This window comes from Paraburkholderia sp. FT54, assembly GCF_031585635.1.
Classification (GTDB): domain Bacteria; phylum Pseudomonadota; class Gammaproteobacteria; order Burkholderiales; family Burkholderiaceae; genus Paraburkholderia.
This window is the reverse complement of record NZ_CP134195.1, coordinates 3,206,576-4,129,321: the sequence shown is the minus strand read 5'-3', so window position 1 is coordinate 4,129,321 and position 922,746 is coordinate 3,206,576. Positions and strand designations below refer to the sequence as shown.

The 922,746-nt window shown below is 62.3% G+C and carries 784 protein-coding genes, 5 tRNA genes, 1 other RNA gene, 10 pseudogenes and 3 riboswitches (2 of these 803 only partly in view); of the genes and pseudogenes, 415 read left to right on the top strand and 385 right to left on the bottom strand.

Going from position 1 to position 922,746, the window contains the following annotated elements:
• Both RI103_RS18900 and RI103_RS18895 read left to right on the top strand, forming a co-directional pair.
• On the top strand, positions 1–752 hold the 3' portion of the coding sequence (locus RI103_RS18900; protein ID WP_310813410.1) for a pyridoxal phosphate-dependent aminotransferase. It extends 403 nt beyond the left edge of the window; the window shows 752 of its 1,155 coding nt (coding positions 404–1,155); the start codon falls outside the window, past its left edge; the stop codon is at positions 750–752.
• Between the two features lie 121 nt (positions 753–873).
• Entirely contained in the window at positions 874–1,668 is a 795-nt protein-coding gene (locus RI103_RS18895; protein ID WP_310813409.1) for an ABC transporter substrate-binding protein, read from the top strand.
• Between the two features lie 718 nt (positions 1,669–2,386).
• On the opposite strand, the gene RI103_RS18890 is transcribed toward RI103_RS18895, so the two are convergent.
• Positions 2,387–3,340, bottom strand: a complete 954-nt coding sequence (locus tag RI103_RS18890) for a hypothetical protein (protein WP_310813408.1) — start codon at positions 3,338–3,340, stop codon at positions 2,387–2,389.
• A gap of 439 nt (positions 3,341–3,779) precedes the next feature.
• Positions 3,780–3,855: transfer RNA gene (locus RI103_RS18885), tRNA-Lys, on the bottom strand.
• A 203-nt stretch (positions 3,856–4,058) separates the two neighbouring features.
• Between RI103_RS18885 and RI103_RS18880 the strand changes: the two genes are divergently transcribed.
• The gene (locus RI103_RS18880; protein ID WP_310813407.1) at positions 4,059–4,463 is read left to right on the top strand and encodes a PaaI family thioesterase; all 405 of its coding nucleotides are present in this window, start codon (positions 4,059–4,061) and stop codon (positions 4,461–4,463) included.
• Between the two features lie 34 nt (positions 4,464–4,497).
• Positions 4,498–5,376, top strand: a complete 879-nt coding sequence (locus RI103_RS18875; RefSeq protein ID WP_310813406.1) for a patatin-like phospholipase family protein — start codon at positions 4,498–4,500, stop codon at positions 5,374–5,376.
• 86 nt (positions 5,377–5,462) lie between these two features.
• Here RI103_RS18875 and RI103_RS18870 read toward each other — a convergent pair whose 3' ends face one another.
• On the bottom strand, positions 5,463–6,476 hold the full coding sequence (locus tag RI103_RS18870) for a D-2-hydroxyacid dehydrogenase family protein (protein ID WP_310813405.1): 1,014 nt from the start codon (positions 6,474–6,476) through the stop codon (positions 5,463–5,465).
• Between the two features lie 380 nt (positions 6,477–6,856).
• Here RI103_RS18870 and RI103_RS18865 point away from each other — a divergent pair, with 380 nt between their 5' ends.
• A complete protein-coding gene (locus RI103_RS18865) occupies positions 6,857–8,713 on the top strand; it encodes a phosphoenolpyruvate carboxykinase (GTP) (protein ID WP_310813404.1) in 1,857 nt (618 codons plus the stop codon).
• On the opposite strand, the gene RI103_RS18860 is transcribed toward RI103_RS18865, so the two are convergent.
• Complete coding sequence (locus tag RI103_RS18860) at positions 8,714–8,995, bottom strand: hypothetical protein (protein ID WP_310813403.1); 282 nt, start codon at positions 8,993–8,995, stop codon at positions 8,714–8,716. It lies immediately after the preceding gene.
• 59 nt (positions 8,996–9,054) lie between these two features.
• Here RI103_RS18860 and RI103_RS18855 point away from each other — a divergent pair, with 59 nt between their 5' ends.
• Entirely contained in the window at positions 9,055–10,161 is a 1,107-nt protein-coding gene (locus tag RI103_RS18855) for a LysR family transcriptional regulator (RefSeq protein WP_310813402.1), read from the top strand.
• Between the two features lie 154 nt (positions 10,162–10,315).
• Here RI103_RS18855 and RI103_RS18850 read toward each other — a convergent pair whose 3' ends face one another.
• The 3 genes from RI103_RS18850 to dprA all read right to left on the bottom strand — a co-directional run bounded on the left by RI103_RS18850 (position 10,316) and on the right by dprA (position 14,964).
• Complete coding sequence (locus tag RI103_RS18850; protein WP_310813401.1) at positions 10,316–12,985, bottom strand: DNA topoisomerase III; 2,670 nt, start codon at positions 12,983–12,985, stop codon at positions 10,316–10,318.
• 238 nt (positions 12,986–13,223) lie between these two features.
• Positions 13,224–13,601, bottom strand: coding sequence for a thioredoxin family protein (locus RI103_RS18845; RefSeq protein ID WP_310813400.1), 378 nt, complete (start codon positions 13,599–13,601; stop codon positions 13,224–13,226).
• An 88-nt stretch (positions 13,602–13,689) separates the two neighbouring features.
• Positions 13,690–14,964 carry a DNA-processing protein DprA gene (dprA, locus tag RI103_RS18840; RefSeq protein WP_310813399.1) on the bottom strand — a complete coding sequence of 425 codons (1,275 nt, stop codon included), beginning with the start codon at positions 14,962–14,964 and terminating at the stop codon, positions 13,690–13,692.
• Between the two features lie 244 nt (positions 14,965–15,208).
• On the opposite strand from dprA, the gene def reads away from it, so the two are divergent.
• From def to RI103_RS18770, 14 genes are all read left to right on the top strand, one after another.
• Positions 15,209–15,712: a peptide deformylase gene (gene def / locus RI103_RS18835; protein WP_095417765.1), complete on the top strand. Its 504-nt coding sequence runs from the start codon at positions 15,209–15,211 to the stop codon at positions 15,710–15,712.
• Between the two features lie 31 nt (positions 15,713–15,743).
• Positions 15,744–16,730, top strand: a complete 987-nt coding sequence (fmt, locus tag RI103_RS18830; RefSeq protein WP_310813398.1) for a methionyl-tRNA formyltransferase — start codon at positions 15,744–15,746, stop codon at positions 16,728–16,730.
• A 114-nt stretch (positions 16,731–16,844) separates the two neighbouring features.
• On the top strand, positions 16,845–17,486 hold the full coding sequence (locus RI103_RS18825) for a LysE family translocator (RefSeq protein ID WP_310813397.1): 642 nt from the start codon (positions 16,845–16,847) through the stop codon (positions 17,484–17,486).
• Positions 17,487–17,589: 103 nt separating this feature from the next.
• Complete coding sequence (htpX, locus tag RI103_RS18820; protein WP_310813396.1) at positions 17,590–18,447, top strand: zinc metalloprotease HtpX; 858 nt, start codon at positions 17,590–17,592, stop codon at positions 18,445–18,447.
• Between the two features lie 403 nt (positions 18,448–18,850).
• Complete coding sequence (rsmB, locus tag RI103_RS18815) at positions 18,851–20,290, top strand: 16S rRNA (cytosine(967)-C(5))-methyltransferase RsmB (RefSeq protein WP_310813395.1); 1,440 nt, start codon at positions 18,851–18,853, stop codon at positions 20,288–20,290.
• Positions 20,287–20,886, top strand: a complete 600-nt coding sequence (locus RI103_RS18810; RefSeq protein WP_011486447.1) for a DUF4390 domain-containing protein — start codon at positions 20,287–20,289, stop codon at positions 20,884–20,886. Before rsmB ends, RI103_RS18810 begins: the two co-directional genes overlap by 4 nt.
• Positions 20,876–23,290 carry a PAS domain-containing sensor histidine kinase gene (locus RI103_RS18805; protein ID WP_310813394.1) on the top strand — a complete coding sequence of 805 codons (2,415 nt, stop codon included), beginning with the start codon at positions 20,876–20,878 and terminating at the stop codon, positions 23,288–23,290. Before RI103_RS18810 ends, RI103_RS18805 begins: the two co-directional genes overlap by 11 nt.
• On the top strand, positions 23,291–23,980 hold the full coding sequence (gene esaR, locus RI103_RS18800) for a response regulator transcription factor EsaR (protein ID WP_310813393.1): 690 nt from the start codon (positions 23,291–23,293) through the stop codon (positions 23,978–23,980).
• 118 nt (positions 23,981–24,098) lie between these two features.
• Positions 24,099–24,174 (top strand) — tRNA-Phe (locus tag RI103_RS18795).
• Between the two features lie 398 nt (positions 24,175–24,572).
• Complete coding sequence (queC, locus tag RI103_RS18790) at positions 24,573–25,304, top strand: 7-cyano-7-deazaguanine synthase QueC (RefSeq protein WP_310813392.1); 732 nt, start codon at positions 24,573–24,575, stop codon at positions 25,302–25,304.
• A 61-nt stretch (positions 25,305–25,365) separates the two neighbouring features.
• Positions 25,366–25,998 (top strand): 7-carboxy-7-deazaguanine synthase, encoded by a 633-nt coding sequence (gene queE / locus RI103_RS18785; protein ID WP_310813391.1) that lies wholly within the window; start codon positions 25,366–25,368, stop codon positions 25,996–25,998.
• Between the two features lie 8 nt (positions 25,999–26,006).
• On the top strand, positions 26,007–26,450 hold the full coding sequence (queD, locus tag RI103_RS18780; RefSeq protein ID WP_310815279.1) for a 6-carboxytetrahydropterin synthase QueD: 444 nt from the start codon (positions 26,007–26,009) through the stop codon (positions 26,448–26,450).
• A 234-nt stretch (positions 26,451–26,684) separates the two neighbouring features.
• The gene (locus tag RI103_RS18775; RefSeq protein ID WP_310813390.1) at positions 26,685–27,467 is read left to right on the top strand and encodes an aldolase/citrate lyase family protein; all 783 of its coding nucleotides are present in this window, start codon (positions 26,685–26,687) and stop codon (positions 27,465–27,467) included.
• Positions 27,464–28,168: a tetratricopeptide repeat protein gene (locus RI103_RS18770; protein ID WP_409076957.1), complete on the top strand. Its 705-nt coding sequence runs from the start codon at positions 27,464–27,466 to the stop codon at positions 28,166–28,168. Before RI103_RS18775 ends, RI103_RS18770 begins: the two co-directional genes overlap by 4 nt.
• Positions 28,169–28,276: 108 nt before the next feature.
• On the opposite strand, the gene rodA is transcribed toward RI103_RS18770, so the two are convergent.
• The 5 genes from rodA to RI103_RS18745 form a co-directional block, all read right to left on the bottom strand.
• On the bottom strand, positions 28,277–29,425 hold the full coding sequence (rodA, locus tag RI103_RS18765) for a rod shape-determining protein RodA (RefSeq protein ID WP_310813389.1): 1,149 nt from the start codon (positions 29,423–29,425) through the stop codon (positions 28,277–28,279).
• A 10-nt stretch (positions 29,426–29,435) separates the two neighbouring features.
• Positions 29,436–31,745 carry a penicillin-binding protein 2 gene (gene mrdA, locus RI103_RS18760; protein ID WP_310813388.1) on the bottom strand — a complete coding sequence of 770 codons (2,310 nt, stop codon included), beginning with the start codon at positions 31,743–31,745 and terminating at the stop codon, positions 29,436–29,438.
• Positions 31,746–31,887: 142 nt separating this feature from the next.
• Positions 31,888–32,400, bottom strand: coding sequence for a rod shape-determining protein MreD (gene mreD / locus RI103_RS18755; protein ID WP_168792227.1), 513 nt, complete (start codon positions 32,398–32,400; stop codon positions 31,888–31,890).
• Entirely contained in the window at positions 32,397–33,506 is a 1,110-nt protein-coding gene (mreC, locus tag RI103_RS18750; protein WP_310813387.1) for a rod shape-determining protein MreC, read from the bottom strand. The genes mreD and mreC overlap by 4 nt, the downstream gene beginning before the upstream one ends.
• Positions 33,507–33,659: 153 nt before the next feature.
• Positions 33,660–34,703 (bottom strand): rod shape-determining protein, encoded by a 1,044-nt coding sequence (locus RI103_RS18745; protein ID WP_004189550.1) that lies wholly within the window; start codon positions 34,701–34,703, stop codon positions 33,660–33,662.
• Positions 34,704–35,081: 378 nt separating this feature from the next.
• On the opposite strand from RI103_RS18745, the gene gatC reads away from it, so the two are divergent.
• The 5 genes from gatC (at position 35,082) to RI103_RS18720 (ending at position 40,350) form a co-directional block, all read left to right on the top strand.
• Entirely contained in the window at positions 35,082–35,381 is a 300-nt protein-coding gene (gene gatC / locus RI103_RS18740; protein WP_310813386.1) for an Asp-tRNA(Asn)/Glu-tRNA(Gln) amidotransferase subunit GatC, read from the top strand.
• Between the two features lie 193 nt (positions 35,382–35,574).
• Positions 35,575–37,062, top strand: coding sequence for an Asp-tRNA(Asn)/Glu-tRNA(Gln) amidotransferase subunit GatA (gene gatA / locus RI103_RS18735; RefSeq protein WP_310813385.1), 1,488 nt, complete (start codon positions 35,575–35,577; stop codon positions 37,060–37,062).
• Between the two features lie 5 nt (positions 37,063–37,067).
• Positions 37,068–38,543 (top strand): Asp-tRNA(Asn)/Glu-tRNA(Gln) amidotransferase subunit GatB, encoded by a 1,476-nt coding sequence (gene gatB, locus RI103_RS18730; RefSeq protein WP_310813384.1) that lies wholly within the window; start codon positions 37,068–37,070, stop codon positions 38,541–38,543.
• 141 nt (positions 38,544–38,684) lie between these two features.
• Complete coding sequence (locus RI103_RS18725) at positions 38,685–39,524, top strand: PPK2 family polyphosphate kinase (RefSeq protein WP_310813383.1); 840 nt, start codon at positions 38,685–38,687, stop codon at positions 39,522–39,524.
• 46 nt (positions 39,525–39,570) lie between these two features.
• Positions 39,571–40,350, top strand: a complete 780-nt coding sequence (locus RI103_RS18720) for an exodeoxyribonuclease III (RefSeq protein WP_310813382.1) — start codon at positions 39,571–39,573, stop codon at positions 40,348–40,350.
• A gap of 91 nt (positions 40,351–40,441) precedes the next feature.
• On the opposite strand, the gene RI103_RS18715 is transcribed toward RI103_RS18720, so the two are convergent.
• The 7 genes from RI103_RS18715 to argB form a co-directional block, all read right to left on the bottom strand.
• Positions 40,442–41,731: a M48 family metallopeptidase gene (locus RI103_RS18715; RefSeq protein ID WP_409076956.1), complete on the bottom strand. Its 1,290-nt coding sequence runs from the start codon at positions 41,729–41,731 to the stop codon at positions 40,442–40,444.
• Positions 41,728–43,119, bottom strand: a complete 1,392-nt coding sequence (locus RI103_RS18710; protein WP_310813381.1) for an AmpG family muropeptide MFS transporter — start codon at positions 43,117–43,119, stop codon at positions 41,728–41,730. Before RI103_RS18710 ends, RI103_RS18715 begins: the two co-directional genes overlap by 4 nt.
• 14 nt (positions 43,120–43,133) lie before the next feature.
• Complete coding sequence (metW, locus tag RI103_RS18705; protein ID WP_310813380.1) at positions 43,134–43,742, bottom strand: methionine biosynthesis protein MetW; 609 nt, start codon at positions 43,740–43,742, stop codon at positions 43,134–43,136.
• On the bottom strand, positions 43,739–44,884 hold the full coding sequence (locus tag RI103_RS18700) for a homoserine O-acetyltransferase (RefSeq protein WP_310813379.1): 1,146 nt from the start codon (positions 44,882–44,884) through the stop codon (positions 43,739–43,741). The genes metW and RI103_RS18700 overlap by 4 nt, the downstream gene beginning before the upstream one ends.
• A 299-nt stretch (positions 44,885–45,183) precedes the next feature.
• Complete coding sequence (gene slmA / locus RI103_RS18695) at positions 45,184–45,867, bottom strand: nucleoid occlusion factor SlmA (RefSeq protein WP_310813378.1); 684 nt, start codon at positions 45,865–45,867, stop codon at positions 45,184–45,186.
• Positions 45,834–46,649, bottom strand: coding sequence for a pyrimidine 5'-nucleotidase (locus tag RI103_RS18690; RefSeq protein ID WP_310813377.1), 816 nt, complete (start codon positions 46,647–46,649; stop codon positions 45,834–45,836). The genes slmA and RI103_RS18690 overlap by 34 nt, the downstream gene beginning before the upstream one ends.
• Positions 46,650–46,873: 224 nt before the next feature.
• Positions 46,874–47,773 carry an acetylglutamate kinase gene (gene argB / locus RI103_RS18685; protein WP_007179687.1) on the bottom strand — a complete coding sequence of 300 codons (900 nt, stop codon included), beginning with the start codon at positions 47,771–47,773 and terminating at the stop codon, positions 46,874–46,876.
• A gap of 266 nt (positions 47,774–48,039) precedes the next feature.
• Here argB and RI103_RS18680 point away from each other — a divergent pair, with 266 nt between their 5' ends.
• The gene (locus RI103_RS18680) at positions 48,040–48,258 is read left to right on the top strand and encodes a cysteine-rich CWC family protein (RefSeq protein WP_310813376.1); all 219 of its coding nucleotides are present in this window, start codon (positions 48,040–48,042) and stop codon (positions 48,256–48,258) included.
• A gap of 125 nt (positions 48,259–48,383) precedes the next feature.
• On the opposite strand, the gene RI103_RS18675 is transcribed toward RI103_RS18680, so the two are convergent.
• A complete protein-coding gene (locus tag RI103_RS18675; protein ID WP_310813375.1) occupies positions 48,384–50,021 on the bottom strand; it encodes a hypothetical protein in 1,638 nt (545 codons plus the stop codon).
• Between the two features lie 125 nt (positions 50,022–50,146).
• On the opposite strand from RI103_RS18675, the gene RI103_RS18670 reads away from it, so the two are divergent.
• Positions 50,147–51,457 carry an ATP-binding protein gene (locus tag RI103_RS18670; RefSeq protein ID WP_310813374.1) on the top strand — a complete coding sequence of 437 codons (1,311 nt, stop codon included), beginning with the start codon at positions 50,147–50,149 and terminating at the stop codon, positions 51,455–51,457.
• A complete protein-coding gene (locus RI103_RS18665) occupies positions 51,454–51,996 on the top strand; it encodes a response regulator transcription factor (RefSeq protein WP_007179684.1) in 543 nt (180 codons plus the stop codon). Before RI103_RS18670 ends, RI103_RS18665 begins: the two co-directional genes overlap by 4 nt.
• A 140-nt stretch (positions 51,997–52,136) precedes the next feature.
• Here RI103_RS18665 and hslU read toward each other — a convergent pair whose 3' ends face one another.
• The 9 genes from hslU to RI103_RS18620 all read right to left on the bottom strand — a co-directional run bounded on the left by hslU (position 52,137) and on the right by RI103_RS18620 (position 61,724).
• On the bottom strand, positions 52,137–53,483 hold the full coding sequence (gene hslU, locus RI103_RS18660; protein ID WP_310813373.1) for an ATP-dependent protease ATPase subunit HslU: 1,347 nt from the start codon (positions 53,481–53,483) through the stop codon (positions 52,137–52,139).
• Positions 53,484–53,492: 9 nt separating this feature from the next.
• Positions 53,493–54,029 (bottom strand): ATP-dependent protease subunit HslV, encoded by a 537-nt coding sequence (gene hslV, locus RI103_RS18655; protein ID WP_310813372.1) that lies wholly within the window; start codon positions 54,027–54,029, stop codon positions 53,493–53,495.
• 421 nt (positions 54,030–54,450) lie between these two features.
• Positions 54,451–54,870 carry an RNA polymerase-binding protein DksA gene (dksA, locus tag RI103_RS18650; protein ID WP_012431412.1) on the bottom strand — a complete coding sequence of 140 codons (420 nt, stop codon included), beginning with the start codon at positions 54,868–54,870 and terminating at the stop codon, positions 54,451–54,453.
• Between the two features lie 668 nt (positions 54,871–55,538).
• On the bottom strand, positions 55,539–56,627 hold the full coding sequence (locus RI103_RS18645; RefSeq protein WP_310813371.1) for a GTP-binding protein: 1,089 nt from the start codon (positions 56,625–56,627) through the stop codon (positions 55,539–55,541).
• Between the two features lie 191 nt (positions 56,628–56,818).
• A complete protein-coding gene (locus tag RI103_RS18640; RefSeq protein WP_310813370.1) occupies positions 56,819–58,021 on the bottom strand; it encodes a class I SAM-dependent rRNA methyltransferase in 1,203 nt (400 codons plus the stop codon).
• A gap of 93 nt (positions 58,022–58,114) precedes the next feature.
• Complete coding sequence (gene xerC / locus RI103_RS18635; RefSeq protein WP_310813369.1) at positions 58,115–59,038, bottom strand: tyrosine recombinase XerC; 924 nt, start codon at positions 59,036–59,038, stop codon at positions 58,115–58,117.
• Positions 59,039–59,078: 40 nt separating this feature from the next.
• Complete coding sequence (locus RI103_RS18630; RefSeq protein ID WP_310813368.1) at positions 59,079–59,801, bottom strand: DUF484 family protein; 723 nt, start codon at positions 59,799–59,801, stop codon at positions 59,079–59,081.
• A 57-nt stretch (positions 59,802–59,858) separates the two neighbouring features.
• A complete protein-coding gene (gene dapF, locus RI103_RS18625) occupies positions 59,859–60,746 on the bottom strand; it encodes a diaminopimelate epimerase (protein ID WP_310813367.1) in 888 nt (295 codons plus the stop codon).
• 93 nt (positions 60,747–60,839) lie between these two features.
• On the bottom strand, positions 60,840–61,724 hold the full coding sequence (locus RI103_RS18620; RefSeq protein WP_310813366.1) for a lipid A biosynthesis lauroyl acyltransferase: 885 nt from the start codon (positions 61,722–61,724) through the stop codon (positions 60,840–60,842).
• 277 nt (positions 61,725–62,001) lie between these two features.
• Here RI103_RS18620 and metK point away from each other — a divergent pair, with 277 nt between their 5' ends.
• On the top strand, positions 62,002–63,192 hold the full coding sequence (metK, locus tag RI103_RS18615; RefSeq protein WP_310813365.1) for a methionine adenosyltransferase: 1,191 nt from the start codon (positions 62,002–62,004) through the stop codon (positions 63,190–63,192).
• Between the two features lie 182 nt (positions 63,193–63,374).
• Here metK and RI103_RS18610 read toward each other — a convergent pair whose 3' ends face one another.
• On the bottom strand, positions 63,375–63,740 hold the full coding sequence (locus tag RI103_RS18610) for a hypothetical protein (RefSeq protein ID WP_310815276.1): 366 nt from the start codon (positions 63,738–63,740) through the stop codon (positions 63,375–63,377).
• 461 nt (positions 63,741–64,201) lie between these two features.
• Between RI103_RS18610 and RI103_RS18605 the strand changes: the two genes are divergently transcribed.
• Positions 64,202–64,963, top strand: coding sequence for a phytanoyl-CoA dioxygenase family protein (locus RI103_RS18605; protein WP_310813364.1), 762 nt, complete (start codon positions 64,202–64,204; stop codon positions 64,961–64,963).
• Positions 64,964–65,038: 75 nt separating this feature from the next.
• Here RI103_RS18605 and RI103_RS18600 read toward each other — a convergent pair whose 3' ends face one another.
• Positions 65,039–65,245 carry a DUF3185 family protein gene (locus RI103_RS18600; protein ID WP_132376382.1) on the bottom strand — a complete coding sequence of 69 codons (207 nt, stop codon included), beginning with the start codon at positions 65,243–65,245 and terminating at the stop codon, positions 65,039–65,041.
• Positions 65,246–65,458: 213 nt separating this feature from the next.
• On the opposite strand from RI103_RS18600, the gene mgrA reads away from it, so the two are divergent.
• Positions 65,459–66,502, top strand: coding sequence for an L-glyceraldehyde 3-phosphate reductase (mgrA, locus tag RI103_RS18595; protein WP_310813363.1), 1,044 nt, complete (start codon positions 65,459–65,461; stop codon positions 66,500–66,502).
• A 65-nt stretch (positions 66,503–66,567) separates the two neighbouring features.
• On the opposite strand, the gene RI103_RS18590 is transcribed toward mgrA, so the two are convergent.
• The 5 genes from RI103_RS18590 to RI103_RS18570 form a co-directional block, all read right to left on the bottom strand.
• Positions 66,568–66,753: a hypothetical protein gene (locus tag RI103_RS18590; protein ID WP_007179669.1), complete on the bottom strand. Its 186-nt coding sequence runs from the start codon at positions 66,751–66,753 to the stop codon at positions 66,568–66,570.
• Between the two features lie 273 nt (positions 66,754–67,026).
• A complete protein-coding gene (locus tag RI103_RS18585) occupies positions 67,027–68,310 on the bottom strand; it encodes an MFS transporter (RefSeq protein ID WP_310813362.1) in 1,284 nt (427 codons plus the stop codon).
• 151 nt (positions 68,311–68,461) lie between these two features.
• Positions 68,462–69,991 (bottom strand): efflux transporter outer membrane subunit, encoded by a 1,530-nt coding sequence (locus RI103_RS18580; protein ID WP_310813361.1) that lies wholly within the window; start codon positions 69,989–69,991, stop codon positions 68,462–68,464.
• Positions 69,988–71,193 (bottom strand): efflux RND transporter periplasmic adaptor subunit, encoded by a 1,206-nt coding sequence (locus RI103_RS18575; protein ID WP_310813360.1) that lies wholly within the window; start codon positions 71,191–71,193, stop codon positions 69,988–69,990. Before RI103_RS18575 ends, RI103_RS18580 begins: the two co-directional genes overlap by 4 nt.
• Before the next feature lie 88 nt (positions 71,194–71,281).
• Positions 71,282–74,464 carry an efflux RND transporter permease subunit gene (locus tag RI103_RS18570; protein ID WP_310813359.1) on the bottom strand — a complete coding sequence of 1,061 codons (3,183 nt, stop codon included), beginning with the start codon at positions 74,462–74,464 and terminating at the stop codon, positions 71,282–71,284.
• Between the two features lie 424 nt (positions 74,465–74,888).
• Here RI103_RS18570 and RI103_RS18565 point away from each other — a divergent pair, with 424 nt between their 5' ends.
• Together RI103_RS18565 and RI103_RS18560 are read left to right on the top strand one after the other, a co-directional pair.
• The gene (locus tag RI103_RS18565; protein ID WP_310813358.1) at positions 74,889–75,101 is read left to right on the top strand and encodes a hypothetical protein; all 213 of its coding nucleotides are present in this window, start codon (positions 74,889–74,891) and stop codon (positions 75,099–75,101) included.
• Positions 75,102–75,204: 103 nt separating this feature from the next.
• Positions 75,205–76,233, top strand: coding sequence for a serine/threonine protein kinase (locus tag RI103_RS18560; RefSeq protein ID WP_310813357.1), 1,029 nt, complete (start codon positions 75,205–75,207; stop codon positions 76,231–76,233).
• 40 nt (positions 76,234–76,273) lie between these two features.
• Here RI103_RS18560 and RI103_RS18555 read toward each other — a convergent pair whose 3' ends face one another.
• The 8 genes from RI103_RS18555 to RI103_RS18520 all read right to left on the bottom strand — a co-directional run bounded on the left by RI103_RS18555 (position 76,274) and on the right by RI103_RS18520 (position 84,454).
• On the bottom strand, positions 76,274–76,633 hold the full coding sequence (locus RI103_RS18555; RefSeq protein WP_310813356.1) for a hypothetical protein: 360 nt from the start codon (positions 76,631–76,633) through the stop codon (positions 76,274–76,276).
• Positions 76,634–76,736: 103 nt separating this feature from the next.
• Positions 76,737–77,759 (bottom strand): XdhC family protein, encoded by a 1,023-nt coding sequence (locus tag RI103_RS18550; RefSeq protein WP_310813355.1) that lies wholly within the window; start codon positions 77,757–77,759, stop codon positions 76,737–76,739.
• Positions 77,732–78,325, bottom strand: coding sequence for a carbon monoxide dehydrogenase subunit G (locus tag RI103_RS18545; RefSeq protein ID WP_310813354.1), 594 nt, complete (start codon positions 78,323–78,325; stop codon positions 77,732–77,734). The genes RI103_RS18550 and RI103_RS18545 overlap by 28 nt, the downstream gene beginning before the upstream one ends.
• On the bottom strand, positions 78,316–79,698 hold the full coding sequence (locus tag RI103_RS18540) for a VWA domain-containing protein (RefSeq protein WP_310813353.1): 1,383 nt from the start codon (positions 79,696–79,698) through the stop codon (positions 78,316–78,318). The genes RI103_RS18545 and RI103_RS18540 overlap by 10 nt, the downstream gene beginning before the upstream one ends.
• 5 nt (positions 79,699–79,703) lie before the next feature.
• Positions 79,704–80,591, bottom strand: a complete 888-nt coding sequence (locus tag RI103_RS18535) for a MoxR family ATPase (RefSeq protein ID WP_310813352.1) — start codon at positions 80,589–80,591, stop codon at positions 79,704–79,706.
• A gap of 132 nt (positions 80,592–80,723) precedes the next feature.
• Positions 80,724–81,521, bottom strand: a complete 798-nt coding sequence (locus RI103_RS18530; protein WP_310813351.1) for a xanthine dehydrogenase family protein subunit M — start codon at positions 81,519–81,521, stop codon at positions 80,724–80,726.
• Between the two features lie 22 nt (positions 81,522–81,543).
• The gene (locus RI103_RS18525) at positions 81,544–83,925 is read right to left on the bottom strand and encodes a xanthine dehydrogenase family protein molybdopterin-binding subunit (protein ID WP_310813350.1); all 2,382 of its coding nucleotides are present in this window, start codon (positions 83,923–83,925) and stop codon (positions 81,544–81,546) included.
• Positions 83,926–83,935: 10 nt separating this feature from the next.
• On the bottom strand, positions 83,936–84,454 hold the full coding sequence (locus tag RI103_RS18520) for a 2Fe-2S iron-sulfur cluster-binding protein (protein ID WP_310813349.1): 519 nt from the start codon (positions 84,452–84,454) through the stop codon (positions 83,936–83,938).
• 525 nt (positions 84,455–84,979) lie between these two features.
• Here RI103_RS18520 and RI103_RS18515 point away from each other — a divergent pair.
• The 3 genes from RI103_RS18515 (at position 84,980) to RI103_RS18505 (ending at position 93,284) form a co-directional block, all read left to right on the top strand.
• The gene (locus RI103_RS18515) at positions 84,980–89,263 is read left to right on the top strand and encodes a heme utilization protein (RefSeq protein ID WP_310813348.1); all 4,284 of its coding nucleotides are present in this window, start codon (positions 84,980–84,982) and stop codon (positions 89,261–89,263) included.
• Between the two features lie 390 nt (positions 89,264–89,653).
• Entirely contained in the window at positions 89,654–91,549 is a 1,896-nt protein-coding gene (locus RI103_RS18510) for a hypothetical protein (protein ID WP_310813347.1), read from the top strand.
• Between the two features lie 103 nt (positions 91,550–91,652).
• On the top strand, positions 91,653–93,284 hold the full coding sequence (locus tag RI103_RS18505) for a glycosyltransferase family 9 protein (protein ID WP_310813346.1): 1,632 nt from the start codon (positions 91,653–91,655) through the stop codon (positions 93,282–93,284).
• On the opposite strand, the gene RI103_RS18500 is transcribed toward RI103_RS18505, so the two are convergent.
• From RI103_RS18500 to RI103_RS18460, 9 genes are all read right to left on the bottom strand, one after another.
• Positions 93,267–94,658, bottom strand: a complete 1,392-nt coding sequence (locus RI103_RS18500) for an amino acid permease (RefSeq protein ID WP_310813345.1) — start codon at positions 94,656–94,658, stop codon at positions 93,267–93,269. The two genes, RI103_RS18505 and RI103_RS18500, sit on opposite strands and share 18 nt — an antisense overlap.
• A 293-nt stretch (positions 94,659–94,951) precedes the next feature.
• Complete coding sequence (rqpR, locus tag RI103_RS18495) at positions 94,952–95,608, bottom strand: response regulator transcription factor RqpR (RefSeq protein WP_310813344.1); 657 nt, start codon at positions 95,606–95,608, stop codon at positions 94,952–94,954.
• A 10-nt stretch (positions 95,609–95,618) separates the two neighbouring features.
• A complete protein-coding gene (locus RI103_RS18490; protein ID WP_310813343.1) occupies positions 95,619–96,488 on the bottom strand; it encodes an ATP-binding protein in 870 nt (289 codons plus the stop codon).
• Between the two features lie 440 nt (positions 96,489–96,928).
• Complete coding sequence (locus RI103_RS18485; protein WP_310813342.1) at positions 96,929–97,699, bottom strand: ferredoxin--NADP reductase; 771 nt, start codon at positions 97,697–97,699, stop codon at positions 96,929–96,931.
• A 673-nt stretch (positions 97,700–98,372) separates the two neighbouring features.
• On the bottom strand, positions 98,373–99,332 hold the full coding sequence (locus RI103_RS18480; protein WP_310813341.1) for an ABC transporter permease: 960 nt from the start codon (positions 99,330–99,332) through the stop codon (positions 98,373–98,375).
• A gap of 46 nt (positions 99,333–99,378) precedes the next feature.
• Positions 99,379–100,416, bottom strand: a complete 1,038-nt coding sequence (locus RI103_RS18475; protein WP_310813340.1) for an ABC transporter permease — start codon at positions 100,414–100,416, stop codon at positions 99,379–99,381.
• Complete coding sequence (locus RI103_RS18470) at positions 100,406–101,980, bottom strand: sugar ABC transporter ATP-binding protein (RefSeq protein ID WP_310815275.1); 1,575 nt, start codon at positions 101,978–101,980, stop codon at positions 100,406–100,408. The genes RI103_RS18475 and RI103_RS18470 overlap by 11 nt, the downstream gene beginning before the upstream one ends.
• 435 nt (positions 101,981–102,415) lie before the next feature.
• A complete protein-coding gene (locus RI103_RS18465; RefSeq protein ID WP_310813339.1) occupies positions 102,416–103,435 on the bottom strand; it encodes an ABC transporter substrate-binding protein in 1,020 nt (339 codons plus the stop codon).
• Positions 103,436–103,548: 113 nt separating this feature from the next.
• Positions 103,549–104,601, bottom strand: coding sequence for a LacI family DNA-binding transcriptional regulator (locus tag RI103_RS18460; RefSeq protein ID WP_310815274.1), 1,053 nt, complete (start codon positions 104,599–104,601; stop codon positions 103,549–103,551).
• Positions 104,602–104,939: 338 nt separating this feature from the next.
• Here RI103_RS18460 and RI103_RS18455 point away from each other — a divergent pair, with 338 nt between their 5' ends.
• The gene (locus tag RI103_RS18455; RefSeq protein ID WP_310813338.1) at positions 104,940–105,920 is read left to right on the top strand and encodes an aldose 1-epimerase; all 981 of its coding nucleotides are present in this window, start codon (positions 104,940–104,942) and stop codon (positions 105,918–105,920) included.
• A gap of 30 nt (positions 105,921–105,950) precedes the next feature.
• Here the strand turns inward: RI103_RS18455 and RI103_RS18450 are convergent, their stop codons facing one another.
• Positions 105,951–106,748, bottom strand: coding sequence for an endonuclease/exonuclease/phosphatase family protein (locus tag RI103_RS18450; RefSeq protein WP_310813337.1), 798 nt, complete (start codon positions 106,746–106,748; stop codon positions 105,951–105,953).
• A gap of 88 nt (positions 106,749–106,836) precedes the next feature.
• The gene (locus tag RI103_RS18445) at positions 106,837–107,364 is read right to left on the bottom strand and encodes a hypothetical protein (protein ID WP_310813336.1); all 528 of its coding nucleotides are present in this window, start codon (positions 107,362–107,364) and stop codon (positions 106,837–106,839) included.
• A 268-nt stretch (positions 107,365–107,632) separates the two neighbouring features.
• Here RI103_RS18445 and RI103_RS18440 point away from each other — a divergent pair, with 268 nt between their 5' ends.
• The 4 genes from RI103_RS18440 to RI103_RS18425 all read left to right on the top strand — a co-directional run bounded on the left by RI103_RS18440 (position 107,633) and on the right by RI103_RS18425 (position 112,440).
• Positions 107,633–108,610 carry an AAA family ATPase gene (locus RI103_RS18440; RefSeq protein WP_310813335.1) on the top strand — a complete coding sequence of 326 codons (978 nt, stop codon included), beginning with the start codon at positions 107,633–107,635 and terminating at the stop codon, positions 108,608–108,610.
• Positions 108,611–109,212: 602 nt separating this feature from the next.
• Entirely contained in the window at positions 109,213–110,319 is a 1,107-nt protein-coding gene (locus tag RI103_RS18435) for an NAD(P)/FAD-dependent oxidoreductase (RefSeq protein ID WP_310813334.1), read from the top strand.
• A 261-nt stretch (positions 110,320–110,580) separates the two neighbouring features.
• On the top strand, positions 110,581–110,892 hold the full coding sequence (locus RI103_RS18430) for a high-potential iron-sulfur protein (protein WP_310813333.1): 312 nt from the start codon (positions 110,581–110,583) through the stop codon (positions 110,890–110,892).
• Positions 110,893–111,147: 255 nt separating this feature from the next.
• The gene (locus RI103_RS18425; protein ID WP_310813332.1) at positions 111,148–112,440 is read left to right on the top strand and encodes an MFS transporter; all 1,293 of its coding nucleotides are present in this window, start codon (positions 111,148–111,150) and stop codon (positions 112,438–112,440) included.
• Positions 112,441–112,527: 87 nt separating this feature from the next.
• Here RI103_RS18425 and RI103_RS18420 read toward each other — a convergent pair whose 3' ends face one another.
• Together RI103_RS18420 and RI103_RS18415 are read right to left on the bottom strand one after the other, a co-directional pair.
• Complete coding sequence (locus RI103_RS18420) at positions 112,528–114,048, bottom strand: amidase (protein ID WP_310813331.1); 1,521 nt, start codon at positions 114,046–114,048, stop codon at positions 112,528–112,530.
• 279 nt (positions 114,049–114,327) lie between these two features.
• Entirely contained in the window at positions 114,328–115,026 is a 699-nt protein-coding gene (locus RI103_RS18415; RefSeq protein WP_310813330.1) for a dienelactone hydrolase family protein, read from the bottom strand.
• Between the two features lie 252 nt (positions 115,027–115,278).
• Between RI103_RS18415 and RI103_RS18410 the strand changes: the two genes are divergently transcribed.
• Both RI103_RS18410 and RI103_RS18405 read left to right on the top strand, forming a co-directional pair.
• Complete coding sequence (locus tag RI103_RS18410; RefSeq protein ID WP_310813329.1) at positions 115,279–116,382, top strand: nitronate monooxygenase; 1,104 nt, start codon at positions 115,279–115,281, stop codon at positions 116,380–116,382.
• Positions 116,383–116,805: 423 nt separating this feature from the next.
• Positions 116,806–117,951 (top strand): branched-chain amino acid ABC transporter substrate-binding protein, encoded by a 1,146-nt coding sequence (locus tag RI103_RS18405; protein WP_310813328.1) that lies wholly within the window; start codon positions 116,806–116,808, stop codon positions 117,949–117,951.
• 395 nt (positions 117,952–118,346) lie between these two features.
• Here RI103_RS18405 and RI103_RS18400 read toward each other — a convergent pair whose 3' ends face one another.
• A complete protein-coding gene (locus RI103_RS18400) occupies positions 118,347–119,558 on the bottom strand; it encodes an MFS transporter (protein ID WP_310813327.1) in 1,212 nt (403 codons plus the stop codon).
• Positions 119,559–119,754: 196 nt separating this feature from the next.
• On the opposite strand from RI103_RS18400, the gene RI103_RS18395 reads away from it, so the two are divergent.
• From RI103_RS18395 to RI103_RS18385, 3 genes are all read left to right on the top strand, one after another.
• Positions 119,755–120,417 (top strand): pyridoxamine 5'-phosphate oxidase family protein, encoded by a 663-nt coding sequence (locus RI103_RS18395; RefSeq protein WP_310813326.1) that lies wholly within the window; start codon positions 119,755–119,757, stop codon positions 120,415–120,417.
• A 396-nt stretch (positions 120,418–120,813) separates the two neighbouring features.
• Positions 120,814–121,116, top strand: coding sequence for an H-NS family nucleoid-associated regulatory protein (locus tag RI103_RS18390; RefSeq protein WP_132376344.1), 303 nt, complete (start codon positions 120,814–120,816; stop codon positions 121,114–121,116).
• A gap of 294 nt (positions 121,117–121,410) precedes the next feature.
• On the top strand, positions 121,411–122,664 hold the full coding sequence (locus RI103_RS18385; RefSeq protein ID WP_310813325.1) for a cation diffusion facilitator family transporter: 1,254 nt from the start codon (positions 121,411–121,413) through the stop codon (positions 122,662–122,664).
• 56 nt (positions 122,665–122,720) lie between these two features.
• Here RI103_RS18385 and RI103_RS18380 read toward each other — a convergent pair whose 3' ends face one another.
• The 3 genes from RI103_RS18380 to RI103_RS18370 form a co-directional block, all read right to left on the bottom strand.
• Positions 122,721–123,179, bottom strand: a complete 459-nt coding sequence (locus tag RI103_RS18380; protein ID WP_012431468.1) for an Lrp/AsnC family transcriptional regulator — start codon at positions 123,177–123,179, stop codon at positions 122,721–122,723.
• A gap of 90 nt (positions 123,180–123,269) precedes the next feature.
• Positions 123,270–123,899, bottom strand: coding sequence for an exonuclease (locus tag RI103_RS18375; RefSeq protein WP_310813324.1), 630 nt, complete (start codon positions 123,897–123,899; stop codon positions 123,270–123,272).
• Entirely contained in the window at positions 123,896–124,540 is a 645-nt protein-coding gene (locus tag RI103_RS18370; RefSeq protein WP_310813323.1) for an MBL fold metallo-hydrolase, read from the bottom strand. The genes RI103_RS18375 and RI103_RS18370 overlap by 4 nt, the downstream gene beginning before the upstream one ends.
• Positions 124,541–124,542: 2 nt before the next feature.
• Between RI103_RS18370 and RI103_RS18365 the strand changes: the two genes are divergently transcribed.
• Positions 124,543–124,935 (top strand): hypothetical protein, encoded by a 393-nt coding sequence (locus RI103_RS18365; RefSeq protein ID WP_310813322.1) that lies wholly within the window; start codon positions 124,543–124,545, stop codon positions 124,933–124,935.
• 241 nt (positions 124,936–125,176) lie between these two features.
• Entirely contained in the window at positions 125,177–125,779 is a 603-nt protein-coding gene (locus tag RI103_RS18360; RefSeq protein WP_409076955.1) for a septal ring lytic transglycosylase RlpA family protein, read from the top strand.
• A 124-nt stretch (positions 125,780–125,903) separates the two neighbouring features.
• On the opposite strand, the gene rsmI is transcribed toward RI103_RS18360, so the two are convergent.
• Positions 125,904–126,785, bottom strand: a complete 882-nt coding sequence (rsmI, locus tag RI103_RS18355) for a 16S rRNA (cytidine(1402)-2'-O)-methyltransferase (protein WP_310813320.1) — start codon at positions 126,783–126,785, stop codon at positions 125,904–125,906.
• 37 nt (positions 126,786–126,822) lie between these two features.
• Between rsmI and RI103_RS18350 the strand changes: the two genes are divergently transcribed.
• From RI103_RS18350 to mcrC, 8 genes are all read left to right on the top strand, one after another.
• Entirely contained in the window at positions 126,823–127,287 is a 465-nt protein-coding gene (locus RI103_RS18350) for a YraN family protein (RefSeq protein ID WP_310813319.1), read from the top strand.
• A gap of 218 nt (positions 127,288–127,505) precedes the next feature.
• The gene (locus RI103_RS18345) at positions 127,506–128,093 is read left to right on the top strand and encodes a phosphoheptose isomerase (protein ID WP_042327388.1); all 588 of its coding nucleotides are present in this window, start codon (positions 127,506–127,508) and stop codon (positions 128,091–128,093) included.
• A gap of 26 nt (positions 128,094–128,119) precedes the next feature.
• Positions 128,120–128,917 carry a BON domain-containing protein gene (locus tag RI103_RS18340; protein ID WP_310813318.1) on the top strand — a complete coding sequence of 266 codons (798 nt, stop codon included), beginning with the start codon at positions 128,120–128,122 and terminating at the stop codon, positions 128,915–128,917.
• Positions 128,914–129,261: a c-type cytochrome gene (locus RI103_RS18335; protein WP_409076954.1), complete on the top strand. Its 348-nt coding sequence runs from the start codon at positions 128,914–128,916 to the stop codon at positions 129,259–129,261. The genes RI103_RS18340 and RI103_RS18335 overlap by 4 nt, the downstream gene beginning before the upstream one ends.
• Positions 129,262–129,337: 76 nt before the next feature.
• Positions 129,338–129,413 (top strand) — tRNA-Ala (locus tag RI103_RS18330).
• Positions 129,414–129,967: 554 nt separating this feature from the next.
• A complete protein-coding gene (gene trfA / locus RI103_RS18325) occupies positions 129,968–130,966 on the top strand; it encodes a plasmid replication initiator TrfA (RefSeq protein WP_310813317.1) in 999 nt (332 codons plus the stop codon).
• Positions 130,967–131,775: 809 nt separating this feature from the next.
• Positions 131,776–133,998 (top strand): AAA family ATPase, encoded by a 2,223-nt coding sequence (locus RI103_RS18320; protein WP_310813316.1) that lies wholly within the window; start codon positions 131,776–131,778, stop codon positions 133,996–133,998.
• 19 nt (positions 133,999–134,017) lie between these two features.
• Positions 134,018–135,088 (top strand): 5-methylcytosine-specific restriction endonuclease system specificity protein McrC, encoded by a 1,071-nt coding sequence (gene mcrC, locus RI103_RS18315; RefSeq protein ID WP_310813315.1) that lies wholly within the window; start codon positions 134,018–134,020, stop codon positions 135,086–135,088.
• A 286-nt stretch (positions 135,089–135,374) separates the two neighbouring features.
• Here the strand turns inward: mcrC and RI103_RS18310 are convergent, their stop codons facing one another.
• Both RI103_RS18310 and RI103_RS18305 read right to left on the bottom strand, forming a co-directional pair.
• Complete coding sequence (locus tag RI103_RS18310) at positions 135,375–136,145, bottom strand: hypothetical protein (protein ID WP_310813314.1); 771 nt, start codon at positions 136,143–136,145, stop codon at positions 135,375–135,377.
• Between the two features lie 1,675 nt (positions 136,146–137,820).
• Entirely contained in the window at positions 137,821–138,840 is a 1,020-nt protein-coding gene (locus RI103_RS18305) for a hypothetical protein (protein WP_310813313.1), read from the bottom strand.
• A 475-nt stretch (positions 138,841–139,315) separates the two neighbouring features.
• On the opposite strand from RI103_RS18305, the gene RI103_RS18300 reads away from it, so the two are divergent.
• The 10 genes from RI103_RS18300 (at position 139,316) to RI103_RS18255 (ending at position 150,175) form a co-directional block, all read left to right on the top strand.
• On the top strand, positions 139,316–139,642 hold the full coding sequence (locus RI103_RS18300) for a plasmid mobilization protein (protein WP_310813312.1): 327 nt from the start codon (positions 139,316–139,318) through the stop codon (positions 139,640–139,642).
• 2 nt (positions 139,643–139,644) lie between these two features.
• Positions 139,645–141,762, top strand: a complete 2,118-nt coding sequence (traI, locus tag RI103_RS18295) for a TraI/MobA(P) family conjugative relaxase (RefSeq protein ID WP_310813311.1) — start codon at positions 139,645–139,647, stop codon at positions 141,760–141,762.
• 372 nt (positions 141,763–142,134) lie between these two features.
• Positions 142,135–142,440 (top strand): HigA family addiction module antitoxin, encoded by a 306-nt coding sequence (locus RI103_RS18290; protein WP_310813310.1) that lies wholly within the window; start codon positions 142,135–142,137, stop codon positions 142,438–142,440.
• A gap of 299 nt (positions 142,441–142,739) precedes the next feature.
• Positions 142,740–143,237: a 3'-5' exoribonuclease gene (locus RI103_RS18285; RefSeq protein ID WP_310813309.1), complete on the top strand. Its 498-nt coding sequence runs from the start codon at positions 142,740–142,742 to the stop codon at positions 143,235–143,237.
• A 1,443-nt stretch (positions 143,238–144,680) separates the two neighbouring features.
• Positions 144,681–145,160, top strand: coding sequence for a hypothetical protein (locus RI103_RS18280; protein WP_310813308.1), 480 nt, complete (start codon positions 144,681–144,683; stop codon positions 145,158–145,160).
• Positions 145,157–148,270 carry an N-6 DNA methylase gene (locus RI103_RS18275; protein WP_310813307.1) on the top strand — a complete coding sequence of 1,038 codons (3,114 nt, stop codon included), beginning with the start codon at positions 145,157–145,159 and terminating at the stop codon, positions 148,268–148,270. The genes RI103_RS18280 and RI103_RS18275 overlap by 4 nt, the downstream gene beginning before the upstream one ends.
• Before the next feature lie 20 nt (positions 148,271–148,290).
• On the top strand, positions 148,291–148,980 hold the full coding sequence (locus RI103_RS18270; RefSeq protein WP_310813306.1) for a hypothetical protein: 690 nt from the start codon (positions 148,291–148,293) through the stop codon (positions 148,978–148,980).
• Positions 148,981–149,072: 92 nt separating this feature from the next.
• A riboswitch (SAM-I-IV-variant riboswitch) is annotated at positions 149,073–149,178 on the top strand.
• A 28-nt stretch (positions 149,179–149,206) separates the two neighbouring features.
• Positions 149,207–149,635, top strand: a complete 429-nt coding sequence (locus RI103_RS18265) for a DUF3293 domain-containing protein (RefSeq protein ID WP_310813305.1) — start codon at positions 149,207–149,209, stop codon at positions 149,633–149,635.
• A gap of 38 nt (positions 149,636–149,673) precedes the next feature.
• Positions 149,674–149,958 carry an S-adenosylmethionine synthetase N-terminal domain-containing protein gene (locus RI103_RS18260; protein ID WP_310813304.1) on the top strand — a complete coding sequence of 95 codons (285 nt, stop codon included), beginning with the start codon at positions 149,674–149,676 and terminating at the stop codon, positions 149,956–149,958.
• The gene (locus RI103_RS18255; protein ID WP_310815289.1) at positions 149,843–150,175 is read left to right on the top strand and encodes a hypothetical protein; all 333 of its coding nucleotides are present in this window, start codon (positions 149,843–149,845) and stop codon (positions 150,173–150,175) included. Before RI103_RS18260 ends, RI103_RS18255 begins: the two co-directional genes overlap by 116 nt.
• A 987-nt stretch (positions 150,176–151,162) precedes the next feature.
• On the opposite strand, the gene RI103_RS18250 is transcribed toward RI103_RS18255, so the two are convergent.
• From RI103_RS18250 to RI103_RS18235, 4 genes are all read right to left on the bottom strand, one after another.
• The gene (locus RI103_RS18250; RefSeq protein ID WP_310812849.1) at positions 151,163–152,317 is read right to left on the bottom strand and encodes an IS110 family transposase; all 1,155 of its coding nucleotides are present in this window, start codon (positions 152,315–152,317) and stop codon (positions 151,163–151,165) included.
• 95 nt (positions 152,318–152,412) lie between these two features.
• The gene (locus RI103_RS18245; RefSeq protein WP_310813303.1) at positions 152,413–155,352 is read right to left on the bottom strand and encodes a DNA methyltransferase; all 2,940 of its coding nucleotides are present in this window, start codon (positions 155,350–155,352) and stop codon (positions 152,413–152,415) included.
• A gap of 465 nt (positions 155,353–155,817) precedes the next feature.
• On the bottom strand, positions 155,818–156,948 hold the full coding sequence (locus RI103_RS18240) for a site-specific integrase (RefSeq protein WP_310815272.1): 1,131 nt from the start codon (positions 156,946–156,948) through the stop codon (positions 155,818–155,820).
• 367 nt (positions 156,949–157,315) lie between these two features.
• Positions 157,316–159,010 (bottom strand): methyl-accepting chemotaxis protein, encoded by a 1,695-nt coding sequence (locus RI103_RS18235; RefSeq protein WP_310815271.1) that lies wholly within the window; start codon positions 159,008–159,010, stop codon positions 157,316–157,318.
• Between the two features lie 463 nt (positions 159,011–159,473).
• Between RI103_RS18235 and RI103_RS18230 the strand changes: the two genes are divergently transcribed.
• From RI103_RS18230 to RI103_RS18200, 7 genes and pseudogenes are all read left to right on the top strand, one after another.
• The gene (locus RI103_RS18230) at positions 159,474–160,046 is read left to right on the top strand and encodes a TetR/AcrR family transcriptional regulator (RefSeq protein WP_310813302.1); all 573 of its coding nucleotides are present in this window, start codon (positions 159,474–159,476) and stop codon (positions 160,044–160,046) included.
• A gap of 57 nt (positions 160,047–160,103) precedes the next feature.
• Positions 160,104–160,979 carry an SDR family NAD(P)-dependent oxidoreductase gene (locus RI103_RS18225; RefSeq protein WP_310813301.1) on the top strand — a complete coding sequence of 292 codons (876 nt, stop codon included), beginning with the start codon at positions 160,104–160,106 and terminating at the stop codon, positions 160,977–160,979.
• A 130-nt stretch (positions 160,980–161,109) separates the two neighbouring features.
• On the top strand, positions 161,110–161,811 hold the full coding sequence (locus RI103_RS18220) for an NAD(P)H-binding protein (protein ID WP_310813300.1): 702 nt from the start codon (positions 161,110–161,112) through the stop codon (positions 161,809–161,811).
• A gap of 168 nt (positions 161,812–161,979) precedes the next feature.
• Positions 161,980–163,512, top strand: a complete 1,533-nt coding sequence (locus tag RI103_RS18215) for a diguanylate cyclase (RefSeq protein WP_310813299.1) — start codon at positions 161,980–161,982, stop codon at positions 163,510–163,512.
• Positions 163,431–163,775 carry a DUF2239 family protein gene (locus tag RI103_RS18210; RefSeq protein WP_310813298.1) on the top strand — a complete coding sequence of 115 codons (345 nt, stop codon included), beginning with the start codon at positions 163,431–163,433 and terminating at the stop codon, positions 163,773–163,775. The genes RI103_RS18215 and RI103_RS18210 overlap by 82 nt, the downstream gene beginning before the upstream one ends.
• A 493-nt stretch (positions 163,776–164,268) precedes the next feature.
• Positions 164,269–165,839, top strand: a pseudogene (locus tag RI103_RS18205) (methyl-accepting chemotaxis protein).
• Positions 165,840–165,949: 110 nt separating this feature from the next.
• Positions 165,950–167,257 carry a solute carrier family 23 protein gene (locus RI103_RS18200; protein WP_310813297.1) on the top strand — a complete coding sequence of 436 codons (1,308 nt, stop codon included), beginning with the start codon at positions 165,950–165,952 and terminating at the stop codon, positions 167,255–167,257.
• Between the two features lie 126 nt (positions 167,258–167,383).
• Here RI103_RS18200 and RI103_RS18195 read toward each other — a convergent pair whose 3' ends face one another.
• Positions 167,384–169,039 (bottom strand): Na+/H+ antiporter, encoded by a 1,656-nt coding sequence (locus RI103_RS18195; protein ID WP_310813296.1) that lies wholly within the window; start codon positions 169,037–169,039, stop codon positions 167,384–167,386.
• A gap of 135 nt (positions 169,040–169,174) precedes the next feature.
• On the bottom strand, positions 169,175–169,309 hold the full coding sequence (locus RI103_RS18190; protein ID WP_310813295.1) for a hypothetical protein: 135 nt from the start codon (positions 169,307–169,309) through the stop codon (positions 169,175–169,177).
• A 102-nt stretch (positions 169,310–169,411) separates the two neighbouring features.
• Between RI103_RS18190 and RI103_RS18185 the strand changes: the two genes are divergently transcribed.
• Positions 169,412–170,689: an EAL domain-containing protein gene (locus tag RI103_RS18185; protein ID WP_310813294.1), complete on the top strand. Its 1,278-nt coding sequence runs from the start codon at positions 169,412–169,414 to the stop codon at positions 170,687–170,689.
• A 133-nt stretch (positions 170,690–170,822) separates the two neighbouring features.
• Positions 170,823–171,515 carry a copper homeostasis protein CutC gene (locus RI103_RS18180; RefSeq protein ID WP_310813293.1) on the top strand — a complete coding sequence of 231 codons (693 nt, stop codon included), beginning with the start codon at positions 170,823–170,825 and terminating at the stop codon, positions 171,513–171,515.
• 95 nt (positions 171,516–171,610) lie between these two features.
• Here the strand turns inward: RI103_RS18180 and RI103_RS18175 are convergent, their stop codons facing one another.
• The 9 genes from RI103_RS18175 to RI103_RS18135 form a co-directional block, all read right to left on the bottom strand.
• Positions 171,611–175,198 (bottom strand): indolepyruvate ferredoxin oxidoreductase family protein, encoded by a 3,588-nt coding sequence (locus RI103_RS18175; protein ID WP_310813292.1) that lies wholly within the window; start codon positions 175,196–175,198, stop codon positions 171,611–171,613.
• 355 nt (positions 175,199–175,553) lie between these two features.
• Complete coding sequence (locus tag RI103_RS18170) at positions 175,554–176,525, bottom strand: ion channel (protein WP_310813291.1); 972 nt, start codon at positions 176,523–176,525, stop codon at positions 175,554–175,556.
• Between the two features lie 233 nt (positions 176,526–176,758).
• Entirely contained in the window at positions 176,759–177,004 is a 246-nt protein-coding gene (locus RI103_RS18165) for a hypothetical protein (RefSeq protein ID WP_310813290.1), read from the bottom strand.
• A gap of 68 nt (positions 177,005–177,072) precedes the next feature.
• The gene (locus tag RI103_RS18160; protein WP_310813289.1) at positions 177,073–177,303 is read right to left on the bottom strand and encodes a hypothetical protein; all 231 of its coding nucleotides are present in this window, start codon (positions 177,301–177,303) and stop codon (positions 177,073–177,075) included.
• A gap of 121 nt (positions 177,304–177,424) precedes the next feature.
• Positions 177,425–178,342 (bottom strand): carbohydrate kinase, encoded by a 918-nt coding sequence (locus RI103_RS18155; RefSeq protein WP_310813288.1) that lies wholly within the window; start codon positions 178,340–178,342, stop codon positions 177,425–177,427.
• On the bottom strand, positions 178,339–179,619 hold the full coding sequence (locus RI103_RS18150; protein ID WP_310813287.1) for an AGE family epimerase/isomerase: 1,281 nt from the start codon (positions 179,617–179,619) through the stop codon (positions 178,339–178,341). The genes RI103_RS18155 and RI103_RS18150 overlap by 4 nt, the downstream gene beginning before the upstream one ends.
• Positions 179,616–180,602 carry a LacI family DNA-binding transcriptional regulator gene (locus tag RI103_RS18145; RefSeq protein WP_310813286.1) on the bottom strand — a complete coding sequence of 329 codons (987 nt, stop codon included), beginning with the start codon at positions 180,600–180,602 and terminating at the stop codon, positions 179,616–179,618. The genes RI103_RS18150 and RI103_RS18145 overlap by 4 nt, the downstream gene beginning before the upstream one ends.
• 196 nt (positions 180,603–180,798) lie before the next feature.
• A complete protein-coding gene (locus RI103_RS18140; RefSeq protein ID WP_310813285.1) occupies positions 180,799–182,649 on the bottom strand; it encodes a phosphodiesterase in 1,851 nt (616 codons plus the stop codon).
• A gap of 282 nt (positions 182,650–182,931) precedes the next feature.
• Positions 182,932–183,960: a bile acid:sodium symporter family protein gene (locus RI103_RS18135; RefSeq protein WP_310813284.1), complete on the bottom strand. Its 1,029-nt coding sequence runs from the start codon at positions 183,958–183,960 to the stop codon at positions 182,932–182,934.
• A 553-nt stretch (positions 183,961–184,513) separates the two neighbouring features.
• On the opposite strand from RI103_RS18135, the gene RI103_RS18130 reads away from it, so the two are divergent.
• Complete coding sequence (locus RI103_RS18130) at positions 184,514–185,059, top strand: hypothetical protein (RefSeq protein ID WP_310815270.1); 546 nt, start codon at positions 184,514–184,516, stop codon at positions 185,057–185,059.
• 370 nt (positions 185,060–185,429) lie between these two features.
• Here RI103_RS18130 and RI103_RS18125 read toward each other — a convergent pair whose 3' ends face one another.
• Positions 185,430–185,642: a hypothetical protein gene (locus RI103_RS18125; protein WP_310813283.1), complete on the bottom strand. Its 213-nt coding sequence runs from the start codon at positions 185,640–185,642 to the stop codon at positions 185,430–185,432.
• 124 nt (positions 185,643–185,766) lie between these two features.
• Here RI103_RS18125 and RI103_RS18120 point away from each other — a divergent pair, with 124 nt between their 5' ends.
• The 3 genes from RI103_RS18120 (at position 185,767) to RI103_RS18110 (ending at position 191,521) form a co-directional block, all read left to right on the top strand.
• Positions 185,767–186,852, top strand: coding sequence for a porin (locus tag RI103_RS18120; protein WP_310813282.1), 1,086 nt, complete (start codon positions 185,767–185,769; stop codon positions 186,850–186,852).
• A gap of 202 nt (positions 186,853–187,054) precedes the next feature.
• Positions 187,055–187,993 carry a LysR family transcriptional regulator gene (locus tag RI103_RS18115; protein ID WP_310813281.1) on the top strand — a complete coding sequence of 313 codons (939 nt, stop codon included), beginning with the start codon at positions 187,055–187,057 and terminating at the stop codon, positions 187,991–187,993.
• 81 nt (positions 187,994–188,074) lie between these two features.
• The gene (locus RI103_RS18110) at positions 188,075–191,521 is read left to right on the top strand and encodes a methylmalonyl-CoA mutase family protein (RefSeq protein WP_310813280.1); all 3,447 of its coding nucleotides are present in this window, start codon (positions 188,075–188,077) and stop codon (positions 191,519–191,521) included.
• Between the two features lie 185 nt (positions 191,522–191,706).
• Here the strand turns inward: RI103_RS18110 and RI103_RS18105 are convergent, their stop codons facing one another.
• Positions 191,707–192,666 carry a nitronate monooxygenase family protein gene (locus tag RI103_RS18105; RefSeq protein ID WP_310813279.1) on the bottom strand — a complete coding sequence of 320 codons (960 nt, stop codon included), beginning with the start codon at positions 192,664–192,666 and terminating at the stop codon, positions 191,707–191,709.
• A 282-nt stretch (positions 192,667–192,948) separates the two neighbouring features.
• Between RI103_RS18105 and RI103_RS18100 the strand changes: the two genes are divergently transcribed.
• A complete protein-coding gene (locus RI103_RS18100; protein WP_310813278.1) occupies positions 192,949–193,839 on the top strand; it encodes an alpha/beta hydrolase in 891 nt (296 codons plus the stop codon).
• A 54-nt stretch (positions 193,840–193,893) separates the two neighbouring features.
• Here the strand turns inward: RI103_RS18100 and RI103_RS18095 are convergent, their stop codons facing one another.
• Positions 193,894–194,364: an Lrp/AsnC family transcriptional regulator gene (locus RI103_RS18095; RefSeq protein ID WP_310813277.1), complete on the bottom strand. Its 471-nt coding sequence runs from the start codon at positions 194,362–194,364 to the stop codon at positions 193,894–193,896.
• A 114-nt stretch (positions 194,365–194,478) separates the two neighbouring features.
• Here RI103_RS18095 and RI103_RS18090 point away from each other — a divergent pair, with 114 nt between their 5' ends.
• Entirely contained in the window at positions 194,479–195,378 is a 900-nt protein-coding gene (locus RI103_RS18090) for a DMT family transporter (protein WP_310813276.1), read from the top strand.
• Between the two features lie 315 nt (positions 195,379–195,693).
• On the opposite strand, the gene RI103_RS18085 is transcribed toward RI103_RS18090, so the two are convergent.
• The 6 genes from RI103_RS18085 to RI103_RS18060 are packed head-to-tail and all read right to left on the bottom strand — an operon-like array spanning position 195,694 to position 199,834.
• Complete coding sequence (locus RI103_RS18085; protein WP_310813275.1) at positions 195,694–196,614, bottom strand: MBL fold metallo-hydrolase; 921 nt, start codon at positions 196,612–196,614, stop codon at positions 195,694–195,696.
• Positions 196,611–197,096, bottom strand: a complete 486-nt coding sequence (locus RI103_RS18080) for a MaoC family dehydratase (RefSeq protein WP_310813274.1) — start codon at positions 197,094–197,096, stop codon at positions 196,611–196,613. Before RI103_RS18080 ends, RI103_RS18085 begins: the two co-directional genes overlap by 4 nt.
• Positions 197,093–197,317, bottom strand: a complete 225-nt coding sequence (locus RI103_RS18075; RefSeq protein WP_310815269.1) for a DUF1289 domain-containing protein — start codon at positions 197,315–197,317, stop codon at positions 197,093–197,095. Before RI103_RS18075 ends, RI103_RS18080 begins: the two co-directional genes overlap by 4 nt.
• A gap of 13 nt (positions 197,318–197,330) precedes the next feature.
• Positions 197,331–197,852 (bottom strand): YbaK/EbsC family protein, encoded by a 522-nt coding sequence (locus RI103_RS18070; protein WP_310813273.1) that lies wholly within the window; start codon positions 197,850–197,852, stop codon positions 197,331–197,333.
• A 53-nt stretch (positions 197,853–197,905) separates the two neighbouring features.
• Positions 197,906–198,832, bottom strand: a complete 927-nt coding sequence (locus tag RI103_RS18065) for a hydroxymethylglutaryl-CoA lyase (RefSeq protein ID WP_310813272.1) — start codon at positions 198,830–198,832, stop codon at positions 197,906–197,908.
• A gap of 60 nt (positions 198,833–198,892) precedes the next feature.
• Complete coding sequence (locus tag RI103_RS18060) at positions 198,893–199,834, bottom strand: glyoxylate/hydroxypyruvate reductase A (RefSeq protein WP_310813271.1); 942 nt, start codon at positions 199,832–199,834, stop codon at positions 198,893–198,895.
• Positions 199,835–200,158: 324 nt separating this feature from the next.
• Here RI103_RS18060 and RI103_RS18055 point away from each other — a divergent pair, with 324 nt between their 5' ends.
• Both RI103_RS18055 and RI103_RS18050 read left to right on the top strand, forming a co-directional pair.
• Entirely contained in the window at positions 200,159–200,761 is a 603-nt protein-coding gene (locus RI103_RS18055) for an alpha/beta hydrolase (protein WP_310813270.1), read from the top strand.
• A 133-nt stretch (positions 200,762–200,894) separates the two neighbouring features.
• Positions 200,895–201,920, top strand: coding sequence for a sulfate ABC transporter substrate-binding protein (locus tag RI103_RS18050; protein ID WP_310813269.1), 1,026 nt, complete (start codon positions 200,895–200,897; stop codon positions 201,918–201,920).
• An 80-nt stretch (positions 201,921–202,000) separates the two neighbouring features.
• Here RI103_RS18050 and RI103_RS18045 read toward each other — a convergent pair.
• The 13 genes from RI103_RS18045 to RI103_RS17985 all read right to left on the bottom strand — a co-directional run bounded on the left by RI103_RS18045 (position 202,001) and on the right by RI103_RS17985 (position 217,512).
• A protein-coding gene (locus RI103_RS18045) for an IS3 family transposase (RefSeq protein ID WP_310812657.1) occupies positions 202,001–203,364 on the bottom strand; the annotation gives its coding sequence in 2 pieces (ribosomal slippage) (positions 202,001–202,902 and positions 202,902–203,364; 1,365 coding nt in all).
• Positions 203,365–203,464: 100 nt separating this feature from the next.
• Positions 203,465–204,550, bottom strand: a complete 1,086-nt coding sequence (gene bioB / locus RI103_RS18040) for a biotin synthase BioB (RefSeq protein WP_310813268.1) — start codon at positions 204,548–204,550, stop codon at positions 203,465–203,467.
• 34 nt (positions 204,551–204,584) lie between these two features.
• Complete coding sequence (gene bioD, locus RI103_RS18035) at positions 204,585–205,340, bottom strand: dethiobiotin synthase (protein WP_310813267.1); 756 nt, start codon at positions 205,338–205,340, stop codon at positions 204,585–204,587.
• On the bottom strand, positions 205,337–206,521 hold the full coding sequence (gene bioF, locus RI103_RS18030) for an 8-amino-7-oxononanoate synthase (RefSeq protein WP_310813266.1): 1,185 nt from the start codon (positions 206,519–206,521) through the stop codon (positions 205,337–205,339). Before bioF ends, bioD begins: the two co-directional genes overlap by 4 nt.
• Positions 206,521–207,882, bottom strand: a complete 1,362-nt coding sequence (gene bioA / locus RI103_RS18025) for an adenosylmethionine--8-amino-7-oxononanoate transaminase (RefSeq protein WP_310813265.1) — start codon at positions 207,880–207,882, stop codon at positions 206,521–206,523. The genes bioF and bioA overlap by 1 nt, the downstream gene beginning before the upstream one ends.
• 1,057 nt (positions 207,883–208,939) lie before the next feature.
• The gene (locus tag RI103_RS18020; protein WP_310813264.1) at positions 208,940–210,217 is read right to left on the bottom strand and encodes a CocE/NonD family hydrolase; all 1,278 of its coding nucleotides are present in this window, start codon (positions 210,215–210,217) and stop codon (positions 208,940–208,942) included.
• 571 nt (positions 210,218–210,788) lie between these two features.
• Positions 210,789–211,238, bottom strand: a complete 450-nt coding sequence (locus tag RI103_RS18015) for a YchJ family protein (protein WP_310813263.1) — start codon at positions 211,236–211,238, stop codon at positions 210,789–210,791.
• 7 nt (positions 211,239–211,245) lie between these two features.
• On the bottom strand, positions 211,246–212,376 hold the full coding sequence (locus tag RI103_RS18010; protein WP_310813262.1) for an acyl-CoA dehydrogenase family protein: 1,131 nt from the start codon (positions 212,374–212,376) through the stop codon (positions 211,246–211,248).
• A gap of 27 nt (positions 212,377–212,403) precedes the next feature.
• Positions 212,404–213,081, bottom strand: coding sequence for an SDR family oxidoreductase (locus RI103_RS18005; protein ID WP_310813261.1), 678 nt, complete (start codon positions 213,079–213,081; stop codon positions 212,404–212,406).
• Positions 213,082–213,126: 45 nt separating this feature from the next.
• Positions 213,127–214,320: an acetyl-CoA C-acetyltransferase gene (locus RI103_RS18000; RefSeq protein WP_310813260.1), complete on the bottom strand. Its 1,194-nt coding sequence runs from the start codon at positions 214,318–214,320 to the stop codon at positions 213,127–213,129.
• On the bottom strand, positions 214,313–215,089 hold the full coding sequence (can, locus tag RI103_RS17995; RefSeq protein WP_310813259.1) for a carbonate dehydratase: 777 nt from the start codon (positions 215,087–215,089) through the stop codon (positions 214,313–214,315). The genes RI103_RS18000 and can overlap by 8 nt, the downstream gene beginning before the upstream one ends.
• 94 nt (positions 215,090–215,183) lie before the next feature.
• A complete protein-coding gene (aceK, locus tag RI103_RS17990) occupies positions 215,184–217,022 on the bottom strand; it encodes a bifunctional isocitrate dehydrogenase kinase/phosphatase (protein WP_310813258.1) in 1,839 nt (612 codons plus the stop codon).
• Positions 217,023–217,107: 85 nt separating this feature from the next.
• Positions 217,108–217,512 carry a MerR family DNA-binding transcriptional regulator gene (locus tag RI103_RS17985; RefSeq protein WP_168792358.1) on the bottom strand — a complete coding sequence of 135 codons (405 nt, stop codon included), beginning with the start codon at positions 217,510–217,512 and terminating at the stop codon, positions 217,108–217,110.
• Positions 217,513–217,688: 176 nt separating this feature from the next.
• Between RI103_RS17985 and RI103_RS17980 the strand changes: the two genes are divergently transcribed.
• A complete protein-coding gene (locus RI103_RS17980; protein WP_310813257.1) occupies positions 217,689–218,762 on the top strand; it encodes an MBL fold metallo-hydrolase in 1,074 nt (357 codons plus the stop codon).
• A gap of 78 nt (positions 218,763–218,840) precedes the next feature.
• On the opposite strand, the gene RI103_RS17975 is transcribed toward RI103_RS17980, so the two are convergent.
• The 6 genes from RI103_RS17975 to argS form a co-directional block, all read right to left on the bottom strand.
• On the bottom strand, positions 218,841–220,427 hold the full coding sequence (locus tag RI103_RS17975) for an ABC transporter substrate-binding protein (RefSeq protein WP_310813256.1): 1,587 nt from the start codon (positions 220,425–220,427) through the stop codon (positions 218,841–218,843).
• Positions 220,428–220,687: 260 nt separating this feature from the next.
• On the bottom strand, positions 220,688–221,506 hold the full coding sequence (locus RI103_RS17970) for a cobalamin-binding protein (RefSeq protein ID WP_310813255.1): 819 nt from the start codon (positions 221,504–221,506) through the stop codon (positions 220,688–220,690).
• Between the two features lie 3 nt (positions 221,507–221,509).
• A complete protein-coding gene (locus tag RI103_RS17965; RefSeq protein ID WP_310813254.1) occupies positions 221,510–222,289 on the bottom strand; it encodes an SDR family oxidoreductase in 780 nt (259 codons plus the stop codon).
• Between the two features lie 15 nt (positions 222,290–222,304).
• The gene (locus RI103_RS17960; RefSeq protein WP_310813253.1) at positions 222,305–222,943 is read right to left on the bottom strand and encodes a thiol:disulfide interchange protein DsbA/DsbL; all 639 of its coding nucleotides are present in this window, start codon (positions 222,941–222,943) and stop codon (positions 222,305–222,307) included.
• Positions 222,944–223,115: 172 nt separating this feature from the next.
• Complete coding sequence (locus RI103_RS17955; RefSeq protein ID WP_310813252.1) at positions 223,116–223,934, bottom strand: SPOR domain-containing protein; 819 nt, start codon at positions 223,932–223,934, stop codon at positions 223,116–223,118.
• 61 nt (positions 223,935–223,995) lie between these two features.
• On the bottom strand, positions 223,996–225,786 hold the full coding sequence (argS, locus tag RI103_RS17950; RefSeq protein WP_310813251.1) for an arginine--tRNA ligase: 1,791 nt from the start codon (positions 225,784–225,786) through the stop codon (positions 223,996–223,998).
• Positions 225,787–226,237: 451 nt separating this feature from the next.
• On the opposite strand from argS, the gene RI103_RS17945 reads away from it, so the two are divergent.
• On the top strand, positions 226,238–226,564 hold the full coding sequence (locus RI103_RS17945; protein ID WP_310813250.1) for a DUF1840 domain-containing protein: 327 nt from the start codon (positions 226,238–226,240) through the stop codon (positions 226,562–226,564).
• Between the two features lie 141 nt (positions 226,565–226,705).
• Here the strand turns inward: RI103_RS17945 and RI103_RS17940 are convergent, their stop codons facing one another.
• The 7 genes from RI103_RS17940 to RI103_RS17910 form a co-directional block, all read right to left on the bottom strand.
• Positions 226,706–226,915, bottom strand: a complete 210-nt coding sequence (locus tag RI103_RS17940; protein ID WP_012431543.1) for a hypothetical protein — start codon at positions 226,913–226,915, stop codon at positions 226,706–226,708.
• A 173-nt stretch (positions 226,916–227,088) separates the two neighbouring features.
• Positions 227,089–229,806, bottom strand: a complete 2,718-nt coding sequence (gene metH, locus RI103_RS17935; RefSeq protein ID WP_310813248.1) for a methionine synthase — start codon at positions 229,804–229,806, stop codon at positions 227,089–227,091.
• A gap of 84 nt (positions 229,807–229,890) precedes the next feature.
• On the bottom strand, positions 229,891–230,961 hold the full coding sequence (locus RI103_RS17930) for a homocysteine S-methyltransferase family protein (RefSeq protein ID WP_310813247.1): 1,071 nt from the start codon (positions 230,959–230,961) through the stop codon (positions 229,891–229,893).
• A gap of 285 nt (positions 230,962–231,246) precedes the next feature.
• A complete protein-coding gene (locus RI103_RS17925) occupies positions 231,247–231,504 on the bottom strand; it encodes a DUF3567 domain-containing protein (protein ID WP_007179533.1) in 258 nt (85 codons plus the stop codon).
• A gap of 116 nt (positions 231,505–231,620) precedes the next feature.
• Positions 231,621–232,409, bottom strand: coding sequence for an alpha/beta fold hydrolase (locus RI103_RS17920; RefSeq protein ID WP_310813244.1), 789 nt, complete (start codon positions 232,407–232,409; stop codon positions 231,621–231,623).
• 185 nt (positions 232,410–232,594) lie between these two features.
• Complete coding sequence (locus RI103_RS17915; protein WP_310813243.1) at positions 232,595–233,887, bottom strand: DUF3108 domain-containing protein; 1,293 nt, start codon at positions 233,885–233,887, stop codon at positions 232,595–232,597.
• A gap of 274 nt (positions 233,888–234,161) precedes the next feature.
• Positions 234,162–235,061 (bottom strand): IclR family transcriptional regulator, encoded by a 900-nt coding sequence (locus tag RI103_RS17910; RefSeq protein WP_310813241.1) that lies wholly within the window; start codon positions 235,059–235,061, stop codon positions 234,162–234,164.
• Between the two features lie 128 nt (positions 235,062–235,189).
• Here RI103_RS17910 and RI103_RS17905 point away from each other — a divergent pair, with 128 nt between their 5' ends.
• The 6 genes from RI103_RS17905 (at position 235,190) to rfaE2 (ending at position 241,565) form a co-directional block, all read left to right on the top strand.
• Positions 235,190–236,173 (top strand): fumarylacetoacetate hydrolase family protein, encoded by a 984-nt coding sequence (locus RI103_RS17905; RefSeq protein ID WP_310813240.1) that lies wholly within the window; start codon positions 235,190–235,192, stop codon positions 236,171–236,173.
• Positions 236,174–236,425: 252 nt separating this feature from the next.
• Positions 236,426–237,661 carry an ABC transporter substrate-binding protein gene (locus tag RI103_RS17900; protein ID WP_310813238.1) on the top strand — a complete coding sequence of 412 codons (1,236 nt, stop codon included), beginning with the start codon at positions 236,426–236,428 and terminating at the stop codon, positions 237,659–237,661.
• A gap of 48 nt (positions 237,662–237,709) precedes the next feature.
• Complete coding sequence (locus RI103_RS17895; RefSeq protein ID WP_310813236.1) at positions 237,710–238,597, top strand: enoyl-CoA hydratase/isomerase family protein; 888 nt, start codon at positions 237,710–237,712, stop codon at positions 238,595–238,597.
• 82 nt (positions 238,598–238,679) lie between these two features.
• Positions 238,680–239,486 (top strand): PhaM family polyhydroxyalkanoate granule multifunctional regulatory protein, encoded by an 807-nt coding sequence (locus RI103_RS17890; RefSeq protein WP_310813235.1) that lies wholly within the window; start codon positions 238,680–238,682, stop codon positions 239,484–239,486.
• 563 nt (positions 239,487–240,049) lie between these two features.
• Positions 240,050–240,922 (top strand): ferritin, encoded by an 873-nt coding sequence (locus RI103_RS17885; protein WP_042328669.1) that lies wholly within the window; start codon positions 240,050–240,052, stop codon positions 240,920–240,922.
• A gap of 160 nt (positions 240,923–241,082) precedes the next feature.
• Positions 241,083–241,565: a D-glycero-beta-D-manno-heptose 1-phosphate adenylyltransferase gene (rfaE2, locus tag RI103_RS17880; protein WP_310813232.1), complete on the top strand. Its 483-nt coding sequence runs from the start codon at positions 241,083–241,085 to the stop codon at positions 241,563–241,565.
• A gap of 88 nt (positions 241,566–241,653) precedes the next feature.
• Here rfaE2 and RI103_RS17875 read toward each other — a convergent pair whose 3' ends face one another.
• Genes RI103_RS17875 through RI103_RS17865 form a run of 3 tightly spaced genes read right to left on the bottom strand, consistent with a single transcriptional unit; the run spans position 241,654 to position 243,649 of the window.
• The gene (locus tag RI103_RS17875) at positions 241,654–241,893 is read right to left on the bottom strand and encodes a hypothetical protein (RefSeq protein ID WP_310813231.1); all 240 of its coding nucleotides are present in this window, start codon (positions 241,891–241,893) and stop codon (positions 241,654–241,656) included.
• Positions 241,894–241,946: 53 nt separating this feature from the next.
• Positions 241,947–242,759 carry a type III pantothenate kinase gene (locus tag RI103_RS17870; RefSeq protein WP_310813229.1) on the bottom strand — a complete coding sequence of 271 codons (813 nt, stop codon included), beginning with the start codon at positions 242,757–242,759 and terminating at the stop codon, positions 241,947–241,949.
• Complete coding sequence (locus RI103_RS17865) at positions 242,756–243,649, bottom strand: biotin--[acetyl-CoA-carboxylase] ligase (protein WP_310813227.1); 894 nt, start codon at positions 243,647–243,649, stop codon at positions 242,756–242,758. Before RI103_RS17865 ends, RI103_RS17870 begins: the two co-directional genes overlap by 4 nt.
• A gap of 105 nt (positions 243,650–243,754) precedes the next feature.
• Between RI103_RS17865 and RI103_RS17860 the strand changes: the two genes are divergently transcribed.
• From RI103_RS17860 to RI103_RS17815, 10 genes are all read left to right on the top strand, one after another.
• On the top strand, positions 243,755–244,888 hold the full coding sequence (locus RI103_RS17860) for an ABC transporter permease (RefSeq protein WP_310813226.1): 1,134 nt from the start codon (positions 243,755–243,757) through the stop codon (positions 244,886–244,888).
• Positions 244,885–245,763, top strand: coding sequence for an ATP-binding cassette domain-containing protein (locus RI103_RS17855; protein WP_310813224.1), 879 nt, complete (start codon positions 244,885–244,887; stop codon positions 245,761–245,763). The genes RI103_RS17860 and RI103_RS17855 overlap by 4 nt, the downstream gene beginning before the upstream one ends.
• A 16-nt stretch (positions 245,764–245,779) precedes the next feature.
• Positions 245,780–246,742 carry an MlaD family protein gene (locus RI103_RS17850; protein WP_310813223.1) on the top strand — a complete coding sequence of 321 codons (963 nt, stop codon included), beginning with the start codon at positions 245,780–245,782 and terminating at the stop codon, positions 246,740–246,742.
• A gap of 30 nt (positions 246,743–246,772) precedes the next feature.
• Entirely contained in the window at positions 246,773–247,399 is a 627-nt protein-coding gene (locus RI103_RS17845) for an ABC-type transport auxiliary lipoprotein family protein (protein ID WP_310813222.1), read from the top strand.
• 31 nt (positions 247,400–247,430) lie between these two features.
• Positions 247,431–248,588, top strand: coding sequence for a VanZ family protein (locus RI103_RS17840; protein ID WP_310813221.1), 1,158 nt, complete (start codon positions 247,431–247,433; stop codon positions 248,586–248,588).
• A 139-nt stretch (positions 248,589–248,727) separates the two neighbouring features.
• Positions 248,728–249,051 (top strand): ferredoxin, encoded by a 324-nt coding sequence (locus tag RI103_RS17835; RefSeq protein WP_132376234.1) that lies wholly within the window; start codon positions 248,728–248,730, stop codon positions 249,049–249,051.
• 8 nt (positions 249,052–249,059) lie between these two features.
• Positions 249,060–249,704: a serine aminopeptidase domain-containing protein gene (locus tag RI103_RS17830; RefSeq protein ID WP_310813220.1), complete on the top strand. Its 645-nt coding sequence runs from the start codon at positions 249,060–249,062 to the stop codon at positions 249,702–249,704.
• A gap of 318 nt (positions 249,705–250,022) precedes the next feature.
• Positions 250,023–251,252, top strand: coding sequence for a D-alanyl-D-alanine carboxypeptidase family protein (locus tag RI103_RS17825; RefSeq protein WP_310813219.1), 1,230 nt, complete (start codon positions 250,023–250,025; stop codon positions 251,250–251,252).
• A gap of 13 nt (positions 251,253–251,265) precedes the next feature.
• Positions 251,266–252,231: a D-amino acid aminotransferase gene (locus RI103_RS17820; RefSeq protein WP_310813218.1), complete on the top strand. Its 966-nt coding sequence runs from the start codon at positions 251,266–251,268 to the stop codon at positions 252,229–252,231.
• A complete protein-coding gene (locus tag RI103_RS17815; RefSeq protein WP_310813217.1) occupies positions 252,203–252,472 on the top strand; it encodes a DUF493 family protein in 270 nt (89 codons plus the stop codon). The genes RI103_RS17820 and RI103_RS17815 overlap by 29 nt, the downstream gene beginning before the upstream one ends.
• Before the next feature lie 16 nt (positions 252,473–252,488).
• Here RI103_RS17815 and RI103_RS17810 read toward each other — a convergent pair whose 3' ends face one another.
• Positions 252,489–253,457, bottom strand: coding sequence for a transcriptional regulator GcvA (locus RI103_RS17810; RefSeq protein ID WP_310813216.1), 969 nt, complete (start codon positions 253,455–253,457; stop codon positions 252,489–252,491).
• Between the two features lie 98 nt (positions 253,458–253,555).
• Here RI103_RS17810 and RI103_RS17805 point away from each other — a divergent pair, with 98 nt between their 5' ends.
• The 3 genes from RI103_RS17805 (at position 253,556) to lipA (ending at position 255,780) form a co-directional block, all read left to right on the top strand.
• A complete protein-coding gene (locus RI103_RS17805; protein WP_310813215.1) occupies positions 253,556–253,882 on the top strand; it encodes a DUF2917 domain-containing protein in 327 nt (108 codons plus the stop codon).
• A gap of 151 nt (positions 253,883–254,033) precedes the next feature.
• Positions 254,034–254,759: a lipoyl(octanoyl) transferase LipB gene (lipB, locus tag RI103_RS17800; protein WP_310813213.1), complete on the top strand. Its 726-nt coding sequence runs from the start codon at positions 254,034–254,036 to the stop codon at positions 254,757–254,759.
• A 13-nt stretch (positions 254,760–254,772) separates the two neighbouring features.
• Positions 254,773–255,780, top strand: coding sequence for a lipoyl synthase (gene lipA / locus RI103_RS17795; protein WP_310813212.1), 1,008 nt, complete (start codon positions 254,773–254,775; stop codon positions 255,778–255,780).
• 231 nt (positions 255,781–256,011) lie between these two features.
• Here lipA and RI103_RS17790 read toward each other — a convergent pair whose 3' ends face one another.
• On the bottom strand, positions 256,012–256,695 hold the full coding sequence (locus RI103_RS17790) for an HAD family hydrolase (RefSeq protein ID WP_310813211.1): 684 nt from the start codon (positions 256,693–256,695) through the stop codon (positions 256,012–256,014).
• Between the two features lie 228 nt (positions 256,696–256,923).
• Between RI103_RS17790 and RI103_RS17785 the strand changes: the two genes are divergently transcribed.
• Positions 256,924–258,591: a Na/Pi cotransporter family protein gene (locus RI103_RS17785; RefSeq protein WP_310813210.1), complete on the top strand. Its 1,668-nt coding sequence runs from the start codon at positions 256,924–256,926 to the stop codon at positions 258,589–258,591.
• A 27-nt stretch (positions 258,592–258,618) separates the two neighbouring features.
• On the opposite strand, the gene RI103_RS17780 is transcribed toward RI103_RS17785, so the two are convergent.
• A complete protein-coding gene (locus tag RI103_RS17780) occupies positions 258,619–259,389 on the bottom strand; it encodes a DeoR/GlpR family DNA-binding transcription regulator (RefSeq protein WP_310813209.1) in 771 nt (256 codons plus the stop codon).
• A 268-nt stretch (positions 259,390–259,657) separates the two neighbouring features.
• Here RI103_RS17780 and ugpQ point away from each other — a divergent pair, with 268 nt between their 5' ends.
• From ugpQ to RI103_RS17740, 8 genes are all read left to right on the top strand, one after another.
• Complete coding sequence (ugpQ, locus tag RI103_RS17775) at positions 259,658–260,443, top strand: glycerophosphodiester phosphodiesterase (protein ID WP_310813208.1); 786 nt, start codon at positions 259,658–259,660, stop codon at positions 260,441–260,443.
• Between the two features lie 105 nt (positions 260,444–260,548).
• A complete protein-coding gene (locus RI103_RS17770; RefSeq protein WP_310813207.1) occupies positions 260,549–261,664 on the top strand; it encodes an ABC transporter substrate-binding protein in 1,116 nt (371 codons plus the stop codon).
• Positions 261,665–261,813: 149 nt separating this feature from the next.
• The gene (locus RI103_RS17765) at positions 261,814–262,752 is read left to right on the top strand and encodes an ABC transporter permease subunit (RefSeq protein ID WP_310813206.1); all 939 of its coding nucleotides are present in this window, start codon (positions 261,814–261,816) and stop codon (positions 262,750–262,752) included.
• On the top strand, positions 262,749–263,540 hold the full coding sequence (locus RI103_RS17760; RefSeq protein ID WP_310813204.1) for an ABC transporter permease: 792 nt from the start codon (positions 262,749–262,751) through the stop codon (positions 263,538–263,540). Before RI103_RS17765 ends, RI103_RS17760 begins: the two co-directional genes overlap by 4 nt.
• Positions 263,541–263,612: 72 nt before the next feature.
• Positions 263,613–264,683, top strand: a complete 1,071-nt coding sequence (locus RI103_RS17755) for an ABC transporter ATP-binding protein (protein WP_310813203.1) — start codon at positions 263,613–263,615, stop codon at positions 264,681–264,683.
• A 403-nt stretch (positions 264,684–265,086) separates the two neighbouring features.
• A complete protein-coding gene (locus RI103_RS17750) occupies positions 265,087–266,367 on the top strand; it encodes a dicarboxylate/amino acid:cation symporter (RefSeq protein ID WP_310813202.1) in 1,281 nt (426 codons plus the stop codon).
• 54 nt (positions 266,368–266,421) lie between these two features.
• Positions 266,422–268,422 carry an ATP-binding protein gene (locus tag RI103_RS17745; RefSeq protein WP_310813201.1) on the top strand — a complete coding sequence of 667 codons (2,001 nt, stop codon included), beginning with the start codon at positions 266,422–266,424 and terminating at the stop codon, positions 268,420–268,422.
• Between the two features lie 17 nt (positions 268,423–268,439).
• Positions 268,440–269,792: a sigma-54 dependent transcriptional regulator gene (locus RI103_RS17740; RefSeq protein WP_310813200.1), complete on the top strand. Its 1,353-nt coding sequence runs from the start codon at positions 268,440–268,442 to the stop codon at positions 269,790–269,792.
• 76 nt (positions 269,793–269,868) lie between these two features.
• Here RI103_RS17740 and RI103_RS17735 read toward each other — a convergent pair whose 3' ends face one another.
• Positions 269,869–270,399, bottom strand: a complete 531-nt coding sequence (locus RI103_RS17735) for a TlpA disulfide reductase family protein (RefSeq protein WP_310813199.1) — start codon at positions 270,397–270,399, stop codon at positions 269,869–269,871.
• Between the two features lie 340 nt (positions 270,400–270,739).
• Between RI103_RS17735 and RI103_RS17730 the strand changes: the two genes are divergently transcribed.
• On the top strand, positions 270,740–271,279 hold the full coding sequence (locus RI103_RS17730) for a hypothetical protein (RefSeq protein WP_409076953.1): 540 nt from the start codon (positions 270,740–270,742) through the stop codon (positions 271,277–271,279).
• A 342-nt stretch (positions 271,280–271,621) separates the two neighbouring features.
• Here RI103_RS17730 and RI103_RS17725 read toward each other — a convergent pair whose 3' ends face one another.
• A complete protein-coding gene (locus tag RI103_RS17725; RefSeq protein ID WP_310813197.1) occupies positions 271,622–273,220 on the bottom strand; it encodes a YifB family Mg chelatase-like AAA ATPase in 1,599 nt (532 codons plus the stop codon).
• Positions 273,221–273,341: 121 nt separating this feature from the next.
• Complete coding sequence (locus RI103_RS17720; RefSeq protein ID WP_310813195.1) at positions 273,342–273,596, bottom strand: accessory factor UbiK family protein; 255 nt, start codon at positions 273,594–273,596, stop codon at positions 273,342–273,344.
• A gap of 425 nt (positions 273,597–274,021) precedes the next feature.
• Between RI103_RS17720 and RI103_RS17715 the strand changes: the two genes are divergently transcribed.
• From RI103_RS17715 to ptsP (RI103_RS17685), 7 genes are all read left to right on the top strand, one after another.
• The gene (locus RI103_RS17715) at positions 274,022–274,360 is read left to right on the top strand and encodes a P-II family nitrogen regulator (RefSeq protein ID WP_013088261.1); all 339 of its coding nucleotides are present in this window, start codon (positions 274,022–274,024) and stop codon (positions 274,358–274,360) included.
• Positions 274,361–274,404: 44 nt separating this feature from the next.
• On the top strand, positions 274,405–275,913 hold the full coding sequence (locus RI103_RS17710) for an ammonium transporter (protein ID WP_310813194.1): 1,509 nt from the start codon (positions 274,405–274,407) through the stop codon (positions 275,911–275,913).
• Positions 275,914–276,149: 236 nt separating this feature from the next.
• Complete coding sequence (gene gshA / locus RI103_RS17705; RefSeq protein ID WP_310813193.1) at positions 276,150–277,439, top strand: glutamate--cysteine ligase; 1,290 nt, start codon at positions 276,150–276,152, stop codon at positions 277,437–277,439.
• A 102-nt stretch (positions 277,440–277,541) separates the two neighbouring features.
• Entirely contained in the window at positions 277,542–278,498 is a 957-nt protein-coding gene (gene gshB, locus RI103_RS17700; protein WP_310813192.1) for a glutathione synthase, read from the top strand.
• A gap of 341 nt (positions 278,499–278,839) precedes the next feature.
• A complete protein-coding gene (locus tag RI103_RS17695) occupies positions 278,840–279,370 on the top strand; it encodes a PTS mannose transporter subunit IIA (protein WP_310813191.1) in 531 nt (176 codons plus the stop codon).
• A 95-nt stretch (positions 279,371–279,465) separates the two neighbouring features.
• Positions 279,466–279,735 (top strand): HPr family phosphocarrier protein, encoded by a 270-nt coding sequence (locus RI103_RS17690; RefSeq protein ID WP_012431596.1) that lies wholly within the window; start codon positions 279,466–279,468, stop codon positions 279,733–279,735.
• A gap of 305 nt (positions 279,736–280,040) precedes the next feature.
• Positions 280,041–281,789: a phosphoenolpyruvate--protein phosphotransferase gene (gene ptsP, locus RI103_RS17685; RefSeq protein ID WP_310813190.1), complete on the top strand. Its 1,749-nt coding sequence runs from the start codon at positions 280,041–280,043 to the stop codon at positions 281,787–281,789.
• An 82-nt stretch (positions 281,790–281,871) separates the two neighbouring features.
• Here ptsP (RI103_RS17685) and RI103_RS17680 read toward each other — a convergent pair whose 3' ends face one another.
• The 3 genes from RI103_RS17680 to gpmA form a co-directional block, all read right to left on the bottom strand.
• Complete coding sequence (locus tag RI103_RS17680) at positions 281,872–282,630, bottom strand: molybdopterin-synthase adenylyltransferase MoeB (RefSeq protein WP_310813189.1); 759 nt, start codon at positions 282,628–282,630, stop codon at positions 281,872–281,874.
• Positions 282,631–282,796: 166 nt separating this feature from the next.
• Positions 282,797–284,377 (bottom strand): S41 family peptidase, encoded by a 1,581-nt coding sequence (locus RI103_RS17675; RefSeq protein WP_310813188.1) that lies wholly within the window; start codon positions 284,375–284,377, stop codon positions 282,797–282,799.
• 302 nt (positions 284,378–284,679) lie between these two features.
• Positions 284,680–285,426, bottom strand: coding sequence for a 2,3-diphosphoglycerate-dependent phosphoglycerate mutase (gene gpmA, locus RI103_RS17670; RefSeq protein WP_310813187.1), 747 nt, complete (start codon positions 285,424–285,426; stop codon positions 284,680–284,682).
• A gap of 137 nt (positions 285,427–285,563) precedes the next feature.
• Here gpmA and RI103_RS17665 point away from each other — a divergent pair, with 137 nt between their 5' ends.
• The 5 genes from RI103_RS17665 to RI103_RS17645 all read left to right on the top strand — a co-directional run bounded on the left by RI103_RS17665 (position 285,564) and on the right by RI103_RS17645 (position 288,534).
• Complete coding sequence (locus tag RI103_RS17665) at positions 285,564–285,989, top strand: rhodanese-like domain-containing protein (RefSeq protein ID WP_012431601.1); 426 nt, start codon at positions 285,564–285,566, stop codon at positions 285,987–285,989.
• Positions 285,986–286,249, top strand: a complete 264-nt coding sequence (grxC, locus tag RI103_RS17660) for a glutaredoxin 3 (RefSeq protein WP_007179466.1) — start codon at positions 285,986–285,988, stop codon at positions 286,247–286,249. The genes RI103_RS17665 and grxC overlap by 4 nt, the downstream gene beginning before the upstream one ends.
• 148 nt (positions 286,250–286,397) lie before the next feature.
• Entirely contained in the window at positions 286,398–286,868 is a 471-nt protein-coding gene (gene secB / locus RI103_RS17655; RefSeq protein ID WP_007179465.1) for a protein-export chaperone SecB, read from the top strand.
• Positions 286,869–286,890: 22 nt separating this feature from the next.
• Positions 286,891–287,889 carry an NAD(P)H-dependent glycerol-3-phosphate dehydrogenase gene (locus tag RI103_RS17650; protein ID WP_310813186.1) on the top strand — a complete coding sequence of 333 codons (999 nt, stop codon included), beginning with the start codon at positions 286,891–286,893 and terminating at the stop codon, positions 287,887–287,889.
• Between the two features lie 96 nt (positions 287,890–287,985).
• A complete protein-coding gene (locus RI103_RS17645; protein ID WP_310813185.1) occupies positions 287,986–288,534 on the top strand; it encodes an O-acetyl-ADP-ribose deacetylase in 549 nt (182 codons plus the stop codon).
• Here RI103_RS17645 and trmL read toward each other — a convergent pair.
• Positions 288,507–288,977 (bottom strand): tRNA (uridine(34)/cytosine(34)/5-carboxymethylaminomethyluridine(34)-2'-O)-methyltransferase TrmL, encoded by a 471-nt coding sequence (trmL, locus tag RI103_RS17640; protein ID WP_310813184.1) that lies wholly within the window; start codon positions 288,975–288,977, stop codon positions 288,507–288,509. The genes RI103_RS17645 and trmL overlap by 28 nt on opposite strands.
• An 18-nt stretch (positions 288,978–288,995) precedes the next feature.
• The gene (locus tag RI103_RS17635; RefSeq protein WP_310815268.1) at positions 288,996–289,697 is read right to left on the bottom strand and encodes a ComF family protein; all 702 of its coding nucleotides are present in this window, start codon (positions 289,695–289,697) and stop codon (positions 288,996–288,998) included.
• 168 nt (positions 289,698–289,865) lie between these two features.
• Between RI103_RS17635 and RI103_RS17630 the strand changes: the two genes are divergently transcribed.
• The 8 genes from RI103_RS17630 to RI103_RS17595 all read left to right on the top strand — a co-directional run bounded on the left by RI103_RS17630 (position 289,866) and on the right by RI103_RS17595 (position 297,131).
• Entirely contained in the window at positions 289,866–290,831 is a 966-nt protein-coding gene (locus RI103_RS17630; protein ID WP_310813183.1) for a methyltransferase domain-containing protein, read from the top strand.
• Positions 290,832–291,145: 314 nt separating this feature from the next.
• On the top strand, positions 291,146–291,619 hold the full coding sequence (locus RI103_RS17625; protein ID WP_310813182.1) for a DUF2244 domain-containing protein: 474 nt from the start codon (positions 291,146–291,148) through the stop codon (positions 291,617–291,619).
• Positions 291,620–291,685: 66 nt separating this feature from the next.
• Positions 291,686–293,320 (top strand): cytochrome c oxidase subunit II, encoded by a 1,635-nt coding sequence (coxB, locus tag RI103_RS17620; protein ID WP_310813181.1) that lies wholly within the window; start codon positions 291,686–291,688, stop codon positions 293,318–293,320.
• Positions 293,321–293,364: 44 nt separating this feature from the next.
• Complete coding sequence (ctaD, locus tag RI103_RS17615) at positions 293,365–294,978, top strand: cytochrome c oxidase subunit I (protein ID WP_310813180.1); 1,614 nt, start codon at positions 293,365–293,367, stop codon at positions 294,976–294,978.
• A gap of 115 nt (positions 294,979–295,093) precedes the next feature.
• Positions 295,094–295,228, top strand: a complete 135-nt coding sequence (locus tag RI103_RS17610; RefSeq protein ID WP_095417582.1) for a cytochrome oxidase small assembly protein — start codon at positions 295,094–295,096, stop codon at positions 295,226–295,228.
• A 42-nt stretch (positions 295,229–295,270) separates the two neighbouring features.
• Positions 295,271–295,897, top strand: coding sequence for a cytochrome c oxidase assembly protein (locus tag RI103_RS17605; RefSeq protein ID WP_310813179.1), 627 nt, complete (start codon positions 295,271–295,273; stop codon positions 295,895–295,897).
• Between the two features lie 35 nt (positions 295,898–295,932).
• Positions 295,933–296,142: a DUF2970 domain-containing protein gene (locus tag RI103_RS17600; RefSeq protein ID WP_310813178.1), complete on the top strand. Its 210-nt coding sequence runs from the start codon at positions 295,933–295,935 to the stop codon at positions 296,140–296,142.
• A 131-nt stretch (positions 296,143–296,273) separates the two neighbouring features.
• Positions 296,274–297,131: a cytochrome c oxidase subunit 3 gene (locus RI103_RS17595; protein ID WP_310813177.1), complete on the top strand. Its 858-nt coding sequence runs from the start codon at positions 296,274–296,276 to the stop codon at positions 297,129–297,131.
• 185 nt (positions 297,132–297,316) lie between these two features.
• Here the strand turns inward: RI103_RS17595 and RI103_RS17590 are convergent, their stop codons facing one another.
• Positions 297,317–297,526 (bottom strand): twin transmembrane helix small protein, encoded by a 210-nt coding sequence (locus RI103_RS17590; protein WP_007179452.1) that lies wholly within the window; start codon positions 297,524–297,526, stop codon positions 297,317–297,319.
• A 111-nt stretch (positions 297,527–297,637) separates the two neighbouring features.
• On the opposite strand from RI103_RS17590, the gene RI103_RS17585 reads away from it, so the two are divergent.
• The 6 genes from RI103_RS17585 to RI103_RS17560 all read left to right on the top strand — a co-directional run bounded on the left by RI103_RS17585 (position 297,638) and on the right by RI103_RS17560 (position 302,996).
• Positions 297,638–298,354 carry an SURF1 family protein gene (locus tag RI103_RS17585; RefSeq protein WP_310813176.1) on the top strand — a complete coding sequence of 239 codons (717 nt, stop codon included), beginning with the start codon at positions 297,638–297,640 and terminating at the stop codon, positions 298,352–298,354.
• 68 nt (positions 298,355–298,422) lie between these two features.
• Positions 298,423–299,085, top strand: a complete 663-nt coding sequence (locus RI103_RS17580) for an SCO family protein (RefSeq protein WP_409076952.1) — start codon at positions 298,423–298,425, stop codon at positions 299,083–299,085.
• Positions 299,086–299,107: 22 nt separating this feature from the next.
• On the top strand, positions 299,108–300,217 hold the full coding sequence (locus RI103_RS17575; RefSeq protein ID WP_310813174.1) for a COX15/CtaA family protein: 1,110 nt from the start codon (positions 299,108–299,110) through the stop codon (positions 300,215–300,217).
• 6 nt (positions 300,218–300,223) lie between these two features.
• Positions 300,224–301,129, top strand: coding sequence for a heme o synthase (gene cyoE, locus RI103_RS17570; RefSeq protein ID WP_310813173.1), 906 nt, complete (start codon positions 300,224–300,226; stop codon positions 301,127–301,129).
• Positions 301,130–301,133: 4 nt separating this feature from the next.
• The gene (locus tag RI103_RS17565) at positions 301,134–301,751 is read left to right on the top strand and encodes an SCO family protein (RefSeq protein WP_310813172.1); all 618 of its coding nucleotides are present in this window, start codon (positions 301,134–301,136) and stop codon (positions 301,749–301,751) included.
• A gap of 432 nt (positions 301,752–302,183) precedes the next feature.
• Entirely contained in the window at positions 302,184–302,996 is an 813-nt protein-coding gene (locus RI103_RS17560) for a MetQ/NlpA family ABC transporter substrate-binding protein (RefSeq protein ID WP_310813171.1), read from the top strand.
• A 12-nt stretch (positions 302,997–303,008) separates the two neighbouring features.
• Here RI103_RS17560 and RI103_RS17555 read toward each other — a convergent pair whose 3' ends face one another.
• Positions 303,009–303,935 carry a bifunctional helix-turn-helix transcriptional regulator/GNAT family N-acetyltransferase gene (locus RI103_RS17555; protein ID WP_310813170.1) on the bottom strand — a complete coding sequence of 309 codons (927 nt, stop codon included), beginning with the start codon at positions 303,933–303,935 and terminating at the stop codon, positions 303,009–303,011.
• Positions 303,936–304,304: 369 nt separating this feature from the next.
• Between RI103_RS17555 and RI103_RS17550 the strand changes: the two genes are divergently transcribed.
• The 6 genes from RI103_RS17550 (at position 304,305) to RI103_RS17525 (ending at position 313,200) form a co-directional block, all read left to right on the top strand.
• A complete protein-coding gene (locus tag RI103_RS17550) occupies positions 304,305–305,039 on the top strand; it encodes a GntR family transcriptional regulator (protein ID WP_132376142.1) in 735 nt (244 codons plus the stop codon).
• A gap of 102 nt (positions 305,040–305,141) precedes the next feature.
• A complete protein-coding gene (gene nagA, locus RI103_RS17545; protein WP_310813169.1) occupies positions 305,142–306,245 on the top strand; it encodes an N-acetylglucosamine-6-phosphate deacetylase in 1,104 nt (367 codons plus the stop codon).
• Positions 306,238–307,245, top strand: coding sequence for an SIS domain-containing protein (locus RI103_RS17540; RefSeq protein ID WP_310815267.1), 1,008 nt, complete (start codon positions 306,238–306,240; stop codon positions 307,243–307,245). The genes nagA and RI103_RS17540 overlap by 8 nt, the downstream gene beginning before the upstream one ends.
• Positions 307,246–307,256: 11 nt before the next feature.
• Positions 307,257–309,848: a phosphoenolpyruvate--protein phosphotransferase gene (gene ptsP, locus RI103_RS17535; protein WP_310813168.1), complete on the top strand. Its 2,592-nt coding sequence runs from the start codon at positions 307,257–307,259 to the stop codon at positions 309,846–309,848.
• Between the two features lie 82 nt (positions 309,849–309,930).
• Positions 309,931–311,703 (top strand): N-acetylglucosamine-specific PTS transporter subunit IIBC, encoded by a 1,773-nt coding sequence (gene nagE / locus RI103_RS17530; RefSeq protein WP_310813167.1) that lies wholly within the window; start codon positions 309,931–309,933, stop codon positions 311,701–311,703.
• A 133-nt stretch (positions 311,704–311,836) separates the two neighbouring features.
• Positions 311,837–313,200 (top strand): IS3 family transposase gene (locus RI103_RS17525; protein ID WP_310812657.1). Its coding sequence is split into 2 segments (ribosomal slippage): positions 311,837–312,299 and positions 312,299–313,200, totalling 1,365 coding nucleotides; the frame shifts between segments, so codons are not numbered across the junction.
• An 81-nt stretch (positions 313,201–313,281) separates the two neighbouring features.
• On the opposite strand, the gene cydX is transcribed toward RI103_RS17525, so the two are convergent.
• The 5 genes from cydX to rpoH form a co-directional block, all read right to left on the bottom strand.
• Entirely contained in the window at positions 313,282–313,398 is a 117-nt protein-coding gene (gene cydX, locus RI103_RS17520) for a cytochrome bd-I oxidase subunit CydX (RefSeq protein ID WP_310813166.1), read from the bottom strand.
• A gap of 28 nt (positions 313,399–313,426) precedes the next feature.
• Positions 313,427–314,563 (bottom strand): cytochrome d ubiquinol oxidase subunit II, encoded by a 1,137-nt coding sequence (cydB, locus tag RI103_RS17515; RefSeq protein ID WP_310813165.1) that lies wholly within the window; start codon positions 314,561–314,563, stop codon positions 313,427–313,429.
• Positions 314,564–314,599: 36 nt separating this feature from the next.
• On the bottom strand, positions 314,600–316,192 hold the full coding sequence (locus RI103_RS17510) for a cytochrome ubiquinol oxidase subunit I (protein ID WP_310813164.1): 1,593 nt from the start codon (positions 316,190–316,192) through the stop codon (positions 314,600–314,602).
• Positions 316,182–316,442, bottom strand: a complete 261-nt coding sequence (gene cydP, locus RI103_RS17505) for a cytochrome oxidase putative small subunit CydP (protein ID WP_310813163.1) — start codon at positions 316,440–316,442, stop codon at positions 316,182–316,184. The genes RI103_RS17510 and cydP overlap by 11 nt, the downstream gene beginning before the upstream one ends.
• A 339-nt stretch (positions 316,443–316,781) precedes the next feature.
• Positions 316,782–317,717: an RNA polymerase sigma factor RpoH gene (gene rpoH / locus RI103_RS17500; RefSeq protein ID WP_310813162.1), complete on the bottom strand. Its 936-nt coding sequence runs from the start codon at positions 317,715–317,717 to the stop codon at positions 316,782–316,784.
• A 362-nt stretch (positions 317,718–318,079) separates the two neighbouring features.
• Between rpoH and RI103_RS17495 the strand changes: the two genes are divergently transcribed.
• Together RI103_RS17495 and RI103_RS17490 are read left to right on the top strand one after the other, a co-directional pair.
• On the top strand, positions 318,080–318,643 hold the full coding sequence (locus RI103_RS17495; protein WP_310813161.1) for an acyloxyacyl hydrolase: 564 nt from the start codon (positions 318,080–318,082) through the stop codon (positions 318,641–318,643).
• 43 nt (positions 318,644–318,686) lie between these two features.
• The gene (locus RI103_RS17490) at positions 318,687–319,070 is read left to right on the top strand and encodes a nuclear transport factor 2 family protein (protein ID WP_132376133.1); all 384 of its coding nucleotides are present in this window, start codon (positions 318,687–318,689) and stop codon (positions 319,068–319,070) included.
• A 192-nt stretch (positions 319,071–319,262) separates the two neighbouring features.
• On the opposite strand, the pseudogene RI103_RS17485 reads toward RI103_RS17490, so the two are convergent.
• Positions 319,263–320,303: pseudogene (locus RI103_RS17485) on the bottom strand (2-isopropylmalate synthase); the annotation flags it as partial.
• 513 nt (positions 320,304–320,816) lie between these two features.
• Entirely contained in the window at positions 320,817–321,788 is a 972-nt protein-coding gene (gene ybiB / locus RI103_RS17480; RefSeq protein WP_310813160.1) for a DNA-binding protein YbiB, read from the bottom strand.
• A 239-nt stretch (positions 321,789–322,027) separates the two neighbouring features.
• On the opposite strand from ybiB, the gene RI103_RS17475 reads away from it, so the two are divergent.
• Positions 322,028–322,726, top strand: a complete 699-nt coding sequence (locus RI103_RS17475) for a fumarylacetoacetate hydrolase family protein (RefSeq protein WP_310813159.1) — start codon at positions 322,028–322,030, stop codon at positions 322,724–322,726.
• 28 nt (positions 322,727–322,754) lie between these two features.
• Positions 322,755–323,399 (top strand): maleylacetoacetate isomerase, encoded by a 645-nt coding sequence (gene maiA / locus RI103_RS17470; RefSeq protein ID WP_310813158.1) that lies wholly within the window; start codon positions 322,755–322,757, stop codon positions 323,397–323,399.
• A 418-nt stretch (positions 323,400–323,817) separates the two neighbouring features.
• Here maiA and gmtX read toward each other — a convergent pair whose 3' ends face one another.
• From gmtX to ftsY, 6 genes are all read right to left on the bottom strand, one after another.
• Entirely contained in the window at positions 323,818–324,483 is a 666-nt protein-coding gene (gmtX, locus tag RI103_RS17465) for a gamma-mobile-trio protein GmtX (protein ID WP_310813157.1), read from the bottom strand.
• Positions 324,470–327,073: an integrase family protein gene (locus tag RI103_RS17460; RefSeq protein ID WP_310813156.1), complete on the bottom strand. Its 2,604-nt coding sequence runs from the start codon at positions 327,071–327,073 to the stop codon at positions 324,470–324,472. Before RI103_RS17460 ends, gmtX begins: the two co-directional genes overlap by 14 nt.
• A complete protein-coding gene (gene gmtY, locus RI103_RS17455) occupies positions 327,070–328,563 on the bottom strand; it encodes a gamma-mobile-trio recombinase GmtY (RefSeq protein WP_310813155.1) in 1,494 nt (497 codons plus the stop codon). The genes RI103_RS17460 and gmtY overlap by 4 nt, the downstream gene beginning before the upstream one ends.
• Positions 328,560–330,833: an AAA family ATPase gene (locus RI103_RS17450; RefSeq protein ID WP_310813154.1), complete on the bottom strand. Its 2,274-nt coding sequence runs from the start codon at positions 330,831–330,833 to the stop codon at positions 328,560–328,562. Before RI103_RS17450 ends, gmtY begins: the two co-directional genes overlap by 4 nt.
• The gene (locus RI103_RS17445) at positions 330,830–331,309 is read right to left on the bottom strand and encodes a VPA1267 family protein (protein WP_310813153.1); all 480 of its coding nucleotides are present in this window, start codon (positions 331,307–331,309) and stop codon (positions 330,830–330,832) included. Before RI103_RS17445 ends, RI103_RS17450 begins: the two co-directional genes overlap by 4 nt.
• A 197-nt stretch (positions 331,310–331,506) precedes the next feature.
• On the bottom strand, positions 331,507–332,682 hold the full coding sequence (gene ftsY, locus RI103_RS17440; RefSeq protein WP_310813152.1) for a signal recognition particle-docking protein FtsY: 1,176 nt from the start codon (positions 332,680–332,682) through the stop codon (positions 331,507–331,509).
• Positions 332,683–332,923: 241 nt separating this feature from the next.
• Between ftsY and rsmD the strand changes: the two genes are divergently transcribed.
• The 3 genes from rsmD to RI103_RS17425 all read left to right on the top strand — a co-directional run bounded on the left by rsmD (position 332,924) and on the right by RI103_RS17425 (position 334,488).
• A complete protein-coding gene (gene rsmD, locus RI103_RS17435) occupies positions 332,924–333,538 on the top strand; it encodes a 16S rRNA (guanine(966)-N(2))-methyltransferase RsmD (protein WP_310813151.1) in 615 nt (204 codons plus the stop codon).
• Positions 333,539–333,649: 111 nt separating this feature from the next.
• Entirely contained in the window at positions 333,650–334,165 is a 516-nt protein-coding gene (gene coaD / locus RI103_RS17430) for a pantetheine-phosphate adenylyltransferase (protein ID WP_310813150.1), read from the top strand.
• 65 nt (positions 334,166–334,230) lie between these two features.
• On the top strand, positions 334,231–334,488 hold the full coding sequence (locus RI103_RS17425; protein WP_310813149.1) for a YfhL family 4Fe-4S dicluster ferredoxin: 258 nt from the start codon (positions 334,231–334,233) through the stop codon (positions 334,486–334,488).
• A 72-nt stretch (positions 334,489–334,560) separates the two neighbouring features.
• Here the strand turns inward: RI103_RS17425 and hisC are convergent, their stop codons facing one another.
• The 8 genes from hisC to RI103_RS17385 all read right to left on the bottom strand — a co-directional run bounded on the left by hisC (position 334,561) and on the right by RI103_RS17385 (position 341,905).
• Positions 334,561–335,640 (bottom strand): histidinol-phosphate transaminase, encoded by a 1,080-nt coding sequence (gene hisC / locus RI103_RS17420; RefSeq protein ID WP_310813148.1) that lies wholly within the window; start codon positions 335,638–335,640, stop codon positions 334,561–334,563.
• Between the two features lie 171 nt (positions 335,641–335,811).
• The gene (pth, locus tag RI103_RS17415; protein ID WP_310813147.1) at positions 335,812–336,414 is read right to left on the bottom strand and encodes an aminoacyl-tRNA hydrolase; all 603 of its coding nucleotides are present in this window, start codon (positions 336,412–336,414) and stop codon (positions 335,812–335,814) included.
• A gap of 151 nt (positions 336,415–336,565) precedes the next feature.
• The gene (locus tag RI103_RS17410; RefSeq protein WP_310813146.1) at positions 336,566–337,189 is read right to left on the bottom strand and encodes a 50S ribosomal protein L25/general stress protein Ctc; all 624 of its coding nucleotides are present in this window, start codon (positions 337,187–337,189) and stop codon (positions 336,566–336,568) included.
• A gap of 163 nt (positions 337,190–337,352) precedes the next feature.
• A complete protein-coding gene (locus RI103_RS17405; RefSeq protein WP_310813145.1) occupies positions 337,353–338,309 on the bottom strand; it encodes a ribose-phosphate pyrophosphokinase in 957 nt (318 codons plus the stop codon).
• A gap of 47 nt (positions 338,310–338,356) precedes the next feature.
• Positions 338,357–338,433 (bottom strand) — tRNA-Gln (locus RI103_RS17400).
• Between the two features lie 52 nt (positions 338,434–338,485).
• Positions 338,486–339,367: a 4-(cytidine 5'-diphospho)-2-C-methyl-D-erythritol kinase gene (ispE, locus tag RI103_RS17395; protein WP_132376124.1), complete on the bottom strand. Its 882-nt coding sequence runs from the start codon at positions 339,365–339,367 to the stop codon at positions 338,486–338,488.
• 64 nt (positions 339,368–339,431) lie between these two features.
• A complete protein-coding gene (gene lolB, locus RI103_RS17390; protein ID WP_310813144.1) occupies positions 339,432–340,064 on the bottom strand; it encodes a lipoprotein insertase outer membrane protein LolB in 633 nt (210 codons plus the stop codon).
• Complete coding sequence (locus RI103_RS17385) at positions 340,064–341,905, bottom strand: tetratricopeptide repeat protein (RefSeq protein ID WP_310813143.1); 1,842 nt, start codon at positions 341,903–341,905, stop codon at positions 340,064–340,066. Before RI103_RS17385 ends, lolB begins: the two co-directional genes overlap by 1 nt.
• 87 nt (positions 341,906–341,992) lie before the next feature.
• On the opposite strand from RI103_RS17385, the gene mutM reads away from it, so the two are divergent.
• Positions 341,993–342,823 (top strand): bifunctional DNA-formamidopyrimidine glycosylase/DNA-(apurinic or apyrimidinic site) lyase, encoded by an 831-nt coding sequence (gene mutM, locus RI103_RS17380; protein WP_310813142.1) that lies wholly within the window; start codon positions 341,993–341,995, stop codon positions 342,821–342,823.
• A gap of 7 nt (positions 342,824–342,830) precedes the next feature.
• Complete coding sequence (gene mutY, locus RI103_RS17375) at positions 342,831–343,958, top strand: A/G-specific adenine glycosylase (protein WP_310813141.1); 1,128 nt, start codon at positions 342,831–342,833, stop codon at positions 343,956–343,958.
• 26 nt (positions 343,959–343,984) lie between these two features.
• Here the strand turns inward: mutY and RI103_RS17370 are convergent, their stop codons facing one another.
• From RI103_RS17370 to kdsD, 11 genes are all read right to left on the bottom strand, one after another.
• The gene (locus RI103_RS17370; protein ID WP_310813140.1) at positions 343,985–344,617 is read right to left on the bottom strand and encodes an LON peptidase substrate-binding domain-containing protein; all 633 of its coding nucleotides are present in this window, start codon (positions 344,615–344,617) and stop codon (positions 343,985–343,987) included.
• 39 nt (positions 344,618–344,656) lie between these two features.
• On the bottom strand, positions 344,657–345,550 hold the full coding sequence (rapZ, locus tag RI103_RS17365; protein ID WP_310813139.1) for an RNase adapter RapZ: 894 nt from the start codon (positions 345,548–345,550) through the stop codon (positions 344,657–344,659).
• 97 nt (positions 345,551–345,647) lie between these two features.
• The gene (hprK, locus tag RI103_RS17360; RefSeq protein ID WP_012431656.1) at positions 345,648–346,616 is read right to left on the bottom strand and encodes an HPr(Ser) kinase/phosphatase; all 969 of its coding nucleotides are present in this window, start codon (positions 346,614–346,616) and stop codon (positions 345,648–345,650) included.
• A 127-nt stretch (positions 346,617–346,743) separates the two neighbouring features.
• Positions 346,744–347,259, bottom strand: a complete 516-nt coding sequence (locus RI103_RS17355; RefSeq protein WP_012431657.1) for a PTS sugar transporter subunit IIA — start codon at positions 347,257–347,259, stop codon at positions 346,744–346,746.
• Between the two features lie 289 nt (positions 347,260–347,548).
• Entirely contained in the window at positions 347,549–347,905 is a 357-nt protein-coding gene (hpf, locus tag RI103_RS17350; RefSeq protein ID WP_106282113.1) for a ribosome hibernation-promoting factor, HPF/YfiA family, read from the bottom strand.
• Between the two features lie 170 nt (positions 347,906–348,075).
• Entirely contained in the window at positions 348,076–349,590 is a 1,515-nt protein-coding gene (locus RI103_RS17345; protein WP_310813138.1) for an RNA polymerase factor sigma-54, read from the bottom strand.
• A 186-nt stretch (positions 349,591–349,776) separates the two neighbouring features.
• On the bottom strand, positions 349,777–350,562 hold the full coding sequence (lptB, locus tag RI103_RS17340; RefSeq protein ID WP_310813137.1) for an LPS export ABC transporter ATP-binding protein: 786 nt from the start codon (positions 350,560–350,562) through the stop codon (positions 349,777–349,779).
• Positions 350,559–351,230, bottom strand: a complete 672-nt coding sequence (gene lptA, locus RI103_RS17335; RefSeq protein ID WP_310813136.1) for a lipopolysaccharide transport periplasmic protein LptA — start codon at positions 351,228–351,230, stop codon at positions 350,559–350,561. Before lptA ends, lptB begins: the two co-directional genes overlap by 4 nt.
• A 20-nt stretch (positions 351,231–351,250) precedes the next feature.
• On the bottom strand, positions 351,251–351,859 hold the full coding sequence (gene lptC, locus RI103_RS17330; protein WP_310813135.1) for an LPS export ABC transporter periplasmic protein LptC: 609 nt from the start codon (positions 351,857–351,859) through the stop codon (positions 351,251–351,253).
• Entirely contained in the window at positions 351,856–352,428 is a 573-nt protein-coding gene (locus RI103_RS17325; protein ID WP_310813134.1) for an HAD family hydrolase, read from the bottom strand. The genes lptC and RI103_RS17325 overlap by 4 nt, the downstream gene beginning before the upstream one ends.
• The gene (kdsD, locus tag RI103_RS17320) at positions 352,428–353,411 is read right to left on the bottom strand and encodes an arabinose 5-phosphate isomerase KdsD (RefSeq protein ID WP_310813133.1); all 984 of its coding nucleotides are present in this window, start codon (positions 353,409–353,411) and stop codon (positions 352,428–352,430) included. Before kdsD ends, RI103_RS17325 begins: the two co-directional genes overlap by 1 nt.
• A 161-nt stretch (positions 353,412–353,572) precedes the next feature.
• Here kdsD and RI103_RS17315 point away from each other — a divergent pair, with 161 nt between their 5' ends.
• From RI103_RS17315 to purU, 5 genes are all read left to right on the top strand, one after another.
• Entirely contained in the window at positions 353,573–355,576 is a 2,004-nt protein-coding gene (locus RI103_RS17315; protein WP_310813132.1) for a cation:proton antiporter, read from the top strand.
• Between the two features lie 86 nt (positions 355,577–355,662).
• Positions 355,663–356,229: an adenine phosphoribosyltransferase gene (locus tag RI103_RS17310; RefSeq protein ID WP_310813131.1), complete on the top strand. Its 567-nt coding sequence runs from the start codon at positions 355,663–355,665 to the stop codon at positions 356,227–356,229.
• A 77-nt stretch (positions 356,230–356,306) separates the two neighbouring features.
• Positions 356,307–356,921 carry a LysE family translocator gene (locus RI103_RS17305; protein WP_310813130.1) on the top strand — a complete coding sequence of 205 codons (615 nt, stop codon included), beginning with the start codon at positions 356,307–356,309 and terminating at the stop codon, positions 356,919–356,921.
• A gap of 67 nt (positions 356,922–356,988) precedes the next feature.
• Positions 356,989–357,852: a DUF4743 domain-containing protein gene (locus tag RI103_RS17300; RefSeq protein WP_310813129.1), complete on the top strand. Its 864-nt coding sequence runs from the start codon at positions 356,989–356,991 to the stop codon at positions 357,850–357,852.
• A 100-nt stretch (positions 357,853–357,952) separates the two neighbouring features.
• On the top strand, positions 357,953–358,822 hold the full coding sequence (purU, locus tag RI103_RS17295; RefSeq protein WP_310813128.1) for a formyltetrahydrofolate deformylase: 870 nt from the start codon (positions 357,953–357,955) through the stop codon (positions 358,820–358,822).
• An 80-nt stretch (positions 358,823–358,902) separates the two neighbouring features.
• On the opposite strand, the gene RI103_RS17290 is transcribed toward purU, so the two are convergent.
• Complete coding sequence (locus RI103_RS17290) at positions 358,903–360,129, bottom strand: PepSY-associated TM helix domain-containing protein (RefSeq protein ID WP_310813127.1); 1,227 nt, start codon at positions 360,127–360,129, stop codon at positions 358,903–358,905.
• A 223-nt stretch (positions 360,130–360,352) separates the two neighbouring features.
• On the opposite strand from RI103_RS17290, the gene RI103_RS17285 reads away from it, so the two are divergent.
• Positions 360,353–360,535, top strand: coding sequence for a hypothetical protein (locus tag RI103_RS17285; protein WP_310815288.1), 183 nt, complete (start codon positions 360,353–360,355; stop codon positions 360,533–360,535).
• A gap of 75 nt (positions 360,536–360,610) precedes the next feature.
• On the opposite strand, the gene RI103_RS17280 is transcribed toward RI103_RS17285, so the two are convergent.
• Both RI103_RS17280 and uvrA read right to left on the bottom strand, forming a co-directional pair.
• Entirely contained in the window at positions 360,611–361,696 is a 1,086-nt protein-coding gene (locus RI103_RS17280) for an AI-2E family transporter (RefSeq protein ID WP_310813126.1), read from the bottom strand.
• 34 nt (positions 361,697–361,730) lie between these two features.
• Positions 361,731–364,604, bottom strand: coding sequence for an excinuclease ABC subunit UvrA (uvrA, locus tag RI103_RS17275; RefSeq protein WP_310813125.1), 2,874 nt, complete (start codon positions 364,602–364,604; stop codon positions 361,731–361,733).
• Positions 364,605–364,949: 345 nt separating this feature from the next.
• Between uvrA and RI103_RS17270 the strand changes: the two genes are divergently transcribed.
• The 9 genes from RI103_RS17270 to RI103_RS17230 all read left to right on the top strand — a co-directional run bounded on the left by RI103_RS17270 (position 364,950) and on the right by RI103_RS17230 (position 374,629).
• A complete protein-coding gene (locus tag RI103_RS17270; protein WP_310813124.1) occupies positions 364,950–366,137 on the top strand; it encodes an MFS transporter in 1,188 nt (395 codons plus the stop codon).
• 134 nt (positions 366,138–366,271) lie between these two features.
• Positions 366,272–366,808, top strand: coding sequence for a single-stranded DNA-binding protein (locus tag RI103_RS17265; protein WP_310813123.1), 537 nt, complete (start codon positions 366,272–366,274; stop codon positions 366,806–366,808).
• Between the two features lie 294 nt (positions 366,809–367,102).
• Positions 367,103–367,603, top strand: coding sequence for a MaoC family dehydratase (locus RI103_RS17260; RefSeq protein WP_168792519.1), 501 nt, complete (start codon positions 367,103–367,105; stop codon positions 367,601–367,603).
• Positions 367,604–367,798: 195 nt separating this feature from the next.
• A complete protein-coding gene (locus tag RI103_RS17255; RefSeq protein WP_310813122.1) occupies positions 367,799–369,205 on the top strand; it encodes an MFS transporter in 1,407 nt (468 codons plus the stop codon).
• 5 nt (positions 369,206–369,210) lie between these two features.
• Positions 369,211–370,623, top strand: a complete 1,413-nt coding sequence (locus RI103_RS17250) for an MmgE/PrpD family protein (protein ID WP_310813121.1) — start codon at positions 369,211–369,213, stop codon at positions 370,621–370,623.
• 10 nt (positions 370,624–370,633) lie between these two features.
• Positions 370,634–371,797, top strand: a complete 1,164-nt coding sequence (locus RI103_RS17245; RefSeq protein ID WP_310813120.1) for an acyl-CoA dehydrogenase family protein — start codon at positions 370,634–370,636, stop codon at positions 371,795–371,797.
• A complete protein-coding gene (locus RI103_RS17240) occupies positions 371,794–372,984 on the top strand; it encodes a CoA transferase (RefSeq protein WP_310813119.1) in 1,191 nt (396 codons plus the stop codon). Before RI103_RS17245 ends, RI103_RS17240 begins: the two co-directional genes overlap by 4 nt.
• A gap of 46 nt (positions 372,985–373,030) precedes the next feature.
• Positions 373,031–373,783, top strand: a complete 753-nt coding sequence (locus tag RI103_RS17235) for a GntR family transcriptional regulator (protein WP_310813118.1) — start codon at positions 373,031–373,033, stop codon at positions 373,781–373,783.
• 33 nt (positions 373,784–373,816) lie between these two features.
• The gene (locus RI103_RS17230) at positions 373,817–374,629 is read left to right on the top strand and encodes a CoA ester lyase (protein ID WP_310813117.1); all 813 of its coding nucleotides are present in this window, start codon (positions 373,817–373,819) and stop codon (positions 374,627–374,629) included.
• Positions 374,630–374,644: 15 nt separating this feature from the next.
• Here RI103_RS17230 and RI103_RS17225 read toward each other — a convergent pair whose 3' ends face one another.
• Positions 374,645–375,445 (bottom strand): hypothetical protein, encoded by an 801-nt coding sequence (locus RI103_RS17225; protein WP_310813116.1) that lies wholly within the window; start codon positions 375,443–375,445, stop codon positions 374,645–374,647.
• Between the two features lie 297 nt (positions 375,446–375,742).
• On the opposite strand from RI103_RS17225, the gene RI103_RS17220 reads away from it, so the two are divergent.
• The gene (locus tag RI103_RS17220; protein WP_310813115.1) at positions 375,743–377,401 is read left to right on the top strand and encodes a methyl-accepting chemotaxis protein; all 1,659 of its coding nucleotides are present in this window, start codon (positions 375,743–375,745) and stop codon (positions 377,399–377,401) included.
• 163 nt (positions 377,402–377,564) lie between these two features.
• Here RI103_RS17220 and RI103_RS17215 read toward each other — a convergent pair whose 3' ends face one another.
• The 7 genes from RI103_RS17215 to RI103_RS17185 form a co-directional block, all read right to left on the bottom strand.
• Positions 377,565–378,374, bottom strand: coding sequence for a c-type cytochrome (locus RI103_RS17215; protein ID WP_310813114.1), 810 nt, complete (start codon positions 378,372–378,374; stop codon positions 377,565–377,567).
• Positions 378,371–379,996 (bottom strand): b(o/a)3-type cytochrome-c oxidase subunit 1, encoded by a 1,626-nt coding sequence (locus RI103_RS17210; RefSeq protein WP_310813113.1) that lies wholly within the window; start codon positions 379,994–379,996, stop codon positions 378,371–378,373. Before RI103_RS17210 ends, RI103_RS17215 begins: the two co-directional genes overlap by 4 nt.
• A complete protein-coding gene (locus RI103_RS17205; protein ID WP_310813112.1) occupies positions 379,983–380,555 on the bottom strand; it encodes a cytochrome C oxidase subunit II in 573 nt (190 codons plus the stop codon). Before RI103_RS17205 ends, RI103_RS17210 begins: the two co-directional genes overlap by 14 nt.
• A gap of 2 nt (positions 380,556–380,557) precedes the next feature.
• The gene (locus tag RI103_RS17200; RefSeq protein WP_310813111.1) at positions 380,558–380,734 is read right to left on the bottom strand and encodes a hypothetical protein; all 177 of its coding nucleotides are present in this window, start codon (positions 380,732–380,734) and stop codon (positions 380,558–380,560) included.
• Between the two features lie 24 nt (positions 380,735–380,758).
• Positions 380,759–382,147 carry a cytochrome c gene (locus tag RI103_RS17195; RefSeq protein WP_310813110.1) on the bottom strand — a complete coding sequence of 463 codons (1,389 nt, stop codon included), beginning with the start codon at positions 382,145–382,147 and terminating at the stop codon, positions 380,759–380,761.
• Positions 382,144–382,860, bottom strand: coding sequence for a c-type cytochrome (locus tag RI103_RS17190; RefSeq protein ID WP_310813109.1), 717 nt, complete (start codon positions 382,858–382,860; stop codon positions 382,144–382,146). Before RI103_RS17190 ends, RI103_RS17195 begins: the two co-directional genes overlap by 4 nt.
• Before the next feature lie 482 nt (positions 382,861–383,342).
• Positions 383,343–384,230, bottom strand: a complete 888-nt coding sequence (locus tag RI103_RS17185) for a LysR family transcriptional regulator (RefSeq protein ID WP_310813108.1) — start codon at positions 384,228–384,230, stop codon at positions 383,343–383,345.
• 95 nt (positions 384,231–384,325) lie between these two features.
• Here RI103_RS17185 and RI103_RS17180 point away from each other — a divergent pair, with 95 nt between their 5' ends.
• From RI103_RS17180 to RI103_RS17145, 8 genes are all read left to right on the top strand, one after another.
• Complete coding sequence (locus RI103_RS17180) at positions 384,326–385,642, top strand: MFS transporter (protein WP_310813107.1); 1,317 nt, start codon at positions 384,326–384,328, stop codon at positions 385,640–385,642.
• 367 nt (positions 385,643–386,009) lie between these two features.
• Entirely contained in the window at positions 386,010–386,675 is a 666-nt protein-coding gene (locus RI103_RS17175) for a response regulator transcription factor (RefSeq protein ID WP_310813106.1), read from the top strand.
• A 140-nt stretch (positions 386,676–386,815) separates the two neighbouring features.
• Positions 386,816–387,505, top strand: coding sequence for a response regulator transcription factor (locus RI103_RS17170; RefSeq protein ID WP_310813105.1), 690 nt, complete (start codon positions 386,816–386,818; stop codon positions 387,503–387,505).
• Positions 387,506–387,612: 107 nt separating this feature from the next.
• Positions 387,613–388,257, top strand: a complete 645-nt coding sequence (locus RI103_RS17165; protein WP_310813104.1) for a response regulator transcription factor — start codon at positions 387,613–387,615, stop codon at positions 388,255–388,257.
• A gap of 251 nt (positions 388,258–388,508) precedes the next feature.
• Positions 388,509–389,255, top strand: a complete 747-nt coding sequence (gene aqpZ, locus RI103_RS17160; protein ID WP_310813103.1) for an aquaporin Z — start codon at positions 388,509–388,511, stop codon at positions 389,253–389,255.
• Between the two features lie 54 nt (positions 389,256–389,309).
• Positions 389,310–393,752, top strand: coding sequence for an ATP-binding protein (locus RI103_RS17155; RefSeq protein ID WP_310813102.1), 4,443 nt, complete (start codon positions 389,310–389,312; stop codon positions 393,750–393,752).
• Positions 393,753–394,231: 479 nt separating this feature from the next.
• A complete protein-coding gene (locus tag RI103_RS17150) occupies positions 394,232–394,666 on the top strand; it encodes a CHRD domain-containing protein (RefSeq protein ID WP_310813101.1) in 435 nt (144 codons plus the stop codon).
• 119 nt (positions 394,667–394,785) lie between these two features.
• Entirely contained in the window at positions 394,786–395,742 is a 957-nt protein-coding gene (locus tag RI103_RS17145; RefSeq protein WP_310813100.1) for an alpha/beta hydrolase, read from the top strand.
• Here RI103_RS17145 and RI103_RS17140 read toward each other — a convergent pair.
• Positions 395,712–396,554 carry an EcsC family protein gene (locus tag RI103_RS17140; protein WP_310813099.1) on the bottom strand — a complete coding sequence of 281 codons (843 nt, stop codon included), beginning with the start codon at positions 396,552–396,554 and terminating at the stop codon, positions 395,712–395,714. The genes RI103_RS17145 and RI103_RS17140 overlap by 31 nt on opposite strands.
• A gap of 138 nt (positions 396,555–396,692) precedes the next feature.
• Here RI103_RS17140 and RI103_RS17135 point away from each other — a divergent pair, with 138 nt between their 5' ends.
• Positions 396,693–398,288 carry an MDR family MFS transporter gene (locus RI103_RS17135; protein ID WP_310813098.1) on the top strand — a complete coding sequence of 532 codons (1,596 nt, stop codon included), beginning with the start codon at positions 396,693–396,695 and terminating at the stop codon, positions 398,286–398,288.
• A gap of 30 nt (positions 398,289–398,318) precedes the next feature.
• Complete coding sequence (locus RI103_RS17130; RefSeq protein ID WP_310813097.1) at positions 398,319–398,828, top strand: MarR family winged helix-turn-helix transcriptional regulator; 510 nt, start codon at positions 398,319–398,321, stop codon at positions 398,826–398,828.
• A gap of 127 nt (positions 398,829–398,955) precedes the next feature.
• Here RI103_RS17130 and RI103_RS17125 read toward each other — a convergent pair whose 3' ends face one another.
• Positions 398,956–400,233 (bottom strand): amino acid deaminase, encoded by a 1,278-nt coding sequence (locus RI103_RS17125; RefSeq protein ID WP_310813096.1) that lies wholly within the window; start codon positions 400,231–400,233, stop codon positions 398,956–398,958.
• Positions 400,234–400,392: 159 nt separating this feature from the next.
• Here RI103_RS17125 and RI103_RS17120 point away from each other — a divergent pair, with 159 nt between their 5' ends.
• From RI103_RS17120 to RI103_RS17110, 3 genes are all read left to right on the top strand, one after another.
• A complete protein-coding gene (locus tag RI103_RS17120) occupies positions 400,393–401,283 on the top strand; it encodes a MurR/RpiR family transcriptional regulator (RefSeq protein ID WP_310813095.1) in 891 nt (296 codons plus the stop codon).
• A gap of 3 nt (positions 401,284–401,286) precedes the next feature.
• The gene (locus RI103_RS17115; RefSeq protein WP_310813094.1) at positions 401,287–402,768 is read left to right on the top strand and encodes a D-aminoacylase; all 1,482 of its coding nucleotides are present in this window, start codon (positions 401,287–401,289) and stop codon (positions 402,766–402,768) included.
• 94 nt (positions 402,769–402,862) lie between these two features.
• On the top strand, positions 402,863–403,249 hold the full coding sequence (locus RI103_RS17110) for a RidA family protein (RefSeq protein ID WP_064265547.1): 387 nt from the start codon (positions 402,863–402,865) through the stop codon (positions 403,247–403,249).
• 69 nt (positions 403,250–403,318) lie between these two features.
• Here the strand turns inward: RI103_RS17110 and queF are convergent, their stop codons facing one another.
• The 3 genes from queF to ilvA are packed head-to-tail and all read right to left on the bottom strand — an operon-like array spanning position 403,319 to position 406,587.
• On the bottom strand, positions 403,319–404,143 hold the full coding sequence (gene queF / locus RI103_RS17105; RefSeq protein ID WP_310813093.1) for an NADPH-dependent 7-cyano-7-deazaguanine reductase QueF: 825 nt from the start codon (positions 404,141–404,143) through the stop codon (positions 403,319–403,321).
• Positions 404,140–405,042, bottom strand: coding sequence for a 5'-nucleotidase (locus RI103_RS17100; protein ID WP_310813092.1), 903 nt, complete (start codon positions 405,040–405,042; stop codon positions 404,140–404,142). Before RI103_RS17100 ends, queF begins: the two co-directional genes overlap by 4 nt.
• A 21-nt stretch (positions 405,043–405,063) precedes the next feature.
• Entirely contained in the window at positions 405,064–406,587 is a 1,524-nt protein-coding gene (gene ilvA / locus RI103_RS17095) for a threonine ammonia-lyase, biosynthetic (protein WP_310813091.1), read from the bottom strand.
• 504 nt (positions 406,588–407,091) lie between these two features.
• Between ilvA and RI103_RS17090 the strand changes: the two genes are divergently transcribed.
• From RI103_RS17090 to RI103_RS17000, 19 genes are all read left to right on the top strand, one after another.
• On the top strand, positions 407,092–411,186 hold the full coding sequence (locus RI103_RS17090) for an FAD/FMN-binding oxidoreductase (protein ID WP_310813090.1): 4,095 nt from the start codon (positions 407,092–407,094) through the stop codon (positions 411,184–411,186).
• Positions 411,187–411,220: 34 nt separating this feature from the next.
• Positions 411,221–411,649: an HIT family protein gene (locus tag RI103_RS17085; RefSeq protein WP_310813089.1), complete on the top strand. Its 429-nt coding sequence runs from the start codon at positions 411,221–411,223 to the stop codon at positions 411,647–411,649.
• Positions 411,650–411,728: 79 nt separating this feature from the next.
• Positions 411,729–412,142 (top strand): DUF971 domain-containing protein, encoded by a 414-nt coding sequence (locus tag RI103_RS17080; RefSeq protein WP_310813088.1) that lies wholly within the window; start codon positions 411,729–411,731, stop codon positions 412,140–412,142.
• Between the two features lie 67 nt (positions 412,143–412,209).
• The gene (gene ubiE, locus RI103_RS17075) at positions 412,210–412,941 is read left to right on the top strand and encodes a bifunctional demethylmenaquinone methyltransferase/2-methoxy-6-polyprenyl-1,4-benzoquinol methylase UbiE (protein ID WP_310813087.1); all 732 of its coding nucleotides are present in this window, start codon (positions 412,210–412,212) and stop codon (positions 412,939–412,941) included.
• A 38-nt stretch (positions 412,942–412,979) separates the two neighbouring features.
• Positions 412,980–413,972: a TIM44-like domain-containing protein gene (locus tag RI103_RS17070; RefSeq protein ID WP_310813086.1), complete on the top strand. Its 993-nt coding sequence runs from the start codon at positions 412,980–412,982 to the stop codon at positions 413,970–413,972.
• 153 nt (positions 413,973–414,125) lie between these two features.
• On the top strand, positions 414,126–414,770 hold the full coding sequence (locus RI103_RS17065) for an SCP2 sterol-binding domain-containing protein (protein WP_310813085.1): 645 nt from the start codon (positions 414,126–414,128) through the stop codon (positions 414,768–414,770).
• Positions 414,771–414,785: 15 nt separating this feature from the next.
• Positions 414,786–416,363 carry a ubiquinone biosynthesis regulatory protein kinase UbiB gene (gene ubiB, locus RI103_RS17060; protein ID WP_310813084.1) on the top strand — a complete coding sequence of 526 codons (1,578 nt, stop codon included), beginning with the start codon at positions 414,786–414,788 and terminating at the stop codon, positions 416,361–416,363.
• A 23-nt stretch (positions 416,364–416,386) separates the two neighbouring features.
• The gene (locus RI103_RS17055; RefSeq protein ID WP_310813083.1) at positions 416,387–417,010 is read left to right on the top strand and encodes a methyltransferase domain-containing protein; all 624 of its coding nucleotides are present in this window, start codon (positions 416,387–416,389) and stop codon (positions 417,008–417,010) included.
• Positions 417,011–417,192: 182 nt separating this feature from the next.
• Complete coding sequence (locus tag RI103_RS17050; RefSeq protein WP_310813082.1) at positions 417,193–417,594, top strand: FmdB family zinc ribbon protein; 402 nt, start codon at positions 417,193–417,195, stop codon at positions 417,592–417,594.
• 75 nt (positions 417,595–417,669) lie between these two features.
• Positions 417,670–418,323, top strand: a complete 654-nt coding sequence (locus RI103_RS17045; RefSeq protein ID WP_012431717.1) for a DUF502 domain-containing protein — start codon at positions 417,670–417,672, stop codon at positions 418,321–418,323.
• 76 nt (positions 418,324–418,399) lie between these two features.
• On the top strand, positions 418,400–420,199 hold the full coding sequence (aspS, locus tag RI103_RS17040) for an aspartate--tRNA ligase (protein ID WP_310813081.1): 1,800 nt from the start codon (positions 418,400–418,402) through the stop codon (positions 420,197–420,199).
• Positions 420,200–420,370: 171 nt separating this feature from the next.
• On the top strand, positions 420,371–420,874 hold the full coding sequence (gene nudB / locus RI103_RS17035) for a dihydroneopterin triphosphate diphosphatase (protein ID WP_310815266.1): 504 nt from the start codon (positions 420,371–420,373) through the stop codon (positions 420,872–420,874).
• Positions 420,871–422,130, top strand: coding sequence for a cardiolipin synthase ClsB (clsB, locus tag RI103_RS17030; protein WP_310813080.1), 1,260 nt, complete (start codon positions 420,871–420,873; stop codon positions 422,128–422,130). Before nudB ends, clsB begins: the two co-directional genes overlap by 4 nt.
• A gap of 288 nt (positions 422,131–422,418) precedes the next feature.
• A complete protein-coding gene (locus tag RI103_RS17025) occupies positions 422,419–423,987 on the top strand; it encodes a tetratricopeptide repeat protein (RefSeq protein WP_310813079.1) in 1,569 nt (522 codons plus the stop codon).
• A gap of 422 nt (positions 423,988–424,409) precedes the next feature.
• Complete coding sequence (locus RI103_RS17020; protein WP_310813078.1) at positions 424,410–425,009, top strand: TetR/AcrR family transcriptional regulator; 600 nt, start codon at positions 424,410–424,412, stop codon at positions 425,007–425,009.
• Positions 425,010–425,107: 98 nt separating this feature from the next.
• Entirely contained in the window at positions 425,108–426,895 is a 1,788-nt protein-coding gene (locus RI103_RS17015; protein WP_310813077.1) for an acyl-CoA dehydrogenase C-terminal domain-containing protein, read from the top strand.
• 124 nt (positions 426,896–427,019) lie between these two features.
• The gene (locus tag RI103_RS17010; protein ID WP_310813076.1) at positions 427,020–429,455 is read left to right on the top strand and encodes a 3-hydroxyacyl-CoA dehydrogenase/enoyl-CoA hydratase family protein; all 2,436 of its coding nucleotides are present in this window, start codon (positions 427,020–427,022) and stop codon (positions 429,453–429,455) included.
• A 122-nt stretch (positions 429,456–429,577) separates the two neighbouring features.
• On the top strand, positions 429,578–430,777 hold the full coding sequence (locus tag RI103_RS17005; protein WP_310813075.1) for an acetyl-CoA C-acyltransferase: 1,200 nt from the start codon (positions 429,578–429,580) through the stop codon (positions 430,775–430,777).
• Between the two features lie 118 nt (positions 430,778–430,895).
• Complete coding sequence (locus tag RI103_RS17000) at positions 430,896–431,666, top strand: enoyl-CoA hydratase (RefSeq protein ID WP_310813074.1); 771 nt, start codon at positions 430,896–430,898, stop codon at positions 431,664–431,666.
• A gap of 124 nt (positions 431,667–431,790) precedes the next feature.
• Here the strand turns inward: RI103_RS17000 and fdhD are convergent, their stop codons facing one another.
• Positions 431,791–432,630: a formate dehydrogenase accessory sulfurtransferase FdhD gene (fdhD, locus tag RI103_RS16995; RefSeq protein ID WP_310813073.1), complete on the bottom strand. Its 840-nt coding sequence runs from the start codon at positions 432,628–432,630 to the stop codon at positions 431,791–431,793.
• Positions 432,631–432,779: 149 nt separating this feature from the next.
• Between fdhD and RI103_RS16990 the strand changes: the two genes are divergently transcribed.
• Together RI103_RS16990 and RI103_RS16985 are read left to right on the top strand one after the other, a co-directional pair.
• Positions 432,780–433,256, top strand: coding sequence for a nitrate reductase associated protein (locus RI103_RS16990; RefSeq protein ID WP_310813072.1), 477 nt, complete (start codon positions 432,780–432,782; stop codon positions 433,254–433,256).
• Positions 433,257–433,414: 158 nt separating this feature from the next.
• The gene (locus RI103_RS16985) at positions 433,415–436,525 is read left to right on the top strand and encodes an EAL domain-containing protein (protein ID WP_310813071.1); all 3,111 of its coding nucleotides are present in this window, start codon (positions 433,415–433,417) and stop codon (positions 436,523–436,525) included.
• Between the two features lie 10 nt (positions 436,526–436,535).
• Here RI103_RS16985 and RI103_RS16980 read toward each other — a convergent pair whose 3' ends face one another.
• Positions 436,536–436,931, bottom strand: a complete 396-nt coding sequence (locus tag RI103_RS16980) for an acyl-CoA thioesterase (RefSeq protein WP_116118972.1) — start codon at positions 436,929–436,931, stop codon at positions 436,536–436,538.
• Between the two features lie 706 nt (positions 436,932–437,637).
• Between RI103_RS16980 and RI103_RS16975 the strand changes: the two genes are divergently transcribed.
• Both RI103_RS16975 and RI103_RS16970 read left to right on the top strand, forming a co-directional pair.
• Positions 437,638–439,161 (top strand): cytotoxic necrotizing factor Rho-activating domain-containing protein, encoded by a 1,524-nt coding sequence (locus RI103_RS16975; RefSeq protein WP_310815265.1) that lies wholly within the window; start codon positions 437,638–437,640, stop codon positions 439,159–439,161.
• 254 nt (positions 439,162–439,415) lie between these two features.
• Positions 439,416–441,305 carry an ABC transporter ATP-binding protein/permease gene (locus tag RI103_RS16970; RefSeq protein WP_310813070.1) on the top strand — a complete coding sequence of 630 codons (1,890 nt, stop codon included), beginning with the start codon at positions 439,416–439,418 and terminating at the stop codon, positions 441,303–441,305.
• Between the two features lie 146 nt (positions 441,306–441,451).
• Here the strand turns inward: RI103_RS16970 and murU are convergent, their stop codons facing one another.
• Both murU and RI103_RS16960 read right to left on the bottom strand, forming a co-directional pair.
• The gene (murU, locus tag RI103_RS16965; protein ID WP_310813069.1) at positions 441,452–442,180 is read right to left on the bottom strand and encodes an N-acetylmuramate alpha-1-phosphate uridylyltransferase MurU; all 729 of its coding nucleotides are present in this window, start codon (positions 442,178–442,180) and stop codon (positions 441,452–441,454) included.
• Positions 442,181–442,183: 3 nt separating this feature from the next.
• Complete coding sequence (locus RI103_RS16960) at positions 442,184–443,263, bottom strand: phosphotransferase (RefSeq protein ID WP_310813068.1); 1,080 nt, start codon at positions 443,261–443,263, stop codon at positions 442,184–442,186.
• A gap of 222 nt (positions 443,264–443,485) precedes the next feature.
• Between RI103_RS16960 and RI103_RS16955 the strand changes: the two genes are divergently transcribed.
• From RI103_RS16955 to rsmA, 4 genes are all read left to right on the top strand, one after another.
• Positions 443,486–445,852 (top strand): LPS-assembly protein LptD, encoded by a 2,367-nt coding sequence (locus RI103_RS16955; RefSeq protein WP_310813067.1) that lies wholly within the window; start codon positions 443,486–443,488, stop codon positions 445,850–445,852.
• A gap of 68 nt (positions 445,853–445,920) precedes the next feature.
• On the top strand, positions 445,921–447,282 hold the full coding sequence (locus RI103_RS16950; protein WP_310813066.1) for a peptidylprolyl isomerase: 1,362 nt from the start codon (positions 445,921–445,923) through the stop codon (positions 447,280–447,282).
• A gap of 5 nt (positions 447,283–447,287) precedes the next feature.
• Entirely contained in the window at positions 447,288–448,298 is a 1,011-nt protein-coding gene (gene pdxA, locus RI103_RS16945; protein WP_310813065.1) for a 4-hydroxythreonine-4-phosphate dehydrogenase PdxA, read from the top strand.
• Positions 448,299–448,440: 142 nt separating this feature from the next.
• Positions 448,441–449,271 carry a 16S rRNA (adenine(1518)-N(6)/adenine(1519)-N(6))-dimethyltransferase RsmA gene (gene rsmA, locus RI103_RS16940; protein WP_310813064.1) on the top strand — a complete coding sequence of 277 codons (831 nt, stop codon included), beginning with the start codon at positions 448,441–448,443 and terminating at the stop codon, positions 449,269–449,271.
• Between the two features lie 40 nt (positions 449,272–449,311).
• Here the strand turns inward: rsmA and RI103_RS16935 are convergent, their stop codons facing one another.
• Positions 449,312–450,247, bottom strand: a complete 936-nt coding sequence (locus RI103_RS16935) for a DMT family transporter (RefSeq protein WP_310813063.1) — start codon at positions 450,245–450,247, stop codon at positions 449,312–449,314.
• Positions 450,248–450,503: 256 nt separating this feature from the next.
• Between RI103_RS16935 and RI103_RS16930 the strand changes: the two genes are divergently transcribed.
• From RI103_RS16930 to RI103_RS16920, 3 genes are all read left to right on the top strand, one after another.
• Positions 450,504–451,625 (top strand): porin, encoded by a 1,122-nt coding sequence (locus RI103_RS16930; protein ID WP_310813062.1) that lies wholly within the window; start codon positions 450,504–450,506, stop codon positions 451,623–451,625.
• Positions 451,626–451,712: 87 nt separating this feature from the next.
• Positions 451,713–452,099 (top strand): lactoylglutathione lyase, encoded by a 387-nt coding sequence (gloA, locus tag RI103_RS16925; RefSeq protein WP_310813061.1) that lies wholly within the window; start codon positions 451,713–451,715, stop codon positions 452,097–452,099.
• Between the two features lie 23 nt (positions 452,100–452,122).
• Positions 452,123–452,524 carry a hypothetical protein gene (locus RI103_RS16920; protein WP_310813060.1) on the top strand — a complete coding sequence of 134 codons (402 nt, stop codon included), beginning with the start codon at positions 452,123–452,125 and terminating at the stop codon, positions 452,522–452,524.
• 70 nt (positions 452,525–452,594) lie between these two features.
• Here RI103_RS16920 and RI103_RS16915 read toward each other — a convergent pair whose 3' ends face one another.
• The 5 genes from RI103_RS16915 to glyQ are packed head-to-tail and all read right to left on the bottom strand — an operon-like array spanning position 452,595 to position 458,028.
• The gene (locus RI103_RS16915; protein WP_310813059.1) at positions 452,595–453,497 is read right to left on the bottom strand and encodes a SprT family zinc-dependent metalloprotease; all 903 of its coding nucleotides are present in this window, start codon (positions 453,495–453,497) and stop codon (positions 452,595–452,597) included.
• Between the two features lie 44 nt (positions 453,498–453,541).
• Complete coding sequence (locus tag RI103_RS16910) at positions 453,542–454,300, bottom strand: 1-acyl-sn-glycerol-3-phosphate acyltransferase (protein WP_134457125.1); 759 nt, start codon at positions 454,298–454,300, stop codon at positions 453,542–453,544.
• 40 nt (positions 454,301–454,340) lie between these two features.
• Complete coding sequence (gene gmhB / locus RI103_RS16905) at positions 454,341–454,895, bottom strand: D-glycero-beta-D-manno-heptose 1,7-bisphosphate 7-phosphatase (RefSeq protein WP_310813058.1); 555 nt, start codon at positions 454,893–454,895, stop codon at positions 454,341–454,343.
• Positions 454,896–454,905: 10 nt separating this feature from the next.
• Positions 454,906–457,005, bottom strand: coding sequence for a glycine--tRNA ligase subunit beta (gene glyS, locus RI103_RS16900; protein WP_310813057.1), 2,100 nt, complete (start codon positions 457,003–457,005; stop codon positions 454,906–454,908).
• 15 nt (positions 457,006–457,020) lie between these two features.
• Positions 457,021–458,028 (bottom strand): glycine--tRNA ligase subunit alpha, encoded by a 1,008-nt coding sequence (glyQ, locus tag RI103_RS16895; protein WP_310815264.1) that lies wholly within the window; start codon positions 458,026–458,028, stop codon positions 457,021–457,023.
• 444 nt (positions 458,029–458,472) lie between these two features.
• Here glyQ and RI103_RS16890 point away from each other — a divergent pair, with 444 nt between their 5' ends.
• Positions 458,473–458,973: a PAAR domain-containing protein gene (locus tag RI103_RS16890; RefSeq protein WP_310813056.1), complete on the top strand. Its 501-nt coding sequence runs from the start codon at positions 458,473–458,475 to the stop codon at positions 458,971–458,973.
• A complete protein-coding gene (locus RI103_RS16885; RefSeq protein WP_310813055.1) occupies positions 458,970–459,479 on the top strand; it encodes a hypothetical protein in 510 nt (169 codons plus the stop codon). The genes RI103_RS16890 and RI103_RS16885 overlap by 4 nt, the downstream gene beginning before the upstream one ends.
• Positions 459,480–460,122: 643 nt before the next feature.
• On the opposite strand, the gene RI103_RS16880 is transcribed toward RI103_RS16885, so the two are convergent.
• From RI103_RS16880 to RI103_RS16870, 3 genes are all read right to left on the bottom strand, one after another.
• Positions 460,123–461,733, bottom strand: a complete 1,611-nt coding sequence (locus RI103_RS16880) for an FMN-binding glutamate synthase family protein (RefSeq protein WP_310813054.1) — start codon at positions 461,731–461,733, stop codon at positions 460,123–460,125.
• Positions 461,734–461,950: 217 nt separating this feature from the next.
• The gene (gene mnmA, locus RI103_RS16875; protein ID WP_310813053.1) at positions 461,951–463,096 is read right to left on the bottom strand and encodes a tRNA 2-thiouridine(34) synthase MnmA; all 1,146 of its coding nucleotides are present in this window, start codon (positions 463,094–463,096) and stop codon (positions 461,951–461,953) included.
• 70 nt (positions 463,097–463,166) lie between these two features.
• Complete coding sequence (locus RI103_RS16870; RefSeq protein ID WP_310813052.1) at positions 463,167–463,646, bottom strand: NUDIX hydrolase; 480 nt, start codon at positions 463,644–463,646, stop codon at positions 463,167–463,169.
• A gap of 267 nt (positions 463,647–463,913) precedes the next feature.
• On the opposite strand from RI103_RS16870, the gene RI103_RS16865 reads away from it, so the two are divergent.
• From RI103_RS16865 to RI103_RS16855, 3 genes are all read left to right on the top strand, one after another.
• Positions 463,914–465,056, top strand: coding sequence for a Re/Si-specific NAD(P)(+) transhydrogenase subunit alpha (locus RI103_RS16865; RefSeq protein ID WP_310813051.1), 1,143 nt, complete (start codon positions 463,914–463,916; stop codon positions 465,054–465,056).
• A gap of 68 nt (positions 465,057–465,124) precedes the next feature.
• Positions 465,125–465,451 (top strand): NAD(P) transhydrogenase subunit alpha, encoded by a 327-nt coding sequence (locus RI103_RS16860; RefSeq protein WP_310813050.1) that lies wholly within the window; start codon positions 465,125–465,127, stop codon positions 465,449–465,451.
• On the top strand, positions 465,451–466,905 hold the full coding sequence (locus tag RI103_RS16855; RefSeq protein ID WP_310813049.1) for an NAD(P)(+) transhydrogenase (Re/Si-specific) subunit beta: 1,455 nt from the start codon (positions 465,451–465,453) through the stop codon (positions 466,903–466,905). The genes RI103_RS16860 and RI103_RS16855 overlap by 1 nt, the downstream gene beginning before the upstream one ends.
• Positions 466,906–466,960: 55 nt before the next feature.
• Here the strand turns inward: RI103_RS16855 and RI103_RS16850 are convergent, their stop codons facing one another.
• Both RI103_RS16850 and RI103_RS16845 read right to left on the bottom strand, forming a co-directional pair.
• A complete protein-coding gene (locus RI103_RS16850) occupies positions 466,961–467,701 on the bottom strand; it encodes a YafY family protein (protein ID WP_310813048.1) in 741 nt (246 codons plus the stop codon).
• Between the two features lie 66 nt (positions 467,702–467,767).
• Positions 467,768–468,151 carry a VOC family protein gene (locus RI103_RS16845; RefSeq protein WP_310813047.1) on the bottom strand — a complete coding sequence of 128 codons (384 nt, stop codon included), beginning with the start codon at positions 468,149–468,151 and terminating at the stop codon, positions 467,768–467,770.
• A gap of 185 nt (positions 468,152–468,336) precedes the next feature.
• Here RI103_RS16845 and RI103_RS16840 point away from each other — a divergent pair, with 185 nt between their 5' ends.
• Positions 468,337–468,462, top strand: a complete 126-nt coding sequence (locus tag RI103_RS16840; protein WP_409076951.1) for a M23 family metallopeptidase — start codon at positions 468,337–468,339, stop codon at positions 468,460–468,462.
• A 78-nt stretch (positions 468,463–468,540) separates the two neighbouring features.
• Here the strand turns inward: RI103_RS16840 and RI103_RS16835 are convergent, their stop codons facing one another.
• Positions 468,541–469,833 (bottom strand): class I SAM-dependent RNA methyltransferase, encoded by a 1,293-nt coding sequence (locus tag RI103_RS16835; RefSeq protein WP_310813046.1) that lies wholly within the window; start codon positions 469,831–469,833, stop codon positions 468,541–468,543.
• Positions 469,834–470,102: 269 nt separating this feature from the next.
• Here RI103_RS16835 and RI103_RS16830 point away from each other — a divergent pair, with 269 nt between their 5' ends.
• On the top strand, positions 470,103–471,239 hold the full coding sequence (locus RI103_RS16830) for an IS481 family transposase (RefSeq protein ID WP_310813045.1): 1,137 nt from the start codon (positions 470,103–470,105) through the stop codon (positions 471,237–471,239).
• A gap of 168 nt (positions 471,240–471,407) precedes the next feature.
• Here RI103_RS16830 and RI103_RS16825 read toward each other — a convergent pair whose 3' ends face one another.
• Genes RI103_RS16825 through RI103_RS16810 form a run of 4 tightly spaced genes read right to left on the bottom strand, consistent with a single transcriptional unit; the run spans position 471,408 to position 475,239 of the window.
• Positions 471,408–472,154, bottom strand: a complete 747-nt coding sequence (locus RI103_RS16825; RefSeq protein ID WP_310813044.1) for a PqiC family protein — start codon at positions 472,152–472,154, stop codon at positions 471,408–471,410.
• Complete coding sequence (locus RI103_RS16820) at positions 472,151–473,809, bottom strand: MlaD family protein (protein ID WP_310813043.1); 1,659 nt, start codon at positions 473,807–473,809, stop codon at positions 472,151–472,153. Before RI103_RS16820 ends, RI103_RS16825 begins: the two co-directional genes overlap by 4 nt.
• Positions 473,802–474,452 (bottom strand): paraquat-inducible protein A, encoded by a 651-nt coding sequence (locus RI103_RS16815; protein ID WP_310813042.1) that lies wholly within the window; start codon positions 474,450–474,452, stop codon positions 473,802–473,804. Before RI103_RS16815 ends, RI103_RS16820 begins: the two co-directional genes overlap by 8 nt.
• Positions 474,453–474,459: 7 nt before the next feature.
• The gene (locus RI103_RS16810; RefSeq protein WP_310813041.1) at positions 474,460–475,239 is read right to left on the bottom strand and encodes a paraquat-inducible protein A; all 780 of its coding nucleotides are present in this window, start codon (positions 475,237–475,239) and stop codon (positions 474,460–474,462) included.
• Positions 475,240–475,641: 402 nt separating this feature from the next.
• Here RI103_RS16810 and RI103_RS16805 point away from each other — a divergent pair, with 402 nt between their 5' ends.
• The 4 genes from RI103_RS16805 (at position 475,642) to RI103_RS16790 (ending at position 478,968) form a co-directional block, all read left to right on the top strand.
• Positions 475,642–476,202 (top strand): cytochrome b, encoded by a 561-nt coding sequence (locus RI103_RS16805; protein WP_310813040.1) that lies wholly within the window; start codon positions 475,642–475,644, stop codon positions 476,200–476,202.
• Positions 476,203–476,210: 8 nt separating this feature from the next.
• On the top strand, positions 476,211–476,774 hold the full coding sequence (locus RI103_RS16800; RefSeq protein WP_310813039.1) for a YceI family protein: 564 nt from the start codon (positions 476,211–476,213) through the stop codon (positions 476,772–476,774).
• A gap of 67 nt (positions 476,775–476,841) precedes the next feature.
• Positions 476,842–477,411 carry a YceI family protein gene (locus RI103_RS16795; protein ID WP_310815263.1) on the top strand — a complete coding sequence of 190 codons (570 nt, stop codon included), beginning with the start codon at positions 476,842–476,844 and terminating at the stop codon, positions 477,409–477,411.
• Positions 477,412–477,690: 279 nt separating this feature from the next.
• Entirely contained in the window at positions 477,691–478,968 is a 1,278-nt protein-coding gene (locus RI103_RS16790) for an MFS transporter (protein WP_310813038.1), read from the top strand.
• Positions 478,969–479,096: 128 nt separating this feature from the next.
• Here the strand turns inward: RI103_RS16790 and secF are convergent, their stop codons facing one another.
• The 5 genes from secF to queA form a co-directional block, all read right to left on the bottom strand.
• The gene (secF, locus tag RI103_RS16785; RefSeq protein WP_310813037.1) at positions 479,097–480,047 is read right to left on the bottom strand and encodes a protein translocase subunit SecF; all 951 of its coding nucleotides are present in this window, start codon (positions 480,045–480,047) and stop codon (positions 479,097–479,099) included.
• Between the two features lie 18 nt (positions 480,048–480,065).
• Positions 480,066–482,129: a protein translocase subunit SecD gene (gene secD / locus RI103_RS16780; RefSeq protein WP_310813036.1), complete on the bottom strand. Its 2,064-nt coding sequence runs from the start codon at positions 482,127–482,129 to the stop codon at positions 480,066–480,068.
• Positions 482,130–482,258: 129 nt separating this feature from the next.
• Positions 482,259–482,588 (bottom strand): preprotein translocase subunit YajC, encoded by a 330-nt coding sequence (gene yajC / locus RI103_RS16775; RefSeq protein ID WP_007179286.1) that lies wholly within the window; start codon positions 482,586–482,588, stop codon positions 482,259–482,261.
• 198 nt (positions 482,589–482,786) lie between these two features.
• On the bottom strand, positions 482,787–484,001 hold the full coding sequence (gene tgt, locus RI103_RS16770; RefSeq protein WP_310813034.1) for a tRNA guanosine(34) transglycosylase Tgt: 1,215 nt from the start codon (positions 483,999–484,001) through the stop codon (positions 482,787–482,789).
• Positions 484,002–484,153: 152 nt separating this feature from the next.
• A complete protein-coding gene (gene queA / locus RI103_RS16765; RefSeq protein ID WP_310813033.1) occupies positions 484,154–485,212 on the bottom strand; it encodes a tRNA preQ1(34) S-adenosylmethionine ribosyltransferase-isomerase QueA in 1,059 nt (352 codons plus the stop codon).
• Positions 485,213–485,360: 148 nt separating this feature from the next.
• Between queA and recG the strand changes: the two genes are divergently transcribed.
• From recG to ubiA, 8 genes are all read left to right on the top strand, one after another.
• On the top strand, positions 485,361–487,799 hold the full coding sequence (gene recG, locus RI103_RS16760; protein WP_310813032.1) for an ATP-dependent DNA helicase RecG: 2,439 nt from the start codon (positions 485,361–485,363) through the stop codon (positions 487,797–487,799).
• A gap of 169 nt (positions 487,800–487,968) precedes the next feature.
• A protein-coding gene (locus RI103_RS16755; RefSeq protein ID WP_310812323.1) for an IS3 family transposase occupies positions 487,969–489,104 on the top strand; the annotation gives its coding sequence in 2 pieces (ribosomal slippage) (positions 487,969–488,227 and positions 488,227–489,104; 1,137 coding nt in all).
• A gap of 489 nt (positions 489,105–489,593) precedes the next feature.
• Positions 489,594–490,553, top strand: a complete 960-nt coding sequence (locus RI103_RS16750) for a LysR substrate-binding domain-containing protein (protein ID WP_310813031.1) — start codon at positions 489,594–489,596, stop codon at positions 490,551–490,553.
• A 178-nt stretch (positions 490,554–490,731) separates the two neighbouring features.
• On the top strand, positions 490,732–490,869 hold the full coding sequence (locus RI103_RS16745) for a hypothetical protein (RefSeq protein ID WP_310813030.1): 138 nt from the start codon (positions 490,732–490,734) through the stop codon (positions 490,867–490,869).
• 75 nt (positions 490,870–490,944) lie between these two features.
• Positions 490,945–492,396: a catalase gene (locus tag RI103_RS16740; RefSeq protein ID WP_310813029.1), complete on the top strand. Its 1,452-nt coding sequence runs from the start codon at positions 490,945–490,947 to the stop codon at positions 492,394–492,396.
• An 86-nt stretch (positions 492,397–492,482) separates the two neighbouring features.
• Complete coding sequence (locus RI103_RS16735) at positions 492,483–492,632, top strand: hypothetical protein (protein WP_310813028.1); 150 nt, start codon at positions 492,483–492,485, stop codon at positions 492,630–492,632.
• A gap of 161 nt (positions 492,633–492,793) precedes the next feature.
• The gene (locus RI103_RS16730) at positions 492,794–493,291 is read left to right on the top strand and encodes a Dps family protein (protein ID WP_310813027.1); all 498 of its coding nucleotides are present in this window, start codon (positions 492,794–492,796) and stop codon (positions 493,289–493,291) included.
• Positions 493,292–493,488: 197 nt separating this feature from the next.
• A complete protein-coding gene (gene ubiA / locus RI103_RS16725) occupies positions 493,489–494,352 on the top strand; it encodes a 4-hydroxybenzoate octaprenyltransferase (protein WP_310813026.1) in 864 nt (287 codons plus the stop codon).
• 210 nt (positions 494,353–494,562) lie between these two features.
• Here ubiA and proC read toward each other — a convergent pair whose 3' ends face one another.
• The 6 genes from proC to RI103_RS16695 all read right to left on the bottom strand — a co-directional run bounded on the left by proC (position 494,563) and on the right by RI103_RS16695 (position 501,624).
• A complete protein-coding gene (proC, locus tag RI103_RS16720) occupies positions 494,563–495,378 on the bottom strand; it encodes a pyrroline-5-carboxylate reductase (protein WP_310813025.1) in 816 nt (271 codons plus the stop codon).
• Positions 495,379–495,435: 57 nt separating this feature from the next.
• Complete coding sequence (locus RI103_RS16715; RefSeq protein ID WP_310813024.1) at positions 495,436–496,134, bottom strand: YggS family pyridoxal phosphate-dependent enzyme; 699 nt, start codon at positions 496,132–496,134, stop codon at positions 495,436–495,438.
• 37 nt (positions 496,135–496,171) lie between these two features.
• Entirely contained in the window at positions 496,172–497,398 is a 1,227-nt protein-coding gene (gene glcF / locus RI103_RS16710; protein WP_310813023.1) for a glycolate oxidase subunit GlcF, read from the bottom strand.
• 8 nt (positions 497,399–497,406) lie between these two features.
• Positions 497,407–498,495, bottom strand: coding sequence for a glycolate oxidase subunit GlcE (gene glcE, locus RI103_RS16705; RefSeq protein WP_310813022.1), 1,089 nt, complete (start codon positions 498,493–498,495; stop codon positions 497,407–497,409).
• 149 nt (positions 498,496–498,644) lie between these two features.
• Entirely contained in the window at positions 498,645–500,138 is a 1,494-nt protein-coding gene (locus RI103_RS16700) for an FAD-linked oxidase C-terminal domain-containing protein (protein ID WP_310813021.1), read from the bottom strand.
• 70 nt (positions 500,139–500,208) lie between these two features.
• Entirely contained in the window at positions 500,209–501,624 is a 1,416-nt protein-coding gene (locus tag RI103_RS16695) for an FAD-linked oxidase C-terminal domain-containing protein (protein ID WP_310813020.1), read from the bottom strand.
• A 230-nt stretch (positions 501,625–501,854) separates the two neighbouring features.
• On the opposite strand from RI103_RS16695, the gene RI103_RS16690 reads away from it, so the two are divergent.
• Positions 501,855–502,409, top strand: a complete 555-nt coding sequence (locus RI103_RS16690; protein ID WP_310813019.1) for a cob(I)yrinic acid a,c-diamide adenosyltransferase — start codon at positions 501,855–501,857, stop codon at positions 502,407–502,409.
• Positions 502,410–502,484: 75 nt separating this feature from the next.
• Here the strand turns inward: RI103_RS16690 and RI103_RS16685 are convergent, their stop codons facing one another.
• The 6 genes from RI103_RS16685 to RI103_RS16660 all read right to left on the bottom strand — a co-directional run bounded on the left by RI103_RS16685 (position 502,485) and on the right by RI103_RS16660 (position 511,559).
• Positions 502,485–502,817 carry a helix-turn-helix domain-containing protein gene (locus tag RI103_RS16685; protein ID WP_091796681.1) on the bottom strand — a complete coding sequence of 111 codons (333 nt, stop codon included), beginning with the start codon at positions 502,815–502,817 and terminating at the stop codon, positions 502,485–502,487.
• Between the two features lie 3 nt (positions 502,818–502,820).
• The gene (locus RI103_RS16680; protein ID WP_310813018.1) at positions 502,821–503,159 is read right to left on the bottom strand and encodes a type II toxin-antitoxin system RelE/ParE family toxin; all 339 of its coding nucleotides are present in this window, start codon (positions 503,157–503,159) and stop codon (positions 502,821–502,823) included.
• Positions 503,160–503,344: 185 nt separating this feature from the next.
• Positions 503,345–504,418, bottom strand: coding sequence for a 3-deoxy-7-phosphoheptulonate synthase AroG (gene aroG, locus RI103_RS16675; protein WP_012431785.1), 1,074 nt, complete (start codon positions 504,416–504,418; stop codon positions 503,345–503,347).
• Positions 504,419–504,799: 381 nt separating this feature from the next.
• Positions 504,800–506,266 carry a metalloprotease TldD gene (tldD, locus tag RI103_RS16670; RefSeq protein ID WP_310813017.1) on the bottom strand — a complete coding sequence of 489 codons (1,467 nt, stop codon included), beginning with the start codon at positions 506,264–506,266 and terminating at the stop codon, positions 504,800–504,802.
• 121 nt (positions 506,267–506,387) lie between these two features.
• Positions 506,388–507,239, bottom strand: coding sequence for a carbon-nitrogen hydrolase family protein (locus RI103_RS16665; protein ID WP_310813016.1), 852 nt, complete (start codon positions 507,237–507,239; stop codon positions 506,388–506,390).
• A 129-nt stretch (positions 507,240–507,368) separates the two neighbouring features.
• Positions 507,369–511,559: a YhdP family protein gene (locus tag RI103_RS16660; protein WP_310813015.1), complete on the bottom strand. Its 4,191-nt coding sequence runs from the start codon at positions 511,557–511,559 to the stop codon at positions 507,369–507,371.
• Positions 511,560–511,754: 195 nt separating this feature from the next.
• Between RI103_RS16660 and glnE the strand changes: the two genes are divergently transcribed.
• A complete protein-coding gene (gene glnE / locus RI103_RS16655; RefSeq protein ID WP_310813014.1) occupies positions 511,755–514,547 on the top strand; it encodes a bifunctional [glutamate--ammonia ligase]-adenylyl-L-tyrosine phosphorylase/[glutamate--ammonia-ligase] adenylyltransferase in 2,793 nt (930 codons plus the stop codon).
• A 175-nt stretch (positions 514,548–514,722) separates the two neighbouring features.
• Here the strand turns inward: glnE and recN are convergent, their stop codons facing one another.
• Both recN and RI103_RS16645 read right to left on the bottom strand, forming a co-directional pair.
• Positions 514,723–516,393 carry a DNA repair protein RecN gene (gene recN, locus RI103_RS16650; RefSeq protein ID WP_310813013.1) on the bottom strand — a complete coding sequence of 557 codons (1,671 nt, stop codon included), beginning with the start codon at positions 516,391–516,393 and terminating at the stop codon, positions 514,723–514,725.
• A gap of 71 nt (positions 516,394–516,464) precedes the next feature.
• Complete coding sequence (locus RI103_RS16645) at positions 516,465–517,367, bottom strand: NAD kinase (RefSeq protein WP_168792627.1); 903 nt, start codon at positions 517,365–517,367, stop codon at positions 516,465–516,467.
• Between the two features lie 318 nt (positions 517,368–517,685).
• Here RI103_RS16645 and hrcA point away from each other — a divergent pair, with 318 nt between their 5' ends.
• The 8 genes and pseudogenes from hrcA (at position 517,686) to pabB (ending at position 527,222) form a co-directional block, all read left to right on the top strand.
• Complete coding sequence (gene hrcA / locus RI103_RS16640) at positions 517,686–518,705, top strand: heat-inducible transcriptional repressor HrcA (protein WP_106284494.1); 1,020 nt, start codon at positions 517,686–517,688, stop codon at positions 518,703–518,705.
• A 180-nt stretch (positions 518,706–518,885) separates the two neighbouring features.
• Positions 518,886–519,956: a ferrochelatase gene (hemH, locus tag RI103_RS16635; protein ID WP_310813012.1), complete on the top strand. Its 1,071-nt coding sequence runs from the start codon at positions 518,886–518,888 to the stop codon at positions 519,954–519,956.
• A gap of 8 nt (positions 519,957–519,964) precedes the next feature.
• Positions 519,965–520,372, top strand: coding sequence for an RNA-binding S4 domain-containing protein (locus RI103_RS16630; RefSeq protein WP_310813011.1), 408 nt, complete (start codon positions 519,965–519,967; stop codon positions 520,370–520,372).
• Positions 520,373–520,883: 511 nt separating this feature from the next.
• Positions 520,884–521,468: a nucleotide exchange factor GrpE gene (grpE, locus tag RI103_RS16625; RefSeq protein WP_310813010.1), complete on the top strand. Its 585-nt coding sequence runs from the start codon at positions 520,884–520,886 to the stop codon at positions 521,466–521,468.
• Between the two features lie 70 nt (positions 521,469–521,538).
• Positions 521,539–521,772, top strand: a pseudogene (locus tag RI103_RS16620) (thioredoxin); the annotation flags it as partial.
• 153 nt (positions 521,773–521,925) lie between these two features.
• Positions 521,926–523,878: a molecular chaperone DnaK gene (gene dnaK / locus RI103_RS16615; protein ID WP_310813009.1), complete on the top strand. Its 1,953-nt coding sequence runs from the start codon at positions 521,926–521,928 to the stop codon at positions 523,876–523,878.
• Between the two features lie 265 nt (positions 523,879–524,143).
• Positions 524,144–525,286: a molecular chaperone DnaJ gene (gene dnaJ, locus RI103_RS16610; protein WP_310813008.1), complete on the top strand. Its 1,143-nt coding sequence runs from the start codon at positions 524,144–524,146 to the stop codon at positions 525,284–525,286.
• Positions 525,287–525,311: 25 nt separating this feature from the next.
• Positions 525,312–527,222 (top strand): aminodeoxychorismate synthase component I, encoded by a 1,911-nt coding sequence (gene pabB / locus RI103_RS16605; RefSeq protein ID WP_310813007.1) that lies wholly within the window; start codon positions 525,312–525,314, stop codon positions 527,220–527,222.
• A 57-nt stretch (positions 527,223–527,279) separates the two neighbouring features.
• Here the strand turns inward: pabB and RI103_RS16600 are convergent, their stop codons facing one another.
• From RI103_RS16600 to RI103_RS16565, 8 genes are all read right to left on the bottom strand, one after another.
• On the bottom strand, positions 527,280–527,414 hold the full coding sequence (locus RI103_RS16600; protein WP_310813006.1) for a hypothetical protein: 135 nt from the start codon (positions 527,412–527,414) through the stop codon (positions 527,280–527,282).
• A gap of 139 nt (positions 527,415–527,553) precedes the next feature.
• On the bottom strand, positions 527,554–528,369 hold the full coding sequence (gene panB / locus RI103_RS16595; RefSeq protein ID WP_310813005.1) for a 3-methyl-2-oxobutanoate hydroxymethyltransferase: 816 nt from the start codon (positions 528,367–528,369) through the stop codon (positions 527,554–527,556).
• 36 nt (positions 528,370–528,405) lie between these two features.
• Positions 528,406–529,086: a deoxynucleoside kinase gene (locus RI103_RS16590; RefSeq protein WP_310813004.1), complete on the bottom strand. Its 681-nt coding sequence runs from the start codon at positions 529,084–529,086 to the stop codon at positions 528,406–528,408.
• On the bottom strand, positions 529,083–529,631 hold the full coding sequence (gene folK / locus RI103_RS16585) for a 2-amino-4-hydroxy-6-hydroxymethyldihydropteridine diphosphokinase (RefSeq protein ID WP_310813003.1): 549 nt from the start codon (positions 529,629–529,631) through the stop codon (positions 529,083–529,085). Before folK ends, RI103_RS16590 begins: the two co-directional genes overlap by 4 nt.
• 48 nt (positions 529,632–529,679) lie before the next feature.
• Complete coding sequence (gene pcnB, locus RI103_RS16580; RefSeq protein ID WP_310813002.1) at positions 529,680–531,269, bottom strand: polynucleotide adenylyltransferase PcnB; 1,590 nt, start codon at positions 531,267–531,269, stop codon at positions 529,680–529,682.
• Positions 531,266–531,952, bottom strand: a complete 687-nt coding sequence (locus RI103_RS16575; protein WP_310813001.1) for an HAD family hydrolase — start codon at positions 531,950–531,952, stop codon at positions 531,266–531,268. Before RI103_RS16575 ends, pcnB begins: the two co-directional genes overlap by 4 nt.
• On the bottom strand, positions 531,945–532,715 hold the full coding sequence (hda, locus tag RI103_RS16570) for a DnaA regulatory inactivator Hda (protein ID WP_310813000.1): 771 nt from the start codon (positions 532,713–532,715) through the stop codon (positions 531,945–531,947). The genes RI103_RS16575 and hda overlap by 8 nt, the downstream gene beginning before the upstream one ends.
• A gap of 83 nt (positions 532,716–532,798) precedes the next feature.
• Positions 532,799–533,875: an AI-2E family transporter gene (locus RI103_RS16565; RefSeq protein ID WP_310815262.1), complete on the bottom strand. Its 1,077-nt coding sequence runs from the start codon at positions 533,873–533,875 to the stop codon at positions 532,799–532,801.
• 94 nt (positions 533,876–533,969) lie between these two features.
• Between RI103_RS16565 and purM the strand changes: the two genes are divergently transcribed.
• On the top strand, positions 533,970–535,037 hold the full coding sequence (gene purM, locus RI103_RS16560; protein WP_310812999.1) for a phosphoribosylformylglycinamidine cyclo-ligase: 1,068 nt from the start codon (positions 533,970–533,972) through the stop codon (positions 535,035–535,037).
• Positions 535,038–535,102: 65 nt separating this feature from the next.
• Here the strand turns inward: purM and miaA are convergent, their stop codons facing one another.
• Positions 535,103–536,050, bottom strand: coding sequence for a tRNA (adenosine(37)-N6)-dimethylallyltransferase MiaA (gene miaA / locus RI103_RS16555; RefSeq protein WP_310812998.1), 948 nt, complete (start codon positions 536,048–536,050; stop codon positions 535,103–535,105).
• 45 nt (positions 536,051–536,095) lie between these two features.
• Complete coding sequence (mutL, locus tag RI103_RS16550; RefSeq protein WP_310812997.1) at positions 536,096–538,171, bottom strand: DNA mismatch repair endonuclease MutL; 2,076 nt, start codon at positions 538,169–538,171, stop codon at positions 536,096–536,098.
• A gap of 204 nt (positions 538,172–538,375) precedes the next feature.
• On the opposite strand from mutL, the gene RI103_RS16545 reads away from it, so the two are divergent.
• Positions 538,376–539,047 (top strand): DedA family protein, encoded by a 672-nt coding sequence (locus RI103_RS16545; protein ID WP_310812996.1) that lies wholly within the window; start codon positions 538,376–538,378, stop codon positions 539,045–539,047.
• Positions 539,048–539,179: 132 nt separating this feature from the next.
• On the opposite strand, the gene RI103_RS16540 is transcribed toward RI103_RS16545, so the two are convergent.
• The 3 genes from RI103_RS16540 to RI103_RS16530 all read right to left on the bottom strand — a co-directional run bounded on the left by RI103_RS16540 (position 539,180) and on the right by RI103_RS16530 (position 542,550).
• Complete coding sequence (locus tag RI103_RS16540; protein ID WP_310812995.1) at positions 539,180–539,992, bottom strand: mechanosensitive ion channel family protein; 813 nt, start codon at positions 539,990–539,992, stop codon at positions 539,180–539,182.
• 235 nt (positions 539,993–540,227) lie between these two features.
• Positions 540,228–540,686, bottom strand: a complete 459-nt coding sequence (locus tag RI103_RS16535; RefSeq protein WP_310812994.1) for a hypothetical protein — start codon at positions 540,684–540,686, stop codon at positions 540,228–540,230.
• Positions 540,687–541,479: 793 nt separating this feature from the next.
• Positions 541,480–542,550, bottom strand: a complete 1,071-nt coding sequence (locus RI103_RS16530) for a hypothetical protein (protein WP_310812993.1) — start codon at positions 542,548–542,550, stop codon at positions 541,480–541,482.
• A gap of 256 nt (positions 542,551–542,806) precedes the next feature.
• On the opposite strand from RI103_RS16530, the gene RI103_RS16525 reads away from it, so the two are divergent.
• The 7 genes from RI103_RS16525 to RI103_RS16495 all read left to right on the top strand — a co-directional run bounded on the left by RI103_RS16525 (position 542,807) and on the right by RI103_RS16495 (position 552,020).
• Positions 542,807–545,029, top strand: coding sequence for a glycosyltransferase (locus RI103_RS16525; RefSeq protein WP_310812992.1), 2,223 nt, complete (start codon positions 542,807–542,809; stop codon positions 545,027–545,029).
• Positions 545,022–545,801, top strand: a complete 780-nt coding sequence (locus RI103_RS16520) for a glycosyltransferase family A protein (RefSeq protein ID WP_310812991.1) — start codon at positions 545,022–545,024, stop codon at positions 545,799–545,801. Before RI103_RS16525 ends, RI103_RS16520 begins: the two co-directional genes overlap by 8 nt.
• Positions 545,802–546,153: 352 nt before the next feature.
• Positions 546,154–546,864, top strand: a complete 711-nt coding sequence (locus tag RI103_RS16515) for a hypothetical protein (RefSeq protein ID WP_310812990.1) — start codon at positions 546,154–546,156, stop codon at positions 546,862–546,864.
• Positions 546,861–548,576 carry a glycosyltransferase family A protein gene (locus RI103_RS16510; RefSeq protein ID WP_310812989.1) on the top strand — a complete coding sequence of 572 codons (1,716 nt, stop codon included), beginning with the start codon at positions 546,861–546,863 and terminating at the stop codon, positions 548,574–548,576. The genes RI103_RS16515 and RI103_RS16510 overlap by 4 nt, the downstream gene beginning before the upstream one ends.
• A 387-nt stretch (positions 548,577–548,963) precedes the next feature.
• Positions 548,964–550,034, top strand: coding sequence for an acyltransferase (locus tag RI103_RS16505; protein ID WP_310812988.1), 1,071 nt, complete (start codon positions 548,964–548,966; stop codon positions 550,032–550,034).
• A gap of 442 nt (positions 550,035–550,476) precedes the next feature.
• On the top strand, positions 550,477–551,256 hold the full coding sequence (locus RI103_RS16500) for an ABC transporter permease (protein ID WP_310812987.1): 780 nt from the start codon (positions 550,477–550,479) through the stop codon (positions 551,254–551,256).
• 2 nt (positions 551,257–551,258) lie between these two features.
• Complete coding sequence (locus RI103_RS16495) at positions 551,259–552,020, top strand: ABC transporter ATP-binding protein (RefSeq protein WP_310812986.1); 762 nt, start codon at positions 551,259–551,261, stop codon at positions 552,018–552,020.
• Positions 552,021–552,254: 234 nt separating this feature from the next.
• On the opposite strand, the gene RI103_RS39660 is transcribed toward RI103_RS16495, so the two are convergent.
• The 10 genes from RI103_RS39660 to ydfG all read right to left on the bottom strand — a co-directional run bounded on the left by RI103_RS39660 (position 552,255) and on the right by ydfG (position 559,452).
• A complete protein-coding gene (locus tag RI103_RS39660) occupies positions 552,255–552,518 on the bottom strand; it encodes a hypothetical protein (RefSeq protein ID WP_409076950.1) in 264 nt (87 codons plus the stop codon).
• Between the two features lie 329 nt (positions 552,519–552,847).
• Positions 552,848–552,923 (bottom strand) — tRNA-Lys (locus tag RI103_RS16485).
• Positions 552,924–553,108: 185 nt separating this feature from the next.
• Positions 553,109–553,858 carry a tol-pal system protein YbgF gene (gene ybgF / locus RI103_RS16480; RefSeq protein ID WP_041758249.1) on the bottom strand — a complete coding sequence of 250 codons (750 nt, stop codon included), beginning with the start codon at positions 553,856–553,858 and terminating at the stop codon, positions 553,109–553,111.
• A 19-nt stretch (positions 553,859–553,877) separates the two neighbouring features.
• Positions 553,878–554,387: a peptidoglycan-associated lipoprotein Pal gene (gene pal / locus RI103_RS16475; RefSeq protein ID WP_012431817.1), complete on the bottom strand. Its 510-nt coding sequence runs from the start codon at positions 554,385–554,387 to the stop codon at positions 553,878–553,880.
• Positions 554,388–554,419: 32 nt separating this feature from the next.
• Positions 554,420–555,712 (bottom strand): Tol-Pal system beta propeller repeat protein TolB, encoded by a 1,293-nt coding sequence (gene tolB, locus RI103_RS16470; protein ID WP_310812985.1) that lies wholly within the window; start codon positions 555,710–555,712, stop codon positions 554,420–554,422.
• A 139-nt stretch (positions 555,713–555,851) separates the two neighbouring features.
• Positions 555,852–556,880, bottom strand: coding sequence for a cell envelope integrity protein TolA (tolA, locus tag RI103_RS16465; RefSeq protein ID WP_310812984.1), 1,029 nt, complete (start codon positions 556,878–556,880; stop codon positions 555,852–555,854).
• Positions 556,877–557,323: a protein TolR gene (gene tolR, locus RI103_RS16460; protein WP_012431820.1), complete on the bottom strand. Its 447-nt coding sequence runs from the start codon at positions 557,321–557,323 to the stop codon at positions 556,877–556,879. The genes tolA and tolR overlap by 4 nt, the downstream gene beginning before the upstream one ends.
• Positions 557,324–557,333: 10 nt before the next feature.
• Complete coding sequence (gene tolQ / locus RI103_RS16455; protein WP_012431821.1) at positions 557,334–558,011, bottom strand: protein TolQ; 678 nt, start codon at positions 558,009–558,011, stop codon at positions 557,334–557,336.
• A 155-nt stretch (positions 558,012–558,166) separates the two neighbouring features.
• Entirely contained in the window at positions 558,167–558,646 is a 480-nt protein-coding gene (gene ybgC, locus RI103_RS16450) for a tol-pal system-associated acyl-CoA thioesterase (protein ID WP_310812983.1), read from the bottom strand.
• Between the two features lie 59 nt (positions 558,647–558,705).
• A complete protein-coding gene (gene ydfG, locus RI103_RS16445) occupies positions 558,706–559,452 on the bottom strand; it encodes a bifunctional NADP-dependent 3-hydroxy acid dehydrogenase/3-hydroxypropionate dehydrogenase YdfG (RefSeq protein WP_310812982.1) in 747 nt (248 codons plus the stop codon).
• A gap of 241 nt (positions 559,453–559,693) precedes the next feature.
• Positions 559,694–559,802, top strand: a riboswitch (ZMP/ZTP riboswitch).
• A gap of 166 nt (positions 559,803–559,968) precedes the next feature.
• Between ydfG and glyA the strand changes: the two genes are divergently transcribed.
• The 7 genes from glyA (at position 559,969) to RI103_RS16410 (ending at position 564,775) form a co-directional block, all read left to right on the top strand.
• Positions 559,969–561,216, top strand: coding sequence for a serine hydroxymethyltransferase (gene glyA, locus RI103_RS16440; RefSeq protein WP_310812981.1), 1,248 nt, complete (start codon positions 559,969–559,971; stop codon positions 561,214–561,216).
• Positions 561,217–561,222: 6 nt separating this feature from the next.
• Complete coding sequence (nrdR, locus tag RI103_RS16435) at positions 561,223–561,705, top strand: transcriptional regulator NrdR (protein WP_027799387.1); 483 nt, start codon at positions 561,223–561,225, stop codon at positions 561,703–561,705.
• 210 nt (positions 561,706–561,915) lie between these two features.
• Positions 561,916–562,476, top strand: coding sequence for a GspH/FimT family pseudopilin (locus RI103_RS16430; RefSeq protein WP_310812980.1), 561 nt, complete (start codon positions 561,916–561,918; stop codon positions 562,474–562,476).
• Complete coding sequence (locus RI103_RS16425; RefSeq protein ID WP_310812979.1) at positions 562,473–562,919, top strand: hypothetical protein; 447 nt, start codon at positions 562,473–562,475, stop codon at positions 562,917–562,919. The genes RI103_RS16430 and RI103_RS16425 overlap by 4 nt, the downstream gene beginning before the upstream one ends.
• Positions 562,916–563,728 (top strand): PilW family protein, encoded by an 813-nt coding sequence (locus RI103_RS16420; RefSeq protein WP_310812978.1) that lies wholly within the window; start codon positions 562,916–562,918, stop codon positions 563,726–563,728. The genes RI103_RS16425 and RI103_RS16420 overlap by 4 nt, the downstream gene beginning before the upstream one ends.
• Before the next feature lie 104 nt (positions 563,729–563,832).
• Positions 563,833–564,336 carry a hypothetical protein gene (locus tag RI103_RS16415; RefSeq protein ID WP_310812977.1) on the top strand — a complete coding sequence of 168 codons (504 nt, stop codon included), beginning with the start codon at positions 563,833–563,835 and terminating at the stop codon, positions 564,334–564,336.
• A gap of 10 nt (positions 564,337–564,346) precedes the next feature.
• Positions 564,347–564,775, top strand: a complete 429-nt coding sequence (locus RI103_RS16410) for a type IV pilin protein (protein ID WP_310812976.1) — start codon at positions 564,347–564,349, stop codon at positions 564,773–564,775.
• Positions 564,776–564,807: 32 nt separating this feature from the next.
• On the opposite strand, the gene RI103_RS16405 is transcribed toward RI103_RS16410, so the two are convergent.
• From RI103_RS16405 to RI103_RS16395, 3 genes are all read right to left on the bottom strand, one after another.
• Entirely contained in the window at positions 564,808–565,287 is a 480-nt protein-coding gene (locus RI103_RS16405) for a DUF3318 domain-containing protein (RefSeq protein WP_310812975.1), read from the bottom strand.
• A gap of 98 nt (positions 565,288–565,385) precedes the next feature.
• Complete coding sequence (locus RI103_RS16400) at positions 565,386–565,772, bottom strand: phage holin family protein (RefSeq protein ID WP_310812974.1); 387 nt, start codon at positions 565,770–565,772, stop codon at positions 565,386–565,388.
• Positions 565,773–565,904: 132 nt separating this feature from the next.
• The gene (locus tag RI103_RS16395) at positions 565,905–566,207 is read right to left on the bottom strand and encodes a YqjD family protein (RefSeq protein WP_007179108.1); all 303 of its coding nucleotides are present in this window, start codon (positions 566,205–566,207) and stop codon (positions 565,905–565,907) included.
• 348 nt (positions 566,208–566,555) lie between these two features.
• Between RI103_RS16395 and RI103_RS16390 the strand changes: the two genes are divergently transcribed.
• Entirely contained in the window at positions 566,556–567,194 is a 639-nt protein-coding gene (locus RI103_RS16390) for a peroxiredoxin (protein WP_310812973.1), read from the top strand.
• 154 nt (positions 567,195–567,348) lie between these two features.
• On the opposite strand, the gene RI103_RS16385 is transcribed toward RI103_RS16390, so the two are convergent.
• A complete protein-coding gene (locus RI103_RS16385; RefSeq protein WP_310812972.1) occupies positions 567,349–568,539 on the bottom strand; it encodes an acyl-CoA dehydrogenase in 1,191 nt (396 codons plus the stop codon).
• A gap of 104 nt (positions 568,540–568,643) precedes the next feature.
• Here RI103_RS16385 and RI103_RS16380 point away from each other — a divergent pair, with 104 nt between their 5' ends.
• Positions 568,644–569,429, top strand: a complete 786-nt coding sequence (locus RI103_RS16380) for an IclR family transcriptional regulator (protein ID WP_310812971.1) — start codon at positions 568,644–568,646, stop codon at positions 569,427–569,429.
• Positions 569,430–569,484: 55 nt separating this feature from the next.
• Here the strand turns inward: RI103_RS16380 and RI103_RS16375 are convergent, their stop codons facing one another.
• Positions 569,485–570,318 carry a diguanylate phosphodiesterase gene (locus tag RI103_RS16375; RefSeq protein ID WP_310815261.1) on the bottom strand — a complete coding sequence of 278 codons (834 nt, stop codon included), beginning with the start codon at positions 570,316–570,318 and terminating at the stop codon, positions 569,485–569,487.
• Between the two features lie 400 nt (positions 570,319–570,718).
• Between RI103_RS16375 and hmgA the strand changes: the two genes are divergently transcribed.
• Together hmgA and fahA are read left to right on the top strand one after the other, a co-directional pair.
• Positions 570,719–572,065: a homogentisate 1,2-dioxygenase gene (hmgA, locus tag RI103_RS16370; RefSeq protein WP_310812970.1), complete on the top strand. Its 1,347-nt coding sequence runs from the start codon at positions 570,719–570,721 to the stop codon at positions 572,063–572,065.
• Positions 572,062–573,372 (top strand): fumarylacetoacetase, encoded by a 1,311-nt coding sequence (gene fahA / locus RI103_RS16365; RefSeq protein ID WP_310812969.1) that lies wholly within the window; start codon positions 572,062–572,064, stop codon positions 573,370–573,372. Before hmgA ends, fahA begins: the two co-directional genes overlap by 4 nt.
• Before the next feature lie 123 nt (positions 573,373–573,495).
• Here the strand turns inward: fahA and RI103_RS16360 are convergent, their stop codons facing one another.
• The 3 genes from RI103_RS16360 to RI103_RS16350 form a co-directional block, all read right to left on the bottom strand.
• Entirely contained in the window at positions 573,496–574,656 is a 1,161-nt protein-coding gene (locus RI103_RS16360; RefSeq protein ID WP_310812968.1) for an MFS transporter, read from the bottom strand.
• Between the two features lie 72 nt (positions 574,657–574,728).
• The gene (locus RI103_RS16355; protein WP_409076949.1) at positions 574,729–575,895 is read right to left on the bottom strand and encodes an MFS transporter; all 1,167 of its coding nucleotides are present in this window, start codon (positions 575,893–575,895) and stop codon (positions 574,729–574,731) included.
• 192 nt (positions 575,896–576,087) lie between these two features.
• Positions 576,088–576,912 (bottom strand): crotonase/enoyl-CoA hydratase family protein, encoded by an 825-nt coding sequence (locus RI103_RS16350; protein ID WP_310812967.1) that lies wholly within the window; start codon positions 576,910–576,912, stop codon positions 576,088–576,090.
• A 92-nt stretch (positions 576,913–577,004) separates the two neighbouring features.
• Between RI103_RS16350 and RI103_RS16345 the strand changes: the two genes are divergently transcribed.
• The gene (locus RI103_RS16345; protein WP_310812966.1) at positions 577,005–577,622 is read left to right on the top strand and encodes a plasmid fertility inhibition factor family protein; all 618 of its coding nucleotides are present in this window, start codon (positions 577,005–577,007) and stop codon (positions 577,620–577,622) included.
• Positions 577,623–577,681: 59 nt separating this feature from the next.
• Here RI103_RS16345 and RI103_RS16340 read toward each other — a convergent pair whose 3' ends face one another.
• On the bottom strand, positions 577,682–578,680 hold the full coding sequence (locus tag RI103_RS16340) for a 2-hydroxyacid dehydrogenase (RefSeq protein ID WP_310812965.1): 999 nt from the start codon (positions 578,678–578,680) through the stop codon (positions 577,682–577,684).
• Positions 578,681–579,211: 531 nt separating this feature from the next.
• Between RI103_RS16340 and aspT (RI103_RS16335) the strand changes: the two genes are divergently transcribed.
• The 4 genes from aspT (RI103_RS16335) (at position 579,212) to RI103_RS16320 (ending at position 585,851) form a co-directional block, all read left to right on the top strand.
• Positions 579,212–580,894 carry an aspartate-alanine antiporter gene (aspT, locus tag RI103_RS16335; protein WP_310812964.1) on the top strand — a complete coding sequence of 561 codons (1,683 nt, stop codon included), beginning with the start codon at positions 579,212–579,214 and terminating at the stop codon, positions 580,892–580,894.
• Between the two features lie 141 nt (positions 580,895–581,035).
• Positions 581,036–582,718, top strand: coding sequence for an aspartate-alanine antiporter (gene aspT / locus RI103_RS16330; protein WP_310812963.1), 1,683 nt, complete (start codon positions 581,036–581,038; stop codon positions 582,716–582,718).
• 92 nt (positions 582,719–582,810) lie between these two features.
• Positions 582,811–584,475 carry a bifunctional aspartate transaminase/aspartate 4-decarboxylase gene (locus tag RI103_RS16325; protein WP_310812962.1) on the top strand — a complete coding sequence of 555 codons (1,665 nt, stop codon included), beginning with the start codon at positions 582,811–582,813 and terminating at the stop codon, positions 584,473–584,475.
• Positions 584,476–584,627: 152 nt separating this feature from the next.
• Entirely contained in the window at positions 584,628–585,851 is a 1,224-nt protein-coding gene (locus tag RI103_RS16320; protein WP_310812961.1) for an aminotransferase class V-fold PLP-dependent enzyme, read from the top strand.
• Positions 585,852–585,914: 63 nt separating this feature from the next.
• Here the strand turns inward: RI103_RS16320 and RI103_RS16315 are convergent, their stop codons facing one another.
• The 3 genes from RI103_RS16315 to RI103_RS16305 form a co-directional block, all read right to left on the bottom strand.
• Entirely contained in the window at positions 585,915–587,000 is a 1,086-nt protein-coding gene (locus tag RI103_RS16315) for an acyltransferase (RefSeq protein WP_310812960.1), read from the bottom strand.
• Between the two features lie 53 nt (positions 587,001–587,053).
• Positions 587,054–588,523, bottom strand: a complete 1,470-nt coding sequence (locus RI103_RS16310) for a hypothetical protein (protein WP_310812959.1) — start codon at positions 588,521–588,523, stop codon at positions 587,054–587,056.
• A 493-nt stretch (positions 588,524–589,016) separates the two neighbouring features.
• The gene (locus RI103_RS16305) at positions 589,017–590,228 is read right to left on the bottom strand and encodes an MFS transporter (RefSeq protein ID WP_310812958.1); all 1,212 of its coding nucleotides are present in this window, start codon (positions 590,226–590,228) and stop codon (positions 589,017–589,019) included.
• Positions 590,229–590,617: 389 nt separating this feature from the next.
• Here RI103_RS16305 and xdhA point away from each other — a divergent pair, with 389 nt between their 5' ends.
• From xdhA to xdhC, 3 genes are read left to right on the top strand one after another with little or no spacing between them, the layout of a single operon-like run.
• Entirely contained in the window at positions 590,618–592,141 is a 1,524-nt protein-coding gene (xdhA, locus tag RI103_RS16300) for a xanthine dehydrogenase small subunit (RefSeq protein WP_310812957.1), read from the top strand.
• 29 nt (positions 592,142–592,170) lie between these two features.
• Positions 592,171–594,543 carry a xanthine dehydrogenase molybdopterin binding subunit gene (xdhB, locus tag RI103_RS16295; RefSeq protein WP_310812956.1) on the top strand — a complete coding sequence of 791 codons (2,373 nt, stop codon included), beginning with the start codon at positions 592,171–592,173 and terminating at the stop codon, positions 594,541–594,543.
• A 52-nt stretch (positions 594,544–594,595) separates the two neighbouring features.
• Positions 594,596–595,162, top strand: coding sequence for a xanthine dehydrogenase accessory protein XdhC (gene xdhC, locus RI103_RS16290; protein WP_310812955.1), 567 nt, complete (start codon positions 594,596–594,598; stop codon positions 595,160–595,162).
• A gap of 62 nt (positions 595,163–595,224) precedes the next feature.
• Here the strand turns inward: xdhC and RI103_RS16285 are convergent, their stop codons facing one another.
• The 3 genes from RI103_RS16285 to RI103_RS16275 all read right to left on the bottom strand — a co-directional run bounded on the left by RI103_RS16285 (position 595,225) and on the right by RI103_RS16275 (position 598,669).
• On the bottom strand, positions 595,225–596,205 hold the full coding sequence (locus RI103_RS16285) for a LysR substrate-binding domain-containing protein (protein WP_310812954.1): 981 nt from the start codon (positions 596,203–596,205) through the stop codon (positions 595,225–595,227).
• Positions 596,206–596,439: 234 nt separating this feature from the next.
• Positions 596,440–597,090 carry a 2-hydroxychromene-2-carboxylate isomerase gene (locus RI103_RS16280; protein WP_310812953.1) on the bottom strand — a complete coding sequence of 217 codons (651 nt, stop codon included), beginning with the start codon at positions 597,088–597,090 and terminating at the stop codon, positions 596,440–596,442.
• 91 nt (positions 597,091–597,181) lie between these two features.
• A complete protein-coding gene (locus RI103_RS16275; RefSeq protein WP_310812952.1) occupies positions 597,182–598,669 on the bottom strand; it encodes a TAXI family TRAP transporter solute-binding subunit in 1,488 nt (495 codons plus the stop codon).
• Positions 598,670–599,265: 596 nt separating this feature from the next.
• Between RI103_RS16275 and RI103_RS16270 the strand changes: the two genes are divergently transcribed.
• Positions 599,266–599,619 (top strand): BON domain-containing protein, encoded by a 354-nt coding sequence (locus tag RI103_RS16270; RefSeq protein ID WP_310812951.1) that lies wholly within the window; start codon positions 599,266–599,268, stop codon positions 599,617–599,619.
• 246 nt (positions 599,620–599,865) lie between these two features.
• The gene (locus RI103_RS16265; RefSeq protein WP_310812950.1) at positions 599,866–600,114 is read left to right on the top strand and encodes a hypothetical protein; all 249 of its coding nucleotides are present in this window, start codon (positions 599,866–599,868) and stop codon (positions 600,112–600,114) included.
• Between the two features lie 45 nt (positions 600,115–600,159).
• Here the strand turns inward: RI103_RS16265 and RI103_RS16260 are convergent, their stop codons facing one another.
• Positions 600,160–600,948: a sulfite exporter TauE/SafE family protein gene (locus RI103_RS16260; protein ID WP_310812949.1), complete on the bottom strand. Its 789-nt coding sequence runs from the start codon at positions 600,946–600,948 to the stop codon at positions 600,160–600,162.
• A gap of 203 nt (positions 600,949–601,151) precedes the next feature.
• On the opposite strand from RI103_RS16260, the pseudogene RI103_RS16255 reads away from it, so the two are divergent.
• Positions 601,152–601,367 (top strand): annotated as a pseudogene (locus tag RI103_RS16255) (EamA family transporter); the annotation flags it as partial.
• 53 nt (positions 601,368–601,420) lie between these two features.
• On the opposite strand, the gene RI103_RS16250 reads toward RI103_RS16255, so the two are convergent.
• The gene (locus RI103_RS16250; RefSeq protein ID WP_310812948.1) at positions 601,421–602,080 is read right to left on the bottom strand and encodes a LysE family transporter; all 660 of its coding nucleotides are present in this window, start codon (positions 602,078–602,080) and stop codon (positions 601,421–601,423) included.
• A 381-nt stretch (positions 602,081–602,461) separates the two neighbouring features.
• On the opposite strand from RI103_RS16250, the gene RI103_RS16245 reads away from it, so the two are divergent.
• The 4 genes from RI103_RS16245 to RI103_RS16230 all read left to right on the top strand — a co-directional run bounded on the left by RI103_RS16245 (position 602,462) and on the right by RI103_RS16230 (position 607,538).
• Complete coding sequence (locus tag RI103_RS16245; protein ID WP_310812947.1) at positions 602,462–603,355, top strand: LysR family transcriptional regulator; 894 nt, start codon at positions 602,462–602,464, stop codon at positions 603,353–603,355.
• Between the two features lie 236 nt (positions 603,356–603,591).
• On the top strand, positions 603,592–604,569 hold the full coding sequence (locus tag RI103_RS16240) for a hydroxymethylglutaryl-CoA lyase (RefSeq protein WP_310812946.1): 978 nt from the start codon (positions 603,592–603,594) through the stop codon (positions 604,567–604,569).
• The gene (locus RI103_RS16235) at positions 604,566–605,804 is read left to right on the top strand and encodes a CaiB/BaiF CoA-transferase family protein (protein WP_310812945.1); all 1,239 of its coding nucleotides are present in this window, start codon (positions 604,566–604,568) and stop codon (positions 605,802–605,804) included. Before RI103_RS16240 ends, RI103_RS16235 begins: the two co-directional genes overlap by 4 nt.
• Positions 605,805–606,053: 249 nt before the next feature.
• Positions 606,054–607,538 (top strand): MFS transporter, encoded by a 1,485-nt coding sequence (locus RI103_RS16230; RefSeq protein ID WP_310812944.1) that lies wholly within the window; start codon positions 606,054–606,056, stop codon positions 607,536–607,538.
• A 160-nt stretch (positions 607,539–607,698) separates the two neighbouring features.
• Here the strand turns inward: RI103_RS16230 and RI103_RS16225 are convergent, their stop codons facing one another.
• Together RI103_RS16225 and RI103_RS16220 are read right to left on the bottom strand one after the other, a co-directional pair.
• The gene (locus tag RI103_RS16225) at positions 607,699–608,004 is read right to left on the bottom strand and encodes a hypothetical protein (RefSeq protein WP_310812943.1); all 306 of its coding nucleotides are present in this window, start codon (positions 608,002–608,004) and stop codon (positions 607,699–607,701) included.
• A 41-nt stretch (positions 608,005–608,045) separates the two neighbouring features.
• Entirely contained in the window at positions 608,046–609,587 is a 1,542-nt protein-coding gene (locus tag RI103_RS16220; RefSeq protein WP_310812942.1) for a hypothetical protein, read from the bottom strand.
• Here RI103_RS16220 and RI103_RS16215 point away from each other — a divergent pair.
• Positions 609,556–610,017 (top strand): hypothetical protein, encoded by a 462-nt coding sequence (locus RI103_RS16215; RefSeq protein ID WP_310812941.1) that lies wholly within the window; start codon positions 609,556–609,558, stop codon positions 610,015–610,017. The genes RI103_RS16220 and RI103_RS16215 overlap by 32 nt on opposite strands.
• 831 nt (positions 610,018–610,848) lie before the next feature.
• A complete protein-coding gene (locus RI103_RS16210; protein WP_310812940.1) occupies positions 610,849–611,934 on the top strand; it encodes a glycosyltransferase family 4 protein in 1,086 nt (361 codons plus the stop codon).
• 122 nt (positions 611,935–612,056) lie between these two features.
• Here the strand turns inward: RI103_RS16210 and RI103_RS16205 are convergent, their stop codons facing one another.
• Together RI103_RS16205 and RI103_RS16200 are read right to left on the bottom strand one after the other, a co-directional pair.
• Complete coding sequence (locus RI103_RS16205) at positions 612,057–613,118, bottom strand: hypothetical protein (protein WP_310812939.1); 1,062 nt, start codon at positions 613,116–613,118, stop codon at positions 612,057–612,059.
• Positions 613,119–613,337 carry a hypothetical protein gene (locus RI103_RS16200; RefSeq protein WP_310812938.1) on the bottom strand — a complete coding sequence of 73 codons (219 nt, stop codon included), beginning with the start codon at positions 613,335–613,337 and terminating at the stop codon, positions 613,119–613,121.
• A 689-nt stretch (positions 613,338–614,026) separates the two neighbouring features.
• On the opposite strand from RI103_RS16200, the pseudogene RI103_RS16195 reads away from it, so the two are divergent.
• A pseudogene (locus tag RI103_RS16195) lies at positions 614,027–614,589 on the top strand (IS5 family transposase); the annotation flags it as partial.
• Positions 614,590–614,794: 205 nt separating this feature from the next.
• Here the strand turns inward: RI103_RS16195 and RI103_RS16190 are convergent.
• The 4 genes from RI103_RS16190 to RI103_RS16175 form a co-directional block, all read right to left on the bottom strand.
• A complete protein-coding gene (locus RI103_RS16190; protein WP_310812937.1) occupies positions 614,795–617,185 on the bottom strand; it encodes a PIG-L family deacetylase in 2,391 nt (796 codons plus the stop codon).
• A gap of 131 nt (positions 617,186–617,316) precedes the next feature.
• Positions 617,317–617,769 carry a GDP-mannose mannosyl hydrolase gene (locus RI103_RS16185; protein ID WP_310812936.1) on the bottom strand — a complete coding sequence of 151 codons (453 nt, stop codon included), beginning with the start codon at positions 617,767–617,769 and terminating at the stop codon, positions 617,317–617,319.
• Between the two features lie 42 nt (positions 617,770–617,811).
• Positions 617,812–617,961: a hypothetical protein gene (locus RI103_RS16180; protein ID WP_310812935.1), complete on the bottom strand. Its 150-nt coding sequence runs from the start codon at positions 617,959–617,961 to the stop codon at positions 617,812–617,814.
• 113 nt (positions 617,962–618,074) lie between these two features.
• Positions 618,075–620,363 carry a hypothetical protein gene (locus tag RI103_RS16175; protein WP_310812934.1) on the bottom strand — a complete coding sequence of 763 codons (2,289 nt, stop codon included), beginning with the start codon at positions 620,361–620,363 and terminating at the stop codon, positions 618,075–618,077.
• Between the two features lie 801 nt (positions 620,364–621,164).
• Here RI103_RS16175 and RI103_RS16170 point away from each other — a divergent pair.
• The 9 genes from RI103_RS16170 (at position 621,165) to RI103_RS16130 (ending at position 633,536) form a co-directional block, all read left to right on the top strand.
• The gene (locus RI103_RS16170) at positions 621,165–622,148 is read left to right on the top strand and encodes a helix-turn-helix domain-containing protein (RefSeq protein WP_310815259.1); all 984 of its coding nucleotides are present in this window, start codon (positions 621,165–621,167) and stop codon (positions 622,146–622,148) included.
• An 88-nt stretch (positions 622,149–622,236) separates the two neighbouring features.
• A complete protein-coding gene (locus RI103_RS16165; protein ID WP_310812933.1) occupies positions 622,237–623,796 on the top strand; it encodes a mannose-1-phosphate guanylyltransferase/mannose-6-phosphate isomerase in 1,560 nt (519 codons plus the stop codon).
• 53 nt (positions 623,797–623,849) lie between these two features.
• Entirely contained in the window at positions 623,850–625,235 is a 1,386-nt protein-coding gene (locus tag RI103_RS16160; RefSeq protein WP_310812932.1) for an undecaprenyl-phosphate glucose phosphotransferase, read from the top strand.
• A 66-nt stretch (positions 625,236–625,301) separates the two neighbouring features.
• Positions 625,302–626,441 carry a polysaccharide biosynthesis/export family protein gene (locus RI103_RS16155; protein ID WP_310812931.1) on the top strand — a complete coding sequence of 380 codons (1,140 nt, stop codon included), beginning with the start codon at positions 625,302–625,304 and terminating at the stop codon, positions 626,439–626,441.
• A gap of 49 nt (positions 626,442–626,490) precedes the next feature.
• The gene (locus tag RI103_RS16150) at positions 626,491–628,725 is read left to right on the top strand and encodes a polysaccharide biosynthesis tyrosine autokinase (RefSeq protein WP_310812930.1); all 2,235 of its coding nucleotides are present in this window, start codon (positions 626,491–626,493) and stop codon (positions 628,723–628,725) included.
• 80 nt (positions 628,726–628,805) lie between these two features.
• On the top strand, positions 628,806–629,924 hold the full coding sequence (gene gmd / locus RI103_RS16145) for a GDP-mannose 4,6-dehydratase (RefSeq protein ID WP_310812929.1): 1,119 nt from the start codon (positions 628,806–628,808) through the stop codon (positions 629,922–629,924).
• Between the two features lie 5 nt (positions 629,925–629,929).
• Positions 629,930–630,889 carry a GDP-L-fucose synthase gene (locus RI103_RS16140; protein ID WP_310812928.1) on the top strand — a complete coding sequence of 320 codons (960 nt, stop codon included), beginning with the start codon at positions 629,930–629,932 and terminating at the stop codon, positions 630,887–630,889.
• Positions 630,890–631,001: 112 nt separating this feature from the next.
• Positions 631,002–632,144 carry a glycosyltransferase family 4 protein gene (locus RI103_RS16135; protein ID WP_310812927.1) on the top strand — a complete coding sequence of 381 codons (1,143 nt, stop codon included), beginning with the start codon at positions 631,002–631,004 and terminating at the stop codon, positions 632,142–632,144.
• 57 nt (positions 632,145–632,201) lie between these two features.
• Positions 632,202–633,536, top strand: coding sequence for a glycosyltransferase WbuB (locus RI103_RS16130; protein WP_310812926.1), 1,335 nt, complete (start codon positions 632,202–632,204; stop codon positions 633,534–633,536).
• A gap of 31 nt (positions 633,537–633,567) precedes the next feature.
• Here the strand turns inward: RI103_RS16130 and RI103_RS16125 are convergent, their stop codons facing one another.
• Positions 633,568–634,071 (bottom strand): hypothetical protein, encoded by a 504-nt coding sequence (locus RI103_RS16125; protein ID WP_310812925.1) that lies wholly within the window; start codon positions 634,069–634,071, stop codon positions 633,568–633,570.
• 184 nt (positions 634,072–634,255) lie between these two features.
• On the opposite strand from RI103_RS16125, the gene RI103_RS16120 reads away from it, so the two are divergent.
• Positions 634,256–634,876, top strand: coding sequence for a DapH/DapD/GlmU-related protein (locus RI103_RS16120; RefSeq protein ID WP_310812924.1), 621 nt, complete (start codon positions 634,256–634,258; stop codon positions 634,874–634,876).
• Between the two features lie 220 nt (positions 634,877–635,096).
• Complete coding sequence (locus RI103_RS16115; protein ID WP_310812923.1) at positions 635,097–636,836, top strand: GMC family oxidoreductase; 1,740 nt, start codon at positions 635,097–635,099, stop codon at positions 636,834–636,836.
• 108 nt (positions 636,837–636,944) lie between these two features.
• Here RI103_RS16115 and RI103_RS16110 read toward each other — a convergent pair whose 3' ends face one another.
• Positions 636,945–638,159, bottom strand: a complete 1,215-nt coding sequence (locus RI103_RS16110; RefSeq protein ID WP_310812922.1) for a glycosyltransferase — start codon at positions 638,157–638,159, stop codon at positions 636,945–636,947.
• Complete coding sequence (locus tag RI103_RS16105; protein ID WP_310812921.1) at positions 638,156–639,649, bottom strand: hypothetical protein; 1,494 nt, start codon at positions 639,647–639,649, stop codon at positions 638,156–638,158. The genes RI103_RS16110 and RI103_RS16105 overlap by 4 nt, the downstream gene beginning before the upstream one ends.
• A gap of 341 nt (positions 639,650–639,990) precedes the next feature.
• On the opposite strand from RI103_RS16105, the gene RI103_RS16100 reads away from it, so the two are divergent.
• Entirely contained in the window at positions 639,991–641,145 is a 1,155-nt protein-coding gene (locus RI103_RS16100; RefSeq protein WP_310812920.1) for an acyltransferase, read from the top strand.
• A 116-nt stretch (positions 641,146–641,261) separates the two neighbouring features.
• On the opposite strand, the gene RI103_RS16095 is transcribed toward RI103_RS16100, so the two are convergent.
• On the bottom strand, positions 641,262–642,452 hold the full coding sequence (locus tag RI103_RS16095) for a glycosyltransferase (protein ID WP_310812919.1): 1,191 nt from the start codon (positions 642,450–642,452) through the stop codon (positions 641,262–641,264).
• A 342-nt stretch (positions 642,453–642,794) separates the two neighbouring features.
• On the opposite strand from RI103_RS16095, the gene RI103_RS16090 reads away from it, so the two are divergent.
• The gene (locus tag RI103_RS16090) at positions 642,795–644,048 is read left to right on the top strand and encodes an oligosaccharide flippase family protein (RefSeq protein WP_310812918.1); all 1,254 of its coding nucleotides are present in this window, start codon (positions 642,795–642,797) and stop codon (positions 644,046–644,048) included.
• A complete protein-coding gene (locus RI103_RS16085; RefSeq protein WP_310815258.1) occupies positions 644,048–645,121 on the top strand; it encodes a glycosyltransferase family 4 protein in 1,074 nt (357 codons plus the stop codon). The genes RI103_RS16090 and RI103_RS16085 overlap by 1 nt, the downstream gene beginning before the upstream one ends.
• A 63-nt stretch (positions 645,122–645,184) precedes the next feature.
• Here RI103_RS16085 and RI103_RS16080 read toward each other — a convergent pair whose 3' ends face one another.
• From RI103_RS16080 to RI103_RS16020, 13 genes are all read right to left on the bottom strand, one after another.
• Entirely contained in the window at positions 645,185–646,312 is a 1,128-nt protein-coding gene (locus RI103_RS16080; protein ID WP_310812917.1) for a hypothetical protein, read from the bottom strand.
• An 81-nt stretch (positions 646,313–646,393) separates the two neighbouring features.
• The gene (locus RI103_RS16075; RefSeq protein ID WP_310812916.1) at positions 646,394–646,990 is read right to left on the bottom strand and encodes a hypothetical protein; all 597 of its coding nucleotides are present in this window, start codon (positions 646,988–646,990) and stop codon (positions 646,394–646,396) included.
• 469 nt (positions 646,991–647,459) lie between these two features.
• A complete protein-coding gene (locus RI103_RS16070; protein WP_310812915.1) occupies positions 647,460–647,843 on the bottom strand; it encodes a hypothetical protein in 384 nt (127 codons plus the stop codon).
• Between the two features lie 40 nt (positions 647,844–647,883).
• On the bottom strand, positions 647,884–648,594 hold the full coding sequence (locus RI103_RS16065) for an RNA polymerase sigma factor (RefSeq protein WP_310812914.1): 711 nt from the start codon (positions 648,592–648,594) through the stop codon (positions 647,884–647,886).
• A gap of 39 nt (positions 648,595–648,633) precedes the next feature.
• The gene (locus tag RI103_RS16060; RefSeq protein ID WP_310812913.1) at positions 648,634–648,966 is read right to left on the bottom strand and encodes a cupredoxin family copper-binding protein; all 333 of its coding nucleotides are present in this window, start codon (positions 648,964–648,966) and stop codon (positions 648,634–648,636) included.
• A gap of 37 nt (positions 648,967–649,003) precedes the next feature.
• A complete protein-coding gene (locus RI103_RS16055; protein WP_310812912.1) occupies positions 649,004–649,537 on the bottom strand; it encodes a DUF4142 domain-containing protein in 534 nt (177 codons plus the stop codon).
• A 272-nt stretch (positions 649,538–649,809) separates the two neighbouring features.
• Positions 649,810–651,600 carry a chloride channel protein gene (locus tag RI103_RS16050; RefSeq protein ID WP_310812911.1) on the bottom strand — a complete coding sequence of 597 codons (1,791 nt, stop codon included), beginning with the start codon at positions 651,598–651,600 and terminating at the stop codon, positions 649,810–649,812.
• 6 nt (positions 651,601–651,606) lie between these two features.
• The gene (locus RI103_RS16045) at positions 651,607–652,020 is read right to left on the bottom strand and encodes a MarR family winged helix-turn-helix transcriptional regulator (protein WP_012431895.1); all 414 of its coding nucleotides are present in this window, start codon (positions 652,018–652,020) and stop codon (positions 651,607–651,609) included.
• An 89-nt stretch (positions 652,021–652,109) separates the two neighbouring features.
• The gene (locus tag RI103_RS16040; protein ID WP_310812910.1) at positions 652,110–653,276 is read right to left on the bottom strand and encodes an HPP family protein; all 1,167 of its coding nucleotides are present in this window, start codon (positions 653,274–653,276) and stop codon (positions 652,110–652,112) included.
• 181 nt (positions 653,277–653,457) lie between these two features.
• The gene (locus RI103_RS16035; RefSeq protein WP_310812909.1) at positions 653,458–654,918 is read right to left on the bottom strand and encodes an efflux transporter outer membrane subunit; all 1,461 of its coding nucleotides are present in this window, start codon (positions 654,916–654,918) and stop codon (positions 653,458–653,460) included.
• A gap of 12 nt (positions 654,919–654,930) precedes the next feature.
• Positions 654,931–656,073, bottom strand: a complete 1,143-nt coding sequence (locus tag RI103_RS16030; protein ID WP_310812908.1) for an ABC transporter permease — start codon at positions 656,071–656,073, stop codon at positions 654,931–654,933.
• The gene (locus tag RI103_RS16025; RefSeq protein ID WP_310812907.1) at positions 656,070–657,014 is read right to left on the bottom strand and encodes an ABC transporter ATP-binding protein; all 945 of its coding nucleotides are present in this window, start codon (positions 657,012–657,014) and stop codon (positions 656,070–656,072) included. The genes RI103_RS16030 and RI103_RS16025 overlap by 4 nt, the downstream gene beginning before the upstream one ends.
• Complete coding sequence (locus RI103_RS16020) at positions 657,011–658,024, bottom strand: HlyD family secretion protein (RefSeq protein ID WP_409076988.1); 1,014 nt, start codon at positions 658,022–658,024, stop codon at positions 657,011–657,013. Before RI103_RS16020 ends, RI103_RS16025 begins: the two co-directional genes overlap by 4 nt.
• Before the next feature lie 229 nt (positions 658,025–658,253).
• On the opposite strand from RI103_RS16020, the gene RI103_RS16015 reads away from it, so the two are divergent.
• The 3 genes and pseudogenes from RI103_RS16015 to RI103_RS16005 all read left to right on the top strand — a co-directional run.
• Positions 658,254–658,940: a CerR family C-terminal domain-containing protein gene (locus RI103_RS16015; protein ID WP_310812906.1), complete on the top strand. Its 687-nt coding sequence runs from the start codon at positions 658,254–658,256 to the stop codon at positions 658,938–658,940.
• A 537-nt stretch (positions 658,941–659,477) separates the two neighbouring features.
• Positions 659,478–661,733, top strand: coding sequence for a polysaccharide biosynthesis tyrosine autokinase (locus tag RI103_RS16010; protein WP_310812905.1), 2,256 nt, complete (start codon positions 659,478–659,480; stop codon positions 661,731–661,733).
• 360 nt (positions 661,734–662,093) lie between these two features.
• Positions 662,094–662,837, top strand: a pseudogene (locus RI103_RS16005) (O-antigen ligase family protein); the annotation flags it as partial.
• A gap of 370 nt (positions 662,838–663,207) precedes the next feature.
• Here the strand turns inward: RI103_RS16005 and RI103_RS16000 are convergent.
• Together RI103_RS16000 and RI103_RS15995 are read right to left on the bottom strand one after the other, a co-directional pair.
• Entirely contained in the window at positions 663,208–664,635 is a 1,428-nt protein-coding gene (locus RI103_RS16000; RefSeq protein ID WP_310812904.1) for a hypothetical protein, read from the bottom strand.
• Between the two features lie 212 nt (positions 664,636–664,847).
• The gene (locus tag RI103_RS15995) at positions 664,848–667,187 is read right to left on the bottom strand and encodes a polysaccharide biosynthesis tyrosine autokinase (protein ID WP_310812903.1); all 2,340 of its coding nucleotides are present in this window, start codon (positions 667,185–667,187) and stop codon (positions 664,848–664,850) included.
• A 271-nt stretch (positions 667,188–667,458) separates the two neighbouring features.
• Here RI103_RS15995 and RI103_RS15990 point away from each other — a divergent pair, with 271 nt between their 5' ends.
• The 3 genes from RI103_RS15990 (at position 667,459) to RI103_RS15980 (ending at position 668,836) form a co-directional block, all read left to right on the top strand.
• The gene (locus RI103_RS15990; protein ID WP_310812902.1) at positions 667,459–667,638 is read left to right on the top strand and encodes a hypothetical protein; all 180 of its coding nucleotides are present in this window, start codon (positions 667,459–667,461) and stop codon (positions 667,636–667,638) included.
• A gap of 310 nt (positions 667,639–667,948) precedes the next feature.
• On the top strand, positions 667,949–668,425 hold the full coding sequence (locus tag RI103_RS15985) for a LuxR C-terminal-related transcriptional regulator (RefSeq protein WP_310812901.1): 477 nt from the start codon (positions 667,949–667,951) through the stop codon (positions 668,423–668,425).
• Positions 668,426–668,470: 45 nt separating this feature from the next.
• Positions 668,471–668,836 (top strand): response regulator, encoded by a 366-nt coding sequence (locus RI103_RS15980; RefSeq protein ID WP_310812900.1) that lies wholly within the window; start codon positions 668,471–668,473, stop codon positions 668,834–668,836.
• A 12-nt stretch (positions 668,837–668,848) separates the two neighbouring features.
• Here the strand turns inward: RI103_RS15980 and RI103_RS15975 are convergent, their stop codons facing one another.
• Entirely contained in the window at positions 668,849–672,184 is a 3,336-nt protein-coding gene (locus tag RI103_RS15975; protein ID WP_310812899.1) for a PAS domain-containing protein, read from the bottom strand.
• Between the two features lie 437 nt (positions 672,185–672,621).
• On the opposite strand from RI103_RS15975, the gene RI103_RS15970 reads away from it, so the two are divergent.
• Complete coding sequence (locus tag RI103_RS15970) at positions 672,622–673,260, top strand: response regulator (RefSeq protein ID WP_310812898.1); 639 nt, start codon at positions 672,622–672,624, stop codon at positions 673,258–673,260.
• Positions 673,261–673,377: 117 nt separating this feature from the next.
• Here the strand turns inward: RI103_RS15970 and RI103_RS15965 are convergent, their stop codons facing one another.
• The 3 genes from RI103_RS15965 to RI103_RS15955 form a co-directional block, all read right to left on the bottom strand.
• Entirely contained in the window at positions 673,378–674,652 is a 1,275-nt protein-coding gene (locus RI103_RS15965; protein WP_310812897.1) for an MFS transporter, read from the bottom strand.
• A gap of 32 nt (positions 674,653–674,684) precedes the next feature.
• A complete protein-coding gene (gene poxB / locus RI103_RS15960) occupies positions 674,685–676,406 on the bottom strand; it encodes a ubiquinone-dependent pyruvate dehydrogenase (protein WP_310812896.1) in 1,722 nt (573 codons plus the stop codon).
• Positions 676,407–676,991: 585 nt separating this feature from the next.
• Entirely contained in the window at positions 676,992–677,384 is a 393-nt protein-coding gene (locus tag RI103_RS15955; RefSeq protein WP_310812895.1) for a DUF3331 domain-containing protein, read from the bottom strand.
• Positions 677,385–677,800: 416 nt separating this feature from the next.
• On the opposite strand from RI103_RS15955, the gene RI103_RS15950 reads away from it, so the two are divergent.
• From RI103_RS15950 to RI103_RS15935, 4 genes are read left to right on the top strand one after another with little or no spacing between them, the layout of a single operon-like run.
• The gene (locus tag RI103_RS15950; RefSeq protein ID WP_310812894.1) at positions 677,801–678,196 is read left to right on the top strand and encodes a YtcA family lipoprotein; all 396 of its coding nucleotides are present in this window, start codon (positions 677,801–677,803) and stop codon (positions 678,194–678,196) included.
• Between the two features lie 19 nt (positions 678,197–678,215).
• A complete protein-coding gene (gene mdtN, locus RI103_RS15945) occupies positions 678,216–679,274 on the top strand; it encodes a multidrug transporter subunit MdtN (protein ID WP_310812893.1) in 1,059 nt (352 codons plus the stop codon).
• 7 nt (positions 679,275–679,281) lie between these two features.
• A complete protein-coding gene (locus RI103_RS15940; RefSeq protein ID WP_310812892.1) occupies positions 679,282–681,393 on the top strand; it encodes an FUSC family protein in 2,112 nt (703 codons plus the stop codon).
• 59 nt (positions 681,394–681,452) lie between these two features.
• Entirely contained in the window at positions 681,453–682,877 is a 1,425-nt protein-coding gene (locus RI103_RS15935; protein ID WP_310812891.1) for an MdtP family multidrug efflux transporter outer membrane subunit, read from the top strand.
• Positions 682,878–682,895: 18 nt separating this feature from the next.
• On the opposite strand, the gene RI103_RS15930 is transcribed toward RI103_RS15935, so the two are convergent.
• From RI103_RS15930 to RI103_RS15920, 3 genes are all read right to left on the bottom strand, one after another.
• Positions 682,896–683,345: a hypothetical protein gene (locus RI103_RS15930; RefSeq protein ID WP_310812890.1), complete on the bottom strand. Its 450-nt coding sequence runs from the start codon at positions 683,343–683,345 to the stop codon at positions 682,896–682,898.
• A 435-nt stretch (positions 683,346–683,780) separates the two neighbouring features.
• Entirely contained in the window at positions 683,781–684,599 is an 819-nt protein-coding gene (locus RI103_RS15925; RefSeq protein ID WP_310812889.1) for a class I SAM-dependent methyltransferase, read from the bottom strand.
• 112 nt (positions 684,600–684,711) lie between these two features.
• A complete protein-coding gene (locus RI103_RS15920; protein ID WP_310815256.1) occupies positions 684,712–686,133 on the bottom strand; it encodes a UbiA family prenyltransferase in 1,422 nt (473 codons plus the stop codon).
• A gap of 682 nt (positions 686,134–686,815) precedes the next feature.
• Here RI103_RS15920 and RI103_RS15915 point away from each other — a divergent pair.
• The gene (locus tag RI103_RS15915) at positions 686,816–688,414 is read left to right on the top strand and encodes a glycosyltransferase family 39 protein (RefSeq protein WP_310812888.1); all 1,599 of its coding nucleotides are present in this window, start codon (positions 686,816–686,818) and stop codon (positions 688,412–688,414) included.
• Positions 688,415–689,177: 763 nt separating this feature from the next.
• On the top strand, positions 689,178–690,593 hold the full coding sequence (locus RI103_RS15910; protein WP_310812887.1) for an IS1182 family transposase: 1,416 nt from the start codon (positions 689,178–689,180) through the stop codon (positions 690,591–690,593).
• A gap of 156 nt (positions 690,594–690,749) precedes the next feature.
• Here the strand turns inward: RI103_RS15910 and RI103_RS15905 are convergent, their stop codons facing one another.
• Together RI103_RS15905 and RI103_RS15900 are read right to left on the bottom strand one after the other, a co-directional pair.
• Positions 690,750–691,052 carry a hypothetical protein gene (locus tag RI103_RS15905; RefSeq protein WP_310812886.1) on the bottom strand — a complete coding sequence of 101 codons (303 nt, stop codon included), beginning with the start codon at positions 691,050–691,052 and terminating at the stop codon, positions 690,750–690,752.
• Positions 691,053–691,220: 168 nt separating this feature from the next.
• Entirely contained in the window at positions 691,221–692,402 is a 1,182-nt protein-coding gene (locus RI103_RS15900; protein ID WP_310812885.1) for a porin, read from the bottom strand.
• A 673-nt stretch (positions 692,403–693,075) separates the two neighbouring features.
• Between RI103_RS15900 and RI103_RS15895 the strand changes: the two genes are divergently transcribed.
• On the top strand, positions 693,076–693,516 hold the full coding sequence (locus tag RI103_RS15895) for a potassium channel family protein (RefSeq protein WP_310812884.1): 441 nt from the start codon (positions 693,076–693,078) through the stop codon (positions 693,514–693,516).
• Between the two features lie 114 nt (positions 693,517–693,630).
• On the top strand, positions 693,631–694,401 hold the full coding sequence (locus RI103_RS15890; RefSeq protein ID WP_310812883.1) for an ion channel: 771 nt from the start codon (positions 693,631–693,633) through the stop codon (positions 694,399–694,401).
• A 500-nt stretch (positions 694,402–694,901) separates the two neighbouring features.
• On the opposite strand, the gene RI103_RS15885 is transcribed toward RI103_RS15890, so the two are convergent.
• The 3 genes from RI103_RS15885 to ltaE all read right to left on the bottom strand — a co-directional run bounded on the left by RI103_RS15885 (position 694,902) and on the right by ltaE (position 697,525).
• Positions 694,902–695,258 carry an STAS/SEC14 domain-containing protein gene (locus RI103_RS15885; protein ID WP_007588956.1) on the bottom strand — a complete coding sequence of 119 codons (357 nt, stop codon included), beginning with the start codon at positions 695,256–695,258 and terminating at the stop codon, positions 694,902–694,904.
• 358 nt (positions 695,259–695,616) lie between these two features.
• A complete protein-coding gene (locus tag RI103_RS15880) occupies positions 695,617–696,390 on the bottom strand; it encodes an arylamine N-acetyltransferase (RefSeq protein ID WP_310812882.1) in 774 nt (257 codons plus the stop codon).
• 61 nt (positions 696,391–696,451) lie between these two features.
• Entirely contained in the window at positions 696,452–697,525 is a 1,074-nt protein-coding gene (ltaE, locus tag RI103_RS15875; RefSeq protein ID WP_310812881.1) for a low-specificity L-threonine aldolase, read from the bottom strand.
• A gap of 108 nt (positions 697,526–697,633) precedes the next feature.
• Here ltaE and RI103_RS15870 point away from each other — a divergent pair, with 108 nt between their 5' ends.
• Positions 697,634–699,088, top strand: coding sequence for a PLP-dependent aminotransferase family protein (locus tag RI103_RS15870; protein ID WP_310812880.1), 1,455 nt, complete (start codon positions 697,634–697,636; stop codon positions 699,086–699,088).
• Between the two features lie 338 nt (positions 699,089–699,426).
• On the opposite strand, the gene RI103_RS15865 is transcribed toward RI103_RS15870, so the two are convergent.
• Positions 699,427–699,885: a hypothetical protein gene (locus RI103_RS15865; RefSeq protein ID WP_310812879.1), complete on the bottom strand. Its 459-nt coding sequence runs from the start codon at positions 699,883–699,885 to the stop codon at positions 699,427–699,429.
• Entirely contained in the window at positions 699,882–700,223 is a 342-nt protein-coding gene (locus RI103_RS15860; RefSeq protein ID WP_310812878.1) for a zinc ribbon domain-containing protein YjdM, read from the bottom strand. The genes RI103_RS15865 and RI103_RS15860 overlap by 4 nt, the downstream gene beginning before the upstream one ends.
• A 546-nt stretch (positions 700,224–700,769) precedes the next feature.
• Here RI103_RS15860 and RI103_RS15855 point away from each other — a divergent pair.
• From RI103_RS15855 to RI103_RS15840, 4 genes are all read left to right on the top strand, one after another.
• Positions 700,770–702,887 carry a D-(-)-3-hydroxybutyrate oligomer hydrolase gene (locus tag RI103_RS15855; protein WP_310812877.1) on the top strand — a complete coding sequence of 706 codons (2,118 nt, stop codon included), beginning with the start codon at positions 700,770–700,772 and terminating at the stop codon, positions 702,885–702,887.
• A 918-nt stretch (positions 702,888–703,805) separates the two neighbouring features.
• On the top strand, positions 703,806–704,300 hold the full coding sequence (locus RI103_RS15850; RefSeq protein WP_310812876.1) for a hypothetical protein: 495 nt from the start codon (positions 703,806–703,808) through the stop codon (positions 704,298–704,300).
• A gap of 219 nt (positions 704,301–704,519) precedes the next feature.
• On the top strand, positions 704,520–704,789 hold the full coding sequence (locus RI103_RS15845) for a hypothetical protein (protein ID WP_310812875.1): 270 nt from the start codon (positions 704,520–704,522) through the stop codon (positions 704,787–704,789).
• A 222-nt stretch (positions 704,790–705,011) separates the two neighbouring features.
• Positions 705,012–705,686, top strand: coding sequence for a CBS domain-containing protein (locus tag RI103_RS15840; RefSeq protein ID WP_310812874.1), 675 nt, complete (start codon positions 705,012–705,014; stop codon positions 705,684–705,686).
• A 269-nt stretch (positions 705,687–705,955) separates the two neighbouring features.
• Here the strand turns inward: RI103_RS15840 and RI103_RS15835 are convergent, their stop codons facing one another.
• Together RI103_RS15835 and RI103_RS39655 are read right to left on the bottom strand one after the other, a co-directional pair.
• Entirely contained in the window at positions 705,956–706,756 is an 801-nt protein-coding gene (locus tag RI103_RS15835; RefSeq protein WP_310812873.1) for a helix-turn-helix transcriptional regulator, read from the bottom strand.
• A 687-nt stretch (positions 706,757–707,443) separates the two neighbouring features.
• Positions 707,444–707,746, bottom strand: coding sequence for a jacalin-like lectin (locus RI103_RS39655; protein WP_409076987.1), 303 nt, complete (start codon positions 707,744–707,746; stop codon positions 707,444–707,446).
• Between the two features lie 634 nt (positions 707,747–708,380).
• On the opposite strand from RI103_RS39655, the pseudogene RI103_RS15830 reads away from it, so the two are divergent.
• Positions 708,381–708,578 (top strand): annotated as a pseudogene (locus RI103_RS15830) (hypothetical protein); the annotation flags it as partial.
• Here RI103_RS15830 and RI103_RS15825 read toward each other — a convergent pair.
• A complete protein-coding gene (locus RI103_RS15825) occupies positions 708,549–709,637 on the bottom strand; it encodes a DJ-1/PfpI family protein (protein WP_310812872.1) in 1,089 nt (362 codons plus the stop codon). The pseudogene RI103_RS15830 and the gene RI103_RS15825 overlap by 30 nt on opposite strands.
• Positions 709,638–709,741: 104 nt before the next feature.
• Here RI103_RS15825 and RI103_RS15820 point away from each other — a divergent pair.
• Positions 709,742–709,953: pseudogene (locus RI103_RS15820) on the top strand (IS5/IS1182 family transposase); the annotation flags it as partial.
• Here RI103_RS15820 and RI103_RS15815 read toward each other — a convergent pair.
• Positions 709,895–710,242: a DUF4148 domain-containing protein gene (locus RI103_RS15815; RefSeq protein ID WP_310812871.1), complete on the bottom strand. Its 348-nt coding sequence runs from the start codon at positions 710,240–710,242 to the stop codon at positions 709,895–709,897. The pseudogene RI103_RS15820 and the gene RI103_RS15815 sit on opposite strands and share 59 nt — an antisense overlap.
• 340 nt (positions 710,243–710,582) lie before the next feature.
• On the opposite strand from RI103_RS15815, the pseudogene RI103_RS15810 reads away from it, so the two are divergent.
• Positions 710,583–710,753: pseudogene (locus RI103_RS15810) on the top strand (LysR family transcriptional regulator); the annotation flags it as partial.
• A gap of 225 nt (positions 710,754–710,978) precedes the next feature.
• On the opposite strand, the gene RI103_RS15805 reads toward RI103_RS15810, so the two are convergent.
• The gene (locus tag RI103_RS15805) at positions 710,979–711,878 is read right to left on the bottom strand and encodes a LysR family transcriptional regulator (RefSeq protein WP_310812870.1); all 900 of its coding nucleotides are present in this window, start codon (positions 711,876–711,878) and stop codon (positions 710,979–710,981) included.
• Positions 711,879–712,218: 340 nt separating this feature from the next.
• On the opposite strand from RI103_RS15805, the gene RI103_RS15800 reads away from it, so the two are divergent.
• The 6 genes from RI103_RS15800 to RI103_RS15775 all read left to right on the top strand — a co-directional run bounded on the left by RI103_RS15800 (position 712,219) and on the right by RI103_RS15775 (position 715,804).
• Positions 712,219–712,560 carry a DUF4148 domain-containing protein gene (locus RI103_RS15800; RefSeq protein ID WP_310812869.1) on the top strand — a complete coding sequence of 114 codons (342 nt, stop codon included), beginning with the start codon at positions 712,219–712,221 and terminating at the stop codon, positions 712,558–712,560.
• A 75-nt stretch (positions 712,561–712,635) separates the two neighbouring features.
• Positions 712,636–712,959, top strand: a complete 324-nt coding sequence (locus RI103_RS15795) for a DUF4148 domain-containing protein (RefSeq protein ID WP_310815255.1) — start codon at positions 712,636–712,638, stop codon at positions 712,957–712,959.
• A 314-nt stretch (positions 712,960–713,273) separates the two neighbouring features.
• Complete coding sequence (locus tag RI103_RS15790; protein WP_310812868.1) at positions 713,274–713,477, top strand: hypothetical protein; 204 nt, start codon at positions 713,274–713,276, stop codon at positions 713,475–713,477.
• A 343-nt stretch (positions 713,478–713,820) separates the two neighbouring features.
• Positions 713,821–715,059, top strand: coding sequence for a molybdopterin-dependent oxidoreductase (locus tag RI103_RS15785; protein ID WP_310812867.1), 1,239 nt, complete (start codon positions 713,821–713,823; stop codon positions 715,057–715,059).
• Between the two features lie 10 nt (positions 715,060–715,069).
• Positions 715,070–715,429, top strand: coding sequence for a cytochrome c (locus RI103_RS15780; protein ID WP_310812866.1), 360 nt, complete (start codon positions 715,070–715,072; stop codon positions 715,427–715,429).
• A gap of 63 nt (positions 715,430–715,492) precedes the next feature.
• Positions 715,493–715,804, top strand: a complete 312-nt coding sequence (locus RI103_RS15775) for a high-potential iron-sulfur protein (RefSeq protein ID WP_310812864.1) — start codon at positions 715,493–715,495, stop codon at positions 715,802–715,804.
• A 188-nt stretch (positions 715,805–715,992) separates the two neighbouring features.
• Here the strand turns inward: RI103_RS15775 and RI103_RS15770 are convergent, their stop codons facing one another.
• The 3 genes from RI103_RS15770 to RI103_RS15760 all read right to left on the bottom strand — a co-directional run bounded on the left by RI103_RS15770 (position 715,993) and on the right by RI103_RS15760 (position 718,392).
• Positions 715,993–716,349 carry a DUF4148 domain-containing protein gene (locus RI103_RS15770; protein ID WP_310815254.1) on the bottom strand — a complete coding sequence of 119 codons (357 nt, stop codon included), beginning with the start codon at positions 716,347–716,349 and terminating at the stop codon, positions 715,993–715,995.
• A 62-nt stretch (positions 716,350–716,411) separates the two neighbouring features.
• On the bottom strand, positions 716,412–716,768 hold the full coding sequence (locus tag RI103_RS15765; RefSeq protein WP_310812863.1) for a DUF4148 domain-containing protein: 357 nt from the start codon (positions 716,766–716,768) through the stop codon (positions 716,412–716,414).
• Between the two features lie 781 nt (positions 716,769–717,549).
• Positions 717,550–718,392, bottom strand: coding sequence for an ATP-binding protein (locus tag RI103_RS15760; protein ID WP_310812862.1), 843 nt, complete (start codon positions 718,390–718,392; stop codon positions 717,550–717,552).
• A gap of 211 nt (positions 718,393–718,603) precedes the next feature.
• On the opposite strand from RI103_RS15760, the gene RI103_RS15755 reads away from it, so the two are divergent.
• From RI103_RS15755 to RI103_RS15730, 6 genes are all read left to right on the top strand, one after another.
• The gene (locus RI103_RS15755) at positions 718,604–719,518 is read left to right on the top strand and encodes a putative sulfate exporter family transporter (protein ID WP_310812861.1); all 915 of its coding nucleotides are present in this window, start codon (positions 718,604–718,606) and stop codon (positions 719,516–719,518) included.
• Positions 719,515–720,423 (top strand): LysR family transcriptional regulator, encoded by a 909-nt coding sequence (locus tag RI103_RS15750; RefSeq protein ID WP_310812860.1) that lies wholly within the window; start codon positions 719,515–719,517, stop codon positions 720,421–720,423. The genes RI103_RS15755 and RI103_RS15750 overlap by 4 nt, the downstream gene beginning before the upstream one ends.
• 350 nt (positions 720,424–720,773) lie before the next feature.
• Positions 720,774–721,967 (top strand): porin, encoded by a 1,194-nt coding sequence (locus tag RI103_RS15745; RefSeq protein WP_310812859.1) that lies wholly within the window; start codon positions 720,774–720,776, stop codon positions 721,965–721,967.
• Between the two features lie 267 nt (positions 721,968–722,234).
• Entirely contained in the window at positions 722,235–722,795 is a 561-nt protein-coding gene (locus RI103_RS15740; RefSeq protein ID WP_310812858.1) for a DsrE family protein, read from the top strand.
• A gap of 102 nt (positions 722,796–722,897) precedes the next feature.
• On the top strand, positions 722,898–723,896 hold the full coding sequence (locus RI103_RS15735) for a substrate-binding domain-containing protein (RefSeq protein ID WP_310812857.1): 999 nt from the start codon (positions 722,898–722,900) through the stop codon (positions 723,894–723,896).
• A 187-nt stretch (positions 723,897–724,083) separates the two neighbouring features.
• Positions 724,084–725,208 carry a TQO small subunit DoxD gene (locus tag RI103_RS15730; protein WP_310812856.1) on the top strand — a complete coding sequence of 375 codons (1,125 nt, stop codon included), beginning with the start codon at positions 724,084–724,086 and terminating at the stop codon, positions 725,206–725,208.
• A gap of 2,004 nt (positions 725,209–727,212) precedes the next feature.
• On the opposite strand, the gene RI103_RS15725 is transcribed toward RI103_RS15730, so the two are convergent.
• Entirely contained in the window at positions 727,213–728,235 is a 1,023-nt protein-coding gene (locus tag RI103_RS15725) for a TniQ family protein (RefSeq protein WP_310812855.1), read from the bottom strand.
• Positions 728,232–729,044 carry an AAA family ATPase gene (locus tag RI103_RS15720; protein WP_310812854.1) on the bottom strand — a complete coding sequence of 271 codons (813 nt, stop codon included), beginning with the start codon at positions 729,042–729,044 and terminating at the stop codon, positions 728,232–728,234. The genes RI103_RS15725 and RI103_RS15720 overlap by 4 nt, the downstream gene beginning before the upstream one ends.
• Between RI103_RS15720 and RI103_RS15715 the strand changes: the two genes are divergently transcribed.
• From RI103_RS15715 to RI103_RS15700, 4 genes are all read left to right on the top strand, one after another.
• Positions 729,033–729,230: a hypothetical protein gene (locus RI103_RS15715; RefSeq protein ID WP_310812853.1), complete on the top strand. Its 198-nt coding sequence runs from the start codon at positions 729,033–729,035 to the stop codon at positions 729,228–729,230. The two genes, RI103_RS15720 and RI103_RS15715, sit on opposite strands and share 12 nt — an antisense overlap.
• 774 nt (positions 729,231–730,004) lie before the next feature.
• The gene (locus tag RI103_RS15710; RefSeq protein WP_409076948.1) at positions 730,005–730,709 is read left to right on the top strand and encodes a GntR family transcriptional regulator; all 705 of its coding nucleotides are present in this window, start codon (positions 730,005–730,007) and stop codon (positions 730,707–730,709) included.
• A gap of 78 nt (positions 730,710–730,787) precedes the next feature.
• Positions 730,788–732,200 carry an MFS transporter gene (locus RI103_RS15705; RefSeq protein WP_310812851.1) on the top strand — a complete coding sequence of 471 codons (1,413 nt, stop codon included), beginning with the start codon at positions 730,788–730,790 and terminating at the stop codon, positions 732,198–732,200.
• Positions 732,201–732,231: 31 nt separating this feature from the next.
• Complete coding sequence (locus tag RI103_RS15700) at positions 732,232–733,110, top strand: isocitrate lyase/PEP mutase family protein (RefSeq protein WP_310812850.1); 879 nt, start codon at positions 732,232–732,234, stop codon at positions 733,108–733,110.
• Between the two features lie 523 nt (positions 733,111–733,633).
• Here the strand turns inward: RI103_RS15700 and RI103_RS15695 are convergent.
• The 6 genes from RI103_RS15695 to RI103_RS15670 form a co-directional block, all read right to left on the bottom strand.
• A complete protein-coding gene (locus RI103_RS15695) occupies positions 733,634–734,788 on the bottom strand; it encodes an IS110 family transposase (RefSeq protein WP_310812849.1) in 1,155 nt (384 codons plus the stop codon).
• Between the two features lie 426 nt (positions 734,789–735,214).
• Entirely contained in the window at positions 735,215–735,943 is a 729-nt protein-coding gene (locus tag RI103_RS15690) for a DUF6602 domain-containing protein (protein WP_310812848.1), read from the bottom strand.
• A complete protein-coding gene (locus RI103_RS15685) occupies positions 735,940–736,704 on the bottom strand; it encodes a nucleotidyltransferase (protein WP_310812847.1) in 765 nt (254 codons plus the stop codon). The genes RI103_RS15690 and RI103_RS15685 overlap by 4 nt, the downstream gene beginning before the upstream one ends.
• Before the next feature lie 176 nt (positions 736,705–736,880).
• Complete coding sequence (locus RI103_RS15680) at positions 736,881–738,071, bottom strand: hypothetical protein (protein WP_310812846.1); 1,191 nt, start codon at positions 738,069–738,071, stop codon at positions 736,881–736,883.
• Positions 738,068–738,885 (bottom strand): IS5 family transposase gene (locus RI103_RS15675; protein WP_310812183.1). Its coding sequence is split into 2 segments (ribosomal slippage): positions 738,068–738,537 and positions 738,537–738,885, totalling 819 coding nucleotides; the frame shifts between segments, so codons are not numbered across the junction. Before RI103_RS15675 ends, RI103_RS15680 begins: the two co-directional genes overlap by 4 nt.
• Before the next feature lie 61 nt (positions 738,886–738,946).
• The gene (locus RI103_RS15670) at positions 738,947–739,219 is read right to left on the bottom strand and encodes a hypothetical protein (protein ID WP_310812845.1); all 273 of its coding nucleotides are present in this window, start codon (positions 739,217–739,219) and stop codon (positions 738,947–738,949) included.
• A 332-nt stretch (positions 739,220–739,551) separates the two neighbouring features.
• On the opposite strand from RI103_RS15670, the gene RI103_RS15665 reads away from it, so the two are divergent.
• The 4 genes from RI103_RS15665 to RI103_RS15650 all read left to right on the top strand — a co-directional run bounded on the left by RI103_RS15665 (position 739,552) and on the right by RI103_RS15650 (position 744,174).
• Positions 739,552–740,286 carry a hypothetical protein gene (locus tag RI103_RS15665; protein ID WP_310812844.1) on the top strand — a complete coding sequence of 245 codons (735 nt, stop codon included), beginning with the start codon at positions 739,552–739,554 and terminating at the stop codon, positions 740,284–740,286.
• 390 nt (positions 740,287–740,676) lie between these two features.
• Positions 740,677–740,967, top strand: coding sequence for a co-chaperone GroES (groES, locus tag RI103_RS15660; protein ID WP_025496518.1), 291 nt, complete (start codon positions 740,677–740,679; stop codon positions 740,965–740,967).
• 55 nt (positions 740,968–741,022) lie between these two features.
• Complete coding sequence (groL, locus tag RI103_RS15655; protein WP_310812843.1) at positions 741,023–742,666, top strand: chaperonin GroEL; 1,644 nt, start codon at positions 741,023–741,025, stop codon at positions 742,664–742,666.
• Between the two features lie 144 nt (positions 742,667–742,810).
• Positions 742,811–744,174 (top strand): IS3 family transposase gene (locus tag RI103_RS15650; protein WP_310812641.1). Its coding sequence is split into 2 segments (ribosomal slippage): positions 742,811–743,273 and positions 743,273–744,174, totalling 1,365 coding nucleotides; the frame shifts between segments, so codons are not numbered across the junction.
• Positions 744,175–744,302: 128 nt separating this feature from the next.
• Here the strand turns inward: RI103_RS15650 and RI103_RS15645 are convergent.
• On the bottom strand, positions 744,303–745,163 hold the full coding sequence (locus RI103_RS15645; protein WP_310812842.1) for a hydroxymethylpyrimidine/phosphomethylpyrimidine kinase: 861 nt from the start codon (positions 745,161–745,163) through the stop codon (positions 744,303–744,305).
• A gap of 288 nt (positions 745,164–745,451) precedes the next feature.
• On the opposite strand from RI103_RS15645, the gene RI103_RS15640 reads away from it, so the two are divergent.
• From RI103_RS15640 to RI103_RS15605, 8 genes are all read left to right on the top strand, one after another.
• Positions 745,452–745,622: a rubredoxin gene (locus RI103_RS15640; protein WP_006047743.1), complete on the top strand. Its 171-nt coding sequence runs from the start codon at positions 745,452–745,454 to the stop codon at positions 745,620–745,622.
• 267 nt (positions 745,623–745,889) lie between these two features.
• Positions 745,890–747,302 carry a hypothetical protein gene (locus tag RI103_RS15635; protein WP_310812841.1) on the top strand — a complete coding sequence of 471 codons (1,413 nt, stop codon included), beginning with the start codon at positions 745,890–745,892 and terminating at the stop codon, positions 747,300–747,302.
• 256 nt (positions 747,303–747,558) lie between these two features.
• Positions 747,559–748,137 carry a YqgE/AlgH family protein gene (locus RI103_RS15630; RefSeq protein ID WP_007178990.1) on the top strand — a complete coding sequence of 193 codons (579 nt, stop codon included), beginning with the start codon at positions 747,559–747,561 and terminating at the stop codon, positions 748,135–748,137.
• Entirely contained in the window at positions 748,134–748,574 is a 441-nt protein-coding gene (gene ruvX, locus RI103_RS15625; protein ID WP_310812840.1) for a Holliday junction resolvase RuvX, read from the top strand. The genes RI103_RS15630 and ruvX overlap by 4 nt, the downstream gene beginning before the upstream one ends.
• On the top strand, positions 748,561–749,115 hold the full coding sequence (gene pyrR, locus RI103_RS15620) for a bifunctional pyr operon transcriptional regulator/uracil phosphoribosyltransferase PyrR (protein WP_310812839.1): 555 nt from the start codon (positions 748,561–748,563) through the stop codon (positions 749,113–749,115). Before ruvX ends, pyrR begins: the two co-directional genes overlap by 14 nt.
• 196 nt (positions 749,116–749,311) lie before the next feature.
• Positions 749,312–750,337 (top strand): aspartate carbamoyltransferase catalytic subunit, encoded by a 1,026-nt coding sequence (locus RI103_RS15615; RefSeq protein WP_012431924.1) that lies wholly within the window; start codon positions 749,312–749,314, stop codon positions 750,335–750,337.
• A 94-nt stretch (positions 750,338–750,431) separates the two neighbouring features.
• The gene (locus RI103_RS15610) at positions 750,432–751,712 is read left to right on the top strand and encodes a dihydroorotase (RefSeq protein ID WP_310812838.1); all 1,281 of its coding nucleotides are present in this window, start codon (positions 750,432–750,434) and stop codon (positions 751,710–751,712) included.
• A gap of 61 nt (positions 751,713–751,773) precedes the next feature.
• Positions 751,774–752,619 (top strand): lysophospholipid acyltransferase family protein, encoded by an 846-nt coding sequence (locus RI103_RS15605; RefSeq protein ID WP_310812837.1) that lies wholly within the window; start codon positions 751,774–751,776, stop codon positions 752,617–752,619.
• 59 nt (positions 752,620–752,678) lie between these two features.
• Here RI103_RS15605 and RI103_RS15600 read toward each other — a convergent pair whose 3' ends face one another.
• Positions 752,679–753,557 (bottom strand): symmetrical bis(5'-nucleosyl)-tetraphosphatase, encoded by an 879-nt coding sequence (locus RI103_RS15600; RefSeq protein ID WP_310812836.1) that lies wholly within the window; start codon positions 753,555–753,557, stop codon positions 752,679–752,681.
• A gap of 192 nt (positions 753,558–753,749) precedes the next feature.
• Here RI103_RS15600 and RI103_RS15595 point away from each other — a divergent pair, with 192 nt between their 5' ends.
• The 13 genes from RI103_RS15595 to RI103_RS15535 all read left to right on the top strand — a co-directional run bounded on the left by RI103_RS15595 (position 753,750) and on the right by RI103_RS15535 (position 773,901).
• Positions 753,750–754,661, top strand: a complete 912-nt coding sequence (locus RI103_RS15595; RefSeq protein WP_310812835.1) for a GDP-mannose 4,6-dehydratase — start codon at positions 753,750–753,752, stop codon at positions 754,659–754,661.
• A gap of 469 nt (positions 754,662–755,130) precedes the next feature.
• The gene (rfbB, locus tag RI103_RS15590) at positions 755,131–756,192 is read left to right on the top strand and encodes a dTDP-glucose 4,6-dehydratase (protein WP_310812834.1); all 1,062 of its coding nucleotides are present in this window, start codon (positions 755,131–755,133) and stop codon (positions 756,190–756,192) included.
• A 10-nt stretch (positions 756,193–756,202) separates the two neighbouring features.
• On the top strand, positions 756,203–757,096 hold the full coding sequence (gene rfbA / locus RI103_RS15585; protein WP_310815253.1) for a glucose-1-phosphate thymidylyltransferase RfbA: 894 nt from the start codon (positions 756,203–756,205) through the stop codon (positions 757,094–757,096).
• On the top strand, positions 757,081–757,632 hold the full coding sequence (rfbC, locus tag RI103_RS15580) for a dTDP-4-dehydrorhamnose 3,5-epimerase (protein ID WP_310812833.1): 552 nt from the start codon (positions 757,081–757,083) through the stop codon (positions 757,630–757,632). The genes rfbA (RI103_RS15585) and rfbC overlap by 16 nt, the downstream gene beginning before the upstream one ends.
• Before the next feature lie 12 nt (positions 757,633–757,644).
• On the top strand, positions 757,645–758,541 hold the full coding sequence (gene rfbD / locus RI103_RS15575; protein WP_310812832.1) for a dTDP-4-dehydrorhamnose reductase: 897 nt from the start codon (positions 757,645–757,647) through the stop codon (positions 758,539–758,541).
• Entirely contained in the window at positions 758,538–759,434 is an 897-nt protein-coding gene (locus RI103_RS15570; protein ID WP_310812831.1) for a glycosyltransferase family 2 protein, read from the top strand. Before rfbD ends, RI103_RS15570 begins: the two co-directional genes overlap by 4 nt.
• Before the next feature lie 82 nt (positions 759,435–759,516).
• Complete coding sequence (locus RI103_RS15565; protein ID WP_310812830.1) at positions 759,517–761,688, top strand: glycosyltransferase family 2 protein; 2,172 nt, start codon at positions 759,517–759,519, stop codon at positions 761,686–761,688.
• 59 nt (positions 761,689–761,747) lie between these two features.
• The gene (locus tag RI103_RS15560; protein ID WP_310812829.1) at positions 761,748–762,704 is read left to right on the top strand and encodes an ABC transporter permease; all 957 of its coding nucleotides are present in this window, start codon (positions 761,748–761,750) and stop codon (positions 762,702–762,704) included.
• A gap of 57 nt (positions 762,705–762,761) precedes the next feature.
• On the top strand, positions 762,762–765,215 hold the full coding sequence (locus tag RI103_RS15555) for a glycosyltransferase (protein WP_310812828.1): 2,454 nt from the start codon (positions 762,762–762,764) through the stop codon (positions 765,213–765,215).
• 88 nt (positions 765,216–765,303) lie between these two features.
• Positions 765,304–766,779, top strand: coding sequence for an ABC transporter ATP-binding protein (locus tag RI103_RS15550; protein WP_409076947.1), 1,476 nt, complete (start codon positions 765,304–765,306; stop codon positions 766,777–766,779).
• Between the two features lie 85 nt (positions 766,780–766,864).
• Positions 766,865–771,043, top strand: coding sequence for a glycosyltransferase (locus RI103_RS15545; RefSeq protein ID WP_310812826.1), 4,179 nt, complete (start codon positions 766,865–766,867; stop codon positions 771,041–771,043).
• A 27-nt stretch (positions 771,044–771,070) separates the two neighbouring features.
• Positions 771,071–772,207, top strand: coding sequence for a non-hydrolyzing UDP-N-acetylglucosamine 2-epimerase (gene wecB / locus RI103_RS15540; protein ID WP_310812825.1), 1,137 nt, complete (start codon positions 771,071–771,073; stop codon positions 772,205–772,207).
• Between the two features lie 335 nt (positions 772,208–772,542).
• A complete protein-coding gene (locus RI103_RS15535; RefSeq protein ID WP_310812824.1) occupies positions 772,543–773,901 on the top strand; it encodes a hypothetical protein in 1,359 nt (452 codons plus the stop codon).
• Here RI103_RS15535 and RI103_RS15530 read toward each other — a convergent pair.
• The 7 genes from RI103_RS15530 to RI103_RS15500 form a co-directional block, all read right to left on the bottom strand.
• Positions 773,865–774,290, bottom strand: coding sequence for a GtrA family protein (locus RI103_RS15530; RefSeq protein WP_310812823.1), 426 nt, complete (start codon positions 774,288–774,290; stop codon positions 773,865–773,867). The genes RI103_RS15535 and RI103_RS15530 overlap by 37 nt on opposite strands.
• Positions 774,287–775,570 (bottom strand): NAD(P)/FAD-dependent oxidoreductase, encoded by a 1,284-nt coding sequence (locus RI103_RS15525; RefSeq protein WP_310812822.1) that lies wholly within the window; start codon positions 775,568–775,570, stop codon positions 774,287–774,289. Before RI103_RS15525 ends, RI103_RS15530 begins: the two co-directional genes overlap by 4 nt.
• Before the next feature lie 13 nt (positions 775,571–775,583).
• Positions 775,584–776,522: an NAD-dependent epimerase/dehydratase family protein gene (locus RI103_RS15520; RefSeq protein ID WP_310812821.1), complete on the bottom strand. Its 939-nt coding sequence runs from the start codon at positions 776,520–776,522 to the stop codon at positions 775,584–775,586.
• 115 nt (positions 776,523–776,637) lie between these two features.
• The gene (locus tag RI103_RS15515) at positions 776,638–778,341 is read right to left on the bottom strand and encodes a hypothetical protein (RefSeq protein WP_310812820.1); all 1,704 of its coding nucleotides are present in this window, start codon (positions 778,339–778,341) and stop codon (positions 776,638–776,640) included.
• A 15-nt stretch (positions 778,342–778,356) separates the two neighbouring features.
• Positions 778,357–779,097, bottom strand: coding sequence for an SDR family oxidoreductase (locus tag RI103_RS15510; protein ID WP_310812819.1), 741 nt, complete (start codon positions 779,095–779,097; stop codon positions 778,357–778,359).
• Positions 779,094–780,410 (bottom strand): FAD-binding oxidoreductase, encoded by a 1,317-nt coding sequence (locus RI103_RS15505; protein ID WP_310812818.1) that lies wholly within the window; start codon positions 780,408–780,410, stop codon positions 779,094–779,096. Before RI103_RS15505 ends, RI103_RS15510 begins: the two co-directional genes overlap by 4 nt.
• 3 nt (positions 780,411–780,413) lie before the next feature.
• Positions 780,414–781,838 (bottom strand): UbiA family prenyltransferase, encoded by a 1,425-nt coding sequence (locus RI103_RS15500; RefSeq protein ID WP_310812817.1) that lies wholly within the window; start codon positions 781,836–781,838, stop codon positions 780,414–780,416.
• A gap of 361 nt (positions 781,839–782,199) precedes the next feature.
• Between RI103_RS15500 and RI103_RS15495 the strand changes: the two genes are divergently transcribed.
• From RI103_RS15495 to RI103_RS15480, 4 genes are read left to right on the top strand one after another with little or no spacing between them, the layout of a single operon-like run.
• A complete protein-coding gene (locus RI103_RS15495) occupies positions 782,200–783,045 on the top strand; it encodes a glycosyltransferase family 2 protein (protein ID WP_310812816.1) in 846 nt (281 codons plus the stop codon).
• The gene (locus RI103_RS15490; protein ID WP_310812815.1) at positions 783,042–783,998 is read left to right on the top strand and encodes an SDR family oxidoreductase; all 957 of its coding nucleotides are present in this window, start codon (positions 783,042–783,044) and stop codon (positions 783,996–783,998) included. Before RI103_RS15495 ends, RI103_RS15490 begins: the two co-directional genes overlap by 4 nt.
• Positions 783,999–784,005: 7 nt before the next feature.
• Positions 784,006–785,037, top strand: a complete 1,032-nt coding sequence (locus tag RI103_RS15485) for a glycosyltransferase family 4 protein (RefSeq protein WP_310812814.1) — start codon at positions 784,006–784,008, stop codon at positions 785,035–785,037.
• Positions 785,038–785,042: 5 nt separating this feature from the next.
• Entirely contained in the window at positions 785,043–786,920 is a 1,878-nt protein-coding gene (locus RI103_RS15480) for a nucleoside-diphosphate sugar epimerase/dehydratase (RefSeq protein ID WP_310812813.1), read from the top strand.
• 91 nt (positions 786,921–787,011) lie between these two features.
• Here RI103_RS15480 and RI103_RS15475 read toward each other — a convergent pair whose 3' ends face one another.
• Positions 787,012–788,112: a glycosyltransferase gene (locus RI103_RS15475; RefSeq protein WP_310812812.1), complete on the bottom strand. Its 1,101-nt coding sequence runs from the start codon at positions 788,110–788,112 to the stop codon at positions 787,012–787,014.
• Between the two features lie 270 nt (positions 788,113–788,382).
• On the opposite strand from RI103_RS15475, the gene RI103_RS15470 reads away from it, so the two are divergent.
• The 10 genes from RI103_RS15470 to RI103_RS15425 all read left to right on the top strand — a co-directional run bounded on the left by RI103_RS15470 (position 788,383) and on the right by RI103_RS15425 (position 802,140).
• Positions 788,383–789,930, top strand: coding sequence for a methyl-accepting chemotaxis protein (locus tag RI103_RS15470; RefSeq protein WP_310812811.1), 1,548 nt, complete (start codon positions 788,383–788,385; stop codon positions 789,928–789,930).
• Between the two features lie 475 nt (positions 789,931–790,405).
• Positions 790,406–791,803, top strand: coding sequence for a hypothetical protein (locus tag RI103_RS15465; RefSeq protein ID WP_310812810.1), 1,398 nt, complete (start codon positions 790,406–790,408; stop codon positions 791,801–791,803).
• A 469-nt stretch (positions 791,804–792,272) separates the two neighbouring features.
• The gene (locus RI103_RS15460) at positions 792,273–793,007 is read left to right on the top strand and encodes a Crp/Fnr family transcriptional regulator (protein ID WP_310815252.1); all 735 of its coding nucleotides are present in this window, start codon (positions 792,273–792,275) and stop codon (positions 793,005–793,007) included.
• 1,390 nt (positions 793,008–794,397) lie between these two features.
• Positions 794,398–795,459, top strand: coding sequence for a dTDP-glucose 4,6-dehydratase (rfbB, locus tag RI103_RS15455; protein ID WP_310815251.1), 1,062 nt, complete (start codon positions 794,398–794,400; stop codon positions 795,457–795,459).
• A 10-nt stretch (positions 795,460–795,469) separates the two neighbouring features.
• Positions 795,470–796,363 carry a glucose-1-phosphate thymidylyltransferase RfbA gene (rfbA, locus tag RI103_RS15450; RefSeq protein WP_310815250.1) on the top strand — a complete coding sequence of 298 codons (894 nt, stop codon included), beginning with the start codon at positions 795,470–795,472 and terminating at the stop codon, positions 796,361–796,363.
• Between the two features lie 491 nt (positions 796,364–796,854).
• The gene (locus RI103_RS15445) at positions 796,855–798,345 is read left to right on the top strand and encodes an oligosaccharide flippase family protein (protein ID WP_310812809.1); all 1,491 of its coding nucleotides are present in this window, start codon (positions 796,855–796,857) and stop codon (positions 798,343–798,345) included.
• Between the two features lie 11 nt (positions 798,346–798,356).
• Positions 798,357–799,358, top strand: a complete 1,002-nt coding sequence (locus RI103_RS15440) for a glycosyltransferase family 2 protein (RefSeq protein WP_310812808.1) — start codon at positions 798,357–798,359, stop codon at positions 799,356–799,358.
• Positions 799,355–800,005, top strand: a complete 651-nt coding sequence (locus tag RI103_RS15435) for an acyltransferase (protein ID WP_310812807.1) — start codon at positions 799,355–799,357, stop codon at positions 800,003–800,005. The genes RI103_RS15440 and RI103_RS15435 overlap by 4 nt, the downstream gene beginning before the upstream one ends.
• Entirely contained in the window at positions 800,002–801,156 is a 1,155-nt protein-coding gene (locus RI103_RS15430; RefSeq protein WP_310812806.1) for an NAD-dependent epimerase/dehydratase family protein, read from the top strand. Before RI103_RS15435 ends, RI103_RS15430 begins: the two co-directional genes overlap by 4 nt.
• A 117-nt stretch (positions 801,157–801,273) precedes the next feature.
• Positions 801,274–802,140, top strand: a complete 867-nt coding sequence (locus RI103_RS15425) for a glycosyltransferase family 2 protein (RefSeq protein WP_310812805.1) — start codon at positions 801,274–801,276, stop codon at positions 802,138–802,140.
• 121 nt (positions 802,141–802,261) lie between these two features.
• On the opposite strand, the gene rffA is transcribed toward RI103_RS15425, so the two are convergent.
• Positions 802,262–803,434 (bottom strand): dTDP-4-amino-4,6-dideoxygalactose transaminase, encoded by a 1,173-nt coding sequence (rffA, locus tag RI103_RS15420; RefSeq protein ID WP_310812804.1) that lies wholly within the window; start codon positions 803,432–803,434, stop codon positions 802,262–802,264.
• Positions 803,435–805,102: 1,668 nt separating this feature from the next.
• Between rffA and RI103_RS15415 the strand changes: the two genes are divergently transcribed.
• Genes RI103_RS15415 through rfaE1 form a run of 3 tightly spaced genes read left to right on the top strand, consistent with a single transcriptional unit; the run spans position 805,103 to position 807,490 of the window.
• Positions 805,103–805,321, top strand: a complete 219-nt coding sequence (locus RI103_RS15415) for a hypothetical protein (RefSeq protein WP_310812803.1) — start codon at positions 805,103–805,105, stop codon at positions 805,319–805,321.
• The gene (locus tag RI103_RS15410) at positions 805,318–806,466 is read left to right on the top strand and encodes a glycosyltransferase family 9 protein (protein ID WP_310812802.1); all 1,149 of its coding nucleotides are present in this window, start codon (positions 805,318–805,320) and stop codon (positions 806,464–806,466) included. The genes RI103_RS15415 and RI103_RS15410 overlap by 4 nt, the downstream gene beginning before the upstream one ends.
• Positions 806,429–807,490, top strand: a complete 1,062-nt coding sequence (rfaE1, locus tag RI103_RS15405; RefSeq protein WP_310812801.1) for a D-glycero-beta-D-manno-heptose-7-phosphate kinase — start codon at positions 806,429–806,431, stop codon at positions 807,488–807,490. The genes RI103_RS15410 and rfaE1 overlap by 38 nt, the downstream gene beginning before the upstream one ends.
• Positions 807,491–807,734: 244 nt before the next feature.
• Here the strand turns inward: rfaE1 and RI103_RS15400 are convergent, their stop codons facing one another.
• From RI103_RS15400 to RI103_RS15350, 11 genes are all read right to left on the bottom strand, one after another.
• Positions 807,735–808,868 carry an AGE family epimerase/isomerase gene (locus RI103_RS15400; RefSeq protein ID WP_310812800.1) on the bottom strand — a complete coding sequence of 378 codons (1,134 nt, stop codon included), beginning with the start codon at positions 808,866–808,868 and terminating at the stop codon, positions 807,735–807,737.
• A gap of 165 nt (positions 808,869–809,033) precedes the next feature.
• On the bottom strand, positions 809,034–810,263 hold the full coding sequence (locus RI103_RS15395; RefSeq protein WP_310812799.1) for a glycosyltransferase family 1 protein: 1,230 nt from the start codon (positions 810,261–810,263) through the stop codon (positions 809,034–809,036).
• 159 nt (positions 810,264–810,422) lie between these two features.
• The gene (locus tag RI103_RS15390) at positions 810,423–811,286 is read right to left on the bottom strand and encodes a sugar transferase (RefSeq protein WP_310815249.1); all 864 of its coding nucleotides are present in this window, start codon (positions 811,284–811,286) and stop codon (positions 810,423–810,425) included.
• A gap of 1,061 nt (positions 811,287–812,347) precedes the next feature.
• Entirely contained in the window at positions 812,348–813,082 is a 735-nt protein-coding gene (locus RI103_RS15385; protein WP_310812798.1) for an ABC transporter ATP-binding protein, read from the bottom strand.
• A 28-nt stretch (positions 813,083–813,110) separates the two neighbouring features.
• Complete coding sequence (locus RI103_RS15380; RefSeq protein WP_310812797.1) at positions 813,111–815,054, bottom strand: branched-chain amino acid ABC transporter ATP-binding protein/permease; 1,944 nt, start codon at positions 815,052–815,054, stop codon at positions 813,111–813,113.
• Between the two features lie 8 nt (positions 815,055–815,062).
• Positions 815,063–815,938, bottom strand: coding sequence for a branched-chain amino acid ABC transporter permease (locus RI103_RS15375; protein ID WP_168792830.1), 876 nt, complete (start codon positions 815,936–815,938; stop codon positions 815,063–815,065).
• A gap of 118 nt (positions 815,939–816,056) precedes the next feature.
• Positions 816,057–817,274, bottom strand: a complete 1,218-nt coding sequence (locus RI103_RS15370; RefSeq protein ID WP_310812796.1) for an ABC transporter substrate-binding protein — start codon at positions 817,272–817,274, stop codon at positions 816,057–816,059.
• 224 nt (positions 817,275–817,498) lie between these two features.
• Positions 817,499–818,521 (bottom strand): UDP-glucose 4-epimerase GalE, encoded by a 1,023-nt coding sequence (gene galE, locus RI103_RS15365; RefSeq protein WP_310812795.1) that lies wholly within the window; start codon positions 818,519–818,521, stop codon positions 817,499–817,501.
• A gap of 12 nt (positions 818,522–818,533) precedes the next feature.
• Complete coding sequence (locus tag RI103_RS15360) at positions 818,534–819,682, bottom strand: glycosyltransferase family 4 protein (protein WP_310812794.1); 1,149 nt, start codon at positions 819,680–819,682, stop codon at positions 818,534–818,536.
• A gap of 39 nt (positions 819,683–819,721) precedes the next feature.
• Positions 819,722–820,552, bottom strand: a complete 831-nt coding sequence (locus RI103_RS15355) for a glycosyltransferase (protein WP_310812793.1) — start codon at positions 820,550–820,552, stop codon at positions 819,722–819,724.
• The gene (locus RI103_RS15350) at positions 820,549–821,811 is read right to left on the bottom strand and encodes an oligosaccharide flippase family protein (protein WP_310815248.1); all 1,263 of its coding nucleotides are present in this window, start codon (positions 821,809–821,811) and stop codon (positions 820,549–820,551) included. The genes RI103_RS15355 and RI103_RS15350 overlap by 4 nt, the downstream gene beginning before the upstream one ends.
• Positions 821,812–822,103: 292 nt before the next feature.
• On the opposite strand from RI103_RS15350, the gene RI103_RS15345 reads away from it, so the two are divergent.
• The 4 genes from RI103_RS15345 (at position 822,104) to waaA (ending at position 827,064) form a co-directional block, all read left to right on the top strand.
• Positions 822,104–823,498: a phosphomannomutase/phosphoglucomutase gene (locus RI103_RS15345; protein ID WP_310812792.1), complete on the top strand. Its 1,395-nt coding sequence runs from the start codon at positions 822,104–822,106 to the stop codon at positions 823,496–823,498.
• A gap of 243 nt (positions 823,499–823,741) precedes the next feature.
• Positions 823,742–824,743 carry a lipopolysaccharide heptosyltransferase I gene (gene waaC / locus RI103_RS15340; RefSeq protein WP_310812791.1) on the top strand — a complete coding sequence of 334 codons (1,002 nt, stop codon included), beginning with the start codon at positions 823,742–823,744 and terminating at the stop codon, positions 824,741–824,743.
• A 49-nt stretch (positions 824,744–824,792) separates the two neighbouring features.
• Positions 824,793–825,677: a Kdo hydroxylase family protein gene (locus RI103_RS15335; protein WP_310812790.1), complete on the top strand. Its 885-nt coding sequence runs from the start codon at positions 824,793–824,795 to the stop codon at positions 825,675–825,677.
• Between the two features lie 67 nt (positions 825,678–825,744).
• Positions 825,745–827,064: a lipid IV(A) 3-deoxy-D-manno-octulosonic acid transferase gene (waaA, locus tag RI103_RS15330; RefSeq protein WP_310812789.1), complete on the top strand. Its 1,320-nt coding sequence runs from the start codon at positions 825,745–825,747 to the stop codon at positions 827,062–827,064.
• A gap of 36 nt (positions 827,065–827,100) precedes the next feature.
• Here the strand turns inward: waaA and ureG are convergent, their stop codons facing one another.
• The 16 genes and pseudogenes from ureG to urtA form a co-directional block, all read right to left on the bottom strand.
• Positions 827,101–827,754, bottom strand: a complete 654-nt coding sequence (ureG, locus tag RI103_RS15325; protein ID WP_310812788.1) for an urease accessory protein UreG — start codon at positions 827,752–827,754, stop codon at positions 827,101–827,103.
• 11 nt (positions 827,755–827,765) lie between these two features.
• Positions 827,766–828,446, bottom strand: coding sequence for an urease accessory UreF family protein (locus RI103_RS15320; protein WP_310815247.1), 681 nt, complete (start codon positions 828,444–828,446; stop codon positions 827,766–827,768).
• Positions 828,433–829,128: an urease accessory protein UreE gene (gene ureE / locus RI103_RS15315; protein WP_310812787.1), complete on the bottom strand. Its 696-nt coding sequence runs from the start codon at positions 829,126–829,128 to the stop codon at positions 828,433–828,435. Before ureE ends, RI103_RS15320 begins: the two co-directional genes overlap by 14 nt.
• A 3-nt stretch (positions 829,129–829,131) precedes the next feature.
• Complete coding sequence (gene ureC, locus RI103_RS15310; protein WP_310812786.1) at positions 829,132–830,838, bottom strand: urease subunit alpha; 1,707 nt, start codon at positions 830,836–830,838, stop codon at positions 829,132–829,134.
• A gap of 55 nt (positions 830,839–830,893) precedes the next feature.
• The gene (locus RI103_RS15305) at positions 830,894–831,199 is read right to left on the bottom strand and encodes an urease subunit beta (protein WP_310812785.1); all 306 of its coding nucleotides are present in this window, start codon (positions 831,197–831,199) and stop codon (positions 830,894–830,896) included.
• Positions 831,200–831,249: 50 nt separating this feature from the next.
• A complete protein-coding gene (gene ureA / locus RI103_RS15300; RefSeq protein WP_011487082.1) occupies positions 831,250–831,552 on the bottom strand; it encodes an urease subunit gamma in 303 nt (100 codons plus the stop codon).
• Positions 831,553–831,727: 175 nt separating this feature from the next.
• Entirely contained in the window at positions 831,728–832,531 is an 804-nt protein-coding gene (locus RI103_RS15295; protein ID WP_310812784.1) for a transporter substrate-binding domain-containing protein, read from the bottom strand.
• Positions 832,532–833,054: 523 nt separating this feature from the next.
• A complete protein-coding gene (locus RI103_RS15290; protein ID WP_310812783.1) occupies positions 833,055–834,809 on the bottom strand; it encodes a ShlB/FhaC/HecB family hemolysin secretion/activation protein in 1,755 nt (584 codons plus the stop codon).
• Positions 834,810–834,832: 23 nt separating this feature from the next.
• Complete coding sequence (locus RI103_RS15285; RefSeq protein WP_310812782.1) at positions 834,833–835,288, bottom strand: hypothetical protein; 456 nt, start codon at positions 835,286–835,288, stop codon at positions 834,833–834,835.
• Between the two features lie 1,153 nt (positions 835,289–836,441).
• Positions 836,442–841,013, bottom strand: a pseudogene (locus RI103_RS15280) (beta strand repeat-containing protein); the annotation flags it as partial.
• Between the two features lie 465 nt (positions 841,014–841,478).
• Positions 841,479–842,360, bottom strand: a complete 882-nt coding sequence (locus RI103_RS15275; protein WP_310812781.1) for an urease accessory protein UreD — start codon at positions 842,358–842,360, stop codon at positions 841,479–841,481.
• 118 nt (positions 842,361–842,478) lie between these two features.
• On the bottom strand, positions 842,479–843,171 hold the full coding sequence (urtE, locus tag RI103_RS15270; RefSeq protein ID WP_310812780.1) for an urea ABC transporter ATP-binding subunit UrtE: 693 nt from the start codon (positions 843,169–843,171) through the stop codon (positions 842,479–842,481).
• A 32-nt stretch (positions 843,172–843,203) separates the two neighbouring features.
• The gene (gene urtD / locus RI103_RS15265; protein WP_310812779.1) at positions 843,204–844,067 is read right to left on the bottom strand and encodes an urea ABC transporter ATP-binding protein UrtD; all 864 of its coding nucleotides are present in this window, start codon (positions 844,065–844,067) and stop codon (positions 843,204–843,206) included.
• Positions 844,064–845,248, bottom strand: a complete 1,185-nt coding sequence (gene urtC, locus RI103_RS15260; protein WP_310812778.1) for an urea ABC transporter permease subunit UrtC — start codon at positions 845,246–845,248, stop codon at positions 844,064–844,066. The genes urtD and urtC overlap by 4 nt, the downstream gene beginning before the upstream one ends.
• Position 845,249: 1 nt before the next feature.
• Entirely contained in the window at positions 845,250–846,899 is a 1,650-nt protein-coding gene (gene urtB, locus RI103_RS15255; protein WP_310812777.1) for an urea ABC transporter permease subunit UrtB, read from the bottom strand.
• 190 nt (positions 846,900–847,089) lie between these two features.
• Complete coding sequence (gene urtA / locus RI103_RS15250; RefSeq protein ID WP_310812776.1) at positions 847,090–848,385, bottom strand: urea ABC transporter substrate-binding protein; 1,296 nt, start codon at positions 848,383–848,385, stop codon at positions 847,090–847,092.
• 349 nt (positions 848,386–848,734) lie between these two features.
• Between urtA and RI103_RS15245 the strand changes: the two genes are divergently transcribed.
• Positions 848,735–850,066 carry an aspartate aminotransferase family protein gene (locus tag RI103_RS15245; RefSeq protein ID WP_310812775.1) on the top strand — a complete coding sequence of 444 codons (1,332 nt, stop codon included), beginning with the start codon at positions 848,735–848,737 and terminating at the stop codon, positions 850,064–850,066.
• A 90-nt stretch (positions 850,067–850,156) separates the two neighbouring features.
• Here the strand turns inward: RI103_RS15245 and RI103_RS15240 are convergent, their stop codons facing one another.
• Positions 850,157–851,209 (bottom strand): DUF3443 family protein, encoded by a 1,053-nt coding sequence (locus RI103_RS15240; protein WP_310812774.1) that lies wholly within the window; start codon positions 851,207–851,209, stop codon positions 850,157–850,159.
• A 77-nt stretch (positions 851,210–851,286) separates the two neighbouring features.
• Here RI103_RS15240 and RI103_RS15235 point away from each other — a divergent pair, with 77 nt between their 5' ends.
• On the top strand, positions 851,287–851,445 hold the full coding sequence (locus RI103_RS15235) for a hypothetical protein (protein ID WP_310812773.1): 159 nt from the start codon (positions 851,287–851,289) through the stop codon (positions 851,443–851,445).
• A 240-nt stretch (positions 851,446–851,685) separates the two neighbouring features.
• Here RI103_RS15235 and RI103_RS15230 read toward each other — a convergent pair whose 3' ends face one another.
• From RI103_RS15230 to RI103_RS15210, 5 genes are all read right to left on the bottom strand, one after another.
• The gene (locus RI103_RS15230) at positions 851,686–852,138 is read right to left on the bottom strand and encodes a DUF2844 domain-containing protein (protein ID WP_310812772.1); all 453 of its coding nucleotides are present in this window, start codon (positions 852,136–852,138) and stop codon (positions 851,686–851,688) included.
• A 145-nt stretch (positions 852,139–852,283) separates the two neighbouring features.
• Complete coding sequence (locus RI103_RS15225) at positions 852,284–853,618, bottom strand: DUF3443 domain-containing protein (protein ID WP_310812771.1); 1,335 nt, start codon at positions 853,616–853,618, stop codon at positions 852,284–852,286.
• Between the two features lie 15 nt (positions 853,619–853,633).
• Positions 853,634–854,104, bottom strand: coding sequence for a DUF2844 domain-containing protein (locus RI103_RS15220; RefSeq protein ID WP_310812770.1), 471 nt, complete (start codon positions 854,102–854,104; stop codon positions 853,634–853,636).
• A 501-nt stretch (positions 854,105–854,605) separates the two neighbouring features.
• Positions 854,606–854,929 (bottom strand): rhodanese-like domain-containing protein, encoded by a 324-nt coding sequence (locus RI103_RS15215; RefSeq protein WP_091796474.1) that lies wholly within the window; start codon positions 854,927–854,929, stop codon positions 854,606–854,608.
• A 78-nt stretch (positions 854,930–855,007) separates the two neighbouring features.
• On the bottom strand, positions 855,008–855,661 hold the full coding sequence (locus RI103_RS15210; protein WP_310812769.1) for a protein-L-isoaspartate O-methyltransferase: 654 nt from the start codon (positions 855,659–855,661) through the stop codon (positions 855,008–855,010).
• 280 nt (positions 855,662–855,941) lie between these two features.
• Between RI103_RS15210 and RI103_RS15205 the strand changes: the two genes are divergently transcribed.
• The 6 genes from RI103_RS15205 to RI103_RS15180 all read left to right on the top strand — a co-directional run bounded on the left by RI103_RS15205 (position 855,942) and on the right by RI103_RS15180 (position 862,871).
• Positions 855,942–857,021 carry a LacI family DNA-binding transcriptional regulator gene (locus RI103_RS15205; protein WP_310812768.1) on the top strand — a complete coding sequence of 360 codons (1,080 nt, stop codon included), beginning with the start codon at positions 855,942–855,944 and terminating at the stop codon, positions 857,019–857,021.
• A 3-nt stretch (positions 857,022–857,024) separates the two neighbouring features.
• Positions 857,025–858,512: a sugar ABC transporter ATP-binding protein gene (locus tag RI103_RS15200; protein ID WP_310812767.1), complete on the top strand. Its 1,488-nt coding sequence runs from the start codon at positions 857,025–857,027 to the stop codon at positions 858,510–858,512.
• A complete protein-coding gene (locus RI103_RS15195; RefSeq protein ID WP_310812766.1) occupies positions 858,493–859,506 on the top strand; it encodes an ABC transporter permease in 1,014 nt (337 codons plus the stop codon). Before RI103_RS15200 ends, RI103_RS15195 begins: the two co-directional genes overlap by 20 nt.
• Positions 859,507–859,595: 89 nt before the next feature.
• Positions 859,596–860,558 carry a substrate-binding domain-containing protein gene (locus tag RI103_RS15190; RefSeq protein WP_310812765.1) on the top strand — a complete coding sequence of 321 codons (963 nt, stop codon included), beginning with the start codon at positions 859,596–859,598 and terminating at the stop codon, positions 860,556–860,558.
• A gap of 78 nt (positions 860,559–860,636) precedes the next feature.
• Complete coding sequence (locus tag RI103_RS15185) at positions 860,637–861,686, top strand: sugar phosphate isomerase/epimerase family protein (RefSeq protein ID WP_310812764.1); 1,050 nt, start codon at positions 860,637–860,639, stop codon at positions 861,684–861,686.
• A 30-nt stretch (positions 861,687–861,716) separates the two neighbouring features.
• Entirely contained in the window at positions 861,717–862,871 is a 1,155-nt protein-coding gene (locus RI103_RS15180) for a Gfo/Idh/MocA family oxidoreductase (protein WP_310812763.1), read from the top strand.
• Positions 862,872–862,915: 44 nt separating this feature from the next.
• Here RI103_RS15180 and RI103_RS15175 read toward each other — a convergent pair whose 3' ends face one another.
• From RI103_RS15175 to RI103_RS15165, 3 genes are all read right to left on the bottom strand, one after another.
• On the bottom strand, positions 862,916–863,176 hold the full coding sequence (locus RI103_RS15175) for a hypothetical protein (protein ID WP_310812762.1): 261 nt from the start codon (positions 863,174–863,176) through the stop codon (positions 862,916–862,918).
• A gap of 168 nt (positions 863,177–863,344) precedes the next feature.
• On the bottom strand, positions 863,345–864,514 hold the full coding sequence (locus tag RI103_RS15170) for an ABC transporter substrate-binding protein (RefSeq protein ID WP_310812761.1): 1,170 nt from the start codon (positions 864,512–864,514) through the stop codon (positions 863,345–863,347).
• 34 nt (positions 864,515–864,548) lie between these two features.
• On the bottom strand, positions 864,549–865,490 hold the full coding sequence (locus RI103_RS15165) for a CysB family HTH-type transcriptional regulator (protein WP_310812760.1): 942 nt from the start codon (positions 865,488–865,490) through the stop codon (positions 864,549–864,551).
• 221 nt (positions 865,491–865,711) lie between these two features.
• On the opposite strand from RI103_RS15165, the gene RI103_RS15160 reads away from it, so the two are divergent.
• The 7 genes from RI103_RS15160 to RI103_RS15130 all read left to right on the top strand — a co-directional run bounded on the left by RI103_RS15160 (position 865,712) and on the right by RI103_RS15130 (position 873,056).
• Positions 865,712–867,391, top strand: coding sequence for a nitrite/sulfite reductase (locus RI103_RS15160; protein WP_310812759.1), 1,680 nt, complete (start codon positions 865,712–865,714; stop codon positions 867,389–867,391).
• Positions 867,392–867,413: 22 nt separating this feature from the next.
• Positions 867,414–867,953: a DUF934 domain-containing protein gene (locus RI103_RS15155; RefSeq protein ID WP_310812758.1), complete on the top strand. Its 540-nt coding sequence runs from the start codon at positions 867,414–867,416 to the stop codon at positions 867,951–867,953.
• Positions 867,950–868,696, top strand: a complete 747-nt coding sequence (locus RI103_RS15150) for a phosphoadenylyl-sulfate reductase (RefSeq protein WP_310812757.1) — start codon at positions 867,950–867,952, stop codon at positions 868,694–868,696. The genes RI103_RS15155 and RI103_RS15150 overlap by 4 nt, the downstream gene beginning before the upstream one ends.
• 110 nt (positions 868,697–868,806) lie before the next feature.
• Complete coding sequence (cysD, locus tag RI103_RS15145) at positions 868,807–869,769, top strand: sulfate adenylyltransferase subunit CysD (RefSeq protein ID WP_310812756.1); 963 nt, start codon at positions 868,807–868,809, stop codon at positions 869,767–869,769.
• 25 nt (positions 869,770–869,794) lie between these two features.
• Complete coding sequence (locus tag RI103_RS15140; protein ID WP_310812755.1) at positions 869,795–871,111, top strand: GTP-binding protein; 1,317 nt, start codon at positions 869,795–869,797, stop codon at positions 871,109–871,111.
• Positions 871,112–871,164: 53 nt separating this feature from the next.
• Complete coding sequence (gene cobA / locus RI103_RS15135) at positions 871,165–871,920, top strand: uroporphyrinogen-III C-methyltransferase (RefSeq protein ID WP_310812754.1); 756 nt, start codon at positions 871,165–871,167, stop codon at positions 871,918–871,920.
• A gap of 683 nt (positions 871,921–872,603) precedes the next feature.
• Positions 872,604–873,056, top strand: a complete 453-nt coding sequence (locus RI103_RS15130) for a hypothetical protein (RefSeq protein WP_310812753.1) — start codon at positions 872,604–872,606, stop codon at positions 873,054–873,056.
• Between the two features lie 538 nt (positions 873,057–873,594).
• On the opposite strand, the gene RI103_RS15125 is transcribed toward RI103_RS15130, so the two are convergent.
• Genes RI103_RS15125 through lptF form a run of 3 tightly spaced genes read right to left on the bottom strand, consistent with a single transcriptional unit; the run spans position 873,595 to position 876,227 of the window.
• The gene (locus tag RI103_RS15125) at positions 873,595–873,966 is read right to left on the bottom strand and encodes a CbiX/SirB N-terminal domain-containing protein (RefSeq protein WP_310812752.1); all 372 of its coding nucleotides are present in this window, start codon (positions 873,964–873,966) and stop codon (positions 873,595–873,597) included.
• An 11-nt stretch (positions 873,967–873,977) separates the two neighbouring features.
• Entirely contained in the window at positions 873,978–875,126 is a 1,149-nt protein-coding gene (gene lptG / locus RI103_RS15120; protein WP_310812751.1) for an LPS export ABC transporter permease LptG, read from the bottom strand.
• A gap of 3 nt (positions 875,127–875,129) precedes the next feature.
• Positions 875,130–876,227, bottom strand: coding sequence for an LPS export ABC transporter permease LptF (lptF, locus tag RI103_RS15115; RefSeq protein WP_310812750.1), 1,098 nt, complete (start codon positions 876,225–876,227; stop codon positions 875,130–875,132).
• Positions 876,228–876,364: 137 nt separating this feature from the next.
• On the opposite strand from lptF, the gene RI103_RS15110 reads away from it, so the two are divergent.
• The 3 genes from RI103_RS15110 (at position 876,365) to RI103_RS15100 (ending at position 879,172) form a co-directional block, all read left to right on the top strand.
• A complete protein-coding gene (locus RI103_RS15110) occupies positions 876,365–877,891 on the top strand; it encodes a leucyl aminopeptidase (RefSeq protein WP_310812749.1) in 1,527 nt (508 codons plus the stop codon).
• Positions 877,892–877,943: 52 nt separating this feature from the next.
• Complete coding sequence (locus tag RI103_RS15105; RefSeq protein ID WP_012432035.1) at positions 877,944–878,360, top strand: DNA polymerase III subunit chi; 417 nt, start codon at positions 877,944–877,946, stop codon at positions 878,358–878,360.
• 92 nt (positions 878,361–878,452) lie between these two features.
• Entirely contained in the window at positions 878,453–879,172 is a 720-nt protein-coding gene (locus RI103_RS15100) for a DUF2486 family protein (RefSeq protein WP_310812748.1), read from the top strand.
• A gap of 128 nt (positions 879,173–879,300) precedes the next feature.
• Here the strand turns inward: RI103_RS15100 and RI103_RS15095 are convergent, their stop codons facing one another.
• Together RI103_RS15095 and ilvD are read right to left on the bottom strand one after the other, a co-directional pair.
• Positions 879,301–879,636 carry a c-type cytochrome gene (locus RI103_RS15095; protein WP_310812747.1) on the bottom strand — a complete coding sequence of 112 codons (336 nt, stop codon included), beginning with the start codon at positions 879,634–879,636 and terminating at the stop codon, positions 879,301–879,303.
• 160 nt (positions 879,637–879,796) lie between these two features.
• Positions 879,797–881,470, bottom strand: a complete 1,674-nt coding sequence (ilvD, locus tag RI103_RS15090) for a dihydroxy-acid dehydratase (protein WP_310812746.1) — start codon at positions 881,468–881,470, stop codon at positions 879,797–879,799.
• A 174-nt stretch (positions 881,471–881,644) separates the two neighbouring features.
• Between ilvD and RI103_RS15085 the strand changes: the two genes are divergently transcribed.
• Complete coding sequence (locus RI103_RS15085) at positions 881,645–882,631, top strand: LysR family transcriptional regulator (protein ID WP_310812745.1); 987 nt, start codon at positions 881,645–881,647, stop codon at positions 882,629–882,631.
• 120 nt (positions 882,632–882,751) lie between these two features.
• Positions 882,752–883,657 carry a prolipoprotein diacylglyceryl transferase gene (gene lgt, locus RI103_RS15080; RefSeq protein ID WP_310812744.1) on the top strand — a complete coding sequence of 302 codons (906 nt, stop codon included), beginning with the start codon at positions 882,752–882,754 and terminating at the stop codon, positions 883,655–883,657.
• Positions 883,658–883,758: 101 nt separating this feature from the next.
• Here the strand turns inward: lgt and RI103_RS15075 are convergent, their stop codons facing one another.
• From RI103_RS15075 to RI103_RS15055, 5 genes are all read right to left on the bottom strand, one after another.
• On the bottom strand, positions 883,759–884,490 hold the full coding sequence (locus tag RI103_RS15075) for an SIMPL domain-containing protein (RefSeq protein WP_310812743.1): 732 nt from the start codon (positions 884,488–884,490) through the stop codon (positions 883,759–883,761).
• A 173-nt stretch (positions 884,491–884,663) separates the two neighbouring features.
• On the bottom strand, positions 884,664–885,122 hold the full coding sequence (locus tag RI103_RS15070) for an EVE domain-containing protein (protein ID WP_310812742.1): 459 nt from the start codon (positions 885,120–885,122) through the stop codon (positions 884,664–884,666).
• Positions 885,123–885,229: 107 nt separating this feature from the next.
• A non-coding RNA gene (gene ssrS / locus RI103_RS15065) (6S RNA) lies at positions 885,230–885,411 on the bottom strand.
• A 137-nt stretch (positions 885,412–885,548) separates the two neighbouring features.
• On the bottom strand, positions 885,549–885,863 hold the full coding sequence (locus RI103_RS15060; protein WP_310812741.1) for a cell division protein ZapA: 315 nt from the start codon (positions 885,861–885,863) through the stop codon (positions 885,549–885,551).
• Positions 885,860–886,216, bottom strand: coding sequence for an ATPase (locus tag RI103_RS15055; protein ID WP_310812740.1), 357 nt, complete (start codon positions 886,214–886,216; stop codon positions 885,860–885,862). The genes RI103_RS15060 and RI103_RS15055 overlap by 4 nt, the downstream gene beginning before the upstream one ends.
• A 207-nt stretch (positions 886,217–886,423) precedes the next feature.
• Positions 886,424–886,681: riboswitch (cobalamin riboswitch) on the top strand.
• A gap of 90 nt (positions 886,682–886,771) precedes the next feature.
• On the opposite strand from RI103_RS15055, the gene RI103_RS15050 reads away from it, so the two are divergent.
• The 6 genes from RI103_RS15050 to cobC are packed head-to-tail and all read left to right on the top strand — an operon-like array spanning position 886,772 to position 893,086.
• A complete protein-coding gene (locus RI103_RS15050; protein WP_310812739.1) occupies positions 886,772–888,664 on the top strand; it encodes a TonB-dependent receptor domain-containing protein in 1,893 nt (630 codons plus the stop codon).
• Between the two features lie 39 nt (positions 888,665–888,703).
• A complete protein-coding gene (locus RI103_RS15045) occupies positions 888,704–889,756 on the top strand; it encodes an iron ABC transporter permease (RefSeq protein ID WP_310812738.1) in 1,053 nt (350 codons plus the stop codon).
• Positions 889,756–890,595 (top strand): ABC transporter ATP-binding protein, encoded by an 840-nt coding sequence (locus RI103_RS15040; RefSeq protein WP_409076986.1) that lies wholly within the window; start codon positions 889,756–889,758, stop codon positions 890,593–890,595. The genes RI103_RS15045 and RI103_RS15040 overlap by 1 nt, the downstream gene beginning before the upstream one ends.
• A gap of 35 nt (positions 890,596–890,630) precedes the next feature.
• A complete protein-coding gene (gene cobT, locus RI103_RS15035) occupies positions 890,631–891,692 on the top strand; it encodes a nicotinate-nucleotide--dimethylbenzimidazole phosphoribosyltransferase (RefSeq protein WP_310812736.1) in 1,062 nt (353 codons plus the stop codon).
• 42 nt (positions 891,693–891,734) lie between these two features.
• Positions 891,735–892,511, top strand: a complete 777-nt coding sequence (locus tag RI103_RS15030; protein ID WP_310812735.1) for an adenosylcobinamide-GDP ribazoletransferase — start codon at positions 891,735–891,737, stop codon at positions 892,509–892,511.
• Positions 892,496–893,086, top strand: a complete 591-nt coding sequence (cobC, locus tag RI103_RS15025) for an alpha-ribazole phosphatase (RefSeq protein WP_310812734.1) — start codon at positions 892,496–892,498, stop codon at positions 893,084–893,086. Before RI103_RS15030 ends, cobC begins: the two co-directional genes overlap by 16 nt.
• Positions 893,087–893,112: 26 nt before the next feature.
• On the opposite strand, the gene RI103_RS15020 is transcribed toward cobC, so the two are convergent.
• The 4 genes from RI103_RS15020 to cobU are packed head-to-tail and all read right to left on the bottom strand — an operon-like array spanning position 893,113 to position 896,625.
• Positions 893,113–894,024 (bottom strand): cobalamin-binding protein, encoded by a 912-nt coding sequence (locus RI103_RS15020; protein WP_310812733.1) that lies wholly within the window; start codon positions 894,022–894,024, stop codon positions 893,113–893,115.
• Between the two features lie 57 nt (positions 894,025–894,081).
• Positions 894,082–895,143: a threonine-phosphate decarboxylase CobD gene (cobD, locus tag RI103_RS15015; RefSeq protein ID WP_310812732.1), complete on the bottom strand. Its 1,062-nt coding sequence runs from the start codon at positions 895,141–895,143 to the stop codon at positions 894,082–894,084.
• On the bottom strand, positions 895,136–896,071 hold the full coding sequence (gene cbiB, locus RI103_RS15010; protein ID WP_310812731.1) for an adenosylcobinamide-phosphate synthase CbiB: 936 nt from the start codon (positions 896,069–896,071) through the stop codon (positions 895,136–895,138). The genes cobD and cbiB overlap by 8 nt, the downstream gene beginning before the upstream one ends.
• Positions 896,071–896,625, bottom strand: a complete 555-nt coding sequence (cobU, locus tag RI103_RS15005) for a bifunctional adenosylcobinamide kinase/adenosylcobinamide-phosphate guanylyltransferase (RefSeq protein WP_310812730.1) — start codon at positions 896,623–896,625, stop codon at positions 896,071–896,073. Before cobU ends, cbiB begins: the two co-directional genes overlap by 1 nt.
• 215 nt (positions 896,626–896,840) lie before the next feature.
• On the opposite strand from cobU, the gene RI103_RS15000 reads away from it, so the two are divergent.
• Positions 896,841–898,301 carry a cobyric acid synthase gene (locus RI103_RS15000; protein WP_310815245.1) on the top strand — a complete coding sequence of 487 codons (1,461 nt, stop codon included), beginning with the start codon at positions 896,841–896,843 and terminating at the stop codon, positions 898,299–898,301.
• A gap of 132 nt (positions 898,302–898,433) precedes the next feature.
• Here the strand turns inward: RI103_RS15000 and RI103_RS14995 are convergent, their stop codons facing one another.
• Complete coding sequence (locus RI103_RS14995) at positions 898,434–898,853, bottom strand: PaaI family thioesterase (protein WP_310812729.1); 420 nt, start codon at positions 898,851–898,853, stop codon at positions 898,434–898,436.
• Positions 898,854–899,072: 219 nt separating this feature from the next.
• Here RI103_RS14995 and RI103_RS14990 point away from each other — a divergent pair, with 219 nt between their 5' ends.
• Complete coding sequence (locus tag RI103_RS14990; RefSeq protein WP_310812728.1) at positions 899,073–899,711, top strand: ParA family protein; 639 nt, start codon at positions 899,073–899,075, stop codon at positions 899,709–899,711.
• Between the two features lie 201 nt (positions 899,712–899,912).
• Here the strand turns inward: RI103_RS14990 and panD are convergent, their stop codons facing one another.
• From panD to RI103_RS14970, 4 genes are all read right to left on the bottom strand, one after another.
• Entirely contained in the window at positions 899,913–900,299 is a 387-nt protein-coding gene (panD, locus tag RI103_RS14985) for an aspartate 1-decarboxylase (RefSeq protein ID WP_012432059.1), read from the bottom strand.
• A gap of 49 nt (positions 900,300–900,348) precedes the next feature.
• The gene (gene panC / locus RI103_RS14980; protein WP_310812727.1) at positions 900,349–901,182 is read right to left on the bottom strand and encodes a pantoate--beta-alanine ligase; all 834 of its coding nucleotides are present in this window, start codon (positions 901,180–901,182) and stop codon (positions 900,349–900,351) included.
• A 186-nt stretch (positions 901,183–901,368) separates the two neighbouring features.
• Positions 901,369–902,244: a ScpA family protein gene (locus tag RI103_RS14975; protein ID WP_310812726.1), complete on the bottom strand. Its 876-nt coding sequence runs from the start codon at positions 902,242–902,244 to the stop codon at positions 901,369–901,371.
• 4 nt (positions 902,245–902,248) lie between these two features.
• Complete coding sequence (locus RI103_RS14970; protein ID WP_007175923.1) at positions 902,249–902,434, bottom strand: DUF3460 family protein; 186 nt, start codon at positions 902,432–902,434, stop codon at positions 902,249–902,251.
• A 332-nt stretch (positions 902,435–902,766) separates the two neighbouring features.
• Here RI103_RS14970 and RI103_RS14965 point away from each other — a divergent pair, with 332 nt between their 5' ends.
• Positions 902,767–904,602 (top strand): autotransporter assembly complex family protein, encoded by a 1,836-nt coding sequence (locus RI103_RS14965; RefSeq protein ID WP_310812725.1) that lies wholly within the window; start codon positions 902,767–902,769, stop codon positions 904,600–904,602.
• 28 nt (positions 904,603–904,630) lie between these two features.
• Entirely contained in the window at positions 904,631–909,085 is a 4,455-nt protein-coding gene (locus tag RI103_RS14960; RefSeq protein WP_310812724.1) for a translocation/assembly module TamB domain-containing protein, read from the top strand.
• Positions 909,086–909,197: 112 nt separating this feature from the next.
• Here the strand turns inward: RI103_RS14960 and metG are convergent, their stop codons facing one another.
• Together metG and RI103_RS14950 are read right to left on the bottom strand one after the other, a co-directional pair.
• Complete coding sequence (metG, locus tag RI103_RS14955; RefSeq protein ID WP_310812723.1) at positions 909,198–911,333, bottom strand: methionine--tRNA ligase; 2,136 nt, start codon at positions 911,331–911,333, stop codon at positions 909,198–909,200.
• Positions 911,334–911,731: 398 nt separating this feature from the next.
• The gene (locus tag RI103_RS14950; protein ID WP_310812722.1) at positions 911,732–912,385 is read right to left on the bottom strand and encodes an OmpA family protein; all 654 of its coding nucleotides are present in this window, start codon (positions 912,383–912,385) and stop codon (positions 911,732–911,734) included.
• A 347-nt stretch (positions 912,386–912,732) separates the two neighbouring features.
• Here RI103_RS14950 and apbC point away from each other — a divergent pair, with 347 nt between their 5' ends.
• From apbC to RI103_RS14925, 5 genes are all read left to right on the top strand, one after another.
• Positions 912,733–913,821 carry an iron-sulfur cluster carrier protein ApbC gene (gene apbC, locus RI103_RS14945; RefSeq protein ID WP_310812721.1) on the top strand — a complete coding sequence of 363 codons (1,089 nt, stop codon included), beginning with the start codon at positions 912,733–912,735 and terminating at the stop codon, positions 913,819–913,821.
• Between the two features lie 225 nt (positions 913,822–914,046).
• Positions 914,047–914,580, top strand: coding sequence for a superoxide dismutase family protein (locus RI103_RS14940; RefSeq protein ID WP_168792905.1), 534 nt, complete (start codon positions 914,047–914,049; stop codon positions 914,578–914,580).
• Positions 914,581–914,920: 340 nt separating this feature from the next.
• Complete coding sequence (gene dcd / locus RI103_RS14935; protein WP_012432068.1) at positions 914,921–915,490, top strand: dCTP deaminase; 570 nt, start codon at positions 914,921–914,923, stop codon at positions 915,488–915,490.
• An 87-nt stretch (positions 915,491–915,577) separates the two neighbouring features.
• A complete protein-coding gene (locus RI103_RS14930) occupies positions 915,578–917,863 on the top strand; it encodes an arginine/lysine/ornithine decarboxylase (protein WP_310812720.1) in 2,286 nt (761 codons plus the stop codon).
• An 11-nt stretch (positions 917,864–917,874) separates the two neighbouring features.
• Positions 917,875–918,594: a lysozyme inhibitor LprI family protein gene (locus RI103_RS14925; RefSeq protein ID WP_310812719.1), complete on the top strand. Its 720-nt coding sequence runs from the start codon at positions 917,875–917,877 to the stop codon at positions 918,592–918,594.
• Between the two features lie 36 nt (positions 918,595–918,630).
• Here the strand turns inward: RI103_RS14925 and RI103_RS14920 are convergent, their stop codons facing one another.
• The 3 genes from RI103_RS14920 to RI103_RS14910 form a co-directional block, all read right to left on the bottom strand.
• A complete protein-coding gene (locus RI103_RS14920; RefSeq protein WP_310812718.1) occupies positions 918,631–919,557 on the bottom strand; it encodes a bestrophin family ion channel in 927 nt (308 codons plus the stop codon).
• Positions 919,558–919,848: 291 nt separating this feature from the next.
• Positions 919,849–921,212 (bottom strand): IS3 family transposase gene (locus RI103_RS14915; RefSeq protein ID WP_310812641.1). Its coding sequence is split into 2 segments (ribosomal slippage): positions 919,849–920,750 and positions 920,750–921,212, totalling 1,365 coding nucleotides; the frame shifts between segments, so codons are not numbered across the junction.
• 663 nt (positions 921,213–921,875) lie between these two features.
• Positions 921,876–922,746: the 3' portion of a bifunctional transcriptional regulator/glucokinase gene (locus RI103_RS14910; protein ID WP_310812717.1), read on the bottom strand. The gene runs 1,046 nt beyond the window's last position; 871 of the gene's 1,917 nt are visible here — the last part of the coding sequence; its start codon lies off the right edge, out of view — the gene reads right to left on this strand; its stop codon occupies positions 921,876–921,878.

Sequence of the window (922,746 nt, the reverse complement as noted above, 5' to 3'; positions counted from 1 at the left end):
GCGCCACGCCCGTTGCGATCAAGCTGTCCTTGAGCGACTTTCGCGTGGACTGGGACGAGGTCGCCGCCGCGATCACGCCGAAGACCCGCATGATCATCATCAACACGCCGCACAATCCGACCGCGACCGTGTTCAGCGAAGCCGATGTGGAGCGCCTGAAGGCCATTACGCGCAACACCGATATCGTGATCCTCGCCGACGAGGTGTATGAACACGTGGTGTTCGACGGCGCCAAACATCAGAGCATGGCTTGCCACTCCGAACTCGCGGAGCGCAGCGTGATCGTCTCGTCGTTCGGCAAGTCGTATCACGTGACCGGCTGGCGCGTGGGCTATTGCCTCGCGCCCGCCGCGTTGATGGATGAGATTCGCAAAGTCCATCAGTTCATGGTGTTTTCCGCCGATACACCGATGCAGTACGCGTTCGTCGATGCATTGGCCAATCGCGAAAGCTACCTCGGGTTGTCGGCGTTCTATCAGAAGAAGCGCGATCTGCTCGCGGATTCACTGCGCGATTCGCGCTTCGAGTTGTTGCCAAGCGAAGGTAGCTTCTTCATGCTCGCGCGTTTCCGTAGTTTCTCAGAGGAAAGCGACAGCGATTTCGTGCTGCGCCTGATTCGCGATGCGCGTGTTGCGACTATTCCGCTGTCGGCGTTCTATACCGATGGTACGGACTCCGGTTTGATCCGCCTGAGCTTCTCGAAGGACGATGCGACCTTGATCGAAGGCGCGCGTCGTCTGTGCGAGATCTGATCGGCTAGGTGACGGCTGCGCGCGACGGCTGCATTTTTGAACGCAGTATGATCGTCGCGCGGTCACGTGTGAGCGCACCGCAGGACGGCGCGACAACAAAATCGAAGGGAAGGGAACTGCTATGAAATTGCTCAAGCCTCTTTTGGCGCTGGCCTGTGCATTCGCGTCGCTCGCGGCGTCGTCTGCCGCGAGCGCTGCCGATACCTCGACGTTGCGTTTCGGCCTCGAAGCGCAATATCCGCCGTTTGAATCGAAAGGCCCGAACGGTGAGTTGCAGGGGCTGGATATCGACGTCGGCAATGCTGTTTGCGTCGCCGCGAAGATGACGTGCAAATGGGTCGAGACTTCGTTCGATGGGCTGATTCCCGCGCTGCAGGGCCGCAAGTTCGACGCGATCAATTCGGCGATGAACGCGACTGAACAACGCCGTCAGGCGGTCGATTTCACCACCGTCGTGTATCGCGTGCCGACACAGTTGATCGCCAGGCGCGACAGCGGACTGCTGCCGACGCCGGCCTCGCTGAAGGGCAAGCGCGTAGGTGTGTTGCAGGCGTCGATTCAGGAAACCTTCGCGAAGACGCATTGGGAATCGGCGGGCGTGACCGTCGTACCGTATCAGGACCAGAACCAGGTTTATACGGATCTCGTGGCGGGGCGATTGGACGCGACGCTCGTGCTGGCGCCCGCCGGACAGACAGGTTTTCTGTCGAAGCCGAGTGGCAGCGGTTACGCCTTCGTCGGTGAGCCCGTGCGCGACGACAAGATCCTCGGCAGCGGCATTGCATACGGGATTCGCAAGGGCGATACCGCGCTGCGTGAGCGCTTGAATGCGGCGATCGCGAAGGTGCAGGCCGACGGCACGGTGAAGACGCTGGCCGCGAAATATCTCGGCAACATCGACGTGACGGCGAAGTAATCTGTCGCGTATCTGCAGGCGCCGCGTTGTTCGGGTTATGCCTTGACTTGACGGTGGGGAGCATGTGCCATCAGCACTACGGCATTGATGAGCAACGCGTTCGTGAGACTGCGGCTCGACTCTTGCTGAAGTATGGCAACGGGATTGCTCCGCCGCTGAATCGAACGCAACTTGGTTGCGAGCTAAAGGCACCGCGCAAGCGGTGCCTTCCTAAACGAGCACGGGTCTTACGACGTAGTAGCGCTTGGGAACGAGAAATCTTCAATCACTGCGGCCGACATCTACCTTCCGCATTTTGGCTCGGTGGCCTGTTGCCGCCAGCCCTGTTGTTGGCTAGAAAATTCAAATCTGCGCCGTCGCTGAACGTGAATCTCCCAGTGTCGGAGTTAATGGACATAGCGCCATCGTAACTTTCGCCATTAAACATATTCTTGGCTACGTAATTGGTACCAACCTGCCTGAAACCCTCGATAGATAGGGTAAATGTTGTGCCGACTTTCATCATGGCCCATCGAAAATTTGATGTGTCGACGGTACACGAAAGTGCTGCGTGAGCTACAGAAGAGGACAGGCATATGCCAATCAACAGCGGAAGGATTTTTTTCATAAAAATGTTTTAAACGTTATGCGTCGGCATTCGTTATAAGGTTTGTGCATGCCTGATGAAGGTAATGCGTGACCCGTGAAATGGGACACGTGTTACGCCTGAGCATCGTCCTCAGAACATGATTGAGTTGATGAAATGCGACTCGGTAATCGGCTGGATTTCATTCGGCTGAATACCGTCGATAGCCGGCAGCAGGTTGTTGTTGGCGTCCGTGGCAGGCTCAATACGCGGGCGCACATCCTCGGCGCCCAGAACGCTGCCGATGGTGGTGTTTACTGTGGAAAGGGTACCAACCAGGCCCTTACCCAAGTTGTTGGTCGTATCGAGATATGTCGGCTTTACACCCATACCCAGAGTGAACGCCAGCTCCACCGCCATGCGCGCGCCGATGTCACGCGCAAGGTCTGCCGAATCAACCGAGCCCTTACCGCCAACCACTGTAGCTTTGCCCAGCGAAATCACCTTGCCTTCCAGCATGAACTCCACGCCGAAGTCATCTGCCCCGTAGGGCACCGCGTGCTGATACCACGGGCGCTGATGGAACCAGCGGACCTGGACAATCATCTCGCCGCGCTGCTGGAAGTGATTGCCCTCACCTTCGAAGCCGTTGATGAACGCAGCCACGGCCTTCTCGTAGTCAGAGCCCTGGCAATCGACCGGACACGGCAGCACCTTGAGCTTCGGCATGTAGCCGATGACGCTGCTGACGTTACGCCCGGCGGCCTTGCCGTTGTCAGCGTAGCCGCGCAGCAGGTCTTCATTGGTGATTTCGGGCATGTTCTGGTTGGGCCGGAAGAACGCGGGCTGAGCCTTCGACTTGGCCATGAACGACACCTTCATTGGGTTCTGCTCGGTCGTCACGCCCGCGGGCAACTGCGTGGTTCCTGGAGCTGCTTCGAAAGTACCGGCAGGTTGCGCTGGCATTTGTGCCAGCTTGTCTTCGTCCGTTGTAGGCGCGGAGGAAGATTCCGATGCAGCGGCGACGGTCGGCGCATTCACGCTCACTTCACTTCCAGCTTCCTCGGCCATTGCGCCCAGCGCTGCCAAGCCCAGCACCAACCCCATTCCATATCGTTTCATTTCGATTTTAAGTTCGCAAAGATGTAAGCGGCTCGACGTCGTGTTTCAACGGCCTATCGTCGTATAACGGAACGTAATCTGAAAAATTTAGAGTCGTCGGTACGGATGGGAGAAAACCGCGTGTGGCGCGTGACCAGGCTAAGTGGCTCTTATGAAGAGTCCCGGAGAATGGGCTACCGTCGCAGCGGGCGGCGCAAGAACGTGTGGTCGTCCAACTTGAGCAGGTTGCCAGTCAAGCTGGGCGGCTTGAGATTCTGGCGCGCGGGGCGTGGCGCTCGTTCCCAGCAGGTTAGGTTATTTGTGATGCTCAGAGCGCCATGGAGGCTCGCCATGTATTGGCGCGATTGGGTTACACGGTGGTTAACATGGAGCCGGAAAACGAAAAAGGGTTACAAGCGATTTGCTTGTAACCCTTTGAATTTCTTGGTGGGGCGTGAGTGACTCGAACACTCGACCTACGGATTAAGAGTCCGCTGCTCTACCAACTGAGCTAACGCCCCCAACAGAAGCGAAATTATGCAGAAATTTTTCGAGCTTGCCAAGTCTCTTTAGCAGATTTCTTAAAAATATTTGCCTCCGCGGCCCAGAGGCATTTCGCTATGGCTGCGCTATCGTGAAAAAGGCGCTGGCTGCATCGTCCCGGTATCATGTCGCGGACAGGTTGCCGCACGAAGCCTCGCGCGGCTTTCGACCGGGGATCGTCATGGATGACAAAGAGATTATCGAGCTGCTCGACCGCATCCTCGCGCCCTGGGTCCGTGCGCTTACGCTGACGCCGGTCAAGGTCGATGAGGAAGGCGCCACGCTACGCCTGCCGTTTTCGGGCGGCCTGCGTCATGCGGGCGGCGTGATCTGCGGCCAGGTGTTCATGGCCGCGGCGGACACGGCGATGATCGTCGCCATTTCGGCCGCGCTCGGCGGTTTCAAGCCGATGACCACCGTCTCGCTCAACATCAACTTCATGCGCGCGGTGCGTAAGGGCGACGTGCTCATCACCGCCCGAGTGCTGCGCATGGGTCGCAATCTTGTGTTCGGCGAAGTCGAATTATTCGACGAATCCGGCAACATGGCGGTCCACGCCACCACCACCTACGCACTGCTCGATTAAAGCGCCAGAGAGCCGCATAAGAGGAAAAACCAGGATGTTCGATCAGGTCGTATTCGCCGGCGGCGGCAATCGCTGCTGGTGGCAGGCGGGTTTCTGGGACGTGACTCAGCCGGAGCTGCGGATCCGGCCGCGTGTCATCACCGGTATTTCGGCCGGCGCCGCCACTGCGTGCATGCTCTACACGCGCGATTCCGACTGGGTCATGCGCTATTACGAAAACGCGCTGCGCCACAACACCCGCAACGCCTATTGGGGCAATCTGCTGCGCGGCGAGTCGGTGTTTCCGCACTACCGCATCTACCGCCAGGCGCTGCTCGATATTTACGGAGAAAAGTTTTCGACGCTCGCCGATGCGCCGGAAATCCGCATCGGCGTGTCGCATCTGCCGCGCTGGCTCGGCGCGCGCAGCGCGGTGGCGGCTGGCTTGATCGCGTACAACATCGAAAAATACGTGCGCAAGACGTTGCACCCGACGCTCGGTCAGACGCTCGGCTTTCATCCGGAATTCGTGCGCGCGCAGGACTGCGCGAGCGTCGAAGATCTCGCGGATCTGATCCTGCAATCATCGAGTACGCCGCCTTTCACGCCGGTTCTGCGACGCAACGGCCGGCCGGTGCTGGACGGCGGGATGGTCGACAACGTGCCGGTCGGCGCGCTCGACGCCGAGGCGCCTGGCAACGTGCTGGTGATGGTCACACGCCTTTATCCGCGGCCGCAGATGTTCGTCGTGCCGCACGGCGTGCAGCAACGGCTCTATGTGCAGCCGTCGCGCAAGGTGCCGATTTCCAGTTGGGATTACACGAGTCCCTCGCAGATGGTGCATGCGTACAACCTCGGCCGCGCCGATGGCGAGACCTTCCTCGAACGCATGCCCGATCTGCTGGAAGCCGGCGCGCACGAAATGGCGCGGTGAGTTGAGCGCCGGCGGCGCGAGCTTAAACGGCGACAACCACGTCGCACGAATCCGCTCGGCGCTCGCCGGAAAAGGCCTGGCGGTTTTTAACGCCGACGGCCGCCCTGCAAAGCTTCAGGATTCGCTACGCTGCTTGTGTCGCCAGCGTCGAAAGCCAGAATGTTTTTGAATGCCGCCGTGAAATACTGCTCGTAGCTTTCGCGTTCCACATAGCCGATGTGCGGCGTGCAGATCACGTTTTCCATGCGCAGCAGGCTGTAGCCCTGCAGAATCGGCTCGCTTTCGTAGACGTCGATGGCGACCATCCCCGGACGGTTGTGCGACAACGCATTCACTAGCGCGTTGTCGTCGAGCAATTCAGCCCGGCTCGTATTGACGAGTAGCGCGGTCGGCTTCATCCGCATCAGATCTTCCTGTTTGACGATGCCGCGCGTGTCGTCGTGCATGCGCAAGTGCAATGACAGCACGTCGCTCTGCTCGAACAGCGCCTCGCGGCTCTCCGCCACGCCGTAACCGTCAGCGCGAGCGGCTTCGCGCGAATGCTCCCGGCCCCAGATCAGCACGTTCATGCCGAACGCCTTGCCGTAACCGGCCACCAGCCGGCCGATCTTGCCGTAACCCCAGATCCCCAGCGTCTGGCCACGCAATACCTGGCCCAAACCGAAGTTCGGCGGCAGCGCCGATGTCTTCAGGCCGGACTGCTGCCAGGCTCCTTGCTTAAGGTTTGCTACGTATTGCGGAATCCGGCGTTGGGCCGCCATGATGAGAGCCCACGTCAATTCGGCAGGCGCGAACGGCGAGCCGGTGCCTTCCAGCACGGCAATGCCGCGCTCGGTACAGGCGTTCAGATCGATGTGGCTGGAGACTTTGCCCGTTTGGCTGATCATGCGCAAATGCGGCAACTTATCGAGCAGTTGTGAGCTGATGCGGGTCCGTTCACGAATCAGGACGAGGGCGTCGACTTCGGAAAGGCGGCTTGCCAACTGGCCGAGACCGCGGACGGTGTTGTTGAAAACCTTGACCTCATGGTCGGCCAGCAATTGAAAGCAGTCGAGCTTGCGAACGGCGTCCTGATAATCGTCGAGGATGGCAATCTTCATGGTATGTGTTTTGCGACGCACCTTGGTGGTGCGGAACGGATTGTTATGCTGACTGTCCCACATGTGACCTAGGTCACACGCCGGTCTGGCTGAATGCCTTACCGTAGTAGCTACCGCACAGAATGGCAGCGCCACGGTAAGGCCGATTGACATCGTTTTTAACAGTTTGTTGCGTGTTGAGGCAAGCCGCTTTACAGACGGTTGCAGAAGCCCCGTCGGCTGGCGACTCCGCTCAACAGGCTGTGTAGCCCGGAACGACCTGCACAATTATGCGTCGGGTGGCAGAAACCGGCATGAAGAATTGAATGCCTCTCGCATGCAGCGTCTCTGGGTTTGTACCGTTTTTCTATTGCTTTTCAATTCAAAACGGAGACAAGTCGATGAACCACCCCTCATTCGAAGGACAGCCCACTATCGAGGCGCCCGCGTGGGTCAAACACCGAAAGCTACTCGACTGGGTCCAGCGCATTGCCGCGAAGACCAAGCCGGATCGGATCGTCTGGTGCGACGGCTCGCAGGAGGAATACGACCGGCTTTGCGCGCAGATGGTCGAAGCAGGCACCCTCAAGAAGCTCAATCCCGCAAAACGTCCCAATTCTTATCTCGCATGGTCCGACCCGTCTGACGTGGCGCGCGTCGAAGATCGCACTTTCATCTGCTCGCAGCGCCGTGAAGACGCGGGTCCGACCAATAACTGGATCGCTCCGGCCGAAATGCGCTCCACGCTCGACGGCCTGTTCGAAGGCGCCATGCGCGGGCGCACCATGTACGTGGTGCCATTTTCAATGGGCCCGCTCGGTTCACCGATCGCGCACATTGGCGTCGAGCTGAGCGACAGCCCGTACGTGGTCACCAACATGCGCATCATGACGCGCATGGGCCGCAAGGTGTACGACGTGCTGGGCGAAGACGGCAAGTTCGTGCCGTGCGTCCATTCGGTCGGCGCGCCACTCGAGGCCGGCGCGAAAGACGTGGCGTGGCCGTGCAACGAAACCAAATACATCGTCCATTTCCCTGAATCGCGCGAGATCTGGAGCTACGGCTCGGGCTACGGCGGCAATGCGCTGCTTGGCAAGAAGTGCTTCGCGCTGCGCATCGCCTCGACCATGGGCCGCGACGAAGGCTGGCTTGCCGAGCACATGCTGATTCTCGGTGTGACCTCGCCGGAAGGACGCAAGCATCATGTCGCGGCGGCGTTTCCGTCGGCGTGCGGCAAGACCAACTTCGCGATGCTGATCCCGCCGGAAGGCCTGAACGGCTGGAAAATCTCCACGATCGGCGACGATATCGCCTGGATCAAACCTGGCAAGGACGGCCGCCTCTACGCAATCAATCCGGAAGCTGGCTACTTCGGCGTGGCGCCGGGCACGAGCGAAAAGACCAACTTCAACGCCATGGCCACGTTGAAGGAAAACGTGATCTTCACGAACGTCGCGCTAACCGACGACGGCGACGTCTGGTGGGAAGGCATGACGGACGAACCGCCCGCGCACCTGATCGACTGGCAAGGCAAGGACTGGACCCCGGCCAGCGCGAAGGAGAGCGGCCGCAAGGCGGCACACCCGAACGCCCGCTTTACGGCACCGGCCTCGCAATGCCCGTCCATTGACCCCGACTGGGAAAATCCGGCGGGCGTCGCGATCGAGGCGTTTATCTTCGGCGGACGCCGCTCCACCACCGTGCCGCTCGTCACCGAAGCGCGCAACTGGGTGGAAGGCGTCTACATGGCGGCGACCATGGGCTCCGAAACGACGGCCGCGGCAGCTGGCCAGCAGGGCGTGGTGCGTCGCGACCCGTTCGCGATGCTGCCGTTCTGCGGCTACAACATGAGCGACTACTTCGGTCACTGGCTGAAGACCGGCGAGCGTCTGGAGCAACTGAACGCGAAGCTGCCGAAAATCTTCTGCGTGAACTGGTTCCGCAAGGGCGCGGACGGCAAATTCGTGTGGCCGGGCTTTGGCGAGAACATGCGGGTGTTGAGCTGGATGGTCGGCCGGATCGAAGGCTCGGCTCAAGGTGAGGAACACGCTTTCGGCGTGTCGCCGCACTATGAGGACATCGACTGGAGCGGGCTGGATTTCAGCCGCGAGCAGTTCGAACAGGTCATTTCCGTCGACGACGCGGCCTGGCGCGCAGAACTCGCGCTGCACGCCGAGCTGTTTGACACATTGCAGCAAGGCCTGCCGCCAGCGCTGACCGAGGCTAAACGCGCACTCGAAGGGAAACTCGCCGCCTGATCACGTGAGTATCCACTTCGGATGAAACCGCCTTCGGGCGGTTTTTTCGTTTGTGATCCCGCCCCACATGGCTATTTTTTCGATTCCGCAACGCCCGGACGACCACTGCGTCTGTTCGAACAAAAAAGACAGTTCAAGCTGCACTGCAGCAGATTGTTTCCCTTTAAGGAACAATCGATGATCACGCCCCGCATTAGGAAGCACAGTGGCACGAATATCGACAATATTTCCGCTTTCGCGGGCAACTTCTGCACGATTTCGCGAGTCGTAGGAGAATTCCAAGTTCGCTTCACTGGTTTTCACTAATTGTCAGGAAGCAGTAACACGGCAGGAGTTGTCTTATGGATCATTTGCAGTCGATGCGAGTTTTCGTCAAAGTGGCGGATCTCGGCAGTTTCGCCCGCGCTGCGAGCGCGATGGATATTTCCAACGCAGTTGCCACCCGTCACGTTGCCGACCTCGAAGGCCGTCTAGGTACGCGGCTGCTCAATCGCACCACCCGCAGCTTGTCTCTGACCGAATCAGGCCAGGTTTATCTCGAGCGCGCGCGCCAGATTCTCGACGAACTGGAAGACGTCGAGCAAATGGTGGTCGCGCGCAATCACGAGCCTGTCGGCACGTTGCGAATCGTCGCGCCGGTCGTGTTCGGGCTGCACAATCTGGCGCCCGTGCTCCAGACGTACGCGGAGCGCTATCCGAAAGTCATTCCCGACGTCACGCTGGTCGACCGCCAGGTCGATCTGGTCGAAGAGGGCTTCGACGTGGGCGTGGTGATCGCGCGGCAAATGCGCAGCGCCAGCATCGTCACGCGGCGTCTTACCACCGGTTGCATGACGGTGTGCGCCACGCCGGCTTATCTGGAAAAGCACGGCATGCCAACGCGTCCGGAGCATTTGCTCGAGCATCCGTGCCTGAGCCTGCCCTCTGAGTACTGGGGAGACGAGCGCGTATTCACCGGTCCGGAAGGCGAAGTGCGTGTACGCCCGTCGAACGTGATCGTCGCGAACAACACGGAAATGCTGCGTCAGTTTGCGTTGCTCGGCATGGGCATCGCGATCCTGCCGAGCTATCTGATCGGCCGCGACATGACGCGCGGCAGGCTCGTGCGTCTGCTCGGCGATTACCGGCTGCCACAGGTCGAGATCAACATTGCGTATCCGAGTCGCCGTCACTTGCCGGCTAAGGTGCGGACGTTCATCGACCATCTGGTTGAGCATTTCAGCCAGACGCCGAACAGCCTGCTGGGTGAACAGTGGATCAAGGAAGACGGCCTCGGCCGCGTCCCTATGACGACGACGCTCGATTCCGCGGATCCCATGCCGCCGGAAGCGTTCGACGGCGCTGAGCCGCTCTCGCGCCTGTTGGACAGCGAGTTGTCGCCGCTGCCGAAGACGCTGGCCAAGACGACGCCTCGCACTCCTCGGCTCACCGCTTTGTCGCCCCTGTAAGTGTTGGATCAATCAAGCCGGCGGAGCCGCCTATAGGCGCTTTCCGGCGGACAAACAAAAAGGCGCGATCACTTGATGTGATCGCGCCTTTTTTCACGACAAGCCCAGATGGCGGGGGACGGAAGCGACTCTTCTTCCGGCCCCCTTGTTCGAATCAAGAGCCGGTCTTGCGCGCCACCGCTTTTTTGGCCGGCGCTTTCTTGGCCGCCGCAGTCTTGGTCGCCGGTGCTTTTTTCGCGGCCGCCTTCTTGGCCGCCGGCGCGGCCTTCACCGCCACCTGTGCTTCCTCGTCCTCGGACTCCGATTCCGCCGCAGCCTTGGCAGCCGACTTGGCCGCCGCGGTCTTCGCGGCAGTCTTCGCCGATGGCTCCTTCTTCTCGAACTCGAAGCCGATCTTGCCGTCGTTCTGCTTGACGAGGAACGCCTTGAAGTTACGGCCGGTACGCGACGACTTGAAGTTCGTCAGCAGATCCGTGCGGCCTTCTTCGAGCAGCTTGGCCATCTGTTCACGGGCGATTTCCTGCTGCAGGATCACCTTGCCGGAGCGGAAGTCGCAAGTCTTCGGGTTCGCGACCGAATTCTCGCAGACGTAACTCATGCCGTGCTCGAACACGCGGCCCTTGCACTTCGGGCACGCGCCGACCGATTGCTGATCGGAGAAGTCAGGCGGTTCGCCGTCTTCGCCGCCCGCATCCTGGCCAAAGTCGAATTCGAGCTTGTAATTCTTGATTTCGTCGTCGAGCGAGAGCTTCAGGATCGCCGAGAACGGCCGGCCCATCTTGCTGCGGAAACCGGACAGCGGCCCGATCGTCTTGTTCTGCAGCAGCTCTTCGACTTCTGGAATTTCGAACTGACGTCCGCCCGGAATTTTCGAAATGGAGAACTCGCATTTCGAACACGCAAAGCGCCGGTAGTTCTCCTTCACCTGACCGCCGCAATTCGGACACGGCGTCTGCAACGTCGCGTAATCGCCCGGGATCGTGTCGGAATCGTACTCTTTCGCGCGCTTGACGATGGTCTGCGTCATGCGGGCGATTTCCTGCATGAACGCGTCGCGCGGCAGGTTGCCGCGTTCCATCTGCGAGAGCTTGTATTCCCACTCGCCGGTCAATTCGGGCGCCGTCAGTTCCTTCACGCCGAGACCGCGCAGCAGCGTCATGAGCTGGAAAGCCTTGGCGGTTGGAATCAGATCGCGGCCTTCGCGAATCAGATACTTTTCACCGAGCAGACCTTCGATGATCGCCGCGCGCGTGGCCGGCGTGCCGAGCCCCTTGGCCGCCATGGCTTCGCGCAACTCGTCGTCTTCGACGAGCTTGCCCGCGCCTTCCATGGCCGACAACAAGGTAGCTTCGTTGTAGCGTGCGGGCGGCTTCGTCACCAGTTGCTGGGCGGCGATCTTGTCCGTCTTGACCTTCTCGTCCTTCTGCACCGGCACGAGGTTCGCGTCTTCGCCGCTAATTTCGCGTCCGTAGATCTGCAACCAGCCCGGTTCGACCAGCACCTTGCCTTCGGTCTTGAAGTGATGGCCGACCACTTGCGTGATCCGCGTCGTTACCTTGTATTCGGCGGCCGGGAAAAACACCGCGAGGAAGCGCTTCACGACGAGGTCGTAGAGTTTCTGTTCCGGTTCGGACAGATTCTTCGGCGCTTGCAGCGTCGGGATGATTGCGAAGTGGTCGCTGATCTTCGAGTTGTCGAAGATGCGCTTGTTCGGCTTCACCCAGCCCTTGTCGAGCACCTGCTTGGCATACGGCAGATAGTTGTTGCTCTCCTTGAGCATGCCGAGCGTCTGCTTGACCGTATCCATATAGTCTTCCGGCAGCGCGCGAGCGTCGGTCCGGGGATAGGTCAGCACCTTGTGCTTTTCGTACAACGCCTGAGCGAGGCCCAAGGTGTTCTTCGCCGAGAAGCCGAAGCGGCCGTTGGCCTCGCGCTGCAAGCTGGTCAGGTCGAACAGGGCCGGCGAGAGTTGCGTGGACGGCTTCGATTCTTCCGTCACCGTGCCGATCTGGCCACGGCAGGCGGCGACGATCGTTTCGGCAGCGGGCAGTGCCCACAGACGCGAATCGCGTTTTTCCGGATCGAACTCGTCGCGCTTGAATTTCGGATCGAACCAGCGGCCTTCGTAGAAACCGGCCGCGCAGACGAACTCCGCCTTCACTTCCCAATAGTCGCGCGGCACGAAGCGGCGAATTTTTTCTTCGCGCTCGACCACGATCGACAGCGTCGGGGTTTGCACTCGCCCGACCGTAGTCAGGAAGAAGCCGCCGCCCTTGCTGTTGAACGCGGTCATGGCCCGCGTGCCGTTGATGCCGACCAGCCAGTCCGCTTCCGAGCGGCAGCGCGCCGCGTCGGCGAGCGGCTGCATCTCTTCGTCGCTGCGCAAACGGGCGAAGCCGTCGCGGATCGCGCCCGCCGTCATGGATTGCAGCCACAGGCGCTGGACCGGCTGCTTGGCTTTCGCGTGCTGCGCGATCAGACGGAAAATCAGCTCGCCTTCGCGCCCCGCGTCACATGCGTTGATCAGACGGTCGACGTCTTTGCGCTTGAGCAACTTGGTCAACACCTTCAGGCGCGACTCGCTCTTGGCGATCGGATTGAGATCGAAGTGTGGCGGAATGACGGGCAGATTGGCGAAACTCCACTTGCCGCGTTTGACTTCATAGTCTTCGGGCGCGGCAATTTCCAGCAGGTGGCCGACTGCCGAGGAAAGGACGTAATCGTCGCTTTCGTAGTATTCGTCATGCTTGGTAAAGCCGCCCAAAGCGCGCGCGATGTCGTTCGCGACGGAAGGCTTTTCGGCGATGATCAGTGCTTTGGACATGACTCGATGTGAGGTTGGTAGATCCGGGTTGATGGCCGTGAGTGCGCTTGATTAGCGCGACCCTCGTTTGCGACCCATTGACGACCGCTTTATAGCACACGGCGCGAAACCGGCGTGTCAAGTGCCATTAAAGCGCGCCATCATAATTGCGTGCTCTGGCATTGAGCAAGCTGCGGCAAACGCCTGTTGCATCGCTCGCAACGCCCTGGCCGCCGGGCTCGCAGGCCGACGGTCCTGGTCAGACGACAGTCAGCGCGGGGCGCAGTTTCGGCGCGCCGCTGACACCGGGCACGGCCGTCAGATCAGACAACATCCGTTCCACAATCGCCGCCTGCGGCAAGACGGTGCCGAAAAACCGCGTCGTAACTGAATCTTCGATCAGTATGGTCGGAAAATTCTCCACATCCAGATCTTCGAACCGGTCCGCATGTGTCTCTATATCGATCCATGCGAAACAGATTTCCGGGTGCCGGTCGGCCAGCTTGTCAAAAGCCTCCCGGTACTCACGGCAGGTTCCGCACCATTCCGCGCACAGGCAGGCAACGAACAGCGTCTCGGGTTCGTTGACGCGCTTGGCGATCCGGTCCGGGTCGGTGTCGAGGTTTAGCGCGGGCATGTTGTTCCTTGCGTACTTTTGTCAGGTGCTTTGGCGCGAATGTAGCATGGCCGATCCCGAATGGTGGTCAACTCTGATCAATGCGGGGTCAGCCGTGGCTCGCCCGCATGAAACGGCCGCCGGGCAGCATGGTCACCTGGCCGGCGAGTTCGAGTTGCAGCAAGACGGTTTGCAGGGCCGCGTCCTGCATCTCGGTGCGGGTGGCGAGAATTTCAAGCGTGGTGGGCGAATGGCCGAGCGCGGCGAGGAGGCGCTGTGCTTCGGGATTGACCGGTGGGCAAGGCGCTACGGCGACCGGCGTCGCTGCAGTTGCCGCTGAATCGGTCGGCGATGCTGCGGCCGTCTGCGCCGCCGCCAACTCCGGCCGATCCTTCGCCGCACCGCTAGCTGCCGTCGTAGTCCTTGACCCGGCACCGCCCCAAAGAACGGCATGCGCCGAACTCGAGGCCGCTCGCGGGGCTGCCCGTCGTGCAAAGCCCAACTCCTCCAGCACCTCGTCCGGCGTTTCCACCAGCTTCGCGCCTTGCTTGATGATCCGATGACACCCGCGCGACAGCGGTGCGTGAATCGAGCCGGGCAATGCGAAGATGTCGCGTCCCATCTCATTGGCGAGCCGCGCCGTGATCAGCGAACCGGAGCGCATCGCAGCTTCGACGATCACCACACCGCTGACGAGCCCGGCGATCAGCCGGTTACGCTGCGGGAAATTGGCGGCACGCGCGGGCGTGCCGAGCGGCCACTCGGAGAGAATCGCACCCTGCACTGCGATCTGCCGCGCCAGCGCATGATGCGCGGCCGGATACACGAGGTCCGCGCCGGTACCGATGACGGCGACGGTCCCGCCGACGCCTTCCAGGCCACCCCGATGCGCGGCGCCGTCGATGCCGAGCGCAAGCCCCGAGACGACAGTGACGCCGGCCACCGACAACTCCCGCGCGAAACGCTCCGCGTCTTCGACACCTTGCGCTGTGGCGCTCCGGCTCCCCACGAGAGCGACCGCTCGCGTATGCAGCAGATTCAACCGGCCCTTTATATATAGCAGCGGCGGTGGATCGGGCATGGTCAACAGCGCTGGCGGGTAAGCGGGGTCGTCGAGCGTCACGACCTGGTTGCCGGGTTGCTCGCGCCACGCTATCACCGCGTCCAGTTGGGCGCCGAATTCGGGGCCCGTGGGCGCCAGCGCCGCGCGTGCCGCGGCCTCGCCGGCAACCTCGGCGAGCGCCTCAGGCGTTTGAGCGAAGATCGCTTCCGGCAGTCCGAAAGCGCCCAGCAGCAAGCGCAGCGCTGCGGGCTTCAGCCCGGGCGCGAGCGCAAGCCGCAGCCATGCGGCGAGTTCAATATCGGTTGCAGGCAAGGTGTGCATTGCGTGTCGATCCTCCTGTAGGGCCAGCGGGCAGGCGGGCGCCATGCTAAAATTTTCATCATCCGAAATAACTGCAGCGCCGCGCCCACCCGCGCGGGCTCGTCGTTTAGCGCACGTGGCGCGTTGAATCGAACCGGTTCGACACCAGCTATCCTGTGCGCAACGCGGCAAGCCCACAACCTGGCCAAACGGCCAACGCGAGGCTTCCACCGGTCAGCGGCGACTGAAAATCACACTCAAGATCATGGCTTTACTGAATATCCTCAATTACCCGGACAAACGGCTGCACAAGATCGCGAAGCCGGTCGAAGCGGTCAACGACCGCATCCGCCGCCTCGTCAAGGACATGGCCGAAACCATGTACGCCGCGCCCGGCGTCGGCCTTGCCGCGACCCAGGTGGACGTGCATGAGCGCGTGATCGTGATCGACGTGTCGGACGACCACAACGAACTGCTTGCCTTCATCAACCCCGAAATCATCTGGTCGAGCGACGAACGGAAGCTGTCGGAAGAGGGCTGTCTCTCGGTGCCGGGCATTTACGACAATGTCGAGCGCGCCGAGAAAGTGCGCGTGCGGGCGCTCAACGAGAAGGGCGAAACCTTCGAGATGGACTGTGAAGGCCTGCTCGCAGTGTGCATCCAGCATGAAATGGATCACCTGATGGGCCGCGTGTTCGTCGAATACCTGTCTTCGCTGAAGCAGACGCGCATCAAGAGCAAGATGAAGAAGCTCGCCCACGCAATGTAATGCGCGTTCACCTCGCCTACCGCCCCCGTTCATGAGTCATTCGTTGCGCGTCATCTTTGCCGGTACGCCGGAGTTCGCCGCGGCCGCGCTGGCCGCGATTCACGGCGCCGGTTTCCCGGTGCCGCTCGTGCTGACCCAGCCGGACCGGCCCGCCGGGCGCGGAATGAAAGTGCAGGCGAGCCCGGTCAAGCGCTACGCGCAGGAGCACGGACTGGCCGTCGCCCAGCCGCCTTCGCTGCGCCGCGCCGGCAAATATCCGGACGAAGCCGCCGCCGCAATCGATCAACTGCGCGCCACGCCGCACGACGTCATGGTGGTGGCCGCCTACGGCCTGATCCTGCCGCAGGAAGTGCTCGATATTGCGCCGCTCGGCTGCATCAACATTCACGCGTCGTTGTTGCCGCGCTGGCGCGGCGCGGCGCCGATTCATCGCGCGATCGAAGCGGGCGACGCCGAAACCGGCATCACGCTAATGCAGATGGACGTCGGCCTCGACACGGGCGCGATGATTTCCGAAGCGCGCACCGCGATTTCCGCCGACGACACGACGGCCACGTTGCACGACCGTCTCGCGCAAGACGGCGCGAAGCTGATCGTCGAAGCGCTGATCGAACTCGAGCGCAGCGGCAAACTGGCGGCAACGCCGCAACCCGCGGACGGCGTGACCTACGCGGAAAAGATCGGCAAGCACGAAGCCGCGCTCGACTGGCGCCGCCCGGCGGCGGTGCTTGCGCGCCAGGTGCGGGCGTTCGACCCGTTTCCTGGCGGCGTGGGCACGCTTGAAGACGGCACGTCGATCAAAATCTGGGCCGCGGTTCCCGCTGACGCGCAGGCCAACGGCGCATCGGGCACGATCACCGACGTCTCAGCCGAAGGCGTGGTCGTCGCCTGTGGCGAAGGCGCGCTGCGTCTCACGCAATTGCAGAAACCCGGCGGCAAACGCCTGCCGGTGCGCGAATTTCTGGCCGGCTCGACGCTGGCTGTGGGACAGCGCTTTCAACTGCCCGAAGCAAAGTAATACCGTTGCGCATGACCTGAACATCGTCCATTCGGCCGATGTTCAAGACCCCTCTGGAAAGGCCCGCCGCGCGTTAGAATCCTCCATGCAACAGCCTGGATTTTGAGGATTCCCATGTTCGGCATCACCCAATTCGAATTTTTCGTCGTCGCGGTCTTTCTTCTGAACGTGACGCCCGGTCCCGACACGGCGTATATCGTCGGGCGCAGCGTCGCTCAAGGCCGTGGCGCGGGTCTCATGTCGGCGCTCGGCATTTCCGCCGGCTGCTGCGTTCACTCGCTGGCCTGCGCATTCGGCTTGACCGCGCTGCTGGCCGCCTCCGCCACCGCGTTCACGATTATCAAGTTCGTCGGCGCGATTTATCTGATGTATCTCGGCGTGCGCCTGCTCCTGGCCAAGCCGGCCGCCGACCAGGCTGCGGGCGAAGCGCGCGCGGCCGGCGCGCCTAAATCGCTGCGCCAGCTTTTCCTGCAAGGCTTCTGGACCAACGTGCTGAATCCCAAGGTGGTGCTGTTTTTCGTGTCGTTCTTCCCGCAATTCGTGACGACCGGCAGCAATCACAAAGCGCTCGCCTTCCTCACGCTCGGCGCGGTGTTCGTCGTGATGAGCATGCTTTGGAACAGTTTTGTCGCGTGGATCGCGGGCAGTGTGACACGGCGCTTCTCCGGCCAGCCGTCGGTGAAGAAGTGGCTGGATCGCGGTGTCGGCAGCGCTTTCGTCGGCTTGGGTCTCAAGCTCGCCACCGCATCAAGATGATTGAATTTTCCCAACGCGTCCATATCTAACATTTCGCTTACAATCAGGCGCCGCGATCACGCGGCGCAGATATGAACCCGCGTTAGGGCAAGGAGTTGCAGACATGTTCAATTGGGTCAAAACCGCGATGTTGATGGCCGCGATCACGGCCCTTTTCATCGTGATCGGCGGGATGATCGGCGGGTCGCGCGGCATGACGATCGCGCTCGTGATCGCCCTTGGGATGAATTTCTTTTCGTACTGGTTCTCGGACAAGATGGTCCTGCGTATGTACAACGCGCAGGAAGTCGACGAAACCAGTGCGCCGCAGTTCTATCGCATGGTGCGTGAGCTCTCCACGCGCGCCGGCCTGCCCATGCCGCGGGTCTACCTGATCAATGAAGACGCGCCGAACGCGTTCGCCACCGGCCGCAATCCGGAGCATGCGGCGGTTGCCGCTACCACTGGCATTCTGCGCGTGCTATCCGAGCGCGAAATGCGCGGGGTCATGGCGCACGAACTCGCGCACGTTAAGCATCGCGACATTCTGATCTCGACCGTTTCGGCCACCATGGCTGGCGCTATCTCCGCGCTGGCGAACTTCGCGATGTTCTTCGGCAGCCGCGACGAAAACGGCCGTCCCACGAACCCGATCGCGGGCATCGCGGTTGCGCTGCTGGCGCCGATTGCCGGTGCCTTGATCCAGATGGCGATTTCGCGTGCGCGTGAATTCGAAGCGGACCGCGGCGGCGCGCAGATTTCCGGCGACCCGCAAGCGCTCGCTTCGGCGCTCGACAAGATCCATCGTTACGCAAGCGGGATTCCTTTTCCCACTGCCGAGCAACATCCGGCTACCGCGCAAATGATGATCATGAACCCGCTGTCGGGCGGCGGCATCGCGAATCTGTTCTCCACGCATCCGGCCACCGAGGAGCGCGTCGCGCGTTTGATGGAAATGGCGCGTACGGGGCGCTTCGAGTAACGTCGCTCGGCGCTTGCGCGGTGTGAGGAAAGGCGAGTCTGCGGGCTCGCCTTTTTTATTCCTGCGCAATGAAGCGTGAGCGAGTGATGGCGCTGCGTGATCACGAGAAAAACAGTCTCTGCACTGGCGTCAAAAGTCCGCGTCGGATCGGTGAACCCGCGCTTCAGATCCCGGCCTTTGTGCCCGCCGTGGCTTTGCAATCGCTACGCCTTCAGACTGCCCGCGGACCCGTGCGCGACGCCACGCCAGGTCCGCAACCGGTTCTTCAGTCCCACACCTTCCCGCTCGTCGCTGATCCGCAATCGGCTCGCTCATAGACTGCCCGCCGGCCCGCGCGTCGCGCCACGCTACAATGTGTGCTGATTGCGTCGCGCGCTCCGCGCGGCCCGCCTTAGCCTTCTTCATGACCACAAAGCCTTCTTCGCGAACTGCTTCCTCATCGGCGCGTCCGCGCGAATCCCGTTTGTCCATGCTGCATCTCGCGCCCGAATCGCTCGGATTCGCGCTCGACTGCGCGGGCCAGGCGGTCGGCGCTGTGCGTCTCGGCGCAGCCTTGCCGGCCGCGCTGCAATCTGTCTTCGTGTCCGCGCCCGAGGGCAGCGCTGCCGCCGCGCGTGGCGCGGTGCAGGACATCGCGTACCGCACCATGCGGCGTCTCGCGACCGCTGAGTGGCTGGTTGCGAAGCTGGTGAAAAAGGCGCCGCCGCCGCACGTCGGGCATGTGCTTGCCTGTGCACTGGCTCTACTCGTCGACGACGAAACCAATGCGGCCTACGCGCCGTTCACAGTCGTCGATCAGGCGGTGAGCGCGATCGGCGCACGTCGTGAATTTGCCTTTGCGAAGGGCCTCGTCAACGCCGTGCTGCGCAATTTCCTGCGCGAGCGCGAAGCGCTGCTGAGCGCCGCGCAAGCCGACGAAGTGGCGCGCTGGAACTACCCGGCATGGTGGATCGAGGCGGTCAAGCACGCATGGCCCGACGCATGGCAGTCGGTGCTCGTCGCCGGCAACACGCAAGGCCCGCTGACGCTGCGTGTGAACGCGCGTCGCTCGACGGTCGACGCCTATCTGCAAGTGCTGCAGAACCATCACATTGCCGCGAGCAAGGCGGGCGACTACGCCGTCAAGCTCGCCACGCCGGTGCCGGTTGACCGCATTCCGGGCTTCAACGACGGCGTCGTCTCGGTGCAGGACGCCGGCGCGCAACTCGCCGCGCCACTACTCGACGTGCGCGACGGCATGCGTGTGCTCGACGCATGCGCGGCGCCAGGCGGAAAGACCGGCCATCTGCTCGAACTTGCCAAACTTCAACTCGTCGCGCTCGAAAGCGACGCGTCGCGGGCGCGCCGTATCGGCGAAAATCTGCAACGCCTCAAGCTCGAAGCGGAAGTGCGGATCGGCGACGCCGGCGCGCCGGCGAAATGGCACGACGACATCGACCAGCCGTTCGACCGCATTCTGGCTGACGTGCCGTGTTCGGCGTCGGGCATCGTGCGGCGCCATCCGGATATCCGCTGGCTGCGCCGCGCGTCCGACATTCCCGCGCTGGTCGCCGAGCAGCGCCGCATTCTCGACGCCCTTTGGCCGCTCGTGAAACCAGGCGGCGAGTTGCTCTACGTTACGTGTTCGATCTTTCCCGAAGAAGGCGAGTTGCAGGCACAGTGGTTTGGAAACAAGTATCAGGATGCGGTACGATTGGACGCGCCGGGGCAACTGTTGCCTTCAGTCGCTCGCGCGCCCGCCGACACATCGGCCGGTTCTCATGCCGGACAACCCGCTGAAGACAGCGCCGGCGCGAACTCAGACCACGACGGATTTTTCTACGCGCGCTTTCAGAAACGGTGACCATCAAACGCTTCTTCCCGCTTCGGCTCGCTGCCGTGCTCTGGATCGCGCTGGCCGTATGGCTGGCTGCGCCGGGCGTGGCGCACGCTGACTCGATCGCGGTCCAGCGTGCGTCGCTGCAAGCCGACAACACCGGCTGGAATCTCGACGCGCGCTTCGACTTTGACCTGAACAGCAACCTCGAAGACGCGGTCAATAAAGGCATTCCGCTGTATTTCACGACCGACTTCGAATTGAGCCGGCCGCGCTGGTACTGGTTCGACGAGCAGCCGGTGAGCGTGTCGCAAAGCATTCGCCTGTCGTTCCAGCCGCTCACGCGCGAATATCGCGTGTCGAGCGTGTCGTCCGGTGGTTTGCAGCTCGGCTTCACTACGCTCAAGGATGCGCTCGCGGTGATCAAGCACATCACGTCGTGGCACGTTATCGATCGCAATGACGTGCATGCCGGGGAGAACTACACCGCATCGGTGCGCATGCAACTCGACATCGCGCTGATGCCCAAGCCGTTCCAGATCGACGCGGTGAACAACCGCGACTGGAACCTCGCATCCGAATGGAAGCGCTTTACCTTCACGGTGACCGAACGTGCTAAATAATGTGCGCGCCGCCACCAGCGTCAGCAGCATCGTCGTGCGCGTGCTGGTGTCGACAGTCGCCGTCACGGCGGTGTTGCTGCTCGTGCTGCTGGCCGCCGCGAGCGCGAACACCGAATTCTTCGACCGCTATTACCAGTGGCTTTACGCCGCCAATCTCGTGGTCGCGATGATCTTTTTGCTGGTGGTGGCGACGCTCGTCATCATCATCATCGCGCGGCTGAGAAAGGGTAAGTTCGGCACGCGGCTATTGGCGAAACTTGCGTTCTTCATGGCGCTGGTCGGTGTAGTGCCGGGCGGGATCATCTACGTCGTGTCGTATCAGTTCGTGTCGCGCAGTATCGAGTCGTGGTTCGACGTGAATGTCGAAACAGCGCTCACGTCCGGTTTGAATCTCGGGCGCGGCATGCTCGACGCGTCGCTGTCCGATCTGCAGACCAAGGGCCGGTTGATGTCCGAGCAACTGGCCAGCGCGGACGCCGCCGGCACCACGCTCACGCTGCTGCGTCTGCGCGATCAGTTCGGCGTGCAGGATGCGACGATCGTCGAACCCACGCGCAGCATGTCAGGTGCGACGCCCGATATGCACGTGGTCGCCCAGGCATCCGGTAATTACGCGACGCTCGTGCCGAACGATTTGCCCACGCCGCTGATGATCGATCAGGCGCGCGGCCGCGGCTACGCGGCGATCGAAGGCGAAGTGGACGGCGATCCTCACGCGCATGGCAGCAAAGGCGCGCTGCGGCTGCGCGTGGTGGAACGCATCCCCGACTCCAATGCGTCGCTGCTGCAGCCCACCGAACGCTTCCTGCAACTCACGCAGCCAGTGTCGCCCTCGCTCGCGCGCAATGCCGACGCGGTGCAGCGCGCCTATCGCGAGTATCAGGAGAAGGCGCTCGGCCGTACGGGCCTGCGCAAGATGTACATCGGCACGCTGACGCTCGCGCTCTTCCTCGCCACGTTCATCGCGATGATGCTGGCGCTCGCGCTCGGCAATCAGCTTGCGCGGCCGTTGTTCCTGCTGGCCCAGGGCACCAAGGAAATTACCGAAGGCGACTACACGCCCAAGCGCGAAATCAAATCACGCGACGAACTGGGCTTTCTCACGCAGTCGTTCAACGCAATGACACGGCAGTTGTCCGAAGCGCGCGCGGCCGTCGAAAACAATCGCATCGCGCTCGAGCATTCAAAGGCGTATCTGGAAAGCATCCTCGCAAACCTGACCGCGGGCGTGTTCGTGTTCGACCGGCAGTTCAGGCTGACCACCGCGAATCGCGGCGCCGAGCGGATTTTCCGTCAACCGTTCCAGGAGGTGATGGGTTCGGCGCTGGATCAGATCGGCGTGCTGAGTGAATTCGGCGGCATGGTCCGCAAGGCGTTTGCCGATCGCGAAGCGGCGAGCGGCGATGGTCACGACGATCGCGGCCACTGGCAGCAGCAGTTTTCCGTGCAGGTGCCGGGCGAAACCGAGCCGCTCACCTTGCTCGTGCGCGGCGCGCGGCTCGTCTCCGCAACGGACCGCGACGCGGAAGACATGCAGACCTCCGGCTACGTCGTGGTGTTCGACGATATTTCGGACGTGATCTCCGCGCAGCGTTCGATCGCGTGGGGCGAAGTCGCGCGGCGGCTCGCGCACGAGATCAAGAATCCGCTCACGCCGATTCAGCTCTCGGCCGAGCGTCTGCAGATGAAGCTCGCCGACAAGCTGTCGCCATCCGATGCGGATGTGCTGAAGCGCGGCGCGACCACGATCGTGAACCAGGTCGCCGCGATGAAGCAGATGGTCGATAATTTCCGCGACTACGCGCGCACGCCGCCGGCGGTGCTTGCGCATCTGCAGTTGAACGACCTGGTCAGCGAAGTGCTCACGCTGTACGGTATCGAAGAAGGCAAGGACGCCATCCAGATCGAACTCGCCGCATTGCCCGCGATCCGCGGCGACGCGACGCAGTTGCGCCAGGTGATTCACAACCTGCTGCAGAATGCGCAGGATGCGGTGGCGGACCTCGAGCATCCCCGTGTGTTGCTCGAGACGAGGACAGTAGAATACGGAGACCCCGACGCGGAAGGCAAAGTCCACGTCGCGGTGCGTCTGACGGTGTCGGATAACGGACCGGGCTTCCCCGCGCGTATCCTCACACGTGCATTCGAGCCTTACGTGACGACCAAAGCCAAAGGTACGGGCCTGGGACTTGCGATGGTCAAAAAGATCGTCGACGAACACGGCGCGCGCATCGATATCCGCAATCGTATGAAAGCGGGCGATGTTATCGAGGGCGCGCAGATTTCGATCCTCTTCCTTCAACTGGCAGACGATGCCGCGACACCCGGAACGGGGCCGCGTCCGGCGCACGGCGGTGCGTCGCAGGGAAAGACAAAAGCAACAGTGCAGACAAGGGCAGCGTAAATGGCAACCATCCTGGTGGTAGATGATGAAATGGGCATCCGGGAATTGCTCTCGGAGATCCTGAGCGACGAAGGACATGTCGTGGAGGCCGCGGAAAACGCGCAGGAAGCGCGCGAGTTCCGTTTGCGCCAGGCGCCTGACCTGGTGCTGCTCGACATCTGGATGCCCGATACCGACGGCGTGACCTTGCTCAAGGAATGGGCCGCGCAAGGGCAACTGACCATGCCGGTGATCATGATGTCCGGCCACGCAACGATCGACACAGCGGTTGAAGCAACCAAGATCGGCGCACTCAATTTTCTCGAGAAGCCGATTGCGCTGCAGAAGCTGCTGAAGGCCGTCGAGCAGGGTCTCGCGCGCGGCACCGCGGCCAGTGCGCCGGGCGGCGCGGCGGCCAAGCCGGTGCAGCCTGTGAGTGCTTCGGCCGTAGCGTCGGCGGCAGCATTGCCGATGCTCTCGACCGACGGCATGGGTAGCGGTGCGCTGGCTGCGCAAACGGCATCGATCTCGTTCGATATTCCGTTGCGCGACGCACGCGATGCGTTCGAGCGCGCGTACTTCGAATATCACCTTGCACGTGAGAACGGCAGCATGACGCGCGTCGCGGAGAAGACCGGGCTGGAGCGCACGCACTTGTACCGCAAGCTCAAGCAGCTCGGCGTCGATCTCGGCAAAAATAAAGGTGAGTGAAGGCGAGTAACAAGCGGAAGTGAAGTCGGCGCGCAATGTGCGCATTTCGCCTCCGCAGATTTTTTCGAGAAGGGGCTTGTCGGACTGGTGACCCTTTGATATCATTTCGTTCTTCGTTGGCCCGGTAGCTCAGTTGGTAGAGCAGCGGATTGAAAATCCGCGTGTCGATGGTTCGATTCCGTCCCAGGCCACCAGGATTCAGCCCCAGGAAATCGCAAGATTCCTGGGGCTTTTCCTTTTTGCGCCCCTATTGTGACGGGCGTGACGGGCGTGACGGGCATCCGTTGTTTCGGTTTGCGCGCACCACGCGGCAAGGCGCGCTCGGCGGTGTTCGGCGTCGCGTGATAAAATCGCGCCAGTTCAAGGACTTGCACGCGAGTGCGTCGCCTGAGTGCCGCGCGGCAACGCCGCCACCAGCACCGAACCCTTCGCCCGACGATTGACGGTATAAGCGCCCAGCGACTCTGCATGCGGAAGGCGCGGCCTATACTGCTTTGGGCCGGCAGCAGTGCCGGCACGCGTCGCGCCGCGTTGCTTGCATGGCGCACCTCGCGCAGCGCGACGTGGCACTCTTCATTCACGGAGTTTCACGGTGATCCGCAAAGACGCTAAACGTAGCGCTCTGGTGCTGTTTTCCGGCGGCCAGGATTCCGCCACGTGCCTCGCCTGGGCCCTCGAACGTTATGAAACGGTCGAGACGCTAGGCTTCGATTACGGTCAGCGGCACCGCGTCGAACTCGAATGCCGCGAGGGATTTCGCAACGCCATCACGCGCGCATTCCCGACATGGGCCGAGCGCCTCGGCGACGACCATACGATCGATCTGTCGGTGCTGGGCGCGATCAGCGATACCGCCATGACGCGCGAGATCGAGATCGAAGCCACGGCCAACGGTTTGCCGAATACGTTCGTGCCGGGCCGCAATCTGATGTTCATGACCATCGCCGCGGCGATCGCCTATCGGCGCGGTTTGCATGTATTGGTCGGCGGCATGTGCGAGACGGATTTCTCGGGCTATCCCGATTGCCGCGACGACACGATGAAGGCGCTGCAGGTCACGTTGAACCTCGGCATGGACACGCGCTTCCTGCTCGAAACGCCGTTGATGTGGCTCGACAAGGCCGACACGTGGCGGCTCGCACACGAGCTCGGCGGCGACGAATTGGTCGAGCTGGTGCGCGTCGAGACGCATACTTGCTATGTCGGCGAACGCGCCGAATTGCATGCATGGGGTTTTGGTTGTGGCGAATGCCCGGCGTGCCGTTTGCGTAAGCGCGGCTACGAAGCGTATCTGTCGGGCGAGAAGGTCACCGAGCCAGTCTGATGACCGGTCGGCGCAGCGCAACTCAGGCAATAATTTTCAGAAACACAGGGCAGAAAGCAGCATGACTTACGCGGTCAAGGAAATTTTCTACACGTTGCAGGGCGAGGGCGCGAATGCCGGGCGTCCGGCTGTGTTCTGCCGGTTCGCCGGCTGCAATCTGTGGTCGGGCCGCGAAGAAGATCGTGCCGAGGCGGTGTGCCGCTTCTGCGATACCGATTTCGTCGGCACCGACGGCGAGAACGGCGGCAAGTACCGCACGGCTGACGATCTGGTGCAGATGATCGCATCGCAATGGCCGCAAGGCGAGGGCGAGCGTTTCGTGGTGTGCACGGGCGGCGAACCGATGCTGCAGATCGACCCGCCGCTGGTCGACGCGCTGCATGCCGCCGGCTTCGAGATCGCCATCGAAACCAATGGCTCGCTGCCGGTGCTCGAGACGATCGACTGGATCTGCGTGAGTCCGAAGGCGGATGCGCCGCTCGTCGTGACCAAGGGCAACGAATTGAAGGTCGTGATTCCGCAGGACAACCAGCGCTTGTCCGAGTATGCGAAGCTCGACTTCGAGTATTTCCTCGTCCAGCCCATGGACGGTCCGTCGCGCGACCTCAACACCAAGCTCGCGATCGACTGGTGCAAACGCCATCCGCAATGGCGCCTGTCGATGCAGACCCACAAGTATCTGAACATTCCCTGAATGCCGTGCTGACGATTACACGAAAACTCGAATTCGACGCGGGTCACCGCATTCCCGATCACCGCAGCCAGTGCCGTAATCTGCACGGGCATCGCTATGTGCTCGAAGTCACGCTGCAAGGCGATCTGGTTGACACCGAAGGCGCGCCCGATCGCGGCATGGTGATGGACTTCGCCGATGTGAAGTCGCTCGCCGTGGAGCATCTGGTCGACAAGTGGGACCATGCGTTCCTCGTCTATGAAGGCGACACGCAGGTGCGTGGTTTCCTGGAAACGATGGCCGGCCACAAGACCGTCGTGCTCGATCGCATTCCCACCGTCGAGAATCTGGCCGCCGTCGCGTTCGACATTCTGGCGAACGTCTACGACGCGCACTACGGCGTGAATCTGCGTCTGCACAAGCTGCGTCTGTACGAGACGCCGAATTGCTGGGCCGACGTGGTCCGCGACTAAACCCGGCACCGGCGCACCTTCCGGAGGAAGTCCCCTTTGGGGAACGCCCACCCTCACGTTATTGTCACGGTATGATCGCTCCGATAACCACACGGAGCGAGACATGCCGGTCACCGCATTGCGTCGCAGCAGACCTGACAGCCGTCACGGCGCGCGCGCTCATCTGGCCCACGCGGCCAGCGCGCTTTCCCGCAGTTCGGACGAAGCGCCGCTTCATCGTCACGGAGCGCGGCGATGAGCACCTTCACCAATCCCCTCAAGTTACGCCTCAAAGAAACCGATCCTCTGTTCGGACTGTGGCTTTCGCTCGGCAGCGATGCCGCCGCCGAAGCGCTCGCGCACGCCGGTTACGACTGGCTGCTGATCGACATGGAGCACTCGCCCAACGATAGCGGCGACGTCGCCTCGCAATTGCGCGCGATTGCCGCCGCGCATCTGCCGAGTGAGCCGGTGGTGCGCGTGCCGTCCAGCGAAGCGTGGCTCGTCAAGCGCGTGCTGGACGCAGGCGCGCGCACGCTGATGTTCCCGAATATCGAGTCCGCGGATGAGGCGGCGCGTGCCGTGCGTCTCACGCAATACCCGACCGCCGGGGCGCTCGATGGTGAGCGCGGTGTCGCGGGCGCGGTGCGGGCCGCGGGCTACGGCATGCGGCGCGACTACGTGCAGACGGCCAACGCGCAGATCGCGACCATTGTGCAGATCGAGTCGGCGCGCGGTTTGCAGGAGGTGGAAAAGATCGCGGCGACGCCGGGCGTCGATTGCCTGTTCGTCGGACCGGCCGACCTCGCAGCGAGCTTGGGTCATCTCGGCGATTCGAAGCACGCCGATGTGCAGGCCGCGATGGCGCGCATCGTGAGTGCCGCGGACAAGGCGGGCATTGCCGCCGGAATTTTTGCCATGGACGTCGCGAGCGCCAAGCAGCATCGCGATGCCGGTTTTCGTTTTATCGCTCTGGCCGCCGACGTCATGTGGATGTTGCGCGCGACTCGCCAGGCGCTGCAGGAGGTGAGGTCATGAAGGGGATGGTGCAGTGCGTCGTGGTGCGTCTGGCAGTCACAGCGGCATTGATGGCGAATGCCGCGGCCTATGCGCAAGACAGCCGCGTTGCGAAGTCGAACGATCCAGAGACGCAAACCGCGGTCGCCGACTACAACGCCGGCAATCTGGCCGCGGCGCTTGTCGAGTTCCGCAAGGCCGCCGAGCGCGGCAGCCGGCTCGCCGAGTTCAACTACGCGATGATGCTGCTCAACGGCGAAGGCACCCCAGCCAATGTCGACGAAGGCAAGAAATGGCTGCGCAAGGCCGCCGACGCCAACATGTCGCACGCGCAATACGTGTACGGCAAGATGTACGACGATGGCGAGTTCGTCGGGCGCGATCCGGTTGAGGCGCACCGCTGGTTCCTGAAGGCGGCGCAGCAGGGACACGTGCAGGCGGAGTTGGCGCTGGCCAATCAGTTCCTCGATGGACGCGGCACGGAGCGCGACAACAAGCAGGCGTTCGTCTGGTACAAGAAAGCGGCTGAGGGCGGCGACATGACCGCGCAATACGTGGCCGGCTCGTTCTACGAGCGAGGCGGCGACGGCGTGGAGAAGAACCTCAACGTGGCGCGTGCTTATTACGCGGCTGCGGCGGCGCAGGGCGATCCGGCGGCGCGGCTCAAGTATCAGCAACTCAGCGCGCAGTTGCGGGATCAGAAGGAAGTCAAGCCGCAGTAAAACGGTCGCGTTGGATAAACTCCGTTGGACACAAAAAAGGGGCGCTCCGTGTGTGCGAAGAGCGCCCCTTTTGCTGCGTGTCTCGTCGATGTCGTGCGCGGCTCCGCACTAACTCTGCATCAACCGCTTCTGCCGCGCGACGCTCATGATGAGGCCGATAGCCACCCCTAGCGTCGTCAACGCGGTCCCACCGTAACTCATGAATGGCAACGGCACGCCGACCACCGGCAAGATGCCGCTCACCATGCCGATATTCACGAACGCGTAGGTGAAGAACGCCATGGTTAGCGAGCCGGCTAACAGGCGTCCAAATAGCGTCGCGCCATTGGCCGCGATATACAGGCCGCGCGCGATCAGCAGCATGTACAGCGTGAGCAGCACGATGCCGCCCGCCAGCCCGAACTCTTCGGAGAACACCGCGAAAATGAAGTCGGTGTGTTTCTCGGGGATGAACTCCAGATGCGCCTGCGTGCCCTTCAGCCAGCCTTTGCCAAGCGGACCACCCGAGCCGATCGCGATGACCGCCTGGATCGTGTGGAAGCCTTTGCCGAGCGGATCGGAGGTCGGATCGAGCAGCGTACAGATGCGGTGCTTCTGGTAGTCGTGCATCAGCGGCCATTGCACTTCGGGCTGACAGATCTTGTCCTGGAACGCCGCGATCGACGCGACCGCGATCACGCCTGCAATCAGCACCGGCACGATCAACTTGAAGCTCAGGCCCGCGAAGTAGATCACGAAGAGACCGGCCGCGAACACCAGCACGGCCGTGCCGAGGTCGGGCTGCTTGGCGATCAGGCCGACCGGCACCGCGAGGATCAACAGGCCGACTAGAAAGTCATACCAGCGCATCACGCCTTCGCGTCGCTGGTAGTACCACGCGAGCATCAGTGGCGTGGCGATCTTCAGGATTTCCGACGGTTGGATCACCACGCCGACATTGATCCAACGCTTCGCGCCCTTACGCGTGAGGCCGAATAGCGCCACCGCGACCAGTAACGCGATTCCGAATGTATAGAGCGGAACCGCGAAGCGCATCAGCGTGGTGGGTGGCACATTGGCGAGCGCCCACATCAGCACGAACGTCAGCATGATGTTGCGCAACTGGTCCTCCACGCGGCCGGGGACATCCAGACTCGCGCTGTATAGCGTAACGATGCCGACGCACAACAGCAGGAACACGATCAGTGCGAGCGGGCGGTCGAAGCCCGCAAACATCCGCTTGATGCGGTCGAGCCAGGCGCGCTTGTCGAATTGCATGCCTTTCTCCTTACTCGTCGATGCCGCCGGAGACCGGCTGGCGTGGCGACGTGGCCTGAATGCCGTTGTCCCGCGATGCAGCGGCGGCAGTCGGCGCCGGCTCGCTGGCCGGACGGGGTTTATGCGGGGCGCCGGATTTACGCGACGCTGTATTCTTCGTGGCGGCAGACGCGGAGGCGCCCACGGGCGTTGACGCAGCAGCAGGCGCAGAGGCAACCGCCGCCGCGGATGCAGCCCTCGCAGCCGCCGCAGCCGAGGCCGCAGCTGCCGCCGAAGCCGCGCCGGGAATCGGTAGGGCCGTGAAGCCCGCCGCGACCTTGACCGGCTGCACTCCGTCCTGCGGCGACGGCGGTGCGCCGCCGACTTCCGGCGCGGACGCATCTTCGGTCGCCGACGCCGCTGCTTCGATGGCGGCCGCCTGAGCGCCCGGCTTGTTCTTGCCGACGAGGTAGTAATCGAGCACCTTGCGCGCGATCGGGCCCGCCGATTCCGCACCCCAGCCGCCGTTTTCGACGATCAGCGCGAGCGCGATCTTCGGCTGCTCGGCCGGTGCGAAGGCGATGAAGAGCGCGTGGTCCCGCAGATGTTCGGCGATCGCGTGGCCCTTGTAGTTCGCGCCCTGCAGCGAGTAGACCTGCGCCGTCCCCGTCTTGCCGGCCGCCTGGTACTGCGCGCCGATGAACAGCTTGGACGCCGTGCCGTTGGTCACGACGCCTTCCATCGCGCGCTTGATGATGTCGATGTCCGATTGCTTCACCGCAATCTTGTCGCTCGGATCGCGCACGACCGGCCGGGTCTCCTTCGTGATCGGATTTTCGATGTCACGCACGAGGTGCGGCTTCATCACGACGCCGTTGTTCGCGAGCGTGGCCGTGGCGTGAGCGAGCTGAAGAATGGTGAACGAGTTATAGCCCTGGCCGATGCCGAGACTGATCGTTTCGCCTTCATACCAGCGTTGCTGTTCGGGCTTGCGGTACGCCTTGCGCTTCCATTCCGTGGACGGCAGGATGCCGCGCGCTTCACCCGAAATGTCGATGCCGGTGATCTGGCCGAAGCCCCACGGCTTCATGAAGTTGGCGATATTGTTGACGCCGAGATCGTGTGCCAGCATGTAGAAATACGTGTCGTTCGACACCACGATCGCGCGGTTCATGTCGACCCAGCCTTGGCCCGAGCGCACGTCGTTGCGGAACGTGTGGCCGCCGAAGGTGTACGAGCCCGGATCCTGGAAACCCCAGCTCGGCGTGCGTTTATGCAGCGTCAGCGCGGCGAGCGCCATGAACGGCTTGTAAGTCGAGCCCGGCGGATAGGTGCCGTGCAGCGGCCGGTTGAGCAGCGGGTGGTCGGGCGAGTTGTTGAGATCGTCCCAGGTCTGCTGGTCGATGCCGTCGACGAACGAATTCGGATCGAAGCTCGGCGCGGACACGAAGGCGAGCACGTCGCCCGTCGACGGCTCGATCGCGACCAGCGCGCCGCGGCGGCCCGCGAAGGCTTGCTCGGCGACCTGCTGCAGCCCGATATCCAAAGACAGCACGAGGTTGTTGCCAGGCGTTGCCTGCGTGCGCGACAACGTGCGCACGGGGCGGCCGCCGGCGGTCACTTCCACTTCCTCGAAACCGGTCTGGCCGTGCAGCTCGGTCTCGTAACTCTGCTCGACACCGATCTTGCCGATGTAGTCGGTGCCCTTGTAGTTGTTCGCGTCCAGACGCGGATCGTAGTGGTCCGGATCGCTGTCGTTCTGGTCGCTGGCGTCGTCGATACGATCCTGGTCGCGCTGCGAAATCCGGCCGATGTAGCCGATCACGTGCGCCGCGGTCGGCCCGAGCGGATATTGGCGGAACAGGCGCGCGCGCACTTCCACGCCGGGAAAACGGAAGCGCTGCGCGGTGAAGCGCGCGACTTCGTCGTCCGTTAGGCGGGTGCGGATCGGCAGGCTCTCGAAGTTCTTCGAGTCTTCCTGCAGTTTCTTGAAACGGCGGCGATCGCGTGCGTCGATCGAGACGACCGTGGCCAGGTTGTCGATCACGTTTTCGATCGAGTCGTTCAGCTTCGAGGGCGTCAGTTCGAGCGTGTAGGCCGAGTAGTTCTTGGCCAGCACGACGCCGTTGCGGTCAGTGATGATGCCGCGGTTCGGCACGATCGGCGCGACGGAAATTCGGTTTTCGTCGGCCTGCAGCGAGTATTTGCTGTAGTGCCAGACCTGCAGGAACAGGAACCGGAAGCCGATCAACCCGAAGCAGACGAACACGAACAGGCCCGCCGCCGCGACGCGCAGGCGGAACTTCGAGAGCTGTTGCTGAGTGTCCTTGAATTCGGTCATGCGATTCTGCAAAAGGCCGGGTGACGGCCATCATGAGTGTGCGCCTTTTCCGGCCGGAACCGGAAGGCATGAACAGTGGTGCGCGTCGAGCGGGCCGGCAAAGTGGGTTCTGGCAAGAACGGCCGGCGGGCTCGATGCGGGTTCAAATTGGCCGAGTATCGTCCGGATCGGCCGGGCGGCGCTGCGGCATCAGCAGCAGCACGCTGGTGACCGGCCACAGCGCGGCTTCGACAAAACCGTCGATCAGATAACCCCAACCCGGAAACGCCGCGCCCGTCAGCAGACGGATCACGAACGGCACCAGTTGCGCGACGACCAGCAGCGGCATGACCGCGAAGGTCTGCACGCCGAGCGACATCCACAGCACGCGGCGGTGAATCGTGATCGCGCCGTACGACAACAATGTGTACGCCAGCGCGTGCTCGCCGAGCAGGCTGGCGTTATGCACGTCCATCAGCAAACCGAGCGAAAAAGCGATGCCCATGCCGACTTTGCGCGGCTGGTGCACGTTCCAGAACAGCAGCACGAGCGCCACGAAGTCCGGTACGCCGGCGAGGCGCCCCCACGGCATCAGGTTCAACAGGAACGCCGCGGCGAGACTGAACGAGATGAAGTAGGGATTGACCGGCTGCAGAATGTATTGCGGACGGTTCATGGCTGGGCCCCTGGCTTGGCTGGCGGCTTCGCGTTTTTCTCAGCGGCCGGTTTCTTTTCGGGAGCGGATTTTTTGTCGGCGACGGCCGGTTTGGCCGGCGCTTTTTCGGCGGGCTTGGCTGCCGCGGGTTTCTCGGCGGCGGGTTTTTCGCCCGCTTTTGCCGGAGATTTGTCCGCTGCAGCTTTGCCGTCGGCCGGCTTGGCGCCCTTCTTCGCTTTGGCGTCTTTCGCGGCCGTGGCTGCATCGGGCTCTTCGGCGGGACGCGGCGGCACATTGTTCACGTAATGCAGCACCAGCAACTGACGTGCGCCGCGCACCGGCGCGATCGGCAGGCAGATCACGCGCGCGAACGCCGTATCGGCCTGTTTGTCGACCCGCACCACCTTGGCAACCGGCAGGCCCGGCGGATACACGCCGTCCAGGCCGCTGGTGACGAGTTCGTCGCCGGTCTGGATGTCGGCGCTGATCGGCACGAAGCGCAGATCGAGCGTGTCGCCCTTCGGCGTGCCATAAATCACACTGCGCAGGCCGGTGCGCACGATCTGCACGGGCACGGCCTGATCCTTGTCCGTGAGCAGCGTTACTTCGGCTTGCAGCGGGAACACGCGCGTCACCTGGCCGATCACGCCGTCTTCATTGACGACCGGCGAACCGTTCTGGATGCCCTGCTGCGCACCGCGGCCGATCACGACCTTCTGCGTGAACGGATCGCGCGTGTCGTACTGGATCTCGGCGGGCAGCGATTCTGTGGTGGAGCGCTGCGACAGTTGCAGAAGCGCGCGCAAATGCGCGTTTTCGGCAGCCAGTTCCGCGGCCTTATTGGCTTGCTGCGAAAGCCGCAGATCTTTGGTGCGCAGCTTGTCGTTTTCGCTGCGCAGCGTGGCGCTGGTCACGGCCAGGTCGGCGGCGCCCACGAACATGTCGCGTGGCACGAGGGCCGCGCGTTGCAACGGATAAAGACCCGCGCCGAGCACGCCACGCACGATTTCGAGCGTTCTGAAGCGCGCGTCGGAGATCAGCAGGGCGAGCGCCAGCACGACAAAAAACACGAGTCGTGCGAGGGCAGACGGTCCTTGCTTGAACAGGGGCGGCGGACTGTATTCCATGGTCGGCGCCGGGGGCGTGAGCGGTTGGGTGAGACGGCGGCGCGCGAGGGACGCGCGTTCAGCGCGCGGAGGCTGGCAGGCCCAGCCAATGGCAAACCGGCCCGCAAGGGGCCGTTTGCCTGATCCGCGCTACTGACATGGAGATGGGCTCGCTTACTCGTACGAGAAGATGCTGCCCAGCTTGTCCATGCGTTCGAGCGCCATGCCCGAGCCGCGCACAACGCAGGTCAGCGGGTCTTCGGCGACGAGCACCGGCAGGCCGGTTTCTTCGGCGAGCAGGCGGTCCAGATCGCGCAGCAGTGCGCCACCGCCGGTGAGCATCATGCCGCGCTCGGCGATGTCCGCACCGAGTTCCGGCGGCGTTTGTTCGAGCGCGATCTTCACCGACGACACGATCTGGTTCAACGGATCGGTGAGGGCTTCGAGAATTTCGTTGCTGGAGATGGTGAAGCTGCGCGGAATGCCTTCCGACAGATTGCGGCCCTTCACTTCCATTTCCTTGACTTCGGAGCCCGGGAAAGCGGAGCCGATTTCCTTCTTGATGGCTTCGGCGGTTTGCTCGCCGATCAGCATGCCGTAGTTGCGGCGGATGTAGTTGACGATGGCTTCGTCGAACTTGTCGCCGCCCACGCGCACCGAGCCTTTGTACACGATGCCGCCGAGCGAGATCACGCCGACTTCGGTCGTGCCGCCGCCGATGTCGACGACCATCGAGCCGGTGGCTTCCGACACCGGCAGGCCGGCACCGATGGCCGCAGCCATGGGTTCTTCAATGAGGTACACCTGCGAAGCGCCCGCACCGTGCGCGGCTTCCTTGATAGCGCGGCGTTCGACCTGAGTCGAACCGCACGGCACGCAAATGATGATGCGCGGCGACGGTGAGAACATGCGCGATTCGTGAGCAGTTTTGATGAACTGCTTGATCATCTGCTCGGTGACGGTGAAGTCGGCGATCACGCCGTCTTTCATGGGGCGGATCGCCTCGATGTTGCCCGGCACCTTGCCGAGCATCTGCTTGGCTTCCTTGCCGACTGCCTGGATGGTTTTCTTGCCGTTGGGACCGCCTTCCTGGCGGATCGAGACCACCGACGGTTCATCAAGGACGATGCCCTTGCCACGCATGTAGATGAGCGTGTTGGCCGTACCGAGGTCAATGGCCAGATCGTTGGAGAAGTAGCTGCGCAAAAAACCGAACATTCAAAATCCTGTCTCGCTGGGGGCCGGGCCTCGCAATGGTTGCGCAGGGCGGCAGCGGAAAAAATAACAGCTTCAACCGGGCGGAAGCGGCGCCACAGGAACTTGAAGCTGCGAGGGAGTCTACCGGAGGCCGGTGCAAAGCCAGGTCAGAAAAATCCGAACTATCTTTGGGAATTGTTCAGAAAGGCCTTGGTAAGACGGTCCGGGTTTGGGTCGAACGCGTAATGATACCTTATAATTTTGGATGTTTTGAAGGAAACGGACGGCACTTTTTGCCCCCGCTGGCCCCTTTTTCGAGGTCTTCCTCCAGCGTCGTAACCCGCTGTCGCAGCGTTGTTTTCCGTGCTGCGGCGGTCCACCACATTTTCCGGTGACTGCATGGCTCTGACCCTGACCGATGTAAAACGCATCGCGCATCTTGCGCGGCTCGAACTGGCCGACGCCGAAGCTGAACACACGCTTGTCCAGCTCAACGATTTTTTTGGCCTCGTCGAGCAGATGCAGGCGGTCGATACCACCGGCATCGCGCCGCTTGCCCATCCGATCGAGCAGATCGAAGACGTCGCGCTGCGTCTGCGTGACGACGCGGTGACCGAAACGGTCGCACGCGAAGCTTTCCAGCGCCCGGCGCCGGCCGTGCAGGAAGGCCTGTATCTCGTGCCGAAGGTGATCGAGTAAAACCCGCGCATCGAGCCTGGCGCGGCGTGCGAGCCAGCCTTGCGGCGATGTGCCGACTCGCGGCATACCGCCTCATGTGCCCGGCGCTTGCATGACCGTCGTCTCCGGCTTCTTCGGCTCGGTTTGCCGGCGGGCAGCCGAACGCCTCCACGGCAGCGTGACTGCGCTGCCGCGCTCTTCAGGATAAAACGCAATGCATGAAAAAAGTTTGACCGAACTGCGCGCCGCACTGACGGCCAAGGAATGCTCCGCAGTCGAACTGGCGCAGCTCTATCTGAAGCGGATCGATGCGGCCAACAGCCTGAACGCATTCATCCAGGTCGATCCCGATCTGACGCTCGCGCAGGCGAAAGCCGCGGACGCCCTGCTGCATACCGGCCACGCCGGCCCGCTGGTCGGCCTGCCGATCGCGCACAAGGACGTGTTCGTCACCAAGGGCTGGCGCTCCACCGCCGGCTCAAAAATGCTGTCGAACTACGAGAGCCCGTTCGACGCGACCGTGGTCGCGCGTCTGCAGAACGCCGGCATGGTGTGCGTGGGCAAGACCAATATGGATGAGTTCGCAATGGGCTCATCCAACGAGAATTCGTACTTTGGTCCCGTGCAGAATCCGTGGGATGTCAAGGCCGTGCCGGGCGGTTCGTCGGGCGGTTCGGCAGCGGCCGTGGCTGCGCGCCTTGCGCCTGCCGCAACCGGGACGGATACCGGTGGCTCGATCCGTCAGCCGGCGTCGTTCTCCGGCATCACCGGCATCAAGCCGACGTACGGCCGCGTGTCGCGTTACGGCATGATCGCGTTCGCCTCGTCGCTGGATCAGGGCGGTCCGATGGCGCAAAACGCCGCGGATTGCGCCACGCTGCTCAACGCCATGGCCGGTTTCGACGAGCGCGATTCGACCAGCCTCGTGCGCGACGACGAAGACTACACGCGCTACCTCGGCAAGCCGTGGAAGGAAGACGGCGCCGGCAAGCCGCTCGCCGGCCTGCGCATCGGCTTGCCGAAAGAGTATTTCGGCGCCGGTCTTGCCGACGACGTGCGCGCGTCGATCGACGCCGCGCTCAAGCAATACGAAGCGCTTGGCGCCACGCTCGTCGAAGTGTCGCTGCCGAAAACGGAGTTGTCGATCCCGGTGTACTACGTGATCGCGCCGGCGGAGGCTTCGTCGAACCTGTCGCGTTTCGACGGTGTGCGCTTCGGTCATCGCGCGGCGGAGTATCGCGATCTGCTCGACATGTACAAGAAGTCACGCGCCGAAGGTTTCGGCCCGGAGGTGAAGCGTCGCATACTGGTGGGCGCCTACGTGCTGTCGCACGGCTATTACGACGCGTACTACCTGCAGGCGCAGAAGATCCGCCGCATCATCGCGCAGGACTTCCAGGAAGCGTTCAAGCAGTGCGACGTGATCATGGGACCGGTTGCGCCGTCGGTGGCGTGGGACCTCGGCGCGAAGGGCGACGATCCGGTGCAGATGTATCTGGCCGACATCTACACGCTGTCGGTGAGCCTCGCCGGTTTGCCGGGCATGAGCGTGCCGTGCGGTTTCGGCGCGGGCGCGAACGCGCAGCGTCCGGTGGGTTTGCAGATCATCGGCAACTATTTCAATGAAGCCCGGATGCTGCAGGTGGCCGACGCGTTCCAGCGCGCGACCGACTGGCACCGCAAAGCACCGGCAGGAGTGTGAGCACCATGGCCAAGCAATGGGAAGTCGTGATCGGTCTGGAGACCCACACGCAACTGTCGACCCAATCGAAGATTTTCTCGGGAGCCGCTACGCAATTCGGCGCTGCGCCGAACACGCAAGCGTGCCCCGTCGATCTGGCGTTGCCGGGCACGTTGCCGGTGATGAACCGCGGCGCTGTGGAGCGCGCGATCCAGTTCGGCCTCGCGATCGGCGCGACGGTGGCGCCGCGCAGCATCTTCGCGCGCAAGAATTATTTCTACCCCGATCTGCCGAAGGGCTATCAGATCAGCCAGTACGAAATCCCCGTGGTGCAGGGCGGTCAGGTGACGATTCAGGTGCCGGCCAACGAAAAGGCGGGCACCCCGGCGTATGAAAAGGTCGTCAATCTCACGCGCGCTCACCTCGAAGAAGACGCGGGCAAGTCGTTGCACGAAGACTTCGCGGGCATGACCGGCATCGATCTGAATCGCGCCGGCACGCCGTTGCTCGAAATCGTCACCGAGCCGGAAATGCGCAGCGCGGCCGAAGCGGTCGCCTACGCGAAGACGCTGCACACGCTCGTGACATGGCTCGGCATCTGCGACGGCAACATGCAAGAAGGCTCGTTCCGTTGCGACGCGAACGTATCGGTGCGCCCGGTCGGCCAGGCGGAGTTCGGCACGCGCGCCGAGATCAAGAACCTGAACTCGTTCCGCTTCCTCGAAGAAGCGATCCAGTACGAAGTGCGCCGTCAGATCGAACTGATCGAAGATGGCGGCACGGTGGTGCAGGAAACGCGTCTGTACGATCCGGACAAACGCGAAACGCGCTCCATGCGCAGCAAGGAAGACGCGCACGATTACCGCTATTTCCCCGATCCCGATCTAATGCCGCTCGTAATCGACGCGGCGTGGGTCGAGCGCGTGAGGAGCGAGATGCCGGAGCTGCCGGTGGCGATTCAACAGCGCTTCGTGTCGCAATATGGTTTGACGCCGTACGACGCCAACGTGCTGACGTCGAGCAAAGCCATGGCTGCGTACTACGAAGCGGTGGTGAGCAAAGTCGGGCCGGCCAACGCCAAGGTCGCGGCTAACTGGCTGATGGGCGAAGTGTCGTCGCAACTGAATCGCGAGGGTCTCGACTTTGCTGAGAGCCCGGTGTCGTCCGCGCAACTCGCGTTGCTGCTGCAGCGTATCGCCGACGGTACGATCTCTAACAAGATCGCCAAGGAAATTTTCCTCGCGATCTGGGAAGAGAAAGCCACCGACGAAGCCGCCGCCGATCGCATCATCGAGGCGAAGGGGCTGAAGCAGATTTCGGATACCGGCGCACTCGAAGCGATCATCGACGAAGTGCTCGCCGCGAACCAGAAGTCGGTCGAGGAATTCCGCGCCGGTAAGGAAAAGGCGTTTAACGCGCTGATCGGCCAGGCCATGAAAGCGACCAAGGGCAAGGCCAATCCGGCGCAGGTGAACGAACTGCTGAAGAAGAAGCTGTCCTGAGTTGAAGTTGAGTTGAGCACGAACGACTGAAGCGTTATAGCTCAGGTCAAGACGGGCTGTTGCCGGAAACGAAAGTGGGGCAACAGCCCGTTTCATTTTTGCAGGTCCATTTAGGCGAACGCAGATCAGGGGAGTGTGTGGATGGCCAAGCAACCCGAACTTGACGATTTCCGCGTGCCGTATTTCGACGACGGCAAGAAAAAAAGCAAATTCTCGCTGAGCGATTTCGATCCGGCCGCCAAGCCGTTTTCGACCGGTTCGAAAGATACCGACAGGACGCGTCTGTCGGAGATCGGCGCGAAGCTCGACACGCTGCAGGAATGTTTGCACGCGCAGCAGACGCGCCGCGTGTTGCTGGTGCTGCAGGGCATGGACACGAGCGGCAAGGACGGCACGATTCGCGCCGTGTTTCACGAAGTCGATCCGCTTGGCTTGCGCATCGTGCCGTTCAAGGCGCCAACGCCGGTCGAACTCGCGCACGATTTTCTCTGGCGCGTGCATTCGCAAGCACCCGCCGCCGGCGAACTGACGATCTTCAACCGCAGTCACTACGAAGATCTGCTGGTGCCTACCGTGCTCGGCAGCCTGGACTCGCAAGCCTTCGTGCAACGCTGTTGCCACATCCGCCAGTTCGAAGAGTTGCTGGCGTATAGCGGCACGGCCATCGTCAAATGCATGCTGCACATTTCGAAAGACGAGCAGCGTGCGCGTCTGCAAGCGCGCATCGACGATCCGAGCAAGCACTGGAAATTCGACGTCGCCGATCTCGAGGCGCGCAAGCAGTGGGACAAATATCAGGCGGCGTATCAGGACGCGATGGCGGCAACATCGACTGAGTACGCGCCGTGGTACGTGATTCCGGCTGACTCGAAGACGCATCGCAATGTGATGGTGGCTGAGTTGCTGTTGCGCGCCTTCGAGGCGCTCAAGCTCGAATATCCGCCTGCCAAAGAATCGCTGAAGGGCATCAAGGTCGAGTGACCGTGCCCTTTTGCTTCAGAAACGAATCGAACATAAAAGGAACGACATGTTGCGTGTGATTACCGCGAACCTGAACGGCATCCGTTCAGCGGCGAAGAAAGGCTTTTTCGACTGGTTCGGAGAACAGAAGGCCGACGTGCTGTGCGTGCAGGAAATCAAATGCTCGCAGGACGATATGACGCCGGAATTCATGGCGCCGCATAACTTCACCGGCTATTTTCAGCACGCCGTGAAGAAGGGTTATAGCGGCGCGGGCGTCTACACGCGTCACGAACCGGACGAAGTGGTGATCGGTTTCGGCAGCGAGGAATTCGACCCGGAAGGGCGCTATGTGGAACTGCGTTTCGGCAAGCTGTCGGTGATTTCGGTGTATGTGCCGTCCGGTTCGAGCGGGGACGAGCGCCAGCAGGCCAAATACCGTTTCATGGACGAGTTCATGCCGCATCTCGCGGAACTGGCCAAGGAGCGCGAAGTGATTGTGTGCGGCGACGTCAACATCGTCCACAAGGAAATCGACATCAAGAACTGGAAGAGCAACCAGAAGAACTCGGGTTGCCTGCCGGAAGAGCGCGCATGGCTCACCAAATTATTCGATGAAGTGGGCTACGTCGATGTATTCCGCACGCTCGACCAGCGGCCCGAACAGTACACGTGGTGGAGCAATCGCGGTCAGGCGTATGCGAAGAACGTCGGGTGGCGGATCGATTATCAGATCGCGACGCCGGGTATCGCGAGCAAGGCGAAACGCACCGACGTGTTCCGCGATATCAAGTTCAGCGACCATGCGCCGCTGACGGTGGATTACGACCACAAGGTCAAGAAGTAAGCACAGCCCGCGGCGTGGTACGCGAGGCTGAAATCAACGCCGGAAGTTGTTTCGTTAGAGAACGATCGCGGGCGCTTGAGGCCCGCGCAAGTCAATCGCGGACCAGTTTGCGGCTCGGTCGGCCCATGCCGGCGTAGTCCGGCAACGCATCTACCGTTTTGCCTATCGCCTTCGCATAGAGCGGCAGCATGTCGGGCAAGCGCTTGATGATGTCCTGACGGCGCGCCGGCGTGTAGGGGTGCACGTAGATGAAGCCCTGATCGCGATTGCCGCGCGTGGCCTGCGCCAGCTTGTCCCACAGCGTGACCGCCGCGCGCGGATCGAAACCGGCGCGCGACGCGATATCGCTGCCGATCACGTCGGCTTCGGTCTCGTCGGTATTCTCGTACTTCATTTCCAACAGACGCGAGCCGATGCCGAGCGGCGCCGCGCCCAGATCGGCGAGCCCGAACAACTGCGGGATCGTACCGGACGAGTCGAGCTGGCTCGCCTGCAGTTGGCCGAGCCGCTCGCGTGCATGTTCCCGCAGCGCGTGGGCGATCTCATGGCCGATCAACATGCCCAGTTCGTTGTCGTTCAGACGCGCGCGGTCGAGCAGGCCGCCGTAGACGACGATCTTGCCGCCCGGCAGACAGTACATGCGGATGTCGGGCGAGCGCACCACCGCCACATCCCACTTCCAGTTCTTGGCCCGTTCGTTCCACTTCAACGAGTACGGGATCATCTGGTCGACGATCGAGCGCACGCGCGTGACGTGCGCGTCGGTGTCGCCGTACAGACGGTTAGCGTGCTCGGCGCCGTACGCGATCTGGCTGAATTCCTCGGCGGCTTGCGCCTCGAGCATCGGCGATGGGATCAGGTTGCGGAACACCAGGTAGCCGCCGTAACGCAACTGCGTATTTGGGCTGTACGGTGCGGACGCGGGAGCGGGCATCGACGGGACGGCGGGCGCTTTGGCCGCTGCGGCGGACGGCGTCGATGTCGCGGCGGGCGTTCTGGCGGTAACCGGAGCCGGTGGCGGCTGCGTCGATTGAGATGACGAGGACGGCGTCGCAGCGGCCGCCGCGCTGCTGGCGCCCGGAGCGCTGGTGGTGCTGTTCGCACTCTGCGCCGCCGATGTCGCGCTTTCCGCACTCGAGGCAGCCGCCGGGGATCTCGCCGTTGGCGCGGCAGGCGTGGCCGGCGCTGGCGCAGGTGTTGCAGCGGGTGCGCTGGTAGCGAGCGCCGGCGCGCCTGCCGCATAGGCGCTCAATGGCGCGGCCAACATCAGGCTCGCACAGCCGAGCGCCCACACCGCGCGCAGCGCTGCGTGGCCGCCCTTGAGTGCAGGACGCTGGGACGTAATCGAGCGCGGCGCGCCCTTCGAGAGAAGCGCCTTCACGGCGCTCTCCACGGCGCGATGCGCAGCAGAAGCAACATGCCGGGCAACGCCAGCGCGGTGCAAACGACGAAGTAATCGAACCAGCCGATCTGCGCGACCACGTAGCCGCTCGCCGCCGAAGCCAATGTGCGCGGCACCGAAGCCAGGCTCGTGAAGAGCGCGAATTGGGTGGCGGTGTAGCGCGGATCCGTAGTGCTGGCGATATAGGCGGTGAACGCTGCCATCGTCAGTCCGGTGGCGAAGGTTTCGAAGCCGTAGACGAGTGCCAGCGCAACTGAACGCGGTTCGAGTTGCACGGCCCAATCGACGCCCACCAGCGCGAGCAGCTTCGTCGTGCCCTCGCTCATCCAGACGGCGATATCGTAGATCGCCACGAGACCGGGCGAAGCCGGTCCGAGATGCGCGAGCCACGCGAAGCCGAGCGTCGATACCATCTGCAGGATGCCGAAGATCCACAACCCCCGGCCGATGCCGATTTTCATCAGCCAGATCCCGCCGACGATCCCACCCGCCAGGCTCGCGCCGAATGCGGTGGTCTTGGCGATCACGCCGATCTGCGTGCGCGAAAAGCCGATGTCGAGAAAGAACGAGGTGGACAGCGTGGTCGCCATCGTGTCGCCGAGCTTGTACAGAAAGATGAAACCGAGCACGAACAGCGCGCCGCGCCAGCCGTCGCGCTGAATGAATTCCTTGAACGGCTGCACGATCGCTTCGCGCAGATTTTTTGGCGGCGTGCCGTGTACTTCGGGTTCACGCACCACCAGTGTCATCACCATGCCGGGCAGCATGAACGCGGCCGTTACGATGAACACCGTGGTCCACGGCAAATGGTCGGACAGAATCAACGCCAGCGAACCGGGCACCAGCGCCGCGATCTTATAGGCGTTCACATGCACCGCGTTGCCGAGCCCCTGCTGTGTATCGCTCAGCAGTTCACGCCGATAGGCGTCGATCACGATGTCCTGACTGGCGCCGAAGAACGCGACCAGCGCAGTCAAAGCCGCCACCGTCCAGATCGAATCTTTAGGCGACACGAATCCCAAGGTGGCGATGGCGCCGGCCACCAGAATCTGCGTGACCAGCATCCAGCCGCGCCGTCTGCCCGGACGCCAGCCCGGAAAGCGCGGGACGTAGCGGTCCATCAGCGGCGCCCAGATGAATTTCCAGGTGTACGGGAACTGGATCAGCGCAAAGAGGCCGATTTCCTTCAGATTGACGCCTTCTGAGCGTAACCACGCCTGCACCAGATAGACGAGCGTGAACAGCGGCAGTCCCGACGTAAAGCCGAGAAAGACGCAGATCAGCATGCGCGTATTCAGGAACGCGCGCCAGCCGGGATGTTCTTCGTGAGCGGTAAGTGCAGGCGCCTCGTGCGGCGGGTTCGACATGTGGATAACTTGCGTTAGCTTTTCTTGACGCGATAGACCGCAAGACTACCACGCCAGTTCACCCCCCACCGCACCACCTGACCGTCGTGCAGCACCACGCGGTCGAGAATTTCGATGCCGACTTCCGGCGCCAGCGCCTCGAAATCCTCGATAGTGAGCACCCGCACGTTCGGTGTGTTGTGCCACTGATAAGGCAGCGACTTCGACACTGGCATACGGCCTTGCAGCACGGAGAGCCGATGCGCCCAGTAGCCGAAATTCGGGAACGACACGATGCATTCCTTGCCGACCCGCACGGTCTCACGCAGGATCGCAGCCGTCTGATGAATGGTTTGCAGCGTCTGCGACAGAATCGCGAAATCGAAGCTGGCGTCTTCGAAGAGGCGCAGGCCGTCTTCCAGATTCTGCTGGATCACGTTGACGCCGTTTTGCGTCGAGGCCAGCACGCCCGCGTCGTTGATTTCGATGCCGTAGCCCTGCACGTCCAGTTCTTCGGTCAGGAGCGAGAGCAGCGAGCCGTCGCCGCAACCCAGATCCAGCACGCTGGCGCGCGGTTCGACCCAGCGGGCGATCGCGCGGAAGTCCGGGCGCAGCGCCAGGTAATCGAGTGCTCGCTGGTTCATGCGTTCACCTCCTTTGCGATACGTTCGTAGTAGGCGCGCATCAGGTTGTGATAGCGCGCGTCGTCGAGCAGGAAGGCGTCGTGGCCGTGCGGCGCATCGATTTCCGCGTAGGTGACCGTGCGTTTGTGGTCGAGCAGCGCTTTCACCAGTTCGCGCGAGCGGGCCGGCGCGAAACGCCAGTCGGTTGTGAAGCTGGCGATCAGATACTTCGCGGTGGTGTGCGCGACCGCGGCGGTCAGATCGCCTTCGAAGGCCTTGGCCGGGTCGAAGTAATCGAGCGCGCGGGTGATCAGCAGGTACGTGTTCGCATCGAAGTAGTCGGCGAACTTGTCGCCCTGGTAACGCAAGTACGACTCCACCTCGAATTCCACGTCGAAGTTGAAGTTGTACGCATCCAGCGCGCCTTCCGCGCGGCGCAGCGAGCGGCCGAATTTCTCGGCCATGTCGTCGTCCGACAGATACGTGATGTGGCCGATCATGCGCGCGACGCGCAGGCCGCGCTTCGGCTTCACGTTGTGTGCGTAGTAGTTGCCGCCGTGGAAGTCAGGGTCCGACAGAATCGCCGAGCGCGCAACCTCGTTGAACGCGATGTTCTGCGCCGACAGCTTGGGCGTGGACGCGACCACGATGCAATGACCGACGCGCTCCGGATACATCATGCTCCACGCGAGCGCCTGCATGCCGCCGAGGCTGCCGCCCATCACCGCGGCGAAGCGCGTGATGCCGAACTGATCGGCGACGCGCGCCTGGGCGTTGACCCAGTCTTCCACCGTCACGACGGGGAATGTCGCGCCGTATGGCTGGCCGGTGGCCGGATCGATGCTCATCGGCCCGGTCGAACCGAAGCACGACCCCAGGTTGTTCACGCCGATCACGAAGAACTTGTCGGTGTCGAGCGGTTTGCCCGGCCCGACCATGTTGTCCCACCAGCCAATGTCCTTGGGGTTATCGGCGTATACGCCTGCCACATGATGCGACGCGTTGAGCGCGTGACACACCAGCACCGCGTTGCTACGCGCGGCGTTGAGCGTGCCGTAAGTCTCGACCATCAGGTCGTAACCGGCCAGCGAGCTGCCGTTCTGCAACTGCAGTGGCTCGGTGAAATGCATTTTTTGGGGAGCGACGATACCGATCGATTCCATTCATTCCGCCATTTAATGAAACAGGGCGGCTAAACGGCGTCGGCAAGAGCACGGAGGAAAGACTGTGTGCGCGGCTGACGACCTCTTTAGCCGCATTTATAGTGAACCGCGGGACACGTTCCCGGCAGTTCTCGCGCCCGCAATCGAGTCAGCAAATCGGCGCGTATATGTTTTTCAAGCAGGTGTTCGGGGTGTTGCGGACAACGGTTCCGAATGAGTCGGGGTGCCGCAGTCAGGCGCAAAGTATAGCGGAAATTTTCATGCGGCAACGTCGCGGGGCGCAGCGCATGCCGCGCGGACTACTGAAGAATCAGCAGCAGTTGCGCGTCGGCGTGTTCGGCGGGCGGCCGCGCAAAGCCGCTGCGCACATAGCGGTGCCAGCGGCCGATGATGTAGCTCAGCAGCAGACTCGCGCGGATCGCGGGGTCGTAGCCGGCGGGCAACGGGACGACGCCTTCACCCGAGTTCGCGCCCGTGTTCGCCTCCGTTTGCGCGAGGCGCAGACATTGTTTCAACGACGCCTCGACCCGCTCCAGCATCTGATTGACGCGCTCGGTCAGCCGCTCATGCTCGCCGACCAGCGCCTCGCACGTCAGCACGCGCGTCATGCCGGGATTCTTCGCGGGGAAGTTGAGCAGCATCAACGCGATCGCGCGCGCCTGCAGTACGCCATTGCTTTCCTTAACGGCGATCTGGTTGATGAGCCCGAAGATGGTCTGCTCGATGAACTCGATCAGCCCTTCGAACATTTGCGCCTTGCTGGCGAAATGACGGTACAGCGCGGCTTCCGATACGCCGAGCCGGGCGGCGAGCGCCGCGGTGGTGATCTTTTCGCTCTTGGGCACCTCCAGCATCGCCGCGAGCGTCTGGAGGATGTGCACGCGGCGCTCGCCCGGTTTCAGGCGCTGTGCGCGCGGCGCGGCGAGCGTGTTGGTCGGTTCGTGTTCGGTTAAGACTTCGTCAGGCTTGTCGATCGGCTGCATGGCTGTCGTCCCGTCTGCTGTCTCTTCAATCGAACCGAGCGGGTGCCCAGTCGTAGCGATTTTAACGAACGAATGCTCCGGTCGACATAGTGCGGCCGGCCAGTGCCCGGCAGGCGAGTCGACACGCCGTCCGCGTGCGGCTTGCGCGGCAGGTGGCCGGTGATCCACACCGTACGGATGCCGAGCCGCCGGTAGTTCTTGAGATGCGAGCGCGTGTCTTCGACGAGGATCACGTCCTTCAGCGATACGTGCGCGTCGCGCATGGCCTTGCGCAGCATTGCGTGGTCGGGTTTGGCGCGCCAGCGGCGGCGATCGCGCATGTGTTCGATGGCGATCACCTGTTCGAACAGACGCTCGATTCGCAGTTCGGCAAGCACCGCGCGTGCATAGGCTTCGGGCGCGTTGGTCAGCACGATCTTGCGGCCCGGCAGCGCCGCGACGAGGCGCGCGACGCCGCGTTCATGACGGATCATCGAGCCGAGGTCGGGGAAGGTGTGCACGACCTTCAGGAAGTCGTTCGGATCGAGCGGATGGTGACGCGCCAGGCCGAGCAGCGCTGCACCGTAGCGTTGTGTATAGCCGGTGCGCAGCCGGTTGGCTTCGTCGATGTCCACCTGCAGCGCGTCGATGATGTACTGCGTCATCCCTCGATTGATCGCCGGAAAGATCGCGTGCGATGCGTGATGCAGCGTGTTGTCGAGATCGAACAGCCAGACCGGATGGCCTCCTGCGATATGCGGACGACGGCGTCTGGAAGCGGGAGCGGGAGTGGCAGTGCGCATGATGGAAGGCGCCGTTCAGGCGCGAAAAATTGCTTCACGCGGCGAACGCGAAAGGTTCACGGTGCGGGTGGCGAGAAAAGCGGGGGAGCGGGTTGGCGCGCGGTGGCGGTGGCTTTGCGGACCGCTGAAGAAGCTGTGCGTGCCGTACGACCGGCCAGCGCAACAGCGCGGCACACGGGCGACGCCATGCTGACGCGCCGCGTGTGCCGGGTTTGATGCAGGACTCAATGCGAGCGGATCATCGTGCCGAACGGCTGTTCGGTGAGAATTTCCAGCAGCACCGAGTGCTCGATACGGCCGTCGATGATGTGCACCGACCGCACGCCGCTCTTGGCCGCGTCCAGCGCCGACGAGATTTTCGGCAGCATGCCGCCGGAGATCGTGCCGTCGGCGAACAGACCGTCGATTTCGCGCGCCGACAGATCGGTCAGCAGATTGCCTTCCTTATCCATGACGCCGGGGATGTTGGTCATCATTACGAGCTTTTCGGCGTTCAGCACGACCGCCAGCTTGCCCGCGACCAGATCCGCGTTGATGTTGTACGAGAGGCCGTCTTCGCCGAAACCGATCGGCGAGATCACCGGAATGAACGCGTCGTCCTGCAGCGCTTTCACGACCGCCGGATTGATCGCCTCGACTTCACCCACCTGCCCGATATCGACGTACTGGCCCGGATTGTCGCGATCCGGCATCAGCATCTTGCGCGCGTGGATCAGGCCGCCGTCCTTGCCCGTCAGGCCGACCGCGTGGCCGCCGAAGTGGTTGATCAGCGTGACGATGTCCTGCTGCACTTCACCGCCGAGCACCCATTCGACGACTTCCATCGTCTCTTCGTCGGTGACGCGCATGCCCTGGATGAACGTGCCCTGTTTGCCGATCTTCTTCAGCGCCTGGTCGATTTGCGGACCGCCGCCGTGCACGATAACCGGATTGATGCCGACCAGCTTGAGCAGGATCACGTCGCGCGCGAAGCCTTGCTTGAGCCGCTCTTCGGTCATGGCGTTGCCGCCGTATTTGATGACCACGGTTTTACCGTGATACTGACGAATGTAGGGCAGCGCCTCGGCCAGGATTTCAGCCTTCAGGGTGGGCGCGATCTGCGAAAGGTCGGGAAGCTCGGACATGGCGGCAGGCTCAGGCACGGAACAGTTAAAACAGGGCGAATTGTACAGGACTGGCGCGCTGCAGCAGGGTTTTCGATAGTTGCGCGGGCGGTGGGCGCCAGCGGGTTTGCGCGCTGCGCAATGACATGCGGCGGACGCCAGCCGGACGACGAAGCGTACCGCGCTTTGGAGGCGCCCGTGAACTAGCCGAACGGACGACTCACGGGGCCTCGCCAGTCGTGGCATCATTTCCTGATCCCGGCTGAAGCGAGGCTATCCGGCCCGTCATGAAACCGTCTGTTTCCCGCTCCGAAAGCAGTGCGCGCTGCCCGCGCTGCGGCAATGCGTTCGATTGCGCCATGCATGGGCAGCCATTCGACTGCTGGTGCCGCGAAATGCCGCCAATGCCGGCGGACCGGCTCGACCCGGCCGGGCGCTGTTTGTGCCCTGAATGTCTTGTCGGGGAGATTGCGCTGGCGGCTCAGGGGCGGTCTGGCGGCGCGTGATTGGCGCTGAAGCCGCTGGGAGTGGAACCGTCTGAGGCAAGAGTCGCCGGATCGGGAAAGCGCCGCAGGCTTCCAAAAGTGCCGCCGGCCTACGAAAGCGCTTGGCTTCCGACAGTACCGCCGAGTTAGGCCGCGCGGCGGTGCTGGGCCGCAAGCGCGCTCAGGTCACGCGCGACGGCTTCCAGCGCCGGCTCCCATTGACCGAATTGCGGCTGCCGATACAACGTGGCGCTCGAATACCACGGGCTGTCGCTACGGTCGAGCAGCCAGACCCAGTGGGGGTTGACGTCGAGCAGCACCCAGGTGCGCTGGCCGAGCGCGCCGCTCAGATGCGCCGCCGAGGTGCAAACCGTGATGACCAGATCGAGCGCGCTCATGAACGCGGCGGTGTCGTCGAAGCTCGCGAATTCGGCGGTGTAGTCGGTCATCGGCAGGCCGGCTGCGCGTGCCGCCGCCACATCCGCGCCGGCGCCCGGCTGCAATGAATAGAACGCCACGTCCTGCATGCCACCGAAGTGAGCCGCATAGCGCTCCCAACCGACACGCCGGAACGGATTGCGTTGATGACCATGGCTGCCGGTCCATGTCAGCCCAACTTTGAGCCTCGCTTCGCCGGCAAACCGCTTTTGCCATGCGGCGGTGGATGCCTGATCTGCCCGCAAATAGGGCGCTGCCGGAATAGTTGCTTCGCGTGTGTCGAAAATCAACGGCAGGCTCAGCAGCGGAATCTCGTAGTCGAACGCCGGTAGCGATTCGACGCCGCCGCCGGCTGAAAACTCGTCCGCATGACCGCCCAGGCTGCGCGCGAGCAGTGCGCCCATCTGCGGGAACGAATTCCAGATGAGACGGCCACCCTCGCGATGCACGCGTTCGGCCAGCATCGGGACATAGCGGCAGAACTGCAACAGGTCGCCCATGCCTTGCTCGCCCCACGCGAGCAGCGTTTTGCCGGCGAGCGGTTCGCCATGCCAAAGCGGTGCCGGCATCGCCGGACGGTTGCCGCCCAGTTCCGAAGAGCCGTCCCAGCGCGCCTCGTGCGATGCCCAGCCATGCGCGTAATCGGCGCGCAGGAGTTGCAGCATGGAGAGATTGGAGCGCATGGTGGCATTGTTGGGGGCCAGCGCGCAAGCGGTTTGGGCGGCTTGCGCCGCGTCGTCCCAGCGTTGCGCCTCACGCAGCGTCAGCGCATAGTTGTTGTGCGCCAGCGGGCTATGCGGCGCGCGTTGCACGGCATTTGCGCCGGCTTCGAGCGCTCGCGGCAGATCCATGTTCGTGCGGTAGGCGTGCGTGAGATTGGTCCAGCCGTTGCCCTCGTCGGGGGCATCCCGGACGGCGCTTTCCAGCAGCGCGATCTGTTCGTTCAGGTCGCCGCCGGTGAGCATCAGTGCAGCGGCGAGATTGCTGCGCAGGCGCGGCAATCGAGGATCGATTGCGAGGGTGTGACGGTACGGGGCGATGGCCTCGTGATGCCGGTTCGCCATCTGCAGCGCGTAGCCCAAACGAAAGTGCGCAAGCGCGTTGCGGGGATCGAGTTGGGCAATAATGGCGGCGAGTTCGATTGCGTCGCCGGAGCGGTGTTGTTCGAGCAGCGTAGCCGTGAGCGAGTCGAGCGACGCGCCGTCGAGTGAATGGATTCGCGCCGCGGCAGCGAGGCAGTCGGCTTCGGCTTGCGCGATGCCGGTTTGCCGCGCTGCGGCGGCTTGTCGCAGAACGGTCAGGAAAGCTGAGGAGGCGTCGGCCTCGCTATCGGAAGTAGGTAGCATGGATGGGTTGCGCGACGGAGGAGCCGAAGAACAGATCGTCCGTGCGGCGCTATCGCAAAATTTCCATGTTACCGGCGCAAGGCCGCGAGGTAAGTCGGACGAGTCCGAACAGGTAAACTCAAGTCATGCATCGTATAACCAACACCGGCCGCGTCAATCTCGGACATCTGTTCTGGCTGCGCAGTCTCGCGATCATCGGCCAGTTGATGACGATTGCGTTCGTGCAGATCTTCGTCGGCGTGCATTTGCCGCTGCCCGCCATGCTGCTCGTGATCGCGCTCGAAGTGATCTTCAACGGAATCACGTGGTGGCGCGTCTCGCAGCAGCGGCCCGAATCCAACATGGAATTGTTCGGCCAGATCTGGGTCGATCTGGGTGCGTTGTCCGCGCTGCTGTTTCTCTCTGGCGGCACGACCAATCCATTTGTTTCGCTCTACCTGCCATCGCTCGCTATTGCCGCGGCCGTGCTGCCGTGGTCTCTGATGGCGTGGCTCGCGGCGTTCGCCGTGGCCTGCTACGCGGTCCTCGGTTTCGACTCCGTGCCGCTGAATCTTGACAATCCCGCCAACCTGTTCGACTACTACCGAGCGGGCATGTGGGTGAACTTCATGGTTAGCGTCGGCCTCATTGCATGGTTCGTCGCGCGCATGTCGCGAGCGCTGCGGCTACGTGACGCAGCGCTCGGCGACGCGCAGCAGCGCTTGCTTCACGACGAACGCGCGGTCGCGCTCGGTGTGCAGGCCGCCACCGTCGCGCACGAAATCGGCACGCCGTTGTCTACAATTGCAATGTTGTCCGAAGAATTACGAGATGCGGCGCGTTCCGATAAGGGACTTGCGCCTTACAGCGCCGATCTCGAGTTGCTCGAACAGCAAATGAGTTTGTGTACGTCGGCGCTTGCGCGCTTACGCAGCCGGGCGTCGACGAACACCCACCGGCAACCGGTCGGCGAGTGGCTTGAATCGTTCGGCGAGCAGTGGCGCCTGCGTCATCCGCATGTGAAGTTCGAGCGGGTCGGCGTGCCTCCCGCGGATGTCGGTCTTGACGATACGGTGGCCGTGAGCCAGATTCTCACGATTTTGCTCGACAACGCGGCGCGTGCAAGCCGCGATCACGTGACGCTGGCCTGCACGCTGGCGGCGCGCGGCGACCAGATCGTATTCGAGGTATGCGATGCAGGCCCGGGCATTCCGGCTACATTGCGCGGTTCGCTCGGAGCGATGCCGGTCGAGAGTACGCAAGGTGGGCATGGCGTGGGCCTCTATCTGGCTTTTTCGGCGGCCGCGCGTCTCAAGGGATCGATCGAACTGACCGATGTCAGCACGATCAAGCCGCGTGGCACGCGTGCGGTCCTGAAACTGCCGCTCGCCGGGCGCAAATTTTCTGGCGCGGGCCGTCAAGGCGCCGCGCCATCCAACACGGAGAAACAGGCATGAGTGAAATGAATTTTCTGGTGATCGACGACGATGAGGTGTTCTCCGGCATCCTCGCCCGCGGCCTCACCCGGCGCGGTTACACGGTGAGCGAAGCGCACAACGCGGATGAGGCGATCAAGCTGGCGAATCAGCAGAAGTTCAGCCAGATTACGGTGGACCTGCATCTCGGCAATGACTCCGGCCTCACGCTCGTTGCGCCTTTGCGCGACTTGCAGCCCGACGCGCGCATGCTGGTGCTCACCGGCTATGCGAGCATCGCCACCGCGGTGCAGGCGGTGAAAGACGGCGCCGATAACTATCTGGCGAAACCTGCCAACGTCGAGACGATTCTGTCGGCGCTGCAAAGTGAGGCGAGCGCGTTACAAGCCGAAGAGGCGATCGAGCATCCCACGCCGTTGTCGGTTGCGCGTCTGGAGTGGGAGCATATTCAGCGCGTGCTCGCCGAGCACGGCGGCAATATCTCGGCTACCGCGCGCGCGTTGAACATGCACCGGCGCACGCTGCAGCGCAAGCTGGCGAAGCGGCCGGTCAAGCAGTAGGCGCGGAGTTTCAACTCCGCTCGCCGTAGGCAAATGAAAACGGGCTGCCTTATCGAAGGGCAGCCCGTTTTTTGTATGCCTCACATCTGATCTACCTCAAGCAAGGAACACAACGGCTTGAGGCAATCTCAGCATCGACATCACAGCACGTAGCGCGACAGATCCTCATCTTCGGCCACTTCGTTCAGCGCGCGATCGACATAGGTCGCGTCGATCTGCACCGTCCGGCCCGAATGATTGCCGGCCGCGAACGAGACTTCCTCGAGCAGCTTTTCGATCACCGTGTAGAGGCGGCGTGCGCCGATGTTCTCGGTTTTCTCGTTCACCGAATACGCGATCTCGGCGAGGCGGCGAATGCCGTCGTCGGCGAATTCGAGGTGCACGTCTTCAGTGGCGAGCAGTGCCTGGTATTGCTTGACGAGGCTCGCGTCCGTGGACACCAGGATCGATTCGAAGTCCTTCACCGACAGCGAATCCAGTTCGACGCGAATCGGAAAGCGGCCTTGCAGTTCCGGAATCAGATCGCTCGGCTTGGCCAGATGGAATGCGCCGCTCGCAATGAAGAGAATGTGATCGGTCTTCACCATGCCGTATTTGGTGTTGATCGTGGTGCCTTCCACCAACGGCAACAGATCGCGCTGCACGCCCTGACGTGAGACTTCGCCGCCGCCTGCTTCGTTGCGCGAGGCGATCTTGTCGATCTCGTCGAGAAAAACAATGCCGTTCTGCTCGACGTTCTGCACGGCCTTGGTTTTCACCTCTTCGTCGTTCAGCATCTTGCCGGCTTCTTCGTCGGTGAGGACCTTGAGCGCTTCCTTCACCTTCATCTTGCGGCGCGTTTTCTTGCCGCCGCCGATGTTCGCGAACATCGACCGGATCTGCTCGGTCATGTCTTCCATGCCTGGCGGCCCCATGATGTCCATGCCGACTTGCGGCTGTTCCACATCGAGCTCGATTTCCTTGTCGTCGAGCAGACCTTCGCGCAGCCGCTTGCGGAATGTCTGACGGGTGGTGCCGCCTTCGTCGACGGTATCCGCGGTGCTCGAACTCGCGCCGAATCCGACCGGACGCGCGCTCGGCAGCAGAATATCGAGGATGCGGTCTTCGGCCTGATCTTCCGCCTTGGTTCGCACTTTGCGCATTTCCGTTTCGCGCGTCTGCTTGACCGAAATTTCGATCAGGTCGCGCACGATGCTGTCAACGTCACGGCCCACATAGCCGACTTCGGTGAACTTGGTCGCTTCGATCTTGATGAACGGCGCGTCGGCCAGTTTCGCCAGACGCCGCGCGATTTCGGTCTTGCCGACGCCGGTCGGTCCGATCATCAGGATGTTCTTCGGCGTGATTTCCTGACGCAACGGATCTTCAACCTGTTGACGGCGCCAGCGATTGCGCAGCGCCACGGCCACCGCTTTCTTTGCGCGGCCTTGGCCGATGATGTGTTTGTCGAGTTCGGAGACGATCTCGGCAGGGGTCATGGTGCTCATCGTGGGTCCTTACTCGATCGTCTCGATAACGCGGTTATGGTTCGTGTAGATGCACATGTCGCCGGCAATCTCCAGCGACTTCTCCACGATTTCACGGGGCGACAGCTCAGTGTTGTCGGCGAGCGCTTTCGCGGCGGCTTGCGCATACGCGCCGCCGGAACCGATCGCGCAGATGCCGCCTTCCGGATCGAGCACGTCGCCGTTGCCGGTGATGACCAGCGTGGTGGTGGCGTCCGCGGCGATCAGCATGGCTTCGAGACGGCGCAGCATGCGGTCGGTGCGCCAGTCTTTGGCGAGTTCGACGGCGGAGCGCGTGAGGTTGCCCTGATGTTTTTCCAGCTTCGCTTCGAAGCGGTCGAGCAGCGAGAAGGCGTCGGCCGTGCCGCCAGCGAAGCCGACCAGCACCTTGCCGTTATAGATGCGCCGGACTTTCTTCGCACCGCCTTTCATGACGATGTTGCCCAGCGTCACCTGGCCGTCGCCGCCGAGCGCGACCTTGTCGCCGCGGCGCACGGAGACGATCGTCGTGCCGTGAAATTGCTCCATATGCGTTCCTCTTTGCAAAACGGGTAGGACGCGGCAGCGCAGTGCGCCACCGCATGAATCCTGAAAGCGGACGGCGCGCGACGCTAACAATTGAACCGGCCGGCGCGCGCTCGTGCAGCGCATGTCCGATTTATTTTAGGGCGTGCGCGGTCATATCAAGAGCCGGCAAATGGCATAAGACAAAAAACACGCGATTTGGTGCGGGAGCGGACGCGGTGCATGGAACGCGCGAGTCGGCTCGCGTACACGGCGGAGAAGCGGAAAAGGAGCCGCAAAGGATGTCTGCCTGCAGCCGCGTAAAAACATCGTCAAAGCAACGCCCAAAAAAGCATCACACAAAAGAAAAAGGCGCACGGCTCACCGTGCGCCTCTCGACGAAGCAGCGTTTCAGGGCGCGGAGCCGAAGCCGCGCCGCAAGCGTTCAGTCGCCGAACAGCTTCTGGCGCAGTTCACGGCGCTCCTGCGCTTCGAGCGACAGGGTGGCCGTGGGCCGTGCGAGCAGACGCGGAATGCCGATCGGCTCACCGGTTTCCTCGCACCAGCCGTAGTCGCCCGAATCGATGCGCGCGATCGATTGCTGAACCTTCTTCAGCAGCTTGCGCTCGCGGTCGCGCGTGCGCAGTTCGAGCGCATGCTCTTCCTCGATCGTTGCACGGTCGGCCGGATCCGGCACGATCACCGTTTCGCGCAGGTTCTCGGTCGTTTGGCCGGCATTGCGGAGAATGTCCGCTTGCAGCTGTTCGAGCTTGTTCTTGAAGAAGGCGAGCTGATCCTCATTCATGTAATCCTTGTCGCTCATCTTCAGGATTTCGGCTTCGGTCAAGAGTCGTTTCGTCGTCATCTGGCTTACTTCTTCAATGTGAGGCAAAACTCTTACATAGTGCCCGCACTTTCGTATTGCCCGCAAAGGCGCCTTGAGGACGCAGAGCGCCAAGGCGGGCACGGACGGTGGACTGTCGTGACGCCGAAGCGCCTGGCGCCCACACGCCGGGCGTCGCGACGCCAATGCGGGGCCGAACTCCTCTGGAAACCGATTCTCAAATGCTCCTGAGGCATTGCTTGCCGGCAGCGCGCCCTTCAGCGGTGCTAGCCGGCATTGTCGGCGTATTGTCCGGATAAGATTTTCCGGCGCCGTTTCAGGCCCGGCGCGGGATACGCGCTGACCGGGCAATTCATTGTCATTCTCCAGTGGGCACGTATTGTAACTGAATCACAATCCAGCACCGCAACTGGTGAAAATCCCCGTGCGACGCCCCGATATCCCGAAAATATAACGCGCGAACGACCAAAAAGCGATGGTCGTGCACGCATTAATACAGCAGGGTTTTCACGCGCTTTTCATACGCGCGACTTTTCAGTGAGCTTTCGGCTACCGCCGCGCATATTCAGCAGATGATTGACTCGGCGCGCGTGGAGCACACGGGCATTGGAGGCGCAGCAGCACGGCGCGTGCCGTACTGCCGGCGCTCCGAATGAATGACAAGCCCGGACAGGCCGGCGCTGGCGGACTTAGGCCAGGCAGGCGTCCAGACCGTCGGTGATCAGGTCTTGCGGCAGTTCGATGCCGATAAACACCATCTTGTTGGTCTTTTTCTCGATCGGTTGCCATTTCGCGGCCAGATCGCTGCCCATCATCTGGTGCACGCCCTGAAATACGACTTTGCGGTCGACGCCCTTCATATACAGCACGCCCTTATAGCGCAGCAGGCGTTCGCCGTAAATCTGCAGAATGCCGCCGAGAAAATCTTCGAGCTTGTTCGGATCGAACGGACGGTCGTTACGGTAGACGAACGACTTGATCTTGTCGTCGTGGTGCGCATGGTGGTGGTGCGCGTGATCGTGGCCTTCGTGATCGCACTGACCGTGGTCGTGATCGCAGTTGGCGTGATCGTCGTGGGTATGGCCGTGCTCGTCATGCGCGTGAGCATGGTTGTGCGCATGGTCGTCTTCGACGAGGAAATCCGGATCGATCTCGAGCTTCGAATTCAGGTTGAAGCCGCGCAGGTCGAAGATTTCCTTGATGTCCGCTTCGCCGAAATTGACGACTTTGATTGCCGCCCGCGGGTTCATGTGCAGCAGACGGTGGCGCAGATCGGCCACGTGCTTTTCATCGACCAGGTCGGACTTGGTGATGAACAGGCGGTCAGCGAACCCGACCTGGCGCTGCACGACTTCGTGCTCGTCCAGTTGCTGGTTCGCGTGCTTGGCGTCGACCAGCGTGATGATCGCGTCCAGCAGGAATTCGTTGGCGATCTGGTCGTCCATGAAGAACGTCTGCGCAACCGGACCCGGGTTGGCGAGGCCGGTCGTTTCGATCACGACGCGGTCGAAATCCAGTTTGCCGGACTGCTTCTGCGCCGCCAGATCGCCCAGCACGCGCGACAGGTCACCGCGAATGGTGCAGCAGATGCAGCCGTTGCTCATCTGGATGATCTGCTCGCCCGTGTCCTGCACGAGGATTTCGTTGTCGATGTTCTCTTCGCCGAACTCGTTTTCGATCACGGCGATTTTCATGCCGTGCTTCTCATTCAGGATGCGCTTGAGCAGGGTGGTTTTGCCGCTGCCGAGAAAGCCGGTCAGGATGGTGACTGGGATCATGTGGGTCGCCTGTATGGTCGTGAAACGGTGCGTAATCGAAAGCTTAGGCGGGGCGCGGCAGCCTGATGGCGCGCAGCCCTGTCTAGCCGGTTATTGAAACATATCTGTCAAGCCGGTGCTGGCGAACGGGGTTTCAAGCCCGCTTTCGCCCCTGCCCGCGGCACCGGAAATATTCCTGAAACTATGGGCGATCAGGCGATTTGCAACAGCAGGCCCTTCAGGTATTCGCCTTCCGGAAACGCGGTGAGCAGCGGATGATCCACCCCTGCGCCGAGCCGCTTGAGAATCCGGGCGTCCACGCGCGCGTCGGCGGCCGCGCCGGACACGATCTTCTGGAACAGTTCGGCGTCGATCGCGCCGGAGCACGAATAGGTGAAAAGCAGGCCGCCCGGGCGCAGCAGCTTCAGGCCGGTCAGATTGATGTCCTTGTAGGCGCGCGACGCGCGGTCCACGTGTTCACGCGACGGCGCGAATTTCGGCGGATCGAGCACGATCAGATCGAAGCGCTCGCCGTCGTCGTAAAGGCGGCGCAGCGTTTTGAACGCGTCGGCGTCGAGCCAGGTGGCGCGTTCGGCGTCGAAGCCGTTGGCCGCCACGTTCTGCTGGGCGATCGCGAGCGCATCACCCGACGAATCGATCGACACCACCCGTTTGGCGCCGCCTTTCAATGCCGCCAGCGAGAACCCGCCGGTGTAGCAGAAGCAGTTCAGCACCTCGCGATCCTGCGCGAGCTGTTGCACCAGCAGGCGGTTGTCGCGCTGGTCGACATAAAAGCCGGTCTTGTGGCCATTGCGCACGTCGACGTGATACCGCACGCCGTTTTCGCTCGCGATCAGCGCTTCCGACGGCGCTTCGCCCGCCAGCACGCCGGTAATCTGCTCGAGTCCTTCCTTCTGACGAATCGACACATCCGAGCGTTCGTAGACATTCCGGCAACCAGTCGCGCCTGTCAGCGCCGCGACGATCGCTTCCTTCCACGCCTCGACGCCCGCGGCCATGAACTGGCAGACCAGCTGGCTGCGCTGGCCTTCGTCCTCGGCGACGTAGTGATCGACGATCAAGCCCGGCAGGCCATCCGCTTCGCCGAAAATCAGCCGCATCGCGCCGGTGTCATGAACCATCGTTTGACGGTGCGCGAGCGCGCGCTGCACGCGGCGCTTGAAGAAAGCATGATCGATCGGTTCGGTTTCGTCGAAGCTCCACACGCGGGCGCGGATCTGCGAATGCGGGCTATAGGCCGCGCGCGCGAGAAAACGGCCGTCGTGCGCGCGCACCAGCACGGTGGCGCCGGGCGCGGGATTGCCGTCGATCCGGTCGATCGCGTTGGCATAGACCCACGGATGGCGGCGCAGCAGCGACTTTTCTTTCGACGGTTTGAGCGTAACGGTATTCATCAGGGTATTAGCAGAGCAATGGGCCGCGCGACTCAGCGCACGCGGCAGGTGAAGCGAAGGCGCAGACCGCACGCCGCGAATCGAGCCGCGGAGTCAGTCGCGTTTTTTGGCGCGCGGATGCGCCTGATCGTAGACGTGCGCGAGATGCTGGAAATCGAGCGCGGTGTACACCTGGGTCGCGGTGATGCTGGCGTGGCCGAGCAGTTCCTGAACGGCGCGCAGATCGCCGCTCGACTGCAGCACGTGCGTGGCGAACGAATGCCGCAATACGTGCGGATGCACGTTGGCCGGAATGCCGGCGCTCAGCGCCACGCGCTTCACGCGCTCGCGCACGGCGTTCGGCGACAGGCGATTGCCGCGCACCGACAGGAAGAGCGGATGCGGATCGTGCTTCACCATCTGGTCGCGCACGGCGAGCCAAGCGCTCAAGGCCTGCAAGGCCTTGCTGCCGACCGGCACGACGCGGCGCCGGTTGCCCTTGCCCAGCACTTCGACCTCGGCGGAATCGAGCCTCAGCCAGCCGGCCGAGCGGTAGCCGTCGGCATCGGCGAAACGGGCGTCGAGGCCGACCAGTTCCGCGAGCCGCAGGCCCGACGAGTAAAACAGTTCGAGCATGGCGTGATCGCGCAAACCTTCGGGCGATGCGGCAGGCGGACTTTCCATCAGACGGGCGGCGTCGTCGACGGAAAGCGCTTTGGGCAGCGTTTTGGGCTGCTTCGGCGCGCGCACGGTCGCGACCGGATTGGCCGGCAGATCGACGCGGCCGGCAAGCCAGCGGTAAAAGGCGCGCCACGCCGACAGCCGGTGGCTGATCGAGCGCGCCGTCAGGCCGCCCGCGTGCGCCCGCGAAACGGCGCCGCGAATGTCCACGGCGGTCAGGCTTTCGAGCGGCCGGCCTTTGGCCAACTGCTTGAGTTCGCCGAGTTCGTGGGTGTAGCCGCGCAGCGTATGGGCCGACAGCCGCCGCTCATGTTCGAGATTCGACAGATAGGCAGCGATCGGATCGGCGGCGGTCACGGTGGGCTTGTTGGGCGGCTGGCGCGGAGCTGAACGTGGCTCAGCGCGGCAGCAGACGGCTCAGGGCGGCGCTAGCCAGCGCGCCGATCTGCGTCAGGAAGTCGGTCGCCATGCCGTCGTGGAAGCGGCGCGCGTCGGCGGAGCCCATCACCAACAGGCCGAAGGTCGGCGCTTCTTCCTTACCCTCGGGGTCGCGCAGCGCGAGCAGGGCGATCGATTCGGTGGCGTGCGCCGACTCGGACGCCGCGTGGCCGGCTGTGCTCTCGTCGCTCACGGCGGCCACCGACGGCGCCAGCCACTGCGCCGCTTCGAAGCCGGTATTCGCGCCGCAGTACGGCGTGGCCAGGCTGTTGGCGAAGATGCGCACTTCCTCGCCGACATGGCGCGCGAAGTCGGCCTGAGCATACGGCTCGGCCACATCCCATACGCGCAGCGCGGCTTGCGGCACGTCGAAAATGTCGCGCAAACCGGTGGCGATCGTGCGAGGCAGCGCATACGGATCGCGCTCGGCCATCACACGAATGGTCCAGCGGTTGAATTTCGACGCGATGCTGTCGTTCTCGTGGCCGTAGCGCAGGAGTTCGGCGAGGCGGCGTTCGAGGTGCTTGTTCTTGTCACGCAGCATTTCCATCTGCCGTTCCTGCAGCGACACCGCGGCTTTGCCATGCGGATTCGCGAGGCGGATCGTCGCGAGCATTTCCGCGTGTTCGGCGAAAAAATCGGGGTTGGCGAGCAGATATTCGGCGACTTCGCGATCGTTCATGGTTTCGGCTAGAGGACTTCGGGACGCCGCCTTGGGGCGGCGCATCGGTCAATGAGTTTAAGCGGCCTGTGAATCGGCTAATAAGTCGGGCAGTTCGATTTCGCCTTCGAAGACGGTCGCGGCGGGCCCGGCCATCAAGAGCGGCTCGCCTTCTTGCGTGCTGTCCCATGTGATCGTCAGTTTGCCGCCGTGAGTATGCACGAGCACCGGTGCGTCCAGCAGTCCGCGCCGGATGCCGGCCGCGACGGCCGCGCAGGCGCCCGTGCCGCACGCCAGCGTTTCGCCCGCGCCGCGTTCGTACACGCGCAGTTTGACCTCACTGCGGCCGACGATCTGCATGAAGCCCGCGTTCACCCGCTGCGGAAAGCGCGCATGACGTTCGATCACCGGGCCTTCGACCAGCACCGGGAATGCTTCGACGTCGTCGACCACTTGCACAGCGTGTGGATTGCCCATCGACACCACCGAAATCCAGCGCGTCGTACCGTTTACATCGAGCGGCCAGAGCGTGTCCGCGCCCTCGCGGCGGCCTTCCAGGCCTTTGGTGGCGAACGGCACGCGTTGCGGATCGAACACGGGCGTGCCCATATCGACCAGCACTTCGCCGTTCTCCTGCATGGTCAGCGTGATGGTGCCCTTTTGCACCTGCACGCGCACGCTGCGTTGGTCGGTGAGGCGGTTGTCGCGCACGAACTTGACGAAGCAGCGTGCGCCGTTACCACAATGCTCGACCTCGCCGCCGTCGCAATTGAAGATGCGGTATCTGAAATCGACGCCCGCCACTGTGGGCTTTTCGACCAGCAGCAACTGGTCGGCGCCGACGCCGAAATGCCGGTCCGCGAGCGCGCGCACCTGCGCCGGCGTCAGGTTGACCGGTTGGGTGTAGCCGTCGAGCACGACGAAGTCGTTGCCCGCGCCGTGCATTTTGGTGAATTTCAGTTTCATCACGCTATTGTAAGTGACGAGCCAGCGGGTGAGCCGAACGCCGCGTTTTTTCCGTGTTCGGGCGCTTTCTTCACACACCGCGAAGGCGGCCGTTCAATACACGCTCGGTTGACCCGGTGGCCGGGTCTTGAAGCGCTTGTGCACCCAGTAGTACTGCTCGGGCATCGACGGAATCTGCTCTTCCAGGAAGGCATTCATGCGACGGGCGTCCGCGTCGTCGTCGCCGGTCGGGTAGTTCTCCCACGGCTTGAACACCTTGAGGCGGTAGCCTTTGTAGTTCGGCAGCACCTCGCCGATGAACGGCACCACCTGCGCGTGGCCGACCTTGGCCAGACGCCCCACCGCGGTCAGCGTGCAGGTCGGCACGCCGAAGAACGGCACGAAGGTGGAGTTGCGCGCGCCGTAGTCCATGTCGGCGCCGAGCATGACCGGCTTGCGGTCGCGCAGCCAGCGCAGCACGATGCGCGCGCTGTCGGCGCGGCTCGCCATGTCCGCGCCGAAACGCGCGCGCGCGGCTTTCGCGACTTCTTCCAGTTCGGGATTCGACATCGGCTGATAGAGCGAACCGCATTGGCGCTTGAGCGAATAGTTCAGGAAGATCGAGCCGGCCTCGATACCGACGAAGTGAAAGCCGAGAAACAGCGTGGGCGGCAAGTTCGGGTCAGTCAGATCGATCGCGCTGTCGAGCTGGATCAGCTTTTCGAGCTTCTTCGCCGAGCCGAACCACTGCACGCTGCGTTCGAGGTAGCTGCGGATCGCGTGGCGGAAATGCTTCTGCGCGACGTCTTCACGGCGCTCGTCGTTCCATTCCGGGAAGCACAGCTTCAGGTTGATATGGACGATGCGTTTGCGCCGGCTCGGGATCTGATACAGCAACCAGCCGAGTCCATCGCCGAGGCGGGCGATGAGACCATAAGGCAACAATGCAAACAGTTTCAGCAGCCCGATCGCGAGTTTCGCGCCATAGCGGCTCAGCATGCCGCCTCCTGAACAGAGTTGCGGCGCATGACGCAAATCAGGAAAGCGGAAAAGTTGACGTAATACCCCACGCTTGGACACTCTGTGACAATCATAAGAAGTCGCTATAATAAGGGCTTCGCCGAGTTAATAGACAACTTGCGGGGCGAAGCCGGTGGCTGCAAACCATGTGATTTGCGCCTCCTGGTAAGGTAATCCGCTAAAGCGTCGCCGCTTCAAGGCTCCCGAAGCTGGCTACGTGAAACTCAACCGTAACCACACAACAGGAGTCTGCAACGTGGCAAACGACTATCTCTTCACTTCCGAATCCGTCTCCGAAGGCCATCCCGACAAAGTCGCGGATCAGATTTCGGACGCCATTCTCGACGCCATTCTGGCTCAGGACAAATACTCGCGCGTCGCCGCGGAAACGCTGTGCAACACGGGTCTTGTCGTGCTGGCCGGTGAAATCACCACTACCGCGAACGTCGATTACATCCAGGTCGCGCGCAACACGATCAAGCGCATCGGCTACGACAACACCGACTACGGCATCGACTACCGCGGCTGCGCGGTGCTCGTCGCGTACGACAAGCAATCGCCGGACATCGCCCAGGGCGTGGACCGCGCGCACGACAACAACCTCGATCAAGGCGCCGGCGACCAGGGCCTGATGTTCGGTTACGCCTGCGAAGAAACGCCGGAACTGATGCCGTTGCCGATCCACCTGTCGCACCGTCTGGTGGAGCGTCAGGCAAATCTGCGCCGTGACCGCCGCCTGCCCTGGCTGCGTCCGGATGCGAAGTCGCAAGTTACCGTGCGTTATGTGGACGGCAAACCGCATGCGATCGACACCGTGGTGCTGTCCACGCAGCATTCGCCGGACATCGATCTGGACACGCTGCGCGAAGCCGTGATCGAAGAAGTCATCAAGCCGACGCTGCCGGCCGAGCTCATCAAGGGCGACATCAAGTTCCTGGTGAATCCTACGGGTCGTTTCGTGATTGGCGGTCCGCAAGGCGACTGCGGTTTGACCGGCCGCAAGATCATCGTCGATACGTACGGCGGTGCCGCACCGCACGGCGGCGGCGCGTTCTCGGGCAAGGATCCGTCCAAGGTCGACCGTTCGGCGGCCTACGCCGGCCGTTATGTGGCGAAGAACATCGTGGCCGCGGGTCTGGCTTCGCGCTGCCTGATTCAGGTGTCGTACGCGATTGGCGTCGCCCAGCCTACGTCGGTGATGGTGAACACTTTCGGCACGGGCCGTGTGTCGGATGCGACCATCACGCGTCTGGTGCAGGAGCATTTCGACCTGCGTCCGAAGGGCATCATCCAGATGCTCGACTTGCTGCGCCCCATCTACGAGAAGAGCGCGGCCTATGGTCACTTCGGCCGTGAAGAGCCGGAATTCACGTGGGAATCCACAGACAAGGCGCTGGCGCTAGCCGAAGCCGCCGGCACGGAACCGGTTGCCGCACTGGCCGAATAAGCACGCGTTGTCCGTATCAGCAAAAAACCCCGCCGGCGCGAGCCAGGCGGGGTTTTTTGTTTGCGTCGGTCGCTTTGCTGCGCGGACGACCGGCGGCTTCAACGGCCGCGATGTGCTTGCGCGTCGTCAGAGCGCGTCGTGCGTGGACTGCGCTGGCCAAGCGGCGTGTTCTGTACGCGCCCTTAACGGCTCGCAAACGCGAACGCGAACCAGCCGGTGCTGCCGTTCGTCGACATGCGACGCGGGCGACGGCTCGTGTTCTGCGGCACGGCGACCGGTGCGCGTGGCGCGGTGAGGCGCAGCGGCGTCGGTTTGCGCAACAGCGTGCGTAGCGAAAAACGGCGCGAGCCGCCTTGCAGACGCAAGGCGGAGAAGAACGTGTTGAACCAGGTGCGAATGCCGTCGACGGCTTTCGCATCGCGCCATTGTTCGCCCAGCGCGCGTGTGCGGGTGGCGTGATGACGCAGCGCGCGCACGACATGGCGGCGCGCCGGACGCGCCGCTTTCAGTGCGGCACGGGTAAGACGGGTGTTCAGGAGAGTGTGCATGGCTTCAGAAATAGGCAACGTGTCGCGCGACGGAGTGTGCGCCATGTGGAGCACCAAATGTGCCAATGGCGGTGCCGCGATGGACGGCGCGAAAGCCTGGAATTCGACGGGAAAATGCACGGAGTACAGCGGAGTCGGCCTTGGCGGCCTGTACGCGGCGCAAAAGTGCGGGAGTGGCAATCAACATGCAGGCAGGTTACACGCGATTCGTGACGTCATAAAGTCCGTTTTTACCCTGCAAATACGGGTTTTTACGGGGTAGATCGCGATTTGCGGCAGCGCGGTCCGGCCCTTTGCGGTTGTTTTTCGTGCGTGCTTGCCCATTCGAAGTGCCGCGAAACCGAGCATGGCGCATGAAAGTAGTGCGTAAGGCGGCGGTTTCGCGCAGGTGAAACAGCACACCCTGCGATCGCGCCCGTTTTACAATCGAGCATCAGCTTGTGGACAGTAACGGAACACCAATGTCACTTCATTCCAAGAAAGAGCAGATTCAGACGTTGCGGGAGCAGGGTTTTGTCGTGGTGCCCGGATTGGTGTCGCCCGAGCGTTGCGATGAGTTGAAGCAGATTGCACAGCATCAGTTGCAGGAAGCGGCGGCGCCGATCGAGTTCGAAGCGGACCTGCAATATCCCGGCGCGCCGACCTCCAAACAGGCGCCGGGCGGCCATACGGTGCGGCGGCTGCTGGATGCGTACGGACGTCATCCGAGTTTCGCGCAATGGGCGACCGCGCCGGAAATTCGCGGCTGGATGGAGTTGTATTTCGGTGAAGAGCCGCGCCTGTCGCGCGCGCACCATAACTGCATGATGACCAAGCATCCTGCGTATGGCAGCCTGACCGGCTGGCATCGCGATGTGCGGTACTGGTCGTTCGAGCGGGACGATCTGGTGTCGGTTTGGCTCGCCGTCGGCGCGGAGACGGTGGATAACGGCGCGCTGTGGCTGGTGCCGAAGTCACACAGCGCCGCGTTCACATCCGAGCGGTTCGATCAGGCCAAATTCTTCCGCTCCGATCTGGAAGAGAATCGGGAATGGATTCGCACTGCGGTGTCGCCTGAATTGAACGCCGGCGACGTGGTGTTCTTTCACTGCAATACCTTGCACTCGGCCGGCAAGAACATCACCGACCAGGTGAAGTTTTCGCTGGTGTACACCTATCACGGCGCGAGCAATGTGCCGTTGCCGGGAACCCGTTCGGCTGGGAAGCCCGAAGTGGCGTTCTAGGTTTTTCGATCTCCCGCGGCGACGCATCGGGTTCATACGCTGAGAACCCCGAGCGCCGCGCGGTCGCGCACGCTGTCACCGCTTGCGTCCCGACAAAGCCATTCCCGTCAGGCCGGCGATCGTGGCGACGACACCGCCCACGATCAGCATGATCGCCTTGTTGGTCGGCGAACCGGTGAAGACGCGCGAGACGTCGCTGCTCACCGAATTGAACGCCTGCCCGCCGAAATACAGCAGCACCACACCGCCGACAATCAACGCGATGGAAATCGCCTTCGTCATTGACCTCTCCCATAAGCTTGAGTCGGGCAAAGTGTAGGGGAGCTGCAAGCGATCGTCCATCCCGCATACTGGGTGTCTGCATGCATCACGTCGATTCGCTACCATAGCGGTCTGGCCGCATCCTCCTACAAAAATAAAGCAGCACGCCTCCCGCAGCATGCAATTGCCCATGCCCGCACATGTCGGGCACCTTCACCATCAAGGACACTAGCAATGGCTTACGAAGCAGCTTCAGAACGCTATTCGGATATGCAGTACCGCGTCTGCGGCAAGTCGGGTCTCAAACTACCGGCGCTGTCGCTCGGTCTATGGCACAACTTCGGCGACACCACGCCGATCTCCACGCAGCGCGACATCTTGCGCACGGCCTTCGATCTGGGTATCACGCACTTCGACCTCGCCAACAACTACGGGCCGCCGTACGGCAGCGCCGAAACCAATTTCGGCCGACTCTTCAAGGATGATTTCAAACCGTATCGCGATGAACTGCTGATTTCGTCGAAGGCCGGTTGGGACATGTGGCCGGGTCCGTACGGTCAAGGCGGCGGCTCGCGCAAATACGTGCTCGCGAGTCTCGATCAGAGCCTGCAACGCATGGGTCTCGACTACGTCGATATTTTCTATTCACATCGTTTCGATGCCGACACACCGCTCGAAGAAACCGCCGGTGCATTGGCGAGCGCTGTGCAGCAGGGCAAGGCGCTGTACATCGGGATCTCGTCGTACTCGGCAACCAAGACGCTCGAAATGGCGAAGCTGCTCGCCGAGTACAAGGTGCCGTTGCTGATCCATCAGCCCGCGTACAACATGCTCAATCGCTGGATCGAAAAGGAGCTGCTGGATACGCTGGAGAAGGTCGGCGCGGGCGCCATCGCGTTCACGCCGCTGGCCCAGGGTCTGCTCACCGGCAAATATCTGAACGGCGTGCCGGAAGACGCGCGCGTCAACAAGCCGGGCGGCGGTTCGTTGAAGCAGGAGCACTTGAGCGCGCAAAACATCGAGCACGTGCGCAAACTCAACGACATCGCGCAACGTCGCGGCCAGAGCCTCGCGCAGATGGCACTCGCGTGGGCGCTGCGCGATCCGCGTGTGACCTCCGTGCTGATCGGTGCAAGCCGCGCGGAGCAGGTGCGTGAAAACGTCGGTGCGCTGAAGAACCTTGCGTTCTCCAAGAACGAACTTGCCGAGATCGACCGCTATGCGACCGAAGGCGGCATCAACCTGTGGGAAAAGCCGTCGACGGATCAGGCGATCTGATCCTCGCGCCTTGGCCTTTCACGCCGTAGCAATAGAAAAGCCGCCCACGGGGCGGCTTTTTTCTTCTAGACGAGCGCCGGCAAACCTTCGACCAGCACGACCGCGAACACCACGCCGATCAGCGCGCCAAGCACGCGCAACGCGTTGTGCCGGAATTCCGTCTTGCAGGGAAGCGCACCGACAAACAAAGCCCCGGCCAGTGCCATCGGGATGACCAGGATGAAATCGCCGATCGTGAAGTAGGTCGTCATTCTCGTCTCCTTATGTATTACTGGCGAAGGCGGCGGCTCCATTGATGGAGTCATGCACCGCCCACGCTAGTTTTGAGTATAGGAGACAAGTCAGGTCGATATAGCGACGCTTTGCGGCGCTGCAGCGGCTTTTCGCAAGCCGCTGAACCCGGCGCGGCAAGGGCCGCCGCGATTGCCGCGACGCAGCAAATACGGCGCAAAAAATGTAGCGTGCGCTTACGTCGGCCTTACGTTTTGGGGCCGTTCAATGCGCGCTGGGTGGTTGGGCGAGCATCAGGTGCGAGGTTGCTCACGTCCGCGCAAGCGCATCGTTGCAACCAGGCCAATGAGCAGCAGCACACCCACCAACCCCGCGACACCGTTCCATCCGAAACCGGCCCACACGTGGCCGCCATATGAGCCGACCACGCTCGAACCGATGTAATACGCGAGCAGATACAGCGCGGCGGCCTGACCTTTTGCATCCTTGGCGAGGCGTCCCACCCAGCTGCTCGCCACCGAATGTCCGGCGAAGAAGCCGAACGTGACGCACGCGATGCCGGCCGCAATCGCCGCCAGCGGATGCAACATGGTGAGCGCGAGACCGAGCAGCATCAACAGCAGGCTGGCGGTGAGCACGCGAGCGCGGCCGAACGTATCGGCCATGCGTCCCGACCACGGCGAGGCGACCACGCCCGTCAGATACACGACGAAGATCGCGCCGATCTCCGTCTGATTCAATTGATAAGGCGCCGCGAGCAACCGGTAGCCGATGTAGTTGTACAGCGTGACGAAGCTGCCCATCAGCACGAAGCCGAGCAGAAACAGCAGAGCCAGTCCGGGTCGCGTGAATTGCTTGAGCAGGGCAGTGCGGTGATGCGTGAAGCCGAGTCCGCGCCGCGGCACGAAGTGGCGTGACGGTGGCAGCAGCGCGCGAAACGCGAGCATCGACAGAAGGCCGAGCACGCCGATCGTGCCGATCGCGACGCGCCACGAAAACAGATCCGCGACCACGCCGGTGATCACGCGTCCCGCCATCCCGCCGATCGCCGTGCCGCCGACATAGAGTCCCATCGCGAGGCCGAGGCCGTCGGGGTGCACTTCTTCCGCGAGATAGGCCATCGCGACGGCGGGCACGCCGCCGAGCGCAAGACCTTCGAGCGTGCGCAGCACGAGCAGTTGATGCCACTGCGGCGCGATCGACGCGCCGATGGTCAGCAGCGCGGAAAGGGTGAGCGACAGCGTCATCAGCGTGTGACGGCTCCAGCCTTCCGAGACGAAGCCGGCGACGAACACGGCGAGCGCGAGCGCTGCCGTGGTCAGCGAGAGCGACAGGCTGCTTTGTGCCGGCGTCACGTTGAACGCCGTCGAAAACGACGGCAGCAAGGGCTGCACGCAATAAAGAAGCGAGAACGTCGCGTAGCCGGCGAACAGCAGCGCGATGCTGGCGCGCCAGTACGCGCGTGTGCCGCGTTCGAGGTAAGGGATGTCGGGCACGGCGGAAGCGTTGGAAGAAGCGAGCGAAGAAGCGGGAGCAGCCGAAGTAGCAGTCCGGTGGGCATCCGGCGGCGGGGTCACGAAAAAATCTCCTCAGGGGTGCAAAGGACGCAAAGCAGTTAAGGATACGCTGTAAAGAACGCCCGGGTCGGCGGGGCGCACAGTCGGCCGCCGTTACAACGCGACCAGACGACGTGCTCGACGCCCTTTTTGCGGCATCGAAAAACGACGCCTACCCGTGCGCCGCCGCATCGCTCGCGGGTGCGGTCGGATGCACGATCTGCTCGTCTGTCGGCAGCGCGGACGCGTCCCAGCCGCCGCCGAGCGCCTTGATCAACGCCACGCTCGCCGCCATTCTTCGACGCGCGATCGACACGGCGTCGCGCTCGTTGGTGAGCGCGGTGGTTTGCGCGACCACCACGTCGAGATACGTGATCGCGCCGTTTTTATAGCGATTCGATACGACCGTGAGCGCACGCTGCGCGGCGTCCACCGCATCAGCCTGCGCGGTCGCTTCCTGTTCGAGCACGCGTAGCGCGGCGAGATTGTCCTCGATCTGGCCGAAGGCGGTCAGCACCGTCTGCCGGTACTGCGCGACGCTTTCGTCGTAGTGCGCAAGGGTCTGTTCCTTCACGGAGGCGCGTCCGCCGAAGTCGAGCAGCGTGCCCGCCAAGGTCGGCCCGAGCGACCACAACCGGCTCGGTGCCAGCAACCATTGACTGTAGTTGGTCGCTTCGAGGCCGCCCGTCACGGACAGAATGAGGTTTGGAAAAAACGCCGCCGTCGCCACGCCGATCTGCGCGTTCATATCGGCGACGTGCCGTTCCGCCGCCGCTATGTCCGGGCGGCGTTCGAGCAGCGCGGACGGCACGCCCGCCGCCGCCACGACCGGCACCGCGCTGAGCGGCGCAACCGGCAACGAAAGCGTGGAAGGCGGCTGGCCGATCAGGATCGCAATCGCGTGTTCGAGTTGCGCGCGCTGCACGCCAAGGTCGAGTGCTTGCGCCTGGGTCGTCTTCAGTTGCGTCTGCGCCTGCGCGACATCGGCGTCCGTGGCGATGCCGCCGGCGTAGCGGTGTTGCGTCAGATCAAGCGCTTGCCTGTAGGCCTCGAGCGTGCCGTCGAGTAGTTGGCGCTCCTGATCGAGTCCGCGCAATTCGAAATAGTCGGTGGCGAGTTCGGCCTGCATCGACAGGAGCGCGGCTTGCGCATCGGCGGCGCTGGCCTGCGCTTCGGCTTTTGCGCCTTCGACGCTGCGCGACACGCGGCCCCACAGGTCCGGTTCCCACGACGCGTCGGCTTGCACGAGGTAGTCGTTCAGCGTGAGGCCGGCGGTCGATTTGTGCAGCACGTTCTCCGACGAACGCGCGCGCGAATAGGCGCCGCTCGCGGTGACGACCGGGAAGAAGCTCGAGCGATATTGCGCCACGGTTGCGCGGGCGGCGCGAAAGCGCGCTTCGGCGGCCTGCACGTTCTGGTTCGCGCTCGCGACCTGCTGTTCGAGAGCGTCGAGCGACGGGTCCGCGTAGACGCTCCACCATGCGCCGCGTGTGAGTGTGTCGGCGGGTTGGGCGGGTTTCCAGCCGGTGCCGTCGAGTTCCTTGTAGGTTGCAGCAGTGGTGATGGTCGGCTTCACGTAGTCTGGGCCGACAGTGCAGGCGGTGAGTGCGCATGCGCCTGCTAATGCCAGGGCGGACGCGCGCAGCGAGACGTGGCGCGGCAGTGGCGCGACGAACCGGCGACGGGATGTCGGCGCGTTCATGACGACGCACCCGTCGGTTCAGCCGCTTTCGCCGGCACGATCCGCACCGGTGCGCCATCGACGATCGAGTCCTGCGGATTCAGGATCACCTGCTCATCGCCTTGCAAGCCGGACACGATCGCCACACGCGTGCCGAAGTCCGTGCCCAACGACACCGGCACGAGCTTTACCTTGTGTTGCGCGTCGACGGTCGCGACTTTCACACCGTCCGGGCGGAACAGCAGCGCGTTGCCGGGCAGCGTGAACGGCGCCGCGCCCGTGCCCAACGCGAAATGCACTTGCGCATATGCGCCCGGCAGCAAATCGCCATTACGGTTGTCGACATCGACTTCGACCAGCATCGTGCGTTGTTGCGGATCGACGGCGCCGGCGGTGCGCGCCACGGTGCCCGGATAATGTTTCGACGGCGTCTCGGTCAGCGTCAGAAACGCGGTCTGCTGCGCGCGAACCTGCTGCGCGTAGGATTGCGGCACATTCACATAGACGCGCAGGCGATCCGCCTGCGCGACATGAAACAGTTCCTTCGCTGGGCCACCGGAACTGCCCGCGTCGATCAGCGCGCCGACATCGACGTTGCGCGCCGTCACGATGCCGTCGAACGGCGCGTAGACCTTCTGGAACGACTGCGTCTTCTCGAGCCGCGCCACGTTGAAACGCGCGGCGTCGAGAGTGGCTTTCTTCGCGAGCATGTCGCCGACCTTCTCGTCGGTTTCCTGCTTCGAGACCGATTTGCTTTTCAGCATGTCGGTCCAGCGGTCGGCGGTGCTTTTGGCGAGCGCATAGTTGGCGTTGGCGTTCGCGAGATCGGCGCGAGCCGCGCGCAGTTGATCGTCCACTTCGGGCGTGTCGATCTCCGCCAGCAACTGGCCGTTCTTCACGTGCGCGCCGATGTCGGCGTACCACTTCTTCAGATAGCCGTTGGTGCGCGCGTAGATCGGTGTATCGAGAAAGGCCTGCACATTGCCGGGCAGCACGAGATCGAGTCCGGCAGACGACTTCTGCGGCCGCACGACCTCGACGCTCGTCTGGCTCGCATGCTCGGCATCGTGTTCGAGCGCCGCGTGCGCGTCGTGGCGCGACCAGATACCTTGTGCCGCCAAGGCGAGGACCGCCACGGCAACCGCGATCCCGATCCAGCGTGCGCGCTTTGCCTTTGCCGGATCGTGCGCGGCGCTGGAACTGTCTGGACGTTTTCCTTCCATCAAACTTCCCCTGTAAAGATGCGTGGGCAGTCGAAGCTGCCTCTTGTGTTACTTGCTCTTGCTGACACGATCGCGGTGGCGCTATACGTCATGGCTTCTGCACCACGTGCTCAGCCGCGCGCAAGCGACGTGCCGCGAGTCGCCGGTAGATCATCGAGAACACCACCGGGACGAAAATCAATGTGGCCAGCGTGCCGATCGTCAGGCCGCCGATCACCGCGCGCCCGAGCGGCGCATTCTGCTCGCCGCCTTCGCCGAGACCGATCGCCATCGGCACCATGCCGATCACCATCGCGAGCGCCGTCATCAGCACCGGACGAAAACGCGTGAAGCCCGCTTCGATCGCCGCGCGCGTGGCGTCGCCGTGTTCGAGCAACTGCTCGCGCGCGAAGCTGATGACGAGAATCGAGTTGGCGGTGGCAATGCCGATACACATGATCGCGCCCGTGAGCGCGGGAATCGACAGCGTGGTGTGCGTGAGAAACAGCATCCACACGATGCCCGCGAGCGCGCCCGGCAACGCGGTGATGATGATGAACGGATCGAGCCACGACTGGAAATTCACCACGATCAGCAGGTACACCAGCAGAATCGCGAACACGAGACCCGCGAATAGGCCCGAGAACGAATCGTTCATGGTCTGCACCTGGCCACGCATTTCGATGGTCGAGGTCTTGGGCAGATCGGCCTTGGCGTCGTCGATGATCTTGCTGATGTCGTCGGACACGCCGCCGAGATCGCGGCCGTCGGCGGTGCCGAATATATCGATGGTGGTCTGCGCGTTGTAGTGCGTGAGCGTCGCGTTGCCCGCTTCGCGCCTCATGCTGGCGAGCGAGCCGAGAATATTGCTGCGGCCGTTGGCGTTCAGCGGAATGTTGGCGAGCGATTGCAGCGAATCGATCGTGTATTGCGGCGCTTCGGTGATCACGTTGTAGCTCACGCCGTTGCGCGGATTGAGCCAGAACGTCGGCGTGGTTTGCTGGCTGCCGGACAGCGTGATCAGCAGATTGCTCGCGATGTCGCGTTGCGAGAAACCGGCTTGCTGCGCACGTGTACGGTCCACGTCGATAAAGATGCGCGGCAAATCCGCGGGTTGCTGGATGCGGGCGTCGACGAGACCCGGCACCGTGCGCAGCCGATTCAGCAGTTTCGCGGCGAACACGCGATTGCCGGCCACATCACGGCCGACGATCTGAATATCGATCGGCGACGGCATGCCGAAGTTGAGCGTTTGACTGACGATATCCGCGGGCAGGAAGGCGAACTGCACGCCGGGGAATTCGTCGGTGAGCGTGCGCCGCAGCGTGCGCACGTAGTCGGCGCTCGGGTGATGATCGGGATTGAGCGTGATCAGCACGTCCGCATCCGAAGTGCCGATCGTGCCGGTGTTGCTGTACGAGAGGTTGATGCCCGAAACCGGCAAGCCGATATTGTCGATGATCGAATGCAACTCGCCCGGCGGGATCGCCTGACGGATCCGCGTATCCACACGATCGGTCACTACCGCGGTTTCCTCCACCCGCATGCCGGTTTTCGCGCGCAGATGCAGCGCGATCGTGCCGGCGTCGACGGCTGGAAAAAAGTCGCGGCCGAGAAACGGCATCAGCAGCATCGACGCGCCACAGCAGGCCAGAAACAGCGTGACGAACAGACCCGGCCGCGCGACGCGCGCTTCGAGAAACACGCGATAGCGGTCGCGCAAACGCGAGAAGCCGCCTTCGAATGCATAGTGCACGCGCATGAACGGATTGCGCGTTTGCGCCGGCGCGTGGTGCGGATCCGCCGGCTTGTGGTGATAACGCAGCAGGTATTTCGCGAGCGTCGGCACGAGCGTTCGCGAGAAGAAGTAGGAGGCCAGCATCGCGAACACCACCGCCTCGGCGAGCGGGATGAACAGATAGTGCGCGACGCCCGTCAACAGAAACATCGGCACGAACACGATGCAGATGGACAAGGTCGACACCAGCGTCGGAATCGCAATCTGATGCGCGCCGTCGAGAATCGCCTGTTCGAGCGTCTTGCCCTGCTCCAGTTGATGGCTGATGTTTTCGATCGCCACGGTCGCATCGTCCACCAGAATGCCGACCGCCAGCGCGAGCCCGCCGAGCGTCATGATGTTGATGGTCTCGCCGAGCAGGGAGAGCGCGATGATCGAGGTGATCATCGACAGCGGAATCGACACGGCGATGATCAACGTGGCGCGCCAGTTGCCGAGAAACAGCAGAATCATCAGACCGGTCAGGCATGCCGCGATCAGCGCCTCGCGCAACACGCCTTGCACGGAAGCACGCACGAACAGCGACTGATCGGCAACGGGATCGATATTCAGCGAAGCGGGCACGAGATTGCGCAGCGTCGGCATCATCGTCTTGATGCGGTCGACGATTTCGAGCGTGGACGTATTGCCGCTCTTGTTGATGGTCAGCAGCGCGGCACGCTGGCCGTTGACGCGCACGATATTGGTTTGCGGCTGGAAACCGTCGCGCACATGAGCGACGTCGCGAATATAAACGGTGCCGTTGGCGGTGGATTTGATCGGAATATTGTTCAGGCCAGCCAGCGAATCCGGGCTGCCGTTCATTTGCACCGAGTATTCGGTCGAGCCGATTTTCGCGGTGCCCGAGGGCAGGATCAGATTTTGTGCGGTGACCGCGTTGACCACGTCCATCGGCGAAAGATTGCGCTCCTGCAGTTTGCGCGAATCGATATCGACCATGATTTGCCGCTGCTTGCCGCCGTACGGCAGCGGCGCGGACGCGCCGGGCACAGTGGCGAGCTGCGTCTTCAGGAAGTTGTTGCCGAAGTCGAATAGCTCCTGCTCGGTGAGCGAGGCGGACGACAGCGCGAGCCGCAGGATCGGCACCGTCGAAGCGTTGTAGCGCAGGATATTCGGCGGCGTGATGCCGGGCGGCAGCGAGCGCAATTGCGTTTGCGAAAGCGCGGTGACTTCGGCCAGCGCTTCATCGATATTCGCGTGCGGCTGGAAAAAGATCTTGACCACCGCGATGCCGTTCAGCGAGGTCGACTCGGTGTGCTCGATATCGTTGACCGCCGTGGACAGCCCACGCTCGTAGTTGAGCACGATGCGCTTTTCCATTTCGTCAGCGGGCAGGCCGTTATACGACCAGATCACCGAGAGCACTGGAATGTCGATATTGGGGAAGATGTCGGTGGGCGTGCGCAGGATCGTCAAAGGTCCGACGATCAGCAATAGCAGGGCCAGGACGACGAACGTATACGGGCGCCGTAGCGCGAGGCGAACGATCCACATGACTAGTTCGGCCGCTCAAAGCCGCACAAGGCGACGCCATAGACGTGGCGAACGTGAGAGGCGGGACGCGCGCCGCAGCAGCGCGCAAAGGCCGGCGTGGCGGTCAGGTCGAGCAAATGGTCTAGTTGGTGCACGTTTTTGATATCTCACCCCAGCAGGGTTTATGATGGTCTCGTTGCGACGCGTTACGCTCCGAATCATCGGTCCAGCCCGCCGTAATGGGAATAGGGCGAAACAAGGGTAAAGAGCCTTGATTCGCGCTTTCCTCGGCCCCGCAAAACGGGAACAATGACTCGAACCTCTCACGCGTCCCGCGCGCGGCAGATTGGGTGCGTACGCAACGTTATCGGCGTAGCGACGCTTTTATCATCACCTTGACCGGCGTGAAATCATAAAGCCGGCTATGGGAGAACGGGGAAACATCATGCAAATCGGTTCCATTGTCCGATCGGTCCATATCGCCGTGCCGCAAGGCGCGCGCGGGATCGTCATGCGCATTCTCGGCGACATGGCCATGGTGGCGTGGTATGCCGGCGAGCCCGGCGCTTCGCCGCACCTGAACACTGAACCCTTTTTCCTTGAAGACCTGATCGATACGGGCGAGATGGTGCGACCGTCGAGCGCGCAGATGCATTGAACGCAGTTTGAATGCAAGGCGTGTGCAAGTTGTAAGCGTCGGTGGTTCCGCGTTGTGAGCCTTCGCCCTCGTCTTTGACGGCCGCGCGGCGCACAATGCGGGCATGAACGACGACATCCTCGATCCACAGGACAGCGCGAACAGCGCTGTGCCTTTCGCCCGGCTCAAGCCGGAAATCGTGCTCGACGCGCTCGACAGCGCGCTCAGCACAATCGGCGTGCGCACTGACGGCCGCATGCTGCCGCTCAACAGCTACGAGAATCGCGTGTACCAGGTGGGCGTGGAAGACGGCCCGCCCGTGGTCGCAAAGTTCTACCGTCCCGAGCGCTGGAGCGACGCCGCCATTCTCGAAGAACACGCTTTCGTTGCCGATCTCGCCGCGCGTGAGATTCCGGCCGTGCCCGCGCGTGTCCTCGAGGGCCGCACGCTGCATACCTTCGACGGCTTCCGCTTCTCCATCTTCGAGCGTCGCGGTGGCCGCGCGCCGGATCTCGACCGGCGCGACACGCTCGAATGGCTTGGGCGTTTCATCGGCTGCATCCATGCGGTCGGACAGACGCAGAACTACACCGAACGTCCCACACTCGATATCCACACCTTCGGCTACGAACCGCGCGACTTTCTGCTCGCCCACCGTTTCGTGCCGGAAGACTTGCGCACCGCGTGGGAAACCGTGGTGAACCTTGCGCTCGAAGGTGTGGAGCGCGCGTTTGAACGGGCCGGCGACATCCGCATGTTGCGCATGCATGGCGACTGCCATCCGAGCAATGTGTTGTGGACCGACGCGGGGCCGCATTTCGTCGATTTCGACGACAGCCGCATGGGACCGGCGGTGCAGGACTTGTGGCTGTTGCTGCCTGGCGAGCGTGTGGAAGCATCGCGCGCGCTGGCGGATCTGCTCGCCGGCTACGAAGACTTCTGCGACTTCGAGCCGCGCGAACTCTATCTGGTCGAAGCGCTGCGCACGCTGCGGCTGATTCACTATCAGGCGTGGCTCGCACGTCGCTGGGACGATCCGGCATTCCCCGCGGCGTTTCCGTGGTTCAACACGCAGCGTTACTGGGAAGACCGCATCCTCGAGTTGCGCGAGCAGCTTGGCGCGATGCAGGAAGGGCCGCTCTGGCCCGTTTGAGTGCGTCCTGATTGAAGGATGCGCTCTCTGAAGCAGGCGCTCATGGCGCCTGCGAAGCAACGCTAGACGGCTCCACCAGCGTCGATCTGACGATCACTTCCGCACGCACGTCGCGCCCGATCGCTTCGATCGCGGGACGCATCTGCGCGAAATCGTCGGGCGTGCAGACGTCGCTGTCGAAATGCGTGGTGCCGTCGCGCGTCATCGCGACAACGTTGCTGAGCGGATCGAACGTGTATTGCGACTGGAAATCGACGAAGCGATCCTGGGTTCGTTTCGCGTCCGGCATGTCGAGCACGCGGAAATTGGCCGGCAGTTTGGCGGGAACGCTCGCGCCCGCGCCGTGGATGCCGGCAAGCCAGCCGAAAGAGGCAAGACAGACCAGGAAAGAGAGGCGCATGGCAGGCTGGTATCCGAACGTAACGTTGACGGGATCGCCAGTTAGAGTCGGTTTGCGCCGCGCGGATGTCAAGCGCATGCCGCGCGTTGCGCTTGAACAAATCTCAAACGCTGCAAGCCGTCCCGCCGGAAGCCGCAACCTCGCGCGCAGCCTTGGCGCCTTCGACCTGAAGCAAGGTCGGCAGCGAAACGCCGTTCTTGGCCGCCGTCACCTCGGCAAGAATCGACACCGCGATTTCCGGCGGCGTGCGGCTGCCGATGTAAATCCCGACCGGTCCATGCAAGCGGGCCAACTCGGTATCGTTCAGATCGAACTCCTTGAGACGTTCGCGCCGTGCCTGATTATTCCTTCGCGAGCCCAGCGCGCCGACATAAAACGCCGGTGTCTTCAGCGCTTCCATCAGCGCGAGATCGTCGAGTTTCGGGTCATGCGTCAGGGCGATTACCGCGCAGCGTTCGTCGAGCTTCATCTCGATCACCGTGTCGTCGGGCATGGTGCGCACGATCTTCGTGCCGGGAATGTTCCACTCCTCGGTGTACTCCTCGCGCGGATCGCACACGGTGACCTGATAATCGAGCCCGACCGCGATATGGCACAGATAGCGCGACAACTGCCCCGCGCCGATCACCAGCATTCGGTAACGCGGACCGTGAATCGTCAGTAGACGCTCGCCGTCGAAATGCACGCCGTCGGTTGCCTGCGCGTCTTCAAGCTGCGTCGCGCCCGTCGACATATTCACTTCGCGCGCCACAAGGCGGCCGTTTTCCACTGCGTTGCACAGTTCGGCAATGCCGCTTTGCAGCGTCAACGGTTCGAGCACGAGCTGGATCGTGCCGCCGCATGGCAAGCCGAAGCGATGCGCTTCCTCCGCCGTGATGCCGTATTTGACCGCTTCCGGCTGCGTCTGCTCGATACCCCGCTGCCGCACACGGTCGATCAGATCGTCTTCGATGCAGCCGCCCGATACCGAGCCCACCACGAGTCCATCGTCGCGTACCGCGAGCATTGCGCCCTCGGGACGCGGCGACGAGCCCCACGTCTTCACCACCGTTACCAGTAGCGCGCGATGTCCTTCTTCCAGCCAGCGTGCGCTGGACTTCAGGACTTCGAGATCCACGCTGTCCATGATTTCTTCCTTTTCGTTGCGTCGCCGCCGGACTCGCCGTCCGCGGCCTCATTCGATGCTGTATTGTGCGGCAACGCGTGATCCGCTGCATTCTCCCCCGCGTCCGGAGCCGCCGCGCCTTCACTGCCGCCTACCTGGGCGCCGAAGCGCTTGAAGAATTCGCCTGCAATTTTACGCGCCGCGCCGTCGACGAGCCGCGAGCCGATCTGCGCGAGCTTGCCGCCGACCTGCGCGCTCGCCGTGTAGCTGAGCTTCGTGGCGGCCTCGCCGTCGGCTTCGAGCGAAACGTGCGCGTTGCCTTTGGCGAAGCCCGCGGCGCCCCCTTGGCCTTCGAACACGATGCTGTACGAGTTCGGCGCCTCGATGTCGGTGAGTTGCATGCGCCCCTTGAAGCGTGCCTTGACCGGGCCGACTGCGGCGCTCAGCGCCACCACATAGGCATTCTCGCCGTCCGGGTCGATGCTTTCGCAGCCCGGAATGCAGGCGCGCAGAATCTCCGTGTCGTTCAGCGCGTCCCATGTGCGTTGCTGCGAAACGGGTAGCGTATGGGTTTCGGTCAATTCCATGATGTCGCTCCTGCGGTGCCCGTAACGCCGGCGCTGCGACGCGGCGCGCGCGTGAGTTGCGCGAGGTCGCGGCCGAACGCCGTCAGGCTGTCTAGATTATGAACCGGACGATGCGCGTCGACGTAGGGCAGGATCGCCTGCACGCCGCGCGCTTTCGGAGAAAAGCCGCTGAAACGCAGCAGCGGATTGAGCCACACGATGCGATATGCGAAGCGGTGCAGCCGGGCCATCTCGGTGTCGAGCACATGGATCGCTTCGTGATCGAGGCCGTCGGTCACGAGGAGCACCGTGGCGCGGCCAGTCAGCACGCGCCGCGCCCAGCGGCGGTTGAATTCGGCGAGCGCCGCGCCGATCCGCGTGCCGCCCGACCAGTCGACCACCTGCTCGGTGAGCGTCGCGATCGCCACGTCGGGATCGCGTTCGCGCAGCGCGCGCGTCGCGTTGGTGAGGCGCGTGCCGAACAGAAACACCTGCAAGCGCTCGCGCGACTGCAGCAACGCATGGCAGAAATACAGCACCGCGCGCGAATAGCTGCTCATCGAACCGGAGATGTCGAGCAGCAGCACGAGCGGCGGCTTGCGCTCGACCACCGCGCGATATTTCCACACCGTCCAGTCGCCGCCCGCGCGCACCGCGTGGCGGGCGCTCGCGCGCAAGTCCGCATGCGTGCCGTGCGAAGCGGCTTTCAGGCGACGCGTCGGTTCGGTGGCGAGCGGCAGACGCTGGCCGCGAATCAGATGACGCAAGGTGCGCCATTCGTCGGCGGAAAGGGTGTCGAAATCGCGATGGCGTAAGCGTTCTTCCGCGCTGAAGGTGACGTGCGCGTGCAGTTCGTGCTGCTCGGTTTCCTGCGGCGCTTTGCCGTTCGGCGAGTTCGGCGCGCGTACGGCCAACGCGTCGGCGAGACGGTTATTGCGTTTGGGAGGCGGCAGGCCGTCGCGGACTTTCGGCAGAAGCAGCGCGCGCAGTTTGCCTTCCCAATCGGGATCGCGCCAGAACAGATCGAACGCGGCGTTGAACAGATCGCGTTCGTCGGGCGCGGACACCAGTGACGCGGCGAGGGCGGCGCGCACGTCGTCGCGGCGTCCCAGATCGATCCAGTGCAAAGCGGCGAGCGCATCGACGGCTTGCGCGGGCGACATCGGCAAACCGGCGCCGCGCAGCACGCGCACGAAATGGACGACGTTGCGGGCGAGCGTGGGTGTGTCGTCGAGTGGCGAGGTGGCAGTCTCGCCAGATGAGGACGGCGCCACACCGTGTTTACCGGGCAGCCCAATGCGCGAGAAATCGCCTGCAGCGCCGCTGTTGCCGGCGTCAAGCCGTGAGCCATGGCCCGAGGCGTCGCTGTTGCCCGCGTCGATTGAGTTCGTCATGCTGGCTATCCAGGCGCGGCGAGACACTGCGCGATTTGCGCGGCGTCGACGCGCGTCAGATCGTCCTGATACTTGAGCAGCACGCCAAGCGTGTTGTGTACCGATTGCGGATCGAGTTCCGTCACCGACAACGCTTCCAGCGCGCGGCACCAGTCGATCGTCTCGGCGATGCCGGGCGCCTTGAACAGATCCATGCCACGCAGCCGATGAACGAAATCGACCGCGCGCCGCTGCAATTCCGCCGACGTTTGCGGCGCGCGAGCAGCGACGATTTCGAGCTCGCGATCGCGCTCGGGATAGCCGATCCATTGATACAGGCAACGGCGCTTCAAGGCGTCGTGCACTTCGCGCGTGCGGTTGGAGGTCATCACGACGAGCGGCGGTTGCGCCGCGCGGACCGTGCCGTATTCGGGAATCGATACCTGAAAGTCCGAAAGCAGTTCCAGCAGAAAGGCTTCGAACGGCTCGTCGGCGCGGTCGATCTCGTCGATCAGCAACACGCGCCGTGCGCCGGGATGATTTTCGTCCGGCATCAGCGCTTGCAGCAACGGACGCTTCAGCAGAAATTCCCCGCGATACAAGGTGTCGTTGTCGGGACGTTCGCCCGCCGCTTCGGCAAGACGCAGCGCCATGATCTGCCGCGGATAGTCCCATTCGTAAAGCGCGCTTGCCGTGTCGAGACCTTCATAACATTGCAGGCGCAACATCGAGGTGCCGAGCATGCCCGCCGCGGCCTTGGCGAGCTCGGTCTTGCCAACGCCCGGCTCGCCTTCGACAAACAACGGCCGCTCCATGCGCAGCGCGAGATACAGCGCGGTCGCCAGCTCGCGGCTGGCGAAATAGCTTTGGCCGGCGAGTTGAGAGAGGGTGTCGTCGATTGAAGCGGGCTGCATGGTGCTCCCGAATCTGCGCGATGAAGCTGAAGCGACGCCAACGAAGTGAAGCGGCCTTGGCGTACGTGGGCGAATGCGGCTGATGTGCCCGTGCTAGCACAGGCGACACCAGCCGCGAACAGCGAGGAAAAGCTAAACGTTCGCCTTCGTCACCGCGCGCGCGGCCAGCACCGGAATCAGATGCGCGCGGTATTCGGCGCTCGCGTGCATGTCGGTGTTCAGGTCGGCAGCCGACACCGTCACACTGCGTGCGGCCTCGGGCGCGAAGTTCGCCGACAGCGCGCTTTCCAGTTCCGGCACACGAAACACCGATGCCGCCGCGCCCGTCACCGCCACGCGCACACCGCTCGCGAACTTCGCGACGAACACGCCGACCAACGCAAAGTGCGAAGCGGGATTGCGGAATTTCTCGTACGCCGCGCGCTCGGGTACTGGAAACTCCACGGCCACGATTAGCTCATCGGGCTCCAACGCCGTCTCATACATGCCGACGAAGAAGTCGCTCGATGCAATGCGCCGCCGGTCCGTGACGATGGTCGCGTCTAACGCCATTGCCGCGGCCGGATAACACGCGGCCGGGTCATTGTTGGCAAGCGAACCGCCTATCGTGCCGAGCGCGCGCACCTGGCGATCGCCGATGTGCGCGGCGAGATCCGCGAGCCCCGGCGATACACGCCGCAGTTCCGCGTGATCCGCGACGTCGGCGTGACATACGGCGGCGCCGATCGTCACCGTTTTGGCGTCGACGGTGATCGCTTTGAGCGCGGGAATTCGCGTCACGTCGATCAGCCGCGACGGCTGGGCGAGGCGCAGCCGCATGGTGGGCAACAGGCTCTGGCCGCCGGCCAGAAACTTCGCGTCGCTGTCGGCGGTGAGGCTGGCGGCGGCCGCTTTGGGATCCGTCGCGCGTTGATACTCGAATGAATACATGTCGAATGCTCCGCTCAGGATCTCAATGGGGTTGCTTGGCTGCGTGAATCGCCGACCACACGCGATGCGGCGTCGCCGGCATTTGCAGGTCGGTCACGCCGAGCGGCGCCAGCGCGTCGAGGATCGCGTTGATCACCGCCGGCGGCGAGCCGATCGCGCCCGCTTCGCCGCAGCCTTTCACGCCGAGCGGATTGTGCGTGCACGGCGTGCCCTTGACAGTTTCGACGGTGAAGTTAGGCAGATCCGACGCATGCGGCATCGCGTAGTCCATGTACGAGCCGGACAGCAACTGGCCGCTCTCGTTGTCGTACACGCAGCGCTCCAGCATGGCCTGGCCGATGCCCTGCGCGAGCCCGCCGTGCACCTGTCCTTCGACGATCATCGGATTGATCACGTTGCCGAAATCGTCGACGGCGGTGAACTGCTGGATCCGGCAGACGCCTGTCTCCGGGTCGACTTCGATTTCGCAGATGTACGCGCCGGATGGATAGGTGAAGTTGGTCGGATCGTAGAACGCGCTTTCTTCGAGACCCGGTTCGAGTACATCGAGCGGATAGTTGTGAGGCACGTAGGCGGCGAGCGAGATGTCCGCGAACGCCTTGGTGCGATCCGTGCCCGCGACGCGGAACACGCCGTCCTTGAACTCGATGTCTTCCGCCGCGGCTTCGAGCAGATGCGCGGCGATCTTCTTGGCCTTGGTTTCGATCTTGTCGAGCGCCTTCATGATCGCCGAGCCGCCGACCGCAATCGAGCGCGAGCCATACGTGCCCATGCCGAACGGAATACGGCCGGTGTCGCCGTGGACGATTTCCACGCTGTCCAGCGCGATGCCGAGCCGGTCGGCCACCACTTGTGCGAAGGTGGTTTCGTGTCCCTGGCCGTGACTATGCGAACCCGTGAACACGGTGACCGACCCGGTGGGATGCACGCGAATCTGACCGACTTCGAACAGGCCGGCCCGCGCGCCCAACGCGCCCGCTATATTCGATGGCGCGAGACCACACGCTTCGATATAGCAGGAGTAGCCGAGGCCACGAAGTTTGCCGTTCTTTTCCGATGCCTGTCGGCGCGCTTCGAAGCCTTTGACATCCGCGAGCTCGAGCGAGCGGGCGAGGACCGTCTCGTAGTCGCCGGTGTCGTAGGTGAGGCCGACCGGCGTCGCGTACGGAAACTCGCGGATGAAATTGCGGCGGCGAATCTCCGCCGGATCGAGCTTCATCTCGCGAGCGGCGGTTTCCACCAGGCGCTCGACGACGTAGGTCGCTTCGGGGCGCCCCGCGCCGCGATAGGCGTCCACCGGAACGGTGTTGGTGAAGACCGCTTTCACTTCCGCGTAGATCGCAGGCGTGGCGTACTGGCCGGCGAGCAGCGTGGCGTACAGAATGGTCGGCACGCTCGACGCGAATGTGGACAGATACGCGCCCATGTTCGCGGTGGTGTGGATGCGCATGCCGAGGAACTTGCCGTCCGCGTCCATGGCCAGTTCGGCCTTGGTCACGTGATCGCGGCCGTGCGCGTCCGAGACGAACGCTTCCGAGCGCTCGGCCGTCCACTTCACCGGACGGCGGATTTTCTTCGACGCCCACGTCAGCGCGACGTCTTCGGCGTACAGGAAAATCTTCGAGCCGAAGCCGCCGCCGACGTCCGGCGCGATCACGCGCAGTTTCGATTCCGGCAGCGACAGCACGAACGCGGCCATCAGCAGGCGCTCCACGTGCGGATTCTGATTCGCGACGTAGACCGTATAGCTGTCGTCCTGCGCCGAATAGCTCGCGTTGACCGCGCGCGGTTCGATCGCGTTCGGGATCAGGCGGTTGTTGACGATATCGAGCGTGGTGACGTGCGCGGCTTTGGCGAAGGCGGCGTCGGTGGCGGCTTTGTCGCCGTGGCCCCAGTTGTAGCAGATGTTGTCGGGCACTTCGTCGTGCACGGCGGGCTGGCCGGCGTCGGCTGCATGGGCGGTGTCGACCACGGCCGGCAGCACGTCGTAATCGACTTCGATCAATTCGGCGGCATCTTTCGCGGCCTTGATCGAATCGGCGATCACGAGCGCGACCTGATCGCCGACGTGACGTACTTTCGTATGCGCGATGATCGGGTGCGGCGGCTCGTTCATCGGTTTGCCGTCGGTGCTGTGAATCAGCCAGCCGCACGGCAGCCCGCCGACGTTGTCAGCCGCCATGTCCGCGCCGGTGAAGATCGCGACCACGCCGGGCGACTGTTTGGCCGCGGCGGTGTCGATGCTGTTGATCTTCGCGTGTGCGTGAGGCGAGCGGAGGAACACCGCGTAGGTTTGTTGGGGCAGGACGATGTCGTCCGTGTATTGGCCGTTGCCAGTGAGGAAACGATAGTCTTCCTTACGTTCGACGGAAGCGCCAATCAGGTGAGTGTCGGGTGCGTTCATCGTCGGCTCCTCAGGCGGTGGCCGGTGCGTTGGCTTGCGCGTTGGCATTCGCCGAGCCGGCGGACTTCATGCCTTCGGCGCCTTCGAGCACTGCTTTGACGATGTTGTGATAACCCGTACAGCGGCACAGATTGCCGTCGAGTTGGGCGCGCACGTCGTCGCCGGTGAGATCCGGTTGACGCTGGACGAGTGAGACCGCGCTCATCACCATGCCGGGCGTGCAGAAGCCGCACTGCAGGCCGTGGCAGTGTTTGAAGGCCGTCTGCATGGGGTGGAGTGCGCCGTCTTTGGCGAGCCCTTCGATGGTGGTGATTTCGGCGCCTTCCGCTTGTACGGCGAGGATGTTGCAGGATTTGATCGCGCGTCCGTTCAGGTGGATCGTGCATGCGCCGCATTGGGCTGTGTCGCAGCCGATGTGAGTGCCTGTGAGACGCAACTGATCTCGAAGGAACTGGACAAGCAGGGTGCCAGGGTCGATTGAGGCGCTGATGGGCGCGCCGTTCACCGTCAGACTGATGCTGATCGCCATGAAGTTGTCTCCTTATGGGGTGAGACCGGACCTTTTGTTTTTTCTTCCGCTGCCTTTTCGTAGGGTCCGATTAGGGTGCTTCGGTTTTTTATAAGGCTGCCGAAAAGTAAAGCACAAATCGGGCTGGCACGCTATGAGGGGTTTTTTGCGCGGGGCGCCGCTCCCTCCTGGCTTCTTCCGCGCATCGAGGCTTTTTAGCGCCTGACAATCATATTGGAAAGTAATTTGAAAGAATTGGCCGAATCGGATCGCGTTCTTTCTGCCAGCGGCCGATTTGCCATCGGATTGACACGATGTTTTTCCAGATAGTTACCCTTGGAGAAGCACCGGATAAATATCTAACCGATTGATTTATAAGAAACAAAACACATAAGACATAAAGGGGTGGAAGTTTCGGCAACTTCTCTAAAGATTTGGTAATGGTTGGCCGATAACAAGTCTGAGCCAGGCGGCGGTCTGGAAAAATCGAGGTTCACAACGACAGTATTAAGCACGCCGCAAAAAACCAAAGCTACGGGATGACTAATGACTTCAATCGTATCGGCATTCTCGCCGGCGCAAATCGCTGCGCTGACGACCACACAGATCGGGGCTCTTTCAACTTCTGACATCGCGGCTCTTTCATCGAGCCAGGCACCCGCATTGACGACGGCGCAGATCGCCGCGATGTCGACCTCCGATATCGTGAGCCTGAGTTCGGCCGCGCTGTCGGTGTTGTCCTCGTCGCAGATCGGCGCACTGTCGACCTCGGATATCGCTGCGCTCAAGACGAGCCAGCTGAGCGCGCTGTCAACCGCGCAAATCCAGGGGTTGTCGACCACTCAGGTCGCTGCATTGACTTACGTGCAGATGGCCGCGCTGACGGCGACGCAACTCGGTGCGCTGTCCAGCGTGCAAGTGGGTGCACTGTCGACCGGACAGATCGCGTCGCTGTCGGTGACCGACGTCGCGTCGCTGAGCGCATCGCAATTGGGCGCATTTTCGACGGGCGACATCGCGGCGCTGAAGACGGCGCAGGTCGCCGCGTTGACGGTCACGCAGATCGGCGCACTGTCGACGGCGCAGGTTGGCGCATTGACGGGTACCCAGGTCGCGGCACTGACGACTACCCAAGTGGCTTCGCTCAGCACTGTGCAGGTCGGCGCGTTGTCGACGGCCGACATCGCCGCATTGAAGACGACCCAGGTGGCGTCGCTCACGTCGGCGCAGATCGGCGCGTTGTCGACGGCGCAGATCGGCGCGCTGACGGTCACCCAGGTGGGTGCGCTGACGACGTCGCAAGTGGTCTCGCTGTCGACGGCGCAGGTCGCCGGTTTGTCGACCGGACAGGTCGCCGCGCTGACGAACGCCAACGTTGCTGCGTTGAGCGTCAGCGAATTGGGCGCGCTGTCGACGGGCGATATCGCGGCATTGAGGACGACCCAGGTCGCCGCGCTGACAACCACCCAGGTCGGCGCCTTGTCGACGGCACAAGTCGGCGCCTTGACCGCAGCCCAGGTCGCATCCCTGACGACTGCGCAGGTTGGCGCGTTGAGCACGGTGCAGGTCGGCGCGCTGTCGACCACCCAGGTCGCCTCGCTGACGACGACCGATGTGGCGGCACTGAGCGCATCGCAACTCGGCGCGTTGTCGACGGGCGACGTCGCCGCGTTGAAGACGACGCAAGTGGCGGCGCTGACGACTACGCAGATCGGCGCACTGTCGACGGTACAGGTTGGCGCGTTGACCTCGACGCAAGTCGCATCCCTGACGACCTCGCAGGTCGGCGCACTGAGCACGGTGCAGGTCGGCGCATTGTCGACGGGTGATATCGCATCGCTGAAGACGACGCAGGTGGCGGCGCTGACGACCGCGCAGGTCGGCGCGCTGTCGACGGTACAGGTGGGTGCATTGACGGCGACTCAGGTCGGCGCTCTGACGGCCACGCAGGTTGGTGCACTGAGCACGACGCAGGTTGGCGCACTGTCGACCGCGCAGGTCGCGTCGCTGACGACGAGCGACGTAGCAGCATTGAGCGCATCGCAACTGGGCGCGTTGTCGACGGGTGACATCGCCGCGCTGAAGACGGCGCAAGTGGCGGCGCTGACGACTACGCAGATCGGCGCACTGTCGACGGTACAGGTCGGCGCGTTGACCTCGGCGCAAGTGGCAACACTGACGACCGCGCAAGTCGGCGCACTGAGCACTGTGCAAGTCGGCGCATTGTCGACGGGCGAAGTGGCGGCACTGAAGACGACGCAAGTGGCGGCACTGACGGCGGCGCAAGTCGGCGCGCTGTCGACGGTACAGGTTGGCGCATTGACCACGATCCAGGTCGCGGCACTGACGACCACGCAAGTGGGCGCGCTGAGCACGACGCAAGTGGGCGCGCTGTCGGGCACGCAGATCGCATCGCTGACGACGAGCGACGTAGCAGCATTGAGCGCGTCGCAACTGGGCGCGTTGTCGACGGGTGACATCGCGGCACTGAAGACGACGCAAGTGGCGGCACTGACCACCACCCAGGTTGGCGCATTGTCGACGGTGCAGGTTGGCGCATTGACGGCCACCCAGGTCGCATCGCTGACGACCTCGCAAGTCGGTGCGCTCAGCACCGCGCAGGTTGGCGCGCTGTCGACCGCTCAGGTCGCGTCGTTGACGGCAACGGATGTGGCGGCACTGAGCGCATCGCAACTGGGCGCGTTGTCGACGGGTGACATCGCGGCACTGAAGACGACGCAAGTGGCGGCGCTGACGTCGACGCAGATCGGCGCGTTGTCGACGGCCCAGGTCGGCGCGTTGACGTCCACCCAGGTCGCGACACTGTCGACCGGCCAGGTCGGCGCGCTGAGCACGGCACAGGTCGGCGCGTTGTCGACGGGCGATATCGCGGCACTGAAGACGACCCAGGTGGCGTCGCTCACGTCGGCGCAGATCGGCGCGCTGTCGACGGTGCAGATTGGTGCTTTGACCTCGTCGCAGGTCGCGGCACTGACGACGGCACAGGTCGGCGCACTGAGCACGGCGCAAGTCGCCGGATTGTCGACCGGTCAGGTCGCGGCGCTGACGAACGCGAACGTCGCGACGTTGAGCACGGCTGAAGTGGGCGCGCTGTCGACGGGCGATATCGCGGCATTGAGGACGACCCAGGTCGCCGCGCTGACAACCACCCAGGTCGGCGCCTTGTCGACGGCACAAGTCGGCGCCTTGACCGCAGCCCAGGTCGCATCCCTGACGACTGCGCAGGTTGGCGCGTTGAGCACGGTGCAGGTCGGCGCGCTGTCGACCACCCAGGTCGCCTCGCTGACGACGACCGATGTGGCGGCACTGAGCGCATCGCAACTCGGCGCGTTGTCGACGGGCGACGTCGCCGCGTTGAAGACGACGCAAGTGGCGGCGCTGACGACTACGCAGATCGGCGCACTGTCGACGGTACAGGTTGGCGCGTTGACCTCGACGCAAGTCGCATCCCTGACGACCTCGCAGGTCGGCGCACTGAGCACGGTGCAGGTCGGCGCATTGTCGACGGGTGATATCGCATCGCTGAAGACGACGCAGGTGGTAGCACTGACATCGGCACAGGTTGGCGCGTTGTCGACAGTGCAGGTTGGCGCATTGACGACGTCCCAGGTCGCATCCCTGACGACTGCGCAGGTTGGCGCATTGAGCACGGTGCAAGTCGGCGCGCTGTCGACCACCCAGGTCGCGTCGCTGACGACGACCGATGTGGCCGCACTGAGCGCGTCGCAACTGGGCGCACTGTCGACAGGCGACATCGCCGCGTTGAAGACGACGCAAGTGGCGGCACTGACCACCACCCAGGTTGGCGCATTGTCGACGGTACAGGTTGGCGCATTGACGGCCACCCAGGTCGCAGCACTGACGACCACGCAGGTTGGGGCGCTGAGCACGACTCAGGTGGGCGCATTGTCGACCACCCAGGTCGCGTCGCTGACGACGGCGGATGTCGCAACGTTGAGCGCATCGCAACTCGGCGCGCTCTCGACGGGTGACATCGCCGCGCTGAAGACGACGCAAGTGGCAGCACTGACCACCACGCAGATCGGCGCATTGTCGACGGCGCAGGTGGCCGGGTTGACCTCGACGCAGATCGCGGCACTGACGACCGGCCAGGTCAGCGCGCTGAGCACAGTGCAAGTCGGCGCGTTGTCGACGGGCGAGGTGGCGGCGCTGAAGACGACGCAAGTGGCGGCGCTGACGGCGGCGCAAGTCGGCGCGCTGTCGACGGTGCAAGTGGGCGCATTGTCGACCACCCAGGTCGCGGCACTGACGACCACGCAAGTGGGCGCGCTGAGCACGACGCAAGTGGGTGCGTTGTCGACCACCCAGGTCGCGTCGTTGACGACGACCGACGTGGCGGCACTGAGTTCGTCGCAAATTGGCGCGCTGTCGACGGGCGACATCGCGGCACTCAAGACGAGCCAGGTCGCCGCGCTGACAACGGTCCAGGTATCCGTTCTGTCGACGACGCAAGTGGCGGCGCTGGCGTATGCCCAAGTGGCATCGCTGACCACCACCCAGGTCTCGGGCGGGTTCTCGACGGCGCAAATCGCCGCGTTGTCGACCGGTCAGATCGCTTCGCTGACGAACAGCGACGTGGCAGCGCTGAGCGTGACACAACTCGGTTCGCTGTCGACGGGCGACATCGCTGCGTTGAAGACGACGCAGGTTGCAGCGTTGACGACCACGCAGGTCGGCGCGCTGTCCACGACCCAGATCGCTGCGTTGACGACCACGCAGGTGACCGCGTTGTCGAATACGCAGGTTGCGGCGCTGTCGACGACTCAGGTGTCGTATCTGAACATCTGAGGTCGGGCGGTCGCTGGCTCGATCGGATAGCGGCTAACGGCGGTCAGGTTCGCCGTGACCGGTCGGGTCAGCAGACGCAGTGCAAGAAGCTCAGCTGGACATCCGGGCGGCATTGTCATGCCGCCCGTCGTTTCACCATTTTTCAATCATGTCGGAGCGCTTCTCGTTGGGGACGCCCCCGTTTGACGACGGGAGCGATTCGATATACTCGCCGAAACCAAGCCTTCGACCGTTGACCGGACGGTTGCGAGTCAGCACGATCAGCAAGACCGGTGGAACGGACGGGCGACAGAGCGGCGCATCGCGGCTGCGGCTGCGCGGATTGACTGCGCGCCTCGGGCTCGCGAGCTAACATTTTCTTCTAGTGACCGGTAGCAGGCCGGGCTGGGCATGGCCACTGAAAGCAACCTGACCGACGTACTGATTCACCAGATTCATAACGGGCAGACTGCGAGCGCTTTGACGCAGCTCAACAGCCTACTCGACCAGCAACCGAATCATCCTGCGCTGCTGACGCTCAAGGCGGAAGCGTTGCGGCTGTCCGGCCAGAACGCCGGCGCGATCGAAACTTACCGCCGGGCCGGCGCGGTGGGCGGCGGCGCGCGTAACTGGCTCGTCGCGGGCTTGATGCTGGGCAGTGAGCGCCGCATCGACGAGGCGCTCTCGTGCCTGACCTTCGCCGTCGCCGAAGAGCCGGGCAACGATGAAATCCTGAATGCGATGGTGACCACGCTGTTCAATGCAAACCGCTATCGCGAGGGCGTGCCGTTTGCGCGTCGTTTGCTCGTGAGTAGCGTGAACACGCATTACCTGTCGAATGCCGCGCTATTGCTGCAAAGCAATGAGTTGTATGAAGAGGCGGCCAACGTATTCAAGAAGATCGTGGGGCCGAGCGGCACGGAGCCGCCCGTTCTCGGCGCGGCACTGGTGCCGGCGCGCTTTACGTGCGAGTGGGACTGGATCGAGTCGCTACAGCTGCGGATCAGCGAACACTATGCGCAAGGGCAGTACGGCGCGACCCAGGAATATCCGCTGACACACCTGACCTGGTGTGCGAATGAGCTATACAACCTGGAGGTTACCCGGGCCTACGCTGCGCGGATGCTGCCCTCGGTCGATCCGCTCGTCACCGCGTCACGCGCGAAAGCCGCAGGGGCACGGATTCGCGTCGGATACCTTTCGTCGGACTTCTGCAATCACGCGACCATGCATCTGATGGCGGGTCTGTTCGAGTGTCACGATCGCTCGCGATTCGAGGTGTTTGCCTACGATTCCAGTCCGCCGGATGCGTCGGTCTACCGGCAGCGTTTTCTGGCTGCGGTCGAGCATCACGTCGACATCACCGCCATGAGCGATGCGGATGCCGCCGCGCGCATGGTCAGCGACGAGTTGGACATTCTGTTCGATCTGAAGGGGCACACGGGCTGGGGACGGCTCGGGATCATGGCGTGCCGGCCCGCGCCGTTGCAGGCGGCTTATCTCGGCTTTCCCGGCAGCTCGGCGGTCCCGTTTATCGACTACATCGTGTCCGACAGGTTCGTGACGCCCGATAGCAGCGCCGCGTTCTATTCGGAGAAGTTTTGCCGGCTGCCGCACTCGTACCAGTGCAACGACCGCAAGCGTCCGGTTGCCGGCGATTCAGGTTCGCGTGCCGCTCACGGGCTGCCCATGGACGCTGTTGTATTTTGCGCGTTCAACCAGTCCTACAAGATCGACCGAACCAGCTTCAGTGTCTGGATGCAGGTGCTCCACGAGGTGCCGGACAGCGTGCTGTGGCTGCTGAATCAGGGAGAAAGCGCGGAGCGTAACCTGCGCCTGCAGGCAGAACTGGCAGGGGTGGACCCGAAGCGTCTGTTTTTCTCGGGGTTCGCGGCGCCTGCCCAGCATATCGCCCGTCTGCAACTCGCGGATGCGGCGCTCGACACGCTCGTCTGTAACGGCCACACGACCACCTCCGATGCACTGTGGGCCGGCGTTCCGGTGATCACCGCACGCGGCTGGCACTTCGCGTCGCGCGTGAGCGAAAGCCTGCTGAATGCGGTAAATCTGCCGGAACTGGTTGGCACCGACACGGATGACATGGTGCGGATCGCGGTGCGCTTCGGGCGCGATGCCGAGTACCGTCGCGCGCTACGCGCCGAATTGGCGGCAAATCGAGTCACTGCTCCGCTCTTTGATACCGAACGCTTTACGCGAAACTTCGAGAATGCGATCAGCATGATGGTCGAGGCAAGCCGTCTGGAAGGGCCGCTTATGCATCTCGACGTTCCGGAGTCGAACGGCTGATGGCTTGAACGCGGCCGGTTCGCCTTGCCGTTGACTGCCTCATCATCCCCGAATGTCACTGTCGGTCTCGCGCATTGCGCGAAACCGGATGGAAGGTATCTTTATGAAAATCAATTTGGGCTGCGGAAGTGATTACAGGCAAGGCTGGTTGAATGTCGATCAGTGGCCGGACGCGCGCCCCGACCTGGTGATGAACCTGGAGGAAATGCCCTGGAAACTCGACGACAACTGCGCCGACGAGATTCTGCTCAAGCACGTTCTTGAACACGTCGGGCAGAGCGGCAGTACCTTTCTCGCGATCATTCAGGAGCTCTATCGTGTCTGCAAACCGGACGCGATCATTCATATCGAAGTACCTCATCCGCGGCACAAAGATTTTCTCTCGGATCCAACGCACGTTCGCCCGATTCTGCCGGAGCTTTTCCAGTGTCTGGATCTCGCCACGGTGGAGCTTTGGCAAGAACATCACTTGCCGGGCACGCCGCTCGCGAAGTACCTGAAGGTGGATTTCGAGTGCACTCGCGCTCAATACCACCTGAGCCCGCACTGGCAACAGGAACGCGCAGCAGGCCGCATCGACGATGCCGCCCTCCTGCACGCAATCGAAAGCTATAACAACGTGGTGGAGTGGATCGAAATCGGACTGCGCGTGCGCAAGCCGTTCCGCCCGGGGCACGCGCTTCGCGCGGTGGACGCGATCTGCATCGAACGTCATAGCGGCATGGGCGATGTGCTAATGGCGCTGGGCGCTGCAAAAGCGTTGAAGGCGATTTCGGATCGTCCTGTTGCAATGGTCACGTCGCCGTCGTTTCGCGCTCTGGCGCAAGCGTGCCCGCACGTCGATCTCGTCGTCGACGATGTCGCCGAAGTGGGCCAGCAGTACGCGAACGTCAAACACGTCAACCTGAATCCCGCTGGTTTTGGTCTTTCGCGTTTGCATCAGGTCGATGCTTATCTGCAGGCTTTCGGCGTTTCGGCGGAGGCTGCGCTCAAGGATGTCGAACTGACACTCGATGCTTCGGCAACGGCCGATGCGCAGAGGCTGATCGACTCCTGGCCCAGCCGCGCGCCACGGCAAGTGCGTACGCTACTTCACGTTGGACAGGGCGATCCTAATCGCACGTGGCCCGTGCAACGCTGGGCCGAGCTGGCACAAACGCTGATCGGCCAGGGCCATCAGGTGGTGCTGATTGGTAGCGGCGACAAGCTGCGCGATCCCAGCGCGATGACGGAGGTGCCGGGCGTGCTCAGCGCGGTAAATGCGTTGAGCGCCGAAGGAACCGTGGCATTGATGCGGCAATCGGACGTGCTGGTTTCCGCGGATAGCGGCCCGGTCCAACTGGCCGCTGCGAGCGACATCGGCATTGTCGTGATGTTTTCCGCTGTCGCCGGTTCATGTCGGCTGCCATTTCGACATGGGGAAGCGCAGTGGCGTGCGGAAGAGGTCAAACCGTCTTGCGGCTTCTATCCCTGCTATCGGCAGATGCAGGACCCGGCTGTCATCGCGCCTTTCCATGTGGCACTACAGAACCAGACGTTGAGCGTCGGGAAGCTGTTTTCGGACTGGTGTCCGGACGGCGGCTCGTTTGCATGCATGACGCAGCAGATCACGGTTCCGATGGTCGTCGAGGCGCTCACGCGCGTTGCGTTGAAGGGTCATTCATCGGATGAGGATGAAAAACCACAACGAAAGCAACGCGTCAGGCAGGCAAAAAAATCACTGGCTCAGCTTTGAATGCCGCCGTGAATAACCAAAATAAATAACCATCCCGATCAGCAGCCAAACGACAAACGCAACCCAGGTCACCGCCTGAAGATTGACCATCAAGAACAGACAGGCGGCGACAGCCAGCACAGGCACAACCGGCACTCCGGGACACCGGAACGCCCGCGGCAAATCCGGATGCGTTTTCCGCAAGACCAGCACCGCAATCGACACCATCGAAAACGCGGCCAACGTACCGATATTGATCAGCTCAGCCAACACATTCAACGGCACCAGCGCCCCAATCAACCCGAAGAAAATCCCCACCAGCCAGGTAGTAAAAAACGGTGTAGCAAACCTCGGATGCACCCGCGACAGCCTTGCCGGCAACAACCCATCCCGCGACATCGCGAAAATCACCCGCGTCTGCCCATAAGCCATCACCAGAATCACCGTCAACATGCCCAGCACGGCGCCGAGGTCGATAAAGCCCGCCACCCACTTCTGCCCCGCCACCTGCAACGCATACGACACCGGATGCGAAATATTCGCGAACTGCGCCGACGGCACGATACCGGTCACCACGGCAGCCACAGCCACATACAACACCGCGCAAACGCCCAGCGACGCAATGATCCCGATCGGCAAATCGCGCTTCGGATCCTTCACCTCTTCCGCCGCAGAAGACACTGAATCGAATCCGATGAACGCAAAGAACATCACCGCCGCCGCACCGAACACGCCGTTCCAGCCGTTCGGCATGAACGGATGCCAGTTGGCCGGCGTCACGTGAAATACGCCCACGCCGATCACCAGCAACACCACGACGACCTTGATCGCCACCATGATGTTGTTGATCCGCGCCGACTCGCGCACGCCGACCGACAACAGCGCGGTGATCGCCATCATCACAAGGAAGGCGGGCAGGTTAAAGAGCGTGTCATGACCGGGCAGTGCGCCCGGCGCCGCCGTCAGCGCAAACGGCAAGGACACGCCGAAGCCCGACAGCAAAGACTGCAGATAACCCGACCAGCCCACCGACACCGCCGAGGTGGCGAGCCCGTACTCGAGCATCAAGTCCCAGCCGATGATCCACGCCGCCAATTCGCCGAGCGTCGCATACGAATAGGTGTAAATCGACCCGGCCACCGGAATCGTCGAGGCGAATTCCGCGTAGGCGAGCGCGGCGAAGCCGCAGGCGATCGCCGCGATCAGGAACGAGATCATCAGCGCCGGGCCGGCCTGCACGGCGCCCGTGCCGGTCAGCACGAAAATGCCGGTGCCGATGATGGCGCCGACACCGAGGAAGGTCAGATCGAGCGCGCCGAGCGCTTTCTTCAGGCCGGCGTTCTGAGCACTCGCGGCGATCATGTGCTCGACGCTCTTTTTGCGAAACAGGGACATTGGCGGGAGTCTCCAGTAGTGCACGCGTGTTGCGCGCCGAATGTCGGGAAACCCGCAATTTTAACGGATGCCTGCCCTTGCACCATTTTGGGATATGCTTTTTAGTGCCAATACGGAGGGCCGAAAATCACCGGCAGAAACGATTTGGGTGGTATTTTCGTCCGCCGGGCAGACAATCGCCGCAAAACTTTTCGCCTGGTATACGGCCAAGAGGCGGGGATCGCTCCGCTGCAAACTCGCAAACGGACGCGTTCTTTCCATGAACACCGTACGGCACCGGCAGCGGCTAGACGTCAGCCCGCCATCGCCGGATTCAGATCGATGAGCCGGTTGCTCATCACATAGAACGTCAGTTCGGCGTTGTTGCGCAGCTTCATTTTCTCGAGCAGCCGCGTGCGGTACACACTGACCGTTTTCACCGACAGCGAGAGCGCCACGGCGATATCCGTCAGCCGCTTGCCCGACGCGAGCATGCACATCGTCTGATATTCGCGGTCGGAGAGCTTTTCGTGCGGCAACTGTTCGCCGTCGAAGGAAACGTAGTCGGCAAGCGCCTCGGCCATCGCCGGGCTCACGTATTTGCGGCCCGCCGCGACCTGCTTGATCGCGCTGATCATCTGGGCGGCGTCGACGGTTTTCGACAGGTAGCCGGCGGCGCCCGCCTTCAGGGCGCGCACGGCGTACTGGTCCTCGCGGTACATCGAGAACATCAGCACGGCCACGCGCGGCGCCTTGCGCTTCAGACGTTTCAGCACTTCGACGCCGTTCATGTCGGGCAGCGAAATGTCGAGCAGCACCACGTCGTAGCTGTGACGGGCAGCGGCGTCGAGCGCTTCGGCGCCGCTTTGCGCTTCGGTGACTTCGCCTGCCACGCCGCGGTCGAGCAGCAACTGGCGGACGCCCTGGCGAACCACCGCGTGGTCGTCGGCGAGCAGAATGCGCAGACTCATGACGGCGTGCTCACGATTGCAGCGCGTGCCGAGCGGCGCGCGGCGGGTGCGCCAGCATCGCGTCCCAGGCAAAACGCGCGCGCACGAGGGTGCCGCACGACGCTTTGCCGCTCTCACCACGCTCCGAGTCGGCCCGCCGGGCGCTCACGCGCAGCGTGCCGTCGAAAGCGGCGCAGCGCGCCTGCATGCCGTTCAGGCCAAAGTGGCCAAGGCGGCTGCGGGCGTTACGCGCGATACCGACACCGTCGTCGCTGATGATCAGCGTGAGATGGCGGCGGCTGGTTTCGATGCGCACGTCGGCGGATTCGGCGCGCGCGTGCTTGGCTATGTTGTTCAGTGCTTCCTGCGCGACGCGGAACACGGCCAGCGCGGCGTCGGCGGGCAGGCGCGTGAGGCGCACGTCGGCGGCGCACACGAAGCTGGTGCGCAGCCGGGTGCGCGCGGCAAAGTCGCCGGTCCAGTGAGCCAGTGTCCCGACAATGCCCGCCTCGAGCGACGGCGCATGAATTTCCGCGACAGCCTGACGGCTGGCCTCGCACACGGCGTCGAGCGAACGGTTCGCCACGGCGAGCGCGGCGGCACACTGCGGCGGCGCGTCGGCGGGCAGCCAGGTTTCGACGCCGGCGAGCGCGAAACGCGTCGCGGTCAGTTCGGCTCCCACGCCGTCGTGCAACTCGCGCGCCACATGGCGGCAAGCGGCTTCCTGCGCCTGAACGAGGTCAGCCGAGAGTTCGCGCACCCGGGCGCGCAGCCGCGCGAGTTCCCGCTCGGCTGGCGAAGCCAGCGCAGCGGGCGCGAACGCGCCGGACGCGTCGAATTCGCCACGTGCCGGTGACGAAGGAAGAGGGGCGGTGAACGGGACGACAGTCGGCGTATCCATGACTTTCCCTCTCAGGAAGCGCTGTGGACAGCGAAGCGGATGCGCATCAGCGGCGCGAAGACGAAAGAACGCATGCGGGTCTCTGGCCTCCAGGTGCAGACCGCCGCGCCTAGGACCTAGGACGCAACGGGCGAATCGCTACAATACGACGTAACGAAATTTACATTCAGTAACATGGCGGACGGGCCATGACAGGCGTGTCAATTCGACTGATGATGCGCCGCGATCATATCTCATTAAAAGAAAAAATGCAGTCCCACCAAGGGTTAGCGCCTGCATTTCACGCAATGGTTGATGATTTGCAACAGAAAGTCTGTAGGAAGAATGCTGACGCTGAGTGTCAGCCCAACGACGCCGATTTGTAACTGAGCAAAAAAAAAGGAGCCCGGAGGCTCCTTTTGCTGATTTCGCGGCGCGGACCGCGAAGATCGCGACCCGACTCAGCCCACGAAAGCTTTTTCGACCACGTAGTGACCGGGCGCATTGTTGCTGCCTTCCTGGAAGCCCGCGTCGTCGAGCAGCTTGCGCGTGTCGCGCAGCATGTGCGGGCTGCCGCAGAGCATGATGCGGTCGTTTTCGAGCGAGAAGCCCGGCACGCCGAGGTCGGCGAACAGCTTTTCCGTTTCGATCAGTTCAGTGATACGGCCGCGGTTCTGGAATGCTTCGCGGGTGACCGTCGGGTAGTACAGCAGCTTCTCCTGAACCAGCTCGCCCAGATGCTCGTGCGCCGGCAGGTGATCCGTGATGTATTCCTTGTACGCCAGCTCGTCGACGAAACGGCAGGTGTGCGTGAGCACGACGCGCTCGTAGCGCTCGTAAATGTCCGGATCTTTAATGATCGACATGAACGGCGCGAGGCCCGTGCCGGTGGACAGCAGCCACAGGGTCTTGCCCGGCAGCAGGTTGTCGGCCATCAGCGTGCCGACCGGCTTCTTGCCGATCAGGACTTCGTCGCCGACCTTCAGATGCTGCAAACGTGACGTGAGCGGGCCGTCCTGCACCTTGATGCTCAGGAACTCGAGGTGTTCTTCGTAGTTCGCGCTCGCGAGGCTGTAGGCGCGGATCAGCGGCTTGCCGTCGACTTCGAGGCCCACCATCGTGAACTGGCCGTTTTCGAAACGGAACGACGGATCGCGCGTGCAGGTGAAGCTGAAAAGCGTATCGGTCCAGTGGTGGACGCTCAGGACGGTTTGTGAATTCAGGTTGCTCATGGCTTCTTGGATAGTGCGAAATCAAAGGCGGCCAGTCGTTTTGAGCCGGCCGGCACGGCAAGGGCGATGCTGCGCTAACCCAGATGGGAATCACGCGCAATCCGCTATTTTACCGCGCCCGCGGCCTGAGGGCTGCGGCGCGGAGGTTGAGCGTGGTCAAGCGGGTTACCGGACCTGGAAGCGTTGGCGCCGGCTGTCTTTGCGATCGGCGCCGCGGAATACGTTGGCGTGGTGCGGCTACGCGCTTCAGCAGGGGGGCGGCGATGGGCGAAACGCCGCGCAGGGCGGCTGCCATCGGTTGTCCGGCATGCGCCGCGTAGGCGCGCCGCTCGGGCAACGTTTCAGGATCATACCGAAACCCGCCGTGCGCTGCAGCATTGACCCTGCTGATAAAACTGGCAAAAGCGCGACGAACGGTGAGGAAATGGATCGTGATGGGAGGTGTAGTGTGTGCGTGACGGCGTTTCTATCAGCCTCGGTCCGGCCGTTATCTTTTTGGTACACAAAGACGCATGAGCACCGGATGATTATGCCTGGAGCGTGGTTGGAGTAAGGCTTGAGCCGCTTTCCGTTCTGATTACTCCGAGATATGCGAACGTGCGGCAAAGCGGCGACAAGCCGAACCGTCGCCCGTCACGCCGTATCGATCAGCCGCGCCGCGTGAATCAGCCAATCACGTCGGCGCCGCGACTCGCTTTTTCCCGCGCTGCTTGAGCACGCGAGCCTGCATCACAATCACCAGCAGCAGGAACACGCCCCGAATCACGGACTGCCAGTACGCCGACAAGCTGATAAATCCGAGCCCGTTCTCGAAGTTCAGCAGGTTGAACACCAGACCAAGCAACAACACGCCGGCAATCGTCATCGCGATCGAGCCTTCGCCGCCCGTGAGCAGCGTGCCGCCGAGCACGACCGCCGAAATCGCGAACAGCTCCCAGCCGACGCCTTCGTTGGGTTGTCCCGCGCCGAACTGCGCGGCGAGGATCACGCCGGCCATGCCCGCGAGCAGGCCGCTCACCGCATAGGCCAGCACCAGCGTGCGGTCGACGTTCAGGCCCATCAGCCGCGCGGCTTCCTCGCTGCCGCCGATCGCCAGCGAATGCCGGCCAAAGCGCGTGCTACGCAGCGCAAGCCAGCCGGCCACCGCCGCCACGACGGCGACGATCCCCGGAATCGGGAGTCCGAACAGATCGCCTTGACCGAAATTGCCGAAGTTCGATTCGGCGGCGATCGACACCGCATCGTTCTTGCCGAGCAGCAGCGCGACGCCGTGCGCGCCGAGGCTCGTCGCGAGCGTGACGATGAACGGCAGGATTTTCAGGCGCGTGATGATCAGCCCGTTCAGCACGCCGACCGCGAGTCCGGCAGCGCAGCCCGCCAGCACGGCGACCCAGCCGCCGTACACGCTGGTCAATGCGGCGACGACGCTCGCCAGCGCGGCCACCGTGCCCACCGACAGGTCGATGCCGCCCGTGATGATCACGAACGCCATGCCGACCGAGATGAGCGCGAACATCGAGTTGTAGCGCCAGAACGACGTGATGTTGTACGCCGAGCCGAAATGCTCGTAGCGCACGAGACCGAATACGACGAGCGCGGCCAGCGCGAGCAAGATAGGAAGATTCTTTTTCATCGCTTCGAGTCCGGGGTTTTCTCTGAGGCGTGTGATTTAGCGAGACTTAGCGCGAGCGCCGCTGCACATAAACCGCCGCGACGATGATGCCGGCCTTCACCACCAGCGCCGCCGCGTCGGGAATGCCGTGCGCGAGCAGCGTGTAGCGCAGCAACTGGATGATCAGCGCGCCGATCAGCGTGCCGCCGATATACGCCTTGCCGCCCGTCAGCGCCGTGCCGCCGACAGCGACCGCCGCGATCGCATCGAGCTCGACGCCGAGCCCGACCACGTTCGCATCCGAGGACGAATTCACCGAGATCGAGATCAGCCCCGCCAGTCCCGCGAGCGCGGCGCACAGCGTATAGGCGATCAGCTTCACGGTGGCCGTCGGCACGCCGCACAGATACGCAGCTTTTTCGTTGCCGCCGGTGATCAGCAGATATTGTCCGAACAGCGTCTTGCGCACGATCCAGACGAACATGGCGACCAGCGCCAGCATCAGCAGCACCTGGAAGGGCACGCCCGCGACCTTGCCGAGCGCGATCCATTGGAAGGCGGGCGTGTTGAACGCCTGCAAGCTGCCGTCCGTGACGACCTGCGCGATGCCGCGTCCGGCAATGAACAGCACCAGCGTCGCGACAATCGGCTGCACGGATAGCTTCGTCACCAGCAAGCCGTTGAAGACGCCGCATAGCGCAGCCGCCAGCACCGGCAGCACGAACGCGAGCGCGATCCCGCCGGGTCCGGCAATGTTCAGGAACAGCATCGGCGCCAGCGCACCGGAGATCGCCATCGACGCGCCCACCGACAGGTCGATGCCGCCCGTCGCCACCACCAGCGTCATGCCGATGCCGACGATCACGATCGTCACCACCTGCGTCATGTTGACGTTGAAAGTTTGCAGCGACCAGAAGTGCGGCGTGAAGATCAGATTGAAGAGCACCATCGCGAGCAGGACGATGACTTCGCGCTGCATGGCGAGATGGCGCCATTTGCGCACCGTCGTTGCCGGGGTGGCGGGCGGCGGCGCCGTCATCTGCTGGGCGGTTTCGCCGAGCCGCGGCTCGGTATGCAGCGATTCGGTGTGCAACTTAAGCGCCATGACGGTCGCCCTCCAACGCGTCTTCGATGTGTGCGGCGTTTGCCGTTTGCGCGGCTTCGGCCAGTTGCGAATGGCCGTCGCTGCCGTAGGCGATGGCGTCCATGATCGCGCTCTCGCTCATGTCGGCGCCGTTCAGTTCGGCGACCGTGCGGCCGTCGCGGATCACCACCGCGCGATCGGCCACCGCGGTCAGCTCTTCCAGTTCGGAGGCGGACAGCAGCACGGCGAGGCCCGCGTCGCGTAACTCGCGCACGATCTTCGCGACATCGGCTTTGGCGCCGACGTCGATGCCGCGTGTCGGTTCGTCGAGCAGCAAGAGCGAGGGTTCGGCCGCCAGCCAGCGCGCTAATAGAACCTTCTGTTGATTGCCGCCCGACAGTTCGCGGATCGGCTGATCGGCGGAACGCAGCTTGATGCCGAGCGACGCAATGAAGCGATCGACGATCGCCTGCTGCTTCTTCACATCGACCACGCCGTTCTTCGCCAGCGTGCGCAGACAGACGAGCGTGAGATTGTCGCGCACCGAGAGTTCGGGGACGATGCCCTCGGCCTTGCGGTCTTCGGTGAGATACGCAAGACCGCGTGCGATGGCGTCCTGCGGCGACTTCAGCGCCACCGCTTCGCCGTTGATCGAGAGCGCGCCTTGTTCCAGCGGATCGGCGCCGAACATCAGCCGCATGGTTTCCGTGCGGCCCGAGCCGAGCAGGCCCGCGAGACCGACTGCTTCGCCGGCGTGGACGTCGAGCGAGACGTCGCTCACCTTCGGGTGCGCGCTCGCATGCGTGACGGCAATCGCCTGCTTGCCGCGCCGCGCCAGGTTCGCTTCGCGTGCCGCGGTGTCTTCCTGTACGACGGCGGCGAGGGTGCGGCCGAGCATCGTCGTGACGAGCTGCAGTTTGTCCATGTCCGCCAGCGTGCTTTGCGCGACCGTCTGGCCGTCGCGCATCACGGTGACGCGGTCACACAGTGCGTAGAGTTCATCGAGCCGATGCGACACGAAGATCACCGCGCGGCCGTCGTCGCGCAGCTTGCGTACCACGGTGAAAAGCAGCTCCACTTCGCGTTCGTCGAGCGACGAGGTGGATTCGTCCATGATGACCATCTTCGCGTCGGACGACACCGCGCGCGCGAGCGCCACCATCTGCTGGATCGCGGTCGAATAGCGGCCGACCGGCTTCTTCACATCGATCTGCAAACCGAACGATTCGAGCAGCGCGGCAGCGCGTTGCTGCACCGCGCGCCAGTCGATCAGCCCGAAGCGGCGCGGCTCGCGGCCGAGGAAAATGTTCTCCGCCACCGAGCGGAACGGCACCAGATTGATCTCCTGATAGATCGTGCTGATGCCGGCTTCGCGCGCCTGCTTGGGCGTGCGGAAATCGACTTCGCGTCCTTCGAAGCGCACGCTGCCCGAGCCGCGCCGATACGCGCCGGTCAGGATCTTGATCATGGTCGATTTGCCCGCACCGTTCTGACCGATCAGCGCGTGCACTTCGCCGGCGGCGACGCTTAGATTGGCGGCGCGCAACGCGGGTACGCCGCCGAAGCTGATGCCGATGTCCTGCATCTCGAGCAGCGGCGAACGGGTAAGGGGAGAGTGTGGCGTCTCTTTGCCGGATTCCGTCACGGGTGTCCTCCTGATGCAGGTGCTGCTTGATTTGCCGCGTGCGCGCCAGGCGTTGCACGTGCGAGCCGGTGCGGCCCTTCGTTCGGGCTCTGCTGCGGGCGCTGTGGTCGAGCCATGTTACGCCGCATAAAAGCGAAGCGACGGTTCGTGCTGCCACGAACGCGTCGCTCCGAACCCTTCCCGTCGGCCGCCCCCCGAGGAGACAGATTCGGGGCGGGGACGTCCTGCGAGGCAATCCTCCGACTCCGATGTCTCAAGCACGACGCGCTTCGGGGCCGGGGACTTCCTTCTTCGGGGCGCCGCCCGAGCGCGTGAACGCTCCACTACGGCAAAGCGCTCGGACTTCAAAACCGCGCATACAGCGGCGCTTCGCCGTCAATAGCCGTACTGCATGTTCTGCTGCACGTTGCTCTTGTCGTAGAACTTGTCGGACACCTTGACCCACGTCGGGATCTTTTCGCCCTTCGCGTAACGCTGTGCGACGTCGCAGGCGAGCGGGCCGAAGAACGGGCTCGACTGCACGCTCGCGCCGAGTTCGCCGGCCGCGATTGCGTCCATGCCGCCCTTGGTGCCGTCGATCGTGACGATCTGGATGTCCTTGCCCGGCTGCTTGCCGGCGGCCTTGATCGCGGCGATCGCGCCGAGCGCCATTTCGTCGTTGTGCGCGTAGACGGCGGTCACGTCCGGATGCGCCTGCAACAGCGTTTCCATGACCTGGCGGCCCTTGTCGCGCGCGAAGTCGCCGCTTTGCGACGCGATGATCGTCATGCCCGGATTCTTCGCGATGATTTCGTCGAAGCCTTTCTTGCGATCGTTCGCGGCGGACGCGCCGGTGGTGCCTTCGAGTTCGATGATCTTCGCCTTGCCGCCCGTCGCCTTGACGAGCCAGTCAGCGGCGCGATGACCCTGGTCGATGAAGTCCGAGCCGATGAAAGTGATGTAGTCGCGGCCCGCCTTGGCGACCGATTGATCGACGTCGCGGTCGACCAGGATCACCGGAATGCCGGCCTTTTTGGCTTGCAGCACGACCGGCGCAAGCGGCTTTTCTTCACGCGGCGGGAATACCAGCAGATCGACGTGCTGCGCGATCATGTTCTGGATGTCCGATACCTGCTTGGAGTTCGAACTGTTGGCGTCGGTCATGACCAGCTGCCAGCCGCACTTCGCGGCGATGTCCTTGAAGCTCTTGGTTTCCGCCAGACGCCACGGATTGTTGCTTTCGGTCTGCGCGAAGCCGACCTTCAGCGGAGTCTTGCTGGCCAGCTTCGGCAGCGCGTCATCGGCGTGCGCGGTGGCGACGCCGAAACCGATTGCCAGAGCCAGCAGCGAACCCGCCAGCGGACGAATCTGCTGCTTGCGCACGTGACTGCGCGACTGCGTGTTGAGCGACGCCATGTCTTCCTCCAGTACCTGGTGAGGTAGGTGTATTTGCTTTTAATTTCTCTTGCCGGCTGGCGTTGATCCGCCCCACCGGACGTGCCGATTATTTCATCCAGAATTATTATCGGTCAATCACTAATAATATTAATTGCTGGCTTTTCTGCCTCGGTAATTACCCTGACCGAACCACGTTCGACGAGCGGACCGTCGAGCTTCACCATGCGATGCCGAACCGGCGCGCCGGCGGCCCGGTTATGTTCTTCCTGCAGCAAGGTTTCGACGGCCCAGCGGCCCAATTCGTAGTTCGGCAGCACGACCGTCGAGAGCGGCGGGTGCGTGTGGCGGGCGATTTCCTGGTCGTCGTAGCCGAGCACCGAGACGTCTTCGGGCACGCGCAGGCCGAGTTGCTTTAACGCTTCGATTGCGCCGATCGCGGTGAGGTCGTTGGCGCAGAAGATCGCGGTCGGCGGATTGGGCTCGCGCATTAGCGAGAGCGTCAGTTCGAAGCCGAGACCCGAACTCCAGTCGCCGTCGCGCACCATTTCCGGCGCGAAGGGCAGGTCGGCGGTCGCGAGCGCGGTGCGGTAGCCTTTGAGGCGGTCCTTGGAAGCATCCTGCCAGGGCTCGCCGTTGATATAACCGATCCGCCGATGGCCGGCCTGCAGCAGGCAGTCGGTCGCCAGGTGCCCGCCAGCGACCTCGGCCGGCACCACCGACGAAAACCCGCTTTCGCCCGTGTAGCAGTTCAGCAGCACGGTCGGCACCTGCGAGAGCGCCGCCGGCGGCGTCACCTTGCGCGTATAGACGGTCGCGTAGATCACGCCGAACACATGCGGATTCGACAGTGTGGTGTCCAGCACCTGCTTCTCGATGTCGGCGTTGCCGTGCGTCGAGTAGACCGCGAGCATCTTGCCGCTGGCGTAGGCCGCATCGCGCGCGCCGTCGATGTTCACGACCGGATGCGGACTGGTGGAAATCTCGTCGGCGAGATAGACGATCAGATTGCGTTCGTCGGCCGAGGCCGACACCGGCTCGCGCAGCGACAGCCGGTAGCCGAGGTCGTGCGCGGCTTTCAACACCTTGTTGCGGGTGCTCTCCGAGAACTTCGCGCCGGTTGCGTTGTTCAGCACCAGCGAGACAGTCGATTGCGACACGCCAGTGAGCTTGGCGATGTCGGTCATGGTCGGACGGCGTTGAGTCGATTTTTTCATTGTGCGGGCCGCGCTGCAGCGGCGCTAAAGCTGGGGCATGCCGTGGGCATCTCGATGGTGACGGTACCACTAATAATATGCGCGCGGCAACGCGCGATAACCCGTCATTTAGGAGGTTTTCATCGCTGTTTACACGACGCTGGCGCGCGAATTTATTACTAATAATATTGACGAATGCGCTTTGGCGTGCGATTCTCGGTCGCGCGGATTCTGACAATCCGCCGGCCGCGCGCTGTGCGCGGCTCGTCATAGGAGACAGCGATGCGCGTTCACGCCGCGATCCGCCCAAGGCACCGCCTTTTCTGACCATGCGCGACGTTTCCTTGAACCCGATCCGGCCGCTCGCGAACGGCCTCATGTGGCTCGACGACCCCGCGGTCGTGGCCACGGTCGTCACGCTCTCGGCCGGCGCGCTGCGTGCCGTGATCGCACCCGAAGTGGGCGGCGCGCTGGCGGCCTTCTACGAAACGACGCCCGACGGCGCGTTGCACTGGTTGCGGCCAGCCGCGGCGGCGGCCTTCGTTCAACGCGACCCGCTGCGCATGGCGAGCTTTCCGCTGTTTCCCTATTGCAACCGAATTCGCGACGCGCGTTTCGAATTCGACGGCCGCACGATTGATCTCGCCGGCAACGACGTGCGCTTCGCCCACGCCCTGCATGGGAATGCGTGGCGGCACCCGTGGCAAGTGGGGGCGCGCACGGAAAGCTCGGTGGAACTGCACTTCGAGCATGAACCGGATTCGCGCATACCAGGCGACTGGCCGTTTCGCTATCGCGCGCGGCAGCGTATCGAGTTGAGCGGCGGCGCGCTGTGCATCACGCTGTCCGCGCAAAACCTGGCCAATCGGCCGATGCCGTTCGGCATGGGACATCACCCGTACTATCCGCGTACCGCGCAGACGCGCGTGTACGCCGAGGTGAAAGCCATGTGGCACGCCGACGCCGATGTGTTGCCGACGCATCTCGGCCCGCATCCCGCTGTGAGTGCATTGCGCGAAGGCATGTCGCCGGACGCGTTCGATCTCGACAACAACTTTGCGAACTGGTCGCGCGAGGCGACCATTGCCTGGCCCGACGAACACCGTCGGCTGACGATGACAGCCGACGCGCCGTTCGATCACATGGTGGTGTTCGCACCGGCCAACGACGCGCAACTCTGCGTGGAACCAGTGACCAACACCACCAATTGCTTCAACGCGGTCGGCCTGCGTGAGCATGTAGGCGGCTGCGTGCTGCAGCCGGGCGAGGAGATTGCCGCGACGCTGAAATGGACGCCGCACAAGGATTGATGGGCGGCGCTCGCGTCTGAAGGACTGCCTCTATTCGACTCGCAGGCGCGCCATATACGGCAAGTGATCCGAGAGCCACGCGGTTTCCTGCGTCGGCTGGATCCACTCGATCGGCTTCATGCCGCGCACGAACATCTTGTCGAGCGCGAGTGCCGGTGAGAAAGCCGGAAAGGTGCGGCCGGCCTCGCCGAGCAGCGTGGCCACTTCCTGCAAGCCGTGCTCGCCGAACAGCGGCACGGAGTCGTTGCGCCAGTCGTTGAAGTCGCCGGCGAGCACCAGCGGACCTTCCGGCGCTTCCTTCGCGATCCAGTGCGCGATCCAGTTCATCTGACGCAAGCGGGCCGAACGTGTAAGCGCAAGGTGCGCACACAGCAGCGTGACAGAGTGACCACCGAAAGTGGCGCGCGCCACCAGCAAACCGCGTTTTTCGAAGCGATGCGCGGAGATGTCCCAGCGTCCGCCGAGATCGAGCGGATGCGGCGACAGGATCGCATTGCCGTGCCGCCACGACGGTTTGAAGACGTTGGGTCCGAGCGCGATTTCGAGTTCGAGCGCGCGCGCGATTTCAGTGGCCTGACAATGCCAGACGTCGCTTAATGGGTCGCTGAGCGGCGCGCCGAAACTGCTCGCCAGCACCGGCGACGGCATGCGCCGCGCCATCGCTTCCTGTAAAAAATAGGCGTCCGCGTGGGTCGATTGCACCCAGCGTTGCATGGCCTGCCAGGCCTGAAAGCCGAGCGGCGTGCGACCTTTATGCAGGTTCCAGCTCACCGCAACGAAATCCTTGGGCGCTACGCTCTCGCGGATCAATTCTTCAGGGTTTCGCATGCCGCGTTGTCCACGTGTTCTGGTTGGGGGCGTCGGTTAGTCGCGCGCTGTTTGCGTGTTCTCTTGCGTGGTCTTTGCATCAGTTCGATCAGTTTGCCGTGTTTGCGCTCTCCGCGAGACCTGCACGCACGCGGTAGACCAGGTTCGGGTCTTTGTCGACGATGGTCCAGCTGGCCCATTGCCCCGTCGCCACCTTCAGACCCGGATGGCTCGCGCTAACCTGGCGCGGTTGCGGCGGCAGCTTGCAGCCAGTGTCGGTTTGCCGTGCCGCGTTTTCCTCGAACGTTTCCTGCGCGTCGATCGACAGTGTGACGCCGCTCGCATCCGCCTGCAGCGGCGAGACAGTCAACGTGCGCGCCAGATCGATACTGCCGGCGGGCTGATCCTTGCAGCCGACGTTATGTTGCACCATCTTGTGATGCGTGTCCGTGCGCGCCTGGCCGACGGTGGTGGTGCCGTCGAATGCGTCGATTTGCTGGCCGTCACGCATGACCTGCAACTGCCATTGCACGACCTGCTGCGCCGGCCGTTGTTGTGAGCCTTGTTGTGCGCTTTGTTGTGCATTCGCAAGCAACGAGGTGCCGAGCAACAAAGCCGCGATACTGGTTTTCCACATAAAAGAAGTCTCCGGTCGCGGGACCCGCAGCGTAGTCAGAGGGCCATCTTACCCCTGATGGGCGCAACGCCTTTCTGACACGTCAAACGGGGCCGGGTTCAGCAACAATCCATTTCAGGTAAGGCAAGGAATTACCGAAAACAACCCGCAGTTAGCAGCAGAGCGGTACGACTGCTGGCTTGCACACGAATATGTCCTCGTTACACTGGACCTGAAGCGGCGCCATACAAGGAGCCGCGGCAGCGGGACCAGCCAGACGGGGTGAGCGATGACAACTGCAATGGTCAAACAGGAAATCGCCGTGGCGTCTTTCAGTCGGGTGTACGACCTCGATCAGGTCGAGACCGCGCTGAACGATCTCGGCGAAGGCGCGAACGAGGCATTGCGCGCGACATACGAAAAGATGCTGAAAACCGGCAATCTGCGCTTCTGCGTGAAGCCGAACCGCATGCCGTCGATCGACGATCTGATCGACGCGCTGCCCAACTTTTCCACGCCACTCGACGACATCCGCAAACAGGTCGCCTTGTGTCTCGAGACAGAAGACCGGCTCGAGCTGATGCCGATCCTCCTGCTCGGCGACCCCGGCATCGGCAAGACTCACTTTGCCAAGCAGTTGGCGCGCCTGCTCGGCACCGCGTATCAATATGTGGCGATGAGTTCGCTGACGGCTGGCTGGATTCTGTCGGGCGCCTCGTCGCAATGGAAGAACGCGAAGCCGGGCAAGGTGTTCGATGCGCTCGTGAACGGCAGCTATGCGAACCCGGTGATCGCCGTCGACGAAATCGACAAGGCCACTGGCGATTCGCAATACGATCCGCTCGGCGCGTTGTACGCGCTGCTGGAGCATGACACGGCGCAGACCTTCATCGACGAATTCGCCGAGGTTCCGATCAATGCCGGGCATGTGATCTGGATTGCCACGGCGAACGACGAGCGCTCGATTCCCGAGCCGATCCTGAACCGGATGAACGTGTACGAGATTCCTCCGCCGGATCGCGACGGCGCGCGCCGTATCGCGCAGGCAATCTACGGCGAGATCCGCTGCGCGCACAACTGGGGACTGCGCTTTCCCGAGGTGCTCGGCGACGACGCGCTCGATGCGCTGATGCGGGCATCACCGCGTGAAATGCGCCGGGCGATCCTTAATGGGTTCGGCGCGGCACGGATCGATGGACGCGATCATGTTGAAGCCGGTGACATTCGCCTGGACTACGGAAACCGGCGAAAACCCATCGGTTTCTAAGTATTTTTGCCGCTTTTTTCCAGAAAAACCGCCTCCGGGCGGTTTTTTTATGTGCGGAACCGGGAATCTGTGCTCAAAATGCGGTGAATGCTGTGGCAATTGTTGCTGTTAATGAGATGTTAGGCCGTTATCAATCGGGACGGCGCATCTTCCCGAAGTGGCCACATACACGCAACCTGACGGCGTGACCCGCGCGCAAGCGCAAGCCAACGTCGCGCAAAAGACCCATGTGGCGGCGGCTGCGCGTCGCGGCGTCAGCACACAGAATCAGGCGCCGGTTGTTTGCTCGGGCCGCCGGATTAGCCCGAAGCTGCGCGCCACGTTCATCGCACGCGCGAAGAAGCGAGCGCTACGACCCTCGACGGCGTACACTAATTAAGTCCGGCCGCTACGTTTGAGACCCGCTCAAGACCGCATGCCCGCAGCCATTACCGACTGCGGGCATTTGTGTCTGTACGGCGTCGTACAATTTTACGTAGCGGTTGCGAATGGGCAGGTGCGGTCGGCAGCGAGCGGTGTACGGCTCGCGACAGCCGCATCCTGTCTTCATCTTGATCGGGTGAACGAGGTAGCGCGCGGCGAGCTTGGCCGCGTCAAGGGACATGGACCAAATCGAATGTGTAGTGATCGGCGCCGGCGTGATCGGGCTCGCGGTGGCGCGCGCACTGGCCGCGCGTGGGCGCGACGTGATCGTGCTGGAAGCGGCTGAAGCGATCGGCGTGGGCACCAGCTCGCGCAACAGCGAGGTGATTCACGCGGGCATCTACTATCCACGCGGTTCGCTCAAAGCCGCGCTGTGCGTGCGCGGTCGCGAGATGCTCTACGACTACTGCGTCGAGCGCAACGTGCCGCATTCACGCTGCGGCAAATTGCTGGTGGCCACTTCACGCAACCAGATTCCTCAGCTCGAAAGCATCATGGCCAAAGGCCGCGACAATGGTGTGCTCGACCTGATGCGAATCACCGGCGACCAGGCGCAAGCGCTCGAACCCGCGCTCGAATGTGTCGAAGCGGTGTTCTCGCCGCAGACCGGTATCGTCGACAGTCATCAGTTCATGCTCGCGCTGCAGGGTGACGCCGAACGCGACGGCGCGGTGTGCGCGTTTCGCGCGCCGGTCCAGGCGATCGAAGCAAGCAACGGCCGCTTCATCATCAAGGTGGGCGGCGACGCGCCGACCACGATCAGCGCAGCATGCGTGATCAACAGCGCCGGTTTGCAGGCGAACGCACTGGCGCGCAAGATCCGGGGACTCGACGCGCGGCATGTGCCGCCGCTCTATCTCGCGCGCGGCAACTACTTCAGCATCTCAGGGCGCGCGCCATTCAGCCGCCTCATTTATCCGATGCCGAACGAAGCCGGACTCGGCGTGCATCTGACCATCGACCTCGGCGGCCAGGCGCGTTTCGGTCCCGACGTCGAATGGGTCGATGCGATCAATTACGACGTCGATCCGCGTCGCGCTGAATCGTTTTATGCGGCGATCCGTGCCTATTGGCCCGCACTTCCGGACGATGCGTTGCAACCCGCGTATGCGGGCATTCGCCCGAAGCTTTCCGGTCCCGGCGAACCCGCTGCCGACTTCGTGATTCAAGGTCCGGCCGCGCATGGTGTGCGTGGACTCGTCAATCTGTTCGGTATCGAGTCGCCGGGATTGACGGCGTCGCTTGCGATCGCGCAGCGAGTGTGCGAGTTGAGCGGACGCGCGTAATTCGCGCGCGGTTCGCATTGCCCGTTTCACTGCGAGTGCTCAGCTCGCGCGCTTTCGTATTGTCCTCGCATTGCCCGCTCGCGCAGAGCGCTCACTTCGCATGCGATCGATTCGCATTCCCGCGCGACATTCGGACGCGCAGTCGTACCAATTCGGTTATCTCTATCATTTGGACAGTCACGCGCGACGGCTTCATTGCTATCCTTGGGGACCGCTGTCACTAGAACGGCGATCAGTTCAATATAGATGGAGTAAGTCCCCATGAAACCTTCCCGTCGTACGTTTTTGATCACCAGCATTGGTGTGGCGTCCACCTTTGCCCTGTCGCGCCAGGCATTCGCCGACGCACCGAAAGTCTCCGAAAGCGATCCGACCGCGCAAGCACTCGGCTATAAGGCAGACGCCACGAAAATCGACAAGGCGAAGTTCGCCAAGTACGCAGCGGGCCAGGACTGCGGCAACTGCAGTTTCTATCAGGCCAAGCCGACCGACGCCTACGGCGGCTGCCCGATGTTCGCCGGCAAGCAGGTCGCGAGCAAGGGTTGGTGCAGCGCATATAACAAGAAGGCCTGATTACCCAGCTGCCGCACACGCATTCAGTGTTGCGCGAAATGCGCCGCAACATGGCGGTCCGCATTCGAGGTTCAATCATTCAGGCGTCTGCCACCCCGCGCGGCAGACGCCTTTTTGCTGCTTGAAAACCGCTTGTGCGCTCTTTACACTCCAAGGCGACCTCTCAGGCTCGCGGTCTTTTTTCTCGCTCGCGCAAATACGGCATTGCACTAAAACGACGCACCACGGGATACTTTTGGCAGGCTGGAGATTCGAATGAAACCAGCGTCAAGGAGCCTTCATACGCGAGCCGTCGTCGCGGCTGTGATCGGCAATGCACTCGAGTGGTACGACTTCACCGTGTTCAGTTTTCTGACGGTGGTGATCGCGCAGTTGTTCTTCCCGGCCGGCAACAACTATTCGTCGTTGCTTCTCGCCACCGCGACGTTCGGCGTCGCTTTCGTCATGCGGCCGGTCGGCGGCATCGTACTCGGACTCTATGCGGATCGCGCGGGACGCAAAGCGGCGTTGTCCCTGGTGATCGTGCTGATGACGCTCGGCATGCTGCTGCTGGCGATCGCACCGCCGTATTCGGCGATCGGCATCGGCGCGCCGTTGATGATCGTAGTCGGACGCTTGCTGCAAGGCTTTTCCGCTGGCGGCGAGTTCGGCAGTTCGACGGCATTGCTGATCGAAGCGGCGCCGTTCTCGAAGCGCGGCTTCTACGGCAGTTGGCAGATGGCGAGCCAGGCGGCGGCGCTGTTGCTCGGCGCGTTGGTGGGGGCATTGATCACGCGTGGGCTGTCACCCGAGGCGCTGAAATCCTGGGGCTGGCGTGTGCCCTTCATCCTGGGTTTGGTCATCGGCCCGGTCGGCTTTTATATTCGCCGGCATCTCGCGGATTCGGAAGCGTTTCTGCTTGCGCAAAAAACCGCGCGGCGCGCGACGCTCGGCGAAGTCTTCAGAACACACAGCCGCGACGTGCTCTGTGGACTCGGTTCGGTGATCGCGCTTACGGTGACGATCTACGTGCTGATCAGCTATCTGCCGACCTTCGCGGTCAATCAACTGAAGCTGCCTTACGCGCAATCCTTTTACGCGGTGATCGTCGGCAATCTGCTGTTGACGGTGCTTTCGCCATTGACCGGCGCGTGGTCGGACCGCATTGGTCGCAAGGGGCTGTCGCTGTGGTCGCTGGTGATCACGCTCGTGATCATCTATCCGCTGTTCGCGTGGCTCGAGGCGGAGCCGACCGTGTCGAAACTGATTCTGGTGCAGGCGCTGCTGTCGGTCTCGCTGTCCGGCTATTACGGGCCATTCGGCGCGCTGATCGCGGAGCTGTTTCCGGCGAACGTGCGCTCGATCGGCTTATCGCTCGGCTACAACATCGCGGTGATGGTGTTCGGCGGCTTCGGGCCCTTCGTCGTGACGTGGCTCATCAAGACTACCGGCTCGCCGCTCGCGCCGACCTACTACGTGATGGCCGGACTGGCGCTGTCGATCGTCGCCGTGGCTTGCATTCCAGGCAAGCGCCACGCGGACCTCGACGCGCATCGCAAACCGGCTTGAACGGCGGCGGCGTTTTAGCCTGGCTTTGAGGCCGGCTGCGGGCCATTACCGCTACTTCGCTGCGACATCTGCTCCCACACCTCTCGCCTAGCTGCGTGCCTTCACCAACGGCGGCCGCTTGTCGAACCACGGCCGTGCCGTTTCGAGCTGCGCCGCCAGACGCAGCAGCGTCGCCTCGCCGCCGTCGCGCGCGGCGAATTGCACGCCGATCGGCAGTCCGCGCGCATTCCAGTAAAGCGGTACCGACATCGCCGGCTGGCCGCTCAGGTTGAACAGTTCCGTGCAACCGGCCCACGTAAACGCCTTATTCGATGCTTCCATCAGAACCTTCTTCATCAGCGCTTCGAGCGGCATGGCGGTCACGGCGCGCATCTGCATGCGTTCAGCGGGAGTGGGGTGCATCTCGCCGATCTTGATCGGCGGCGCGGCGAGCGTGGCGCACAAGACCACGTCGTAGCGGTTCAGCAGATCGGTGAGGCGCTCGGTAATCCGGCGCTGCTCTTCAAGCGCGGCGGGCAGGCCGCGCTCGCCGAGTTTGCGGCCCACATGCGCCATCGTCCACGTCGAAATCTCGAATTCGGCGCGCAGCGGTTTGCGGCCGCTGATGCGCTCGGCATTCAGCACCAGATCTTCCGCCGTCACGGACCAGAGCGTGAGGAACGCGTGGCGAACCGCCGCGAAGTCGATGCCGAGCGAGACCGGTTCGATGTTATGGCCGAGCGAGCTGGCGAGTTGCGCGGCGTCTTCGAGTGCGGCGCGCGCGTCGGCGGAAAGCGACGGCGCCAGCATCGGCTCGGTGACGTACGCGATATTCAGCGGCTTGCACGGCTCGCGGCTCGCGCTCAGAAACGTGCCCGGCGCGCCGAGCGGTCTGTCCGCATTGCCCGCGAGCAGATCGAGCAGCAACGCACTGTCGCGCACACTGCGCGACACCGCAAGATCGACGCCGAGTTCACCGGCTGCTGCTGCCGCCGTCGCACGCGGCACACGCCCGCGTGAAGGTTTGAGACCGAAGAGTCCGCAGCATGATGCCGGAATGCGGATCGAGCCGCCGCCGTCCGACGCATGCGCGAGCGGCACGATGCCGGCGGCAACCGCCGCCGCCGCGCCACCGCTCGAGCCGCCCGGCGTATGGTCGAGATTCCACGGATTGCGGCACGCGCCGAACAGTTCGGGCTCCGTATAAGGCATCTGACCGAGCTCGGATGTGCTGGTCTTGGCGAAGATGTTGAGGCCGGCCGCTTTTACCAGCGCGACCACGGGCGCGTCTTCGGTGGGGACGAAATGGCGGTAGTGGCGGCTGCCCATCGCCATGCGCAGTCCGGCGACCGGGGCGCCGAGATCCTTGATCAGATAAGGCACGCCAGCCAGCGCTGTTTGCGCGCTGACGCGATCCGCATTGCCCGCGCCGTTCGCCCGGCTTGCGTCGTCGCGTGAAGCGCGTTGACGGGCTGCGTCGTAGTCCTTCAGGACAATCGCATTGATGGCGGGATTGACGGCTTCGGTGCGTGAAATTGCAATGTCGAGCAACTCGCGCGCGCTTGCCTCACGCTTGCGTACCAGTTCGGCGAGGCCGGTGGCGTCATGGGCGAGATAGTCTGTTTGCACGACGGATGAGCCCTCGCTTTTCGAGTGTTGTGCGGCCGGTGTCCATGCGCGCGATGCACGGTGCCGCTGGAGCGTCCGTCGAGCGGATTGATCGCCGCACATGGAAAAAGACGGCGTGCCGCTGACACGCCGTCTTTGAGAGAGTAACTGAGTTATGTGCGCGAGTTGCTAGCGCGAGAAAAACCGCCAGCAAAAAAGCGCAATTGAAGCGCGCAAATTAACGACACGAATAGCGGCACCAACAAGCGCGCCAACAAGCGCGCCAATTAAAACGGCGCGTTACAGACGTTCGCCGAGGAAGGTCAGCGTGCGGCCATGCGCCAATGCGGCAGCGCGCTGGTTATACGAAGCGCGGTCCGAGCAGTTGAAGCCGTGATCGGCGTTCGGGTAGATGTTGAACTCGGCGTCCGTGCGGCCGGCGAAACGTTCCTGAATCTGACCGACGGCCGACAGCGGAATATGCGCGTCGAGTTCGCCGTAGTGGAACTGCATCGGCACCTTGACCTTCGCGGCTTCGTCGAGCTGGTTTTGAATGCCGCCGCCGTAGTAGGCGACCGCGCCGTCGAGCGTGCCTTGCGCCGCGGCCAGATACGCGAGCCGGCCGCCAAAGCAGAAGCCGATGGCCGCGACCTTGCCGGTCACTTCCGGCATGGCGCGCAGTGCGGCTGCGGCTGCGCCGATGTCGGCCACGGCGTCGTCGAGCTTGAGCTCCTGCATCAGTTCGATGCCCTTTTCGCGGTCGGCGCCGTCATACGTCAATTCCACGCGCGGTTGCACGCGCCAGAACACGTCCGGTGCGAGCGCAACGTAGCCGTCCTGCGCGTACTGATCCGCGACCGAACGGATGTGGCTATTCACGCCGAAGATTTCCTGAATGATGATGACGGCCGGTCCCTTGCCGCCCTTGGGCAACGCCAGATAGCCGCCGAAACTGTCGTTACCAGCGGGAATGTCGATCCATCGGGAAGTGGTGCTCATGTTGCTCTCCATTGACTCGCGCGCGGCTGCGCGAGGTCGGTCCGGGTGAAGGCCAGTGGCCTGAATGCCTGAAGCGGGGCGGTCAGTTTGCCATCAAAAGAAACGCCGTGCAGCGCGGCTCCACGCGGCGGAAATCTCGTAAGGCGATTGAAACGTTCTCGATAATTCATTTTCCCCGCGCGGGCCGCCTCGGTACATTGAAGCGTATCGGCTCGCTCATGTCGCGAGCGCATTACTGGAAAGGAATCCATCATGAGTGAAGGGAGTTGTGTGACGCCGTTTGCGGAGCGTTTCGGCTTGCGCGTGCCGGTCGTGCAGGCGCCGATGGCGGGCGGCGCGACGACGCCGGCCATGGTCGCCGCGGTATCGAACGCCGGCGGTCTCGGTTTTCTGGCGGGCGCGGCGCTCTCGCCCGAGAAGATCGCGAGCGAAGTCGCGGCGATTCGCGCGCTGACGGATTGTCCGTTCGGCGTGAATCTGTTCGTGCTCGAGCCGGCCGCGCCGGACGACGTGACCGTGCGTATCGCGCTCGAAGCCATCGATCCGCTGCGCAGTGATCTCGGTTTGCCGCCGGGCGCTCCGCTCGCACGCTACGCACCGGACTTCCGCGCGCAACTGGACACGCTGATCGAGTTGCGTGTGCCGCTGGCGAGCTTCACGTTCGGGCTGCTTGCGGCCGACGATGTTGCCCGCCTGCACGCCAACGGTCTATATGTAATAGGCACCGCGACGCATGTCGCCGAAGGCGTGGCCTGGCGCGATGCGGGCGCCGATGCGATTGCCGCGCAAGGTGCGGAGGCGGGCGCGCATCGCGGCACGTTCATCGGCGCATTCGAAGACGCGCTGGTCGGCACGATCGCGCTCGTGCCGCAACTCGTCGACGCGACCGGGCTGCCGGTGCTCGCCGCCGGCGGCATCATGGACGGCCGCGGCATCGTCGCCGCGCTGGCGCTCGGCGCGCAAGCGGCGGTGATGGGCACCGCGTTTCTCACCTGTCAGGAGAGCGCGATCCCGCAGGCATGGAAAACCCGCGTGCGGTCCACGTCCGACACGTCGACTTCGGTCACGCGCGCGATCACCGGCCGCCATGCGCGCGGCATTCGCAATCCGTTGATGCAGCGTTTGAGCGCAGCGGCGCAGAAGATCGCGCCGTATCCGGTGCAAAACGCGTTGACGCAGGAGTTGCGGCAAACCGCGAGCCGCGCGGACAACGCCGACTATCTGTCGCTCTGGTCAGGCCAGGGCGCGCCTTTGGGCCGAGCCCGCCGCGAAGGTCTCGGCGCCGCCGAACTGATGGCCCAACTCGAACACGAATGGCGCGCGGCAGCGGCGCGCATCGCCGCATTCAAACGCTGATCCAGCACGATCCGGACGGAGTCCGGACGTGCTTCGTTTTCAAGCACCAAGCCCATTCGGATGATTAACGGTTTAACACGCTAAAAGCTTTAGACCGTGCTGTTAGACGAAAGCCCGACATAGCGGAAACCCGCATGGGCTGGTGCTTTCCAGTCGCTCTCTCCAGCCGCGATCTGCGCCTGTTGGATAAACGCTATTAGTGTTCATCCCACTTCCTCAAAAAAGCCCCACAAATTAATTTGATGGCCTACACTTGCGCGCAAGTACGGTTTGCCGCCTGCCACAAACAGTCCGGCGAGCGTGCTGGCCAAGTGCATGAACGATGCAACCGGCGTGGTCGTCCACGGGACTGAGCGACACGTGTTGGGGAAGCGGGGGCACAGGGCGATTACGTTGTTTTTGGGACCGAAACTGGAGACTTATATGAACATCAAGATTCAAAAGCTGTTGCCGATCAGCGCTGCGGCGATGCTGTTCGCGACGTTGGCAACAACGGCGGCAGCCGACACGGTCGTCAAGATCGGTCACGTTGCACCGCTGACTGGCGGTATCGCTCACCTGGGTAAAGACAACGAAAACGGCGCGCGCCTGGCAGTTGAAGAAATCAACGCCAAGGGCCTGACGATCGGTGGCCAGAAAATCACGCTGCAACTCGATCCGCAAGACGATGCAGCCGACCCGCGCACGGCAACTCAAGTCGCACAGAAACTGGTCGACGACAAGGTCGTCGCAGTGGTCGGCCACTTGAATTCGGGCACGTCGATCCCGGCTTCGAAGATCTATAGCGATGCTGGCATCGTGCAGATCTCGCCGTCGGCAACGAACCCGGCCTACACGCAACAAGGTTTCAAGACGACGTACCGCGTCGTGGCGACCGATGCGCAACAAGGTCCGGCACTGGCTAACTACGCAGCGAAGGGTCTGAAAGTGAAGAGCGTCGCGATCGTCGACGACTCGACCGCTTACGGCCAGGGTCTCGCAAACGAATTCGAAAAGACCGCCAAGTCGCTGGGCCTGAACGTGATGTCGCATGACGCGACGAACGACAAGGCTGTCGACTTCCGCGCGATTCTGACGAAGATCAAGGGCGAAAACCCGGACGCGATCATGTACGGCGGCATGGACGCCACCGGCGGCCCGTTCGCCAAGCAAGCCAAGCAGCTCGGCCTGCGCGCGAAGGTGCTGGCAGGCGACGGCGTGTGTACCGACAAGCTGTCGGACCTGGCTGGCGACGCAACCGACAACATCGTCTGCTCGGAAGCCGGTATGGCGCTCGAGAAGATGGCTGGCGGCGCAGCGTTCCTCGCCAAGTATCAGAAGCGTTTCGGTCAGCCGATCCAGATCTACGCTCCGTTCACGTATGACGCTGTGTATATCATCGTCGACGCTATGAAGCGTGCTAACTCGACCGATCCGGCGAAGATTCTGGCAGCAATGCCGAGCACGGATTACAAGGGTGTGATCGGCGAAACCACGTTCGACTCGAAGGGCGACCTTCAGCACGGCGTGATCTCGCTGTACAACTACAAGGCAGGCAAGAAGACGCTGCTCGACGTAGTGAAGATGTAAAAATCGCGTGACCGAAGGCAGCGTATCGGCTGTCTTCGGTTGCATGCAAAAAGGCACGCGCGCCGCGGGGCTCGCGTGCCTTTTCTTTTGCTGATTCTTTTGCGGCTCCCCATTGCTCGGAGAAACTGCCGTGACCACTGTGTCCCGTTCGTTGGACGACGCGTGGCGCCGCTGGATCGCCGGGAATCTGTTGCTCGACGCGCCGTCATCAGCGGTGCATGGCGCGCCGGTCGGCCACGGTTTCAACGCGGCCAATGCCATGCGAGAAATCGACGCGACGCTCGCGAGTCCTTACTTTCATGGTGCCGCGCGTCTGCGCAATCGTTTGCGTAGGCGCGAATGGATTTTGTCGGTGTATGGCGAGTTCAATCGCATGCGCGCGGCGCGCCTTCGTGTCAGATCTTCAAACGCCTCAACACCTTCGGACCCACGAGCGCGATCAGTGCGGAACAAATGGCGACCACCGACAACCCGATCGGCAAGCTGGTCACTTGCGCTACCGCGCCGATGATCACCGGCCCGAGCAGCAGCCCGAAATACGCCAGGCCCGCGACGTGCGCGAGTCCTTCCGCCGCATGAATACCTTTGACGTTCGCCCCCGCCGCGAACAGCACAGGCATCATGTTCGCCAGACCGAGCCCCATCAGCGTGAAGCCGATCAGCGCGACGACCGGATTCGGCAGCAACAGCGCGCCGACCATCCCGACACAGGCGAGCGTCGCGCTCGCCATCACCAGTTGCGGCGCGCCGAAGCGGGCGCGCACCGCGTCGCCGGCAAACCGCGCGGCCGCCATGCCGCCGGAGAACGCCGCGTAGGCCGCGCTCGCGAGCGCCGGCGTAGCCAGTACGACGTCGCGCATATAGACGGTGGCCCAGTCGTACATTGCGCCTTCGGCGATCAGCGCGACCAGCGCCATCGCGCCGAGCGCCCACAACGCCGGCGAGCGCCAGCGGTTGGCGCGCGGTGTGGCGGAGTCGGGGTGATCGGCGTGCGGCACGTGCGGTAGCACGGAAGGACAGGCGGCAATCAGCACGAGCGCGCTGACCGCGGCAGCCAGCACGAGATGCACGGCCGGTGCCATGCCGCGCGACAGCAGCGCGCCGCCGACCGCCGCACCGAACATCCCGCCGACGCTGAACATGCCGTGCAACGACGACATGATCGGCTTGCCGAGCGCTTTCTCGACGGCGCTGGCCTCGGCGTTCATCGCGACATCGAGCGTGGCCATGCCCGCGCCGAAAGTGGCCAGCACGACCAGCAGCAGCCAGTATGTGGGCACGACCAGAATCAGCGCCGCGCACACCGCCATCACGAGGCCGCCGGTGAGGCAGGCGCGGCGCGTGCCGACCCGCGCGATCCACGAAGCATTGGCCGCCATCGCGCCGATCGAGCCGCCCGCCACGGCGAACAGTGCGAAGGAGAGCATGGCGGCGTTCAGATGGAAACGGTCGCGCACCGTCGGTACATGTACCCCCCACGACGCGTACATCATGCCGGCGATGAAGAACACCGCCATCGTGGCGATACGGGCTCGCTGCCGGGCGGTATCGGACAGGTCGCGGTGAGCGGCGGGAAGGGCGGCGAAATCGGAAGAGCGGTCTGACACAGAAATCTCAAGGAGGGTGACGCGGGGGAAAGTGCGTGGAAAGCGAATTTCCGATTCTAACGAAGCATGCTGTCTTATGCTTGGAGAACGGAACCCGCACACTTGCGATTGTTCGGCGCGGGCGTGACAGGCGTTGCGCGGTTTGCGGTCCGCTTGCCGTTTGTGAATCGCTGCTCATCTATCGAGGAACGCGCACGTGAATATTCCCGCTCACGCTCCACTGCATCTGCTGCACACAGCTGCTGTCGGCACGCTGGCCACTCACGCGCGCCAGCCGGAAGGCTTTCCTTATCCGTCCGTGCTGCCGTTCGCGCCGGACTCGCGACATCGTCCGACGATCCTGGTCAGCCGGCTCGCCGAGCATACCCATAACCTGCACGCCGACCCGCGCGCCGGTTTTCTGGCGGTCGACGCACCCGACGGCGACGTGCTGAGCGGCCAGCGTGTCACCTTGCTAGGCACCTTCGAGCCGGTCGATTCGACGCCCGAGGTCGTACAGCGCTATCTGCGCTATCACCCGGACGCGGAACGCTACCTCGTGCTCGGCGATTTCACGTTCTGGGCAATGAGGCTCGAGCGGCTGCGTTATATCGGCGGCTTCGGCGCGATGGGGTGGCTCGCCGGCGCGGAACTCGATCCTTTGCCGCCACTCGGTTTCGATGAAGAGAACACGTTCATTGCGCAGTTCGCCAGCCGCTGCGGCAGCACGGGCGAATTTCAACTCGTCGGCGTCGATCGATATGGCGCGGATCTGAAACTGAACGGTGTGCGCAGCCGGTTTGCGTTCGACGACGCCAAACCCAATACCGAAACCTTGTACGCGGCGCTCGAAGCCTGCATGCAGCGCTACGTGAATTAGTTTTTTTGGTGCCGTTCGGGGAAAACACGCATGCGTAATAGCAGCGCAGAACGCCTCTCGCAATATGTTACGACGTTTCACGATAAAGCTCTCATGGCGTGAAATGTTGTTGTCGGATTGCGTTCTTAATTTTCATTTTTTGATAGTTAATCCCATAATTACTGATGTCAACCGCGTTTTCAGCAAAATGCGAAATCAGTTATCTGAAAGGGAGTGGTGTAACACGGTGGCGGCTGGAAATTTTTTGAAACGAATTGGGATTAATTTAACGCTTCCGCTTTTGTAATCTTTCTATTTTGTGTTAATCTCGCCATCAAATTCCGAGGCATGATCAACCTTCAAAGGGCAAGCTGGCTTAAGACTGGCAGTCATTTATCCAAACCACAAAGGGAACCTATGTCTTCCTACAAGGAACTACTCGCCCAGCGCGAGAAGCTCGAAAAGCAGATCGAAGAAGCGAAGTCGCGCGAATACGCGGAAGTGTTGAATGAGATCAAGCAGAAGATGACCGACTACGGCATTTCTCTGACAGAACTCGGGGGCGGTCGCGCCGCCAAGGGTGCTAAAGCCGCGCGTCCGCGCGCAGGTGTCGCACCGAAGTATCGCGACCCGGATAGCGGCAGCACGTGGTCTGGCCGTGGCAAGCCGCCGCGCTGGATCGCAGGTCTGGATCGTGAGAAGTTTCTGATCCAGAAATAATGCTTCGGCCAGCAGGTAAAGCTTCTGGCCATCAAGTAATACGATTAGCTTCGATCAGATGCCCTTATCGCGTCTGCCATTGCAGGAGAGAACCGCGTACCGTCGAGGGCGCGGTTTTTTTATTGCCGCGACCCATGTCGTGGTTTTCTGTCGCACGGACTCCGCCCGACTTGAACGCGAATGCTTTTCGTTTAGATAAGAGGCTGATTTAAAAGGTTTTTTTCGGTGCCTTCCGCGCATTTCGAGATGCGGCGGGTAGAATGTCGGGATTGAACTTTTCATTCCGCTTCAGAGATGCCTGCCACCGCCGCTGCCCAATCCGCCGAAAAACATCGCGTTGCGCGCAAAAGTACCTTTGTCAGTATTGCGCTCAATACAGTATTGATGACGCTGCAAATTGTCATAGGGGTGTTTGCTCACTCGCAGGCATTGGTTGCGGACGGCGTCCATTCCCTTGCCGATCTGATTTCCGATTTTGTCGTGCTGATTGCCAATCGGCACAGCGGGGCCAAGCCCGACGCGGATCACAATTACGGGCATAGCCGCTATGAAACCGTGGCGTCGTTATTTTTGGGCGCGCTTCTAATCGCGGTAGGCGTCGGTATGTTGTGGCGAGCCGGAACGCGTCTCGCCGATTTGCAAAACATCCCGGCCGTGCATATGAGTGCGCTCGCAGTCGCCGTGCTGGTGCTGATTTCCAAAGAGAGTCTGTTTCGCTACATGCTGCGCGAAGCGCAACGCGTGCGTTCCGCCATGTTGGTGGCCAATGCGTGGCACGCGCGTTCCGACGCGGCGTCGTCGCTAGTGGTCGCGATCGGTATTGTCGGCAGCCTCGCCGGGGTGCGGCTGCTCGATCCGATTGCCGCGGCGATCGTCGGCTTCATGGTGGCGCGCATGGGCTGGACGTTCGGCTGGGACGCGCTGCAGGATCTCTCCGACCGCGCGCTCGACGACGAAGCCACCGGCGACATGCGCGCGCTCCTGCTCTCGACGCCCGGCGTGCGCGAAGTGCACGAAATGCGCACGCGCAAGATGGGCGACTTCGCGCTCGTCGACGCGCACATTCTGGTCGATCCGCTGATCTCGGTATCGGAAGGGCACTACATTGCCGAGTCGGCGCGTCTGCGCGTGCTGACGGACAGCCGCGTGCTCGACGCGTTGATTCATGTCGATCCCGAGAACGATGCGCTTGCGCATCCGCCGGTCGATCTGCCGACCCGCGAACGAGTGGTCGCGGACGTGAACGCCGCGCTGGCTGCTTATGGCGTGAAGGCGGCGGCGGTGAATATCCACTACCTGAGCACGGGGTTGGATGTCGATGTGGTGCTGCCGGGCGCACCGTCGTCGCGCGCGTTAGACGGCGAAGCGCAACGGCTTGGGCGCGTGGATCTAGCGGCGCTCAAGGCTCGCTTGGGAGCGCGCAGAGTGGACCTGCTACAGGAACTGGACGCGGTGCCGGCCGAAGTCGATTCGGCGGCGCTCGGCGCAAAAGCCGGCGAGGCGATTGAAGAACGTGCGAAGGCCGCGGAACCGCACAGCGCCACCTGACGCCCGCGGCGCCGCGTGAGCATGCCGCTGAGGGGCGTCGTCAAGCCATCAACGGATCACAGCGGCAATTGCGTATCGAATTTGATTTCGCGCAGCACGACGCTTGTGCGAACCTGCGCAACAGCGGGAATCTTGAAGATGCGTTCGTGCAGAAAACTGTCGTACGCCTTGATGTCCGGCGCGACGATCTTGAGGATGTAGTCGGATTCGCCGGTCGTGCTGTAGCACTCGGTGACTTCCGGGCAGGTGGCGATTTCCCGTTCGAACTGTTCCACGCCGCCTTCGGTGTGCCGCGTGAGGTGAATATGGGCGAGGGCGCACACGTGCAGCCCGAGCTTTTCCCGATCCAGCAGCGCCGTATAGCGCTGGATGACGCCCGACTGCTCCATGTCCTTGATGCGCCGCCAGCATGGCGTGCTCGACAGGCCAACCTGGTCGGAAATTTCTTGCACCGAGCGGCGTGCGTCGAGCTGCAGAAGGCGCAGGATTTTTTGAGAGAACGTATCGAGTGTCAACTGCGCCTCCGTTTGCGTCGCCGTATCAACGCATGGTAGAGGGCGCGAAAACGAAACGCAATGTAAAACGGGTTCGACGAGGGAGATTACCTAATTTGCCGGTTCCTCAGCGGCGTTTTGCCCTGTGCCGTCCCCATCTTTACCGGGTACGAGCGTGATCGCGTGACTTGCGCGCAGATCCTTCAACATGTTGCAGAAAAGCGCGCCCTGCTCGATCGCGTCGTCCAGCGCGACATGGGTATGCGGATGTTCGTCGAACCAGTGTTTCGGGAAGCGCGGCTTGATGTTCTTGCGGTACGGCAGGCCGGTCATCGCGAACGCCAACGTCTTGATGTCGAGCGCCGACCACGAAAACGGACAGCGGCCGACAAACCGCATCATGTACCAGAACATGTAAGTAAAGTCGAAGCCGGCCGGCATTGCCACGAACACCGGTTTGCCCGGCAGCGCTTCGACCCAGGCGACGTACGCCGTCAACGCGGCCTCGGGCGTCTGCAAGTCCTTGCGGCAGGCTTCCCATGCTTCGGGCTGCGTCTTCCACCACGCTTCCTGCACGGGATGCGCCTTGGCTCCCTCGAGCAACTCGAGATTGGCCGAGAAGGTGGCGATCAACTGCTTGTCTTCGGTGTAGGCGGCAGAGGCGAAACTGAGCATGGAATGCGGACCGGGAATCGGGCCGTCCGCTTCGATATCGGTGCTCACGTAGATTTCGCTACTCATGCCTCGACTCCGTCGGCGACGTACGGATTGGTGCGGCGTTCCGCGCCGAACGTCGAGGTGGGACCGTGGCCCGGAACGAAGGTGACGTCGTCGCCGAGCGGCCAAAGTTTTTCGCGGATCGAGCGCACCAGGTCCGCGTGATTGCCGCGCGGAAAATCCGTGCGCCCGATCGAGCCGGCGAACAGCACGTCGCCCACCAGCGCGAGCCGATGCGCGCGGCTGAAGAACACCACGTGGCCCGGCGTGTGGCCCGGGCAGTGATAGACCTCGAGCGTTTCGTCGCCGAACTGCACGGTCTCGCTGTTCTGCAACCAGCGATCCGGCTCGAACGCTTCGGCGGCCGGAAAGCCGAAGCGCGTGCTTTGGTCCGGCAGCTTGTCGAGCCAGAACCGTTCGTCGGGGTGCGGGCCTTCGATCGGCACGCCGTAGTGCGCGGCCAGCGTCTTCGCGCCCGCGCAGTGATCGATGTGACCGTGCGTCAGAAAAACTTTTTCGACCGTCACGTTTTGCCGCGCGATTTCGCCCTGGATGATGTCAAGGTCGCCGCCCGGATCGACGACGGCCGCGCGTCCGGTTGCCTCGCAAACGAGCAGCGAACTATTCTGCTGGAACGGCGTGACGGGGATCAAGGTGACTTTCATGGATGACGGCGCCGCTGGGAAAAACGTTGATTGTACCGGCCTCTCGCCCACGTTCGCCGACGGCGCTGAAGCCCGGCGCAGCGGGCGTTGGGCTGCTGATTTTTGCAGCAGTAGTGAAAATTCATCAAGGTTTTCAGTCGCTTGTCATCCCAAAATTCTGTTTTAGGTATAATGGACTTCATGCACAGGGAATTGTGCTGCCACAAGACGATGCGTCCCCATCAAAAATGGGCGCGCGGATCGTCACTCAAGTATGGGCTGTCGCACTTCTGGACGGCCATCAAGTATCGATGCTTTCGATGCACACGTCTTGCCCAGCCAGGCGCCGCGCGCCTGCTACGGACTTAACTGCCGTGACGCTGGGTGGGGCCTACGCCGCCGTTCCTGCGCGCTGAGTTTCGCGCGCAAGAACGTGTTTGCCACGTTCGATGGCGGCATGTGGGGTCTGGTCAGGCTGCCGGGGACAGGTTGCGCCAGACGTGAAAATTAATCGTGCGGTAGCGGCTGAGTGAGCCGCATCCGGGCTTTGACGTACTGCGCTCGTCTGCGCGGCGCGTTGTCGTCCATTGCCGCCGGAGTCGCAGGCAACACGCTCAACTTCGCGTGATGCGGCTCGACAATGTGATTGCACGTCTTATGAAAACTCGGTTATCCCGTGGTCTGGGGACTCTTTTTGCCTTTTTTGTGCTGGCGGGTTGCGCCACGCCTCCGGGCGCCGGCAACACGTCGGATAGCGGCGTACCGCAGAGCACGAAATTGACGCAGGCGGGCTCCTTCGGACCGCAAGCTTTCGGTAGCGCGCCGGCCTCCGACGCGACTGCTCAAGGCACGTCGCTGGCCGATGCAAAGCCTCTTACCGATGACGGTTCCGGCATTTCGGACTTTCATCAGACCGGTCGCGCGTCGTGGTACGGCCGCGGCTTCCATGGCCGCCGTACCGCCAATGGTGAGCGCTATGACATGCACGCGCTGACCGCGGCGCATCGTACGTTGCCGCTCGGCTCCTACGTGCGCGTGACCAACCCGGCCACGTCGCGCTCGGTCATCGTGCGTATCAACGACCGTGGTCCGTATGCGCGTGGCCGCGTGATCGATCTGTCCATGGCCGCGGCGGCTGTTCTCAACATGCGCCATGCCGGTACGGCGCGGGTGGAGATCGAAGGTTTGACGCAGCAGGAAGCTCGTGACGCGCGTAATGAAATGCTGGCGTCGAATTCGGATTCGACCGCACAGAAGTGATATGACTGCGGTGAGGGCGGCTAACGCGCGCTCCTCGTAGCGCCGCGTCGACGACCTTGCGGGTTGTGTCCGCAGAAGAACGAAGGGCCGCATTGCGCGGCCCTTTTCCTTTGTCCGTTAGCTTTTACTCTTCATCTTCTTTCTTCAACGCCAGAGCGCGCGTGTACAACGCGTTGCGCGGCGTTCCGGTGATAGCCGCCGCCACCTTGGCCGCGCTGCTCACCGTCAATTCCTCCAGCAAGATGCCTAGCAACGCGTCGTGATCGTGTTCGCCGGCGGTCTCTGGTTGCGCGCCTTCCACCACCAGCACGAATTCGCCGCGCTGCCGGTTCGGGTCGGCGGCGAGCCACGTTGGCCCTTCGGCCAGGGTGCCGCAGTGCAGCGCTTCATGTAACTTCGTCAATTCCCGTGCGATGAGCAGCTTGCGCTCGCCGCCGAATGCGTCCGCCAGCGCCTGCACCGTTTCGACGATCCGGTGTGGCGCTTCGTAGAACACCATCGCGTGAGGATGGTTCGCTAGCGATTGCAGCGTCGCGGCGCGGGCCTTTGCCTTCGGCGGCAGGAAGCCGAGGAACGAGAACGTCGCGACCCAGTCGCCGGCCGCGCTCAAGGCGGTCGCGAGCGCGCTTGCGCCGGGCAGGGGGATAACGGGAAAGCCGGCTTCACGGACCGCGTCGACGAGTTTCGCGCCGGGGTCCGAGATGCCCGGCGTGCCCGCATCGGATACGTAGGCCACGCGCTCGCCCGCTTGCAGATGTTCGATCAGACGCAGTGCAGCAGCCCGCTCGTTGTGCTGATGCACGGCGACTAGCGGCTTCGAGATGCCGTAACGCGCGAGCAGTTGACCCGTGTTGCGGGTGTCTTCGGCGGCGATGCGGTCCACCAGTCCGAGCACATGCAACGCGCGCAGCGTGACGTCGGCGATGTTGCCGATCGGCGTGGCCACCACATACAGCGCGGCGGTGGGGTACTGCTGCCCTTGCGCGAGTTCGGAGAGAGGAGTCATGAGGCAGAAGACGCAAACAGACGGAACGAGGCCGTCATTGTGCCACGCAGTGTCACGCGGCCCGGGTGGGGAATCGAGCGCGAGAGCGGCGGCGCCGGGCAGTGCCTTGGTCACGCCGCACAACTTTTCGGGACTCGTCGGGTCCAAACTCGTCGGCGCGGCTTTCGAAGCGCGTGCGCAGGAATTCTTGCAGCGTCAGCGTTTGCGATTCGTCGCACGCAATGTGTCGTGCCGCGGCGGCGAGATCGATCTGGTGATGCGCGAGCGTGAGGGTGCGCTGGTGTTCGTCGAAGTCCGCGCGCGTGCGCAGCGCCGATACGGCGGCGCGGCGGCGAGTATCGGCTGGCAGAAGAAGCAGCGCATCGTGCGCGCGGCGCAGCATTTTCTGGCGACTCGTGTCTCGCGCTTGCGGGATCAGCCCGCGTGCCGGTTCGACGTGATTGCGTTCGAAGCCGGCCGGCTCGTCTGGTTGCGCGACGCGTTTCGTGCCGACGAAGTCTGACGCCATGCGGGGAGAACGCGCGTGAGTGCGATAAACTTGCGCTCGCGTGCAGGCCACGGGGAAACGTCGGCAACGCAGGAAGCAGCGCGATTCGCGATGTTTTTGCGGGTATGCACCGGCGTTGCTGGCCAGATTCATCGGAGCGGCACGACTTCGCAATACGACTTCACAACACGGCCGCGCAGTGCGGTCCATTCGCGGTAGAAGATAGAGACTCGATGTCAGTCGAACGCATTCAACAACACTTCCGCGACAGCGCGGCAGTCAAACTCGAAGCCCTCGAAACCCTGTCGATGCCGATCGCCGCTGCGATCGACACGATGTTCGCCGCGCTCGCCAACGGCAATCGCATTCTTGCGTGCGGCAACGGCGGCTCGGCGGCCGACGCGCAACACTTCGCCGCCGAACTGATCGGCCGCTTCGAGCGCGAGCGGCCGGGCTTGCCGGCGATCGCGCTGACCACCGACACGTCGGTGCTGACCGCCATCGCCAACGACTATTCGTTCGAGCAGATTTACTCGAAGCAGGTCTGGGCGCTCGGCCAGCCGGGCGACGTGCTGCTGGCGATCACCACGTCCGGCAATTCCGCCAACGTGCTCGCCGCGATCGAGGCCGCGCACGAGCGCGAGATGATCGTGGTTGCGCTGACCGGCAAGGGCGGCGGACGCATGCAGGAAGTATTGAGCGACACCGATATCCATGTATGCGTGCCGTCGGATCGCACCGCGCGCATTCAGGAAGTGCATTTGCTGACCATCCATTGTCTGTGCGACGGCATCGATGCCATGTTGCTGGGCGAAGACTGAGACTGATTCCGAAGGAGAGCTAGTTGATGAGCGTATTCCGCGTCAAGAAGACACTGGTGAGAACCGTGCTGGTGATTGGGTTCGCGGCGGGGCTGTCCGCAACGTTGCAGGGTTGCTTTCTCGCCGTTGCCGGCGCGGCGGGCGGCGGCGCGCTGGTGGCGACCGACAGGCGCACGCTCGGCGCGCAGACCGAGGATCGCGAGTTGCAGGTGAAGGCGCTCTCGCAGATCAGCCAGAACTTGCCCGACAACGCGCACGTCAATGTGGCGGTGTTCAATCGCCGCGTGCTGCTGACCGGCGAAGTGGCGGGCGACGTGTCGAAGCAACGCGCGGAGACCATCGTGCGTGGCCTGAATAACGTCAGCACGATCGTCAACGAACTGACGATCATGCCGGCCAGCTCGTTCTCGTCGCGCACGAATGACACTTACCTGGAGACGCGTGTGAAGACCGCGTTGATCGCCGAGAAGAACATTTCAGCGAACAACTTCAAGGTGGTGGCTGAGCGTGGCTCGGTGTATCTGATGGGTCTCGTCACCATGGACGAAGGCAATCGCGGCGCCGACGTCGCGAGCCGTGTGCCGGGCGTGGTGCAGGTGGTGAAGGTGTTCCAGTACATCCAGCCGGCGGAAGCCGCAGCGGCCGCCGCGGCGGCAGGGACGGCACCAGTAGCAGCGGCTTCGCAACCGGACGCGAGCGCGCCGACCGTCGGAGCTATTCCTGATTCGTCGGTGAGTTCGCGGCCGCTCGAACAGCAGGCACCCGCGCCGGTCAGCAATTCGAACGCGGTGCACCCGGGTAATCCGAAGGCGACGACGCCATGATGCGCGGTGTCGTTGTCGTTAGCGCGCTGATGATCGCCGCGCTGGCTGGTGTTGCCGCGCCGGCAGCGCAAGCCGCCGATGCGCCGCGCGGTCAACTGATCGCCAACGCGAATGCGTGCATGGGATGTCATGCGGTGGACCGCAAACTGGTCGGCCCATCGTTCCAGCAGATCGCCGCGAAGTACAAGGGCGACGCGCAGGCGCCGGCCAAATTGTCGCGCAAGGTGAAGGACGGCGGCTCCGGCGTGTGGGGCATGATTCCGATGCCCGCGCATCAATCGATGAGCGATGCGGATATTCGCACGGTGGTGGATTGGGTGCTTGCTGGGGCGCCTGCGAAGTGATGGTTTGCTGGCGTTTTCCTGGCCGCAGCGGGCTTGGCAAAACGGAAAATGCTTGTGCTAGAATTGTTCGCACGTTGGGGGGGTAGCTCAGCTGGGAGAGCGTCGCGTTCGCAATGCGAAGGTCGGGAGTTCGATCCTCCTCCTCTCCACCAAAAATTTCAATAAAAACAACGCACTACGTCTTGCGATGTAGTGCGTTGTTTTGCATTGCGGCGCAAATTTTTGCACACGAGGTGTGGCAAATTTGTGGCGCCGCGTAATGGTTCGAGATCTGGCAGATCATTGGTAGAAAACACTTCGTGTCTCTACCGAGATTTCTGCGGCCCTAAGAGTCAACCTTGCATACATCAGCTTACAAACGCCGCTGTGTGCACAAATGTGACATGGCGCAAATAAGGGGCCAATGTCCATGCAAGCGTTACTCACGGTCGATCAGCTCGCTGAGCATCTACAGAAATCTGTCGCCAGCATCCGTAGCGATGCGACACGCAATCCTCAGTCTCTTCCGCCGATTTGCCGCCTTCCCAACACGAAGCGCCTTCTTTGGCGCGCCGAGGATGTAGAGAGATGGATTGGCTTACACGTCGCCGGCGCCGGCACTCCCATCGTGACGGAACTGACGTCACCTGAAAAGCGCCGGCGGGGGCGCCCAACCAAAGCCGAATCGGTAGCGAAGCGCGCGCATAGCGACTTCAAGTGGTGAGTCATGCCGCTTGACGATTTGAGGGGCAGCATAATTCGCGCACCCGTGCTTGGGCGTGGACCAACAGGTGCAGGCGGCGAGTCGGCGCGCCATTCGGTTGATACTCTGGTCGCACGCGTCGCGGAATTGCAGGAGAAGCACCGACAGCGGGTCGCTCTTGAAATGCGCAACAAGCTGCCCGGCGAACCGCTTCCGCACGACGTGGTTAAGTTGCCGCATTGGCCGGACTTTGTGCGAGGCGTGCCCAACGGCTTCCTGCGGTCAGCACTGTTCGGAGCTATCGCCAAGGGACGGCGCCGCTATATGTCGGGCGAGTGGATGACGACGCTCGACGGTCTGACGATTCTATACACTGGGGAACGCCTTGACCAAGGCGACCTCGATGTGTGGGAAAGCGTGCTTCACCTCGTGCGCCTTTCGGCGCTGGGGGGGCCGTGCCGTGTAACGTCCTACGCGCTGCTAAAGCTTATGGGCAAGACTGACACGGGCAAGAACCGTAGGGTGCTTCACACGCGCATCACCCGTCTAAGAGCCAACGCAGTAGAGATCAAGCAGGACGGGTGGTCATACATCGGCGGCCTGATCAATGAGGCCTACAAGGACAACGAGACCCAGGAATGGGTGATCGTGTTCAGCCGCAAGCTGCACACGCTGTTCGCAGCGGACCAATTCACGCATATCGACTGGAATGTGCGTCGCGCGCTGGCCGGAAAGTCGCTAGCTCAATGGCTGCACGGCTTTTACGCCAGTCATGCAAAGCCCTACCCGATGCGCATGGACACGCTGCTGAAGCTTGCCGGTAGCGAGGACGAGAGTCCGAGCAGCGGGCGACAGACTCTGCGCAAGGCCCTTGCCGCCTTGGCCGAGGCGAGCGAGGCCAACCGTCAGCCGTTCAGCTACGACATTCGAGGCGACCTGGTACATGTCGATAAGAAGCCCAGCGACTCGCAGCGTCGACACCTAGCCAAGAAGTCCGGTGGACAAAGGAACCGGCGCCTCTGATGCCGTTCTTGCGCCTACTCCGGATGCCGCTCCAGCACCTACGGTATGCCGTTCTTTCACCTATGCTCTGCCGTTCCGGCGCCTAGCGCCTGCCGTTCCAGCGCCTAAGCTGTCCACAAGTCGAATGCCTCACAAACTTAATAGCGGCGCGGAGTTGCGGCATTCGACTTGCAACGCCTAATCTAGTTTTAATCTTTATCTAATCATGCTGCGGCGAATTGCATCCCGAGCATGCGCACGGCTGTTGTGCCGCGCGCTACGCGTAGCGAATGCGGCGTTGAGCTCGTCACGCGTTCGATCATGGGGGGGCGACTCCGGCTCACTGCGTTCCTCTCGCGCCCGTCGTGCGACGGGAGAAGGATTTGCAGGAAATACGACGGCCGGTGTTTTCGCTGCTGTAAAAAGGACTGCTTGGGGAAAGCTGCACCTATGTCTCGTACGATGGGTTGCGCGAACAAACTGGCCTTGCAGAAACACCTCGCTTACTTTTTTGATTCGGTGCTCGACGAGTACGCGGAGGGCAGCGATGAGTAATCAAGACGTCGACCATCAAGGGCTGCGATCGGGCCAGAAAGGGATGTTCGCGTCCCAGATCGACGGCGCCATTCGAACGCCGCTTTCGTCACTGATAGCGGCCATTGGGACCGGCAATGCGTTAAACCAGTCGTCGCCCCTTGCTGAAAACCGGACTGTTCGACGGCTCAATCGCCGCGGTACTGGGCGTGTATTCGAAGACACCTCGGACTGCCTAGTCCTTTATACTTCTTGAGCCATACCTATTTCAATCTGGGCCGACCCAATAAGACGATATGACGACCATTCTGACCGACGACCAACTACGGGAAATTTGGCAGACCGGATTTAAGAATTATGCTGCCCAGCAATGGGCCACAGAATGGCGTCATCGCTACGCTGAGCAACTCCGCATCGTAAAAGACGCGTCCCGTGATACGTGGCTGACACCAGACTTCCAAGCGAAGCTCTGGAATGACAACCCGATCGCCAATATCGGCTCGGGAAATTCTGTCACGGTGCCGGGTGCGCTCACCGATATAGAACTTGCTTCTAACCTGCTTAACGAGCGCAATGCTGTGCTGCCGGGCGACGCCGAGGCGCGTGGCGAGCATCTTGATGCGCTCTACAAGCAGATTCTTGCGTGGATCGCATCAAAACAATATGCGAAGCGCCGACCCAAAGCACGACTGATCCGTCTTCTTGCAGCCATGTTTCCGGATGACATGGTGTGCTTGATGAATGCCCGTCGCATCTGGCAAGTACAGCGACTTCTTGGACTACGACCAATACACGGCGATTTTGTCGCTCAACATGCAGTTATCCGAGATCATCTGCGCCAAGTACTTGGGGCGCCCGCTACGATCGAAGAATCTGTCGATCAATCGGTCCTGACATGGTACCTCTGGCAGACCTACATCGATCATCCAGATGAAGGTGCTGTCGAACAACCGAAGGTGACACGCGAAGCCGTCGACATTCCTGAAATCTCATTTTTGCCTGCTGAGGCTCAACGTAGGAGTCTTACTTGTGTAAGCGACAACGTCAGCCTCCTTGTAGCGGTGGTTCGTGAGACGGAGCAAGGGCTGAGCCGTGACGACCTTATCTCGGTCATCATGCAGGAAGCTCCGCAGTTGCAAAAGAGCACGAGCGCTGTCAACGTCATTTCGCAGGCGCAGGGAGGTCTCGGACTGATCACGTTGTCGGATGGCGCGTATCGTCCTACCACACGCGGTATAGATATACTGATAGCGCCCGATCCAGCTGATGCCCTGCGCGGGCCATTGATTGGTCGCGTCTTCGGTATGGGACATCTGCTGCTTTGGCTGTCACAGACGCCGGATGGTATAGCGCATCAAGAGCTCGCCAGCAGGCTTCAGGGCCTCGTGCCCACCTGGACAACCACGCAGCCGGGCTCATACATCATCGCTTGGGCCAGAATGGTCGGTCTGGTTCGCTCCGACAGCTCGACGGGGCACGTACGACTCGTACTGAGCGAAGACGGGGAGGACTACGCGGCAGCACTCCCGGAGGATTTCGAGGCTCGCTGGCAAATCCACGCCAAGAAGGCTGAGACGGACGCGGAAACTTTCAGTGGTCTGCAGGTGGTGGGCGACAACGGGCTGATCGTCGCACCTAGTTACGGCATACAGTCCATTGTCGACGATGGGTGCTTTGTTCCTGAAGACGAACTCAGGGCGATGCTTGGGCTGCTCAAGCGCAAGCACAATCTCATCCTTCAAGGTCCTCCGGGGACTGGCAAGACATGGCTGGCCAAGCGACTGGGCTATGCCCTGCTGGGTGCTCGAAGCACCAGTCGATTGGTTTCCTTGCAGTTTCAACCATCATTGTCCTATGAAGACTTTGTTCGCGGCTGGCGCCCCGGTGCAGATGGTCGGCTGGACCTCATCGACGGCGTCTTTCTCGAGGCGATTAATGAAGCACAAGCCGACCCCTCGCCATTTGTTGTGGTGATAGAAGAGATTAATCGCGGCAATCCCGCGCAGGTTTTCGGCGAGATGCTGACCCTCCTCGAACATGACAAGCGACGGACGGATGAAGCGCTGAGGCCTGCTTACGCTCGGTCGTCGGACGAGCGGATTTACATCCCTCCGAATCTGTATGTGATTGGGACAATGAACATCGCGGACCGTTCGCTGGCGCTGATTGATCTGGCGCTGCGCCGTCGGTTTGCATTTGCGACACTGAGACCGGCACTTGGCTCGCCGTGGGGTGACTGGTGTAGGAACCACGCCGGATTTTCGGAGGCGGCGATCACCGATATTGCCGGACGTATGGAACGCCTGAATCAGCGTATTGCCAGCGACCAGTCGCTGGGCGACCAGTTCTGCATCGGGCACAGCTTTGTTACACCACAGAAGGACAAGCCGATTGAGGAAGTTGGCGCATGGTTTGGTGAGATCGTGAAGAGTGAGCTTGAGCCGCTTCTGCGTGAGTATTGGTACGACAATCCGTCAAAGGTCAAGGAGGCCATTGACGAGCTGGTAACCAATCTTTGATGGAATCGCGAGCACGGACATGTCGCACCCGATCCCCATTAAGAATCTCTGGTTTCTGCTCTCCTACGCGCATAACCTGGCCGAATTCTCGAGCCAGCTCCCCGTGGCGATAGCCGATGAGGACGATATCCCCGAACTGCTCGGGCGCCTGCTGGTCTGGCTTGTCGAGCGTCGGATTAGACGTAACCTGACACGGGCCTATCAGACCCGTGAGGCACGGCTGACACGAGTACGAGGGCGCATTGATCTCGTCCAAACCCTGTGCTCGGATGAGCTTCGGCAGGGGCGGATTATTTGTCGCTTCGAGGAGCCAACTGCGGACACGCCGAGAAACCAGCTAGTGCGCTATGCGCTCACTCACGTAGCATCGATCGTGGGGGAAACCAAGCTATCCCACCGGTGTCGCCAGTTGGCATTGGAGCTTGGCCGGCACGGGGTCTCATATCGCCGTCCAGCCAGGTCGGAAATGGCCCGAGAGCAGGTCGGGAGAAATGATGCTGACGACCGTGCATTACTGGTCGTCGCAGGCTTGGTGTTGGATCCCCGACTTCCTACCGAAGAGGCGGGCAACTCATATCTCGCCCGCCTTCGCCGGGACGATCGTCTGTTGCCATACATCTTTGAGAAAGCCGTCGCAGGCTTTTATGTCCATCAGCTCCCCGCACGCGAATGGTGGGTCCGGCCTCAGAGGAAGCTGGACTGGCCGGTCCATGCACCAACTTTAGGTTTGCATCGCCTGCTTCCCGGCATGCAAGCTGATCTTGTAATCGATAGCCGGTCGAGCGATCGACGTATTGTGATCGATACCAAGTTCAAGGCGATTCTGCGTTCCAATCAGTTTGGCAGCGAGAAATTTCGTAGCGGTGACATCTATCAGGTCTTTACATACCTGCGAACCCAGACTGGCGTTGGCGACAAGCATGCCGAGCAGGCCGAAGGCACGCTCCTTCACCCATCGGTCGGTAGGCACGTGGACGAATCGTGCACTGTCCAGGGGCACCGCCTGCGATTTACCACGGTTGATCTCGGTGGTGAGATCGCGACGATTTGTGCGACATTGAAGTCGTTGGTAGAGTCTCAGTCAATGTAGGCGGCATGGTGGCGTCGATCAGCGACGCTCATTACGCACGCTCTGAGTGCTTGACGTACGAAAAAGTCCGAATCTTGAAGGCACCCTAGGCTGCGTGCTGCTCTCATCCAGATCGTCGCGCCCGAGTTAGCCTCTCACTGGTGCGGTAGCTTTCTCGAGCCAATCCGCCAACTGCTCGAGCGGTACGCATCGTAAAAGGTGGCACGATGAGGATAGCCTGAGGGCAGTCCGCGTACGGTATCCATTATTGGTTTGTACAGCCTGCGCAGGCTTTAGGGCTCGCCGATTAACCTTGTTCCGCTGCCATGTTCAACAAGGCCTCCCATCGGGCTTCATTGTCAATGAATTGAAGCGGGTTTCGCGCATACTCCGTAACCGAGTGCTTCTGTATACCTACGGACGCGAAGTAAGCTGGCTCGGTTTTGAGTCGATCATACTCAATTGCTTCTAGCTCGTCGCGAACAAGGTCATACGCGCCGTAATTTTTCAATTGAGACGATATCTCTTCAGTTTCCAGACAATAGACGACGCTGCGATATGCGCCGACACCGTCGACGTCGGACACGGCTAGACGGTTTAACGCGCGATGAAGCCGATATAGGGCGATTGCCTCTGTCAAATGTCTCAAACTTGGAGTTCCACCGGATCTCGCTTCACCGAGTAAATCCGTTTCGAAGTCGACGAGCGTCTGACTAAAAGTTTTTACCTTTGCTGATTCGGGGGGAGTAGATTCCCATGTGAACCTGCCGTAGTTCCAATTGCTAAATCCGTGAATGCGGGTGCGACAGAGCTTCCATAGAATATTGGAGTCCCGGGCGTCGCCCCATAATGCCAGCCAGAGATTCGACGGTCCGTCGTGATAATATTTTTCTGCATCTCCAAAAAGCTGACTGAGCATACGTACTGCACCGATCGGGGGCCTCTCTAGTTTTCCGTTGAAGAGGTGGCGCCACTTGTTGGAGGACTGCGTGTCCGACCAACCCAGTCTTTCGGACCGTCTGTTGACCCATGCGCCAAATTGGTTGACATTGGTGCATCCAATGAACTCCATCAACATCTTTAACATCGTTCGTGTGCGAACTTTTGTAAGTTCAGAGGATCTGTGGTCCATTTGACAATGATTTCGTCTTATTGATGTAAAAATATTTTATCCTTAATTTTATAGAAAATGCAATTAAAGGCGGCGACCCACAAATGTTTTCTTCAGTAAGTCGTTTCAGCCTTTTGGATAGCCATCTTCAGTTTTTGACAGGGGGTGAAGCATTCCGATTTTCACTGATGAAAATCGAGCCGTTTGATGGTCGCGGAAGCTTGTAATCGGTATTGGCTGCCTGAGTCGTCAGCTTGATCCCGCGCAGCGTAGGAGGTGGACAGGGTTCTATCATTGCCCGACGTCGATCGATTTCTTTTCACTAGTGAAAATCCGAGGCATCGCGAAGTGGGGCGTAGGCGGAGGGGCTAGTCGGTCCAATCCAGCCGCAGCGCTGTCCACGTGCCACGCCGGACGGCATTGGCCCGGTTGCGCTCGCTGCGAATACCGCATTGCGACCATCCCGGTTCTAAGAGTCGCTAACACAAGTGTCAACGAAGCTTGAACAAATAACGGCAGCAGCAAGGGAGAGAAAACCAACATGAATGTCGAGACCACGCCCACAATTCGTTACTTATTTTTCGTCTAGCCATGTCGCCAGGATATGGCGTCCATGGCTTGATGTCCAGGCGGAGTTAGCGACTCTAGGTCACTCGATTTTCACCAGTGAAAATTAGTGCCCCACGACCTGCGGTGTCGACCGGTTCATTTTCACTGGTGAGAATCCGAGGCATCGTCAGGTGAGACGTTGACGAAACGCTAGTTGGTCCAATCCAGCTGCAGCGCGGTCCACGTGCCACGCCGGGCGGCATTGGCCCGGCTGCGCTGGCTGCGAATGTCGGTTGCGACCTCCCGGTTCTAAGTCACTCGATTTTCGCTGGTGAAAATCCTCATGACCTGCGGTGTCGACCGGTTCATTTTCACTGGTGAAAATCCGAGGCATCGCCAAGTGGGACGTTGGCGAAAGGGCTAGTTGGTCCAATCCAGCTGCAGCGCGGTTCACGTGCCACGCCGGGCGGCATTGACCCGGTTGCGCTGGCTGCGAATACCGCATGCGACCATCCCGGTTATAAGTCACTCGATTTTCACCAGTGAAAATCGGAGCCTCACGACCTGCAGTTTCGACCGCATCATTTTCACTGGTGAAAATCCGAGGCATCCACGACCTGTGCGAGTTGGATCCAACGACAGCTACGAGGGAGCAACGTCAAATAAGAATAGGACGTCTGATGGCTGAGCCCGGACCTTCCCGGCCTAGGCGCTTTTTTCCCACTCACTTCAGACGCCCGACGGCTAGGCATCTAGCGCGCGCCGCCTGACAGGGAGTTGGTACATCCCGCCGCATCTGGCAGGGCCCGATTACTATCGGGGTATCGCCCACGCTTCCGGTGAGTCGCTGGCCGGCCCACAATCCGTCACCTTTGCTTGCCACGGCTGACGTCTCAGCTTGGTCTTGCGTCGTCGTTGTGTCGAGTTCAACAAGCTCGGGATCGGCCGACGGAAGTCTGAAACAGCACCCAGGATCTGGCCTGAAAGCCTCATCTGGCAGGGAATTGGTGCATCCAGCAAGTTCAGGCAGGGCCCGATCACTATCGGGATATCGCCCACGCTTCCGGCGAGTCCCTAGCCGGGCCACAATCTGTCACCTTTGCTTGCCACAGACCTCCCAGCTGATCTTGCGTCGTCGCCCAATGATCGTTGTGTCGAGTTCAACAAAGTCACCGCTTGTTCTGCCCTCAGACGGCGGCACCGCGGGCGTCCATTCCCTCCGGTTCATCATTTCCGTCCCTTTCTCGAGACAGGGCGAACCGGCGGCATTGCGGTATTCCAGCCGTCCGATAAAGAGACGTTGGGCGCGGGTAAGCATCAGGCCGGGAATCGCCGGGTGTTCAAGCAAGGCGTCCGACAGCGCCTCAGGCGGTACGCTATCGCGGGCCTCAATCTGGCTTTCACCCGGGGCTGTGAGGCACTGAGGCGAACCGTGGACGTCTGCCGCACTAAGCGGCTGGAGCGCCTGCCTTGCGGCCGTCGCGGCGCGCGAAGGTGCGTCATGGGCGGCATGGGCGCCGACCGGCGCAACAGCCGGCTGTTGTGGTTTGCCGCGCGCGGGTGCGCTGGCGAGGGATAACTCGGGGCCCATCGAAGGCTCGGACGACAGCGGTGGCGCCGCGGCTTCCCGAATTGCTGGAGCCGCAGCCATCGGGGCCGCGCCTGCAGCGTTATCGCCCGCTGCAAATGCCCTTATCGCAACTGCCGCGCGTGTGCTTCCGTCTGCGCTCACGACGTTCCTGGCAGCCGTTTTCGCTGCACGAAGTTGCGTGCGGTCGACGGCTGCGGGTTTTTCGGCGCTGTTTATGACCTTGCCCAGCTTCCTAAGGTACCGCTCACACTCCTCGCGCATCTCAATCAGGTATTGGCTGTAGTAGGTCCGCAGCGTCGTAAGCGCGATTGGAAAACCCGCCTGGTGGAGGAGCCGATGAATCTGCGGGAAAGACAAGCCCCGTTGCCGCATGACATACAGCTTCGGCATCGTTTCCCTGAATACCGTCCGATAGCTGTATTCCTCAGGTTCAACGACCGTCGCCGCCACTTCAAGGCTTATGCCGATCGCGTGCCTGTCGATCGGGCCGATTTTTCGGGTCGGAGTGCTGGGTGCCGTCATGGTGTTCCTTGGAGTGGATAGTGTCGCACCTAGCTGCTCTTCAAGAGCCTGTGGTGATTGGTGCGTAGCCGGTAAAAGCCGCCTTTGTTTACAGTGAGTAACACGTGCATAAAGTTACGTTTGTTAATTCATTATCTATGCATAAATTGAACGTAATTATTCATCACTTTTTCCGGGTTATGTCGCATTCCCCTGTCTGATTGGACAAAACTGGGTGGGCATACTATAGCGAACTAACCCCTGTCCCGCCTATTTTTAGTTAGAACCCGTCTCCAATCCGACTTCATTTAATCTACAATCGAAAAACTGAAAATCAGGACAGGATGCCGGGCGTGGCCACAAATTTCATTTGCGGCCTCACCGGCCCGATGACTAGATCGCTGCGCGCCCGTCGCCACCGTCCCTCCCGGGGATCCTCAGGGCTGCGCCCCGAGACCCGCACCTGACAAACTAGCGCACATTACGCCGATCACAGATGAAAACGAGGCCGACCTCAATCCTCGCTGCCGACAACGCGACGATTACGAAAAAATTCCGGGTTACACCATTAGATTCAGCAAGAATCGAAAGCCGGGCATCAAAGTCAGGATTAACGTTTTCAGAATATGTTCGCCGCTGCGCGCTCGGGCGTCGTATTGATGTTCAATACGACGCCGATGTCATCCTGGAGCTAACGCGTATTGCCGACAGTGTCGATGCATTGCGAGAGCTGATTCAAGAAAATCCAGGCTCGACGTTGAAAGACGAGGTCTTCAGGGCGTTTGTCAACGAATGCATCGAAACGATGCAGCGGGCGATTTGACAATGATTGTCAAACAGGTCCCGAACCGACATGACGGAAAATCGGATTTCGGAGAACTCGCGCGTTATATCACGGGCGGAATCGGTGTCGACGAACATGCGAAAGCAGTGCGCGAGCGTCCCGGGTTTGGGCCGCTCACGGAATACGTTGCACAGGCGCACGGTAAGGCAGGGCAGGACAAATGCGTGGCCGTATCGTTACACCGGATCCGTTCGGTCGCCACCGCCGCCGCGCAGTTTCACAGCGTCGCGATGCGCAATCCCAATGTCGAAAACCCGGTGGTACACCTCATCGTGAGCTGGCCAGAACATGAACGGCCGTCCTACGACGCGATCTTTGCGGCAGGCCGCGATGTGCTGAAAGCGCTGAACCTGCATGATCACCAGTCGCTGATGGCGATCCACAACGACACCGACAATCTTCACTGCCATATCGAGGTCAGCCGCGTTCATCCCGACACCTATAAATCGCAGCATCTGCCATGGATGCACCGGACCCTGCACCGGGCCGCGCGCGAGATCGAGATCAGGAACGGGTGGTTCCATGATGACGGCCTGTTTGTCGTGCAGACCCTGCCTGATGGACGAAAAGCAGTGGTTCCCAATACTTCCTATCGGGACGCGCCGGACATCGACCGTTCGCTTCGCGGAGAGAAGGCGCAGCGTATGGGCGCATGGTCGGACAAGCCCAGCCTGGTTCAATATTGCCGGGAGATGGTCAAGGATGAGATGGCGCGCCTGCTGGATTCTGCAGCGGGATGGGACGCCGCGCATCAGCTGCTCGGGGAACACGGCATGCGCATACACAAAATCGGCGCCGGAGCCTTCCAGCTTGAGGCTATCAACGAAGCCGGCAGTGCGATCCGTCTGCCCATCAGCCTGGCGTTGCGGGGCGTCAAACTGGGGGAGGCCGAGCGTGTGATGGGCCCATTTACGCCAAACCGCACAGCGGTCACGGCGGTCGTGAAATCATCAATGTCTGATCGACGCCAGGAAGGCAGTGCCCCGCCGAGACGTGATCCGTTCAGACGCGAGGCGAGGCGGCTGGAGCGGGCCGCGGAACGCTCAACGCTGATCGGGCGTTATCGGGCGGCGGAGGAGGCAGCAAAGTCCGCCCGGTCCGCCACCGGCGAGCAGTTAGCGGAGGTGGCTGCACGGTGCCAGGCGAAGATTGATGCGCAGCGTATGCAAACGGCTGCTGCAAAAGAAGCGCTGTTCCAGGACGAGCCGGACTCGCACGAACGGAAACTCCGCCGCAGGGATTTGACCATTGAGGCCCGTTTAGACCGATTAATTGTCAAGGCGGAGGCTAAGGCACGATGCGAGTCCATACGCGCATCACGTCCGGCTCCGCTTGCGTGGAGAACGTGGCTTGAGGCTGAAGCACAAGCGGGCGATCCCGCCGCGCTCAAAGCGCTGCGGGGCCTTGTTTATGACGCGGGACGCAAGGGCCGCAAACAGGCGCGGGCCGGTTCGTGCGTGGACCGGAACGCCGTCACTTCCTTGCAGGGCGAGGACGGCGCTGATGCGGTGCTGGCGGGTTTGCTTGCGCACGAAAAGGAAGAAGCGTCGATCCGGTCGGCTCAATTTGAACGCGCACGCGTAGAGCAAGCCGATGCGCTGCTGAACCGGATCCGTGGGTTGACGTGGCGGGTGACGAATAACGGCAATGTCGAATATCGCCGCGCCACGGGTGAGCCTGTATTTGTCGATAAAGGCACCAGGTTAACGTTCGATCGCCAGGCAGTCACCGACCAGGATCTGGCGTTGACGATGCTGCATGCGCGCGAGAAGTGGGGAAACACGATTGTGTTGACGGGGGGCGATGCAATTTTCGTGGAGCGCATGGTCAAGGCGGCCGTCAGTGCTGGCATGACCGTCCGGAACCCTGAGCTGCAGCCGGTGCAGGCCCGATACATCGCCCTGCAGGCGCGAAACGGAAAAAAGCATGTCATGCCGAACGCAGTATCTGGGCGTTCCGGAGTGGTCGGGTTCGCACCGGCCGACCTGCAAACCCTGGTCGTGGCCCCGGGATCTGCACCCGTCGAAACTGGCTCGGCGGCATTGTCCGGAGCGACACCTATCAAAACTGTCCAAAAGGGAAGAGGGCGTCGAGGGTAATCATCGGATATAGCCGGTGGAGCCCTTGCAGGTTTGTCAGAGGTGGGGGTCACGAAAAGCGCGCAAGCCGTTTCTGGCACCATCAATCAACAGCTTGTCGAGCTTCTGCGACTTTGAGTTGCGTATGAGACTGCTCAGAGAGGTGCGGCTGGAAATGTCGGAAAAGTCTTTTAGGTCAGGCCACGTGCCGTGCACGATCCGGATCGCCTTTTCAGATGGCCGCTGAAGTATTGGAATTCAGGTCGTTGACCCCTTTTCCAAGTTGCTCGAATGATGCGTCTAAACCTGGAAGTGTGCATCATCCGCCACGCACGAGTAAGTAAGTGTCGCTTGTCACTTGCCAAAAACCACGATTGACATTATCGTTTGCTGATGGCCGATCCCGATTTTTCTCATCCTGGCGAACTGGTTCGCCAGCAGTGTCTGCACCGCTTCGAGCTGAGCGTTACCGATGGCGCACGCGTGTTGGGTGTCAGCCGGCAGGCGCTAACGAACTTGATCACCGGCAAGGCTGGTATTTCACCGGAAATGGCACTACGGCTCGATCTAGCATTCGGTGGCGGTGCAGAAACTTGGCTTCAGCGGCAACTGCTGCATGACCTTGCGCAGGCGCGCAGACGGCTCGCCGAACTGAATGTCGTGCCGGTTGCGTCGGAGCGGCAACCGGCACTTTTCTAGCCCTCCTTTCTCAAAGAGAAGGAGTTGATTTTTGGCCTAAAAAACTTAGGAGTTCTATATGGCATTGCCACCTAGACTGACCGATGACCACGTGAATGGGCTGTTTGATGCAGCCCGGAAACCGGGAGACGTAGTGATGCCCTGCGAGCAGTGCGGGGCGATGCCGGCAATCAGGGTGAACCTGACCGGCGAGGTCAAACGGCTTTGCGCGGAGTGTAACCGACGCTACTATGCGAGCAACTGGGAGATCTGGGCGAGCTGAAGGGCACCTGCATACTGAACGCACATGGACAAAATCGATGACCGTACCGGCAATGGTTAGGAACAGAGGACCACGTAGTCCGTGGAAAACCCGCTACTTCCTTGATACCGAGTTCACGGATTTCAATGCCTTCCAACTTATCAGCGTGGCGATTGTGGGCGAGGACGGGCGCGAGTTCTACGGCGAATCCCTGGACTTTGACCGCCCGCTATGCAGTGCCTTTGTACGTGAGGTCGTGCTGCCCCAGCTCGGCCAGTTTCCGGGTCGAGCGATGCCGTCCGCACAACTGCGCGACGAACTGCAGGCGTGGCTGCTGGCCGTGCCAGTCAAGCCCAAGCCTGTGCTGTGCTACGACTTTCAAGGCGACTTCGAGCTTCTCGGCCATCTGCTTGACGGGCCGCTGCCGCGCGGATGGAAGAATGAAAACGTGGCGCAGAGGATCGACGCCCAACGTCTCACCGAGTACATCGTAGAGTACGGCGGAGAACACCATGCGCTGCATGACGCCCGCGCAAATGCGTTCGCTTTTCGATAGCCCTGCGGCTGTTTCTTGATGCCGGATACATCGCCGTCGGCAGGCGCAACACAGGCTTATCAGGCTCGCGCTCGTGGGATAGAGGGTCGGCGGGAGTCGCACACGGAACGGCTTTCGCCACTTTTCCGGTACGCCTCCGTCGTGTGGCGAACGCGCGCAGGGGTCTCAGGGCTTGGCCCTGAGTCATCCCGTTATGTATGTATGGGCGAACTTCAGTTTGTACGTACACAATGCGCCCTGTCCACGACTTTTCCCGGCTGCAATGCGCATGGCTTGCAGAAGAATTGAAGACGGTTCCAAGAGCTATTGATGCGTGGTACCGACGAAAAGGAGGCGACCGGCGGCGTTCCCGGAGACGAGTGGAAGGGCTTCTATGGCGTACGGCTCCGCGGCTAGCCATATTGGCCGAACGCGGTGGCACCGCACTCGGGACGTACGGTGTGCAAATTCCCGGCCGCGTTGTGGTGATGTCATGATTTGAGGAAAGATCAATAATTGAGGGGATCGCTCGTTTGGAGAGCGCTGCGTCTCAACACGGAGGCAAGGGGTTCAGCTTCCCTTCCTCCAAGTAACTGGGCCGTGCGCGCGAAAGTCCCATGATGAATTCCGAACTGGCCGCCGAATTGGCTGACGAGGCACAGCTGAGAGCGCGATACGCGAATTGCGCAAGCTGCGAAAAGAAAGTGAGCCCCTTAACCGTGCATGGTCCGATACGCGGATTGCCAGGCAGAGGTACGAACGGGAATGCGCGTTCGCGGTCAAGCAACTACAGGAACGGGAGGCCCGCATTATGGATGCGCTACAGCCCTATCTTGCTAAGATCGAAGCACTAGAGAAACAGGTGAGGCGGTTGGATCGCAAGCTACGGAAAGCGCAACCCGGCTCGAAGAGTTGGCTGGGATAAGCGTCTCCGGCGCGCGCGTCATGCGAGAGGCATAAATCGACCTTGTTGCTGCTATTCAAGCAGCATCGCAACGGACCGCGGGACGTTTTTTTCGCCATGCGCTCGTCGCATACGAGTACTGCCCTGCTGCACATCAAGCTTGTTGTTGGGGTTTGAGGTGCAGTGGAACGGAAAACCGGGTTAAGAATGGGCGCTCGCCGTGTGATGCGAGAATTCAGGTCCCTCGGGATGGGGTTTGCTCGGACGTCGAATGGCGCTGATCGACCCGAAGCAGTCTACCAATCACAGAAGATCGAGCGGCCGGTTTGTGATATTCACCGGCCGCACGGGCTGCAAACCCTTGACGACCTGGCCGTCGCTACTGACCCACGACCGTGACGGAGATCGGGTAACGACCCGTTGCGAAAGGCGAGCTCGCTAGACGCCACCGCACACCGCCCGGCAAGTCAACGCGTTGATTTCACCTAGCGACGCATATCTGATTCAAAATTGGGTCAGTTATGATTGTGAACTCGCGTCTTCCGTGTCAAACTTCTAGAGTGAGCACAATTAAAATTACCGCATCGGACGTGCGCGAATGCGTAGGGGTGACACGCTCCGACCTGCAACGATGGCTAAGTACGCTCCCTCCCTTTGCAACGGACGGAACGGAGGCTCGTCATGCGCGGCAGTTTCAGACGACAGACTTGATCTTTTTACTTCTCATAAAAGCCCTCGTGAAAGACATCGGTCTGAAGCTAGACGTGGTTGCCTCTTTTTCGAATCAGCTTCACGAGCAAGTGAGTTCGACCAGTTTCGTCGAACGCCGGGAGAGTGCCGAAATCTGCCTGAGCATGATCGAGCCTGGCATGTGGCGACTGACGTCGCCCAGCTCCGAAATCCTTTCCTTGACCTTGCGCCTGCAGCCAGCGCGAGAAATCGTCTACCGCTTTTTAGGTGTGGAAGCTCAAAGCGCACAAAGAGATCTTCCGCTTGGTTTCGTGGTCGTTGGCAACCGACGCGCGGGCGGGGACCAATGATGACAGGCACGATCGAGTTCCTAGAACACCACGGTATCCCAGAGGCGTCTTACATTCTCTTGGATGCGGATCCAAGCCCACGTAATTTGCGCTACCGGGACCTTTTGCGCGCACCCGGTGCTCGGTCGCACCATGGCGCTTCGGCAGAGGAGTTATTCCCGGACGCTGTTGTCGAATCCGCCGGACAACCGGTGTTGTATATCGTGCGGCAGGACCGGTTGGGAGATAGCGCCTCCGCTGATCAACGTTTGGCCGACTTGCTGCGCACACTCGCATGCCGCGCCGACGCTCGTTTTCTCGCCGTTGCGAGGCCGGGGCGTATTTCCATCTATCCCATCGAAATTTCGATCGGCGTCCCCAAAGAGTTCAAATCGCTCGACGACACCGCTCCAAGCTTCGTGCTTCGCGATTTTCTGAGTGGAGCGGATTGGGATACACGCGCCGCAAACAAACGCGCGCGTGCAGGTAAGCAGTGGCTTGACCAGTTTTTGCTGCAGCTCTTGTATAGCGCCGCTGAGGACTTGCGCGACGGAATTCCTACCTCGTTGCTGGATGAGGAAAGCATCCTCTCCCTAGTCGGGCGAGCGCTCTTTTCGCGTTTCCTTGCAGACCGCGGCATTGTCACGGACACCGACGCAAACACTATCGCGCCGGGTGCAACTTCCATAGAGAGTCTTTATGAAACACCTGAACGGGTAGTCAGCACCTTCAAGTGGCTCGATACAACGTTCAACGGAGACCTGCTTCATCTGGTCGACGACAAGAACTACGCACGCCTATTTGACTCGTTGGGCGAGCGGGCGCATCAAGTTTGCAAAATCCTGACCGACATTCAGTACCGCGCGGTTCGCGGTCAATTGGAGTTAGGTTGGCGCGGCTTGCGGTTCAAACACATACCTGTCGATGTGCTGAGCCAAGTGTATGAAAACTTCTCGCACAAATACCGCCCGGACGAATCGGATGCCGACAGCATTCATTACACGCCTCGATATCTGGCCGAAATATTGGTCGATGGCGCTTTTTCGGCGTTGCCGGAAAGCAAGCGCCAAGCGGCGCACGTCTTGGATCCAGCCGTTGGGGCGGGTGTTTTCCTCGTGCTGGCTCTGCGGCGTCTGGTACGCGAACTGTGGCTAGCGACGGGTCACCAGCCAGGACGAACAGAGATCCGCAAGATCCTTACGGACCAACTATGCGGATTCGATATCAACGCTGGCGCGCTAAAGATCACGGCGCTAAGTCTCTATCTTGCCGCTATTGAACTGGACCCTTCACCTCAACCGCTTGACGAACTTCGCTTCGAAAAGCTGTTCGGTAAGGTCCTTCATTGTGTCGATAAATCGATCTTCGAGAATGACACCGACGGACATCTCGGAAGTCTGGCGTCTGCACTACCTGCAAAATTGGCAGGGAAGAAGGAAATTCTTGGCTCTTTCGATATCGTTATCGGGAATCCACCTTGGACGTCGATAGGCAAAGCAGCTGGCCGTCCTTTAGAAAAAATCGTTCGAGATATTGTTCGTGAAAAAGGCTTAGATCCCGGAAAGAAATCGGAGAAACTGGTTCGCTATCAGGTACCGGACCAGCCGTTTCTCTGGCGAGCCATGCAGTGGGCGAAGCCGGCTGGTTCCATCGGGTTCCTGCTAGATGGCGCCTTGCTGTTCCAGCCGGAAAGTCAGCGCCTGCGAAGTTTGCTGTTCAAGGCGGTCAGAGTCACGGGCGTTTTAAATGGCGCGGCACTTCGTCAAACGAGCGTCTGGCCTAGTGTGGCAGCTCAATTCTGTCTGTTGGTGGCCCGCAATGAAGCTCCATTGCCGAACGATGCATTTTATTACCTTAGTCCGACACGCGAAGCGGAGCTAAACGAGCACGGAACCTTTCGGATGGACCCGCACGCCGCTGTGCCTGTCCCGGTCGATATGGTTAACTCGCTCACTTCGGTGTTTAAAACCTTGTTTCGTGGAACGTCACTCGATGTCGAGTTTATTCGACGCACTGAGCTGCAGCCCAGGGTGACGCTTCGGCAATTTCTGTCCGACCTCGGGCTAGAAATGAACGTAGGCTACATCAAAGGTAAGATCAAAGAACGCACCCGAGACGCATCGTTTATGCGCGGTCTTCGAGAACTCACGGGACGTAGCAATGCGCGATACATAGTCGATCACAAGAAGCTTACTAACTGGAACTTCGAGCCACCAAAGCTCCAGTGGCCGCGCAGCGCGGAGGCTTATCGCGCACCGCTGCTATTATTTCGGAAGGCCGCCAAGCTAGAGGTCTCCAGTCGGGGCGCGCTCATCAGCTATGACGACGTTGCATTCTCAGAATCATTTTATGGCATTTCCCTCGCGAACTGTCCTGACGGCGAGTCCATCGCTGAGTATTTACTTGTCCTTTCATACAGCTCCTTCTTTGTGTACTACCCGTTGCTTACCAGCAGCAAACTTGGTGTTGAACGCGAGACGTATCACAAGGAAGACTATGAAAACTGCCCGGTCGTCGCTTGGAGCGATTTATCCGTAGAACAACGGCGCAAAGCGCACAGCCTGTCGAAGGAAATCGTACAAGGAGCGATGCCTTGGCAAGCCATCGATGACTTCGTCGCCGAGGTGTACGGCTTCACCAAGGCTGACCGACAGCTGATCGACGATGCCCTGCGGTTTGAACTACCGCACCGGGCAACGCATACGTACGCGTGCTCCAAGCCGGTTGATCCCGACATCAATCAATATCTTGCGGTGCTAGAACGGATGCTCAAACCATACGGGCGTGATCGCGGCAAGAATATAGTTACCTCTCGGGCAGTTGAATTCGATTCCGAGTCCTGGCGCTTCTTTCGTATCGCGCTCGCCCCATCACCTGGCGCGCACTGCGATGAGACAACTGTCGCGTCGAGTAACGAGGCAACGGATGACGGCCTCGCCAATTCCGCTCAAGCATTTTCGGCAATCGTCGATCTAATTAGTGAGCCGTTTTGGTCGTCGCAGGTGAGGCTTCGACTGGGCCCCGACACGTGGTTGATCGGACAACTCGCGCAGCGTCGTTATTGGAGCAAAACGAAGGCGCGAATGTTGGCGCTCGAATGGATAGACAGTGGTTTGGCCGATATTGCCTAAAACGAACTCCGCACTCACCAATGGCCAATTTTAGAAATCTAGGGGAAAGCCCGCCCGTCGACGATGCACCGTTCCCAAGCTGGGCCGACGAAACAATCCGGATTGTGGAAGAAGCCATTCGTAGTGCGTGGAAAAGCGTGCTCTCAGATGGAAGCATTGATGTCAAAACTGAGAATGAGGTGGCAATCACCGATGCTCTGCAACAGCATCTTGTGCGGCTCTTGAATCTCGAGACGGTGGAAGGCTTCAATAGTGACGTATTCCCCCCACCAACTCGAGATTCCTCCGTTAGCGATTTCAGCGGGAAATACTTGGAAAAAAGGCCTGATCTTACGTTCTATTGTCAGCACGTTCGGCCCGTATCCATTCATCGGGCGTTCTTTTTTGAATGCAAGCCGATAGGAAATATTGGCATATATTTGGGAACGAATGGCCTAGAGCGCTTTCTCGATGGTCGTTACGCATGGGCAATGCCTCACGCCGGCATGATTGGGTACGTACAGAAACGTCGCAAGCCGAAGGATGCAGAGTCGCTACTCAATAGCAATCTCAATAAAGACTCGAGCGTTTTTACCAACCTTATCGTCAACGGTAGTCTTGCCAAAGATCCGGTTGTCATCACCGAACACCCTCGCCACTTTCAGCTCAGAAACGGGCGTACTCCCGGAAGCATTCAGATTCGTCATCTGTGGCTCGATTCCGACGAGTGAATGGATCGGATGCCGCTCTAGCTAGTTGGGTACTGCCAAGAATTGACCGCTCCGGTCCCGCTTGACAAACGCGGCCTGCACGTGTTCCAATCCGTGCACATTTTGAATTGGGTCGACGCCCAAGCCAACCTGCCTTCCCGGGCAAGGTGGATCGCGAAAGCGGATGCGGCTCCTGAGCGAGCAACCAAACGGGTAACGCGTCGACCCTCCTTGAACGGAGGGTTTTTTGTTTTCTGACTCAGACATTCCTCGCGAAACGATCCACGCCTATCTGGAAACGGACTACCGTGTTCACGGCGACACGCCCGCGACATTGAAGATCGGCGAAACCAATCCCACGCTGGCCACGCTGCATCAAGTTCACGGCAGCGCATGCAGTGCATTCATCACCGCCTGCAATCCGTTCAGTCAGAACGCTAGTGACGAGTTCAATGCGGTCAGGCAACAGGCACTAGCGGACGAGCTGAAGCAGCTTGGCCTCACCTTTTTCGACGGCATCGGTCAGCATCCATCAAACAATTGGCCTGGCGAAGCAAGTTTCCTCGTGCTGGGACTCTCACTTGAAGCCGCAAAGGCGCTCGGTACGCGGTACGGTCAGAACGCAATTGTCTGGTCCGACGCGGACGCTACGCCGGAACTTGTCCTGTTGCGATGAGTCGTCGTTGATTTGATTCGGCTGGTTCGCCGCCCTATATGGGAAAGAACCGGGGGAATTTGATCCGGATTGCCGTCCCCGACGATTTGTCGAACGCGGCTAAACAGGAGATGACGATGTCAATTAAGAATGGGCTTTTTTCTTCGGAATCCGTTTCCGAGGGCCATCCCGATAAGCTCGCCGACGCGATTTCCGATCGCATTCTCGATGCGTTCCTCGCAAGAGATCCGCACGCACGCGTTGCCTGCGAAACTCTTCTCGCGGATCAGTGTCGCGGGAGAATTCAAGACGAGACGCATCGAAGAATTTCATGCTGTGCGTGAATCCGCGGCGTCCCTCGCGCGCCAGGTACTTCGCGAAACCGGCTACAGCAATGCCGATACTGGTATCGCGCCCGATCAATGCGAGGTCCAGATCCGTTTCAACGGCCAATCGCAGGATATCAACCAGGGCGTCGATCGTGCAGATGGCGTTCTGGGTGACCAAATCGCTGGAGCAGATCAATCAGGAACTGGAGCAAACGCCCCAGCCGCAACTTGACGAAGCATCAGACTATATCGCCGAGGAAAATCTGAGTAGAAGTCGGCAACGTTAAGCGGATACTCAATCGAATGGATTCGGTTTACGTTATCTCGACGGGTACTTCAATGAGAACCACGGCACACCCGGACCACGGGAAATTTGTGCAGAAAACGGTGGTTTTCGTTACACTTCAGCCGGGATGCCAAAAGTCAACAAGAATGCAACTGTTCCCGCCAAAATTCCCGTCAATTTCCGGATGTCTGGCAACCGTACATAAATCAACGCACCCGGTAATTTACAGAAAGTCAAATAAGCCGAAAGCATGGCGGAAAATCAGGCAATGTCGCAATCGGAACCGGGCGCTGACGCGCCAAAACTCGAATTGGTGGCCGATGACGAGGCGAGCATTTGCCCTGACAACTATCGTGGCTACATCACTTGGCTCGCTCACCGAAAGATTAGGGGCTTCTGCGGAACGATCGATGAGAAGGGTGTTTACCTGTCAAAGGTGTATCAGGGGCGATTCCGTCACGATCGGCGCACGCAAGTGTCGTCAAGCGGCAGCACCGTGACACAGAGTCGTTGGTCCGTTGCTGCTGTTCCGAACTCAGAACGAGTTGCCGCCCTCAGTGCTCGGGATAAAGTTGCTCCGCCACGACGGACATCCCATTGCGAACGAGGGTCGGCTTCTATGAGCAGTGAGTTGTCAAGTGCTGGTCAGCTTTGTGTTGATGTTCAGATCATAAGGGGCTCCTCGAGTATGGGCTGGCACGATCCATATTCGTAATGTCGGGTTAGAGCCGTCTCCTGCGCACGTGAGATCCAACGTCTCACCAACTTCTATCCGCCGGTGTTGTACCGGCCACATCCCTTATGCGCGTTGCGCCGGACAGTGCGATCCGGGAGATGCGCCCCATCTAAGGATCAGTTGCGTTGAGCAACCCGCCGACCCTACGGGCACATCACACTCTAACCTTCAGAACGTCGAGCTATCTGGGCGTGGTTTCATGCCGGCTTGAACTGGGCGCCGTCGGGAATGATTCCGTCTTTCAGGAAACGCCACAATGCAATCGCGAGGCGCCGGGCGACCGCAACGATCGCGATGCGACGCGCGCGGCGATTCGGGCCGGTGCCTCGCGTGCGCTCGTCGAACCACCGCGCCAGCGCACTGTCGGGCTGGTATCGCAGCCAGCACCAGGCCATCTCGACAAGCTGGCTTCGTACGCGTCGGTTTCCCTGTTTGCTGATGCCTTGATCGACACGGCTTTGACCGCTGTCGTATGGCTGCGGCACGAGTCCCACGCATGCACCAAGCTGGCGACGGTTGTTGAACTGGCGCCAAAACAGTTCAAGCACGAGGCGTGTTGCTCCAATGTTGCCGACACCCTTGAGCCGACTGAGGTAAGTGATCCGCTCACGCACGGGGGCAGGCAGACGTTCCTGGAGCGTGCGCTCAATCGCAGCGAGTTGCTGTTCCGCGAGCTCGAGGCGCGCGCATTCGCGCACTAGCCGTTCGCGCAACTCGTCCGGCAGTGGTGTGCCGTCGTAACAGGCGAGCTCACCGCGTCTAAGTAGTCCGGCGAACGAGCGGTGGTTGACGTTATCCCAGCAACCGAGCGTGACGAGCAGTTTGCGCATGCGGTTGCGGTGTTGCAACACTTCTTTCTGCAACTGTCCGCGATCGCGAATCAGATGACGCGAGGCTTCATCCTGGACAGAGGGCACACGCACCACGCGCATGCGGTCGCGCTCGCCATGAAGCCATGCCCGCAGGTTGGTGACGAGTCTAATGACATCTAGCCGGTCCGTCTTTGCGCGCCGTTTGTGGCGCTCCACAGGAATGCTCGCGGCATCGACCATATAACAATCGATGCCGCGAGAGCACAGCGCGCGATGGATCCAGAATCCGTCCTGCCCGGCTTCATAGCTGACGACTACGCGTACCTGCGAGGGCAGCGACCACTTATGCTTTTGCTGCGCGATCAGATCGAGAACGGCCTGGAGTCGCACGTTTGGCTGCGGTGCGCTGACCGTGTGGACCGCCGGCTGCTCTCTAAGTCCGTCGTGAAGCGCGACCTTCCACTTGGCGGCGGACAGTTCGAGCGACACGGCGAGAATAGCTTCGCCAGCGTCGGATCCAGTAACGTGATTTTTGTCCATAATGCCCTCCATTGAGCAAGCCTTGACCCGTCAATCTTACGACTCGGGCCTTGGCGACTCTCACGCTACATAGGATCTAAACGGCGAACTAGCAACTACATCACCGGGCGAATACAGTCATCGGTCACAAACTCACGACGGTCGATAACACTCGGAGGGAGGCCCGGACCTTGAATAGCTTTCTTGGCGGCCTCGTCACCAGCCAATTTATTATTCAAGGCTAACAGGAATTTAAGTGTGTCATCCCGCCCCGACATTCCATAAGCGTCTCGGACGGCCAGATCTAAAGCGGCTTGCTTCTTTTTCAAACTATTCTCTCCCGGGCCCTCAAGTCGTCTGTATAAATCGCGAAATGGTAATTGATGCTTTTCCCGAAGCATCGCTCGCTCTTCTCTGAACGCTACGGCGGCTCGTGCTACTTTTTTTGCCGCCGCCAAGGTCGGATGTTGTGGCCATGGAAACGAATCAAATACGGTGTTTGACGTGTATCGCGGATCTGACTTGAGCGTGGAACATCGCTCTACGAACCACGCCCAATGGATGTTGGATTGTAAAATTCCGAAGGTATAGTCATCGTCAAAAGGAAATACTGTTAGCGCCGCATTTGGATTGATCTTTGTACTTACAAAATCGAATATGGGTCGTTTAGTAACTTGGCCGCAGACGATATAGCGCTTCAAGGGTTTGAGCGATGCCATTAAGTCACCGCGGGGGTAGGACATTTGCCACCATTTTCTAAGGAAATTGGCATGATGGCGATTTACATTTGCACCTGGATTTTCGGCCAATATCTCATCGTTTCTCGTTTCTTCCTCTTTTGCTGCTTTCTTTCGCTGAGGAAGAACTACCTTTTTGACGGTCTCAAACAGGTCGGCGTACTTCTCCGCGTCAAGTAACTCCATCCCACTAAAATCAATTACGTAGCGAGATGGACTGCTTTCGACATTTCCAACCAGATCGTCGGTGATCAGAAAAGGCTTTAATACCGCTTTGTAGGCGGATTTATTTTTAATAATTGCGCGAGCTACATCTGCGTCCACTAAAAACCCTTCGTGTCCATGAGTTTGCCCTTGAAAGCAGTTTCCCGATCTCGCGTTCACGAGTAGTTTTTTTGCTTTCGTCACATCAAATGAAAATGATAATGCTGGACCAATGGTATCCAGGTCCTCGTAACGCCAACCCTCGTTTACGTTGTTTCCGTCCTGAATGTGAAGACGCTTTTTTCCCTTTTGAGCGCCTTTAATCCAGTTTGCGATAGATACGTGGACGACCGCCTCCCCAGGCCAAATCATACTGGACACAGCTTCGGTGATTACTCCGCCGTTTCCTACGACGTAATCTAAGCCACCTTCCCGTGAATAATTTTGTCTGATTGTGTTCGTCGCGACGAGTCCTGCGCGCTGACCCGGTTGCAGGTGATCGTGAGCTAGTCGCAACCAATAAACACAAAAATCTGCCCGACCGTCGATCTCTGGATGGCGCGTGCGCAATCGCTTGAGGTAGGCGGGCGTGAGTTCTCCTTGCGCTTTATTTTTGGCTTGATACGGCGGGTTCCCAACAATAGCGTCGACATGAGGCCAGTCAGTGAACAACGCATCGACGCAGCGAATGTTATCGTCCAAATTGTCCAACGGAAGCGCCTGATCCGCTTCAAATTCGATCTCGTGGGTGCCTTTGGCATATTTGTGCTCACCCTCCGAGAAGCTTTCGACAGCTGCATCCAGAGCGAGCTTCTTTGCGAGCATCAGCGTGACCTTGCCAAGCTCGACACCGAATGCATCGTTATCGAGTCCAAAGAACTGCTTCGGATTGATCGCGCATACCACCTTTGCTTGTTCCTCGAAAATGCGGCGACTGAACTCCGATTGGAGTCGCAGCATGATGCTTAAATCCAAGCGGGCAAGTTCACGAAATGCGACGTAAAGAAAATTCCCGCTACCGCACGCCGGGTCCAATACACGAAAAGTTGCCAATTCTTTTCGCAATTTCCGTAAATCGGTTGCCGTTGTCGCTGCTGCGATACGCTCTGCCCAAGGTTTCACAAGGGTTGGGCCGATGACGCGTTGAATATCGGCTTCGGAAGTAAAATGTCGACCATGTTGATGTCTGACATCGACATCCATACTCTGCTCGAAAAGCGTTCCAAAAATTGCAGGGTTTACGGTGGCCCAGTTTTCTGTCGACGCTCCTCCGTCCTCGCTCCTCCAGCCGATCAGCTCAAGTTCTGCCTTGGAAAGTTCAATCGGATCTACGTTCGCAAATAATCCGCCGTTGAAATAAGGCACGCCCTTGAAACGTCCGCCGGCAGCTGGCGCAGGGTTATTCATCTGCCTGAATAAACCGCCAAATAAGTCGTAAGAGCTTTGCTTTTTGTTAAGACAATCGTTTACGATTCCAGAAACGGTGGATGCTGGTAGCAGATCTATATCTTCTGCAAACATTGCGATCACTAGCTGTAGTACGAATCGTTGTGCTTTTAGTCGATCTATCGGATCGATTTTCCTTGAAATTAAAGATTTAAATAGAGCGGCCATTTGAACGGCCGCCCTTTTTGAGACTTCGGTTCGATCGTTGCCAAAAACAGGTTCCGGGTCATCAGGGAATAAAAAGTTTAATGCAGAATAACGCCGCGGTAGTTCTTCAAGTGTCAACGTATCGACAGGTTCATTCATCTGCCGATCAAAGTCGTAAACCTGAAATTCATCAAAATTGCATAAAATGACATAACGCGGTCGGGAGGGTACCGCATTAAGCCAATAATCGAATGCTTGACGATAGTGTTGATTTAGTTTTTCGCCACGCTTTTTCATTTCTATCAGCACACGTGGCTTCCACATCAGATCTGCGAAGCTTGTGCCTTTTGTAGAGGATTTCTTAATGCGAAATTCCAGCGATGCACCGGCTTCCTTATATCCTGCATGCCCGAATGCTTTAAACAAGCGATCACAAAAAACCTGTGCTTCCCCTTTCTCGTCACCGTCTAGTGAGGTGGCGTATTTAACAAAATTTTTTATCAGTTCGACGGTTTGTGACACGAAGGCCTCGTAGCGAATGAGCTAAAACAACAGCGACTCGGAATGTTACAACATTGAGCGATTTGCTATCTCAGTTTTTGCTTCGGTAATATTCGCGATCACCAAAATTAGTAATGCAGTTGGCACGACGGTCACACCACCTCACCACACAGTTGGACAGTCTCAGCAGCACGGCCGGTCGACCACTGATTGTCACAGTCCACACGGTCGCCAAAATTGATGTGCAGACGCTCAACGTAAGCTGGCAAGATAGTCTGGAGTTGGCGGACGCCGTCCAAGCACGAACACTGGGGACACGGAGACGCGTCGGCAGCCCAGGGACTCGATAGTCGAACTATGCGCGTTTATCAGCGGAGAGTATCGCGGCGTCTCCGCTAGGCATATGCCTTCGATGATGATCGTTTTGCCTACCTGCAGATTTGGGGGAGCGCCGGTTTTCGATCGGCCGAGGTTAGCTACCGTTTGTCATCCCAGTTTCTTTGCTAGATCCTCGGCTCGTGGATGATAGTAGCGCATCAACATGCGCGGGTCTTTGTGGCCGGTGATCTTTGTTAGCTCGTGCAGTGGAAAAAGCGACGCCATGCGTGACGTTGCTTCGTGCCTAAGGTCATGGAAGCGAAGGTTCGTTAGAAACTTCACGTCTGGGCGCCGGCCGGCCTCCTTGCTCTCCTCAAGGTACAGCTTGCGCGCGCGGACAACGGCCCGCTCGAAAGCCCTCGTTACGGCATCACGTCGAATACTGAACACGCGACCCTGATCGGCTTCGTATTCGCCAGCCTCCAAGTTCATAGTTTTGTCTCGGGAGTCTTTCACCTCATTGAGCGCAGCAACGGCACGTGAGGAGAGGGGGACGTCGCGTGCTGTTCCATTTTTTGTGGCGGGCAGGTGCGCGACGCGGCGTTTCAGATCCACGTGCTCCCAACGCAGCGATACAATTTCACCACGGCGCATGGCCGTTTCGACGGCAATACAGATGATGAAAGGTAGCAAGACCGACCCGCTGGCGGCAGCAACGCGCGCAAGTTCACCGTCTTCGGCTCCGCGTTCGGATTCAGGAAGGGAACTATCAGATGAAGTGATCGAAGGATCAGCCGATGCGAGGCGTCGCGTTCGTGCGTTGTTGGGTTGGGGCTTCCTTACCAGCTCGACTGGATTTGAGAGACTTTCCATGCCCCACTCTTTGCGGGCGATGTTGAACACATGAGATACGAGAGACAGGCGGCGCAAAACGGTCGCCGGTGCAAAGCTTTTCAGCCATTCATCGCGGAGTGCGGCCACGTCCGAGCTGCGGATTGAGGCGAGGGGGCGCTTCGCTAGGTCAACGGCCTTGCAAATCCGAATGATAGAGGCCTCTTGAGCAGCTCCCCTTTTAGCTCGAGAGATATCGTCCTCGTATCGGTTTAGCGCCTCGTACAGCGTTGTGGATTCGGCTTCGCTGCGGCTGACCCACACGCCCCGCGCCATTTCCGACTCGATCATATGGGCCCAAGCGTCCGCCTCAGCTTTTGTATCGAATGTTTTGCTTTGAGCCGGGTAGCCGCGTCGTCGGACCTGAGCTTCCCATTGGTAGGGGCCTCGCTTTCGAATGCTCGCCACTTTCTCGCCCATGTTTTAGTCGATGTGGCAGGATTGTGGCAAATAAGCATGAATATGGCTAGAAAGACCGACGTGTATGGCGACATTTTTGCATTCGCAATGCGAAGGTCGGGTGTTTGATCCTCCTCCTCCCACGAACATGTCTGAACTTGTACGAGAAAGTCCTAAAACCCGCATAGCCGCAAGGCTCGGCGGGTTTTTTATTTCTGGCGGCGTCTGACGGTATCCGTTGACAGCCGCCCCATCAATCGATTGCGCATATTGATCAAAATGCGATGGATAAGCGCCGTCCAAAGACAAAGAGCCAAGATGCGCATCCGAAGCGACCATGCTCTGCCAAACACGGCGCCCAACCAGAACAACACGCTCAGAACTTATCCCACCCATCATCCACACCGACCACAGTCACCGCCGTCGCCAACGCGGTAACCGGCGCGGCAGCCGCCGCAGACGTCTCCCTCACAGCCCGCCTGACAGGCGCAACAACCCGCTCGCGCCGCCCCGTCTCCTGACGCAAAGGCCCAGCAGAAACAAAACCCCCCGTCGCCCCACCATTCAAAATCTGAAAAAACGCCACAGCCTCATTCAACTGCTGCCCCTGATCCTCCATCGACCTTGAAGCCGCTGCCGCTTCTTCCACCAACGCAGCATTCTGTTGCGTGACATTGTCCATCTGCGTAATCGCAAGATTGACCTGCTCGATGCCACGGCTTTGTTCACTCGATGCCGCCGCGATCTCCGACATGATGTCCGTCACCCGCGCCACCGCCTGGGTGACTTCGGCCATCGTCTTGCCCGCTTCGCCGGCGAGCGCCGAGCCGTCACGGATCTTGTCCACCGAACTGGCAATCAGATCCTTGATCTCCTTGGCCGCACTCGATGAACGCTGCGCCAGGCTTCTGACTTCGCTCGCCACCACCGCGAAACCTCGGCCCTGCTCACCGGCGCGCGCGGCTTCGACGGCCGCGTTGAGCGCCAGAATGTTGGTCTGAAACGCAATGCCTTCGATGATGCCCGTAATGTCCGCGATCTTGGTCGAGCTATCGCTGATGTCGTGCATCGTATTCACCACCTGGCCGACCACCTCGCTGCCTTTCCGCGCGACCGACGAAGCATTCGCGGCCAGCATGCTGCCTTGCTGCGCGTTGTCGGCGTTCTGCTTCACCGTCGACGTGAGTTCTTCCATGCTCGACGCCGTTTCCTGCAGCGAGGCTGCCTGCTGTTCGGTGCGCTGGCTCAGGTCCATATTGCCCGCGGCGATCTCGCGCGCCGCGCCGGCGATGCTCGTGCTGCTGTCGCGCACGCGTCCGACGATCTTCGTCAGCCGTTCGTTCATCTCGCGCAGGGCGCCTAGCAGCTTGCTGGTTTCGTCGCTGCCGTCGACGCTGATGCGCGCGCGCAAATCACCTTTCGACACCGTGCGCGCGACGTCGATCGCCTGGCGCAGCGGTCCGGTCACCGCGCGCGTGATCAGCACGCAGGCGCCGATCGCGAGCGCCACCGCGACCAGGCTGATCGCGATCAGCAGATTGCGCTGGCTCTCATAGTGCGCTGCGTACTCGTTGATGATCTGTTCCTGGCGGCCATGCGTGTAGTCGGCATAGGCGTTGGTTGCGCGAATCAGCGCGGCGAGCAACGGTCGGCATTGATCGTCCATCTTGACGATCGCCTCGTCGCGTTTGTTGGTCAGCGCGAGATTGACGATGTCGGTGGCGACCGGTCCATACGAAGCCTCCACCCGATTGATTTCGGCGACGAGACTGCGCGCTTTCTCCGACGTGTCGGTAGCGCTCGCGATCATGTCGTTGAGCTTCTTCAGATCGGTTTGCACGTCTTCGTGCGCGCGCAGCACATCGGCTTTTTCTATCTCGAGATCCTGAGGTTTGGTCACGAGCACGAGGTTACGCGCGGCGATGGCTCGGCGGTCGACGGCGGTTCGCACCTGCACCGCCATGTCCGCGCGCGCGTTGATGCCGTGCACGAAGCCGGAAAAACCATCGGTCGAGTCGCTGAGCGCCTTCAGGGAAAGCCCGCAAACCGCGACGACGATAAGAGACAGCATGCCGAAACCAGCAATGAGTTTGGCTTTGATGGTGAGGTGCTTCAATGTCACGATTTTTTCCTCCAATAACGAAACGTGGATGCGTTCGCGATGGACTCTCAGGTCCGGGCATGGGAGCGTCTCTCTGGTCGCCGTACATTGCGGCGAGCTTGCGCGGTCTGTCCTTCGGTGTCTTACGTCGATGGATTAAGCGAAGGCACATCGGCGTCGGACACAAAATGGGTATCCCATTTACCGGATATCGGTTCGCGTGCTCGCCGACTGAAGGTAAATCGGATATGTCTCTATAAAGGTTGTGCGCGATGACCGAAGAAAGTGGAATTTCTTGCGGAATGAATATATTTAGGCGCGTGATGAAAACATTCCATTACGCGTGAGCCGAAAAAATCGCTTGAACGAGGCGATGTTCGCGTATATGATTGAGCAATCACTCATTTATTGCCAGTAGCAGAAACGAATCCGCATGGCTCGTCCCAAGAGCGAAGACAAACGTAACGCCATCCTTGCTGCTGCGACCGAGGTCATCGCCGAGCAGGGACTGGGCGCGCCCACCTCACGCATCGCCAAAGTGGCGGGTGTGGCGGAAGGCACGCTGTTCACGTACTTCGACAGCAAAGACGACTTACTGAACGTCCTGTACCTCGACATCAAGGCCGAACTGCGCCAGGTGATGATGACGACCTATCCGAAGCACGCCACCGTGCGCGAGCGGGCGCAGTACGTGTGGGACAAGTTTGTCGACTGGGGCGTCGCGCAACCGAACAAGCGTCGTGCCATGGCGCAACTGGCCGTGTCGGAGCGTTTGACTGACCATACGCGAGCGACGGGCATGCAGTCATTCGCAGACATCAACGACATGATTCAGGCCAGCGTGGCGAGCGGCGCGTTGCGAGACCATCCGCCGGCTTTTCTGTCGGCGATCATGGGCGCTTTGGCCGAGACGACCATGGATTTCATCGTTCGGGAACCGGCTCAGGCCGAGCGTTATCGCCAGGCAGGCTTCGACGCGTTCTGGAACGCGATCGCCCGGCACTGAGTTTTTTTGTCGCATTAATGAGTGATTACTTGCTCAACTAATTTCATGGAGTGCAATATGGCTAAGGTCTGGTTGGTTACCGGCAGCGCCCGCGGACTTGGGCGTGAGATTGTCGAAGCAGCTTTGCAGGCAGGCGAGCAGGTCGTCGCGACGGCGCGCGATCCGCGGCAGTTGGCGGATCTGTCGGCGCGTTATGGCGAGCGGGTTCGGGCGGTCGCGCTCGACGTGACCGATCCGCAGGCGGCGCGCCAAGCCGTGCAAGCCGCAGTCGATGCATTTGGCCGGCTGGACGTGGTGGTCAACAACGCGGGCTTCGGTCACCTGGTGCCGTTCGAGCAAAGCACCGAGGACGATTTCCGCGCGCAGATCGACACCAACTTCTACGGCGTCGTCAACGTGACGCGCGCCGCCTTGCCGGTGCTGCGACAGCAGCGCGCCGGGCACATCATCCAGATTTCCTCGGTGGGCGGACGCGTGGGCATCGCGGGTTTGAGCGCCTATCAGGCTGCCAAGTGGGCCGTGGGAGGTTTCACCGAAGTGATCCGCCAGGAACTCGCGCCGTTCGGCGTCCATGTCACCGCGCTCGAACCGGGCGGCATGAAAACGGAGTGGGGCAACGAGGCGGCCGGTGCGACGCCGGAATTGCTGCCGGATTATGTGCCATCGGTCGGCGCAGTAGTGGATATGCTGTCGCAGTACATCGGCCAGGAAGCCAGCGATCCGGCGAAGGTCGCGCAAGTGGTGCTCAAGCTGGCTTATCACGATGCTTTGCCAGCGCATCTCCTGTTGGGCACCGACGCATTGCACTACTGCGGAGAAGGCGAGAAGGCGCGCGCAGCCGAAGCAGAAGCGTGGCGTGCCGTCAGCGAGTCGACGGATTTCTCCGCGCCGTCGCCGCTACCGGTGTTTCCGGGCGCATCGACGACAGCGTGAGGGGCCAGCCTAGCCGGGCACTGGGCGGAGGCCGCCGATCGCAAGACAAGGCGGTCGCCGCCCGCTTGCGGGCGATTACCGAAGCACTCACCAACACGCGCTGGCCGCGCGCGACCATGGAGCATGCATCATGAAGGTCCTCATTTTTGGCGCGACCGGCATGGTCGGGCAAGGCGTGTTGCGCGAGTGTCTGCGCGCGCCCGATGTCGAGACAGTCCAGACGGTCGGGCGCAGCCGCACCGGTCAGCTCGATCCGCGGCTCATCGAAGTGATTCAGCCCGACCTGATGGACTATCGCGCGGTGGAAGCGTCGCTCGCGGGTTTCGACGCATGTTTCTTCTGCCTGGGCGTGTCGTCGGTGGGGATGCAGGAGGCGGAATATTCGCGCCTCACCTACGACCTCACATTGGCGGCGGCGGAGACGCTTGCCCGTCTCAATCCACAGATGACCTTCGTCTACGTGTCCGGCGCGAGCACCGACAGCACGGAGCAAGGCCGCAGCATGTGGGCGCGCGTCAAGGGCAGGACCGAGAACGCGTTGCAGCGGTTGCCGTTCAAGGGCGTCTACCTGTTCCGTCCGGGCGTGATTCAACCGCTGAACGGCGCGCGCTCCAAGACCCGCTCGTACCAGCTGTTCTACACGCTGGCCCGGCCTTTCCTGTCGACGCTGCGTGCGCTTTTCCCCAACCAGATTCTGAGCACCGAAGACATCGGTCTGGCGATGCTGGCGGTGGCCCGCCATGGCGCCGACAAGGCGGTGCTGGAGACCGCCGACATCCGCGCGTTGAGCCGGTCAGCAGCCGGCTCCGCGCTCGATCTGCACGCCGGCTGAACGCGGGGCGAGCATTGTAAAGCTTGCGAAAGCCGGCAGAAACCCGTCTTTTCGACGATTCGGCGCGTTGCATCGTCTGGTACCCTACCAGTTCACGGTGCGCGCCGGTCCGGACGCGGCCCCTCTTCTTCACGCGCGCAGGCCGGCGCATGTTTGAACGAAAAGCCCATGGTGACGCGCCGACCGAACCTCGTGATTGCGATCAGTATCGTGCTGGCCAGTGCGATCCTTGCGATCGCCGTGTGGGTGCTGGCGCAGATGCGCGACGACGCATTGCGGCGCGCCCAGGATTCGGTCTTCAACGTGTCGCTGCTGGTCGAGCGCGACGTGTCGCGCAATCTGGAGATTTACGATCTCTCGCTGCGCGCGGTGATCGACGGCCTGAAACAGCCCGGCGTGCTGGAGCTGGATCCGGCCATCCGCCAGATGGTGTTGTTCGACGGCTCGGCGAGCGCCAAAGACATGGGTTCGATCCTCGTGACCGACGAAGCCGGCAACGTCAGGTTCGACTCGCAAGCCACCCCGCCGCGCCACGTCAATCTCGCCGACCGCGATTACTTCAAGGTGCAGCGGGACTCTCCCAACGTCGGCCTGTACATCAGCCATCCGTTCATGCCGAAAATCAGCGGCAAGGAAGTCAGCATCGCGCTGAGCCGGCGTCTCACGCGGCCGGACGGCAGTTTCGGCGGCGTGGTGGCCGGCACCATGCGCCTCACCTATTTCCGCAGCCTGTTCGCGGGCATGCACCTGGGAGCCGGCGGCTCGATGGCGCTCATGCTGAACGACGGCACAATGCTGATGCGGCGTCCTTACGATCCGAAGATCATCGGCATCAACCTGACCGGCACCGCCAATTACTCGCGCTTCACCCAGCAGCCGAGCGGGGATTTCTTCGGGACGGCGGCAATCGACGGCGTCGAGCGCTGGTACGCGTTCCGTCATATCGACATGTATCCGCTGATCCTCGACGTTGCGCTGTCCACGCGCGATATCTACGTGGAATGGCGGCATCGCGCGTGGATCATCGGCTCGCTGATCGCCGCGCTCGACTTGACGATCATTGCGCTGGCGGTCCTGTTCTCGTACCAGTTGCGGCATCGCCGGGCGGCCGAGGAAGAGTTGCGCGTGCTGGCGCGCACCGACGGGCTGACCGGCCTGAGCAATCGCCGCACCTTCGAGGAGCAGGCGGAGGAAGAGTGGCGCCGCGCGCAGCGCAACGCGTGGCCGCTGTCGATGCTGCTGATCGACGTCGACAGTTTCAAGGGTTTCAATGACCTGTACGGCCATTCCGCCGGCGACGACGCGCTCACCGCCGTGGCCCGCTGCATCTCGCAGAGTGTGCGGCGTCCGGGCGACACGGCGGCGCGCTACGGCGGCGAAGAGTTCGCTGTGCTGCTGCCGGATACCGATGAAACAGGCGCAAGCTTTATCGCCGAAAAGATTCGCGCTGCGGTTCAGGCGCTCCAGCTTCGCCACGTGGCGAGTTCGCATCATGTGCTGACGGTGAGTATCGGTATCGCCGGTACGCGCGGTCAGGCATTCGCAGCGAGTCGCGCGCTCCTGAATGCTGCCGACGACGCGCTCTACGAAGCCAAAGATACGGGCCGCAATCGCGTGCTGTGCTATCGGACCGTGACGGGCGCGGCGCCCGGTCGGGCCGCCACGGTGGCGCCGGGCACCGAAGCGCGGAACTCAGTCTGAGGTACGCGACAGCGAACAGGCGCCGGTCCTGGTCTTCGACGACGTCACCGGTAGGCCGGTCGGGCGGCGCTTCGGTTGCACTGCGCAAACTGGTCGATGCGGCGCGCGCTGCCGGCGAGGACAAGAATCGCGAACTTGCTGCGCAGGAAGCCGTGTACCGCTTCATGACCGCGCTGGCGGGCAATTTGCCGCGCTATGAATATGCCACTTGCGCACTATATGCCGACGATCCCGCGCTTTTCGAAGAGACCGTCGCGGCATAGCCCGAGGACGTGCGCGACTACACCTTGCGACTCGCAACCGCCGCTTTCGCGACGCAGGCGTAAAGGCAGGTAAAGGCAAGCGCCTCACAGCGTCTTCGCAGGTGCATGCAACGGATCGCACAAACGAAAAAAACCGCTCACACCGGGGAAGCGTGAGCGGAAAGTCGGAGAGTTACAACAACATCGCTTGCGCTTACTCATGGGGGTCAACGCAGCAGAACAAGTCTAAGAGTTTGCGGCAGTCCCATATATCAGACGAATCCCAAACGTCTCGCCGATACGCCGCCGGCACGGCGTTCCGCAATCAAGCCTCGCGCGCTAAGCATTGCTTACAACATCCTCTCCCGGTTATTCCTGATATTTCGCGCATCAAGTCTCCGCGGTGGCCGCCGTAAATGAAGTGGGAGCGCCGCTACGTATCCGATAGATCGCGAATGTTTCGCGATGGCGTGGCTGTGCGGGCGTCCCGTCGTGACGCGTGAAGGATGGTGAAATGAAGTGGTTCGACCGCATGCCTGTGTTCAGGAAACTGCTGCTGGCGTTTGCTGTGGTGATTGGTTTTTGCGTCGTGATCGGCGCGACTTCGCTGAATACGCTGTCGTCGATGCACGGCATCACCAATGCCATCTGCGATAAACACATGAACGGCCTCTACTGGATGGAGGAGGCGAATCGCCACAAGATCGATTCCGATCTGGCCGCCGCGAATCTCGGCTACGCCGCCGACGACGCCGGCCGTCAAAAGTTGAAGGACAGTATTGTCGGCTCGCTCAAGGACATGCACGGCGCCTACGACCAGTATCGCGCGACGATCGAGACGGGCAACGGCCAGGAGATATTTGACGACGTGCTGCGCAAGTCGGCAGCGTGGGAAGGCATTGTGCATCAGCAGATCGGTCTCGAACCGATTCCGGCCGGCGTCGACAACAACGAACTCGTGCGCCGCGCAATTGCGTCGAGCGAGGCGTTGCGCGATCGCACCACGGCGCTGATCGACTATCGTCGCCAGCAAGCCAACGCCGCGCAGCAAGAGGCGTCCACCAGTTATCAACACATGCGTATCGTCATGAGCGCGCTGGTGGTGGGCGCGATCGTCGCGGGCATGCTGCTCGCCACGGTGATCGCGCGCCGTCTGTCGGGGCAACTCGGCGGCGAACCGGATTACGCGATGCAGATCGCCAACCGCATCGCGGACGGCGACCTCAGCGTGCGCGTCGACACGCGTGCGGGCGATACTCACAGCTTGCTGTTCGCGTTGCGCAATATGCGTGAGCGGCTGGCCGGCATCGTGTCGGGCATCAGCGAGTCGAGCGAATCGATCCTGATGGCGTCGGGCGAAATCGCGCAAGGCAATACCGATCTGTCGCAGCGCACCGAAGAACAGGCCGCCGCGCTGCAGGAGACCGCGTCGAGCATGCAGGAGCTGACGTCGACAGTAAAGATGAACGCCGAGAACGCACAGCAGGCGGGCGGCGTGGCCCACGGCGCGTCGCAAGTCGCGGCGCGCGGCAGCCATCTGGTCGGCGACGTGGTCGAAACGATGCGTGAACTGGCGGCCGGCTCGAAGCGTATGACGGACATCATCGCGGTGATCGAAGGGATCGCGTTCCAGACCAACATCCTCGCGCTGAACGCGGCGGTGGAAGCGGCGCGTGCCGGCGAACAGGGCCGCGGTTTCGCGGTGGTGGCGGGCGAAGTGCGCTCGCTCGCGCAGCGCAGCGCAGCGCGGTGTCGGCGAAGGAGATCAAGGAGCTGATCGAAAGCTCGACCGCGCGCGTGGGCAGCGGCGCGGAACTCGCCGAGCGTGCCGGGCAGACGATGGCCGAAGTCACCCACGCGGTCAAACGCGTGACCGACATCATGGGCGAGATTTCGTCGGCGTCGCAGGAGCAGAGCACCGGCATCGAAGAAGTCAATCGCGCGGTCGGGCAGATGGACGACGTGACCCAGCAGAACGCCGCGCTGGTGGAGCAGGCGGCTGCCGCGGCGGCGTCGATGGCGGATCAGGCGAGGCAGTTGCAGACGGCTGTCGGGGTGTTTTCGCTGGAAGCGCGGCACGGCTGAACTTGCCAGGCCCCATAGCACTCCGTACACTCGCGCCTAATTCCCGGGCGGCGCCTTGTGCCGGCGCCGCGCCCACCATAAATAGCGCCGAACAGAGGAGAACCCCCGCCATGGCCGATTCCTACTTCCCACGCTGGCGTGCCCAGTCCACGGCTGCCGAAGGCCGCGTCGTCGGCACCGACGAGCGGCTCGCGTGGCCGCAGATGTTCGCGATGGGCGTGCAACACGTCGTCGCGATGTTCGGCTCGACGGTGCTCGCGCCGTTGCTGATGGGCTTCGATCCGAACCTGTGCATCTTCATGTCGGGCATCGGCACGCTGTTGTTCTTCGTGCTGGTGGGCGGCCGCGTGCCGAGCTATCTCGGCTCCAGCTTCGCGTTCATCGGTCTCGTGATCGCGGTGACGGGTTACGGCGGCCACGGTCCGAACCTGAACATTCCGGTGGCGCTGGGCGGGATCATCGCGTGCGGCGTGGTGTACGCCCTCGTCGGGCTGATCGTGTCGGCGGTCGGCACCAAATGGATCGAGACGCTGATGCCGCCCGTAGTGACGGGCGCGATCGTCTGCGTGATCGGATTGAATCTGGCGCCGATCGCGGTGCATGGCGTGAGCGGCAGCAACTTCGATTCGTGGATGGCGCTGGTCACCGTGCTATGCGTGGGCGCGGTCGCGGTGTTCGCGCGCGGCATGCTGCAGCGTCTGCTGATTCTGGTCGGCCTGCTGATGGCGTATGTGATTTACGCGATCGTCACGAACGGTCTCGGCATGGGCAAGCCGATCGATTTCGCCGTAGTCGCGAACGCCGCGTGGTTCGGTATGCCGCACTTCACGGCGCCGGTGTTCAACATGCAGGCCATGACCCTGCTCGCGCCGATCGCGGTGATTCTGGTGGCTGAGAACCTCGGGCATATCAAGGCGGTGAGCGCGATGACGGGCCAGAATCTGGACCGCTACGTCGGCCGTGCGTTTCTCGGCGACGGACTCGCGACGATCGTGTCCGGCTTCGCCGGCGGCACCGGTGTCACGACGTATGCCGAGAACATTGGCGTGATGGCCGTCACCAAGATTTATTCGACGCTGGTCTTCGTCATCGCCGCGCTGATCGCGCTGGTGCTGGGTTTTTCACCGAAGTTCGGCGCGGTGATCCAGACCATTCCGGGACCGGTGCTGGGCGGCGTGTCGATCGTCGTGTTCGGGCTGATCGCCGTGACCGGCGCGCGCATCTGGGTCGTCAACAAGGTGGACTTCTCGGACAACCGGAATCTGATCGTGGCCGCGGTCACGCTCGTGCTCGGCGCCGGTGATTTCTCGTTGAAGCTCGGCGGCTTCGGTCTGGGTGGTATCGGCACCGCGACGTTCGGCGCAATCATTCTCTACGCTCTTCTGAGAAGAAAGCCGGCGCAAGGTCCGGTGGCGTGATTTTTGTCTCGTGCTGAACGGCGAGTCGCCGCAGGTTCTCCGGCGGCACAGGCTTTTTTTTCGCGCGTGGTTTCGATCGAAGAAAGAGCCCTCGCCGCCTTCGCAACTACGCAGCGCGTGCGCGCGTTATTTCCTTCGCGCCGTCAGCGCAGTCTCCGACAAATCCACTTCGCGCATCAGCTTGTTCAACGTCTCGTCGTTGATCGCCTGAGTGCTGCGCAGCGCCAGCAGCGTCTTGCGCTCGGCTCTCATGGCCGCGAGCTTCATCCTGAACTCCAGCGCATCGGCGCGGCGCGCCAACTCACGCGGCTCCTGTTCTTCATCGAGCGTGGCGAGGCGGCGTCGATAGAGATCCATCACCCGCGCGGTGACATCCGCCGCATATGCTGAGGCTGACTCTTCCAGATTCGCGCACTCGGTGTCGTGCAAGTCGTCGATAGCGCGAATCGCGGCTTGCGCGGCCATCGTCCGAGCGAGCGCCTCTTCGGCGGCATGCGGATCCTTGCCACGGCGCCAGCCGCTCAGTAGCAGCGGCAGCGCCACCACCGCCACCAGCAGCGAAAGCAGAATCACGCCGGATGCGATGAAAATCGCCAGATCGCGGCCCGGCAACGGGACGCCGCTGGGCAACACCTCCGGCAACGAAAGCACGCCTGCGAGCGTCACGGCACCGCGCACGCCGGCCACCGTCGTCACCGCGACCGTGCGCAAGCCCGGCACCGCATTCGCCACGCCTTGCTTCGTGGCGCTGCGGCTCGCGAACCAGCGCAGCAGCCACACCCACACGAAGCGCATCGCATAGAGGGCCGTCGCTACTGCGGCGATGTAGCCGATCAGCCGCCAGACCTGCGCATCACTGGTCTCGTGCGCGTCGAGCAATGCCCGGCCGAGAATGTGCGGAAACTGCAACCCCAGCAGAATGAACACCATACCGTTGAAGACGAACTCGATCATCGTCCACGTACTGCTGGCGCGCACTCGCGATGACGCTGGCCCCGCAGTCACTATGGGCGCGTAATTCATCATCATGCCGGCGGCGACCGCGGCCAGAATGCCCGACAACTCGAAGTGCTCGGCGACCAGATAAGCGGCGAATGGAATCAGCAGAGTCATCACGACGCCAGGCGCCGGGTCGCCTTCTTCGGTGAGGTTCAGAAAATGCGCCGACACAAAGCCGAACAGCCAGCTCACCGCCGCGCCCGTCGCGAGGCCGCCCACCGCGATGATCACGAAACTGATCGACGCGTCGCGCAGTGAAAACACACCGGTCAGCGCCGCGGCAATCGCGAACTTCAATGCAACCAGCCCCGACGCGTCGTTCATCAACGCCTCGCCTTCGAGGATATGCATGAGCCGCCCCGGAATCTTGCCCTTGCCGGCGATGCCGGACAGCGCCACCGCATCCGTCGGCGACAACACTGCGGCCAGCGCGAACGCAACCGGCAGCGAGATCGACGGCACCAGCGCATGCACGAAGTAGCCGACCGCGAGCACGGTCATGAAGACGAGGCCGAGCGCGAGCATCAGGATCGCCCGGCGCGCCATGAAGAACTCGCGTTTGGGAATGCGCCAGCCGTCCGCGAACAGCAGCGGCGGAATGAACAGCATCATGAAAATGTCCGGATCGAAGGTGACGTGCAGCCCGAGCCTCGGCCACGCGAGCAACGCGCCGATCACGATCTGCACGAGCGGCAGCGGCAAGGCGATCGGCAGGATGCGGATGACGACGCCCGACGCGGCGACGGCCAGCAAAAGAATCAATACGGTAAAGACAATGTCCATCGGTCTATTTCTGGGGATATAACGGTGTTGCTTCGGTGATCTTCGACGATGCGGCCACGCGATGCTGACGAAGCGTAAGGCCGAAGTTTAGCCCGATGACGCGTTACGCCCCGCCGAGGTCAGCATTCAGCGCTATCAGCCGCCGCGGGAGATTTTGACGAAGCGACGCACCTTAACGGTGCGCGCCACGCCCACGCGCGGCGCATGCTCCCTTACACGGGTGCAATCTTTTCGGACAAATTTCATTGAAATGTGCGTCAGCGTGCGCATGGAGCTTGCTTAAGGTATATCGATGACGCACATTTGAGAGACGGCGCCGAGGTTGTTCGCTTCCGCGTTCGGACCGGCCCGGCTTTCGCGTGAGAGGACTGCATGACGATTGCGCAACAGGAAAGGACGGCCAGCGCGCCACATGGCTTCGATGTCGAGATGACGTCGGGGCTCGAACGTTTCACGGTGCAGCATGGCGAACTCACGCTAAGCAGCGTGTTTCAACCGATTTTCAGCCTGTCGCATATGCGGGCGGTAGGTTATGAAGGGCTGCTGCGCGCGCACGACGGGCTCGACCGGCCAGTATCGCCGCTCGACGTATTCGGTGAGGCCGCGCGCCTCGGTGACGTGCTGCAGGTCGACCGGCTGGCCCAGACACTGCACCTGGAGAATTTCAAGGTGCTCGGCGCGGAGCGCGAATGGCTGTTCCTGAACGTGCATCCCGGCGCGCTCACCGATCCGTATCTCGCCGCCGCCTTGCTGGCCACACTGAAGCGGCTCGATCTGCCGCCGCGGCGCATCGTGCTCGAAGTGCTCGAGCATCGCGCCGAAGACCTGGAACGTCTCGCCGATGCCGTGCGCCAGTTCCGCGAACGCGGCTTCCTGATCGCACTCGACGATTTCGGCGCGGGGCACTCGAACGTCGAACGGATCTGGCAATTGAATCCCGACATCGTCAAGCTCGACCGCATCATGCTGTCGCACGCCGCCCATCGCGCCGACATGGCGACGATTCTGCCGGGCCTCGTGGCGCTGCTGCATGAAGCGGGCAAGCTGGTGCTGGTCGAAGGCGTGGAAACCGAGCACGAGGCGCAGATGGCGCTCGCCTGCAACGCGGACTTCGTGCAGGGCTTTTTCTTCGGCCGTCCGAACCCGGGCGCGGCCGACGCGCTGCACGCGACCACATGCATCAGCGAGCTTACCGAGCGCTATCGCGATCAGGCCGACGCGCGCGAGCGCCGCAATGCAAGCCGCCTCGCGCCGTACCTGCGCGCTTTCGAGCGGACGGCGGAACGGCTCGCGGCCGGCGAACCGCTGGAGGAAGTGTGCTGGAATTTTCTCGCGCTCGACCATGCCGCGCGCTGTTTCCTGCTCGACGCGAAGGGCAAGCAGGCAGGCCGCAACGTCGTGCTGCGCGCCGATCGCGCGGCGCATGAAACGCGCTTTCTGCCGCTCGCCGATGCGCAAGGCGCGAACTGGCTGCGTCGTCCGTATTTCCGCGATGCGATCAATGCGCCGGAGCGCGTGCATGTGACGCGCCCGTATCTGTCGATCAACGAGGCGTTGCCGTGCGTGACGCTTTCGGTGGCGACGCGCGTCGGCGAGCAGACCTGCGTGCTGTGCGGCGATATCGACTGGGTGGACGAAGAGCGTTATTGAGTGCTCCCTACCTGTCGCTGCGCGCCAGTTTCCCCGATGGGATTTCCTTCGGGCGGAATACCTGGGCGGCCCGGTGCATTCTTGAGAGATCATGTCGTTTTCAACGAGTTTTCAACGACACTCAGCCGCGCTTATGTCCGTCCTTCTCGAAGTCATTGCCATAACCGTTGCCGACGCGCGCCTGGCCGCGCAAGCCGGCGCTGACCGTCTCGAACTTGTCACCGCGATGGGCGAGGGCGGCCTGACGCCGAGCCTCGGCCTGATCGAAGCGGTGGTGGCGGCGGTCGAGATTCCCGTGAACGTGATCGTGCGCCCGCATAGCCGTTCGTTCGTGTATGACGCCGACGACTATGCGGTGATGCTGCGCGACGTGCGGGCGGTCAAGGCGGCGGGCGCGAATGGTGTCGTGATCGGAATGCTGAACGCCGCGGGCGAGATCGATCGCGAAGGTCTCGCGCGAGCGATCGATGCGGCGGATGGACTGGCTGTCACCTTCCATCGTGCGTTTGATGAAGCGCGAGATTTGCGCCGGTCATTGGACGTGCTGCTCGGTTTCGAGGCGGTGACGAATGTGTTGACTTCGGGCGGGCAGCCTTCGGTACTAAACGCGGAAACGACGATCCGCGAACTGGTGCGGCAAGCGGACGGTTCCCGCTGTACGGTGCTTGCCGGCGCGGGTTTGACGGTCGATGCCATCGCTGGTTTTGTGAGCAGGACACAAGTTGAAGCGGTGCATTTTGGTTCGGGCGTTCGCGTGGACAGCAACAGTCTCGCGCCGGTCGATCCGCAAAAGGTTGCGAAGGTCAGCGCACTGCTGAACCCATGACCAGATAATCGTACCGACGAAGCAAAGAAAAATGCCGCTTCGAGATTGCTCTCGAAGCGGCATTCTTTTATCTGCGTTTACGGTGCCAGGAAAAACTACTTCGCCACGACCACCGGAATCCCGCGCAACTGTCCCGCGCCCTTCACCTCTTCCAGCGATTTGCGCACCGACTCACCCGTCGCCGCTTCGATCTGCAAACGTGCTGCCAGGTCGCGCTCACCACGCTTCACGCCCGCCAGATTCGCGAGTTTCACGTGACCATAACCGCGCACACGAGCGTGCAGGTCGGCGAGCTTCGCCACGTCTTCCAGATTGCCGGCATCGAGCTTCGCGAGCGCACGTTGCAACGTGGTTTCGTAATCGCCTGCGAGTTCGCGTTCCATCTTGCGTTCGAGCGTGCGGCCGAACGGGTCGAGCATCGTGCCGCGCAGACTGCTGAATTTCGCCAGCGTGCCGAGCACCGGCCACATCCATTGACCGAAGGTTTTCTTGGTCGGATTTTTGCCGGGTTGTGGACGCGTGAGCGTCGGCGGCGCGAGATTGAACTTGATGCCGAAGTCCTTGCCGGCCACGCCTTCGAATTGCGCTTCCAGTGCTTCGCGGAATGCGGCATCCGTATGCAGACGCGCGACTTCGTATTCGTCCTTCACCGCGAGCAACCGATAGAACGTGGTCGCCACTGCGCGCGTTACGCGCTCGCTCTTCGCGTCCACCGCGGTTTCCGCGCGGCGTGCCGCATCGACCAGCGCGCGATAACGCTTCACATAGCTCGCGCCCCCGTAGGTCTGCAGACGTCCTTCGCGATAGGCGATCAGTTCGTCGAGCGTATCGACGCGCACGCTTTGCTTCGCCAGATGCCGCGCTTGCCACAACGCTTCGAGTGCGGCCGGATCTTCGGCGGCGAGGCGGCCGATCGAAAACGCCAGCTGATTCATCTGCACCGCGACGTTGTTCAATTCGATCGCGCGCATCATCGCGCCGAACGAGACGGGCACGAGACCGAGTTGCCAGGCATAACCGAGCATCAGAATGTTCGCGCCGATGGTGTCGCCGAGAAACCGCGTGGCGAGTGCCTGGGCGTCGCACGTCGACATGCGCTCCGGGCCTGCCGCGTGACGCATCTTGTCGATCAATGCGTCGGCGTGCAGCGTCGCGTCCGGATTGGATACGAACGTTGCGTTCGGAATCGCGTGCGTGTTCACGACGATGCGCGTGCGGCCATGACGCACCGTTTGCAGCGCGTCGGCACTCGCGCCGACCACCATATCGCAGGCGAGCAGCACGTCGGCTTGTTGCGTGTCGATGCGGACCTGATTGAGCCACTCGTCGCGCGCGGCGAAGCGCACGAACGACAGCACCGAGCCGCCCTTTTGCGCGAAGCCCATGAAGTCGAGCACCGACGCGCTCTTGCCTTCCAGATGCGCCGCCATGCTGATCAACGCGCCGACCGTCACGACGCCGGTGCCGCCTACGCCCGTCACCAGGATGTCGTACGGCGCGGCGTCGAGATGCGTGGCGGGAATCGGCAACGCGTCCACGCGCGTGGCCAGCGCTTGCGGATCGAAGGCGGCGCCCGCGGCCTTCTTCAGCTTGCCGCCTTCCACCGTGACGAAGCTCGGGCAGAAGCCATTCACGCACGAGTAGTCTTTGTTGCACGACGATTGATCGATACGGCGTTTGCGGCCCAACGCCGTTTCAACCGGTTCCACCGACAGGCAATTCGACTGCACACCACAATCGCCACAACCTTCGCACACTTCCTCGTTGATAAAAAGACGCTTGTCCGGATCGGGGAATTCGCCTTTTTTCCGGCGCCGGCGTTTTTCCGCCGCACAAGTCTGGTCGTAGATCAGCACGGTGACGCCGTCGGTGTCGCGCAATTGGCGCTGTACGGTGTCCATCTCGCTGCGATGGTGAAAGGTGGTGCCCTTCGGGAACTGGTCGTGATGGCCGTCGTATTTCTCCGGCTCGTCGCTGACCACGACGAAGCGCGACACGCCTTCGGCTTCCACCTGACGCGCGATCTGCGGCACCGAGATGCTGCCGTCCACCGGCTGGCCGCCCGTCATCGCGACGGCGTCGTTATAGAGAATCTTGTACGTGATGGTGGCCTTCGCGGCCACGGCCTGGCGGATCGCCAGAATGCCGGAGTGAAAGTAGGTGCCGTCGCCGAGATTCTGGAACACGTGACGCGTTTTCGTGAACATCGAATGCGACGCCCAGTCCACGCCTTCACCACCCATCTGGATGAGACCGGTCGTGTCGCGCTCCATCCACGACGCCATGAAGTGACAGCCGATGCCCGCATGCGCGATCGATCCTTCCGGCACTTTGGTCGACGTGTTGTGCGGACAACCCGAGCAGAAGTACGGCGTGCGCTTCACGCTGTCCGCGGCGTTCGAGAGAATTTGCGGCGCGACCAGATCGACCACGCGTTCGCGGCGATCGAGCGCGGGCTTGTGCTTCGCGAGCCAGTTGGCGAACACCGGCAGAATGCGCGACGGCCGCAATTCACCGAGCGACGACAGCAGCAGCGTGCCGTCTTCGGCATGCTTGCCGACCACGATCGGCCGCGTGCCTTGCGTGCGGTTGTAAAGATAATCTTTGATCTGCTGTTCGATGACCGGGCCTTTCTCCTCGATCACCAGCACTTCGGACAAGCCGGAGACGAACGCGTCGATCCGCGTCATCTCCAGCGGAAACGACAGGCCGACCTTGTAGATGCGCACGCCGGCCGCTTCCAGATCGGCGACCGTCAGATCGAGGCGGCGCAGCGTTTCCATCAGGTCCAGATGCGCCTTGCCGCAGGTCACGATCCCCACGTTCGCATGCGGGCTCGGCGCGATCCATTTGTCGATGCTGTTCGCGCGCGCGAAGTGGCGCACCGCGTCGAGTTTCGCGTGCAGCCGCGATTCGATCGTCAGGCTCGGCAGATCGGGCCAGCGATTGTGCAGGCCGCCCGCCGGCGCTTCGAAAGCCTGCGGCATGGTCCAGTCGGTGCGCACGGCGTCGAGGTCGACCGTCGAGCCGGATTCGACCGTTTCGGAGATCGCCTTGTAGCCGACCCACGCGCCCGAGAAGCGCGACAACTCCCAGCCGTACAAGCCGAACTCGAGCATGTCGGCGATGTTCGACGGATTCACGACCGGCATGTGCCACGCCATCATCGCGAAGTCGCTCTGATGCGGCATCGACGACGACACGCAGCCATGGTCGTCACCGGCCACCACCAGCACGCCGCCGTGAGGCGACGAACCGTAGGCGTTGCCGTGCTTCAGCGCGTCGCCGGCGCGGTCCACGCCCGGACCTTTGCCGTACCACATCGCGAACACGCCTTCGACGGTGCGCTCCGGGTCCGATTCCACCCGCTGCGTGCCGAGCACCGCAGTGCCGCCGAGTTCTTCGTTGATAGCGGGCAAGAAGCGAATATCACTCGCCGTGAGCAATTTTTGCGCTTTCCACAACTGCTGATCGACCATGCCGAGCGGCGAGCCGCGATAGCCGCTGATGAAACCGGCGGTGTTCATGCCGCGCGCCTTGTCGGCGGCGCGCTGCATGAGCACGAGACGCACCAGCGCCTGCGTGCCGGTCAGGAAGATCCGGCCGCGCGTCGCGGTGAGGTTGTCGGAAAGCTTGTAATCGGCCAGTGCGGGCGTGCCGTCGATGGGCAGGCGAGCGGTCATGGGTGAGTCTCCGTTGTCGATCGGAGTGGGCGCATTAGCGCTTACTCCGATCCCATGCAACATAGTTGCGGTTTTGCATCGACGCGCAGTGGTGGGGACCACGAAGGTGGCGCAGCGAAAGAGACTCTATTTTTTAGCGCCAATTGGAGTGAATTTTTTTTACTTTGACCGGGCGCTGTCAAATAGGCGCGACGACCCGCTCGTTTTAATGAAGTTTTGAGATGGATCTGCCACGCCGCGGCCGGATTCGGGTATGCCCTGGTGCGTTTTGCGGTTGGTTCAGGAAGCGGGGTGGGATCGATCGGATCGCGCCATGCGGCGCGGCGTACGCGCGGTGCGCGGTGGTTCGAACGGCTTACGGCAACGGCGACTCTGCCTTGACGGTGCCGACCGGCGCATCGTCGAGCGGTACGATCTCGTCGAACAGCGCGTAATCGATATGGCTCACGCCGTCCCGCTCGCTCATGATGTCCACGAAACGGTGATGCCAGTAGATTTGATCGCACGACCACATGTGGCGCGCCTGCATGGTTTGCGAAGTCGATTCGTCGACGCCCTCCAGCGTGAGAATCAATGAGGTGTCGAGGCGCTTGAGCGTTTCGGCGGTTTCGCCGAACAGCGGGCTGCTTTCGTCGACGATATGCATCAGCGTCCAGCCCAGTTTGAACACCGGGTGTTGATCGCGTACCAGCGTCAGGTCGTAAAGTTTGCGCAGCGTATAACCTTCAGCGGTAGTCTCCTGGCGCAGAATGCGCAGCTTGGCGCGGGCCTCGGCGATCACGTTCTGACGCGCGTTGGCGGAGCGCACCATCAGCGTCATGCGGCCATCGAGCGGCCGGATCACCGCGTAACGGGTGAACATGATCTTCGCGTGCGGGCGCGAAAAGCGCGCGAAGATCAGCCCCGTCGCCAACGCAATGCTGGACATGCCGACGAAAATTTCCAGCGTGGCGATCCAATGCGCGTAGACGGTTTGCGGATGCATGTCGCCGTAACCGACTGTCGCGAGCGTTTCGACACTAAAGAAGAATGCGCCGCCGAAACCGGCCGGAAACTGATTGGCGATCGGCGCATTGCCCAGCATATAGAGCGTGGCGAACGTGGTGTTGAGCAGCACGAACAGAACCGCGAGCGAGATGAAAAACGTCGGCCAGCGAACCACCAGGGCGCGGTGGTAGAGATCCTGCCAGAGCGGCGTCGGCATGCCGTGCGCGATGACGACGCGATCGTCCAGACGCATCTCGCGGCTGCCGCGCGGGCGGCGCGAGGGCGCGCGCGCTTCGGCGCCGCCGAAGCCGGAAGGACGGTCTGACGGTTCAGTCGCCATCGCGGGCTCGTGGAAATGAAAACGGCCAAAGCGTAGCACGCCGCCTTGTCCGCGAAAGGTGATTTTCGGCGTGGCCCGCGGGCGCGTAAAAGTAGCGCCGCTACCCTGCGTCGGCCGTGCGTGCACGGTGCTTCAGCACGGCGTATCGGCACGGCCTCGTTGCGCTCGCCCGGCGCACTGAAGCAGGCATGCAACCACGCCTGCGCACCACGGCGTGCAGGCGCTTCGGACTTTCAAGGAAAGGCTCGGGGCTTGGGAATGCCTGCGCCGTGTTCGATATCGTCGACGGCTTGCTGATGAGCCGCCGCGACGGCTTCGGCCTCGTCGCCGTAGCCGTTGTCGCCGCCTACCGTCGTCCACGGTTTGACGGCTTTCTCGCGATGGCGGATTTCGTATTCCGCGTCCCAGCGCGCGCCGTTGAGTTCGAGTGGGCGGACGTGAATCGAATACACGCCGTAGAGGAAGAGCTGTTCAGCCATGACCGCCTCCAGCCGATTGGTTCAGGATGGCGCAACGCGAACGCAAAAAAACGCGGCGCCGTTTCTGCCTAAAGTTCGATTTCCCCGAGGATGCGGTGAGCGAGCGCTTTGGCTTCCTCGAGCGCTTCCTCCGGCGTCGACGAAGTGGCTTCGACTTCGTACAGCGTGGTTTCCTGATCCGCAGTCGCGTCGCCTTCGTCGCGCGACAGGGTGACCACGCCCTGCCAGGTGTCTTTATCCGTTTCTCTTATCGAGGCAGTCGCTGTGTAGATGCCTTTGGTGTAGGTGATGTCGTCCATGGCGTCTCTCCTTCTTCCAAAGGTTTCGGTTTTTTCATCCTAGCACGATGATGGCGGTTCGGTTCTCCGCCTTGGCGGCGCTTCATGCCAGTGACAATGCGCGCCGCACAAGGCAAGACAATTACAGTAGCGCGACGACCTCATCGAGCGACGGTGCATGCGCGCCGGCATGGCGGCAAGCGGCCGCGCCGGCGGCCAGCGCGAACGCCAGGTGTTCCGGCCAGGCCCGCTGCGGCGCGGTCATCAGACTGAACAGCAGGCCGCCGATCGACGCGTCGCCGGCACCGACCGTATCGACCACCTCGACGCGCGGCGGCCGCGCCTCGGTCACCATGGCGCCATCGATCAGCATGGCGCTCTCCGGTCCGCGCGTCACCAGCACCGTGGCGGCCGGATTCATGGCGCGCAACTGCGCGAGTGCGCCGGCCTCGTCGTCGGTCTTGAACAGCAGGCGCAAGTCTTCGTCCGACACCTTGATCAGATCGGCGAGCGCGGCCATTTTCCGCAACGTGGGTTCGTAGCCGTGCTCCATCAGATTCCGGTAGTTCGGATCGAAACTGATCTTCACGCCTTGCGAACGCAGCTCTGCCGCGAGCGTGGCAAGCGTGTTGCCGATGGGTTGGCGCACGAGGCTGATGCAGCCGAAGTGCGCCCACTTCACCTGACCCATCCAGCCCGCCGGCAGTTGCGCAGGATCGAAGGCCAGATCGGCGCTGTTCTCGCCCATGAAGAAGTACGCGGGCGGATGCGTCTGATGGACGATCGCCAGCAAGGGCGGGCGTGCGACGCGCTGCATGAAGCGCATGTCGAGCCCGGCCGCGACGCTCGCGTTCCACAACTCATCGGAGAAGTTATCGACGCCCAGCGAGCCCGCGCACGCGGTCGGCAGACCGAGCCGCGCCACGCAGCGCGCCACGTTCCAGCCGGCGCCGCCGGGACGCGAGAGCCATTGCGAAGCGCCGGTGCGGACGAGATCGGTGAGGATGTCGCCGGCTGAGACGAAGAAGGGGAATTCGTGATTCGCGCTCGGATTGCTCATTTTGTTTGCTCCGCGGATTCGGGCGCAGCGGCCGCCCCGTCGGGCAGCGCGTGGGCCAGTACTTCGTAGCACGCGCCCATGGTGTGATAGTCGGTCTTGCCGGCCGGACTCTTTTCGTCGCTGTACTTGCGGTTGTCGCACGTGAGGATGCGGTACCACGCGCCATACTTGTGATCGACGAAATGCGCCCAGCTATAGCGCCAGATCTCGTCGTACCAGTCCCAGAAGCGTTCGTTGCCGGTGCGCTTGCCGAGCAGCGCGGCCGTTGCGAAGGTTTCCGCCTGGACCCAGAAATACTTGTCATGGTCGCACACGGTGCCGTCGGGGCCGAAGCCGTAGTAGAGGCCGCCGTGGTCTTCGTCCCACGCGTGCGTCATGGCGGCGTCGAACAGTTCGATGGCGCGCGGCAGCAGCCACGGCAACGGACGGAAGCGCTCGAGAATCAGCAGCAGCTTCGCCCACTCGGTTTGATGCCCCGGCTGGAAGCCCCACGGGCGGAAGATGTTCGAGCTGTCTTCCTCGTTGTAGTGCCAGTCGACCGACCAATCCGCGTGAAAGTGCTCCCACACCAGACCCTGCGACAGCTTCGCCTGACGCAGCGTGATATTCGACGCCACCCGCTCCGCGCGATCCAGATAGACGAGATGGCCGGTCGCTTCATGCGCGGCAAGCAGCGCCTCGGTGGTGTGCATGTTCGCGTTCTGCCCACGGTACGAGCTGACTCGCCATTCGGGCGACGCTTCGTCGGCGTAGAGGCCCGCGGCGGCGTCCCAGAAGCGGTGTTCCATCAACTCGAAGGTCGCGCCGATCATCGGCTTCGCTTCCTCGATGCCGGCCATCGCCGCATGCGAATAGGCGAGCAGGACGAACGCGAGGCCGTAGCAGTGGCGCGTCGCGTCGAGCGTGCGCTTCTTGCCGTCGTGCCATTCGAGTTCCCAGTCGTAGCCTTCGTGCTGGCCGTCCCAATGCACTTCGCGCAGGAACCGCAGGCCGTGGCGCGTGTATTCGAGATGCTGCGGGTCGCCGAACTGGCGATACGCCATCGCGTAGTTGAACACGTAGCGGCAACTGCTTACCAGATGCCGCGTGGTTTTGTCGTAGACCGAACCGTCGTCGCGGAAGAAATGGAAAAAGCCGCCGCTCGGGTCGAGCACGTTCGGCGCATAGAAGCGCAGCGTGTCCTGCACATGCGAGAGCAGAAAGTCGCGCGTGCGGAAGCTCTCGACGGGCGGCGCCGCGACGCCGTTGACGGGGTGAAGCGGATCGGATTGCGTCATGGCATTTTCACCAAAGTACTGGCACGGGCAATGAGATGGACGGGCAAACGGACTTCCAGTTCGGCAGGTGCGTCTTCCAGCAGAAGCTCGACGCCGCGCCGGCCGAGCGCTTCCTTGTCGACCGAGATGGTCGACAGTGGCGGCGTGGCGTGGGCGGCGGCGGGAATGTCGTCGAAACCGATGATGGCGATGTCCTCGGGCACGCGCAGTCCGCGCGCGAGGCACGCGCGCAGCGCGGCGAGCGCGGCGGCGTCGTTGTAGGCAAACACGGCGTCCGGGCGCGGGCCCGGCGCGTCGAGCAACTGATGCATCGCGCGGGCGGCGCCGCTGTCGGGGTCGAGGCCGGCGTCGATCGTCACTTCCAGCGACGGGTCGAACAGTAAGCCCGCCTCGAAAAACGCGCGCCGGTAGCCGAGCGCGCGCTGCGCGATGCTGAAGTGCGCGAGCGAGCCGCCGATAAACGCGACGCGCTTGCGCTGCTGCTCGAACAGATGCCGCATGGCGAGCGTGGCGCCCGCGGCGTTGTCCAGATTCACCGAGCGCATGCCGGGCGCCCACAGGTCGATCAGCACGAGCGGGCGCTGCATCGCGACGAGCGTGGTCAGCGTCTCCGGTTCGACGAAACCGGCGATCGCCACTGCGTCCGGCGCGTGCAGGCGCATCTGCTGGATCACGTCTTCGGTCGGACCGGCGGTCAGCACGGACGGCACGATGCCGCGCTCGCGGCAGGCGTCTTCCACGCCGTGCAGCACGTGCGAAAAGAACGGGCTGACGGCGAAATTATTGTGCTGACGATGCAGCAGAAAGGTGAGGCGGCGGATGCGCGGGCGCAATTGGGCAGCGTCATAGCCGAGCTTGCGCGCCGCCTGAACGACGCGCTCGCGGGTGGCCTCGGAAAGGCCCGGCTGGTTCTTCAATGCGCGTGAGACGGTGCCGATCGACACGCTGGCCGCGCGGGCGACGTCGCGGATGGTTGTGGCCATCGAATCAAGCGGACGCGCAAGGGCGGCCGCACGGTGTTTGGGTTCGGGCGATTGTATAGTAAAACCGTGCTACCACCGCCCGAAAAACACGCGCTCGACACCCGGAAATACCCGTAGGCGTTGGAGTTGGCCCGGAATATGCTGTTTAGTAAAATTAGCTAAACAATGTCCGATGCCGACCTCGGACGCCGCGCGTTTACTCCAGCGGCGCGTGAGCGGCTTCCGCCTGGCCGCGCAGCAAGGCCACGCTTTCGTCCGCCTCGATCAGTACGAATCCGCTCGCCTCGTGCTTCGCGCGCCGCTTGGCCAGCGCCGCGACGGACGCGATTTCCTCGCTGTTGTAGCGCGATAGGCCGTCGGCGGGCTCGACGCGCACGCAGCCGATCGCCATCGTCACGAAACCGAAGAAGGTCGGATTGCCGCGCCGGTCCTCACCGTGGATGCCGCCGGCGAGCCGATCGGTCGGCGCGTAAAAGCGCTGCGCGCCTCCGTTGAACACGTGGATCGCGCGCAGCACGCGCTCGCGCCAATCGTCGCTCTGGAACAGGATCAGGAAATCGTCGCCGCCTACGTGCCCGAGGAAGTCGCGGGTCGGGTCGCACACGTCGGCGAGTACGACGGCGGCGAATTTCAGCACTTCGTCACCTTGCCAGTAGCCGTACTGGTCGTTGAACGGCTTGAAATGGTTCAGGTCGACGTAGCACGCGTAGAAGCCGGCGTCGTTGCCGAGCAGGCGGGCAATGTGCGAACTGATCGGGATGTTGCCCGGCAGGAAGGTCAGCGGGTTCGCGTAGCGCGCGGCTTCGATGCGCACTTCGGTCACTGCCCGCACGAGGTTCTCGCCAGTACCGAGGCCGGCGTATTTGCCGTTGTCGGCGATGACGAAGCCGTCGGCGAGATAACGCTGATCGTCGCTCGCGAGGAGCTTGGCCATCTGCTCGACGGTCATCGATTTCTCGATGACCACCGGCGATGCATTGGCGAACAGCAGGCAAGGGCGCTTGCCGAACAGCTCGCGGTGATACGGCAGCGCGTAGCGGTCCATGAAGCTGCGGCGGTTGATCAGCGCGACCGGCTCGTCCTGTTCGACCACCGCGACGGCATGCAGATCGGGCAGGCGGTTGAACAGTTCGAGCACGTCGTTGTTGGTCGCGTGGCGCGGCAGCGCCGGCGCGTGCACCAGCATCTTCTCCGACGCCATGCCGCCCGAAGGCGACGCGCTGCTCACCGTGCGCGTGGTCTCGGGAAACACGGCGATGTGGCCGGCGCGCAGCGCGTCGCGGGCATCGTCGGTTACGCTGCGGGCCGGCTGCGCGTGGGGACGGCCGAAGAAAAAGCCCTGCCCGCAGCCGATCCCCATGTCGCGCACCACGATCAGATCCGCTTCGTTTTCGATGCCCTCGGCCACGAGCCGCGCGCCGCTCGCGCTGGCGAAGTGCTGCATCGCGCGCACGGCTTCGAACTTGAGCGGATCGCAGGCAATGTCGTGAATGAAAAAGCGGTCGATCTTCACGACGTCCGGTTGCAGCCGCACCCACAAGTTCATGCTGGCGTTCGCGGTGCCGTAGTCGTCGAGTGCGAATTGCGCGCCTACGGCACGCAGCGCCGAGATCACCGGCAGGAAACTGCCGACATCCAGAATCGTGCTTTGCTCGGTCAGCTCGACCACGATCCGCTGCGGATCGACGCCGCGATGACGCAGGAGCGCGAGCGTGTCGTCGCCCGCCTCGGCCAGCCGACGCATCGCGCCCGCGCTGAAATTCAGAAACAGCTTGCCGTCGAAGTCGAGCTGCGCGAACGCTTCGATGCAGGTGCGCGCGGCGGCGCGTTCGAGCTCGAACGTGCAGCCCTCGGCGAGCGCTTGCGAAAACAGGGCAAACGGCGCTTCGAGCGGGGTGCCGGCCGGGCCGCGGATCAGACCTTCGTAGCCGAGGATCGCGCCGTCTTCGAAATCGACGATCGGCTGGAACACGGCGGACAGATTACGCCGGGCGATCAATTCCTCGACGCGCGGCGCGGCGGATCGGGAGGGCGAGCGAGGTTGCATGACAGGTAGGCGTAGCGATCGACCTTCGCCTTATCGGCGCGGCCTGGTTGAAATTAAGTGAATCTTTGGTGAAGCGTTGCACTGTGATGGTGCGGTTGTTTTGTCAGTCGAGATCTTCTGACGGCCGGGCCGGCATTGCCAGGAATTGGCCTATGCCATCCGGCCGAGGCGACAGCGGCGGCGTTTGCGCGTGAAATAACAAAAAAGCCGCGCGAGGCGGCTTTCTTCAAATGACGCTCAGGGAGGGCGCTTATGAATGTCCTGTTTGCATTGCGCGCGTATTCAACGGCGCGCGACGGCGGCGGCGGTCCGCTCGCGCGAGCCGGCGTGGGTCTCGCCGCTGGTGTCGCGCGCCCCCCAGCGCTGCGCGAGCGCGGCGCACACCATCAACTGGATCTGGTGGAACAGCATCAGCGGCAAGACTACGGCGCCCACCGCATGCGAGGCGAAAATCACCTTGGCCATCGGCACGCCGGCGGCGAGGCTTTTCTTCGAGCCGCAGAAAATGATGGTGATCTGGTCCGCGCGGCTAAAACCGAGCCGCTTGCTGACGAATATCGTCACGGTCAGGGCCAGCGCGAGCAGCACGACGCAAACCAGCAGCAGGCCGCCGAGCGCGGAAAGGGGAATCTGATGCCACAAGCCCTCGTTGACGGCCTCGCTGAACGCGCCGTACACCACCAGCAGGATCGAGCCCTGGTCGACGAACTTCAGCACGCCACGATTGCGCTCGATCCACTTGCCGATCAACGGGCGCAGCAACTGGCCGGCCACGAACGGCACCAGCAACTGCAGCACGATGTTGCCCACGGTATGCCACGGCGACGCGCCGCCGCCGGCCGCCTGATTGGTGACGACGAAGCTGACGAGTGCGGGCGTGATGAAGATGCCGAGCAGGCTCGAGGCCGACGCGCTGCACACGGCAGCCGGCACGTTGCCTTTGGCAATAGACGTGAACGCGATCGACGACTGGACCGTCGACGGCAGCGTGCAGAGGAAGAGGACCCCCGCATAGAGCGCCGGCGTGACAAGTGGCGAAAGGAGCGGTTTAAGCGCGAGGCCGAGCAGCGGAAAGAGCGCGAACGTGCTGAGCAGTACCACGAGATGCAGTCGCCAGTGCGTCGCGCCCGCAATGATCGCTTCGCGTGAGAGCTTGGCGCCATGCAGGAAAAACAGCAGGCCGACCGCCACGTTTGTCACCCAGTTGAAGCCGACGGCGGCCTGCCCATGAACTGGCAGCAAGCTGGCAAGGATCACGGTGCCCACGAGGCACAAGGTGAAGTTGTCCGGAAGCAGTTTTGGGCGAGCCATGTCGGAATCTCGATTCGGTAACGCGGAAAAAACGCGCGGGACGCGCGCATGAAGGCACCGTCCCAAGCTATGGGAAACGGCTATTGTTGTTGATTTTCGATTAAATATGCAAATTCATTTGCCGAATCGATTAATGAGCGCTGTGCATTCCGGAAATTTCGGACTGCGCGGCGACCCAAGGTTTGAGTATTGGCGACGTGATCTGTTTGGTCCATGCAGTTTTGACAATCGCGATGAAAATCCGGGTTCGATTCGTCATACGCAAGACCACATAAAACGTCTCGCCAAGTCCTTGAAAGCAAGCGGTTCCAAGGCTTTCACGCAAGGGCTCTGTCGTAGAAAAACGTCGCAGTAACAAGGTGTTACATCCGCGTCCGGGGCCTAACACTTTTTGGCTCGACACCCTTTGCCGGCACCCATAAATTACGGTTCAAAGGCCGTCGGGATGACTCGCGCCGCGATGTCGTCGCAGCGCTCGTGCCAGTCCCAAAACAAGTCCATCGCAGCTCGAACGGTGGGCTTCAGGCAAGTCTTCGGGCATGTGAGTCACTGGGTGGACGGGTTGTCGAGAACGAGGCACTGGGCGTTGGGCGCGGTCATCGCTGCGCTGTGCTCGTTCGCCTATGCAAAAGCGCCAGGCATGCCGCACGGCGGCGGTGGCGGCTACTCGCATGCCGCAGCGAATCACGCCGTGCGCAGCGATATGCATAACGGTGGCCGCTACTACGGCAGCGCCGCGGCAGTATCGGGCCGCAATACGATGGTCGAACGCAATGCGCGTCTGCCGCGTGGCGGAGCGAACTTCGCGGGCGGCAATTACGGCGACGGTTTTGGCGTCTACAAGCCGGACGTGCGCCGTGTCGCCGGACCAGCCGCTTATGCGGGCGACGGCCGCGGTGGGATGCAGTACGCCGGCGCCATCACGCCTGTGAGCGCCGAGTCGCGGGGAGTGCCTCGGCCGCCGGCCAACGCGCCGGTTCGCGCCGGCTCGATTCGCGCCGACGTTGCCCGCTACAACGAGGAACGCGGTTCGTCGCGCGCCATACAACGCCAGTCGGACGACCCGCGGCAACCGGAAGGCTCGCCGTACCGCAATTAGGAATCGTGCTGCGAGCGCGGCGGCGCAGTCTGTTGCGTGAGCAACCAGTGTCTGCCGCGTAGACGACCTGCGCACTCCTCTGTTTCTCTTCGCTGACTTCCCCATACCGCGCCGACATTACTCGAGCGTCGGCGGCTCTCGCGTCTGACTTCGCACTCACGTGTGCCTCATCTCGAACCGGTGCACGGCTTCTCTGCCATTTCGTCCTGCCAAATTCTCATCGCTGCATTCCGCAGGATCACTGCTCGGGCCTTTCAAACCGCTTGACAGCGGCCTCCCGCTTTTCCGTCGTCCCTAAAGGCCGCCGGCAATGTGACGTTTCGACACCACACTTTTTTGAAAACACTCGGCAGCAGACCCTCTCCCATCGTCAAATTTGGTCGTTTCTGCGGCGGTGCGTCATCCGCGTGTCATCTGAAGCGTTGTCCACCCGTCGGTCGCAATGTGAGTAACGCTTTGCGCGTCGCGGCAAAACTTGCGGCGGCACGGCGAGCGCGCGGTCGGCCAAGGCTTTATCAGGCCGATAAGCGACAAAACTAATCAGACCGATATACCCGCAATAACCAGCGATATTTTTGTTCATAAAAATGGTCCGCAAAGATGGTCCCGCCCAGATTGGCTCGATGATCGAACGGACAACAACAATGGTTCGCGCGAGCTCCCCCTTTCGCACAGCCACACCCCTTTTGACAAAGACAGGAGAACCCATGAAAACAAGCATCAGCAGTGCGCTGAAGACCACCCTCAAGGCAACCGCGTGTGCCGCTTTGCTGGCCAGTGCATCGTCTGCTTTTGCGCAATCGAGCGTGCAGCTCTACGGTCAGGTCGACGAATGGGTCGGCGCGCAGAAATTCCCGGGGGGCAAGACTGCGGTGCAGGTCTCGGGCGGCGGCATGTCGACTTCGTACTGGGGCTTGAAAGGGGCCGAGGATCTGGGCAACGGCTACAAGGCGATCTTCGCGCTGGAAGGGTTCTTCCTGGCGCAAAACGGCCAGTACGGCCGCTTCACGGGCGACACGATGTTCTCGCGTAACGCGTACGTCGGTATCGAGTCGCCCTACGGCACGGTGACAGCAGGCCGTCTGACCACGCCGCTGTTCGTGTCGACGATTCTGTTCAACCCGTTCATCGACTCGTACCAGTTCTCGCCGATGATCTGGCACACGTACCTGGGTCTCGGCACGTTCCCGACCTACTCGACGGATCAGGGCGCGACGGGCGATTCGGGCTGGAGCAATGCGGTGTCGTACTCGTCGCCGAACTTCAACGGTTTGAGCGCGACGGCCATGTACGCGCTCGGCAACACGACCGAGAACGGCGCGAAGAAGTGGAGCGGCCAGGTGCTGTACTTCCACGGCCCGTTCGCGGCGACGGCGGTGTATCAGTACGTGAACTTCAACAACGTGCCGGGCGACCTCGGCAGCTTCAGCACGTCGGGCGTGCCCGGCCTGAAGAGCCAGAGCGTCGCGCAAGTCGGCGTGTCGTACGACCTGAAGTTCGTGAAGTTCTTCGGCCAGTACATGTACACGTACAACGACCAGCAGGTCACGAGCTGGCACGTGAACACGGCGCAAGGCGGCGCAACCGTGCCGTTCGGCCCGGGCTCGGTGATGGCGTCGTACGCCTACTCGCGCGACGGCGGCGGCTTCGACCAGACCCGTCAGACGGCTTCGGTCGGCTACGACTATCCGCTGTCCAAGCGCACGGACGTCTACGCAGCCTACATGTACGACCATATCTCCAGCATGTCGAGCGGCAACACCTACGGGGTCGGCCTGCGCGCGAAGTTCTAAGCGTCCCGGCCGGGCCGCGCGACGCCTGCTTGCGCGCTTCCCGCGGCGGCCGCATCAGCTTGATCTCCAGGCCCGTCTTCTTCGGAAGGCGGGTTTTTTGCTTCTGCGCCTCCGTATTCGTCGCTCAGCAACCGTTTTGCCGACCAGCCTTTGATAAACCCGGCAAAATGACGTCGATTGATTCCCACAGCGAGCGATTGAGATGGATACCCTCGTCAGCATGAAAGTGTTCCGCCATGTGGTCGAAGTCGGCAGCTTTGTCGGCGCCGCCGAACGGATGGAGATGTCGGCGGCCATGGCGAGCAAGCACGTGATGCACCTTGAACAGCAACTCGGCGCGCGTCTCCTGAATCGCACCACGCGGCGGGTTGCACCGACCGAGGCGGGCCGTGAGTATTACGAACGTCTGAGCCAGGTGCTCAGCGAACTCGAAGAGGCCGAGCAGGCGGTCGGCGCGGCGAGCGTCGTGCCGCAGGGGCGCTTGCGGGTGTCCTCGCTGTCGGCGTTCGGCCTGAGCCACGTGATGGCCGCAGTGGCCGACTACGCCGCGCAGTATCCGCAGGTCACCGTCGATATGACCTTGTCGGACCGCGTCGTCGAACTGATCGACGAGGGTTTCGATGTCGCGATCCGCGCTTCGCCGAGCGGGCTGAAGTCTTCTTCATTGATCGCGCGGCAGATCGCGACCGCGCACCTCGTGCTGTGTGCGTCGCCGGCTTATTTGAAGCGGCACGGCACGCCGAAGACCGTTGCCGATCTGGCGCGCCACAACTATCTCCAATACGCGGGCGTCTCGGCACTCGAAATCGCGCCCGCGACCGGTGAGAGTTCGCCGCGCGTGCGTCTGACGGGCAATCTGATCGTCAATCATCTGGAAGCGCAACGCGTGATCGTGCTGCAAGGCGCGGGCATCGCGATGCTCGGCACCGAAGTGATCGGCGACGATCTGGCCGCGGGGCGCCTCGTGCCGTTGCTTGTGGACGACGTGCCGCCGCGCGAGCTGCCCATCCACGTGGTCTACGCGAGCCGCCGGCATCTGTCGGCCAAGGTGCGTTCGTTTGTCGACTTTCTTGCCGAGCGGTTCGCGAGCGAGTCGCTATGGCCGTCGCTCGAACAGATCAAGGCGTTGGCGGTGCGCTAGGCCGCCCAGGCCACCGAGGCACCCCGACCCGTTTCGCTATACTGGTTGCCAGCACCCATACGCGAACGATCTGGGGGAGACATGACCGATCTGTCCACGCCGCAGCGCGCCGGCAGCCACAAGCTGCCCGCGGGTCGGCGCCTGCGCTTTGTCACGGCGGCTGCCTTGTTCGACGGCCACGACGCGTCGATCAATATCATGCGGCGCATTCTGCAGGCGAGTGGCGTCGAGGTGATTCACCTCGGCCACAACCGTTCCGTCGATGAAGTCGCCACCGCCGCGCTGCATGAGGACGCCGACGGCGTCGCCGTGTCCAGCTACCAGGGCGGCCACAACGAATACTTCCGCTATCTGGTCGACTTGCTGCGAACGCGCGGCGGCGAGCGCATCAAGGTGTTCGGCGGCGGCGGCGGGGTGATCGTCCCTGAGGAAATTGCAGCACTCGAGCGTTGTGGCGTCGAGAAGATCTATTCGCCGCAGGACGGGCAGCGGCTCGGTCTGCAAGGCATGATCGACGATATGATCGCGCGCTGCGCCGAAGGTGCGCGCGCCAGCGCCGCCGACCTCGTCAACGCGCCCAGCATTGCCGACACGGCCAACGCGGCCGACCCGGCATCCCCCACCTTCCGCCGCCTCGCGCAACTCATCAGCGCATTCGAAGCGGGTGTCATCGATGCGGCCGCACGAGACAAGCTGTCCGCCCAGGCAAAGACAGCGACTATCCCCATCCTCGGCATCACCGGAACCGGCGGTGCCGGCAAATCCTCGCTCACCGACGAACTGATCCGCCGCTTTCGCCTCGACTACGGCGACGCCCTCACCATCGCCGTGCTCGCCATCGACCCGTCGCGCCGCAAATCCGGCGGGGCGTTGCTGGGCGACCGCATCCGCATGAACGCCATCGGCGACTGGGGCGGCGGCGCGCGCGTGTACATGCGCTCGATGGCGACGCGCGAAGCGTCGAGCGAAATCTCCGACTCGCTGCCTGACGCGCTGATGCTGTGCAAGACGGCGGGCTTCGATCTGATCGTCGTGGAAACGTCCGGCATCGGCCAGGGCAATGCGGCCATCGTGCCGTTCGTCGACGAATCGCTGTATGTGATGACGCCGGAGTTCGGCGCCGCGAGCCAGTTGGAGAAGATCGACATGCTCGACTTCGCCGGGTTCGTCGCGATCAACAAGTTCGATCGCAAAGGCGCGCAGGACGCGTTGCGCGACGTCGCCAAGCAGGTACAGCGCAATCGCGGCGACTTCGCGAAGCCGCCCGAAGCGATGCCGGTATTCGGCACGATCGCCTCTCGCTTTAACGACGACGGCGTGACCGCGCTTTATCAGCACATTGCCGATGCGCTGCGCAAGCACGGCTTGCGTACAGGTGGTGGCCGTTTAGCCGCGCCCGACGGCCTGCGTTCTTCCACTGGCCGTAACGCCATCGTGCCGCCGGCGCGCGTGCGCTATCTGGCGGATATCGCGCAGACAGTCCACGCTTACCGCGAGCGAGCCGACGCGCAAGCGCGCGTGGCGCGCGAGCGCTGGCAACTTGTGGAGGCGCGTCGGATGCTTGCTGAGGCGGGTGCGGGTGCGGGTGCAGTTGCAGTTGCAAGCTCAGGTTGCGCCGTAAGTGCAAACGCCGGTTCAGGCACAAACGCGACGGCGAACTCAGCCTCGACCGCAAACCCTGAAACGACCACACCCGCCGCTACCGTCAACCAGAATCTCTCGCAACTCGATACTCTGGTCGCCCAACGCACCGCCTCCCTCGGCGAACGTGAACGCATGCTCCTCGACACCTGGCCGCAAACCGTCGCTGCCTACTCGGGCGCCGAACACATCGTCCGAATCCGCGATCGCGAAATCCGCACCGCGCTTGCCGTCACCACGCTGTCCGGCTCGGAAGTCCGCAAAGTGTCCCTGCCGAAGTTCGTCGATCACGGCGAGATTCTGCGCTGGCTGATGCTCGACAATCTGCCCGGCTACTTTCCCTTCACCGCGGGCGTGTTCCCATTCCGCCGCGAAAACGAAGACCCGACGCGGATGTTCGCCGGCGAAGGCGATCCGCAACGCACCAACCGCCGCTTCAAGCTGCTCTCGGAAGGCATGCCGGCCAAGCGTCTGTCGACCGCCTTCGATTCGGTCACGCTCTACGGCGAAGAACCGGACGAGCGCCCCGACATCTACGGCAAGGTGGGCAATTCGGGCGTCTCGGTGGCGACGCTCGACGACATGAAAACGCTCTACGACGGCTTCGACCTCTGCGCGCCGGAAACCTCGGTTTCGATGACGATCAACGGCCCCGCGCCAACCATCCTCGCGATGTTCTTCAACGTGGCGATCGATCAACAGATAGAGCGCATGACGCAGCAACAAGGCCGCGCGCTAACGGACGACGAACTCGCCGCGACGCGCCGCACGGCGCTGGAAAACGTGCGCGGCACCGTGCAGGCCGACATTCTGAAGGAAGACCAAGGCCAGAACACCTGCATCTTCTCGACCGAATTCAGCCTGAAAGTGATGGGCGATATCCAGGCATATTTCGTCGAGCACGGCGTGCGCAATTTCTATTCGGTGTCGATCTCCGGCTATCACATCGCCGAAGCCGGCGCGAACCCGATCTCGCAACTCGCCTACACGCTCGCGAACGGCTTCACCTATGTCGAGGCCTATCTCGCCCGCGGCATGTCGATCGACGATTTCGCGCCGAATCTGTCGTTCTTCTTTTCCAACGGCATGGACCCGGAGTACACGGTGCTGGGCCGCGTCGCGCGGCGCATCTGGGCCGTTGCCATGCGCGAGCGCTACGGCGCGAACGAACGCAGCCAGAAGCTCAAGTACCACGTGCAGACCTCGGGCCGCAGCCTGCATGCGCAGGAGATCGACTTCAACGATATCCGCACCACGTTGCAAGCGCTGATCGCGATCTACGACAACTGCAACTCGCTGCACACGAATGCCTTCGACGAAGCGATCACCACGCCCACCGAGGATTCGGTGCGCCGCGCGGTGGCGATCCAGTTGATCATCAACCGTGAATGGGGGCTCGCGAAGAATCAGAATCCGAATCAGGGCAGCTTCGTGATCGAGGAACTGACCGATCTGGTGGAGGAGGCGGTGCTCGCCGAATTCGACCGGCTCACCGAACGCGGCGGCGTGCTCGGCGCGATGGAAACCGGCTATCAGCGCGGGCGCATTCAGGACGAGTCGATGTTGTATGAGCATCGCAAGCATGATGGCTCGTATCCGATCGTCGGCGTGAATACGTTTTTGAGCGCGCATCCGCACGAGGCGCCGCAGCCGATCGCGCTAGCCCGTTCCACCGACGATGAAAAACAGAGCCAGTTGCAACGTCTGCGCGCTTTCCAGGCGCGGCATCGCGACGTGGCGCCTGCCGCGCTCGAACGCCTGAAGCGCGCGGTGATCGACGATGAAAACGTATTCGCGGTGCTGATGGACGTCGTGCGTGTCTGCTCGCTCGGGCAGATCACGCACGCGTTGTTTGAGGTGGGCGGGCAGTACCGCCGCAATATGTAAGTCAGGCTGCGCGATGATCGCTGCGGCCCGGCGTGAAGCCGGGCTGCCATGCAAAACCGTCCAGATCGAGCGCCTCAGATCAAGTGCCTCAGATCAAGCGTCCCGAATCTGGCGTCTGCGCCGAGGCGCTCCAGGCTAACTCGCAGCGCGCAACCGCAACCGAGTTATGCTGGGATGCACTGCCTTCAGCGCGCGATCCCCAGCCGCGCCTTCGCGTCGTCATACTCCTTCGTCAAACGCTGCACCAGCTCGCTCACGCTCGGCACGTCGTCCATCAGGCCGACGCCCTGGCCCGCGCCCCAGATGTCTTTCCACGCCTTCGCCTTGTCGCTGCCGAAATTCATCTTGGTCTTGTCCGATTCCGGCAGCGCGTCCGGGTCCAGCCCCGCGTTCAGGATACTTTCGCGGATGTAGTTGCCATGCACGCCGGTGAACAGGTTCGTGTAGATGATGTCCGACGCCGTGGAATTGACGATCGCCTGCTTGTAGCTGTCGACCGCGTGGGCTTCCCTGGTCGCGATGAAGCGCGTGCCCATGTAGGCGAGGTCCGCGCCCATGGCCTGCGCGGCGAGAATCGAGCCGCCGTTGGCGATCGAGCCCGACAGCACGATCGGGCCGTCGAACATGCGCCGCACTTCGCCGACCAGCGCGAACGGCGAGGTCGTGCCCGCATGGCCGCCCGCGCCGGACGCCACCAGGATCAGACCGTCGACGCCCGCTTCCAGCGCCTTCTGCGCATGGCGCAGATTGATCACGTCGTGCAGCACGATGCCGCCGTAGCTATGCACGGCATCGACGATTTCCCGCGCCGGCGCCCGCAGGCTCGTGATGAAAATCGGCACCTTGTGCTCGACGCACACGCGCACGTCGTGTTCGAGCCGCGTATTCGACTGATGCACGATCTGGTTGACGGCGATCGGCCCGATGACCGCATCCGGGTGGGCCGCCTTGTGCTCGGCAAGCTGCGCCTGAATCTGCGTGAGCCATTCATCGAGCAGTTCGGCCGGGCGCGCATTCAGCGCGGGGAACGAGCCGACGATGCCAGCCTTGCATTGAGCCAGCACGAGTTCGGGGTAGCTGACGATGAACATCGGCGAAGCGACGACGGGCAGCGCAAGTTTTTGCAGGACGGCGGGCAATGCCATAGTGCGAGTCTCCTGTTTTGAGCGGGCCGGTGCGTCGTTGTGCGCCCGGCGATGACTGAGTTTAGCGGCACATGGCTTGCGGCGCTTTTGCTAGCCGCAGCCATCCGGAAATTTAAGAACGGTCGTTCGATTATAGGCGAAGCGCAGCGAGCGCGTTCGATCGGGTCGTTTGGAACGGTTGGAAGGAGTGTTCAGCTTCTATGCATGCGTGGGTTATCCCACCTCGCGCGGACACATTGGGCTTCTACAATGCAGTGACTCCAAAATCACGAGAGAGAAGCCATGGCCTTCGAGAATTTCACGCCCTTTCGCGTCGCCGTGGGCGATGTCGATATTTTCGGAGTGAAGGGCGGGGCGGGGCCGCCTCTTCTGTTGCTGCACGGTCATCCGCAGTCGCATCTGATCTGGCAAAAGTGCGCCGCGCGACTGGCCCAACATTTCACCGTGATCGCCACCGACCTGCGCGGCTACGGCGCGTCGGGCAAACCGCCGAGCGACGCCGCGCACACGCCGTATTCCAAGCGCGTGATGGCGGCCGATCAGGTCGCCGTGATGCGCCACTTCGGCTTCGAACGTTTTCTCGTCTGCGCGCACGATCGCGGCGCGCGCGTCGCGCATCGCATGGCGCTCGATCACGCGGATGCCGTCGAGCGTCTGATGCTGCTCGACATCGCGCCGACGCTCGCGATGTACGAGGCCACCGACCGCGCCTTTGCGACGCTCTATTTCCACTGGTTCTTCCTGATCCAGCCGGAGCCGCTGCCCGAAACGCTGATCGGCGCAAACCCGGCGGCGTATGTCGACGCGGTGATGGGCAGCCGTCACGCGGGTCTGGCGCCGTTCGAGCACGCCGCGCTCGAAGCTTATCGTTCGGCCCTTGCGCAACCGGGCGCCGTGCATGCGATGTGCGAGGACTACCGCGCGTCGGCGAGCATCGACCTGGAACAGGATCGCGCCGACATCGAGCGCGGTCACAAGATCGGCTGTCCGTTGCGCGTGCTGTGGGGCGACAAGGGTGTGATCGAGAAGTGCTTCGACGCCCTGGCGGAATGGCGTCGCGTGGCGCGTGACGTGAGCGGCCGTGCGCTGGCTTGCGGGCACTACATACCGGAAGAAGCGTCGGACGAACTGGTCGCCGAAATGCTGTCTTTCTTCCAGGCGGTCGATCAGTAAGCCACTTCGTTCCGTCTGTTTCGTTCATACGTGAGGCCGCGCCCGCGCCCCCGTTCAACCGAGCGGCGGCAAGCGGCGTGCGACCGGCGTCGATTTGACGATCGCGGTGCTGGTTTCCGCGCGCTCGGTGACCTTGGACAGAATCTCGTCGAGCTGTTCGATTGAATGCAGATACAGGCGGCAGATGAAGCAATCGTCGCCCGTCACCTTGTCGCATTCGACGAACTCCGGAATCCGCCGGATCACCTCTTCCACCAGATGCAACTGGCCGGGCAACGGCTTCACGCGCACGATGGCCTGCAGCGTGTAGCCGAGCGCGCGCGGATCGATTCGCACTGTGAAGCGCTCGATCACGCCTTGCGCTTCGAGCCTGCGCACGCGCTCCGCCGTGCTCGGCGCCGACAGGCCGACAAGCCGCGCCAGTTCGCTGACCGGCTGACGGGCGTCTTCCGCGAGCGCGGCGAGGAGCGCCCGGTCGGTATCGTCGAGCGCGGTGGGTGCCGGAGGAGTAAGGCGTTTGGTCATGACAGCCTTCGAAACTTAGGTTGCGTCGCAGGAACGCTTAAGTTTAGCCATGTATTCGGGCGATCGGATTATTTACACTGCTGGTCATGCAGGAATCAATTCGAGGATCGAATCATGGCGTCAAACGAAATCCGCCGCGGAGCCGCGGAAATGACCATGGCGATGCTGATGTCCGGCACCATCGGCTGGCTGGTGGTGTCGTCGCAGCAAAGCCCGTTCAATGTCGTGTTCTTCCGCTGCATTTTCGGCGGCGCGACGCTGGCGCTCGTGTGCGCCGTGCTGGGCCTGTTCCGGCGCAAGCTCTTCTCGTGGAAGATGCTCGGCCTCGCCTTGCTCGGCGGCGCGGCGATCGTCATCAACTGGGTGTTGTTGTTCGCCGCGTATTCGCGCGCGTCGATCTCGATGGCGACGGCCGTCTACAACACGCAGCCGTTCATGCTGGTGGCGCTCGGCGCGCTCGTGTTCCGCGAGCGCATCAGCGCGTCGACGGTGGCGTGGCTGGTGGTTGCGTTCATCGGCCTCGTGTTCGTCGTGAAGGTCGAGCCGGCGGTGCTGGCGGTGCCGGGGCAATATCTGGTCGGTGTCGCGTACGCGGTGGGCGCGGCGGCGATGTATGCCGTGTCGTCCATCATTACGAAGCGGCTCAAGGGCACGCCGCCACATCTGATCGCGTTGATCCAGGTGTCGCTCGGCGTGCTGATGCTCGCGCCGTTCGTGCGCTTCGACGCGTTGCCCACAACCGGCGTGCAGTGGCTCGAGCTGATCGTGCTCGGCGTCGTCAATACCGGTCTCATGTACGTGTTGCTGTACGGCGCGATCCAGAAGCTGCCGACTTCAATGACAGGCGCGCTCTCGTTCATCTATCCGGTGGTGGCGATCATCGTCGACCGGGTTGCGTTCGGGCAAACGCTCGCGTGGATTCAGGTGCTCGGCGCGGTGCTGATTCTGGTGGCGGCGGCCGGCGTCAATCTCGGCTGGCGGATCGTGCCGCAAAAGCGTTTGTCGTCGACCTGACGGGCGTTGCGCCGTTGCGGCGAATCACAATGCTACGGATTCCCGAGTAACCGAATGTGAAGATTATTCATATCAGCGGACTAATGATTCGAAAGATGCACAACTACGGGGTTGCGAAACGTGCCGTGTATGCGGCTTTAAAAGCGGACGTCAACTTTCTGTAGGGAAATCACCGATGCGATCAAAAAACAGGCACGCGTATCATGCGTCTTGACGCTGATCACGTCCGACAGAATTTCCGCCGCTCGCCTGTAAGGGCCGAGCGGTTTTCTTTTTGTGGCGACGGTTTCTCGTGCGCGTCTCGGCCGCGGCGCGTCAGGCCGCGCGCGCGGCGATGCGCTCACCATCCACTACCAGCGGCCCGTTCCTGTCCGCCAACTCGCCCACGATGACTTTCACCAGCGCAGGCCACTCGCCGCGCGGCTTGAGCATCGACGCGGCGGCGCGCATCACGCTGGCGGCGTCGAGCATGTGCAGCAAGGTGTCGAAGCGCATTGCGCGCACCTCGAGCAACTTGAACACGATCAGCACCTTCAGCGCATTCTTTGCATTGCGCGCGGGATCCGCACGCAGCCACGCAACACGCGAAAACGCGCGTTCAAGCGCCTGCTCGACATTCGTGAAGGGTGCGCCATGGCCGGGGATGACGAGGCGCACGTCGAGCCCCGCAATGGCTTCCAGCACGGCCTGCTCCTCGGCGAAACCGCTTTCGCCTTCCAGTTCGGGAAAAATCACGCCGAAGCCGTTTTCCCACAACGCGTCCGCGCTGATCAGGATGCGTTCGTCCGCGCAGTACAGCATCAGCGAATGCGGATCGTGGCCGGGCGCGCCGAGCACATCCCAGTCGAGCGCGCCGAGCCGCAACTGCGCGCCGGGCGCGATCGTTCCGGTGAAGGTAAAACGCTCGCAGGTCTGGCCGGTGGCGCGAAACGTGAGGCGCGTTTCGTCCCAGTCGCGTACTGCGCCGGCTTCCGAGGCGGGAATGACAGTGCCGCACGGCCAAGTCGCCTGCAAGAGCGCATTGCCGCCGCAATGGTCCGAATGCAGATGCGTGTTGACGATCAGGTCGAGCGGCCGCGCGCCGAGTGCTTGCCGCACCAGTGCCAGCGTTTGCGGCGCGTGCGTGGCATAGCCGGTATCGACGAGTGCGGCGCAGACGTCGTCCACCAGCAGCACGTTGTTCGACGAGAGCCAGCCGCGTTCGAAAACCCGAATCGATTCCGGCAGCGTGATCATGGAGAGTTGGGCGCAGCGTTAGTGTTTGCGTCGACGCTTGCAGGCGCTTCCGGTTTCGGCATCACGAGAATCGTCGACGAACCGATCAACATGGTCTCGCCACGCTGATTCACAACCGTGCCTTCAAGATGCGTCAGATCGCCATTCAGGCTTGGCTTCCAGTAAGCATGCTTCACGCGCCAGGTGATCGTGAGCGTGTCGTTCGCATGCACGGCTTTCTTCAGCTTGATATCGAACTCCAGACCGAGCGGTTGCGCGTAGGTCGAATAATGCGTCGCCAGCAGCGCCATGAAATGCGCAGTCGGTTGCGTGCCGGATGCAATCAGGCCGCCGAAGCGGCTTTGCGCGGCATACGCTTCGTCGTGATGCAGCGGGTTGTGGTCGTTGACGAGCGAGGCGAACGATTTCACCGATTCCGCCGATAGCTCCAGCGTCGAACTGAACGTTTCGCCAACCGTGACGATGCGCGGCGCGGCGTTCATCGCCGCACCTTCGCCTGGCTCGCGACGAACTCCGCGTGGCGCGCCTCGATCGCGTCCCAGACCGCGCGCTTCGCGTCGTCGTCGAACAACGACCAGCCGGCGATTTCGTCGATGGTGCGCAGGCATCCTTCGCACCAGCCGGTCGACGCGTCCATCCTGCACACGTTGATGCAAGGCGACGGCACGGCGTGGTGGTCTTCGTTATCTAGGCCTGCTGTCATCATCGTCATCGCGTCACGCCGTCTCGCGCAGCGCCACGTCGATCACCGGCGCGCCCGTGAGCGCGATCAGTTCCTGCGCGGTCAGATTGAACACTGCATGCGGATGACCCGCGGCGGCCCACAGACTGTCGAGTTCGAGCAGATCGGCGTCGATCAGCGTGACCGGCCTGGTGGCATGACCGATCGGACAGACGCCGCCGATCGCATAGCCCGTTTTTTCGCGGACGAACTTCGCGTCCGCCCGGCCGATGTCGCCCACTTGCGCGGCGACTTTCTTTTCGTCGACGCGATTCGCGCCGCTCGCGATCACCAGTACCGGCACGTCGTCTTCACGGCGGCGAAACAGAATCGACTTGGCGATCTGCGCGACCGAGCAGCCGAGGCCAGCCGCGGCTTCGGCCGAGGTCTTGCCGGTTTCCGGCAGCATCACGATCCGGCCCGCGTGACCGCGTTCGCGCAACAGCAGCGCGACGCGGCGTGCCGAGTCGGGCAGCGCGGTGAGATCGTCGGATTCGAGGGAAGCATGGTCCGTCATCGTTTCAGGTCCTGATTGATTGCATGAGTGTTCAGCGCGCACGTCGAGCGAGGTCAGACGCAGTTGGCCGCTTCGCTGCGCGCTTTGGCGAGCAGCGCTTTGCCGGCGCGCGAGACATTCGGCTTGCCGATCGACGTCGAGATGAAATCGCCGATCGCCACGACTTGCGCGAGGTCGATGCCGGTCTCGATGCCGAGGCCGTTCATCAGATACAGCACGTCTTCGGTGGCGATGTTGCCGGTCGCGCCCTTTGCATACGGACAGCCGCCAAGGCCCGCCACCGACGCGTGATAAATCTCGATGCCTTCCTGCAACGCTGCATAGATGTTGGCGAGCGCCTGACCATAGGTGTCGTGGAAGTGGCCGGACAGACGCTCGCGCGGAAATACCTGAGTGACTGCCTCGAACACTTCACGCGTGCGCTTCGGCGTGCCGACGCCGATCGTGTCGGCGATATCGATCTCGTCACAGCCGAGCGCCGCGAAGCGCTTGACCACATCCACCACCGACGCCACCGGCACTTCGCCCTGATACGGACAGCCCAGCGCGCACGACACGCTGCCGCGAATCCGCACGCCGTGTTCCTTCGCCGCCTGCGCGACCGGCACGAACCGATCGATGCTTTCCGCGATGCTGCAGTTGATGTTCTTCTGCGAAAACGCTTCGCTGGCCGCGCCGAAAATCACGATCTCGTCGGCATGCGCGGCGAGCGCGCCTTCGAGGCCGCGCAGGTTCGGCGTCAGCACCGAGTAGATCGTGCCCGGGCGTCGTTCGATGCCGGCCATCACGTCGGCGCCGTCGGCCATCTGCGGCACCCATTTCGGCGATACGAACGAAGCGGCCTCGACGTTACGGAAACCCGCCGCCGACAAACGGTTGATCAACTCGATCTTGGTCGCGGTGGGTACGAAGTCTTTTTCGTTCTGCAGTCCGTCACGGGGACCGACTTCGACGATTTTCACTTGCTGGGGTAGGGCCATGATGTGTCTCCTATGTCGACGCCGCGCGTGGCGGCGCTCCTTCAATGGGATTCGATGGGTTCAGTATCCGCGTTCGATATTCACTACACCGCTGACCGTGTCGCCGCGCATGAGCGCGGTGATTTTCTGCGCGACCTGGGCGACGCTTTCTTCGCGCAACGTCAGCGCGGACACGTGCGGTGTGATCGTGATGCGCGGCTCCTGCCAGAACAGATGATCCGGCGGCAGCGGTTCTTCGCGGAACACGTCGAGCGTGGCGGCGGTAAGTTGCCCGCTCGCGAGCGCATCGAGCAAATCCTGTTCGTCCAGATGCCCGCCGCGTGCCACGTTGATCAGGTACGCGCCGTGCGCGAGCTTGCCGAACGTGCGCGCGTTCAGCACGTCGCGCGTATCCGGTGTATACGGCAGCAGATTGACCAGCACTTTCACGCCGTCGAGAAACGCGTCGAACTGCGCTTCGCCGGCGAACGTCGTGATGCCCTCCATTTGCCGGGGACTGCGGCTGTAGCCGCGCACGGGCAGGCCGAATGCCGCGAGCGCCTGTGCGACATGCGCGCCGAGCACGCCGAGTCCCAGCACGCCGACCGTGAAGGTGTCGCGCCGATGCGGCTCGAGCACTTCCCAGCGGCGCTCGCTTTGCAGCGTTTGATACTCGTCGAAACGGCGCAGATAGCGCAACACCGCGTGAGTCACATACTCGGCCATTTGCGGCGCCATGCCGGTATCTTCGAGACGGATCAACTGCGCGTTGCGCGGCAACGTGCCGGGCTGCTCGTGTTCGAGCGCGAGGATCGCGTCGACGCCCGCGCCGAGATTGAAGATCGCGCGCAGATCGGCGCGGCCGGCCAGCATGTCGCGCGGCGGACGCCACACGATCGCGAAATCGGCCGGCGCGGTGTCGCCAGGCTGCCATTCACGCAGATCGGCCTCCGGCAGCGCGTGGGCGAAGTCGTGCAGCCACGCGGCGGCGTCGGCCTGTGGCATGTAGAAGAGGATTTTCATACGGTCCGGAAGGCGCCTGCGAAATTGGGTGTGGAGGCGGAAAAGCCACGGCATGACCGGCGCGACGGCTGCGGCGTGGCGGATGTCGTTTGCGGCATGAGGCCTCCTCCTTTTATGGGTAGGCTTCATTCTACTTTTTCGACGCGAATCGCGCGCGTTTGCGCACGGGCGTACGGGTCGAGCGCGAGCTTTCCGCCGCACGGTCCCTATCTGGCCTGCATTTGTCCGCGCATTTGTCCGATAAACAAAGCACAAAATCTTGGTTCGCCCGCACGGCGCGCGGCGGGACAATCGTTGCCTGGATTCTCGCAGCGAGGCACACACATGCTTTCATGCACCAAATCGACATGGCCGCCGCGGCTCGTCACCGTTCCCGGTCTGCACGGCAGCGAAGGCGCGCATTGGCAGACCTGGCTGGAGCGGCAGTTCGCGCGCTCGCTGCGTGTCGAGCAAGCCGATTGGGACGCGCCGGACCTCGCACTGTGGTCGAAATCGCTGCGCGATCTGCTCGCGCGCGAGCGCGGGCCGTTCGTGCTGGCCGCGCATAGCTTCGGTTGCCTTGCGGCCGCGCATGCATTGCAGCAGGCGTCGTATGCGAACGACGTGATCGGTGTGCTCTTCGTGGCGCCCGCGAGTCCGCAGAAATTCGCCTTCGCCGGACCGTTCGACGCGCGCCGTCTCGGCGTGCCGTCGATTCTGATCGGCAGCGAAACCGATCCGTGGATGCCGCTCGCCGGTTCGCGCGATCTCGCACAGCGCTTCGGCAGCGCGTTCGTCAATCTCGGGGACGCGGGGCATATCAACACCGCGGCCGGTTTCGGTCCGTGGCCGCGCGCGAAATATTTCGTCGACACGCTGGTGCACTGCGCGGCGCCGCTGCGTTTTCGCGACGAGTCGTTCGAGGCCGTACAGAACGCGTTCGTGTGAAAGATCGGGCCGCGGCGTTCGCGCATCGGGCGCGCGAACGGGCCACTGGCCAAGTAAGCGATCCGTTAGAATCCCGCTTCACGCTGCACGTTCGTGCGGCCACTGGTTTTCATCATCGATAGGCGGGGACAAGATGGCAGGCAAGACGGGGACTTCGCGCTGGCTGGCAGCCGGCATGACGGCATTCACGCTCGCGTTGGCGGGCGTGTCGACGGCGCACGCGGATGCGTCGCTGCTGAACGTGTCGTACGACGTGACGCGCGAGCTGTACAAGGACATCAACGCCGGCTTCATCGCGGCGTACAAGCAGAAGAGCGGCGAGACCGTGTCGATCCGCCAGTCGCATGGCGCGTCGAGCGCGCAGGCGCTCTCGGTACTGCAAGGCCTGCAGGCCGACGTGGTGACGATGAACCAGCCGAACGACATCGACCTGCTCGCCGAGAAAGGTCAACTGGTGCCGGCCAACTGGCGCACGCGTCTGCCGGACGACAGCGCGCCGTACACCACGACAATGGTGTTTCTCGTACGCAAGGGCAATCCGAAGCACATCAAGGACTGGGACGATCTCGCCAAGCCCGGCGTGCAGGTGGTCATCGCCAATCCGAAGACATCGGGCAACGGGCGCTACGCCTATCTGGCCGCATGGGGTTATCGCAAGCAGCATGGCGGCACCGACGCGCAGGCGCTCGACTTCGAAAAAGCGATCTTCAGGAACGTGCCGGTGCTCGATACGGGCGGCCGCGGTGCGACGACCACGTTCACGCAACGCGGTATCGGCGACGTGCTGGTGACGTTCGAAAACGAAGTCGCGCTGATGGACACGGGCGTGGGCGGGGGCAATTTCGAGGCCGTGTATCCGTCGGTGAGTTTGCTGGCTGCGCCGCCGGTGTCGATCGTCGACAAGGTGGTCGACAAGCGCGGCACGCGCAAGGAAGCGCAGGCGTATCTCGACTATCTGTGGTCGCCGGCCGCGCAGGAAATCATCGCGCAGCACCATCTGCGTCCGCGTGACAAGACCGTGCTCGCGAAGCATGCGGCGGAGTTCAAGCCGATCAAGACGTTCACTGTCGAGGAGATGTTCGGCAGCTGGCAGAAAGCGCAACAAACCCATTTCTCCGACGGCGGGACGTTTGATCAGATCATCGTGGATAAGAAGTAAATTTTCGGCTTCGCAAGTAAGTAAAAAGGCTGCCTCAAACAACGAGGTGAACTGACCCCGCAAAGTTGGACAGTTTGAGTTCAGGTTTGAGCGGGCTGGGTTCTGTACATCACAGGACTCAGCCCGTTCAGTTTGAGCTTGATGCGTTTGTGGTTGTAGTAGTGAATGTATTGTCTGATGCCAGCCTTCAACTCGTCGATACTTTCAAACCTGCTCAGCCGGAAGAACTCCGCCTTGAGCGTGCCAAAGAAGCTTTCCATTGCCGCATTGTCGTAGCAGTTTGCCTTGCGCGACATGCTCTGCGTCAGGCCGTGTTGATCCAGCAGCCTCCGGTAAGCAGGCATCTGGTACTGCCAGCCCTGGTCTGAATGCAGCAGCGGGGTCTCCTGGGGACCAAGCTTTGCCAGCGCTTTTTTTAGCATGCTGCTGACCAGATCGAAGACCGGTCGGGTGTTCATCTGATAAGCCACGATCTCGCCGTTATACAGATCCATGATCGGCGAGAGATACAGCTTCTGACCCAGCACGTTGAACTCCGTCACGTCCGTCACCCACTTCTGATTGGGCTGCTGTGCGCTGAACTCGCGGTTTAACAGGTTCGGCGCAATACGGCCGACTTCGCCGCGCCATGAGCGGTATTTCTTCGCGCGCACCAGCGATTTCAGTTTCAGTTCTCCCATCAGACGTTGCACCGTCTTGTGGTTCACGCTCGGGCCTGCCTGCCGGATCGCCGCCGTGATGCGCCGGTAGCCATAACGGCCCTTGTGGCGTTCATACACAGTCTTGATGCGGGTTTTGAGGTCCTTGTGCCGCTCACCGGCATCCGGCACGCTCAACTGGTAATAGAACGTGCTGCGCGCCAGACCCGCTGCCTTCAGCAAAGCGGGCATCGGGTGGTGCTGCCGGAGCTCCTGCACTATTTGCGCTTTTTCTTCTGCACGCCCTGCTTCTTTGCCTGAAGCAGGGCATCGAGCTTTTTTAGATAGGCCACCTCCGCGCGCAGGTACTCGTTTTCCTTGAGCAACTGCTCACGCGTGCGCTTATCTGGCGCACTGTCTTCGGTCGGCTTTTCAGGAACTGGCTGGGTCATGGTTTTGCGGCGCCATCGTGGACGAGGCGCCAGTGCGTCGATACCGCCTTCATGATACCGGCGTTCCCATTGCGCTATGCAGCCCGGACTGCGGATGTCGAACACCGCAGCCACCTGCCGGTATGGCAAATCCTTCTGCCACATGTGCATGAGTACCGACATCCTGAACTGCGCGTCATAGTGACTGAATTTCTTGCGCAGTCCGTCCTGTCCATGTTGCTCGTAGGCCGAAATCCACAGCTGTAAAACCGAGCGACTCACTCCATACCGCTTTGCAAGTACCTCGACACCAGCCGAACCGGCCACGTACTGCTTCACCAGCTTCAGCTTTAACTGCTCACTGTACTTCGTCATGAAAAACACCCCAAAAGGTTGGATCGGTGTCCAACTTTTGGGGTGCAGTTCAAGGCAGCCTTTTTTATTGCGCGTGTTTTATCTCACGTGGTGCGTGCGCTCAGTTCGGCGCTGCATGTTTATCGCAGCCATGCTCGCAACCGCTTTGATCGAGCGGCATCTGTTGCGCGGCTTCAGCGCGAATGCCGAGACGTTCGAGCAGCTTGCGGTCCGCTTCTGCTTGCGGGTTGCTGGTAGTCAGCAACTGATCGCCGTAGAAAATCGAGTTCGCGCCGGCGAGGAAGCACAATGCCTGTAACGCTTCGTCCATCTGCTCGCGGCCCGCTGACAGACGCACCATCGCGCGCGGCATGGTAATGCGCGCAATCGCGATCGTGCGCACGAATTCGAACGGGTCGATCGCTTCGGTGCCGGTCAGCGGCGTGCCTTCCACTTGTACCAGATTGTTGATGGGCACCGATTCCGGATACGGCTCCATGTTCGCCAGCTGCGCGATCAGGCCGGCGCGTTCGCGGCGCGATTCACCCAGGCCGACAATCCCGCCGCAGCACACGTTGATGCCCGCATCGCGCACGCGTTCGAGCGTGTCGAGGCGGTCCTGATACGTGCGCGTCGAAATGATCTGACCGTAGAACTCCGGCGACGTGTCGAGGTTGTGGTTGTAGTAGTCGAGGCCTGCTTCGCGCAGTCCTTGCGCCTGATGCGTTTCGAGCATGCCGAGCGTGACGCACGTTTCGAGACCCATGGCCTTGACGCCGCGGATCATGTCCTTGATCGGTTCGAGGTGACGGTCTTTCGGATTGCGCCACGCGGCGCCCATGCAGAAACGCGTCGCGCCGTTTTCCTTGGCGACTTTGGCGGCGGCGAGCACTTCGTCTACCGGCATCAGCTTGTCGGCTTGCAGGCCCGTGTCGTGATGCACCGACTGCGGACAGTACGCGCAATCTTCTTCGCAGCCACCGGTCTTGATCGACAGCAGCGTGGACAGTTGCACGGTGTTCGCATCGAAATGCTCGCGATGGGTTTGCTGTGCCTTGAACATCAGGTCGTTGAACGGCAGTTCGTACAAGGCGACGATGTCGGCGACGCGCCAGCGCGCGACCTGTTTCGTGCCGGCTGCGGCGTTGGCATTGTTGTTTGCCGCGGCCGTATCGGCGGGCGTCGGAGCGATGTTCAGTTGCGTCATGTCGTCAATCCTCATGGATGGATGTGATGGTGATTCAGCGCTGCGTTTGCGTTTGCATTTGTGTTCGCATGTCACGCAGCGTCTGCAAGAGCCGGTCGATGTCGAGTTGGTCCGCTGCGAGTTCGGGCGACGCCGGACTCAGATGCGGCACGATGCCGAGCAGCGGCGCGTCGTATTCGCGGGCGAGATGCGCGCGGATCGACGCGATGTTTTCGTCGGGGAACGTCATGTCCGGATCGATGCGGTTCGCGACCCAGCCGGCGAGCGTGAGCCCGCGCGCGGCGATTGCTTCAGCGGTGAGCAGCGCGTGGCTGATGCAGCCGAGCCGCATGCCGACCACCAGCACGACCGGCAGCTTCAGGGCGACGGCGAGATCGGCGGTGTCCTGAGTGGCCGTCAACGGCACACGAAAGCCGCCCACGCCTTCCACGACGACAATCTCCGCGCGCTTGAGAGCCTGCGCATGACAGCCGACGATATGGTCGAGATCGAACGTGACGTTTTCCAGCGCGGCCGCGATATGCGGCGCGGCCGGTTCCTTCAGCAAATACGGCGTGCGCATTTCGGGCGGCAGCAGGACGTTCGAGGCGGCGTCGAGTTGGTCCGCGTCTTCGTTGTGCAGCACACCATCGAGCTCGAATGCGCCGGCGGCGATCGGCTTCATCGCGGCGGCCTGCAGGCCTGCGCGGACGAAGCCGCGCAACAGCGCCGACGAGACGAATGTCTTGCCGATTTCCGTATCGGTGCCGGTGACGAATAAGGACAGTGCGTTTTGACTCGAGCCACTCATGCCGCTTTCGCTCCGAGTTGCTGCAAGCCTGCTTCGAGCCGGTCGAGGTCTGCGTGCGAGTGCGCGGCCGACAGCGAAATACGCAAGCGCGACGTGCCGGCGGGCACGGTCGGCGGACGGATCGCCGGCACCCACAGACCCGCGCGATCGAGCGTGGCCGCGATCTCGAGCGTGGCTTCGTTCGCGCCGATGATGAGCGGTTGCACGGCCGTATGCGAGTCGACCGGTAACCAGGGCGTGGCCTTCAGCATGGCGCGCGTGCGTTCGATCAGTTGCTGAAGATGCGCACGACGCGCGTCGCCTTCTTCGCCGCCGATGATGCGCAGGCTCGCCGATACCGCGTGCGCCGCGGCCGGCACCGACGCCGTGGTGAAGATGTACGGACGCGCGCGCTGCACGAGCCATTCGATGACCGTCTCATGCGCGGTGACGAACGCGCCGGAGACGCCGGCCGCTTTGCCGAGCGTGCCGATCGAAATGAGGTTCGGCGAGCGCAGCGCGGCTTGCGCGATCGCGCCACGGCCTTGCGGGCCGAGCACGCCGAAACCGTGCGCGTCGTCGACGATCAGCCAGGCGCCGTGTTGCTCCGCGAGTTCGAGCAGGCGCGGCAGCGGCGCGATATCGCCGTCCATGCTAAAGACGGTATCGGAGACGATTACTTTGACGTCGGAGTCGGACGCTTCGAGCATCGCGCTCAACGCTTGCGTATCGCAGTGCGGGTAGATCTGCACGTCGGCGCGGGACAAACGCGCGCCGTCGATCAGCGACGCGTGATTCAGCGCATCGGAGAAGAGCGTCGTGCCGCGGCCCGCGAGTGCGGTGAGCGTGGCGAGATTCGCCATGTAACCGGTGCTGAAATAGAGTGCGCGCGCGTTGTCGACGAAGCCGCCCGCGAATTCAGCGAGATCGTCTTCGAGTTGCGCGTGCGCGCGCGAGTGGCCGCCGAGCAGATGCGAGCCGCCGCTACCCGCGCCATAACGTTGCGCGCCTTCCGCGATGGCCGCGATGAGTTGCGGATGCGCGGCGAGGCCGAGATAGTCGTTGCTGGCGAAGCCGATGATTTCGCGGCCGTCCACTGTCATGTGCGCCGCGCACGGGGTGTCCGCGGTGCGGCGGCGACGGCGCAGGCCGCGCGCGTCGATTTCCTTCAGGCCTTCGGTGAGCGTGTCGAGCAGGTGCATCAGCGGGTCTCCGCGAGCGTGGCTTCGAAGGTTTCGCGCGTGCGCGAGGCGAGCAGCGCGAGTTCTTCGTCGTCGAGGATATAAGGAGGCATCAGATACACCGTGGTCGAGATCGGGCGCAGCAGCAGTTCGCGTTGCAACGCGTTATCGAAGAAGCGGCGCGAGAATGTTTTGGCTTGCTGAGCATCGTCGATCACCGCGTCGAACGCGAAGATCGTGCCGCACTGACGCAGATTCCGGACTTGCTTGTGCTCGGCGAGCGGCGCGAGCGCGGCTTTCAGCTTTGCGGACTTCTGCGCGTTGACGGCGAGGACTTTGTCGCTCGCGAACAGATCGAGCGTGGCGAGCGCCGCGCGGCAGGCAAGCGGATTGCCGGTGTATGAGTGCGAGTGCAGGAAGCCGCGCGCGGTGTCGTCGTGATAGAACGCTGCGAAAATTTCATCGCGCGACAGCACGATCGAGAGCGGCAGATAGCCGCCGCTAATGCCTTTCGACAGGCAGAGAAAGTCCGGCCAGATGCCGGCCTGTTCGCACGCGAAGAAGGTGCCGGTGCGACCGCAGCCGACGGCGATTTCATCGGCGATCAGATGCACGCCGTACTGGTCGCACAAGGCGCGCAATCCCGCGATATACGACGCGTCGTGCATGGCCATGCCGGCCGCGCACTGCACCAGCGGCTCGACGATCAATGCAGCGATTTTCGTGGCGCGTGCGTCGAACAGCGAGCGGACGTGATCGAGCGCGTGGCGGGCGACATCGGCGGCGGTTTCGCCGGCTTGCGCGAGGCGCGCGTCGGGGGATGCCACGACGTGCGCGTGGCGGATCAACGGATCGTAGGCGTCCTTGAAGAGCGCGACATCGGTGACGCCGAGCGCGCCGATGGTTTCGCCGTGATAGCTATTGGCGATGCAGACGAATTCCTGCTTATCGGCGAAACCGCGATTGCGCCACGAGTGGAAGCTCATCTTCAGGGCGATTTCGACGGCGGATGCGCCATCTGACGCGAAGAACGCGTGGCCCAGCGTGTTGTTCGTCAGCGCGCTGAGCCGCTCCGCGAGTTCGATGGCCGGTTCGTGAGTGCAGCCGGCGAGCATCGCATGTTCGAGCGTGTCGAGCTGGTCTTTCAGGGCCGCGTTGATGCGCGGATTGGCGTGACCGAACAGGTTGACCCACCAGGAGCTGATGGCATCCAGATAACGATGGCCGGCGCGATCGTAGAGCCACGCGCCCTGGCCGCGCGCGACGGGCACCAGCGGCAGGCGTTCGTGGTGCTTCATCTGCGTGCAGGGGTGCCAGACTGCGCGCAGGCTGCGGGCGATCCAGTCTTCGGGGGCGGCTGATGGTGGTGCTGGGTTTTCCAAAGGGGTACTCCAGGGGGCTTTTTTTGCCGCTGCGCGGCGTGGCTTTTTTAGGGCCATTTTCAGTCGCGTGGCGCGGATTTTTTGCGCTGCGCGCGGCCCTTTGGCGGGCCTGCGGGGTCGAGATTAGCCGTTTATTTCGTGCTGCGCACTAGGGGTTCGAGGGGCGTTTTTGCCTGCGGCGCTGGAGTTTGGCGATGTTCGGGGCAGGTGGTTTCTGTTTCTAGGTGAAGGTCGCTGATGGGCGGAGTTGGCGACGGCAAAGTAGTTGCAACTTACTGGCGGGGATTTGGGGTTTTGGCCTGCTCGGCGGGTGTTTTTTGGTGTGTTCTCTGAGGCGTTGGCCTTTCCTTGCTTTCTTGGTGGTCTATTGGCGTTGCCCCTGTGCGGGGCGGCACCTACTTTCTTTGCCTGCCGCAAAGAAAGTAGGCAAAGAAAGCGGCTTCACACCGCCAGCCCATAAGCGGGCCCCTCGCGCAGTCACGGTAGTGGCACATCTGGAATCGGTGTTCTCGTCCATTTGGCCTCAGTGACAAGGCCGTCATACTTCCCGCCTCGCGCTGCGCGCTCGCCGGAACGGTCTGCTCGGAACCAGTGGTTTTGTTTGGGCGCGGTGGGGCTGTCGGCTTCGCTGGGGCGCGGCGCCGAAGGGGAGCATGGAAGGCTGTTGGTGCGAAGATCGCTGGCGCAAAAGCGGACGGCCAGTAGCAAATACTGCTGGCGCACGAGGACCCAATGGTTTGATGAATTACCGCGACGGCGCGCGCAGCGTCGCCGGAAGAATGACGGCCTTGCCACCGGGGCTGAATGTGCGAGAGCACGGATTCCAGATGCACCACTACCGCGACTGCGCGGGGGATCCGCTTATGAGCTGGCGGTGCGAAGCCGCTTTCTTTGCCTACTTTCTTTGCGGCGGCAAAGAAAGTAGGTGCCGCCCCGCACAGGGGCAACGCCAATAGACCACCATGAATTCAAGGAAAGGCCAACGCCTCAGAGAACAAAGCGAACAAAAAGAACACAGAGAACCAACACACGCCGAGCAGGCAAAAAAACCTAACTGTTATTCACGACTAGCAATAGCCCGCCGCGCATCGGCGCCCCCACCCACCGCCCCACCATCAGCCGTCTGCGAAGACTGATCCCCCCAAACAACGGAGTTATTCACCGCATACAACCGACAAGGCGCCGAAGACTGCTTCTGACAATTCGCCACCGCAACCGACATCGGATCATCACCACCTTCAGCCCAGGACCAGGCCCCCGTGTCAGAAACAGCAAACGCCCGGCTAGGAAACTGATGCAAGAAATTCCGATACCCATTACGCCCGGCTTCATCGACAAACGGCACGGCGTCGACCGCATCGACAGCAGCAAACCCGCTGGCCTTCGGCATGGACGGATCAGACACGCGATACTGCACACCAGTCGGCATGCCCACCTGCGCAAGGAAAGCCTCGACAGCCGGCCACCACACATGCACACCATCACGGTCGCCGACCAACCGGTGCGCATCATTCTTGTAGTTGCCGAAATCTACCATCTTCGCGCTCGCGCCGTGCGCGCCATAAGCCGCGTACATGCCCGCAACCAACGGTGCATTCCAGACCGAATCGTTATCGCCGTACATCCACAGCGACGGCACCCTGGTCTTCTCGCCGTACGCGCCGAACGCACGCGTCAGATTGCCCTGCCAGTCGCCGCACGCGTCCTGCCGCAAGCCGCCCGAAAAATTGATCAGCGCCCGCACGCCCGGCGCGGCTTGCGTGCCGTACGCCATCGTCGCAAGGCCGCCGTGCGAGGTGCCGGCCACGACGATATGCGTGGCGTCCACGTAAGGCTGCTTCGACATAAAGTCGACTGTCGCGGCAACGTCGCCGGCCTGGCCGATGCCGTTCTTTTCGACATCGCAACCATCCTGCTGATATGTGCCGTCCGAGTGGCCGAAACCCTGGCGGTTCGGCGCCACCACCACGTAGCCGCGCCGCACGAATTCGCGCGCGAACGGCAGCGGGTCGCTGCGCTCCTGCGTGCGCGGATCGCCGGGGATTTTGCCGTGGTTGAAAACGATCATCGGAAACGGGCCCGCGCCGTCCGGTTTGTAGATCGTCGTTTCGAGGGTGACCGTGCCGGCCGCGTCGACCGGCACGCGGATGATCCGTTCGTTGAGACCCGCGCTGGGCAGATAGACGTCGTCATCAAGTGCGATGCGCGGCACGTGTGCGCGCGTCAACGGTCCCGCCTGGGTGTCCGCGAGCGGGTCGGCGTGCGCGAGTGCGACAGCGCACGTAGCCGCTGCACAGATCACCGCACACTTCGTCAGAACCTTGCTGAACACCATTCACGCACCTGCCTCAAAAATCTGCCCTGAATACCGGGATACCTGTTCATCGAAAGTCATTGCTGACATTTGCCTTTCGGGCAGGTTTTCGACAAACAAAAACACACTCGCGCACGGAGTGCACCGGAGGCGCACGCACGCTAATCGAGATCGCACGGGATGAACCCAAACGGCCGACGCGACCCCACGCGCCGATGATGAGCGCCACGGCTGCTGCCCGAAACCGCCGCCGGAACCACACCGTCTGGTACCTGGCAGGGCTTCCTGCGCATTTTGCGGAGTTGGTATGGACCGGCTCTCGCAACGTGACGTCATGAAGCTACGGCCTCATCCTGGCACGACAATTTTGTTTTGTGCAATCAAGGAGAACCCGCGAACCAGCAGTTGCCGCGTACTGATTCGCAGCCTCAGGCCGCTCGATACAGGCCTCGCCGGTATTTGGCGTAACGAAGCAATCTGGCGCGGCGCGGGTCTTGTGGCATCGAGCCAACAAAAAATGGCCCTGCTAACAGGGCCATATGTGAGCGCGGCGTAAGGACACGGCGGCGTCTTGTAAGGGGCAGAAAGGGATTTATTCGCGGACGTCGCCATCGACGTAGCGCCAGCGGCCGTCATCGCCGCGAACGAAACGGCTCAGTTCGTGCAGCCGATGCGCGCGTCCGCCCACCTTATAACGTGCGACAAATTCGACCGTCGCGTGATCAGCGTCGGATTCAGCGAACGCCTTGATTTGCAGTCCGAGCCAACGCGCAGCGTCGGATGCGGCCGGGTCCACGTCGAGATCGGCGGGGCGGGTATGCGGCGCCCACGTGGCGCGCAGATAATCCGTTGCTCCCACAACATACGCGCTATAACGCGAACGCATCAGTTCAAGGGCCCGTGGCGCCGCTTCGCCGCCGTCGATATAGCGGCCGCAGCACTGCGCGAAGCGCGGCGCCTTGGCGCCGCTGCGCTGATCGGGCGCGGCGCCGCCGCAGGGACAATCGGATGGTCGTTGCAATGACAACACTTGCTTATTCATCAGACTTTCAGCCAAGACCGCGCGCGATCAAAATTTTCTGGATGTCGCTGGTGCCTTCGTAGATCTGGCACACGCGCACGTCGCGGTAAATCCGCTCGACCGGGAAGTCGCTCAGGTAGCCGTACCCGCCATGAATCTGTAAGGCGGCCGAACAGATGCGCTCGGCGGCTTCGGAGGCGAACAACTTGGCCATCGCGGCTTCGGTCAGGCACGGTTGGCCGGCATCCTTCAACGACGCGGCGTGCCAGATCAACTGGCGTGCAGCTTCGAGTTGCGTCGCCATATCGGCGAGGCGGAACTGCACGGCCTGGTGCGAAAAGAGCGGCGCGCCGAAGCTCTCGCGCTCCTTCGCATAACTCAGCGCTGCTTCGAACGCGGCGCGCGCCATGCCGACGCTTTGCGCGGCGATACCGATGCGACCGCCTTCGAGCCCCGACAGCGCGATCCGGTAGCCTTCGCCTTCCGCGCCGATCAGATTGGCGGCCGGCACGCGGCAGTCTTCGAAGAGGATCTGCGCCGTATCCGACGAATGCTGACCGAGCTTGTCTTCCACTCGCGCGACAACGTAACCCTTCGTATCGGTGGGCACGATAAACGCGCTGATGCCGCGCTTGCCCGCGGCTTTGTCGGTGACGGCCATCACGATCGCGACGTTGCCGTTCTTGCCGCTCGTAATGAACTGTTTGACGCCGTTCAGCACGTACGCATCGCCGTCGCGTGTCGCGGTGGTGCGCAGCGCGGAAGCGTCGGAACCGGCTTGTGGTTCGGTCAGGCAAAACGCACCGAGCATTTCGCCGCGCGCGAGCGGGGTCAGCCAGTCGCGTTTTTGCGCGTCGCTGCCATAGGTCAGCAGAATGCTGCAAACGGGGCAGTTATTGACGGAAATAGCCGTCGAGGTGCCGCCGTCGCCGGCAGCGATCTCTTCGAGAATCAGCGCGAGCGCCAGCGCGTCCATGCCGGCGCCGCCATACGCTTCGGGCACCAGCACGCCATATGCGCCGAGTTCGGCGAGTTGCCGATGCACGTCCCGCGGAAAAGTGCGCTCGCGGTCCCACGCCGCCGCCTGCGGCGTGATCGCTTCGCGCACGAAGGTGCGCAGCGCGTCGCGGACCATCAAGTGATCCTGATCAAGCACCATGAGTGTGTCTCCTTGCCGGCTCGTCGCTCACCAGTCGAGCAGCGTGCCGTCGTATTGATAGAAGCGGCCGTTGAACTCGTCGTGCGCCGCGGCGGCCTGCGCCAGCACTTCACGCATGCCGGTGACGCTGCGCGCCGGATCGATCGCCGCCTGTGCGCCGCCCATGTCGGTGCGCACCCAGCCGGGATGCAACGAAATGCATGCGGCGCGCCTTGCTTCTAGCGACGCGAGTTTCAGCGCGTCGTTCAGCGCCGCCTTGCTCGCGCGATACAGCCAGCCGGTCGTGCCGCTCGCGTCGCCGATGCTGCCCATCTTGCTCGAGATCACCGCGAACACGCCGCCCGCCTCTTCGACGAGCGGCAGCAGGATCGGCATCAATTGCATCGGCCCGCGCACGTTGGTGTGCATGACGTGGTCGAAGTCTTCGGCGGTAATCGTCTCGATGCCTTCCGTGCGCGGGCCGTACACGCCCGACACCAGGATCGCCGCATCGAGCCGTTCGCCATCGAGCTTCCAGCCGAGCGCGGCGATTTCTTCTGGCGCGCTCACATCGAGTGAAAAAGTTTCGGCGCCGAGTGCCTTCAATGCGTCGAGCGCGGCGCCGTCGCGCGCGGTGGCGAGCACGCGCCAACCGCTCTTTTTGTACTGCTGTGCAAACTCCTGGCCGATGCCGCGCGACGCACCGACGATCAACACTGTCTTCATCGAATACCTCAAGCCGTCAAAAACAGAGCGCTGCGAAAACGCGCGTTACACCAGTTCGATACCCATTGCCGTCGCTTCGCCGCCGCCGATGCACAGCGTCGCGACGCCGCGTTTCAGCCCGCGCTTTTTCAGCGCGCCGATCAGCGTGACGAGAATCCGCGCGCCGGACGCGCCGATCGGATGGCCGAGCGCACAGGCGCCGCCGTTCACGTTGACCTTCTCATGCGGCAGATGGTGTTCCTTCATGGCCGCCATTGTCACGACGGCAAATGCTTCGTTGACCTCATACAGATCGACCTCGTCGGCGCGCCAGCCGTTCTTCTCGAACAGCTTGCGAATCGCCCCGACAGGCGCGGTGGTGAATTTCGCCGGCTCCTGCGCGAAGGTCGAATGGCCGACCACGCGCGCGATCGGCTCGACGCCGAGACGCTTTGCCGTCGACTCGCGCATCATGACGAGCGCGGCCGCGCCGTCGGAAATCGACGACGAGTTCGCCGCCGTCACCGTGCCGGTTTTGCTGAACGCGGGCTTGAGCGTTGGAATCTTCTCGATGTTCGCCTTGAACGGTTGTTCGTCGCGATCGATGGTGACATCGCCCTTGCGGCTCTCCACCTTCACCGGTGCGATTTCCCAGGCGAACGAGCCGTCCTCGTTCGCGCGCTTCGCACGAGCGAGCGACTCGACGGCGAACGCGTCCTGCGCCTCGCGTGTGAAGTCGAACGACGCCGCGCATTCTTCAGCGAAGGTGCCCATCAGACGGCCTTTTTCATAGGCGTCTTCGAGGCCGTCGTAGAACATGTGGTCGATCACCTGGCCGTGGCCCATGCGCATGCCGCCTCGCGCTTTGGGCAGCAGATAGGGCGCGTTCGTCATGCTTTCCATGCCGCCCGCGACGATCACGTCGACGGACCCCGCGGCGAGCATGTCGTGCGCGAACATCGCCGCGCGCATGCCGGAGCCGCACATCTTGTTTACCGTGGTGCTGCCGGTGGCGAGCGGCAAGCCCGCGCCGAGCGCGGCCTGACGCGCGGGCGCCTGGCCGAGGCCGGCGGGCAGCACGCAGCCCATCACCACTTCATCGATCTGTTCGGGCTTGAGGCCCGCGCGTTTTACGGCCGCTTCGATCGCTACCGAGCCCAATTGCGGCGCGGTCAGTGCGGCGAAGTCGCCTTGAAATGCCGCCATCGGCGTGCGGGCCACGCCCACGATGACGATCGGATCAGCTTTTGTCTCACTCATGTTTAAGCTCCTTGATTACGCCTTCGACGATAGCCGGCACGTCGCCGAGCTGAGCCGCATCGGCGGCGACCACGTCGTTCTCTGCCTTGTGCGCGCCGCTAGCCGACACCGCCGCGACACACTTCTGATAGGTTGCATCGAGCGCGCCCGGCTCGCTGATCGTCATGCCGAGATTGCGCACCTTGCCGTCATGCACGCCATACGCCCAGCCGTGCACCGTCAACTCCTGGCCGCGCGCCCATGCGTCGTTGACGATGGTGGTGCGGCATACGTTCATCACCTGTTCGATTGCATTCAGTTCGACCAGACGCCGGTGGCGGACCTCACCGATCGGCCATTCCTCGATCAGCGCCGCATGCTTGGTGCGCACGTCCTGCACGTGATGCAGCCAGTTGTCCGCGAGACCTACGCGACGGCCGTGCAGCGCCGCGGCGACGCCGGAGCAGCCATAGTGGCCGACCACCATGATGTGCTTGACCTTCAGCAGATCGACGGCGAACTGGATCACCGAGAGGCAGTTCAGGTCGGTGTGCACCACCACGTTGGCGATGTTTCTGTGCACGAACACTTCGCCCGGCGGCAGACCGATGATCTGGTTCGCCGGCACGCGCGAATCGGAGCAGCCGATCCACAGATACTCTGGCGTCTGCTGATGGGCGAGACGCGAGAAATACTCAGGGTCTTCGGACAGCTTGCGGGCGACCCACGCTTCGTTGTTGTCGAACAGATGCGAGAGCGGATTGTCAGGAGTAGAAGCGTTCGTGTTCATGGTGCGTCTTGGCGGTTGCTCGACCGATTGACCGGTCGATGTCGTTACATAAGGTTCGGACGAGGCATTGCATTCTGCGAGCGGCGTATCGGCGTCACGCCACCCGCACGCTGCGCGCATCGGCTGGCGCATCCTGCGCGGGCGATGCATGGCCCGCGGCATCGGCAAAGCGTTCCGGATAGCGCATGCAGAAGCGCACGCTTTCGTCGTACGGGAAAAAGTCGGGCAGTTCGCCTTTCAATAGATGATCCTTGTGCCGTTGCCAGAGCGCAGGATCGAAGAAGTCCGCGTGATGCTGCATGAAGGAACGGCGCACGCGTGGGTCGCCGAGCAAAAAAGTACCGTACGTCTCTGGGAAAATGTCGTGCGGGCCGACTGAGTACCACGGCTCACCCGACATTTCGTCCTCCTCGTTACGCGCCGCCGGCACCGCGCGCACGTTGCAGTCGGTCAGATATTCGATTTCGTCGTAGTCGTAGAACACGACGCGGCCATGACGCGTCACGCCGAAGTTCTTGTACAGCATGTCGCCCGGGAAGATGTTCGCCTGCATCAGTTCCTTCACCGCATTGCCGTATTCCTTGATGCCGTGCTCGACGTCTTCGTCATTGCCGTTCTGCAGGAAGAGATTGAGCGGCACCATGCGGCGCTCGATATACATATGGCGAATCACCAGGTTGTCGCCGTCGTATTCGATCAGCGACGGCACTTCTTTTTCGAGTTCACGCACCAGCGCGTCGTGGAGGCGATTGCGGGGCAACGCCACGCTCGAATATTCGAGCGTGTCGGCCATGCGGCCCAAACGGTCGTGCCGTTTGACGAGCTGATACTTGCCCTGGATCTGCGCGCGCGTGGTTTCCTTCGGCGGCGGGAAGTTGTCCTTGATCAGCTTGAACACGTACGGAAACGACGGCAGCGTGAACACCAGCATCACGAGCCCCTTGATGCCGGGCGCGACGATGAACTGATCGCTCGAATGCGACAGATGATGCAGCAGGTCGCGGTAGAACAGATTCTTGCCCTGCTTCTGCAAACCCACCGACGTATAGATTTCGGCCTTCGGCTTGCCCTGCATGATGGTGCCGAGAAATTCGACGTAAGCGGACGGCACTTCCATATCCACCAGGAAGTACGAATGCGAGAAGCTGAAAATGATCAGCAGCTGGTCGCGCTTGAGCAGCACTGTGTCGAGCACGAGTACGCCCGGCTTCACATGACGCAAGGGCACGGCGAACGGCAGCAGCAGATCGCCGTTGATGATCCGTCCGACGATGTACGCCGACTTGTTCCGATAGAACAGCGACGAGAGCACGTGAATCTGAAAGTTGGCCGCTTCGTCGAACACGCCGAAGGCGTCTTGGATCGCCTGCATTACGCAGCCGGCGTCGCGCGTCAGGTCTTCGAACGGCGGCTCCAGCTGGAAGTTCGTGACGATGCGTTCGAGCGTCGCGGCGAGCCCATCCTTGCCGGGATAGTACGCGCGGTACGTCGGCTTCGCGGCCGGTTCGTCGTTCTCGATGTATTCGGTCGAGATGGCCGGGCGCACGAAAATGAAGTCGTTGTTGAAGTACGAGCGGTGCAGAATCTTGCAGCACACCGAATTGAAGAATGTTTCCGCGCATTCCGGCTGGCGGTGCGTGGTCAACAGGCCGATGTAGTGCAGCTTGATCTGCTGCCACACTTCGCTGTCGATTTTTTCCGCGTCGTATTCGTCTTCGAGCAGTTCGACGCATTCCTCGACGCGTTCGTCGTACGAGGTAATGCGATCGCGCGCGAGCTTTTGCAGACCGTGCCAGTCGGCCTTTTCAAAGAGCGTCTTGGCATGGATCGCGGCGTCGCGAAAGATACGGTAGTGCCGGTCGAATCCTTCGAGCATCGTCTGCGCGACGTCAAAGCCGATTTGCGACGACAACAGTTTGGGGAAGTGATTCATGTTGACCGTGCATTCGTCTCATGTCGTGAAGACACCCGTGATTGTATCGTTCGGGTGGACCCGCGACGCATCGCGCCGCTTTTGTTCATGCCGGCTTGGCTTCGCGCGCGCCGCTTTCCAGCAGCGCTCGCGCCTGGGTTTCGTATTGCGCGAGGTCTTCGAGCGTCGCGTTCAGGTCTTCCAGTTGACGCTCCAGCACTTCGCGATGGCGCGCCACCGTGGCGAGGAACGCATGCAGTTGCGGCACCGTATCGGTTGGCGACTCGTACACGTCCAGCAGGTCGCGAATCTCCGACAACGTGAAGCCGAGCCGTTTGCCGCGCAACGTGAGCTTCAGGCGCGTTCGATCGCGGCCCGAATAGACGCGCCGCAAGCCACTCGATCCTTCGCGGCTCGGCGAGAGTAAACCCTGGTCTTCGTAGAACCGAATGGCGCGCGGCGTGACGTCGAATTCCCGCGCGAGCTCGGTGATCGTGTATTGCGTGTTCATCGGGGCAGTCCGTGGCCGGGCAGAGAATCGGATTGAACGATAGAATCGACGTTTACGTTATCGTCAACTTGAGTTGAACGCAACCAGGCGCAACACGGCACCAGTTCGCCGCAACCACGCCGACCGGCATCGCATACCTCGCCATGCCGGACGGCCGACGGAGGAAGACACCCACAATGAATGCACTCGAACATCAACTCGACTACCCGTTCGGCGACACCTTGCCGAACGCGGGCGAGGCGAAGCAAGTCGCGCCAGGCGTGTTCTGGCTGCGCATGCCGCTGCCGTTCGCGCTGGATCACATCAACCTCTGGCTGCTACGCGATGAGATCGATGGCCAGCAGGGCTGGACAGTGGTCGACTGCGGCATCGCCTCGGACACGATCAAGGAGAACTGGGAGAAAGTGTTCGACTCAGTGCTCGACGGTCTGCCGGTGCTGCGTGTGATCGTCACGCATTGCCATCCCGATCACGTTGGCCTTGCGCACTGGATTTGCGCGGGCGGCGACAAACAGCGCTGGGACGTGCGGCTGTGGATGACGCTCGGCGAGTACATGCAGGCTCGCGTGATGGGCGCCGGCGACGGTTCGAACGCAGGCGGCGAGGGTGCGGCGCGGCACTTTGCGCGGCACGGCGTGACTGACGAGGAATCGCTTGAGAAGCTGCGCAATCGCAAGAGTTATTACTCGAGCCTCGTGCCGGCGATTCCGGGGCAGTATCGCCGTCTGCGGGAAGCCGATGGCGTGAAGATTGGTGGCAAGACGTGGCGCGTGGTGACCGGCTTCGGCCATTCGCCGGAACACTGCGCGTTGTTCTGTGAAGAGACCGGCGTGCTGATTTCTGGCGACATGGTGCTGCCGCGTATTTCGACCAACGTGTCGGTGTTCGATATGGAACCCGAAGGCACGCCGCTCGCGCTGTATCTGGAGTCGCTCGGCCGTTACGAGACGATGCCGGAAGATACGCTGGTGCTGCCGTCGCACGGCAAGCCGTTTCGCGGCGTGCGCACACGCATCCGGCAATTGCGCGAGCATCACGACGCGCGGTTGGCGGAAGTGCGGGAGGCATGCGCGCGGAAACCGCAGAGCGCCGCGGATATCGTGCCGCTCATGTTCAAACGCCAGCTCGATATCCATCAAATGACGTTTGCGATGGGCGAAGCGCTGGCGCACTTGCATCTGCTTTGGCTCGCGGGAGAGTTGAAGCGCAAGCAGGATGCGGATGGGGTGATACGCTTTTCACCGGTGTGATCGAGCTGATGTGTCGATAAAAAAAGCCCGGTGCTTTCGCAACCGGGCTTTCTTTCGCGCGTTCAAACGCGAACGCGATTACTGCACTGACACCGCCCCAAAGTTCTGCCGTCCAAACGGACTCACGTGATAACCGCTCACATTCGTGCGCGTAATCGCGGCCGCAGTCGGATACCCAAGCGGAATCCACAGCGCCTGATCGTGAATGATCTGCTGCGCCTGTTCATACGCCTTCGCGCGTTTGGCTTGATCCGGCGTCGCTTTGCCGTCGGCGATCAGCTTGTCGAGATCCTGATCGCAGAATCGCGCGAAGTTGATGCCCGATTTCACCGCGTTGCAACTGAACAGCGGCGACAGGTAGTTGTCCGGATCGCCGTTGTCGCCGGCCCAGCCCATGAAGAGCGAATCATGCTGGCCTTGTTTGGCCTGCTTGATCAACTCGCCCCATTCGATCACTTTCACGTCGGCCTTCACGCCGATCTTCGCGAAGTCGGCTTGCAGCAGTTCTGCGCCGGCCTTCGGGTTCGGATTCAGCACGCTGCCGTTCGGCCGCACCCAGATCGTCGTTTCAAAGCCGCTCGGATAGCCCGCGTCGGCGAGCAGTTTCTTCGCCTTCGCCGGGTCGTACGGCCACGCCTTCACGGCCTTGTCGTAGCTCCACGTGTTCGGCGGGTACGGGTTCACGGCCGGCGTCGCCGTGTTGTCGAACACGGTCTTCAGATACGTGGTGCGGTCGAACGCCATGTTCAGCGCGGCGCGCACCTTCTGGTTGTCTAGCGGCTTCTTCTGCGTGTTCAGCGCGACAAACGCCGTCATGAACGCGGGCGTCTGGACGATGGCGAGCGACTTGTCGCCCTTGGCTTCAGCGAGATCTTGCGGCTTCGGCGACAAAGCGATCTGGCATTCGCCCGCCTTCACCTTCTGCGCCCGTACCGTGGCGTCCGGCGTGATCGCGTAGATCAGGCGGTCGATCTTCGGCTTCGGGCCCCAGTAGGTCGGGTTCACGTCGTAGCGGATCACCGCGTCTTTCGTATAGCTCTTCAGTTCGAACGGCCCGGTGCCGATCGGCTTCGAATTCAGATCGACCTGATTGCCGGCCTTGAGCAACTGATCGGCGTATTCGGCCGAATAGATCGAGGCGAAACCCATCGTCAGGATCGACACGAAGGTGGCGTCCGGCGCGTTCAGTTCGAACTTGACCGTGTTGTCGTCGACCTTGCTGATCGACTTGATGAGCTTTGGCAGACCCATCGACTGTGCATGCGGGAAGCCGCTCGCCCCCGCGACCTTATGCCAGGGGTTGCTGTCGTTGAGCATGCGGTCGAACGTGAAGACGACGTCGTCGGCGTTCAGCGCGCGGGTGGGCTTGAAGTAGTCGGTGGTCTGGAACTGCACGTTCGGGCGCAGATGGAACGTGTAGGTGAGGCCGTCGGCGCTCACGTCCCACTTGTCGGCCAGCGCCGGCACCACTTTCTTCGCGGCCTCGTCGTACGAGACCAGCGAATTGAAAATCACATCGGCCGACGCGTTGGTCGTGACGAGCGAATTGAACTGCACGACATCGAAGCCGTCGGGGCTCGACTCGGTACAGACGGTCAGCGGTTTGGCGAGCACGAGCGCGGGCGCCGTGAACAGTACGGCGGCAGCGAGCAGTTTGAAGCGCATAGGATCTCCCATAACGAGCGCAGTCAGGCAGTGCGTCTGGTTGTGTGGTTATGTTCCGTTGACGAGGGACGGGCGGCCTTGCGGCGTAGCCGTCGTCTTTATTGTGATACGTTTCCGGCGCTGGCGCATGGGTCGGCTGATGCCGCCAACGCGCGCGTGGGCCTTCGCGAAAGCTTATCGAAGGGTGGTTGCGGCGACAACAACATAATCCGCATATTCATATGAAGCGGCGGTCTTGTGGCGTCGTGCCCCGTACGTGCTCAGACTGCCCCGGCGCACCGCATCAAATAAGCAATACCCTCGATCGCGCGCACACCGTACCACGACACCATTTCGCCATCGATCAATTCGATGCGCTTGCCGGCCAGTCGCGGATCGCGTTTCAGTGCGTCGCAATGGACCTGCGTGAAGCGATACGGCTCGCTGGAGAGCAGGATGCGCTCGACATGGGCGAGCCACGGCGCGCTGTCGAAATCGAGCGTAGGGTAACGCGCGGCGCCTGTCGCACCGCCTTGCACGCCCGGAAGCGTGTGCCAGTTCACCAGCCGCAGCATCGCGGAGATATAGGTGTCGCGCGCTACCGTCATCCAGGGTTCGCGCCAGATCAGATACAGCACGTTCTGCGGCGCGAACGCATGCGCCGTGGCCTCGTGAAGACGGGCTTCGAGCGCTTCGCCCAGGCGCTGCGCTTCCCGCGCACGATCGAAGATCGTCCCCAGCAGCGTGTAGAGCGTCAGATTGTCTCCCGGTGTCCGAGGATGCGTCACGACGACTTGCGGCACGAACGCTTGCAATTGCTCGACGGTAGCGCGCTCGTTCTCGTCGATATTGACGATCAGATGGGTAGGCCGCAACGCACGAATGGCGTCGAGGTTCACGGCCTTGGTGCCGCCGACCTTGCGTACCGGCTGCACTTTGTCGTGGGGATGCACGCAAAAACCGGTGCGGCCGACAATTTGTTTGTCGAGACCGAGCGCGAACAGCAGTTCGGTGATACTCGGCACCAGCGAAACGATGCGCGCTGCGGCGCCTGCTGGTTCGTGCGTGACGCCGGCTGCATCGACCGCACGGGGTTGCATGGCTTACTCGGTTTCGGCGGCGGCGCGCGGTTTGCGCGGCGCGCGTTCGAAGGCGCGGTCGTAGAGCCAGCGCGGCAGCACGTGCAGCAGCATGGCCACGATGCGCATCTGCCAGGGGAACACCGCGAACGCAGTTTGACGCTCGATCGCCTGCGCCACCTTGACGGCGAAACGGTCGGCGTCCATCAGGAACGGCATGGTGTACGGATTGTGCTCGGTCATGGGCGTGCGGATGTAGCCGGGCGCGATGGTGACCACGCCGACGCCGTGCGGCCGCATTTCGACGCGCAACGCTTCCAGATATTTGAGCGCCGCCGATTTCGACGCGCTGTACGCGCCGGAGCCCGGCAAGCCGCGCACACTCGCGACGCTGGCGATACCCACCAGCGTGCCGCGTTTCGCGGCGATCATCTCGGCGGCGAACGGCTCGAACGTGGCGACCATGCCGAAGTAGTTGATATCCATCACTTCGCGGAAGGTGCGCAGGTCGCCTTCGCCGGTGACCGCGCCGCGGCTGATGCCGGCATTGGCGATCACGACGTCCGGCAAGCCGTGCCGCGCGATGAACTGCGCGGCCGCATCGGCGAGCGCTTCGGCGTCGCGAACGTCGACGGAATAGAGGGAGACGGTCTTCTGCGGATGAGACTGCTGGAAGGCGGCGAGGGCGTCGCCGCGGCGGGCAACAAGGCCGAGAATCGCGCCGCGCCGCGCATATTCGGCGGCGAGCGCGAGGCCGATGCCACTTGAAGCGCCGGTAATGAAAACCTTCAGGGGTGAACTCATTCCGGCGCCTCGGCTTTACATCTTCTTGGCGCGGATCTGCGCGACCAGGTAGTCCAGCACCTGGATCGTGCCCGGCAGGCTGTTGGTCGCAGCCGGGCCGGTTTCGTACTTACCCTGCACGGCCAGCGTCGGCACGCCGTCGATCTTGTAGTCGTCCAGCAGCTTCTTGTCTTTCTGCAGCGCGCTTTGCGTCGAGAACGAGTTATACGCGTCCATGTACTTCTTCGGATCGACGCCGTTCTTCGCGAGGAATTTGGCCTGATCTTCCGGCGTCAGCAGGTAGTCCTTGTTGACGTGGATTTCATTGAAGACCTTCGGCGTGAGCTGCCCGGCAAGGCCGAGCGCGTCGAGCGCGTGATACATCCTGGAATGCGGAATGAAGTCGTCGCGGAAGGCGACCGGCACGCGCTTGAACACCACGTCCGGAGCCTGCTTCTTCACCCAGGCTTCGAGGTACGGGTCGAATTCATTGCAGTGCGGGCAGCCGTACCAGAAGAATTCGGTGACTTCGATCTTGCCAGCGGGCACGTCGGTCGGCTGCGCGGTGGGCAGCACGGTGTAGTCCTTGCCCGACACGGGCGCGGTCGGCGATGCGTGCGCCGTGGCGGCCACGAGGCCCAGCGAGAGGAACAGAATGCTCAGCAGTTTCTTCATGTTGTGTTGACCCAAGTAGGCGTAAAACGGTGGCGCCACGCAAATGCCCGTCACCGTCTTCAAGATTCGGCGTTGGACGGTTTGAACCGTCCGTCGTGCTTGTGACACGCGCCGCACGCCGATAGTTCGGCGGCGGCGCGTCCCGGCAAATCACTGTAGGTTTATTGTTGGCTTATTGCTTCGTAAAGCGGATCACTGCGGTATCCACGCCCGCGTCCGACAGACGCTGACGGCTCGAATTCATGTCTTCGAACTTCGAGAACGGTCCGATACGCACGCGGTAATACGTGACGCCGCCGGCATCGCGCTGCGTGACTTTCGATTCGAACCCCTGGAAGGCGAGACGCGCGCGCTGCTGTTCGGCGTCCGCGGAGGTCTTGTAGGCGCCCACTTGCAGGAAGTAGCCGGTGTTCGCATCGCCCGGTGCCGGTGCCGGTGCCGCGCCCGAACTGGGCTTGGCGTTGGCGGTCGTGGCGGCCGAGCTGCTCTTCGGCGCCGAACCTGCTGCGGTGGCGGTCGGTGCGCTGGAGGCTTGCGGCTTCTTCACCGGCGCGGTGGCCGTGCCGTTGCCGTTATCCTGCGCGGGCTTCGGCGCGACCGCCTGGCCGTTCGCGTTGCCGCCGTTGGCAGGCGGCACTTCGACGATCTGCGGTTCTTCCAGCATGCCCGACTGCGTCTGCGGGTTGGTCTGGCCCGGCGCCGTGTTCGGCGGCGCCGGCTGCGCGGCTTGCGGCACCGGCTGACCCGGCGTCTTGCCCTGCAGCGGACGGTTCGGATCGTACTGCGGCTGAGTCGCACCCGAATCGGACGCCGCGGGCGGCGCCACCTTCGAGACGAATGGCGTGGGCGCACGGGTGATATACAGTGCCACCACTACCGCGATCGCGAGGCCGACGATCAGGCCCAGCACGATGCCGAGAAAAGTCCCCCCGGTTTGTTTCGATTGCTTTGTTGTGCGGCGTGGTTTTGCCATCGTATGAATCACCTGCAAAAAGAATCCTGGAACGGCCGCCGATTATAACGACGGCCGCATGCATGTTGCGCCGGAGGACTTACATCTTGACGGGAGCGGAGACGCCGATCGTCGCGAGACCGTTGGCCAGCACCTGACGCGTGGCCGCGAGCAGCGCGACGCGTGCATTGCGCTCGGCCGCATCGTCGACCAGCACGCGCTCGGCACGGTCATTGTAGAACGAGTGGAATTCCCCGGCGAGGTCGCGCAGATAGAACGCGACCGCGTGCGGCGCGAGTTCGTCGGCGGCGTGTTGCAGCATGTCCGGGAATTCGGCGAGCTTGTTCAGCAAAGCCATGGCGCGTTCGCTGGTGAGCGGCGAGACGTCCACGTCCGCCAGCGTGCTTTCGTCCGTGCTGTAGCGCGCCTTGGATTCGGCGATGACCGAGCAGATCCGTGCGTGGGCGTACTGCACGTAGTGCACCGGATTCTCGTCGTTCTGCTTCAGCGCGAGGTCGATGTCGAACACGAATTCCGTGTCGGCCTTGCGCGAGATCAGGAAAAAGCGCACGGCGTCACGGCCGCGGCGAATCGTTTCCTCGTCGATCAGATCGACGGCGGCTTCCGAACCCGGCGTCGCGCCACCCGACCATTCGATCAGATCGCGCACCGTCACGTAGCTGCCGGCGCGCTTGGAGATCTTCACCTCTTCGCCGTTGCGCATGACCGTGACCATCTTGTGCAGGATGTAGTCGGGATAGCCCTTCGGAATGCCGACACCGAGACCCTGCAGGCCGGCGCGCACCCGCGCGATCGTGCCGTGGTGGTCCGAACCCTGAATGTTGATGACCTTGGTGAAGCCGCGTTCCCACTTGGCGACGTGATAGGCGACGTCCGGCACGAAGTACGTGTAGGTGCCGTCGCTCTTGCGCATGACGCGGTCTTTGTCGTCGCCGTCGTCCGTGGTGCGCAGCCAGAGCGCGCCTTCCTGCTCGTAGGTCTTGCCGGCGGCGATCAACGCCTCGACGGTTTTCTCGACCCGGCCTTCCTTGTACAGCGACGACTCCAGGTAGTACTGGTCGAACTTCACGCCGAACGCCTGCAGGTCCATGTCCTGCTCGCGGCGCAGGTACGCCACGGCGAAGCGGCGGATCGCTTCGAGGTCCTCGACGTCGCGCGCGCCGGTGACCGGCTCGCCGTCGCTCGCCGCCACGGTGGCGCCGCTCAGATAGTCTTGCGCGATGTCGGCGATGTACTCGCCGTTGTACGCCGAAGCAGGCCAGCCTTCGTCGCCGGGGGCGAGACCGCGGGCGCGCGCCTGAGTCGACAGGGCGAGCGTGTGGATCTGCACGCCGGCGTCGTTGTAATAGAACTCACGATGCACGTCCCAGCCTTGCGAGGCCAGCACGTTCGAGAGCGCGTCGCCGAGTGCGGCCTGACGGCCGTGGCCGACGTGCAGCGGGCCGGTCGGGTTGGCCGAGACGAATTCGATCAGAACGTGTTTGCCGGCGTCGCGTTTCGAACGGCCAAAGGCTTCTTTCTCAGCGAACACGGCGGCGATCACCGCCTGCTTGGCGGCGGCCGCGAGGCGCAGGTTGATGAAGCCGGGGCCGGCCACTTCGGCGGCTTCGACGAGGTTCTTCGCCTGCGGCTGCGCGAGCAGCGCGTCGACGATCTGTTGCGCCAGCTGGCGCGGATTGGCGCGCAGCGGCTTGGCGAGTTGCATCGCCACGTTGCACGCGACGTCGCCGTGCGCGGCGACCTTGGGGCGCTCCAGCGTGATGGTGGGCGACACGAACGCGGCTTCGGTTGCGCCTTGTGTGGCAGTCGCGACCTGCTTCACCGTGTCGGCGAGCAGTGTTTCGAGGGTATGTTTATGTGCGGGCAGCATGCTTGTTGCGAGTCCAGTGAGGCAATCCGGTGATGCGGGAGAGGCGGCGGCCGCGCGACAGGCGCCGCCGATTCGTCAAAAGCGTGGAAAGCGGCATTGCGCCCGCCGCGGCGCGTCGGGCGCAATGCGTGCCCGGTATCAGGCACGTTGCCTGCAACGCATCAAGCGCGTGCTCGGCGGCCTGCCTTGGCATTCGATGCGGCGGCGGGCAGCGGCGCTAAGCGGGTTCCGGCCTACCGGCCCAGCCATGCTACCTGCGCTTCGCCGCGCGCGGCCCAATGCGGCACGCTTTTCCGTCCAGACGGATTTTAGCAGGTGCTAATATGTTCAATGAGATGCCCAGAAAGGGCCGTGGCCGCCACGCCTGATCGGCGAGCCAACGTAACGCGCGCTGGCAGCCGCCTTCGAGCCGCTCGCGCGCTAATCCACCATAACGAAAAAGGGAACGGTCATGCTGATTACTTTCAAATGCCGCGCCAGCCCGGACGTGATGATGCTGGAAAATCTTGCACAGTATCTGGTCGGCATCGTCGGCAAGCGGCTGGGTGAACGCGGCGTCATCACTCACGACGAACTGGGCCCGGCCATCGAGAAACTCGAAGCAGCGATTTCCGTCGACAAGCAGGAACGTGCCGAGCACGAGGGCCATTTCCACGAAGGCGAAGACGGCCACGAACATCACGAGATTCCGCCGGGACTCGCGCAGCGCGCGTATCCGTTTCTCGACATGCTGCGCGCGGCGCAGAAGGAAAACGCGGATATCGTCTGGGGTCTGTGATTCTGCGCTGATCCGCTGGTCGCGGCGCTTATGGAGCCGCGGCGCCCGGCGGCGCGAACCTTGCGCACCAATGAAAAGAGCCCGCTCGATGCGGGCTCTTTGTCGTTCAGAGATCCAGACCGACCGGCGCTGCCGTGCTGCTTACTGGCTGGCGGCGTCCGCCGGAGCGGCTGCGGGAGCCGACGCACCCTTCTTCGCTTTCTGTTTCTTCGGTTTCTTGACGTGCTTCACCGTAGGCGGCGAATACGAACTGACCGAACTGGAGCCGCCGGGCGCGGCGGGCTGGGCCAGCGCCGCCGTGGCGCCCAAGGCAAGCGAAACAGCGGTCAACAACAGCGTCAGCTTCTTCATACTATTTTCTCCGTTGACGATTGCAATTAGTAAGCCGACGCGTTTTGGCCGCGTCTGGCGGGGTCAAGCCGCCTCAGTCTACAAAGCCGAAAATTGCGTCGCCGCAAATATTCAGTCTTTCAAGGCCGATATAGTGGGTTTCCCGCCACGCATGGCCGCTTGCCCCTTACCGATTACAGCAAAGGCGCCAACGCCCGCTCCGCATCCGTTTTCGACAGCGACATGCGCTTTGCGTAGTCTTCCAACTGATCCTGGCCGATCTTGCCGACCGAGAAGTAAGTGCTGTCCGGATGCGCCAGATAGAAACCGGAGACGCTCGCCGCCGGCAGCATGGCGAGCGACTCGGTCACGCTCATGCCGATTTCCGTGGCTTGCAGCACGTCGAACATGTCGCGCTTCACCAGGTGATCCGGGCAGGCCGGATAGCCGGGCGCCGGACGGATGCCGTGGTATTTTTCCGCGATCAGGTCGTCGTTGGAGAGCGTTTCGGCGTTCGCGTAGCCCCACAGGTCGCGCCGCACGCGCGCGTGCAGCGCTTCGGCGAAGGCTTCGGCGAAACGGTCGGCGAGTGCCTTCAGCATGATCGCGCTGTAGTCGTCGTGGTCCTTTTCGAACTGCTTTTCCTTCACGTCCACACCCAGACCCGCCGTCACCGCGAACATGCCGATGTAGTCGGCCACGCCCGAGTCCTTCGGCGCGATGAAGTCGGCAAGCGACCGGTTCGGCCGCATTACGCCGTCCACCACCGGACGCACGCTCTGCTGACGCAGATTGCGCCACGTGAGCGCGACTTCCGAGCGCGATTCATCCGTGTAGATTTCGATGTCGTCGTCGTTCACCGTGTTGGCCGGCAGCAGCGCGATCACGCCGTTCGCTTGCAGCCAGCGGCCCTGAATCAGGCGCGCGAGCATCGATTTGCCGTCCGAGAACACGCGCCGCGCCGATTCGCCGACAATCTCGTCGTTCAGAATGGCCGGATACGGGCCGGCGAGGTCCCACGTCTGGAAGAACGGACCCCAGTCGATGTAGTTCGCCAGTTCGCTCAGATCGAAGTTCCTGAACACGCGGCGGCCGATGAACTTCGGCTTGACCGGCTGATAACCCGCCCAGTCCACCTTGGTCTTGTTGGCGCGGGCTTCGGCCAGCGTGACCATCGGCGTGGCTTTCTTGTTGGCGTGCTGATCGCGGATCCGATCGTAATCGGACTTGAGTTCGTCGAGATACTTCGCCGCGCCTTCGTCGGACAGCAGGCTCGACGCCACCGAGACCGAGCGCGACGCATCCGGCACGTAGACCACGGGCCCTTCGTAATGCGGCGCGATTTTCACGGCGGTGTGCACGCGCGAGGTCGTAGCGCCCCCGATCAGCAGCGGAATTTTCTTGATGCGGAAGTAATCGTCGCGCTGCATTTCCGAGGCAACGTACGCCATCTCTTCGAGGCTCGGCGTGATCAGCCCGGAAAGCCCGATGATGTCCGCGCCTTCGACCTTCGCTTTGGCGAGGATGTCGTTGCAGGAGACCATCACGCCCATGTTGACGACTTCGAAGTTATTGCACTGAAGCACCACCGAGACGATGTTCTTGCCGATATCGTGCACGTCGCCCTTTACCGTCGCGATGACGATCTTGCCCTTCGCGCGCACATCGGCGCCGGCTTCGGCGAGCAGCTTCTTCTCTTCTTCGATGTACGGAATCAGATGCGCGACGGCCTGCTTCATCACGCGCGCCGACTTCACGACTTGCGGCAGGAACATCTTGCCCTGGCCGAACAGGTCGCCGACGATATTCATGCCGTCCATCAACGGGCCTTCGATCACGTTGATCGGGCGGCCGCCATCAGCGGCGATCTTCGCGCGGACTTCCTCGGTGTCTTCGACGATAAAGTTGGTGATGCCATGCACGAGCGCGTGCGACAGGCGCTTCTCGACCGGCTGGTTGCGCCATTCGAGGTTCTCTTCTTTCTTCGCCGCGCCGGTCTTGAACTTGTCGGCGATTTCGAGCAGGCGGTCGGTGCCGTCTTCGCGGCGGTTCAGCACGACGTCTTCGACACGCTCGCGCAACTCCGGATCGAGGTCCGCATACACGCCGAGCTGGCCCGCGTTGACGATGCCCATGTCCATCCCCGCCTGGATCGCGTGATAGAGGAACACGGTGTGGATCGCCTCGCGCACGGGATCGTTGCCGCGGAACGAGAACGACACGTTCGACACGCCGCCGCTCACCTTCGCGTACAGCAGATTCTCCTTGATCCAGCGCGTGGCGTTGATGAAGTCGACGGCGTAGTTGTTGTGCTCCTCGATGCCGGTCGCGATCGCGAAGATGTTCGGATCGAAGATGATGTCTTCCGGCGGGAAGCCGACTTCGTTCACGAGGAAGTCATACGAGCGCTTGCAGATCTGCGTCTTGCGCTCGAACGTGTCGGCCTGGCCTTGTTCGTCGAAGGCCATCACCACCGCGGCCGCGCCGTAGCGGCGGATCAGGTTTGCGTGGTGGCGGAACGCTTCTTCGCCTTCCTTCAGCGAGATCGAGTTGACGATCGCTTTGCCTTGCACGCACTTCAGACCGGCTTCGATCACTTCCCACTTCGACGAATCGATCATGATCGGCACGCGCGCGATATCCGGTTCCGACGCGATCAGATTCATGAAGCGCACCATTGCCGCTTTCGAATCGAGCATCGCCTCGTCCATGTTGACGTCGATGACCTGCGCGCCGTTTTCGACCTGCTGGCGCGCGACCGCGATCGCGTCGTCGAACTGGTCGTTCAGGATCATTCGCGCGAACGCCTTCGAGCCGGTCACGTTGGTGCGTTCGCCGACGTTGATGAAAAGCGTCCCGGACGTGACGTTGAACGGCTCGAGGCCGGAAAGGCGCATGGTGTGATCGGTCATGGCGTATGTGCTCGGTGGCTGCGATTAAGTGCGTCGTGTTCGATAGCGGAAGTGCGGCGGCGCCTCAGCGAGACGCGGCTCGACTCAGGCTGCGTCGCGGTATTGCGTCGGCCATTGGCGCGGCTTCACTTCGGCCAGCGCCTGCGCTATCGCCGCAATATGCTCCGGCGTCGTGCCACAGCAACCGCCCGCGATATTCACAAGCCCGGCCTGCGCGAACTCCTTCAGCAAGCCCGAGGTGTCCGCGGGCAGTTCATCAAAGCCCGTATCGCTCATCGGATTCGGCAAACCAGCGTTCGGATAGCACGACACATACGTATCGCAAAGCTTGGCCAATTCCGCGATATACGGCCGCATCAAAGCCGCGCCCAACGCGCAGTTCAGACCGAACGTGAGCGGCTTCGCATGACGCAGCGAATTCCAGAACGCTTCAACCGTTTGCCCCGACAGAATGCGGCCCGACGCATCGGTGACGGTGCCCGAGATCATGATCGGCAAACGCTCGCCGGTGTCTTCGAACAATTCGTCGAGCGCAAACAGCGCAGCCTTTGCATTGAGCGTGTCGAAAATGGTCTCGACGAGAAACAGATCGGCACCGCCGTCGAGCAAGGCTTTGGCCTGCTCGTAGTAGGCCGCACGCAGTTCGTCGAACGTCACGTTGCGCGCGCCCGGATCGTTCACGTCAGGGGAAATGCTCGCGGTCTTCGGCGTCGGTCCGATCGCGCCGGCGACGAAACGCGGCCTGTCGGGCGTCGAATACTTGTCGCAGGCGGCGCGCGCCAGCTTGGCCGACTCGAGGTTCATCTCGACCGCGAGCGCTTCCATGCCGTAGTCCGCCTGGGCGACCGTGGTCGCGCCGAACGTGTTGGTCTCGATGATGTCCGCGCCCGCCGCCAGATACTGCTCGTGAATCTCGCTGATGATCTGCGGCTGCGTGATCGACAGCAACTCGTTGTTGCCCTTGATGTCGCGTCCGTAGTCCTTGAAGCGCTCGCCGCGATAGCGGGCTTCGTCGAGCTTGTAGCGCTGGATCATCGTGCCCATTGCGCCGTCCAGGATCAGGATGCGCGACTTGAGCAGCGCGGGCAGCGCCGCGCCGCGCGTGTAGGCGGCGTCGGGACGGACTGGCGTAGCGGTTTGAGCGGGCTGGTTCATGGCGGACGAGGGCTTGCGCCGGCTTTTTCGGGAAACCTGTCATTGTAGCCGCTGCCGGGCGGATCCGCCCGGCGTGGGGCGGGGGCAGCCGCCTTGGGTGTCGAGGCGTGGGGCACGAAGAAACGGTAAAGCGGCATGACAAAGAAAACGGCCCAGCAAGGCAAAAGCCTGCTGGGCCGTTTCATATTTGCCGACCGACTTGTAAAAGCCGCCGGTTTGCCCAATGACGGGGCCGGACGGCGCGGTCGATGTATGTCGCCAAAAACGTTAAGCCGAACCTTGCGGTTAGTGAAGAATCACTGGTTGATGCATCAGACTGTCGAACTGGCCAAGGAATTCGTCTACTTCGTCCAGCGACGGTTCTTCTTCGATCAACTTCTGCACGTGCTCGCGAAAACGCGCCGCCATTGCGCCGTCGATATAGATCTCACGCTGCATGTTTTTGTCGACGATCTCGTAGCCGCCTGACTTCATGGCCAGAGGACCTTCCTGTGGCGGAAACTCGACGACGCAATAGTTGGGGCTGTTGTAGATCATTTGCATGGCGACACTCCTTATTTCCGTTGGCTCCTGCCATTCCTGCGTCTTAGGTGGAGCTTGTGGTGTGGAATTCAAGGGGTGGGTCCGGATGACGCTTGTAAAGGTTCCGAACCTACCGGTTAGACCGGCCTTTCAAGAAACGTTTCAAGCAGCGCAGCAAAACGGTGAGACTGCTCGATGGGCGCGAGATGAGCGGCATCCAGCAGTTCGAAACATGCGCCTTCGATGGCGTCTGCTATCGCCTGTGTAGAAGCAGGCGGCGTGCCCGTGTCGTGGCGGCCCGCCACGGTCAATGTTGGGCATCGGATTCTTCCCAGCTTACTGCGTACGTCGAAATCGCGCAGGGCTTCGCACGCCATGGCGTAGCCTTCTGGCAACGTGTGGCTCAACACATCGCGGATCTGCTCGACTGCTTCGGGGTGCGCGGTCTGAAAATCGGCTGTCAGCCAGCGGTTCAAAGTGGCTGGCACGAGCGCCGCCATGCCGTCCTGGCGGGCCGCCGCGGCACGCTGATCCCACGTGGCGCGGGCTTCCGGCGGCGTGCCGGCGCTGCTGTCGGCGATCGTCAAGGAGTCGACGCGCGCGGGATGATCGAGTGCGAATTGCTGCGCGATCATGCCGCCCATCGACATGCCGACCAGATGCGTACTGGGTGCGCCGAGCGCATCGAGCAGCGTGGCGAGATCGTGTGACAGGTCGGCGACGCCAAACGGCGCGCCGCATGCCGCGGTCTTGCCATGACCGCGCACGTCGTAGCGCAGGACGGTGTAGTCGTCGCGGAAATAGCCGGCGAGCTGGTCCCACACGGACAGGTCGCCACCGAGCTGATGGATGAACGTTAGCCAGGGACCGCCGCCCTCATTGCTCAGCACATAGCGCGTCTCGATACCGTTGATGTTCACTTGCATGCGGGCTCCTTTGAAGGGGAACGCAGTGGAAGGTCCATTCGCGCGCGCTGTGTCCCATCTGGTCTTGGCTACACGGTTGATTTATATACACACCTCGGGCGCGAACGGTTGCAACTCTTTGTTGCGAGTCAGCTTCGCCACGGAAGTTTCGCCGATCTGATGGAGACACTGTTCGGGTTCGCCGCTTACGGCTTGATGATGCCTGGCATATTGGCGGCGTCGGTCGGATCGACCGGCGAAGCGGGTGCGGCATCGGGCGTTACTGCCGATGCGGCCGCGGGCGGCGGGTTGGCTGAATTGTCAGGAGAAGCGGTGCTCGCATCGCCATTGCTGTTGGGCGCGCTGCCGGCCGTATCGGCATTGAGCTTGCCGCGCCACACCAGTTCGAATTGCGTGCCGTTCGGTTCCGTCTGAACGATGCGCGCAGGCAGCCAGCCGAGCGACGGCGCGAGCCACACGTCTATGCGGCGCAAATCGCCGTCATGGCGGGGCAGGCGCTTGAAATGGCGCGTGTCGAGGAAACCTTGCGCCGTGCGGATGGTTTCGTCGCCGATCGTCTCGACCGGCCAGTTTTCGCCGCTATCGCTATCCACCACGAAGAACTGCCGCGTCACGCCCGGTTTGTAGGCGCCCGGGTCGCCGCGCACGAGGCTGGCGAGTTGCATCATCATGCTGAAACGGTCCTGCGCGCCATCGGGCAACGGCAGCGTGGCCGGGGTGCGCGTAAAAGCGATCTTCTTGTCGGCGCGATTGAAGATCGCGATGTCTTCCGCCCGGCGGCCGCGCTTTTCGACATACTGGTCCGGAGCGAGGCCGAATGCGTCGATACGGCCATGGCTCGAATACACGAATGTGCCGACGAAAGGCAGCGGCACGGAAACGATCATTTCGTAGCTCTGCGCGCTGCTGCTCCAGTGGATCGTGCCCGGCTGGTTGCGCACGCCGTTGTAGAACGTGTCGTACTGCAATTCGCCCGATGGCGGGACGGAGAACTTCACGCCGGGCGACGCTTGCGGCGCACTCGCGGCAGCGGGCGCGCTAGCCATGCCGGCGGCGCTTGCGGCGGCATTGGGTGCTGTGTTGGCGCTCGACGCCGCGGCCGGGGCGCTTGCCACGGCGTCCGACGCCGCGACAGGTGTTGCCGGCGTGGCTTGCTTCGCCGGTTGCAGCGCCGTCAGCACATGTTCGCGCGGCTTGCTCGCCGCGGCGTGGCGCGCCGGCGCCGGTTCAGGCGTGAGTGACGCGGCGGCCGGTTTGCGTTCGATGCGCTCGGGCGTCAGCAATGCGACCTGCACAGGCACGTGCTCATTGTCAGAGGGATTGAGCGTGGCGCGATTGCGCTCGACCCATTGCGCGGCAATCCAGTGCAAAACGGCCACGATCAGCAGCACCACGATCCAGCGCCATACGCGCAAACCGGTGCGTGGTGCACTTGGCGGCGTGCGATCGGAGCGGCGAGCGGCGGGAGCTGAGGACATCGGTCAGTGAATGTGTGCGGATTTGAAGCTTCGGGATTGACGATCAGAGCGCGTGGGCGGCGGCTGCTGCAAAACAGGCATTAGGCCTGATGCCTGCCCTGATGCATACGAGGCACGCAGTGAACGGATTCGACCGCGCAGCTGCGAGTGACGTTCCGCGTCGATGAAAACACGCGCGTTCAAGACCCGCCACAGCGCATGCAACGCCGCGCCGCCGACTCGCCGACTGAGTTCGCTTCGGAGCCGACGATCGCGAGGCGCCTGACGCCCGGCATCACGCCTGTTCGTGGCGTGGCGACGCACTATACCCCAGTTCATATGAGAGCTTTTGCGCGCACTCGCGCAATGCCGTATCGATCTCGCCGCCCCAGCGAATATCGAACGCGCCCTCATGACCGAGCGCGACGAGGCCGAGCGCCAGTTCGCCGGTCGAGTCGAACACTGGCATGCAGAACGCGTGAATGGTCGGCAGCAACATCCCTTCCACGCGCGCGGCCTGATGTTCTCGTACGTGCGCGAGAACCTGCTCGACTTCATCGCGCGTGCGCGGGCCGCCCATATGTGACGAGCGGCGCGAATCGGCCAGTTCGCGTTCGAGCATCGCCGCGGTCTTGCTCGACGGCAGATACGCGGCGAACAGCAGGCCGGTGGCGGAACTGAGCAGCGGCATCACATCGCCGAGTTTCAGCGACGCTTTTGCCGGATGGCTCGATTCCATCCAGTGCACCATGGTCGGCCCCTGATTGCCCCATACCGCGATGCCCACCGTGAGATCGAGCCGGTCGCGTAATTCGGCAAGCGCGACGCGCGCGAGCTTGACGCCGTCGACCCGGGCCAGCCGCGCGAGTCCCAATTGCAACGCGAAACCGCCTAGCTCGTAGCGGCCCGACAGCGGGTCCTGCGACACCACACCGAGGCGCAGAAAACTCACGAGATATCGGTGTGCCTTCGCCGGGCTCATGCCGGCACGCTGGGCGAGATCGCGCAGCATCATGGCGCGCGGCTCATGGGTCAGCACGTCGAGCAGTCTGAAGCCGACTTCGATCGACTGGATGCCCGAGCGCAACTTTTCCTCGCCGCTCTCGACGCTTTCGTCGTCGGGTTCGGGCGGGTCGAGCGGTTCAGCGGAGTCGGCGTCGGTGCGGATCGCGCCGGAGCGGGCAGTTGGAGGCATGAGCGAGGCGCACGCAGCGCATTCAAAAAGTGACACACGGATGAGCCGGATCGCGGGCACTTGGGCCGCGCCGATTCACCATCGTAGAATAGATTCCCTCTATCGTCACCAACACGGTTCATTCCTCTATGAAACTTGCCACGCTGAAGGACGGCACGCGCGACGGTCAACTGATCGTCGTGTCGCGCGACCTGCACACCGCGGCCATTGCCGACGCGATCGCGCCCACGTTGCAGCGCGTGCTCGACGACTGGGCCTTCTACGCGCCGCAACTGCACGATCTGTACGACGCGCTCAACCAGGGCCGCGCGCGCAACACCTTCCCGTTCGACGCCAAGGAATGCATGGCGCCGCTGCCGCGTTCGTTCCAGTGGGCCGACGGCTCGTCGTATGTGAACCATGTCGAACTGGTGCGGCGCGCGCGGGGCGCGGAAATGCCGCCCGAGTTCTGGACCGATCCGCTCATGTATCAGGGCGGCAGCGACGACTTTATCGGGCCGAAAGATGACGTGCTGTGCGCGTCCGAAGCATTCGGCATCGACTTCGAAGCGGAAGTCGCCGTGATCACCGGCGACGTGCCGATGGGCGTCACGCCCGACCAGGCGCTCAGGAGCGTGCGTCTGATCACGCTCGTCAACGACGTCTCGCTGCGCAATCTGATTCCCGCCGAACTCGCGAAGGGCTTCGGCTTTTTCCAGAGCAAGCCGGCCACGTCGTTCGCGCCGGTCGCGGTCACACCTGACGAGCTCGGCGAACACTGGCGCGAAGGCCGCGTGCACCGGCCAATGATCGTCCATTGGAACAACAGGAAAGTCGGCCAGCCGGACGCCGGCACCGACATGGTGTTTCACTTCGGCCAGTTGATCGCGCACGCGGCGAAGACGCGCAACCTGCGTGCGGGCGCGATCGTCGGCTCGGGCACGGTGTCGAACAAGGACGCCAAGCGCGGCTATTGCTGTATCGCCGAGAAGCGTTGCCTCGAGACCATCGAGCATGGCGCGCCGCAAACCGAGTTCATGAAGTACGGCGATACGGTGAAGATCGAAATGTTCGACGAAGCAGGCAAGTCGATTTTCGGTTCGATCGACCAGGGTATCGCGCCGCTGGATTGAAGCACCCACGTTGTGCGAAACGCGGCGTCGCGGCCGCATTCGCAGCGTGCCGCGCCGGATCCGAAAGGGTTTCGCCCGATGCCGCGGCGAGTGCGCGCGGCTACACTGACTGGCGCGACGGCATGGCCGGGGTGGCTGACTGCGGGTTCATCGCAGGACCGTCGCGAAGCCGCGAGTGAACGGCACGTGAGCAGGGCATGAGCCGGGACATCGGCAGCACATCAAAACGAAAAACCGACGTGAGGAGACAGCATGCCGCGAATCGAATCCCTTGAACCTGGAACCCGGCGCGCAAGCGCATCCGACAACCTGCGCCTGACGCCCTCGCGCAATCACCTCGCGCGCCTCGCCGTTGCGCTGTGCGCGGCGCTGACCGGCGTATTGCCCGGCATCGCGTTGGCGCAGGTGAAAATCGGCCTCGTGTTGTCGCTCACCGGACCGGCCGCGTCGCTCGGCATTCCCGCGCGCGATACGGTCGCATTGCTGCTCAAACAGATCGGCGGTCAGAGCGTCGAATACATCGTGCTCGACGACGCGTCCGACACGACCCAGGCCGTGCAGGACACCAAGAAACTGATCTCCGAAAATCACGTCGACGCGATCATCGGTTCTTCGATCACGCCGAATTCGCTAGCGATGATCGACGTGGTCGCCGAAGGTCAAACGCCGATGATCTCGCTGGCTTCGTCGGCGAAAATCATTGAGCCCGTGGATGCGAAACGCCGCTGGGTCTTCAAGACGCCGCAAACGGATGCGATGATGGCGTCGGCGATTGCAGAGCACGCCAGCCTGCACGGCGTCAAAACCATTGCCTTTATCGGCCAGGCCGACGCGCTCGGCGAGACCTTCTACACTGAAGTCGCGAAGTTCGCGCAACTGCATCACATCGAGATGGTGGCGAGTGAGCGCTTCAATCGCACCGATCCGAGCGTGACCGGTCAGGTCCTCAAGATTCTCGCGACGCATCCGGATGCGGTGGTGGTCGGCGCGGCCGGCACGCCCGCAGCATTGCCGCCGAAAACGCTCAGGGAGCGCGGCTACAAAGGGGTGATCTATCACAATCACGGAGTCGGGAATAACGACTTCCTGCGCGTATGCGGCGCCGATTGCAACGGCACGTTCCTGCCCGCGAGTCCGGTGCTGGTCGCCGCGCAATTGCCGGCGGATCATCCGGCCAAACGTCTCGCGCTCGACTACATCGCGCGCTTCGAAGCGGTGCGCGGCGCGGGCAGTGTCTCGGCGTTCGGCTCGTACACGTGGGACGCGGGCATGCTGCTCGGCAATGCCGTGCCCGTCGCGCTGAAAAGCGGCGCGCCGGGCACGCCGGAATTTCGCCGCGCGCTGCGCGATGCGCTCGAAGCGACACACGGTCTCGCGGACACCAATGGCGTCGTCAACATGAGCGCCACGGATCACCTCGGGCTTGATCAACGGGCGCGTGTGATGGTCGAAATCAAGAATGCGAAGTGGGTTTATCAGCCGCGTTGAACGAACGCCGCACGGTTCAACCGACACACCGATCACGGATTGCTCATCATGTCTCAGGCACCACACCGTAACGACGCGTTTTACACGCACTACCAGTCGCTCCAGTTGCATCGCCATCCGCACGGCGTGCTCGAAGTCGTGATGAGCGGCGAGGGCGCCAACAAGAGTGGGCTCGCCACCGCCAATGCGCGCATGCACTTCGAACTCGCCGAGATCTGGCGCGACATCGATCGCGATCCCGACACGCGTGTGGCGATCATTCGCGGCGAAGGCAAAGGCTTTTCCGCCGGCGGCGACCTGCAACTCGTCGAAGACATGGCCACTGATTTCGACGTGCGCGCGCGCGTATGGCGCGAGGCGCGCGATCTCGTCTACAACGTGATCAATTGCAGCAAGCCTGTCGTGTCGGCCATGCACGGACCGGCCGTGGGAGCCGGGCTTGTAGCGGGGCTTCTCGCCGACATCTCGATCGCGACGAAGACGGCGCGCATCATCGACGGGCATACGCGTCTGGGCGTGGCCGCGGGCGATCACGCGGCGATCGTCTGGCCATTGCTGTGCGGCATGGCGAAAGCCAAGTATTACCTGATGCTGTGCGAGCCGGTGAGCGGCGAGGAGGCAGAACGCATTGGCCTCGTCTCGCTCGCCGTCGACGAAAACGATCTGCTGCCCAAAGCATTCGAGGTCGCGCAGAAGCTGGCCAACGGCTCGCAAACGGCGATTCGCTGGACCAAGTACGCATTGAACAACTGGCTGCGCTCGGCGGGGCCGGCGTTCGATACGTCGCTCGCGCTGGAATTCATGGGCTTTGCCGGACCGGATGTGCGCGAAGGCGTGAACTCGCTGCGCGAACGGCGCGCGCCGGATTTCGGCGGCGCCGACCCGTGGCGCGGTCAGCCGTCGAACGGCGGCGCCACAGGCGACAAGCGCTCATGAGGCCGCCTGCCGCACGGTATGATCGAAACAGACGCGCGCGGGACGGCGCCCCTTCCTCATTTTACGCAGCGAGGCGACTAGCATGACCGATACTCCTGGCTCCACGCCGCCCTTTCCCGGCTTTCCTGGTTTCCCGCCCGCTGAAATGCTCGAGCGCATGTGGGGCATGATGCGACTGTCGCCGTTCGGCTCGGCTTTTTCCGGCGCGCAACCGGCCGGCGGTGGTCTCGGACCTTCGCTCTCGATGATGTCCGACATGATGGCGCCGCTCACCAATGTCGAGGAACTCGACAAGCGCATCACCGACATGCGCGCGGTCGAGCAATGGCTCAAGCTGAACCTGAGCATGTTGCAGTCCGCGATTCAGGCGCTCGAAGTGCAGCGCGCGACGCTCGCGACGCTGCGCGCGTTCGGCGCCTTCGCGCAGTCGTCGATGTCGCAGCCCGCGGCGGAGTCCGCCGCGCCGAGTCCCGCGCCGGCGACGGGCTGGCCGCATCCGGCGGCGGCTGCCCCGGCGCCAGCGCCAGCTGCTTCGCGCACGGCTTCGTCAGCTGACGAGCCGGCTGGCGACGAACAGGAGACGCCCGCCACGCCGCCTTTCGACGCATCCGCGTGGTGGAATCTGCTGCAATCCCAGTTCAACCAGATCGCCCAGTTCGCGATGACGCAACCGCCGGCCGCCGGTGCGGGTGCCGAGGCATCCGATTTTGCGCCCGACGATGGGGGAGCTTCGGCATCCGGCGGCAAGGCGGCGGCCGACGCGGCGCAGGCGCCGGAAGAGGACGCGGAGTCCGCGGCCAGGCGGCCGGCGGCGAAGCGGGCAACGACGGCCACGAAGCGCACGAGCGGCGCAAGCGCCGGCCCCAAAGTCACGAAAAAGTCTATTTAAAGGCAGGAATGAAACGCGGTGGCGTGACTCGGGTGTTGGCGCTGCACAGAAAGGCAAGTACGCCGTCTGTCATGGTTTTGACCCCGATCGTCCGCCACACTTCGCGAACTGGGCGTTTTCTTGCGCAAGGTCAGCCAGGCACTGTAATTGCGACTGCTACGGGGCAGGTTCAGACAAGTCAGCGTGCTATCATTGTGTAAGCTTTATTTGGCTTTTGGGCGTGCGTTGAAAACTACCAATCCAGCCGCCCTTGCTCCATTCGCCGCCGGCAACGCCGGCTCAGGGCTGGACGGTGCGGTTTTCATCGCAAACTGGCTCGACCTCAGGCACAGGGTATCCCTCACCCACGGTTGGCCGCGCAGCGCGTAACGTAGGAGCAGTCGCGCATGCGCAAACGCCTGGACTTCTTTGCCGCAGGTGCATCTGGGCGGCCGATTACCGCGTAAAATTGAATGCTTGGCTGGCAAACGGTGCACAAATGGTGCAATCGGTTCGCCGTGAGCAAAAGTGCTACACGTAGCAGCGACAGACACACACAGTATGCGCAGAACAGGGGTGGGACTATGAACACCATGCTTTATCCGGAACTTTATAAATCGCTCGAATCCGTTCGATGGGACATGGAGAAAGACATTCCTTGGGACAAGTTCGATGCATCGCTATTGACCGACGAGCAGGCAGCGACGATCAAGATGAACGCGATCACCGAATGGTCGGCGTTGCCCGCCACGGAAATGTTTCTGCGTGACAACCATCACGACAGCGATTTCTCCGCGTTCATGAGCGTGTGGTTCTTCGAAGAACAGAAGCATTCGCTGGTGCTGATGGAATATCTGCGCCGCTTCAAGCCGGAAATGTGCCCGACCGAAGAGGAACTGCACGCCGTGCGCTTCGAATTCGATCCGGCGCCGCCGCTCGAAACGCTGATGCTTCACTTCTGCGGCGAAATCCGCCTGAATCACTGGTATCGCCGTGCAGCCGAATGGCACACCGAGCCGGTCATCAAGCAGATCTACGAGACCATCTCGCGCGACGAAGCACGTCATGGCGGCGCATATCTGCGCTACATGAAGAAGGCGATGGCGCAAACGGGCGACATCGCGCGCGCCGCGTTTGCGAAGATCGGTGTTCTGATGGCATCGGCCCGCCGCACGGAAAAACCGCTGCACCCGACCAACCTGCACGTGAACCAGGCGCTGTTCCCGCGCGACACGATTCAATCGCGTCTGCCGGATCCGGAATGGCTTGAACGCTGGCTCGACGAACAAATCCGTTTCGACGACGGCTGGGAAAAGAAAGTGGTCGAGCGCATTCTGCACAACCTGTCCATTCTGTTCGAGCGCACGTTTAACACGGCGCAGGAACTGAACCGCTATCGCAAGGAAGTGGTCGCGCGTCTGCAGGCCGATCAGAAGTCGGCGGAACAGCCGGCCTGACGGTCGCGAGTTGGTGACACAGGTTCGCGGCGCCGCATGCCGCGAACCGGGTTGAAGACATTTAAGAACGGCCTGGCGCGTTTATGTGCGCCAGGCCGTTTTCTTTCGTGCGGCCCATCGTGTATGGTGACGGCACCTTCCTGTCCTTTCCAGTTCCTCCATGGCTGCCATTTTTGAACGCAAGATTCTGACGCGCGATGCACTGGCGACGCTGCGTCCTTCGCTGAGCGCGCCGGTCGTGTTTACCAACGGAGTGTTCGATATCCTGCACCGCGGGCATGTGACTTATCTCGCGGATGCCAAGGCTTTGGGCGCTTGCCTGATCGTCGGCGTGAATAGCGATGCGTCGGTACGCATGCTCGGCAAAGGCGACGACCGGCCCATCAATAACGAGGCTGACCGAATGGCCCTGCTGGCGGCGCTTGAAAGCGTCGATTACGTGGTGTGCTTCGGCGAGAAGACGCCCGTCGAGTTGATTTCGGCGGTTCGGCCGGACGTGCTCGTCAAGGGCGGCGACTACGACATGGACGTGTTGCCCGAGTCGGGCATCGTGCGAAGCTGGGGCGGTAAGGCGTTGGCGATTCCCTTCGAGCACGACCGCTCGACTACCGCACTATTGAAGAAAGTTCGAACACAGGGCTAAAGGTCAACTGCCGCGTGAGCGGCGCACCGACTTCGCGTCTCGCGCCGTCCGCCGCGAAATCGATCCGCTCGTTGCGTGACGGCTTGCGTTACTGCGACAGGGCAGACGCCGCGATCGGCGCCGTCGGCGCCGGCCCACCCACCACTGCCTGATCGGCAGCCTCTGCCGCCGTGACCGGCTGCACCTTCAACCACTCTTGATGAACCTGGCGGTTCAGATGGTTGGGCTCGCGTCCGCCGGCTGTGGGCGTCGGGCCGAATACGCCGCGCACCGCGATGAATGCCAACATATTGGCAAGAAACAGAATGGCGATCAGCCAGCGCAGCATTGTTGGTTTTCCCCGTCCAGAAGTTGAGCCGCCGTTATTTCTATGGCCGCGATTCAGTTGCCGCGTTCCACGACGCGCTCGGCAGCAATCAGCGCAAGACCGGACAGCACGAGCGAATCGTGGCGAGTATGCGGCACTTTCAGCACGCTCGCCACCTGGTCCACGGCGCCGCCGCTGACCACGAGGCGCACCGGCACCTGCCACTCATCCTGCAGATCGCGCCACATGCGTTCGATCAAGCCCGCTTGCGCCAACGTACAACCGGCGGACAAGGAGCGCGGCGTATCCGTTGCGAAGAACGGGCCGCGGCGCGCCGCATCCGGAGGACTGCCGTCGAGCAGACCGCGCGCCGCGTGGGCGTCGAGCGTCGGCAGTTGCGCCGTGTGCTCGCCAAGCGAGCGCATCATCAAGCTCCAGCCCGGCGCGATCAGACCGCCGACAAAGCAGCCATCCGCACGCAATGCTTCGAGCGTGGTCGCCGTGCCGAACGTCGCAAGCAGCAGATGCTCGCCAGGAAACGCCGCGTGTGCGCCGATCATGCCGGCCCAGCGGTCGCTGCCGAGCGCATGCGGCGTGGTGTAGCTGTTGGTCACGCCGCATTGCTGCGCGCGGGCGCGGATCGTCGTGAGCGGCAGTTGCGGCCAGCGCGCGTCGAGCAACGCGGCCATCCGCGCCGCGACGTTTTCGCCCGCCACATTCGACAACCATGCGCCACCGGGCGTCGGCAAGTTCGACCAGTCCGGCTGGTCCGCGCCGCCGTGGGTCAGCGCGCCGGCCGCGATCTGCGAGCCGTCCGCCTGCACCAGCGCCCACTTGATGCGGCTATTGCCCGCGTCGATCAACAACCAGGGCGCGCCGCTCGTCATGCGGCACCGTCGGCCAGACGCAGCGAGACGTCGCCGGTCGCCACGATCTCTCGGCCGTTTGCGGTGTCGAGCAGCAACTGGCCGCGCTCGTCGACGCCCGCCGCCACGCCGCGCATCTGTTCTTCGCCTTGCTCCAGCAACACGACTTCGCGGCCTGCGTAGGCGTGCACGGCGTTCCAGCGCGCCTGGAACGGCGCGAAGCCTTCAGCGCCGAAGCGCTGCAACGCCGGTTCGAGCGCGTTCAGCTCGGCGGCGAGCGTGTCGGTGAGATTGGCGTTGGGCAGCGCACGCTGCAGCGCGGTCGGCATGGTGCCGCGCGCCTGCGGCGGCACGCCGGCGTTCAGCGCGCCGACTTTGGCCGCGAGTTCATCCGCGCCCTTCACGTTGGTGCCGATGCCGATCACCACTGCGCTGGCGTCGTCGGTGTTCCACGCGGTTTCGATCAGGATGCCGGCCAGCTTGTCGCCTTCGAGCAGGACGTCGTTCGGCCACTTCAACGCGATCTGGCCGGGGCCGGCGACGGGCAGCGAGCGCAGCCCGTCGACCAGCGCGACGCCCACCGCGAGACTCAGGCCCGCGAGCCCCTCGAGCGGACGGGGCAGCACGCAGGCGACCGAAAACAGCAGCGCATTGCCCGGCTCCGCATACCACGGACGCCCACGGCGGCCACGCCCGGCGGTTTGCAGATACGCCACCCGCACGATCGGCCGCGGCAGCGCGCCAGCCTTGCGCGGCAGCGCTTTGACGCGCGTCATCAGGTCGGCGTTGGTCGAGCCGGTTTCCTCGACGATTTCGATCGGCCAGTCATGCGCGTGCGGGCCGAACAGGGCGACGGCGCGCTCGCGGTCGATGCGCCAGTCGCCTTGGGAGGGAGTGTTGGACGTGTTCATGGTTCATATTGTAGCGACAGCGAAGCGGGTGAGGCCGCGTGCACGGTTGCCGCGCCGCGCCTTCGTTACAATGGCCGCTAATCCGATAACCAGATTCAACGATCCTTGAACTACGACACTCCGCCCGGCCTCGAAGTCGCGGCAGGCAGCCAAGGCAAGATCGTCCGGCTTTCGGGCCAGTGGACGGCGCTCGCGCTCGCGCGCGACAAGGCCACCGGGCACGTGATTCCTCTGTTGGGGTCGCTGGTCGGCGCCGACGGCGTCGGTCAATGGGACCTGTCGCGCATCGACCGGATGGACCACGTCGGCGGCCAGGCGCTGTGGCGCGTGTGGGGCCACAAGATGCCCCCGGACACCACGCTCACCGACACGCAACGCGACATTTTCGAGCGCATCGCCTTGCTCGACACCGTGCGCGAGACGGCCGAGCCGGTGGTCAAGTTCGATCCGTTCACGCGGTTGGGGCTCGCGATCTTCTCGTTCTTCGAGCATCTGTATGGCGGCGTGGCCATGCTTGGACGCGTCGTGCTCGATCTGTTGGCGATCGCGCGCAAACCGAAGATCACGCCGTGGACCGAGATCTCCGCGAACATCTATAACGCCGGCACCAAAGCCATGCCGATCACCGCGCTGGTCGCGTTCCTGATCGGCATCGTGCTCAGCTATCTGTCGGCGCAGCAGTTGCGGCTGTTTGGCGCAAACCAGTACATCGTCAATATTCTCGGCCTCTCGGTGATTCGCGAACTCGGGCCGGTGCTCGCCGCGATTCTGGTGGCAGGCCGCTCGGGTTCGGCGATCACGGCGCAGATCGGCGTGATGCGCGTGACCGAAGAACTCGACGCCATGCGCGTGATGGGCATCCCGCACGGGCTGCGGCTGATCCTGCCGCGCGTGGTCGCGCTCGGCGTGGCCATGCCGCTGCTCGTCATGTGGACTAACATCATTGCGCTGACGGGCGGCGCGCTCGCCGCCAAGATCGCGCTCGGCATCGATATGAGCTATTTCGCGCGAGCGCTGCCGAGCGTGGTGCCGGTCGCCAATCTGTGGATCGGCCTGGGCAAGGGCGTCGCGTTCGGCATGCTGATCGCGATCGTCGGCTGTCATTTCGGTTTCCGTATCAAGGCCAATTCGCAGAGTCTCGGCGAAGGCACGACGACCTCGGTGGTGACCTCGATTACCATCGTAATTCTCGCGGACGCCGTGTTCGCGATCCTCTTTCAGAACGTGGGGCTCGGATGATCGCGCCACTCACTCAGGCCGTGCGCGGCCAGCCGATGCCCTCGATCGCCGAGCCGGTGATCGAAGTGATCGACGTGACCAAACGCTACGGCCGCAACATCGTGCACCAGCATCTGAACCTGGACGTGCGGCGCGGCGAGATCATGTCGATCGTAGGCGGCTCCGGATCCGGCAAGACCACGCTGGTGCGGCAGATTCTCGGTCTCGAGCGGCCTTCGTCCGGCACCATCAAGCTGTTCGGCGAGAATCTCGCAACCATCTCTCCGGAAACCGCGCTGCTGATGCGCAGCCGCTCCGGCATGCTGTTTCAGCGCGGCGCGCTGTTTTCGTCGCTGTCGGTGTTCGACAATATCGCGCAGCCCGTGCGCGAACTCGGCAAGGTGCCCGAAGATCTGTTGCGCGACATCGTCATGCTCAAGCTCGAGATGGTCGGCCTGCCGTGCAAGCATGCGTCGAAAATGCCGTCCGCGCTGTCGGGCGGCATGATCAAACGCGTAGGCATTGCCCGGGCGATCGCGCTCGAACCCGAACTGCTGTTTCTCGACGAACCGACCGCCGGGCTCGATCCGCAGTCGTCGGATGAATTCGTCGAGCTGATCTCCGCGCTGCACCGCGCGCTCGGCCTGACGGTGGTGATGGTCACCCACGATCTCGACACGATGGTGGCGCTGTCCACCCGCGTCGCCGTGCTGGCGGATCGCAAGGTGCTGGTCGCCGCGCCGGTCGAAGAGGCCGCGGCGGTCGATCATCCTTTCATCCGCGAATATTTCCTCGGCCTGCGCGGGCGCCGCGCGTTGCAGGCGCTGCCGCCGGAGCGCCGCGCGCGGCTGCCGCGCGCGGCGCTCGAGTCGGCATCGTCCGAATTGCCGCTGTGAACCAGGGAACCTGACAATGGAAAACAAATCACATGCCTTCTGGGCCGGGCTCTTCACGATCGTTCTGCTGGTGGCCATCGCGCTCGCGGCTTTTTTGTTCAATGTCGACCGTGCCGTGCGGGTGCCGTACGATCTGATTGCGCGCACCAACGTCACGGGTCTGTTCACCGACGCGGCGGTGCGTTATCGCGGGCTCGACGTCGGCAAGGTGCAGTCGATCAAATTCGATCCGGCTCATCCGGGGCAGATTCTGATTCGCATCCTGGTCGATACGCACGCGCCGATTACCCATTCGACGTTCGGCAGCCTGGGTTTCCAGGGCGTGACGGGTATTGCCTTCATCCAGCTGGATGACAATGGGCGCGATCCGTCGCCGCTGGTGTCGTCGGCCAAACAGGTGGCGCAGTTGCCGATGCGCCCCGGCTTGCTCGATCAACTGCAGCAGCGCGGCGACGTGCTGCTGCGCAAGCTCGAAAAAGTCGCGGACGACGTCGATCATCTGCTGTCACCGGAAATGGCCGCGCAGCTGCAAGGCACGGCTGCCAGCCTTCAGAAAGCCGCCGACGGCGTCGCCACGCTGAGCCAGCAAATGGCGCCGGCCGCCGGCAAGCTGCCAGGCACGATCGACCAGCTGGATCGCACGCTCGCGTCGACCAATCAGCTGATCACCGGCCTGAACCGCCCGAACGGCCCGTTCGAAACCAACCTGAACAAGGTCGGCACGGCCGCGCAGCAGGCCGGCGACGCGCTGGTGTCGATGAATGGCTCCCTGCAGGAACTGTCGTCGCGGGTGGGTTACGACACCTTGCCGCGCGTCAACTCGCTCGCTGAAGACGTGCGCTCGGCGGCCCGCTCGGTGGACCGCGCCGCCGATACCTTCAGCACCAGTCCGCGCAGCGTGTTGTTCGGCGCGCCGGGCGCGGCGCCCGGCCCCGGCGAAGCAGGCTTCAAGTGGCCTGCCGCGCGCGCTGCACAATGATTTTGAAGGTTTGAAGAAAGGAAGATTGTCATGTCACGCTCGATTCACCGATTCTTGTCCTCGCACACCGCGCTAGCGGTGCTGCTCGCCTTCGGCGTGCTCGCCGCGGGCTGCGCCGGCACGCCCTCGGCGATCTCGGACATCCGCTACGACTTCGGGCCGCCGAGTCCGGCGGCGTCGGCCGGCACGTCGCCAGCTGTGAAGGTGCTCGACGTGAGCGCGCCCGACATGCTCGAGTCGGACAAGCTGATCTACCGCCTGAGTTACGCCGACGCGCAGCAGACGGCCGCTTACGCGAACAGCCACTGGACCATGACACCTTCGCAGTTGCTGACCCAGCGTCTGCGTGGCGCGCTCAGTTCGCGCGGCACCGTGCTGACGGGCGCCGACGGCGTCGCCGCGCCAGTCCTGAAGGTCGATCTAAGCGAGTTCGAACAGGTCTTCGACAGTCAGTCCGAAAGTCACGCCGCGGTCACCGCGCGCGCCACGCTTACGCAGAACGGCAAGGTGCTCAGCCAGCGCACGTTTATCGCGCGCGCGCCGTCCAGTTCGGCGGACGCTGCCGGCGGCGCGCAGGCGCTCGCCACCGCCAGCGACGATCTGGTCGCGCAAATCGGCGCGTGGCTCGGCGTGCAGGCGCTGGTCGCCGCGCAATGACCGGCTTGCAGCGCACGCACCGGAGCGCTGCATGAGCGTAAAACCCTGGGCGCGCCGTCCGTCGGTGCTCGCCCGGCAGGCTCTGGTGCTGTATACCGCGCTAATCGTCTACGGTTCGTGGTATCCGTTTACGGGCTGGCGTTCGCTCGGCCTTGGTCCGTTTGCCTATCTGTCCGATCCCATGCCGCAGTACCTGACGGCGTTCGACGTCGTCACCAACGTGCTCGGCTATATGCCGTTCGGCGCGCTCGTGGTGCTCGCAGCCTATCCGCGTTGGCGCGGCTCGCTGGCGGTCGCGTTCGCCTTCGTGCTCGGCGGCTTGCTGTCCGGCGTGATGGAAGCCGTGCAAACCTATCTGCCGACGCGGGTCGCCTCCAACCTCGATCTCGCCGCCAATGCGCTCGGCGCGTTGCTTGGCGCGGCGATCATGTCGCCAGCGACGGGCGCGCTGCTCGATCGCGGCCTGCTGCGGCGCGTGCGGCTTCTGTGGTTCGAGCGGGACCGAGCCGCGCTCGCGTGTCTGGTCGCGGCGTGGCCGTTTGCGACGATGTATCCGGCGCCACGCCTGTTCGGTCTCGGCAACTGGCCGCGCGCGCTCTGGCTGCGTTTCGATTCGACGACGCAGGACGCCTTGCTCGCGTGGACACCGCCGGGCTGGCACGTCGCCGCCTGGCCGACTTTCGTCGCCGCCTGGATACCCGACGACGTGTGGGAAGCCGTGATCACCACGCTCAACCTGTTCGCCGCACTCGCGCTGGCGTCGTTGCCGGTGCGCCGCCATGCGCCGCGCGTGCGCCTGCTGCTGCTGTTTATCGTCACGACCTTGTGCGTGAAGGTGGGCGCGACGTTTCTGCAGTCGCAGTCCGGTCTCGCTTTCGACTGGGCGACGCCCGGCGCACTCGCGGGCCTCGTGTGCGGCACCGCTGCGGCGCTCTTCACGTTGCGTTTGCGGCGCAGATCGCGCGCGGCACTGGCGGGCGCCGCGTTGACGATCGCGCTGGCGTTCGTCAATCTGCTGCCGGTCAATCCGTATTTCGATGCCGTGCTGGCCGACTGGCGGCAAGGGCGCTATCTGCACTTCAACGGTCTGGCGCATTGGCTCGCATGGATCTGGCCGTATGCGGCGCTGGTGTGGCTGGCCTATGTCGTCGAGCAGGCGTGGCTCAAGCGGCGCATGAAGCACACGTGAAGCCCGCACTCACTGCGTCGGGCAGGCGTGGACCGCATCAGCGACCGCCAGCCCCGCTCGTTATAATCGTTCGCACAACAGGCGCGCCGCTGTGCATCCAGCGCCGTTTCCCACACTGACAGTCTCGCCCCCGGACATCATGGACTCCTTCTACAAGTACCACGTCTTCTTCTGTCTCAATCAGCGTGAACCCGGCGCCGAGCGCCCGAGCTGCGCGAACTGCAATGCACAGGAGATGCAGGAGTACGCGAAAAAACGCGTGAAGAAACTCGGTCTCGCAGGTCCGGGCCAGGTGCGCATCAACAAAGCCGGTTGCCTCGACCGCTGCGAACTCGGGCCGACGGTCGTCGTGTATCCGGAAGGCATCTGGTACACGTACGTCGACGAGAGCGACATCGACGAAATCGTCGACTCGCACCTCGCGAACGGCAAGATCGTCGAGCGTCTGAAAATCGATCAATAAGTCTCGCCATGAACGTACATACGAAGAAGTACCTGATCGACGGCCCGGTCGGCAAGATCGAAGTCGCGCTGGATGTGCCCGACGAATCGCGTGAGAACGGCGCCACGCCACGCGGCATCGCGCTGGTCGCGCATCCGCATCCGCTGTTCGGCGGCACCATGGACAACAAGGTCGCGCAGACGCTCGCGCGCACGCTCGTGCAGTTGAACTACGTGACGTACCGCTCCAATTTTCGCGGTGTCGGCGAAACGCAAGGCGAGCATGACGCGGGCATCGGCGAGCGCGACGATCTGCGCGCCGTACTCGATCACATGCGAGCCGAACCAGGCCAAAGCGATCTGCCCCTCGTGCTGGCGGGTTTTTCGTTCGGCACATTCGTGCTGTCGCACGTGGCCGCGCGGTTGCGTGAAGAAGGTCAGGAGATCGAGCGAATGGTGCTGGTCGGCACGGCGGCGAGCCGCTGGGAGGTCGCGCCCGTGCCGGAAAACACCCTCGTGATTCACGGGGAGATCGACGAGACGGTTCCCATTCAATCCGTTTACGACTGGGCGCGGCCGCAAGAATTGCCGGTTGTCGTGATTCCGGGGGCGGAGCACTTTCTGCACCGCAAGCTGCACGTTCTGAAGCGGATCATCGTCGACGCGTGGCGGTGATCGGCATGCGCTATGTGTTTTCCGGGGTACAGGTACGCACAAACGCAAATTAATCGCCGGCCTTTGCGCAAAGTAACGGGGAGAGCGCGCGTATAATGGCGACTCTTTTTTGGGCGCAGCGCCGCCCATCCGGCAGTTCGCGCGACGCGTAGCGTCTTTTCGCGCGCAGCGGTGCCGGATGCGGGCGTGCTGCGCGAACCGATCGCGTGGCCGGAAGTCCAATGGGCGCCGCGCCGTTTTACGGCCAGACGCTCGCCGACCGGCTCTTCCAAACTATGCGCCCTGCGCGCGATGTATCTTTCTGCACGAATCGACCCTATGCGTTTCTCCACCTCCGGCCGCACGTCTTTCCCCTCTGTTGCTTCCTTCGTTCCTTCTTCGCTTAGCCGTGCCGTGACCCTCGGCGTCGTGCTGCCGGCCACGCTCGTCGCCAGTACCGCTTTCGCGCAAGTGCCGCCGCCGGCGGTGAATGCGCGCTCGTGGGTGCTCGTCGACGCGACCAGCAACCAGGTGCTCGCCTCCGGCAACCCGGACGAGCGCGTGGAACCGGCGTCGCTGACCAAGCTGATGACGGCGTACCTCGTCTTCGAAGCACTGCAGACGAAGAAGATCAACATGGACCAGACGGTCATGCCGAGCGAAGCGGTGCGCCGCGTGCGCACGGACGAATCGCGCATGTTCATCGAAGCGAACAAGCCGGTGACCGTGCACGATCTGGTGTACGGCATGATCATCCAGTCGGGTAACGACGCGGCGATCGCGCTCGCCGAACTGGTCGGCGGCAGCGAGTCGCAGTTCGTCAACATGATGAACACGGAAGCGCAGCGCCTCGGCATGAAGAACACGCATTTCGCCGATGTGAACGGCATGCCCGATCCGCAGCACTACACCACGGCGGGCGACCTCGCGGTGCTGTCGGCGCGCCTGATCCGCGATTTCCCCGACTACTACAACATCTTCTCGGTCAAGGATTTCACGTACAACAAGATCAAGCAGCCGAACCGCAACCGCCTGCTGTGGATCGACCCGACGGTCGACGGTCTGAAGACCGGTCACACGCAAGCCGCCGGTTACTGCCTGATCGCGAGCGCGAAGCGTTCGCTGCCGGGTGCGACGGACGCGTCGCGCCGCCTCGTCTCGGTCATGATGGGCGAGACCAAGGAACACGACCGCGTGCAGGACAGCCTGAAGATGCTGAACTACGGCTACAGCGCGTACGACACGGTGCGTCTGTACAAGGCGAATCAGGTGGTGGGCACGCCGCGCGTCTACAAGGGTGCGCAGGACACCGTGCAGATCGGCGTGAAGAGCGACCAGTACATCACCGTGCCGAAGGGTATGGGCGACAAGGTGAAGCCGCAGATCGAGCAGATGGATCCGCTGATCGCACCGATCGCGAACGGTCAGCAGGTCGGTACGGCGAAGCTGGTCGCCGACGGCAAGGTGCTGGCGCAGTTCCCGATAGTGGCCCTGCAGGCTGTGCCGCAAGCCGGCGTGGTCGGCCGCGTGTGGGATTCCCTGATGCTCATGTTCAACAAGAAGAAGTAAGAGCCGAATTGCGATGACTGCTGTTTCCGATGTTTCGCCCGATCCGATTGTCTATCTGAACGGTGAGTTGGTGCCGTTGTCCGAAGCGCGCGTGCCGGTTCTCGACCGCGGCTTTATTTTCGGCGACGGCATTTACGAAGTCGCGCCGCTGTACGCACACCCCGCGTATGCGGGCGGCCGTACGCTGTTCCGTTTCCAGCAGCATCTCGCGCGGCTCGCGCGGTCAGTCGACAAGATCGGCATCGTCAATCCGCTCGACGATGCCGGCTGGCGCGCGCTGATCGAGCGCGTGGTTGCGGCCAACGAGGCGGACGGCGGATTGCGCGCCGATCAGGACGCGATTGCCTATATTCAGGTCACGCGCGGTGTCGCCAAACGCGGCCACGCGTTTCCGGCCGGCATTCAGCCGACCGTGTTCGTGATGGTCACGCCGCTGAACCTGCCGAACGCGGCGCAGCGCGCGCAAGGCGTGCGTTGCGTGACAGCGGAAGATCGTCGCTGGCTCAATTGCGACATCAAATCCGTGTCGCTGCTCGGCAACGTGCTGATGGCGCAATATGCCGCCGAGAACGATGCGTTCGAGACGATCCAGTTTCGCGACGGCATGCTGACCGAAGGATCGTCGTCGAATGTGTGGGTGGTGAAGGACGGCGTGTTGTCCGCGCCGCCGCGCAGCCACAAGATTCTCGAAGGGATTCGCTACGGTTTGATCGAGGAACTGACGGCCGAGTGCGGGATTCGTTTCGAAGCGCGCGAGATCAGCGAAGCCGAACTGCGCGCGGCTGATGAGATCATCGTCAGTTCGGCAACCAAGGAAGTGCTGCCGGTCACGCAACTCGACGGCCAGCCGGTCGGCGAGGGCACGCCGGGTGCGGTCTTTGCGGCGCTGTACGCTGCTTATCAGCGAGCCAAGACCCAGCAAGCGCGCGAGGCGCAGCAAGGAGCAGAGAATGAGTCCCGTGAACGAGTCACTGTTTGAGTTTCCTTGCGATTTCCCGATCAAGATCATGGGCAAATCGCACCCCGAGTTCGCCGAGACGATCGTCACGGTGGTGCGGCAGTTCGACAATGAAGTCGACGCCTCGCGTGTCGAAACGCGGCCGTCCAGCGGTGGCAACTACACGGGTCTGACGGTCACGGTGCGCGCCACGAGCCGCGAGCAACTCGACGATATCTATCGCGCGCTGACTGGCCATCCAATGGTCAAAGTGGTGCTCTAAGACCTTCTTATACGTGTTACGGCGTAACGCGCAATGCGTTCGCCGATCGATCGGCGCTTGCGGCAGGTCTTAGCTCGCAAGCCTGGTCGAAAAGCTGCTTGAAGCGTCCCACTTCCTCGAATACCCAGTCGCGAAACGCTTTCACACGGGCGGTTTCGAGCATCTGCGGCGTGCAGATGAAGTAGTACTGCCACGGGCTCGGCCCATCCACATCGAAAAGGCGCACGAGGCGCCCCGCCGCGATTTCGGGCATGGCCAGCGCGCGGCGCGTGAGCGCGACGCCCTGGCCGTCGATGGCCGCCTGCAGCAGGTTCGACGAATCCTGATACAGTACGCCGCGTTTCGGCTCCGGCCAGTCGGTGAGGCCGGCGGCGTCGAACCAGGGGCGCCAGAGTTCGTCGTCGGAACGCAGCAGCGGGACGTTGGCCAGTTCGGCCGGCGTTTGCGGCAGCTTGCCGCCGTTGAAATTCGGCGCGCAGGCGGGAAAGAATATCTCCTCCAGCAGCAACTCCGAATGCAGCCCCGAATATTTGCCGAAGCCGAAACGGATTGCCACGTCGACGTCGTCGCGCGCGAAGTCCGTCAGCGCGTTGGTGGATAGCAGTTCGAGATCCCACTGCGGATGCGCCTCGATAAAACTGCCGACGCGCGGCGTCACCCAGCGCGCCGCAAACGACGACAGCATGGACACCACGAGCCGCCGCTCGCGGTCGCCGGCGCGGATTTCACGGGTGGCGTCGGCGAGCCCCATGAGCGCCGAGCGGACGTGCGTGGCGTAGCGCCGGCCGGTCTCGGTGAGCCGCACGCGCTTGCCGTCACGCGCGAATAGCGAGACGCCCAACTCGGCTTCGAGCGCGCGGATCTGGTGGCTGACCGCGCCGTGGGTGACGAAGAGTTCGTCGGCGGCGCGCGAAAAGCTCTCGTGGCGGGCGGCGGCCTCGAATGCCTTGATGGCGTTCAGCGCGGGTAATTGCCGAAGGTCCATAGCAATATTTCTCACATAGAGGTGAAAATAGATCGTTTTGCGTAAACCCTTGCTACGCCTAGGATTGTAGTCATGAAACGACTTTTGGCGAGGGCATCATGCGAGAAATTTCCTCTAGCATCGCGTTTGAAATCCGCAATGGCGAAACAGTTCCCCTGAAGGTGGCGCGCAGCACCAAGCTGGTCGTTCGTGGCGGTGCAGTGTGGGTCACGCGCAGCGACGATACCGAAGACTACTGGTTGCAGCCTGGTCATACGTTGAGGCTGCGGCGCGGTGAGCGGCTGTGGCTGAGCGCCGAGGGCAACGGGCGGGCAAGAGTGGCGTTTTCTGTACCGACGCGGTGCGACGAGCGTGCGCTGAACTGGTTTGCGCGCATTGGCGAACGGTTGGCGGCGCGAGTGCGAGGCGGCTGGCGTACGGTTTGATGGCAGGCGCACGGCACGCCGTTCGGTCGAACGGCGTGCCGTGCAGCCGATTCTGGCGGCGGTCCGGCGCGGCCCGGCCGCCGCGATTCGACTCATCCTAATGCAGCCACATCCGGCGGGGATTCCCAGATTTCGGTAAACTGCCGGGATCATGTGCGCCACCCCGGTTTCCCAGACTCCCTTGCCCTCCACGGCGCCGCTCACGCTGCGCTGGCGTGGCAGCGAGCCCTACGAAGCCAGTTTCGAAGCCATGCGCGCGTTCACCGACGAGCGCAGGGCCGACACCCCCGACGAAATCTGGCTGGTCGAACACTCACCCGTCTTCACGCTAGGCCAGGCGGGCGATCCCGCCCATCTGCTGGCCGCCGACAGTGGCATTCCTCTGGTCAAAGTCGACCGGGGCGGGCAGATCACGTATCACGGGCCCGGCCAGGTAGTCGCCTACCTGCTGCTCGATTTGCGCCGCCGCAAGTTGATGGTGCGCGAGTTGGTTACGCGGATCGAGCAAGCCGTGATCGATACCCTCGCGGCGTATAATCTCGCCGGAGAACGAAAGGCGGGCGCCCCCGGCATCTATGTGGCGCCCGGGCCGGACGCCGGGCTGCACGCCGGCGCCAAGATTGCGGCGCTGGGTCTGAAAATCCGCAACGGCTGCAGCTATCACGGCGTGAGCCTGAACGTGAACATGGATTTGCGGCCGTTTCTGGCCATCAACGCATGTGGCTACGCGGGGCTCGAAACAGTCGATATGGCAACGCTTGGTGTTGCCGCCGGCTGGGACGAGGTGGCCCGTACCTTCGCAGAACGCCTCACCGCAAACCTCGACGGCAGTCCCGCGGCCGTCGCCCAACCACAGGCCGGTGCACTCACCGCCTGACTGGACCGAACGAATGACTGACGTTACCGCGAACCTCGCAGCTTCCTCCACTCCCGACGCCGTGCCGGCTTCCGCCGCTGCCTACGACGCCACCGCGAAGCAGAAGGCGCAGGCCAAGACCGCCCGTATTCCGATCAAGATCGTCCCGATCGAAAAGCTGAAGAAGCCCGACTGGATTCGCGTGAAAGCGGCGACCGGCAATTCGCGCTTCTACGAAATCAAGCAGATCTTGCGCGAGCACAATCTTCATACGGTGTGTGAAGAAGCGAGCTGCCCGAACATCGGCGAATGTTTCGGCAAGGGCACCGCGACCTTCATGATCATGGGCGACAAGTGCACGCGCCGCTGCCCGTTCTGCGACGTCGGCCACGGTCGCCCGGATCCGCTCGATGTGGACGAGCCGGGTAACCTCGCGCGCACCATCGCCGCGCTGAAGCTGAAGTACGTGGTGATCACCAGCGTCGACCGCGACGATTTGCGCGACGGCGGTGCGGCCCACTTCGTGGAATGTATCCGTCAGACACGCGAGCTTTCACCGGAGACGCGCATCGAAATTCTGACGCCGGACTTCCGTGGCCGTCTGGATCGCGCGCTCGGCATTCTGAATGCCGCACCGCCCGATGTGATGAATCACAATCTCGAAACGGTGCCGCGTCTGTACAAGGAAGCGCGCCCGGGTTCGGACTACGCGCATTCGCTGAAGCTGCTGAAGGACTTCAAGGCGTTGCATCCTGAGGTCGCCACCAAGTCCGGTCTGATGGTCGGCCTTGGAGAAACTGAAGAAGAGATTCTGCAGGTGATGCGCGACCTGCGCGAACACGACGTGGACATGCTGACGATCGGTCAGTACCTGCAACCATCGGAACACCATCTGCCGGTGCGCTCGTACGTGCATCCCGACACGTTCAAGATGTACGAAGAAGAAGCGTACAAAATGGGTTTCACGCACGCAGCCGTGGGCGCGATGGTTCGTTCGAGCTACCATGCAGATTTGCAGGCACATGGAGCCGGCGTAGTCTGAATGTTTTAGCTAGCTATCAGTTGAGAAAAGCCTGCATGTGTTGCAGGCTTTTTTCTTTTGGGCGGTCAGACTTTTGATTGCTGCCACCGCGCATCTTTGCGCTTGTCTGAGAAGAGCTACCGGTAATACCGAGCGAGGAACGTGCAGACCGAAGCGAGCGTTCCGCCGATGATGGAGTGGCGGCTCGTATCATGGAAAGGGCGCGCATAGCGCGGCGGCCGCGGCTCAGGCTCAGGCAAACAGATCGATCACCGGCCAGCCGCGTTGCGTGGCGATGGCACGCAAACGCGCATCGGGATTGGTCGCGACCGGATTCGTGACGCGTTCCAGCAAGGGGATGTCGTTGATCGAATCGCTATAGAACCAGCTCTGCGGGAAATCCTGCAGACGATGCCCGAGCGAGGCCAGCCAGCTCTCTGTACGCTCGACCTTGCCTTCACGGAAGGTGGGTGTGCCGACCGCCGTCCCCGTAAAGCGCGCCAACGGATCGCCGCCTTCAGTGCCAAGTTCGATTCCCAGCAGATGCTCGAAACCGAGCGCCTTGCCGATCGGCTCCGTGATGAACACATTGGTGGCGGTAACGATGCAGCACAGGTCGCCCGCGTCCAAATGGCGTTGCACGAGTTCGCGCGCTGCCGGCAGGATGGCCGGCGCAATCACTTGCTGCATGAACTGCGCATGCCACGTGTCGAGCTGCTCGCGCGAGTAGCAGGCCAGCGGCGCCAACGTGTAGTTCAGGTACGCGGCCATGTCGAGCGTGCCGGCCACATACTGCCGATAGCAATCGTCGATTTCGCGCGCGTGCCGCGCGGCGCCTGCTATACCCAATCCGGCAATGAAGTGGGCCCACGCCTGATCGCTATCCAGTGGCAGCAACGTGTGATCCAGGTCGAATAGCGCGAGGTTGCGGCTCATCCAGAGTCCTCGTGGTCAGGTGGTCAGATGGTCAAGTGGTCGAACTCACCGCATGACTGACCATGAGCCGGCACACAGCAATCCAAAGCTTGGCACGAGCCTATATTTAAAAGCACAAAATTACAATAAGGCAAAATTGTGCAACACTGCTGTCATATACGCCCCGGGTGCCGGTTCGCGCGGCATGCGGTTCGGGTCAAGGCAGCAGGAACGGATGCGCAGTGCTCTATGTTGATTCTCCTAAACCTTCTGGCCGGCGTGGCGCTCCTCGTGTGGGGCTCGCACATTGTGCGCACCGGCATCCTGCGGGTCCTCGGCGCCGATCTGCGCAGCGTGCTGGGGCGCAGCACCAGTAGCCGCTGGCGGGCTTTCCTCTCCGGTGTCGGCGTCACGAGTCTCGTGCAGAGCAGTAATGCCACCGCGGTGATCGTCACCTCGTTCGCGGCGCAGGGACTGCTGCCGCTCACCAGCGGCCTCGCGATCATGCTCGGCGCCGACGTCGGCACCGCGTTGATGGCGCGAATCCTCACACTCGATCTATCCTGGTTGTCGCCGATCCTGATTCTGCTCGGCGTGCCGCTCTTCCTGTCGCGCAAACAAACCCGTCTCGGCCAGGCCGGCCGCACGTTGATCGGCCTCGGTCTGATTCTGCTGGCGCTGCGTCTGATCGTCGAAGCCGCCCAGCCCATGATGCAGGGCGCCGGCGTGCGCGTGATGTTCGGTGCGTTGACCGGCGACACCATGCTCGACGCACTGGTCGGCGCCGCATTCGCCATGCTGTCCTATTCGAGCCTGGCCGCCGTCTTGCTGACCGCGACGCTCGCGTCATCCGGCGTGATTTCGCTGAAGGTCGCGCTGTGCCTCGTGATCGGCGCGAACCTCGGCAGCGGCTTGCTCGCGCTCCTCGGCGCCGTCGCGCAAAACGCAGCGGCGCGGCGTCTTGCGTTGGGCAGCTTTGCGTTCAAACTGGCCGGCGCATTGCTGATCTTGCCGTTCACCTCGCTGCTCGCGCGCGGCCTGCCGGTGCTGATCGCAAATCCCCGTGAAGCCACGGTCGGCTTTCACCTGATCTACAACACGCTGCGCTGTTGCGCATGCCTCTCGCTGATCGACCCGGTGGCGCGCGTCTGCGTGCGCGTCTTGCCCGACCGGCCGGTGCCGAATGGCGAACTGCGGCCGCTCCATCTGGATGCCGCCGCGCTGTCCACGCCGACGCTCGCGCTCGCGCATGCCGCACGCGAGGTGCTGCGGATCGGCGACATCGTGCGCACCATGCTCGACAATGTCACGGACCTGATCCATCACAACAATCTGGACAAAGTGCGCGAAACGGTCCGCATGGACGACGACGTTGACGAGCTTTACGCCGCGGTCAAAACCTATCTGACGCTGATCTCACGCGAGCAACTCGACGAAGCCGATAGCCGCCGCTGGACCGACATCATTTCATTGACGATCAACCTGGAGCATGCGGGCGACATCATCGAGCGGATCGTGGGCGACATCGAGGAAAAGAAAATTGCTCACCGCCTGTCGTTTTCGGAGGAAGGGCTGGGTGAACTGGACGACTTGCAGGCACGGCTCGTCAGCAATCTGCAGCTTGGCCTGTCGGTGTTTCTGAACAACGATTTGCGTTGCGCCGAGCGCCTGCTGGCGGAGAAGGAGCGCTTTCGCGATCTGGAGCGCGCGTATTCATACCGGCATCTGGACAGACTCACCGGGCAGACCTTGCGAAGCATCGAGACGAGTGCACTCCATCTGGATCTGATCAGTGACATGAAGCGGCTCAATTCACTGTTCTGCTCGACCGCCTATCCGGTACTCGACGCAGCCGGCGCGTTGCACGACACCCGCTTGCGCAAGCGTTCGCTCGACACGATGCATGTGAGGGAATAGGCCTCAAATCGTCGTCGGGTCTAAGCCCTAAGCGAGAACGATCTCTTCGAGCTTCTTTTTCAGCGATGCAAATTCGGCGGCCTCGGCCGCCTTTTTGTTGGTGACCAGCACGTCGATCCGATCCACCGGGCAGTACGAGATGCGGCTGCGCTGGCCGATCTTGCTGTAGTCGGCGAGAATCACCACGCGGTCCGCGTTGGCGACCATGGCGCGCGCGACTTCGGTTTCGGCGCGATCGTAGTTGGTCGCGCCATGCCGGTGATCGATGCCGACCGGCGACAACAGCGCGAGGTCCGCGCGATAGCGCTGGATATCGAGCACGGTGGTAGCGCCGGTGGTCGCCATGGCGCGGTCGCTGATCGAGCCGCCGAGCAGGATGACTTCGTTGGCGGCCTCGGTTTGATCGACCGCGCCGCGCATCTTCAGCGCGACATCGATTGAATTGGTGACGATGGTGAGGTTCGCGAGCTTGGCCAGTTGTTCGGCCAGCGCAGCGGTGGTGGTGCCCGCGTCAATGAAAAGCGTCTGGCCGCTCGCGATCAAACCGGTAGCCGCTTTCGCAATCGCCGTTTTGGATTTGACGCGCATGTGGGCGCGCTCGGCAATCGGCGCTTCGTCGGCGGGTTTGATTGCGCCGCCGTGCACGCGCCGCAGTTCACCAAGCGCTTCGAGGTCGAGCAGATCGCGCCGCACGGTTTCGCGCGATACCCCGAGGTCCGCCATGATCCGTTCCGTGGACACGCGTTGAAGCGTGGACAGCAATGCGCGAATTCTCTGATGACGGTCTTCCTGCCACATGCATTTTTTCCCTGGATGTGTACGCGCGTTGGCTCAGCTTGTATTGAACTGCGATATCGTGGTCACGAATGTGTGTCCGAACGATGTCAAGCCTACTACTCTGGTTGAATTGTGTTGTATTTTTTTGGCAGCTTGCAACTTTGTGTATTTCAACTTAGCCTTCGCAAACTGAAGCGCTGTGGCTGTTTCGAACATCAAAAAGCGGTAGTGGCGGCCGGGAACGTGTCGAGAGCATAGTCAACCCGCTCTATCTGAAAGGTAACGAGACGTGGGAAACGGGATTAATCGCACCTTATCCGCAGACTGGCCTTATCCGCGACTGGCCGCGCATCGCTGCGGCGGCACGCTGGCGCCGGAAAACACGCTGGCCGGTTTCGACGCCTGCGTGCGCTATGGCTACCGCATGGTCGAATTCGACGCCAAGCTCTCCGCCGACAACCAACTCTTCCTGCTGCACGACGACACACTCGAGCGCACCACCAACGGCCATGGCGCCGCCGCCGACCACACCTGGCAGCAACTGGCCGGGCTCGACGCCGGCTCATGGTACGGACCGCAATTCGCCGGCACGCGTTTGCCGACGCTCGCCGAGGCGGCCGGGCGTTGCGCGCGCGACGGCATTGCCGCCAACATCGAAATCAAACCGTGCCCGGGCCGCGACGCGATCACCGGGACTTTGGCGGCAAGCGGCGCGTTGACCTTGTGGCAAGGCCAGACGCCGCCGTTGCTGTCATCGTTTTCGTTCGAGGCGCTCGCGGCGGCGCGCGACGCGGCGCCGTCGCTGCAACGCGGCATGCTGTTCGACGAAGTGCCTGACGACTGGCTGCGCATCGTGCGTGAACTCGACTGCGTGTCCTTTCACGCGAATCAACGCCACCTCACCGAGCGGCTGGTGGCGGAGATTCATGCCGCCGGCCTGCGCGTGCTCGCCTACACGGTCAACGAGCCGGCGCGCGCGCAACTGCTCGCGCAATGGGGTGTCGACATGATTTGTACAGATCGCATCGATACACTGCGACACGACATGTTGTCTGCGCCGTCAAAGCCGGCCTGAGCGACATGGCGCGGGCGCGCGCGCAAGCGTACACAGGCGCATGCCTCCAAGTTCGAACTAGAATTTTCCAAACGTAGCAATTTCGGCAGAGGATGGGGAACGACTATGAACCGCACCGCGTTAGCTCGCATACTTTCGATGTCGGCCGTTGCGGGTGTCACCGCCGCCGGCGTCAGCAGCAGCGCTTCGGCCGCGCCGCTCGACGCACTGATCGCCGCCGCCAAGCAGGAAGGCCAACTCACCGTGATCGCGCTGCCGCACGACTGGTGCAACTACGGCGAACTGGTCGCCGGCTTTCAGAAGAAGTACGGCATCAAGATCAACGAACTGAATCCGGACGCGGGTTCGGGCGACGAAGTCGAAGCCATCAAGGCGAACAAGGGCAACAAGGGCCCGCAGGCGCCCGACGTGATCGACGTGGGCCTGTCGTTCGGTCCGTCCGCGAAGGCCGAAGGGCTGCTGCAGCCGTATAAGGTCGCCACGTGGAACTCGATCCCGAAAGAATCGAAGGATGCCGACGGCTATTGGTATGGCGATTACTACGGCGTGCTCGCGTTTGAAGTCAACGCCGACATGATCGACAAGGCGCCGACTGACTGGAGCGATCTGCTCAAGCCGGACTACAAGAACGCCGTCTCGCTGGCCGGCGACCCGCGCTCGGCCAATCAGGCGATTCAGGCCGTATATGCCGCGGGCCTGTCGCAAAGCAAGGGCGATGCGAGCAAGGCCGGACAGGCCGGCCTGACGTATTTCGCCAACCTGAACAAGAGCGGCAACTTCGTGCCAGTGATCGGCAAGGCGGCATCGCTCGCGCAAGGCACCACGCCGATCATCGTGCGCTGGGACTACAACGCGCTGGCCGACCGCGACACGCTGAAGGGCAATCCGAAGGTGAATGTGGTGATTCCGAAGACGGGCGTGGTCGCCGGCGTGTACGCTCAGGCGATCAGCGCTTATGCGCCGCATCCGAACGCAGCCAAACTCTGGATGGAATACCTGTACTCCGACGAAGGCCAGATCGGCTGGCTGAAGGGTTACTGTCATCCGATGCGCTACAACGAACTGGTGAGCGGCAAGAAGGTCCCGCAAGCGTTGCTCGACAAACTGCCGCCGCCGTCGGCTTACAAGAACGTGGTGTTCCCGACCCTCTCGCAACAGGACGCGTACAAGGACACCATCACGAAGCACTGGGACGAAGCGGTCGGCGCGAACGTCAAGTAAGCGGCGTAGCGTGAGTCGCGGCGGCCGCGGAACACGCGCGCCGCGACGCAGAACAACCGTAGCGTGAAGTTTTGCCGCCCCGGCGCGCCGCCGCTCATGACGAGCGCGGCGCGCCGGGTGCGTTTGCCAGATTGCCCCAAGGGTGAGCTATGAGCGCTTCATCGGATGCTGGACCGGTGCAGCCGGAATTGCTGGTTCCGCCTGTGCCGACCCCAACGCCTCGCGTCGACGGTCCGGGCCGCGCGTCGCAGTTACTCGCCTGGATCGGCGTGGTGCCGTTCTTCACCTTTGCGCTGCTGTTCCTGATTCTGCCGACCGGCTTCCTGATGGTCGGCGCCTTTCAGGATTCGCGAGGCCATTTCACGCTCGCCAATTTCCGCGACCTGCTCCAGCCGACCGTGATGGACGCGTACTGGATCAGCTTCAAGGTGAGCGCCGCTTCTTCGCTCGGCGGCGCGGTGATCGGCTCGCTGCTCGCATGGGCGGCGGTGCAAGGCAAACTGCCCGGCTGGATTCGTCCGACCTTGATGACGTTTTCGGGCGTCGCCTCGAACTTTGCCGGGGTGCCGCTCGCGTTCGCTTTCATCTGCACTTTGGGGCGCGTCGGACTCGTCACGGTGCTGTTGAAGAAATACCTCGGCTTCAATCTGTACTCGACCGGCTTCAGCATTCTGAGCTTTTCCGGCTTGACGCTGACCTACCTGTATTTCCAGATTCCCTTGATGGTGCTGATCGTCACGCCCGCGCTCGACGGCCTGAAGCGCGAATGGCGCGAGGCCTGCGATTGCCTCGGCGGCAGCCCGTATCAATACTGGCGCTACGTCGCTCTGCCGGTGCTGTGGCCGAGCGTGCTCGGCGCCGCGCTGCTGCTGTTCGCCAATTCGTTCGGCGCGGTTGCCACGGCCTATGCGCTGACTGGCAGTTCGTTGAACATCGTCACGATCCTTTTGTATGCGCAGATTCGCGGCGACGTGATGCACAACCAGAACCTCGGCTATGCGCTCGCCCTTGGCATGGTGCTCGTCACCGGCCTCTCGAATGGCGGCTACATCTGGCTGCGCTCGCGCGCCGAAAGGGGACGTCGATGAAAAGCCAATCGCGTGTGGGCGCGTGGACCGCGATGATCGTCGGTTCGCTGTACTTTCTCATTCCGTTGATCGCGACGTTCGAGTTCAGCCTGCGCATGAAGCGCGGCACCTATAGCTTCGAAGCGTACAGCGTCGTGCTCGGCGATCCGCGCTTTCAGGCCTCGTTCGGCTACTCGATTCTGATGGCGCTGCTGACCATCGTGGTCGGCGTGCTGCTGGTGGCGCCGACCGCTTACTGGGTGCAGTTGCGTTTGCCGAAGCTGCGGCCGGTGGTCGAATTCATCACGCTGTTGCCGCTGGTGGTGCCGGCTATCGTGATCGTGTTCGGCTATCTGCGCATCTATAACAGCAGTTCGATTCTGCCGCTCACCGGCAACGAGCGCGCCACCGACCTGCTGCTGGTGTTCGGCTACGTGACGCTCTCGCTGCCGTACATGTACCGCGCCGTCGATGCCGGTCTGCGAGCGGTCGACGTGCGCTCGCTCACCGAAGCGGCTGAATGCCTGGGCGCGAACTGGCCGACGATTCTCTTCAAAGTGATCTTCCCGAATATCCGCTCGGGCATTCTGTCCGGCGCGTTTCTCACCTTTGCGGTGGTGATCGGCGAATTCACACTGGCGAGTCTGCTCGACCGTCCCGCATTCGGTCCGTATCTGCAATTGATCGGCGCGAACCGCGCATACGAACCGTCGGCGCTCGCGATCATCGCGTTCGTGATCACGTGGGCGTCGATGGGGCTGATTCAGGTGTTCGGCTCGGCCCGCGCAATGAGCGGCCAGAAGGTGTGACCGATGAGTGTGACCGATGAGTTTGGTCAACGAGTTTGATCCAATGAGTTTGACGGACTGAGGCAGCGCATTATGGCATTCCTTGAGATCGAAAATCTGCATAAGTCCTTCGGGGCGAACATTGCGCTGCATCACTTCGACATGCAGATCGAACGCGGCGAGTTCATTACTTTCCTCGGGCCGTCCGGCTGCGGCAAGACCACGGTGCTGCGCATGATCGCCGGCTTCGAGACGCCGACGCGCGGCATCATCCGGCTCGACAACAAGGACGTCACGCACCTTCGCACGCGGCAACGCAAGGTCGGCATGGTGTTCCAGTCGTATGCGCTGTTTCCGAACATGACGGTAGCCGAGAACATCGGCTTCGGGCTGAAGATTACGCATCGGCCGCAGGCGGAGATCAACAGCCGCGTCGAGGAGATGCTGCAATTGATCAAGCTGCCGCATCTGGGCGGGCGTTATCCGTGGCAATTGTCGGGCGGCCAGCAGCAGCGCGTGGCGCTTGCGCGGGCGCTCGCCGGTAAGCCGCAAGTGTTGCTGCTCGACGAACCGCTCTCCGCACTCGACGCCAAGATCCGTATCTCGTTGCGTCAGGACATTCGCGCGTTGCAGCGCGAACTCGGCATCACGTCGATTTTCGTCACGCACGATCAGGAAGAGGCGCTGTCGATTTCCGACCGCATCGTCGTGATGAACGAGGGCCGCGTCGAACAGATCGGCTCGCCCTCGGAGATCTACAACTTTCCGCGCACGCGCTTTGTCGCGTCGTTCGTCGGCACGTTGAATATTCTGGCCGGGCATGTGGTCGATCCGGCGACCGGCAAGATGGTGGTGGACGGCCAGGAGCTGACCACGACGCAGGAGTTGCCGTCGGACGACGCGGGCAAGAAGCGCCTGCTCGCGCTGCGGCCCGAAGCGATCGTGCTGGAGCCGGCCGCGCCTGGCCGCAACACGCTGAACGCCACCGTCGAGGAGGTGAATTTCCTCGGCGCGGTGGTGCGCATCAGAACCCGCGTGAAAGACGCCGTGATTTCGCTCGACGTCTTCAACGATCCGAATCGCGGTTTGCCCGAACGCGGGCAGCCGGTGTCGCTCGGCTTCTCGCATGAGAATTTGCTGGTGCTGGAAGAGGGTAGCGTTTAGAGGTTGCAGGACGGACGGCGCGCTTGCTTCCGGGCAAGACACGCCGTAGAAAGCCTTACGGGTTATCCCGAAGCTGCCGTCCCGGTGGATTCCGGATTCCCCGACAGCCCTTTTCCGGATTTCCGGAATCCCGGACGGCGTATCCCGTGAAGCGCCAGAAAACCCATGAAAATCAAGGCGCCGAACCCAGCATCGAGCTGGCATCGACCTTGCGAAATAGAGATCGCGGCCGCAACGGTCCGACAACTAAAGCAAGGAGACAACGATGTCCGATTTCCCTTCCCGGTATTTCTGAATTCGTCCCTTGTCGCGGCCTAATGCCGTGCACAGGCGTGACGACTATTCGTTCGCATGATGCGCAGCGTGGCAGGCCATTGAGCTCATCCACATCGCAGGAACCATCGTGAAGAAACCTATCCACAAAGTGCTGTACGTCCAGGTGATCGTGGCGATCATCATCGGCATCGCGCTCGGGCATTTCTACCCGAATCTCGCCGTCGACATGAAGCCGCTCGGCGACGGCTTCATCAAGCTGATCAAGATGGTGATCGGGCCGATCATCTTCTGTACGGTGGTGACGGGTATTGCCGGCATGGAAGACATGAAGAAGGTCGGGCGCGTCGGCGGCAAGGCGCTGCTGTACTTCGAAATCGTTTCGACCTTCGCGCTGGTGCTCGGCCTGATCGCCACGCACGTGCTGAAGCCGGGCGTCGGCTTCAACATCGATCCGGCCACGCTCGACGGCAAGGCGGTCGCGTCGTACGCCGCCAAGGCGCACGGCCAGACCACGGTCGACTTCCTGATGCACATCATTCCGGACACGCTCTCGTCGGCATTCGCGCAGGGTGAAATCCTGCAGATCCTGCTGATCGCGCTGCTGTTCGGCGCGGTGCTCGCGACGGCCGGCGAGAAGGGCAAGGCCGTGACGAACTTCATCGACGGGCTCTCGCATATCCTGTTCGGCATTGTGCGGATCATCACGAAGCTGGCGCCGATCGGCGCGTTCGGCGCGATGGCCTTCACGATCGGCAAGTACGGTATCGGCTCGCTGTTGCCGATGCTGAAACTGATCGGCACGTTCTATCTGACCTCGATCGTGTTCGTGGTGGTGGTGCTCGGCATCATCGCGCGCGCGGTGGGCTTCAACATCCTGCGCTTCGTTGCGTACATCAAGGAAGAGATGCTGATCGTGCTCGGCACGAGTTCTTCCGAAGCGGCGCTGCCGCAACTCATGCTGAAGCTAGAAAAGCTCGGCTGCTCGCGTTCGGTGGTGGGCCTCGTGGTGCCGACCGGCTATTCGTTCAACCTCGACGGCACCAACATCTACATGACGATGGCCGTGCTGTTCATCGCGCAGGCCACCAACACCGACCTCACGTGGACGCAGCAGCTCACGCTGCTGGCGGTGACGATGCTGACCTCGAAGGGCGCGAGCGGTGTGACCGGCGCGGGCTTCATCACGCTGGCCGCGACGCTGGCCGTGGTGCCGACCATTCCGCTGTCGGGCATGGTGCTGATTCTCGGTATCGACCGCTTCATGAGCGAATGCCGCGCGCTGACGAACATCGTCGGCAACGGTGTGGCGACGGTGGTGGTGTCGGCATGGGAAAAGGAACTGGACCGCAGCAAGCTGAACGCCGCCTTGCGTGGCGACGTGGCGGTCAAAGAGCCAGCCCGCGTTTAAGCCGCGCATCGAAAACGTCTTCCAGCGCAACCTCACGGCCGCGGACACCAGCGTATGAAACCGGTGCCCGCGCGCCAAACCCTCACGCCGTCGGCCGACGAGGCTTGCGCCGACGACGCGTCGCCTTATGCCACAATAAACGATCCCCACCGATCGGATATTGCCAACGTGACGCGACGCCTGCTGATCCTCTTCGCGCTCGTCGCTGGGCTCGTGGCGGCGTGCGGGCTCACGTACAGCATCGCGTGGCAAAGCGGCATCGACCATTTGCGGCGCAACGCCGCGGTGCGAGTCGACCGTACGACCAGCGCGCTGAAGAGCACGCTCGAACGCTATGAATCGCTGCCTTATCTGCTGGCGGAACATCCCATCGTGCAAGACGTGCTGGTCGATCCCAGTCCGGCGAATGTCGCGCGCGCCAATGTTTATCTCGAAGACCTGAACCGCCACGCGCGCGCCACGGTCACCTACATCATTCCGCTCGACGGCGTTTGCGTCGCGGCGAGCAACTGGCGCGGGCCGGGCACCTTTGTCGGCGCGGGCTATCAGTTCCGGCCGTATTTTCTCGATGCGGTCAAAGGCGGCGTGGGCCGCTTCTTCGGCATCGGCACGATTTCTCAGGCGCCTGGCTACTACATCTCGCAGCCGGTGCGGCGCGACGGCAAGATCGTCGGCGTGGCGGTCGTCAAACTCGATCTCGAATGGTTTCAGGGCGCGGATGCGTCCGAGCCGCTCGTCGTGACCGACGATCACGGCGTGGTTTTTCTCTCGTCGATGCCGGCGTGGAAATACCACACGATCCGGCCGCTGTCGGGACCGGTCGCCGATTCGATCTACCAGGCGCGTCAATACGCGCAGCAGCCGATTGCGCCGCTGCCGGTGTCGATCGAGCGGACCCTCGAAGGCAACGCGCAGATCGTGCGTATCGGCGGCGGCCGCTATGCGCCGCGCTATCTTGCGTCGCGGCGCGGCATGGGCGAGCCGGACTGGCATCTGATCACCATGTCGCCCGTCGACCCGGTCGACGCCGACGCGCGCAAGGCGACCATCGTCACCGCCTTCGGCTACGTGTCGCTGGTGTTGCTCGCGTTCTACTGGAGAATGCGCCGGGCTCGCGTGCGCGAGGTGATGCGCAGCCGCGCGCTGCTGCAAAAGGCCTATGCGGAACTGAACCGGCGGGTCGCCGAGCGCACCGCGGATCTCTCGCAGGCGAACGAACAGTTGCAGAAGGAAGTGGCCGAACGCACGCGCGCCGAGCAGGAGTTGCGCGCCGCGCACGATGAACTGATCCAGGCGAGCAAGCTCGCCGCGCTCGGTCAGATGGCCGCCGGCATCACGCACGAATTGAATCAGCCGCTCGCCGCGTTGCGCGGTTTTTCGGACAACACGCGTGTGCTGCTCGAACGCGGCGACCAGGCGTCGGCGCGAGAAAATCTCGAAGCTATCGCCGCGCTCACCGAGCGCATGGGCAAGATCACCAATCAGTTGAAACTGTTTGTCGGACGCGCGCGGCCACGCAGTGCGCGCGCGCCGATCTTACGGGCGCTGCGCAACGTCGTCGCGCTGTTGCAAAAGCGCTTGCAGGGCGTCGAGGTCGAATTCGCTCTGCTCGATGTGGAGAGCGGCACGCGCACGCCGCTGAGTCTCGCCGACGATCACCCCGAACTGATCGCGCACTGCGACGATCTGCGGCTCGAACAGGTGCTGATCAATCTGCTCGGCAACGCGCTCGATGCGACCGCCGACGTGCACCCGCCGCGCATGTCGATCGAGATCGAAGTCGCCGAGACGAATCTGTCGTTCGCCGTGAGCGATAACGGTCCCGGCATTGCCGACGACGTCCTGCCGCGTCTGTTCGAGCCGTTCTTCACCACCAAGGAAATGGGCCAGGGACTCGGGCTTGGACTCGCGATATCGTCGTCGATCGCGCGCGATTGCGGCGGCTCGCTGGTGGCGCGCAACGCGCCGCACGGCGGCGCATTATTCGTGTTGACGCTGCGCCGCGCGCGCGTGCAGACGAGCCATACATCGGACCCGCTGACCACGGGCTCCTGAATCACACGGAAAACGCCATGCTGAACCACGGCCTGCAAGTGCTGTATATCGAAGACGACGAACTGGTGCGGCGCGCCAGCGTGCAAAGTCTGCAACTGGCGGGCTTCGACGTGATCGGTCATGCCTCCGTGGAGTCCGCCGCGAAGATGATCAGCGCGGACTTCTCCGGCGTGATCGTCAGCGACATTCGCTTGCCGGGCGCAAGCGGCCTCGATCTGCTTGCGCAATGTCACGAGCGCGCGCCCGACGTGCCGGTGATTCTGGTGACGGGCCACGGCGATATTTCAATGGCCGTTCAGGCGATGCGTGATGGCGCGTACGACTTCATCGAAAAGCCCTTTGCGTCCGAACGTCTGATCGAAACGGTGCGGCGCGCATTGGAGCGTCGCAAGCTGGTGCTGGAGAACCTCGCACTGCGCCGTGAGTTGGCGGAACAGAATTCGGTGGCGCCGCGCATCATCGGCAGGAGTCCGGCCATCGAACAGGTGCGGCGGCTGATCGCCAATGTCGCGCCGACCGACGCCTCCGTGCTGATCAACGGCGACACCGGCGCGGGCAAGGAGTTGATCGCGCGCAGCCTGCATGAACTGTCGCCGCGGCGTGACAAGCCGTTTATCGCGGTGAACTGCGGCGCGCTGCCGGAGCCGATGTTCGAGTCGGAGATGTTCGGCTACGAGCCGGGCGCTTTCACCGGCGCTGCGAAACGCCGTGTCGGCAAGCTCGAACATGCATCTGGCGGCACGCTGTTTCTGGATGAAATCGAGAGCATGCCGCTCGCGCTGCAGGTCAAGTTGCTGCGCGTGCTGCAGGACGGCGTGCTGGAACGGCTCGGCTCGAATCAGCCGATTCGCGTGAATTGCCGCGTGGTCGCCGCCGCCAAGGGCGATATGGCCGAGCACATCGCGGACGGCTCGTTCCGGCGCGATCTGCTGTACCGGCTGAACGTGGTGACGATCGCGCTGCCGCCGTTGGGCGAGCGTCGCGAGGACATCGTGCCGCTCTTCGAGCACTTTCTGCTGGACGCGGCCGTGCGTTATCAGCGCCCCGCGCCGATCCTCACCGATCGTCAGCGCGCCGGTCTGATGCAGCGCGACTGGCCGGGCAACGTGCGGGAACTGCGCAATGCCGCCGACCGCTTCGTGCTCGGCATCGCGGACGATCCGGTCATGTCTTTCGGCGACGACGGTGTAGCCACGCAGCCCCTGAAGGAGCGCGTCGAACAATTCGAGCGGGCGGTGATCGCGGAGGCGTTGGCACAGACCGGCGGCGTGGTCGCGGTCGCGGCAGACAAGCTGCAGCTTGGCAAGGCGACGCTCTACGAGAAGATCAAACGGTATGGCCTCGCGGCCAAAGGGGAAGGGGAGCGGTGAGGATGTGAAAACGCCGGCGTCGAGATCGACGCCGGCGTTTTTGAATCAGTGGGAATCGGTCAGGCGCGCTGCGCGTTCAGGCCGCTTTGAGCGCCTTTTCCAGCAACTGGTCGAGTTCCGCGAATTGCGGTTCGCCGACATAGCGCTTGAGAATCTTGCCGTCCTTGTCGATGAGGAACGTGGTCGGCGTGAGCTGCACGTTGCCGAACTGCTTGGCGGCCGAGCCGTCGTCCATCGCCACCTTGAACGGCAACTGGCGAGTTTGCGTGTAGTTGGCCACGTACATCGGCGCGTCGTAGTTCATGGCCACGGCGACGAATTCGAGACCTTGACCCTTGAAGCGGTTGTAGGTCTGGACCATCTGCGGCATTTCCTTCATGCAGGTATCGCAGCTCGTCGCCCAGAAGTTGACGAGGTAGACCTTGCCTTTCAGGTCGGCGGTGGAGACTTTCTGGCCGGACAGTAACGTGAAGGTCGCATCAGGCACGCGCTGCTGGCCGGCAAACGCGAAATAACCGGCGATGGCGATTGCAACGGCCACGGCGGCAATGATCATGTAGCGAAGCGGACTCGCGCGCCGGGCGGCGGTGGACGGTGTGGAGCTCATGAACGGAACCTCGAGAGTCGCGCGGAACGCGCGGGACAGTGCGTCGGTTTGGGTTTTCGGCCCGGTGCCGAACAGCGTCGCTATTGTAGCCCCATTCCGGCGGCGCGGCAGGACGTCGGCTGGGAGCGGATAATAGGGTTTTACGCTCTCGTCAGTCCGATCTTCTGTCCCCATGTTCCGAACTGTTTTTCGCGGTAGTCGCGGTGGTCGCGTTAGTCGCTTTCTCGCTCGAATTTCGTCCTGTGTTACTTATGCCTCGCCGGCTCGTTTCCTAGGCCGCTCGCCGCGCCGGATCGAGACAGGCGAGCGGCCTGTCGGCGCCACGCATCGGCTGTCGGGCATGCGCGCCGTCTTGCGTGCGCTGGTCTGCACCGTGGCGTTAGGCGCCGCGTTGAGCGCCTGCTCGCCGACTTTCGACTGGCGCACCATCATGAATAACGACAACGGCTACACCGTCGACCTGCCGGCCAAACCGGACAGCGATCAGCGGGCCGTGCAGATCAACGGCACGCCGATGCAGATGGCGATGCAGACGGCCGAAGCCGGCGACGCCGTCTTCGCGGTCGGCACCGTGATGCTGCCGAACGACGACGAAGCCACCCAGCGCGCCGCGCTCGATTTCCTGCGCACCGGTCTCGCCCGCAACGTGGGCGCCGCGCCTGACGCGCGTGCCGTGCAGATCCCGCTCGCGGCCGGCGGCCAGGTGCTCGGCCTGGAAATGAAGCTGAGCGGCGAGGCCGGCTCGCAGCGCGAGGCGCGCACCGTCTATGCCCGGCTCGTGGCGCGCGGTCGGCATGTCTATCAGGCGGCGATCATTGCATCCAAGCCGCTGCAGCAGGAACAGGTCGACCAGTTTTTTTCGTCGTTCCAACTATATTAAGAGCGGTATTTTTGGCCGATTCGGCACGTGACGGCCGCAACGAACGCGCTGCGCGTAGTGAAAGTTCCTTCGCAGCATCGTGCGCTAATTCCCGGTTTACGTTGAAGTTTTCCCGTTACTCACAGTCCCTGTGGATAACTCTGTTGAGAACTCGGGCAAATTGGCCGGAGATGCCCATTCTGTGGGCACTCTGTCAGTTTCGGGCCGCTCGATGTCGCTAAAAAAGCTCAATAAAATCAATGCCTTTTGGATGCGGTCCACAGCGTACCTTTCAGATGTTTCAAAATCTGTCTGGAACGTGTGCATGTGCATAAGTCAAGTCTTGACAGCCTCTTTTTCGCCTCATAAGGAGCCAAAGGCCCGGCGATATTGGATCGCTTCGCCGATCTGCGCGGCGCTCGGCATGGGCGTGCCGGCAAGGTCGGCGATGGTGCGCGCCACCTTCAGAACCCGGTAGTATGCACGCGCCGACCAGCCGAAGCGCTCTCCGGCTTCGCGCAGCAATGCCTCGCCCGCTGAGTCGGGGCGGCAGACCTCATCCACTTCCCGTCCTCCCAGTTCACGGTTGGTTTTGCCCTGACGGCTCAATTGCCGCTCGCGGGCGCTGCTGACGCGCGCCGCAATGGCAGCGCTCGTCTCGCCGGCCGCCGTCGAACGGGCGGACAGTTCCGCTGGCGTGAGCGCTGGAATCTCGAGCTGGATGTCGATCCGGTCGAGCAACGGGCCGGAAAGCTTGCGCAAATAGCGCGCAGCGATCTCGGGTGTGCAGCGGCAGCGGCCGTTGGGATCGCCGCGCCAGCCGCACGGACACGGATTCATGGCGGCGATCAACTGGCAGGATGCCGGGAAATCCGCCTGCAACGCGGCGCGTGAAATCGTGATGCGGCCGGCTTCGAGCGGCTCGCGCAGCGTTTCGAGAACATGGCGATCAAATTCAGGGAGTTCGTCGAGAAAGAGCACCCCCAAATGCGCCAGCGTGATTTCACCGGGCTGCGGTGGGTTGCGCCCGCCGACCAGCGCCGCGGCGCTCGACGAATGATGCGGGGCGCGAAACGGCCGCCGACGCCATTGCGATGGCGAGAAACCGGCCCTGCTGGCCGACAGCAAGGCGGCGGAGGCGAGCGCTTCGTCGTCGGTCATGGGCGGCAGCAGGCTTGGGAGGCGGGCGGCGAGCATTGATTTGCCCGCGCCGGGCGGCCCGACCAGCAGGACGTGATGGCCGCCGGCCGCGGCAACTTCCAGCGCCCGGCGTGCGCCGCGTTGACCGATGACATCGCCCATATCGGGTACGACGGCGGCTGAGCTTTCGTCGAGCTCGGGCGCGGCGACTGGATAGAGCCTCGCGTCCGGCGCTCCCGCGAGATGAGCGCACAGCGAAGGCAGATCGGCGGCGCCGTAGACATCGACGCCGGGCACGAGCGCCGCTTCCGCCGCGCTCGCGGCGGGCAGATAGAGCTGAGGCGTGGAATGAGCGGACGTTTCGCCCGTGGCAAGCTCGCCTGCAATCCCGGCGGCTTGCGGCGTACCGCCGCCTTGAGCCACGGCGCTGCGTGCCGTTCCGCACGCCATGGCGAAAGCGCCGCGCATCGGCCTGAGCGCACCAGTCAACGACAGTTCGCCCGCGAATTCGCGATGCAGCAACGACTCAGCCGGAATCTGGCCGCTCGCCGCGAGAATGCCCAGCGCGATCGGCAGATCGAAGCGGCCGGACTCCTTCGGCAAATCGGCGGGCGCGAGGTTGACGGTGATGCGTCGGACGGGGAAGTCGAAATCGCAGTTCTGTAGCGCCGCGCGCACGCGCTCGCGGCTTTCGCGCACTTCCAGATCAGGCAGGCCGACGATCGAAAAAGAGGGTAATCCGTTCGCGAGGTGGACCTCGACGGTTACTTCGGGCGCGCGGCCAGAGGCCGGCGTGCGACTGCGCACCACGGCAAGCGACATGTTTTCTCCCGTCGGACGGCGCGCCGAGGGCGCGCGCAAGTCCCCTAAAACGCTGATGACGTCACGGCTCGCTTGCCTGTGATGTGCAGCATTACGCGGCGCCTACGCCGCGAGCAAAGCGTTACGACGTTTGAGTGACCGGCAGCTTCTGTTCGAGCTCGGCGACGCGGCGCTCCAGCTCTTCCAGACGAGCGCGCGTGCGCACCAGCACCTGGGTCTGGGTATCGAATTCCTCACGCGTGACCAGATCGAGCTTCGAGAAACCCTGCGACAGCATGGCTTTGACGTTGCGTTCGACATCCTTGGCCGGCGAGTTCTTGAACAGATCGCTCATACGAGCCTGAAAGTCGTTAAAAACATCGTTCGGTTGTTTCATGGTGTTCCCCTTGGTGCACAAAAAATGTGCATGTTTCATTGCGCCTGTGCTTTGCGACAGCAAATGGGCGGTGTTGGTGCATGGCCCGTTGTGTGCCGCCGCCGCATGAGCCCGTTTGGTGCGCGCCCGTGCGTTCAAGACCTTCGAACACTCTAGCAACGATCCATACGCCGCGCCAGCGCGCCCCCGCCAACGTTGGCCGTCCGGCCAGGGCGGCTTGCGCCCCTTGTGCGACGGCCACGGTGCGGAGTCTGACACAACATGGCATGCGAGTTGCTGTTACTGCCCCGCGCGCACTGCCGGCGCTGTTTACCGGCAGCGGGACGAGACCACGCGAACGTGTTACGGGAACGCACGAGAGTTACGCAACGAGAGTTAGGCAACACGGTTACGCAAACGGGTTACGCAACTAAGCGAGGGATTTCATGAAACTCATTACCGCAATCATCAAGCCGTTCAAGCTCGATGAGGCGCGCGAAGCCTTGTCGGCCATCGGCGTCTCGGGCATCACGGTGACGGAAGTCAAAGGTTTCGGTCGCCAGAAGGGCCACACGGAACTGTATCGCGGCGCTGAATACGTCGTCGATTTCCTGCCGAAGGTGAAGATCGAGGCCGCGGTCTCGGACGACATCGTCGACCAGGCGATCGAGGCGCTCGAGCGCGCCGCACGTACCGGCAAGATTGGCGACGGCAAGATCTTCGTCACGCCGATCGAACAAGTGGTTCGGATCCGCACCGGGGAGACCGGCGCGGACGCTCTGTAATACCAAAAGATAGCGACACAGATAGCGACAAGAGGAAACGAAAGATGCGCAAATTAATGATGTCCTTGCTGATGGCCGGTTCGCTGCTCGCGGGCGGTATCGGCGCCGCCTTCGCGGACGACGCTTCCGCCCCCGCAGCCGCTTCGGCCGCGGCTCCCGATACGACGGCGAGCGCGCCGGCGCCAGACGCTTCGGCCGCACCCGCTGCCGCCGCGGCTTCGGCACCGGCCGCTGATGCGTCCGCCGCACCGGCTGCCAGCGCGGCCGCCGCCGCACCCGCAGCATCGGACGCTGCGCCGGCCGCCCCGACCGCGCCGTTCTCGGTCGATTCGTCGAAGATCAATTCGGGCGACACCGCCTGGATGCTGACCTCCACCGCGCTCGTGCTGTTCATGACGATCCCGGGTCTGGCGCTGTTCTACGGCGGCATGGTCCGCAAGAAGAGCGTGCTCGCGATCCTGATGCAGAGCTTCGCGATCACCTGCCTCGTGACGATCGTCTGGATCGTGGTGGGCTACAGCATTGCCTTCACACCGGGTGGTTCGTTCATCGGCGGTTTCTCGCGCGTCTTCATGGCGGGCATGACCTACATCAAGGGCGACAAGGCCACCACGCTGACCGTCAGCCATCTGGCCCCGACGATCCCGGAAACGGTCTACTGCGTCTATCAGATGACGTTCGCGATCATCACCCCGGCGCTGATCACGGGTGCGTTTGCCGACCGCATGAAGTTCTCGGCGATGCTGGTGTTCATGACGCTGTGGTCGATCATCGTCTACTCGCCGATCGCGCACATGGTCTGGGAACCGACCGGCTGGCTGGCTAGCGCGGGCATCCTCGACTTCGCGGGCGGCACGGTGGTGCACATCAATGCCGGTATCGCGGCGCTGGTCTGCGCGCTGGTGCTCGGCAAGCGTGTCGGCTACGGCAAGGAAGCGATGGCGCCGCACAACCTGACGCTCACGCTGATCGGTGGCGCCATGCTGTGGGTGGGCTGGTTCGGCTTCAACGCGGGTTCGGCAGTGGCGGCTGACGGCCGTGCCGGTTTCGCGATGTTCGCCACGCAAGTGGCCACCGCTGCAGCGGCACTCGCCTGGATGTTCGCTGAATGGGCCGCCAAGGGTAAGCCGTCGGTGCTCGGCATCGTGTCGGGCGCAGTGGCAGGTCTGGTGGCGATCACGCCGGCTTCGGGCTTCGTCGGTACGCTCGGCGCGCTGGTGATCGGTATCGTCGCAGGCGTGGTCTGCTTCTGGTCGGCAACGTGGCTCAAGCACAAGCTCGGTTACGACGACTCGCTCGACGCGTTCGGCGTGCACTGCATTGGCGGTATCGTGGGTGCGCTGCTGACCGGCGTGTTCGCGGTGAAGGACATCGGCGGTGCGGATGGCAGCGTGATCCTGCAAGCCAAGGGCGTGCTGACGACACTGGTCTACAGCGGCGTGGTGAGCTACATCCTGCTGAAGATCATCGACATGGTGATGGGCCTGCGTGTGACCGAAGAAGAGGAACGCGAAGGTCTGGACGTGACGCTGCACGGCGAACACGTCGAATAAGCAACGCACCGCGAGTCCGCGCTCCCGGGCTCGCCGGATCACGAATAAGCGCAGCGATTTTGGCCCGCCTTCATGGCGGGCTTTTTTCTTGCGGGCTATCTTGTAAACGGTAGTTTTCGCCGCCTATCATGACGATAGCGAGAATGCATTCGCATCCGCTTGCGAATGGAGAAACCGTCCCCAAATGGACAAAGCATTTGCTCTACAATCTTTTTTCTCCAGTCTGCGAGTGATCAATGGTTCCGCACCTAGTTACGGCGTTAAACGGCCCGCTGCTCGATCTTGAGCGGAAGATCCTCGACGCTACTCCCGCTATCGAACGCTGGTTCCGGCTCGAATGGCAGGAGCACACGCCGCCGTTCTACTGCTCCGTCGATTTGCGCAATGCCGGTTTCAAGCTCGCGCCGGTCGACACCAATCTGTTTCCTGGCGCATTCAACAATCTGCCGCAGGAGGTGTTGCCGCTCGCCGTGCAGGCCGCGATGGCCTCGATCGAGAAGATCTGCCCGGACGCGAAAAACCTGCTGGTGATTCCCGAACGCCACACGCGCAACGCGTTTTATCTCGAGAATGTCGCCCGTCTGGCCGCGATCATGCGCCAGGCTGGCTTGAACGTGCGTTTCGGCACGCTCGACGAAAACATCAACGGGCCGGTCACGATCGCGCTCTCCGACGGCCAGAAGCTCGTGCTCGAACCGCTCGAGCGCTCGCAGCGGCGCCTCGGTCTGAAGAATTTCGATCCGTGCTCGATTCTGCTGAATAACGATCTGTCGGGCGGTATCCCGCCCGTGCTCGAAAATCTGCACGAGCAGTATCTGCTGCCGCCGTTGCACGCGGGCTGGGCCGTTCGCCGCAAATCCACGCATTTTTCCTGCTATGACGACGTCGCGAAGAAGTTCGCGAAGATGGTCGAGATCGATCCGTGGATGATCAATCCGTACTTCGCGCACGTTGAAGGCGTCGACTTCCAGGAACGTACTGGCGAACAAGCGCTGACGGACGCGATCGATGGCGTGCTGAAGAAGATCGCCAAGAAGTATCGCGAGTACGGCATTTCCGAAAAACCGTATGTCGTCATCAAGTCGGATGCAGGCACCTATGGCATGGGTGTGATGACCGTGCACGACGCGTCGGAAGTCGCCGCACTCACCAAGCGCGAACGGGCGAAGATGGCTACGACCAAAGACGGCCTCGAAGTGCACGACGTGATCGTGCAGGAAGGCGTGTACACCTTCGAGCGCATCGGCGAAGAAGTGGCCGAGCCGGTCGTCTACATGATCGACCGCTATGTGGTGGGCGGCTTCTACCGCGTGCACGGCAGCCGCGAGCGCGATCAGAATCTGAACGCGCCGGGTATGCACTTCGTGCCGCTCGGCTTCGAGCATACCGCGCTGCCCGACGCGCACGCCAAGCCCGGCGCGGCGCCGCCGAACCGCTTCTATATGTACGGCGTGGTGGCGCGGCTCGGACTGCTGGCTGCATCGGTGGAACTGGAAAAGACCGATCCGGAAGCGATTCAGGTCTAAGCCACCTTGGGTGGTCGATGGCGGCATGCGTGCCGCCATCGCCATTTTCAACGACTATATTTACGATCAATGCCAAGCCCGTCAGGGCGCACCAGGACCTTCATGGACATTCTTTTCATCGCCGATCCGCTCACGCAATTCAAGATCTACAAAGACTCGACCTACGCGATGATGGCCGAAGCGGCGCGCCGCGGTCACGTGGTGTACACGTGCGAGCCGAAGCATCTGGCGTGGACGGGCGGCGACGTCGAGGCGAACGTGCAGCGCTTTGCGATTGTCGGCGACGTCACCGATCTGCATCGCGAAGTCTGGTACGACGCCGAACCGGCCGCGCCGCGCTCGCTCAAGAGCTTTAGCGCCGTGGTGATGCGCAAGGACCCGCCGTTCGACATGGAATATGTCACGTCGACATGGCTGCTCGAAATGGCCGAGCGCGGCGGCGCGCGCATCTTCAACAAACCGCAGGCGATTCGCGACCATTCGGAAAAGCTCGCGATCGGCGAGTTCGCGCAGTTCGTTGCGCCCACGCTGGTCACGCGCGACGCGACCCGTTTGCGTGCCTTTCATGAGGAACACGGCGACGTGATCCTCAAGCCGCTCGACGGCATGGGCGGCATGGGCGTGTTTCGCGTGAAGGCCGACGGCATGAACCTCGGTTCAATCATCGAAATGCTGAGCCACGACGGCGCGCGTTCGGTGATGGCGCAGAAATTCATCCCCGAGATCAAGGAGGGCGACAAGCGTATTTTGCTGATCGGCGGTGAGGCGGTGCCGTATTCGCTCGCGCGTATTCCTCAGGGCAATGAAGTGCGCGGCAATCTCGCGGCCGGCGGTCTCGGCGTGGCGCGTCCGTTGACCGAGCATGACCGCAAGATCGCCGACACGCTGGCGCCGGTGCTCGCCGCACGTGGTTTGCTGCTGGTCGGACTGGACGCGATTGGCGACTGGCTGACCGAAGTGAACGTGACGAGCCCGACGTGTTTCCGCGAGATCATGGATCAAACCGGCTTCGACGTCGCCGCCATGTTCATCGACGCGCTGGAGCGCGCCGCGGGCTGAAGCGCCGCCCGGTGCCGGCCCTTGAATGCCGCCCATGCCCCCCAAACTGTGTAGTAAATCCGCATCGCGCAGCACGCCGGATTTGGCGCGAAAATGAGCCTGATACAATGCCCGCTCCTCCGCGCGAGGCGCAGTCGCTGCACCCGACGGGTGTGACGCGCATGGTTTGCGGACTGTAAGCGAGCAGTGTTTTGCCGGCGCAGGCACGATGCCATGCGCGGCGGGCCGCTCGTCAAACGATGCGTTCCGGCCCTCATGGCCCACGGCCGGCAGAGGGCGCTGACGAACCGGGCATTGGCCCGGTCCACGGTTCGGGGCCGTTCTTTTGCAGTAAGGCTGACATGGCAGGCATTCTGATCATTGCGCACGCTCCGTTCGCCACCGCGTTGCGCGATTGTATTTCGCACATCTATGGTGGCTTGCCGGCTCGCATCGGCGTGATCGACGTATCGCCGGATTGCGATCCCGCGCAGCAGGTTGCGTTTGCGAACTCGGAAATCGAGCGTCTGAAGGAAGAAAACGGCGCGCTCGTCCTCACGGATATGTTCGGCGCCACGCCGGCGAATATCGCCGGACGGCTCGCGTCGCTGCCGAACGTGCGCGTGCTGTGCGGCGTCAACTTGCCGATGCTGGTGCGTGCGGTCTGTTATCGCGCCACGCCGCTCGACACGCTGGTCGACAAGGCACTCGCCGGTGCCACCAAGGGCGTGCATGCGATCGGACCGGCGACCCCGGCGCCTGTCGCGCCCACCGCGGAGTCCGGCGACTGTTTGCCGGCTCTGCCGCCCGATGCGGCGTGCGGTGGCGCGTGCTTGCCCGCCTTGCCGGTCGACGCCGACCTGACGCAGAAAGCCGACTCGGCGGGCTTGTAAGTCGATCGACCGGCTAGTCAGGGTGTCGAACGCATTGCAACCGATTAGCAGTTTCACTTTTCACAACAACACTTACCCGCGCTTCGGACCATCACATGCTGCAACAGGAAACGACTATTGTGAACAAGCTGGGGCTGCACGCGCGTGCGTCGGCCAAGTTGACCCAACTCGCGGGCAACTATCAGGCGGAAATCTGGATGAGCCGCAATGGCCGCCGTATCAACGCCAAGAGCATCATGGGTGTGATGATGCTGGCCGCGGGCATCGGCAGCACGGTGCTGATCGAAACGGAAGGCTCGGACGAAAAAGAAGCGATGGACGCATTGTTGAAACTAATTGCCGATAAATTCGGCGAAGGGCAGTGAGCCAGCGCGTCCAGGTTGCGATCAGCAAGAACGCCGCGGTTGTCCGCGGCGTTTTTTTTAGCGCGTGACAATGGGCAGACGAAACGCGCGCGAGGGCGCGCGCGTCGACATGTACATGCAGGAATCGCGTTGCCGGAAACGCGAAACGGGTGAGGGTGTATCACCACGTCTCCTTTACGGTGATTCGTGCTGCACTGCACACAGCTCTGGCGTACCTGCAAAGGGCGCGGAATTTATAATGGCGACGAGTGTCTGAGAGCATTGCAGCGGTTTGCCGCGGCATCACACAACTAGAGGAGGTGCGCGTGTCCTTCACGCTGCATGGAATTCCCGTGTCACGCGGTATCGCCATCGGGCGGGCTTATCTGATCGCCCCGGCTGCACTTGACGTAGACCACTATCTGATTGAACCCGCCCAGATCGAGAGCGAGATCGAACGCTTTCGCACGGCCCAACAGCACGTGCATTACGAGCTCGAAACGCTGCGTGCCGATCTCGCCGCGGACGCCCCCAGTGAAATGGGCGCGTTCATCAATGTTCATTCAATGATCCTGAACGATGCGATGCTCGTGCAGGAAACCTTCGACCTGATCCGCACGCGCCGCTACAACGTGGAATGGGCCCTGACCGAACAGCTCGAGCGCCTGTCGCGCCATTTCGACGATATCGAAGACGAGTACCTGCGCGAACGCAAAGCCGATATCGAACAGGTGGTGGAGCGCGTGCTGAAGGCGCTTGCCGGTGCGTCGGTGGCGCTGGGCGATAGCGTGCACGGCGCCTGCGACGAGATGATCGTGGTCGCGCACGACATCGCGCCGGCCGACATGATGCAGTTCAAGACGCAGACGTTTCAGGGGTTCGTCACGGACCTCGGCGGCCGCACGTCGCATACGGCGATCGTCGCGCGCAGCCTGGGCATTCCGGCGGCGGTCGGCGTGCAGCACGCGAGCGCGCTGATTCGCCAGGACGATCTGATTATCGTCGACGGCGATCATGGCATTGTGATCGTCGACCCCGCGCCGATCGTGCTGGAAGAGTACTCGTATCGGCAGAGCGAGAAAGCGCTTGAACAACGCAAGCTGCAGCGGCTGAAGTTTTCGCCCACGCAAACGCTGTGCGGCACCCGCATCGAGCTGTGCGCGAACATCGAGTTGCCGGACGACGCGCTCGCCGCGATCGACGCGGGTGCGACGGGCGTCGGCCTGTTCCGCACCGAGTTCCTGTTCATGAATCACAAGGAGCGCTTGCCGGAAGAGGAAGAGCAGTTCGGCGCATACCGTCGCGCGGTGGAGTTGATGAACGGCCTGCCGGTCACCATCCGCACGATCGACGTGGGCGCCGACAAGCCGCTCGATTCAATGAGCGGCGGCGACGGTTACGAAACCGCCGCGAACCCGGCCTTGGGGCTGAGAGCGATTCGCTGGAGCCTTTCCGAGCCGCAGATGTTCCTCACGCAGTTGCGCGCGATTTTGCGAGCGTCGGCGTTCGGCTCGGTGAAAATTCTGATTCCGATGCTTGCGCATGCGCAGGAAATCGACCAGACGCTCGATCTGATTCGCGAAGCCAAGCGTCAACTCGACGACGCCGGTATCGCTTACGATCCGAACGTGCAGGTCGGCGCGATGATCGAGATTCCGGCCGCCGCCATCGCTTTGCCGCTGTTCCTGAAGCGGCTCGATTTTCTGTCGATCGGCACCAACGATCTGATCCAGTACACGCTCGCCATCGATCGCGCGGACAACTCGGTGGCGCATCTGTACGACCCGCTGCATCCGGCGGTGCTGCATCTGATCGCGTTCACGCTGCGCGAAGCGAAGCGGGCGGGCGTGCCGGTCTCGGTGTGCGGTGAGATGGCGGGGGATCCGGCGTTGACGCGGCTGTTGCTCGGCATGGGCCTCACCGAGTTCTCGATGCATCCGAGCCAACTGCTGGTGGTCAAGCAGGAAGTGTTGCGCTCGCATCTGAAGACGCTGGAGAAGCCAGTGGCCGACGTGCTGGCTTCGTTCGAACCGGAGGAAGTGCAGGCTGCGCTCAAGCGCGTGATGCTGGCCTGAATCGTCGTTGGCTTCAGCAGATAAAGAGACGCCGCCCATTGGGCGGCGTCTCTTTTTCAGCGTGCGGTTGAGGAGGCTAGCGTCAGGCGCGGTGCGTTTGCCCGCAGACGGGGCAATCCGGCTGGCGGGCGATGCGCATCGTGGTCCACTCCATCCGCAGCGAATCGAGCATCATCAGGCGGCCGAGCAACGGCGTGCCGATCCCGCCGATCACCTTGAGCGCTTCGGCAGCCTGCATCGAACCGACAATGCCGACCGTCGGCGCGAACACGCCCATGGTCGAACACGCGACTTCCTCGAACGGCTGGTCTTCGGGAAACACGCAGGCATAGCAGGGCGATGCTTCGTCGCGGAAATCGAAGGTGCTGATCTGGCCGTCGAAGCGCAATGCCGCGCCCGACACCAGCGGTACGCCGTGCTTCACGCAGGCGCGGTTGATCGCATGGCGCGTGGCGAAGTTATCGGTGCAATCGAGCACGACGCTCGCTTGCGGCACGTGCGCGTCGAGCCACGCGTCGTCGACGCGCTCGGCCACCGCATTCACCGCGACCTCGGGATTGATCTGCGCGATCGCATCGCGCCCGGACTCCACCTTCTTGCGCCCGACCGATGCGGTCACATGCAGGATCTGCCGCTGCAGATTGGTCAGGTCGACCGTGTCGGCATCGACCAGCGTCAAACGGCCGACGCCGGCCGCCGCCAGATACATCGCGGCGGGCGAACCCAGGCCGCCCGCGCCGACGATGATCGCGTGCGCGTCGATAAAGCGCTGCTGCGCTTCGATACCGATTTCATCGACGAGAATGTGGCGGGAATAGCGAAGGAGTTGATCGTCGTTCATGGCGGGGCGCTTGAATATGTCGCGCGATGAAATGCAGGACCGATGGGCCTGCCGTGCGCGTATTCGATATTTTAATCGCGCCGGGAGCGGGGGTTCTTGCCGGTGTCGGGTATGACCGCGTGTCTTCGCAGCATGTTCCGCTGCGAAGACACGTCAGGTTTGCTGCTTAGTTGCTTTGCGAAGCAGGCGCCGGAGTCGGACCCGATGCACCAGGCACCGGTTGCGTCGGCTTCACCGCGACCGGCGCGGACGCCGACGTGGCCGGTTTGTTCTGCGCGAGACGGCGCTCGGTCAGCGACTTCGATTCCTGCACCGGCTTGCCTTCCAGCTTGTTCAGAGCCTGTTGCAGCATGAAGTCGTCGGTCGAACCGAATTCCACCGGCTTGCGCTCACGATCCTTCTGACGCTGTTCCGGCGTCTTCTTGTCGTTCTGCTCTTCAAGCTGGCGCAACTGGTCCATGCGTTCCTGTTCGCGCTGTTCCGCTTCCTTCTTCTCGTTCGGGTCTTGCGTGTTCGCAAGGTGATTCGAGTAGTCGACTTCGCGGGTCACCAGTGCGTCGTCCGGATCGCCTTCTGCGTATTGGTCGACCGCGATGTCGGGACGGATGCCCTTGTTCTGGATCGAACGGCCGCTCGGCGTGTAGTAGTACGCCGTGGTCAGACGCAGCGCGGTCTCCGCCGTCATGGGGCGCACGGTTTGCACCGAACCCTTGCCGAAGGTCGTCTTGCCGACGATCAACGCGCGATGCTGATCCTGCAGCGCGCCCGCGACGATTTCCGACGCCGACGCGGAGTACGCGTTGGTCAGCACGATCATCGGCACGGTCTTGAAGATCGGCGCTTCGTCCTTCAGCGGATCGCTGTCGAAGGATTGCAGGCGGTAGTTGTCGTAAGTGTCGCGATAGACCTGTTTCGAATCCGGAATCTGGCCGTTGGTGGACACCACAACCGAATTCGGCGGCAGGAACGCGCCGGCCACGCCGACCGCGCTTTGCAGCAGGCCGCCGCCGTTATTGCGCAGGTCGAGCACGAGGCCCTTCAGATTCGGCTGCTGACGCGCGATGTCTTGCAGTTTCGCGGCCAGATCAGGCGTGGTGCGTTCCTGGAAGCTGGTGATCCGCACATAGGCGTAGCCCGGCGCGAGGATCTTCATCTTGACCGACTGGACCTTGATGATCGCGCGCGTCACGGTGAGCGGGAACGTGCGGTCGTCGGTCTTGCGGAAGATGGTGAGCGTGACCTTGGTGCCCGGGTCGCCGCGCATCTGCTTGACCGCCTGGTCGAGCGTCATGCCGCGCACGGGCTTGTCGTTGATACGCGTGATCAGGTCGCCCGGACGGATGCCGGCGCGGAACGCGGGCGTATCTTCGATCGGCGAAATCACCTTGATCAGGCCGTCTTCCGACGAAATTTCGATGCCGAGACCGGCGAAGCGACCCTTGGTCTGCTCCTGCAGTTCCTCGTAATCGGTCTTGTCGAGATACGACGAGTGCGGGTCGAGGCTCGACACCATGCCCTTGATGGCGGCGGTGAGAAGCTTTTTATCGTCGACCGGTTCGACGTACTCGTGCTTGATTTGCCCGAAGACTTCGGCAAAGAGCCTGAGCTGGTCCAGCGGCAGCGGAGCCACAGCGTTCGACGCTGCGCTGGCGGGTTGCTGGGCTGAAGCCGAGAGTTGCAGGGTGGCAAATACGCCGGTAGCAAGGCCCGCGGCAATCAGGCCGATATTTTTCAGGTTCTTTCGCATAGAGTCTGTTGCGGTCGGAAGCGCGTGGCAGCGTCGATAGAGATGGGGACGGACAAGTATAACTGCACACCCGCCAAGTCAGGGCGCGGCGCAGGCAATCGTGATTCGACAGCACTCGCCGGGGCTGGTTCGTGGGATTGCGCGCACAACGGCGAAGTAATGTGCCGTAACCGATTGATGGTGGACAGCAAGGCGCGCTCGAATGAGGCGAGCCGCGCTGACCGGTAGGTCTTGCCGGTCCACGCGGCCCGTGGGCCGCCATTCACCGCATTCTGACGGCAGCATGGCGGCAAGATGGCAGATCAGCCCGCCTTGCCTTGCTTGGCAACGGCGGCTTGTGCCTTGGCGATCGCTTCCTGGTCGCCCAGATAGTAGTGCTTGATGGGCTTCAGGTTCTCGTCGAGCTCATAAACGAGCGGCACGCCGTTCGGAATATTCAGGCCGACGATGTCGTCGTCCGAAATATTGTCCAGGTATTTCACCAGGGCGCGGATCGAGTTGCCGTGCGCGGCGATCACAACCTTGCGGCCCGACTTGATGGCCGGCGCAATCGACTCGTTCCACAGGGGCAGAACGCGCGCGACCGTGTCTTTTAGACATTCGGTGAGCGGCAGCTGCTCGCGCGGCACCTTGGCGTAGCGCGGATCGTCGTAGGGCGCGCGCTCGTCCGTCGGTTCGAGCGCCGGCGGCGGCGTATCGTAGCTGCGGCGCCAGACCAGCACCTGCTCGTCGCCGAACTTGGCGGCCGTTTCCGCCTTGTTCAGACCCGACAGCGCGCCGTAGTGGCGTTCATTCAGACGCCACGAATGCACCACCGGCAGGTACATCAGATCCATCTTGTCCTGCACGTGCCACAAAGTGCGGATCGCGCGCTTGAGCACCGACGTGTAGGCGATGTCGAACGTGTAGCCCGATTCCTTCAGCAGCGCGCCCGCCTGTTGCGCCTCATTGTTGCCCTGTTCGGTGAGGTCGACGTCGACCCAGCCCGTGAAGCGGTTTTCCTTGTTCCACGTCGATTCGCCGTGGCGGATGAGAACGAGTTTGTACATGAGATTGCCGGTCGGTAGTGAGGAAGCCGTCAAGCGCTGCGGGGGTCCTCTGGAGGAGCGCCGCCATCGCGTCAGACGGTTATTTTATAATGCCTGGATTGCCCTTTTCGATTTCTCTCTTTTTCGGCGGATTTTCCGTGAAGTTTTTCACTGATTACACAAACCTTGTACTGATCGCGATCGTCCTCATCTCCGGTGGGTTGCTGCTGTGGCCGACGATCAGCCGGCGCGGCCGTGGCGGCCTGTCGGCCGCTGAAGCCACGCAACTGATCAACCGGCGCAATGCGGCGGTCATCGACCTGCGTCCGTCCGCCGACTACGCCAAAGGGCATTTGCCCGCGGCACGGCACCTTGAATTTGCAGAGTTGCAGGCGAAGGTCGCGCAACTCGTGAAGAACAAGAGCAACCCGGTGCTGCTGGTATGCCAGACCGGCCAGCAGTCGAACAAGGCAGCGCGTATCGTGCAGGATGCGGGATATGCGGAAGTCCACGTTCTCGAAGGCGGTGTCGACGCCTGGCAGAAAGCCGGTATGCCGGTTGTGAAACAAGGAGCAGCCAAGTGAACAAAGTGATCATGTACAGCACCCAGGTGTGCCCGTATTGCCAGATGGCCGAACGTCTTTTAAAGTCGCGCGGCGTCGAGCACGTTGAAAAGGTACTGATCGACAAAGACCCGGCCCGTCGTGAGGAAATGATGACCCGGACCGGTCGCCGCACGGTGCCGCAAGTGTTCATCGGCGAGACGCATGTGGGCGGGTACGATGACCTTTCCGCGCTCGATCGCGCGGGCGGTTTGATGCCGCTGCTCGAAGCAACCGCCTGAATTCGCGCGCCCACGGGCGCATGAAGGCGGGTGAACCATAAGCCGGCGCGGCCTCGCCCCATCAGGGCGGGCGGCGCGCCGCAACGATCTGGCGGCCCATGCTTGCATGGGCCGCCGCCATGCATACCTATCAGGGAATCACTTCATCATGTCCGACGAGAATAACCAGCCGTTCTTCAACATCCAGCGCATCTATTTGAAGGACATGTCGCTCGAGCAGCCGAATTCGCCTGGCATCTTCCTCGAACAGGAAATGCCGTCGGTCGAAGTCGAAGTCGACGTGAAGGCCGAGCGCCTCGCCGACACCGTGTTCGAAATCCTCGTCACGGGCACGGTCACGGCCAAGGTTTCGGACAAGGTGGCATTCCTGATCGAAGCCAAGCAAGCCGGCATTTTCGACATCCGCAACATTCCGGCTGAGCAGATCGACCCGTTGGTCGGCATTGCCTGCCCGACCATCCTGTTCCCGTACCTGCGCTCGAACATCGCCGACGCGATCACCCGCGCCGGTTTCCCGCCGATCCACCTCGCCGAGATCAACTTCCAGGCGCTGTACGAGCAACGCCTCGCGCAGATGGGCGGCCAGGACGGCGCGGCGCAGAACGGCGTCACGCACTAACGTGCCGCAGGCGGTGCCGGCTATGAAGGTTGCTGTCCTCGGCGCCGGCGCATGGGGCACAGCCCTCGCCGGCCATCTGGCCGTCAAGCACGACACGGTGTTGTGGGCGCGCGAGCCCGCGCTCATTGCCGAACTCTCCGCTTCACACGAAAACGCCCGCTATCTGGCGGGCGTTGCTTTGCCGCCGGCGCTTCGCTATGAAGCCGATCTGAACGCAGCGCTCGACCACGCGCTCGCCGACGACGCGTTATGCGTCGTGGCGACGCCCGTCGCCGGACTGCGCGGTCTGTTTCAGGCGATGCGCGACGCAGGCAAAGTGCCCACGCATGTCGTGTGGTTGTGCAAAGGTTTCGAAGCCGATTCGCAACTGATGCCGCATCAGGTGGTAGCAGCCGAATTGCCGGAGCATGGCAGCAATGGCGTGCTGTCCGGTCCGAGCTTCGCGCGCGAAGTCGGGCAGGGTTTGCCGGTCGCGCTGACCATCGCGAGCGCGTCGGCGGCATGTCGCGAGCGCACGGTCGCCGCGTTTCATCATGGCGCCATGCGCATCTATACCGGCGACGACGTCGTCGGCGTGGAGGTGGGCGGCGCGGTGAAAAACGTGCTGGCCATTGCAACGGGCATCGCCGACGGCCTCGGACTCGGTCTCAACGCGCGCGCGGCGCTGATCACGCGCGGCCTCGCTGAAATGTCGCGCCTAGGCGTGACGCTCGGCGGACGGGCGGAAACGTTCACCGGTTTGACCGGCTTGGGCGATCTGATCCTGACCGCGACCGGCGACCTGTCGCGCAATCGCACGGTCGGCGTGCAACTCGCAGCGGGCCGCACGCTCGACGATATTCTCGGCGCCCTCGGTCATGTGGCCGAAGGCGTGCGTTGCGCGCAAGCAGTCCTCGCGATTGCCCGCGCTCATTCAATCGAGATGCCGATCACGCAGGCGGTCTGTGCCGTGCTATTCGACGGCGTGGCTCCGCGCGACGCTGTCAGTGCCCTGTTGCGGCGCGACTCCAAAGCTGAATAAGCCTTGTCTTTCAGCCGTTTAGCGAGCAAAGCGCTGAACGGCTGCCCGCTCTCGCTGTCCACGTTTTTATCGACGCTTCGGATCAGCGAGGTTCCCATGTCCAGATTCAGTCGTTGCACGCTGGAAGCACGCGTGGTCGACATCACCAAGCTCGCTGTGGATGCGATCGTCAACGCCGCGAATACCTCGTTGTTGGGTGGAGGCGGCGTGGATGGCGCGATTCATCGCGCGGCCGGCAAGGATTTGCTGCGCGAGTGCCAAACGCTGGGTGGCTGCGCGACTGGCGACGCGAAGCTGACCGCCGGCTACCGTCTACCGGCTAAACATGTGATTCATGCCGTCGGCCCGGTCTGGCGGGGCGGAACGGATGGCGAGGCTGACTTGCTCGCTTCCTGCTATCGGCGCTCGCTGGAGGTGGCGCGCGAGGCGCAGTGCAAAAGCATTGCATTCCCCGCGATCAGTTGCGGCATCTACCATTTCCCCGCTGACGAGGCCGTGCGGATCGCGGTCGGCACGGTGCTCGACACGTTGCCGCGCACGCCGCAGATCCAACAGGTGGTGTTCGCCTGTTTCGACGACGCCATGTTCGCGCGCTACGAGGCCGAATTGGAACGCCGTCAGGCGCCACCCTCGAAGCCGGTCTGACGCCACGCTTCGAACACCACGACCGCGACGGTATTCGACAGATTGAGGCTGCGGTTGCCCGGACGCATCGGCAGACGCACGCGTTGCTCGTTGGCGAACTGGTCGAGCACCGGGTCGGGCAGGCCGCGCGTTTCGGCACCGAACACGAACCAGTCGCCGGATTGAAACACGTGCTCGTGAAATCGGCCCGAGCCGCGCGTGGTGAACGCGAACATGCGCGCCGGGTCCGGCGATTCCCTGGCGACGAACGCCGCCCAGTCGGCGTGCACGTTCATTTGCGCGTACTCGTGGTAGTCGAGGCCGGCGCGGCGCAACTTGGCGTCGTCGAGTGGAAAGCCGAGCGGCTCGATCAGATGCAAGCGGGCGCCGGTGTTGGCGCACAGCCGGATCACGTTGCCGGTGTTCGGCGGGATTTCCGGTTCTACGAGAACGACATTGAACATGGTGAGCTCAGGTGGAGACTAGTTTTTCGGTGTGCGCAGCGCGACGAAGTTGGTGACCCGCCGCGCGCCGGCAGCCTTGAGCGTGCGCGCCAGCGCTTCGAGCGTGGCGCCGGTCGTCATCACGTCGTCGACGATGCCGACGTGCAGGCCCTGCACCGGCCCGGCGACCTTGAAGGCGCGGCCTACGTTCAGGCGGCGGGCGTCGAGATCGAGCCGCGATTGCGGCGCGGTATGAATCACCCGATTCAGCAAGGTCGCGTCGCTGGGTACTTTCAGCGCGCGAGCCAGCGGTCTCGCGATCTGCCAGGCCTGGTTGTAGCCGCGCTCAGTGAGACGTTTGCTGGCAAGCGGCACGGGCGCGATCACATCGGGCCATTCAGCGAGGTCTTGCCGGGAGTCTTGTGCGAGACGTGCGAGCCGTTGCGCGAACTCGCGCGCCAGCATCAGCCGGGCGCGAAATTTCAGGCCGACCGCCAGAGTGTCGAGCGGAGCGCGGTAGTCGGCGAGCGCGAAGGTCGCGTCGAACGGCGGCGGCTCGCCGATGCAATCCGCGCAGCGATATTGCGTGTGCGCCGCCCATCGCGAACTGGATAAAGGCACGGCGCAGACGGTGCAGCGCAACCGGCTTTCGTTCCAGTAGGCTTCGTCGCAACCGACGCACAGTGTGGTATGCGACAAATTGCCGCACAACGCGCAGAGGTTCGGCAACGCGGCGCGCATCACGCGCGGCCAGGCTGAATGTAAGCCGCGCGCGAAACGCGCGAATTTGCCGCCGGAGAATGACGAAATGGGTCGGAATGGCACGGTGGAACCGCCCGTGAAGGCCTTTCACGCTGAATGGAAGGAAGCGAGCGAGTATACTTCCTGCTCCACGCCAGCACGACACTCATGTCCCCAACTTCCGCTCAAACAGGCCGTCCGGCCTATGATTCCCGGCGCCTCCGGCGGATCTTCGACCGTCGCGCGGCGACTTTCGACGACGTCGCGTTCCTGCCTCGCGAAATTGCGCAACGCATGCGCGAGCGCCTCGACTACATCAAGGTCACGCCGGCGAGCGTGCTCGACGCCGGTTGCGGCGCGGGCGAGGACATTCCCGCTTTGCGCGAGCGTTTTCCCGAAGCGCCGGTGTTCGGCTCCGATCTATCGCACGGCATGCTTACGCGGGCGCTGCAGCACGATGCCGGCGACACGAGCTGGCGGCGCTTTCTGCCGGCCTCGCTCGGCAAGGCGCTCGGCGCCCGTGGTCCGCGGTTCGCGCAAGCCGACTTTTCGGTGTTGCCGTTCGCGGCCGGCGCCTTCGAATTCATCTGGTCCAATCTGGCGCTCCATTGGCACTCGCGGCCCGACCTCGTGTTTCCCGAGTGGCAGCGTGTGCTCAAGGTCAACGGCCTGCTGATGTTCAGCACCCTCGGCCCCGACTCGCTCAAGGAATTGCGCGGCGCGTATGCCGAAGTCGAGGCCGCACATGGCGTCGCCTCGCGCAAGCACGTGATCGATTTCGTCGACATGCACGATCTGGGCGACATGCTGGTCGAAAGCGGCTTCGAGATACCCGTGATGGACCAGGAAGTTCTCACCATTACCTATCAGTCGCCGCAGTCGTTGCTCGCCGACGTGCGTCGCTGGGGTGCCTATCCGTTCGAGCGCGAAGCGTCGTCGAGCGCCGCCGCGCGTCGGCTGCACAAGGCTTTGCTGGCGGCGCTCGAAGCCCGCCGCCGCGCCGACGGCACGATTGCACTGACCTTCGAAGTGATCTACGGACACGCATGGAAAGCCGTGCCGCGCACCACGGCGGAAGGTCATGGCATCGTGCGAATCGAGGACATCGGACGAGGTTCGTCGAGGAGTCGTTGAGGAATCGACGAGGCGGTAAAGAGGACATCTGTTATGTCTGAAATTACCGCTTCAAAAGACCCGCAAAAGCTGTGTCGAAACGGCGCGGAGGCTTGTCGCGCCTGGCTTGTGGGCCAATTGAGGCTTGCTTGTGGATGCTATGGATCGCGCCTATAATGCGTCAGTTTGTCGCCCGGAGTTCCCACATTTGGGGCGGCAGGCCCGAGGCACAGGGGCAGCAAGACAAGATGACGCGGCGGTGACCGAGCGGCCGGCATAACGGTCGCAAGAAATGACCGCTGGCGGCGATTGGAGACGATCAGTGGGAGGCAGCGATGGAAGCATCAGATCTGCTGGCGGATTCAGAACCAGTTCTCAAAGACTGGACGATGAAACGCAACTGTTCGATATCGCCGCGGCAGTTCGTGTATTTCTATGTGTCGCTTGCGTTGTTCTCGTTGGCAATTGCTTTCATGCTGGTTCTGGTCGGCGCCTGGCTGGTGTTGCCGTTCACCGGCGTCGAGTTACTGGCGGTGGGCATCGCGTTTGCCATCTATGCGCGTCATGCTGTGGATTACGAGCGTATCCGGCTGTTTCAGAACCGGCTCGTCATCGAGCAGGTCAGCGCCGAGCAGCTCACGCAGGTCGAGTTCAATCCGCGCTGGGTGCGAATAGAGGCGGGCGCAACACCGCGTGACCAGATCAAACTGGTCTCGCGTGGGCAGACGATCATGATTGGGCAACATCTCGCGCAGTATCGGCGCGCGCAGTTCGCAGGCGAACTGCGTATGTGGCTCACGCGTTGTTAGACGCGTCGAGCAGCGCGGCGTTCACGGGGAGCGCGAGGCCACCTGCCAGCGGGGTCGAGGGTTTGAATGGAAAATTTGGGTAAGGAAGCTATGAAAACAATCAAGCGAGCCCTCATGGGCGTGCTGGCGATGAGCGGACTGCTTTTCGCCGGCGCGGCCCTGGCAGTGGGCGATGTTCCGGGCGGCCCTGCCGTCAACGAGATCAATCTCCAGCCGCCTGCGACCAAGATCGCTGAGGAGCTCTTCAGCCTCCACATGTTCATGCTGGTTCTTTGCCTGGTCATCTTCGTCGGCGTGTTCGGCGTGATGTTCTATTCGATCTTTGCTCACCGCAAATCGAAAGGCCACAAAGCTTCCAACTTCCACGAAAGCACCACCGTCGAAATCATCTGGACGATCGTGCCGTTCATCATCGTCGTGCTGATGGCGCTGCCCGCCACCAAGACGGTGGTCGCGATGAAAGACACCACCAACGCCGACGTCACCATCAAGGTCACCGGTTATCAGTGGAAATGGGGCTACGACTACGTGAAGGGCCCGGGCGAGGGCATCAACTTCCTGTCCACGCTGGCCACGCCGCGTGCGGAAACCGATGGCCGCCAGCCAATTTCCACCACGTATCTGCAGGAAGTCGACAATCCGCTGGTCGTCCCGGTCGACAAGAAAATCCGCATCATCACCACCGCGAATGACGTGGTCCACTCCTGGTACGTGCCGGCTTTCGGCGTGAAGCAGGACGCGATTCCGGGCTTCGTGCGCGACACGTGGTTCAAGGCTGACAAGACCGGCACGTTCCGCGGCTTCTGTACCGAGCTGTGCGGCAAGGAACACGCGTTCATGCCGGTGGTGGTCGAAGTGCTGTCCGCCGACGACTACGCGAAGTGGGTCGACACGCAGAAGAAGAAAATGGCCGCCGGCCAGGACGATCCGAACAAGACCTACACGATGGCCGAACTGATGGAGCGCGGCGGCAAGGTCTACGCGGCGAACTGCGCGGTCTGCCACCAGCCGACCGGCAAGGGCGCGGGCGCATTCCCGGCGCTCGACGGCAGCAAGATCGCCAACGGCGCGATCGCCGAGCACGTCAGCTTGGTGCTGAAGGGCAAGAACGCAATGCCGGCGTGGGCGCCTACGCTGAACGACGTCGAAATCGCTTCGGTGGTCACGTACGAACGCAACTCGTGGGGCAACCACACCGGCGACATTCTCCAGCCGAAGCAGGTCGCGGACGCCCGTAACGGCAAGCTGCCGGAAGGCGGTAACCACCTGGCCGACGCAGGCGCGGCGGCGAGCGGCGCAGGAGCGGCTTCGGGTGCGGCGGCTTCGGGTGCCTCTGGTGCTGAAGCGGCAGCGGCCGGTTCGGACAGCGCCGCGGCAACGCAAGCGGCGCTCCCGGCGAGCATCTACTTCGAGACCGGCAAGAGCACCTTGCCGGCCGACGCGAAAGCGGCGGTCGAGGCGGCCGCGGCCTATGCGAAGGCCCATCCGGACGCGAAATTCACGCTGTCGGGCTTCACCGACGCCACTGGCTCCGCCGACCTCAACGCGAAGCTCGCGAAGAGCCGTGCCGAAGCCGTGCGCGACGCGCTGAAAGCAGCCGGCATTGCCGAAGACCATATTATTTTAAAGAAGCCGGAAACGATCACGGGCGGCAGTGACGCGAAAGAAGCCCGGCGTGTTCAGATCAGCCCGGCTGCCTGACGTGTTCATGGTCAGCACCGCAGTATTCGCTTTAGGAGATTGTCATGTCTAGCATCGGACACGATGTAGTCGCAGGCCACGAACACGTGCACGGCGACCATGCCCACGAAACGCCGCATGGCTGGCGCCGTTGGCTGTTCGCAACCAATCACAAGGACATCGGTACGCTGTACCTGATCTTCTCGTTCACCATGTTCCTCTCCGGGGGCGTGATGGCGCTGATGATCCGTGCCGAGCTGTTCGAGCCGGGCCTGCAGATCATGCGTCCCGAGTTCTTCAACCAGTTGACCACCATGCACGGCCTGATCATGGTGTTCGGCGCGATCATGCCGGCGTTCGTCGGCTTCGCGAACTGGATGGTGCCGCTGCAGATCGGCGCATCGGACATGGCTTTTGCCCGCATGAACAACTTCAGCTTCTGGCTTCTGCCGGTGGCGGCTGTCCTGCTGGTCGGTTCGTTCTTCGCGCCGGGCGGTGCGACCGCCGCGGGCTGGACGCTCTATGCTCCGCTCTCCACGCAGATGGGCCCGGGCATGGACTTCGCGATTTTCGCGGTCCACTTGATGGGCGCTTCGTCGATCATGGGCGGCATCAACATCGTCGTGACGATCCTGAACATGCGCGCGCCCGGCCTCACGCTGATGAAAATGCCGATGTTCGTCTGGACGTGGCTGATCACCGCATACCTGCTGATCGCCGTGATGCCGGTTCTGGCAGGCGCGATCACCATGGTGCTGTTCGACCGCCACTTCGGCACGTCGTTCTTCAATGCGGCAGGCGGCGGCGACCCGGTCATGTACCAGCACATCTTCTGGTTCTTCGGGCACCCCGAGGTGTACATCATGATCTTGCCGGCGTTCGGGATCGTCTCGCAGGTGATTCCGGCGTTCTCGCGCAAGCCGCTGTTTGGCTATAGCTCGATGGTGTACGCAACCTCGTCGATCGCGATTCTGTCGTTCATGGTCTGGGCGCACCACATGTTCGCAACCGGCATGCCGGTGACGGGCCAGCTCTTCTTTATGTACGCCACCATGCTGATCGCCGTGCCCACTGGCGTGAAGGTGTTCAACTGGGTCGCAACGATGTGGCGCGGTTCGCTGAGCTTCGAAACGCCTATGTTGTTCGCGGTCGGCTTCCTGATCGTGTTCACGTTCGGTGGTCTGTCGGGTCTCATGCTGGCAATGGCGCCGCTCGACATCCAGTATCACGGTACTTATTTCGTGGTCGCGCACTTCCACTACGTGCTGGTGGCGGGCTCGCTCTTCGCGCTGTTCTCCGGCTGGTACTACTGGTCGCCGAAGTGGACCGGCTGGATGTACAACGAAACGCGCGGCAAGATCCATTTCTGGGCGTCGCTGTTCTTCTTCAACCTCGCATTCCTGCCGATGCACTTCGTGGGTCTCGCAGGTATGCCGCGTCGTTATGCTGACTACCCGGCGCAGTTCACGGACTGGAACCAGGTCATCTCGATCGGCGCGTTCGGCTTCGGTCTCGCGCAGGTCTACTTCCTGTTCGCGGTTGCACTGCCGGCTTACCGTGGCGGCGGCGAACTCGAAAAGGCTGGCGACAAGCCGTGGGACGGCGCAACGGGCCTCGAATGGACCGTGCCGAGCCCGGCTCCGTTCCACACGTTCGAAAACCCGCCGACCGTCGAGTAGTCGGTAGTCGCTGAGATTCACCGGCTCTGGCAGTGCAGCAGTTTGCTACCGGAGTCGGCGATCAAGAAAGCAGTGACGGCATTCGTAGTCACGAAAAGTATTCAGAAAGTCGAGCATGACGCGCAATCCTCAAGAAAGACGTACGCCCGAGCAGATTCGCGCGGGCAACCGGCGGATCGGTTTTGTGATGTTCGTGATCGCCGCGGTCTTTTTCGCGAGCGTCATCATTCATCAGAAGTGGTTCTCCTGACCAGGTGGTCCGAGTCTGTTTGCAGGTTTGTTGAGGATTGAGATGTCGACGCAACCGCCGGCTCAGGCCGACCGCTCTTTTAACCGTTCGATGCTGATCAAGCTGTTCATCGTCGCGTTGATGATGTTCGGTTTCGGTTTCGCGCTGGTGCCGATGTACCGCGCAATCTGCCAGATCACCGGCATCAACAACCTCGTGCAGCGTGATGCGACGGTGCGCGAGGCGAAGAATACGCAGGTCGACATGAGCCGCACGATTTCGATCGAATTCGATGCGAATGCGCGCGGCCCGCTGGGTTTCAAGCCGGAGCAGCGCAGCCTCGACGTGCATCCGGGCGAAGTGACGACGGTGATGTACGAGGTGAGCAACGAACAGGCGCGCACGATTCAGGCGCAAGCCATTCCGAGCTACGCACCGAAGCAGGCCACTGAGTACTTCAAGAAGATCGAGTGTTTTTGCTTTACGCAGCAAACTTTGACGGCGAATCAGACGAAGCGCATGCCGGTGGTGTTCGTGGTCGATCCGAAGTTGCCGAAGGACGTGAAAACGATCACGTTGTCGTACACGTTCTTCGAATTGAATACGCCGTCAGCGGCGACGGCCGGTAGCGCGGCGCCCACGGCCAACACGGCGACAGGCGCGCCAGCCACCGCCGCCAATCCCGCCTGATGGCTCGCGCCGCAAGCGAAGGAAGAAGAAACAAGATGAGCGACAACGGCGGCAGCCCGCGCAAGAGCAGTTTTGGTCAGTCGATGCGCGCGGTGTTCTGGTCGTTTTTCGGCGTGCGCAAGCGTCGCGATCTGGAGGCGGACGCCACGCAGCTGAACCCGCTGCACGTGATCGCGGCAGCCTTGATCTGCGCGGCAATTTTTATCGTGGTGCTGATTCTGATCGTGCGCGCCGTAGTAGGTTGAAGCAACAGCGGTACACGTGGAATCGGGCGAAGCAGTGCCCAGGAATTAGAGTGAAGCGGTGCGGTATCGACGCGCCGCCGAAGATACAGCCGGAGATTCCGGAACAACTGGACTGAAGTGGAGAATCAAGAATGAGCGGTCAAAACGAGAGCCCGTACTATTTCGTACCGCATCCGTCGCGGCATCCGATTAGCGCCGCTGTTGGGTTGCTGGTCATGCTCGGATCGCTTGCGGCCTGGATCAACGACCATGACTGGGCGCCGATAGGCGTCGTCGCCGGTTTGTTGTGGCTGCTCTTTACGCTGTGGCACTGGTTCGGCGACGCGATCGCCGAGTCGGAAGGCGGCATGTACGGCAAGAACGTCGACAAGTCGTACCGCTGGAGCATGAGCTGGTTCATCTTCTCCGAAGTGATGTTCTTCGGTGCATTCTTCGGCGCGCTGTTCTATGCGCGTGAAATCGCGCTGCATCAACTGGGCAGCCTCGATTACAAACTGATCTGGCCGGACTTCTCGGCGGTGTGGCCGAACAACGGTCCGGCAGCGCTGGTCTCGACCTTCAAGTCGATGCAACCGTGGCCGGTGCCGACCATCAACACGGCGCTGCTGCTCTCCTCGGGCGCGACGCTCACGGTCTCGCACCACGCGTTGCGTGAAGATCATCGCAAGAAGGCCATCATCTGGCTGGCCGCAACGCTCGTGCTCGGCGTCTGCTTCCTGTTCCTGCAAGGCTTCGAGTACTTCCACGCGTACAACGAACTGAATCTGACGCTGTCGTCGGGCGTGTACGGTTCGACGTTCTTCCTGCTGACCGGCTTCCACGGTTTCCACGTGTTCCTGGGCGGCACGATGCTGGCGGTGGTGTTGGTGCGTATGATCCGAGGTCACTTCACAGCAGAGCATCACTTCGCGTTCGAAGGCGCCGCCTGGTATTGGCACTTTGTGGACGTCGTGTGGCTCGGGCTGTACGTCGTCGTGTACTGGCTGTAACGCAATCCGGCCCGCGCCGACCGATAGCCTCGGAATGTGTGCAGGCCGTTCGCGCCAGATCCTGCGGGGGGCGGCACACGAGCAACAACGCAAGACAGCAGCAGTACGTAAGACTTACGCAGCGCCGCCCTCGACCCTGTCAGGGCGGCGTTTTGTTTGGCGGCGTGGAGATTTTTCCGCCGGGCTCAGCGCCCGTAAGGAATACCGGTCGACTGAATCCAGCCCATCCAGTGAGCGAACAGGATGAACAGGAACAGCGAGATCGACAGGCCCACCCGCGTGGCGAGCGACCAGACCATCCGCTTGGTTTTGCCCTTGTCATGCATCATGAAATACAGCGCCGACACCATGCTGGCGATGATCAGGACGAAGGCGATGGGAACGAGAATGTGCATGGAACCAGCTGAAACCAGGAAGCGCAGAGGCAAGACGTTTATTATCGCACCGCGGGCCTGCGTGTGCCGTGGGTTCCCCGTGACGCCGCCGGTGCCGCTGGAGCGTGCGCAATGAAGTTCCGCCTCGTTCCCGCGCTATTGATTCTGCTAGTGATCGTGGTGACGGTGCGGCTCGGATTCTGGCAGCGCGACCGCGCGCATCAGAAGGAGGCGCTCGAAGCGCAGATCACGCAGTTCGAGAACGCGCCCGCGCAGCCGGTGAGCGCCGCGCCGGTTCAATTGAAGGACATCGAGTTTCATCGCGTGAAGGCGCGCGGCAGTTTCGTCGCGGACAAGGTCGTCTATCTCGACAATCGTCCGTATAACGACCAGCCGGGCTTTTACGTCGTGATGCCTTTTAAACTGGCCGATGGCGGCTACGTGCTGGTCAATCGGGGCTGGTTGCCGCGCAACATGAACAATCGCGAGACCATCGCGCCGTACACCACGCCGCAAGGCGAAATCGAAATCGAAGGCATTGCGCGGGCCGACGCCTCGCGTGCTTTCGAGTTGGGGCAGGGCGGCTCGGCCGAGCATCAACTGATCCGACAGAATCTGGATGTCGCCGCGTACGCCGCGGAAACCGGCCTGCCGCTGCAATCGTTCGTGATTCAGCAGTTAAGCGACGACGGCGACAGACTGGTGCGCGATTGGCCCGCGCCCACTAGCGGAGTCGAGCGTAACTATGGCTATATGTTCCAGTGGTGGGGCATGGCGGCTGCGGCGCTGGTCTTCGGCCTGTATGCCGCGCGCCGCGCAGCGAAGAAAGAGCACGCGCCGGGCGTGTAACGCAGCACATGCGGTTTGTGGCCCGGGTTCGAGCCACAAGCTGCGCAATCATTGAAAGAGGTTCAGTAGTGTCGACGCAATCTCCCCGTTCGCCGCAAGCCGGCAAACCCGCAGCGCCCCGAGCCATGCCCGGCCAACCCAACGGCAAAGGTTCGTGGAAGCGCGGCCGCTGGATGCTGCTGCTAGTGGCGATCATCTGTGCCGCGCCGATCGCCGTGTCGTATTTCACGTACTACGTGATCCGGCCGACCGGCGGCACCACGAGCTACGGCACGTTGATCGAACCGCAGCGCCCGATTCCCGATTCCCTGGTCGTCACCGGCGAGGACGGCAAGCCCGTCAAGCTCGCCACGCTGCGCGGCCGCTGGTTGCTGATTTCGGTCGACAACAGCGCATGCGACAAAGCGTGCGTCACCAAGCTCTACTTCATGCGACAAATCCGCGCAGCTCAGGGTCCGGAACGGGAGCGCGTTGTGGAAGTGTGGCTGCGCACCGATGCCGGCAACGTCGCCGACGTAATACAAAAAGCGTATCCCGACACCAACATGATGATTGTTGATCCGGCGCAGGTGTCCGCATGGCTGCCCACGGATAATGGCTCCCAGGTCACCGACCACATCTACATGGTCGATCCGAACGGCAATCTGATGATGCGTTTCCCGAAAGATCCGAACCCCAGCAAGATCAAAGGCGACGTGACCAAGCTGCTCAAATGGTCGCGTATCGGCTGATGCCGCAACATAGGTAAGAGAGATGTTCGTACTGCAACTGGCCCTGATCGGCTTGTGTATCGCGTTGTTGCCGCTGTCCTACGTGTGGGTCAAGGCCGACGACAACAAATTCCGCAAACTGGTCTGGCTCACCACCTTCCTCACGCTCGATCTGGTGATGTTCGGCGGTTTCACGCGGCTCACCGATTCCGGGCTCGGCTGTCCGGACTGGCCGGGTTGCTATGGCACTTCGTCGCCGTTCATCGCGCATGCGGCGATCACGGCCGCGCATCAGGCAATGCCCACTGGCCCGGTCAGCATGACGAAGGCCTGGATCGAAATGATTCACCGTTACTTTGCGATGGCGATCGGCGTGCTGATCATCGCGCAGACCCTCATCGCGTGGACGGCGCGCATCAAGCGGCGTCCGTTGCATGTATCGCCGTGGTGGCCGACCTCGCTGTTGATGCTGATTCTGGTGCAAGGCGCGTTCGGCGCCTGGACGGTGACGATGAAGCTGCAACCGATCATCGTGACCACGCACCTGCTGCTCGGACTTGCGCTGCTGGGCACGCTCGGCTGGCTCGCCGCGCGGCAGACGCCGTTGCCCGCTTACGAACCCGAAGCCGCGCGCTGGCGCGCGGCGGCGATCGCGGGTCTGGTGCTGCTGATCGCGCAAATTGCGCTGGGCGGCTGGGTGAGCACGAATTACGCCGTACTCGCGTGCACGGATTTCCCGACCTGCAACGGCCAATGGGTCCCGCCGATGGACTTCGCCCACGGCTTCCATTTGTGGCGCGCGCTCGGCATGACCGGCGACGGCGAGATGATCACGCAGGATGCGCTGGTGGCGATTCACTGGACGCACCGCACGTTCGCGATCGTCGTGGTCGCTTATCTGGTGTGGTTCGCCCTCAAACTGCGCCGCTTCGAATCGCTGCGGCGCCCGGCAAACGGCGTGCTGCTGGTCGTGCTGATCCAGTTCATCACCGGGTTGTCGAACATCGTTCTGCAATGGCCGTTGCCCATTGCGGTCGCGCATAACGGCGGGGCCGCGATCCTGCTGCTTCTGCTCGTTATGTTAAACTTTCGGATCGCTTATAGCCGTCCCGGCCGCGCCGTGCTCCCTGCGCGCGATGCCGCGCCAGCGTGACTCCACATGGACAGCACAACACTCTCCCAAACGCCCGGTAGCCGGGTCTCCCAGTACATCGCCCTGACGAAGCCGCGCGTCACGCAACTCGCCGTGTTCTGCGCCGTCATCGGCATGTTCCTGTCGACGCCCGGCATGGTGCCCTGGACTCCGCTGATCGGCGGCACGGTCGGCATTTGGTTGCTGGCCGGCGCGGCGTTCGCCATCAATTGCCTCGTCGAACAGAAAATCGACGCCAAGATGCGGCGCACCTCGTGGCGGCCGTCCGCGCGCGGTGAAATCACCACCACGCAGATTCTGCTGTTTTCGGCCGTGCTCGGCGGCCTCGGCATGTGGACGCTTTATACGTTCGCCAATCCGCTCACCATGTGGCTCACGCTGGCCACGTTTGTCGGCTATGCCGTCATCTATACGCTGCTGCTCAAGCCCGCCACCCCGCAGAACATCGTGATCGGCGGCGCGTCGGGCGCCATGCCGCCGGCGCTCGGCTGGGCCGCGGTCACCGGCCACGTACCGGGCGACGCCTGGATTCTCGTGCTGATCATCTTCGTGTGGACGCCGCCGCATTTCTGGGCGCTCGCGCTGTATCGCCGCAAAGACTACGAAAACGCCGGCCTGCCAATGCTGCCGAACACGCACGGCGAGAAGTACACGCGTCTGCATATTCTGCTGTACACGGTGATCCTGTTCGCGGTCACCATGATGCCCTTCATCTCCGGCATGAGCGGCGTGGTGTACCTCGCGGCGGCCGTGCTGCTGGGTGCTGTGTTCCTCGCCTATGCGTGGAAGATCTATCGCGAGTATTCGGACGATCTGGCGCGCAAGACCTTCCGTTATTCGATCGTCTATCTCTCGCTGCTGTTCGCCGCGCTGCTGATCGACCACTATGCGCGCGTCCTGATCGGCGCGTAATACCATGTTCAATAACCGCTTCGCGCGCACAGCGCGTGCTGTTGTGATCGCTTGTGCGCTCGGTGGCGCCTTGCTGGTCGCAGGCTGCGGCAAGCAGCCGCCGGCGTTCCAGAATCTCGATATCACGGGCAATACCCAGTTCGGGAGCAACTTCTCGTTGCCCGACACGTCCGGCCACGTCCGCAGCATGGCGGACTATAAGGGCAAGGTGGTGGTGCTGTTCTTCGGCTACACGCATTGCCCGGACGTTTGTCCGACCACCATGGCCGAGCTCTCGCAAGCGTTGCAGCAACTCGGTCCGGAAGACGCGAAACGCGTGCAGGTGCTGTTCGTCACCGTCGATCCGGAGCGTGATACGCCGGTCTTGCTCGCGCAATACGTGCCGGCGTTCAACCCGACGTTCGTTGGCTTGCGTCCGGCCGACCAGGCGCAACTCACAAAGATCACGAAGGACTTCCGCGTCTACTACGCGAAGGTGCCGGGCAAGACGCCTGACAGTTACACGATGGATCACACGGCGGCGAGCTATGTGTTCGACACGGACGGCAAGCTGCGTCTGTTCGCGCGTGACGGCCAGGGCGCAACGCCGTGGGTGCATGACATCAAGCTGCTGCTGGACTGACACGCGCAGCCGTAAGGGCGCGTGTCGTATCACGCGTCCGGTTTCAAATTCCTCTGCGCTTCAAGACTCAAGCGGAACCGGCAAATTCAATCCGGGCGCTAGCCGCGTGGTCTTGAACTCCGTCACCTCGTAACGCGCAAGGTTCTGCTGCGCGAACGGGTCGCTGGCGAGAATCTCGTCCCGCTTATCGCGCTCGATGCGCACCGCCAGAATGATGCCGCCGCCCGCGCCGTCCGCGGCGCATAACCATATGCGATTGTGATATTTCCCATCTCGCCGGGACTATGAGACCATTTCAGGTCCAGTTGGCGGCGCATGACCACGAGCCATGTTTGCCGCTGGCTTCCACCCGAATCTGACACCGATCAGAAATCGATGAGCCATTCATCAAGTCATCGATCAAGCCGTCGATTAGAAACAAGCGAGAATCACATGCAGCGCAGAAACATCCTCAAAGCCCTCTCCGCAGTCGTCGCCGCTACGGCGATCTTCACCAGCTTCGGCGCGCACGCCGACGACAAAGTGATCAAGGTCGGCACCATCGGCGGTCCGGACGCGCAGATCTGGGAAGTCGTCACGAAAGTAGCGAAGCGCGAAGGCCTGAACGTCAAGGTCGTCGAATTCAACGACTACGTGCAGCCGAACGCCGCGCTCGACGCAGGCGATCTCGACGCGAACAGCTTCCAGCATCAGCCGTACCTCGATAGCCAGATCAAGCAGCGCGGCTATAAGATCGTCAATGCCGGCCTCACGTACATCTCCCCGCTCGGCATCTATTCGAAGAAGCTGAAGTCGCTGAAGGATCTGCCGCAAGGCGCGAAAGTCGCGGTGCCGAATGATCCGTCGAACGAAAACCGCGCGCTGCTGTTGCTGCAAACTCAAGGCGTGATCAAGCTGAAGGCCGGTGCGGGCACGAACGGCAATAACGCGACGCCGCTCGACGTCGCCGACAATCCGAAGAAGATCAAGCTGGTCGAACTCGACGCCGCGCAACTTCCGCGTTCGCTGTCGGACGTCGACGCCGCCGCGATCAACACGAATTTCGCGCTGGCCGCCGGCCTGCAGCCGACTAAAGATGCGATCGCGCTCGAAGACGTGCATAGCCCGTATGCGAACCTAGTCGCCGTGCGCACGCAGGACAAGGACAAGCCGTGGGTCAAGAAACTGGTTGCCGCTTACCAGTCGGAAGACGTGCGACAGTTCATCAAGACGCAGTTCAAGGGTTCGGTGGTGCCGTCGTTCTAAGCAACGACGTCTCTACAAGCTCAATTCCCATCGCTCGATCATCAGGTCCTTGCCAAAACGGCGCTCAGCCGCCGTGCCGGCGAGCCTGAACCCGGCGCGCTCGCACAGGCGCCGCGGTTGTTCGAGCGAGGCAGCCGTTGTCAGCGTGAGCTTCGTATAGCCCGCGCGCCTCGCAAAGCGCACGCATTCGCCAAGCAACTGCGTGCCGATGCCCAGACGCTGCACATCCGGCTCGACCCACAAAAGCCGCACGCCCGCCACCGTCGTCGAGACTCCGACGATGCAGACCGAGCCGACCACCATGCCTTCCTGATCGGCGACCCAGCACATCTCGCGCACCGGATCGTTGCGTTGCGTGTAATCGGCGACGACCCGCGCGAGCAATCCCTCGAACGATCGATCCCAGTCGTATTCCGCGGCGAACCATTGCGCCTGTCGATGCACGAGCCAGCCGCATTCACCTGGGCGCGGCTGGCGGAGCACGATGAGTTCGTGCTTCGGCTTGTCGCCGAGCAGCCGCTCGATGATCTTCATCGCGGCGATCAGCTGATCCTGGGAGAGGACCGTGAGGCCGGAAAGCAATGTCGACACTTCTTCGATCGCCGCGTTATCGAGCGGCGCGTACGCGGCGTGGCCGCGGTCCGTGAGCGCGATCAGCGACTGGCGCGCGTCTGTTCTGGACGGGCGGCGCGTGATCAGATCGCGTCGTTCGAAGCTGGTCAGGAGACGGCTGAGATAACCGCTGTCGAGACCGAGGGAACGCCCGAGCACCGATGCCGTTTGCGCACGTTCGCGGGAGAGCTCGTGCAGTACGCGCACCTCGGTCAGTGAGAACGCGCTCTTTGTCAAATGCTCGTGCAGCGCGCCAATGTGTCGGGTGTAGAAGCGGTTGAAATGGCGGACGGCCTGAGCACGCCGCAGCGCCTCGGAATCTGTCAAAGCTGCTCCCAGGGGATTTTTTATAGCTTGCTACCCAGCACTATATTGGAACGCGCCCCATTACAAAAGCCACGCCGGCAAAGGGCCGACTGGAACTGGTATCAAAAAGGTATCGATCACGGCCGGTTGTCAGCGTGTTGAAACCATGTTCGAGCCCACCAGCTGGCTTCCCGAAGCCCAGTACGGGTAAATCCTGGGCTCCGAAAACCCGTCTCCAACGCCTCTGTGTTCCCCTCAAAGCCTTATTCATCAAGGCTTTGCGCCAATTCATACCAGCATGGAACCAATCGATTGACTGGTATTATGTTGGTTATATAATGGGCTCTCATTTTTCGTAGGCCTACCTTTTTGCGAAGGCCGCCCGAGCCCATGGAAACTCGCTGGTCCGCACTGATGCCTGACGCCCGCAACGTCACGCCGCTCTATTTGCAGCTCGCGCGCAATCTTGCGACAGCGATCCACTGCGGCGTGTGGTCGGCTGGTGAGGCGCTGCCCTCGGAGCGCACGCTTTCGGACGCGATCGGCGTGTCGCGCATCACGGCGCGCAAGGCGATCGAGTTGCTGGTCGAGCAAGGTTTGATCCGGCGTGCGCGCGGCGCGGGCAGCTTCATCACGCCGCGCGTCGAAGACCCGCTTTCCCGGCTCACCGGTTTCACGAAGAAGATGCAGCAGCGCGGTTTCCGGCCGGATTCGGTGTGGCTCGAGCGCGATATCCGCGCCGCCAACCGTGACGAACTGGTGCACCTCGGGCTGTCGCCCGGTGCGGCCGTGACGAGTCTGCGGCGCCTGCGGCGCGCGGACGGCATCGTCATGGCGGTCGAGCATTCGGCGTTGCCGGCGGCGATCGTGCCCGATCCGCACGCCATCGGCGACTCGCTTTACAGCTATCTCGAACGCCGTGGCGCCGCTGTGGTGCGCGCCTTGCAGCACTTTCGCGCGGTCAACGCTTCGAGCGAGATCGCTTCGTTGATGGACATCGAACCGCGCTCGGCGCTGCTGGTCATTACCCGTATCGGCTACAGCGCCGACCAGCGCGCAATTGAGTTGACCGACACCTATTGCCGCGACGATTACTACGACTTCGTCGCTGAATTGCGCACCTGAGCGGCTCGGCTGAGCCCGTGCGCGCAGCCTGAAAAATCCAGGCGCCGCGCAGAAAAAGCGCCATTCAGTCATGCCCCGTATCACGCCTCACCAGAGAGACTCATGCTGACCGGAAACATACTCACCACCGATGGGTGGATTCACGGCACGCTCGAATACGAAAACGGCCGCATCACGGCGCTCACCGGCGAACGCGTCGATCCGTCGACCAACGACGCGCCGTACATCCTGCCGGGCTTCATCGATCTGCACGTGCATGGCGGCGGCGGCTCCGACGTGATGGAAGGCGGCAACGCGATCGAAACCATCACGCGCACGCATGCGCGTTACGGCACGACCAGCCTGCTCGCCACGACCATGACCGCGCCACGCGCTGAGCTGATGGCCGTCGTCGCGGAGCTGGGCAACAACGCGCGCATCCGCACGCCCGGCGGCGCGCGCGTGCTGGGTGTGCATCTGGAAGGGCCGTATATCAACCCCGGCAAGCTCGGCGCCCAACCGGACGCGGCGGTTTCCGCAGTGATGGACGAAGTGCTGAAGTATCTGTCCATCGCCCCGATCCGCGTGGTCACGCTCGCGCCGGAAATTGCCGGCCATATGGAGATCATCTCCGAGATGGCGGCGCGCGGCGTGCGCGTGCAACTGGGCCATTCCCTCGGCACCTACGACGACGCCGTCGCCGCGCTCAAGCACGGTGCCTGCGGCTTCACACACCTGTTCAACGCCATGTCGCCGCTGCACCATCGCAATCCCGGCCTGGTCGGCGCGGCGCTCGCCCACGCCGAGTTCGCCGAAATCATTCCCGATCTGCTGCACGTCCATCCGGGCGCGATCCGCGCTGCGTTGCGCGCGATCCCGCGTTTGTATGTGGTCACGGACAGCACCTCGGCCACCGGCATGCCCGACGGCGAATACCGCCTCGGCAGCCAGCACGTGACGAAGTGCCTCGGCGGCGTGCGTCTCGCCGACGGCACGCTCGCCGGCAGCACCCTGACCATGGATCAGGCGCTGCGCAATCTTGTGTCGATCGGCTTGCCGATCGCCGATGTATCGAACCGTTTGTCGCGCTACGCCGCCGACTACCTGGGCATCGAAGACCGCGGGCGCATCGCGCGCGGTGCATGGGCCGATGTGGTCGTGTTCGATCGTGAACTGGCGTTGAGCGCGACTTACGTCGAAGGAGAAGCAATTGTCGAATATGCTTAAAGAGGCGCTGGCGTCCGCTGAAACGGTCGCCGCGCAACTCACGGACACCAAGCGCGTCGAGGCGCTGGCGGCGAAGCTCGCGCAGCAGCCGCGCCATGTCGCGCTGACGGTCGCGCGCGGCAGCTCCGATCACGCGGCGAGTTACTTCGCAAGCCTGACGATGAGCCGCCTCGGCGTGCCGGTCGCGTCGCTGCCGATGTCGGTCGCCACGCTCCAGCAAGCGCCGCTGCAAGTGCGCGATCAGCTCGCGCTGGCGTTCTCGCAATCGGGCAAGAGCCCGGACCTCATCGGCACCATGGAAGCGCTGCGCAAAGCGGGCGCGTTAACCGTCGCCGCCGTGAACGTGCCGGGTTCGCCCTTGGCCGACGCGTGCGAATTCGAGTTGCCGCTCGTCGCCGGTCCGGAGATCAGCGTCGCGGCCACCAAGAGCTACATCGCAATGCTGTCGATCTCCGCGCAACTCGTCGCGCATTGGCAGAAAGACGCTGAACTGCTTGCCGCGTTGAAGACGCTACCCGAAGCGCTGCGTGCCGCGGGTGAACTCGACTGGTCGGCAGCCGTGGAGGAATTGCGCGGTATCGAGCGCATGATCGTCATCGGCCGCGGCCTGGGTCTTGCGATCGCGCAGGAAGCCGCGCTGAAACTGAAGGAAACCTCCGGCATTCAGGCCGAAGCGTTTTCGAGCGCGGAAGTGCGTCACGGTCCGATGGAATTGATCGACCGCGACTACCCGCTGCTGGTCTTCGCACCGCGCGGACCCGAGCAGGCCGGATTGCTGCAACTCGCGCGCGACATGAAGGCGCGCGGCGCCCGCGTTCTGCTCGCGGCGCCGGCCGACGTGCCGGAAGCCACGCTGCCGCTTGCCACCACCGCTCATGCGGCGCTCGATCCGATCGCCGCCATCCTGTCCTTTTACGTGATGGCCGCCGGCCTTGCCGCCGCGCGCGGGCGCAATCCCGATGCGCCGCGCCATCTCAACAAAGTCACCGAAACTCACTGACGAGAAATCAGATGCGACGTGTCGAGGAGTCCCGCTTGAAGAGCCATTCTGAAGGCCATATTGTTTTGCTCGCGCCCATGACCGGTCCGGTCGTGCCGCTCGCGAACGTGCCCGACCCTGTGTTTTCGGGCGGCATGTTCGGTGACGGCATCGGCATCGACCCGCTCGAGGGCCGGCTCGTCGCGCCGTGCGACGGTACTGTCACCCATCTCGCGCGCACCGGCCACGCCGTGACGCTGGCCACCGCCGAGGGCGCCGAGATTCTGCTGCATATCGGTATCGATACGGTCGAACTGAATGGCAAGGGCTTCGCGCCAATGGTCGCTCAAGGCGCTCACGTGCGCGCCGGCGACGTGCTGATCGAGTTCGATCAGGACCAGGTCGCGTTGAATGCGCCGAGCCTCGTGTCGGTGATCGCAATCGCCAATTCGGATGCGTTCGAGATCGTCGAACGCGTGCAAGGCGGTTTGCTGAAGGCGGGTAAAACACCGCTGCTGGTGCTGCGCGCGCGCGGCGGCGCGGCGGCCGAGGCCTCGCGCCAGGCCAGCGCGACGAACGTGGCGGAAGAAGCCCGTCAGCAAGTCACGCTGGTTCACGCAGGCGGTCTGCATGCGCGTCCGGCGGCGCGTGCGCGTGAAGCGGCACGCGGCTTCGATGCACGCGTCGAAGTGCGTTACGAAGGACGCAAGGCGGCGATCGAAAGCGTGGTCGGTTTGCTTGGCCTCGGTGCAGGCGAAGGCGCGACCATCGAGTTGCTCGGCGTCGGTCCGCAAGCAAAAGCTGCGATCGAAGCGATAGCGCATGAACTGACGCGTGAAGCACACGGCGAAGTCGAAGAAAAACCGGCGCGCCAAAGCTCGCCGGCGCCGCAAGCCGTCGCGCGTCCGGCAGGAGAGGCACTCGCGCCGAATACGCTCGCCGGCGTCTGCGCCGCGCCGGGCGTCGCGGTCGGCAAGCTGGTGCGCTGGGACGACGCGGACATCGATCCGCCCGAAAAGGCGAACGGCACGTCCGCGGCGGAAAGCCGTCTGCTCGACAAGGCGATTGCCACCGTCGATGCCGACCTCGGCACGACCGTGCGTGACGCGTCGCAACGCGGCGCGGTCGGCGAAGCGGGCATTTTCGCGGTGCATCGCGTGTTGCTGGAAGATCCCACACTGCTCGACGCCGCGCGGGATCTGATTAGCCTCGGCAAGAGCGCCGGGTTTGCGTGGCGCGAAGCAATCCGCGCACAGATCGCCATCCTGACCAATATCGAAGACATGTTGCTCGCCGAACGTGCCGCCGATCTACGCGACATCGAAAAACGCGTGCTGCGCGCGCTGGGTTACACGAACGCCACGGCGCGCACGTTGCCGGAAGAGGCTGTGCTGGCGGCGGAAGAGTTCACGCCGTCCGACCTGTCCACGCTGGATCGCTCGCGCGTCACGGCATTGGTGATGGCGCGTGGCGGCGCCACCTCGCACGCGGCGATTCTCGCGCGTCAGGCGGGCATTCCCGCGCTGGTGGCAGTCGGCGACGCGCTGCACGCGATCCCCGAAGGCACGCAAGTGGTGGTGAACGCCACGACTGGCCGCCTCGAGTTCGCACCGACCGAACTCGACGTCGAACGCGCGCGCCTGGAGCGCACGCGTTTGGCCGATGTGCGCGAAGCAAACCGCCGCACCTCGCAACAAGCGGCGGCCACGTCCGACGGCCGCGCGATCGAAGTGGCCGCGAACATCGCCACGCTCGACGACGCGAAAACCGCGGTTGAAAACGGCGCCGATTCCGTCGGCCTGTTGCGCACCGAACTGCTGTTCATTCACCGCGCGGCCGCGCCGACCACGGACGAACATCGTCAGAGCTACCAGGCAATCGCCGACGCATTGAGCGGCCGCACCGCGATCATTCGCACGCTGGATGTCGGCGCGGACAAGGAAGTCGACTATCTGACGCTGCCGCCCGAACCGAATCCCGCGCTCGGCTTGCGCGGCATCCGTCTCGCGCAAGTGCGCCCCGATCTGCTCGACGATCAGTTGCGCGGCCTGCTGGCGGTGCAGCCGCTCGGCGCCGTGCGCATTCTGCTGCCGATGGTGACCGACGTCGGCGAGTTGATCCGTATCCGCAAGCGCATCGACGAATTCGCGCGCGAGTCGGGCCGCACGGAACCGATTGAAGTCGGCGTGATGATCGAAGTGCCGTCGGCGGCGCTGCTGGCCGATCAACTGTCGCAACACGCGGATTTCCTCTCGATCGGCACCAACGATCTGACGCAATACACGCTCGCCATGGACCGTTGCCAGGCCGACCTCGCCGCCCAGGCGGACGGCTTGCACCCGGCTGTACTGCGTTTGATCGCGACCACCGTGCAAGGCGCGGACAAGCACGGCAAATGGGTCGGCGTATGTGGCGCGCTGGCGGGCGATCCGCTCGCCGTGCCGCTGCTCGTCGGCCTCGGCGTGACCGAGCTCTCGGTGGATCCCGTCTCCGTGCCGGGCATCAAGGCGCGGGTGCGCAACCTCGATTATCAGCTGTGCCGTCAACGCGCCCAGGATGCTCTGGCGCTCGAATCGGCGCAGGCGGTAAGAGCAGCAAGCCGCGAAACCTGGCCTTTGGACTGAACCCCACACGGTCCGCAGCCAGCTTCGCTCAACCACTACGACTAGCTACAAACTCAACAACGAGACAGGATTGGAGGTATCAATGGATGGGAATCCGTTTCTGAAGATTCAGCGCCTGGGACGCGCGCTGATGCTGCCGATTGCGGTGCTGCCGGTTGCCGGCCTGCTGCTTCGCCTCGGCCAACCCGATGTGTTCAACATCAAGATGATCGCCGACGCTGGCGGCGCGATCTTCGACAACCTGCCGCTGCTGTTCGCGATCGGCGTGGCGGTCGGTTTCGCGAAGGACAACAACGGCGTGGCGGGTCTGGCGGGCGCGATCGGTTATCTGGTCGAAGTCGCCGTGATGAAGGATATCAACGACAAGCTCAGCATGGGCGTGTTGTCCGGGATCGTGGCGGGTATCGTCGCGGGCTTGCTGTACAACCGGTACAAAGACATCAAGCTGCCCGACTACCTCGCCTTCTTCGGAGGGAAACGCTTCGTGCCGATTGTCACGGGGGTGGTCTGCCTCGTGCTCGGCATCGTGTTCGGCTACGTGTGGCAACCGGTGCAGGCCGTGATCGATACGGCCGGCCACTGGTTGACCACGGCCGGCGCGCTCGGCGCGTTCGTGTTCGGCGTGCTGAACCGCTTGCTGCTCGTCACGGGTTTGCATCACATCCTCAATTCGCTGACGTGGTTCGTGTTCGGCACGTTCACGCCGCCGGGCGGCGCTGCGGTGACGGGCGACCTGCATCGCTTCTTCGCGGGCGACCCGACTGCGGGCACCTTCATGACGGGCTTCTTCCCGGTCATGATGTTCGGCCTGCCGGCTGCGTGCCTGGCCATGTTCCATGAAGCGCCGAAGGAACGCCGCGCGGTGGTCGGCGGCCTGCTGTTCTCGATGGCGCTCACGTCGTTCCTGACGGGTGTGACCGAGCCGATCGAATTCAGCTTCATGTTCCTCGCACCGGTGCTGTACGTGATCCACGCGCTGTTGACGGGCCTCTCGCTCGCCATCTGTTCGGCGCTCGGCATTCACCTCGGCTTCACGTTCTCCGCGGGCGCAATCGACTACGTGTTGAACTACGGCCTGTCGACCAAGGGCTGGTGGGCGATCCCGCTCGGCCTCGTCTACATGGTGGTGTACTACGGCCTGTTCCGTTTCTTCATCCGCAAATTCAACATGGCAACGCCGGGCCGCGAACCCGCTACAGCCGACGAACAAGTCGACTCGTTCGCCGCGGGTGGTTTCGTTTCGCCGGTCGCCGGTGCGGCTGTGCCGCGTGCGCAGCGTTATATCGCGGCGCTGGGCGGCGCGTCGAATCTGTCGGTGGTGGATGCCTGCACGACGCGTCTGCGTTTGTCGGTGGTCGATTCGAATAAGGTCTCCGAAAACGAACTGAAGACGATCGGCGCGCGTGGCGTTCTCAAGCGCGGCTCGACCAATGTGCAGGTGATCATCGGACCGGAGGCGGACATCATCGCGGACGAAATCCGCACGGTGATCGCGCAAGGTGGCGGCGATGCGGTGAAGCCGGCGGCAGCCGCTTCGGCTGTGGCGGCTGCGCCGGCGCCGGTTGCGGCATCGGACGCTCAGGGCGGTCCGCTCGACCCGGATCCGCTGCGCTGGCTCGCCGTGTTCGGTGGCGCGGGCAACGTGGTGTCGCTGGATGCGGTGGCCGCAACGCGTTTGCGTATCGTCGTGCGCGATCCGTCGGCGGTCGATCGTCAGCGTCTGGCGACGCTCGATACGGCGTGGATTTCTGCTGACACGTTCCATATCGTCGTCGGCGACGCGGCGCAACGCTATGCTGAAAAGCTGGCAACGCGCACGGCGCCAAGCGGCGGCGCAACGCCTTTGCCGGCATGATGCTGTGCTGATGAAGGAGCGGCGCGCGGCGTCTCTTCAGATAACCCGGCAATAAAAAAGCGGCAGCTCGATTGATTCAAGTGAACTGCACCCCAAAAGTTGGACACCGATCCAACCTTTTGGGGTGTTTTTCATGACGAAGTACAGTGAGCAGTTAAAGCTGAAGCTGGTGAAGCAGTACGTGGCCGGTTCGGCTGGTGTCGAGGTACTTGCAAAGCGGTATGGAGTGAGTCGCTCGGTTTTACAGCTGTGGATTTCGGCCTACGAGCAACATGGACAGGACGGACTGCGCAAGAAATTCAGTCACTATGACGCGCAGTTCAGGATGTCGGTACTCATGCACATGTGGCAGAAGGATTTGCCATACCGGCAGGTGGCTGCGGTGTTCGACATCCGCAGTCCGGGCTGCATAGCGCAATGGGAACGCCGGTATCATGAAGGCGGTATCGACGCACTGGCGCCTCGTCCACGATGGCGCCGCAAAACCATGACCCAGCCAGTTCCTGAAAAGCCGACCGAAGACAGTGCGCCAGATAAGCGCACGCGTGAGCAGTTGCTCAAGGAAAACGAGTACCTGCGCGCGGAGGTGGCCTATCTAAAAAAGCTCGATGCCCTGCTTCAGGCAAAGAAGCAGGGCGTGCAGAAGAAAAAGCGCAAATAGTGCAGGAGCTCCGGCAGCACCACCCGATGCCCGCTTTGCTGAAGGCAGCGGGTCTGGCGCGCAGCACGTTCTATTACCAGTTGAGCGTGCCGGATGCCGGTGAGCGGCACAAGGACCTCAAAACCCGCATCAAGACTGTGTATGAACGCCACAAGGGCCGTTATGGCTACCGGCGCATCACGGCGGCGATCCGGCAGGCAGGCCCGAGCGTGAACCACAAGACGGTGCAACGTCTGATGGGAGAACTGAAACTGAAATCGCTGGTGCGCGCGAAGAAATACCGCTCATGGCGCGGCGAAGTCGGCCGTATTGCGCCGAACCTGTTAAACCGCGAGTTCAGCGCACAGCAGCCCAATCAGAAGTGGGTGACGGACGTGACGGAGTTCAACGTGCTGGGTCAGAAGCTGTATCTCTCGCCGATCATGGATCTGTATAACGGCGAGATCGTGGCTTATCAGATGAACACCCGACCGGTCTTCGATCTGGTCAGCAGCATGCTAAAAAAAGCGCTGGCAAAGCTTGGTCCCCAGGAGACCCCGCTGCTGCATTCAGACCAGGGCTGGCAGTACCAGATGCCTGCTTACCGGAGGCTGCTGGATCAACACGGCCTGACGCAGAGCATGTCGCGCAAGGCAAACTGCTACGACAATGCGGCAATGGAAAGCTTCTTTGGCACGCTCAAGGCGGAGTTCTTCCGGCTGAGCAGGTTTGAAAGTATCGACGAGTTGAAGGCTGGCATCAGACAATACATTCACTACTACAACCACAAACGCATCAAGCTCAAACTGAACGGGCTGAGTCCTGTGATGTACAGAACCCAGCCCGCTCAAACCTGAACTCAAACTGTCCAACTTTGCGGGGTCAGTTCACAAGCTGCCGCTTTTCCGTTTACCGGCGCGCCACCGGCACATGATGTCTTAGCGTGTTTTCTGCACGCCTGCTTCCGACGGCCGGCGTGACTCCAGCCACATCACGTTGATGATACCGAAGGCCAACGCCGCGCCGATTCCGAGAATCCAACTGAAATACCACATCGCAAACTCCTGTTGAGCGTATTGCCGGTCAATACATCGTATGGTGATTTTCTTGAAGCGCTGCGGCGGTCACCTTGCCGCGCATCACGCGATACACCCAGCTGGTGTAGATCAGGACGATCGGCAGAAACACGATCACGGCGATCAGCATGATCTGCAGCGTCATGCGGCTCGAAGTCGAATCCCATACGGTGAGGCTGCTGCGGCCGTCCAGCGAGGAGGGCATGATGAATGGGAACATCGAGAAGCCCGCCGTCAGGATCACGCCGATGATCATCAGCGAGGTCGACAGAAAGGCGCTCTTTTCGAAGCGTGAGCGCGCAAGCAACGTGGCCAGTACGCCGCCGACGAGACCCGCCACCGGCGCGCTCGCCATCCACGGATAGTTGGCGTAGTTGGTGAGCCACAGTCCGGGTGCGCCGATCACGTTCTTCATCAACGGATTGGCGACCGTGTCGAGCGGCGGGGCGTCGATCACCTGGTAGCCGCCGATCATCGTTGCGATCAGCGCGCCGGCAATCAGGAACAACACCACGGTCGCCAATGAGGCAATTCGCAGCGCCAGCGAAGCTCGCACGGCGACGATGTCGTCCGCTTTCATCTTGACGAAGGCTGCGCCGTGCGCGGCCAGCATCGAAACGCTGACGAGGCCGCACAACACCGCGAAGGGGTTGAGCAATTCGAAGAAGCCGCCGTGGTAAGTGACGCGCAGGTCGGTATCGAACGAGAACGGCACGCCTTGCAGCAGGTTGCCGAACGCGACGCCGAACACCAGTGCCGGCACGAAGCCGCCGACGAATAGCGCCCAGTCCCACGCCGTGCGCCAGCGCGGGTCTTCACGTTTGCCGCGATAGTCGAAGCCAACCGGCCGGAAGAACAGCGCGAACAGCACCAGCAGCATGGCGAAATAGAAGCCGGAGAACGACGCCGCGTACACCAGCGGCCACGCGGCGAACATCGCGCCGCCCGCCGTGATGAGCCAGACCTGATTTCCTTCCCACGTCGCGCCTACCGTGTTCACGACGATGCGACGCTCGGCGTCGGTTTTGCCGATGAACGGCAGCAGAATCGCCGCGCCCATGTCGAAGCCGTCAGTGAGCGCGAAGCCGATCAGCAGCACGCCGATCAGTGCCCACCAGATCAGTTTGAGGGTTGCGTAATCCATGATGATCTTTTCCCTTTGAAGCTCAGTGGCGGCGAATCATGCGGCCGTGTTGGTCGGCAGCGGCTGATTCAGCGGCTGTTGTTCGTGGTGATAGCGGCCCGTGTGCAGTGACGAGGGTCCGAGCCGCGCATACTTGAACATCAGCATGATTTCGATGATGAACAACACCGTGTAGAACACCACGAAGCCCGCGATACTCAGATACAGGTCACTCGGCGTCAGGCTCGAGGCCGACAGGTTGGTCGGCAGAATGCCCGCAATCGTCCACGGCTGACGGCCCACTTCAGCGACGATCCAGCCGAACTCGGCTGCGAGCCAGGGCAGCGGAATCGCCCACACGGCCCAGCGCAAAAACCAGCGGCGCTTCTCCAGCAACAGGGAGCGCTGCGCGCAGAACCAGAACGCCAGCACGAAGGTGGCGAGGAACAATATGCCGAGGCCCACCATCAAGCGGAATGAGAAGAACACAGGTGCTACAGGTGGGATCGTTTTCTTCGCGGCCTGGGCGATCTGATCCGGTGTGGCGTCGGTGACGTTCGCGGTGAACTGCTTGAGCATCAGGCCGTAGCCGAGATCCTGTTTGTGCGCGTCGAAGGCGGCTTTGGCTTCGTCGGTGATGTCGCCTTGTTTCAGCTTCTGCAGCGCGGCGTAGGCGAGCATGCCGTTCTTGATGCGCACTTCGTTGCGCGCCATCAGGTCCTTCAGGCCGACCACGGGTTCATCGAGCGAACGTGTGGCGATCAGGCCGAGCGCATACGGAATCTTGATGGCGTAATCGGTGCGCTCTTCCTTCTGATTCGGAATCCCGATGATCGTGAAAGGAGCCGGCGCGGGCGCGGTTTCCCATTCGGATTCGATCGCGGCCAGCTTGACCTGTTGGACTTCGCCGGTGCGGTAGCCGGATTCGTCGCCGAGCACGATCACGCACAACGTGGAGGCCAAACCGAAACCGGCGGCAATCGCGAACGAGCGCAACGCAAATTCAGTGTCGCGGCGCTTCAGCAGATACCACGACGACACGCCGAGCACGAACATCGACGCTGTCACGTAGCCGGCCGACACGGTATGCACGAACTTCACTTGCGCAACCGGATTGAACAGCACGGAGAAGATGCTGTCGAGCTCCATGCGCATGGTCTGGTAGTTGAAGGTGGCGCCGACCGGATTGTTCATCCAGCCATTGGCCACCAGAATCCACAGCGCCGACAGGTTCGAGCCGAGTGCGACGAGGAACGTGACGAACACGTGCTGGACCTTCGAGAGCCGGTTCCAGCCGAAGAAGAACAGGCCGACGAAGGTCGACTCCAGGAAGAATGCCATCAACCCTTCGACGGCGAGCGGCACGCCGAAAATGTCGCCGACATAGTGCGAGTAGTACGACCAGTTGGTGCCGAACTGGAATTCGAGCGTGAGACCGGTGGTGACGCCCATCGCAAAGTTGATGCCGAACAGCTTGCCCCAGAACTGGGTCATGTCCTTATAGATCTGCTTGCCGGTCATCACGTAGACCGATTCCATGATGACGAGGAGCCACGACAGGCCCAGCGTGAGTGGGACGAACAGGAAGTGGTAAAGCGCGGTGATGGCGAACTGGAGGCGCGACAGTTCTACGACTTCGCTAACGGGCATGTTGATCACCTTGGGACGGATGCGAGGCAGGCACGGACAGCAGCGCCTGCGCGACTTGCTCAGGCGGGAGCGACATGTGCTCCGCCTGTGGATGATTGAAAAACGTGTACTTGAGCGCCATCAGCAGTACGAATTTGATGGCGAGGACGATGGTGATATCGCGCGCCAGCGTCGGACCGCGCACCCAGCCATGGAACCGTTTGCGCAGGTTCGGGCGACGGGTGGTGTTGCGATTGAGGGCTATGGTCATGATCGGTAGAAGGCAACTTCACACCGGTGAAACCGGCTGGCGCCAGGCCGCTTCCGCGGTTTGGCGAGTGCATCCCGATTCTAGGAGTAGAACCTCGCGCGCAACTGATCGGCGCTGCGGCATTGGGTCGCGAGACTTGCCCCGTTCAACCAGTATTGCTATCTGGTTTGCGATACGTCAAGAAACGCATGTTGCGCGCTTATGTTCTTGCGTCAATGTGAGCGTGCGCGAAAAACGCCGTGGCGTGGGCGAAAAAAAGCCCCGCCGTCTTGCGAGGGCGGGGCTTGGCGGCTGGCTACCGCGCGCCGGGTGAACCGGCATGCTGACGATCTTCAAGCTTTACGCGTATTCGGTGAGTGCACCGCGCATCTTTTTCATTGCGCTCACCTCGATCTGGCGAATACGTTCCGCGGACACGCCGAATTCGTCGGCGAGTTCGTGCAGCGTCGAGCCGCCCGAACCGTCGTCTTCCACCTTCAGCCAGCGCGCCTCGATGATGCGGCGGCTGCGGGCGTCCAGTGCGTCCAGCGCGCTCGCGATACCGTCGCTTTGCAGCTTGTCGCGTTGACGCGAAGCCAGCACGGCGGTCGGTTCGCTATGCGAGTCGGCCAGATAGGCGATCGGTGCGTACGACTCTTCGCCGTCTTCGACCTGGCCTTCCAGCGCGATGTCGCCGCCCGAGAGGCGCGTTTCCATTTCGGAAACTTCTTCGCGCTTCACATTCAGCTCTTTGGCGAGACCTTCGATCTCGTCCGGCGTGAACGCGCCCAGCCCTTGCTTGTGGCTGCGCAGGTTGAAGAACAGCTTGCGCTGCGCCTTGGTCGTGGCGACTTTCACCATCCGCCAGTTGCGCAGAATGTATTCGTGGATCTCAGCCTTGATCCAATGCATGGCGTACGACACGAGGCGCACGTTCTGCTCCGGATCGAAGCGCTTCACGGCCTTCATCAGGCCGATATTGCCTTCCTGGATCAGGTCGGCGTGCGGCAGTCCATAGCCCAGATAGTTGCGCGCGATCGATACGACCAGCCGCAAGTGCGACAGGACGAGACGGCGCGCGGACTCAAGGTTGTCCTGCTCGCGAAATTCGGTGGCGAACTGGCGTTCTTCCGCCGGCGTCAGCATCGGAATCCGATTTACGGCCTGGATGTAGGCGTCGATATTGCCCAGTTGACCGGGCAGCAGCGAGGAATGCGAGAGCGCCAGTGCACCTGCCGAAGCGGCCTTAGCCGACGACGGGCTCAAAGTACTCGGAAGGGTCATTGCATGGCTCACGTAGGAAACTCCTTTGGAATCAGACAAAAGCTTATTCAGGTAACGACTCCAGCGTTGGATGTTAGCACTCTGATTTGTCGAGTGCTAATACTTAGAGGATGTAGGGGCATCCAAGTTCCGCAAATTCCTATTGAAATTCACAATTCAATAGCCATGGTACGCTGATCCTGCCATCCTCGCATGAGGTGTAGAACTTACCTAGCAAGCCGCCTTTCCAGCTATAAATAATCTGTTTTTGCCGATTTTGAAGTGACTAATTGCGGAAAGTCGGGATTTTCATGCAACTCACTAAATTGCGTTTGTCTTTACAATACGCAAAACAGTTATGGATTGTTCAACGTTCGACGGAACTCGGGTGTTAGATGGACAACAAAAAGAATGCTTTGCGTGGTCTGGCTCTAAAAATCACGGCCGGAGCCGTGCTGGTGGGGACATCTGGATGGGCTTCGGCGGACCAGTTCGGCGTGCAGGTGGCCGGTGCCTTGGGTGATCACCACGTCAAGAAACTGGATCTCGGATTCGTGTGGGATCCGGATCTGACCTGGTGGCAGATCGGTGACTGGCATTTCGCGCTGATCGGCGAGGCGCATGTGGCCTGGTGGCACACCAACGAAGGTAATGTGCACGACAACATTGGAGAGGTCGGCTTGACGCCGATCATCCGCTTCATCAAGGGATCGGGCTCGATCCGCCCCTATGCCGAAGTGGGCGCGGGCATCCGGCTGCTGTCCAGTCCACGGATTTCTTCGACCTTCACCCTGGGCACTGCGTTCCAGTTCGCCGACATGGCCGGCACGGGCATGCAGTTCGGCAGCCACCAGCAGTACCAGGCGGGCTATCGCTTCCAGCATGTTTCCAACGGCGGTATCAATGAGCCGAATCCTGGTATAAATTTCCACCAGCTATATCTGCAATATAACTTCTGACAACCGTGGCCACGTCTGGCTCACCGGTGCAAGGGGCTGAGCGATGGCGGCAAAGATAATCGAAGCGGTTCGTGAGCTTGAGCGAGAGCGTTTTCGTGCGATGGTCGACGGCGACGGGCAATCGCTCGACACGCTGCTCGCGGACAACGTGAGCTACGTTCACACGAACGGCAAGCGGGAAACGAAACGGCAGTTCATCGACGGGATTACCGCGGGGCGCCGCCGCTATCGGCAGATCGAGATCCAGTCGCAAGAGGTGCTGCCGGTCGGGCGTGAGACCTGCGTGGTGACCGGCCGGGCGCTGATCGAGATGGAAGCCAATAACGGGGCGCTGCTGTTTCCGATCGCCTACACGGCGATCCATACGCAGGAAGACGGACGGTGGCGCCTGATTGCCTGGCAGGCCACGCGTTGCGCAATCGAGTGAGCCTTTTGAGCTCACTCAGTCCGGGTCGGCCGCGCCTTTTGAGCGGGCTGCTCCAGCTGACGCAAGCGAGCGGGTAGCGCGCTTGCGGGTAGGTTTGTTGCGTCTATCACCTCGCCCTGATTCTTACGCAGCCACGCTCTCCTGATCCACGCCGCTCCTCTCGCGACGATCCGTTGCGCCAGTTTCGGCCACTTCCGGCTCATGCGCCGCGACGCCTTGTAGCTCCCTGTTCTTCGCCAGCATCACCGCATCGCCTGCATACGGATGCCGCGGATGCACCGGCAACTGATTACAGCGCTCTACGACGCGCCGGACTGCCCCGATATCCGCGAAATCGAGCCCCGTATCGACGCCTTGCGCGTCCAGATTCATCGCGAGTGCGACGAGATCGACGTTGCCGGTGCGCTCGCCGTTGCCGAACAGACAGCCCTCGACACGGTCCGCGCCAGCCAGCAGCGCCAGTTCCGCGGCGGCCACTGCCGTGCCGCGATCGTTATGCGGATGCACCGACAGCACGATGCTGTCGCGATAGCCGAGATTGCGGTCCATCCATTCGATCTGGTCGGCGAATACGTTCGGTGTCGCCGCCTCCACGCTCGCGGGCAGGTTGACGATCATCTTGTGATCGCGCGTGGGCCGCCACGTCTGCGCCACCGCATCGCACACCTCGCGTGAAAACGGCAGTTCGGCCGCATTGAAAGTTTCGGGCGAGTACTGGAAGGTCCAGTGCGTGCCGGGTCGCGCCTGCGCATGCTCCTTGATAATCTGCGTGCCTTCCACGGCCAGCGCTTTGATCCCGGCTTTCGACTGGTTGAAGACGATCTGCCGAAACGACGGGCAGATCGCGTTGTACAAATGCACGATGGCGCGCGGCGCGCCTTCCAGCGCTTCAAACGCGCGCGCGATCTGTTCAGCTCTTGACGGCATGAACACCTCGATGGTCACGTCGTTGGGAATGCGGTTTTCCTCGATCAGCTTGCGGACGAAATCGAAATCCGTTTGCGACGCCGACGGATAGCCGACCTCGATCTCCTTGAAACCGATCGCGACCAGCATCTCGAAGAATTCGAGCTTTTGCGCGGCGTTCATCGGCTCGATCAGCGCCTGATTGCCGTCGCGCAGATCGGTGCTCATCCAGACCGGCGCGTGGTTGATCGTGCGGCTCGGCCATTTGCGGCCGGTCAGACGCACGGTGGGAAAGGGGCGATATTTTTCAGCGGGATTCTGCAACATGGTGAGCCTCGTTCGTTGAGTCGTCTGCGAAAGGGTGTGGCGTCGAGCGGTTGGCGGACTGCCACGGGGTGCACGGTCCGCCAGCCGGTAGCTAGCGGCAACAACGAACGGGCGCGAATGAACGGCGTCATCGTGACGGCGAAAACGGACGTGGATAAGGCCCATGCGGCGTGCATTTGATCCTCGCGCTTCGTCCGCGCGGTAAACGGACGAATGCAAACGACTACAGGTTGTGAAGAACTACGCTTTGGGGATGAAACGGGAACAGCGGAACTGCTTGAGGGACCGCGCTTTGAGCAACTTGATGGACAACCTGAGCTGCCACCGCGCGGCGCTACGCCTGACTTACGCTAGGCGTAGCGATAGTGGCCGCGCGAGGCGGCCGGAGGTAATTCGGAGGGTGTTCGGAAGGGAACGCATGGGTCTAATGTATGACGGCGCGTTGCGGCGTGTCAACCCGCGCGGGTCGCAGCGGGCGACGGCAAGCGTGCCGCAGCGCTGACGCCGCGACCGTTACGCCGGCATTCTTGCGACGTCCGCGATCAGCTCGACCTGCCGTTCGATCGCGCTCGGCACAGGCGCTTCGCCGCGCAATACGGCGCTGATCCAGGCGGCTGTCGTCGGTGCGTCTTTAGCCTCTGGCAAGTCCACTTCCGGCGCATCGGGCGACGAGCGTTCATGCGGCACGCGCGTTTCGCAGACGCCGTCGTGCAGCCAGTCGACCTGCACCTGACGCCGTGTATCGGCCACCGCTTCGCCCTCGGTGCCGCGCGCAAGCAACGCGCCGCCGACGGCCGCGTCCGGATGTGTGTTGAACAGTTGCGTGAGGCTGTCGCGATACGGCGGGTGCGTGTAGTTCACGAGGCGCAAACCTGGGGGCGCGAACGGCTGCAGAATTTTCACCAGTGTGTGCGTCGAATTGCGCACGCCCATGCGCCGGCGCAGCGCGAGCAGGCGCGCGAGCTTCGGCGCGAGCACGTCGATCGGCGCAAACGCAAGACGGCGCTCGGCGAGACCGTCTTCGATATCGGCGTGCGATCGCGCGTGCGGAATCTGCAGATGCGTGAAGATCTCCGCGCTCGTCACGCGGCCCGGATCTTCGGTGACGCCGTGCACCAATACCGGCACGCCCTCGCGCGCCAGCAGCAGGGCGAGCAGCGGCACCAGATTCGGCTGCTTGCGCGCGCCGTTGTAGCTGGGTATCGACACGGGCCGGAACGCGCCGTGCGGCAGATGAACCGGCTCGAACGACGCATGGGCTCCCGCCAGCATCGCGGCGAGTTCGTCGGCGGTTTCGCCCTTCACGCGGTACGCGAGCAGCACCGCGCCGAGTTCGAGTTCGGCCACGCGGCCGTCGAGCATCGCGGTATAGAGCGCGCGCGTATCGTCGGCGGTCAGCGCGCGGGCGCCATTCGGGCCGCGGCCGATTTCCTTGATGAAGCGGGCGCAGGGGAAGGGATTGGCGGTGTCGGCGGAGTCGGTCATCGGGCGCAGTGGGACGTGTTGGCGCGCCGCCTCGAAGCGGTCGGGCACGGTATTCAAGGGACGCTATTGAGTGTGAGTATCGCATCTATGGCGATCCCGCGAGACACCGCCCCCGCGCCGCCGGCCGCGCCGGTCCGTGCGCGGTCCACGCTGAACTGGCGCGCGCGCCGCTTTGTCGCGCGTTACACTCGATGTTTTATTGTCGCGCTGGCGGCACACATCAAGGAACGGAGAACGGGATGAGTTACGTATTTGCACCCGCACCGGTGGTCGCGGTGCCGGTCGTGGGGTCCAACGAGCAGTTCGCGGTGCGTCGCATCTACTGTGTGGGCCGCAACTACGAGGCGCACGCGCGCGAGATGGGGCACGATCCCGACCGCGAGCCGCCGTTCTTCTTTACCAAGCCGGCCGATGCCGTGCTGTACGTCGCGCCCGGCGCCACCGGCGAGTTTCCGTATCCGTCGCAGTCGAAAAACGTCCATTTCGAAATGGAAATGGTGGCGGCGATCGGCAAGGGCGGCAAGAACATTCCAGCCGAAAGCGCGCTTGGCCACGTCTACGGGTATGCGCTCGGTCTCGACATGACGCGCCGCGATCTGCAGGCCGAAGCGAAGAAGCTGGGCCGTCCCTGGGATACCGCGAAGGGCTTCGATCACTCGGCGCCGCTCGGTCCTATTCATCCGGCGGCGACGGTCGGCCATGTCGACAAAGGCACGATCTGGTTGTCGGTGAACGGCGAGGAGAAGCAAAGCTCGGACGTGTCGCAGTTGATCTGGTCGGTGGCCGAGACGATCGCTTATCTGTCGACGCTGTTCGAACTGCAACCTGGCGATCTGATCTTCACCGGCACGCCGGAAGGCGTCGGCGCGGTGGTGCAGGGCGATCTGATGAAGGGTGGCGTGGACGGGCTCGGCGAGTTCAGCGTGCGCGTCGTCTGACGGCGGCCGGTTGGGGGAGACAGACAACATGAAGCTCTACAGCTATTTCCGTAGTTCGGCGTCCTATCGCGTGCGTATCGCGCTGAATTTGAAGAATCTGCCGTACGACTACGTGCCGGTGCACCTCGTGCGCGACGGCGGCGAGCAGTTGAAGCCCGAGTACCGCAAGGTGAATGCAGACGGGATCGTGCCGACCTTCGTCGACGGCAATGAGGTGATGCCGCAGTCGCTCGCGATCATCGAGTATCTGGAAGAAATGCATCCCGAGCCGCCGCTTTTGCCCAAGGCGCCGGTCGATCGCGCGTACGTGCGGGCGCTGGCGCTGCAGGTGGCGTGCGAGATTCATCCGCTGAACAATCTGCGTGTGCTGAAGTATCTGAAGCACACGTTGGGCGTCGACGACTATGCCAAGGACGCTTGGTACCGGCACTGGGTGGAAGCCGGTTTCGCGACGTTCGAAACGCATCTGGCGGCCGATTCGCGCACTGGCAAGCTGTGTTTCGGCGATACGCCGACCATTGCCGACACCTGTCTGATTCCACAGGTGTTCAACGCGCAGCGCTTCAAGGTCGACACAGCGAAGTTTCCGACCATTCAGCGCATCTACGATCACGCGATGCAACTCGACGCGTTTGCGCGCGCGGCGCCGGGCGCGCAGCCGGACGCAGAGTAATCTTTCCTGGTCCGGCTGGCGGGATGAACAAAGGGCACTCCGAGGCTATTCAGGGAAAAAACTCTACTATTACGATGTGACTGAGTTGCAGAAGGGCTTGCGAAATATTATATGCAACATTTTTATCTAATATCTCCATGGCTCCATTTCGAACGTAACTGGCTCTAGGGAACTACGAACTCGGGAGCTTCGCTCCCGATACCCCGCACTCGCCGTTGGGCAGCCGGGGCGGGTTAAACAGCAACCCACCCCGACAGCCACGAGCGTTAGCCGCTCCGGTCCGTCAAGAGCCTTTCGCGGCATAAACGGAATCCTTCCCACGCAAGCGTGGGCCCCTTCCATTTATTCCACGGTGCTCTTGACTGCCCTTCGCTCCAAGACTTTTGTGGGCGGCAATCCAGTATCCAGACCGCACTTCCTACACCGCATTCAAGACTTTCTTGATAGCGGTGGCAAACCCTGCTCTGAAGATGGCATGTCCATCCTTCGATACCCGACCTGTCTTCGCGTCGACCCTCCAGCCCATCTTGGCAAGCAACTCCTCAGAGAGGGCGTGGCGAAGCGCATCAACCTCCAACGGCAACAGCGTACTCAGCGCTGGTAGCACTTGAACGCCCGACTGAGATGTGGATTCCGACATTGCGGATTTTGGCCGGCGGTCGATTACGACTTGCGCTTGCGACTTAAGCAAAGTGTTCTCAGCTCTGAGTTTGCGATTCTCTGCAAGGAAGCTACCCACAAGAGCGCGCACCGAAGCGTCAGGTATCATCGCCAACACGTCGTCGGCCACACCTGGCTCTGGCCTGACAGCTGGTTTCCGGGTGGCGCCGTTGGCATGGTTAGCCCACGCCTTCAACAATGCCCGATAGTGTTCTCCGGTCGAATTGTGGATTGCTCCGGTGGACGGTCCTCCGCGTGCCGCCGAGAGTCGACCAATAGTCGCGACTGAGAAATCGAGGTTGCCCGCTTCATACTGCTCCTTGCACAAAGTATGGATAAGCTCCAGCGATTGTCGGGTGCGCTTGGTGGCATCCTGCTGCAAAGCAGCCAATACCTCTTCGGGGGATAGATTACTCGGCGACATTGGCATCTTCCTCTTCGGCGTCCTTTGGCGAGACATACGGCAAAGCGGGTCGGCCCTTTTCCGAATTTCCGAACCGTTGCGCTGCATCCCATTGCACGACGTGGCTGGAGGCCATCTCCTGTGCCAATTGCTCCATGTTCAGGTCGAGGCCAAGCTCTGCGAGCTTCCGTGCCCCTTCAATGAAGGGCAGTGCATCCTTGATGCTGCCCGCTTCAGCAATGAGCAATCTTGTGATGTGCTGAATCATGGAAGCGAATTCGTCGTCTGGGAGGCGGAAGAGAACGGGCGCCTTTCCGTTGCGCGCCAGCATCATGTCAAAGGCCTTGCCAGCCTGCAGGACAGCCTTGCTCACGTCGTGCTCTGGGTACACGGTAGAGCCCGCAACGGCTGTGAGTACTTGGCGCAACTTGCTGCATTCTTCGACGGCGACGCGCACATCCTTCAAACCGCCAACGGCAACCAACTGGACGCCATCATCTTGCGGCCCACTCTTGGCCAAGGCTGTACACCTGGCTATGAGTCGAAAGGTGGCGCTAGAGTCTTCCGCATATTTGTTGTTCTTCTCATACTCGCTTTGATGGACTTTGCGCAGCGTATTGAGCTTGTCATGCTCCATGAACAGCAGGCCATTTTCCTGACACTCGAATAGTTCATCCTCCAACGCGGCAATCTGGCCTTCGAGCTTCACGATGCGTTCACCGACATCGCCCATCTGTAACTGGATATTGTTCCAGTGATTGTTCAGCCCATCGAGAAAGGCCGGACCAGTGAAAAACCAGCGGCATCGCGGACAGTTCTTCTGGGGATAACCCGGCACCTCGCCGTACGTCACCTTCCCAGTATCCTCGTTGACATAAACGCCACCCGAATCGCACCCCCATCCCCCCTTCGGGCAAAAACCCTTGTCATCCTTCGTTAGGCTTGCCCCTCCGTTCTGCATCGCCAGCATCATCGCGGAAATCGCGGCCGGGTCTTGATACGCGCCGTGTGCTTCCAATTGCTGGTAGGTTTTGTCCTTCAACCAGCGCGCATAGTTTTCCTGCTCATCCACCATCAAGCGCTTGGTGGCCGCATCCATGGTCTCAGTGCAATAGGTAATTCCGGCTTTCGTGTAGTAGAGCGTCATCACCAGTCTTGCGTGGCCCGCGATGCATTTCGACAGAATCGCCATCGGCACACCACCTTCCAGCGCATACGCTGTAATGAGCGAGACGCGCAGCGAGTGCAGCGGATAATAGGTGGTTGCTTGCGTATCTTTCCTTACGAATATCAATGGCTTGTCAGCAAGGTCGCGAAGCTGCTCCGCCTCGCACTGGTGCTCTAAGGTTGCTAGTAACTTGTACCAAAGGGCGTCAAGAGTGTTTGTTACAGCAATAGGTTTTGCTTTGTCTGTGCCTTGGGCAGCGGCATCCCGAAACAAGAAGCAGGTGGCGCCCATGGCTTTCAGTTGCACGTCAGCCTTTGCGTGACCGAGATGCTTGCGCTCCAAATCCGTCCAAGCCATGGGAGCGGAAATTGGATTGTATTTTTCTTGCCAGTCTCTGAGTTTTTCGAGCCAATACAGCACCTCGTGGTGCTCCCAGGGAATCGAATAGCCCTTGCTCCACTCGTCCTTCCCCCTGTCGGCGGTCTTGTTGGTGTTGACAAACAATCCCGTCATCGGACGATGTTTGATGTCATCTGTCATTTGACGGAATACGCCTCGCCGACAAGGATTTCTGTCATTGCCTTTCGCCAACACGTTTTTGTTTTTGACCCATTCCCCTTTCACGTAGCGACGAGTGTCCGCCTCGCCGCTATCGAGCATCCGCACCTGGAAGGTTCGTAGGGGCAATTGCAGTTTCAAATAGAGCGCAACGGCTCTTACGGGGTTCCACATTTCATGCACTGATTCACCATAACCGTACGTGTTTCGCTCGTGCTGTGACGTCGTGCGACAGCGCCAGACGCAGTCTGGGTCGGTCTTGTCTATGCAGTTGGCTGGCACGACAAACCAACCACTCTTCTCTTCCGCTGATTGTGCCCAACTCCAATCAACGAAGCTCTTTGCTTGGGCAGGGCACAGCAGATGACGCAGACGCGTGATGAAATAGTGAGGCAGGACGGGTTTATTTGACTCGTTGTTATTCCCGTTTGTATGCTTGGCATCTACCGATTCAGGAAGTGGTGGAATCGGATTTCGGAAAGCCGGGGAAATGATAGCATTCCCGTTATCATCGTCCACCGAGAAATAGTTTCTCAAAACATAGTTGACAAAATCGGTAATTTTACCGTAGCGTTTTATTATTTCTTTTTTTGTTTTAAAGTGCGAGAAATAACTGTCGTACAGGCAGGGAGTCGAGTTATTCGCGCTGAGAAATTTTGCAGGGTCTCGGTCCAGAGCCTGTCCATGTACATAATCGACTAGAAATATCTTCATGGACTCCATTGCCGCAGCCTTTCCCTCTTTCATGGTAGCGAGCCATTCTGCCGCCAAGACTCTCCATTGCTCGAGCCTAGGGTCAATCGCTGTGGCGTAGAGACACTCCGTATCTATTGTCGCGCCGCGCACCATTTTTTTGACTCCCTCGTTTTTGGCTGCCATCGTCATTTGCTCTTTTTCGTTAGAAATACGGATTTTTCTCTTCGCGCCGACAATCCCAATGCATCAAGGTCTGGCACCATTGGAAGGGACTGTCCCGAGGACAGAGCTTCAGTCGCGCTTTCCAGTGCGGAAGTGACTTCCGCGATGGACGGCTCGGTGTACACGGCTTGGGATTCGATGGACTTGTGATGCAAGCCCCTTTGGGTGACGATGTCGTCAACGGCACCGCGCCTGGCGCGCTGACCATAGGCATGGCGATGGCCGTGCTCGGTCGTGCCGTTCATCTTCGCGGGCGTCAGACCGATGCGGCGGACCGCCCGGGCATGCGCATCCCTATACGCGTCTATCGTGTAGGGCTCTCCGTACTGAGGGCCTCGAAACGATACGAACAAGAATGGATGCTGGTCTGCTCCAATCCTTGCGCGCATGCGCTGATACATATAAAGCTTCCACGCTTGCATAAAGAGGCGGCCGCCAATACCAGACGGAAGCCAATGAACATGCATGAAGTTCTGTGTCGTATCGTCCAGCCTCGGATTCTTCCAGCCGGCCCTGCGGTTTCCTGTCTCTTTGTGGCGCGGGCGGTAGCCCGGATGCCGAGCCCGAAGGTAAGCCTCCCGATTAGGCATATACCGCCCATCAGGACCTTTAAAATCTCTTGGAGCGACCCCATCAATAGGGTGGTAGACGCGGACGCAAGCTTCGTCCGGCTTCAGCGGGTCGTTCGTAACGTCACCGACCCAGAGGTGAAATGGCTCCGAGATACGCAATCCGCCCCAATGCAAAAGTATCGCGATACAGATGCCACGCCAATCGTAACGCTCGACAATGTCAGGGCTGTCCTGCTTGCCGGGCACAGTAAATCCCACAAACAAGAGCTCCATGAATCGGCTATCCGGGAATGCCTTGGTTTCCCCGCTGTCGCCTGTCGGAGCTCTACGCTGGCGCGTATTGCGAGCTTGCTTGGCGGTTAAAGCGGCATCTGCGTAGCTATCGAGGTGTCCGAGAAACGAGCGTTGTGACTTGTTGATAAACGCCGCCCAGTTTAGCCGTTGCTCGAAGAGGGTAGCCTCGCGCCAAGGGTTGAGGGGCGTGGCACCATACTTTCTATGCATCCAGTCCGAGAACTCGCTCAGAGTGGTCAACAATTGTCTGGCAGTCTTCGTGCGCCTGGGGAACCAGTACAGATTGCTTGGGTCTCGACCGTCTTCGCCAATGGTGCCGGCATAGACGCGTTGAGTGAACATCTCGAACAAGTCTTCCGGTTTCTCGAAATGTGAGTGATTCACTGCCATATAGTCGAGAAGCATTTCCACGACCTGACACAGCTTGTTCATCCAAGCTAGGCTCTTGGCCTGATAGTTGGCAATCAGATAGTCCACCAGCGGCAGGAGTTCCTTGAGCTTGCCCCCTTCCTCAACCATAATCACCGGTATTTTGCTTTTGATACCGGTCTCATCGGTAATGACAGAGGCGGTGACGCGGACATGGCTCATGGCAGGGCCTCCGCAATGGCCAACTGGCGCGCTACAGTAGAGCCTAATGCGACTCGTCGACGATGTGCTCTCGGCAAGTTCTCGACAGCCCGTCTGGCGGCGGCTTCATCGCCAATTAGTATTACTTGCCGCTGAGCTCTCGTGATGGCTGTATAGATTAGAGTACGGTCGAGTAATCTATTTCCAGTGACAGACACAAGAATGCGTTCCCATTGCGACCCTTGTGCCTTGTGTACGGTGATGGCGTAGCCGAGTTCCAGGTCATCAAGCATGACTTCCAGTACTGGCCGGCGCTCTCCGTCATCCCACTCGACCCAAGCTAAGGCATAGCCTATCTCCTCTCCATCATCGCTCTGGAGGAGGCGAGGTTCGTCTTCAATCTGCACGAGTTTTCCGAGCGAGCCGTTCTGCAGGCCCCATTCCCAAAGGTTGCGGGTACAGAGCAATAGGTCGCCCTGATGGAAGCCAGTATGAACATGCGTTGCGTGTTCGATGCTCCACGTAAGGAGCGGCCTGGCATTTCCTGTAAGCCGCTGCTGACACAGGGCGTTAAGCCCCTTGGTTCCGTCACTACCATTGCGGCGCGACGACAGTATCTGGGTGTTGGCGGGGCTTTGCAGATAGAGCCTTAGAATTTCCGCCGCGAGCGTGCATCTCGAATGCTCAGAACTTCGTCCGCTGGGCGCCAACCATGGAACGAACGCGACGGGCGCTGATTCGACATCCCGCAAATCCGGCCAAGCACCGTCACGGATTGCGTATGCGGCAGCGGCAATCTCGCCGCCGTAACGCTTTACGACCTTGAGTTCAACATTGGGAATGCCCGGCGTTTCAACCAATGCATGAAGGACGAGTCCCGGGCCGACCGGCATCAACTGATGTGGGTCACCCACCAGCAACAAGCGAACATTACGGGGAAGCAGAGCACAGAGGCGACTCATGGAAATGATGTCGACCATTGAAGCTTCATCGACCACAACGACGCAGGGCGCGACCAGTTCGTCTTGCTTTGCGTTTCTGAGGAAACTGGCAATCGTAGAGGCAGGGCGACCTGTGGCCTCTTGCATGCGTTTGGCGGCACGGCCAGCCAACGCCATTTGATAGATACGAAGGCCGGCTCGGTCGTAGATTTCGTAGAGCGCCTTTAAAACGGTTGTCTTACCGACCCCCGCACCGCCGGTAATCAGCGCGAACGCATGTGCCGCAGCCTCTAGAGCGCCGGCGCGCTGTTCGTCGTTGAGACTGATGCTCTCACGTGCCTCGTAAGCAGCCAACAGTGTGAGAACCTCATCCTCAGACAACAACTGTGAACTATCTGTATGCTGGAGTCGGCCGGCGATTGCGAGCGCCACCTCGGTTTCCATGACAAAGGGCCCCATTGGTCGGACGCAACTGTCGGCCTCAATCACATAGCTGCCGTTCGTCAACCCTCGTGATAGCGCGTCCGATATTAGATTGCGCCAGGAGGACGTTCGATTTTGCTCGCCAAGGACAGAGGTCAAGCGTTCAACGAGATTGGGACGCGTGGCCATGGTATGGCCGTCGCCGAACAGGCGATAACAGCTTTCTTCGATGGCCCCTTGCAGGCGCCGAACATCATGTTCTTCAACGCCGAAATCATGGCGAGCGAGATTATCCACTTGCTGCCACGACGCGCAGAAACTCAAGAGGCGGTAGGGGTCCGCTTCAATCTTTTCCGCTGCCTGGGCCCCGAAGAAGGCAAGGACCTTACGGCCGGTCGCCTTATCGAAACCCTTGGCATGTAGCCACTGGAGCGTGCGCGTGTTGCCGTACAATGTCCACGAAGCCACAACTTGCCGCGCACTGTCTTCGGTCAGTACCTTGCCCAATGATGCGACATCGCCTCGGTCAAGAATGTCGTACAAGTCGTTGCCAAATGTCTCCCAGAGCTTGCGGGCCTTGACCAGGCCAATGCCTTGGAAGTCAGAGCTCTCGGCCATCAGCGTAATGATGTGCTCGCCTGACGGGAGCAGCAGTTCTGCCTCTCTGGGGGCGATTTGCCACTCGTTCAGATGGTAGCCGTTGACGGTAATGGCGTTATGCTTGGGCTCGCCGGCGACTCGCCACCACTGGCCCACCTGCACAAGCGTACCGTCTAGAACCCGGTTCGATGCTCGAACAACAAAGTAGGCTCGCGCATCCAACACATTGCCTTGTTCATCAATGGGCGCGCCAGTAAAAATGCAGCCGCCAGTTCCCTGCGGATTTTGGCTGCGAATGGTGGACACCCGCAGAGTCTGCTCGCTCATCGGGGCAGCCTCCCGGTTAGGGAAAGGGCCTCCTCAAGAACGGCATATCTTTCCAGTTGACGCTTGAGGTCGTCCTTCTCTGCGCGCAGGTTGGTGTTTTCTCGCCTGAGCTCGTCTTTCTCTGCACGCAGGCTGGCGTTCTCTAGCTCTAGCCGCTTTAGGCGCTCACTATCACGTGCGGCGCGTTGCTGGCCCATCTCGCGCATCGGCGGGGCAGCGCCGTCAATCGTCAGCTTTTCTTCGAGTGCCGGCAGAATGCCACGGTCTCGCAAGCCGTCTTCAACCGCCTTGAGTGTCGCCTTGATGCGTGGATTTTGGTCGAGGGCGGACTTGGCGAACCCGCATTCTTTGGCCATCTCCTTTCGCGACAGAACCCCGCGACTGACCATCTGCCGGAAATCGGCGTCTGTCTTGCTTGCCAGCCAAGTTTGGAAGAGTTGGAGATTCTGCTCTGCGATTTGTTTGCCGCTGGCCATCCTTTCCGCCCCGCATCGTTTTGTTAATAGTATTTATATTACCCCCAAGAACGTCAACTGATGTGTGGTAAAAAGCCCACTTGAGGAGTCCAAGTGGGCTTAGGCGCGATGAATTATTAGCAGAAAACTACCCCAGATAACCGTGGAGTGCCCTTTTTGCTGATGCAGCCACGATCAGCCGCAAACGCCGGGGGCGCTCAGCCGCCCAGCAGCGCGTCGGAAAACTCTTCCGCGCTGAACGGCTGCAAGTCTTCGACCTTTTCGCCGACGCCGATGAAGTACACCGGAATCGGACGCTGCCGCGCGATCGCCGCCAGAATACCGCCCTTCGCCGTGCCGTCGAGTTTGGTGACGATCAGGCCGGTGAGGCCGAGCGCGTCGTCGAAAGCCTTTACTTGCGCGAGCGCGTTCTGGCCGGTGTTGGCGTCGATCACCAGCAGCACCTCGTGCGGCGCGCCGTCTTGCGCCTTGCCGATCACGCGCTTCACCTTGCGCAGTTCTTCCATGAGATGCAATTGCGTCGGCAGACGGCCGGCCGTGTCCGCCATCATCACGTCGATCTTGCGCGCACGCGCGGCGCCGACGGCGTCGAAGATCACCGCCGCCGGATCGCCGCTTTCCTGCGATACCACGGTCACGTTGTTGCGCTGGCCCCAGATGGCGAGTTGCTCTCGGGCGGCGGCGCGGAACGTGTCGCCCGCGGCAAGCAGCACCGACTGGTCGAAACTCTGCAGATGCTTGGCGAGCTTACCGATGCTGGTAGTCTTGCCCGCGCCGTTGACGCCGGCGATCATCATCACGAGCGGCTGCGCGCGGCCGAGCATGAGCGATTTTTCCAGCGGCTTGAGCAGCTCGATCAGCAGCGTGCGCAGCGCCGTTTTGACCTGCTGCGGGTCGTAGAGGCGCTCGGCGCGCACTTTTTCGCGCAGCGCTTCGAGCAGGAATTCGGTGGCGTCGACGCCCGCGTCCGACATCAGCAGCGCGGTTTCGAGCTCTTCGTACAGGTCTTCGTCGATCTTCGTGCCGACGAAAATGCCGGTCAGGCTCGAACTCGTCTTCGACAGGCCGGTTTTCAGTCGCGTCAACCACGAACGCTTCGCGCCCGCGTCCGGCAGCGGTGGTGGGACGATTTCGACCGTTTCTTCGAGCGCGAATGCTTCCGGATCGGGTTCGGGCTCGAGCGCGGATGGGGTGGCCACGGGCGGCGTCTCGACGCGAACCGGCGCAGCGGCCGGGCGCGGGGCAGCCGGCGCGACGGGCGCAGGCGCCTGAACGGCCGCTTCGAGCGTAGAGCCTTCTGGCGCTGTTTGCGACTCTTCTGGCGCGTTATCGGACTCTTTCGAACCCTTGAATCGTTTGAAAAAGCTGAACATGATCTGGCATGGTGAGAGCGCGCGCCGATGCGCGCAGCCGGCACAAGGCCGGCGGGAGCGGCAGGCAGCGTTGCGATGCGGGATGCAAGGCGCTGGAAGCCGCACATTTTATCAGGCGCGCCGCCGACCGTCGTATCGGCCGAATGGCCAGGCTGGACGCCGGGCGTCGCTGTGGTAACGTTGGCGCTCCGGCCCGCATCCTTCGTCGTCGCGGGCGCTTTAACAACGTAATCGAAACTGCATGCCCCGTTCCGCACCTTCACGCGCCCACGGCGCTTCGTCCAAAGGCGGCAAGCCGCACGCCATCCGTATTATCGGCGGCGACTGGAAGCGCACGCCTTTGCCCGTGCTCGACCTCGACGGCCTGCGCCCCACGCCCGATCGCGTGCGCGAGACGCTGTTCAACTGGCTCGGGCAGAATCTGGACGGCCAGCGCTGCCTCGATCTGTTCGCCGGCAGCGGTGCGCTGGGTTTCGAGGCGGCATCGCGCGGCGCGGCGCGGGTGTTGATGGTGGAGCGCAATGCGCGGGCCGCCAGCCAGTTGCGCGCAAACCAGGAACGCCTGTCGGCGCGCACGATCGAAATCGCTGAAGCGGACGGTTTGCGCCTGGCCGCGAGTCTCGCACCCGGATCGTTTGACGTGGTGTTTCTCGACCCGCCGTTCGGCGACGATCTGCTCGGCAAAGCGCTGGCGCTGGCCGTGCCGCTCGTGAGCGCTGACGGATTTCTGTATGTGGAAGCGGGCGAGGCGCTCGAACTCGATGGGAATGAGACGCTCACCGGGTGGGAAATCGTGCGGCAAGGTAAAGCGGGTGCTGTCCACTTTCATTTGCTGCAGCGCGAAAATAAGGAATAATGCGCGTTCCAAAACAAGCGCCGGGCGGTTTGCCGTCACGTGCGCGGTCGGTGCCAAATGCGTCGCGTGGACGCTTTGACGTGCCCCATTGTCTGAAAGAGGAGAACTCTCATGGTAGTCGCCGTGTACCCGGGCACGTTCGACCCGCTGACGCGCGGTCACGAAGACCTCGTTCGGCGCGCGTCGAGCATCTTCGACACGCTGGTGGTCGGTGTTGCCGACAGCCGTAACAAGAAACCATTTTTCACGCTCGAAGAGCGCCTCGACATTGCTCACGAAGTGCTCGGGCACTACCCGAACGTTCAGGTGATGAGCTTCAAGGGGCTGCTGAAGGATTTCGTGCGCACCAATAACGCGCGGGTGATCGTGCGCGGTCTGCGCGCCGTGTCGGACTTCGAATATGAGTTCCAGATGGCCGGCATGAATCGCTATCTGTTGCCCGATGTCGAAACCATGTTCATGACGCCGTCCGATCAGTACCAGTTCATCTCGGGCACGATCGTGCGTGAAATCGCGCAACTCGGCGGCGACGTCAGCAAGTTTGTGTTCCCGTCGGTTGAAAAATGGCTGACGGAAAAGGTCGCCGCGATGGATCCGGCTAGCGGCGTGTCGGCGGGACAGCCGTAACCGGCGTAAACTGTCGGTTTGACGGATCAAAAAGCCAGCTGCGGCCGGCGTGAAGTGAGAGAAGTATGGCCTTGATGATTACCGACGAGTGCATCAATTGCGACGTGTGTGAGCCCGAGTGCCCGAACGACGCAATTTCGATGGGCCCGGAAATCTATGTGATCGACCCGAAGAAATGTACCGAGTGCGTCGGGCATTTCGACGAGCCACAGTGTATTCAGGTGTGCCCGGTCGAGTGTATTCCGCGCGACCCGGAGCATCTGGAGACGCCCGATGGGTTGATGGCGAAGTACCACGCGCTACAGGCCGCGAAGGCCCAGTAAGGTACGAAGAAGTCTAAAAGCGGCGAGGTCTTGGCCTCGCCGTTTTCTTTTCAGCCACGCTTTTGCGCTGTGCTATCCGACGTACGCGCTGAAGATGTCGCGCAACGCGTCCAGCAGAATGTCGCATTCGGCGTCGGTGCCGACGGAGATGCGCAGATGCTGGTCGATGCGTGGCGCCTTGAAATGGCGCACGAAAATCTCCTTTTCCCTTAGACGCAGCACGAGCGTTGCGGCGTCGTAGCCTTCGTGGCGGGCGAACAGCAGATTCGCCGCCGACGGCACCACCTCGAAGCCCAACGCCGTCAGCCCCGCGGCCAGCCGCTCGCGGCTTGCGATGACCTTGGCGCAGGTGTCGCGAAACCAGGCGTCGTCTTCGTATGCCGCCGCAGCCGCGACTTGCGCGAGGCGGTCCAACGGATACGAGTTGAAACTGTCCTTTACGCGGTTCAGCGCGCCGATCAACTCCGGATTGCCGAATGCGAAGCCGACGCGCATTCCGGCCAGCGAACGCGATTTCGACACAGTCTGAACGACCAGCAGATTCGGATAACGGTCGATCAGACGGATAGCCGATTCGGCGCCGAAATCCACGTAGGCCTCGTCGATCACCACCACGGAATCGGGGTTGCCGGCCACGAGGCGCTCGATATCGGCAAGCGGCAGCGGACGGCCGGTCGGCGCGTTGGGGTTCGGGAACAGGATGCCGCCATTCGGCGACGCGTAATCGTCGACGTTGATCGCAAAGCTCTCATCGAGCGGGACGGTCCGGTAGTCGACTTCGAAAAGCCGCGCGTACGTCGGATAGAAGCTGTACGTGATATCCGGGAACAGCAAAGGTTTGTCGTGCTTGAGCAAGGCCTGGAACGTGAGTGCGAGCACTTCGTCCGAGCCGTTACCTGCAAAAATCTGTTCCGCGCGGATGCCGTGGTACGCCGCGACTGTTTCGCGGAGCCTTTGCGCTGTCGGATCGGGATAGCGCCGCAGCGATTCGGCCGCATCGCCTAGTTCCTGCCGGATGGCCTCGAGCACGCGCGGGGACGGCGGATACGGATTCTCGTTGGTATTCAGCTTCACCGGATGTGCAACCACGGGCTGTTCGCCCGGCACATATGGCATCAGACGGTGGACGATGTCACTCCAATAGCGGCTCAAGCGATTCTCCTGTGTCGATCGGAGTTAGCGCTTTAGCGCTTACTCCGATCCCATGCAAGGCGGTCGATCGGAGTTAGCGCTTCAGCGCTTACTCCGGTCCCATGCAAGGCGGTCCCATGCAAGATAGTAGCTGTCGAAGACAGTACGGCAATACTGCTTCCAGCGGGGAATCTAGGAATTGCGATGCAGTTGCATCATCGCGCGTTCAAGCTCGCCCTTGATGATTTGCGGCATGACGGCGAGCGCGCGCTCGATCGATGCATCGATCACGTCCTGCTCTTCCCGACGCGGCGGTTTCAGCACGTAATTGGCGACGTCCGGCTTGGCGCCGGCGCGCGCGCTTTCGGGAATCAGATCCCGCGGATGACCGATGCCGATCCGCAGCCGCCAGTACTGTTGCGACGACAAATGCGCGGTGATGTCCTTGAGTCCATTGTGGCCGCCGCTGCCGCCGCCGAGCTTCAGCTTGACGCTGCCGGGCGGCATGTCGAGTTCGTCGTGCGCGACCAGAATTTCGTCGGGGAGAATCTTGAAGAACTGCGCAACCGCAACGACCGATTGGCCCGAGCGGTTCATATACGTCTGCGGTTCCAGAAGATGCACTTCCTCGCCGTGAAGCCGCGCCTTGGCATGGAAACCATGGAAACGCCGCTCGTCGCGCAGCGTCGTGCCAGCGTCGCGCGCCAGTTGATCGACCAGCCAGAAGCCGGCGTTATGGCGCGTCGCGGTGTATTCGGCGCCCGGATTGCCGAGGCCGACGATCAGCTTGATCATGATTGCGTAGGTCCGTCTGGCTCGACGCGCAAACGCGGCCGGGCCGAAAAAAAGCTGAAAAAAAACCCGCCGGGGCGAACCTCGGCGGGTCACATCGACCGTTTCATTGAAACGGATCGAGAGGATTTCTTGCTCTTTACCTGAGGCGCCCTTAAGCAGCCGGCGTTTCGCCTTCGCCCGCAGCAGTAGCGGCGTCGCCTTCAGCGATTGCACCAGCCGGGATCGTTGCAGCTGCGACCACCGGGTTTTCTGCTTCGACGTGAGCGACCAGCGACACACCTGCCGGCAGCTTGATGTCCTTTGCGTGAACCGAGTGACCCGCTTCGATCGTCGCCAGATCAACTTCGAGGAATTCCGGCAGTGCAGACGGCAGGCACTCGATTTCGATTTCGTTGATGACGTGCGAGATCACCGCGCTCGACAGCTTCACTGCCGGGTTCGATTCCTGGTTCATGAAGTGCAGCGGCACCTTGGTGTGCAGCTTCTTCTTCGCGTCGACGCGTTGGAAGTCCACGTGCAGCACGAGCTGACGGAACGGATGGTATTGCACGTCGCGCAGCAGAACCTGTTGCGACTTGCCGGCCACTTCCAGGTCGAGAATCGACGAGTGGAAAACTTCTTTCTTCAGCGCGTGCCACAGCGCGTTGTGGTCCAGTTCGACCAATTGCGTTTCAGCACCAGCGCCATATACGATGCCCGGGGTCTTGCCCGAGTTACGCAGGCGGCGGCTCGCACCCGTACCTTGCAAAGAACGCTCGAAAGCGACTACTTTCATTTTGAATCTCCAATGCACTGCCCGCGACCAGGCAGTAAAAATGGGGCCTCCAAGCCACATGGCTGAGGCCCCAGAGCTGCGGCACGAACCTTCGTTCGTTCATGCCGATTGTGCAAAAGCGCAGCATGCCGCATGACGCGGCGCGCTGTGCCTTCGCAAATACTTAACTTTCAGCGAACAGCGACATCACCGAATCGCCGCGGCGAATCCGCGAGAATGTTTCGGCAAGGAGGCCGGCGCTGGTCAACGAACGGATCTTCGCGCACGAGCGGGCTTCTTCGCCGAGAGGGATCGTGTCCGTCACTACGAGTGCGTCGAGTGCGGAAGCGGCGATACGCTCGCCAGCGCCGCCCGACAGAACAGGGTGCGTGGCGTAAGCGAACACCTGTTTCGCGCCGCGTTCCTTCAAAACTTGTGCTGCCTTACAGAGCGTGCCGGCGGTATCGACCATGTCGTCCATGATCACGCAGGTCCGGCCTTCGACTTCACCGATGATGTTCATCACTTCGGCAACGTTCGCCTTCGGGCGGCGTTTGTCGATGATTGCAAGATCGCAATTCAGTTGCTTTGCCAATGCCCGGGCGCGCACCACGCCGCCGACGTCCGGCGAAACGACCAGCAGGTTCTCGTAGTTCTGCTTGCGCAGATCGCCGAGCAGCACGGGCGTAGCGTAGATGTTGTCCACCGGAATGTCGAAGAAGCCTTGAATCTGGTCGGCGTGCAGATCCATCGTAATGATCCGCTCGACGCCGGCGATTTCCAGCATGTTCGCCACGATCTTCGCCGAGATGGCGACGCGCGCGGAACGCGGGCGGCGATCTTGACGGGCATAACCGAAGTAGGGGATGGCTGCGGTGATCCGGCCGGCGGATGCGCGCTTGAGCGCATCGACCATGATCATCAGTTCCATCAGATTGTCGTTCGCAGGTGCGCACGTGGACTGCAGGACGAAGACATCCTTGCCACGCACGTTTTCCTGAATCTCGACCTGGATTTCACCGTCCGAGAAACGGCTGACCATTGCTTTGCCGAGGGGAATACCGAGGATTTTGACGACTTCCTGTGCAAGCGCGGGATTTGCGTTGCCAGTAAAAACCATCAGGCCGTCATGGCTGCTCATCGTGCACCTACTTCAGGCTGGGGGGCGAGGGGAAATGCGAGAAATTTTGGCAGGGGAGAAAGGATTCGAACCTTTGCATGCCGGAATCAAAATCCGGTGCCTTAACCAGCTTGGCGACTCCCCTACACTAACTCTGAGCTCCGCCGAACGTGGAGTTTCGTTCGACGATGCAAAACTTATGACGCGAAAGTAAAGAGTGGATGCTGATCGAGACTTGCGGCCACTGCGCTGTTCCATTCGGCTGGCAGTTTGGCTTGCACCGCTTCTGCTTCAGCTTTACTACGGAACGCTGCAAAAACACTTGCACCTGATCCAGACATCCGCGCTGGCGCGATGTTTTCAAACCATCGCAACACTTGCGCTACTTCCGCGTACTTTCCGACGACAACCTGCTGCATGTCATTCCGGCCAAAACTTTCTGGCCATTCAGTGTTGCAGCTAAGTTCTGCAGGAAAGTCCGTAATTGTGAGGGGTTTTGAATCTCGTGTCAACGCTTTTTCAGAAAAAATCGCTGCAGTCGGAACATGAACCCTCGGCGTCACTACCAGGAAATGGCGCGGCGGCAATTGTACAACGTCTAATGCTTCTCCGACACCCTGGGCGAACGCATTTTTTCCAAAAACAAAAAATGGCACGTCAGCACCAAGTTTCAATGCAAGTGCCTGCAATTCGAGGCGCGGCAGGTTGAGCTTCCACAGACGGTTCAATGCTAGCAGTGTCGTCGCTGCATCCGAGCTGCCGCCGCCGAGGCCTGCGCCCATCGGCAGACGCTTGTCGATTTCGATATCGACGCCTTCAGGCGAGCCCGTATGCGTTTTGAGCAGCGTGGCGGCGCGTACGGTCAGGTCGTGTTCCGGTGGCACGTCGGCGATTTCGGTGCTGCGCGTGATGAGTCCGTCGTTACGTCGCGTGAAGTGCAGCGTGTCGCCCCAGTCGAGCAACTGGAAGACCGTTTGCAGCGTGTGATAGCCATCCGGCCGACGGCCGGTGATGTGCAGGAAGAGGTTGAGTTTCGCTGGCGCGAGGCAGTCGCGCAGCGAATCGGTCGTTTCAATCATGAGTCGAGGCTACATGCGCCAGATGGCGCCGAAGAAGCGGCAAGGTCGCGCGACGAGGCGCGGGTTACTGATCCAGCACGAGTTTGATGTCGAGCGGCGGCTCCGAGCGAGTCAGGTTGATGCGCTTCACGCCGGTGGCGGGCGCATCGGCATAGGCCAGATAGTCGATCGTCCAGCCGTCCTGCGTGATCTGCTTCAGTCGCGATGGTTGCTCCGGATCCTTCTCGGTTTTGGCGCGCGAGGTGGGCGCCGGCGACGGTTGCAGCCAATAGCGCAGGCCTTCGACCGGCAGCGCGAAGCCGAGCGCATTCTGCATCAGCGTGGAGACGTTATCCGCGGTGAGCGGCTGGCGATTCGGCAGTTCCAGCGTGGCCGAAGCGGGCGACGACGTCACCACCGCCAGCGTCTGGCCGAGCGGATTGCGCAATTGCAGAGTCACGGTGTCGCCGGTTTCCTGCCACGTGAAGTTGCCGTAGGCATTGCGCTGTTGGCCGTTCTGATCGTTGTACTGGACCGCGAAGCGGCCTTGGTAAGCACGGCTCGTCTGCGCGGTGACCGAGGTTGCGGCATTCGACGTGGACGGTCCCTGCGGTTTCACCGATGCACAACCGGCCAATGCGACGACCGCTGCCGCTGCGAACCCGAGCGCCGCGCCACGCGGCGCCCGGGGAAAGGAAATCAGACGGGAAAGACGCATCAAAGATCGTTCACCTGAAGACGTTGGAGCGTTTTGACAAGCGTGTCGTTGTCCGGTTCGAGCTTGCGCGCATCGCGGAACGCAGCGCGTGCCTGATCCTGATTGCCGGTTTTCCACAACACTTCGCCGAGGTGCGCGCCGATCTCGGCGTTCGGCTGCATGTCATATGCTTTGCGCAGCAGCTTGATGGCGTCCGACGTATCGCCCATCCGGTATTTGACCCAGCCGACGCTGTCCAGGATGAACGCGTCGTTCGGCGCCAATGAGGATGCCTTCTCGACCAGCTTGTCCGCTTCGGCGAGGCGCTGATTGCGATCTGCCAGCGAGTAGCCGAGCGCGTTATACGCTTGCGGATTGTCGGGCTGTGTCTGGATCAGCTTGCGCAACTGCGCTTCCATGACGTCGTAATGGCCGGTTTTTTCGGCGGACATCGCGTAGTCGTAGGTCAGATCGGGGTCGTCGGGGAACTGCGCCGTGGCTTGTTGCAGGCGTGTTTCCGCTTCCGGGTAGCGCTTCGCGTCGAACAGGATCGCCGCGTCGGTGCGTGCGATCAGCGCCTGGTCGCGCGGGTCGGGCGCCTGCAGGTTAGCCAGCAGCTTGCGCGCGTCGTCGGCCTTGCCCTGCTTGGCGAGCAATTGCGCGCGTGTGATCTGCGCCGGCACATATTGCTGGCTCGACGGCGAAATCCTGTTCAGCCAATCGCTCGCGGCCGCTTCGTTCTTCTGTTCGAGCGACAACTGCGCAAGGTAGATATAGGCCTGGCCCGGATCGGCGCCCGGCGTCTTTTCGGCCTGGCTCGCGTACTGGGTCAGGTAGGTTTGCGCATCGTTGAAATTCTTCTGCTGGATCTTGATCAGCGCGAGCGCCATGAGCGGCGTCAGTTCGTTCGCGTTGTTCTTGTGCATGATCTCGAACTGCTTCTGGGCGTCGTCCAGACGGTCGCTGGCGAGATACATCTGCGCGAGCGCGAGACGCGCGTCATGCGATTTCGGATTCTGCTGTACGTACTTTTCGAGCGAGGCGATGCCTTCCTTGCGCTCTTCCGGGCCCATTTGCGAGAGCATCAGCGCGGCCGGCAAATAGTCGGGCTTGAGCGTGAGCGCCTGTTCGAGCGACTTGCGCGCGCCCGGCGCGTCGTCGGACACGAGCTGCTGGCGTGCGATGGCCAGTTGTGCTTCGGGCCGGTTCAGGTCGTTCTTCAGCAGATCCTGCAGCACGTGCAGGCCGCCAATCCGGTTCGGGCCGCGCGAGAGCAGCAACTGCAGCGCCAGAATCGCGCTGCCGCGATTGTCGGCGGGCACCCGTGCGAGTTCGCGCGCGAGGATCGGTGCCGCATCATCAGGTTTGCCGGACAGCACGAGCAGCGACGCGTCGAGTTGCGCGGCGCGTTCCGAGTTCGGCGCATACTGCTGCCACAGTTGGGCGGCGGCCAAAGCGTCCGACGGGCTCTGCGCGGCCAGCGCGATCTCCGTGGCACGCTGCGCCATGCGTGGATCGTGCGTGTCGCGCGCGAGGGCGAGGTAGGTCTGATAGGCGGGCGCCGGCTGGTCGCGCTGCAGCGCAACTTCGGCGGCGAGCACCTGGAATACGATCTGGCTCGTCAGCGGTACGCCAGGCAGGGACTTCTGGTCTTCCGCCGAGGCCGGGCCGAGCGGGTCCGGCAGGGTGACCGAGGTGTCGTCCGAGTCCGGCGATGGATCCTGCGCGTGCGCGGGCACGGCAGCCAGCGCCCAGACTGCGAGCGCCGCCGCGCCGAGCATCCGGCGAGCGGACACGGCGTGCGGTACGCGGAATGCGCTAGCCGGGCGCTTCAAAAACAGCTTCACGAAGGACAAGTTCATGGAAATCCGTTCAATGTTTCGGACGATTGTAACGCGCTCGCTACAATACGCGCACAACCACTCACGCAAGTTGCAGACCAGTTAGACATGCCAGAGTTGCCAGAAGTTGAGGTTACCCGACGGGGGATCGAACCGTATGTGTCCGGGCGCAAGGTTGAGCGCGTGGACGTGCGTACGCCCGCATTGCGCTGGCCGATTCCGGTCGACCTTGCGAAAACCTTGCGCGGCCACGTGGTGCGCAGGGTCGAGCGGCGCGGCAAGTACCTGCTGTTCGAGATCGACGCTGGCTGGTTCATTGTGCATCTTGGCATGACTGGGACGTTGAGGGTGTTGCGGCATGTGCCGCATCCGCCAGCCGCGGCGAAACACGATCACATCGACTGGATTTTCGACGAGTTCATTTTGCGCTATCGCGATCCGCGCCGCTTCGGCGCCGTGCTGTGGCACCCGCGCGAAGCCGGCGACGTGCTCGAGCATCCCTTGCTCGCGAGCCTCGGCGTCGAACCGTTTTCACCCGCGTTCTCCGGCGCGTTGATGCACCGGCTCACGCGCGGGCGCAAAGTCTCGGTGAAGCAGGCACTGCTGGCCGGTGAAATCGTGGTCGGCGTGGGCAATATCTACGCGTCGGAGAGCCTGTTTCGTGCCGGCATCCGGCCGACTACCGCGGCGGGGCGCGTTTCGCTCGTGCGCTACGAGTTGCTGGCGGATGCCGTGCGAGTGACGCTCGCCGCCGCGATCGAGAAGGGCGGCAGCACGCTGCGCGATTTCGTCGGCAGCAACGGCGAGAGTGGTTACTTCCAGCTCGACTATTTCGTCTATGATCGCGCGGGGCTGCCATGCCGCGTGTGTGGAACGCCGATCAAACAGATCGTGCAGGGGCAGCGTTCAACGTATTTCTGTCCCACCTGCCAGCGCTAAATAGTCAATGCCTTCACGCTTAACTCCGCGTTCAACCTCGTCCGCCGCACCTCAAGCGGCTGCTGTTCCGGTCATGTCTGATTTTTCCACGCGTCTGATCGCGTGGCAGCGTCAGCATGGCCGGCATGATCTGCCGTGGCAGAACACGCGTGATCCGTATCGCATCTGGCTGTCGGAAATCATGTTGCAGCAGACCCAGGTGTCGACGGTGATTCCGTACTACGCGAAGTTCCTCGCGCGCTTCCCGACCGTCGCCGCGCTCGCCGCCGCGCCGTCTGACGACGTGATGGCATTGTGGGCCGGCCTTGGCTATTACACGCGTGCCCGCAATCTGCATCGCTGCGCGCAGGTCGTGGTCGAGCAGCACGGTGGCGCATTTCCGGCATCGGTCGAGGAACTAGCGGAGTTGCCGGGCATCGGTCGGTCGACGGCGGCGGCGATCGCGTCATTCGCGTTCGGCGCGCGCGCGACGATTCTCGACGGCAACGTGAAGCGCGTGCTGGCGCGCGTGTTCGGCGTCGAAGGTTTCCCGGGTGAAAAGAAAGTCGAAAACGCAATGTGGACGCTGGCGGAGTCGCTGCTTCCGTCGAACGCATCGGATGCCGAGGTCAGCGCGTACACGCAAGGCTTGATGGATCTCGGCGCGACCCTGTGCGTGCGCGGCAAGCCCGACTGCTCGCGCTGCCCGTTCGCCGCCGACTGCGTCGCCAATGTCACCGGACGTCAGCGCGTTCTGCCCACGGCGCGTCCGAAGAAGACCGTGCCGACACGCCGCACATGGATGCTGGTGCTGCGCGACGGCAACGCGGTGATGCTGGAAAAGCGCCCGCCGTCCGGTATCTGGGGCGGCCTATGGAGCCTGCCCGAAGCGGCCGACGAAGCCGCGCTCGCCGAGCGTGCGCGGGCCTTCGGCGGCGACGGTGCGGTCTCGCCGCTTGCGCCGCTCACGCATGTGTTCACGCATTTCAAACTGGATATCGAGCCGCGGCTCGCCGAGCTGGATCGTGGCGTGGGCACTCTCGCCGCGCTGGGCGACGCCGATACCGCGTGGGTCGCGCTCAGCGATCTCGATTCGTTCGGTGTGCCCGCGCCGGTGCGCAAGTTGCTGGACGGTTTGCAGGGCTCGCTGATCTGATCAATCCGGCGGCCGCGCGGCCGCCGTCAAAGCAGCTGATGCTGCTGCATGTAGTGATGAACCACGTCGATCCGCGCGCCGGCGTCCAGCAACTCCATCAGTTTCTGGCGAGCACGCAGCGCGATCGGCAGCACTTCGGCAAGACGGTTCGACACCCAGGACGGATCCTCGAGCCTGAACGGTTCCGCGAACGGCAAACTTTCCGGATCCCGCTCGCGGATCGTCGCGATGATGCGTTCGAGCACTTCCGCGCATGCGCCGAACTTGGCCAGCTGCTCGTTGCCTTCGAGCGGCATGTCCTCGCCGAGCGGTTCCGCCATGCCGACCAGCAAGCCACTCGATTCGACGCGATGCGACAGCAGGCGAAAACGCCGCGTGCCGCGTGCGCGAATCAGCAGCATGCCGAAGGCTTCGACGTCGCACTCGTCGATTTCAGCAAGACAGCCGATTGCTTCGGGCACCGAAGGCTCTTCTTCGCGTGCCACTTCCGCGCCGCTTTTCAGCAGGCACACGCCGAACGGCGTTTTCTCGCGCAAACAGTCGCGCGCCATGTCGAGGTAGCGTGCTTCGAAAATCTTCAGCGGCAGCAGTCCATCGGGAAACAGCACCGTATGCAGCGGAAACAGCGGCACATCGGCAAGCACAGTAGTAGAAGACATGGCGCAACGCTTCGAGTTGAGGCCGCGCGACGCGGCCGGTTAAGCCACTAACTTCGATGATTCGCCGGTTTCGACCGGCGCATCGCGGTGCCGCACAATGACATTCGCCGACGATGCGAGACGCGCGGCGAGCGTCTCCGCAATGAATACCGAACGGTGTTGGCCGCCCGTGCAACCGATCGCGACGGTCAGATAACTACGGTTGTCGTCGCGGAAATGCGGGAGCCACTTGGCCAGAAAGTTCTCGATGTCGTCGATCATTTCATGCACGACCGGCAGTGCATCGAGAAAGTCGATCACCGGTTTGTCGAGGCCCGTGAGCGGCCGCAATTCATGATCGTAGTACGGGTTCGGCAAGGTGCGGACGTCGAACACGAAATCCGCGTCGAGCGGCACACCGCGCTTGAAGCCGAACGACTCGAACATCAGCACGAGCCCCGAATCTTTCTGTTCGATGAAGCGCTTGACCCATGCGCGCAGCACGTTTGCGCGCAGATTGCTGGTGTCGATCTGATGGCCGAATTCGGCCAGCCCTGCCACCAGTTCACGTTCGCGTTCGATCGCTTCCGCAAGCGAGGTGAGCAGGCCGACGTCGGCGTCGTGCGAAGTGGAGCCGGACAGCGGATGGCGGCGGCGCGTTTCCGAGAAGCGCTGAATCAGCGACTGCGTGCTCGCGTTCAGGAACAGTACGCGCACGTCGTGGGCACGCGACAGGTCGCGGATCATGGCGGGCATTTCATCGAGCGAGGCGCTCGAACGCGCGTCGATCGCGACCGCGAGGCGATCTTGCCCGTCCTCGGCGAGATAGGAAGCCAGTTGCGGCAGGAAACGCGGCGGCAGGTTGTCGACGCAGTAATAGCCTGCGTCTTCAAGCGCGTTCAGGGCAACTGATTTGCCGGAGCCGGATATACCGGTGATCAGGATTATGCGCATGGAGTCGTCAAAACCGTACAGTTCATCATAGCATCTGGTCTCCGTGCGTGTACCCGCGGCCTGCCGGTGCCTGCGGGCACGGCACGCTCTTGCGGACTCAGATCAGTTTGCCTGGAAACTGGCTGTCGGGGTCCTGCATGGCCAGGCGCTGGCGATCCATGAAGTCGCGCAGGGTGTCGATACCGCGCAGTTGCAGGATCGTGTTGCGCACCGCGGCTTCCACCAGCACGGCGAGATTTCGGCCGGCAGCCACCTGAATCGTGACCTTGCTGATCGGCAGGCCGAGCACGTCGACGGTCTGGCTCTCAAGCGGCAGGCGTTGGAATTCGCCATCAGGACGGCGGACCAGTTGCACGATCAGCTTGAGCTTCATTTTTCGGCGCACCGCGGTTTCACCGAAAATGGTCTTGATATCGAGCAGGCCAAGGCCGCGCACTTCCAGCAGGTTTTGCAGCAACGGCGGACAACGCCCTTCGACGAAGTCGGGACCGAGGCGCACGAAATCCACCGCGTCGTCGGCAACCAGGCCGTGGCCGCGGCTGATCAGTTCCAGGCCGAGTTCGCTCTTGCCGAGGCCGGAGTCGCCGGTGAGCAGCACACCCATGCCGAGGATGTCGAGAAACACGCCATGCAGCGTGGCGCGCGGCGCCAGAATGCGCGACATGTACAGGCGCAGGCTGTCGATCACCGCAGCGGCGGACATCGGCGTGGTAAACAGCGGCGTTGACGAGCGCGTGCAGCGCAGGACCAGTTCGGGCGGCGCGGCGACGCCGCCCGCCACCACCAGAAACGGCGGCTCCAACGCGATCAGCTCGGCCATGTGGCGCGAGCGGTCTTCGTCGGTTTGGCGCTTGTAGTAGTCGATTTCGGCGTCGCCGAGCACCTGGATCCGGTTCGGGTGGATCAGGTTCAAGTGACCGACGAGGTCGGCGCTCGACGTGGCATTGGCGACCGATTCCGAAGAAAAGCCGCGCTCCCAGCCTTCATGCCCCGTCAGCCAGCTGAGCTTCAGCATGGCTGCGTTATCGTCGAAAATGCTTTGGGCGTTGATGCTGGACGTATCCATGAGTCAGTGACTCCAGTGTGGGCCGCTTGCCGGACAAAGCAACGGCCGCGCTAGCGCGGGCCGCTTACCTTGCCAGACGGTATCCGCGTGCGCGCGGATCACCGGCGTGCGGATAACCGCCGATGCATCAAGGTTGCCACTGAGTGAGCAGGCGATGCAATGATTCGCGGTCTTCTTCCGTATGCAGGCGCTCGCGGGCTTCGCGGTCGGACAGCAACTGCGCGATTTCCGAAAGGATTTCGAGGTGCTGTTGAGTGGCCTGTTCGGGCACGAGCAGGAAGATGAGCAGCGAGACCGGCTGACCGTCGGGCGATTCGAAGGGGATGGGTTCGGCAAGACGGACGAATGCGGCGAGCGGCTGCTTCAAGCCTTTGATCCGGCCATGCGGAATCGCCACGCCTTCACCGAGGCCAGTCGATCCGAGGCGCTCGCGCGCGAACAGATTGTCAGTGACCGTGCTACGGGCGATGCCGTTCTGGTTCTCGAAGATCAGGCCCGCTTGCTCGAACACACGTTTCTTGCTGGTGACCGATAGTCCGACGACGACGTTCTCGAGGGGAAGAAATTTGGCTAAACGATTCATGTTGACAGGCGAAAACGTGGCCTGGGTTCTCCTCGCTGGGGCGTTTGAGTGGCGTTCCATTCGTTTGATGCTTGCGGCGACGTGCGTTGGAGTCCGAAAGCGCAGGACTCCGGCCAGCCGACTTCCACGTGAGCTTACCTGACCCCGATGGTAACCGGAACATTATAGAACAGGGTAGCCACGGATGGTGCGGCGCGCCATCAATGCGTATTGAGTTCAATTGAAGCAGCGGCACTTGCCGCGACGGCGCGCGAGAAGCGGTGTCCGGAAACAAAAAACCGCCCGGTTCCGGGCGGTTTCGCTGGTAAGAGAAAACGAAGATCTAACGAAGAAAATCCTCTAATTTCCTCTATTGCGGCGGCACATCTAGTTGCGGCGCCGGTTGATACTTGATCGCTTCATGCGCATGGCCTTGCAGACGATCCTTATGGCGAATGACTTGCCGGTCAAGCTTGTCGATCATCAGATCGATCGCAGCGTACAGGTCGCTGTCACAGCTCTCGACAAAGATGTCCTTGCCCTTGAGATGCAGGTTGATTTCAACCTTTTGACGCTTTTCCTTTTCCTTGTGGTTGTCGACCGAGAGGACCACACTGCCGTCGATTACCTGATCGAAATGTCTTAGCACCCTATCCAGTTTGGTGATCACGTATTCGCGCAACGCAGGCGTTACTTCGAGGTGGTGTCCACTGATCTGCAGATTCATAGTGCTTCTCCAAGCTAATGGCCGCTTGGTCCGCACGATGACGAAGGTCCGGTCGATCTGTCGGCTTGCCTGAGTCGCCCCCCGGTGACTGACTTCTGGCAGGTCGCATCGGCCGGCCTGTCCGCCAACTGCGGAGCGGCCGGTAAATGCCCGCCGCGGAAGGCGACGGGCTACAGAGACTTGCGCAGGTTCACTGCCGGGATCTTGAGCGCTTCACGATACTTCGCAACGGTACGCCGTGCGACCACGAAGCCCTGTTCCGCCAGCAGTTCGGCTATGCGACTGTCTGAAAGAGGAGATTTCGGGTTTTCCGCTCCTATCAGTTGCTTGATGAGCGCGCGGATCGCCGTTGAAGACGCCGCGCCGCCCGTGTCAGTCGAAACGTGTGATCCGAAGAAGTACTTAAATTCAAGCGTCCCGAATGGGGTCAGCATGTATTTACCGGTTGTCACACGCGAGACAGTTGACTCGTGTAGGCCCAGCGTATCAGCAATTTCCCGCAAAACCAAGGGGCGCATGGCAATTTCGCCGTGCACAAAAAAGCTCTTTTGACGCTCGACAATCGCCTGCGCCACACGGAGGATGGTCTCGAAACGTTGCTGGATATTTTTGATCAGCCAGCGCGCTTCCTGCAGTTGCTGGCGCAACGAACCGCTGCCCGGATCGCCCCGGTTATTACGCAGAATATTCGCGTAAAGGTGGTTGATTCGCAGCTTGGGCACCACTTCCGGGTTCAGCTCGGCCTGCCAGCCCTGTGCCGTTTTGCGCACCATGATGTCCGGCACGACATAGTCTGCTTCGGCCTTGCCGTAGGCGGCGCCGGGAAACGGTTCGAGCGAGCGGATGAGCACATGCGCGTCGCGCAGGTCGTCGTCGTTGGCCTTCAGATGCTTGCGCAAGCGCGTGAAATCGCGCGCCGCCAGCAGTTCCAGATGGTGGGCGACGATGTCCAACGCGAGTGTGCGCGTGGGCGAGGCATCGAGCCGCAACAATTGCAGCTTGAGGCATTCCGACGCGGAGCGCGCGCCGACCCCGGCCGGGTCGAAACTATGCAGCAGCGCCAGCGCGGCATTCATTTCGTCGAGGTCGACCTCGAGTTCTTCGGGCAGATCGGCCAGTACTTCTTCGAGCGTGGCGGCCAGGTAGCCGTCGTCGTCGAGGGATTCGATCAGGAAGGTGATCAGCGCACGGTCGCGCTGGCCCGCCTGGGTGACGCGCAATTGCGCCATCAGGTGGTCGCGCAGCGAAGTGCTCGATTCGTGGATTTGCAGCGGCGGCAGATCGTCGTCGTCGGAGGCGTTGCCGGAGCGGCCGTAGTCGTCGAGATTCCATTGCGACGCGTCGCCGTTACTGTCGCCGGCCAGCCCGTTGTATTCGTCGACGCCCTGCGGCTCGCCGTTCTCGGCGCGCTCGCTGCTGCTGGACGATGACGACGTATTGCCGCCCATCTGGTCGGAGGGCGCGGAAGAGTTGGGCGCCTGGGCGATCAGGGAGCCGTCGGCCGCCACGCGCAACGGGCTCGCGATCCAGTCGTCCTCGTTTTCGAGGAGTGGATTCTGCGAGATCGCCATTGCGACTTCCTGCTGCAATTCGAGCGTAGACAACTGAAGCAGCCGGATGGACTGCTGCAGTTGCGGCGTCAGCGCAAGATGCTGCGATAGGCGGAGTTGGAGGCTGGCTTTCATGGCAAGTTGAGATTCATTGTAGAGAGTTTGCCACGACCGCGATACCTTGCGACATTCGCAATTACGCGTGCGCCTGTTTCAGGCGGCGACGGGCGCGAAACGGCCCAAGTAGAAAAATACGGATGTGCGGTTGCCGCATAGGGGCCGGCGGGTGCGCGCTCGCACTGCCGGTAATCCCTCATGCGCTTACATGCGGAAGTGCTCGCCCAGATAGACGCGCCGCACGCTTTCGTTTTCGATGATTTCGCTTGGCGCGCCGGCCGCCAGCACGCTGCCGTCGCTGATGATGTAGGCGTGATCGCAGATGCCGAGCGTCTCGCGCACGTTGTGGTCGGTGATCAGCACGCCGATATTGCGTTGCTTCAGAAATTTAACGATCTTCTGAATTTCCAGCACGGCGATCGGGTCGACGCCGGCGAACGGTTCGTCGAGCAGAATAAAGCTCGGATTGGTGGCCAATGCCCGGGCAATCTCAACCCGGCGTCGCTCGCCGCCCGACAACGACAGCGCCGGATTCTCACGCAAGTGAGCGATCTGCAGCTCGTCGAGCAAGGCTTCCGTGCGGTTCGTGATGGTGTCCTTGCTGAGCCGCTTGCCGTTGTCTTCGTGCTGCAATTCCAGCACCGCACGAATGTTTTCTTCGACGCTGAGCTTGCGGAACACCGAAGCTTCCTGCGGCAGATACGACAAACCGAGTGAAGCGCGCTTGTGGATCGGCAGCAGGCTGATCGACTTGCCGTCCAGATCGATCTCGCCCGCGTCGAGCGGCACAAGGCCGACGATCATATAAAACGAAGTGGTCTTGCCCGCGCCGTTCGGGCCGAGCAGACCGACCACTTCGCCGCTTTTCACGTCGAGCGACACGTCTTTGACGACCGTGCGCGAGCCATAACGCTTCTTCAGGTTGCGCACCACCAGTGAACTGCTGGTGCCGGCCGGCTTGCGGTTGGGAAGGGACGCTGAGGTGCTCACTGGTTCGGCGCTCCCTGAATCGTCGTCGACGGCGCGAGCGTGGCCGACGCGCCGCTCAGCGGCGCCGCGCCGCCGTTGCGCGGCGACAGCATGGCGCGCACCCGGCCGGTCGGATTGCCTGGGCCGGCAACGTCCTTGCCTGCCTTCGCGGTGTAGAAGTCGTTCTGACCGTCATACGTAACGACGCTGCCGTGCACCTGGTCCATCACCGTGGAGAGGCCCTGCAGGCGTTTCACCGTGGCGTTGGTGGTGAGCGTGGTCAGATCCTGCTTGCCGTCGTAGTCGATCCGAATGGCCGTGCCTTCGATGTACTCGTCGAGTCCTTCGCGTTTCTGGCGGAAATACGACAGGTTGCCGCCGCTCGACGTGCCGGTGGCGTACTGATAGCCCTGCGGGTCTTGCGTCACTTCGACACGGTCGGCCTTGATCACGATCGTGCCTTTGGTGGCGACCACATGGCCGGTGAAAATGTTGACCTGCTTGAGGTCGTCGTAAGTCATGTTGTCCGCTTCGATGTTCAGCGGCTTGTCCTTGTCGGCACGGTCCGCGTGCGCGAGCGGCGCGAAGCCGGCGAGCGGCAACGCGACGACCAGCACAGCGAGTCCGGCGCGGCACGCGGACAGGGTGCGCGTGCGGCCGGTATCAAAACGGGGGAACGATTCGTTCATGCAGTCACGCCTGGAATGGATTACCCGGGTTGCTTGGGCGAACTGCCGCCTGCTTCGGACGGGGCGATGTTGCCTTTCACGTTGCCGAACAGCTGCATCACCCGGGTGACGTTGTTGTAGTTCATGCCGCTGGCAGTCATCACCGACATGCCGCGCTGAAGTTTAACCGGCTTTTCAGTCTTGATCACATCGTCGTTGACCAGCACCCTAAAATGCTGCGAATCCGCTTGCATCTGCGGATCTCCGTAACCGGGCGCCCGCACGATGCGCGCGTTGTCGTACAGATCGACGATGGAGGCGTCGCCGTTCACCTTGCCGGTATCGCCGGTGGCGGTGACGATCGGCTTGCCCGGCTGGAATGCGCGCATGGCCGGTTTGACCAGGTCGCTCAGCTCGTCGTCTTCGTAATGGATCAGCGACTGGGCGGTGAGCCGGTATTGCGTGGAGCCCGACTGATCGAGTTCGGACACCGAGAAGTTGTCGGCGAAGTAGTCCGGCGTGTGTTCCTTGGGACGCACCACGCCTTCGTTCTGCCGGGGCAGGGTGGCTTGCAGCAGCCACCACGTGATACCGGCGAGCGCGGCCATCGCGACCAGCGGAATCAGTGAAGTCAGGCGAAACTGGTTCATCCGACGAGGCCCCGCTGTTCGCCGCTACAGGCGGCCGCGAGCAGCGCCTCGTACTTGTGCTGCGCGCGCAGCAGCGTATCGACAACTTCACGCGCCGCGCCGTGGCCGCCGCGCGCCTCGCTGACCCAGTGGGCCCGCGCGATCACCTCGGGATGCGAGTTGGCCGGCGCGGCCGCGAAGCCGACCTTCAGCATCACGGCGAGATCGACCCAGTCGTCGCCCATGTAGCCGCATTCTTCGGCCTTCATGCCGGTTTGCTGCAACAGGTCGGCGAACGCCTGAGGTTTGTCCTGCACGCCCTGATAGACGTGCGTGATGTTCATTTCCTTTGCCCGCGCAGCCACGATGCCCGACTTGCGCCCGGTGATGAGCGCGGTTTCGATGCCGGCCTGGCGCAGCAGCTTCATGCCGTGGCCGTCCATCGAGTTGAAGCCCTTCATCGTGTCGCCTTCCGCCGTGAACAGCAGACCGCCGTCGGTCAGCACGCCGTCCACGTCGAAAATCATCAGCTTGACGCGGCTTGCGCGTTCGGTCGCGGTGGGAGGAGCGATGGGAGGAGCGATGGCCATCAGATCACCTTCTTCGAGAACAGGTCGTGCATGTTGAGTGCGCCGATCAGCTTGCCTGCTTCGTCGACGACCAGCATCTGATTGATGCGGTGGCGCTCCATCAGTTCCACGGCTTCCACCGCGAGTTGATCCGGACCGATGGTGCGCGGGCCGGCGGTCATGACCGAGGCGATCGACAGTTCGCGGAAATCGCCGTCGCGTTCGAGCACGCGGCGCAAATCGCCGTCGGTGAAGATGCCGGCGACGCGCTCGTCCTGATCGACGATCGCGGTCATGCCCATGCGCTTGGCGGTCAATTGAAACAGCGCGTCGCGCACGGTGGCGTCGGGCGTGACCTTCGGCACCTGGTCGCCGGTGCGCATCACGTCGCGGACATAAGTGAGCAGACGCCGGCCGAGCGCGCCGCCCGGATGCGAGCGCGCGAAGTCGTCGCGGCCGAAGCCACGCGCGTCGAGCACCGCGACCGCGAGCGCGTCGCCGAGCGCGAGCGCGGCGGTGGTGCTGGCGGTGGGCGCGAGATTCATCGGGCAGGCTTCTTTCGACACGCCGGAATTCAGGTGCACGTCGGCCAGTTGTGCGAGACTCGAAGACGGACGGCCGGTCATGGCAATCAGCTTCGCGCCGAGCCGCTTGATGAGCGGCAGGATCGCCACGAGTTCTTCGGTTTCACCGGAATTGGAGAGCGCGAGGAACACGTCGTCGGCGGTCACCATGCCGAGGTCGCCATGACTGGCTTCCGCGGGATGCACGAAGAACGCCGGCGTGCCGGTGCTGGCGAGCGTGGCTGCGAGCTTGCGGGCCACGTGGCCGGATTTGCCGATGCCGGAAACGACCACGCGCCCACGGCAACCCAGGATGAAGTCGACCGCCCCGACGAAACCATCGTCGAGTTGATCGCGAAGCGCGCGCACGGCGTCCGCTTCGATGTCGAGCACGTCGCGAGCGAGCGCGAGTGCCCGGTCGCCATTGATTTTCGCTATCATTCGCGAAGTATAGCAAAGGCGCTTGTTCGCCGCGCCGGGCCTGCCGTGCCAAGCCGCTGACTCTATTGCTGCCTTTACCGGCCCCTCAACCTTGTCCCACGGCGCTTTGCGTGCGCGGTTCCGCTGACGAACGAGGACGCTTTGCCGATGCGTTTTTGCCGATGATTTCCCCCCTCGAAATGACGCTGTTCCTGCTGCTTGCATCGGTAGCGGGCGTGGTGATCTTTCGCTTTCTGAATCTTCCGCCGATGCTTGGCTATCTGACGGTGGGCATCGTCGTCGGTCCGCATGCGTTCGGTCTGATTCCCGACTCGCAGGGCGCGCAGAACCTCGCCGAGTTCGGCGTGGTGTTCCTGATGTTTTCGATCGGGCTGGAGTTTTCGCTCGCCAAATTGCGGTCGATGCGCCGGCTCGTGTTCGGCCTCGGCCTGTTGCAGGTGATCGGCACGATCGTGGTGGCGGTCACGCTCGGCTTCCTGCTGGAGCGCTGGGTGCACATCAGGTGGCAAGCGAGCGTGGCGCTTGGCGGCGCGCTTGCCATGTCGTCGACGGCGATCGTCAGCAAGATGCTGGCGGAGCGGCTCGAGATCGAGACCGAGCACGGTCGCAATATCTTCGGCGTGCTGCTGTTTCAGGATCTGGCGGTGGTGCCGCTGCTCATCGTCATCGCGGCGCTGGGCGGCAACTCCGAAGATCTCGTCAGCGCGCTCGGCGTGGCGGCCATCAAGATCGTCGTGGCTCTGTCGCTGCTGTTGATCGTGGGCCAGCGTTTCATGACGCGCTGGTTCAACGTGGTGGCGCGCCGCCGTTCGCAGGAACTGTTCATTCTCAATCTGCTGCTGGTGACGCTGGGCTGCGCGTTCATCACGGACAAGTTCGGCTTGTCGCTCGCGCTCGGCGCGTTCATCGCCGGCATGTTGATCGCGGAGACGCCGTACCGGCATCAAGTGGAAGAGGACATCAAGCCGTTTCGCGACGTGCTGCTCGGGCTCTTCTTCATCACCACCGGCATGCTGCTCAATCCGCGCGTGATCTGGGAGCATCCGCTGATCGTGCTCGGCTTTCTGATCGGGCCGATTCTGCTGAAGGCGGTCATGGTGACGGGTCTCTCGCGGCTGTTCGGCGCGTCGCCGGGCGTCGCGATGCGCACCGGCATCGGCCTCGCGCAAGCGGGCGAGTTCGGCTTCGTGCTGCTGAACCTGATTCTCGACAAGCATCTCGTCGACGCCACCATGCTGCAGGCGATTCTCGCGGCCATGCTGCTGTCGATGCTGGCCGCGCCGTTCATGATCCAGAACGCGGACCGCATCGTGCTGCGGCTGTCGTCGACTGAATGGATGATGCAGTCGTTGCAGATGACGCGCATCGCCACGCAGAGCCTCAAGCAAAGCGGCCACGTGATCATTTGCGGCTACGGCCGGGCCGGGCAGAACCTGGCGCGCATGCTGGAGCACGAAGGTTTGTCGTACGTCGCGCTCGACCTGGATCCCGACCGTGTCGCGGCGGCTGCGGCGGCGGGCGAATCGGTCGTGTTCGGTGACGCCGGGCGGCGCGAGTCGTTGCTCGCCGCCGGTATCCATCGCGCGGCGGCGATTGCGATTACCTACGCGAACACGCCGTCGGCATTGCGCGTGCTGCACAACATTCACGAACTGGAACCCACGTTGCCGGTGATCGTTCGTACCGTCGACGATTCCGATCTGGAAAAGCTGCTGGCCGCGGGCGCGACCGAAGTGATTCCGGAAATCGTCGAAGGCAGTCTGATGCTCGCCTCGCACACGCTCGTGGTGATGGGCGTGCCGATGCGGCGCGTGGTGCGCCGGGTCGAGGAAATGCGCGACGAACGCTACGCGCTGCTGCGCGGCTATTTCCACGGCGCCGACGACGTGGAGGACGACGACGGCCACGAACAGGTGCGGCTACAATCGGTGCCGGTCGACGAAAACGCGGACGCGGTGGGCCGTACCCTCGCGGAACTCGGTCTGTTCGATGTAGGCGTCGAAGTGACGGCGATTCGCCGGCACGGCATTCGCGGCGTCGAGCCGGACCCGTCCACCAAGCTGCGCGCGAGCGACATCGTGGTGCTGCGCGGTCTGCCCGAACAGTTGGCGGAGGCCGAGGAACGGCTTTCGAAGCACCGTCGCGCGGGCGCCGCCGCGGCCTGACGCCTGCGCCCGGCAAGGCGCACACGTGCCGGGCCGCCGCTGGTTTAGTTTTTCATCGGACCTGTCGAGGTCCATCCGGAGACATCATGTCCAACGCGCTCGCGAGCGCGCCGCTCGATGCGGCCGATTACATCAAAAGCCACATTCGCACGGTACCCGACTGGCCGCAGCCGGGCGTGCAGTTTCGCGATATCACGCCGCTCCTGCAGGAGCCGAAGTCGTTGCGCGTGCTGATCGATCTGTTCGTGCAGCGTTATATCGACGCCAGGCTCGACTACATTGCCGGGCTGGACGCGCGCGGTTTCATCATCGGGCCGATTCTCGCGTATGAGCTGAACCTCGGTTTCATTCCGATCCGCAAGGCGGGCAAGCTGCCCTACAAGCGGGTCGCGCAATCGTATGAGCTCGAATACGGCACCGCGACCGTCGAGATTCATGAGGACGCCTGCAAGCCGGGCGACCGCGTCGTGATCATCGACGATCTGATCGCCACCGGCGGCACGATGATGGCCGGCAAGATTCTGCTCGAGCGCCTCGGCGCGGTCGTGGTGGAAGGCGCGGCGATCATCGATCTGCCCGAACTCGGCGGCTCGAAGCTGTTGCGCGACGGCGGCCTCGCGCTCTATACGGTGACTGGATTCGACGGTCATTGAGCGCTCGCGGCAAAGCTGCCGCGAAGCCGCACGCGCGCTGTGAACTTCTTCTTCTCGCCCACAAGAAAGTAAGAACGATGCCCAACTTCCTGCTGTTTCTCGCCACCTCTATCGCCATCACCGTGGCGCCCGGCCCGGACAATCTGCAAGTGCTCGCGCGCGGTATCTCGCAGGGCCGTGCGGCGGGACTCGTCGCGGCGCTCGGCTTTGCGGCCGGCATCACGTTTCACACGACGCTGGCCGCGCTCGGCGTGGCCGCATTGTTGCGCTCGTCGCCGGTGGCGTTTGAAGTCATCAAACTCGCCGGCGCCGCGTATCTGATCTGGATCGGCATCAAGGCGCTGCGCAGCCAGGGTCTCGCGACCGCGCACGAACGCGCGCCGCAACCGCTGATGGCGGTGTTTCGCCAAAGCGTGCTCGGCAATCTGCTGAATCCGAAGGTGACGTTGTTCTTCGTCGTGTTCCTGCCGCAGTTCGTGCAGCCGCACGGCACGCAGAGCGTAACGCTGCAGATGCTCGAACTCGGCGTGCTGTTCATGTTGCAGACGGTGGTGGTGTTCTCACTGTTCGGCGTGTGCGCGGGGATGATCGGCGGTTGGCTGAAGCGCCGTCCGCGCGTGGGCGTGTGGCTGGATCGTCTGGCTGGCGCAACGTTCATTGCAATCGGGATTCGTGTCGCGTTGCGCGATTGAGTTGGTGATCAACACGGTGCCCGACGTGCATCGGCAGCAACCGCAAACAGTTAGTTTGGAGCTTTGGATGACTTTGCCTTGCATCACCGCCGCACGCCGCTTCGACGTGCATGCGTATGTGCCGTTCTGGATCGACGCCGAACAGGTGGGCTGGATCCGCGCGAGCGATGTGCCGCTGCTCGCGCGCTGGCCCGATGTGTTCGACCTCGACAGCGCCCGAGTCACGCTGGCGCACACGTTCAATACCGTCGATTTACGCAGCGCCGCGCTCGGTTCCGTGATCGGCGCGCTCGCCGCCGAAGGGCGCATTCCGGGCTGGCGCAACGAGACCTATGCGATCCGCAATGCGTTCGATGCGCCGCCGCTCGCATATATCGAACGCGCCGCATCGCGCTTCTTCGGTACGATGACCTACGCGGTGCATCTGAACGGCGTCGTAGAATACGCGGATGGCGCATTGTCGAAGGGCGCACCGCAGTTGTGGATCGCGCGCCGCAGCGACACCAAGGCGACCGACCCGGGCATGCTCGACAATGTCGTGGCGGGCGGGATCGGCTGGGGCTTCGGCGTCGCGGAAACGATCATCAAGGAGTGCTGGGAAGAAGCCGGCATTCCCGAGGAGATTGCCGCCCACGCCGTGGCGGGCCGCACCGCGCATGTGCTGCAATCGCTGCCGGAAGGCACGCAGGCCGAACAGATCTTCATCTACGACCTCGCGCTGCCGGCCGATTTCGCGCCGCGCAATCAGGACGGCGAAGTGGGTGAACACCGGCTCGCGCGCATCGACGAAGCGGCGCGCTGGATCGAGGAGGGCGCCATGACCGTCGATGCAAGCCTGGCCACACTGGATTGCCTGCTGCGCCGCCGCTGGATCGATGAAGACGCATGCGCCGGCATCGAGGCCTTGTTCATGCCGCCGGTATTCGCCTGAGCGCCGCATCGGTGCACGCGCAACGACCATGCCGAAACACGCTGCACCGAACCAGACACACCGAACAAACCACGCATTGAAGAAGGGAGTCACCCAGGTCATGTCGACCGATCACAGCTTTATCCTTAAACTGTCGTGCGCCGACCGGCCCGGCATCGTTCACGCCGTGTCGGGCTTTCTATTCGAGCGTGGCAGCAATATTCTCGACTCCGCGCAGTTCGGCGACAGCCGCACCGGCGAGTTCTTCATGCGCGTGCATTTTCAGCAGGTGGGCGGCGATCCGGGTCTGGAGGTGCTGCGCACGTCGTTCACGACGCTCGCTGAACAGTTCGGCATGCGCTGGGAATTGCACGATGCGTCGGTGAAGCCGCGCGTGGTGATCATGGTGTCGAAGATCGGCCATTGCCTGAACGATCTGCTGTTCCGCTATCGCACCGGCCAGTTGGGTATCGAGATTCCGGCGATCATCTCGAACCACAAGGAGTTCTATCAGCTCGCCGCCAGCTATGACATTCCGTTCCATCACTTTCCGCTGCTGGGCGCCACGCCCGACGCGAAGGCCGCGCAGGAAGCGCGCGTGCTCGAAGTGATCGACGAGCATCAAGCCGACCTGGTGGTGCTCGCGCGCTACATGCAGATTCTGTCGCCGAAGCTGTGCGAGGCGCTAGCTGGCCGCGCGATCAACATTCATCACTCGTTCCTGCCGAGCTTCAAGGGCGCGAAGCCGTATTACCAGGCATTCGATCGTGGCGTGAAGCTGATCGGCGCGACCGCTCATTACGTGACGACGGATCTCGACGAAGGTCCGATCATCGAGCAGGAAGTAGAGCGGGTCGACCACAGCATGACGCCGGAGCAACTCACGGCGATCGGCCGCGACGTCGAATGCGTGACGCTGGCGCGTGCGGTGAAGTGGCACGTGGAGCATCGCGTCGTGTTGAACGGCAGCAAGACGGTGGTGTTTCGTTAAGCTAAAAGCCGTTGGTAGCGGGCCAGCGATAGAAGGCGGCGTGCGGATGATTCCGGCGCCGCCTTCTCTTTTGCCTGAAACTAGGAGCGCGCTGCGGACCTGCCCGCGTCACGCGCGAGGTTCGCGTTTTGCGCCGAACGGCGGCGTGCGTTCAGCTTCTTCAGCCAGATCAGCAGTCCCGTTGCGCTCAACATGGCGACCGCGATTCCGACAGCGCTGATCAGAATCCGTCCGCCAAGACCGAGGATGCGTCCCGAGTGCAGTGGGAATTGCACCTGCACGAAGATGTCGCCCGCCGTGCCCTTGCCGGGAATCTGCGCGCCGAGCTGCTTGCCGGTGGCCGCGTCCCAATACATCCACGGATTGCCGAGGCCGAAATCGCCGTGATCGTTGCCGGTCGCGTAGAAGCCGACGCCGTATGCGTGCAGGAATTCCGCATAGTAGATACCGCCCGGCGCGACGCTGAGGTTGCGCGCCTTGCCGGCCTGCTCGGCCAGTTGCACGATGCGCTCGCGGCTTAATACCGTATCGCCCGGTTGCGGAGCGCGCAGGATTTCAGGGTTGTTGACCGGATCCGGCGTGAGCGTCGAGAACAGCGACACGATTGGGCGCACCACCGGCGCAGAAAGATTCATCGACACCGAAGTCAACGCGACGATCATCAGCAATTCCCAGATCCACACGCCGCCTGAGCGGTGCAAATCGAAAGTGAACGCATAGCCGCCGCGCCCGAGTCGGAACGCGAACGACTTGCGCCACGCCTTGCCGCTCGGAAACGATAGCCACAGCGCGATCACGCTGTCGAACAACCAGACGATGCCGACGATCCCCATCAACCATGTGCCGATGTCGACGCCGCCCGTAAACGGTAGTTGCAGCGTGTAGTGGAGCTTGTAGATGAACGGGATCAGATTGAGCCGCGCGAGCGAGACGACGCCCCATTCGCGGCGGCCCTGAATCTCGCCGGTGGCGGGGTCGACGGCGATCTGATTGAAATCGAGCGGGTAGGGTTTCTGCGTGGCCGGGTTGGCCCGAGGCAGCACCATCATTTGCAGCGTATGGCCTGGCTCGGCCGCCAGCGGCAGATACGTCACCTGGAGACGTGGATCGGCGGCTTCCACGCGGCGCGCCAGTTCCAGGCCCGACAACGCCGGGCCGGCGGTGTGGGCTTTAAAGAACGACGGGTTCAGCGCCGCATCGAGCTCGTGGTCCCACGCGATGATCGCTCCGGTCAGGCCGGCGACGAACAGAAACAGCGCCGTGGCGACGCCGAACCAACGGTGCAGGCGGACAAGCTGCCGCCTCATGGACGCGCCGGTGGAACGAAGCGGTAATTCGAACGAGGTGTCACAACACAGGTTTGGTGTAAATGGGAATTGTTCGCATCTTAAGGAATCATGCCACGCGCTGCAAGTTTGTCGTAAGCGTGGCGTCGCGAAGCAACAGCTTCCTGTCTGCGAGCGCTCCACAGAGTCCCGTCTGGCAAGGTTTCCGGCCGGGGTAAATGTGGTGTGCGCGGCAAAATGTCGCATGCAAAAAGTGTTGTTCGTGAACGGTACGATCCAGTTGACGCAGCGCTGGTCGGTACTCGGCGGCGTGCGTGATACGAATTACGAGCAGCACGGCTACTTAACTTGGGAGCATCAATACGCGGACTATGTGACGCCGGGCGATCCGCGCACGTTGTCATTGAACGCGCGCATCGATTTTTGAGCATGAAAAAAGCGGCACCGAAAGTGCCGCTTCTGCTTATTCACCGATCCACATTCCAGACCGCTCGCCGCAGCCTCAAACCAGCCGCAAGTAAATCAACTCCCGCTTGATGTACGCATAGAAAATCGGCGCCGCGACCACGCCGGGAAGACCGAACGCGGCTTCCATGATGAGCATGGCGATCAGCAATTCCCAGGCGCGCGCCTCGATTTGTCCGCCGACGATGCGCGCATTCAGGAAGTACTCGAGCTTGTGAATCAGGATCAGGAACACGAGCGACATGATCGCCGCCGGAAAGCTCACCGAGAGCGCCACCGCGACGATGATCGTGTTCGAGATCAGATTGCCGATCACCGGCAGCAAGCCGACGATGAACGTGACCAGCACCAGCGTCTTCGACAACGGCAGCGTGTCGTGGAAGATCGGCAGGATCACCAGCAGGAAGATGCCTGTGAAGACCGCGTTGATCGCGGAAATCTTCACCTGGGCGAACACGATGCGGCGGAACGCGTCGGCGAAACGGGTCACGCGCGTGATGAACGCCGTGGACAAGGGCAGCCGCTGCATATGCTTTTGCGCGCCGACCGCGATGATCGCGCCGATGATCATGCCGATCAGGATATGCGTGAAAGCACGCGCTGCGGTCTTGCCGCTTTGCTGCAGCATGTTGGCGTGCGTCTGCATCAGCTCCGCCGCCTTGGTCTTCATCTGTTCGGTATCGACCGGCAGATAGTTGGCAACGAATTGCGGAATCCGCCCGCGCGCCTGGTCGATCAGCTGCATAGCCTGGTCGAGCAGCTTCTGCACGCTCGGCACGTCGTTCTCGAAATGCTCGATGATGCCGAGGGTGAGCCCCGTCAGCGCCCCCACGATCACCGTAGCCAGGAACACCACCGCGAGCCAACGCGCCCGCTTGCTCGACATGTGGCGCTCGATGCGCGGCGCGATAGTGTGAACCAGTTGGAACACCAGCAGCCCGGCGAGCAACGCGCCGAGCAGCCGAAGCTCGATGACCGCCCACATGCCGAACAGCATCACGATGTAACTGCCAATTTCGACTGCCGATAGGTTCGGCAGGCTCATGTCGCTCGTCAGCCTGACCGGGCGTGGGCGTAGGTCCTGCACCTGCCCGTCGTCGCGCGCCTGATTCCGCTTGGCCATGGCTTATTCCGTCTCCAACCCGAGTTGTGCAGCGTTACTTTTTACTGGCCGCGCGTTTTAGCAGAGGCGCCAGGTATTTACCCGTAAAACTTGCCTTCGACTTCGCCACCTGCTCGGGCGTGCCTTGAGCAATGATCTGTCCGCCGCCGGCTCCGCCTTCCGGACCGAGATCGATGACCCAGTCCGCAGTCTTAATTACATCGAGATTATGCTCGATGATCACGACGGTATTACCCTGGTCGCGTAATCGATGAATCACTTCGAGCAACAGCGCGATGTCATGAAAGTGCAATCCGGTGGTCGGCTCGTCAAGGATGTATAGCGTGCGACCCGTGTCACGCTTGCTCAGTTCCAAAGATAGTTTGACGCGCTGTGCCTCGCCGCCCGACAAGGTCGTGGCCGACTGGCCCAGCCGGATATAGCCCAGGCCTACGTCCAGCAAGGTTTTCAGCTTGCGCGCGACGACCGGCACCGGCTTGAAGAACTCATAGGCGTTCTCCACCGTCATGTCGAGCACTTCGCTGATGTTCTTGCCTTTGTACTGCACGTCCAGCGTTTCGCGGTTGTAGCGCTTGCCGTGACAGACGTCGCACGGCACGTACACGTCCGGCAAGAAGTGCATCTCGACCTTCAGCACGCCGTCGCCCTGGCAGGATTCGCAGCGGCCGCCCTTCACGTTGAAAGAGAAGCGGCCGGCTTCGTAGCCGCGTTCCTTCGCCGCCGGGACGCCCGCGAACAGTTCGCGGATCGGCGTGAAGAGGCCCGTGTAGGTGGCCGGATTCGAGCGCGGCGTGCGGCCGATCGGCGACTGGTCGACGTTGATGACCTTGTCGAAGTGCTCGAGGCCCTCGATCGATTCGTACGGCGCCGGCTCCGTGGCCGAGCCGTACAGGTGATGCGCGACCGCATGGTACAGCGTGTCGTTGATGAGCGTGGACTTGCCCGAACCGGACACGCCGGTCACGCAGGTGAGCAAGCCGACCGGCAGATCCAGCGACACATGCCGCAGATTGTTGCCATACGCTTCGACGATCCGCAGTCGCCGCTCGTCGGGCTCCTTGCGTTCGTCCGGGAACTCGATGTTGCGTGCACCGGACATGTACTGCCCGGTCATCGACGCCGCGTTCGCCTGCACCTGCTTGGGCGTGCCCTCGGCGATCACCATGCCGCCGTGTTCGCCCGCGCCCGGACCCATGTCGACCACGTAGTCGGCCATGCGGATCATGTCTTCGTCGTGCTCGACCACGATCACCGAATTGCCGAGGTCGCGCAGATGCTTGAGCGTGGCGATGAGCCGGTCGTTGTCGCGCTGATGCAAGCCGATGGACGGCTCGTCCAGCACGTACATCACGCCGGTCAGCCCCGAGCCGATTTGCGACGCGAGGCGAATCCGCTGCGCCTCGCCGCCGGACAGCGTTTCCGCGCTGCGCTCCAGCGACAGGTAATCCAGCCCGACATTATTCAGGAACATCAGCCGCGCCACGATTTCCTTGACCACCTTGTCGGCGATCTCGCGCTTGGAGCCTTCCAGGCGCAGCGTCTGGAAATAGCCGAGCGCGTCGCGCAGCGGCCAGCCGCTGATTTCGAAGATGCCGCGTGCGTCGCCGTCCGCGCCGATCCGCACGAAGCGCGCTTCGCGCCGCAGACGCGTGCCGGCACAAGCCGGGCAGGGCTGGTTGTTCTGATACTTGGCGAGTTCCTCGCGCACCGCGACGGAATCCGTCTCGCGATAACGCCGCTCCAGATTCGGGATGATCCCTTCGAATACATGCTCGCGCACCGAAGTGCGGCCCCGTTCGTTGATGTACGAGAACGGGATCTCCTGCTTGCCCGAACCGAACAGCAGAATCTTGCGGACCTTCTCCGGCAACTCTTCGACTGCGGTGTCGACGTCGAACTCATAGAACGCCGCGAGACTCTGCAGCATCTGGAAGTAGAACTGATTGCGCCGGTCCCAGCCCTTCACCGCGCCGGCCGCGAGCGACAGCGACGGATGCGCGACCACGCGTTTCGGATCGAAGAAGGTGATCTGGCCGAGGCCGTCGCACTCCGGGCACGCGCCCATCGGATTGTTGAACGAGAAGAGACGCGGCTCCAGTTCCTGCAGCGAATACGAGCAGATCGGGCAGGCGAACTTCGAACTGAACAGATGCTCCTTGTCCGTGTCCATTTCGAGCGCGATCGCGCGACCGTCGGCGAGACGCAGCGCCGTTTCGAACGACTCGGCGAGACGCTGCTTCATGTCGGGCCGCACTTTCAGGCGGTCCACGACCACGTCGATGGTGTGCTTGTCGTTCTTCTTAAGCTTCGGCAGCGAATCGACTTCATAGATCTTCGCGACGCCTTCATTGGCGGTGCCCCCGCCAGAGCGCACGCGGAAACGGATAAAGCCTTGCGCCTGCATTTCCTCGAACAGTTCGACGTGCTCGCCTTTGCGGTTCGCCACGACGGGCGCGAGGATCATGAGTTTCGTTTCTTCCGGCAACGCGAGCGCGGCGTCGACCATCTGCGAGACGCTTTGCGCTTCCAGCGGAATTTCGTGGTCCGGACAGTAAGGCGTGCCGACCCGCGCGAACAATAGCCGCAGGTAGTCGTGAATCTCGGTGACGGTGCCGACCGTGGAACGCGGATTATGCGAGGTCGCCTTCTGTTCGATCGAGATTGCCGGCGACAGCCCTTCGATCAGATCGACGTCCGGCTTCTCCATCAATTGCAGGAACTGGCGTGCGTAGGCGGAAAGACTTTCGACGTAACGCCGTTGTCCTTCCGCATAGAGCGTGTCGAACGCCAGCGACGATTTGCCCGAGCCTGAAAGGCCCGTAATGACGACGAGCTTGTGACGGGGTAAGTCGAGGTTGACGTTCTTCAGGTTGTGGGTGCGAGCCCCACGAATACGGATTTGTTCCACGGATTTATTCCATGAACTGGCGGAAAGAGGAAGAGGCTAAACCTGCTACTATAACGACTTTTCAAGACCGCTGTTACGGCTTCCTGACAGCCTGAAGAGGCGTCGAGGCGTGCTGTAAGGCAGCGGTCAGCGCCGCGGGGAAGAGGTCCAACTGGGGCCGTTTTCCGCCAGTACAAGGCAACCGCAAGGCAACGCGGGGCGCGAGCGGGAATGCAGCAAGGCCGTCGGCTCGTGCGCCGCGCCGTCTGCCGACCCGACGTCTTGCGGCAAGCCGCGCGGTCGTGGCCGCTTCGCCGCTGTGCCCGCCCGCGGTGTGCCACCCAGCTCAATCAAAGAACGCTCCCGATGTCCAATCCGTCCGCTACTTCCACACGCATGAGCGCGCCTGAACTGCGCGCGACCGTGTCGCTTGCCGCCATCTTCGCGTTGCGCATGCTTGGTCTCTTCATGATCATGCCGGTGTTCTCGATCTACGCGAAGACCATCCCGGGTGGCGAGAACGTGCTGCTGGTGGGTATCGCGCTCGGCGCGTACGGCGTGACCCAGTCCATGCTGTACATCTTCTACGGCTGGGTTTCCGACAAGATCGGCCGCAAACCGGTCATTGCGACCGGTCTCCTGATCTTCGCGCTCGGCAGCTTCGTGGCGGCGGGCGCGCACGACATGACGTGGATCATCGTCGGGCGGGTGATTCAGGGCATGGGCGCGGTGTCGTCGGCGGTGATCGCGTTTATCGCCGACCTGACCTCCGAGGAACATCGCACCAAAGCCATGGCGATGGTGGGCGGCAGTATCGGTGTGTCATTCGCGGTGGCGATTGTCGGTGCGCCGATCGTGTTCCAGTGGGTCGGCATGAGCGGGCTATTTACGCTCGTCGGCATCTTCTCGATTCTGGCGATCGGCGTGGTGCTGTGGATCGTGCCCAATGCGCCGAAGCCGGTACATGTACGCGCGCCATTCGCCGAAGTGCTGCACAACGTTGAACTGCTGCGTTTGAACTTCGGCGTGCTCGTGCTGCACGCCACGCAGACCGCGTTGTTCCTCGTCGTGCCGCGCATTCTCGAAGCCGGCGGCTTGCCGGTCGCGTCGCACTGGAAGGTGTATTTGCCGGTCATGGGCCTTTCGTTCGTGATGATGGTGCCGGCGATCATCGCCGCCGAGAAGCGCGGCAAAATGAAGATCGTGCTGCTGTCCGCGATTGGTCTTATCCTGATCGGACAGTTGTTATTGGGCGTCGCTCCGCATACGATTCTGAGTGTGGCGGCGATCCTTTTTGTGTACTTTTTGGGCTTCAATATCCTTGAGGCTTCGCAGCCTTCGCTGGTGTCGAAACTGGCGCCGGGAACCCGCAAGGGCGCGGCCGCGGGCGTGTACAACACCACGCAGTCGATCGGTCTTGCGCTGGGCGGCGTGGTCGGTGGTTGGCTGCTGAAAGTGGACGGTCAGAGCGCTGTGTTTTTTACCTGTTCGGGGCTCGTCTTGTGCTGGCTTATAATCGCCGCAAAGATGAAACAGCCGCCGCGCAAAGCGTAATACGGCGCATCCCGAACTCACCCAGCACTCACCCGGCGGCGGGCAGAGGCGCAGTTCCGGTCTCGGGCCTGCCGGGCCTGAAACGCGAACATGTATTGCCGCGCCGCCCGTAACGGAATCAACAGGAGAAACTCATGGCATCCGTGAACAAGGTCATTCTCGTCGGCAATCTCGGAGCCGATCCGGAAGTCCGTTATCTTCCGAGCGGCGACGCGGTGGCGAACATCCGCCTTGCAACGACGGATCGGTATAAGGACAAGGCGTCCGGCGAAATGAAGGAAGCGACCGAATGGCACCGCGTCTCGTTCTTCGGCCGCCTCGCGGAAATCGTCTCCGAATATCTGAAGAAGGGCTCGTCGGTGTACCTGGAAGGGCGCATCCGTACCCGTAAGTGGCAGGCGCAAGACGGCACCGACCGTTACTCGACGGAAATCGTCGCGGAACAGATGCAAATGCTGGGCGGCCGCGGCGGCTCGATGGGCGGCGGTGGCGACGAAGGCGGCTACAGCCGTGGTGAGCCGTCGGAGCGTAGCGGCGGCGGTGGTGGCGGCCGCGCGGTGTCGGGCGGCGGTGCGCGTGGCGGCAGCGGTGCTGGCGGTGGCGGCGCAAGCCGTCCGAGCGCGCCGGCCGGCGGCGGGTTTGATGAGATGGATGACGATATTCCTTTCTGAATCGTCCGCACCTGCATTGAATCGATGCAAAGAACCCCGCTCAACCAGCGGGGTTTTTTATTAGCGCGTCGCTCAGACAAGTAGCGCGAGCGTTTCATCTCACTCGCTGACGACTTGCCAGGGATAAACCTGGTCCCGAGTCCTGGCGTGCCTTAGCGGCGCATTTGCCGCCAATCACCCACCTTCCCAGGAATGTCGCCTTGACATTCACCCATCCGACGACAATACTTCAATCACACTTTGTACGGACAAAGTAACAAAGACAGACAAGTTACCTCGTAACAGGAGACAGGCATGGAGTCCGACGTCGCAGTCAAGAACCGCATTCGCGCCAGCTACGGCCGCTACCTCGAAGATTTTCAGGTGGGCGATATCTACGAACACCGGCCTGGGCGCACTATTACCGAAGCCGACAACATCCACTTCTCGCTGCTGACGATGAATTTCCATCCGATGCATTGCGACGCCGCCTACGCGGCCCAAAGCGAGTTCGGCCGCCTGCTCGTGAATAGCGGTCTGACGGTTGCCGTGGTGCTGGGCCTGTCGGTCAACGACGTCAGCGGCAAGGCGATTGCCAACCTCGGCTGGAAAGAGATTCGTCTGACCGGTCCCGTGTTTTGCGGCGACACGATCTATGCGGAATCCGAAGTGCTCGAAAAGCGCGAGTCGAAGTCGCGTCCGGGGCAGGGGATCGTCACCGTGCAGACCCGCGCATTCAAGCAGGACGGCACGCCGATCATGGACTTCGTGCGCAGTGCGCTAGTGCCGGCACGCGGACACGGCGTCGGCGATTGAGCGGCGCGTTGCCCGCGCGTTGCCCGGTGTGAACCGCCGAACGTTCGGCTCGAACGTCCGCACAATCTGCGAACGAACAACCAGCAGCAAAACAGCGCACACCTGCCAGCAAGAGCAGCCAACGCGCAGATTCCGGCGGCGTCCCAATCAGGCGTCGCGATGCGGCGAGCGCATGTGCAAACATCGCGCAGCCGCATGCACACCAAGGAGACAAAGGTGGCTATCGGTATCGTCAATTCGGGCGCGCGACTCGATCGCCTGCCCATCGCGTCCTTTCACTGGAAGGTTCTAGGGCTCATCAGCGCGGGCGCCTTTCTCGACGCCTTCGACATCTATCTCGCCGCCGGTGCGCTCGGGGCGATGGTGAAAACGGGCTTCTCGGATCTGAAGCTGAACGCGCTGTTCATCTCGGTGACGTTTCTCGGCATGCTGATCGGCGCGGGCTTTGCCGGCTACCTCGGCGACCGCTTCGGCCGCCGCTCGTCGTATCAGACCAACCTGCTGATCTTCGGCCTCGCATCGATTGCCGCGTGCTTCGCGCCGAACATGATGTGGCTGATCGTGCTGCGGCTGATCATGGGCGTCGGCCTCGGCGCCGAACTGGTGGTCGCGGCGGGCACCTTGTGCGAATTCATCCCGCCCGCGTCGCGCGGACGCTGGACCGCCTTGCTCGCGCTCATCATCAATTCCGGCTTGCTGGTGTCGACGGCGGTGGGCTACGTCGTGATTCCGCATCTGGGCTGGCGCTATATGTTCGCGATTGCCGGCGTCGGCGCGATCATTGTGTGGGTGCTGCGGCACCGGATGCCGGAGTCGCCGCGCTGGCTCGAATCGGTCGGACGCAGCGAAGAAGCCGAGGCCACCGTGTCCGCCATCGAACACGAGGTTCAGCGTCAGAAAGGTCCGTTGCCGCCGGTCCAACGCACGGAAAGTCTCGAAGTGCCGAAGGCGCCGTTCTCCGCATTGTTCTCACACGCCATGCTCGGCCGCACACTGGTCGCGATTCTCACGGCGGTCGCCGTGAATATTTCGGTGTATGGGTTTGTGGCATGGCTGCCGACCTTCTTCGTCAAGGAAGGTCTGACCATCGTGCAGTCGCTCGGCTTCACAACATTGATGGCGTTCGGCGCGCCGGGCGGCGCACTGGTCGGCTTCTTCTGCGCGGACCGCATCGGCCGGGCGCGTGGTCTCGTGATCTTTGCGATCGCCACGATCGTGGTGGGCTTCATCTATCCGAACATGCATGCGGGCTGGGCGATCAGCAGCGTCGGCTTCGTGCTGATCACCTGCATCTACACGGTTACCACGCTCGGTTTGTTCGCCTACATTCCCGAACTCTTTCCGACTGAACTGCGCCTGCGTGGCACCGGCACGGCGGGTGTCTGCGGCCGCGCCGCTTCGATGACCACGCCGTATCTCGCGGTGCTGCTCTACAACTCGTTCGGCGTGTCCGGCGTGCTGGCCATGGTGAGCGGCGTCCTCGCGCTGCTGGTGTTCGGCATTCTGCTGCTGCGCGTGGAAACCAATCAGCACGCACTCGAGCGGATTTCGCCGAGCCTCGACACCAGCTCCGATTCGCTACCCGCTACCCAGCAAGGTTAAATTCCATGACTTCACTCGATACTTCCGTCGCGTTGTCCGATCAGTACGCGCGCTTCGGCCTGGGCCTGCAATTGCGCAACGTACCGCGCGCCGTGCAAACCCGCGCGAAGCATCTGATTCTCGACGCTGTCGGCATTGCGTTCGCGTCGCGTGGTTATCCGTATGCGGATGTGTCGCTCGCGGCCTTCTCCGAGCTCGGCAGCGGCGCTTCACCGGTAATCGGCTACGGCCGGCGACTCGCCTTGCGCGACTCCGCGATGATGAACGGCGTGCTGATTCACGGACTCGACTTCGACGACACGCATTCACGCGGCGTGATTCACTCGACCACTAGCGCATTGCCCTGCGTGCTCGCGCTCGCCGACCGCGACGGCGCGAGCGGCGCGGACTTGCTGGCCGCATACATCGTTGCCATGGAAGTGTCGACGCGCGTGGCGTCGGCGGCGAAGGGCGGATTCCACGACGCCGGGTTTCATCCGACCGGCCTGGTCGGCGCGTTCGGCTGCGCGGTCGCCGCATCGCGTTTGCTGCAACTCGACGAAGCCCGCATGGCGCACGCGCAAGGCATCGTTCTGTCGATGGCGGCCGGCAGCCTCGAATTCCTCGAAGACGGCGCGTGGACCAAGCGCGCCCATCCCGGTTTCGCGGCGGCCTCGGCCATCACCGCCGCGACGCTCGCGAAGCACGGCTTCACCGGCCCGCGTTTGGCCTACGAAGGACGCTTCGGTCTCTACGCCAGCCACCTCGGCAAGCCGCTCGACCCGGCGGACCGTGAACTCGCCACCGAAGGCCTCGGCAGCACCTGGCAAATCGACGAAGTGGCAATCAAACCGCTGCCCGCATGTCACTTCACGCATGCGGTCGCCGACGCGGCGATCGCGCTAAATCGCGAGCATCGCTTTTCGGCAGGCTCGCTCGACTCGATTCGACGCGTGGTCGCCAAGGTGCCGCGCGGCACGGTCGAGATCGTGTGCGAACCGGTCGACGCGAAGCGCAAACCGGTGACCGCCTACGACGCGCAATTCAGCGTGCCGTATATCGTCGCGACGGCGTTGCTCAAGGGCCGCTTCACGCTCGACGAACTCGAACCGGCCGCGCTCGCCGATCCCGCGGTGCTGGCGCTCGCCGCACGGGTCGATTACGAAATCGACCCCGACACGACGTTCCCGCGCCACTACACCGGCGAAGTCGTGGTGGAACGCAGCGACGGCTCGCGCGTCGCGCATCGCGAGGCGATCAATCGCGGCTGCGCGGACCGGCCCGTCAGCAACGAGGACATTGTCACCAAGTTTTACGCGAACGCACAGCGCAGCGTTTCCCACAGTGCTGCCGAACAGATCGCCCAGGCCGTATTGCAACTCGACGAACGGCCGGCCCGCGCGCTCGCCGACACGCTTGCCGGACACACCGCATCCTAAGGACGTCATCATGACTGCAACAGAACTCGATACGCTGGAAAACGATCAACTGATTCTCGACATGCTGGACCGCTTTCTCGAAACCGAGGTGCGTCCTTACGTCCACAAGTTCGATCACGACGATATCTACCCGGCGGAGATCGTCGAGAAGATGAAGGAGATGGGGCTGTTCGGCTGCATCATCGATCCCGAGTATGGCGGGCTGGGTCTGTCGACGCGGACCTATGCGCAGATCATCGCGCGCATCTCGCGGGTGTGGATGTCGGTGAGCGGCATCATCAATTCGCATCTGATTCTCGCGATGCTGGTGCAACGCAACGGCACGCCCGAGCAGAAAAGCAAGTACCTGCCGAAGTTCGCCACCGGCGAGTGGCGCGGCGGCATCGGTCTCACCGAGCCCGATTGCGGCACCGATCTGCAGGCCATTCGCACGACCGCCAAACGCGTCGGCGACGAGTACATCGTGAACGGCAACAAGACGTGGATCACCAACAGCAAGCACGGCAACACGCTGGCGCTGCTGGTGAAGACGGATACGACGGCGCAGCCGCGTCATCGAGGGATGAGTTTGTTGCTGGTGCAGAAAGGGCCGGGATTCGAGGTTAGCCGTCAGCTCGAAAAGCTCGGCTACAAAGGTATCGATACCTGTGAGTTGTCGTTCAACGACTATCACGTGTCTACCGATGCATTGATCGGCGGCGTGGAGGGAAAGGGCCTGCAGCAGATACTCGGCGGCCTCGAACTCGGCCGTATCAATGTCGCGGCGCGCGGCGTCGGCGTCGCGCAAGCCGCGCTCGATGAGTCCGTGAGCTATTCGCAGCAGCGCAAGACCTTCGGCAAGCCGATCTGCGAGCATCAGGCAATCCAGTTGAAGCTCGGCGAGATGGCGACGCGCGTCGAAGCGGGCCGCCTGCTGGTCGACGCGGCCGCGAAGAAGTACGACCGCGGCGAGCGCTGCGATATGGAAGCGGGCATGGCGAAATACTTCGCGACGGAAGCCGCGTTGGAAAACAGCATCGAGGCCATGCGCATTCACGGCGCGTACGGTTATTCGAAGGAATACAACGTCGAGCGCCTCTATCGCGACGCGCCACTGCTCACGATCGGTGAAGGCACCAACGAGATGCAACGCATCATCATCGCCAAGCAACTGATCGAAAGGAGTCCGGTATGAGCCTGCCCCTTTCCGGCGTGCGCGTGCTCGCCATCGAACAATATGGCGCCGGGCCTTTCGCCACTCAACATCTCGCGGACCTCGGCGCGGAGATCATCAAGATCGAGCATCCGGGCAATGGCGGCGACGTCGGCCGCGCGGTCGGCCCGTATTTCTTCGGCGAGGGCGATAGCCATTTCTTCGAAGCCTTCAATCGCAACAAGTGCAGTCTGACGCTCGACCTGAAGAAGCCCGAAGCACGCGCGGTGTTGCTGGACCTCGTTGCGAAGAGCGACGCGGTGTTCAACAATCTGCGCGGCGATCTGCCGGCGAAACTCGGGGTGACCTACGAGCAGCTCCGCGAGGCAAATCCCAAGATCGTGTGCGCGCATCTGTCCGCGTACGGGCGTAGCGGCAGCCGCGCCGCGTGGCCGGGCTACGACTATCTGATGCAGGCCGAGGCGGGCTATCTGTCCGTGACCGGCGAGCCTGATAGCCCGCCGGCGCGTTTCGGCTTGTCGATCATCGACCTGATGACTGGCACCACCGCGGCGATGGCGTTGCTCGCCGGCCTCGTCGATGCAAAGACCTCCGGCAAAGGGCGCGATATCGACGTGAGTCTCTTCGACGTCGCGCTGCATAACCTCGCCTATGTCGCGACGTGGTATCTGAACGGCGGCGTGGTGACGGGACGCGAGAACCGCTCGTCGCATCCGTCGCTCACGCCGAGCCAGTTGTACAAGACACAGGACGGCTGGATCTTCCTGATGTGCAACAAGGAGAAATTCTGGGGCGTGCTCGCCGAAGTGATCGGCAAACCGTCGTGGGTGACCGATCCGCGCTTTTGCAACTTCCAGGCGCGCCTTGCGAATCGCGAGCTGGTGCAGACTGAACTCGACGCAGTGCTCTCGACTGCGACCACCGCGCAATGGCTCGAACGCTTCGGCGGCCGCGTGCCGGCCGCGCCGGTGTTCGACGTCAAGCAGGCGCTGGAGAATCCTTTCGTCGCCGAACGTGAATGCGTGGTGGATGCCGAGCACCCGCGCTTCGGCAAGGTGCGTGGCGTGGCCGCGCCGGTGCGGGTCGACGAGCCGCTGCCGACGCGCGCCGCGCCGGATCTCGGGCAGGACACGCAGCGTCTGCTCGACGAATTGGGCTACAGCGCGGAAAGGATCGCTTTGCTGAGGGAGGCGGGTGTGGTGCAATAAGGCCGGGCGGGCAACCGTCCGCTCTTCCACTTCTTTGCACATCCAGATGGCCACGACAGTCCTTGGGCAACAGCCGCGCTACATGCAACTGGCACAGACGCTCCTGAACGAGATTCAGGGCGGGCAGTTTCCCATTGGCACGTTGCTGCCGACCGAGTTCGAGCTGTGCGAGCAGTTCGGCGCGAGCCGTTTCACGGTGCGGCAGGCGATCAAGCAACTCGAGCAGCGCGGTCTGGTGGACCGGCGGCCCGGCATCGGTACACGAGTGAAGGCCACGCAGAGCGAAACCGCATACCGTCAGGTGATGGAGCGCCTAAGCGACCTGCACCGTTATACGACCGACACGGAGTTGGAGATCGCGTCGACGCAGACCGTCGAGATCGACGACGCCGACCTGCTCGAACGGCTCGGCGCAAAGCCAGGCGAAACCTGGCTACTGGCCGAGGGCATTCGCCGTTCGCCGGACAGTGTCGAGCCGATCTGCCACACCGAGGTGTATATCCACCCGGCGTTCCGCTCGTTGGCAGGCCTGAGCGGCCGGACCCACGTGCCGATCTACACGCTGATCGAAAAACAGTTCGGCGAGCAGATCACCGAAGTGCAGCAGGAAATTCGCGCGATCGCGCTGCCGGCGAGACTGGCGCAACGTTTGAACGCGAAGCCGCGCTCGCCGGCGCTGTGGTTGTGCCGCCGCTATCTGAACCGGCGCGCGCAGGTGGTCGAACTGACGATCAGCGTGCATCCGGCGGATCGCTACAGTTATTCCGAAACGTTTCAACGCGACTGGCACGCGAACTAGCAGCATCGCGCCGCGTGCCGTCAGGAGAACAACATGGACGCACGCAGTTATCTGTTCGTACCGGGCGACCGCCCCGAGCGCTTCACAAAGGCGCTCGACAGCGGCGCCGACGCGGTGGTAATCGATCTCGAAGACGCGGTCGTGCCGGCGGCCAAGCAAGCCGCGCGCGAAAACCTGCAACGCTGGCTGGCGACGGCGGACCCCGCGCGGCTGATCGTTCGCGTCAATGCGGTGGGCACGCCGTGGCATCTCGACGACCTGGACATGGTGGGCGCGTCCGGCGTTTCTACGATGATGCTGCCGAAGTCGGACAGCGCGCGGCAACTCGCCGACGTCGCCGCGCGGCTGCCGTCCCGCATACGGATCGTAGCGCTGATCGAAACCGTCGCGGGCGTGGTGGCGATGCGGGACATTGCCGGCGCGCCGTCGGTCATGCGGCTCGCGTTCGGCACGGTGGACTTTTGCGGCGATGCCGGCATCGAAGGGCTCGGCGCGGAACTGGACTATGTGCGCTCGCAGATGGTGATCGAATCGCGCTACGCGGGCCTGCCCGCGCCGATCGACGGGGTGACGTTGGAGCTTGATGACCTCACGCGCCTGACCGGGCATGTGGCCAACGCGCGGCGCTTCGGCTTCGGCGGCAAGCTGTGCATTCACCCGAGACAGGTGGATCCGGTCAACAGCGGCTTCGCACCCAGCGAGGACGAGCGCCGCTGGGCGTCACGCGTTCTGACGGCTTCTCGCGAGCATCCGGAAGGCGCGTTCGCGGTGGACGGCAAACTGGTCGATCGGCCCGTCATCGAGCGGGCGAGGAGGATTGCGGAGTTCGACGCGCTCATTCCTTGACGCTGTGTGTGATCCTCACCGTCTCAAATGGTCCAGCGCATCTCTCATGGGCGCACTGGAGATGACAATCGGCCCCGTAAACGGCGTATCCAGATCGACGATCACATAGATCGCGGAAGCAATCGACACCGCGCCCAGCGAAATCGTGACCAACGCCAGCGCGTTGCGCGGCGCGATCAAGCCGAAACTCAGAAAGATCACGCCCAGCCAGAAGGTCAGTGTCTTGAAGAAAGGCTGGGAAATCGAGCTGTGCGCTTCCTCGATGATCTTCCACCGCGCGTCCACGACGCGCCGGTACTGCTTCAAGCCGTCATCGAGCGCGCGTTCTTGTAACGGATCGTGCGCCCGCAGTGTCCGCAACTCCCGGCCGACGGCGGTCAGCATGTCGCCGAGCCGCACGTTCTCCAGTTTCTGCGAGTTGTCCTGCGTGCCGATGTCTTTCGGATATTCGCCGGTGGGTGCCGTTTCGCCAGGCCACGTCGATGCGATCGCAGCTGCGGTGTACTGACGCAGCAGATGCCGGGCCGGCTCGGTATCCGTGCCGTATTCGCGCAGGGTGGTGTCGAACTCGATCAGATCGGCCGCGTAGGCGCGCAAATCGTTCGAGACCGTATCGAAGCCTGATTTCGCGGACGCCGTCATCAAGCCGAGTACCAACGCGGCGAACGTCACCAGCATGCCGATCACCAGCTGGATCAACTGCACGGTCTCATGCGCCTTGTGCTCTTCTGGCAGCAGCGGACGAACCCACACGCCGACTCCGGTCGCGGCGAGCAGGAGAACGAAAACCACCAGTGCCGAGCCTACTTCCGACATAGCAACGCTCCGTCAACACACCCGCGTCACTTTCCATCAATCGCCATCCGCCGAGAACCCGGGTAGTCCCGCAACGCGCGGTGCGAATCGCCGTTCATATGCGCCCATATGTTGATCTATCGCAAGCCCATGCGCCATCAACCATAAAGTTTTTCGTTATTACGCCGTAGTCCTTATATGAGGCGTTCGCTTAAATTTACACAAGAGTTGCGGACCTGGCCGAACCGGCTTGGGCGCAGCACCTGGCCGAGGCTTTTACTGAGTATGCGGTCAGGCAGCCCAACGGAGACAAGCCCAATGTTGAAAAATCTGTCGATTCGCACCTGCCTTACCCTGATGATCGTCTTGTTCGGCGTCGTGCTGCTGTTCGGCGCCGCCGCCGGCTTGCTGTCGCTGCGTTCGAGCAACGCCTCGCTGCAGCAGATGTACACCGTCGATACGCCGGCTGTCGCCGACCTCGAGGGCAGCGCCGGACAGTTGCTGCGCCTGCGCCTCGCACTGGCCACCTATGCATCGCTCGTCGACCTGAACGATCAGGATGGCGCGAACGCGGTGCTCAAGCGTTTTGATCAGTACCAGAAAGCTTCCAATGAACGTCTTGCCCACTATGTGAGCCGCGCGAGTCCGGATGCAGACGAGCAGCGTCTCATCAAGGACATGCAGGACAAGCGCGATACCTTCCTTCACGAAGGCGTCGAGCCTACTCTCGCCGTGCTCAAGGCGGGCGACAAGACGGCATTCCAGCAATTGCAGGCGCATAAGCTGCCGTCGCTCTACAGCGCGTACGAAAAGGCGATGCTCGCGCTCGAAAAGTTGCAACTCGATCACGGCGCGCAACGCTATCAGGACGCGCAGGATCTGTTCTTCGCGATCTGCATCGCGGTGGCGATCGGCATGGTCGCGTCGCTGCTGGCCGCGTGGATAGGCCGCGCCGTGATGGTGCGCGCGATCGTCCGTCCGGTCGACGCCACCATCGCCCAGTTTCAGCGCATCGCCAACGGCGACCTGACCGGCCAGATCGTCGTGGCCAGCAATAACGAAATGGGCCGTCTCGCGGCCGCGTTGAGCAAAATGCAGGAATCGCTGATCGCGACGGTGAACACGGTGCGTCAAGGCACGGAATCCATCGACACCGGCGTGAGCGAGATCGCCGCGGGCAACACCGACCTGTCGCAGCGTACCGAGGAACAGGCCGCGTCGCTCGAAGAAACGGCGGCGAGCATCGAACAGCTCACCTCGACGGTCAAGCAGACGGCGGACAACGCGAAGCAAGCCAGCTCGCTCGCGCAGGGCGCATCCACGCTGGCCGCGCAAGGCGGCGATCTCACCGGGCAGGTGGTGGGCACGATGCATGGCATCGTCGACGACTCGCGCAGGATCGCCGACATTGTCGGCGTGATCGAAGGGATTGCGTTTCAGACCAACATCCTGGCGTTGAACGCAGCAGTCGAAGCCGCGCGCGCAGGCGAACAGGGACGCGGCTTCGCGGTGGTGGCGAGCGAGGTGCGCTCGCTCGCGCAGCGCAGCGCGGCGGCGGCCAAGGAGATCAAGGGTTTGATCGACGAATCGACGGCGCGCGTGCAGGCCGGCTCGCAACTGGTGCAACGCTCGGGCACGACGATGACCGAGATCGTCGACGCGATTGCGCGCGTGAGTTCGATCATGGGTGAAATCGCGGCGGCCGCGACCGAACAGAGCACTGGCATCGATCAGGTCAATCTCGCGGTCGCGCAGATGGACGAGGTGACGCAGCAAAATGCCGCGCTGGTGGAGCAGGCCGCGGCGGCGGCAAGTTCGCTGGAAGATCAGGCACGGCGGCTGACGTCCGCTGTGTCGGTGTTTCAGACCGGGAGCGGTACGGCGTCGTCTTCGTCTTCGTCTTCGTTTGCCGGGCGGCGCGGCGGCTCGGCCGGAACGCCGAAGACTGCCGATGCAGGCGAGCTTGCGACAGCTTAGCGTCAGCGGTTTTTTTGCGCTGCGGCGTGTTGAGGCTTCGAGACAAGCCGCACTGAGGATGGCAGATGTAAGCGAGTTTGCGACGGCTTAACGTCGGCGGTGGTTTCGCGCGACGGCGTGCCGAGTCTTCGCGACAAACCGAATCGCGCGGACAAAGCGGCTGTTATTGCATGGCCGCGTAGTATTTGGCCACACTGTCGATCTCGGCGGGCGTCATTTGTCGCGCCACATTGCGCATCTGTTCATTGATGTCGTTGTGCCGCGCGCCGGAAGCAAAGGCGCGCATCTGCGCCGCGAGATAGATCGACGATTGCCCGCCGAGCCACGGCGCCGCGCCCTTGCGATCGAGCTGTCCGTGACATGCGGCGCAAGGCGCGATATTGCGCTGCGGATCGCCCTGCATGGCAAGCTTCACCGCATTCGCATCCGGTCCCACGCCGATGGGCGCAACCTCTGCCGCGGGCGCTCTCGGCAGCGACGCGTAGTAAGCCGCCAGATCGTGCAGATCCTGATCGCTGCGCGCGGCGATGATCGGTTGCATGATCGCGTTCTGGCGCACGCCGTTCTGGTAGTCGCGCAACTCTTTGTAGACCACGTCGGCATATTGTCCAGCCAACGCCGGCGCGGTCACCTGCACCGTGCCGAGCACGCCATGACACATCGAGCAATTTTGCGTCGCGATCGTCGCGCCGCGGCCGATCGAATTCGCGTCGCCCCGCACGCGCCGCAACGGCGGCAAGACCACCACGTCGCTCGGCGCCGGGCCAGCGAGATTGGCGCCGCCATACCAGCTCGACGGCGCGCCCGCGGCGCTGCAGATGGTCGCCCATAAGCCGCGTCCGGCGAACGCGCTGTTCGCCGACGGCAGCCAGATGAAACCGATCAGTATCGATACGACGGCAATCGCAATGGTGCCGCCCACGCTCACCGTGAACCATGGGTTGCGCAAGCTGAAGACGCGTTCCTGATTCATCGCTGCGCTCCGACGACGACTGCCGGCACGGAGGTCTGCGGCAATCTGAGCAACTGCACGATCGGCACACTGTAGTTGACGACCGTGAGTCCGATCATCAACGCGACCCACAACCCGAAGCTGTTGAGCGCGGCCGGCACGCGCTCCACCGGCTGCGCCGCGCTCGCAAAGCGGAAGCCTTGCTGCTGAACCACCGGGCCGAATTGCGACTTCGCGAGGATGTAGATGAACAGCACGCCGGACACCACGAGAATCAATCCGCCTACCGCCGACATGCCGACCCAGAACGCCTGCGACTGCATGCCCGGCGTGTTGTAGTCGTAGTAGGCCATGCGGCGCGGCGCACCGAGCAGGCCGACGTAGTGCCACGGCAGCGTCACGACCATCATGCCGATGAACCACAGCCACAGTTGCGTGCGCACCAGCTTCACCGAAGCGATCGCGCGGCCGGTCAGCTGCGGCCACAGTTCATAGGCGATCGCGAAGTACATGATGACGATCGCGCCGCCGAAGATCAGATGGAAGTGCCCGGTCACCCACTGCGTGTTGTGCACGGTCGAGTTCAACTGGTAGCTCATGTTGATCAAGCCACCTGCGCCGCCGAGACCGAGCATCACGAACGAGAACGCGATCACGAGCATCATCGGGTTCTGCCAGGGCAGCGCGGTGAGCCAGCCGAACGCGCCCTTGCCGCCGCGCAGTCTGCCCGCGATTTCGACGGACGCGCAAATGGTGAACACCGTCAGCAGCGTCGGCACCGACACCATGCCGGTGAACACCGCATGCAGGAACTTGAAGCCGGAGCCGACCTGCGGATCGGCGAACAGATGGTGAATGCCGATCGGCATCGCGAAGACGAGGAACAGGATGAACGACACGCGCGCCATCGAATCGCTGTAGAGCCGTCCGCCGATCGCGCGCGGCACCAGCGTGTAGTAGGCGATATACGCGGGAATCAGCCAGAAGTAGACGATCGCGTGCAGCGTCCACGAGAACAGGATGCGCGAGAGGCCGGCGTCGATCGTATTGGTGAGGCCGATCGCGACCGGCAGAATCTGAAACAGGATCTCCAGCGCCGCGCCGACGGCGGTCCATGCCCACAGATACGCGCCCGCCACGTTGGCGAACATCGCGAGCGGCACCGGCTTGCCGGGATTGGCGCGCTTCCAGATTCGCAGGTTCACATGCATCAGCGCGACCCAGATCCACGAGCCGACCACCACCAGCACCACGCCGAGGTAATAAAACGGACTACCGATCATGGGCGGATAGAAGGTGTAGAGCACGGAGGCCTGGCCGAGCGCCACCGGCACCATTGCCATCACCGCGCCGACCGCCAGCATGATGAACGCGGCCCATGCCCATCTGAGGCCCACGAGGCGCTGCGCGAGCGCCAGTTCGACGATCGCGTAGCCGAAGCCCATCGATACCAGCGTGGGCAGTACGTAGGCCATGACCGTGCCATGCGCGGTCACCGAGCGATAGTAGAGCTCGGGGTCGCCGACCCACGGCACGAGCGGGCTGCGCACCAGCATCTGCCAGGCGCCGAGCAGCAGCGCGATCAGAAACGCAATGAAGGCGAGCCAGAAATGCGCGAGAACGAGTCGCTTAGCGTGAAACACAGCTCAGCCTCCGTGATTGTCGGGCCTGCTCGAAGAAGGTGGCTTTGTCGATGACTTTCACGTGCGCCCACATGGTCTGGTGGCCGAAGCCGCAGAACTCGTGGCACGGCATGGTGTGATCGGCGGGCCCGTCGAAGCGCGTGTTCAGCGTGGCGACGTAGCCGGGCACGACCATCGTGTTGATGTTGGTGTCGGTGACGAGCAGGCCGTGCACGACATCGGCGCTGGTGGTGCGGATCGTGATCGGCGTGTCGGCGGGCACCAGCAGACATTGCGGCGTGAACGAGTATTGCTGCGCGATGAAGCGCACGACCACCGAGCCGTCCGGCTCGACCGCGCTGCCGAGATTGTCTTCGACGAATTCGCCCGACAGTTGCAGTCGCGACGGATCGATCGTTTCGACGCGCGAGGGCGGCATCATCGCCCAATGCAACCCCGAGAACACAATGACGGCCAGCATCAGCACGATCAGCGCGACGGCGAAGATGGCCCAACGGCGCTCGGCCCGTAGGGCGACCGCGTGGCCGCCGCCCGGTTGATGATTGGAATCGGTCGACATGATCAGTGAACGACGCCGCGCGGCAGAAACACGACGAAGTAGAAGCCGAACCAGATCGCCATGACGATCAGCGTGGCCACGCCGGCTACGGCGATCGCGCCATGCGGGCCGGCCGCGACGACGCGTTCCACTTCGTCATCCGTAGGCGGGACAGCGCTGCGGGTATCGTTCGCTTCCATCTACAGGTTCTCCAGTGCGGCGCTTCAGTGCAGCGGCGCCTTGCGCAACTCGTTGACCTCGCGGGACGTCACGGGCTGGCCGTGATTGCCCCACGCGGTGCGGATATACGTGACCACCGCAGCGGCGTCGGTGTCGTTCAGTTCCTGGCCGAAAGGCGGCATGCCGTACGGTTCCGGATTGCGCCTCGTGCCCGGCGGGAATCCGCCGTTGAGCACGATGCGAATCGGGTTGACCGCGGAATCCATTTCGATCGACTGGTTGCCGGCGAGCGGCGGGTAATGCTGTAACTGTCCTTCGCCTTTCGCGCCGTGGCAGAGCGCGCACTTGTCGGCGTAGATTTTTTCGCCAAGCGCGAACACGTTGGTGCTGGTCGGCGCCGACGGCCCGGACTTGCGGCCGCTGTTGTCCGGCAAGGTCTTCAGATAAACGGCCATCGCCTTGACGTCTTCTTCCGTCATGTACTGAAGGCTGTGGTACGTGACTTCAGCCATTGGGCCGTACACGGCGCCGCGGTCGGAAATGCCCGCTTGCAGCAGATCGACGATGTCCTTGATGCCCCAGTCGCCGAGGCCGCCGTCCTTGTCCGAGGTCAGCGAGGGTGCGTACCAGTTCTGCACCGGAATCAGGCCGCCCGCAAACTGTTCGCTCTGCGACGAACCGCCGAGCATGTTGATCTTGGTGTGGCACATCGTGCAGTGCCCGAGCCCTTCGACCAGATACGCCCCGCGGTTCCATTCGACCGATTTGGTCGGATCGGGCTGGAACTCGCCTTCGCGGAAATACAGCGTGCGCCAGCCGTACAGCAGCTTGCGCTGGTTGAACGGGAAGCGCAGCGTGTGCTTGTGGTTCGGCTCGCGGACCGGCGCTACGGTCTTCAGATAGGCGAAGATCGCATCCGAGTCTTCGCGTGTGACCTTGGTGTATTGCGCGATCGGCATCGCGGGATAGATCAGCGTGCCGTCCGGCGTGCGGCCGGTGCGCATCATCTTGAAGAACGCGTCCTGACTCCATGTGCCGATGCCGTACTGCGCGTCCGGTGTGATGTTCGGCGAATACAGCGTGCCGAACGGCGTTTCCATGGCGAGGCCGCCGGCGAACAGTTTGCCGCGCGGCGCCGTATGGCAGGCGACGCAGTCGCCGGCCCGCGCCAGATACTCGCCACGTTTGACGATGTCGGGGCGCGTGTCGGCGGCGCCGCCCGGCGCGGATGCTGCGGCGGTTTCGGCGGCGCGTGCCTCGGCGATCAGCGGCGTATGCGATGCGCGCAGGAGCGCGATTTCGCCGGCCACGATCAGGCCGCCAACCAGCAGGCGCGATGCGAGCGACGCCGGCGCGCGACCGCCCTTCATCATGGCAAGCAAAGCGGCGCGCCACGCGCGCAAGGAGCCCGAAGAGCGAGATGTCGGCTTCATTGCGGTTGACTCCCGCAGGCGAGAGGCAGCCGCTGCGCGGACGCCGGTGCGGGCCGTGGATCGGCCGGACGCGGCTGGCGCGCGAGCCAGCTCGACACCGCGGTGATGTCCTTGTCGGTCAGCTTGACCGCGATCGAATGCATGCAGTCCGGCGCGAGCGCGTGCCGCGTGCCCGAGCGCCAGGTGCCCATCTGCCCGGCGATGTAGCTCGCGTGCAGACCGAGCAAGCCGGGAATGCCCGGCTGCGTGCCGGTCATGCGCGCGCCATGGCACGCAATGCAGGCCGGTATCTTCCGTGTCGGGTCGCCCTGCGTGACGAGGCGCTGCCCGGTCGCGAGCACCGCAGGCGCGACGTTGCTTTGATCGGCGTTGGGGTAGGGCGGTTGCAGATCGGCGAAATACTGGCTGATCTTGCGCAGATAGTCATCGGGCAGGAAGGCGAGCAGATAGCCCATCGGCGGATAAGTGCGGCCGCCGTCACGGAACGCGGTCAGCTGATTGAAAAGATAGTCGGCCGGTTTGCCGGCAATGCGCGGAAAGTAGTCGTTGTTCAGGCCTTGGCCCTGCACGCCATGACATGAGGTGCAGGCGCGCACGCGCTCGTCCATGGCCGAGGGCATGGCGCTGGACGCGTCGGTGGCGGCGAGCGCCACGCCGCTCCATATGACGTAAAGCCCAAACAGAATCGACGATCCGATAGTTCTACGATGCACGCCAGGCCTCGCTGGGGAACGTTCTTTTATCTCGATTATGTCTCGCGCCTGCGCTTGTGAATTCGCTTAAGAATCCGACGGGCGACGCATGGCGACTCTGCCAGGTTTTCTTGTATAACGACCGCAAAAACAGCAAATCGAAACGGACTATTCTGGATGGCGAGCGGTGATTTGATACGGCGATGCAATTGCTTTGTTAAACAATGATCGGCCTGAATGCGCCAGTGGGCGGCGGCTTTCGGGCTGCGAGAAAATGCTTGAAACGTTCAGCAGCGTGTCCGAGATTGCAGGAATCTGGTCGACGCGTCAATAACAAACGAAAGCTCATTCGACGGGACACCTGACCATGATAGGCGTCGATTAGGGGGCTTTCAACATTTCCATTGCGAATCGTCTCGTGCACAGACGTTATCGCGCCAATGTGATCCTTTGATGATGAACCACGGGCTTTGGCGAGATGACGTGAGCCCGTCATTCGTGACTCAGCGGAAGAGCCCCATCAAGGCCGTGCGAGCGTTGCTGACAAGTTCGGTTTCGCCGATTCGCCCTGGCAACAGATGAAACTCCACGGCGGGCAACGCGGGCAAACCCACGCTTGCCGGACAGGCCACGACACCGCCGCCAATCGACGATTCGTTCAGGCAGGAAATGCCGAGCCCGGCCTTCAGCGCAAGTTGCAATCCGGCGACCCCGGAAGCGGAGTGCGACACCACATACGGCACCTTGTGCTCGTCCAGCAGCTTCACGACGAAACGCTGCAACTGACAGCTCGACGGCAGCAACACGAGCGGGTAAGGCGTGGCCGGCCGCGGACCTGAGTCGGCCGCGCTCACCCACAGCAGTTTTTCGCGCCGCACAACCGTGCTTTGCGCTCCGGTGCGCCGGCTGGCGGCGCGCGTGTTGTCCGTGACGAGCCGCAACGAGAGACCGATGTCGAATGAAGCATCGTCGCCGGCATTGCTGTCGATCACCGCGCTCGGCAGCACGGTGACATGCAGCTTCAGGCGCGGGTGCTGTTCCGAGAATGTTTTGAGAATGCGCGCGATGTCGTGCGGACGGTAGTAGTCCGTGATGGCGATGCGCAACTCGCCGTCGAGCGAGCGGCCTTGCAGGTCTTCGAACGCAGCTTCGCTCATTGCGATGATGCGGCGCGCGTGATCGAGCAGGCGGCTGCCGGCGGGCGTGGTGCTCACGCCCTGCTTGCTGCGCACGAAGAGCGGCTGGCCGGCGCGCTCCTCGAGTTTCTTCAACTGCTCGCTGACCGACGACTGCGAAAGGAACACGCGCTCCGCGCCCGCCGAGACGCTGCCCGATTCGGCGACGGCGACGAAGGTACGCAATTGCGTCAGCTCAAATCCGCGTTGGCTCATGATTCGGTATATCCGATGGAAGTTATCTGAAATTCCGGCTTTTCCGATGGAAGCCTCAGCCGTAGGATACCCCCAGATTCTTTGCGGAGGGTGCCATGGGAAGCGAATCAATGACTGGTTTAGGGTTATCGGGCAGTCGAACGGCAAGCCATCGATGGAAGGTGCTGGGAATCGGGTTCGCGGCGAACGCGAGCTTTTCGGCGGCGTTCTCGGGGATCCCGACGACCGCGGTTTTCTTGCGTTCGGGCTATCACCTGGGCAATGACGGGCTGGGCCTCGTGCTCGGCATGCTTGGCCTCGGCATTGCGGTCAGCGAATTGCCATGGGGTTTGCTGACCGACCGCTGGGGCGACCGGCGCGTGCTGCTACTTGGACTGCTTTCGACCGCGGCTGCGCTGGCCGGACTGGCGCTGTTCGTCGTGCCCTCTGGTGCGCATGTGCCGAGCGTGACGGCGCTCGCGCTCGGCCTGTTGCTGGTCGGACTGCTCGGCGGCAGCGTCAATGGTTCGAGCGGCCGCGCGGTGATGGCCTGGTTTCGCGAGGGTGAGCGCGGGCTGGCCATGAGTATCCGCCAGACCGCGGTGCCCGCGGGCGGCGGTCTTGGTGCATTGTTGCTGCCGGTGCTCGCGTCGCGCTTCGGCTTTGCGAGCGCCTATACCGTGCTGGCGCTCGCCTGCGCGATCACTGCGGCGTTCGCCTGGCGTTGGCTGCACGAGCCTTCCCACACCGACGCGGACGACGCGCCTGAAGTGCGCGGCGCGACTGCGGCGACCGGCGTCCCCACCAGGGTCTCGCCGTTGCGCGACATCGGCATCTGGCGCGTGGCGCTCGGCGCCGGCGCGCTGTGCGTGCCGCAACTCGCCGTCGTCACGTTCGGGACGGTGTTTCTTCACGATTTCAGCCGCGCCGGCGTGCTGGCGATCAGCGTGACGATGGCCGCGGTGCAAACGGGCGCCGCGATCGCGCGGGTCTGGAGCGGCGGTTGGACCGACCGGCGTGGCAATCGCCGGGCTTACATGCGCGCCTGTAGCCTGCTGACGGCGGTGCTGTTCGCGGCGCTCGCGCTGCTGACGGGTTTTGCCGGCATGCATCACGCGGCGATGATCGCGGGATTCGCGCTGATGGTCGTGCTGGGCGGCGTGAGCGCGTCCGCATGGCACGGCGTGGCTTTCACGGAACTCGCCACGTTGGCAGGGACGAGCCGCGCGGGCACCGCGCTGGCGATCGGCAACACCTGTGTGTTTCTCACGCTGTTCCTGACGCCGCTGGCGATTCCGCCGCTGCTCTCGGCAGGTTCGTGGCCGATGGTGTGGGCCGTGGCCAGCGTGTGCGCATTGATCGCGTTGCCGGTGTTTCCGCGCGCGAAGCGTGAAGGCAAGGTGAACGCGGCGCGCGCTTGCGACGCAGCCTGATGAATCGCGGCGCCTTTTGATCGTACTGCGGGACGCCCCGGTTTCTGTCGTAGTGGGCGACGCGGTGAGGCGCAACTTCTGCGGCTGGTGGTCGAGACGACGGGTTTTGGCCGACTATGCGCCGCTTGAGGCAGCAAAAAATATTCGTTTTGCGTATTTATGTTTTCTTTCTCTGATAGATCCGCAATGGATTATTAATTTCTCTTCAGGATTCGGACCTCTCCGATTTTCGTGGGATTGTGGGGATGATTTTATGGCCGCCTTGGTACGCCGTGTGTCGCCGAGGGGCCGTTAAAGCATACGTCGAGCGTTTCAGATTTTTCTGCGTATGTGCATTTACTCCTACAACAAATGAGAGAAAATCCTGGTGAATCTTCGAATCATCCTGGCGGATGATCATCCGTTCGTTCTGCTTGGCATCCGCGCCGCGCTGGGAACACATGCCGGCGTCACCATCGTCGATGAGGCGACGAATCCCATTTCGCTGCTCGAACGCCTGCGAAGCACGCCCTGCGATGTGCTCGTCACCGATCTCGCGATGCCGGATCATTCAGGCGCCGCGGGCGACGGCCTCAATCTGGTTCGATTGATCCGCAGCGGCTGGCCGCAATTGCGCATCGTGGTGATGACAACTCTGACAAACGTCGAGATTCTTCGCGCCCTCGCGTCGGATGGCGCCGTGAGCATGGTCGGCAAGGCGGAGTCGATGGACGAACTCTGGCAGGCGATCGTGGCGGCCCGACACGGTGAGGCGTACCTCGGCCGTTCCATCGTCGAAGTGCTAGCTGATCCGCCATACCCTGACTGCGAACGACCGCCGGCGCCTCGGCTATCGGGCATGCAGGCCGAGGTCGTGAGGCTGCTGGTGGATGGGCGTTCGATCTCGGAGATTGCAGCGGCGCTCGGCTGTCATCGCCGCACGGTCGCGCGGAAAAAACGCGAGGCGATGGCCAAGCTCGGCGTGACCAACGATCCTGGTCTTTTCTCCTACGTGCGTGCCTATGGAATTCTTAATTTTAAATCGTATATTTAAGCATTTTAATTTTTGAATTTGCTGAAGTTGTTTCGGAGCGATCTTATTTATATTTCCGAAAGAATGTTTAATGATCGTGAAAGGAGCTGGTTCGACGAAAGAGGACGGCAGTAAATCAAGGCACGGAGGAGAAATAGAAGATGCGCGACACCGCAGAGGTCAGCACCCGCATTCGAGCCATCATCGCGGACGATCATCCACTGGTGCTGCTGGCGATCGAAAACCTGATGAGCGGCTATCCAAATATGGAAATCGTCGGCCGTGCTGCCGACGCCACCGAACTCTTCACAGAAGTCGACCGCGGTTCATGCGATCTGGTGCTCATGGATCTCTACATGCCGGGCGGTTCGATTGGCAGCGGCCTGGAAGTCGTCAGGCAGTTCAAGATGCGCTACCCCGACATTGCGCTCGTCGTGCTCACCATGGAAAGCGAGGCGACCGAACTTCAAAAGGTGATTTCGCTCGGCGTCGAAGTACTGGTGAGCAAGCGCGACCGGCTCGACCTGATTCATGTGGCCGTCATCACGGCGCTGGCACGCGAGCGCTATGTCGGGCCGGCGGTGCGCGCATTGATCGCCGACGCGACGGCGACCCAGCGACTGGACTATGTCCGGAAGATCCTCTCACGCCGCGAACTCGAGGTTTTCACCCAGTATGCGTCGGGATACGGCGTGACCGAGATCGCGGCGCGTTTGGAGCGCAGCGTCAAAACGATCAGCGCGCAGAAGTGCACAGCCATGCGCAAGCTCGCCCTGCAAAGCGATGCGGAGCTGTTTCGTTTCGCCGTCGAATACGGTGTGATTGCTGAGGAGCGCGCGCCTAAGCGCTGATGAGCCGGCAACGTGTTGCGCCGTCGCGCGACGAACAGAAAATGTATTGGCATCGCCTGGGGAAGCACGCCGTGTGCAGGGTATGTCAAGCGATATGACAATAGAGAATGAGACAGAAGATCCGCGTCATCGTCGCAGACGATCACGACTGTGTTCGTATCGGCGTCAAGCGAGTGTTGCAATCCGCGCCGCACATCGAATGTGTCGGCGAAGCGGCCGACACCCACGGACTGGCGGAATTACTCGACGCCTGCGCGTGCGACGTCGTCGTTTCGGATATCAACATGCCGGGCATTGACGGTGCCTGCAACGCGGTGTCTTTTTTGCGCCGCCTGTTGCGCGGACGATCGCATCCCAGCGTCATCGTCCTCACCATGATTTGCCATGCGCACATGCTCTCCGGCCTTTTGCATATCGGCGTAGGCGGAATCGTCGATAAGCGCGAGACCGTCACAGCTTTGATCGACGCGATCGAGGCAGCTTTTGCCGGCCGCGTCTATCTGTCGCAGCACGCGCGCGTCGCGATGGAAACGGCGGACACGCCGCCGCAGCTTCGCGCCGGCATGCTCAGCGCGCGTGAGTGGGAAGTCTTCCAACTCTATGTGCAAGGTCTCGCCGTCCATGAGATCGCGGCGCGTTTGCAGCGCAGCGGCAAGACCATCAGTACGCAGAAACGTAGTGCGATGCGCAAGCTCGGGCTGGAAACTGAAGCCGACCTCATCGACTACGCGCGTCAGATCGGCTTGGCCTGACAGACGGTCGGCATATTGCATTGTTACGTCGGTAAATGATTTTGGAGAACTAGGAATTTAGGAGTCTTCTGATTGGTTGCGCGACGTTGACGTCTCATAGTTCTGAATTCACTTCGGCTTTATTACGTACTCTCCTCATGAAAGCAGTCATTTCGTCGAGCTGAGCGATGCCCGGGCCGAGAGAATACAGGCGGATTTCTCATGACAATCATGCGATGCCATCTGCCTGGCGGACAGAACCAGGAGGCGGCATGGTTGCGTTAGGCAAGCGGTTGTTGGTCGAGGGTGTCGGAACGGCATGGCTGGTCTTCGTCGGCTGCGGCAGCATTGTGTTGAACGTCGGTGCGATCCAGCAGGCAGGCGGCGCGCTGGAAGTGGCGTTGGCGTTCGGTCTCGCGCTCGTCACGGCCACCTACTGCTTTGGTGGCGTATCCGGCGGCCATTTCAATCCTGCTGTCACCGTGGGGTTCGCAGTCGCGCAACGCTTTCCGGTCAGGGATTTGCTCCCCTATATTGCCTCGCAAATCCTCGGCGCGATCGTTGCCGCGGCGCTACTGCTCTACGTGGCGGGCGGCCGTCCCGGGTTCGATCTGGCCGCGAGCGAGTTCGCGGCAAATGGCTTCGGCGACCATTCTCCTGCCGACTATCAGATGCACTCGGCGCTGGCCATCGAGTTCGTGCTGTCTTTCGGTTTTGTCATGGCAAGCCTGTTGATCGCCCGCCGGCACGACATGGCGCCGATCGCGCCATGGGTGGTCGGCGCCTGCCTGGTACTCGTCTATCTGGTGTCGATTCCGGTTACCAACGGCTCGGTCAATCCCGCCCGCTCCACTGCGCAGGCGCTGTTTGTCGGAGATTGGGCGCTGGACCAGCTCTGGCTGTTCTGGGCTGCGCCCCTGTCGGGCGGCGTCATGGCCGGCGCTCTGTTTTCGCTTCTGCACGGCAAGACTGACCTTGGTGCCGCTACGCTCGCCGATGGGCGCGGCGAAGTTGCCTGAGTGGCGCCCGCTGCCATCATCGTGTCTGCCGGCAATTTCACGCCCGGCGTCGCAATGAAGCGTGCGCTTGCACGCGTCTCGCTATGTCTGTTCGCATGGTTCTTACTTGTCGCCGCACAAACTCCGGCGGTTACGCAGTCGTTCGACAATCGCTCGAACACTCAGCTAGTTGCCACTTTTCCCGCGAAGCTGACCGTCGGCGTTCTCGGTAACAGTTGGCTGCCGCTCGATGATCTGCAAGACGGTCAGCTCTCCGGTATGAGCGTCGATTATCTGCGCGCGCTCGTCGGGCCGAACGTCGTCATCGAAGCCAAGGCGTTCCCGGACGCGCCGCAACTGCTTGCCGCCGCGTGCGCCGGAAAAGTCGATCTGTTGATGAGCGTTGCCCGCACGCCCGAGCGCGAGCGGTGCCTGAGTTTTACCGCGCCTTATTTCCGTTCTTCCACGTCGGCCGTGGTGCGGCGGGACGGCGACAGTTATGGCAGTCCCGCCCAACTCGCCGGAGCGCGAATCGCGGTCGAGAAAGGCTTCGCGCTCGAACGCACGATACGCGAGCGCTTCCCGCGCGCGCAAATCTACACGTTCCCCACGACGCACGCCGCACTTGCCGCAGTGGTCCAGGGCGGCGCCGATGTCTACCTCGGCTTCACTCCGGCTGTTCAATATGCATTGACCACTGGCGAGTTCCGTAGCCTGCGAGTGGCCTTCGAGGAAAACAGCAAAACCGCGAGTTTGCGCTTCGCGGTGCCCCGGGACCGGGCCGCATTGCGGGATCAGCTAGACCGGGCGCTCGCGTCGTTGAATCCGGCGGACGACGCGGCGATTCGCGTGCGCTGGCTATCCGGCAACTTTGACGCGAAGTCCGTGGCCGGCGTCCCTCGTCTCCAACTGACGCAGCAGGAGCAGGCCTGGCTGCGCTCGCTGCCGCCGTTGCAAGTTGGCTTCGACAACGGCTGGCCTCCCTTCAGTTACGTCGACAGTTCCGGCCGGCCGGCGGGCATTGCCGCCGATTATCTGAACTACCTGAGCCGCACGCTCGGCGTCGTATTCAATCGCGCTCACACGGCCGACTGGCCCGCCACAATCGAAGCTTTTCAGCGCGGCGAGCTGGCGATTCTCGCCACCGCTTCCAGCCATGATTCCCGCCTGGCGAACGCGCGGCACACCAGCGCGTACGAAAGCTATCCTCTCGTAATCGTCGGCCGCGAAGCCGAACCGGCGGCTCGCTCGCTGAACGATTTCGCGTCACGCCGCATCGTCGTTTCGTCGCATGTTGCCGGTTCGGTCCCGATCGCATTCCAGCGGATTCCGGCGGACCACGTCGTGGTCGCGCCCAGTCTGGACGATGCACTCAAGATGGTTGAGTCCGGCGAGGCCGACGTTCTGGTGGGCAATGTGGCCGCGGTCGACATCCTGCTCAAGCAACGGTACGACGGTGTCCTTAAGATCCTCGGCACGATTGGCGACTCCGACGCGCTCGGCTTTGCTGTACGCCCGGACCTGAGCCCGCTCGCCGGGCTGATCGACCGCGCGTTGCTGGCTATGCCGCCCGCGGAAAAGCAGCGCATCCGGCAAAAGTGGGTCACCGGCAACGCGCCGGCGTCCGGCCTATGGAGCGTGACCGCGGTGCGTCTGCTGCCGGTGCTGATCGGTATCGGCGTGGCGCTGCTGATCACCTTGCGCGCGTATGTGCTGCTGCAACGGGAAGTCAGGCTGCGCAAGAAGACCGAGCGTGAACTCGAGTTGCAACTGAACTTCCAGGAAACCATGATGAAGATGGTGCCCTATCCGCTCGTCGCCAAAGACCTCGATGGCCGCTATATCGCGGTCAACGAAGCATATGAACAAGCGTGCGGATTGAGGCGCGAGGCGGTCATCGGACGAACCACCATGGAAGTTCAGACTTGGGGCGAAGCCAACAGTCGCATGTTGGACGACATCACACGCGAAATGCTGAACGGCGGCGAGGCTGCGCAGGTGGAGATGCAGTTCGAGCGCGGTCAGGGCAACGTGCGGCACGGACTTTTCTGGACCCGTATCTGCCGCGGTGGTGACGGTCAACCGGCTTGCGTGCTCGGGACAGTGGTCGATATCACTGACATCAGGCGCGCCGAAATGCGTGCGCGCGAAACCGAACGGCGCCTCTTCGACGTCACGCGCTCCCTGCCGGCGGTGGTATTTCAACTGCGTCGCACTGCGGACGGCGCGTATTCGTTTCCGTATATCGGCGGTGACACGCGACATCTGCTGGGCGTGAGGGACGGTTCGCAGAGCAGCAGCGATTACGTCGATTTCCAGCGCGTGTGCGAGGAGGATAGAGCGTTCGTGCTGGCTGAACTCGAGCGCTCGGCGCACTGCGAAACGCCGGTGAACATGGAGTTCCGTTTCGCCGGCGACCAGGAAATCAAGTGGGCGCGCGCCGAATTGGTGCCGCGTCGCGAGTCGGACGGTAGCGTGGTCTGGAGCGGCTACTGGGTGGACGCCAGCGTGGAGCACGCGCGCTCCGACGAGCTTGCACGGGCGCGCGACCTGGCCGAAGCAGCCTCGCGCGCCAAAGATGACTTTTTTGCCATGATGAGCCATGAAATCCGCACGCCAATGAACGGCGTGCTCGGTCTCGTGGAAGTGCTGGAGCGCACGCCACTCAATGCGGATCAAGGCGAAATGCTGGGGATGATCCACGAGTCGGCGGGCGCGCTGTTGCAAATTCTCGACGATTTGCTCGACTATTCGAAAATCGAAGCGGGGCGGCTGACCATCGAGGCTGAATCCATCGATATACGTGAACTGGTGGACAACGCGGTTGGTCTGTTGGCTGGCCGGGCCCATGAAAAGGGACTGAAAGTCCGCGTGGATATCGCGTCGGAGGTCGCCGCCACGCTGCGGGGCGATAGCGTCCGATTGCGGCAGATTCTCTTCAACCTGCTCGGCAATGCCATCAAATTTACGCCGCTGGGCGAGGTCGACGTGTGCCTGTCGGTCTTCGCCCAGAGCGACGGCGTTCAGACGCTCGAAATGGTGGTCGAGGACACCGGCATCGGCATCGCGCCGGAGGAGCAGGCCAAGCTGTTCGAGCCGTTCGTGCAGGCGGAATCGTCCACCACGCGCCGCTTCGGCGGCACCGGGCTAGGCTTGACGATCTGCCGCAAGCTGGTCGATCTCATGAACGGTTCGCTCACATTGCACAGTGAACCGGGTAGCGGCACGCGCATGACCGTGCGGCTCGCCATGCCCGTCGAGACTCAGCGCTATTCCGTCGACGGCTTGCGTGGCAAGCGCGGAGTCGTGGCAACCGGCGACGCGCGTATCGCTCAGGCCCTGATGCACTTCGGCGAGGCGCTTGGGCTCGTATTGCACCGCGTTTCGACCGATGCGCCGGAGCTGTGCGATCGTGCAGCACTGGCAGAGGTGGATTTGCTGTTCGTGAATGAAGATGTGCCCTTGCCCGCAGGCGTCAGTCCGCGCACGCGCGTCATCTGTCTCACCGAGAAGCCGAAGCCGACCGGCTACCGCATTCTCGACGACAACGTGCGCGTCAGTATCAATCCCATTTCGTGGCGCGGCCTCGGTGCCGCATGCGCCGCCGCGATGACGGGGCTGCCGTCGGTGGCGCCGCGATCGGCGGGCATGCCGCGTTCGCCCGAGGGCGGCGCGCCGCCTCCGGACCGCGAGCGGGCCATCGCCAGTGGCCGGCTGATCCTCGTCGCAGAAGATCACCCGGTCAATCAGGAGTTGATCCGGCACCAGCTCGCGTTGCTCGGTTTCGCGTGCGACGTGGCGAGCGACGGTGCCGAAGCGCTGGCCGCGCTGGAGCATACGAGCTACGGATGTCTGATCACGGATTGCCACATGCCGAACGTGTCCGGTTACGAACTCACGCGGCGCATCCGTGAAAGCGAGCAGGGCGGCGCTTATCGCCTGCCCATTCTGGGTATCACGGCGAACACCGCGCCCGAAGACCTGAATCTGTGCCGCGACGCGGGCATGGACGACAGCCTGGTGAAACCGACCCGGCTCGCTACGCTGCGAGATTATCTGAGCCGTTGGTTCGGCACCGACAGCGCGTGGCAAGCGGGGCCTTCAGAGGCGATCAGTACGCCGATAGTCGCCGTGCGGGATGTTCAAAACGGCGCCGAGCCGTTCGTCCCGGTTGACTTGGGGCATATGACACAACTGTGGGGTAGCGAATCCACAGTCAAGGCCTTGCTCGACTCGTTTGTATCGTCCGTGCGTGAAGACGTGCAATCCTTGGCGCCGCTGCTCGAGCGCGTCGAGGCTGAGCGTATGGGCGTGGAAGGCGTGCGCGAGTGGCTGCATCGCGTGGCGGGGGCGGCGAGCGTTCTGCAATATCCGCCGCTGCTCAAGGCACTGGAAGAGTATCGCCGCGAAATCACGGTTAAGCCACCGGAGCGTGTGCGCGACGAGGGATTGGTTTTAATCGACAAATGCAATGCCATGCTCGACGGGATCGAACAGCAGGCCGCATTGCTCGTATAGAAAACAGCGCTCGCAGATGCAATCGCATCAGAGCGACTGGGCCCGTATGGACGGGAGCGCGACAATCAGACGAAAAAAAACGCGGCCGAAGCCGCGTTAAAGGTTTGGAGACATCCCTCGATGAAGGAGTCACTTCTCGCAAGCAGAAGCTTAACCGGGATATCGCAGTTCATTCATTACATATTCCGCAATTGACTGTTTGAGGAAATCGATTAAAACGTCGGCGAGGCGCTTTCGGAGCGATATCGCAAACACGTTTGTGCGTCGGCAAGACCCGTGGATCGCTATGGACAACTACAAAGTCGCCGCGCGTTTCATCACCTGACTTCGAGCGCAGTATGCGAAAGTGATTGAGTAAAAAGCGCGCGACGGCCACGCGCCATCCGGCAAAAACAGATTCGGCGGATTTGCACTAGTATGTGGTGGCTCCGCGCGCGGCCGAGTGTCGGTACGGCGGTGCATCAAGTCCGGAGAAGACCATGATTGCGCTTCGAAAACTGAATTTTGCCGTGGTGTTGTGGGCGTTGGCGTCGGGCGTCGCCTTCGCGGATACGGTGGCGCTGAAGGCGGATCTCGAGCCTTCGAGCGAAGTGCCGCCTCGCGTGAGCCACGGGCACGGCATGTTGAACGCCACGTTCGACACGTCGACGAAATCCCTGCAATGGACAGTCACCTATGAAGGCTTGAGCGGTCCGGCAACCGCCGCGCACTTCCACGGACCCGCGCCGGTGGGCCAGAACGCCAAAATTCAGGTGCCGATCGACAAGGGAGCGCTCGCCGCCCCGATCAAGGGATCGGCTGCGCTGACCGAACAACAGGTGACGGATCTGATGGCAGGGCAGTGGTACTTCAACGTCCATACCGCACAGAACCCGATGGGTGAAATTCGCGGGCAGGTTTTGCCGGCGAACTAGGCAAGCAGCAAGCCTTGTCCGGTGGAGAACGGGCCGTTTTTGAGATTAGAACCCGCCATCCACCGGCGCAGCAGCGAACGCACGTAACATGACAGGACACAATCGGAGGGGCGTGTCCCATGAGTTGGCAAAATGCACTCGCGTGCTGGTATCTGCGCAGGCAGTTTCGACCGGAGACTCTCAAGCCGCGCATCGACGTCGAGAAAGCCCGCGCGTTGACCGCCAAGCGCGTCTGGTCGCCGCGGGTGCCGGGCGGCTGGCGCCTGCGTGAGCTGTACGGCGCGGACGATACGTCCTTGCGCGGCGAGTGGATCGAGCGCGCCGACGGTGCGCCGGCCACACGCGCCGGACCGGCCGTGCTGTATTGCCACGGTGGCGGCTACTACTTCTGTTCACCACGTACGCATCGCTCGATCGCGTTCGGTCTGGCGACGCGCGCCGATGCGCCGGTTTTTTCCCTCGACTACCGTCTCGCGCCCGAGCATCGCTTTCCGGCGGCGCTCGACGACGCGACCGCGGCGTACCGTCGGTTGATTGCCGGCGGCATCGCACCGGAGTCGCTTGTGATCGCGGGCGATTCAGCGGGCGGCGGCCTCGCGCTCGCCGCGCTGGTGGCGTTGCGCGACGCGGGCGATCCCATGCCGGCAGGCGGCCTGCTGTTCTCGCCGTGGACCGATCTGGCCGCGACCGGCGCCAGCATCCGCACCAACGACGCTCTCGATCCCATGTTCAGCGGCTCCGCGATCGCGCGGGCGGGAAAGGTGTATCTCGGCGACACGCCGGCCACGCATCCCTACGCCTCGCCGGTCTATGCCGACCTGCACGGCTTGCCGCCGCTCTTCATCATGGCTGGCAGCACCGAGGTGTTGCTCGACGACTCGCGGCGCGTGGCCGACAACGCGCGCGCGGCGGGCGTCGACTGCGAGCTGGAAGTGTGGAAGAAGATGCCGCACGTCTGGCCGATCTTCGCGCCGTTCATCCCCGAAGGAAACCGTGCGCTCGACCGCGCCGCCGCCTTCGTGCGGCGCGTGACGAGCCGCGCCGCTCAGCCGTCGAGCGCGATATCGATTGTCTGATAGGCGGCTTCCACCGAAGCCTCGCCGTACTGCCGTTCCAGTCGGCGCACGGTGAAGTGGCCGTGCGCGACCTGCTGGAAGTGGTCGATGAAAACCGTATTGACCATCGCACCGAGCACCGCGCCGATCGCCGGAATCGACTTGGCGGCGATCTGTTCGCTCACCTGCACCGAGAAGCGCGCGGCGATCGTGTTGAGCAGGCGCAGCAAGGCCGCGGAGCCGTGCGCGGTGAAGCCTTTCGTGGCGATTTCGGACGACGCTTTCGACACCGCCTGCGCGAGCGCGCCGCGCATGATGAAGTAGCCGAAGTCGGCGTCGTCGTCGGCTTTCGACGTGCCGCCCATGCCGAGCACCGTCAGACATTGCAGTTGCGTGTCGATCGACGTCAGATCCTCACCCTCGCTGCGCGCGATATCGCAGATCGAGCGGAACATCAGCGTGGTCGTAATGGGCAGTTCGACGGGCAACGCGAACAATCCAAATGCGCCGCCGGCCGCGCCGGTGGTTGCTACGGCGAACTTGTGCAGCAGATTACTCGGCTTGTCGGGCACGACGAGCGGCGTGGCGCCGTCCTGCCGGCCCAGCGTGCGCAGCGCGATCGCGAGGCACTTGCGCAAGGCGAGTTCGGTCGCGTCGGTGACTTTTTCATTGGCGAACGCCGGCATGCGCGAAAGCAGTTTCTCCAGCGGCGCGCCGACGATGCTCGCCAGCTTCATCGCCAGAGCGGGGCTCTCCAGTTCATGTTTCGCGCGCCGCAGCGCCTTCAGGTCGTCGTCCGATAACGATTGTTTTGCGAGCGAACTCGGCTCCATGTGCCTCCCTGGCGTCATGTCATGTCCATCTTCAGTCGATTGCCGGTGCGGCCAACTGCAACGGCTTGTCCCGCTTAGAGCGACGCAGCGTGGTATGATTCCCGATCGTTTGACACGTCAACTGTTGCTCTAACAAAAATGGCTGTCCATACCGCGGCCCACCACTCGAGTGGGCAAGTTTTACCGTTCCGTGAATCGCTGCTGGCGATGCTCGGCATCTCCTTCGTCACAATGCTGGTCGCGCTCGACCAGACCGTGGTCGGCACCGCGCTGCCCACTATCGTCGCTGAACTCAAGGGTTTCGAGCTTTACGCGTGGGTCGCCACGTCGTATTTGCTTACCTCTGTGATTACCGTGCCGATTTTTGGCCGGCTCGGCGATTACTACGGGCGCAAGCCGTTCGTGATCGCATCGATCGTCGTGTTCACGGGCGCCTCGGTGCTGTGCGGCGCGGCCAACAACATGTTGTTCCTCGTGCTTGCGCGCGGCCTGCAGGGCATCGGCGGCGGAATGCTGGTCGGCACCGCTTTCGCCTGCATTCCTGATCTGTTTCCCGACTCGGTCGTGCGTTTGCGCTGGCAAGTGCTGATGAGCTCGGCGTTCGGTATTGCGAACGCAGTGGGGCCGTCGCTCGGCGGTTTCCTCACGCAGTACTACGGCTGGCGCTCGGTTTTCTATGTGAATCTGCCGGTCGGTCTGCTGTCGCTGTTCTTTGTCTGGCGCTTCCTGCCGCATCTGCGGCATGTCGAACACGAAGGCAAGATGCGCCTCGACTGGCCCGGTGCCGCGCTGATCGCAGTGGCGCTCGGCTCGCTGCAACTGTTCGTCGAGATACTCCCAAAGCATGGCCTGACCTTGAGCGCGCTCGCGTTGCTCGCGCTGAGCGTCGCGTCGGCTTACGCGCTGTGGCAATGGGAAAAGCGCTGCCCGACGGCGATCCTGCCCGTCGACATGTTCCGCAATCGCAGTCTCGCCGCGCTCTTCACGCTCGCTGTGTTGGGCGGCTTCTCGATGTTCTCGCTGCTGTTCTACGCGCCGCTGCTGTTCCAGGGCGGCTTCGGCATGTCGCCGAAAGAGGCGGGGCTCGTCATCACGCCGCTGGTCGTGTTCATCACGATCGGCAGTATTGCCAATGGGCGCATCGTCTCGCGCGTGCGCAATCCGAATCTAATGCTGTATATCGGCTTTACACTGCTCGCGCTGGCGTGCCTCGGCGTGGTCGTTGCGACGCGCGCCATGCCGCAGTGGCTGCTGATGTCGTTCATGATCGTAGGCGGATTGGGGCTTGGTTTCGTGATGCCGAACCTGACGATCTTCGCGCAGCAAACGGCCGGCCGCGAACACCTCGGTATCGCCACGGCGCTGCTGCAGTCGCTGCGGATGATCGGCGGTATGATCGGCACGGCGCTGACCGGCACGCTGGTGAGCCACATGTATGCGAGCGGCGTGCGCAGCGTGTTGGACAACGACCACGCGTCGCAATGGTTCGCGGATCTCGGCGACCCGCAAATCCTCATCAACCGCGACGCGCAGGCCACCGTGCTCGGCCAGTTGACGCACGCGGGCCATAACGGCGCGATGCTGCTCGAAAGCGCACGCGAAGCGCTCGTGTCGGCGATTCATCTGGGTCTCGCGATGGCGGCGATCATCGCCGCGGTGTCGGTCTGGCAAAGCCGCCGCGTGCCGCCGGTCAAACTCCAGCGCAAGCTCGAACCCGTGATTCACGCGGACTGATTTTTAGACTTACCGTTTTACAGACAGATCATGGAAGAACAGGACCGCGTCGCCGTCATGCAGCAATTCGGCCGCACTTATCGAGCATTCATGTCGGCATTCGAGGCGCACGTCGGCCACCCGTTGCCGCGCTGGCGCATTCTGCTCGCGCTGCACGAGCAGGCGGGCGAGTCGTCGCAGAAGCGGTTGGTGGAGCGCTTGCGCGTCGATCCGGGCGCGCTGACACGGCAGCTGAAAACGCTGGAAGGTTTGGGCTGGATTGCGCGCAGCATGGATACGCGCGATAACCGCGTGACCAATGTGCGCCTGACCGAAGCGGGGCAATCGGCGACCGAAGCCAGTTTGCCGCGCCGCAATGCATTTCTGCGCGACACGATAGCGGTGCTGCCGGACGAGGCGCTGAGCGCGCTGTCGGGTGCGTTGAAGATGCTCGAGGTCAGGATCGGGGAAGTGGCGGCGACGGCCAACTCGGCGGGAGCAGGCGACGCTGCCGCTCAGACGCCAGCGAGAGCGGGTAGTGAAGCGCCGCGTCAGCCTTGATTTGCTGGACGGACGCGGTTGAACCTATTCAGCTCCGCTGAGCCGCCCGAAAAATCATCCACACCAAGCGTCCGCAACACCACGAAAGGCGCGCCCCGTTGCCCGAGAACGCGCCCTTCGCAAGACCTCAGAAGAACGTTTCAATCACTTCCGTGACGCGATACGCCGGATCGACCACCAACACCTGACGCCACTTGTCGAACGTCAGACACGGATGCGAGATGTCGAACGCGATCATGTCACCCACTTTCAGGTCGGCGCCCGCGGGAATCCGCAGATACGCGTGCTGATCCATCAAGCCGAAAATTTCCCAACCTTCGCCCGCCGCGATATCGCGTGGGGCTTCGTTGCCCGGACGATAGTGGCGCGCCGGTTCCGGCATGCCCGCGTCGAACGCGGAATCGCGTTTACCGAGACCGATGATCGCGCGATCCGGCTCGGGAATCGACTGCACATACGCCCACAGTTGCAGCGCGGGAAGCAGCCCTTCACCCATTTTCTTCGCAACCGGATTGCGCGCGAAAATTTCCGTCTGCGCTTTGCGATAGATGCCGACGTCGTGCGTCAGATAGCAGCCGGGACGCAGCACGACCTCGACTTTGCCGCTCTCCGATGCCTTCGCGAATTCTTCCGCGACCACGTCGTACCAGGCCGAACCCGCGCCTGACAGCACCGCCGGCGTGCGCGCAAACCGGCCTTGCTCGACGAGTTCTCGTGTGACCGCGACCGCGCTTTGCAGGAATTCGCGCACTTCGTGCTCTTCCTTGAGCACCCCTTCATACAACTCGACGCCGGCGAGCTTCAGCGTGTCCGGATAGCGTGCAATCTCCTCGAGCACCGCATTGCGCTGCGCCGCGTCGCGCACTCCCGTGCGGCCACCCGGCACGCCGAGCTCAAGCAGCACTTGCAACTGCTTGTTCACCGACTTGAAAAACTCGCCCAACTGCTCGACGCCGTCGACCGAATCGACGAGACAGAAGAATTCGAAATCCGGATCGCTCAGCAACTCGGCGACCATCATCATGTTATGACGGCCGACCAGCTGGTTGGCCATCAGCACGCGCGACACGCCGCCGTGATAAGCCGCGCGCACCTGATGCGCGGTGGCGAGCGTGATGCCCCACGCACCGGTTTCGAGCTGACGGCGAAACAGTTGCGGCGCCATGGTGGTCTTGCCGTGCGGCGCGAGTTTGACGCCGTACTCCGCGACGAATGCCTGCATCCACTTCAGGTTGTGCTCCACCCGGTCCGCGTACAGCACGGCGGCCGGCAGGCTCACGTCTTCGTTCAGCAGGTTCCATTCGAGGCGGGCGGCATCCTTGAGTTGGATGCTGGTGCCCGGAACCATGCCCAAGCCCTTGCTATGAGGATCAATCGCGGCGCCCTGATAGTTTGTAACTTTCATGTTTCCCTGCTCCATCGTCCAGTTAAATTGAATCGAAGTTGACTTTACCATGTTACCGAAAGTACGATGGATGAAGAAATGTTATTTAGTACCACGGTTTGCAGGAAGCGCGTTGTCAGCCCTTTGCTCAGCCCTCGCGCCGTCTCCCCACAGTCTGCAATGAACTTAACCGCCGAACCGCTGGCTTTCGACATCGTCGCGCGCATTGCCGAATGCGCGCCGGAGCTGCGCTCGGCTGAACGCAAGGTCGCCGCGCTGATTCTCGACGATCTGACGGGCGCCTCGCGCGCCAGCATCGGCGCGCTCGCGCAGCAGGCGGAAGTGAGCGTCGCGACCGTGACGCGCTTTGCCAAGGCGGTGGGCTGCCGTGACGTGCGCGAGCTGAAACTGCGGCTCGCGCAGGCCGCCGCCGTCGGTCAACGCTTCCTGCAGGCCGGTGGTCCAAGCGACACACCCGAACCGATCGCGACTCGCGTATTCGACGAATTGCAGACCGCGCTCGCGCACAACCATCAATTGCTGCGCCAGGCGCCGCTCGGCGACGCGGCGGCTGCCTTGCGCGCCGCGCGCATGATCTACGTGTTCGGCATGGGCGGCGGCTCGACCGCGCTCGCCGACGAGATGCGCTTCCGGCTCGTGCGCCTCGGCCGGCCTGTCGCGACCTATCAGGACGGCTTGCTGCAACGCATGGTGGCCAGCACGGTGTCGCGCGAATGCGTGGTGATCGCGCTGTCCACCACCGGGCGCGTGCCCGAGATGGTCGAGAACTGCAAGATCGCGCGCAGCTACGGCGCGACCGTGATCGCGCTGACCGCGCCGGCTTCGCCGCTCGCGCGGCTGGCCGATTGGGTGATCCCGATCGTGGCTTTCGAAACTGATTTCATTTACAAGCCGTCGTCGTCGCGCTACGCGATGATGATGGCGCTCGATGTGCTCGTCACCGAACTCGCCGTCAGTCAGGGTGACGAGAGCCGCGAATTGCTGCGCCGCATGAAGCACGCACTCGACACGCACCGCGGTGGCGGCGATCGACAACCGTTAGGAGACTGATCCATGCATTCGCATCCCGAAGCCGCCGATACGCTGATCGTCGGCGCGCAACTGTATGACGGCACGGGCGCGCCGCCTGTCGAACGCGACGTCGCGGTTCGCGACGGCCGCATCGTCGCGATCGGCAATCTGTCGAACTGGCTTGCCGAAGAAGTGATCGAGGCCGAGGGCCGCGCGCTGGCGCCGGGCTTCATCGACGTTCACACGCACGACGACACGCACGTGATCCGCTCGCCGCAAATGCTGCCGAAGATCACGCAAGGCGTGACGACGGTGATCGTCGGCAATTGCGGCATCAGCGCGTCGCCGGTTGCGCTGAAGGGCGATCCGCCCGATCCGATGAACCTGCTCGGCGAGCGCGACGCGTTCCAGTATCCGACTTTCGCCGCATATGTCGAAGCGGTCAACGCGGCGCGGCCGGCGGTGAATGTCGGCGCGCTGATCGGGCATACGGCGCTGCGCAGCAACCAGATGGACCGGCTCGACCGCGCGGCAACGCCACAGGAAATCGACGGCATGCGCGCTCAACTCGAAGAAGCGTTGGCCAACGGTGCGCTGGGTCTGAGTTCTGGCCTCGCATATGGCTCGGCGTTCTCGGCGCCGACCGAAGAAGTGATGGCCTTGGCCGAACCGCTCGCCGCGGCTGGCGCGTTGTACACCACGCACATGCGCACCGAATTCGACGCGATTCTCGATGCGATGGACGAAGCCTATCGCGTGGGCCGTCACGCCCATGTGCCGGTGGTGATTTCGCATCTGAAGTGCGCGGGTCCGTCGAACTGGGGACGCAGTGAGGAAGTGCTGAACTCGCTGGAAGGCGCGCGCCGCCTGCAGCCGATCGGTTGCGATTGCTATCCATACAACCGCAGTTCGTCGACGCTCGATCTAAAGCAGGTGACGGGCGACATCGACATCACGATTACGTGGTCGGAGCCGCATCCGGAGATGGCGGGCAAGCTCGTGAAAGAGATCGCGGCGGAGTGGGGCGTCACGCAGCAGGAAGCGGGCAAGCGCCTGCAACCGGCGGGCGCGGTGTATCACAACATGTCCGAAGACGACGTGCGGCGCATTCTCTCGCATCCCGCGACGATGGTCGGCTCGGACGGCTTGCCGAACGATCCGCTGCCGCATCCGCGCTTGTGGGGCGCGTTTCCGCGCGTGCTCGGCCACTACGCGCGCGACGCGGGTTTGCTGCCGCTCGAAGAGGCGGTGCGCAAGATGACCAGCCTGTCAGCGCGGCGCTTCGGTCTGACGCAGCGCGGTGAGGTGCACATCGGCTATCACGCCGACCTGGTGCTGTTCGACCCGGCCAAGGTGCGCGACGCGGCGACGTTCGAGAACCCGCAGCAGGCCGCCGACGGTATCGACGCGGTGTGGGTGAACGGCGTGCTGACGTATCGCAATGGCGAAGTGACGGGCGAGCGCGCCGGACACTTCGTGGCGCGCGGCGCGGCGTCGAAGGGTGACGCGCACGGCGCGTTCTGATTGTTTGTTCGATCGACTGATTAATTGACTGATTGATTGCGGCGCGCGCGGCGATTCTGCTGAGCGCGTGCCGGACTTTTTAAGGAGCGTGATGATGAAGCGATATGGTGTTGAAGGCGGGAAGGGAACGGGCGGTCAGCATATGCCGTTTGCGCGCGCAGTCGAAGCGGACGGCTGGCTGTTCGTGTCCGGACAGACGCCGATGGAAAACGGCGAGGTGATCAATGGCGGCATCGTCGAGCAATCTCACAAGGCGATTCAGAACGTATTCGCGATTCTGAAGGAAGCCGGCTATGGTGCGGAGCATGTGGTCCGCTGCGGCGTGTGGCTGGATGATCCGCGCGACTTCGCGTCGTTCAACAAGGTGTTCCGCGAGTATTTCGGCGAGAACCCGCCGGCGCGGGCGTGTGTCGTTTCTTCGATGGTGATTGATTGCCGGGTTGAAGTGGATTGCGTGGCTTATAAGAAGCCCGCTGCCTGACCCGGGAGATTGAACTGGTTTCGTTCGCCGCGGATTCGCATCAACTCGCCGCGGCGAACAACCGGCTCTTTACTGCCGCGCCAACCGCATATTATCCGGCATCGGCAAGTTGTAATTTGTGCGGAACGGGTTGATATCCAACCCGCCGCGCCGCGTGTAGCGCGCATACACCGCGAGCTTGACCGGCTTGCACGCCTTCAGCACGTCGATAAAAATCCGCTCGACACACTGCTCGTGAAAACCGGTGTGATTCCGGTACGAGATGATGTAGCGCAGCAAGCCTGCGTGATCGATCTGCGGGCCCACGTAATGAATCTGCACGCTGCCCCAATCGGGCTGACCCGTCACCGGGCAATTCGATTTCAGCAAGTTGGAGAACAGCGTTTCTTCGACCGGGGCTTCATCGAGCGCCGCTTTCAGCAAGGACGCGTCCGGCTGATAAATGTCGGTATCGAGATCCAGCCGATCCAGCGACAAACCCTCGAATTCTTCCATCTGCAATTTGCCGAACTCATACGGCGCGGCCAGATGAACGGACACGCTCGCGCCGCACGACGCGGCCACATCGCGCTTGATCGTGTCGTGCACCGCGTCCATCGACTCGAACGCGGTCTGCGCGAATGAGCCGAGATAAAGCTTGAACGACTTCGACTCGACGATATTCGGCGAGTCCGCCGGCACGAAGAAAGTCGCCACCGCGATCTGCGGCTTGCCGCGCGCATTCAGCCACGACAACTCATACGCATTCCAGATGTCCGTGCCGAAGAACGGCAACTGCGCGCCGATGCCGATCGCCTCGCGCGCATTCTTGCGCGCAATCGGAAACAGCAACGAGGCGTCATATTGTTCGGTGTAAGCGGAGGGCTTACCCAGCGGTGATTGTTCGGGTGTCATGATGCGTTCACGATGCCACTTAGCACGTGCCCCGTCGCCGTCACGACGCGGGCCGATTCGCAGTGGCCAATTTGGTCGTCGAAGAAAAAGTCCGGCTCGAACTCGCGCAGAAATGCGCTCTTGTCGAGGCCGCCGAGGAACATCGCTTCGTCGATTTCGATGTTCCATGCCATCAGGGTGCGGATCGCGCGCTCATGCGCGGGTGCCGAGCGCGCCGTCACCAATGCCGTACGGATATGCATGGGCGCGGCTTCGTCCGCGAGTTTTTGCAACCGGTGCAACGCTTCGAGCAGCGGCTTCAAGGGACCATCCGCGAGCGGCAGATCCTTGTTGTGAATTTCATGGCCGACAAAGGCGCGCAAGCCGTCTTTCTGGAACACGCGCTCGGCTTCGTCGGAAAACAGCACGGCGTCGCCGTCGAAGGCGATGCGGATTTCGTCCGGATACTTGCTCGCCATTTTCGCCGATTCGGGCAGCACGCGCGCGGCGGGAAATCCGGCGGCCAGCGCATCGCGCACGTCCTGCTGATTGGCGGACAGAAACAGCGACGCGTTCAACGGCTTCAGATAGCCGAACGGCGCACGCCCGCGCGTGAACACGCCGCGCTCGATGGCGAGCCCATGTTCCCGGCACGAATGGAACGCGCGTAGTCCGCTGATCGGATCGCTGCGCGACAGAATCACCACTTCGACGCGATGGCCGCCGGCGTTCAAGGCCAGCAGCTTGCGGATGAGCGGAAACGCCACGCCCGGTTTGGCGGGCACGGTCAGGCGGTCGCGCTGCAACGCTTGATAGGCTTGCAGGTCGCCTTCCTCGTAGACGCGGTTCTCTTCCTCGAAGTCGAACAGCGCGCGCGACGAGATTGCCACCACCAGTTTGTCGACAAGCGTAAGAGCCATCTGCGTGTTCAGTCCTAAAGGTCAGGCGAGGAATAAGCGATACACCGGGTTCTGCGTCTCTTCCCAGTTTGGATAGCCGAGCGTGGCGAGAAAACGGTCGAACACCTCGTTCTCGCTTTCGGGCACCTGGATGCCGACCAGAATCGAACTATAGTCCGCGCCCTGGTTGCGATAGTGGAACAGGCTGATATTCCAGTTCGGCGCCATCGACGAAAGGAATTTCATCAGCGCGCCCGGCCGCTCCGGAAACTCGAAACGGAACAGACGTTCGTCGTGCGCCAGAGGCGAGCGCCCGCCGACCATATAGCGGATGTGCTGCTTGGAGAGTTCGTCGAATGTCAGATCGACCGTGGCGAAGCCGTGCGCTTCGAACGCGCCCGCGATCTGCGCCGACTCGCTGCGATTCCTGATCTGCACGCCCACGAAGATATGGGCGGAGTTCGCATCGGCAATGCGGTAGTTGAATTCGGTGACGCTGCGTGTGCCCACCAGTTCGCAAAAGCGCCGGAAACTGCCGCGCTCTTCGGGGATCGTCACGGCGAACACCGCTTCGCGCGCTTCGCCGACTTCGGCGCGCTCGGCGACGAAACGCATGCGGTCGAAGTTCATGTTCGCGCCCGACGTGATCGCGATCAGCGTCTGGTTCTCGATGCCTTCGCGCTCCGCATACTGTTTCGCGCCCGCCACCGCGAGCGAGCCGGCGGGTTCCAGCACGCTGCGCGTGTCCTGGAACACGTCCTTGATCGCGGCGCATAGCGCGTCGGTATTCACGAGCAGCACGTCGTCGAGATATTCGCTGCACAGGCGGAAGGTTTCTTCGCCCACCAGCTTTACCGCCGTGCCGTCCGAGAAGAGACCCACTTCGTTCAGCGTGACCCGCTCGCCGGCTTTCAGCGACGCGGCCATCGCGCACGAATCATCGGTCTGCACGCCGATCACCTTGATCTCCGGGCGCACGGATTTCACATACGCGGCCACGCCTGCCGCGAGTCCACCGCCGCCGATCGGCACGAAGATCGCGTGAATCGGGCCCTGATGCTGGCTGAGAATCTCCATCGCCACCGTGCCCTGGCCGGCGATTACATAGGGATCGTCGAACGGATGCACGAAGGTCAGGCCGCGCTCTTCCTGGAGCTTCACCGCGTGTGCATACGCGTCGCTATACGACTCGCCGAACTGCACCACTTCGACGGTCGGCCCGCCGTGCGCGCGCACCGCATCGACCTTCACCTGCGGCGTGGTGACCGGCACCACGATGATCGCCTTCACACCCATGCGCGCCGCGGACAAAGCCACGCCCTGCGCGTGATTGCCCGCCGACGCCGTAATCACCCCACGTTCCAGCGCTTCAGGAGGAATATGCGCCATCTTGTTGTACGCGCCGCGCACCTTGAACGAGAACACCGGCTGGTTGTCCTCGCGCTTCAGGTAGACCGGGTTGCGCAGACGCGCCGACAGATTCGGCGCGCGTTCGAGTTCGGTCTCGCGGGCCACGTCGTAGACGCGCGCGGTCAGGGTTTTCTTCAGGTAGTCGTGGGAGGCCATGCGGGTGGCGCGGAGCGCTTGGTGAGACGGGAAAGGGTCAATGATAGCGCGTACGGTGTACGCTCAGGCCGTCGGCTGATGCACTGCAGCCGCGCCGTATGGCACCGCCCGACCGTTCGGTTGGTCAATCAGGCATGTGGGCGCCGCCTTACGATTCGTCATGAAAGTGCCCAAATTCCCGCCGCTGTTCCGATTTCAGCCGTCAACGCGTGGTGGGATCATGCGGTAGAATTCCATTTTGGAATAAGGATCGGAAGATGCACTGGCAGCCTCGGATCGCCCACTTGATGCCCGTCCCGCGTGAGTCTTGCCCCGCGGCGGAGCGTCTCGTCCGCCACGCACGATCGTGTAGCTATATCTGAGCGCCGCGAAGCGACCGGTGTGGGTTTGGCCGTCGGTCGAGCTTCGCTCCCCTAGAAGATTTCCAGCATTGCGCCCCACGCGCACCGTCAGCCGACGCCTCATCCACGAGCGCGCCGGGTTGACCTACCGAGTCGTCCGAACATGAACGCACCTCAAGTTTTCGATCCGCACGGGGCCCCCGCCGCGGTGGCCGCCGATCCCGAAGCGCGTCTGCGCGAAATTCCCTATAACTACACGTCGTTTTCCGATCGCGAAATCGTCATCCGCCTGCTCGGCGACGAGGCTTGGAGCGTGCTTGCCGAATTGCGCGCGGAACGCCGTACCGGCCGCTCGGCACGGATGCTGTACGAAGTGCTAGGCGACATCTGGGTGGTGCGCCGCAATCCGTACCTGCAGGACGACCTGCTCGACAACCCGAAGCGCCGCGCGATGCTGATCGAAGCATTGCATCACCGTTTGAGCGAGATCGAGAAGCGCCGCCGCGCCGATCTGACCGAACACGGCGATGAAGCGGGCGTGGACCGCGCCGCTCGTGTCGAAACGCTGGTTCAGGCCGCGCGCCGCGCCGTCGACGAATTCGCGAGCGAATTCCAGAAGACATACGATCTGCGCAAGCGTGCGACCAAGGTGCTGGGCAAGGTCACGGAAAAAGACAACATCAAGTTCGACGGTCTGTCGCGCGTCTCGCACGTGACCGACGCAACCGACTGGCGCGTCGAGTACCCGTTCGTCGTGCTCACGCCGGATACCGAAGCCGAAATCGCCGGCATGATCAAGGCGTGTTTCGAACTCGGTCTGACCGTGATTCCGCGCGGAGGCGGCACGGGCTATACGGGCGGCGCGGTGCCGCTCACGCCGTTCTCGGCCGTCATCAACACTGAAAAGCTCGAACAGCTCGGCGCGGTCGAAATGACCGAACTGCCGGGCGTCGACCGCAAAGTCGCGACGATTTTTTCCGGCGCGGGCGTAGTCACGCGCCGCGTGACCGAAGCGGCCGAGCAGGCCGGCTTCGTGTTCGCCGTCGATCCGACCTCGCTGGATGCGTCCTGCGTGGGCGGCAACGTCGCGATGAATGCAGGCGGCAAGAAGGCAGTGTTGTGGGGCACGGCGCTCGACAATCTCGCCTGGTGGCGCATGGTCGACCCGGAAGGGAACTGGCTCGAAGTCACGCGCCTCGAGCACAACATGGGCAAGATTCACGACATCGAAGTCGCGCGTTTCGAGCTCAAATGGTTCGACGGCAACTACGCGCCGGGCGAAAAGCTGCTGCGCACGGAAGCGCTCGACATCAAGGGCCGCGTGTTCCGTAAGGAAGGCCTCGGCAAGGACGTCACGGATAAATTCCTCGCCGGTCTGCCGGGCGTGCAGAAAGAAGGCTGCGACGGACTGATTACGTCCGCGCGCTGGGTGCTGCACAAGATGCCGGCGCACACGCGCACCGTCTGCCTCGAATTCTTCGGCCAGGCGCGCGACGCGATTCCGAGCATCGTCGAAATCAAGGATTACCTGTTCGAGACGTCGAAGCAGGGCGGCGCGATTCTCGCCGGCCTCGAGCATCTGGACGAGCGCTATCTGCGCGCGGTCGGCTACGCGACCAAGAGCAAGCGCAACGCGTTTCCGAAGATGGTGCTGATCGGCGACATCGTTGGCGACGACGCGGACGCGGTCGCGCAAGCCACCTCGGAAGTCGTGCGCATGGCCAACGGCAAGAGCGGCGAAGGCTTCGTCGCGGTGAACGCCGAGGCGCGCAAGCGCTTCTGGCTGGACCGCAGCCGCACGGCGGCGATCGCGAAACACACCAACGCCTTCAAGATCAACGAAGACGTGGTGATCCCGCTCGACCGCATGGGCGAGTACACGGATGGCATCGAGCGCATCAACATCGAGCTGTCGATTAAAAACAAGCTGCAACTGGTCGACGCGCTCGAAGCGTTCTTCAAGGCCGGCAAGCTGCCGCTCGGCAAAAGCGACGACGCCAACGAAATTCCGAGCGCCGAGCTGCTCGAAGATCGCGTGCAGCAGGCGCTCGATCTGCTCAAGCGTGTGCGCACGCGCTGGGAATTCCTGCGCGACAAGCTCGATCTGTCCTTGCGTGAAGCGCAGCACTATCTGGTCGGTCTGGGCTACGAAGCGCTGGCGGAGAAGTTCGCCGACCGCGCGGACGCGCAGCCCGACGCGACCGTGTTCCATGTCACGCAGGACCGTACGATCCGCGTGTCGTGGAAGCAGGAGATCCGCGCGGAGTTGCGGCAGATCTTCAACGGCGGCGAGTTCAAGCCGATCCTCGACGAAGCCCAGGCGATCCACAAGCAGGTCCTGCGCGGCCGCGTGTTCGTCGCGCTGCACATGCACGCGGGCGACGGCAATGTCCACACGAACCTGCCGGTCAACTCCGACAACTACGAGATGCTGCAGGACGCTCACACGGCGGTCGCGCGCATCATGAAGCTGGCGCGTTCGCTGGACGGCGTGATTTCCGGCGAGCACGGCATCGGCATCACCAAGCTCGAATTCCTGACCGAAGACGAGATCAGCGAATTCCGCCAGTACAAGCAGCGCGTCGATCCGCATGGCCGCTTCAACGCGGGCAAGCTGCTCGAAGGCGCCGACCTGCGCAACGCTTACACGCCGTCTTTCGGCCTGATGGGTTATGAATCGCTGATCATGCAGCAGTCCGACATCGGCGCGATTTCCGAGTCGATCAAGGACTGCTTGCGCTGCGGCAAGTGCAAGCCGGTCTGCGCGACCCACGTGCCGCGCGCGAACCTGCTGTACAGCCCACGCAACAAGATCCTCGCCACCTCGCTGCTGGTCGAGGCGTTCCTGTACGAAGAGCAGACTCGCCGCGGCGTGTCGATCAAGCACTGGGACGAGTTCAACGACGTCGCGGATCACTGCACCGTCTGTCACAAATGCGTGACACCGTGCCCGGTGAAGATCGACTTCGGCGACGTCACCATGAACATGCGCAACCTGCTGCGCAAGATGGGCAAGAAGAAGTTCAACGCGGGCAACGCGGCCGGCATGTTCTTCCTCAACGCGACCAACCCGCAGACCATCAACCTCGCGCGCACCGCGATGATGGGGATCGGCTACAAGGCCCAGCGCCTCGGCAACGAAGTGCTGAAGAAGTTCGCGAAGAAGCAGACGGCGCACCCGCCGGCAACGGTCGGCAAGCCGCCGGTCACGCAGCAGGTGATCCACTTCATGAACAAGAAGATGCCGGGCAACTTGCCGAAGAAGACCGCGCGCGCGTTGCTCGACATCGAGGACAACAAGATCGTCCCGATCATCCGCAATCCGAAGACGACCACCGCCGACACGGAAGCGGTCTTCTACTTCCCGGGCTGCGGCTCGGAGCGGTTGTTCTCGCAGGTCGGTCTCGCCACCCAGGCCATGCTGTGGGAAGCGGGCGTACAGACCGTACTGCCGCCGGGCTATCTGTGCTGCGGCTATCCGCAACGCGGTTCGGGCCAGTACGACAAGGCCGAGCAGATCGTCACGGACAACCGCGTGCTGTTCCACCGCGTCGCCAATACGCTGAACTACCTCGATATCAAGACGGTGGTGGTGTCGTGCGGCACGTGCTACGACCAGCTCGCCGGTTATGAATTCGAGAAGATCTTCCCGGGCTGCCGGATCATCGACATCCATGAGTTTCTGCTGGAGAAAGGCATGAAGCTCGACGGCGTGAACGGCGTGCGCTACATGTACCACGACCCGTGCCACACGCCGATCAAGACGATGGACCCGGTTAAGCTTGTCAATCAGTTGATGGGCTCGGAGAAGGATGGCTACAAGATCGAGAAGAACGATCGCTGCTGTGGCGAATCCGGCACGCTTGCGGTGACGCGTCCTGACATTTCGACACAGGTCCGCTTCCGCAAGGAAGAAGAGATCCGCAAGGGCGCGGCGAAGCTGCGCGGCATTCCGCTCGTCGCCGAAGCGGGCGCGAACGGGATCAATCCGGCCAATGCCTCGGCTGGCTCGGCGGGTGCGCCGAACGGCTCCGTGCTCAAGGCCGGCGACGGCCCGCAGCCGGTGGGCGCCACCGACGTGAAGATCCTCACGAGCTGCCCGTCCTGCCTGCAAGGTCTGTCGCGCTACAACGAAGATGCGGGCATCGAGGCGGACTACATCGTCGTCGAGATGGCACGTCACGTGCTCGGTGAAGACTGGATGGTCGACTACGTGCAGCGTGCGAACAATGGCGGAATCGAGCGCGTGCTGGTTTAATGGCACGACTGACGATTTTTGCCTGAGGACGACGATGGAATGCGTTTTTTGCCGTGAAGATGGCGGCGATGTGCTGTGGCACGACGACACCTTGCGTGTCGTCCTCGCCGATGAACACGATTACCCGGGCTTCTGCCGGGTCATCTGGAACAAGCATGTGGCCGAGTTTTCCGACCTCGACGGAAACGACCGCGATCGCGTGATGAAGGCCGTGTACGCGGTCGAGCGCGCGATCCGGCGCATCCTGCAACCGGTCAAAGTGAACCTGGCGAGCCTCGGCAACCAGGTGCCGCACGTGCACTGGCACGTGATTCCGCGTTTTTCGAACGACGCTCATTTTCCGTTGCCCATCTGGGCGCCGCGCCAGCGCACGGTGTCCGAAGCCATGCTGTCGTCGCGCCGCGCGCAAGCCACCTTGCTGCGCGAAGCGGTGCGGCAGGAAATCGAACAGGCGCTGGGTTGAGCGCCTTCACACCTGTCGCGTCGCGTGAGCCGTGCGAGGAAGCAGGGAAACTTGAGACGGCGTTTTCTATGAGGTCAATATGAGTGGTCTGACTCCCGATACTCCGGTGCCGACCGGTGTGGTCGTGCATTCCAAATCGCGTGTGCTCGAATTGCAGTACGCAAACGGCGAATCGTATCGCCTGCCGTTCGAACTGCTGCGCGTGTATTCGCCGTCGGCGGAAGTGATGGGCCACGGGCCCGGCCAGGAAACGTTGCAGACCGGCAAGCGCGAAGTAACGATCACGCTGATCGAGGGCGTCGGCAACTATGCGTTGCAGCCGACTTTCTCGGATGGACACGCCACCGGCATCTATTCGTGGGACCTGCTGTACGACATGGCCGTGCGCCAGGATGAACTCTGGCGCGACTATCTCGCCAAACTTCAGGCGGCCGGCGTCGACCGCGATACGCCAATGGTTCAAGCCGGCGCTGCGCACGGACATTGTCACTGATACGATTCGCCCCGAACGCCGCACTGATGCGGCGCAACATTTCAGAATACGCGAAAGGACGAGCGCGATGAGCAAAACCCACTTCGGCTTTCAATCGGTCGACGAACAGGAAAAGGCGCAGAAGGTGGCGGGCGTGTTCCACTCGGTTGCCGCCAACTACGACTTGATGAACGACCTGATGTCGGGCGGGTTGCACCGGGCGTGGAAGATGTTCACGATCGCCCAGGCCAACGTGCGGCCGGGTTACAAGGTGCTCGACATCGCGGGCGGCACGGGCGATCTGTCGAAGGCGTTCGCGAAGCAGGCAGGCGAGAGCGGCGAAGTGTGGCATACCGACATCAATGAATCGATGCTGCGCGTGGGCCGCGACCGGCTGCTGGACAAAGGTGTGATCACCCCGGCGCTGCTCTGCGACGCCGAGAAAATCCCTTTTCCGGACAACTACTTCGACGTGGTGACGGTGGCGTTCGGCCTGCGCAACATGACGCACAAGGATATCGCGCTGGCGGAAATGCGGCGGGTGCTGAAGCCGGCAGGGCGTCTCCTCGTGCTGGAATTTTCGAAGGTGTGGGATCCGCTCAAGAAGGTCTACGACGTCTATTCTTTTAAGGTGTTGCCGTGGTTGGGTGAACGCTTCGCGAAAGATGCCGAGAGCTACCAATACCTCGCGGAATCGATCCGGATGCATCCGGACCAGGAAACTTTAAAAACAATGATGGAACAAGCGGGCCTGGACGGCGTCAAATATTACAATTTGTCAGCTGGCGTGGTAGCTTTACATGTGGGGACCAAATACTAGGGTTCCTAACCCATCGATTTTTAAAGGAAAGTACCAAAATGTCCGATTCAGGTGTGTTATCTCCCCGTAAGATTGGGCGGTCGCTGGTGAGAAGAATCGGACTGATCGCGATGGTCGGTCTGATCATGGCCGGCTCCCTCGCTTCGCTCGATGCGGAAGCTCGCCGCATGGGCGGTGGCCGTAGCATCGGCCGTCAGTCGAATAGCGTGACGCAGCAATCTGCGCCGTCGCAACCTTCCCAAGGCAATCAGGCCATGCAGCAGCGCGCGCAGCCGGCACCGGCGCCTGCGCCGACTCCCGCCGCGCAGCCTAACCGTTCGCGCTGGCTGGGGCCGATCGCCGGTCTGGCAGCCGGTCTCGGCATCGCCGCGTTGCTGTCGCACTTTGGCCTCGGCGGCGCGTTCGCCGGCGCCATGGCCAATATCATCGTGATTGCGATCATCGCGATGATCGGCATCTGGCTGATCCGCCGCTTCATGGGCCGCAAGCGCGACCCGGCGCAGCCGGCGTACGCGGGCAGTTCACCGTCGCTCAACTCGGGCGGCACGGGCTATTCGCAGGAACCGCGTTATAGCGCACCGCCCACCGGCTCGTATCTCGAACCGCAAGGCAACCCGCTGAACACGCCCACCATCAACGCCGCGCCTGTGGTGCCGGCCGGCTTCGACTCGGAAGCGTTCCTGCGCAATGCCAAGGTCTACTTCGTGCGTCTGCAAGCCGCATGGGACGTCGGCAATATGGACGACATCCGCGAGTTCACCACGCCGGAAATGTTCGCTGAGGTGAGGGTCGACCTCTCTTCGCGCGGCGCGGAAACGAATCAGACGGACGTGGTGCAACTGAACGCCGAACTGCTCGGCGTGGAAGAGCGCGCGAACGAATACTTCGCCAGCGTCCGCTTCTCGGGCCTGATTCGCGAAGCACCGGGCGCGGCGGCGGAGCCGTTCGTCGAAGTCTGGAACCTGTCCAAGGCGAATCGCCCCGGCGAAGGCTGGCTGCTGGCCGGCATCCAGCAGGTGGCGCAGCACTGAGACAACAGCGCGACAGGGCCACGTCAGGGCTGCGCGTCCTGACCTGGCAACGCGCGTTGGCCGTTCGGCATAGCAGGCCGCGAAGCGAACGGACGTTACAATAGGAACCCGCGCGGGCACCTCGCTCGCGCGGGTTTTTTCTTGCCACTTTCAATGACCCTCGCCGCCAAGCCCTTCGCTGCTGCTGTCAATCATCTGCTCGCCCGCGAATCGTGGGCTCGTGAGCGACTCGCCCCCTATGCGGGCAAGACCGCCAGACTGTCCTGCCCGCCGGTCGTGCTGATGCTGCTGGTGCAACCGGACGGCTATCTGAGTACCGTCGCCGCCACCGAGGCGCAACAGTTCGACGTGACCATCTCGGTGCCGTCCGACGCGTTGCCGGCCTTCGTCCAAGGCGGCCAGGCGGCGGTGATGAAGCACGTGAAGATCGAAGGTGACGCCGAGTTCGCCACCGTGATCGCCAGGCTTGCCGAACATCTGCGCTGGGAGCCGGAAGAAGACCTGGCCAAACTCATCGGCGACGGTCCGGCGTGGCGGGTGGCGTCGGTCGTGCGCTCGGTCGGCGAACATGTGCAACGCACCGGTCGCAATCTGCTCGACACCGCTGCCGAGTATCTGCTCGACGAGAATCCGCAACTGGTGCGTCGCGCCGCACTGGAGGACTTCAACGTCGAACTGGCCCGCGCGCGCGACGCACTGGCGCGCGTGGAAAAACGCATCGAGCGTCTTGCACAGAAGGTCGAAGCCCGCGGCGCCAATGCGCCGGGCGGCGCCGCCACGTCGCGCGGCACGCGCTAGTCACCGGGCACAACTATGCGTTTTCTGCGTTTCCTCAAGATTTTTTTCACAGTCATCCGCTTTGGTCTCGATGAGATGATGCTCAGCCGGGTCAACGACCGGCGTGTGCGTCTGCTGCTGCGTATCACCACCATCGGCCGCAAGTTCGACGCGCCGCCGGGCGTGCGTTTGCGTCTGGCGCTGGAAAGTCTCGGGCCGATCTTCGTCAAATTCGGACAGGTGTTGTCCACGCGGCGCGACCTGTTGCCGGTGGATATCGCCAATGAACTGGCGAAGCTCCAGGATCAGGTGCCGCCGTTCGATTCCGCGGTGGCGATCGGGCTGGTCGAGAAGTCGCTTGGCGCGCCGGTCGACGTGCTGTTCGACGACTTCGAGCGGGTGCCGGTGGCGAGCGCCTCGATCGCGCAGGTGCACTTCGCCACGGTCAAGGCGGGGCAACACGCCGGCAAGGCCGTCGCCGTGAAGGTGCTGCGCCCGAACATGCTGCCGGTGATCGACTCCGACCTCGCTTTGCTGCGTGACATCGCTGTGTGGGCCGAGCGCCTGTGGGCCGACGGCAAGCGTCTGAAGCCGCGCGAGGTGGTCGCCGAATTCGACAAATACCTGCACGACGAACTCGACCTGATGCGCGAGGCGGCCAACGGCAGCCAGCTGCGGCGCAACTTCGCCGGGCTCGACCTGCTGCTCGTGCCGGAGATGTACTGGGAGTTTTGCACGCCCACGGTACTGGTCATGGAGCGCATGGTTGGCGTGCCGATCAGCCAGGTGGAGACGCTGCGCGCGGCCGGCGTGGACATTCCGAAGCTGGCACGCGAAGGCGTCGAGATTTTCTTCACACAGGTGTTCCGCGACGGCTTTTTTCACGCCGACATGCACCCAGGCAACATCCAGGTGAGTCTCGATCCGGCGCACTTCGGCCGCTATATCGCGCTCGATTTCGGCATCATCGGCGCGCTGTCGGACTTCGATAAGAACTACCTCGCGCAGAACTTCCTCGCGTTCTTCAAGCGCGACTACCATCGCGTCGCCACGCTGCATCTGGAGTCGGGCTGGGTGCCGCCGACTACCCGCGTCGAAGAACTCGAGAGCGCGATCCGCGCGGTCTGCGAGCCGTACTTCGACCGCGCGCTGAAGGATATTTCGCTCGGCCAGGTCCTGATGCGCCTGTTCTCGACTTCGCGGCGCTTCAACGTCGAGATCCAGCCGCAACTGGTGCTGCTGCAAAAAACCATGCTGAACGTGGAAGGCCTCGGCCGTTCCCTCGACCCGGAACTCGACCTGTGGAAGACGGCCAAGCCCTACCTCGAACGCTGGATGAACGAACAGATCGGCCTGCGCGGCTGGTACGAGCGTCTGAAGATCGAGGCGCCGCAGTGGAGCAAGACGCTGCCACAGTTGCCGCGCCTGATTCATCACGTGCTGGCTGAGCGCCACGACAACAAGCGCGGCGCGAATGACGACATGATTCGCCAGATTCTGCTCGAGCAGAAACGCACCAACCGGTTGTTGCAAAGCTTGCTGCTGTTCGGCGTAGCGGTCGGTGTGGGTGCGGTGCTGGCGCGGGCGTTTCTGGCGCTCGCTTACGGCGGCTGATGGCGACCACTGCGAGGCATCTGATGAGCGACCCGACCCAACCCTCCGTGCCCGAATTCGAGAGCCGCGACCCTAACTCGCCAGAGTTCTGGGACGAGCGTTTCGAGCGCCGCTTCATGCCGTGGGATCAGGCGGGTGTGCCGTCCGCGTTTCAGTCGTTTGCGGCGCGCCATGCCGGCGCCGCCGTGTTGATTCCAGGTTGCGGCAGCGCGTACGAAGCGGTCTGGCTGGCTGGGCAGGGCAATCCGGTCCGGGCGATCGACTTTTCGCCGGCCGCCGTCGCGGCGGCGCATGAGCAGTTGGGCACAGAGCATGCGCATCTGGTCGAGCAGGCGGATTTCTTCACGTATGAACCGCCTTTCACGCCCGACTGGATCTACGAGCGCGCGTTCCTCTGCGCGCTGCCGCTCGCGCGCCGCACGGACTATGCACGAAGGATGGCCGATCTGTTGCCCGGCGGCGCGCTGCTCGCGGGCTTCTTTTTCATCGGCGCGACGCCGAAAGGGCCGCCGTTCGGTATCGAGCGCGCGGAACTCGACGCGCTGCTCAGCCCGTACTTCGAACTGATCGAAGACGAAGCCGTGCACGATTCGATTGCCGTCTTCGCGGGACGTGAGCGCTGGCTAACCTGGCGCCGCCGCGTCTGACAGTGCGGCTGCGGCGCTCCACGGCGGCGCGGGCCGTACTTGATTCGAGCGCGGCCGCCCCCACTTAACCGAACGGCGGCTGCGTCGTGCGCTCGTCCCCGAAATCCGGGGAAGGGGTATGGTTTGCGGCTATAATTCAAGGCTTTGCAAGCGTTTACTAGATTTCAGTAGGGAAAAAGATCATGCCGATCTACGCTTATCGTTGCGAATCATGCGACTTCGGGAAGGACGTGCTCCAGAAGATCAGCGACCCCCAGTTGACGCAATGTCCCGAGTGCGGGAAAGACACGTTTCGCAAGCAGGTCACAGCTGCCGGCTTCCAGTTGAAGGGTTCCGGCTGGTACGTGACCGATTTTCGCGGCGGCAATGGCGGCACGAGCGCGCCTGCCAAGCCTGACGCCAACGGCGCCTCGAATGGCGCCTCCGGCGAGAACGCGGGCGCCAATAATGGCGCCGCGCAATCCGACGCGGCTTCGGCCAGCAGCACGGCCGCAGCCGGTTCATCGAGCGCGGCCGCGAAGCCGTCCGCGCCTGCTGCCGCACCGGCCGCTTCGGCGAGTTCGAGCGGTTCCGGCAGCGCCTAGTGGGACTGCCGCCCTCAGGGGCGGCGCACACGCCGCGCCTTGGGCTTCGGCCCGCGCGGCTTTCTGGCGGTACACATGACGACGAAAAAAACGACGCTCAAATCGGTGTTCCTGACTGGCCTGCTGGTGCTGGTGCCTCTGGCCATCACACTGTGGGTGCTCGGCCTGATCATCGGCACGATGGACCAGACGCTGCTGCTGCTGCCGCGCGCGTGGCAGCCGGAGCGCCTGTTCGGCTTTCGCCTGCCCGGCCTCGGCGCAGTGCTCACGCTCGCCTTCATCTTTGTTGTTGGACTGTTGACGCAGAACTTCATTGGGCAGAAGCTCGTGAAGTGGTGGGAAGTCGTGGTCGCTCACATTCCGGTGGTCGGCCCGATTTACACCAGCGTCAAGCAGGTGTCCGATACCCTGCTGTCGAGCAGCGGCAACGCGTTTCGCAAAGCGCTTCTGATCGAATACCCGCGCCGCGGCTCCTATACGATTGCGTTTCTGACCGGCATTCCGGGCGGCGACGTCATCAACCACCTGAAAGAAGATCACGTCAGCGTGTATGTGCCGACTACGCCGAATCCAACGTCCGGCTTCTTCCTGATGGTGCCCAAGAGCGAAGTGATCGAACTCGACATGACGGTCGACGCTGCGCTCAAGTACATCGTCTCGATGGGCGTCGTGGCGCCGTCCGCGCCGCCGGCGCCGGTGCGCCGCACGACAGTCGAGCCTCCGCTGTAATGCCGGCGCGCTGGTTTTCACGCAGTGTTTCACTGCGGCGCGCCGTTCAACCAATGCAAAACGAAAGACAAACATCATGTCGATGAGATCTGAATACTGCGGTCTGGTGACCGAAGAACTGCTGGGCCAATCCGTCTCGCTGTGCGGCTGGGTGAGCCGCCGCCGCGACCATGGCGGCGTCATCTTCATCGACCTGCGCGATCGCGAAGGCCTCGTCCAGGTCGTCTGCGACCCGGACCGCGCGGAGATGTTCAAGGCTGCCGAAGGCGTGCGCAACGAGTTCTGCCTGCAGATCAAGGGCGTGGTTCGCGGCCGTCCGGAAGGCACCACGAACGCCGCGCTCAAGAGCGGCAAGATCGAAGTGCTGTGCCACGAGCTGATCGTGCTGAACGCGTCGATCACGCCGCCGTTCCAGCTCGACGACGACAACCTGTCGGAAACCACGCGTCTCACGCACCGCGTGCTGGACCTGCGCCGTCCGCAGATGCAGCACAACCTGCGCCTGCGTTACCGCGTCGCGATCGAGGCGCGCAAGTACCTCGACTCGCTGGGATTCATCGACATTGAAACGCCGATGCTGACCAAGAGCACGCCGGAAGGCGCGCGCGACTACCTCGTACCGTCGCGTACGAACCCGGGTCAGTTCTTCGCGCTGCCGCAATCGCCGCAGCTGTTCAAGCAGCTGCTGATGGTGGCGAACTTCGATCGCTACTACCAGATCGTCAAGTGCTTCCGCGACGAAGACCTGCGCGCCGACCGTCAGCCGGAATTCACGCAGATCGACTGCGAAACCTCGTTCCTGTCGGAACAGGAAATCCGCGATCTGTTCGAAGCGATGATCCGTCACGTGTTCAAGGAAACGATCGGCGTCACGCTGGACGAGAAATTCCCGGTCATGCTGTATTCGGAAGCCATGCGCCGCTTCGGTTCGGATAAGCCGGATCTGCGCGTCAAGCTCGAATTCACGGACCTCACGGACGCGGTCCGCGACGTCGACTTCAAGGTGTTCAGCACGCCGGCCAACACGAAAGACGGCCGCGTCGCGGCGATTCGCGTGCCGAAGGGCGGCGAACTCTCGCGTGGCGATATCGACAGCTACACGGAATTCGTGCGTATCTACGGCGCGAAGGGCCTCGCCTGGATCAAGGTCAACGAAGTCGCGAAGGGCCGTGACGGTCTGCAAAGCCCGATCGTCAAGAACCTGCACGACGAAGCGGTCAAGGCGATCATCGAGCGCACCGGCGCGCAAGACGGCGACATCATCTTCTTCGCGGCGGATCGCGCGAAGGTGGTGAACGACAGCCTCGGCGCACTGCGTCTGAAGATCGGTCATTCGGAATTCGGCAAGGCCAACGGTCTCGTCGAGACCGGCTGGAAGCCGCTGTGGGTGGTCGACTTCCCGATGTTCGAATACGACGAGGAAGACAACCGCTACGTCGCCGCGCATCACCCGTTCACGAGCCCGAAAGACGAGCACCTCGAGTATCTGGAGACGGATCCGGCGCGCTGTCTCGCCAAGGCCTACGACATGGTGCTGAACGGCTGGGAAATCGGCGGCGGCTCGGTGCGTATTCACCGTGAAGAAGTGCAGAGCAAGGTGTTCCGCGCGCTGAAGATCAACGCGGAAGAAGCGCAGGCCAAGTTCGGCTTCCTGCTCGACGCGCTGCAATACGGCGCGCCGCCGCACGGCGGTATCGCGTTCGGTCTGGACCGCATCGTCACGATGATGGCCGGCGCCGATTCGATCCGCGATGTGATCGCGTTCCCGAAGACGCAGCGCGCGCAGTGTCTGCTCACGCAGGCGCCGAGCGAAGTGGACGAGCGGCAGTTGCGCGAGTTGCACATCCGTCTGCGTCAGCCGGAACCGAAGGTGTAATGGGACTGAAGCCAGTCAGTGCTGCCTGAAAAACGACAGCAGGAGCAACCGGAAAAGGCGCGTCATGCGCCTTTTTCGTTTTTTGCGTTACAGTCGATGCAAAGCTTTCGAGCGCCCATTGGACCCATCTCCGACATGTACCGCGCAAGCGTTGCGCCCAGTTTTCACGCCATGCCGAAACCGCCGAAGATTCCGCAATCCGTACTCGTCATCATCCATACGCCCGCGCTCGACGTGCTGCTGATCGAGCGCGCCGATCACGCGGGTTTCTGGCAGTCGGTCACGGGCTCCAAGGATAAGCTCGATGAACCGCTCCTCGAGACGGCGGCGCGTGAAGTCGCCGAAGAGACTGGCATCGTGGTGGGCGGCACGCAAGTGCCGCACAGCGCGTTGTTCGACTGGCAATATTCGATCGAATACGAGATCTACCCGGAGTTTCGCTATCGTTATGCCGAAGGCGTGATCCACAACACCGAGCACTGGTTCAGCCTTCAGGTGCCCGAGCAACTCGAGGTCACGCTGGCGCCGCGCGAACACACGGCGTTTCTGTGGCTGCCGTATGACGAAGCAGCGTCGCGCTGCTTTTCGTCGTCGAATGCCGATGCGATCTTGCAGTTGCCTAAACGGCTCAGTGGGCGTGCTGTCGTTGGGCATCCCACGGAGCGTGGCCGGTGAGCGTCGGCGGCGCGCGCCGCTTTGCCCGACTGCGGCAATCGCTGCTCGGCCGCCGCTACTGGCAGCGTTACCGCTTCACCAGCGGGAACGACGTCAAGCTGCTGCGTTCCGGCGATGAGTTCTTCAGCGCGCTGATCGCGCGTATCGATGCGGCGCAGAGCGACGTGGTGCTCGAAACGTATATCTTTTGCCATGACAACGCCGGGAAAGCGGTCAGCGCCGCGCTGTCGCGCGCGGCTGCGCGCGGCGTGAAGGTGCGCGCGATCACCGACGGCATCGGTACCGAGCGTTTGCCGATGTTCAACGAGTGGCCTGCCGCCGGCATCGACCATCGCATCTACAACCCGCATCTGTTCGGCCGCTTCGGCTTTTCGCGCACGCATCGCAAACTGGCGGTGATCGACGATCAGTTCGCGTACTGCGGCGGAATCAATATCGTCGACGACTACGAGAACAACGGCGAGAAACTGCCGTACCGGCGCTGGGATTTCGCGGTCGAATTGCACGGGCCCGTGGTCGCCGATATCCGCCAGGCGTTCGAGGTGCAGTGGCGCCGGATTCGCCTCGGGCATCGGCCGATCGAGTCTTTGGAGCCCGATCTCGGGCCGAACACCACGGCCTCGCTCGGCAGTCTGCGGCGCAGGCGCCGGCGTCGTAACGAGGAATTGTGGGCGGGCGGCCAGCCCTGCGTGGCGTTCGTCGCGCGCGACAACCTGATCAACCGGCGCGCCATTGAGAAGGCGTATCTGGCCGCAATCGGCCAGGCGCGCAACGAAGTGCTGCTCGCCAATCCGTACTTCATGCCGGGGCGCAAACTGCGGCGCGCGCTGGTGTTTGCGGCGCGACGCGGCGTTGTGGTGAAGCTCATTATCGGGCGCAAGGAGTTCAAGGCGCTCGATTACGCGGTGCCGTTTCTGTATCGCGCGCTGCTCAAGGCCGGCGTGCAGATCGCCGAGTACGAGAAAACGCTGCTGCACGGCAAGGTCGCGGTGGTGGACTCGAACTGGGCGACGGTCGGCTCGTCGAACCTCGACGCGCTGAGCCTGATGCTCAACAACGAAGCCAATGTGGTGCTGGTGAACGACCCGTCGATCGACGCGCTGCGCGAAGCGATGCTCGTCGCGTTCAAGGACTCGCGCCGTATCGACGAAGCGCGCTACGACGCCCGGCCGGCCGGTGAGCGCGCGCTCAACTGGCTCGCCTACACGACCTACCGGGCCGTGATGAAGCTGCTGACGGTGGGTGGATACGACTGAACTGAGCCGCGGTAACGCATTTGCGAGCAACGCCTGCCCGGCGCGGCTCAAGCGCAATGCTTGAGCCGCTTTGCTCTGCATCGACGTACGGCAGACCGCGTTTCGGATTGTTCCTAGAGACTGCCTACACCTCGGCAAAGATAATCTGCGCTCGTTATAAATCGAGCGGTCCGGCGCATTGCACGCGCCACTCAAACCGTCTCCTTCCTCAAGCCTCGCTGCCGTTTCGACTGCGCGCTCACGGCAACCGGATCGGCTGCGTAATGGATACCCACCCATTCGCCAACCATGTCCGATTCCCCTTCCTCCCAAGCTGCCGATCATTCAAGTCTTCACGACGAGGCCGTGCAGGCCTATCAGGCTGGTCGCCATGACGTGGTGCGTGCACTCGCCGATCGAATCCTCACCGAGGACGCCGAGCATGTCGGCGCCATCCACTTGCGAGGCCTGCTCGCGCTAGCGTCCGGCCACGCGCAAGACGCGCTGCTCTGGCTCGAACGCGCGATCGAGATTCGGCCGGAGCCGATTCTGTTCAACACGCTTTACGCCATTCGCCTCAAGCTGGGAGACTTCGCCGGCGCCGTGCAGAGTATTCGGCAGGGACTGGCACTTCAGCCCGATTTTGTCGCGTTCCATTACAACCTCGCATTGACTCTGCAGCATCTTGGCAACCTCGAGGGCGCGGCGGTCAGCTATCGGCGAACGCTCGAACTCGAACCGGACCACTCGGCGGCGCACAACAATCTGGGCCGCGTCTACGCGGACCTCGGCGCATTGGAAGAAGCCGAGCATCATTACCGGCGCGCCATCGAACTGGCGCCCGCCAACCTCGTCGCGCGCAACAACCTGGCCATGGCGCTGCTGGCGACTGGCCGTTACGAAGAAGCGTGGCCGTATTTCGAGGACCGCTGGTTCGGCTTCAAGCTCGCCGACGGCACACCGATGCGTGTTCCTTTGGAAGTGCCGCTGCCGCGCTGGATGGGTGAAAGCGCTCCCAACGGTCACGTTACGCAAACAGCGCGCGCGCCGCAGGGGCGTCTGCTGGTCCTTCATGAGCAAGGGCTTGGTGACAGCTTGCAGTTCGTGCGCTATTTGCCAATGGCGCTGAAGCACTTTCGTCAGGTCGGGTATCTGTGTCCGCCACCCTTGCGCCGCCTTTACGCGCAATCGCTATGCTCACGCTGGCCGGGCCTCGTGTTGCTCGACGCGGTCCCGGCCGATCTGTCCAGCTGGGACCAATATGTGCCGCTGATGTCCATGCCGTCGGCGTTCGCGACGCGAGTGGCCACAGTGCCAGCCGCGCTTCCTTACCTTCATGCCGATAGCGGGCTCGCCGCCGCCTGGCGCGCGCGACTCGACGCACTGCCCGATCCCCGTTTGCCGCGCGTCGGCGTGGTCTGGGCCGGTGGTCATTCCGGCTTTCACCTGGACGCTTTGCGCAGCCTGGCAGCCGTGCAATTCGCGCCGCTGCTGGCGCTGCCCCACGTGCGCTGGATCAGTCTGCAAAAAGCCGACGATCCAGCCAAGCTTCCCGACACTGCCACCCGTTCGCTCCTCACGGACTGGACGGACGAAATCACAGACTTCGCCGATACCGCGGCGTTGATCGAGAACCTGGACCTCGTAATTTCCGTCGATACCTCGGTAGCGCATCTTGCCGCGGCGATGGGCAAGCCGGTCTGGCTGCTCAACCGCTTCGCGGGGTGCTGGCGCTGGCTGTATGGCCGGGACGACAGCCCGTGGTATCCCGGATTGCGTCTTTTCACCCAGACGCGGCGCGGAGATTGGAACGACGTGCTGGTGCGGGTTGCCACCGCGCTTACGCAAACTTTCCCGATGCACGACAACGCTTCGTGACGCGGTCTTTTTTCTTCCTACGCACGCCCATCCAAGAGGCCTGAGCGGGCCGGCGCCAAGGCGGCAACGCCATGCCAGGCCTGCGTCTGACGAAACGACCGACGTCGTTCCATCCGGCAGCCCACACCGCCGCGGGCGTCCTCCAATACCCGCGATACGCCAAACGCTTCTGCATTTGCGCCGACTTGCTGCATCATGTCGGCCGGCTGCGTCAATCAGAAGAAAGCGCGCACTTGGGCAGGCAACCCCGTCTCAAGGCAAACGCCTCTAAAAAATCTCATTCCTCTGATTGACGGATGCCGCAGAATTGAAACCAGGTTAGAAACCGGTTTCTAATAAAGTCCTTGTTTCGCGGACGGCGCCACTCAATAATAGTACGGCCGTTCGATTTTCTTTCGGTCACATTAGAACGGTAAAAAGCTATGCGAAAAGGCGAACAGACGCGAGTCGCAATTCTCGATGCAGCACTTGATCTGGCAAGCCGCGACGGACTGGAAGGTCTGACGATTGGGCTGCTGGCTGAGCGCATGCAGATGAGCAAAAGCGGGGTGTTCGCGCATTTCGGGTCGCGCGAGGATTTGCAGGTCGAAGTCGTGCGCGAGTATCACCGTCGTTTCGAAGACGAGGTGTTTTTCCCGAGCTTGCGCGAGCCTCGTGGATTGCCGCGCTTGCGCGCGATGATTTCCCGCTGGATCGAGAAACGCATTCAGGAAGTCACCACCGGCTGCATCTACATCAGCGGCGCCGTCGAATACGACGACCGCGCGGATAACCCGGTGCGTGAGCAACTGGTGTCGAGTGTGACGGTCTGGCGCGCGGCGCTCACGCGCGCGATTTCGCAGGCAATGGAAGAAGGGCATCTGCGTGCCGACACTGATCCGCAACTGATGCTGTTCGAACTGTACAGCTTCACGCTCGGCCTGCATCACGACGCGCGCTTCCTGCACTTGCCGGATGCGGTGCGTCTCACGTGGGCCGCGCTGGAAAAATTGATTGTTTCGTATCAAAGCGAAAGCCGTTAGCCGCGTCACCGCCAATCAAGCGGATTCATCGGCGCAGAAAGTTCCGATCCACGGACTCAGCTAACGGCCTGGCTTCTTGTCAAACTTGGGAGAGAGTCATGGGACAGTACGCCGCGCCGCTGCGCGACATGCAATTCGTGTTGCACGAACTGCTTAACGTCGAAGCCGAAATCAGGCAGATGCCGAAGCACGCGGATCTCGACGCCGACACGATCAATGCGGTGCTCGAGGAAGCCGGCAAGTTCTGCTCCGAAGTACTGTTCCCGCTCAACCACAGCGGCGATCAGGAAGGCTGCACGTACGCCGGCGACGGCGTCGTGACCACGCCGAAGGGCTTCAAGGAAGCCTACAAACAATATGTGGAAGCCGGCTGGCCCGCACTGGGCTGCGATCCGGAATACGGCGGCCAGGGCCTGCCCGCGTTCGTCAACAACGCGCTGTATGAAATGCTGAACTCGGCGAATCAGGCGTGGACCATGTATCCAGGCCTCTCGCACGGCGCGTACGAATGTCTGCACGCGCACGGCACGCCGGAATTGCAGCAGCGCTATCTGCCGAAGCTGGTGGCGGGCGTCTGGACCGGCACGATGTGTCTGACCGAGCCGCACTGCGGCACCGACCTCGGCATTCTGCGCACCAAGGCTGAGCCGAACAGCGACGGCTCGTACGCGATCAGCGGCACGAAGATTTTCATCTCCAGCGGCGAACACGATCTCGCGGAGAACATCGTTCACCTGGTACTCGCGCGTCTGCCGGATGCGCCCAAGGGTACCAAGGGCATTTCGCTTTTCATCGTGCCGAAGTTCGTGCCGAACGAAGCGGGCGAACCGGGCGAGCGCAATGGCGTGAAGTGCGGCTCCATCGAACACAAGATGGGTATTCACGGCAATGCGACATGTGTGATCAATCTCGACAACGCCCGTGGCTGGCTGGTCGGCGAGCCGAACAAGGGCTTGAACGCGATGTTCGTGATGATGAACGCCGCGCGTCTCGGCGTCGGCATGCAGAGCCTGGGCTTGACTGAAATCGGCTACCAGAACTCGCTGACGTACGCGAAAGAGCGTCTGCAGATGCGTTCGCTGAGCGGTCCGAAGGCGCCGGAAAAGGCGGCCGATCCAATCATCGTGCATCCGGACGTGCGCCGCATGCTGCTCACGCAGAAGGCCTACGCCGAAGCCGCGCGCGCTTTCTCGTACTGGTCGGCGCTGCACATCGACAAGGAACTGTCGCACGCTGACGAATCGGTGCGCAAGGAAGCCGCCGACCTCGTCGCGCTGCTCACGCCGATCCTGAAGGCGTTCCTGTCGGACAACGCGTTCGAGAGCACCAACCACGCCATGCAGATCTACGGCGGCCACGGCTTCATCGCCGAGTGGGGCATGGAGCAGTACGTGCGCGACGCGCGTATCAACATGATCTACGAAGGGACCAACGCGATTCAGGCGCTTGATCTGCTCGGCCGCAAGATCCTCGGCGACATGGGCGCGAAGATGAAGAAGTTCGGCAAGCTGGTGTCCGATTTCGTCGAAGCCGAAGGCGTGAAGCCGGAAATGCAGGAGTTCATCAACCCGCTCGCCGACATCGGCGAAAAGGTGCAGAAGCTGACGATGGAAATCGGCATGAAGGCCATGCAGAATCCGGACGAAGTCGGCGCTGCCGCCGTGCCGTATCTGCGCACCGTCGGCCACCTCGTGTTTTCGTACTTCTGGGCGCGCATGGCACGCGTCGCGCTCGATAAGGAAGCCTCGGGCGATCCGTTCTACAAGGCGAAGCTCGCCACAGCTCGCTTCTACTTCGCCAAGCTGCTGCCGGAAACGGCAATGACGATCCGTCAGGCACGCGCCGGTTCGAAGTCCATGATGGACCTCGAAGAAGCGCTGTTCTAAGCCTTACGCAAACCCATCGAGGCAGGCGCCGCGCATGTCGAACGCGCGGCGCCGCCCGTCAGCCACACATCGCGAAGCGTCCCATGAAGCTTCGCGACATCGCACAACTCCCCGGAGGAACGACGTGAGCAATCTGATCATTCGCAAGGTAGCCGTGCTCGGCGCCGGCGTGATGGGCGCGCAGATCGCCGCGCACCTGATCAACGCCAAGGTGCCCGTGCTGCTGTTCGATCTGCCTGCAAAAGAAGGCCCGAAGAACGCGATCGCGCTGAAAGCGATCGAGAACCTGAAGAAGCTGTCGCCCGCGCCGTTCGGCGTGAAGGACGACGCGCAATACATCCAGCCCGCGAACTACGACGACGACATCGAAAAACTCGCCGAATGCGACCTCGTGATCGAAGCGATTGCCGAACGCATGGACTGGAAGCACGACCTGTACAAGAAGGTCGCGCCGCACCTCGCGCCGAACGCGATTTTCGCGACCAACACGTCGGGTCTGTCGATCACCGCACTGTCGGAAGGTTTCTCGGATGAACTGAAGGCGCGCTTTTGCGGCGTGCACTTCTTCAATCCGCCGCGCTACATGCACCTGGTCGAACTGATCCCGACCGCGACCACGCGCCCGGAAATCCTCGATCAACTCGAGTCGTTCCTGACCAGCGTGGTCGGCAAGGGCGTCGTGCGCGCGAAAGACACGCCGAACTTCATCGCCAATCGCGTCGGGGTTTTCTCGATCCTCGCCGTCGTGACCGAGGCTGCGAAATTCGGCCTGCGTTTCGACGAAGTGGACGACCTGACCGGCGCGCGTCTGGGCCGTGCGAAGTCGGCCACGTTCCGCACCGCCGACGTGGTCGGTCTGGACACGATGGCGCACGTCATCAAGACGATGCAGGACACGCTGAAGGACGACCCGTTCTTCCCGGTCTACGAAACACCGGCCGTGCTGGCCGAACTCGTCAAGAAGGGCGCGCTGGGTCAGAAGACCGGCGGCGGCTTCTACAAGAAGGAAGGCAAGGCGATCAAGGTGCTCGACCCGAAGACGGGCGAGTACGTCGACGGCGGCGCGAAGGCGGACGAACTGGTCGGCCGTATTCTGAAGCGCCCGCCGGCGGAGCGTCTGAAGCTGCTGCGCGAAACGCAGCATCCGCAGGCGCAGTTCCTGTGGGCGATCTTCCGCGACGTGTATCACTACATCGGCGTGCATCTGGAATCGATCGCGGATAACGCGCGCGACGTCGATCTGGCGATCCGTTGGGGCTTCGGCTGGAACGAAGGTCCGTTCGAAGGCTGGCAGACGGCCGGCTGGAAACAGGTCGCCGAATGGGTGCAGGAAGATATCGCGACGGGCAAGGCGCTCTCGAACGTGCCGTTGCCGTCCTGGGTGCTCGAAGGTCCGGTGGCCGAGCAGGGCGGCGTACATACGAACGAAGGTTCCTGGTCGCCGGCTTCGAAAACGTTCGTGCCGCGCTCGTCGCTGTCGGTCTACGACAAGCAGGTGTTCCGCGCGCCGCTGGCAGGCGAAACCAAGGCTGATCCGAAAACCTACGGCAAGACGCTGTTCGAAACCGACGCCGTGCGCGCATGGGTCGACGATCGCGCAGGCGAGAACGACGTGCTGATCGTGTCGTTCAAGAGCAAGATGAATACGATCGGACCGTCGGTCATCGACGGTCTGACGCAGGCGATCGAACTGGCCGAGAAGGACTACAAGGGTCTGGTGGTGTGGCAACCGACGTCGCTGAAGCTCGGCACGCCGGGCGGCCCGTTCTCCGCGGGCGCCAACCTCGAAGAAGCAATGCCGGCGTTCATGATGGGCGGCGCGAAGGGCATCGAGCCGTTTGTGAAGAAATTCCAGCAAGGCATGCTGCGTGTGAAGTACGCGAGCGTGCCGGTCATCTCGGCCGTGTCGGGCATCGCGCTCGGCGGCGGCTGCGAGTTGGCGCTGCATAGCGCGAAACGGGTCGCGCACATCGAAAGCTATTTCGGTCTGGTGGAAGTCGGCGTGGGTCTCGTGCCGGCGGGCGGCGGCCTGAAGGAAGCGGCATTGCGAGCGGCGGAAGCCGCGACGCAAGTGGGCGCGACCAACGACCTGCTGAAGTTCGTGCAGAAGTCGTTCGAAAACGCGGCGATGGCAAAGGTTTCGGCCTCCGCGCTCGACGCCCGCGCGATGGGCTACCTGAAACCGTCCGACACGATCGTCTTCAACGTGTTCGAACTGCTCGACGTCGCGAAGAAGGAAGCGCGCGCGTTGTCGGCGGCGGGTTATCGTCCGCCGCTGCGCGTGACGCAAGTGCCGGTGGCCGGCCGTTCGGCGATCTCGACCATCAAGGCGTCGCTCGTCAACATGCGCGATGGCCGTTTCATCAGCGAGCACGATTTCCTGATCGCGAGCCGTATCGCGGAAGCGGTGTGCGGCGGTGACGTGGAAGCGGGCAGTCTGGTCGATGAGGAATGGCTGCTGCAACTCGAGCGTCGTGCGTTCGTCGATCTGCTCGGCACGCAAAAGACGCAGGAACGGATCATGGGCATGCTGCAAACCGGCAAGCCGGTGCGCAACTGAGTGCAATGAATTGCATGGGATCAGAGTAAAGCGCTAAAGCGCCAACTCTGATCGACCGCACTACGTGCATGGGACCGGAGTAAGCACTGAAGCGCTAACTTCGGTCGACAATGGAGCTTGAAATGGCAAAGCAATTGCAAGACGCATACATCGTCGCCGCGAGCCGTACGCCGATCGGCAAGGCGCCGCGCGGGATGTTCAAGAACACGCGCCCGGACGAACTGCTGGTGCACGCGATCAGGTCGGCCGTGGCGCAAGTGCCCGGCCTCGACACCAAGGTGATCGAAGACGCGATCATCGGCTGCGCGATTCCGGAAGCGGAACAAGGGTTGAACGTCGCGCGCATGGGCGCGCTGCTGGCCGGCCTGCCGAATAGTGTCGGCGGCGTGACGGTGAACCGCTTCTGCGCATCGGGCCTGACCGCGCTGGCGATGGCGGCCGACCGCATCCGCGTCGGCGAATCGGAAGCGATGATCGCCGGCGGCTGCGAATCGATGAGCATGGTGCCGATGATGGGCAACAAGCCGTCCATGTCGCCGCATATCTTCGATCGCAATGAAGACATCGGCATTGCCTACGGCATGGGCCTGACGGCGGAGAAGGTGGCCGAGCGCTGGAAGATCAGCCGCGAAGCGCAAGACGCGTTCTCGTTCGAATCGCACCGCCGTGCCATCGCCGCGCAGCAAGCCGGCGAATTCAACGACGAAATCGCCGCCTACACGATCACCGAACGCTTCCCCGATCTCGCGACCGGCGAAGTGCGCGTGAAGACCCGTGAAGTCTCGCTCGACGAAGGCCCGCGCGCGGAAACGTCGCTCGAAGGTCTGGCCAAGCTGCGCGCGGTGTTCGCCAACAAGGGTTCGGTGACGGCGGGCAACAGCTCGCAGACATCGGACGGCGCGGGCGCGTTGATCGTCGTGTCGGAAAAGACGCTCAAGGAATTCAATCTGACGCCGCTCGCGCGTTTCGTCAGCTTCGCCGTGCGCGGCGTGCCGCCGGAAATCATGGGCATCGGTCCGAAGGAGGCGATTCCGGCCGCGCTGAAGGCCGCCGGCCTGAAGATCGACGACCTGGACTGGATCGAGCTGAATGAAGCATTTGCCGCGCAATCGCTGGCGGTGATTCAGGACCTCGGTCTCGACCCGGCGAAGATCAACCCGCTCGGCGGTGCGATCGCCCTTGGCCACCCGCTGGGCGCGACGGGCGCGATTCGTGCGTCGACCGTGGTGCATGGCTTGCGCCGCCGTAACTACAAGTACGGCATGGTGACGATGTGCGTCGGGACGGGTATGGGCGCGGCGGGCATTATCGAGCGTCTGTGAGCATGGTCACCCCGAGGTTCGCTGCGGTCCTCGCGCGTAAGCGTTGAGGACCGCGGAACGGTTCGCAGGCCATCCGGCTTGCGAACCGTTTTTACATTCTCAGCAGGAGTACGAGGAGATGACGATGGATATTCTGGTCGAGCGCGCCGACGGCGTGCTGACGATTGCCTTCAACCGGCCCGACAAGAAAAACGCGATCACGGCCGCGATGTACCAGACGATGGCCGACGCGCTGGTCGAAGCGCAAGGCGACGCAGCCGTGCGCGCCATTCTGATTCGCGGCAGCGCGGGCATTTTCAGCGCCGGCAACGATCTCGAAGATTTCATGAAAACGCCGCCGATGGGCGAACACGCGCCGGTGTTCCAGTTCCTGCGCGCGATCAGTTCGGCGGAAAAGCCGGTGGTGGCGTCGGTGGCGGGCCCGGCGGTCGGCATCGGCACGACGCTGCTGCTGCATTGCGACCTGGTCTACGCGGCCGACACCGCGAGCTTCTCGCTGCCGTTCACGCAACTCGGCTTGTGTCCGGAAGCGGCGTCCAGCCTGCTGTTGCAGCGAGTGGGCGGCTACCAGGCGGCGGCGGAGAAACTGCTGCTCGGCGAAGCGTTCGATGCCGCCGAGGCGCAGCGCATGGGCTTCGTGAATCGCCTGCTGCCCGCTGCGGAAGTCGATGCATTCGCCGCTTCGCAAGTCGCGAAGCTGGCCGCGTTGCCCGCCTCGTCGCTGCGCGTGACGAAGAGTTTGATGAAGCGCGCGAGCCACCTGGAGCTGCAAACGCAGATGTCCGAAGAAGCCGTGCACTTCGGCAAGATGCTGCTCGCGCCGGAAGCACGCGAGGCGTTCAAGGCGTTCTTCGAAAAGCGCAAGCCGGACTTCCGGCAATTCGATTAACGGCGTGCGGGGTGCGTCCGGCGTGCGAGCGTTCGGGCGTTGAAGGGATATCGCCCGCTCGCAACTTCAGCTTTTTTGCGCGTTAGGGCGTTCGCGCGCCTGAACGTTCAGGCGCGTCGGCCGCTCAAGGCTGCGCCGGCTGCAACGTATCGTAGTCGACGTAGCTTTTCTCGCGGCAGAAGCTCACCAGCCGCACGCCCGCCTTGCGGGCAATCGCAATCGCCAGCGACGACGGCGCCGAGATCGTGGCGAGCATCGGCACGTCGACGCGCGCGGCCTTGCGCACCAGCTCGTAGCTGGCGCGGCTCGACAGAAACACGAAACCTTCTTTGGTATCCACGCGATCGAGCACCAGCTGGCCGATCAGCTTGTCGAGCGCGTTGTGGCGGCCGACGTCTTCGAACGCGCAACGGATTGCGCCCGCCGCGTCGCACCACGCGGCCGCGTGCAGCCCGCCGGTCAGCCGCGTCAATGCCTGGTGCTCGGGCAATTCGCGGGCGGCGCGCGCGATCGCATCCGGCGCGAGCCGTTGCAGAAAGCCGGTGTCCGGCACACGCTCCGGCTTCAGATCCAGCAGATCGATGCTTTCGATCCCGCAGACCCCGCACCCGGTGCGCCCGGCAAGCGCGCGGCGCTTCTCCTTCAGCGCGACGAACGCCTGCTGCACCACCTGTAGCTGCACTTCGGCATGTGGCAATTCACCGTCGTCATGCAGCTCGACCTCGATGTCCTGAATGTCGCTGCCACGCGCCACGATCCCTTCCGAAATCGCGAATCCGACCGCGAACGCCTCCAGATCGCGCGGCGTGCACATCATCACCGCGTGCGAAATGCCGTTGAAGACGAGTGCGACCGGCCATTCCTGACCGACGTGGTCGATCACGGTTTCGACCGCTGCGCCGCGATGCCGGCGCACTTGGCGCTCCACCGCGCCCGGCTGTCCGGCTGTTTCCAGTTCGTTCAAGTGAGTTCACTCCTTTGCCATGCTGCGCGCGCGTGAGCGGCTGGCGGGCCGGTACGTTGCCCCCGGCCATGCCGCCGTCGCGCGAATAAGGTTCTAAAATACCCCAAGCTGGGCTTGCGTGTTGCCCGCCATTCACGAGGGACACTGTCATGGGACTCAACGAAGCGCCGCTTCTGTTCAACTTCGAGGTCGAGTCTTCGGAGAATTTCACCTACATCCCGATGTCGGTGCGCTTCAATCTCGACCGCTTCGGGCTGCGTATCACGCTCGATCAGTGGCAAATGCTGCCGCTCGAAGACCGCAAGCTGCTGGCGCGTTTCCCGGTCGAGGACGACGCGGAGATCGAACCGAATTTCGATCATGCGCTGTTCGAAATGCTGCGCACCCACGCAAACATCGAGCCGGAATGGTTCACGCCCGAGGAAGCGCCGGCCTGGCGCCGCACGGACAGCGTGCCGGATGGCATCGCGCATCAGGCGCAACTGGCCGGCCTCGCCGCGCCGGGCGTCGCGCAGTGGGCCGAGCTGGCGCCGTTCAAGCGCTACGTGCTCGCCAAGCTGTCGCGCAAGCCGGAGGCCAATCACGACTTCGTCCCGGCCATGAAGGAGTTCGGTACGGCCGGCTAGGTACGGCCGGCCAGTTTTTTTCATTCGCTACCCTCAATCTGTTCCGAACCCTGCCGTTATCCATGGGTTGGCGCGTAAAGAGACTCGTATCGATGCGGCCCGATGCATCGAAAGCGACCGCGCGCTCCCGCCCGCAGAACGATTGACGTTCGGAACCCATGACTCCTTTTTTATCGAAGCGGCTGCTGATCAACCTGGCGGTCGTTGCCGCGGCGGTCGGCGCGAACGCGTTCGTCGCCTATACGCAGATTTGCGGCCAACGTGACGCCGACGCGCGCATGCTGCGTTCGACGAGCGTGCGCCAGAACCTCGACGCCTACCGTGCGGCGCTCGACGGCGGCCTTGCCGCGCTCGGCCGCTTCGAGGCATCGGGCGAGTCGGCGCCGGCCAGTGCGGGCACCGACATGGCCACGACGCTCGCGCGCCTGGAGCGCGACCTGCGCAACGAACTGGCCGGCGAACCCGCCATGCTCGATGCGCTCGCGAAGTTGAGCTCGGACAGCCACGCGTTGCAACACGACATCGACGGCGCGCTGCTCAGGAGCGCCAATGCCGGGCCGGACGCGTCGCGCGAGTGGGCGGCCTCGACTTACACCCATCTCGGGCTCGGCCTGGATCGCCTCGAAGACGGTCTCGCGGCACTGCGCGGTGCGGAGAGCCGCGCCTTGCAGGCGTCGCTCGCGGCGTCGGCGAGCGAAACGCAGCGGGCCATGTTCCTGCTGATCGTCACCATGCTGGGCGGCAGCGTGCTGCTGATCTTCACGTTCGGCGCCCGCGAAAACAGCGCGCGCGAGAAGTTGCGCAGCGTGCGCGCGCTCGGCCGCAACGACGAACGCTTTCGCGGCCTGTTTGACGAGCATCCGGTGCCGATGTACATCTTCGATCGCGAGACGCTGCGTTTTCTCGCCGTCAACGCGGCCGCGATCCAGCAATACGGCTACACCGAAAGCGAATTTCTCGGCATGACGGTTCGCGCGATCCGGCCGAACGGCGAAATCTCGCGTCTCGAATCGCATATGCAGCGCAGCGACGCGGGCCAGCACGGCCGTACCATGGCGGGCATCTGGCATCACCGGCGCAAGGACGGCTCGACGATCAGCGCCGACATTTCGTATCACGCGCTGAACTTCATGGGCCGCGCGGCGTTCTTCGTGCTCGCCGACGATGTCACCGAGCAGATCAACGCCGAAGCCGAGGCACAGCGGTCCAACCAGATGCTCGAAGCGGTGATCGACAATATTCCGCAGCGCATTTTCTGGAAGGACATGGAGTCGCGCTATCTCGGCTGCAACATGGCGTTCGCGCGCGATGCCGGGCTCGCGTATCCGGAGCAGGTGGTGGGCAAGAGCGACGCCGACATGCCGTGGCGCGACTTCTCCACGTTGCTGAACGATCACGACAAGGAAGTGGTGAGCACCGGCGTGCCGAAGATGAACTTCGAAGTCGACCTCGTGATCGACGGCGTGCATCGCACCACGGTCACGAGCAAGCTGCCGTTCACCGACGGCGACGGCCGCGTGATCGGCGTGCTCGGTTCCTACACGGACATCACCGAGCGCAAGCGCGCCGACCTTGCCTTGCGCCTGCAAAGCCGCGCGCTCGACGCCAGCGTCAACGCGATTCTGATCACCGCACCGTCGCCAAACGGCAATCTGATCGAATATGTGAACCCGGCGTTCATGCGCATTACCGGCTACGATCCCGCCGAGGTGATCGGCCACGATTGCCGCGTACTGCAGCGTGACGACCGCGAACAGGAAGGCGTCGCGCTGATCCGCCAGGCGCTCACGACGAATCGCGAAGTCAGCGCCGTGGTGCGCAACTATCGCAAGGACGGCGCGCTGTTCTGGAATCAGCTTTTCATTGCGCCGGTGCCGGATCAGGACGGCGTGATCACGCACCACATCGGCGTGATCAACGACGTGACCGATCTGATGCGCTATCAGGAACAGCTCGAGTATCAGGCCAATTACGATAGCCTCACGCGCCTGCCGAACCGCAATCTGCTGCGCGACCGTCTGCAGCATGCGCTGATCATCGCGCAACGGCATCACAAGGGCGTCGCGGTCGTGTTCATCGATCTCGACGGCTTCAAGAACGTCAACGACAGCCTCGGCCACAGCGTCGGCGACCGGCTGCTCAGCGTAGTCGCCGAGCGCCTCGCGCGCTGCACGCGCACGAGCGATACGGTGGCGCGGCACGGCGGCGACGAGTTCGTGATCGTGATGACCGACACCGTCGACGAACAGTCGCTGATCGCGTGGATGGAGCGCGTGCGCGCGTCGATTTCCGAGCCCGTCTGGCTCGACGGCACCGAGCTGTACGTGGGCTGCAGCATGGGCGCGAGCCTGTTTCCGCAAGACGGCGAGGATGCCGAGACGCTGATGAAGAAGGCCGACCTCGCCATGTACCGCGCGAAAGACATGGGCCGCAACACGTTCCAGTTCTATCAGCCGGAGATGAACGCGAGCGCGGGCGCGCGCCTGAATCTCGAACGGCGTCTGCGCCGCGCGTTGCGCGACAACGAATTCCTGCTGCACTACCAGCCGCAGGTGGATATCGTGAGCGGCCAGATCGTCGGCACCGAGGCGCTGGTGCGCTGGCGCGACCCGGAAGTCGGACTGGTGCTGCCGTCGTCGTTCATTCCGGTCGCGGAGGAAAGCGGGCTGATCGGGCCGCTCTCGGAGTGGGTGCTGCGCGAGGCGTGCCGCCAGAACAAGGCCTGGCAGGACGAAGGTTTGCCGCCGGCGCGGGTCTCGGTGAATCTGTCGGCGCGGGTGTTCCAGCAGCGTGACATCGCCAAGCTGGTCATGCAGGTGCTGGCCGAGACCGGTCTCGAGCCGCAATACCTCGAACTCGAACTGACCGAAAGCACGATCATGCGCAACGCGGAAGAAGCGGTGTCGATGCTCAACGAACTGCACGCGCTCGGCATCGGCCTCGCCATCGACGACTTCGGCACCGGCTATTCGAGTCTCAGCTATCTGAAGCGCTTCCCGGTGGACCGCCTGAAGATCGATCGCTCGTTCGTCTCCGATATCGGCGTGTCGGGCGATGACGAGACGATCACCTCGGCGATCATCGCGCTCGCGCATTCGTTGAAGTTGCAGGTGATCGCCGAGGGCGTGGAGACGTCCGCGCAGCTCGACTTCCTGAAAGAGCGCGCGTGCGACGAGATGCAGGGGTTCTACTTCGCGAAGCCGTTGTCGACGGACGCGATTTCGGAACTGCTGCAGGGAGGTGTGGGGCGCGAGCTGGCGACGGTTTGAGCGCTCACGCTCAATCCAGCACCGGCAGCGCGCGCGGGCGCCGGTCGCTATCGGTGGCGACGTAGGTCAGCGTGGCTTCGGTGACCTTCACGAGATCTTCGGTCAGGCTCATACGCTGCGCGTAGACCTCGACCGCTACAGTGACCGAGGTATTGCCCGTCTTGACGATGTCCGCGTAAAAGCTCAGCAGGTCGCCGACGAACACCGGCTGCTTGAACACGAACGAGTTGACCGCGATGGTCGCGACCCGCCCGTTGGCGCGGCGGCTTGCCGGAATCGAGCCGGCAATGTCCACTTGCGCCATGATCCAGCCGCCGAACACGTCACCGTGGACGTTCGCATCCGAGGGCTGCGGCACCACGCGCAGCGCACAGTGCTTTTGCGGGAGTTGGAGAATATCGGTCATCGGGACACCCTTGAGAAACGTGTTGGCTCGGTCGGCTCGACCGGCAGGCGGGGCATTTCACGACAACGGTACGGCACGCACCGCACGGCCAACGTGCCACCCACGGCGGGCCAACCCATGAAAAGCGGCGCCAGCCGGCTTCTGCGACAGTAAAAGTCGGAATTGTACGGGAAAGCATCCAGGCAGGGCGCGTAACGGAAGTAGTGCGCGCGGTTGGTTGGCAACCAGTATGTGTGCCGCTGATGACCGGTGATGCGCCGGGAGTCGGTGGCGCGGCGTTCCGTTTCGATGCTCTCGCACGAAGTGGCGTTACGAAGTGCTTGAGTAACACCTTCCGTAAAAAGATCGGCGCACGATGGCGGTTCCTGGGCTACCTCGTTCCACATATACAAGGCATTGCCGCCGATTGCGGTTTGGAGCCATAAAAACGAGGTCTGCGCATGTCCCGAAAAATGATGACGCGAGATTATCGATGAGAATCAATAGCGATCCTGTAACGCCCGATTGGCAAGAGCCGGAAGCGAATAATACGGCGCGCGCCGGCGAAGTACAAAGCCCCCGCTCCGGGTCTCGCACGAAGCGTCGTATACCTGACGATCATCGCTCGGACGCTCCGCCGCCTGGGAACCCGCCGCCAAGGAACGGCCCGGATGAAGTGCAATATGTAGGGGGCACTCGCGTCAGAACCGATTACACCTTGGAAAGCGTGTTGGAAACGTTAAAAGATGCGCTTAGACACCCTATTGGCGCTTTTGCCGCGAGTGTCAGTGACGTGCACCACGTCTTGGTCCACGGTAGGAATATCACCAATCAGGAGAAGAAAGAAATTGCAGAAGATACTGCTCAGATCGATTCCGTGCTGGTGGCGATTCGAGGGGTGGCGCCGGCCGGCAGCGCGATGAATTTGGCAACTGTTTCCGCCGACGCGTTGGGAACCATGTCGAAAGACAAGCCTTTGAACCTGGATCAGGTGCACGACCTGGTATTCAGTATTAACGATTTGCCATCCCAAAGAAGCATCGAAATACCCGTTACGCGGAAGCAAGGCACCGTAGCGAATCCGCCACCGAGAAGGCCGGTTTTCGTTCCTCCAAAGCGACTGCCTGATGGCCGCCTCGGCTACCCGTTGAGTCCGACAACGCCCCCTAAATTGCCGGGCGAGACGGCCGGCCCCAGCGGAATCGACCGTGGGGCGCGGCCCAAAGCGATCGGTCGCCCCGGCAGGCCACGTTCCGGCAGCGAGCCACGACCTCGTGCCAGCTCAAAAGAGCGGCGCCCAACGTCCGTCAAATCGAAAATCCAGGGAGCGTTTTATACCGATGCTTACCGTGTCAGGAAAGGCGATATTGCGCCGCTCGAGGGCAAAGGCGCCATTTATCTCAAGACCACGAGTGAGATCAACAGCCCATTCAGTTTTTATCGTTACGACAAGGACATGAAAATGTCTGAGCCGGCTAAATTGCCGAATATCACTTCTACTGAGGCACAGGAAGTTCTGAAAACGGGAAATGGGCGGGACGTCACTTCTTTTTCTCCGAACTCGGGCAGTTACTTCGGTCAATGGGGACGCGGCAAGACCAAGCTGAGTGACAAGACCAACGTGATCGAACTGGAGAACGGCAAGGAAGGGGTGGGTGCTGTTGCAATTTCCTTTGCGGATATACCGCCCAAAGGATCAGTGCTGGTAACAACAGGGAGTCTCAGCGGGTGTACGGTGATGTTCGCTGCGGATAACCAGAAGTTTTATGCTTACCATGCCGGGACGTCCGCTCCGGCGGGAAACTGGAAAACCGCTCGGGAGGGCGTGAGCAGTCTGCGCGAGGCGCACGAACATTTAAAGGCAGATGCGCGAAGAAAAGGACTGGACCAACCGAGTAATAACGATCTGGTCGACATCGGGGGTGATTATCCGTTTTCCGTGATCATCTATAACGGAAAATTTGACAAGGGCCGTCCGCAGGACGATACGCGTATTAATCGGCCGGAATGGGAACGGTCGGAAGGAATGCACGTCAACAATTATTTTGAGACCGATAAGAAAATAGCGTCGACGGCAACGGGTATTGCGCTGGTTCGAAAAGATGCACAAGGACGCGTCTCAGTCAGCGTACTTTATGATAAAGGTGCGCTCAAAAGAGCTGCATCGAAAGGGCGCGTAGGCGATCCTCTCCTGTACGACTATAAATCCATGCAGACCGAAAAATATAAGTTCAGGCCGCAAAGCAGTTGACGGGACTCCGCAAGCGGTTGGCGGGGAAGTATTCCTGCCGCGGCTGAAGCCGATCCTCGTGGAAACCATCCCGCAGCGGATACCGTGGGACCGATCGGCGAAAGCCGGCGGGCTGCGAATACGTTAGACTCATCCGGATGACAAGGCGCTTAAGTCGTCCACAGTGAAGGCGGGCGCCGCAGACTTCGTGGGAGTGAGTTGGACCCGTGTGTGACGGGGTTCGGTCACTTCCACACTCTCTCCAGCCGACCTCCATGCGCCGCACGCCCTCGTCCGAACCCTCGCCGATCTCCACCCAGCCGCGCAACGACTGGCAGACGATCCTGTCGCTGCTGCCGTATCTCGCCACGTATAAATGGCGGGTCGGCTTCGCGCTGAGCTGCCTGATCGGTGCGAAGATCGCGAACCTTGGTGTGCCGATCGTGATGAAGCGGATCGTCGATGGCCTCGCCTCGGTGCAGCATCTCACCGCGCTCGGCCGCGCGCACGATTCGCCCGGCATCGTGTTGCTGGGCGGTGTCGGCCTGCTGGTAGTCGCGTATGCGGTGGTGCGGCTGTCCACGTCGCTGTTCACCGAATTGCGCGAGATCCTGTTTTCCAAAGTGACCGAAAGCGCCGTGCGGCAACTGGCGCTGAAAGTGTTCCGCCATTTGCATGCGCTGTCGTTGCGCTTTCATCTCGAACGGCAGACGGGCGGCATGTCGCGCGATATCGAGCGCGGCACACGCGGCATCACGCAACTGATCTCGTATTCGCTGTACAGCATTCTGCCGACGCTCGTCGAAGTCGGGCTCGTGCTCGGCTTTTTCGTCGTCAAATACGAGGCGTATTACGCGGTGGTCACGTTCATTGCGCTCGCCGTGTACATCGTCTTCACGGTGAAGGTCACGGAGTGGCGCACGCATTTTCGCCGCACCATGAACGATCTCGACTCGAAGGCGAATTCACGCGCGATCGATTCGCTGCTGAACTACGAGACGGTCAAATACTTCGGCAATGAAGAGTGGGAAGCGAGCCGCTACGACGAAAACCTCAAGCGCTATCGCACGGCGGCGATCAAATCGCAGCGCTCGCTGTCGGCGCTGAACTTCGGCCAGCAGGCGATCATCGGCACGGGGCTCGTGTTCATTCTGTGGCGCGCCACGCAAGGCGTGATGGCCGGACGCCTCACGCTCGGCGATCTGGTGCTGATCAACACCTTCATGTTGCAGCTTTATATTCCGCTGAATTTTCTCGGCGTCGTGTATCGCGAGTTGAAGCAAAGCCTCACCGATATGGACCGCATGTTCACGCTGCTCGGCGCGGCGCGGGAAGTGCCCGACCTCGACGGCGCGCCCGCGTTGCGCGTGAGCGGCGCGCAGGTGCGTTTCGAGCGGGTGAACTTCGCCTACGAACCGGCGCGCCAGATTCTGCACGACGTGAGCTTCACGATTCCGGCCGGCACCACGACGGCTGTGGTCGGCCATAGTGGCTCGGGCAAATCGACCCTCGCACGGCTGATGTTCCGCTTCTACGATCTGGACCGCGCGACGGGCGGTGCAATCACCATCGACGGTCAGGATATTCGCGACGTCACGCAGGATTCGCTGCGGGCCTCGATCGGCATCGTGCCGCAGGATACGGTGCTGTTCAACGATTCGATCTACTACAACATCGCTTACGGCCGGCCTTCGGCGACACGCGAAGAAGTGATTGCGGCGGCGCGCGCGGCGCATATTCACGAGTTCATCGAAGGATTGCCGAAGGGCTACGAGACACCGGTGGGTGAGCGTGGCCTCAAACTGTCCGGTGGCGAAAAGCAACGCGTGGCGATTGCGCGGACCATCCTCAAGAATCCGCCGATCCTGTTGTTCGACGAAGCGACCTCCGCGCTCGATTCGCGTTCCGAGCGAGCCATTCAGCACGAACTCGATCAGATCGCCCGCGAGCGCACCACGCTGATCATCGCACACCGGCTTTCGACGGTGGTGCACGCGCAGCAGATCATCGTGATGGACAAAGGGCGGATCGTCGAACGCGGCACGCATGCGGAACTGTTGCGCGCGAACGGTTTGTTCGCGCAGATGTGGGCGTTGCAGCAGCAGCGCGCGGCCGAAGCGCCGGAGTCAGCGGAAGCCGTGGGCGCGGGAGAGGGTGGTGGATAAAACTTGTGCGGCGATTTTTGCGTTGTTGCCTGCAATGCGGCGCGGCGCGAAAACTTGAACGCCAAACGCCAAACGCCAAACGCCAAACGCCAAACGCCAAACGCCAAACGCCAAACGCCAAACGCCTGGCACCGAACTCCGAACGCCTAGCGCTTGCCGTCTGACACGCGCAAACGCTGATCCAGTTCGCCCAACTGCGCCGGCGTGCCGACGTTCTCCCACAAGCCCTCGTACAACTCGCCGCTCGCGAGACCGCGTGCAATCGTATCGCGATAGTACGGCGTGAGCGCGCGCCGCGTGCCGCTCGGCAGGTTACGAAACATGCGCGTGTCGTAGAGACCGATATTGCCGAACGTGAAGCGCGGCTGCGCATCGAGCGACAACGCGCCGTCGTCCCTTAACGCAAAGTCGCCGTTTGGATGAAACGCCGGGTTCGGCACCATCACCAGATGCATGCCCGGCTCGGGCAAGGCTTGCAACTTTTCGGCGCGCGCGTTCAACGTGGCGTAATCGAAATCCGCGTACACGTCGCCGCTGACCGCGACGAACACTTCGCTCGCGCCGTCATCCTCGAGCAGCGGCAACGCCTGCACGATGCCGCCCGCCGTCTCCAGCGCCTCGCGCTCGGCCGAGTAGCGCAACTGGACTTGCCAGCGCGAGCCGTCGCCAAGGGTGGCTTCGATCTGTTCACCGAGCCACGCGTAGTTGATCACAATGGTTCGAAAGCCCGCCTGCGCGAGCCGTTCAATCTGCCAGACGATCAGCGGCTTGCCGCCCACGTCGAGCAAAGGCTTGGGGCACGTATCGGTTAACGGACGCATGCGCTCGCCGCGGCCCGCGGCGAAAATCATCGCTTTCTTCAGGGACATCGTCATCGGTCAGAAGGTGTAGCCGACTTCGTTCGCGCGGCCTTCGAGATCGTCGAGGAGCTTCGCGAACGGACGCAGCGGTGCATAGCGTTCAGCAACCTTGCGCGCGTAGCCGATGAAACGCGGCAGATCCTTCATGTAGTGTGGTTTGCCGTCGCGGTAGTTGATCCGGCAGAAGAGACCGAGCACCTTGATGTGCCGTTGCAGACCCATCCATTCGATCTGGCGGTAGAACTCGCCGAAATCGGGATCGACCGGCAGGCCGGCTTTTTTCGCCCGCTCCCAGTAGTACACGAAGCAATCCAGCTCGAACTCCTCGTCCCAACTCAGGAACGCGTCACGCAACAGCGAGGCGACGTCGTAGGTGATCGGGCCGTACACCGCGTCCTGGAAGTCCAGCACGCCGGGGTTCACTGGATTCGGCGCGGCGGCGATCATCAGATTGCGCGGCATGAAGTCCCGCAGCATGAACACCTGCGGCTGCGCGCGGGCGCTCGCGACCAGCAGCGCGAACGTGCGATCCAGCACGTTACGGACTTTTTCGTCCACCCCGTGGCCCAGATGCCGGCCGAGGAACCACTCCGGCATCAACTCCATCTCGCGGCGCAGGAAGGCTTCGTCGAACGGCGGCAGCACATCTTCGCGGGAGGTGAGTTGCCAGCGGATCAGCGCGTCGAGCGCGTCGCGCATCAGCGTGCGGGCGCGGCGCGGGTCGTCCGCGTGTTGCGCTTCGGTCAGCGCGCCGAGGTACGAAGCCGTGCCCAGATCGGTGACGAGCATGAAGCCGGCCTCGAAATCGACCTCCAGCACACGCGGCACGTTTACCCCGGCGGCCGCGAGCAACTGCGCGACCTGGACGAATTCGCGGCACTTTTCGGGCGGCGGTGCATCGACGGCGATCAGCGTGCCGCTGCTTTCGCCTTCCGCCGCCTTACCGGCGAGGCGGAAATAGCGGCGAAAACTGGCGTCGGACGAAGCCGGGACAAGGGTGTCGAGCTCGAGCGCATGGCGCGCCGCGTGGCCTTTCAGCCAGGCTTTGAGCAGGTCGAGACGGGTATCGGTGGAGTCTTGGATTGGGGGCAGCGTCATGAAAACCGGCGGCAAATTCAGAGGGGCAACGTCTTGCCATATAATACCCCACGACTTTTTTGACGCGGCTCACGCCAGCTTTCGCGTATTCCGCTTTACCGCCCGCCTCATCGTTCGACAGATTGTAAATATTGATGTGCAGCCGACTGTCACGGTCGGGGTGTGCAGGCGGTGGACCGTGACTGCAGATGCTGACGGACGAGCCGATTCGCCAAACGATACATGCCGCCTAGACAGCTTTCCCAAACGACTCCCTCTTGTGCCGTTGTGCCGCGCAAAAGGCGGCTCGTCGCGGCGTTGATCGCCGTTCCGGGCCTGATGCCCGCGCTTGCGCACGCCCAGCTGGTGGGGGAAGCCGCGCAGCCGCAACCTATCGACGCTCCGTGGGGCATGCAGCTTGCGCCGCAGCTGGAAGAACATCCGCTGAAGGCGGGTCAGAAGCCGGCCACGTTCGTGCTCGGCGACACGACCACCGGCACCACCGACCAGGACATGGCCGCCAAGGGCTCGGCCGAGGTGCGCCGCAATACGGTCGTGATCAAGGCCGATGCGCTGCATTACGACCAGGATACGGACATGGCCGACGCGTACGGCCAGGTCCACGTGGACAACAACGGCAGCTCGTTCGTCGGACCGGAAGCGCACATGCGCGTGGATTCGAGCGAAGGCTTCATGACGGCGCCGAAGTACCACTTCAACATGACGGGCGGTTCGGGCAGCGCGGAGCGCGTCGACCTGCTCGACAACGAGCGCTCGGTCTTCACGAAGGGCACCTACACGGCTTGCGCGTGCGCGGACGATCCGGCCTGGTACATCAGGGGCAGCGAGTTCGATTTCGACACCGGCGCGGACGAAGGCGTCGCCCACAACGGCGTGCTGTTCTTCCAGGGCGTGCCGGTGTTCGCCTCGCCCTGGTTGTCGTTCCCGCTCTCGGGCCAGCGGCGCAGCGGGATTCTGCCGCCCACGTTCTCGCTGAGTTCGACGAACGGTTTCGAACTGTCGGTGCCGTATTACTTCAACATCGCGCCGAATCGCGATCTGACGGTTACGCCGCGTCTGATCTCCAAGCGCGGCGTGCAGTTGCAGTCCACGTTCCGTTATCTGTCGCCCACGTATTCCGGTTCGATCACCGGCGAGTTCCTGCCGGACGACCATCTGACCAAGACCAACCGCTACGCGCTGTACATCCAGCACAACCAGAACTTCGGCAACGGGTTCGGCGGCTACATCTACTACAACAAGGTCTCGGACAACACGTATCCGGAAGACCTGTCGTCGTCGGTCAGTCAGTTCATGAACGGCACCCAGCTCCTGTATCAACAGGAAGCCGGGTTGACCTATAACAACGGCCCGTGGTCGGTGCTCGCGCGTGAACAGCACTGGCAGACGCTCACGCCGTCCATTGCGCCTTACGGCCGCGAGCCGCAGTTGAACGTGAAGTACGCGAAGTACAACGTCGGCGGCTTCGACTACGGCGCGGAAGCGGACTACACGAATTTCCGCATCACCACCGCGGACATGACCGAAGGTCAGCGGGTGATGTTCAACCCGTACCTCTCGTATTCGGTGGTCGGGCCGGGTTACTTCGTCACGCCAAAGGTGCAGTGGCACTTTGCGTCGTACAACCTGCGCAATATCGGCGACGACGTGCCGGTCGGCACGCCGAAGAACTTCACCGAATCGATCCCGACGTTCACGTTCGACACGGGCCTGATCTTCGACCGCTCGGTGCGCATCTTCGGCGAGGATTACATCCAGACGCTGGAGCCGCGCCTGTACTACGTGTACACGCCGTTCCGCAATCAGGAATCCGCGCCGCTGTTCGACACCGCCGATTCCGACTTCGGGCTGGCGGAGATCTTCACGCCGAACACTTTCGTCGGTAACGACCGGATCGCCGACGCGAACCGTCTGACGGCCGCTCTCACCACGCGCTTCATCAACGCGGCGACGGGCGACGAGCGGGCGCGATTCGTGATCGCGCAGCAGTACTACTTCCAGGACCAGCGCGTCACATTGCAGCCTACGCAGACCAGCGCGCAGGTCACGCATTCGGACCTGATCGCGGGGGCTTCGGTCAAGCTCGGCGCTGGTTTCGCTTCGGAAACGGCGTTCCAATATAATGCCGACAACAACCAGTTGACGAAGACGAGCGTCGGCTTCGGGTTCAGTCCGGCCACCGGCAAGGTGATCAACGTCGCGTACCGCTACACCCGCGCGAACACCACGCTGGACAACCAGCCGATCAATCAGGTGTTGATTTCGGGCCAATGGCCGCTCACGCACCGGGTATACGGTGTGGGCCGTTTCAACTACGACCTGGGCGGCCATCGGATCGTCGACGGTCTGGTCGGCCTGCAGTACGACGCTGACTGCTGGACGCTCGGCGCCGGGATCCAGCGCTACGCGAACGGTCTGAACACCTCGGGGCAGAATCAGTCGAGCACGCGGTTCCTCGCGCAGTTGACGTTCAAGGGCTTGTCGAGCGTCGACAACGGCTTGATGAGCGCATTCCGCGCCAGCGTGGCGGGCTACACGCCGTTGCCGCCGCCGCCGCCGCCGGAATCCCGTTTCATCAACTACGAATGACGCTCGCCCGATCATTCATAAAGTGCGAAAAAGACGGGCCAGGCGCGCCCGACATCATTGGAGTATCTGTGGCAATCATGAAAAAGCTTCGCTTGGCAACGCTTGCGGCCGGTCTGGCCGCCGCGGCGTCTTTCCTGTCGATTGCGCCGGTGCAGGCGCAGGCGCTGGGCGGCAGTAGCGGCCAGACGGTCGACACCATTGCCGCAGTGGTCAACAACGGTGTCATTACGCGGCGCGAACTCGACGATCGCATGGGCCTGATCACCCGCCGCCTGAACCAGCAGAACGCGCCGGTCCCGCCGATGGACCAGCTGCGCCAGCAGGTGCTCAACCAGATGGTGCTGGAACGCATCCAGTTGCAGAAGGCAAAAGAAGACAACATCAACATCGACGACGCCACCGTGCAGAAAACGCTCGAACGGCTTGCTGCGGCGAACAACCTGACGCTCGACGTGTACCGCTCGCGCATCGAGGCGCAAGGCGTGCCCTGGAGCACGTTCACCAGCGACGCGCGTACCGAGCTGACGCTTTCGCGTCTGCGCGAGAAGGAAGTGGACAGCAAGGTCACCGTGTCGGACGCGGAAGTCGCGAACTACATCGCCAGTCAGCGCGGCCCGAACGCCGGCCTGACGAGCGACCTGCATCTGCAGCACATTTTCATCAAGGCGCCGCTGAACGCGTCGGAGACGGATATCGAAGCGGCGCAGCAGAAGGCGCAGGCGCTGCTCGCCGAAGCCAAGGGCGGCGCCAATTTCGAAAAGCTGGCGAAGGCCAATTCGCAGGCGCCGGATGCATCGAAAGGCGGCGATACGGGTTTCGCTTCACCGGCCAAGCTGCCGCCTGAATTCGTCAAGGCCGCTTCGACGATGCGTCCCGGCGAAGTCAATCCGGATCTGATCCGCACCAGCGACGGCTTTGAAATCGTGCGTCTGGTCGATCGCCGCGCGGGTCAGGGCACCAGCTCGGATGCGCCGAAGCTCGTGCAAACGCACGTGCGTCACATTCTGCTGCGCGTCGGCGACGGCATGTCGGAACCGCAGGCGCGTCAGAAGCTGCTCGAAATCAAGAACGAGATTGCCGCGGGCGGCGACTTCGCGAAATTCGCGCACACGTATTCGCAAGACGGTTCGTCGTCGCAAGGCGGCGACCTCGGCTGGATCAGCCCGGGCGAGACCGTGCCGGAATTCGAGCGCGCCATGAACGGCCTGCAGGACGGCCAGATCAGCGACCCGGTCCGCAGCGAATACGGCTACCACCTGATTCAGGTCTTGGGCCGCCGCGAATCGGAAGGTTCGGTCTCGCAGCAGATGGATCTGGCGCGCCAGGCCATCGGTCAACGCAAGGCGGAACAGGCTTACGCGGACTGGTTGCGCGAACTGCGCGATACTGCATACGTGGAAGTGAAGCCTACACTGTCGAGCACGCAATAACCGTCATGACAAGCGCCACCCAGTCCGCCCGCCCACCGTTGCAGATCGCGATCACGACCGGCGAGCCTGCCGGCGTCGGCCCCGAATTGACGGCGCAGGCACTGGCCGGCGCGGCGGCGCATTGGCCCCACGCGCAGTTCATCGTGCTGGGGGACGCGGATCTGCTCGCGGCACGCGCGCAGGCCGTGGGTGTCGACTGGAGCGCACTGGTGGCGGACGGCAAGCGCGTGCGCCTGCAACACCGGCCGCTCGGGGCGCCGGCTGTCGCGGGCAAGCTCAACGCGGCCAACGGCCGCTACGTGCTCGATCTGCTCGACATCGCGATCGACGGCGCGGTGGCCGGCACGTTCGACGCGATCGTCACCGCGCCGCTGCAAAAGAGCACCATCAACGACGCCGGCGTGCCGTTCACCGGCCACACCGAATATCTGGCCGAGCGTACGCACACGCCGCAGGTGGTGATGATGCTGGCCGGCACCGGCAAGCGGCCGTTGCGCGTCGCACTGGCGACCACGCATCTGCCGCTCAAAGATGTCTCCGCCGCGCTTTCCATCGAAGGCATTCTCGAGACGCTGCGCATCATCGATCACGATTTGCGGCACCACTTCGGATTGCCGGCGCCGCGCATCCTCGTGACGGGGCTGAACCCGCACGCGGGCGAAAACGGTTATCTGGGCCGCGAGGAAATCGAGGTCATCACGCCGGCGCTGAAGCTCGCCGACGCTCAAGGCATCGACGCGCGCGGTCCGTATCCGGCCGACACGCTGTTCCAGCCGCGCTATCTGGATGAGGCCGATTGCGTGCTGGCCATGTTCCACGACCAGGGCCTGCCAGTTTTGAAATACGCCACGTTCGGTGAAGGCATCAACGTCACGCTCGGTTTGCCGATCATCCGCACCTCGGTCGATCACGGCACCGCCCTCGATCTGGCCGGCACGGGCCGTGCCGACGCGGGCAGCCTGATCGCCGCGATCGACACGGCGGTGTCGATGGCGCAACACCGCCGCGCGGGCTGATTCGGCGCCGCCGCGCGGCTGGCTGCTTTTTGCATATACGCCGCCGCTAGTGGCGGATGCCGCCTGGCGAGCGCCGCCGAAAAGCGCGCGCCGCTCGGCAAGTTCCTTTTCTTAAGCCGTTCTCTTTCTTAGCGTTTCTTCGATGTCCACCAGCAGACAGCAACAGGGCCGGCACCAAGGCCATATCGCGCGCAAGCGTTTCGGGCAGAATTTTCTGGTCGACATGGGCGTGATCGATTCGATCGTCGATGTCATCCGGCCGCAACGCGGCGAGCGCATGGTCGAGATCGGGCCGGGCCTCGGCGCGCTCACCGAGCCGCTGATCGAGCGTCTGGCGACGCCGGAAGCGCCCTTGCACGCCGTCGAACTGGATCGCGATCTGATCGGCCGTCTGAAGACGAAATTCGGCGGCCTGCTCGAACTGCATGCGGGCGACGCGCTCGCGTTCGACTTCGGCTCGCTGGCCGCGCCTGGCGAGAAAGCGTCGCTGCGCATTGTCGGCAATCTGCCGTACAACATTTCGAGCCCGCTGCTGTTTCATCTGACGTCGTTCGCGCATCGCGTGATCGATCAGCACTTCATGTTGCAGAACGAAGTGGTCGAGCGGATGGTGGCGGAGCCGGGCACCAAGGCGTTCAGCCGTCTCTCGGTGATGCTGCAATACCGCTATGTGATCGACAAGCAACTCGACGTGCCGCCCGAAGCGTTCAACCCGCCGCCGAAAGTCGATTCGGCGATCGTGCGGATGATCCCGTACGAGCTGCATGAGTTGGCGCCGGTGGACGAGCGCGTGCTCGGCGAAGTGGTGACGGCCGCGTTCTCGCAGCGTCGCAAGATGTTGCGCAACACGCTTGCTGCGTATCGCGATTCGGTGGATTTCGAGGCGCTCGGTTTCGATCTGCAACGCCGCGCCGAAGACGTGCCGGTGGCCGAATACGTGCGCGTGGCGCAGATCGTGGCGGCCAAAGCCTAAGTCCTGAGCCTTGAACCTTGAGCGCTGACGCTCCCAGGCTCTAGATTGCCACCCGCTTTGCCGGTGCGTTGACTAGCGCGATGCCGGTCAACACGAGGACCGCGGCCATCAGAAAGCGCACGCTGAATGACTCGCCGAGCAGCAGTACACCGAAGGTCACGCCGAACAGCGGCGTGAGGAACGAGAACACCGACAGGCGCGACGCGATATAGCGCGTCAGCAACCAGAACCACACCAGATAGCTGACGAACGCGACGACCACCGCCTGATACGCAAGGCTCGCCACCGCCAGCGGCGTGACGGTTGCCACGTGCGCCTGGCCGAGTCCGAGCGCAAGCGCGAGCAGCACCACCGCCGACACCATCAGTTGATAGAACAGCGTCTTGCTGGCGCTCGATTGAGCGAGGCGCGTGGCGCGCACCACCACGGTGGTCGCGGCCCACGCAATGCCGGCCAGCACGCCGAGCGCGTCGCCGGCGGCACCCGTTAGCAACGAGCCGCGCGCGGCGTGGCCATGCAGGAAGCCGTCCGCGAAGGCGAGGGTCATGCCCGCGAACGCCACGACGATGCCGAACCACTGGATCCGCCGCATGCGCTCGCCGTCGACGAACCAGTGCAGGCCGAGCGCCGTGAAGCACGGCGCAGTGTAAAGAAAGACCGCCATGCGCGATGCGCTGGTCAGCGTCAGGCCGAGAAAAATACACACGAACTCGCCCGCGAACAGTACGCCCGCAAGCAGGCCGGCACCCAGGGTGCCGTCGTCGCGAAAGAGCGGCGTGCCGCGTGAGCGCGCCCAGCCCCATACCAGCAACGCCGCGATCGCCGAACGCAGCCCAGCCTGAAAGACCGGCGGCAGCGCCGTGTTGGTGCTCTTGATCGCGACTTGCTGGAGACCCCAGATCGCGCACAGTCCGATCATCAACAGGATGGCGAAGCTATCCGGGGCGCGGCGTGCGGGCAGGGCAGTGGTGTTCATGGGGTCAGTGGCGGCGAGAAGAGCTCGTACGATATCAAACCTGCCCGAGCCGCCAGCCGATGACCCCACCGCCTACGCGTGCTTCTTACGGCCTGCAAGCAAGGCGGCAGGCTTTTTGCCGACTAACAACACGTGCCACAGACTAATTTCGCATGGGTGCCGTTTCGCGCTAAGGTTCAGCCACTAACGTTTTGTCAGGACATTCAACGCAGACGAACCCTACCCGCGCGACGCGGAGCCTGTACGAGGAGAAGATATGAAAAACGTAAGCAGGTGGGCAGCGGCCGCGGTGCCCGCGGCATTGGCGTCGTTGGGCGGGCAAATGGCGCATGCGCAATCCAGCGTGACGCTGTACGGCGTAGTCGACGAAAGCGTACGCTATCTGACTCACGTCAACCAGGCCGGCGACTCGTCGATCGGACTCGGCACCGGCGGCATGACGCAAAGCCGCTGGGGGCTGAAGGGCGTCGAAGATCTGGGCGGCGGCTGGTCTACCTTCTTCAAACTCGAAAACCGCATCTACATCAACACCGGCCAAAGCGATCCCACGCTGCCGTTTTTCAATGAAGCGCAAGTCGGCGTGCGTTCGGATTCTTACGGCCAGATCATTCTCGGCCGTCAGTACAACGTTGTGATCGAGGGCGTCACGGTGGCCGGTTACGGCAGCAATTACTGGATCCCCTACGACTTCAGCTTTCAACCTGAAATCACCATGACGGGCGGCATCTGGACCAGCAACCAGGTGCAATATCAGGCGAGATATAGCGGCTTCACGTTTGCGGCCGGTTACGCATTCGGCGGCAACGCGGGCAATGCCTACGGCAGCCAGATCGGCGCAGCCGCGGCTTACAAACCGGAAGGCGGTCCGTTCAGCGTCGGTGGCGCGTACGAAGAGTCGAAAGATTCTGTTAACGGCGCGGCCGCGAAGACATGGACTTTCGGCGGCTCGTACACATGGAATCTGACGCGCTTTTCCGCCGGCTACATCGTCAATCAGAACGATGCGGGTTTTTCGAACTTCGCCAACGGGCCGTTCACCGCGTCTGCGCTGGCGGCGCTCAAGTACACGGACTTTGCGCGGCGCCGCATGATCATGGGCGGCATCACGCAACAGGTCAGCAACAAGTGGCATTTTGCCGCGAACGTCTGGCGTACGTTGCAGGACGGCAAGACCGCCGCGCAGGACGGCTCGGCCTGGCAGTACCAGCTCGTGGCCGACTACAACCTGTCCAGACGCACGGACGTCTATCTGGAAGGGGATTATTCGCTGTACCGCGGCGGCCTGATCGGCGCGCAGTTGCAGGGCGTCAACAGCGTCGGACTCGCGCAGAAAGGCTCGCAGATCGGCTTGATGGCAGGCGTGCGACATCAGTTCTGAGTACTGATTCACCGGTGGCACGCTCTGCAGCGTCGCGCGATTCCGGGTACATTGACGGTCTCGTTACCACGCAACAGGGAGTGCACAATGCGCCTGCTTCACACCATGCTCCGGGTCGGCGACCTGGACCGTTCGATTGCCTTCTACACTGAACTGCTCGGCATGAAACTGCTGCGCCGCGACGATTATCCGGACGGCAAATTCACGCTGGCATTCGTCGGATACGAAGACGAACGCAACGGCACCGTTCTCGAACTCACCCAGAACTGGGACACGCCCTCGTACGACCTCGGCACCGGCTTTGGCCACCTCGCCGTGGAAGTAGACGATGCCTACGCCGCATGTGACAAGATCAAGGCACAAGGCGGTACGGTTGTGCGCGAAGCCGGCCCGATGAAACACGGCACGACCGTGATCGCCTTCGTCACGGACCCGGACGGCTACAAGATCGAGTTCATCCAGAAGAAGAAATAAGGCTGGCGGCAGGGCAAGGCCAGATGATGAATAACATCAATCCCTACTTCAAGGAACTCGACGAGATTCACGTCGAAATCGAAGCCCTGTTCGACGGTTCCGCGGACGAAGGCGCGTTGCAAAGAATCATGGCGCGCTTTGCTCCGCAGTTCACGCTGGTCATGACGTCGGGCGTTGCACTGGATCACGCCGGCGTGCGCGAGATTTTCTCAAAGCTGCACGGCGCGCGCCCAGGCTCGCACATCGCGATCCGCGACAAGGAGATCGTCGCGGAGTATCCGTCAGGGGCGGTGGTGAAATATCGCGAGTATCAGCGCGACCACGCCGGCAACGCGAACGTGCGGCGCTCCACGGCGGTGATGGATCTCGACGCGCACGGCAAGGTGACCTGGCGTCATCTGCAGGAGACGTTCTGCTCGGAATGAGCGGCAGTGTGCGACAAACCGGCGCTTCAGATTGAAATTGAAGCGCCGGTTTCAAGGCACGAGCAACGCCTTAGAGCGTCGGCAGCAATTCCGGCGGATGCGACTTCAACGTCTGGCGCGCTTCGCGGAATTCCGGAAAAATCGATTCGACTGTTTGCCAGAAGCGCGGGCTGTGATTCATTTCACGCAGATGTGCGAGTTCGTGCGCGACGACGTAATCGATGATGGAAAGCGGGAAGTGAATCAGCCGCCAGTTCAGGCGAATCTTGCCATCACTCGAACAACTGCCCCAACGCGTCGCCGCTGACGAGAGCGCATACGCGCGATAGTTCACGCCCAGTTTCTCAGCGTAAATCGCGAGGCGCTCGCCGAACAGACGCTTCGCTTCTCCCTGCAGCCAGCCTTGCACGCGATCCTTGATCTGCTGCGGATCCGCTTGCAATGGCAGTGGCACTTGCAGCGCCGCATCTTCCGCGCTGAACGCGAGCGTGCCTTGCGGCGCGCCGAGTTTCACGCGCACGGGCTGACCGAGATACGGCACTTCGGCGCCGTCTTTCCAATCGACCTTCGGCAACGCGCGCTGTTCGACACGCGTTTGCCACTCGATCAACTTCGTGAAAATCCAGCGCTGCTTTTCAGTGATCGCGGTTTCGATATCAGCGAGCGTGACCCAGCGCGGTGCGGTGATCGTCAGACCGGTGCTGTCGATCGCGAAGCCTATCGAGCGGCGCGCCGAACGCTTGAGCACGTAATGGAGCGTCCGCGAGCCGATCGCGAGGCTGCGCAGTTTGCTGCCATCCGGCGCGAGCGGCACGGCCGGTTGCTGCCCGCCAGGCGAACTCTGCAAAGCGCCAGGTGTTGGTGCGGACGGTGAAGGAGACGACGACGTCGACCCCGGCTCGGCGAAGAGCGGGAGATCGAGTTGCCGGTTATCGAGCGCCACAGCGGGCTGCGGCGTAGGAGACTTCTGCATCGGATTCGGCTTCGCGCAAATACGCCTTCGAGGGCGTGGGCGCGTCAGATTGGTGCGGCGGCGGAACTGCTTTCCGCCGCGCGGTACGCGGTAGGATCGATGCGACGCATTTCAGCTTCGATCCACTGTTCGACGCGCGTGTTCACTTCATCGGGCGTGAGCCCCGTCGTCTCGATCGGCTTGCCGATCGACACTGTGACTATACCCGCATATTTGAGAAACGAGTTGCGAGGCCACACACGTCCCGCGTTGTGCGCGATCGGCACGACCGGTGCGCCGGTGGCCGTCGCGAACCGCGCACCGCCGGTTTTGTACTTGCCTTGCTTGCCGGTCGGCGTGCGCGTGCCTTCCGGAAACATGATGACCCAGGCGCCTTCCGCCATGCGCGCCTTGCCTTGCTTGATGACCGATTCGAACGCGTACTTGCCTTCCTTGCGATCGATATGAACCATCTTCAGCATGCCGAGCGCCCAGCCGAAAAACGGCACGTACAGCAGCTCGCGCTTGAACACGTAGCACAGCGGCCGCGGCATCAGCGCCGGAAACGCCAGCGTTTCCCATGCAGATTGATGCTTGGAGAGCAGCACGGCGGGACCGTTGGGCAGGTTCTCGAAACCTTCGATGTTGTAGCGGATACCGTTGAGCCAACGCACCGTATGCAGCGTCGCGCGGCACCAGCCGGCGGCCATCCAGTAGCGGTTGTCGGCGCGCATGAACGGGAACGCGATGAAGCATGCGGTTGCGTACGGCACCGTGAACAGAACGAAGTAGATCAGCAGAAGCAAAGAACGGATGAAGCGCATCGGCGTGGTCAGTGAGGGATGGGGACGCGCGTGGCGCGCGTCACTCTTGAGCGTCGGCGAGGAAGTCGAGCGCGAAAGCGCGCAGGTCGTCGTGCACGATCGTGCCTTCGGGCAAGCCGCCGGCCTCGAGCGTTTTGCGGCCCTTGCCGGTCAGCACCAGATGAGTCGGATGACCGAGCGACGCGCCCGCTTGCAGATCGCGCATGGCGTCGCCGACTACCGGCGTATCTTCCGGGTCGACCTCGAAGCGCTCGGCGATCATCTTCAGCATGCCGGGCTTCGGCTTGCGACATTCGCAATGATCTTCCGCCGTGTGCGGGCAGAAGAACACCGCGTCGATGCGTCCGCCGACCGCCGCCGCCATGCGGTGCATTTTCAGATGCATCGCGTTGAGCGCGGTCATATCGAACAGGCCGCGGCCGATGCCCGACTGGTTGGTGGCGATCGCCACGCGATAGCCGGCCTGATTCAGACGCGCGATGGCTTCGAGCGAACCGGGCAGTGCCACCCATTCGTCCGGCGACTTGATGAACGCGTCGGAATCGACGTTGATCACGCCGTCGCGGTCGAGGATCACCACTTTTTTGGTTGGCATGGCGCGGGGCTCAGGCGGCGATTCGGGAAATATCGGCGACGCAGTTCATCTGCTGATGCAGTGCGCCGAGCAAGGCCAGACGGTTGGCGCGCAACGCCGGATCTTCGGCGTTGACCATCACGTCGTTGAAGAACGTGTCGACCGGTTCGCGCAACGCGGCGAGCGCGGTCAGCGCGCCGGTGTAGTCGCGTGCGGCCAGTTGCGATTGCACGCGTGGCGCGACCTGTTCGAGTTGCGCATGCAAGGCTTTTTCCGCTGCTTCGATGAGCAACGTAGCCTGCACGCCGCCGGTCGCCGCGCCATCGGACTTCTTCAGGATGTTCGAGATCCGCTTGTTCGCCGCTGCAAGCGAAGCCGCTTCCGGCAACGCCGCGAATTCACGAACCGCATCCAGACGCGCGACGATGTCGTCGAGGCGCGTGGGGTTCAGCGCCAGCACTGCATCGATTTCGCCCGGAGCGTAGCCGCGCTCGCGCAGCAGACCGCGCAAGCGGTCCATGCTGAACTCGTAGATGGCTTGCGTCGAATCGGCGACGTTCGGCAGCGCGGCGAATTGCGCGTAAGCGGTACGCAGCAGTTCGACCAGGTCGACCGGCAGTTGCTTCTCGACCAGAATGCGCAGCACGCCGAGCGCGTGACGGCGCAACGCGAACGGGTCTTTCTCGCCGGTGGGTTGCAGGCCGATGCCCCAGATGCCGACCAGCGTTTCGAGCTTGTCGGCCAGCGCGACGACGGTGCCGGTTGCGGTAGTGGGCAACGCGTCGCCGGAGAAACGCGGCTGATAGTGTTCCGAACACGCGAGCGCGACTTCTTCCGGCTCGCCGTCGTGGCGCGCGTAGTACGTGCCCATCGTGCCTTGCAGCTCGGGGAATTCGCCCACCATGTCGGTGATCAGGTCGGCCTTGGCCAGACGCGCGGCGCGCTTCGCGAGCGCCACGTCCGCGCCGATCAGTCCGGCGATCGCGCCGGCCAGCGCTTCGACGCGCTCTACGCGTTGCAGCGCCGAGCCCAGCTTGTTGTGATACACCACGTTCGCGAGCAGCGGCACGCGGTCCGCGAGCGGCTTCTTCTTGTCCTGCTCGAAGAAGAACTTCGCGTCGGCGAGACGCGGACGCACCACGCGCTCATTGCCTTCGACGATATCGCCCGGCGTGGACGTCTCGATGTTCGACACGATCAGGAAGCGCGAGCGCAGCTTGCCGTTCGCATCGGTCAGCGCGAAGTATTTCTGGTTGGTCTGCATGGTGAGGATCAGGCATTCCTGCGGCACTTGCAGGAATTCGTCCTCGAAACGGCAGGCGTAGACCACCGGCCATTCGACCAGCGACGTCACTTCGTCCAGCAGCGACTCCGGCATCACCACCTGATCGCCGTCGGCTTGCGCGAGCAGATGCGTGCGGATGGTTTCCTTGCGGTCGGCGAAATTCGCCACCACGTGGCCTTTGTGCAGCAACGTTTCGGCGTACGTGTCCGCGTGCTGGATCTGCACGAAACCTTCGGAGAGGAAACGATGGCCGAGCGTGGTGTCATCGGCGTCGATGCCGAGCGCGCTCACCGGCACGATCTGTTCGCCATGCAGCGCGGTGAGGCGCTGCGCCGGACGCACGAACTGCACATTGGTGCCGTCCGGGCGCTGGTACGTCATGACCTTCGGGATAGGCAGCTTGGTGAGCGTTTCGTCGAGCGCGCCTTGCAGGCCGTCGGCGAGCGTGGCGCCGGGCGCGGCATAACGCAGGAAGAAGGCTTCGGCCTTGCCGTCCTGTGCGCGCTCCAGATCGTTCACCGAAAAGTCGGGGAAGCCGAGCGCGGCGAGTTTCTTGGCGAGCGGCGCGGTGGGCTGGCCGTCTTTATCCAACGCGACGGAAACCGGCAGCACTTTTTCGCGCACGTGTTTTTCCGGCGCAACCGCGCGCACGTTCTTGATCGTGACGGCGAGGCGGCGCGGCGTGGCATAACGTTCGAACGACAGTTCGCCTTCGACCAGGTCGCGCGCCGCGAGGCGTTGCGCAATGCCTTCAGCGAAGGCGTCGCCGAGACGCGCGAGCGCTTTCGGCGGCAGTTCTTCGGTCAGCAGTTCGACGAGCAGGGTAGCTTGATGGGGTTGAGTCATTTCTTGGTGTTCTCGTCAGTCCTGGTCGATCTTGCGTTCGACTTTCAGCGGCGGCGCCCAGGCGGGCATCGCGGCGTCCTGTTCGTCGGTCGTGAGGCCGGGCACGCCGTGCACCGGATTGCCGAGCATCGGGAAGCCGAGCTTTTCGCGCGAATCGTAGTAAGCCTGCGCAACCAGCTTCGACAGCGCACGAATGCGGCCGATATACGCCGCGCGTTCCGTGACTGAAATGGCGCCGCGTGCGTCGAGCAGGTTGAACGTGTGGCCGGCCTTCAGCACCAGCTCATAGGCGGGCAGCGCGATCTGCGCTTCGATCATGCGCCTCGCTTCGGCTTCGTAGCTGTTGAAGATCGAGAACAGCAACTCGACGTTGGCGTATTCGAAGTTGTAGGTGGACTGTTCGACTTCGTTCTGGTGGTACACGTCGCCATAAGTCAGGCGACGCAGTTCCGGGCCGTTCGGGCCTTGCTCTTCCCACTCGGTCCAGACGAGGTCGTAGACGTTCTCGACCTTCTGCAGATACATGGCGAGACGTTCGAGCCCGTACGTGATTTCGCCGAGCACCGGCTTGCAGTCCAGACCGCCGACCTGCTGGAAGTACGTGAACTGCGTCACTTCCATGCCGTTCAGCCACACTTCCCAGCCCAGACCCCAGGCGCCGAGCGTGGGGTTTTCCCAGTCGTCTTCGACGAAGCGCACGTCGTTCTGCTTCAGATCGAAGCCGAGCGCTTCGAGCGAGCCGAGGTACAGGTCGAGGATGTTTTCCGGCGCCGGCTTGAGCACGACCTGGTACTGGTAGTAGTGCTGCAGACGGTTCGGGTTCTCGCCATAGCGGCCGTCTTTCGGGCGGCGCGACGGTTGCACATAAGCCGCACGCCACGGCTCGGGGCCGACCGCGCGCAGGAAGGTATGGACGTGGGACGTGCCCGCGCCGACTTCCATGTCGATCGGCTGGAGCAACGCGCAACCCTGCTTGTCCCAGTAGGACTGCAAGGTCAGGATGATTTGCTGAAACGTGAGCATGAAGTGCCTTTCGGGCATGGGGCCGCGCCGTGAGCGCCGAAGCGCGCCGGCTGGCCGTGGAGCGAAGTGCTAAACCGGAGATTTTAACGGAAAGGGAGGGGGGTGTCCGTTTTGCGGGGTCGTCGGGGTGGTGGGCCGTTGGGGAGGCGGAAATCGAGGTGCGTTGTGATGGCAAACGTGCGCGGGAAATCGAAATGTTTATCGAGCGGGAAAGCGTCCGCCCCAGCACGCTTTTTTAGAATTGCGTCGCGAATGGTGTGAGCCTGGTTCCGAAGCGTGACTAGATTCTCGCGTTGACCAATTTTGACAACTGAAAAGTCGACTTCGGCCAAAGTTAAGGGGGCTGCCTTGTCGCAGCACGATTCCGGGTTCTTAACGAGCAGAGGCGGCATGAGACGTAACATAATTCTCGAGGGAGACAAGACGACGCGGGGCGGCGTTGTCATGATTGAAGGAGACAGGTCAGCCGCGAACGATGGCCGGCCTGTCGCATATCAAGGCGCACCGATTTACTGTCCGTCATGCAAGTCCGAGGGGCGAATTATCAACATCATCCCTTATCTGCCGATGGCGCTCTGCGGCGGCAAGCAGGTCGCCCTGGAGGGCGACTGGTGCGCGTGCAAGTGTGAGCCGCCGCCGCCGCTGATAGCGTCCCGCGACGACATGTTCATGACCATGGACGCACAGGAACTGGCCCAAATGGGCTACGCGCCGGATGGAAAATTGCTGGAAAAGAACCCTAAAGTTCAGGACGAAGTATTCGACCGATACTTTCGATTTGTCGACGAGAACGGCGAGCCGGTGAGTGAAATTCGCGTTCATCTGATAGATGTAAATGCGCAGACGAAGCTGGTAAGAACCGACGGCAACGGACGGACGCCCCTTATGTCCGGAAGAGAGGGCCAGCGCATTGGTGTTCGTCTTACTGCGAGCGGACGACAATGAACCGCTCGAGGGAATCTATTTGGGCGCCGCTAACGCGTAAGCAGGATGAGTCTCCGTACACGTGCAAGCTGAAAGTCTATTGGAAAACCACCAACGAATGGACCCATGCGGAGATTCAGGCCTATCGTTCAGCCATACCGCAACTCGCGGAGAATGCGCGAGCCTCGGATCGAAAATTTACTTGCGAAGACTTTGCTTTGCAGTTGCTTTGCCAATTCGCCTCGAAACACGGTCTACCGGTGAAACTCATGGATGGAGTCCGAGAGTATCGAAACATGGACATGTACGACCCCGACTACCATGAGAATTATCCTCAAACCTCTCGGGGATTCGTTGCCATGGCGATGGCAAGTTTTGGCGCGCCCGATGTACAGCGGAACGGGATCAACACTATTCGCCTGTCCGACCCATCCGAGCTACTTCCGGGCGATTTGCTTGGTCTTGCGCTCGACGCAAAAGGCCGTGCATCTGGGAAACGGGCTCATCACGTTCAAGTGGTGGTTTAAAAGTCAGATACGCAAATTGTTATTTATCAAGGCAATTCGGATTGGACGATCCATAAACCCGTGACGTACTTCAATAAGCTTTTCGGCCGAAGTGCAGCCGACCCGGTCCAGACTGCATATGCAGGAATGGCCACGGAGACGGGGCAATTCACCAGGACAAGTGGGTCACAATGGGACTATAAAAACAATCGAACGGGTGCTACGCAAAGCGATTACCTTCAGTACTTTGAACTGTTCAGGTGGAATTTCATGGAGTTCAATAATTGACTTCGTGGTCTCAGTTATTGGGCTACGCGGCCGCGCTGTCTGATGGGGCGGCCGCTGATATTCTGTGGATTATAGGAACGTTGACTCTGTTGACGTGGCTCGTCGGCCTGAGGGCTGGGGTTCAAGGAAGTCGGTGGCACCAGTTGCTGCAATCAGTCGCGCTGCTGGCGCTACCTCTTCTGCTACTTGTCGGCATGGCCGCGTCCATGGCTCCTCCAGCCTAGTCTGACATCTCGTGAGGTTGAGAAACGGCATTTGCGGATACAAGAAGGCAGGTGGTACGCGTCTACGGCCTGCAGCCTTTCGTCGTCGCGGGCCTTAATGCTGCGGTCCTTCGTCGATAAACATGCGTCGTAGGGCCGCCTCGGCAGGCGGCTCAAGTCGCCGCCAGCTCCATCTTCGGCGAGAACGAATCGCTTTGCGCCACCGGCCAGTACTTCTCGAACAACGAGTAGCGATAGTTGCCTTTAAGCAGATCGTTCGGCTCAAGATACTTCAGCAGCTCCGACATCAAACGCACTTCATGCGACGACACCCGCCGCACGATGTGATGCGCGCGCAGCTCCGCCGGATGTTTCAGACCCGCGGCCTGAATGATTTCCTTCAGCGCGTGCAGCGTGTTGTGATGGAAGTTGAAGACACGGTCGGCCTTGTCCGGCACCACCAACGCGCGCTGGCGCACCGGGTCTTGCGTGGCGACGCCGGTCGGGCAGCGCCCCGTGTGACAGGTCTGCGCCTGAATGCAGCCCACCGCGAACATGAAGCCGCGCGCCGCGTTGACCCAATCCGCGCCGATCGCGAGCGTCCTGGTGATGTCGAACGCGGTGATCATCTTGCCGCTCGCGCCGATGCGAATACGTTGCCGCAAGCCGATACCCACCAAGGTGTTATGCACCAGCAGCAGACCTTCCTGCAACGGCACGCCGACATGGTCGGTGAATTCGAGCGGCGCCGCGCCGGTGCCGCCTTCCGCGCCATCCACGACGATGAAGTCCGGCAGGATGCCCGTTTCCAGCATCGCCTTCGCAATGCCGAAGAATTCCCACGGATGGCCGATGCACAGCTTGAAGCCGGTCGGCTTGCCACCCGAGAGCGTGCGCAGACGGTCGACGAATTCGAGCAGGCCGCGCGGCGTCGAGAACTCGGAATGCGTGGCCGGCGAGATGCAGTCGCGGCCCATCGGCACACCACGCGTCTCCGCGATTTCCGGCGTGATCTTGGCGGCCGGCAGCACGCCGCCGTGCCCCGGCTTCGCGCCTTGCGAGAGCTTCACCTCGATCATCTTCACTTGCGGCTCGGCGGCTTGCTTCGCGAATTTCTCCGCGCTGAAGCTGCCGTCGTCGTTGCGGCAGCCGAAGTAGCCCGAAGCAATTTCCCAGATGATGTCGCCGCCATGCTCGCGGTGATATTTCGACATCGAGCCTTCACCTGTGTCGTGCGCGAAGTTGCCTTTCTTCGCGCCGAGGTTCAGTGCCATGATCGCGTTGGCCGACAGCGAGCCGAAGCTCATCGCCGAGACGTTGAAGATCGACATCGAATAGGGCTGCGCGCGCTCAGGTCCGACGACGATGCGGAAGTCGTGATTCTCGAGCGTGGTCGGCGCGAGCGAGTGGCTGATCCATTCGTGCGCGACGGCTTTGACGTCGAGCTCGGTGCCGTATGGGCGGCTGTCGACGTCGTTCTTCGCGCGTTGATAGACGATGCTGCGCTGGGCGCGCGAGAACGGCTTTTCGTCCGTGTCGTCTTCGACGAAATACTGGCGGATCTCCGGGCGGATGAATTCGAACAGGAAACGGAAGTGGCCCCACAGCGGATAGTTGCGCAGGATCGCGTGGCGCTGCTGCGTCAGGTCGAACAGGCCGAGCGCGACCAGCGCGAGCGGCACGATGACCCAGAACCATGCAATGTGATGTGTCGCGGCGAATGCCGCGCAGACGGCGACCAGCGCGGCTGCGCACCACATGGCCAGATAACGTCGGGAAAACATGGGGACTCCAGTGCAGTGAGGATCGTCACGGCGGATCACCAGCGCTGCCGGCGCAGACGGAATCCGCCGCGAAGAAAAACCAACGACTGCTTGTTATGGTGAAGCTAGCTACGGCTTGGCCAATGAACGCGCGGATGCCGCGCGCGGCGCAGGTTGAAATGTGAAAGTGAAGCGCGTGCGGCGACACGCCGTGTTGCCGCACGATTGGACGCATGGATCAACGGGCGCCCAGCAGCGCCGCTTTTTGCGGCTGGCGCGCGACCGGCTGTCCGGTGACCGCATGTTCGATGATGCCGCCGCCGAGGCACACGTCGCCATCGTAGAGCACCGCGGATTGCCCCGGTGTGACAGCCCATTGCGCCGCGTCGAAATTCAGTTCGAAGAGGCCGTCGTCCACGCCCGCCGCGCTGAATGTGCACGGTGCATCCGCTTGCCGGTAACGGGTCTTCGCGCCGCACGCGAAACCGTCAGCCGGCGGCGCGCCCGCCACCCAGCTCGTATTGCCCGCCGACAGCGTATGGCTGAGCAGCCACGAGTGATCGTGACCCTGCGCGACATACAGCGTGTTCGACGGGATGTCCTTGCCGGCCACGAACCACGGCTCGCCGCTGCCGTCCTTGCTGCCGCCGAGGCCGATGCCCTTGCGCTGGCCGAACGTGTAGAACGCGAGGCCGATGTGCTCGCCGACCACCTTGCCGTCGGTGGTTTTCATCGGGCCGGGCCTGGTTGGAAGATAGCGGTTCAGGAAATCGCGGAACGGCCGTTCGCCGATAAAGCAGATGCCGGTCGAATCTTTCTTCTTCGCATTGGGCAGCGCGATCTGTTCGGCGATTTCACGTACTTTGGTTTTCGGAATCTCGCCCAGCGGAAACAGCGTCTTGGACAATTGCGCCTGATTCAACCGATGCAGGAAGTACGACTGATCTTTCGTATGGTCGAATGCCTTCAGCAGTTCGAAGCGGCCGTCGTTCTCGCGCACGCGCGCATAGTGGCCGGTCGCGATGGTTTCCGCGCCGAGCGACATGGCGTGGTCGAGGAAAGCCTTGAACTTGATTTCGGCGTTGCAGAGCACGTCCGGATTCGGCGTGCGGGCCGCCGAGTATTCGCGCAGGAATTCGGCGAACACGCGGTCCTTGTATTCGGAGGCGAAGTTGACCGCTTCGACGTCGATGCCGATCAGGTCCGCCACCGACACCACGTCGATCCAGTCCTGCCGCGTCGAGCAGTACTCGCTGTCGTCATCGTCTTCCCAGTTTTTCATGAACAGGCCGACCACCTCGTAGCCCTGTTCCTTCAGCAGCCACGCGGTGACCGACGAATCGACGCCGCCCGACATGCCTACTACGACTTTCTGCTTGCTCATAAGGTGCTCACTGGGTGCTGCGTGACTTCATGGATCGTGGGTTGGCCGCTCGTGACGGCTATCGCGATGTTTACTGTTTGGGCCCGACCGAATGCGTGTGCACGAAGTCGAGCGGGAAACGCCGGCCCGCGAGGTAGTCGTCGAGACATTGCATGACGAGCGGCGTGCGGTGCCGTTCGGGACAGGCGCGCAATTCGTCGGCGCTCATCCACAACGTGCGGACGATGTCGGGGTCGAGGGTGCGGTGCGGATCGGCTTGGCCGCCCGTGCCGCAATAGGTGAAGCGCAGGTAGGTGACCCCCTCGCTGCCGGGCCGCCCGAAATGGGTCATGTACATGCCCACGAGCGCCTCGGGCGCGAACGGGTACGCGGTTTCCTCGAGCGTTTCGCGGATCACCGCTTCCACGAGCGTCTCGCCCGCCTCCAGATGGCCCGCGGGCTGGTTCAGGCGCAGGCCGTCGGCGGTATGTTCCTCTACCACGAGAAAGCGCCCGTCACGCTCGACGATGGCCGCGACCGTGACGTGCGGCAGCCAAGTTTCCGGTTTCATGGGTGCGCATTTTACCGTTTATGGGCCCCGCCTGCCGGGAAGCGGGCGAAGGGCGGCAAGCGACTGGCGGCGGCCGACAGGCGCAACCGGCGGGCCGGCCGCTCGCCACTCGCGACGTCAGCCCGGTTCGCCGGGCAACCCCGGATTGTCCCCGATTTCTGCGCACCCCCCTGTTTCGGTTAAAGTGACGCGTTAGCCGTTGCACCTGCAAGCCGGCGTGCCTCGTCGGCTCATCTGTCGTAAAACAGGAAGTCGAGGAGGAACAAGATGCACATCGGAGTGCCAGCCGAGACGCGCGCGCACGAAACCCGCGTCGCCGCGACGCCCGAAACGGTCAAGAAGTACGTGACCCAGGGCCACCGGGTCACAATCCAGAGCGGCGCCGGCACCGGCGCCAGCTTTCCTGACGATGCCTTCACGGCCGCCGGCGCGGAGATCGTCGACGCGGCGACCGCGTTCGGCGCCGATCTGGTCCTGAAGGTCCAGTCGCCGACCGATGCCGAGCTGCCGCTACTCAAGCGCGGCGCGACGCTAGTCGGCATGCTCGACCCGTTTAATACCGAAAACTCATCAAAGCTGGCGACTGCGGGCGTCACTGCGTTCGCGCTCGAAGCCGCGCCTCGGACCACGCGCGCGCAGAGCCTCGATGTTTTGAGCTCGCAGGCGAACATCGCCGGCTACAAGGCGGTGTTGCTGGCGGCCACACTTTATCCGCGCTTCATGCCGATGCTGATGACCGCTGCCGGTACGGTCAAAGCGGCGCGCGTGCTGATTCTCGGCGCGGGCGTGGCCGGTCTGCAGGCGATTGCGACCGCCAAGCGTCTCGGCGCCGTGATCGAGGCCTCCGACGTTCGCCCGGCGGTAAAAGAGCAGATCGAGTCGCTCGGCGCCAAGTTTCTCGACGTGCCCTACGAAACCGATGAGGAGCGCGAAGCCGCGCAAGGCGTCGGCGGCTATGCGCGGCCGATGCCGCCGTCGTGGCTCACGCGCCAGTCGGCACTGGTCCACGAGCGGGCCAAGCAGGCCGACGTGGTGATTTCCACCGCGCTGATTCCGGGGCGCGCCGCACCGACACTGATCTCGGTCGAAACCGTGCAGGCGATGAAACCCGGCTCCGTGCTGATCGACCTCGCCGCAGGTCGCGGTGGCGAGTACGAAGGCCAGCGCGGCGGCAATTGCCCGCTCACCGAGGCGGACAAAGTCGTGATCAAACACGGCGTGACGATCGTCGGCTATACGAATCTGGCCTCGATGGTGCCCGCCGACGCGTCCTCGCTCTACGCACGCAACCTGCTCGACTTCCTCAAGCTGATCATCACGAAGGAAGGCGCCCTGAACATCGATCTCGCGGACGATATCGTCGCGGCCACGCTGCTGGCCCGCGACGGCGAAGTCACGCGCAAGGCATAGCAGCCATGCTGCATGGGACCAGAGTAGGCGCTAAACCGCTAACTCCGGTCGACAAAGGAGAGAGAGGAATGGAAGTCATCAACCACACCGTCATTAACCTGATCATCTTCGTGCTGGCGATCTACGTCGGCTACCACGTGGTCTGGAACGTCACGCCCGCGCTGCACACGCCGCTGATGGCCGTGACCAACGCGATTTCGGCGATAGTGATCGTCGGCGCGATGCTCGCCGCGGGTCTGACGTTAGGCACGCCCGGCAAGTTCTTCGGCACGCTCGCGGTCGCACTCGCGGCGGTCAACGTGTTCGGCGGCTTTCTCGTCACGCGACGAATGCTGGAGATGTTCCGCAAGAAAGAGCCGAAGAAGCTCACCGCAGCCGCCAAGGAGAACGCGTAATGAGTCTGAACGTCGTCACGCTGCTTTATCTGGTCGCGTCGGTCTGTTTCATTCAGGCGCTCAAGGGGCTGTCCAATCCGAAGACGGCGCGCATCGGCAATACCTTCGGCATGGCGGGGATGGCGATTGCGATCCTCACCACCATCGCGCTGATCGTCAAACAGGCTTCGGGGCTCGGCTCGAATCTCGGCTTGGGACTCGGCCTGCTGCTGGTCGCGCTGGTGATCGGCGGCGCGGTCGGTGCGTTCGTCGCCGCGCGCGTCGAGATGACCAAGATGCCGGAACTGGTCGCGGCGATGCACTCGCTGATCGGTCTTGCCGCCGTGTGTATCGCGTATGCGGTGGTGTCGGAGCCGTCCGCGTTCGGGCTCGTCGATCCGGAGAACACGGCGCCGGGCTTCCTGCCGTACGGTAATCGCGTCGAGTTGTTCATCGGCACGTTCGTCGGCGCGATCACGTTCTCGGGTTCGGTGATCGCGTTCGGCAAGCTGTCGGGCAAGTACAAGTTCCGGCTCTTCCAGGGCGCGCCGGTCGTCTATGGCGGACAGCATCTGATCAACCTGCTGCTCGCGCTTGCGATGCTCGGCTTCGGCGTGATCTTCTTCCTCACACAGTCGTGGCTGCCGTTCATCATCATGACGCTGATCGCGTTCGTGCTCGGCGTGCTGATCATCATCCCGATCGGCGGCGCGGACATGCCGGTGGTGGTGTCGATGCTGAACTCGTACTCGGGCTGGGCGGCGGCGGGCATCGGCTTCTCGCTGAACAATCCGATGCTGATCATCGCGGGCTCGCTGGTGGGTTCATCCGGTGCGATCCTGTCGTACATCATGTGCCGGGCGATGAACCGTTCGTTCTTCAACGTGATTCTCGGTGGCTTCGGTAACGAGGCGGGCGCGGCGGCCGCAGGTGGGTCGGCGGAGCAGCGTCCGGTGAAATCGGGCTCGGCCGACGATGCATCGTTCATGCTCGGCAATGCCGAAACCGTGGTGATCGTGCCGGGCTATGGACTCGCGGTGGCGCGTGCGCAGCATGCGTTGAAGGAGCTGACCGACAAGCTGGTCGAGAAGGGCATCGAGGTGAAGTACGCGATTCACCCGGTGGCCGGCCGCATGCCGGGTCATATGAACGTGCTGCTCGCCGAAGCCGAAGTGCCGTACGACATGGTGTTCGAGATGGACGACATCAACGGCGAATTCGGCCAGGTCGACGTGGTGCTGGTGCTCGGTGCGAACGACGTGGTGAATCCGGCGGCGAAGAACGATCCGAAGTCGCCGATTGCGGGCATGCCGATCATCGAGGCTTATAAGGCACGCACGGTCATCGTGAACAAGCGTTCGATGGCCGCAGGTTACGCCGGGCTCGACAACGATCTGTTCTACATGGACAAGACGATGATGGTGTTCGGCGATGCCAAAAAGGTGATCGAGGACATGGTGAAGGCCGTCGAATAAGCCAGCCTGGAATGAGATCGCGGTTTGCCTCGCATCGGCAAGCCGCGATCCTCAGTCACTTCGGCTTGGCATTCACATGCCGCAGCAGGTCCGCAAGCCGCCTGCCTTCCTGATCCGGATACTGTTCGAGTATCTGGAGATTCTGGATCTTCTCCAGCCCGAAATTGCGAAAATCGCTCCGCAATTCACACCACGCGCCAAGCGTCCAGCGCGCGCCCCAATAAGCGAGAGCAAGCGGCCAGACACGGCGTTCGGTTGCCGCGCCGTTCACATCGACATAGGCAAAGCTCACCACCTGCCGCGTGTCGATCGCGCGATGCAGCGCGTCGAGTTGCGCGGAAAAATTCCCTTTGATGTGAAACGACGGCGCGAAGACCGCGAGCCTCTCCAGCGTCGCGCGCTTATCGGCGGGCATGGCCGAGGCGATCTTGGCGAGCGCCCCGCGCGCGCCGCCTGCAAAGCCGGCGCCGCCCCACGATTCGAGCATGCGTGCGCCCGCAGCGAGCGCGGCCAGTTCGTCGGCGGTGAAGGTGAGCGGCGGCAAACTCGCCGTACGGCTCAGCCGGTAGCCAATCCCGGCTTCGCCTTCGATTGGCACCCCTGACAACTGCAGATCGCGCACGTCGCGATAGACCGTGCGCAGCGAGATATTCAGCCAGTCGGCGAGTTGTTGCGCAGTGGTCAGACGCCGTCCGCGCAGCAGTTCGGCGATCTGGAACAGGCGGTCGGCGCGGCGCGTCATGGTGGGCGTCGTGTAGAAAAGGACAGGGACAGTCCCGCGATGATAGCGCCGCATGCCGCGCTCCGGTCGGCGTTCAGACGCGGTGCTTGCCGGCCACCGCGGACGAGCGTTGTAGTGCGGTTAGCCGTTGGTCCGCGAATGCAGGCCGAGGCGGTTGCCTTCCGTGTCGGTGAAGAACGCGATATAGCCGATATCCTGCGGCAGTTTGATCACCGGGCCGTCGGTCTTGCCGCCGGCTTGCTCGACGCGCGCGAGGGCGGCGTCGACGGTCGGTTGCGCGTTCAGATAGACGAGTACGCCGTCGTCGGTCGGCGTCATCGACGGGCTGTGGACGATCGCGCCGCCGGTGGCCGGTTCCTCGTAGCCGAATACGGCGATCGGCTGGCCGCCGACTTCTTGGACATTCAGTTTGACGTCGAGCGCGGCTTCATAGAAGCGGACGGCGCGATCGAAATCGACGGACGGAATCTCGAACCATGCAACAACTTTGGATGATGCGGACATGTCACTCTCCTGTGGATGGCGGGTAGGCCGTGCAAGCGCCGGATGGCGTGAGGAGGAGTGTGCGGGGGTGCTACTGACAGCGTGGTGTCAGTAGGGGTGGCAGGAGCGACGAAAAGCGGTGCTGAAAAAACGAGAGGTCCCAAGGGAATTGGCCGGCTCCACGACATTCGGGCTTCGCACGCGGCTTGCGAGTCGGCTCGCAACTGCGTGAAGGCCAGCTGCTGGGCGCGGTTGGACAGACCGGCGTAGCGACCGGTCTACATTTGCATTTTGAGGTGCGATCGAACAACGAGCCGACTGACCCGCTCTAGTCGACGAGTCGTTCTGGCGCGGCGCCGTTGGTACGCCGCGACCCGATGGCGTTCGATCAGGTGCCGCGACGCGATGCCTCAAGCCGCGGGCGTGTCGTTCTGCGGCCGCTGCCGCACGCTGCCCGCGATCAGATCGAAGCGGAACAGACGGCATTCGAGCGCGCCGTTAAAGAGCGGCGTCTTGGTCGATTCACGCAAGCGCAACTGACCCGGCAGCTTGCGGTCCGATGTCAGGATGAACGCGTGCCAGCCGGTGAAGCGCTGCTTGAGCGCATCGCCGAGCGACTGGAAAAATTCGCTGTCCGGCGCTTCTTCCTGGACGCGGCGAAAGCCCTCATCTTCGCGGTTTTCACGATTGCCACGGCCTTCGCGAAGCTCGCCCCGGGCATTGCGCCCGCGCACTTCGATCCGCTCGCCATACGGCGGATTGGCGACGAGGATGCCCGCTGCGGACGCTGGCGGCGTCATACCGCGCGCGTCGACCTGTTTGAGCGGAATCGACGGCAAGCCGGCGCGTTGAAAGTTGGCGCGCGCCTTGTCGAGCATGTCGCCGGAAATGTCGCTGCCGAAGATCTGCAGATCGGCGCGCGAACTACGCGCGGCGTGCTTTGCGTCGAGCGCGGCGGCCTTGAGTGTTTGCCAGGTTTTGGCTTCGTATTGCTTGAGCTTCTCGAAGCCGAAGCGGCGTTCCGCGCCCGGCGCGATATTCAGCGCCACCTGCGCGGCTTCCGCGAGGAACGTGCCGCTGCCGCACATCGGGTCGTACAGCGGCGTGCCGGCGGTCCAGCCGGTCAGACGCAGAATGCCCGCGGCCAGATTCTCGCGCAGCGGCGCCGCGCCTTTGTCGAGGCGCCAGCCGCGCTTGAAGAGCGGATCACCCGAGGTGTCGAGATACAGCGTGCAGTCGGTGGCGGTGAGAAAGGCGAACACGCGCACGTCGGGCATGGCGGTGTCGATGCTCGGACGCGCGCCGCTGACTTCGCGCAGACGGTCGCAGATCGCGTCCTTGACGCGCAGCGTGGTGAACTCCAGGCTGCGCAGCGGCGACTTGATCGCGGTGACGTCCACGCGCAGCGTTTCATTCGCCGAGAACCATTGTTCCCAACGCTGTTCGACCGCGAGCGCGTAAATGTCCTGCTCGCTGCGATACGGGCGATGCGCGATTTTCAGCAGCACGCGGCTCGCGAGGCGCGAATGCAGGTTGGCGGCCATGCCAGCAGCCCAGCCTCCGCGGAAATGCACGCCGCCCGGCACTTGTGCGCCGGCCGTGAACGGCGCGCCGTTCAGGTGTTTGGCCGCAATTTCGGCGAGTTCAGCCGCGAGCGAGGCTTCAAGACCGCGTGGGCAAGGGAGGAAGAAATCGAAGGACATTGAGGTTGCCGGAAGGCGATTGGGTAAGGGCGTATTGTACGCGGTCGGGGTGGTGTGCTTTTGCTCGGGTGCCTGCGGGGGGCTTTTTGGCACTGTGGTGCGGTCTTTGCTGTGTTGGCCTTTCCTTGAATTCTTTGTGGTCTATTGGCGTTGCCCCTGTGCGGGGCGGCACCTACTTTCTTTGCCTGCCGTGTATGGAACTGGGACATAGGTAACAGGTGTATCGGGACATGGGTAACACTCTGGAAACGTTTTTTCCGGAGCTGACCATGTCGTGGAACCCGAGAGATACCGTGAACCTACGTCTGGAATTTGTTCAGCTGGCCTTGCAGAAAGGCGCAAACCGGCGCGAGTTGTGCCGGCGCTACGGCATCAGTGCGAAGACCGGTTACAAGTGGCTCAAACGTTACGCGCAGTCTGGTGAAGCCGGTCTGCATGACCGCTCAAGCAGGCCGCTCTGCAGCCCGAACCGCACCGCCCCTGAGATCGAGCAGCGCGTGGTTGCACTGCGTAACGAGCATCGATGGGGCGGGCGCAAGCTCGAACGACGTCTGCACGACCTTGGTGATCCGGCGGTGCCCACCGCTGGCACCATGAGCCGGATCCTGCATCGACACGGCCTGATTGTGCCCGAGGCATCGCAGGCGGCGCCCCCCTGGACGCGCTTCGAGCACGAGCAGCCCAACGACCTGTGGCAGATGGATTTCAAAGGCTGGATCGAACTCATTGATGGCCGGCGCTGCTCACCGCTGACCGTGCTCGATGATCATTCGCGCTTTAATATCGCGCTCGACGCATGCGGGCCGACCAACACGCAGGCCGTGCGCCAGCGGCTGCGCGAGGCGTTCCGTCGTTATGGGCTGCCGTTGCGCATCAATGCCGACAACGGCTCTCCGTGGGGGAGCCCCGCACAGCCCGGACAACTCACCACGCTGGGCATCTGGCTGATCCGTCTGGGCGTGAAACTCTCATACAGCCGCCCGGCGCATCCGCAGACCAACGGCAAGGATGAGCGGTTTCACCGTACGCTGAAGGCTGAACTTCTCAGCGGCAGGCACTTCGCCAGTTTCCGTGGCGCGCAGCACGCATTTGACACCTGGCGTACTGTCTACAACACACAGCGTCCGCATCAGGCGCTGGAGATGGCCACGCCAATCACCCGTTACCGGCCAAGTCCGCGCGCCTATCCCGAACGGTTGCCACCCCTGCAGTACGGCGACGCGGACATTGTCGTGCGCGTGCGCATTAATGGCGATCTGCGTTTCCGGTCAAGGCGCTTCAAGGTCTCAAGTGCGCTCGACAACCTGCCCGTTGCCATCCGGCCGAGCACGACGCAGCCCGATTGTTACGACCTCTACATCGCCCATCATCACTTCGATACGATCGACCTGAACCTGACGAAATGACCGGCAAAATGTGTTACCCATGTCCCGTTACGTGTGTTACCCATGTCCCAGTTCCATACACGGCAGGCAAAGAAAGTAGGTGCCGCCCCGCACAGGGGCAACGCCATAGACCACCGTGAATTCAAGGAAAGGCCAACAGCCCCCTACCCACACCCAAACCAGAAGCCTTCAACTCCCAGCAACAGCAGCACCACCATCAGAAGGACAAGCCGGCACACCCACGACGGAAGCTTTGCCACCGGAAACCGCCCCCTTCCCCTGCGGAGCAGCAACAGGAGCAGCAACCGCCATAGCCTGTACAGCAGAAGCCACCTGCATGGAGATCCGCTGCAACGCCCGCCGATGCCCCTCGACCAGCGCGTCATAGCCACCGCCAACCGGCTCGCTCACCACGCTTCGACAAGTCATGATCGATGCGCTGCGCACAGCCCGCACACTCCACACGGCGTCGATCAACGCATGCGACCCCGGCCATGACTCGAACCGCTGCACATTCATGCTGACGCGGTAGACCGGCGTCGCATCCGGATAGGCCGTGCCGTACACATCGATCGTGCCTAGCTGCTGCGTCAGACTCGTAGACAGCGCACGACGGATTTCGTCGCCGGGCAACGAAGCCCAACGCTCCTGCTCGAGTACCTGAACTTGCGTCGGTCCCGTCTGCACGACGAGCTGATTTCTGGTCACCTGCGGCGGCACGTCGACCGGTGCGACTTCGATCAACCATGGCGGCGCAGCCGAGGTCCGGGCGCTGACCGGCGCGGCCGAACCAGCGGCACTATCGGCGCCCAGCGTGTAAAAGCGGCTCGACGGCGACGAGCACGCCGCCAGCGCCGCCAGTCCGGCCACAGCGCCGGCAACGACGGCGCCGCGCACGAGCCCGCGCGGCGGGCGGGGGAGCCGGGCAAACATCATGGTTTATCTCCTGTTTTACCGCGCAACAGCGATTCGGGATGACGCTCCAGATAATCCGACAGCGCGTTCAACGACTGCAACGTGCGCGTCAGTTCCTGCAACGCCTGGTGAACATCGGACTGCAACGGCGAGTCCTGCTGCAACGTCGCCTGGGCCGAACCGAAGGTTTGCTTCGCCGCCGCGAGCGTGTCGCGGGCCTGCGGCACGACTTCCTTGTCGAGTCGCGTGAAGAGCTGATCCGCGTTCTTCAGCGCGCTGTTCAGGTTGTTGCCGATCTGGTCGAACGGCACCGCGTCGAGCTTCTTCGCAATGTCGGCGACCTGGAGTTGCAACTCGTCGAGCGTGTTCGGGATCGTCGGCAGTTCGAGCGGATCGCTCGCCACGTCGACGGTCGCCGGCGGCGCCTTCGGGAAGATATCCACCGCCACGTACAACTGGCTCGTAATCAGATTGCCGGTGCGCAACTGACCACGCAGACCGTGCTTGACGAGCTGTTGCAGCATGGTTTGACCCGCCAGGCTGCCCGCTGCCGGCGCGGTTTCGCGGAAGCGCTTGCCGAGGCGGTCGGGGTACAGGTTCATCGTCACCGGCATGGTGAAGCTGCGCGTCTTCGGATCGTAGTCGATACCGATATTGGTCACCTGGCCCAGCACGATGCCGCGGAAATCGACCGGTGCGCCGATCGACAGACCACGCAGCGACTGGTTGAAGTTCATCACCACGCGCAGTGGCACGCCGTCCGGTTCGCGCATCGCGTCCGCTTCGTCGGAGCCGAGGCGGAACGTCATGTTGTTCGGCGCCTGCGCGCCCACGCCCTGACCCGGCGGCGACTGGAACGACAAGCCGCCCACGATCACCGTGGCAAGCGACTGCGTGTTCAGCTTGAAGCCGCTGGAATCGAGCCGCAGATCAACGCCGCTCGCATGCCACCAGCGCGAATTGGTGCCGACGTACTGGTCGAACGGCGCGGACACGAAGACCTGCATGGTCACGCCGGTGCCGTCCTTGTCGAGCGAGAAGCCGACCACCTGGCCGACCTGCACGCGCCGGTAGAAGATCGGCGAGCCGATGTCGATCGAGCCGAGCGAGTCGCCATGCAGAACGAACTGGTGGCCCTTCTGGTCGCCGGTAATCGGCGGCGGCGTTTCGAGGCCGACGAAATTCTTCTCGCTATCCGGCGAATGCCCGGCGTCCGCGCCGATGTACGCGCCCGAGAGCAGCGTGGTGAGACCCGACACCCCGCTCGCGCCGACGCGCGGCCGCACCACCCAGAAACGCGAGTCCTTGACCGCGAAGTCTTCGCCTTCCTTGGTCAATTGCACTTGCACCAGCACGTGCGACAGATCTTTCGACAGCGTGATGGTCTTCACAGAGCCGACGTCGACGTCCTTGTACTTCACCTTGGTCTTGCCGGGTTCGAGGCCTTCGGCGCTGACGAAGCTGATTGTGATGGTGGGGCCTTTCTCGGTGACCGATTTGATCACGAGCGCGATGCCGATCAGCGCGGCGATCAGCGGAATCACCCAGACGAGCGAAGGCAGCCAGCGGCTGCGCGGTTCAATTTCAGGTTCCGGGAGTTGGGGCGGCAGCTTCGGTCCGTTCGAATCGTTGCGCGGCGCATCGGAGGCGGGCGTCGGTTCTTGCGGGCTAGTCATGTTTGAGATCCTGAGGTTTTTGGGTGCTGCCGTCCACGGGGTCCCAGATGAGTCGTGGATCGAATTGCATGGAAGCCATCATGGTCAGAATCACCACCGAGCCGAAGGCGATCGCGCCGGGGCCGGCCGTGATGACGGCAAGCGATTTGAAGCGCACCAGCGCGACGGTCAGCGTGACGACGAACACGTCGAGCATCGACCAGCGGCCGATCCGTTCGACCATCCGGTAAAGCGTGGTGCGCTGGTCGGGCCGCCAGCGCGAGCGGCGCTGCGCCGTGACGGTGAGCAGCACCAGCACGCTCAGCTTGAGCATCGGCACCATGATGCTGGCGATGAACACGATCACCGCGAGCGGCCAGTCGCCCGAGGTCCAGAAATAGACGACGCCGCTCATGATGGTGTCGTCTTCGGAACCGAGCAGCGACGAGGTGTGCATCACCGGCAGCAGATTCGCGGGAATATACAGCAGCGCCGCGGCGATCAGCAGCGCCCAGGTGCGCATCAGGCTGTCGGGGTTGCGCGAGTGCAGGCGCGAGCCGCACCGTGCGCAGTGCTGCGGCGTGACGGAGCGGATGCGCGGCTCGACGCGTCCGCACGCATGGCAGCTGAGCAGGCCCGAGCGTTTCGCGGTGACGTATTTCATGGCGTGCTCATCCTCGACGTGGCACCGGCGGCACGGCCGGCGGCAAGTCGGACGGCGCGGCGCTCCGCACATCGGGCGCCGCCGCGGTGTCCACTTCGGGCGGCGCGGGCGGCCCGGCGACCGAACTGACGGCGGCCGCCGCGCTATCGGCGGAGGTGCGCGGCAGCGGCCGCTGGTTGCGGGCGCCGAGTTCGTCGGCGAGGTCCCACAGAATGCGCGGATCGAACGTGACTACCACCGCGAACATCAGCGTCAGCACGCCGAACGCGAACAGCGCCGCTTCGGGAATCACGCGCGCGAGGCTCACCATCTTCACGATCGTGATCAGCACGCCGAGCATGAACACTTCGATCATGCCCCACGGGCGCACGAACTGAATGGCGCGCAGCACCTGATTGAAGGCGGGCGGCACGTAACCCGCGCGCAGTGGGATCAACACGTAGAGCAGCGCGACGAGCTCAGTCAGCGGAAACAGAATGGTCGAGCAGAACACCATGATCGCGACGATCTGCATCTCCTCGCCCCACAGCGCGACGAGCGCGCCGAACAGCGTGGTCTGCGAGGTGATGCCGCTGGTTTCCAGTTCGACGATCGGGAAGCCCTGCGCGATCAGGAAAGTGATCAACGCGCCCAGCGTCATGGCGCTGATGGCGTCGAGCTTGCGGGACACGCCGCGATAGAGCGTCGCGCCGCAGCGCGGACAGCGCGCGACCGTGCGTCCGACAAGCCGCGGCTTGTGGAACAGCGTATCGCATTCATGGCACGCGATCAGATTGTCATGTTCCATAGGGCAAAGGCCGGCGGTGTGAGGGGAAGCGTGCAATGCCCGTTCTATGGCAGGTCTGATAAAAAGGTGGAGCAATAGTACCAAAACGCGCCCGGCCGTCGCACGGCCGTTGCACCGAGGCCGGACGGGGAGCCGAGGTGGCCGTCGCCATGGTTGATCCTACATGGATTCTGACAGCCTCCGTCCCCAATTGTTCAATGCGGGCGCCATGTGCGCTGGAGCGGCCGGTACGCGGCACCGCGGAGGGCCGCAGCCAGTTTGTTCCGATTGGGGTAGCATGGCCGCCTTGGCGCGTCCCGCAGCAGGCATGGTTCGATCGTACGCGCCGATGCGCTGCGCATCGGCACCTGGAATAGCAGGGCGGGTTGCGCCGTTAACCTCTCTTAGCTTGCGTTGACTGTCATGGCACTCAATCCTTCATTCGGCAGCCGGGAGTCGTACACGCGGACTGCCATCGCCTTGCATTGGTTGATCGCGTTGCTGATCGTGTGCGGCTTCGCGCTCGGCTGGGTGATGACCGATATCCCGGGCTTCACGCCCACCAAGCTGAAGTATTTCTCGTGGCACAAATGGATCGGCGTGACGGTGTTCGCGCTCGCCGTCCTGCGCATTCTGTGGCGCGCCACGCACGCGGCCCCCGTCATGCCGCGCCGCATGCCGGTCTGGCAGCGCGGTGCCGCGCATCTCGTGCATCTGCTGCTGTACGTGCTGATGATCGCGATTCCCGCCTCCGGCTATCTGTACAGCTCGGCGGCCAATGTGCCGGTGGTGTACCTCGGGCTGCTTCCGCTGCCGCGCTTGATCGCGCCGGATCCGCATCTCAAGGAGCTCCTGAAGAACGTGCATATCGCGCTGAATTACACCCTGCTCGTGCTGGTCGCGTTGCACGTCGCGGCCGCGCTCAAGCATCAATGGCTGGATCGCGACGGCCTGCTCTCGCGCATGCTCCCTTTCCTCAAATAAGGACAATCATGAAGGTCTCGTTTTATCGCTACATGCTCGCCGCTTTTGTCGCGGCCTCGCTGACGATGGCCGGCAGCGCCATGGCGCAAGTCGACGTCGCGAAGAGTTCGGTGACAGCCACGTCCAAGCAGATGAACGTGCCGGTGGAAGGCAAGTTCGGTAAATTCACCGCGCAGGTCAAGTTCGACCCGGCAAAACCGGCCGACGGCACCGCGCAGCTCAGCATCGACGCGGCCAGCTACGATCTCGGCGACGAAAGCTACAACGACCAGGTGCGCGGCAAGGATTGGTTCGATGCGAAGACGTATCCGACCGCCACCTTCGTCTCGAGCGCGATCGCGCCGGCCGGCGGCAACCAGTTCAAGGTGACCGGCAAGCTGACCATCAAGGGCAAATCGCAGACGGTGGTGGTGCCGGTCACGGTGTCCCAGCAGGGCGCCGTACAAACCTTCGACGGTTCATTGCCGATCAAGCGCTCGCAATTCGACATCGGCACCGGCGAATGGAAAGACACCTCGGTGGTCGCCGACGAGGTGGTCATCAAGTTTCATATCGTTGCAGCACGCAAGTGACGTTTGCCGCGCCGTTCGGGCGCGGCAGTTTTTTCAAGAACCCTAGGAGCGTGAATTGAAAACATCCATGTTGATCGCCGTCGGCGCGCTGGCTTCTTCTTGCTCGTTCGGCGCGTTTGCGGCCGCCGATACCTATCAGCTCGACCCGACCCACACGTATCCGAGCTTCGAGGCGGATCACTTCGGCGGCCTCTCGGTGTGGCGCGGCAAGTTCACCAGGAGCTCCGGCACGGTCACGCTCGACCGCGCGGCCAAAACCGGCACCGTCGACGTGACGGTCGATCCGGCGTCGATCGACACGGGCAACGGCAAGCTCGACGAGCATCTGAAGTCGAACGAGTTCTTCGACGTCGCCAAATATCCGTCGGCGACTTACAAGGGCACCGACATCAAGTTCGACGGCGACAAACCGGTCGAAGTGGTCGGCAGCCTGACGATGCACGGCGTCACCAAGCCGCTGAATCTGAAGATCGAGTCGTTCAAGTGCATGCAGCATCCGATGCTCAAGCGCGAAGTGTGCGGCGTGGAAGCGAGCGCGCATTTCAGCCGCGCCGATTACGGCATGGATTTCGGTGCCAAATATGGCTTCAGTATGGATACCAAGCTGCATATTCAAACTGAGGGCATCAAGCAATAAGCGCTTTAAATGCGCTTCTTGAGCCTTAGGCATTGAATCGCGCGGCCGCTGCACCGCAACAGAAAACCGCTTCGTTCGCCTTCGCGACGAAGCGGTTTTTTATTGGCCGTCTGGAACGCCGGAAGCCTTATGCGGCGGCACGGCGCAATTTCGCACTCGCGTTGGTTTAATTTTTCGGGTACATAGAGCGCAGGCACTGTACTGGTTGTGCGCGCATCCAGTCAGGCATTCAGGCGTCCAGCCAACATGAATAATATTTCGCGCGATTTGGAGATCTGCATGAATGCAACGACGGCGGCAAGCCTGGCGGGGAGCCGGCAGAATTCGTGGCGCGCGGTGATCGCGGCCTCGATCGGTAATGCGTTGGAATGGTTCGATCTGGTGGTGTACGGTTTTTTCGCGGTGATAATCGCGAAGCTCTTTTTCCCGGCCGGTAACGACACGGTCTCGCTGCTCCTCACGCTCGGCACGTTCGGCGTGTCGTTCTTCATGCGCCCGCTCGGCGCGATCGTGATCGGCGCCTACGCCGACCGCGCCGGCCGCAAGGCCGCGCTCACGCTCTCGATCCTGTTGATGATGGCCGGCACGCTGATCATCGCGATCCTGCCGACGTATCAGAGCATCGGCCTCGCCGCGCCGGTGATTCTCGTGTTGGCGCGTCTGATGCAGGGCTTTTCGGCGGGCGGCGAGTTCGGCAGCGCCACCGCCTTTCTTGCGGAACACGTGCCGGGGCGGCGCGGCTTCTTCGCGAGCTGGCAGGTGGCGAGCCAGGGGCTCACCACGCTGCTTGCCGCCGGCTTCGGCGTGCTGCTCACCGGCAAGCTCTCGCCGGAACAGATGGGTTCCTGGGGTTGGCGCGTGCCGTTCTTCTTTGGTCTTCTGATCGGGCCAGTCGCCTGGTACATCCGCACGAAGCTCGACGAGACGCCCGAATTCCTCGCGGCCGAAACGACCACGACGCCGCTGCGCGATACCTTCGCCAGCCAGAAGCTGCGCCTCCTGATTGCGATCGGCGCGGTGGTGCTGGGCACGGTGTCGACGTATCTGGTGCTGTTCATGCCGACATTCGGCGTGAAGCAGTTGGGGTTGGCGCCCTCGGTCGCGTTTGCGGCGATCGCGCTGACCGGCGTGATCCAGATGGTGTTCTCGCCGCTGGTCGGCCATCTGTCGGACCGGCACGGGCGCACCACGATCATGCTGGCGTCGGCGCTGCTGCTGCTTGTCCTCATCTACCCGGCCTTCGTGTATCTGGTCGCGCATCCGACTTTCGGCACGTTGATCGCCATGCAGATCGTGTTCGGCTTTCTGATGACCGGGTATTTCGCGGCGTTGCCGGGTCTGCTTTCGGAGATGTTCCCGGTGCAAACGCGCACGACCGGCATGTCGCTGGCTTATAACATCGCCGTGACGATCTTCGGCGGCTTCGGGCCGTTTATCATCGCGTGGCTGATCAGCGTTACGGGTTCGAAGGCCGCACCGAGTTACTACTTGATCTTCGCCGCGATCGTGAGCCTCGTCGCGCTGATGGCGGCGCGTCGCAAGCTCGGCTTTCGCTGAAGCGCGCAGCGCCTGTTGCCGCTGTGGGATAGCGCAGCGCGACGCCGCAGAAGGGCGGCGGTAAACGCAAAAGGCCGGTTCGTGATGAACCGGCCTTCTTTATTGCGAGGTCTGACGCTACAGCAGGATCAGACTTGCGCGCCTGCGTTCGGATCGTCCGCGTCGGTGCGTTCCTTCTTGTCCTTGATCAGATCTTCGCGCTTCACGCCGAACCACATGGCGAGCGCCGCGGCGACGAACACCGACGAGTAGATACCGAACAGAATACCGACCGTCAGCGCCAGGGCGAAGTAGTGCAGCGTCGGGCCGCCGAACAGGAACATCGACAGCACCATCATTTGCGTACAGCCGTGGGTGATGATGGTTCGCGACATCGTGCTGGTGATCGCGTGGTTGATCACTTCGATCACGGTCAGCTTGCGCTCGCGGCGGAAGGTCTCACGAATCCGGTCGAAGATAACGACCGATTCGTTCACCGAGTAGCCGAGCACCGCCAGCACCGCGGCCAGCACCGACAGCGAGAACTCCCACTGGAAGAACGCGAAGAAGCCGAGAATGATGATCACGTCGTGCAAGTTCGCGATTACGCCGGCCACCGCGTACTTCCACTCAAAGCGGAACGAGAGGTAGATCACGATGCCGACCACCACGCAGGCCAGCGCGAGCAGGCCGTCGGTGGCGAGTTCCTTGCCCACCTGCGGGCCGACGAACTCGACACGCTGCAGTTGCACCTGCGGCGTCTCGGCCTTCAGCGCGGTCATCACCTGGTCGCTCTGTTGCGCGGACGTATAGCCTTGCTTGAGCGGCAGACGGATCAGCACGTCGCGCGAGGTGCCGAAGTTCTGCACCTGGGCGTCGGCGTAACCGAGCTTGCCCAGCGTGCCGCGCACCGGCTCGAGCGGCGCGGCGCCCGGATACTGCACTTCGATCACCGTACCGCCGGTGAACTCCACCGACAGATGCAGCCCGCGATGCAGCAGGAAGAACACAGCAGCAAGGAACGTCAGCAGCGAGATGGCGTTGAAAATCAACGCACGCTGCATGAACGGAATGTCTTTGCGAAAACGGAAAAATTCCATGGTCTTGTTCTCCGGGACTCAGCGGGATGAACCCGGTTTCTGCGGCGTATTCGTCGTATTCGACGAACCCTGCGCGTTACGGCGGCGCACGGTCGGCTTGCCGGCCCGCGCCTGCGCGACCGCTGCCTTGGCCTTCGACGGCTTGGCGGCAACCGCGGCGACAGCCTGCGCGGTGTCGGTCGCGGCGTCTTCGCTGCCAAGGTAAGCGGCCGAGCCTGCGGGCGCCGTCTCCGGACGCCACACCTGACCGATCGCCAGCGACTTCAGCTTCTTCTTGCCGCCGTACCAGAGGTTGACGATGCCGCGCGAGAAGAACACGGCCGAGAACATCGACGTCAGTATGCCGATACAGTGCACGATCGCAAAGCCGCGCACCGGCCCTGAGCCGAACGCGAGCAGTGCGATACCGGCGATCAGCGTGGTGACGTTCGAGTCGAGAATCGTCGCCCAGGCGTGCGCGTAGCCGTTCTGGATCGCCAGTTGCGGCGGCGCGCCGTGGCGCAGTTCTTCACGCACGCGTTCGTTGATCAGCACGTTGGCGTCGATCGCCATACCGAGCGCGAGCGCGATAGCCGCGATACCCGGCAAGGTGAGCGTGGCCTGCAGCATGGACAGCACGGCGATCAGCAGCAGCAGGTTGACCGACAGGCCGATCATGGAGATCACGCCGAACAGCATGTAGTACGCGATCATGAAGACGGCGATCGCCGCGAAGCCCCACACCACCGAGTGGAAGCCCTTCTTGATGTTGTCCGCGCCGAGGCTCGGACCGATCGTGCGTTCTTCGATGATGTCCATCGGCGCGGCCAGCGAACCGGCGCGCAGCAGCAGCGCGAGGTCGGCGGCGCCTTGCGGCGTGGCCTGGCCGGTGATCTGGAAGCGGTCGCCCAGTTCCGACTGGATCGTTGCCACCGTCAGCACTTCGCCCTTGCCCTTTTCGAACAGCACCATGGCCATCGGCTTGCCGATGTTGTCGCGCGAGATGCTGGCCACCGCGCGGCCGCCGGCCGAATCGAGACGGATGTTGACGGAAGGACGTTGATGCTCGTCGAAACCCGCCGACGCGTCGATGATCCGGTCGCCCGTGAAGATGATCTGCTTGCGCAGCAGCACCGGCGTCTGGTTGCCTTGCGTGAACAGCTCGTCGCCCGGCGGCACCGGATCGTTCGGATTCGGATGCGTGTTGACCGGATCGGCGAGGCGCGCTTCGAGCGTGGCCGTGCGGCCGATGATGTCCTTCGCCTTCGCCGTGTCCTGCACGCCCGGCAGTTCGACCACGATGCGGTCCGAGCCTTGCTGCTGGATCACCGGCTCGGCCACGCCGAGTTCGTTCACGCGGTTATGCAGCGTGGTGATGTTCTGCTTGAGCGCAGCGTCCTGCACGGCTTTCTGCACCTCCGGCGTGAACGTGCCGACCAGTTGCACGCCGCCGTCCGGGCCGGGCTGCGAAGCCCACTGGAGTTCGGCGATGCCGCGGCTCAGCTGCTTCGACGCGGTGTCCGCCGTGGCCTGGTCGGCGAAATTGATCACCACCGACTGGTTGACGCGGTTCACGCCGCCGTCGCGGATGTTCTTGTCACGCAGCAGCGTGCGCGCGTCCGAAGCGTCCGAATCGAGCTTCTTGTTCAGCGCGCCGGCCATGTCGACCTGCAGCAGGAAGTGAACGCCGCCGCGCAGATCGAGACCGAGGTACATCGGCAGCGCGTGCAAGGCAGTCAGCCAGCGCGGCGACGCGCTTTGCAGATTCAGCGCCACGACGAACTGTGGGTCGGTCGGGTCGCTGTTCAGCGACTTCTGCAGCAGGTCCTTTACGCGCAGTTGCGTGTCGGTGTCCGGCAAACGCACGCGGATGTTCGCGTTGGTCGCGGAGTTGTCGAACGTGACGTCGTCCGGCTTGATCTGATTCGCGGCGAGCGCGGCTTCGACAGCCGACAGCGTGGTCGAGTCGAGCTTGACCGTTGCCTTGCCGCTCGACACCTGCACCGCCGGCGCTTCGCCGAACAGGTTGGGCAGCGTGTACACGAGGCCGATGACCAGAGCCACCAGCATCACGGCGTATTTCCAGAGGGGGTAACGATTCATGAGTGGTCCAACGGGAAGGTTGGCTTGGAAGCGATGCGTCCGGCGATGAGCGCGGGCGGTTCACGGTGCGCTGCCCGTGGTGGTGAGTCTACCGCCGGCGAGGCCGCGCCGGACGCGAGAGAGCAGGCCTTACAGCGACTTGATCGTGCCCTTCGGGAGAATCGTCGTGACCGACGCCTTTTGCACGGTGATTTCCGTGCCTTCCGAGATTTCGACGCCGACGTAAGCCTCGCCCACCTTGGTCACCTTGCCGACGATGCCGCCATTCGTCACCACTTCATCGCCCTTGGCCATGGCGGCGAGCATGTTGCGATGTTCCTTCTGGCGCTTCATTTGCGGGCGAATCATGATGAAGTACAGCACGCCGAACATCAGGATCAGCGGCAGGAAGCTCATCAGGTTCGATTCAATGCCACCTGTTGCTGTGCCTTGGGCGAAGGCATTGGAAATGAACGACACGTTGGTCTCTCCGTTATAAGTCAAAACGATCAAAAAAATCAGCCGGTTATTCTACCACCGGCCTGACGCGCCTCGGCACGGCGAATCGGCTTTGCGATCAACCGTTTAAAGCCTTTTTCGCCGTCCTCGAAAGTTGATTGTAAGGTTTTCCGCGCGCGGCCGACTGGATTCTTCGGCTGAATCCGTCGGTCCGCGTCGTCATGGCGCCTCGGCGGTGCCCCGCGCGCGGTTCTCGTGGAAGCGTTTGCGGAAGGGTTCGAACATTTTCGCGCCGATCGCGTCGCGGATTTCCTGCATCAGCTCAAGGTAGTAGTGCAGGTTGTGGATCGTGTTCAACTGCGCACCGAGGATTTCCCCTACACGATGCAGATGGTGGAGGTAGCCGCGCGTGAAATTTCGGCAGGTGTAGCAGCCGCATTGCTCGTCGAGCGGGCGCAGCGAATTCTTGTGCGTGGCGTTGCGGATCTTGATGTCGCCGAAACGCGTGAAGAGCCAGCCGTTGCGCGCGTTGCGGGTCGGCATCACGCAGTCGAACATGTCGACACCGGCCGCCACGCCCGCCACCAGATCTTCCGGCGTGCCGACGCCCATCAGATAGTGCGGCTTGTTGGCCGGCAGCTTCGGGCCGATGTGGTTCAGGACGCGCATCATGTCTTCCTTCGGCTCGCCGACCGACAGCCCGCCGATCGCCAGACCATGGAAATCCTTCTCCGCGAGTCCCGCCAGCGACTCCTCGCGCAAGTCTTCGAACATGCCGCCCTGAACAATGCCGAACAGCGCGTTCGGGTTGCCCAACCGCTTGAATTCGTCGATGGAGCGCTGCGCCCAGCGCATCGACATGCGCATCGAATCGGCCGCTTCCTTGTGCGAAGTGGGCACGTTGTTGGTCGCGTATGGCGTGCATTCGTCGAACTGCATGACGATGTCGGAGTTCAGCACTTTCTGGATCTGCATCGACACTTCGGGCGACAGGAACAGTTTGTCGCCGTTGATAGGCGACGCGAACGTGACGCCATCTTCGGTGATCTTGCGCAGATCGCCGAGCGAGAACACCTGGAAGCCGCCCGAGTCGGTGAGGATCGGTTTTTTCCAGCCCATGAAGCCGTGCAGGCCGCCGTGCGCCTCGATCGTTTCCAGACCCGGACGCAGCCACAGGTGAAAGGTGTTGCCGAGGATGATCTGCGCGTGCATTTCCTCCAGCTCGCGCGGCTGCACCGCCTTCACGGTGCCGTAGGTGCCGACCGGCATGAAGATCGGCGTTTCCACCACGCCGTGATTCAGCGTGACGCGGCCACGGCGGGCCTGCCCGTCCACGCCGAGCAGTTCGAAATTGAGGCCGTTGTCGGGGCGAACATGATCGCGGAGGTAAGCGCCGTGGTCGGCGCGCGGGCTAACGGAATGACCATCGGTCATGAAATAACTCCTGTGCTACCGGAAGACAGTCCGGCGCAATGTTGAACCGCCGCCGGAAAAGTTCGCGGCGGCTTGGGGAACTGCGAAAACGTTGCCGGGACGTGTCGGTCGTGGGCTTCCGGGCGTCTCAACCATCCAGCGTCGAGCTCGTCTCATCCGTCGCGCCGGGTCAGCAGCATTGCGTCGCCGTAACTAAAGAAGCGGTAACGCTGCTCGATCGCATGGCGATATGCCTCGCGAATCGTTTCGACGCCGGCGAAGGCCGACACCAGCATCAGCAGCGTCGATTTCGGCAAATGGAAATTGGTCACCAGCCGGTCGACCACGCGGAATTTATAGCCCGGCGTGATGAAGATGTCGGTTTCCGTGCTGGCGGCGGCGAGTGGACGGCCCGCGGTTTCGGCGTCGCGCGCGGCGGCTTCGAGCGCACGCATCGAGGTCGTACCCACCGCGATCACGCGGTTGCCGCGCGCGCGTGTCGCCGCGATCCTGTCGGCGAGCGATTGCGGCAGGTGATACCACTCGCTGTGCATCTTGTGCTCGGCGAGATTCTCGACCCGCACCGGCTGGAACGTGCCCGCGCCGACATGCAGCGTCAACGTCGCGCGTTCCACGCCTTTGGCGTCGAGGCGGGCCAGCAGCGCCTCGTCGAAATGCAGGCCGGCCGTGGGCGCGGCGACCGCGCCCGGATTCTGCGCGAATACCGTTTGATAGCGGGTTTCGTCGGTCGCGTCGGGGTCGTGCTCGATGTAGGGCGGCAGCGGCAGGCGGCCGAACTGCTCGATCAGCGTCAGGCAGTCACCGGGGAAATGCAGCGTGTAGAACGGCTCGACGCGTTCGCCGACCGTGACGTCGAAGGCATCCGCCAGCCGGATCGTGGTGCCGGGCTGCGGGCTCTTGCTCGCGCGGATCTGCGCGAGCGCCGTGCGCTCGCCGGTGAGGCGCTCTACCAGCACTTCGATCTTGCCGCCACTGGCCTTCTGGCCGAGGAAGCGCGCCTTCAGGACTTTGGTATCGTTGAAGACCAGCAGATCGCCGGCCGCGATGCACTCGGGCAGTTCGGCAAAGCGGCGGTCGATCAGGCGCGCCGGGCCGGTGGCGTCGGCCGGATGGTCCACCTCGAGCAGGCGGCTGGCGCTGCGCTCGGGCAGCGCGGCTTGCGCGATCAGCTCGGGAGGCAGATCGAAATCGAAATCGGAAAGCGTCAACATGCGAACGACTGGAAGCGAAATGAAACTGAATTGAGCCGAAGCCGGAGCCGGGCGGCTATGATTGCGGGACGCCAGAGCGGCCCGCGAGCCCGCGCGCCGTATGGCAGCGAACCCTTTGACAGCCGATATTGTACTTGCGAAGCAGCCCATGCCTTTGTCCGACCGCCGATTGCCCTCCGCTACCGATGAAGTGAGCGCCGAGCCCAGGCGCCGCGGCGCGCGGGGCAAGGCGGTGGCGGAGGTGAGCGACGCGGGCTTGGCTGTACGTGCGGACGTCGAGCAGAGCGCTGAAAAAGCCGCGCGACAAATCGGCGAACCTGATGGCAAGCCAGTCGGCGAAGTTGGCGACAAACCCGCCGGCAAACCCGCCGACAAATCTGGCAACGAGCACGCCGACAGCCTTGCCAACCAATCCGCCGACAAACTTGCCGCCGAAGCCGCCGGCATATTCGGCGACAAACCCGCCGGCAAGCCCGCGCCCAAAGCCGCCGCGAAATCCTCCACGAAGCCCGCGGCCAAACCCGTCGAAAAAACCGCCGACAAGCTCGCCAAACTCGGCCTCACACGCGACATCGACCTCGTGCTGCATCTGCCCATGCGTTACGAGGACGAAACCTCGCTGACGCCGATCGGGCATCTGCTGCCGGGCGGCGTCGCGCAGACCGAAGGCGTGGTGTTCGACAACGAGATCGCTTACCGTCCGCGCCGTCAGTTGCTGGTTAAGCTCCACGACGACGCCGGCGACGAACTCGTGCTGCGCTTTCTGAATTTCTACGGCTCGCAGGTCAAGCAGATGGCGATCGGCGCGCGGTTGCGGGTGCGCGGCGACGTGCGCGGCGGTTTCTTCGGCATGGAGATGGTGCATCCGGCCGTGCGCGTAGTCGACGAGGACACGCCGCTGCCGCAAGCTCTGACGCCGGTCTACCCGAGCACGGCGGGCGTGACGCAGGCGTATCTGCGCAAATCGATCGATAACGCGCTCTCGCGCACGTCTTTGCCGGAGTTGCTGCCCGAGGCGGTCGCGCGCACGTTCATGGAGCCGCTTGGCGTGCCGTCGCTGATGGACGCCGTGCGCACGCTGCATCATCCAGGTGTGCAGTCCGATGAGACCGCGTTGATCGACGGCACGCATCCGGCCTGGGTGCGCATCAAGTTCGAGGAATTGCTCGCGCAGCAGATGTCGCTCAAGCGCGCGCACGACGAGCGCCGCACGCGCGCGGCGCCGGCCATGCCGCGCCGCAAGCTGGGCGACGAATCCGCGCTGGTGGCGCGCTTGCTGAAGGCGCTGCCGTTTTCGCTGACGGCGGCGCAGGAGCGCGTCGGCGGTGAGATCGCGCTCGACCTGACCCAGCCTCATCCGATGCAGCGGCTCTTGCAGGGCGACGTCGGCAGCGGCAAGACGATCGTCGCCGCGCTCGCTGCGGCCCAAGCCATCGACGCCGGCTATCAGGCCGCGCTCATGGCCCCGACCGAAATCCTCGCCGAACAGCACGCGCGCAAGTTGCGCGGCTGGCTGGAGCCGCTCGGCGTGAGCGTCGCGTGGCTGGCCGGCAGTCTGAAGACCAGGGAAAAGCGCGCCGCGATCGAAGCCGCCGCGCTCGGCACGGCGCAACTCGTGATCGGCACGCACGCGATCATTCAGGACGCGGTCGAGTTCGCGCGTCTCGGGCTCGTGATCGTCGACGAACAGCACCGCTTCGGCGTGGCGCAACGGCTTGCGTTGCGCGCCAAGGCGCAGAACGCCGCCGACGGCGCGCGTGACTTCCAGCCGCATCAGTTGATGATGTCGGCGACGCCGATCCCGCGCACGCTCGCGATGACGTATTACGCCGACCTCGACGTTTCGACCATCGACGAACTGCCGCCCGGACGCACGCCGATCCTGACCAAGCTGGTGTCCGATGCGCGGCGCGAGGAGGTGATCGGTCGCGTGCGCGAGGCCGCGTTGACGGGGCGGCAGGTGTACTGGGTGTGTCCGCTGATCGAGGAAAGCGAGACATTGCAGTTGCAGACCGCGGTCGAGACGTATGAGACGCTGGTGGCTGCGTTGCCCGAGCTGAATGTCGGTCTCGTCCACGGACGTCTTGCGCCCGCTGAAAAAGCGGCGGTGATGGATGCGTTCACTCGCAACGAGGTGCAGTTGCTGGTGGCGACGACGGTGATCGAAGTGGGTGTCGATGTGCCGAATGCGTCGTTGATGGTGATCGAGCATGCGGAGCGGTTTGGGCTTGCGCAGTTGCATCAGTTGCGCGGGCGCGTGGGGCGAGGGAGTGCGGCGTCGGTTTGCGTGCTGCTTTATACGGGGCCTTTGTCGATGACTGCGCGGGCGCGGCTGCAGACCATGCGGGAGACGACTGACGGTTTTGAGATCGCCAGACGGGATCTCGAGATTCGTGGTCCGGGGGAGTTTTTGGGGGCTCGGCAGTCGGGAGCGGCCATGCTCAGATTCGCCGATCTTCAGAATGATCAGTGGCTGATCGAGCCCGCGCGGGAGGCTGCGGCGGTTTTGTTGGAGAAGTTTCCTGAGGTGGTGTTGCAGCATCTGGCGCGGTGGCTGGGGGCGCGGGAGCAGTATTTGAAGGCATGAGGGTGGGTGGTTTTTTGCCTGCGGCGCGGGGCTGGGTTCTTTAGGGCTTTGGCCTTTCCTTGAATTCACGGTGGTCTATTGGCGTTGCCCCTGTGCGGGGCGGCACTGTAGTGATCCAATGGCTCTGGACACCTCTAAAGGGGATAATTCTCCAACTGAGGTGAGAGACATGGGCAGACGGAACCTGACTGACGAATTCAAGGCAGAGGCAGTGCAACTGGTGGTTGGGCAGGGTTATTCGATCACCAGGGCTTGCGAGGCGCTGGGCGTGGGCGACTCGGCTTTGCGGCGCTGGGTGGCGCAGTGGCGTGCGCAGCAGGCTGAGCCGCCACGCAGCGACATGCAGATCCAGCGCGACCAGCGACGCATCCGTGAGCTGGAAGCGCGCGTGATGGAGCTTGAGCGGGAGCGCGAGATACTAAAAAAGTCTACGGCCTTCTTCGTCAAGGAAATGGATCGCTCCTCGAAGTGATCCGTTCGCTGAAGAAGGCCTGGCCGGTGAGTCTGATGTGCCGTTTGCTGAAAGTGCCGCGAAGCAGCTATTACGCCTTTGCTGCGCGGCCACGCAAACCAGTCGCATCGCCTCCACTGCTGAAGGCCGTGCGTCAGATTCACAGCGAAAGCCGCAGCAGTTACGGCAGTCGCCGGATGGCGCAGGCACTGCAGCAGCAGGGTTACGCGATCGGACGCTACCGGGCGCGTTCGCTGATGCGCGAGGCGCAACTGGCTGTGGCCAGGCGGCGAACGCACCGGTACCGCAAGGCCGGGGGTGAAGCCCTGATTGCACCTAACCTGCTTGAGCGGCAATTCGAGCCGGGCGCGATCAACCGGGTATGGGCGGGCGATATCACGTATGTGAGAACGCGTCAGGGGTGGTCCTATCTGGCCATCGTGATGGATCTGCACTCGCGCCGCATCGTAGGCTGGGCGTTCGCCTTGCAGGCGGATACGGAACTGGTCATCCAGGCGCTACAGCAGGCCCGGCAGAAGCGGCGCCCGGCAGCGGGGCTGATGTTCCACTCCGATCAGGGCTGCCAGTACACGAGCGAGCGCTTTGTGAGCGATCTGAAGGCGAACGGGATCGTCCAGAGCATGAGCAGAAAGGGCAATTGCTGGGACAACGCGGTGGTCGAGCGCTTCTTCAGAAGCCTGAAAAGTGAATGGATTGGCGAACAGGAATACGGCAGCCACGAAGTCGCCCGCCGCGACATCGCGGGCTACATCGCAGACTTCTACAACTACCGGCGCATTCATTCGGCGGCAAACAATTTGCCTCCAGTGCGATACGAAACTTCGATTTATTGAAAAACCTCTTTGTGGGTGTCCAAAGAGGCTTGACCACTACACTTTAGAGGTGTCCAGAGCCATTGGACCACTACAGTGCCGCCCCGCACAGGGGCAACGCCAATAGACCACCGTGAATTCAAGGAAAGGCCAAAGGCCAAAGGCCAAAGGCCAAAGGCCAAAGGCCAAAGGCCAAAGGCCAAAGGCCAAAGGCCAAAGGCCAAAGGCCAAACCCCAAACCCCAAACCCCAAACCCCAAACCCCAAACCCCAAACCCCAAACCCCAAACCCCAAACCCCAAACCCCAAACCCCAAACCCCAAACCCCAAACCCCAAACCCCAAACCCCAAACCCCAAACCCCAAACCCCAAACCCCAAACCCCAAACCCCAAAGGCCAAAGGCCAAACCCCAACCAGCGCCCCGCGCAAAAAAGCCCAAACAGTTGGCGAACCGACCCTATAGGTGTATAACTAGAACCTATCAAACTCATCGCACTGATTGGTCCCCTAATGACGCTCACCGAATTGAAGTACATCGTCGCGGTCGCTCGCGAGCGGCACTTCGGCCGGGCCGCCGAAGCGTGTTTCGTCAGCCAGCCGACTCTGTCGGTGGCCATCAAGAAGCTCGAAGACGAGCTCAACGTGCAGATCTTCGAACGCGGCACGAGCGAAGTGAGCGTCACGCCGATCGGCGAACAGATCGTCACGCAAGCTCAACGCGTTCTCGAGCAGACGCTCGCCATCAAGGAAATCGCCAAACAGGGCAAAGACCCTCTGGTCGGGCCGCTGCGCCTCGGCGTCATCTACACGATTGGGCCGTATCTGCTGCCCACGCTCGTCAAGCAGATGATCAAGCGCGTCCCGCAAATGCCCTTGATGCTGCAGGAAAATTACACGCTCAAGCTGATCGAACTGCTCAAGCAAGGCGAAATCGACGTCGCCATCATGGCGCTGCCGTTTCCGGAGACGGGCCTGATGCTGCGCCCGCTGTACGACGAGCCTTTCGTGGTCGCCTTGCCGTCGGGTCACGCCTGGGAAAACCGCCTGAAAATCGACGCCGACGATCTGAAGCAGGAAACCATGCTGCTGCTCGGCAGCGGTCACTGTTTCCGTGACCACGTGCTGGGTGTCTGTCCCGAACTGATGCGCTTTTCGCAGAACGCGGACGGCATCCAGAAGACCTTTGAAGGGTCGTCACTGGAAACCATTCGTCACATGGTGGCGAGCGGTGTCGGCATTACCGTGCTGCCGCGCATGTCCGTGCATGAAGTGAAGCCGCACGCCGGCGGCATCGATTCGGGGCTGCTCAGCTACGTCGCTTTCGACGAACCCGTGCCGGATCGGCGCGTCGTGCTGGCCTGGCGCAAAAGCTTCACGCGCATGCCCGCCATCGAGGCCATTTGCGACGCCATCAGTTCCTGTGATCTGGAAGGCGTCAAGAAGCTCGAATTGCCGGTCGCCGTCAACTGACAAACACATCTGAACGCCGGCTCGCTGCCCACGTCCAGCGACCGGCCCGGCGCCTACCCAAGGAGCCGCCAGCTGCAAATCCTATCGGATAGATAAAATTAATCAAAGACGGTAATTCGATAGCATTGTTATAGTTTCCTCCATGGATCGCCCGATCCCATCAGACCCGGAGGAAATCATGACCCGATCGAAGCTGCAACGAGTCCCCGCCCTCGCCAAACAATCGGCCGTCGCGTTGCGCGGTCTTGTCGCTTCCATGCTCCGCGTGCGTACCGCCGCTTTCTCCCTGCTGGTCGATCGGGCCTTGTCCGCATAACGCATGACCGCCGGCATCCGTGCGCCGCGCCTCTCCCCACCATCCGTTTCGATAGAAGCCACCCAGGAGTCTCGCATGTCCGAACGTAAGCTCACCAATGCCGCCGGCGCACCGGTCGCCGACAACCAGAATTCGATGACCGCCGGCGTGCGTGGTCCGGTTGTTTTGCAAGACGTCTGGCTGCTCGAAAAACTCGCGCACTTCGATCGCGAAGTGATTCCGGAACGCCGTGTTCACGCCAAAGGTTCGGGCGCGTTCGGCACGCTGAAGGTCACGCACGATATCTCGCGCTACACGAAGGCGAAGGTGTTCGCGGAGGCCGGCAAGGAAACGCCGCTTTTCATGCGTTTTTCGACGGTTGCCGGCGAGCGTGGCGCGGCCGACGCCGAACGCGACGTGCGTGGTTTCTCGATCAAGTTCTACACGGAGGAAGGCAACTGGGACGTGGTGGGCAACAACACGCCGGTGTTCTTTATCCGCGATCCGCTGAAGTTTCCGGACTTCATTCACACGCAAAAGCGCGACCCGTACACCAACATGCGCAGCAATATCGCCGCCTGGGATTTCTGGGCGCGTCATCCGGAATCGCTGCATCAGGTGACGATTCTGATGAGCGACCGCGGCATTCCGCAGAATTTCCGTCAGATGCATGGCTTTGGCTCGCACACGTACTCGTTCATCAACGCCGACAACCAGCGTTTCTGGGTGAAGTTCCATTTCAAGTCGATGCAAGGCATCGAGAACTTCACCGATGCCGAAGCGGCACAAGTGGTCGCGCAAGACCGCGAAAGCGCGCAGCGCGATCTGATCGGCAACATCGACGCGGGCAATTTCCCGAAGTGGCGCTTCGCCATTCAGGTGATGCCGGAAGCGGAAGCGGCAACGTATCGCTTCAATCCGTTCGACGTCACGAAAGTGTGGTCGCAGAAGGACTATCCGTTGATCGACGTCGGCACGATCGAGTTGAATCGCAACGCGGCGAACTATTTCGCGGACGTGGAGCAGGCGGCGTTCACGCCGGCCAACGTGGTGCCGGGTATCGGCTTCTCGCCGGATCGCCTGTTGCAAGGCCGGCTGTTCTCGTACGGCGACACGCAGCGCTATCGCCTCGGCATCAACCATCACCAGATTCCGGTGAATGCATCGCGCGTGCCGAGCCCGCATTCGTTCCATCGTGACGGTGCGATGCGCACGGATGGCAACCTCGGCGGCAACGTGAATTACGAGCCGAACCGGTTCGGCGACTTCGCGCAGGACGCCAACGCGTCCGAACCGCCGCTCGCGGCGGGCACGGTGGACCGCTACGATCATCGCGCGGACGACGATTACTACACGCAGGTGGGCATGCTGTTCGCGCTCTTCGATGCGGCTCAGCGCGAGCGTCTGTTCGGCAACATCGCACGCCATATCCGCGGTGTGCCGCAGGAGATCGTTGCGCGTCAGATCGAGCATTTCCGTCGCGCCGACCCGGCTTACGCGCAAGGCGTGATCGCCGCGATGGCCGACCTCGCGGAACGCGACAAGTAAGCAGCATTCGAGCAGTTAAAGTGATGCAGTAAGGCGGGACGCAATTGTGTCCCGCTGGTACCGATACGAACCGAAGGAGCACGATCATGATGCAGATGATGATGGCTGCGCTGGGCGGCACGTCAGCCACACGCAGCGCGCGGCAGTACGCATTGATGGCGCGCAAGGCAATGGGTTTTGCGATCGTCGCAAGCGGGCTCGCGGTGATCGCCGCGCAGGCGTTGCAACACGCCTAGGCGCTGATCGAAGCCGGGCACGTGGATGTGGCAAGCGGCCACGCGTCAGACAAACGCGGCGGCTTTCTAAGCTAAACTGTCGAGCGTTCGAGCTATCGAGCTTGCTATTCGCAGACCGCCACTTTGCCGACCGGTTCGTATCACTCTTCAAAGGAGTCATCATGGCCAAAAAAGAAGCCGCAGCAGCCATACAGCACGTCAATATCGGGATCAGCGACAAGGATCGCAAGAAGATTGCGGAAGGTCTGTCGCGCCTGCTCGCCGACACCTATACGCTGTACCTGAAGACCCACAATTTCCACTGGAACGTGACGGGTCCGATGTTCAACACGCTGCACCTCATGTTCGAAACGCAGTACAACGAGCTGGCGCTGGCGGTCGATTCGATCGCTGAGCGGATTCGTGCGCTGGGCGTGCATGCGCCGGGCAGCTACAAAGATTTCGCCAAGCTGTCGTCGATTCCGGAAGCGGACGGCGTGCCGCCCGCGGAAGAAATGATCCGCCAACTGGTGGAAGGTCAGGAAGCCGTCGTGCGTACCGCGCGCGCGATTTTCCCGTCGACGGAAGCCGCCAACGACGAGCCGACCGCCGACCTGCTGACGCAACGCATGCAAACGCACGAAAAGACCGCGTGGATGCTGCGCGCGATGCTGGCTTAAGCATGAGCTGAGTGCGCATGGCGCCGCGTTTCGGCGTCGGCGTCCGCGCTTGAAGTGCGATAACCACAAAGCCTCCCTGCACGGGAGGCTTTGTTTTTTGCGGTGCCGGCCTGGTCAGCCCTGCCCGCCCGAAAGCGGGCCGCCGTCGGCATCCCGTAAAATAGCCGCACCGTCTTCGCACTTCACCGACTCCGCCCATGTTCGCTCGACTTCCCCTGTATCTGCGCCTCGTGCGCATGGACAAGCCGATCGGCAGCCTGCTGCTGCTGTGGCCGACGCTCAACGCGCTGTGGATCGCCTCCGCCGGTCATCCGACGTGGCCGCTGCTGGTGATTTTCATCGTGGGCACGGTGCTGATGCGCTCGGCCGGCTGCGCGATCAACGATTACGCGGATCGCGACTTCGATCGCTACGTGAAGCGCACGGAGAATCGTCCGATCACGTCGGGCAAGATCAAGGCGTGGGAAGCGGTGGCGCTGGCGGCCGCTTTGTCGCTGCTCGCGTTTCTGCTGATTCTGCCGCTCAATACGCTGACCAAGGAACTCTCGGTGGCGGCGCTGTTCGTCGCCGGTTCATATCCGTTCACCAAGCGGTTCTTCGCGATTCCACAGGCTTATCTGGGAATCGCGTTCGGCTTCGGCATCCCAATGGCGTTCGCCGCGATTCAGAACCACGTGCCGCTGCTCGCATGGGTGATGCTGCTGGCTAACGTGTTCTGGTCGGTGGCGTACGACACCGAATACGCGATGGTCGACCGCGACGACGACATCAAGATCGGCATCCGCACGTCGGCGTTGACGTTCGGCCGCTTCGACGTGGCCGCGATCATGCTTTGCTACGCGGTGACGCTGGGGATCTACGTCGGGATTGGCGTGATGCTCGGCTTCGGCTTGCTGTACTGGCTGGGCTGGGCGGCGGCCGCGGGCTGCGCGATCTATCACTACACGCTGATCCGCGACCGTGAACGGATGGCGTGCTTCGCCGCGTTCCGGCATAACAACTGGCTGGGCGGCGCGCTGTTCGTCGGTATTGCCGCGCATTACGCGGCGGGCTCGTTTTAATGATTCTGCGCGGTTTTGACGCCAGTTTTGCGTTTCTATCCCGTAGGCGCCGCAGCGGCTTGAATTGAAGCGCCGCGGCGTTCAGTTTTGCAGCGCTGCGTTCTTCGCGCTTGCGGCGCAATAGAGGCCGCTCCGGTTCGATTTGCGGCGCTGCGTGCCGCCGCGTACTTCCATTGCTCTGTCTTCTCGACTACCAGCCGCCGAACGCGCTCACTGCTTGCCGAACTCGTCGCCCATTTCCTTGGCGCGGGCATCGGCGGCGAGCACGCCGCGCACGATCGCATCCTTGATGCCGCTCGCGTCGAACGACGCCAGCGCCGCCGCCGTCGTGCCGCCCTTCGACGTCACGCGTTCGCGCAACAGGCTCGGCGGCTCGTCGGAATTCGCGGCCAGCTGCGCCGCGCCGGTAAAGGTCGCCAAGGCCAGCGCGCGGCCTTGCGCGTCATCCATGCCGAGCTGGCGCGCGGCTTCCTGCAACGCCTCGATGAAATAGAACACGTAGGCCGGCCCGCTGCCCGAGATTGCGGTGACGGCGTCGATCTTCGCTTCGTCGTCGAACCAGACGGTTTCGCCGACCGCGCCGAGCACTTGCGACGCGAGTGCGCGGCCCGCTTCGTCAACGCTGCCGGTCGCGACGAGACCTGTCACGCCCATGCCGATCAGCGCCGGTGTGTTCGGCATGACGCGCACGATACGGTTGTGCCCATTCAGCCAGCGCGACATGTCGTTCATGCGAATGCCCGCGACGATGCTCACAGCCAGTTGCGACGCGTTCAGATGCGGCGCGATCGTCTCGGCGACGCTCTTCAGGATCTGCGGCTTCACTGCCAGCACGACTGCGTCGTAGGCGGCGAGCGGGGTGTCCGCGGCGGCGCCGGTCTTGATGCCGAATTGCTGCTCATTGCGCTTGCGCGCGTCTTCGCTGGGATCGATTGCGTAGAGGTCAGCGGGTGCGACGCCACGCTTAATGAGGCCGCCGATCAACGCGGCGGCCATGTTGCCCCCGCCGATAAAAGCAATTTTCATGATGTTCCGAATGAAGTGCCGTGAAAAGCGTGAAGAGCCTGAAGCGGCCCGGAAAGGTCAGTTGGAGTAATCTCGGGCGCCGAAGATCGCGGTGCCGACGCGCACGATCGTCGCGCCTTCCAGCACCGCGGCCTCGAGGTCGCTCGACATACCCATGGACAGCGTGTCGAGTTCGAGTCCGTCGTTACACAGACGCTCGAACAACTCACGCAAGTGCCGATGCGGCACGCGCTGCTCGTCGATGCCGCCGGTCGGCTCGGGAATCGCCATCAGGCCGCGTAAATTCAGCTTCGGCAGGGCGGCGATCGCCTGCGCGACTTCCACCGCCTCGGGAATGCTCACGCCGCTCTTCGACGCCTCGCCACTGATGTTGACCTGCAGGCATACGTTGAGTGGCGGCAGGTTGTCCGGACGCTGCTCCGAGAGCCGCTGCGCGATCTTCAACCGATCGACCGAATGCACCCAGTCGAACTGCTCGGCGACCGGCCGCGTCTTGTTCGATTGCAACGGACCGATGAAATGCCAGTCGAGCGTGGCGCGCAAATCGGCGAGCGCCTCGATCTTGGTGAGGGCTTCCTGCACGTAGTTTTCACCGAACGCGCGCTGGCCGGCTGCGTAGGCGGCGCGTACGTCTTCGGCGGGGAAGGTCTTGGAGACCGCCAGCAGATGGACCGAGCGCGTATCGCGTCCGGCCACGTGCGCGGCCATGGCGATGCGCTGCTGCACCGCCTCGAGGTTGTGAATCAGATCGGGCATGACGGAACCAGAAGTCCAGCGAAAGTCGATGACTGGATTATACGGACAGCATGTGCTCGACTAGTTCTATCCAGTGCGCGACCGGCGTCGACGTGCCGCTTTGCAGATGCGCAATGCAGCCGACGTTCGCCGATACGATCACCTGCGGCTCTTGCGCCTGCAACCGTTCGAGCTTCTGATCGCGCAGCGCATACGAGAGCTTGGGCTGCGTCAGCGAATAAGTGCCGGCCGAGCCGCAACACAGATGACTGTCCGCGGGCAGGCGCACCTCGACACCCAGCGCGGCCAGCAGATGCTCAACCTTGCCGCGAATCTGCTGACCATGCTGCAACGTGCAAGGCGGATGAAACGCCACCGTGTGCACCGAGCGGCGGCGCGTGACCGCGACCAGCGCTTCTTCGAACTCGGGCAGGATCTCCGCGACGTCGCGCGTCAATTCCACCACGCGGCGCGCCTTCTCCGCGTACGCTGGATCGTGGCGCAACAGGTGCGCATATTCCTTGACGGTCGCGCCGCAGCCGGACGCGTTCATCACGATCGCCTCCGCTCCTTGTTCGACGTACGGCCACCATGCGTCGATGTTGGCGCGCAGGTCGTCGAGCGCTTCATCGTTGTAGCCCAGATGCAGACGGATCGCGCCGCAGCAGCCGGCATCCGGCGCGATCAGCGTTTCCACGCCGAGCGCGTCGAGCACGCGCGCGGTGGCGATGTTGACGTTCGGCATCATCGAAGGTTGCACGCAACCGGCCAGCATCAGCATCTTGCGTGGATGTTTCGCGGTCGGCCATTCGAGCGGACGCTGCCGCGCGGGCACCTTGTCGCGCAGCTTCTTGGGCAACAACGGACGAAAATGCTGGCCGATGCGCATGGTCGGCGTGAAGAGCGCGCTGTTCGGCACGAAGCTCGCGAGCATGCGCCGCACCAGCCGTTGACTGAACGGCCTCGTGACTTTTTCTTCAGTGAGCTTGCGGCCGATTTCCACCAGCCGGCCATATTGCACGCCGGACGGGCAGGTCGTTTCGCAGTTGCGGCAGGTCAGGCAGCGGTCGAGGTGCACCTGAGTGCTGCGCGTGACCGGCGCGCCTTCGACCATCTGCTTGATCAGATAGATGCGTCCGCGTGGTCCGTCGAGTTCGTCGCCGAGTATCTGATAGGTCGGGCAAGTGGCCGTGCAGAAACCGCAATGCACGCAATTGCGCAAGATGCCGTCGGCTTCGTCGCCATCGGGCGTGTTGCGAATGAAGTCCGCGAGGTTGGTTTGCATCGCGTCGCTCAGAAGTCGGGGTAGAGACGGCCGCGATTGAAGATGCGGGCCGGGTCGAAGGCGGTTTTCAGGCCTCGATGGATTTTCATCAGCGGCGCGGGAAGCGGGGTGAACACACCGGCGCCGCGGTCGTAGCCGTGACCGGTGCGGAAAATCGTGGCGTGGCCGCCGGCCTGCTTGGCGCTGATTCGCACGGTTTGCGCGTCGGTGTCGGTGATCCACCAGCGCTGGCCGCCGCCCCATTCCATGAGTTGCGCGCCGGGCAGTTGCAGCGGCTCCGTGATCGAAGGCAGTGCGAGGCGCCACAGCGCGGCGCGCGGCGGAATGGCGGCGAAGAACGAGTCGGTCTGCTCGCGCAGGCCCGCCCAGAACCGTTCGGCTTCGACCGCATCGACGACTTCGCCGCCGAGCGCCACCTTTGCCGACTTGACTGCGGCCTCGGCGCCGGCGAGGCGCACGGCCAGCGTGCCATGACGCCAGGCGCTCGCGGTAATCGGCAGCGGCCGCCCGCCCCATTCGTTGAGCTTACGGACCGCGTCGGTGCCGTTCATGTCGAATTTGAGCGTGGCTTCCGCCTGCGGCAACGGCAGCACCTTGATCGACAGTTCCAGGATCAGTCCCAGCGTGCCGAGCGAGCCGGCCATCAGGCGCGAAACGTCATAGCCCGCGACGTTCTTCACCACCTGGCCGCCGAAATGCAGCTTCTGGCCCTGGCCGTTCATGATCACGGCGCCGAGCACGAAGTCGCGCGCCGCGCCGGCCGACGGGCGGCGCGGACCGGCAATGCCCGCGGCGATGCAGCCGCCGAAGGTGGCCTGCGGCCCGAAGTGCGGCGGTTCGAAGGCGAGCATCTGATGATGGTCGGCGAGCGCGGCCTCGATCTCCAGCAGGGGCGTGCCCGCGCGCGCGGTGATGACCAGCTCCGCCGGATCGTACGCGATGATGCCGCGATAAGCGCGCGTGTCGAGGATGTCACCTTCCAGCGTCTGACCGTACCAGTCTTTGGTGCCGCCGCCACGGATGCGCAACGCGCGCCCCTCGGCGCTGGCCGACCGCACACGGTCCGACCACACGGTGACGATGTCGTCCTCTTCCATGGTGTCCTGCTTCGTTGTGTTTCGATTGATTGTACCGGGCGGGGGCTCGCTGGCAACCAGGAGCGGACCCGCATCGGGTAATCAGGGTGAGAGCAGGAAAACTGACGCCCACGCGGGCTGCGCGTGATGCGTCGGCGGGCAACACAGTGTTAAAAGCGGGGCAACTCCGGATGCGGCAGCAGGCCGCCGCGCACATGCATCTTGCCGTATTCGGCGCAGCGCGCCCGCGTGGGAATGCCCTTATCGGGGTTGAGCAGGCCGGGCGCGTCGAAAGCCCGCTTGACCGCGTGGAATGTGTCGCGTTCTTCGGGCGAAAACTGCACGCACATCGAATTGATCTTCTCGATGCCCACACCGTGCTCACCAGTCACCGTGCCGCCCAGTTCCACGCACGCTTCGAGGATGTCGCAACCGAACGCTTCGGCGCGGTGCCACTCGTCCTGGTCGTTGCCGTTGAACAGGATCAGCGGATGCATGTTGCCGTCGCCCGCATGGAATACGTTGATGCAGCGCAGGTTGTAGGTCTTCTCCATGACCTCGATACGCGCCAGCAACGGTCCGATACTGCGGCGCGGTACGGTGCCGTCCATGCAGTAATAGTCGGGTGAAATGCGCCCGGCGGCCGGGAACGCATTCTTGCGCCCCGACCAGAAGCGCAGCCGTTCGTTCTCCGAGCGGGAGATCTGGATGCGGGTGGCGCCCTGTTCGCGCAGCACCGCTGTCATGCGCACGATTTCATCGGCGACTTCTTCAGGCGTGCCGTCCGATTCGCACAGCAGGATCGCCGCCGCGTCGAGATCGTAGCCCGCGTGGACGAATTCCTCGACGGCGCGCGTGGCCGGCTTGTCCATCATCTCCAGTCCCGCCGGGATGATGCCCGCCGCAATGATGCCGGCGACCGCGTCGCCGCCTTTCACGACGTCGTCGAAACTGGCCATGATGACCTGCGCCGTTTGCGGCTTCGGAATCAGCTTGACGGTGACTTCGGTGACGATCGCGAACATGCCTTCGCTGCCGATCAGCACGGCCAGCAGATCGAGGCCGGGCGCGTCGGGTGCGAGCGAGCCGAACTCGACGATTTCGCCTTCCATGGTGACGGCGCGCACGCGCATCACGTTATGCACCGTGAGACCGTATTTGAGGCAGTGAACGCCGCCGGAATTCTCGGAGACATTGCCGCCGATCGTGCAGGCGATCTGCGACGACGGGTCCGGCGCGTAATACAGACCGTAAGGTGCGGCGGCTTCGGAGATGGACAGATTGCGCACACCGGGTTGCACCGTGGCTGTCCGCGCGTACGAATCGACTTCGACGATCTTGCGGAAGCGCGCGAGCGACACCACCACGCCGTGACGGATGGGCATGGCACCGCCGGACAGACCCGTGCCCGCGCCGCGCGGCACGATCGGCACGTCGAGGCGATGGCAGATCTGCACGATGCGCTGGACCTGCGATTCCGTCTCCGGCAACGCCACCGCGAGCGGCAGACGCCGGTAGGCTGCGAGACCGTCGCACTCGTAGGCGACGGTGTCTTCTTCGCGATACAGCAAACAATGGGTCGGCAATACCGCCATTAGCGCCTGCACGACTTCGCGCTGGCGCTGGGCGAGTACTTCGGCCGTCAGTTCAGCGGGTGCGTTCATTTGACTTGTCTCCTCGTGCCTTTCAAGTCCAACGCGGCTGGCTTTCTGGCGCGCCGCGCCTGAATACGCCTCAAGCTGCCCAGGTGAAGATCTTGCCCGGGTTCATCAGATTGTGCGGATCGAGCGCATGCTTGATGGAGCGCATCGTATCGACCGCGACTTCACCGTGCTCTTCGAGCAGGAAGCCCATCTTGTGCAGCCCAACGCCGTGCTCGCCCGTGCAGGTGCCGTCCATGCGCAGCGCGCGTTGCACGATGCGATGGTTCAGACGCTCGGCTTCGACGAGTTCTTCCGGCTTGTTGGGATCGATCAGAATCGCGACATGGAAATTGCCGTCGCCCACATGGCCGACGATCGGGCAGGGCAGCGGCGAGGCTTTCAGATCCTGTTCGGTTTCCTCCACGCATTCCGCGAGACGTGAGATCGGCACGCAGACGTCGGTGGTGACCGCGCGGCAGCCGGGCTTCAGTTGCAGCATGGCGAAATAGGCGTTGTGGCGCGCGTTCCACAGACGGCTGCGATCCTCCGGGCGGGTCGCCCATTCGAAGCCTTCGCCGGCATTCTGCGCGGCGATCTCCTGCACCAGCTCGGCTTGCTCCTTCACGCCGGCCTCTGTGCCGTGGAATTCGAAGAATAGCGTGGGCGCTTCACGCAGCGTCAGATTCGAGTGGCGATTGATGGAGCGGATGGCGAGCGAGTCGACGAACTCGACGCGCGCAATCGGCACACCCATCTGGATCGTTTCAATCACTGCGCGAACCGCAGCGCCCATGGACGGGAACGCGCACACCGCCGCTGACACCGCTTCGGGTTGCGGATACAGGCGCACGGTGATTTCCGTGATCACGCCGAGCGTGCCTTCCGAGCCGACGAACAGGCGCGTGAGGTCGTACCCCGCGGACGACTTGCGGGCCCGCGTGCCAGTTTTGATCACGCGGCCGTCGGCCAGCACCACGGTCAGCCCGAGCACGTTCTCGCGCATCGTGCCGTAGCGCACGGCGTTGGTGCCCGAGGCGCGCGTGGCCGACATGCCGCCGATGCTCGCGTCCGCGCCCGGGTCGATCGGGAAGAACAGACCCGTGTCGCGCAATGCCTCGTTCAACTGCTTGCGTGAGATGCCGGGCTCGACGGTGACCGTCAGGTCTTCGGCGTTGATCGACAACACCCGGTTCATTTCCGACAGATCGATCGATACGCCGCCTTGCACGGCAAGCAGATGCCCTTCGAGCGACGAGCCGTTGCCGTAAGGGATGATCGGCACATTGTACTGGCCGCACAGTTTGACGATGGTTTGCACGTCTTCGGTCGTGCGTGCGAACACGACGGCGTCAGGCAGTTGCGGGTCGAACGGCGATTCGTCGCGGCCATGATGGGCGCGCACGGCGTCGGAGACGGACACGCGATCAGCGAAGGCGGCTTTGAGGGCGCTCAGCAATTCGGCGGGAAACGGTCGGCGCAGCGGGGCCGGCGGCACGGGATGATTCACGCATGTCTCCTGGTATGTGGGGCGGTGCTGGTTTGCAGCATGTGTTTCATTTTACGCCGATCGCCCGTGGGCCGGCGTTGCAGCCGGCCAGCGCTTCTATAATGGCGGCGACTTCACGATGCGCGCAATATGGATAAACGCGATGGCTGATGGGTTGTTGTGAACCATCCTTGGCCCATGGCGGGCAGCGTGGCGCGGCGCATCGTCACTGAATGCATGGGAGACATCACATGGGCAACCGCTTGAGCAAGATCGCCACCCGTACGGGGGACGACGGCACCACCGGTCTTGGCGATGGCAGCCGTGTGCGCAAAGACAGCGCGCGCATCGCCGCGATAGGCGACGTGGACGAACTCAACTCGAACCTCGGCGTGTTGCTGTGTGAATCCTTGCCGGACAAGGTGCGGACAGCGCTAGTTGCGATTCAGCACGATCTGTTCGACCTTGGCGGCGAACTGTGCATTCCCGGCCACACGATGATTACCGACCGGCAACTCGCCCAACTCGACGACTGGCTTGCCGACTACAACGCGGCTCTGCCGCCGCTGAAGGAGTTCATTCTGCCAGGCGGCTCACGCGCGGCCTCGCTCGCACATGTGTGCCGCACCGTGTGCCGCCGTGCCGAACGGGCGATCGTTGCGTTGGGTGAGCACGAGACCATTAACGCCGCGCCGCGCCAGTATGTGAACCGGCTATCCGATCTGCTGTTCGTGCTCGCGCGCGTGCTCAATCGTGCGGACGGTGGCACCGACGTGCTGTGGCAGCACGAGCGCAGCGCCGGCTAGAGCCGGGCCGTGGCAATGCGTGTATGACGGCGTGATAACGCATGCAAAGTCACACGCATTGACGAGTGCTGCACGTTAGCCGACCGCCAGCGTGACTGGCTTACCGATCCGGCTCATCATTTCCACCAAAGTGTCGATGGTGAACTTGGTGGTCTTCTTGTTGACCACGTCGGACACGCGCGGGCGCGACACCATCAGAATCTCGGCTGCCTCGGCCTGCTTCAAATGATGCTGTTCGATCCAGGTGGACAGTTCCGTCATAAGCTGCTCCTTGAGCAGCCGCGTGTCGTTGATCTGTTTTTGCGACGCGGCGTGCAGGCGTTTCGCCTCTTCAGCGGAAAAGCCGAGTTCGAGGAACAGATTGGCGCCGGGCCTGGTTACGTGACGAATTTTGGTGTCGATCGTCATTTGCTAAGTTTTCCTATCGTTAATGATGGCGCGATACCGCGTTTCGGCAATCTTCCTGTCACGCGGACCCAGCTTTTGCGTTTTCTTCTGGAAGCAATGCAGCACGTACAGTGCTTCCACAAACTTGGTCACGTACATGACGCGAAAAATGCCGTCTGCCTCCTTGATGCGAATCTCGCGCGTTCCAGGGCCGATTGAGTCAAACGGTTTCCAGTCGTCAGGGTCGAGCCCTGCCTGAATCTTGCCCAGTTGAAACCCCGCTCGGCGACGCATCTCTTCGGGAAAGGCGAGTAAATCGTGATAGCTGGAGCCTAGCCAGCGAATTTCTTTTTCCTGCTCCATAGCCGCCTTTCATGTACAAAATCTTATACGCAACTTTCATCCCGGTCAAGTCGGATTCGACCCGGCCATGAGTTGTTACGGTACAGAGGCGGTTAAAGGAGCACCATTCGTCCGTTTGGCTAACAAAAAGCCCGGCTCATCGAGCCGGGCTTTTTCGTGCATCTACTGCTGCAATCAGCGTGGCTTCAGTTGCCGCTGCCGCGTGCCACACGGCGTTGCTTGACCGCGTCGGCGAGGCCTTCGAGCACGGCGACGCTTTCATCCCAGCCGATGCACGCGTCGGTGATGCTCTGGCCGTACGTCAGCGCGCAGCCTTCCTGCAGGTCCTGGCGGCCGGCCACCAGATGCGATTCCACCATCACGCCGACAATCCGTTCGTCACCCGAAGCAATCTGACGGCCGATATCCGCGCACACCGGAATCTGATTCTCGTGCTTCTTCGAGCTGTTCGCGTGGCTCGCGTCGATCATCAGACGCGCGGCGAGACCGGCTTTGCCAATGTCCGCGCATGCCGCGTTGACGCTGTCCGCGTCGTAGTTTGGCGTCTTGCCGCCACGCAGGATGATGTGGCAGTCCTCATTCCCTGCAGTCGAGACGATCGCCGAGTGGCCGCCCTTGGTGACCGACAGGAAATGGTGCGGCTGCGAAGCGGCCTTGATCGCGTCGACGGCGATCTTGACGTTGCCGTCCGTGCCGTTCTTGAAGCCGACTGGGCACGACAGTCCCGAAGCCAGTTCGCGGTGCACCTGGGACTCGGTGGTGCGCGCGCCGATCGCACCCCACGAGATCAGGTCGGCGATGTACTGCGGGCTGATCATGTCGAGATATTCGGTGCCGGCCGGCAGGCCCAGTTCGTTGATGCGCAACAGCAGCTCGCGCGCGGTGCGCAGGCCGTCGTTGATCTTGAAGCTGTTGTCCATGTGCGGGTCGTTGATGAGACCCTTCCAGCCCACGGTAGTGCGCGGCTTTTCGAAGTACACGCGCATCACGATTTCGAGTTCGCCCGCGAAGCGCTTGCGCTGCTCGATCAGACGCCCCGCATATTCCATCGCTGCCTTGGTATCGTGAATCGAGCACGGTCCGATGATCACGATCAAGCGGTCTTCCATGCCGTGCAGAATGCGATGCATCGCGGTGCGCGAGTTGTAGATCACGTCGGACACCGTTTCGTCGCAAGCGAATTCGCGGATCAGGTGAGCGGGCGGCGTGAGTTCTTTCAGTTCGCGGATGCGGACATCGTCGGTATTGTGCGGGGGCATGTTGTTCTCCAATCGGTTCGTAGCGTGTTCGCGCGGGCAGTCAGGGTTGCGATGAAGCAGCGATGCCAGAGCGGACGACCATCAAAAAAGTAAAGTTTCAAAGACGTGAGGCGAAAAAAAACCGCCAGGCTAGCTGGCGGTTTTTCGGGAATTCTCGGTGTTCTGCGTGCATTAACACCCCTCTCGATCCGCCAGCGGTCTGAGATGCCAAAAAAAGTAAAAGTAAAACTTGGCGGACATGGCGAAATGAGGTCGCAGGTCAAAAAGGGTGAGTGACTTTATAACCCGGGCAGGCGGCGCTTGCAAGCTGCAGGGTACAAAAATGCGGAAAATCCGCATACTTCGCGCGATGCATGCACGAAGTATGCATTTTCTGCCGAATCAGGCTGTGCCGCCGACCGTCATCCGGTCGATCCGCAGCGTGGGTTGGCCGACGCCCACCGGCACGCTCTGGCCTTCCTTGCCGCACACGCCGACGCCCGAATCGAGCTTCATGTCGTTGCCGATCATGCTGACGTATTTGAGCGATTCCGGGCCGCTGCCGATCAGCGTCGCGCCCTTCACCGGGTACGTGACCTTGCCGTTTTCGATCATGTACGCCTCGGACGCCGAGAACACGAACTTGCCGTTGGTGATGTCGACCTGGCCGCCGCCGAAGTTCACCGCATACAGGCCGTTTTTCACGGAGGCGATGATTTCCTGCGGGTCCTTGTCGCCGTTGAGCATGTACGTGTTGGTCATGCGCGGCATGGGCAGCGCTGCATACGACTCGCGGCGCGCGTTGCCGGTGACCGGCATTTTCATTAGACGCGCGTTCAGCGTGTCCTGGATGTAGCCCTTCAGGATGCCGTCCTCGATCAGCGTGGTGCACTGGGTAGAGTTGCCTTCGTCGTCGATATTGAGCGAGCCGCGGCGGTTCGGCAGCGTGCCGTCGTCGACCACGGTGACGCCCTTGGCGGCGACCTGTTCGCCGATTCGTCCGGCGAATGCCGACGAACCCTTCCGGTTGAAGTCGCCTTCGAGACCGTGGCCGATCGCTTCGTGCAGCAGCACGCCGGGCCAGCCCGGTCCGAGCACGACGGTCATCGCGCCGGCCGGCGCCGGACGGGCTTCGAGATTGACCAGCGCCGCATGCACGGCGTCGTCGACATAGCCCGACAGCACGTCGTCAGTGAAATAGCCGTAGTCGAAGCGGCCGCCGCCGCCACCGCTGCCGATTTCGCGGCGGCCGTTCTGCTCGGCGATCACCGTGACCGACACACGCACCAGCGGACGAATGTCGGCCGCGAAGCCGCCGTCGCTGCGCGCGACCAGCACCACGTCGTATTCACCGGCGAGGCCGGCCATGACCTGCTGGATACGCGGATCGCGCCCGCGCGCCATCTGTTCGATGCGCTCGAGCAGCTTGACCTTCGCGGTGGCGTCGAGCGAATGCAGCGGATCGGCCGGCAGATACAGATCGCGCCCGGCGATGCCGGTCAGCGACGACGCCACCTTGATCTTCTGCTTGCCGCCGCCCGCCTTGGCGATCGAACGGGTGGCGAGCGCCGCCTGGCGGATCGCTTCGGGCGACAGGTCGTCCGAATAGGCGAAAGCCGTGCGGTCGCCCGACACGGCGCGCACGCCGACGCCCTGGTCGATACTGAAGCTGCCTGATTTCACGATGCTTTCTTCGAGACTCCACGCTTCGCTGCGCGTGTACTGGAAATACAGGTCGGCGTAGTCGATCTTGTGCGTGAAGATTTCGGCGAGCGTGCGGGTGAGCAGGGCTTCGTCGAGACCGTAGGGCGTCAGGAGGATGTCCTTGGCGGTGGCGAGATTACGGATACCGGGTTCGATGATGTTCATGCGAAGTATGTTCTGCTCGATACGAAGGATTCGGTTAGCGCCTCTGTCACTCACTTATATGAGCAGGGGGCGCCGCAGTTTCAATGTCACGCGGAAGGGTTTATCCACTGAGTCAGGTGAGTCAACTGAGCACGCGATGACGCCAGGCGGGCAGACTCTGTCGCACTTCGTCGATGCGCGCACGCTCGAGATTGCCGGCGACCACGCCTGCGCCTTCGTCGCGCACCGCGACGATTTCGCCCCACGGGTCGATCAGCATGCTGTGGCCCCACGTACGGCGGCCGTTTTCATGTTTGCCGCCTTGCGCCGCGGCCAGCACGTAACACTGGTTTTCGACCGCCCGGGCGCGCAGCAGCATTTCCCAATGCGCGCGGCCGGTCGTGTAGGTGAACGCCGACGGCACCACGATCAGCGCGCAGTCGCCCATGCGCCGGTACAGTTCCGGAAAGCGCAGATCGTAGCAGACCGACAGGCCGACGCGGCCGAACGGCGCCTCGAACGTGCGGACCTCGCCGCCGGGGCAGATGGTGCGCGCCTCGTCGAACGATTCCTCGCCCTTTTCAAAGTTGAACAGGTGGATCTTGTCGTAGCGCGCGGCCTCGTTGCCTTGCGGGTCGAACACCAGCGTGGTGTTCAGCACACGCGAGGCTTCGGGCGACATCAACGGCAGCGTGCCGCCGATCACCCAGACTTTGTGGCGGCGCGCGGCGTCGGCAAGAAAGCGCTGGATCGGGCCGTCCTGATAGGGTTCGCGCACGGCAAGCTTGTCCGTGTCCTTGAAGCCCATGAAGCAGAAGTATTCAGGCAGCAGGACGAGTTGCGCGCCCTCGGCGGCGGCTTCGGCGATCAGGCGCCCGGCCTCGGCCAGATTGCGCTCGCGATCCGGTGTGCTGACCATTTGCAGCGCGGCGACACGGAATGCGCTTTTCAGGGAACCGCTGGAGACGGTTGAAGAGACGTGTGTTTCGCTCATGAGCGTTTCGGAAAACTCCCGGCAAGGCGGCGGCGCGAACAGCTTGCGCCGCATACGTCGTTCAAGGCTGGCTGGGGCCGCCGGTGCGGCACGGTGACTGTCTGACCAAACAAAGGGCCGGACACAGCCTCAGTGCGCTTCCACGGTCGAAGCCGGAGCGTCCATCTTACCGCGATCGTCCTTCACCCGCTCGACGTGCGGTTTCGACCACGACCCAGTGATCGCGTAATCGCGCGCGAACGCGTGCGAGACGGTCTGGCTAAAGGCCACATCGGCCACCAGCGCGCCCAGCCCGAGCAGCGGATTGATGACGGCCGCGGCAATCACGCCGGCGCCGGCGCTGATCGTCGGCACGACCCGCACGTGCAGATCCTGGGTTTCCTGAGCGAGATCGACCGAACCCTTCATCTCGGCGCGCGCCGGCGCGGTCACCAACTCGAAGTTCTCGGTGCGGCCGATGCCGTTGTGAATCTGCGCCGTGCCGGTGACGTGCTCGAACGGCAAGCCTTCGCCGATCACGTCGTGGAAGTTCATCGTGGCGAAGCGCGCGAGGCTTTGCAGGCTGAGCACGCCCAGCAGCTTGGCGACGCCCGGATCGACCTTGAGAATCTGGCCATGCCGCAGATCGACTGCCAGATTGCCGTTGAAGGTCGGATAGTCGATCTTGGTCGGGCCGCCCTGCCACACCACCTTGCCCGAGAGCGAGCCGTTGCCCGCCTTGAGCGTGCGCGGCTGGCCGAAGCGCTCCAGCAGCGCGCCGGCGTCCTTGATGTCGAGCTTGAAATCGAACACGGTGCGGCGCGGTGTGGCTTGATCGGCGCTGTTGCCAAGTTCGGTCGAGGTGCGCCAGTTCGCGGTGGCGGTCAGCGTGGCGGCGGAGTTGGTGATGTCGAGCTTGTCGAGTTGCCAGACCGGCACGCCGTCTTCGTCGAAGTTGTGCGCATCGACTTCGAGACGGCCGACGTTGCGGTCGCGGAAGATCAGTTCGTTGACCACCAGATCGATGGACGGCATGTTCTGCGCCGGCGCCGATATCGCCTGGCCGAGCAGGTCCTTGTCGGTGGCCGATGGAATCACCACGCGGGCAAAGCGCGCCTGCAGCGTACCGGGCGATTCTTTCGTCGCGCCCGGCAGCCACGACACATGGCCCGACACCTGGTTCGAGGCGATGTTCGCCTGCCACGTGCGGTCCGCATGCGACGCGCCGACGATCACGCTGTCCCAGTGACGCTTGAGCAGCGTCAGCGTGCCGATGTGCAGCGCGAAGCGGTTCGGCAGGAATTGCGTGACGGTCGGGTTCGGCGCGGCTGGCGTGGCCGTGGCAGGAGCGGGCGCTTCTTTGCTGCGCATCTGGGCGACCAGCGCACGCCACGCGTCCGCATCGAATGCGTCCAGCTCGACGGCCGCGGTCACGCCTTCCGATGGCAGGTCGGCGGGCCTGTTCACGCCGACCGCGCCGCGCACGACCGTCGGCGCCGTCTTCGGCTGGTAGCGCAGCAGATAGGTGGCGGCGACCGGACCGAAGGTGAGATCGGCGCGTTCCAGGCCGGTTTCACCAAACGCGGCGGACGGGTTGACGGCGAAGCGCAGTGGCATCGGCGTGCCGACCGGCTTGTTGAACGGCGCCGGGAAGTCGAGCGCGAGGCCGGTCAGGTCGGAGTTCGCCGTCACTTCGGGCAACCGCCCCTTGGCGCCGCGCACGTTGAGCGCGTAGGGCGCGCTGCCGCTCATACGCGTCAGCACCTGCGCGGCCGAGCCATGCAGATTGAGGCCGCGTGCCGCGTCGACGGCGATATGGCCGCCGAGGTCGAGCGCATAGGTGCCGTCCTTCTTCAAGCCGCCGTTCGCGTGCACGTCGCCGCCGAGGAATTGCCCGGAGAGCCGCTCCACCTGCGCCGTGTGTTCGGTGAAATGCACCTTGCCCTTCAGTTGCGACAGCGGCGGCACGTTCTCGACGCTCAAGCGGTTGTTCTGGAAGCCGACCGCGCCTTCCACAGCGATGTGCGGCTTCGGCGTACGCGGCACCGTGAGCTGAAGCGCGAGGGACGCCGGCCCTTCGGCGCGCACCTTCTCGGTTTCATGCTTCGCCATGATGCCGAGCGAGCTGGCGTTCACGTAGTCGAGCATGTCGGCGAGCGGCCCGTGGCCATCGCCCTTGATGACGAGGCTCGACGCCTTGGTGCCGAGGTCCTCGATCCTGCCGTTGACGCCGATCAGTGCGACCTGCTTGTAATGCGCCCGGTCGATATCGAAGCGCAGCACGTTCTGCTTGAGCTCGAACACGCCGTCGATGCCGTCGAGCGCCGGCCACACATTCGGCGTGCCGTTCCTCATCTTGCGCGGCGGGAAGGGCGTCGGATCGAACTTGCCGCCCTTGAACGGCGCGACGATATGGAATAGCCCGGCGCTCGGATCGCGCGAGTACGGGAACTTGGTCAGATCGCCATGCACCTCGATGGTGGCGCCCTGCGACATGCCGGCCTGCAAGCCGTGACCCAGATAGATGCGCAGCTTTTCGCTGATGCTGGTCGGCAAATAGCGGACGATGCGCGCCACCTGCGCGCGCTGGAAGTCCGCTTTCAGATCGAGCGAGCCGCGTCCGTGGCCGGGGTTGCTGTAGTCGGCGGAGGCGGTGGCGGCGACGTCGGCGTTCGAGACGCTGAAATCGGCCAGCTTCACGGTGAAGGCCGGGCGGTTCTCTCCCGGCGCCTTCAGTTTGATGGCCCAGTCGGCCCGGCCGTGCAGATGATCGAGCTTCAGGCGCGGATCGTCGAACACCCCCGGCAGCGTGATGGCGACATTGGAGGTGTCGAGCAGGGCGGTGCCGTGGGTCTCGTCGGCATCCACGCTGCCCCACAGATTCTCGATGCCGGGGATACCCGCGCGTGGGTGATTCAGCGGCGTGAGCCCCGGCGGCGGCTCCTGGGCGGCCACGCTGATGCCTTGCAGATCGCCCTTGAAGCGGTAGTGCTCGATCGGCTCGGCGCCGCTCGGGCGATGATCGCTGCCTGCTTCGCCCGACTCCGGCTTGCCGCGCTCGACCTCGATTACATAATTGGCCACCAGACCGCGCGGATTGAAGCGCACCAGATTGTTCAGCAGACGCTGCGGCAGCGGCAACGCACGGCTGAATTCGGCGAGGATGCCCAGGTCGACACGATCGCCGCTCACGCTGACGAGTTGCCCATGCTGCTGCGAGGCGGTCCGGTAGCGTCCGTTCAGCGTGGTGAGCGCGAGCGTGCGGGTGAGCGGCGTGCCGTCGTCGAGCGGTGGCTGGCCGAGTTCGGCATGCAGCTGGCTGAGTTGCAGCTTGTAGTCGCCCTGTTCGGCTTCGAGGCGCCACGAGAAATTGGCGACCGGCACCAGCAGCTTCGGCTGGGTCGGACGCACCCGCAGGGCGACGTCGGTGCCGGCGAGTTGGCCGCCCGCCGACTTCATGCGTCCCTCGGTGAAGTCGATCCAGATGGCGTTGTCGATACGGCCGGCAAACGTCTCGATCGGGAAATCGACGTAGCGCGCGAGCGTCGGCAAATCGACCGGGCCGGTCGAGACGTACACCTGACCGGTCCAGTTGATCGGCTTGCCGATCGCGGAGAGCGGCGCGTGTTTGAAGTGCGTGCGGAAATCGAGCGGGCCGTGCAGGACCTGACCGTCGGCGGGCGCCTGCAGCGCGAGGCGGTGATCGTAGCCGTCGTTGAGAATCGCGATGCGGATGTCGCGCAGCGCCAACTCCGGCGCGTCATGCTGCGCATCGCGCCAGCGCAGCGCGCCGCCGCGCACCACGATCGCCTGTTGACGCAGCAGCCAGGTGGACAAGGTGTCGTTGCCGCTATGGCGGGTCGGCACCGGTACGCCCGCCACTGAGAGCACGCCGTCGCTGCTGCGCGACACCAGCACGTCCGGCTGATCGACGATCAGGCTGGACAGCGCGGGATGAAACTGCCAGAGCGACCTCCACGAGAGCGTGGCGGTGGCGTGCGGGATCGTCAGTGCGGCGTTGCCGTCGTGATCGCGGATCACGAGGTTGGTGACGTCGAGGCCGGGCTGGAAGCCGCTCCAATGCGGAGCGAGTTTGCCGATGGTGAACTGGGCGTGCAGCTTTTCGGAAACGCTGGCTTCGATGCGCGGCCGGAACGAGTCGACGCGCGGCAGGACCACGTAGCGCAAGCCGAGAAACAGACCCGTCGCAATGAAATACAGGACGAGCGCGAGCGCGAGGACCACGTGAAAAGTCCGACGCAGCACGATGTGGTCGCTTCCGCTCACAGGCCGGACTTGCACAGTTTCGTGCGGGTCGGCGGATTCGTTTCGCTCGGACATGCTGCGGCGGGTGGGCGTATGGTAGTTTTGCGAATTAACGACGAAATGTAACACACGGGAAAGCGCCGGCGGACTTCCTGCAAACCCTGTCTGCGTGCCGTCTCGCGACCTGCGCGAGGCCGCCGCGCGCGCCGCCACCGTGTACTACTGCGAACTGAACCACGCTGATCAAGCAACGAGCGAGCCAGACCCTTGATGACCGACGCCACTCTCCTGAGTTCCAACTATTCACACTACGCGGCGCGCGCCGCGGCGGCCCGTCCGCAACTCGTGGCGCACGTGGCGGCGCTCGCCGGCGGGTCGCTCACGCGCGAGCGTATCGACGCGCGTTTCGACGCGTTGTGCGCAGAGGCCGCCGGCGCGGTCGGTGCGCCGTTGAGTGAAGATGCACTCAAACGGGCCTTGCGCCAATTGCGCACCGAGGTCTTCTGCGCCGTGATGGAGCGTGATCTGGCCGGCGAGGCGGATGTTGCCGAAGTCACCGGCGCGATGACCGACCTGGCGGAGACGACTATCCAGCGGGCGCTGGCGGTCCTGTCCGCCGAACTTGAAACGCTCTACGGCGAGCCGCGCGGACCGCAAGGCGAACGGCTCTCGCTCGGCGTGGTGGGGATGGGCAAGCTGGGCGGGCGCGAGCTGAACGTGTCGTCGGATATCGACTTGATCTTCATTTATGAAGAGGACGGCGAGACGGCGGGCGGTCAGCGCTCGCCGATCGCCACGCAGGACTTTTTCACGCGCCTCGGCAAACGCCTGATCGGCGCCCTCGCCGAAGTGACCGGCGACGGCTATGTGTTCCGCGTCGACATGCGGCTGCGGCCGAACGGCGACTCGGGGCCGCTCGTGTGCAGCCTCGGCATGCTCGAAGAGTATTTCTACGTGCAAGGCCGCGAGTGGGAGCGCTATGCGTGGATCAAAGGCCGCCTCGTGTCCGAAGGCGTGAGCGACGCCGCGCAACGGTTGCAGAAGCAACTGGACGCGATCGTCACGCCGTTCGTCTACCGCCGTTATCTCGACTTCGGCGTGATCAGCGCGATTCGCGCCCTGCATCTGCAGATTCGCCAGGAGGCGCAGCGCCGCGCGTCGATGCGGCCCGACAAGGCCGACGACATCAAGCTCGGGCGGGGCGGTATCCGCGAAATCGAATTCAGCGCGCAGGTGTTCCAGTTGATCCGTGGCGGCCAGGACGCGGGCTTCCGCGTGCGGCCGACGCTTGCCGTGCTGCGTCACGCGGCCACCCATGGGCTGATCGACTCGTCGGTTTGCGTGAAGCTTTCGCAGGCATATCGCTTCCTGCGCGAACTCGAACATCGTCTGCAATACCGTAACGATGCGCAAACCCATGCGATGCCGGTCGATCCCGAGGAACGCGCGGCGCTCGCTCACGCGATGGGTTGCGACGACTACGCCGCGCTGATGACCAGGCTCGATGCGCATCGCGAATTCGTCGAACAGCAGTTCGATCAGATTTTCGCCGACAAGGTGAGCGGCCGCGACGGCTGCGGCGCACCCGAAGACGGCGCCGCCGTATGGGTCTGGAGCAGCGCGCTCGCCGACGACAGCGCCGACGAAGCCCTGCAGGCGCGCCTCATCGAACTCGGCGTGGCTGAGCCGGGCGAACTGGTCGCGCGGCTGCGCGCGGTGTGGCAGTCCTCGCGTTACGCGGGGCTGGCCGAGCGTAGCCGGCAGCGTTTCGATATCGTCGCGCAACGGGCGCTCGAAGCCGCGCGCACGCTGGAGCCGGCCGAGCGGCGCGGCGATACCGTGGCGCGCTTCTTCGACCTGCTCGAAGCGGTGAGCCGGCGCGGCGCCTATCTGGCGCTGCTGACCGAATATCCGCAGGCGCTGCATCGCGTGCTGTCGGTGCTCGGCGGATCGCGCTGGGCGGCGGGCTACCTGATCCGCCATCCGCAATTGCTCGACGAATTGCTGGACGACGAAGCAATCAACAGCCCGTTCGACTGGCCCGAGTTCAAGCGCACGCTGCGCCTGCGTCTGGCCGCTGCGGACGGCGTCGAGCAGCAGATGGACCTGTTGCGCCATGCGCACCAGGCCGAGGTATTTCGCATTCTGCTGATCGATCTGGCCGGCAAGCTGAGCGTCGAACATGTGAGCGACCGGCTGTCCGAACTCGCCGATGCCGTGCTCGACGTCACGCTGGAGGCCGTCTGGAACCAGTTGCCGAAACGCCACCGCGACGTGCCGCGTTTCGCGGTGATCGCGTACGGCAAGCTGGGCGGCAAGGAACTGGGTTACGCGTCCGACCTCGATCTGATCTTCCTCTACGACGACACGGACGACGCAGCAGCCGACGTCTACTCCACCTACACCCGCCGCCTGATCACCTGGCTCACGACCGCCACCGGCGCCGGCACCCTGTTCGACGTCGACTTGCGCCTGCGCCCGAACGGCGAGTCGGGTCTGCTCGTCACCGATCTTGACGCGTTTCGCCGTTACCAGCTTCGCGAGGGCGACGCGGCCAATACGGCGTGGGTGTGGGAGCACCAGGCACTCAGCCGTGCGCGCTACTGCGCGGGCGATGCCGAGATCGGCGCGAAGTTCGAAGCCATCCGCGAACAGGTGTTGACCACGCCGCGCGAAGCTGCGCCGCTGATGAAAGAGATCGTCGAGATGCGTGCGCGCGTCGAAGCGGGGCATCCGAACCATACGGCGCTGTTCGACCTGAAGCACGACAGCGGCGGGATGGTGGATATCGAGTTCACCGTGCAGTACTGGGTGCTGTTGCACGCGGCGAGCGATCCCGAGCTGATCCGCAATACCGGCAACATCGCGTTGCTGCGGGAAGTATCGCGGCTTGGTCTGATGAGCGAGGCGGAAGCGGAGACGGTCGGTGCGGCGTATCGAACGTACCGCAAGTTGCAGCACCAGTTGCGTCTGGACGGGATGGAGAAGGCGCGGGTCGTGCCGGCGCTGGTGGCCACCGAGCGGGAGGCGGTGCTGGGCCTGTGGAAGCGCGTGTTTGGTTAAATGCGCGCGAGGGTTTCTCGCGCGGAGTCTGTCTGCCGGCGCTTTGAGCGCCGGCGTCAGCGAGGTCGCGGCCTTCACTCTGCAGGCGGGCGAGTCACCCTGAGCCATCGTCCGTCGCCGCCAGTGCTCCGCTCGCTAGTCGCGGATGGCGAGGGCATCCCGAGCCAGCGAACAACTACGCCGCCAGCATTTCCTTCGCATGCTTGCGCGTGGTCGGCGTGATCTCCAACCCGCCGAGCATCCGCGCGACTTCTTCCACGCGGCTCGCCTTGTCGAGCGAGGTCACGCTGCTGACCGTGCCGCCTTGACCGTTGCCCGCCTTCGCCACCTGGAAATGATGGTCACCGCGCGCGGCAACTTGCGGCAAGTGCGTCACGCATAGCACCTGGCGCTGTTGCCCAAGCTGATGCAAAAGCCGCCCGACCACTTCGGCGACGCCGCCGCCAATGCCCGTGTCCACTTCGTCGAAGATCAGCGTGGGGGTGGGGCTGGCGGCGCTGGCGATCACGGCGAGCGCGAGGCTGATCCGCGCCAGCTCACCGCCGGAGGCGACCTTCGCGAGCGGCCGCAGCGGCACGCCGGCATGACCGGCGACGCGGAACTCGACCTGTTCGAGCCCATGCGCGCCACCTTCGGGCAGCGGCACCAGCGCGACTTCGAAGCTGCCGCCTTTCATCGACAGTTCCTGCATGCCCGTGGTGACCGCCGCGGCCAGCGCCTTGCCGGCCTTGGCGCGCGCCTTCGAGAGTTTCTTCGCTTCGGTCAGGAAAACTTCTTTGGCCTTGGCTTCGGCTGCGTGCAGGCTGTCGAGGTCCGCGGCCGCGTCGAGCGCGGCTAGTTGCGCGCGACGCGCCTCGTGTTCCTCAGGCAGCGTTTCCGGCTGCAGACGGAATTTGCGCGCGGCGGAATGCAACGCGTCGAGACGCTTTTCGACTTGCGCCAGCCGGTCCGGATCGAGTTCGAGCTTTTGCGCGTAATGACTCAGCGAATAAGCCGCTTCCTGTAGCTGGATTTCGGCCGGCTCGAGCGCGGCCAGCACGTCGTTCAAGGCCGGATCGATTTCCGCCAGATCGCGCACCTTCGAGACGATTGAGGACAGATGCGTGATCATCGCCTCGTCCGATTCGGACAGTGCGCCGAGCGCGCCTTGCACGCCGTCGATCAGATTGGCCGAATGCGACAGCCGCCGATGCTCGGCGTTGACCTCTTCCCACTCGCCCGGCTGCGGCGCGAGCTTGTCCAGTTCAGTGAGCTGCCAGGCGAGGCGTTCGCGCTCCAGTTGCAACTCGCGGTCACGCGTTTGCGCGTGCTCGACCGCCTGAACCTTCTCGCGCCACGCGCGCCACGCCCGCGTGACGGTTGCCGCAGTGTCCGACAGGCCCGCGTGAGTGTCGAACAGTTCGCGTTGCGCGTCGGGGCGCATCAGCAATTGGTGCGCGTGCTGACCATGAATGTCCACCAGCATTTCGCCGACCTCGCGCAACTGCGCGAGCGTCGCGGCGGTGCCGTTGATGAAGGCCCGCGAGCGGCCGTTCGCGTCCACCACTCGCCGCAGCATTACCGTGCCTTCGTGATGGCCGTCGTCGCCGGTCGTGCCGAGCGCCTGCTCGTCGAGCCATTGCTCGACCTGCGCATGGGTCTCGAACTCCGCGGTGATGTCGGCGCGGCTTTCGCCGGTGCGCACGACGTTCGCATCGGCACGGGCGCCGAGCGCTAGCGCCAGCGCATCGATCAGGATCGACTTGCCGGCGCCGGTTTCGCCGGAGAAAACAGTAAAGCCGCTGTCGAATTCGAGATCGAGCGCGGCGACGATGACGAAGTCGCGTATCGAGAGGTGGCGAAGCATGGAGGTCGTCTGGTGAGCTTGATGTTCGGGTTTCGGCAGCGGCGGCGTTCGCGTTCCGGTGTTCGTGCCGCTCAGGGTTTGGGGTCTTCTTCGTGCGACGGGTATTCGTTCCAGTGCAGCTTTTTGCGTAGCGTGGCGAAGTAGCTGTAACCGACGGGATGCAGCATCGGCACCGTATGACGCGAGCGGCGCACTTCGATCGTGTCGCTCAGTTCGAGCGAGGTGAACGACTGCATGTCGAAATTGACGTTCACTTCGCGCCCCGAGACGATCTGGATGCTCACTTTCGAGTCGTCCGGCAGCACGATCGGCCGGTTCGACAGCGCGTGCGGCGCGATCGGCACCAGCACGATGCCCTGCAATTGCGGATGCAGTATCGGCCCTTGCGACGACAGCGCGTAAGCGGTCGAGCCGGTGGGCGTAGCCACGATCAGACCGTCCGAGCGCTGGTTGTACATGAAGCGGCCGTCCACCGAGACATGCAGTTCCGCCATGCCCGAGAAGCCGCTGCGGTTGACCACCACGTCGTTGAAGGCCAGCGCGTGATAGATCGGATTGCCGCCGCGCATGATGCGCGCTTCGAGCAGCACGCGTTCTTCGCGCTCGAAATTGCCGGATAGCATTTGCGGCACGATTTCGCGCATGTCGGAGATCGGAATGTCGGTAATGAAACCGAGCCGCCCATGGTTGATACCGATCAGCGGCGTGCGGTACGGCGCGAGCTGGCGGCCGATGCCGAGCATGGTGCCGTCGCCGCCCAGCACGACCGCAACGTCGGCGCGCGCGCCGATCTCGGCGGGACGCAGCGCAGGATAGTCGGTCACACCGATCTCGGCGGCGGTGTCGGCTTCGAACACGACCTCGAAGCCGCGCTTCGCGATGCACGAGGCGAGCGCGGTCAACGGCTCGGCGATGCCCGGCGTATTGTTGCGCCCGACGAGCGCGACGGTCTTGAACTGGCTGGTCACTTGCATGCCGGCATTACACCATAGGTAGGGCCTGAAAAGAACCGTAGACAGACCCGGTGGCGGGCCGGCGCGCGCGGGCTGTGAGCGCATCTTGCGATTATCGATAGAATGGTGAAGCCTTGATGACATGTGCGCCGGTTAAAGTGCGGCGGGGTGCCGGCAGCCGGGCCGCCCAGAAGGCGGCCGGTGACGCGCCGGGCGGAACGCCGGCTAGTGTGCCGGACCGAAGGCAACGCGCCAGCAGGCCAAACGGCGGCGCGTTCGTCCGGGATGGGCGCCCCTAGCGCTCGCGGTAGTCGTGCCATTGAGCTAAAATTTGCCGTCATGCTAGATCCTCGCGCACAAACCCTCCTCAAAACGCTGATCGAGCGCTACATCGCCGAAGGTCAGCCGGTCGGCTCGCGCACGTTGTCGCGCTATTCGGGCCTCGAACTGAGTCCCGCAACGATCCGCAACGTGATGTCCGACCTCGAGGACCTGGGGCTCGTGATCAGCCCGCATACTTCGGCGGGCCGCATTCCCACGCCGCGCGGCTACCGCCTGTTCGTGGACACCATGCTGACGGTGGAGTCCGCCGCTGACGAAGAAGCGGTGACGCGCACCGTCAAGACTACGCTGCAGGCGGGCGAGCCGCAGAAAATTGTTGCCGCGGCGGCCAGCGTGCTCTCCAATTTGTCGCAGTTCGCCGGCGTGGTGCTCACGCCGCGGCGCAGCCACGTGTTCAAGCAGATCGAGTTCATGCGTTTGTCCGACAAGCGCATTCTGCTGATCATCGTCACGCCGGAGGGCGACGTGCAGAACCGCATCATGGCGACCCAGCGCGATTTCTCGCCGTCGCAGCTGGTCGAAGCGTCCAACTACATCAACGCGCACTTCGCGGGTCTTTCGTTCGACGACGTGCGCCGCCGCCTGCGCGAAGAAATCGACGAACTGCGCGGCGACATGACCACGCTGATGCACGCCGCCGTCACGGCCAGCACGGACGAATCCGACACGGGCGAAACCGTGCTGATTTCCGGCGAGCGCAACCTGCTCGAAGTCGCCGACCTTTCGTCGGACATGGCGCGCTTGCGCAAGCTGTTCGATGTGTTCGACCAAAAGACCAGTCTCCTTCAATTGCTCGACGTGTCGAGTCACGCGGCGGGCGTGCAGATTTTCATTGGCGGCGAGTCGAATCTCGTACCGATCGAGGAAATGAGCGTGGTCACCGCGCCGTACGAGGTGAACGGCAAGATCGTCGGCACGCTGGGCGTGATCGGACCGACCCGCATGGCCTACAACCGCGTGATTCCGATTGTGGACATCACCGCGCGGCTGCTTTCCCTGACGCTCAGCCAGCAATAAGCAAGCGTCGATTCCTGGCAGCGCTTGCGTGCGCTCCTGCCGCAAATAATGCGCGACCGCGCGCGGCTTGCCAATTGGCCGAATGGCCAGGGGTGTCCGGCGGACCGGTGCATGAACGTCGCCGCTATAATGATTCCCACCTGAATCGACTCTCCGCCAACCCGGTTACTTCTGCTGCCTATGCGCTTCGACCTCGAGCGGCCTTCACAAAACGCCACGTCACACCGTGTCGCCGTGCTGCTGATCAATCTCGGCACACCCGACGCGCCGACGCCGCGTGCGGTCCGCCGCTATCTGGCGCAGTTTCTTTCCGATCCGCGCGTGGTCGAAATTCCCGCGCTGCTCTGGCAGATCATCCTGCGCGTGCTGATATTGCCGTTCCGGGGCGTCGCCTCGGCCAAGAAGTACGCCGCGGTGTGGATGCCCGAAGGCTCGCCGCTGCGCGTCCATACGGAGAAGCAGGTGGAAGGCTTGCGCCATCTGCTGCAATTGAACGACTACACGGTGCTCGTCGATTACGCAATGCGCTATGGCACGCCGGGCATTCCGGCCATGCTGAACCAGCTCAAGCTGGCGGGCGCCGAGCGCGTGTTGCTGATGCCTATGTATCCGCAGTATTCGTCGTCGACCACCGCCACCGCGTTCGACGACGCCTTTTCGGCCCTCAAGCGCATGCGCAATCAGCCGGAAATCCGCACGGTGCGCCAGTACGCCGACCATCCTGCCTACATTGCGGCGCTCGCCGCGCAGGTTCATCACTATTGGCATCAGCACGGCCGGCCGGACTTTGCCGCAGGCGACAAGCTGGTGCTGAGTTTTCACGGCGTGCCCAAGCGCACGCTGGACCTCGGCGACCCGTACCACGAGCAATGCCAGCAAACCGGCGCGGCGCTGATGCAGGCGCTCGAACTGACGCAGGTGGAATGCCGCATCACGTTCCAGTCACGTTTCGGCAAGGCGGAGTGGCTGCAGCCGTACACGGCGCCTACGTTGAAAGAACTGGGCGCGGCGGGCGTGCGGCGCGCCGACGTGTTCTGTCCGGGCTTCACCGCCGATTGCCTTGAAACCATTGAGGAAATTGGCATGGAAGTGCGTGACGAATTCCTCCACGCAGGCGGCAAGGATTTCCATCGGATTCCGTGCGTGAACGCCTCGCAGGCGTGGATTGCCGCGCTGGGCGAAATCGTCGCGCAGAATCTGCAGGGCTGGCCGGTGCAGACGCTGCCCGTGCCGCACACAACAGGAGCTTGAGCGGGCTCATGAATTACAGGATTTCAACCGAAGCGGGCGCGAAGCTGCGCATCGACAAATGGCTTTGGGCGGCGCGCTTCTTCAAGACGCGTTCGCTTGCCGCGGACGCCGTCGAAAAAGCCCATGTGCGGATTGGCGGCGCTAGCGTCAAGCCGGCGAAAGACGTGCGGGTCGGCGACCTGGTCGAAATCGAGATCGAGCGGATTGTGTGGCAGGTGGAAGTGCTCGGCGTGTGCGACGTGCGCGGCCCGGCGAGCGTCGCGCAGACGCTTTACGCGGAAACTGAAGAGAGCAGGGTGAAGCGGCAGGTCGAACAGGAGCGGCGCAAGACGTATCGCGAACCGGCGGCCGCGTTGCACGGCCGACCGACGAAACGCGACAGGCGCACTATCGACAAACTTTCAGGTGGGGGTTGAACAGCTGTTCCATGGTCGCGTGCACGCCACCGTATTCGGTAGTGTGGTCGTTGACAGCCCCGGACATGCAGATGGTCGTGGTGCCCGCAATCAGAACCAATGCGACCACCGAGATTGCAAAGGTCAGTTTCACGGTACTCCCCTCGGATGGTTCAGGATAAAGACGGGCGAATCGGTTGGAAATTGCAATGTGTCGGAAAGGATTGCGTCAGATTAGGGTTAACGCGTCTTTTCCGATATTTAAGTGGAGCATAGGCCACTTGTCTGCAGCACTCAATCTCAATCTGATTGCGCAGCAAAAATGGTTGTAACCGGGCATTGCCGCCGCGCGTCCGTGGTGGGAAAAGATCGGGAAGAACCGCTTGAAATGGTTGTTTCCGGCCTCATCTGCCGTTCTGATTTGCGGTGATTCGCGAAGTTGTCTGTCGCGATTTTGCAACGCACAAACCGCGCCAGGTTTGATGCGCTGCCGCCACCGTTTGGCTTTTACCTTTTAACGACTTTCAGCGACATGGAAAACACGCAAGAGAACCCGACGAGCCAGAATCCCACGCCCGCCGACGAAACCGAGCGCCAGGCCGCCGAGGCCGCGGCACCTCAGCAGGAAGCGGCCGCAAATGCCGCGACCGACTCGCCGGCGAGCGCAGAGCAAGCGGCATTGGCTGAAGCTCAGGCGAAGATCGCCGAGTTGCAGGAAAGCTTCCTGCGGGCCAAGGCTGAAACCGAAAACGTTCGCCGTCGCGCTCAGGAAGACGTCGCCAAGGCGCACAAGTTTGCGATCGAGAGCTTCGCCGAGCATCTGCTGCCGGTGATCGACAGCCTCGAGGCCGCCGTCGCCCACTCGTCCGACGATCTGCAGAAGGTGCGCGAAGGCGTCGAGCTCACGCTGCGCCAGCTCACCGGCGCGCTGGAAAAGGGCCGCGTCGTCGCCCTGAATCCGATTGGCGAGAAGTTCGACCCGCACCGCCATCAGGCCATTTCCATGGTGCCGGCCGAGCAGGAGCCGAACACCGTGGTCGCCGTGCTGCAAAAGGGCTTCGTGATCGCCGATCGCGTGTTGCGTCCGGCACTCGTGACCGTCGCTGCTCCGAAGTAAGCGCCGAGGCTCGGTAAGCCGTTTCATTGGGCAGGCCGTGCCATGGCCAACCTTCCCGTCGACGCCACCCGAGTATCGCGAACTGGGCGGGCGCTTCATGCTGCACGGCGTGCCCGCATGGTTCTTCTTTTACCGCGGCAACCGGCTCGGCCGGGCAATCGGCTGACACGGCCTCGGGCAGTTCCGGGCCGCGGTCGCAACCGCACGGGAGAAGATCCCGACGGGCAATGCGGCGAACGCGGCTGACACCGCGAGCGACGCGCAGGCTAGTGGAACAAATTTGGGCAAAAGTTCGCTCGATTGAAAAAAATTAAAGACCGCATCGCAAAAAAGGTCTTGAAAACGATGCGGACGCACTTATGTTGAGTGCAGGTAGGAATTGAGAGCGGATCGCCTTACCGCCAGCAGGGCAAACAGGGCGCTTCCCGCAGCGATCAAAGTTAGGAGATTAGTAAAAATGGGCAAAATCATCGGCATCGACCTCGGCACGACCAACTCGTGCGTGGCGATCATGGAAGGCAATTCGGTCAAGGTGATCGAGAATTCGGAAGGCGCGCGCACCACGCCGTCGATCATCGCGTACATGGAAGACGGCGAGATTCTCGTCGGCGCGCCCGCGAAGCGTCAGTCGGTCACGAACCCGAAGAACACGCTGTACGCAGTCAAGCGCCTGATCGGCCGCCGCTTCGAAGAAAAAGAAGTGCAGAAGGACATCGCCCTGATGCCGTACAAGATCATGAAAGCCGATAACGGCGACGCATGGGTCGAAGTGCGCGATCAGAAGCTCGCGCCGCCGCAAATCTCCGCGGAAGTGCTGCGCAAGATGAAGAAGACCGCTGAAGATTACCTCGGCGAGCCGGTCACGGAAGCCGTGATCACGGTTCCCGCGTACTTCAACGACAGCCAGCGCCAGGCGACCAAAGACGCAGGCCGCATCGCCGGTCTGGAAGTGAAGCGCATCATCAACGAGCCGACCGCAGCCGCTCTGGCATTCGGTCTGGACAAGGCCGAAAAGGGCGACCGCAAGATCGCGGTGTATGACCTGGGCGGCGGTACGTTCGACGTGTCGATCATCGAAATCGCCGATGTCGACGGTGAAATGCAATTCGAAGTGCTGTCCACGAACGGTGATACGTTCCTGGGCGGTGAAGACTTCGACCAGCGCATCATCGATTACATCATCGGCGAGTTCAAGAAGGAACAGGGCGTCGATCTGTCGAAAGACGTGCTCGCGCTGCAACGCCTGAAGGAATCGGCTGAAAAGGCGAAGATCGAACTGTCGTCGAGCCAGCAAACCGAAATCAACCTGCCGTACATCACGGCCGACGCGTCGGGTCCGAAGCACTTGAACCTGAAAATCACGCGCGCCAAGCTGGAAGCGCTGGTTGAAGAGCTGATCGAACGCACGATCGAACCGTGCCGCGTGGCGATCAAGGACGCGGGCGTGAAGGTCGGCGAAATCGACGACGTGATTCTGGTCGGCGGTATGACCCGCATGCCGAAGGTGCAGGAAAAGGTCAAGGAGTTCTTCGGCAAGGATCCGCGCCGTGACGTGAACCCGGACGAAGCCGTGGCCGTGGGCGCCGCGATTCAAGGCCAGGTTCTGTCGGGCGACCGCAAGGACGTTCTGCTGCTCGACGTGACCCCGCTGTCGCTCGGCATCGAAACGCTCGGCGGCGTGATGACGAAGATGATCAACAAGAACACCACGATCCCGACCAAGCACGCACAGGTCTACTCGACGGCTGACGACAATCAGGGCGCCGTGACGATCAAGGTGTTCCAGGGCGAGCGCGAAATGGCGGCCGGCAACAAGCTGCTGGGCGAGTTCAACCTGGAAGGCATTCCGCCGGCACCGCGCGGCACGCCGCAGATCGAGGTGAGCTTCGACATCGACGCGAACGGCATTCTGCACGTCGGCGCGAAAGACAAGGCGACCGGCAAGGAAAACCGCATCACGATCAAGGCGAACTCGGGGCTGTCCGAAGCCGAAATCGAGAAAATGGTGAAGGACGCCGAAGCGAACGCGGAAGAAGATCACAAGCTGCGTGAACTGGCCGATGCCCGCAACCAGGGCGACGCGCTGGTCCACAGCACGAAGAAGGCGCTCACGGAATACGGCGACAAGCTGGAAGCCAGCGAGAAGGAAGCGATCGAAACCGCGCTGAAGGACCTCGAAGAAACGCTGAAGAGCGGTTCGAGCGACAAGGCCGCGATCGAAGCCAAGATCGAAGTGGTGGCCACCGCCTCGCAGAAGATGGGCGAGAAGATGTACGCCGACATGCAGGCTGCGCAAGGTGCCGAAGCCGCGGCAGCGGGCGCGGCAGGCGCGGGTGCAACGGCTGGTGGCGCGAGCCAGCAGCAGGACGACGTGGTCGACGCCGAGTTCAAGGAAGTCAAGAAAGACTAAAGCCAGGTCGCCTTTCGACCGTAAAGCCGCACACAGCCTTGTGTGCGGCCCGGCTGCACCAGAGCTGCGCTAGTCGGACGCGCAAACGTGCAAGAGCGGTTATCACGCCTGGCGAGCCTTTTAGGCTCTCCGGGCACATTTGTTTTATGGAGGGCGTTGTTTTGAGCCGCGTTGAAGCGGCGTGAAACGGCGGCCGGACGAGTCGTGAGACTCCAGCATTCAAGAGGAGCCACCGTGCGCATTGCGCGAGTGGCGTTGAACCGATATGGCGAAACGGGATTACTACGAGGTTCTGGGCGTCGCAAAGAACGCGAGCGACGACGAAATCAAGAAGGCTTATCGCAAGCTGGCGATGAAGCACCACCCCGACCGCAATCCGGGCAACAAGGATGCGGAAGGGCATTTCAAGGAGGTGAAGGAAGCCTATGAAATGCTCTCGGACTCGCAAAAGCGTGCCGCGTACGATCAGTACGGCCACGCGGGCGTCGATCCGAACATGGGTGGTGCCGGGGCGCAAGGCTTCGGTGGTTTTGCCGACGCATTCGGCGATATTTTCGGCGACATCTTCGGCCAGGCAGCCGGTGGCGCCGCACGCGGCGGTGGCGGCCGCGCCGGCCCGCAGGTGTATCGCGGCGCCGATCTGCGCTACAGCATGGAAATCACGCTGGAACAGGCCGCGCACGGTTACGACACGCAGATTCGCGTGCCGAGCTGGGTCTCGTGCGAAGTCTGCCACGGTTCGGGCGCCAAGCCCGGCACGAAGCCGGAAACCTGCCCGACCTGTAGCGGCTCGGGTTCGGTGCGGATGTCGCAAGGCTTTTTCAGCATTCAGCAAACCTGCCCGAAGTGCCATGGCACCGGCACCTACATTCCTGAACCGTGCGGTCACTGCCACGGCGCGGGCAAGGTGAAGGAAACCAAAACGCTGGAAGTGAAGATCCCGGCCGGTATCGACGACGGCATGCGTATCCGCTCCGCCGGCAACGGCGAACCGGGTATCAACGGCGGCCCGTCGGGCGATCTGTACGTCGAGATTCACATCAAGCAGCACTCGGTGTTCGAGCGCGACGGTGACGATCTGCACTGCCAGATGCCGATCCCGTTCACCACCGCGGCGCTCGGCGGCGAGATCGAAGTGCCGACCCTCGCCGGCCGCGCCAGCTTCACCGTGCCGGAAGGCACGCAGTCGGGCAAGACGTTCCGTCTGCGTGGCAAGGGCATCAAGGGGCTGCGTTCCAGCATTGCCGGCGATCTGTACGTGCACGTGCAAGTCGAAACGCCGGTCAAGCTCACTGAGCCGCAACGCGATCTGCTCAAGCAGTTCGAAAAGGCGCTGGTTGAGGGCGGCTCGCGGCATAGCCCGCAAAGCAAGAGCTGGTTCGATCGGGTGAAGAGCTTCTTCGATTAATGGCAGTTTGAAGTTGGCGGTAGGCATGACGGCAGATGAGCGCGGCGCAGTGTTCGCGTTACTCGACGATTGCGACGCGACAGCGGCGCGCCGTTCGAGTCGTCTGTACACGGGTTTTGTGCATGAACGGGTGTGTGCGGATGCCGCGCAGCTCGAAGTCGTGTGCGAGTCCGTGGCCACGGAGACGCGGCGAGGTTTGCACGCCGTCGTGCTCGCCGACTATGAGTTCGGCCGGAATCTTCTCGACGGAGAGTTGGACCGGTCCATGAAAACGCAGCGTGGCGACGCCACGCTGCGTTTTTTTATGTTCGAACGTTGCGAGAAGCTTGCGCGCGAAGAGGTCGACGCCTGGCTCATGGCGCGCGACGAAGGCATGGCCGGGCCATCGGTGGCGGGCACGGCGAACGTGCGCGCGAGCGTCAATCCGGCGCAGTTCGACGCGGCGATCGATGCGATTCACGCAGCGCTGCGCGCGGGCGATTCCTATCAGGTCAATTACACGTATCGGCTCGGCTTCGAAGTGTTCGGCTCGCCGACCGGGCTATATCGGCGATTGAGGGCGCGTCAGCCCGTGCCGTATGGCGCGTTGATCGCCTTGCCGGGCGATCATTGGGTGCTGTCGTGCTCACCGGAACTCTTCATCGAAAAGCGAGGCGCGATGTTGCGTGCGCGGCCGATGAAAGGCACCGCACCCCGCTCGACCGACCCGGCGGCGGACCGGCGCGCTGCCGAATTCCTCGGCAAAGATCCGAAAAACCGCGCCGAGAACGTGATGATCGTCGACCTGTTGCGCAACGATCTGTCGCGGGTGGCGCAGACGGGCTCGGTCAAGGTGCCGGCGCTGTTTTCGGTCGAGCCGTATGCGTCGGTCTGGCAGATGACCTCGACGGTGGAGGCGACGTTGCGGCCTGGTACGTCGTTCGCAGGCATATTGCGCGCGCTGTTTCCCTGCGGTTCGATCACGGGCGCGCCGAAGCATCGCACGATGCAGTTGATCGATGAACTGGAGAGCACGCCACGCGGGCTCTATACCGGCGCGATTGGTTGGCTGGATGCGCCTTCGACTGCTGATGCAATCACATCTGCCGTCGCAAACCAAATCGCGGCTGGTGGCGACTTCTGCTTATCCGTCGCAATTCGCACATTGACCTTGAGCCGCTCGACGCAAACGGGCCGACTGGAAGGCAAGTTGGGCGTCGGCGCGGGCATCGTGCTCGACAGCGTCGCCGCCGACGAATACGCGGAGTGCCAATTGAAGGCCCGCTTTCTGACCGACGCTGAGCCGGGTTTCGACCTATTCGAAACGATGTATGCAACGCACGAAGAGGGCGTGCGGCATCTGCCGCGCCATCTGGCGCGACTCTTATCGAGCGCGGCGGAGCTCGGCTTCAAATTCGTCGACGCGAGCGCCATCCGCGCGGAGATCGCGGCGAAATGTGCGTCGCTGCCGGCGCGCACCCCGCATCGCATGCGGCTTGCGTTGAGCAAGAACGGCACGATGCACATCACCGCCGCGGTATTGGCGCCGTTGGCCGAATCGGCGGTCGGCGTGCAGCTCGGACCCGATCACGCGTTCCCTGCAACCGACGCCGCCGACCCGCTGCTTCGCCACAAAACCACGCGTCGCGCCGAATTCGATCGCGGCTGGCGCGAAGCCGAAGCGAAAGGCGCATTCGACACGCTGTTTTTCAATGCGCAAGGCGAGTTGACCGAAGGCGGCCGGTCGAATGTGTTTGTGAAGCTGGCTGGGCGCTGGTGGACGCCTCCGCTTGCGTCGGGCGTGTTGCCCGGCGTGATGCGCAGCGTTCTGCTCGAGGAAGCGTCGGGCCTGCGGGCGGCCGAACGTGTGCTGACCCGGACCGATCTGCAAAGCGCCGAAGCGCTGATGGTGTGCAATGCCCTGCGAGGCGCAGTGCCGGCGCGGATTGTGGACTGACAAGGTGGTGAACTTACCTGTCAGTGGCAAAAACGGCGCGTGGTCCCCGCCCGCGCCTCAGCCGTGAAGAACATGCAGCAGTCGGGCGATCCAGCCGGTCAGACGCGCATGCCATGCAGCTTCCCGCACATCATGCGGTACGGTGGCGTGGTCGCGGATTCCCGCGACATCGATCAGGCAAAATGGGCTCATGGTGGTCTCCCCTCGGCTCGCGGCCAAGCCGCATTAACACAAAGACGAAGATAGACAAGCGGCTTTCCATGCGATGTGGGATAGCCCTCAAAACGGGTACGAAGGTACCCGTTTTGTTTGATCCTTTATCGGTTGAAACTCAGAACGTGTGCTCAGGCCCAGGAAACGAACCGTCCTTCACCGCGCCTACATACGCTTCCACGGCCGCCAGAATACTCGGCTGCCCCTGCATGAAATCCTTTACGAAGCGCGGACGCTTGCCAGGGAAAATGCCCAGCATGTCGTGCAGCACCAGCACCTGACCCGAGCAATCCAGTCCTGCGCCGATACCGATCGTCGGAATGCGCAACTGCTTTGTCACGTCACTTGCGAGCAGCGTCGGAATCGCTTCGATCACGATCAATTGCGCGCCGGCCTGCTGTACGGCGAGCGAGTCGCGCATCAGCTGCGTCGCGCCCGCTTCGGTTTTGCCCTGCACCTTGAAGCCGCCGAACGCATGCACGGATTGCGGCGTTAGCCCGACGTGCGCGCATACGGGAATCGAGCGCTCCACCAGGAAGCGCACCGTGTCGGCGAGCCATTCGCCGCCCTCGAGCTTCACCATCTGCGCGCCGGCCCGCATCAACTCCACTGAGCTTCTGAAGGCGTCTTCGGGCGTGCCGTAGGTGCCGAACGGCAGGTCGGCCACGATCAGCGCCGCGGGACGTGCGCGCGCCACGCTAGCCGTGTGATACGCGATGTCGGTGAGCGACACGGGCAGGGTGGTCGTCTGCCCTTGCAGCACGTTGCCGAGCGAGTCGCCGATCAACAGCACGTCGACGCCCGCGCGATCCAGCAGCGCGGCGAAGCTCGCGTCGTAGCAGGTGAGCATGGCGATTTTTTCGCCGGCATCGCGCATTGCCTGCAGTTTCGGCACGGTGATGGCGTTCCGGCTCGCTTCCTGCAAATAGGTCATGGGTCAATCCGTTGAGAAAGAGGGAGGCCGCGCCGCTTACAGCGACGTGCCTTTGACAAAGAATTCCTTGCGGCCGCGCATGGTTCCGATGCGTTCGGCAAGTAGCGCAAGGTCCGCGTCCGAGTCGAGCGGATTCAGGTGTTCGGCGTTGACCGTCAGCACGGGCGTGCGGTCGTAGTGATAGAAAAACTCGTTGTACGCGTCGCACAGGGCGTGCAGATACGCGTCGGAAATCTGCAACTCCATCGGCACCGCGCGCTTCTGGATGCGCGCGAACAGCACTTCCGGACTCGCCTGCAGATAGACCACGAAGTCTGGCGCCGGCGCGTTGACTTCGATCCGCGCGGCCAGCGCGCGATACAACTGCCACTCGTCGTCCTGCAGCGTCAGACGCGCGAAGATGTCGTTCTTCTGCGTCATGAAATCGGCGATCAGCGGTGTGCCCGAGACGTGCGCCACGCTCACGTCCTGAGCCTGCTGTACGCGCTGCAAGGCGAAGTGCAGTTGCGTGGGCAACGCGTAACGCGCGGTGTCGCGATAAAAGCGTTCGAGGAAAGGATTGTCCTGCGGCCGTTCGAACAGTTCCTGCATCGACCAGCGCTGCGCGAGGCGGCGTGCAAGCGACGTCTTGCCGACGCCGATCGGCCCTTCGATCGCGAGATAGCCGAACGGAGGACGCAGTTGCGGCGCCGTGACAGTGAGCGGCGATGAATTCATTCGCAGCGACCTTTGGGAGTAGTGCCTTCATCGCCAGTCAATGCATTGAGCATAGGACACTGGCACGGCCCCTTCACCTTCTCGATGCGCTGATCGCTCACACCGCTGAGCAGCGCCTCGGCGCGGCCGTGTTGCGGGATGACCAGTGCGGCGTCGATCTCGACGAGCGGCACCAGCGCGAAAGCGCGTTCGATCAGACGTGGATGCGGCACGATCAGATCGGCATCGTCGATCGATTGATCGCCGAACAGCAGGATGTCCAGATCGAGCGTGCGCGGTGCATTGCGAAACGGCCGCTCGCGGCCGAACTGGTGTTCGATCTTGTGGCAGAGCGCAAGCAGATGCCGCACGGGGAGCGTCGTATCGATCTTCACGACGCAGTTGAAATAATCGTCACCGCCCGCGTCGATCGGGGCAGTGCGATACAGGCTCGACTTGGCGAGCACGGTGATGGTGTGCTGTTGTGCGAGGCACACCACCGCGTCTTTCAGGGTCTGGCGCGCGTCCCCGAGATTCGCGCCGAGGCCGAGATAAGCAACCGTCATGGCATAACTTCCTGCAACTATCGTTCGACGGCAGCAGCTAACGCTATGTCAGTCTTCGTGCGGGCCGTCATGGCCTGCGTCGTCGGCTGTGCGTTCGGCTGGCGTGCCGCCCTCCAATCCGTCCCCCGGTTTGCGGTTTCTGGCGCCACTGCTGCGCCGCCGTCGTTTTCTAGGGCTTCGGTCCTTCCCGCCTTGCGTGAGCAATGCTTCACGTGCGGCGATGTCTCCTTCAATGAACTCCGTCCACCACGTACCGACCGACTCGTCGAGTTCGCCCGATTCGCAGCGCAACAGGAGGAAATCATACCCCGCTCTAAATCTTTGGTGTTCCAGCAGCTTCAGCGCACTTCTTCCAGAGCGTTTTTCGAGGCGCAACTGCAGGCCCCAGATCTCGCGCATATCCGACGAGAAACGCTTGTGAATCGCGAGTTTCTCCGTTTGCATGTCGAGGACGTCGTCCATCGCGCGGTGCAGTGCGGGTACCGGATATTCGCCGTTCGCTTCAAATTTTTGCCAGCGCTGCTGCACGTCGTGCCACAACAGCGTGGCGAACAGAAAGCCTGGCGAGACTGGCTTGCCGGCGCGCACGCGGGCATCCGTATTGTTCAGCGCGAGCGTGATGAATTTTTCGCCGATGGGCTGTTCGAGCACCACGTCGAGCAAGGGCAGCAGGCCATGATGCAGGCCTTCCTGGCGCAGGCGTTTCAAACACGCGAGCGCGTGGCCCGACAGCATCAGCTTGAGCATCTCGTCGAACAGACGCGCGGCCGGCACGTTGTTGATCAGATCGGCCATGTTGGCGATCGGCTCGCGCGTGCTGTCCTCGATCTCGAAGTCGAGCTTCGCCGCGAAACGCACCACGCGCAGCATGCGCACCGGATCTTCGCGATAACGCGTGGCCGGGTCGCCGATCATGCGCAACAGACGCGCGCGCATGTCGGCCATGCCGTTGTGGTAATCCAGCACGGTTTGCGTGGCCGGATCGTAGTACATCGCGTTGATCGTGAAGTCGCGGCGGGTGGCGTCTTCGTGCTGTTCGCCCCACACGTTGTCGCGCAGCACGCGGCCGCTCGCATCCACCGCGTGGGTGCGGCGGTCGAGCTCGTCGCGCTTCAGGCGGCGCTGCGGCGCGGCGTCTGCCGCGGGCGGATCGACCAGCGCGCGGAACGTCGAGGTCTCGATGATTTCCTGGCCGAACTGCACATGCACGATCTGAAACCGGCGGCCGATGATGCGCGCGCGGCGGAACAGCTTCTGCACCTGTTCGGGCGTGGCGTCGGTGGCGACGTCGAAGTCTTTCGGCTTGATGCCCAGCAGCAGATCGCGCACCGCGCCGCCGACGATGAACGCGCGGTGCCCCGCCTGTTGCAGACCTTCGGTCACGCGAATCGCGTTTCTGGAGATCAGTGCCTGGTCGATGCCGTGCACGTCGTGCGGAATGATGACCGGCACGTCCGGGTCACGCACGGTTTTCGCGGGCGCGGCAGAGCGCGCGGGTTTGCGGCGCGCCTTGCTGGCGCTCGACGTTGTGCGCGCCGGTGCATGGCCGGTTTCGTCTGCTTCGGCTTCGGCGGGCAGGGTGTCGTCAGCGGGCGCCGGGTCCTGGCCGAATAGCTTGCGGATAAGTTTTTTGATCACGAGGGTTGAAAGAGTTCGAGGATGCGCCAGCCTTTGGCCTGCGCATGGGCACGCAATGTGTCGTCCGGATTGGTCGCGATCGGCTCCGTGACTTTTTCGAGCAGCGGGATGTCGTTGTGCGAATCGCTATAGAAATAGCTGTGCTCGAAGTCGCTCCACGTCTTGCCGAGCGAGGCGAGCCATGCTTCGGTGCGCACGATCTTGCCTTCCTTATAGCTCGGCGTGCCGGTGGGGCGGCCGGTGTACGGCGAATGCGGCTCGCCGTCGACGGTTTCCGCTTCGCAGGCGATTAGTGCGTCGACGCCGAATGCCTGAGCGATCGGGCGGGTGATGAATTCATTGGTGGCGGTGACCACGCAGCACAGGTCGCCGGCTTCGCGGTGCTGCTTCACCAGCTCCAGCGCGACGGGGAAGATCGCCGGTTTGATGACTTCGTGCATGTACTGCGCGTGGAAGTCGGCGAGCTGCGCGCGCGTGTACTTCGAAAGCGGCGTGAGCATGGCGATCAGATAGGCGTGAATGTCGAGCTTGCCGGCTTTGTAGTCGGCGAAAAAGCGGTCGTTTTCACGGGCGAAATTTTCGGCGTCGACCATGCCGTGTTTCACCATGAAGCGGCCCCATTCGTGGTCGCTGTCGGTGGGGATGAGCGTGTGGTCGAGATCGAAGAGTGCGAGGTTAGCCATGGGGGCCTATTTTACTTGAAGCGGCGGATGACGCGGATGAGGCCGCCGAGGCCGCGCCGCCGCGCCGTTCTTCGGCGCCGGGCGAAGCCAACATGATGCGCAACAGCGGCAGCGTGACCGCGCGTTTCTGTTCGAGCGAGAAACGGTCGAGCGCGTCGAGCAGCGCCATCAGGCTGGGCATGTCGCGGCGAAAATGCGTGAGCAGGTAGGCCGGCACGTCGTCTGCGAGCATGATGCCGCGCTCGCGTGCCGCGTGTTTCAGCACCGCGGCCTTGCCTTCGTCCGGCAGCGGCGCGAGATGGAACACGAGACCCCAGCCGAGGCGCGTGCGCAAGTCCTCGCGCACCGTCATGCCGATGGGCGGCGCGTTGCCGGCGGCGACCAGTGCGCTGGTGGGATGCGCGCGCACTTCGTTGAACAGGTTGAAGACGGCGATCTGCTGCGCGGCGGAGAGGCCGTCGCAATCGTCGATCGCATAGAGCGCGACGCGCGGGTCGAAGCTGAAGGCGGCGAGGCTGCTCTGCGGGCCGGCGAAGCGCGCGTGCCCCGGCGATGCTTCGTGCACGAGCGCCTGCAACAGGTGCGTGCGGCCGCTGCCGGACTCGCCCCAGAGGTAGAAGGTGCGATCGGCGACCGGCCCGACGGCGAGCGCGTTCTCGAGCTCACGCAAGCGCGTGACCAGCTCGGCGTTGGCGCCGGCGAAGAAATTGTCGAATGTCGATGGCGGCGGGGTGCCGAGATCGAGCGTCAGTTGACGAAGCACAGTAGGTGAATGCCGAAAATGAGGCTTGGGCCGCGAATGGCCCGCAGCACGGGCCGAATAGTCAATAAGCAATCAATGAGCAGTCAGTTGTTATAAAGCGTGCTCGTCAGATAGCTTTGCCGCAACTCGCGCATGGCGACTGACAGAATCGCGCTGACCGGCAACGCCAGCAATACGCCGAAAAAGCCGAACAGCTGCCCGAACGCGAGCAACGCAAAGATCACCGCGAGCGGGTGCAGGCCGATCCGTTCACCGACGAGGCGCGGTGTGAGAAAGAAGCTCTCCAGGATCTGGCCGACACCGTAAACCACCGCGACCGCGCCGAAGCCGTACCAGTCGCCGAATTGCAGCAGCGCCGCGAGCAGCGCCAGCGCGAGGCCGGTCGCAAAACCGATGTACGGGATGAACACCGCGAGCCCCGTAAATATACCGACCGGCAACGCGATCTCGAAGCGCGCGACGCTCAGCGCAATCGCATAGTACGCGGCGAGCACGCCCATCACGAGCAACTGGCCACGCAGGTATTGGGACAGCATCTGGTCCATGTCGTGCGCGAGCTGCTGCGTCTTGTCGAGCCACCGGCGCGGCACCACGATCTGCATGCGGGTGAGCATGCGATTCCAGTCGTACAGCAGGTAGAACAGCACGAGCGGCACCAGCACGAGGTTGCCGACCAGCGTCATCATCACATTGCCGCTCGTGCGGATGGAGGTCCACGCATACAGCGCCACGGTCTGCGCGCTGCCTTCCAGTTGCCCCATCACGAGATCGCGGATGCTGGCGAAATCGAGCGAATCGGCGAGTCCCAGCATGGCGAGCTTGGGTTGCAGCCAGGCGTTCACGTGCGCGAACAGCACGGGCACCTGCTGCCGCAACTGCGGCGCTTCTTTCTGGATCACCGCGAGCACCAGCAGGACCAGAAGCGTCATGAGCAGCGTGAAAAGCAGCATCATCAACAAGGCGGCCAGACTGCGCGGCACACGCCGGCGTACCATCCACGCGACGCCCGGCTGCAGAATGTACGCGAGAATCGCGCCGAGCAGAAACGGCGTGAGGACCGGGCTGAGCAGCCAGAGCAGAATACCGACGCCCAGCGCCATGGCCAGCCAGATGATGGCGCGGCGCTGAACGGGCGTCAGAATCGAGGAGTTCTCTTGCAAAATTGTTTCCCAGGTGTCGCCGGAGTGCGTGAATTCCAGCCAGTCGGCCGGCATCGGGTAAAATCGCATTTTACCGACCTTCGAGCTCTTCCCCATGAATCAACCGAAATCCGCCCCGAATTCAACTGATTCGGCCCAAGGTCTGTCGTATCGCGACGCCGGCGTGGACATCGACGCGGGCGACGCCCTTGTCGACGCCATCAAGCCCTTTGCCAAAAAGACGATGCGCGACGGCGTGCTGGGCGGCATCGGCGGGTTCGGCGCGCTGTTCGAAGTGCCCAAGAAGTACAAGGAGCCGGTGCTGGTGTCCGGCACCGACGGCGTCGGCACCAAACTGCGCCTCGCTTTTCAGCTGAACAAACACGACACCGTCGGCCAGGATCTGGTGGCGATGAGCGTCAACGACATTCTCGTGCAGGGCGCCGAGCCGCTGTTCTTCCTCGACTATTTCGCTTGCGGCAAGCTGGACGTCGGCACGGCGGCAACGGTCGTGAAGGGCATCGCGTATGGCTGCCAACTGTCGGGTTGCGCGCTGATCGGCGGTGAGACGGCGGAAATGCCGGGCATGTACCCGGACGGCGAATACGATCTGGCCGGTTTCGCGGTCGGCGCAGTGGAAAAGAGCAAGATTATCGACGGCAGCACGATCGCCCCCGGCGACGTCGTGCTGGGTCTGGCTTCGAGTGGCATCCATTCGAACGGTTTTTCGCTGGTGCGCAAGATCATCGAGCGCGCGCAGCCTGATCTGAATGCGGATTTCGACGGCCGCACCCTCGCCGACGCGCTGATGGCGCCCACGCATATTTATGTGAAGCCGCTGCTGGCGCTGATGCAGCAGATCGCCGTCAAAGGCATGGCGCACATCACCGGTGGTGGCCTGGTCGAAAATATTCCGCGCGTGTTGCGTGAAGGCCTGACGGCTGAGCTGGATCATCGCGGCTGGCCGTTGCCGCCGCTGTTCTCGTGGCTGCAAAAGCACGGCGGCGTGGCGGATGCGGAAATGCATCGCGTGTTCAACTGCGGTATCGGCATGGCCGTGGTCGTGTCCGCCGCGGATGCCGATGCGGCGATCGGTCTGCTCTCGGCTGCAGGCGAGCAGGTTTGGAAGATCGGCGTGATTCGCGAAAGCGCGGCCGGCGAAGCTCAGACTGTAGTGGTCTAAAGGCCGTTGGAACCCGCGCGGTGTGCGAATAGTCGGCGCCGCGCGAGTTTCATAGCTTCGCAATTTCAAAGCAACCCTTCAATCGCTTCAAGTACCCGCGCCGTCGCGTGCGGATCGCAGCAGTCCACCACCACCCGCTCTGTCATGCTCCGCAGCCATGTGAGCTGCCGCTTGCACAACTGCCGGGTCGCAAAGACGCCCTTGTCGCGCATGGTCGAATAATCGACCGCACCATCCAGATACTCCCAGACTTGCCGGTAGCCCACGCAACGCATGGACGGCATCTCAGGCGATAAGTCGCCGCGGTCACGCAACTTCACCACTTCATCGACGAAACCACCGGCCAGCATCGCATCGAAGCGCTTCTCGATGCGCGCATGGAGCACGCTGCGATCGGATGGTTCCAGCGCAATCGGCACGAAGCGCCACGCCGCAGCGGCGTCATCCTGTCGAGCGGGTGCGGCCAGCAAGGCGGACATGGCCTGTCCGGTCAGCATGAACACTTCGAGCGCCCGCTGAATCCGCTGCGAATCGTTCGGCGCCAGGCGTGCAGCCGTGACGGGATCGATCGCGGCAAGCCGCGCATGCATGGCGGGCCAGCCCTCGCATGCGGCGTCGGCGTCGAGCGTGGCGCGAACGTCCGCGTCGGCGCTGGGCAGGTCGCTGAGCCCTTGCGTGAGCGCCTTGTAGTACAGCATGGTCCCGCCGACCAGCAACGGCAGACGCCCGCGCGCATGGATCTCGCCGGTTAGCCGCACGGTGTCGGCGCGAAATTGCGCGGCGGAATAGACGTCGGTCGGATCGACGATATCGATCAGATGATGCGGCGCCACCGCGCGCTCCTCGGCGGTCGGCTTGGCGGTGCCGATATCCATCTCGCGATAGACCAGTGCCGAATCGACACTGATGATTTCCACCGGGCGCCGTGCGGCGAGCGCCAACGCGGCAGCGGTTTTGCCAGATGCGGTCGGGCCGAGCAGGCACGGGACCGGCGTGGGCGTGCGCGAGGTCATGCGCGCGGCCATGGGCAAGCGGTTGCGAGTCGAAGCAGCGTCACGTCACTGACCACGCATGAACAGCCGATCGAGATCGGACAACGTCAACTGATACCACGTGGGACGCCCGTGATTGCATTGATCGGCGCGCTCGGTGGCTTCCATCTGACGCAGCAGTGCGTTCATTTCATCGAGCGTCAGACGCCGGTTCGCGCGTACCGCGTGATGGCAGGCGAGCGTGCCGAGCAACTCGTGCTGACGCTCGGTCAACACGCGTGAGCCGCCGAACGCGTGCAGGTCGGAGAGGACCGCGCGCGCCAGCGCCTGCAGATCGGCGTCTTTCAGCAACGCAGGCACGGCGCGGATCGCGAGCGTGGTCGGCGACAGCACGGCGAGGTCGAAGCCGAGCGCGTCGAGCGTGTCGCGCTCTTCTTCCACCGTGCCGATTTCGACCGGGTCGGCCTGCATCGACTGCGGAATCAGCAGCGGCTGCACGGCAATCGTGCGATCGGCCAGCGCGTTCTTGAACTGCTCGTACAGAATGCGCTCGTGCGCGGCGTGCATGTCGACGATCACCAGACCGTGCGCGTTCTGCGCCAGCACATAGATGCCATGGATCTGGCCGAGCGCGAAGCCTAGCGGTTGCTCGTCGGCGGCATGGAAGGCGGGCGTCGGGTAGGGCGCGGACGCGTTGTACGGCGACGGCGATTCGGCGGCCGAGTCGCGCGCCTCGAAAAGCGTGGCGCCTTCCGCCGTGCCGGCGTTGGTATCTTTGCGGCCGAAGAGCGCGTCGTAAAACGCAAGCGGTTGCGCAACCGGCAGCGTGCCCTGCGTCATGCGCGCCTGGCGCATCCAGGTATTGCCCGCCTGCGACGACGAGCCGAAGCCGCTCGCTGATGCTCCACCCAAGCCGCCACCGAGGCCGCCTGCGCCGCTGCCCGCGCCAAAGCTGCCGATGCCGCTTGCACCGAAGCCGCCGACGCCCGCGCCACCCAGCGGCGTTGCGCCGAACGAAGCCGGTCCGCCAACCGACGGCTCCAGATGCGCCGCATGCCCGCCTGCCGTCGTTTCCGGCGATGCGCCCGCATGCCGCGCCAGCGCACGCTGCACGGCGTGGAAGACGAACTGGTGGATGGAGCGCGAATCGCGAAACCGCACTTCGATCTTGGACGGATGCACGTTCACATCGACCGCTTCTGGCGGCAGATCGAGAAACAGCACGTAAGAGGGATAGCGCTCGCCGTGCAGCACGTCTTCATAAGCGGCGCGCACGGCGTGCGTGAGCAGCTTGTCGCGCACAAAGCGGCCGTTGACGAAGAAATACTGCTGATCGGCACGGCCGCGGCTCGCGGTCGGCAGACCGGCGCATCCGTAGACGGCCAGCGGTCCGGCGGATTCATCGAGTGGCAGATGGGCGGTGGCGAACGTGTCGCCGAGAATCTTCGCGACGCGCACCGGCGGTTCGCTGGCGTTCCAGTGTTCGACGGCCTTGCCGTTATGCAGCACCGAAATCGCGACATCCGGCCGCGCCAGCGCGGCGCGGCGAATCTGTTCGAGACAATGGCCGAGTTCGGTCTGCTCGCTCTTCAGAAACTTGCGGCGCGCCGGTGTGTTGAAATACAACTCGCGGACTTCGATCGTGGTGCCCTGGGTGCCGGCCGCCGGGCTCAGCACACCAGTCTGCGCGTCTACGCGCACCGCGTGCGCCGCATCGGCCGTGCGGCTCGTGATGGTCATCTGCGCGACTGAGGCGATCGAGGCCAGCGCCTCGCCACGGAACCCCAGCGTAGCGACCGCTTCCAGTTCGGCAAGCGAGCGGATTTTGCTGGTGGCGTGGCGCATTAACGCTAGCGCGAGTTCGTTCTCGGGAATGCCGCAGCCGTCGTCGGTGATGGAGATGCGTTTGACGCCGCCTTCGTCGAGCAGGATGCGCAGCGACTGCGCGCCCGCGTCGAGGGCATTTTCCAGCAGTTCCTTGACGACCGAGGCGGGCCGCTCGACCACTTCGCCGGCTGCGATCTGGCTGATCAACTGATCGGGAAGGGGCTGGATCGCGCGTAACGGGCGTGGGACGGGCGCGGCGGCGGACATCGCGGCCGCGGCGTCGAGGCCGGCAGGCGTTTCGGAGAATTCGGACATGGCGAAATTATAGCGATTCGGCGCGGCAAGCCCGTAACGCGCGCAAGCGCACTCACGCGCGGGAGATTTTTAATTGCGGCCGGGCACTTTCTGTATCATGACGCGGTCAATTTGCGGCGCGAGTGAGCGCTTGCCGCCATCGCTAACAGCCAGCCGATACGGCTGTTTTCGCCACCGTCATATTCGCTTAATAAAGGATTCTCTTTGGACACGTTGCTACATTTCGTCAACCTTGTCTTGCACATCGACAAGTTCCTCGGAGACTTTATTCACGTATACGGCGCCTGGGTCTACGCGGTGCTGTTTCTGATCGTGTTCTGCGAAACGGGGCTCGTGATCCTGCCGTTTCTGCCGGGCGATTCGCTGCTGTTCATCGGTGGCGCTTTTTGCGCGACTGGTGAGATGAACATTGGTTTGCTGATCGTGTTGCTGCTCGTGGCGGCCATCGGCGGCAATACCGTCAACTATATGATCGGGCGGGCCATCGGGCCGCGGGTGTTCAATTCGCATATTCCTTTTCTCGAACGCTTTCTCGATCGCAGCGCGCTGCAAAAGACGCACAACTTCTATGAGAAGCATGGCGGCAAGACCATCGTGCTCGCGCGTTTCATTCCGGTGGTGCGGACTTTCGCGCCGTTCGTTGCGGGTGCATCCGAAATGACGGTAAGCCGGTTCCAGTTGTTCAATTTTGCCGGCGCGTTTTTCTGGGTGCTGCTGCTGACGTTGCTCGGTTATTTCTTCGGCAACATTCCGTTTATCCGTCAGTATCTGAATGTGATCGTGCTGGTGGGTATCGGCGCGGCGATCGTGCCGGTCGTGCTCGGTGCGTTGTGGAAGATGATGCGCAAGAACACGTCAAATGCGAGCAACCGCTGATGTTTTACTGGCAGAGCTAGCCAGATGAAAAAACGGCGTCGCGAATCTCGCGACGCCGTTTTCGTTTGGTACTTCTGAATCTCGTGGGTTTAACAATTGACGACTCGAGACGTCCGCGTCGCACAACAATGCTCAGGTCACCGCCCGCGGCGCCAGCGGTGTTTCCGGCGTCGGGTAGCCGGCTTCCTTGAAGGTCTGGATGATCGCGCGATTGGTGTCGAAGTAGACCTGCCAGTAGTGCTCGTTGTGCGCGTAAGGCCGCACGCAAAGCAGCGGGCCTTCCGGCGTGAAGCTCAGCACTTCGATGTCAGGCGCGGGACTCTCAGCTACGTTCGGAATCTGCGTGACGGCCGTTTTCAACCGGTTCATCGCGTCGGTTGGATCGACGCCGTTGGCGATTTTCGCCGTCAGTTCGACGCGCCGCACCGGCAGGATGCTGTAGTTCGAGATCGTGTCGGAAAAGATCTTGTTGTTGCCGACGATAGTCGTCACGTTGTCCGGCGTCACGATGGTCGTGCCGAACAGGCCCAACTCCGAGACCGTGCCGGTGACGCCGCCCGCCGTGACGAAATCGCCGACCTTGAACGGCCGCAGCACCTGCATGAAGACGCCCGCCGCGAAGTGGGCAAGCAGGCCGCCCCAGGCGGTGCCGATCGCGAGGCCAAAGCCGGCGAGCAGGGCGGCGAACGAAGTTGTCTGTACACCGAACACCTGCAGGATCGCGAGGATCAGCAGCAGGTTCAGCAGTGCGCCGAGAATCGAGCCGAGATAATGCGCTAGCGTGGGATCGACGCGGCCGTTGCGCGCCAGCATCTTGCGCAGAAAGCCGGTGATCAGGCCGATGAGCCATCGGCCGACGATCCACAGGACGATCGCCCCGACAACCTTGGTGCCGAGGTCGATACCTCGGGTCATGATGAAGACGCGTACGGTTTCGAGATCCAAGATGTTCCTCGTTGGGTGAGTTGCCTTCGACTGATTGAACAGCGGTGGTGCAATACAGCGGCAAATGCCCGACGACGGGCGCAAACGGTAACACTCGGGATAACACGCGGTCTTCGGAAGTTATAGGCGACGGCGGGTCCGTTCGCAAGGACCGTTCCCGTTGCTCATGTGGCTTGTCTGGCGGGAAAGAGAGGCGATTTGGCGGACGTGTTCGATGGGAGACGATCGCTGCGCCTTACATCGGCAGGTCCGATTTCGAATAGGGTGAAGTGTGGATGCCGAGCGTTTCGCTGGCACCAACTTTTGAGCGGCGCGCTACACGGCGACACGTGAGGGCGGCGGCAATGGCGAGCAGATACGCGCAGCCGCGCTCGAAGAACGCAGTGGAGGTGCTGAACTGGCCGTAGCGGTTCTGCGAATCGGCGAACACCAGAAAGGTTAGCGCGGCATCGAGCAGCAATGCGACCGATGCCAACGCGGTGAATATATGCGAACCGTTGAGTGACGCGCCAGGGATGAAGCGGTTGCACATGTGACAGGCGGCCAGCACGAAGGCAAGCAGAGCCAGGTTCCAGAACAGGTCGAACAGGAAGTTGGTCATGTTGGCGGAATGAAAAGCGCAGGGGTTGTGGCGTTGCCAAAGCGTCTGCTCACGCAGAGTCGCAGCTTGGTTCGCTGAATCGGCGCAGATCATTGCACGTCTTTGTGTCTCAATAAATATTTGGTTCGGAGTTCGTTGTTTCCTGTTCGTGCTTGCGGGATTGGGTACTGGAAAATTCTGATCGCGTCGTCGGGAATGGTGGTGGGTAACGTCAGCTGGTTCGGAAAACTAACGAGGGTGATCTTTCCGGAGTCCTCGGTCGGATATTGAAGTACTCCTTTTTATGCGCGTCATTGTAATGGTGGCGATATCGCAAAACGCTTCATGATTTTGCTTTAGATGGCGCGTTCGGAGAAAAATTCTGAGCATGCCAATTGGCGGATGAATGGAAAACCGCCGTACGATATTTTAATGGTGCAGGGATTTTTCTATTGTCGTGTCGCATGTCCGCATCCGGACATTCGGCGTTTCTGATTCGTTAGCCTTTTTAACGCTTTGCTGAGACCCGACCCGAACCGCGCAAGCGGCAGCTGGATCTCTTCGCGGCTGCAGATCGATCGCTGCCGGACGCCCCAGGCGCCTGCATGGATATGATGCTGTCGTCGTTTTGTCTTTGACCCCTTTCGTAAGACGTCCCTAACGGGCACTCCTGTTCTTCTTTTGTGTTTTGTGATCGCGGCGGTTGCGGTGTGGGTTCCGGGTGCCGAGAGGAAGGGGCCGCCGTTGGATGCGCCGGTGTCGAAGGCAGTCGAAACACAATTGCGCGCTGTGCTGAGGCCGGTGCGGGGTGAGTTCGAGTCATGTGGCTGGGTCGAATCAATCCGCCGCGCAGCAGCGCGCTCACGCACGCGCATACCCGATTGACGACGACCGTCGCGACAGTTCGCTAGCGGGTATTTTTTGAAAGGATGGCTTTATTCGTGTGGAAGACTTCGTCGCGCCAGCCATGCGGCCTCACCGAGCGAAGCAATGCGGCGTAGGCAGACAATACTCTGACGCCGGCCTCACCCGTGTGCCGCTTCATTTGGGTGCCGATTAGCTTCTTCTGAGTGGGCATCTGCTGGGCTTCGAGCACGCTCACCACATCGGCGCCGGTGATGCTGTCAGCCACGATTCCAAAGTCCGAGTAATCCGACCCGCGCAGATGGTCGATGACAGCTGTAGGCAGTCCGGCGGCAAGGGCCTGAATGGCAATCGTGCTGCCTGATGTGACCAGTGCATCTGCCTTGGCAATCGCCTCGTTCGCCGATTCCGATTGCTCGGAAAATGCGAAATCATCACGCAGTTCATCGTATAACCGCAGGTGCTCGGGATGTGGACGCAAGATGACAGGCATCCCGCTCAGTGATTCCACTTCGCGCGCAAGATCGCGAACAGTGGCGACGTTCAGATCGAGTTGCAGCGCAAACAGTACGCCGGCGCCGCCCGTATGCGCCGCCCTCGCGACATCAAGTTGCGGCAACGCCATGGTCAGCACGTCCGCCTGATATTGCAAAGAAAATCGCTCGGCAAATCCGGCGCCAAAAACCCCGAAGCAATCGAATGACGGGAATAGCGATTCGTAGTAGGACCATGTCTGCACGAAACCATGTTGCAGCCCGATGAATTTTATGCGCGGTTGATGCGGTCTGATCCACTTTTTGAGGTGCAGTTCGGGGCCGCCCACGCATGTGGTCATCAAGATTGCGTCATAGTCTCCGGACGCGCACGCATTGATGACCTGTACCCGGCTATGGTCCTCGTCGTCTCCGACAAAGTTGAAGTCATGACCTATCGGCAGGCTTAAAACCGTAAATTCCTTGATCTCCGGCGCATTTAGCCCGGCGGAATCCGGGTCCACTTCCCTCGGAAATAGCATGAAGTCACATCCGCCCCCGCGACGACGAATGGTCTCCGCGAGCGGCAGCCAGTGAGACAGGGAGCGTCGATTGAACGATGTGAACAGGACTTTCAGCATACAGGGTAGCGCGGGACCGATACAGCAAAGTACATGGCGACAACTCGACCGCGCATTATATGTTAATAAACCACACAAAGCACTCGAAATCGTTTGCGTGCGTTACACGCCCTTACAAATAGGCCGATTTCTGCTACCCTTCCGTTCGCGTTGAGCACGACGTTGGTCTAGGGGAAGGAGTGATGGCTTTCGTCGGATACGGCTCGCGCCACGAACGCAGTCTGTCCGCAAAAATCACGCGAATCCGGAATTAGTTATGAATGTGCCTCTTACCGGCCGGTTGAGTCGACTGGTCAATCGGCAAAGACGCCATACCCCGACCGATTTGAGTCGTTCGGAGGCGTTGACGCTAGAACAATATGTGCATCAGGTATTCAATCACGAGGAATATCTCCGCTCGAACCCGGACGTTGCAGAGGCGGGTGTCGATCCTGTCGATCACTGGCTGAACCATGGCGTTTTTGAAACCCGTCCACTGTCGGAAAATACGATAGTCGTCCTGAATGTGGACCCTCCGGCGGAAGCAGAAGGGCAGAAGCGCAAATTCGAATGGAAGGGCGTTCAGGTTTCGATCGTGGAACGTGAGAACACGGCAAAGGAAACCGACGTACCCGGGCTGGAATATGAGCCACCCGCGGCCGAGCTTCAGTTTCTCCAGTTTGCAGTTGATAACTTCGACGAAGAATTTTATCTGGCGTCGAATCCGGATGTCCGTGAGGATGGATCTGACCCCCTCGCCCATTATCTCAATCATGGAGCGTTGGAGGGACGGAGCCCCTCGGCTGACCTCGTCGTCAAGATCGAGGCAGAGGCACAACACTTCAAGTGGAAAGGCAACAGTATCTCGATTGCGCCAAGAGAGGTTGTCGAAGAGCCCGAGGTATGTGCCGGGACTGGGGCGCAAGACGTTCCCCACGTCACGGAGCCAGACAGCGACGAAAGCTTTGCGATTTTTGTGAAGCAGCAGATGGATCGTGAGGTTTATCTGGCAGCCTACGAGGATGTGCGGCGCGCTGGGGTGGATCCGGTTGAGCATTGGCTCGATTCGGGAATCTGGCAGGGACGGATGCTGTCGCCCAGAATCATGGTAGCGATCGGCGAGCGTGCTGAAAGACGCACCGTGAGCCCGGTGCTGCGATTCAAGTGGCGCGGCACGTCGGTTTCAGTGTGCATGAAGCGGATGAGCGATTCCATTTTGTCGCAGATTCTGGCTCAGTCCCAACACGATGGCGCTGTGGTGGCGCCGGGCGCGAACGCAATCGCCGGATTGCGAGAGTTTGACGCGATTGACTTGATGGCGCGGAACGATGCCGACGTCCAGAGCATTTTCTCTGCCGTCCAAGAGCGTCCCGATGTCGTGCTCATCACGCCTTTTTTATGCGCGGGCGGCGCGGAAAAATATGTTTCGGACCTCGTGGGTGCGCTACAGGAAGCGGGCCGCGGTCCTATTCTGGTCATCGTCACCGAGCATACCAGGCAGGCTGCGGGAGATTGGGAAAAGCTCTCGATTCTCGCCCCGCTGACAAAAGCACGAGTTTTGTTCTGGCCCGATGTGTTTGGCCCTGGCCACGCGAACCCGGTGTATTTTGCGCGGGCGCTCAGCGCACTCTTTGCCAATACCATAGTAGTGAATAACAGCCGCCTTGGGCTCGATGCTGTGTCGAGATTTGGTCGTGGACTTTCGCAGAACAGCAAGATCTTCTGTACCTATTTCAGTCACGGTATCAATGCGCTGGGCGCACCTTACGGGGCTCGGTTCCCGCACAAGACCATGCCTTTCGCTACTACCCTGACAGACAACGGGCCGATGGCCGCTTTGATGGGAAAAATGTGGAGCGGTTTGTCTGAGCACCCAGTCGTGAAGCTGTCAGCCAAGGTGGACTCGGTAGAAGAGCCGATTTTCCTCGAGCGGGTGGAAGCAAGGCGTCAATTGGCCTCGCATGCGTTTCGTCCGCACAAATGGGTATGGGTGTCGCGAATCGAGCGGTTCAAGGGCACGGAAGTTCTGGCCCATCTGGCCAGGCTGAGACCGTCCGACGAGTTTCATCTGTTTGGCCCCGTGGACGGAAGTCTGGCCGAGTTGGGTCTGACCGGGCTGAACCTGATCCATCATGGTGTGCTGGAGAACGTTGCAACGCATAGTTTTTCGGAGTACGACGGCTTTGTCTTTACAAGTCTCTTCGAAGGCATGCCAAATGTCGTTCTCGAAATGAGTCAGCACGCAATTCCTCTCGTGCTTGCGGACGTTGGGGGCCTTCGCGGGACCTTCAGCGAGAAAGCAGCGATCTACGTTACGCACGACGATTCGAGCGAAGCTACCGCACGGCTCTTCTCCTCGGCACTAGATGCGATCATCGATCTATCGCCGGTCGCGACGGTGGAGATGGTCACACGCGCCCGCGATCAGGCGCTTGAAACGCACGCGTCTGATGTGTATTTGGACGCGGTCAAGGCAATTTTCGGTGGACGTGATGTTTGATATTACAGCGACAGTGGTATTTCATCGGGAAGGCGCATACGCTCTTCCGGCTCTCGCCAGCCTGCGCGATATGGTTGAGTCAGCCAAAGCGCGCGGGCTGAGAGTTGAGGCACAAGCTGTTCTGGACAACGCTGACGCGCTTACGCGAGAGATTGTCTCTTCGCGCGGAGCGTGGCTGGATACGGTGAAGGAAGTCTCGTTTGGCGACCTCGGGCACGCGCGTAACGCCGGTGTCGCGGCTGCGCAAGGCGAGTACCTGGCGTTCCTAGACGGTGATGACCTGTGGGGCGCTGACTGGCTTCACCGGGCTCATGCATCTGCGATGGCCTCTGAAGCTCCAAAAGAAACGATATGGCATCCGGAGATGCTTTATTATTTTTATGCTTCGGATTTCGACAGACACTCGATGTCGGCCGTTCCAAACGCAGCGGCCAATTCATTCCATTTCTTCCATTACTCAAGTGACCATCCGAAGTTCGACTCCAATACATTGTTTATCGACAATGTCTGGTCTGCGAACGTCTTTGCGTCCCGAGATCTGCACCTGCGCTACCCTTACAGAGCCATCGAAAGAAAGACTGGGTTCGGCGTAGAAGATTGGTCGTGGAATATTGAAACGGTCAGCGCGAACATCCTTCATTCCATCGTCAAAGACACAGTTCACATCATCCGTGTCAAAGACGTGGGGTCGTTGGGGCAGCAAAATACCGCAGAAGGACTGTTGCCGCACATTCCTCAAGGACTGTTGCCGCGCTTCGGAGATCCAGCCTGAGCCACTTGGCTTGGCGTTGCAGAAAGGTCGAAAGGCAAGGTTGTGGATTTGACCGCACCTTTTGACCGTCTGTGATGGCGCAGCTTGCCAGGCGGGTGTCGCTTTCACAAGCCCATGGCTCATACGAGAGCATTCGTTTTTTTGCCAGTCACAGACTCTACCTAGTCAGGAATCTCTGAGGATTAATTTGAGTACGCCGCCGATACACATTCAATGCGTCTACGGAAGCTCGCATGTAAAGCATTTGACTGAATGCTTTATACCTGCGCTGAAGCGAAGCACAGAGCGGCCGATCCGGCTTTTTACCATCAACTTTGATCCGACTAGTGCTTCGCGTCTGAAAACTTCGACCGTGGAAGACGGCGTCGAGATCGTTGATGTGGCCAATACTGCAACCCAGAAAACCGGCTTCGCGGAAAATCACAATCTTCTTTTCGCAACCAGCAAGCCCTCTGAACATTTCGTCATTATCAACCCGGACTGCATTCCGCAACCCGGTTCAATCGACGCCCTGATTCGGCGGAAACAGGCTGGCGGCGATCGCATCGGCATCGTCGAAGGGCGTCAATGGCCGTTCGAACACCCGAAAGAATTTGATCCGTTGTCGCTCGAGACGCCTTGGGCAAGCGGAGCGTTCTGCCTTATCGACTCCTCGTTTTACGATCGAGTGGAGGGAATGGCGGAAGAATATTTTCTGTATATCGAGGATGTGGATCTGTCCTGGCAGGCTTGGTTGAATGGCTATTCAGTGCTTTACGAGCCGGGCGCCACGGTGACGCATTTCAGCGGCGGACGGTTTTATCGCGGCGACCTCGTCTCTGCGGAACAGTATCTCGGCCTCAGGAATTTTCTGATCATTTCAAAGAAGTTTTTTGGGAACGATGGTGAGCGACGGGCCATCGAGATGCTGCGCGCATTTCCCGACCGCGATCTCAGTGAAGTCGCGATCGGAGAGTACTTAAACAATTGCCAGGATCGCGTGCCCACCGGTTATGTGGGACGCTCCCACAAACAGGTGAAAATCCTTGGCCTGAACCGTTTCCACGAATTGAGGACGGAATGATTCACGTAGTTGCACGATCAGACAAGCACGGCGAAGCCTTTCTCGAGAGTCATTCACATCTGCGCTCGCGGATCGTTGTCAAGACGGGGCAGCGGTCCTATTTCAGTCTCCTGCAGGAGTTGATCGACGCGTGCCCGGAAGACTATGCCTGCGTGGTTCACGACGATGTGTTCCTTAGCGGCGATTTTGGCGTTCGAGTGGATGAACTGATTGCCGAACTCAACGCAAGCTGGCCCAATTGGGGACTCGTCGGTAACGCTGCAGTCTTGTCCGTGAAGGTCGGTTACGCAGGGACAAACGTAGTTCGCTATCTGAGCGATCCGCATGGCGGACCGAACCTGGCATCGGAGATCCTGCCGGCGCAGTCCATCGACGGAAACGTCATGCTGCTAAACGTGAAAGCCATGCGCGCGCGCCAGCTGCGTCTTCCGACATTTGACGGCTTTCAGCTCTACGACATTATCCTCAGCATTGAAACCGTGCGCGCCGGTCTGGGCGTATATGTTGCTCCGCAGCTTGCCTGCTGGCATGGAAGCCGTGGCAACCAGGGCGAATTCGATCGTGCGAAAGACTCTGAAGCATTCAAACACTACCTCACAAGTGCCGTACAGAACCGGCGCATACAGACGCTCAACGGCGTGACAGAGGCGCGCTTCGATCTTGCGAGTCGAATGATGCGGGGACGTGTGGAACTCGAACTTGACAGTCTTAGACAGGCCGTCAGCGGGCGCCCAGTGAAGACAGTGGCCATCGTCACACGGACACAATTTTCCCGACTGGACCTCCTCAATCGTACGCTCGACACGATCGATGCCTTCGTTGCGTCCGCAGGGGCTTCGACCAGCTTCCGCAGTTTCATTGTTACCGATCGCAAAAACGCCGCACCTGAGGATGTCAAGCGCCGCACTGTGGTTCTGGAAGCGGACTTGCCGCACGGTAGCGACACGCGTTACCAGCTAGTGCGATTCGCGGCAGAGAACATCGACGCCGACTATTTCTGGTTTGTCGACGACGACGACTGGCTTTTTCCGAACGAAGCTGAACGCCTCAGCCTTGCCATCAGTGCGGCGCCAAGCGGCGCGATGGTCTTTCTCGACTGCCAGCATTTCAGCGAAAAACCTGTTGCGCCGGGCACGGGTAGTGATGTCCACTTGTATCGTTCGGTCGAAGGGCACTTCTTCTCTTCGCAGCGATTTCTTCTGTCATTGTCCGGGCAGAATCATTCTCCGTTCTGCGGTGTCGTTTTCGAGCGGGGCGCTCTGCTTGCCATTCCACCGCGCGTGTATGAGACCGTCACTTACTACGAAGACTTCATGACGATCCTCAACACGCTGCTTTCGCTCAAATGCTTCCCGGTGGTCGTCGACAAGCTCTACGTCGGCATCTCGCTGCGCAACTCCGGTAACACCGTAACGGAGATGGATCGCACCAAATGGGATCGCTCGATGAGCGAAATGGTCTCGCATCTGTTGAACTCGCCCGGCACTTCGCAGATGTTGTCACTGCCATCGCATGCCATCAGTATCGCACCTCAGCAACAGCGCCTCTTGGCGGAGAAAGTACATCTCGAGCAGGAGCTTGCTCAGGTTCGGCATCTGATCGACCGCATTTCGAAATCGAAATCGTGGCAGCTTACGCGGCCGCTGCGAGTCGCGGCGCGCATGTTGCGTGGACAAGTGAGACTCCGCGCCATCCTGAACGGGCTGCGGTAAGGGGAGGCGCTTTCGCCCGGGCTGCATCGACGAGTGCAGCAGCTTTCGCTTGTTTATGGCGAGTTTGCCTCGGAATTGCCGAGCTGCGGGAGCTGTTCGTGGACATACTTGGGAAGCTTCGCGGTTACGTTGTCGGCCGCGGCGATGCCGAGATCAGAAGCCACAATCGCCCCGACCTTGGACTGCCAGTTTAGCTGTGCGCGGCGCGCTGCACTGGCGGCCTCCGTCGACCGACGGCAGGGCGCTCCAACTCCTTACCAAATCTTACGATACAATCGCGCGCAATTTGATTAATCTGAGCTGTGCGCGACGGAAATGATAAAGACAGAGACACAACATCATATCTCCTCCCTTGACGGGCTACGGACATTGGCCGTGGCGCTTGTCATGATTTTTCACTACGCACCAGATTCAATAGCAAGAAATCTCGGCATCGATTGGGGAACTTACGGGGTCCATATATTCTTTGTTTTGAGCGGATTTGTTATCACCAAATCGATAGTCGAAAATTCAACTTCGGAAAACCATCCGTTCCGTTATCTGGGAGAGTTTTGGATAGCAAGAATGTTTAGATTGATACCTCTTGCTTACGTAGCCATATTCATGGTCTATTTTCTTTCCAAGATCCCGCTCGACAATCATTTTCTCTACTACAACTTATTATTTTCTGCAAATTTCTATACTGCATTGACTGGCAAGTTCTTCCCTTATTTGCTGCATTTTTGGACGCTTGGCGTGGAAATGCAGTTTTACATCATATATCCCATAATTCTGTTGCTGACAAGGAAGAATATTCCGTGGGCGCTGTGTTTGTCATTTATCGTAGCATGCGCCACTAGAATTCTGCTCGTCTGGAATGTTGCCTATGTCCATCCCGGGTCACTGCTGCCGTGGAATGCGGACACATTTGTGCTCGGGGGGCTATTATTTTGGGCGAGCAGTAAAGCGTATTTTAAGTCAGTCGTGTATTCGCTAATTTTTATTGGGCTCGCGATTTTTATAAATTCGGTTGTCGCCAGGATCACTGATCAGCATACAAGTGGACTACACCCATCGCTCAATGATTTATTTGTCGCCGGATTGATAGGTACTCTTGTTTTTAAAAATTCGGTTTCAAACAGGATTTTTTCCCACCGAATACTCGTCCATCTGGGAAAAATTAGCTATGGAATATACGTTTGGCATTTTTCCGTCCTGGTCCTTTGGGACTACCTTCGAGATAATTATGGACACTTGTACTACGGGATATTGTCGTATGTGCCTCTATGGGTCATCCTGACGATCACAACGGTGGCGTTTGCGGAAGCGAGCTGGTACATGTTTGAACGCAGGCTAAACCAACTCGGCAGAAGAATTGCTGCCAGCATTCGACCGGCCCGGCAATGCGCTACTGCTTCTGTATCCGCCGGTGTTCACAGCGCCAGTTCCGGCACTGCGACAAGCGGGTCGATAGGTTAGGACCTGGTTTGCCAACCCCAGCGCCAGCGGCTGGGGCCAGAGCTATTTGCGACACGCCGATAACGCTGCTTGCGCGGCGCCTTGCCCGGCTGCACCGATTATCATTGGCAGCCCCCGGAGTGCTGCCGGCTCTCTATTTGACCGGTCCTTCCTGCATCGCCGGGAGCGATCGAGGAACGCAGCACAATTCCTGCAATCGCGCTTTGGGGCGATAGCCGGGCCGTGAGCCAGCAGGCCCGCGAACACGCCGAGGCTCCCGACGAACTGTCTGTGGGCGGGGTCGCATGGGTGTCGGGAAAAAAAAGAAAGTAAACCAGCCCGGTACGGAGTGCGAAGGCCAGCCCAACCTCGGTACGCTACAATGTCGTCCTTGGGTGGCGTGCGCCTCTAGGCGAAAAGCTCTAGCGAAACGCCTCCGTAAATATTAAACGACACTACGCCAATGTACTTTGCAATAAATGATCTATGCGCGAGCTTGATTAGATGGCGCCTCTGGATGCTACTCGGATGGCTCGAAATTCGGCAACGATATGCCCGGTCTCGCATCGGACCGTTTTGGTTGACAATTAGCACCGCAGTAATGATTACCTCGATCGGGTTGGTCTACGGTACGCTGTTCGGCCAAAAAATGGGCGAATACCTTCCGTTTTTGGCGGTGAGCATTATTTTCTGGACGATGTTTTCCCAGATTGTTACGGAAGGGACGCTTGCATATATATCAAGCGCGACCTATATACGCCAGATTGCCACACCAAGGACAGTGTTCATACTTCAAGCGGTTTGGCGCAACATCATCATTTTCGCCCACAATTTGCTCATAGTAATCGGGATGCTGGTGATTTTCGGCGTCAAAGACTATCAGGCACTCTTGCTATTTTTTCCTGGTTTCGTACTTTTTTTGCTGAATGCTACCTGGATAGCAATGGTTGTCGCACTCGTGTCTGCAAGATTTCGGGATTTGCCGCAGATAATCGCTGCAATGATCCAGGTTGCTTTTTATGTCACACCAATTATTTATAAGCCAAGTTCGTTGACCCGTTTTAAATGGGTTGTTGACTACAATCCGCTGACGTACATGATGAGTCTTGTTCGAGATCCGCTAACCGGAAATTTTCCGAGCGAAGTAACTTGGGCCGTGGGTATTGGACTGGCTCTTGTCGGTTGGTCCTTCGCCCTGTTCGTCACTGGACGATATGCAAAGCGAATTCCGTACTGGGTCTAAAGATGGCTTATATTCGATTAAAAAATGCTACCCTTGACTTGCCGATCTACGACGTTCAGGGGCGCTCGCTGAAGAAACGCATCGCAAATTTGCGGAATCGCAGCGCAGAGGCGGACACGCGGCCGGACACGGTGATTCTTCGAGCAATCAACGACCTGACTTTGTCTATCGGGCCTGGTGACCGTATCGGCTTGGTTGGCCATAACGGGGCGGGAAAATCTACTCTTCTGAGAGTAATGGCGGGAATCTATCCGCCAACAGGAGGAATAGTCGAAACTCAAGGGAAATCTGTCCCACTCCTGGACATAAGTTTGGGAATGGATGAGAACTCGACGGGGCGGCAAAACATGCGGTTGCGAGGGCTTCTGCTAGGTATGAGCGATGATGAAATCAATGAGAAACAAGACGAAATAGCAGCGTTTTCGGAACTCGGCGATTTCATGGATCTACCCATTAGGACGTATTCATCGGGCATGAAGGTTCGGCTCGGGTTTGCGATATCGACCGCAGTGGATGCTCAGATCTTGCTCTTGGATGAGGTCATGGGTGTTGGGGATGCTTCTTTCAAGGACAAAGCTAACCGACGTCTAGCGGAACTTCACGAGCGCTCTGAAATTGTCGTTCTTGCACTCCATGACAACGCAGCTATCCGTAAGACTTGCGATAAAGTTTTGTGGATGGAGAAGGGGTGCGCGAAGATGTTTGGTCCTGTAGAAGAAGTGTTAAAAGCCTACGAGGACAGCATAACCCAGCTGATAACGTAGATTTCTGCGTCGGTTTTCTAAAATTCAATCCAATTCTATGCACGCCGCGCCTGCGGCGTGATCGCTCTTCCGAATGCGGCCTGACCGGTGCGCTGTTGACAAGAGGTTTTGTTTGCCAAGTCCGACAGGCGTGTGTTCACCGAGCCGGCGAGAGCTGGCGCTTCGCGGCTCCGGGCGCTAGACGTCGGAAGCGCTCCTTCTCATGCTCTTCGTCATACTTAGCGAGCGACGGTTTCACGAGATCGCCACGAAATACATTCCGACGATCCGCGGTGTGTTCACGTCGTTGACCACCGGCGCCCGTTCCAAGCCCTGAACCGCGAGCCGCATTGCGACGAGCCGGTCGGTCCCACCGGGCAAAGCGACCACGGGTACGCCCACGTCCATCAGTTCGAGCAGCGTTGCCGCGGTGGGCAATCCGTTGTCGGCGGAATTCATGCGCTCGAGCCTCGCGCGGTCGATCGCGTCGGCCATCACGGCAGCCCCGAGTTCGAACAACGGCAGCTCTTGTGGCGGGACGCGGTTTAATTCGTCTACGGTTTGCAGTGGACAGACAATTGTATGTGATTGTGACATAAATTGCCGCGAGTGCTCGTACGTGGCTTTGGATGTCGAATGCGCGGGCGGACGGGGGCTAGTCGCAGTGGCCGCGGCGCCATGCTGAGGCGGAGGGACGCACCGAGCGGGGAAGTACGAGAACAGGTGGCGTTTTGAAAACCACATTGGCCATGTCGGCAACGCCGCAATGCGGAGCCTTTGAGCGAAAAAGTGCGCTCAAGGAAATGAAAAGGGCTCGCACGCTGACGCGTGCAAGCCCTTAAATCTTTTGGTAGGCCGTACGGGATTCGAACCTGTGACCAACGGATTAAAAGTCCGCTGCTCTACCAGCTGAGCTAACGACCCAAAAGAGAAGCGAAATTATAGCGATAACCTCGCCGAGCTGTCAACCCATCGTGGCCGTCCGACCTATCAGCACTTCAGATAGTGAAAAGCCCGGATATCACTACCCGGGCTTTCCAGCGAGAGGCGCGCGTGGCTATGACATCGGACACTGCGCGTTACTGCCAACTACTTGAGCAATACCACAACTACTTGATCTGCGATAGCTTGCTCTGGGCCGACTGCGCGACGTCCGAGCCGCCATATTGCGCGACGATCTGCTCCAGCGTCTTCTTGGCCGCGGCCTTCTGACCTTGCTCGAGCTGATTGTTCGCAATCGCCAGCAGCGCTTCCGGCGCACGCGGATGCTGCGGATATTTCTGCACCACACCCTGCCAGGTCGCCGTCGAACCCTTGTAGTCGCGCAGTGCATACAACGCGTTGCCGAGCCAGTACTGCGCGGTCGGCTGGTAAGGGCTGTTCGGGAACTTGGCGATGAAGGTGCGGAACGACGCCGCCGCATTCTTGAAATCGCCATTGCGGAACTGCTGCGAAGCCGCGTTGAACGAATCGGTCTCACCCGGCTGCACCTCGCCCTGGACGCCGTCCACCGTCTGCTGTTGCGGCTCGAATTTCTTCAGGCGCGTGTCCAGATCGGTGTAGTAGTCCTTTTGCTGCTTTTGCACCGTGGCGAGCTGGTTAGCCATGTCCTCGTTCTGTCCGCGCAACGTAGCGACCTGCTGATTCAACTGGTCGAGACGGTTGGACTGATCGAGGATCGTGCGCTGCGCGGCCGACAACTGACTCGACAGGCTATCGGTCTTCGAACGCAGATCGAGAATGGCCTGACGGGCCTGATCGTCGTCGAAGATGCCCGCATGCGCGGGCACAGCCGCGAAGGCCGTGCCTGCAACGCAGGCCGCTGCGGCAAACCGCAGCCAGGAGAAACGATGCGTCATTCGGCTCATCACCCGTTACTTACTGTTGGTACACGAGGTCGGCGCGGCGGTTTTGCGCCCACGACGATTCGTCATGACCGGTAGCTTGCGGCTTTTCCTTGCCGAGGCTCACGGCTTCCATTTGCGAGTCCGTCACGCCCATCAGCGACAGCGAACGGCGCACAGCTTCAGCACGCTTCTGGCCGAGTGCCAGGTTGTACTCGCTGGTGCCGCGTTCGTCGGTGTTGCCCTGGATCAGGACGTGGCGTTGCGGATGGCTCTTCAGGTATTGCGCGTGTTGTTGCAGCAGCGATTGATAGTCGTCTTTAACCGAGTAGCTGTCGAAGTCGAAGTAGATGCTGCGCTTGGCGAGCGGGCTGTTCGGATCGTTCAGCGGGTCGACATTGACCGTCGCGACATCGTTCGGGTTCGGCTGTGCCGAAACCGTACCACCCTTGTTAGCGTTTTCGTCGAGCTTGACGCCCGAGTGACATGCGGCCAGCGCACCAACCATCAATACGGCAAAAGCGAAGCGAAGTTTTGACATCATTTGAGTACTCTCCTTGTGTTATTGCATCAACGTTATTGCATAAACGGGCCCCAGGACGGCTCGCGTACGCTGCCGCCCTGAACGGACAGGACCTGCCGAGTGCGACCGTCGGTCGATACTGCGGCCAACACGCCACGGCCGTTCACCTGTGTGGCGTAAAGAATGTACTGACCGTTCGCCGCGAAGCTCGGCGATTCGTCATGTGTCGTGTCCGTCAGGCCTGTGGCAGTGTTGCCTTGCAGGTCCTGGATATAAAGCTTGAACCCGCCGCCGACGCGCGAGATATAAGCGAGCTGTTTGCCGTCCGGGCTCACGCGCGGGCTGGTGTTGTAGCTGCCCGTGAACGTGACGCGCTGTGCGGGACCGGCGCTTTCGCCCTGGGCCGACATCTTGTAGATCTGCGGTTGGCCGCCACGGTCGCTGGTGAAATAGATCGACTGGCCGTCAGGCGAGAAGCACGGTTCGGTATCGATCGAGCTGCCTTGCGTGAGACGGCGCAGGCCGCTGCCGTCCGCATTGACGGCGAAAATCTGCGTGTTGCCGGTGCGCGAGAGCGCAACAGCCAGCGTGCGTCCGTCCGGCGACCACGCCGGCGCACTGTTATTGCCCTTCTGGTCCGAAACGACCACGCGACGGCCCGTAGGCAGATCGTGGATGTAGACGATCGGCTTCTTCTTTTCGAACGAAACGTAAGCGACCTTGGTGCCGTCAGGCGACCATGCCGGCGAGATGATCGGCTCGGGGCTCGACAACGCGATATGCGCGTCCTGGCCGTCCGAATCGGAAATCTGCAATTGATAGCGGCCGCCCGTCTTGATGACGTACGACAGGCGCGTGGCGAACACGCCGCGGCCGCCCATCAGCTTGGCGTAGATGTAGTCCGCGACCTTGTGTGCGCTCATGCGCAGGCCGCTTTCGGGGCTCACCAGCACGAGGCCGCCGAGGCTTTCGCCCTTGACCGTGTCGTACAGCTTGAAGCGCACTTCGTACTGGCCGTTCGGCAGGCGGTTCACGCTGCCCGACACGAACGCGTTGGCGCCCTTGGCTTTCCAGCTGCCGAGGTCGACGGAATCCGTTTCGGCAACCGGCGTGGAGCCCGCGTCGATGTTGGTGAATTTGCCGCTGCGTTGCAGATCCTGCCGCACGATCGTGCTGACTTGCTGTGGCGAGTTCGCTTCGTTGGCGAAATTCGCCGTTGCGATCGGAAACTGGGTGGACCCGACGCCTGTCACGAGGACGTTGAGTTGTGCGTGGGCGGCGCCGCCGACGGCGATCAGGCACGACGCTACAAGTGTCCGCAGGCCTAGCTTGGTCATCAAACTCATGCTGTATGGATTCCCCAAAAACGGTTTTACTAACGCTTCAAGACAGCAGACAGACCCGAAAAGAACTGATTCGTTCCCGAGCGCGCCCGGTGGGCGGGGCGCCGCGTCTGCTGTCAACTGACTGTCAAACTACTGTGAATCAACCGGCACCGGCCGGGCGCAACGTGATCAGGAAGCTGGTCGGTGTCTTGCCATTGATGTCCTGAGGCATCGGATCGGTACGCTGGACGGCCCGTAGCGCGGCGTCGTCCCAAGCCGCGTTGCCGCTGCTGCGCGAAATCGTTGCGCCAAGCAAGGTGCCCGTTGGCGAGCAGCGAACGGAGACCACCGTCTCCAGGCCGCTTGTTTCGCCACCCCACGAGATATTCGGACGCACCGCACGACGCACCTTGTCCGAGTACCCCGGCGAGGTCGCCGTGCCACCCGAGCCGCTGCCCGTGCCGTTCTTTCCGAGCCCATCGCTGGTGGTCGAGCCGGCGCCGCCGGTCGCGAGGCCTTGCATCTGCGCGAGGCGTGCGCGACGTTCCGCATCCACTTTCTTCGCTTGCGCCGCCGCGTCGGCTTGCGCCTTGGCCTTCGCTGCCTTCTGCGCGTCGGCCTTTTTCTGCGCATCGGCCTCGGCTTGCTTCTGCTGTTCCTGCTGCTGTTCTTTCAACTGCTGCTGCTTTTGCTGCTCGGCCAATTGCTGTTGTTTCAGCTTGTCGGCCTGCTGTTGTTGCTGCTGCTTCTGTTTGGCTGCCGCAGCCTTCTGCGCGGCGAGTTGCGCGGCCTGGTCGGCTGCGAGTTGTTGCTGACGCTTCGCGTCGGCTTCCTGCTGTGCTTGCAGCTTCTGCTGACGTTGCTGTTCAGCCAGCTGCGCCTCGCGGGCCGCTTGCTGCTGCTGACGCTTCTTTTCCTGCAGCGCGATGTCTGCCTGTTCGTCGCGCACCGGCGGAGGAGGGGCCACAACCGGAGCGGGCGGCGGCGGAACAGGACGCGGGATCGACGTATCCGGCACTTCGGTCCACAGCTCTGCTTCCGCGCCCTCGGGCGTACTGTTTTGCCACTGAATGCCGTGATACAGGAAGAACCCGAGCAGCGCGTGCATCACCAGCGCGAACGCAAAGGCTCGCCCGGTGCCGCGTTCACGCGGTGGCTGGAGCGGGTATTCGGAATTCTTGCGGATCATTGCGATTTGACGAGCAATCCAACGCGCTTGACGCCACGAGCTTTCAGTTCGGACATCACGTTCATCACGACTTCGTACTTGACGGTCTTGTCGGCGGCGATCACGACGGGCTGATCAGGATGCGATTGCGCGCGGTCGGCGATGAAGCCGTTCAGATCGGCCTTCGTCATGTTCTCCTGCTGCTGCGCACCCGAATCGTCCTTGTATTTGACGCTCATGTTGCCGTCCGCGCGAATGTTCACGATGACGGGCGGCGTTTGCTGCTGCGGCGCCGCGCCGCCGACGGTCGGCAGATTGACGATCGACGGGGCCACGAGCGGCGCGGTCACCATGAAGATCACGAGCAGCACGAGCATCACGTCGATATACGGCACGACGTTGATGTCGGCCATCGCGCGGCGCGAGCGGCTGCCGCGCATGCTGGAGGAGCGAGAGCCTGCCATCGTGGACTCCTTACTGTGCCTGGCGCTGCAGGATGTTCGAGAACTCTTCGATGAAAGTCTCGAAGCGGATTGCCAGACGGTCGATGTCGTGCGCGTAGCGGTTGTAGGCAACCACGGCCGGAATCGCGGCGAACAGGCCGATCGCGGTGGCGGTCAGCGCTTCGGCGATGCCCGGCGCGACGTTGGCCAGCGTGGCCTGCTGCACGTTGGCGAGGCCGCGGAACGCATTCATGATCCCCCACACCGTGCCGAACAGACCGATATACGGGCTGACCGAGCCGACCGACGCGAGAAACGCGAGATTGGCTTCGAGCACGTCCATTTCACGCTGGAACGCGGCACGCATGGCGCGCCGTGCGCCGTCGAGAATCGCGCCCGAATCGTTCAGGCGTTTTTCCTTGCCTTTCAGGAATTCGCGCATGCCGGACTCGAAAATCCGTTCCAGCGCGCCGATCGTGTGGCGGTTGTTCGCGGCGCTCTGATAGAGCGCCTGCAGGTCGCCGCCCGACCAGAAATCGCGTTCGAAACGCTCAGTTTGCGCGCGCGCCCGGCGGATCGCAAACCACTTGCGGAAGATGAAAGTCCACGACAGCAGCGACAACAACAGCAGCAGAGCCATGACAGCCTGCGCCAGCAGGCTCGCGTTGAGTACGAGTGAAACGATCGACAGATCTTGTGTAGTGTTCATAAAGGTTCGTTTTAACGTCCCGGAAGGGGGCGTCCGGCTGAAAGGTCACTCGAAGCTTGCCGTGAGCAAAACGGAAGCATCGGCGATATTGCAAGCCGAACCATGCTTTGTGTTGCTTGATCGTTACGAGTTCACTGGCCCCGTAACAACGGGGTTCAGTCATTGTCCGTTGACACGTGGCTGTCGCTCACGCCCGGCCCGCGACGCAACGCCGCGAGTACTGACGGAGGAATCGCGGCCGGCCGCAGCGCAATGCGGTCCACGCAGCCGACCCGGATGGAACCGGTAGCAAGCAGCGTGCCGTCACGCCACGCTTCCTGCACGAAGTCGACCGATGCTCTGCCGAGACGCTCGATCCGGCTGATCACGTTGACCACGTCGTCGAGCCGGGCCGGCGCCCGATAATCGACCGCGGTGCTGCGGACGACGAAAATCGCGCCCGTTTCGTCCGCAAGCCGATTCTGGTCGACGCCGCACACGCGCAGCCATTCGGTGCGCGCCCGTTCAAAAAACTTCAGGTAGTTCGCGTAAAACACGATGCCGCCGGCGTCGGTATCTTCGTAGTACACGCGAATGGGCCACGTGTACCCGATTTCCGTGCCGGGCTGGCTGGTCGACATATTCATGCGGCGCATTTTACCGGAACGCACACCCGCAGGTCTGTTTCAAGATGTGTGCCCCGTCCGGCGGGCTTTCAGCCGCGATGAATGGACAATCCGGCGAACGATTGAGCCACCGGCATCAGCTCGATCGTGTTGATATTGACGTGCGCCGGGCGCGTGGCGATCCAGTAGATCGAATCAGCGATGTCTTCGGCGGTCAGCGGCTGCACGTTTTCATACACTTTGCCGGCTTTTTCGTCGTCGCCGCGGAAACGGACGTTCGAGAACTCGGTGCCGCCGCACAGGCCCGGCTCGATGTCGGTCACGCGAAGCGCGGTGCCGGCCAGATCGGCGCGCAGATTCAGGCTGAATTGACGCACGAATGCCTTGGTGGCCCCATACACGTTGCCGCCCGCGTACGGCCAGCGGCCGGCCACCGAGCCCAGGTTGAAGATGTGGCCGCGGTTACGTTCCACCATGCCGGGCAGGAAGGCGTGAGTGACCTGAACGAGCCCCGTGCAGTTGGTCTCGATCATGGTGTTCCATTCGTCAAGACTCGCTTTTTGCGCGGGCTCGGTGCCGAGCGCAAGGCCGGCATTGTTGACCAGCACGTCGATTGCGGCGAAATCCGCCGGCAGCGAGGCCGGCACGGCTTCGACGGCGGCGCGGTCGCGGACGTCGAGTTCATACGGCAGAAGCGCGTCGCCGAGTTCATCGGCGAGTTGCTGCAGACGGTCCTTGCGGCGCGCGGTGGCGACGACACGATGGCCGCCCTTGACGAAGGCGCGAGCGATAGCGGCGCCGAATCCCGCGGACGCTCCGGTGACGAATACGATCATTGCAGTGGTTCCCTGGCTGGTGAAAGAGAAAGGCCCCAAGCCTACTTCCATTGCGGCGCTGCGGCAAGGATGAACCAGGCGCACGAGGGGCCGTGGCAGGGACGCACAGCGGGTTTCCGTAAGAATTTCGTCAGATGTTTGTGCGCTGCACTGGACGGCGTTGCGGACCGCCCGGCGGGCATGCGCGGCGGCGGCCGGACGCCGGTTGCCTATTCGATCCTCTTCCAATAAACTAACGCGCTCGTCCCTGCGTGACTGGCGATAGAACCGGTTCAAGCAATCGGGTTCAAGGTGGAACAACCCACCGTGAAGCGCAGGGTGCCGTTTTGCCGTTCGCCTGGGCAGCCGTGATCCGCGCGCATTGATCTGCGCTGACGGTGGCTGTCCTGCCTCGCGTGTGCGGCGACTCTCCATCCGCCACGTCAGGGCTGGCCCAGCCGCCAGCAGCGCTGCGTACCCTCTACGCAAGATTCGGCGCACAATCCGGTCAACCTGAACACATTCAACGGAATCCGTATGTTTGACAGAGCCCAAAGCACCATCGCCAACGTCGATCCTGAACTCTGGAAGGTCATCGAGCAGGAAAACCGCCGTCAGGAAGAGCACATCGAACTGATCGCGTCGGAAAACTACACGAGCCCGGCTGTCATGGCGGCGCAAGGCTCGCAACTCACGAACAAATACGCTGAAGGGTATCCGGGCAAGCGCTACTACGGCGGCTGCGAGTATGTCGACATCGCCGAGCAACTGGCGATCGACCGCGTGAAACAGCTGTTCGGCGCCGAAGCCGCCAACGTGCAGCCGAACTCCGGCTCGCAGGCGAATCAAGGCGTGTTCTTCGCCATGCTCAAGCCGGGCGACACGATCATGGGCATGAGCCTGGCGCACGGTGGCCACCTCACGCACGGTTCGCCGGTCAACATGTCGGGCAAGTGGTTCAACGTGGTCAGCTACGGCCTGAACGAGGCCGAGGACATCGACTACGACGCTGCGGAAAAGCTCGCTCAGGAACACAAGCCGAAGCTGATCGTGGCGGGCGCTTCCGCGTTCTCGCTGCGTATCGATTTCGAACGCATGTCGAAAATCGCCAAGTCGGTCGGCGCGTACTTCATGGTCGACATGGCGCATTACGCCGGTCTGATCGCCGCGGGCGTGTATCCGAACCCGGTGCCGCACGCCGATTTCGTCACCACCACCACGCACAAGAGCCTGCGTGGCCCGCGCGGCGGCGTGATCCTGATGAAGGCTGAGTTCGAGAAGCAGATCAACTCGGCGATCTTCCCGGGCATTCAAGGTGGTCCGCTGATGCACGTGATCGCCGGCAAGGCCGTCGCCTTCAAGGAGGCGCTGTCGCCGGAGTTCAAGCAGTATCAGCAGCAAGTCGTCGAAAACGCGCGCGTGCTGGCTGAGACGCTGGTCAAACGCGGTCTGCGCATCGTCTCGGGACGCACTGAGAGCCACGTGATGCTCGTCGACCTGCGCGCGAAGAAGATCACCGGCAAGGCTGCGGAAGCTGCGCTCGGCGCCGCTCACATCACCGTCAACAAGAACGCGATTCCGAACGATCCGGAAAAACCGTTCGTGACGAGCGGCGTGCGTCTCGGCTCGCCGGCCATGACCACGCGCGGCTTCGGCGTCAAGGAAGCCGAGCAGGTGGCTAACCTGATCGCCGACGTGCTGGACAACCCGGAAGACGCCGCCACGATCGAACGTGTGCGCGCGCAAGTCGCTGAGCTTACCCAGCGCTTCCCGGTTTACCGCTAAGCCGCCATGCACTGCCCCTTCTGCCGTCACGCCGATACGCAAGTGGTCGACTCGCGCGTATCCGAAGACGGCGCGACGATTCGCCGGCGCCGCCGCTGCCCGGCCTGCGACAAACGTTTCACGACGTATGAGCGGGTCGAGCTGGCGTTGCCGTCGGTCGTCAAGAAGGACGGCAGCCGCACTGAATTCGACCGCCGCAAGATCGTCGCGAGCATGCAACTGGCGCTGCGCAAGCGCCCGGTGGCAGCGGACGCGATCGACGCGGCGGTTGCCCGCATCGAGTATCAGTTGCTCGGCAGCGGCGAGCGCGAAGTACGCAGCGAGCGCCTTGGCGAACTCGTGATGAACGAATTGCGTGCGCTCGATACCATTGCTTACGTTCGTTTCGCTTCCGTCTACCGGCGCTTCGAAGACGTCTCCGAGTTCGAAGACGTGATCGAAGAATTCCGCCGCGCCTCTTCCCCTCCCAAGCCTTCCCGCAAACGCTGAACGTAGCCGCATCTCGCGTCGCGTTTGAGTCGCCGTTTTCTCCCGCGTTGTTTCGCGTATCTGCATCTGTATCCCCCGCTGCCGTTATGGTTCGTCGCGTGCATTCTTGCGCGGGATAGCGTCTGAGTGCCACCTGGCCATTCGGCCGATTGTTGAGCGGTTTGCAAATCGCTAGATTGGCTGCATTCTTCGAATCGATCAGGGATGCAGATGAAACGGAATGCTGTCCATCCGCCGCGCTGGCGCGGCTTCACGCTCGTTGAAACGCTAGCCGTGGTTGCGCTGCTCGCGGTCATCGCCGTGATGGCCACGCCGTCGTTCGTAGCGTGGTACGCGCGCGATCAGGTCGACGCCCGCGCGAAGGCGCTTGCCTCGACGCTCGCTTATGCGCGCAGTGAAGCCTTGCGCCGGGGCACACGCGTCATCGTGTGCCGGATCGACGCCGCGCGGCATTGTCTTGCCGCGGGGCAGCCGTGCGGTCACGGCGTCGCTGACTGGTCGTGCGGTTGGGCCGTCATGGCCGATCGGGGCGGCACGTTGTCGCTATTGCGCGCGCAACCTCTGCTTGCGGCCGTGAGCATCGTTGGCACGCAGACGAATCTCACGTTCACGCCGCCGGCGGGGCAATTGATCGGCACCTTTCGCAGTTTTGATATCGCGCCGCGTACGCCGTCGAGGGCGACGCAAGGGGACAAGTGGCGACGCTGCATTCGTATCGCAGCCGGCGGTCGCGCGCGGATTGTCGAGGGCGCATGCGGAGCGGCGTCATGAGCCGATATTCGCGGAGCCAGCACTCGCGCCGAAGCGAGTCGAAGTGTGGCGGCAGCTCATTGGTCGAGGTCATGCTGGCTGTCGCGTTGATGGCGGTCACCGCACTGGGTTTGATCGCCGGTCAGTTGTGGACCGCACGCGAGGCACGCGCGATGTCCATGCGCGAACATGCCGCCTGGATAGCTGATTCCGTCGCGGAGGCGATGTGCGTACCCTCTGGTGGCGACTCCGCAATCAGGCAATGGAGCGCACGGGCAACGGTACTCTTGCCGCATGGCGAAGCCTCGGTGGGAGACAACGGTGGTGTATCGGCTGCGCGCGTGACATGGACATCATTGCTCGACATGCCGCATTCCGACGATGTCATCGACAAGCCCGCGTCGTGCGGCGGAGCGGATCTTCCCGTGGGCTCGTCATGCGTCGTGCTGGCGTTTGCGAAATGATGCAACGTTCGAATCCTGAGTATGGCCATACCCTGGTCGAATTCGTGATCGCCATGGCGCTGGGGCTGCTGGTGACTGCGGGTGCCGTCTCGCTCTACACGACGCAGCGGAGCGCATTCGAACATGCGAGCGATTCGATGCGGATTCGCGAAGCCGGTCTGACCGCGCTGACGCTGATTGGCCAGCAACTGCAAATGGCCGGCTTCGTACCGGCGGACGTCGCGCGATATAACGGTCCCCCGCCGATGTTCGGATGCTCGGGTGGCCGCCCGACCGGCGCCGAAGATAGCCTAGCGTGTGAGACCTTGCCCAGTCACTCGGACGGTGTCGCCGTCCGCTATGTCGGTGACAACGTCTCGACATGGCCGTCGACCAACGGGCAAACAACCGACTGCCTCGGTCAAGCCGTGACAGGGAGCAGCGCCGCGCTCGGCGACCAGGGCGTGCTGGTCGTCAACCGGTATTTCGCGAGGGTCAGCGGTTCGACCGGTGAGCCGGAGCTTTATTGCGAGGGCAACGGCAAGACGGGGGCCGCGCAACCGCTGGTCGAAGGTGTTGAACGCGTGCGGATCAAGTACTGGGTGGCCGGCGGCCAGGCCGCCATCGACGCGTCGGCCATGATGGCCGATCAATGGGCGAAGATCGTCGCCGTCGATCTCTGCGTGCTCGTGCGCGGCGCGCCGCAGGGGCAGCACCGTCCACGCTATGTCGATTGCGACGGCGTGAGTGTTCTCGCTGCCGATTCACGGCCGCACCAGGCGTTCTCCCGGCGTGTGGCGATACGCAACCACGTGGAGGATTCGCTGTGACGATACGACGCATGGCAGGCCAGCCGGCCCGCACGGACGGAAAGCGCGTTCGACGCCACGATCACCTGGCAAACCGGGCAAAGCCTCGCCAAACGAAGCGCCACATGTCACGCGCTCGGCAGCACGGCATGGTCCTGCCGATCGTCCTGCTGATTTCAGCGATGATGCTGGCCACTTCCGCGGCTTGGTTCGAGACATCGCTCGCGGCAGCGCGTGGCACCAGCAACGTCCGCGAGTATTTGCAGGCTTTCCATGCCGCGGATTCGGCGCTGACTTTGTGCGCCCGCAGCGTCATTGCGGCTGCCGGCGTGCAGACAGCTGTGCCGCTGCCGGTCGCATCCGGCGAGCCGACGCAATGGAAACTCGCAGCCGCGTTCGACGCAGGCGCCGTCACGCCGGTGGCGCAATGGCCCGGATCGCTGCGCGCGCCGCAATGTCTGATCGAGGCCTGGCGTCTCGCCACTCGCGCCGATGCGCGAGCGTATTTATTGACTTCGCGCGGCTTCGGCCAGACCAGCGAGTCGCAGGTGTGGTTGCAGATGGAACTGGTGATCGACGGAGAGAAGGTCGAACGTCATTGGCGCCGCGTTGCCGCCAGGCCATTTTGACGGAGGCATCATGAAGCCGCATACATCCGCGTTCACGCTGCTCGAGTTGATGATTACGCTAGCGATTGCCGCCACGCTGGCAGTCTTTGCCGTGCCGTCGTATCGCAGCCATGTTGCGCGAACTCATCGAATCGACGCGGCGTCCGCGCTCTATCGCGCGGCTCAATTTGTCGAGGCAGCGGCAAGCGACAGCGCACCGACATTGCCACCGGGGCTCGATCAGGCGCCGCAATTCGGCACGCCTGTCTATCGCCTGCATGTGCTGCCCGCGGACGATGCAAACGGTGGCTATGCGATTGAGGCAACGCCGAGCGAGTCCGGCCCGATGCGCGACGACACATGTGGCATTTTCACGCTCGATGCAACAGGATTACGCGGCAATAAAAACGGGACAAGCGTTTCGACACCCGCCAGCGGCGAGTGCTGGAACACGAGCTAGCGACCAGGTGCAATGGCACGCGGCGTCACGCCTCAATAACCGCTATCCGTCGATTCAACGCTGCCGTCTGCTGACGCAGCCGAATCTCGCTTCATCTGCTGCCAGATCCGATAGGCTTCCCACCCGACAAGCGCAAGGCTGCCCCACTTGAGCACAGGTTTGGCGCCGGCTGCGACGGTGGCGCGCAGTGGCTTGGCAAGAACGATGGAGGCGATCGAACTGATGAGCGGATACTGTTTCAGAAGTGCACCGATGGTGCCCGCGTTGATGAAGCTCGCCTTCGAGCCCTTGCCGACGCGCATGCCACCGAAGCCCGGCAGGACGAACTTGAGCCAGCTGAAGTGTGTGACTGCTTGCCGCAACTCGATAGTCGCCTGAGCGAGTTCCATCCGCTCGACATCCGCACGCACCAGCAGCAGTTCCTTGCGCAGTGCTCGCAAATGCGGCGCGCTCAGATCTTTGGCCTGGTGGCGCTGGTTACGGAACGCGGTGTCGGAGTGGTTCTGGCTCATGGCGTGTCGGCGGCAGTGAAGGTGGGACAGTGGAACGGCGCTGCAATTCGCGCGAGCTTTTCACGTAAGACGCACGGCGCGCCGTTGCGTCTTACGGTTCACGGTTTGCGGAACACGTCGCGGTCTTTTTCGAACTCGGCGATGGTCGCTTCGAACACCATTGGCGCATTGCGCAAACCGCTGCGCGCTTTCAGCGCACACGCTAATCCCGCAATCGCATAGACCGCGGTGATGCCGGCAAGCGCCTGCCAGCGGTAAGTGTCCCAGAAGGCGATGGCGATCAGCGCCGTGAGGGCGATCAGCGCCATGGTAGCGAGCATCATGGCGGCAAGGCCGAGGAACAGCACGCCGAGCAAACGGTCCTTTTCTTCGGCGAGTTCGATGCCGACCAGTTCCAGCCGCGTTTGCAGAATGGCAAACACGGAGCCGATTATGCGGCGTAACGGACTATGTTCCGCGCGCTGCGATTGTGTTTCGATCGTCATGGCTTTGGGCGTTGCGCGTGAAGGCCTAACCGGCGCGAGCGCGCGCCAGAAGAAGCTGACCGGCCAGGCGTGCGCCGGTCAACCCGATTCGCTAGCGTGCCGGACGAGATACGTCCGGCGGCGTCGCCAGTGTTACTTGCGGTTGATCAACAGCCCAAGCAGCACACCGGCGCCAGCGGCGATGCCGATGGATGCCCACGGATGCTCATGCACGTAGTCGTCGGTGGCGCGGGCCGCCTTCTTGCCTTTTTCGACCACCACGACCTGCACGTCGGCCGCCTTTTCCTTAGCCTGCTTCAGACGCGTCAGCGCCGTTTCACGAAGCTCCGAAGCGCGCTCGCCGGTGGCGCTCGCAGCCTGTTTCAGCAGATCTTCAGCGTCCGCGAGGACGGTTTTGATATCCGACATCAATCTCTCCTTGTTGATTTCCGACATTGACAGCTCCCCTTCCTCTCACGCCACGCGTGAATCGTAACTAAAGAAACGGCCGCTGGCGAGCGCAGGGCTCGGACGATTGCCAACTGACTCACAACTTCGCACGAACCGTTCCCGCTTGAAGCATAGTCACAAATACGCCACCGCCTGTATGACGCAGACACAGTTTGCCTAAGATGGAGTTGATCTGTCCCGCAAAGTTTCCACTAAATCGGTGAAAATTACAAAAACGCATAAAGTACTGACGCGATGTTGGTTCGTCATACACCGTCACTCCCGTATGCTTTATCGTTGCGGGGCGCCGCGGATGAATGCTCGCGGCAATGTCCAACCTATAGGAGATGCACAATGAGTCTACGTCTTGGCGATATCGCGCCGGATTTTGAACAGCAATCGAGTGTCGGCACGATTAAGTTCCATGAATGGCTGGGCGATAGTTGGGGCGTATTGTTTTCGCATCCCGCCGACTTCACGCCGGTCTGCACGACCGAACTCGGCTTGACCGCCAAGCTGGCCGAGGAATTCGAGAAGCGCAATGTGAAGACCATCGCGTTGTCGGTCGACAGCGCCGAGTCGCACAAAGAGTGGATCAAAGACATTAACGAGACTCAAGCCGCCAATGTCGGCTTTCCGATTCTCGCGGACGGCGACCGCAAGGTGGCCGAGCTGTACGACATGATCCACCCGAACGCGAATGAAACGCTCACGGTCCGCTCGCTGTTCGTGATCGACCCGAAGAAGAAGGTGCGCCTGATCATCACCTATCCGGCCAGCACCGGCCGCAACTTCGACGAAGTGCTCCGCGTGATCGATTCGCTGCAGCTCACCGACAGCCATTCGGTCGCCACGCCGGGCAACTGGAAGCAGGGCGATGACGTGGTGATCGTCCCGTCGCTGAAGGACGAGGAAGTCATCAAGCAGAAATTCCCGAAGGGCTACAAGGCGCTGCGTCCGTATCTCCGCATGACGCCGCAGCCGAACAAGTAGGCGTCAGATGCGCTACGAAGCGGGCCATTAACCGCGGCGCGCCGTGTCGAACGAAAAAAAGCCAGTTCACGAATGAACTGGCTTTTTTATCGAACCGCGCAGATTCCGCCGCAATCGCAATCTCAATCGGCGGAAACCGCGCTTCAGAAAACCTTCAGAAAAAGGCCTGAGTGCCCGTTTGCGCGCGCCCGAGAATCAGCGCGTGAATGTCGTGCGTGCCTTCGTAGGTGTTTACCACTTCCAGATTCACCAGGTGCCGCGCAATCCCGAACTCGTCCGAGATGCCGTTGCCGCCGAGCATGTCGCGAGCGAGCCGCGCAATGTCCAGCGCCTTGCCGCATGAGTTGCGCTTCATGATCGAGGTGATCTCGACGGCCGCGGTGCCTTCGTCCTTCATGCGGCCGAGGCGCAGCACGCCTTGCAGACCGAGCGTGATCTCGGTTTGCATGTCGGCGAGCTTCTTCTGGATCAACTGGTTCGCAGCAAGCGGCCGGCCGAACTGCTTGCGATCCAGTACGTACTGACGCGCGGTGTGCCAGCATGCTTCGGCCGCGCCGAGCGCGCCCCAGGCGATGCCGTAGCGCGCCGAATTCAGGCACGTGAACGGACCGCGCAAGCCGCTGACCTCGGGGAAGCGGTTCTCTTCCGGCACGAACACTTCGTCGAGCACGATCTCGCCGGTGATCGACGCACGCAGGCCCACCTTGCTGTAGATGGTCGGCGCCGACAGTCCCTTCCAGCCCTTCTCGAGAATGAAGCCGCGAATCGCGTCCTTGCCGTCTTCTTCGAGCTTCGCCCACACGACGAACACGTCGGCGATCGGCGAATTGGTGATCCACATCTTCGAGCCCGACAGCGAATAGCCGCCGTCGACCTTCTTGGCCCGCGTAACCATGCTGCCCGGGTCGGAGCCATGATTCGGTTCGGTCAGACCGAAGCAGCCGATCCATTCGCCGGTGACGAGCTTCGGCAGGTATTTCTGCTTCTGCGCTTCCGAGCCGAATTCGTAGATTGGCACCATGACCAGCGACGATTGCACGGACATCATCGACCGGTAGCCGGAATCGACACGCTCCACTTCGCGCGCGATCAAACCGTACGCCACGTAGTTCAGGCCAGGGCCGCCGTATTGTTCAGGGATGGTCGGGCCGAGCAGGCCGAGTTCGCCCATCTCGCGAAAGATCTCGATGTCGGTCTTCTCATGACGGAACGCTTCGAGCACGCGCGGCTGCAGCTTGTCCTGCGCGTAGGCCGCGGCGGCGTCGCGCACCATGCGTTCGTCTTCGGTGAGCTGCTGATCCAGCAGCAACGGGTCTTCCCAGTGAAACTGCGCGGCCTCGGCCATGGCTTATCTCCTGATTCCTTGCTTGACGGAAACGTGTTTGCGCTTGACTTAAGTTCCGCTATGCGAAACAATGTTTTGCAAACCACGACCGAGTGTATCACCGCATGACGCCAACATCCACTCCCTCCGAACCGCTCGACGAGCGCAAATTCGTCGTCGCCCTGGCGCGCGGGCTGGATTTACTACGCGCGTTCAAGCCCGGCGAAACCATGCTCGGCAACCGCGATTTCGTCGAACGCACGGGTTTGCCGAAGGCGACCGTCAACCGTCTCGCCTACACGCTGACCGTGCTCGGCTACCTGCGGCTCGACGAAACCCTGGGCAAATACGCGCTCGACGCCGGTGTGCTGTCGCTTGGTTTCGCGCTGCTCTCGGGCACGGATACGCTTGAACTCGCGCGCCCGCACATGCGCACCTTCGCGCGCGAGGTGGGCGCGGCGGTCTCGCTCGGTTGCCGCGACGGGCTCGACATGATTTATCTGGAGACGATCCGCAGCGAAACCGCGCTGACGCTTGGGCTGGCGTCCGGTTCGAAACTGTCGATGCTGACGAGTTCGATGGGCCGCGCCTATCTGGCCGTGCAACCGCTCGACGCGCGCGCCGCGTTATTGGCGGAGCTGAAAAAGGCGGCGGGCACGGAAGGCACCGAACTGGTCGCCGACGCGGAGAAAGAAATCGCCGCCTTTACCGCGCAGCGCTGCTGCTATTCGTTCCGCGCGTGGCACGACGACGTCAACGCGGTCGCGGTGCCGTTTCGCGAGCCGCGCGAAGGGCGCTGGCTGGTGCTGAGTTGCAGCGGGCCGGCGTCGTCGATGGGAGAAGACGTGTTTCGTGACAGCGTCGCGCCACGGCTGAAGGCGCTCGCGCGGCGTCTGGGCGATACGGGCTGAGGCGGGCGGCGCGTTCGTCGCGAGTTCAAACCGGCTCAAGCCAACTCAAGCCGACTCAAACCGCCCGGTCGTGATAATGCGCATTGAATAGCGGCCCTTGCACGAAGCGCACGTCGTACTGCTGCAAAGCCTCGAACTGCGCGTCATCCATCACACGGTTGAATATCAGCGGAATCCGCAGCCGGCCGGCATAACCGACTAGCGGCTTAACCGTCGCATCGCGCAGAGCGGTCGCCGCATCCATCTTGAGGAAGTCGAGCCGCGCGGTTTCCGACACTGACAGAATCTGTCCCGCGTTGGACAGATTGCCCGCCACCTTGAAGCCATAGTGCTGATAGCTCTTGGTCAGATAGCCGAGAAAGGTCTTGTGCGCGACCGCCGCTGCCGGCAGTTCGATCACCACCCGCGACGGGTTCAATCCGAACGACACCAGCACGCTCGAAAAATGTCGCCCGTGGTCGTACTTCACACTCTTGAGCAGCCGTTCGTGCACGCGCAGAAAGAGCAATCCATGCCGCTGCGCGCCGAAGAAATTGATGGCATGCAGCGCGCGTGACATGCGGTCGAGCGCGACCAGTTCCCGATCGTCGGCGATATGGTCGAACGGATCGAACACGTCGAACGGCGCCGCGTCGACGCGGTGCGTGACGGCCTGAAAGCCAAGTTCATCGCCGAAACGATCCACGCCCTCGACCCCCGACGAAAGCGACTGCGCCAACGCATGCACGCTGATATCGAAGATCGGCTCATAGGCGCTCGCCAGTTCGAAGCCGTCGAATTGCGCCAGCGCGACGTCGTGATGCAAGCCTTGCCCCATGACCAGATGCTCGCCGAGAAACGGATGATCGGCGGCGCGGGCAATGAGGCTGGGGATGGTCGGCGGAATCATGTAGACGTATGGATGGCGATAGAGAAGCGCACGGCGCGCGGCAACGCGACTCGATTGCCGCATCCATTGATGGTAGCAGTCCGCACCGCGCTCTCATGAACAAATTGCTCATAACGTTATCCGCCGAACGCCTGTGCCGACTGGCTCTCCGGCGCTTTTGGGCTGTTTTTCAGGGTATACGTTAATTTCACTATACGTAATTAGTTTTACGATACGTAAATCGCCATGCCCCTGCGACAGTGGGATGGCTTATGCCGTGCGCGCAATGCATGCGCCGAACGCGGACGCTCTATCCGACCATGCTGATGACCGCGCTGGCCGCCGCGACGCGGCAGCGACCGCCCGTCAGAGCCGCGGACCGCGTCAGATGCCACGATCGAGTATCAACGGAGAACCTTGTATGGATACCCAGACACGCATGCCGAACACCGCCAGTTCGCGGCTCGAAATCGAGCCGGGCTATCAGTCGGGCTTCGCGAACGAATTCACCACGGAGGCCTTGCCGGGCGCGTTGCCGGCAGGCCGCAATTCGCCGCAGCGCGCGGCCTATGGTCTGTACGCCGAACAACTGTCAGGCACGGCGTTCACTGCGCCGCGTGGCCACAATCGCCGCTCGTGGCTCTACCGGATTCGTCCGGCGGCCGTGCACAAGCCGTTCACGCCGCTGCCTTCGGGGCGGCTTGTCGCGAACTTCGCCGAAGTGCCGCCGACGCCGCCGAACCAGTTGCGCTGGGACGCATTGCCGATGCCGGTCGAGCCGACTGACTTCATCGACGGCTGGGTGACGATGGCGGGCAACGGTGCGGCGGAATCGATGAGCGGCTGTGCGATTCACCTGTACGCGGCGAACCGCTCGATGCAGGACCGTTTTTTCTATACCGCCGACGGCGAGTTGCTGATCGTGCCGCAGGAAGGGCGCCTGCACGTCGCAACCGAATTAGGCAAGCTCGACGTCGAGCCGTTCGAGATCGCAGTGATTCCGCGCGGCGTACGCTTCGCGGTGAGCCTGCCGGACGGCGCGGCGTGCGGCTATATCTGCGAGAACTTTGGCGCGTTGCTGCGTCTGCCTGATCTCGGTCCGATCGGCTCGAACGGCCTCGCCAATCCGCGTGACTTCCTCACGCCTCACGCGGCCTATGAAGACCGTGAAGGCGACTTCGAACTCGTCGCCAAGATGAACGGCAACCTGTGGCGCGCGGACATCGGCCATTCACCGCTCGACGTGGTGGCGTGGCACGGCAACTACGCGCCGTACAAGTACGATCTGCGCCGCTTCAACACGATCGGCTCGATCAGTTTCGACCATCCGGACCCGTCGATTTTCCTCGTGTTGCAATCGCAAAGCGACACGCCGGGCGTCGATAGCATCGACTTCGTGATCTTCCCGCCGCGCTGGCTCGCCGCCGAAGACACGTTCCGCCCGCCCTGGTTCCATCGCAACGTCGCGAGCGAATTCATGGGTCTCGTGCACGGCGTGTACGACGCCAAGGCCGAGGGTTTCGTGCCGGGCGGCGCGAGTCTGCACAACTGCATGTCGGGCCACGGCCCGGACGCGGAGACGTTCGAGAAAGCCTCGCATGGCGATACGTCGACGCCGAAGAAAGTCGGCGACACGATGGCCTTCATGTTCGAGACTCGCACGCTGATCAAGCCGACCCGCTTCGCACTCGAAACCGCGCAATTGCAGGCGCATTACTACGAGTGCTGGCAAGGTCTCAAGAAACACTTCAACCCGGAGCAACGATGAACGCATCGACCGATCTTCAGGCGACGCTCGATGCGTCGCGCAAAAGCTGGGTCGAGTCGGCCAATCATTCGACCCACGATTTTTCGATTCAGAATCTGCCGTTCGGTATTTTCAGCGACACCCTGAATGCGACGCGCCGCGTGGGCGTCGCAATCGGCGACAGCATCGTCGATCTGGCCGCGCTCGAAAGCGCGGGTCTGCTGACCGTGCCTTCATCGGACGCGGGCGACAGTGTGTTCGTGCGCGACGCGTTGAACGATTTCATCGCGCTGGGCCGTGACGAGTGGCGTAGCGTGCGCATTCAGTTGAGCAAGCTGCTCTCGCGCGATAACGCGACGCTGCGCGACGACGCCGAACTGCGCAGCCGCGCGCTGATCCGCCAGGCCGACGCGCAATTGCATCTGCCGGTGCGGATTCCGGGCTACACGGATTTCTATTCGTCGAAGGAGCACGCGACGAATGTCGGCTCCATGTTCCGCGATCCGAAGAATGCGCTGCTGCCGAACTGGTCGGAGATGCCGATCGGCTACAACGGACGGGCGTCGTCGGTGGTGGTGAGCGGCACGCCCGTGCGTCGTCCTAATGGGCAGTTGAAGCTGCCGGATCAGGAGCGTCCGGTGTTCGGCGCGTGCCGCAAGCTGGATATCGAATTGGAAACCGGCTTCGTGATCGGCGCGGGCAACGCCTTGGGCGAACCGGTTGCGTGCGCGGATGCGGAAGCGCATATCTTCGGCATGGTGCTGCTGAACGACTGGAGCGCGCGCGATATTCAGCAATGGGAATACGTGCCGCTCGGACCGTTCAACGCAAAGACGTTCGCCACCACGATCTCGCCGTGGATCGTGACGCTCGACGCGCTCGAACCGTTCCGCGTCGCGCAGCCGGTGCAGGAACCGCAGCCGCTCGCGTACCTGCGCCACGACGGCGAGCATGCTTTCGATATCACGCTGGAAGTGAAGCTGCGCCCGAAGCAGGCGAAAGCGGCCAGCACGATTGCGCGGACCAACTTCAGGCACATGTACTGGACGATGGCGCAGCAACTCGCGCATCACACGGTGTCGGGCTGCAATACGCGGGTGGGCGATCTGATGGGCTCGGGCACGATCAGCGGGCCGACTGAGGATTCGTTCGGCAGCCTGCTGGAATTGACATGGAACGGCAAGAAGCCGCTGGAGTTGCAGGAAGGCGGCACGCGCGGCTTCATCGAAGACGGCGATGAGTTGACGCTGGCTGGTTGGTGCCAGGGCGGGGGTTATCGCGTGGGTTTCGGCGCGTGCGTTGGAGAGATTTTGCCGGCGCTGAAGTAAGGCCGACATCGCATGCAAGTAGCACGCAAGGCGCGCGACAAAAGCGGGCAAGCCATCATGATGACTTGCCCGTTTTGCGACTGGCAGATCATCACGCGACGGCGCGGACTTAAAGCCTGCCGATCAACCGACGACTCGCATCGGCGCCCGCCGTTTCTCCCACCAGCTCGCCATCAGAAACGCCAACCCCGCAACAAGCAGCACCCCGACCATCGCGTCATTCCCGACGCTCTTCATCAACGCGCCAGCCACGAGCGGGCCGCCGAAACTCGCCGCGCTCCAGGACGCGCCCACCAGCGAACTCGCCGACACCAGCGCGGCGCCACGGAAGCGCTCGCCGCAAGCAACCAGCGACAGTGTGTAAATCGCGCCCGCCGCCGCGCCGAGCACATACAGCAGCGGCCAGCAGAGCCACGGTGAAGTCATCGCCCACGGCAGCAACGGCAGCAGCGCCACGACGATCACACCGCAACCGATATGCACGCGTTCGCGGCCGAGCCGGTCCGCGAGCCAGCCGATCGGGAACTGCATCGTCGTATCGCCGAGCAGCAGCGCCGATGCGAACAGCACGGCCACCTCGCTAGCAATGCCGTGCGACATGGCAAAGAGCGGCAGCAGCGAGAGCGCGATCGTGTCGAACAGAGCGAAAAAACCAGTGCCGATCACGAGCGCCGGCATCCGCGGCAAGACATGACGCCAACTGCCGTGCGCCGCGTGCTCGTCTTCGGAGGGTTGCGGCGTCTTGCGGATCGTGGCGAGCATTGGCAGTGCCAGCGGGAAGATCGCGCCGCAAATCAGGAAGCGCCACTGCGTGAAGCCTGCGATCTGGCTCACCAGCACGGGACCGGCCATCTGGAACAGCGTGAAGTTGGTCGCGTAGATGGCGATGACGCGGCCGCGCGTGGCGTCGTCGGCCAGCTGGTTGACCCACGCTTCGCCGATCGTGAAGAGCAGCATCAGCGCCGCGCCGCACAGCACGCGCAACACGGCCCACAGCCACAGGTTCGAAGTGAGTTGCATGAGCGCGGTGGCGAACGCCACCACCAGCACAGCGCCCACGATCACCTGACGGCCGCCGCAGCGCGCCGCGATCCATCCCGCGAGCGGCACGACGACGAGTCCGCCGCCCGCTTGCGCGGCGCTCAGCAGGCCGACCACGTCGGTGCCATAGCCGGCTTGCGTGAGCGCGAGAGCGGTGAGGGGAAGCGTCGCGCCGCTGCCGAGTCCGACGACGGCGACGCTGAGGATCAAAGCGAGGAAATCGCGAGTGAAGATGACTTTCATCGGCCGAGATGCTACTACGGCCGCGAGTCATCCGCACCCCGGCGGGGTTTGACGTGAGCGGCAGAAGGGCGGTTAGCCCGCCATCGCCATGCGTTGCGCGCGCCGGTCGATCGACACCGACCACAGCGTCAGCGCCAACGCGCCGATCGAGGTCGCCACGCCGACCCACGGCAGCGTCGTGAGCGGTGCGCCCGCACCGATCGCCATGCCGCCGAGCCAGGCGCCCGTCGCGTTGCCGAGGTTGAAGGCGCCCTGGTTCAAGGTCGAGGCCAGATTCGGCGCCTGGCTCGCACGGTCGACGATCAGCATCTGCAGCGGCGGCACGATCGCGAAGGCCAGAATGCCCCACACGAAAATGGTGATCATCGCCGGGATTTCCGAATGCATCGTGCCCACGAAGATGGTCAGGATCACGACGATGGCCAGCAGAAACGCCACCAGCGACGGCATCAGCCGCCAGTCCGCGAGCTTGCCGCCGAGCGTGCTGCCCACCGTCAGGCCGAGACCGAACAGCAGCAACACGAGGGTGACCGCGTGCGGCGTAAAGCCGGTCACGTCTTCGAGAATCGGCGTGATGTACGTGAAGGTGGAAAAGAGGCTTGCCGACGCGAGCACGCTGATGCCGAGCACCATCAGCACTTGCGGGTTCTTCAGCACGCTGAATTCGTGGACGAGGCTCGCCTTCTGCATTTCGATCTTCGCCGGCAGGCACACGGCGAGCGCAGCCGCCGCGACGAGGCCGATGCCCGTCACCGCCCAGAAGGTCGCGCGCCAGCCCACGGCCTGGCCGAGCGCGGTGCCGAGCGGCACGCCCAATACGTTGGCGAGCGTGAGGCCGGTGAACATCAACGCGATGGCTTGCGCGCGACGGTTAGGCGCGACAAGACCCGCGGCCACCACCGAGCCGATGCCGAAGAACGCGCCATGACAGAACGCCGTCACGATGCGCGCGGCCATCAGCACCGCGTAACCGGGCGCGACGGCGCACAGCAGATTGCCGACGATGAACACGCCGATCAGACTCATCAGCGCCTTCTTGCGCGGCATGTTCGCTACAGCGATCGCGACGATCGGCGCGCCGATCGTGACGCCGAGCGCATACGCCGACACCAGCATGCCGGCTGCGGGGATCGAGACGGACAGATCGCGCGCGACATTGGGCAGCAGCCCCATGATCACAAATTCGGTGGTACCGATTCCAAACGCGGCAACGGCAAGGGCGAGCAGGGGCAAAGGCATGGTGACGGAGCGGGAATCGGCGCGACTGGAAGCGTCGCAAGGCCGGCGCGCGTTTTCGGGGCGAAAACGCGTGCGCCGTACAAGGGTAAAGAAGTAGGGGATTCTACCTAAGTCAAAACGAGCTTGCTGAACGTCGAAACGGGTGTTGTTTTTTGCTGAAGGTCGCTGTCAAACGCGAGCGTCGCCGCGGTTTCAGCGGATGCCGCCATCGGGGTCGAACGTGCTGCCGTGACGGCCGGCGCCGCTAGCGAAATGCGCGGCGCCCGCGACACCTTCGTCGAAGACGGCTTGATAACCACCGGCGCCCTCACGGCGCAGCGCTTCAGCGAGATCGTCGAGCATGCTGTTTTCCAGCACGGAGCGGCGATCGGCGAGCAGCGCTGCCTGCGGAAAGGCGGCGAGTTCGGCGGCCAACTGTTCGGCCGCGGCGCGCGCCGTGCCTTTGGGCACGATGCGATTGGCGAGGCCGAAGCTGAGCGCTTCCTGGGCGCTCACCGCGCGGCCGGTCAGAATCAGGTCCAGCGCGCGCGACAAGCCGATCAAACGCGGCAAGCGGATCGTGCCGCCGTCGATCAGCGGAATTCCGACACGCCGGCAGAACACACCGAGCACGGCGTCGTCTTCGACGACTCGGAGATCGCACAGAGCCGCCAGTTCCAGGCCGCCCGCCACCGCATAGCCGGCAATCGCCGCGACGACGGGTTTGCTGAAGCTCATGCGCGTCGGCCCCATCGGACCGGGGCCGCTGCCGTCGGCGTGCAGTTCGTTGCGGCGGGTGTCGTCGGCGAGAGCGGTCAGGTCCGCGCCGGCGCAGAAGGTGCCGCCCGCGCCGAACAGCACCGCCGCGCGCCAGGCCGGCTGCGCTTCGAAGCGGGTGAACGCGGCGCTGAGCGCGTCAGCGACAGGACGATCCACGGCATTTCGACGCGCGGGCCGCTCAAGGATGATCGTGGCCACGCCGATATCCAGATTAGCTTCGATGCGCACGTGGTCACTGAAATTTTGCGTGGTTATCATCGTTGTCACCGTAGAAGTCATCCGCGTCTGCCCGCGCGTCGCGGGGTTGTGAGCAGTGTGCTCATGCAGGATATTTAATACCGTGGTCTGTCATGCTTCTTACACAATCGGCTCGTAGCGTAAGCGCTCTTCTAACGCGCTGGCGGCTTTTCGCCGGCTTATCGAGCCTGCTTTTGCCCTTGTCCAATTCATCGTCAGCCGCCGCGCCGGCTTGCGCCGAGACGGTCTGGACCGTGCCGCTGCACGAGCATCCATGGTACGACCACGTGCGCCTGAAACGCGTTTTCGTCACGGACGGCACGCGGCATCAGGTCGTACTCGTCGACGTGCGCAAACTGCTCGCCTGCGCGGACCGCGACAATACCGATTACGTTCTGAAGCCGGTCGCCGAATGGCATTCGGGCAAGGTGCGCGGCATTCGCGAATTTCTCGATCCAGAGAACCCGCGGATTCCGCAGATGCCGTACGTGACCATCTCGACGCGTCGCGCGCCGGGGCTGCTGGGCTGGTTCGGACTGGAGCGCGAAGGCGTCGTGGCGTTTCGCAACGGCCAGCACCGCGCGCGCTATCTGGCCGATGCGGGCGCGCGCTGGTTTCCAGTGGAAGTGCACGAGCGTGAGGCGATGTTGCTGCGCGAACTCTGCAGCGCAGCGGACGACGCGCGCACGGCGGTCCGCGCGACGCCGGTGAATACCGGCGGCGGCGCCTAAGCGGGCGCGCGCACCACCTAAGCGGGCGCGTGCACCACCTAAGCGGGCGTGCGCACCACCTAAGCGGGCGCGCGCACCACGTTACGCGGCGCGCCGGCCTGCCACGCCGCGACGTTCTCGAGCGTGGTCTGGGCGATCTCGTTCATCGCCTCGCGCGTGAAGAACGCCTGGTGCGCGGTAACGATCACGTTCGGGAACATCAACAGACGCGCCAGCACGTCGTCCTGCAAGGGCAGGTTCGAGTGATCCTCGAAGAACAGGCCACCTTCTTCCTCGTACACATCTAGCCCAAGATGGCCGAGCCGGCCATCCTTCAAGGCGCCGATCAGCGCATTGCTTTCGACGAGGCCGCCACGGCCCGTATTGATCAGCATCGCGCCGCGCTTCATCTTGGCAAGCGCGGGGCCGTCGATCAAATGGTACGTGTCCGGCACCAGCGGACAATGCAGGCTGACCACGTCGGATTCGGCGAGCAGCGTGTCGAGCGGCACGTAGCGCGCGCCGAGCGCGAGCAGGTCGTCGGCGGGCTTGCCGGGATCGTAGGCGAGCACCTGCATGCCGAAGCCCGCCATGATGCGCCCGAATACGCGGCCGATCATGCCGGTGCCGATCACGCCCACGGTCTTGCCGTGCAGATCGAAGCCGAGCAACCCGTGCAGCGAAAAGTCGCCTTCGCGAGTGCGCGCGACGGCGCGCGGCAGGCGCCGGTTCAGCGCCAGAATCAATCCGGCCGCATGTTCGGCCACCGCATGCGGCGAATAGGCCGGCACCCGCGCGACCGTGACGCCCAGACGTTCGGCCGCGGCCAGATCGACGTGATTGAAGCCCGCCGAGCGCAGCGAGATCATGCGCGTGCCGCCGGCATGAAGCCGCTCCAGTACCTTCGCGTCGACGTTGTCGTTGACGAACGGACATACCACTTCGTAGCCCTGAGCGAGAATGGCCGTCTCGCTGTCGAGGTGCGATTCCTGGAAGTGCAGTTCATAGGCATGCGCGGCATTGGCTTCGGTGAACGTGTCGCTGTCGTACTGGCGGCTGCTGAACAGGATCATGCGCATGTCGGGCTCCGAAGAAAGCGTGCCGGCGCGAGGGAGGGTGAACTCATGGCTTGGCAGACGAGCAGTTCAGTATAGGGTAAGCGTCGCGCGCGAAGCGCGTTGCCAATTCAATCGCCTTTGCTAAAGATCATTTTTTGCGAAGACAAGCGAACGTGAGTTGAAAATAATATTGACAGCCTCGCCGAATTACAATATTTATTAAAAAAGCACATTCAAAAAAGCATGTTCACTCGTGCTGCAATAATTGGCCATCAGCAGACGATGTCTTTTTTTTCAAGGCGTTAGGCAACTTCGCGAGGAAAGAGTGACTATCGAGCTATCGGAACACTGTTTTCAATGCCGGCCGCCGCAGTGCGGCAAATCATCCCCGGCGCGACTCGCGTCATCCCATTGTCGTAAATTAAGTTTTCACTCGATCGCTATGCCGACCGAGTAATGTGCGCGGCATCCTGGGGGCGGAATAAATCTATTCGGGTTTTTCGAATGATTTTTCAGTTTCCTGCTAATAAACCCGTCAATCGGCGAGCCAACATGATCGGTGAATTGCTGAGGTCTCAACCGGAGATCGCGCTGTTCGCAAGCCTTGCGATTGGATATTTCATTGGTTCCTTCCGCGTCGGACCCATCCAGCTCGGCGGCGTGTGCGGCACCTTGATCGTTGCCTTGCTGCTGGGCCAGACGGGCGCGCGCATTGCCCCCGATCTGAAGAACATCGCGTTTGCGCTGTTCATCTTTGCGCTGGGCTTCACCGGCGGGCCGCAGTTCTTCGCCAACATCGGCCGCGGCTGGCGTTACGGTTTGCTTTCGGTGGTGGAGATCGTGTCGGTGCTGGTGCTGGTCATGATCGCGGTGGCCGTCATGCGGCTCGATGCCGGCACCGCGGCTGGTCTGCTGGCTGGTGCAGCGACGGAGTCGGCCGTGATCGGCACGGCGTCCGAGGCGATTGCCAAGCTCGGCTTCAGCGACGCGGAAACGGTCCGCCTGCAGGCCAACATCGTGACTGCGTACAGCGTGAGCTACCTGTTTGGCCTTATCACCATCGTGCTCTTCACGAGCCAATTCGCGCCGCTGTTATTGCGCGTGAATCTGCGCGACGAAGCCGAGCGCGTATGGCGCAAGCTTGGCGGCGAAGGCTCGTTCGGCGAGGGCCAGCGCGCGGCCGCGCCGGCGCTGGTGGGCCGTGCGTTTCTCGTCGGCGCGGCGGCCGGCGCGACGATCCGGGCGTTCGAGCAGCAGTATGGCTTCAACCTGACGGTCGAGCGCGTGCGGCGCAATGGCGCGGACGTACCGGCCGAACCGCAACTGACGCTTGCGCCCAGCGACGTCATTCTGGTGGCGGGGCGGCGTGAAGCGATCGTGGCGGCCGCAGCGGGTCTCGGTGACGAAGTGAGCGGCGCGGACTTCGGCCTCGTGATCGCCGAGAACCTCGACGTGGTGTTGACGCGCCGCGACCTGCACGGCCGGACCATCGCGCAGGTGCGCGAACAGGCGACGCCGGAAAACGGACGCGGCGTCTATATCTCGGCGGTCACGCGGCTGGAGACCACGGTGCCGGCGCTGCCCGGCACCGAACTGAATCGCGGCGACGTGCTGACGCTGGTCGGCGCGAAGGCCGATGTCGAGCGCGGCGCGAAGCGCCTCGGCTACGTGCTCGTCGCGACGCAGAAGACCGACTTCGTCTATCTGGGTCTGGGCGTGCTGGCCGGCATGGCGATCGGTCATCTCGGCGGACGGGTCGGTGGCGTGTCGGTCGCGCTCGGCACGGGCGGCGGTTGTCTGCTGTCAGGGCTGTTGTTCGGCTGGATCCGTTCGCGCTATCCGCTGGTCGGTTCGCTGCCTTCGGCCGCCGCGCAGATTCTCAAGGACTTTGGTCTCGCCACTTTCATCGCCGCGGTGGGTTTGTCGGCAGGACCGGACGCCATCAAGCTGGTGCGCGAGTACGGTCTCGCGTTGCCGGTCGCCGGGATTCTGATGGTGCTCGTGCCGGGTCTGCTGTCGCTATGGATTGGCCGCATGTTCCTCAAGCTCGAGGCGCCCATGCTGCTCGGCGCGATTGCCGGCCAGCAATGCAGCACGCCCGCGATCAGCGCGCTGGTGGGCGTCACCGGCAACTCCACTCCGGTGATCGGCTACACGATCACTTATGCACTTTCGAACATTCTGTTGCCGCTGATGGGGCCGGTGGTGGTCGGCCTCGCCGGGAAATTCCACTAGGCGGGCAGATGTGCCGACCGTGGCGCGCCATGCCACGTTCGGCCGATGCGGCAGGCCGCATGGGGCGCGCGATGCGATTGCGCTTCGCATGCACAAGCAGCACCCAGTACTCAGTATCGCAAACTATCCAGCGAGGGCACGATGGACTGGCTACATCACATCTTTCAGAAATCACCCGAGATTGCGCTGTTTCTGTCACTCGCAGTCGGTTACTTCATCGGGCAGATCAAGTTCGGCAAGTTCCAGTTGGGCGGCGTGGGCGGGTCGTTGCTGGCGGCGGTTGTCATCAGTCAGGCGGGCGTGACGATCGACAACGGTGTGAAGTCGGTCATGTTCGCAGTCTTCATCTACGCGGTCGGCTACGACTCCGGTCCAGGCTTCTTCAATTCGCTGAACCGCAAGACGCTGCGTGAGATCGCGATGGCCGTGTTTCTGGCGGTCAGCGCGCTGATCACCGTGGTGGTGTGCGCGAAGCTGTTCCATTTGAACAAGGGGCTCGCCGCCGGGCTCGCGGGCGGCGCACTGACGCAGTCGGCGATCATCGGCACGGCCGGCGACGCGATCGCGCGTCTCGGCCTGCCCGCCGATCAGGTCAAGTCGTTGCAGTCGGACGTGGCGATTGCCTACGCGGTGACCTACGTGTTCGGCTCGCTGGGGGCGATCATCGTGTGCGTGAACATATTGCCCAAGTTCATGGGCCAAAGTTTGCGCGACGCCTCGATCGAAGCGGAACGCGAGTTGACCTCCGGTGCGCCGCCCGTCGCGCCGGGGCAGCTTTCCGCGTTGCCCGAGATGGTCGGCCGCGCGTACAAGATCGATGTCAGCGCCGGGAAAACGGTGAAGGCCGTTGAGACGCAGCATCAGGACTTTCTGACGATCGAACGCATCAAGCGCGATGGCCAGCTACTCGACCCGGCGCCCGACCTCGTGTTGAAGCCCGATGACGTGGTGCTGGTGGTCGGCCGCCGCGAGGCCGTGGTCGCATTCGGCGCGAGTGGCGGCGAGGTGGCCACTGTCGAGGACATCGGCGTCGTCATGCAGACACGTCAAGGCGTGTTCACGCGCAAGGGCATGAACCACACCACGATCGCCGCCGCGCGAGAAGTGCTGGATCGCGATATGCGCCACGGCGTCTACCTCCAGGGTATCTCGCGGGCCGGTCAGCCGTTGCCGATTCTGCCGGAAACTCAACTCGAGCACGGCGACGTCATCACCTTCTACGGCTCGCCGAAAGACACCAAGCGCGCCGTCGACGTTGCCGGCTACGAGCTGCCCTACACGATCAAAACCGACTTCATCTACATGGGCGTCGGCCTCGTGCTCGGTCTGCTGATCGGCCTGATCGTCATCAACGTCGGCGGCATTCCGCTCACGCTCGGCTCGGGCGGTGGCTGCCTGCTGGCCGGCCTGCTGTTCGGCTGGATGCGCGGCAAGCATCCCATGTACGGCGTGATGCCGTCGGCGGCTTCGCGGCTGCTGCAGGATTTCGGTCTGGCGGCGTTCGTGGTGGTGGTCGGGCTCAACTCGGGATTGCAGGCAGTGGTGACCGTCAAGCAGCTCGGCATCACGATTTTCCTGCTCGGCGTGTTCGTCACGTTGTTTCCGCTTCTGCTCACCATGCTGTTCGGCCGCTACGTGCTGAAGTACAACAACGCGGCCATTCTGGCCGGCGCGCTGTCCGGCTCGCGCAGCGCGAATCCGGCATTCGGCGGCGTGCTCGACAAGGCCGAGAGCGCTGTGCCGACCGTGCCGTTCGCGATCACGTATGCCATCGCGAACGTCGCGTTGACCTTGCTCGGCCCGCTCGTGGTCGGACTCGTCTAGCGCACGCGTCGATCGATCCCTGTTGCGCCGGCGTAATCGGGCGAGCCATCGCCGCGCCGGCGTCTTTCACCTGGCTCATTGGAGAACGCATCATGGCAAAAGAGAAGGGCGACAAGAAACACGCGGATATGGCACAAGCGGGGATGGCCGCGCTCAGCCCATTCGAGCTGAAGGACGAACTGATCAAGGCCGCCGGCGGCGGCGCCGTGGAGCGGCCAGCCAACGCATCCATGCTCAACGCCGGCCGCGGCAATCCGAATTTTCTCGCGACGATTCCGCGCCACGGCTTCTGGCAACTCGGCCTCTTTGCGATGCGCGAATCGGAGCGCTCGTTCGCTTACATGCCGGAAGGCGTGGGCGGCTTTCCGCGGCGGGACGGCCTCGAAGAACGCTTCGATCTGTTTCTGCGCGAAAACAAGGGCGTGGCGGGCATCGACTTTCTGCGCGGCGCGGTGTCATACGTGCGCGACCAGCTAGGGTATTCGGCCGGCGACTTCCTGTATGAAATGTGCGAGGGCATTCTCGCTTCGAACTACCCGGTGCCCGATCGCATGCTCAAACTGTCCGAGCTGATCGTCGGGCAATATTTGCGGCGCGAGATGATCGGCGATCATCCGTTCGTCGGCGAATTCGACGTGTTCGCCGTGGAAGGCGGCACGGCGGCGATGACGTACATCTTCAACACGATGCGCGAGAACCACCTGATCAAGGCGGGCGACACGATCGCGCTCGGCATGCCGATCTTCACGCCGTACATCGAGATTCCGCGCCTGAACGACTACCAGCTGAACGTAGTGAACCTCGAAGCCGATGTCGCGAACGGCTGGCAGTATTCGAAGAAGGAACTCGACAAGCTGCGCGACCCGAAGGTGAAGGCGTTCTTCCTCGTGAACCCGAGCAATCCGCCTTCGGTGAAGATCGATGACGAAAGCCTTCAATACATCGCCGACATCGTCAAGGAACGGCCCAATCTGATCCTGCTGACCGACGACGTGTACGGCACCTTTGCCGACAACTTCGTTTCGCTGTTCGCGCTTGCGCCGAAGAACACCATTCTCGTCTATTCGTACTCGAAGTATTTCGGCGCGACCGGCTGGCGTCTGGGCACGATCGCGACGCATCGCGACAACGTGCTCGACAAGCTGATCGCCGAATTGCCGAAGGACGCGAAGAAGCAGTTGCACGAGCGTTACGAGTCGATCACGACGGAGCCGGAGAAGCTCAAGTTCATCGACCGTCTGGTGGCCGACAGCCGCACCGTCGCGCTGAATCACACGGCGGGCCTGTCGACGCCGCAGCAGGTGCAGATGGTGCTGTTTTCGCTGTTCTCGCTGATGGACACGCCGGACGCGTACAAGAACGCATTGAAGCGTTTGATCCGCAAGCGCAAGCAGGCGCTTTATGAGGAGGTCGGCATTTCCTTCAAGGACGACGATCCGAATCAGGTCGACTACTACACGATTCTCGACGTCGAATTCTTCGGCGAGCGGATGTTCGGGCGTGAGTTCGTCGAGTGGCTGCTGAAGAACACCCAGCCATCGGAGCTGTTGTTCCGCCTCGCCCGTGAAGCGCGGGTCGTGCTGCTGCCGGGGCTTGGCTTCGGCACGCAGCATCCGTCGGGGCGTGTGTCGCTGGCGAACCTGAACGAGTCCGACTACCGGCAGATCGGTCGCGCCGTGCGCAAGCTGATCGAAGAGTATGTCGAGCGTTTCAATGCGGCGACCGGCAAGAAACTCGACAAGACCAAGGTGAAGTGACGGTTTTATCCGCCGCGTCAGGCGCTCAACCATCATCAAAAAACTTGCGCAATCGCGCGGATCGGTGAATGATCGGACAGGCGGCCTCGCCAGCGTCAATGCTGGCGGGGCCGTTTGCTCCTTAGCGTTCTGACATTCACGTACCGATCATCATGCCGACTTCATCGTTCACATCCGCATCTTCCGCAGTGCCCTGTCCGGTTGTCGAATCGCTCGACGCCATTCTTCCCGAAGAGCCGCTCCTCATGATGGGCGCCGGTCCCGTGCCGATTCCCGCGGCGGTCGCCAAGGCCAACACGATCGTGATCAATCACCTGGGCGGCACGATGGTGAAGGTAATCGGCCAGGTGAAGACAATGGCGCGCTACGTGTTCCAGACGAACTCGAAATGGGTGTTGGGCGTGGCGGGACCCGGATCGGCCGCGATGGAGATGGCGATTTCGAATCTCGCGTGGGAAGGCACGCGCGTGCTCTCCATCAAGAATGGATTTTTCAGCGAGCGGATGGCGGAAATGGGGCGGCGCGTCGGCGCTCGGGTGAGCACGCTCGATGTGGTCGATCGGTCGGTGGCGAGTCTCGAAGAAATTGCCGAGGCGATTCGCCGCGAGCGTCCCGAGATTGTGACGGTGGTGCAGGGCGAGACCTCAAATACGGTCTGGAACTATCACCTGAAGGAGATTGCCGCGTTGGCGAAAGCCGCGGGCGCGTTGGTGATTGTCGATGCGGTGTGCACGTTGAGTACCATGCCGCTCGAGATGGACGCGTGGGGTATCGATGCTGTGATTACGGGCGGGCAGAAGGGGTTGTCGTCGATTCCGGGTGTGTCATTGATCGCGTTTTCCGATGCGGCTTGGGAGCGCGTCAAGAAGCGCACGGCGCCTAATGCGCATTGGTGCCTGGATGCAACGCTTGCGGAGAATTTCTGGCATAACGCGGGGTATCACTATACGGCGCCGGTTTCCGGGGTTTTGGCTTTGCATGAGGCTTTACGGCTTGTGTGTGCCGAGACGCTCGAGAAGCGATTCGCGCGGCATTTGAGGTGTTCGTTGGCGTTGCAGGATGGGGTCGCGGCAATGGGGCTGCGGTTGTATACGCCTGAGGCTTGTCGGTTGAACTCCGTAGTTGGGATTGAGGTGCCTGACGGCTTCAGTCCCGCGGATGTTTGTTCGCATATTTCGCGGATGCATCAGGTGGAGATTTCGGGTTCCTTCGGATTGCCCATTGTTCGCGTGGGACAGATGGGCGAGCAATGTCGCGAACATAACCTCTTTCGCACGGTGCATGCGCTTGGAAGGACGATGGTCGATCTTGGCGTTAAGGTCGATTTGCCTGCCGGTGTTGCGGCTCTGGAGAGGGGGCTGTCGGGAGGGAAGTAGTCATATTTCGCCTGCGCGAAGTGCTCATGCTCGACGCCGGCGCGACTGTCCCAATGACCGCAGTCACGCACGTGACTTCGCGGTCTTGTCGGCACGCTGCGCAGCGGCGGCTGAAAACGCCGTGCCTTCGTTTCGTGCTTCCGCAGGTTCCTCGAAGGCTGCCCAACTCGCGATTCCAAGGCGCTTCGTCATCAGATGGATCGCTATCGGCAGCGCCAAACCGGTCGCGCTACCGAGCACGAAGTGGACGACTGGCTGACTGATGCCGAGGGCCAGCAACGCGTTCCAGACCAAGGCGGTTGCAAGCACATGCAGGAGGTAGACGGGCTTCCAGGATGAGCCAATCGAGATGATCCAGCGCGAGTTTCGCCATGTCGCCAGGAACCGTCCAACCTGAACTTCCGCTGCGACCCCCAGAAGACTCGCCAGCAGCCAATATAAGTCCAGATAGTGACCGGAACGTTGGCCGATTACCGCGGCGGCTATGAAGGCGACTGCCGTTGCCAACGCGACGCGAGGGCGAGGAGAACGGTCGCTTTGCCGGGCCGGCCGCGAGGCGAGCAGCATGCCGCACAGAAAGAAGACGAGACCCCAACACGTCATCGTGGCGACGCCCCAGTGGCTCCGTATCGCGACGGCGGCGCTGACCAGGACCATCGCGACGAGAAGACAGCGGTTTGCCATCGTCAAGGCACTTCCGGATCGGACGGGCCTCGGCCATACCGTGATGCACGCGACGATCTGACAGATGAACAACGCGTAAAGAAACCAGAATTGTCCAACGGGTGCCGATGCCAGACGGGTCAATTCAAACTGTTCGGCGGCATAGTCTTTATAGTCGGCCACGAGCCATTGCACAGCCATCTCCAATATCGACCAAAGCAGATACGGATAGAGTACGGTCAAGGCGATTGATTTCAGCAGACCGGCGCGTGAGCGTTGCAAACACGCTACCGTACTCATGCCGAGAAGGAAGAAAAGCGTCGGGTATCCCAACGTGCTTGCGGCGTACTGAAGAATCTTCAGGACACGAGACACGTGCCCATCCTGCAGAAAGCCAGCATCGCCGACCCTGCGCAGGACCTCGGCGCAAACGATAGCAATGACGGACATTGCCAGGCCGCCTCTAATGCGCTCTTCTTTCACCATTGCCTCGTTCCGGTTCATGTTGCCATGCGATGCGGCCGGCCCTTCACGCAGTGCTAAAGCTGCACGTCGAAAATCACGCACCAGTTGTCGAGACGCATCGATTCGCGTCCGTCATTGAACCGGATCGCGTCGCCTTGTGAATCGCGCAGATTGCCCCGCGGACCATAACGGCTGCCCGCGACGCCAACGCCGTTGAACGCATACTCGACGTGCGTACCGGCAGGGATGGGCGATTGGGCAGTGATTCTCACCTCGTCGGGTCCGGTGATCGAGACCGAGCGGATCGGCAGCAGGTCGCCGGACGCCAGGCGCAACGAAAAACCATAATCCGAATTGCCGGCAACCTGCGTCGTGTCCCATCTGAGAGGAGGCGCGGGGACATTGAAGCGCAGCACGGCCGTCGTACCCTCGCGCTGCCAGTTCAGCGGCTCGAGAGGCTTCCACGTCTGCTTGTCGATCAGAACCCTCTTCAGGACTAGCCCGTAATAGGCGCCCATCCATTCGGTGCTGCGATTGTCGGTGTGTGCACCGTCCACGTAGCGAAAGAGATACATCGGCACAGCCAGATGAATGTGCGGGTCTTCGTGGCTGGCCTCTAGCAGCGCGAGCGCTATGTGCGGATAGCGCTGGTCGAAACGGCGATGCGTGGCCACTTGATAAGTGATCATCTCGACTTCCTGCTTCTGTCCAGTCACCGCCTTGGCGTCGCGATCGACGTCGGCCCGTAAGCTCCTCAGCCTTGCAACGTAAGTGGGAATCGATGTCTGGTGGGAATCGTCGACTTCCCCTTGCGTCCACGTGATTGCGCCGATGCCATATGTTTTGCCCTGGGCGTCCGCAAGCCGCTTTCCCTGAGCGATGTCTCGCAAGAGCCGTGTGTAATAGCGTCCCGGCGCCGACAGCGTCGCAATGTCCATCGATCCTTCACCTGGTGCCGATCCAACGAACCGGTAGGGGAGATCCGCGTGACTTTGCAGGTTCTCCTGCTCGATCAGCTGCATGGCCATATTCAGCGTCCCGCTGGTCGGCGTCTCGGCCTTGTCGCCCCATTGAGTCTCGACTAACGGTACGAACTGTTTGTACGCCACCTCCACGCCTTCGCTTTGCGCGCCGTCTTGGGCCCGTACGCCGCCATTGAAGCGCAACGAGGAATAACGCTGATGGGTGGACAGCACGGGACTGTTAAAAAACCCCTGACTGAGCGATTGACCGTAGCTAATGATGTGGGTGATGTCCCAAGGCGCTGCGCCGTGCGGAATCCACGCCGAATAGGCGGGCTCGATGCGCCCATCGCCAGAACTTGCCTGCGTTGCGTCGAAGATAGTCGTCGTAGCCAGCGTGCTTGCCGCCAACACTTTCTGCACCGCCCAGGCGCCGCCCGACGATGCAAGAACGAATTGAATCTGACTACCCGGCCGCCCGTCGGCGTTTTGCACCACCACGCTCGCCTGGTTGCCGTCGACTTGTGTGTTGTACGTCTCAGGCAGCGCCGTCAAACGGTCGCAGGCGGTCGCCGTTGACACATGCAAGAGCTGCTGGAACAGACTTTTTACTTCTGCGAGCGCGACGGCCCCGGCTCCGCACGTCGCGCGGTTATATCGCCACAGGGGGTCATGCTTGTCTCTCCATCCGTGCACCGCGCTTTCGATGCTGTGATCCTCTGGAGAAACGGGCGCGCGGCTATCATGCTGCGAACACGCGCAGCATACGATTGCCAGCAGGACGGGGTATACGAAACGCATTGCGTCATCCTTAGCGTTCATCTGCGCCGGACGATTGTAAGGGGAGCGTCGAATGCGTTATGTGCGACCTCGCACGTAAGTGCCCGCATGGAACCTGGGCCGGCACACACGGTTCGCATGTCCAGACGTTTCATGCCATGAACGCTGGCGCAGAACCAGGTTATCAGGCACGGTGCGGAAGACCGCCGCAGCGGCCCGCACAGGGGCCACGCCAGTAGACCGCAATGAATTCAAGGAAAAGCTGAAAACCCACACCAAAGCAGGCAACAAACCGTCACAGCGCCGCAGGCAAATTGGTCACCTTGGCGTTCCGAAGATAAAGCAGAGTAGAAAGCCCCACGCCCGCGGCAGCGGCGACAGCCGCAAAAAGAAACACCGACCCATACCCGAACTCACCGGCAATATACCCGGCCAACGGCCCGGTAATGCCCAGCGAAAGATCCAGAAACACCGAATAAGCTGACAAGGCGGCTCCCCGGCTAGCCGGCGGCATGAGCCCAACCGCCTCGACCCCAAGAGCAGGAAACACCAAAGCAAACCCAAAGCCGGTCAAAGCCGCACCAGCCAACGCAACATGCGGTTCAGGCGCGAGCCACAACATCAACAAACCAGCACATTCAAACGAAAACGAAGCAATCGCGACCCGAAACCCGCCATAAGTTTTGATCGTATTGGCAAACAACAGCCGCGCCCCGATGAACAGCGTCCCGAATACCGTCAACGACAGCGCCGCATTCGGCCAATGCTTCGCCGCATAAAACAGCGTGATGAACGTGGCGATCGACCCGAACCCGGCCGAGCCAAGCGCCAACCCGATCCCATGCGGCAGCACGCGCGTGAACACGCTGCGATAGGACATTCGCTCTCCATGCACGATCGGCACCGGTGCCATCGGACGAGCCAGATAAAAACCAAGCGCCGCCAGCAGAATCACCAGAATCCCCAACGCGGCAAACCCGACCGTACGCTCGATCGCCACGCCCAGCGGCGCACCGATCGCCAGCGCGCCATACGTCGCGATGCCATTCCACGAGATCACCCGCGCATTGTTGCTCGTGCCCACCCGGCCGATGCCCCACAGAATCGCGCCCGTGCCGCACAGGCTCTCACCGAATCCCAACACAAGACGGCTGCACACCAGCAACCCAAGGCTCAGAACCGGCCAGCGCCCGCACAGCACAGCCAGCAACACCAGAACGCCGCTCGCGCCGCAACCGAGCAAGCCAATCGACACAGTCCGCTTCGGCCCCAATGTATCCGCGGAACGGCCCGCCAGCGGCCGCGACGCCAGCGTCGCCAGGTACTGCACGCTGATCGCCGCGCCCGCCAGTACGGCGCTGTAACCCAAGTCGTCGTGGACGTAGCCCGGCAACACCGCTAGCGGAATACCGATCGTCAGATAGCAAAGAAACGTGAAAAAGACGACCGGAATGATCTGCATGGTCGTCGCAAATTCGCTGCGAGGTGTCGCTGAGTCGGTGGACATGGGGAAAACGAGACTTGTATTCGGCGGGAAGGCGCAATTTTCCCATGGAACCGGTTTTCTTGCAGGACTTGCTTAATAATTCGTCCGACAAAAACCCATGCCGGGAACCCTCTGATGGTCCGTTTTTGCGTTGTCAGGGCTCACTTTTTCGGCGCGCCCGCCCCAAGCATCTCGACCTGGATTGGCGGTTAGTCCCGATTAATTTGAAAAATGTGGCAAAAAGTCGGAAAGTCCATAAGCTGATCCCCCTTCAAACCTATCTCGATATCGTTTTGCGGATATGTCCCGCATGCGATCGGAGCTATGGGTTGTATTTATTGACGGTGATAGTTTTCGGACCATCACTGCTGCACGTCCCACGGACCCGGAACATTCGAGAGTAACGAGACATGACTGAGCCGATTCGCTTCTACCACCGCAACGCGATCCGCGAGATCAAGGACGCGCCCGTCACCCGCACCGTCCTGCAATATCTGCGTGAAGACGCGCATTGCACCGGCACCAAGGAAGGCTGCGCCGAAGGCGATTGCGGCGCGTGCACGGTCGTGATCGGCGAGCGCAACGAGGCGGGCGGCGTCGACTTCAAGGCGGTCAACGCGTGCATCCAGTTCGTGCCGACGCTCGACGGCAAAGCGCTCTACACCGTCGAAGACCTGCGCCAGCCGGACGGCTCGCTGCATCCGGTGCAGGAAGCGATGGTGGAATGCCACGGCTCGCAGTGCGGTTTCTGCACGCCGGGCTTCATCATGTCGATGTGGTCGCTGTACGAAAAACACGGCCACGAACATAGCTGCGCGAACAGGACCGTGCCGTCGCGTGAAGTGATCAGCAACGCGTTGACCGGCAACCTTTGCCGTTGCACGGGCTATCGTCCGATCGTCGACGCCGCCGTGCGGATGTTCGAAGCGCCCACGCCAAAAGCGCCGGTCAATGTGGACGCATTGTCGAAAACGCTCGCCACCCTCGAGCGCGCGGACACCTTCCATTACCAGCACGCCGGCCAGCAGTTTGCCGCGCCGCGCACGGTCGAGGCGCTCGCGAAGATCAAGGAAGCCGAACCGGCCACACGTATTCTCGCCGGCAGCACGGACATCGGCTTGTGGGTCACCAAGATGATGCGCGAGCTCGGCAACATCGTGTATGTCGGGCAGATCGCCGAATTGCAGAAGCTCGAGACCAACGACGCATGGATCGAGATCGGCGCGGGCGTGAGCGTCGAAAAGGCTTACGCGGAGATTGCGAAGCAATACCCCGAACTGAACGAAATGTGGCAACGCTTCGCGTCGCTGCCGATTCGCAATGCCGGCACGCTCGGCGGCAACATCGCCAACGGTTCGCCGATTGGCGATTCGATGCCGGGTCTGATCGCTCTCGGCGCGCGCGTGATCGTGCGCGGCGGCGAGATCGAGCGCGAAATGCCGTTGGAAGATCTGTACCTCGCGTATCAGAAGAAGGACATGGCGGAGCACGAGTTCGTCGTCGGCCTGAAAGTGCCAACGCGTACCGGCGTGCGTCAGAACCTGCAGTTCCGCACTTACAAACTCTCAAAGCGTTTCGATTCGGATATCTCGGCGGTCTGCGCGGCGTTTTCGTTCATCGCGGACGGCAACGTGATCCGCGAGCCGCGCATCGCGTTCGGCGGTATGGCCGCCACGTCCAAGCGGGCGACGCACGCGGAAGCCGTGTTGCGCGACGCCGAATGGCACGAAGCCACGGCACAAGCCGCGATGCTCGCGCTCGGCAACGACTACGCGCCGCTGTCGGACATGCGCGCGACCAGCAACTACCGCCTCGAATCGGCGAAGAACACGCTGTACCGTTTCTGGCTCGAAACGCGGCCGAACAATCCGCTGCCCAAGAGCGCGCTCGATGTGCGCGCGGTCGCCGCGGCCTGCGCGCCGGCCGGCGTCTGAGAAGCCCAAAGGATACGGAGAACACGACAATGAATCAGCATGCCGAACCGTTCCTGAAAGACCTTCAGGATCTCGACGACTTCACCCAGGTCCACGTTTCGCGTCCGCACGAGTCCGCGCATCTGCACGTGAGCGGCCGCGCTACCTACACGGACGACATTCCGACGCTCGCCGGCACGCTGCACGCCGCGCTCGGCCTGTCGCCGAAAGCGCATGCGAAGATCGTCTCGATGTCGCTCGACAAGGTGCGCGCCACGCCGGGCGTGGTGGCGATCTTCACGGCCGACGACATTCCGGGCGTCAACGACGTCGGTCCGATCATCCACGGCGACGATCCGATTCTGGCGGACGGCCTCGTGCAATACGTCGGCCAGCCGATTTTCATCGTGGTCGCGACGTCGCATGACACCGCGCGGCTCGCCGCGCGGCGCGCCGAAATCGTCTACGAGGAACTGCCGGCGATTCTCACCGCGCAGCAGGCGCGCGCCGCGAACCAGCATGTCTTGCCGCCGATGAAACTCGCGCGCGGTGAGGCCGACACCAGGATCGCCCGCGCCGCGCGTCGCGAAGCCGGCGAAATGCTGCTCGGCGGCCAGGAGCAGTTCTATCTGGAAGGCCAGATTTCGTACGCGGTGCCGAAGGACGACGACGGCATGCACGTCTACTGTTCGACGCAGCACCCGACCGAAATGCAGCACATGGTCGCGCACGCGTTGGGCGTGGCGTCGCACAACGTACTGATCGAATGCCGCCGCATGGGCGGCGGCTTCGGCGGCAAGGAATCGCAATCGGGTCTGTTCGCGTGCTGCGCGGCGCTCGCCGCGTGGAAGCTGCTGTGCCCGGTGAAACTGCGTCCGGACCGCGACGACGACATGATGGTCACGGGCAAGCGCCACGATTTCCACTACACGTATGAAGTCGGCTACGACGACAAAGGTGTGATCGACGGCGTGACGGTCGATATGACCTCGCGCTGCGGCTTCTCCGCCGACCTGTCCGGTCCGGTGATGACGCGCGCGCTGTGCCACTTCGACAACGCGTACTGGCTCTCCGACGTGACCATCGACGGTTTCTGCGGCAAGACCAACACGCAGTCCAACACGGCGTTCCGCGGCTTCGGCGGTCCGCAAGGCGCGTTCGCGATCGAGTACATCATGGACAACGTCGCGCGCTCGGTCGGCGAAGATTCGCTCGACGTGCGCCGCCGCAATCTGTACGGCAAGACGGAGCGCAATCAGACGCCGTACGGCCAGATCGTCGAAGACAACGTGATTCATGAACTGATCGACGAACTCGAAGCAACCAGCGAATACCGCGCGCGCCGCGCTGCGATCAACGAGTTCAACGCGAACAACGAAATATTAAAGAAGGGCATGGCGCTCACGCCGGTCAAGTTCGGCATCGCGTTCAACGTGACCCACTTCAACCAGGCCGGCGCGCTCGTGCACATCTACACCGACGGCTCGGTGCTGGTGAACCACGGCGGCACCGAAATGGGCCAGGGCTTGAATACGAAAGTCGCGCAGGTCGTCGCGCATGAACTGGGCATTGGCTTTAACCGCATTCGCGTGACGGCGACCGACACCAGCAAGATCGCCAATACGTCGGCAACGGCGGCATCGACCGGTTCCGATCTGAACGGCAAGGCCGCGCAGGACGCCGCGCGCCAGTTGCGTGAACGTCTGTCGGCGTTTGCCGCCGAGCGTTTCGGCGCGGGGCAGGTGAGCGCGTCGGAAGTGCGTTTCGTGCACGACCGTGTGGTGGTGGGCGAGGTGATCGTGCCGTTCGAAGAAGTGGTCGCGAAGGCCTACGTCGCGCGTATCCAACTCTGGTCGGACGGTTTCTACGCAACGCCGAAGCTCTACTGGGATCAATCGAAGCTGCAAGGCCGGCCGTTCTACTACTACTCGTACGGCGCGGCCGTGTCGGAAGTGGTGATCGATACGCTGACCGGCGAAATGCGCGTGCTGCGCGCGGATGCATTGCACGACGTGGGCGCCTCGTTGAATCCGGCGCTCGATGTCGGCCAGGTGGAAGGCGCGTTCATTCAGGGCATGGGCTGGCTCACGACCGAAGAACTGTGGTGGAACGCAGGCGGCAAGCTGATGACGCATGCGCCGTCTACCTACAAAATTCCGACCGTCAACGATACGCCGCCCGACTTCCGCGTGCGCCTCTTCAAGAACCGCAACGCGGAGGACAGCATCCATCGTTCGAAGGCGACTGGCGAGCCGCCGCTGCTGCTGCCGTTCTCGGTGTTCTTCGCCGTGCGCGACGCGGTGTCGGCGGTCGGTGACCACAAGGTCAATCCGCCGCTGAACGCGCCGGCGACCAGCGAGGAAATCCTCAAGGCGGTCGGCGCGGTGCGGGCTGCAACTGCGGCATTGCGGCAATCAGCGTAGCCGTGCGCCGGGAAACAAGCGCGTGAACAACACACTCACTGGAATGATTGCCATGAGCGAATTTTCATCCGTTCAGATCGGCCGGCGCAGCGCCGTGCAGACGCCGCGTCCGGCGCCGATGCATATCGTGCTGTTCGGCGCGGGGCACGTCGGGCATGCGCTCATCAAGCTGCTCGGCAGCTTGCCGTGCGTCGTCCAGTGGGTGGACGAGCGCGACGAACTGTTCCCCGACGAAACGCCCGCCAACGTGCAAATCGAGGCAACCGACACGCCTGACGCAATCGTCGATACGGCGCCGCCCGGCGCGTATTTTCTCGTGATGACGCATAACCACGCGCTCGATTTCTCGCTTGCCGCACGCATCATGCGGCGGCGCGATTTCACCTACTTCGGCATGATCGGTTCGAAGGCGAAGCGCGTGAAATTCGAGCGCCGTTTGCTCGATCGTGGCGTGGATCTGGACCGGCTGGTGGAGATGACGTGCCCGATCGGCGTGGCCGGCATCGTCGACAAGGCGCCTTCGGCGATTGCCGTGGCGGTGTGCGCGGAACTGCTGCAGATTCGGACGCGGCAGGCCGTGGCGCAACTCGCAACGCAGCAGCTTTGCGCGAGCGTTTAAACAATATAACTAGTCGAGACGAAGGCGCTTATTCGGCGTCCGTCAAACTTCAAACCCAAACGTCAGCCCATTGCGGCTGACGTTTCCTTTTTGGGCGCCCGTTTCGCACGCCGCACCTTCTGCGCGACGAGCGTATCCGACACTTGAGACATCAGCGTACGCAGCCAGCCGACATCGCTCGGCCGGTCCGGCTGCGGGTGCCACAACTGATAGCACTTGATGCGCGGAAACGGAATCGGCACCTCGACCACCGCGAGCGGCAGCATGTCCGCGTAGTGCATCGCGAAGCGGCGCGTCGTCGTGAAGATCAGATCGGATTGCAGCAGCGTTTGCGGCACCAGTCCGAAGTAGGGGAGCGTGGCGACGATGCGGCGCTCGGCGCGGGCCCGCGCGAAACCGATGTCGATCGCGCCGCTGCTCGCGCCGCTATACGCCGTCGGCGCGAGATGCGGCGCGGCCAGATACGCTTCGCGCGTCAACGGCATGCGCGTTAGCGGATGATCGGCGCGCATCATGCACACGACCGTGTCGGAGAACAGGTCGCTGCGTTCGAAACGCGACTCGGGCTTCGGCCAGTTGCCGATCACCAGATCGAGTTCGCCGGCGTCGAGCGCGGCCGAATGATCGAGCATCGGGCTCAGCGAATCGATCTCGAGGCGCGCGTGTGGCGCCGCCTCGCGAAACTGCGCGATCACCGTCGGCATGAAGAAGTCGTTCAGATAATCCGGCGCGGCCACGCGAAACGTGCGGCGCGAACGGCCGGGATCGAAGTCGCCATGCGGCGTCGCGACGAAATCGACTTCGCGCAGCACGCGTTGCGCGGACGCCAGCAGCGATTCGCCATATTCGGTCGGCACCATGCCCGACTTGCCGCGCACGAGGATCGGGTCGTTCAGCGTCTCACGCAGTTTGCGCAGCGCGGTACTGATGGCCGGCTGGGTCTGGTTCAGACGCAACGCGGTCTGCGTGACGCTGCGCTCGACCAGCAGCGTACGCAGCACGCGCACGAGCCAGATATCGAGGGAGGCGGCGGTGTCGTCCATGGTTTGAGCGAGGCGGGGCAAGCGGATCGGATCCGATGAGGCGTCGTACGGAGCCGCCCGCGAGACGGCTCGCGAGAGCGAGCCGCCAACGCGCACGGCTGAAGGTCATAACCTTAGGCCCGTTTGCGGTGTAGCGGCATAGCAGGCACGGTATGGCCGGCATCAGCAGGGCTGCTTTGCCGCGACAAAGCCGCTCAAGCGCCGTGCGCCTCGCTCGTTGAGCTTACGTCTCGCCTACGACTGAAGGTCCGCGAGCCCCGACGGCAGCGAACTGATCCGTTTGACTTCTCGCGATTCGAGCCAGTTCGGCGTGCGCGCGCAGTACAGCACCATGGGCAACGCGTCTTCACCCCAGAACAATTGATCGTTCAGAAAGAAGGTCGGCACGCCGTAGACGCCGAGGCCAATCGCGTCCGCCGTATTGCGCTGCAATTGCGCCAGCACGGCTTCGCTTTTGATGAGCTCCGGACCGTCGGGCATGCCGACGCGGTCGCACAACTCGGCAAAGGCTGCGACGGTGGACGGATCGCGGCCTTCACGCCAGATGAAGCGAAAAATCTCGCGCACGAAGTGGATGTCGCCGTTCGCCGCGGTGGCGAGCAGCAGCGGCTTCATGGAATCGAATGGATGCGCCGGCGGCATCTTGTACGGAATGCCGAGTTGTTCCGCGCGAAACAGCGCGTGCCGGTACAGGAACGTGCGTTTCGAGGGCACGCCGTAAGCCGGCCGCTGTCCCCAGTGACGATACAGATCATTCAGCACGACCGGCGTGAAACCGAAGTCGAAGCCCGGCCATTTGTCGTGTTGCTCGAGCAACAGGTAGGTAAACGGCGAGACAAAGTCGTAAAACCACAGCGGTTGCCTGGCGTCGATGCCAACGGTCATAAATGTCTCCCGAATTGCCTGTCCAAACGGCGCGTCTGCGCGACCGTCGGAATTGTAATGATCTTACGCGGTGCTGCCACGGCTTGCAGCGTCAATATTGTTTTGCTCCGCCGCCGGGAGGTGTCTCGCCGATTTCAGCCGCTTCGTTGGCGGCGGGCGGCGTGGGTCCGGCGGCTGCTGCTTCGGCCGATCCGGTTTCTGCACCTTCCGGCTGGTTTCCGGCATCGTCGCGCTGGACCTCGCGGGCCTGCGTGAGCCGCTGCCGCACGAAGCCAATATGTTCGCGCAGCACGTAGAACTGATCCGCATAGGCGAGCGGCATCTTCAGACCGTTGACCGACTCTTCGATCGCGTCGAGCCGCTCGATCAGCGAGGCGCGCTCGGCGGGCGAATGGTCGCTGAGCGCGCTGCGTTCGATCGCGATCAGCGCGCCGTACCAGCGGTAAATGCGCGATTTCACCCGCCACGCATACAACGACGGCACGAGGCGCAAGGCTGGCACCAGCAACACGATCAGCGGCACCACGACCACCAGCAGCCGGTCGGCCAGACTCGCCACCCAGAACGGCAGGATCCGGTAAAGGAAGCTCTTGCCCGACTTGTAGTAGCGCGCGGCGTCGTCGCTGACCGGGAAATCGTGCGCGCGCGGGGCGGGGAATTCGCCGGCGCGCTGCATGATGCTGGCCTTGCCGTGCACCTCGCGCGCGGCTTCGATCAAGAGGTCGGAGAGCGCGGGATGCAGCGAGTCGCGCGCCACCAGCTCGGCGGTCGGCGCCACCATATGAATCGGCGCGGACGGCAGATTCTTGCCGAGGTCGAACGCGCCCATCGGCATCTCGAGTTGAGTCAGATAAGGAAAGCGGCGCGTGTAGGCGTCGGCCTGCGAGAAATCGTAGAACTGGACATTCGGCGTGCGGTAGAGCTTGCCCATCACGGCCGGTTGCGCCGAATCGCCGGCCAGGAACGCCGCGTCGACCTTGCCGGAGACGAGTGCCTCGGCGGCGTCGTCGCCGGAGAGCGGCAGCAGTTTGGTCGCGCCGCCCGGCACGATGCCGTTGGCCTTGAGCAGCGCGAGCGCCAGTTCGCGCGTGCCGCTGCCTTCCGCGCCGACCGCGAGCCGCTGGCCCTTGAATTCGGAAAGCCGCGTGACGGTCGGCCCGTGATAGAAGATCGCCAGCGGCACATAGGCCACGCTGCCGAGCGACATCAGGCCGTCGGCCGCGGGGCCGGGCGCGACGCCGTCCTGCACGAAGGCGACATCGACGTTCGACTTCGGATCCGACAGCCGCTTGAGATTCTGCAGCGAGCCTTCCGAGGACAGCACGTTCAGCGTGATGCGGTTGCGCGCCAGAATCGCCTTGTACTTTTGCGCGGCGGTCCAGAAGGTGCTGCCTTCGGGGCCGGCGCTGATGGTTAGTGTGCTGGGCGGCGCGGGCTGGATCAGCCGCACGGCGACCCAGATCGCGACGGCGACGATCAGCAGGATCGGCCCGAACGACACCGCCAGGTCGCGCCAGGAGATCGCGACGAAACGGGCGACGAGACGGGGAGGGCTTTTGCGGCCGGAGGCTGGCTTCATCAGTGACGTGACGTCTACGGTCGAAAGTGAACAGGAACGGCGCTCTGCGGCGCACAAACCGGGGCGAAACGCTTGTGCCGCGCCGGGCCGGCTGCCGCGAAGGGCGCGCAAGCCGTGCGGCAGCGCACGTCGCGCCGATGGTACCTGAGATTGGCCGCCCGGCGGAACGCGCGACAGCGGCCAGCGCCGACAAACCCGTAACAAATCGTGAACTCAGGGGGCAACCCGTGCGCCTGAAGCGATTCGCGCCTCTGGGTATGGCTACACCCGACTAAACCCTTTGCGCTTCTGGCCCGGCTAGATTAAATTGTGCATCGCTGCCGCGAACAGACGTTTGCGCGGCGCGACCCGGCACGACACACAAGAACCGGGCGCGTCGGCGGACTTCGCGGCTTGTCGGTTTCGTAGCGCACTGCATGCCCGTCATCGCAGGCGACAAACGGCAACCGGCCTCTCTCGCCTCTCGCACACCGTGTCGCAGCCATAGTCGGCCGTCGCTCAGCCGCGCCTTGTCGCGCGCCGAGCAAGGCCGCAGGTAGTCGTAACGAAGCCGCTTGTGTATGCGGTCCAATGTGAAGCTAAGGAGAAGAAAAGCTATGAAATCGGTCGGTTTTCTGAAAACGCTGGGCTCGGTGGTGGCAATGGTGGTGGCGTGCAATGTGTACGCTCAGGCAAGCGACGCAACGGCAACCGGCACGACCGCCGCGCCGGCTGCCAGCGCCAATTCCACCAAGAAGGCGAACAGCCAGCTGGGCCGCAAGGTGCGTAGCGCGCTGGCCAAGGCGCAAGGCATCGACGTGTCGAACATCATCGTGCGTGCTCGTGGCGGCGCGGTGACACTCACGGGTTCAGTGCCTGACCAAGGCCAGATCGACGCTGCCGGCCAGGCTGCCAAGGGCGTCGCAGGCGTGACGTCGGTGTCGAACAAGCTGACCGTTGTACAGCAGTAAGCAGACTGCGGCAGGTGGCGCGGACGGTTCACGCCGTCGTGCGCCATCGTGATGCGGACGCGCTCCAGGTTCCGGCAAAAAACGGGAGCCTTTTTTATTTTGATCCGGGATTCTTGAACGGGCGACGCCGGGTCTCGGCCGTTGCGAACGGGACGGCGGCGCAGCCCCGGTCCGACTGTGCGCTGCGACACACTGCTGACGCGTTGCGAAGCGTACTGTGATGCGTAGGCAACCGGAGTCAACGCCATGGACACCTCGCTTTTGCGCTATACCGATCTGCCCATCGGCGATCGGGCGGCTTTCGAACTGGTGTGCGCGCGGCACGGTTTCGCCCCGGCGCATTTCGACATCAGTGCCTGCGCGGATCCGAGCGATGCGGCGCACGAGCGCCTTGTCACCGTGCGACGCGGTGGCTGGGCGCAGTCCTATCGCGACCGTCAAGGTCAATGGATCCGGCAGTTCGAGGCGGATCTGACCTGCCGGTTCTTCAAGTAGCCGCTGGCCGTTTGCGCCGGCGCGCGTCGATCGCCTCGAGGTCGTTCAAGCCAGCACGAGGCGCACGCCGACCACCGTGAGCGTGGCGGCGAGCACGTTGCGCAGCAGTTTGTCCGGCGCGCGCGAGGACAGATAGCTGCCGATCGCGATGCCCGGCAGCGACCCCACCAGCAATGACAGCAGCATCGACCAGTCGATCGAGCCGAGCAGCCAATGGCCGGCGCCCGCCAACAGGGTGAGCGGCACTGCGTGCGCGATATCGGAGCCGACAATGCGTGTGGTCGGCAAAAGCGGATAGAGCAGCAGCAACACCGTCACGCCGATCGCGCCCGCACCGACCGAGGTCAGCGACACCAGCGCGCCGAGCACCGCGCCGGTCAGCATGGTCAGCGCGAGCGTGCGTCCCTGACGCGGCGTGCGCTGTTTGCGCGCGCCGAGCGCCGCGAGTTGTGGACGAAACACCAGCGCCACCGCCGTCACCAGCAAGGCCGCGCCGAGCACGACCTGGATCAGCCGGCTTGCGCCTGGCGTGTCCATCCCGTATCGATGCAGCAGGACCAGCGTGATCGTGGCGGCCGGCACGCTGCCGGCGGCGAGGCGCAGGGTGATCTGCCAGTCGACGGAGCCCTTCAGGCCGTGCACGAGCGTGCCGGTCGCCTTGGTGGCCGCCGCGTACAGCAGGTCGGTGCCGACCGCGGTGGCCGGATGCACGTTGAACAGAAGGACCAGGATCGGCGTCATCAGCGAACCGCCGCCGACGCCCGTCAGTCCGACCAGAAAACCGACGAACAGGCCGGAGAAGGAGTACAGCAGTTCGATGTGGGGAAGTGCCATTGAGGGGACCGCTGACGATCGGGTGGGTTGGACGGATTAGTAGGCGGCAAGGCAGATGCGCACCTGCCTTCGACAGTCGATGGAGGGCGGCGGGAAGGCCGCCGCGGCGCGGCGAAAGCCGCTATTGTCGCAAAACTGCCGCGTTCGCGCATGAAGCGGTGTGCCGCGCGGCTTGCATACGGTCGATCAGCGCGAGTACCTCGGGCGTGTTTCCGGCCGCGCTCGGTTATGCGACGTGGACCTTCCCGCTCGGTCATTTCGGCGCGGCGCGCGCGGCCAATTTCCTCTACCTGACGCCGGCCGTGGAGACAGCCCTGGCTGCGCCGCTGACCGGAGAGCGCCTAGGTCTCGCGACGCTATGCGGCGGCTTGCTGGCGATTGCCGGCGTGGTGGTCGTGGCGTTGCGCGGACGCTCGTGAGACTGAGGCCGCGATCGCAGCGCTAGCAGGCGGCGCTGTGCCGTGACGCCCGCTCAAAGTGCCCGGCGAATCTCCACGACGCCGAACGCCGCCAGCGTGAACCCGACAATCCGGTCGATGGCGACGCGCAGTTTGCTGCCGATCGCATGCCGCGCCAGCGACACCACGGTCACGAGAAAACACCACCACGCGATCGAGCCGCAAAATACGCCGCCCACCGTGGTCAGCGCAATGCTCGATGAAAACGCACCGCGTGGGGCAAGCGTGGTGAACAGCGCGGCGAACATGATGACCGTTTGTGGATTGGTCAGCGTGAGCAGCAATGAACTTGCATACGCGCGCAGCGCCCCGGCGCGGCCCACTTGCGCGAGCTTGCCGTTGGCGCCGTTCGCGCCATTGTCAGCGCCATTTGATGCGTCGGCGGGTGCTTTCTGGAGCAGTGTGCGGATGCCCAGATATAGCAGGAACAGGCCGGCGAGCAGATGCAACGGCCGGTCATACGCAAGCATGAACTGCGAGATGCTGACAAGGCCGAGCGCTGCGATCAGCCCATAGGCCGCGTCGCCGGTTGCAATGCCGAAGCCGATCGCGAGCCCTGCGCGCGGACCACCGGTCAGCGTGCGGCGGATGCACAGCATGCCCATCGGGCCGACCGGCGCGGCAATCGCGAGCCCGACGCCTGCGGCGGTGAGGAAGAGACTGGTGGTGGACATGGCTATCCCTGTGCGGTTGTTGTGGTTCGTGGCGATTTGCGTGCTGCGGGCAGGTTCGCGGCCGACAAGCCCATCAGGATAGCCAGACCGGAAACGCCGGGCAAGTGCGCGCATGATCATAGGCGGGATCGGATTGCCGGGCTCAAGGGGCTCGGACTGTTCGGGTGGCTCAAGCGGCTCGGGCGGCTCAAGCGGCTCAACAGGCTCAACAGGCTCAACAGGCTCAACAGGCTCAACAGGCTCAACCGGCTCAACAGGCTCCAGGCGCTGAACCGCCGCAAACCCGTGCCCGCGCTCCCGCGGTGGATACCCTGGGATAGACTCGGCCGCCGTCACCGTCGGGCATAATTTCCCACTTCAAACCTTGGGACACGCCCGCTCATGTGGCAGATCGATCAGGTGACCTTGCGCTTGTTCATTGCTGTCTGCGAGGAAGGCACGATCGCGCGCGCGGCCGAATGCGAGTTCATCGCGCCGTCGGCGGTCAGCAAACGGCTCGCCGATCTCGAGGCGCTGGTCGATGTCGCGTTGCTCTCGCGCAGTCAGCGCGGCGTGCGCGCGACCGCCGCCGGCGAGGCGCTGCTGCGGCATGCGCGGCTCATCATGCGCGGCCACGAACGCCTGCAGGCCGAACTCAGCGAATACGCGGCCGGCGCGCGCGGCCATGTACGGGTGCTGGCGAACGTGTCGTCGATGGTGGAGTTTCTGCCCGAGGCGCTTTCGGTGTTTCTGAAGGCGAACCCGCAAATTCGCGTGGACGTCGAAGAGCGCGTGAGCGGGGAAATCGTGCGAGGGCTGGAAGAAGGCGTCGCCGATCTCGGCATTTGCCGCGACGTCGTGGCGATGGGCAGTCTCGACGTCGTGCCCTATCGCGTCGATCATCTCGCGCTGATCGTGCCGCGCGATCATCCGCTCGCGGGTGAAGCCGCGATCAGCTTCGAGCAGACGCTGGCGTTCGATCACCTCGGACTCTCGTCGAACGCGTCGGTGAATGCGCTGATGCAGCGCATCGCGGTGGAAAAGGGCCGCGAACTCAGTTATCGCACCTACGTGTCGACGTTCGACGCCGCTTATCGTTTCATCCAGGCGGGCCTTGCCGTCGCGATCCTGCCGCGCGAAGCGTTGCCCCGTCATGCCGCCGACGAATACGGCATCATGGCCGTGCCGTTGCGCGAAGCCTGGGCCGAACGGCGCTTTGTGATTTGCATGCGTGACCGCCAGGCGCTGACGCTCGCGGCATCGCATCTGCTCGATCATCTGCTGAACGCGGTCTGAGGGCGAACCGAAAAACCCGGTCGCGATTTTTGCAGTCGTTCCCCTCTGAAAAGCCCTTAAGGGTTTCCCCTTCACCACGGCGCACACCCGTCCCGCTTGGCTGAGCCGCCATCGCGAGCGGCGATGGAGTGCGTCGCCAACGCAGACTTTCCCGCGCGCCGACGCGCGGGCACGCTGTCGCTCAGTTGCTTCATTCCCCGCATTCTCCGCGGCATTCAAGACCGGGATTCAAGACCATGAGTGATACCCAGGAGCGCGTCGTCGTGACCGAGGTCGGTATGCGAGACGGTCTGCAAAGCATCGCCCGCACGATGCCCACCGCGTTCAAGCGACGCTGGATCGACGTCGCGTATGCCGCCGGCGTGCGCCATATGGAAGTCGCTTCCTTCGTGCCGGCGAAGCTGCTGCCACAAATGGCCGACGCCGACGAAGTCATCGCCCACGCGCTCACCTACGACGATCTGATCGTGACGGCGCTGGTGCCGAATCTGAAGGGCGCGCAACGTGCGCTCGAAGCCGGCGTGCATCGAATCGTCGCGCCGATTTCGGTGAGCGCCGCCCATAGCCTCGCGAACGTGCGCAAGACGCCGGCGGAAATGATCGAGGCGTTCGCGGCGATGCGCGAGTTGATCGACGGCGCGGCGCATGCGGGCGCGCGGCGCGTCGAACTGATCGCCGGGCTGTCGACGGTGTTCGGCTGCACGCTGCAAGGCGCGGTGCCGTACGCGGATATCGCCGCGATCGCCGGCGCCGCGGTGCAAGCGGGCGCCGATGTGATCGCGCTCGGCGATACCACCGGCGAAGCGACACCGCGCCAGGTCGGCGAGATCATCGAGCTGGTGCGCGACGTGGCGGGCGGCAAGCTGCGCTCGCTGCATTTCCACGACACGCGCGGCCTCGGTCTCGCCAACACGCTGGTCGCGCTGCAACACGGCATCCGCGAATTCGACGCGTCGCTGGCCGGACTCGGCGGCTGTCCGCATGCGCCGGGCGCGACCGGCAACGTCAACACTGAAGACCTCGTGTTCATGCTCGACAGCATGGGCTGCGACACCGGCATCGACCTCGACCGTCTGCTCGCGTCGCGCGCCGTGCTCGCCGACGCATTGCCCGGCGAACCGCTCTATGGCTACCTGGCGCGCGCCGGCTTGCCGAAGCAGTTCAGCGCCGCCTGTCAACGTTTCGAATCTTCCGACTCGCAGGTACTGCAATGAATCCGCTTTCCTCTACTTCAACCGCTGCTTCTTCCGTTGCGCAGCAGGGTGCGCTGCCGCTCGCGGGCATTCGCGTGATCGAGTTGTCGCATATGGTGATGGGGCCGACCTGCGGGATGATTCTCGGCGACCTCGGTGCCGAAGTGATCAAGGTCGAGCCGCCGCGCGGCGACGGCACGCGGCGTTTGCTCGGCACCGGCGCGGGTTTTTTCCGTACCTTCAATCGCAACAAGAAGAGTGTCGCGCTCGACCTCGACAGCGAAGCGGGGCTGGCCGCGCTGCACAAGCTCGTCGATACCGCAGACGTGTTCGTCGAGAACTTCAAGCCCGGCCGCATGGCGAGCCTTGGTCTCGATTACGCCTCGCTGCGCGAGCGCAATCCGAAGCTCGTCTACGTCTCGCACAAGGGCTTCCTGAACGGTCCGTATGAGCACCGTCTCGCGCTCGACGAAGTCGTGCAGATGATGGCCGGCCTCGCCTACATGACCGGACCGGTGGGCCGTCCGTTGCGCGCGGGCAGTTCGGTCAACGACATCATGGGCGGCATGTTCGGCGCGATCGGCGTGCTCGCCGCCTTGCACGAACGGCATGCGAGCGGACGCGGCAAGGAAGTGCAGAGCGCGCTGTTCGAGAACTGCGTGTTGCTGTCCGCGCAGCACATGCAGCAGTTCGCCGCGACCGGCGTGCCCGCCGCGCCGATGCCCGAGCGCATCAGCGCATGGGCGGTGTACGACGTGTTCACGCTCGCCGACAACGAGCAGATGTTCATCGCCGCGACCGGCGACGGACAGTGGCGCGCGCTGTGCGCGATTCTCGGCCGCGCGGATCTGTTGGCCGACCCGCGCCTCATCACCAACAATGACCGCGTGCTGGCGCGCGAGTGGTTGTTGAAGACGCTCGGCGAAACGCTGAGGCAGTTCGAAGGCGCGGCGCTGGTGCCGCAGTTCGAGCGCGACCACATTCCGTTCGCGTCGATCACGAAACCCGAAGAGCTGTTCGACGACCCGCATCTGAACGAGAGCGGCGGTCTCGCTCGCTTGATGCTTGAGGACGGCAGCGAAACCGCTATGCCCCTGCTGCCGATTTCACTCGACGGCGCACGCCTGCAGCCGCGTCAACCGATCGCAAGGATTGGCGAGCACACGGCGCAAGTGCTGCGCGATCTGGGCTACGACGATGCGCAGATCGCGGCGCTGGGCGGCGGTTCCACTGGGACGCCGTGCGAAGCCGCGTGAGGTCCTTGATTGGGCGCCTCGCTCGATGCGTCGAACGCAGTCGAATCAATTTCATCCGGCGCAAGACCGGAACTTGGCAACCAATTTGCGTGGGACCGGAGCGACATAAGCGCTAAAGCGCTAACTCCGATCGACAGCTTTGCATGGGATCGGAGCGCGCTGCGTGGGACCGGAGTAAGTGCTGAAGCACTAACTCCGGATCGACATAAGCGCTAAAGCGCTAACTCCGATCGACAAAGGAGACAGAGGATGAAGTCGTCGAATCAAGCGGTGTATGCAACGGCGGTCGGCGATGCCGGCGCGCTCGGCGGATTGCCCGCTGGCGCCGGCGCGTCGGCAGGCGGCCGTGCGGACGAAATCGCGTTGGACGGTGCGCGTATTTCCGCGCGGCTCGACCGCCTGCCGGCCACACGTTCGATCTGGAAGCTGGTGATGCTGCTGAGCCTTGGGCTTTTCTTCGAACTGTACGACCTGATGTTCTCCGGCTACATCGCGCCCGGACTCGTGCGCAGCGGCATTCTCACCGCGACCACGCACGGTCTGTTCGGCACGAGCGGCGTAGCGAGCTTCATAGCGGCGTTGTTCGCGGGATTGTTCATCGGCACGGCGGCGTGCGGTTTTCTCGCCGACCGTTTCGGCCGGCGTGCGATCTTCACGTGGTCGCTGCTGTGGTACACGGCGGCCAACATCATCATGGCGTTTCAGGACACGGCGCTCGGGCTCAATCTCTGGCGCTTCATCGCGGGGATCGGCATCGGCGTGGAGATCGTCACCATCGGCACGTACATCTCCGAACTCGTGCCGAAGCATGTGCGCGGGCGCGCGTCGGCGTGTTCGCAGGCGGTCGGGTTTTGCGCGGTGCCGATCGTCGCGTTTCTGTCGTACCTGCTGGTGCCGAATCGTTACTTCGGTCTCGATGGCTGGCGTCTGGTCGTGCTGACCGGCGTGGTCGGCGCGATCGTGGTGTGGTGGATCCGTCTGCGTTTGCCGGAGAGCCCGCGCTGGCTTGCGCAGAAAGGCCGCATCGACGAAGCGGATGCGATCATGACGCGGCTCGAAACCCGCGTGGCGCGCGAATACGGACGGCCGTTGCCGGAACCGGCCTTGCCCGAACCGGTACGGGCACGGGCGGCCTTCCGCGATCTGCTGGTGCCGCCGTATCGCAAGCGCACGCTGATGCTGATCATCTTCCACGTGTTCCAGACGATGGGCTATTACGGCTTCGCGAACTGGATTCCGACGTTGCTGATCAAGCAGGGCGTTACCGTGACGACGAGCCTGATGTACGCGAGCATCATCGCGATTGCCGCGCCGCTCGGGCCGTTGCTGGGGCTGCTGATTGCCGACCGCTTCGAGCGCAAGACAGTGATCATCTGCATGGCGGCGGTGAATGTGGTGTGCGGGCTGGCCTTCAGCCAGGCGCGCGAGACGGTGCTGCTGGTGAGCCTCGGCGTGTGCCTCGTACTAGCGGGAAATATTATTTCGTATAGCTATCACGCGTATCAGGCCGAGTTGTTTCCGACCAGTATCCGGGCGCGCGCAGTGGGATTCGTTTATTCGTGGAGCCGGATTTCGGCGATGTTCTCCGCCTTCGTGATCGCGGGATGTCTGAGCCGCTACGGCGTGAACGGCGTGTTCGTGTTTATCTCGGGAGCGATGGCGGTGGTGATGCTGGCCATTGGCATGCTTGGGCCGAAGACGCGGGACGTGGCCCTGGAGGATATTTCAAAGTAGTTGGTTTAGAAGGACGCCCGCCCGTGCGGGGCGGGCTCGCTCTCTTTAATGCTTCTTCTGGGTCGCTGACACGCTCGGTGCTACGCGGATCGGCGGCGCGCCCGATGGCGAAGTGGCCGGTTGGGGTTTCTTCTCCTGCTTCGGTTTCTTGACTTCGCGGTTACTGCGCATTTGACCTTTTGCCATGATGGACTCCCGAATTGGCGGTTTTTGCTCCGCTTGGGAGCAATAGGCTAGTGTGCGCCTGTTTTTGTGCTTTATGTTGGGGTTTCTGGTTTTTAAGGCGCGTGCGTGGCTGCGGTGCCGCCGAAGCGCGCATGACGCCCAGCAATTCGGCCGGCGAGCTAGTAATGCCGCGATGCGTCGGGATCAAGCGGCTCCTTCTCGAGGCCGCCATCGCCTCGCCTGTTTTGAACGTGCAAAAAAATAACGTCAACCGGCCCATGAGCCGGCTGACGTTTTTCATGTCTGCCGAGTACCCGGATTCGGGTCCATCAAACGCGCAGCTTACATACCGACGTATCCCACGGGAGTCGTCGCATTGGCCTTGGCGACCGACGCATTGTTCGACACCACATACACCGGTGATTCGGTGAGGTTGAGCGTCAGCACGCCGTTGCTGTAGTTCGCATTGGTCGCGTTGCCCATCATGTCGACCACCTTCACGGTGCCGCTCGTGCCCGGTGCGTCGACGTTGAGGCTGTACGCGACGCTATAGGTCGAGCTGAAGCCCGCGCTCGCGCTCCACACGTTGTTGTTGTGCGCCCACAAAGCGGTGATCACCGCGCCGTTGCCCACCTGCTGGAACGCGTAAGCATAGACACCGGTCGGCGTGCCGTTCACCGGACCGAGCGTCGTGGTGCCGTCGAGCGTGTGCGTCATCGCGCTGATCGCCATGGCAACCGGCTTCGGGCTGATGTTGCTCGCGCCGAACGCGCCTTGCGGATCGCTCAGGTCGAAGAAAGTACCGTAGCCGACTTCATCCGGATAGTCCGCGCCGTAGAACACGTAGGTCTGGTCCGCGCCTTCGCCGAGCGTGATGATGTGCATGCGCGCCGCGACCGCCGCTTGTGCGTACAGCACGTTCGCGGTCGGATAGTTCGGGCCGTACGACGTGCCGAGGTCGTAGCTGATGCCCGCTTCCGTCGAGAACAGATGCATGCCGGTGCGATAGTCGGTAGCCATTTCCGCACGCAGGTTGCGCATCTGGCCGCGCAACGAACCGTCCGCGGTGGACGGATCGCTGTCGTAGCGCTCGGGCGGATGCGACGGCGACGTGCCCGCATCGTAGTAACCATGCGTGGCGACCGCGTCGATGTATTGACCGAAGCCGAGCGGCGCGAGGCGTTTCAGATGCGTGGTGGTCAGGCTCGGGAAGGCATCGGCCGGGCCCATGACCATCGCGTGCGGATCGGTCGAATGAATGCCCTGGTAGACCGCCTTGTACAACGCGACGAAGTTGGCGTCGGTGTCGGTCCACATCTGGTTCGGTTCCCACGTCACCTGATAGTAGTTCGCCGACTGGGTCGGGAAGTACGCGGCGCGAATCGCGTTCGATTCCGTGCCCACGCGGCTCATATAGTTCTGGTAGTACGAAATGTCGGTCGGCAGCGTCGTGTCGTCCTGGAAGGCGCCGGTGCTGCTCGCCCAGGCCGGAATGCCGTCCAGCCGAATCAGACGCATCACGTTGCCGCTCTTGTAGAACGGATCGAGATTGTTGACCGACGGGTTGAACGTGTTCGGTCCGTTCGGTTCCATGGTGGAAAGCTGGCGGTCGTCGATGGTCGACGAAATGCCCAGCGCGGCAAGCAGCGGACCGTTGTCGTTCGCGCCCTGCATGCCGAAGCGATGCTGCTCCTGGCGCGCATAGGTGACGGCCGGAACGACGCCGGACAGGTTCGGCGTCACGCCGAAGGTCGCGATGCCGACCGGACGCGTGCCGGCTTGCGGCAACTGGCCACCGTTCTTGGCCAGCGTGCCCGTCGCCGCGAAATAGCCGGCGAGCGTCGAGGTGCAATTGAACGTGATGGTCTTGGCGCCGCTCGGCACGGCGGTGCTGCCGCTCGCGGCGACGCGGCCGAGCGTGTCGGTGACGGACCAGTTCAGCGTATCCGCGCCGGGTGCGTTGGTGTTGAAGGCGAGCTGGAAGGTGCTGCCCGACGCGAAGATGCGCGTGCCGTCCGCGCTGGGCGTATCGGCGGAGATCGTCGCGCTGCCCGAGCCTGCCGACGTGGTGGGCGAGGCGCAGCTCATGCTCGCGGTGACGCCCGTGGCGTTCAGCGCGGCGGTGCCGGTGCTGGCGTTGCCAGCGGCAGACGTGCTGGCCGCACTGGCCGCGCTGCTGGTGCCGCTGCCGCTGCTGCCGTTGGACTGGGCTGCCGCGGTGCTGGCGGCGCCATTACTGCCACCGCCGCCGCAGCCGGCGAGTGCAAGGGAAAGTGTCGAGAGTAGGAGTAGTTGCGATTTCATCAATCCGTAAGCAATGCATTAGCTGATCATGGTCCGTGTCCTCGCGCAAAGCGCGTCGGGAGATGGAGCGAACAGCGGGGTTCATTTGCAAGCCAGCCGATGACCGAGGCTTCGACACTGGCGTCCTGTGTGCGCGGCTTTGCGGCTGCGCGAAGGTGATGCCTTCCCGGGATGTCGGCCCCGAACGCATTTCTCCGCAGAGAAACTCTTGTCATACGAAACCGGACCGCTGACAGAAGCGGATTTGGCGGAATCGGACGACCGGGGAAGGTACGACGAAAACGGCCAGCGTGTTGAGGAGCAGCGCGATTCAGATCGCAGTACGTGAAGTCACGGCGCCAGCCCATGAACTTTTTACTGTCCTGTAAGCCAGAAACGCTCAATTTGGGAAGAATCGACCGCAACGATACGCATTAGCGTGCTTAAAAGAAGTAACGAGTCGTTACGTATGAACATAAATGCAGTACTAATTGCTTTGATCGCATGAAAATATCCGTCAGGCGAAAGCTGTCTTTTTCCGCCACGACGAATTGGGGTCTCATTAATTTGAAATGGATGCCTAACTATCTGGCACGGCTAATCGCCTGAGAAATGGGCGCTAGCGCTCATTGGGCCGCCGAAAATGTCTTGGGGTTGGCGTAAAAGTGCTGGGCCTTCGGTGTAACGTTTCCTCGCGACATGGACTTCGCAGCGGAACTGTCGCTGTTTTACGGAGACATTGACGCGCTCCGCAAGAAGGACGCGCCATACGATGTTGGATGCCGACGTTATGCTGGTTCTGCAATAACGGGGGCGGCATCCCGTCCGCTGCGCAAAAGGGCGGTTATCCGAGAGATAAATCGTGAGGATTCTTCAACTGGTTCATGCACCGCGCTTGTCCGGGGCAGAAGTACTCGTAAAAGGTTTGGCCATTTATCATCAGCGCGGTGGCCATGAAGTCTGCATGACATCGCTGCTCCCACAGCAGGACGACTTCGCCGCCATTCGCGCCGAACTTGAGGCCGCGGGCGTCACGTGTCTGTTTCCCGAGGTTCGCTACGGCAGGGTGGGAAAGCTGTTGCATCTGTATCGCGTGGTGCGACGATTCCGGCCCGACTTCATCGTGGCTCACGCCACGCTTGCCGCGCTGTATGTGCGCCTTCTGCCGGTTCATACGCCGATTGCGTGGGTCATGCATTCGGGCGTCAACGACTTCGAGAACGGTGCGCTCAAGCGCGCCGAGCGCCTGCTCTCGCGCAGAGCGCGAGCGATCATCGGCGTGTCGCAGCAAAATATCGACGACTACCTTCGGGAGATTGGCCGGCATCCGTCCATGGTCGTGATTCCGAATGGCGTGGACGCGCAATTGTTCTCGCAAGCCAACGACGCCGTTGCGCCGGATATCGACGTGCACCCGAAGCAGATCGTCCAGCTCGGCCGCTATATCGAAGGCAAGAGCCAACTGGACACGATCCGCGCGTTCGAGCGCGTGCTGCAATCGGAGCCGGAGGCGCGTCTGCTGTTCTGCGGTGTTGTCGAAGATCTCGACTATCACAGGGCGGTGCTGTCGCTCGTTCGTCAACTCGGCCTGGAAAGCAGGGTGACGGTGGGCGGACCGCGTTCCGACGTTGCCGCGATCCTGCGCGCTTCGCGTGTTTTCGCGATGCCGTCGCGTTTCGAAGCGCAGAGCATTGGTTTTCTCGAGGCGCTTGCGTCGGGTATTCCAGTCGTGGCGAGCCGAATTCCCTCGTTCGGCTTTGCGAGTACCTTTGCCGGCGTCAACCTGGTCGATACGACTGACCCGGAAGCCTACGGCCGCGCGCTGCTGAACGCGCTCGACACGCCGCGTGCGAACCGGCAACTGGCCGGCTACACGCTGCACGACACCGCGGATCGTTATATGACGATCGCGCGCAAGTTCGTTCACCCGCTACAGGTTTCGGCCTGACGTCTATCGGACCGGCCGGTCCGCGCTACTGCGCGAGCCGGTCGATTCGCACTGTCTCCGAGAAAAGCAAGTAGGCATTGGGGCGCGGCGGGCGCTGCAATAGCGAAGCGGGTTGCGCTCACTCAGCCGGGGTGAGCCGCGACAAAGTTTTTGTACGTCGAGGTCTTTTGCGGAAAGACGAATAATCCAAAATTGGGCGCATCGCCGTCCGCTTGATAGAACGAAACGTGCTCGATGTTGTACTGGACGCGGTTGTTGTACATATCGGTCATCCACTGCTGCATGTAGGCCGATCCTGCCGCGTCGCTAGCCTCGGGGTTTGAGTTCCATTCGGTGATCATGATCGGCTTGCCATACGCCGTGGCAATGTACGCAATCAGGTTGCCGAAGCTCGTGGCGCCATCACCGCCAATGTTGAACATGCTTCCGTAGGATTGGTAGTTATGCCATGTGGTGATATCCCACCGCACAGGAGGATACCCGGTGCTGCCATCGCTTTCGGTGCCGTTCCAAAGCATGTCGCTCGCGGCTATCTGCACTTCCGTGAAATTCACACCACAACGGAGCAGTGGATTGACCGAATGTACCCCGTCGATCATTCCACGAATAAGACCGCGCATCGCGGCCCAGTTTGCACCGTGCGTGTAGTCTCCGCGCTGATTGCCCGCCACCCCGCCGCCGCCAGGGCATATCTCCGGCTGCGAGATCATTTCATTTCCGCACTCGAAAACCGTTACGCCAGCCGGCGCAAGTGCATTGGCGGCGGCGGCGCCTAGACCGAAACCAGTCGAATAATTCTGCGCTTCGGACTGACCAAAATTGGTTTCAGGCGTGATACACGCCAACACCTTGAAAGTTGGGTCGATCGCTGCGATGCCAGTCGCGATGCTTGCAATCCGGCTAAGCACGCCAGGACTGGTGTCCTGTGTATCCAGTCGGATAACCTTGGCCCCAATCTGCTGAAGGTGAGAAGCCATCTGCTGGGGCGTCCACGTGTAATTCGGATGCATATTGATCCCGTAGAACGGCAAAGTTCCGGGCTGCGTTTGCGGCTGCGTCTGCGGCTGAGTCTGCGGCTGAGTCTGCGGCTGCGATGACGGGGAGGAGTGACGCCTTGTGCGAGCTTGGGCCACAGAAAGCCCCGCCGCCGCTGCAATAGCGGTGACAAATTGACGACGTTTCATTTATTGCCCCCTGTAACCAACCGGCAGCGTCACACCCGCCTTGGCGCTTGCGGCGATGCGACCGAGCGTGTCGGTGCCGCCCGTGGCGTTCAGCGCCACGCTGGTGTTGTTAGCTGCAGACGTGCTGGCCGAGCCACTCGAACTGCTGTTGTTGCCGTTGGACTGGGCCGCCGCGAGTGCGCGGGAGCGTGTCGAGAGTGCGAGTAGTTGCGATTTCATCAATCTGTATGTGAGCAATGCGTTAGCTGATGATTCGCCCCTGTCCTCGCGCAAAGTGCGTCGGGAGGTGGAGCGAACATCGGGGTTCAGTTACAAGCCAGCCGATGCCCGAGGCTTCGATACTGGCGCCCTGTGTGCGCAGATTTGCGGCTGCGCGAAGGTGATGCCTTCCCGGGATGTCGGCCCCGAACGCATTTCTCTGCAGAGAAACTCTTGTCATACGAAACCGGACCGCTGACAGAAGCGGTTGGCGGATTCGGACGACCGGGGAAGGTACGACGAAATGGCCAGCGTGTTGAGGAGCAGCGCGATTCAGATCGCAGTACGCGAATTAACGGCGCAAGTCGATGAATTTTTTACTGCTCTACAAGCAAGAAAGGTCAATTTGGGAAGAATCGACCGCAAGAATACGCATTAGTCTGTTTAAAAGAAGTAACGAGTCGTTACGTATGAACATTGATGCAGTACTAATTGCTTTGATCGCACGAAAATATCCGTCTGGCGATTCCAGTTTTTTTCCGCCACATCGAATTGGGGTCGAATTAATTTGAAATGGATGCCTAACTATCTGGCAACCTAATCGACTGAGAAATGGGCCTAGGGAAAACGCTGATTTACTCAGCTCGGAGGTCATTGCTGGCGTAGCTGACGACGTTGTAGAAGGCAGCACACGGAACAGACTCACGATGATGAAGAGGCAGATCGGCTTCGCGAAAGTGGAAATTGCAGGCGAGAAGCGAGTGACGTGGCGCCAACGTTTCTTGGCCGAGATGGAGAAGGTAGTTTCCGTGGCTGCGCTTGCTGTCGACGATCGAGCCGCACTATCCGAAGGGCACGCGAGGCCGGCCACCGATTGGCCCGGAGCGAATGCTGCGAATCTACTTCTTGCAACAGGGGTACGGCCTGTCGGACGAAGGACTGGAAGTCGCCCTGTATGACAGCATCGCGCTGCTAGCCTTCGCCGGCATCGATCTGGCAGTCGGGAACGTGCCTGATGCAACCACGCTTTTGAAGTTCCGGCGCCTGCTGATCGAACACGAACTAACACGGAAGTTGTTCGACGAGATTGGCATCTCGCAGTGCGAGCGTGGGCTGATGATGAAGGAAGGCACGCTGGTTGACGCGACGATCATTGAAGCGCCGCCGTCGACCAGGAACGCCGGGAAGAGTCGTGACCCGGAGATGCATCAAACGAAGAAGGGAAACGAATGGCATTCTGGGACGAAAGCCCACATTGGCGTCTTTGCGAGCACCTTTGCCGGCGTCACCCTCGTCGATACGACGGATCCGGAAGCCTACGGCCGCGCGCTGCTGAACGCGCTCGACGCGCCGCGTGCGAACCGGCAACTGGCCGGCTACACGCTGCACGACACCGCGGATCGTTACGTGACGATCGCGCGCAAGTTCGTGCACCCGCTACGGGCCTCGGCCTGACGTCTATCGAACCGACCGGCGCGCTACTGCGCGAGCCGGTCGATTCGCACTGTCTCCGAGAAAAGCCCCGGTAGTTTGCCGAGTTCCTGCGCTTCGCCCAGCGCCAGGCTATTTCCGGACGGGTAACGCGTAAGCGCGGGTGCGCCGCCGGTGAAATAGAAATCGCCGAGGGTCGCGTCGGTTCGGCGAAACAGCACGAGTGCGGCACCCTGCTTGTCACGCACGAATTCCGGAAAGACATCCGACCACGACATACCGTGCAATGTCGCCGCCTGGACCGGCGCGCTCGTCGCGCCACTCATGTCGAGGGTGGCGACGTCGATCATGGCTTCCTCGTTCGATTCGTCGAGATGCGGTGTCAGCAGAATCAGCGTGTCGTTGTCGCGGCCATGCACGGCGCCCATTGTCACCTTCACGAAGTCGGGGACGAAACTCGCCGGCAAGACATTGCGCTCGCCGACAGTCATGCGCGTGCCCTCGTTGGCGATGGGCGTGAGCGCGAGGCGTCCGTTGGCGCCGTCCACCGCGACCAGCGAGGCGCGCCCGCCCGCCGTTTCGCGTGGCAGCAGATTGACGTTCTGCGGCAGATTCCTGGCCTGCGCCCAGAGCGCCGGCGCCGATCCCGTTGAGACGCCCGGTCCTTGCGAAGACGCGATCCATAGGTCGAGTCCGCTGTCGGATCGCTTCTGCGCGATCAGCACGCTGGCGCGTCCCGACCCGGTGAAATCCGCAGCCACATATTGCTGCGTCAGTTCCGGCCTGAACGCGTTGCTGGTCTGCAGCCAGAGGCGCGGCACCTCGAAGCGGTCGCCAGCACTGCGAAGCAACCAGAACGCGGTCCCACCCTGGCGCGCCGCGACGACCATCAGATCCGCCTTGCCGTCGCCGTCGAAATCGCCGAGCAGGAAGCGCGCGCTGTCGAAGCACAGTTTGTCGCCGGCGCAACTCGGTGGCGTGGCGACCGGATCGAACGGGACGACGTTGCCGTACCACAGCGCGGGCGGCGACGCTTTCGCAAGCGACGCGCCATACACGTTGAATCCCGGGCCGTCGTGTTGCCGCTGAACGTACACCACGGACTGCTCGCCCGAGCCGGCGACGTCGCCGACCATCGCGGTGGCGAGCCTTAGATCGTTCGCCTGGGTGCGTTGTGTGGTTGCCCAGCGATAGCGGGTCGTGAGCGCGGTGCAGCCGCGCATGGTCAGCTTGCCGTCGTTTTCGCCGAGACAATGCCGCATCGGCGTATAGACGAGGCCAAAGTCCCACGGCGTCCAGCGTTGCGCCACGTCCCATTGATCGCAGTTTTCGGCGATCAGATAGCCGTCGCGCTCGGCGATGCATTGCGAAGTCGCGACACTCACGAGCGCGGCGTTGCGCGCATTGCCGGGATACACGGTCAGCGGATCCCATCGCCATTGCTGCGTGGACGAGTTCGTGCACGCGGCGAGCGTCGGCGCGCGGCCCGGGCCCGCGGAGCTCAGGCAGCGACTCGCCGCCGCGTTGAAGAGTTGAACTGGATGAGACACGAAATCGGGCACGCGTCGATCGGTGCGATCGGCAAAGGCATAGCGGCGCGAAATCCAGTTGCCGTCCCATTGAAACTCGCCGAATACGTGCGACGACTCGCTGCCGTCGATCGAAAAATAGCTGGCGACGATGTCGCGCTTGCGCTGCACTTCGGCGGCGGGAAGATTGCCCGGCCAGCCGCCGGTCGGATAGGTGACGTGGTAGACGATCGGCACGCTTTTGCCGAGCGTCTGGGCGACATGGCGGGTAATGCGCGCGGCGTAGATATGATCGGGATGCTCGATAAACGGCACGGTATCCGGATTGAGCGTGTAGATCAGCGTTGCCGGCGCGAGCATCGCTTTCAATGTGGCGGACAGGGAGTCGCGATCGTATTTCACGCGCACGGAGCCGTCCGCGTTCATCGGATAAGTGGACAGCGTGGCGTGTTGTTCCCACAGCAGGCCGAGCGGTTCGCGGCCGCCGCGCACGCCGCCGCCGGGCAGGCGCATTTCGAGCAGGCGCACTTGAGGCTTGGCCTTCAGCACCATCTCATGCACGAGCTTGCCGGCAATGGCCACGTTGGATTCGAGCCACTCGTCAGGCACGCCCGCCATGCGCGCGTAAGCGAGCCGCGAAGCCCGCTCGCGGGTTTGGACGTAAGCGAAATCCGCACCGTTGGCGCCGCCGATCAGATGCACCGTGGTGATGCACCAGCCCGCGTCGAGACGCTCGCTGATGGCGGGGTCCACGAAGAGCAGATCGTCGTCGAGGTGCGCGACCACCGTGACCAGTGTGCCGGGGCCGCAGTCGGCCGCGCGTGCCGAGCCCGGCAGGATGGCGAATAAAAGAAGCGCGAGAAAAGCAACGAATGAATCGCGAATGAGCCTGTCTGCCGGTAATCGCATAGGGATTCGAGCTCTGACGGTGAGCTCGCATCATACTGTAGCGGCCAGGGCCGTCACGTTACCGAACTCACAGTCGGCGCCAGATTGCGATCCGGCACGGGTTCAGGCCCGCGCGACGGCTTGCAGGCGTGTTAGCGGAAGTAGGCTTTCGTGTTTTCGTGGACGTCCGCGCGCGCCAGCAACTCCGAAGGCGTCAGCCACACATATTCGCTGTGCTGCTCGGGCCGTCCGAGCGGCGAGGTGCCCGTGAGCGTCAGTGCATAGGCGAGCACAATGTAGTGCGTCGACACATCCGGCTCGCCCGCGAAGTTGTCGCTGTAGTGATGTTCGAACACGCCTTCGAAGCGTGCCGTCGAGCGCGCCAGTTTGGCAACGCCCAGCTCGGCCTCAGCGATGCGCGCGAACGCGGCGTCGAGTGTTTCGTCCTTATGAATGCGGCCACCGGGAACGAACCATGTGCCACGGGCAGGGCGGTTGCGGCGGCGGCCGATCAACACGCGCCCATGAGCATCGCTGACGATCAGATCGAACGCGACCAGGGGCGTGAGGCGCACCACGTCCAGGAAATCGATCTCGGTCAGCATGTCATCTCCCGTGGTTCTCGCGCTAGTTGAGCGCCTGGTCGGCTAGTAATCGCGATGGTGATCGTCGTTCCGTGTGAGCCGGCTCGAGACGCTCGCGAGAAAAAGCGCGAGCACAATCGCGCCAATCGTCGCAAAGAGAAACGCGCCGATCATGGCGGCCAGTATCAACATCGTCCATGCGAGGCCGTTCATGTTTCGGCTCCAGCGTACTGATAGGGATGCTAACGTGCCTCCGCCTGCATACTATGTGCGCCACTAGCCGCAGAGCCTGTCACATCGCGCCGAACTATCGTCACTTCGCGCCGCTAGTGCGCCATGTAACCCTCGGGCGTGGTGACCGCGTTCTTGAAGACGTCGGCGTTGCCGGAGACCACATAGACCGGCGCGGGCGAGAGTTTCAGGCTAGCCAATCCGTCGCGGTACGGCAAGCTCGTCGCGTTGCCCATCATGTCGAGGGCCGTCACTTCGCCCGTCGTGCCGGGCGCGTCGACTCGCAGACGATAGTCCACGCTGCGGCTCGCGTCGAAGCCGGTCCTGGCGTTCCACCTGTCGTTGTCGTGCGTCCATAGCGCGGTCACGATCTTGCCGCCGCCGAGCCGGCGGAACGCATAGGCGTAGACGCCTTTGGGCACATCCTTGAGCGGTCCGAGCGTGTCGGTGCCGTCGATGATGCGCGTCATCGCCGCCACTGCAAGCGCCGCGGGTTTCGGGCTGATGCGGGTCGGACCGTAGGCGCCCTTCGGATGATCGAGTTCGAAGAAAATGCCATAACCCGGCGCGGCGTCCGGCATATCCGCAAGATAGAACACGTAGGTCATGTCCGCGCCTTCGCCCAGCAAAATCAGATGCGTGCGCGCGGTCACGGCAGCCTGTGCATATAGCACGTTCGAGCCCGGATAGTTCTTGCCATACGATTGACCGATGTCGTAGCTGATACCGGTTTCGGTCACGAAGAGCGGCGCGCCGGGCTTCAGGTACAGACGCATTTCGTGGCGCAGCGCCCGCATCGCGGAAGGCAGCGCGCCCGGCACGGTGCCCTGATTGCCGGTGTCCGCCACGCGCTCGGGAGGATGCGAGGGCGTCGTGCCGATATCGTAGTAACCGTGGATCGTCATGCCATCCATATAGCGGCCGATCCCAAGCGGACCGAGCTTGCGCATCCACGTGACATTGCCCTGCACCGACGAATAGGTCAGACCCATCACCACCGCATGCGGATCCGTCTGATGGATGCCCTCCCAGACCGCTTTGTACATGGCGATGAAATTCGCGTCGGTGTCGCGCCACGGCAGACCGCCGTCGGCGTCCGGTTCCCATGTCACCTGATAGTAGTTGTCGCGCTGTTTGGGAAAGTAAGTCATGCGAACGCGATTCGACTCGGCGCCCACCTTGGCCATGTAGTCCTTCATCTGCACGAGCGATGTCGGCACATAGCTGTGCGTCTCCTTGCCCGTCGGACTCGCCCACTGCGGAATGCCGTCGAGCTGGATCAGCCGCAGCAGGTCGCCGCGCCGGAAGAAGGGCGTGAGCTGTTTGCTCGCGGGTTCGAATGTGCCCGTTTTTTTCGGCTCCTCCATATACCAGTTGCGATTGTCGTTGACCCACGTGAGGCCGAGCGCGGTGTAGACCGGCCGGTAGCCGTCGCCGTCGCAACAGTGCTGCCCCGGCGCAAGATAGGCGGCGCCTTGTCCGCCGAACCGGTGCAGATCTTCATACGGGAAGCGGACGGCGGGTAACGCAGCGGACGGATCCGGCAGCACGCCGAACGTCGCGATGCCCGCGGGGCGCGTGCCGCGTGCTTCCAATTGGCCATGTGCGCGCTCCAGCGATGCGGACACCGCGAAGTAGCCCGCCGCGCTGGATGCGCAGGCCAAAGTGGACAGCGTCGCCCCCGCCGCAACGGGGAAGCGTCCGCTGGCTCGCACAGCATTCCACGCGTCGCGTATCTGCCAGCTGAGCGTGTCGCCTTGCGTCGGGCGCGCGGTGAACACCAGCGCGAACGGTTTGTTCAAGGCGAAGAGCCGCGTGCCGTCGCTGGGCGTGTCGGCTTCGAGCAGATCGCCACTCGCGGCCGTGGGCACCTGCAACGATGGTGCGGAGCAACGCAGGCCTTGTCCGGCCGGCGCTTTCAGGTCTTCGGGAGCGGCGGATTGCATTGCGGCACTCGGCGCGGCGTCCTTGTTCGCGGCAGGCGCGGCCGATTTGCTCGCTACCGTTGGCGCCATCGCACAACGTTTCTCCACACCGGGCGCCGGATCGCCGAATACGCCGTTGTTGCACTCCGCGCTATTCGAGAAGGTTTTGACGACGTGCTGTTGCGCCGTGCCGTACAGCACGTCGCGCGTGCCGTTGAACCGGCAGGTGCCGTATTCCGCCGCACACGGCGTCCACTTTCTGCCGTCCGCGGCGAACTCGTCGTTGCTCACACCGTTCGCCTGAGGCACAGGGTCGGCCGCGGCGCATCGGCCGGCTGCCAGGCCGAGCAGGATGACGGCCGCTGCCGGGACGGCGATGCCCATCACCAGTCTTCGACTGCCTTCGGAAAAGGCGCCGTTACGCTTTCGCGGCGCGCGCTGTTCGCGTACATTGAACATGTGTTCCCCGTGTCGTTCGCTATCCTTCCAAAGGCAACAGACGCGTCGCCCAACTACTAGTTCACCAGGTCAGAGCCGCCTCGCACCACCTCTCAAGGCAATGTGTTGCGGAAACCGCATAGTGTATTTCCGCAATCCGCTGGCGGAAATAGCCCGGTTCGTACTCGACAGATTCCGCCACTGGCCCGCCTATTGCCGTGCGGTCTAAAGTTGTCTTATTCCCGTGTTTCACGTTTGAAACATTAATCGCCACGTTTATATCCGTGGTATCTAATAACAACCAATTAAATAATTTTGTCGCACTCTTCAGTGCTTATATTGGATGTTCGTTTTACTTATTGCCATCCCGCGGATATATCGTCAGAAGAAATTCAAGTAGGCGGGTGGCGCGGCAGAGGGCGGTGTAGCGAAGCGCGCTGCGCTCATTCTGACGTTCTGGCGGGAAAAAGTCACTTCAAATCGGTGCGGCGCTGGATGGATCAAATTGTAACTACGCCGTTTTCGAGTAGTCGTGGTGTGTGCGGTGGCGAACGAAATGGTGGTTTTATTTGCATTAACATTCGCAGAATGCCAATTCATTCCTATGTCGAATCGGCAATTAATTCGTTGAAAAGACGGTGGTAGCGGGGTTGTTCCGAAAATCCCTGGCTGGTCACCCTGTCCACACGCCAACATGTCTGCGCTTTCGGTCATGGCGGCTAAATGCTTGAGTGGCGGTGACTATGATGCGCTGCACAGAGCCGGCCTTTCCATGGCCGTCCAGGGTGAAAAGTAGATCCGTTTTCTGGTGAGAGGATGACTATGACCTGCGCGAGTCTCGAGTCTGCAATGCTGCGCTGGGTGCACGCTCCGAACAAGGGTATGCGTCGCATCGCGATACTGATGTTCAACGACTGCTCACTGCAGGGAGCCGGGGTTGTTGCCGAGGTGTTCCAGGCAGCGAACGAAATGGCTTCGTCCGGCTCGGGCGGCTGGTTATACGACGTGTCCTTCCTGTCCGCGGACGGCGGCATGGTGACTTCGTCGTCCGCGCTGCGGGTCTGGACAGATGGACTCGACGCGCGCCATTACGGCGGTTTCGATGCGTTGTATGTCGCGGGCGGCAAGGGCGCACTCGCCGCCGCCAGCGACGAGCGGCTGATCGCTTGGCTGCGCCGTGTGCGCCGCAACACCGGCATGATCCGGCCGATCGCGGAAGGCCGCGCGCTGCTCGATGCAGCGTATGTGCCCGACAGCAAGGAAGCCGGCGATGCTTATGCGCAGTCGGCACCGGCGCGCCAGTCAGAACAGACCGCCGATGCGGGCGATCGCCTCGAATCGATGAGGAGCGCGCTCGCCATGATCAAGCGCGACCTCGGCGGCGCCACGGCGCGTACGGTTGCCGAGCGCCTGCTGGCGGATTCGTGCTCGAATCTCGCGCCGCTGCTCGGCGAAGACGGTGGCCTGAGTCCTGGCGACAAGGTGCGCGCGGCAGCTCGCTGGCTGCAAGAGAATTGCCAGCAGGCAATTTCGATCGCTGACGCGGCGCAGTTTGCCGCGATGAGCGAGCGCAATTTTCTGCGTCGCTTCAAGATGGAAATGGGCATCACGCCCTCGAGTTTTCTGTTGCACGAGCGTCTTGCCGTGACTTGCAGCCTGTTGACCGAATCGGAATTGCCGGTCGACAAGATTGCCCGGCGAACCGGCATGGGTAACGGTGACCGCCTCGCGAAAGTGTTTCGCAAGCGGATGAGAATTTCTCCCACCGAATTTCGGATTCAAAGTCGTCGACTAGTCGGCGAATAGCGCGGCGGGGTCAGCCGGAGGGCCGTGTTGCAACACGGCATCCGGTCCAAATTTCCGCCGATCTTTGAGAATTATAAGGAATGCGAATATGTTGACTCAGGGAGCTGTGAGCGCCGTGTCGGTCGACCCGACCGGTGCGGATGCCGCGACGGCGGGCGCCCCTTGCGCGCGCATCGTCCCGGTCATTCTGGCGGGCGGGTCAGGTACGCGCCTGTGGCCGGTGTCGCGGGAAAACTATCCGAAGCAACTGATCGACGTAGTCGGGTCCGACTCGCTGCTGCAAGCCACGGCGCGGCGCATGAGCGGCTTTCCGGCGGGCTGGAGCGTGGATGTTTCGCCGATCATCGTGTGCGGCGAAGAACATCGCTTCGTGATCGCCGAACAACTTCATGAAAATGGCGTCGACGCTCGTCTTATTGTCGAGCCGGCGCGACGCGATACGGCGCCGGCGCTGACGCTGGCGGCGTCGCTGGCGTGCGCGGACGGCGGCGATGCGATTCTCGTCGTCATGCCCGCGGATCATTCGATCGCCGACGTGCCCGCCTTGCAGGCCGCGCTGGAACTCGCCGCGCGCTATGCGGAGCAGGGCTCGATCGCGACGCTGGGCGTGCCGCCCACGCGCCCCGACACGGGCTTCGGCTATATCCGCATCGGCGCCGAGCTGGCGGGCGGCGGCCATGCGATCGACGGTTTCGTCGAAAAGCCCGCGGAAGAACTCGCGGCGAAGTACGTCGCGGCGGGCATGTATTGGTGGAACAGCGGCATCTTCATCGTCCGCGCGAGCGTGTGGCTCGATACGTTGAAGCGTCTGCAACCGGAGATGTACGCGGCCTGCGAACGCGCGTTCACTGGCGGCCGCGCCGATGGCGCGTATTTCCGGCCGTTGGTCGATGCGTTCCTCAGCGCGCCCGCGAATTCGATCGACTACGCGGTAATGGAGCGCCTGACGGAGACGGCCGGGCCGGAAACGGCAGATGGCACCGCTGCGAGCACGCCCGCGACGCCCGCCGGCGTCGTGGTCGGACTGGATGCCGGCTGGTCGGATCTGGGTTCGTGGGACGCCGTCTGGGCCGCGATGGAGAAGGACGCCAACGGCAACGCAGGGCGCGGCCGGGTGACATTCGAAGGCGCGGTATCGAGCTACGCGCATTCGGAAGGGCGGCTGGTCGCCTGCGTCGGCACCACCAACGTGGTGGTGGTCGAAACCGCGGACGCGGTGCTGGTGGTCGACCGCTCGCACGTGCAGGACGTGAAGGGGCTGGTGTCGCGCATCAAGGCGCAGCACGCGCCGGAGGCCGACGCGCATCGCAAGGTGCGCCGCCCGTGGGGTTTCTACGATTCGATCGACCATGGCGAGCGTTTCCAGGTCAAGCGCATCGTCGTGACGCCCGGCGCGCAGCTGTCGTTGCAATTGCATCACCACCGTGCGGAACACTGGGTCGTCGTGCGCGGCACGGCGCTCGTCACGCGCGGCGAAGAGCAGTTCCTGTTGAGCGAAAACGAATCGACCTACATTCCGCTCGGCACCCGTCACCGGCTCGAAAACCCGGGCAAGGTGCCGCTCGAAATCATTGAAATCCAGTCAGGTACCTATCTCGGTGAAGACGACATTGTGAGGTTCAACGACAACTACGGCCGCTGCTCCTGAACAGCACGCCGGACTCATTTGCGGACAAGAACGGCAAGAACGAGGTGGCCAAAATGCGCAAGTTTCAAGATTTGCTCGCGCGAGTTTTCGATGTTGCATTGGTGTTGGCGGGTGCGGCGGTGGCGTCGCAGATCCGTTTTGATTACCTCGCTCAATCCGGTTTCTATTGGGCGCTCGTGATGTTTTCCGCTGCCTTCGCGCTGGCCATCTTTCCGGCGTTCGGCGTCTATGAATCATGGCGTGGCCGCTCCAAGCTGGCGCTGGCCGGCCAGGTCTCGCTCGCATGGCTGATGGTGCAGGGCAGCGCCCTCGTGCTGATGTATTCGCTGCATCGGATCGACTTCGTGTCGCGGCTGTGGTTCTCGTACTGGACGGCGGTGACCGGCGGCTTGCTGATCGCGTACCGGCTGATGACGCACGCCGTGCTGGCGAGCGCACGCAGTGCGGGGATGAACTTGCATCAGGTCGCCATTGTCGGCAGCGGCTCGCAATGCGACGCGATCATTCGTCGGATCAATGCGGCGCCGACCACGGGTTTTCGCGCCACGGCCGTGTACAACGCGCGTCCGGACGTGTCGCCGGTCACGAGCCAGGGCGTGCCGGTGTTCGACACCGTCGACGCGCTGGCCGGCTACATGCGGACCAACGACGTGCACGAACTGTGGCTGATGCTGTCGCTTTCCGAGGAGCCGCTGATCTGCTCGCTGGTCGGCGAATTCCGCGACGATCTGGTGAACATCCGCTTCATGCCGGACGTGCGCAGCCTCGCGCTTTTCGAAGGCAGCGGCGTGATCGATCTGCTCGGCGTGCCGGCGATCAATCTCGTGGCCTCGCCGCTGTCCGCCAGTTCGATGCTGAAGAAGGAAATTTTCGACCGCCTGTTCGCCCTGACCGCGCTGATCGCGCTCGCGCCGGTCATGCTCGCCATTGCGATCGCAGTGAAGCTGTCGTCGCGCGGTCCGGTTCTGTTCAAGCAGAAACGCAAAGGCGCGGACGGCCACGTATTCACGATCTACAAATTCCGCTCGATGCGTTTGCATACCGAGCAAAAAGGCACCGTCAGGCAAGCCACGCGCAATGATCCGCGCGTCACCAAAGTGGGCGCCTTCCTGCGCCGCACGAGCCTCGACGAACTGCCGCAATTTTTCAACGTGTTGCGTGGCGACATGTCGGTCGTTGGACCGCGTCCCCATGCACTCGAGCACGACGACCTTTATCAGAAAGTGGTCGCGGGCTATATCAATCGCTACCGCATAAAGCCGGGGATCACGGGGTGGGCACAGATCAACGGCTTTCGTGGCGAAACCGACCGCATCGAAAAGATGGAACGTCGCGTCGAACATGACCTGTATTACCTGGGCCATTGGTCGTTCGCACTCGACATGCGGATTATCGGCGCGACGATAGTCGCCGGACTGGTGCATCGAAACGCTTATTAGTTGTTAACAATACGCTGGGCGCACCCTCCCTTGAGGAAAAACGCCGTGGCGCACGGAGGAAACATCATGAGCTCGCTTGGTTTACGCACGGGAAGTCTCCTGGTTTTCGCTACTGCCGCACTGCTTTCCGGATGCGGGATCGCACCGGGCCAGCGGATGGTCACGCCTGCCGCAGTTCAGGACACGGGTGGTGATTACAGTACTGAAGCGAATACGCAACAACAGATACCGATTACCGATATCAATCTCACGCTGCTGCGCAAGATGAACCAGGCGCAGGCGACCGCGCCGCTGTCGCCGCAGATGCTCGCGCTGTTCGGCAAGCCGACCGCTTACAAGGTCGGCCCCGGCGACGTGCTGCAAATCGTCGTGTGGGATCACCCGGAACTCGCGGCCGCGCTCGGTCAGCCGGCACAGGGCGTGAAGGCGACGGATGCCGCACCCGGCTTCCTGATCGACGAAAACGGCGATGTGCAGTTCCCGTACGCAGGCAACGTGCATGTGGCCGGCAAGGACGTCACGACGATCCAGAAGGAATTGCACCGGCGGCTGAGCAACGTATATCAGAAGCCGGAAGTGACGGTACGGGTGGCCTCGTTCCGCGCGCAGCAGGTCTATGTGGACGGTGAAGTGCGCACGCCTGGCACTCAGTCGGTCAACGACATTCCGATGTCGCTGACGACCGCGATCAGCTTGAGCGGCGGCCTGAGCCCGAATGCGGACCGCAGCCGCGTGGTGTTGATCCGCAACGGCGTCCCGTATCAGCTCAACCTCGACGATCTGATCAAGCGTGGCAAAAATCCGTCGGACATCTACATGCAACCGGGCGATGCGCTGCGTGTGGCATCGCGCGAAGACAGCGGTGTCTATGTGATGGGCGAAGTCAACAAGCCGGCGACCATCCTGCCGATGCGCAACGGCTCGCTGACGCTTTCGCAGGCGATTTCCGACAGCGGCAGCTTCGACTCGAACACGGCCGCGGCGCGGCAACTGTTCGTGATCCGCAATTCCACGAGCGAAACGCCTGAGGTGTACCACCTCGATGCGACGTCGCCGGTGTCGATGGTGCTCGCCAATCAGTTCGAACTGCAGCCGAAGGACGTCGTGTATGTCGGTCAAGGCGGGCTGGTCCGCTTCAACCGCGTGTTGAACCTGCTGCTGCCGGCGATCAATGCGGCTGTAACGGGGGCCGTCCTCGCGAAATAACAACCGTGCAACGTGATCTTGAACCGCCGGGCTTTGTTGGGTGAAGAAAATGGCAATCAACTTCGAAAACCGCTACACCGACGTGTCCGGAACGGACGAGCTTCATCTGTCGGACTATCTGCGTACGATCGTGCGAGGTTGGCGCACGATCGTGATGGTGACGCTGATCGCGCTCGCGCTGGGGTGCGCGTACGCCTTCCTCGCGCCGCCGACGTACCGCGCGGATGTCTTGTTTCACGTCGAGGACAAGACGGCGAATGCCAATGCGAACGGCAAGGATTCCTTGCCGCCGCTTACCGGCATGTTCGACACCAAGCCTTCGACGGCGGCCGAGATCGAGTTGCTGAAGTCGCGTCTGGTCACGGAAGAAACCGTCAAGAAGCTGCACCTCGATATCACGGCTGGGCCGCGCTATTTTCCGATCATCGGCGGAATGATTGCGGGGTTGGTGAACGGGCAATGGGGCTTCAAGTTGCCGCAGTTCATCAACCTGTCCGGCTATGCATGGGGTGACGAGAGCATTTCGGTGTCGCAGTTCGACACGTCGAAGGACATGTACGACACAACCTTCACGCTGATTTCCAGCAATGACGGTTCGTATGTGCTGCGCGACAAGAACGGTATTGCGATTCTGTCGGGGAAAGTGGGCGAAACCGTGCAAACGGATACCGCCGACGGGCCGATCACGCTGCGCGTCGACAAGCTGGTCGGCGCAGCCGGTTCGCGTTTCGAATTGCAGCGGGCCTCGACGCTGAGCACGGTGGATCGCCTGCAAAAGGCGCTGGTGGTGCAGGAAACCACGCTGCAATCCGGTGTGATCCGCGCGAGTCTGGAAGGCGGCGACAGCGGCTTGACGGCGGCGATCGTCAACAGCATGGCGCGCGAGTTCGTGCGGCAGGATGTGGAGAGCCGTTCGACCGAAGCCGAGCACATGCTGGCCTTCCTCGATCAGCAACTACCCGGCCTGCGCAAGGAACTCGACGATGCGGAGCAGCGCTACAACAAGTTCCGCAACACGCACGGCACGGTCGACCTGGGCGAAGAAAGCCGCCTGCTGCTGCAACAGATCGTCGATAACAAGACCAAGCTGATGGATCTGCAGCAGCAACGCGCGGAGATGTCGCAACGCTTCACGGCGAATCACCCGGCGGTGGCCTCGCTCGACGCGCAGATCGCCGCCTTGCAAGGCGCGGCGGCCACCATGAACCGCAGCGTGGCGGTCATGCCGGATACGGAGCAGACCGCATTGCGTCTGCTGCGCGACGTGCACGTCGACACGGAGCTGTACACCAATCTGCTGAACAGTGCGCAGCAACTGCGCGTGGCGAAGGCGGGACAGGTGGGCAGCGTGCGCGTGGTCGACTTCGCCGAAGCCCCGGATGAACCCGTACGCCCGAAGCGCGTGCTCGCGATCCTGATCGCGCTCGGCGGCGGTCTCGTGCTCGGCATCCTGCTGACCTTCTTCAAGCGCGCGATGTACGGCGGCGTGGAACGTCCGGACGAACTCGAAGGCATGCTCGGCGTGCCGGTGTTTGCGGTCGTGCCGCGCAGCCAGACCCAGTTGAAACTGCAGGAAAACGTCATGCTGCGCCGTCGCGGGCTGCATGTGCTCGCGCAGCAGGCGCCGGAAGACATCGCGGTGGAAGGCGTGCGCAATCTGCGCACCTCGTTGCAGCTCTCGCTCGATCACGCGGAGAACAACGTGGTGATGATCACCGGTTCACGGCCCGATTCCGGCAAGTCGTTCCTGTCGGTGAATCTGGCGGCGCTGGTGGCCTCGGCGAACAAGCGCGTGCTGATTATCGACGGCGACATGCGGCGCGGCGACGTGCACTCGCATTTTGGTGTCGCGCATCAGCCGGGTCTGTCCGACGTGCTGAGCGGCGGCGATCTGAGCTCGATGATCCAGCGCGACGTGCTGCCGGGTCTCGACGTGCTCGCCAAGGGCACGCTGCCCTCGCATCCGGCCGAACTGCTGATGAGCAAGCGCTTCGAATTGATGCTCGAAGAATTGAAGGCGCAGTACGACCTCGTGATCGTCGACACGCCGCCGGTTCTGGCGGTGACCGACTCGACGGTGATCGGCAAGTACGCCGGCACCACGCTGCTGGTGGTGCGCCATGGCCGCCATCCGCTCAACGAGGTCATGGAGACGGCCAAGCGGCTGCGTAATGGCGGTGTGGGGCTCAGAGGCGTGCTGCTGACCGATGTGCCGCAGGAAGGCGCGTTCCTCGGCTCGGGTTATCAGGGCGGTTACTACGGCTACGACAGCATCGCTGGTTGAGACAGCGGCCGGCGGCCGCGCAACAAAGGCTCAACCGGGTGGTGGATTGGCATTGCAAAGGTTAACGAGGAGAAGGTTCCATGAAACGTAAGGTCGCGCTGATCACCGGCATCACTGGACAGGACGGATCGTACCTGGCGGAGTTGCTGCTCGCCAAGGACTACGACGTACACGGCATCAAACGCAGGTCATCCCTGTTCAACACAGACCGGATCGATCACCTCTACCGCGATCCTCACGATCCGGACCAGCGACTCTTTCTGCACCACGCGGATCTGACCGACTCGACCAGCATTCTGCGCGTGATCCAGCGCGTCGAGCCGGACGAGATCTACAACCTCGCCGCGCAGAGCCACGTGGCGGTGTCGTTCGAGGAACCGGAATACACGGCCAATGCGGACGGCCTCGGCGCCTTGCGGATTCTCGAAGCGATCCGCATTCTCGGGTTGCAGGAGAAGACGCGCTTTTACCAGGCCTCGACCTCGGAACTGTACGGCCTCGTGCAACAGGTGCCGCAGTCGGAGACCACGCCGTTCTATCCGCGCAGCCCGTATGCCGTCGCCAAGCTGTTCGCGTACTGGACCACGGTCAATTATCGCGAGGCTTACGGTCTCTATGCCTGCAACGGGATTCTGTTCAATCACGAATCGCCGGTGCGCGGCGAGACGTTCGTGACGCGCAAGATCACGCGCGCTGTCGCGCGCATCGCGGTGGGCATGCAGAAGACCTTGTATCTGGGCAACCTGTCGGCGTTGCGCGACTGGGGCCATGCCCGCGATTACGTGGAAATGCAATGGCGCATGCTGCAACAGGAGCGGCCGGAGGATTACGTGATCGCAACGGGCGTGCAGTACAGCGTGCGGCAGTTCGTGCAGCACGCCGCCGCTGAACTGGGCGTTACCGTGCGTTTCGAAGGCACCGGCGTGGATGAAATCGGTATCGTCGAAAAGGTGGAAGGGCGCGAGATCAAGATGTCGCCGGGCGACGTGATCGTGCGCGTCGATCCGCGCTACTTCCGGCCCGCCGAGGTCGAGACGCTGCTCGGCGATCCGTCGAAGGCGCATGCGAAGCTCGGCTGGCGGCCGACCACCTCGTTCGAGTCGCTCGTCAAGGAAATGGTGCGCTCGGATTATCAGATTGCACGACGTGACGCGCTCGTCACGCTGGCCGGATTCACGGCGCTGGAACATCACGAGTAACGGCGATGAACAAACAAGCACGCATCTTCGTCGCGGGCCACCGTGGCATGGTCGGGTCCGCGCTGCTCAGGCGTCTTGCCGCCGACGGGTATCAGAACGTGATCACCCGCTCGCGCAAGGAACTCGACCTCACGGATCAGGCGGCCGTGAATCGCTTCTTCGAAAGCGAAAAGATCGACGTGGTGCTGCTCGCGGCCGCGCGCGTGGGCGGAATTCTCGCGAACGCGACGCGGCCGGGTGAGTTCATTTACGAAAACCTCGTGATCGAAACCAACGTGATCCATGCCGCGTACCGCGCCAAGGTCGAGCGCCTGGTGTTCTTCGGTTCGTCGTGCATCTATCCGAAGCAGTGTCCGCAGCCGATTCGCGAGGAGTATCTGCTGACCTCGCCGCTGGAGCCGACCAACGACGCCTACGCGATCGCCAAAATCGCCGGCCTCAAGCTGTGCGAAGCGTACAACCGCGAGTACAACACGCACTATGTCGCGTTGATGCCGACCAATCTGTACGGCCCGAACGACAACTACGATCTGAACAGCAGCCACGTGTTGCCGGCGCTCCTGCGTAAAGCGCACGAAGCGAAGCTGAACGGCGACGCAACGCTGGGCGTATGGGGTTCGGGCACGCCGCGCCGTGAGTTCCTGCACGTCGACGACCTCGCCGCGGCCACGCTGTTCGTGCTCGAGCACAACGTGACCGAGGGCCTCTTCAACGTCGGTGTGGGTGAGGATCTGTCGATTCGCGAGCTCGCCGAATGCATCTGCAAGGTGGTCGGCTTCGAAGGCGAACTCGTGTTCGACGCCTCGAAACCCGACGGCACGCCACGCAAGCTGCTCGACGTTTCCCGCCTCGCGCAAATGGGCTGGCAGGCGACGATCGGTCTGGAGGACGGAATCGCGTCCACATATCGTGACTTCGTCGAATCACACGCCGGTTCGACACCCGCTGCCGCCCTCGAGGCCTAGACGCGCGAATGGCCGCTGCAGCGCGGCTTTGGAGCGAAGGACCGCATGGGACGCTGTGCGTGCGCAAGACGCGCAATGCACGCAGGACGATATTTCGAGGAGTGGCATAAAAATGACAGCGTCAGTCACGATCTTCCACAATGTTGTGTGGTCGCGCCACAAAGGTGTCGTGTTTTCCGCCTTGCATAACATTTCGGCTTCCGGAGCAATTCGTTATTCGATGGTGCAGATCGCGGATACGGAGCACGATCGCGTCGGGTTTTCCGACGTCGATTATTCGTTTCACCGTTATCCGATGCAAAAGCTGTTCGACGGCTGCTACGAAGACGTGCCGACCATGAAGCTGATCGCGCGGCTCACGTGGGAAGTTTTGCGCACCAAGTCGGATCTGATCGTGCTGCCGGGCTATCACCGCCCGGAATACTGGGCGATGCTCGCGGCGTGCATCGTGACCGGCAAACGGCGCGCGGTGTTCTGCGATTCGACCGCGCGCGACCGGCCCAAAAAGCTGCTGACGTCGATTCCGAAGCGCGTGTTTTTCTCGCTGTGCGACGGCTATTTCGGCTTCGGCGAACGCAGCCGCGAGTATCTGCTGTCGCTCGGCGCGAAGCGCGACAAGATTTTCGTGCCGTGTCAGGCCGCGGCGATGCCGGGTTCGTTTTCGCCGGAGCGCGCGCTGGTCGAGCGGGTCGCCGCCCGCGCGGGTAATCCGCCGGTGTTTCTGTTCGTGGGGCGGCTGTCCGAAGAGAAAGGCATCGGCACGCTGATCGAGGCGCTCGCCGGATTGCGGCGGCGTATTCCGGCGGCCAGGCTGCGCATCGTCGGCACCGGCCCAATGAGCGACGCGTTGCATGCGAAGGTGGCCGAGCTCGAACTCGGCAACGCGGTGACGTTCGTCGGCAGTCTGCAGGACGAGCCGCTTACCCGCGAATATTACGGCGCCACCTGCATGGTGCTGCCGAGTTACAGCGAACCTTGGGGACTGGTGGTCAACGAGGCGCTCGCGCATGGTTGCCCGGCAGTGGTCAGCGAGAGTTGCGGCTGCGTGCCGGAACTGGTGATCGACGGAGTGAGCGGCTATGCGTTTACAGCGGGCGATGTCGCCGGCTTGCAGCGCACCATGCTCAAGGCAATGGAGGCGTTCGCCGACGCGGGCGGCACCGCGCGCCGGTGCATGGATGTGATTCGCCGTTTCGATCCGCCTTCCGCGGCTGCCAACATCGCCCGCGGCTGTGCATTGATGTTGAGCGACTGAGTCGCTCCGCCCGGCAGCGTCGCGCGCATGACGCCCTAACTCGTTCTGGCAGTCACGATGAAGATATTGATCTACGGCATCAACTATGCGCCTGAGCTGACGGGAGTGGGCAAGTACACGGCGGAAATGGCCGTGCTGCTGGCCAACCGGGGACACGAAGTGCGCATGGTGTGCGCGCCGCCGTACTACCCGGAGTGGCGTGTCGGGGAGGGCTACGCATCGTGGCGATATCAGCACGAGACGCGCGACGGCGTGGCGATCTGGCGCGCGCCGCTCTGGGTGCCATCGCGTCCCAGCGGCCTGAAGCGGATGCTGCATCTGGCGACCTTCGCGGCGACCTCGTTGCCGCTGCTTGTGCGGCATGCGCTGTGGCGCCCCCACGCGGTCATGCTGATCGCACCGACCTTGATGTGCGCGCCGGGCTCGCTGATGCTCGCACGCATCACGCGCGCGCGCGCGTGGCTGCATATTCAGGACTACGAGGTCGATGCGGCATTCGATCTGGGACTGCTCAAAAGCTCGCTCGTGGCCCGCACCGCACGCTGGATGGAAAGCGCGTTGCTGCGGCGCTTCGATGTGGTGTCGTCGATCACCCGGCAGATGAGCGCGCGCGCGACGACCAAGGGCGTCGACGCGTCACGGGTTGTCTGCCTGCCCAATTGGGTCGATGTGTCGACCATCTTTCCGCTTACGCGGCCGAGCGAGTACCGGCGTCTGCTGGGGATTCCCGTCGAACAGAAAGTGATTCTGTACTCAGGCAACATGGGCGCGAAGCAGGGCATCGAAACGCTCGCCGATGCGGCGGTCGCGCTGGCCGGACGCGTGGACTTCACCTTCGTGTTCTGCGGCAGCGGCGCCGCGAAAGAGAGTCTGCTCGAACGCTGCTCGGGATTGACGAATTGCGTGTTCCTGCCGCTTCAGCCGGTGGAGCGCCTGAATGAACTGCTCAACCTCGCCGACATTCACGTGCTGCCGCAACGCGGCGACGCGGCGGATCTCGTCATGCCGTCCAAGCTCACCGGCATGTTCGCGAGCGGACGGGCGACCGTGGCGATGGCGCGTCGCGGCACGGCGCTCTACGAAGCCGTGGCGCCGCGCGGCGTGGTCGTGCCGCCGGACAACGTGAAGGCACTGGCGGCGGCGATCACAGTGCTGGCAAGCGACACGGAACGGCGCACGGCACTCGGCAAAGCGGCACGCAATTATGCGGAGCGCGCGCTCTCGCCGGAGGCGACGATTCGCACCTTCGAGGAACGGCTTGCGATGCTGTTGCGCAAGGTGGGCGGCAAACACAGTGAAGGCGGCACGCCGTCTTTCGGCGCGCCGCCTTCAGGTGCTGCGGCGAGGCGCCGGCGAAAGCCGGCTACCACGGAGGAAGCCGCGCCGGATTGATCCGGCACGCGGCCCTGTCATGAAGGCGATATCACCACGGAGAACGGTAGACACCCCGCTTGCTGGCGTAGGGGTCGGCATAGGTGGTTCTCGCGGCGCCTTCGGGCGTCAGACCGTCGGCAGCATTCGGACGTCCCGGCTGGCCGGCCACACGCACCTGGCCGTTGGCAGCAGCCGGCGCTTTGCGCTGACCCTTGCCTTTGCCTACCGCCGGTTGCGCAGCCTGGTCGCCGCCCAGCACCGTCATGCGTTGCGTGTCGAGCAGCGCGGCGCGTTGGGCGTCGTTGGTATTGCCTTGCGCGTCGTTGCTGCCGTATGGGTTCGGCGCGCCGAGAAAGCCCTGCTCGCTGCTGCGATGCGCGGCGCGCCGGTCGGCGGGAAGCTGTGCGTTCAGACCGTAGCCGTTGGCCGCCGTCGCGGCGGGAGGACGGGCGGCACCGGCGGCATTGGGTGCGTTCTGCGCGAACGCCGGCGCCGCGCACGAGGCGATTGCGAGAAACGTCCAGGTAGTCGTGTGTCGAAGCAAGGTCATCATCTTATTCCCCAGGGAGATGCTGTCGGGATAAAGCTATCGTGCGCCAACCAGTACGCGTGTAGCCGCCAAAACGCTTGCCTGCACAGCCACTGGGCGAAGCCGCGCCAGGCGCCGCAACATAATGTAAGCAGTTGCTTGGCATGCCTGCATATGTTTACCACCGTTCGTGGTTCGGAGAAAGCTGATGGGTAACATAGCCGACGATCCGCACGTCGGGCGCATGCCGCAAGCCGAGCGCGCGCGCGCGGACGGCCGCGTCATCGATCTGGGTCAGGCCGGAAAAGGAAACTATCAGGCCAAGCGCGGCGCGCTGATCGAGCTGATCTGGTTCGTGCTGGAAGCCTGTGTGATCAACAACAAACTGCTGCCGTTCTCAGCTGTGCGCGTTGCGTTGCTGCGTCTCTTCGGCGCGACGATCGGTACAGGTTGCCGGTTCGTGCATCCGGTGCGCGTGAAAGCACCGTGGAATCTCGAGGTCGGCGAGAACTGCTGGTTCGGTGTCGATGTCTGGATCTACAACCAGACGCTGATTCGCATCGGCTCGAACGTGTGCATTTCTCAAGGCACGTTCCTCACCGCGGGCTCTCACGACATGAGCACCACGATGGATTTGCATGTCGCGCCGATCATCATCGAGGACGGCGTCTGGATCACTTCGAAGTGCGTGGTGCAAATGGGCGTGACGATCGGCCGTTCGGCGGTCGTGACACCTTTGTCAGTCGTGCATCGTTCGCTCGAAGCGGAGGGTGTGTACGGCGGAAATCCTTGCCGCTTTATCAGGAAACGGTTCGACTCCGTGACCTGAACCACAGACAAAGAACCACAGCGTTCATACGCTGGGGAGGCCGAGGTCGTTTTGCCGGAATGTCGGCTGCCGCAATGGGATTGCCGCGCTGCACGATGAGCGCGTTCGCGGCAGCACTCATGCAAGTTCCGGTTGCGACGTTTGCGTGACCTGGTTGCCAGCTCCGGCTGGCGCACCGTGGCGCGCTGAGCAAATGCGTGAAGAAGATGGGGAGCAGCGGATGTTCATCGATACGCGTACTGTTGAACAAAACACGGTCATTGAAACGACGGTCTGCATCATCGGCGCGGGCGTCGCGGGCATTACGCTCGCGCTCGAAATGTCGAGGGCGGGTATCGACGCCTGCGTGCTCGAAAGCGGTGGTTTCGGACCTGACGACGCGACCCGCGACCTCTATCGCGGCGAGAACATCGGGCTTCCCTACACGTTCGCGGACGGCTCGCGCAGCCGCTATTTCGGCGGCAGCAGCAACTGCTGGGGCGGCTGGTGCCGCCCGCTCGATCCCTGGGACTTCGAAAAGCGCGACTGGATTCCGCACAGCGGCTGGCCCTTCGGCCTCGATGAACTGGCGCCTTACTACGCGCGCACGCATGAATTGCTGAAGCTCGGCCCGGAGAATTTCGACCCCGCTTACTGGGAGCGCGAGATCGGTCGCCACGACGTGCGCCGGTTGCCGCTCGCCACCGGCGACATGCGCGATACCGTCGCGCAGTTCAGCCCGCCGGTGCGTTTCGGCAAGGTGTATCGCGAGGAACTGTCGCGCTCGACGCGGGTGCGGGTGTTCCTCCATGCGAACGTGCTCAATATCGAAGCCGATGCGCAAGGCACGGCAATTTCCAGAGTGAAGGTAGGCACGATCAGCGGCCGCAGGATATCGATGACGGCGAGGATTTTCGTGCTCGCCACGGGCGGCATCGAAAACGCGCGCCTGCTGCTTGCGTCGAACAATGTGCAGGCCGCCGGGCTCGGCAATGCCAACGATCTGGTCGGCCGCTACTTCATGGATCACCCACGGATGATGTCGGGCAAAGTGCGCTTCCGTCCGGGCATCGCGCGCAACAAGCTGTACGACATCAAGTATCACTACCAGAATGCGGCCGTCTCGGCGCACGGCACGAAGATCTCGTCCCAGTTCGCGCCGAAGCAGGAGTGGATGGAACGCGAGAAGCTGCTCAATTCGCGCGTGTGGCTCTATTCGAAATGGTACGGCGAGGGCAGCGCGGGTTCCGAGGCGCTGATCCGCTTCAAGGAAGCGCTGATGGGCAAGGACCAGCCGGGCCGCAGCCTGAAGCGCGACATCGAGACCATGATCGCGCACCCGCTGCACACTGTCGGGTTCGGTTTGACGCGGCTGTTGCAATGGCCCGCGCTGATCACCGACGTGACGCTGCAGGCCATCGTCGAAGCGGTGCCCAATCCGGACAGCCGCGTCACGTTGTCGGCGGACAAGCGTGACCACTTCGGCATGCCGCGCGTGCGCGTGGAGTGGCGCCTCGGCGAACAGGTGCAGCGCACTTTCGATAAAACGTTCCAGTTGCTCGCGCAGGAATTGCAGATGGCGAACGTGGCGGATGTCACGCTCGATGCGCCGCTCGAAGGCCGGACGTGGCCAGTGAAGCTGGAAGGCACGTGGCATCACATGGGCACCACGCGCATGCACGATTCGCCGCGCGAAGGCGTGGTCGATCGCGATTGCAAGGTGCATGGGATCAGCAATCTGTACATTGGCGGCAGCTCGGTGTTTCCGACTGTCGGCGCCAACTTCCCGACCATCACGATTGCCGCGCTGTCGCTGCGTCTCGCCGGCCATCTGATGCAGCAGCTGGATGTGCCGGACGTGGTAGCCGGCACGCGAGCCGAAGCCGCGAACAGCGCCACCATGTCGCTTCAGGCGCCGCCGCAAGTCGACACGCTGCCGATCGCGGCCTCCACCTTGACGCCGTTGATGAAAGAGCAGTGAACGTGTGATCAAGGCAAGCGAAGATGGCGCGCCAGGTGCGCGCCATCTTCGCTGGGTTGCGGGTTTCATGAAGCTGCGCAATGCCGCCGGCGATCGGCGGCTCGCGTGTCAACGGCCTGGTTGGGTTGCTTCGCGCAGCGTGGTGAGCGTGTTTTCGCGCACGTCGTCGTGACCGCCTTTGTTTTCGAGCAAGGCCGTCAGCGCGCTGACCATGGTCTCGACACGGAAACGCGCATTGAATGTCTGGGCCGCTTGCGCGCGCATCGCCTCGCGAGCCATGTCGTCGAGTTCGAGCCAGCGCAGCAGATTCTTCTGCGTGCCGTCGACCGTGTCCGAGGCCACCAGTCCCGCGCCGTCGGCTTCGATCTCGCGCCACACGTTGACCTTGTCGGAGATCAGCGCCGGCAGTCCGCAGCCGAGCGCCTCGGCCACCGCCACGCCGAAATTCTCCTGATGCGACGGCAGCACGAACACGTCGCTCGCATGAAAAGCGCCCCACTTGAGGTCGCCTTGCAGCATGCCGGGCAGACTTACGCGATGCGCGATGCCGGCCGCTTGCGCCTGGGTGCGTAGCGTCGACGCCCAGCCGGTTTCGTCCGGACCGGCGATCACGAGGTGCAGCGTCGGATCGCGGCTGGCAACGCGCGCGAAAGCGTCGATCAGCAGATCGCAGCCTTTCTTCGCATGCACGCGGCCGAGAAACAGCACGATGCGTTTGCCGCGCAAGCTCGGTATGGCTTTGAGGAAGGTCTCGCGCAACGGCGCGGCTTCGAGTTGCGGCACTGTCGTGCCGAACGGCACGATCCGCTCATGCGCGCGGTACAGCCAGAACGACCGGCGCGCCCGAGTGCGTTCTTCCTCGGTGGTGAAGATGACGGCGCGCGCGTCGCGCAACACGCGATACTCGGCCCACGGCCAGTACAGCCACTTCTTCAGATGTTTGAGCGGGTAGGCCTCCTTGAACCACGGGTCCAGCATGCCGTGCACATACACGTAATACGGCACCTCGCTCTTGTGCAGCGCTTTCCATGCCGCGAAGCCATGGTATTGCCACAAGCCGTGGACGATCACCGCGTCGAAGCGCTTCGCGTTGGCGGCGAGCCACGGCGCGAGGCTTTCGCTGAAGCTGTAGCGGCCCCTGGTCGGGCCGAAGACGTGGACCGGAAAGGGGAAGGCCGCAAGATAGGGGGCGCCGGGGGCATCGCAGGTCGCCACTTCGATCTCGTGTCCGGCTTCCCGCATCGCCGTGCCGCTGCGGCGAACGCCTTCAACGGGGCCGCCGGCGCGTGGGTCGACGCTTGCAAGCAGGTGGAGAATTTTCATCGGGGGATATTCGGTCGGTTGGAGCGATGCCTGGGCGGCGTATGCGGGACGAGGGCGCCGAACTGGCCGGCGTCGGACGAGGAGCCGGCCGTGCGCGACATGCCGAGCGTCGACGCCAGGTCGGCGCGGCCCATGCCAGGCCGGATCCGGCCGGGCAGTTCCGGCATCGCTTCCGCGCGCATATACGGCGGCCTGCGCAAGCGCCTTACGCGCGCCGGCAGCGCGCGCTGCAAACGCGCGTGGGTGGCGATCATCAAGCCGAGCGCGACGCCGAAAATCAGCCCTGAAAAACGCGGCCCGAGCGGATTGCCGCCGATCGAAGTGGCCGGCAACGCGGCAAACAGCATGATGGCGCGCCCCAGCACCGGCAACATCGGCGCGTCGGGCACGACGGAGCGCCAGTAGCGATACGAGAAGAAGCAGATCGCCAACGCGGCGAGCGTGGCCAACGGCATGCCGACGCCGAACAGCAGGCCGCCCGCGAAGAACTGATAGACCCAGAAGTTGTGGCCCGCGGCCCATTCGTTGATCGCGTAAAAGTCCTTCTCGCTGATCTGGCCGGCGAGATCCGGCAGATAGACAGGCGAGTAGCGATAGTAGTGGCCGTAGCCTTCGCCGAACAATAGCGTCTCGGGCTGCGCGGTCACCTGGTCGTACTGGTCGCGCATTTCCGCGAGACGCGTGACCGTGGTCGGATCCTTGCCGGAGCGGGTTTCCTCGGAGAAGAAAATGCGCTGCGTCCAGTGCTCGGCGACGGTCGGGAAAGTCAGGGCCGCGACGCCGGCCATGCCGGCGAGCACGGCGCCGATGATGATGGTGCGGCTCATCGCGCGCCAGATATGGCGAATCGAGGGCGCGCTCAGCCCCATGGCGATCAGGAACAGCAGCACCGTGCCGACCATCACGCTGCGCGTTACGCTCAGCAATTCGATGACGACGCTCAGGCCGAAGACCGCCACGGTAAACAGCGAAAAACGCTTTGCCACGACGAATTCGTGGAGCAACACGCCTTGCAAACCCAGCAACGTCACGGAGAGGATGCGGAAGCGCACGTCGTCGAGATCGCCGCCCGTCGCCATGCCGTAGCCGAGGGTGAACACGAGGCTGATGACGTTGGCGACGAACAGGGCTTTTTCGAACTGGCCGATGCGGAATTCGCTCCACGGGCGGCACGCCACGAGATAGCCCAGCATGAAGAGGATGAACGGCAGCAGTACCCGCAGATAGTTGCCGGTGTCGTTATCCTGAACCAGTTGCGCGACGATGCTGCCGAACACGCACAGGATCATGCTCCACGTGACGGTCAGGCGCAGCCTCGAGCGCTCGTGAAAGCGCGGCGCGATGAGAAGGAGGGCAACCCCTGCGGCGATCGCCGGCAGGACGAAGATGAACTGCGCGAAGTGACCCGTATTCGCGTCGGTCGCCTTATAGTCGAACGCAAGCGGCAGCAAAAAAAACCATATCCAGGGCGTTGCATACTGATGGCGCATTACCGATTCCTCCCCGTCGCCGTCGTTTCGCCGTCGGTCTATAGCGGACGGTCTCGCATCGGGTTATTTTGAAGGAATCTGCACGCCTGTTAGTTGGCTGGGCCGCATTCGTCGAACATTGCCTGGGTTCTGGCGGCAGCGGAAAGCGTAAGCTCTGCAAGACGCGCGCACACTTGCTCATGTTGTCGTCCAATGCCTTGAAGTTGGCGCGCACGCACGCTTGCCCGCACCGAAGATGCAAAAAGGGCCGCGCGCCCGCGAGAGAGACGATAGCCACCATCTTGCATGGGGCCAGATTCAGGCGCTAAAGCGCCAACTCTGGTCGATAGGGGGAGAACAACATGAAATTATTCGGCGGGGCGGGACCCGCAAAGGCCGGACGGGCGATCGAGCTCGACTTCGTCCGCGGCATCGCGATCATCGCGGTGATGGGCTTTCACTTTCATGCTGTTCATACCGGCAATTACCTCATCCAGATTATTGAGTACCCGCTGAAGAATTTCGGCCGCGAAGGCGTGAACCTGTTCTTCACGCTGAGCGGTTTTCTGGTCGGCGGCCTGCTGCTCCGACAGTACGCCGAAACCGGCCACGTCGACGCAAGACGCTTTATCATCCGGCGGATTTTCCGCATCTGGCCCGCGTATTACGTGCTGATCGTCTTCCATGTGCTGGCCGGGCGTCACCCGTGGAATACCTTCCTGGTCCAGAACCTGACGCACCTGCAGAACTATCTGGGCACGTCGATTACCCAGACCTGGAGCCTGGCGGTCGAGGAACACTTTTATCTGGTGCTGCCGGCGCTTCTGTTGATGTTCGCGCGCTGGCGTCTCGGTGCATGGACGATCGTCGGCGTGCTGACCGGCATCTGCGCGGTGGTGCTCACGGCGCGCTGCTTCGCCGTGGCGGGCGGCAATCTCGATGGGGCGTTTGCTTACACGCAATACCGTATCGACAGTTTGCTGGTGGGCGTGATTCTTTCCGCGATCTACTGGATGAAACCCGGCGTCTACCATCAGCTCGCCAAGCGCAAGTGGCTGCTGATCTTCAGCGTCGTCCTGCTCTGCGCATGGCTCGCCTTCGCCACCAAGAACCTCGCGCTGGATGAAAGCATCGGCTACACGATTCAGGCGCTCGGATTCGCCGCGCTGATCGTGCTGGTGCTCGAGTACTCCGGCTCGCTGCGTACGTCGTGGATTTATCGCGGCGTGGCCTGGATCGGTCTCTATTCGTACGGTATTTACTTGTGGCATTCGCTCGCGCTCGCACCCGGCGACATGCTGATCCGGAAGGCGACCGCGCTGGGTCTCGCGCCGAGTCTCATTTGGGTCGTCGCGCTCGCGGCGCAGTTTGCGATCGCGATCGCGATTGGCTATGTGACCACGCGTGCGATCGAGTATCCGTTCCTGCTGATGCGCAATGCGCTGTTCCCCGAAAAGCGCAGCAGTTCGGTGCGCGAGGAAGTGCCCGCTGCCGCCGCCGGTGGCCAGTTGTCCTGAGCACGCAAGCATAAGGCCGGCTGCCACGGCAGCCGGTCAATAACCGACGCTACATGTGACGAGGCGTCCATCGAACGGATGGACGCCTCGTGTTTTTTGAAGAGCCCGCTACGGAATCAAGCCATCTGCTGCAGCAAGGTCTGCTTGAACTGGCCGAGCGTATGCCGTGACAACAGATCTTCGCGAGCGGACGGCACGCCTTCGGGCGCGTGCGGCCACGAGGTCATGGTCTCGGTGATTGCACGGCCGATCGACGCGGAACTCAGGTCGCTCAAAATCGGCCCCAACTCGCAACGCCGGCTGAACCAGCCGATCAAACCGTCTTCCGTCGCAATCACTGGCTTGCCGAAACGATACGCCTGCACCAGCACGCCGCTCATGCCGTAATGCCCCTTATAGCCGAGCCAGACCGCATCGCACGCGGAGAACAGATCGCGCTCCATATCGTTGGAAATGAAGGCGTCGAGCACCAGCGGCGCGGGCTTGAGGCTGCGTACGTGATTGCGCATGAAATGACGCGTGCCTGTGTCCTGCTCGCCGGCGACGATCAGCGTGGGTGCATGTTCGAGGCGCGTCAGCGCATGGACCAGTTCGTAGATGCCCTTGCGTTCCGTGATCGCGCCGTACACCAGCAGATAGCGCTGCTCGGGATTGAGCCCCAGACGTTCGCGCGCCAGCACGGGGTTTTCCGCGTGTTCATCGGGGAAAGGGTCGGCTACGTAGGCGATGGCCGCGCTGTGCTTCGACGCATTGCGCGCCGACCATTCCGGCAATGTGGGGTCGATGGTCAGCAGCGTGCGCAGGCCGGTGGTCCGGATCGCGCGCTTGAAGAGCAGCGACTTGATCGCATTGACAACGGGACGATCAGGCGCCTTGATCCCGACCTTGTGATGATGGAACGTCGAGCGCATCGTGATGCCAATCCATGGTGTCTTGCCGAAAGGCGAGCCGAGAAACGGCAGCGAATAGAAGAAGTAATCGACGTAGGGCACGACCACGAGGCGGATCGACTGCATGCGGCTGATGATCGAGTACACGCGCTTGAAATAGCGGTGAAAGCGCCAGTATTCGTTAGGATCGCGCCGCAGGCCGCGGGGCTGCTCCTCGGGATCGACAAAGGCGATCTGCTGGTCGGGGCGGTTGGCGGCGGTGATCTGCCGCGCGAGCCGGTGGTCTTCGTTGGCGCATTCGGTCACGAGCATGCACGGATAGCCGGCTTCCGCGCAGGCCTGCATGGTCCACTCGACATATCGCCAGCGGTGGCCGGTGAGATTCGGTTCCACAATCAGGATGTAGTCTTGTTCCATCGCGTCGGTAGCCGTTTGCGTTGCGGAAAAAAGTGCCCGGGCGCCCGTTCGGGCATGGCGCTAGCTGAGCAACGTTAGCACCGCCGGAATCCGTGGAACCACCAATTTGACCCGCTTTGTGGCTCAGCGTACTAGGGGGCGTCGGCTTCGGCTGAACCGGCCTAGCTGATGGCGGTTGTAGGCGATTCTCTCGCGGTATGGTCGTGCATGGAATTCGTTGAAAAACTCCGCCAGCTTGCTGGTGCAACCTAACTAATTATGCGCCGGCGGCGTTCGCAGCGATGCGTGAAAATCGCTGTTCGTGGCCGATTCACCGGCGCTGCGATTCGACGGAGAGACAGCTTGCGGGCGATCAGGCTTCCGGCGTTCTCGATAGCGGGCAGCTTCGGCGCGAGTGCGGCGACGTGGGTCCTGCTACAGCAGTTCGCCGTGCGTGGACTTGTGGCGATCAAATTTCTTGCGATTGGCAGGATGCTCGGGCCGGCGGCAATCGGCAGCGTGAGCGTGGCTCTGCTCGCGGTGGCGATTGCCGAAGCGCTGTCCGACACCGGCCTCGCGCAAGCGGTCATTCAAGGTGAGCATCCGCCATCGCGCTCGCAACTCGGCGCGGTGTGGACGACGTTGACGGCGCGAGGCGTGCTCATCTCGCTGCTGCTGGTCGCGCTCGCCCCGGTGCTGAGCAGCCAGTTCCATCTGGACGGCTCACTGATCCTGATCCAGCTCGCGGCGCTGCTGCCGTTGCTGCGCGGTCTGGCGTCACCCGCTTATTACGTGGTGCAGCGCGAGCGGCGCTTCCAGCACATTGCCGGCGTGGAGGTCGCGGCGTCGTTCGTCGATTGCACGGTCGGACTCGCGCTCGCGTACTTCGGCGCCGGCGCGTCCTCGGTGCTGATCGGCCTCGTGGCCGGCGAAAGCCTGAAAAGCACGCTGACCTGGGCGACCATGAAACCGCGTCCGCCGATCCGCGCCGTGTGGTCGGGCATCGGCCACTATGTCGGCTTCAGCCGCTGGATCTGGGCCAGCAGCGTGATCAACCTGCTGCTCAACCAGTTCGATAAGGTCGTGGTCGGCAAGCTGCTCGGACCGGCGCAACTGGGCAGCTATCAGATGTCGTCGCGGCTCGCGCAGATGCTGCTCGCCGACGCCGCGATCGCCATGTCGCAATACCTCTTTCCGACCTTCGCGGCGCACCATCGCCGCAGTCCGCAGTCGGCGTCGCGCATCATCAAGATCTATCTGCTGGTGATCGCCATCGGGCTCGCGGCTTTCGTCGCGGTGCTGCGGCTGATCGCCGAGCCGCTCTTTTCGCTGATTCTCGGCGCGGCGTGGCTGCCGGCGGTGCCGCTCTTCAGAATCCTCGTGATCAATATGGCGATCGGCGCGTTGATCGCGGTGCTCGTGGCTTATTTGCGCGCGGTGGGCGACGCGAAGGCGACCGTGCATGCGTCGGCGATCCAGGTCGTGGTGCTGCTGCTGAGCGCGCCTCCAGCCGTTCACTGGTGGGGCGTGACAGGCATTGCCTGGTCCATGACGCTCGGCCTTGGCTGCGCCGCCGCGTGGATGCTGTTCAGGACATTGATGGCAAGGACGCCATGATGCGCGTTTTTCACCTGGTTCTTGCGCCGCGTCTGTCGGGAGCTGAAGTCCTGGCCAAGGACCTTGCGCTCGATCAGTGTGCCGAGGGCATGGCGGTGTGCGTGGCTTCGCTGTTGCCGCCGCATGAGGATTTCGCGCCCTTGCGGAACGGCCTGGAAAGCCACGGTGTGCAATGCTTCTTTCCCGAGCGGCGTCATCGTCCGTTCGTCAAGTTGTGCCATCTGTTCGGCGCCGTGCGGCGGTTTCATCCCGATGTGATCTTCGCGCACGCGACCATTCCGTCGTTTTACGCGCGCGCGTTGCCGCTGCGCGTGCCGGTGGTCTACGTCATGCATTCGGCGACCAACGACTTCGAGCGGCCGCTGTTCAGGCGCGTCGAACATGTCCTGTCGGGACGTGCCAGGATGGTGATCAGTGTTTCGGAGCAGGGCGTGACGGACTACGTGCAGGCCATCGGGCCGCACCCTTCGATGACCGTCGTGCCGAACGGCGTGGACCTCGCGCGCTTCGCGTTCACCGACGGCGTGGAACGCGAGGGCCGCGCGCCGCAGGTGGTGCAGATCGGCCGGTACGCGGCAGTGAAGAATCAACTGCTGACGGTGCGGGCCTTCAGCGAAGTACTCAAGCAGGAGAAAGAGGCGCGGCTCGTGTTGTACGGCGTGATCGAAGATCCTGACTATCAGCGCGCGGTTATCGCGCTGGCGAAGACGCTGGGCATCGCCGAGCGCGTCGCGGTGGCGGGTCCGCGCACCGATGTCGCCACTGTGCTGTCGGAGTCGAACGTGTTCGTCATGCCGTCGCAATCCGAGGCGCACAGCGTGGCTTTTCTCGAGGCGCTGGCTTCCGGCGTGCCGATCGTGGCGAGCAAGATTCCGGCCTTCGCTTTCGCGAGCGGATTTCCGGGTGTGCAACTGGTCGATACCGGCAATGTGCAGTGCTATGCTGAGGCGGTGATCGTTGCATTAGGGCAAGCGCGGGCGGAGCGCTCGCTGGTCGGCTTGACGCTTAGAGATACCGCTGACCGCTATCGCGCGATCGCGCGTCAGGTGAGTCTGGCGGTGTCGGCGCGCTAAGGCGCAGTGCACACCTGCTCTCGTGTCCCTCTGTCAATGGACCGCTCGAAGCGGACGCTGGCATCAATGATGGCTGGTCAGGTCGCGCGTGTCGGGCGGCGGCTCGGGTGCGGGCTCCGCGGGCGGCGGCATCTGGAGTTCCGTTTCGCGCTGCGCAAGCGTCACGAGACGCTGTGCTTCCTTGCTGCTCGAATCGATCTGCAGCGCAGTGCCGGCGTTGTGCGAGACGCATGTCCATCGCGCGATATATCCGCAGCCTCGCGCGAGGCTCAGTAGAGCGTCGCGCTGCTGTTCGCGCGCGTTTACCGTCGAGCGCATGTTCAACGCGTCGCGATTATCCGGTTGTGCTGCGATGGCCGCCGCGAGGCGTGCTTTGGTCGCTGACAGGTTGTTCTGCTGCAGATTGGCTCGCGCGGCTTTGACATTTCGCGACACATCGGCGCGCGGTTTATCCGGCGGGTTGCCTGGCTGGCTGCCTGGATTGCGCTTCGCCTCGGGTCCAACGGATGCGACGCGGCGTGGAAGCGGTGGCGAAGCGGTCGGTGGCGGAATCTGCGGCGAACGCACGGGTGCGGATCGCAGGGCGGCGACGGTGGTGGCGCGCTGCGCGGCCACGGTGGCCGCGGGCTTTGGTGCGGCGGCGGGCGTAGCGGCAGCGGGTTTCTGGGCGACGACAGCCGCAGGTTTCTGTGAGGCGGCAGCCGTGGGCCGCGGCACGACGGTGGCCGTGGGCTCCCGCGGAATCACGGCGAGCGGCGCGACATGTTGTGTCTGCACCTTGCCGGAAACCTCGATAGGCGTGCCGACCTTCGAGTCATTGCTATGAATGAACCCCAGATACACCGCGGAGGTCACCACCAGCACCGACGCGCCCAGCACGAGGGGCTGACGCAGTCGCTGATAGGTGGGCACGGCGACCGTTGGCTCCTCGACGAACTCGTAAGGATTGACCAGCGCGCGCGAAGACGGGTTCCAGATCTTGCGTACCGGCAGACGGCTATCGACTAGCGGCTGCGGATCGTCGAGCGGATCGTTCAGCGGAACTTTGAACGAGGGCGCCGGGCGTGCGCCGAGCGAATCGACCGGACGCCGATGGCACGATGGACAGGGCGCGAAGCGACCGGCTAGCGGGACACCGCAGTGCCCGCATCGGGAGGAATCCTGCTGATCGGAAGTAAAGTCGCTAAGCATCGCCGTGTCGCAAAGGGGCGTCGAATGCCGGCGCCACAATCAGAAAAAAATCAGGCACCGTAACGAGGCTTGCAAGCGGGGTTACTGTGCGACGACGTAACCCCGCGCTTGCATGCACGCGCCATAGGCGGCCCAATACTGTGTCATCGGCGGCTCGGGCGCCGGCAGAGGCGGCAGCTTCACGCTGGATGCCGCAGCCATCTGTGCCGCACTCGCTGCCGCCGTTTCCGAGGCAGCGTTACCCGCGCTCGTCGCCGATGCCGCCGTGGCGGCGGTGGTCGTGGTGCCTGCCGGCGGCGCGCTCGCCGCCGTGGTCGCCGAAGCGCCCTTCACCGTTGCCGCCGTGGTCGCCGCGGGCGCGCTCGCGCCCGGCTCGGCGGCGGCGGCCGGCATGCTCGCGCCGATCGGCGCGGACGAAAAGGTGCTAGGTGGCAATGGCGGCCGCGACGGCGCGCCGGTCGACGAAGTTTTGGTGGCAGCCGGCTTGCGCGGTGGAATCTGCGGTTCGCGGGTGATGTTGACCTTGGTCTGCTTGTTCGCCGTCGCGTAACACATCGCGGCATCGATGCTGCGTTGATAAGGGCTCTGACTTCGAATTGGATAGATGAGCGGCTGCCATGCGACAGCAGCACTGCTAAACACCAATAGCGTCAGTACGGTATATGTTTTGATTTGCATCGCAGTCGCTCCCGCAGCGATGTTTTTCGCCTCTCGTAGGCAATCGCGCTTCGCGGTGTGTTCTATGGCTGCTGATTCTGCCGCTGAACGGCGGCTCACTGCCGCGAAGGCTGCTTTCCTGAGCGTAACACCGTGTATTGTCAACGCAATACACTGCCATAGCGCGCGAAACCGCCATCCTGCAGTCGAATCAAGACAGGTCAGTGTGAAATGGCGGAAAAGGTAGGGAGTATCCCTGGCCAGTGCGGCTGTTTGCGGAATGATTGGAGGTGTGCCGCCATGGAAGATCAGGAGTCGATCATAAGGAAATGGAAGTACTGCTATCGAATGCTGTCGCCGGTGGTATCCGTCTTGTTGCTGTCGGTGGCATGGCCCCGGAAGAATTCGCATCGCGTGTCAAGACCGACTGCGAGCGGATCAAGTGGATGGCGCAGAACGCCGTGCGGACTCGTCCACAGAAGTAAGGCGCTTATTTGCCCGCGCCGGCCTCTTCGACGCAATTCAGCACGAGTGTGCTGCCCGGCTCTGCTTTAGCGCCGAGCGCGGCGGTGTGGAATTCGGTGTCGGTGCAGAACCATTCGGCGCGGAAGTCCGTGCGGCAGCGCACGGATGGAGCGCGCGTAGGTGACTCGTGAAGCACGTACCGGCAGGTCTGCAAACCGTCGCACTGGCGGGCGAGATCTGCGGTCGCGTTGCCTCGTGACGCGCCGCAGTTCTCGCCAAAGGTTCCCGACACGACTTTGATCTCGCGCGCTTCGGCGCTCGAGATTGCCAACGTGGCGAGCATGGCCGCGACTGGCCAGACACAGCGCAATGCGCCGACGAGGCCGGTCGACCTGGATCGACAGCGCATGGGCGACTCTCCCCATCTGCCAACGGCTTGCAAACACATCTCAACCGGAAGTGAACGGCTGATCATCCTCGTCGGCTAGCCGGCGTAGTACGTTGGCGACCACCCGGTCGCAATGCGCGCCACCGAATTCGAAGACGTCGCGCTCGGCGAGATCGATCTCGTGCGCCAATGATTCGCGCAGCAGGCTCTTTGCGCGGAAATGCCGGCTACGCACCGTCGCTTCCGGGATGTCGAGACATTGCGCGGTCTCCTCGACGCTCATTTCCTCGACCGAACGCAGCACGAACACAACGCGAAAGACTTCCGGCAATTCATCCAGCTTGCGTTCGAGCAATGTTCGCAACTCGGCGCGCGCGGCCGCTTTCTCTGGCGAATCGGAATCTTGCGCGATCATGGCATCGATATCGACGTGAGTGTTGGCGTCCACCATCGGAATCACGTTCTGACGACGAGCGGCGCGGCGCAGGCGTCCATAGCATTCGTTTAGCACCAGACGGGACAGCCAGGTGAGAAGCGCGGCATCGCCACGAAACCGGGCGATCGATCGGTAGGCTGACAGATACGCCGCCTGCAGCGCGTCTTCGGCTTCCGCCGCGTCACGCAGCGTGGCGCGCGCCAGACAATACAGGCGCCGGTTGTGCCGACGCATCAGCAGCTCGAACGCCGATCGATCTCCCGCGACGATGCGGCGGAGTGTTTCGCGTTCGTCGTCCGCGGCATAGCTTGAGTGTGCTTCAGCGATGTCCGTCATGACTGCCTCGCCAGGTTGCCTTCACGCATTGTGCATCCGTCATTTCACGATCACTGTGCCACGCATCGTGGCGTGCAGGGTGCACAGATACGAATAGCTGCCGGTCTCCCGCGCCACATAGGTCCACGATGCATTCGGCGCGATTTCGCGTGAATCGAAAGCTTTCGACATGGCGCTCGCCGTGTGGGGAAACAGATCCTTGTTGACCCACATCACACGATCTCCGCGATGCACCGTGAGCACCGGCGGATCGAAACGCATCTGCTCGATCACGATCAGATAGGTTTTCGCCGCGGCGTTGGACACGCCGGCCAGTGACGTCGCAACAATCGCAAGAAAAGTGCAGGCGCGGACGAAATCACTTGTACACATCTTGCGCCGTCGATTGCCGGCCGCGCGAACTGTCGGGCTATTCACCGCTCTTGCCCAGCGCAGTCTGCAAATGCCTGGCGTGCTCGAGATGCGCGACAAAGGCCGGCCGCACCTTGACGAGGAGCGCCTTCAGTTCCGCGTTCTGCGCGTCTGGAATCAACGTCTTGTCCAGCGCGTCGAGAACGTTCTCGTGATAGGCGACCTCGTGGTCGATATACGCCCGGTCGAATGGCGCGCCTTTGAGCGACTTCAGATTCGCGAGGTTCGCATCGCCGCCCTGCTTGAGACTCTGGCTCGTCGGATTGTCTTCCGGCGACACGCCCAGCTTGCGCACGAGGTCGGTGGCGGCTTTGTTGACGCCGCTGTGATCGGTGACCATGCGCTGCGCAAACGCTTTGACATCCTTCGACTTCGTTTTCGATTCCGCGAGCTTACCCGCGTCGATATCCACCTGATTGGCCGTCACGACGATAGCTGCGATCTGCGGATCGGTGGGACCGGCGCTCTGCGCCCAGCACGGAAGGCCGGTAAGCGCGAGTGCGCTGAACAGTGCTACGCTGATCATCTTCATCTTGCGTCTCCTGAATAATGATGGCGAGTCCGGGTCGGTCCGCACGTGCTCGGCGGCTGATTCGATCGTCAGTATGGTGTTGGATGTCACGTGTGCGAGCGCCGTTCCCAGTTGTGGCTTGCGATGCACGTGTCTTTGGAACGCCTGCGAATAGCGATGAAGAGCGCGACGCGGCTTCAGGGGCGGGATGATGTTGTGCCGGGAATCGGCCGGGAAATGCTGATGTGCCCCCGGGAAGGGGCACGGAAGAACTGCGTATCGGTCTCTGCTATTTACGGAACCGGCGGGAAATGCCGCTTGCCGGTGTGCACTCGCAAGCGACGGAACCGCTCTTTCTTGTGCTCTTCGTCGAAGTGCGCAAGCGACGGCTTGACCAGATCACTGCGCGACACGATGCCGACCAGTTGCAACGTTGCGGAATCGGTAACCACGGCCAACCGTTCGAGACCGTGCACCGCAAGCCGCGTTGCGACGAGGCGGCAGGTTTCACCTGGCAACGCAAAAGCGGGTGAGCGGTGGCGCAACACATCGGCGAGTCGCGAGTCGAGCGCAATTTGCGCCTCGCCATCGCGGATTGTCTCCAGCACCGCGCGATCGACGACGCCCAGCAGCGCGCCTTGACGCACGACCGGATACGCGCGATGTGTCTGCGTCGCACCGAAGTACGTTGCCAGCGCCTCTGCCACGGACAAGTCGCCATCGATCGTCTTGACCGCGCGCGACATCACCTCGTCGACATGGTGGCGCTCGAGGGGATCGACACCGTATTCCCGATAAATGTGATAACCGCGCCGGGCAATTTTCTCGGTCATGATGGAGCGCTTCATGACGACCGTTGCAAACCCGTGCGCGATCAGCGTCGCGGCGAGCAGCGGCAGCAGCGCGTTGCTGTCGTGCGTCAGACCGAATGCGAACACGATGGCGGTCAACGGTGCACCGAGCGTGGCGCCGAGCGTGGCCGCCATGCAGACGAGCGGCCACAGAGCCGGTTCGCCGCCCGGCAGCACATGGCCGAGCAGGACCCCGAGTCCGGCGCCCAGCATGAGCAACGGAGCAAGGACGCCGCCCGAGGTACCCGAGCCCAGCGCCACGACCCAGATGACAGCCTTTACGATGAGGATCGCCAGCGCGATCTGGATGGCAATGTGCTGATGCAACAGGTCGCCGATTACGTCGTAACCGACGCCCAGCGCACGCGGTTCGAGAAAGCCGCCGACGCCGACGACCAGTCCGCCGAATGCGGGCCACCACATCCAATGGATGGGCAGCTTGCCGAACAGGTCCTCGACTTTATAAAGCGCGGCCGACAAACCCGAGGCGAGCGCGCCGGAAAGCAGACCCGCGATGACGCAGGACAGCAGCGACAGCGCGCCGGGCGGCGCGGTTTCAAGCGGAAACAGCGGGCCGGTGCCGAAGAATGCCGCGCGCGCAAAACCCGCGACGGCACACGCGAGCGCGACCGGCAGAAAACTGCGCGGGCGCCATTCGAACAGCAGCAACTCGACGGCCAGCAGCACGGCCGCCACCGGCGTGCCGAACACCGCCGTCATGCCCGCAGCTGCGCCGGCTACCAACAGCGTCTTGCGTTCCGCGGACGTGACCTTCACGCACTGCGCGATCAGTGATCCCAGTGCGCCGCCTGTCATGATGATTGGACCTTCCGCGCCGAACGGGCCGCCGCTGCCGATCACGATGCCGGACGACAATGGCTTGAGAATCGCCACCTTCGGCGACATGCGGCTCTTGCCAAACAGGATCGCTTCGATCGCTTCCGGAATGCCGTGTCCGCGAATCTTCTCCGAGCCGTAACGCGCCATCAGACCGACAATCAGGCCGCCGATCACGGGGATGACCACCACCCAGACACCCAATGTGTTTACCGCGGGTGAACGGTCCGCAAACGAAAATTGCCCGAAGAAAAACAGATTGGTGAAGAGATGAATCAGGCTCAGCAGCACGAACGCCGCGAGCGTGCTGAGGGCGCCGATCGCTGCGGCGAGTGCGGAAATGCCAGGAAGCCGCGCGTTTAGGGAAAAATCGCGCTTATGAGTATCGGGACTCATGGTGACTCAAATATCGATCTGAGGGACATTAAAGGCGCCTTTGAGCGATTTCAACTCGGCACGGTGCATCTCGGCGAGACGGGCGAGCACCTGTTCGCCTGCTTTCAACAGATGAACCTCGACCTGGCGGCGGTCGGTCTCGCTGACCTTTCTGCGGACGAGATCGAGCGCCTCGCAGCGGGACACGAGCGCGACCACGCCGTGATGCTGCGCCTGAAGCCGTTCCGCAAGCTCGCCGACGGTCGCCCAGTCGCGCTCCGGATAGCCCTTGATATGCAGGAGCAGGAGATACTGCAACGGCGTGATGCCTTCGCCCTGGGCAGCCTGTTCAGAAAAACGCTCGAAGCGCCGCATCTGGTAGCGAAACTCGGACAGTTGCTCGAAGTTCGCCTTGGTCAAGCCGCGCGTGAGTGTCTTCATCGGAGTGCCGTGGAGAAAGAGGTGAAAACCGGATTATATCATGACGTGATATGTGTATCCGTGTTCGACCTCGGCGTGGATGACAGTGGCTATGCCACGTGTCGCTGCCTGGCGTAAGCCTGGCGATACAGTCCCGCGATGAGATCGGCCTGCGTGATCATTCCGGCAAGTCGCTGTTGCGCGTCCACAACCGGGATATGGTGGTGCCCGTAGTTCGCGAACACCGGCACCAGCTCGACGATGGGCGTCGTCGCGTCGACGGTATGGACGTCCACGTTCATCAGGGCGCCGACCAGCGGCGCTGGCGTGACGCTGCGCCTGAACCAGCGTCGCATTGGGGAGGACGAACCGGCCGCTTTGCCCAACGCCCGTTTGTCGACGAGGTCGGCGCGGGTCACGATGCCGATCACATGCTGCCTCTCGTCAGTGACCGGAAGTGCCTTGATGCGGCGCTGTTTCAGCAGACGCCAGGCGGCGGAAGCTCTCGTGGTTGCAGACACGGCGACGAGAGACCGCGACATGATGTCCGCACAGGTCAGTTCGTTGAACGTACGGGCGTAGGCCTGCAACTGAACATCGCGCAGCAGGGATTCCAGATCGTCCGTGTCGATATCGAGCAATTCACCGCGCCGGTTCAGGACTGCCTCGAGGTCCGCGCGCGTGAAACCTTCGCTCGATGCCGAAGCCGAGGCTGCCGGTCCTGTGCCGGAACTCCGCTGGGCGACGTGCGGGTATCGATGCCCGGTAGCAGCGTGGTAAATGATGGCAGCGCACAGCAGCGTCGCCGACTGGATCGCAATCGGTTCGGCCACGAAACGGTAGCCCAGCGCATGCACCGCCGGACCGCCGAGGACCGCGGTCAGCGCGACTGCGCCCGAGGGCGGGTGAACGCAGCGCAGCGCAAACATCGCACAGATCGCCAGCGCGACGGCCAAAGCGGCCGCGCCCACCGGATCGGCGATCCAGCTTGCACAGGCAACCCCAACCGTAGCGGAAACAATATTGCCACCGATAATCGACCACGGTTGCGCAAGCGGACTGGCGGGAACCGCGAACAGCAGCACGGCCGATGCGCCCATTGGCGCTACGAGGAGCGGAATGTTGGCCGCCGGGCCGAGAAGGACGTGCATTGTCCCGCCAGTGAACGCAATCCCAAGCAAGGCGCCGAGACAAGACCTCAGGCGCTCCGGCCACCTGACGGCAACGGGATGGGGGGCGAAGCTGGAAAGCCAGCGGATGAGAGCGTAGCGTGACAAGGGTCGAATAGAAAATAAAAGGCGGTATCACACGAGAGGAGGCCACATTCCGGATTCCAAAACGGACCGTCGATTCGATTATATGTCACCTTATGATATATGAAATTATCGGCTCCGCGAGCGACCTGTCGAGCGAAATGTCAGGGCGCGACCTGTCCAGCGCCTAAATGGACTTGCGCTGTCACGGCGCGCTTCCTAGAGTGAAGTCGTTTTGGCCGCTGCCCAGTGACTGGAAGAGCGCCGCCGTGTCGCTTAACCGCGCAGCCTGTGCTTGCGTCTGATCGAGAGCGGTCTGCAACGCCTGACGTTGCGTATCGAGCAGACTGAACTGGCTAACGCCACCCGCGGAATACTGCGCACGCGCAATATCGAGGTTCGCTTGAGCGTGCCTGGCGGCGTCGTCGCGGGCATGTAGTTCGTGTGCGTCGTTATGCAATGCCGTCAACGCGTTTGCAACCTGCTGCAAGGCCTGAAGCACTGTTTGCTGATAGCTCGCGAGCGCAGCCTCATAGGCCGCCTGAACAGCACGTTTCTTCGCATGAAGTTCGCCGCCATGAAAAATGGGCTGCGTCAGATTCAGGCCAATATTCCAGATGTTCAGGCCATTCACAATGTCCTGAATGCTGGTGCGTTCCGAGCCGATGCCCGCCGATAGGGAAAACTGTGGGTACAGGTTCGCTGTCGCGACGCCCACGTTTGCGCTCGCCTGGTGCAGTAGTGCTTCAGAAGCGCGAATGTCAGGACGTTGCCGGGCCAGCGTCGACGGCAGCGTGACGGGTATCTCAGTCGGAAGATGAAGCGAGTCCAGCGTGAGGTGATCGAAATCCGCTTTGGACGGCGCATCGCCAACCAGAATGGCAAGCTGGTGGTCCGCCTGCGCGAGTTGCGTCGCAAGCGGCGGCAGCGACGCGCGCGTCTGCGCGAGCAGCGTGCGCTGGCTATTCACGTCGAGTTGTGACACGCCGCCAGCGGCGAACCTTGCCTCCATGATGCCGAGCTGCTGCGCCTGCGCATCCGCGAGACGCTGCGTCAGCACCACCTGTTGCTGCAACGAAGCGCGCCGTACCGCCGTCGACACCACGTTGCCCGCAATGGCCAACCGCGCCGCATCGAGTTCGAACGCCTCATAGTCGACCTGCGCCAACGTGGCTTCGAGCGCCCGCCGATTGCCGCCGAAAACGTCGAATGTATAGGACACCGTCACTGCCGCACTGAATAGCGAAAACGGCCCGGGATTCTCGACGTGCGGAATGCCGAAAGCCGCGAGATCGACCTGTTGACGCGTTCCGGAAATCTGCGCGTCGACGCTCGGGAATCGTGTTGCGCCCGCCTGGGCGTTGTAGTTTTCGCGCGCCTCGATCAGCTTTGCGCGGGCTTGCGCCAGGGTAGGGCTTCGATTGAGCGCCTGCTCGACGAGACGGTCGATCTCCGCCGAGTGAAACTGCTGCCACCACATCGGCAGCGGCGCATCCGCTGCCGTGAAGGTTTGCGCCGAACCATCGGCGCCGCCGGCCGACACCGTGCGAGACGGATCGGCGCTACGCGTGTAGATTTGCGTGTCCGGTGCCGCGGGTGCGTGAAAGTCCGGTCCCACCGCGCAACCGCCCAGCACGAGTGAACACAGGAAAGCGAAGCGTTTCATGATCGTGTCTTCCTAGTCGAGCGTGCGCCGGTAGAAGCGCAATGCAATGGCCATGACGATCGCAGTGAAGAGCGCCATTGGCCACACTGAGGGCCATAGGTCAGTCCAGCCATTGCCTTTGAGCAAAATGCCGCGAATCAGCCTGTTGAAATAGGTCAGCGGCAAGAGGTTGCCGATAAACCGCGCCCACGCCGGCATGCCCGCGAAAGGGAACATGAAGCCTGAGAGCAGGATGTTGGGCAGGAAGTAGAAGACGGTGAGCTGCATTGCCTGCAACTGGTTTTGTGCGAGCGAAGAAAGCGTGATGCCCACTGTCAGATTCGCCGCGATGAAAAGCAGCGCCGTGAGATAGATGGCCAGCGCGCTGCCGACAAACGGAACGTGAAAAACGTAGCGCGTCGCGGCGAGAATGATGGATGCCTGAATGAGCCCGATGACGACATAGGGCACGATCTTGCCGGTCATCACTTCGATCGGCAGAACGGGCGTGGCGAGCAGGTTTTCCATCGTGCCGCGCTCGCGTTCACGCGTCACGGCGAGACCGGTCATCATGACGAGCGTCATGGTCAGGATCACGCCCATCAGCCCGGGCACGACGTTGTACTGCGTAACGCCCTCGGGGTTGTAGAGGTTGTGAACCTGCACGTCGAATGCGTTTTGCGTGCCGTTCAGGTGCGCGAGCGCACCCCTCAGGTCCTTGTCGGCGACCGGTTGAACGAGTTTCGGCAGCGCGCTGACGGCGGTGTTGGTTGCGGTGGGGTCGGTCGCGTCGGCTTCGACCAATAGCGACGGGTGCTCGCCTCGCAGCAACTTGCGCGAGAAATCCACCGGCACATTGAGGACGAATTGCACCTTGCCCTGAGCGAGCGCGCGGCGGCCGGCCTCCTCGTCAGGCAAGGTTTCGACGATGTCGAAATAGGCTGAGTTCGTCATCGCCATCACGAAGCTGCGGGAGAACTCGCTCTGGTCATGAATGATGACGGCCGTTGGCAGATGCTTCGGGTCGGTATTGATCGCGAAGCCGAACAGCGCAAGCTGGATGATCGGCAGCCCGACGATCATGCCGAAGGTGACGCGGTCGCGCCTCAGTTGAAGGAATTCCTTGAGGACAATGCTCCACCAGCGTGTCACGGAAAATACGGTGCGATTCTTCATGACGGCGCCCCGAAGTTGTCTTTCGAATGGCTCATCAGATAGATGAACACATCCTCCAGTCCCGTGTCGATCGGTTCGATGCGCAGCGAGGTTCCGGCGACCGCTTGCCGTACCGCGACTTCGAGCGCTTCGTGAGCGCGTCCGCTGACGTGCAGCGCGGAGCCGAACACGACGGTCTGGTCGACGCCGGGCGTCGTGCGAAGCTGCTCGGATAGCTTGCTCAGGTGTTCGCCGTGGATGGACCACGTCGACAGACCCTGTGATTCGATCACCTCGCTTGAAGTGCCGCGTGCGAGCATCTTTCCGTACGCGATATAGGCGAGCTTGTGACAGCGTTCCGCTTCGTCCATGTAGTGGGTACTGACGAGCACTGATATGCCGGTGGCGGCGAGTCGGTGCAGTTCTTCCCAGAAGTCGCGCCTTGCAGTGGGATCCACGCCGGCGGTAGGCTCATCGAGCAACAGCAGTTTCGGCTCGTGCAGCATGCACGCAGCAAGCGCGAGCCGCTGTTTCCAGCCGCCCGATAGGGAGCCGGTCAGCTGGTTCGCGCGCGTTTGCAGGCCGAGCGATTCCAGTGAGCGATCCACCGCTTCGCGCCGGTTACGCATCTGGTAGATGCGCGCAACGAAGTCGAGATTCTCGCGGATGGTCAGGTCTTCCCAATAGGAAAAGCGTTGGGTCATGTACCCGACGTTACGTTTGATCTGCTCGCTCTCACGCAGAATGTCATAGCCGAGGCAGGTGCCGCGACCCGAATCCGGCGTGAGCAGTCCGCACATGAGGCGAATGGACGTCGTCTTGCCGCTGCCGTTGGGCCCGAGAAAGCCGAAGATTTCGCCGCGGCCGACCTGCAACGAGACGTTGTTGACGACGTGCTTGTTGCCGAAGTGCTTGTTTAGCTCATGCACGTCGATCACGTAGTGTTGAGAGTCGTCGTTCATTGCAGTACCACCGAGACAGGTTGGCCCGGATGAAGCTTCGTCGCGTCCGCGATCGACGGGTGGGCTTCGATCATGAACACGAGCTTGGCACGGCTTTCGTTGCTATAGATGACGGGCGGCGTGTATTCGGCTTCGCTCGACACGTAAGTGATTTTCGCGGGCACGTCAGCCGGGCAGCCGTCGCAATGCAGGATCACGCGGCGATTGAGTGCCAGTTGCCCGACGATCGTCTCCGGAACAAAGAAGCGCACTTTGACATTCTGCGGCGGCAACATCTGAACGATCGGATTGCCGGCGGGCACCCATTCACCCTGGCGATAGAGCGTGTCATAGACAAGGCCTTCTGCTGGAGCACTCACGCGTTTCTGATCGAGCTTCCATCGGGCCTGCGCAACCACGGCATCGGCGGCGGCGACTTGCGCTTCCTGTGCGATGATCTGTTGCGAACGGGCCGGCAGGCGAGCCACTTCGACTTGATGGCTCAACTCCCGAACCTGCGCGGCGGTGGAGTCGGCGTTGGCGCGCGAATCGTCGAGTTGAGCTTTTGCGATGCCGCCTGCGCTATATTGGGCTTCGTCCCGCGTCAGTTGCAGCGCGGCCTTGCGGGCGTTGGCGACGGCCTCGGAGAGCTGCGCACGGTTGACGTCGACCTCGGGCACGCGCTTGCCGGTCTGGATATCGGCGAGTTGGGCGCGGGCTGCCGCGAGTTGCTGCTGCGCCTGGGCGAGCGCATGGGCCTCGTCGTCGGATTCGAGAGAAAATAGCGAGGCGTTCGCCTTGACCGTTTGTCCGCGAGAGACCGACAACGCTGTGAGCTTGCCGGCTTGCGAAGAGCCAAGGTAGACAAATTCACCTTCGACATAGCCTTGGTAGGTCGCGGCGTCATGCCGCGAGCAGCCCGACAACAGGGCGATGAGCAGCAGGGAAAATGCCGCGCCGGAAAATCGTTTCGCCCGCGTGGGGTTTGACAAAACTTCCACCGAGAGACATTTATTTATTACGTAATCCATAATTAAAATCCTATGGCGTCGCGATCGGCACCTTAGACGGAGCGGCTCGGCACGACGGGATGCACGCGACGAGTTCGATCTGCGGTCTCCGCGAGGGCGATCCGGCTGCCTTGGCGATTCCACATTCCAGGCCGGCGCGTCCGTTCGCGGACCGGACGCGGATGAAGTAGAATAGATATTATGCGAATTTGAATTCAAATTCAAACTATTTTCAATGTAAGCCTTCACAATGCCGATCAGCACCAAAAAGACAGCCGCAACGCAGCTCAAACGGGCCTCGCGCCCCGACGGCGCGGCGACCCGTCAGCACCTGCTCGAGACCGCGGGCCAGGTGTTCGCCGAACGTGGTTTCGCGGATGCCACCAGCAAGGAGATCTGCGAGCGCGCCGGTACACCGATGGCGTCGGTGAACTATCACTTTGGAAGCAGGGAGGCGCTCTACGAAGCAGCGCTGGTCGAGGCGCACCGGCAAGTCGTGGGTCTCGACGAGTTGGCCGCGCTTGCTGCGGGTGTCAACGACCCCAGGGATCAGCTACGTGCGGTCCTTTCCCGCTTCGTCGGTCTTTCAACGAACGCGGGCACGCCATGGGGCTTTATGTTGATGCTGCGTGAAGTGCTGTCACCGTCGAAAGCCATTCCGGCGCTCATTGAGAAGGCGGTCCGTCCGAAGGCCGCATTCCTGCTGAAGATTATCGGCGCAGTGCTGGGACTGGACCCGACCGCGCCCGTGGTCCAGCGGGCTTTGATGTTTTCGGTGCTGCCCTGCATTGCCATGATGATCGCGCCGAAGCAGATGCAATCCGCGCTATTGCCCGCTGTTGCAAAAGACAAGGACGCGCTTGCGGAGGACTTCGTGCGATTCGTGCTGGCGGGGCTCGACGCGATCGCTCTCGCTCATCGTGCAGCAGCCAGATGAGTCGTTGTTCTGAACAGACAGCCCTTAACCAGCGCCCAATCGCAAACTGACCGGCATCCCGCTTTTTTTGCGCCATTTACGCTCGGGCGGCGGCTGGGCAGGGCGCTAGCGTCAGTTATGAAGATTGGTTTGGAAAGCGTCGGCGCGTCAGCAATGCAGCGCTACGCGGCGGGCATTCCCAAGGCGAAATGAGCGGCAACGGCAATCCTGAACATTGACCGGCCCGGCCCGACAGCCGTGGATCAGTGGCGGATTTTGGAGTGTGTGCCAAACAACAGACGCGCGGAGGCGGCGCGGCGAGAATGAGGGCGCCTGGTCTTGTGCGGATCCGGCATGCAGCAGAGCCGGTTGCCGGCCTGCCACATCTCGCTCTGCCCGGGCTGGAAGCCGCCTTTTCGGCTTGCGCAGGGGCACCCCCGGTCGAATACGCGTTTCACTTCAAGGACGACGCCTGTGAATATGTTCCGTTCCACTACTGGACCTTCTGGCGCAGGCGAGGACCGCAGACAGCTGTCCGCGCGGGAGTTGCTTGACCTCATGCGCGCGCACGTAGGGGAACTGGCGGTGGTTACCGGTATTGTGATCGCGCTCGCCATCGGCTGGCTGTTCATTGCCACGCCGCTTTATTCCGCCGATGTAATGCTGCGCGTCGATCCGCCGGAGCCGAATGCGCTCGGCATCGCGCTTCAGAATCAGGAGGCCGTCGTGCCCGCCACGCCCTCCACCGCCGCGGAAATCACGGTGATGCAGAGCCGCTCGGTGCTGCAGCCCGTGATCGACCGCTATGGGTTCGACGTCGCGGTCACGCCACGCACCGTCCCGCTCCTGGGTGCGATTGCCGGGCAATTCGCGACACCCGGCGAGCTGTCGCGTCCGTGGCTGGGACTCGACACGTTCGCGTGGGGCGGAGAGCAGCTCAGGATCGGTTCGATCACGGTGCCGCAGAATCTTGAAGAAGAGACGCTGCAACTCACCGCGCTCGCCGACGGCCGCTACGAACTGCGGGGCCCGTCGGGAGAACACCTTCTGAGCGGCACGGTGGGCAAGCCCGCATCGGCGGCGGGTATTTCGATGACCGTGGACAGACTGGTTGCGCGCCCCGGAACCCGATTCGAGGTGATCCGCTGGAATTCGCTCGAAGCTGTCGCCCGCTTCGCGCATCAAGTCAGAATCATCGGCAAGGGCAAGGACACGGGCATCATCGTCATCTCGTACATGAACGAGAGCCCGGCACTCGCGGCCGAGGTGGCGAACGCACTCGCGCGGCAGTACATTGCAGCGGCGGTCGCGGCCCGCCAGCGCGACGACACGCGGACGCTCGAGTTCATCAACGGGGAACTGCCGCGCCTGCGCAACGAGCTTAAGCGCACGGAAGAAGCGCTCAATGCATTCCGCAAGTCGTCGCAGTCGCTGCAGCCGACTTCCGAAGCCCAGGCTTATCTGCAAGGCGGCATCGATCTGCAGCGGCAGATCGCCACGGTCCAGCTACAGCGAACGCAACTGTTGCAGCGTTTCCGGCCCGATAGCGAGTGGGTGCGCAACACGGACATGCAACTGGCCCAGCTGAACGCGGCAAAGGCCACATTCGATACCCGCTTCAGCAACATGTCGACGTCCGAGCGCAACAACCTGGATCTCGCCCGCGATGCGCGCGTCTCGGAGGCGATCTACCTGGCGATGGTCAACAAGGCCGAGCAGCTGACGGTGCGCCGCGCGAGCACGACCGCCGGCGTGAATATCGTCGACAGCGCGCTCACGCCGCACCGGCCGGTGAAGCCGGATCGCCTGCTGGTGATATCGGCTGGCGCGGGCATCGGCCTGTTCGTGGGCGCGTTCCTTGTGTTCATTCGCCGCCATGTGATGACGGGCGTGACGGATCCACGCTATGTCGAACACGCCATGGGCGTGCCGGTGATCGGCGAAGTGCTCTTCAGCGCGCAACAGGCGCGGCTCGACCGGGAGATCTCGGCGGCGACCAGCCGCGCAGGGATCGTGCCGGGCAGCCGGGCGGCGAAGTTGCCGTCCGGGCACGGGGGGCCGTCGCCGGACACGGCAGCGGGCCTCACGCGGCTTGCCCAGGACATGCCGCGCGTGCTGGCCGCCCGGTTTCCCAAAGACGTCACCGTCGAAGCGCTACGCGATGTGCGAACCACGCTCAATCTCGGGCTCGCGCATGTGCCGGGCAACGTCGTGATGTGCACGGGGCCGACGCCGGCAGCCGGCAAGAGCTTCGTGGCGGCGAACCTCGCCGTTCTTCAGGCCGAAATCGGCTCGCGCGTGCTGCTGATCGATGCCGACATGCGGCGCGGCCGTCTTGCGTACTTCTTCGGCCAGCTCAATCGGGGTGGCCTGTCTGACGTCCTCACCGGCGACACGGAGCCGGCCGATGTGATTCGCAGCGTCGGCGTGCCCGGCCTGTCGTTCCTGTCCTGCGGCACGTATCCGGATAATCCCGCCGAGTTGCTGATGAAGCGCCGCTTCAAGGAGATGCTGGCGCGCCTGGGCGAGGAGTACGACCTGGTGATCATCGACACGCCGCCGTTTCTCTCGGTGACGGACGCTTCCATCGTTGCCAGTGAAGCCGGGGCAACGGTTCTCGTGCTCCGCTCCGGTCTGCAGACGGAAAATGAAATCAGTGAAACGCTCAAGAAGCTGGAGCGGGCCGAGGCACACCTGTTCGGTGCGATCTTCAACGCCATGCCGGTGCGCTCCAGCAATCGCGCCTACCACTATGCGATGGGCTACAAAACGCTGGAACTCGCCGAGGAGGCCGGCGAAACGCAAGGGGCCTGACCTCGTCGCAGCCTCGCGCGACTCGTGCCGTCGGGCATTGCTGATGCGCGCTGCGGTGCACGGAAGCGGCAAGCACGACGCGCGACGATGCGGGCACCATAACAGACGCTTTCAGCCGGATGCCAGACACCATCGTGGACTGGCCCATCCTGGACCGGACAAGACCTTCCAACACGAGTCGATGCTTTGGCCTATATATCGCTAGTCGCGTTGTTTCTCACGTTGACCAACTTCGTACCGGTCAGCGCGATCGGCTTCGTGCCGATCCTGCTCTGCGCGTGGCGTTTCTACGGCAGGACCTATCCCCCGTTCATCACTTCGCTGCTGGTGTTCGCGGCGTACGTGTTGTTGTCCACGCTGATGTACGACCCCGCGTCGCTGCTCGATTTCGAGTTCTACAGGCGCGACGGCAACTTCTTCGTCTCGTACGCACCGCTGCTGGCGGGGTGCGTGTACGCTCATCGATTGGACCTGAACAAGGTGCTGAAGTGGTTTTTCGTGTTCGCCATCCTGGCGAACCTGCCGGCTTACGCCATCTATCTCTCGCAGTATGGCCTGCTTTCTCTTCTGACCAATCCGGTCGACACGTTCGGCAGCTATTTCATCGCGCGCAATGCGGCTGGCGGGTTTTTCGCCATGCTGTTCTGTCTCGGGATCGCTTGCTATATGTATCAGCGCAGCCGCCTGATTCTCGTGCTGCTCGTGATCAACGCCGCCTTCCTGTTCTCTACCTATAGCCGCGGTTCCATGCTTGGCGTTGCGGCCATGCTTCCGTACGTTCTTCTTGGGAGAAAGCGCTGGATGCTGGCGGTCACGGTCGTCGGGCTGATCGCGGCTTCCTTTGCCGTCGGCCTGCACAACCTGCATTCGTCAACGGACTACATGGGGTATACGTTCACCATCAACAACCCCGATGCGAAGACCGCCAACCTCGACATCCGATACGAATGGCTCTGGCCGCGCGCGATCACCTATTTCCGTCATAGTCCGCTATTCGGCCTTGGATTCGGATCGTTCGACGACCAGATTGCCAACGTGATCGATTACTTCTCCGTCCTGGGTGTTCCGCTCGGCGTTGAAGTGTTTCACTCGGATTCGCATGCGCACAACTCTTACCTCAACATCCTCGCCGAGCTTGGCATCGTCGGACTCGTCCTCATCCTGCGATTCTACTGGCAACTCATTGACTGGGCCGCAAGCGGCTCCGCTAATGCGTTGAAGGAGGGCGGCCGGAACTATGTCGCGTTCGTGTTTATGGAACTATCGGCCATGTGTCTGCTCGCCATGTCGTATTCGGAGCATCGACTGACGACGCCGTCGAACGTGCTCATCATGACCTTGATCGGCTCCCTGCTGCTCGCTTCGCGCGCTCGCGAGAAGGCTCCGCGCCGCTCCGTCGTGCCGTGGCTGACTCTTGCCTCCTCTACGCGCGGCGGTCAGGCGACCGCGTATCAATACCGCAACGTCGCGTGCGTTAGGCGCGCGGCGTCACAACGATGTACGCAAGATGACGTGGTGCTTCATCCGCCGGGCCGTTGGTCGACCGAGGAACCTGAAAGCGTATCGACAACGCGCCCGCCTCCCAGGTGGCCGCGACGTTTGTCCCGGCGTTCTTTGCGCCGCTTATCGCGTCGATGAATGCAATGTCGAACCGGCCCGATGCCGGCGCATCCAGTCCGCTGATGTCGACCGCGCGCGAGCCTGGACGTGCACTGACCTGCAGCACGATGCTCCGCCCGGAATACAGCGCCTTGCCGTGCGAATCGGGGTCGAACCTGAGCGTGTGCGCAAACGGCGCAAGCGCGCCCGAAACGGTCTTATGCAACGCGATCAGCGATCTGCCTGATACGTTGTACTGCCGCGGTGGTCCGCGACGTGTGAGCCGAAACGACTCGTAGCCGTCCCAGTGAAAAATCATCGTCACGTACTTGTTCGGATCGTCCCAGTTTCTGTCGAGTGCCCATACCGCGAGTTCGAAGAGGTAAGTCGGAAGAAAGTGCGGATCCTCCATATAGCGGTCGCCGATCTCCGTTTGCCATATCCCCCGCGCCTGGCCTTTGACGACATAGCGCTGGTACAGCGTTTCCACGTCCTCGAGCCCAAGGTAGTGAATGTCGAGATAGTCGACCCAGTCGAGCATTCGCGAGTTATGTACCGCACTCCTGTATTCGAGCCATTTGCAGTAAGTGTCCAGTCCGCCCTGATCGGGCCATCCACCATAGACCACGTGTGCATGGTATTTGCGTATGATCCGCGCGGCCGGGATATGGATGCGGTCGACGTAATCGCGCATCGCGTTATCGTACGGCTTCGCCTTGCGCGGGTCGTCGTCATAGTTCGGGCCGTGCCAGAACGTGCCCTGTGGCGCACCGCCGGAGAGCTCGCCCGATGCCTCGTTCCAGATCTGGAAATACTTCAGATTGAAGGGGGGCGCGGAGTAGGTGCGGACCACTGTCTCCACATAGCGCTCCCAATAACTGACATTCTTTGGGGCCGACTTGTCATCGTCCGCGACGACGGCGTTCCATGGCGGCGTATAGCCGAGCATCAGCAGCGAATTGATGCGGCTCTGGTTGTTGCGCAGGAGGATGGGGCGCAAATCAATGTCGAAGCTCGGACAGGTCTTGTTGATTTGCGCGCTACCGATGGTCGGCGTCACGAACCCCGGTCCAACGGAGTCGCGCCCCCACGTCATGCCCATGTTCTCCCACATGCGCACTTCATCCGCGGACATCGGCCAACCGTTCGAGCCGATCAGTTGCGAGAGCCGCCGGCCTTGGGGTACGCCGGTCGGTACTGGCGCGGCCTCAATCCGGATTCCGGGAATGGTCGTGCCTGCGAGCGCCGCGAGCGCCAGTAATGCCCGGCGTCGATCCTTCGCGGGGCGTCGTTCATTTACCATTGGGTGTCCCTTGGGTGAGCAACGGGGAGGTGGGTGATGACCGCTTGCGTTCGAGTGGACGAGAGACGCAAGAGCGTTAGGTCAGCGTCCGAGCATCGAGGCGCGCACCATTCCGTGTTGCCATGGTGACGCGCGTCTTGCGCAATAAGAAGAAAGCGTGCATGCGCGTCGCATCCATCCGACGGCACGAGTCGCGCGAGGCTGCGACGAGGTCAGGCCTTTTGCGTTTCGCCGGCCTCCTCGGCGAATTCCAGCGTTTTGTAGCCCATCGCGTAGTGGTAGGCGCGATTGCTGGAGCGCACCGGCATGGCGTTGAAGATCGCACCGAACAGGCGTGCCTCGGCCCGCTCCAGCTTCTTGAGCGTTTCACTGATTTCATATTCCGTCTGCAGACCGGAGCGGAGCACGAGAACCGTTGCCCCGGCTTCACTGGCAACGATGGAAGCGTCCGTCACCGAGAGAAACGGCGGCGTGTCGATGATCACCAGGTCGTACTCCTCGCCCAGGCGCGCCAGCATCTCCTTGAAGCGGCGCTTCATCAGCAACTCGGCGGGATTATCCGGATACGTGCCGCAGGACAGGAACGACAGGCCGGGCACGCCCACGCTGCGAATCACATCGGCCGGCTCCGTGTCGCCGGTGAGGACGTCAGACAGGCCACCCCGGTTGAGCTGGCCGAAGAAGTACGCAAGACGGCCGCGCCGCATGTCGGCATCGATCAGCAGCACGCGCGAGCCGATTTCGGCCTGAAGAACGGCGAGGTTCGCCGCCACGAAGCTCTTGCCGGCTGCCGGCGTGGGCCCCGTGCACATCACGACGTTGCCCGGCACATGCGCGAGCCCGAGATTGAGCGTGGTTCGCACATCGCGTAGCGCTTCGACGGTGACGTCTTTGGGAAACCGGGCGGCCAGCACGCGCGGCATGTCCTGGGCAAGCCGCGTGAGGCCCGCTGCCGTGTCCGGTGACGGCCCCCCGTGCCCGGACGGCAACTTCGCCGCCCGGCTGCCCGGCACGATCCCTGCGCGGCTGGTCGCCGCCGAGATCTCCCGGTCGAGCCGCGCCTGTTGCGCGCTGAAGAGCACTTCGCCGATCACCGGTACGCCCATGGCGTGTTCGACATAGCGTGGATCCGTCACGCCCGTCATCACATGGCGGCGAATGAACACAAGGAACGCGCCCGCGAACAGGCCGATGCCCGCGCCAGCCGATATCACCAGCAGGCGATCCGGCTTCACCGGCCGGTGCGGCGTGAGCGCGCTGTCGACGATATTCACGCCGGCGGTCGTGCTCGCGCGGCGCACCGTCAGCTGCTCGGCCTTGTTGACCATCGCCAGATAGATCGCCTCCGAGACGCGCGCATCGCGGGCGAGATCCACGTTGTTGCGCTCGGACGTCGACATGTTGCTGAAGCGGGTATCGAATGTGGCTTTTTCCGCGTTCAGCTGGGCCAGTTGCATGTCCGTGTTGCGCACCCACTCGCTATCGGGCTGGAAACGCTGCAACAGTTGTGTTCGTTGTAGCTGGACCGAGGCGATCTGCCGCTGCAGATCGATGCTGCCCTGCAGATAGGTCTGGGCTTCGGAAGTCGGCTGCAGCGACTGCGACGACTTGCGGAATGCATTGAGCGCTTCTTCCGTGCGCGTGAGCTCGTTGCGCAGGCGCGGCAGTTCGCCGTTGATGAACTCGAGCGTCTGCGTGTCGTTGCGCTGGCGGGCCGCGACCGCCGCTGCAATGTACTGCCGCGCGAGTGCGTTCGCCACCTCGGCCGCGAGCGCCGGGCTCGCGTTCACGTACGAGATGCTGATGATGCCCGTGTCGTTGTCCTTGCCCTTGTCGGCGATTTTCACGTCACGCGCGAAGCGGGCGACAGCTTCGAGCGAATTCCAGCGGATTACCTCGAATCGGGTTCCGGGGCGCGCAACCAGTCTGTCCACGGTCATCGAAATACCCGCCGCCGATGCGGGCTTGCCCACCGTGCCGCTCAGAAGGTGTTCTCCCGACGGGCCCCGCAGTTCGTAGCGGCCGTCGGCGAGCGCGGTGAGTTGCAGCGTCTCTTCTTCAAGATTCTGCGGCACCGTGATCGAACCGATCCTGAGCTGCTCTCCGCCCCACGCGAACGTGTCGAGTCCCAGCCACGGACGCGACAGCTCGCCGGGTGTCGCGAATTGCCCGGCAATCGCACCCAGGAGCGGGACGGTGCGTGGCGTGACCGTGACGTCGAACCCATAATGGTCGATCACGGGCTGCAGCACCGAGCGGCTCCGCATCACCGTGATTTCCGCGGCGGTGGAGGGCGTGGCCGGCGCGACGGCCTCCTGATTCTGAAGCGCGATGCCGAGCGCATTCGGCTCCGGCGGATCGACGCGCAGCATTACGTCGGCGGAATAAAGCGGCGTGGCAATGAACAGCCAGCCAATGGCGAGCGCGATCACAATACCGGTAACCACGGCCAGTTCTCTTACGTGCGCGCGCATGAGATCAAGCAACTCGCGCGCGGACAGTTGTCTGTGGTCCTCGTCTGCGCCGGAAGGCCCAGCAGTGGAACGGAGCATATTCACAGGCGTCGTCCTTGAAGTGAAACGCGTATTCGACCGGGGGTGCCCCTGCGCAAGCCGAAAAGGCGGCTTCCAGCCCGGGCAGAGCGAGATGTGGCAGGCCGGCAACCGGCTCTGCTGCATGCCGGATCCGCACAAGACCAGGCGCCCTCATTCTCGCCGCGCCGCCTCCCGCGCGTCTGTTGTTTGGCACACACTCCAGAGTCCGCCACTGATCCACGGCTGTCGGGCCGGGCCGGTCAATGTTACGGTGCTGCCCTGCATCGCCATGACGAGCGCGCTTAAGCAGATGCAATCCGCGCTATTGCCCGCTGTCGCACAGGAAAAGAATGCGCTTGCGGAGGTTTTTGTACGATTCGTGCTGGCGGGACTCGATGCGATCGCACTCGCTTATCCGAGATTCGTGAGGATCTCGATGGTGCTCAATGGCTCGCCGAGCATACAGTGATGGCCGGTATCAATAACGGCCGTTTGAACGCGTGGATCTGTTTTGAATTTTCATGGCACTGCGTGAGCGGGGTCGCGTTCCACCCGCCACGGTCGATGAGGCGAAACAATAAGCCTACAATTTCATACGTTGTGGCGACATTACATAATCATGTAGTGCGCGACATGGCTCCGCACGCTTCCGGACCACGATTCCGATGACTATAATTTCTCATCAGCATGCCCGCTTGAGAGGCGCATTCGGCGGGTCTGTCGCAGACCGACTATACCGACGTTGGGCGAGGTTTTTACCTTGACCACAAAGGGGTTCCATGGAATCCGCAAACGAATTGGTCTATCTGGTGGACGACGACAGTTGGGTGCGAGAAGGTCTCTGCGCGCTGTTGCGCGCTAAGGAGAGAACCGTCCAGGCATTCAGCTCCGGTCTCGCCATGCAAGACGGGGCTATCGACTTCCTTACGCGACCTTTCAATGAAGACGCATTGATGCGCGCGGTCGATGCAGCGCTCGCCAGGCCACAGGTTCGTCGCAAGGAGGCGGAGAATACCTCGGCACGCCAGGCGCTCTATCAATCGCCGACGCCTCGTAAGCAGGAGTTGTTGCCGTTACTCGCGAGCCATTTGTTCAACCAGCGGGCGGCGGCAATTCCTGGCATCACCGAATACGCCGTGCAGGTGCATCGCGGCCACATCATGAGAAAAATGCAGCCGGGTTCATTTGCTGCGCCAGTCAGGCGGGCGAGCAAACTGCAGTTCCAAATCTCGTCGACGACCACGTTCGATGCCTGACGCCAACGTCAAACTTTGCGAGGCTCCATGGCCCGGAGGAAAGACATGCTCGCGTCTCCGGTTCAAACCGTTGCCGTGATTGATGATGATCGGCGGGTTTTGGCCTCTCTTGCGAACTTGCTGGCCTCTGGCGGGTATGGAACACGGGCCTACGAATCACCAACAGATTTTTTTTCCGACGGTTACGCCGGTCTGTTATGCGTTGTTACCGACCTCGGAATGCGGCCCATCGACGGCATGCAGGTACTTGAGAGGGTGGTTCTTTCTGGCGCAGCAACGCCCGTCATCATTATCACAGGCAAACCGGGCGAGCATACGGAATCCTACTATCTGCAAAGAGGCGCACTGGGATTCTTCAGAAAGCCTGTCGACGGGGACGCGTTGTTGGACCTGCTGGATAGTATCGCCTGAAGGTGACGGTGGTCAGTTCACTGGCAAGACTGGAAGGACAACGCTGAAGGTCGCTCCGTAGCCCTCGTTATTGGAGGCAATAAGCTGGCCCTCATGAGCTTCGATAATGGAGCGCGACACCGCCAGCCCAATGCCCATTCCCTTGCTCTTGGTTGTGACGAATGCGTCGAATATGCTGTCGCCGCCGACGATACCCGAACCGTTATCGGTGACCTCGATCAGCACGGACCGGTCGTCAAGCGAGCTTGCGGCAATAAGAATCCTGGGTGCGCGTCCCGAACCCTCCGTGGCCTCTATTCCGTTCGTGATGAGGTTGAGAACGACCTGCTGAATCTGTATCTGGTCGACGAACACCGGAGGCAGGTTATCAGGCAAGGCGAACTCGATATCGACGGTACGCCTGGCGTCGTCTTCCCGTAGCAGCCGTACCGATTCCTGGACCATGTCCCTCACATTCCATTCCCGCTTCTGGAATGGTTGCCGCTTGAACAGTGCGCGGATGCTTTGCATCGTCTCGTCAGCGGAACGGGCATCTCGCACGACGCTTTCCACGGAAACCCTGGCTTCCATCAAGTTTGGCGGAGACGCTGCAAGCCACCGTTTGCAAGCTTGGGCATTGGCAATAACGGACGTGAGAGGCTGATTGAGTTCATGTGCGATGGATGCAGAGAGTTCCGCGACCGTGGCAATCTGGGTTGCACGCGCGAGTTCAGCCTGAGTCTGTCTGAGCCGGTCCTCCGCACGCTTCTGTTCGTCGGTATCAAGACTGAGTCCATACCATTGAACAATGTTGCCGTCGGTGTCTCTCATTGGTTCGGCGGTGTGCTGATACCATCGATAAACACCGTCTTTTCGGCGAAGCCGGGCAACGTGGCTGTACGGTTCGCCAGTCTTGATCGAGAGTGTCCATGCTTGAACCATGTCGTCCAGATCGTCAGGGTGGAAGGTCTTCTGATAGCCGGAGCCCGCTAGCTCCGAAATACCCATGCCAACAAATTCGGAGGTTTTTCGATTGATGTAAGTGAGCCCGCCTTGTGGGTCATTGCACCAGAGCATGGCCGGGATGGTCTCGATAAGCTCGTGCAGCTGGTGCTCCCGCTGTTCGAGCACGGCTTCCGTTTGCTTGAGGTCGTCGATGTCAGTACATACGCCATACCAGTGCAGGACCTGTCCGCTTTCGTCGCGAAACGGTTCGCCGCGAGCGAGATACCAGTGCAGTTTTCCATCGGCGCCGGTAATCTGGTACGTGTCCTCATAGGACGTACCTTCCTGGACAGCGCGCCTCCACTCCGAGCGGACACGAAGACGGTCAGCTTCCGGGATGAGGTTGAGTAGCATTTCCCTGTCGAATTCTTCCCCGCTCTTTCCCACGAACGTGAGCATTTGCCGATTCCATCTGTCGACGTCTCCTTGGGGTGTGGCCCGCCAGATCATCGCCGGCAATGCGTCAACGAGCCTTCGCAGATTAAGCTCATCCGTGCGAAGCGCCTCCTGGGCTAACTGCCGCTCGTGGATATCCGTCGAAAGACCATACCAATTCACAATATCACCGTTGGCATCACGCATGGGAGTGCCTTTGCATTGGAACCAGCGATACGTGTTGTCTGCCCCTCGGAACCGATGGACGCAGTCGTAAGGTGTCCCGTTTTCGATGGCCTCATTCCATGCCTGAATGGTTGACGCAGCGTCATCCGGGTGCACCAGGTGATGCCATCCGTTCGCCATCAAATCATCGAGCTGTAGTCCAGTGTAGTTTTCGGCGCGCTTGTTCACGTATTCGAGGCGGCCATGGGCGTCAGTACGCCAAAGCAGGCCAGGAACAGTCTCCGCCAGCCAGTTCAATTGAACTTCACGCTTACGGATGTCCTCTTTGGATCTGTAGAGGTCGTCAATATCGATGGTCACGGAATACCATTTGTAGACACTTCCGTCATCGTTAAAGTAAGGAACGGAGCGCGAGTGACGCCACCGGTAATTACCGTCACGGTCTGCCCATCGGTAGGTCGTGTCGTGAGCGCTCTTTTCCTGACTGGAGCGAAGATGACCTTCCATTATCCTGTCGCGGTCATCGGGGTGGACGAAACTCAGAAAGCCACGCTTCTGTATGCCCTCAAGCGTAGTTCCTGTTTCCTCGAGAATCTGCTTGTTGATGAAGTCGAAACCGTCTGCTGTGCGAGTAGCGAAGCGGCCCGGTAACCGGTCGAGGAGCTCTCTGGCTTCTCTCCCGCTTGCTGCTACTGCCTGTTGAGCCTTGATGGTCTCGTCGATTTCTATTCCGATGAGATACCAGTTGATGACGTGCCCGTTTGAGCAGCGTGACGGCTCCGCTAGAAGACGCTTCCAGCGGTACACGCCGTCGTGCTGCCGCATCCTCACGGCAATATCGACCGGTTCACGCGCGGCAATGCGCGCTTTCCATTGTTGCTGTGCGGCCTGCACGTCGTCGGGATGGATGTATGCCATCCATCGGTCACCGAGTATTTCTTCCATCGGTCTTCCCAGCGCGGCAACACCAACTTTGTTCACGTAGAGAAGATCGCCGTTGGGTCCGCCGACACACACGCATGCCGGCACGCTATCCACAATGCGCCGATAGGTTTCCTCTTCGATCCGAAGGAGGGATTCCGAAGTCTTCCGGTCGTCTATGTCCCAGATCACACCGACCCATCGCAGTAGCCGTCCACTGTCGTTTCTGATGGCTTTGACGCGGCAGAGAAACCACCGGTACTTGCCGTCGACACGCCTGAGTCGAAGCTCGAGCTCTCCCATGTCGTTGCCGGCCCGCAGCGCGTCCCAGTATCGGTCGTTTGTCCGCAGGTCGTCAGGGTGGATTGCGGCTCGCAAAGAGTCGCAGTTGTGTGCTTTTTCAATGCCTGTGTATTCGCATAGGCTGGGACTCAGGTATTCGATGTCACCATTGGCTAGCGCGGACCACACAAGACCGGGAAAGAGACTGCTGATGCTTTGAATTGTCTGGTCCCGCTGGCGGAGCTGGTCGTCAAACGGCTCATCCTTCAATCTGGCTATTGAGTCCGGCTGCTGGGGGCGACGGGAGATCAGTTCGGCACAAAGCCATGCCGCCGAGATTGCGACGGCGGAACGGGCGATAGAGCCGGAGTCGAGAGGGGAGTGACTGGCAGCTAACGCTACTCCGGCTATTCCAAGCGAGGCAAATCCCGCTGCCAGACGCCCAAAGCTGCGGCCGAAAAAATGCGCGAACAGGACAACAAAGAAGAGGCTGAGGCAGCCCGAAATCGGTTCTAGTAACCCTGCCACACCTGACGCACCGGATATGACGACGCTAAGGGCAATATCCCGGGGCGAGCGTGGTATCAACAAGGTAAGCATATCAACCTCGGAGTTCATCGGCGCATTGGATAGTGATACTTTGCAGTTCACCGCCAAAGGTCGGATCTTTCAGCGCAATGGTGCATGGTGCGCAAATTGAGCGAGGGATGTTGCCGGTCATTCCACGTAGTAATGGTGAGAGAGGTGCGCGCGTACTGCTGCGCACGCGAATCGAATGCGAGGGCGACGGAGATACGTCATACAATAACGAATAGCAGCCTGCGTCCGGGGATCGGAACAATGAGCCTATAATTTCATGAGCGGCTGTGACATTACATGATCATGTAATGTACGAGACGCTCCGCATGCTCCCGGACGACGATCCCGGCGGCTATAATTTCTCATCGGCGCGCCCGCGTGAGAGGCGCATCCAGCGGGTCTTCGCAGACCGACTGTACCGACGTTAGGCGAGGTTTTACCTGACCACAGGGGGTTCCATGGAATCCGCAAACGAACTGGTCTATGTGGTGGACGACGACAGTCGTGTGCGAGATGCACTCTCTACGCTATTGCGCGCGAACGGAAGAAACGTCCAGGCATTCAGCTCCGGTGGCGAGTTTCTGGACACGCCACGTGGAAACGCCATTGCATGTGTGATCCTGGATATGAGAATGCCAGGCATGAGCGGTCTGGAAGTCCAGAAGCTCGTTCGCATGGACTCTCTGATTCCCGTCGTTTTCATTACTGGAAGGGGAGATGTGCCTTCCGCAGTTCTTGCCATGAAGGACGGCGCTGTCGACTTCCTCACCAAGCCTCTCGATGAAGACGCATTAATGCGCGCGGTCGATGCAGCGCTCGCCAAGGCCCATGTTCTTCAGAAGGAGGCGGAGAATGCCGCGACACTCCAGGCGCTCTATCAATCGCTGACGCCACGTGAGCAGGAGCTGTTGCCGTTACTCGCAAGCGGCCTGCTCAACAAGCAGGCGGCGGCAATTCTTGGCATTACCGAATACACCGTGCAGGTGCATCGCGGCCACATCATGAGAAAAATGCAGGCGGATTCATTTGCGACGCTAGTCAGGCAGGCAAGCAAACTGCAGATCCGGACCTCGCCGACGACCACCTTCGATACTTGACGACAGGTATGCGTTATCGACGGCCGGATACGGAAATCGTGCGGCCGCCGATCGCCCGGACGTCGGCGGCCCACGCCGTTGAATAGGCATCCAGAACGCTGGCCTGGATTTGCAGCCTCACGCCTTCGCGCGTGCGCGCGGCCCGGTCTCGCGCATGAACATCGCAAGCACCATTGCAAGCACGATGCCACCGAGCAGCCACGAGCCGGCTGCGCGGAACACTCGCAGGTCCATTGCGCCGCCGCTCGCGACATGGGCGAGCAGCTTGCCGTACGCGGGCGTGAGTAGCGCGCTGAACGTGAACACCAGGAAATTGATCGCGCCGCTGGCACTGCCCTTCACGTTGTCCGGATTGACTTCCTTGATCACCGTGTAGGGCAGCATTGCCGCACCGGAGCCGATGCCCAGCAGCAGTCCGAGCACGTAAGGCGGCGCGACACCGGCCGGCAGATAGAAAATGCCGGCGCCCGACGCAAGCATCAGAAGCGCGCCGGCGATCAATACCGGCTTGCGGCGGCCCAAACGGTCGGACAGGTAGCCTAACAGCGGGCAGCCGATCACCCAGCCGAGCGGCACCATACTCGCGCGATTCACAGCCTCCGCATAGCTGACGTCGAGACCGTTGCGCAAGAACGGAATGCCCCAGATCATGTCGCCGATCGTAGTCGGCAAGAACAGCAGGCCGGCGCAGAAGCCGCAAAGATACGACTGCGGATTGGACAGCACCTCCTTGTATGGCGCGAACATCTTCATCCACGAGCCCTGGCTGGCCGCGCTGTCGTCATGGACTGCCGGCGTCGCGAAGAACACCAGCACGGCGATCAAAAGGATGACGAGGCCGGACAGCCACCAGAACTGCTGCCACGTGATGAGGCCGTGAATCAGCGGCGCAACGGCGAACTGACCCGCGGAGCCGCCCAGCATGCCGAAGCATTGAGTGAAACCGACCGCTGTCGCGAGAGAACGCGGGGGAAAGCCGTGCGTGGCGAGATACACCGCGCCGATGAACCCGCACGCCGACCCCGCGCCTTGCAGCAGACGGCCGATCTGCGCCGCCTCCACGCTGCCCAGACCGAACAGCGCCGCGCCCACCGCAACGAGAACGATGCCGACCGGAATGACGCCCTTGCCGCCGAGTCGATCGAGCAACGCACCGCAAACGATCGAGAACAGCGCATAGGTGTAGTAGTAGAGGCCGACGAGCGCCCCTACGCCCAGCGCATCGCGGGCGAACGCCGCGCTCAGCTCGGGTATCATCACGCCCGGCGCGGAACGCAGCATGTACTGCATGAAGTAGAACGCGGCACAGAAAAGCCAGGCGATGACGAAACCCATGTGTAGGGGCTGGCGGTCTGACGGCGTATTGACAGTGCTGACGGCCTTGCTGGACATGGTTCGATTTCCGTTGAGGTTGGCGGACCGCGTTACCGGAACAGATTGACCTTTGCGAGGTCGATGAGCTGCTGGCCTCGCCCGTCCATGACGGCACGAAGCATGAACAGCCCAAAGTGGTAAGCCTGGTCAGCGTTGGTCGCCGGCGGCATCACGAGCTCCTGGCGCGCGCTCACCACGTCGACGAGCGCCGGACCCGGATGGGCGAATGCTTCGCCCAGGGCGCCTTCCAGCTCCGCAGGATGTTCGACGCGTATGCCTTTGATTCCCATCGCATTGGCCATTGCGGCGAAGTTCGGATTTTTCAGGTCGCATCCGGTATCGACGAACCCACTGGCTTTCATCTCCATTTCCACGAAGCCTAGCGTTCCATTGTTGAGCACGACGACTTTGACCGGCAAACCTGTCTGGATCAGCGTCAGGAACTCACCCATCATCATGGCGAAGCCGCCGTCGCCCGACATCGAGATCACCTGCCGGTCCTTGAAGGCCGCCTGCGCGCCGATCGAATGCAACAGCGAATTGGCCATCGAGCCGTGATTGAACGAGCCAACCAGTCGTCGTTTGCCGTTCATCTTCAGATATCTGGCTGTCCATGCGACGGGGGTGCCGACGTCGCAGGAGAAGATCGCATCGTCGTCCGCGAGTTCGCTGACGAGCCGGGTCACGTACTGCGGATGGATCGTGCTGCTGCCCGCTTCCGGCTCCGCCAGCGCATCCAGTCCCTGACGAGCCTTGCGATAGTCGTCGAGCGCGCGATTCAGGAAGCTGCTGTCCGTTTTCGCCTGAATCAGGGGAAGAAGTTCATTGAGCGTGTCCTTGACCGTTCCCAATACGCCGAGCTTTATCGGGCATCGATTACCGAGCGCTTCCGCCCTTGTGTCGACTTGTGCGATGGTCACGTTCTCCGGGTAGAACTGTCGATAAGGGAAGTCGGTTCCCAGCATCAGGAGCATGTCGCAACTCTTCATCGCGGAGTAACCGGAAGCGAAGCCGATAAGCCCCGTCATGCCCACATCGAACGGGTTATCGTATTCGATGTACTCCTTGCCTCGCAGCGAGTGCACGATCGGCGCCTGCAGCTTGCGGGCGAGTTCTACCACCTCCGTGTGGGAATCCTTGCAGCCCGCCCCGCAAAGCAACGTCACGCGTGACGACTCGTTCAACAGGCTTGCAAGTTCCGCGACTTGATCGTTCGATGGGCGAATCACCGGAGCAGAAGGCGCGCTCCAGGCCGGCGCAGGTTTTGCGAGAGGCCCGAGTGCCACATTTCCAGGTACGACGACAACAGCGACGCCCTTACGCGCAATTGCTGTCCGGATGGCACGGCCAAGAATTTGCGGCAGTTGGTCGGGACTGTGGACGAGTTCGACGTAGTGGCTGCATTCCTTGAACAGGATTTCGGGGTGAGTAGCCTGAAAATAATCGATGCCGATTTCCGTGCTTGGAACATGCGCAGCGATAGCGAGAACTGGAACACCGCTGCGTTGGCAGTCGAACAAGCCGTTGATGAGGTGCAGATTCCCCGGACCGCAGCTTCCACAACAGACCGCGAGTTGCCCGGTGAGATGAGCCTCGGCGCCAGCGGCGAAAGCCGCGCTTTCCTCATGCCGCATATGAACCCATTCAATCGAGCCATCCCGGCGCAGGGAGTCCGTGAATCCATTGAGCGAATCCCCAACCACGCCGTACACACGCTTCACTCCCGCATTGACTAGTGCACCAACCATGTAATCGGCAGCTATCGTCGCCATTTCATATCTCCATAGTCAAAAGAATCGTACGAGCCGGTCGCTTTTCAGACAGACAAAGTAGACATATCCCGCGTGAGCACGGTGTGCCGCAAAACCGAAGTGGCTGACTGAACGGTTCACAGTGGCAGGCTTCTGATCATAGTTAGCATCGCCAACGTGGGCTATTACATGAATCTGGAATAGGTCCAGCCTGGCTAATGGCGCTCGGCGCTTGTTGAGCATCGGGGACAAGCACCCGGACCTGCCCCGGATTCCATCGACATGCGATGTACCGGCCGGGCAGAACGTTATATGCTGCTTCAGAAGACGCTTGATCAGACTGCGGGAATAGCTGGCGGAAAAGCTTCGCGCCTGGCAGCGATCAAGGTGGCTTTGAGTGCACTCTTCACCAGTCTTCTCCGTGGTCGCAGTGCCCGTGCGGCATTGTGAAACTCGCGCACGAACCGCGCGGGGAAGCTGTTCGCCACAACGCGTGCTTTCTCGATGCGACAGGCACCGAGCATCGCGATGTGCTCGACGTGCATTACGCGGGCAAGGCCGCTTCTGTCGATGACCCGATGTTGAGGATGAACCGGCTCTGAACCGTCAGATTTCCTTTACAGGGGTCGCTTCCATGACTGTAGCCAGAATCATCGCTTCGACGTTGCGTGGTGCAGGTCGAACACGCCTGGGTCGATACACGGCGTCGCCTCTTGCAATGGCCTGGCCACTCAGAGCACAAACGCCGGTTTTCCTCGCGATGCAGCGCCGCCATAGCTGTTCGCCGTAGCAGCAGGAGGTAGCGTCGCTCCACGCAATAGTTGCCGAGGTCTGTCCATTGCGCTCCAGAATCCGGATGGCGCATTTCGAAAAGTTGCCTGCGCCGCGCGTCGGGCGGACACGACTGGATACAGCTGGCGGCTGCTGTGTGTCGGCTTCGCCCGAGAGGAGTGCCATCGTCGACTGCCATGTTCGGTCTTCTTCAAAGGGAGCTTGCATGATGCGGTTCCTCGATTCTCATTAGACAAAAAGATGTCGCGCGCAATCAATGTGACGTGCCGAATTCGAGTCAACGCTCCACCTTGGCTTGATGATAGGCAGCAGACTTGCCGGCCGCTACTACATGAATGTGGAGTGCCTCCGGGTTGACTAGAGGACCTGCTGTGCGGCATTACATATTCATGTAATGCGGAATCCTCTTTTTGGCGGTATTGTGACGGCTTGGTACGTCCGCCATTTCGTGGTGAGCGGGCCGCAGGCTACTGCCTTGAAAAATGCGCTATCCGTTTCCGCAGATAGGACGTTGGACGGTGCGCGCAAAGATCGGAGGGTTTGGGTTTTATCGAAGGAAGTCACTCACGTTCCGTATGAGTCGGCGACAACGCTCTCCGCTGACCCGTACAGGAACAGTGTCCATGAAGCCGTCTCCCTCGCTGCCTGAAACCCGGGATCCGAGGCGAGCCGCATCGGATCATCAGCAAGGCGTGACATTGCTTTCAACCACAGAGACGAGTTTGAACCGACACATGCCACTTGCCAGAGGCAGATGTTCAAAGCGTGCAATCGGCGTGGCCATGATTGCCGCGATTCCGATGTCAGGGTGTACAAATTCGCCTTCCATTAGCGTGCTTGGCGCGTACTTTCCCGATTGGCTATTCTGTATCGTCGCGGGTGTCGTGCTCACGGTCGTCATCTATCTGATTCTCAACCGCTTGCAGGCCGACCATCTGATGGGACCTTCAGCCGTGGTGTATCCCACGCTTGTCGCTTTCCTTGCGCTCGCTGTCTGGTTGATGTTGTTCCAACATTGAATCTCTTTCGGGTGGATGAATGGCGACCCCTGCCAGCAGGAATTCGAAGAGAAAATGGCCGGCCATCGTTCTGGTCGTGGTGACGCTGTTGCTGCTTGTCTACGTCATCCGGCTGTGGGATCGCTCGCCTCGCACCGACGACGCCTATGTCTATGCGGATACGATCGACGTCGTGCCCGAGGTCAACGGGCGCATCGTCGAACTGGCCGTGCGCGACAATCAGGCGGTGAAGCAGGGCGATCTGCTGTTCCGTATCGATCCGCGTCCGTATCAGGATGCGCTTGCGCGGGGCAAGGCATCCCTCGTCGCGCTCGACCGCCAGATCGAGTTGACCCAACGCACGGTCAACGCGCAGGAGTACAACGCGCAGTCGGTGCGTGCGGCCGTCGAGCGCGCGCGGGCGGCAGCCGGTCAGGCATCCGATACGCTGCACCGCATGGAGCCGCTGTTGTCACACGGTTATGTGTCGGCGGAAGACGTCGACCGTGCGCGCACCGCGCAACGCTCCACGCAGGCCGAACTCAGCGCCGCACAATTGCAGGCGCAGCAGGCGGCGGCGGCTGTGAGCGGCGTCGATGCGCTGGTCGCGCAACGTGCCGTCGTCATGGCGGAAATCGCGACTGCCGAACTGAACCTCGAATTTGCAACGGTGCGGGCGCCGTTCGACGGACGCATCGTGTCATTGAAGACATCGACAGGCCAGTTTGCAACGGCGCTCAAACCTGTCTTCACCCTGATCGACACGCGCCACTGGTACGTGGTCGCGAACTTTCGCGAGACCGAACTCAAGGGCGTCAGGGCGGGGACGCCCGCCATGGTCTATCTGATGAGCGATACGGGCCAGCGCTTCCAGGGCAGCGTCGATTCGATCAGCTATGGCATCGCGTCCGATGAAGGCGGCCTTGCATTGCCCGGCGGATTGCCACACATTCAACGCACGCTTAACTGGGTCCATGTATCGCAGCGCTTCCCGGTGAAGATCCGCATCGACCGTCCGAACCCGGAGCTGTTTCGCGTAGGTACGTCGGCGGTGGCCGTGCTGGAACCCGGGCGCGACAACGACGGCGAGCGCCATTGAGGAGCCCATGACCGCCGCCGACTATCTGCCCGTCACGCTGCGCGCTGCAGGCGCTTTCCTGAGGCGCGAGCTTGCGCCTTTCCCCGGGCGTCTCAACGTGATGCTGCGTTGCCTGCTGACAAGCGCCATTGTGATCGTCGTGTCGATGGCGCTCGAGGTGCCGGAACTCGCACTGTCGTTGCTGGTGGTGTTCTACGTCACGCAGTCGAATGTGGTGCTCACGCGGCTGGTCGGCGTGCTGTTCATGGTCGGATCGACGCTCGCCATTGGGCTGTCGATCCTGGTACTGAAATTTACATTCGACTATCCGTTGCTGCGCATCGTGATCGCGAGTCTACTGTTCTTCGGCAGCGTCTATCTGCTTCGCGTTCTCAAGATCGGCGTGGTGTTCTTCATCGTCGCGATCGTCGTGATCTACGTGCAGAGTTTCGTGGACCAGACCGATCAGGCTGACCTGCTGATCCGCGCGGTGTTGTGGGTGTGGATCGCCGTCAACTATCCGATCGCGCTGACACTCGTGGTCAATACGTTGCTGTTGCCTGCCGAACCGCAATTGCAACTCAAGGCGGAAATTCATCGCCAACTCTTGGCGCTGGACACGCGCCTGACGCAGCTAATCGACGGCACCACGAGCGGTGCGCCGATCACGCTGGCGGCCGTCCAGCAAGGCGCGCTCGCGCTGCAAAAGCTGCTGCGGTTCACGACGATGCGGGACGCCCGCTATCTCGAGCATCAGGCGTTGCAGCTTGCGTGCATTGCGACCGTGTCGCGTCTTTATCGCAGCGCGAGTGAGCTGCCGCTCAGTTGGCGAAACGCCTCGGCAGCACAACTGGCAATGTTGCGCGAGTTGCGTGCGAACTGCCACGCGCTCGACGAATCGGTCATGACGGGCGAACCCTATCGCTACGTGAGCACGGCGACACCTGAAGAGCGCAAGGCCGCCGACACGTTCCCTATCGCCGCCGAATTGCAGCGCCCGCTGCGCGCGTACGCCGATCTTGTCACGAGCGGTGCCGCCGCGGCCGACAAGCCGCCCGCGAGCGAGCCGATGATCGCGCCCGACGCATGGACCAATCCCGCCTACATGCGCTTTTCGCTGAAGACGCTGCTGGCCGTTCTGGTCTGCTACGTGTTCTACAACGCCGCGGACTGGCAGGGCGTTCACACGATCATGCTGACCTGCCTGATCGTCGCGTTGCCGAGCCTCGGCGCATCGACGCAGCGTGCGTTGCTGCGGGCAGGCGGGGCCGCCATCGGCAGCGCGCTCGCGTTGTTCATGGTCGTGTTCATCGTTCCGCATTTCGACGACATTGTCAGCCTGTTGCTGATGACGTTGCCCGTCGTCGCGCTCGGGGCGTGGATATCGGCGGGTTCGGAGAGAATCAGCTATGCCGGCCTGCAGGTGATGTTCACGTTTTCGCTTGCGTTGCTCGGACAATTCGGCCCAACCACGAACCTCACTGAAATCCGCGACCGGATGGTCGGCATCCTACTGGGCGTCGGCGTGGCGACCTTCGTTCAGATGTCGTTCTGGCGCGAGGGTGAGGGCGACGTGCTGCGGCAGAAGCTCGCAAACATGTTGCGCGCGATCGCCGCACAGCTACGCCCACCACAGGCCGGCGTCGACCAGCCGGACGATTTGCCCTATGCACAGCGCCAGTTGCAGGCGTGGGCCGTGCTGGCCGATTGCGAAGCGACGCTCTCGCGTGTCGCGCTCGAACCCGGCTGGCAGGAAGGGGAGCAGTCGCAACTGACGCTGCGCGCGCAAACGGTTCTCGCGCAGGGACGCGAGATCATGCTGGCGGGCGACGCGTTGCGCGACATGTTCGTGGCGCAAGCGGGATCGTCGAACCCACGCACTATCGACGCAGTGCGCGCGGCCCAGGATGAGGCCAGCGCCAAGCTCAGCCGGTACGCGGACGAGCTCGCGGTCAACCCGCCCGATGCGCACGCACCACAACGCATCGAGATCGCCGCACAAGCTGTCGAACTGGCCCAGCCGACCGATCGGCCGCTCATCGCCGCAGCGGACGAACTGTCGCGGCAGGTCGCGGGGTTGCCTGACTGGCGCGTCGAGGCACCCGTCGCGGCGCCCGCATCATCGGCGATACGAGCATGAATGCGCGACCGGGTTTGCGTGATTGGCGATGGCGTCGATGCGTTTTATGCGTCGCGTGGATGTCGTCCGTGCTGTCGGGTTGTGCGCTGATCCATCATAACGGCACGCCCCGTACCGAGATCCCGCCCGAGCAGATCAATCTCGCGGACGACATCCATCTCGCGCGCGATGGCTGGCCTGCCGCGCGCTGGTGGACGCGCTATCGCGATGAGCAACTCGACGCGCTGATCGATCAGGCGCTCACCGATGCGCCGACGATGGTGATCGCGCGCACGCGCGTCGCGCAAGCGAAGTCGGATGTGGAGCTTGCCAGAGCGGGATCCAACCTTCAGGTGGCGGCGCTGGCGTCGCTGGATCGCGAGCATATTTCCGCGAACGGCTTTCTCGGCCCGTTCGCGAGGAACGAACCCGCTGCGGGGTTGACAGGGCCGTGGTACACCGAGGGCGTCGTCGGGCTTGGCGCAAGCCTGGACGTGGACATCTGGGGCAAGCAGCGTGCGCAGGTCGCCGCGTCGCTCGGCGTGAGCAATGCGCGGCTTGCGGAGACGTCCGCTGTCGAACTCGAAATCTCCACGGATGTCGCGCAGCTTTATTACGGCATCCAAACGACTTATCAGCTCATCGATCTGCTGAATGAATCGCATGAGATCGCGGAGTTCGCGGTGCAAACACACGAAGCGCGTGCGGCGCGGGGCCTCGAAGCCCGTACCCAGCTCGAAGAGGCTCGCGCGCAACAGCTGGCCATCGAACAGCAGATCGTGTCGGCGCAAGGGCAGATCAAGCAGCTTCGCGAATCGATGCGGGCGCTGGTCGGCGCGGGCCCCGCCGGTCTGCCCGCCATCGAGCCGGTCGCGCTGCCGCGCTCGCAGGCGGCCTTGCCCGCGACGCTCTCATACGAGCTGCTGGCCCGGCGCCCCGACTTGCAGGCAATGCGATGGTATGTGGAGGCGTCGTTCGACCGGATCGACGCGGCGAAGGCGGCGTTCTATCCGAGCTTCGACATCAAGGCGTTTTTCGGGTTCAATGCCTTGCACCTCGCCGATCTATTCACGCATGCAAGCCAGCAGATCAACCTGATTCCAGGCCTGACTCTGCCGATCTTCGACGGCGGCAGGCTCAATGCGAATCTGAGCGGCGCGCGCGAGGGGAGCAACCTGTTGATCGAGCAATACAACCAGGCCGTTCTCAACGCCGTGCGTGATGTCGCGCAGACGGGCAGCCGCCTGCAGTCCCTCGATGCGCAGACGGCGTTGCAGAAACAACGGATCGAATCGGTGGCGTTCACGCGGGACAGCGTCGAAGCATATTATCAACGCGGACTGACGAGCCGGTTCTCGGCACTCGAAGCGCGCCAGCCGGTGATCGCGGAACAGGTCGCCCTGCTTACGCTCGACGCTCAGATGCTCAGTCAGGAGATTGCGTTGACGAAGGCGCTCGGCGGCGGCTATCTCGCGGATCCGCCTGTTGAACTGAAGCCGCGTTGAACGGCGCACGAATTCTGTTCAGAACTGCTCCGCGCGCAGCGATTTGAATTCCGCGCGGCACACGTCGCCGAACTTGCCCAGAATGTCGATCGAGCCATCCGCAAGCATCTCGCGAATCTCGATGAAGGTCTTGTCCGGCGCGAGGTAGGTGTCCACGATCTTGCGTCCGATCACGTCGGCTTCGTTCGCGACTTCGCGCGACGACTGGATGCGCATGCGGCTGATCTTCGCGTAAAGGTTGCCGAGCCCGGCGAGATCGGGCTCGTTGTGTTGCAGCGCGTCGACGTAGCAATTCGTCGCATCCTCGATGAACGCCTTGTACAGATCCTGTCGCCAGGTGAGGTCATGCGCTAGCCACTCCGCGCGAACCTGGGTGCGTTGGGTCAGCCATGTGGCAAGAACCGAAGTCATGCCCCCGATGGCGGCGCCGACCAGTGCAGCCAGGGCAGAGATAACCGATGCGTTCATAGACTGTCTTCAGTTGTCATTCAGCTATCCATATTAACGCGGAGCATGTAATTGTGGATTTGGCGATGCGGGCGCGGATTGCAGGGAGTTAGCGCCCACGGGCCCCGTACCGCCAGAGGGAAGTCGTTGCGCGAATGAGCGTTTGACCTCGCAGCTGGTTGTCTTCTGTTTCCACCACTTCAAGATCAGGCATTGGCCCGAGATCAGCCGAGCGGCGAAAAACCTATGGCTCTTCCAGTGGTTCAAGAATGAGCAATTCATGCGGGTAGTCTGGTGAATTACGCAAACTGGGAAGAGTTTACGCAGTGGCAATGGTTGACCATCAAGGGTGAAGCTCCGCTCTATCCCTTGTAGTCCGTGCAGCGAGGATTCCCGGTTTGACAGTCCGCTTCGGCGCGATCGCGGCCTTCATGCGCCCGGGCAATGCCGGGCTTGTCAGCGCTGGGCGATGACCACGTGCGCCTGGATCTTTGCGTCGACGGGTCCCGTGCCGAATCGCTCGACGATCGCCGCCGCGCATGCCGAGGTAGCGTCGCCGACATCGCCGCCGGAACGGGCCTCGATCTCACTGCGCAGGGGCGTCCCCTGGCAAAAGCCGACGGCTGGCACGCGGGCCGATGCCGCACGGCTACGCGCCGCAATCGTTTCGAAGCGTGGTGTCGCGCTGAAGCCCGCATCCGCGAGGTCGCGTGAAATCACTTCCGGGTCGAAATAGCCGTACGGCGTGCGCACCAGGAAAAGTGGAGGATCCGCAGGGAAGAGACCGGCGAGCGCCGCCGTGACGGTATTGGCAAACTCGTTTTCCTCGATGCGATCCCAGACGTTGAACAACAGCACGCCGCCGTGCCGAAGTACGCGTCGAGCTTCGGAAAACGCGCGCGCTTTGTCCGGAAAGAACATAACCCCGAACTGGCAGACGACGATGTCGAAACTCGCGTCGTCGAACGGTAGCCGGGTTGCGTCTGCCTGTTGCCACTTTACCGGTCTCGAGGTGCCGATTGCCGCGGCGCGATCCAGCATCGGCTGATTCAGGTCGGTCGCAACCAGGTCGACATGGATGGGCAATGCATGCGCCATTGCGCGGGTCACTACGCCGGTGCCGGCGGCGGCCTCAAGCACGCGCGACGGATGGCGCCCAGCTACCCTGTTCGCGAGATCCGCCGCGCAGGGTTCGAAGAGCAACGGAACAAGATGGCTCTCATAGAGTTCGGGAATCGAGCCGGTGAAGCGAGCATCGTTACCGAAGCTGTTCATACGCCTCCTTACTGCGCTTGCGGCAATGGTAGGCCAATCCGCAAGACGAGGCGAGTAATTTTCACCAATGAAGACGCCAACTCCGACCGACCGCTAGCTGCGCTGGCATCGCTCAGATCGCCATCCAGAACACGACACCGCACAATGCAATGACCACTAGACTCGTTAGATCGCGCGCGGCAAACACGATCGGATCATCGTGCATGTTGCCTCGATGCGTAATGATCCAGATACGGCAGATCCAGTACAGGAGTAGCGGGCAGGAAAGCCATATCACTTGGGGATGCCTGTAGAGTATGGTGGTGTCGTGGTCCTGGATATAGAGTGCGAGCACCAGCACCGCCACAAACCCGGAAGCCGCACCGAGCGAGGAAAGCAGCGGCAGGTCGCTTGCCTGATAGCCCCGCCCACGCACATTCGCACGGCCGTCCTTTTGCATCGCATAAAGTTCAGCATAACGCTTGACCAGCGCGAGGCTCAGGAAGATGAACATTGAAAACGCCAGCAGCCAGAAAGTCAGGTGCACGCTGATTGCGGTCACGCCGGCAACGATACGCGTCGTGTATAGGGCCGCGAGCACGACTACATCGATGATTACCTGGCGCTTGAGCGCCAGCGAATAGGCGAGTGTGAGCACGTAGTATCCGAGCATCACTACGCAAAAGCGCCACGGAAGGAAAGCCCACGCGATGGCGAACGAAACAACGAGCAGCACTGGAAAAAGCAGAACGCCCGATAGGAGCGGCATCGCGCCCGATGCGAGCGGACGACGGCATTTGACCGGATGATGCCGGTCATCCTCCAGATCCAACAGGTCATTGAGCAGGTATACGCTCGACGCGCACATGCCGAACGTAAGGAAGGCCACCAGCGCAAGCGCTACAAGCGGTAATGAAGCGATGTGATGGCCCGCAAGTAGCGGGACAAAGATCAACAGGTTCTTGAGCCACTGGTGAAGGCGCAATGACTTGGCCCACACCTTCAGCGGGGGAGAACGATTCTCGAATACCCGCTCCACGTTGCCGTGTTTGCGCGCGGCGCGCTCGACGCCCGTGAGAGGATTGACCACATAGGCCCGGTCCGCGGCCTGCCATACCGACAGGTCGTCATGGGAGTTGCCCAGGTAGTCGAAGCCTTTTTCGCCATATTCGGCGACGAGCGTATCGCGTTTGATATGCGCGGACCGATTCAGTTGCTCGTTGGCCGCAAAGACCTTGTCGAAGATCCCGAGGTGCTCCGCTATGCGCACGGCCAGGCGCTCGTGGCTTGTCGTAGCGAGTGCCAGCGTTCGACCGGCGGCGCGCTGCCCACTCAGCCATTCAATCACCTGTTTGTCATAGGGCAGCACGGTGACATCGAGATTGGCGTGTTCCTCGAGACGTGACTTCAGCGTGGACTTGCCACCGATCGTGAACCAGTTGAGCGGCTGGCGGAAGCGGTGCGGGGCCGATCTAAGGAATGCAAAGCCACTCTCGACGAGCACATCCGAGTGAAGCAGGGTGCCATCGAGGTCGACGACGATAGGTTTGCTCATTCGATCGGCCAGTTGAACTAGAAGCGACTGAAGCGAGAACCTTACAAGCGTCAGCCTCGGGACGCAGGGTGACTGTGCGTTGCCTCGGCGCGTATTTACCGTTCGACGCTCAAGCCTGCACCCGTTTTGGTCGGAGTTCCGGCACCTGCCCGTCAAGAGGGCAACCAAGTTTCCGACGTAAAAAATTAAACTTCTGTGGGGCAGCACTCAGTTAAGGAAAAAAATCCAACCCTCTTTGCAGTGTGCGCATATAAAAGTGTGATAGCGAAAACGCTTGCCTGCCATATATGATTGGCAGAACGATCAAATTATCTCCAATCGATACTGCCACCCGCTCTTTGTGTGCGTTAAGTAACATACGCGTAGGGCAGCCAAGGCGAATATTTGGCGATACTCGCGGCCGCCTCTTTTGAGGCGGCCGCGATATTGTTTCAGAGGTAGTGCGCGTTCGCTGCGCTGCCGTTCGGTTCAAGTCCGAGGAAAGAGCCTGGCTGCCACCCGCGACCGCAGTAGCAACGTGAGGTCGGCACCGCCTGCAATCGGGCGCTGCATATAAATAGCGTCATCTCCGGTTTCTTTCGACTCTTCATCACGTGCTGTCGTCGTGAAGCAGCTATGCGACGGCCGCCGCGGTACCGATAATTTCGGCCAATTTTCAACGTGCGACACGGAGAAGACACATATGGAACCTCTAACGACAGGCGCAACGTCATCCTGTCCGTCCGCCGACGCCGCGGCGCGTTCCAGTGCAATGCGCGATGGCTCGCTTACTCAGACACGGTTCGTGCCGATCGCGATAGCGATCTTCGCAGTCGCACTCACCTTGCGCGTGTTTCACCTCGATTATCTGTCGCTGTGGAACGATGAGGTTTTCTCGCGCTACTACTACGATCTGTTCGGGCCCAGGTTCCTGCTTACGACCGGGATGACGATCGAGCCGACTCCGCCGCTGTACTACTTCGTGCTGCAAGGCTGGATGAGCTTGTTCGGCCATGGCGCTATCGCACTGCGTTCGTTGTCAGTGCTCGCTTCGCTTATCGTGCTCCCCCTCGTCTATGCTATAGCCCGTGAAGTGTCCACGCGCAACGTAGCGCTGGTTGCGGCCGCGCTGTTCGCGGTGTCGCCGATGTCGATATTTTTCGCGCAGGAAGCACGCGTCTACATGATGACGGCCATTCCCGCTTCGCTGATGCTGCTCGGCATCGCGCGCTGTCTGCGCACCGGGAGCACGGCCGACCTCGTGCTGTACGGAGTCGGTGCCGTGATCGCCATGTACTGTCATGCGACGCTCACGTTCATGGTGACCGCCTGCAACATTGTCGTGATCGCGTATCTGCTGCTGACACCGTCGCGCGAACGTCGGCTCGCATTGCGCAACTGGATCTTGGGCAACGCCGTCGTAGCGGTGCTTGCCGTGCCGCTCGTGTTTTCAATGCTTTCAAACATAAGTCATAACGCCGGCGGCTTGAACTGGATTCCGCCGATATCGATGCATGACGTGATCGTTCACGTCACCGCGCTCGTGAGCGGGATGATCACGCCGCCGCGGTTTCCCGGCGTCGAATTGACGGTGCTGTTGTTGCTCGTTCTCGGTATCGCGATCGTGATGTCGAAGATGCCGCGTCGCACGCTCGCGGTGCTCGTGGCGATTCCGCTGGTGTATTTCGCCCTTGTGGTGATGGTCAGCCTGAAGCAGACGATCCTGCTGCCCCGCGTTCTGTGCTGGCTCACCGTGCCGCTTTGCGCCTTGCTCGCCTATGCGGTCACGGCTCCGTCGCGTGCGCGTCTCGCGGCACGCGTGATGTTGGCGTTGACGTTCGGCGCCGGCCTCTATTACCAGTTGGCCGTCGCGGACGGTGCCAAATCCGCTTATCGGCAGGTCTTCGCTCAGGCGCGCCCCGGCCTCTTGCAGGCCGATGAAGTGGTGATCACGCCTTACACGTCGCCATTGCCGCTGATGTACTACGCGCCGGGTGTCGATCATTTGCGCAAGTGGCGTGATCCGCAGGTGGGCGGCATAGAGCCGGTGCAGATACCGGAGCGCCTGGGTATCTCGGTGATCGACGTGCGGCAGGTGAGCGCCGACATCAAGTCCGGCAAGGCGGTATGGCTGGTGGCGGACTCGCCCGATGCGAGATTCCTGCCGCAACTGCTTACTACCGCGCCGCCGCCGGAGCGTCACTATGAATCGATGTGTCACGATCTGGCGCAGGGCGTCGACCAGCCGCCATCGTGCCTTGTCGTGTATGGCTGGAACGTCAATCGCAACCCGGTGAAGTGAGCGTGTGAAAAGACGCCAGGCCAGTCCTGACGAGCCGCTCTTCGCGCTCGATCGCAGTTTAAACCTGGCCTGTCGAATGTCTCCCCGCGTGTCCATGCGGCTCATAATCGAACGTGGGCGGCCATTTCTTCGTCGCGTTTGACGAACGATTTACTGACGAGAACCCGCCTCGGATCCGGATCGTCGAGCCATCGGGGAAACCACTCGGTGATGCCGTCGTTTTCACGACTCGGCACCCTGCGCACGCTTTTCAAGGCTGAGACGTGCGCGCGCCAGCGGATGGGGGTTTTCCCTATGTTTGGCGGCAGTCACCAAGGCTCGCGAATGGATGTCGCCGGAAACGGCGCGCGCGGCGCACTACGCGCGCGGCACCGTCGAGCCACCGATTTTTGCTTCTAAGTGATTGTTTATGCGGAATGTTTCGTGCCGTGAAGGCGGTCGGACGCCGCTCGTGGGTTCAAGCTTAAGTGACCCAAGTACAAAGTTAAGCGAATTGTCGAGATTCGCTTAACTTTGAACTGTTCACATCGCTGGGATAAGGCTTTTGGGGCGTGCTGCTCAGGCAACTTTGAACCCGCGGTTCGCCTAAGTTTGAACTATCCGGACTTTGGTTCATTTAACTTTGAACTTTCTGAGGATCCCATTCAGCCAGCCTGCGGAGTGGGTGCATCGGACCGGGTTCGGCCGATTCTGTTGAAAAAGTCGGCGTCGATGCGGAATGTTAGGTATCCTGGAAGGCATCAAACGACGGGAGTGAATCGTCATGATGGGTCGACTGGATAGCGGGCAGGACAAGCTTTTCTACTCGTTCAACCTCGACCACCACGTCCCGCAATCACACCTGCTGAGAGGCATCGATCGCTTCCTTGATCTGCGAGATCTGCGCCAGCACCTCGCACCGTACTACAGCCCAATGGGTCGTCCATCGATTGACCCGGAGCTCATGATTCGCATGTTGATCGTGGGTTACTGCTTTGGCGTCCGGTCCGAGCGACGTCTGTGTGAAGAGGTGCATCTGAACCTCGCATACCGGTGGTTCTGCCGCATGGGTCTGGAGGACGCCGTACCGGAACACTCGACGTTCTCAAAGAACCGTCACGGGCGCTTTCGCGATAGCGACCTGTTGCGTCACGTGTTTGAAACTGTGCTGAGTCGCTGCATGGCCGAGGGGCTTGTCAAGGGTGAGGGATTCGCAATCGATGCAAGCATTATCAAGGCAGACGCGAGTCCTGCGAATGGCGTGTCGGGAACAGAACCTATCGACTGGGGACGTGCTGACGGACACAGTCGCGCTGTGCGGGAATATATTGAAGCGCTTGAGCAAACCAATCCAATAGCAGCAGATACATCTGAACCAGCAGCGTCTTTGACGCCTCCGAAAAAGATATCCCTGACCGATCCTGCCGCGCGATGGACGGCCGCTCCGGGCGGCCCTGCGTTCTTTGCCTACTCGACGAATTATCTGATTGACCTGCAGGCAGGGATCATTATGGATGTTGAGGCGACGCCGGCAAATCGCGCACAGGAAGTTGAATCAACCAGAACAATGATTGATCGTGTTGGACGTCAACGGGAGCTGACGCCTCGCAAGCTGGTAGGTGACACCGCATACGGCACAGCAGCGCTGCCTGGCTGGATGGTTGAAGAGAAGCAGATTGAACCGCACGTCTCTGTCTGGGATAAAACCACCCGCAAGGACAATACGTTCTCCCGCAGCGAATTCATCTGGAATGAACAGACCAACGAGTATCGATGTCCTTCAGGGTATGCGTTACGCAGCGACTGGCGTCCACTGAAAAATCCCCGTACGCACATCACGAGAGCCGACACCATCGTGTATCGTGCGAGCGAAAAGAATTGCAACCGCTGTGCGATGAAGAGTCAATGCTGTCCAAATATGTCGTTTCGCAAAATCACGCGCAGCATCCATGAAGCCGCCCGCGACGAGGCTCGACGAATCGCGACAACCCCCGAATACAAGCAGTCTCGCCGACAGCGTAAGAAGGTGGAAATGCTCTTTGCCCACCTCAAGCGCATCCTCAAGCTGGATCGTCTGCGGTTGAGAGGTCCAAGTGGTGCCCATGATGAATTTCTGATGGCAGCAACCGCGCAAAATCTGCGAAGAATGGCCAAGTGGCTCATGCCAGCAAGCAAGCAGATGAAGCAGGCAGTTCCATGACGGGCAAGGGAGATCCCTGCTAGGTTCAAGCTCGCAGCTTCGCCGATCGCCACAACGCGAAAACGTGTTGCCAACTCCTACATCCCCAACCAGAACACGACTTTTTCAACAGAATCGGCCATGATCTGACATTCGGCGATCGCTCGGGTCGGACATTCAGACGGCCGCTTTGCGCCGTGATCCGTCATTGATAGTCAGATCGCCAGAAAATAAATCGGATCGCGGCTGCGCTGCTCGGGATAGCGCATTCCCTCCGGCCAGCATTGCCGCGCCGAACAAAAGCAGCATATTCCCTACAATAGAACTGATGATGGATGCTTCCACCATCTGGTGGAGCCCCGCATACAATGCGACGAACGCGATGATAAGTTCAGCCACGTTGCCGAAAGTCGGATTGAGAAATCCACCCACTCCCTCGCCCATACTTTCGGCCAGTTGCTCGATGGCATCCCCATCCACTCGGCTAGGGGCAGGATGGCGAGCGACGAGGCGATGCGGATAAGGAGATGATGATTGGAAGCGAGGACTTCCGAGCCAATTGCTATCGGGATGAAGATAAGAAGCGCTCCAATATCATAGTTGGTCTCCTTCATCCCGGTTTCAGGCAACTCAACCGTTCCTGGAGCACTAGAAGCGATGCCTCAGGCCGACGGTGGCCTCAATCTGATTGCTCGTGGATGACGGCTCGGTGACGCCGTTAATCCATGCCACGCCCAGTGGCGAATTGCCGCTTGGACTCACCCGTTGCCACACACCCTGAATGTAAACATCGGTGCGCCGCGAGAAGCGGTAGTCGGCCATTGCACTCACCTGATTCCAATGGGGAATTCCGCCGGCGCCTCCATTCCCGCCAGCGCGCGTATAGGTATACGCACCCGATAATTCGACCGCCGGCATCAGCGCGTACCGAATGTTGCCCTCGAAGTTCTGGAAAGTTCCACTCAGCGAATTCTGAAAGAATTGGGCGAACTTGCTGTGCGAGTACACGAAGCCCGCCACAGCCGGGCCGAAGGTGTAGTTCACGCCAGCGCCAAAGGTCTTCTGACTGCTGGCCAGCACGCCTAAAGGCACAGCGGTCGGTGTGAGCGCGCCCTGCAGGGACGAACCGGTTGTATCGGTGACTGCACCATTCGTGTTCAACTGTGCTGGCGTGCGCGCGGCACCGTTGAGTTGGAGGTAACCGGCCCCGAAGCTCCACGCTCCCGATACATACGACATTCCGAAGCTATAGGCGCGATTGTTCGTGAATCCACCTGCCTGATTGGAAAAGCCGTAAAGCGCGCCGAATCTGAAGCCGGCGAAATACGGGCTCAGGTACTTCACGGAGTTGTTTATCTGAAACGAATCGTTCAGGTTGTCGTTGTCCAACGGGTGCGCGAAATGCGTGCCGCCGAACTCCGTGCCGGTCAATGAAAGCGGCGCGACAAAATCGACCATGCCGTCGGTTTGGCGGCCCAGCGTGAGCGCGCCGTATTCGCGGCTCGACAAGCCGACATAAGCCTGGCGATTGAAAATGCGGTTGCTCGACGAGAACTGCCCGTTGTTCAGGTTGAAGCCGCTCTCCAGGGTGAAGATGGCATTCAACCCTGCGCCGAGGTCTTCAGCCCCGCGCAAGCCCCAGCGGCTGTACTGAACCGCACCGCTTCTCATCTCCCAGTTGCTGTGTCCGCCTCCCGTCCCGGTGATCTGGTTGTTCGTGTAGGTCAGACCCGCGTCGATTAGCCCGTAAAGCGTGACACTGCTTTGTGCATGCGCTGCGCCGGCCAGTGTGATGATCGTCGTGGCACCGGTTATAAGCATCTTGTTCATTTGCCTGCTCCAGCCAAGTCCGGGAGATACGGTTCTCCTGGAACGCTTTCTACACAGACCTCGATGTCTGCCCGCACGCAGCCGTGCGAATCATCGAAACGAAAAGGCGCGAAGTGCTCCACTCACTTTATGCGACTGCAGTCAGATCCGCCAACTTCAAATACGCCTCTCGAACATCGGTGTCGGGCGATCCGTACCTTTAGCAACGCGATGAGACTCAAGTCGAGGAAGGGTGTGTGACCGCTTATCCGCGCTCAGTTCTAAAAGGAGGGGTGGGCGGACATAACCATCGACTGGCCGAGGAGCCGCCATAGTGAGCGACCGCTCGACTCTGATATCTGCCGGTGCACCTCTGACGGCTTGGTCGTCGGCAAGGGGTCGACCTGAGCCGGACGCCGAGCGACCTGCGGTGGATCGATTATCCATTCAGCATCGGACCTGGTTCGGCCATGTGCCGTCTGTCGTCTGTACCCGCACTCAGTCAGCCATTCGGGCGACTGCTTCGCTCAGTAAGCGAGCGTTCGGCAACATTTGGAGCGGGACATGGCTGGGTGCGGCTGACGCAATGTGTCCTATGATTGGCCGGGGGTAGCAAGTTTTGAACTTGCGATCTCCGCGTCCCGAATGCGGTGCCTTTTTTGCCTGCGCGCTCCCCCCGAAGACGGAGTCAATCATGCTACACAATGTACTGGCCGCCGCTCCGGCCATGGTCCTGTGCCTGCTGCTGCAAGGCGTGGTGGTAGCCATCTGCCTGCGCCGGTACGCGCGCTTCCGGCGCAACGTTAAGAGTCAGGACTTGCTATGGGTGGACGTCCTGCTATTGATAACCGTGATGCTGCTGACCTTGCTCTGCAATTTCGCCCAAATGGCAATCTGGGCTGCGCTGTTCATGTTCTTAGGCGAATTTTCCGATTTCGCCACTGCTCTGTATCACTCCGCGGTCAACTTCATCACGCTGGGCTACGGCGACATTGTCATGTCCAAGCAATGGCGCATGCTTGGTCCAATCGAAGCTGCCAACGGCATCCTTATGTTCGGAGTCTCAACCTCGGTGATGACGGCTGCGGTTATGGATGTGATTAAGTACCATCATGCCCGACTGCAGCAGAAGTAGCCGCCAGAGCACTGCACACGGGGCGCTGAAGGAATGAAAATCGGCAGCATCGGGCCGGGGCGGTGAAGGGCCGAAGTGGGTCCGACTTCTGCCAGCGCGGGCGGGAGCGGCAGGGTGTGGTACCGCTTTATAGTCCCGTCACACGCGGCCCGGCCTGTCTGGCCGCGACATAAGCGGAGCAAGGGAGAGAGCACCATGGCCTTCCGTACCACGCGCGAAGCGCTGTCTCGCATTTTCTACCAGCGCTGTTTCTGGCTGTTCGTCGTGCTGGTTATTCTCATCGGCGCGGTGTCGTTCGTGCCGGCGAGCGACAGCGGCAGATTCGTTCTGAACGTCGTCAACATGTTCCTCCTCATAGCGACCGTGGCAGCGGTCAGCCGCACGACCCTGTCGTTCGTGATGGCACTGCTGTTTGCTATTCCGGCCATGTGGTTCCAGTACCACGGCCTGTGGCACGACGACGATCGCAGTCTTGCGGTATCCTGGATGTTCAGCGCCGTGCTGTATTCCATCACAGTCGTATACCTTCTGCGCTACGTATTCCAGCCCAAAATCATGACGCCGGACAAGCTGTTTGGCGCCGCGGCGGCGTATCTGTTGATCGGTGTCCTCTGGGCGTACGTCTACGCGAGCATCGGATTCTTCTATCCGCAGTCTTACATGATCGTCGGGCAGCCGGGGCGGCTCGTCTATGCCGACGCGCTTTACTTCAGCATTACCGTCCTCACGAGCACAGGCTTCGGCGACATCACACCGCTCACGCGCCCGGCACGCGGCATGTGCATGGTGGAACAGATCACCGGCAGCTTGTTCGTCGCGATCCTGATCGCCCGCCTCGCCGGTGTTTACCCACCGAGAGAGAGTTATACCGACGGCGAATCATAGGAAGTTAAGAAGCTTTGTCGTGTCTGTCTGACTGCTCGCGATATGCCTGAACTCGACGACCAACTAGACTGATTGAGGGGCGGTTGTACCTCGCAAGCGGCCATCGCACGCGCTTGGTGACGACAGACCGTTGAGGGTCGCGTGCTGCCGATCGAAACACTGCGAGTCTGAAGCTATTTATGCCGACTGCATGAGGTAACACGCGGCCATGAAGCGTCATTCGCGAGCAACTTCGCTCAGACATTCAGGCGTCGGCTCCACTCGGGAACCGGCCATTCAATTCGCAATGTTGAAGAGTTGCTTGTCGGCCAGTCCGGTCATTCGAGCCTTTCAGTATTTGGCCAATTTTTGAATGACCAGTCTCAGAAAAATCGAACAGGCGCTAACGCCCCTTAGCCGCCAGTGCAAGCAAGAGCGCGAATGCCAATGGCATCTTGATCGCGCAGGTCAATCACGCTCCGACGTGCAGCCGGACTGCTACGAAATTCGCCAGGCGGCGTTCAGGTGTTGATCCAGACGCGCGCCTGCTCCAGCTCGTTGACGTGGAACGCCTTGACTTCGGCCTTCGTAAAGAACCGCGCCAGATGCGTCGAGGCACGGATCCAGCCCGCATCGGCCACCACGGCGGCGCGCGTGACCTTGCGGGCCACGGAAACGCCGAGCGTTATATCGGTCCACAGCGCCTTCGGCTCGATGCCGGTGAAGTGCTCGATGCGTTCGAGCACGCGGGTCTTGCCGTTCAGTTCGAGATCACCACGCATGCGCTCAATGGCTTCGCGCAGATCGTGGTCGGTGATTTTGCCTTCGACGGAAATTTCGATGACAGGGGAATCGGGCTCGGTGTGATACAGGATCATGGCAAGACCGCCTGACTTGGGAGACGTTACACGCTCAGGCGCGGCGCGGATGAGCCTAGCGTTCGATAATTTCTTCACGATACCCCCTTTTTACACGGCTCGGTTAGCCAGGTTTAACGCCGTTTAGAGTACGCTGACGGACCCGCCCCGTTACCATCTTCCCGCCCGTGCGACACGCGTCGCTGCATGGCCAGCCGTTCGGTTGGAGTAAGAGCAGGCACGTGCGGCGCCTCGCGGCCATCTACGGCCATTCGCGCTCGCTCATAGCCGGACGTTCGAACGTCGGTTTAAAATCAAACTGCGGACCTTGGTGCTCAGAATGCGCCAGATCGGTCGTCCCCAGGTGCTTCCTAAGCGATCAGCGTTCCGTAGCGTCCAGGCCAAACTCTCGCGACAACGTTGATATACGCTCACCGGCAAGAATGGTTCGCTGTTCAGTTTGTCCGTTTTTCACGATCTTTAGCGTGTCGCCAAACAGGATCTTTCGACCAGCCTGGTTGTGCAGGACAATCAGTAGCTTCTGCACAAAGACTGCGTCCGGGTGCGTGGAATTCAGGTAATTGGCGGGCACGAAATCGATCCATTCATGGCGAGACAGGTCGAATGCATATTGATTGACCCATTCGCCATCGACCATCGCTTTCAATACGTATTCCTGATTGTCCGACATGCTCAGCATGAACGTATCCGAGTCCTGTTTGACTTCAACATCCAGCAGATCCAGTCGCATCGGAGCTCTGATCCCATAGCTTCCGAAACCGAGGTCACACAACCAGCGGACACCGTCCAGCATTAGCACGAGTGCCATATGAGTTTTGGGTCTCTTGACCGGGTAGAACATCGGCCGGGCGGCAACGAATTGATATGGGATGCCCATCGCCTGAAGTGCCATGGCAAAGAGTCCATTCACTTCATAACAATACCCACCTCGCGTTTTGTGGAGAATCTTTCCGACGATCTCCTCGGGAATCAGTGAGACGACCTTTTTCGCCTGCACGTCGAGATTTTCGAACGGCACGGTGAATAGCTGGCATCTCATCATATCTGTGATGGTTTCAATGTCCGCTTTCCCGCTCTTTTGAAAGCCAATCCGGTCGAAGTACTGTTGCAGCGAAAAATTTTCAGCTTGCATGATTGCGCATGGTTGAGGGTGACTGAGAGACTTCTTTAGGGCTATCGCGCCCGCTAAGGAGCTAGCTGTGCTCAGCGTGAGGTACGCTCGCCAGGCTACGCGAATCGCGGCCCGCAAAGAAATCGCGGGCGGCAGCAAGCGCAAACGCTACGGCTTTCTCGCCGACGTCAAGGTGCGTGACCCAGCGCTGTCGGGTTGCACCATATACGGACGTGACGCCGACACCCTGCGCGGCCAGATGGTTTGCGAAGTCCAATGCGACCTCGGCGGCAACATCCACGAAGACGATATTTGTGGCGGGCACCGATACGGACAGACCTGGAAGTTCCGACAAACCCTGCGCGAGTGCATTTGCATTGGCATGATCGTCAGCGAGCCGATCGATATGGTGTTCCAGCGCATAAAGGCCCGCAGCAGCGAGAATCCCTGCTTGCCTCAGGCCGCCGCCAAGCATCTTGCGCAGGCGCCTTGCTTTGGCGACAAGTGACGCAGGACCAACGAGCACCGATCCTGCTGGCGCGCCGAGTCCTTTGGAAAGGCAAACGGACACGGTGTCGAACGGGCGCGCCAGCATGCTGACCGGAAGCCGTAGGGCCACGGCGGCGTTAAATACCCGGGCCCCATCCAGGTGGCAGGCGAGCCCGTGCCGACGGGCCAGCATCGTCGCAGCATCGGCGTAAGACAGTGGTAAAACCTTTCCGCCGATCGTGTTTTCGAGGGCGAGCAGGCGCGTCCGCGCGAAGTGTGGGTCATCCGGTTTAATGGCTTCCTCGATGTCCTTGAGCAGTAGCGAACCGTCCGCCTGGTTGTTCAGTGGCTGGGGCTGGATGCCGCCCAGCACCGCTGCACCGCCCGCCTCCCAGCGGTAGCAGTGGGCATTCTGGCCGACGATGTACTCGTCGCCACGCTCGCAATGCGCCATGAGCGCGATCAGGTTCGACTGCGTACCCGACGACACGAACAGTGCTGCCTCTTTCCCGAGCATGTCAGCCATCCGTTCTTCAAGCCGCTTTACAGTCGGGTCATCGCCCATGACGTCATCGCCAACTTCGGCCGCGGCAATTGCCGCGCGCATGGCCGGACCGGGTCGGGTAACGGTGTCGCTACGGAAGTCATACTGGACTGTTGTGCTCATGGTATTCCCCTGAAAGTGGGGCCCATATTGGCATTCCGATCACGGACGGCCTATACACAACAGCGAAGAATCTGTTACATAACAGATTTACCCAACCTGATCGCGATCATGGGAACTGCAGAATCCGTCTTGCCGCGATACAGACAACTCGCGAAGCGGCTGTGGAGCAGTATCGAACAGGCTGGACTCGAGGAAGGTAGTCGCCTGCCGTCCGTGCGCACGCTCGCTTCGCAGCATGGCGTCAGCCTGACCACCGCACTGCAGGCTGTGCGGTGGCTGGAAGTCCAGGGGTATGTTCGGGCTCGCCCGCGCTCGGGCTATTTCGTCGCCGCGCGGGCAGAGCGGGGTAATGAAGCGCGCACTGCAAAGTGGCCCGATCCGCTGCCAGAGCTGGACCCTCAGGCGCGGGATCACCTGGCAATGGTCGGCGAGCCATGCGCGGTACGTCTCGATCTGGCCGCCGGCGAACCCTCGCTGTACCCCGTCGATCGGCTAAGTGTGCTGTTGCGCCGTCTCGCCTATCAGCATCGGAGTCTCGTCGGCGCTCACGTTCGCGGAACCGGCCACCCGGGTCTCCGACGGGAAATCGTTCGTCAGTCGATGCAATATTCCTGCGACCTTGACCCGGAGGAACTGGTAGTGACGAACGGCTGCGTCGAAGCGCTGAACCTCGCGCTCAGGGCCGTTACCCGGTCCGGTGACGTGGTTGCCGTCGAGTCGCCGACGTATTTCGCGCTGCTGCAGATGTTGCGTGCCCTCGAGTTGACGGCGCTGCCGATCCGGTGCCTGCCTGATATCGGCATGGACCTCGACGCGCTGAAGACTGTGCTCGACCAGACGCCGGTCAAAGTGGTCGTCACGATCGCCAACGCCAACAATCCTATCGGTAGTGTTGCGCCCGATTCCGCCAAGGCGGCACTAGTCCGATTGCTACGGGAACGGGATATTCCGCTGATCGAAGACGACATCTTTGGCGATGTCTGCTTTGGCGAAGTGCGGCCACGGCCGGTGAGGGCTTTTGATACCGCCGGCAACGTGCTGTTATGCGGGGGCTTCTCGAAGAGCCTGTGTCCCGGATTACGTCTGGGCTGGATTGCGGCGGGGCGATTCACGGAACGGGTGAAAGCACTGAAATACACGACCAGCATGGCGACTGCCGAACTGCAACAGGCTGCGGTGGCGGAAATGCTTGCGAGCGGCGGTTACGCGTTACACCTGAGGCGACTGAAGGCGGCTCTCCAAGGCCAGCAGCAGATGCTTCGCGACGCGATTCTGCGCTATTTCCCAAGCGGCACCGAGGTGAGCAGTCCGGCAGGGGGCTTTGTCCTCTGGGCCAGGCTGCCTGAGGCCTCAAGCGGTCCTGTCAGCACACGCACCCTGTTTGAGCGGGCACGTGCCGAAGGAATCGGTTTTGCCCCAGGGCATTTGTTTGGGCAGGCAGGCGCTTACGACGATTGCCTGCGGTTGAACGCCGGCTATCGCTGGACCAACGAACTCGAAGCCGCCGTTGAGCGGCTTGGGGTGCTGGCGAGAATTTCAACCGATGTTTCTGTTGGGTGCTAGTGAGAAAGCAGCGCGAATACCAGGCGGAGCTTGACGAGAGCAATCCGGAAGGAAACACCAACGCAACCCTCGAGGCAGGCGCGATGCCAACGCCAGACCGGCTGACCCGTACGAAATTCGCTGCGGTTGCGGAACAAAATCGAGACCACACTGATTTTAACGCCGCCGCTTGCAGCGCGACTCGGCATGCCGAGGAAAGCGCGGCTCGACCGGTGTACCACCTAGCATCAGCTCACCGCCGTGGAGTTTCCAGTATCCGGCGAGTGCGTCAAGCAGTTGCTTTCGCCCATGTGCCTGTGCGGTCTTCTCCAGCGTCGTGAGCTGCGCTTCAGCTAGAGTCAGCCGCTCGCACCCGCGTGCGAGCCGTTCGTGGAGTTCCTCTTGCAGCGGGCCGCCAGGCGACTGGCGAACTTCCTGCTGTGGACGCTTTCCGGCCAGCGCGTTGCGACCAGCAGTTTGCGTATCCGGTCACGGTGCTGCAGCACCTCCCTCTGCAGCTGGCCACGATCGCGAATCAGGTGGCGCGAAGCTTGGTGCTGCAGAGGCAGTACACGGATCACGCGCATGCTGTCTCGCTCGCCGCGCAGCCCAGCCCACAGGTTAATGACCAGCTTGATGACATCAAGCCGGTCCGTCTTCGCGCGCGCTTCTAGCGCTCGACCGGAGACTGCTTTACCCTGGGAACCCGCCATTGGGGCGGCGTTGAGCCCAAGAACCGGAATGAGTCGACTTCGGCTGCTCGACATCGTACCGGGTTGAGCCAACAGCCGGCAATCATGCGTCATGCGCTTGGTCACACCTTCTTGACGAATTCCGATTTCAGGCTCATGGCACCAAAGCCATCGATCTTGCAATCGATATCGTGGTCACTGTCCACCAGCCGAATATTTTTTGCCTTGGTGCCCATCTTGACCACGCCAGCCGAACCCTTCAGTTTCAAGTCCTTGGTCACAGTGACGGTATCCCCATCTTGCAAGACATTTCCAGCTGAATCGCGATAAACCCTGCCGTCCGTTTCGGTCGGCACGGCTGCTTGCGCCGACCATTCATGCGCACACTCCGGGCAGATGTAGGTGCTCCCATCTTCGTACGTGAACGCGGAATTGCATTTCGGACAGGGTGGCAATGCGCTCATGTGTAATCCTTGGTGCCTGACGTACGCAGTAAAAGCACGAAAGTATAGCGCTGTAGGGTGGGCTTGCTTCTCTTGCCGCGCTCACCGCGTCAATGTTGAGCGTACGCTTTCGGGATGTCTGAAGGTCGGCCTTGGGTCGCTCTCGCGCTGACTGACCGAGTCGGGCCGTCGTCCCAAACTGGGCGCTTATGAGTAGACCGCGACCTGAGGTCCTTAAAGGCAGGGATATCGTTCGGTGCCGCACACAAGACCATCCTTCCGTCCGGATAGGATCGGGACACGCAGCGACAAGGAGTCGATGGTGTCCCATGGGTCACTCTAATTTCAAATGTACGTGGTGGTGAATCACGAAGATCGCCACGTCGATTATTTTATCGTATCCGCTGAGCGGGTTGGCCGCAGCAGCGCGGATGTTGTTTCATCAACACTTCATTGTATCTGCGGTCCCTGACGTCCTAATGGCTAGCGACGCCGTGATCCGACGTTGCGCAAGGGTCTTCGCGGTGCACGGCGCGTCGAAATCGAACAACACACAAGGAGACATCGATGAGAGATATCCGGATCGCAACCCGGGGTAAAGCAGTGCTGCTCGGCGCCGCGTTAGTGAGCGGGGTACTCGTCCCTGTTGCACGGGCCGACGATCACGACGGCGGCCGCCCGGGCCCGAACGGGCTGCCGAGCTTCGTCGTGGCAGACAGCCTCAGGACGACCACCTATGACGGCGTCAGCGACGACCTGCTGACCGCCGGCCTCGGCAAAACCGGACTCGCAGGTCAGGCGCCTGCTATTGCGAACCCGGCGAGTCCGACGGCAGCCGAGTTGCGGCGGCTCGCGATCTGGGCAAATTACCGCGCGCTCGTCGATATCACAGCGCCTGGCGGCTACGGTCTTTTCTGGGGACCCAATGTCGATCTGTACGGCAACGACACCCTTGGCGAAGGAAAAATCGCCGGCACTGAATACCTCGCGTATGCCGACGACGGCAGGGGCCAGCAGAACGTCAGCCTCCTCGTGCAGGTGCCGGCGAACTTCGATCCGGCGAACCCGTGCATTGTCACAGCTACGTCATCGGGCTCGCGTGGGGTCTACGGTGCCATTTCGGCAGCCGGCGAGTGGGGCCTCAAGCGCGGTTGCGCGGTCGCCTATACCGACAAGGGTACCGGCAACGGGGCACACGAACTGATGACCGGTGACGTCACGCTGATTGACGGCCGCCTTGCGGATGCCGCCACGGCCGGGCGCAACAGTCTCTTCACAGCCAATGTGCCTGCGGGTGCGTTGTCCGTCTATAACCAGAAGTTCCCGAACCGCTATGCGTTCAAGCACGCGCATTCCCAGCAAAACCCTGAAGAGGACTGGGGCAAGGACACGCTCGAGGCGGTGCAGTTCGCCTATTGGGCCTTGAACCGGCAGTTTGCACTGCCCGGCGGCTCGCCTCATGGCGAGCGCTACCGCCCGGGCAGCATCACCACGATAGCGGCGTCGGTGAGCAACGGCGGTGGTGCGTCGCTCGCGGCCGCCGAGCAGGATACGACGGGATGGATCACGGCGGTGGTGGTTGGCGAACCACAGGTCAACGTCCGTATGCCCGGCAATGCGCAAGTGAACGAGGGCGGCCAGCGCATCGCGGCGGCCGGCAAGCCGCTGGCGGACTATATGACGCTCGCCAACCTCCTCCAGCCGTGCGCGGCACTCGCGGAAAGCGCTGCCAGCGCGCCGTATCTGACAGCACTGCCCCCCGCGACGACGACGGCGATCCGTCAGGCCCGCTGCACGTCACTCGCCGCAGCCGGGTACGTGCACGGCAGCGACACGCAAACGCAGGCGAACGACGCGCTCGCGCAACTGCACGCGGCTGGCTACGAAGCCGATTCCGACCTCCTGCACGCCCCGATGTGGGACTCGCAGGCCGTGCCGGCTGTCGCCGTGACGTACGCCAATGCATACACGAGGTCGAGCGTGATCGACAACCTGTGCGGTTTCAGTTTCAGCACGGCGAACCCTGCAACGGGCGCAGCGGGCTTTACACCGCCCGTCTCGCCTATGCCGACTGTGTTCGGGCTAGGCAATGGTGTGCCACCGACCAACGGCATCAGTCTCGTCTATAACGTCACGCCGCAAGGGGGCGCTGACCATCGGCTCGCGACATCCGATGCAAGCTTCGCGGGTGCCGCGTGCTTGCGCACGTTATGGACGAAGAGAGACCCGCGCATGCGGGCGAGTGTCGAGGCAATCGGCGTGAATGCGAACCTGCATGGAAAGCCCGCGATCATCGTTCAGGGCCGCAGCGACGCACTCGTGCCGGTCAACCATGCTTCACGCGCGTATCTTGCAGCGAACAGCGTAAGGGAAGGCTCGCGCAGCCAGTTGTCGTTCTACGAGGTGACGAACGGACAGCATTTCGACGCGTTCCTCGGCGTACCCGGCTTCGACACACGCTTCGTGCCGGTCCACTACTACAACATCCAGGCGCTCAACCTGATGTGGGGCCACCTGAAGAACGGCACGCCGCTGCCGCCGTCGCAGGTGATCCGCGCCGTGCCGCGCGGCGGCATCCCGGGCGCTGCGCCGGTGTTGAGCGTGGCGGACCTGCCAGCCATCGTCGCGAATCCTGGTAGCAATGCGATCGGGGTAAGCCACGGGGTAGTGAACGTACCGCACTGAAGGCGCGTTGCTTTGATTCGTAACGGTCAATGGACTGTTATGAACACAGGCCGCCGCTGGCGGCCCGTGTTCCGTCATCGCGGTCTGCGTGTGGGCGGGCCAAAGGAAATGTCCGTTGTCTCTCTCCTGGCATTGTGCGACACGAGTCTGCCCTTCTTGCCCTGCGGCGATATCGAAAACATGCCTGTCATCGCACGCGTACTCCGCTGTGGCTTGTGTGGGCCCGGGATACCAACTGCCAGACTGTTTTGGCAGGCACGCGGGGGCGGCTCTGAGTGCACAAAAACGGATGCCACGGCTGGTTGGGCTCTCCTGCGCTGAAGGAGCACTCCGGCCGAACAAGAGCCGCGCTAGGTTTTCGACAGTGACGCACGGGACACCTGCAGCCTATGCATCAGGCCGTATCCGGCCCACGACCCGCCGTTCAAATGCGTCGTGGGCAGGACGTTCGGGCGTCAGCTTTGCTCCGTAAGCGCCCATCGGATTATCAAAGACGAATGGTCCTTCATCGGCCGAACCCGGCGTTGACGCTACCATCGGCCATCGGCGGTTGTGTTCTACTTTGCTGACATTGGGCCACCGACAGGCTCGAACGGCTGGATCCCCCGAATCGGGGCTTGGCAGGCGAACGACCACCGACCAGAGCGCGTTCTGCGCGCCGAAGATGGCACAGAGCAGCGACAGCAGGTGCCCAATGGCGGCTTCGCCGTTACCGACCGCGAAGTTCGCGAGTACATCGCGTCGTCAGGCTGTCTGTTCGAAGTAGACGGGAGAGGTGCCGTCGGCGCTTGCTGGGTAGGGCTTACGCGATCACCTATTCAGGTTATGTTCGGGCGTCAGCGAATAACCTACGATGAGATCCAGGTTGCTACCGTATTGCACGGTGACCCTAACAACCACAGATTCAGGGACCAGGCATTGTCGTCGAAGCAAGGGGATCACGTCATGATTTCTGTACCAAAAACGGGCCGCCAGGCAGCGAAGCGTCATCCCGTGTATCTCGCTGAACTCGTTGTAATTGTAGGCGTCGCTGTGGCCAACCTCCATGGGCTGCACACCCAACCGATGGAGGGGGACGCTGCGAGACGGCCTGGCGGGAGTTACGAGAAGGGGTGGGCTGCGGTGGTGGCCTCGGGTGACGCCGGGAAGTTTGTCGCCTCGAACTATCGGACGTGCATCGAAGCCCGCGACACGGGCTACACGATGACGGATTGGTGGCTCACCATCGTTCACTCGCGCTTGAACACGGCGGCGCAGTGCGGCCTGAAATCCGTCTCGCTTGCGTCGGTGAAGGGTGACGCGTTTGTGGCCCAGGTGAAGAGCGTGATAAGCAGCCTGCCCACGCAAATTGCCGCGCCTGACCAACCGGCGCGCACGCTCCGATGGCTCGTCATCGACGATCGACCCACGTGATGCGCTGAGGGTGAGGGCGATTTCGTCCTCCTCACAGGGCAGTCTGCGCGGCTTCCGTCGCCATGTCGTCGGTTTGCCCGCACCCGTGGGGCTTTGAGACTATCAAACGCCGTCGCCACAGACAAAAGTAGAAGCCGGGGTGTCATGCGCAAGGGAAGTCACTACTCCAGCTATTGATGAGTAGCGCTCAACGATGTGCCACGCTTAAGGAGCCGCGACATGAGCTACCCAAGCCGCGTCATAAACGTTCTAACCTGCTGCGTGTTCACGGCGATGGCCACCGCCGGGTTCCAGTGCTGCATTGCCGCGACCGGTAACGCCGATTTCGATTCTGGGCTGGATGACTCCGCCCAGGTGCCGCATGCTTCGGGAAACACGCCGTTCCCGCGCTTCGACCCATCAAGGATTCCGTTTGCTTCGCAGCCAGCACTGAATGACTCGATTGCCCTTTGCATTCCGGATCTCTATTGCTCACTAGAAGTCCGATAGCACAGTCGGCTCGGGCCCGCTCAACGATAAGACAAGTCCATTCAAGGCGGGTCTTTGCCCAAGGAGCGGTGCCCCAATCCGGAATTGAATCAGGTTGTGGAACCAAGGCGCCTCAGCACCGAGCGATCGGCTCGGTGCGGTCTGCCAAAGCCGCGCGATGGGAGCACCAGATGAGGACCCTTCGCGAACACGCTGGAGGAGCAACTACGCGCACACGACATCATGACTGCGTTCGTCATCACCGCCACACCGGACATGGCGATCCACGACGCGGCAACACTGTTGGTCGAAGACCATATCGGTAGCATGCCGGTCGTCGACGAGAACGGACAGGTCGTCGGTATCGTCGGCGAACGCGATCTGCCGCATCGAGTAGAGAACGGCACCTGCCGCAGGAAGCGCCAGTGGTGGCTCGAACTCCTGTTGTCGTCTCCCCGCGGGCAGGCCGCGAGGTATGTGAAGGAGCACGGGCACGTCGTCGGCGACGTGATGTGCGAAGAAGTGATTTCGATTTCGGGGGATATGCCGCTCCAGCAGATCGCGGATCTCATGGAACGTCGACGTCTCGAAAGCGTGCCAGTGCTGAAGGACGGCAAGCTGATCGGAATCGTGAGTCGCGCGAACCTGATTCGCGCACTCGTGCGCGTTGCTCCGGCCGTGGAATCAGCTTCGCGCGATGATGCGAGCCTGCGCGACGCGATAGTCCTGACAATGCACGGGCAGCGCTGGGGGTTGCCCAAACGGGGCATGCTCGTCAAGGACGGTGTCGCGCACCTATGGGGCGTGATGGAATCCGTAGAGGAAAAGCAGGCCATCCGTATTGCGGCCGAGAGCGTGCCGGGAGTCAAGCGTGTGGAGTACCATCTTGAATTTCCAAACGTGATTCCGGCGCTGTAGTCCGCACACGGTCGCGAGACGCGTGCAGATTCGTCCGGGGTGAACAACGACTGCGATCGTGGCGGTCAAGTCCAACCCGGGGTCGACTTATCGACGGGTGTCGATCGGATCCAACGCAGTGCCGCTCCAGCCTACGCTTCGCGCGATGGCGAACGAAGCGAACGCGGGGCCCTCGGGCAACCGGCAATGCTCCACCAGCGCGGCAAGGCATTGCATCGGGCAGACGGCGGCTCGGCATCGTTGCCTGCAACGCCAGCGCCTGCAGTTCGCTATCTCAACTTGCCGAGCCACAGCGCGGTGAGCGTTGAGCGACTCCCGACGTTGAATTTGGTGTAGATCGACTTGATATGGACATGCGTCGTGTTCGGACTCTGGTCGAGCTTTTGCGCGATCTGCTTTTCCGTGAGTCCGTCGAGCAGCTCCAGCAGCACCCTTCGCTCTGCCGACGACAGGGGAGCGTCGGCGATAAGCAGGCCGTGGCTGAGCAGTTGCTGCCGGTAGTACCATCTCAGCCCATGCATCACGAAGCCCAGAAGCTCGAGATCCGGCGCAGAGAAGCGGGGTGCCTGCACATCGCGAAACACGAAGAGATGAATCCGCACATCGTCGTTGAGCGAGCAACGCACCTGGATGCTGTCGCCGTGACCGACTTCGCGGTAGTGGCGGCGATAGTGCTCACCTTCAAACCATTCAGCGGGCATTGCCTCGAAGAGCAGGTTGGCGCGGAAAGGCTCGTTCCCCGACGTGGCCACGACATGTGACGAGTCAACGTTCCCGGACCAGAGCCTGTCGTACTGCTCCTGCACGGAAGCGACCATCGCGGGTACCGGATGCAGGAGCCGAACCAGGCGTGGACGCCAGCCGAACAAAGGATCCTTTGGCACCGACGAAGGCAATCGCACAACTACGGCCCAAAGCGCATTCTGTGCCGCGACCATCGCACAGAGCGTGGTTAGCAAATGGGTCAGCGCGGCATCGCCTTCGCCTGCGGAGAACTCAGCCAGCCGATCCCAGAGTGCAAAGACGTCATCGTGGACCGCTGGATTGGCGGAATTCGCGAATGGCTGCATGTCGTCCTCAGGAAGAATGGGCGGATCACCGATCTTCGGTGATCTTGGCCTCGCTTGACAAGGGCCTTCGTGCGGAAGCCCTGTTCATTGGGCGCGGCGTTCGTTTGCTAAATGCAGCGTCCACGCGTGGCCATCCGGTTTTGATCGTCCCGACCGGCCGAGCATCTACACGGCGCTCGGCACCAGCGCAATCCTGGGCGCGCAGGCGCAGGGTGCGGCGCTTCTCGACCAGATGCAGCGTGCGTCAAGCGCCACACCGGTGACACCCAACCGGTTGTGGGTTTCGGCCCTGCTCGCAAACGGCTGCTGATGGAGCCACAGCGGCCCTTGCGGCCACCTTCGGATGTCGCTTCGGGGGCCGGAGGGTGAGTTCGCTGGTGCCGGAAGCTGCTGTTCCGCTGCTCACGAACGTCAGCGTCGTTAACCCGCCGCACTGCTGACGTAGAACCTGGCCGCCCCGATGGCAGCACATGGCCGAGGACTCGTCGGCCGAGCCGGCGACTCGAATGGCCGTTCCAGTTGGGAAGCTGCCGCATCGCTCGCGCCGGGTCGAAGGACGCCTGTGGGTCGAAAGCACGCATCCGCTGACAATCGCGTTCATCGTGGCGACCGTCAGACAAGTAGCAGATGTGGAGATAGCGTGACTCCCTTTCCCGGGCGGCTTATTGATGGTGTCAAAAAGCGCAGTTATTGACTTCTCATACATACGCCAACCGCGTCGATATACTGACCTGCGCGTCCCATGAAGCCGATAATGGCAGTCCCCGGCGGAGCGTGGTACTCAAAATCAACCGCTCCGCCAGGTCCTCCAGCTTCGACCCCTACAGGATTTTGAGCTGTCCAGATTTTGATGTGATCCACATACTTGCCGTAGCGTCCGCTGACGCCGATGATTCGATCGCCCGGCGGTACAGGAAGTGTGACTGAATCGCGAGCAGTGGAACCCGCCAGCCGGTGACAGCATGCCTGATCGTCGTAGTCTACCGAAATTGAATTGATATATTGCCCTGACGTGATCGTGACCGATTTGACAGTGTAGTTAGCTCAGGCGTCCAAACTCGAGCCTCCGTCACCGCCAGAGGGACCTTGGATTAGCACCTGTGCCTGCGCGAGACTGCCCTCCAGGACCAGCAGGCAGCCTGCGTGAGCTTGCAGCCGGACTCGACGCCATCGGCATGGCGTTGCTGGCTTGCGCGTAGACGTTCGACGTCAGCGGCACGCATCCCGCGACGACGAGCAGATTCACGACGTTGCATGCTTTCATGATTGCCTCTCTTGTTCGGCCGCGCAGATCGTGAGTCAAAGATAGCCAAAATTCCGCTTCTAACAAAGCCGCTTGCTCGATTAAGGGAAAACCCACATTCAGACGCTCGCGTCCGCTTTCAGGCCGATCGTCGGGCGCGTTCCCGAATGAGTAGCCGCGGTATCGCGGGCGAGACCCTCACGGCAGAGCCGAACGCGCGCGATCAATTCGATCTCACAGACGCTCGCGGACAACGAGTTGTTGGGAAGGTAATGGATGCATGGGCCTACGAAGACTGCGTAGATCTGTCGGCTATCCAGGATAGCGTAAGACGCAAGCGTCGACTCTGGATGACACGATTTTACGAATCGATGTAGTGAAGGCCTCGGCAAATTCCGCTGGGTGGCCGAGCGTACTCATGCATGCCGCCACAACTTTCATCGTCTTCGCATTCGCTTTGAGCGTCGCGCCGACATTCACGAAGCATTCCTCAAACTGGGTTGCTCCCTCGTCTGCTGGAACAGCTTCAGACATACGGAGCAGTCTTTTTTAAACGGTCTTTTTGCCAGAGGCTATTGATTGATACTCGAGAGTGGAAGGTATTTGCGGTGACCGGCTATTCTGTCGTTCAGGCACCTGAACGTGACAGCCAACTGCGTACAACTCCCGATCAAGGCACGTTTCGCTTTGATGGTGAAGACGATACTGCTTAGGCGAGACGCCCATGCATCTTTGGAAGACGCATCGCATGCGATCGGCATTCCCAAAGCCACACTCATAAGCGATGGTTTTCAAGGGAATCGCGGTACCCTGCAGCATTACGCGCGCTGCGTCCACGCGGGCCCCCACGACATATTCGGCAGGCGAGATTTTCGCGTCCCGTACGAACGTGCGGGCGAATGTACGCATGCTCATATTCGTTACGCGTGCGAGATCTTTGACCGACAGGTCACCGGTCAGATTCGACAGTACGTATTGCTGGACTTGTGCAACCCACGAGCTGCCTTGCGCATATGGCGTGAAATGGGGACTCGACTGGGATTTCACACCTGCGCGCTGCATGGATACGACGAGCCGCTCGGCAACTTTCAACGCGACTTCATTGCCTTTGTCAAGTTTCAGCAGGGAAAGGGAGAGATCGACTGCTGCCGTTATGCCGCCCGACGTACAGAGGTTGCCGTCCTCAACAAAAGGCAGGTCGACTTCGACACGGGCGGTCGGGCACAACGCTGCGAGCTCGTCTGCATAGCTCCAGTGAGTGGTGACCATTCGTTGATCCAGCAGGCCGGCGCGCGCCAGAATGAAGGCGCCACTGCAGATCGAGCCGAAGCGTCGCGCCTGCCGACTTGCGCGTTTAAGCCACGCATAGCTCTCGTCGGTGAACTCCCGACGAACCAGTCCGGGGCCGCCGGCCACAAGCAACAGGTCGTATGCATCGTGCGTGTTACTGAAATGCCTGTCGGGCGAGATGGTCATTCCGTTTGAACATCGTAGCGGCCCATGCTCCAGACCCACGACTTCCACTCGATAGTGCGAGTCCGCCAACAGGAAGCGGTTGGCTTCCGCGAAGACATCGAGCGGCCCGCAAACGTCCCGTGATTGGACACCGGGAAAGGCGACTAAGGCTACGGTTCTCATTGGCGAACGAGATCGGTGTAAGAAACCATTTAAAGGGACGCCGAATTTGACGTTAACTTTTGGGAAAGCTATTAACCTTGGCCAACTTGAAATTTTGCAAACACGGCATCAAGACAGCGACCGCCACGCGCCGGACCGACCACGGCAGTGGTCTCGGCAAACTTCGCTGGCTCGTCGGGCGTACTCACGCACGGCTCCATACCTTCGTCGTCTTCGCATGCGCTACGAACGCCAGGCCGACTTTCACAAAGCATTCCTCAAACTCGGTTGCTCCATCGTCTGCTGGAACATCCCCAGGCGTACGGAGCAGTTTTTTGGAAACGGGCTGTTAGCGAGGCGGGGTTGGCGCCTGCCGCACTCGAGCCGGTCATGTCAGCGCCAAAGCCGCTTTCGCTTTGCTGCTTGAGGCGGGCGGCCTGCTGTTCGAAGATCGGGTTGATTTCGGGGTACGACGTGTCGGTCACGAAACGCAGACCGCTGTTTTCGGCCTGGATCAGTTCCTGCCGGACTTCAGCGCGCGTCTTTTCCTGGGCGAATGCGTTGGATGTGATGCCTGCCATCGCGAGGAAGATCATCGAAAGTCCAATTGATGAACGCTTGTTCACTTTGAACTCCTACCTATATTTTGAAGAAGATGGGCCTTGTTACGTGAAGGTGAACACGGAAAACTGGCCTTTATTCCGGGCAGCCGATGCATCCGCTGCTATTTTGGGAAACCGTAATGCGTCTTCTGTTCGTTGCGTCGGCACATTTCGTTTCCCGTCTCCATGTTCAGCATCGTATTCCGCAGCGCGGTACAAATAAAATATATTGTTGGGATGGTAACCATGCCTGAAACACATGGCACATCGTATTTGTCATATTTAAGTAGCGCCAACATGGAAATTCTGGGCGCAGCTTCGCTACATCTTGCGCTGTGCACACCTACGCAGGAATCTTGAATCGATGAACTTTACGCACCTGTTCGCCTTTTTCGAGGTGGCACGAGCCGGAAGTATCAGCGCAGGCGCTGAGCGTCTGCATGTGAGCCAGCCAGCGGTCACGCGGGAAATAAAGGAACTGGAAGACCGGCTCGGACTGGCACTGTTTGATCGGCTGCTTGCTGGCACGACCGTTCGTCGGGATAGAGCCAAGTGTTAGGCGACGGGGCGCCCAGGCTCCGCTAGGCACGGCAGTGGTCGTCGAGAAAGTGAACGGCGGCTTTTCGCTGGTCGACAAGCGGCAGAAGCACGTGAGCTTGCAGTTCAGCGTTCCAGCGGGATGCCAGCCGCTTGATTACACTCGCCTGTCAAACGGGTTGAACCACCACAGACCCTGAATCCGGCAAGCAGGCGAATTCTGTCATGCCGCTGCGACGCCCTGAGCGACGCTGGTCAGAACCATGTCGAAGAACGCTTGTGCGCTCGGTGACAGCGAGCGGCCCTTAAGCCACACCATCTGCAACGGCCGCTCGATCCGAAGACCATCGACTACCAGCACGACGAGATCGCCACGCCGCAACTCGTCCTTCACGCTTAACGAGGAAATGTAGGCTATCGAATGCTCCGCGACCAACATCCGCTTGATGGCTTCGGTGTCGCTGACAGACATCGCCGCTTCAATCTGCAATCCAATGCTTGCGTACGCATTCTCGACAACCGCACGCGTGCCAGAACCCGGTTCACGCAGGATAACTGCATGCTCAGCAAGCTCACGCGGCGACAACCTCTGCCCAACCTGCGGATGATCCGCTGCCGACACCGCCGCAATCTCGTCTGCCCCAATGGGACGTGCATGCAGGATGGCATCGTCATAGGGACCCTCGACAAAGCCCAGCGCAAATACGTGTTCGCGCAAACCTGCCTCGACACGCTCCGTATTCGCAACGACCAGATCGACTTCAACCTGAGGATGCGCCGCGTGAAAGCGTGCAATCAGTTCGGGCAGAAAATACACGCCGAGCGTCGCGCTTGCTCCGATTGTCAGGTGTCCGGCACTCAGCCCCGCCAACTCCTTCAACTCCCACTCTGCAGCATCTGCAAGCGAGAAGATCTGTTCCGCGTAACGTAAGAGCATGGTCCCGGCATCGGTGAGCCTGACACCGCGTGGCAGCCGATCAAACAGTGCCAGTCCGAGCCGGTCTTCCAGTTCCTTTATTTCCCGCGTGACCGCTGGCTGGCTCACATGCAGACGCTCAGCGCCTGCGCTGATACTTCCGGCTCGTGCCACCTCGAAAAAGGCGAACAGGTGCGTAAAGTTCATCGATTCAAGATTCCTGCGTAGGTGTGCACAGCGCAAGATGTAGCGAAGCTGCGCCCAGAATTTCCATGTTGGCGCTACTTAAATATGACAAATACGATGTGCCATGTGTTTCAGGCATGGTTACCATCCCAACAATATATTTTATTTGTACCGCGCTGCGGAATACGATGCTGAACATGGAGACGGGAAACGAAATGTGCCGACGCAACGAACAGAAGACGCATTACGGTTTCCCAAAATAGCAGCGGATGCATCGGCTGCCCGGAATAAAGGCCAGTTTTCCGTGTTCACCTTCACGTAACAAGACCCATCTTCTTCAAGATATAGTTAGGAGTTCAAAATGCACAAGCTTTCGTCAATTACTCTATCGATGATCTTCCTCGCGATGGCAGGCATCACGTCCAACGCGTTTGCCCAGGAAAAGACGCGTGCTGAAATCCGTCAGGAACTGATCCAGGCCGAAAACAATGGCCTGCATTTCGTGACCGACATCTCGTACTCCGAGATCAACCCGATCCTCGAACAGCAGGCCCCCCGCCTCAAGCAGCAAAGCGACAGCGGCGTTGGCGCTGACATGACCGGCTCGAGTGCGGCAGGCACCACCCGCCTCGCGAAGGATCACCCTACCGCCCAGGGCTGCGTAGGTCCCGTCGACTTCTGCGCACCGTACTTCGGCAGCTGAAGCTGCATACCCGCGAAAACCTGTTACCGCCGCCAACACCCGGACAGTAACCAACCTTCCTGAAGGAATAGCAAGATCATGAAGACGCTCGTTTGCCTCACCCTCGCCGTCAGCGCGCTCGCCAGTCCCGCACTGAGCTTTGCGCAACTGGCACCCAGCCCTGTGACCCGCGCGCAGGTCCGCGCCGGACTTGTCCGTCTCGAGCAGGCCGGCTATACCCCGGGCGCCGACAACGCATCCTACCCTGTCGATATCCAGGCCGCCGAAGCGAACATCGCAGCCCAGGACAGCCAGCAACTGGCGAGCGGTTCCGTAGGCGGCACGGCGCAGGGCGGCTCAACCCAGGCAGGTGCATCAGTCCATGCAGCGCCAGTCCGCTTTGTCTATGCGGGACGTTGACGCGCACGACAGTCGGGGCGAAGGACTCCAGCAGCGCTCATCAGGGCTGGCGCAGCCACCGCGGCGCAAGATGCCTGCTTTACCAGCACGCTGGCTGCTCCTGCCCGGAACGAAACCAGCCGTAACGGTCACGGAACATAACGGGTACTCCGTTACAAGTTGTGCTTCGGGGAGCCCCCTTCGGCACCTGACACGAGGCGCCCGGGCATACCATGGACTCGATGTGGAAATCCTGTTGCTTAATTCAATTCGCGAGGCCTGACCTGGTCATCCAGGACTGACGGCCAGTTTCAGCAAGATATTGCGAGACACCGATGGAATCCCTGATCAATCGCGCGATCTATCACCCGCACGTCGCGCTACCCATGTTCTATCTGACTGACCTGATGTGCAACCTCGACTGCAGTCTGGCTGTCGCTACGCTCGTCATGGCGTCTACCTTTGCTGTCCACCTGTCGCGGATACTCAAAACCCGCCTCCGCCGCAACAAACCCCGCGAACGCTGCATCAATGCCTGAACCGGCCTGAATCTGGCCCCGCAGTTGCAGTAGCGTCGCAATCGAGTAATCATTCGCGTTGCTCGCTTATCAGCATGCCGGCACGATCGGTCCAGCTTGCGCCTGTCGCACACGCGCCCAAATCCCCCCTGCGCCGCGCTCAACGGCAGCCGGTTCATTGTCACCCACACGACAATCAGGGTTAAACGCATTCCAGAAGGTGCAAACGTTGCCTAGACTGGGTAAAGCTACTGTATGAATGCGTGATCCTGTGGGTCACTGGTTCCAATCGTTCTATCCCGGGCAACCCGATTGACCCACCAGTCGAACGGATCAGCGATTCCAGATTGCAGGGGACTAAATCATGGGACATCAGCCGGACACTATGGGCGAGCGGCGCCGCCTGATTCTGCGTGGCATCGCGGCAGGCAGTCTGGCGGGCACCTTCACTTCCTTGAGCCGCGCGACATGGGCTGAAGGACACATCGATTTGCCCTTCGAAGGCGGCCAGCGCGACCTGACGGACGCATTCCCGCAAAAGGGCGAAATGATCCTGCTACGGACCCGGCCGCCGTTACTGGAAACCCCTTTCACCGTATTCGACCACGGGGTGTTCACACCCAATGACCAGTTTTACGTGCGCTGGCACCTGGCCAATATTCCCACGCAGATCGATGGTGCCGCGTTCCGGTTGAATGTACATGGGGCCGTGAAGCGGGAACTTAGCCTGAGTCTGACCGAGTTGCTCACGAAGTTTCCCCGCGTGGAACTTGCCGCCGTCAACCAGTGCTCAGGCAACTCCCGAGGGTTCTTCGCTCCACGTGTCGCGGGAGGTCAATGGGCGAACGGCGCGATGGGCAACGCATTGTGGACTGGTGTGCGCTTGCGCGACATTCTGGATCGGGCGGGTGTAAAGGCCGGTTCAGTTGCGGTTCGCCTTCATGGCCTGGATACGGGCGTTATACCCGCGACCCCGGCTTTCATGAAGTCATTGCGCGTCGATCATGCCCGCGACGGGGAAGTTATGGTCGCCTATGCCATGAATGGCCAGCCACTTCCGATGGTGAACGGATTTCCGACGCGCCTGATTGTCCCAGGCTGGTATTCGACTTACTGGGTCAAGATGCTCAGCGACATCGAAGTCCTCGAACAGCCGGACGATAATTTCTGGATGGTGAAGGCTTATCTGGTTCCGGATACGCCGCATGCGAGCATGAAACCAGGGCAGACAGGCGTTCCAATGGTGCCAATAAGCCGCATGGTGCCGCGGTCATTCATTACCAACCTTTCGGATCATCAGCATGTTCCTGCGGAGCGGCCGCTTACCGTGCGTGGCATCGCATTTGGTGGCGATGCCGGCGTACGGGACGTGCGTGTTTCCGCAGACGGCGGGTCAACCTGGTCGCCGGCGCGCCTCGGTCACGACCACGGCAAGTACAGCTTCAGGCAATGGGAAATCCGCCTGACGCCGAAACGCGGCCCGACGGTTTTGCAGGTCAAGGCCTCGAACACGTCTGGGATCGCACAGCCGGCCATGGCGAACTGGAACCCTGGTGGGTACATGCGTTACGTTATCGAGTCCATGACCGTGGTCGGAGCATGAGGAGCGGGATATGAGACATTCGACACTCGCGTTACTGACCGTCGTCACGGCTGCGGGCGTGTTGGACGGTTACGCCGGTTCCCCGGCGGGAGCGCCGTTGGCGACGGCGCTCAACCGCACTGTCAGCGTGACGCTACCCGATAGCCATAACGTGTTTCCGCCGGGCGAAGGTGCGGACATTGCCAACTCGCAATGCATGATCTGCCACTCGGCGGGGATGGTGACGCGGCAGCCCCCGTTGTCGTATGACGAATGGAAGTTGGAAATCAACAAGATGCGTTCCGCTTACGGCGCGCCGCTTCCCGAGAACCAGGTCGACAGCCTGGCAAAATACCTGACGGAGATTGCCGGAAAGCCGCAGGGGAAGTGACAATGTCCAGCCCGTCTTCGCTCATCGATACGTTCACCCGTTCAAGTTGAGGAGGAATGCACCGTGCAAGTCTCACGTCGCCACTTCATGATATTTGCCGCGTCGCTGGCGTCGACCGCGGTACTCACCAGTGAGGCGCGAGCTGACGCGCCCATGCTCTCCGACAGCGATCCTACGGCCCAGTCGCTAGGGTATAAACCGGATGCAACCCAGATCGACAAAGCCAAATATTCAAAATACCAGACTGGACAGACGTGTGCGAATTGCCAGCTCTATCAGGGCAAGCCAGGTGATGCTGCCGGGCCGTGTCCGATCTTTGGCGGTAAACAGGTCAGTGCCAAGGGATGGTGCAGCGCGTATGTGAAAAAAGCCTGACCTGCGGGTCGATCAAGGTTCAGTTTGCTGCCCTTCGACAAACAATTGCTCGCTAGCCCTGCCTTGTCACACGTCGCGATGTTTGCCTGCCCAAACAGGGGCCGCCACCAGTAACGATGCGATGAGCGTTCTGTCCATGTTTTGCAGTGACGCGTGGTGAATGTCGTTTCGGTGGCCGCGTGGCGGCATTAGCCACCGGAGAAAACGTCGCAGAAGCTAACCGGACCGACGCAGGTGGAAGTCGGCGCCTGCGCATGTGCTGGGGCACCAGCCCCGGATGCGCCGTTCTGGGCTACGCCGCCCACCGCTTCGTTTGCAAGGTGACTGCCGTCCTGTGCGGCAATCTTCGCTTCAGCGGCCTGAATATTGGCGGGGTACTCTGCATCGGCGCTATCGGACGGGTTGTAGCCAGCCTGTTCGACGCGGACGAGATCAGCGCGTACCTCGGCACGCGTTAGCTGGCCCGGGGAGCTCTGCGCGAAACTCAGGGCGGGGCTGGCGAGGGCACTAATGGCGAGGGTGAGGCAAACGAGCGTCTTCATGATCAATCTCCTTCAATACGTGCTGTGGGTTCCCGAGAGCCGGGCATCCGTGATGGTCTGGTGCGTTAGCTGCCGAAGTACGGCGTGCAGAAGCTCACCGGACCGACGCAGGCCGGCGTGGCCGTCCGGCCCTGGGCGACGCTGGTGCTATCGGCTGCTTCCCGGTGGCCGGCGGCGCTCGAACCTGACGTGTCGGCACCCGTACCGCTTTGCTGCTGCTTGAGATGGGCAACCTGTTGCGCAAAGATCGGATTGACGTCGGGATACGACGTGTCTGTCACGAAACGCAGGCCGCTGTTCTCTGCCTGGATCAGCTCCTGGCGGACCTCCGCCCGGGTCTTTTCCGCGGCGGACGCGTTGGTGACAATGCCGGCCGAGGCAAGGACGATGATGGAAAGGCTCAGTACAAGGCGCTTATTCATTCCGTACTCCTAATGCAATGGGGAGGTAAAAAGGAACTGTTACATCGAGGCGAACACCGAAAACCAGTCTCTATTCCGCCCTTGCCCATATCGCGCCGGCCGGACCTGCAAGAAACCTGTTCAACGCCTCCATGTAGACACAGTATCGAATTCCACCCCAGTTGAAAAATATATGGTTTATATGCGATTCATGCGAAAAAAGCATGGCAGCAGGCAGTCTCAACAAACAGAGGACGGCGCGATCCGCTTTATGTCCAAAGACACCCGGCGAGTGCCGCCTTCCCATCGTGCTTTCGGGCGCTCAGGCCAGCGTACGTAAAAAAGCTTGATCGTATCGAAGACCGGCCTCCGGTTCGCAGGCCAGAACGATCCTGTTAATCTGATACTGCCCTTTATCGAACATAGATTGTCCGAACGAGATGGCTGTCCAGGTGTCGAGCGCGATTCTCTGTTGAAGAAGTAATTGCATGGCGAGAAGCATAGGGACAAATTGCTCGGAGGCGTAATGGACCGGATGGCAATCGAAGTCTGCGCCGCCTCACACTGCGCCTGAACATTAACTGGCTCAACCTACGAATCGCCGATCGACGTCACTTCACCAAATGGCAGGTCGTCATGCATCAAGAGACGTTCGTCATGCGACCGCAAAGGACTGCTTGTGGCCTCACTGAGCCCGACGGCATCCGGCTCAGGACGACCCGATGCAGCCATTCGATGAATATTCAGGGACGTCAGCATTCGTTTCGACACCGGACGCTCGTTACCATAAGCGGTCCCAGTTTCAACGCGTCGGGGGAGCTTCCGGATCAGCACCGGCTCCTCCCAATGGGTTGTCCGCGTGAGCAGGCAGGGAAACCTGAAACACGGCACCGCGAGGCACGTTCGGCTTCGCCGAAAGTCGTCCCCCGTACGCGATCGAACGGCAGATTGACAAGCCCATGCCCAAGCCACTTGCCTTGGTCGTATAGAACGGATCGAAGACACGCTCGCTCCCCTCCTGGGGCAATCCCGGGCCCGAGTCTGAGACGGCAATAGGAATCCTCTGCGATGAATCTGCGGCCGTGCTGATCAGCAAGTCGCGTGGCCCCTTGCTCATTGCGCTCATCGCCTCGATGGCGCTCACGATCAAGTTGAGCATCACCTGTTGCAACTGGACGCGGTCTCCTGGAACAGGCGGTAAGCGCTCATCGAGTACTGTCTGCACAGAGATGCCGTACTTCGTGGCTTCACCACGCGTGAGCGCAATCACTTCACAAACTGCCTCGTTGATGTCGACGCTATCCTTGCGTGGGGGCGTCTTCTTGATGAGATCACGAATCCGCCCAATGATCTCGCCGGCTCGCATCGCGTCATTGACGATACGCTCGAGCGCCTGCGTCGCCTCATCGACATTCGGCGGCCAGGCGCCAAGCCAGCGTAAGGCGGCCGCAGGACGGTCATAGCCGACGATACGCAGAAACGCGTCATTGGCCTCGAGAATCCGACCTTCGAGATCCCAAGTGAAGACCCCCGACGATGTTCGCGTCGACGAGGCGCCGAATCTTCGCCTCGCGTTCGCCAGATCGCGGTACAAACGGGCATTTTCCAGCGCGATGGCGGCCTGAGACGCCAGCAGCTTCAGCACCGCGAGGCGGGCGGGGGCGAAGACGAGCCTGGTCCTTGATCTGGCCCACCACGGCCGCCTCCTCGGACCGGCCCGGACGGTCCATCAGGATCGCCGTCGGGAGGCGCTCGATCGTTCTTATAACCGAACGTTCTGATCGATATTTCGCGTTGGAATATAACGGCCAATCCGGCAATACTCATGCCTGTCATCAGCGTGCAGGGTATTTGCGATGTCGCTTCAACAAATCACCATCCGCGTCGAGCAGAAGGCTCCCTCAGGGACCGGCCTTACAGCCTGCTTGCGGCGCTATGCGCCCGGCACCATCCTTTGTATCTCCATCACACCGGCAGCCTACGCGCTTCAGATGGTCGAACAGCACCTCTTCGGGCGTGCATGGCTCGAACCGCTCGTGCTCGCGATTCTTGTGGGCACCGCGGTACGAAGCGTTTGGACGCCGTCCGCGCGATGGTTGCCGGGCATCAACCTGTGTGCGAAGACGTTGCTCGAAATCGCGATCGTCTTGCTCGGCGCTTCCCTTAGCTTGCAGACCCTAAGGGCAGCAGGGCTGGGGCTCTTTGTGGGAATTGCTGCAGTCGTGATCGTAGCCATTGTGGTGAGCTATGTTGCCGCGCGCGTGCTCGGTTTGCATCACCGGCTCGCCCTGCTCGTCGCGTGCGGCAACGCGATCTGCGGTAACTCCGCAATTGCCGCCGTAGCGCCTGTGATCGACGCGCATAGCGACGACGTCGTCGCATCGATCGCTTTTACCGCTGAGCTTGGCGTCCTTGTCGTGCTTGGGCTGCCGCTACTTGTGCCACTGCTGCATCTGAGCGCATTACAATATGGCACGTTGGCGGGGCTCACCGTCTATGCGGTACCCCAGGTGCTGGCGGCAACGGTTCCCGTGTCCGCAACGAGCGCGCACATTGGCATGCTGGTCAAGCTGACGCGCGTACTCATGCTTGGCCCGGTCATCCTGGCGCTCTCCGGCGGTTCGCGTCCGCGGGGCGACGCAGGCAGCGCCGCGGCGCCCGGCCAAGCGCGTCACACTTGCCGTTGTCCTCTCACTCACTGCGCTCACGCTCATCAGCATTGCGCTGATCCGGATGCTGCGGATCGCGTGATATGCGAGTTATGCCCATGACCCTCGATCAGCTTCGCATCTTTGTCGCAGTCGCCGAGCAGGAACACCTGACTCGCGCGGCTAATGCCCTTGCGCTTTCCCAGTCGGCTGTAAGCAGTTCAATTGCAGCGTTCGAGGATCGATATGAGACAAAGCTGTTCGACCGGATCGGCCGCAACATCGCGCTTACGGCAGCCGGACGGGTGTTTCTCGTCGAAGCCCAGGCGGTCCTTGCGCGCGCTGCGTCAGCGCAGGGCGTACTGGCGGATCTCGCCGGCTTGCGATGCGGCGAACTGTCGGTGGCGGCCAGCCAGACGGTGGCCAATTACTGGTTGCCGGCGGTGATGCATCGCTTTCACAAGAATCATCCTGGCGTCGTGCTCACGCTCTCGATTGCCAATACCGAGCAGGTCGTCCGGAAGGTCGATGAAGGCACCGTCGATCTCGGCTTCGTCGAAGACCAGGTCGAAGTGAGCGGGCTGGCCGTTTGCCCAGTTGCCAAAGATCAACTCGCACTGGTGGTCGCCCCGGACCACCCGTGGGCCCCATACGAAGCGATACCTGTCAATGCTGACCTGCGCGAGAGCGCCTGGGTGCTGCGGGAACCGGGGTCGGGGACGCGCGGCATATTCGAGAAGTCTGTACGAAACCTCGGCATCGACCCGGCCACGCTCAATATTGCGCTGCAGCTGTCATCTAACGAAGCGGTACGTTCCGCGGTCGAGGCAGGTGCAGGTGCAACGGTACTATCGCGACTGGTCGTCAAGTCTTCGATCAGGGTCGGTACCCTGACGGCGCTACGCTGGCCTTTGCCGGAGCGCGGTTTTCTGATGTTGCGCAACGAGCAACGTTACGCGAGCGAGGCGATACGGGCCTTTTGCACGTTGGCGTCCACATACGGCGAGCAGTCAATCGGTTCGCCGTAGATCTTTCGTCTCGGCTGAAGGGACGCCGGCACCGGTGTTCGTGCGGCGAGCTCGTGAAGGCCGGGTCAGGGAAGGCATCGATCGGTTCGGTGTGACGCCCGTGCTCGCGGGAGCGGCCCGACCGCGGCCCTCCAGTTTTTCTGCCGCGAAGGTTCTTTTCAGCCTCGGGTCATTCGAGAAGGCGATCGTTGATCCCTGCGTTGGCTGCTGCGCCGCATCAGGCCCGTCATTTTTATTCTTGTGGTGCTTCGAATACTCGCTGACGTCGCTCGACCAAGCTGATTAATTTTCACATTGCCCGCCAAATTTACTTCAGCTCGCAGGATAAATTTTGCAGAGCCGAAGAAGGAATGCTTCATAAATTTGCAAAAATGCTTAAACATGTATTTTCAGTAGCTCTTCTATCCCTATTTGCAGCGACTAGTTATGCACAAAGCAGCGTGACGCTTTACGGAATCATCGATACGTCGGTGGTTTATGCGAGCAACGAGGCTACGGGGCGAGCAGGCGTGGGCCACAGCGGTGTCGAGATGAACAGCAGCAGCGTCAACGCGACGCAATTTGGCTTCCGCGGAAAGGAGGATCTCGGCGGCGGACTGAACGCCATTTTTGATCTTGAGGACGGGTTTAACAGTGTCAACGGCAAACCGAATAATCCTGGCGACTTGTTTGGGCGGCAGGCTTTCGTCGGCTTGACTTCGACACGATACGGTACCGTCACACTGGGGCGGCGCTACGCTTTCATGTCTGACTACGTCTCGCCGCTTAGCGCCGAAGGATTGGGATGGGGAGGCAATTCTGCCGATCACCCGTTCGATAACGACGACATGATTCGGCATCAGAGTATCCAAAACTCCGTAAGATTCGACAGCCTTAACTACCATGGCCTGGCGTTCGGCGGGATGTACGGGTTCTCGAACGAAGCTGGTCAATTTTCCAACGATCGATTCTATAGCTTTGGCGTCAAGTACGCGAATGGGCCCGTCTCCTTGGCGGCTGCCTTCGAACAGACCGACCGGTCCGCCAACCCTGCCGAGCTGAACACGACCGGGGCGGTGACCAACAGCGACAACGATGCGGTCATGACCGGCGGGCGCGAGCAAATTTGGGGCATCGGCGGAAAATACAGTTTCGGAGCGTCATCCATTGGCTTTGTATGGACGCATTCAGCCACGAACAATGTCACCAGCGTGTTCCAGGGCGCCGGTCTCGCCCCTCTGGTCGGCAACGATCTCTGGTTCGACAACTTTGAAATCAATGGCCGGTACTTTGTGACCCACGCCTTGAGCCTTGCAGCGGCGTACACGCTGACCGATGGGCATTTCGATTCGGCGAGCAAGAATCTCTATCCGACATGGCACGAGGCCGTCGCACAGGCGGACTACTCATTCAGCAGGCGTACCGACGTCTATCTCGAAGGACTCTATCAAGTCGTCACTGGCGGCGGCGGCGTTGCAGCGTTTAACGCATCGATGTTCAATCTTCCGCCATCCGCAAACAATCGACAGTTGTTGCTCGCCATTGGCTTGCGGCATCGATTCTGACATCGCTGATGCTCAAACAAGGAAGGCCGGCATTCATGAAGTGGTTAGGAGCAAGCCTCGCGCGACGCGCGCTCTTTGCCATCGTTCGGTTTTCCCGATTAAACCATTCTCTTAAATGCGTTGGAATTTGCTGCTTATTGGCACGACAATTATCCATCAAGCGTGCAATGTGGATCTAACCCCCATCACGACTAGATGAGCATTCTTTCATAATCTATATTGCATTATTTATTCGCCTCAGCGCAATAATCGATAAAAGCCCTCATCATGAACAAAGTCAAAACTTTCATGGCAGCTGCGTTGGTCGCGGCTGCATCAATGTCAGCCCATGCGGCGAGCGCTGATGCGCCTGGATTCTGGACCACGCCTACGATCCAAGGCTACGGCAAAATCCACTATCTGCCCAACAGCACGTTCAAGCCTCAACCGGGTCACACCTACAAGGTAGTGTTTGCTCTGACGCAAGGCGTCAAAGAGCCCTCCAAAGTCAATCCTGCGCTCGATCACGTGGCCCGCACAGTCAACCTGTATGTCGCCGCAGGTGTGCCAGTGGCAAAACTGAAATTCGTCGCGGTTGCCTATGGCGCCGCAACGCCGCTCGCGCTCAGCGATCCGCAGTACCGGGCCGCGTACGGCGTGCCCAACCCCAATTTGCCGTTGATCGCCGAACTGAAGAAGGCCGGCGTGACGGTATCCGTTTGCGGACAGGCGGCAGCCGAACATCATTTCGAATATGACTGGATCGATACGAACGTGACGCTCGCCCTCTCGGGTCTGACCACCGTCACGACCCTCGAGCAGCAAGGCTATGTTCTGATGCCGCTGTAACCACATCTTCAGCTTTCGTTTCATCTCGAACCTGCATGCGCTGTCCCGAAAACGGCTGCATGCGGCAATACCCTGGTGTGATTCCTCTAGAGAGGCCAGAACATGATTCGTCAAACCACGAAAGCGGCGCTCACGTGTCTCATGTGTGCAGTGAGCGCACTCACTGTTTCGCTTGCTCACTCCGCAGATGCGGCGCCGTCGTCCCCGAACCAGTCCGTCTATCCGCCTTGGCAACACGGCGCAAACGACGATCGCACCGAGCGCGGCTTGCAATTTACCGAGCCCGATGCCGACAACCTTGCCGATTTCCACGGCAACCCCATTGACCCGGCGCTTACGCTGTATGTCGGCGGCAACTACTTCTTTGCGATGGCGCCGCTCGTGCACGCATTCGAGGCACGATATCCGCAATACAAAGGCCACGTTTACTGGGAGACCATCCCGCCCGGCCTGCTTGTGAAGCAAATGGAGAATGGTGGGACCGTTACGGTCGGCAACATGACCTGGACGGTTGCGCCTGATGTCTATCTCGCCGGGCTAGGCGCGGTGAAGAAGCAAATCGCGGCAGGACTTCTGCAGGCACCCGCAGCGCCCTATGTGACCAACACGTTGACGATCATGGTGCCGAAGGGCAATCCCGCGCACATCACGGGGCTCGCCGATCTCGGCAAGCCCGGGATCCGGCTCGCCATGCCGAACCCCGAATTCGAGGGCATCGCGCGGCAGATCAAGGCCTCACTCAGCCACGCAGGCGGCAACGCGCTATTGAACGAAGTCTATGGCACGAAGGTCGCCGGCGGTTCGACCATGCTTACGCACATCCATCACCGGCAGACGCCGCTGTGGATCATGCAGGGCAAGGCAGAGGCGGGCGTCACATGGCAATCGGAAGCCATGTTCCAGGAACAGGCTGGCCACCCCATCAGCCATGTCGACATTCCGGCATCCGACAACGCCACAGCGATCTATGCCGGGGCGGTTGCAAAGCATGCGCCTCACTCCGCAGCGGCACAGCTCTGGTTGGATTTCATCCGCTCGCCCGAAGGGCTCGCGATCTTCGAGCGGTACGGATTCAAGCCTTACCACGCCAGCGGTTCCTGAGCGCTGCCAGCGTCAGCCAAGGATTGGCCGCCGTATGACCGGCAATCCCCGGCCCCCCCGCCGAGCGGCTCATCTGCACGCTGCTCCATCAACTTTTGCGAGTGACGAATTCCTCGCCGGCAGCGTGACCTGACGACGCCGCATCACTCATGTGGTTCAATTTACGTTTTGATTTCAGGATATCGTCATGACCTCTTCAAGCTTTCGAACAATCGATCACATGTCTCCTCCGGCAAGCCGCACTGTGTCGGGGACGGTGGAGACTGCCGGGCGCATTGCCGGACTGTCGATGATCTCGGTCCGCGCCATCCAGGGTTTCATCTATTGGGGCGGCGGCTCGCGGCGCTTTATTTACGCGCCGAGCAAGCTCGATCCCAATGCCACACACTGGATGGCCAACAAGTTCCAGACGGCCATGCCGGGCGCGCTGCTTGGCATGAGCCATGTGATCAGCTACATGCTGCATCACTTCGTTCTGCTGTACGCCGGCGTCATCCTGTTCAGTGCCGCTGAGCTGGTGGTGGGCCTGATGCTGATGATGGGTCTGTACACGCGCGTCGCGGCGCTTGCGTCGATGGGCTTCTCCGTTGTGCTGATGCTGATGTTCGGCTGGCAGGGCGCGACCTGTATCGACGAATGGACAATGGCCTCGTGCAATCTCGCGATGGGCGCAACCCTGCTGCTCGGTGGCGGCGGCGCATATGCACTCGACAACGTGCTGCTGCGTCGGAACCCGAAACTCGCGGACAACCGGCTGTTCCGCTGGGTCTCGGGATGCCTGCCACTGCCGGTTGCGGACGGCCAGTGGCGCACGCTAGCGCTGCTAGTGCTCGCGTTCGTCGTCGTGTTCGATGTCAGCACGTACAGCTACTATCGCGGCTCGGTGCTCACCCCGTTCCACAGCGGTCCGGTGAGTCCGACCGCTCATCACGTCACGCTCGCCGACGCGACCCTCGGTGCCGACGGCACGGTACGCTTCCATGCGACGCTCGATGCCGGCACGCCGGAAGCGCCGCTTCATATCGTGCGCGCCGCGCTGCTCGACGCGAACAAGTCGTCGATCGTGCAGTGGGACGCTGAGGCGCTCTCGAAGCTGCCAAAAACGGCTTTCGCGAACGACTACGCATACAACAAGTTCGGCACCGGCCCGTTCGGACTCCGCGCGGCGATGGGAGCGGCCGCGTACATCACGCTGACTGTGCCCGCCGCACAGGCCGCGGATACCGTACGCGGCGCAACGCTGATGTTGACCGACGTCGACGGCCGGACGTTCTCAACGGCGCTCGGAGCGCCGAACGCGCTCGCACGGTAAGTCCGTGCACCTGAATTGCGCAAGCAATTTGCGCAACCCGCTCGCAGGTCGGCGCGACGGATCCGACACCAAGGCCTCCACGAATCCGGGAGGTCGGACCTGCCCGCGAGAAGCGCCATGTGCTCCAACTGCGCCTCCGGAGGTCGAACGACCGTTTCAGCTTCGACATAGGACACCAGCGAGTCCTCCACGAATGACTGTGTTTGGCCGGCAGTACACATTCACCCAACCTGCCGGAAAGCTGCCATTGATGACTCCAGCGTCCGCTCGGGAGAGCGTTCGCCGAACTGGCGCTTGCGGCCAACCGAAGCCGTAGGCCGAAAACAGTAGGGTCGAGTCTGCGGAAAGGAGGGGGGCCGTCAGGTGCATGATGAACTGGTCCATGGCTGTGACTTCCTGACCTAAGGGGATTCCGATTTTTGCACAGCGAACTTACAAAAGTTCTCTTCCGGGGCGCCGGTGGCGAGGGGGCCGTGTGTCATTATCCGCCACGTTGGCCAGCGCTTGACGCCCGTCCCTGCGGGCGTCGTCCTCAACCGGGAAGGTTCTCTCGCTGAAAGCGATGAGTTTGAATCCGCTCCCCCTGGCACGCGGAATGGTAATGCCCCAATGCCAGCTTCCCGCTTGCTCGAAGACATGCAATTCAGGGGCAGTTGGCATGGAAGCATGAGAGGTCGTCATGGCGCATTCTCCCGTCATATTGCGACCGCGGACGCATGATTGCCGACGCTATATTTTCACTCTACAGCTTTTGCTGCTCTGCAGCATGTCGACTGTGGTAAAGATGTCAAATCATGAGGCGTCACAATTTCGAAATGATTCACCCTCCCGCGGACATGTGCGAACATGATTTGACGATCTTTTGATCTGACATGATTCAGGGGGCTCCATGGTTAGCCATTCGCTCATCTGGGCAGCGGTGCCACACAACAGTGACGGCGTCGTCTTCGAAGTTCGCATTGTCCACGGACCTCAACGTTTTCATGTATCGCGCCGCGTGCTCGAAAACGTGTTTGATCTCGAGCCCCCCGTTTCGGACGCGAGACAACTCGAACATTTCTATTTGTATCTGAATCGCATTCTGACTCAAGCCAGTACGAAGCGTTCAGTCCCCAGTTCAGACATGGTTCCACTTCAGGCGACCGATTTCACTTCAACGAGCAAGGAGCAACGCAGGTCAAGTCGGCATGCAGTGCCACGGCGTCTGGCCTAAGCGACGGCATTGGCACCCATGCAGCGCGTAGGGGCGAGCCGAACGATTACCGCCTCGGCTTGCGTCCGACCCGCCCTTCGACGAATCCATGAAAGTGAAGATTACCAATTGCACTCGCCCAGGCATTGACCCAGCAGGTTGCGAGCGCCTCTTCAACAGCCGAATCCGCGCGCATAAGACGGGCCATTGCGACACGTAGGCGTGCGAACGCGTATTCCCTGCGCGCACATTCCCGACACGGAACGAGTACGTCTTCACGCATCGCTGGCAAGCAAAAGGAAGCGACAGAAACGTAATGACGTAGAACGCGGTTAGTGCTTGATGGTGCCGCAAGGATATAAGTTCGCGGGCGCTATCTCGAACATGGCGAACAAACAGATAAAGGCGCAGGCTTTTCCACAGACGCATGATCTACAAACGAAGTGGGAAACCGCGAAAGAAGCATATGACCATAACGCCTCGCCAACAACACACGCTAACTTGGACGCTGCGTTCACTCTTTACAAGAAACACCTAGAGCTTATGTATGTCCATCAAGAGTGTTGGATTCTCAACGCAATCCCGTCGCAGCGAATCGAAAGGTGATTGATGCGGTTGTATTTTTGAGCTGACCTCTTGCAATTGCTCTGACTTACCTGACGCGCGAAGCGCCACCGATAATGAATATCGATCGGTCGTCGGAACTGTGGCGCCCATCCGAGACCGCGTTCTCATATCTAGCGTGCGTGCAGCTGATATAACGTTATAACAGTGGAAAACCTAGCAGTCTCATCTACTGTCTCAAAGCTCGGCTATCGACTTGAACGCATATTCTTGGCAGCCATCCACGCGAGCCAGCCCTTGCGATAAGCGCGAGCATCCACTAATGCATGATGCTCCCGGTTGTCCGTCCGATAGTGCCTCATCACGGCCTGATGATAAGTCGCCGTGTCGATCAACGGACGAAGATCGAGTGGCGTCGACGCTAAATTGCGTGGCCTTGCGTCGCCAGCGACTTCCAGTAAAAAACGGAAGTCTGTCGATGAGTCGCAAGCGGCTCGTACCGCCCGCGGAGAGGCAGCAAGCCAGTTGAGCAGGTTATTGCGAGCCTGCGCTAAGGAGATAGGATTACTGCTTGTTGGGAAATCCCTTTTCTGATCATCTTCGACGACACCGAACGCCCATACAAGACGCGCAAACGTGTCTGCTGTCACGCCGTCAAAACATGCTAGCGTCCGCTCCGAACCAGCCAGTCGAAAACGAACTTGACCGAGAAGGAACTCCATTTGATTGCTCGCTTCCAACTCCTGCCACGATGCAGGTTGACATTTCTGATCGGTTGACGCCAATCGGCTTCCGCATTCGCAGAAATCTATCGATGGTCTGCGCCAAGACAGCTTGCGGCCGCACCCGCATCGATCAAGAAGTTGGGTTTTATGTTCGGTGCAGCAGGTGATGATACTGATTGACCACGATGCTTTAGCCTTCTTGTAGATCTCAATGCACAGAGGGCAGATTTGCGGAACGTTCTGTCGTAGATGGTATGGACGAAGGAACTCGAGCGTGAGGAATCGTGCGGTATGGTGACCTTCTCTAAAATATCGCGCGACAAAGGCACGTTGCAATCGCGCCGGCGTGCAACCAAACATCAGAGCCAAGGCTCCCGAAGCCCGTGCCGGGATGTAGCAATGGCCGGGAGAAGCGAATGTGCGCGCCAGTTCGCTAAACGTGAGCCCATTTGCGGTCGCCATGCGAAGTGCGTACCCCATGCCATCTTCGTACAACTCGATTTCGTCCTGGTTGGGGTATGAGTTTGCATCTAGCAGTTGGGTCATACGAACGGGCTGCCTTTGCTCGACGCGTTTCCAACGTATCGTTGGTAAGCTAGAGCGAGATGCTCGATTTTCAGCGACTTTTCACCAGCGTCCACAGCGACCATTGCCGCCTCGATCAGAAGACCCTTTAGCGATCTGAAAACTCCTTTAGTGGCGCGGAAGACTGCCGTATGTTTTCTGGAAACCAGTGATAGATCGATCTCTGCCGAGCGGGAGACTATGGCATCCAGAACGCCGACCCAGTCTGCGTCATTCTGAAATTCTGGCAAATGATAAAGAGAGGACACTCGTGTCGACAGCTGCGGATCACCCGTCTCAATGCCTCGCAGCATTTCCGTTCCAGACAATAGAAACGGTAGCTGCGTAGCAGTCATCAACTGCTTTGTCCAGTCGATGATCGCTGGGCGGACGTCTTTTTTTGACGAAAGAAACACATGTTGATACTCGTCGAGAGCAATCAGCTTGATACCGCGCTCCTTGACAGCTGCCTTCAGAAGATCGAACACCTTCTTATTCGTTCGATTGGTGATGCGAGGCGGTATCACGTAGTTGAACCGTGCGAGCAGATCTGCCTGTATCTGTGCGACCGTAGGTTCTTCTTTCAGCGAGGCGCAGAGTACGGCGTTGGGGCGCAGAAATGACCAACCCATGAGATTCTGTTCAAGGCATTCGATCAAGAACGATTTTCCAGCGCCGGCTGCACCGAGAAGCGTCATCCCGAACGGTTCAGGAATGCTGAGGGTGAACTCGTCATCAAGACTGTGCGCCAGAACTTGCTCGTAGTGGAGGATGAAGGAATGGGGCAGCAACTGATTGAAGTGGCGCGAGCAGATTTCAACGGCGATGGCATCGAGGACGTTCTGATTTTTGAGTACGCCTGGGCCACCGGCGGGACATTTGGCGCGGGGAATATTCGGATTCTTACGCGGGAGAGTGCCGACGGTCTGTTCGAAGATGCTCCTGCTCCAAGACTGAAGCTAAGAAATCCCAATTGACGGCTTCTCGATGGAGAGTGGGTGGTGTTCCATAATATCTCCTGTTGCTAGGGAGGTGCTGAATTACTACTGTGCTTCTGGAAGCCGACGTCGGAGCCGTGCTGGGCGAACGACGATTCGCGTTGCTCGCTGTCGAGGGCATACCTCCGATAATCTATGCCCTAGGCGGTGATTGCGTAAGGCAGCGACCGGCCAGTTGCCGACCCTCGTTGGCGTACGCACGTGGCCAGTCAAACGGCTGCTCCACCTTGACAACCGACGTCTTAGGAGGGTGAACGAACCGCGCTTGACGGCGGCGCTGCGCTCACGGCGTGACGCAATCGTTATCGTTCCAAGTTGTGAGCAAGTCGGCCGGTCAGCCGCCGTCGCGCACAGCGCAAACAATGGCGGGAACGCGGCGCGCGAGAACAGCGCCGCGTTGCGGGCACCGGCTGCCTGTCTGCCTCCTCGCCTACCTGCTGGCGGCCGTTGAGACGTTCGACAGCCGCAGCATCTCCTCTCGTAGAACCAGAGATGTCGCGCGCAATGCTGCCCCGGGTCGGCGCCACCGAAAACAGCCGCATTTGCCCTTCACCAAGCCAGCAGGCCGTCGACCATCCGGAAGGGGCTTCCTGACGATCCGCACTGCTCGTATTAGAGTCCCGCCGCGCAAGGCACGCTACAGGTTGCATTGCAAAACCCGATAAAGAACCCCGCACTGCGGGAAATCCTCTACATCTCATCGCGTCGTGAATTGCATACAATGTCAGCCTAGACAGCCATGAAGAGGCCAAAATGGCGCTTGATACTCAGACTTTGCATACAATGCAGAATGAACCAGTGCGTTCAGCGGATGACGTCTACACCGCGATCAAGGACGCTGTCACCAGCGGCCAATATGGCGCAGGTGAATATCTGCGCGAGGAACAGCTTGCCAAGAGTCTGGGGGTGAGTCGCACGCCGGTACGCGAAGCCTTGCGGCGTCTCGATGCCGACGGGTGGGTTGAAACGCGCCCGAACTACGGCGTGCGCGTGAAAGCGTGGACCTTGCAGGATGCACGCGAGATCTTCGAGGCGCGTCTTCTGGTCGAGCCCTATCTCGCGGGACGCGCGGCCTTGTCCATCGGTGTTTCCGACATCGGGCGTCTCCAGACGCTGGCTGATGCGATGTTCGCGATCACACAACGCCCATCCACGCCTCAATCCAGCGAAGCGTGGTTCAGCGCGAACGGAGAGTTCCACGCAATTATCACGGCCGCCGGGAACAACGCGCGCCTCGACCGCTCGCTCAAATCGATGAAGGAAACGCCGCTCATCAAGTGGACCTTCGGCACGTATAGCGACGACGACCGCGTGCGCAGCGCACGCCAGCATTTCGAAATCGTTCGCGCGCTCGAGCAGCGCAACGCCGCGTGGACGGAAGCAGCCATGCGTTGCCACATTCTTGCCGCTGAAAACGCAGTGCTCGACCGCCGCGACCGGGAGCATCCCGCCTCCTGATTCAGCATGGTTTGGGCAGCAACAGCATCACGAGCAGTCATTCGATCGTCGCGACGACGACAACACTGGAGACGACACATGCTGAGCACAGATAGCACAACCGTACGCACCGTAAGCGCCGGTGCACGTCTCGACCGATTGCCGATCTCACGCTTTCACAGGCGCGTGCTGTGGCTGATTGGCGGGGGCATGTTCCTGGATTCGTTCGACATTTACCTTGCCGGCGGCGTGCTCGGCGCGCTCGCAAAGACCGGCTGGTCAACGATGCACCTGAACGCGGCGTTCCTCTCGTCGACGTTCATCGGCATGTTGATTGGCGCGTTTGCCGCCGGCGTGCTGGGTGACGCGAAAGGCCGCAAATTCACGTATCAATTCAATCTCGCAGTGCTCGGTCTCGCGTCGATCGCGGGCGCGTTTGCGCCGAACATGACGTGGCTGATTGTGTGCCGCTTTTTCATGGGCCTCGGCCTGGGCGCGGAGATCGTCGTCGGTTACGGATCGGTCGGCGAATTCATGCCGCCCACCGTGCGCGGAAAATGGTCAGCGTATCTGTCGCTCATCACCAACTCGGCGCTGTTCTTTTCGACGTTTCTCGGCTATCTGATCATCCCGTCGATCGGCTGGCGCGCTATGTTCGCAATCGTTGGCATCGGCGCGATGATCGTGTGGGTCCTTCGCAAAAAGATGCCCGAGTCACCGCGTTGGCTCGAATCGAAAGGCCGCTACGACGAAGCCGAAGCGATCCTGCGCGCAGCGGAGGAGGAGTCGGCGCACAATTCAACGTTGCCGCCCGTCGTCAATGCGCCGTACACCGTCACCAAGAAAACTACGTTGCTGGAGCTCTTCGGGCCCTCGCAGATCCGCCGCACGTTCGTGTCTATCATCGTGCAGGTTGCGATCAACATGGTGATTTACGGCTTCATCGTCTGGGTGCCAACGTTCCTGATGAAACAGGGCATCGGCATGGCATCGTCGCTGGGCTATACGGCGCTAATGTCGCTCGGCGGACCGGCAGGCGCGCTGCTAGGCGTACTTCTCGCCGACAAGGTCGGGCGCAAGAAGGGGCTCATCGCGGTGTCGGCGCTCGCGGCGGTGATTGGCTGGCTATACGGGCATTCCACCGGCATCGAAATGGCGACGCTGCTCGGCTTCCTGCTGTTCACGCTCACGTATCTGATGGTGGCGCTGGGCATTGCGACCTACATCCCCGAGCTCTTCGCCACGGAGAACCGCATGCGGGCAAGTGGCATCGCGGGTTGCGCCGGGCGCATTACAGGCATCTTCGCGCCGCAACTCGTCGTCATGATGTACGCGACGGGTGGTGTGAAGGACGTGCTGACGATGATCATCGGCGCGCTGGTCGTGTTGGCGGTCGTCCTTGCAGTGTTCGGTATCGAGACGAATCGACGCTCGCTCGAGGACATTGCGCCTTCGATCGACACGAACGATGCACTGCCGGCGTCATCGCTTTCACATGAATCGCAACGTTGAAACTTCACTTCACTCGTTAAACAGGACACGTATGAGCGTCACACAGCAAAGCAAGCGTCAAGCGTTGAAAGCGCGGTTCGCGCGCAGGGAGATTGTCACTGCGCCCGGAATCTTCGACATGATCTCCGCGAAGATGGCCGACTCAATGGGCTTCGAGTGCCTCTATATGACGGGCTTCGGCACCGTAGCGTCGTACCTCGGTCTGCCGGATGCGGGTCTCGCGACCTACACCGACATGGTCAATCGCGTCGCGGCATTCTGCGGCGGCACGAACACGCCGATGATCTGCGACGGCGACACGGGTTATGGCGGATTACTGAACGTCGCGCATACCGTCCGAGGTTATGAGCAAGCGGGAGCGGCAGGCATTCAACTCGAGGATCAGGAATTCCCGAAGAAATGTGGCCATACACCGGGGCGGCGGGTGATCCCGGTCGAGGATATGGTGCGCAAAATCAAGGTTGCCGTGGAAAACCGCAGCGATCGCGATTTCCAGGTCGTCGCACGCACCGATGCACGTACATCCCTCGGCCTCGATGAAGCGCTGCGTCGTGGCGAGGCGTATGCGAAGGCTGGTGCGGATGTGCTGTTCATCGAATCGCCGGAAAGTATCGAGGAACTCGAAACGATCGGGCGAACCTTCAATGTTCCGTTGCTGGTGAACGTCGTCGAAGGTGGACGGACGCCGCAGCTTGCGCCCCATGAGTTGCAGAAGCTCGGTTTCTCTCTCGCGATCTATCCGGCTTCAGGCTTTTTAGCCGTCGCGAAGGCGCTCAAGGAGATGTACGGGCAGATTCTGGCGCACAGGAGCACGGAAGCCGCCGCCGACGCGATGTATCCGTTCTCCGAGATGTGCGAGTTGATGGGTTTCCCCGAAGTGTGGGCGTTCGATCGCGCACACGCAGACTAAGACCTCGAGCAGGGCATCCCTCTCGTTGCGCCGCCCAGCGCCAGCATAGACTTTGACTTTGCGGTCGCCGCCATTTTTTGCGGCGCGCCGCATAAGAGACTTCAGCGGCCAATGAATTGTGGGACTGAGTGTCAAGCCGAACGGCCGTTGCGATCCGGAAGCTGTCGGTGATTTGTGCGGGCCTGAACGGCGGTTGAGGGTCGTCTTCTATGAGCAGTGAGTTGTCAAGTGCTGGTCAGCTTTGTGTTGATGTTCAGATCATAAGGGGCTCCTCGAGTATGGGCTGGCACGATCCATATTCGTAATGTCGGGTTAGAGCCGTCTCCTGCGCACGTGAGATCCAACGTCTCACCAACTTCTATCCGCCGGTGTTGTACCGGCCACATCCCTTATGCGCGTTGCGCCGGACAGTGCGATCCGGGAGATGCGCCCCATCTAAGGATCAGTTGCGTTGAGCAACCCGCCGACCCTACGGGCACATCACACTCTAACCTTCAGAACGTCGAGCTATCTGGGCGTGGTTTCATGCCGGCTTGAACTGGGCGCCGTCGGGAATGATTCCGTCTTTCAGGAAACGCCACAATGCAATCGCGAGGCGCCGGGCGACCGCAACGATCGCGATGCGACGCGCGCGGCGATTCGGGCCGGTGCCTCGCGTGCGCTCGTCGAACCACCGCGCCAGCGCACTGTCGGGCTGGTATCGCAGCCAGCACCAGGCCATCTCGACAAGCTGGCTTCGTACGCGTCGGTTTCCCTGTTTGCTGATGCCTTGATCGACACGGCTTTGACCGCTGTCGTATGGCTGCGGCACGAGTCCCACGCATGCACCAAGCTGGCGACGGTTGTTGAACTGGCGCCAAAACAGTTCAAGCACGAGGCGTGTTGCTCCAATGTTGCCGACACCCTTGAGCCGACTGAGGTAAGTGATCCGCTCACGCACGGGGGCAGGCAGACGTTCCTGGAGCGTGCGCTCAATCGCAGCGAGTTGCTGTTCCGCGAGCTCGAGGCGCGCGCATTCGCGCACTAGCCGTTCGCGCAACTCGTCCGGCAGTGGTGTGCCGTCGTAACAGGCGAGCTCACCGCGTCTAAGTAGTCCGGCGAACGAGCGGTGGTTGACGTTATCCCAGCAACCGAGCGTGACGAGCAGTTTGCGCATGCGGTTGCGGTGTTGCAACACTTCTTTCTGCAACTGTCCGCGATCGCGAATCAGATGACGCGAGGCTTCATCCTGGACAGAGGGCACACGCACCACGCGCATGCGGTCGCGCTCGCCATGAAGCCATGCCCGCAGGTTGGTGACGAGTCTAATGACATCTAGCCGGTCCGTCTTTGCGCGCCGTTTGTGGCGCTCCACAGGAATGCTCGCGGCATCGACCATATAACAATCGATGCCGCGAGAGCACAGCGCGCGATGGATCCAGAATCCGTCCTGCCCGGCTTCATAGCTGACGACTACGCGTACCTGCGAGGGCAGCGACCACTTATGCTTTTGCTGCGCGATCAGATCGAGAACGGCCTGGAGTCGCACGTTTGGCTGCGGTGCGCTGACCGTGTGGACCGCCGGCTGCTCTCTAAGTCCGTCGTGAAGCGCGACCTTCCACTTGGCGGCGGACAGTTCGAGCGACACGGCGAGAATAGCTTCGCCAGCGTCGGATCCAGTAACGTGATTTTTGTCCATAATGCCCTCCATTGAGCAAGCCTTGACCCGTCAATCTTACGACTCGGGCCTTGGCGACTCTCACGCTACATAGGATCTACGGAAGTTCGGCTGTCATCCCAAAGCGCTCGCCCTCGCGCAGACCTTTTACTTCCTTAGCCGGCTATGAGCTGTCGTTCGCTGGCACCAACCTTTTGACATCCGACAGGCCGCTCGGCCTCTAAAAGCGGACGCCCACGCGCTCCGCGACGACTGCCTAATCGTTTTATTTAAAACGGCAAGCCTGCGCGTTGACGCAGCGCATTTGCAACGACAACGAATGGGAGAGTCGGTTGCCGACAGATCCGATCGTACAGACGGGTCATGTTGCTCACCCCAGTGGCCGGTAGGCATGCCAATTTCTGCGTCATCGGTTCGATTGTCGGCGCGGCAGTCGGGGCCCTGATGCTAGTCCGCAAGCCAATGGGCGTAAGCCCGGATGTCGATCATCGGCACCGTGCCGATCTCTTGCAACTTCGCGATGAGCTCCAGCAGGAAGGCTGTTGCAGGCTTGCTCTGCGGTGAAATTGTCACTGTTCCTTGATCGTCACAGCTGAACAGGCCGTGAGACGCCACACAACCGATATTCAACCGATTGTTCACATTCGCCGGCTGAACCTGAAGCGCCTCGACCAGTGGTTGACCCAAGGGCGGCTTCCAGTCGCTTTCAAACGTCAGTAGACCGCCGATAACATGGTGGAGCGGTTTGGCGGCCGCGACGCCTTTGAGCCAGGGAACGGGCATGCTCGTGCGCTCCAGGCGCCGAACGCTCTCTATCTTTTCCTGAGCGTATTTCACCTGCCCGGCGTTGATCGATTGCTTTGCTTCGAAAACGGCATATACGCTTTCGGCCGGGATAACCAGTTGGTCGTTGTGTTCGAAGATCAACGGCGTGTACTGCCGGTCAAAAATGACAATGTCCATTTGCTGGCTGAACCCGTCCTTGCTATCGACGACATGCGCCGTTGCCGCCTGATACCGACGCGGCAGATACGTTTCGAGCAGATCCAGCCATGCTTTTTCGCTTGCGTCACCCTTCGTTCCGGGATGACCGAAAGACTGCCGCGACACGGCAAGGCTTTGCTGCACCTTATCGTGCAGACCTGACAGCAGCGTTTGAAGGGACCATTCACTCATCGAACCAAGTTCTCCCAAGATCCCTGCAGGGACGTCGCGGCTGCCTTGCTGATCACCTGCTTTTCAGCTGCGGTCAGATCATCTGAAATGCTGTTGTTCATGTTGGCTGGATCGACGATCTGCGCCGTTGGCAGATAGTCTCGAAAATGCTCCAAGCACTTCGCAACGCGGCGAGAGAGGGGCGCCAAGAATTCAAACTGCAACGCCTTGATGACGGCGAGTTCGACATAAAACGAGGGAAAGTCCAGGCCTTTCTGATTGCGCCACAGTTTGATGATCCGGGTTTCCTGTTGCCTCCCCGCCGCAGTGACATGCGCAATGTGCGTGTCGATGTTAGTCTTCTTCCATGTGTCTTTGCGCCGGACATAGAGGCTATGATCGCTCGTCAGGTAGTTTTGCCGTTTCGCGGGCACCAGATCAACGTCGAAGCCATTGACCCTCATGTTGATGGACACGTTTTGCCGCTTCGGCGCGTATCCCTGTTCCTTGAGACGCGCAAAAAGCTTTTCGTAGACCTCCTTCAGGGTCTCAGGTGTCTGATCTGACAACGATATGAAAAGGTCGATGTCGGTTCCCGATGCATTGGCCGTGCCCTTGGAAAACGAGCCGCTCGGCCGGACGTCGAGGAGATATCGGTTTGCCCACTCATTAAGGAGCGGTTGGATCGTCGCTTGGACATTCCACAGAGGCGAAAATATGCTCTTGTCGACGGCTTCCCGGTTGAGGATAGTCGTTAGATAGGCGTCTGCGTCGATGCTCATAGGCTCGGTCCGGTTGCTCTCGATGTTTAAGCAGCTATCGAGATCGTATGGAGAAACCGTTCCACTTTCAACTTTTCGAGGATTTGAGCGTATCCGCGTCGCAGCGGACCGGACTCTATTCGCTTGCGCCTGCAGGGCAGCGCGGCGTTCCGGCCGTCCGGTGACTATCCCTTTCTTCAACCCGCTTTGGGCGGCTGCCATCCCAAAACAGGTCCGACATGCACCGAAATGCCGTAGGCAAATGAATCCTGCTTATAAGGAGCCCCACAATAGAGGATGGCCACGCATTCTTCAGCGAGCATTTTGTAAATACCATTTTCAGTTCCGCAGCTGTATAGCAACGCCACACTGAAAAGTTTCTCGCCGTGGGAAGCATCGACGGTCATATAGAGTGCCTCATCGTCAGGCTCGTTGACTTTCACATTCCAGCCAGCATCGCGTAAAGGACGAACCAAATCAGTCATACATTGCCGGGAAAGGAGCCCCTGACGGAGCAGGACGCCATTGTCTGCCGGCAATGGTGGAACTAGGCGCCCATATTTTCGAAAATGATCCTGTTCGGCGAGCTTCAGCTTCATCTGAACATCGCCCCGAAGCAGCGCCTGTTGCCATAGCAAGGTGCTGTCGTCATTCATGTCCGGGAGAAAAAACGAGACGCTATGAGAGGCGTCGTACCAAGATTCGATGGCTGCAAGTGTCGCAAGCGCGACCACCATCCGAGCGAAATTCGCCGGTTGCTGCCATGACGCCGCGGTGCCGTGCGCAAACATGTGCCGATTCAGCCAGGTCACCCCTCTGTATTCGTCGGTATTGCAAAAAAAATGATTCTTGAGCCACCTCCGAAATGTCTCAAAGGCGAAAACACGCTCGTCCTGCCCGAATAGATAGTCACAAGTCTTATATTCTGGCGGCACCCACATGCGGTCAAAATGGAGCTGTGCAGCAGTTTCGATCGCGCGGTTCACTGCATGATCAATCTTGTCCGGGGCGGTAGCTTTAGTCTCGAGATCAGAGACAATTCTTGTCAGACTGCCTTCGATCGCCGGTATCAACGCTCCGACACTGGTAGCCCAATAGCCGCTATATGCGCCTAGATAAGCTTCCCGCGCCAACGGCACGATCTCTTTAAGGCTGCGAGCAAGAGGCAAGATCTGTTCGATGCAAATCGCTTGGAAGGCCAATGTATAAAGCGTTGACGTGTGGTATTTGAAAAGATCGAGCGCCCGCTCTCTCGTCACATGTCTGACGGAGGCAAGCAGCTTAGATATTTCACCCATTGGTAGCCATAGCGGCATAAACCACTCGACCTTGTCCCAAAGAGCGGCTTGATCGTCGTGTTGTGTTCGCCTTATTAGAGACGGTTTCATAAAGACTGTTGAGCTCGCTGAAGGGTGTTCCAACAGATCAAGCAACAGCCGAGTTTGAGGAACGCTTCATGGATGTCAGCGCGACGTTCGAAGCGAATACGTAGACGACGGAAATGATGCAGCCAGGCATGTGTACGCTCGACAACCCAACGGACTTTGCCAAGGCCACTGCCGTGCGGGTGGCCACGCCGCGCGATGCTAGTGGGAATACTGCGCTCATGGAGAGCGCGTCGGTATTTGTCGTGGTCGTAACCTCGGTCAGCGTAGACACGGCCAGGACGGCTCAGCGGCCGCCCGCGCCTGCCGGCGATCGGTACGATGGCCTCAATCAACGGCACGAGTTGGGTGACATCGTTACGATTGGCGCCAGTCAGGATTGCCGCGATGGGCGTTCCGTTGGCATCGGTGGCGAGGTGGTGCCTGGATCCGGGTCGCGCTCGATCGGTGGGGTTCGGACCAGTTTTTCGCCCGCCCCAACCGCGCGAATCGACGACGAATCCACGACCACGCGCGAGAAGTCGATCTTGTCCATCGCTCGCAACCTCGCCAGAAGCACTGCGTGCAATCGATCCCATATGCCGGCTTGTTGCCAATCGCGTAGCCTTCGCCAGCAACTGACGCCGGAGCCGCATCCCATTTCTGCTGGCAAATCTCGCCACCGGATACCGGTCTTTAGCACGAACAGGATACCGGTCAGCGCAGCCCGATCCGGAACTGGCTTGCGGCCCGGATACTTGAAGCGGCGTGGCTTCGCTGGTGGTAGCAGTGGCTCGATCAGTGTCCACAGTTCGTCGTCGATGATTGGTTTGCCCATCTCCTCGATCCTGTTACCACAACGATCGAGGTTAACAGGTTGCGTTACGGGTTAACAGCCCCTACGAAGCCTTTTTGAAACCGTTTCTTAGCCAGTTCTCGTCGCCGGAAACCGGAATGGTGGGGAAGCATGCTTTGCCACCTTCGACGGTCAGGACAATGCACGGCGTCGGATGGAAGACCCCGACATCTGCAAGCTTCGCGACCGGATTGATGAGCCTCTTGTCGCTAGCCCATCTTTCAATGAGTTTTGGCGTCAAAGCGTTCAGCGACGACCCATTCCGCGCGCGTCGCCAAATTCCATTGAATTTGTCCTCGATATTGGAGAAAGACATTCAATCCGTCCAAAGTGCAATCGTAGTTAATTTTGTTCAGCAATTTACCACCGGTTTCTGGGCTCGGCTGCCGCTGAGCATGCGACTAAACGAACGTTCGCTCCACCTTGACAAGGCACGATACGTCGCCCTGAGTCGATCGGCTGCATCACGCCCTGGGGCACTCAGCCAAGCTTTCTGATGTATGACCTTGAAAGCCCTCGGAATGCGGTCGGTAGGCAGCCCTTCTACTCCACGGCCAGTTACTCGTTTTTCCGTCCGTCCTGATCGCTCGAGCGTATGGTCCGCTAAGACGCAGTAGCATGACGCCATGCCGACTAATCGATACCGCTATGCCCCTGCCGATTGTGTACAAAGTTAAGCTACCTCGCGCCGCGTTGCTGAGCATGCCCAAACAACGCAGTTCTGCATTGTTGCGCGTCGGCTTGTTCATGAACGAACTGAACTGGCTAGTGAGATTGCTGCTTATAGCGCGCATACCTAACGGCGTGAGCGAGCCAGAGCATCGGGCCACTATTTCCTTGGCATTGCTGATCATCAAATTGCTGGCGGGCAAAATGCACGAAGGCTGGGGAAAACTCCGCAATGGCATCAACGACCTTGTTTATGCATCGCTGTCTGCTGAGGGGCGTGATATACAGCGCCAACTCGCGACGCGCCTCGCCAAGGGTTCGATCATTCAAGGTCTCCGAAACTGCCACGCGTTTCACTACTCAGCTGAACTCTCAGTTTCTGATCTTGAAATCTTGCCGTTGAGTGATGACGAACTGGTGGTCTACATGAGTGAAAGCCACGGCCATAACCTATTCCATCTGTCTGAACTTGCAGCAATAGCGAGTTTGCACGGCTTGGCGGGGAAGAGTGATGCCAGTGCATCGTTCGAGACCGTTATGGAGGAGGTCGTGAAGGTGGCGGGCTTGTACAGCGACTACCTTTACGCCGTCGTTATCGCGTTGCTCGGTGATGAATTGATCGAGCAACTGAATCCAGAGCGAATTTACGAGGGAAGCGACAGAGTGGCGGCCTCAGGCCGCATCATGTTTTTCGAACTTCCCGAGAATGAATGACAAATGTAATTGATCGTTGGGGTTTACCCCTGACCGCAAGTCAATCGCTGCGTTTTTGTGGCGCGACGTCGGAAAAAACCACTAGGTGTCTAGCGGCGTGCGCAAGCCTGCAGCGCGACGGTCGAATTATAAGCCATTGTTTTTATGGAAAATTAATTTTCGCGGCGGTGTTGGGCGCATGTCGCGGGTTCAGACTTAAGCGAACAAAGTTCAAAGTTAGGTGAATCTCGACACGAATCTCGACCCAACAACACTATCCCTTCTTGAATTTGTCACCACCCGTCCATATAATTAGCACTCGCTGCACGAGAGTGCTAACAACATCGCCGGTTGGCTCAGCCAGCCGGGTTTTCTCAGCGTTCTTCAGTCTCAATCAAGAGAGGAGTATGTATGAACCTTCGTCCTTTGCATGATCGCGTGATCGTCAAACGTCTGGATCAAGAAACCAAGACCGCGTCGGGCATCGTGATCCCCGAAGCCGCAGCAGAAAAGCCGGATCAAGGCGAAATTCTGGCAGTCGGTCCGGGCAAGCGTGACGACAAGGGCGCCCAAATCGCGCTCGACGTGAAGGTTGGTGACCGCGTCCTGTTCGGCAAGTACGCAGGCCAGACCGTTAAGGTCGACGGCAGCGAACTGCTCGTGATGCGCGAAGAAGACATCATGGCCGTGGTGCAAAAGTAAGCGGCAAGTCGCTACTTTTCCCGGTCATATCTTAAAGAATTCAAGGAGTTAGAAGATGGCAGCTAAAGACGTCGTATTCGGTGATTCCGCCCGTGCCAAGATGGTTGAAGGCGTGAACATCCTCGCGAACGCTGTGAAGGTCACGCTGGGCCCGAAGGGTCGCAACGTTGTCCTGGAACGCAGCTTCGGCGGCCCGACGGTCACGAAGGACGGTGTGTCGGTCGCGAAAGAGATTGAACTGAAAGACAAGCTCCAGAACATGGGCGCGCAAATGGTCAAGGAAGTCGCTTCCAAGACCAGCGACAACGCAGGTGACGGCACCACGACCGCAACGGTCCTGGCTCAGTCGATCGTCCGCGAAGGCATGAAGTACGTTGCATCGGGCATGAACCCGATGGACCTGAAGCGCGGCATCGACAAGGCTGTGTTCGCAGCAATCGAAGAACTGCGCAAGATCAGCAAGCCGTGCACGACCAACAAGGAAATCGCACAAGTCGGCGCGATTTCGGCAAACAGCGACTCGTCGATCGGCGATCGTATCGCTGAAGCCATGGACAAGGTCGGCAAGGAAGGCGTCATCACCGTTGAAGACGGCAAGTCGCTGCAAGACGAGCTGGACGTGGTCGAAGGTATGCAATTCGACCGCGGCTACCTGTCGCCGTACTTCATCAACAACCCGGACAAGCAAGTTGCCGTGCTCGACAACCCGTTCGTGCTGCTGCACGACAAGAAGGTGTCGAACATCCGTGATCTGCTGCCGGTCCTGGAACAAGTGGCCAAGGCTGGCCGTCCGCTGCTGATCATCGCAGAAGACGTCGAAGGCGAAGCGCTGGCTACGCTGGTGGTGAACAACATCCGCGGCATCCTGAAGACGGTTGCTGTCAAGGCTCCGGGCTTCGGCGATCGTCGTAAGGCCATGCTGGAAGACATCGCGATCCTGACCGGCGGTCAAGTGATTGCTGAAGAAACCGGCCTGACGCTCGAAAAGGCAACGCTGGCTGAATTGGGTCAAGCCAAGCGTATCGAAGTGGGCAAGGAAAACACGACGATCATCGACGGCGCTGGCGAAGGTGCGAACATCGAAGCACGTGTGAAGCAAGTTCGCACGCAAATCGAAGAAGCAACGTCGGACTACGACCGTGAAAAGCTGCAAGAACGCGTTGCCAAGCTGGCAGGCGGCGTTGCAGTGATCAAGGTCGGCGCTGCGACCGAAGTTGAAATGAAGGAAAAGAAGGCACGTGTCGAAGACGCACTGCACGCAACGCGCGCAGCTGTGGAAGAAGGCATCGTGGCTGGCGGCGGCGTCGCGCTGATCCGCGCACGTACGGCAATCGCCGGCCTGAAGGGCGCTAACGCCGATCAGGACGCAGGTATCAAGATCGTGCTGCGCGCAATGGAAGAGCCGCTGCGCCAGATCGTCACGAACGGTGGCGAAGAAGCCAGCGTCGTGGTGGCAGCTGTTGCTGCTGGCAAGGGCAACTACGGCTACAACGCAGCAACCGGCGAGTACGTCGACCTGGTTGACGCAGGTGTCGTGGATCCGACGAAGGTGACGCGCACGGCGCTGCAAAACGCAGCTTCGGTCGCTGGCCTGCTGTTGACCACCGACGCAGCTGTTTGCGAACTGCCGAAGGAAGATGCTCCGATGGGCGGCGGCGGAATGCCGGGCGGCATGGGCGGCATGGGCATGGACATGTAAGTTCAATTGGGCCTCGTTACGAGGTCCAGTTGGAAGCACATGGGGAGGTGCGCCGCGAGGCGTGCTTTCCGAAAGAAAAAACCCGCAGCAATTGAACTGCACCCCAAAAGTTGGACACCGATCCAACCTTTTGGGGTGTTTTTCATGACGAAGTACAGTGAGCAGTTAAAGCTGAAGCTGGTGAAGCAGTACGTGGCCGGTTCGGCTGGTGTCGAGGTACTTGCAAAGCGGTATGGAGTGAGTCGCTCGGTTTTACAGCTGTGGATTTCGGCCTACGAGCAACATGGACGGGACGGACTGCGCAAGAAATTCAGTCACTATGACGCGCAGTTCAGGATGTCGGTACTCATGCACATGTGGCAGAAGGATTTGCCATACCGGCAGGTGGCTGCGGTGTTCGACATCCGCAGTCCGGGCTGCATAGCGCAATGGGAACGCCGGTATCATGAAGGCGGTATCGACGCACTGGCGCCTCGTCCACGATGGCGCCGCAAAACCATGACCCAGCCAGTTCCTGAAAAGCCGACCGAAGACAGTGCGCCAGATAAGCGCACGCGTGAGCAGTTGCTCAAGGAAAACGAGTACCTGCGCGCGGAGGTGGCCTATCTAAAAAAGCTCGATGCCCTGCTTCAGGCAAAGAAGCAGGGCGTGCAGAAGAAAAAGCGCAAATAGTGCAGGAGCTCCGGCAGCACCACCCGATGCCCGCTTTGCTGAAGGCAGCGGGTCTGGCGCGCAGCACGTTCTATTACCAGTTGAGCGTGCCGGATGCCGGTGAGCGGCACAAGGACCTCAAAACCCGCATCAAGACTGTGTATGAACGCCACAAGGGCCGTTATGGCTACCGGCGCATCACGGCGGCGATCCGGCAGGCAGGCCCGAGCGTGAACCACAAGACGGTGCAACGTCTGATGGGAGAACTGAAACTGAAATCGCTGGTGCGCGCGAAGAAATACCGCTCATGGCGCGGCGAAGTCGGCCGTATTGCGCCGAACCTGTTAAACCGCGAGTTCAGCGCACAGCAGCCCAATCAGAAGTGGGTGACGGACGTGACGGAGTTCAACGTGCTGGGTCAGAAGCTGTATCTCTCGCCGATCATGGATCTGTATAACGGCGAGATCGTGGCTTATCAGATGAACACCCGACCGGTCTTCGATCTGGTCAGCAGCATGCTAAAAAAAGCGCTGGCAAAGCTTGGTCCCCAGGAGACCCCGCTGCTGCATTCAGACCAGGGCTGGCAGTACCAGATGCCTGCTTACCGGAGGCTGCTGGATCAACACGGCCTGACGCAGAGCATGTCGCGCAAGGCAAACTGCTACGACAATGCGGCAATGGAAAGCTTCTTTGGCACGCTCAAGGCGGAGTTCTTCCGGCTGAGCAGGTTTGAAAGTATCGACGAGTTGAAGGCTGGCATCAGACAATACATTCACTACTACAACCACAAACGCATCAAGCTCAAACTGAACGGGCTGAGTCCTGTGATGTACAGAACCCAGCCCGCTCAAACCTGAACTCAAACTGTCCAACTTTGCGGGGTCAGTTCACAATGCGGGTTTTTTTATGGGCGCTCGCCGCAGGCTGAAGCGCCCGGACCAGAGCGACAGCGGTCGCTCGCGCGGCCAATGCCGCGCGCCAGCCATCAGTGGCGGGCTTCGCCCGGTGCTGCGTCCTTGCCGGCTGCCGGCGGCGTTTCGTCGTCGCTGCTGCGCGCCCAAAAGAACCGATCCGGCATATACGCACCCATGCCCGGCCGGAACGCGTTGCGCAGCGCCTGGTACAAATACTCCTGCGCCTCGCGCACCGCTTCAGCGGGCTCCTGACCATTGGCCAGCAACGCGGCGATCGCCGAGCCCAGCGTATCCGTCAAGCCCATGATCCGATGGCTGCCGCGGTCCCACATGTCCTGACGCAACTGGCCGTCTTCGCTGAAAAGCGTATTGACGTGCCGATGCGTGCCGGTTTCCGTCGACAGAATGTATTCGCAGCCTTGCGACAGCAAGTGCGAGATGGCGGCGTCGAGGCTCGGTGCTTCAGCGTCGCCGTCTGGCTGGGCGAGCGCGAGCAGCGTGGCCGAATCGGCGACCAGCAACGTGGTTTGTGGGGCGAGCAGATCGGCGATGGCTTCGCGCAGTTCGTCGGCGGACAGCACATGCTCGTCGTCGAGCGTGAAATCGGGGGCGAGAATCAGCGGAATGTCGTCGTAATCGGCGACGACTTCGGCAATTGCGCTCACCACTTCCGCGCGGGTGCAGGCGCCGACCTTGAAGGCGGCGATCGGCATGTCTTCGAGCAGCATCCGGGCCTGGGTCGCGACTACTTCAGGGTCGAGCCCGGTGACTTCGTCGCAGCTGGCCGAGTCGCGCACGGTGTAGCCCGTGAGCACGGAGACGCCATGACAGCCCATGCTGGCAAGAGTCATCAGGTCGGCTTGCAGGCCGGAGCCGCCGGTGGGATCGGAGAGGCCGAAGGTGAGGACGATCGGAGGCGTGTCGCTGGGCATGAAGATTGACAGAAAGGAGCTAAATTTAGGCGCAGAGAGTGCGCAATCGACTCAATTATGCGGCCTAAACCGTCGGGAGGGCGTTTTTTCGCATCCCGCGACGCGTCGCGGCAAGCAGGCGTCGGCCGACGCGGCACGGCGCCGCAACCACCGTGCCGACCGACGCAAACGGCATAGCCGAAGGCCGTCGCACATTACGATTGCGCGTTTCTGATTGCTAGGCATTGGGGCGGCAACACGGTACCATCATGGCTCCCGTTTCCACGGACTCTACGACGCGACACAAGAATGGAATATCAAAGCTGGATGTGCCTGATTTGCGGCTGGATTTACGACGAAGAAGCCGGTTTGCCGGACGAAGGCATTGCGCCGGGCACGCGCTGGGAAGACGTCCCCATTAACTGGACTTGCCCGGAGTGCGGCGCGCGCAAGGAAGATTTCGAGATGGTCCAGATCTGAAGTCCGGGAGCAGCTGGCATGCCGGCGCGGGTGCGTGCCGCATGCCCGCGGCGCGGCCTTGGCGTGGTCTTTCGCAACCGGCGTGGCGCGCCGATCGGACGCACCCGGTGCGTTGTGCAGTTTGCCCCTACGTGTCGACGCGGAATGTCTTCGGCCGCACCGTGTCGCAACGTTAGTCTGTCATTGTCCTGTCGCCGGTTCGCGCGTTAGCCGATCAGTCTGCGTGCGACGCGAGGCGACGGCCCGTCAGCTTCGTGTCGCCTGCCCATGACTCTTCAATTCGCTGCACCCGTTTCCTTCGACGCCTTGCCGAATCCGCGCGGCGGCGCTGTGCGTCCCGCCGAGCTTGCGTTGGCCGAGGCGCTGCTGGCATTCGAACAGCATAGCGAGAGCACCTCGGCGCTGCTGCGTGCGTCACACGCATTGCGCGGAGCCGGCTGGCTGAGCGCACAGCGCTTCGCTGACGCGCTGGTGCGGCTCTCGCCGCTCTCGGAAGGCGACCCCGCCGACGCGGTGAACGTGCGGCCCGTGTTCGGCGCGGCCCTGCGCGACTTCCGCGCCGCGCTCGAGCGTCACAATCTGCGTGAGCTGTCCTGCTCGCCCGTCCTGTTCAATCACTACCGGGCGCTCTGCACGCATCTGGCCGAGCACACACCCGGTTCGACCGTGGCGTTCGAAGATCTCGCGTTGACCGCGCGGCCGGTGCCGCCGGTCTCGCTGCACGCGCAGTCCGCTGATCAACTGGCCCATTTGCGGGCACGCTACGAACGCGCGCTACTGCCGGTGCTGCGCTCGCAGGCCGATACTGGCAGTGCGGCGGCGCTGGCGGTCACCAACGCAGCGCTTGACGAGCTGGACGCCGTTTTCGGCGAACTCGCCGGCCCGGACCCCTACGATTTCTGGCGCCTCGCCAAAGCCTGCGCGAAGGCTTTGCGAGTCGGCGGCCGCGCCACCGGCGACACCGACGCGCGCCGTTTCTACGCGCGTTGCAACCTCGCGTTGGCCGATCACGCGCGCGGCATCGAGCTTGCGCCGCGTTCCCTCGTGCGCGCGACGCTCGCGCTGCTGTGGCGCGATTACGCCTTATTCGGCGCCGCCGCGGAAGACGCCGACCAGGTGGAGGTGCTGCACGACTACGGTTTGACCGTCGACTGGCACGTCGCGGGCACCCAGGCATCCGAAATGCTTTGGGAGGCGGGCGCGGTGCAGGCCCAGGCCATCAGCGCCATCCACGGTGCATTGACGCGCGAGTTGGGCGTGTTGACCGTCAATGCGAACGCCTACGAAGATTTCCTGCAAACGGCGGATGCCTCGATCTCCGCGCTGACCGAGCATGCCCGGGCGGCCGACCAGCCGGAAAAAGCCGATCCCAGCGAAGCGCTGCAAGCGGGTGATGCCGCCTACCGGCTCGGCTCCGCCGCGTGCGCCCTCGGCCTCGGGCACGTGGCGCTGCTGGCCGATGCGCTGGGGCTCGCGTGGCGCCGTCGCGCGCATGCGGGCGTGTCGACACCCGCGGTGCGCGCGCATGTGATCGTCGCCGCACCGGCGGCGAGCACGCTCGAGCAGGCTGCTGAAGCCCTGCGTGCCACGTTGCACAAGGTCGCCGCGGGTGTTGCGCCGCCCGGTGGCAACACCGCGCTGGCCGCCTTGACGCATTCGATCGAGCAGGGCGGCGCGTGAGCGATATGCGCGGCAGGTTCTTTGGCGCGTCGGACCGGCTGTCGGCCGGCCGCAACGGGCCGCGGTGACGCGACTCGAGCGTGCGCAACCGGCATGCCGCGCAACACCACGAGATGGCACCGTGGCGAGCGCCCGCGTGCGTGATAGAGTGCAACTTGATCCGCCGTCGATGGCTCGCGGCACGCTTCATGGCACGCATCGCGGTTCCACGCTCAAAGCCCCGCCATCCTGCATCGTCTTTGCTAAAATCCGAACTATGTCCAAGAGTACCGATCGCATCAATCTGACCAACCAGTTCCTGATCGCCATGCCGAACATGGCGGATCCGACGTTTTCAGGAACGGTGGTCTACCTTTGCGATCACAGTGAGCGCGGCGCGCTCGGCCTCGTGATCAACCGGCCGACCGATATCGACCTGCAAGCGCTCTTCAGTCGCATCGATCTGAAGCTCGAGATCGAGCCCCTTCTCCATGTGCCCGTCTATTTCGGCGGCCCGGTGCAAACGGAGCGCGGCTTCGTGCTGCACGATCCGAAAGACGGCAACGCGTACACCTCGTCCATGTCGGTGCCGGGCGGTCTCGAGATGACCACCTCGAAAGACGTGCTCGAGGCCGTGGCGAGCGGCACGGGTCCCGAGCGTTTTCTGCTCACGCTCGGCCATGCCGGCTGGGGCGCGGGTCAGCTCGAAGAAGAGATTTCGAAGAACGGCTGGCTGACGGTCGAAGCCGACCCGAAAATCGTCTTCGACGTGCCCGCCGAAGAGCGTCTCGAAGCGGCATTGGCTCTTCTCGGCATCAACCTGTCGATGCTCTCGGGCGAGGCGGGCCACGCATGAGCCTGGCGGCCGGACGTGAGGCGACGCTGCTTGCGTTCGACTACGGTGAAAAACGCATCGGCGTGGCGGTCGGCAATTCGCTCACGCGTCGCGCGCGGCCGCTGGTGATCGTGCAGAACCGCAGCCGCGAATACCGCTTCGAGGCGCTCGGCAAACTGATCGCCGAATGGAAGCCGGACGCGCTCGTGGTCGGCTTGCCCATGCATCCGGACGGCACGCCGCACGAAATGACGCAACTCGCGAAGCGCTTCGGCAATCAGCTGAATGGCCGCTTCAATCTGCCGGTCACGTGGATCGACGAACGCTATTCGTCGGTCGAGGCGAAGGCGGAAATCCGCGCAGGAAACGGCCGCGCCGACATGCTCGACGCCGAAGCCGCCAGCATCATCCTCCAGCAATATCTAGACGGACTTTCCGACGATCATGAGTTCCATTGACGCCGAAGCGCTTTATCGCGCGCTGCTCGACCAGATTCGCGCGGTGTATGGCGAGCAGCTCGGCGCCGGGCAAGATGGCGCCGATGGCGCTGTGCTGGCCGGCATCTACAGCGGCGGCGCGTGGCTTGCCGAGCGGCTCGCGCGCGACCTGAACCTGGCGAGCTTCGGCGTGGTGAACGTCGCGCTGCATCGCGACGACTACGCGAAAAAAGGCCTGCACTCGCAGGCGAGTCCCACCTCGCTGCCGTTTCCGGTCGACGGGCGCCGTATCGTGCTGGTCGACGACGTGCTGTACACCGGCCGCACGATCCGCGCGGCGCTCAACGAGTTGTACGACTATGGCCGCCCGGCGTCGGTCGAACTGGCGGTGCTCGCCGATCGCGGCGGGCGCGAATTGCCGGTGGCGGCGCGCTTTGTTGGCGGCGTGGTGAACATCCCCGCCGACGCCACGCTCGTGCTGGCTCGCACGGGCAGCAGTGAAGCGGGCGGCGCACAAGGTCAGCCGCGTTTCACTTTTCATACTGAAGCACGCGTCGATTGAAATGCGGCGTGAGCGTGCGCGAGTGTCCATCGAGCCCGTCGCATTGCGCGCTTCGCATTGAATCGTCACACGCCACGTAAAAGAGAATTTCCGAGCCGTTCGTCGCAGCCAAACGCGCGAAGCCCGACCTGGCATCGTCACACGCAGTCCGCATCGACGTCGATCACGTTGAAGCCCGTATTTGAGCAGGTACACCATGAACACCGCCACCCAGGCTCCCAAGGACTCCGCCGATAGCGCCACCGAGCGCTTCCGTTATGGCTTCCTGAAGGGCAACCCGCAGCTCACGAAAAACGGCGAGCTGAAACATCTGTTGTCGATCGAGGGCCTGCCGAAGGCGATCGTCAATCACATTCTCGATACCGCCGACCAGTTCGTCAGCGTGACGGATCGCGAAGTGAAGAAGGTGCCGCTGTTGCGCGGCAAGTCGGTGTTCAACCTGTTCTTCGAGAACTCGACGCGCACCCGTACCACCTTCGAGATCGCCGCGACGCGTCTGTCGGCGGACGTGCTGAATCTGAACATCAACGCGTCGTCCACCAGCAAGGGCGAATCGCTGCTCGACACGATCAACAACCTCTCGGCGATGCATGCCGACATGTTCGTCGTGCGCCACGCATCGAGCGGCGCGCCGTATCTGATCGCCCAGCATTGCGCACCGCACGTGCACGTGATCAATGCCGGCGACGGCCGTCACGCGCATCCCACGCAGGGGCTGCTCGACATGTACACGATTCGCCACTACAAGAAGGACTTCACGAAGCTGCGCGTGGCGATCGTCGGCGACATTCTGCATTCGCGGGTCGCGCGCTCGGACATTCACGCGCTGACCACGCTCGGCGTGCCGGAAGTGCGCGCGATCGGCCCGCGCACGCTATTGCCGGGCGGCCTCGAACAGATGGGCGTACGCGTGTTCCACAATCTCGACGAAGGGTTGAAGGACGTCGACGTGATTATCATGCTGCGTCTGCAGAACGAGCGGATGAGCGGCGCATTGCTGCCGTCGGCGCAGGAGTACTTCAAGAGCTGGGGCTTGACGCCGGAGCGTCTCGCGCTCGCCGCGCCCGACGCGATCGTGATGCACCCCGGCCCGATGAATCGCGGCGTCGAAATCGACTCGCAAGTGGCCGACGGCCCGCAATCGGTGATTCTGAACCAGGTGACTTTCGGTATCGCAGTGCGCATGGCGGTGATGGGGATCGTCGCGGGCAATCACGATTGATCTTGCAGATGCAGAGCGTCACGGCGCCGCGTCACTCACGCGCCGTACACACCGCGACACATTGCGCGGAACCAGGCTGAACATAAGGCAGCACATGAAGATTCATATTCAAGGCGGCACGCTGATCGATCCGGCAGCGGGCACCGAACAGCAGCAGGACATTTTTATCGAAGCGGGCAAGATCGTCGCCATCGGCGACGCGCCCGCGGATTTCAACGCGGCGAAGACGATCGACGCCAAAGGCCTCTGTGTCGTGCCGGGTCTGGTCGATCTGTCCGCGCGTTTGCGCGAGCCGGGCTACGAACACAAGGCCACGCTCGAATCCGAAATGGCCGCGGCGCTCGCGGGCGGCGTGACGAGCCTCGTGTGTCCGCCGGACACCGATCCCACGCTCGATGAACCGGGCCTCGTCGAGATGCTCAAGTTCCGCGCGCGCACTCTGAACCAGGCGCACGTGTATCCGCTCGGCGCGCTGACCGTTGGCCTCAAGGGGCAGGTCATCACCGAAATGGTCGAATTGACCGAAGCGGGCTGCATCGGTTTTTCGCAGGCCGACGTGCCGGTGGTCGATACGCAGGTGCTGATGCGCGCGCTGCAATACGCGAAGACCTACGGCTATACCGTGTGGCTGCGTCCGGTGGACGCTTATCTCGGCAAGGACGGCGTGGCGGCGAGCGGCGCGCTGGCGTCGCGGCTCGGGCTCTCGGGCGTGCCGGTGTCGGCGGAAACCATCGCGCTGCATACCATCTTCGAACTGGTGCGCGTGACCGGGGCGCGGGTGCATCTGTCACACGTGTCGTCGGCGGCGGGCATCGCGCTGATGCGCGCGGCGAAGGCCGAGGGCTTGCCGGTGTCGTGCGACGTCACCGTGAATCACGTGCATCTGATCGATCTCGACATCGGCTATTTCGACGCGCAGTTCCGCCTCGATCCGCCGCTGCGCCAACAGCGCGATCGCGAAGCGATCCGCGCGGGTCTGGTGGACGGCACGATCGACGCGATCTGCTCCGACCACACGCCCGTCGACGACGACGAAAAGCTGCTGCCGTTCGCCGAGGCCACGCCCGGTGCGACCGGACTGGAGCTGTTCCTGTCGTTGACGGTGAAGTGGGCCGACGAAGCAGGCGTGCCGCTCGCCAAGGCGCTGAACCGCATCACCACGGCGCCGGCCGACGTGCTCAAACTGGACGCGGCGGGCCGTATCGCTGTGGGCGGCGTGGCCGATCTCTGCGTGTTCGACCGCCACGCGCACTGGCGCGTCGAGCCGCGTGCGTTGAAGAGCCAGGGGCACAATACGCCGTTCCTCGGCTACGAACTGCCGGTGCGCGTGCGTGCGACCATCGTGTCCGGCTACGTTGCATTCGAACAGCACTGATAGCCGCAGTGTTGCCAGGCTCATTGTCCCGCTCATTGGCCCAATCAGGAACGCTCCGACCATGAAGCTCGCGTTACGCAAGGCCCGTCTCGTCCTTCATCTGCTGCACGGCATGTGGATCGTGGCGACGCGCTTTCCCAAAGCCAGTGCCGATGTGCGTCACACGCTCAATCGCGAATGGTCGCTGAAAATGCTGCGCCTGTGCGGCATGCGACTCGTCGTGCACAACGACAGCGCGCGGCTCGATCGCGGCGCGCTGGTGGTCGCCAATCACATCTCGTGGATCGACATTTACGTGATCAATGCGTGGCGGCCCACGCCGTTTGTCTCGAAGGCCGAGATCCGGCAATGGCCGGTGGTCGGCTGGCTCGCGCAGCAACTGGACACGGTGTTCATTCAGCGCGAGAAGCGCAGCGACGCGAAGCGGATCATGCATGAACTGTCCGACCGTCTGAGCGGGGGCGAGTTGATGTGCGTGTTTCCCGAAGGCACGACGTCCAATGGTCTGGCGCTGCTGCCATTTCACGCGAATATGTTTCAGGCGGCCGTGTCGGCGTCCGCGCCGGTGCAGCCGCTGTGCATCATGTATGAGGACGCGCAGGGCCGACAATCCACCGCGCCTGCCTATATCGACGACCTGTCGCTGGCCGATTCGCTGAATCTGCTGCTGCGTGGCGGATCGCTCACCGCGCATATCTATGTCTGCGCACCGCTCGCGCCAGGCGCGGACCGGCGCACTCTGGCGGCGGAAGCGGAAGGCGTGATTGCGGCCGCATTGCGGCAGATGCAAAGCCACACCGTGATGGCCGGTGCGGTGATGGCGGAGCGGGCCGCCACATCCGCCGCCATGGCAACGCTGATCGAAGAACCGCTCGATCAGGTCGACCGGTCAGGGCGTTCGGCCTGACATTCGGCCTGAAATTCGACCTGCCTCGGCCCAGCATCAGGCCAGGTCGCCGCGGCTAGTCAGTTGCCGCCGCCGGGCGCGCGGCAGTTCTCGCAATCGACCTGCGTCAGCGTGCGGTCCGCGGGTTTTTGCGCGAGCCGCACGGCGGACAGTTGTTCGCCCCACACGCAGCCCGAGTCGAGACCGATCAGGTTGTCACGCAAAATCAGGCCGAGCGCGGCCCAATGACCGAACACTACCGTCACATCGGCGGTCTTGCGCGACGGCACATCGAACCACGGCATGCAACCCGGCGGCGCCGCGTTCAGGCCGCCGCTGCTGCTGAAATCCATCGCGCCTTCGGCGTTGCAGAAGCGGATGCGCGTCAACGCGCTGCACGTCAGACGCAGCCGCTCGATGCCTTTCAACCCCGGTTTCCAGCGGTTCGGCTCGTTGCCGTACAAACCGGCGAGCGTCTCCTTCCAGTTCGGCGCACGCAGGGCGCGCTGCAATTCGTCGGCAAGTTCGAGCGTCAGATTCACATCCCACTGCGGCAGCACGCCTGCATGGACCATCAGCATGCCGTTGTCGAAGTGCGCGATCGGACGGTGGCGGATCCATTCGAGCAGGTCGGCGGCATCGGGTGCGGCGAGGATGTCGTCGATCGTGTCGCCTTTCTTCGACTTGCGAATCCCCGCCGACACCGACAGCAGATGCAGATCGTGATTGCCCAGCACCGGCACCGCCCGCTCGCCGAGCGCGATGATGTCGCGCAACGTGTCGAGCGACTCGGCGCCGCGGTTGATCAGGTCGCCTGCGAACCACAGCGGTGTGCCGGCCGGCGGCGCGGCCTTGTCCAGTAGTTGCCGGAAAGGCGCGCGGCAACCTTGCAGATCGCCGAAAGCGAGCGGGACTGGGGGCGGATCGGAAAGAGCGGAAGACGTAGTGGCGGGTGTCATCAAGGGAATGGGTGCGGTTTGATACACGCTGTTACGCACGAGGCGTGCCGCGTTGGGCAATGCAACATATTAGCGTGACATAATACCCCGTTTGGAGGCCTGATATCGCGTCAGGCACCGCTGGCAAGCGTGTCGGTGCAGGACTCCAGGATATTGCGACACAACAGGATGACTTTCATGAACGGAGAAAGCATGTCGTCTTTTCATGCAGAGCAACCTATTCGTACGCTCGTTACCGGGGCGAGCGGCTTCACCGGCCGCTATCTGGTCGAGAACCTGCTCGGTCGCGGCCACACTGTGATCGAAACGGTCGCCGGGCGCAACGACCCGGAAACGCCGACGCGCCTGCGACTCGACATCACGTCCCCGGATGCCTGCCGGCGTGTGATCGAAATGGCGCGGCCCGATTACATTGTCCATCTGGCTGCGATCAGCTTCGTAGGTCATAACGACCCGCTCGACTTTTACCGCGTCAACGTGATCGGCACGCTGAATCTGCTGGAGGCGTGCGCCTCCGTCGGGCATACGCCCCGCAAGCTGTTGATCGCCAGCAGCGCGAACGTCTACGGCAACGTGACGAGCGACGCCATCGACGAGAGCTTTCCGGTCACGCCGGTCAATCACTACGCGGCCAGCAAGGCGGCGATGGAAACGATGGTGCGGACCTGGTTCGACCGCTTGCCGATCCTGATCGTGCGGCCGTTCAACTACACCGGCCGCGGCCAGGCGTCCAATTTCCTCGTGCCGAAGATCGTCGAGCACTTCGCGCGCCGCGAACCGTCGATCGAACTCGGCAACATCGACGTCGCACGCGATTTCTCCGACGTGCGCTACGTGGCGAGCGCCTATGAAGCATTGCTCGACTCCCAGGCCGCTTCGGAAACGGTCAATGTCTGCACCGGCACGCCTTTTACGTTGCGCGAAATCCTCTCGGCGGCGAGCGATCTGACGGGTCATGAACTCGAGATTCAGATCAATCCCGCCTTCGTGCGGCAAACCGATGTGAAGATGCTGGCCGGTTCGCCCGCCAAACTGCGCACGCTCGTGCCGAAAGTCGAGGCGATTCCGTTCATGGATACGTTGCGCTGGATGCTGGCGGCATAACCGCCGCACTCGCGGCGATCCGCGCCATCTTTTTTGGGTCATGGTGACGCGCGAGGTTCGTTCGCGTATAAACAATCATATTGCGTCGCGCATTGGCGGCTGATTTGTTCAGACGTGTGCGGCCTTTGCCTCCCGTGTTTTCCTCGCATCGCGTTGAATCGGGCCGCTGGCCGTTCTATCGGCGCGGCGTTTCATCATGCCTTTCGCCGTTGACAGCGACATTCACCGTCCAAGCGACGGCCGAATCGAACAGTGGAAACCAAATTTGTCAAGCTGTTTCAAGTTGTTAGGCTTCTAGTTTTTACCTTTGGCGGCTTTATAATCGGGGCTTCATAAGATTGGTGTTCGAGCGCCTGCCCGCAGTGCTAGGGGCGGCGCCGAGCGTCGACAAGATTCAGACACCACAACGCGTGGGAGCAGATCAGCCAACCTGTTTCGATCTGCTACCAAACATCTGGAAGGGAATTTCATGATTCTGGTAACGGGCGGCGCCGGTTTTATCGGCGCCAATTTCGTGCTCGACTGGCTCAATGCGTCGGACGAAGCGGTACTGAACGTGGACAAGCTGACGTACGCGGGCAATCTGGGTACGCTCAAGTCGCAACAGGATAATCCGAAGCACATTTTCGTGCGCGCGGACATCTGCGATCGCGCCGCGCTCGACGCGCTCTTTGCCGGGCACAAGCCGCGTGCCGTGCTGCATTTCGCCGCCGAGAGTCATGTGGATCGTTCGATCCATGGCCCGGCTGACTTTGTGCAAACGAACGTGGTGGGCACCTTCACGCTGCTCGAAGCGGCGCGCCATTACTGGAGTGCGCTGGGCGAGGCCGAGAAGGCCGCGTTCCGCTTCCTGCACGTGTCGACCGACGAAGTATTCGGCTCGCTGTCCGCTACCGATCCGCAATTCTCCGAGACCACGCCGTACGCGCCGAACAGCCCTTACTCGGCCACCAAGGCGGGTTCGGACCACCTGGTGCGCGCCTACCATCACACGTATGGCCTGCCGGTGCTGACCACGAACTGCTCGAACAACTACGGTCCGTACCAGTTCCCCGAGAAACTGATTCCGCTGATGATCGCCAACGCGCTCGGCGGCAAGCCGCTGCCGGTCTATGGCGACGGTCAGAACGTGCGCGACTGGCTCTATGTGGGCGACCATTGCGGCGCGATCCGTGAAGTGCTCGCGCGCGGCACGCCGGGCGAGACGTACAACGTCGGCGGCTGGAACGAGAAGAAGAACCTCGAGGTCGTCCACACGCTGTGCGACCTGCTCGATCAGTTGCGTCCGAAGGCGGGCGCTTCGTACCGCGATCAGATCACGTATGTGAAGGATCGTCCGGGCCACGACCGCCGTTATGCGATCGACGCCCGCAAGCTCGAACGCGAACTCGGCTGGAGGCCTGCGGAAACATTCGAGACGGGTCTGGCCAAAACGGTCCAGTGGTATCTGGACAATCAGGAATGGTCCGACGAGGTTGCCTCGGGCGACTACCGGAAGTGGGTTGAGACCAACTACGCGCAGCGCGCGTAAAGGCACGGCAATGGCGCGCAAAGGCATTATTCTGGCGGGCGGCTCGGGCACACGCCTGTATCCGATCACGCACGTGGTCTCCAAGCAGTTGCTGCCGGTGTACGACAAGCCGATGATCTACTATCCGCTGTCCACGCTGATGGTGGCGGGTATTCGCGACGTGCTGATCATTTCGACGCCGCAGGACACGCCGCGCTTCGAAGCGATGCTCGGTGACGGCAGCCAGTGGGGCATGAACATCGGGTACGCGGTTCAGCCTTCGCCGGACGGGCTCGCGCAGGCGTTCATCATCGGCCGGGATTTTGTGGGTCATGATCCGTCGGCGCTGATTCTGGGCGACAACATCTTTTACGGGCACGATCTCGCGAAGCAGCTGGAACACGCCAATGACAAGGCGGAAGGCGCCACGGTGTTTGCGTATCACGTGCACGACCCGGAGCGTTACGGCGTGGTCGAATTCGACAGGCAGTTCCGCGCGTTGTCGATCGAGGAGAAGCCGGTCAGGCCGCGTTCGAACTACGCGGTCACGGGCCTGTACTTCTACGACAACCAGGTGTGTGACATTGCGGCGGACATCAAGCCGTCGCCGCGTGGCGAGCTCGAAATCACCGACGTCAACTCGCGTTATCTCGCGAACGGCGCGCTCAACGTCGAGATCATGGGTCGTGGCTACGCGTGGCTCGATACCGGTACGCATGATTCGCTGATCGAAGCGGCTACGTTCATCGCCACGCTGCAGAAGCGTCAGGGCCTCGTGGTCGCGTGTCCGGAAGAGATCGCTTACCGGCAACAGTGGATCAACGGCGAGCAACTGCAGGCGCTCGCCAAACCGCTCGCCAAAAATGCCTACGGGCAATATCTGCAAAACATTCTTACGGATCAAGTGGCATGGCCATCCAAGTAACCGCTACCGCGCTGCCTGAAGTCAAGATCATCGAGCCCAAAGTGTTCGGCGATGCGAGAGGGTTTTTCTTCGAGAGCTTCAATGCGAAGGAGTTCGCCGAGCAGGTCGAGCCGGGCGTCGAGTTCGTGCAGGACAACCACTCGCGCTCAGCGAAGGGCGTGCTGCGCGGACTGCATTACCAGGTCCAGAATGCGCAGGGCAAGCTTGTGCGCGTCGTCGAAGGCGAAGTGTTCGACGTCGCTGTCGACATCCGCAAGAGCTCGCCGAATTTCGGCAAATGGGCCGGTGTGATCCTGTCCGTCGACAACCATCGGCAATTGTGGGTGCCGCCCGGTTTTGCGCATGGGTTCGTGGTGTTGTCCGAGTCCGCGCAGTTCCTCTACAAGACCACCGACTACTGGTATCCCGAGCACGAGCGCAGCATCGTCTGGAACGATCCGGAGATCGGCATCGAGTGGCCGATCGACGTCGAGCCGCTGCTGGCGGCGAAAGACGCGGCGGCCAAGCGTCTCGCCGATGCCGACGTCTTCGCATAAGGGGGTTCTCGCATGAGCGCACATGATGCCAGGCGGACGATCCTCGTCACCGGCGTAAATGGCCAGGTGGGCTTCGAACTCGCACGTACGCTGCAAGGACTCGGCACCGTGGTCGCGCTGGACCGCGCCGCGATGGATCTGTCCAACCCGGATCAGGTTCGCGCCGTCGTGCGCAATATCCGGCCGGCGCTGATCGTCAATCCGGCGGCCTATACCGCGGTCGACAAGGCCGAAGAGGAACTCGATCTCGCCATGCGCATCAACGGCGAAGTGCCGGGCGTGCTTGCTGAAGAAGCGAAAAAGCTGGGCGCGGCGCTGGTTCACTATTCGACCGACTACGTGTTCAACGGCGAGAAAGACGGCGCCTACGTCGAAGACGATCCCACCGATCCTCAAAACGCGTATGGGCGCACCAAGCTGGCCGGCGAGCAGGCCATTGCCGCGAGCGGCTGCGCGCACCTCATTTTCCGCACGAGCTGGGTGTACGGCACGCGCGGCAAGAACTTCCTGCTGACGATGCTGCGCCTCGGCGCCGAGCGCGACGAGCTGAGCGTGGTCGCCGACCAGATCGGCGCACCGACCTGGTCGAAAACGATTGCGGCGCTCACGGCCAACGTGCTCGCGCAGGCGGCGGCGCCGGCGCAGAGCGACTGGTGGCAGCAGCATTCGGGCGTGTATCACCTGACCGCAACGGGAGCGTCGTCGTGGCACGGTTTTGCCGAAGCCATCTTCGAACTGTCGGGCCTGGCGAAAACGCCGACGGTCAAACCGATCCCGGCTGCTTCCTATCCCACGCCGGCGAAGCGGCCCGGCAACTCGCGCATGTCGAATGACAAGCTTGCACGGACGTTCGGCGTGCAGGCGCCGGATTGGCGCGACGCCTTGCAACTTTGCCTGGCCGAGCGTTGAGCAGCACGCCACTGACATCGCGTACGGGTGCCGTCGTTGTTTTCTACAACCCCGATGCGGCCTGTATCGAGCGGGCCAACCGGCTCGCGGCGAGGATGCACTGTGTGGTGGTCGACAACACGCCCGCCGTGCGCCCAGCGAGCGAGCTCGGGCTAGCCGGCACGATCGAGTACCTCGCCAACGGTGAGAACGCGGGTATCGCCACGGCGATCAATCAGGGCGTCGAAGCGCTGATTCGCGGCGGCTTCGACATGGCGATCATCTTCGATCAGGACAGCGAGCCGCCTGCGGCGCTGTTCACGGAGTTGCCGAAGGTCATCGAAGCGGCCAACGCATCCGGCGAGCGCGTCGCACTGGCGGGCCCGGCCTACGAAGATTCGCGCCTGCGCGGCCTCGCGCCGTTCGTGCGCTTCAAGTGGGGCACGCTGGAGCGGATCGTGCCGCAGGGCGATCAGCCCATCGAGGTCGACTTCCTGATTTCGTCGGGGTCGTGCATCAACCTGCGCTGGTGGTCGAGCATCGGTCCGATGGACGACGCGCTTTTCATCGATTTCGTCGATCTGGAATGGTGTGTGCGTGCCAAGCAGAAGGGCTATCGGGTGCTGGGCGTGCCGTGGGTGCACATGAGCCATGAACTGGGCGGCGAACCGGTCCGCGTACTGGGTCGCGCATATCCCATGCACAGCCCGTTGCGCCACTACTACCTGTTCCGCAACGCCGTGGTGCTGATTGGCCGTTCATATGTGCCCTGGACGTGGAAGTCGTCCGAACTGGTCAAATTCCCCGTGCGGCTCGTCATCTATTCATTGATGCCCTCGCAGCGCATGGCCCATTTGAGAATGGCGTTGCTTGGTTTGTGGGATGGCATTCGCGGGCGCCTGGGTAGACTGTAGAACGCGGTGCGGCGTAGTCAGCGCCATTGGTCAGGAACCTACGGGCAGCAGTCACCTCGTCGGATGAGCAGGGAGGAAATGCATGAACACAAAAATTGGTGAGCATCAGCAGGATCAAGTCAGTCACGACGTCTCCCAAGATGAGCCGTTGTCGCGCGGCGCGGATGATACGCGCCGTCTTCAGGGGCGCGTGGCACTGCTCGAGAAACTGCTTGATGATGCGCTGCGCGACGGCGAGTCGATCGCGAAGTTGAACAATCGCATTCTGAAGCTGGAAGTTGAGAATGCCGCTTTGCGCAATTCGACCTCGTGGCGGGTGACGGCGCCGCTGCGCTCGGTGGCGCGTGTCGTGCTGGCGGTTCGGCTCGCGTTCAGCGCCATTGGCCGGCAGGCCGAGGTCAGGGGCGGGCTGGGCAGCGCGTTGGGCTACTACGCGTCGGTGCTCCGGCGCGAAGGTCTGCCCGGCGTCGTGGCGCGCGTGCGCCGGCTCAAGAGCGGCCGCGGCTTCGCCGACGGTCCGCCGCGTGACGAGGTCTACCACGAGTGGATCAGCCTGTACGACACCGTCACGCCGGCGAGGCAACGCGAAATCGAGGCGGAAATGGGCCTGTTGGCGCGCAAGCCGCTGATCTCCGTCGTGGTGCCCACGTACAACAGCGACGAGCGTTTGCTGCGCGAGATGGTCGCCTCGGTTCAGGCGCAGATCTATCCGCACTGGGAGCTATGCATTGCGGACGACGCGTCCAGCCAGCCGCACGTCAAGGCCGTCCTGCAGGAGTTGGCCGCCGCCGACAGCCGCATCAAGGTCGTCTTGCGCGAAACGAACGGCCATATTTCCGAAGCCAGCAACAGTGCGCTCGCGCTTGCAACAGGCGAATACATCGCCTTGCTGGATCACGACGACCTGTTGCCGCCGCACGCGTTGTACATGGTGGCGCGATACATCAATCTGCATCCGCAAGGGCGGATGTTCTACAGCGACGAAGACAAGCTCACCACCGAAGGCAAGCGCACCATGCCTTACTTCAAGTGCGACTGGAACCCGCAAATGTTCCTGACGCAGAACATGTTTTCCCACCTGGGCGTGTTCGAGACGAAGCTGGTTCGCGAAGCGGGTGGTTTCAGGAAGGGCTTCGAAGGCAGCCAGGATTACGACCTGGCATTGCGCTGCGTGGAGCTTGCCGGCGACGACAGCGTGATCCACATTCCGCACGTGCTGTATCACTGGCGTATCGTGCCCGGCAGCACGGCGGGCAGCGGCAGCGAGAAGCCTTACGCGTTGATCGCCGCGATTCGCGCGCTGGAAGATCATCTGAAGCGGGCGAACGTCAGCGCGACGGTCGAGCATCCGATCGAAACACTCGGCGTGCTGCGCGTGCGTTATACGTTGCCGAGTCCGCAGCCCAAAGTGTCGATCATCATTCCGACTCGGGACGGACTCGCGCTGCTCAAGCAATGCCTCGACAGTATTTTCGAGCACACGCTTTATCAGAATTTCGAAATCATTGTCGTGGACAACGGCAGCGTGGAGCCGGCAACGCTCAGATATTTCGACGAAGTATCGCAGCGGCCGAATCTGCGTGTTTTGCGCGATGAATCGCCGTTCAATTTCTCCGCGCTGAATAATCACGCCGCGCGCGTGGCGACCGGTGAATATCTGTGTCTGTTGAATAACGACATCGAGGTGATTTCACCGGACTGGTTGAATGAAATGGTCAGCCTGGCCAATCTGCCGCGCAGCGGTGCGGTGGGCGCCTGTCTGTGGTATCCGACTGATGCATTGCAGCACGGCGGTGTGGTGATCGGTCTTGGCGGTATTGCCGGCCACATGCATCACATGATGAAGCGTGGGCACTTCGGATACTTCGGCCGCGCGGTGGCGACGCAGAACCTGTCGGCTGTGACTGCTGCCTGCCTCGTCGTCAAGAAATCGGTCTACGACGAAGTGGGCGGTCTGGATGAGGAGCTGGCGGTCGCGTTCAACGACGTGGACTTCTGCATGAAGCTCGTGAAGGCAGGTTACCGCAATATCTGGACGCCGTATGCCGAGTTGTACCACCACGAGTCGGCCACGCGCGGCTCGGATCATGATCCCGCGAAGTACGAGCGATTCCTGAGCGAGATTCGTCGCATGGAGGCACGTTGGGAGGGCTCGTTCGAACGGGACCCGGCATACAACCCGAATCTGTCGCTCAGTTGCGAAGTTCTGCCTTTTACGTTGGCGTCGCCGCCTCGCATCGGCCAGTTCGAATAGCGCGAGGCGAGGGTGGCCTGGCGCGTGCGTGAAGGGCCTGGCGGCGCGCAGGACGTGAATTGACTGGGTTCAGTTCGCTACGGCAGAATGCCCGGGTTAAGATAGCGGCGGCTGTATTCAGAAATCTCTTCACGTTCCGGCGCGCCTGTCGACGCGACGCCGCAATTTTTAGCACCGTTTGCATCGGTTTGACAATCGAAGCGCAGACGGTTTGTCGGAACCTGCCAATGCAAATTTCTGTTTTGCGGCATCGGTCGCTCTTGTGGGATTTTGTCCGCCGTGACCTTGCGACCAAGTTCCGCGGCTCGGCGCTCGGCTCCGTCTGGATGATCGTTACGCCAATCCTCACCTTGCTGGTCTACTTCTTTGTTTTTAGCGTCGTGTTCAAGGCGCGCTGGGCGGGTGAAGGGTTAAACAGTAAGGCATCCGCGCTGATTCTCTTCAGCGGACTGATCACTTACACGTTCTTTTCCGAATGCTTTCTGCGCGCGCCGATGCTGATGCGCGAGAATCCGAACTTCATCAAAAAGGTCGTGTTCCCGCTTGAGGTATTGCCGCTTGCCATTACCTTGTCGGCGGTCGTGAACGCAGCGATCGGCTACGGCCTTCTGCTCGTGTTCAACCTGATGTTCGTCGGCTTGCCGCCGCTGTCGGCGATTGCGCTGCCAGTTGTCTTGTTGCCGATGTTTTTCGCCGTGCTCGGCCTGACGTATCTGCTGGCGTCGCTCGGCGTATATCTGCCCGATATCAAGCTGCTGGTGCCGCCCATTTCCATGGCAATCATGTATCTGAGCCCGGTGTTTTATCCGCTCGACATGGTGCCGCAAATCCTGAGATTCGCGGTCGCGATGAATCCTTTTACTCCCGTGCTGGAAAACGTACGGCACGCATTTTTCTTTGGCGAATGGCCGGACCTGGTGGGCATGATTATTCAATTGGCCGTTTCGATTGCTTTTCTCTGCGCATGCTACTGGTTTTTCATGAAATCCAAAAAAGGATTTCCTGATGTGCTTTAAGAAATTCACCAGAAAGGTATAAGTCGAATTAACGTCGGTAGCTATTGGACTAATATAATGAATAGCAAGAAGACGCGTGTTGGTATCGTTGTCGTAACCTTCAATTCAGCGGAGGTGTTCGCGCTGGCGATCGAGAGTCTGATCAAGACTCGAAGCGAAACCGAATTCGTAGTGGCCGCGATCGATAACGCATCCCGGCCGCACGAACGTGCCGCCGTGCAGGCCACCTTCGACAACGCCGTCGCCCAGCATGGCTTGCAAGGCAAATTCTTTCAGCAGGAAAAAAACCTCGGCTTCTCCGGTGGCAATAACATCGGTATCCAGTACTGTCTGTCGGACCCGGCGATCACGCATATCTGCTTGCTCAACAGCGACGTCATCGTCACCGACCATTGGCTGGACTACCTCGTCGCGGCGGGTAAGGATGCGATCGGCCCGCTGACCAACGCGTCGAACAATGAGCAGGGCATTCCCATTCCCTACAATCTCGGCGACCGCAACCGGTTGGGGGAGGGCAGCGCCGCGCTCGATATGCCGGTGCTCGCCGAATTTGCCATTCGCCGGCGCGAAGGCTGGTTTGGCCTGACGGTCGACAGCGACTTCCTGAGTTATTACTGCGTGCTGTTTTCCCGCGAGTTGATCGAGCGCGTGGGCACACTGGACGAACGCTTCTTTCCGGGCGCATACGAAGACGACGACCATTGCGTGCGCATTCTGCAAGGCGGCTTCAGGATGCACGTGGCGCGTGACGTGTATATCCATCACTGGGGCTCAGCGTCGTTCGGCAAGCTGGACGTGTTGGAGGCGCAAGGATTCGCCGCGCAGAACCGCGCGCGTTTCGAAGAGAAGCATGGGCGCGCATGGCAAGACCGCACGCGCCTGTCTGTGACCGCGTGGATGCAGGATTCGTTGTTTGCGATTGCCTCGCCGAAGCGGTTTCCGATTCACCTCGAAACTCATCACTTGTACGCACGCCAGATGCGTACGCTCGTGGAAGGCCTCGAGGCCTATTCCCGGCACCTGAGCGGCGAAATTGCGCGCAAGCAGGCGGAGCAGTTGACCGATCTGCGCTCGCTGGTGATGGGGCGTCATGTCGACGAACGCGAGTCAGCTGCGTCCTTGCTCCCCGTGATCAGCAGCATCGACGCGGACATCGCGCAATACCTGTCGGTGGACGGCGAAGGGGTGTCGCCTGAGATCGTGCAGCGCATGACGGTTCGATTCGAGTCGTTCGCGCGTGAACTGGACGCACTGGTCGCCAGGACGTCGGGCATGGCTCGCGAGCTTACGGCAATGCAAGCCGCCAGGTCGCAGGACAAACCAGCCGGCCTGATGCAGCGCGTGACAAACCGGCTGGCTCGCGCAGCGCAATTCCCCACCTCGAAGGTGAGCCGCCTTGTGCGCGGATACGAATTGTTGCAACTCATGCGTCACGGCAACGGAATTCTTTTCTTCGCCCCGTATCCGACCAAGGAGCGTGAACGCGACGGCTACTTCCAACGCGTCAAGGCAATCGACTCGCTGTTTCCGTCAAAGCACCGGGTGTATTGCGATGTGCGGGATCATGCGGAAGCCAAGCCTTTTATCGAAAGGGCGGCGCACAACGCGTGGATCCTGAATATCTCTCTCAAGTCGGTCAATCAATGCCGGGCCGTGGCGCTGCTGGCGCGCCGCTTCAAGCGCGTCTATTTTCACAGCGTCTTGCGCATGCCGAACGCGGCAGCGGAAGCCGCGCTTCGCGCACCGGGCCTGAAATGGGTGCTCGACGTGCACGGTGTCGTGCCCGAAGAGTTCCGGATGCACAATGATTTCTTCTCTGCGCGCATTCACGACGATTGCGAGCGCATGGCGGCGGAGAAGGCGAGCCGCGTGATCGTCGTGTCGCAGGCAATGGGCAACTATCTTGCGCACAAGTATCGCGAACTGTTGCGCGCGAAAGTGATCGTGCTGCCCATCTTCGCATTGGAAGAGGGCAGTCAGGCAGTGCGGCCTTACAAGAATGGCCGGCCGACGGTCATTTATGCCGGCGGCACGCAGAAGTGGCAAAACGTACCTGCCATGATGAACGTGGTGGCCAAAGCAGTCGACCACGCCGACTGGTGGATGTACACGCCGGATGTCGACGTGATGAGAAATGCGGCGGCGCCCGAGGTTCAGGTCCATCCGAACTTCCATGTGGCCAGCGCGACGCGCGCCGAGCTCAACGAGGTGTATCAGCACTGCCATTTCGGCTTCATTCTGCGCGACGACATGGTGGTGAACCACGTGTCCTGTCCGACGAAGTTGATCGAGTATCTGGCGTTCGGCATCGTGCCCATCGTCGATACGCCCAACATCGGCGACTTCAACACGTACGGCATGCGTTTCGTGAATGTCGAGGATTTCGCCAAGGGGCTTATTCCCGATGCGGTGACGCGTATGGAGATGGCCGCGCACAATCGGGCAATCTGCGACCGGCTGGTCGAGCAGAAGGCCACGGGCGAGAAGGAACTCATCGAGGCACTGACCTAGTCGGCTACTCGGGGGCGCCGCGCGCGAGAGGCGGGCGGCGCCCGATTGCAGCTTTGTGTAAGGCTGTTCATCAACAAAGAGAGTGGTCTTGGACGATATAGCTATCCACGTTCGCGAGCTGAGCAAGCGTTACGAACTGTATGCGAAGCCTCACCATCGGCTGGCGCAGATGCTGCTTCGTGGCCGTCGCCAGTTTTTTGGCGAATTCTGGCCGCTGCGCAACATTTCCTTCAACGTGAAGAAGGGCGAAGCGGTGGGTATTGTGGGCCGCAACGGCGCCGGTAAATCGACGTTGCTGCAGATCATCGCCGGTGTGCTGGCGCCTACCCAAGGCGATGTCCAGGTGCACGGCCGGGTCGCGGCTCTGCTGGAATTGGGCAGCGGCTTCAACCCGGAGTTTACGGGTCGCGAGAACGCCTATCTGAACGGCTCGATTCTCGGCTTGTCGCGCAAGGAGATGGACGAGGCCATGCCGGAGATCATCCGCTTCGCGGCCATCGGCGATTTCTTCGATCAACCCGTCAAGCACTACTCGAGCGGGATGATGGTGCGCGTCGCATTTGCGGTGCAGGTGCAGTTGAACCCGGATGTGCTGATCGTCGACGAGGCATTGGCGGTCGGCGACGCGCTGTTCCAGAAGCGCTGCTATCAGCGCATTCGCCAACTGCGCGATCGTGGCGTCGCGATTCTCTTCGTGTCGCACGACATCGAGTCGGTCCGAACGTTTACGGACCGCGCTATTTTGCTCCACCACGGCGAGGTGATGGCCGCGGGGCCGTCCGGCGAAGTCGTGCTGGCCTATCGCAAGCTGTTGCACGACGAGGAAAACCTCGCGAAGCAGAAGGAGATCGCCGAGCACAAGCAGGCGATCAGGGCGGACACGGCCCCGAAGGTCGAGGCGCCGGTCGCGTCGCCGCAGTTGACGGCGCCCGCGGCGGCAGCCGAACCGCTCGAGGCAGCCGCCGCCGGCGGCCAGCTCGCGCAAGCCGTGTCGAATGTCGCGGACGCGGCGGATCAGATGGAAACCGAAGCGCGCAGCGAGGGAGGCAAGTTCGAATTCGGCAGCCTCGAGGCGCTGATAACGGATGTTTCCGTGCTGGACGGCGCGGGTGAGCCATGCACCACCTTCTACACCGGCGATACGGTCAAGATCGTGGTGAAATTCTCGATCCGGGAGGAGATGGACAAGCTCTATGTCAATCTGCGCATCCGCAACAAGGAAGGCATCAAGATGTACTCTTGGGGCACATTCAACCAGGACGCCGAACTGATCGCCGGGAAGCAGGAGGGCTTTATTTTCTGGAACCGTAAGTTCCGCTCGGGCGAAGAGCATTCCGTCGTCTTCACGATGGACTCCTGCGCGCTTGGCGAAAACTTCTACGAAGTGCAGGCCTCGCTGATCCACCAGGAGTCGATGAACTTCTCCGATCAGGCGATCTTGCACTGGATCGACGAGGCCGCGTTTTTCATGGTGCGCGCGCGCGTCGACACGCATTTCTTCGGTGGCGTGTGCGATCTGCACATGCGCGCCGAACTTGAAGCACCCACCGGCGAAGCCTCGTGAGTCGACGCCTGTCAGTCGCGACAACCAGGGCGACTGGCGTCCTTCGACAAAACGGCTCGCCGTACAAAACCTTGGTGTCGACAGTATGACCGTGTTTTCAAGCCACGATGTGCAAGCCTGCTTGCGCCAGTGCGTCACCTGTTTCGGGCACGGCAAGATCCTGTACATCGGTACTCATGCCGCTGATGCGCTCGACTTCCTGCTCGCTGCGGGAACGGATCCGTTCGCGCTCTCGCTCGACGCGGACGGCGGAGCGCGAGCCGACCACCGGTTCGTGTCGAACCGGCTCGAAGCGGCGTCCATCACGGCGCCCGCTCTCGGCATGGCCCAGCGCGAATCTTTCGACGCGGCGATCGTGGTTCTCCCGCCGGACATCAAGGCCGCCGACGCATCGGCCTGGCTCAGACTGATCGCGGATGCGGGCATCAGGAACGTTGCGCTGACGAGCCGGGTCGCGCAAGACGAAACCGGCCGTGCATCGGCCGACTACGTGAGAGAACAAGCGTTCGAACTTGGGTTCCGGATTCACGCGCGTTTGAAATTCGCGCGGCTGACTTATCCGCTGCCCCCGTTGGGCGGCTACGAAGTCTGCGCTTTCGAGCGTGCCGCAAACGCGTCGGCGGAGCAGAGCCCCGCGGTAGCGGAAGACGTCTTGCGGCATAGGGATCTGGTGTCGCAAACCGCAGTCGCCGTGTTCACGCAGATCGGCAGTTTCGTTCGGGTCGGCGACGCCGTTCTCGTGCTGGACGATACGGCCGGCAGCGGTGCCTACATCGTCGCGCAGAACTCGACGGCGAGCCATGTGCTCGGCATCGTGCCTGACGCGCTGCAGAGCGGCTACGCGTCGAGTCAGTATGGCGTTGCCGGCCGCGTCGATTTCAGGCCGTGGCCCGGCGAGGAATTGCGTGGCCTTGCGGGCCATTCTGTCGACGTGGTGATTTGCCGCGACGTTCGCCCGTTCGCGCAGCTCGACTGGCCGCGACTCGCCGACATCGTGCGGCCGGGTGGCCGATTGATTCTCGGGCTTCAGGCGCCGCAGAGCCAAGGGGAAGATTCCATCGAGCCGCAATCTCCTGTCGAACTGCTGCGCTCGAGTACGGGCTCGACCCACGCAAGCTGGCTGCCGGAATGCGCTTTCATGTCGCCGGCGGATGCGCCGTCGGACTTCGCATGGCGCAAGGTAGGACTCGACGAGCGCACAGTGGCCAGTGACGGCGATCTGATCGTCGTTTCGATGCGCGATCCCGTCGGCGCGGATGCGTCGGCATTTGTCGATACGATGTACAAGCACGCCGATTCGCCGGCGTTCAATGTGCTGCCGGACGGACGCAGCATGGTGAATCCATGGCTCTTCAGGAGCATGGTGACCATCGGCACGCGCATGAACAACGACGCCGAATTGGCAAGCCTGCAAGCGCGAGTCCTGCAGCAGGCGCCGCACGACACCGCCGACTATGGCGCTGCGCTTTGCGGCCACGCCTATCGCGTGCTTGCCGCACGGGCCTCGACGGAAACGGTGCGGACATGCGTGGCGGAAATTCAGGCGTACCTCGATACGAACAAGAACGACGCACAACATCTGCGATGGTCGATCTCGCAGAGCTATGTGGCCGCCAAACTCTTGCAGGCGGTAGGCGATCTGGAGGGTGCCGAGGCCTGGGCATTGAGGTGCGCGGCCATGGACCCGGTTCCTTTCAGCCCGCTGCTGGCCACCAAGACGGTCGCCGCGCTCGACCTGGCAGCGAGCTTTGCCGCGGCCCGCCGCGACTATGCGGCCGCGCGCCAGTATCTCGAGCGGGCGGTGCGGGAAGTGCAGCGGGTTCTGTCGGGCGACTGGGTCAACATCCTTGGCGACCTGACGAAGCCATTGAGTTTTGGGTTGCCGGAAGTCTCGCAACTGGCCGAACTGGGAGCGCGATGCGCCTACCTTCTGAACTATCTCGCCGATGCCGAGTTTCGACCCGGTTTGGTCTGGCGTGAACACCGCGGGTTTTACGAGCGTGGCTTCGAAGCAAAGGACACACAGATCGAACTCTTGCTGAAGCGCAATACCTTCCTGTATGGCGAGACCCAACGTCTGGAGGATTTCGCCCGGCACCTGAGAGGCGAAGCTGACCGGCTCGAAGGCGCCATCCAGCAAGGCAAGGATGAGGCCGCTCGCCTTGAAGGCGTGATTCAGGCGGGTAAGATCGAGGCAGACCGCCTCGAAGGCGTGATTCAGGCGGATAAGATCGAGGCAGACCGCCTCGAAGGCGTGATCAAGGCAGGCAGGGTCCAGGTGGATGCTCTTGAAGATGTGATTAGAGAGAGGGATCGTGAAGTGGCTGCTCTCAAACAGACCGTCGCTGCCGATGAAGCAGAAAAGACGCGTCTCGCAGCGGCGCTCGAGGAGCAGGTGTTCACCAGCGAGGTGCTGCGTGCGACCATTGCGCGGAGCCTGAAGGCCAGATTGCGGCGCGCGTATCGCGCGCTTTCGCGGCGGCTCGGTGTGGCGGGCCGGGCACGCCGGCCCGCACCGGCCGCCCCGGCTCCGGCCCCGGCTCCGACACCCGTCAAGCGCTTTCCCAATGCGCCGTTGTTGCTGGACGAACGACGCGTCGCGCGGTGGCTCGGCCAGTTCGACTCGGACACGGCTCGCTGGGCATCGAGTGACGCGCTCGCGTCCGTCTTGCCGGCTAGCGAGCGTGGTGCAAGCGACCTGAATGCGAGTGATGCGCCGCTGAAAATTATCGCCGCCGCCGATTTGCCGTCTTTGCCGCCGCAGCCGCCGGATGTCGTGGTCGTGGCCGTGTTCAAGGCCGGCGACAATCCGTACGCATTGCGCAGCGACGTCTACGATCACGCCGACTTGTGTATCGCACTCGATCATCAGGTGTTCCTCGGACTCGCGTTGCTTCATCCTATGGTGGTCGAAGCGGCGCCCGCGAACGTCGTCGAATCCGCGCGCCGATTCTGGAAGGCGATCCATAGCGGACAGTCGCTGACGGTGCCGGACGCGCCCGCCTTCAACCCGTCGGTCGCGCCGGCCGTCATGTTGCAGGTCGACAGCTTCATGGTTGGCGGTCTCGAACGTGTCGTCTTCGATTTGCTGGACCGCCTGGGCAAGGCGGGCTTCCGGCCCATGCTCGGTGTCACCGGCGAAATCGCGACCGAGGCCGAGGCCGAACTCAAGCAACGGCAGTTCGACTACGTGCGCCTGCCCGGCGATCCTGCCGAGCTTCGCGCGGTGCTGGTCGAGCGAAAGGTGGCGCTGGTCAATGCGCACTATTCGTTGTCGCTCGGCGAGGCCTGCGCTTCGCTGAAAATCCCGTTTGTGCAAACCGTCCATAACATGTACATGTGGCTCGACGCCGCGGGTAAGGAACAGTGGCGTCGCGTGGATGAGGTGACGGACGCGTATATCTGCGTGTCAGCCAACGTCGCGATGTTCGCCGATGTGAATCTGCGCTTGAGCGCGGACCGGATGATCGTCGTGCCGAACGGTTGCGACTCGGGCAGCGCAATGCCCTTGCTCGAACCAGAGCGCGATCTCGCGCTGCGCGAGGAACTCGGATTTCCGGCGGATAGTCCGGTCTTTCTCAACGTCGCCTCGATCAATCCGGTGAAGGGACAGGGTTTGCTGATCGACGCATTCGCAATGGCGCATGCGAAGCGGCCCGATATCCGCCTCGTGATTCTCGGCAAACACGCCGATGCCGGCTACGCCGCGCAACTCCAGGCGCGCATTGCGCATCACGGCCTGCAAGGCGTGGTGTCGATGCCCGGCTACCGGTCCGACGTCTATCGATTCGTCGATCTGGCGCGCGCGGTCGTCATGCCGTCCTTTACTGAAGGTTGGAGCCTGGCCATATCAGAGGCCCTTCAACGTAACGCGCCGGTCATCGCCACCGACGTCGGCGGCGCGCGCGAGCAGTTGATCGGCGAGACCAGCACGGTGATTCGTGCCTATCGTGACGACTGGTCGACATTGGACGGCGCCGAGTTCTATCAGGCAATCGCAACCGAGTGGGAGTTGCACGCAGTTCGGGACGAACTGGCCAGAACGATTCTCGAGCACGCCGGCCGGCCGATCCGCCAGCCGCGCGAGGGCTTGCAGCAGTCGTTCCAGTCGATGACGCCGGCCGAGGCCTACACGCGGCACGCGGAGATTTTCGCGGCCATCCTGACGCGAACGAACGCCGATTGCGTTCGCTATGCGTCGTATCTTCCTCAGCGTCAAAGCCGTTACTTCAAGTTGACCGATGCGCGGCCCGAAGTGATCTGAAGTTGCCGGTTTCATAGGATATCTACCATGGCAAAGAAAAAAGTAGTGGTGTTTGCCGGCACACGGCCGGAAGCGATCAAGGTCATTTCGGTGGTGCACGCGCTGCGCGCGGCTCACGAGGATTTCGACGTGTGCCTGTGTTCGGTCGGGCAGCATCGGGAAATGTTGATGCAGGCTTTCGCGGACTTCGGCGTGACGCCGGACGCGAGTCTGGACGTGATGTCGCAGAATCAATCGCTGGCGGGACTGAGTGCGCGGCTTTTCACCGCGATCGACGGGTTCCTCGCCGCGCAGTCGCCCGACATCATCCTCGTGCAGGGCGACACGATGACCGTTCAGGTCGCCGCGTTGACGGCGTTCTATCGACGCATTCGCGTCGGGCACATCGAGGCCGGCCTGCGCAGTCATGACATGGCCGCGCCGTTTCCGGAGGAACTCAATCGACGGGTGGCGTCGCTCGTGACCGACGTCCATTTCGCGCCAACGGAATTGTCGAAGAAGAATCTGCTTGCGGAGCAGGTGCCCGCGGAGCAGATCTTCGTGACTGGCAATACCGTGGTGGACGCGTTGTATCTGATGCTCGACCGCCTGAAGAACGAACATGTCGAGTTGCCCGAACGAGTCGAGGCCGCACTGGCGCAAGGGCGGCGAATCGTGCTGGTGACGGGGCATCGTCGTGAGAGTTTCGGGCCTGGGTTCGAGAACATCTGCACGGCGTTGCGGAAAATTGCCGAGGCGCATCCGGACGTGCGGATCGTCTATCCGGTGCACATGAATCCGAAGGTCCGGGAAGTGGTCAACCGCGTGTTGAGCGATCAGGCGGGCGTCTATCTGGAAGAACCTCTGACCTACAAACCGTTCCAGCGACTCATGGCGGCGAGTCATATCATCCTGACCGATTCGGGCGGCATTCAGGAAGAGGGTCCGGCGCTGGGCAAGCCGGTTCTGGTGATGCGCGATGTGACCGAGCGACCGGAGGGCGTCGAGTCCGGTGTCAACAAACTGGTCGGCACGGATGTGGACACGATCGTTCGCGAGACGGCGCGTTTGCTCGACGATGCCGCCGCCTATCAGGCGATGTCCGGCGGCAAAAACCCATTTGGCGACGGAACCGCGGGCGCGCAGATCGTTGCCATTCTGAAGTCGATGTTTGCGCGATCCTGATTGGTTTCCCGCGGGCAGTTGCGGGCCGAGTATCCGTGAGCTCGCCCGCTTGCGCTTGCGTTCAGCCCGCATTACCCGCTTCGGTCCGGTCCCTGTCTGGATCGCCACGATTGGTGGCGCACTGGTTCTGGCGTTTGTGATGAATAGGCTGGTCGAGGTGCCGTCACAAAACTGCGCCAGAATTCTACGCCGCCGATTGTCACCAAAGGCGCCAGGACGTTCAGCGAATAGCGCGAACATTTATCCGTGACGGGCTAGCGGCTTCGAGTTTTCATATCCGGCTGTAATACCAACCCCGACAAGCTGGTCCAGACAACCCATCGATCAGAGCGAGCGTGGTCGATGATTACTTTTCTTGTAAAACAACAACAATGGCCGAGATTCAGATCACCCCAGTTTCTATCGTCGAGAATGACATAGCGCCACGCCGCTCTTCAGTCGACGGCGCTTTCGTATTCGTGCTTGCTCTTGTCGTGCTTTTTATCCGCATGCACGGCCGGCTGACGCGCGGTTACCTGTGGGCGGAAGACGCACCCATTTTCATAAAAGAAGGATTTGAACTTGGCGCGCGAGCCATCATCACGCCATATGCAGGATACCTGCATGCAGTGCCGCGCATTCTGGTGCACGTCTATACGTGGTTCGGGTCCGTTGTTTCAACGCCGCATGCGTTTGCCTGGCTGACCACATCCGCCACCGTCGTTTCCTGCGCGTACCTGTATGTGATCGCTTCGCGCTATCTACCGCGCGCCGGCGCCTATCTGATAGGCCTGTCGCCTGTTCTCATTCCTCACAATGGTGAAGCATGGTTGAACATCACGAATCTTCAATGGGTGCTCGCGCCCGTGCTACTCGCCATGATTTGGGACTGCGCGCAGCGAACCGACGCGAATCGGATTGTCGGCCGTTGCGTGGCGATCGGTCTGCTTTCGCTGACGGGTCCGTTTAGTATTCTGCTCTCACCCGTTGCCGCGTTGGGCATCGTTGCTCACGTGAAGAAATCTGGAAAGCGCCTTTGCACGCTGCCACTATTGATCGTCGTGGCCTGCGGCCTGGTTCAACTGGTGACGTTAATGACAAGCCCGCCAAATCATCAGGCGGCACACACAGCAAGAGAGTATTTGCACTTTGGCTGGGGAGGAGCGTTTTTCCACTATTTCGTGCTCGACTTCGTACTCGCCGATCGGTGGATCAATGGTTTGGGCAAGTGGATGTTCTATGTTTCATTCGCGCTGTTTGCCGTGGTTCTGGCGTGTGTGGCGACTTTGCCCGGCAAATGGCGCATCGCCTGCGTGATGGCACTCGCGCTCGCTGTGGCGTTCTGGATGCTCGGAGTCGTGCGAAGCGACGCGCCGGAGTTGCCGGTCCGATGGTCAGGCGTCAGTGCGCGGTATACCTTCGTTCCACTCATTCTATGCATGTGGACGTTCGTTATCGCGGCCGCCAAATGCAGAATCGCGCTTGCGCGCCATGCCGCTACACTGTTTTTATTGCTGATGCTGTTGAACAGCGCATTGCGATTCGCTATTCCGTGGTATCCCAACGAGATTGTGTCTGCGCAAGACGGCGTTTTCCTTGTGCACGCGCCGCCAGGGGATGTGTTCCGGGCAGAAGTAAAACCGGCACGTTGGTCGTATGCACTGATGGATTGGCCGCGTCAGTGCTTGAAGCTCCACCGCTTGTGCCCCAAGTAGCTCGTAAACACCGGTACAGCGACGCCGACGGCATGCGCGATATCCCGCGCATGCCAGGTCATTCCCACCCACGGAAACACGTAGTACGCCAATCCGACGCTCACAGCCCAGGTTTGCACGACGGCAACGAGATTGACGAGCGTAAAGAAGAACACTGACCGCCCGGTCGACTGCGTGCTTTTCGTAAACACGAACAGCTTCGCCAGAATGAACGCCGTGATCATGCCGGTGATATACGCGACAACAATGGCGGCCGAGTACGGCATCCATTTGTTGTAGACAATCCGGCTGCCCCAATTGACCGCGGCGGCAAAACCGCCAGTCAACAGGAACAGCAAAAAGCTCTTCGAGACAAAGGTGCGCCTGGCGAGTGCATGAACTCGCGTCATATCATCCTCGCCATCTTGCGCGATAGCCCGATACTCTCGGAGATGCCACGGTCTTCGGGGTAGTAGTAAGACGTATCAGCCACAAGCAGGCCTTCCACCGGCAACTGGATTGGAGGCAGCCGGTCGAGAAAGCCCGGTTCGCAAATCGGCTGCGCGAAGCGATAGCGGCTCGCGCGGACGTCGATGAAATCGTCCGGTTTCAGTGCCGGGTTGATTTTCATCAGATAGCGTTTCACTTTGTCGATGAATGCCGAATCCGGTTCCTGGTACTTCGGATGCTCGCCCGGAATATAGAACGGCACGTAGACGACGTGATGATCGAGCGGCCGCAGGTTCGTGTATTCAACGATACCCGGAATATCCATCTCAGGATCGTTCGTGTTCAGCCAGAAGTTCTCGGTCACCGGTTTCTTCAGCTTCGCAATAATGCACACCACGGCCACGTTTTTGACGCTGCGGAATGCGTCGAGAATCTCGGTGGGCAGATCCGGCATCACGCGCGGTACATAGGGGAGCGGAATCGTGCTGATGACCTTGTCGAACGGCAGGAACTCGCCGCCGACTTCGATGCCCTTGACCTTACCGTTCTCGATCACGACCTTCTGCGCGGGTGTGCCAAGGCGAAACTCTCCGCCGTTGGCCTCGATATAACGGCGCATACCTTCCAGCAACGTATCGGAACCGCCTTCGAGATAGCCGAGTTTCTCGTGAAAGAGGTTATAGCGCGAGCGGCCGATACGGCGAATGCGACTCCAGATCCACGCGGCGGAAAGGTTATACGCGTAGTCGTAGAACTTGTAGTCGAACAGACGCCGCCACAGCACTTCCCACGCTTCTTCACCGATCCAGCGGCGAATCCAGCCCGTCGCTTCAACGTGATCGAGCGGCTTCCAGTCGTTGCGCTTGGTCGACAGAAACGCGTGCAATCCATAGCGAAACTTGGCCTGCAGGCTGAGTCCCTTGAACTTCAGGAGCGCCATCGGATTGCCCCACGGCTGCACGCGGCCTTGATAGAAGTAGCCCATCTTCGTTTCGCGCCACTGCATTTTTTCTTCGATGCCGAGCTCGCGCAGCACCTCGAAGAAAGCGTGATCGGAAATCGCGTGGAAATGATAGTAGCGCTCAATGGAGAGACCACCGAAGTCGAAGCACGCGGCCATCCCGCCAACCCGGTCGTCCGCTTCGAAAATGACCGGTTTGCGCCCGTCTTTGACGAGTTGGTAGGCGGCGCCGAGACCCATCGGCCCTGCGCCAAGTATTGCAATGCGTTTTTCGCTCATAACGTGGCTCTATTCAGAATTCCAGTGCGATGTGGCTATACGTTGGATCGTTGAACGTTTCGTCCATGGCCTTTGCGAATGGCGTAGCACGGATCTTGAAGATACCTTCCCAGTCGATCACTTCGAATTCGTCACCGGCCGTCAACGCTTTGAGCTGATCCGCTGTAAAGGGCGGATTCTTGTCGAAGATGGCATAGATCTTCAGCAGCACGTAGAAGAGACCATACGGAATTCGCACGATCGCGCACCCTGCGCGGGTGGCGCGCTTGATCTGTCTGATGATGTCGATATAGTCCACGCGTTCGAGGCCGGTGATATTGAAGGCCTGGCCCTTGATGCGTGACTCGATGCAACTGATGATCACATTGCAGAAGTCACCCACATAGAGTGGCTGACGCATATATTTGCCGCTGCCGGGAATCGGGAACACCGGCACGCGATGCATGAAGCGCGACAGCCAGCCCAGGTGCTTGCGGTCGAACCAGCCGAACATCAGCGTGGGCCGTAATACCACGCATTCGATGCCCGAGGCGAGAACGATCTCTTCCTGTTCGCGTTTCGTGTCGGTATAGAAATCTTCGCCCACCGAATTCACAACCGAAGAGCTGATGTGCACGGTGTACGGAATCTGATAGCGCTTGATCACGTCGAGCACGTTACGGGTGGACGTGATGTTGTTGCGAATGAACGGTTCGAGGGTCGGCGCGCCGATCTGCGCCTGCAGCATGACGACGAGGTCGGCGCCTTCGAAATGCTGTTCCCAACCGCCCGGCTCGGCCAGGTCCGCATAAATCGCCGTGACGTCCGGATGGACCTTGCGAAGCACTTCCAGGTTGGCTTTGTGTTTGTCGATTACGACCAGATTGTCATACCCACGCGCTTTGAGTCGTGCAACGAGGTTCTGGCCGACAAGGCCGGCGCCGCCTGGCAGAAGAATGCGGGTTTGGTTCATGCGTTAGCTCTTTGGATGAGGCGTTCAGCAACTTTGTAAGGACTAGATGATACTAGCAAGCCGATGCTGTTCCAGAAACGGACTGGAAACCGCCGGCGGCCGTTACCGGCCGCGCCTATTGAACTGTCGCTGCCGTGGGCATCGGCTTTTCGGCCTTCAGCGCGCAATACGCACCGGCGGCTGTTTGTCCATGGACCCGTATGCCGCCGTTTGCCGGCGCCCTGAAGAAAGCTGTCCAGCCACTGTACCTGGCGCTTCGGCCGAGTATCTTGCGAACGTCGTCTCGCTCGCGGCCGGTGACGCCGGTGCCGAGCGTCGCACCGGCGGCGTCGGTGACGACAACGGCTTGTGGCGCACCCCCGTCTGCCGGGTCGTAGATCCACCCCGTGGCGCGATAGATGCCAGGGGTTGTCGTGCCCGAGATCTCGTCGATGCTCCCATCGCAGGGCAGCGACGGGTTGAGCTGGTTCGGCGGCACCAGATAGTCGGGCTGATCCGGAGCAAAAATGGACAGTTGTGCCGCCTCGGCTGCCCGCGCGGTGGTCGGCAGGACGTCCGGAAAAGGATAGACCGGCCGGATGATCTCCGGGTCGTACACATGGGCCCGCAGCGCGAGGCCGGCGACAAAACGTGCGTAAGTCTCGTCACGATCAGCCCGGGCGACGAAACGTTGACCTGACGCGACGGCCAAGGTGGCGAGTGCCGCGACGAAGACGGCGCGCTTCAGTTGTTGCGGTGCCCGGCTGTTTAGCGCAGCGAAGATGATCAGCGCGAGCCAGCCCATCAGGGAGGCTGTCGTATAGCGGGAAGCCAGCGCTGTCTCCAGCCCGAACCAAAGCCGCCCGCTCGCCGTCAGCAACGCATTGCCCACGATGAATAGTGCAAATACGAGCAACGCCACGCCTTGCGGGCGATCGGCACCGGGCCGCAAGAGTCTGAAGCAGTTTGCCGCGAGCGCCGCCAACACCAGAATGCCCGTAACATAGGCTCCCCCCAGGCCGGTCCTGATCTGAAAGGCCGGCGAACCAAGATAGAGCAGCACGTAGCGAACCGCGGCAATGGGGTGCTCGCGCACTCCATCTATCAGATTGCCGCTGCTACCCGGTGTGTGCCAGTCGATAAAATAGGCTACCCATACGGCAACGGTCACTACAACGATTGCCAGCAGTTCGCGCGGTTTCAGCCGTACGTAAAGGGCCTGCACAATGAGCGCGGGAAGCACCAGTACACCGCTCGACATCGAGTATGCCGCGAACCACGCACTGACCAACGCTGCCGTCAGCCAGCCGAGCCGTCTCGCGCGTTCATCGCTGCCATTGGCTTCGGCGACGCGATCGATTGAGTGGAACGCGAGCAGCGCAAAGAGATAAACGGCGAACCACTGGTTTTGAAATCCCCACGTGAAGTTTTCCTTCTGCATCCACGAGAAGGCGAATACGAGGATAGCGCCCGCCAGTCCGAAGCGCGTCTGCCGCGAGAGGGTGGGGCGGTAGTGGAGGGTGATGCGGAAAAAAGCCGTCGCAAGCGCACCCGCAAGCACGAGATTGGAAACGAGGGAAAAGACATTTCGGCCGCCGAAATAACGGATGTCGGCGAAAAAAATCAATCGCGAGAAAGCAAGGCGATGTTCGTTGTGCTGGGCGAAGAGCACGTGCCAGGAATCTTGTGCGGCGCGCATATAGGAGCCAATCGCGCCGTCCCATGAATCGCCGTACGGCAACGGCGAAAAATGCTGCCAAACCGCGAACACTGTGGTTCCGAGTGTAATGACGCCCAGCGCGAATATCGCGTAGTGGCCAAGGGCTTCTCGCCGACTCATCGTCCCGGTTTCCCTTTACAGCGACGCGCGCTTGAACATGAAACGCGGCACCGAGCGGATGATCAGCATGATGATCGCCCAGAACCATCGCGTATATAACACGTCCTTGCGCTTTTCGACGGCGCGCACGATGTCGCTCGCCACCTGGTCGGGCGTCGCGACGAGCGGTCCGGGCAACGGCAGGCCGGCTGTCATGGGCGTCGCCACGAAGCCCGGTTTGATGGTCAGAACGTGTACGCCGACTTTGAATAGCCGCGCATTCAGTCCTTCGCAGAACGCGGAAAGGGCGGCCTTCGCGCTGCCGTACAGATAGTTCGAGGGCCGGCCGCGATCGCCCGCCACCGACGAGATGACCGCCAGCGCGCCGCGCTTCTGCGCTTCCAGGATGTTGGCAATCGGCGTCAGTAGCGCGATCACCGAAACAGCGTTCGTGTTGAATTCACGGACGGCTACTGCGGGGTCGGCCTGACACGCGGTTTGGTCCGGCAAAGTGCCGGGCGCGACCAGCACGATGTCGAGTGCGCCAAGCTCTTTCTGGCACTGTTCGAGCATGCCGGCATGCAGATCCAGGCGATCGATATCGAGTTGATGACAGGCCGCCAGTTGCGCACCACGCGCGGTCAGATCCGCGGCCACCTGCTGAAGGCGTTCGCCGTTGCGGGCAACCAGGAAAAAACGTGCGCCTTGCGTGGCCCATTGGCGTGCACAGGCGATGGCGATCGCCGACGTGGCGCCGACGATAAGGATGTTTTTCATGTTCGAGTAGTCCGTTCCCAGAAACGCGAAAGTAACGCAGGGTCGCGCAGCGCTTCGAGTTGCTGCCATTGAGGGTAGGCGGCGCGAAAGTCGGCGCCGGGCATGTGCGCGTCTTTGGCCGGATAGATCCGGCCGCCAGCTTCGCGCACGATAGCATCGAGGTTCGCAAAGAGGCGCGTATTCAATGCGTCGCGCTGGGGGAAGTCGAGCGCGAGGGACGTGCCCTCCAGAGGAAACGACAACAGGCCTGGCGAGCGCAAATCGCCGCAGCGTTTCAGCACGGCGAGAAACGAGCCAGTGCCGCTCCCGGCAATCGCGTCGAGGATCGCGCGCGTTGCGTCACGCGCCGCGATCGACGGCACCACGCATTGGTATTGCTGAAAGCCCGCGCGCCCGTAGATTCGATTCCATTCCAGCAAGCTGTCCAGCGGGTAGAAATAGTCGTCGTAACTGACCTGCGCGGATACTTCGCCGCGCTGCTGCTTCTGATAGTAGAGCTCGTTGAACGCGCGCAACGTGAAGCGGTTGAACACCGGAACCGGCAGCGTGAAGGGGACGGTGCGTTTCTTTCGCCGTGTGACTTCAAGCGGTCCGTCCGTCGCATGGTCGCCGACCATGAAGATGCCGCGTCCGAGCGCCGAGCCGCGGCTTTGGCAATCCACCCAGGCCACACTGTATTCGTGCAACGGATCGAGCCGTTCCGACAACGCGAAGAACTCATCCAGATTGCCGAAGCGGATGCTCGTCATGTCGACCATGCTCGAGCGGATCGGCATCAACTGGATCTCCGCCCACAGGATCAGCCCGGTGAGCCCAAGGCCGCCAATGGTGGCGGCGAAGAACCCGGATTGCTCGTCCGGCGCGCATTCGAACTGCGCGCCGTCGCTGCGCGCGAGAGCGAAGCGGCGCACATGCCGGCCGAATGTGCCTCGCACATGGTGATTCTTGCCGTGCACGTCGTTAGCAATTGCTCCGCCCAAGGTCGCGTATTTCGTACCTGGCGTGACCGGCAGCATCCAGCCACGTGGAATGGCAACGTCGAGAATTTGCTCCAGGGTGACGCCCGGCTCCGCGCGTAAAACCCCGGTTTGCCAGTCAGCGGCAATGAGCCGGTCGAGCGGCAGCGTTTGCACGACATGGCCGGAGGCCGCGAGGCAACTGTCGCCGTAGCTGCGGCCATTGCCGAAGGCCAGCGTGGTGCCGTGTTCCCGGGCCGCGTCCGACCACGCAGCGCGCGCGGCGTCACGCCATGCGACTGCATGCGCTTGCTGCGGGATAGGCGGGTAACGTCCCCATGACAGAACTCTGTTCATCGGCTAGATCGCGGCCCAGAAAATCAGCCCGCACAGCACGACGACAGCGAGGCTGACGCGGTCGCGTGCCGCGAAAACGATCGGATCGTCGTGCATCAGACCGCGGTGCGCGATGATCCATGTGCGGCTGACCCAGTAGAGCAGCAGCGGGCAAGCGAGCCAGATGACCTGCGGGTGGCGGTACATGCTGGCGGTTTTCGCGTCCTGAATGTAGAGCGCAAGCACGAGCACGGCCAGATAGCCGGATGAGGTCCCAAGCGATGAGATGAGCGACAGGTCGCTCGCGACATAGCCGCGCCCGCGTGTCTTGACGAGGCCGCGCGTTTTCATCGAGTGCAGTTCGGCGTATCGCTTGACGAGCGCGAGGCTCAGGAAGATGAACATCGAGAAGGCGAGCAGCCAGAAAGTCAGTTGTGCGCCGACTGCCGCTGTGCCAGCGATGATACGCATCGTATACAACAAGGCCAACACCACCACGTCGACCATCACCTGGCGTTTCAGGAACATCGAATACGCCAGCGTCAATGCGTAATAGCCGAATAGCGCCGCGGAGAATTGCCAGGGCAGCAAAAGCCACGCCGTGGCGAACGCGCCCAGCAGCAGGACGGGAAAGAGTGCAAGGCCCCATGTGAGCGGCAGCGCGCCGGAGGCAAGCGGGCGTTTGCGTTTGACGGGGTGATGACGGTCGTCCTCGAGATCGAGCAGGTCGTTGAGCAGATAAACACTCGAGGCGCACAGGCCGAACGTGAGAAACGCCAGCAGCGCAGCGACGGTCAGTTCAGGGGAAGACAGCTTATGGGCAGCCAGTAGCGGCAAGAAGATCAAAAGATTCTTCAGCCATTGATGCAGGCGCAACGATTTGGCCCAGGTTCTGGTGGCGGGAGGGCGTGACTCGATCACCCGTTCCACATTGCCGATCTTGCGGGCGGCGCGTTCCACCCCATTGGACGGATTCACCACGTAGGCGCGGTCGGCGGACTGCCAGACCGCTATGTCGTCATGCGAATTGCCGGCGTAGTCGAAGCCTTTTTCGCCGTACTCGGCGACCAGCATATCGCGCTTGTTGTGGGCGGACAGATTGATGCTGCTGTTCGTCGCGAACGTTTTGTCGAAAATGCCGAGATGGGCGGAGATGGCCCGCGCGTAACGTTCGTGGCTCGCCGTGGCCAGCACCAGCGAACGACCGGCGTCGCGCTCACCCTTCAGCCACTGCAACACAGTGACGTCGTAGGGCAGCACGGCGACGTCCACGTTCGTCTTGTCGGCGAGGCCCGCTTTCAAACCTGGCTTGCCGCCGCGCGCAAGCCAGACCAGCGGCTCATAAAAGCGTTGCGGGGCTGTCTTCAGATAGGCAAAGCCAGACTCGATCAGGATGTCTGAGCGAATCAACGTGCCATCGAGGTCGACGACGAGTGGTCTGCTGCGCATTCATTCTGCCCTGTGGGCGGTTATCAAATTGGCGAGCGGACGGCTGCCGCCTGCGGCGCTGAAGCCTGGATTGCGTCCGATGATTAAACGGTCGGAGTTTGGCGGCGCTACTTTACTATTCAGAGATAATGCGCACAACCTTACAGGGGAAATGCCTGATTCTGAGGCAGGGTAGCCGAACTAAAGCCGAATAAAAAAAGCTGATGGAATCAGGTCGCCCGTAACAAAGGGAAAGACGGGTTGCCGAAGAACGAAAATTTGAGCAAACTGCGTGTTTGTTGCGCGCACGCAACGTATGCTTGTTCGAAATGCCCACCCGAAGCGCCCACCGAAGTGCCCACGATAAGGCACGCAGTTCTACATGAAAGAAACGCGTACTCTGCATCCCCAATCCGACGAGCTGTCCGTGTCGGTGGTGGTCTACCACCCGGATACAGAACAGTTGTTGTCCACGCTCGCGGGGCTCGCCGCCGCGTGCGATGCGCTGCACACTCGCCGACCCCACCTGCCGGTGACGCTGTATCTGGTGGACAACGGCGGCCTGCCCGACATCTCGGCCGCGCTGGATCGACTCCGGGCCCGCAACGTCGTCTGTACGGTGATCGCGGGGCAGGGTAACGTAGGCTACGGTAGGGGCCACAATCTGGCAATCGAAAGCAGCGCCAGCCGCTATCACCTGGTCCTGAATCCCGACATCGATCTGGCGAGCGACGCGCTTTGCGAAGCGCTCGACTTTTTTGATGCGCACCCTGAGGCGGGTCTCATCACGCCATGGATCGGTGACGAGCACGGCGAGCAACAGTTCTTGTGCCGGCGTTATCCCACGTTGCTCGATCTGTTCGTGCGCGGCTTTTTGCCTTCCGGCATGCGTCGACTGTTCGTGCGTCGACTCGCGCGCTATGAGATGCGAGACAGGATCAACGCACGCGACACCGTGTGGGATCCGCCGATCGTCAGCGGCTGTTTCATGCTGTTTCGCATGACGGCCCTGAAGCAGCTGGCAGGCTTCGACGCCCGCTATTTCCTTTACTTCGAAGACTACGATCTGAGTCTTCGCGCACATGACGTGACCCGCGTCGTCTACACGCCTGCGGTGCGCGTGTTGCATCACGGTGGCGGCGCGGCGCGCAAGGGCTCGGCGCATATCCGTATGTTCATGTCCTCGGCGTACAAATTCTTCAACCGATTCGGCTGGAAGTGGCTATGAGCCGGGTACTCGTTACTGGCGCCAATGGCTTTGTCGGCCGCGCGTTGTGCCGCGCGCTGCGTGATGCCGGAAACACGGTCACCGGCCTTGTACGGCGCGAGGGGCCGCGAGAACGCGAGGTCGCAGAATGGGTCGACGCCAGCGTGGATTTCGCGGGCATTGACGCAAGCTGGCCCCGCGCGTTGCAAGTGGACTGCGTCGTGCATCTGGCGGCGCGCGTGCATGTCATGCTCGAGAACGCCGCCGATCCGGAGGCTGCTTTCCAGGCGACCAATGTCGACGGCGCGCTGCGTGTTGCGCGGGCCGCGTGGCGGCATGGAGCGCGGCGCTTTGTCTTCGTCAGCAGCATCAAGGCGATGGCCGAAGCCGATCCGGGCCGCCCCGTGCGCGAAGATGATCCCCCGGCGCCGCAAGATCCCTACGGCCGCTCCAAACGCGCTGCCGAAGAAGCGCTCATCCGCCTGGGCCAGGAGACTGGCCTCGAGATCGTGATTGTGCGCCCCCCGCTGGTCTACGGTCCGGACGTGCGAGCCAATTTCCTGAGCCTGATGAACGGCGTATGGAAAGGCGTGCCGCTGCCGCTCGGCGCGATTCGCGCAAGACGCAGCCTCGTCTATGTCGACAATCTTGCCGACGCTTTAGTGCTCTGCGCGACCGACGCGCGCGCTGCCCAGCAGTGCTTCCACGTTGCGGACGACGACGCGCTGACGATCGCGGAACTGGCTTATGCGCTGGGCCGCCACCTCCGCCGGCCCGCGCGCCTGCTGCCAGTGCCCGCAAGCTGGCTGAGACTGGCCGGCCGCCTGACGGGGCGCACGGCGCAGGTCGACCGGCTGGTCGGCTCCTTGCAGCTCGATACCAGCCGGATTCGCACGGTGCTGGGCTGGCGGGCGCCGCACTCCACCGATGAAGGGCTGGCCGCGACCGCCCGTTGGTACCGATCCACGCATTGAGGCACGCATGCTGATGTCCCTTTCCACGTTGCAGGGCTGGACGACCGCGATCCTGATCGCGCTCGGTTCCGCTTGTGCCTGCGCGGCGATCCTGTGGACGCTGCTCAAGACCGGCCTCGCCTGGCGTCTTGCCACCGACATTCCGAACGACCGCTCGCTGCACACGCGGCCCACGCCGCGCGTGGGCGGCTGGGGCATCGTGCCGGTGGTGGTCGTGGCGACGCTGAGCGTCGCGCCGCACCTCTGGCTCGCCGCGCTGTGCGCGGCCGTGCTGGCGGCCGTCTCGCAGATCGACGACCGGCGCGGCCTGCCCGCGCGGGTCAGGTTCGCCGCGCATCTGGCCGCGGTGGCGATCTTCGTCTGGGCACACCCGGCGCCGGTGGCGCTCTGGCTGCTGGTGGGCCTGTCGTTTTTGTTGCTCTGGCTGGTCAATCTTTACAATTTCATGGACGGCGCGGACGGCCTGGCCGGCGGCATGACGCTATTCGGCTTCGCGGGCTACGCCGCCGGGGCCGCGCTCACCGCGCATCCGTCGCCGGAACTCATGTGGGCTTCGGCCGCCGTGGCGGGCGCTGCCGCCGGTTTTCTCCTCTTCAACTTCCACCCGGCGAAAATCTTCCTCGGCGACGCCGGGTCGATTCCGCTCGGCTTTCTGGCGGGCGCTTTTGGTTATTGGGGCTGGAGCGAAGGCGTCTGGCCGATCTGGTTTCCCGCGCTGGTGTTTTCTCCCTTCATCGGCGACGCGTCGATCACGCTGCTGCGGCGGCTCCTGCGTGGCGAGAAAGTCTGGCAGGCGCACCGCGAACACTACTATCAACGCATGGTCCAGTACGGACTCGGCCATTCGAAGACAGCCATCCTATGGTATGTAGTAATGGCCGCTGGTATAGTCCTTGCTGTCGTGCTGCTTGGCTGGTCTTCAGCCCTTCAATGGTGTAGCGTGGGCGCATGGGTGATCGTGCTGGTATTGATTGGTATCGGAGTCGATTCACGCTGGCGTCGATTCCGGGTGGCAGATTCCGAACAACCTGAGGTGTGACGCCGATGTTTCGACACAAAGCCTCATGGCTATCATTTAGCGCCTTCGCCTTCGACCTTTGCGCGGTCGCAGGCGCCTGGCTCGCCGCCTACCTGATCCGCTTCAATGGCTACGTTCCGGTCGAATTCTGGTCCGGCGCCGTCCGAACCCTTCTCTGGGTTCTCCCCGTCTACGGGGTGATGTTCCGCATCTTCGGCCTGTACCGGGGCATGTGGGTGTTTGCGAGCCTGCCGGACCTGATGCGCATCGCCAAGGCGGTGCTGGCCGGCTCCTTCGTCATGATGATGGTGGCCGTGATGGCCCAGCCGCATCCCATCATTCCTCGCTCCGTGCTCGCGGTTTCTCCGCTTCTGTTGTTCCTCGCCATGGGCGGCTCGCGCGCGCTCTATCGCGCCTCGAAGGAGTTCTATCTGTACGGCGGCCTGGTCGGGCAAGGCAAGCCGGTGGTGGTGCTCGGGGCGGGTAACGCGGGCGCGAACCTGGCCCGTGAACTGTCGCGGTCGAGCGAATGGCGGCTGGTGGGTTTGCTCGACGACGATCCGGCCAAGCAGGGTCGCGAAATCTACGGCTACAAGGTGTGGGGGCCGATTAGCGACCTGCAGCACTGGGCCACGGACATGAAGGTCGAGCACGCGATCATCGCGATCCCTTCGGCGTCGGTGGACGCGCAGCGTCGCGTGGCAACGCTGTGTGTGCGTGCCGGCGTGCGGGCCATGGTGCTGCCTGCGTTGACCACGCTGACGCAAGGCGAAGCGTTTCTGTCGCGCGTGCGTCAGATCGATCTGGAAGACCTGCTGGGGCGCGAGCCGGTGCGCATCGACATGCCGCATGTCGAAGCGCTCCTGAGCGGCCGCGTGGTGATGGTGACCGGCGCGGGCGGCTCGATCGGCTCGGAGCTGTGCCGCCAGATTCTGCGCTTCGAACCCGCCCAGCTGATCGCGTTCGATCTGTCCGAATACGCCATGTACCGCCTCACGGAAGAGTTGCATGAGCGCTTTCCGAAGCTCTCCGTGGTGCCGGTGATCGGCGACGCCAAAGATTCCTTGCTGCTCGACCAGGTGCTGTCGCGCTACACGCCGCACATTCTCTTTCACGCGGCCGCCTACAAGCACGTGCCGCTCATGGAAGAACTGAACGCATGGCAGGCGGTGCGCAACAACGTGCTGGGCACGTACCGTGTCGCGCGCGCGGCGATTCGCCACGACGTGAAGCACTTCGTGCTGATCTCCACCGACAAGGCGGTGAACCCGACCAACGTGATGGGCGCGAGCAAGCGCCTCGCGGAAATGGCGTGTCAGGCATTGCAGCAGACCAGCACGCGCACGCAGTTCGAGACGGTGCGTTTCGGCAATGTGCTCGGCAGCGCGGGCAGCGTGATTCCCAAGTTTCAACAACAGATCGCGAAGGGTGGGCCGGTCACGGTCACGCATCCGGAGATCACGCGCTTTTTCATGACGATCCCCGAGGCATCGCAACTCGTGCTGCAGGCGTCGAGCATGGGGCATGGCGGCGAGATCTTCATTCTCGACATGGGCGAGCCGGTCAAGATCGTCGATCTGGCGCGCGACCTGATCCGCCTGTATGGCTTCAGCGAGGAGCATATCCGCATCGTCTTCACGGGCCTGCGTCCCGGCGAGAAGCTCTACGAAGAACTGCTGGCCGACGACGAAGCGACCACGCGCACGCCGCACCCGAAACTGCGCATCGCACAGGCGCGAGAAGCGCCCGACAATCTGCTCGATGAACTGCTGCCGTGGCTGATGCAGCATCGTGTGCCGAGCGACCAGGAGGTGCGCCGCGATCTGCGGCGCTGGGTGCCGGAGTATCAGCCGGCTGCCGCGCCGGCGTTGCATAGCGTGGCGCCGGCCACGCGGGCTTCGTGAGCACAGCAAGCCGGTGAGGCTGTGTTGTGGCAGCCTCGCATCGCAAGGCTGGCCTATTGAAAGAAGGCGCTCATTCGAGCGCCTTTTTCCGTTACCGCCTGGTCTTCCTGATCACCATCCACCTCGGCGACTTGAATCGCACGATACTCACGTAGAGCCACACGTACGTCGCGGCGAACACCACCACGAAGCAGAACAGATGCAGCGTATGCCGCCAGAACAGCGTGGCCGGCACGACCGCGATCAGACACAGCAGCCACAAATATGGCGACGTCAGCGAGTTACGCCGCGTCAATTCGCGCGCGGTACGCACGCCGACCGCCCAGCGCATGAGCCGTTTGTACACCAGCATGTGCAGATGCACGCCGTCGGGGATGCCCGGCGACATGCCGCGAATGAATTTCTTCCGGTAGATCGAGAAGCAGGTCTCGAAGATCGGATACATGAACAGCAGCACGGGATACCACGCCGATACGTCGCGGTTGCGCATCACCAGCATGATCGACAGTTCGGCGAGCATGAAGCCGATGAAATACGCGCCGCCGTCGCCGAGAAAGATCAGCCCCGCCGGGAAATTCCAGATGAAGAAGCCGAGCACCGCGCCCATCATCATGAACGAGGCGGACAGCACGATCGGATCGGACACCTGGAAGGCGACGTAGGCGAGCGAGGCGAACATCATGAACGCGACCATCGACGCGAGGCCGTTGAAGCCGTCGATGATATTGATCGCGTTGGCGAGCGCGGCAACCGCCAGCACCGTGACCACGCAGGAGATCACTGCGTACGAGAGCAGGAAGTCGAGCGGCGGCACGCTGATGCGCGTCACGGCGATATTCAGCAGGAAATAGGCGAGCGCGGCGGCGGCCATGGTGCAGACCAGTCTCGCGAGTGGCGACACGCGCTTGGTCAGGTCTTCCACCAGACCCGAACCGAAGGCCGGCATGCCGCACGCGATCAGCCCGAGGATGCCGCCTGACACAGCGGGATACGCGTGATGCAGTTGTACGGCCGAGACGATCAGCCCGAGCAGAATTCCGGTCCCGCCGATGCGCGGCACCGGGCGAACATGGAATTTCTGCACGCCGGCCAGATCGGTGTCGGTGGAGAATCTTTCATGCAGGTGCGCATAGCGCACGATCAACAGCGTGATCAGCAGTGAAACGAGAAAGCCGAGCGCAAAACTAAGCATGAAAGTGAGCCTGAGCGAAGACGCCGAATTATACAAACGAAACGCACGACGCCCGGAAAATGAGCGGTGCCGCATGGTCGCCCGACCATCCCAGATAGTGAGGTGAAGGGCGCTCGCAAACGCCCGCCGGTCATGGATTCCACCTATTTAGCAGGGTCCGTGCGAGGTCGTTAACCTGGATGCGGCGAAGTGTAAGTCACGCACAAAAAAGACGGCGCGTGCGCCTGCCACCTGTTTCGCCGCCGATCAGAAAGACGTTCCGGAGACCCAATGCTAAATAACATCACAATTCGTGGCGGCCTGACGCTGGTGATCAGCGTATTCGTCGCTTTCCTGCTGACAGTGATCGGTGTCGGCTATGGCGCGCTCAAGCTCGCCAACGGCAGCCTCGACGACACGCAGCGTAGCGCGGCCGCGCTGTCGCATCTGAAGGCGAGTTCCGAGAAGCTGTTGCAAGTGCAGCTCGCACTGGGTTCGTATCAGACGCTCTTCAGCGTCGGCAAGCAGACCGACGACCTGTTGCCTGCCGCGCACAAGGTGCTGGTCGAATCGAACAAGGACTTCCGCAATTACATGGCGGGCCCGTTCGCAAACGAGAACCAGCAGAAGCTCGCGCAGAACGTGGAGCAGGCGCGCAGTGCACTGGTCGACAAGGCAATCGAGCCGGAATTCAAGGCGCTTGCCGATTTCGATTTCAATACCTTCCGCAACATTCAGGGCGAGACGGCGAACAGTTTTTACGCCAGCTATTCGAAAGCGATCGACGCGCTCGAACGTTCGCAGACGGATAGCCAGCGTCAGCAAGCCCAAACGGCTGCGCAGCGCTTCCAGATCGCGACGCTGCTGTTCGCCGCGATCGGCGCCATCGCGATCATGATCGGCGTGGCGGCGCGCATTGGTTTGTCGGCGGCATTGATCAAGCCAGTCAACGCAACCGTCAAGCACTTCGAGCGCATCGCCGCCGGCGATCTGACTGGCGTCATCAAGATCAAATCGCGCAACGAGATGGGCCAGTTGCTGGGCGCGTTGACGAAGATGCGCGACGGCCTCGTGGAGACCGTGTCCAAAGTGCGCGGCAGTACGACGGCGATCACACAAGGGGCGAACGAGATTGCGTCGGGCAATGCGGATCTGTCCTCGCGCACCGAGCAGCAGGCAGCGGCGCTTCAGCAGACAGCCGCGAGTATGGAGCAGTTGTCGGCCACGGTGAAACAGAACGCGGACAACGCCAAGCAGGCGAACCGGCTCGCCCACGGCGCGCTCGACACGGTCACGCGCGGCGGCAAAGTGGTCTCGCGTGTCACCGAAACGATGGACGGGATCAGCGAGTCGTCGCGCAAGGTGACGGAAATCATCGGCATGATCGAGGGGATTGCGTTTCAGACCAACATTCTGGCGTTGAACGCGGCGGTGGAGGCGGCGCGCGCCGGCGAGCAGGGGCGCGGGTTCGCCGTGGTGGCCTCGGAAGTACGCAGCCTCGCACAACGCTCAGGTGCGGCAGCGAAGGAAATCAAGGAACTGATCGGCGAGTCGGCCGCCAAGGTTCAGGAGGGCGCGTCCCTCGTGTCCGACGCGCAGAAGACGATCCATGAAGCCATGAGCGCCGTCGAGCGCGTGACCGGTGTGATGAACGAGATCGAGGCTTCGGCGCTTGAACAGAGCGACGGTATCGAACAGGTCAATAAGGCCGTCTCGCAGATCGACGAGGTCACGCAACACAATGCGGCGCTCGTCGAAGAAGCGGCTGCGGCGGCGAAATCGCTGGAAGAGCAGGCGACCCTATTGCGCGACGCCGTGGCGGTATTTCAAATGGCATAGTGACGCAGAGGCCGCGCTCGCGTCTGCGGCGAGCGTCGGTCCTGATCTACATCGGATCGCAGGCTGATTAAGCGATCCTAATTGTTAAATCTCGTAAAATGGAACGGACGTACGACCATTTTACGTTTGCAAACGGGACGTCAGTTGCTAGTTGAAGAATTTCTTCCCGACAGTGTATGAAGCCGGAAATTTATTCCGTTAGCAAAATTTCTGGAAAGGATGTCTGTCGAAAAGGTTCCGATATATTGTCCGTGCGCGAGCGCACAGAATGATGATTCGCATTAGGCGATATTGCGGGTTGAATCCGATCAGAGGAATGCCTCGACGCCGGCAACGCGCATGGTGCGCATCAAGTCACACTGGACAACTATTGAGCCCCAAAGTCATGCAGAGGTCCTTAGCTGTAGATCCGGTTAGCTCCAGGAGCGTACCAAGCGATGCCTCGTGTGTCCTGTGCGGAGCCGGCCCGGCAGGGATGGGCTTCCTGTTCCATGCGTTCAAGAGCGGCAAGCTGGCAGAGGTCGCCAGAAACGGCTTGCTGATCATCGACAAACGCACGAGCCTCGGTGCAGGCAAACTCGGCGACTATGTGAACGTCACGGGTAACTCGGTCGCCAAAACTTTCCTCGCGTGCCTCGAGCACGAGCGCTTCGACGATGTGTTCGGCGACATCCGCGAATACAACGAGTTGCATAGGAAACTGGCAGCGGCCCCGGACTCCGCACCGCTGCTCTCAGAGGTGGGCGAGCTGCTCACGCTGGCTGCCGAGCGGCTCATCGCACATCTCGTCGAACATTTCGACGTCGATGTTCTGCGCGGACACGAAATCGATGCGATCCGACGCTGCCAGGACGGCCGGTTCGAAATCGCTTATCACGACACGCGTAGACCCGCGGCACACCGGACGGTGACCACTGACACCGTCGTGATGAATCTGGGCGGGACGCAGCGCGTCGAAGAGGTGGATGATCTGTGCCGCACGCTGGACCTCCCATTGCCGGGTAACAGCGTCATCACCCGTACGTCGGACGAGTTGCTTCGCCTCACGAGCACGCAACTGGTCGACACCTTCGCGCCCGCGTTTGTCCCTGTCACAGCCGGGCGTACGAACCGGATCACGATCATCGGCGGCTCGCATAGCGCGTTCACGATGACCGAGCGTCTTGCGACTGACCTGGGCAGCGCGGGACTCGATGAAATCGCCATCATTCATCGCTCTCGGATACGGTTGTTTTTCGAAACCGAAGACGAAGCACGCGCATGGGGCTATACGGTCGATCCAGTCAACGATATTTGCCCGATCACGCGGCGTGTCAATCGTTCAAGCGGTCTGCGTTATCGCGCGTTCGAGATCGCATGTTCGGTCATGTCGCACGGCCGCGTCGCCGGAACGACGCCGCGTGTCGAATTGATCGATGCCGCCTCCGGGGAAGCCGAGCGCGCCCGTGCGGCTACCTGTCTTGCGCACTCATGCGGCGTGATCCATAGCGCTGGATACGGACCCAACATGTCCACGCTGGTCGACCATCGAGGGGTGCCCATTCCTCTGCAGTTCTGCCAGGGCGGCACCGAGGTCGACAAGTTGGGCCGTCCGCTCGACATCAACGGCAAGGTCATCCGCGGGTTCTTCACGTTCGGGCTGGGTTCCGGTTTTCGGCCTGACGCGGACATCGGCAGCGAGTCCGCATTCTCCGGACGAATTCATGGCGTCTGGATCTTTCATCACGAAATCGGCAAGCGGATTCTGACGGGAGTTCTGCAAGCGCTGTCCGAAAAGGACGTTACGCAGGAAGCGGAAATGATCGGGACGGCGGATGACGATACACATGCCGGCGGCCGGCCACGTCGCGATCGAACGAATCATCGCCGCTGACTGACGGGCAACTGTCTGACCACGCACTCTGGCTTACCGATTTGAGTCGCAAAGAGAAGGTATTTTGTCCGATTTATCTCGTCCCATAGAGATCCTTAATAAATTGGACATATTGCGATTTCATACTATGGCTTGTTGACATTGCAACTATTGTCGACTCTCTTGCGATCTGCAACAAAGCGGCACGCACGTCCAGCGTTCTAACGAACGTTCAGCGCAAATAAACCCTCTCTATTCCGCCGATCGTGCGGGCTAATCCGCCAGCATTATTGGCGTCACCTTCTTTGGCGGCTATGCTGCATTGCGACATCGAATGCAACGCGATAACCAGCGCGAAGCTTTGATCGTCTCCATTATCGCTTCTGTTTGCCGACCGCTCGTGTGAGAGCAATGCATCGTCATTGGCTCCTCGATTCGAGCGGAGGCCTGTCGTATCCAGGCAGGCTGAGATACTTACGTGAGGGAGATGATGACGACATTCCAGTCATACCGCCGTGGGAACCGTTTGTTCGAGGCGCTCCCAACGCATGAATGGGAAGCGCTGCTTCCTCATCTTGAACTCGTCGAATTGAGTCCGGGGCAATTGCTGTCGAAATCCGGTGAACTCATACGAACTGTCTATTTTCCGGCCACCGCGATCGTGTCCCTGCTGCAGACCATGGAAAACGGCAGCTCGGTGGAAATCGCTGCGATCGGCAGGGATGGCACGACAGGTGTGCCAGTCCTGACGGGCGGAGACACGATGCCAGCCAGCGTTCAGGCTCAATGCCGGGGTTTTGCTTATCGAATCAGCGCTACAGCATTGCGCGAAGCGTTGCGCAATTGCGCTTCTCTGCGTTCGCTGATGCTGCTGTACATGCAGGCTCTCCTCACCCAGGTCGCACAAACGGCCGCGTGCAACAGGCTGCATCGACTGGACGAGCAACTGTGCCGGTGGCTGCTGGTCGACATCGATCGTTCGGGAACAAGCGATTTGCAAGTCACGCAGCAACTGATTGCCGACATGCTCGGCGTGCGTCGTGAAGGCGTGACGGAAGCGTCCGGCAAGCTTTGCGAAGCCGATCTGATTCATCACAGCCGTGGCCGCGTCCAGATCCTCGATCGGACCGGGCTTGAGGCGCGGTCATGCGAATGCTATGCGATCGTCAAACGGGAATTCGACCGGTTATTGCCGCGTATCAACGCGATGGAAGTCACGCGCTGAGGGTTGCGGTATTCGCATCCGAATTGACGCCTGGCACGACCGGCAATATGTTGGCGCGCTCGCGTAGATTGCTGACGCTCCACGCCGATAAAACACGGCGAGCACCTGACTTGAGGGGACCTGAAGCGGACACCGGAAAGAGTAGGGTTGCCGCTCACGTATCGTGATATCGGCAAGCTCGCGCTTGATCGGCTGCGGCGCTTGTCGCGAAAGAAGAATGAAGGCCTGGAGATAAATGGTCAGGCGCTGGCCAACGAACTATCATGCCGCGGTCCGTGTGCCCGGATCGTGCGTAGCAGTTTCTACTCCCGCGCGGAGAGCTATTCGCGCGTGTCAGCAATCCCACTCACGCGGAGCGCCCGCACAAGACTCATTGGCCTACTGCCCTTGCACAGGCCGCGCGATCTGATCGAAGCCGTCGTTCGTCGTCTGCTTTGCTTGCCGAAATTGCCATTCCGCGGCGGTCTGCAGTTCTTGCCCTCGCGCCGCGCTAACCCGCGCTTTTGCCGACTATGCCATGCTCGTACGCGCGGCTGGCTTCACGCTGTGAACTTCATCCGGCGCGATCATCCGCGTCTGGCTGAAGTCCGATGTCGCATCCTATATCACGCCATACGCGTACCGCTTCAGCTGTGCCGTTTTTCGACTTGATCGCGATTCTAGTAAAGTATGATGTTTGGCGCGTCAATCGCCGGGTCATACCATCGCTGCTGCGTGGGTGTCTTCGACGTTTTGCCGGCCGCATGCCGTGGTTTCCGGTGAATCGCGAAGGAGGTGAATCGTTATAAATTCAATCTCGCCTCAATTGAAAGGATCAGGTCAATGTTGAGTGTTTTGACACATTTCTTATGCTTCATATTCGGCGTCCTGATTGGCGTTTTCGTGTGCGCACTATGTGTTGCTCGTTCCAGAACGCCACGAGACGATAAATAATTCTTTCTTCGGGGCGCGTAGCAGTTGGCGTCCCGAGGTGCATCGGCTGCGCTACTTGCCGAAATCCATGAAGGCCGCAGCGATCATTGTGACGACACAAGCGCGGCTCTCAGCAAAAGAAGTATCCGGCCATCGGCGTTAGAGCCGGACAACACCAACGCCATGCGGTCGAGATGCGGGCAACGCGAACACCGCAAGCGTTGCCCGACCGCACGAAGCTTCCACTCTTGTCCCGCTTGGCGCAGGCGAAAGCGCGTATGTTGCTTTCCGCACTGAAAGAAGATCTCTAGAACCCTACACTGGACTGGTTGCATCTGTTCGCGGCGATGGAAGTCGCGATGGAAAGCTATACCAAAGCTGCTTGCCGACGCGGCGTGGCCACACCATTCGCCGGATGTCAGCCAGATTCCAATCGACCTTCTGCGCACTGCGCGAAGGCGGCTTCCAGAGGGCTTCCATGATCTTCGTGACAGGGGGCGCCGGTTTTATCGGCGCCAATTTCGTGCTCGACTGGCTCAATGCGTCGGACGAAGCGGTACTGAACGTGGACAAGCTGACGTACGCGGGCAATCTGGGTACGCTCAAGTCGCAACAGGATAATCCGAAGCACATTTTCGTGCGCGCGGACATCTGCGATCGCGCCGCGCTCGACGCGCTCTTTGCCGGGCACAAGCCGCGTGCCGTGCTGCATTTCGCCGCCGAGAGTCATGTGGATCGTTCGATCCATGGCCCGGCTGACTTTGTGCAAACGAACGTGGTGGGCACCTTCACGCTGCTCGAAGCGGCGCGCCATTACTGGAGTGCGCTGGGCGAGGCCGAGAAGGCCGCGTTCCGCTTCCTGCACGTGTCGACCGACGAAGTATTCGGCTCGCTGTCCGCTACCGATCCGCAATTCTCCGAGACCACGCCGTACGCGCCGAACAGCCCTTACTCGGCCACCAAGGCGGGTTCGGACCACCTGGTGCGCGCCTACCATCACACGTATGGCCTGCCGGTGCTGACCACGAACTGCTCGAACAACTACGGTCCGTACCAGTTCCCCGAGAAACTGATTCCGCTGATGATCGCCAACGCGCTCGGCGGCAAGCCGCTGCCGGTCTATGGCGACGGTCAGAACGTGCGCGACTGGCTCTATGTGGGCGACCATTGCGGCGCGATCCGTGAAGTGCTCGCGCGCGGCACGCCGGGCGAGACGTACAACGTCGGCGGCTGGAACGAGAAGAAGAACCTCGAGGTCGTCCACACGCTGTGCGACCTGCTCGATCAGTTGCGTCCGAAGGCGGGCGCTTCGTACCGCGATCAGATCACGTATGTGAAGGATCGTCCGGGCCACGACCGCCGTTATGCGATCGACGCCCGCAAGCTCGAACGCGAACTCGGCTGGAGGCCTGCGGAAACATTCGAGACGGGTCTGGCCAAAACGGTCCAGTGGTATCTGGACAATCAGGAATGGTCCGACGAGGTTGCCTCGGGCGACTACCGGAAGTGGGTTGAGACCAACTACGCGCAGCGCGCGTAAAGGCACGGCAATGGCGCGCAAAGGCATTATTCTGGCGGGCGGCTCGGGCACACGCCTGTATCCGATCACGCACGTGGTCTCCAAGCAGTTGCTGCCGGTGTACGACAAGCCGATGATCTACTATCCGCTGTCCACGCTGATGGTGGCGGGTATTCGCGACGTGCTGATCATTTCGACGCCGCAGGACACGCCGCGCTTCGAAGCGATGCTCGGTGACGGCAGCCAGTGGGGCATGAACATCGGGTACGCGGTTCAGCCTTCGCCGGACGGGCTCGCGCAGGCGTTCATCATCGGCCGGGATTTTGTGGGTCATGATCCGTCGGCGCTGATTCTGGGCGACAACATCTTTTACGGGCACGATCTCGCGAAGCAGCTGGAACACGCCAATGACAAGGCGGAAGGCGCCACGGTGTTTGCGTATCACGTGCACGACCCGGAGCGTTACGGCGTGGTCGAATTCGACAGGCAGTTCCGCGCGTTGTCGATCGAGGAGAAGCCGGTCAGGCCGCGTTCGAACTACGCGGTCACGGGCCTGTACTTCTACGACAACCAGGTGTGTGACATTGCGGCGGACATCAAGCCGTCGCCGCGTGGCGAGCTCGAAATCACCGACGTCAACTCGCGTTATCTCGCGAACGGCGCGCTCAACGTCGAGATCATGGGTCGTGGCTACGCGTGGCTCGATACCGGTACGCATGATTCGCTGATCGAAGCGGCTACGTTCATCGCCACGCTGCAGAAGCGTCAGGGTTTGGTGGTGGCGTGTCCGGAGGAGATTGCATTCCGTCGACATTGGATCGACGAGGAGAAGTTGCTTCAACTCGCGAAACCGCTTGCCAAGAACGCGTATGGCCAGTATCTGCTCAATCTTCCGATGGATCAGGTGGCATGGCCAAGCCGTTGAGAGACGCCATTGTGTTCGAACGGAGTGACGCTGCAACGGGCTTGCGCGCGATAGATGATACGCAACTTGCGGAACGTGCGCCGCCGCACATTTAATTTTGAGCTCGACAGGTACGCTTCAGTGCGTAGACCGCAGTGACGCGTCTCGTAAGGTGGCTTGCGCAGAAGCGTTCATTTGCGGGTCTGTTGGCGCAGTCGAAGGGTATTAACCGATAGCCACGACACGCCCGCAAACCGCGTCAGGCACTTTGGCAATACATCAAGTCTCACAAGCGGTGATCTTACCGTAGCGTCGATATGCATCCGCTCGGCGCGAATTGTCATTCCGTCATCGGCCGGCCGGAATGGAGGCGGCATTTTTCGGTCGTTTGGCAGATCAAGCGCTCACCCCAAGACACGTTCGCGATGAATTGATATTAACGATGTCAATGCAGTATTCGCGGCGATTCCGGCGGTACCTTCCGTCCTTACCTGATTTACTGGCAGACCGCGATGTTGAGACGAACCCTGCTCGCAAATTTCGTTGGCCAGATGGTGACCGCGTTGCTCGGCATCGTGATGGTCCCGATATATGTGCGTCATCTCGGGGTCGAAGCGTATGGGCTGATTGCCATCAACGCGGTGGTTCTTGCATGGGTACTCGTTCTCGACTTCGGGCTTTCGCCGACGTTGTGTCGCGAGCTCGGCAGCCTGCGAGCAGGTACCGGTTCGAAAGCTGAAGTCGGGCTGCTGCTGGAATCATTGGAAAAGCTGATTCTCGGCATAAGCGCCATGCTGTTCATCTTGTCGATCTTCGTGGCGCCTTATTTCGCCGAACGATGGCTGAACGCGTCCACTCTGCCTCCGGGTGTGATTCGCACGGCATTTGTGCTGATGATGCTGACTGCCATCGCGCGGTGGCTTGGTGCTCTATACCGAGGCGGGGTGGTCGGCATTGATCGACAGGTTGCACTCAACGGTATTGTCATCACATTTGCCGTAATACGCACTGTGCTCGTTGTGCCGATCATCATGATCTGGCCGCGCATTGAGTTCTTCTTTATCTGGCAACTTTTGGCGATTGTCGTAGAAGCCGTCGCGATGAGGACGCTGCTCGGCCGTACGATCGACATACCGTTTGTGTCGACGCGTTTTTCATGGAAGGTACTGTCGTCGCGCGCGAAGCTGTCGCTGTCGATCGCATTGGCGACCGTGATCTGGGCTTGCACTACGCAGATCGACAAGATCGTCCTTTCGAAGATTTTGCCGCTGGCGGATTTTGCGGTGTTCAGCCTGGCGACTCTATTGGCGAGCGGAATCATGTTGCTGGCCAATCCGATTCAACAGGCGTTCATTCCACGGCTGACTACCGAGAGCTTCGGTGGCGGGGAACGAATTCGCCAGATGTATGCACTGGCCACCGAACTGACGTCATTGGCGGTGATTCCGGTCGCGGCAGTGTTCATCTGTGCGCCCGAGGCCGTGCTTCGATTCTGGTCAACAAGCGCACCGCTAAGTCCAGACGCAGTACGCACGATGCAATGCTATGCAGCAGGAAATGCATTTTCTGCGATCGCTTCGCTGGCGTTCATCGTCCAGTACGCGAAAGGCGATCTGTCTTTGCATCTGAAAGGCACGATCGGCTTTCTGATCCTCTATGCCCCCGCCGTCCTGCTCGGTGGCATGCACTTCGGTGCCGTGGGCGCCGCTTATGCCTGGCTCGGAATGAACTTTCTGCTGCTGTTTGGTTGGGTGGCGATCGTACATCGCAAGTTTATCGCGGGTATCAATGCAATCTGGTATCGCGGCCTTGCTGCGCGTATCGCTGCACTCGCACCGGTCGGACTATTGCTGACTCGCGCGGACCTGACAAGTTGTTCGCGCTTTGGTCTGTTTTTTGTTCTATCAGGAGCGTGGCTCGCCATGGCTGCATCGACTATCGCGGTCTCGCCAATCATTCAACGCAAGGCTCGCCACCTGGCCGGGCGGCTGGTCCTCAACTGAGAAAAAACAGCATGGATACTAACCTTCCCCCTCCGGTTCACGAGCATGCCGCGCCCGTATTGTCGGTCATCGTGCTTTGCTACCGGCAAGGCGAGTATGTCGGTCCGTGCCTCCAAAGCATACTTGACCAGAAGCTCGATGTACCGTTCGAGGTAATTGTGGGCGATGATAATTCGCCCGACAATTCCCTGGACGTTATCGAGTCGTTTCGATCGCGGTATCCGGACGTGATCCAGGTCGTTTCGCACGATGCCAACGTCGGCTTCGCGGCGAACTTCGCCGATACCGTCGCGATCGCAAAAGGCGAATTCATTGCGAACATCGACGGCGACGATGTCATGTCTCCCGGCAAGCTGCAGCGCCAACTCGACTTCTTGAGAGAGCATCCTGAATGCGGGCTCGTCGTCCATCGCATGCGCACGGTGGATCAGGATACGCTGGAGCCCGTGCCGTACCCGCTGCCCCAAAGAAAGCCCGCGACGTTCGACGCTGAATACCTCATCAAGAACGGACCGTACTTCTTCCACAGCTCGGAAATGTATCGGGCTCACCTGCGTCACCGCAGTCCCGTTGACGTAGGTCTGAAATCAGTCTGCGATGTCGCCCACCTGTTACAGGTGTTGTTTGGTTCGCAAGGCTGCTACCTGGACGAAGAGTGGGGCTTATACCGCGTTAACCGGACCGGTATGACCTCGACGCGAATTAACAATCCCGAGCGTCATAGGGAATACATGAGCGACATGATCCAGACCTGCCAGATCGCGGCCGATCTCGGCATGGCGAGCGATGCAGTCAACCAGGGGCGCGCAAAGTTCTATCTGACCTCGGCTATCTTTTATCTGGAGCATGGACGCGAGGATAGCTTCGAGGACTGCATCGAGTCGAGTTGGCGCGCGGCAAGAATCGGCGTGAAACAGCTGCTTTTATACTCGACGCGCCGGTGGCCACGTATGTCGCGCCTTGTCTACACGCGGCTCAAGCAAGTGGCCGGGCGACAGCGGATTCACGCATGAGTACCGCCGTGCAGGAGAACGAGCGGCCTGCCACCAGGAGAGTGAGGCTCCTCGATCTGTGTAATCGCGCGTTTTTCGTCTGGTACCGACTCAAGACGCGCCTGTGGTACGCGCATGTGTTCAAGTCGGTCGGCGCGAAAACGACGATCTATCGTCCCATGCTGCTCGTCAACGCGCATTACGCGTCGATCGGCGAGCGTGTGCTGATTCGGACGGGCGCGCGCATCGAGCTTGTCGTGACCGACGCGGCCACGCCGCCGCGGCTCACGATCGGAAGCGGGGTCAATATCGAGCAGAACGTTCACATCATATGCGGCTCTTCGATCGAGATCGGCGACGGCGCGACCATTACCGGGAACGTTGCCATTGTCGATGTCGAGCATCCGTATGAGGACGTCAACGACACCACCCGCATTGGCGAGCGTATTCGCACACGAGGCAATTGCGTGGTGATTGGACAGGGCGCGTTTATTGGATTTAGCGCAGTCGTTCTGCCCAACGTGAAAATCGGCCGCCACGTCGTGGTCGGTGCGCATTCGGTGGTAACCCGCGACGTTCCCGACTATTGCGTGGTCGCAGGCAATCCGGCGCAAATCATCAAGCGCTACAACTTCGAAACCAGATGTTGGGAGAGGGAGAAACAATGAAAGTGCTGATTACAGGTGGCGCCGGCTTTATCGGCTCGAGTCTGGCGCGCAAGCTCTGCGCCAACAATGCGGAAGTCACGGTCCTCGATAACCTCTCGCCACAGATTCATGGAGAGAATCCCAGTGTCACGTCTGCGATCTTCGCATCGTTGCCTGAAAGCGTGCATTTCGTGAAGGGGTCGGTGACCGATCGGGCCGTGCTCGAGCGTGTGATGCAGGGGCAGGACGCGATCGTTCATCTCGCGGCCGAGACGGGTACGGGCCAATCCATGTATGAGGTCGACCGCTATGTCGACGTGAACGTGCATGGCACAGCGCTGATTCTCGACATACTGGTGAAGAACAGCCGCAATTCCGTGCGCAACATGGTCGTCGCTTCGTCGCGCGCGATTTACGGCGAAGGCAAGTATCGTTCCGCGGCCGCCGGCATTCTGTATCCCGGTCCACGGAAGGAAAAAGACATGCTCGAAGGCCAGTTCGAGCACCTCTGCCCGATAAGCGGCGAAGCGATGGAATGCGTGCCCACTGACGAAGAATCGAAAATCCATCCGACATCGCTTTATGGCATTACCAAGCAGACTCAGGAACAGATGGTGATGACGACCTGCCGTTCTATCGGCATCAATGCGTCGGCATTGCGCTATCAGAATGTTTACGGCCCGGGGCAGTCGCTATCCAACCCTTACACGGGCATTCTCTCGATCTTTTCGACGCGTATCAAGAACGGCAATCCGATCAATATTTTCGAGGATGGCCTGGAAAGCCGCGACTTCGTCTATATCGATGACGTGGTCGATGCAACCTATGCAGCGCTTACGAACGCCAAGGCGGCCGATAACGTTTTCGGCATCGGCTCGGGCGTGCGCACTTCGGTCATGGAAGTCGCCAGGACACTGTGCGATGTGTATGCCAGCGATGTCAGCGTCACCGTAACGGGTGCATTCCGCTTGGGCGATGTCCGCCATGTCTATGCCGATTTGGCCAAGGCAAGAGACATGCTCGGATTCGAACCCAAGGTCTCGTTTAGCGAAGGCATCACACGATTTGCCCAGTGGGTCGATCAGCAGCAGGTGATGGCCGATACCTACGAGAAAAGCATCGCCGAGATGCGGGAAAAGGGTCTGTACAAAGGCGCTGAACGCGCCGCATGACAGATCGGCGACGCCTCTCACGCATGACGGAGGCGTCGCGACGGCCGCCTGCGCAACTCATTTGAAGGACGCGATATGTCAACGAGATATGGTTCGCCGCTGATCGGGATTGTCACCGTGCTGTATCGCTCCGATTCCGTGCTTCCCGATTTTTTCAAGAGTCTCGCCGCCCAGCGCGATACGAACTTCAAGCTGTACGTGATCGATAACAGCGAGAAGGACACGGGAAGTGCGATGTCGCGCGAGCTCGCGGCTTTCCATGATATCCATGCCGACATCGTGTTCAATAACGACAATGTCGGCGTTGCCCGCGGCAACAATCAGGGTATAGAGATGGCGCTTGCAGACGGATGCGAATATGTTCTGCTAGCCAATAACGATACCGATTTTCCGGATCCCGACGTGATCGCGGGACTGGTACGGCACACTGAGGAAGCAGGCGCGTTGGCCGCCGTGCCCAAGATCACCTATCACGGTACGAATCGCATATGGTGTGCGGGAGGGCGGTTCTCGCCACTTACGGCCACCACGCCGCACGTGGGCGATCGGAAGGAAGATCGCGGACAGTTCGACGAAGAAATGTTTACAGAATACGCGCCGACCTGCTTTATGTTGCTGCACAAAAGCATCTTCCAGACGATCGGAATGATGGATGAAAACTACTTCGTCTATTACGACGACAGTGACTTCGTCTGGCGAATGAAAAGTGCCAATATCGGCCTGCTGTACGTGCCGACATCATGCGTCGCTCACAAGGTAGCGGTGTCAACCGGCGGCAATGAAAGTCCATTCAGCCTGTTCTATACGGCGCGCAATCGCGTTTATTTCAGCCGCAAACATCTTGCACCTGCACATCGTGCAATTGCGATTGCTTACGCGATCGTGACGTTGACGGTCAAATGCGTAAAGTTTTCGCCGGCGGCCAGATCGAGTGTGTTCAAAGGCCTTAGAGCGGGCTTCTCACTGTCAGTCGCCGATCATTGACTGAAGGACCGGGTGGCGGCGTGCTCGCTCACGGGAAATGAACGACGTCCGGATCGCTGCCGAAGACCTCTCGTCAACGCCCGGATGCGATTCGCGCATGTCTGTGCAGAGTCGGTCAGCCCTATTTTAGAAGCGCGCCAAAAATGTCGACCACGCGCGTCTGTTGCGCTTCGGTCAAGCCGGCCCAAAGCGGAAGGCGAATCAGGCGTTTTGACTGGTTGATCGTCACGTCCAATGGACTCCCAACTTTGCCGTACCGTTGCCCGCCAGGAGATGAATGAAGCGGGACATAGTGAAATACCGAGCCTATTTCCTGCCTTTTATGTTCATCGAGTATGCGCTGGCGCACGTACTCATCTTCAACCAGCACATAGTACATATGCCCGTTGTGCTGGCACTCTTTCGGTATGATCGGACGACGAAGCACGCCTTTGCGCTCGAACGGCTCGAGAAGCGCATGATATCGCTCCCAGTGCGCGAGGCGTGTCTGCGTAATTTTTTCAGCACCTTCCAGTTGGGCCCAAAGATAAGCAGCGATCAGCTCGCTCGGTAAGAATGAGGAGCCGACTTCCTGCCAGGTGTATTTGTCGACTTCCCCGCGAAGATAGCGGCTGCGATCGGTGCCTTTCTCGCGGATTATTTCCGCGCGCTTCGTGAGGGCGGGATCGTTCACCAGCAGGGCGCCACCCTCGCCCGAAATGATATTTTTTGTTTCGTGAAAACTGTACGCTCCGAGGTGGCCAATGGAGCCAAGGCCGCGACCCCTGTAGGTTGCCATCACGCCCTGCGCGGCGTCTTCGACGACTTTGAGTCCGTGGCGTTGGGCGATGGAAACGATCGTGTCCATTTCGCATGCCACGCCGGCGTAATGCACGGGCACGATCGCGCGAGTTCGTGGGGTGATCGCTGCTTCGATCAATCGTTCGTCGAGATTCATGGTGTCTTCACGCACATCGACAAAGACGGGCACGCCCCCGCGCAGGACGAACGCGTTCGCCGTCGAAACGAACGTGTACGACGGCATGATGATTTCGTCGCCGGGTTGGATGTCCAGCAACAGAACCGCCATTTCAAGCGCGGCTGTGCAGGAGTGAGTCAGCAATGCCTTGCAGGCACCGCTTCTTTCCTGCAGCCAGTTGTTGCAACGTCCCGTGAAGGAGCCGTCGCCAGCGAGCTTTCTACTGAAGTGAGATTCGGCGATGTACTTCAGTTCGTTACCCGTCATGGCGGGCGTATTGAAGGGAATGCGGTTCTCGTTTACCTCGATTCCAATTTGCGGCGTAGATCGGCTCATGAATAGTTCACCCCAACATGATCGAGAACCAATGGTTCTCGCTGCGACACATATTTGGATCTCAAAGCTGCCCGGCTTCAAGGCCCCGCTTTCCGGCGAACTCGCCAGGTGTTTCAACGAGCAAGTGGCGTGAAGTCCCTTGCTGTGGATCTCAACTGAAGATTGTTCTGTAGCGTGACACTCTGTCCGTCACGTGGATCGGGTGCACGGACTGCACATAGCTTCGCCAATTACTGGTCCCGCTTCGGCATGGCGTTGGAGACCGATCCCAAAAGTCGCCCTCCCGCGCGCCGCAACTTCCTGACGATTTCGGAGATCTCGTCGTCGCCTGGCATGCCAGAGCAAAGCCCCACGGCACGGGCGCCCCCGCGTGGGGGCGACGATCGCGTAGTCGGTCACCATTGGGAAAGGCGGAGTGTCGACTGGTACGAGATCGAACTGCTCCCTCAGCTGCTCAACTACTTGCTTGAAGTCATGCATTGTCAGAAGCTCTGACAGATTGGCCGGATAGGCGCCGCAAGAAATAAAGCAGAGGCCGCGAACCTCGCAATGGCCATAAATACCAACGGTGTCTCCAGATCCGGTCTCGCAACAGATCAAGCATGTCGCGCAACGAAAAGCTTCTCTCTTCCCTACATGCGCGAGACGATCCGAAATTGAAAATATGCGTGTTCAAGAGCGCCGTCTCCAAGATTCGGGGTAGCAAACTTCTCGATGGAGCGACATGTTTCGCTGCGTCGATTACTGGACACCTGCCCCGGGTACGCGTTGGGCCGCAATTGATACACGGGTTCACATTGGTTCGACAAATCGGCGAATCGACGACTCGGACTTAATGTCGTTGCCTGGTCCGCCACTCGCCGATTAGTCACAGCGGCGTCCACTCGACGCGACTTTTGAGCAAGTGTGATATGAATAGCTCCTTTGTCACATCGGAGTCTGTGGTTTAGCGCACGTTGCGCTGCGCTGATGCGGTATAGATAGGCGAACTCCCAACAGACGGGGCCCACTGTTTGTTTGGCAAACAGTGGTGTGGTAGGACTGGTTACAGTTGCACTAACAGGTGCTATGAAGCTCCGTCCGATATAGATTACGAAAAGCCTTCAAAAATTGCTGTAATGGCAATATGATTCAGTGGGCCCCCGATCGATGCCGGATTCAAGTCGTGTCGCCTCGCCCGAATCCTGATGGAGCGGTGTCGCAATGATCCGCACAAGCGCGAAGACAGATAAGTACACTCGCGCAGCCCCGGTGTCCGCCGCAGAACAAATCTACGAATTGGAAATAAGAAGTACTTCGGATATCGGCAGACTTTGCTGCGCGAGTCGTTCTGCGGCAAAACCTTTTCTGTCACGGGCGCCTGCATTCACCCAGACATTCGAACGTTCGGCGCCGCACAGACACCGTACGGTTCAGCACGGATCATGCAGTTGCATCATTGGCCATTGCAGACTTTCGGCGCTCGACGCCGCCGATTGTTGAGATCTTCTGCTCCGGAGTGTGACTCCTCGAAGCTATCGTCGGATCCGTCGTCTGGACTGAAGCATTGCGTTCGGATGGCAGCGGCGGCAAACCGGGAACGGTGCCTGGCGAGGTCACAACCAGCTCAGAGGAAGCCACCGTCAATGCATAAGCGCGGGATCAGCGAACAACGCTACAGCGGCAACCTTGGGCAGCCTGGATGACCTGATCCAGCGCGGCGCCTGTCAGATCATCCAGCAGACGATCGAGGCTGAATTGGCGACACTGCTCCAACAGTACGACAACGTGAAGACCCGCGGTGATAGGCGCGCGGTCGTCACGCCTATCGCACCCGGGCCGGGGAAGGTGTGTAACCGCTCGGCTTCTGGCTCGACGTTCAACTCGATGTTGCTGGACCTGAAATGAAAAATGAGCGCGGACAGAACCTTCTCAAGCGCGTCGACCTTATTGTCGGCGGCATATTCCTGTACATGTTGGGGGCGCTTCGCAAAAAGCGGCGCCTGCCGGCTGAATGCACGACGGCAGGCATTTTTGCTTTCGCTGCAATCGGCGACTCGATCTTGTCGTCGATAATTATTTCCGAGTTGAGGAAAATAAAAAAGATTTCCAGAGTGGTGGTATTTGCATCAAGAAGCAACGCGCGCATCTACGATTTGTTCGAAGGTCTCGACGAAATTGTGGTAGTCCCTTTGACCAGCCCGTTGAATGCCCTCAGGGAAATAAAGAAATACGACGTTGACGTCTTGATCGATACTTCGCAGTGGCCGAGAATTTCGGCCATATTGGCGGCTTTTGCCAGGTCGAAATTTACAATTGGCTTCAAGACCAGGAATCAGTTCCGCCATTATGCTTATGACGCCAGCGTTGAGCATCGCGATGGCGTTCATGAGCTGGATAATTTCCGAACACTATTGCGCCCTCTAGGCATTGAGTCGGTGGAATATCCGAAAATAACCAAGGCTATTCGTCCTTCCCGTTCGCCGTTCGTCATTGACGACAAATATGTTGTTTTTCACCCGTGGGCCTCCGGAACAAATTTCGCCATGCGCGAATGGCCGGTGGAGTACTGGCGCGATCTAGCACGTATATTGATTGATAGCGGGTACACCATTGTCATAACGGGCGGTCCAGAAGACGCCGCGCGGGCTCAACAATTGGTCGAGCTTATCGGCAACAGGAACGTCATAAGCGTAGCAGCCAAGGTGAGCTTAACCGAGGTGGTCGAAATAGTCAGGCAGGCAGAGTGCATTGTTTGTGTGAATACCGGAATCATGCATTTGTCCGCAATGCTGGATACCCCAATGATCAGCTTGCATGGCCCGACGAATCCGTTTCGGTGGGGCCCTGTCAACAAAGAGCGCGGAGTCGTCGCGGTGTCCAGGCGAGAAGGCGGAATGTTTCTGAACCTCGGATTTGAATATCCCAGAAACGCAACGTACGTGATGGAAAAAATAAGCGTCGCGTCGGTCACCGACGTCTTGAGTGAAGTTCATTCGATCAATCTAGGCTGCCATGACAAGAAACCCGCCGGTGAAGCTTTCGCCTCCTGATTTCGATTGCGCTCAATTAATGATCGTAGGCGACGTGATGCTCGATTGGTACTGGCACGGCTCGACCTCCCGAATCTCGCCGGAGGCGCCCGTTCCCGTCGTCCATGTACAAGCTGAAGAATCGCGTGTCGGCGGGGCGGGAAACGTTGCGCTGAACGCGGCGGCGCTGGGAGCCCGTGTTCGTCTCATCGGCCTGGCCGGGCAGGACGCGCACGCCGACCGGATCGAGGAGTTGCTGCGCGAAGGCGGTGTCGACTGTTTTCTCCAACGCGTCGCGGGCAGCAAGACGATCACGAAGCTGCGCATTCTCTCTCGTCATCAGCAGATGATCAGAGCGGACTTTGAAGACCATTTCCCGGCGCGGAATGGTGACGAATTGATATTCACCTTTGAGCGGCAGTTGAGCGAAGTTGATGTCGTGGTCTTGTCCGATTACGCAAAAGGGTCACTGCACGATTCAAAAAACCTGATCGCCGCCGCTCGGCGTGCGGGGAAACCCGTCATCGTCGATCCGAAAGGAACGGATTTCGAGCGCTATCGCGGGGCCACTGTCATTACGCCCAACCTTTCCGAGTTCGAAGCTGTCGTCGGGCGGTGCGAGAGTGACGCGACCATCGAACGAAAGGGCGCAGCCCTTTGTGACGAACTTGAACTCGATGCGGTGCTCGTCACCCGCAGTGAGAAGGGCATGACCTTGATTGCTCGCGGCCACGCCCCGTTGCATTTGCCGACCCGTGCGCGTGAGGTGTTCGATGTGACGGGGGCTGGGGACACCGTCGTCGCCACACTAAGCGCCGCGCTGGGTGCCGGCGTTCCGCTGGACGAAGCGGTCGTGCTTTCCAATGTTGCAGCGGGCATCGTGGTTGCGAAATTGGGGACCGCGACGGTCCGCCGGCCGGAACTTCAACAGGCACTACAGCATGATCTGCATTCCGCACGTCGCGGAAACATTCTCGCGCGAATTTCGCTGCTACCCTGGCGAGCGAAACGACGCTCTGAAAAGCCGAGTGGTGTGAGCGCCTGATCTGGCGGTTCCGTGAGCGGCACGTGGAAGACTTTCACTCTGTGGGCACATTGTGCCGGGCAGAGTACAGACTTTGGCACCGCGTTGCGATTTCGCTGCTCAAGCGCAACGCCAGTCACACCGTCACGGTGGTGTGGAGCACTTTGAAAAAGATCACACCGGACACGGCAATTCTGTCGCCGTTGAATTGGCAGAACGATGGCTACGTACTCGCCGAGCGGGCCTTGATCCTTTCAGACTGCAATCAAGCCGCAGCAATGATGCTGGCAACGCGAGCTTCAGCGGGTAGCGCCGCGTAGGCGGTGGCGAGATGATAGGGCGTAGTCGACGGCATGTCGGCGCGCGATACATCGCCCGCCGCCGTCTTGCATTCGAACCAGCCTTGCGCGTGCAGAAACCGCTGGCTGAAGCGCTCGATTTGCCCGGGCAACATCGCGCGGGCCACGTCATCGTCGCGCGTGGCGAGTGCGCGCAGATATTCGCTTTGCGCCCAGATCCGCTGAGTGGCGTCCTTTACCTGGCCCGCTTCGTCGAGCGAAGCGCACACACCGCCCGTGAGCGGATCCACGCCGTGTTGCTGAGCAAACCCAAACGCGCGCGAGAGCGCGTCGTCGAGCCCCGATCCGTTCAGCAGCGCGCCCGCGCGCCTGACCAGCCAGAACCATTCGAACTGATGGCCGGGCTCCAGACGGTTGTCGTCGACACCCAACGGCAGCTCCGCGATGCAGCCTGTCGGCGCATGCACGAAGGTGCGTTCGATGGCGTCGGCCAGCTTACGCAATGCGGAATCGAATGCGCTGTCCTGAGTCGCCTCGCGCGCGGCGAGCCAGGCTTCGGTGAGATGCATCAACGGGTTTTGCACTGGCGTGCCGGTTACCGTCGAGAAATCCGCGTCGAGCGCTGCGTTGAACAGTCCATGTTGCGCGGCGAAACGCGCTTCGATCAGCGCCGACGTGCTATGGACGAGGTCGAGTGCGTCGCGATTGCCGAAACGTGCGGCATATTCAGCACACGCGAAGACCAGGAACGCGTGCGTGTAGAGATCCTTCGTCGTATCGAGTGGCGTACCTTGTGCGTCAACGCTGTAGAACCAGCCGCCGTGCTGCTTGTCCTGGAAGTAGTGCAGCAGAGCCTCGAACAGCACATGGGCATGGGCTGCTTCGCCGGCTTGCGAGAAGACGAACAACTGCCGCGCGCACGCCATCGCGCGATAGCGTTCGACTGGCATCGGAAGGTGGCCCGCGTCAGCGCTGACGGCCTCGTAGGGCAGATGCATTGCCGTATTGAAACCCGGCCCGCGCCAGACCGGCAGGACGACACGAGCGAAGTGATCGCGTAGCGTGGCGGCAAGGGCGATCGTGGAGCGGGGCGTATTCATGCTGCGAATCTCCTTCGACAGGATGGCAAAAAGGCGCGGTGGGTTTTATCGCAGCAAGATTCGCGGAGGAAAGTCGTTCGATATGCGCAGTACCGGCTATGCGCGCCTGCGCGGCAGGCTCATAGAATCTCGCATACAGGCCAACTGCGCCCTGCCGCGATCCACCTAAACGCGCGATGCTGTGGTCTGAACCGACCGAGCCGCTTCGCCCGCGAGTTCACGCTCCAGAACCTCGAGCAATTGATGTGCAGACCGCTCCCACCGGAACCCACGAGCATGGTCCCTTCCGCGTGCGCGCCAGGTTTCGCGCACCGCGGCGTCCTCCATCATCTGCGTCACCTTGTCGACGATGTCTTCGACCGAATGCGCGTCACAGTACAGCGCAGCATCGCCGCATACCTCCGGAAGCGAAGCTTCACGTGACACGATGACAGGACATCCACAAGACATCGCTTCAAGCGGCGGCAATCCGAAGCCCTCATATAGCGAGGGAAACAGAAAGCAGGCTGCATTTTCATACAGCGCTCTCAATTCGCCATCCGATACGAATCCCGCCGGGATGATGTTTTTCGACAGGTCGAAACCTACCTTCGCTTGTGGATTGAAGACTCGCAAATCGCATCCGCCAACGACAACAAACTTCCAGTCGTGACGGTCGCTCAGACGCTCCATGGCGGCAAGTATGCGTGGAAGGTTCTTTCCCACCGAGAGATTTCCGACAGTGAGTACGTAGCCATCGTTCTGCAGATTCAACCGTGACAGAATCGCCGCGTCCGGTGCGATCTTTTCAAAGTGGTCCACACCATTCAGGACCACCGAAATGCGCGACGCGTCGATGCCAAGGCGCGCCATGATTCGTGTCTTTGAGAATTCCGACACCGTAACGATGTGACTGGCGTTGCGCTTGAGCAGCGAGAACGCAACGCGGTACCAGAGTCTGTACTTCCACGAGTAATTTTGCGGCAGGTCGTAGATCGCAACGTCATGCATCATCACGACTTGCCGACGAACGAACAAAGGGCCCATATTGCAAAGACTGAGAAGCGTTCGGCCGCCAATCGCGAATGGCAGCGCCAGTTGCTCCCACAGAGAACCCTTTAACCACCGGCCGATCATTTTTGCTTTCGGCAAGGCAACGTCAGTTCGCGCGTTCGCGGGAATCAACAACGGCAGGTCGGCTTCTTCAGAAAACAGGCGTTGGAACGCCATCGCCAGTTCATAACCGACACGTTGCACGCCTGTTATGCGTTGAGATGCAAACTTGCCATTGATTGCAAACCCGGTAGAGGAACTCCGCCACTGGGAGTCTCGCGCCGAGCTGGCGTCGGCTGGCAACGCAGTTTGAGGCGGGGCCTCTTCCCGGCGCACGCCGGACTGCTCCGCTAACTGTTTCATCAGATATCGCTCCGGTATGCCCAGTCGATGTGAGCATCGAGAATGGGCTGCCGGCCAGCACAAACGTCCACCGGCCTGCTTTTCATCTGAAGTTGGCGAAACGGGACGTTCGCGCGGATGAGAGAAGGTATACGTCGCTGCGCCACGAGTGCGTGCTGTTCAATACGCCCCGCTTCCTTCGAAGACCACTTTGAATGTCCTCAGCAGAATGCTGATATCGAGCAGGGTCGAACGTTCCTTCACATAAGAGACGTCCAGGGCGACTCGCGTCGCGTAGTCGACATTGTTTCGTCCACTGACTTGCCACAACCCCGTCAAGCCGGGTCTGACCGACAGATAGTATTGGGCGTCGGCGCCATACCGTTCCAGTTCCTTGGTAACGATGGGTCGAGGGCCCACGAGGCTCATGTCGCCGCGCAGGACATTCCAGAGTTGAGGCAGTTCATCAAGACTCGTCTTGCGCAGAAACCGGCCGACCGCCGTGATGCGCACATCGTTCTTGAGCTTGAAATCGCGATTCCATTCCTCACGTGCATTGGCATCGGTGGCAAGGAGTTCGGCGAGAACGACCTCGGCCTTCGGCACCATCGAGCGGAACTTCAAACAGCGAAACGGTCGTCCGCCTTTTCCAACGCGTGGATGCCCAAAGAAAGCCGACCCGCCGTCACGCAGTACAAGGCAACCCACCACGAGGAAAATCGGCAGCAACACAAGGAGTAACGCCGATGCGCCGAAAATGTCAAAAACGCGTTTCGTGAAGTCGGCTTTCCCTGTCGGAATGTCAGGGTCGTTTGCCGCCGACAACGTATGGCAAGCTACCGGACTTGCGGCTGTGTCCGCTGACACGTCCGAAGAAAAGGATTCCTCACCGCGGCTGAATTCCGAAACGCTATCCATATGTGAAGCTGAAAAGCCGCGGCCGCCCAATTCAGGCTGGTCGGCGTGCGAACGGCCTTCGTAGCGGATATCGAAAGGATTGACGTCCTTTGACACTGATTCCGATACCTTGCCGACTAAAGCCATCGCTGCCCCCGGTTCAAAGTTCGTTGACGAATACATCAGTGTTTCGGCATTGCAAGTCGTACCGGTTATTTCAATCATTGAGGCAGGGCGCCTGACGGATCAGACAAAGACATGCCATCAGACGATTACGGCGGACAACTGAGATAGGACAACAGAGATATAGCAATATAATTGCCAGGAATTACCTCTTATAATTAAGAAGTAAATCTCAAAAGACTAAATCAAGCACTCTTCACATGAGCCGAAGGGCGCGCGCATAGCGACATGCGAAGCATCGCATTCCCCGGCAACATAAATCCTGATTGTTTCAATCGAAGTATAGCTTTTAAGTTCGGCGTTTCTTCGCGGACAAGTCGTAAAGTCACGATGTCTTGGCCGACCCGGAAAGGCGTGCCAATCAGTACGGCAATACAATAGACTGGTACCGTTGGCAGTGCGGAAATGTTATTCGTTATCAATGTCCCAATTCTCACAGCCGAAGCCGGATGCTATAGATAAACCGATTTGGCCTGGCAACTGCCACTCGCAATTTCCGCATTGATCCACAATGGCGATCAATGCGATAAATACGTATCTGTTCCGTCTCGGCCGAGCATGTTAAGACGTAGAGTATCTGTACGAATGTCGCTACTCCGTTCGGTACAGCACACAAAGCTCGGTTAGGGCACGCGTCAATCAACGCGTTCATGTGTATGATGAAAGCGGCTTTGCCGCGCAGACGCCGGGCATCATTGAAATGACGGTGGCGTGTCGTCGCGTTGCGTGTTCGTTTCCGGATTGCAGGCAAACCTGCAGCGAGAATTCCGTTGGCTTGAGTATGCTGGCTAAATCCGCCAGAAGAGTGTTCGATCTCGCACGGAATACGCCAATTCAGTCATGCAGTCGAAAGGAAAGGTTGAAGACGAGTTACCGGCACAAGCCGCCATGACGTGAGATCCACCAGTCGCCACGCCGATCTGATTGTCGAATTCAACGTGCGGTTCGCAGCGGCGAAGCTCGACCGCAGTCTGGCGAACTATGCCTTCGGCAGACACGCAGTCCGCGCAAGAGCAGTGTGCGCGTCAGTGACTCGCACCCAGATATGCCGCCTTCACCGAGGGATCGTTGCGCAATTCCGCCGCGGGACCATGCGCCGCGATTCTGCCGTTCTCCAGCACATAGCCATAATCGGCCACATTGAGTGCCGCAGCCGCGAACTGTTCGACCAGCAACATGGTGACGCCTTGGCTTTTCAGATTCCCGATGATGCGAAACACCTCTTCGACGAGAATGGGCGCGAGCCCCATCGACGGTTCGTCGAGCAGCACCAGATCCGGATTCATCATGATCGCGCGCGCCATGGCCAGCATCTGCTGCTCGCCGCCGGAAAGCGTGCCGGCCAGTTGATGACGCCGCTCCTTGAGCCGCGGAAACATCTCGATCGCGCGCTCCAGATCGGCTTTCACGTCGCCGCGCGGGCGCGCCGATGTCAGACGCGGGAACGCGCCGAGCATCAGGTTGTCGGTCACGCTCATGGTCGCGAACACGCGTCGGCCTTCCGGCGAATGCGCGAGTCCGAGCCGCGCAATGCGGTGCGATTCCAGCGCGTCGATGCGCTTCGCGTCGGCGCCGATGCCCATCGTGATCTCACCGGCACTCGGCCGGATCATGCCGGAGATCGCGCGCATCGTCGTCGTCTTGCCTGCGCCGTTCGAGCCGATCAGCGTAACGACCGACGCTTTCGGTACATCGATTGAAATGCCGTGCAGCACTTTGACCTTGCCGTAGCCCGCGTGCAGATTTCTGATCGATAGCATGTCTGTTCCTGTAGGGCGCTGGGTCATTTCACGCCGCTTGACCGGCAGGCTGGCCGCCGAGATAGGCTTCGATGACTTTTTCGTTAGACTGAATATCGGCAGGCTTCCCTTCGGCGATTTTCTGCCCGAAATCCAGCACCGACACCCGGTCGCACACGCTCATCACCACGTCCATGTGATGCTCGATCAGCACGACGGTAATGCCGTGATCGCGGACCTTGCGAATGATCGCGACCAGTTCCTTGATATCCGGCGAGGTGAGCCCCGCGGCGGGTTCGTCGAGCAGCAGCAGTTGCGGATCGAGTGCGAGCGCCCGCGCGATTTCCAGAAGCCGTTGTTTGCCGTACGGCAGGTTGCGGGCTTCTTCGGCGGCGACGTTGTCCAGACCGACGAACCGCAGCATGCCGAATGCGCGCTCACGGGCGGCGCGTTCCTCGCGTCGATAACGCGACGACATCAGCCCGACGTCCGCGAGATTCGCGTTGAAGGTGTGATGTAAGCCGACCAATACATTCTCGATCGCGGTCATTTCGCCGAATAGCTGCACGTTCTGGAACGTTCGCGCGATACCGGACAGCGCAATCTGCGCGGAGGTCTTGCCCGCGAGCGACGCGCCGCGATAGTCGAGCGTGCCGGCGGTCGGCACATAGATGCCGGTCAGCACGTTCATCATCGTGCTCTTGCCCGATCCGTTCGGGCCGATCAGTCCGTGAATCGTGCCGCGCCGCACGGTCAGATCGACGTTGTTGAGTGCCTTCAGTCCGCTGAACTGCATCAGAATGCCGCGCAATTGCAGAATGTCTTCCGAGCCGCCGCCCGCCTGCACGGCCTGAATCGCATCGCGACCGATCGTCGCTGGTTTCGTGGTGTCGACGGTGATCGTGCGGCCCCGGCCATGCATCACGATCTTGCGCACGAACCCGACCACGCCGTCCTGCAGGTAATACACCACCAGCAGAATCATCAGCCCGAAGATCGTCAGCCGCCAGTCGGCGAGCGTGTCGATCCGATAGGAAAACGCGGCGAGACCCACCGTGCCTAAAACCGGAATCGCGACCTTGCGCGGCGTGGACACCTTGCGCGCCAGCGCAACGCCCGCGCCGATCACGACGACCGCCGCCAGCACCGAGGCGACGGTGCGGAACATGTCGATGTCGTCGAGCAGTTTGGGCAGCAGCACGATGATCGCCGAGCCGAGCAGCGCGCCGGTGCGGGTCTTGCGGCCGCCCATGATGATCGCGAGCAGGAACAGGATGGTGAGTTCGAAGTTATACGTATTCGGCGAGATGTACTGTTCCGAATACGAATAGAGGCAGCCGGCCAGTCCGGCGAACCCCGCGCTGATCACGAACGCGTAGACCTTGTAGCGGTACACGGACACACCCATGCAGTCCGACGCGATCGGACTGTCGCGCAGCGCCTCGAACGCGCGGCCCAAGTGCGATCTGAGCACGCGGTGCACGACGATCAGCGAGGCGACCAGCAGCGCCGCGACGAGCCAGTAGTACTCGACCTCGTTCATCGGCCGCCCGCCGATCGACGGCTTCGGGATCTTCACGCCCATCGGCCCGTTGGTCAGAAAATCCATCTCGTTGATGAGAATCTGGATGATCGTACCGAACGCGAGCGTCACCATCGCGAGGTAGGGACCGGACACGCGCAGGGCCGGCAGCGCGAGAATTGCGCCGAAGCCCGCGGTGATGAGAATCGCCAGCGGCGCGGTGACGATGAACGGCATGCCGAGCTTGAAGAACAGCACGCCGGCCGTGTAGGCGCCGACGCCGAACAACCCGGCATGCCCGAGCGACACCTGCCCGGTATAGCCGACCACGATGTCGAGACCGAAGAGCAGGATCGCGTAGATCATGATCGTCTCGAGCAGATGGATGTAATACGGGTTCCCCGACAGCACGGGAAACACCGCGAGCGCGATCAGCGCCAATGCGGACGCAATGAGCTTCTTGGGATTCACGGCGGTCCTCACACTTTCTTGATCGACGTCTTGCCGAACAGGCCGGCAGGTTTCAACGCGAGCACGATCAGCAGCAGCACGAGCCCGGGGACGTCCTTGTAGCCGGTGGAAATGTAGAAGCCGGTCGTGGTCTCCGCGATCCCGAGAATCACGCCGCCCACCACGATGCCGAGCCCGCTCGACAGTCCACCGATAATCGCCACCGCGAACGCCTTGAGCCCGAGCACGGCGCCCATCGTCGCGCCGGTGAGCGTGAGCGGCGCGATCAGCACGCCGGCAAAAGCCGCGGTCAGCGAAGACAGCGCATACGAAAACGTGATGACAAGGCCGGTGTTGATGCCCATCAGCGCCGCGGCGTCGCGGTCGTTCGCGGTCGCCACCACCGCCTTGCCGAAGATCGTCTTGCGATTGAAGAACTCGACCGCCAGCATCATGACGAGGGCGCCGCCGACCACCAGCAATTCCATCGGCAGCACATTGGCGCCGAATACTTTCAGCGGTGCTTCCGGCAGCGGGGAGGGGAAGCGCAGATCGTCGCGGCCCCAGAGGTTCTCCGCGACGTTCTTGAAGATAATGCCGAGCGCGATCGTCGACATGATCCAGCCGAATTCGGATTTGATCTTGATCGCCGGCCGCACGCCGATCCGTTCGACAAACGCGCCTTGCAGCAGACCGAACACGCAGACGAGCGGAATCATCAGCCAGTAATTGACGCCGAGCGTGACGAGCGTGAGGCCGACCAGCGCGCCGAGCATCAGCGCGTCGCCCTGGCCGAAGTTCAGCGTGCCGGACGTGGCGAACGTGAGTTGATAGCCGAATGCGATCACGGCATAGATCATGCCGAGTGCAATGCCGCTATAGATGAGCTGCAGAAGAATGGCCATCGTCGACCGCCTTGGGGTTCACCGGATATGAAGCAAAGCCGCGCCCGCCTTGAGGCGGGTGCGGCTTCGTAGCATGCCGCCGCGCTTGCTTCGCGCGTATGCCGCGTTTATTTCGCGCTCAGTTCGAGGAGCTTGCCTGCTTGATGCGCAACTGGCTGCCGCCTTTCTTGTCGGCTTCGTACGCGTAGACCACGCGGCCGCCCTTGACCTCGCCGACCACCGGCACGTTGGGGCTGATCGCTTCGTGGTCGTCGTGCGTGAACGGCTTGTCGTAGACCATCACGACGCCTTCCACCTTGGTGTTGAGGCTTTCGAGCGCGGCGCGCACTTTCGGGCCATCGGTCGAGCCGGCCTGGGTGATCGCGGCGGCCAGCAGATAGACCGAGTCGTAGCCTTGCGCGGCGGACACCGGCGAGTCGATGCGGTTGTTCTTCGGCTTGAATTCCTTCAGGTACGCGTCGATGAAGGCTTTGCGCCTCGGCGTGTTCGCTTCCTGAATGAAGGTCTGCGGCATGCGCGCGCCTTCGCCGTTGGTGCTCGCGTTGTCGATGTAGTTCGCCATCGACAGGGTCCAGCTGCCGATCAGCGGCACCTTCCAGCCGAGCTTGGCCATGCCGTTGGCGATCTGCGCGAGTTCCGGTCCGATCCCGTACGTCAGCACCGCTTCCGCGCCGGCCTCTTTGGCCTTGAGCAGCTGCGCGGTCATGTCGACGTCCTTGATATTGAATTTCTCGACGGCGACGGGTTTCACGCCTTTGGCGGCGAGCGCTTTTTCGAGGTCTTCGCGGCCGAGCTGACCGTAGTTGGTCGAGTCGGCGAGAATCGCGACCTTCTTGAAGCCGCGCTTGGTCACAGCCTCTTCGACGATCATCGGTGCCTGGATGCGGTCCGCGGCGGCATTGCGGAACACGTAGTTATCCGGCTGGTCGGTGAACTGCTTCGTCACGATACTGCCCGTGGCGACGTTGTTGAAGACCGGAATCTTCGCTTCCTGGAAGAAGCGCTGCGAGGCGAGCGCGACGCCGGTGTTGATGTAGCCCACCACCGCCACGACTTTTTCCTTGTTGATCAGCTCTTGCGCGATCTGCACGCCGCGTTCGTTTTTCGCTTCGTCGTCGCGCTCGACCAGCACGATCTGGCGCCCCAGCACGCCACCGGCCTTATTGATCTCGGCGGTCGCGAGGCGCACGCCGTCGCGCATGCTCACGCCCATCGAAGACGAGCCACCGGTGAAAGGTCCGTCGACGCCGATCTTGATCGGGTCGGCCGCGTAGCTGGTATTGACGAGGGCACAAAGCGCGAGCGCACCCACGACGCTCTTCAGGCGAATTCCCATGACTGTCTCCGTAGCATGTCTGTTCTTGCACGAAGCCTCGAGGCGGGCTCACGCGCGCCGATGCGGACGTTCTTAGGAAGCCTGACCGTCAATCGGTAAGTCAGTATAGAAATCGTAAAGTATTAGTAATATGCGTAATTACCCGCTTGGTGCAATCCCGCAATCGACGGCGGCGAAGCTCCTGCCTGGCGACTCCTTCGCGCCGCCGTCGAGCTTCGTTCAACTCAGGCGAATCCTTGCGGATTCGTGGACTGCCAGCGCCAGTGATCCGCGCACATCCGCTCGATGCCGAACTGCGCGTGCCAGCCGATGATCTTCTCGGCCGCGGCCGGATCGGCGAAACACGAGGCGACGTCGCCGGGGCGGCGCGCCACGATTTCATACGGCACCGGCCGGCCGGCGGCCTTCTCGAATGCCTTGACCACATCGATCACGCTATAGCCTTGGCCCGTGCCGAGGTTCACCACGAAGCTGGCGTCGCGCTTGACCAGGGCGTCGAGCGCGGCCAGGTGTCCGCGCGCCAGATCGACGACGTGGATATAGTCGCGCACGCCGGTGCCGTCGGGCGTGTCGTAGTCGCCGCCGAACACGCGCAGCTTCTCCAGCTTGCCGACCGCCACCTGCGCGACATACGGCATCAGGTTGTTCGGAATGCCGGCGGGATCTTCGCCGATCAGGCCGCTTTCGTGCGCGCCGACCGGATTGAAGTAGCGCAGTGTGGCAATGCGCCACGACGGATCGGCCACTTCCAGATCGCGCAATACCTGTTCGGCGATCAGCTTGGACTGGCCGTAGGGATTGGTGGCCGACAGCGGGAATGATTCGTCGATCGGCGAGCTCTTCGGCACGCCGTAGACCGTGGCCGACGAACTGAACACGAACTGCTTGACGTTACGCTCGCGCATCACGCCGAGCAGGGTCAGCAGGCTGCCGACGTTGTTGCTGTAGTACTCGATCGGCTTGGCCACCGACTCGCCCACCGCCTTCAGCGCGGCAAAGTGAATCGCGCCCGTGATCGGATGGGCGTCGAAAATACGGTTGAGGGCAGCTTCGTCGCGCGCGTCGGCTTCGTAGAAAGTCACCGCCTTGCCGGCGATTTTTTCCACGCGCCGCAGCGATTCGCGGTTGCTGTTCACGAGATTGTCGATTACCACGACGTCGTAACCGCCGTTCAGCAGTTCGACACAGGTGTGCGAGCCGATAAAGCCCGCGCCGCCCGTTACCAGAATCGTGCCCTTCGTGGTCATGCTGTTGCTCCGTTAAAGTAAAACGCCCGTCATTTTCTGCACCAGGTCCTTATACGTTTCGACGACCACGCGTTCGTCGAATTCTTCCGCGACTTTCTTCCGGCCGCGTTCAGCCATGGCCCGCCGTTCGGCGCCGCTCATGTCGAGCATGCGCGCCAGCGCGGCCGCGAGGCTTTCTGCACTGCGCACTTCGCACAGCAATCCGTTGACGCCGTCCGCCACCACCTCGCGGCAGCCCGGCACGTCGGTCGTGACGATCGGCCGGCCCATTGCGGAGGCTTCCATCAGCGTGCGCGGCACGCCTTCGCGATACGACGGCAGGACAACGCAATCCGCCTCGGCGATGAAAGGCCGCACGTCATGCGCCTCACCAAGATACTCGATGATGCCTTCCTGTTCCCACGCCGCCACTTCTTCGCGCGTAATCGCGCTGGGATTGTCGACGCCCACCGGACCGAGCAACTGGAACCGCGCGTGCGGGTAACGTTCACGCAAGCGCCGCGCGGCTTCGACATATTCGCCTACGCCCTTGTCCCACAAGAGCCGCCCGATCAGCACGAAGCGGAATTCCGCCCGTTCAGCCAGCGGCGTGAAGGCAAACTGCGCGAGGTCGACGCCTTCGCCATGCAACAACCTCGCGCGCTCAGGATGCACCAACAAATTCTGTTCAACAAACGCGGCCTGATCGTCGCGATTCAAAAACCATATTTCGCGCGGGAAACGAAACGCAAAACGATACAGTTTTTTCGCTACCTGAGCGGCGCGGCTCTGCTGGATGAACACGTAGCCCAATCCGGTTGTGACCGCAACCGACTGCACGCCCGCCAGCTTCGCGGCGATCGAGCCGTAGATATTCGGCTTGATCGTGTAATGGAACACCACGTGCGGGCGGATCGTCCGGTATTGCCGGTAGAGCGCGTACAGCGTGCGGAGGTCGTCGCGCGGACTGGTGCCTTTGGAGGCGACCGGCAATTCGATGCAGCGGCAGCCCATGGCGGTGAGCAGTTCGAACGTGCGGTCGCGTGGCGCGAGCACCGTCACGTCGACGCCGCGTCCGACCAGCGTACGGATCAGCCCTTGCCGATAGGTATAGATTGCCCAGGCGGTGTTACAGACGAGTGTAATGCGCAACGCGGGCGTCGACTTCAAGGCAGGCTTCATGCGGGAACGAACTCGGCGGTGAATGGGGTGGTGAGTGATTTAGTGGCTCGCGCGCGGCGTGAGCAGGCTGCGCTTGATCCGTTGCAGCGCGCGGTAAGGCGTCACGAGATGCAACAGATTTTTGCCGAGGCCGAGCCAGTCGTACACATTGGCGACGTTGAAGTAGCGCAGTTGCAGCCGCAGCGTCGAACTCACCTGGCGGCGCCGTTTGGTCGCGCTGATGCCGCCTTCGTTCAGTTCGTAGTAGAGCCCGAGCTCCGGCAGGTTTGCGCAGTCGTAGCGCTCCATCAGACGCACGAAGAGATCGAGATCTTCGGCGGAGCGATACTCGGCGCGGTAATTGCCGACCGCGCGCACGGCGTCGATGCGCAGCATCATCGAAGGATGCGCGAGGCATGAGCGGAAAAACCGCAAGCGGCGGATCGCGTCCGGTGCGGCGGGCGGCGTCAGCATGAAGAGCGGCTTGCCTTCGCGGGTGACGACTTGCGTCCACATGCCGAGGCCGGCCACGCGTGGATGCAATTCCATGAACACGCGTTGCCTGGCGAGCCGCTGCGGCACGCTGCGGTCGCCCGCGTCGATGCGCGCCGCGTAGCGAAAGCCGCGCTGCGCAAGAGCATCAATGCCGGTTTGCAACGCGCGTTCGATCCCGCCGTTGCGCGCCATGCGCAGCACTTCGATCTTCATATTGGCGATAGCCGGCGCGACGATCGGCGGCATGCTGCCGTCGTCGACGATCAGGACGTGCACCGGCGCGCTTTCGCTGAACGACGCGAGCGTGAGGTCGACATCGGCCTGGCCGTTGTAGGCGGGAAGCAGTACCGCGACGTCGTCGAGGGTGATTTGCGCGGTGGCGGGTGAGTTCGTCATGGGCGCAATTTGAAACGAATGTAGTAAAGATTGACCGACGCGGCCGCCAGATAGCCGGCCGCGAGGCCCACCAGCGCGCCGTTTGCGCCAAGCCGCGCAATGGCCAGCAGATTGACCGCGAACGCGACGGCGAGCGCCAGCAGCCACTTCGCGAGCAACACGAACTTGGCCTGATATTTGAGCACGATCAGATTGCCGATCGCTTCGATGCCCGCGGGTACGGACAGCCACACGGCCCAACGGAAGATCTCGATCGCGCCTTCGAACTGCGGCCCGAACACGCGGCGGATGATCAACCCGGCCAGCAGATCCAGCACGATCGCGCCCGCCACCATCAGCGCGGCGGTCATGGCGGTGAGCCGCCACATATTGCGGCGCAACTGGGTGGCGTCCTGCACGCGGTAGACGAAGGCGGGCGCGATGGTTTGCGCGAGCATCAGCGCGAGCGTGATCCAGTTCTCGTTCAGTTGCTGGGCGGCGGAATAGCGCCCGAGGTCGGCGAACGAAATCGTCCGTTCGAGCATCAGCCGGTCCAGTTTCAGGAACAGGTACATACAGATCAGGCCGAGCCAGAACACTGTGCCCGCGCTCGCGAAGTGCCTGAAGAGCGAACGGTCGAGATGCCAGCCGAGCTTGCTGCCATGCCGGCGCATGTAATAGATCAGCAAAACAGCGCCGATGGCCGCCGATTCGAGCGCCCACAGCCAGCCGAAGCGGGCGGGCGCGGCCGCCGCGCGCATCAGCAGATAGACCAGAGCGGCTTTCAGCACCGCGGTGCTCATGCTGGTGAGCAACTGTGGCTTGCTGTAGGTCATGCTTTGCAGCCACGCGTTGATCACGCCGACGAACGGTTCGCGAAACAGCATGGTCACGGCGAGGCCGGCGAGCATGGCGCCGACCAGCGGCTCGAAGAAGTGCAGGGCAATGCCGAGCCATGTGAGCAGCAAGGCCGCCGCCGACACGGAAATGCGCAACGCGAAGGCGCTGCCGAGCACGGTGCCGAGCTGCGCCGGCGGCCGGTTGACGATGGTGGGTACCAGGATTTCCGCGCCGCACACCCACGTAATGGGCGACAGCACCAGCAGCAGCGTGTTCGCGTACTGCCATTTGCCGAACGTGTCCGGCCCGAAGTAGCGCGCCAGCATGCCGCTGATCACGATTGCCACGCCGATCTGCGTGAGCCGTTCCAGCCCGAGCCAGACGATATTCGTGAAGGCGCGCGTGACGTCCGGATTGGCGAAGCGTTTGAGCGTCAGCATCCGCTGGCCGCTCGCCAGTGCGCTTGCGCTGAGCGTGCCTGTGGCGTCGTGAGCGCGAGCGGCACACATGAGCCGAGCGGCGCAGTGCGCGCGATTGCCCACCCAGCCGACTGTCGCGGCAACTTTACATTTGGAGGGCGTCTAAGCATTAGAATGGTGCTATAAGGCTGGTCCGAAAAGCGCAATTATAAGTTGGAACCGGATCGCTTCCGGCAAGGGCGCATCGCTGTGTTTTACCGATTCATCGGCGGTGCGTCGGTCAAAATTTTCCATTGCACGCAAGTGAGCCAACATGATCTCCAAAACTATCTTCAAGGCATATGACATTCGCGGTGTAATCGGCAAGACGCTCGACGCCGACGCAGCGCGTTCGATTGGCCGCGCGTTCGGCAGCGAAGTGCGGGCGCAAGGCGGCGACTCCGTGGTGGTCGCGCGTGACGGGCGCCTCTCGGGTCCCGAGCTGATCCAGGCATTGTCGGACGGCCTGCGTGCGGCCGGCGTCGACGTGGTCAACGTGGGCATGGTGCCCACACCGGTCGGCTATTTCGCGGCCAGCGTGCCGTTGCAGCTCGACGGTGGCGAGCGCCGCGTCGATTCGTGCATCGTCGTGACCGGTAGTCATAATCCGCCGGACTACAACGGCTTCAAGATGGTCCTGCGCGGCGCGGCCATTTACGGCGACCAGATTCTCGCGCTGCATCAGCGCATCGGCGACGAAAACTTCTCCGAAGGCAGCGGCACGTACACCGAGTACGACATCGCCGACGCCTATCTCGAGCGCATCGCCGGCGACATCAAGCTCGCGCGTCCCATCAAGATCGTGGTCGACACCGGCAACGGCGTGGCCGGCGGACTTGCGCCCAAGTTGTTCAGGAAGCTCGGCTGCGAGCTGGTCGAACTGTTCACCGAGATCGACGGCAACTTCCCGAACCATCACCCGGACCCGGCTCACCCGGAAAACCTGCAGGACGTGATTCGCGCGCTGAAGGAAACAGACGCGGAAATCGGCTTCGCCTTCGACGGCGACGGCGACCGCCTCGGCGTGGTGACCAAAGACGGCCAGATCATCTATCCGGACCGTCAGCTCATGCTGTTCGCTGAAGAAGTGCTGTCGCGCAACAAGGGCGCGCAGATCATTTACGACGTGAAATGCACGCGCAACCTTGCCAAGTGGGTGAAGGACAAGGGCGGCGAGCCGCTCATGTGGAAGACCGGCCACTCGCTCGTCAAGGCGAAGCTGCGCGAAACCGGCGCGCCGCTGGCCGGTGAAATGAGCGGCCACGTGTTCTTCAAGGATCGCTGGTACGGTTTCGACGACGGCCTGTACACCGGCGCGCGCCTGCTCGAAATCCTCACGCGTGTGGAAGACCCGAGCAAGCTCCTGAACTCGTTGCCGAACTCGAACTCCACGCCGGAATTGCAACTGAAGCTCGAAGAAGGCGAAAACTTTGAACTGATCGCACGCCTGCAGCAAAACGCGAAGTTCACCGGCGCGGACGACGTCGTGAAGATCGACGGTGTACGCGTCGAGTATCCGGACGGCTTCGGTCTTGCGCGTTCGTCGAACACCACGCCGGTGGTCGTGATGCGTTTCGAAGCCGATAGCGACGCGGCGCTCAAGCGCATCCAGGAAGACTTCCGCCGCGTGATCATGGCGGAGAAGCCGGACGCGAAGCTGCCGTTCTGAAGGCTGAAAACGGCGGCGCGGTTCGAAGGGAACCGGCGTCGTCGTCGAACGCGGCGCGGGTTTCTCTTACCGCGCCGCGTTTTTTTCATGCCATTTACATGCAACGCGCTAGAATTGCCGTCCTTATGAGAAAACGCCGGGCCGCCCCGGGTTGTCTCATCCCCGTCGGGGGCCTGGCTTGAAGCGACAGGTTCGGGGGCTCTCTCAACGCATCTTCGGGCCGGATAACCGGTTTTCCCACTCTTGAGCGTGCAAAAGATATTGATCGTGAGGGTGTCGTCATTAGGCGACGTCGTTCACAACATGCCGGTGATCGCCGACATCCGACGCCGCCATCCCGATGCCCAGATCGACTGGCTCGTCGAAGAAAGCTTCGTGGGGCTGGTGCAACTCGTGAGCGGCGTGCGGCGGGCGATTCCCGTGTCTCTGCGGCGCTGGCGCAAGCGTATTCTCTCGGTCGACAACTGGCGCGAGATCGGCGCCTTTCGGCGCGCGCTCGCCGCCGAACACTACGACCTCGTGATCGACTGCCAGGGGCTCATCAAGACCGCGTGGGTCGCGAGCATGGCGCGCGGGCCGGTGGTCGGCCTTGCGAATCGCACCGACGGCGCGGGCTTCGAATGGCCGGTGCGTTTCTTCTACGGCAAGCGCGTGCCGATCGAGCCGCGCACCCATGTGGTCGAGCGCACGCGCCAACTGGTGGCCGCGGCGCTGGACGACCCGGCGCCGCAACCCACCGACGACATCGACTTCGGCATCGACACCGGACGCGCCGCGCTGGCGTTGTCGGAGGCGAATCTGAATCTGCCGGTGCCGTATGTCGTGTTCGTGCACGCCACGTCGCGCGCCGACAAGCAGTGGCCTGACACCGCGTGGATCGAACTGGGGCAGTCGCTGGTGCGGCGCGGCGCGTCGATCGTGCTGCCGTGGGGCAGCGAGGACGAGCGCGCCACCAGCGAGCGTCTTGCCAGGGAATTCGGCGCCGCGGCCATCGTACCGCCGAAGCTCTCGTTGCCGGCGGTGGTCGGACTGATCGAAGGCGCGGCCGCGACTGTCGGAGTTGACACAGGTCTGGTTCACATCGCGGCGGCGCTGAAGCGACCGACGGTCGAGTTGTACAATTTTGCCACTGCGTGGCGCACTGGCGGCTACTGGTCGCCGAACGTCGTCAATCTCGGCACGGCCGGACAGCCACCCACGCTGCAACAGGTGAAGTCGGCACTCGCGGACTTCGGCCTGCTATGACCCGTCCGGGGCGCTTCGCCTTGCGCTCCAACCGTTTTCAAGGGCGACCATGAACGAAACCCAGATCATCGAAGTAGCGAACGCCGACTGGCACGGGCGCAATCTGTCCGTGCCGCGTGAGACGCTGCTCGCCGGCGTCGAACGCGGCAAAGTGCTGTATTTTCCCAATCTGCGCTTCGCGATCGAAGGCGGCGAACAGGCGCTGCTCGACCCCGCGCTCGCCGACCCGAACCGCAAGAACATCAGCCTCGAACCCAATGGCGGGGCGTTGCATGGCGTGGCTGGCGACGCCGTCACGCAATCCGCCGTGCGCGCGTTGATCGCGCGTTATCAGACCAATGCGCGCACGCTCGTCGACGGACTCTTTCCCGAATACAACGGCAGACTGCGCGTGGCGCCGACCAGCCTGCGGCTGCATCAGGTGGAAACGCGCGAGACGTCATGGCGTAAAGACGATAGCCGTCTGCATGTGGACGCCTTTCCTTCGCGGCCGAACTACGGCGAGCGCATTCTGCGTGTGTTTACCAACGTCAATCCGCATGGCGCGCCGCGCGTGTGGCGTGTCGGCGAACCGTTCGAGGACATGGCCAAACGCTTCCTGCCGCATATCAAGCCGCAGATGCCGGGCTCGGCGCGGCTGCTGAACCTGCTGCACGTGACCAAAACGCCGCGCAGCGAGTACGACCATCTGATGCTGCATTTGCACGACGGCATGAAGGCCGACCTCGATTATCAGAAGTCGAGCCCGCAGGAGACCATGCCGTTTCCGCCCGGCAGCGTCTGGGTGTGTTTCTCGGATCAGACCTCGCATGCGGTGATGTCCGGCCAGTTCATGCTGGAGCAGACTTTTTTCCTGCCGGTCAAGTCGATGGCACAGCCCGACTGCGCGCCGCTTGGAATTCTTGAGCGCCTGAAGGGCAGGGCGCTGGTTTGAGCGCCGCGCTCTATTTGCTGGTTTCGCACGACGCGTTGGCTTGTCCCGTCAGGCCGGCGGAGTGCCGATGCTGAGGGCGATCTATCACGCGCTCTGGTGGATCATCGCGCCGTTGGCGGTGTTGCGCCTGTTGATCCGCTCGCGCAAGGAACGCGGCTATCGCGAGCATATCGGCGAGCGGTTCGGTTACTCGCGCGGCCGGCTGCCCGAGGACGATGCACCGTTGATCTGGGTGCATGCGGTGTCGGTGGGCGAGACGCGCGCCGCGCAACCGCTGATCGACGCGCTGATGAAGGCGCGTCCCGACGCACGGATTCTGTTGACGCACATGACGCCGAGCGGGCGCGCCACCGGCGAGGAGATTTTCGGCGGCCGTGTCTTGCGCAGCTATCTGCCGTACGACACGCCGCACGCCGTGCGGCGGTTTTTGCGGGCATGGCGGCCGTCGCTCGGTCTGGTGATGGAAACCGAAGTGTGGCCGACGCTGATCGACGAATGCCGTCGCGCGGACGTGCCGCTGGTGCTGACCAATGCGCGGATGTCGGCGCGCTCGTATAAACGCGCGGCCAAGTTCGGCAATGCCACCAAGGATGTGTTTGGCGGCTTTGCGCGTGTGCTGGCGCAGAGTCCGTCGGATGCCGAGCGGCTGACCGCGCTCGGCGCGCGCAACACGGCGGTGCTCGGCAATCTGAAGTTCGACATGAGCACGCCGCCGGAACTGGCGGCGCGCGGGCATGCGTGGCGCGCGGCAATCGGCGCGCGTCCGGTGTGGGTCGCGGCGAGTACGCGCGAGGGCGAAGAGGAACTCGTGCTGCAGGCGTTCGCGGCGCTCGGTATCGACAACGCGCTGCTGATTCTGGTGCCGCGTCATCCGCAACGTTTCAACGAAGTGGCGGGGCTGGTCGAGAAGGCCGGGTTACGACTCGAGCGGCGTTCGACGTGGGCACCGGATGCCAAGGTGGCGTCGGCGGCGGCGACCGCGAGCGGTGGTGTGCCGCCTTTGCCTGCGCGCGTGAACGTGCTGCTGGGCGATTCGATGGGCGAACTGGGCGCGTACTATGCTGCTTCGGATCTGGCGTTCATCGGCGGCAGTTTGTTGCCCTTGGGTGGGCAGAATCTGATCGAGGCGTGTGCGGTCGGTGTGCCGGTGTTGATCGGACCACACGTTTTCAACTTCACACAGGCCACCGCGGATGCCGTGGCGGCGGGCGCCGCCGTGCAAGTGAAGGATCCGGCCGATCTGGCGCGGGCATTGCGCGAGTTGTTCGGCGACAAGGCCAGAAGACTGGCCATGAGCGGCGCGGCCTCGGCGTTCGCCGCGCGTCATCGCGGCGCGACGGTGCGGACCGTGGATGTGTTGATGGCGTTGTTGCCGGAATCGGAGTGAGGGAGTGGGCGCAAATGCGGCACGCGCGCCCGCGGCTCACACCTTCAGCAACCCCTTCGCCTCGATAAACTTCACCACTACATCCAGGCCGTCGAGCGCCTTCAGATTGCACATCACGAAGGGCCGCTCGCCGCGCATCTTCTTCGCATCCGACGCCATCACCTCGAGATTCGCGCCGACCATCGGTGCGAGGTCCGTCTTGTTGATCACCAGCAGATCGGACTTCGTAATGCCCGGGCCGCCTTTGCGCGGAATCTTCTCGCCGCCCGCCACGTCGATCACGTAGATCGTCAGGTCGGACAGTTCCGGGCTGAACGTCGCCGCGAGGTTGTCGCCGCCCGATTCGATGAACACGATATCCGCGTCAGGAAAACGCGTCAGCATGCGGTCGACGGCTTCGAGATTGATGGAAGCGTCCTCGCGAATCGCCGTATGCGGACAGCCGCCGGTTTCGACGCCCATGATCCGTTCGGCCGGCAACGCGCCCGCCACCGTCAACAGGCGCTGGTCTTCTTTCGTATAGATGTCGTTGGTGATGGCGACGAGGTCGTACTGTTCGCGCATCGCCTTGCAGAGCATTTCGAGCAGCGTGGTCTTGCCCGAGCCGACCGGGCCGCCGACGCCGACGCGCAGCGGCGGCAGTTTTTTCGTGCGGACAGACGAGTGGGCGGGATGCTGAGGTGCGTTCATGATGGTTCGTGTTATGAGCGAAAGAGCCGCGAATACTGCGACTCGTGACGCGCCGAGAGAATGCCGAGTTGCGGCGCTAAGGTGTTGATGTTTTCCGGCGACGTGGCCATGGCGCGCGTGACGGCGGCATCGATCGGCTCGCGCAAGGCGACGATGATGCGTTGCCCGGCGAGTTGTCCCAACGGCACGGCCTTCAACGCGGCGGCCGCCTGGTTTTCCACCCAGCTGAAGGCGTAGGCGGCGAGGGCGGCGTCGACGGCGGCGTCGTGCGCGTACGCGGCGAAGGCGAACGCCGTGGGTTGAGCGAGCGGCGTCATGGCGGCGAGCGTCGCGCGCCGCTCAGCATCGCCCCATTCCAGCGACACGCATAACTGCCGCAACGACCAGCCCATCTGCTCCGTTTCGCGGCGCAATTCCGCGGATTCACGGCTCGCCAGGAATTCGCTGTTGGCGTGTGCGAGGGCCGCGGCGTCATGCGCGCGCCAGCGTTCCATCTGATGCGCGAGGAACGGCAGTTCGCCATGCGCGAGCACGTCGGTCAAGCCGCTGGCGATCCAGTCGCGGGCGGAATCGGCATCGGTGATCAAATGCGCTTCGATGGCCGCTTCGAGACCCTGCGAGTAGCTGAAGGCGCCGATCGGCAGCGCCGGCGACGCAAGATGCAGCAGCGCCGTCAGTTCAGCGATGCGCATGATGATGGTGATGCCCGTGGCCGCACGATTCGTCGTGGACGTGATCGCCGTGATCGTGGTCATGATCGTGCGCATGCTCATGACCGTGGTCATGCCCGTGCGAATGCGAATGCCCTTGCACCGCGTGGCTATGCCCATGCTCATGGTCGTGACCTTGCTCATGCCCATGATGCTCACCGAACACCTGCTGCGCGAGCGCATAGTCTTCGGCAAACGTTTCGTCGTGACCATGCTTATGGCCGCCGCCATACGCACCGGACTCCGGCTGAAACGGCATCGAGACCTGATCGACCGTTGCGCCGATGCGCTTGAGCATGTCAGCCAGCACCGGATCGTATTCGAGCTTCAGATAATCCGCGCCGACTTCCACCGGTGTGTGGCGGTTGCCAAGGTGATAGGCGGCACGCGTCAGCGTCAACGCATCTTTCGCGCGCACGTAGAGCACCGTTTCCGGCGCGGCGACGACGCGTACGAGGCCACCGTCATCGGCGACCAATACATCGCCGTCGCGCAGCACGGTGCCGCGCGGCAGCAGCAGCGCGACTTCTTCGCCGCTATCGAGCCTGGCCGCGAGCCGGCTCTTGCGCCGGTCGTCGAACGCCAGTGTCAGCGTCGGCGCGCGCTTGACCAGCACGGGCGCGAGCTTCAGATGCGGCGCGATGAGTTTGTCGATGGTGCGCATGGTTTAGAACAGGAAGTAGCGTTGCGCCATCGGCAGCACGGTGGCCGGTTCGCAGGTCAGCAACTGACCGTCGGCAATCACCTGATAGGTTTCCGGATCGACGCTGATCGCCGGACGCCACGCGTTGTGGATCATGTCTGCCTTCGAGATGTTGCGGCAGTTCCTGACCGCAACGATACGCTTGTTCAGGCCGTAGCGTTCGGCGACGCCCGCTTCGGCGGCCATCTGCGAGACGAAAGTCAGCGACGTGCGTCCCAGGGCGCCGCCGCGCGTCGCGAACATCTCGCGATAGTGCACCGGCTGCGGCGTCGGAATCGACGCGTTGGGGTCGCCCATCTGCGCCATGGCGATCATGCCGCCCTTGAGGATCAGCGAAGGCTTGATGCCGAAGAACGCCGGCTCCCAGAACACCAGGTCGGCCCACTTGCCCGGCTCGATCGAGCCGACTTCATGCGCGATGCCGTGCGTGACCGCCGGGTTGATCGTGTACTTGGCGACATAGCGCTTCGCCCGGAAGTTGTCGTGGCGCGCGTTGTCTTCAGGCAGCGCGCCGCGTTGCACCTTCATCTTGTGCGCCGTCTGCCACGTGCGGATGATCACTTCGCCGACCCGGCCCATGGCCTGCGAATCCGACGACAGCATCGACAGCGCGCCGAGGTCGTGCAGAATGTCTTCGGCGGCAATGGTCTCGCGGCGAATGCGCGATTCAGCGAACGCAATGTCTTCCGCAATCGACGGGTCCAGGTGGTGGCACACCATCAGCATGTCGAGATGCTCTTCGAGGGTGTTGACGGTGTACGGGCGCGTCGGATTGGTCGAGGAGGGCAGCACGTTCGCTTCGCCGCATACCTTGATGATGTCCGGCGCGTGGCCGCCGCCCGCGCCTTCGGTGTGATACGTGTGAATCGTGCGGCCCTTGAACGCGGCCACCGTCGCTTCGACGAAACCCGCTTCGTTCAGCGTGTCCGTGTGGATCGCGACCTGCGTGTCGGTGTCGTCGGCAACCGAGAGACAGTTGTCGATCGCGGCCGGCGTCGTGCCCCAGTCTTCGTGCAGCTTCAGGCCGATCGCACCCGCGGCGATCTGCTCCAGCGCCGGCTGCGGCAGACTCACATTGCCCTTGCCGAGAAAGCCGAGGTTCATGGGATAACCATCGGCCGCCTGCAGCATGCGTTCGAGGTGCCACGGACCCGGCGTGCACGTGGTCGCGTTTGTGCCCGTCGCCGGGCCGGTGCCGCCGCCGAGCATCGTGGTCACGCCGCTCGCGAGCGCTTCTTCGATCTGCTGCGGGCTGATGAAGTGAATGTGCGTGTCGATGCCGCCCGCCGTCACGATCAGGCCTTCGCCAGCGATCACTTCGGTGGAGGCGCCGATCGCGATCGTCACGTTCGGCTGGATGTCGGGGTTGCCCGCCTTGCCGATCGCGGCGATGCGGCCGTCCTTGATGCCGATGTCGGCCTTGACGATGCCCCAGTGATCGAGAATCACGGCATTCGTCACGACGGTATCGACCACGTCGGCATGCACGCGTTGCGACTGGCCCATGCCGTCGCGAATCACTTTGCCGCCGCCGAACTTCACTTCTTCGCCGTAGGTGGTGAAGTCGCGCTCGACTTCGATCAGCAACTCGGTGTCGGCGAGGCGCACGCGGTCGCCAGTGGTGGGGCCGAACATTTCCGCGTATGCGCGGCGGCCAATGCGTAAGGTCATGGTGTGGGTCCGGAAATGAGCAGGGCGGTCGAAGCGAATGAGCGCGCGTGGCGCCTCACAGCTTGCCCATCACCTTGCCGTTGAAGCCGTAGACGACGCGCTCGCCCGCCAGTTCGACCAGCTCGACGGTGCGTTCCTGGCCGGGCTCGAAGCGCACCGCGGTGCCTGCCGCGATGTTCAGCCGGAAACCGCGCGCGGCTTCTCGATCGAACGCGAGCGCCTCGTTCACTTCATAGAAGTGGTAATGCGAGCCGATCTGCACCGGACGGTCGCCGGTATTCGACACGACCACCGTGACGGTGGCGCGGCCCGCGTTGAGTTCGTGTTCGCCGTCGTCGATGAGGAGTTCGCCGGGAATCATCTGGGGCTGCCCTTATGTGGTTTCTGTGGTGATTTCGGTGATTTCGGTGATCAGGGGATCGGGTGGTGAACGGTGACGAGCTTGGTGCCGTCGGGGAACGTGGCTTCGACCTGAATGTCGGGAATCATTTCCGGCACGCCTTCCATGACGTCGTCGCGGGTGAGCAGGGTAGTGCCGTAGTGCATCACCTCGGCGACGGTCTTGCCGTCGCGGGCCGCTTCCATCAGCGCGGCGGTGATGAAGGCGATCGCTTCCGGGTAATTCAGTTTGAGGCCGCGTGCGCGGCGCCGTTCGGCAAGCAGCGCGGCGGTGAAGATCAGCAGCTTGTCCTTCTCGCGAGGTGTCAGCTTCATCGATTGAGTGCGTAGGGTTGCAACGGTCGTTGTGACGATCCCTTGCGGGACCGGCTGCGACAATGACAGGCGCCGCGCGTCATGGCTGCGATCACGTGCGTTGCACGGGATGAGTTCATGACGAGTGCAGCGCCGGATAAGCCAGCCACGGTATCAAGTTCGGCTAACGGTTCGCTTACAGATCGGCCGGCAGCGGCGCGCTGAACCATTTCTTCGACATCGTGTTGAGCGTGCCGTCCTGCTTCGCTTGCGCGATGGCCGCGTTCACTTTCTGCTGCAGGCGTGGCTCGTTCTTGTTCATGCCGACGAAGCACGGCGAATTCTTGATCACGAACTTCGGTTCCGGGCGACGCGGCGGGTTCTTCGAGAGGATCGTAGCCGCGACGATGTTGCCCGCGGCGATCAACTGCACCTGGCCCGACAGGAACGCGGCGATGGTTGCGTTGTTGTCCTCGAAGCGCTTGATGGTCGCATTCGGCGCCATTTGCGTGAGACCGATTTCCTCCAGCGCGCCGCGGGTTGCACCGACCGTCTTGCCGGTGAGATCGGCGGGGCCGCCGACCTTGATGTCGGCGGGACCGAACACGCCCTGGAAGTACGGCGCGTAGGCGGTCGAAAAATCGATCACCTTCTCGCGATCCGGCGTCTTGCCGAGCGACGAGATCACCAGATCGACCTTGCCCGTTTGCAGATACGGAATGCGGTTCGCGCTATTGACCGGCACGAGTTCGAGCTTGACGTTCATCGACTTCGCGAGCAGGGCGGCGGTATCGATGTCGTAGCCCTGCGGCTTCATATCCGCGCCGACCGAACCAAACGGCGGATAGTCTTCCGGCACGGCGACCTTCAGCACGCCTGCCTTGGCGATGTTATCGAGCGTGTCCGCTTGAGCGGCGGGCGCATTGACGGCAAGGACGGGCGAGAGCAACAGTGCGGCGAGCCAGGCGCGACGCGCGGGGCGAAGAGTCGATCGTGTCATGTTCTGTGAGCGGTGGTGGCGACGAACTGGTCGGCTGCCGTCAGGACGCGGCAGCATCGTGGGGAATGACGATGCAAGCTATGTGCCATGGCGGTGCAGCATGGGCTGGCGGGGTGGGAGTATGAGGGATGCACCTAATTGAAGCGGTGGCGCGCGCTAGTTTGGTGCGCCTGCGGGCTTGCAACGGTGAAAGGCGGCCCACGTTGCAAGCCCGGCAATCAATGAAGATCGCGGCGGCGCGCGAAGCGCCGCCGGAAGAATGACTGCTTTGTCACTCACGTGGAATGTGCGCACGCACGGATTCCAGATGCGCCACTACTGCGACTGCGCGAGGGACCCGCTTATGGGCTAGCGGTGTGAAGCTTTCTTTGCTTAGTTTCTTTGCGGCGGCAATGCAAATATTGCCGTACAACCTTGTGTGGCTGGGCTTCCAGCGATTGATGGAATTTTTTACCCCTTATATTACCCCCGAGACAATTTTTGACACATTGGCACAAAGTCACGAGCTGTCCGATGCTTTCGTCTAGAACTGCGCGGTCATCTGAAACCCGACCGTGAATCGCTCGGTCGGGAATCCCGCCGGTTTGTAGACCGGCGTTCCGACGAACAGGTCATAGGAGATGCCGGCAAAGCGTGAAGGCAGACCACCGCGGATGCCGATCACCGCGCCCGCCAGTTGTGTTCCGGCTAGGGACGCCGTATTCGGTCCGAACACGCGCCCGTAGTCGATCCCTGCATATAACGTCTGTCCCGTCTGGAACACCGGCCATTGCAGTTCGTTACGCCAGTAGAAACCTTTCTCTGCCGCGAGCATCGTTTCGCCGTCGAAACCGCGCACCGTGTACCGGCTGCCAATGGTGAGGTCATCAAGGTAGAACAGTGTGTCGTTGGTGAATTGCCCGTGAACGGTCGTCACGTAACGGAAATTCTGCGTCGCAACGGCGAACGGCACCGACAGGTTTGCGTCAAGCACGGCCATGTGATAGCGATACGTCGGGCCGTCCGGGTGTGGGTCCGCGGTCGCGCCGAATCCTCCAACACCCTGACGGTAGGCGAGCGTGCCGTCGAACTGCGACGCTCCGAAGTAATGCCGGTCGGTCACGCCCAATTCCAGAAACGTGTTGTCGCGCCGCTGCTGCGGGATGTCCGTATCGTCGATGAAGCTGTCGCCGAAGCGCTTCGATAGCTGGACATACCCGCCGAGAACGTCGCTCTGACTGCGCGTGATAACGCGTGCCAGTCGCAGCGCCGCCGTCTGCGAGTTGCCGCTTGAGACAAACGTCTGGTTCACACCCGCGATGTTCTGGTAGTACGTGTTCGTGTTACCCGACAGTGTCGCCGTCCAGTAGCCCCAGGGGATTGAATACGAACCGTTGAAGCCGTGCGAGCCAAGGGACTTGTTGCCGAACGACAGATCCTGATTCGCACCGGCCGTGAACACGTCGTTCAGGCCGAGCGGATTGTCGATGCCGAGGCTGATATTGCCCTGCCATTTGCCCGTCGCATCCGAGCCCGAGTTATCGACCGAGGCCACGAAACTCCACGGCTTCGAGCGCTTCACGGTCAGCACGACATCGCTTTCGCCAGGCATGTCGCTGGGCTCGATCTTCATGTCCACGTCCTGGCTACTGACGCGTTTCATCTGCTCAAGCCCCTGCTCAAGATCGCGAAGGTTCAGCATGTCGCCGTCGCGCGATGGAAAGGCGGACTTCCACGTGCCGCGCGTCGACGGATCGACGTAGCGTAGTTTGCGAATGACGCCCGGCACGAGTGCGAATTTAAGCCTGCCCGTTGACAGGTCCTGTTCGGGTAGCAGCACTCGCGTGGTGATATAGCCCTCACTCAGGATTGCCTGCTGCAATCCTTTCGTGAGCGTATCGAGTCCGGCCCTGCCGACGCATTGCCTGCGGTAGTGGTCGAGCCATTCGCGCGCGAATGCGAAGCGGTCGAGCGGTCGTTCCGATGCGCCCTGACTGCGGACCGCGTCCGGCAGGTTGGGTGGCACGTCGAGCGCGAACGAGTCGATGCGAAAGCACGGTTGCTCTGCCGGCAGGTCGGGCCAACCTTCCGCGTGTGGGACTTCCGAGCGCACGGCCGGCGCCTGCACGGTTGCGTCGCGCTGCTGTGCGTCGCGTTGCTGCTGGATCTGCTGGTTCTGTTCGGCGTTGGCCCGTGCAGCTGCCGCTTCGTTGGCTGGCGTCGGCGCGTGCTGCGCGTTCGACGCGAGTGATACCAGGGCTGTGAGCGGCAGGGCCGCCAGCCTCGTTCTGATTTTCATATTTATCTATCCAATGCCGCGCTTTACTCGACCCGCTTTAGAGCATAGTCAGCACCGTGGTCGCCCTTGCCCCACGAAAAAGACATGCTGTAGTTGCCTTTTTCGATCACCATCTCTTTGTATCCGAATATTGCATTCCCCTGTCTAATAACCCGTCCCGTCGGTTCGACGGCCAGCAAGAACCACGGCTGCGGAAAGACGATGCTGTTCTTGCCACACACAACATAAGGAGGCGCGTCACTTGCCCGCGTATTCGCGGCACAGACTGGGGGGCTAAATCCGAGCCCAATTTCTCGGTCGTTTTTATCGTAGAACCTGATTATCGGATTCCCTTTTTCACTCTTTATAAGTTTGACACTTGAAATACCGCTATCGTGCCCCTGGGAACCCAGCACTTTATACGTTCCATAGAGCACAGAAAGATTGGTGGCTGCGGAGCCTTCAATAACTGTCTCGCGCTCGACAAATTTCGGCTTCATCCATTCCATCCGCGTGTCTGGTAAAGACGAACAAGCGGTCAAAAGAAGTACGAACAACGTTCCTGCTAGCGTCTTGAATTTCATTGTTGCCGAAGACCCACTCTTAATTTATACGGATACAACGCTCGGGACGACGGGATAAAGAGGGCGTCATCCAACGACTCGAAACAATGCTTCTGATGGATTGCAGGCCACGCGGCAAACCCAACAAGGGCCAGGTTTGCCCTTTCAGCTGGTCCTAAAAAAAGATCTTTTTTATGGCGAGTGACGCCAGAATTGCAATGACGACCCCAACAAATATCTTGTAGGTTCGTTTTTGTTCTGGCGTCATACGCTTCCATTCTTCATCCGTTGGCCCTCGCATCTTCATCCTCCTGAATCATTTCTTGTTATTGACTGGAACCGAATGGCTCCAAGGGACGACGCCTGCGGTGAAACCTCCTGGTGAAGTAACACCCAATTCGACTGCCGTCGAACCGCCATACGCGTGGGTTATTGCACCCATGACGTTAACTCTTCCCGCTGGGATAGAAAGGTAAATTTGATTCCCGTCTCCATTCATAAATGCGCTAGTTGAGGAAGCATCGTGTGATCCCCAAATCCAACCTAGCGTACCCGAGCCCGACAGGGTGCCGCCCGCGACAAAGCTCGATTCGTAGCTCGGGAGTGAGAAATAGCGGATATCGGCGGGGGCGGCCTGGTAGCCGCCGGGATTCGAGCCGACAAACGGCGCATTGCCGAACGGCAGCGTCCAGTCCCCGATGCTGTGGTCGTAGTTCGTGTAGTGGTAGTAGCCCGAATACGTGACCTGCACTTCAGGCGCGCTCTGGCCTTGCCAGCTGTTCTGGTCAAGCGAGATGGGCGCCGCGATGTTTCCGGCTGCCGCGACCGCGCTCCAGTGGTTCTGGAAAAGCCCAACCGCCGACGCGTCCAGGTTGCCACCCGCCACGATCTGCGCCTGCGGGCTGATTGACGCGATGAGGTTCGCCAGCGCCACACCCGTATAAGTCGTGTACTGGTAGCCGCTGTTCCACTGGCCGCCGTGCGGTGGCTCGATATTGACGCCGCCGATCATGCTGGGGTCCGCTGTGAACCAGCCCACGTACTGACCGGAGCAGGCGGCGATATTGACCGCGGTGCAGCCGGACAGGCTGACACCGAGTTGCGCCAGCAGGTTCGGATCGACCGGCTGGTTCAGGCTCGTCGTCGTCATCGCCGTGCGGGTATTCGTCACCTGAGCAGCGTGCAGTTCCATGTCGCCCGCCGATTCGATCAGGCCCGACTGGTTGCGGATCAGGTTAGCGTTCGTGTAACTGCCGTCCGCGTTCTTGCCGCCCGCCAGCACGACCTTGCCAAGACCGTAGATCGCAGTCGTCGCCTGCGTGTCGGTCATCGTCGTATCGTCGCGGTTCTCGATATCGGGCGCGAGCAGTTCGAGTGCGCCGTTGCTGTCAGTTGCACCTATGAGCGCAGTCGGCCCAACATTGGATATCGTGCTGTTCGCGTTGAGCGAGACGCTGCCGCCAACAATCGCGCCCGTGTTCTCGAGAGTATTCGAGTGCGTCGTGAGCGTGCCACCCGCCATCATCACGCCGCTGTTGGCGATATCGCCCGCGTCAATGCCGAGGTTGTTCGCCGCTTCCAGCGTCGCGCCGTTGCTGAACGTTCCCGGCAGGGTAAAGGTCAGGTCGTGGCCCGCTGCGAATTGCAAATTGGGCGTGGGCGCGAAATCGCCCTGTACGGCTATCGCGACGTCATCGGCCGCACTGTATGCGCCTCCGCCCACGAGTGCCGCAGCATTGACTGACAGGTTGTGTGTTGAGCCGATCTGGCCGTTCGTGTTCGTGACGGCGCCGGCGGTCGTGATCGCGACATTGCCGTTCGAGCCGGCGAAGTTGCCGATCTGGCCCGCGCTGTTATCGACCGTATCGGCCTGCACCGTAACGTTCGCGCCGCTCACCTGGCCGTTCTGCGTGTTCACGAGTGTCGAGGTATCGACGGCCACATTGCCGTTACCCGTCATCACGCCGCCAGTGTTCACGGTCTGGCTGCCACCGTGGATGGTCGTGTCGCCCGTGCCAAGATTGCCGACAAGCCCGTTCGTGTTATCGACGGACGCAGCCTGTATGCCGAGTGTGCTCGCGTCGCCCGCCGCACCCGTGCCGGACTGAACCTGTCCGTTCGTGTTTGTCAGCGTGCCGCCGCTCGCGAGCGAGAGGGACGACAGCGAGCGCACCGCGCCCTGTGTGTTGTTTACGTTGCCCGCAATGTTCGCCGTGATATTGCCCTGAGCGGCAAGCACGCCGTTCGCGTTATTCAGAACGCCGGCCTGCGCGGCAAGCTGGCCTGCGGTGATGATCCTGCCGCCGACGTTCGAGAAGGTGCCCGTACCATTGCCCGGTGCAATCGTCAGCTCGCCCGTTCCGGCATCGAGGATCGAACCGCCGTCGTTGATGAGCGCGCCAGGGGCAAGCGTCAGGTCCGTGCTGTTGGTCTGGAATGTGCCGCCGTTCGAGTTGTCGAACGTGCCGCTGACATTGAAGCCCATCGACGACAGTCCGTATTGCGTGATCGAGCCCGCGTGGTTGACCAGGTCTGCCGCGTTCAGCGCGAGCTGATTAGCCTCAATGTCGCCGCCGCTGTTGTCGAGCGTCCGAGCGGTCGTTACCGTTAGGTTCGGCGCGACAATCGAGCCGCCGCTATTGGTCAGCGATCCCGCCCGGACCGTTGTATTCGCGCCCGCACCAATCTGGCCGCCGTTGTTGTTCAGCGTGCCGCTGGCAACGCTCAGGTCCGTATTGGAAATCAGCTTGCCGTTCGTGTTGTTGAGCGCGCCGCCGACCGTCGCTGTCACACCGTTCTGGCCGATCACCGCACCCGATGCGTTGTTAAGCGTTGCGGACTGCATCGCGACTTGGCCATTGCTAACAACTGTGCCGCCAACATTGGAAACAGCGCCCGCGCTGTAGCCCGCGTCGATCGACAGCCTGCCATTGCCAGCATGGATAATGGCTCCGCCGTCGTTGTCGAGCGCGCCGGGCGCGAGCGTCAGGTCGGTGCTGTTCGATTCAAGCGTGCCGTGCGCCGAGTTATCGAATGTGCCACCGACGTTGAAGCCCATTGCTAACGCGCCATACTGCGTGATCGTGCCGCCGTGGTTCAGCAGGTCTGCCGCGTTCAGCGCGAGCTGATTAGCCTCGATGTCGCCGCCGCTATTGTCGAGCGTGTTGCGGGTCGTCACCGTGAGGTTTGGCGCGACAATTGAGCCGCCGCTATTGGTCAGCGATCCCGCCCGGACCGTTGCATTCGCGCCCGCGCCAATCTGGCCAACGTTGTTGTTCAGTGTGCCGCTGGCAAGGCTCAGGTCCGTATTCGACAGCAGCTTGCCGTTCGTGTTGTTCAGTGCGCCGCCGACGTTTGCGACCAGGCCATTCTGCCCGTTTGCCGACCCCGCAGTGTTATCGAACGTGCCGGCCTGAATCGCGGCTTGTCCGTTGCTGGCAATCGTGCCGCCGACGTTGGACACGGCTCCCGCGCCGTTGCCCGGGTTAATCGTCAGCCTGCCATTGCCGGCGTGCGTGATCGTGCCGCCGTCGTTGCCGAGCGTGGCGGGCGCAATCGTCAGGTCCGTGCTGTTCGTTTGCAGCGTGCCGCCTGCCGAATTGTCGAGCGTGCCCGTGACGTCGAGCGTCGTCGCGCCGGTGCCGGCTTGCGTGATGGTGCCCGCGCGGTTGACGAGGTTCGCCGCGTGCAGCGTGAACTGGTTGGCGCTGGCCGTGCCGTGGCTATTGTCGAATGTGGCCGCCGAGAGCGTGAGCGCACCAGCCGCGCCGAGTTGACCCGCGTTCGTCAGTATCGTGCCGGCCGAAGCATTGACATTCCCGTTTGCCGCCAGCGTGCCGCTGTTGAACAGCGTTTGCACCGCCGCCGCAATCAGGTTCTGGACTGCCGCGATCGAACCTGCGTTTGCGATCTGTCCGGCCTGCACGGTGACATTGCCGTTGCCCCCGACCGAGCCGCCCGTTCCATTGTTCAGCAGGCTGGCCGCGGAGAGCGTCAGCCCGTCACCGTTCAACGACGCAACATGTCCCGCTGTGTTGTCGAATGACCCCGCGCTCGCCGTGAACGCGCCCGCCGCCTGCATCGTGCCGCCTGTATTCGAGACTGCACCCGTGACGTTTTCGCCAAGTGTGCTGGCCGATACGATCTGTCCGTTGCGGTTCGACAGCGCGCCCGCATTGAGCGTCATCGCGTCGCCCGACGATAGCGCGCCGTTGTCGTTGGTCAGCGTACCCGCTGCGTTGGCCGTCAGCGCGCCGCCCGCCGTCACCGTCGCGCCCGACGTGTTCAGGTCGCCTGCCGTCGCGGTCGAGACGAGGTTGCCATTTGCCGACGTGCTGCTAACGGCGAGATTGACGGACGTACCTTGCAGGTTGGCGTTACCGCCCGCCACATTTCGGCCGGTCGCCGTGACCGCGCCTGAAGCGTTCACGTTCAGGTCGCCGGACTGCGCCAGCGAGCCGTCACCATATACGCCAGATGCGAGCGTCCCGGTCGAATTCACCGCGCCCGCGGTGACGGTGGTGGTCTGCTGCGCGGCAACCATGCCGCTGTTGGTCAGCGCGCCGGCTGTGTTCAGGCTGACGTTCTGCTGTGCGTAAGTTGTGCCGCTGTTGTCGATGCCGTCGTGTGCACTCGCGCCGATGTTGCCGCTTGCGCTCGCCTGACTCGCCAGTTCCAGCTTGCCCTGTGTAGTCAGCACAAGGTCGCCGGCATTCGCTGCCACGACTCCCTTGAGCGATACGCCTACACCTGCCTCTGTGCCCACGAGGACGATGCGATTCGCATACATGCCACCGAGATTGCTCACGTCGATGGAGACACCCGGCGCGGGGCCGTCGCCTGCAATCGGAGTTGCCGAAAGCGTGTTGTGGTCGACGCTGTTCGCGCCTGTGACGACGTTCAGGTTCTTCGCGTAGATCGCCGCGTTGGCCTGCACTGCGCGCGAAAGCAGATCGACCTGGTCGACATTGGTCACGTTCAGGCCCGCGCCCTCAATCGTGATATTCCCGCCCGTCACGTTGAAGCCCGCGAGCGAGCCGTCCGGCGCGAAGTTCGGTGTGCCAGTGGTCAGAATGGCTCTAGACGTATTGATAAACCCGCCGCCGTTCACGCTAATGCCAGAACCATTCGCGATGACCACTTCGGCACGCTGGCCTGCGACTTCGAGATGCCCGTTGATCTGGCTCGCCGCACTGCTGTTGACCTGGTTGACAACGACGCGCGCCGACTGACCGGGGCCGAAGTTCGGATTACCGTTAATCATGCCCGCCTGCTGCGTCTGCACGATCGTTGGTGAATTGTTCAGGAGTGCGCCACGCTGCGGTACGTCGAACTGACCGTAGGTATTCATCGACACGCCGGCGCCGGACGGCCTGTTGATGTTCACCTGGTCAAGCCCGTTCTGCGTTTGCACCACCGAGGGCGCATGCGCGCCGCCCGGTACGATCTGCGCGCCTGACCACGACGGCAGCGCGCCGAGTAGCGCGAGTGCGGCGAACGCGATCTGCCGCAAAGTGAACAGCACTGAATGACCTGCCGGATTACCGCGGTTGCATGCCTTGGTCTGGCCGTTTTGTTTTCCTGTAGCCGTGGCAGTTTCCTCGACGGCGACAAGCATATTTCTCAGCCGGCTGAAGACTAGCCGGTAGTTGTTCCTGTTCATCTGGCCCGTTCGGTATGCTAATTTCTAGTGAGCGGTAAACTAGCGCCAGATGAAACGATCGGGGTCGAAGTTTTCACCACACTTGAGTCAGATACAACGCTTCACCTCAAATCAGACTCGTCCTATCGATCGTGGAATGGATATGAAGTAGTGCAAACAGGCAAAAAAGAAGCCCGCACGTGGCGGGCTTAAAAGTCATCAATTCAGGTGCACAAAGCGACCGGCAATCCAGAACGCCAAGGCATGCTTTCCGGTCGCCTGGGGGCCGATCAGGTCTATCTAACGCACGATGTCATCCGTTGACTCGCTGTGCGCTGCTCGAGAAAGAGCGGCACGTACATCAGACAGGATCGCTTCGAACAGACCGAAAATCGAAACCCGTCCGACCGTGCAAACGTCCGATGGGTTGAAACGGCAAGAGTCGGATTGAGACAAAAATCCAACACCCGAAGAACACAGAAAACCTCAAGTCGCCCAAATCCGCAGCGGCACACCCTCAACCCCATGCACAACCGGCCTCAATTGAAGCCAGCACTGCGTCAACGCACGCTGCAGCGTCTCCATCGACCGCGAAACAGCGCGCACGAGCAACACCCCTGAGGTCACACAAGAAGCCGCCGCCCGCAGCGAATCATCAAACGGAAGCTGCGCAGTCAACGCTTCAGCAAGCGCATCATCACAAGCCGCTCCAACGGCCCAAAGCGACCCATAAGCAGGGAATCCCGCCAGCCCTTGCGCCGCCTCGCGCAGCGAATCGTCCGCTGTGAGGCTAGCCCGTTCAAGCCACAACAACTCGCCGTTCGCGCGCACGATCCGCGACACCGCCCCCAAGCTGCCATTCGACCACCGTTCACCAGCGGCCTGCCGCCCGAGTTGGGTCGCATCCCAACCTAAAGCCGTCGCGCCTTCTGCAAGCGTCAACGAAAAATCCAGCTTCGCATTCGCATGATCGAAGACGATATTGTTCTGCGGCAACCAATCGAGCCTCGCCCGCTCGCCGACCCGCACGGCAATATGCTGCTGCGCCGGCCGCCCATTTGACTTGTACCACTTGGTCGCGCCAGGCGTGGTAATGACAGCATGCGCGTCATCACCGACGGCAATATCAATAGCAAGCTGGTCGCCGCCCGCGATCCCACCCGGCGGATGCACGATCACCGCATGGCAGATGCCGCCACCTTCGGGATAAAGCGGCCTCTGAACGCGCAACGGCCCATCATGCAGCCGATGCTTGAGCGTGGTCCGCTCGCCATCTTTGACGAACCCAAGTTCGAGACGCGCGCGCCATTGAGAATGCGCACCCGATTGAGCGGTAGCGAGCGTGGCGTGATTTTCGTGAAGCGACATGCGAATGGAATGCGACCAGACGGAGAAAAAAGCAAAGCGTGCCTGCGCACGTCAGACAGCGCTCAACCGCGCTGACACAGGATGCATCGAGAATAGCATGGGCGATGCCTGTCGCCGCTCATACGGCGATCAACGCACGCACGCCATCCGCATCCATATTGGCGCCTTCTCCGCCCGCGATGATCTCGCCGCGGCTCATGACCCAATACCGATCGGCAATGTCCTTGGCGAAATCGTAATACTGCTCGACGAGCAGCACCGTCATACCCATTTCCTCGACCAGTTGGCGCAGCGTGCGGCCGATATCCTGAATGATCGACGGCTGGATGCCTTCCGTGGGTTCATCGAGAATCAGCAATTGCGGATCGCTCATCAACGCACGGCCAATGGCGAGCTGTTGCTGCTGTCCGCCCGAGAGGTCACCGCCGCGGCGGCTGCGCATATCCTTCAGCACAGGGAACAGTTCGTAGATACGATCCGGGATTTTCTTGGGTGCCTTCTTGCTGGCGGCGCCCACCAGCAAATTTTCCTCAACGGTCAACCGCGGAAAAATATCGCGTCCCTGCGGCACATAAGCGAGGCCCTGCTCCACGCGCGAATAGGTCGGCAGTTTGGTGATCGGTGCACCGCGCCAGGCGATCGAGCCGCTCTTCGTCTGGACGACGCCCATCAGGCAACGCAGCAGCGTGGTTTTGCCCACGCCGTTGCGGCCGAGCAGCACGGTGAGTTTGCCGTCGGGCACGGTGAGCTTCACATCCCGCAGAATGTGGCTGCCGCCGTAGTACTGGTTCAGGTTTTCTACTTCTAGCATGTCCGTTCGACCCTTTAATTCACCGACCCGTTTCACCGACCCAGATACGACTCGATGACCGTCTCGTCGCGCTTCACTTCGTCGAGCGTGCCGTGAGCGAGCACGCGTCCTTCGGCCATCACCGTGACCTTGCCGTTCTCGCCGGATAACGCCGCCACGAACTCCATGTCGTGCTCGACAACCATCATCGAACAGGTGCCGCGCAGATGATTGAGCAACTCGGCGAGCTGCATGGTTTCGTCGTCGGTCATGCCGGCGGCCGGTTCGTCGAGCAGCAGCAGCGCGGGTTGCTGCATCAGCAACATGCCGATTTCGAGCCGTTGCTTCTGGCCGTGCGAGAGTTCGCCGGCGAGGCGCCGCGCCTCGCTCTCCAGACCGATCAACACCAGTGTCTCTTCGATGCGCGCTTGCGCCTCGCGATCCAGCCGCGCGCGCAACGATGACCACCAGCCCTTGTCCGCCTTCATCGCGAGTTCGAGGTTTTCCCATACCGGATGCTGCTCGAACACCGTCGGCTTCTGAAACTTGCGGCCTATGCCTGCTTGCGCAATCGACGGCTCGTTCATGCGCGTGAGATCGATGGACTGGCCGAGAAACACCTTGCCGGAATCCGGCTCCGTCTTGCCAGTGATGACGTCCATCATCGTCGTCTTGCCGGCGCCGTTCGGACCGATGATGCAACGCAATTCACCGGCATCGATGGTCAGCGTCAATGCATTCAACGCACGAAAACCGTCGAAGCTCACGGTCACGTCTTCGAGATACAGGATCGTGCCGTGCGACACGTCGATCTCGCCGGGCACGACCGTGCGGCCCATACTTGCGACGCCGCTCAAGGAGGTCTCAGCGGGTTCTTCCGGTAAGGCCAGATCAGGAATCATCGGGTTTTCGTTCATGAGCGGTTCCTTTTGCGCGTCACGAGTTCGATCAGCCCCATGATGCCGTTCGGCAGAAACAGCGGGACCAGTACGAAAATCAGACCGAGAAAGAACAGCCAGTATTCAGGGAAGTTCGCCGTGAAGAAGCTCTTTGCGCCATTCACCGCGAAGGCGCCGATGATCGGACCGATCAAGGTGCCGCGTCCGCCCACGGCGACCCAGATCGCCATTTCGATCGAATTGCCCGGCGACATCTCGCCCGGATTGATGATGCCGACCTGCGGCACGTACAGCGCGCCGGCGATGCCGCACAACACGGCGGACACGGTCCACACGAACAGCTTGTACGCAAGCGGGCTGTAGCCGAGGAACATCAGGCGTGTTTCGCCGTCGCGCACCGCGGTCACCACGCGGCCGAGCTTCGAGGTGACGATGGCCCGCGCGCCGATGAAGGCGAGAATCAGCACCGCGAAGGTGATCAGCAAGAGGGCGGTGCGCGTGCCCGGATGCGTGATCGGAAAACCGCCTATGCGCTTGAAGTCGGTGAAGCCGTTATTGCCGCCGAAGCCCGTTTCGTTGCGATAGAACAGCAGCATCGCGGCGAAGGTCATGGCCTGCGTGATGATCGACAGATACACGCCTTTCACCCGCGAGCGGAACGTGAAGAAGCCGAACACCCACGCGACCACCGCCGGCACCAGCACCACCAGCAGCAGCGCATAACCGAGATGCTGCGTGCCTTGCCAGTACCACGGCAGTTGATGCCAGTCGAGAAACACCATGAAGTCGGGCAGGTCGCTGCCGTATTTGCCTTCGTGGCCGATCGCGCGCATCAGGTACATGCCGATCGCGTAGCCGCCGAGCGCGAAGAACAGCGCGTGTCCGAGGCTCAGAATGCCGCAGTAGCCCCACACGAGGTCGAGTGCGAGCGCCGCGATCGCGTAGCACATGAACTTGCCGGTGATCGTCGTCGCGTAGGCGGACAGATGCAGCGCGCTCGTCTCCGGCACCACCAGCGTGGCGAACGGCACGCCGAGGCCGAAGACGATGATCAACGCGATCAGCGCGAGCCACGCGCGCCGCGACAACAGCGCGGGGCGCGGCGGCAGACCGAGCGCGAAACCCGCTTGCGGATCGCGGCCAGCCAGCGCGCCGCCGCTGCTTGCGCCGACGTGAGCCGATGAGGTTGCCGATGTCATCTCATGCCTCCGCGCTACGGCCCTTGAGGGCGAACATGCCCTGCGGACGCTTCTGGATGAACAACACGATCAGCACGAGCACCGCGATCTTCGCAAGCACCGCGCCCCAGAACGGTTCGATTGCCTTGCTGATGAGCCCGAGTCCGAAGCCGCCGATCACCGTGCCGGCCAGTTGGCCGACGCCGCCCAGCACGACCGCCATGAACGAATCGATGATGTAGCTCTGGCCGAGGTCCGGTCCGACATTGCCGATCTGCGAGAGCGCGCAGCCGCCCAGACCCGCGATGCCCGCGCCGAACGCGAACGCATACGAATCGACCCGCGCGGTCTTCACGCCGACGCAGGCCGCCATGCGGCGGTTCTGCGTGACGGCGCGCACGAAGAGGCCGAGACGCGTCCTGGTCAACACGGCCCATGCGATACCGACCACGATCAGCGAGAACGCGAGAATCGCGAGCCGGTTGTACGGCAGGATCAGATTAGGCAAGACGGTGACGCCGCCGCTCATCCACGCTGGGTTGACCACCTGTACGTTCTGCGCGCCGAACAGCATGCGCGTCGCCTGAATCAGGATCAGGCTGATGCCGAAGGTGGTCAGCAGCGTTTCGAGCGGCCGGCCGTACAGGTGCTTGAGCACCAGCCTTTCGAGCACGATGCCCACCAGTCCCGCTGCGACGAACGAAGCCGGAATGGCGAGCAGCGGATACCAGTCGAACGCGCCGGGCGCGAAGCGCTGAAAGAGGTTCTGCACGACATAGGTCGCGTAGGCGCCGATCATCAGGAATTCGCCGTGCGCCATGTTGATCACGCCGATCAGCCCGTACGTGATGGCGAGGCCCAGCGCGGCAAGCAGCAGCACGCTGCCGAGCGAGAGGCCCGCGAACAGCGTGCCGGCAATCTGGCTGCGGCGCTGGATTGCATCGAGTTCGTCGATGCCGCTTTGCGCGGCGGCGCGCACGCGGTCGTCGGCTTCCACGAAGGTGCCGTCGGGCTTCCTCGCGACGAGCGGCCGCAGCAGTTCGTTCATGTCGAGGTCGTGCCGCGCGGCGACCAGTTGCACCGCTTCGAGGCGCCTGGCCGGATCGGCGTCGTGCAGGGCCGTCATCGCCCATAGCGTGTCGAGGCGCTTCTTCAGTGCGGGATCGCTTTCCTTCGCGCGAGCTGCATCGACGAGCGGCTTGATCGACGGATCGGGGTTTTGCAGGAGCGAGGTGACGGCGGCATCGCGCGTCGCCTTGTCCGGCGAGTCGAGTTGCAGGCCCGACAGCGCGCCGGCGACTTTCGAGCGCAGCAGATTGTTCAGCGTGACCGGCTGCGCATCGCCCGCGGCGACGGTCTTGCCGGTGACGGCGTCTTTCGCCGTATCGCCGTCTTGAAGCAGCACGGCGCCCGCGTCGGTGGCGAGCGCGCTGTCTTCGGAGAGCGCCTTGAGTAGCGCCAGCGATTCTTTGTCGTGATTGGCGATCAGTTTGTCGATGGCCGCGGATTTTGCGTCGAAGTCGTCGCCGGCGAGCGGCGCGACATCGGTCTGGGTCAGCGCGAAGGCGGCCATCGGTGCGCCGGCGAGGAGCACGAGCGCGACGCCGGCGATGCCGCGCCGCGCGAGTCGTCGTGCCAGTGTTCGTGCGGAGGTCGGGAATGAAAACGCCATGGTGGCCTTTGAAGAAAAACCGGCGGGCGGCGCGGCACGTGGGCTAGCGCCGTCGGATTGCTGCGCGCGAAGCTCGTGCTGCCGGGACCCCGGTTTACGGCACAAACGAAGGCGCGGTTGGGGGCGCCCGTCGCGGGATGGCATCGGCGTGTCACGGTGGCTAGCTTCGCCGCCGTGACACGCCTTCCTGTCAGGCGACGCGTGAGCGCTTCAGGAACGCCGGGATCGAACTGACCACGTCCGGCTTGCTCGAATTGCCGGCAATGAACGGGCTCCACGGCTGCGCGCGAACCGCGGTCTTGGTCCGCCACACTACGTTGAACTGACCGTCGGCGCGCACCTCGCCGATCATCACCGGCTTGTGCAGGTGGTGATTGCCGTCCATTTCCAGCGTGAAGCCCGACGGCGCCGCGAAGGTCTGACCGATCATCGCCACGCGCACCTTGTCCACGTCCGTGCTCTTGGCCTTCTCGACCGCCTGCTTCCACATATGGATGCCGACGAAGGTCGCTTCCATCGGGTCGTTGGTCACGCGCTTGGTGCCGCCCGGCAGCTTGTTCTGCGCGACCCATGCGGCCCATTGCTTCTTGAACTTCTCGTTGGCCGGGTTGCGCAGCGACATGAAGTAGTTCCACGCAGCCAGGTTGCCGACCAGCGGCTTCGTATCGATACCGCGCAGTTCTTCCTCGCCGACCGAGAACGCGACGACCGGCACGTCCGACGCCTTCAGCCCCTGGTTGCCCAGTTCCTTGTAGAACGGCACGTTCGAGTCGCCGTTCACGGTCGAGATCACCGCGGTCTTGCCGCCTTGCGAGAAGGTCTTGATGTTCGCGACGATGGTCTGATAGTCGCTGTGGCCGAACGGCGTGTAGACCTCCTGGATATCGGCTTCCTGCACGCCCTTCGACTTGAGGAACGCGCGCAGGATCTTGTTGGTGGTGCGGGGGTACACATAGTCGGTGCCCAACAGGAAGAAGCGCTTGGCGCCGCCGCCTTCCGCGCTCATCAGGTATTCGGTCGCCGGAATCGCCTGCTGATTCGGCGCTGCGCCCGTGTAGAACACGTTGCGCGACATTTCCTCGCCTTCATACTGCACCGGATAGAACAGCAGGCCGTTCAGTTCCTCGAACACCGGCAGCACCGATTTGCGCGACACCGAGGTCCAGCAGCCGAACACCACGGCGCACTTGTCCTGCGTGATCAACTGACGCGCCTTCTCGGCGAACAGCGGCCAGTTCGACGCCGGGTCGACCACCACCGGTTCCAGTTGACGGCCCATCACGCCGCCGTTCTTGTTGATGTCCGCAATGGTCATCAACGCGGTGTCTTTGAGCGATGTCTCCGAGATCGCCATCGTGCCCGACAGCGAATGCAGGATACCTACCTTGATCGGACCGCTGGACTGCGCCTGCGCAAACGGAACCTGACCTGCCAGCGCCAGCGCGCCCGACATGGAGCCGAACTTCAACAGACTGCGACGTTTCATGTATATCCCCTTGCCATTGATGGTGACTGTTTATGGGCGTCGATTTCGGTCAGCAGGGCCTATCCCGCATGACTTGCCGCTTGTGTACTGCAAGGCATATGCCATGCAGTAAATTCGACTTGAACGACGTGGAGTGCATGCTGCAGCGCGGCTGCCGCCGGCCGACTTATGCTGGATGTGGCGCAGAATTGGTGCAGCACCGGGCGATGCGCCTCGTTCGGGTGCGTGCCGCGCCGCAACGAAGCGCATGTAGCCGCCAGTTGGCGTCGGCGGTGCATGGCCGCCGCTCCTTTGTGCATGGGCCGCGCTCTGCCTACACTGAAAGTCCACTCACGCGAGGAGACACGACATGAATGAGCGCGCCGGCGTCAAGCCACCCGATATGTCCGCGTTCTGGATGCCCTTCACGGCGAACCGCCAGTTCAAGAGCGCGCCGCGGTTGCTGGCGAGCGCGAAGGGGATGTACTACACGTCGCACGATGGACGGCGCATTCTCGACGGCACGGCGGGGCTGTGGTGCGTCAACGCCGGCCATTGCCGCGACGAGATCGTGGCCGCCGTGCAAGCGCAAGCCGCTGAAATGGATTTCGCGCCGACCTTTCAGATGGGGCATCCCAAGGCCTTCGAGGCCGCGACGAAAATTGCGCGGCATACGCCGGGCGATCTGAAGCACATCTTCTTTGTGAACTCGGGCTCGGAGGCCGTCGATACCGCGCTGAAGATCGCGCTGGCCTATCACCGCTCGCGCGGCGAAGGGCAGCGCACGCGGTTCATCGGACGCGAGCGCGGTTATCACGGCGTCGGTTTCGGCGGCATTTCGGTGGGCGGCATCGCGCCGAACCGCAAGGCGTTTTCGGGCGGGCTGCTGCCTTCGGTCGATCACTTGCCGCACACGCTGAACATCAAGGAAGCGGCATTTTCGAAGGGACAGCCGGCGTGGGGCGCGCATCTCGCCGACGAGCTGGAGCGGCTCGCCACGCTACACGATGCGTCGACGATTGCCGCGGTGATCGTGGAGCCGGTGGCCGGTTCCACGGGCGTGCTGATTCCGCCGCAAGGCTATTTGCAGCGGTTGCGGGAGATCTGCGACAAGCACGGCATCCTGCTGATCTTCGACGAAGTGATCACCGGCTGGGGGCGGCTGGGTGCGCCGTTCGCGGCGCAGTACTTCGGCGTCACACCCGACATGCTGACCATGGCCAAGGGCACCAACAATGCGGCCGCGCCGATGGGCGCGGTGGCGGCGAGCGCGAAGATTCACGACTCGATCGTGAACGGCGCGCCGGGCGGCATCGAGTTGTTCCATGGCTACACCTATTCAGGGCACCCGATCGCTGCCGCCGCGGCGTGCGCGACGATCGATCTGTATGAGCGTGATCAATTGTTCGAACGCGCCGCGCGGATGGCGCCGGTCTTCGAGAGCGCGATCCATAAGTTGCAAGGCGAGCGTCATGTGATCGATGTGCGCAATCTTGGATTGGTGGGTGGGGTGGAGCTGGCGCCGCGCTCGGGCGCGCCTGGGGCGAGGGCTTATGACGTGTTCGTGCGCTGCTTTGAGAAGGGTGTGTTGACACGTTATACCGGGGACATCCTGGCGTTCTCGCCGCCGTTGATCGTCGAGGAGGCGCAGCTCGAGGAGATCTTCGGGACGGTGGCGGAGGTGTTGAGGGAGGTGGAGTAGGCCGGCGGCGCTTTGTTCGGATCGTAAAACGGCCGGCTTTGTGTGGCGCCGGCCGTTTTCCATGACTGGACTTGCGCAGTGGACGTTCGATCAGAAAGCGATGAACGGCCCCGTTTGCTTGCCAATCACCACATTGTCGATCGCGGTGTACACGCTGCGTCCGAAGAAGAAGGGCAGACCCCAGATGAATATGCCGGCCGACGGCGAACCGAGACTGTCGTAGGCCGCAAACTGATTTGCCATCAGGTTCCAGCCGTTGGCCAGCGAAAACGGTACGTTGACGGACGCGGCGGCCTTGTCGACGCCGGTGAGAATGGCGGACAGGCTGAGCGTGGTGGCCGGCACGTACCAGTCACCGGAATAAGGCACCGTGTAGTCCGCGAAGATGTTCGCGTTGGAGCCGCTGTCGATAGCGCTGCTGAACGTGCTGCCCTTATACGTGGTCGAGAAATAGCCGTACTGGTCGAGTGCGACAATGTTCGGCTGCGGGGGCATGGCGTTGTTCGTCTGCGTGCCGATGCCGAACACCAACTCGCCTGTTACGCTTGCCTGACCGCCGGCGGGTAGCGCAGGCAGACGGATGATCGCGCCGTTGTTGTCGGACGTGAAATCGGCGACCGGATTCATGACCTGTGTGTCGAGCGGAACACGTGTATTCGTGCATGACGTCGCGGACGTGCAGTAGTAGTAAGCCGATGGCAGCACGGTTTGGGCCGCCGCGGGGAAATCGCGCCGCGCCGGGCCGATGCCGACCACGCCGTTCGCGCCGAGCGCTGTCGCCGAGCCGAGGTTGTAGACGCCGCGCGACTGGCAGTCCGACGGCGTCGCGTACTGGCCGTCGGCGATCACCTGCAGCGGCATGTTGCCCGCAGTCTTGCCGCCGATCGAGACATCGGCGCGTTTGATGGATCCCCACGTGTAGCCTGAGCCGAACACGGCGCATTCGGCGATCGACGCGTTACCGGTCGGATCGTCGGTGGCGCCGGATTGCGTCGGCAAGCGAGCGGCGAGCGCGGAACCCAGCGCGCTGCGAAGCACGCGCACGCCGACCGAGCCGGTGTCGAGTTGCATGTGATCGACCGTCGCGCATTGATTACCGTCCTGAACGCCGGGGACGCAGATCGTGACAGTCACGTACGGCATGTTCGCGTAGTTGCCCGTCCATCGCTCGATGGTGATGGGGGCGGTGTTGGAGGTGGGTGTTGGGGTTGGAGTTGGGGTTGGAGTTGGGGTTGGAGTTGGGGTTGGAGTTGGGGTTGGAGTTGGAGTCGGCGTTGGCGTCGGAGTCGGAGTCGGAGTCGGCGTCGGTGTTGGCGTTGGCGTTGGCGTTGGCGTTGGCGTTGGCGTCGGAGTCGGAGTCGGAGTCGGAGTCGGTGTAGGACTCGGGGCGGGACTCGGCGTAGGCGCAGCACTCGCGCCCGGCGACGAAGCCGGCGTCGTGCCCGCCGTCCCCGACGCGGGCTTGACATTATTCTTCGCCGCATTGGCGCTGCCATCATCGCCACCGCCACCGCCGCCACCACAAGCGGACAGCGCCACGCTCGCACCCAAAAGCGCGCAGCGGAGCGTCTTGTTCAAAGTCGTCATGTTTGATGTGTTGGATGAATCCGCACGCCGCTTCATTGCAGTTGCTCCACGCGAACATCGGCGGGAACGAGGCGGGGCAGATACGCCTTACCGAAAAACCGTCCCGCACGACCAGCCGACTCGATATGGAAGTCGCCGTGGTGTTCGATCATCGGGCCGACGCCGCGCGCGCGTTCGGCGGCCGCATTCGTGAAATTGGGGAAGTAGCTGCCGAGCAGCGCGCTCATGTCCGGGCGCACCGGACCCTGCCAGGTGACGGCAAACACCAGATTGCTGGGCAGCACGTATTCATGAATCGTGACGCCGTCGGCGCCATACGATGCGCGCATCGTGTACGGCGTAACTGCCGCGGACGTGTTGAGCGAAACTGCCGATCGGAGCAACGACTGCGGCGGCGCCGCCATACCCGGCGCACCGCCCAATGCCGCATAAGAAGCGAGCGGCAGCACGCCCGCCACTGCCAGCACGACCTTCACAAAATTCATCACATTGCTCCATGAAACAGATCGGAGCATGGTGCCAGCGGGCCGTTATTGGGAGTGCCTGAAAAGTCTCAATGGAAAACCGGAAATGGCTTGAGGAGACGCTGCCATCAGGCAGCGCCTCCCGCGTCGGCCACGTGGCCAGTCGTCAAAACGCGACGAACGGTCCTGTCAGTTTGCCGACCTTGGCATTGCCAATCACGTTATAGATATCGCGGCCATAGAAGAACGGCAGTCCCCACAGGAACATGTTGTTGTCACTATTCGAAAAGTACTGGCCGATGTTGATGAACGCGGCATTTCCGCTTGCCATCAGAGTGTTGGCGTTGTCGATCGAAAACGGCATCTGAAGCGGCGCGCTTGTTCCGTTGTTCGGCTCGATCGTCGCGGTCAGATTCAGCGTGCTCGTCGGCGTGTACAAGCCGTCAGTGGAAACTGGAATCAAGCTATCCGGGAACGCGTAGCTAAGGGTGCCGCTATCAATCGCACTTTGATTGAACACCTGCCCCTTGTACTGCGTCGTGAACGCACCGTATTTGTCGAGGGCAATGACAGTTGCATTCGCCGGCAACGCATTGTTCTGCTGCGTGCCGACGCCGAACACCAACTGGCCCGTCACGCTTGCCTGACCCGTGGCGGGCACAGCCGGCAGACGGATGACCATGCCGTTGTTGTCCGTGGCGAATGCGGCCACAGGATTCGCGACCTCTTTGCTCGCCAGCATGCGCGTGTTGACGCAACTGTTTTGCGACGGGCAATAGTAGTAAAGGCCGGGCACCGCCTTGGTCAAGGCATCGAGGGAGTCGCCTGTGAAGTTGTCGATGCCGAGAATGCCGCTGACTCCCGTCATGTCAAAGGACCTGCCCAGATCGTGGCCATTGTGCGCAATACAGTCGTCCGGCGTGGGGAACGCGCCATCGGAAACCACCTGGATCGGAATATTGCTCGCCGTCTTACTGCCGATCGTGATATCGGCGCGCTTGACCGAACCCCAGGTATAGCCCGACGCGAACGGTGCGCATTCGGCAATCGGCGCCGAGCCGACCTTGTCGTCCACTGCGCCGGCCTGGGTGAGCAGCAGAGGAGCCAGCGTGGGTATCGCGCGGGCTGAAATGCGCACGCCGGTCGAGCCGGTGTCCACCAGCATGTTGTCGACGGTCACGCACTGGGGCGCGGCCTGGGTACCCGGCACGCAAACCTTGATCGACGCGAGAAGGCGGTTGATGTTGCCCGTCGATGTATCGACGTGAACCGCCACCGCATTGTCGCCGGTGGCCGGAGTGGATGAACTGTTCGTGCTACCGGAACCGCCAGAGCCGGTTGGCGCCGGGGTCCAGTCGGGCTTGGCGTCCCATCCCATGGAGTTGCTGCCCTGGTTGCCACTCGAACTTCCGCCGCCACCGCACGCGCAGAGAGCGAGCCCCGCGAAGGCTGCGACGACCCATAGCGTCTTCTTCAGTGTGTTCATGTTCTGTTTTTTCATGGCTCGACGTCGTTCTTATTTCAGATCGCCCGGACGCACGCCGGCGGGCATCAGGCGAGGCAGCCATGCCATGCCGCTAAAACGCCCCAGGCGGCCGGCCGACTCGATGCGGAAGTCGTCGTTGCCGTCGATGAGCGGGCCCGTGCCGCTCGCGTGGCTTTGCCCGGCGCTGACGAAGTTGGGAAAGTAGCTGCCGAGCAACGCCGTCATGTCCGGACGGATCGGTCCGCTCCACTTGACCGCGAACACGATGTTCTCGGGCAGCACGTATTCGCGGATGGTGACGGCGTTGGCGTCGATCGACTGGCGCATGGAGTAAGGCACCGCGTTCGCCGGTTGAGCCGCGGGTGTCGCGACGGCGGATTGTGGCGTGGCGCGCAGCAGGGCCGGCGACGATGCGCTTGTGGACGGCGCACCGCCCAAGGTTGCATGCGACGAGAGCGGCAACAAGGTTGCGGCTAGCATCGCGATCTTCGAAAGTCTCATCACATGGCTCCTCAAAAAGGTCGGGAGCATGGTGCCTGTGTGGTGCTCAGGAAACCGTATGAAATTTCGGAAGCGGATGCGTGAAGTGGCGCAACGAAAGCTGGCCGTTGGCGTAGTCCGGTGCGGTGCGAAGCGCGGCGGCGCGGCCGAGGCCGCCCAGCAGATTCGATTCGAGCGACGTACGCGCGGATCGCTCCGCGGTCTGCAGCGCGTATAGGTGCGCGCTGCATGCTCACCACGCCGAGAATCGCTTGCTGCGCTGGCAGCGCCGCGCTGTGTCGAGATCGGCGGCGGCCTGGTCCTCCGGCACGAGTGTCTGACGCACGTGACTTAGCGTGGCGCCGCCGACAAAGAGGCGCGCGTTGCGCGTCGTTGAAGAGCGCTTGGTCTTAGAGCTGGGAGAAGCCGACGGCCTGCATAGACAGCCTGTGAAGCGTCAGGCCAGGCCCCAGAACGGCCGCGAGCACCCGCGCCTGTTGGCGCGTCATTGCGGCCGAACGATCAGTAAGTCGGAACCGACGGATCAACCTGGCGCGACCATGCGTCGATCCCGCCTTGCAGATTGAAGACGTTGGTATGGCCGCGCGACTCGAGGAACATCGCGACCTGGGCGCTGCGCGCGCCGTGATGGCAGACGCAGACGATTTGCGCGTCGTCGTCGAGTTCTTCGCTGCGGGCGGGAATCTCTCGCATTGGAATCGACACGGCGCCGGCGATCGACGCCGTCTGGATTTCCCACGGCTCGCGCACGTCGAGCAGCACGGGCGCGGGACGCGACGTATCGGCGAGCCATTCGGCGAGTGCCGGAGCGGTCAGATTTTGCATCAGCAGAACATCCGGTTCAGAGGACGGCGGGTGTGCCCGCCGTCCGGATCGACTTGTGGAGCGTGTGAATCGTGCAGATCAGAACTTGAAACGCGACGGCTGCACGGCGTTGATGAGCGGCTCGACATACGTTTCGAAGACGTCGGCAATGCGGTATTGCTTCTCGTCGATACGCGTGATGATCTGTGCCTTCATGACCGGCGCGGTGCCGACGAACGCCGCCAGACGGCCGCCGATTTTCAGATGGTCGAGCATTTCCTGCGGCAGCACCGGCAGGCCGCCCGACACGCAGATCACGTCGTACGGCGCGGCGCCGGCCCAGCCGCGCGCGGCGTCGCCGGTGGCGACTTCGGCATTCAGCACGCCGTTGGCGATCAGGTTGTTTTTGGCCAGTTCCGCCAGTTCCGGTTCGATGTCGACCGTCAACACGTGCTGCGCGCGGTGCGCGAGCAACGCGGCCATGTAACCCGAGCCCGCGCCGATTTCGAGCACGCTTTCGTGCTTCTTCACCGCCAGTTCCTGCAGCACGCGCGCTTCGACGCGCGGCGCCAGCATGTGCTGGCCAGCCGGCAGCGGCACTTCGAAGTCGACGAAGGCCAGCTCGCGATACACGGCGGGGACGAAGTTTTCACGCTTGACGATCGAGAGCAGATTCAGCACGTCCTGGTCGAGCACTTCCCAGGGGCGGATCTGCTGTTCGATCATGTTGAAACGCGCTTGCTCGATGTTCATGGTGGATTCGGCTGTAGGGTTTGGCGAGTTTTGCGGAGTTTGCTACGTGCCACTGAGCACCGGCCTCGCAGCACGACTCAGCGCGCAAGGCCCATCAGGGTAACTGCGGGATTGTACCAAATGACAGTGCCGATCCGCGCCCTCGCGGGCAGGGCGGCGGCCGTCTTCAGCGGGAGCGCGGCGCCGCGAGCCCCCGTGTTAATCCCTAGCGATCAGTCCTTGCGCTTCCCGCGTCCATCGCTCAAAAATGTAATCGATTACATTCTCGAGGCGGGTTCACGTGTCCAGACCGTCGTCCACCGAGGCTCCGACAGCGGCGTCCGCGGCGCATCCCCAGCCCGTGGGCCAGCCATTGCGCGGCGCGGCCGAAGGCATCTCGATTGCCGGCGTGGCCAGGCAGGCGGGTGTCTCGGTGGCCACGGTGTCGCGCGTGCTGAACGGCCACGAGAACGTGCGGCCCGCCACGCGCGACAAGGTGCTGGCCGCCATCGACGCGAGCGGCTACCGCGTCAACGAACTCGCGCGCAACCTGCGCACCGCCGAGAGCCGCCTGCTGCTGACCATGGTCCCCGACGTGGGCAACCCCTTTTACGCGGAAATCGTGCGCGGCATCGACAGCGTGGCGCGCCAGCACGGCTACTTCATGCTGCTGTGCGACACCGGCGCCGATCCGGGCCGCGAACGCAGCTACTTCGATCTGCTGCGGCGCCGCCGCGCGGACGGCGCGATCTGTCTGGACCCGGCCACCATCCAGCAGGCGCTCGGCGAGGCGTCCAGCGCGCTGCCGTGGGTCGCGTGCTGCGAGTTCGATCCGGCGGTGGGCGTGCCGTACGTGGGCATCGACAACTACCGGGCCGCGGGCGACGCCGTCAGGCATCTGCTCGCGCGCGGCCACCGGCGCATTGGCCTCATCAATTCCGACGTCGCTTACCTCTACGCGCGGCAGCGTCAGCAGGGCTATCTGGACGCGCTCACAGAAGCGGGCATCACGCCGGACGAACGCTGGCGCATGAACCTGAACAGCCTCGACTATGGAGCGGGAGCGTCGGCGGCGGCCACGCTGATGAATCAGCCGCAGGCGCCGAGTGCGATCTTCGCGGTCTCCGATACGCTGGCCATCGGCGTGATCCACGGCTTGCGCAGTGTCGGCAAGCGCGTGCCGGACGACATCGCGGTGGTCGGCTTTGACGACATCTCGCTCGCCGCGCAGATCGATCCGCCGCTCACCACCATCGCGCAGCCCATGCGCGAGTTGGGCGAAACCGCCGCGCGTCTGCTGCTGCAGCGGCTCGCCAATCCGTTGGCGAACGTGCCGGGCGTGCTGCTGCCGCATCGGCTCGTGATTCGCGGGAGCGCGTGAATCATGAGTCTCGCGATCCGTTTCGACGACATCCGCAAAGACTTCGGGCCCGTGCGCGTGTTGCACGGCGTGAGCTTCGAGTTGGCGCCGGGGCGCATCTACGGTTTGCTCGGCGAGAACGGCGCGGGCAAATCCACGCTGATGAAGATTCTCGCCGGCTACGAAACCGCGACCTCGGGCACCCTGCTGGTCGATGGCCGCGCGCACCAGTTCATCGGTTCGCGCGACGCCGAAGCACAAGGCATCGTGCTGATCCACCAGGAATTCAATCTCGCCGAACATCTGACGATCGCGCAAAACATGTATCTCGGTCATGAAAAGAAGCGCGGCTGGTTCGTCGACGACGCCGCCATGCGCACCGAAGCCGCGCGTTTTCTCGCGCAGGTCGGCCTGGAAAAAGCGCCGGACACGAAGGTGCGCGAATTGATCGTCGCGGAAAAGCAGATGGTGGAGATCGCCAAGGCGTTGTCGCGCCGCGCGCGGCTGCTCATCATGGACGAACCCACGGCGACGCTCACGCCGTCCGAGACCGAGCGTCTCTTCACGCTGATGGCGAAGCTCAAGGCCGACGGCGTGACCATCATCTACATCTCGCACAAGCTGGACGAAGTGGAGCGCATCACCGACGAAGTGATCGTGATGCGCGACGGCCGCTTCGTCGCGCGCGGCGAAACCTCGGGACTCGCGCGGCAGCAGATGGCGAACCTGATGGTCGGGCGCGAGCTGTCGGACATGTTTCCCGACAAGATCACCGTGTCCGTCGACGCGCCGCTCGCGTTGAAGGTAGAGGGTCTCGCCGTGCCGGATTGGGTGGAAGACCTGAGCTTCGACGTGCGCGCCGGCGAAGTGCTCGGTTTCGCCGGGCTGGTGGGCGCGGGCCGCACCGAAGCGTTCGAAGCGATCATCGGCCTGCGCAAACGCACGGCGGGCCGCATCGAAGTCGCAGGCCGTCCCGCCGATCTGAAAAGCCCGCGCGACGCGATGCGCCACGGCATCACGTATCTCAGCGAGGATCGCAAGGGCAAAGGCCTGCACGTGAACCTGAGCCTGCAGGACAACGTCACGTTGATGACGCTCGAACGTTACGCGCATCCGCTGCTCGACATGAAAGCGGGGCGCGCAGCGCTAACCCAAGCCGTGAGCGACTTCGGCATCCGCACGGGCGACCTGTCGAGCCGCGCGCGCATGCTGTCCGGCGGCAATCAGCAGAAGCTCGCGCTCGCCAAATTCCTGCAGCCCGACCCGAACGTGATTGTGCTCGACGAGCCGACGCGCGGCGTCGATGTCGGCGCGAAACGCGACATCTATTTTCTGATTCATCGTCTCGCCGCGCAGGGCCGCGCGGTGATCGTCATTTCATCCGAACTGATCGAGCTGATCGGACTGTGCCACCGCGTCGCCGTGATGCGCGCGGGACGTCTGCAAGCCACGCTCACGCTCGAGCATCTGACCGAAGAGGAGTTGATCGCCCATGCGACCGGCACCCACTGAAGCCGTGCAATCCGGCCGCGCGTTGCGCTTCGCGCATCGACTGTATGCGCTCGGGCCGCTCGCCGGACTGATCGTGCTGTGCATCGTCGGCACGCTGCTCAACCGCGATTTCGCCACTCTCGACAACATGATGAACGTGCTCACGCGCACGTCGTTCATCGGCATCATCGCGGTCGGCATGACCTTCGTGATCATTTCCGGCGGCATCGATCTGTCGGTCGGCTCGATGGCGGCACTGATCGCGGGCAGCATGATCTGGCTGATGAACGGACTCGCCGCGGGCGTCGCCGGACACGCGTTCCCGCCGCTGATGATTCTCACGCTCGGCATCGCGTTCGCGCTGGTGCTCGGCAGTTTGTTCGGCTGCGCGCACGGCTTGCTGATCACCAAAGGACGCATCGAGCCGTTCATCGTCACGCTCGGCACGTTGGGCATCTTTCGCGCGGTGCTCACCTGGCTCGCCGATGGCGGCGCGCTGACTTTGGATAACTCGTTGTCCGATCTATATGGCCCTGTGTACTACGCGAGCCTCTTCGGCGTGCCGGTGCCGATCTGGGTGTTTCTGGTCGTCGCGGCAGGTGGCGCGTTGATTCTGAACCGCACCGCGTTCGGCCGCCACGTGCAGGCGATCGGTTCGAACGAACAGGTCGCGCGTTATGCGGCGATTCGCGTCGATACCGTGAAGATCGTCACGTACATGTTGCTCGGCATTTGCGTGGGCGTCGCCACCGTGCTGTACGTGCCGCGGCTCGGCTCGGCCACGCCCACAACCGGTTTGCTGTGGGAGCTCGAAGCGATCGCTTCGGTGGTGGTCGGCGGCACCGCGCTCAAGGGCGGCGAAGGCCGCGTGATCGGCACGGTGATCGGCGCGATTCTGCTGTCGGTGATCGCGAACATTCTGAATCTGACCAGCATCATCAGCGTGTATCTGAACGCGGCGGTGCAGGGCGTGGTGATTATCTTCGTCGCGTTCGTACAACGTGGACGGCGGTAGCGGTGGCGCTTCAAACTGCGCGTCATATTTGCAATTACGGCGAGTTGAAAATCGGGGCGCACAAACGCCTCACAAAAGGAGACAACACCATGAAGCAGGTCATTCGAGCGGTCGGCGCCGGCATGCTGGCGTTGGGGATACTGGGCACGGCGAACATTGCGCGCGCCGACGAAAAGGTCACGTTGGGCGTTGCGATTCCGACGGCCGACCACGGCTTCACGGGCGGCATCGTGTGGTGGGCGAACAAGGCCAAGAGCGATCTGGAGAAGGCGCATCCCGATCTGAAAGTGATCGTGAAGACCGCGGCCGGCGCGCCTGAACAGGCGAACCAGTTGCAGGATCTCGTGACGGTCAACAAGATCAACGCGCTCGTGATCTTCCCGTTCGAATCAGCCTCGCTCACGCAGCCGGTCGCGCAGGTAAAGAAGAAAGGCGTGTACGTGACGGTGGTGGATCGCGGCCTGACCGACACCAGCGCGCAGGATGCCTACGTTGCCGGTGACAACACCGCGTTCGGCAAGATTCCCGCCGAGTACCTGGCGAAAGCGCTCGACGGCAAGGGCGACATCGTCGCGCTGCGAGGCATTCCGACAACGCTCGACAACGAACGCTGGACCGCGTTTACCGGTGTGCTGAAGGCGTATCCGAACATCAAGATTCTGGACGCCAAGTACGCGAACTGGAATCGCGACGACGCCTTCAAGGTCATGCAGGACTACCTGACGCGCTTCAAGCACATCGACGCCGTCTGGGCCGCGGACGACGACATGGCCGTCGGCGTGATCAAGGCGATCGAGCAGGCCAAGCGCACCGACATCAAGATCGTGTTCGGCGGCGCGGGCTCGAAAGGCATGGTGAAGAACGTGATGGACAGCGCGCCGATGATCAAGGCCGACGTGTCGTACTCGCCGAAGTTCATCTACGACGCCATCAAGCTCACCGCCGAAGCGCGCCTGAAAGGCGACAAGCTGCCGGCCACCACGATCATTCCGTCGGTGCTGATTACCAAGGAAAACGCGCAGCAGTTCTATTTCCCGGACTCGCCGTTCTGACCTGAGCATCCAGGGCGCGCCGCCGGGTTTTCTGCCGCAGCGGCACGGCTAGCGCGCCCTCGTTCGAGGAGCCGTACGATGAAAACCATCCAAGGGCCGGCGATTTTTCTCGCCCAGTTCATGGGCGACGAGGTGCCGTTCGACAACCTCGCGCATCTTGCCGAGTGGGCCGCGAGTCTCGGCTTCAAGGGCATTCAGGTGCCGTGCGACAGCCGCTTGATCGATCTCGAACAGGCGGCGGCGAGTCAGACGTATTGCGACGAATTGCGCGAGACCGCGGACAACGCGGGCGTGACGATCACTGAACTCTCGACGCATCTGCAAGGGCAACTCGTCGCCGTGCATCCGGCTTATGACGCATTGTTCGACGGCTTTGCCGCGCCGCGGGTGCGAGGCGATCCGGCCGCGCGCACGCAGTGGGCGATCGAGCAGATGAAGCTGGCGGCGAGGGCTTCGCAGCGTTTGGGACTGAACACGCACGTGTCGTTTTCCGGCGCGCTGGCGTGGCCGTATCTGTACCCGTGGCCGCAGCGTCCGGCAGGGTTGGTCGAAGCCGCGTTCGACGAACTCGCGCGCCGCTGGACGCCGATTCTCGATGCGTTCGACGCGGCCGGTGTCGACGTGTGCTACGAACTGCATCCGGGCGAGGATCTGCACGACGGCGTGACCTTCGAGCGTTTTCTCGACGCGGTGAAGCAGCATGCGCGCGCCAACATTCTGTACGACCCGAGCCATTTCGTTTTGCAGCAGCTCGACTACCTTGCGTTCATCGATATCTATCACGAGCGCATCAAGGCGTTTCATGTGAAGGATGCGGAGTTTCGTCCGAACGGCAAGCAGGGCGTGTACGGCGGCTATAGCGGCTGGGTCGAGCGGGCGGGGCGCTTCAGATCACTCGGCGACGGGCAGATCGATTTCGGCGCGATCTTCTCGAAGATGGCGCAATACGATTTCCCCGGCTGGGCCGTGCTCGAATGGGAGTGCGCGCTGAAGCATCCGCACGACGGCGCGCGTGAAGGCGCGGAGTTCATTCGCCGGCACGTCATTCGCGTGGCCGAGCATGCATTCGACGATTTCGCCGGCAGTGGCGTGGACGCTGCGCAGCTAAAGCGCGTACTCGGCATTTGACGGCGAGCAACAAGCAAAGGAGTGAGGGCAATGCCACAACGAAGGCTCAGGCTGGGGATGGTCGGCGGCGGACAGGGCGCGTTCATCGGCGCGGTGCATCGGATCGCGGCGCGGCTCGACGATCGGTTCGAACTGGTGGCGGGGGCGCTGTCGTCCGATCCGCAGCGAGCGCAGGCGAGCGCAGCGGAGGCGGGAATCGCGCGCAGCTATGCCGACTGGCGCGAGATGGCGCGCGCCGAAGCCGCGCGCGACGACGGCATCGACGCGGTGGCGATCGTCACGCCGAATCATCTGCACGCGCCGGTGGCGACGGCGTTTCTCGAAGCGGGTATTCATATCGTGTGCGACAAGCCGCTGGCGATTTCGCTGGCGGAAGGCGAGGCGCTGGCGAAACTGGCTCGCGAGAAGAACAAGCTGTTTGCGCTGACGCATACGTATTCCGGCTATCCGCTGGTGCGTCATGCCCGCGAGTTGATCGAAAGCGGCGAGTTGGGCGAAATACGCGTCGTGCAGGTCGAATACGCGCAGGACTGGCTGGCGGAACCGATCGAAACGAGCGGCACGAACAAGCAGGCGGGTTGGCGCACGGATCCTGCGTTGGCGGGGCCGGCGGGATGTCTCGGCGACATCGGCACGCATGCGTATCATCTTGCCGCGTTCGTCACGGGCATGACACCGCACGCGCTCGCGGCGGAAGTGCATACCTTCGTGCCGGGGCGCCGCATCGACGATCACGTGCAGGCGATGCTGCGCTATCCGAACGGTGCGCGCGGCATGCTATGGGCGAGCCAGGTGGCGAGCGGCGCGGAAAATGCCTTGCGTTTGCGGGTGTATGGGACGAAGGCCGGCCTCGCGTTCGATCAGGAGCATCCCAATGAACTGTGGTTCACGCCATTGGGCGGTGCGGCTGAGCGCCTGACACGCGGGCGCGTGAAGAGCGCGCTCGCGGCCCACGCGACGCGCGTGCCGGCGGGACATCCTGAAGGTTATCTGGAGGCGTTCGCGCAGTTGTATAAAGACGCGGCGTTGCAGATCGAAGCATTGGACGCGGGTCGTGGGTTGCCCGCCGAGAGCCTGTTGCTCACGACGGTGGAAGACGGCGTGGCGGGGCTGCGTTTTATCGACGCCATGCTCGCGAGTAGCGCGGCGGATGGGCAGTGGCGGGAGATTGCGCGTAGCGCTTGAGGCGGTTCATGTGGCGGCTGGAAGCGTGGCGTTCGCCGCTCCGCTCAGTTGCCCTTGCTCTTCTTGATCTGCTCTTCGAACGCGATGTCCAGCTTGCTTGCCTTGCGTGGCTTCGGCGGACCGAATGCGTCGACGAATTTGACGAAGTCGTCGAGCGTCAGCGGGTCGGAGACTTTTTTATCCGTACCGCTCGATCTGTCGACGAGATAAAACAGGCCGCCGGACAGGCTGATCGCGGCGAACTGCGGATTGCCGCTGCGGGTTTTCAACCGCTCGACGGCGTGGATGGCTCGGGTGGTGCGCATGATGGGGGACTGCTGAGCGAGTAGAGACTGCTACTTTAACAATTTCGCCGATTGAGCGCGCCGTTCGCGTGGGTGCGCGAGGGCGCGCTCAATGACCTGGATGCGACTCGCCCGGCTCAAAAAGCCCGGTTATGCGTGCATTGGATAATCGCGCAGCACATGCCGCGCTTACTGACTCAGATAAACGAACTTGCCATTCCTGATAGTGCCCATCACGCTCGCGCGCTGATCCAGACCCACGTGGTCCTTCGGGCTCGTGTTGACCACGCCGTTCGGCACGACCAGCTCATGCGCGTGCTCCAACTCATCACGCAGCGCGGTGCGGAACGCGGGCGTGCCCGGCTGCGCCGTCTTCAACGCGCGGGCCACCGCGTCCTGCAAACGCGGGTACACGCCCGCCGCATCGCCCGCGAACTGCGTCACGCTGCCCGCGCCGTACTTCGCTTCATATTCGTTCGTAAAGGCGAGCGCCGCCTTCTTCGCCGGATGATCTCCCGGCAGCGTGCGCGCCACCACCACCGGCTGGGTCGGGAACAGCGTGCCTTCCACGTCCTTGCCGCCCAGCTTGATGAACTCCGGCGTGGCGATGCCGTGCGTCTGGTAGATCGGGCCTTTGAAGCCGCGCTCGATCAGCGTGCGTTGCGGCAGCACGGTCACAGTGCCGGCCCCGGCGATCAGGATCGCGTCCGGCTTAGCCGCCATCAGCTTCAGAATCTGACCGGTGACGCTCGCGTCGGTGCGGTTATAGCGTTCGGTGGCGACCAACTGGATGTGGCGCAGCGCCGCGAACTTGCTGAACTCGTTGAGCCAGCTTTCGCCATAGCCGTCCGCGAAACCGATGAAGCCCACCGTCTTCACGTTGTGGTTCGACATGTAGCGCGTCATCACGTCGGCCATCGCGCTGTCGGTCTGCGCCATCTTGTAGGCCCACACCTTCTTGCCTTCCTGCGGCTCGACCACGCTCGCCGAGCCGATCAGCGTGATCATCGGCGTCTGGCTTTCGGCGACCGGATCGAGCGCGGCCATGGCCGCCGGCGTAATGTTCGGGCCGACGATCACATCCACGTGGTCCTCATTGATCAGCTTGCGGATGTTGCGCACGGCGGCGCCCGGGTCGGAGGCGTCGTCGAGGAAGATGTAGTCGGCTTTCTGGCCGGCGATCGTGGCGGGCCACATCAGCATCGCGTTCTTGCTGGTGATGCCGATCACGGCCGCGGGGCCGGTGCTCGACAGATCGATGCCGACCTTGATGTCGGCGTGTGCAGCGGTGGCGAGCAGGAGCGCGCCAAAACCGAAAGCGGCGGCGAGGCCGTTGAATTTTTTCTTATACGACGTCATCGAGGGGGTCTCCGTAGCGGGAAGGCTGTTGATGTCAAAGTTCGTAGGATTCGTGTTCGCCCTTGAGCGCCTGTTCGATCAGCTTGCGATTCATGCTCGGCGACAGCAGCTCGACGAGCGTATACACATAGCTGCGCAGATACGCGCCCTGTTTCAGCGCGACCCGCGTCACATTGCTGCCGAACAGGTGGCCGACCGGCATGGCGCGTAAATGGCGGTCGCGCTCGGCATTGAACGCGATATCCGCCATGATGCCGACGCCGAGGCCCAGCTCCACATAGGTCTTGATCACGTCGGCGTCGATCGCCTCCAGCACGATGTCCGGATGCAGCCCGCGCAGGCGGAACGCCTCGTTGATCTTGGTGCGGCCAGCGAACGCGTTGTCGTAGGTGATCAGCGGATACTGGGTCAGATCATCCAGCGACAAAAGTTTGCGGTCGAGCAGCGGATGATCCGGCTGCATCACCGCGACGTGGTGCCACTGGAAGCAGGGCAGCGAGACCAGTTCCTTATAGTTGGAGATCGCTTCGGTGGCAATGCAGAGGTCGGCCTGGTCGTGTAGGACCATTTCGGCGACCTGAGTCGGACTGCCTTGCAGAATCGAAAGGTGAACTTTGGGGAAACGCTTCTTGAATTCGGCGATGGCGGCCGGCAGCGAGTAGCGCGCCTGCGTATGGGTGGCAGCTATCACCAGATTGCCCTGATCCTGCGCCGCGTAATCTTTACCGACCCGCTTCAGGCTCTCCACTTCCTGCAGGATCTTCTCGACCGACTGCAAAATGATGCGTCCCGGCTCGGTTAGCGAGCGCACGCGCTTGCCGTGTCGTGTGAAGATTTCCACGCCCAGCTCGTCTTCCAGCTCGATGATCGCCTTGGAAACGCCCGGCTGGCTTGTAAACAGCGCCTTGGCCGCGTCCGTGAGGTTGAAATTCTGCCGCACAGCCTCGCGCACAAAGCGGAATTGGTGCAGGTTCATATATAACCTCTCCGCATATCAAAAGAATTTTTTAGTCGTTTGAAATATAAGGCGAGTTTATTACGATCTGTCCATCTTTTTCAATATGGATATCTGTATTTGTCATAAGCAAATGAGCGATGGGTCTAAACGTTCATCTGCGGGTAGTGACAAAGGAAGGTATCCAGGGCGCGGCAAAACCGGATTGCTGCGTATCACTTGCAAAAAATTGGGGTCCCCGAATGTACCAATACGATCAGTACGACCAGACCATCGTCGATGAACGGGTCGCGCAGTACGCCGATCAGGTTCGCCGCCGCTTGTCGGGCGAATTGAGCGAAGAGGAGTTTCGTCCGCTGCGCCTGCAGAATGGCCTGTACTACCAGCGCCACGCGTACATGCATCGCATCGCGATTCCGTACGGCAACCTGCGCAGCGACCAGATGCGCGTGCTCGCGCAGATCGCGCGTGAACACGACCGCGGCTACGGGCATTTCTCGACGCGCTCGAACATCCAGTACAACTGGATCAAGCTCGAAGAAACGCCGGAAATCCTGCGCAAGCTCGCCGCGGTGCAGATGCACGGCATTCAGACCTCGGGCAACTGCATCCGCAACATCACCGCCGACCAGTTCGCCGGCGTGGCGCCGGATGAAGTCGTCGATCCGCGTCCGTGGGCCGAAATTTTGCGCCAATGGTCGACGTTCCACCCGGAATTCGCGTGGCTGCCGCGCAAGTTCAAGATCGCCGTGTCGGGTTCGAAGGAAGACCGCGCTGCCGTGCAGGTTCACGACATGGGCGTGTATTTGAGGAAGAACGAGCAGGGCGAACTGGTGGCCGACATTTTGGCCGGCGGCGGCATGGGCCGTACGCCGATCATCGGCGCGATCATCCGCAAGGATTTGCCGTGGCGACATCTGCTGACGTACTGCGAAGCCGTTCTGCGCGTGTACAACCGCTACGGCCGCCGCGACAACATGTACAAGGCGCGCATCAAGATTCTCGTGAAGGCGTTGAGCCCGGAGAAATTCTCGGCGCAAGTCGAAGAAGAATGGCAACACCTGAAGGACGGTCCTTCGACGCTCACGCAAGCCGAAGTGGATCGCGTGTCGCAGTACTTCCAGCCACCGGTGTATGAAAAGCTCGCCGATACGGACGCTTCGTTCGAAAAGCATCTGCTGGAAAACCGGGCGTTCGCCCGTTGGGTCGAGCGTAACGTGCGTCCGCACAAGGTGTCGGGCTATTCGTCGGTCACCTTGTCTTTGAAGCCGACCACGATCGCCCCCGGCGATGCGACGGATACGCAGATGGAAGCGGTCGCCGATTGGGCCGACGAGTACTCGCTCGGCGAAATCCGCGTGTCGCACGAACAGAACCTGATTCTCGCCAATGTGAAGAAGCGCGACCTGTTCGCGCTGTGGGAAAAGGCCAAGGCGCAAGGTTTCGCGACGCCGAATATCGGCTTGCTGACCGACATCATCGCGTGCCCGGGCGGCGATTTCTGCTCGCTCGCGAATGCCAAGTCGATTCCGATCGCGCTGGCCATTCAGGAACGCTTCAACGATCTGGACTACGTGTACGACCTCGGCGACGTGTCGCTGAACATCTCGGGCTGTATCAACGCGTGCGGTCACCACCACGTCGGCAACATCGGCATTCTGGGCGTCGATAAGGACGGCTCGGAGTGGTATCAGGTGACGCTCGGCGGCGAGCAGGGAACGGGCGCCACCGGCGCGCACCTGGGCCGCGTGATCGGCCCGTCGTTCTCGGCGGAAGAAATGCCGGACGTGATGAGCAAAGTGATCGACACGTTCGTGGAAAACCGTCACGAAGGCGAGCGCTTCATCGAAACGTACAACCGCATCGGCATCACCCCGTTCAAGGAACGCGTGTACGCCTCGCGTCAACCGGCTCACGCGTAACCGCGAAAAGGATACTGAACAGATGGCTTCTATCATCAAGAACCGCGCGATCGTCAACGATGACTGGACGGTCGTGCGCCCGGCGGAAGACGGCACGCTACCCGCGGTGAACGAATTGCCCGCAGGCAAGGTGCTGGTGCCGCTCGCGTTGTGGCAGGCTGAACGCGATGCGTTGATTGCTTCGCGCAGTGCCGCTGAAATCGGCGTGTGGCTCGCGCCGGATAGCGAACCGGCGGATATCGTCGCCGACTTCGACAAGATCGCGCTGATCGGCGTGGACTTTCCGGTGTTCCGCGATGGCCGTGGCTATAGCATCGGCCGTTTGCTGCGCGAGCGCTATGGCTACAAGGGCGAACTGCGCGCGATCGGCGACGTGCTGCGCGATCAACTGACGTTCATGTTCCGTTGCGGCTTCGACGCTTACGCCTTGCGCGCCGATAAAGATTTCGACGATGCGCTCAAAGCCTTCGATGAATTCAGCCTCAACTATCAAGGCGCGGTGAATTCGTCGCCGCTGTTCCGTCGCCGTGAAGCGGGCGAACTGGCGAAGGCTTCGGCATGAGCGCCACACAATCGCTCACGCCGGAACTCGCTGCGAAAGTCGAGAGCCTCGATGCGCTGCTCGACTCGATCGCCGCGCGTCACGAGAACGTGAAACTCGCCAGCAGCCTCGCAGCGGAAGACATGCTGCTCACGCACGCGATCCTCTCGCGTGGCGTGAAGATCGGCATTTTCTCGCTGAACACCGGCCGTTTGCATGCGGAAACGCTGGGCATGCTCGACCGCGTGAAAGAGCGCTACGGTTACGACATCGAACAGTTTCATCCGCAAGCTGCCGCAGTCGAGGAATACGTCGGCTCGCACGGTCTGAACGCGTTCTATGAAAGCGTCGATCTGCGCAAGCGCTGCTGCGAAATCCGCAAGGTCGAGCCGTTGAACCGCGCGCTGTCGGATGTCAGCGCATGGGTCACGGGCCAGCGCCGCGAGCAATCGGTGACGCGCGCCGAACTGCACGCGGAAGAGCACGACGCCGCACGCAATATCGCCAAGTTCAATCCGCTGACCGACTGGACCGAGGCCGAAGTGTGGGCCTACCTGAAAGCGTTCGACGTGCCCGTCAATCCGCTGCATGCGCGCGGCTATCCGAGCATCGGCTGCGAGCCTTGTACGCGCGCCGTGCGCCCCGGTGAAGATAGCCGGGCAGGGCGCTGGTGGTGGGAGTCGCGCGATACGAAGGAATGCGGACTGCACATCACCACGATTACGCCGATCGCGGTCGACCGCGGCGCAAACGCCCAGGCCTGAAGGTTGAGTGAACGGGCCTTGGTTTTTGGCCCGAACGCCGCACATACCGATTTGAATACCTCCGCGACGCGAACAACCGCTTGCGACGCGAACCAACGAAGGACCCAAACATGAGCACCACGCTCGATTCCACTGTGAACGCACCGCTCGCCAACACGGCAAACCGCATGGATCACCTCGACTGGCTCGAAGCCGAGTCGATCCACATCCTGCGCGAACTGGTCGCTGAATGCAGCAAGCCCGCGCTGCTGTTTTCGGGCGGCAAGGATTCGGTCGTGGTTCTGCACCTCGCGTTGAAGGCCTTCGGTATCGGCGCGAATCGCAAGACCGTGTTGCCGTTCCCCCTCGTGCATATCGACACCGGTCACAACTACGAAGAAGTGATCGACTTCCGCGATCGTCGCGCGAAAGAGATCGGCGCTGAACTCGTGGTCGGTCACGTCGAAGATTCGATCAAGCGCGGCACGGTGCGTCTGCGTCGTGAACTGGATTCGCGCAACGCCGCGCAAGCCGTGACGCTGCTCGAAACCATCGAACAGTACGGCTACACCGCGCTGATCGGCGGCGCGCGCCGCGACGAAGAAAAGGCCCGTGCGAAAGAGCGGATCTTTTCGTTCCGCGACGAATTCGGCCAGTGGGATCCGAAGGCGCAGCGCCCGGAATTGTGGAGCCTGTATAACGCGCGTCTGCATAACGGCGAACATTTGCGCGTGTTCCCGATTTCGAACTGGACCGAACTCGACGTGTGGCAGTACATCGCTCGCGAGCAGCTCGAACTGCCGTCGATCTACTACGCGCATCAACGCGAGATCGTGCGCCGCAATGGCCTGCTCGTGCCGGTTACGCCGCTCACGCCGATGCGTGAAGGCGAAGTCAGCGAAACCGCGCAGGTGCGCTTCCGTACTGTCGGCGACATTAGCTGCACGTGCCCGGTGGAAAGCGACGCGGACGATCTCGAGAAGATCATTGCCGAAACGGCCGTGACCGAAATCACGGAACGCGGCGCGACTCGGATGGACGACCAGGTCTCCGAAGCCGCGATGGAACAGCGTAAGAAGCAAGGTTATTTCTAAGCACACGGACGAGGGCAAAGCAATCATGAGCGGTATTCACCAACCAGAAGACCTCGGCGTGCTGCGTTTCATTACCGCGGGCAGCGTCGACGATGGCAAGAGCACGTTGATCGGCCGCCTGCTGTACGACAGCAAGGCTGTGCTTTCAGATCAACTCTCGGCACTGTCGCGCGCAAAGAATAAGCGTACCGTCGGCGACGAGATCGATCTGTCGCTGCTGACGGATGGCCTCGAAGCCGAACGCGAGCAAGGCATCACGATCGATGTCGCGTACCGTTACTTCGCTACGGCGAAGCGCAAGTTCATCATCGCCGATACGCCGGGCCACGAGCAGTACACGCGCAATATGGTGACGGGCGCGTCGACCGCGCACGCGGCGATTATTCTGGTCGACGCGACGCGTGTGACGTTCGTCGATGGCGTGGCGCAACTGCTGCCGCAAACCAAGCGTCATAGCGCGATCGTCAAGCTGCTGGGTTTGCAGCACGCGATCGTCGCGATCAACAAGATGGACCTGGTCGATTACAGCGAGCAGCGCTTCAACGAAATTCGCGACGCGTATGTCGAACTCGCGCGTCAACTCGGCCTGAACGATGTGCGCTTCGTGCCGGTTTCGGCGCTCAAGGGCGACAATATCGTGACGGCGAGCGAAAGCATGCCGTGGTATGCGGGCGAGCCGCTGCTGGACCTGCTCGAAGCGTTGCCGGTCGAAGTGCCGACCGGTCAGGCGCTGCGTTTCCCGGTGCAGTGGGTGGCGCGTCAGGACGGCAGCCAGGCCGACGATTTCCGTGGCTATATGGGCCGTGTCGAAGCGGGCGAAGTGAAGCTCGGCGATACGATCGTCGTGTTGCCGGCCAATCGTGAAGCGACGGTTGCCGAGATCATTGCGCCGGTGCCGGGCGGCACGGCTGCGGTGGACCGTGCGTTCGCGGGTCAAACGGTGACGATCCGTCTCGCGGAAGATGTGGACGTGTCGCGCGGCGACACTTTCGTGCTGCGTGAAGCGGCGCCGGAACCGGCGAAGAAGCTGGAAGCCGACCTGTGCTGGTTCGATGACACGCCGCTGTCGACGCAACGCAAGTATCTGTTGAAGCAGACCACCAATACGGTGTTCGCGCGCATCGGTGCGATCCGGGAAGTGCTCGACGTGCATACGCTGTCGCAGGCGACCGATCGCAAGGATCTGACGATGAACGATATCGGCCGCGTGGCGTTGACGTTGCAGAAGCCGCTGGTGTGCGACGTGTACGACTCGCATCAGGGCACGGGTGCGTTCGTGCTGATCGATGAGGCGACGCATCATACCGTTGCGGCGGGGATGATTCGGGCGTTTTCGGCTTAAGCGCGTGGCACGCACTGCGTCGTGCTGGCGACCTAACGGACAGGTTTACGCAAATGGGTAAGGTTTATCTGATCGGCGCAGGGCCGGGTGCTGCGGACCTGATTACGGTGCGTGGCGCGCGGTTGCTCGGCACTGCGGATGTGGTGTTGCATGATGCGCTGGTCGAGCCGGCTATGCTGGACTATGCGCCTTCGCATGCGCGGCGGATTGCTGTTGGGAAGCGTTGCGGGCAACTGTCCACCGCGCAGCAATTCATCAATAAGCAGATTGTGGATGCTGCTTTGGAGCATGAGGTGGTGGTGCGCCTTAAAGGTGGCGATCCGATGTTGTTCGGGCGCGCTGATGAGGAGATGCGGGCGCTTGAGGCTGCTGGCATCGAATATGAGGTTGTGCCTGGGATTACTGCTGCGCTGGCGAGTGCGGCTTCGTTGAAGCGGTCGCTGACGCTGCGGGGTGTGTCGCGCAGTGTGGCGCTGGCTACTTTTAGTCGGGCGCCTGGGTCTGATGAAATTCGCGAGCAGGTTAATGCGGATTCGCTCGTGTTTTATATGGGCAGGGATAGCGGGGTTGAGATCGCGCAGCAGTTGATTGACGCTGGGCGCAGTGTGGCCACGCCCGTGGCTATTGTTGAGGCTTGTTCTACCGCGCGGGAGCGCATGCTTTCTCTTACTCTTGAAGAGTTGGCCGCTGGCGATGCGCAAAAGTGGGTCGATGCTTCGCAGCCTAGTTTGCTTATGATCGGCGAGGCTTTTGCTGCGCGGCAGGTCGAGGTGGTCCGCTCTAAGGATGGGTTGTTGGTCGCGGCTTGAGGTTTCTGGGTTTTTTTGCTCTGCGGTTGTTGGTTGTTTGCGTAGGGTGTTGGCTTTTTTTCATTTGTTAGTGGTCTATTAGTGTTGCCCCTGTGCGGGGCGGCACTTACTTCTCTTTGCCGGCCGCAAAGAGAAGTAAGCAAGAGAAAGCGGCTCACACCGCTAATTCTTAAGTGGGGCCCCCGCGCAGTCGCGGTAGTGGTACATCTGGAATCTGCGCTCTTGCACATTCCGCCCTGGTGACAAGGCCGTCATTCTTCCGGCGGCGCTGCGCGCGCCGTCGCGGTCGTTCTTCAACCAATCGCTTCGTTTTCCTCTCTACGTTTCTTCCGCGTTGTGGTACTTCATGCGCTGGCGTGGCTGGGAAATTTCGGAAATGGTGGTGGTGCGCGAGTTTTAGCTCGCGCGGGTGATCACTCGCGAAGCGATCCGCTCTAAACTTAATTCGCCGTCGCTCAAGGACGGTCAGGCTTGACAGCCTGCAAACCCAAACCCGCACGCTTGCCCGGGCAAGCATGTGCGTCTGTTTCTGCACGTCCTCTTGCAATGGGCGGGCCGTGATGGGGAGACCTTTGGGTCTGCTGGTTTGGTTTGGGCCAGTCTGTCAACCTTGTCACTGTGCCCGCTCACCACTGCGTAATCGCGTGTGTGGGCGATCGAATACGTTTCAGGGAGATCGCGCCATGAGTAAATCCGCTAGGCATTCACGCACCACGTCGCGCCCACCCGTTGACGCAACTCAATACGAAAGACTTGCTCTCTCTGCCTTCGGACTGGTTGAGCGGCAATTAAGTCAACTGGATAAATTGGTCACACTTGCGGCTTCGATAGTTAGGAATCCGGCTATGACGCGAGAAGAAAGACACCGACAGCGGAGATTGCTGGAGGTACTGGTCGACACCGTCGAGGACTACCACCGCGAAGTCGAGAATGACCGCGAGTTGTACCAGGTCATCGCACTCGATGCGAAGGGTATCGCCCAAAGTCGCATGACTGCGCGCCACGCGGCAGACCTTCTGGCGAAGGCGGCGAAGATGGCGGCGGAGAGTCGTGAACGTACAGGCGCGACGAAGGTGATGAAGGACGGGCAGATGCGATTCAAAACGATCGCGCGTCGCACTGCGACGGCACACTGACTGCAGCTCGCAGCTCGCAGCTCGCAGCTCTGAACGCGAAACTCGGGCCGCAAATGTGGCGAAAGGCGCAACGTATGCGCCGTACGTGTTCGAGGTTCCTGCTGCGCGACGTCAGCGCTGGCGGCGAACGTGGGCTGATTCTCCGCTAACGCTTCTCGTTGCGACCACGCTTAATGACCGGTGGAACTCGCCGAGGCGAAGCCGACGATCCCCGCCGCACCCAGAAAAGCCCAATGGTTTTGAGTGAACCGCTCCGACGAGCGCGAAGCGCGAGGCGGGAAGAATGAGCGCCTTGTCACCGGCGTGGAATGTGCGAGAGCGCAGATTCCAGATGTACCACTACCGCGACTGCGCGGGGGACCCGCTTAAGAATTAGCGGTTTGAGCCGCTTTCTCTTGCTTACTTCTCTTTGCGGCCGGCAAAGAGAAGTAAGTGCCGCCCCGCACAGGGGCAACGCTAATAGACCACTAACAAATCAAGAAACCACTAACAAAACAAGAAAAGCCCAACACCATAGAAGCCCAACCCAAAAAGCAAATCAAACCTGCCGCAGGCAATACTGAGCGACAGCGTCCAAAACCGCCTCATCCTCCCCCACAGCAACGGCGCACTTAATCAGAACAGAGGGATGCAACGCCTGGCATTGCTCGATCACCAGAGGCAAGTCTTTCCTCACATGCCCCCCTTGCCCAAAAAACACCGGCACAACGGTAACCACACCACACCCCTGAGCAACAAGCTCAGAAACCGCCGTAGCCAAATCCGGCTCCATCAACTCAAGAAACGCCAACGCCACGGGCCCAACTCCAGAAGAAGCGCTCCGCAACTTAACAGCTAACCGCTCAAAAGGCTCCCGCCACCGCACATCCCTGGCGCCATGCCCAAACAGAACGATGCCGTGCATAGCCATGAAAACCGCTCCTAATGCCGATCAACCCACTTCAACCCAACCAACCCGAGCACGAGATAAACCAATCCAGGCGTGGCCGCAGTCAAAGGCGCGGGCCAGGTATTCAACGTCCCGATATGCGAGAACAGCGTATTGAACAACTGAAAACTCATCCCCAGCATGATCCCGCCGAAAACCTTCATCCCGACGACACCCGCTCGCGTATGCAAATACGCAAACGGCAACGACAACACCAGCATCACGAACACCGCAAACGGATACAGCAGCTTGCGCCATAACGCAATTTCATACCGCTGCGTATCCTGATGATTCTCGGTCAAATGCTGGATATACCGAAACAGATTGAACATCGACATCCGATCCGGCGACACCAGCAGCACCGACAGAATCTGCGGCGTCAACTCCGAACGCAACGAATACTCCGGAACAGCCACTTCCTTCGCGCGATACACCGGATTCAGCGCATCGGCGGGCGTGCCCGCAGGAGGGGGCACATCGATCAATTGCGTATCGGTCACGCCAGTCAACTGCCAATGGCCCGGCGGCTGATAGATCCCGCTCTTGGCGGTCCGCACATTCGAAAGCCGGAACTTCGAATCGAATTCGTAGATGCGCACATTGCTGATCGTCGCATCGGGCTTCAATTCGCCGACGTTGACGAAGCGTGTCACCTGCTCGCCGTCCGCGCGCGCCGTCAACGTATCTTTCACCCACACGCCCGACTCGAAATTACTCGACACCGAAGACCCCAGCGCCTCGAGCCGCACTCGCTCCGACAACTGATCCGTGTAAGGACCAACCACTTCGCCGATCAAATACGTCAGCAACACCAACGGAATGCCGATCTTCAACAACGAACGCAAAGCCTGATTCGTAGCAAGCCCGGACACACGGAAAATCGTGTACTCGGAATTCGCCGCCATCTGCGCGAAAACATAGATCGAGCTGATCAACGCCGCGACCGGAATGATTTCGTAGAAACGCGACGGCGTCTGCAGCGCGACCCGCAACACGGCGTATTGGAACTTGTAATTGCCGTGCCCGACCGAGTTCAGTTCATTGATCAGGTCGAAGAAAAAGAACAGACCTGAAAACGCGAACAGAATGAAGATGAACGTGAGGTAGACCTGACGCGCGAAATACCTTTCATAGATGCGCATCGGTCAGGCTCCCTGCGAACGGCTGAACATCGCCCGCGTGAAGAGCGGCCGGTTGCGCACGCGCAGCCAGAAAATAAACGCGACGATCGCCGCGACGATCACGTGCAGGCCCACCAGCCCGACCGGGAACGACATCTTGCCCTGCTCGATCCACGACTGCACCACGTTCAGCAAATTCGAATACGTCAGATAGATGAGCACCGCCATCACGAGATTGATAGTGCGGCTGCGGCGCGGGTTCTGATGCGCAAGCGGAATGGCGAGCAGCATCAGGTTCAGCGCAATGAGCGGCAGCCCGGCGCGCCAGGCAAATTCGGCGAGGTTGTCGTTGGTCGGATTGCGCAACAGCGTGAGCGTCGGCGTGCCGGTCGTAGTGGGCGTGTTGATCACCGGCTGGCTCTGGATTTTCACGCCGTAACGTTCGAACTCCATGATGCGGAAATCGGGCTGGCCCGGCTGGCCGTCATAACGGCGGCCGTTTTCCAGCACGACGAAGCGATCGCCGTTCTTACGCGTTTCCGTATGGCCGGTTTTCGACACGACCACGTTGACCTTGCCGTTCTCCGTGCTGGTCACGAACACGTTTTCGACGCGCGCCTGGTCGGGCGACATCTTCTCGATGAAGAACACGCGGTGGCTGGTGGCCGACTCGCGGAACTGGCCCGGAGCCAGCAGCGAGACCTCGTCGCGCTGCTGGAAGCGCGCGCGGATCAGCTTGCTCTGCTGGTTCGACCACGGCCAGCCGACGAACACGAAGAACATGATGAGGATGATGATCGGCGTGGCAAAAATGCCGATCGGCTTGATGAACTGGGTCAGACTGACACCCGAGGACAGCCACACGACCATCTCGGAGTCTTTGTACCAACGGGTCAGGACGAACAGGATCGACACGAACAGGGTCGCGACGAGCATGATCGCCAGGTAGCCGATCACGGTCAGGCCGATCAGGACCAGCACGTCGCGCGGGTCGATCTCGCCCGAGGCTGCGAAGCCGACGATGCGGATCATCATCGTCGTCAGCACGAGCGTGAGGAGAACCATGAACACGGCACCAGCCGTATACGCGAGTTCGCGCTGGAGGGAGCGTTCGAAAATCATTATTGGTGATGAGAGGGGGCGCTCTCAGTGGCGCACGGGTTGCTTCCCGTCACACCTCCGGTGCAGCCGCCGCGGGAAAAATAGCGGATAATTGCGGCTTTCATCCTAAGCCCAGATTTTATCCGAGGACAAGCGCGATGGACTTTAGCATAAAAGCCTGTGATTGGACCAAAGGCTCGTCAAACGGTTTCCTGACTGGGAAATCCGATTGCATCGTAATCGGTGTGTTCGAGTCGCAAACCCTCTCGGGCGCGGCTCTCGAGATCGACGCGGCCACCAAGGGCCTGCTGACCCGCATCATCAAGGCCGGCGACATGGACGGCAAGGCCGGCACCACGCTGTTCCTGCACGAGGTGTCGGGCATCGGCGCCTCCCGCGTGCTGCTGGTCGGCCTCGGCAAGCAGGACGCTTTCAACCAGAAGGCCTACGGCGAAGCCGTTCGGGCCGCCTGGCGCGCGTTGCTCGCCACCAAGATCGTCCAGGTCACCTTCACGCTGGCGCAGCTGCCGATCCTCGAGCGCTCGGCCGATTGGGGCGTGCGCGCCGCGATCCTCGCGCTGCGCGAACTGACCTACAAGTTCACGCAGATGAAGAGTAAGCCGGACAATTCGGCGCGTGCGTTGAAGCGCATCGTCTTCAGCGTCAACACCGGCGACGAGAAGGTCGCCAAGCTGGCCGCGAAGCAGGGCGCCGCGCTCGCCAACGGCATGGACCTGACGCGCGACCTCGGCAATCTGCCGAGCAATGTCTGCACGCCGACCCACCTCGCCAGCACCGCCAAGAAGCTCGCCAAAGACTGGAAGCTGAAGGTCGAAGTGCTGGGCGAGAAGCAATGCGAAGCGCTCAAGATGGGCTCGTTCCTGTCGGTCACGGCCGGCTCGGTCGAACCGGCGCAGTTCATCGTGCTGCAGTACCAGGGCGGCGCCGCGAAAGCCGCGCCCGTGGTGCTGGTCGGCAAGGGCGTCACGTTCGACACCGGCGGCATCTCGCTGAAGCCGGGCGAAGGCATGGACGAGATGAAGTACGACATGTGCGGCGCCGGTTCGGTGCTGGGCACATTGCGCGCCGTCGCCGAAATGGGCTTGAAAATCAACGTGGTGGGCATCATCCCGGCCGTGGAGAACATGCCTTCGGCCACGGCCACCAAGCCGGGCGACATCGTCACCAGCATGAAGGGCCTGACGATCGAAGTGCTCAACACGGACGCCGAAGGCCGTCTGATCCTGTGCGACGCGCTGACCTACGCCGAGCGTTTCAAGCCGGCAGCGGTGATCGACATCGCCACGCTCACGGGCGCCTGCATCATCGCGCTCGGCCACCACAACAGCGGCCTGTTCTCGAAAGACGACGCGCTGGCGGGCGAGTTGCTCGACGCATCGCGTGAAGCGTCCGACCCGGCCTGGCGCATGCCGCTCGACGACGAGTATCAGGACCAGCTCAAGTCGAACTTCGCCGACGTGGCCAACATCGGCGGGCGTCCGGCGGGTAGCGTGACGGCGGCGTGCTTCCTGTCGCGTTTCACCGAAGCGTATCCGTGGGCGCACCTGGACATCGCGGGTACGGCATGGAAGAGCGGTGCGGCGAAGGGCGCCACCGGCCGTCCGGTGCCGTTGCTCGCGCAATTCCTGATCGACCGGGCCGCGGACGGTCGCGCCACGCAATGACGCGATGCAGTAAAGTTGCGGGCCCGGCTGCAGACGCAAAGCGGAGCCGCCGATGACGAGAATCGACTTCCACTCGAACGTCGGCGATTCGCTGCTGTATGCGTGCCGCCTGATCCGCAAGGCGTATCAGGCGGGCCAGCCGACCATCGTGCTGGCCGAGCCGGCGCGCCTGAAGGCTTTCGACGAACAGTTGTGGACCTTCGCGCCGCTCGACTTCGTGCCGCACTGCATGGCGGGCACGCCGCTCGCCGCGCAAACGCCGATCGTGCTGGCTTCCAGCCTCGACGATGTGCCGCATCATCAGGTGCTGCTCAATCTGGGCGCCACGGTGCCGGCGCAATTCGCGCGCTTCGAAAGATTGCTGGAAGTGGTCGGTAACGCACACGAGGAACTCGCGGCGGGCCGTGAACGCTATCGCTTTTATCGCGATCGCGGCTATGCTTTGAACAACTACAAGCAAGGCAGCTAGGTCCCGTTCCGTCCGTGTCGCCCGTGTCTGGTGTCAGGCATCCGGCGCGCACGCGGGCTGCTTCAGCTTCGACCTAAACACGGAGAGCGCACGTGTCCGATCCCAATGACGATTCGATCCCGGTGCTGCGCGAGGTTCTCGTGCAGGGCCATCCTGTGCAGGCGCGGCAAGCGTCGGGCGGTGCAGCCGAGCTGGACGGCCCGCGCGAACCCAGTTTCAAGGCGGAGCCCATGCTGGCGCCGCAACCGGTGCTGACGCCAGAGCAGATGAGGTCGGCGGAGCCTGTGCTCGCGGCGGATCCGTTGCATGTGCAGGAACCTGCCTTCACATCTCAACCGCCGCATGACCCGCAAGACGCCGCGCATGCACCGCAGCCGGGGCATCCGGCGGACCATCATCATCATCCGAAAAAGCGCTCGCGGGCGCACCACGCGGCGGACGCGCGGCATGCGCATGACGACGCATTCGCGCCGTCAGCGGGCGTGTTCGATCGGGCCGAGCCGATTACGCCGCTCGAGGCAGGCTCGACCGTGCCGCCGGATATCGCGCGCGAAGGCGCCGGCGAGCCGCCCCTGGATCTGGATGCCGATGTCATCGCCGAACGTCTGCGCAGACGGATCGCCGGCTTCCTGGCGGGCGACGGCCGTAGTGTTATCGAGGAACGCTGCCGCGAGACCTTGCAGGCGCACACGGGCTGGCTCGTCGACCAGATCACGCGCGAAGTGGCGCTGACGCTGGAAGGCGAAATGACTAGCTGGGTGCGGGAAGCAGTGGCGGAGGAGATCGCGCGGCGGGCCTCGGGCAGCGCCTGATCGTGTGAGGTGAAGCGCGGGCGCGCTGAGCGGCACCGCCGGCTGTGTGTCGCCGTGGTTTAACCATCTACCAGGGACTGGGTTCGCTGGGAGCGTCGCTCGCGCGCAGCGCTCCTTGTCCGCACAGCTTATTTGAGCGTCAGCACCCAGCTCGCCAGCGTGGCCGCCTGCTCGGGCGTGAGTTGCGTATTTGCGGGCATCGGCACCGGACCCCACACGCCCGTACTGCCATCCAGAATCTTGTGCTTCAGATAAGTAGTGGCGTCTTCGCGGCCGGCGTATTTCGCCGCGACATCATGCAGCGCCGGTCCCATGAAGGAACGCGTGACCGAGTGGCAACTCATGCAATTCTGCTGCTGGGCCAGCGCGAGACCCGCGGTCTCGGCATGCGCCGCCGGACTGCCGGCACTCAACGCAGCGCCCAGCACAGCGGCTGCAAGCGCTGTGTGCGACTTTGATTTCATTCTGGTCTCCGTCGGTGCGGATGCCCGACTCGTGGTGCCAGCATTATAAAAGGAAAGGGGCGCACGGTTTCCCGTGCGCCCCTTTCGCTTTTACGTAGCTTTACGCGCGGTCGCGGGCCGCCGACGCGGCCTTGCGCATCCGTCCATCGCGGGCCCGTGCTTAGCCCGTCACCGCGCCCTTGTTGGCAGGCAGCGCCAGTGCGAAGTACTTCGCCAGCACGCCACGCGTGTAGCGCGGCTTCGGCTGCTGCCATGCGGCGCGGCGGCGCGCCAGTTCGGCGTCGTCGATGTTCAGTTGCAGCAGCAGCTTGTGCGCGTCGATCGTGATCGAGTCGCCTTCCTGCACGAACGCGATCGTGCCGCCCACGAAGGCTTCCGGCGCGACGTGACCGACCACCATGCCCCACGTGCCGCCCGAGAAGCGGCCGTCGGTGATCAGGCCGACGCTTTCGCCGAGACCCTTACCGATGATCGCCGAGGTCGGCGCGAGCATTTCCGGCATGCCGGGCCCGCCCTTCGGGCCGAGATAGCGCAACACCACGACGTCGCCGGCCACGATCTTGTCGGCCAGAATCGCCTCCAGCGCGCTTTGCTCGTCGTCGAACACGCGCGCCGGGCCGGTGATGACCGGGTTCTTCAGGCCGGTGATCTTGGCGACCGCGCCGTCGACGGCCAGATTGCCCTTCAGGATCGCGAGGTGGCCTTCCTTGTAGAGCGCCTTGTCGATCGGGAAAATCACCTGCTGATCGGCGCGCGGCTTGCTCGGCACGTCCTTCAGCTCTTCGGCGATGGTCTTGCCGGTGATCGTGATGCAATCGCCATGCAGCATGCCCGCGTCGAGCAGGATCTTCATGACCTGCGGAATGCCGCCCGCCTTGTGCAGATCGGTCGCCACGAACTGGCCCGACGGTTTCAGGTTGCAGATCACCGGCACCTTCTTGCGCATGCGCTCGAAGTCCTCGATGCTCCATTCCACTTCGGCCGCGTGCGCGATGGCGAGGAAGTGCAGCACGGCATTGGTCGAGCCGCCGGTGGCCATGATCACGGCTACGGCGTTTTCGATCGCCTCCCTCGTGACGATGTCGCGTGGCTTCAGATCCTTCTTGACCGCTTCGACCAGCACGCGCGCCGATTCGGCCGCCGAGTCGACCTTTTCCTGATCCGGATTGGCCATCGTCGACGAATACAGCAGCGATAGACCCAGCGCCTCGAACGACGAGCTCATGGTGTTGGCGGTGTACATGCCGCCGCACGAACCCGTGGACGGGCATGCGTTCTGTTCGATCCCGTCGAAATCTTCCTGCGACATCCGGCCCGCGGTGAATTCGCCTACCGCTTCGAACGACGACACGATGGTCAGGTCGGTGCCCTTCCAGTTGCCCGGACGGATCGTGCCGCCGTACACGTAGATGCTCGGCACGTTGGTGCGCAGCATGCCGATCATGCCGCCCGGCATGTTCTTGTCGCAGCCGCCGATCACCACCACGCCGTCCATCCACTGGCCTTGCACGCACGTCTCGATGCAGTCGGAGATCACTTCGCGCGACACCAGCGAGTACTTCATGCCTTCGGTGCCCATCGACATGCCGTCCGAGATGGTCGGCGTGCCGAAGATCTGCGGATTCGCGTCGGCGCCCTTGATCGCGGCGACGGCCGCGTCGGCCAGACGCTGCAAGCCGGCGTTGCACGGCGTGATGGTCGAGTGGCCGTTGGCGATGCCGATCATCGGCTTGTCGAAGTCGGCCTTCTCGTAGCCGAGCGCGTAGTACATCGAGCGATTCGGCGAACGCGCCACGCCCTGCGTGATGTTCTTCGAACGACGGTTGTATGCCATGGGGAGCTCCAAGCTGTTCTGTTTTGGTCCGCGCTGCGGGTTCTTGCCTCGCCGGCGTGGGCTGCCGGCGGCATCCGTCCAGTGTAGTCCGGCGTGTCGCGCAACGATGCAGTTTCGCAATGCGCGCGTCCAATATATTATTCTGGCTTCATTAGGTCGTGAAATGTATCAATCATGTTGCCTGCCATTCCTGATCTGCGCCAGTTGCGCTATTTCGTCACCGTCGCCGACGAAAAGCACTTTGGGCGGGCGGCCGCGCGTCTTTCGATGACGCAGCCGCCTTTGTCGCAAGCCATCCGGGCGCTCGAGGAGACGCTCGGCGTGGAGCTGTTCGCGCGCACCAAGCGTTCGGTCGAACTCACGTCGGTGGGCGCCGATCTGCTGCCCGAAGTGCAGCGCCTGCTCGCGAGCGCCGAGGGGCTGCGGCCGCTCGCGCAGAGCCTCGCGCGCGGCGAGGCGGGTGTGTTGTCGCTGGCGTTCGTCTCCACGGCGGACTACGGCCTGCTGCCGCTGCTGCTGCGCGATTTCGGCGCGCGTCATCCGCGTGTGCGGCTGGAATTGACCGAAGCCACCAGCGACGTGCAGGTGGACGAACTGGTGGCCGGGCGCATCGACGCGGGTCTGGTGATCGCGCCGCTGCCATCGCGCCACGCCACCCAGCTCTCGTGGCTGCCGATCGCGCGCGAGCCGCTGGTGATCGCCATGTCGACGGACATGGCGGCGCGCGTGGCCAGCGCCAGCGGCGACGATGCCGACCCGCGCGCCGAGTGGCGGGACACGCCGATCAGCCTGCGCGACGTGGCCGACGCACCGCTCGTGGTCTTCCCAAGACGTCTGGCGCCAGGCTTTTATGACATCATTATGGATTGCTACGGCGTGGCGGGCCTCGCGCCCCGGGTCGGCCAGGAAGCGATCCAGATGCAGACAATCGTAAGCCTTGTCTCAGCCGGCATGGGTGTCGCACTGGTGCCGCAATCGTTGCGTAATCTTCGCCGCACTGGCGTGGTGTACCGGCCGCTGTCCGAGTCGGTGCCCGCGATCGAGACGGGCCTGGTCTGGCGGACGGCGGAGGTGAGCCCCGTGCTGGCGGGTTTCATCGACATCGTGCGGGCGCACGCCGCGACCGTCGAGGCGCAACATTCCGCTGCGCCGCGCGTTTAGCGGCGCTCTCGCGAACGCATTGCCGGCTGGACCGTCCAATGCATGCACCGCAAGGTGCGGTGCAGCGCCGCCCACCTGGATAAATCCTGCTTCTGAACCTGAACTGCCCATAACAACACGATGCTCATTCACCCCAATTTCGATCCCGTTGCCATTCATCTGGGGCCGCTCGCAGTGCGCTGGTATGGACTGATGTACCTCGTCGCGTTCATCGCGGCGATCGTCGTCGGGCGGCTGCGGCTGCGTTTGCCGTACGTCGCCGCGCAAGGCTGGACCGCCAAGGATATCGACGACATGCTGTTTTACGGCGTGCTGGGCACGATCCTCGGCGGCCGGCTCGGCTACGTGCTGTTCTACAAGGCGAGCTTTTATTTCGCGCATCCGCTCGACATCTTCAAGGTGTGGGAAGGCGGCATGTCGTTTCACGGCGGCTTCCTCGGCGTGACGCTGGCCATGGTGCTGTTCGCGTATCAGCGCAAACGCTCGTGGCTGCAGGTCACCGACTTCGTCGCGCCGATGGTGCCCACCGGCCTCGCGGCGGGGCGCCTCGGCAACTTCATCAACGGCGAGTTGTGGGGCCGCGTGACCGATCCGGCGGCGCCGTGGGCCATGCTGTTTCCGGGCGCCGCGCCCGACGACGCCACGTGGCTCGCCGCGCATCCGCAACTGGCCGCGCAATGGCATCTGAACGAAGTGTTCGCGCAATATCACATGTTGCCGCGCCATCCTTCGGAACTGTATGAAATCGCGCTGGAAGGCGTCGCGCTGTTCTTCGTGCTGTTCTTCTTCTCGCGCAAACCGAAGCCGATGGGCGCGATTTCCGCCGTGTTTCTGATCGGCTACGGCCTCGCGCGCTTCACGGTCGAATTCGCACGTGAACCGGACGACTTCCTCGGTCTGCTCGCCATGGGCCTTTCCATGGGCCAATGGCTGTCGCTGCCGATGATCCTCGCCGGTATCGCCATGCTGGTGTGGTCTTATCGCCGCGCACGCCGTGAACCGGCGCAGGCGGTCAGCGCGAGCTGATCGCTACGCGTTATCGTAGCGAGTGGCCAAATGGATAAAGCCACGGCGTGCCGTGGCTTTATCCCTAACTGCTCAAAGCAGTGCTTCTAGCGAAGAACGCGTTATTTCATCTGCACCGAGCCTGACACATTGACGGTCACGGTCGACGTGCCGCCTTCGATCGGCACCGGCGCCGAGGCCTTCGCATCGCCGCCCATGGCGCGCGCGCTCATCATCATCACCGGACGCGGCATCACGCCGTTGTGGCCGACGTTGACCTCACGAATCGAATAACCGCTGTAGCCGAACGCCTGCGCGGACGAAGCGGCCTGCTCGCGAAACGACCTGATCGCTTCGCCGGTGAGCTTCTGCTCAGCCGCGCGCTGCGCTTCAGGCGACAGGGAGAATTGCACATTGCCGACTTGCATGATCGATGCCATTTGGCCCGCGAGCTTCGACGCCGCAGCGAAGTCGTGCGATTCGAGCACGATCTCCGTGCGGCCGCGCCATGCGGAAATGCGCCCGTCACGGTCGGTGGACGGATAGATCGAGAACGAGCCCGTACGTGCGGTCACGCCGCTCACACCTTTGGCCTTTTGCAGCGCCGAATCGGCGCGCTGGTTCAGCGTTGACGTGAGCGCCGACGGATCGCTCGCTTCCTGCTCGTAGAACAGCGTGATGTCGACCACGTCCTGCGGCACTTCAGCGCTGGCCTGTGCGTTCAGCGAGAGCACGCCGGCTGGCTGATACTGCCCGGCACTTTGCGCGCGCGCCATGGCCGGCGTCAGTGCGAGCGCGGCGGGCGCGGCGCATGCGAGAGCGAAAGCGAGTGCACGTGCGGTGTTTTTCGTCATTGTTGGACTCCTTGCTTGAACAGTTTGTGCACGATTGGAGCGAACGCCGCGCAATGGCACGGCGTTTGCGAGTCCGTTAGGCGCTTGTAACCTGAGCTTGGTTCCCTGTTTCGACGTTGCTTTAACGTTTGCATGTGCATGAATACGCGTCGCGCATCATCAACGACTCGACCTCAAGCGAGCCGCCTGGTGATGAAGCGCCATTCGGCTTCGGTCACCGGGGTGATGGACAGTCGGTTGCCTTTGGCGAGCACGCGCATGTCCTTGAGTTCGTCGTGTTCGCGCAGCGCGGCGAGCGGAATCAGAGGGATCTTCTTCTTGAACACCACGTCGACCAGCACCCAGCGCGGCGTTTCCTGCGACGACTTCGCGTCGTAATAAGGACTCTTCTTGTCGAACTGCGTGGGATCCGGATACGCGGTGGACGATACTTCGGCGATACCCGCGATGCCGGGCTCAGGACAGCTCGAGTGATAGAACAGCACACCGTCGCCGACCTGCATCATGTCGCGCATGAAATTGCGCGCCTGATAGTTGCGCACGCCGGTCCACGGCAACGTGCGTCGCGGGGCGGTGGCGAGATGGTCGATGCTTGCTTCGTCCGGTTCGGACTTCATTAGCCAGTAGCGCATGAATCGAATTGAACGTTAAGAGGTTGAAGATGCGGAAGAAATCGGCGTACAAAAAACAGCGCCCAAAGAAAAACGGCACCGAACCGAAGTCCGATGCCGTTCTAAATAAGGTCCCCGCCTTAGCCGCTAGGCCGGCATCCTGAACCGGGGGTTCAGAATTGGTCGCAGTTAGCAACACTTCGGGTACATCAGACAGAGTGACGCGCACACCCGTGCTACAAATTTCCGCAACCGTGCACATGGCATTGGTTCAAGGAATATATGACCTTGGCGAACCAGGCAGGGAAGCTAAACCGATGAAGCTGAATGACGAACTACCGATTGAACTCAAACGTTTGCTGAATCTTGCACGCCTTGTGCTCACGCACTTCGTTTGAATCCGCCGCCGATCTCAGGACCGGCTGCACGATAACACACACACGATACTTACTGCATGCTGTACTGCTCAATCACAGTACCTAGTTGTTCGTTCATTTGATGCATTGTACGCCGGATTTCCTCAGCGGGAAATGCTTCTCCGTGCCTCACGCTCGATTGCAGCTTAAGCAGTTCCGATGCCAGCGAGAGCGCAGCCATGACAGCAATGCGATCCGTGCCGCGCACGTTGCTGCTATTGCGGATCTTCGACATTTCGGCGTCGACGCGTGCGACCGTTTCGAGCAGCGCGGCTTCCGTTTCCGGCGAGCAGGCAAGGCGATAGGGCACGCCGAGAATCGATACTTCGATCTGCTTGGTGGTCATGCATTTTCTCCGTGGCGGGTCACGTCGCTCGCGGCTTCGGCTTCGTGCTGAGCGGGCTCGAGCAGATCGAGCTGGTTGTCCGGCTCGCTGTGCGCACGGGCACGCGGCAGCTTTTCGAGGATCGCATTCAGGCGCACCTGAGCGTCGTCGATCTTCGCGGACAGCGCGTCGCGTTCGGCCTGCAACGCGTTTCGTTCCTCGCGCAGCAGTGCAAGTTCCGTGCGCGTAGCTTCGACGTCGGCGCGCGATTGGGCGAGCTGCTCTTCGAGCGCGAGTCGCGCTTCATTGTGGCGTTGGCTGATCGCGATCAGCTTGCCGATATTCTGTGAAAGTGTTTCGAGTTCGGTGAGCATCTGCTGCGTCCTCTAAAGACATCGCATTTTAGCGCGGAATGTCGCAGGTTCCGACAATTGTCTCGTTTCGAGACGTAACAACATCGCTTTGTGCAGGCTTTTATCGACCTTATGATGAAAAAGTACTCATGCGTCGGACAATAGCCTGCACTTAACAGAACGGATGGCCTGCGTCGCCACCATTCTTGACGGACCCCGAGTCCGCTCATAAACTGCCCGCACTCTGGTGCCCGCGTGCGCTTCTCAACGGCGCGCGCAGTTAAACGGGAAGCAGGGCGCGCCGTTCGCCTGAACGCGCCAACCTGCGCTGCCCCCGCAACGGTAAGCGACCGCATTCGTCATGCAAGTCGATCCTGACCGCGTGTTGGAAGTTCAACTCGCGAGTGTGCCACTGCGCGTCACGCGTGGGAAGGCGGAATCGATGTGTCGCCAGCCCGGATACCGGCCAGAGGGAGAGGCACGTCACGCGCGACAATGTTAAATACGCGGGCGCCTCGTTACGCATCGGCCTGCGGGGAAGCGGGCCGCGCACGCTATCCACAGGACTTTCATCCCATGCAGTCCCCCCTCGCCCGCGCGGCGCTGCTCGCCTTCGCGGGCTTGCCGATCGTCGTGCATGCGCAAGGCGCGCCTTCGTCATCTGCTTCGTCCGTGCCGGCGGATTCATCGGCTGCCGAGCCGTCTTCGGCGGTGCTGTCGCCCGTGGTGGTGACCGCGGAGCGCGGGCCGCAAGCACTCGCCGACACGATCCCGCAGACGTCGCTGTTCGATCAGCAGGATATCGCCGACACCACCGCGACCGATCTGCCCGGCCTCCTGCAACTCGCGCCGGGCGCGCAAATCTCGCGCACAGGTGGCCCTGGTTCGACGACTAGCCTCTACTTGCGCGGCGCGTCGTCGACGCAGTCGCTGCTGCTGATCGACGGCGTGCGGGTCGATTCGGTGAGCCTGGGCGCGCCGCAACTCGCGCAGATTCCGCTCGACCAGACCGATCACGTCGAGGTGGTGAACGGCAACGTGTCGGCGTTGTACGGCTCGGGCGCGATCGGCGGCGTGGTGCAGGTGTTCACGAAAGAGGGCGGCGACCACCCGCCGCGTTTCAATTTTTCGCTGGGCTACGGCAGCTATCACACGCAAACGCAGCAGGCGGGCGTGAACGGCGCATTGGATAAAGACGGCAACACGACCTTCAGCATTTCGCTCGCGCGATCGAAGGACGACGGCTTCTCTTCACTCAATCCGCAGGAGGCGCCCAACGCCAATCCGAATGCGAACGGCTATCTGAACGAGAGCATCTCGGCTTCGCTGCGCCACAAGTTCAACGACAAATGGGACGCCGGCGCCAGCTACTTTCAGTCGAACGGCAACGACAGCTACGACAATGCGTACGGCGTACCAACCGATCTGAACAACCTGTATAGCAAAGTGCGCCAGGTCTCGGTGTTCGCGAACGGCAAGCTGACCGACTGGTGGACGACGCACTTGATCGTCGCGGAAGGCGACGACCGCAGCGTGTCGAACACGAACGGCGTGTACAACGGCCGCTTCGATACCGACAATCGCCAGTACACGTGGCAAAACGATTTCGCGCTGGCCGCGCAGCAGAAGCTGCAGGTCGGCTATGAGCATCTCGACCAGAGCCTCGACTCCGACACGTTCGCGCCGCCGGACCGGCATGTGGATTCGGGCTTCGTCGGCTATACAGGACGCTTTGGGCGCAACCAGATTCAGGCCAACGTGCGGCGCGACCAGTATTCCGATTTCGGCGGAGCGAACAGTTACTATCTCGGCTATGGCTTCGACATCACCGGTCATTGGAAGGTGACCGCAAGCTATTCGGATTCGTTTCGCGCGCCGAGCTTCGACGATCTGTACTATCCGTTCAGCGGCAATCCGTCGATCCAGCCGGAGCGCAGCCATTCGCTCGAAGCCGCGCTGCAGTACGCATCGAATGCGCTCGGCGTGATGCGCTTGAGCGCATTCCAGACGCGCTATTCGAATCTGATCGACTACGAGCAGGTGACGCCCGGCATCTATCTGGCCGAGAACGTCGGTCATGCGAAGGTGCAGGGGCTCGAGGGATCGTGGAGCGGCCATGTCGGCAAGACGGACGTGCGCGCGTCGGTGACGCTGCAAAATCCCGTCGACCTCGACAACGATACCGACCTCGTGCGGCGTGCGCGGCGCTTCGGCGCGCTGACGGTGAACCGCAGCATCGCCGGGTGGCGCGTCGGCGGCGAGTGGATCGTGAGCGGCCCGAGCAATGACAGCAGCGGCAAACTGGGCGGCTATGGCGTGGTGAATCTGTCGGCGCGCTACAACATCACGAAAGCATGGTACGTGGCCGCGCAAATCCAGAACCTGTTGGACAAGGACTATGAAACGGCCTACTCGTATAACTCGCCGCGGCGCGGTGCGTATCTCACGGTTGGGTGGCAGCAGCAGTGAGCGAGTCGCCTCGTTGAGTTCGCGCGGATGAGCCGACCCATGAGCCGACACTCGAGTTCGATGCCCGCAACACTGCGCGTGATGAACGCCAGGCGCGCGGCCGCGATCTGGCTCGCGCTCGCGGGAATCGCGCTGGCGGTGCTGATGGCGTCGCTTGCGCTGGGCAGCGTGTCGCTCGCGCCGATGCGCGTGCTGGCGGCGCTGATGCCGCCGCATGCGCCGTCTGCCGGTACGCCTGACTTGGCCGTCGAGATCGTCCGCACGCTGCGTTTGCCGCGCGCGGTGGCGGGTTTCGCCTGCGGCGCGTTGCTTGCCCTGGCCGGCGCGTTGCTGCAGGTGCTGTTGCGCAATCCGCTGGCCGAACCCTACGTGTTGGGCGTGTCGGGCGGCGCGGCGACCTTCGCGCTGGTCGCGATGATCGCCGGCAGCGCATGGTGGATCGTCGACGCGAGCGCGTTCGCCGGTGCGTTCATGTCGATCCTGCTGGTGCTCGGCCTCGCGCGCCGCGAGTTGTGGCGCGGCGAACCGCAGGACACGTCGCCGCGTTTGCTGCTGACCGGCGCGGTGATCGCGGCGGGCTGGGGCGCGCTCATCACCTTGCTGCTCAACCTCGCGCCCGACAACCGCTTGCGCGGCATGCTGTTCTGGCTGACCGGCGATCTCAACGGCGGCGCAATGCCATGGACGGCGCTCGCCGCCCTCGTCATCGTGCTGGTTGCGATCGTGCCGGCTGCGCCGCGTCTGAATGTGCTGCTGCGTGGCGACGCCGCCGCGCAGGCGTTGGGCGTCGCGGTGATGCCGCTGCGCTTGCGGGTGTATCTGGTGGCATCGCTGGCCGCGGCCGCTGCGGTGACGACGGCGGGCACCATCGGCTTTGTCGGACTGGTCGTGCCGCACATGCTGCGGCTCGCGTTCGGCAACGATCAGCGCATGCTGCTGCCGGCCGCCGCGCTTAGCGGCGGTGTCGCGGTGATGGGCGCGGACCTGATCGCGCGCACCGTGATCGCGCCGGCGCAGTTGCCGGTCGGTGTGATTACATCGATCATCGGCGTGCCGGTGTTTCTGTGGATGCTGTTACGCAGGCGCCGATGATGCAAACCCATCAGGTCTCTCATGAATCCGCACTCAGCGCGCAACGTTTGACCTTGCGCATGGGCACGCGCACTTTGCTCGACGCCTTCACGCATACTTTCTACGCCGGCGAAATCTGGTGCATCGCAGGTCCGAACGGCGCGGGCAAGACGACGCTGCTCTCGACGCTCGCGGGTCTATTGCAGCCGTCGGCGGGACATGTCGAACTCGATGGTGTGCGCCTCGCCGACTGGCCGCCGCTGTCGCTCGCGCAGCGCCGCGCGCTGATGCCGCAAAGCGCGCCCGACGCATTCAGCACAAGCGTGCTCGATATCGTCATGCTGAACCGCTTCCCGCATCTCACCGGCTGGGGCTGGGAGCGCGAGGCCGATCGCGAGGCGGCGCACGCGGCGCTGGATCTGTTGGGCCTCGCCGCATTCGCCGCGCGTGATGTGCTGTCGCTGTCAGGCGGCGAGCGGCAACGCGTGGCGCTGGCGGCGGTGCTGTGCCAGGACGCGCCGTTATTGCTGCTCGACGAACCGTTGTCGCATCTCGATCTGCATCATCAGATCGACTGCCTCGAGGCGTTGACCGCGTGGACGCGCGAGCCTCGGCGTACAGTGATGTTTTCGTGCCACGACCTGAACCTCGCGCGCCGCTTCGCCACGCATGCGCTGCTGCTCGACGGCGCGGGCGGCGCGTATGCCGGGCCGGTGCACGACGTGTTGACCCCCACGCTGGCGAGCCGTGCATTCGGCTACCCGTTGGTTCTGATTCGCGACGGCGAGCATGAGGCGCTGATTCCCGCGCCGCGCGCGCGTCACGAATCGACTGCCGGTCATGACATACCGGCAGTCTGATCGCTTCATTCAAACATTCTCTTGCAGATACGCTCATGACTTCATTGCCACGCTTGCCCGGATTGCCCGAAGTCGAACCGCTCGATCAAACGCTGTGTGACGAGCTGCAGCACATCATCGATACCAAGACGAAGCCGCCCGGCAGTCTCGGCCGGCTCGAAACGCTCGCGCGTCAGATGGGCCTGATTCAGCGCACCCCACATCCCACCGTAACGCGCCCGGCGATGATCGTGTTCGCCGGCGACCACGGCGTCGCCGAGGAGGGCGTGAGCCCTTATCCGCAGGCGGTGACCGCGCAGATGGTCGCCAACTTCCTCGCGGGCGGCGCGGCGATCAACGCGTTGAGCCGCGTGTCGGGCATCGAGCTCGAAGTCGTCAACGCCGGCATCGCGACGCCGTTGCCATCCACCGCAGGTCTGGTCGACATTCCGGTCGCGGCCGGCACGCGTAACTTCGCGCGTGAACCGGCCATGACCCGCGACCAGGCACTCGCCGCGATGCACGCGGGCGCGGCGCGCGTGCGGCATCACGCGGCGCTCGGCACCAATGTGATCGGCTTCGGCGAGATGGGGATTGCGAACACCTCGGCAGCCGCGTGTCTGATGAGCCGCTTGTGCGGCGTGCCGATCGACGAATGCGTCGGCCGCGGCACGGGTCTCGACAACGCGGGACTCGCGAGGAAGCGCAACGTACTGGCCTCGGCGCTCGCGCATCACCCCGTGTCCACCGATCCGCTCGACGCGCTCGCCACCTTCGGCGGCTTCGAGATCGCGATGATGGCGGGCGCGTATCTCGCGGCCGCCGAGGCACGCATGACGATTCTGGTCGATGGCTTCATCGCGACCTCGGCCTTGCTGATCGCCGATGCCTTCGCGCCGAGCATGCGCGAGTACTGCGTGTTCGCGCATGCGTCGAACGAAGCAGGCCATCGGCGCATGCTCGATCATTTCGGCGCGCTGCCGTTGCTGTCGCTAGACATGCGCCTTGGCGAAGGCACCGGCGCGGCGCTCGCGGTGCCGCTGTTGCGCGCGGCATCGGCCTTCATCAACGAAATGGCGAGCTTCGAATCGGCCGGCGTCGCGGATCGCGATGCCTGATCCGCTTGATCCTTCACACCGAAACGCACGCCCGGCACACTCATGAATCCGCTCGCGGAACTGCGCTATTTCTTCACGGCGCTCGGCTATTTCACGCGCGTGCCCGTGCCGCGCTGGGTCGGCTATGAGCCGCATTATCTGAACGCGGCGGCGCGTTATTTTCCCCTCGTCGGCGTATTGGTCGGCGGATTGAGCGCGCTGGTCTATCTTGTCGCGCTGCGTGTGTTTCCTGCGGGCGTGGCGGTGCTGTTGTCGATGGCCGCGTCGCTGCTCGTGACCGGCGCGTTCCACGAAGACGGTCTCGCTGATTGCATCGATGCGTTCGGTGGCGCCTATACGCGCGAAGATGTATTGCGAATCATGCATGACTCGCGCATCGGCGCTTTCGGCGCCATCGCGCTCGTCATGGCGCTTGCATTGAAGTGGCAAACGCTCGCCGCGTTGCCGCCGATGCGCGCCGCTGGTCTGATGATTGCAGCGCATGCGGCAAGCCGGACCTGTGCGATCAGCTACCTGGCCACGCTCGATTACGTGCGCGCCGAAGGCAAGGCCAAACCGGTGGCGCAGCGCCTGAGCGCCGGTGCGTTCATCTGCGCCGCGCTATCCGGCTTGCCGTGGCTGCTGTGGCCGAATGGGCCCGGCGCCCCGGACTGGCGCTTCGCGGGCTCCGTGGTCGCGGTTCTGCTCGTGCTTCGCGTGGCAGTGGGCCGTTACTTCGTCAGACGCATCGGCGGTTATACCGGCGACTGCCTCGGCTTTGCGCAGCAAGTTTTTGAATTGAGCATCTACCTGGTGGGGCTCGCATGGATATCGTCCTGATTCGCCATCCCGCGGTCGCGCTCGAGGCGGGCGTGTGTTACGGCCACAGCGATGTGGCGCTCGCCGAGGACGCCGAGGTGTCGTCGACCGCGCTCGCCTTGAAGCTCGCGACGTTGCAGGTGCCCGCGCCACGTGTGCTGATGTCGAGTCCGCTGAAGCGCTGCTCGGCGCTTGCCGCCGAGTTGGCGAACGACTTCGGCTGTGTGATCAGCCACGACGACCGTCTGATGGAAATGAACTTTGGCGACTGGGAAGCGCAACGCTGGGACGCCATCGATCGCGAATTGCTCGACGACTGGGCGGCCAACTTCGAACACGCGCGCGCGCATGGCGGCGAAAGCGTGGCGCAGTTCGTCGCGCGGGTGCGTGCATGGCTCGATGCATTCGCGCTCACGCGTGAGTTGTCGCCGGCCTATGTGGTCACGCATGCGGGCGTGATGCGGGCGATTGCGTCGATCGTGCTGGACGTGCCGCTGGAGCGCTGTCTGCGATGGTCGCTGGATATGACCGGGATCGTCTGGTTGCGCAGGAACGATGGAACGCAGCAGTGGTCGTTGGTGCGGTGGAATGCGTGAGGGCGCCGAGGGTCATCGCCTTCGCATCACTGCGTGTTTGACTTCCTGCGTGAACGCGCTGCTTCGAGGTCCTCGCACATTTGCTTTGCGCCCTGCGCGATACGTGGCGCCGGGCGGTTGATCAGATCGCCGTCGATGGCAAAGAGATTGTTGTTCGCCACCGCGGTCAGGCCCGGCCATGCGCGCCATGTGCTGAGTTGCGGCAAGGTGGTATCCGGTCTGGTCGCGCCCGGCGCTGCTGTGAAGATCGCTTCCGGATTCGCCGCGAGCACCGCTTCGGTCGAGACGGTCGGCACCAGCGGCTCGAGTCCGGCGAACACGTTGCGGCCGCCGCACAGCGCGATCACGTCGCTGACCATATGGTCGCCGTTGAGCGTCATCAACGGTTGATCCCATACCTGATAGAACACGCTGACCGGCGGCCGGCTCGCATACTGGCTGCGCAGTTTCGCGATGTCCTGACGATACGCGCGCGCCGCCACATCCGCTGTGGATGACGTGCCGAGCAGTTGGCCGAGCTTCGTCAGCGACACGGCTACGTCGTCGAGATGACGCGGCTCGCTGAAGAACAACGGAATGTGCAACTCGCGCAGGCGATCGAGCTGACGCTGCGCATTGCCATGGCGCCACACCACGATCAGATCGGGCTTGAGCGCGACAATGCGCTCAAGGTCGAGTGCCTTGTTATCGCCGACGCGCGGCAACTGTTTCGCCTCGGGCGGATAGTCGCTGTACGACACGGCGCCGACCATCCTTGCGCTGCCGCCCGCGGCGTAAAGCAGTTCGGTGACGTGCGGCGCGAGGCTGATCACGCGTTGTGCGGGAGCGGACAGGGTGACAGTTGCGCCGGTGTCGTCGTTAACGGAGATGGCGGCGTGCGCGTGCAGCGCGTTGATGAAGAGCGCGGTGGCGATGGAGAAGCGGGCGAGTCGGTTCATCGGGCGAGGCTGCGGGGCGCGTCGTGATTGTCGGGTGAGGGTTTCGTTGTCTTTGAATCAGCCCGCTCGCGTAGCAGCGATCTCTCGTGCGGCTTCGTGCAAGCTCTCTTCGAAGCGAGTCCACTCGGCCTCGTTCGCAGGCAAGCCGAATCGAACGCTGCCCGACGAAGTGAACAGCCGTGTCCACACGCCGCGTCGTGCAAGCGCTTCATGCAGAGCGGCGGCGCGTGGGTCGTCGGTCCAGGCGAAGAGCGGCGTGCTGCGTGTGTCGAAGCCTTGCGCATGCAGCACGTCGACCAGTCGCGCGCTTTCGGCATCGAGCCGAATGCGCATGTGCCGTTGCCAGGCTTCATCGGCGAAGGCGGCTTTGACGGCGTGACGGGCCGGCCCACTGACGGTCCACGCGCCGAGCGTGCCGCGCAAACGCTGGAGCAACGCAGGCGCGCCGAGCGCGAACCCCGAGCGCGCGCCGGCAAGGCCGAAGAATTTCCCGGGCGAGCGCAACACGAGCAAGCCTTCGCGATGCGTGCTCGCCGCGAGCGACGCCGACGGCATCGTATCGGCAAAGGCTTCGTCGACCAGCAGCGTGCCGCCGCGCGCGCTCAACTGCGCGTGCCAGTGCAGCAGCGTGGCCGCGCTCAGATGCGCGGCGGTCGGATTATTCGGATTCACGACGACCACATGCGTGAGCGCGTCGGGCAACGTTTCGCAGGCGACATCGAGCGGCATCACTTCATGACCGCTGCGTTCGAATGCAGGCGCGTATTCGCTATACGTCAGCGGCGCGATGCCGACCCGTGCGCGCGGCAGCAGCGCAGGTAGCGCGCGAATCGCCGCCTGGCTGCCTGCCAGGGACAGCACATGCGCCGCATCGGGCGCGCCGTAGTAGCGCGCGGCGCAGGCGGCGAAATCGTCGCCATCGTCGGGCAGGCGGCGCCAGGCATCGGCGGGAATGGGCGGGACCGGATAGCCGTGCGGATTGATACCCGTCGACAGATCGAGCCATTGCGCGTGCGGAATGTCATAGCGCCTCGCTGCTTCATGCAGATTGCCGCCGTGCATGACCACGCCGGTTGCTGGGCAGGTTTCGTCCACGCGGCCGCTCACTGAATCAACCATGAAAGGGCACGCTCAACAGCGCGAGCACGATCAGCACCGCCAGCCACAAAATGACCGTGCGCTCGACCAGCATCAACGCGGCGCTCACGTGGCTGGCTTTGGCGGAATGCCCGAAACCGAGTGTCGGCCGGTGTTCGAGCGCGCCGTGATAGACCGCCGGGCCGCCGATCAGCACGTTCAGACTCCCTGCGCCGGAGGCCATTACCGGACCGGCGTTCGGGCTGTCCCAGCGCGGCGCCTGCTCGCGCCAGCAGCGCCACGCGGTGCGCGTGTCGCCGAGCAGCGCATAGCTGGCGGCGGTCAGACGCGCGGGAATCCAGTTGAGCACGTCGTCGATACGCGCGGCGGCCCAGCCGTAGCGCAAATAGCGCGGCGTGCGATAACCCCACATGGCATCGAGCGTGTTGGCGAGACGAAACCCGAGCGCGCCCGGACCGCCCGCGATGGCGAACCAGAACAGCGCGCCGAAGATCGCGTCGTTGCCGTTTTCGAGCGCGGATTCGACGGCAGCGCGCGATAACGCGCCTTCGTCGGCATCCGCGGTTTCGCGCGAGACGATGCGCGCGGTCAGCAAGCGTGCCTGGGCGAGATCGCGCTGCGCCAGTGCCTGCGCGATCGGCGCAATGTGCTCGTGCAGACTGCGCGCGCCGAGCGCGAACCACAGCAACAGGACATGCACCACGCAGGCCGCGAAAAACGGCAGCACGGCGACCAGACACCACGCGATCAGCACCGGCGGCATCACTGCCAGCGACCACGCCAGCAGTCCTTTGAGCCGCAAGCGCCGGCCGGTGTTGTAGCGCTTTTCCAGACGCATCGCCCATTTGCCGAAGCCCACCAGCGGATGAGCCGTGCGCGGCTCGCCGAACCAGCGGTCGACGACGACACCCGCGGTGGTCAGTGTCACGAGAAGCGGGAGCGACAGCATTATGCGTGGCTCGCGGTTTTCAGCGCGAGCGGCAAACCGGCGACCATCATCGTGGCCTGGGTGCTCAACGCGGCGATGCGCTGGTTGAGCCGCCCGAGTTCGTCGACGTAAAGACGCGTGGCCGCGCCGAGCGGCACCACGCCCAAGCCGATTTCGTTGCTGACCACGATGACCTTCCCTTGCGTGTTGACGAGCGCCGTTTCTAGCGCGGCGACATGCGCGTGATATCGATCGAGCGGGAGAGCATCGCCTTCGGGCGGACAGAGCAGATTGGCAAGCCACAGCGTCAGGCAATCGATCAGGATGCAGTGGCCGGGCGCGTCGGTTTGCGTCACGGCGCCGGCGAGATCGACGTCCGCTTCGAACAGTTGCCAATGCACCGGACGCCGCTCGCGATGGTGCGCGATGCGTGCGCTGAACTCGACGTCGTGCGCTACGCGTGCAGTGGCGATGTAGGTGACGGGCAGGGCGCTGTCGGTGGCAAGCTGTTCGGCGTGCACGCTCTTGCCCGAACGGGCGCCGCCGAGTACGAAGGTGAGGTCGCGGGGAGTCATCGCGTGATTGTACCGGCGTGCAGCGTGGGCCGGCGCGATGGGATAATGCCGCGTTCCATGCGTTGCGCCGCTGTACGACGGATGCGTTGCGGCTTGCTTTATCGCAACGGTCCGAATGATTGCCTGATTGATTGCCTGTTCACCGCCGAGCCCGAGATTCCGTGACCACCACTTCGACCCCGCCTGACGCCGTACCCGTGCCGCGCGGCACGCTGATGATTCAGGGCACCACGTCCGATGCCGGCAAGAGCACGCTGGTTGCCGGTCTGTGTCGGCTTGCGCGCCGCGCCGGGGTGCGGGTCGCGCCGTTCAAGCCGCAGAACATGGCGCTCAATAGCGCGGTGACCGTGGACGGCGGCGAGATCGGCCGCGCGCAGGCGTTGCAGGCTGTTGCCGCGGGCATTGCCGCGCACACCGATCTGAACCCGGTGCTGCTCAAGCCGACCAGCGACCGCGGCGCGCAGGTGATCATCCACGGCAAGGCGCGCATGAATCTCGACGCGCGTGCGTACCACGACTACAAACCCGTCGCGTTCGAAGCGGTGCTGCAATCGTATGCGCGTCTGCAGGCGGCGTATGAGACGATTTTTGTCGAAGGCGCGGGTAGTCCGGCCGAGATCAATCTGCGGGATCGCGACATCGCCAACATGGGTTTCGCGGAGGCTGTCGATTGTCCGGTCGTGCTGGTGGCCGACATCGACCGCGGCGGCGTGTTCGCTCATCTCACGGGCACGCTCGCGTGCCTGTCGGCGAGCGAGCAGGCGCGGGTGCGCGGCTTCATCATCAACCGCTTTCGCGGCGACGTCAGTTTGCTCAAGCCCGGTTTGGACTGGCTCGAAGCCAGGACCGGCAAGCCGGTGCTCGGCGTCGTTCCCTATCTGCACGGGCTGACGCTCGACGCCGAAGACATGCTGCCGCCCGAATTGCGCGCGGCGCACAGCGGCGGCGCGAGCCGCATGCTGCGGGTGGTCGTGCCGGTGCTGCCGCACATCAGCAATCACACGGATTTCGACGCGCTGCGCGCGCACCCGCAGGTCGATTTTCATTACGTACGAAGCGGCACACCGCCGCCACCGGCCGATCTGATCATCCTGCCGGGCTCGAAGAATGTGCCCGGCGATCTGGCGTTTCTGCGCGCGCAAGGCTGGGATGCGGTGCTGCAAAAGCATTTGCGTTACGGCGGCCGCGTGATCGGCATTTGCGGCGGCATGCAGATGCTCGGGCGCGAAGTGGCTGATCCGCATGGGGTGGAGGGCGCGCCGGGTACGTCCGCGGGACTTGGCTGGCTCGACTACTCGACGGTGCTCACGCGCGACAAGACGCTGAAGAATGTGACCGGACGCCTCGCGTTGCCCGGCTCGCCCGACGTGGCCGGCTACGAGATCCATATGGGCGAGACGCGCGGTCCGGCACTGGACCACCCCGCGCTGCAATTGGGCGACGCGCGGGCGGCGCATCCCGACGGCGCGATTTCCGCCGATGGACAGATTCTCGCGACTTACGTGCATGGTCTGTTCGACACGCCGGCCGCGTGCGCCGCGTTGCTCGCGTGGGCGGGTTTGAGCGATGCCGAGGAAATCGACTATCCGGCATTGCGGGAGGCGTCGCTGGAACGTCTCGCGGACACGCTGGCCGAGCACCTCGATCTGCCGAAGCTTTTTGCCGCGATTGGATAAGCGGGATCTGGCAGGAAGTCTTGATTAGATCGCAGTGGGGAACAATCAAGGCCTAGGCGTCGGTTTTTCGCTCCCTATGGTTCGAATGAAGTTCTGACATCGATTCCGTTCCCGGCCGCCTCTCTCGCCCAATCAATACAACACGATCTGCGTGCAACGAAACAGCGCCATTGTCTTGCCGTTCGGATCGGTGACTGTGGCGTCCCACACCTGCGTGCTGCGCCCGAGATGCACGCCCTTGGCGACCGCCCGAAGCGTCCCCTCCGTCGCCGTACCGAGAAAATTGCTTTTTAGCTCGACGGTCGTGAAATTACGCGCTGTCTCCGGCAGATGCGCGAGGCACGCGTAGCCACAGGCGGTGTCGGCGAGGCCGATTACGGTGGCGGCATGCAAAAAGCCGTTCGGCGCGAGCAATTCCTTGCGCACGGTCAATTCCGCGGTCAGGACGCCTTCTTCCAACGACAGCACACGCACGCCCAGCAAGTCGGGCAGCGAGCCTTTCTGGCGGTCATGGAGGTGTTCGACGGTGTATTCCGGGCGGAGTTTGCTCATGAAATTCGGTTCCTCGATGGAAAAATCAGCGGGTACGGCGGCCAATTACCCGTTTGGGGGCTTCGGCCAAAGTGCATTTGTCGATATTATCAACGGCTGGATCGACAGGTGGGTCTGAACCCGGCACGAGTCCGGCACAAACCGGGCACACTTGCGCATGTCAGAGCAACTACGCGGCAAACCGGCTGGCGGCGTCCAGCCTTCTTTCCGGGAGAATTCATGACGGTGATCGTGGTGGCGAATCCGAAGGGCGGCGTGGGTAAAAGCACGCTGTCGACCAATCTGGCCGGCTATTTCGCCGCGGCCGGCGAATGGGTCGCGCTGGCGGACCTGGACAAGCAGCATTCCGCGCACGCGTGGTTGTCGTTGCGGCCCGACACGCTGCCGCCCATCGAAACCTGGGAAATCAATCAGGATTCGCCGGCCAAACCGCCCAAAGGGCTGGAGCACGCCGTCATCGATACCCCGGCCGGGCTGCACGGCAATCGTCTGGGCATCGCGCTGGATCTGGCCGACAAGGTGATCGTGCCGCTCCAGCCGTCCATATTCGATATTCTCGCCACCCAGGAATTCCTCGAGCGGCTGGCCAAGGAGAAGGCGGTCAGGAAGGGCGCGATCGAAATCGGCGTGGTCGGCATGCGCGTCGATGCGCGCACGCGCTCGGCGGAGCAACTGCATCGCTTTGTCGAGGGTTTGAAACTGCCGGTGCTGGGCTTTTTGCGCGATACGCAGAATTACGTGCAACTGGCGGCTCACGGCCTGACCTTGTGGGACGTCGCGAAAAGCCGGGTGGAGAAGGATCTGGAGCAGTGGCAGCCGATCGTCGAATGGACTAACGGGACCGGCAAGAAGGGTTGAGGCGGCAGGGCAGGCGGTGTGCCGCCCGCTGGATGATGCAGCCCACGTTGCAAGTCCGCAGGGCTTCTTCGCGGGGCGCGCGTCAGCGGACTACGAGGTGCTCAGGTCCAGTTTTGCGTCTGACGCCCCCGCGCCGTGGCATACCCAACGGGGACCTCCGCGCGGTGAGCGTAACGAACGCTCAAGGCCACCACAGGGCGCTCACGTCCAATTTTGCGTCGGCACGTGATCGCGGCTGCCCTTGATCTTGTTGTTGTCGTCCACGAATACCAGGTCCGGCTTCCAGCCGGCCTTCAGTTCCGCTTCGTCCACCACCGCGAACGCCGCGATGATCACCAGATCGCCCAGCTGCGCGCGCCGCGCAGCCGAGCCGTTCAGCGAAATCATGCCGCTGCCGCGTTCGCCCTTGATCGCGTAGGTCGAGAAACGCTCGCCGTTGTTGATGTTCCAGATGTCGATCCGCTCGTTTTCGACGATGTTCGCCGCTTCCAGCAAATCTTCGTCGATCGCGCACGAGCCTTCGTAGTGCAATTCGCAGTGCGTGACGGCGACGCGGTGGATCTTCGACTTCAGCATGTTGCGTTGCATGACCAATCCTGTGAGATTTCTTTGCGTGTCTATGCGATCCAAGACGGCTTCAGATTTCGAGGTTGTCGATAAGACGCGTGGCGCCGAGCTTGGCGGCGGCCAGCACCACCAGTTCCGCGTTCGCGTCTTGCGGACCCGGCGGCAGCAGATTCGAGCGCTTGCGTACCGCGATGTAATCCGGCTGCCAGCCGCGTGCCGCGAGAGCCGCCATCGCGGCCTGTTCGATTTTCGCGAAGTCGCGGTCGCCAGCCAGCACGGCGTCGCGCACGCGATTCAACTCGGCGGCCAGCACCGGCGCCTCGGCGCGCTCGGCGGTCTGTAGATAGCGGTTGCGCGAGCTGAGCGCGAGGCCGTCGGCGTCACGCACGGTTTCGGCGGCGATGATGTCGGTGGGCAGCGCGAATTGGTGGCACATGCGGCGCACGATCATCAACTGCTGGTAATCCTTCTTGCCGAACACGGCGACGCGCGGCTGCACGCACGACATGAGCTTCATCACCACCGTGCACACGCCCTGGAAGAAGCCGGGCCGGAATTCGCCTTCGAGGATGTCGCCCAGATCGTGCGGCGGATGCACGCGATACTCCTGCGGCTCCGGATACAGATCTTTCTCGGTCGGCGCGAACAGCACGTAGACGTTTTCTTTCTGCAGCTTTTCGATGTCCGCTTCCATCGTGCGCGGGTATTTGTCGAAGTCTTCGTTCGGACCGAACTGCAGCCGGTTGACGAAGATGCTCGCCACGACCGGATCGCCGTGCTGGCGCGCGAGACGCATCAGCGACAGATGGCCCTCGTGCAGGTTGCCCATGGTCGGGACAAAGGCGGTGCGATTCTGGCCGCGCAACTGGTCGCGCAATTCATGGATCGAGCTGATGACTTTCATGATCGGACAGGGATTCCTCGCGCGGCGCGAGACTGGGTTGGACGCAAAACCCTTGGGATTGCGCGGCCCGCCGCCTCGCTGGTGATGACAGGTTCGGAGCGCGGGATTGTAGTGGATTTGCGCGCCTGCCGCACCTAAAAGAGGCAGCTTCGCCAGTCGCGCGGAATTGCGCCCCGTTTGAGGGCTTCAGGCGGGCAAATAGGCGAGGCGCACATAGATCGGTGCGAACGGTTCCGCCTGGGTGATTTCGACGAGCGATTCGCGGCACAGCTCGAGCACGGCGATGAAATTCACCACGACCACCGGCACGCCCTTGCTCGTGTCGAACAGATCGGAGAATTCGATAAAGCGCGCGTTCTGCAGCTGCCGCAGGATCGAGCTCATATGCTCGCGCACCGACAGCTCTTCGCGGGAAATCTTGTGATGCTGGACCAGCTTGGCGCGTTTGATCACGTCGGCCCACGCGGCGCGCAGGTCTTCGCTGTTCACGTCCGGAAAGCGCGGCGTGATGCTTTGCTCGATATAGACCTCGGCGCGCAGGAAGTCGCGCCCGAGTTGCGGCAACTGGTCGATGCGTTGTGCGGCGAGCTTCATCTGCTCGTATTCGAGCAGGCGCCGCACCAGTTCCGCGCGCGGATCCTCGGCTTCTTCACCGCTGTCGGCCTTCTTTACCGGCAGCAGCATGCGCGACTTGATCTCGATCAGCATCGCGGCCATGAGCAGATACTCGGACGCGAGTTCGAGATTGGTCTGGCGCAACTGGTCGACGTAGCCGAGGTACTGCACCGTGACGTCCGCCATCGGGATGTCGAGCACGTTGAAGTTCTGCTTGCGGATCAGGTACAGCAACAGATCCAGCGGTCCTTCGAACGTTTCGAGAAACACCTCGAGCGCGTCCGGCGGGATGTACAGATCCGTCGGCAGCTTGAAGAGCGGCTCGCCGTACAGGCGTGCGAATGCAATGCCGTCGACGATGTCCGGGGTGGAATCGGTGGCGGGCGCGGCGAGCGCGGTGTCGGCGGGGGCCGGCGGCGCGCCGTGGGCCTCGTCGGCGTGACTCACGCGCTTAGAAGTTTTGATAGTACGAGTAAGGCGTCTGTTCTACGCGCGAAGCTTTTTGCTCGGCGCGTTCTTCCAGATCGATCGGCTGTTTGTCCCACAGCAACGCGCGGCCGCGGCGTTGTTCGGCTTCCAGATTGGGCTTCTGTTGCTTGAGCTGGTTCAGGAACTGGGTGATGTCCGATTGATACATGGCTCGACGTCCGTGGTGTGGGAATTGGCGGCTGCCCGGCGCGCATGGGCGAGTTGCCTCGCGCTCGCGCGGTGCCGCTGCTATTTCATAATTTTACCGCATGCGCGAGGCGCGGTCGAAAAACGGCGACTAGACCGGGCGTGAGGTGCATGAAAATAGCTGGAACCCGCGCGGCGCGGCGTGCGTCGAAGGCGGGCGCCGCGCCCGCTGGCAAGCCGCGGACGCATTTATAGAGATCTCGCGGCGTCCCGCCGATGTGGTCAAATAGCGTGCTCCGGCCGCCGCGGTGCGCCTGAGCGACAAAATTCATCAACCATCGCCGGAGGTCCTGTTTGGCGGGGAGTGCGATCGACAAGCCGCGGCTGCGGCGCGGCAAGGCCGGTTCCGGGCGTGGGCATCGCACGCCCATGCGGCGCTGGCTGCGCGCGTGGCTCGCATTCAGCCTCGTCATGCTGACGCTGGCAAGCGGCAACGCCCATGCCGCGAAGGCGGCAGCCAGCTACAAGGTCGATATCGAAGCCACGCCGCGCTCGTTGCGCAAGCTGCTCGAAGCGCATCTGGATATCGCGCGGTTCGCCAAGCGCCCCGACATCAGCGAGGACCAGTTCGAGTTCCTGATTACCGCCACGCCCCAGCAGGTGCGCGATCTGGCCTCCACGCAGGGCTATTTCACGCCGGTCGTGCGCACGGACGTGCGCACCATCGACAATGCGAAGCGCGTCACGGTGAGCGTCGATCCGGGTCCGCAGACCGTCGTCTCGTCGATTTCGCTATCGTTTCGCGGGCCGGTGCTGACCGAGGCGCCTGAGCAGGAAAACGCCGCGCGCTTCGCGTTTTCGCTGCACGAAGGCGATCCGTTCTCGCAGGGCGACTGGGACGACGCGAAGAACGCGGCGCTGAGGGCGTTGCAGGCGCGCCGCTATCTGGGCGCCAGGATTTACCACTCCGAGGCGCGAGTCGATCCGCGCACGCACGAGGCCACGCTGTCGGTCACCTACGACAGCGGCCCGACTTTCACGATGGGCAAGCTCGACGTATCGGGCACGCGGCGCTATCCGGAACAGATCGTTGAGAACGTGAATCCGATCTCCGAGGGTGATATCTACGACGTTCAGCGCATCACCGAATTGCAGCGGCAGTTGCAGAACACGCCGTACTACGCGAGCGTCGCGATCGACGTGGGCAGCGACCCGGCCAAACCGGTCGACACGCCGGTGCACGTGAAGGTGTCGGAATATCCGTACAACAGCATTCGAGGCGGGGTGGGTTACTCGACGGACAACGGTCCGCTGGTCCAGGGTGCCTATTCGTATCTCGACACGTTCGGCAAAGCGTGGCCGTTCACCATCCAGGGCCGCGTCGACCAGATCCAGCAATACGGGCAAATTGAGCTCGCCATGCCGCCGGGAAAGCGTGCGTGGACCAATAGCGTGCTGGCGTCCTACACCACGACCGACGTTTCCGACACGCGCATTTACAGTATCCGTGGCGGCGTGCAGCGGGCCCGGACCTCGCAATTCATCGACTACAACTACTCGCTCCTGTACTACCAGGACCGGCTCGATCAGAACTCGGCGGCGCCGACCACGAGCCGCGCGCTCGTGCCGTCCTGGTCGTGGACCCGGCGCAATACCGACGACCCGTTGTTTCCGCGCAGCGGCAACCTGATTCACGTCGAGGCGGGGTTCGCGGTCAAAGGCGCGCTGACCGACCAGACCTTCATTCGCGGCTACGCGCGCGGCCAGCAGTATCTGCCGATCGGCAAGGAAGACCTCGTGCTGTTTCGCGCCGAACTCGGCGGCGTGTTCACGAGCGGCCCTTCGAGCGGCATTCCGGCCTCGCTGCTGTTTCGCGCGGGCGGTTCGAATTCGGTGCGCGGCTATGGCTATCAGAGTATCGGTAACAACGTCGACGGTTCGGTGCTGCCCACCAAGTACCTCGTCACGGGAACGGCCGAGTACCAGCACTGGTTCACCCACGACTGGGGCGCGGCCGCGTTCTTCGACGTCGGCACCGCCACGGACACATGGGGCGAGAAAGTCTTTTACCCCGGCGTCGGCGTCGGGGCGCGCTGGCGCAGCCCGGTCGGCCCGGTCAACGTCGATGTCGCGTACGGCATACGCAACAACAGCGTGCGGCCGTATCTGACGCTCGGCATCGCCTTCTGATGAATACCTGCTTTCACATGATCCACGCATGACCACGGACGTTTCCGCCCAACCTCCCGCGCAGCCGCCCGGCGCTCAACCGCCAGGACAGCCGCCGCCATCCGAGGCGCCGCCGCCCAGGCGCCGGCTCGGCCGGTTGCTGCTGAAAACGTTCGCGTGGACGACGGCCGTTCTGGTGTTGTTCCTCGCGTTGGCCGTGGGTTTGCTGTACGGCGCGTTGACCACCGAGCGCGGCACCGCCTATGCGTGGCAGGCGGCGGTGAAGCTGCTTGGCGGCAAGCTGAGCGGCACGCTCGAGCGCGGCGCCCTCGCCAACGGCCTGCAATTGCGGCAGGTGCGCTGGCGCAGCCTCGACGGCAGCGGCACCGATATTCAGATCGACCGCGTGGCGGGCCGCTGGGCGCTGGCGCGCGAGCCGTGGCGCTTCACCATCGACTATCTGCATGTCGGCACAGTGGACGCGCGTGTCGGTTCTTCGTCGTCGAGCAGCAGCGGGCCGGTGAAGCTGCCGCAAGACTTGCGCTTGCCGATGCAGCTCGACGTCCGCGACGTCCAGGTCGACAAGCTGTTGCTGCATCAAGGCGCGTCGACGACCGAATTTTCGCGCTTCGTCTTTCATGGGCGTAGCGACGGGCGCCACCACGAGGCCGCGATCGAGCGCTTGGACACGCCATTCGGCGCGGTGACGGCGGCAGCCAAACTCGACGGCGTGCGGCCGTTTCCGCTGAGCGGAGACATCGGCTATTCGGGCAAGGTCAATGACGAAGCGGTGCAGGTGGGCGGCCATCTGAGCGGCTCGTTGGAGAATCTCATCGCGGAACTCGATGCAAGCGGCATGAAGCTCGCCGGTCATGCGCGGGTCGAGGCCACGCCGTTCGGCGACGTGCCTTTACAGCGCGCGACGCTGACTTTCGATCACATCAACCCGCAGGCTTTTGCGCCCGGCGCGCCGCTAGCTGATCTGGCCGTGAGGGCGGAATTGCAGCCGGTGGGGCAGGATGCGGTGGCGGAGGTCGCGTTGGGGGCCAGTGGAGCAACCGGGGCAATCGGGGCAACTGGGGCAACCGGCGCGAGTGCGGCGAGTGCGGCAAGTGCGGCGAGTACGGCGAATACCGCGAGTGCGACCGGTGCGACAAGTGCCGGCCGCGCTGCCAGCCAAAGCGCGCTTGCGGGCGCAAGCAAACCCGCCAGCGCGACGCAACCGCCCCTGGCCGGAAACAGCAAAGCCGACGCCAATCCGGGCACCAGCGCCAAATCCGCGGCAACTTTCGCCGTCACCGGCCACGTTTCGATCGTCAACGCCAAACCTGGCGCGATCGACCAGAACCTGTTGCCGCTAATCGACGCCAACGCTGACGTGCGGCTAGACGCCCAAGCGCAGCGCATCTCGAACCTCAACGTGCGGCTGGTGAAGAACGCCACGCTCACCGGCCGCGGCACGCTAGCCGGTAAGCGCGGCCAGTTCGACCTGCAGGTCGCCCGACTCGACCTGAATGCGCTGCAAGCAACGGTGCGGCCCACTCAGCTTTCCGGCCCCATCGGCGTCCGCTTGAACGACGATGTGCAAAGCCTCACCATCGATCTCGCCGACCCGAAAGCGGCGCTGCGCGCCCAGGGCAAGGTGACATTCGATCCCGCCCGGACGAGCTTCAACGACGTGCGCATCACGTCGGGCAAAGGCCGCATCGACCTGTCCGGCGCGTTGAAGCACGACGCGAATTCCACCTACAACCTGAAGGCGCAACTGACCGATTTCGATCCGTTGACGCTGGCTTCGCAGATGCCGTCGCGCACGCCGGCGACCGGAGCGGCGTCGGGCGCGAGCGGCGCCAGCAACAGCAAAACCGCGCAGGCCACCGCGCAAGTGGGCAGCACGGCCGGCGCAAAAAGCGCGGCGCCCGCCGACAAAGCCGCCGCCGCCGTGAAAAATACCGCCAGGGCGGCGGTCAAAGCCGAAGTGGTCCAGCGCAAAACGCCGGCGCCGAATCGCGGCGCGCCGCCCGCCCGCAAGATCGAGGCACGCGTGAACGGCACGCTCACGGCGGCCGGCGTGCTCGGGCCGGTCTTCACGACCAAGGCCGAATTCAAGCTCGGACCGAGCGTCTACGACGGCCTGCCGTTGACCGGCGGCGGCACCATCCAACTGGCGGGCTCGCGCATTCTGCCTAGCCGCGCAAACCTCTCCGTTGCTGGTAACCAGGTGGATCTGCAAGGCAGCTTCGGGGCACGCGGCGACCGGCTGAAGTTTCGCGTCGACGCGCCGGAACTGGAGCGCCTCGGCTTCGGTCTCGCGGGACTCGTCGCGGCCGATGGCGACATCACCGGTTCGTTCGCGCATCCGAACGTCGTGCTGAACTACAAGGCCGACAGCGTCGTGTTCAGCAGCAACCGCATCGGCCATGCGGAAGGGCACGCCGAACTGCGCGACGGCGCGAACGGCGCGCTCGTCTTCACCACCGACGCGCGCAATCTCAGCGCGGGCGGCGTCGATCTGAACGTGCTCACGGCGCGTCTGTCCGGCACGCGCGCCAATCACACGCTCGAGGCCTCCGCCACCGGCAAGCTGCAGGACCGTCCGCTCGATCTCACGCTCGCCGCCAACGGCAAGCTGACTGAAGCGCGCGACGGCACGCGCTGGGATGGCACCGTCACCCGACTGCAGAACCGCGGCATACCGGCGTTGAATCTCGAGTCACCGCTCGCTGTCAGCGCCGGGCCGAACCGCCTGACGCTCGGCACGACGCGGCTCACGCTCGAAGGCGCGGTGCTGAGCCTGAAAACCTTCGCCTTCGACCACGGCAAGGTTCAGTCGGCAGGCAGTCTGACTGGCATCTCGGTCGCGCGGTTGCAGGACCTGCGCCGTGAGATCACGGGCGAGCCGCCGCATGTCAAAACGGATCTCGTGTTCGACGGCGACTGGGACTTCACGCTCGGCAGCACGGCGACCGGCCACATCCAGTTGCAGCGCCGCAGCGGCGACGTCACGGTCGAAATCGGCCGGGGCCTCGCTTCGCTGGGCATTACGAATATCGCCGCGCGCGCCGAATTCAGCGGCGGCAATCGGCTCAATGCCACCTTGCACGCGCAGGCGAGCCGCATCGGCGTGATCGACGCCGACGCGCACACCACGCTCGTGATGCGCGACGGCTTCCTGACCGTCAACGAAGAAGGCGCGCTCAACGGCAATGTGAACGCCAACGTGCCGTCGCTGAAAACGACCGGCGGCCTGTTCGGTCCGAGCTATCTGCTTGACGGCCACCTCGCGCTCAAACTCGCGCTCGAGGGCACGGTCGCCAAGCCGAACCTGACCGGCTCGCTGCTCGGCGACGGCCTTTCCGCGACGATGGTCGATCAGGGCGTGCAATTGAAGGACGGCGTGGTGCGCGTCGCGCTTTCGCACAATCTGGTGGACTTCCAGCAGGTCGAATTTCACGGCGCGAGCGGCACCTTGCGCGCGACCGGCCGCGTGCGTCTGGATGGCGACCAGCCGGATATGACCGCGAGCATCGTCGCGGATAAGCTCGAATTGTTCGCGGCGCCGGATCGCAATCTGTCGCTGTCGGGCAGCGCGAGCGTCGCGAATGCCGGCGCGCAGGGCGGCATGGCGATCAACGGCAAATTCGTGGTCGATCACGCATTGTTCGACATGCCGGAGCAGTCCGCGCCGAAGCTCGGCGACGACGTCGTGGTGGTGCGCCCGGACGGTTCGGTGGCGGGCGAGCGGCCGCGGCCCGTGCCGGGCACCAACAAGCCGATCGGCCCGTTCGCGCCGCGCGCCAATATCGACATCAGCCTCGGCAACGACTTCCGCTTCCGCGGCCAGGGCGCCGACCTGGGCCTGACCGGCACGATCACCGCAATGAGCGCGCCGAATCTGCCGCTGCGCGCGGTGGGGAACGTGCGCGTCACTCCGGGCTCGACCTACACGGCGTTCGGCCGCAAGCTCAACATTGAGAACGGCTTCTTCACGTTCAACGGGCCGGTGGCCAATCCCGGCATCAATATTCTGGCCATGCGCCGCAATCAGCAGGTCGAGGCGGGCGTGCAGGTCACAGGCACGGTTCAATTCCCCACGGCGAAGCTGGTGTCGGAGCCGAGCGTGCCGGATAACGAAAAGCTCTCGTGGCTGCTGTTCGGCCACGGTACGGATCAGGGCAATAACCTCGGTCAGCAAAGCACCATGACGACGGCGCTCGCCTTGCTTGGCAGCGCGAGCGGCAAGCGGATCGCGCAGACCTTCGGGCTCGACGAGTTTTCGATCGGACGAAGCGAAGTCGGGCTGACCGATCCGCAAGTGGTGATGGTGTCGAAGGCGATCAACGAGTGGCTCGTGATCGGTTACGAACAGGGGCTGCAGTCGGCGAGCAATGCGATCAAGGCGACCGTCAACCTGACGCGGTACTGGTCGGTCGCGGCTTACGGCGGCACGTTCGACGGCGTCGATCTGCTTTACACGCGGCGCTTCGACCGGATCCGGTGGTGATGGGCTGATCGGCCGCGCTTGAATCTGAGCGCTGGGCGTCAAAAAAAACGGCACGCCCTTTTCAGGGCGTGCCGTTTTTTATGCGTGATTCTCGCGTGAGACGCCGCGCGTTTTACTTCACGCGCATGCCCGGCTTGGCGCCGCTATCCGGCTCGAGCACGTACAGGCCCGGTTCCGCTTTCTCGTCGGTGGCGGACGCGGCCAGCACCATGCCTTCCGACAGACCGAACTTCATCTTGCGCGGCGCGAGGTTGGCGACCATCACCGTCAGCTTGCCGACCAGTTGCTCCGGCTGATACGCGGACTTGATGCCCGAAAACACGTTGCGGGTTTTCTCTTCGCCGACGTCGAGCGTGAGTTGCAGCAGTTTGTCCGAGCCTTCCACCGCCTTGCAGTCGACGATCTTCGCAATGCGCAAATCGATTTTCGCGAAGTCGTCGATCGAGATGACGCCAGGCGTTTCGTCCTTGTCGACGGCGCCTGCTTTGGCCGCCTTCGACTTGCCCTTGGCGTCGGCTGGCGCAGCGGCTTCCGGCGTGGCCTGCAGCGAGTCGCGATTGGCAGCCAGCAGCGCTTCGATCTGCTTCGGATCGACGCGCGTCATCAGATGCTTGTACGCGTTGATCGGGCGGGTGGAGCTGAGCGGCACGTTGGCGTCGGCCCATACCAGCGGTTCGATGCCGAGGAAGCCTTCCACCGCTTCGGCGAGCTTGGGCAGCACCGGCTTCAGCGCCAGCGACAGCAGGCGGAAAGCCTCGATGCTCACGCTGCACGTTTCATGCAGCGCCACGCCGTTCGCCGGATCTTTGGCTTGATCCCACGGCTTGGCGGTGTCGACGTAAGCGTTCACGACGTCGGCCAGTTCCATGGTTTGACGCAGCGCGCGGTTGTACTCGCGCGCTTCGTAGTTCGCGGCGATTTGCGGCACGGCGGCGCGCAGCGAGGCGAGCAGCGGATGCTGCATCGCGCTGTCCTGCACGCGGCCGTCGAAGCGCTTGATCAGGAAGCCGGCGGCGCGGCTCGCGATGTTCACGTATTTGCCGACCAGATCGCTGTTCACGCGCGCCTGGAAGTCGTCGAGGTTCAGGTCGAGGTCTTCCATCGTGCTGTTCAGCTTGGCCGCGAAGTAGTAGCGCAGCCACTCGGGATTCAGACCCGTGTCGATCACGCTCTGCGCGGTGATGAAGGTGCCGCGCGACTTCGACATTTTCGCGCCGTCCACGGTCAGGAAGCCGTGCGCGAACACGTTGGTCGGCGTGCGGTGGCCCGAAAACTCGAGCATGGCCGGCCAGAACAGCGTGTGGAAATACAGAATGTCCTTGCCGATGAAGTGATACTGCTCGGCCGTCGATCCCTTGCGAACCCACGCGTCGAAGTCGAGGCCGCGTTTTTCCGCGAGGTTCTTGAAGCTCGCGTAGTAGCCGACCGGCGCGTCCAGCCACACGTAGAAATACTTGCCCGGCGCGCCCGGAATCTCGAAGCCGAAATACGGCGCGTCGCGCGAGATGTCCCAGTCGGCGAGCTTGGCTTCGCCGGTGTCGCCGAGCCATTCGCGCATCTTGTTGGTGGCTTCCGGCTGCGCCAGACCGCCCACCCACGCGCGCAGGAAATTCTCGCAACGCGGATCGGAGAGGCGGAAGAAATAGTGCGTCGACGTCTTGCGGATCGGCGTGGCGCCCGAGACGACCGAGTACGGATTGATCAGTTCGGTGGGCAGATAAGTCGAACCGCATACTTCGCAGCTGTCGCCGTACTGGTCTTTCGCGCCGCATTTCGGGCATTCGCCCTTGATGAAGCGATCCGGCAGGAACATTTCCTTGACCGGGTCATACGCCTGTTCGATATCGCGCGCGTCGATCAGGCCCGCTTCCTTGAGCGCCAGATAGACGTTTTCGCTGAGCACGCGGTTCTCTTCGGAGTCGGTCGAATAGTAATTGTCGAACGAAATCCCGAAGCTGTCGAAGTCGCGCTTGTGTTCCTGCCAGACGCGCTCGATCAGCTGCTTCGGCGTGAGACCTTCCTTCTCCGCGCGCAGCATGACGGGCGTGCCGTGCGTGTCGTCGGCGCCCACGTAGTAGACCTCGTGCCCGTGCATTCGCAACGTCCGGACCCAGATGTCCGTCTGGATATATTCGACCAGATGGCCAATATGGATTTGCCCGTTCGCATACGGAAGGGCCGACGTGACGAGAATCTGGCGACGGCCTGACGGCGCGCCTGCGGAGAGATCGGTTGCGGGTGCTGACATAAGGATGGTGGGAGCCTGCGGTGGGACGAAAGGTTGATTCTAGCAGGGCAGGTGGCCGGCGCGGCGCGGGCCGCGTGGGGCGCGGGTTCGTTGCAGACTGGGACGGTGCGTCCCGCAAGGGGACTTTTTGCGGGGGCGTAAACCGAGCGCCCAAAAAAAACCGGGGCTATTAACCCCGGAGCAACAACGACAAGAGGAGAATGGTGACGCGGCGGCTTCGCCAACCACGTACCGTAAAGACAGACAGCGGATTTTCGGCAGAGTTCGAAATTTTTTTCGTTCTCGTGCGAGATTCCTTGTTTCCGCCTTGCACGGCTTTCTAAAGCTTAACGGTCACGCAAGGCCGCCGGCGATGCTGCCCCGACGACCGGCTTCCTCACTTTCCCAAAATCTCGTCCTTATTGCGTGGCGTGTTGAGCCGTAGCGCGCAGATAGATTTCCACGCGACGGTTCGCGGCACGGCCGGCTTCTGTGTTGTTGTCGGCGATCGGCTGGGTTTGGCCCAGGCCTTGTGCCGACAGGCGCTGCGGCGCGACGCCGCGTTGGCCCAGGTAGCCCGTCACGCTTTCCGCGCGATTAACCGACAGCGTCTGGTTGTAGGCCGGCTGGCCCGTGCTATCCGTGTGGCCGACCACCTGAGCGATCAGTTCCGGATTCTGTTGCAGGGTCTGCGCCAGTTGGTCCAGCACCGGCGCGAACGACGGCTTGACCGCGTAGCTGTTGGTGTCGAACGTGACCGAGCTCGGAATGTTCAGCTTGAGCGAGCCGTCCGGCTGTTCGGTGATCTGCGTGCCGGTGCCCTTAGTGGCGCCCGACAGCTTGTTGTGAATGGCTTGCCAGTTGTAGCCGGTGATGCCGCCCACCGCCGCGCCGACGCCTGCGCCGATCGCCGCGCCCTTACCGCCGCCGAAGATCGCGCCGAGCGCCGCGCCGGTGCCGGCGCCCACGCCCGTACCGACAGCCGTGTCGGTGCCCTGTTGGGTGGCGCAACCCGCCAGCAGCGAGCCGGCGACGGCAAAGACAGCCAGGCGAGTCATGATTTTTGCATTCATTTTTGATTCCTCTTGAGTGAAGCGAGTCAGGCAAGCAAGGCGGCGATTCTCGATAAATTTATATGGCGAACATAACGGCAGTAAAGCCGTCGGCTCGCCAATACGAAAAATCCTGCGCCCTGTTCAGCCTCGGTCCGACAGTAAAGAAGGGTCTTCCGGCAAGGCATGGCGCCAGCCACTACAATGATGACTGAGCACGCAGCGATGCGGCCCTACGGCGTTTCGCCTGCCCGAAGGGTGCCCGGCAAGCCTGGTTTTCGCAATGCTGCCTAACAATTTCTTTCAAATTCCGGCGCGTGGCTGACATTTCGATTTCGCTGCGCCGGAGGTGTCCCCACGGAGTGTCAATGAGTATCGATCGGGCTATGGTCGACGCCGCCCTCGCGGCCGTCGCTGACCCCAATACCGGCCGGCCGTACGCCGCCGCCAAGAACATCAGGAACGTCGCGATACAGGGTGACACGGTCAGCGTCGACGTGGTACTCGGCTATCCGGCCATGCGGCAGTTCGACGCCATCCGCTCGCAGTTTTCCGATGCGCTACGCGCCGTGCCGGGCGTGGCCGACGCGCGAGTCCAGGTATCGCAGCAGATCGCGGCGCATACCGTGCAACGCGGCGTGAAACTGTTGCCGAACGTTAAGAACATCGTCGCGGTGGCGTCGGGCAAGGGCGGCGTCGGCAAGAGCACCACCGCCGTGAACCTCGCGCTGGCGCTGGCGAGCGAAGGCGCGTCCGTCGGTATTCTCGACGCGGACATCTACGGCCCGTCGCTGCCGATGATGCTCGGTATCGTCGGCCGCCCGGAGTCGCCCGACGAAAAGTCGATGAACCCGATGACCGGCCACGGCTTGCAGGCCAACTCGATCGGCTTCCTGATCGAGCAGGACAACCCGATGGTCTGGCGCGGCCCGATGGCGACTTCCGCGTTGGAACAGCTGCTGCGGCAGACCAACTGGCGCGATCTCGACTATCTGATTGTAGACATGCCGCCGGGCACCGGCGACATTCAGCTGACGCTGTCGCAACGCGTGCCGGTGACGGGCGCCGTGATCGTCACCACGCCGCAGGACATCGCGTTGCTCGACGCGAAGAAGGGCCTCAAGATGTTCGAGAAGGTCGGTATTCCAATTCTCGGCATCGTCGAGAACATGGGTATGCATATCTGCTCGAACTGCGGCCATGAAGAGCATATTTTCGGCGCCGGCGGCGGCGAGCGCATGGGCAAGGAATACGGCGTCGACGTGCTCGGCAGCCTGCCGCTCGACATCGCGATCCGCGAGCAGGCCGACTCGGGCAAACCGACCGTGGTGGCCGACCCGCAGGGACGTATCGCGGAGATCTACCGGTCCATCGCGCGCAAGGTGGCGATCCATATTGCCGAACGCGCTCGCGACATGACCTCGAAGTTTCCCAATATCGTGGTCCAGAACACCTGAGAAAATGCGCGCTGCTCCAGGTTTTCAGCCGCGCGCGAAGTCTTCTTGAGGATCACGACCTCGGGCGGCCTGGCACGAGACGCCAGGTTCGAGGGGCACGCTCGACCAGCCGTTCGGACAAGGGGCCAAAGCGTCTGTTTTCGCCTGGTCTCGCGGTATCATGTCGACTTCACAAGTTCGGCTCGGCGGCCGCAGGGGCGGCCACCAGGCCGGCAAGAGGATCGCATGGGAAAACGAATCGACGGGCAGGCGGTGCATGCGTTCATCGTCCTGGCTGCCAGCAGTGTGCTGTTATGCGGCTGTAGCGCGTTCCTGAGACCACAGGAAAAACGCGCCGACGCGCAGTTGCTGCCTACCGTGGGCAATCAGGCGCGCGGTCTCGTCACGTTCATCGAGCGCTCGGACGGCGTGCAGGTCACCTACAATCTCGCGGGCATGCCGCCCAATAGCGACCACGCGTTGCAAGTGCATGAGCGCGGCGACTGCAATGCCGCCGACGGCTCCAGCGCCGGCCAGGTGTTCTCGCCGGCCGCGGAGCGTCTGAAATCGGGCGCGCGGGTGGAGGGCGACCTCGGCAATATTCACGCGGACGCGAACGGCGTGGCCACGGGCTTTATCGTCGCGCCGGACGTCTCGCTCGACGGTATCCGCTCGGTGTTGCAGCGCGCGGTTCTGCTGCATCACGACGCGACTGATCCGTACGCCTATCCGCAGCATGGCGCGGGCCCCGCCCTCGCCTGCGGATTGATTCGCCAGTGAGCGGCGAGCGGGCCGCATGCTTGAGGTCCGGGCGCGCTTCCAGCGCCGAGTCAGGCGGTCTCGCGGCTGGCATCAGGCCGCTCCTCGGCCCAATCTGCGGCAGCATTCTCACGATCGCGTAAAATAAGCGCCTTTCGTTCGGCTGCCTCTTCGGAGCGCCCGTTCTGCCGTGCAGGCGGGGCACTCAGCCGAACGGGCGTAGGGCGCCTGAACGGCACGCCGTCCTGGCCCGCACCCGAAGTCAGCGCAAAGCAGGCGCGCAGTAAGTCAAAAGTGGCCCGGCACTTACCGGGTCGTTATCCGTCATACCTCTGTCATTCACGTCGAGCAGCGTTCACCTATGACTATCAAATCCGACAAGTGGATCCGGCGCATGGCCGCGTCGCACAACATGATCGAGCCGTTCGCGCCCGATCAGGTCCGCGTCTCCGAAGACGGCCGGAAGATTGTCAGCTACGGCACGTCGAGCTACGGCTACGACATTCGCTGCGCCGACGAATTCAAGATCTTCACGAACATCAACTCGACCATCGTCGATCCGAAGAACTTCGACGAGAAGTCGTTTGTCGACTTCAAGGGCGACGTTTGCATCATCCCGCCGAATTCGTTCGCGCTCGCGCGCACGGTCGAGTATTTCCGCATTCCGCGCAGCGTCCTGACCGTGTGTCTGGGCAAGTCCACGTATGCGCGTTGCGGGATCATCGTCAACGTGACGCCGTTCGAGCCGGAATGGGAAGGGCACGTCACGCTCGAATTCTCGAATACGACACCTTTGCCTGCGAAAATCTACGCGAACGAAGGCGTTGCTCAAGTGCTGTTTTTCGAAAGCGACGAGATTTGTGAAACGTCGTACGCGGATCGCGGCGGCAAATATCAAGGTCAGCACGGCGTGACGTTGCCCAAGACGTGACGTCGGCAGCGTATTGAACCACCAGCCTTACCGGGTGACCGCTGCAATTGACAGAATGCAGCGGTCGTTCTTTTTGGAGAATCGCCCATGAAGTTTCGTTTTCCCGTCGTCATCATCGACGAAGATTTTCGCTCCGAGAACATCTCGGGTTCCGGCATCCGCGCTCTGGCCGAAGCCATCGAGAAAGAAGGCGCGGAAGTGCTCGGGTTGACGAGCTACGGCGATCTGACGTCGTTCGCGCAGCAGTCGAGCCGCGCCTCGTGCTTCATCCTTTCGATCGACGACGACGAGCTGCTGCCGTACGTCGATAACGTGGTGGTGGAAGGCGAGACGCCGGAGCTGGCCGCCGCGATCGTCGCGCTGCGCGCGTTCGTGACCGAAGTGCGCCGCCGCAACGCCGACATTCCGATCTTCCTGTACGGCGAAACGCGCACGTCGCGCCACTTGCCGAACGACATCCTGCGCGAACTGCACGGCTTCATCCACATGTTCGAGGACACGCCGGAGTTCGTCGCGCGCCACATCATCCGCGAGACCAAGGTGTATCTGGATTCACTCGCGCCGCCGTTCTTCAAGGAACTGGTGCAGTACGCCGACGAAGGCTCGTATTCGTGGCATTGCCCCGGCCACTCGGGTGGCGTGGCGTTCCTGAAGAGCCCGCTCGGCCAGATGTTCCACCAGTTCTTCGGCGAGAACATGCTGCGCGCGGACGTGTGTAACGCCGTCGACGAGCTCGGCCAACTGCTCGATCACACGGGTCCGGTGGCGGCTTCCGAACGCAACGCGGCGCGCATCTTCAGCGCGGACCACGTGTTCTTCGTGACCAACGGCACTTCCACGTCGAACAAGATCGTCTGGCATGGCACGGTTGCGCCGGGCGACATCGTGCTGGTGGACCGCAACTGCCACAAGTCGATCCTGCACGCGATCACCATGACCGGCGCGATTCCGGTGTTCCTCACGCCTACGCGCAACAACTTCGGCATCATCGGGCCGATTCCGCGCAGCGAGTTCGAACCGGAAAACATCCGCAAGAAGATTGAGGCGAATCCGTTCGCGCGCGAAGCGCTCGCGAAGAATCCGGGTCTCAAGCCGCGCATCCTGACCATCACGCAGAGCACCTACGACGGCGTGATCTACAACGTCGAGATGATCAAGGAGATGCTGGGCGACTGGCTCGACACGCTGCACTTCGACGAAGCCTGGCTGCCGCACGCCGAGTTCCACGAGTTCTATCAGGACATGCACGCGATCGGCGCGGGCCGTCCGCGCATCGGCGCGATGGTGTTCGCCACGCATTCCACGCACAAGCTGCTGGCCGGCATCTCGCAGGCGTCGCAGATCGTCGTGCAGGATTCGAAGAACAGCCGCTTCGACAAGCATCGCTTCAATGAAGCGTATCTGATGCACACGTCGACCAGCCCGCAGTACGCGATCATCGCCTCGTGCGACGTGGCCGCGGCCATGATGGAAGCGCCGGGCGGCACCGCGCTGGTCGAGGAATCGATTGCTGAGGCGTTGGACTTCCGCCGCGCGATGAGCAAGGTCGACGCCGAATACGGCGACGACTGGTTCTTCAAGGTATGGGGCCCGGATCAGTTCGCCGAAGAAGGCATCGGCTCGCGCGAAGACTGGATGCTGCGCCCGAACGACGCGTGGCACGGTTTCGGCCCGCTCGCCGAAGGCTTCAACATGCTCGACCCGATCAAGGCGACCATCGTCACGCCGGGTCTGGACATGGACGGCGGTTTCGGCGAGTCCGGCATTCCGGCCGCGATCGTCACGAAGTATCTGGCCGAGCACGGCATCATCGTCGAGAAGACCGGGCTGTATTCGTTCTTCATCATGTTCACGATCGGGATCACCAAGGGCCGCTGGAACTCGATGGTCACCGAGCTCCAGCAGTTCAAGGACGACTACGACAACAACCAGCCGCTGTGGCGCGTGCTGCCCGAGTTCGTTTCGCATCATCCGATGTACGAGCGCGTCGGCCTGCGCGATCTGTGCGAGCAGATCCACAGCGTCTACCGCGCCAACGACATTGCGCGTCTGACGACCGAGATGTACCTGTCGAGCATGGAACCGGCGATGAAGCCTTCGGACGCGTTCGCCAAGCTCGCGCATCGCGAGATCGACCGCGTGCCTATCGACGAACTCGAAGGCCGCGTCACCTCGATCCTGTTGACGCCGTATCCTCCGGGCATTCCGCTGCTGATTCCGGGCGAGCGCTTCAACAAGACCATCGTCAACTATCTGCGTTTCGCGCGCGAGTTCAACGAGCGCTTCCCGGGGTTCCATACGGATATCCATGGGCTTGTCGGCGAAACGATCAACGGGCGCATCGAATACTTCGTCGATTGCGTTCGCGGCTGATGCTGCTGCGCATGAAGTCCCTGCTCGCCTGTGTCGGGGATCCACGGCGCGTGCTCTGCGCGCTGGCTTCGGCGACGGTGTTCGGTGCGGCGTCGTGGCCGGCGCATGCCGAAGTCGCCGCCGCCGATCCGATCGATGCCTCGATGCGCATGTGTCTTGCGCGCAGCGATATGTCGTCGACGATTGGGCAGGTGCAGTGCATGGACAATGCGCGGATCGGTTGGAGGACTGCCTTGGACAACGCGTGGCAGCAGCTTCAGCAGAAGTTGTCGCCCGCTCAGCGCAAGCAGTGGGAAAAGAGCCAGGCGAGCTGGCAGGCGTCACGCGATGCCGAGAAGCAGTTGCTCGCGGCAGTGTTCGCAACGACGCATGGCTCAATGTATGTGCTCGCCGAAGCCGACATGCAGTTGCAGCCGGTGCGCGACCGCGCGCTCGCGCTGCGCAGTGCGGTGGCGAAGGTCAGCGCAGGCGGCGATCCACCGCGCCGTGTGCGCGCCTGTAGCGCGGACGCGCAGTGCGAACACGCGATGTTCGATCTGAACCGCTATTACCGCCGCTTGCAGTCGAAGATGCCGGTGCGCGCGCGTCCGACCTTGACGCGCGCACAGAAGGCGTGGACCGCGTATCTGAACGCCACGACGCCGGTGGTCGACGAGCGCGTCCGCGTCGATATCATCGGCGCGCGGGTGGCCACGCTCAAGCGTTTGTCGGAGACGGTCGGCAATAGTTGAGCATGCGCTGAGCGACGCGGTTCGGTCGAAGCCTGCTCAATCGAGCACGTAGTCTTCCGCTTCCGGCTTCGGCAACTGAACGGCCGGTTCTCCGAGTAGATCGCGCATGGCGTCCTCGATCACGACCGACAGCATGTTGAGCGCGAGGTCGTTGTCGTCGGTGCCGAAAGGCTCTTCGATTTGCGACGCAATGGCTTCGTGCGCCATGAACGTGTACGCCACGAAGACCGCGAAGACGGGCGTGAAGATGCCGATGCTGCCCACCAGTCCGAACGGCAGGGACGCGCAGAAGAAGTACACCGTGCGGTGAATCATCACCGAATAGGCGAACGGCAGCGGCGTTGAGACGATGCGCTCGCATCCGCCGATCACATCCGAGATTCCATTCAGATTCCGATCGATGGCGATGACTGCCATTGAGTCGATTGCGCCTGCTTTGGCATGGCGTTGCACCCATTCGCCGAGGTAGAGCATCAAGGTGGTTGGCTTGTACCTGGACGCCATGACGCGGTCGAAGAGGGCTGGCGGCAGGCGCGCGGCGAGGTCTTCGCGCGGGTCGCTCGTGCGGAGTTGGTGACGCAGCGCGTGCGGAAGGGCGCTGAGCGCTGCCGTAAAATCTTTGAGGTCTTCTTTTTGTAGCTGGCTTGTCGGTAACGTGAGCGCCTGGCGGGTGAGTGAGCGCGATTCGTTCAGCAGTTGTCCCCAGAGCTTGCGGGCTTCCCACCAGCGGTCGTAGCTGGCGTTGTTTCTGAAGCCTAGAAATACTGCTAACGCGATGCCTATTAGCGAGAAGGGCGCTGTTGTGTTGAGGTTCAGCGAGATCGGCAGCAGGTGGTCGTAGGCCGCTACCGCGATGATCGAAATGCAGAAGATCAGGAATAGACGCGGGAGTAGCTGTGGGAGGACCGAGCCTCGCCAGGCTAGCAGCATGCGGAACCAATGGAGGTGGGGGCGGATGATCATTGGAGTTTGCTTTTGCCTGCGGCGCTTTGGGGTACCTATTATCGCTTTTTTGGGTTTTTTGGCGGATGTTTGGGGTGGTGCTTTTTGGTGTTGGTTTTTTCTTGTTTTGTTAGTGGTTTCTTGTTTTGTTAGTGGTTTCTTGTCTTGTTAGTGGTTTCTTGATTTGTTAGTGGTCTATTAGTGTTGCCCCTGTGCGGGGCGGCACCTACTTTTCTTTGCCGGCCGCAAAGAAAAGTAGGCAAAAGAAAGCGGCTCAAATGAACTGACCCCGCAAAGTTGGACAGTTTGAGTTCAGGTTTGAGCGGGCTGGGTTCTGTACATCACAGGACTCAGCCCGTTCAGTTTGAGCTTGATGCGTTTGTGGTTGTAGTAGTGAATGTATTGTCTGATGCCAGCCTTCAACTCGTCGATACTTTCAAACCTGCTCAGCCGGAAGAACTCCGCCTTGAGCGTGCCAAAGAAGCTTTCCATTGCCGCATTGTCGTAGCAGTTTGCCTTGCGCGACATGCTCTGCGTCAGGCCGTGTTGATCCAGCAGCCTCCGGTAAGCAGGCATCTGGTACTGCCAGCCCTGGTCTGAATGCAGCAGCGGGGTCTCCTGGGGACCAAGCTTTGCCAGCGCTTTTTTTAGCATGCTGCTGACCAGATCGAAGACCGGTCGGGTGTTCATCTGATAAGCCACGATCTCGCCGTTATACAGATCCATGATCGGCGAGAGATACAGCTTCTGACCCAGCACGTTGAACTCCGTCACGTCCGTCACCCACTTCTGATTGGGCTGCTGTGCGCTGAACTCGCGGTTTAACAGGTTCGGCGCAATACGGCCGACTTCGCCGCGCCATGAGCGGTATTTCTTCGCGCGCACCAGCGATTTCAGTTTCAGTTCTCCCATCAGACGTTGCACCGTCTTGTGGTTCACGCTCGGGCCTGCCTGCCGGATCGCCGCCGTGATGCGCCGGTAGCCATAACGGCCCTTGTGGCGTTCATACACAGTCTTGATGCGGGTTTTGAGGTCCTTGTGCCGCTCACCGGCATCCGGCACGCTCAACTGGTAATAGAACGTGCTGCGCGCCAGACCCGCTGCCTTCAGCAAAGCGGGCATCGGGTGGTGCTGCCGGAGCTCCTGCACTATTTGCGCTTTTTCTTCTGCACGCCCTGCTTCTTTGCCTGAAGCAGGGCATCGAGCTTTTTTAGATAGGCCACCTCCGCGCGCAGGTACTCGTTTTCCTTGAGCAACTGCTCACGCGTGCGCTTATCTGGCGCACTGTCTTCGGTCGGCTTTTCAGGAACTGGCTGGGTCATGGTTTTGCGGCGCCATCGTGGACGAGGCGCCAGTGCGTCGATACCGCCTTCATGATACCGGCGTTCCCATTGCGCTATGCAGCCCGGACTGCGGATGTCGAACACCGCAGCCACCTGCCGGTATGGCAAATCCTTCTGCCACATGTGCATGAGTACCGACATCCTGAACTGCGCGTCATAGTGACTGAATTTCTTGCGCAGTCCGTCCCGTCCATGTTGCTCGTAGGCCGAAATCCACAGCTGTAAAACCGAGCGACTCACTCCATACCGCTTTGCAAGTACCTCGACACCAGCCGAACCGGCCACGTACTGCTTCACCAGCTTCAGCTTTAACTGCTCACTGTACTTCGTCATGAAAAACACCCCAAAAGGTTGGATCGGTGTCCAACTTTTGGGGTGCAGTTCAAAACCGCTAATTCTTAAGCGGGTCCCCCGCACAGTCGCGGTAGTGGTACATCTGGAATCTGCGCTCCCGCACATTCCACGCCGGTGACAAGGCGCTCATTCTTCCCGCCTCGCGCTTCGCGCTCGTCGGAGCGGTTCACTCAAAACCAGTGGGACTTTCTGTGGGCCGGTGTACATTCGCGGCCATCATGGCCCGCGCCTCACGTCGCGCGGCGCGATGCCGCGAGCCCCGAGCCGCTGAGTACAGGACTACAGCGCGGAAGAAACGTAAGGAGGAAACGAAGCGATTGGTTGAAGAATGACCACGACGGCGCGCGCAGCGCCGCCGGAAGAATGACGGCTTTGTCACCAGAGCGGAATGTGCGAGAACACGGATTCCAGATGCACCACTGCCGTGACTGTGCGGGGGACCCACTTAAGAATTAGCGGTGTGAGCCGCTTTCTCTTGCTTACTTCTCTTTGCGGCCGGCAAAGAGAAGTAAGTGCCGCCCCGCACAGGGGCAACGCTAATAGACCACTAACAAAGCAAGAAACCACCAAGAAAACAAGAAAAGACCAACACAGCAACACCAACCACCAATCCGCGGCGTAGCCAACAAACAAACCCCGACTTCAATCCCGCGCCGAAGAAGCGGCCCCATGACTCAACCAATCGAGCACAGCACTAGCATCATCATCAGCCCCTTGCCTGGCCTTGGCGACCGTCTCCGCCACATCCGCGCTAGGCACAGCGCGCCGAATGGCCACCCCAACGGCAAGAATATCGATCATGACCAGATGCAGAATCCGCGAAATCATCGACAACTGCGACTCGCGAATTTCAATGTGATCGGTCTCCAAAGCCACAGTAGCCCGCTTGGCCAAAGGCGTATTACTCGAAGTGATAGCAATAACCTTGGCACCAGCCTGCATGGCAACATCAAGAACCCGCAACAACTCAGGCGCGCGCCCTGACTTCGACACAGCAACGATCACATCGCCCTTGCCGAGCAAAGCAGCAGACGCTGCCTGCATATACAAATCGCCATAGGCAATAGTCGGAATACCAAACCGGAAGAACTTATAGTGCGCATCCTGCGCGACAATATTCGAATTGCCGAGCCCATAAAACTCGATCCGCCGTGCACCGTTCAGAAGATCAATAGCCCGTTCGACATGCTCGAAATTCAAATGCTCCCGCAGCTGCAAAATCGCCGACACGGTGTTATCCAGCACCTTCGCGCCGAAGTCGGTCGCCGTGTCGCCGAGATGCACCTGGCTATGACTCACCGGAATCGTGCCGGTCAAACCCGTCGCCAGCTTCAGCTTGAAATCGGAGAGCCCCTGGCACCCAAGCGATCGACAAAACCGGATCACCGTCGGCTGACTCACATCCGCCTTGCGCGCAATATCCACAATCGGATCGTTGATGATCGACCGCGGATGATTCAGCGCGAGATCGGCCACACGCCGCTCGGCCGGGGTCAACGCATCGCGCATCTGG

Bases quoted from the DNA above. Each gene is read 5' to 3' on its own strand.
- RI103_RS16740 (WP_310813029.1), top strand. From the start codon at position 490,945: ATGTCCGAACGTAAGCTCACCAATGCCGCCGGCGCACCGGTCGCCGAC.
- RI103_RS17975 (WP_310813256.1), bottom strand. From the start codon at position 220,427: ATGCGCTTCAAACTGCTCGCTGCCGCCGTACTGTTCACGGCGCCCGCG.
- RI103_RS14990 (WP_310812728.1), top strand. From the start codon at position 899,073: ATGACGGTGATCGTGGTGGCGAATCCGAAGGGCGGCGTGGGTAAAAGC.
- glcF (WP_310813023.1), bottom strand. From the start codon at position 497,398: ATGCAAACCAACCTCGCGGACTTCATTCGCAACACGCCCGATGGCGAC.
- secD (WP_310813036.1), bottom strand. From the start codon at position 482,129: ATGAATCGTTACCCCCTCTGGAAATACGCCGTGATGCTGGTGGCTCTG.
- RI103_RS17890 (WP_310813235.1), top strand. From the start codon at position 238,680: ATGACCGATACTCCTGGCTCCACGCCGCCCTTTCCCGGCTTTCCTGGT.
- RI103_RS15615 (WP_012431924.1), top strand. From the start codon at position 749,312: ATGAACACCGCCACCCAGGCTCCCAAGGACTCCGCCGATAGCGCCACC.
- RI103_RS17590 (WP_007179452.1), bottom strand. From the start codon at position 297,526: ATGCACATTCTCGTTCCCATCGCCTTCGTCCTGATCATCGCCAGCATG.
- ureA (WP_011487082.1), bottom strand. From the start codon at position 831,552: ATGAAGCTGACACCTCGCGAGAAGGACAAGCTGCTGATCTTCACCGCC.
- RI103_RS15170 (WP_310812761.1), bottom strand. From the start codon at position 864,514: ATGACGTCGTATAAGAAAAAATTCAACGGCCTCGCCGCCGCTTTCGGT.
- RI103_RS17270 (WP_310813124.1), top strand. From the start codon at position 364,950: ATGTCCAATCCGTCCGCTACTTCCACACGCATGAGCGCGCCTGAACTG.
- mutL (WP_310812997.1), bottom strand. From the start codon at position 538,171: ATGTCCGAATTCTCCGAAACGCCTGCCGGCCTCGACGCCGCGGCCGCG.
- hprK (WP_012431656.1), bottom strand. From the start codon at position 346,616: ATGGATACGTCCAGCATCAACGCCCAAAGCATTTTCGACGATAACGCA.
- rffA (WP_310812804.1), bottom strand. From the start codon at position 803,434: ATGAGCCGATCTACGCCGCAAATTGGAATCGAGGTAAACGAGAACCGC.
- xdhC (WP_310812955.1), top strand. From the start codon at position 594,596: ATGAGCGAATTTTCATCCGTTCAGATCGGCCGGCGCAGCGCCGTGCAG.
- RI103_RS17565 (WP_310813172.1), top strand. From the start codon at position 301,134: ATGTTCAATAACCGCTTCGCGCGCACAGCGCGTGCTGTTGTGATCGCT.
- RI103_RS18405 (WP_310813328.1), top strand. From the start codon at position 116,806: ATGAACATCAAGATTCAAAAGCTGTTGCCGATCAGCGCTGCGGCGATG.
- RI103_RS15925 (WP_310812889.1), bottom strand. From the start codon at position 684,599: ATGAACAGCTTCGGTAACGATGCTCGCTTCACCGGCTCGATTCCCGAA.
- nagE (WP_310813167.1), top strand. From the start codon at position 309,931: ATGGATGGGAATCCGTTTCTGAAGATTCAGCGCCTGGGACGCGCGCTG.
- cobT (WP_310812736.1), top strand. From the start codon at position 890,631: ATGACTTCATTGCCACGCTTGCCCGGATTGCCCGAAGTCGAACCGCTC.
- RI103_RS16280 (WP_310812953.1), bottom strand. From the start codon at position 597,090: ATGACCGTTGGCATCGACGCCAGGCAACCGCTGTGGTTTTACGACTTT.
- RI103_RS15880 (WP_310812882.1), bottom strand. From the start codon at position 696,390: ATGCAAGCTGAAAATTTTTCGCTGCAACAGTACTTCGACCGGATTGGC.
- RI103_RS15565 (WP_310812830.1), top strand. From the start codon at position 759,517: ATGAACACAAAAATTGGTGAGCATCAGCAGGATCAAGTCAGTCACGAC.
- RI103_RS17810 (WP_310813216.1), bottom strand. From the start codon at position 253,457: ATGGACCTTCGGCAATTACCCGCGCTGAACGCCATCAAGGCATTCGAG.
- cydX (WP_310813166.1), bottom strand. From the start codon at position 313,398: ATGTGGTATTTCAGTTGGATTCTCGGAATCGGCGCGGCGTTGGCCTTC.
- RI103_RS17845 (WP_310813222.1), top strand. From the start codon at position 246,773: ATGTCACGCTCGATTCACCGATTCTTGTCCTCGCACACCGCGCTAGCG.
- dapF (WP_310813367.1), bottom strand. From the start codon at position 60,746: ATGAAACTGAAATTCACCAAAATGCACGGCGCGGGCAACGACTTCGTC.
- RI103_RS18390 (WP_132376344.1), top strand. From the start codon at position 120,814: ATGTCTTCCTACAAGGAACTACTCGCCCAGCGCGAGAAGCTCGAAAAG.
- RI103_RS15000 (WP_310815245.1), top strand. From the start codon at position 896,841: ATGATTCAGGGCACCACGTCCGATGCCGGCAAGAGCACGCTGGTTGCC.
- gatC (WP_310813386.1), top strand. From the start codon at position 35,082: ATGGCTCTGACCCTGACCGATGTAAAACGCATCGCGCATCTTGCGCGG.
- RI103_RS15155 (WP_310812758.1), top strand. From the start codon at position 867,414: ATGGCTTCTATCATCAAGAACCGCGCGATCGTCAACGATGACTGGACG.
- RI103_RS18285 (WP_310813309.1), top strand. From the start codon at position 142,740: ATGACCGTACCGGCAATGGTTAGGAACAGAGGACCACGTAGTCCGTGG.
- RI103_RS18105 (WP_310813279.1), bottom strand. From the start codon at position 192,666: ATGGCATTGCCCGCCGTCCTGCAAAAACTTGCGCTGCCCGTCGTCGCT.
- RI103_RS15510 (WP_310812819.1), bottom strand. From the start codon at position 779,097: ATGAAAAACATCCTTATCGTCGGCGCCACGTCGGCGATCGCCATCGCC.
- RI103_RS18335 (WP_409076954.1), top strand. From the start codon at position 128,914: ATGATGCGCGGTGTCGTTGTCGTTAGCGCGCTGATGATCGCCGCGCTG.
- RI103_RS16010 (WP_310812905.1), top strand. From the start codon at position 659,478: ATGCGCGCGCACGTAGGGGAACTGGCGGTGGTTACCGGTATTGTGATC.
- RI103_RS17965 (WP_310813254.1), bottom strand. From the start codon at position 222,289: ATGAGTTCACCCCTGAAGGTTTTCATTACCGGCGCTTCAAGTGGCATC.
- metW (WP_310813380.1), bottom strand. From the start codon at position 43,742: ATGAACCAGCGAGCACTCGATTACCTGGCGCTGCGCCCGGACTTCCGC.
- RI103_RS17325 (WP_310813134.1), bottom strand. From the start codon at position 352,428: ATGGCCATCGCTCCTCCCATCGCTCCTCCCACCGCGACCGAACGCGCA.
- RI103_RS15705 (WP_310812851.1), top strand. From the start codon at position 730,788: ATGCTGAGCACAGATAGCACAACCGTACGCACCGTAAGCGCCGGTGCA.
- RI103_RS16395 (WP_007179108.1), bottom strand. From the start codon at position 566,207: ATGTCGGAAATCAACAAGGAGAGATTGATGTCGGATATCAAAACCGTC.
- RI103_RS16250 (WP_310812948.1), bottom strand. From the start codon at position 602,080: ATGTCCACCACCAGTCTCTTCCTCACCGCCGCAGGCGTCGGGCTCGCG.
- RI103_RS16820 (WP_310813043.1), bottom strand. From the start codon at position 473,809: ATGACTAGCCCGCAAGAACCGACGCCCGCCTCCGATGCGCCGCGCAAC.
- RI103_RS17735 (WP_310813199.1), bottom strand. From the start codon at position 270,399: ATGAGCTCCACACCGTCCACCGCCGCCCGGCGCGCGAGTCCGCTTCGC.
- RI103_RS17220 (WP_310813115.1), top strand. From the start codon at position 375,743: ATGTTGAAAAATCTGTCGATTCGCACCTGCCTTACCCTGATGATCGTC.
- ispE (WP_132376124.1), bottom strand. From the start codon at position 339,367: ATGATTGAAACGACCGATTCGCTGCGCGACTGCCTCGCGCCAGCGAAA.
- ubiE (WP_310813087.1), top strand. From the start codon at position 412,210: ATGAGCAAAACCCACTTCGGCTTTCAATCGGTCGACGAACAGGAAAAG.
- RI103_RS17110 (WP_064265547.1), top strand. From the start codon at position 402,863: ATGAAGCGATATGGTGTTGAAGGCGGGAAGGGAACGGGCGGTCAGCAT.
- RI103_RS18160 (WP_310813289.1), bottom strand. From the start codon at position 177,303: ATGGACGACATCACCTACACCAAAGGCATCTACACAGCGACTGCCTCG.
- ubiB (WP_310813084.1), top strand. From the start codon at position 414,786: ATGCGTTTTCTGCGTTTCCTCAAGATTTTTTTCACAGTCATCCGCTTT.
- mreC (WP_310813387.1), bottom strand. From the start codon at position 33,506: ATGGAATACAGTCCGCCGCCCCTGTTCAAGCAAGGACCGTCTGCCCTC.
- RI103_RS15320 (WP_310815247.1), bottom strand. From the start codon at position 828,446: ATGCGCATCGCTGAACTGACGGCGCTGCTGCATCTTGCGTCGCCGGCG.
- RI103_RS15935 (WP_310812891.1), top strand. From the start codon at position 681,453: ATGTCGTCCGTGCTGTCGGGTTGTGCGCTGATCCATCATAACGGCACG.
- RI103_RS15765 (WP_310812863.1), bottom strand. From the start codon at position 716,768: ATGAATAAGCGCCTTGTACTGAGCCTTTCCATCATCGTCCTTGCCTCG.
- RI103_RS16870 (WP_310813052.1), bottom strand. From the start codon at position 463,646: ATGAAACCGGAAACTTGGCTGCCGCACGTCACGGTCGCGGCCATCGTC.
- RI103_RS17675 (WP_310813188.1), bottom strand. From the start codon at position 284,377: ATGCGAAAGAACCTGAAAAATATCGGCCTGATTGCCGCGGGCCTTGCT.
- RI103_RS17405 (WP_310813145.1), bottom strand. From the start codon at position 338,309: ATGAGCAGCCATGACGGCCTGATGGTTTTTACTGGCAACGCAAATCCC.
- RI103_RS15785 (WP_310812867.1), top strand. From the start codon at position 713,821: ATGGGACATCAGCCGGACACTATGGGCGAGCGGCGCCGCCTGATTCTG.
- rfbC (WP_310812833.1), top strand. From the start codon at position 757,081: ATGGCCATCCAAGTAACCGCTACCGCGCTGCCTGAAGTCAAGATCATC.
- RI103_RS15975 (WP_310812899.1), bottom strand. From the start codon at position 672,184: ATGCTTACCTTGTTGATACCACGCTCGCCCCGGGATATTGCCCTTAGC.
- RI103_RS16065 (WP_310812914.1), bottom strand. From the start codon at position 648,594: ATGACGGACATCGCTGAAGCACACTCAAGCTATGCCGCGGACGACGAA.
- RI103_RS17385 (WP_310813143.1), bottom strand. From the start codon at position 341,905: ATGAACTTGTCCTTCGTGAAGCTGTTTTTGAAGCGCCCGGCTAGCGCA.
- RI103_RS16865 (WP_310813051.1), top strand. From the start codon at position 463,914: ATGCACATCGGAGTGCCAGCCGAGACGCGCGCGCACGAAACCCGCGTC.
- RI103_RS16685 (WP_091796681.1), bottom strand. From the start codon at position 502,817: ATGACGATCGACACCAAAATTCGTCACGTAACCAGGCCCGGCGCCAAT.
- RI103_RS18340 (WP_310813318.1), top strand. From the start codon at position 128,120: ATGAGCGTATTCCGCGTCAAGAAGACACTGGTGAGAACCGTGCTGGTG.
- RI103_RS15215 (WP_091796474.1), bottom strand. From the start codon at position 854,929: ATGCAAAATCTGACCGCTCCGGCACTCGCCGAATGGCTCGCCGATACG.
- RI103_RS18880 (WP_310813407.1), top strand. From the start codon at position 4,059: ATGGATGACAAAGAGATTATCGAGCTGCTCGACCGCATCCTCGCGCCC.
- RI103_RS16320 (WP_310812961.1), top strand. From the start codon at position 584,628: ATGCCGACTTCATCGTTCACATCCGCATCTTCCGCAGTGCCCTGTCCG.
- rsmB (WP_310813395.1), top strand. From the start codon at position 18,851: ATGACCACAAAGCCTTCTTCGCGAACTGCTTCCTCATCGGCGCGTCCG.
- RI103_RS16025 (WP_310812907.1), bottom strand. From the start codon at position 657,014: ATGAACGACGACTCTCAACACTACGTGATCGACGTGCATGAGCTAAAC.
- RI103_RS16015 (WP_310812906.1), top strand. From the start codon at position 658,254: ATGCCGATCAGCACCAAAAAGACAGCCGCAACGCAGCTCAAACGGGCC.
- pabB (WP_310813007.1), top strand. From the start codon at position 525,312: ATGACGGCAGATGAGCGCGGCGCAGTGTTCGCGTTACTCGACGATTGC.
- RI103_RS17255 (WP_310813122.1), top strand. From the start codon at position 367,799: ATGCACACCAAGGAGACAAAGGTGGCTATCGGTATCGTCAATTCGGGC.
- RI103_RS17495 (WP_310813161.1), top strand. From the start codon at position 318,080: ATGGACAACAAAAAGAATGCTTTGCGTGGTCTGGCTCTAAAAATCACG.
- cbiB (WP_310812731.1), bottom strand. From the start codon at position 896,071: ATGCTGTCGCTCCCGCTTCTCGTGACACTGACCACCGCGGGTGTCGTC.
- RI103_RS18200 (WP_310813297.1), top strand. From the start codon at position 165,950: ATGGCCGATTCCTACTTCCCACGCTGGCGTGCCCAGTCCACGGCTGCC.
- RI103_RS15200 (WP_310812767.1), top strand. From the start codon at position 857,025: ATGAGTCTCGCGATCCGTTTCGACGACATCCGCAAAGACTTCGGGCCC.
- aceK (WP_310813258.1), bottom strand. From the start codon at position 217,022: ATGAATCACTTCCCCAAACTGTTGTCGTCGCAAATCGGCTTTGACGTC.
- aroG (WP_012431785.1), bottom strand. From the start codon at position 504,418: ATGCCCCCGCACAATACCGACGATGTCCGCATCCGCGAACTGAAAGAA.
- RI103_RS18850 (WP_310813401.1), bottom strand. From the start codon at position 12,985: ATGTCCAAAGCACTGATCATCGCCGAAAAGCCTTCCGTCGCGAACGAC.
- RI103_RS15390 (WP_310815249.1), bottom strand. From the start codon at position 811,286: ATGGCTTTAGTCGGCAAGGTATCGGAATCAGTGTCAAAGGACGTCAAT.
- dcd (WP_012432068.1), top strand. From the start codon at position 914,921: ATGACTATCAAATCCGACAAGTGGATCCGGCGCATGGCCGCGTCGCAC.
- rsmA (WP_310813064.1), top strand. From the start codon at position 448,441: ATGTCCACCAGCAGACAGCAACAGGGCCGGCACCAAGGCCATATCGCG.
- RI103_RS15140 (WP_310812755.1), top strand. From the start codon at position 869,795: ATGAGCGGTATTCACCAACCAGAAGACCTCGGCGTGCTGCGTTTCATT.
- RI103_RS17490 (WP_132376133.1), top strand. From the start codon at position 318,687: ATGGCGGCAAAGATAATCGAAGCGGTTCGTGAGCTTGAGCGAGAGCGT.
- RI103_RS17305 (WP_310813130.1), top strand. From the start codon at position 356,307: ATGCCCAACTTCCTGCTGTTTCTCGCCACCTCTATCGCCATCACCGTG.
- RI103_RS16380 (WP_310812971.1), top strand. From the start codon at position 568,644: ATGACGCCAACATCCACTCCCTCCGAACCGCTCGACGAGCGCAAATTC.
- RI103_RS18135 (WP_310813284.1), bottom strand. From the start codon at position 183,960: ATGGCTCGCCCAAAACTGCTTCCGGACAACTTCACCTTGTGCCTCGTG.
- RI103_RS15355 (WP_310812793.1), bottom strand. From the start codon at position 820,552: ATGACGAACTCACCCGCCACCGCGCAAATCACCCTCGACGACGTCGCG.
- RI103_RS18310 (WP_310813314.1), bottom strand. From the start codon at position 136,145: ATGTTGATGGAGTTCATTGGATGCACCAATGTCAACCAATTTGGCGCA.
- queA (WP_310813033.1), bottom strand. From the start codon at position 485,212: ATGTTGACGCTTTCCGATTTCGATTTCGATCTGCCTCCCGAGCTGATC.
- RI103_RS15475 (WP_310812812.1), bottom strand. From the start codon at position 788,112: ATGCTTAGTTTTGCGCTCGGCTTTCTCGTTTCACTGCTGATCACGCTG.
- RI103_RS17920 (WP_310813244.1), bottom strand. From the start codon at position 232,409: ATGCAAGTGAACATCAACGGTATCGAGACGCGCTATGTGCTGAGCAAT.
- RI103_RS15860 (WP_310812878.1), bottom strand. From the start codon at position 700,223: ATGAGCGCATTGCCACCCTGTCCGAAATGCAATTCCGCGTTCACGTAC.
- RI103_RS17985 (WP_168792358.1), bottom strand. From the start codon at position 217,512: ATGAACACGCAATACACGATCACCGAGCTCGCGCGGGAATTCGACGTC.
- RI103_RS18370 (WP_310813323.1), bottom strand. From the start codon at position 124,540: ATGAAAGTCACCTTGATCCCCGTCACGCCGTTCCAGCAGAATAGTTCG.
- pdxA (WP_310813065.1), top strand. From the start codon at position 447,288: ATGACAAGCGCCACCCAGTCCGCCCGCCCACCGTTGCAGATCGCGATC.
- panB (WP_310813005.1), bottom strand. From the start codon at position 528,369: ATGACCTATTTGCAGGAAGCGAGCCGGAACGCCATCACCGTGCCGAAA.
- RI103_RS18505 (WP_310813346.1), top strand. From the start codon at position 91,653: ATGAAAATCAATTTGGGCTGCGGAAGTGATTACAGGCAAGGCTGGTTG.
- RI103_RS15460 (WP_310815252.1), top strand. From the start codon at position 792,273: ATGACGACATTCCAGTCATACCGCCGTGGGAACCGTTTGTTCGAGGCG.
- RI103_RS17910 (WP_310813241.1), bottom strand. From the start codon at position 235,061: ATGCCTCCAACTGCCCGCTCCGGCGCGATCCGCACCGACGCCGACTCC.
- RI103_RS18425 (WP_310813332.1), top strand. From the start codon at position 111,148: ATGAAACCAGCGTCAAGGAGCCTTCATACGCGAGCCGTCGTCGCGGCT.
- mutY (WP_310813141.1), top strand. From the start codon at position 342,831: ATGCCTTCACGCTTAACTCCGCGTTCAACCTCGTCCGCCGCACCTCAA.
- rsmD (WP_310813151.1), top strand. From the start codon at position 332,924: ATGCCCCGTTCCGCACCTTCACGCGCCCACGGCGCTTCGTCCAAAGGC.
- RI103_RS16350 (WP_310812967.1), bottom strand. From the start codon at position 576,912: ATGATAACCACGCAAAATTTCAGTGACCACGTGCGCATCGAAGCTAAT.
- RI103_RS15375 (WP_168792830.1), bottom strand. From the start codon at position 815,938: ATGGCCATTCTTCTGCAGCTCATCTATAGCGGCATTGCACTCGGCATG.
- RI103_RS16825 (WP_310813044.1), bottom strand. From the start codon at position 472,154: ATGATGTTTGCCCGGCTCCCCCGCCCGCCGCGCGGGCTCGTGCGCGGC.
- xdhA (WP_310812957.1), top strand. From the start codon at position 590,618: ATGACTGAGCCGATTCGCTTCTACCACCGCAACGCGATCCGCGAGATC.
- cobU (WP_310812730.1), bottom strand. From the start codon at position 896,625: ATGACTCCCCGCGACCTCACCTTCGTACTCGGCGGCGCCCGTTCGGGC.
- traI (WP_310813311.1), top strand. From the start codon at position 139,645: ATGATTGTCAAACAGGTCCCGAACCGACATGACGGAAAATCGGATTTC.
- RI103_RS16970 (WP_310813070.1), top strand. From the start codon at position 439,416: ATGCGCCGCACGCCCTCGTCCGAACCCTCGCCGATCTCCACCCAGCCG.
- RI103_RS15530 (WP_310812823.1), bottom strand. From the start codon at position 774,290: ATGACGCGAGTTCATGCACTCGCCAGGCGCACCTTTGTCTCGAAGAGC.
- RI103_RS17725 (WP_310813197.1), bottom strand. From the start codon at position 273,220: ATGTCGCTTGCCGTGGTGCGCAGTCGCACGCCGGCCTCTGGCCGCGCG.
- RI103_RS15095 (WP_310812747.1), bottom strand. From the start codon at position 879,636: ATGAAATCAAAGTCGCACACAGCGCTTGCAGCCGCTGTGCTGGGCGCT.
- RI103_RS16305 (WP_310812958.1), bottom strand. From the start codon at position 590,228: ATGTCCACCGACTCAGCGACACCTCGCAGCGAATTTGCGACGACCATG.
- RI103_RS17940 (WP_012431543.1), bottom strand. From the start codon at position 226,915: ATGAAGAAGCTGACGCTGTTGTTGACCGCTGTTTCGCTTGCCTTGGGC.
- RI103_RS15640 (WP_006047743.1), top strand. From the start codon at position 745,452: ATGGAATATCAAAGCTGGATGTGCCTGATTTGCGGCTGGATTTACGAC.
- RI103_RS16600 (WP_310813006.1), bottom strand. From the start codon at position 527,414: ATGAGCCCATTTTGCCTGATCGATGTCGCGGGAATCCGCGACCACGCC.
- RI103_RS16790 (WP_310813038.1), top strand. From the start codon at position 477,691: ATGAATGCAACGACGGCGGCAAGCCTGGCGGGGAGCCGGCAGAATTCG.
- RI103_RS18410 (WP_310813329.1), top strand. From the start codon at position 115,279: ATGAGTGAAGGGAGTTGTGTGACGCCGTTTGCGGAGCGTTTCGGCTTG.
- RI103_RS15600 (WP_310812836.1), bottom strand. From the start codon at position 753,557: ATGACACCCGCCACTACGTCTTCCGCTCTTTCCGATCCGCCCCCAGTC.
- RI103_RS15465 (WP_310812810.1), top strand. From the start codon at position 790,406: ATGGGCTTCCTGTTCCATGCGTTCAAGAGCGGCAAGCTGGCAGAGGTC.
- RI103_RS15965 (WP_310812897.1), bottom strand. From the start codon at position 674,652: ATGTCCAGCAAGGCCGTCAGCACTGTCAATACGCCGTCAGACCGCCAG.
- RI103_RS17690 (WP_012431596.1), top strand. From the start codon at position 279,466: ATGCTGCAACAGGAAACGACTATTGTGAACAAGCTGGGGCTGCACGCG.
- RI103_RS18610 (WP_310815276.1), bottom strand. From the start codon at position 63,740: ATGCACACTCTCCTGAACACCCGTCTTACCCGTGCCGCACTGAAAGCG.
- RI103_RS17855 (WP_310813224.1), top strand. From the start codon at position 244,885: ATGATCGCGCCACTCACTCAGGCCGTGCGCGGCCAGCCGATGCCCTCG.
- lptA (WP_310813136.1), bottom strand. From the start codon at position 351,230: ATGAACGAATCGTTCCCCCGTTTTGATACCGGCCGCACGCGCACCCTG.
- RI103_RS17090 (WP_310813090.1), top strand. From the start codon at position 407,092: ATGAACGCACCTCAAGTTTTCGATCCGCACGGGGCCCCCGCCGCGGTG.
- RI103_RS15180 (WP_310812763.1), top strand. From the start codon at position 861,717: ATGCCACAACGAAGGCTCAGGCTGGGGATGGTCGGCGGCGGACAGGGC.
- RI103_RS16135 (WP_310812927.1), top strand. From the start codon at position 631,002: ATGACAGCGTCAGTCACGATCTTCCACAATGTTGTGTGGTCGCGCCAC.
- RI103_RS18230 (WP_310813302.1), top strand. From the start codon at position 159,474: ATGGCTCGTCCCAAGAGCGAAGACAAACGTAACGCCATCCTTGCTGCT.
- RI103_RS16100 (WP_310812920.1), top strand. From the start codon at position 639,991: ATGAAATTATTCGGCGGGGCGGGACCCGCAAAGGCCGGACGGGCGATC.
- RI103_RS15485 (WP_310812814.1), top strand. From the start codon at position 784,006: ATGCTGATGTCCCTTTCCACGTTGCAGGGCTGGACGACCGCGATCCTG.
- RI103_RS18430 (WP_310813333.1), top strand. From the start codon at position 110,581: ATGAAACCTTCCCGTCGTACGTTTTTGATCACCAGCATTGGTGTGGCG.
- RI103_RS15730 (WP_310812856.1), top strand. From the start codon at position 724,084: ATGACCTCTTCAAGCTTTCGAACAATCGATCACATGTCTCCTCCGGCA.
- RI103_RS16410 (WP_310812976.1), top strand. From the start codon at position 564,347: ATGAAGCCGCATACATCCGCGTTCACGCTGCTCGAGTTGATGATTACG.
- mreD (WP_168792227.1), bottom strand. From the start codon at position 32,400: ATGAACCGTCCGCAATACATTCTGCAGCCGGTCAATCCCTACTTCATC.
- RI103_RS17070 (WP_310813086.1), top strand. From the start codon at position 412,980: ATGTCCGATTCAGGTGTGTTATCTCCCCGTAAGATTGGGCGGTCGCTG.
- RI103_RS15835 (WP_310812873.1), bottom strand. From the start codon at position 706,756: ATGCAGCCATTCGCGAATTCCGCCAATCCAGCGGTCCACGATGACGTC.
- panD (WP_012432059.1), bottom strand. From the start codon at position 900,299: ATGCAACGCAACATGCTGAAGTCGAAGATCCACCGCGTCGCCGTCACG.
- RI103_RS18775 (WP_310813390.1), top strand. From the start codon at position 26,685: ATGAGCACCTTCACCAATCCCCTCAAGTTACGCCTCAAAGAAACCGAT.
- RI103_RS17720 (WP_310813195.1), bottom strand. From the start codon at position 273,596: ATGAAACAACCGAACGATGTTTTTAACGACTTTCAGGCTCGTATGAGC.
- hemH (WP_310813012.1), top strand. From the start codon at position 518,886: ATGCGCTTCGACCTCGAGCGGCCTTCACAAAACGCCACGTCACACCGT.
- RI103_RS18090 (WP_310813276.1), top strand. From the start codon at position 194,479: ATGGCGTCAAACGAAATCCGCCGCGGAGCCGCGGAAATGACCATGGCG.
- RI103_RS16750 (WP_310813031.1), top strand. From the start codon at position 489,594: ATGACGCTCACCGAATTGAAGTACATCGTCGCGGTCGCTCGCGAGCGG.
- RI103_RS16715 (WP_310813024.1), bottom strand. From the start codon at position 496,134: ATGCCCGATCTGATTCACAACCTCGAGGCGGTGCAGCAGCGCATCGCC.
- RI103_RS17970 (WP_310813255.1), bottom strand. From the start codon at position 221,506: ATGCAACCCCGTGCGGTCGATGCAGCCGGCGTCACGCACGAACCAGCA.
- RI103_RS15045 (WP_310812738.1), top strand. From the start codon at position 888,704: ATGAGCCGACACTCGAGTTCGATGCCCGCAACACTGCGCGTGATGAAC.
- RI103_RS15735 (WP_310812857.1), top strand. From the start codon at position 722,898: ATGATTCGTCAAACCACGAAAGCGGCGCTCACGTGTCTCATGTGTGCA.
- RI103_RS18530 (WP_310813351.1), bottom strand. From the start codon at position 81,521: ATGTATTCATTCGAGTATCAACGCGCGACGGATCCCAAAGCGGCCGCC.
- RI103_RS16185 (WP_310812936.1), bottom strand. From the start codon at position 617,769: ATGCTGACCGAGATCGATTTCCTGGACGTGGTGCGCCTCACGCCCCTG.
- RI103_RS18555 (WP_310813356.1), bottom strand. From the start codon at position 76,633: ATGCGCCTCTCTTTCCTGGTCTGTCTTGCCTCTTTCGGCTGGCTTGCC.
- RI103_RS17960 (WP_310813253.1), bottom strand. From the start codon at position 222,943: ATGAAGAAACTGCTGAGCATTCTGTTCCTCTCGCTGGGCCTCGTGGCC.
- RI103_RS15055 (WP_310812740.1), bottom strand. From the start codon at position 886,216: ATGCTCACCGAACTCGAAACACTTTCACAGAATATCGGCAAGCTGATC.
- RI103_RS15805 (WP_310812870.1), bottom strand. From the start codon at position 711,878: ATGAACTTTACGCACCTGTTCGCCTTTTTCGAGGTGGCACGAGCCGGA.
- lgt (WP_310812744.1), top strand. From the start codon at position 882,752: ATGCTCATTCACCCCAATTTCGATCCCGTTGCCATTCATCTGGGGCCG.
- RI103_RS18365 (WP_310813322.1), top strand. From the start codon at position 124,543: ATGACGGCGCCGCTGGGAAAAACGTTGATTGTACCGGCCTCTCGCCCA.
- RI103_RS18870 (WP_310813405.1), bottom strand. From the start codon at position 6,476: ATGAAGATTGCCATCCTCGACGATTATCAGGACGCCGTTCGCAAGCTC.
- RI103_RS18060 (WP_310813271.1), bottom strand. From the start codon at position 199,834: ATGAAAATCCTCTTCTACATGCCACAGGCCGACGCCGCCGCGTGGCTG.
- RI103_RS15060 (WP_310812741.1), bottom strand. From the start codon at position 885,863: ATGACCACCAAGCAGATCGAAGTATCGATTCTCGGCGTGCCCTATCGC.
- ctaD (WP_310813180.1), top strand. From the start codon at position 293,365: ATGTCTAGCATCGGACACGATGTAGTCGCAGGCCACGAACACGTGCAC.
- cobA (WP_310812754.1), top strand. From the start codon at position 871,165: ATGGGTAAGGTTTATCTGATCGGCGCAGGGCCGGGTGCTGCGGACCTG.
- maiA (WP_310813158.1), top strand. From the start codon at position 322,755: ATGAAGCTCTACAGCTATTTCCGTAGTTCGGCGTCCTATCGCGTGCGT.
- RI103_RS17790 (WP_310813211.1), bottom strand. From the start codon at position 256,695: ATGAGCCGCAACCTCGCGCTATTCGACCTGGATCACACGTTGCTGCCA.
- pyrR (WP_310812839.1), top strand. From the start codon at position 748,561: ATGAGTTCCATTGACGCCGAAGCGCTTTATCGCGCGCTGCTCGACCAG.
- RI103_RS16200 (WP_310812938.1), bottom strand. From the start codon at position 613,337: ATGAAATCGCAACTACTCGCACTCTCGACACGCTCCCGCGCACTCGCG.
- RI103_RS18415 (WP_310813330.1), bottom strand. From the start codon at position 115,026: ATGAGCACCACTTCCCGATGGATCGACATTCCCGCTGGTAACGACAGT.
- RI103_RS17840 (WP_310813221.1), top strand. From the start codon at position 247,431: ATGAGCGTAAAACCCTGGGCGCGCCGTCCGTCGGTGCTCGCCCGGCAG.
- RI103_RS16190 (WP_310812937.1), bottom strand. From the start codon at position 617,185: ATGCGATTACCGGCAGACAGGCTCATTCGCGATTCATTCGTTGCTTTT.
- RI103_RS15165 (WP_310812760.1), bottom strand. From the start codon at position 865,490: ATGAACCTGCACCAATTCCGCTTTGTGCGCGAGGCTGTGCGGCAGAAT.
- secB (WP_007179465.1), top strand. From the start codon at position 286,398: ATGTCCGACGAGAATAACCAGCCGTTCTTCAACATCCAGCGCATCTAT.
- glnE (WP_310813014.1), top strand. From the start codon at position 511,755: ATGACCGACGCCACTCTCCTGAGTTCCAACTATTCACACTACGCGGCG.
- RI103_RS15500 (WP_310812817.1), bottom strand. From the start codon at position 781,838: ATGCGCAGCAGACCACTCGTCGTCGACCTCGATGGCACGTTGATTCGC.
- can (WP_310813259.1), bottom strand. From the start codon at position 215,089: ATGAACACGAACGCTTCTACTCCTGACAATCCGCTCTCGCATCTGTTC.
- RI103_RS17715 (WP_013088261.1), top strand. From the start codon at position 274,022: ATGAAACTCATTACCGCAATCATCAAGCCGTTCAAGCTCGATGAGGCG.
- lipA (WP_310813212.1), top strand. From the start codon at position 254,773: ATGACTGACGTTACCGCGAACCTCGCAGCTTCCTCCACTCCCGACGCC.
- RI103_RS16890 (WP_310813056.1), top strand. From the start codon at position 458,473: ATGATTGAAGGAGACAGGTCAGCCGCGAACGATGGCCGGCCTGTCGCA.
- urtE (WP_310812780.1), bottom strand. From the start codon at position 843,171: ATGCTAGAAGTAGAAAACCTGAACCAGTACTACGGCGGCAGCCACATT.
- hpf (WP_106282113.1), bottom strand. From the start codon at position 347,905: ATGAATCTGCAGATCAGTGGACACCACCTCGAAGTAACGCCTGCGTTG.
- RI103_RS16520 (WP_310812991.1), top strand. From the start codon at position 545,022: ATGTTTGATATTACAGCGACAGTGGTATTTCATCGGGAAGGCGCATAC.
- RI103_RS18575 (WP_310813360.1), bottom strand. From the start codon at position 71,193: ATGGAAGGAAAACGTCCAGACAGTTCCAGCGCCGCGCACGATCCGGCA.
- RI103_RS18360 (WP_409076955.1), top strand. From the start codon at position 125,177: ATGAAAACTCGGTTATCCCGTGGTCTGGGGACTCTTTTTGCCTTTTTT.
- RI103_RS15240 (WP_310812774.1), bottom strand. From the start codon at position 851,209: ATGCCGTACGTGACTGTCACGATCTGCGTCCCCGGCGTTCAGGACGGT.
- RI103_RS15480 (WP_310812813.1), top strand. From the start codon at position 785,043: ATGTTTCGACACAAAGCCTCATGGCTATCATTTAGCGCCTTCGCCTTC.
- gmd (WP_310812929.1), top strand. From the start codon at position 628,806: ATGAAACGTAAGGTCGCGCTGATCACCGGCATCACTGGACAGGACGGA.
- RI103_RS17180 (WP_310813107.1), top strand. From the start codon at position 384,326: ATGGGAAGCGAATCAATGACTGGTTTAGGGTTATCGGGCAGTCGAACG.
- RI103_RS18385 (WP_310813325.1), top strand. From the start codon at position 121,411: ATGCCTGCCACCGCCGCTGCCCAATCCGCCGAAAAACATCGCGTTGCG.
- RI103_RS16340 (WP_310812965.1), bottom strand. From the start codon at position 578,680: ATGCGCATGATCCTGTTCAGCAGCCGCCAGTACGACAGCGACACGTTC.
- RI103_RS17120 (WP_310813095.1), top strand. From the start codon at position 400,393: ATGAACTTAACCGCCGAACCGCTGGCTTTCGACATCGTCGCGCGCATT.
- RI103_RS17695 (WP_310813191.1), top strand. From the start codon at position 278,840: ATGGCAGGCATTCTGATCATTGCGCACGCTCCGTTCGCCACCGCGTTG.
- RI103_RS15840 (WP_310812874.1), top strand. From the start codon at position 705,012: ATGACTGCGTTCGTCATCACCGCCACACCGGACATGGCGATCCACGAC.
- RI103_RS18605 (WP_310813364.1), top strand. From the start codon at position 64,202: ATGTCACTTCATTCCAAGAAAGAGCAGATTCAGACGTTGCGGGAGCAG.
- RI103_RS16105 (WP_310812921.1), bottom strand. From the start codon at position 639,649: ATGCGCCATCAGTATGCAACGCCCTGGATATGGTTTTTTTTGCTGCCG.
- RI103_RS15930 (WP_310812890.1), bottom strand. From the start codon at position 683,345: ATGAACGCATCGGTTATCTCTGCCCTGGCTGCACTGGTCGGCGCCGCC.
- RI103_RS16910 (WP_134457125.1), bottom strand. From the start codon at position 454,300: ATGCGCTTCATCCGTTCTTTGCTTCTGCTGATCTACTTCGTTCTGTTC.
- RI103_RS17315 (WP_310813132.1), top strand. From the start codon at position 353,573: ATGATTTCCCCCCTCGAAATGACGCTGTTCCTGCTGCTTGCATCGGTA.
- bioD (WP_310813267.1), bottom strand. From the start codon at position 205,340: ATGAGTGGCTCGAGTCAAAACGCACTGTCCTTATTCGTCACCGGCACC.
- RI103_RS16055 (WP_310812912.1), bottom strand. From the start codon at position 649,537: ATGAAGATGATCAGCGTAGCACTGTTCAGCGCACTCGCGCTTACCGGC.
- RI103_RS16660 (WP_310813015.1), bottom strand. From the start codon at position 511,559: ATGTCCGAGCGAAACGAATCCGCCGACCCGCACGAAACTGTGCAAGTC.
- RI103_RS16260 (WP_310812949.1), bottom strand. From the start codon at position 600,948: ATGGCACTTCCCCACATCGAACTGCTGTACTCCTTCTCCGGCCTGTTC.
- RI103_RS16125 (WP_310812925.1), bottom strand. From the start codon at position 634,071: ATGATGACCTTGCTTCGACACACGACTACCTGGACGTTTCTCGCAATC.
- RI103_RS15635 (WP_310812841.1), top strand. From the start codon at position 745,890: ATGACTCTTCAATTCGCTGCACCCGTTTCCTTCGACGCCTTGCCGAAT.
- ybgF (WP_041758249.1), bottom strand. From the start codon at position 553,858: ATGACGCATCGTTTCTCCTGGCTGCGGTTTGCCGCAGCGGCCTGCGTT.
- cyoE (WP_310813173.1), top strand. From the start codon at position 300,224: ATGGACAGCACAACACTCTCCCAAACGCCCGGTAGCCGGGTCTCCCAG.
- RI103_RS15290 (WP_310812783.1), bottom strand. From the start codon at position 834,809: ATGAAAATCAGAACGAGGCTGGCGGCCCTGCCGCTCACAGCCCTGGTA.
- RI103_RS14950 (WP_310812722.1), bottom strand. From the start codon at position 912,385: ATGAATGCAAAAATCATGACTCGCCTGGCTGTCTTTGCCGTCGCCGGC.
- RI103_RS17445 (WP_310813153.1), bottom strand. From the start codon at position 331,309: ATGGCCAGCGGCAAACAAATCGCAGAGCAGAATCTCCAACTCTTCCAA.
- RI103_RS15645 (WP_310812842.1), bottom strand. From the start codon at position 745,163: ATGCCCAGCGACACGCCTCCGATCGTCCTCACCTTCGGCCTCTCCGAT.
- RI103_RS18225 (WP_310813301.1), top strand. From the start codon at position 160,104: ATGGCTAAGGTCTGGTTGGTTACCGGCAGCGCCCGCGGACTTGGGCGT.
- RI103_RS15980 (WP_310812900.1), top strand. From the start codon at position 668,471: ATGCTCGCGTCTCCGGTTCAAACCGTTGCCGTGATTGATGATGATCGG.
- RI103_RS15225 (WP_310812771.1), bottom strand. From the start codon at position 853,618: ATGAAAAAACAGAACATGAACACACTGAAGAAGACGCTATGGGTCGTC.
- RI103_RS15715 (WP_310812853.1), top strand. From the start codon at position 729,033: ATGGGGCAGCAACTGATTGAAGTGGCGCGAGCAGATTTCAACGGCGAT.
- RI103_RS15160 (WP_310812759.1), top strand. From the start codon at position 865,712: ATGTACCAATACGATCAGTACGACCAGACCATCGTCGATGAACGGGTC.
- RI103_RS16885 (WP_310813055.1), top strand. From the start codon at position 458,970: ATGAACCGCTCGAGGGAATCTATTTGGGCGCCGCTAACGCGTAAGCAG.
- esaR (WP_310813393.1), top strand. From the start codon at position 23,291: ATGGCAACCATCCTGGTGGTAGATGATGAAATGGGCATCCGGGAATTG.
- wecB (WP_310812825.1), top strand. From the start codon at position 771,071: ATGGCAAAGAAAAAAGTAGTGGTGTTTGCCGGCACACGGCCGGAAGCG.
- RI103_RS14995 (WP_310812729.1), bottom strand. From the start codon at position 898,853: ATGAGCAAACTCCGCCCGGAATACACCGTCGAACACCTCCATGACCGC.
- xdhB (WP_310812956.1), top strand. From the start codon at position 592,171: ATGAATCAGCATGCCGAACCGTTCCTGAAAGACCTTCAGGATCTCGAC.
- RI103_RS17630 (WP_310813183.1), top strand. From the start codon at position 289,866: ATGTCCCCAACTTCCGCTCAAACAGGCCGTCCGGCCTATGATTCCCGG.
- RI103_RS16235 (WP_310812945.1), top strand. From the start codon at position 604,566: ATGAATCCGCTTTCCTCTACTTCAACCGCTGCTTCTTCCGTTGCGCAG.
- RI103_RS16265 (WP_310812950.1), top strand. From the start codon at position 599,866: ATGGACACCTCGCTTTTGCGCTATACCGATCTGCCCATCGGCGATCGG.
- groES (WP_025496518.1), top strand. From the start codon at position 740,677: ATGAACCTTCGTCCTTTGCATGATCGCGTGATCGTCAAACGTCTGGAT.
- RI103_RS18620 (WP_310813366.1), bottom strand. From the start codon at position 61,724: ATGCTGAGCCGCTATGGCGCGAAACTCGCGATCGGGCTGCTGAAACTG.
- RI103_RS17460 (WP_310813156.1), bottom strand. From the start codon at position 327,073: ATGACGATGGCAGCCAAAAACGAGGGAGTCAAAAAAATGGTGCGCGGC.
- RI103_RS18020 (WP_310813264.1), bottom strand. From the start codon at position 210,217: ATGGTGTTCAGCAAGGTTCTGACGAAGTGTGCGGTGATCTGTGCAGCG.
- RI103_RS17875 (WP_310813231.1), bottom strand. From the start codon at position 241,893: ATGCTGCGCTGGCTGATCGCCATTCTGTTTCTTGCCAATATGTTGGCA.
- RI103_RS17600 (WP_310813178.1), top strand. From the start codon at position 295,933: ATGAGCGACAACGGCGGCAGCCCGCGCAAGAGCAGTTTTGGTCAGTCG.
- ydfG (WP_310812982.1), bottom strand. From the start codon at position 559,452: ATGATCGTATTCGTCACCGGAGCGTCCGCGGGATTCGGCGCCGCTATC.
- RI103_RS17815 (WP_310813217.1), top strand. From the start codon at position 252,203: ATGAGTCCCGTGAACGAGTCACTGTTTGAGTTTCCTTGCGATTTCCCG.
- ybgC (WP_310812983.1), bottom strand. From the start codon at position 558,646: ATGCGCCGCATGAATATGTCGACCAGCCAGCCCGGCACGGAAATCGGG.
- RI103_RS18000 (WP_310813260.1), bottom strand. From the start codon at position 214,320: ATGAGTGAGACAAAAGCTGATCCGATCGTCATCGTGGGCGTGGCCCGC.
- RI103_RS18180 (WP_310813293.1), top strand. From the start codon at position 170,823: ATGTCCGTCCTTCTCGAAGTCATTGCCATAACCGTTGCCGACGCGCGC.
- RI103_RS15435 (WP_310812807.1), top strand. From the start codon at position 799,355: ATGAGTACCGCCGTGCAGGAGAACGAGCGGCCTGCCACCAGGAGAGTG.
- RI103_RS16800 (WP_310813039.1), top strand. From the start codon at position 476,211: ATGAAGGTCTCGTTTTATCGCTACATGCTCGCCGCTTTTGTCGCGGCC.
- RI103_RS17240 (WP_310813119.1), top strand. From the start codon at position 371,794: ATGAGCCTGCCCCTTTCCGGCGTGCGCGTGCTCGCCATCGAACAATAT.
- rfaE2 (WP_310813232.1), top strand. From the start codon at position 241,083: ATGGCTGCCATTTTTGAACGCAAGATTCTGACGCGCGATGCACTGGCG.
- RI103_RS15920 (WP_310815256.1), bottom strand. From the start codon at position 686,133: ATGAGCAAACCTATCGTCGTCGACCTCGATGGCACCCTGCTTCACTCG.
- RI103_RS15395 (WP_310812799.1), bottom strand. From the start codon at position 810,263: ATGAAACAGTTAGCGGAGCAGTCCGGCGTGCGCCGGGAAGAGGCCCCG.
- RI103_RS14960 (WP_310812724.1), top strand. From the start codon at position 904,631: ATGACCACGGACGTTTCCGCCCAACCTCCCGCGCAGCCGCCCGGCGCT.
- RI103_RS17135 (WP_310813098.1), top strand. From the start codon at position 396,693: ATGGCTGTCCATACCGCGGCCCACCACTCGAGTGGGCAAGTTTTACCG.
- RI103_RS15990 (WP_310812902.1), top strand. From the start codon at position 667,459: ATGACGAGCGCGCTTAAGCAGATGCAATCCGCGCTATTGCCCGCTGTC.
- RI103_RS18560 (WP_310813357.1), top strand. From the start codon at position 75,205: ATGAACGACGACATCCTCGATCCACAGGACAGCGCGAACAGCGCTGTG.
- RI103_RS15970 (WP_310812898.1), top strand. From the start codon at position 672,622: ATGGAATCCGCAAACGAACTGGTCTATGTGGTGGACGACGACAGTCGT.
- RI103_RS18440 (WP_310813335.1), top strand. From the start codon at position 107,633: ATGACAACTGCAATGGTCAAACAGGAAATCGCCGTGGCGTCTTTCAGT.
- tolA (WP_310812984.1), bottom strand. From the start codon at position 556,880: ATGATCCGCAAGAATTCCGAATACCCGCTCCAGCCACCGCGTGAACGC.
- RI103_RS17820 (WP_310813218.1), top strand. From the start codon at position 251,266: ATGACTGCTGTTTCCGATGTTTCGCCCGATCCGATTGTCTATCTGAAC.
- RI103_RS15040 (WP_409076986.1), top strand. From the start codon at position 889,756: ATGCAAACCCATCAGGTCTCTCATGAATCCGCACTCAGCGCGCAACGT.
- RI103_RS17055 (WP_310813083.1), top strand. From the start codon at position 416,387: ATGAGCGACCCGACCCAACCCTCCGTGCCCGAATTCGAGAGCCGCGAC.
- RI103_RS17905 (WP_310813240.1), top strand. From the start codon at position 235,190: ATGAAACTTGCCACGCTGAAGGACGGCACGCGCGACGGTCAACTGATC.
- RI103_RS15210 (WP_310812769.1), bottom strand. From the start codon at position 855,661: ATGAACATCGAGCAAGCGCGTTTCAACATGATCGAACAGCAGATCCGC.
- RI103_RS18195 (WP_310813296.1), bottom strand. From the start codon at position 169,039: ATGGACATTGTCTTTACCGTATTGATTCTTTTGCTGGCCGTCGCCGCG.
- RI103_RS15350 (WP_310815248.1), bottom strand. From the start codon at position 821,811: ATGCTGACGCTCAAACGCTTCGCCAATCCGGACGTCACGCGCGCCTTC.
- aspT (WP_310812963.1), top strand. From the start codon at position 581,036: ATGGACTGGCTACATCACATCTTTCAGAAATCACCCGAGATTGCGCTG.
- RI103_RS16385 (WP_310812972.1), bottom strand. From the start codon at position 568,539: ATGGCCGAGGCCGCGCAGTTTCACTGGGAAGACCCGTTGCTGCTGGAT.
- cydB (WP_310813165.1), bottom strand. From the start codon at position 314,563: ATGGATTACGCAACCCTCAAACTGATCTGGTGGGCACTGATCGGCGTG.
- RI103_RS16795 (WP_310815263.1), top strand. From the start codon at position 476,842: ATGTTGATCGCCGTCGGCGCGCTGGCTTCTTCTTGCTCGTTCGGCGCG.
- RI103_RS16095 (WP_310812919.1), bottom strand. From the start codon at position 642,452: ATGGAACAAGACTACATCCTGATTGTGGAACCGAATCTCACCGGCCAC.
- RI103_RS17425 (WP_310813149.1), top strand. From the start codon at position 334,231: ATGGCCTTGATGATTACCGACGAGTGCATCAATTGCGACGTGTGTGAG.
- RI103_RS17005 (WP_310813075.1), top strand. From the start codon at position 429,578: ATGGCAAAGCAATTGCAAGACGCATACATCGTCGCCGCGAGCCGTACG.
- RI103_RS18535 (WP_310813352.1), bottom strand. From the start codon at position 80,591: ATGCAGCCCGCTTCAATCGACGACACCCTCTCTCAACTCGCCGGCCAA.
- argB (WP_007179687.1), bottom strand. From the start codon at position 47,773: ATGTCCGAGCTTCCCGACCTTTCGCAGATCGCGCCCACCCTGAAGGCT.
- RI103_RS17870 (WP_310813229.1), bottom strand. From the start codon at position 242,759: ATGACGAGCGGCGCGCCCTGGTTGTTGATCGACGCGGGCAATAGCCGC.
- RI103_RS17310 (WP_310813131.1), top strand. From the start codon at position 355,663: ATGTCCAACGCGCTCGCGAGCGCGCCGCTCGATGCGGCCGATTACATC.
- RI103_RS17300 (WP_310813129.1), top strand. From the start codon at position 356,989: ATGACTTTGCCTTGCATCACCGCCGCACGCCGCTTCGACGTGCATGCG.
- RI103_RS16170 (WP_310815259.1), top strand. From the start codon at position 621,165: ATGACCTGCGCGAGTCTCGAGTCTGCAATGCTGCGCTGGGTGCACGCT.
- RI103_RS16920 (WP_310813060.1), top strand. From the start codon at position 452,123: ATGATGAATAACATCAATCCCTACTTCAAGGAACTCGACGAGATTCAC.
- RI103_RS15855 (WP_310812877.1), top strand. From the start codon at position 700,770: ATGAGAGATATCCGGATCGCAACCCGGGGTAAAGCAGTGCTGCTCGGC.
- rodA (WP_310813389.1), bottom strand. From the start codon at position 29,425: ATGCAATTCGACAAGCGCGCCTGGCTCGACCGCATCAAGCGGATGTTT.
- gpmA (WP_310813187.1), bottom strand. From the start codon at position 285,426: ATGTACAAACTCGTTCTCATCCGCCACGGCGAATCGACGTGGAACAAG.
- fahA (WP_310812969.1), top strand. From the start codon at position 572,062: ATGAACGCATCGACCGATCTTCAGGCGACGCTCGATGCGTCGCGCAAA.
- RI103_RS17915 (WP_310813243.1), bottom strand. From the start codon at position 233,887: ATGTCCTCAGCTCCCGCCGCTCGCCGCTCCGATCGCACGCCGCCAAGT.
- tgt (WP_310813034.1), bottom strand. From the start codon at position 484,001: ATGACCGATGGTCATTCCGTTAGCCCGCGCGCCGACCACGGCGCTTAC.
- RI103_RS15245 (WP_310812775.1), top strand. From the start codon at position 848,735: ATGAATGAGCGCGCCGGCGTCAAGCCACCCGATATGTCCGCGTTCTGG.
- RI103_RS16230 (WP_310812944.1), top strand. From the start codon at position 606,054: ATGAAGTCGTCGAATCAAGCGGTGTATGCAACGGCGGTCGGCGATGCC.
- RI103_RS14920 (WP_310812718.1), bottom strand. From the start codon at position 919,557: ATGATCATCCGCCCCCACCTCCATTGGTTCCGCATGCTGCTAGCCTGG.
- RI103_RS16420 (WP_310812978.1), top strand. From the start codon at position 562,916: ATGATGCAACGTTCGAATCCTGAGTATGGCCATACCCTGGTCGAATTC.
- lptG (WP_310812751.1), bottom strand. From the start codon at position 875,126: ATGCGCATCTATGAAAGGTATTTCGCGCGTCAGGTCTACCTCACGTTC.
- RI103_RS15050 (WP_310812739.1), top strand. From the start codon at position 886,772: ATGCAGTCCCCCCTCGCCCGCGCGGCGCTGCTCGCCTTCGCGGGCTTG.
- RI103_RS17510 (WP_310813164.1), bottom strand. From the start codon at position 316,192: ATGCCCGTTAGCGAAGTCGTAGAACTGTCGCGCCTCCAGTTCGCCATC.
- RI103_RS18260 (WP_310813304.1), top strand. From the start codon at position 149,674: ATGGGAAAGAACCGGGGGAATTTGATCCGGATTGCCGTCCCCGACGAT.
- RI103_RS18190 (WP_310813295.1), bottom strand. From the start codon at position 169,309: ATGCGCACGCTGACGCACATTTCAATGAAATTTGTCCGAAAAGATTGC.
- RI103_RS17610 (WP_095417582.1), top strand. From the start codon at position 295,094: ATGACGCGCAATCCTCAAGAAAGACGTACGCCCGAGCAGATTCGCGCG.
- nagA (WP_310813169.1), top strand. From the start codon at position 305,142: ATGCTGACCGGAAACATACTCACCACCGATGGGTGGATTCACGGCACG.
- RI103_RS15110 (WP_310812749.1), top strand. From the start codon at position 876,365: ATGGACTTTAGCATAAAAGCCTGTGATTGGACCAAAGGCTCGTCAAAC.
- RI103_RS18690 (WP_310813377.1), bottom strand. From the start codon at position 46,649: ATGCGCACTGCCACTCCCGCTCCCGCTTCCAGACGCCGTCGTCCGCAT.
- ubiA (WP_310813026.1), top strand. From the start codon at position 493,489: ATGTTCGCTCGACTTCCCCTGTATCTGCGCCTCGTGCGCATGGACAAG.
- RI103_RS18450 (WP_310813337.1), bottom strand. From the start codon at position 106,748: ATGCGAAACCCTGAAGAATTGATCCGCGAGAGCGTAGCGCCCAAGGAT.
- ilvD (WP_310812746.1), bottom strand. From the start codon at position 881,470: ATGGCATACAACCGTCGTTCGAAGAACATCACGCAGGGCGTGGCGCGT.
- mgrA (WP_310813363.1), top strand. From the start codon at position 65,459: ATGGCTTACGAAGCAGCTTCAGAACGCTATTCGGATATGCAGTACCGC.
- RI103_RS15895 (WP_310812884.1), top strand. From the start codon at position 693,076: ATGCTACACAATGTACTGGCCGCCGCTCCGGCCATGGTCCTGTGCCTG.
- RI103_RS18670 (WP_310813374.1), top strand. From the start codon at position 50,147: ATGCATCGTATAACCAACACCGGCCGCGTCAATCTCGGACATCTGTTC.
- panC (WP_310812727.1), bottom strand. From the start codon at position 901,182: ATGAAAGTCATCAGCTCGATCCATGAATTGCGCGACCAGTTGCGCGGC.
- RI103_RS18485 (WP_310813342.1), bottom strand. From the start codon at position 97,699: ATGAGCAACCTGAATTCACAAACCGTCCTGAGCGTCCACCACTGGACC.
- RI103_RS15610 (WP_310812838.1), top strand. From the start codon at position 750,432: ATGAAGATTCATATTCAAGGCGGCACGCTGATCGATCCGGCAGCGGGC.
- RI103_RS15385 (WP_310812798.1), bottom strand. From the start codon at position 813,082: ATGCTATCGATCAGAAATCTGCACGCGGGCTACGGCAAGGTCAAAGTG.
- RI103_RS16035 (WP_310812909.1), bottom strand. From the start codon at position 654,918: ATGAAACGCTTCGCTTTCCTGTGTTCACTCGTGCTGGGCGGTTGCGCG.
- RI103_RS15755 (WP_310812861.1), top strand. From the start codon at position 718,604: ATGTCGCTTCAACAAATCACCATCCGCGTCGAGCAGAAGGCTCCCTCA.
- RI103_RS17225 (WP_310813116.1), bottom strand. From the start codon at position 375,445: ATGTCGGAAGTAGGCTCGGCACTGGTGGTTTTCGTTCTCCTGCTCGCC.
- RI103_RS18345 (WP_042327388.1), top strand. From the start codon at position 127,506: ATGTCAGTCGAACGCATTCAACAACACTTCCGCGACAGCGCGGCAGTC.
- RI103_RS15275 (WP_310812781.1), bottom strand. From the start codon at position 842,360: ATGTCGCTTCACGAAAATCACGCCACGCTCGCTACCGCTCAATCGGGT.
- aspS (WP_310813081.1), top strand. From the start codon at position 418,400: ATGTCGATGAGATCTGAATACTGCGGTCTGGTGACCGAAGAACTGCTG.
- RI103_RS17755 (WP_310813203.1), top strand. From the start codon at position 263,613: ATGGCATTCCTTGAGATCGAAAATCTGCATAAGTCCTTCGGGGCGAAC.
- RI103_RS17895 (WP_310813236.1), top strand. From the start codon at position 237,710: ATGTCTCAGGCACCACACCGTAACGACGCGTTTTACACGCACTACCAG.
- RI103_RS17825 (WP_310813219.1), top strand. From the start codon at position 250,023: ATGCGTTTCTCCACCTCCGGCCGCACGTCTTTCCCCTCTGTTGCTTCC.
- RI103_RS17260 (WP_168792519.1), top strand. From the start codon at position 367,103: ATGGAGTCCGACGTCGCAGTCAAGAACCGCATTCGCGCCAGCTACGGC.
- RI103_RS17605 (WP_310813179.1), top strand. From the start codon at position 295,271: ATGTCGACGCAACCGCCGGCTCAGGCCGACCGCTCTTTTAACCGTTCG.
- RI103_RS18120 (WP_310813282.1), top strand. From the start codon at position 185,767: ATGAAAACAAGCATCAGCAGTGCGCTGAAGACCACCCTCAAGGCAACC.
- RI103_RS17785 (WP_310813210.1), top strand. From the start codon at position 256,924: ATGTTGATTCTCCTAAACCTTCTGGCCGGCGTGGCGCTCCTCGTGTGG.
- RI103_RS18170 (WP_310813291.1), bottom strand. From the start codon at position 176,525: ATGGCGACTGAACCGTCAGACCGTCCTTCCGGCTTCGGCGGCGCCGAA.
- mrdA (WP_310813388.1), bottom strand. From the start codon at position 31,745: ATGACCGAATTCAAGGACACTCAGCAACAGCTCTCGAAGTTCCGCCTG.
- purU (WP_310813128.1), top strand. From the start codon at position 357,953: ATGTCGACCGATCACAGCTTTATCCTTAAACTGTCGTGCGCCGACCGG.
- RI103_RS15940 (WP_310812892.1), top strand. From the start codon at position 679,282: ATGACCGCCGCCGACTATCTGCCCGTCACGCTGCGCGCTGCAGGCGCT.
- RI103_RS17065 (WP_310813085.1), top strand. From the start codon at position 414,126: ATGACCCTCGCCGCCAAGCCCTTCGCTGCTGCTGTCAATCATCTGCTC.
- rfbA (WP_310815253.1), top strand. From the start codon at position 756,203: ATGGCGCGCAAAGGCATTATTCTGGCGGGCGGCTCGGGCACACGCCTG.
- RI103_RS18600 (WP_132376382.1), bottom strand. From the start codon at position 65,245: ATGACGAAGGCGATTTCCATCGCGTTGATTGTCGGCGGTGTGGTGCTG.
- RI103_RS15685 (WP_310812847.1), bottom strand. From the start codon at position 736,704: ATGAGCATCGACGCAGACGCCTATCTAACGACTATCCTCAACCGGGAA.
- RI103_RS17450 (WP_310813154.1), bottom strand. From the start codon at position 330,833: ATGAGCGAGCAGACTCTGCGGGTGTCCACCATTCGCAGCCAAAATCCG.
- gatA (WP_310813385.1), top strand. From the start codon at position 35,575: ATGCATGAAAAAAGTTTGACCGAACTGCGCGCCGCACTGACGGCCAAG.
- galE (WP_310812795.1), bottom strand. From the start codon at position 818,521: ATGACCACGAAGGGCACGATTCTGGTAACGGGCGGCGCGGGCTTTATC.
- gshB (WP_310813192.1), top strand. From the start codon at position 277,542: ATGGACATTCTTTTCATCGCCGATCCGCTCACGCAATTCAAGATCTAC.
- RI103_RS17740 (WP_310813200.1), top strand. From the start codon at position 268,440: ATGCTGAACCACGGCCTGCAAGTGCTGTATATCGAAGACGACGAACTG.
- RI103_RS18540 (WP_310813353.1), bottom strand. From the start codon at position 79,698: ATGACGAACTCAATCGACGCGGGCAACAGCGACGCCTCGGGCCATGGC.
- RI103_RS18465 (WP_310813339.1), bottom strand. From the start codon at position 103,435: ATGGCGTCGCTCAACACGCAGTCGCGCAGTCACGTGCGCAAGCAGCAG.
- RI103_RS18255 (WP_310815289.1), top strand. From the start codon at position 149,843: ATGCGTTCCTCGCAAGAGATCCGCACGCACGCGTTGCCTGCGAAACTC.
- RI103_RS15295 (WP_310812784.1), bottom strand. From the start codon at position 832,531: ATGACACGATCGACTCTTCGCCCCGCGCGTCGCGCCTGGCTCGCCGCA.
- RI103_RS17540 (WP_310815267.1), top strand. From the start codon at position 306,238: ATGCTTAAAGAGGCGCTGGCGTCCGCTGAAACGGTCGCCGCGCAACTC.
- RI103_RS18455 (WP_310813338.1), top strand. From the start codon at position 104,940: ATGCGCGACGTTTCCTTGAACCCGATCCGGCCGCTCGCGAACGGCCTC.
- lolB (WP_310813144.1), bottom strand. From the start codon at position 340,064: ATGCGTCTTTCCCGTCTGATTTCCTTTCCCCGGGCGCCGCGTGGCGCG.
- RI103_RS18570 (WP_310813359.1), bottom strand. From the start codon at position 74,464: ATGTGGATCGTTCGCCTCGCGCTACGGCGCCCGTATACGTTCGTCGTC.
- RI103_RS17215 (WP_310813114.1), bottom strand. From the start codon at position 378,374: ATGAATCAGGAACGCGTCTTCAGCTTGCGCAACCCATGGTTCACGGTG.
- RI103_RS16050 (WP_310812911.1), bottom strand. From the start codon at position 651,600: ATGAGTCCCGATACTCATAAGCGCGATTTTTCCCTAAACGCGCGGCTT.
- ureG (WP_310812788.1), bottom strand. From the start codon at position 827,754: ATGAACGCACCTCAGCATCCCGCCCACTCGTCTGTCCGCACGAAAAAA.
- RI103_RS17140 (WP_310813099.1), bottom strand. From the start codon at position 396,554: ATGGAGCCGAGTTCGCTCGCAAAACAATCGTTATCGGACGACGACCTG.
- gmhB (WP_310813058.1), bottom strand. From the start codon at position 454,895: ATGCCAACCAAAAAAGTGGTGATCCTCGACCGCGACGGCGTGATCAAC.
- RI103_RS15445 (WP_310812809.1), top strand. From the start codon at position 796,855: ATGTTGAGACGAACCCTGCTCGCAAATTTCGTTGGCCAGATGGTGACC.
- RI103_RS16690 (WP_310813019.1), top strand. From the start codon at position 501,855: ATGGGCAACCGCTTGAGCAAGATCGCCACCCGTACGGGGGACGACGGC.
- proC (WP_310813025.1), bottom strand. From the start codon at position 495,378: ATGAAAATTGCTTTTATCGGCGGGGGCAACATGGCCGCCGCGTTGATC.
- RI103_RS16270 (WP_310812951.1), top strand. From the start codon at position 599,266: ATGAAATCGGTCGGTTTTCTGAAAACGCTGGGCTCGGTGGTGGCAATG.
- RI103_RS16845 (WP_310813047.1), bottom strand. From the start codon at position 468,151: ATGTCCGCATCATCCAAAGTTGTTGCATGGTTCGAGATTCCGTCCGTC.
- tolQ (WP_012431821.1), bottom strand. From the start codon at position 558,011: ATGAACACTACACAAGATCTGTCGATCGTTTCACTCGTACTCAACGCG.
- RI103_RS18235 (WP_310815271.1), bottom strand. From the start codon at position 159,010: ATGCTGTCTCTTATCGTCGTCGCGGTTTGCGGGCTTTCCCTGAAGGCG.
- aspT (WP_310812964.1), top strand. From the start codon at position 579,212: ATGATCGGTGAATTGCTGAGGTCTCAACCGGAGATCGCGCTGTTCGCA.
- def (WP_095417765.1), top strand. From the start codon at position 15,209: ATGGCTTTACTGAATATCCTCAATTACCCGGACAAACGGCTGCACAAG.
- RI103_RS16955 (WP_310813067.1), top strand. From the start codon at position 443,486: ATGCCGCCTAGACAGCTTTCCCAAACGACTCCCTCTTGTGCCGTTGTG.
- RI103_RS17250 (WP_310813121.1), top strand. From the start codon at position 369,211: ATGACTTCACTCGATACTTCCGTCGCGTTGTCCGATCAGTACGCGCGC.
- RI103_RS16495 (WP_310812986.1), top strand. From the start codon at position 551,259: ATGGCTTATATTCGATTAAAAAATGCTACCCTTGACTTGCCGATCTAC.
- RI103_RS18745 (WP_004189550.1), bottom strand. From the start codon at position 34,703: ATGTTCGGTTTTTTGCGCAGCTACTTCTCCAACGATCTGGCCATTGAC.
- RI103_RS18855 (WP_310813402.1), top strand. From the start codon at position 9,055: ATGGATCATTTGCAGTCGATGCGAGTTTTCGTCAAAGTGGCGGATCTC.
- RI103_RS17045 (WP_012431717.1), top strand. From the start codon at position 417,670: ATGACGACGAAAAAAACGACGCTCAAATCGGTGTTCCTGACTGGCCTG.
- RI103_RS18175 (WP_310813292.1), bottom strand. From the start codon at position 175,198: ATGACCGCTCGCCTGCCCATCGACGGCACGCCCGCACTGGCCGATTAC.
- RI103_RS17635 (WP_310815268.1), bottom strand. From the start codon at position 289,697: ATGCGCGCCGCGTTGCCGAACCTCTGCGCGTTGTGCGGCAATTTGTCG.
- RI103_RS16880 (WP_310813054.1), bottom strand. From the start codon at position 461,733: ATGTTTTCCCGACGTTATCTGGCCATGTGGTGCGCAGCCGCGCTGGTC.
- rfbA (WP_310815250.1), top strand. From the start codon at position 795,470: ATGGCGCGCAAAGGCATTATTCTGGCGGGCGGCTCGGGCACACGCCTG.
- nudB (WP_310815266.1), top strand. From the start codon at position 420,371: ATGCCGAAACCGCCGAAGATTCCGCAATCCGTACTCGTCATCATCCAT.
- RI103_RS17980 (WP_310813257.1), top strand. From the start codon at position 217,689: ATGAATGCACTCGAACATCAACTCGACTACCCGTTCGGCGACACCTTG.
- RI103_RS15070 (WP_310812742.1), bottom strand. From the start codon at position 885,122: ATGCGCTACTGGCTAATGAAGTCCGAACCGGACGAAGCAAGCATCGAC.
- RI103_RS18470 (WP_310815275.1), bottom strand. From the start codon at position 101,980: ATGCAGGACATCGGCATCAGCTTCGGCGGCGTACCCGCGTTGCGCGCC.
- RI103_RS16535 (WP_310812994.1), bottom strand. From the start codon at position 540,686: ATGATCTGCGCCGATTCAGCGAACCAAGCTGCGACTCTGCGTGAGCAG.
- RI103_RS18770 (WP_409076957.1), top strand. From the start codon at position 27,464: ATGAAGGGGATGGTGCAGTGCGTCGTGGTGCGTCTGGCAGTCACAGCG.
- gmtX (WP_310813157.1), bottom strand. From the start codon at position 324,483: ATGTCGCCGAGTAATCTATCCCCCGAAGAGGTATTGGCTGCTTTGCAG.
- RI103_RS18545 (WP_310813354.1), bottom strand. From the start codon at position 78,325: ATGGAATTGACCGAAACCCATACGCTACCCGTTTCGCAGCAACGCACA.
- RI103_RS15800 (WP_310812869.1), top strand. From the start codon at position 712,219: ATGCACAAGCTTTCGTCAATTACTCTATCGATGATCTTCCTCGCGATG.
- RI103_RS16045 (WP_012431895.1), bottom strand. From the start codon at position 652,020: ATGAAGACACTCACGCGCGGCTTGACCAAGGCGAACTTCGAGCAACTG.
- apbC (WP_310812721.1), top strand. From the start codon at position 912,733: ATGAGTATCGATCGGGCTATGGTCGACGCCGCCCTCGCGGCCGTCGCT.
- RI103_RS15440 (WP_310812808.1), top strand. From the start codon at position 798,357: ATGGATACTAACCTTCCCCCTCCGGTTCACGAGCATGCCGCGCCCGTA.
- RI103_RS18865 (WP_310813404.1), top strand. From the start codon at position 6,857: ATGAACCACCCCTCATTCGAAGGACAGCCCACTATCGAGGCGCCCGCG.
- RI103_RS16990 (WP_310813072.1), top strand. From the start codon at position 432,780: ATGGGACTCAACGAAGCGCCGCTTCTGTTCAACTTCGAGGTCGAGTCT.
- bioB (WP_310813268.1), bottom strand. From the start codon at position 204,550: ATGACGCAACTGAACATCGCTCCGACGCCCGCCGATACGGCCGCGGCA.
- slmA (WP_310813378.1), bottom strand. From the start codon at position 45,867: ATGCAGCCGATCGACAAGCCTGACGAAGTCTTAACCGAACACGAACCG.
- lipB (WP_310813213.1), top strand. From the start codon at position 254,034: ATGTGCGCCACCCCGGTTTCCCAGACTCCCTTGCCCTCCACGGCGCCG.
- ilvA (WP_310813091.1), bottom strand. From the start codon at position 406,587: ATGGCCTCCCACGACTACCTGAAGAAAACCCTGACCGCGCGCGTCTAC.
- RI103_RS16575 (WP_310813001.1), bottom strand. From the start codon at position 531,952: ATGGCTAACCTCGCACTCTTCGATCTCGACCACACGCTCATCCCCACC.
- RI103_RS15670 (WP_310812845.1), bottom strand. From the start codon at position 739,219: ATGTCTTTCTCCAATATCGAGGACAAATTCAATGGAATTTGGCGACGC.
- RI103_RS16315 (WP_310812960.1), bottom strand. From the start codon at position 587,000: ATGGTGAAAGAAGAGCGCATTAGAGGCGGCCTGGCAATGTCCGTCATT.
- urtA (WP_310812776.1), bottom strand. From the start codon at position 848,385: ATGAAACGTCGCAGTCTGTTGAAGTTCGGCTCCATGTCGGGCGCGCTG.
- rfaE1 (WP_310812801.1), top strand. From the start codon at position 806,429: ATGACAAGAAACCCGCCGGTGAAGCTTTCGCCTCCTGATTTCGATTGC.
- RI103_RS17680 (WP_310813189.1), bottom strand. From the start codon at position 282,630: ATGAACGACGATCAACTCCTTCGCTATTCCCGCCACATTCTCGTCGAT.
- RI103_RS18220 (WP_310813300.1), top strand. From the start codon at position 161,110: ATGAAGGTCCTCATTTTTGGCGCGACCGGCATGGTCGGGCAAGGCGTG.
- gatB (WP_310813384.1), top strand. From the start codon at position 37,068: ATGGCCAAGCAATGGGAAGTCGTGATCGGTCTGGAGACCCACACGCAA.
- RI103_RS18490 (WP_310813343.1), bottom strand. From the start codon at position 96,488: ATGGATACGCCGACTGTCGTCCCGTTCACCGCCCCTCTTCCTTCGTCA.
- RI103_RS16405 (WP_310812975.1), bottom strand. From the start codon at position 565,287: ATGAGCCAGAACCACTCCGACACCGCGTTCCGTAACCAGCGCCACCAG.
- RI103_RS15630 (WP_007178990.1), top strand. From the start codon at position 747,559: ATGTCCAAGAGTACCGATCGCATCAATCTGACCAACCAGTTCCTGATC.
- RI103_RS16285 (WP_310812954.1), bottom strand. From the start codon at position 596,205: ATGGACGACACCGCCGCCTCCCTCGATATCTGGCTCGTGCGCGTGCTG.
- RI103_RS16510 (WP_310812989.1), top strand. From the start codon at position 546,861: ATGATTCACGTAGTTGCACGATCAGACAAGCACGGCGAAGCCTTTCTC.
- RI103_RS16325 (WP_310812962.1), top strand. From the start codon at position 582,811: ATGGCAAAAGAGAAGGGCGACAAGAAACACGCGGATATGGCACAAGCG.
- RI103_RS16525 (WP_310812992.1), top strand. From the start codon at position 542,807: ATGAATGTGCCTCTTACCGGCCGGTTGAGTCGACTGGTCAATCGGCAA.
- RI103_RS16130 (WP_310812926.1), top strand. From the start codon at position 632,202: ATGAAGATATTGATCTACGGCATCAACTATGCGCCTGAGCTGACGGGA.
- RI103_RS15285 (WP_310812782.1), bottom strand. From the start codon at position 835,288: ATGAAGCCGAAATTTGTCGAGCGCGAGACAGTTATTGAAGGCTCCGCA.
- RI103_RS18845 (WP_310813400.1), bottom strand. From the start codon at position 13,601: ATGCCCGCGCTAAACCTCGACACCGACCCGGACCGGATCGCCAAGCGC.
- cydP (WP_310813163.1), bottom strand. From the start codon at position 316,442: ATGACCATAGCCCTCAATCGCAACACCACCCGTCGCCCGAACCTGCGC.
- RI103_RS15335 (WP_310812790.1), top strand. From the start codon at position 824,793: ATGAACGAAACCCAGATCATCGAAGTAGCGAACGCCGACTGGCACGGG.
- tolB (WP_310812985.1), bottom strand. From the start codon at position 555,712: ATGAGTTTGATGACCAAGCTAGGCCTGCGGACACTTGTAGCGTCGTGC.
- RI103_RS15545 (WP_310812826.1), top strand. From the start codon at position 766,865: ATGACCGTGTTTTCAAGCCACGATGTGCAAGCCTGCTTGCGCCAGTGC.
- RI103_RS17230 (WP_310813117.1), top strand. From the start codon at position 373,817: ATGGACGCACGCAGTTATCTGTTCGTACCGGGCGACCGCCCCGAGCGC.
- RI103_RS16730 (WP_310813027.1), top strand. From the start codon at position 492,794: ATGGCCAAAAAAGAAGCCGCAGCAGCCATACAGCACGTCAATATCGGG.
- RI103_RS18675 (WP_310813375.1), bottom strand. From the start codon at position 50,021: ATGCTACCTACTTCCGATAGCGAGGCCGACGCCTCCTCAGCTTTCCTG.
- recG (WP_310813032.1), top strand. From the start codon at position 485,361: ATGCCTTTGTCCGACCGCCGATTGCCCTCCGCTACCGATGAAGTGAGC.
- RI103_RS17770 (WP_310813207.1), top strand. From the start codon at position 260,549: ATGAACCGCACCGCGTTAGCTCGCATACTTTCGATGTCGGCCGTTGCG.
- RI103_RS16590 (WP_310813004.1), bottom strand. From the start codon at position 529,086: ATGAATTCATCGCCGCTCACTGTCACGGCGCCGCAACTGCGTCCTCCG.
- RI103_RS18185 (WP_310813294.1), top strand. From the start codon at position 169,412: ATGACGATTGCGCAACAGGAAAGGACGGCCAGCGCGCCACATGGCTTC.
- folK (WP_310813003.1), bottom strand. From the start codon at position 529,631: ATGACGGTTGCTTATCTCGGCCTCGGCGCGAATCTCGGGGACGCGCGC.
- RI103_RS16930 (WP_310813062.1), top strand. From the start codon at position 450,504: ATGAAAAACGTAAGCAGGTGGGCAGCGGCCGCGGTGCCCGCGGCATTG.
- RI103_RS15680 (WP_310812846.1), bottom strand. From the start codon at position 738,071: ATGAAACCGTCTCTAATAAGGCGAACACAACACGACGATCAAGCCGCT.
- RI103_RS16830 (WP_310813045.1), top strand. From the start codon at position 470,103: ATGTCGTGGAACCCGAGAGATACCGTGAACCTACGTCTGGAATTTGTT.
- RI103_RS16665 (WP_310813016.1), bottom strand. From the start codon at position 507,239: ATGAGCGAAACACACGTCTCTTCAACCGTCTCCAGCGGTTCCCTGAAA.
- RI103_RS16175 (WP_310812934.1), bottom strand. From the start codon at position 620,363: ATGTTCAATGTACGCGAACAGCGCGCGCCGCGAAAGCGTAACGGCGCC.
- RI103_RS18055 (WP_310813270.1), top strand. From the start codon at position 200,159: ATGCTTTCATGCACCAAATCGACATGGCCGCCGCGGCTCGTCACCGTT.
- grpE (WP_310813010.1), top strand. From the start codon at position 520,884: ATGGAAAACACGCAAGAGAACCCGACGAGCCAGAATCCCACGCCCGCC.
- RI103_RS18875 (WP_310813406.1), top strand. From the start codon at position 4,498: ATGTTCGATCAGGTCGTATTCGCCGGCGGCGGCAATCGCTGCTGGTGG.
- pal (WP_012431817.1), bottom strand. From the start codon at position 554,387: ATGATGTCAAAACTTCGCTTCGCTTTTGCCGTATTGATGGTTGGTGCG.
- RI103_RS15790 (WP_310812868.1), top strand. From the start codon at position 713,274: ATGGAATCCCTGATCAATCGCGCGATCTATCACCCGCACGTCGCGCTA.
- RI103_RS16075 (WP_310812916.1), bottom strand. From the start codon at position 646,990: ATGCAAATCAAAACATATACCGTACTGACGCTATTGGTGTTTAGCAGT.
- RI103_RS14970 (WP_007175923.1), bottom strand. From the start codon at position 902,434: ATGTATCAATCGGACATCACCCAGTTCCTGAACCAGCTCAAGCAACAG.
- RI103_RS15825 (WP_310812872.1), bottom strand. From the start codon at position 709,637: ATGAGAACCGTAGCCTTAGTCGCCTTTCCCGGTGTCCAATCACGGGAC.
- RI103_RS16120 (WP_310812924.1), top strand. From the start codon at position 634,256: ATGGGTAACATAGCCGACGATCCGCACGTCGGGCGCATGCCGCAAGCC.
- RI103_RS15985 (WP_310812901.1), top strand. From the start codon at position 667,949: ATGGAATCCGCAAACGAATTGGTCTATCTGGTGGACGACGACAGTTGG.
- RI103_RS17560 (WP_310813171.1), top strand. From the start codon at position 302,184: ATGCAGCGCAGAAACATCCTCAAAGCCCTCTCCGCAGTCGTCGCCGCT.
- trfA (WP_310813317.1), top strand. From the start codon at position 129,968: ATGCCGCTTGACGATTTGAGGGGCAGCATAATTCGCGCACCCGTGCTT.
- lptF (WP_310812750.1), bottom strand. From the start codon at position 876,227: ATGATTTTCGAACGCTCCCTCCAGCGCGAACTCGCGTATACGGCTGGT.
- metH (WP_310813248.1), bottom strand. From the start codon at position 229,806: ATGACCGATCACACCATGCGCCTTTCCGGCCTCGAGCCGTTCAACGTC.
- RI103_RS16355 (WP_409076949.1), bottom strand. From the start codon at position 575,895: ATGCCTTTGCCCCTGCTCGCCCTTGCCGTTGCCGCGTTTGGAATCGGT.
- rsmI (WP_310813320.1), bottom strand. From the start codon at position 126,785: ATGACTCCTCTCTCCGAACTCGCGCAAGGGCAGCAGTACCCCACCGCC.
- RI103_RS16110 (WP_310812922.1), bottom strand. From the start codon at position 638,159: ATGAAAATTCTCCACCTGCTTGCAAGCGTCGACCCACGCGCCGGCGGC.
- RI103_RS18825 (WP_310813397.1), top strand. From the start codon at position 16,845: ATGTTCGGCATCACCCAATTCGAATTTTTCGTCGTCGCGGTCTTTCTT.
- RI103_RS18150 (WP_310813287.1), bottom strand. From the start codon at position 179,619: ATGACGCAATCCGATCCGCTTCACCCCGTCAACGGCGTCGCGGCGCCG.
- RI103_RS15780 (WP_310812866.1), top strand. From the start codon at position 715,070: ATGAGACATTCGACACTCGCGTTACTGACCGTCGTCACGGCTGCGGGC.
- RI103_RS15470 (WP_310812811.1), top strand. From the start codon at position 788,383: ATGCTAAATAACATCACAATTCGTGGCGGCCTGACGCTGGTGATCAGC.
- miaA (WP_310812998.1), bottom strand. From the start codon at position 536,050: ATGACCTCGCGCACGCCCACGCCGGTCCCGTGCCTGCTCGGCCCGACC.
- RI103_RS15360 (WP_310812794.1), bottom strand. From the start codon at position 819,682: ATGAAGCCTGCCTTGAAGTCGACGCCCGCGTTGCGCATTACACTCGTC.
- RI103_RS18015 (WP_310813263.1), bottom strand. From the start codon at position 211,238: ATGAATAAGCAAGTGTTGTCATTGCAACGACCATCCGATTGTCCCTGC.
- RI103_RS18710 (WP_310813381.1), bottom strand. From the start codon at position 43,119: ATGTCGAACCCGCCGCACGAGGCGCCTGCACTTACCGCTCACGAAGAA.
- RI103_RS15870 (WP_310812880.1), top strand. From the start codon at position 697,634: ATGGGAACTGCAGAATCCGTCTTGCCGCGATACAGACAACTCGCGAAG.
- RI103_RS15900 (WP_310812885.1), bottom strand. From the start codon at position 692,402: ATGAACAAGATGCTTATAACCGGTGCCACGACGATCATCACACTGGCC.
- RI103_RS15555 (WP_310812828.1), top strand. From the start codon at position 762,762: ATGAATAGCAAGAAGACGCGTGTTGGTATCGTTGTCGTAACCTTCAAT.
- RI103_RS17865 (WP_310813227.1), bottom strand. From the start codon at position 243,649: ATGAACACGTCCAACACTCCCTCCCAAGGCGACTGGCGCATCGACCGC.
- RI103_RS15845 (WP_310812875.1), top strand. From the start codon at position 704,520: ATGAGCTACCCAAGCCGCGTCATAAACGTTCTAACCTGCTGCGTGTTC.
- tldD (WP_310813017.1), bottom strand. From the start codon at position 506,266: ATGAACATCATCGAACCCGGTATCCGTAATCTCGCCACCGCCAAGGAC.
- htpX (WP_310813396.1), top strand. From the start codon at position 17,590: ATGTTCAATTGGGTCAAAACCGCGATGTTGATGGCCGCGATCACGGCC.
- RI103_RS18305 (WP_310813313.1), bottom strand. From the start codon at position 138,840: ATGACGGCACCCAGCACTCCGACCCGAAAAATCGGCCCGATCGACAGG.
- kdsD (WP_310813133.1), bottom strand. From the start codon at position 353,411: ATGATAGCGAAAATCAATGGCGACCGGGCACTCGCGCTCGCTCGCGAC.
- RI103_RS17830 (WP_310813220.1), top strand. From the start codon at position 249,060: ATGAACGTACATACGAAGAAGTACCTGATCGACGGCCCGGTCGGCAAG.
- RI103_RS16400 (WP_310812974.1), bottom strand. From the start codon at position 565,772: ATGACGATCGAAACACAATCGCAGCGCGCGGAACATAGTCCGTTACGC.
- RI103_RS17290 (WP_310813127.1), bottom strand. From the start codon at position 360,129: ATGAGGCGGCAGCTTGTCCGCCTGCACCGTTGGTTCGGCGTCGCCACG.
- RI103_RS14930 (WP_310812720.1), top strand. From the start codon at position 915,578: ATGAAGTTTCGTTTTCCCGTCGTCATCATCGACGAAGATTTTCGCTCC.
- RI103_RS17080 (WP_310813088.1), top strand. From the start codon at position 411,729: ATGAGTGGTCTGACTCCCGATACTCCGGTGCCGACCGGTGTGGTCGTG.
- RI103_RS17345 (WP_310813138.1), bottom strand. From the start codon at position 349,590: ATGAAAGCCAGCCTCCAACTCCGCCTATCGCAGCATCTTGCGCTGACG.
- RI103_RS17115 (WP_310813094.1), top strand. From the start codon at position 401,287: ATGCATTCGCATCCCGAAGCCGCCGATACGCTGATCGTCGGCGCGCAA.
- rapZ (WP_310813139.1), bottom strand. From the start codon at position 345,550: ATGCGCATAATCCTGATCACCGGTATATCCGGCTCCGGCAAATCAGTT.
- RI103_RS18665 (WP_007179684.1), top strand. From the start codon at position 51,454: ATGAGTGAAATGAATTTTCTGGTGATCGACGACGATGAGGTGTTCTCC.
- RI103_RS18725 (WP_310813383.1), top strand. From the start codon at position 38,685: ATGGCCAAGCAACCCGAACTTGACGATTTCCGCGTGCCGTATTTCGAC.
- RI103_RS17170 (WP_310813105.1), top strand. From the start codon at position 386,816: ATGCGCGACACCGCAGAGGTCAGCACCCGCATTCGAGCCATCATCGCG.
- groL (WP_310812843.1), top strand. From the start codon at position 741,023: ATGGCAGCTAAAGACGTCGTATTCGGTGATTCCGCCCGTGCCAAGATG.
- RI103_RS18590 (WP_007179669.1), bottom strand. From the start codon at position 66,753: ATGACGACCTACTTCACGATCGGCGATTTCATCCTGGTCATCCCGATG.
- RI103_RS16415 (WP_310812977.1), top strand. From the start codon at position 563,833: ATGTCACGCGCTCGGCAGCACGGCATGGTCCTGCCGATCGTCCTGCTG.
- pth (WP_310813147.1), bottom strand. From the start codon at position 336,414: ATGATCAAGCTGATCGTCGGCCTCGGCAATCCGGGCGCCGAATACACC.
- dnaJ (WP_310813008.1), top strand. From the start codon at position 524,144: ATGGCGAAACGGGATTACTACGAGGTTCTGGGCGTCGCAAAGAACGCG.
- RI103_RS14940 (WP_168792905.1), top strand. From the start codon at position 914,047: ATGGGAAAACGAATCGACGGGCAGGCGGTGCATGCGTTCATCGTCCTG.
- RI103_RS18550 (WP_310813355.1), bottom strand. From the start codon at position 77,759: ATGGACAGCGTGGATCTCGAAGTCCTGAAGTCCAGCGCACGCTGGCTG.
- RI103_RS15520 (WP_310812821.1), bottom strand. From the start codon at position 776,522: ATGAACCAAACCCGCATTCTTCTGCCAGGCGGCGCCGGCCTTGTCGGC.
- RI103_RS15725 (WP_310812855.1), bottom strand. From the start codon at position 728,235: ATGACCCAACTGCTAGATGCAAACTCATACCCCAACCAGGACGAAATC.
- RI103_RS18700 (WP_310813379.1), bottom strand. From the start codon at position 44,884: ATGGAATCGATCGGTATCGTCGCTCCCCAAAAAATGCATTTCACCGAG.
- RI103_RS17155 (WP_310813102.1), top strand. From the start codon at position 389,310: ATGAAGCGTGCGCTTGCACGCGTCTCGCTATGTCTGTTCGCATGGTTC.
- RI103_RS14925 (WP_310812719.1), top strand. From the start codon at position 917,875: ATGAAGTCCCTGCTCGCCTGTGTCGGGGATCCACGGCGCGTGCTCTGC.
- RI103_RS16985 (WP_310813071.1), top strand. From the start codon at position 433,415: ATGACTCCTTTTTTATCGAAGCGGCTGCTGATCAACCTGGCGGTCGTT.
- secF (WP_310813037.1), bottom strand. From the start codon at position 480,047: ATGGAATTTTTCCGTTTTCGCAAAGACATTCCGTTCATGCAGCGTGCG.
- RI103_RS16855 (WP_310813049.1), top strand. From the start codon at position 465,451: ATGAGTCTGAACGTCGTCACGCTGCTTTATCTGGTCGCGTCGGTCTGT.
- urtB (WP_310812777.1), bottom strand. From the start codon at position 846,899: ATGGCGTTTTCATTCCCGACCTCCGCACGAACACTGGCACGACGACTC.
- RI103_RS16085 (WP_310815258.1), top strand. From the start codon at position 644,048: ATGCGCGTTTTTCACCTGGTTCTTGCGCCGCGTCTGTCGGGAGCTGAA.
- RI103_RS16360 (WP_310812968.1), bottom strand. From the start codon at position 574,656: ATGAAAGTCATCTTCACTCGCGATTTCCTCGCTTTGATCCTCAGCGTC.
- RI103_RS18500 (WP_310813345.1), bottom strand. From the start codon at position 94,658: ATGTCCCTGTTTCGCAAAAAGAGCGTCGAGCACATGATCGCCGCGAGT.
- RI103_RS18475 (WP_310813340.1), bottom strand. From the start codon at position 100,416: ATGGCGCTTAAGTTGCACACCGAATCGCTGCATACCGAGCCGCGGCTC.
- RI103_RS17015 (WP_310813077.1), top strand. From the start codon at position 425,108: ATGGGACAGTACGCCGCGCCGCTGCGCGACATGCAATTCGTGTTGCAC.
- RI103_RS16390 (WP_310812973.1), top strand. From the start codon at position 566,556: ATGAGTCTACGTCTTGGCGATATCGCGCCGGATTTTGAACAGCAATCG.
- RI103_RS17835 (WP_132376234.1), top strand. From the start codon at position 248,728: ATGGACTCCTTCTACAAGTACCACGTCTTCTTCTGTCTCAATCAGCGT.
- dksA (WP_012431412.1), bottom strand. From the start codon at position 54,870: ATGACGACGAAACGACTCTTGACCGAAGCCGAAATCCTGAAGATGAGC.
- RI103_RS16530 (WP_310812993.1), bottom strand. From the start codon at position 542,550: ATGCTGAAAGTCCTGTTCACATCGTTCAATCGACGCTCCCTGTCTCAC.
- RI103_RS16060 (WP_310812913.1), bottom strand. From the start codon at position 648,966: ATGTGTACAAGTGATTTCGTCCGCGCCTGCACTTTTCTTGCGATTGTT.
- RI103_RS17805 (WP_310813215.1), top strand. From the start codon at position 253,556: ATGCGAGAAATTTCCTCTAGCATCGCGTTTGAAATCCGCAATGGCGAA.
- RI103_RS16835 (WP_310813046.1), bottom strand. From the start codon at position 469,833: ATGTCCTTCGATTTCTTCCTCCCTTGCCCACGCGGTCTTGAAGCCTCG.
- RI103_RS15995 (WP_310812903.1), bottom strand. From the start codon at position 667,187: ATGCTCCGTTCCACTGCTGGGCCTTCCGGCGCAGACGAGGACCACAGA.
- RI103_RS17165 (WP_310813104.1), top strand. From the start codon at position 387,613: ATGAGACAGAAGATCCGCGTCATCGTCGCAGACGATCACGACTGTGTT.
- RI103_RS15345 (WP_310812792.1), top strand. From the start codon at position 822,104: ATGATCTCCAAAACTATCTTCAAGGCATATGACATTCGCGGTGTAATC.
- RI103_RS17730 (WP_409076953.1), top strand. From the start codon at position 270,740: ATGCGCGCCGTCTTGCGTGCGCTGGTCTGCACCGTGGCGTTAGGCGCC.
- mutM (WP_310813142.1), top strand. From the start codon at position 341,993: ATGCCAGAGTTGCCAGAAGTTGAGGTTACCCGACGGGGGATCGAACCG.
- metG (WP_310812723.1), bottom strand. From the start codon at position 911,333: ATGTCAGCACCCGCAACCGATCTCTCCGCAGGCGCGCCGTCAGGCCGT.
- RI103_RS18215 (WP_310813299.1), top strand. From the start codon at position 161,980: ATGGTGACGCGCCGACCGAACCTCGTGATTGCGATCAGTATCGTGCTG.
- urtC (WP_310812778.1), bottom strand. From the start codon at position 845,248: ATGACATCGGCAACCTCATCGGCTCACGTCGGCGCAAGCAGCGGCGGC.
- RI103_RS18720 (WP_310813382.1), top strand. From the start codon at position 39,571: ATGTTGCGTGTGATTACCGCGAACCTGAACGGCATCCGTTCAGCGGCG.
- rfbB (WP_310812834.1), top strand. From the start codon at position 755,131: ATGATTCTGGTAACGGGCGGCGCCGGTTTTATCGGCGCCAATTTCGTG.
- RI103_RS15695 (WP_310812849.1), bottom strand. From the start codon at position 734,788: ATGGACAAAAATCACGTTACTGGATCCGACGCTGGCGAAGCTATTCTC.
- RI103_RS16645 (WP_168792627.1), bottom strand. From the start codon at position 517,367: ATGCAAGTGACCAGCCAGTTCAAGACCGTCGCGCTCGTCGGGCGCAAC.
- RI103_RS17195 (WP_310813110.1), bottom strand. From the start codon at position 382,147: ATGAAGCCGACATCTCGCTCTTCGGGCTCCTTGCGCGCGTGGCGCGCC.
- RI103_RS16080 (WP_310812917.1), bottom strand. From the start codon at position 646,312: ATGCTTAGCGACTTTACTTCCGATCAGCAGGATTCCTCCCGATGCGGG.
- glyS (WP_310813057.1), bottom strand. From the start codon at position 457,005: ATGACTCAACCCCATCAAGCTACCCTGCTCGTCGAACTGCTGACCGAA.
- RI103_RS18165 (WP_310813290.1), bottom strand. From the start codon at position 177,004: ATGGCTGAACAGCTCTTCCTCTACGGCGTGTATTCGATTCACGTCCGC.
- RI103_RS18145 (WP_310813286.1), bottom strand. From the start codon at position 180,602: ATGGCCACAACCATCCGCGACGTCGCCCGCGCGGCCAGCGTGTCGATC.
- RI103_RS17145 (WP_310813100.1), top strand. From the start codon at position 394,786: ATGAGTTGGCAAAATGCACTCGCGTGCTGGTATCTGCGCAGGCAGTTT.
- glyA (WP_310812981.1), top strand. From the start codon at position 559,969: ATGTTTGACAGAGCCCAAAGCACCATCGCCAACGTCGATCCTGAACTC.
- RI103_RS17900 (WP_310813238.1), top strand. From the start codon at position 236,426: ATGCCGCGAATCGAATCCCTTGAACCTGGAACCCGGCGCGCAAGCGCA.
- hslU (WP_310813373.1), bottom strand. From the start codon at position 53,483: ATGAGCACCATGACCCCTGCCGAGATCGTCTCCGAACTCGACAAACAC.
- RI103_RS16180 (WP_310812935.1), bottom strand. From the start codon at position 617,961: ATGAACGGCCTCGCATGGACGATGTTGATACTGGCCGCCATGATCGGC.
- RI103_RS15700 (WP_310812850.1), top strand. From the start codon at position 732,232: ATGAGCGTCACACAGCAAAGCAAGCGTCAAGCGTTGAAAGCGCGGTTC.
- RI103_RS16815 (WP_310813042.1), bottom strand. From the start codon at position 474,452: ATGAAATACGTCACCGCGAAACGCTCGGGCCTGCTCAGCTGCCATGCG.
- ureC (WP_310812786.1), bottom strand. From the start codon at position 830,838: ATGACCTTACGCATTGGCCGCCGCGCATACGCGGAAATGTTCGGCCCC.
- waaA (WP_310812789.1), top strand. From the start codon at position 825,745: ATGCTGAGGGCGATCTATCACGCGCTCTGGTGGATCATCGCGCCGTTG.
- RI103_RS17850 (WP_310813223.1), top strand. From the start codon at position 245,780: ATGGAAAACAAATCACATGCCTTCTGGGCCGGGCTCTTCACGATCGTT.
- purM (WP_310812999.1), top strand. From the start codon at position 533,970: ATGAATCAACCGAAATCCGCCCCGAATTCAACTGATTCGGCCCAAGGT.
- RI103_RS18580 (WP_310813361.1), bottom strand. From the start codon at position 69,991: ATGAACGCGCCGACATCCCGTCGCCGGTTCGTCGCGCCACTGCCGCGC.
- RI103_RS15950 (WP_310812894.1), top strand. From the start codon at position 677,801: ATGAAGCCGTCTCCCTCGCTGCCTGAAACCCGGGATCCGAGGCGAGCC.
- RI103_RS18155 (WP_310813288.1), bottom strand. From the start codon at position 178,342: ATGAGCAATCCGAGCGCGAATCACGAATTCCCCTTCTTCGTCTCAGCC.
- RI103_RS17020 (WP_310813078.1), top strand. From the start codon at position 424,410: ATGCGAAAAGGCGAACAGACGCGAGTCGCAATTCTCGATGCAGCACTT.
- RI103_RS18115 (WP_310813281.1), top strand. From the start codon at position 187,055: ATGGATACCCTCGTCAGCATGAAAGTGTTCCGCCATGTGGTCGAAGTC.
- RI103_RS16030 (WP_310812908.1), bottom strand. From the start codon at position 656,073: ATGAAGAATCGCACCGTATTTTCCGTGACACGCTGGTGGAGCATTGTC.
- fmt (WP_310813398.1), top strand. From the start codon at position 15,744: ATGAGTCATTCGTTGCGCGTCATCTTTGCCGGTACGCCGGAGTTCGCC.
- RI103_RS15230 (WP_310812772.1), bottom strand. From the start codon at position 852,138: ATGAATTTTGTGAAGGTCGTGCTGGCAGTGGCGGGCGTGCTGCCGCTC.
- RI103_RS15525 (WP_310812822.1), bottom strand. From the start codon at position 775,570: ATGAGCGAAAAACGCATTGCAATACTTGGCGCAGGGCCGATGGGTCTC.
- RI103_RS17285 (WP_310815288.1), top strand. From the start codon at position 360,353: ATGCAAAAAGTGTTGTTCGTGAACGGTACGATCCAGTTGACGCAGCGC.
- RI103_RS17585 (WP_310813176.1), top strand. From the start codon at position 297,638: ATGAAGTTCCGCCTCGTTCCCGCGCTATTGATTCTGCTAGTGATCGTG.
- RI103_RS15175 (WP_310812762.1), bottom strand. From the start codon at position 863,176: ATGCGCACCACCCGAGCCATCCACGCCGTCGAGCGGTTGAAAACCCGC.
- RI103_RS18290 (WP_310813310.1), top strand. From the start codon at position 142,135: ATGGCCGATCCCGATTTTTCTCATCCTGGCGAACTGGTTCGCCAGCAG.
- RI103_RS16735 (WP_310813028.1), top strand. From the start codon at position 492,483: ATGATGCAGATGATGATGGCTGCGCTGGGCGGCACGTCAGCCACACGC.
- RI103_RS15410 (WP_310812802.1), top strand. From the start codon at position 805,318: ATGAAAAATGAGCGCGGACAGAACCTTCTCAAGCGCGTCGACCTTATT.
- RI103_RS16000 (WP_310812904.1), bottom strand. From the start codon at position 664,635: ATGGTAAATGAACGACGCCCCGCGAAGGATCGACGCCGGGCATTACTG.
- RI103_RS16805 (WP_310813040.1), top strand. From the start codon at position 475,642: ATGGCACTCAATCCTTCATTCGGCAGCCGGGAGTCGTACACGCGGACT.
- RI103_RS18480 (WP_310813341.1), bottom strand. From the start codon at position 99,332: ATGAAAAAGAATCTTCCTATCTTGCTCGCGCTGGCCGCGCTCGTCGTA.
- RI103_RS18520 (WP_310813349.1), bottom strand. From the start codon at position 84,454: ATGGCGATCAGCATCAGTCTGACGGTGAACGGCGCGCCCATCAGCGCC.
- RI103_RS17550 (WP_132376142.1), top strand. From the start codon at position 304,305: ATGGAAACTCGCTGGTCCGCACTGATGCCTGACGCCCGCAACGTCACG.
- RI103_RS16505 (WP_310812988.1), top strand. From the start codon at position 548,964: ATGATTTTTCACTACGCACCAGATTCAATAGCAAGAAATCTCGGCATC.
- RI103_RS16425 (WP_310812979.1), top strand. From the start codon at position 562,473: ATGAGCCGATATTCGCGGAGCCAGCACTCGCGCCGAAGCGAGTCGAAG.
- RI103_RS15085 (WP_310812745.1), top strand. From the start codon at position 881,645: ATGTTGCCTGCCATTCCTGATCTGCGCCAGTTGCGCTATTTCGTCACC.
- RI103_RS17760 (WP_310813204.1), top strand. From the start codon at position 262,749: ATGAAAAGCCAATCGCGTGTGGGCGCGTGGACCGCGATGATCGTCGGT.
- RI103_RS16205 (WP_310812939.1), bottom strand. From the start codon at position 613,118: ATGAAACGTCGTCAATTTGTCACCGCTATTGCAGCGGCGGCGGGGCTT.
- RI103_RS18510 (WP_310813347.1), top strand. From the start codon at position 89,654: ATGGCCACTGAAAGCAACCTGACCGACGTACTGATTCACCAGATTCAT.
- RI103_RS17595 (WP_310813177.1), top strand. From the start codon at position 296,274: ATGAGCGGTCAAAACGAGAGCCCGTACTATTTCGTACCGCATCCGTCG.
- RI103_RS18270 (WP_310813306.1), top strand. From the start codon at position 148,291: ATGGCCAATTTTAGAAATCTAGGGGAAAGCCCGCCCGTCGACGATGCA.
- gmtY (WP_310813155.1), bottom strand. From the start codon at position 328,563: ATGAGCCATGTCCGCGTCACCGCCTCTGTCATTACCGATGAGACCGGT.
- mcrC (WP_310813315.1), top strand. From the start codon at position 134,018: ATGTCGCACCCGATCCCCATTAAGAATCTCTGGTTTCTGCTCTCCTAC.
- RI103_RS18095 (WP_310813277.1), bottom strand. From the start codon at position 194,364: ATGACCAAACGCCTTACTCCTCCGGCACCCACCGCGCTCGACGATACC.
- RI103_RS16345 (WP_310812966.1), top strand. From the start codon at position 577,005: ATGCTTCTTACACAATCGGCTCGTAGCGTAAGCGCTCTTCTAACGCGC.
- RI103_RS17930 (WP_310813247.1), bottom strand. From the start codon at position 230,961: ATGAACCAGCCCGCTCAAACCGCTACGCCAGTCCGTCCCGACGCCGCC.
- RI103_RS18050 (WP_310813269.1), top strand. From the start codon at position 200,895: ATGGCAGGCAAGACGGGGACTTCGCGCTGGCTGGCAGCCGGCATGACG.
- RI103_RS18895 (WP_310813409.1), top strand. From the start codon at position 874: ATGAAATTGCTCAAGCCTCTTTTGGCGCTGGCCTGTGCATTCGCGTCG.
- RI103_RS17945 (WP_310813250.1), top strand. From the start codon at position 226,238: ATGCTGATTACTTTCAAATGCCGCGCCAGCCCGGACGTGATGATGCTG.
- RI103_RS15910 (WP_310812887.1), top strand. From the start codon at position 689,178: ATGATGGGTCGACTGGATAGCGGGCAGGACAAGCTTTTCTACTCGTTC.
- RI103_RS18080 (WP_310813274.1), bottom strand. From the start codon at position 197,096: ATGAACGCCGCGCCGCGCATCGTCACGGTTGGCGAAACGTTCAGTTCG.
- RI103_RS18065 (WP_310813272.1), bottom strand. From the start codon at position 198,832: ATGGCCCTACCCCAGCAAGTGAAAATCGTCGAAGTCGGTCCCCGTGAC.
- RI103_RS15185 (WP_310812764.1), top strand. From the start codon at position 860,637: ATGAAAACCATCCAAGGGCCGGCGATTTTTCTCGCCCAGTTCATGGGC.
- RI103_RS18680 (WP_310813376.1), top strand. From the start codon at position 48,040: ATGAAACCGTCTGTTTCCCGCTCCGAAAGCAGTGCGCGCTGCCCGCGC.
- RI103_RS15595 (WP_310812835.1), top strand. From the start codon at position 753,750: ATGTCGTCTTTTCATGCAGAGCAACCTATTCGTACGCTCGTTACCGGG.
- RI103_RS16115 (WP_310812923.1), top strand. From the start codon at position 635,097: ATGTTCATCGATACGCGTACTGTTGAACAAAACACGGTCATTGAAACG.
- RI103_RS15030 (WP_310812735.1), top strand. From the start codon at position 891,735: ATGAATCCGCTCGCGGAACTGCGCTATTTCTTCACGGCGCTCGGCTAT.
- RI103_RS18645 (WP_310813371.1), bottom strand. From the start codon at position 56,627: ATGATCCCAGTCACCATCCTGACCGGCTTTCTCGGCAGCGGCAAAACC.
- RI103_RS16500 (WP_310812987.1), top strand. From the start codon at position 550,477: ATGTACTTTGCAATAAATGATCTATGCGCGAGCTTGATTAGATGGCGC.
- RI103_RS18010 (WP_310813262.1), bottom strand. From the start codon at position 212,376: ATGGTGCTTGATCAGGATCACTTGATGGTCCGCGACGCGCTGCGCACC.
- coxB (WP_310813181.1), top strand. From the start codon at position 291,686: ATGGAAAATTTGGGTAAGGAAGCTATGAAAACAATCAAGCGAGCCCTC.
- dnaK (WP_310813009.1), top strand. From the start codon at position 521,926: ATGGGCAAAATCATCGGCATCGACCTCGGCACGACCAACTCGTGCGTG.
- argS (WP_310813251.1), bottom strand. From the start codon at position 225,786: ATGCTGCCCGCACATAAACATACCCTCGAAACACTGCTCGCCGACACG.
- RI103_RS18320 (WP_310813316.1), top strand. From the start codon at position 131,776: ATGACGACCATTCTGACCGACGACCAACTACGGGAAATTTGGCAGACC.
- RI103_RS17765 (WP_310813206.1), top strand. From the start codon at position 261,814: ATGAGCGCTTCATCGGATGCTGGACCGGTGCAGCCGGAATTGCTGGTT.
- rfbB (WP_310815251.1), top strand. From the start codon at position 794,398: ATGATCTTCGTGACAGGGGGCGCCGGTTTTATCGGCGCCAATTTCGTG.
- nrdR (WP_027799387.1), top strand. From the start codon at position 561,223: ATGCACTGCCCCTTCTGCCGTCACGCCGATACGCAAGTGGTCGACTCG.
- RI103_RS15400 (WP_310812800.1), bottom strand. From the start codon at position 808,868: ATGAATACGCCCCGCTCCACGATCGCCCTTGCCGCCACGCTACGCGAT.
- cobD (WP_310812732.1), bottom strand. From the start codon at position 895,143: ATGGTTGATTCAGTGAGCGGCCGCGTGGACGAAACCTGCCCAGCAACC.
- RI103_RS16275 (WP_310812952.1), bottom strand. From the start codon at position 598,669: ATGAAGCCAGCCTCCGGCCGCAAAAGCCCTCCCCGTCTCGTCGCCCGT.
- RI103_RS17025 (WP_310813079.1), top strand. From the start codon at position 422,419: ATGTCCGATTCCCCTTCCTCCCAAGCTGCCGATCATTCAAGTCTTCAC.
- RI103_RS15885 (WP_007588956.1), bottom strand. From the start codon at position 695,258: ATGATCCTGTATCACACCGAGCCCGATTCCCCTGTCATCGAAATTTCC.
- RI103_RS18630 (WP_310813368.1), bottom strand. From the start codon at position 59,801: ATGAACGATCGCGAAGTCGCCGAATATCTGCTCGCCAACCCCGATTTT.
- RI103_RS15190 (WP_310812765.1), top strand. From the start codon at position 859,596: ATGAAGCAGGTCATTCGAGCGGTCGGCGCCGGCATGCTGGCGTTGGGG.
- RI103_RS16935 (WP_310813063.1), bottom strand. From the start codon at position 450,247: ATGAACACCACTGCCCTGCCCGCACGCCGCGCCCCGGATAGCTTCGCC.
- RI103_RS18100 (WP_310813278.1), top strand. From the start codon at position 192,949: ATGGCCTTCGAGAATTTCACGCCCTTTCGCGTCGCCGTGGGCGATGTC.
- RI103_RS16245 (WP_310812947.1), top strand. From the start codon at position 602,462: ATGTGGCAGATCGATCAGGTGACCTTGCGCTTGTTCATTGCTGTCTGC.
- poxB (WP_310812896.1), bottom strand. From the start codon at position 676,406: ATGGCGACGATAGCTGCCGATTACATGGTTGGTGCACTAGTCAATGCG.
- RI103_RS16155 (WP_310812931.1), top strand. From the start codon at position 625,302: ATGAGCTCGCTTGGTTTACGCACGGGAAGTCTCCTGGTTTTCGCTACT.
- glyQ (WP_310815264.1), bottom strand. From the start codon at position 458,028: ATGCTCACGTTTCAGCAAATCATCCTGACCTTGCAGTCCTACTGGGAC.
- bioF (WP_310813266.1), bottom strand. From the start codon at position 206,521: ATGCACCTGCTCGACACGCTCACCGAAGGCCTGAAGGAAATCGACGCG.
- ltaE (WP_310812881.1), bottom strand. From the start codon at position 697,525: ATGAGCACAACAGTCCAGTATGACTTCCGTAGCGACACCGTTACCCGA.
- RI103_RS15430 (WP_310812806.1), top strand. From the start codon at position 800,002: ATGAAAGTGCTGATTACAGGTGGCGCCGGCTTTATCGGCTCGAGTCTG.
- RI103_RS18085 (WP_310813275.1), bottom strand. From the start codon at position 196,614: ATGATCACGCTGCCGGAATCGATTCGGGTTTTCGAACGCGGCTGGCTC.
- RI103_RS15125 (WP_310812752.1), bottom strand. From the start codon at position 873,966: ATGGCTATGCACGGCATCGTTCTGTTTGGGCATGGCGCCAGGGATGTG.
- RI103_RS18300 (WP_310813312.1), top strand. From the start codon at position 139,316: ATGAAAACGAGGCCGACCTCAATCCTCGCTGCCGACAACGCGACGATT.
- RI103_RS17100 (WP_310813092.1), bottom strand. From the start codon at position 405,042: ATGGCTCTTACGCTTGTCGACAAACTGGTGGTGGCAATCTCGTCGCGC.
- RI103_RS18275 (WP_310813307.1), top strand. From the start codon at position 145,157: ATGATGACAGGCACGATCGAGTTCCTAGAACACCACGGTATCCCAGAG.
- RI103_RS16240 (WP_310812946.1), top strand. From the start codon at position 603,592: ATGAGTGATACCCAGGAGCGCGTCGTCGTGACCGAGGTCGGTATGCGA.
- RI103_RS15370 (WP_310812796.1), bottom strand. From the start codon at position 817,274: ATGGGAATTCGCCTGAAGAGCGTCGTGGGTGCGCTCGCGCTTTGTGCC.
- RI103_RS17355 (WP_012431657.1), bottom strand. From the start codon at position 347,259: ATGGAACGCCACTCAAACGCCCCAGCGAGGAGAACCCAGGCCACGTTT.
- gshA (WP_310813193.1), top strand. From the start codon at position 276,150: ATGGTTCCGCACCTAGTTACGGCGTTAAACGGCCCGCTGCTCGATCTT.
- RI103_RS16020 (WP_409076988.1), bottom strand. From the start codon at position 658,024: ATGGATTACGTAATAAATAAATGTCTCTCGGTGGAAGTTTTGTCAAAC.
- queF (WP_310813093.1), bottom strand. From the start codon at position 404,143: ATGACACCCGAACAATCACCGCTGGGTAAGCCCTCCGCTTACACCGAA.
- RI103_RS15690 (WP_310812848.1), bottom strand. From the start codon at position 735,943: ATGAGTGAATGGTCCCTTCAAACGCTGCTGTCAGGTCTGCACGATAAG.
- RI103_RS17265 (WP_310813123.1), top strand. From the start codon at position 366,272: ATGGCATCCGTGAACAAGGTCATTCTCGTCGGCAATCTCGGAGCCGAT.
- RI103_RS17125 (WP_310813096.1), bottom strand. From the start codon at position 400,233: ATGAAAGTTACAAACTATCAGGGCGCCGCGATTGATCCTCATAGCAAG.
- RI103_RS17130 (WP_310813097.1), top strand. From the start codon at position 398,319: ATGGAAGAACAGGACCGCGTCGCCGTCATGCAGCAATTCGGCCGCACT.
- RI103_RS16960 (WP_310813068.1), bottom strand. From the start codon at position 443,263: ATGACGCTGCCCCCAATCCAAGACTCCACCGATACCCGTCTCGACCTG.
- rqpR (WP_310813344.1), bottom strand. From the start codon at position 95,608: ATGAGTCTGCGCATTCTGCTCGCCGACGACCACGCGGTGGTTCGCCAG.
- RI103_RS15750 (WP_310812860.1), top strand. From the start codon at position 719,515: ATGACCCTCGATCAGCTTCGCATCTTTGTCGCAGTCGCCGAGCAGGAA.
- RI103_RS17370 (WP_310813140.1), bottom strand. From the start codon at position 344,617: ATGTCTTCTACTACTGTGCTTGCCGATGTGCCGCTGTTTCCGCTGCAT.
- RI103_RS17745 (WP_310813201.1), top strand. From the start codon at position 266,422: ATGAAACCGGTGCCCGCGCGCCAAACCCTCACGCCGTCGGCCGACGAG.
- RI103_RS18515 (WP_310813348.1), top strand. From the start codon at position 84,980: ATGACTTCAATCGTATCGGCATTCTCGCCGGCGCAAATCGCTGCGCTG.
- RI103_RS16915 (WP_310813059.1), bottom strand. From the start codon at position 453,497: ATGCAGAAGTCTCCTACGCCGCAGCCCGCTGTGGCGCTCGATAACCGG.
- RI103_RS18435 (WP_310813334.1), top strand. From the start codon at position 109,213: ATGGACCAAATCGAATGTGTAGTGATCGGCGCCGGCGTGATCGGGCTC.
- RI103_RS16375 (WP_310815261.1), bottom strand. From the start codon at position 570,318: ATGATTCCGCCGACCATCCCCAGCCTCATTGCCCGCGCCGCCGATCAT.
- urtD (WP_310812779.1), bottom strand. From the start codon at position 844,067: ATGAACGAAAACCCGATGATTCCTGATCTGGCCTTACCGGAAGAACCC.
- RI103_RS15075 (WP_310812743.1), bottom strand. From the start codon at position 884,490: ATGACGAAAAACACCGCACGTGCACTCGCTTTCGCTCTCGCATGCGCC.
- RI103_RS16745 (WP_310813030.1), top strand. From the start codon at position 490,732: ATGACCCGATCGAAGCTGCAACGAGTCCCCGCCCTCGCCAAACAATCG.
- RI103_RS16980 (WP_116118972.1), bottom strand. From the start codon at position 436,931: ATGACCGATATTCTCCAACTCCCGCAAAAGCACTGTGCGCTGCGCGTG.
- aqpZ (WP_310813103.1), top strand. From the start codon at position 388,509: ATGGTTGCGTTAGGCAAGCGGTTGTTGGTCGAGGGTGTCGGAACGGCA.
- tolR (WP_012431820.1), bottom strand. From the start codon at position 557,323: ATGGCAGGCTCTCGCTCCTCCAGCATGCGCGGCAGCCGCTCGCGCCGC.
- RI103_RS17780 (WP_310813209.1), bottom strand. From the start codon at position 259,389: ATGTGGCAGGAAGACCGTCATCAGAGAATTCGCGCATTGCTGTCCACG.
- hrcA (WP_106284494.1), top strand. From the start codon at position 517,686: ATGCTAGATCCTCGCGCACAAACCCTCCTCAAAACGCTGATCGAGCGC.
- hmgA (WP_310812970.1), top strand. From the start codon at position 570,719: ATGGATACCCAGACACGCATGCCGAACACCGCCAGTTCGCGGCTCGAA.
- RI103_RS16430 (WP_310812980.1), top strand. From the start codon at position 561,916: ATGAAACGGAATGCTGTCCATCCGCCGCGCTGGCGCGGCTTCACGCTC.
- RI103_RS17200 (WP_310813111.1), bottom strand. From the start codon at position 380,734: ATGGAAGCGAACGATACCCGCAGCGCTGTCCCGCCTACGGATGACGAA.
- RI103_RS17625 (WP_310813182.1), top strand. From the start codon at position 291,146: ATGGAAGCATCAGATCTGCTGGCGGATTCAGAACCAGTTCTCAAAGAC.
- RI103_RS15195 (WP_310812766.1), top strand. From the start codon at position 858,493: ATGCGACCGGCACCCACTGAAGCCGTGCAATCCGGCCGCGCGTTGCGC.
- RI103_RS15740 (WP_310812858.1), top strand. From the start codon at position 722,235: ATGAACAAAGTCAAAACTTTCATGGCAGCTGCGTTGGTCGCGGCTGCA.
- RI103_RS18005 (WP_310813261.1), bottom strand. From the start codon at position 213,081: ATGAAGACAGTGTTGATCGTCGGTGCGTCGCGCGGCATCGGCCAGGAG.
- RI103_RS17650 (WP_310813186.1), top strand. From the start codon at position 286,891: ATGAAGGTTGCTGTCCTCGGCGCCGGCGCATGGGGCACAGCCCTCGCC.
- glcE (WP_310813022.1), bottom strand. From the start codon at position 498,495: ATGGAAGAGGACGACATCGTCACCGTGTGGTCGGACCGTGTGCGGTCG.
- RI103_RS17085 (WP_310813089.1), top strand. From the start codon at position 411,221: ATGGAATGCGTTTTTTGCCGTGAAGATGGCGGCGATGTGCTGTGGCAC.
- mnmA (WP_310813053.1), bottom strand. From the start codon at position 463,096: ATGAGCAAGCAGAAAGTCGTAGTAGGCATGTCGGGCGGCGTCGATTCG.
- RI103_RS18460 (WP_310815274.1), bottom strand. From the start codon at position 104,601: ATGACCGACATCGCCAAGCTCACTGGCGTGTCGCAATCGACTGTCTCG.
- RI103_RS17205 (WP_310813112.1), bottom strand. From the start codon at position 380,555: ATGTCGACCGATTCCAATCATCAACCGGGCGGCGGCCACGCGGTCGCC.
- RI103_RS15915 (WP_310812888.1), top strand. From the start codon at position 686,816: ATGGAACCTCTAACGACAGGCGCAACGTCATCCTGTCCGTCCGCCGAC.
- RI103_RS16810 (WP_310813041.1), bottom strand. From the start codon at position 475,239: ATGGAACATGACAATCTGATCGCGTGCCATGAATGCGATACGCTGTTC.
- RI103_RS18445 (WP_310813336.1), bottom strand. From the start codon at position 107,364: ATGTGGAAAACCAGTATCGCGGCTTTGTTGCTCGGCACCTCGTTGCTT.
- lptC (WP_310813135.1), bottom strand. From the start codon at position 351,859: ATGAACCAGTTTCGCCTGACTTCACTGATTCCGCTGGTCGCGATGGCC.
- RI103_RS17575 (WP_310813174.1), top strand. From the start codon at position 299,108: ATGTTCGTACTGCAACTGGCCCTGATCGGCTTGTGTATCGCGTTGTTG.
- RI103_RS18890 (WP_310813408.1), bottom strand. From the start codon at position 3,340: ATGGGGTTGGTGCTGGGCTTGGCAGCGCTGGGCGCAATGGCCGAGGAA.
- RI103_RS15105 (WP_012432035.1), top strand. From the start codon at position 877,944: ATGACGAGAATCGACTTCCACTCGAACGTCGGCGATTCGCTGCTGTAT.
- RI103_RS18375 (WP_310813324.1), bottom strand. From the start codon at position 123,899: ATGAGTAGCGAAATCTACGTGAGCACCGATATCGAAGCGGACGGCCCG.
- RI103_RS15505 (WP_310812818.1), bottom strand. From the start codon at position 780,410: ATGAACAGAGTTCTGTCATGGGGACGTTACCCGCCTATCCCGCAGCAA.
- murU (WP_310813069.1), bottom strand. From the start codon at position 442,180: ATGACGATGTCCCTGAAGAAAGCGATGATTTTCGCCGCGGGCCGCGGC.
- rfbD (WP_310812832.1), top strand. From the start codon at position 757,645: ATGAGCGCACATGATGCCAGGCGGACGATCCTCGTCACCGGCGTAAAT.
- RI103_RS17150 (WP_310813101.1), top strand. From the start codon at position 394,232: ATGATTGCGCTTCGAAAACTGAATTTTGCCGTGGTGTTGTGGGCGTTG.
- RI103_RS15515 (WP_310812820.1), bottom strand. From the start codon at position 778,341: ATGAGTCGGCGAGAAGCCCTTGGCCACTACGCGATATTCGCGCTGGGC.
- RI103_RS17245 (WP_310813120.1), top strand. From the start codon at position 370,634: ATGACTGCAACAGAACTCGATACGCTGGAAAACGATCAACTGATTCTC.
- RI103_RS15745 (WP_310812859.1), top strand. From the start codon at position 720,774: ATGCTTCATAAATTTGCAAAAATGCTTAAACATGTATTTTCAGTAGCT.
- RI103_RS18565 (WP_310813358.1), top strand. From the start codon at position 74,889: ATGCAAATCGGTTCCATTGTCCGATCGGTCCATATCGCCGTGCCGCAA.
- cysD (WP_310812756.1), top strand. From the start codon at position 868,807: ATGAGCACCACGCTCGATTCCACTGTGAACGCACCGCTCGCCAACACG.
- RI103_RS18525 (WP_310813350.1), bottom strand. From the start codon at position 83,925: ATGAACGCACCCGACACTCACCTGATTGGCGCTTCCGTCGAACGTAAG.
- RI103_RS17280 (WP_310813126.1), bottom strand. From the start codon at position 361,696: ATGGCCAAGCGGAATCAGGCGCGCGACGACGGGCAGGTGCAGGACCTA.
- ptsP (WP_310813168.1), top strand. From the start codon at position 307,257: ATGCGACGTGTCGAGGAGTCCCGCTTGAAGAGCCATTCTGAAGGCCAT.
- RI103_RS15220 (WP_310812770.1), bottom strand. From the start codon at position 854,104: ATGAGACTTTCGAAGATCGCGATGCTAGCCGCAACCTTGTTGCCGCTC.
- RI103_RS17475 (WP_310813159.1), top strand. From the start codon at position 322,028: ATGAGTTACGTATTTGCACCCGCACCGGTGGTCGCGGTGCCGGTCGTG.
- RI103_RS15305 (WP_310812785.1), bottom strand. From the start codon at position 831,199: ATGATTCCCGGCGAACTCCTCATCGACGACGGCGAACACGAACTCAAC.
- ftsY (WP_310813152.1), bottom strand. From the start codon at position 332,682: ATGTTCAGCTTTTTCAAACGATTCAAGGGTTCGAAAGAGTCCGATAAC.
- RI103_RS17000 (WP_310813074.1), top strand. From the start codon at position 430,896: ATGACGATGGATATTCTGGTCGAGCGCGCCGACGGCGTGCTGACGATT.
- RI103_RS18110 (WP_310813280.1), top strand. From the start codon at position 188,075: ATGACCGATCTGTCCACGCCGCAGCGCGCCGGCAGCCACAAGCTGCCC.
- RI103_RS16680 (WP_310813018.1), bottom strand. From the start codon at position 503,159: ATGGAGCAGGAAAAAGAAATTCGCTGGCTAGGCTCCAGCTATCACGAT.
- ruvX (WP_310812840.1), top strand. From the start codon at position 748,134: ATGAGCCTGGCGGCCGGACGTGAGGCGACGCTGCTTGCGTTCGACTAC.
- RI103_RS18075 (WP_310815269.1), bottom strand. From the start codon at position 197,317: ATGACAGCAGGCCTAGATAACGAAGACCACCACGCCGTGCCGTCGCCT.
- RI103_RS18250 (WP_310812849.1), bottom strand. From the start codon at position 152,317: ATGGACAAAAATCACGTTACTGGATCCGACGCTGGCGAAGCTATTCTC.
- RI103_RS15710 (WP_409076948.1), top strand. From the start codon at position 730,005: ATGGCGCTTGATACTCAGACTTTGCATACAATGCAGAATGAACCAGTG.
- RI103_RS18140 (WP_310813285.1), bottom strand. From the start codon at position 182,649: ATGCAACCTCGCTCGCCCTCCCGATCCGCCGCGCCGCGCGTCGAGGAA.
- RI103_RS15955 (WP_310812895.1), bottom strand. From the start codon at position 677,384: ATGCAAGCTCCCTTTGAAGAAGACCGAACATGGCAGTCGACGATGGCA.
- RI103_RS15490 (WP_310812815.1), top strand. From the start codon at position 783,042: ATGAGCCGGGTACTCGTTACTGGCGCCAATGGCTTTGTCGGCCGCGCG.
- RI103_RS17925 (WP_007179533.1), bottom strand. From the start codon at position 231,504: ATGCAAATGATCTACAACAGCCCCAACTATTGCGTCGTCGAGTTTCCG.
- hslV (WP_310813372.1), bottom strand. From the start codon at position 54,029: ATGGAGCAATTTCACGGCACGACGATCGTCTCCGTGCGCCGCGGCGAC.
- coaD (WP_310813150.1), top strand. From the start codon at position 333,650: ATGGTAGTCGCCGTGTACCCGGGCACGTTCGACCCGCTGACGCGCGGT.
- RI103_RS15605 (WP_310812837.1), top strand. From the start codon at position 751,774: ATGAAGCTCGCGTTACGCAAGGCCCGTCTCGTCCTTCATCTGCTGCAC.
- RI103_RS15495 (WP_310812816.1), top strand. From the start codon at position 782,200: ATGAAAGAAACGCGTACTCTGCATCCCCAATCCGACGAGCTGTCCGTG.
- trmL (WP_310813184.1), bottom strand. From the start codon at position 288,977: ATGTTCAATGTCGTTCTCGTAGAACCGGAAATCCCGCCGAACACCGGC.
- RI103_RS16150 (WP_310812930.1), top strand. From the start codon at position 626,491: ATGGCAATCAACTTCGAAAACCGCTACACCGACGTGTCCGGAACGGAC.
- dprA (WP_310813399.1), bottom strand. From the start codon at position 14,964: ATGCACACCTTGCCTGCAACCGATATTGAACTCGCCGCATGGCTGCGG.
- mdtN (WP_310812893.1), top strand. From the start codon at position 678,216: ATGGCGACCCCTGCCAGCAGGAATTCGAAGAGAAAATGGCCGGCCATC.
- RI103_RS16160 (WP_310812932.1), top strand. From the start codon at position 623,850: ATGCGCAAGTTTCAAGATTTGCTCGCGCGAGTTTTCGATGTTGCATTG.
- RI103_RS18640 (WP_310813370.1), bottom strand. From the start codon at position 58,021: ATGAATACCGTTACGCTCAAACCGTCGAAAGAAAAGTCGCTGCTGCGC.
- RI103_RS17710 (WP_310813194.1), top strand. From the start codon at position 274,405: ATGCGCAAATTAATGATGTCCTTGCTGATGGCCGGTTCGCTGCTCGCG.
- RI103_RS16850 (WP_310813048.1), bottom strand. From the start codon at position 467,701: ATGCGGCGCTATCATCGCGGGACTGTCCCTGTCCTTTTCTACACGACG.
- RI103_RS17645 (WP_310813185.1), top strand. From the start codon at position 287,986: ATGTCCAGATTCAGTCGTTGCACGCTGGAAGCACGCGTGGTCGACATC.
- ybiB (WP_310813160.1), bottom strand. From the start codon at position 321,788: ATGACCGACTCCGCCGACACCGCCAATCCCTTCCCCTGCGCCCGCTTC.
- queE (WP_310813391.1), top strand. From the start codon at position 25,366: ATGACTTACGCGGTCAAGGAAATTTTCTACACGTTGCAGGGCGAGGGC.
- recN (WP_310813013.1), bottom strand. From the start codon at position 516,393: ATGCTTCGCCACCTCTCGATACGCGACTTCGTCATCGTCGCCGCGCTC.
- RI103_RS16140 (WP_310812928.1), top strand. From the start codon at position 629,930: ATGAACAAACAAGCACGCATCTTCGTCGCGGGCCACCGTGGCATGGTC.
- RI103_RS18070 (WP_310813273.1), bottom strand. From the start codon at position 197,852: ATGACGGACCATGCTTCCCTCGAATCCGACGATCTCACCGCGCTGCCC.
- RI103_RS16630 (WP_310813011.1), top strand. From the start codon at position 519,965: ATGAATTACAGGATTTCAACCGAAGCGGGCGCGAAGCTGCGCATCGAC.
- RI103_RS16165 (WP_310812933.1), top strand. From the start codon at position 622,237: ATGTTGACTCAGGGAGCTGTGAGCGCCGTGTCGGTCGACCCGACCGGT.
- RI103_RS18125 (WP_310813283.1), bottom strand. From the start codon at position 185,642: ATGAACAAAAATATCGCTGGTTATTGCGGGTATATCGGTCTGATTAGT.
- RI103_RS16070 (WP_310812915.1), bottom strand. From the start codon at position 647,843: ATGCGCTGTCGATCCAGGTCGACCGGCCTCGTCGGCGCATTGCGCTGT.
- RI103_RS17050 (WP_310813082.1), top strand. From the start codon at position 417,193: ATGCCGATCTACGCTTATCGTTGCGAATCATGCGACTTCGGGAAGGAC.
- RI103_RS15020 (WP_310812733.1), bottom strand. From the start codon at position 894,024: ATGAACCGACTCGCCCGCTTCTCCATCGCCACCGCGCTCTTCATCAAC.
- RI103_RS16700 (WP_310813021.1), bottom strand. From the start codon at position 500,138: ATGAACGCACCCGCTGAACTGACGGCCGAAGTACTCGCCCAGCGCCAG.
- RI103_RS16860 (WP_310813050.1), top strand. From the start codon at position 465,125: ATGGAAGTCATCAACCACACCGTCATTAACCTGATCATCTTCGTGCTG.
- RI103_RS15150 (WP_310812757.1), top strand. From the start codon at position 867,950: ATGAGCGCCACACAATCGCTCACGCCGGAACTCGCTGCGAAAGTCGAG.
- cobC (WP_310812734.1), top strand. From the start codon at position 892,496: ATGGATATCGTCCTGATTCGCCATCCCGCGGTCGCGCTCGAGGCGGGC.
- RI103_RS16225 (WP_310812943.1), bottom strand. From the start codon at position 608,004: ATGAAAAACGTCAGCCGGCTCATGGGCCGGTTGACGTTATTTTTTTGC.
- RI103_RS17410 (WP_310813146.1), bottom strand. From the start codon at position 337,189: ATGAAAGTAGTCGCTTTCGAGCGTTCTTTGCAAGGTACGGGTGCGAGC.
- gloA (WP_310813061.1), top strand. From the start codon at position 451,713: ATGCGCCTGCTTCACACCATGCTCCGGGTCGGCGACCTGGACCGTTCG.
- RI103_RS17235 (WP_310813118.1), top strand. From the start codon at position 373,031: ATGGCCACGACAGTCCTTGGGCAACAGCCGCGCTACATGCAACTGGCA.
- ureE (WP_310812787.1), bottom strand. From the start codon at position 829,128: ATGCGCACCATCGACAAACTCATCGCGCCGCATCTGAAGCTCGCGCCC.
- RI103_RS17885 (WP_042328669.1), top strand. From the start codon at position 240,050: ATGAACACCATGCTTTATCCGGAACTTTATAAATCGCTCGAATCCGTT.
- RI103_RS15665 (WP_310812844.1), top strand. From the start codon at position 739,552: ATGCCCCTGCCGATTGTGTACAAAGTTAAGCTACCTCGCGCCGCGTTG.
- RI103_RS17185 (WP_310813108.1), bottom strand. From the start codon at position 384,230: ATGAGCCAACGCGGATTTGAGCTGACGCAATTGCGTACCTTCGTCGCC.
- RI103_RS15130 (WP_310812753.1), top strand. From the start codon at position 872,604: ATGAGTAAATCCGCTAGGCATTCACGCACCACGTCGCGCCCACCCGTT.